The 922,746-nt window shown below is 47.1% G+C and carries 795 protein-coding genes, 23 tRNA genes, 1 other RNA gene, 30 pseudogenes, 2 riboswitches and 1 other annotated feature (2 of these 852 running past the window's edge); of the genes and pseudogenes, 325 read left to right on the top strand and 524 right to left on the bottom strand.

Annotated features, from left to right (window positions below; all coding sequences use genetic code 11):
• From katG to CEQ48_RS11205, 3 genes are all read left to right on the top strand, one after another.
• Positions 1 to 210, top strand: the 3' portion of a protein-coding gene (gene katG / locus CEQ48_RS11215; protein WP_089071301.1) for a catalase/peroxidase HPI. 1,965 nt of this gene lie to the left of the window's left edge; only the last 210 of its 2,175 coding nucleotides appear in the window; its start codon lies off the left edge, out of view; it ends in the stop codon at positions 208 to 210.
• Between the two features lie 391 nt (positions 211 to 601).
• Positions 602 to 1,042 (top strand): hypothetical protein, encoded by a 441-nt coding sequence (locus CEQ48_RS11210; RefSeq protein WP_089071300.1) that lies wholly within the window; start codon positions 602 to 604, stop codon positions 1,040 to 1,042.
• Positions 1,043 to 1,277: 235 nt separating this feature from the next.
• Positions 1,278 to 1,733 carry a hypothetical protein gene (locus tag CEQ48_RS11205; protein ID WP_089071299.1) on the top strand — a complete coding sequence of 152 codons (456 nt, stop codon included), beginning with the start codon at positions 1,278 to 1,280 and terminating at the stop codon, positions 1,731 to 1,733.
• A gap of 171 nt (positions 1,734 to 1,904) precedes the next feature.
• Here CEQ48_RS11205 and CEQ48_RS11200 read toward each other — a convergent pair whose 3' ends face one another.
• Complete coding sequence (locus CEQ48_RS11200; protein WP_089071298.1) at positions 1,905 to 2,843, bottom strand: LysR family transcriptional regulator; 939 nt, start codon at positions 2,841 to 2,843, stop codon at positions 1,905 to 1,907.
• Positions 2,844 to 2,955: 112 nt separating this feature from the next.
• Here CEQ48_RS11200 and CEQ48_RS11195 point away from each other — a divergent pair, with 112 nt between their 5' ends.
• Complete coding sequence (locus tag CEQ48_RS11195) at positions 2,956 to 4,077, top strand: VarG family subclass B1-like metallo-beta-lactamase (protein ID WP_157724694.1); 1,122 nt, start codon at positions 2,956 to 2,958, stop codon at positions 4,075 to 4,077.
• A 277-nt stretch (positions 4,078 to 4,354) separates the two neighbouring features.
• On the opposite strand, the gene CEQ48_RS11190 is transcribed toward CEQ48_RS11195, so the two are convergent.
• Both CEQ48_RS11190 and CEQ48_RS11185 read right to left on the bottom strand, forming a co-directional pair.
• Positions 4,355 to 5,347, bottom strand: a complete 993-nt coding sequence (locus CEQ48_RS11190; RefSeq protein ID WP_000984103.1) for a cytochrome d ubiquinol oxidase subunit II — start codon at positions 5,345 to 5,347, stop codon at positions 4,355 to 4,357.
• Positions 5,344 to 6,681, bottom strand: coding sequence for a cytochrome ubiquinol oxidase subunit I (locus CEQ48_RS11185; protein ID WP_089071296.1), 1,338 nt, complete (start codon positions 6,679 to 6,681; stop codon positions 5,344 to 5,346). Before CEQ48_RS11185 ends, CEQ48_RS11190 begins: the two co-directional genes overlap by 4 nt.
• Before the next feature lie 383 nt (positions 6,682 to 7,064).
• Between CEQ48_RS11185 and CEQ48_RS11180 the strand changes: the two genes are divergently transcribed.
• Both CEQ48_RS11180 and CEQ48_RS11175 read left to right on the top strand, forming a co-directional pair.
• Positions 7,065 to 7,445: a hypothetical protein gene (locus CEQ48_RS11180; RefSeq protein ID WP_089071295.1), complete on the top strand. Its 381-nt coding sequence runs from the start codon at positions 7,065 to 7,067 to the stop codon at positions 7,443 to 7,445.
• Positions 7,446 to 7,460: 15 nt separating this feature from the next.
• Positions 7,461 to 8,846 carry a class II fumarate hydratase gene (locus tag CEQ48_RS11175; protein WP_089071294.1) on the top strand — a complete coding sequence of 462 codons (1,386 nt, stop codon included), beginning with the start codon at positions 7,461 to 7,463 and terminating at the stop codon, positions 8,844 to 8,846.
• 75 nt (positions 8,847 to 8,921) lie between these two features.
• Here the strand turns inward: CEQ48_RS11175 and CEQ48_RS11170 are convergent, their stop codons facing one another.
• Positions 8,922 to 10,313, bottom strand: coding sequence for an SLC13 family permease (locus CEQ48_RS11170; protein WP_089071293.1), 1,392 nt, complete (start codon positions 10,311 to 10,313; stop codon positions 8,922 to 8,924).
• 83 nt (positions 10,314 to 10,396) lie between these two features.
• Between CEQ48_RS11170 and CEQ48_RS11165 the strand changes: the two genes are divergently transcribed.
• Together CEQ48_RS11165 and CEQ48_RS11160 are read left to right on the top strand one after the other, a co-directional pair.
• Positions 10,397 to 11,230: an AraC family transcriptional regulator gene (locus CEQ48_RS11165; RefSeq protein WP_089071292.1), complete on the top strand. Its 834-nt coding sequence runs from the start codon at positions 10,397 to 10,399 to the stop codon at positions 11,228 to 11,230.
• 180 nt (positions 11,231 to 11,410) lie between these two features.
• Positions 11,411 to 11,713 carry a hypothetical protein gene (locus CEQ48_RS11160; protein ID WP_113602654.1) on the top strand — a complete coding sequence of 101 codons (303 nt, stop codon included), beginning with the start codon at positions 11,411 to 11,413 and terminating at the stop codon, positions 11,711 to 11,713.
• Positions 11,714 to 11,729: 16 nt separating this feature from the next.
• Here the strand turns inward: CEQ48_RS11160 and CEQ48_RS11155 are convergent, their stop codons facing one another.
• From CEQ48_RS11155 to katE1, 5 genes are all read right to left on the bottom strand, one after another.
• Positions 11,730 to 12,080: a DMT family protein gene (locus CEQ48_RS11155; RefSeq protein ID WP_001068360.1), complete on the bottom strand. Its 351-nt coding sequence runs from the start codon at positions 12,078 to 12,080 to the stop codon at positions 11,730 to 11,732.
• A gap of 77 nt (positions 12,081 to 12,157) precedes the next feature.
• On the bottom strand, positions 12,158 to 12,616 hold the full coding sequence (locus CEQ48_RS11150; protein ID WP_089071290.1) for a DUF2127 domain-containing protein: 459 nt from the start codon (positions 12,614 to 12,616) through the stop codon (positions 12,158 to 12,160).
• Between the two features lie 29 nt (positions 12,617 to 12,645).
• A complete protein-coding gene (gene yqfB / locus CEQ48_RS11145) occupies positions 12,646 to 12,963 on the bottom strand; it encodes a N(4)-acetylcytidine aminohydrolase (RefSeq protein ID WP_089071289.1) in 318 nt (105 codons plus the stop codon).
• Positions 12,964 to 13,120: 157 nt separating this feature from the next.
• A complete protein-coding gene (locus tag CEQ48_RS11140) occupies positions 13,121 to 13,651 on the bottom strand; it encodes an ankyrin repeat domain-containing protein (RefSeq protein WP_198301266.1) in 531 nt (176 codons plus the stop codon).
• Between the two features lie 93 nt (positions 13,652 to 13,744).
• Entirely contained in the window at positions 13,745 to 15,256 is a 1,512-nt protein-coding gene (gene katE1 / locus CEQ48_RS11135) for a catalase KatE1 (protein WP_089071287.1), read from the bottom strand.
• 874 nt (positions 15,257 to 16,130) lie between these two features.
• Here katE1 and CEQ48_RS11130 point away from each other — a divergent pair.
• Positions 16,131 to 16,985, top strand: coding sequence for an EAL domain-containing protein (locus CEQ48_RS11130; protein WP_089071286.1), 855 nt, complete (start codon positions 16,131 to 16,133; stop codon positions 16,983 to 16,985).
• A gap of 151 nt (positions 16,986 to 17,136) precedes the next feature.
• On the top strand, positions 17,137 to 18,357 hold the full coding sequence (locus CEQ48_RS11125; protein WP_198301295.1) for a GGDEF domain-containing protein: 1,221 nt from the start codon (positions 17,137 to 17,139) through the stop codon (positions 18,355 to 18,357).
• Positions 18,358 to 18,374: 17 nt separating this feature from the next.
• Here CEQ48_RS11125 and galM read toward each other — a convergent pair whose 3' ends face one another.
• From galM to CEQ48_RS11095, 6 genes are all read right to left on the bottom strand, one after another.
• Positions 18,375 to 19,427 carry a galactose-1-epimerase gene (gene galM / locus CEQ48_RS11120; RefSeq protein WP_198301265.1) on the bottom strand — a complete coding sequence of 351 codons (1,053 nt, stop codon included), beginning with the start codon at positions 19,425 to 19,427 and terminating at the stop codon, positions 18,375 to 18,377.
• 2 nt (positions 19,428 to 19,429) lie between these two features.
• On the bottom strand, positions 19,430 to 20,596 hold the full coding sequence (galK, locus tag CEQ48_RS11115; RefSeq protein WP_198301264.1) for a galactokinase: 1,167 nt from the start codon (positions 20,594 to 20,596) through the stop codon (positions 19,430 to 19,432).
• Positions 20,597 to 20,661: 65 nt separating this feature from the next.
• The gene (locus CEQ48_RS11110) at positions 20,662 to 21,726 is read right to left on the bottom strand and encodes a UDP-glucose--hexose-1-phosphate uridylyltransferase (protein WP_089071283.1); all 1,065 of its coding nucleotides are present in this window, start codon (positions 21,724 to 21,726) and stop codon (positions 20,662 to 20,664) included.
• A 443-nt stretch (positions 21,727 to 22,169) separates the two neighbouring features.
• On the bottom strand, positions 22,170 to 23,603 hold the full coding sequence (locus CEQ48_RS11105) for an MDR family MFS transporter (RefSeq protein ID WP_089071282.1): 1,434 nt from the start codon (positions 23,601 to 23,603) through the stop codon (positions 22,170 to 22,172).
• Between the two features lie 268 nt (positions 23,604 to 23,871).
• A tRNA-Val gene (locus CEQ48_RS11100) sits at positions 23,872 to 23,948 on the bottom strand.
• A gap of 21 nt (positions 23,949 to 23,969) precedes the next feature.
• Positions 23,970 to 24,046 (bottom strand) — tRNA-Val (locus CEQ48_RS11095).
• 271 nt (positions 24,047 to 24,317) lie between these two features.
• Here CEQ48_RS11095 and CEQ48_RS11090 point away from each other — a divergent pair.
• The gene (locus tag CEQ48_RS11090; protein WP_089071281.1) at positions 24,318 to 25,379 is read left to right on the top strand and encodes a GGDEF domain-containing protein; all 1,062 of its coding nucleotides are present in this window, start codon (positions 24,318 to 24,320) and stop codon (positions 25,377 to 25,379) included.
• Between the two features lie 6 nt (positions 25,380 to 25,385).
• Here CEQ48_RS11090 and CEQ48_RS11085 read toward each other — a convergent pair whose 3' ends face one another.
• On the bottom strand, positions 25,386 to 26,081 hold the full coding sequence (locus tag CEQ48_RS11085; protein WP_089071280.1) for a DUF2726 domain-containing protein: 696 nt from the start codon (positions 26,079 to 26,081) through the stop codon (positions 25,386 to 25,388).
• Between CEQ48_RS11085 and CEQ48_RS20405 the strand changes: the two are divergent.
• Positions 26,056 to 26,176 (top strand): annotated as a pseudogene (locus CEQ48_RS20405) (glycerol-3-phosphate regulon repressor). The gene CEQ48_RS11085 and the pseudogene CEQ48_RS20405 sit on opposite strands and share 26 nt — an antisense overlap.
• Before the next feature lie 20 nt (positions 26,177 to 26,196).
• Here the strand turns inward: CEQ48_RS20405 and CEQ48_RS11080 are convergent.
• From CEQ48_RS11080 to CEQ48_RS11060, 5 genes are all read right to left on the bottom strand, one after another.
• Positions 26,197 to 27,000, bottom strand: a complete 804-nt coding sequence (locus tag CEQ48_RS11080) for a hypothetical protein (protein ID WP_089071279.1) — start codon at positions 26,998 to 27,000, stop codon at positions 26,197 to 26,199.
• A 118-nt stretch (positions 27,001 to 27,118) separates the two neighbouring features.
• Complete coding sequence (locus CEQ48_RS11075; protein ID WP_181710825.1) at positions 27,119 to 28,096, bottom strand: chemotaxis protein; 978 nt, start codon at positions 28,094 to 28,096, stop codon at positions 27,119 to 27,121.
• A gap of 27 nt (positions 28,097 to 28,123) precedes the next feature.
• Entirely contained in the window at positions 28,124 to 28,897 is a 774-nt protein-coding gene (locus tag CEQ48_RS11070) for a substrate-binding periplasmic protein (protein ID WP_089071277.1), read from the bottom strand.
• A 65-nt stretch (positions 28,898 to 28,962) separates the two neighbouring features.
• On the bottom strand, positions 28,963 to 29,649 hold the full coding sequence (locus tag CEQ48_RS11065) for a response regulator (protein ID WP_089071276.1): 687 nt from the start codon (positions 29,647 to 29,649) through the stop codon (positions 28,963 to 28,965).
• Positions 29,649 to 31,265 (bottom strand): ATP-binding protein, encoded by a 1,617-nt coding sequence (locus CEQ48_RS11060; protein WP_089071275.1) that lies wholly within the window; start codon positions 31,263 to 31,265, stop codon positions 29,649 to 29,651. The genes CEQ48_RS11065 and CEQ48_RS11060 overlap by 1 nt, the downstream gene beginning before the upstream one ends.
• Positions 31,266 to 31,592: 327 nt before the next feature.
• On the opposite strand from CEQ48_RS11060, the gene CEQ48_RS11055 reads away from it, so the two are divergent.
• The 5 genes from CEQ48_RS11055 to CEQ48_RS11035 all read left to right on the top strand — a co-directional run bounded on the left by CEQ48_RS11055 (position 31,593) and on the right by CEQ48_RS11035 (position 36,707).
• A complete protein-coding gene (locus CEQ48_RS11055) occupies positions 31,593 to 31,826 on the top strand; it encodes a hypothetical protein (RefSeq protein ID WP_089071274.1) in 234 nt (77 codons plus the stop codon).
• Positions 31,827 to 31,990: 164 nt separating this feature from the next.
• Entirely contained in the window at positions 31,991 to 33,409 is a 1,419-nt protein-coding gene (locus CEQ48_RS11050; RefSeq protein WP_089071273.1) for a TolC family protein, read from the top strand.
• Positions 33,410 to 33,420: 11 nt separating this feature from the next.
• Positions 33,421 to 34,395: an HlyD family secretion protein gene (locus tag CEQ48_RS11045; protein ID WP_089071272.1), complete on the top strand. Its 975-nt coding sequence runs from the start codon at positions 33,421 to 33,423 to the stop codon at positions 34,393 to 34,395.
• A gap of 18 nt (positions 34,396 to 34,413) precedes the next feature.
• Positions 34,414 to 35,562, top strand: coding sequence for an ABC transporter permease (locus CEQ48_RS11040; RefSeq protein WP_198301263.1), 1,149 nt, complete (start codon positions 34,414 to 34,416; stop codon positions 35,560 to 35,562).
• A complete protein-coding gene (locus tag CEQ48_RS11035) occupies positions 35,559 to 36,707 on the top strand; it encodes an ABC transporter permease (protein ID WP_089071270.1) in 1,149 nt (382 codons plus the stop codon). Before CEQ48_RS11040 ends, CEQ48_RS11035 begins: the two co-directional genes overlap by 4 nt.
• Positions 36,708 to 36,710: 3 nt before the next feature.
• Here CEQ48_RS11035 and CEQ48_RS11030 read toward each other — a convergent pair whose 3' ends face one another.
• The gene (locus CEQ48_RS11030; protein WP_089071269.1) at positions 36,711 to 37,085 is read right to left on the bottom strand and encodes an ATP-binding protein; all 375 of its coding nucleotides are present in this window, start codon (positions 37,083 to 37,085) and stop codon (positions 36,711 to 36,713) included.
• Positions 37,086 to 37,225: 140 nt separating this feature from the next.
• Here CEQ48_RS11030 and metA point away from each other — a divergent pair, with 140 nt between their 5' ends.
• Positions 37,226 to 38,167 carry a homoserine O-acetyltransferase MetA gene (metA, locus tag CEQ48_RS11025; RefSeq protein WP_181710827.1) on the top strand — a complete coding sequence of 314 codons (942 nt, stop codon included), beginning with the start codon at positions 37,226 to 37,228 and terminating at the stop codon, positions 38,165 to 38,167.
• Between the two features lie 168 nt (positions 38,168 to 38,335).
• Complete coding sequence (pilW, locus tag CEQ48_RS11020; RefSeq protein WP_089071267.1) at positions 38,336 to 39,049, top strand: type IV pilus biogenesis/stability protein PilW; 714 nt, start codon at positions 38,336 to 38,338, stop codon at positions 39,047 to 39,049.
• 3 nt (positions 39,050 to 39,052) lie between these two features.
• Here pilW and CEQ48_RS11015 read toward each other — a convergent pair.
• The 3 genes and pseudogenes from CEQ48_RS11015 to CEQ48_RS11005 all read right to left on the bottom strand — a co-directional run bounded on the left by CEQ48_RS11015 (position 39,053) and on the right by CEQ48_RS11005 (position 41,050).
• Positions 39,053 to 39,278, bottom strand: a pseudogene (locus CEQ48_RS11015) (hypothetical protein).
• Positions 39,279 to 39,458: 180 nt separating this feature from the next.
• On the bottom strand, positions 39,459 to 40,547 hold the full coding sequence (gene rlmF, locus CEQ48_RS11010) for a 23S rRNA (adenine(1618)-N(6))-methyltransferase RlmF (protein ID WP_089071266.1): 1,089 nt from the start codon (positions 40,545 to 40,547) through the stop codon (positions 39,459 to 39,461).
• Positions 40,544 to 41,050: a M48 metallopeptidase family protein gene (locus CEQ48_RS11005; RefSeq protein ID WP_198301294.1), complete on the bottom strand. Its 507-nt coding sequence runs from the start codon at positions 41,048 to 41,050 to the stop codon at positions 40,544 to 40,546. Before CEQ48_RS11005 ends, rlmF begins: the two co-directional genes overlap by 4 nt.
• A gap of 171 nt (positions 41,051 to 41,221) precedes the next feature.
• Between CEQ48_RS11005 and CEQ48_RS11000 the strand changes: the two genes are divergently transcribed.
• Entirely contained in the window at positions 41,222 to 41,455 is a 234-nt protein-coding gene (locus tag CEQ48_RS11000; protein WP_000832721.1) for a glutaredoxin family protein, read from the top strand.
• A 46-nt stretch (positions 41,456 to 41,501) separates the two neighbouring features.
• Here CEQ48_RS11000 and CEQ48_RS10995 read toward each other — a convergent pair whose 3' ends face one another.
• On the bottom strand, positions 41,502 to 42,371 hold the full coding sequence (locus CEQ48_RS10995) for a LysR family transcriptional regulator (protein ID WP_198301293.1): 870 nt from the start codon (positions 42,369 to 42,371) through the stop codon (positions 41,502 to 41,504).
• Between the two features lie 105 nt (positions 42,372 to 42,476).
• On the opposite strand from CEQ48_RS10995, the gene CEQ48_RS10990 reads away from it, so the two are divergent.
• Both CEQ48_RS10990 and CEQ48_RS10985 read left to right on the top strand, forming a co-directional pair.
• The gene (locus CEQ48_RS10990; RefSeq protein ID WP_089071263.1) at positions 42,477 to 43,694 is read left to right on the top strand and encodes an MFS transporter; all 1,218 of its coding nucleotides are present in this window, start codon (positions 42,477 to 42,479) and stop codon (positions 43,692 to 43,694) included.
• Between the two features lie 56 nt (positions 43,695 to 43,750).
• On the top strand, positions 43,751 to 44,299 hold the full coding sequence (locus CEQ48_RS10985; RefSeq protein ID WP_089071262.1) for a DUF1415 domain-containing protein: 549 nt from the start codon (positions 43,751 to 43,753) through the stop codon (positions 44,297 to 44,299).
• 108 nt (positions 44,300 to 44,407) lie between these two features.
• Here the strand turns inward: CEQ48_RS10985 and CEQ48_RS20400 are convergent, their stop codons facing one another.
• Both CEQ48_RS20400 and CEQ48_RS20395 read right to left on the bottom strand, forming a co-directional pair.
• Entirely contained in the window at positions 44,408 to 46,585 is a 2,178-nt protein-coding gene (locus CEQ48_RS20400) for a type I secretion C-terminal target domain-containing protein (protein WP_232477911.1), read from the bottom strand.
• Entirely contained in the window at positions 46,506 to 56,537 is a 10,032-nt protein-coding gene (locus CEQ48_RS20395; protein WP_232477910.1) for a Calx-beta domain-containing protein, read from the bottom strand. Before CEQ48_RS20395 ends, CEQ48_RS20400 begins: the two co-directional genes overlap by 80 nt.
• Positions 56,538 to 56,958: 421 nt before the next feature.
• Here CEQ48_RS20395 and CEQ48_RS10965 point away from each other — a divergent pair, with 421 nt between their 5' ends.
• The gene (locus tag CEQ48_RS10965; RefSeq protein WP_089071261.1) at positions 56,959 to 58,272 is read left to right on the top strand and encodes a TolC family outer membrane protein; all 1,314 of its coding nucleotides are present in this window, start codon (positions 56,959 to 56,961) and stop codon (positions 58,270 to 58,272) included.
• Position 58,273: 1 nt separating this feature from the next.
• Positions 58,274 to 58,912, top strand: a complete 639-nt coding sequence (locus CEQ48_RS10960; protein ID WP_089071260.1) for an OmpA family protein — start codon at positions 58,274 to 58,276, stop codon at positions 58,910 to 58,912.
• A 136-nt stretch (positions 58,913 to 59,048) separates the two neighbouring features.
• On the opposite strand, the gene nspC is transcribed toward CEQ48_RS10960, so the two are convergent.
• The 8 genes from nspC to CEQ48_RS10915 all read right to left on the bottom strand — a co-directional run bounded on the left by nspC (position 59,049) and on the right by CEQ48_RS10915 (position 72,219).
• Positions 59,049 to 60,182: a carboxynorspermidine decarboxylase gene (gene nspC, locus CEQ48_RS10955; RefSeq protein WP_198301262.1), complete on the bottom strand. Its 1,134-nt coding sequence runs from the start codon at positions 60,180 to 60,182 to the stop codon at positions 59,049 to 59,051.
• Positions 60,183 to 60,321: 139 nt separating this feature from the next.
• Complete coding sequence (locus CEQ48_RS10950; protein ID WP_089071258.1) at positions 60,322 to 61,566, bottom strand: carboxynorspermidine synthase; 1,245 nt, start codon at positions 61,564 to 61,566, stop codon at positions 60,322 to 60,324.
• A gap of 13 nt (positions 61,567 to 61,579) precedes the next feature.
• On the bottom strand, positions 61,580 to 64,465 hold the full coding sequence (locus tag CEQ48_RS10945; protein ID WP_033931039.1) for a pyridoxal phosphate-dependent class III aminotransferase: 2,886 nt from the start codon (positions 64,463 to 64,465) through the stop codon (positions 61,580 to 61,582).
• A gap of 597 nt (positions 64,466 to 65,062) precedes the next feature.
• A complete protein-coding gene (gene nhaA / locus CEQ48_RS10935; RefSeq protein ID WP_089071257.1) occupies positions 65,063 to 66,211 on the bottom strand; it encodes a Na+/H+ antiporter NhaA in 1,149 nt (382 codons plus the stop codon).
• Between the two features lie 278 nt (positions 66,212 to 66,489).
• Entirely contained in the window at positions 66,490 to 67,608 is a 1,119-nt protein-coding gene (locus CEQ48_RS10930) for a lipocalin-like domain-containing protein (RefSeq protein WP_089071256.1), read from the bottom strand.
• Positions 67,609 to 70,065, bottom strand: coding sequence for an ABC transporter permease (locus CEQ48_RS10925; protein WP_181722605.1), 2,457 nt, complete (start codon positions 70,063 to 70,065; stop codon positions 67,609 to 67,611).
• Positions 70,046 to 70,717 carry an ABC transporter ATP-binding protein gene (locus tag CEQ48_RS10920; RefSeq protein WP_000939696.1) on the bottom strand — a complete coding sequence of 224 codons (672 nt, stop codon included), beginning with the start codon at positions 70,715 to 70,717 and terminating at the stop codon, positions 70,046 to 70,048. Before CEQ48_RS10920 ends, CEQ48_RS10925 begins: the two co-directional genes overlap by 20 nt.
• 125 nt (positions 70,718 to 70,842) lie before the next feature.
• Positions 70,843 to 72,219, bottom strand: coding sequence for an MATE family efflux transporter (locus CEQ48_RS10915; RefSeq protein WP_089071254.1), 1,377 nt, complete (start codon positions 72,217 to 72,219; stop codon positions 70,843 to 70,845).
• Positions 72,220 to 72,346: 127 nt separating this feature from the next.
• On the opposite strand from CEQ48_RS10915, the gene CEQ48_RS10910 reads away from it, so the two are divergent.
• On the top strand, positions 72,347 to 73,783 hold the full coding sequence (locus tag CEQ48_RS10910) for a DUF2867 domain-containing protein (RefSeq protein WP_089071253.1): 1,437 nt from the start codon (positions 72,347 to 72,349) through the stop codon (positions 73,781 to 73,783).
• Positions 73,784 to 73,870: 87 nt separating this feature from the next.
• Here CEQ48_RS10910 and CEQ48_RS10905 read toward each other — a convergent pair whose 3' ends face one another.
• The 3 genes from CEQ48_RS10905 to rsuA form a co-directional block, all read right to left on the bottom strand.
• On the bottom strand, positions 73,871 to 74,530 hold the full coding sequence (locus CEQ48_RS10905) for a DUF2913 family protein (protein WP_198301261.1): 660 nt from the start codon (positions 74,528 to 74,530) through the stop codon (positions 73,871 to 73,873).
• Entirely contained in the window at positions 74,530 to 75,735 is a 1,206-nt protein-coding gene (locus tag CEQ48_RS10900) for a Bcr/CflA family multidrug efflux MFS transporter (protein WP_000108083.1), read from the bottom strand. Before CEQ48_RS10900 ends, CEQ48_RS10905 begins: the two co-directional genes overlap by 1 nt.
• 318 nt (positions 75,736 to 76,053) lie before the next feature.
• Positions 76,054 to 76,749, bottom strand: coding sequence for a 16S rRNA pseudouridine(516) synthase RsuA (gene rsuA / locus CEQ48_RS10895; protein ID WP_089071251.1), 696 nt, complete (start codon positions 76,747 to 76,749; stop codon positions 76,054 to 76,056).
• A 133-nt stretch (positions 76,750 to 76,882) separates the two neighbouring features.
• Here rsuA and radD point away from each other — a divergent pair, with 133 nt between their 5' ends.
• The 5 genes from radD (at position 76,883) to rplY (ending at position 81,808) form a co-directional block, all read left to right on the top strand.
• Positions 76,883 to 78,667 (top strand): DNA repair helicase RadD, encoded by a 1,785-nt coding sequence (gene radD / locus CEQ48_RS10890; protein WP_089071250.1) that lies wholly within the window; start codon positions 76,883 to 76,885, stop codon positions 78,665 to 78,667.
• A 269-nt stretch (positions 78,668 to 78,936) separates the two neighbouring features.
• Entirely contained in the window at positions 78,937 to 79,338 is a 402-nt protein-coding gene (locus tag CEQ48_RS10885) for a PepSY domain-containing protein (RefSeq protein ID WP_001165432.1), read from the top strand.
• Positions 79,339 to 79,349: 11 nt separating this feature from the next.
• Positions 79,350 to 80,009, top strand: coding sequence for a response regulator transcription factor (locus tag CEQ48_RS10880; RefSeq protein WP_000699609.1), 660 nt, complete (start codon positions 79,350 to 79,352; stop codon positions 80,007 to 80,009).
• Complete coding sequence (locus CEQ48_RS10875; RefSeq protein WP_198301260.1) at positions 79,999 to 81,372, top strand: ATP-binding protein; 1,374 nt, start codon at positions 79,999 to 80,001, stop codon at positions 81,370 to 81,372. Before CEQ48_RS10880 ends, CEQ48_RS10875 begins: the two co-directional genes overlap by 11 nt.
• A 157-nt stretch (positions 81,373 to 81,529) precedes the next feature.
• Complete coding sequence (gene rplY / locus CEQ48_RS10870) at positions 81,530 to 81,808, top strand: 50S ribosomal protein L25 (RefSeq protein ID WP_000667185.1); 279 nt, start codon at positions 81,530 to 81,532, stop codon at positions 81,806 to 81,808.
• Between the two features lie 164 nt (positions 81,809 to 81,972).
• On the opposite strand, the gene CEQ48_RS10865 is transcribed toward rplY, so the two are convergent.
• The gene (locus CEQ48_RS10865) at positions 81,973 to 82,374 is read right to left on the bottom strand and encodes a ribosome recycling factor family protein (RefSeq protein WP_089071248.1); all 402 of its coding nucleotides are present in this window, start codon (positions 82,372 to 82,374) and stop codon (positions 81,973 to 81,975) included.
• 70 nt (positions 82,375 to 82,444) lie between these two features.
• Complete coding sequence (locus CEQ48_RS10860; protein ID WP_089071247.1) at positions 82,445 to 82,798, bottom strand: YbbD-related protein; 354 nt, start codon at positions 82,796 to 82,798, stop codon at positions 82,445 to 82,447.
• Between the two features lie 159 nt (positions 82,799 to 82,957).
• Between CEQ48_RS10860 and CEQ48_RS10855 the strand changes: the two genes are divergently transcribed.
• The 3 genes from CEQ48_RS10855 to CEQ48_RS10845 all read left to right on the top strand — a co-directional run bounded on the left by CEQ48_RS10855 (position 82,958) and on the right by CEQ48_RS10845 (position 86,727).
• Entirely contained in the window at positions 82,958 to 83,473 is a 516-nt protein-coding gene (locus tag CEQ48_RS10855) for a GNAT family N-acetyltransferase (protein WP_089071246.1), read from the top strand.
• 102 nt (positions 83,474 to 83,575) lie between these two features.
• The gene (locus tag CEQ48_RS10850; RefSeq protein WP_089071245.1) at positions 83,576 to 85,282 is read left to right on the top strand and encodes a methyl-accepting chemotaxis protein; all 1,707 of its coding nucleotides are present in this window, start codon (positions 83,576 to 83,578) and stop codon (positions 85,280 to 85,282) included.
• Between the two features lie 254 nt (positions 85,283 to 85,536).
• Complete coding sequence (locus CEQ48_RS10845; RefSeq protein WP_089071244.1) at positions 85,537 to 86,727, top strand: DUF3103 domain-containing protein; 1,191 nt, start codon at positions 85,537 to 85,539, stop codon at positions 86,725 to 86,727.
• 116 nt (positions 86,728 to 86,843) lie between these two features.
• Here CEQ48_RS10845 and CEQ48_RS10840 read toward each other — a convergent pair whose 3' ends face one another.
• A complete protein-coding gene (locus CEQ48_RS10840; protein WP_113591963.1) occupies positions 86,844 to 87,452 on the bottom strand; it encodes an HAD family hydrolase in 609 nt (202 codons plus the stop codon).
• Positions 87,453 to 87,627: 175 nt separating this feature from the next.
• On the bottom strand, positions 87,628 to 87,792 hold the full coding sequence (locus CEQ48_RS10835; protein WP_046126812.1) for a hypothetical protein: 165 nt from the start codon (positions 87,790 to 87,792) through the stop codon (positions 87,628 to 87,630).
• Between the two features lie 229 nt (positions 87,793 to 88,021).
• Between CEQ48_RS10835 and CEQ48_RS10830 the strand changes: the two genes are divergently transcribed.
• The 3 genes from CEQ48_RS10830 to CEQ48_RS10820 all read left to right on the top strand — a co-directional run bounded on the left by CEQ48_RS10830 (position 88,022) and on the right by CEQ48_RS10820 (position 93,301).
• Positions 88,022 to 89,785: an SgrR family transcriptional regulator gene (locus CEQ48_RS10830; protein WP_089071243.1), complete on the top strand. Its 1,764-nt coding sequence runs from the start codon at positions 88,022 to 88,024 to the stop codon at positions 89,783 to 89,785.
• 130 nt (positions 89,786 to 89,915) lie between these two features.
• Positions 89,916 to 90,659, top strand: a complete 744-nt coding sequence (locus tag CEQ48_RS10825; RefSeq protein WP_089071242.1) for a MipA/OmpV family protein — start codon at positions 89,916 to 89,918, stop codon at positions 90,657 to 90,659.
• Between the two features lie 215 nt (positions 90,660 to 90,874).
• Complete coding sequence (locus CEQ48_RS10820; RefSeq protein WP_089071241.1) at positions 90,875 to 93,301, top strand: M9 family metallopeptidase; 2,427 nt, start codon at positions 90,875 to 90,877, stop codon at positions 93,299 to 93,301.
• A gap of 33 nt (positions 93,302 to 93,334) precedes the next feature.
• Here the strand turns inward: CEQ48_RS10820 and CEQ48_RS10815 are convergent.
• The 4 genes and pseudogenes from CEQ48_RS10815 to CEQ48_RS20620 form a co-directional block, all read right to left on the bottom strand.
• A pseudogene (locus tag CEQ48_RS10815) lies at positions 93,335 to 93,864 on the bottom strand (hypothetical protein); the annotation flags it as partial.
• 15 nt (positions 93,865 to 93,879) lie between these two features.
• A complete protein-coding gene (gene vieA, locus CEQ48_RS10810; protein WP_089071240.1) occupies positions 93,880 to 95,634 on the bottom strand; it encodes a two-component system response regulator VieA in 1,755 nt (584 codons plus the stop codon).
• Positions 95,635 to 95,638: 4 nt separating this feature from the next.
• Positions 95,639 to 97,879: pseudogene (locus CEQ48_RS10805) on the bottom strand (ATP-binding protein); the annotation flags it as partial.
• Positions 97,880 to 97,950: 71 nt separating this feature from the next.
• Positions 97,951 to 99,079: pseudogene (locus tag CEQ48_RS20620) on the bottom strand (transporter substrate-binding domain-containing protein); the annotation flags it as partial.
• A gap of 456 nt (positions 99,080 to 99,535) precedes the next feature.
• A riboswitch (M-box (ykoK) riboswitch) is annotated at positions 99,536 to 99,705 on the top strand.
• A 102-nt stretch (positions 99,706 to 99,807) separates the two neighbouring features.
• Between CEQ48_RS20620 and mgtE the strand changes: the two are divergent.
• Positions 99,808 to 101,160, top strand: a complete 1,353-nt coding sequence (gene mgtE, locus CEQ48_RS10800) for a magnesium transporter (RefSeq protein WP_198301259.1) — start codon at positions 99,808 to 99,810, stop codon at positions 101,158 to 101,160.
• 82 nt (positions 101,161 to 101,242) lie between these two features.
• Here the strand turns inward: mgtE and CEQ48_RS10795 are convergent, their stop codons facing one another.
• Positions 101,243 to 102,106 carry a DMT family transporter gene (locus CEQ48_RS10795; protein WP_001260363.1) on the bottom strand — a complete coding sequence of 288 codons (864 nt, stop codon included), beginning with the start codon at positions 102,104 to 102,106 and terminating at the stop codon, positions 101,243 to 101,245.
• A gap of 335 nt (positions 102,107 to 102,441) precedes the next feature.
• Between CEQ48_RS10795 and CEQ48_RS10790 the strand changes: the two genes are divergently transcribed.
• The 5 genes from CEQ48_RS10790 (at position 102,442) to CEQ48_RS10770 (ending at position 107,221) form a co-directional block, all read left to right on the top strand.
• Positions 102,442 to 103,695, top strand: coding sequence for an aromatic amino acid transport family protein (locus CEQ48_RS10790; protein WP_089071238.1), 1,254 nt, complete (start codon positions 102,442 to 102,444; stop codon positions 103,693 to 103,695).
• A 168-nt stretch (positions 103,696 to 103,863) separates the two neighbouring features.
• Positions 103,864 to 104,811, top strand: coding sequence for an HlyD family secretion protein (locus CEQ48_RS10785; protein ID WP_089071237.1), 948 nt, complete (start codon positions 103,864 to 103,866; stop codon positions 104,809 to 104,811).
• 9 nt (positions 104,812 to 104,820) lie between these two features.
• Positions 104,821 to 105,747: an ABC transporter ATP-binding protein gene (locus tag CEQ48_RS10780; protein ID WP_089071236.1), complete on the top strand. Its 927-nt coding sequence runs from the start codon at positions 104,821 to 104,823 to the stop codon at positions 105,745 to 105,747.
• The gene (locus CEQ48_RS10775) at positions 105,744 to 106,841 is read left to right on the top strand and encodes an ABC transporter permease (RefSeq protein ID WP_089071235.1); all 1,098 of its coding nucleotides are present in this window, start codon (positions 105,744 to 105,746) and stop codon (positions 106,839 to 106,841) included. Before CEQ48_RS10780 ends, CEQ48_RS10775 begins: the two co-directional genes overlap by 4 nt.
• Positions 106,842 to 107,005: 164 nt before the next feature.
• A complete protein-coding gene (locus tag CEQ48_RS10770; RefSeq protein WP_000828213.1) occupies positions 107,006 to 107,221 on the top strand; it encodes a hypothetical protein in 216 nt (71 codons plus the stop codon).
• A 5-nt stretch (positions 107,222 to 107,226) separates the two neighbouring features.
• On the opposite strand, the gene CEQ48_RS10765 is transcribed toward CEQ48_RS10770, so the two are convergent.
• Entirely contained in the window at positions 107,227 to 107,493 is a 267-nt protein-coding gene (locus CEQ48_RS10765; RefSeq protein ID WP_000436139.1) for a DUF1289 domain-containing protein, read from the bottom strand.
• 146 nt (positions 107,494 to 107,639) lie between these two features.
• On the opposite strand from CEQ48_RS10765, the gene CEQ48_RS10760 reads away from it, so the two are divergent.
• The 5 genes from CEQ48_RS10760 (at position 107,640) to CEQ48_RS10740 (ending at position 112,372) form a co-directional block, all read left to right on the top strand.
• Positions 107,640 to 108,083: an META domain-containing protein gene (locus CEQ48_RS10760; protein ID WP_032480285.1), complete on the top strand. Its 444-nt coding sequence runs from the start codon at positions 107,640 to 107,642 to the stop codon at positions 108,081 to 108,083.
• A 178-nt stretch (positions 108,084 to 108,261) separates the two neighbouring features.
• Positions 108,262 to 109,410: an ABC transporter substrate-binding protein gene (locus CEQ48_RS10755; RefSeq protein ID WP_089071234.1), complete on the top strand. Its 1,149-nt coding sequence runs from the start codon at positions 108,262 to 108,264 to the stop codon at positions 109,408 to 109,410.
• A gap of 13 nt (positions 109,411 to 109,423) precedes the next feature.
• On the top strand, positions 109,424 to 111,124 hold the full coding sequence (locus CEQ48_RS10750; protein WP_089071233.1) for an ABC transporter permease: 1,701 nt from the start codon (positions 109,424 to 109,426) through the stop codon (positions 111,122 to 111,124).
• Positions 111,090 to 111,773, top strand: a complete 684-nt coding sequence (locus CEQ48_RS10745) for an ATP-binding cassette domain-containing protein (protein WP_089071232.1) — start codon at positions 111,090 to 111,092, stop codon at positions 111,771 to 111,773. Before CEQ48_RS10750 ends, CEQ48_RS10745 begins: the two co-directional genes overlap by 35 nt.
• Positions 111,752 to 112,372, top strand: coding sequence for a CDP-alcohol phosphatidyltransferase family protein (locus CEQ48_RS10740; RefSeq protein ID WP_089071231.1), 621 nt, complete (start codon positions 111,752 to 111,754; stop codon positions 112,370 to 112,372). Before CEQ48_RS10745 ends, CEQ48_RS10740 begins: the two co-directional genes overlap by 22 nt.
• A gap of 58 nt (positions 112,373 to 112,430) precedes the next feature.
• On the opposite strand, the gene CEQ48_RS10735 is transcribed toward CEQ48_RS10740, so the two are convergent.
• Complete coding sequence (locus CEQ48_RS10735; RefSeq protein WP_089071230.1) at positions 112,431 to 113,138, bottom strand: TIGR01621 family pseudouridine synthase; 708 nt, start codon at positions 113,136 to 113,138, stop codon at positions 112,431 to 112,433.
• A gap of 1,139 nt (positions 113,139 to 114,277) precedes the next feature.
• Here CEQ48_RS10735 and CEQ48_RS10725 point away from each other — a divergent pair.
• Positions 114,278 to 115,318, top strand: coding sequence for a type III polyketide synthase (locus tag CEQ48_RS10725; protein ID WP_089071228.1), 1,041 nt, complete (start codon positions 114,278 to 114,280; stop codon positions 115,316 to 115,318).
• A 192-nt stretch (positions 115,319 to 115,510) separates the two neighbouring features.
• On the opposite strand, the gene CEQ48_RS10720 is transcribed toward CEQ48_RS10725, so the two are convergent.
• Positions 115,511 to 116,797: a sodium-dependent transporter gene (locus CEQ48_RS10720; RefSeq protein WP_232477894.1), complete on the bottom strand. Its 1,287-nt coding sequence runs from the start codon at positions 116,795 to 116,797 to the stop codon at positions 115,511 to 115,513.
• A 547-nt stretch (positions 116,798 to 117,344) separates the two neighbouring features.
• Between CEQ48_RS10720 and cls the strand changes: the two genes are divergently transcribed.
• Both cls and CEQ48_RS10710 read left to right on the top strand, forming a co-directional pair.
• On the top strand, positions 117,345 to 118,799 hold the full coding sequence (gene cls, locus CEQ48_RS10715) for a cardiolipin synthase (protein ID WP_089071226.1): 1,455 nt from the start codon (positions 117,345 to 117,347) through the stop codon (positions 118,797 to 118,799).
• Positions 118,800 to 118,879: 80 nt separating this feature from the next.
• The gene (locus CEQ48_RS10710) at positions 118,880 to 120,070 is read left to right on the top strand and encodes a cystathionine beta-lyase (protein ID WP_089071225.1); all 1,191 of its coding nucleotides are present in this window, start codon (positions 118,880 to 118,882) and stop codon (positions 120,068 to 120,070) included.
• An 87-nt stretch (positions 120,071 to 120,157) separates the two neighbouring features.
• On the opposite strand, the gene CEQ48_RS10705 is transcribed toward CEQ48_RS10710, so the two are convergent.
• The 8 genes from CEQ48_RS10705 to pspA all read right to left on the bottom strand — a co-directional run bounded on the left by CEQ48_RS10705 (position 120,158) and on the right by pspA (position 129,260).
• The gene (locus tag CEQ48_RS10705) at positions 120,158 to 120,739 is read right to left on the bottom strand and encodes a DNA-3-methyladenine glycosylase I (RefSeq protein WP_089071224.1); all 582 of its coding nucleotides are present in this window, start codon (positions 120,737 to 120,739) and stop codon (positions 120,158 to 120,160) included.
• Positions 120,740 to 120,924: 185 nt separating this feature from the next.
• A complete protein-coding gene (gene gdhA / locus CEQ48_RS10700; RefSeq protein WP_089071223.1) occupies positions 120,925 to 122,274 on the bottom strand; it encodes an NADP-specific glutamate dehydrogenase in 1,350 nt (449 codons plus the stop codon).
• Positions 122,275 to 122,587: 313 nt separating this feature from the next.
• On the bottom strand, positions 122,588 to 125,686 hold the full coding sequence (gene vexK / locus CEQ48_RS10695; protein ID WP_198301257.1) for an efflux RND transporter permease subunit VexK: 3,099 nt from the start codon (positions 125,684 to 125,686) through the stop codon (positions 122,588 to 122,590).
• A complete protein-coding gene (locus CEQ48_RS10690) occupies positions 125,679 to 126,758 on the bottom strand; it encodes an efflux RND transporter periplasmic adaptor subunit (RefSeq protein WP_000691876.1) in 1,080 nt (359 codons plus the stop codon). The genes vexK and CEQ48_RS10690 overlap by 8 nt, the downstream gene beginning before the upstream one ends.
• Before the next feature lies 1 nt (position 126,759).
• Entirely contained in the window at positions 126,760 to 127,791 is a 1,032-nt protein-coding gene (locus CEQ48_RS10685; RefSeq protein ID WP_089071221.1) for an efflux RND transporter periplasmic adaptor subunit, read from the bottom strand.
• 171 nt (positions 127,792 to 127,962) lie between these two features.
• Positions 127,963 to 128,352: an envelope stress response membrane protein PspC gene (gene pspC, locus CEQ48_RS10680; protein WP_162808091.1), complete on the bottom strand. Its 390-nt coding sequence runs from the start codon at positions 128,350 to 128,352 to the stop codon at positions 127,963 to 127,965.
• Positions 128,345 to 128,578, bottom strand: coding sequence for an envelope stress response membrane protein PspB (gene pspB, locus CEQ48_RS10675; protein ID WP_000093876.1), 234 nt, complete (start codon positions 128,576 to 128,578; stop codon positions 128,345 to 128,347). The genes pspC and pspB overlap by 8 nt, the downstream gene beginning before the upstream one ends.
• A gap of 13 nt (positions 128,579 to 128,591) precedes the next feature.
• Positions 128,592 to 129,260 carry a phage shock protein PspA gene (gene pspA / locus CEQ48_RS10670; RefSeq protein ID WP_089071219.1) on the bottom strand — a complete coding sequence of 223 codons (669 nt, stop codon included), beginning with the start codon at positions 129,258 to 129,260 and terminating at the stop codon, positions 128,592 to 128,594.
• Between the two features lie 209 nt (positions 129,261 to 129,469).
• Between pspA and pspF the strand changes: the two genes are divergently transcribed.
• The 7 genes from pspF to CEQ48_RS10635 all read left to right on the top strand — a co-directional run bounded on the left by pspF (position 129,470) and on the right by CEQ48_RS10635 (position 136,609).
• A complete protein-coding gene (gene pspF / locus CEQ48_RS10665) occupies positions 129,470 to 130,486 on the top strand; it encodes a phage shock protein operon transcriptional activator (RefSeq protein ID WP_001187701.1) in 1,017 nt (338 codons plus the stop codon).
• Between the two features lie 152 nt (positions 130,487 to 130,638).
• Positions 130,639 to 132,222: an ABC transporter substrate-binding protein gene (locus tag CEQ48_RS10660; RefSeq protein WP_198301292.1), complete on the top strand. Its 1,584-nt coding sequence runs from the start codon at positions 130,639 to 130,641 to the stop codon at positions 132,220 to 132,222.
• Positions 132,222 to 133,184, top strand: a complete 963-nt coding sequence (locus CEQ48_RS10655) for an ABC transporter permease (RefSeq protein ID WP_089071217.1) — start codon at positions 132,222 to 132,224, stop codon at positions 133,182 to 133,184. Before CEQ48_RS10660 ends, CEQ48_RS10655 begins: the two co-directional genes overlap by 1 nt.
• Entirely contained in the window at positions 133,171 to 134,058 is an 888-nt protein-coding gene (sapC, locus tag CEQ48_RS10650; RefSeq protein WP_089071216.1) for a putrescine export ABC transporter permease SapC, read from the top strand. Before CEQ48_RS10655 ends, sapC begins: the two co-directional genes overlap by 14 nt.
• Positions 134,058 to 135,053, top strand: coding sequence for a peptide ABC transporter ATP-binding protein (locus CEQ48_RS10645; RefSeq protein ID WP_071180637.1), 996 nt, complete (start codon positions 134,058 to 134,060; stop codon positions 135,051 to 135,053). The genes sapC and CEQ48_RS10645 overlap by 1 nt, the downstream gene beginning before the upstream one ends.
• Positions 135,050 to 135,838 (top strand): peptide ABC transporter ATP-binding protein, encoded by a 789-nt coding sequence (locus CEQ48_RS10640; RefSeq protein ID WP_001275032.1) that lies wholly within the window; start codon positions 135,050 to 135,052, stop codon positions 135,836 to 135,838. Before CEQ48_RS10645 ends, CEQ48_RS10640 begins: the two co-directional genes overlap by 4 nt.
• A complete protein-coding gene (locus CEQ48_RS10635) occupies positions 135,839 to 136,609 on the top strand; it encodes a DUF2927 domain-containing protein (protein WP_089071215.1) in 771 nt (256 codons plus the stop codon).
• A 27-nt stretch (positions 136,610 to 136,636) separates the two neighbouring features.
• Here the strand turns inward: CEQ48_RS10635 and CEQ48_RS10630 are convergent, their stop codons facing one another.
• Entirely contained in the window at positions 136,637 to 137,017 is a 381-nt protein-coding gene (locus CEQ48_RS10630; RefSeq protein ID WP_089071214.1) for a DUF2750 domain-containing protein, read from the bottom strand.
• A gap of 134 nt (positions 137,018 to 137,151) precedes the next feature.
• Positions 137,152 to 138,057 (bottom strand): manganese-dependent inorganic pyrophosphatase, encoded by a 906-nt coding sequence (locus CEQ48_RS10625; RefSeq protein ID WP_000604834.1) that lies wholly within the window; start codon positions 138,055 to 138,057, stop codon positions 137,152 to 137,154.
• A 185-nt stretch (positions 138,058 to 138,242) separates the two neighbouring features.
• On the opposite strand from CEQ48_RS10625, the gene CEQ48_RS10620 reads away from it, so the two are divergent.
• A complete protein-coding gene (locus CEQ48_RS10620; RefSeq protein ID WP_089071213.1) occupies positions 138,243 to 139,451 on the top strand; it encodes a putative manganese transporter in 1,209 nt (402 codons plus the stop codon).
• 65 nt (positions 139,452 to 139,516) lie between these two features.
• On the opposite strand, the gene CEQ48_RS10615 is transcribed toward CEQ48_RS10620, so the two are convergent.
• From CEQ48_RS10615 to focA, 5 genes are all read right to left on the bottom strand, one after another.
• Positions 139,517 to 141,253, bottom strand: a complete 1,737-nt coding sequence (locus CEQ48_RS10615) for a glycoside hydrolase family 36 protein (RefSeq protein ID WP_089071212.1) — start codon at positions 141,251 to 141,253, stop codon at positions 139,517 to 139,519.
• A gap of 189 nt (positions 141,254 to 141,442) precedes the next feature.
• Positions 141,443 to 143,905, bottom strand: a complete 2,463-nt coding sequence (torA, locus tag CEQ48_RS10610) for a trimethylamine-N-oxide reductase TorA (RefSeq protein WP_089071211.1) — start codon at positions 143,903 to 143,905, stop codon at positions 141,443 to 141,445.
• Positions 143,906 to 143,928: 23 nt separating this feature from the next.
• A complete protein-coding gene (gene torC / locus CEQ48_RS10605) occupies positions 143,929 to 145,113 on the bottom strand; it encodes a pentaheme c-type cytochrome TorC (RefSeq protein ID WP_089071210.1) in 1,185 nt (394 codons plus the stop codon).
• A gap of 46 nt (positions 145,114 to 145,159) precedes the next feature.
• Entirely contained in the window at positions 145,160 to 145,342 is a 183-nt protein-coding gene (gene torE / locus CEQ48_RS10600; RefSeq protein WP_089071209.1) for a trimethylamine N-oxide reductase system protein TorE, read from the bottom strand.
• Positions 145,343 to 146,104: 762 nt separating this feature from the next.
• Positions 146,105 to 146,947, bottom strand: a complete 843-nt coding sequence (gene focA / locus CEQ48_RS10585) for a formate transporter FocA (RefSeq protein WP_089071207.1) — start codon at positions 146,945 to 146,947, stop codon at positions 146,105 to 146,107.
• A 351-nt stretch (positions 146,948 to 147,298) separates the two neighbouring features.
• On the opposite strand from focA, the gene CEQ48_RS10575 reads away from it, so the two are divergent.
• The 9 genes and pseudogenes from CEQ48_RS10575 (at position 147,299) to CEQ48_RS10535 (ending at position 153,626) form a co-directional block, all read left to right on the top strand.
• Positions 147,299 to 147,532 carry a TIGR02647 family protein gene (locus tag CEQ48_RS10575; protein ID WP_089071205.1) on the top strand — a complete coding sequence of 78 codons (234 nt, stop codon included), beginning with the start codon at positions 147,299 to 147,301 and terminating at the stop codon, positions 147,530 to 147,532.
• A 105-nt stretch (positions 147,533 to 147,637) separates the two neighbouring features.
• Positions 147,638 to 148,468, top strand: coding sequence for an NAD(P)H-binding protein (locus tag CEQ48_RS10570; RefSeq protein WP_089071204.1), 831 nt, complete (start codon positions 147,638 to 147,640; stop codon positions 148,466 to 148,468).
• Positions 148,461 to 149,108 (top strand): YdcF family protein, encoded by a 648-nt coding sequence (locus CEQ48_RS10565; protein WP_089071203.1) that lies wholly within the window; start codon positions 148,461 to 148,463, stop codon positions 149,106 to 149,108. Before CEQ48_RS10570 ends, CEQ48_RS10565 begins: the two co-directional genes overlap by 8 nt.
• 92 nt (positions 149,109 to 149,200) lie before the next feature.
• Complete coding sequence (locus CEQ48_RS10560; RefSeq protein ID WP_181714705.1) at positions 149,201 to 149,428, top strand: hypothetical protein; 228 nt, start codon at positions 149,201 to 149,203, stop codon at positions 149,426 to 149,428.
• A gap of 260 nt (positions 149,429 to 149,688) precedes the next feature.
• Positions 149,689 to 151,567 (top strand): annotated as a pseudogene (locus CEQ48_RS10555) (sensor domain-containing phosphodiesterase).
• A 174-nt stretch (positions 151,568 to 151,741) separates the two neighbouring features.
• Positions 151,742 to 152,288, top strand: a pseudogene (locus CEQ48_RS10550) (septation protein A).
• Positions 152,289 to 152,435: 147 nt separating this feature from the next.
• Positions 152,436 to 152,855 (top strand): acyl-CoA thioester hydrolase YciA, encoded by a 420-nt coding sequence (yciA, locus tag CEQ48_RS10545; RefSeq protein WP_181710933.1) that lies wholly within the window; start codon positions 152,436 to 152,438, stop codon positions 152,853 to 152,855.
• Between the two features lie 74 nt (positions 152,856 to 152,929).
• Positions 152,930 to 153,226 (top strand): YciI family protein, encoded by a 297-nt coding sequence (locus CEQ48_RS10540; protein ID WP_089071200.1) that lies wholly within the window; start codon positions 152,930 to 152,932, stop codon positions 153,224 to 153,226.
• A gap of 1 nt (position 153,227) precedes the next feature.
• Complete coding sequence (locus CEQ48_RS10535) at positions 153,228 to 153,626, top strand: GspS/AspS pilotin family protein (RefSeq protein ID WP_089071199.1); 399 nt, start codon at positions 153,228 to 153,230, stop codon at positions 153,624 to 153,626.
• Between the two features lie 147 nt (positions 153,627 to 153,773).
• Here CEQ48_RS10535 and metE read toward each other — a convergent pair whose 3' ends face one another.
• Complete coding sequence (gene metE / locus CEQ48_RS10530; protein ID WP_089071198.1) at positions 153,774 to 156,059, bottom strand: 5-methyltetrahydropteroyltriglutamate--homocysteine S-methyltransferase; 2,286 nt, start codon at positions 156,057 to 156,059, stop codon at positions 153,774 to 153,776.
• A 328-nt stretch (positions 156,060 to 156,387) separates the two neighbouring features.
• Between metE and metR the strand changes: the two genes are divergently transcribed.
• Positions 156,388 to 157,305: an HTH-type transcriptional regulator MetR gene (gene metR, locus CEQ48_RS10525; protein ID WP_089071197.1), complete on the top strand. Its 918-nt coding sequence runs from the start codon at positions 156,388 to 156,390 to the stop codon at positions 157,303 to 157,305.
• Between the two features lie 6 nt (positions 157,306 to 157,311).
• On the opposite strand, the gene CEQ48_RS10520 is transcribed toward metR, so the two are convergent.
• Together CEQ48_RS10520 and CEQ48_RS10515 are read right to left on the bottom strand one after the other, a co-directional pair.
• Positions 157,312 to 157,512, bottom strand: coding sequence for a DUF4250 domain-containing protein (locus CEQ48_RS10520; RefSeq protein WP_000366103.1), 201 nt, complete (start codon positions 157,510 to 157,512; stop codon positions 157,312 to 157,314).
• Positions 157,513 to 157,629: 117 nt separating this feature from the next.
• On the bottom strand, positions 157,630 to 158,316 hold the full coding sequence (locus tag CEQ48_RS10515) for an HI_1241 family integral membrane domain (protein ID WP_089071196.1): 687 nt from the start codon (positions 158,314 to 158,316) through the stop codon (positions 157,630 to 157,632).
• Positions 158,317 to 158,541: 225 nt separating this feature from the next.
• Here CEQ48_RS10515 and CEQ48_RS10510 point away from each other — a divergent pair, with 225 nt between their 5' ends.
• A complete protein-coding gene (locus CEQ48_RS10510) occupies positions 158,542 to 161,310 on the top strand; it encodes a M16 family metallopeptidase (protein WP_089071195.1) in 2,769 nt (922 codons plus the stop codon).
• A gap of 133 nt (positions 161,311 to 161,443) precedes the next feature.
• Here CEQ48_RS10510 and CEQ48_RS10505 read toward each other — a convergent pair whose 3' ends face one another.
• Complete coding sequence (locus CEQ48_RS10505) at positions 161,444 to 163,900, bottom strand: EAL domain-containing protein (RefSeq protein WP_089071194.1); 2,457 nt, start codon at positions 163,898 to 163,900, stop codon at positions 161,444 to 161,446.
• A gap of 278 nt (positions 163,901 to 164,178) precedes the next feature.
• On the opposite strand from CEQ48_RS10505, the gene CEQ48_RS10500 reads away from it, so the two are divergent.
• On the top strand, positions 164,179 to 166,548 hold the full coding sequence (locus tag CEQ48_RS10500) for a YgiQ family radical SAM protein (RefSeq protein ID WP_089071193.1): 2,370 nt from the start codon (positions 164,179 to 164,181) through the stop codon (positions 166,546 to 166,548).
• 47 nt (positions 166,549 to 166,595) lie between these two features.
• Here CEQ48_RS10500 and CEQ48_RS10495 read toward each other — a convergent pair whose 3' ends face one another.
• Positions 166,596 to 167,180 (bottom strand): LysE family translocator, encoded by a 585-nt coding sequence (locus tag CEQ48_RS10495; protein ID WP_043989638.1) that lies wholly within the window; start codon positions 167,178 to 167,180, stop codon positions 166,596 to 166,598.
• 107 nt (positions 167,181 to 167,287) lie between these two features.
• Between CEQ48_RS10495 and CEQ48_RS10490 the strand changes: the two genes are divergently transcribed.
• Entirely contained in the window at positions 167,288 to 167,731 is a 444-nt protein-coding gene (locus tag CEQ48_RS10490; protein ID WP_000373557.1) for an Lrp/AsnC family transcriptional regulator, read from the top strand.
• A 70-nt stretch (positions 167,732 to 167,801) separates the two neighbouring features.
• Here CEQ48_RS10490 and mukB read toward each other — a convergent pair whose 3' ends face one another.
• From mukB to cmoM, 4 genes are read right to left on the bottom strand one after another with little or no spacing between them, the layout of a single operon-like run.
• Entirely contained in the window at positions 167,802 to 172,277 is a 4,476-nt protein-coding gene (gene mukB / locus CEQ48_RS10485) for a chromosome partition protein MukB (RefSeq protein ID WP_089071192.1), read from the bottom strand.
• Positions 172,274 to 172,996, bottom strand: a complete 723-nt coding sequence (mukE, locus tag CEQ48_RS10480) for a chromosome partition protein MukE (protein WP_000099362.1) — start codon at positions 172,994 to 172,996, stop codon at positions 172,274 to 172,276. The genes mukB and mukE overlap by 4 nt, the downstream gene beginning before the upstream one ends.
• Complete coding sequence (gene mukF / locus CEQ48_RS10475) at positions 172,977 to 174,314, bottom strand: chromosome partition protein MukF (RefSeq protein WP_001288883.1); 1,338 nt, start codon at positions 174,312 to 174,314, stop codon at positions 172,977 to 172,979. The genes mukE and mukF overlap by 20 nt, the downstream gene beginning before the upstream one ends.
• 11 nt (positions 174,315 to 174,325) lie before the next feature.
• Positions 174,326 to 175,108 (bottom strand): tRNA uridine 5-oxyacetic acid(34) methyltransferase CmoM, encoded by a 783-nt coding sequence (gene cmoM / locus CEQ48_RS10470; protein ID WP_000133899.1) that lies wholly within the window; start codon positions 175,106 to 175,108, stop codon positions 174,326 to 174,328.
• A gap of 116 nt (positions 175,109 to 175,224) precedes the next feature.
• Between cmoM and elyC the strand changes: the two genes are divergently transcribed.
• Entirely contained in the window at positions 175,225 to 176,046 is an 822-nt protein-coding gene (gene elyC, locus CEQ48_RS10465; protein ID WP_181710932.1) for an envelope biogenesis factor ElyC, read from the top strand.
• A 103-nt stretch (positions 176,047 to 176,149) separates the two neighbouring features.
• Here the strand turns inward: elyC and torR are convergent, their stop codons facing one another.
• Complete coding sequence (gene torR / locus CEQ48_RS10460) at positions 176,150 to 176,854, bottom strand: two-component system response regulator TorR (RefSeq protein ID WP_089071190.1); 705 nt, start codon at positions 176,852 to 176,854, stop codon at positions 176,150 to 176,152.
• 224 nt (positions 176,855 to 177,078) lie between these two features.
• Between torR and torD the strand changes: the two genes are divergently transcribed.
• The 5 genes from torD (at position 177,079) to CEQ48_RS10425 (ending at position 181,432) form a co-directional block, all read left to right on the top strand.
• A complete protein-coding gene (gene torD, locus CEQ48_RS10455) occupies positions 177,079 to 177,741 on the top strand; it encodes a molecular chaperone TorD (protein WP_089071189.1) in 663 nt (220 codons plus the stop codon).
• A 345-nt stretch (positions 177,742 to 178,086) separates the two neighbouring features.
• Entirely contained in the window at positions 178,087 to 179,097 is a 1,011-nt protein-coding gene (gene purR, locus CEQ48_RS10445; RefSeq protein WP_089071187.1) for an HTH-type transcriptional repressor PurR, read from the top strand.
• 158 nt (positions 179,098 to 179,255) lie between these two features.
• A riboswitch (cyclic di-GMP riboswitch) is annotated at positions 179,256 to 179,342 on the top strand.
• A gap of 113 nt (positions 179,343 to 179,455) precedes the next feature.
• The gene (locus tag CEQ48_RS10440; RefSeq protein WP_000360587.1) at positions 179,456 to 180,043 is read left to right on the top strand and encodes a TfoX/Sxy family DNA transformation protein; all 588 of its coding nucleotides are present in this window, start codon (positions 179,456 to 179,458) and stop codon (positions 180,041 to 180,043) included.
• Positions 180,044 to 180,397: 354 nt separating this feature from the next.
• Positions 180,398 to 181,087 carry a TVP38/TMEM64 family protein gene (locus CEQ48_RS10430; RefSeq protein WP_089071185.1) on the top strand — a complete coding sequence of 230 codons (690 nt, stop codon included), beginning with the start codon at positions 180,398 to 180,400 and terminating at the stop codon, positions 181,085 to 181,087.
• 33 nt (positions 181,088 to 181,120) lie between these two features.
• A complete protein-coding gene (locus tag CEQ48_RS10425) occupies positions 181,121 to 181,432 on the top strand; it encodes a putative signal transducing protein (protein ID WP_000708709.1) in 312 nt (103 codons plus the stop codon).
• Between the two features lie 4 nt (positions 181,433 to 181,436).
• Here the strand turns inward: CEQ48_RS10425 and CEQ48_RS10420 are convergent, their stop codons facing one another.
• The 4 genes from CEQ48_RS10420 to topA all read right to left on the bottom strand — a co-directional run bounded on the left by CEQ48_RS10420 (position 181,437) and on the right by topA (position 188,415).
• Positions 181,437 to 182,255, bottom strand: coding sequence for an alpha/beta fold hydrolase (locus CEQ48_RS10420; RefSeq protein WP_000097999.1), 819 nt, complete (start codon positions 182,253 to 182,255; stop codon positions 181,437 to 181,439).
• A 187-nt stretch (positions 182,256 to 182,442) separates the two neighbouring features.
• Entirely contained in the window at positions 182,443 to 183,897 is a 1,455-nt protein-coding gene (gene glgA / locus CEQ48_RS10415; RefSeq protein ID WP_089071184.1) for a glycogen synthase GlgA, read from the bottom strand.
• A gap of 1 nt (position 183,898) precedes the next feature.
• Positions 183,899 to 185,116 carry a glucose-1-phosphate adenylyltransferase gene (gene glgC, locus CEQ48_RS10410; RefSeq protein ID WP_000929348.1) on the bottom strand — a complete coding sequence of 406 codons (1,218 nt, stop codon included), beginning with the start codon at positions 185,114 to 185,116 and terminating at the stop codon, positions 183,899 to 183,901.
• A gap of 668 nt (positions 185,117 to 185,784) precedes the next feature.
• Positions 185,785 to 188,415 carry a type I DNA topoisomerase gene (topA, locus tag CEQ48_RS10405; RefSeq protein ID WP_089071183.1) on the bottom strand — a complete coding sequence of 877 codons (2,631 nt, stop codon included), beginning with the start codon at positions 188,413 to 188,415 and terminating at the stop codon, positions 185,785 to 185,787.
• A gap of 336 nt (positions 188,416 to 188,751) precedes the next feature.
• Between topA and CEQ48_RS10400 the strand changes: the two genes are divergently transcribed.
• Positions 188,752 to 189,000 (top strand): YciN family protein, encoded by a 249-nt coding sequence (locus tag CEQ48_RS10400; RefSeq protein WP_000018503.1) that lies wholly within the window; start codon positions 188,752 to 188,754, stop codon positions 188,998 to 189,000.
• A gap of 91 nt (positions 189,001 to 189,091) precedes the next feature.
• Here CEQ48_RS10400 and aroA read toward each other — a convergent pair whose 3' ends face one another.
• On the bottom strand, positions 189,092 to 190,372 hold the full coding sequence (gene aroA, locus CEQ48_RS10395) for a 3-phosphoshikimate 1-carboxyvinyltransferase (RefSeq protein ID WP_089071182.1): 1,281 nt from the start codon (positions 190,370 to 190,372) through the stop codon (positions 189,092 to 189,094).
• Between the two features lie 266 nt (positions 190,373 to 190,638).
• Between aroA and aat the strand changes: the two genes are divergently transcribed.
• The 3 genes from aat to infA all read left to right on the top strand — a co-directional run bounded on the left by aat (position 190,639) and on the right by infA (position 192,377).
• Positions 190,639 to 191,370 carry a leucyl/phenylalanyl-tRNA--protein transferase gene (gene aat / locus CEQ48_RS10385; protein WP_089071181.1) on the top strand — a complete coding sequence of 244 codons (732 nt, stop codon included), beginning with the start codon at positions 190,639 to 190,641 and terminating at the stop codon, positions 191,368 to 191,370.
• A gap of 3 nt (positions 191,371 to 191,373) precedes the next feature.
• Positions 191,374 to 192,075 carry an arginyltransferase gene (locus CEQ48_RS10380; RefSeq protein WP_000093315.1) on the top strand — a complete coding sequence of 234 codons (702 nt, stop codon included), beginning with the start codon at positions 191,374 to 191,376 and terminating at the stop codon, positions 192,073 to 192,075.
• An 83-nt stretch (positions 192,076 to 192,158) separates the two neighbouring features.
• The gene (gene infA / locus CEQ48_RS10375) at positions 192,159 to 192,377 is read left to right on the top strand and encodes a translation initiation factor IF-1 (protein WP_001040192.1); all 219 of its coding nucleotides are present in this window, start codon (positions 192,159 to 192,161) and stop codon (positions 192,375 to 192,377) included.
• Between the two features lie 303 nt (positions 192,378 to 192,680).
• On the opposite strand, the gene fabV is transcribed toward infA, so the two are convergent.
• The 4 genes from fabV to CEQ48_RS20100 all read right to left on the bottom strand — a co-directional run bounded on the left by fabV (position 192,681) and on the right by CEQ48_RS20100 (position 197,612).
• Positions 192,681 to 193,886: an enoyl-ACP reductase FabV gene (gene fabV, locus CEQ48_RS10365; RefSeq protein WP_001961701.1), complete on the bottom strand. Its 1,206-nt coding sequence runs from the start codon at positions 193,884 to 193,886 to the stop codon at positions 192,681 to 192,683.
• Positions 193,887 to 194,210: 324 nt separating this feature from the next.
• Positions 194,211 to 196,493 (bottom strand): acyl-CoA dehydrogenase, encoded by a 2,283-nt coding sequence (locus tag CEQ48_RS10360; protein ID WP_000096995.1) that lies wholly within the window; start codon positions 196,491 to 196,493, stop codon positions 194,211 to 194,213.
• A gap of 55 nt (positions 196,494 to 196,548) precedes the next feature.
• The gene (gene psrA / locus CEQ48_RS10355; RefSeq protein ID WP_001208101.1) at positions 196,549 to 197,175 is read right to left on the bottom strand and encodes a TetR family transcriptional repressor PsrA; all 627 of its coding nucleotides are present in this window, start codon (positions 197,173 to 197,175) and stop codon (positions 196,549 to 196,551) included.
• 266 nt (positions 197,176 to 197,441) lie between these two features.
• Positions 197,442 to 197,612 carry a hypothetical protein gene (locus CEQ48_RS20100; RefSeq protein ID WP_000145594.1) on the bottom strand — a complete coding sequence of 57 codons (171 nt, stop codon included), beginning with the start codon at positions 197,610 to 197,612 and terminating at the stop codon, positions 197,442 to 197,444.
• A gap of 94 nt (positions 197,613 to 197,706) precedes the next feature.
• Between CEQ48_RS20100 and CEQ48_RS10350 the strand changes: the two genes are divergently transcribed.
• Positions 197,707 to 198,618, top strand: a complete 912-nt coding sequence (locus tag CEQ48_RS10350; RefSeq protein WP_089071179.1) for a 1-aminocyclopropane-1-carboxylate deaminase/D-cysteine desulfhydrase — start codon at positions 197,707 to 197,709, stop codon at positions 198,616 to 198,618.
• Positions 198,619 to 198,662: 44 nt separating this feature from the next.
• On the top strand, positions 198,663 to 198,944 hold the full coding sequence (locus CEQ48_RS10345; RefSeq protein ID WP_001259523.1) for a YnjH family protein: 282 nt from the start codon (positions 198,663 to 198,665) through the stop codon (positions 198,942 to 198,944).
• On the opposite strand, the gene CEQ48_RS10340 is transcribed toward CEQ48_RS10345, so the two are convergent.
• From CEQ48_RS10340 to CEQ48_RS10325, 3 genes are all read right to left on the bottom strand, one after another.
• Positions 198,925 to 200,376, bottom strand: coding sequence for an NAD-dependent succinate-semialdehyde dehydrogenase (locus CEQ48_RS10340; RefSeq protein ID WP_181714708.1), 1,452 nt, complete (start codon positions 200,374 to 200,376; stop codon positions 198,925 to 198,927). The genes CEQ48_RS10345 and CEQ48_RS10340 overlap by 20 nt on opposite strands.
• Before the next feature lie 32 nt (positions 200,377 to 200,408).
• Complete coding sequence (gene breR, locus CEQ48_RS10335) at positions 200,409 to 201,038, bottom strand: bile response transcriptional repressor BreR (RefSeq protein ID WP_089071177.1); 630 nt, start codon at positions 201,036 to 201,038, stop codon at positions 200,409 to 200,411.
• Between the two features lie 164 nt (positions 201,039 to 201,202).
• On the bottom strand, positions 201,203 to 202,882 hold the full coding sequence (locus CEQ48_RS10325) for a mechanosensitive ion channel family protein (RefSeq protein ID WP_181710940.1): 1,680 nt from the start codon (positions 202,880 to 202,882) through the stop codon (positions 201,203 to 201,205).
• A gap of 257 nt (positions 202,883 to 203,139) precedes the next feature.
• Between CEQ48_RS10325 and CEQ48_RS10320 the strand changes: the two genes are divergently transcribed.
• The 6 genes from CEQ48_RS10320 (at position 203,140) to CEQ48_RS10295 (ending at position 212,094) form a co-directional block, all read left to right on the top strand.
• Positions 203,140 to 204,438 (top strand): paraquat-inducible protein A, encoded by a 1,299-nt coding sequence (locus tag CEQ48_RS10320; RefSeq protein ID WP_181710930.1) that lies wholly within the window; start codon positions 203,140 to 203,142, stop codon positions 204,436 to 204,438.
• Positions 204,439 to 204,449: 11 nt separating this feature from the next.
• A complete protein-coding gene (pqiB, locus tag CEQ48_RS10315; protein ID WP_181710929.1) occupies positions 204,450 to 206,078 on the top strand; it encodes an intermembrane transport protein PqiB in 1,629 nt (542 codons plus the stop codon).
• Positions 206,075 to 206,653, top strand: a complete 579-nt coding sequence (locus tag CEQ48_RS10310) for a PqiC family protein (protein WP_089071174.1) — start codon at positions 206,075 to 206,077, stop codon at positions 206,651 to 206,653. The genes pqiB and CEQ48_RS10310 overlap by 4 nt, the downstream gene beginning before the upstream one ends.
• A gap of 218 nt (positions 206,654 to 206,871) precedes the next feature.
• Complete coding sequence (gene vexC / locus CEQ48_RS10305; RefSeq protein ID WP_089071173.1) at positions 206,872 to 207,966, top strand: multidrug efflux RND transporter periplasmic adaptor subunit VexC; 1,095 nt, start codon at positions 206,872 to 206,874, stop codon at positions 207,964 to 207,966.
• Positions 207,966 to 211,016 (top strand): efflux RND transporter permease subunit VexD, encoded by a 3,051-nt coding sequence (vexD, locus tag CEQ48_RS10300; RefSeq protein WP_089071172.1) that lies wholly within the window; start codon positions 207,966 to 207,968, stop codon positions 211,014 to 211,016. Before vexC ends, vexD begins: the two co-directional genes overlap by 1 nt.
• Positions 211,017 to 211,302: 286 nt before the next feature.
• Positions 211,303 to 212,094 carry an EAL domain-containing protein gene (locus tag CEQ48_RS10295; RefSeq protein WP_089071171.1) on the top strand — a complete coding sequence of 264 codons (792 nt, stop codon included), beginning with the start codon at positions 211,303 to 211,305 and terminating at the stop codon, positions 212,092 to 212,094.
• A 46-nt stretch (positions 212,095 to 212,140) separates the two neighbouring features.
• Here CEQ48_RS10295 and pepE read toward each other — a convergent pair whose 3' ends face one another.
• The 6 genes from pepE to CEQ48_RS10265 form a co-directional block, all read right to left on the bottom strand.
• The gene (pepE, locus tag CEQ48_RS10290; protein WP_089071170.1) at positions 212,141 to 212,872 is read right to left on the bottom strand and encodes a dipeptidase PepE; all 732 of its coding nucleotides are present in this window, start codon (positions 212,870 to 212,872) and stop codon (positions 212,141 to 212,143) included.
• Between the two features lie 20 nt (positions 212,873 to 212,892).
• The gene (gene pepT / locus CEQ48_RS10285; RefSeq protein WP_089071169.1) at positions 212,893 to 214,122 is read right to left on the bottom strand and encodes a peptidase T; all 1,230 of its coding nucleotides are present in this window, start codon (positions 214,120 to 214,122) and stop codon (positions 212,893 to 212,895) included.
• Between the two features lie 9 nt (positions 214,123 to 214,131).
• Complete coding sequence (gene dcuC / locus CEQ48_RS10280; protein ID WP_089071168.1) at positions 214,132 to 215,493, bottom strand: C4-dicarboxylate transporter DcuC; 1,362 nt, start codon at positions 215,491 to 215,493, stop codon at positions 214,132 to 214,134.
• Between the two features lie 61 nt (positions 215,494 to 215,554).
• Positions 215,555 to 216,409 carry a MurR/RpiR family transcriptional regulator gene (locus CEQ48_RS10275; protein WP_089072368.1) on the bottom strand — a complete coding sequence of 285 codons (855 nt, stop codon included), beginning with the start codon at positions 216,407 to 216,409 and terminating at the stop codon, positions 215,555 to 215,557.
• A gap of 244 nt (positions 216,410 to 216,653) precedes the next feature.
• Positions 216,654 to 217,814, bottom strand: a complete 1,161-nt coding sequence (locus CEQ48_RS10270; RefSeq protein ID WP_089071167.1) for an outer membrane protein assembly factor BamB family protein — start codon at positions 217,812 to 217,814, stop codon at positions 216,654 to 216,656.
• Positions 217,815 to 217,897: 83 nt separating this feature from the next.
• On the bottom strand, positions 217,898 to 219,310 hold the full coding sequence (locus tag CEQ48_RS10265) for a winged helix-turn-helix domain-containing protein (RefSeq protein ID WP_232477885.1): 1,413 nt from the start codon (positions 219,308 to 219,310) through the stop codon (positions 217,898 to 217,900).
• A gap of 444 nt (positions 219,311 to 219,754) precedes the next feature.
• Here CEQ48_RS10265 and CEQ48_RS10260 point away from each other — a divergent pair.
• Positions 219,755 to 219,842 (top strand) — tRNA-Ser (locus tag CEQ48_RS10260).
• Positions 219,843 to 220,152: 310 nt separating this feature from the next.
• On the top strand, positions 220,153 to 221,388 hold the full coding sequence (locus CEQ48_RS10255; RefSeq protein WP_089071165.1) for a tyrosine-type recombinase/integrase: 1,236 nt from the start codon (positions 220,153 to 220,155) through the stop codon (positions 221,386 to 221,388).
• Between the two features lie 58 nt (positions 221,389 to 221,446).
• Here the strand turns inward: CEQ48_RS10255 and CEQ48_RS10250 are convergent.
• From CEQ48_RS10250 to CEQ48_RS10230, 5 genes and pseudogenes are all read right to left on the bottom strand, one after another.
• Positions 221,447 to 222,080, bottom strand: a pseudogene (locus CEQ48_RS10250) (integrase core domain-containing protein); the annotation flags it as partial.
• Between the two features lie 195 nt (positions 222,081 to 222,275).
• Positions 222,276 to 222,929, bottom strand: a complete 654-nt coding sequence (locus tag CEQ48_RS10245; RefSeq protein ID WP_089071164.1) for an AcfA family outer membrane beta-barrel protein — start codon at positions 222,927 to 222,929, stop codon at positions 222,276 to 222,278.
• 207 nt (positions 222,930 to 223,136) lie between these two features.
• Positions 223,137 to 223,751, bottom strand: a complete 615-nt coding sequence (locus CEQ48_RS10240) for a hypothetical protein (RefSeq protein WP_089071163.1) — start codon at positions 223,749 to 223,751, stop codon at positions 223,137 to 223,139.
• A gap of 230 nt (positions 223,752 to 223,981) precedes the next feature.
• Positions 223,982 to 224,263 (bottom strand): hypothetical protein, encoded by a 282-nt coding sequence (locus tag CEQ48_RS10235; protein ID WP_089071162.1) that lies wholly within the window; start codon positions 224,261 to 224,263, stop codon positions 223,982 to 223,984.
• 40 nt (positions 224,264 to 224,303) lie between these two features.
• Entirely contained in the window at positions 224,304 to 225,062 is a 759-nt protein-coding gene (locus CEQ48_RS10230) for an ABC transporter ATPase (RefSeq protein ID WP_089071161.1), read from the bottom strand.
• Positions 225,063 to 225,301: 239 nt separating this feature from the next.
• Between CEQ48_RS10230 and CEQ48_RS10225 the strand changes: the two genes are divergently transcribed.
• Together CEQ48_RS10225 and CEQ48_RS10220 are read left to right on the top strand one after the other, a co-directional pair.
• On the top strand, positions 225,302 to 226,051 hold the full coding sequence (locus CEQ48_RS10225; RefSeq protein WP_089071160.1) for a winged helix-turn-helix domain-containing protein: 750 nt from the start codon (positions 225,302 to 225,304) through the stop codon (positions 226,049 to 226,051).
• A complete protein-coding gene (locus CEQ48_RS10220) occupies positions 226,035 to 226,520 on the top strand; it encodes a hypothetical protein (RefSeq protein WP_000836879.1) in 486 nt (161 codons plus the stop codon). The genes CEQ48_RS10225 and CEQ48_RS10220 overlap by 17 nt, the downstream gene beginning before the upstream one ends.
• Here CEQ48_RS10220 and CEQ48_RS10215 read toward each other — a convergent pair whose 3' ends face one another.
• The 32 genes from CEQ48_RS10215 to CEQ48_RS10045 all read right to left on the bottom strand — a co-directional run bounded on the left by CEQ48_RS10215 (position 226,521) and on the right by CEQ48_RS10045 (position 252,510).
• Positions 226,521 to 226,895 (bottom strand): hypothetical protein, encoded by a 375-nt coding sequence (locus CEQ48_RS10215; RefSeq protein ID WP_000854879.1) that lies wholly within the window; start codon positions 226,893 to 226,895, stop codon positions 226,521 to 226,523.
• A gap of 14 nt (positions 226,896 to 226,909) precedes the next feature.
• Positions 226,910 to 227,143 carry a flagellar biosynthetic protein FliQ gene (locus tag CEQ48_RS10210; protein WP_000217070.1) on the bottom strand — a complete coding sequence of 78 codons (234 nt, stop codon included), beginning with the start codon at positions 227,141 to 227,143 and terminating at the stop codon, positions 226,910 to 226,912.
• Positions 227,130 to 227,870 (bottom strand): hypothetical protein, encoded by a 741-nt coding sequence (locus CEQ48_RS10205; protein ID WP_089071159.1) that lies wholly within the window; start codon positions 227,868 to 227,870, stop codon positions 227,130 to 227,132. Before CEQ48_RS10205 ends, CEQ48_RS10210 begins: the two co-directional genes overlap by 14 nt.
• Positions 227,863 to 228,132, bottom strand: coding sequence for a VPA1337 family putative T3SS effector (locus CEQ48_RS10200; RefSeq protein WP_088124547.1), 270 nt, complete (start codon positions 228,130 to 228,132; stop codon positions 227,863 to 227,865). The genes CEQ48_RS10205 and CEQ48_RS10200 overlap by 8 nt, the downstream gene beginning before the upstream one ends.
• A 79-nt stretch (positions 228,133 to 228,211) precedes the next feature.
• Positions 228,212 to 229,474, bottom strand: coding sequence for a type III secretion system ATPase VscN2 (gene vscN2 / locus CEQ48_RS10195; RefSeq protein WP_000922351.1), 1,263 nt, complete (start codon positions 229,472 to 229,474; stop codon positions 228,212 to 228,214).
• On the bottom strand, positions 229,474 to 230,931 hold the full coding sequence (locus CEQ48_RS10190; RefSeq protein ID WP_089071158.1) for a secretin GspD/PilQ domain-containing protein: 1,458 nt from the start codon (positions 230,929 to 230,931) through the stop codon (positions 229,474 to 229,476). Before CEQ48_RS10190 ends, vscN2 begins: the two co-directional genes overlap by 1 nt.
• A complete protein-coding gene (locus CEQ48_RS10185; protein ID WP_000181846.1) occupies positions 230,921 to 231,169 on the bottom strand; it encodes a VPA1340 family putative T3SS effector in 249 nt (82 codons plus the stop codon). Before CEQ48_RS10185 ends, CEQ48_RS10190 begins: the two co-directional genes overlap by 11 nt.
• A complete protein-coding gene (locus tag CEQ48_RS10180) occupies positions 231,162 to 231,845 on the bottom strand; it encodes a hypothetical protein (RefSeq protein ID WP_001186128.1) in 684 nt (227 codons plus the stop codon). The genes CEQ48_RS10185 and CEQ48_RS10180 overlap by 8 nt, the downstream gene beginning before the upstream one ends.
• A gap of 2 nt (positions 231,846 to 231,847) precedes the next feature.
• Positions 231,848 to 232,522 carry a flagellar type III secretion system pore protein FliP gene (locus CEQ48_RS10175; protein ID WP_000229918.1) on the bottom strand — a complete coding sequence of 225 codons (675 nt, stop codon included), beginning with the start codon at positions 232,520 to 232,522 and terminating at the stop codon, positions 231,848 to 231,850.
• 60 nt (positions 232,523 to 232,582) lie between these two features.
• Positions 232,583 to 232,888 (bottom strand): hypothetical protein, encoded by a 306-nt coding sequence (locus CEQ48_RS10170; protein ID WP_089071157.1) that lies wholly within the window; start codon positions 232,886 to 232,888, stop codon positions 232,583 to 232,585.
• 838 nt (positions 232,889 to 233,726) lie between these two features.
• Positions 233,727 to 234,278: a winged helix-turn-helix domain-containing protein gene (locus CEQ48_RS10160; protein ID WP_089071155.1), complete on the bottom strand. Its 552-nt coding sequence runs from the start codon at positions 234,276 to 234,278 to the stop codon at positions 233,727 to 233,729.
• 211 nt (positions 234,279 to 234,489) lie between these two features.
• Positions 234,490 to 234,705, bottom strand: coding sequence for a FliM/FliN family flagellar motor C-terminal domain-containing protein (locus CEQ48_RS10155; protein WP_000861356.1), 216 nt, complete (start codon positions 234,703 to 234,705; stop codon positions 234,490 to 234,492).
• A gap of 14 nt (positions 234,706 to 234,719) precedes the next feature.
• Entirely contained in the window at positions 234,720 to 235,373 is a 654-nt protein-coding gene (locus CEQ48_RS10150) for a VPA1350 family putative T3SS effector (RefSeq protein WP_088131836.1), read from the bottom strand.
• Positions 235,374 to 235,378: 5 nt separating this feature from the next.
• Entirely contained in the window at positions 235,379 to 236,392 is a 1,014-nt protein-coding gene (locus tag CEQ48_RS10145; RefSeq protein ID WP_089071154.1) for a VPA1351 family putative T3SS effector, read from the bottom strand.
• Positions 236,370 to 236,762, bottom strand: coding sequence for a VPA1352 family putative T3SS effector (locus CEQ48_RS10140; protein ID WP_000842251.1), 393 nt, complete (start codon positions 236,760 to 236,762; stop codon positions 236,370 to 236,372). The genes CEQ48_RS10145 and CEQ48_RS10140 overlap by 23 nt, the downstream gene beginning before the upstream one ends.
• A complete protein-coding gene (locus CEQ48_RS10135; protein ID WP_001906198.1) occupies positions 236,752 to 237,558 on the bottom strand; it encodes an OmpA family protein in 807 nt (268 codons plus the stop codon). The genes CEQ48_RS10140 and CEQ48_RS10135 overlap by 11 nt, the downstream gene beginning before the upstream one ends.
• Positions 237,533 to 238,585, bottom strand: coding sequence for an EscU/YscU/HrcU family type III secretion system export apparatus switch protein (locus CEQ48_RS10130; protein ID WP_044127975.1), 1,053 nt, complete (start codon positions 238,583 to 238,585; stop codon positions 237,533 to 237,535). The genes CEQ48_RS10135 and CEQ48_RS10130 overlap by 26 nt, the downstream gene beginning before the upstream one ends.
• Before the next feature lie 20 nt (positions 238,586 to 238,605).
• Entirely contained in the window at positions 238,606 to 240,489 is a 1,884-nt protein-coding gene (locus CEQ48_RS10125) for an FHIPEP family type III secretion protein (RefSeq protein WP_089071153.1), read from the bottom strand.
• On the bottom strand, positions 240,486 to 241,082 hold the full coding sequence (locus CEQ48_RS10120) for a hypothetical protein (protein ID WP_001906197.1): 597 nt from the start codon (positions 241,080 to 241,082) through the stop codon (positions 240,486 to 240,488). Before CEQ48_RS10120 ends, CEQ48_RS10125 begins: the two co-directional genes overlap by 4 nt.
• Before the next feature lie 127 nt (positions 241,083 to 241,209).
• Complete coding sequence (locus CEQ48_RS10115) at positions 241,210 to 242,304, bottom strand: lipoprotein VsaC (RefSeq protein ID WP_232477884.1); 1,095 nt, start codon at positions 242,302 to 242,304, stop codon at positions 241,210 to 241,212.
• 56 nt (positions 242,305 to 242,360) lie between these two features.
• Positions 242,361 to 244,763, bottom strand: a complete 2,403-nt coding sequence (locus tag CEQ48_RS10110) for a hypothetical protein (RefSeq protein WP_089071152.1) — start codon at positions 244,761 to 244,763, stop codon at positions 242,361 to 242,363.
• Positions 244,764 to 245,060: 297 nt separating this feature from the next.
• Positions 245,061 to 245,636, bottom strand: coding sequence for a hypothetical protein (locus tag CEQ48_RS10100; RefSeq protein ID WP_000045697.1), 576 nt, complete (start codon positions 245,634 to 245,636; stop codon positions 245,061 to 245,063).
• 10 nt (positions 245,637 to 245,646) lie between these two features.
• The gene (locus CEQ48_RS10095) at positions 245,647 to 246,039 is read right to left on the bottom strand and encodes a hypothetical protein (protein WP_232477883.1); all 393 of its coding nucleotides are present in this window, start codon (positions 246,037 to 246,039) and stop codon (positions 245,647 to 245,649) included.
• Positions 245,981 to 246,583, bottom strand: coding sequence for a hypothetical protein (locus CEQ48_RS10090; RefSeq protein WP_001246761.1), 603 nt, complete (start codon positions 246,581 to 246,583; stop codon positions 245,981 to 245,983). Before CEQ48_RS10090 ends, CEQ48_RS10095 begins: the two co-directional genes overlap by 59 nt.
• 44 nt (positions 246,584 to 246,627) lie before the next feature.
• On the bottom strand, positions 246,628 to 247,353 hold the full coding sequence (locus CEQ48_RS10085; RefSeq protein WP_089071149.1) for a type III secretion system protein: 726 nt from the start codon (positions 247,351 to 247,353) through the stop codon (positions 246,628 to 246,630).
• 10 nt (positions 247,354 to 247,363) lie between these two features.
• Positions 247,364 to 248,413, bottom strand: a complete 1,050-nt coding sequence (vopB2, locus tag CEQ48_RS10080) for a type III secretion system translocator protein VopB2 (protein ID WP_000858304.1) — start codon at positions 248,411 to 248,413, stop codon at positions 247,364 to 247,366.
• Between the two features lie 356 nt (positions 248,414 to 248,769).
• A complete protein-coding gene (locus CEQ48_RS10070; RefSeq protein WP_089071148.1) occupies positions 248,770 to 249,939 on the bottom strand; it encodes a molecular chaperone in 1,170 nt (389 codons plus the stop codon).
• An 8-nt stretch (positions 249,940 to 249,947) separates the two neighbouring features.
• On the bottom strand, positions 249,948 to 250,436 hold the full coding sequence (locus CEQ48_RS10065) for a hypothetical protein (RefSeq protein ID WP_001001656.1): 489 nt from the start codon (positions 250,434 to 250,436) through the stop codon (positions 249,948 to 249,950).
• A gap of 29 nt (positions 250,437 to 250,465) precedes the next feature.
• A complete protein-coding gene (locus CEQ48_RS10060) occupies positions 250,466 to 250,924 on the bottom strand; it encodes a hypothetical protein (RefSeq protein WP_000830401.1) in 459 nt (152 codons plus the stop codon).
• 1 nt (position 250,925) lies between these two features.
• Positions 250,926 to 251,459, bottom strand: a complete 534-nt coding sequence (locus CEQ48_RS10055) for a type III secretion protein (protein WP_000734971.1) — start codon at positions 251,457 to 251,459, stop codon at positions 250,926 to 250,928.
• Position 251,460: 1 nt separating this feature from the next.
• Complete coding sequence (locus tag CEQ48_RS10050) at positions 251,461 to 251,718, bottom strand: hypothetical protein (protein ID WP_000459889.1); 258 nt, start codon at positions 251,716 to 251,718, stop codon at positions 251,461 to 251,463.
• Between the two features lie 141 nt (positions 251,719 to 251,859).
• The gene (locus CEQ48_RS10045) at positions 251,860 to 252,510 is read right to left on the bottom strand and encodes a hypothetical protein (protein ID WP_198301255.1); all 651 of its coding nucleotides are present in this window, start codon (positions 252,508 to 252,510) and stop codon (positions 251,860 to 251,862) included.
• Between the two features lie 289 nt (positions 252,511 to 252,799).
• On the opposite strand from CEQ48_RS10045, the gene CEQ48_RS10040 reads away from it, so the two are divergent.
• Entirely contained in the window at positions 252,800 to 254,392 is a 1,593-nt protein-coding gene (locus CEQ48_RS10040; RefSeq protein ID WP_019829894.1) for a WH2 domain-containing protein, read from the top strand.
• Positions 254,393 to 254,597: 205 nt separating this feature from the next.
• On the opposite strand, the gene tnpA is transcribed toward CEQ48_RS10040, so the two are convergent.
• From tnpA to CEQ48_RS10020, 3 genes are all read right to left on the bottom strand, one after another.
• Positions 254,598 to 255,035 (bottom strand): IS200/IS605-like element IS1004 family transposase, encoded by a 438-nt coding sequence (gene tnpA / locus CEQ48_RS10035; protein ID WP_000503164.1) that lies wholly within the window; start codon positions 255,033 to 255,035, stop codon positions 254,598 to 254,600.
• Between the two features lie 145 nt (positions 255,036 to 255,180).
• Positions 255,181 to 255,384 carry a hypothetical protein gene (locus CEQ48_RS10025; RefSeq protein WP_017686341.1) on the bottom strand — a complete coding sequence of 68 codons (204 nt, stop codon included), beginning with the start codon at positions 255,382 to 255,384 and terminating at the stop codon, positions 255,181 to 255,183.
• Complete coding sequence (locus CEQ48_RS10020) at positions 255,371 to 256,204, bottom strand: hypothetical protein (RefSeq protein ID WP_089071145.1); 834 nt, start codon at positions 256,202 to 256,204, stop codon at positions 255,371 to 255,373. The genes CEQ48_RS10025 and CEQ48_RS10020 overlap by 14 nt, the downstream gene beginning before the upstream one ends.
• Positions 256,205 to 256,443: 239 nt before the next feature.
• Here CEQ48_RS10020 and CEQ48_RS10015 point away from each other — a divergent pair, with 239 nt between their 5' ends.
• Positions 256,444 to 257,256: a substrate-binding domain-containing protein gene (locus CEQ48_RS10015; RefSeq protein WP_089071144.1), complete on the top strand. Its 813-nt coding sequence runs from the start codon at positions 256,444 to 256,446 to the stop codon at positions 257,254 to 257,256.
• 103 nt (positions 257,257 to 257,359) lie between these two features.
• A complete protein-coding gene (locus CEQ48_RS10010) occupies positions 257,360 to 258,634 on the top strand; it encodes a hypothetical protein (RefSeq protein ID WP_089071143.1) in 1,275 nt (424 codons plus the stop codon).
• A gap of 131 nt (positions 258,635 to 258,765) precedes the next feature.
• Here the strand turns inward: CEQ48_RS10010 and CEQ48_RS10005 are convergent, their stop codons facing one another.
• Together CEQ48_RS10005 and CEQ48_RS10000 are read right to left on the bottom strand one after the other, a co-directional pair.
• Complete coding sequence (locus tag CEQ48_RS10005) at positions 258,766 to 259,479, bottom strand: hypothetical protein (RefSeq protein ID WP_089071142.1); 714 nt, start codon at positions 259,477 to 259,479, stop codon at positions 258,766 to 258,768.
• A gap of 60 nt (positions 259,480 to 259,539) precedes the next feature.
• Positions 259,540 to 264,063, bottom strand: coding sequence for an SslE/AcfD family lipoprotein zinc metalloprotease (locus CEQ48_RS10000; RefSeq protein WP_089071141.1), 4,524 nt, complete (start codon positions 264,061 to 264,063; stop codon positions 259,540 to 259,542).
• A gap of 410 nt (positions 264,064 to 264,473) precedes the next feature.
• On the opposite strand from CEQ48_RS10000, the pseudogene CEQ48_RS20615 reads away from it, so the two are divergent.
• Positions 264,474 to 264,994, top strand: a pseudogene (locus CEQ48_RS20615) (thermostable direct hemolysin-family toxin).
• 35 nt (positions 264,995 to 265,029) lie between these two features.
• Here CEQ48_RS20615 and CEQ48_RS09990 read toward each other — a convergent pair.
• Positions 265,030 to 265,800, bottom strand: coding sequence for an alpha/beta fold hydrolase (locus CEQ48_RS09990; protein ID WP_000609378.1), 771 nt, complete (start codon positions 265,798 to 265,800; stop codon positions 265,030 to 265,032).
• Positions 265,801 to 266,323: 523 nt separating this feature from the next.
• Between CEQ48_RS09990 and CEQ48_RS09985 the strand changes: the two genes are divergently transcribed.
• The 5 genes and pseudogenes from CEQ48_RS09985 to CEQ48_RS09960 all read left to right on the top strand — a co-directional run.
• On the top strand, positions 266,324 to 266,665 hold the full coding sequence (locus tag CEQ48_RS09985; protein ID WP_089071140.1) for a hypothetical protein: 342 nt from the start codon (positions 266,324 to 266,326) through the stop codon (positions 266,663 to 266,665).
• A 58-nt stretch (positions 266,666 to 266,723) separates the two neighbouring features.
• Entirely contained in the window at positions 266,724 to 267,506 is a 783-nt protein-coding gene (locus tag CEQ48_RS09980) for a hypothetical protein (protein WP_089071139.1), read from the top strand.
• A gap of 28 nt (positions 267,507 to 267,534) precedes the next feature.
• Positions 267,535 to 267,927 (top strand): hypothetical protein, encoded by a 393-nt coding sequence (locus CEQ48_RS09975; protein WP_089071138.1) that lies wholly within the window; start codon positions 267,535 to 267,537, stop codon positions 267,925 to 267,927.
• Between the two features lie 833 nt (positions 267,928 to 268,760).
• The gene (locus tag CEQ48_RS09965) at positions 268,761 to 269,147 is read left to right on the top strand and encodes a hypothetical protein (RefSeq protein WP_089071136.1); all 387 of its coding nucleotides are present in this window, start codon (positions 268,761 to 268,763) and stop codon (positions 269,145 to 269,147) included.
• A gap of 396 nt (positions 269,148 to 269,543) precedes the next feature.
• Positions 269,544 to 270,219, top strand: a pseudogene (locus CEQ48_RS09960) (sialidase family protein); the annotation flags it as partial.
• Between the two features lie 147 nt (positions 270,220 to 270,366).
• On the opposite strand, the gene CEQ48_RS09955 reads toward CEQ48_RS09960, so the two are convergent.
• Positions 270,367 to 270,543 carry an AlpA family transcriptional regulator gene (locus CEQ48_RS09955; protein WP_001211490.1) on the bottom strand — a complete coding sequence of 59 codons (177 nt, stop codon included), beginning with the start codon at positions 270,541 to 270,543 and terminating at the stop codon, positions 270,367 to 270,369.
• A 143-nt stretch (positions 270,544 to 270,686) separates the two neighbouring features.
• On the opposite strand from CEQ48_RS09955, the pseudogene CEQ48_RS09950 reads away from it, so the two are divergent.
• Positions 270,687 to 270,884, top strand: a pseudogene (locus CEQ48_RS09950) (hypothetical protein); the annotation flags it as partial.
• A gap of 195 nt (positions 270,885 to 271,079) precedes the next feature.
• Here the strand turns inward: CEQ48_RS09950 and CEQ48_RS09945 are convergent.
• From CEQ48_RS09945 to siaP, 6 genes are all read right to left on the bottom strand, one after another.
• Positions 271,080 to 272,147 carry a YjhT family mutarotase gene (locus CEQ48_RS09945; protein ID WP_089071133.1) on the bottom strand — a complete coding sequence of 356 codons (1,068 nt, stop codon included), beginning with the start codon at positions 272,145 to 272,147 and terminating at the stop codon, positions 271,080 to 271,082.
• A 181-nt stretch (positions 272,148 to 272,328) separates the two neighbouring features.
• The gene (locus CEQ48_RS09940) at positions 272,329 to 273,165 is read right to left on the bottom strand and encodes a MurR/RpiR family transcriptional regulator (protein ID WP_089071132.1); all 837 of its coding nucleotides are present in this window, start codon (positions 273,163 to 273,165) and stop codon (positions 272,329 to 272,331) included.
• 129 nt (positions 273,166 to 273,294) lie between these two features.
• Positions 273,295 to 274,191: a dihydrodipicolinate synthase family protein gene (locus tag CEQ48_RS09935; protein WP_089071131.1), complete on the bottom strand. Its 897-nt coding sequence runs from the start codon at positions 274,189 to 274,191 to the stop codon at positions 273,295 to 273,297.
• A gap of 38 nt (positions 274,192 to 274,229) precedes the next feature.
• Complete coding sequence (siaM, locus tag CEQ48_RS09930) at positions 274,230 to 275,513, bottom strand: sialic acid TRAP transporter large permease SiaM (protein ID WP_089072366.1); 1,284 nt, start codon at positions 275,511 to 275,513, stop codon at positions 274,230 to 274,232.
• 8 nt (positions 275,514 to 275,521) lie between these two features.
• Positions 275,522 to 276,043, bottom strand: coding sequence for a TRAP transporter small permease (locus CEQ48_RS09925; protein WP_089071130.1), 522 nt, complete (start codon positions 276,041 to 276,043; stop codon positions 275,522 to 275,524).
• A gap of 49 nt (positions 276,044 to 276,092) precedes the next feature.
• Positions 276,093 to 277,058 (bottom strand): sialic acid TRAP transporter solute-binding subunit SiaP, encoded by a 966-nt coding sequence (siaP, locus tag CEQ48_RS09920; protein WP_089071129.1) that lies wholly within the window; start codon positions 277,056 to 277,058, stop codon positions 276,093 to 276,095.
• A gap of 213 nt (positions 277,059 to 277,271) precedes the next feature.
• Between siaP and CEQ48_RS09910 the strand changes: the two genes are divergently transcribed.
• The 4 genes and pseudogenes from CEQ48_RS09910 (at position 277,272) to CEQ48_RS09895 (ending at position 279,645) form a co-directional block, all read left to right on the top strand.
• A complete protein-coding gene (locus CEQ48_RS09910; RefSeq protein ID WP_089071128.1) occupies positions 277,272 to 277,994 on the top strand; it encodes a putative N-acetylmannosamine-6-phosphate 2-epimerase in 723 nt (240 codons plus the stop codon).
• Positions 277,982 to 278,845, top strand: a complete 864-nt coding sequence (locus CEQ48_RS09905; RefSeq protein ID WP_089071127.1) for an N-acetylmannosamine kinase — start codon at positions 277,982 to 277,984, stop codon at positions 278,843 to 278,845. The genes CEQ48_RS09910 and CEQ48_RS09905 overlap by 13 nt, the downstream gene beginning before the upstream one ends.
• 3 nt (positions 278,846 to 278,848) lie before the next feature.
• Positions 278,849 to 279,235 (top strand): annotated as a pseudogene (locus CEQ48_RS09900) (N-acetylglucosamine-6-phosphate deacetylase); the annotation flags it as partial.
• Between the two features lie 206 nt (positions 279,236 to 279,441).
• Positions 279,442 to 279,645 carry a DUF2986 domain-containing protein gene (locus CEQ48_RS09895; RefSeq protein WP_089071126.1) on the top strand — a complete coding sequence of 68 codons (204 nt, stop codon included), beginning with the start codon at positions 279,442 to 279,444 and terminating at the stop codon, positions 279,643 to 279,645.
• Here the strand turns inward: CEQ48_RS09895 and CEQ48_RS09890 are convergent.
• The 3 genes from CEQ48_RS09890 to CEQ48_RS09880 all read right to left on the bottom strand — a co-directional run bounded on the left by CEQ48_RS09890 (position 279,637) and on the right by CEQ48_RS09880 (position 282,297).
• Entirely contained in the window at positions 279,637 to 280,110 is a 474-nt protein-coding gene (locus CEQ48_RS09890) for a LabA-like NYN domain-containing protein (protein ID WP_089071125.1), read from the bottom strand. The two genes, CEQ48_RS09895 and CEQ48_RS09890, sit on opposite strands and share 9 nt — an antisense overlap.
• Before the next feature lie 111 nt (positions 280,111 to 280,221).
• Positions 280,222 to 280,437, bottom strand: coding sequence for a VF530 family protein (locus CEQ48_RS09885; RefSeq protein WP_089071124.1), 216 nt, complete (start codon positions 280,435 to 280,437; stop codon positions 280,222 to 280,224).
• A 96-nt stretch (positions 280,438 to 280,533) separates the two neighbouring features.
• Positions 280,534 to 282,297 (bottom strand): sigma-54-dependent Fis family transcriptional regulator, encoded by a 1,764-nt coding sequence (locus CEQ48_RS09880; RefSeq protein ID WP_198301254.1) that lies wholly within the window; start codon positions 282,295 to 282,297, stop codon positions 280,534 to 280,536.
• A gap of 283 nt (positions 282,298 to 282,580) precedes the next feature.
• Between CEQ48_RS09880 and exaC the strand changes: the two genes are divergently transcribed.
• Positions 282,581 to 284,101, top strand: coding sequence for an acetaldehyde dehydrogenase ExaC (gene exaC / locus CEQ48_RS09875; protein WP_089071122.1), 1,521 nt, complete (start codon positions 282,581 to 282,583; stop codon positions 284,099 to 284,101).
• A 224-nt stretch (positions 284,102 to 284,325) separates the two neighbouring features.
• On the opposite strand, the gene CEQ48_RS09870 is transcribed toward exaC, so the two are convergent.
• Entirely contained in the window at positions 284,326 to 284,778 is a 453-nt protein-coding gene (locus tag CEQ48_RS09870; protein WP_089071121.1) for an L-alanine exporter AlaE, read from the bottom strand.
• Positions 284,779 to 285,145: 367 nt separating this feature from the next.
• Positions 285,146 to 287,350 (bottom strand): hybrid sensor histidine kinase/response regulator CqsR, encoded by a 2,205-nt coding sequence (cqsR, locus tag CEQ48_RS09865; protein WP_181722690.1) that lies wholly within the window; start codon positions 287,348 to 287,350, stop codon positions 285,146 to 285,148.
• 213 nt (positions 287,351 to 287,563) lie between these two features.
• Between cqsR and CEQ48_RS09860 the strand changes: the two genes are divergently transcribed.
• Entirely contained in the window at positions 287,564 to 288,136 is a 573-nt protein-coding gene (locus tag CEQ48_RS09860; RefSeq protein WP_001194133.1) for a UPF0149 family protein, read from the top strand.
• Between the two features lie 74 nt (positions 288,137 to 288,210).
• Here the strand turns inward: CEQ48_RS09860 and nadA are convergent, their stop codons facing one another.
• From nadA to cysS, 16 genes are all read right to left on the bottom strand, one after another.
• Positions 288,211 to 289,272 carry a quinolinate synthase NadA gene (gene nadA / locus CEQ48_RS09855; RefSeq protein ID WP_089071119.1) on the bottom strand — a complete coding sequence of 354 codons (1,062 nt, stop codon included), beginning with the start codon at positions 289,270 to 289,272 and terminating at the stop codon, positions 288,211 to 288,213.
• A gap of 166 nt (positions 289,273 to 289,438) precedes the next feature.
• Positions 289,439 to 290,200 carry a tol-pal system protein YbgF gene (ybgF, locus tag CEQ48_RS09850; RefSeq protein ID WP_089071118.1) on the bottom strand — a complete coding sequence of 254 codons (762 nt, stop codon included), beginning with the start codon at positions 290,198 to 290,200 and terminating at the stop codon, positions 289,439 to 289,441.
• A 15-nt stretch (positions 290,201 to 290,215) separates the two neighbouring features.
• Positions 290,216 to 290,734 carry a peptidoglycan-associated lipoprotein Pal gene (gene pal / locus CEQ48_RS09845; protein WP_089071117.1) on the bottom strand — a complete coding sequence of 173 codons (519 nt, stop codon included), beginning with the start codon at positions 290,732 to 290,734 and terminating at the stop codon, positions 290,216 to 290,218.
• Positions 290,735 to 290,765: 31 nt separating this feature from the next.
• Positions 290,766 to 292,091: a Tol-Pal system beta propeller repeat protein TolB gene (tolB, locus tag CEQ48_RS09840; RefSeq protein ID WP_422641336.1), complete on the bottom strand. Its 1,326-nt coding sequence runs from the start codon at positions 292,089 to 292,091 to the stop codon at positions 290,766 to 290,768.
• A gap of 41 nt (positions 292,092 to 292,132) precedes the next feature.
• On the bottom strand, positions 292,133 to 293,203 hold the full coding sequence (gene tolA / locus CEQ48_RS09835; protein ID WP_089071115.1) for a cell envelope integrity protein TolA: 1,071 nt from the start codon (positions 293,201 to 293,203) through the stop codon (positions 292,133 to 292,135).
• A 17-nt stretch (positions 293,204 to 293,220) separates the two neighbouring features.
• On the bottom strand, positions 293,221 to 293,661 hold the full coding sequence (locus CEQ48_RS09830) for an ExbD/TolR family protein (protein ID WP_000929546.1): 441 nt from the start codon (positions 293,659 to 293,661) through the stop codon (positions 293,221 to 293,223).
• Between the two features lie 2 nt (positions 293,662 to 293,663).
• A complete protein-coding gene (tolQ, locus tag CEQ48_RS09825) occupies positions 293,664 to 294,347 on the bottom strand; it encodes a protein TolQ (protein WP_089071114.1) in 684 nt (227 codons plus the stop codon).
• Positions 294,337 to 294,744: a tol-pal system-associated acyl-CoA thioesterase gene (gene ybgC, locus CEQ48_RS09820; protein WP_089071113.1), complete on the bottom strand. Its 408-nt coding sequence runs from the start codon at positions 294,742 to 294,744 to the stop codon at positions 294,337 to 294,339. The genes tolQ and ybgC overlap by 11 nt, the downstream gene beginning before the upstream one ends.
• 168 nt (positions 294,745 to 294,912) lie before the next feature.
• The gene (gene ybgE, locus CEQ48_RS09815; RefSeq protein WP_089071112.1) at positions 294,913 to 295,230 is read right to left on the bottom strand and encodes a cyd operon protein YbgE; all 318 of its coding nucleotides are present in this window, start codon (positions 295,228 to 295,230) and stop codon (positions 294,913 to 294,915) included.
• The gene (gene cydX, locus CEQ48_RS09810; RefSeq protein WP_000270284.1) at positions 295,223 to 295,330 is read right to left on the bottom strand and encodes a cytochrome bd-I oxidase subunit CydX; all 108 of its coding nucleotides are present in this window, start codon (positions 295,328 to 295,330) and stop codon (positions 295,223 to 295,225) included. Before cydX ends, ybgE begins: the two co-directional genes overlap by 8 nt.
• 12 nt (positions 295,331 to 295,342) lie before the next feature.
• Entirely contained in the window at positions 295,343 to 296,479 is a 1,137-nt protein-coding gene (gene cydB, locus CEQ48_RS09805; protein ID WP_089071111.1) for a cytochrome d ubiquinol oxidase subunit II, read from the bottom strand.
• A 17-nt stretch (positions 296,480 to 296,496) separates the two neighbouring features.
• Complete coding sequence (gene cydA, locus CEQ48_RS09800; protein WP_000568053.1) at positions 296,497 to 298,083, bottom strand: cytochrome ubiquinol oxidase subunit I; 1,587 nt, start codon at positions 298,081 to 298,083, stop codon at positions 296,497 to 296,499.
• A gap of 458 nt (positions 298,084 to 298,541) precedes the next feature.
• Positions 298,542 to 299,546: a Holliday junction branch migration DNA helicase RuvB gene (ruvB, locus tag CEQ48_RS09795; protein WP_089071110.1), complete on the bottom strand. Its 1,005-nt coding sequence runs from the start codon at positions 299,544 to 299,546 to the stop codon at positions 298,542 to 298,544.
• 55 nt (positions 299,547 to 299,601) lie between these two features.
• Positions 299,602 to 300,216, bottom strand: a complete 615-nt coding sequence (gene ruvA, locus CEQ48_RS09790) for a Holliday junction branch migration protein RuvA (protein ID WP_089071109.1) — start codon at positions 300,214 to 300,216, stop codon at positions 299,602 to 299,604.
• Between the two features lie 92 nt (positions 300,217 to 300,308).
• The gene (gene ruvC / locus CEQ48_RS09785; RefSeq protein WP_000111359.1) at positions 300,309 to 300,830 is read right to left on the bottom strand and encodes a crossover junction endodeoxyribonuclease RuvC; all 522 of its coding nucleotides are present in this window, start codon (positions 300,828 to 300,830) and stop codon (positions 300,309 to 300,311) included.
• A gap of 87 nt (positions 300,831 to 300,917) precedes the next feature.
• Positions 300,918 to 302,297 carry a cysteine--tRNA ligase gene (cysS, locus tag CEQ48_RS09780; RefSeq protein ID WP_089071108.1) on the bottom strand — a complete coding sequence of 460 codons (1,380 nt, stop codon included), beginning with the start codon at positions 302,295 to 302,297 and terminating at the stop codon, positions 300,918 to 300,920.
• A 145-nt stretch (positions 302,298 to 302,442) separates the two neighbouring features.
• Between cysS and CEQ48_RS09775 the strand changes: the two genes are divergently transcribed.
• The 4 genes from CEQ48_RS09775 (at position 302,443) to CEQ48_RS09760 (ending at position 305,544) form a co-directional block, all read left to right on the top strand.
• A complete protein-coding gene (locus CEQ48_RS09775) occupies positions 302,443 to 302,937 on the top strand; it encodes a peptidylprolyl isomerase (protein ID WP_089071107.1) in 495 nt (164 codons plus the stop codon).
• Between the two features lie 40 nt (positions 302,938 to 302,977).
• Complete coding sequence (gene lpxH / locus CEQ48_RS09770) at positions 302,978 to 303,748, top strand: UDP-2,3-diacylglucosamine diphosphatase (RefSeq protein ID WP_113591549.1); 771 nt, start codon at positions 302,978 to 302,980, stop codon at positions 303,746 to 303,748.
• A gap of 64 nt (positions 303,749 to 303,812) precedes the next feature.
• On the top strand, positions 303,813 to 305,027 hold the full coding sequence (locus CEQ48_RS09765; RefSeq protein WP_089071106.1) for an EAL and HDOD domain-containing protein: 1,215 nt from the start codon (positions 303,813 to 303,815) through the stop codon (positions 305,025 to 305,027).
• A 61-nt stretch (positions 305,028 to 305,088) separates the two neighbouring features.
• Entirely contained in the window at positions 305,089 to 305,544 is a 456-nt protein-coding gene (locus tag CEQ48_RS09760) for a YchJ family metal-binding protein (protein ID WP_089071105.1), read from the top strand.
• A gap of 81 nt (positions 305,545 to 305,625) precedes the next feature.
• On the opposite strand, the gene CEQ48_RS09755 is transcribed toward CEQ48_RS09760, so the two are convergent.
• Positions 305,626 to 306,627, bottom strand: a complete 1,002-nt coding sequence (locus tag CEQ48_RS09755) for a porin (protein ID WP_089071104.1) — start codon at positions 306,625 to 306,627, stop codon at positions 305,626 to 305,628.
• A 509-nt stretch (positions 306,628 to 307,136) separates the two neighbouring features.
• Between CEQ48_RS09755 and dinG the strand changes: the two genes are divergently transcribed.
• The 4 genes from dinG to rsmS are packed head-to-tail and all read left to right on the top strand — an operon-like array spanning position 307,137 to position 310,790.
• Positions 307,137 to 309,212, top strand: coding sequence for an ATP-dependent DNA helicase DinG (dinG, locus tag CEQ48_RS09750; protein WP_089071103.1), 2,076 nt, complete (start codon positions 307,137 to 307,139; stop codon positions 309,210 to 309,212).
• A gap of 40 nt (positions 309,213 to 309,252) precedes the next feature.
• Positions 309,253 to 310,029, top strand: a complete 777-nt coding sequence (locus tag CEQ48_RS09745; RefSeq protein WP_001881611.1) for a sulfite exporter TauE/SafE family protein — start codon at positions 309,253 to 309,255, stop codon at positions 310,027 to 310,029.
• Positions 310,029 to 310,577: a primosomal replication protein gene (locus CEQ48_RS09740; RefSeq protein WP_308507410.1), complete on the top strand. Its 549-nt coding sequence runs from the start codon at positions 310,029 to 310,031 to the stop codon at positions 310,575 to 310,577. The genes CEQ48_RS09745 and CEQ48_RS09740 overlap by 1 nt, the downstream gene beginning before the upstream one ends.
• The gene (gene rsmS / locus CEQ48_RS09735; protein WP_089071101.1) at positions 310,578 to 310,790 is read left to right on the top strand and encodes a pleiotropic regulatory protein RsmS; all 213 of its coding nucleotides are present in this window, start codon (positions 310,578 to 310,580) and stop codon (positions 310,788 to 310,790) included.
• A 23-nt stretch (positions 310,791 to 310,813) separates the two neighbouring features.
• Here rsmS and CEQ48_RS09730 read toward each other — a convergent pair.
• Positions 310,814 to 312,935 (bottom strand): annotated as a pseudogene (locus CEQ48_RS09730) (methyl-accepting chemotaxis protein).
• Positions 312,936 to 313,132: 197 nt separating this feature from the next.
• On the opposite strand from CEQ48_RS09730, the gene xthA reads away from it, so the two are divergent.
• The gene (xthA, locus tag CEQ48_RS09725; protein WP_089071100.1) at positions 313,133 to 313,939 is read left to right on the top strand and encodes an exodeoxyribonuclease III; all 807 of its coding nucleotides are present in this window, start codon (positions 313,133 to 313,135) and stop codon (positions 313,937 to 313,939) included.
• Between the two features lie 58 nt (positions 313,940 to 313,997).
• On the opposite strand, the gene CEQ48_RS09720 is transcribed toward xthA, so the two are convergent.
• The 4 genes from CEQ48_RS09720 to CEQ48_RS09705 form a co-directional block, all read right to left on the bottom strand.
• Complete coding sequence (locus CEQ48_RS09720) at positions 313,998 to 314,675, bottom strand: ABC transporter permease (protein WP_089071099.1); 678 nt, start codon at positions 314,673 to 314,675, stop codon at positions 313,998 to 314,000.
• Between the two features lie 2 nt (positions 314,676 to 314,677).
• Positions 314,678 to 315,418, bottom strand: coding sequence for an ABC transporter permease (locus CEQ48_RS09715; RefSeq protein WP_089071098.1), 741 nt, complete (start codon positions 315,416 to 315,418; stop codon positions 314,678 to 314,680).
• Positions 315,419 to 315,565: 147 nt separating this feature from the next.
• A complete protein-coding gene (aotJ, locus tag CEQ48_RS09710) occupies positions 315,566 to 316,342 on the bottom strand; it encodes an L-arginine-binding protein AotJ (protein ID WP_181714688.1) in 777 nt (258 codons plus the stop codon).
• Between the two features lie 171 nt (positions 316,343 to 316,513).
• A complete protein-coding gene (locus CEQ48_RS09705; RefSeq protein ID WP_089071096.1) occupies positions 316,514 to 317,284 on the bottom strand; it encodes an ABC transporter ATP-binding protein in 771 nt (256 codons plus the stop codon).
• Between the two features lie 715 nt (positions 317,285 to 317,999).
• Here CEQ48_RS09705 and CEQ48_RS09700 point away from each other — a divergent pair.
• From CEQ48_RS09700 to CEQ48_RS09690, 3 genes are all read left to right on the top strand, one after another.
• Positions 318,000 to 319,541: a DUF3360 family protein gene (locus tag CEQ48_RS09700; RefSeq protein WP_001286252.1), complete on the top strand. Its 1,542-nt coding sequence runs from the start codon at positions 318,000 to 318,002 to the stop codon at positions 319,539 to 319,541.
• A 265-nt stretch (positions 319,542 to 319,806) separates the two neighbouring features.
• On the top strand, positions 319,807 to 322,083 hold the full coding sequence (gene pflB / locus CEQ48_RS09695) for a formate C-acetyltransferase (RefSeq protein WP_089071095.1): 2,277 nt from the start codon (positions 319,807 to 319,809) through the stop codon (positions 322,081 to 322,083).
• 177 nt (positions 322,084 to 322,260) lie between these two features.
• Entirely contained in the window at positions 322,261 to 323,247 is a 987-nt protein-coding gene (locus CEQ48_RS09690; RefSeq protein WP_162813137.1) for a lipid A deacylase LpxR family protein, read from the top strand.
• Between the two features lie 17 nt (positions 323,248 to 323,264).
• On the opposite strand, the gene CEQ48_RS09685 is transcribed toward CEQ48_RS09690, so the two are convergent.
• Positions 323,265 to 325,145, bottom strand: a complete 1,881-nt coding sequence (locus CEQ48_RS09685; RefSeq protein WP_089071093.1) for a methyl-accepting chemotaxis protein — start codon at positions 325,143 to 325,145, stop codon at positions 323,265 to 323,267.
• 333 nt (positions 325,146 to 325,478) lie between these two features.
• On the opposite strand from CEQ48_RS09685, the gene pflA reads away from it, so the two are divergent.
• The 6 genes from pflA (at position 325,479) to CEQ48_RS09655 (ending at position 332,723) form a co-directional block, all read left to right on the top strand.
• Positions 325,479 to 326,219, top strand: coding sequence for a pyruvate formate lyase 1-activating protein (gene pflA / locus CEQ48_RS09680; RefSeq protein WP_055027981.1), 741 nt, complete (start codon positions 325,479 to 325,481; stop codon positions 326,217 to 326,219).
• 65 nt (positions 326,220 to 326,284) lie between these two features.
• Positions 326,285 to 326,944 carry an energy-coupling factor ABC transporter permease gene (locus tag CEQ48_RS09675; protein ID WP_089071092.1) on the top strand — a complete coding sequence of 220 codons (660 nt, stop codon included), beginning with the start codon at positions 326,285 to 326,287 and terminating at the stop codon, positions 326,942 to 326,944.
• A 121-nt stretch (positions 326,945 to 327,065) separates the two neighbouring features.
• Positions 327,066 to 327,566 (top strand): YfbU family protein, encoded by a 501-nt coding sequence (locus tag CEQ48_RS09670; protein WP_000426107.1) that lies wholly within the window; start codon positions 327,066 to 327,068, stop codon positions 327,564 to 327,566.
• Between the two features lie 244 nt (positions 327,567 to 327,810).
• Complete coding sequence (locus tag CEQ48_RS09665; RefSeq protein WP_000021516.1) at positions 327,811 to 329,745, top strand: PrkA family serine protein kinase; 1,935 nt, start codon at positions 327,811 to 327,813, stop codon at positions 329,743 to 329,745.
• A gap of 143 nt (positions 329,746 to 329,888) precedes the next feature.
• Positions 329,889 to 331,160 carry a YeaH/YhbH family protein gene (locus CEQ48_RS09660; protein WP_000046688.1) on the top strand — a complete coding sequence of 424 codons (1,272 nt, stop codon included), beginning with the start codon at positions 329,889 to 329,891 and terminating at the stop codon, positions 331,158 to 331,160.
• A 12-nt stretch (positions 331,161 to 331,172) separates the two neighbouring features.
• Positions 331,173 to 332,723 (top strand): SpoVR family protein, encoded by a 1,551-nt coding sequence (locus CEQ48_RS09655; protein ID WP_000208355.1) that lies wholly within the window; start codon positions 331,173 to 331,175, stop codon positions 332,721 to 332,723.
• Positions 332,724 to 332,817: 94 nt separating this feature from the next.
• Here CEQ48_RS09655 and kdsB read toward each other — a convergent pair whose 3' ends face one another.
• The 5 genes from kdsB to CEQ48_RS09630 are packed head-to-tail and all read right to left on the bottom strand — an operon-like array spanning position 332,818 to position 338,654.
• Positions 332,818 to 333,576 carry a 3-deoxy-manno-octulosonate cytidylyltransferase gene (kdsB, locus tag CEQ48_RS09650; RefSeq protein ID WP_089071091.1) on the bottom strand — a complete coding sequence of 253 codons (759 nt, stop codon included), beginning with the start codon at positions 333,574 to 333,576 and terminating at the stop codon, positions 332,818 to 332,820.
• On the bottom strand, positions 333,576 to 333,755 hold the full coding sequence (locus CEQ48_RS09645; RefSeq protein WP_000350068.1) for a Trm112 family protein: 180 nt from the start codon (positions 333,753 to 333,755) through the stop codon (positions 333,576 to 333,578). Before CEQ48_RS09645 ends, kdsB begins: the two co-directional genes overlap by 1 nt.
• Positions 333,736 to 334,743 carry a tetraacyldisaccharide 4'-kinase gene (gene lpxK / locus CEQ48_RS09640; RefSeq protein WP_198301252.1) on the bottom strand — a complete coding sequence of 336 codons (1,008 nt, stop codon included), beginning with the start codon at positions 334,741 to 334,743 and terminating at the stop codon, positions 333,736 to 333,738. Before lpxK ends, CEQ48_RS09645 begins: the two co-directional genes overlap by 20 nt.
• Positions 334,744 to 334,745: 2 nt before the next feature.
• Positions 334,746 to 336,494, bottom strand: coding sequence for a lipid A ABC transporter ATP-binding protein/permease MsbA (gene msbA / locus CEQ48_RS09635; protein WP_089071089.1), 1,749 nt, complete (start codon positions 336,492 to 336,494; stop codon positions 334,746 to 334,748).
• Positions 336,495 to 336,524: 30 nt separating this feature from the next.
• Positions 336,525 to 338,654, bottom strand: a complete 2,130-nt coding sequence (locus CEQ48_RS09630; RefSeq protein WP_232477892.1) for a DNA internalization-related competence protein ComEC/Rec2 — start codon at positions 338,652 to 338,654, stop codon at positions 336,525 to 336,527.
• 122 nt (positions 338,655 to 338,776) lie between these two features.
• Here CEQ48_RS09630 and CEQ48_RS09625 point away from each other — a divergent pair, with 122 nt between their 5' ends.
• Positions 338,777 to 339,307 carry a DUF2062 domain-containing protein gene (locus tag CEQ48_RS09625; protein WP_001881633.1) on the top strand — a complete coding sequence of 177 codons (531 nt, stop codon included), beginning with the start codon at positions 338,777 to 338,779 and terminating at the stop codon, positions 339,305 to 339,307.
• Between the two features lie 114 nt (positions 339,308 to 339,421).
• Here the strand turns inward: CEQ48_RS09625 and lolE are convergent, their stop codons facing one another.
• From lolE to lolC, 3 genes and pseudogenes are all read right to left on the bottom strand, one after another.
• Positions 339,422 to 340,666 carry a lipoprotein-releasing ABC transporter permease subunit LolE gene (lolE, locus tag CEQ48_RS09620; RefSeq protein ID WP_089071087.1) on the bottom strand — a complete coding sequence of 415 codons (1,245 nt, stop codon included), beginning with the start codon at positions 340,664 to 340,666 and terminating at the stop codon, positions 339,422 to 339,424.
• Positions 340,667 to 341,353, bottom strand: a complete 687-nt coding sequence (lolD, locus tag CEQ48_RS09615; protein ID WP_001061290.1) for a lipoprotein-releasing ABC transporter ATP-binding protein LolD — start codon at positions 341,351 to 341,353, stop codon at positions 340,667 to 340,669.
• Positions 341,346 to 342,555: pseudogene (gene lolC, locus CEQ48_RS09610) on the bottom strand (lipoprotein-releasing ABC transporter permease subunit LolC). The gene lolD and the pseudogene lolC overlap by 8 nt, the downstream one beginning before the upstream one ends.
• A gap of 175 nt (positions 342,556 to 342,730) precedes the next feature.
• Here lolC and CEQ48_RS09605 point away from each other — a divergent pair.
• From CEQ48_RS09605 to CEQ48_RS09585, 5 genes are all read left to right on the top strand, one after another.
• Positions 342,731 to 343,306, top strand: a complete 576-nt coding sequence (locus CEQ48_RS09605) for a PilZ domain-containing protein (protein WP_044126321.1) — start codon at positions 342,731 to 342,733, stop codon at positions 343,304 to 343,306.
• A gap of 2 nt (positions 343,307 to 343,308) precedes the next feature.
• Complete coding sequence (mfd, locus tag CEQ48_RS09600) at positions 343,309 to 346,776, top strand: transcription-repair coupling factor (protein ID WP_089071086.1); 3,468 nt, start codon at positions 343,309 to 343,311, stop codon at positions 346,774 to 346,776.
• A gap of 175 nt (positions 346,777 to 346,951) precedes the next feature.
• A complete protein-coding gene (locus CEQ48_RS09595) occupies positions 346,952 to 347,716 on the top strand; it encodes a peptidoglycan binding protein CsiV (protein WP_198301251.1) in 765 nt (254 codons plus the stop codon).
• Between the two features lie 346 nt (positions 347,717 to 348,062).
• Positions 348,063 to 350,141 (top strand): beta-prism lectin domain-containing protein, encoded by a 2,079-nt coding sequence (locus CEQ48_RS09590; protein WP_089071084.1) that lies wholly within the window; start codon positions 348,063 to 348,065, stop codon positions 350,139 to 350,141.
• Between the two features lie 285 nt (positions 350,142 to 350,426).
• The gene (locus tag CEQ48_RS09585; RefSeq protein WP_089071083.1) at positions 350,427 to 350,963 is read left to right on the top strand and encodes a GNAT family N-acetyltransferase; all 537 of its coding nucleotides are present in this window, start codon (positions 350,427 to 350,429) and stop codon (positions 350,961 to 350,963) included.
• Between the two features lie 112 nt (positions 350,964 to 351,075).
• Here the strand turns inward: CEQ48_RS09585 and CEQ48_RS09580 are convergent, their stop codons facing one another.
• The 7 genes from CEQ48_RS09580 to hinT form a co-directional block, all read right to left on the bottom strand.
• Positions 351,076 to 352,365 (bottom strand): NAD(P)/FAD-dependent oxidoreductase, encoded by a 1,290-nt coding sequence (locus CEQ48_RS09580; RefSeq protein WP_000196857.1) that lies wholly within the window; start codon positions 352,363 to 352,365, stop codon positions 351,076 to 351,078.
• A 357-nt stretch (positions 352,366 to 352,722) separates the two neighbouring features.
• Entirely contained in the window at positions 352,723 to 353,262 is a 540-nt protein-coding gene (gene ycfP / locus CEQ48_RS09575; RefSeq protein ID WP_000587948.1) for an alpha/beta hydrolase YcfP, read from the bottom strand.
• A gap of 179 nt (positions 353,263 to 353,441) precedes the next feature.
• Entirely contained in the window at positions 353,442 to 354,302 is an 861-nt protein-coding gene (locus CEQ48_RS09570) for a phosphotransferase (protein WP_001062357.1), read from the bottom strand.
• A 27-nt stretch (positions 354,303 to 354,329) separates the two neighbouring features.
• Positions 354,330 to 354,920: a penicillin-binding protein activator LpoB gene (gene lpoB, locus CEQ48_RS09565; RefSeq protein WP_000750164.1), complete on the bottom strand. Its 591-nt coding sequence runs from the start codon at positions 354,918 to 354,920 to the stop codon at positions 354,330 to 354,332.
• A gap of 52 nt (positions 354,921 to 354,972) precedes the next feature.
• Positions 354,973 to 355,362, bottom strand: coding sequence for a YcfL family putative periplasmic lipoprotein (locus tag CEQ48_RS09560; RefSeq protein ID WP_089071082.1), 390 nt, complete (start codon positions 355,360 to 355,362; stop codon positions 354,973 to 354,975).
• Complete coding sequence (locus tag CEQ48_RS09555; RefSeq protein WP_089071081.1) at positions 355,362 to 356,780, bottom strand: COG3014 family protein; 1,419 nt, start codon at positions 356,778 to 356,780, stop codon at positions 355,362 to 355,364. Before CEQ48_RS09555 ends, CEQ48_RS09560 begins: the two co-directional genes overlap by 1 nt.
• Positions 356,781 to 356,792: 12 nt before the next feature.
• The gene (gene hinT / locus CEQ48_RS09550; RefSeq protein ID WP_000807128.1) at positions 356,793 to 357,143 is read right to left on the bottom strand and encodes a purine nucleoside phosphoramidase; all 351 of its coding nucleotides are present in this window, start codon (positions 357,141 to 357,143) and stop codon (positions 356,793 to 356,795) included.
• Positions 357,144 to 357,402: 259 nt separating this feature from the next.
• Here hinT and CEQ48_RS09545 point away from each other — a divergent pair, with 259 nt between their 5' ends.
• Both CEQ48_RS09545 and CEQ48_RS09540 read left to right on the top strand, forming a co-directional pair.
• Positions 357,403 to 359,394, top strand: coding sequence for a methyl-accepting chemotaxis protein (locus CEQ48_RS09545; RefSeq protein ID WP_198301250.1), 1,992 nt, complete (start codon positions 357,403 to 357,405; stop codon positions 359,392 to 359,394).
• A 157-nt stretch (positions 359,395 to 359,551) separates the two neighbouring features.
• A complete protein-coding gene (locus CEQ48_RS09540; RefSeq protein ID WP_089071079.1) occupies positions 359,552 to 360,703 on the top strand; it encodes a DUF1887 family protein in 1,152 nt (383 codons plus the stop codon).
• A 98-nt stretch (positions 360,704 to 360,801) separates the two neighbouring features.
• On the opposite strand, the gene fadR is transcribed toward CEQ48_RS09540, so the two are convergent.
• Positions 360,802 to 361,641, bottom strand: coding sequence for a fatty acid metabolism transcriptional regulator FadR (fadR, locus tag CEQ48_RS09535; RefSeq protein WP_089071078.1), 840 nt, complete (start codon positions 361,639 to 361,641; stop codon positions 360,802 to 360,804).
• A 644-nt stretch (positions 361,642 to 362,285) separates the two neighbouring features.
• Between fadR and nhaB the strand changes: the two are divergent.
• A pseudogene (gene nhaB, locus CEQ48_RS09530) lies at positions 362,286 to 363,879 on the top strand (Na(+)/H(+) antiporter NhaB).
• A 79-nt stretch (positions 363,880 to 363,958) separates the two neighbouring features.
• The gene (gene dsbB, locus CEQ48_RS09525) at positions 363,959 to 364,480 is read left to right on the top strand and encodes a disulfide bond formation protein DsbB (protein ID WP_089071077.1); all 522 of its coding nucleotides are present in this window, start codon (positions 363,959 to 363,961) and stop codon (positions 364,478 to 364,480) included.
• 75 nt (positions 364,481 to 364,555) lie between these two features.
• Here the strand turns inward: dsbB and ftsK are convergent, their stop codons facing one another.
• On the bottom strand, positions 364,556 to 367,453 hold the full coding sequence (ftsK, locus tag CEQ48_RS09520) for a DNA translocase FtsK (protein ID WP_089071076.1): 2,898 nt from the start codon (positions 367,451 to 367,453) through the stop codon (positions 364,556 to 364,558).
• A gap of 177 nt (positions 367,454 to 367,630) precedes the next feature.
• Positions 367,631 to 368,125, bottom strand: coding sequence for a leucine-responsive transcriptional regulator Lrp (gene lrp / locus CEQ48_RS09515; protein ID WP_000228498.1), 495 nt, complete (start codon positions 368,123 to 368,125; stop codon positions 367,631 to 367,633).
• A gap of 156 nt (positions 368,126 to 368,281) precedes the next feature.
• On the opposite strand from lrp, the gene ald reads away from it, so the two are divergent.
• The gene (gene ald / locus CEQ48_RS09510; protein ID WP_089071075.1) at positions 368,282 to 369,406 is read left to right on the top strand and encodes an alanine dehydrogenase; all 1,125 of its coding nucleotides are present in this window, start codon (positions 368,282 to 368,284) and stop codon (positions 369,404 to 369,406) included.
• 41 nt (positions 369,407 to 369,447) lie between these two features.
• Here ald and CEQ48_RS09505 read toward each other — a convergent pair whose 3' ends face one another.
• Positions 369,448 to 370,644 carry a methyltransferase gene (locus CEQ48_RS09505; RefSeq protein WP_089071074.1) on the bottom strand — a complete coding sequence of 399 codons (1,197 nt, stop codon included), beginning with the start codon at positions 370,642 to 370,644 and terminating at the stop codon, positions 369,448 to 369,450.
• Positions 370,645 to 370,705: 61 nt separating this feature from the next.
• Entirely contained in the window at positions 370,706 to 371,680 is a 975-nt protein-coding gene (cysB, locus tag CEQ48_RS09500; RefSeq protein WP_089071073.1) for an HTH-type transcriptional regulator CysB, read from the bottom strand.
• Positions 371,681 to 371,968: 288 nt separating this feature from the next.
• Between cysB and CEQ48_RS09495 the strand changes: the two genes are divergently transcribed.
• Complete coding sequence (locus CEQ48_RS09495; RefSeq protein WP_089071072.1) at positions 371,969 to 372,733, top strand: DNA repair protein; 765 nt, start codon at positions 371,969 to 371,971, stop codon at positions 372,731 to 372,733.
• Between the two features lie 67 nt (positions 372,734 to 372,800).
• Positions 372,801 to 373,577 carry a tRNA isopentenyl-2-thiomethyl-A-37 hydroxylase MiaE gene (gene miaE / locus CEQ48_RS09490; protein ID WP_181712593.1) on the top strand — a complete coding sequence of 259 codons (777 nt, stop codon included), beginning with the start codon at positions 372,801 to 372,803 and terminating at the stop codon, positions 373,575 to 373,577.
• A 258-nt stretch (positions 373,578 to 373,835) separates the two neighbouring features.
• Here miaE and CEQ48_RS09485 read toward each other — a convergent pair whose 3' ends face one another.
• Positions 373,836 to 375,368, bottom strand: a complete 1,533-nt coding sequence (locus CEQ48_RS09485; RefSeq protein ID WP_089071070.1) for a hypothetical protein — start codon at positions 375,366 to 375,368, stop codon at positions 373,836 to 373,838.
• A gap of 548 nt (positions 375,369 to 375,916) precedes the next feature.
• Between CEQ48_RS09485 and CEQ48_RS09480 the strand changes: the two genes are divergently transcribed.
• Positions 375,917 to 377,094 (top strand): IS3-like element ISVch4 family transposase gene (locus CEQ48_RS09480; RefSeq protein ID WP_089071069.1). Its coding sequence is split into 2 segments (ribosomal slippage): positions 375,917 to 376,175 and positions 376,175 to 377,094, totalling 1,179 coding nucleotides; the frame shifts between segments, so codons are not numbered across the junction.
• Positions 377,095 to 377,189: 95 nt separating this feature from the next.
• Positions 377,190 to 378,110: an IS5 family transposase gene (locus tag CEQ48_RS09475; RefSeq protein ID WP_089071068.1), complete on the top strand. Its 921-nt coding sequence runs from the start codon at positions 377,190 to 377,192 to the stop codon at positions 378,108 to 378,110.
• A 142-nt stretch (positions 378,111 to 378,252) separates the two neighbouring features.
• On the opposite strand, the gene CEQ48_RS09470 is transcribed toward CEQ48_RS09475, so the two are convergent.
• The 21 genes from CEQ48_RS09470 to CEQ48_RS20095 form a co-directional block, all read right to left on the bottom strand.
• Positions 378,253 to 381,942 (bottom strand): zinc-dependent metalloprotease, encoded by a 3,690-nt coding sequence (locus tag CEQ48_RS09470; RefSeq protein WP_089071067.1) that lies wholly within the window; start codon positions 381,940 to 381,942, stop codon positions 378,253 to 378,255.
• Between the two features lie 24 nt (positions 381,943 to 381,966).
• The gene (locus tag CEQ48_RS09465) at positions 381,967 to 382,827 is read right to left on the bottom strand and encodes a hypothetical protein (protein WP_089071066.1); all 861 of its coding nucleotides are present in this window, start codon (positions 382,825 to 382,827) and stop codon (positions 381,967 to 381,969) included.
• A gap of 176 nt (positions 382,828 to 383,003) precedes the next feature.
• Positions 383,004 to 383,843 (bottom strand): ABC transporter ATP-binding protein, encoded by an 840-nt coding sequence (locus CEQ48_RS09460; RefSeq protein WP_089071065.1) that lies wholly within the window; start codon positions 383,841 to 383,843, stop codon positions 383,004 to 383,006.
• Between the two features lie 2 nt (positions 383,844 to 383,845).
• Positions 383,846 to 384,712: an ABC transporter ATP-binding protein gene (locus CEQ48_RS09455; RefSeq protein WP_089071064.1), complete on the bottom strand. Its 867-nt coding sequence runs from the start codon at positions 384,710 to 384,712 to the stop codon at positions 383,846 to 383,848.
• A gap of 17 nt (positions 384,713 to 384,729) precedes the next feature.
• Positions 384,730 to 386,559 carry an extracellular solute-binding protein gene (locus CEQ48_RS09450; RefSeq protein ID WP_089071063.1) on the bottom strand — a complete coding sequence of 610 codons (1,830 nt, stop codon included), beginning with the start codon at positions 386,557 to 386,559 and terminating at the stop codon, positions 384,730 to 384,732.
• A gap of 28 nt (positions 386,560 to 386,587) precedes the next feature.
• Entirely contained in the window at positions 386,588 to 387,631 is a 1,044-nt protein-coding gene (locus tag CEQ48_RS09445) for an ABC transporter permease (RefSeq protein WP_089071062.1), read from the bottom strand.
• Positions 387,631 to 388,653, bottom strand: a complete 1,023-nt coding sequence (locus tag CEQ48_RS09440; protein WP_089071061.1) for an ABC transporter permease subunit — start codon at positions 388,651 to 388,653, stop codon at positions 387,631 to 387,633. Before CEQ48_RS09440 ends, CEQ48_RS09445 begins: the two co-directional genes overlap by 1 nt.
• A 426-nt stretch (positions 388,654 to 389,079) precedes the next feature.
• Positions 389,080 to 389,775 (bottom strand): orotidine-5'-phosphate decarboxylase, encoded by a 696-nt coding sequence (pyrF, locus tag CEQ48_RS09435; RefSeq protein WP_089071060.1) that lies wholly within the window; start codon positions 389,773 to 389,775, stop codon positions 389,080 to 389,082.
• Positions 389,776 to 389,849: 74 nt separating this feature from the next.
• Positions 389,850 to 391,019, bottom strand: coding sequence for a lipopolysaccharide assembly protein LapB (gene lapB / locus CEQ48_RS09430; RefSeq protein WP_089071059.1), 1,170 nt, complete (start codon positions 391,017 to 391,019; stop codon positions 389,850 to 389,852).
• A gap of 11 nt (positions 391,020 to 391,030) precedes the next feature.
• The gene (locus CEQ48_RS09425) at positions 391,031 to 391,312 is read right to left on the bottom strand and encodes a LapA family protein (protein ID WP_000691492.1); all 282 of its coding nucleotides are present in this window, start codon (positions 391,310 to 391,312) and stop codon (positions 391,031 to 391,033) included.
• Between the two features lie 138 nt (positions 391,313 to 391,450).
• The gene (gene ihfB, locus CEQ48_RS09420) at positions 391,451 to 391,729 is read right to left on the bottom strand and encodes an integration host factor subunit beta (RefSeq protein ID WP_000167341.1); all 279 of its coding nucleotides are present in this window, start codon (positions 391,727 to 391,729) and stop codon (positions 391,451 to 391,453) included.
• Positions 391,730 to 392,017: 288 nt separating this feature from the next.
• Positions 392,018 to 393,688, bottom strand: coding sequence for a 30S ribosomal protein S1 (rpsA, locus tag CEQ48_RS09415; RefSeq protein WP_089071058.1), 1,671 nt, complete (start codon positions 393,686 to 393,688; stop codon positions 392,018 to 392,020).
• Between the two features lie 108 nt (positions 393,689 to 393,796).
• The gene (gene cmk, locus CEQ48_RS09410; RefSeq protein WP_000094752.1) at positions 393,797 to 394,474 is read right to left on the bottom strand and encodes a (d)CMP kinase; all 678 of its coding nucleotides are present in this window, start codon (positions 394,472 to 394,474) and stop codon (positions 393,797 to 393,799) included.
• A 182-nt stretch (positions 394,475 to 394,656) separates the two neighbouring features.
• Positions 394,657 to 394,968: a ComEA family DNA-binding protein gene (locus CEQ48_RS09405; protein WP_001166106.1), complete on the bottom strand. Its 312-nt coding sequence runs from the start codon at positions 394,966 to 394,968 to the stop codon at positions 394,657 to 394,659.
• A 134-nt stretch (positions 394,969 to 395,102) separates the two neighbouring features.
• On the bottom strand, positions 395,103 to 396,962 hold the full coding sequence (gene ppiD, locus CEQ48_RS09400) for a peptidylprolyl isomerase (protein ID WP_089071057.1): 1,860 nt from the start codon (positions 396,960 to 396,962) through the stop codon (positions 395,103 to 395,105).
• A 152-nt stretch (positions 396,963 to 397,114) separates the two neighbouring features.
• Positions 397,115 to 397,387: an HU family DNA-binding protein gene (locus CEQ48_RS09395; protein WP_001044516.1), complete on the bottom strand. Its 273-nt coding sequence runs from the start codon at positions 397,385 to 397,387 to the stop codon at positions 397,115 to 397,117.
• A 184-nt stretch (positions 397,388 to 397,571) separates the two neighbouring features.
• The gene (gene lon / locus CEQ48_RS09390; protein WP_089071056.1) at positions 397,572 to 399,932 is read right to left on the bottom strand and encodes an endopeptidase La; all 2,361 of its coding nucleotides are present in this window, start codon (positions 399,930 to 399,932) and stop codon (positions 397,572 to 397,574) included.
• A gap of 122 nt (positions 399,933 to 400,054) precedes the next feature.
• Positions 400,055 to 401,335 (bottom strand): ATP-dependent protease ATP-binding subunit ClpX, encoded by a 1,281-nt coding sequence (gene clpX, locus CEQ48_RS09385; protein ID WP_000130332.1) that lies wholly within the window; start codon positions 401,333 to 401,335, stop codon positions 400,055 to 400,057.
• A gap of 79 nt (positions 401,336 to 401,414) precedes the next feature.
• On the bottom strand, positions 401,415 to 402,041 hold the full coding sequence (clpP, locus tag CEQ48_RS09380; protein ID WP_000121679.1) for an ATP-dependent Clp endopeptidase proteolytic subunit ClpP: 627 nt from the start codon (positions 402,039 to 402,041) through the stop codon (positions 401,415 to 401,417).
• A gap of 105 nt (positions 402,042 to 402,146) precedes the next feature.
• The gene (tig, locus tag CEQ48_RS09375; protein WP_089071055.1) at positions 402,147 to 403,448 is read right to left on the bottom strand and encodes a trigger factor; all 1,302 of its coding nucleotides are present in this window, start codon (positions 403,446 to 403,448) and stop codon (positions 402,147 to 402,149) included.
• 290 nt (positions 403,449 to 403,738) lie between these two features.
• Positions 403,739 to 403,957, bottom strand: coding sequence for a TolB protein (locus tag CEQ48_RS20095; RefSeq protein WP_181715164.1), 219 nt, complete (start codon positions 403,955 to 403,957; stop codon positions 403,739 to 403,741).
• On the opposite strand from CEQ48_RS20095, the gene CEQ48_RS09365 reads away from it, so the two are divergent.
• Both CEQ48_RS09365 and CEQ48_RS09360 read left to right on the top strand, forming a co-directional pair.
• Positions 403,947 to 405,740 (top strand): sensor histidine kinase, encoded by a 1,794-nt coding sequence (locus CEQ48_RS09365; RefSeq protein ID WP_089071054.1) that lies wholly within the window; start codon positions 403,947 to 403,949, stop codon positions 405,738 to 405,740. The genes CEQ48_RS20095 and CEQ48_RS09365 overlap by 11 nt on opposite strands.
• A 2-nt stretch (positions 405,741 to 405,742) precedes the next feature.
• On the top strand, positions 405,743 to 407,083 hold the full coding sequence (locus tag CEQ48_RS09360; protein ID WP_089071053.1) for a sigma-54-dependent transcriptional regulator: 1,341 nt from the start codon (positions 405,743 to 405,745) through the stop codon (positions 407,081 to 407,083).
• A 124-nt stretch (positions 407,084 to 407,207) separates the two neighbouring features.
• Here the strand turns inward: CEQ48_RS09360 and CEQ48_RS09355 are convergent, their stop codons facing one another.
• From CEQ48_RS09355 to CEQ48_RS09340, 4 genes are all read right to left on the bottom strand, one after another.
• The gene (locus tag CEQ48_RS09355; protein WP_000257380.1) at positions 407,208 to 408,569 is read right to left on the bottom strand and encodes a TRAP transporter large permease; all 1,362 of its coding nucleotides are present in this window, start codon (positions 408,567 to 408,569) and stop codon (positions 407,208 to 407,210) included.
• Positions 408,570 to 408,572: 3 nt separating this feature from the next.
• Positions 408,573 to 409,235, bottom strand: coding sequence for a TRAP transporter small permease (locus CEQ48_RS09350; protein ID WP_000438260.1), 663 nt, complete (start codon positions 409,233 to 409,235; stop codon positions 408,573 to 408,575).
• A 67-nt stretch (positions 409,236 to 409,302) separates the two neighbouring features.
• Positions 409,303 to 410,301, bottom strand: coding sequence for a TRAP transporter solute-binding subunit DctP (gene dctP, locus CEQ48_RS09345; RefSeq protein WP_000476112.1), 999 nt, complete (start codon positions 410,299 to 410,301; stop codon positions 409,303 to 409,305).
• A gap of 231 nt (positions 410,302 to 410,532) precedes the next feature.
• Complete coding sequence (locus CEQ48_RS09340) at positions 410,533 to 412,002, bottom strand: protein adenylyltransferase SelO (RefSeq protein ID WP_089071052.1); 1,470 nt, start codon at positions 412,000 to 412,002, stop codon at positions 410,533 to 410,535.
• A 569-nt stretch (positions 412,003 to 412,571) separates the two neighbouring features.
• Between CEQ48_RS09340 and CEQ48_RS09330 the strand changes: the two genes are divergently transcribed.
• From CEQ48_RS09330 to CEQ48_RS09305, 6 genes and pseudogenes are all read left to right on the top strand, one after another.
• Positions 412,572 to 413,033, top strand: a complete 462-nt coding sequence (locus CEQ48_RS09330; RefSeq protein ID WP_181710807.1) for a putative pterin-binding protein — start codon at positions 412,572 to 412,574, stop codon at positions 413,031 to 413,033.
• A gap of 98 nt (positions 413,034 to 413,131) precedes the next feature.
• Positions 413,132 to 414,965: pseudogene (locus CEQ48_RS09325) on the top strand (putative bifunctional diguanylate cyclase/phosphodiesterase).
• Between the two features lie 144 nt (positions 414,966 to 415,109).
• On the top strand, positions 415,110 to 415,802 hold the full coding sequence (locus tag CEQ48_RS09320) for a CDP-alcohol phosphatidyltransferase family protein (RefSeq protein WP_089071049.1): 693 nt from the start codon (positions 415,110 to 415,112) through the stop codon (positions 415,800 to 415,802).
• A gap of 2 nt (positions 415,803 to 415,804) precedes the next feature.
• Positions 415,805 to 416,737 carry a phosphatidate cytidylyltransferase gene (locus CEQ48_RS09315; RefSeq protein WP_000932195.1) on the top strand — a complete coding sequence of 311 codons (933 nt, stop codon included), beginning with the start codon at positions 415,805 to 415,807 and terminating at the stop codon, positions 416,735 to 416,737.
• A gap of 7 nt (positions 416,738 to 416,744) precedes the next feature.
• Positions 416,745 to 417,425, top strand: coding sequence for a lysophospholipid acyltransferase family protein (locus CEQ48_RS09310; RefSeq protein WP_089071048.1), 681 nt, complete (start codon positions 416,745 to 416,747; stop codon positions 417,423 to 417,425).
• Between the two features lie 79 nt (positions 417,426 to 417,504).
• On the top strand, positions 417,505 to 417,957 hold the full coding sequence (locus tag CEQ48_RS09305) for an acyl-CoA thioesterase (RefSeq protein WP_089071047.1): 453 nt from the start codon (positions 417,505 to 417,507) through the stop codon (positions 417,955 to 417,957).
• Here CEQ48_RS09305 and CEQ48_RS09300 read toward each other — a convergent pair.
• Positions 417,941 to 418,483, bottom strand: a complete 543-nt coding sequence (locus CEQ48_RS09300) for a phosphatase PAP2 family protein (protein WP_089071046.1) — start codon at positions 418,481 to 418,483, stop codon at positions 417,941 to 417,943. The genes CEQ48_RS09305 and CEQ48_RS09300 overlap by 17 nt on opposite strands.
• A gap of 210 nt (positions 418,484 to 418,693) precedes the next feature.
• On the opposite strand from CEQ48_RS09300, the gene CEQ48_RS09295 reads away from it, so the two are divergent.
• Positions 418,694 to 419,314, top strand: coding sequence for a LysE family translocator (locus CEQ48_RS09295; protein WP_001090436.1), 621 nt, complete (start codon positions 418,694 to 418,696; stop codon positions 419,312 to 419,314).
• A gap of 42 nt (positions 419,315 to 419,356) precedes the next feature.
• On the opposite strand, the gene CEQ48_RS09290 is transcribed toward CEQ48_RS09295, so the two are convergent.
• Together CEQ48_RS09290 and CEQ48_RS09285 are read right to left on the bottom strand one after the other, a co-directional pair.
• A complete protein-coding gene (locus CEQ48_RS09290) occupies positions 419,357 to 420,019 on the bottom strand; it encodes an HAD-IB family hydrolase (RefSeq protein ID WP_089071045.1) in 663 nt (220 codons plus the stop codon).
• A gap of 313 nt (positions 420,020 to 420,332) precedes the next feature.
• A complete protein-coding gene (locus tag CEQ48_RS09285; protein WP_089071044.1) occupies positions 420,333 to 421,631 on the bottom strand; it encodes an OpgC domain-containing protein in 1,299 nt (432 codons plus the stop codon).
• Positions 421,632 to 421,960: 329 nt separating this feature from the next.
• Between CEQ48_RS09285 and CEQ48_RS09275 the strand changes: the two genes are divergently transcribed.
• The gene (locus tag CEQ48_RS09275; protein WP_089071043.1) at positions 421,961 to 422,686 is read left to right on the top strand and encodes a siderophore ferric iron reductase; all 726 of its coding nucleotides are present in this window, start codon (positions 421,961 to 421,963) and stop codon (positions 422,684 to 422,686) included.
• Between the two features lie 16 nt (positions 422,687 to 422,702).
• Here the strand turns inward: CEQ48_RS09275 and CEQ48_RS09270 are convergent, their stop codons facing one another.
• Positions 422,703 to 423,911 carry an MFS transporter gene (locus tag CEQ48_RS09270; RefSeq protein ID WP_089071042.1) on the bottom strand — a complete coding sequence of 403 codons (1,209 nt, stop codon included), beginning with the start codon at positions 423,909 to 423,911 and terminating at the stop codon, positions 422,703 to 422,705.
• 145 nt (positions 423,912 to 424,056) lie between these two features.
• Here CEQ48_RS09270 and CEQ48_RS09265 point away from each other — a divergent pair, with 145 nt between their 5' ends.
• The 8 genes from CEQ48_RS09265 to iutA all read left to right on the top strand — a co-directional run bounded on the left by CEQ48_RS09265 (position 424,057) and on the right by iutA (position 436,072).
• Positions 424,057 to 424,824, top strand: coding sequence for an ABC transporter ATP-binding protein (locus CEQ48_RS09265; protein ID WP_089071041.1), 768 nt, complete (start codon positions 424,057 to 424,059; stop codon positions 424,822 to 424,824).
• Positions 424,825 to 424,847: 23 nt separating this feature from the next.
• Positions 424,848 to 425,741, top strand: coding sequence for an iron-siderophore ABC transporter substrate-binding protein (locus CEQ48_RS09260; protein ID WP_089071040.1), 894 nt, complete (start codon positions 424,848 to 424,850; stop codon positions 425,739 to 425,741).
• Positions 425,742 to 425,773: 32 nt separating this feature from the next.
• Positions 425,774 to 427,732 carry a Fe(3+)-hydroxamate ABC transporter permease FhuB gene (fhuB, locus tag CEQ48_RS09255; protein WP_232477891.1) on the top strand — a complete coding sequence of 653 codons (1,959 nt, stop codon included), beginning with the start codon at positions 425,774 to 425,776 and terminating at the stop codon, positions 427,730 to 427,732.
• A gap of 212 nt (positions 427,733 to 427,944) precedes the next feature.
• On the top strand, positions 427,945 to 429,741 hold the full coding sequence (locus tag CEQ48_RS09250) for an IucA/IucC family protein (RefSeq protein WP_089071038.1): 1,797 nt from the start codon (positions 427,945 to 427,947) through the stop codon (positions 429,739 to 429,741).
• A complete protein-coding gene (locus CEQ48_RS09245) occupies positions 429,734 to 430,651 on the top strand; it encodes a GNAT family N-acetyltransferase (protein ID WP_089071037.1) in 918 nt (305 codons plus the stop codon). Before CEQ48_RS09250 ends, CEQ48_RS09245 begins: the two co-directional genes overlap by 8 nt.
• Positions 430,651 to 432,420, top strand: a complete 1,770-nt coding sequence (locus CEQ48_RS09240; RefSeq protein ID WP_089071036.1) for an IucA/IucC family protein — start codon at positions 430,651 to 430,653, stop codon at positions 432,418 to 432,420. The genes CEQ48_RS09245 and CEQ48_RS09240 overlap by 1 nt, the downstream gene beginning before the upstream one ends.
• 63 nt (positions 432,421 to 432,483) lie before the next feature.
• Positions 432,484 to 433,794 carry a lysine N(6)-hydroxylase/L-ornithine N(5)-oxygenase family protein gene (locus CEQ48_RS09235; protein WP_089071035.1) on the top strand — a complete coding sequence of 437 codons (1,311 nt, stop codon included), beginning with the start codon at positions 432,484 to 432,486 and terminating at the stop codon, positions 433,792 to 433,794.
• Between the two features lie 103 nt (positions 433,795 to 433,897).
• Positions 433,898 to 436,072: an IutA-like xeno-aerobactin receptor gene (iutA, locus tag CEQ48_RS09230; RefSeq protein ID WP_089071034.1), complete on the top strand. Its 2,175-nt coding sequence runs from the start codon at positions 433,898 to 433,900 to the stop codon at positions 436,070 to 436,072.
• A 212-nt stretch (positions 436,073 to 436,284) separates the two neighbouring features.
• Here the strand turns inward: iutA and CEQ48_RS09225 are convergent.
• Positions 436,285 to 436,361, bottom strand: a tRNA-Arg gene (locus CEQ48_RS09225).
• A gap of 201 nt (positions 436,362 to 436,562) precedes the next feature.
• Between CEQ48_RS09225 and folD the strand changes: the two genes are divergently transcribed.
• The gene (gene folD, locus CEQ48_RS09220) at positions 436,563 to 437,417 is read left to right on the top strand and encodes a bifunctional methylenetetrahydrofolate dehydrogenase/methenyltetrahydrofolate cyclohydrolase FolD (protein WP_181713267.1); all 855 of its coding nucleotides are present in this window, start codon (positions 436,563 to 436,565) and stop codon (positions 437,415 to 437,417) included.
• Between the two features lie 121 nt (positions 437,418 to 437,538).
• On the opposite strand, the gene CEQ48_RS09215 is transcribed toward folD, so the two are convergent.
• From CEQ48_RS09215 to CEQ48_RS09185, 6 genes are all read right to left on the bottom strand, one after another.
• Positions 437,539 to 437,829, bottom strand: a complete 291-nt coding sequence (locus CEQ48_RS09215; protein WP_089071032.1) for a hypothetical protein — start codon at positions 437,827 to 437,829, stop codon at positions 437,539 to 437,541.
• A 223-nt stretch (positions 437,830 to 438,052) separates the two neighbouring features.
• On the bottom strand, positions 438,053 to 440,593 hold the full coding sequence (locus CEQ48_RS09210) for an Ig-like domain-containing protein (protein WP_089071031.1): 2,541 nt from the start codon (positions 440,591 to 440,593) through the stop codon (positions 438,053 to 438,055).
• A 262-nt stretch (positions 440,594 to 440,855) separates the two neighbouring features.
• The gene (locus tag CEQ48_RS09205) at positions 440,856 to 442,061 is read right to left on the bottom strand and encodes a NupC/NupG family nucleoside CNT transporter (protein ID WP_089071030.1); all 1,206 of its coding nucleotides are present in this window, start codon (positions 442,059 to 442,061) and stop codon (positions 440,856 to 440,858) included.
• Between the two features lie 216 nt (positions 442,062 to 442,277).
• Positions 442,278 to 443,225, bottom strand: coding sequence for a LysR family transcriptional regulator (locus tag CEQ48_RS09195; RefSeq protein WP_089071028.1), 948 nt, complete (start codon positions 443,223 to 443,225; stop codon positions 442,278 to 442,280).
• A 163-nt stretch (positions 443,226 to 443,388) separates the two neighbouring features.
• Positions 443,389 to 444,360 (bottom strand): lytic murein transglycosylase, encoded by a 972-nt coding sequence (locus CEQ48_RS09190; protein WP_089071027.1) that lies wholly within the window; start codon positions 444,358 to 444,360, stop codon positions 443,389 to 443,391.
• A 24-nt stretch (positions 444,361 to 444,384) separates the two neighbouring features.
• Positions 444,385 to 444,663: a YcgL domain-containing protein gene (locus tag CEQ48_RS09185; RefSeq protein ID WP_000882651.1), complete on the bottom strand. Its 279-nt coding sequence runs from the start codon at positions 444,661 to 444,663 to the stop codon at positions 444,385 to 444,387.
• Between the two features lie 199 nt (positions 444,664 to 444,862).
• Here CEQ48_RS09185 and minC point away from each other — a divergent pair, with 199 nt between their 5' ends.
• The 4 genes from minC to CEQ48_RS09165 all read left to right on the top strand — a co-directional run bounded on the left by minC (position 444,863) and on the right by CEQ48_RS09165 (position 447,406).
• The gene (minC, locus tag CEQ48_RS09180; RefSeq protein ID WP_000042149.1) at positions 444,863 to 445,525 is read left to right on the top strand and encodes a septum site-determining protein MinC; all 663 of its coding nucleotides are present in this window, start codon (positions 444,863 to 444,865) and stop codon (positions 445,523 to 445,525) included.
• Positions 445,526 to 445,545: 20 nt separating this feature from the next.
• On the top strand, positions 445,546 to 446,358 hold the full coding sequence (gene minD, locus CEQ48_RS09175) for a septum site-determining protein MinD (protein ID WP_000086775.1): 813 nt from the start codon (positions 445,546 to 445,548) through the stop codon (positions 446,356 to 446,358).
• A gap of 4 nt (positions 446,359 to 446,362) precedes the next feature.
• Positions 446,363 to 446,626, top strand: coding sequence for a cell division topological specificity factor MinE (gene minE / locus CEQ48_RS09170; protein ID WP_000054416.1), 264 nt, complete (start codon positions 446,363 to 446,365; stop codon positions 446,624 to 446,626).
• Between the two features lie 291 nt (positions 446,627 to 446,917).
• Positions 446,918 to 447,406: a copper resistance protein NlpE gene (locus tag CEQ48_RS09165; protein WP_162808112.1), complete on the top strand. Its 489-nt coding sequence runs from the start codon at positions 446,918 to 446,920 to the stop codon at positions 447,404 to 447,406.
• An 81-nt stretch (positions 447,407 to 447,487) separates the two neighbouring features.
• Here CEQ48_RS09165 and CEQ48_RS09160 read toward each other — a convergent pair whose 3' ends face one another.
• Both CEQ48_RS09160 and CEQ48_RS09155 read right to left on the bottom strand, forming a co-directional pair.
• Positions 447,488 to 447,811 (bottom strand): DUF1244 domain-containing protein, encoded by a 324-nt coding sequence (locus CEQ48_RS09160; protein WP_000046692.1) that lies wholly within the window; start codon positions 447,809 to 447,811, stop codon positions 447,488 to 447,490.
• A gap of 154 nt (positions 447,812 to 447,965) precedes the next feature.
• A complete protein-coding gene (locus tag CEQ48_RS09155) occupies positions 447,966 to 448,841 on the bottom strand; it encodes a Tim44 domain-containing protein (protein ID WP_089071025.1) in 876 nt (291 codons plus the stop codon).
• A gap of 193 nt (positions 448,842 to 449,034) precedes the next feature.
• On the opposite strand from CEQ48_RS09155, the gene CEQ48_RS09150 reads away from it, so the two are divergent.
• Together CEQ48_RS09150 and CEQ48_RS09145 are read left to right on the top strand one after the other, a co-directional pair.
• Positions 449,035 to 449,625: a TetR/AcrR family transcriptional regulator gene (locus CEQ48_RS09150; RefSeq protein WP_000113994.1), complete on the top strand. Its 591-nt coding sequence runs from the start codon at positions 449,035 to 449,037 to the stop codon at positions 449,623 to 449,625.
• A gap of 12 nt (positions 449,626 to 449,637) precedes the next feature.
• Positions 449,638 to 451,509, top strand: coding sequence for an MFS transporter (locus CEQ48_RS09145; RefSeq protein WP_181714682.1), 1,872 nt, complete (start codon positions 449,638 to 449,640; stop codon positions 451,507 to 451,509).
• A 111-nt stretch (positions 451,510 to 451,620) separates the two neighbouring features.
• On the opposite strand, the pseudogene CEQ48_RS20090 reads toward CEQ48_RS09145, so the two are convergent.
• A pseudogene (locus CEQ48_RS20090) lies at positions 451,621 to 451,808 on the bottom strand (hypothetical protein).
• On the opposite strand from CEQ48_RS20090, the gene CEQ48_RS09140 reads away from it, so the two are divergent.
• Positions 451,723 to 453,738: a methyl-accepting chemotaxis protein gene (locus CEQ48_RS09140; RefSeq protein ID WP_308507409.1), complete on the top strand. Its 2,016-nt coding sequence runs from the start codon at positions 451,723 to 451,725 to the stop codon at positions 453,736 to 453,738. The pseudogene CEQ48_RS20090 and the gene CEQ48_RS09140 sit on opposite strands and share 86 nt — an antisense overlap.
• Before the next feature lie 52 nt (positions 453,739 to 453,790).
• On the opposite strand, the gene CEQ48_RS09135 is transcribed toward CEQ48_RS09140, so the two are convergent.
• Complete coding sequence (locus tag CEQ48_RS09135; protein ID WP_046121469.1) at positions 453,791 to 454,336, bottom strand: helix-turn-helix domain-containing protein; 546 nt, start codon at positions 454,334 to 454,336, stop codon at positions 453,791 to 453,793.
• Between the two features lie 93 nt (positions 454,337 to 454,429).
• On the opposite strand from CEQ48_RS09135, the gene CEQ48_RS09130 reads away from it, so the two are divergent.
• On the top strand, positions 454,430 to 455,590 hold the full coding sequence (locus tag CEQ48_RS09130) for a benzoate/H(+) symporter BenE family transporter (RefSeq protein ID WP_181714694.1): 1,161 nt from the start codon (positions 454,430 to 454,432) through the stop codon (positions 455,588 to 455,590).
• A gap of 28 nt (positions 455,591 to 455,618) precedes the next feature.
• On the opposite strand, the gene menE is transcribed toward CEQ48_RS09130, so the two are convergent.
• The 6 genes from menE to CEQ48_RS09100 all read right to left on the bottom strand — a co-directional run bounded on the left by menE (position 455,619) and on the right by CEQ48_RS09100 (position 462,800).
• The gene (gene menE, locus CEQ48_RS09125) at positions 455,619 to 457,049 is read right to left on the bottom strand and encodes an o-succinylbenzoate--CoA ligase (protein ID WP_089071021.1); all 1,431 of its coding nucleotides are present in this window, start codon (positions 457,047 to 457,049) and stop codon (positions 455,619 to 455,621) included.
• Positions 457,025 to 458,023 carry an o-succinylbenzoate synthase gene (gene menC / locus CEQ48_RS09120; RefSeq protein WP_089071020.1) on the bottom strand — a complete coding sequence of 333 codons (999 nt, stop codon included), beginning with the start codon at positions 458,021 to 458,023 and terminating at the stop codon, positions 457,025 to 457,027. The genes menE and menC overlap by 25 nt, the downstream gene beginning before the upstream one ends.
• Before the next feature lie 88 nt (positions 458,024 to 458,111).
• Positions 458,112 to 458,978, bottom strand: a complete 867-nt coding sequence (gene menB, locus CEQ48_RS09115) for a 1,4-dihydroxy-2-naphthoyl-CoA synthase (RefSeq protein WP_001918720.1) — start codon at positions 458,976 to 458,978, stop codon at positions 458,112 to 458,114.
• 24 nt (positions 458,979 to 459,002) lie between these two features.
• Positions 459,003 to 459,794 carry a 2-succinyl-6-hydroxy-2,4-cyclohexadiene-1-carboxylate synthase gene (menH, locus tag CEQ48_RS09110; RefSeq protein WP_089071019.1) on the bottom strand — a complete coding sequence of 264 codons (792 nt, stop codon included), beginning with the start codon at positions 459,792 to 459,794 and terminating at the stop codon, positions 459,003 to 459,005.
• On the bottom strand, positions 459,784 to 461,496 hold the full coding sequence (menD, locus tag CEQ48_RS09105; protein ID WP_089071018.1) for a 2-succinyl-5-enolpyruvyl-6-hydroxy-3-cyclohexene-1-carboxylic-acid synthase: 1,713 nt from the start codon (positions 461,494 to 461,496) through the stop codon (positions 459,784 to 459,786). The genes menH and menD overlap by 11 nt, the downstream gene beginning before the upstream one ends.
• Positions 461,493 to 462,800 carry an isochorismate synthase gene (locus CEQ48_RS09100; protein WP_089071017.1) on the bottom strand — a complete coding sequence of 436 codons (1,308 nt, stop codon included), beginning with the start codon at positions 462,798 to 462,800 and terminating at the stop codon, positions 461,493 to 461,495. The genes menD and CEQ48_RS09100 overlap by 4 nt, the downstream gene beginning before the upstream one ends.
• A 214-nt stretch (positions 462,801 to 463,014) precedes the next feature.
• On the opposite strand from CEQ48_RS09100, the gene CEQ48_RS09095 reads away from it, so the two are divergent.
• From CEQ48_RS09095 to CEQ48_RS09085, 3 genes are all read left to right on the top strand, one after another.
• On the top strand, positions 463,015 to 464,229 hold the full coding sequence (locus CEQ48_RS09095) for a pyridoxal phosphate-dependent aminotransferase (RefSeq protein WP_089071016.1): 1,215 nt from the start codon (positions 463,015 to 463,017) through the stop codon (positions 464,227 to 464,229).
• 152 nt (positions 464,230 to 464,381) lie between these two features.
• Complete coding sequence (yfbR, locus tag CEQ48_RS09090) at positions 464,382 to 464,966, top strand: 5'-deoxynucleotidase (RefSeq protein WP_089071015.1); 585 nt, start codon at positions 464,382 to 464,384, stop codon at positions 464,964 to 464,966.
• Positions 464,967 to 465,037: 71 nt separating this feature from the next.
• Positions 465,038 to 466,363, top strand: a complete 1,326-nt coding sequence (locus tag CEQ48_RS09085; RefSeq protein ID WP_089071014.1) for an anti-phage deoxyguanosine triphosphatase — start codon at positions 465,038 to 465,040, stop codon at positions 466,361 to 466,363.
• Here the strand turns inward: CEQ48_RS09085 and CEQ48_RS09080 are convergent.
• Complete coding sequence (locus tag CEQ48_RS09080) at positions 466,357 to 466,959, bottom strand: tRNA-uridine aminocarboxypropyltransferase (protein ID WP_089071013.1); 603 nt, start codon at positions 466,957 to 466,959, stop codon at positions 466,357 to 466,359. The genes CEQ48_RS09085 and CEQ48_RS09080 overlap by 7 nt on opposite strands.
• 3 nt (positions 466,960 to 466,962) lie before the next feature.
• Between CEQ48_RS09080 and rrtA the strand changes: the two genes are divergently transcribed.
• Positions 466,963 to 467,514 (top strand): rhombosortase, encoded by a 552-nt coding sequence (gene rrtA / locus CEQ48_RS09075; RefSeq protein WP_089071012.1) that lies wholly within the window; start codon positions 466,963 to 466,965, stop codon positions 467,512 to 467,514.
• Positions 467,515 to 467,589: 75 nt separating this feature from the next.
• On the opposite strand, the gene CEQ48_RS09070 is transcribed toward rrtA, so the two are convergent.
• The 9 genes and pseudogenes from CEQ48_RS09070 to CEQ48_RS20080 form a co-directional block, all read right to left on the bottom strand.
• Entirely contained in the window at positions 467,590 to 469,437 is a 1,848-nt protein-coding gene (locus CEQ48_RS09070) for a M3 family metallopeptidase (RefSeq protein WP_089071011.1), read from the bottom strand.
• Between the two features lie 146 nt (positions 469,438 to 469,583).
• Positions 469,584 to 470,705 carry a ribonuclease D gene (gene rnd / locus CEQ48_RS09065; RefSeq protein WP_198301248.1) on the bottom strand — a complete coding sequence of 374 codons (1,122 nt, stop codon included), beginning with the start codon at positions 470,703 to 470,705 and terminating at the stop codon, positions 469,584 to 469,586.
• A gap of 107 nt (positions 470,706 to 470,812) precedes the next feature.
• The gene (fadD, locus tag CEQ48_RS09060) at positions 470,813 to 472,513 is read right to left on the bottom strand and encodes a long-chain-fatty-acid--CoA ligase FadD (RefSeq protein WP_089071009.1); all 1,701 of its coding nucleotides are present in this window, start codon (positions 472,511 to 472,513) and stop codon (positions 470,813 to 470,815) included.
• Positions 472,514 to 472,637: 124 nt separating this feature from the next.
• Positions 472,638 to 473,492, bottom strand: a complete 855-nt coding sequence (locus CEQ48_RS09055; protein WP_089071008.1) for an alpha/beta fold hydrolase — start codon at positions 473,490 to 473,492, stop codon at positions 472,638 to 472,640.
• Positions 473,489 to 474,049, bottom strand: a complete 561-nt coding sequence (locus tag CEQ48_RS09050; protein ID WP_089071007.1) for a Slp family lipoprotein — start codon at positions 474,047 to 474,049, stop codon at positions 473,489 to 473,491. The genes CEQ48_RS09055 and CEQ48_RS09050 overlap by 4 nt, the downstream gene beginning before the upstream one ends.
• A 16-nt stretch (positions 474,050 to 474,065) precedes the next feature.
• Positions 474,066 to 474,371, bottom strand: coding sequence for a chromosome partitioning protein ParA (locus CEQ48_RS09045; protein WP_089071006.1), 306 nt, complete (start codon positions 474,369 to 474,371; stop codon positions 474,066 to 474,068).
• 59 nt (positions 474,372 to 474,430) lie between these two features.
• Positions 474,431 to 475,145: pseudogene (gene tsaB, locus CEQ48_RS09040) on the bottom strand (tRNA (adenosine(37)-N6)-threonylcarbamoyltransferase complex dimerization subunit type 1 TsaB).
• Positions 475,142 to 477,082 (bottom strand): DNA repair helicase YoaA, encoded by a 1,941-nt coding sequence (gene yoaA, locus CEQ48_RS09035; RefSeq protein ID WP_089072365.1) that lies wholly within the window; start codon positions 477,080 to 477,082, stop codon positions 475,142 to 475,144. The pseudogene tsaB and the gene yoaA overlap by 4 nt, the downstream one beginning before the upstream one ends.
• A 68-nt stretch (positions 477,083 to 477,150) precedes the next feature.
• Positions 477,151 to 477,318: a hypothetical protein gene (locus CEQ48_RS20080; protein ID WP_198301247.1), complete on the bottom strand. Its 168-nt coding sequence runs from the start codon at positions 477,316 to 477,318 to the stop codon at positions 477,151 to 477,153.
• A gap of 269 nt (positions 477,319 to 477,587) precedes the next feature.
• On the opposite strand from CEQ48_RS20080, the gene purU reads away from it, so the two are divergent.
• Entirely contained in the window at positions 477,588 to 478,421 is an 834-nt protein-coding gene (purU, locus tag CEQ48_RS09025) for a formyltetrahydrofolate deformylase (RefSeq protein ID WP_089071004.1), read from the top strand.
• Between the two features lie 73 nt (positions 478,422 to 478,494).
• Here purU and CEQ48_RS09020 read toward each other — a convergent pair whose 3' ends face one another.
• On the bottom strand, positions 478,495 to 480,495 hold the full coding sequence (locus tag CEQ48_RS09020) for an NADPH-dependent 2,4-dienoyl-CoA reductase (protein ID WP_089071003.1): 2,001 nt from the start codon (positions 480,493 to 480,495) through the stop codon (positions 478,495 to 478,497).
• Between the two features lie 229 nt (positions 480,496 to 480,724).
• On the opposite strand from CEQ48_RS09020, the gene sppA reads away from it, so the two are divergent.
• Positions 480,725 to 482,575: a signal peptide peptidase SppA gene (gene sppA / locus CEQ48_RS09015; protein ID WP_089071002.1), complete on the top strand. Its 1,851-nt coding sequence runs from the start codon at positions 480,725 to 480,727 to the stop codon at positions 482,573 to 482,575.
• A gap of 116 nt (positions 482,576 to 482,691) precedes the next feature.
• A complete protein-coding gene (ansA, locus tag CEQ48_RS09010; protein ID WP_000101384.1) occupies positions 482,692 to 483,705 on the top strand; it encodes an asparaginase in 1,014 nt (337 codons plus the stop codon).
• A 97-nt stretch (positions 483,706 to 483,802) separates the two neighbouring features.
• Here ansA and CEQ48_RS09005 read toward each other — a convergent pair whose 3' ends face one another.
• Positions 483,803 to 484,090 carry a YeaC family protein gene (locus tag CEQ48_RS09005; RefSeq protein ID WP_089071001.1) on the bottom strand — a complete coding sequence of 96 codons (288 nt, stop codon included), beginning with the start codon at positions 484,088 to 484,090 and terminating at the stop codon, positions 483,803 to 483,805.
• A gap of 103 nt (positions 484,091 to 484,193) precedes the next feature.
• Between CEQ48_RS09005 and CEQ48_RS09000 the strand changes: the two genes are divergently transcribed.
• The gene (locus CEQ48_RS09000; protein WP_089071000.1) at positions 484,194 to 485,018 is read left to right on the top strand and encodes a DUF2989 domain-containing protein; all 825 of its coding nucleotides are present in this window, start codon (positions 484,194 to 484,196) and stop codon (positions 485,016 to 485,018) included.
• A gap of 39 nt (positions 485,019 to 485,057) precedes the next feature.
• Here CEQ48_RS09000 and msrB read toward each other — a convergent pair whose 3' ends face one another.
• Entirely contained in the window at positions 485,058 to 485,501 is a 444-nt protein-coding gene (gene msrB / locus CEQ48_RS08995) for a peptide-methionine (R)-S-oxide reductase MsrB (RefSeq protein ID WP_089070999.1), read from the bottom strand.
• A gap of 299 nt (positions 485,502 to 485,800) precedes the next feature.
• Here msrB and gap point away from each other — a divergent pair, with 299 nt between their 5' ends.
• From gap to CEQ48_RS08945, 9 genes and pseudogenes are all read left to right on the top strand, one after another.
• Entirely contained in the window at positions 485,801 to 486,796 is a 996-nt protein-coding gene (gene gap / locus CEQ48_RS08990; RefSeq protein WP_000153496.1) for a type I glyceraldehyde-3-phosphate dehydrogenase, read from the top strand.
• Between the two features lie 147 nt (positions 486,797 to 486,943).
• The gene (locus tag CEQ48_RS08985) at positions 486,944 to 487,834 is read left to right on the top strand and encodes a D-hexose-6-phosphate mutarotase (RefSeq protein WP_089070998.1); all 891 of its coding nucleotides are present in this window, start codon (positions 486,944 to 486,946) and stop codon (positions 487,832 to 487,834) included.
• Positions 487,835 to 488,178: 344 nt separating this feature from the next.
• Positions 488,179 to 489,183 (top strand): DUF2860 domain-containing protein, encoded by a 1,005-nt coding sequence (locus CEQ48_RS08975; protein ID WP_089070996.1) that lies wholly within the window; start codon positions 488,179 to 488,181, stop codon positions 489,181 to 489,183.
• Between the two features lie 153 nt (positions 489,184 to 489,336).
• On the top strand, positions 489,337 to 490,155 hold the full coding sequence (gene rlmA / locus CEQ48_RS08970; RefSeq protein ID WP_089070995.1) for a 23S rRNA (guanine(745)-N(1))-methyltransferase: 819 nt from the start codon (positions 489,337 to 489,339) through the stop codon (positions 490,153 to 490,155).
• 77 nt (positions 490,156 to 490,232) lie between these two features.
• Complete coding sequence (locus CEQ48_RS08965; RefSeq protein ID WP_181714680.1) at positions 490,233 to 491,153, top strand: ChaN family lipoprotein; 921 nt, start codon at positions 490,233 to 490,235, stop codon at positions 491,151 to 491,153.
• Between the two features lie 139 nt (positions 491,154 to 491,292).
• Positions 491,293 to 491,650: pseudogene (locus tag CEQ48_RS08960) on the top strand (hypothetical protein).
• Positions 491,651 to 491,786: 136 nt separating this feature from the next.
• Complete coding sequence (locus tag CEQ48_RS08955; protein ID WP_089070993.1) at positions 491,787 to 492,104, top strand: ribbon-helix-helix domain-containing protein; 318 nt, start codon at positions 491,787 to 491,789, stop codon at positions 492,102 to 492,104.
• Between the two features lie 107 nt (positions 492,105 to 492,211).
• Positions 492,212 to 492,607: a VOC family protein gene (locus CEQ48_RS08950; RefSeq protein WP_089070992.1), complete on the top strand. Its 396-nt coding sequence runs from the start codon at positions 492,212 to 492,214 to the stop codon at positions 492,605 to 492,607.
• Positions 492,608 to 492,627: 20 nt separating this feature from the next.
• Complete coding sequence (locus CEQ48_RS08945; RefSeq protein WP_089070991.1) at positions 492,628 to 492,918, top strand: putative quinol monooxygenase; 291 nt, start codon at positions 492,628 to 492,630, stop codon at positions 492,916 to 492,918.
• Between the two features lie 61 nt (positions 492,919 to 492,979).
• On the opposite strand, the gene CEQ48_RS08940 is transcribed toward CEQ48_RS08945, so the two are convergent.
• Positions 492,980 to 493,927 carry a chemotaxis protein CheV gene (locus tag CEQ48_RS08940; protein WP_089070990.1) on the bottom strand — a complete coding sequence of 316 codons (948 nt, stop codon included), beginning with the start codon at positions 493,925 to 493,927 and terminating at the stop codon, positions 492,980 to 492,982.
• A gap of 105 nt (positions 493,928 to 494,032) precedes the next feature.
• A complete protein-coding gene (mlc, locus tag CEQ48_RS08935; RefSeq protein WP_089070989.1) occupies positions 494,033 to 495,250 on the bottom strand; it encodes a sugar metabolism global transcriptional regulator Mlc in 1,218 nt (405 codons plus the stop codon).
• 310 nt (positions 495,251 to 495,560) lie between these two features.
• Here mlc and pyk point away from each other — a divergent pair, with 310 nt between their 5' ends.
• The gene (gene pyk / locus CEQ48_RS08930; protein ID WP_089070988.1) at positions 495,561 to 497,006 is read left to right on the top strand and encodes a pyruvate kinase; all 1,446 of its coding nucleotides are present in this window, start codon (positions 495,561 to 495,563) and stop codon (positions 497,004 to 497,006) included.
• 43 nt (positions 497,007 to 497,049) lie between these two features.
• Here pyk and CEQ48_RS08925 read toward each other — a convergent pair whose 3' ends face one another.
• Complete coding sequence (locus tag CEQ48_RS08925) at positions 497,050 to 498,207, bottom strand: patatin-like phospholipase family protein (RefSeq protein ID WP_181713270.1); 1,158 nt, start codon at positions 498,205 to 498,207, stop codon at positions 497,050 to 497,052.
• Between the two features lie 18 nt (positions 498,208 to 498,225).
• Positions 498,226 to 498,315: a cytochrome bd-I oxidase subunit CydH gene (cydH, locus tag CEQ48_RS20610; RefSeq protein WP_113591832.1), complete on the bottom strand. Its 90-nt coding sequence runs from the start codon at positions 498,313 to 498,315 to the stop codon at positions 498,226 to 498,228.
• A 136-nt stretch (positions 498,316 to 498,451) separates the two neighbouring features.
• On the opposite strand from cydH, the gene CEQ48_RS08920 reads away from it, so the two are divergent.
• The 3 genes from CEQ48_RS08920 to CEQ48_RS08910 all read left to right on the top strand — a co-directional run bounded on the left by CEQ48_RS08920 (position 498,452) and on the right by CEQ48_RS08910 (position 501,109).
• The gene (locus CEQ48_RS08920) at positions 498,452 to 499,042 is read left to right on the top strand and encodes a putative outer membrane beta-barrel protein (RefSeq protein WP_089070986.1); all 591 of its coding nucleotides are present in this window, start codon (positions 498,452 to 498,454) and stop codon (positions 499,040 to 499,042) included.
• Between the two features lie 505 nt (positions 499,043 to 499,547).
• Positions 499,548 to 501,008, top strand: coding sequence for a sodium-dependent transporter (locus CEQ48_RS08915; RefSeq protein ID WP_089070985.1), 1,461 nt, complete (start codon positions 499,548 to 499,550; stop codon positions 501,006 to 501,008).
• The gene (locus CEQ48_RS08910) at positions 501,008 to 501,109 is read left to right on the top strand and encodes a MetS family NSS transporter small subunit (protein WP_089070984.1); all 102 of its coding nucleotides are present in this window, start codon (positions 501,008 to 501,010) and stop codon (positions 501,107 to 501,109) included. The genes CEQ48_RS08915 and CEQ48_RS08910 overlap by 1 nt, the downstream gene beginning before the upstream one ends.
• Positions 501,110 to 501,201: 92 nt before the next feature.
• Here the strand turns inward: CEQ48_RS08910 and ptsG are convergent, their stop codons facing one another.
• The 14 genes and pseudogenes from ptsG to yceD form a co-directional block, all read right to left on the bottom strand.
• The gene (ptsG, locus tag CEQ48_RS08905) at positions 501,202 to 502,632 is read right to left on the bottom strand and encodes a PTS glucose transporter subunit IIBC (protein ID WP_181710788.1); all 1,431 of its coding nucleotides are present in this window, start codon (positions 502,630 to 502,632) and stop codon (positions 501,202 to 501,204) included.
• Positions 502,633 to 503,075: 443 nt separating this feature from the next.
• A complete protein-coding gene (locus CEQ48_RS08900; protein WP_089070982.1) occupies positions 503,076 to 503,843 on the bottom strand; it encodes a TatD family hydrolase in 768 nt (255 codons plus the stop codon).
• Positions 503,834 to 504,808, bottom strand: a complete 975-nt coding sequence (locus tag CEQ48_RS08895) for a DNA polymerase III subunit delta' (RefSeq protein WP_089070981.1) — start codon at positions 504,806 to 504,808, stop codon at positions 503,834 to 503,836. The genes CEQ48_RS08900 and CEQ48_RS08895 overlap by 10 nt, the downstream gene beginning before the upstream one ends.
• A pseudogene (gene tmk / locus CEQ48_RS08890) lies at positions 504,801 to 505,440 on the bottom strand (dTMP kinase). The gene CEQ48_RS08895 and the pseudogene tmk overlap by 8 nt, the downstream one beginning before the upstream one ends.
• Complete coding sequence (gene mltG / locus CEQ48_RS08885) at positions 505,437 to 506,453, bottom strand: endolytic transglycosylase MltG (protein WP_089070980.1); 1,017 nt, start codon at positions 506,451 to 506,453, stop codon at positions 505,437 to 505,439. The pseudogene tmk and the gene mltG overlap by 4 nt, the downstream one beginning before the upstream one ends.
• Complete coding sequence (gene pabC, locus CEQ48_RS08880; protein WP_089070979.1) at positions 506,450 to 507,253, bottom strand: aminodeoxychorismate lyase; 804 nt, start codon at positions 507,251 to 507,253, stop codon at positions 506,450 to 506,452. The genes mltG and pabC overlap by 4 nt, the downstream gene beginning before the upstream one ends.
• Before the next feature lie 77 nt (positions 507,254 to 507,330).
• Positions 507,331 to 508,575: a beta-ketoacyl-ACP synthase II gene (gene fabF / locus CEQ48_RS08875; protein ID WP_089070978.1), complete on the bottom strand. Its 1,245-nt coding sequence runs from the start codon at positions 508,573 to 508,575 to the stop codon at positions 507,331 to 507,333.
• Positions 508,576 to 508,657: 82 nt separating this feature from the next.
• Complete coding sequence (gene acpP / locus CEQ48_RS08870) at positions 508,658 to 508,894, bottom strand: acyl carrier protein (RefSeq protein WP_000065130.1); 237 nt, start codon at positions 508,892 to 508,894, stop codon at positions 508,658 to 508,660.
• A 235-nt stretch (positions 508,895 to 509,129) separates the two neighbouring features.
• Positions 509,130 to 509,864, bottom strand: a complete 735-nt coding sequence (fabG, locus tag CEQ48_RS08865; protein WP_001925763.1) for a 3-oxoacyl-ACP reductase FabG — start codon at positions 509,862 to 509,864, stop codon at positions 509,130 to 509,132.
• Between the two features lie 27 nt (positions 509,865 to 509,891).
• A complete protein-coding gene (gene fabD, locus CEQ48_RS08860; RefSeq protein WP_181712586.1) occupies positions 509,892 to 510,815 on the bottom strand; it encodes an ACP S-malonyltransferase in 924 nt (307 codons plus the stop codon).
• Positions 510,816 to 510,884: 69 nt separating this feature from the next.
• Entirely contained in the window at positions 510,885 to 511,835 is a 951-nt protein-coding gene (locus tag CEQ48_RS08855) for a beta-ketoacyl-ACP synthase III (protein ID WP_000287005.1), read from the bottom strand.
• Positions 511,836 to 511,840: 5 nt separating this feature from the next.
• Complete coding sequence (gene plsX / locus CEQ48_RS08850) at positions 511,841 to 512,866, bottom strand: phosphate acyltransferase PlsX (RefSeq protein WP_089070976.1); 1,026 nt, start codon at positions 512,864 to 512,866, stop codon at positions 511,841 to 511,843.
• A 9-nt stretch (positions 512,867 to 512,875) separates the two neighbouring features.
• Positions 512,876 to 513,046, bottom strand: coding sequence for a 50S ribosomal protein L32 (rpmF, locus tag CEQ48_RS08845; protein WP_000290732.1), 171 nt, complete (start codon positions 513,044 to 513,046; stop codon positions 512,876 to 512,878).
• 26 nt (positions 513,047 to 513,072) lie between these two features.
• Positions 513,073 to 513,606: a 23S rRNA accumulation protein YceD gene (yceD, locus tag CEQ48_RS08840; protein ID WP_089070975.1), complete on the bottom strand. Its 534-nt coding sequence runs from the start codon at positions 513,604 to 513,606 to the stop codon at positions 513,073 to 513,075.
• A gap of 147 nt (positions 513,607 to 513,753) precedes the next feature.
• Between yceD and CEQ48_RS08835 the strand changes: the two genes are divergently transcribed.
• A complete protein-coding gene (locus CEQ48_RS08835; RefSeq protein ID WP_089070974.1) occupies positions 513,754 to 514,335 on the top strand; it encodes a Maf family protein in 582 nt (193 codons plus the stop codon).
• Between the two features lie 101 nt (positions 514,336 to 514,436).
• Here CEQ48_RS08835 and rluC read toward each other — a convergent pair whose 3' ends face one another.
• On the bottom strand, positions 514,437 to 515,384 hold the full coding sequence (gene rluC, locus CEQ48_RS08830; RefSeq protein ID WP_089070973.1) for a 23S rRNA pseudouridine(955/2504/2580) synthase RluC: 948 nt from the start codon (positions 515,382 to 515,384) through the stop codon (positions 514,437 to 514,439).
• 611 nt (positions 515,385 to 515,995) lie between these two features.
• On the opposite strand from rluC, the gene rne reads away from it, so the two are divergent.
• Together rne and CEQ48_RS08810 are read left to right on the top strand one after the other, a co-directional pair.
• The gene (gene rne, locus CEQ48_RS08815; RefSeq protein ID WP_089070971.1) at positions 515,996 to 519,154 is read left to right on the top strand and encodes a ribonuclease E; all 3,159 of its coding nucleotides are present in this window, start codon (positions 515,996 to 515,998) and stop codon (positions 519,152 to 519,154) included.
• Positions 519,155 to 519,507: 353 nt separating this feature from the next.
• Positions 519,508 to 521,067, top strand: a complete 1,560-nt coding sequence (locus CEQ48_RS08810) for a SulP family inorganic anion transporter (RefSeq protein WP_089070970.1) — start codon at positions 519,508 to 519,510, stop codon at positions 521,065 to 521,067.
• 2 nt (positions 521,068 to 521,069) lie between these two features.
• Here CEQ48_RS08810 and CEQ48_RS20530 read toward each other — a convergent pair whose 3' ends face one another.
• A complete protein-coding gene (locus CEQ48_RS20530) occupies positions 521,070 to 521,204 on the bottom strand; it encodes a hypothetical protein (protein ID WP_089072364.1) in 135 nt (44 codons plus the stop codon).
• Here CEQ48_RS20530 and CEQ48_RS08800 point away from each other — a divergent pair.
• Complete coding sequence (locus CEQ48_RS08800; protein WP_089070969.1) at positions 521,185 to 522,060, top strand: DMT family transporter; 876 nt, start codon at positions 521,185 to 521,187, stop codon at positions 522,058 to 522,060. The two genes, CEQ48_RS20530 and CEQ48_RS08800, sit on opposite strands and share 20 nt — an antisense overlap.
• A 109-nt stretch (positions 522,061 to 522,169) precedes the next feature.
• On the opposite strand, the gene adhE is transcribed toward CEQ48_RS08800, so the two are convergent.
• On the bottom strand, positions 522,170 to 524,854 hold the full coding sequence (gene adhE / locus CEQ48_RS08795; RefSeq protein ID WP_044127256.1) for a bifunctional acetaldehyde-CoA/alcohol dehydrogenase: 2,685 nt from the start codon (positions 524,852 to 524,854) through the stop codon (positions 522,170 to 522,172).
• Positions 524,855 to 525,480: 626 nt separating this feature from the next.
• Between adhE and CEQ48_RS08790 the strand changes: the two genes are divergently transcribed.
• The gene (locus CEQ48_RS08790; RefSeq protein WP_001190428.1) at positions 525,481 to 526,119 is read left to right on the top strand and encodes a YchE family NAAT transporter; all 639 of its coding nucleotides are present in this window, start codon (positions 525,481 to 525,483) and stop codon (positions 526,117 to 526,119) included.
• An 89-nt stretch (positions 526,120 to 526,208) separates the two neighbouring features.
• On the opposite strand, the gene asd is transcribed toward CEQ48_RS08790, so the two are convergent.
• Entirely contained in the window at positions 526,209 to 527,321 is a 1,113-nt protein-coding gene (gene asd / locus CEQ48_RS08785; protein WP_001263690.1) for an aspartate-semialdehyde dehydrogenase, read from the bottom strand.
• Between the two features lie 424 nt (positions 527,322 to 527,745).
• Here asd and nhaC point away from each other — a divergent pair, with 424 nt between their 5' ends.
• Positions 527,746 to 529,191 (top strand): Na+/H+ antiporter NhaC, encoded by a 1,446-nt coding sequence (nhaC, locus tag CEQ48_RS08780; RefSeq protein ID WP_089070968.1) that lies wholly within the window; start codon positions 527,746 to 527,748, stop codon positions 529,189 to 529,191.
• A gap of 34 nt (positions 529,192 to 529,225) precedes the next feature.
• Here nhaC and CEQ48_RS08775 read toward each other — a convergent pair whose 3' ends face one another.
• Positions 529,226 to 530,431, bottom strand: a complete 1,206-nt coding sequence (locus CEQ48_RS08775) for an Hpt domain-containing protein (protein ID WP_089070967.1) — start codon at positions 530,429 to 530,431, stop codon at positions 529,226 to 529,228.
• Between the two features lie 162 nt (positions 530,432 to 530,593).
• Positions 530,594 to 531,595 (bottom strand): nucleoid-associated protein YejK, encoded by a 1,002-nt coding sequence (gene yejK / locus CEQ48_RS08770; RefSeq protein WP_000051797.1) that lies wholly within the window; start codon positions 531,593 to 531,595, stop codon positions 530,594 to 530,596.
• An 84-nt stretch (positions 531,596 to 531,679) separates the two neighbouring features.
• Here yejK and CEQ48_RS08765 point away from each other — a divergent pair, with 84 nt between their 5' ends.
• From CEQ48_RS08765 to CEQ48_RS08750, 4 genes are all read left to right on the top strand, one after another.
• Positions 531,680 to 531,895 (top strand): YejL family protein, encoded by a 216-nt coding sequence (locus CEQ48_RS08765; protein ID WP_001123168.1) that lies wholly within the window; start codon positions 531,680 to 531,682, stop codon positions 531,893 to 531,895.
• Positions 531,896 to 531,929: 34 nt separating this feature from the next.
• Complete coding sequence (locus CEQ48_RS08760) at positions 531,930 to 533,732, top strand: DUF3413 domain-containing protein (protein ID WP_089070966.1); 1,803 nt, start codon at positions 531,930 to 531,932, stop codon at positions 533,730 to 533,732.
• A gap of 63 nt (positions 533,733 to 533,795) precedes the next feature.
• Positions 533,796 to 533,872: transfer RNA gene (locus CEQ48_RS08755), tRNA-Pro, on the top strand.
• 164 nt (positions 533,873 to 534,036) lie between these two features.
• A tRNA-Ser gene (locus tag CEQ48_RS08750) sits at positions 534,037 to 534,127 on the top strand.
• A gap of 63 nt (positions 534,128 to 534,190) precedes the next feature.
• Here the strand turns inward: CEQ48_RS08750 and CEQ48_RS08745 are convergent.
• The 3 genes from CEQ48_RS08745 to CEQ48_RS08735 all read right to left on the bottom strand — a co-directional run bounded on the left by CEQ48_RS08745 (position 534,191) and on the right by CEQ48_RS08735 (position 537,492).
• Positions 534,191 to 535,111, bottom strand: coding sequence for a histone deacetylase family protein (locus CEQ48_RS08745; protein ID WP_089070965.1), 921 nt, complete (start codon positions 535,109 to 535,111; stop codon positions 534,191 to 534,193).
• Between the two features lie 20 nt (positions 535,112 to 535,131).
• Complete coding sequence (locus tag CEQ48_RS08740) at positions 535,132 to 537,075, bottom strand: DNA topoisomerase III (protein WP_089070964.1); 1,944 nt, start codon at positions 537,073 to 537,075, stop codon at positions 535,132 to 535,134.
• Positions 537,076 to 537,159: 84 nt separating this feature from the next.
• A complete protein-coding gene (locus tag CEQ48_RS08735; protein WP_000447541.1) occupies positions 537,160 to 537,492 on the bottom strand; it encodes a Grx4 family monothiol glutaredoxin in 333 nt (110 codons plus the stop codon).
• Between the two features lie 251 nt (positions 537,493 to 537,743).
• On the opposite strand from CEQ48_RS08735, the gene sodB reads away from it, so the two are divergent.
• The 3 genes from sodB to CEQ48_RS08720 all read left to right on the top strand — a co-directional run bounded on the left by sodB (position 537,744) and on the right by CEQ48_RS08720 (position 539,989).
• Entirely contained in the window at positions 537,744 to 538,328 is a 585-nt protein-coding gene (gene sodB, locus CEQ48_RS08730; RefSeq protein ID WP_000863548.1) for a superoxide dismutase [Fe], read from the top strand.
• A gap of 114 nt (positions 538,329 to 538,442) precedes the next feature.
• Positions 538,443 to 538,946, top strand: a complete 504-nt coding sequence (locus CEQ48_RS08725; protein WP_198301246.1) for a VC2046/SO_2500 family protein — start codon at positions 538,443 to 538,445, stop codon at positions 538,944 to 538,946.
• A 419-nt stretch (positions 538,947 to 539,365) separates the two neighbouring features.
• The gene (locus CEQ48_RS08720; protein WP_232477882.1) at positions 539,366 to 539,989 is read left to right on the top strand and encodes an SDR family oxidoreductase; all 624 of its coding nucleotides are present in this window, start codon (positions 539,366 to 539,368) and stop codon (positions 539,987 to 539,989) included.
• Positions 539,990 to 540,001: 12 nt separating this feature from the next.
• Here the strand turns inward: CEQ48_RS08720 and CEQ48_RS08715 are convergent, their stop codons facing one another.
• The 23 genes from CEQ48_RS08715 to sixA form a co-directional block, all read right to left on the bottom strand.
• A complete protein-coding gene (locus tag CEQ48_RS08715; RefSeq protein WP_157724709.1) occupies positions 540,002 to 540,748 on the bottom strand; it encodes an MlaA family lipoprotein in 747 nt (248 codons plus the stop codon).
• 70 nt (positions 540,749 to 540,818) lie between these two features.
• Positions 540,819 to 542,033: a c-type cytochrome biogenesis protein CcmI gene (gene ccmI / locus CEQ48_RS08710; protein ID WP_089070960.1), complete on the bottom strand. Its 1,215-nt coding sequence runs from the start codon at positions 542,031 to 542,033 to the stop codon at positions 540,819 to 540,821.
• Between the two features lie 2 nt (positions 542,034 to 542,035).
• The gene (locus CEQ48_RS08705; protein WP_001918752.1) at positions 542,036 to 542,479 is read right to left on the bottom strand and encodes a cytochrome c-type biogenesis protein; all 444 of its coding nucleotides are present in this window, start codon (positions 542,477 to 542,479) and stop codon (positions 542,036 to 542,038) included.
• A 29-nt stretch (positions 542,480 to 542,508) separates the two neighbouring features.
• On the bottom strand, positions 542,509 to 543,063 hold the full coding sequence (locus CEQ48_RS08700; protein WP_089070958.1) for a DsbE family thiol:disulfide interchange protein: 555 nt from the start codon (positions 543,061 to 543,063) through the stop codon (positions 542,509 to 542,511).
• Positions 543,064 to 545,019 carry a heme lyase CcmF/NrfE family subunit gene (locus tag CEQ48_RS08695; protein WP_089070957.1) on the bottom strand — a complete coding sequence of 652 codons (1,956 nt, stop codon included), beginning with the start codon at positions 545,017 to 545,019 and terminating at the stop codon, positions 543,064 to 543,066. It lies immediately after the preceding gene.
• Positions 545,016 to 545,498 (bottom strand): cytochrome c maturation protein CcmE, encoded by a 483-nt coding sequence (gene ccmE, locus CEQ48_RS08690; RefSeq protein WP_089070956.1) that lies wholly within the window; start codon positions 545,496 to 545,498, stop codon positions 545,016 to 545,018. The genes CEQ48_RS08695 and ccmE overlap by 4 nt, the downstream gene beginning before the upstream one ends.
• Entirely contained in the window at positions 545,495 to 545,701 is a 207-nt protein-coding gene (gene ccmD / locus CEQ48_RS08685; RefSeq protein WP_089070955.1) for a heme exporter protein CcmD, read from the bottom strand. Before ccmD ends, ccmE begins: the two co-directional genes overlap by 4 nt.
• Positions 545,701 to 546,453: a heme ABC transporter permease gene (locus CEQ48_RS08680; RefSeq protein WP_089070954.1), complete on the bottom strand. Its 753-nt coding sequence runs from the start codon at positions 546,451 to 546,453 to the stop codon at positions 545,701 to 545,703. Before CEQ48_RS08680 ends, ccmD begins: the two co-directional genes overlap by 1 nt.
• Before the next feature lie 90 nt (positions 546,454 to 546,543).
• On the bottom strand, positions 546,544 to 547,212 hold the full coding sequence (gene ccmB / locus CEQ48_RS08675; protein WP_089070953.1) for a heme exporter protein CcmB: 669 nt from the start codon (positions 547,210 to 547,212) through the stop codon (positions 546,544 to 546,546).
• Entirely contained in the window at positions 547,209 to 547,832 is a 624-nt protein-coding gene (ccmA, locus tag CEQ48_RS08670) for a cytochrome c biogenesis heme-transporting ATPase CcmA (RefSeq protein ID WP_089070952.1), read from the bottom strand. The genes ccmB and ccmA overlap by 4 nt, the downstream gene beginning before the upstream one ends.
• Before the next feature lie 360 nt (positions 547,833 to 548,192).
• Positions 548,193 to 548,696, bottom strand: a complete 504-nt coding sequence (gene flrD, locus CEQ48_RS08665; RefSeq protein ID WP_089070951.1) for a flagellar transcriptional regulator FlrD — start codon at positions 548,694 to 548,696, stop codon at positions 548,193 to 548,195.
• Positions 548,672 to 549,166, bottom strand: a complete 495-nt coding sequence (locus CEQ48_RS08660) for a chemotaxis protein CheW (RefSeq protein ID WP_000075894.1) — start codon at positions 549,164 to 549,166, stop codon at positions 548,672 to 548,674. The genes flrD and CEQ48_RS08660 overlap by 25 nt, the downstream gene beginning before the upstream one ends.
• 38 nt (positions 549,167 to 549,204) lie before the next feature.
• Positions 549,205 to 550,209 (bottom strand): chemotaxis protein CheW, encoded by a 1,005-nt coding sequence (locus CEQ48_RS08655; RefSeq protein ID WP_089070950.1) that lies wholly within the window; start codon positions 550,207 to 550,209, stop codon positions 549,205 to 549,207.
• On the bottom strand, positions 550,202 to 550,978 hold the full coding sequence (locus CEQ48_RS08650) for a ParA family protein (protein WP_089070949.1): 777 nt from the start codon (positions 550,976 to 550,978) through the stop codon (positions 550,202 to 550,204). The genes CEQ48_RS08655 and CEQ48_RS08650 overlap by 8 nt, the downstream gene beginning before the upstream one ends.
• 9 nt (positions 550,979 to 550,987) lie before the next feature.
• Complete coding sequence (locus CEQ48_RS08645; RefSeq protein ID WP_089070948.1) at positions 550,988 to 552,121, bottom strand: protein-glutamate methylesterase/protein-glutamine glutaminase; 1,134 nt, start codon at positions 552,119 to 552,121, stop codon at positions 550,988 to 550,990.
• A gap of 26 nt (positions 552,122 to 552,147) precedes the next feature.
• Positions 552,148 to 554,490 carry a chemotaxis protein CheA gene (locus tag CEQ48_RS08640; protein WP_089070947.1) on the bottom strand — a complete coding sequence of 781 codons (2,343 nt, stop codon included), beginning with the start codon at positions 554,488 to 554,490 and terminating at the stop codon, positions 552,148 to 552,150.
• A 9-nt stretch (positions 554,491 to 554,499) separates the two neighbouring features.
• Positions 554,500 to 555,219 (bottom strand): protein phosphatase CheZ, encoded by a 720-nt coding sequence (locus tag CEQ48_RS08635; protein ID WP_089070946.1) that lies wholly within the window; start codon positions 555,217 to 555,219, stop codon positions 554,500 to 554,502.
• A 55-nt stretch (positions 555,220 to 555,274) separates the two neighbouring features.
• Positions 555,275 to 555,643 (bottom strand): chemotaxis response regulator CheY, encoded by a 369-nt coding sequence (gene cheY, locus CEQ48_RS08630; protein ID WP_000697869.1) that lies wholly within the window; start codon positions 555,641 to 555,643, stop codon positions 555,275 to 555,277.
• Positions 555,644 to 555,688: 45 nt separating this feature from the next.
• Positions 555,689 to 556,423, bottom strand: coding sequence for an RNA polymerase sigma factor FliA (locus CEQ48_RS08625; RefSeq protein ID WP_089070945.1), 735 nt, complete (start codon positions 556,421 to 556,423; stop codon positions 555,689 to 555,691).
• Positions 556,416 to 557,303, bottom strand: coding sequence for a MinD/ParA family protein (locus tag CEQ48_RS08620; protein WP_000182546.1), 888 nt, complete (start codon positions 557,301 to 557,303; stop codon positions 556,416 to 556,418). The genes CEQ48_RS08625 and CEQ48_RS08620 overlap by 8 nt, the downstream gene beginning before the upstream one ends.
• 13 nt (positions 557,304 to 557,316) lie before the next feature.
• Entirely contained in the window at positions 557,317 to 558,792 is a 1,476-nt protein-coding gene (gene flhF, locus CEQ48_RS08615; RefSeq protein ID WP_089070944.1) for a flagellar biosynthesis GTPase FlhF, read from the bottom strand.
• 34 nt (positions 558,793 to 558,826) lie between these two features.
• Positions 558,827 to 560,920 (bottom strand): flagellar biosynthesis protein FlhA, encoded by a 2,094-nt coding sequence (gene flhA / locus CEQ48_RS08610; RefSeq protein ID WP_089070943.1) that lies wholly within the window; start codon positions 560,918 to 560,920, stop codon positions 558,827 to 558,829.
• A 331-nt stretch (positions 560,921 to 561,251) separates the two neighbouring features.
• Complete coding sequence (gene sixA, locus CEQ48_RS08605; protein WP_175597505.1) at positions 561,252 to 561,719, bottom strand: phosphohistidine phosphatase SixA; 468 nt, start codon at positions 561,717 to 561,719, stop codon at positions 561,252 to 561,254.
• Between the two features lie 194 nt (positions 561,720 to 561,913).
• Between sixA and CEQ48_RS08600 the strand changes: the two genes are divergently transcribed.
• Entirely contained in the window at positions 561,914 to 564,685 is a 2,772-nt protein-coding gene (locus CEQ48_RS08600) for an insulinase family protein (protein WP_198301244.1), read from the top strand.
• On the opposite strand, the gene CEQ48_RS08595 is transcribed toward CEQ48_RS08600, so the two are convergent.
• On the bottom strand, positions 564,682 to 565,278 hold the full coding sequence (locus tag CEQ48_RS08595) for a VOC family protein (RefSeq protein ID WP_089070941.1): 597 nt from the start codon (positions 565,276 to 565,278) through the stop codon (positions 564,682 to 564,684). The genes CEQ48_RS08600 and CEQ48_RS08595 overlap by 4 nt on opposite strands.
• A 199-nt stretch (positions 565,279 to 565,477) precedes the next feature.
• Between CEQ48_RS08595 and argS the strand changes: the two genes are divergently transcribed.
• Positions 565,478 to 567,211, top strand: coding sequence for an arginine--tRNA ligase (gene argS, locus CEQ48_RS08590; protein WP_001025277.1), 1,734 nt, complete (start codon positions 565,478 to 565,480; stop codon positions 567,209 to 567,211).
• Between the two features lie 105 nt (positions 567,212 to 567,316).
• Positions 567,317 to 567,745 (top strand): HIT family protein, encoded by a 429-nt coding sequence (locus CEQ48_RS08585; protein WP_069503635.1) that lies wholly within the window; start codon positions 567,317 to 567,319, stop codon positions 567,743 to 567,745.
• Positions 567,746 to 568,003: 258 nt separating this feature from the next.
• Here CEQ48_RS08585 and CEQ48_RS08580 read toward each other — a convergent pair whose 3' ends face one another.
• From CEQ48_RS08580 to znuA, 5 genes and pseudogenes are all read right to left on the bottom strand, one after another.
• Positions 568,004 to 568,234 (bottom strand): FeoC-like transcriptional regulator, encoded by a 231-nt coding sequence (locus CEQ48_RS08580; RefSeq protein ID WP_000602537.1) that lies wholly within the window; start codon positions 568,232 to 568,234, stop codon positions 568,004 to 568,006.
• Positions 568,231 to 570,508, bottom strand: a pseudogene (feoB, locus tag CEQ48_RS08575) (Fe(2+) transporter permease subunit FeoB). Before feoB ends, CEQ48_RS08580 begins: the two are co-directional and overlap by 4 nt.
• On the bottom strand, positions 570,505 to 570,735 hold the full coding sequence (locus tag CEQ48_RS08570) for a FeoA family protein (protein ID WP_089070939.1): 231 nt from the start codon (positions 570,733 to 570,735) through the stop codon (positions 570,505 to 570,507). The pseudogene feoB and the gene CEQ48_RS08570 overlap by 4 nt, the downstream one beginning before the upstream one ends.
• Before the next feature lie 764 nt (positions 570,736 to 571,499).
• On the bottom strand, positions 571,500 to 574,844 hold the full coding sequence (locus CEQ48_RS08565) for an AraC family transcriptional regulator (RefSeq protein ID WP_198301243.1): 3,345 nt from the start codon (positions 574,842 to 574,844) through the stop codon (positions 571,500 to 571,502).
• 201 nt (positions 574,845 to 575,045) lie between these two features.
• Positions 575,046 to 575,930, bottom strand: coding sequence for a zinc ABC transporter substrate-binding protein ZnuA (gene znuA / locus CEQ48_RS08560; RefSeq protein ID WP_198301242.1), 885 nt, complete (start codon positions 575,928 to 575,930; stop codon positions 575,046 to 575,048).
• An 83-nt stretch (positions 575,931 to 576,013) separates the two neighbouring features.
• Between znuA and znuC the strand changes: the two genes are divergently transcribed.
• The gene (gene znuC / locus CEQ48_RS08555; protein WP_089070937.1) at positions 576,014 to 576,802 is read left to right on the top strand and encodes a zinc ABC transporter ATP-binding protein ZnuC; all 789 of its coding nucleotides are present in this window, start codon (positions 576,014 to 576,016) and stop codon (positions 576,800 to 576,802) included.
• Complete coding sequence (gene znuB, locus CEQ48_RS08550; protein WP_089072362.1) at positions 576,795 to 577,577, top strand: zinc ABC transporter permease subunit ZnuB; 783 nt, start codon at positions 576,795 to 576,797, stop codon at positions 577,575 to 577,577. Before znuC ends, znuB begins: the two co-directional genes overlap by 8 nt.
• A gap of 106 nt (positions 577,578 to 577,683) precedes the next feature.
• On the opposite strand, the gene sucD is transcribed toward znuB, so the two are convergent.
• The 8 genes from sucD to sdhC form a co-directional block, all read right to left on the bottom strand.
• A complete protein-coding gene (gene sucD / locus CEQ48_RS08545) occupies positions 577,684 to 578,556 on the bottom strand; it encodes a succinate--CoA ligase subunit alpha (protein ID WP_000025475.1) in 873 nt (290 codons plus the stop codon).
• Positions 578,556 to 579,722, bottom strand: coding sequence for an ADP-forming succinate--CoA ligase subunit beta (gene sucC, locus CEQ48_RS08540; RefSeq protein ID WP_001048578.1), 1,167 nt, complete (start codon positions 579,720 to 579,722; stop codon positions 578,556 to 578,558). Before sucC ends, sucD begins: the two co-directional genes overlap by 1 nt.
• 167 nt (positions 579,723 to 579,889) lie before the next feature.
• Positions 579,890 to 581,104 carry a 2-oxoglutarate dehydrogenase complex dihydrolipoyllysine-residue succinyltransferase gene (gene odhB / locus CEQ48_RS08535; protein ID WP_089070936.1) on the bottom strand — a complete coding sequence of 405 codons (1,215 nt, stop codon included), beginning with the start codon at positions 581,102 to 581,104 and terminating at the stop codon, positions 579,890 to 579,892.
• 28 nt (positions 581,105 to 581,132) lie between these two features.
• The gene (gene sucA, locus CEQ48_RS08530) at positions 581,133 to 583,943 is read right to left on the bottom strand and encodes a 2-oxoglutarate dehydrogenase E1 component (protein WP_089070935.1); all 2,811 of its coding nucleotides are present in this window, start codon (positions 583,941 to 583,943) and stop codon (positions 581,133 to 581,135) included.
• 88 nt (positions 583,944 to 584,031) lie between these two features.
• On the bottom strand, positions 584,032 to 584,742 hold the full coding sequence (locus tag CEQ48_RS08525) for a succinate dehydrogenase iron-sulfur subunit (protein ID WP_089070934.1): 711 nt from the start codon (positions 584,740 to 584,742) through the stop codon (positions 584,032 to 584,034).
• Between the two features lie 14 nt (positions 584,743 to 584,756).
• Positions 584,757 to 586,523, bottom strand: coding sequence for a succinate dehydrogenase flavoprotein subunit (sdhA, locus tag CEQ48_RS08520; RefSeq protein WP_089070933.1), 1,767 nt, complete (start codon positions 586,521 to 586,523; stop codon positions 584,757 to 584,759).
• A complete protein-coding gene (gene sdhD / locus CEQ48_RS08515; protein WP_000238620.1) occupies positions 586,524 to 586,868 on the bottom strand; it encodes a succinate dehydrogenase, hydrophobic membrane anchor protein in 345 nt (114 codons plus the stop codon).
• A complete protein-coding gene (gene sdhC, locus CEQ48_RS08510) occupies positions 586,862 to 587,254 on the bottom strand; it encodes a succinate dehydrogenase cytochrome b556 subunit (protein ID WP_000043019.1) in 393 nt (130 codons plus the stop codon). Before sdhC ends, sdhD begins: the two co-directional genes overlap by 7 nt.
• Positions 587,255 to 587,649: 395 nt before the next feature.
• Here sdhC and CEQ48_RS08505 point away from each other — a divergent pair, with 395 nt between their 5' ends.
• Positions 587,650 to 588,939, top strand: coding sequence for a citrate synthase (locus tag CEQ48_RS08505; protein WP_000763930.1), 1,290 nt, complete (start codon positions 587,650 to 587,652; stop codon positions 588,937 to 588,939).
• Between the two features lie 51 nt (positions 588,940 to 588,990).
• Here the strand turns inward: CEQ48_RS08505 and CEQ48_RS08500 are convergent, their stop codons facing one another.
• Positions 588,991 to 589,749: a Nif3-like dinuclear metal center hexameric protein gene (locus CEQ48_RS08500; RefSeq protein WP_198301241.1), complete on the bottom strand. Its 759-nt coding sequence runs from the start codon at positions 589,747 to 589,749 to the stop codon at positions 588,991 to 588,993.
• Between the two features lie 64 nt (positions 589,750 to 589,813).
• Here CEQ48_RS08500 and CEQ48_RS08495 point away from each other — a divergent pair, with 64 nt between their 5' ends.
• Positions 589,814 to 590,587, top strand: coding sequence for a DUF1853 family protein (locus CEQ48_RS08495; protein WP_089070931.1), 774 nt, complete (start codon positions 589,814 to 589,816; stop codon positions 590,585 to 590,587).
• 49 nt (positions 590,588 to 590,636) lie between these two features.
• Here the strand turns inward: CEQ48_RS08495 and pgm are convergent, their stop codons facing one another.
• Entirely contained in the window at positions 590,637 to 592,283 is a 1,647-nt protein-coding gene (gene pgm / locus CEQ48_RS08490) for a phosphoglucomutase (alpha-D-glucose-1,6-bisphosphate-dependent) (RefSeq protein WP_089070930.1), read from the bottom strand.
• Between the two features lie 108 nt (positions 592,284 to 592,391).
• Positions 592,392 to 592,925, bottom strand: coding sequence for a replication initiation negative regulator SeqA (gene seqA, locus CEQ48_RS08485; RefSeq protein ID WP_000848402.1), 534 nt, complete (start codon positions 592,923 to 592,925; stop codon positions 592,392 to 592,394).
• A 92-nt stretch (positions 592,926 to 593,017) separates the two neighbouring features.
• On the opposite strand from seqA, the gene CEQ48_RS08480 reads away from it, so the two are divergent.
• From CEQ48_RS08480 to fldA, 3 genes are all read left to right on the top strand, one after another.
• On the top strand, positions 593,018 to 593,791 hold the full coding sequence (locus tag CEQ48_RS08480) for an alpha/beta fold hydrolase (protein WP_089070929.1): 774 nt from the start codon (positions 593,018 to 593,020) through the stop codon (positions 593,789 to 593,791).
• 95 nt (positions 593,792 to 593,886) lie between these two features.
• Positions 593,887 to 594,108, top strand: coding sequence for a DUF2788 domain-containing protein (locus tag CEQ48_RS08475; protein WP_000965050.1), 222 nt, complete (start codon positions 593,887 to 593,889; stop codon positions 594,106 to 594,108).
• Between the two features lie 48 nt (positions 594,109 to 594,156).
• Positions 594,157 to 594,684, top strand: coding sequence for a flavodoxin FldA (gene fldA / locus CEQ48_RS08470; protein ID WP_000179037.1), 528 nt, complete (start codon positions 594,157 to 594,159; stop codon positions 594,682 to 594,684).
• A gap of 73 nt (positions 594,685 to 594,757) precedes the next feature.
• On the opposite strand, the gene CEQ48_RS08465 is transcribed toward fldA, so the two are convergent.
• The gene (locus CEQ48_RS08465) at positions 594,758 to 595,447 is read right to left on the bottom strand and encodes an LrgB family protein (RefSeq protein WP_071177865.1); all 690 of its coding nucleotides are present in this window, start codon (positions 595,445 to 595,447) and stop codon (positions 594,758 to 594,760) included.
• A 5-nt stretch (positions 595,448 to 595,452) separates the two neighbouring features.
• Positions 595,453 to 595,893: a CidA/LrgA family protein gene (locus tag CEQ48_RS08460; RefSeq protein ID WP_001181833.1), complete on the bottom strand. Its 441-nt coding sequence runs from the start codon at positions 595,891 to 595,893 to the stop codon at positions 595,453 to 595,455.
• A gap of 115 nt (positions 595,894 to 596,008) precedes the next feature.
• Here CEQ48_RS08460 and CEQ48_RS08455 point away from each other — a divergent pair, with 115 nt between their 5' ends.
• Positions 596,009 to 596,887 (top strand): LysR family transcriptional regulator, encoded by an 879-nt coding sequence (locus tag CEQ48_RS08455; protein ID WP_000354576.1) that lies wholly within the window; start codon positions 596,009 to 596,011, stop codon positions 596,885 to 596,887.
• A 3-nt stretch (positions 596,888 to 596,890) separates the two neighbouring features.
• Here CEQ48_RS08455 and CEQ48_RS08450 read toward each other — a convergent pair whose 3' ends face one another.
• Positions 596,891 to 597,391, bottom strand: coding sequence for a DUF4442 domain-containing protein (locus CEQ48_RS08450; protein WP_001044404.1), 501 nt, complete (start codon positions 597,389 to 597,391; stop codon positions 596,891 to 596,893).
• A gap of 365 nt (positions 597,392 to 597,756) precedes the next feature.
• On the opposite strand from CEQ48_RS08450, the gene fcrX reads away from it, so the two are divergent.
• A complete protein-coding gene (gene fcrX, locus CEQ48_RS08445; RefSeq protein ID WP_001282826.1) occupies positions 597,757 to 598,209 on the top strand; it encodes a ferric iron uptake transcriptional regulator FcrX in 453 nt (150 codons plus the stop codon).
• Between the two features lie 86 nt (positions 598,210 to 598,295).
• Here the strand turns inward: fcrX and CEQ48_RS08440 are convergent, their stop codons facing one another.
• Positions 598,296 to 599,309 (bottom strand): aspartate-semialdehyde dehydrogenase, encoded by a 1,014-nt coding sequence (locus tag CEQ48_RS08440; protein WP_000082625.1) that lies wholly within the window; start codon positions 599,307 to 599,309, stop codon positions 598,296 to 598,298.
• Entirely contained in the window at positions 599,293 to 600,438 is a 1,146-nt protein-coding gene (locus CEQ48_RS08435; RefSeq protein ID WP_198301240.1) for a 4-phosphoerythronate dehydrogenase, read from the bottom strand. The genes CEQ48_RS08440 and CEQ48_RS08435 overlap by 17 nt, the downstream gene beginning before the upstream one ends.
• Between CEQ48_RS08435 and CEQ48_RS20655 the strand changes: the two genes are divergently transcribed.
• Positions 600,400 to 600,645 carry a DUF8336 domain-containing protein gene (locus CEQ48_RS20655; protein ID WP_488225827.1) on the top strand — a complete coding sequence of 82 codons (246 nt, stop codon included), beginning with the start codon at positions 600,400 to 600,402 and terminating at the stop codon, positions 600,643 to 600,645. The two genes, CEQ48_RS08435 and CEQ48_RS20655, sit on opposite strands and share 39 nt — an antisense overlap.
• On the opposite strand, the gene fabB is transcribed toward CEQ48_RS20655, so the two are convergent.
• Positions 600,642 to 601,853 carry a beta-ketoacyl-ACP synthase I gene (gene fabB, locus CEQ48_RS08430; RefSeq protein WP_000832701.1) on the bottom strand — a complete coding sequence of 404 codons (1,212 nt, stop codon included), beginning with the start codon at positions 601,851 to 601,853 and terminating at the stop codon, positions 600,642 to 600,644. The two genes, CEQ48_RS20655 and fabB, sit on opposite strands and share 4 nt — an antisense overlap.
• A 126-nt stretch (positions 601,854 to 601,979) precedes the next feature.
• Here fabB and mnmC point away from each other — a divergent pair, with 126 nt between their 5' ends.
• A complete protein-coding gene (gene mnmC / locus CEQ48_RS08425) occupies positions 601,980 to 603,995 on the top strand; it encodes a bifunctional tRNA (5-methylaminomethyl-2-thiouridine)(34)-methyltransferase MnmC2/FAD-dependent 5-carboxymethylaminomethyl-2-thiouridine(34) oxidoreductase MnmC1 (protein ID WP_198301239.1) in 2,016 nt (671 codons plus the stop codon).
• Between the two features lie 78 nt (positions 603,996 to 604,073).
• Here the strand turns inward: mnmC and CEQ48_RS08420 are convergent, their stop codons facing one another.
• From CEQ48_RS08420 to CEQ48_RS08410, 3 genes are all read right to left on the bottom strand, one after another.
• Positions 604,074 to 604,601, bottom strand: coding sequence for an NADPH-dependent FMN reductase (locus CEQ48_RS08420; RefSeq protein WP_089070926.1), 528 nt, complete (start codon positions 604,599 to 604,601; stop codon positions 604,074 to 604,076).
• A 194-nt stretch (positions 604,602 to 604,795) separates the two neighbouring features.
• Positions 604,796 to 605,059, bottom strand: a complete 264-nt coding sequence (locus tag CEQ48_RS08415) for a YfcL family protein (RefSeq protein WP_071177869.1) — start codon at positions 605,057 to 605,059, stop codon at positions 604,796 to 604,798.
• Positions 605,060 to 605,097: 38 nt separating this feature from the next.
• Positions 605,098 to 605,628, bottom strand: a complete 531-nt coding sequence (locus CEQ48_RS08410; protein WP_089070925.1) for an elongation factor P hydroxylase — start codon at positions 605,626 to 605,628, stop codon at positions 605,098 to 605,100.
• Between the two features lie 369 nt (positions 605,629 to 605,997).
• Here CEQ48_RS08410 and CEQ48_RS08405 point away from each other — a divergent pair, with 369 nt between their 5' ends.
• A complete protein-coding gene (locus tag CEQ48_RS08405; RefSeq protein ID WP_000927466.1) occupies positions 605,998 to 606,621 on the top strand; it encodes a trimeric intracellular cation channel family protein in 624 nt (207 codons plus the stop codon).
• Between the two features lie 81 nt (positions 606,622 to 606,702).
• On the opposite strand, the gene aroC is transcribed toward CEQ48_RS08405, so the two are convergent.
• Positions 606,703 to 607,788 carry a chorismate synthase gene (gene aroC / locus CEQ48_RS08400; RefSeq protein WP_089070924.1) on the bottom strand — a complete coding sequence of 362 codons (1,086 nt, stop codon included), beginning with the start codon at positions 607,786 to 607,788 and terminating at the stop codon, positions 606,703 to 606,705.
• A gap of 227 nt (positions 607,789 to 608,015) precedes the next feature.
• Positions 608,016 to 608,948 carry a 50S ribosomal protein L3 N(5)-glutamine methyltransferase gene (prmB, locus tag CEQ48_RS08395; RefSeq protein ID WP_089070923.1) on the bottom strand — a complete coding sequence of 311 codons (933 nt, stop codon included), beginning with the start codon at positions 608,946 to 608,948 and terminating at the stop codon, positions 608,016 to 608,018.
• A gap of 66 nt (positions 608,949 to 609,014) precedes the next feature.
• Between prmB and smrB the strand changes: the two genes are divergently transcribed.
• A complete protein-coding gene (smrB, locus tag CEQ48_RS08390; RefSeq protein WP_089070922.1) occupies positions 609,015 to 609,575 on the top strand; it encodes an endonuclease SmrB in 561 nt (186 codons plus the stop codon).
• A gap of 7 nt (positions 609,576 to 609,582) precedes the next feature.
• Here smrB and flhB read toward each other — a convergent pair whose 3' ends face one another.
• The 10 genes and pseudogenes from flhB to CEQ48_RS20600 form a co-directional block, all read right to left on the bottom strand.
• Complete coding sequence (gene flhB, locus CEQ48_RS08385; protein WP_089070921.1) at positions 609,583 to 610,713, bottom strand: flagellar biosynthesis protein FlhB; 1,131 nt, start codon at positions 610,711 to 610,713, stop codon at positions 609,583 to 609,585.
• Positions 610,714 to 610,722: 9 nt separating this feature from the next.
• A complete protein-coding gene (gene fliR, locus CEQ48_RS08380; RefSeq protein WP_089070920.1) occupies positions 610,723 to 611,505 on the bottom strand; it encodes a flagellar biosynthetic protein FliR in 783 nt (260 codons plus the stop codon).
• 8 nt (positions 611,506 to 611,513) lie between these two features.
• A complete protein-coding gene (gene fliQ / locus CEQ48_RS08375) occupies positions 611,514 to 611,783 on the bottom strand; it encodes a flagellar biosynthesis protein FliQ (protein ID WP_089070919.1) in 270 nt (89 codons plus the stop codon).
• Positions 611,784 to 611,795: 12 nt separating this feature from the next.
• A complete protein-coding gene (gene fliP / locus CEQ48_RS08370; RefSeq protein WP_000831828.1) occupies positions 611,796 to 612,695 on the bottom strand; it encodes a flagellar type III secretion system pore protein FliP in 900 nt (299 codons plus the stop codon).
• Positions 612,673 to 613,062 carry a flagellar biosynthetic protein FliO gene (gene fliO / locus CEQ48_RS08365; protein WP_089070918.1) on the bottom strand — a complete coding sequence of 130 codons (390 nt, stop codon included), beginning with the start codon at positions 613,060 to 613,062 and terminating at the stop codon, positions 612,673 to 612,675. Before fliO ends, fliP begins: the two co-directional genes overlap by 23 nt.
• Positions 613,063 to 613,065: 3 nt before the next feature.
• On the bottom strand, positions 613,066 to 613,476 hold the full coding sequence (fliN, locus tag CEQ48_RS08360) for a flagellar motor switch protein FliN (RefSeq protein ID WP_001129786.1): 411 nt from the start codon (positions 613,474 to 613,476) through the stop codon (positions 613,066 to 613,068).
• 70 nt (positions 613,477 to 613,546) lie between these two features.
• Positions 613,547 to 614,596, bottom strand: a complete 1,050-nt coding sequence (fliM, locus tag CEQ48_RS08355; protein ID WP_089070917.1) for a flagellar motor switch protein FliM — start codon at positions 614,594 to 614,596, stop codon at positions 613,547 to 613,549.
• Between the two features lie 7 nt (positions 614,597 to 614,603).
• Positions 614,604 to 615,107: a flagellar basal body-associated protein FliL gene (gene fliL / locus CEQ48_RS08350; RefSeq protein ID WP_089070916.1), complete on the bottom strand. Its 504-nt coding sequence runs from the start codon at positions 615,105 to 615,107 to the stop codon at positions 614,604 to 614,606.
• A 34-nt stretch (positions 615,108 to 615,141) separates the two neighbouring features.
• Positions 615,142 to 616,371 (bottom strand): annotated as a pseudogene (locus CEQ48_RS20605) (flagellar hook-length control protein FliK); the annotation flags it as partial.
• Positions 616,372 to 616,457: 86 nt separating this feature from the next.
• Positions 616,458 to 617,157: pseudogene (locus CEQ48_RS20600) on the bottom strand (flagellar hook-length control protein FliK); the annotation flags it as partial.
• A gap of 35 nt (positions 617,158 to 617,192) precedes the next feature.
• On the opposite strand from CEQ48_RS20600, the gene CEQ48_RS20075 reads away from it, so the two are divergent.
• A complete protein-coding gene (locus CEQ48_RS20075) occupies positions 617,193 to 617,327 on the top strand; it encodes a PTS glucose transporter subunit IIABC (protein ID WP_089070914.1) in 135 nt (44 codons plus the stop codon).
• Positions 617,328 to 617,335: 8 nt separating this feature from the next.
• Here the strand turns inward: CEQ48_RS20075 and fliJ are convergent, their stop codons facing one another.
• From fliJ to CEQ48_RS08250, 18 genes are all read right to left on the bottom strand, one after another.
• Positions 617,336 to 617,779 (bottom strand): flagellar export protein FliJ, encoded by a 444-nt coding sequence (fliJ, locus tag CEQ48_RS08335; protein WP_181717666.1) that lies wholly within the window; start codon positions 617,777 to 617,779, stop codon positions 617,336 to 617,338.
• Positions 617,780 to 617,793: 14 nt separating this feature from the next.
• Positions 617,794 to 619,113, bottom strand: a complete 1,320-nt coding sequence (fliI, locus tag CEQ48_RS08330; protein WP_089070912.1) for a flagellar protein export ATPase FliI — start codon at positions 619,111 to 619,113, stop codon at positions 617,794 to 617,796.
• A 3-nt stretch (positions 619,114 to 619,116) separates the two neighbouring features.
• Positions 619,117 to 619,917, bottom strand: coding sequence for a flagellar assembly protein FliH (gene fliH, locus CEQ48_RS08325; RefSeq protein ID WP_181715156.1), 801 nt, complete (start codon positions 619,915 to 619,917; stop codon positions 619,117 to 619,119).
• Positions 619,918 to 620,010: 93 nt separating this feature from the next.
• A complete protein-coding gene (gene fliG / locus CEQ48_RS08320; RefSeq protein ID WP_089070910.1) occupies positions 620,011 to 621,057 on the bottom strand; it encodes a flagellar motor switch protein FliG in 1,047 nt (348 codons plus the stop codon).
• On the bottom strand, positions 621,050 to 622,792 hold the full coding sequence (fliF, locus tag CEQ48_RS08315; protein WP_089070909.1) for a flagellar basal-body MS-ring/collar protein FliF: 1,743 nt from the start codon (positions 622,790 to 622,792) through the stop codon (positions 621,050 to 621,052). The genes fliG and fliF overlap by 8 nt, the downstream gene beginning before the upstream one ends.
• 15 nt (positions 622,793 to 622,807) lie before the next feature.
• Positions 622,808 to 623,119 carry a flagellar hook-basal body complex protein FliE gene (gene fliE / locus CEQ48_RS08310; RefSeq protein WP_089070908.1) on the bottom strand — a complete coding sequence of 104 codons (312 nt, stop codon included), beginning with the start codon at positions 623,117 to 623,119 and terminating at the stop codon, positions 622,808 to 622,810.
• 75 nt (positions 623,120 to 623,194) lie between these two features.
• Positions 623,195 to 624,628: a sigma-54-dependent transcriptional regulator gene (locus CEQ48_RS08305; RefSeq protein WP_198301237.1), complete on the bottom strand. Its 1,434-nt coding sequence runs from the start codon at positions 624,626 to 624,628 to the stop codon at positions 623,195 to 623,197.
• 2 nt (positions 624,629 to 624,630) lie between these two features.
• Positions 624,631 to 625,686, bottom strand: coding sequence for a sensor histidine kinase (locus tag CEQ48_RS08300; protein ID WP_089070906.1), 1,056 nt, complete (start codon positions 625,684 to 625,686; stop codon positions 624,631 to 624,633).
• A 111-nt stretch (positions 625,687 to 625,797) separates the two neighbouring features.
• Entirely contained in the window at positions 625,798 to 627,264 is a 1,467-nt protein-coding gene (locus tag CEQ48_RS08295) for a sigma-54 dependent transcriptional regulator (protein ID WP_089070905.1), read from the bottom strand.
• A gap of 231 nt (positions 627,265 to 627,495) precedes the next feature.
• Complete coding sequence (gene fliS / locus CEQ48_RS08290) at positions 627,496 to 627,906, bottom strand: flagellar export chaperone FliS (RefSeq protein WP_001214990.1); 411 nt, start codon at positions 627,904 to 627,906, stop codon at positions 627,496 to 627,498.
• Between the two features lie 10 nt (positions 627,907 to 627,916).
• Complete coding sequence (fliT, locus tag CEQ48_RS08285; protein ID WP_198301236.1) at positions 627,917 to 628,222, bottom strand: flagellar protein FliT; 306 nt, start codon at positions 628,220 to 628,222, stop codon at positions 627,917 to 627,919.
• A 1-nt stretch (position 628,223) separates the two neighbouring features.
• Entirely contained in the window at positions 628,224 to 630,224 is a 2,001-nt protein-coding gene (fliD, locus tag CEQ48_RS08280) for a flagellar filament capping protein FliD (RefSeq protein WP_089070903.1), read from the bottom strand.
• A gap of 21 nt (positions 630,225 to 630,245) precedes the next feature.
• On the bottom strand, positions 630,246 to 630,707 hold the full coding sequence (gene flaG, locus CEQ48_RS08275; protein WP_089070902.1) for a flagellar protein FlaG: 462 nt from the start codon (positions 630,705 to 630,707) through the stop codon (positions 630,246 to 630,248).
• A gap of 73 nt (positions 630,708 to 630,780) precedes the next feature.
• Positions 630,781 to 631,911: a flagellin B gene (gene flaB / locus CEQ48_RS08270; protein ID WP_089070901.1), complete on the bottom strand. Its 1,131-nt coding sequence runs from the start codon at positions 631,909 to 631,911 to the stop codon at positions 630,781 to 630,783.
• A 234-nt stretch (positions 631,912 to 632,145) separates the two neighbouring features.
• Positions 632,146 to 633,279, bottom strand: a complete 1,134-nt coding sequence (gene flaD / locus CEQ48_RS08265; RefSeq protein ID WP_089070900.1) for a flagellin D — start codon at positions 633,277 to 633,279, stop codon at positions 632,146 to 632,148.
• A gap of 294 nt (positions 633,280 to 633,573) precedes the next feature.
• Positions 633,574 to 634,710, bottom strand: coding sequence for a flagellin (locus CEQ48_RS08260; RefSeq protein ID WP_089070899.1), 1,137 nt, complete (start codon positions 634,708 to 634,710; stop codon positions 633,574 to 633,576).
• A gap of 123 nt (positions 634,711 to 634,833) precedes the next feature.
• The gene (locus tag CEQ48_RS08255; RefSeq protein WP_000477170.1) at positions 634,834 to 635,742 is read right to left on the bottom strand and encodes a Dyp-type peroxidase; all 909 of its coding nucleotides are present in this window, start codon (positions 635,740 to 635,742) and stop codon (positions 634,834 to 634,836) included.
• Positions 635,743 to 635,807: 65 nt separating this feature from the next.
• A complete protein-coding gene (locus CEQ48_RS08250; protein ID WP_085602951.1) occupies positions 635,808 to 636,272 on the bottom strand; it encodes a DUF2919 domain-containing protein in 465 nt (154 codons plus the stop codon).
• Between the two features lie 143 nt (positions 636,273 to 636,415).
• Between CEQ48_RS08250 and CEQ48_RS08245 the strand changes: the two genes are divergently transcribed.
• On the top strand, positions 636,416 to 636,772 hold the full coding sequence (locus tag CEQ48_RS08245; RefSeq protein WP_089070898.1) for a DUF2956 domain-containing protein: 357 nt from the start codon (positions 636,416 to 636,418) through the stop codon (positions 636,770 to 636,772).
• A 66-nt stretch (positions 636,773 to 636,838) separates the two neighbouring features.
• Here CEQ48_RS08245 and CEQ48_RS08240 read toward each other — a convergent pair whose 3' ends face one another.
• On the bottom strand, positions 636,839 to 637,126 hold the full coding sequence (locus CEQ48_RS08240) for a winged helix-turn-helix domain-containing protein (RefSeq protein WP_000423624.1): 288 nt from the start codon (positions 637,124 to 637,126) through the stop codon (positions 636,839 to 636,841).
• 376 nt (positions 637,127 to 637,502) lie between these two features.
• Between CEQ48_RS08240 and CEQ48_RS08235 the strand changes: the two genes are divergently transcribed.
• Genes CEQ48_RS08235 through CEQ48_RS08220 form a run of 4 tightly spaced genes read left to right on the top strand, consistent with a single transcriptional unit; the run spans position 637,503 to position 639,902 of the window.
• Positions 637,503 to 637,850 carry an ArsC family reductase gene (locus tag CEQ48_RS08235; protein WP_181710802.1) on the top strand — a complete coding sequence of 116 codons (348 nt, stop codon included), beginning with the start codon at positions 637,503 to 637,505 and terminating at the stop codon, positions 637,848 to 637,850.
• 30 nt (positions 637,851 to 637,880) lie between these two features.
• On the top strand, positions 637,881 to 639,014 hold the full coding sequence (gene dapE, locus CEQ48_RS08230) for a succinyl-diaminopimelate desuccinylase (RefSeq protein WP_089070896.1): 1,134 nt from the start codon (positions 637,881 to 637,883) through the stop codon (positions 639,012 to 639,014).
• 2 nt (positions 639,015 to 639,016) lie between these two features.
• A complete protein-coding gene (locus CEQ48_RS08225; RefSeq protein WP_198301235.1) occupies positions 639,017 to 639,691 on the top strand; it encodes a M15 family metallopeptidase in 675 nt (224 codons plus the stop codon).
• Position 639,692: 1 nt separating this feature from the next.
• Positions 639,693 to 639,902, top strand: a complete 210-nt coding sequence (locus CEQ48_RS08220) for a DUF2897 family protein (protein ID WP_181710804.1) — start codon at positions 639,693 to 639,695, stop codon at positions 639,900 to 639,902.
• A 122-nt stretch (positions 639,903 to 640,024) separates the two neighbouring features.
• Here the strand turns inward: CEQ48_RS08220 and bamC are convergent, their stop codons facing one another.
• Both bamC and dapA read right to left on the bottom strand, forming a co-directional pair.
• Complete coding sequence (gene bamC, locus CEQ48_RS08215) at positions 640,025 to 641,044, bottom strand: outer membrane protein assembly factor BamC (protein ID WP_089070893.1); 1,020 nt, start codon at positions 641,042 to 641,044, stop codon at positions 640,025 to 640,027.
• A 57-nt stretch (positions 641,045 to 641,101) separates the two neighbouring features.
• Positions 641,102 to 641,980: a 4-hydroxy-tetrahydrodipicolinate synthase gene (gene dapA, locus CEQ48_RS08210; RefSeq protein ID WP_089070892.1), complete on the bottom strand. Its 879-nt coding sequence runs from the start codon at positions 641,978 to 641,980 to the stop codon at positions 641,102 to 641,104.
• A gap of 277 nt (positions 641,981 to 642,257) precedes the next feature.
• Here dapA and CEQ48_RS08205 point away from each other — a divergent pair, with 277 nt between their 5' ends.
• Positions 642,258 to 642,800, top strand: a complete 543-nt coding sequence (locus CEQ48_RS08205; RefSeq protein WP_089070891.1) for a glycine cleavage system transcriptional repressor — start codon at positions 642,258 to 642,260, stop codon at positions 642,798 to 642,800.
• Positions 642,801 to 642,814: 14 nt separating this feature from the next.
• Positions 642,815 to 643,282, top strand: coding sequence for a thioredoxin-dependent thiol peroxidase (bcp, locus tag CEQ48_RS08200; protein ID WP_089070890.1), 468 nt, complete (start codon positions 642,815 to 642,817; stop codon positions 643,280 to 643,282).
• Positions 643,283 to 643,382: 100 nt separating this feature from the next.
• Here bcp and CEQ48_RS08195 read toward each other — a convergent pair whose 3' ends face one another.
• From CEQ48_RS08195 to CEQ48_RS08185, 3 genes and pseudogenes are all read right to left on the bottom strand, one after another.
• The gene (locus CEQ48_RS08195; protein ID WP_089070889.1) at positions 643,383 to 645,254 is read right to left on the bottom strand and encodes a methyl-accepting chemotaxis protein; all 1,872 of its coding nucleotides are present in this window, start codon (positions 645,252 to 645,254) and stop codon (positions 643,383 to 643,385) included.
• Positions 645,255 to 645,436: 182 nt separating this feature from the next.
• A pseudogene (locus tag CEQ48_RS08190) lies at positions 645,437 to 646,508 on the bottom strand (AI-2E family transporter).
• Positions 646,501 to 646,737, bottom strand: a complete 237-nt coding sequence (locus tag CEQ48_RS08185) for a sulfurtransferase TusA family protein (protein WP_089070888.1) — start codon at positions 646,735 to 646,737, stop codon at positions 646,501 to 646,503. Before CEQ48_RS08185 ends, CEQ48_RS08190 begins: the two are co-directional and overlap by 8 nt.
• A 183-nt stretch (positions 646,738 to 646,920) precedes the next feature.
• Here CEQ48_RS08185 and bepA point away from each other — a divergent pair, with 183 nt between their 5' ends.
• From bepA to CEQ48_RS08165, 4 genes are read left to right on the top strand one after another with little or no spacing between them, the layout of a single operon-like run.
• Positions 646,921 to 648,375, top strand: coding sequence for a beta-barrel assembly-enhancing protease (bepA, locus tag CEQ48_RS08180; protein WP_089070887.1), 1,455 nt, complete (start codon positions 646,921 to 646,923; stop codon positions 648,373 to 648,375).
• A gap of 22 nt (positions 648,376 to 648,397) precedes the next feature.
• On the top strand, positions 648,398 to 648,748 hold the full coding sequence (gene arsC, locus CEQ48_RS08175; RefSeq protein WP_089070886.1) for an arsenate reductase (glutaredoxin): 351 nt from the start codon (positions 648,398 to 648,400) through the stop codon (positions 648,746 to 648,748).
• Positions 648,745 to 649,305 carry an NAD(P)H:quinone oxidoreductase gene (gene wrbA, locus CEQ48_RS08170; RefSeq protein ID WP_089070885.1) on the top strand — a complete coding sequence of 187 codons (561 nt, stop codon included), beginning with the start codon at positions 648,745 to 648,747 and terminating at the stop codon, positions 649,303 to 649,305. The genes arsC and wrbA overlap by 4 nt, the downstream gene beginning before the upstream one ends.
• Before the next feature lie 23 nt (positions 649,306 to 649,328).
• On the top strand, positions 649,329 to 649,745 hold the full coding sequence (locus CEQ48_RS08165; RefSeq protein WP_181714692.1) for a DUF2069 domain-containing protein: 417 nt from the start codon (positions 649,329 to 649,331) through the stop codon (positions 649,743 to 649,745).
• 165 nt (positions 649,746 to 649,910) lie between these two features.
• Here CEQ48_RS08165 and CEQ48_RS08160 read toward each other — a convergent pair whose 3' ends face one another.
• A complete protein-coding gene (locus CEQ48_RS08160) occupies positions 649,911 to 651,044 on the bottom strand; it encodes a DUF2066 domain-containing protein (protein WP_089070883.1) in 1,134 nt (377 codons plus the stop codon).
• Positions 651,045 to 651,264: 220 nt separating this feature from the next.
• On the opposite strand from CEQ48_RS08160, the gene CEQ48_RS08155 reads away from it, so the two are divergent.
• Positions 651,265 to 652,518 carry a uracil-xanthine permease family protein gene (locus tag CEQ48_RS08155; protein WP_089070882.1) on the top strand — a complete coding sequence of 418 codons (1,254 nt, stop codon included), beginning with the start codon at positions 651,265 to 651,267 and terminating at the stop codon, positions 652,516 to 652,518.
• Positions 652,519 to 652,588: 70 nt separating this feature from the next.
• On the opposite strand, the gene ybaK is transcribed toward CEQ48_RS08155, so the two are convergent.
• The 8 genes and pseudogenes from ybaK to hemA all read right to left on the bottom strand — a co-directional run bounded on the left by ybaK (position 652,589) and on the right by hemA (position 660,596).
• Positions 652,589 to 653,071, bottom strand: a complete 483-nt coding sequence (gene ybaK / locus CEQ48_RS08150; RefSeq protein ID WP_089070881.1) for a Cys-tRNA(Pro) deacylase — start codon at positions 653,069 to 653,071, stop codon at positions 652,589 to 652,591.
• A 134-nt stretch (positions 653,072 to 653,205) separates the two neighbouring features.
• A complete protein-coding gene (gene ushA, locus CEQ48_RS08145) occupies positions 653,206 to 654,867 on the bottom strand; it encodes a bifunctional UDP-sugar hydrolase/5'-nucleotidase UshA (protein ID WP_089070880.1) in 1,662 nt (553 codons plus the stop codon).
• Between the two features lie 404 nt (positions 654,868 to 655,271).
• Positions 655,272 to 656,123, bottom strand: a complete 852-nt coding sequence (gene kdsA / locus CEQ48_RS08140; protein WP_089070879.1) for a 3-deoxy-8-phosphooctulonate synthase — start codon at positions 656,121 to 656,123, stop codon at positions 655,272 to 655,274.
• A gap of 19 nt (positions 656,124 to 656,142) precedes the next feature.
• Complete coding sequence (locus CEQ48_RS08135; protein WP_089070878.1) at positions 656,143 to 656,955, bottom strand: SirB1 family protein; 813 nt, start codon at positions 656,953 to 656,955, stop codon at positions 656,143 to 656,145.
• Positions 656,956 to 656,970: 15 nt separating this feature from the next.
• A pseudogene (locus tag CEQ48_RS08130) lies at positions 656,971 to 657,355 on the bottom strand (SirB2 family protein).
• A complete protein-coding gene (gene prmC, locus CEQ48_RS08125; protein WP_089070877.1) occupies positions 657,355 to 658,215 on the bottom strand; it encodes a peptide chain release factor N(5)-glutamine methyltransferase in 861 nt (286 codons plus the stop codon). The pseudogene CEQ48_RS08130 and the gene prmC overlap by 1 nt, the downstream one beginning before the upstream one ends.
• Positions 658,216 to 658,218: 3 nt before the next feature.
• Positions 658,219 to 659,307, bottom strand: a complete 1,089-nt coding sequence (gene prfA, locus CEQ48_RS08120; RefSeq protein WP_089070876.1) for a peptide chain release factor 1 — start codon at positions 659,305 to 659,307, stop codon at positions 658,219 to 658,221.
• Positions 659,308 to 659,336: 29 nt separating this feature from the next.
• Positions 659,337 to 660,596, bottom strand: a complete 1,260-nt coding sequence (hemA, locus tag CEQ48_RS08115; RefSeq protein WP_089070875.1) for a glutamyl-tRNA reductase — start codon at positions 660,594 to 660,596, stop codon at positions 659,337 to 659,339.
• Between the two features lie 159 nt (positions 660,597 to 660,755).
• Between hemA and lolB the strand changes: the two genes are divergently transcribed.
• The 21 genes and pseudogenes from lolB to CEQ48_RS08010 all read left to right on the top strand — a co-directional run bounded on the left by lolB (position 660,756) and on the right by CEQ48_RS08010 (position 667,138).
• Positions 660,756 to 661,373 (top strand): lipoprotein insertase outer membrane protein LolB, encoded by a 618-nt coding sequence (gene lolB / locus CEQ48_RS08110; RefSeq protein WP_000993148.1) that lies wholly within the window; start codon positions 660,756 to 660,758, stop codon positions 661,371 to 661,373.
• Positions 661,370 to 662,243: pseudogene (gene ispE / locus CEQ48_RS08105) on the top strand (4-(cytidine 5'-diphospho)-2-C-methyl-D-erythritol kinase). Before lolB ends, ispE begins: the two are co-directional and overlap by 4 nt.
• 30 nt (positions 662,244 to 662,273) lie before the next feature.
• Positions 662,274 to 663,218: a ribose-phosphate pyrophosphokinase gene (locus CEQ48_RS08100; protein ID WP_001113134.1), complete on the top strand. Its 945-nt coding sequence runs from the start codon at positions 662,274 to 662,276 to the stop codon at positions 663,216 to 663,218.
• Positions 663,219 to 663,387: 169 nt separating this feature from the next.
• Complete coding sequence (pth, locus tag CEQ48_RS08095; RefSeq protein WP_089070874.1) at positions 663,388 to 663,978, top strand: aminoacyl-tRNA hydrolase; 591 nt, start codon at positions 663,388 to 663,390, stop codon at positions 663,976 to 663,978.
• Positions 663,979 to 663,988: 10 nt separating this feature from the next.
• Positions 663,989 to 665,080: a redox-regulated ATPase YchF gene (gene ychF, locus CEQ48_RS08090; RefSeq protein ID WP_089070873.1), complete on the top strand. Its 1,092-nt coding sequence runs from the start codon at positions 663,989 to 663,991 to the stop codon at positions 665,078 to 665,080.
• 277 nt (positions 665,081 to 665,357) lie between these two features.
• Positions 665,358 to 665,434 (top strand) — tRNA-Met (locus tag CEQ48_RS08085).
• 28 nt (positions 665,435 to 665,462) lie between these two features.
• A tRNA-Leu gene (locus CEQ48_RS08080) sits at positions 665,463 to 665,548 on the top strand.
• Positions 665,549 to 665,572: 24 nt separating this feature from the next.
• A tRNA-Leu gene (locus tag CEQ48_RS08075) sits at positions 665,573 to 665,657 on the top strand.
• 27 nt (positions 665,658 to 665,684) lie between these two features.
• A tRNA-Gln gene (locus tag CEQ48_RS08070) sits at positions 665,685 to 665,759 on the top strand.
• Between the two features lie 79 nt (positions 665,760 to 665,838).
• Positions 665,839 to 665,915, top strand: a tRNA-Met gene (locus tag CEQ48_RS08065).
• Positions 665,916 to 665,938: 23 nt separating this feature from the next.
• Positions 665,939 to 666,024 (top strand) — tRNA-Leu (locus tag CEQ48_RS08060).
• Between the two features lie 17 nt (positions 666,025 to 666,041).
• Positions 666,042 to 666,116, top strand: a tRNA-Gln gene (locus tag CEQ48_RS08055).
• Between the two features lie 41 nt (positions 666,117 to 666,157).
• A tRNA-Leu gene (locus tag CEQ48_RS08050) sits at positions 666,158 to 666,242 on the top strand.
• A 26-nt stretch (positions 666,243 to 666,268) separates the two neighbouring features.
• Positions 666,269 to 666,343: transfer RNA gene (locus CEQ48_RS08045), tRNA-Gln, on the top strand.
• Positions 666,344 to 666,384: 41 nt separating this feature from the next.
• Positions 666,385 to 666,469, top strand: a tRNA-Leu gene (locus CEQ48_RS08040).
• Between the two features lie 25 nt (positions 666,470 to 666,494).
• A tRNA-Met gene (locus tag CEQ48_RS08035) sits at positions 666,495 to 666,571 on the top strand.
• A 22-nt stretch (positions 666,572 to 666,593) separates the two neighbouring features.
• Positions 666,594 to 666,679: transfer RNA gene (locus CEQ48_RS08030), tRNA-Leu, on the top strand.
• Positions 666,680 to 666,696: 17 nt separating this feature from the next.
• Positions 666,697 to 666,771, top strand: a tRNA-Gln gene (locus CEQ48_RS08025).
• 43 nt (positions 666,772 to 666,814) lie between these two features.
• Positions 666,815 to 666,899: transfer RNA gene (locus CEQ48_RS08020), tRNA-Leu, on the top strand.
• A 38-nt stretch (positions 666,900 to 666,937) separates the two neighbouring features.
• Positions 666,938 to 667,012, top strand: a tRNA-Gln gene (locus tag CEQ48_RS08015).
• 41 nt (positions 667,013 to 667,053) lie between these two features.
• A tRNA-Leu gene (locus CEQ48_RS08010) sits at positions 667,054 to 667,138 on the top strand.
• A gap of 279 nt (positions 667,139 to 667,417) precedes the next feature.
• Here CEQ48_RS08010 and flaC read toward each other — a convergent pair.
• The 15 genes from flaC to CEQ48_RS07935 all read right to left on the bottom strand — a co-directional run bounded on the left by flaC (position 667,418) and on the right by CEQ48_RS07935 (position 683,549).
• Entirely contained in the window at positions 667,418 to 668,551 is a 1,134-nt protein-coding gene (gene flaC, locus CEQ48_RS08005; RefSeq protein ID WP_089070872.1) for a flagellin C, read from the bottom strand.
• 669 nt (positions 668,552 to 669,220) lie between these two features.
• Positions 669,221 to 670,360, bottom strand: coding sequence for a flagellin A (flaA, locus tag CEQ48_RS08000; protein WP_089070871.1), 1,140 nt, complete (start codon positions 670,358 to 670,360; stop codon positions 669,221 to 669,223).
• A gap of 408 nt (positions 670,361 to 670,768) precedes the next feature.
• Complete coding sequence (flgL, locus tag CEQ48_RS07995; RefSeq protein ID WP_001887670.1) at positions 670,769 to 671,962, bottom strand: flagellar hook-associated protein FlgL; 1,194 nt, start codon at positions 671,960 to 671,962, stop codon at positions 670,769 to 670,771.
• A 12-nt stretch (positions 671,963 to 671,974) separates the two neighbouring features.
• A complete protein-coding gene (gene flgK, locus CEQ48_RS07990; protein WP_089070870.1) occupies positions 671,975 to 673,849 on the bottom strand; it encodes a flagellar hook-associated protein FlgK in 1,875 nt (624 codons plus the stop codon).
• 177 nt (positions 673,850 to 674,026) lie between these two features.
• Positions 674,027 to 674,965 (bottom strand): flagellar assembly peptidoglycan hydrolase FlgJ, encoded by a 939-nt coding sequence (gene flgJ, locus CEQ48_RS07985; protein ID WP_089070869.1) that lies wholly within the window; start codon positions 674,963 to 674,965, stop codon positions 674,027 to 674,029.
• A 10-nt stretch (positions 674,966 to 674,975) separates the two neighbouring features.
• A complete protein-coding gene (locus CEQ48_RS07980; RefSeq protein WP_001887666.1) occupies positions 674,976 to 676,061 on the bottom strand; it encodes a flagellar basal body P-ring protein FlgI in 1,086 nt (361 codons plus the stop codon).
• A gap of 90 nt (positions 676,062 to 676,151) precedes the next feature.
• Positions 676,152 to 676,928 carry a flagellar basal body L-ring protein FlgH gene (flgH, locus tag CEQ48_RS07975; RefSeq protein WP_181710659.1) on the bottom strand — a complete coding sequence of 259 codons (777 nt, stop codon included), beginning with the start codon at positions 676,926 to 676,928 and terminating at the stop codon, positions 676,152 to 676,154.
• Positions 676,929 to 676,951: 23 nt separating this feature from the next.
• The gene (gene flgG / locus CEQ48_RS07970) at positions 676,952 to 677,740 is read right to left on the bottom strand and encodes a flagellar basal-body rod protein FlgG (RefSeq protein ID WP_055032141.1); all 789 of its coding nucleotides are present in this window, start codon (positions 677,738 to 677,740) and stop codon (positions 676,952 to 676,954) included.
• Between the two features lie 19 nt (positions 677,741 to 677,759).
• Positions 677,760 to 678,509: a flagellar basal-body rod protein FlgF gene (gene flgF / locus CEQ48_RS07965; protein ID WP_019829710.1), complete on the bottom strand. Its 750-nt coding sequence runs from the start codon at positions 678,507 to 678,509 to the stop codon at positions 677,760 to 677,762.
• Between the two features lie 182 nt (positions 678,510 to 678,691).
• A complete protein-coding gene (gene flgE / locus CEQ48_RS07960) occupies positions 678,692 to 679,996 on the bottom strand; it encodes a flagellar hook protein FlgE (protein WP_089070867.1) in 1,305 nt (434 codons plus the stop codon).
• A gap of 28 nt (positions 679,997 to 680,024) precedes the next feature.
• Positions 680,025 to 680,732 carry a flagellar hook assembly protein FlgD gene (flgD, locus tag CEQ48_RS07955; protein WP_089070866.1) on the bottom strand — a complete coding sequence of 236 codons (708 nt, stop codon included), beginning with the start codon at positions 680,730 to 680,732 and terminating at the stop codon, positions 680,025 to 680,027.
• A 17-nt stretch (positions 680,733 to 680,749) separates the two neighbouring features.
• A complete protein-coding gene (flgC, locus tag CEQ48_RS07950; protein ID WP_000051919.1) occupies positions 680,750 to 681,166 on the bottom strand; it encodes a flagellar basal body rod protein FlgC in 417 nt (138 codons plus the stop codon).
• 4 nt (positions 681,167 to 681,170) lie between these two features.
• Entirely contained in the window at positions 681,171 to 681,566 is a 396-nt protein-coding gene (gene flgB, locus CEQ48_RS07945; protein ID WP_089070865.1) for a flagellar basal body rod protein FlgB, read from the bottom strand.
• A 218-nt stretch (positions 681,567 to 681,784) separates the two neighbouring features.
• Positions 681,785 to 682,612 (bottom strand): protein-glutamate O-methyltransferase, encoded by an 828-nt coding sequence (locus tag CEQ48_RS07940; protein ID WP_089070864.1) that lies wholly within the window; start codon positions 682,610 to 682,612, stop codon positions 681,785 to 681,787.
• A gap of 10 nt (positions 682,613 to 682,622) precedes the next feature.
• Positions 682,623 to 683,549, bottom strand: coding sequence for a chemotaxis protein CheV (locus CEQ48_RS07935; protein ID WP_089070863.1), 927 nt, complete (start codon positions 683,547 to 683,549; stop codon positions 682,623 to 682,625).
• 56 nt (positions 683,550 to 683,605) lie between these two features.
• Here CEQ48_RS07935 and flgA point away from each other — a divergent pair, with 56 nt between their 5' ends.
• From flgA to CEQ48_RS07920, 3 genes are all read left to right on the top strand, one after another.
• Positions 683,606 to 684,373, top strand: a complete 768-nt coding sequence (gene flgA, locus CEQ48_RS07930; protein ID WP_089070862.1) for a flagellar basal body P-ring formation chaperone FlgA — start codon at positions 683,606 to 683,608, stop codon at positions 684,371 to 684,373.
• A gap of 130 nt (positions 684,374 to 684,503) precedes the next feature.
• On the top strand, positions 684,504 to 684,827 hold the full coding sequence (gene flgM / locus CEQ48_RS07925; protein ID WP_000907265.1) for a flagellar biosynthesis anti-sigma factor FlgM: 324 nt from the start codon (positions 684,504 to 684,506) through the stop codon (positions 684,825 to 684,827).
• Between the two features lie 100 nt (positions 684,828 to 684,927).
• Positions 684,928 to 685,353: a flagella synthesis protein FlgN gene (locus tag CEQ48_RS07920; RefSeq protein ID WP_198301234.1), complete on the top strand. Its 426-nt coding sequence runs from the start codon at positions 684,928 to 684,930 to the stop codon at positions 685,351 to 685,353.
• Between the two features lie 109 nt (positions 685,354 to 685,462).
• Here CEQ48_RS07920 and flgP read toward each other — a convergent pair whose 3' ends face one another.
• Positions 685,463 to 685,900 (bottom strand): flagellar assembly lipoprotein FlgP, encoded by a 438-nt coding sequence (gene flgP, locus CEQ48_RS07915; protein ID WP_001885771.1) that lies wholly within the window; start codon positions 685,898 to 685,900, stop codon positions 685,463 to 685,465.
• A gap of 7 nt (positions 685,901 to 685,907) precedes the next feature.
• Positions 685,908 to 686,543, bottom strand: coding sequence for a FlgO family outer membrane protein (locus CEQ48_RS07910; RefSeq protein ID WP_089070860.1), 636 nt, complete (start codon positions 686,541 to 686,543; stop codon positions 685,908 to 685,910).
• A gap of 160 nt (positions 686,544 to 686,703) precedes the next feature.
• Between CEQ48_RS07910 and CEQ48_RS07905 the strand changes: the two genes are divergently transcribed.
• Positions 686,704 to 687,837, top strand: a complete 1,134-nt coding sequence (locus CEQ48_RS07905) for a flagellar assembly protein FlgT (RefSeq protein ID WP_089070859.1) — start codon at positions 686,704 to 686,706, stop codon at positions 687,835 to 687,837.
• 124 nt (positions 687,838 to 687,961) lie between these two features.
• Here the strand turns inward: CEQ48_RS07905 and CEQ48_RS07900 are convergent.
• From CEQ48_RS07900 to CEQ48_RS07890, 4 genes and pseudogenes are all read right to left on the bottom strand, one after another.
• A pseudogene (locus tag CEQ48_RS07900) lies at positions 687,962 to 688,489 on the bottom strand (hypothetical protein); the annotation flags it as partial.
• Positions 688,401 to 688,871 carry a condensation domain-containing protein gene (locus tag CEQ48_RS20595; RefSeq protein ID WP_373419684.1) on the bottom strand — a complete coding sequence of 157 codons (471 nt, stop codon included), beginning with the start codon at positions 688,869 to 688,871 and terminating at the stop codon, positions 688,401 to 688,403. The gene CEQ48_RS20595 and the pseudogene CEQ48_RS07900, both read right to left, overlap by 89 nt.
• Positions 688,872 to 689,159: 288 nt before the next feature.
• Positions 689,160 to 689,975 carry a siderophore-interacting protein gene (locus tag CEQ48_RS07895; RefSeq protein WP_089070858.1) on the bottom strand — a complete coding sequence of 272 codons (816 nt, stop codon included), beginning with the start codon at positions 689,973 to 689,975 and terminating at the stop codon, positions 689,160 to 689,162.
• 304 nt (positions 689,976 to 690,279) lie between these two features.
• Positions 690,280 to 691,929, bottom strand: a pseudogene (locus CEQ48_RS07890) (TonB-dependent siderophore receptor); the annotation flags it as partial.
• A gap of 159 nt (positions 691,930 to 692,088) precedes the next feature.
• Between CEQ48_RS07890 and CEQ48_RS07885 the strand changes: the two are divergent.
• A complete protein-coding gene (locus tag CEQ48_RS07885; protein WP_089070857.1) occupies positions 692,089 to 692,595 on the top strand; it encodes a Fe3+-citrate ABC transporter substrate-binding protein in 507 nt (168 codons plus the stop codon).
• Positions 692,596 to 692,684: 89 nt separating this feature from the next.
• Here the strand turns inward: CEQ48_RS07885 and CEQ48_RS07880 are convergent, their stop codons facing one another.
• A complete protein-coding gene (locus CEQ48_RS07880) occupies positions 692,685 to 693,644 on the bottom strand; it encodes an OmpA family protein (protein ID WP_089070856.1) in 960 nt (319 codons plus the stop codon).
• 294 nt (positions 693,645 to 693,938) lie between these two features.
• Positions 693,939 to 695,363: a glutamate--tRNA ligase gene (gltX, locus tag CEQ48_RS07875; RefSeq protein ID WP_089072361.1), complete on the bottom strand. Its 1,425-nt coding sequence runs from the start codon at positions 695,361 to 695,363 to the stop codon at positions 693,939 to 693,941.
• Between the two features lie 200 nt (positions 695,364 to 695,563).
• Here gltX and copA point away from each other — a divergent pair, with 200 nt between their 5' ends.
• Together copA and CEQ48_RS07865 are read left to right on the top strand one after the other, a co-directional pair.
• On the top strand, positions 695,564 to 698,272 hold the full coding sequence (gene copA, locus CEQ48_RS07870) for a copper-translocating P-type ATPase CopA (RefSeq protein WP_198301233.1): 2,709 nt from the start codon (positions 695,564 to 695,566) through the stop codon (positions 698,270 to 698,272).
• A gap of 8 nt (positions 698,273 to 698,280) precedes the next feature.
• The gene (locus CEQ48_RS07865) at positions 698,281 to 698,721 is read left to right on the top strand and encodes a DUF411 domain-containing protein (protein ID WP_000831719.1); all 441 of its coding nucleotides are present in this window, start codon (positions 698,281 to 698,283) and stop codon (positions 698,719 to 698,721) included.
• Positions 698,722 to 698,847: 126 nt separating this feature from the next.
• On the opposite strand, the gene CEQ48_RS07860 is transcribed toward CEQ48_RS07865, so the two are convergent.
• A complete protein-coding gene (locus CEQ48_RS07860; protein WP_089070854.1) occupies positions 698,848 to 701,499 on the bottom strand; it encodes a beta-N-acetylhexosaminidase in 2,652 nt (883 codons plus the stop codon).
• Between the two features lie 446 nt (positions 701,500 to 701,945).
• Here CEQ48_RS07860 and CEQ48_RS07855 point away from each other — a divergent pair, with 446 nt between their 5' ends.
• The gene (locus CEQ48_RS07855; protein WP_198301232.1) at positions 701,946 to 702,812 is read left to right on the top strand and encodes a TraB/GumN family protein; all 867 of its coding nucleotides are present in this window, start codon (positions 701,946 to 701,948) and stop codon (positions 702,810 to 702,812) included.
• 300 nt (positions 702,813 to 703,112) lie between these two features.
• Here CEQ48_RS07855 and CEQ48_RS07845 read toward each other — a convergent pair.
• Positions 703,113 to 703,189, bottom strand: a tRNA-Pro gene (locus CEQ48_RS07845).
• A gap of 229 nt (positions 703,190 to 703,418) precedes the next feature.
• Here CEQ48_RS07845 and CEQ48_RS07840 point away from each other — a divergent pair.
• The 3 genes from CEQ48_RS07840 to rluF all read left to right on the top strand — a co-directional run bounded on the left by CEQ48_RS07840 (position 703,419) and on the right by rluF (position 705,384).
• A complete protein-coding gene (locus CEQ48_RS07840; RefSeq protein ID WP_000348347.1) occupies positions 703,419 to 703,559 on the top strand; it encodes a DUF3149 domain-containing protein in 141 nt (46 codons plus the stop codon).
• Positions 703,560 to 703,741: 182 nt separating this feature from the next.
• The gene (gene smrA / locus CEQ48_RS07835; protein WP_089070851.1) at positions 703,742 to 704,320 is read left to right on the top strand and encodes a DNA endonuclease SmrA; all 579 of its coding nucleotides are present in this window, start codon (positions 703,742 to 703,744) and stop codon (positions 704,318 to 704,320) included.
• A gap of 65 nt (positions 704,321 to 704,385) precedes the next feature.
• Positions 704,386 to 705,384, top strand: coding sequence for a 23S rRNA pseudouridine(2604) synthase RluF (gene rluF, locus CEQ48_RS07830; protein WP_198301231.1), 999 nt, complete (start codon positions 704,386 to 704,388; stop codon positions 705,382 to 705,384).
• A gap of 108 nt (positions 705,385 to 705,492) precedes the next feature.
• Here rluF and upp read toward each other — a convergent pair whose 3' ends face one another.
• Complete coding sequence (upp, locus tag CEQ48_RS07825) at positions 705,493 to 706,119, bottom strand: uracil phosphoribosyltransferase (RefSeq protein WP_001887652.1); 627 nt, start codon at positions 706,117 to 706,119, stop codon at positions 705,493 to 705,495.
• A gap of 166 nt (positions 706,120 to 706,285) precedes the next feature.
• Between upp and purM the strand changes: the two genes are divergently transcribed.
• Both purM and purN read left to right on the top strand, forming a co-directional pair.
• Positions 706,286 to 707,326 (top strand): phosphoribosylformylglycinamidine cyclo-ligase, encoded by a 1,041-nt coding sequence (gene purM, locus CEQ48_RS07820; RefSeq protein ID WP_053033413.1) that lies wholly within the window; start codon positions 706,286 to 706,288, stop codon positions 707,324 to 707,326.
• Positions 707,327 to 707,328: 2 nt separating this feature from the next.
• Entirely contained in the window at positions 707,329 to 707,967 is a 639-nt protein-coding gene (purN, locus tag CEQ48_RS07815; protein WP_089070849.1) for a phosphoribosylglycinamide formyltransferase, read from the top strand.
• 140 nt (positions 707,968 to 708,107) lie between these two features.
• On the opposite strand, the gene CEQ48_RS07810 is transcribed toward purN, so the two are convergent.
• Both CEQ48_RS07810 and lpcA read right to left on the bottom strand, forming a co-directional pair.
• Positions 708,108 to 708,953, bottom strand: a complete 846-nt coding sequence (locus CEQ48_RS07810; protein ID WP_089070848.1) for a class II glutamine amidotransferase — start codon at positions 708,951 to 708,953, stop codon at positions 708,108 to 708,110.
• A gap of 62 nt (positions 708,954 to 709,015) precedes the next feature.
• Positions 709,016 to 709,591 carry a D-sedoheptulose 7-phosphate isomerase gene (lpcA, locus tag CEQ48_RS07805; protein WP_000284054.1) on the bottom strand — a complete coding sequence of 192 codons (576 nt, stop codon included), beginning with the start codon at positions 709,589 to 709,591 and terminating at the stop codon, positions 709,016 to 709,018.
• Positions 709,592 to 709,908: 317 nt separating this feature from the next.
• On the opposite strand from lpcA, the gene fadE reads away from it, so the two are divergent.
• Positions 709,909 to 712,353 (top strand): acyl-CoA dehydrogenase FadE, encoded by a 2,445-nt coding sequence (gene fadE / locus CEQ48_RS07800; RefSeq protein ID WP_089070847.1) that lies wholly within the window; start codon positions 709,909 to 709,911, stop codon positions 712,351 to 712,353.
• A 146-nt stretch (positions 712,354 to 712,499) separates the two neighbouring features.
• Here the strand turns inward: fadE and CEQ48_RS07795 are convergent, their stop codons facing one another.
• On the bottom strand, positions 712,500 to 713,759 hold the full coding sequence (locus tag CEQ48_RS07795) for a TIGR03503 family protein (protein ID WP_089070846.1): 1,260 nt from the start codon (positions 713,757 to 713,759) through the stop codon (positions 712,500 to 712,502).
• An 8-nt stretch (positions 713,760 to 713,767) separates the two neighbouring features.
• The gene (gene dnaQ, locus CEQ48_RS07790) at positions 713,768 to 714,511 is read right to left on the bottom strand and encodes a DNA polymerase III subunit epsilon (protein ID WP_089070845.1); all 744 of its coding nucleotides are present in this window, start codon (positions 714,509 to 714,511) and stop codon (positions 713,768 to 713,770) included.
• Positions 714,512 to 714,567: 56 nt separating this feature from the next.
• Here dnaQ and rnhA point away from each other — a divergent pair, with 56 nt between their 5' ends.
• Positions 714,568 to 715,038, top strand: coding sequence for a ribonuclease HI (gene rnhA, locus CEQ48_RS07785; RefSeq protein ID WP_089070844.1), 471 nt, complete (start codon positions 714,568 to 714,570; stop codon positions 715,036 to 715,038).
• Positions 715,039 to 715,092: 54 nt separating this feature from the next.
• Here rnhA and CEQ48_RS07780 read toward each other — a convergent pair whose 3' ends face one another.
• A complete protein-coding gene (locus tag CEQ48_RS07780) occupies positions 715,093 to 715,830 on the bottom strand; it encodes a methyltransferase domain-containing protein (protein ID WP_089070843.1) in 738 nt (245 codons plus the stop codon).
• Positions 715,831 to 715,867: 37 nt separating this feature from the next.
• On the opposite strand from CEQ48_RS07780, the gene gloB reads away from it, so the two are divergent.
• Both gloB and CEQ48_RS07770 read left to right on the top strand, forming a co-directional pair.
• Entirely contained in the window at positions 715,868 to 716,626 is a 759-nt protein-coding gene (gloB, locus tag CEQ48_RS07775; protein ID WP_089070842.1) for a hydroxyacylglutathione hydrolase, read from the top strand.
• Between the two features lie 71 nt (positions 716,627 to 716,697).
• On the top strand, positions 716,698 to 718,296 hold the full coding sequence (locus CEQ48_RS07770) for a LysM peptidoglycan-binding domain-containing protein (protein ID WP_089070841.1): 1,599 nt from the start codon (positions 716,698 to 716,700) through the stop codon (positions 718,294 to 718,296).
• Positions 718,297 to 718,317: 21 nt separating this feature from the next.
• Here CEQ48_RS07770 and CEQ48_RS07765 read toward each other — a convergent pair whose 3' ends face one another.
• The 21 genes and pseudogenes from CEQ48_RS07765 to rpsB form a co-directional block, all read right to left on the bottom strand.
• A complete protein-coding gene (locus CEQ48_RS07765; RefSeq protein ID WP_089070840.1) occupies positions 718,318 to 719,163 on the bottom strand; it encodes an endonuclease/exonuclease/phosphatase family protein in 846 nt (281 codons plus the stop codon).
• Positions 719,164 to 719,230: 67 nt separating this feature from the next.
• Complete coding sequence (glnB, locus tag CEQ48_RS07760; RefSeq protein ID WP_000717795.1) at positions 719,231 to 719,569, bottom strand: nitrogen regulatory protein P-II; 339 nt, start codon at positions 719,567 to 719,569, stop codon at positions 719,231 to 719,233.
• A gap of 104 nt (positions 719,570 to 719,673) precedes the next feature.
• Positions 719,674 to 719,997: a c-type cytochrome gene (locus CEQ48_RS07755; protein WP_089070839.1), complete on the bottom strand. Its 324-nt coding sequence runs from the start codon at positions 719,995 to 719,997 to the stop codon at positions 719,674 to 719,676.
• 35 nt (positions 719,998 to 720,032) lie between these two features.
• Complete coding sequence (gene tilS, locus CEQ48_RS07750) at positions 720,033 to 721,355, bottom strand: tRNA lysidine(34) synthetase TilS (protein WP_089070838.1); 1,323 nt, start codon at positions 721,353 to 721,355, stop codon at positions 720,033 to 720,035.
• Positions 721,356 to 721,495: 140 nt separating this feature from the next.
• The gene (accA, locus tag CEQ48_RS07745; protein ID WP_089070837.1) at positions 721,496 to 722,455 is read right to left on the bottom strand and encodes an acetyl-CoA carboxylase carboxyl transferase subunit alpha; all 960 of its coding nucleotides are present in this window, start codon (positions 722,453 to 722,455) and stop codon (positions 721,496 to 721,498) included.
• A gap of 54 nt (positions 722,456 to 722,509) precedes the next feature.
• A complete protein-coding gene (gene dnaE / locus CEQ48_RS07740; RefSeq protein WP_089070836.1) occupies positions 722,510 to 725,989 on the bottom strand; it encodes a DNA polymerase III subunit alpha in 3,480 nt (1,159 codons plus the stop codon).
• Between the two features lie 38 nt (positions 725,990 to 726,027).
• Positions 726,028 to 726,648 carry a ribonuclease HII gene (gene rnhB / locus CEQ48_RS07735; RefSeq protein WP_089070835.1) on the bottom strand — a complete coding sequence of 207 codons (621 nt, stop codon included), beginning with the start codon at positions 726,646 to 726,648 and terminating at the stop codon, positions 726,028 to 726,030.
• A gap of 24 nt (positions 726,649 to 726,672) precedes the next feature.
• The gene (gene lpxB / locus CEQ48_RS07730) at positions 726,673 to 727,812 is read right to left on the bottom strand and encodes a lipid-A-disaccharide synthase (protein WP_089070834.1); all 1,140 of its coding nucleotides are present in this window, start codon (positions 727,810 to 727,812) and stop codon (positions 726,673 to 726,675) included.
• A 159-nt stretch (positions 727,813 to 727,971) separates the two neighbouring features.
• On the bottom strand, positions 727,972 to 728,760 hold the full coding sequence (gene lpxA, locus CEQ48_RS07725; RefSeq protein WP_089070833.1) for an acyl-ACP--UDP-N-acetylglucosamine O-acyltransferase: 789 nt from the start codon (positions 728,758 to 728,760) through the stop codon (positions 727,972 to 727,974).
• 1 nt (position 728,761) lies between these two features.
• Positions 728,762 to 729,193 carry a 3-hydroxyacyl-ACP dehydratase FabZ gene (fabZ, locus tag CEQ48_RS07720; protein ID WP_001027757.1) on the bottom strand — a complete coding sequence of 144 codons (432 nt, stop codon included), beginning with the start codon at positions 729,191 to 729,193 and terminating at the stop codon, positions 728,762 to 728,764.
• A 105-nt stretch (positions 729,194 to 729,298) separates the two neighbouring features.
• Entirely contained in the window at positions 729,299 to 730,354 is a 1,056-nt protein-coding gene (gene lpxD / locus CEQ48_RS07715) for a UDP-3-O-(3-hydroxymyristoyl)glucosamine N-acyltransferase (RefSeq protein WP_000210025.1), read from the bottom strand.
• Positions 730,355 to 730,363: 9 nt separating this feature from the next.
• On the bottom strand, positions 730,364 to 730,873 hold the full coding sequence (locus CEQ48_RS07710) for an OmpH family outer membrane protein (protein WP_089070832.1): 510 nt from the start codon (positions 730,871 to 730,873) through the stop codon (positions 730,364 to 730,366).
• A 14-nt stretch (positions 730,874 to 730,887) separates the two neighbouring features.
• Complete coding sequence (bamA, locus tag CEQ48_RS07705; protein WP_089070831.1) at positions 730,888 to 733,302, bottom strand: outer membrane protein assembly factor BamA; 2,415 nt, start codon at positions 733,300 to 733,302, stop codon at positions 730,888 to 730,890.
• Between the two features lie 48 nt (positions 733,303 to 733,350).
• Positions 733,351 to 734,708, bottom strand: a pseudogene (rseP, locus tag CEQ48_RS07700) (sigma E protease regulator RseP).
• Positions 734,705 to 735,913: a 1-deoxy-D-xylulose-5-phosphate reductoisomerase gene (gene ispC / locus CEQ48_RS07695; RefSeq protein ID WP_089070830.1), complete on the bottom strand. Its 1,209-nt coding sequence runs from the start codon at positions 735,911 to 735,913 to the stop codon at positions 734,705 to 734,707. The pseudogene rseP and the gene ispC overlap by 4 nt, the downstream one beginning before the upstream one ends.
• Before the next feature lie 48 nt (positions 735,914 to 735,961).
• Complete coding sequence (locus tag CEQ48_RS07690) at positions 735,962 to 736,804, bottom strand: phosphatidate cytidylyltransferase (protein ID WP_089070829.1); 843 nt, start codon at positions 736,802 to 736,804, stop codon at positions 735,962 to 735,964.
• A gap of 17 nt (positions 736,805 to 736,821) precedes the next feature.
• Entirely contained in the window at positions 736,822 to 737,574 is a 753-nt protein-coding gene (uppS, locus tag CEQ48_RS07685; RefSeq protein WP_001180543.1) for a polyprenyl diphosphate synthase, read from the bottom strand.
• 91 nt (positions 737,575 to 737,665) lie between these two features.
• The gene (gene frr, locus CEQ48_RS07680; protein ID WP_000606619.1) at positions 737,666 to 738,223 is read right to left on the bottom strand and encodes a ribosome recycling factor; all 558 of its coding nucleotides are present in this window, start codon (positions 738,221 to 738,223) and stop codon (positions 737,666 to 737,668) included.
• 53 nt (positions 738,224 to 738,276) lie between these two features.
• The gene (gene pyrH, locus CEQ48_RS07675) at positions 738,277 to 739,008 is read right to left on the bottom strand and encodes a UMP kinase (RefSeq protein ID WP_089070828.1); all 732 of its coding nucleotides are present in this window, start codon (positions 739,006 to 739,008) and stop codon (positions 738,277 to 738,279) included.
• Positions 739,009 to 739,195: 187 nt separating this feature from the next.
• Positions 739,196 to 740,038, bottom strand: coding sequence for a translation elongation factor Ts (gene tsf / locus CEQ48_RS07670; protein WP_055027593.1), 843 nt, complete (start codon positions 740,036 to 740,038; stop codon positions 739,196 to 739,198).
• Positions 740,039 to 740,169: 131 nt separating this feature from the next.
• The gene (rpsB, locus tag CEQ48_RS07665; RefSeq protein WP_000179227.1) at positions 740,170 to 740,895 is read right to left on the bottom strand and encodes a 30S ribosomal protein S2; all 726 of its coding nucleotides are present in this window, start codon (positions 740,893 to 740,895) and stop codon (positions 740,170 to 740,172) included.
• Positions 740,896 to 741,237: 342 nt separating this feature from the next.
• Between rpsB and map the strand changes: the two genes are divergently transcribed.
• From map to CEQ48_RS07650, 3 genes are all read left to right on the top strand, one after another.
• Positions 741,238 to 742,080: a type I methionyl aminopeptidase gene (map, locus tag CEQ48_RS07660; RefSeq protein WP_089070827.1), complete on the top strand. Its 843-nt coding sequence runs from the start codon at positions 741,238 to 741,240 to the stop codon at positions 742,078 to 742,080.
• Between the two features lie 104 nt (positions 742,081 to 742,184).
• Positions 742,185 to 744,815, top strand: a complete 2,631-nt coding sequence (glnD, locus tag CEQ48_RS07655) for a bifunctional uridylyltransferase/uridylyl-removing protein GlnD (protein WP_181710652.1) — start codon at positions 742,185 to 742,187, stop codon at positions 744,813 to 744,815.
• A 275-nt stretch (positions 744,816 to 745,090) separates the two neighbouring features.
• Positions 745,091 to 745,474, top strand: coding sequence for a DUF3461 family protein (locus tag CEQ48_RS07650; RefSeq protein WP_000483924.1), 384 nt, complete (start codon positions 745,091 to 745,093; stop codon positions 745,472 to 745,474).
• A gap of 40 nt (positions 745,475 to 745,514) precedes the next feature.
• Here the strand turns inward: CEQ48_RS07650 and pgpA are convergent, their stop codons facing one another.
• The 15 genes from pgpA to vcdP form a co-directional block, all read right to left on the bottom strand.
• Positions 745,515 to 746,024 carry a phosphatidylglycerophosphatase A gene (pgpA, locus tag CEQ48_RS07645; protein ID WP_089070825.1) on the bottom strand — a complete coding sequence of 170 codons (510 nt, stop codon included), beginning with the start codon at positions 746,022 to 746,024 and terminating at the stop codon, positions 745,515 to 745,517.
• A complete protein-coding gene (gene thiL / locus CEQ48_RS07640; protein ID WP_059260169.1) occupies positions 746,021 to 746,995 on the bottom strand; it encodes a thiamine-phosphate kinase in 975 nt (324 codons plus the stop codon). The genes pgpA and thiL overlap by 4 nt, the downstream gene beginning before the upstream one ends.
• 90 nt (positions 746,996 to 747,085) lie before the next feature.
• Positions 747,086 to 747,556, bottom strand: coding sequence for a transcription antitermination factor NusB (gene nusB, locus CEQ48_RS07635; protein WP_000501296.1), 471 nt, complete (start codon positions 747,554 to 747,556; stop codon positions 747,086 to 747,088).
• Positions 747,556 to 748,026 (bottom strand): 6,7-dimethyl-8-ribityllumazine synthase, encoded by a 471-nt coding sequence (gene ribH / locus CEQ48_RS07630; protein ID WP_000864130.1) that lies wholly within the window; start codon positions 748,024 to 748,026, stop codon positions 747,556 to 747,558. Before ribH ends, nusB begins: the two co-directional genes overlap by 1 nt.
• A gap of 266 nt (positions 748,027 to 748,292) precedes the next feature.
• The gene (gene ribBA / locus CEQ48_RS07625; protein ID WP_001122865.1) at positions 748,293 to 749,402 is read right to left on the bottom strand and encodes a bifunctional 3,4-dihydroxy-2-butanone-4-phosphate synthase/GTP cyclohydrolase II; all 1,110 of its coding nucleotides are present in this window, start codon (positions 749,400 to 749,402) and stop codon (positions 748,293 to 748,295) included.
• Between the two features lie 40 nt (positions 749,403 to 749,442).
• A complete protein-coding gene (locus tag CEQ48_RS07620) occupies positions 749,443 to 750,096 on the bottom strand; it encodes a riboflavin synthase (RefSeq protein WP_000493874.1) in 654 nt (217 codons plus the stop codon).
• 4 nt (positions 750,097 to 750,100) lie between these two features.
• On the bottom strand, positions 750,101 to 751,204 hold the full coding sequence (gene ribD / locus CEQ48_RS07615) for a bifunctional diaminohydroxyphosphoribosylaminopyrimidine deaminase/5-amino-6-(5-phosphoribosylamino)uracil reductase RibD (protein ID WP_089070823.1): 1,104 nt from the start codon (positions 751,202 to 751,204) through the stop codon (positions 750,101 to 750,103).
• A gap of 25 nt (positions 751,205 to 751,229) precedes the next feature.
• A complete protein-coding gene (nrdR, locus tag CEQ48_RS07610; RefSeq protein ID WP_000543544.1) occupies positions 751,230 to 751,679 on the bottom strand; it encodes a transcriptional regulator NrdR in 450 nt (149 codons plus the stop codon).
• A 99-nt stretch (positions 751,680 to 751,778) separates the two neighbouring features.
• The gene (locus CEQ48_RS07605) at positions 751,779 to 753,029 is read right to left on the bottom strand and encodes a glutamate-5-semialdehyde dehydrogenase (RefSeq protein WP_033932838.1); all 1,251 of its coding nucleotides are present in this window, start codon (positions 753,027 to 753,029) and stop codon (positions 751,779 to 751,781) included.
• Between the two features lie 11 nt (positions 753,030 to 753,040).
• Positions 753,041 to 754,174 (bottom strand): glutamate 5-kinase, encoded by a 1,134-nt coding sequence (gene proB, locus CEQ48_RS07600; protein ID WP_089070822.1) that lies wholly within the window; start codon positions 754,172 to 754,174, stop codon positions 753,041 to 753,043.
• A gap of 120 nt (positions 754,175 to 754,294) precedes the next feature.
• Positions 754,295 to 754,684: a sigma factor-binding protein Crl gene (gene crl / locus CEQ48_RS07595; RefSeq protein WP_089070821.1), complete on the bottom strand. Its 390-nt coding sequence runs from the start codon at positions 754,682 to 754,684 to the stop codon at positions 754,295 to 754,297.
• Positions 754,685 to 754,784: 100 nt separating this feature from the next.
• Complete coding sequence (gene frsA, locus CEQ48_RS07590) at positions 754,785 to 756,032, bottom strand: esterase FrsA (RefSeq protein WP_089070820.1); 1,248 nt, start codon at positions 756,030 to 756,032, stop codon at positions 754,785 to 754,787.
• Positions 756,033 to 756,128: 96 nt separating this feature from the next.
• Positions 756,129 to 756,593 carry a xanthine phosphoribosyltransferase gene (gpt, locus tag CEQ48_RS07585; RefSeq protein WP_000037415.1) on the bottom strand — a complete coding sequence of 155 codons (465 nt, stop codon included), beginning with the start codon at positions 756,591 to 756,593 and terminating at the stop codon, positions 756,129 to 756,131.
• A gap of 37 nt (positions 756,594 to 756,630) precedes the next feature.
• The gene (locus CEQ48_RS07580) at positions 756,631 to 757,923 is read right to left on the bottom strand and encodes an NCS2 family permease (RefSeq protein WP_000890416.1); all 1,293 of its coding nucleotides are present in this window, start codon (positions 757,921 to 757,923) and stop codon (positions 756,631 to 756,633) included.
• A 323-nt stretch (positions 757,924 to 758,246) separates the two neighbouring features.
• A complete protein-coding gene (gene vcdP, locus CEQ48_RS20650; RefSeq protein WP_481144453.1) occupies positions 758,247 to 758,312 on the bottom strand; it encodes a small protein VcdP in 66 nt (21 codons plus the stop codon).
• Between the two features lie 488 nt (positions 758,313 to 758,800).
• Here vcdP and CEQ48_RS07575 point away from each other — a divergent pair, with 488 nt between their 5' ends.
• From CEQ48_RS07575 to CEQ48_RS07560, 4 genes are all read left to right on the top strand, one after another.
• Positions 758,801 to 760,273, top strand: a complete 1,473-nt coding sequence (locus CEQ48_RS07575; protein ID WP_089070819.1) for an aminoacyl-histidine dipeptidase — start codon at positions 758,801 to 758,803, stop codon at positions 760,271 to 760,273.
• Positions 760,274 to 760,506: 233 nt separating this feature from the next.
• Complete coding sequence (locus CEQ48_RS07570; RefSeq protein ID WP_000660269.1) at positions 760,507 to 760,950, top strand: ATP-dependent zinc protease family protein; 444 nt, start codon at positions 760,507 to 760,509, stop codon at positions 760,948 to 760,950.
• Entirely contained in the window at positions 760,947 to 761,852 is a 906-nt protein-coding gene (gene rimK / locus CEQ48_RS07565) for a 30S ribosomal protein S6--L-glutamate ligase (RefSeq protein WP_000689982.1), read from the top strand. The genes CEQ48_RS07570 and rimK overlap by 4 nt, the downstream gene beginning before the upstream one ends.
• Entirely contained in the window at positions 761,812 to 762,900 is a 1,089-nt protein-coding gene (locus tag CEQ48_RS07560) for a succinylglutamate desuccinylase/aspartoacylase family protein (RefSeq protein ID WP_089070818.1), read from the top strand. The genes rimK and CEQ48_RS07560 overlap by 41 nt, the downstream gene beginning before the upstream one ends.
• Positions 762,901 to 762,971: 71 nt before the next feature.
• Here the strand turns inward: CEQ48_RS07560 and CEQ48_RS07555 are convergent, their stop codons facing one another.
• The 13 genes from CEQ48_RS07555 to CEQ48_RS07495 all read right to left on the bottom strand — a co-directional run bounded on the left by CEQ48_RS07555 (position 762,972) and on the right by CEQ48_RS07495 (position 776,338).
• Positions 762,972 to 764,327 (bottom strand): sodium-dependent transporter, encoded by a 1,356-nt coding sequence (locus CEQ48_RS07555; protein ID WP_089070817.1) that lies wholly within the window; start codon positions 764,325 to 764,327, stop codon positions 762,972 to 762,974.
• A gap of 156 nt (positions 764,328 to 764,483) precedes the next feature.
• Positions 764,484 to 766,001: a sensor domain-containing diguanylate cyclase gene (locus CEQ48_RS07550; protein WP_089070816.1), complete on the bottom strand. Its 1,518-nt coding sequence runs from the start codon at positions 765,999 to 766,001 to the stop codon at positions 764,484 to 764,486.
• A gap of 62 nt (positions 766,002 to 766,063) precedes the next feature.
• Positions 766,064 to 766,834 carry a YggN family protein gene (locus CEQ48_RS07545; protein ID WP_089070815.1) on the bottom strand — a complete coding sequence of 257 codons (771 nt, stop codon included), beginning with the start codon at positions 766,832 to 766,834 and terminating at the stop codon, positions 766,064 to 766,066.
• 268 nt (positions 766,835 to 767,102) lie between these two features.
• The gene (dinB, locus tag CEQ48_RS07540; protein ID WP_089070814.1) at positions 767,103 to 768,176 is read right to left on the bottom strand and encodes a DNA polymerase IV; all 1,074 of its coding nucleotides are present in this window, start codon (positions 768,174 to 768,176) and stop codon (positions 767,103 to 767,105) included.
• Between the two features lie 108 nt (positions 768,177 to 768,284).
• The gene (gene nqrM / locus CEQ48_RS07535; protein ID WP_001091359.1) at positions 768,285 to 768,518 is read right to left on the bottom strand and encodes a (Na+)-NQR maturation NqrM; all 234 of its coding nucleotides are present in this window, start codon (positions 768,516 to 768,518) and stop codon (positions 768,285 to 768,287) included.
• 16 nt (positions 768,519 to 768,534) lie between these two features.
• Positions 768,535 to 769,539: an FAD:protein FMN transferase gene (locus tag CEQ48_RS07530; RefSeq protein ID WP_089070813.1), complete on the bottom strand. Its 1,005-nt coding sequence runs from the start codon at positions 769,537 to 769,539 to the stop codon at positions 768,535 to 768,537.
• A 145-nt stretch (positions 769,540 to 769,684) separates the two neighbouring features.
• Positions 769,685 to 770,911: an NADH:ubiquinone reductase (Na(+)-transporting) subunit F gene (gene nqrF, locus CEQ48_RS07525; RefSeq protein ID WP_089070812.1), complete on the bottom strand. Its 1,227-nt coding sequence runs from the start codon at positions 770,909 to 770,911 to the stop codon at positions 769,685 to 769,687.
• 33 nt (positions 770,912 to 770,944) lie between these two features.
• On the bottom strand, positions 770,945 to 771,541 hold the full coding sequence (gene nqrE, locus CEQ48_RS07520) for an NADH:ubiquinone reductase (Na(+)-transporting) subunit E (RefSeq protein WP_000401432.1): 597 nt from the start codon (positions 771,539 to 771,541) through the stop codon (positions 770,945 to 770,947).
• A 7-nt stretch (positions 771,542 to 771,548) separates the two neighbouring features.
• Positions 771,549 to 772,181, bottom strand: a complete 633-nt coding sequence (locus CEQ48_RS07515) for an NADH:ubiquinone reductase (Na(+)-transporting) subunit D (protein ID WP_000092895.1) — start codon at positions 772,179 to 772,181, stop codon at positions 771,549 to 771,551.
• The gene (locus tag CEQ48_RS07510; RefSeq protein ID WP_089070811.1) at positions 772,181 to 772,954 is read right to left on the bottom strand and encodes a Na(+)-translocating NADH-quinone reductase subunit C; all 774 of its coding nucleotides are present in this window, start codon (positions 772,952 to 772,954) and stop codon (positions 772,181 to 772,183) included. Before CEQ48_RS07510 ends, CEQ48_RS07515 begins: the two co-directional genes overlap by 1 nt.
• Positions 772,941 to 774,188, bottom strand: a complete 1,248-nt coding sequence (locus tag CEQ48_RS07505; protein WP_089070810.1) for an NADH:ubiquinone reductase (Na(+)-transporting) subunit B — start codon at positions 774,186 to 774,188, stop codon at positions 772,941 to 772,943. Before CEQ48_RS07505 ends, CEQ48_RS07510 begins: the two co-directional genes overlap by 14 nt.
• 5 nt (positions 774,189 to 774,193) lie before the next feature.
• Complete coding sequence (locus tag CEQ48_RS07500; RefSeq protein ID WP_089072360.1) at positions 774,194 to 775,534, bottom strand: Na(+)-translocating NADH-quinone reductase subunit A; 1,341 nt, start codon at positions 775,532 to 775,534, stop codon at positions 774,194 to 774,196.
• A 483-nt stretch (positions 775,535 to 776,017) separates the two neighbouring features.
• Positions 776,018 to 776,338: a BolA family protein gene (locus tag CEQ48_RS07495; protein WP_089070809.1), complete on the bottom strand. Its 321-nt coding sequence runs from the start codon at positions 776,336 to 776,338 to the stop codon at positions 776,018 to 776,020.
• A 164-nt stretch (positions 776,339 to 776,502) separates the two neighbouring features.
• Here CEQ48_RS07495 and CEQ48_RS07490 point away from each other — a divergent pair, with 164 nt between their 5' ends.
• The 4 genes from CEQ48_RS07490 (at position 776,503) to CEQ48_RS07475 (ending at position 780,260) form a co-directional block, all read left to right on the top strand.
• Positions 776,503 to 777,633 (top strand): methyltransferase, encoded by a 1,131-nt coding sequence (locus CEQ48_RS07490; RefSeq protein WP_057555056.1) that lies wholly within the window; start codon positions 776,503 to 776,505, stop codon positions 777,631 to 777,633.
• A gap of 41 nt (positions 777,634 to 777,674) precedes the next feature.
• On the top strand, positions 777,675 to 778,250 hold the full coding sequence (locus tag CEQ48_RS07485; protein WP_000737547.1) for a YajG family lipoprotein: 576 nt from the start codon (positions 777,675 to 777,677) through the stop codon (positions 778,248 to 778,250).
• Positions 778,243 to 778,791 (top strand): peptidylprolyl isomerase, encoded by a 549-nt coding sequence (locus CEQ48_RS07480; RefSeq protein WP_001140219.1) that lies wholly within the window; start codon positions 778,243 to 778,245, stop codon positions 778,789 to 778,791. Before CEQ48_RS07485 ends, CEQ48_RS07480 begins: the two co-directional genes overlap by 8 nt.
• Positions 778,792 to 778,937: 146 nt before the next feature.
• Positions 778,938 to 780,260 (top strand): AmpG family muropeptide MFS transporter, encoded by a 1,323-nt coding sequence (locus CEQ48_RS07475; protein WP_181710665.1) that lies wholly within the window; start codon positions 778,938 to 778,940, stop codon positions 780,258 to 780,260.
• Between the two features lie 107 nt (positions 780,261 to 780,367).
• Here CEQ48_RS07475 and CEQ48_RS07470 read toward each other — a convergent pair whose 3' ends face one another.
• From CEQ48_RS07470 to CEQ48_RS07460, 3 genes are all read right to left on the bottom strand, one after another.
• Positions 780,368 to 781,048, bottom strand: a complete 681-nt coding sequence (locus tag CEQ48_RS07470) for a ChrR family anti-sigma-E factor (protein WP_089070807.1) — start codon at positions 781,046 to 781,048, stop codon at positions 780,368 to 780,370.
• The gene (locus tag CEQ48_RS07465; protein ID WP_089070806.1) at positions 781,045 to 781,629 is read right to left on the bottom strand and encodes an RNA polymerase sigma factor; all 585 of its coding nucleotides are present in this window, start codon (positions 781,627 to 781,629) and stop codon (positions 781,045 to 781,047) included. Before CEQ48_RS07465 ends, CEQ48_RS07470 begins: the two co-directional genes overlap by 4 nt.
• 90 nt (positions 781,630 to 781,719) lie before the next feature.
• Positions 781,720 to 782,301, bottom strand: a complete 582-nt coding sequence (locus CEQ48_RS07460; protein WP_089070805.1) for an LON peptidase substrate-binding domain-containing protein — start codon at positions 782,299 to 782,301, stop codon at positions 781,720 to 781,722.
• 327 nt (positions 782,302 to 782,628) lie between these two features.
• Here CEQ48_RS07460 and CEQ48_RS07455 point away from each other — a divergent pair, with 327 nt between their 5' ends.
• The 4 genes from CEQ48_RS07455 to csdA all read left to right on the top strand — a co-directional run bounded on the left by CEQ48_RS07455 (position 782,629) and on the right by csdA (position 786,259).
• Positions 782,629 to 783,429: a nucleoside-specific channel-forming Tsx family protein gene (locus tag CEQ48_RS07455; protein WP_089070804.1), complete on the top strand. Its 801-nt coding sequence runs from the start codon at positions 782,629 to 782,631 to the stop codon at positions 783,427 to 783,429.
• A gap of 139 nt (positions 783,430 to 783,568) precedes the next feature.
• Positions 783,569 to 784,459: a 2-dehydropantoate 2-reductase gene (gene panE / locus CEQ48_RS07450; protein WP_089070803.1), complete on the top strand. Its 891-nt coding sequence runs from the start codon at positions 783,569 to 783,571 to the stop codon at positions 784,457 to 784,459.
• On the top strand, positions 784,456 to 785,061 hold the full coding sequence (locus tag CEQ48_RS07445; RefSeq protein WP_181712567.1) for a DJ-1 family glyoxalase III: 606 nt from the start codon (positions 784,456 to 784,458) through the stop codon (positions 785,059 to 785,061). Before panE ends, CEQ48_RS07445 begins: the two co-directional genes overlap by 4 nt.
• A complete protein-coding gene (gene csdA / locus CEQ48_RS07440) occupies positions 785,048 to 786,259 on the top strand; it encodes a cysteine desulfurase CsdA (protein ID WP_089070801.1) in 1,212 nt (403 codons plus the stop codon). The genes CEQ48_RS07445 and csdA overlap by 14 nt, the downstream gene beginning before the upstream one ends.
• A 65-nt stretch (positions 786,260 to 786,324) precedes the next feature.
• On the opposite strand, the gene csdE is transcribed toward csdA, so the two are convergent.
• The 4 genes from csdE to CEQ48_RS07420 form a co-directional block, all read right to left on the bottom strand.
• Positions 786,325 to 786,756 carry a cysteine desulfurase sulfur acceptor subunit CsdE gene (gene csdE, locus CEQ48_RS07435; protein ID WP_167517945.1) on the bottom strand — a complete coding sequence of 144 codons (432 nt, stop codon included), beginning with the start codon at positions 786,754 to 786,756 and terminating at the stop codon, positions 786,325 to 786,327.
• Positions 786,757 to 786,763: 7 nt separating this feature from the next.
• Entirely contained in the window at positions 786,764 to 787,579 is an 816-nt protein-coding gene (tcdA, locus tag CEQ48_RS07430) for a tRNA cyclic N6-threonylcarbamoyladenosine(37) synthase TcdA (RefSeq protein ID WP_089070799.1), read from the bottom strand.
• 97 nt (positions 787,580 to 787,676) lie between these two features.
• The gene (gene mltA / locus CEQ48_RS07425; RefSeq protein ID WP_089070798.1) at positions 787,677 to 788,783 is read right to left on the bottom strand and encodes a murein transglycosylase A; all 1,107 of its coding nucleotides are present in this window, start codon (positions 788,781 to 788,783) and stop codon (positions 787,677 to 787,679) included.
• A gap of 70 nt (positions 788,784 to 788,853) precedes the next feature.
• Positions 788,854 to 789,258 (bottom strand): DUF2850 domain-containing protein, encoded by a 405-nt coding sequence (locus CEQ48_RS07420; RefSeq protein ID WP_089070797.1) that lies wholly within the window; start codon positions 789,256 to 789,258, stop codon positions 788,854 to 788,856.
• A 254-nt stretch (positions 789,259 to 789,512) separates the two neighbouring features.
• On the opposite strand from CEQ48_RS07420, the gene argA reads away from it, so the two are divergent.
• Positions 789,513 to 790,850 (top strand): amino-acid N-acetyltransferase, encoded by a 1,338-nt coding sequence (gene argA, locus CEQ48_RS07415; protein WP_198301229.1) that lies wholly within the window; start codon positions 789,513 to 789,515, stop codon positions 790,848 to 790,850.
• 226 nt (positions 790,851 to 791,076) lie between these two features.
• Positions 791,077 to 791,262, top strand: coding sequence for a hypothetical protein (locus CEQ48_RS07405; protein ID WP_089070794.1), 186 nt, complete (start codon positions 791,077 to 791,079; stop codon positions 791,260 to 791,262).
• Positions 791,263 to 791,291: 29 nt separating this feature from the next.
• Here CEQ48_RS07405 and recD read toward each other — a convergent pair whose 3' ends face one another.
• From recD to CEQ48_RS07385, 4 genes are all read right to left on the bottom strand, one after another.
• Positions 791,292 to 793,412, bottom strand: coding sequence for an exodeoxyribonuclease V subunit alpha (recD, locus tag CEQ48_RS07400; protein WP_089070793.1), 2,121 nt, complete (start codon positions 793,410 to 793,412; stop codon positions 791,292 to 791,294).
• On the bottom strand, positions 793,409 to 797,035 hold the full coding sequence (gene recB / locus CEQ48_RS07395; RefSeq protein ID WP_089070792.1) for an exodeoxyribonuclease V subunit beta: 3,627 nt from the start codon (positions 797,033 to 797,035) through the stop codon (positions 793,409 to 793,411). Before recB ends, recD begins: the two co-directional genes overlap by 4 nt.
• Before the next feature lie 274 nt (positions 797,036 to 797,309).
• On the bottom strand, positions 797,310 to 800,759 hold the full coding sequence (gene recC, locus CEQ48_RS07390; RefSeq protein WP_089070791.1) for an exodeoxyribonuclease V subunit gamma: 3,450 nt from the start codon (positions 800,757 to 800,759) through the stop codon (positions 797,310 to 797,312).
• A 93-nt stretch (positions 800,760 to 800,852) separates the two neighbouring features.
• Entirely contained in the window at positions 800,853 to 801,821 is a 969-nt protein-coding gene (locus tag CEQ48_RS07385; RefSeq protein ID WP_000617198.1) for a TDT family transporter, read from the bottom strand.
• 110 nt (positions 801,822 to 801,931) lie between these two features.
• Between CEQ48_RS07385 and CEQ48_RS07380 the strand changes: the two genes are divergently transcribed.
• The 3 genes from CEQ48_RS07380 (at position 801,932) to dapD (ending at position 804,733) form a co-directional block, all read left to right on the top strand.
• Positions 801,932 to 802,846 carry a LysR substrate-binding domain-containing protein gene (locus CEQ48_RS07380; protein ID WP_089070790.1) on the top strand — a complete coding sequence of 305 codons (915 nt, stop codon included), beginning with the start codon at positions 801,932 to 801,934 and terminating at the stop codon, positions 802,844 to 802,846.
• A gap of 115 nt (positions 802,847 to 802,961) precedes the next feature.
• Positions 802,962 to 803,270 (top strand): YebG family protein, encoded by a 309-nt coding sequence (locus CEQ48_RS07375; protein ID WP_000268537.1) that lies wholly within the window; start codon positions 802,962 to 802,964, stop codon positions 803,268 to 803,270.
• Between the two features lie 431 nt (positions 803,271 to 803,701).
• Positions 803,702 to 804,733 (top strand): 2,3,4,5-tetrahydropyridine-2,6-dicarboxylate N-succinyltransferase, encoded by a 1,032-nt coding sequence (dapD, locus tag CEQ48_RS07365; protein WP_089070789.1) that lies wholly within the window; start codon positions 803,702 to 803,704, stop codon positions 804,731 to 804,733.
• 84 nt (positions 804,734 to 804,817) lie between these two features.
• Here dapD and CEQ48_RS07360 read toward each other — a convergent pair whose 3' ends face one another.
• Positions 804,818 to 806,002 (bottom strand): NnrS family protein, encoded by a 1,185-nt coding sequence (locus tag CEQ48_RS07360; RefSeq protein WP_198301290.1) that lies wholly within the window; start codon positions 806,000 to 806,002, stop codon positions 804,818 to 804,820.
• Between the two features lie 162 nt (positions 806,003 to 806,164).
• Positions 806,165 to 807,256, bottom strand: a complete 1,092-nt coding sequence (locus CEQ48_RS07355) for a GNAT family N-acetyltransferase/peptidase C39 family protein (protein ID WP_089070787.1) — start codon at positions 807,254 to 807,256, stop codon at positions 806,165 to 806,167.
• Between the two features lie 204 nt (positions 807,257 to 807,460).
• On the opposite strand from CEQ48_RS07355, the gene CEQ48_RS07350 reads away from it, so the two are divergent.
• The 3 genes from CEQ48_RS07350 (at position 807,461) to CEQ48_RS07340 (ending at position 810,652) form a co-directional block, all read left to right on the top strand.
• Positions 807,461 to 808,912 (top strand): RimK family ATP-grasp domain-containing protein, encoded by a 1,452-nt coding sequence (locus CEQ48_RS07350; protein ID WP_001285017.1) that lies wholly within the window; start codon positions 807,461 to 807,463, stop codon positions 808,910 to 808,912.
• A 227-nt stretch (positions 808,913 to 809,139) separates the two neighbouring features.
• Entirely contained in the window at positions 809,140 to 810,081 is a 942-nt protein-coding gene (locus tag CEQ48_RS07345) for a zinc transporter ZntB (protein WP_185841223.1), read from the top strand.
• 19 nt (positions 810,082 to 810,100) lie between these two features.
• On the top strand, positions 810,101 to 810,652 hold the full coding sequence (locus tag CEQ48_RS07340) for a gamma-glutamylcyclotransferase family protein (protein ID WP_198301228.1): 552 nt from the start codon (positions 810,101 to 810,103) through the stop codon (positions 810,650 to 810,652).
• Here CEQ48_RS07340 and CEQ48_RS07335 read toward each other — a convergent pair.
• Entirely contained in the window at positions 810,649 to 810,993 is a 345-nt protein-coding gene (locus tag CEQ48_RS07335; RefSeq protein WP_089070784.1) for a tRNA-binding protein, read from the bottom strand. The two genes, CEQ48_RS07340 and CEQ48_RS07335, sit on opposite strands and share 4 nt — an antisense overlap.
• Before the next feature lie 158 nt (positions 810,994 to 811,151).
• Here CEQ48_RS07335 and CEQ48_RS07330 point away from each other — a divergent pair, with 158 nt between their 5' ends.
• Positions 811,152 to 812,159, top strand: coding sequence for a substrate-binding domain-containing protein (locus CEQ48_RS07330; RefSeq protein ID WP_019829868.1), 1,008 nt, complete (start codon positions 811,152 to 811,154; stop codon positions 812,157 to 812,159).
• An 11-nt stretch (positions 812,160 to 812,170) separates the two neighbouring features.
• Here the strand turns inward: CEQ48_RS07330 and CEQ48_RS07325 are convergent, their stop codons facing one another.
• Positions 812,171 to 815,245: a beta-galactosidase gene (locus tag CEQ48_RS07325; protein ID WP_089072359.1), complete on the bottom strand. Its 3,075-nt coding sequence runs from the start codon at positions 815,243 to 815,245 to the stop codon at positions 812,171 to 812,173.
• Between the two features lie 382 nt (positions 815,246 to 815,627).
• On the opposite strand from CEQ48_RS07325, the gene chrA reads away from it, so the two are divergent.
• From chrA to CEQ48_RS07310, 3 genes are all read left to right on the top strand, one after another.
• On the top strand, positions 815,628 to 816,770 hold the full coding sequence (gene chrA, locus CEQ48_RS07320; protein WP_089070783.1) for a chromate efflux transporter: 1,143 nt from the start codon (positions 815,628 to 815,630) through the stop codon (positions 816,768 to 816,770).
• Between the two features lie 116 nt (positions 816,771 to 816,886).
• Complete coding sequence (locus CEQ48_RS07315) at positions 816,887 to 818,041, top strand: HD-GYP domain-containing protein (RefSeq protein WP_089070782.1); 1,155 nt, start codon at positions 816,887 to 816,889, stop codon at positions 818,039 to 818,041.
• Positions 818,042 to 818,244: 203 nt separating this feature from the next.
• Complete coding sequence (locus CEQ48_RS07310) at positions 818,245 to 819,930, top strand: AMP-binding protein (protein ID WP_198301227.1); 1,686 nt, start codon at positions 818,245 to 818,247, stop codon at positions 819,928 to 819,930.
• 113 nt (positions 819,931 to 820,043) lie between these two features.
• Here the strand turns inward: CEQ48_RS07310 and fusA are convergent, their stop codons facing one another.
• Together fusA and radA are read right to left on the bottom strand one after the other, a co-directional pair.
• Complete coding sequence (fusA, locus tag CEQ48_RS07305) at positions 820,044 to 822,131, bottom strand: elongation factor G (RefSeq protein ID WP_089070780.1); 2,088 nt, start codon at positions 822,129 to 822,131, stop codon at positions 820,044 to 820,046.
• Between the two features lie 270 nt (positions 822,132 to 822,401).
• On the bottom strand, positions 822,402 to 823,778 hold the full coding sequence (radA, locus tag CEQ48_RS07300) for a DNA repair protein RadA (protein WP_089072358.1): 1,377 nt from the start codon (positions 823,776 to 823,778) through the stop codon (positions 822,402 to 822,404).
• 130 nt (positions 823,779 to 823,908) lie between these two features.
• Here radA and CEQ48_RS07295 point away from each other — a divergent pair, with 130 nt between their 5' ends.
• The gene (locus CEQ48_RS07295; RefSeq protein ID WP_089070779.1) at positions 823,909 to 826,248 is read left to right on the top strand and encodes a PilZ domain-containing protein; all 2,340 of its coding nucleotides are present in this window, start codon (positions 823,909 to 823,911) and stop codon (positions 826,246 to 826,248) included.
• A gap of 78 nt (positions 826,249 to 826,326) precedes the next feature.
• Here the strand turns inward: CEQ48_RS07295 and serB are convergent, their stop codons facing one another.
• On the bottom strand, positions 826,327 to 827,307 hold the full coding sequence (serB, locus tag CEQ48_RS07290; RefSeq protein WP_198301226.1) for a phosphoserine phosphatase: 981 nt from the start codon (positions 827,305 to 827,307) through the stop codon (positions 826,327 to 826,329).
• A gap of 102 nt (positions 827,308 to 827,409) precedes the next feature.
• Here serB and CEQ48_RS07285 point away from each other — a divergent pair, with 102 nt between their 5' ends.
• Positions 827,410 to 828,033: a YtjB family periplasmic protein gene (locus CEQ48_RS07285; protein ID WP_000349088.1), complete on the top strand. Its 624-nt coding sequence runs from the start codon at positions 827,410 to 827,412 to the stop codon at positions 828,031 to 828,033.
• Positions 828,034 to 828,114: 81 nt separating this feature from the next.
• Here CEQ48_RS07285 and deoD read toward each other — a convergent pair whose 3' ends face one another.
• From deoD to deoC, 4 genes are all read right to left on the bottom strand, one after another.
• A complete protein-coding gene (gene deoD, locus CEQ48_RS07280) occupies positions 828,115 to 828,840 on the bottom strand; it encodes a purine-nucleoside phosphorylase (protein WP_000224887.1) in 726 nt (241 codons plus the stop codon).
• An 82-nt stretch (positions 828,841 to 828,922) separates the two neighbouring features.
• The gene (locus CEQ48_RS07275) at positions 828,923 to 830,143 is read right to left on the bottom strand and encodes a phosphopentomutase (RefSeq protein ID WP_032474747.1); all 1,221 of its coding nucleotides are present in this window, start codon (positions 830,141 to 830,143) and stop codon (positions 828,923 to 828,925) included.
• A 17-nt stretch (positions 830,144 to 830,160) separates the two neighbouring features.
• A complete protein-coding gene (gene deoA, locus CEQ48_RS07270; RefSeq protein ID WP_089070777.1) occupies positions 830,161 to 831,507 on the bottom strand; it encodes a thymidine phosphorylase in 1,347 nt (448 codons plus the stop codon).
• Between the two features lie 87 nt (positions 831,508 to 831,594).
• Entirely contained in the window at positions 831,595 to 832,374 is a 780-nt protein-coding gene (gene deoC / locus CEQ48_RS07265) for a deoxyribose-phosphate aldolase (RefSeq protein WP_001292546.1), read from the bottom strand.
• A gap of 107 nt (positions 832,375 to 832,481) precedes the next feature.
• Here deoC and CEQ48_RS07260 point away from each other — a divergent pair, with 107 nt between their 5' ends.
• Positions 832,482 to 832,664 (top strand): hypothetical protein, encoded by a 183-nt coding sequence (locus CEQ48_RS07260; protein ID WP_089070776.1) that lies wholly within the window; start codon positions 832,482 to 832,484, stop codon positions 832,662 to 832,664.
• 311 nt (positions 832,665 to 832,975) lie between these two features.
• Here CEQ48_RS07260 and CEQ48_RS07255 read toward each other — a convergent pair whose 3' ends face one another.
• The 5 genes from CEQ48_RS07255 to CEQ48_RS07240 all read right to left on the bottom strand — a co-directional run bounded on the left by CEQ48_RS07255 (position 832,976) and on the right by CEQ48_RS07240 (position 837,752).
• The gene (locus tag CEQ48_RS07255; RefSeq protein ID WP_089070775.1) at positions 832,976 to 834,232 is read right to left on the bottom strand and encodes a NupC/NupG family nucleoside CNT transporter; all 1,257 of its coding nucleotides are present in this window, start codon (positions 834,230 to 834,232) and stop codon (positions 832,976 to 832,978) included.
• A 186-nt stretch (positions 834,233 to 834,418) separates the two neighbouring features.
• Complete coding sequence (locus CEQ48_RS07250) at positions 834,419 to 835,243, bottom strand: TatD family hydrolase (RefSeq protein WP_198301225.1); 825 nt, start codon at positions 835,241 to 835,243, stop codon at positions 834,419 to 834,421.
• Positions 835,215 to 835,355 (bottom strand): DUF5363 family protein, encoded by a 141-nt coding sequence (locus CEQ48_RS19895; protein ID WP_001913748.1) that lies wholly within the window; start codon positions 835,353 to 835,355, stop codon positions 835,215 to 835,217. The genes CEQ48_RS07250 and CEQ48_RS19895 overlap by 29 nt, the downstream gene beginning before the upstream one ends.
• A gap of 29 nt (positions 835,356 to 835,384) precedes the next feature.
• On the bottom strand, positions 835,385 to 836,158 hold the full coding sequence (gene yaaA, locus CEQ48_RS07245; protein ID WP_089070773.1) for a peroxide stress protein YaaA: 774 nt from the start codon (positions 836,156 to 836,158) through the stop codon (positions 835,385 to 835,387).
• Positions 836,159 to 836,321: 163 nt separating this feature from the next.
• Positions 836,322 to 837,752, bottom strand: a complete 1,431-nt coding sequence (locus CEQ48_RS07240) for an alanine/glycine:cation symporter family protein (protein ID WP_089070772.1) — start codon at positions 837,750 to 837,752, stop codon at positions 836,322 to 836,324.
• Positions 837,753 to 838,444: 692 nt separating this feature from the next.
• Between CEQ48_RS07240 and CEQ48_RS07235 the strand changes: the two genes are divergently transcribed.
• Complete coding sequence (locus tag CEQ48_RS07235; RefSeq protein ID WP_181710647.1) at positions 838,445 to 838,624, top strand: DUF3545 family protein; 180 nt, start codon at positions 838,445 to 838,447, stop codon at positions 838,622 to 838,624.
• Between the two features lie 142 nt (positions 838,625 to 838,766).
• Here CEQ48_RS07235 and CEQ48_RS07230 read toward each other — a convergent pair whose 3' ends face one another.
• The 4 genes from CEQ48_RS07230 to nfo form a co-directional block, all read right to left on the bottom strand.
• The gene (locus CEQ48_RS07230) at positions 838,767 to 839,318 is read right to left on the bottom strand and encodes a hemerythrin domain-containing protein (protein ID WP_089070770.1); all 552 of its coding nucleotides are present in this window, start codon (positions 839,316 to 839,318) and stop codon (positions 838,767 to 838,769) included.
• 287 nt (positions 839,319 to 839,605) lie between these two features.
• Positions 839,606 to 840,301: a uracil-DNA glycosylase gene (gene ung, locus CEQ48_RS07225; protein WP_089070769.1), complete on the bottom strand. Its 696-nt coding sequence runs from the start codon at positions 840,299 to 840,301 to the stop codon at positions 839,606 to 839,608.
• A gap of 173 nt (positions 840,302 to 840,474) precedes the next feature.
• Positions 840,475 to 840,597: a hypothetical protein gene (locus CEQ48_RS20470; protein WP_254898439.1), complete on the bottom strand. Its 123-nt coding sequence runs from the start codon at positions 840,595 to 840,597 to the stop codon at positions 840,475 to 840,477.
• Between the two features lie 72 nt (positions 840,598 to 840,669).
• Positions 840,670 to 841,530, bottom strand: coding sequence for a deoxyribonuclease IV (gene nfo, locus CEQ48_RS07220; protein WP_000273044.1), 861 nt, complete (start codon positions 841,528 to 841,530; stop codon positions 840,670 to 840,672).
• A 345-nt stretch (positions 841,531 to 841,875) separates the two neighbouring features.
• Here nfo and grcA point away from each other — a divergent pair, with 345 nt between their 5' ends.
• Positions 841,876 to 842,253, top strand: coding sequence for an autonomous glycyl radical cofactor GrcA (gene grcA / locus CEQ48_RS07215; protein ID WP_000614136.1), 378 nt, complete (start codon positions 841,876 to 841,878; stop codon positions 842,251 to 842,253).
• 79 nt (positions 842,254 to 842,332) lie between these two features.
• Here grcA and thrC read toward each other — a convergent pair whose 3' ends face one another.
• From thrC to thrL, 4 genes are all read right to left on the bottom strand, one after another.
• Entirely contained in the window at positions 842,333 to 843,613 is a 1,281-nt protein-coding gene (gene thrC, locus CEQ48_RS07210) for a threonine synthase (protein WP_089070768.1), read from the bottom strand.
• Positions 843,610 to 844,566, bottom strand: a complete 957-nt coding sequence (gene thrB / locus CEQ48_RS07205; protein WP_000118026.1) for a homoserine kinase — start codon at positions 844,564 to 844,566, stop codon at positions 843,610 to 843,612. The genes thrC and thrB overlap by 4 nt, the downstream gene beginning before the upstream one ends.
• A 20-nt stretch (positions 844,567 to 844,586) precedes the next feature.
• Entirely contained in the window at positions 844,587 to 847,046 is a 2,460-nt protein-coding gene (thrA, locus tag CEQ48_RS07200) for a bifunctional aspartate kinase/homoserine dehydrogenase I (RefSeq protein WP_089070767.1), read from the bottom strand.
• A 30-nt stretch (positions 847,047 to 847,076) separates the two neighbouring features.
• Positions 847,077 to 847,195, bottom strand: a sequence feature (Thr leader region).
• The gene (gene thrL / locus CEQ48_RS07195) at positions 847,131 to 847,244 is read right to left on the bottom strand and encodes a thr operon leader peptide (protein WP_001925859.1); all 114 of its coding nucleotides are present in this window, start codon (positions 847,242 to 847,244) and stop codon (positions 847,131 to 847,133) included. It overlaps the preceding feature by 65 nt.
• Before the next feature lie 407 nt (positions 847,245 to 847,651).
• Here thrL and CEQ48_RS07190 point away from each other — a divergent pair, with 407 nt between their 5' ends.
• Positions 847,652 to 848,077, top strand: a complete 426-nt coding sequence (locus tag CEQ48_RS07190; RefSeq protein ID WP_000035220.1) for a hypothetical protein — start codon at positions 847,652 to 847,654, stop codon at positions 848,075 to 848,077.
• Here the strand turns inward: CEQ48_RS07190 and CEQ48_RS07185 are convergent.
• Positions 848,074 to 848,559 carry a putative 4-hydroxy-4-methyl-2-oxoglutarate aldolase gene (locus CEQ48_RS07185; protein ID WP_198301289.1) on the bottom strand — a complete coding sequence of 162 codons (486 nt, stop codon included), beginning with the start codon at positions 848,557 to 848,559 and terminating at the stop codon, positions 848,074 to 848,076. The genes CEQ48_RS07190 and CEQ48_RS07185 overlap by 4 nt on opposite strands.
• 29 nt (positions 848,560 to 848,588) lie before the next feature.
• On the bottom strand, positions 848,589 to 848,972 hold the full coding sequence (locus CEQ48_RS07180; RefSeq protein ID WP_089070765.1) for a DUF3293 domain-containing protein: 384 nt from the start codon (positions 848,970 to 848,972) through the stop codon (positions 848,589 to 848,591).
• A 314-nt stretch (positions 848,973 to 849,286) separates the two neighbouring features.
• On the opposite strand from CEQ48_RS07180, the gene arcA reads away from it, so the two are divergent.
• Complete coding sequence (arcA, locus tag CEQ48_RS07175) at positions 849,287 to 850,003, top strand: two-component system response regulator ArcA (protein WP_001194426.1); 717 nt, start codon at positions 849,287 to 849,289, stop codon at positions 850,001 to 850,003.
• Positions 850,004 to 850,061: 58 nt separating this feature from the next.
• Here the strand turns inward: arcA and arcB are convergent, their stop codons facing one another.
• The 3 genes from arcB to mnmL form a co-directional block, all read right to left on the bottom strand.
• Positions 850,062 to 852,419 carry an aerobic respiration two-component sensor histidine kinase ArcB gene (gene arcB, locus CEQ48_RS07170; protein WP_089070764.1) on the bottom strand — a complete coding sequence of 786 codons (2,358 nt, stop codon included), beginning with the start codon at positions 852,417 to 852,419 and terminating at the stop codon, positions 850,062 to 850,064.
• 106 nt (positions 852,420 to 852,525) lie between these two features.
• Positions 852,526 to 854,265, bottom strand: coding sequence for a diguanylate cyclase domain-containing protein (locus tag CEQ48_RS07165; RefSeq protein WP_089070763.1), 1,740 nt, complete (start codon positions 854,263 to 854,265; stop codon positions 852,526 to 852,528).
• Positions 854,266 to 854,332: 67 nt separating this feature from the next.
• Positions 854,333 to 855,271: a tRNA modification radical SAM protein MnmL/YtqA gene (gene mnmL / locus CEQ48_RS07160; RefSeq protein WP_157724691.1), complete on the bottom strand. Its 939-nt coding sequence runs from the start codon at positions 855,269 to 855,271 to the stop codon at positions 854,333 to 854,335.
• Between the two features lie 579 nt (positions 855,272 to 855,850).
• Between mnmL and gltB (CEQ48_RS07155) the strand changes: the two genes are divergently transcribed.
• The 10 genes and pseudogenes from gltB (CEQ48_RS07155) (at position 855,851) to CEQ48_RS07110 (ending at position 873,083) form a co-directional block, all read left to right on the top strand.
• The gene (gene gltB / locus CEQ48_RS07155) at positions 855,851 to 860,395 is read left to right on the top strand and encodes a glutamate synthase large subunit (RefSeq protein WP_198301224.1); all 4,545 of its coding nucleotides are present in this window, start codon (positions 855,851 to 855,853) and stop codon (positions 860,393 to 860,395) included.
• The gene (locus CEQ48_RS07150) at positions 860,396 to 861,865 is read left to right on the top strand and encodes a glutamate synthase subunit beta (RefSeq protein ID WP_000513711.1); all 1,470 of its coding nucleotides are present in this window, start codon (positions 860,396 to 860,398) and stop codon (positions 861,863 to 861,865) included.
• A 407-nt stretch (positions 861,866 to 862,272) separates the two neighbouring features.
• A complete protein-coding gene (gltB, locus tag CEQ48_RS07145; protein ID WP_089070760.1) occupies positions 862,273 to 866,736 on the top strand; it encodes a glutamate synthase large subunit in 4,464 nt (1,487 codons plus the stop codon).
• 18 nt (positions 866,737 to 866,754) lie between these two features.
• Positions 866,755 to 868,167, top strand: a complete 1,413-nt coding sequence (locus CEQ48_RS07140; protein ID WP_089070759.1) for a glutamate synthase small subunit GltD family protein — start codon at positions 866,755 to 866,757, stop codon at positions 868,165 to 868,167.
• A 186-nt stretch (positions 868,168 to 868,353) separates the two neighbouring features.
• Positions 868,354 to 868,788, top strand: coding sequence for a DUF1499 domain-containing protein (locus CEQ48_RS07135; protein ID WP_001907022.1), 435 nt, complete (start codon positions 868,354 to 868,356; stop codon positions 868,786 to 868,788).
• 87 nt (positions 868,789 to 868,875) lie between these two features.
• Positions 868,876 to 869,571, top strand: a complete 696-nt coding sequence (mtnN, locus tag CEQ48_RS07130) for a 5'-methylthioadenosine/S-adenosylhomocysteine nucleosidase (RefSeq protein ID WP_089070758.1) — start codon at positions 868,876 to 868,878, stop codon at positions 869,569 to 869,571.
• 12 nt (positions 869,572 to 869,583) lie between these two features.
• The gene (locus CEQ48_RS07125; protein ID WP_089070757.1) at positions 869,584 to 870,537 is read left to right on the top strand and encodes a cobalamin biosynthesis family protein; all 954 of its coding nucleotides are present in this window, start codon (positions 869,584 to 869,586) and stop codon (positions 870,535 to 870,537) included.
• A pseudogene (gene btuF / locus CEQ48_RS07120) lies at positions 870,538 to 871,369 on the top strand (vitamin B12 ABC transporter substrate-binding protein BtuF).
• A gap of 82 nt (positions 871,370 to 871,451) precedes the next feature.
• Positions 871,452 to 872,072 (top strand): TRIC cation channel family protein, encoded by a 621-nt coding sequence (locus CEQ48_RS07115; RefSeq protein ID WP_000381501.1) that lies wholly within the window; start codon positions 871,452 to 871,454, stop codon positions 872,070 to 872,072.
• A gap of 150 nt (positions 872,073 to 872,222) precedes the next feature.
• A complete protein-coding gene (locus tag CEQ48_RS07110; RefSeq protein WP_089070756.1) occupies positions 872,223 to 873,083 on the top strand; it encodes a LysR family transcriptional regulator in 861 nt (286 codons plus the stop codon).
• Here CEQ48_RS07110 and CEQ48_RS07105 read toward each other — a convergent pair.
• The 3 genes from CEQ48_RS07105 to CEQ48_RS07095 form a co-directional block, all read right to left on the bottom strand.
• Complete coding sequence (locus tag CEQ48_RS07105) at positions 873,013 to 873,798, bottom strand: TSUP family transporter (protein WP_089070755.1); 786 nt, start codon at positions 873,796 to 873,798, stop codon at positions 873,013 to 873,015. The genes CEQ48_RS07110 and CEQ48_RS07105 overlap by 71 nt on opposite strands.
• 420 nt (positions 873,799 to 874,218) lie before the next feature.
• Positions 874,219 to 875,154, bottom strand: coding sequence for a nucleotidyl transferase AbiEii/AbiGii toxin family protein (locus tag CEQ48_RS07100; RefSeq protein WP_176224104.1), 936 nt, complete (start codon positions 875,152 to 875,154; stop codon positions 874,219 to 874,221).
• Between the two features lie 2 nt (positions 875,155 to 875,156).
• Complete coding sequence (locus CEQ48_RS07095) at positions 875,157 to 875,561, bottom strand: DUF6088 family protein (protein ID WP_085602509.1); 405 nt, start codon at positions 875,559 to 875,561, stop codon at positions 875,157 to 875,159.
• Between the two features lie 671 nt (positions 875,562 to 876,232).
• On the opposite strand from CEQ48_RS07095, the gene CEQ48_RS07090 reads away from it, so the two are divergent.
• On the top strand, positions 876,233 to 876,715 hold the full coding sequence (locus tag CEQ48_RS07090; RefSeq protein WP_089070754.1) for a hypothetical protein: 483 nt from the start codon (positions 876,233 to 876,235) through the stop codon (positions 876,713 to 876,715).
• A gap of 89 nt (positions 876,716 to 876,804) precedes the next feature.
• Here CEQ48_RS07090 and carB read toward each other — a convergent pair whose 3' ends face one another.
• A complete protein-coding gene (gene carB, locus CEQ48_RS07085; RefSeq protein WP_001126441.1) occupies positions 876,805 to 880,035 on the bottom strand; it encodes a carbamoyl-phosphate synthase large subunit in 3,231 nt (1,076 codons plus the stop codon).
• Positions 880,036 to 880,051: 16 nt separating this feature from the next.
• Entirely contained in the window at positions 880,052 to 881,191 is a 1,140-nt protein-coding gene (gene carA, locus CEQ48_RS07080) for a glutamine-hydrolyzing carbamoyl-phosphate synthase small subunit (RefSeq protein ID WP_000045131.1), read from the bottom strand.
• A 266-nt stretch (positions 881,192 to 881,457) separates the two neighbouring features.
• Here carA and CEQ48_RS07075 point away from each other — a divergent pair, with 266 nt between their 5' ends.
• Positions 881,458 to 881,586, top strand: coding sequence for a 1-deoxy-D-xylulose 5-phosphate reductoisomerase (locus tag CEQ48_RS07075; protein WP_089072357.1), 129 nt, complete (start codon positions 881,458 to 881,460; stop codon positions 881,584 to 881,586).
• A gap of 87 nt (positions 881,587 to 881,673) precedes the next feature.
• Here CEQ48_RS07075 and dapB read toward each other — a convergent pair whose 3' ends face one another.
• From dapB to secA, 3 genes are all read right to left on the bottom strand, one after another.
• The gene (gene dapB / locus CEQ48_RS07070; protein ID WP_000251590.1) at positions 881,674 to 882,483 is read right to left on the bottom strand and encodes a 4-hydroxy-tetrahydrodipicolinate reductase; all 810 of its coding nucleotides are present in this window, start codon (positions 882,481 to 882,483) and stop codon (positions 881,674 to 881,676) included.
• 114 nt (positions 882,484 to 882,597) lie between these two features.
• Positions 882,598 to 882,996 (bottom strand): 8-oxo-dGTP diphosphatase MutT, encoded by a 399-nt coding sequence (gene mutT, locus CEQ48_RS07065; RefSeq protein ID WP_089070753.1) that lies wholly within the window; start codon positions 882,994 to 882,996, stop codon positions 882,598 to 882,600.
• A gap of 149 nt (positions 882,997 to 883,145) precedes the next feature.
• The gene (gene secA / locus CEQ48_RS07060; protein ID WP_089070752.1) at positions 883,146 to 885,857 is read right to left on the bottom strand and encodes a preprotein translocase subunit SecA; all 2,712 of its coding nucleotides are present in this window, start codon (positions 885,855 to 885,857) and stop codon (positions 883,146 to 883,148) included.
• Between the two features lie 353 nt (positions 885,858 to 886,210).
• On the opposite strand from secA, the gene CEQ48_RS07055 reads away from it, so the two are divergent.
• Positions 886,211 to 886,684, top strand: a complete 474-nt coding sequence (locus CEQ48_RS07055; RefSeq protein ID WP_001204648.1) for a DUF721 domain-containing protein — start codon at positions 886,211 to 886,213, stop codon at positions 886,682 to 886,684.
• 105 nt (positions 886,685 to 886,789) lie between these two features.
• On the opposite strand, the gene lpxC is transcribed toward CEQ48_RS07055, so the two are convergent.
• The 22 genes from lpxC to xerD all read right to left on the bottom strand — a co-directional run bounded on the left by lpxC (position 886,790) and on the right by xerD (position 915,118).
• Positions 886,790 to 887,707, bottom strand: a complete 918-nt coding sequence (gene lpxC / locus CEQ48_RS07050) for a UDP-3-O-acyl-N-acetylglucosamine deacetylase (RefSeq protein WP_000621097.1) — start codon at positions 887,705 to 887,707, stop codon at positions 886,790 to 886,792.
• Positions 887,708 to 887,804: 97 nt separating this feature from the next.
• Positions 887,805 to 889,001: a cell division protein FtsZ gene (gene ftsZ / locus CEQ48_RS07045; RefSeq protein ID WP_000462806.1), complete on the bottom strand. Its 1,197-nt coding sequence runs from the start codon at positions 888,999 to 889,001 to the stop codon at positions 887,805 to 887,807.
• A gap of 30 nt (positions 889,002 to 889,031) precedes the next feature.
• Entirely contained in the window at positions 889,032 to 890,294 is a 1,263-nt protein-coding gene (ftsA, locus tag CEQ48_RS07040) for a cell division protein FtsA (RefSeq protein WP_089070751.1), read from the bottom strand.
• Complete coding sequence (locus CEQ48_RS07035; protein WP_000608980.1) at positions 890,287 to 891,069, bottom strand: cell division protein FtsQ/DivIB; 783 nt, start codon at positions 891,067 to 891,069, stop codon at positions 890,287 to 890,289. Before CEQ48_RS07035 ends, ftsA begins: the two co-directional genes overlap by 8 nt.
• A gap of 181 nt (positions 891,070 to 891,250) precedes the next feature.
• Positions 891,251 to 892,711: a UDP-N-acetylmuramate--L-alanine ligase gene (gene murC / locus CEQ48_RS07030; RefSeq protein WP_089070750.1), complete on the bottom strand. Its 1,461-nt coding sequence runs from the start codon at positions 892,709 to 892,711 to the stop codon at positions 891,251 to 891,253.
• Between the two features lie 13 nt (positions 892,712 to 892,724).
• Complete coding sequence (murG, locus tag CEQ48_RS07025; RefSeq protein ID WP_089070749.1) at positions 892,725 to 893,786, bottom strand: undecaprenyldiphospho-muramoylpentapeptide beta-N-acetylglucosaminyltransferase; 1,062 nt, start codon at positions 893,784 to 893,786, stop codon at positions 892,725 to 892,727.
• Positions 893,773 to 894,969, bottom strand: a complete 1,197-nt coding sequence (ftsW, locus tag CEQ48_RS07020; RefSeq protein ID WP_089070748.1) for a cell division protein FtsW — start codon at positions 894,967 to 894,969, stop codon at positions 893,773 to 893,775. Before ftsW ends, murG begins: the two co-directional genes overlap by 14 nt.
• 16 nt (positions 894,970 to 894,985) lie before the next feature.
• Positions 894,986 to 896,308: a UDP-N-acetylmuramoyl-L-alanine--D-glutamate ligase gene (gene murD, locus CEQ48_RS07015; RefSeq protein WP_198301288.1), complete on the bottom strand. Its 1,323-nt coding sequence runs from the start codon at positions 896,306 to 896,308 to the stop codon at positions 894,986 to 894,988.
• A 23-nt stretch (positions 896,309 to 896,331) separates the two neighbouring features.
• On the bottom strand, positions 896,332 to 897,414 hold the full coding sequence (mraY, locus tag CEQ48_RS07010; protein WP_089070746.1) for a phospho-N-acetylmuramoyl-pentapeptide-transferase: 1,083 nt from the start codon (positions 897,412 to 897,414) through the stop codon (positions 896,332 to 896,334).
• Entirely contained in the window at positions 897,411 to 898,772 is a 1,362-nt protein-coding gene (locus CEQ48_RS07005; RefSeq protein WP_089070745.1) for a UDP-N-acetylmuramoyl-tripeptide--D-alanyl-D-alanine ligase, read from the bottom strand. Before CEQ48_RS07005 ends, mraY begins: the two co-directional genes overlap by 4 nt.
• Positions 898,769 to 900,256, bottom strand: coding sequence for a UDP-N-acetylmuramoyl-L-alanyl-D-glutamate--2,6-diaminopimelate ligase (gene murE, locus CEQ48_RS07000; RefSeq protein WP_198301223.1), 1,488 nt, complete (start codon positions 900,254 to 900,256; stop codon positions 898,769 to 898,771). Before murE ends, CEQ48_RS07005 begins: the two co-directional genes overlap by 4 nt.
• Positions 900,257 to 900,272: 16 nt before the next feature.
• A complete protein-coding gene (locus CEQ48_RS06995; RefSeq protein ID WP_069648320.1) occupies positions 900,273 to 902,015 on the bottom strand; it encodes a penicillin-binding transpeptidase domain-containing protein in 1,743 nt (580 codons plus the stop codon).
• Entirely contained in the window at positions 902,012 to 902,332 is a 321-nt protein-coding gene (gene ftsL, locus CEQ48_RS06990) for a cell division protein FtsL (protein WP_001137975.1), read from the bottom strand. The genes CEQ48_RS06995 and ftsL overlap by 4 nt, the downstream gene beginning before the upstream one ends.
• A gap of 9 nt (positions 902,333 to 902,341) precedes the next feature.
• The gene (rsmH, locus tag CEQ48_RS06985; protein WP_089070743.1) at positions 902,342 to 903,292 is read right to left on the bottom strand and encodes a 16S rRNA (cytosine(1402)-N(4))-methyltransferase RsmH; all 951 of its coding nucleotides are present in this window, start codon (positions 903,290 to 903,292) and stop codon (positions 902,342 to 902,344) included.
• 181 nt (positions 903,293 to 903,473) lie between these two features.
• An RNA gene (rnpB, locus tag CEQ48_RS06980) (RNase P RNA component class A) lies at positions 903,474 to 903,875 on the bottom strand.
• 174 nt (positions 903,876 to 904,049) lie between these two features.
• Entirely contained in the window at positions 904,050 to 905,477 is a 1,428-nt protein-coding gene (lpdA, locus tag CEQ48_RS06975; protein WP_000031529.1) for a dihydrolipoyl dehydrogenase, read from the bottom strand.
• A 267-nt stretch (positions 905,478 to 905,744) separates the two neighbouring features.
• Positions 905,745 to 907,631 carry a pyruvate dehydrogenase complex dihydrolipoyllysine-residue acetyltransferase gene (aceF, locus tag CEQ48_RS06970; RefSeq protein ID WP_198301222.1) on the bottom strand — a complete coding sequence of 629 codons (1,887 nt, stop codon included), beginning with the start codon at positions 907,629 to 907,631 and terminating at the stop codon, positions 905,745 to 905,747.
• Positions 907,632 to 907,649: 18 nt separating this feature from the next.
• Positions 907,650 to 910,310, bottom strand: coding sequence for a pyruvate dehydrogenase (acetyl-transferring), homodimeric type (aceE, locus tag CEQ48_RS06965; RefSeq protein ID WP_089070741.1), 2,661 nt, complete (start codon positions 910,308 to 910,310; stop codon positions 907,650 to 907,652).
• A gap of 49 nt (positions 910,311 to 910,359) precedes the next feature.
• Positions 910,360 to 911,130 (bottom strand): pyruvate dehydrogenase complex transcriptional repressor PdhR, encoded by a 771-nt coding sequence (pdhR, locus tag CEQ48_RS06960; protein ID WP_005522565.1) that lies wholly within the window; start codon positions 911,128 to 911,130, stop codon positions 910,360 to 910,362.
• A gap of 378 nt (positions 911,131 to 911,508) precedes the next feature.
• Positions 911,509 to 913,248 carry a single-stranded-DNA-specific exonuclease RecJ gene (gene recJ, locus CEQ48_RS06950; protein WP_089070739.1) on the bottom strand — a complete coding sequence of 580 codons (1,740 nt, stop codon included), beginning with the start codon at positions 913,246 to 913,248 and terminating at the stop codon, positions 911,509 to 911,511.
• Between the two features lie 192 nt (positions 913,249 to 913,440).
• Positions 913,441 to 914,193 (bottom strand): bifunctional protein-disulfide isomerase/oxidoreductase DsbC, encoded by a 753-nt coding sequence (dsbC, locus tag CEQ48_RS06945; protein ID WP_089070738.1) that lies wholly within the window; start codon positions 914,191 to 914,193, stop codon positions 913,441 to 913,443.
• Between the two features lie 16 nt (positions 914,194 to 914,209).
• Positions 914,210 to 915,118: a site-specific tyrosine recombinase XerD gene (gene xerD, locus CEQ48_RS06940; RefSeq protein ID WP_089070737.1), complete on the bottom strand. Its 909-nt coding sequence runs from the start codon at positions 915,116 to 915,118 to the stop codon at positions 914,210 to 914,212.
• 137 nt (positions 915,119 to 915,255) lie between these two features.
• Here xerD and fldB point away from each other — a divergent pair, with 137 nt between their 5' ends.
• Positions 915,256 to 915,774: a flavodoxin FldB gene (gene fldB / locus CEQ48_RS06935; RefSeq protein ID WP_000690112.1), complete on the top strand. Its 519-nt coding sequence runs from the start codon at positions 915,256 to 915,258 to the stop codon at positions 915,772 to 915,774.
• A gap of 149 nt (positions 915,775 to 915,923) precedes the next feature.
• On the opposite strand, the gene ampD is transcribed toward fldB, so the two are convergent.
• Positions 915,924 to 916,469 carry a 1,6-anhydro-N-acetylmuramyl-L-alanine amidase AmpD gene (ampD, locus tag CEQ48_RS06930; RefSeq protein ID WP_089070736.1) on the bottom strand — a complete coding sequence of 182 codons (546 nt, stop codon included), beginning with the start codon at positions 916,467 to 916,469 and terminating at the stop codon, positions 915,924 to 915,926.
• 170 nt (positions 916,470 to 916,639) lie between these two features.
• Here ampD and nadC point away from each other — a divergent pair, with 170 nt between their 5' ends.
• From nadC to zapD, 7 genes are all read left to right on the top strand, one after another.
• Entirely contained in the window at positions 916,640 to 917,530 is an 891-nt protein-coding gene (gene nadC, locus CEQ48_RS06925) for a carboxylating nicotinate-nucleotide diphosphorylase (protein WP_089070735.1), read from the top strand.
• A 243-nt stretch (positions 917,531 to 917,773) separates the two neighbouring features.
• Positions 917,774 to 918,193: a pilin gene (locus CEQ48_RS06920; protein ID WP_089070734.1), complete on the top strand. Its 420-nt coding sequence runs from the start codon at positions 917,774 to 917,776 to the stop codon at positions 918,191 to 918,193.
• Between the two features lie 6 nt (positions 918,194 to 918,199).
• Complete coding sequence (gene pilB, locus CEQ48_RS06915; RefSeq protein WP_089070733.1) at positions 918,200 to 919,888, top strand: type IV-A pilus assembly ATPase PilB; 1,689 nt, start codon at positions 918,200 to 918,202, stop codon at positions 919,886 to 919,888.
• A 53-nt stretch (positions 919,889 to 919,941) separates the two neighbouring features.
• Positions 919,942 to 921,168, top strand: a complete 1,227-nt coding sequence (locus CEQ48_RS06910; protein WP_089070732.1) for a type II secretion system F family protein — start codon at positions 919,942 to 919,944, stop codon at positions 921,166 to 921,168.
• 57 nt (positions 921,169 to 921,225) lie between these two features.
• Positions 921,226 to 922,101, top strand: a complete 876-nt coding sequence (locus tag CEQ48_RS06905) for a prepilin peptidase (protein WP_089070731.1) — start codon at positions 921,226 to 921,228, stop codon at positions 922,099 to 922,101.
• Positions 922,098 to 922,706: a dephospho-CoA kinase gene (gene coaE, locus CEQ48_RS06900; RefSeq protein ID WP_198301221.1), complete on the top strand. Its 609-nt coding sequence runs from the start codon at positions 922,098 to 922,100 to the stop codon at positions 922,704 to 922,706. Before CEQ48_RS06905 ends, coaE begins: the two co-directional genes overlap by 4 nt.
• A gap of 31 nt (positions 922,707 to 922,737) precedes the next feature.
• A protein-coding gene (gene zapD, locus CEQ48_RS06895) for a cell division protein ZapD (protein WP_089070729.1) crosses the window boundary here: on the top strand, positions 922,738 to 922,746 show its start. 732 nt of this gene lie beyond the right edge of the window; 9 of the gene's 741 nt are visible here — the first part of the coding sequence; it begins with the start codon at positions 922,738 to 922,740; its stop codon lies off the right edge, out of view.

Below are 922,746 nucleotides of genomic sequence, written 5' to 3'. Positions count from 1 at the left end.
ACCGGTCGCAACTCTTACGAGATTGTTGAACGTAACAGCGGCAAAGTGAAGTGGACTGCAACTCGTGTTGATCTGGTATTTGGTTCTAACTCCATCCTACGTGCTTATGCGGAAGTGTACGCACAGGACGACAACAAAGAAAAATTCGTCAAAGACTTTGTTGCCGCATGGACCAAAGTAATGAATGCGGATCGATTTGATCTGGTGTAATCCATCTCACCATCCCTTTCAAGGCTGCCGAATGGCAGCCTTTTCTTTTAGTTAACGATCCTCTTTCTCTTACTTCGCCTAAGCTCAATTATTTTGCATTATTATCCTGCATTTAATTGAGTTCATTTTCTAGCCACTTATAAAATTCCCACATGAAATGTCGATATGTAACTAAATAAAACTGAACAGTTTCATCTTGCACTCCTACTTACATTTACATATTCAATATAAAAAACACACCTTAAATAATATTGAAAACTATTAACTACATTTTATTTAGTTGATAAAAACCAATGTGATAATCTCCTAAAAATTCAGCAATATTGTTTTGTTAAAACAGAAAATAATATAATTATGCTCCATAACAACAATCCAAACAAAAGGAAATATTATGAAACCTATAAAACTGCTCAGCTTATTAGCTCTTGTTTCTTCTATATCTGCAAATGCAACTATTATTTTCCCAGGAGAAAATGGTTACGCTCCAACCACACCAGGTAACTCTTCAACACCATCAGAAATCACTTTCCCAACGTTTTCAAAAACACCTTTTGATCTTTATAATGGCTATACCATCAAAGATGGAGTTTTTCAGTCAAATGTAAATACTTGTGAGGTTATTATCGATAACCCTGAATATGAAGCTAAGATCATTTGGGAAGGGAAAACACCTAAGCTAATGATTGTTGGTAATACAAATCCTTTTCCATGTCGTGCTCTTTTCACTACTAACATGGAGCTGGACCTTACCCAGTTTTTAGACAACGTTCCGGCTCGTATCTTGGAGCAATTAGAATTAGCTAACCGCGTAATTATGCTACGTAATTATTAATGTTGATTGCTTATAAATAAACTTATAATTTTAAGCTCAAAGGCTGCCTGCAAGGCAGCCTTTTTATTTAATGTAAAAAGTATACTTCATGTCACAAATAAATCTTTTAATTATATTAAACCTAATTTACAAAAACCAATGTGATAATCTACTAAAAAATTTACAATATTATTTTATTAAATAAGCAGATGTTATAGATTCTTACGTGAGAATAATCCCAACAAAAGGAAATATCATGAAACCTATCAAACTCATCAGCTTATTAGCTCTTTTTTCTTCTATATCTGCAAATGCAAACATTATTTTCCCTGGTGAGCATAATCCTGTTGCTACTTCACCAGTTAATTCATCTACATCATCAAATGTTATTCCTCCTATATTCTCAATATTGCCTCTTACTTTTTATGATGGCTACACGATTAAAGATGGAATTTTCCGTTCAGAAGTAAATATTTGCACTGTTGCAATCGACAATCCTCAATACGAAGCAAAGCTTATTTGGGAGGGGAGAACACCCAAAATCATGATTTTAGGTAACACGATACCTGACCCATGTCGTGGCCTTGCCACTGCTATAATTGAGCTGGACCTCACCCAGTTTTTGAAAGATATTCCAATCAATATCTTTCAACATTTAGAAGTCGCTAATCGAGTCCAATTCCTACATTCGAGTTCAATTTCTGCACAATAAAAAGCAAAATCATAATAAACCCTGATATACCCAATCAATTGGAGTTGCAGGTAGACGGAAAATTACTTTGTTGCTGCTTGGGCGAAAGTAATGAATGCCGATCGATTTGATTTGGTGTAATCCATCTTTCATTCCTTTCAAGGCTGCCTATTAGCAGCCTTTTGTTTCAGCTTAGTGGGGGCATTTCTTATCAATCTCCTCATCGACTAAATTTTTGATCTCCAGTCTCACCCATTGATGAATCGGGTTGCTGTGATGAATAAGATGCCAAAATTGTTCAACCTGAAAATCGGCTGTGTAAAAAGGTAGGTCAGCAACCGCAATGTTATAACGCATGCCTAAGTGAGTGACCAAACGTTTGGGTAAAGTCGCGATAAGATCGGTATCCATAAGCAGCTCTGGCACCATGGAAAAGTGCGGCAATGACGCAACGACTTCTCGCTCTTGAGTTAATCTTTTGAGCTCGCGATCCATATCTGTTTTACCTAAACCATTTCCCGAAATGATCACATGTCGACTTTGGCAATAACCTTCCAATGTCATCGGTTGATTGGCTAACGGATGATTTCTACACATCACCACAGCATAGTTGTCATTGAATAATCGCTGTTTAAACACATTGGTCGGGGATTCATCCGTCGAATACAACAGTAAGTCGGCTACTTTTTCCAAGTAATCATGCAGCGGCATATAAGCGTTATACGGTACGATTTGTAACTTCAAATTCGGTGCACGCTGCTGAAAGCGTGCCAATAATTTCGGCACAATCATCATCATTTCAAAATCCAACGCACCAATGGTGAAAACACCGGAATAGCGTAAAGGATCAAACTCATCATCCACCAAAATTTTTCGAATCGTATTTAATGAGCTTTCTAGCTCACGGTAAAGGCGCTCACCTTTTGCGGTTAAACGGTATTCATTTTTTACTTTGACCAGCAGCGGATCACCAAATTGAGCGCGTAAGCGCATCAGAGCACGGCTGACGGCGGGTTGACTCATATTTAATGCCTGAGCGGCTTGGCTAATGTGCTTATGAATCAATAACTTTTCTAAAATCGTTAATAAATTTAAATCAATGCTGCGCAAATTGATTTCGGGGGCGACCATCTCATCACCTAATAATTTCGTGCATAAATGATATACATACTATAACAAGCATGCATTTTTGATATGTTTGTTTCTCCCTTATCTTTCTCCTCACCTGATTGAGGAGAGAAAAATGAAACTATCCACCCTAACCTTAGTACCTATTGCAGCTGCCCTATTTGCGTTTAATGTCAGTGCTAGTGGTCATAACCACGATAATCAACGCGCGATCTTTTTCCATGGTGAGAAAGCGCCAATCACACAAACCGAGGTTGAACCCTCCGCGACTCAAACGCTCAAAGTCGGTCAAAAAATCAACAATTTGTATGAGCGCCAGTTTGATAACAACCAAGCCACCGTTCAAAAATTGGGCAAAAATACCTACTGGATCGGGGTCAATTATTACAACGCTACCATTGTGGTTAACGAAGACTCAGTATTGCTGATTGATCCACTCGGCGATGGCCGCATTGATGCGCTTTTTAAAGGGGTGCAATCCATCACCAATAAGCCGATTACTACCATTATGTATTCGCACTACCACCTAGATCATGTGGGCGGCGGTCATCAACTGGTTGACTTAATTAAGAAACATTATCCAAAAATAGATAAAGTTCGTGTTATTGCTAGCCAAAATGTTGCAGACAAGATCAACCAACACGCCGAAGTAGGCGAAAACGGTGTGAAAAACCCGAAAGTTCCAGCACCGAATGACATATACGACTTAAAGAAGCCTCAAACGGTTAAATTTGGCTCAATGAAAATCCAGATGATGGCACCAGAAGGCTCTGGCCATACACCAGATAACACCATGATTCTGATCCCAAGCGATCGCGTGCTGCATTTCGCGGACATGATTAACCCCGATCAACTGCCGTTTTACAATTTCGCGGGCGCAGAGCATTTCCACGGTTACGAGGAAGATCTACAGAGCCTTCTGAGCAAACCGCTTATCAAACAGTGGGACTTTATTAACGGTGGCCATGGCAACATTGGTTCAAAACAGGATGTAAAAGATCTGCTGGAATATATTGCTGACATCAGAACTGAAGTAGGCAAGCAGCTAGAAGTGGTACCCTACACCCCAGTGTTGAGTGATGGCAACCACTTCGTTTGGTTCAAACGCTGGCAAGATGAAATCACTAACAATGTGCATACCGTACTAGCGAACAAATACGGTCACATGTACGGTTTCGATTCGGGAGCAGTTGAAACTCACGCGGCGATGATTCTCGCAGATATGATTGATCACTAATTAGACGACCTTCTCTATCTCTTCTATTTTCACGAAGTAAGCCCTGTTCATACAGCATGGACAGGGCTTTTTATTTTTCCCTTCACATGTTAAAAAACAACGTTTTTTGAATTTTACTTATCATCCTTAGACTGAATCCCGTCTCTAATTGGTTATTGAAGCGCTGCTCAATGAACTGCACCGTGAAGATCGGACCATTATCGTCGTCAGTGATGAGCCCACGGCTTAACTACAACCTAATGATGCGCCGTTTGTTTGGATTCAAGTGTAGTAAAGGTCACAGATAGCTTAGATCGGTCGCTTTGCCTTTGAAAATCCGATACACAAAAAAGGTGTACAGCAGAATGGTTGGCATGACGATCACCACACCAATCCCCACCACCATCAAGGTTTCAGGTGATGACGCCGCCTGCTGCGCAGTCATGATTCCGGGGACGATCTCAGGAAAGAAGCTGTACGCGAGCCCGAGGAAACTCAATCCAAAAATCAGCACCACACCAAAGAAAGGCCATTGCACACCCGCATCATTCACCGTCGGTACGCGTTTGAGATAGCGATCCACCACTAAAATCGTGGCAAAAACGATAATAGGGATCGGCGCAAGTAGGATCACCTCAGGAAAACTAAACCAACGTTCTGCGACTGCAGAATTCACCCATGGGTTGACCAAACTCACCGACAGCACCCCTAACGCTGCCAGCCACCCCGCTTTACGCGACCAACGCGCGGCACGCACTTGCAGCTCCCCTTCGGTTTTGAGCACCAACCAAGCGCCACCAATATACACATAGGCGGCGGCCACACAGAGTGCACTCAGCACCGCAAAAGCATAAGCTTCAGGCGCAGATTCAAATCCGACGACATAGCGGCCAATCATATAGCCTTGGGTAAGCGCGGCCAGCAGAGAGCCGATTTTAAAGCAGAGATCCCAATGATCTTTGTGGTCGGCTTTGGCTTTTGCCCGAAAATCAAACGCGACTCCACGCATGATGAGCGCGATTAACATCAATGCAGTCGGCAGATAAAGCTCAGTAAATATCAGGCTATGTGCCGTAGGAAAGGCAATCAGCAAGATACCGACCGCCAACACTAACCAAGTTTCATTGGCATCCCAAAATGGACCAATCGAGGCGATCATTCGATCGCGCTGCGCCACATCATTACGCGGCAGTAAAATGCCCACGCCCAAGTCATAACCATCCAACACCGCGTACATAAACACGGTGAAACCCAACAACAACAAATAAATTTCTGGCAAATACTGCATCATAACGCGGCCTTTGTAGAGCTTGGTGAAACTTGCGGTGCGTGTCCGGTTTTACGCGCAAGGTAAAACAGGGTGTGAACATAAGCGACCAACAACACAACATAAGTGATGAGATAAAGCGTCAGCGAGATCCCAACCGAGCTACTGGCTACGGGGGTCACGGCTTCAGCGGTACGCAATACGCCACTCACCAGCCAAGGCTGGCGACCAATTTCCGTGACATACCAGCCCGCAATCGTGGCGACCCAACCCGAAAAGGTCATGCCGATTAAGGCATACATATAGGGTTTGGGCAGCGGTTTGTTACGCCATACACGCCAAGCGCCAAACCAACTGACCAATAGCATCAGCACACCCACTCCCACCATGACGCGAAAACCAAAAAACAGCGGTGCGACGGGGGGATGATCTGGCGCGAAGGCATCAAGTCCAACAATTTCCCCGTTCATATCATGGGTTAAAATCAAGCTGGCCAAATTCGGAATACCAAGAGCAAAATCATTGCTGCGAGTCTCTTCATTTGGCAGAGCAAACAGCAGTAACGGTGCGCCACGCTCGGTCTGCCATACGCCCTCCATCGCCGCGATTTTCGCTGGTTGATGTTCTAAGGTGTTGAGGCCATGTAAATCCCCTACCAAGATCTGCACAGGAATCGCTAACGCGGCCACACTCACGGCCACTTTTAAGCCCATTTTGGCGTCTTGATGCTTAGCATTACGCAGCACTTGATAAGCACTGATCCCGGCAATCAAAAAACTTGCCGTCAATGCCGATGCCAGCAAAGTATGCGCTAAGCGATATGGCATCGAGGGGTTAAAAATCACCTCCTTCCAACTGGTGACATGCACCACGCCATCAATCACTTCATAACCGGCTGGAGTGTGCATCCAACTGTTGAGCACCAGAATCCAAAACGCAGATAAACTGGTGCCCACAGCCACCAGCACAGTCGATAAGGTATGCAACCATTCCGGTACTCGCCCTCGGCCAAACAGCATCACGCCAAGAAACGTCGCTTCCATAAAGAAGGCGGTCATCACTTCATAGCCAAGTAAGGGACCTGCCACATTGCCCACCCGCTCCATAAAGCCCGGCCAGTTAGTGCCAAATTGAAAACTCATGGTAATGCCCGACACCACCCCAAGAGCAAAAGTCAGCGCAAACACTTTTACCCAGAAATAGTAGAGATCGAGCCATTCACTGACTTGTGTTCGTAAATAACGCCATTTGAAAAACACCAATATCCAACCCAACGCAATGGTTATGGTGGGAAACAGTATATGAAAGCTGATATTGGCAGCGAATTGGATCCGCGACAGCATGAGGGTATCTAACATCTCTTTTCCTCAAAAAATGAAACAAACCAGTGATGGGGTTAACACTAACGACCATCTTTAGTGACTCATACGTCATTAGCACTGGATTGGTTTAGTCCGCGCAGCGCAAATTGCCCGTGCCAGACAAATTTGATTTGTATCAATTTTGATGAAGGAAACCGAGAGAAAATGTGTATCTAAACTCAGAGAAATAATGACAAAACATTACCTGATAAGCATAAGAAATAACGCCTTAAGGGAGCGTTCAAACCGTCCAAGGATTTTTATACACAATTCGTCATTCCTGTTCGGGTTGGGCTGCTTTTTTCGTCCATAAACGCAAAAGTCGGTTGCAATCATCAGTAATGCGATAATAATTATCATTTAAAAAAGAAGGGGGAGATATGGAAAACAGAACGTGGTTATACAACGCCTTTTTTAAGGCGCAGGATCGATTTCTAGCGTATGAGGTGGAGAGCGTTTTTGAACCCGAAGTGATCTATGATTACATTCATTGCGCGCGCTTACTCGCCTCACACCATTACCAAGGTGCAAAAGAGCAAAACTTCCTACTGTGTGAACTGTTTCTACGCCAAATCTACTTCCATTTTTTAGATGCCATTCAAGACCCTACACGTAGCCGCATTTTCCGCCGAGTCTGCCTTGATTCCATCTATATCCTCTTGATGGAGCTCAACAAATGTTATCAACAAGTGGATAACGGTGAACTGCGTTTACGCCAACTCAAACAACAATTACAACGGATTCAAGCCCCGCTTGATTAACCAAAAGGATCTGTTATGACTCGCGAATACCGAATTGAAAAAGACAGCATGGGTGAAGTAAAAGTCCCTGCTGATGCGTTTTATCAAGCACAAACTCAACGTGCCGTAGATAACTTTACGTTAAGCCGCTACACCATGCCTAGCTTGTTTATTGCTGCCCTCGCCTACATTAAACAAGCGGCGGCGATGACCAATGCGCAGTTAGGTCATTTAGAAGGGGACATCGCCCAAGCGATTGCCAATGCATCGCAAGCGGTGATTGATGGTCAGTATGCCGAACAGTTCCCGATTGATGTTTTCCAGACAGGTTCAGGCACCAGCTCCAATATGAACGCCAATGAGGTGATTGCCACCCTCGCCTCGCGTGAATTGGGCTATGCGGTGAGTCCAAACGATCATGTCAACATGGGACAAAGCAGTAATGATGTGATCCCAACAGCAATCCAAGTCAGTGCGGCCATCAATATCGAGCAGCAACTGCTCCCCGCGTTGTCGCATTTAAGTCAAACTCTCGCGGATAAACAGTTAGAGTTGGCTGATTTGGTCAAAACTGGCCGCACTCATTTGATGGATGCGATGCCCGTGACTTTCGCACAAGAACTGGGCGGATGGAAAAGCCAAATCGACCACGCCGCGCAAGGCATCAGCCATGCGCTTTCCCCCATCAAAGCCTTGGCGCAAGGCGGCACAGCAGTCGGCACCGGCATTAATGCGGATCCGCGCTTTGCGCGAATTTTTGCCGATAACCTGAGCCAACTAAGTCATGTGGCTTTTCAGCCCAGCGACAATTTTTTCTATAACCTAAGCAGCCAAGACTGCGTAGTCGGCCTTTCTGGTCAGCTGAAAACCGCCGCGGTCGCGCTGATGAAAATCGCTAATGATTTGCGCTGGATGAACTCTGGCCCCTTGGCCGGTTTAGGGGAAATTGAGCTGCAAGGCTTACAACCGGGCTCCTCAATTATGCCGGGGAAAGTCAACCCTGTGATCCCAGAAGCCGTGACTATGGTCGCTGCGCAAGTGATTGGTAATGACACGACGATTACCGTGGCTGGCCAATCCGGTAATTTCCAACTGAATGTGATGTTGCCAGTCATTGCGCACAACCTATTGGAATCCATTGAGTTATTGACCAATGCCAGCTATGCGCTCGCCGATAAAGCCATCGCGACCTTTAAAGTGCGGCACAACAATCTGGAAAAAGCCTTGGCAAAGAACCCCATTCTCGTCACCGCCCTAAACCCTGTGATTGGTTATCTGAAAGCGGCGGATATTGCCAAAAAAGCCTACCAGCAGGGCCGCGCGATTTTGGATGTCGCCGCGGAAGAGACGGATCTGGATCGCGCCACGCTGGAATCTCTGCTTGACCCGAAAAAACTCACGCAAGGCGGGATTGCCCAATAAACACTAGCCATAAAACCTTAGCCATAAAACAATTCGCCCCTCATCGAGGGGCGAAATCTATGAAAGAGCAAGGCTCTACTCACCAATCCAACCCAGCCATTGCCACCAGAGATAATCGAGTGGCATCAACAGCAATAACGTGATCGCCGCTAACGGCAAGGTGATCTTCAATACCTTGGCTAAGGGCTCTTGCGCAAGCTGCATCGCCACCAGCAAGGGCGCTACCTGATAAGGAAAAATAACCGTTGAGAAACCTATCACTTGGGTCATCAATACCGCGGGCAGTGAAAAACCGGTGGCTTGCGCAAAATCCGCTGCCATTGGCGTTAATACAGTCGGTACTCCGGGCACGGTTGCCACTAGGCCAGTTAAGGTCGCAATCCATGACAAGGCCATAAAACTTTGAAATGGTGAGTTACCATCCGTAGGCAACATTTGACTTAGCCCTTTACCTAGTTCCGATCCCAACCCAGAGCTATTGACCAAGGCACCTAAGCCAAGGGCGGCCGCGACAAAAATCACACTGGAAAAATCGACCGAACTGTTAAAACTTTTCGCGTCTAAAACTCCCCATTTCGGTAAGAGTAAAATGATGGCTGTGACTAAGCCAATCCAAGCTGGATTGATACCGTGTAAGCCATCTGTTACCCAAAGTAGTAAGGTTATGCCAAGCAATAACGCCACTTTTCGCTGTTTCACCGCATCATTGACCGCTTGCTCCTTGACTCGCGAAGGTTGACTATTCAGATGATCTGGAAATACCCACAAGACTAACAGCACAATCAAAACCGATTTGATGAAACCTAAAATGGGGAAATGTAACAGCAGATATTCTGTGTATCCAAAGCGGATGCCAAATAACTGCTCACTGGCCCCTGATAAAATCATGTTCGGAATGTTGGAAGGCAATACCGCAAAACTGGGCATGTTACAGGACAAGGCTAACGCGGTTGCAACGCCAATTCGACCGTTACTGCCTCGAGCCAACCCTACCTGATCGGCTAACGCCATCCCAATCGGCACCAATATCACCGCTCTGCCCACCGAGGAAGGCATCACAAGCCCAAGCAAAGCCGCGCTGGCGACTAAACCCGCAATTAATTTTGGGTAGCTGGTCGTCAAAGCCGGTGCTATAGACGAGGCGAGACGTTGGCTAAACCCTGAAACGGAAATCGCACTGCCAATCACAAAACCAGAGATGATCAGCCATACTGCTGTTGAGCCGAATCCAGAAAAAAGCAGCTGCGGATCAAGCAAATGAAAAATCGTACTGAATGCGAAAAAAATTAGGCCAGCCATAAATGGCGGTACAAATCCGGTGATCCACAAGATCAGGGTAAGCAATACCACAGCAGCGCTGTAAGAAAAGTGTGCAGGATAAGTACTCAACGGAAAAATACCCAGCAACAATACGGCAGATAACCCAAAATACAATGGGATTTTTTTAAAGCTGAAATCACCTTGCATAATGATCTCCTTATGAATTGGTTGCTTAATGAACATATGCCTCCTACTATACTCCACCTTGAATGGCGCATTAAGGTAGTGATATGCCAAAGCCTATCTCCAAAACGACATTATTTACCCCTAGTTATGCTCCATTTATCCTCGATCCGAGCAAACCTGTGCTTACTCACGCACGAGATATGCAGGCTGAAACTGGCATTGAGCCGCACTCTCATCCACGTTCTCAGTTGCTTTGGGCAGCAAAAGGGGTGCTACGTGTGCGAAGTGACACTGCGGTTTGGGTGGTTCCGTCCACACATGCGGTTTGGATCCCTAGCGGCCTTCCCCATCAAGTGGTGTGCGAAACCTTAGCTCACACTCGTAACTTGTATATTGATCCAAGCTTTATCGTTCGTGCACAAGATGAAAAAGTAGTAATGGTGTCCATGAGCTCACTGATGCGTGAAATCATCCTCCGCCTCACGGAGAATGTTCAACCCCACAGGCCTGAGCCTTTACATCGCCTCGGGCTAGTTGCGATTGATGAGCTAGAACGGCTAGCCAGTGTCGATACTCACTTGCCTGCTGGTTCGGATCCACGGCTAAGCCGAGTGATCCAGCGTTTAATTCGCGAGCCTCAAGCCAACTTTTCGCTTGTGGAGCTCGCCGAAATTGGCGGAGCAAGCATCCGCACTATAGAAAGGCTATTCAAATCCGAAACTGGCTTAACTTATCGCCAGTGGCGTCAACGTTTTAGGTTACTCAACGCCTTAGAAAAGCTACATCAAGGAGGTAGCACAACGGCGGTTGCACATGATTTAGGATATTTGAGTGTGAGCAGTTTCAGTTCAGCATTCAAAGCGGAATTTGGTAGAACTCCGCAAGAATATGCGAGTCATAGAACGCTTAATTCAACATGCTCTAAAACGCTTCCCTGATGATTTATTCATCAATAAACCACTGTTGTAAAACGCGGAAGACTGCACCAATCAAGCATGCGATTGATGATGAGTCATCAGTCCAAATCCTGTGGCAAGAATGAACTCATAACACTGAATGTCTGTAATATACCCCAAGCCAATATTGGCTTGGGGATCTGGGTTGGTAGCGGAGTCATCATGAAACTAAGCTTAAAGTTCATTAAAAAGAGACGTCCTTTCTTATGGGGAGCAGCGATTTTTCTTGCTCTCATCACCCTATCTCTACTGGGCTTACGGGATAACGGCTCTTATTACCAATCGAGACATTGGATAGACTCCAATTCACCTTGGTATATTCAATTCTCGATTGCGATGCTCGGTGTCGCTTTAATGACCTACAGCCAAGCACCTCGATCTAAGCTCGGACAATTGGGCAAACAGATTTATCGGTTTATTCTTTGGGTAGTGCGACAAAAGCAAGCCAGAAAGCCACGTGTTTAATGGTGTTCATTCTCCACTAAGCAAACTTGCTGCGAAACGCGAAGTAGACCGCCCCCACCAGACAAAGCCCAGCCCACAAGTAATCGAGCTTTAATGGCTCACGCAGATAGAAGACTGAGAAAGGTACAAACACCATTAAGGTGATCACTTCTTGCAAAATTTTAAGTTGCCCAACATTCAGCGCGGTATAGCCAATTCGATTGGCTGGTACTTGCAGTAAGTATTCAAACAGCGCAATGCCCCAGCTCACCAACGCCGCAATAATCCAAGGTTTGTTATTCAACTCTTTAAGATGCGCGTACCAAGCAAAAGTCATAAACACATTGCTGCAAATCAGCAAACCGACACTGACCACAATCGGATTCATTTTTACTCTGTCCTCTTTGGATAACCGTCCCAAACTACGGCGACGCTAGTCTATAGGAGCGCCATGCCGTTTGCATCTTACCTTTGCGGCACTTTACTGCGGATAATCCGATACATATAAAGCACAATAACTAGGTTGATAAGCAGAGCCGCAATACTGAATACACCAGGATGGGTAAACAACTCATACACTTCAAATGGCAGATAGATGGCTCCGCTGAGCAGTGCAAACCACTCCGTCCACAATAAGTTGTGCCAAAGACCATAAGCTTCAATCAAACGGATCGCACCATACACTAGCGCACCTGCGGCCACCCAGTTGAAATTGAAATGGGTGAGAAGCCCCGCTTGATGCAGTAATTTCTCTGGCCAATAACTGGCAGGATTGAGGTGCAAGTGCTGCAACAGATCTTGCAACAACTGCTGTAGGCTATCGCCGGCAACATGGTGCAGCCCTAACCCCAACAATAGGGACACGATCCCTTTGGTCGACTCTAAAATCGCGACCGCTTTTAAGCCTTGGTGTTTATTCGACATGCTTATTTCACCATGATTCTTGCGCTCGATTACTTCGCTAGTTGATAAGTAATGACATACAGCTCATCGATATTGGGGTAAATCTCTTGTATCAATGCCTTGAGTTTGGGTAATTCTATCTCTTCTTGCTCAGCGTGAAACTCGTTGATCTCATCAAACTTGAGCGGTTCAACAGCCAGAATATCTATCTCACACACTTTACGATGGGTTTCTAAAGTGAACACTTCAACGCGAGTGCCGGGCACGTAATGGCTCTCCGATTTATCACGGATGGTGATGGTCTTCTGGCCAGAAGCCACCAAGGGGGTCAAAAATTCAAAAAAGGTAATTTGAGTTGGGATGGACATATTCAGAGCCTCGATAAATCGCGTATCAGGGGTGCTTTATGAAGCATTCCCCTAATGAGGTCAAGGGATTATCGAGGTCGTTTGAATGACAATTTTGCGAATCCGCTTCGCTGCCTAAAGCTGAGTAATTGAGCTTCTGAGAGTAATCCAAACTAGATTAGTTGAATGATTGAGTATGAGGCTGCACGGCCAATTTTTCTTGATGTAGTGCTTTTAACGTTTCAGATTGTCCGTACAACTCAGCAAACTCTTGCACCGAGAGTCCCGCTTTATTGCGAAGGTCATCCGCACACTCGGCTTGGTATAACGCTCTCGCGATTTGGATCTCCCGCTTTATTAACGCCCCCATTAAAGCAGTATTGCCACGTTTATCTTGCAAACAAGCATTCGCTCCGAAGCGCAGTAAGAGTTCCACGGTTTGCGCGTTGCCTTGGTAGGCGGCAACCATTAATGCGGTATAGCTTTCCGCGTTTCGTTGATTAATCGGGAAGCCAGCAGAAAGAAATTCATTCACGACTTCGTTATTTCCCGCTCTTGCTGCCGCGAAAAAGAGTGAGATCAGAGATTGATATTCTTGGTTTACATCTGACCGTGCAATGCCAGACGGCTCCGAAGCCGCAGCACTGAATCTAAAAGGTGATAGTACCAATAAACCTATTAAGGCGAGCTGCCATAGCCATTTCATCATTCCTCTCCTTTCCAATGGTGAATGCCCCACAAGAGCCCTATTTTCTGGGCAGAAAAGAGCGGATTTATCTCTTGTGGGGCAATTTTTTATCGGTTACATCGCGGCCAGTTTTACCACTTGTTGCAGATCGGTATTGGTCGCACTGGCTAAGCGAGTGCCATAATCCTTATCCGCTCGGTAGAAATGGCTGACCATAGTGGCTTTGATCTCTTTATCGGTCACTTTGTTTAAGTCACCTGCCAAGTTGATGATGAGATCTTGCTTGTCCTGTTCATTTAAGCTGCGATAAAGCACGCCAGCTTGGTAGAAGTTGCGTGGATTACTGATCGCATTTTGCTGCACAGTACCAACGAGTTTGGTTTCCACCGCTTTGAACTCAGGATCTTCCTTAAGATCAAGCTGGCGGCTTGGTTCGTAATTAATATCAGAGCTTGCTTGCGCGTTGTTACTAGATCCATCTTGGTTATGGCTGTTCACCTCTACCAACGGGCGGTTAATGGGTAATTGGAATAAATTCGCGCCTAAGCGATACAGCTGTGTATCGGCGTATGCAAATAAGCGGCCTTGCAACAAACGATCTTCCGATGGCTCAATACCTGGGATCAGGTTTGATGGCGCAAAGGCCGACTGTTCGGTTTCCAAAAAGAAGTTATCCGGCACCTTGTTTAAGGTCATCGTACCAACTTTCTTCTCGGGCACATCCAACCACACTTTGGTGGCATCTAAGCCGTTGTAATCGAGTTTGTTCAATTGTTCTGGAGTCAATACTTTCACATAAAGATCCCATTTCGGGTGATTACCTGTATTGATTTGCTGGTACAGATCATTGGTCAGGTGATTAAAATCTTGCCCCTGAACTTTGACTACCTCATCGGGGCGCAAGCTTTCAATCCCTTGCAGACTCTTCCAATGGAATTTCACATAGTTCACCTCGCCTTTTTGATTGATCCATTTGTAAGCATGAACCCCAAAACCATCCATGGTTCGATAGCTGGCTGGTGTGCCTAAATTGGTATACACCCAAGTCAACATATGTGTAGACCCTGGTTCATGACTGAAGAAATCAAAAAAGCGATTCGGATCCTGAAGATTGGTGACGGGCGATGGTTTCAGCGAGTGAACCATATCCGGAAACTTGATCGAATCACGAATGAAGAACACAGGTAAGTTGTTTCCAACCAAATCCCAGTTGCCTTGTTCGGTATAAAATTTGGTTGCAAAACCTCGAGGATCGCGCAGCGTTTCTGGCGAGCCTTTTGAATGAATCACCGTTGAAAAACGCACAAATACTGGCGTAATTTTGCCTTTGCTGGTGAACGGCGCTGAGAGCGTCAGATCACTAAAGTCACCGGATGCGACAAACTCACCATGCGCGCCTGTTCCTCTGGCGTGCACTACCCGCTCAGGAATACGTTCTCTGGCAAAACGCTGCAATTTTTGGATCAGATGAACGTCTTGCAGCAATACACTGCCATGTTCACCTGCCGTGATGGAATTTTGGTTATCGCCAACTGGCGCACCGTTGTCTCGCGTGAGAGTTTGTGCTTGTACGGATACCGCCACAAACCCCATTGAAATAATTAAAAAGCTTTTTGACATATGCATGGTTGCTCTCCAATGCGACCTGCCATTCTGACCGACGTTGCGGAGAATGAAGAAATCAAAAGCTCTTTTCTGCCCAGCAAGAATATACGGGCAAATAACCATTTTCACTAAATGGGAAATAACGATGAATTTAATAGAGAAAAACGATTTAAACCAAAGTTGTATTAATTTATCTTGATTGCTATTTATCGTATGGCGTTATTTTGCTCAGAGTATTTGTGACACTGCTTCATAATATTCATTAGTAATTATTAAATTAGCTCTCGATATTTTTCAGTTTCATAAAACCGTTCGATTTTTAAAAAGACGCATCTTAACTCCAAATGCGATACAGAAAATTGATCGAACCTCTCGCATTAACCATTCACGGATGAGTTGGGCTTACCCACTTTTTCAGGTCTCGTTATTTCTAATCTCATCGGCGTGACGAAGGTTATTATTGGAATACACTTATTCGTGGATTCCGATCACCAAAAGTAACTAACTATTCCTCACTTGCAGACATTATGATATTCATCACAACACTTAGCGTTTTAATTCCTACGCTATGAAACATAGACATTATCTGATGAAATGTCGGTACTAAATTTTCCTATTAAAAGATATCGTTATCTTGCTACCACAATTCAGGGACTTAAAAAAATAGTAGAGTGTATTTATTTCCTCATACAAACAATACCGTAATGCAATAATGGTAATGATCTACGATAACGGTGTTGGCTATGTTTGCTCATCCCAATCACATACTTTGACTTCAAACAACAAGAGTACAAACTCGATGCTATGCTGCAGAAAATTGGAGATTAATTAATAAAACTGTCATAACAACTCTCTAATCTTGCTGCGTTTAATGCATAAGTACTAGTGGACAACCATGAATCACATCCACCCCTACCAAAATGAATTGAGTGATATTTTGCGCAAACAGCGCATTACCCCGCTATTCCAACCCATTGTGCACCTTGCGAGCGAGCATGCTATAGGGTACGAGTCGCTCAGTCGAGGCCCTCAACAAAGTCCTCTTCATACGGCGGGTTCTCTGTTTGAAGCGGCTGAACAGTGCCAGCGCTTACCCGAGTTAGAGAAAATTTGTGTACACAAGGCGGCGGCAGCTTGGTCAAGCTTTGGGATCGATTCACAGCTTTTTATCAACCTGAGCCCAGATATGTTGCTGCATTCACAACAGCACCAGTGGGAATTACCACAATTGATGCAGCGTCACCGTCTATCCGCCAATCAGGTCGTGTTTGAAATTTCTGAGCGCACCCCTGCATTGCAGTTGGATGAGTTGAAAAACTCGGTTCAACATCTACAAGCACAAGGATTTTCAATAGCGATTGATGATATGGGCTCTGGGTATTCAGGATTAAAACTGTGGTCTGAATTACAGCCGGATTTTGTGAAAATTGATCGCTACTTTATCCATAACATTGACAGTAACCCAATCAAACTGAAATTTGTGCGTAGTTTGGTACAACTGGCAGAACAACTTGATTGCCAATTAATTGCAGAGGGAGTAGAAACGCGCTCCGAACTTTTGGCCATAGCGGATTTAGGTATCGAGTTAGTCCAAGGGTATTTATTCGGTCGCCCTCAACTTACGCCTCAGCGAATATATCATTCGCAGAGTTTTTCCTCTGCCACGGTCTTAAACATCGAGTCAGCTCGTACAGAAACGCCTCTTCAGTACCTAATGTTTCAAGATACTCCACGTATGTCTGCGTTATAGCCTCAAGTTATCTCCTGCTTACTTGCTGGGAAACCAAGGATTGGGATTAGCGTATATACACCGGATGTGATGAATAAAAAGAATGATGGACACAGATAACCGCTGGAGAATTGCGTTTCGCTCTATACGCGGAGAACTGATCATTATCGGGATGATAGCGGTCAGCATAGTATTGATTAACACGCCTAAGTTATTGTTTGAAGATAAGATCCACGCTTATGAAAAAGAGCAATTGCAACTGACTGTCGAACTACAGAAAACCCGTATTGACTACGCAAGCCTGATTCTAGAACATCTAGAAACCCACACATTGACTCCACAGTTGCAAGAATTCTTCAATCTGTACCATGGCAATTTATGTGTGCTGGATGAGAATTCCCCACAACAATGCCCGTTGAGCATTATCGATGCGGTTCAATCCACCACTTCAGCAAGTGATTTTGTCGCTTCTACCTCAGTAAACATCACGTTTGCAGAAGGTTCTATCCTATTTTTTCAAGTGCAAGGCAAACAGATCCGAGTGCTATGGTTCAACCATGCTTCATTTTGGCCAGCACCACAGAAAAACATCAGCTTGGTCTTGGTTCGCGGTAATCACATTCAGTTCTTAGATAATCCGATTGCACACTATAACGCTCTACTGAATTACACGATTTTGCGCCACCGAGATGATTACGGGACTTTGCAGTTTGAAAACATGGAGTTGAGCTTTCTTCGTTGGCACCTTGGTGAATATCAATTGATCAGTGTGCTTAACGACAAAGTACGCTTGTTTAATCTTATTTACTGGGTAATGTCGGCCAGTTTAACCCTGTTACTGACTTTGACTTGGTTCCTCACTCGACTCAATCTACAAAAAGTGGCGGCGCAGCGTCATGTTTATATCGACAACTTAACTCGGCTCAATAACCGACATTTTCTGAATAAAATCAGTACTAAGTTTATTGAACACCCTCACTCCATTGCCGCGATGATCGACATCGATCACTTTAAGAAAATTAATGACCAATATGGGCACATTACCGGAGATCGCATTCTACAGGCGGTGGCCTCTTGTCTGCGCAAAAATGTCCGAGATGGAGACACCATTATCCGCTTTGGTGGAGAAGAGTTTTTACTATTGTTCCAAGCCCATTCAAACAAAGAAGCTTGGCACATGCTCGACCGATTGCGTCAGCGAGTTAAAGACGATCATAGCTTGTACGGAACAACGATTTCGATTGGTTTTACTTTTATCGATGGTAGTTTACCCGCTGCTATTTCGCGGGCAGATACTGCACTCTATCAAGCAAAAGAAGCAGGACGTAACCAAGTGGTTGCCGACAGCGAGAAAGAGAATGACTCAGCAGCAGATTTACCGATTCAGTGCTGAGTCTTATGCCCAAGATGTTAAAAAACAAACTGATAGCGTGTTTGATAGCGATAGACTTCTCCGGGTTGCAGGATGCAGCTCGGTTGCGGCCATTCTGGATGACGAGGGGAATCGGGTAAAAACTGCGTTTCTAAAGCGAGGCCTGCATAATCCTTGTAGTGCGAACCAAGGCGATTGGGTGTTCCCGCCAACCAATTACCGGTATAAAGCTGCATAGCAGGTTTATCCGTACTGACGAGCAGTTGCACTTTCTCATCGGCAGACCACACCTTAGCGATAGGCGTGTGCATATCACGCTCTGGCGAAAAGAAATAACTGTGGTCATAGCCTTTCGCACGGATTTGCTGTTTATCTTGAAGCAAATCTTCCCCAACCCTTTTCGGTTGAGTGAAATCAAAACCGCTACCCAGTACCGATTGCAACTCCCCGAGCGGGATACCCGAGGCATCCGTTGGTAAGAACTGCTTTGCATCAATCCAGAGCTGATGATTGAGGCAATCACTACCTTGCTCAGCGCCATTCAAATTAAAGTAGGCGTGGTTCGTCAGATTCACGGAGGTCGCACGATCGGTGGTGGCTTGGTAGTCGATATTCACCCCACCTTGCTCATCCAACCGGTAGGTCACTGCAACGTGGAGGTTGCCCGGAAAGCCTTGATCTCCGTCAGCAGAAAGCAGTTGAAAGGTCACATGCTGTGCGCTTTGCTGCGTGATTTGCCAGCGACGACGATCAAACCCAACAACGCCACCGTGTAACGTATTGCCAGCTTGATTGACCGACAAAGCATATGTTTGTGTCCCTATCTTGAGTTCGCCACGCGCAATCCGATTGGCATAACGCCCCACCGTTGCGCCTAAATAACTGCCTTGGCGCACAAAATCATCCATGCTGCTTACGCCAAGTAGCACTTCTCTTGATTCATCGCCCATCGGTAAAGTGCAACTGAGCCAAGTGGCACCGATATCCATCACTACCACACGCATACCGCGGCGGTTAGTGAGCTCAATAAGCTTGGCAGGCTGACCATCATAGGCGGCCTGTGCTGTCATGCTGGTGAATAACGCGTTCATCTCTAACCTTGTGCAAGCTCAACCAATCCCGCGCCCGAAGTTGCATGGCAGACATAGATCGATGCCTTAAGCCCTGTCGCAGCTTCATAGTGTTCAGCCACTGCTTGCTGCACCGCTTCTACTTGCGTCGGATGTACGAGGGCAACCACACAACCACCAAAACCGCCGCCGGTCATCCGCACACCACCTTGATCGCCAATCACAGATTGAACAATCTCGACCAGCGTATCTATCTCCTTGACGGTAATTTCAAAATCATCACGCATCGAAGCGTGAGAAGCGGCCATTAACTCGCCTAAGCGCGTCATGTTTCCTTCACGCAGTGCCTGAGCGGCATGTAAAGTGCGTTCATTTTCCGTGATGACATGGCGCGCACGTTTGGCCACCACAGGATCAAGTTCGGCCTGCTTTGCAGTCAATTGCGCCAAAGTGACATCGCGAAGCGCTTTCACACCAAAAGTTTTGGCTGCGGCTTCGCATTGCTGACGACGGGTATTGTATTCACTCTCTACCAAGCCGCGTTTTTTATTGGAATTGAGGATCACCACTGCCATCTGCTCTGGCATCGCAACGGCCTCGGTTTGCAAGCTACGACAATCAAGCAACATGGCATGGTTCGCTTGCCCCTGCGCCGAGATCATCTGATCCATAATGCCGCAGTTACAACCGACAAACTGGTTCTCCGCTTGCTGGCCATTGAGGGCGATCTCCGCCTGACTGATTTTTAGCTGGTAAAGCTCTTTAAAAGTTTGCCCAATCACGACTTCTAAAGCCGCCGAGGAACTGAGCCCCGCCCCTTGAGGTACGTTACCTGAAACCACAATATCTGCGCCATTAAACTCAAAACCACGTTCAATCAAGCATTTAATGACGCCGCGAATGTAGTTCGACCACATTTTTTTAGGCTGAAAGGCAATCTCTTCTCGCAGGTCAAATTCGTCCGTGTCATTGTCGTAATCGACGGCGACCAAACGCACTCGAGAGTCTTCCCGTTTGGCTGTAGCCACGACGGTTTGGTAGTTAATCGCACAAGGCAGCACAAAGCCATCGTTGTAGTCGGTGTGCTCACCGATCAAATTGACCCGCCCCGGAGCTTGCACAAGGTGTGTAGCATCATAGCCAAAGAGTTGTGCAAAGGTTGTAGTCACGTTTTGGATTAATTCAGACATAGGGCTTCTCACTTTAAATGGGGAGAGCGGCGCTGGCATTGGCGATACGCTGCTCAAAATATCTCTTATTGATGGTTATGCTGTTCTTTGTAGTGAATATCACTCACCGCGCGTAAACGCTCTGCGGCCTGCTCTGCGGTTAAATCACGTTGGCTTTCTGCCAGCATTTCATAGCCAACCATAAACTTGCGAATGGTTGCGCTACGTAGCAGCGGCGGATAAAACAGCGCGTGCAACTGCCAGTGGTTAATGTCGGTACCCGCTTCAAAAAATGGCGCAAAGTGCCAGCCCATCGAATATGGAAAAGCACATTGGAATAAATTGTCGTAGCGGCTAGTCAGTTTTTTGATGGCAAGTGCAAGATCATCACGCTGCTCATCATTGAGCTCACTCATGCGGCGAATATGAGTTTTGGGCAACAACAGGGTTTCAAACGGCCAAGCCGCCCAATAGGGCACCACCGCTAACCAATGTTCGGTTTCCACCACGGTTCGCGCGCCATCTTTTCGCTCGGCTTGTACGTAATCCACCAGCAAATTGCGGCCATATTGTTGGTAATAAGCCTTGAGGTGCTGCTCTTTGCGTTCTATTTCGTTGGGTAAAAAACTGTTCGCCCAGATCTGTCCATGGGGATGCGGCTGAGAGCAGCCCATAGTTTCACCTTTGTTCTCAAAAGCTTGCACCCAAATATACTCTTTACCGAGCTCTTCGATTTGTTCGTTCCATGTCTCTATCACGCCACGAATCTTATGCACGGGTAACTCTGGCAGCGTTTTGCTATGATCAGGAGAAAAACAGATCACCCGACTCAAACCACGAACCCCTTGAGTTTTGAACAGCGGATTATCGGACTCTGGCGCTGCTGGAGAATCCGTCATCAGCGCAGCAAAATCGTTATTGAACACATAAGTGCCGCTATAGTTGGGATTCACATCCCCAGAAATACGAGCATTGCTTGGACACAAAAAGCATTGCGCATCATAGCTGGGCAACTCAGCGAGCGCCGGTTTCTCATCGGCCCCACTCCATGGACGCTTTGCTCGGTGAGGTGAAACGAGGATCCACTGCCCAGTCAATGGGTTATATCGACGGTGTGGATGATCGACAGGATTAAACTTAAGCTCAGACATGAACACTCTCTCACGCCCTCCACTGCAACAATCGAGTGAGAAGGCAGTTAGCAAAGATCAAACAGTAGGCTCACGACGCACAGTCCAGCCTTTTACCAAGCATAGCAATCCTACTATCGAACATTCTGTGAAGTGAATCGCACTGTGTAAACGCTTTCACAAGTTATCACTAAGGCAGCCAAAATCATCTACGCTAAACGCCGCATATTGTGAAGTCTGATAAAAAGGTAATGGATGTCAAAGCAATAGCAGACAAGGAACACCCAATCAACGGGAATGGTTGACGGTCAGTGACAGCGCATTGCGCGTGGTACTCCGCCAAATTGAGGGAGAGATGTCATGCTCTCATCAAGCATCAAAGTTAAACGTTTACACAAAGCGTACAGGGCGAGTCAATCTGGTTACTGCACCTGCAACTCCAAATCGTTTAGGTATAGTGATATTTAAGAGTCAAAGGCGTAATCATCCAACTGAATTTTCGGAGCGCGCAACGCATTCAATGCCCCGAGCAACGCAAGCAGCGCCGCAACCGCAAAGCCAATTTGAAAAGCATGCAAAATCTCACTTTGTGGCAATGCGGCAATCGCCTGCAAACCACTGTTTGGCGATAAACCGGGGAGTAAGGAGTAAATCAATGTACCAAAGAAAGCGGTGCCGACCGATGCCCCTAACGAGCGACTCAACGAAGCCATCGCAGTGATCCGCCCTAAATTGGCTTTACCTGCCAACGTTTGAACTAAAACTTGGGTTGAGGGCATCACAGTGCCTAAGCCTAAACCACATAAGGCAGCAATCGCACTCACCACGGGCGCAGAGAGCGAAAACATCGCCAACACAGCAAAGGCGCAGCTACTTAAACTCATACCAAACACAGGCAAAAATTTGGGCACTCCTGTTTTAGCAATCACTTTACCGGTCGTATAGGCGCCACCAATAATGCCGCACGACAGGGGGATAAGCAGTAGTCCCGATTGTGCTGCGTTAACTCGTAAGCCGAGCTGTAAAAAAATCGGCAAAAAGAAGATAAGCGCAAACAAACAGGCCGCGAAAATGAACGTGGAGAGCAGCGGAATATGTATTTCACGACGCGCCAATAAACGGAGTGGCAAAAAGGAAGCCGTGACTCGCTTTTGCTGGGCGATAAACAGCAAGCTCGTTAAAACAAATGCACTCACTAGGCTTATGCTGGTGACCGAGAACCACGGAAAATAGTGCCCGCCAGCCGAAAGCCAATAGATGATGAGAGTCATCATACTGGGAAACAGGATAAGCCCAGCCACATCAATTGAAGCCTCAGACTTACGCGAACTTTGCACAAATTGAAATCGTGCCAGTCGATACAAAGCGATGCCCACAAGCGGCAGGTTAAACCAAAACAGCCATTGCCAAGAAAGGTAGGTTACCAATACACCGCCTAACACTGGTCCACCAATACTGGCCACCGCAAACAGTGAGGAAAAATAGCCCTGAAAACGAGCACGCTCGCGGGGCGGTACTAATTCCCCGATCAAGGCTTGCGACAAGCTCATCAAGCCGCCGCTACCCAATCCTTGTACAATCCGCCCAGCCACCAACCACGGCATATTCATTGCAAAAGCACAAATGATTGAACCTAAAGCAAAAATACTCAGCGCAATCATTAACATCGGTTTACGTCCATACTGATCCCCTAACCAGCCGTAAACCGGAACACTGGCCGCACTTGCCAGCATGTAACCAATCGCAATCCAGGAAGAAAGTTGCAAGTTGCCCAGATCGCGCACAATCGCAGGCGTCGCGGTAGCCAGCAAGGTTTGATCAACGGCCGCCAAAAACATTGGCAAAAAAACCGTAAAAAAGATGCCCAAAAAGGTTTTTCTATCTACAGGCTGCGACATACCTTCCTCATCGATAACTCACTAGAACACGACAACACCCACTTAAGATATTCATAAAATCAGAATGATGTGGACATCTCGCGGTCAAGCTTACTCCTTAAATTTCGTCAACTGAATCAAAAAGCTGACAAAAATTAAACCATGATTTGTGAGTGAAGATTAGGAAGGAAACATCAAATGCTATTTGCGCTTCTTGGCTTCTCAAGTTCCGAAAAGCACAAAGCCCGCATTAAGCGGGCTTTGTGTGGTGTTCATATTGAACGAATTCTGGTGCGTCTAAGTGGACTCGAACCACCGACCCCCACCATGTCAAGGTGGTGCTCTAACCAACTGAGCTATAGACGCATACGGTTTTTTAGTTTCTCATGGTGCGTCCGAGTGGACTCGAACCACCGACCCCCACCATGTCAAGGTGGTGCTCTAACCAACTGAGCTACGGACGCATCGCTTGAGAACGAGGTGGATATTAGCGGCAGATTTTCTGACGTGCAAGCCCAATTTCTTTGTTTTTGAATCGTTTGGCTTTTCTCTCATCATTTTGATGTTTTTTTGTGCTTTTGCTGTTCTTTTTCAGCTTTCGTTTTTTGGACAGCTGATAATTTACAGAATTAGAGCGCCGTCTACTTTTGTGATATGCATTCAAGATCCATATTGATCAAGCGATTCAACTCTGTACTATAAACCCTTACGTTTAGCCCCGGAGAGGGTGAGCCCATGGATGCTAGGTTATTTGATAACACACAAACGCTTCGAGCTTCAGTGCTATGCGGCCTGAGCTTCTTTTGGGCTTTGATCGCCTTTTTGATGGCACTGATCAATTTTTGGTCGATACAAGTGATTGAACTCGCGTTACTTGAGCTAATTTGTGCTGTCTACTCTCTTTACATTTATTCACAGGCTAAGCGTCGCACTCACACTAAAGAACAAGTCTATCTCTATTTGTTTATATTAACTGGCACAACACTTTTTGCGACCTATATGAAACCCTTAATGATGGGGGTTTATATCTGGAGCTGCTTTGTGCCTATCCTGTTTTACATTTTCACCTCTGCCCGTTTTGCCTTTATCACCTCTAGCCTGTTTTTGGCCATTCAAAGCAATACTATTTATTGGCAATTACAACAAACTAGTACGGATATCTCTTGGTCCGTGCTTCTGCACCTATGCTTTGCTTACATTGGAATTTGGGTAGTTGCCCATGTTTACGAAGATAATCGACGTAAAATTGAAAATTCCCTACTCTATCTTGCTTCGCGAGATCCTTTAACCGGCGCGCACAACCGTTTGTCACTCACCACATCATTCCAACATTTTGAACAGTTTAATGATCAAACCTCACTCTGTTTACTCGTCATTGATTTGGATTTTTTCAAATCGATTAACGATCAATTTGGCCATGACACGGGAGATAAGGTTTTGATTGAAACCACTCGTCTTCTCACTCAAGTGGTCGGTGACAACAATTTATATCGAATTGGCGGTGAAGAGTTTTGTGTCACGTTATTTGATCAATCACTCGAACAGGCTGGACGAGTTTGCGAACGCTTGAGAGCGATTGTCAGTCAGCACCTATTTGCGTTTGGAGAAAAACGGGTACAAGTGACGATCAGCATTGGGGTGTGCGAGTATCAAGCAGGAGATCAACTGAACGATCTCCTGAAATTCGCAGATATAGAATTGTATCGAGCCAAAAAGGCGGGGAGAAATCAGGTTCGTTTATTCAGACATGCCTCAACTAACGCCGCGGTGGTCACTCAACAAACCGAGAATCTGTGAGTTGTATTAGTTCAGACTAGATCTGACACTGGTAGTGCTTTCCTCTTCTTCGAATTCATAAACTACGTTGTAATTTTCAGTGTAAGAGCAATGCGGTTGGCGACTACAGGTAAAGAATCGTCTGCCACGGTACTCCCCTTGTGTAGCGACTTTAATCACCATAGGACTGCCGCAACGTTTACAAAAACGCACTTCCTGTTCCGTTTGAATTAAATCGATATGAGCAGCCAGTAAGCGCCTTAACTTTCCGACTTGATAACTCATCCGAATATTGGTGCCAATCAGCGGGATGTTGGCCGATTTACATACATGCAGCAGCAACTTTTCTCGCTCCACTTTGCCCTTTTGCAGCTCTTTCCCGTCATCCAATTCGATAACGACTCTTGGCTCAAGCGTTCTTGCATCACACACTAAAAAATCAAAATAACTCTTCGAGATCTTGCTATAAGCAATAAACCAATGTTTTTTGTTCGCAACTTTACTCGGTGTGATCACATTAGCCATATTCACTTTCGCCAAGACCACACCGTGATCGCCAACCGCGCTAACCAGTGCGTTATAAAAAGCACTTTCCTTCATATCGAGCAGAGGGCCTTTCTTTTTATAGGCATAATCCTTCGTGTCATCATGACGAATGACATATTTTTGAATCACGAAAAAGAACAGTACTAACAGTATGACGACAACAAAAATTTCTACCATAAACGATTTGAACCACAGAAAGGGATACTCTGTCATTGATAACTGATGTTGTTCTGAAAAACCAGTTTCTATTACTGATTTTGTGCAGAAAATAAAGTGGTTACATGCATACGGGTTATTTATCTTCAACCGGTATCTGCAATTCAATCACCTGTCTTTGATTTAGCCTTAAAAATGAGAGTGACTCTCCCCAATATTTCTCTGTAAGTTCGCTCATTAAACCGGATTCTTGTGCCGTTTTCAGCGCTTGCTCTAATAGTGCCTTATGTTGAGCAGCTTGAGGGCTAAGGTAAAATTTGAAATCTCGTTGATATTGAAATAACAGATGCTGTTCTATGGCTAAGTGTGGATTGAGAATGGATTCTTGGTAGATCTCAGTCACACCACGCGGGAAGTAGTTAACCTCTCCCGATACAGAAAGTTTTTTGTACAGGTCACGCCACTCTCCGTATTGAATATAAAAGGGCAAATGGTTGTAACGCCAAACAGCGATATCTAACCATCCCTCACCTAGCCCAGCAACCAGTCGTGTTTTACGAAACTCATTTAAGTTGGCGACTTTGTCCAGCCGGCTTTGTAGGCTGGGAGGAATTAATAAAATACGCTGCCCAATCAACCCATTGGTTAAGGGCACATCTACATAGACAAACTTTTTATTGCGCTCAGGGCTTTCCAGCAGCCAAGTCAGTGAAAGTTGGTTGTTTTCAACCATTTTCACTACTCGTTTCTGCGGTACATGAGCGTATGGTGTTTCAATAATTAAAGAGATGCCTCGATCTGCTAAAGCACGAGCAAGCAGCTCATGATAGTAAGCATGTCCGTGGTCATGTTGTGCGGCCAAAACCAAGGTTATGGTTTGGTGCTCGGCAAAAGTATTTGTCGAAAACCATAGGAGAATAGATACCCAAGAGATACGCATATCGCCTCCACTGCTACTTCATCTTGCCAGCAAGATACAGATTATTCTTTACTGTAGGACACATGAGTGATGGCGACATTCTCGCGCCTGAGAAAAGCGGAGCAACGCTCCACCCATCTCACATATTGAGGATATATTTATCCATCATAGACACCATTTTGCCAATTTCTGGCTTAGTGATAGTGTCGTTTGCCCCCAGCGTTAAGGCTTTAGCACGGTTATCATCACTCATTAACGAGGAGAACATAACTATCGGCATCGAAGCGTAAGATTCATCGCCACGCAGCCGTTTGACTAAGTGCATGCCATCCATACGTGGCATTTCAACGTCAGTGACGACGGCATCGACAAGCTCACTGACCGAAATGTTTTCTTCCTTCGCGGCTTGCTTGATTTCCATTAACTTTTCAAATGCTTCACCACCGTCTTTACAAGCGATGATGTTATAACCTGCCGAGCTTAAGGTGTCCTGAATCAAACTACGAATAAAGGCTGAATCATCCACCACCATAACGGTTTTCGCATTCCGCTTAGTCACCATACGCTGATTGAGGTCGACTTTTCGGTCTACCGTCACATCGTATTTTTCCATGCTCAACTCAGGGTTAATATCCGCAATGATCTTCTCGAAATCTAGGATCATAATGAGTTTTTTATCTTGTCGAACGACCGCAACCACACAATCTTGCTCGCCCGCTTCAAGGAACTGGCTAGGTGACTCCACATCGTTCCACGAAATACGATGAATACGGCTGATACTGTCGATCAAGAAACCATTCGTCATACGGTTGAAATCAGTGACTATGACGTATTTCTTGCTGATATCGGTTGAAGTGGGCACTCCGAGCCATCCAGCCAAATCCACCAAGGGGGTTAAAATTTCCCGCGAGGAAAACACTCCAATCATGTGTGGCTGGGCATTCGGATAGTCTGTCGTTTCTGGAACCCGGATAACTTCACGAACCTTGGCAACGTTAATGCCGTAATAACAGGTTTTGGTTCGCCCGTCGGGAAGCACTTTTTCGAGATGAAATTCAATGATTTCTAGCTCGTTAGTGCCGCTTTCAGTCAAAATAGTACTGCTTGGATTACTCATAATCGTCACATCTTCTCGGGATGGTTATCAATATTTATCCAGTATTGCCTGATAACGATTTACACCATTCTCATTGACACTGTTTTTGATCAGTTCAATGCCTTTTTGTAAATCGTTCAATACCGACTTATCTATGTTTTTGTTAAATGCGTAATACAGTGAACCTTGCATCAAAACGTATACCGTTTCAAATTCTTCAACGGGATAGCTATCTTGACTCATCCACCAAAGTGCGGTTCTTTCATCATAAGCGAGCAGATCGATGCGTTTTTTTAGCAGTTGCTCTGCCAAGCTGCTGACGGTGGAACCTTCTACCATGGACTCCCGCGGTACACCAAGTTGCAGTAATTGCTGTTCACCGATGTCATCACGAATTACACCAATTCGGTAGTTCCCCAATTCGATAGGGTCATCCACTTTGATTTGACTCGACTTTCGTGCCAGCACTACCACTTTGATATCGGCAATAGGGCCGACCCAATTAAATAAATTTTCACGATGTGTTGTGCGTGTCGTAGAAAAAAGCACTCCATCCTGCTTTAACAACGCCGACCGATAAGAACGCGGCCAAGGTTGTACTAAAATCTGATCCGAGCTCAAGGTGACATTCACTGCCTCCGCCGCTTCTTGGAGTAGATCCACGGCTATCCCAGCAGGCTTGCCATCTTGAGCAAAGTTAAGTGGTGGATAGTTTTCGGTGTAATAGGTTAACGATTCCAGTCCCTTAGCCTGAACCTTCACACTAAGACTAAAGCTCAGAACAACACCCAGTACTGCTGTCAAACAAAAACGCCATTGCATCTGTCGACCTCATCACATTCGTGTAATCTGTTTAAACTTTAGATGCAGTTATCCAATCCGTCTAATCAGGATGTATGACGATGTAATTTACGGTACGTCCGCTCTGGTCGTCCCACCGTACCATAACTGAGATCGGCCTCCAACTCTCCAGCAGTGATAAGATACTCAAGATAACGCCGAGCTGTTGTGCGGCTAGCCCCAATTTTTTCACCAGCTTCATCCGCCGTCAGCATGGCAGCGCTTTGAAATAGTAACCGAATCTTATCCAATGTCACGGCGTCTATCCCTTTCGGTAAACGTTGCGGTAAGGCTTCTGATGAGTGTGTAGTAAACATTTTGTCGACTTTTTGCTGATCAAAATCCGCCAACTGTTTTAGCTCGGCTTGCCGCATTTGGTATTTTTTTAATGCGGTTTCGAGCCTTGGAAACATCACTGGTTTGAGCAAATAATCCACCACACCACCACGCATCGCTTGTTGCAGTGTCTCCACCTCGCGCGCCGCCGTAATTAAAATCACATCGCAATGAACATTACGTCCACGAATCCATTGCAACAGCTCAAGGCCCGTTCCATCCGGTAAATAAACGTCCAACAGCACCAAATCGGGGTTAAGCACTTCCATCTGTAAACGCGCATCCGACTGAGACGTCGCGATCCCCACTACCTCAAAGCCTTCTAACTGACTCAAATAGCGATGATGAAGCTGCGCTATCGCAGCATCATCTTCAATGATCAGGAGTCGGGTTTTCATTACAACTCATCCTTGGGTAAATACACTGTCATTCGGGTACCTTGCTCCTTGCTGTGCATGTCCAGTTGTCCTTGATAACGATCGGCGAGCTGTTTGACTAAAAACAGCCCTACCCCTCGGTTCTGCTTGGCTTTGCTCGATACGCCTTTTTCCGTTAGCTGCCAATGTTCCAGCTCTTTTGGTAAACCGCAACCTTGATCGTCCACTTCCAAAATGATTTCGTTACCGAAATCACTGATCGAGACCTCAATCACTCTTCGTTCCGACGGAATCGGCGACAACGTGCGAATCGCGGTTAAGGTCGCTTCAAACGCGTTGTCGATAAGGTTACCGAGAATGGTCACCACATCTTCCGCTTTAATATGAATCGGCAGGGTTTCTAAACGTGCTCCTTCTTCAACCATGAGCTCCAAACCAAGCTCGCGGGCACGCTCTGTTTTGCCGAGCAGCATGCCTGCTATCAAGGGGTCTTTGATCGTTTCACGTAAAAACTCAATCAATACTTGATAGTGCTGGGTTTCTTGCCCAATCAGTTGCTGTACGGCATCCAATTCGCCCATTTGCAGTAACCCACTGATGGTGTTCAATTTATTTCTGTGCTCATGAGTCTGAGAACGCAGCATCTCTGCGTATTCACGGGTTTGAGCTAACTGCTCGGTGAGTTCATTAATTTCATCACGAAGACGGAAACTGGATACTGCTCCGACAACTTTTCCCTCAACCACAATCGGGCTGCGGTTGGCAATTATCCAATGTTTATTCAGATAGAGCTCAATATCGTGATCGGTTCTTCCGGTCGCCAAAACCGTATAGAGATCGCTTTCGGGCAGAATGGTGGTCAAACGTCGATTGAGGGCTTGTTCACGGCGCAATCCCAAGATTTCACAAGCGCTTTTGTTAATTGAACGTAAAATGCCTTTGTCATCAATACTGATGATCCCTTCTTTCAGGGTGCTCATGGTCACATCCAACTCCACGTACAAACGGGCAATTTCTTCCGGCTCAAACCCAAGAATAGCGCGCTGAAAGCGTCGTGAGGCATAACTCGAAACCAGTGCATTTGCGCCAACCACCAGTAACGCTGTCGCTATCAGATAGAATAGAAACGGCTCAACGCGATCTTGTAGCCGTTCAATTAAGTAGCCAACCGAAACGACACCGATAATTTGACCACGTTGATCCACCACCGCGGCTTTGCCACGAACCGATTTACCTAACGACCCTTGAGCGAAAGAGACATAAGCTTCACCTTCCAGTAAAGCTCTATCATTATCGCCTCCCACCATAGGTTTACCGATTCTTTCATCCACGGGGTGAACCAATCGAATACCTTGATTGTCGCCAATCACAATAAAAGCTGCGCCAATCAGTTGAGTCAGTTCACGGTAGCTTTGCTGCTGGTCACCCGTAGCACTGCCTGTCTTGATCATGTTGATGACCGCCGGTGTTTGAGCAAGAAATGCAGCCACTCCAAGCGCCTTCTGACCCACTTCTTGTTCTTGCGAATGTTTGACATACATAAAACCCGCCGCAACCAAAAGTAGCAGCTCAATCAGACCCGATAAGGTCATGATGATCAGCATTCGCTTGCGGAAGGTAATACTGCTCCACACCATTGTTCACTCCTTGCTAGCGAGTGAAAGCTAACATCAATTTAACATTGGGGCGAAGCTCGCAATACATAACTGTGAGGCTGGCACGAGATTCACGTTAGCCATATGCCAGCAAGGCAGTTCATGGCATCAAAAAATAAAACCAATTGCATATCTGTTTTATGGCACAGGTCACAACAAATAGGCACTTTGCTCCGGCAACTTTCTAGGTTAAGCAGTATACTTAATGCGCAGTGAGCATAAACCTAACTGGGATGCAATTCAGGCATAAGACTGAGAATAAAAATTGCGGCCAAGTTCACTCAATAACACGTCAGAAGGAATAGAGACATGAGAAGAGATGCTTTTGGAATTTGCCTATCCAAAGACATGCTTTGTGAGCATTTACACTCGACATTTACTCATGTGAGGGCTTACGAAATCGAGCCAGAAACGCATGATGAGATGCGTGTTTTGTTCGCTTTTCCTCAAATGTCAGGCAAAGACGTACTGACGACGATGCAGGGAACCAAAAAGTTAGTTTGGAGAGCCGATTACTACTGTCCCTCCTACCCTTATTGTTAACCGCATATCTACGCCCAACACATTTTGGGCGTCAAAACAGATTACTCACAAAACTGGCTTGCTCTTGCAAGTCAGTTTTTTATACTGCAGCCCTTAACTCTTTGTTTGACTTCATCATCCAAAAAATAGAGCATTAGCTCTAAATTCATTCTGTCGAGCTCAAAATGAAAGTGAAATCTCTCTCTCTGGCGATCTGCTCTATATTATTTATGCCGATTGCTCATGCAGCGCCTCTCTCATTTCAAGAAGCTTGGGACTTGCTGCAACAACAAAACAACTCGCTTGCGGCGCAAAGAGCCAATGTGGAACGTTACGCTCATCTGAAAGATGCCACACAAAACCTCAATCTACCCTCGGTCAGTGTCGGAGCCAATTTTACGCGGCTTGATCAGGATGTAACGCTTTCCGGCAAGCAGATTTTTGATAGTACGGGTCAGGCACTGCCTGCACTTCCTCCAACACTTGCTCAATTGGTTGCGGGTATTGGCTCTATTCAATCTACCATCACTGAACGCGATATTTTCACTTCCTCGATCCGGGCGATTTGGCCAATTTTTACTGGCGGACGAATTACTGCTGCGCAAGATGCCGCCGCAGGTAAAGAAGATGAAGCGCAAAGCCAGCTCGCGATGGAAATACAAGCGCGATATGAAGATTTAGCCAAATATTACTTTAGTGTGGTGTTGGCTAAAGAGGTGCTCGGTACCCGAATCGCAGTTGAAGAAGGACTCACACAACACAGAGATAATGCCCTTAAGCTCGAGCAACAAGGGCAAATTGCTCATGTTGAGCGTTTGCAAGCCGATGCGGCACTGGATAAAGCCAAAGTCGAGCGCAAAAAAGCGCAAAAGACCTTGGATATTGCGCAAAGTGCGCTAACCCAAATTTTGGGCGCTACAGAAACTGTAGAACCGAGTGGCATGCTATTTATCAATACCAGCTTACCGCCCATGCACGCCTTCATCGAACAAACGCTCAATACCTATCCCGGCTTAAGCCTGCTCGATGCCAAAGAAAAGCAAGCCAGCAGTCTTATTAAAGCTGAGCAAGGGAAATACTACCCAGAAGTCTATCTGTATGGCGATTATAGCTTGCATGAAGATGACTCACTTGCTAGCCAAATGAAACCGGATTGGTTGGTTGGCGTTGGCGTGAATATTCCGCTGATTGAAAACACCGGGCGCAGTGAACAAGTCAAAGCAGCCAATAGCGCAGTGAATCAAGTGCGCTATTTAAAAGCGCAAGCGAAACAAGATCTCAGCGTGCTGGTGGAAAAGACCTATCTCGAAGCAGAACAAGCCCTTGAAGAAGTGACGGGACTCAATTCCAGCCTGAACTTGGCGCAAGAAAATCTCCGCTTGCGCCAAAAGGCATTTAGCCAAGGTTTATCAACCTCGGTCGATGTGGTGGATGCCGAGCTTTATCTGGCCAGCATTCGTACCCAGCAATCACTAGCGAGCTTTAACTATCTCATTTCCCTGAACAAATTATTGGCTCTGTCGAGCGAGATGGGCAGCTTCTCCACTTACCATCAATCCGCAGTCGCTCTCTCTTCACTGCACCAAAGCGCCACGGCTAAGTAAAAGGAATCCAAATGAAAACGGTAAAAACGACCTTAATGACGCTCACCGCTGTCGCTGTTGTTGGCTGGGTTGGCTATCGCTTTTATCAAGCTTATCAGCCTGAGCCTGTCACACTGCAAGGTCAGATTGAATCTCAGCAGTACAGCATCTCCTCTAAAGTACCGGGACGCATTGACCAAGTTTTGGTGCGCAAGGGCGATCAAGTGGAAAAAGGCCAACTGATCTTCACTCTACTCAGCCCTGAAATTGATGCCAAATTAGAACAAGCAATCGCTGGCCAGAAAGCCGCAGGGGCACTGGCTCAAGAAGCAGAAAACGGTGCGCGTGAGCAACAGATTCAGGCCGCCAAAGATCAATGGCTCAAAGCTCAAGCGGCGGCAGAACTGGCTGAAAAAACCTATCTGCGCGTCAATAACCTTTACAACGATGGTGTGGTGTCCGAACAAAAACGGGACGAAGCGCAAACCCAATGGCAAGCCGCCAAATACACGGAAAGTGCAGCGTTGCAGATGTATCAATTAGCCAAAGAAGGTGCACGAGAAGAGACGAAACAAGCCGCACTGGAAAAAGCACGCATGGCGGCAGGTGCTGTCGCCGAAGTTGAAGCCTACGCGGCGGATACCAAAATCCAGAGCTGGTTTGATGGTGAAGTATCACAAGTCTTGATGCACAGTGGTGAACTGGCTCCGCAAGGTTTTCCGGTCGTCACCGTAGTCGACACGCAAGACACTTGGGCAGTATTTAACGTGCGTGAAGATCTGCTCAAACACTTTACCCAAGGAGCTCAGTTTACGGCTTATTTGCCGGCTCTGGAGAAATCCATTGAGTTTAAAGTCACTCACGTCGCCGTGATGGGCGATTTCGCGACTTGGCGCTCGACCGATGCCACTCAAGGGTTTGACCTGCGTACGTTTGAAGTGGAAGCACGTCCAGTCACGCCAACCGACGGACTGCGCATGGGCATGAGCGTTGTGGTTAAGTTATAAGTTGTGGTTGAACTTAAAATGAAGCACGCCATCCCTCGCCAATGGACGTTACTGCGTCACGATAAATGGTTACTTTCCTGTTTAACATGGGTGCCCATTCTGCTCGCCGTCTCCATTTGGTGGATTTTTTCACAAGGCATAGCGCGCGATCTGCCGTTTGGAGTGGTGGATTTCTCCCACAGCCAGCTTTCACGGCAGCTTATTCGTGAGGTCGATGCGACATCGACACTGCTTGTCAATCAGCATTTTGCGAGCGTGGATGAAGCTAGCCAAGCAATGCGCAGTAATCAGATCTATGGCTTTATGGTGATCCCCGCACAATTCGATAAAGCCATTTATCGTCAAGAGCAGCCGCAAGTAACGACCTTTTACAACAGCCAAATGATTTTGGTCGGTAAGCTCCTTAACTCAGCGGTGGTGCAAGCACAAGCTACATTTAATGCTCAAGTGGATGTGATGAAAAATCTTGCCACCAAAACGCATACCACCCTTGCGGCCATGGGGCGCTCGGTGCCCGTGCGCACACAAATAACGCCACTCTTTAACCAAAATACCCACTACGCGCAATTTTTGGTGTCGGCGATTGTCCCAGCCTTGTGGCAAATCACGATTGTCGTTAGCACCATTTTGATTCTGGCAGCAAACTATCGTCATTACGGGTTAAAATCTTGGCTTGCGCAGTCACCCTTAACCCATTTAACCCGAACCCTATTGCCCTATCTCCCCATCTTCATGTTGCAAGGATTTGGTTTTTTGATCTGGTTTTATGATGTACTGCGCTGGCCTATGTTTGGTCACTTTTCCATATTACTGCTTGCTCAATCCATTACCGTTATGGCATGCGTGATCATGGGGGCATTTTTCTACTTCCTCACGCTTGATCCCGCTCGCGCGATGAGCTTTGCTGGCGCTTTCACTGCGCCAAGTTTTGCCTTTATGGGGATTACCTTCCCAGCCAGTGATATGAACACGCTCGCTCAAACATGGCGCAATTTGTTGCCCATTAGCCACTACATTGAAGTGCAAGTGAACCAAGTGAGCTACGGGCTTGATGCCTTAAGTTCTTTACAACCTATGGTCAATATGTGGGGCTATCTTCTACCGCTTGGTTTGGCGCTACTTCTGATCCGCAAGCATTTAGCGCGGGAGATGGGAGCTGCCGTATGACCCTATTTGAGCTATTTAAAGCAGAATTAAAAGCACTCTTCACTAACCCTGTTGTCGTGCTGACCGTCTTTGGCGGTGTGGTGTTTTATTCTTTTCTCTATCCGCTGCCTTACGCGAAGCAGACCCCCCGTGAGCAAACCGTTTCTGTAGTCAATCTCGATCAAAGTCAGGCCAGTTTTCAACTGGAGCGGATGATGGATGCCACGCCGCAAGTCAAAATTGTTCAGCGTGATCACACCATTGCCGATGCCAAACAAGCTTTCTTAGACAAGAAAGTGGCTGGGATACTGGTTATCCCTGAGCATTTCTACAAAGACTTATTGCTAGGGAAAAGCCCAACGCTCGCTTATGCGGGCGATGCTTCTTATTTTCTGGTTTACGGGACGATTATTGAAGGTTTAGCCCAAGCGGGTGGCACACTCGCAGCACAAACCAAAGTCAGTCGCTTGGTGGTCGAAGGTGAACCAATGGCGTTTGCCGCGCAGCATTTCTCGCCAACCAGTGCCAACCTGAAACCCACTTTTAACCCACGCATGGGTTATGTCGATTACGTCGTACCCGCCGTTTTTGTATTGATCCTGCAGCAAACGCTGATCATGGCGGCTGGATTGATGGTTGGAACACAAAAGCAAGGTCACGGCTATTGGAGCCGAGTCACTCCTGCCAAACTGCTGTTAGTACGTAGTCTTGTACTGGTTACAGTCTACTACTTGCTGAGTCTTTATTATTTCGGTGCCAGTTTTGATTTGCACGGCGTGAATACTTTAGCAAAGCCAAGTGATCTCATCAGTTTGCTCCTGCCGTTTTTATTAGCCTGTAATTTTGTCGGTATTGCATTAGGGGCAGTGACTCCGAGACGCGAACTGGTCACTTTGGTGGTGTTAATTAGCTCGATGCCACTGATTTTTACCGCTGGATTTATTTGGCCAGTGGAAATGATCCCTGCACCTTTAGTCTGGCTTGCACAGTGCTTCCCAAGCACGCCGGCAATCCAAGGCTTTCTGGGCTTAAACCAAATGGCGGCCAGTTGGTCAACCATCGCACCAAAATGGACACTCCTTTGGGCACAGGCTTTGGTCTGGGGCGGTTTGGCGTTTTATCTTTTACGCCGAGATCTCCAGCGTACCGCTAAACACCCACAATAATGTCTACTCTTGCCACTGTTGACGCATGCGTTCGACAGTGGCTTCATCGACCCCATGCACGTTTTGATAACGTTCTCGACACACCAGAATCGTCAGCTTAGCTCGATATTGTCGGGCAAGTTTTCGGTATACCGCCATCTCCCAATGCCGAACAAAAGTATTCGATACCACCACGTCTTTGCCTTGTTGCAGCCAGTATTCCGTCTGTTGTTGGCACCATTCATGGGCTTGCGCCAAGTGTTCGGGGCGAAAATGGTACACACCTTGTTCATTGAGAAAGTACATGTCTGCTTCCAGATGCACAGCAGGTAAGGTCTTCGCCAAGGTCGATTTCCCCGAACCGGGCAGACCGCGAATCAGGGTTAAATGAGGTCGCATAGCAGTTTCACAGTAGTCAATTGAGCCGAGAAATACTAACTTAGATTAAGCTTGGCTGCATTTTGCTATCGACAATAATTTTCGGTTGAGTTATAAGTCTGGATGTTTAGACGTCCAAATCAATGCTTAGGGAGAAAGCTGTGCCGATTAGAATCCCCGACCAATTACCGGCGAGTGATGTGCTACGTAATGAAAACATCTTCGTTATGTCCGAATCGCGTGCTTCGACGCAGGAAATACGACCACTCAAGGTGCTATTGTTAAACTTAATGCCTAAAAAAATTGAGACGGAAACTCAGTTTTTGCGCCTACTCTCTAATTCCCCCTTACAGGTGGATATTGAGCTGCTGCGCATCGATGATCGCCCAAGTAAAAACACCCCTGAAGAGCATCTCAACACCTTCTATCGCCAATTTGAGCTGGTCAAAAACCGCAACTTTGATGGGTTAATCATCACGGGTGCGCCACTTGGGTTAGTGCAGTTTGAAGATGTTGCCTATTGGGAACATTTACAAAACATCATGACATGGGCCAAAGCACATGTGACTTCCACCCTGTACATCTGCTGGGCGGCGCAAGCTGGGCTGAAGCTGCTGTACAACTTACCAAAACGCACGCGTGAAGAGAAATTGTCTGGCGTGTATTACCACGACATCCATAAGCCGTTTCACCCTTTGCTGCGTGGGTTTGATGATCGCTTTTTAGCACCACACTCCCGCTATGCCGACTTTGAAGCTGACTTTTTGGCTGAACATACCGATCTCGATATTCTGGCGACCTCGGATGTGGCCGGTGTGTACCTCGCGGCAACCAAAGACAAGCGTAATGTCTTTGTGACCGGACACCCAGAATACGATGCCTTTACCCTACATAGCGAATATGTACGCGATTTAGGTGAAGGGCTCAGTCCTGCCATTCCCGTGAACTATTATCCAAACGACAACCCAGATAATAAGCCCTGCGCCAGTTGGCGTAGCCACGGGCACTTGCTGTTTGCCAACTGGCTTAACTATTGTGTTTATCAACAAACACCGTACGATTTGGAAAAATTCAGCGAAGCCAACTTCACTAAAGACGAATAATCCTTCTCGGCCGCCATGTGCGGCCTTTTTTATCCTTTTGCCCGCGCTTTCCGGCTTTAAGCTTCTGCCTTACATAAATAGATTTGCCAACTGACTCGCAGACTTCACCCTCGCCGCTCGGCCTTCAAATTGAATTGCCTATCATTGGTGCGTTAACTGGAGGTATGTATGAAAAGAGTGTTTGGATTAGGACTCGTAATCGCCTTAGCTGGCTGCGTCACCGTCACTGAAACGGCTGGTAACGCCGCACAGAGTGACCCAACTGAGATGGCAGAGGCTCGCATTGCCCTTGGTTTAGGCTATTTAGAAAATGGCAGCATGATCAAAGCACGGGAAAATTTAGAAAAAGCACTACAACATGCGCCGGATTATTACCGCTCACAACTTTCGATGGCGCACTACTATGAGGCTGTTGGAGAGAATGATTCTGCGCGGAAAATGTATCGCACCGCATTAAGCGAACACCCGAAAAACGGTAATGTGCTGAATAATTTCGGTACCTTTTTGTGTAAGCAAGGCGAGTACGACACCGCCGACAAGTACTTCCTCCGCGCCGTCGATCAACCCTATTACTACTTAATTTCTGCCAGTTACGAGAACGCCGGATTGTGTGCTCTCAAAGCAGGGAAAACCGACAATGCTCGTGAATACTTCAAACGTGCTATCGATCACGATCCAAATCGCCTGCTGTCCATTTTACAGCTGACTAAAATGGAGATTGAGGCAGGCGACTACACACCCGCTCGCTTACGTTTAATGGATCTGAATCAGCGTTATGGCTATCAAAAAGCCTCACTCAAACTACTGATTGAATTAGAAAAACGCGCTGGAAATTCAGCGTTAGAGCAAAAATATCAAACCCTATTAAACTCACTCTCTTAAGGTTTATTTGATATTGGTTGGACGACCTCCACCATGACGATCTCGATAATGAGTGCGCCGCAATCGGCGCACTTTTTGTGCGCGCTGAATTTTTAAGTATTCGCGATAAATAATCCGAATAAAAAAAAAACAATCCAATCAAGAGCAATAACGCAAAAATACTCATAAAAGGAACACACAGCCAATGAGGCTGGCAGGGTGCGTAGAGTGGAACGTCTTCAATTCTCATCTTGCCCCTCCTGGGTTTTTATTTAGGAGCGATTGGCTTTGTTACTTTTCATGTTCAGTATACCCAAACGACTTGGAGTTGCAGGTAGGCATGAGCATAGACAGACTATGTGATTGGGGTGAACGAACGTAGCCAACACCGCTGCAACTTTAAGTAGGAAGGATATAACTTGTTTAAAGCTTAACATTTTGTCTGCCACCACAGCTTGCGCTGCTCAGCATTTTGAAAACTCCAAGCGACAAAGCGACTTATCTTTTGCCCTTGTGCCATCTCTACAACTTGTATCGACTGAGCCCCGAGTTTTTCCAGCTGTTTTTTCATGCCACGAACGTTATCACCTTTAGAAATCAGCGTGGTAAACCAGAGTACTTGCTGCGCAAACCGCTGACTTTCTATGGCCATTTTACCGATAAAGGCCGCCTCTCCGCCTGGACACCATAACTCAGCTTTCTGACCACCAAAATTTAACCTTGAGTGGCTTAACGCTGGCGTTGCTAAGCGGCCTTTCTTGCGTTGATTTGCCTGTAAGTTGGTCAACTTTCGCTGGGTTCCTTGTTGAGCGTCAGCTAAGGATGCATGAAAAGGAGGATTGCAAGTCGTCACCGTATAACGCTCATCACCCCCAATAATGCCGTTAAAAATATGTTGGCTGTTCTTTTGTAGGCGGCATTCGATATGGCCTTGCAGCTTCGAGTTGCTTTGAACAATCAAACTCGCTTGTTGTATTGAGACAGGATCGACATCACTGCCAACCCATGACCAGCCATATTCCGTCACTCCAACAATCGGATAGATACAATTTGCGCCCACGCCAATATCCAGTGCTGTAACTTGAGAAGGGTTTAACTTGGGATTGTCTTTAAGCAGCAGATCGGCGACGCGATGAATGTAATCCGCACGACCCGGAATGGGCGGGCATAAAAAGCCCTCTGGGATATCCCAATAGGTGACACCGTAATGCAGAGCCAAAAGCGCTTTATTGAGTAACTTGACCGCGATCGGATCGGCAAAATTAATCGTCCATTGCCCTTTAGGTTTTTTCATCACATGGGCTTGCAACTCTGGCACGGCCTTAATCAGTGCCGGAAAATCATACTGCCCGCGATGACGATTGCGTGGATGTAACCCAGATTTAACGGCAGCGACTTCCTCACCTTGTACTTTGTGGGTTGACGGCTGCTTATTTTGCTGCTTTTTCACAACTGGCTTATTGGCTTTCGGTTTTCGATTTGTTTTTTGCTCATGTTTTGGCTTAAGTGGAGTGTTCATGCTTTGCCTGCCTTGAGCTCTAGCACCATCATGTATAGCCGTGCATCCAGCTCTAACTGGTGATAATTCGGTTCCATATGGCAACAGAGCTGATAAAACGCTTTGTTGTGTTCTTTCTCTTTTAAATGCGCCAGTTCATGCACTACTAACATGCGCAGTAACGGTTCAGGTGCTTGTTTAAACACATTGGCAATTCGGATTTCATTTTTTGCTTTCAGTTTATTGCCATGCACCCGAGAAACGTAGCTGTGTAACCCCAGCGCATTATTAATGAGATGAATTTTTCCGTCATACACCACTTTACTGAGCGGAGCCGTTTTCTTCATATATTGGTTTTTTAAAGCCATGGTGAAATCAAACAGCGCTTTTTCACTCTGGATATCGTGCCGCTCAGGATAACGCTGCTCAAACCAAGCTATCAGCTTGTCGTTTGCGATCAGTTGAGCAACTTGTTCAACAATGTGTTGGGGATATCCCTGAATGTACTTCAGTGCAGGGTGCATACTCATTTCACGTGCTCAGTTCGGGTGACAAAAAAGGTCGGCAAGTTTACTCAATTTCCACTCAAGAATCACCTACACCAATAAGTATGAGCGCTTCAAGCAGGAAGGGGATTTGCATCTCCAGCCGACTCTCGATACACTTTGCGCCCTTTTGATTCATGAGAGATTCCAATGAAACGCGTGGTTTTGTACATAAAAGATAAATGCCCACACTGCAAAGACGCCCAGCGTTATCTGGACTCAAAAGGCATTAAGTACCGCTTATGTAATGCGAAAATGGAACGCGGACGCAAAGAGCTTGATGCTCTCGGCGCTCGCAGTGTACCTGTACTAAAAATTGGTGATCGTTTGATGATCGGCTGGAACCACACCAATTTTGAACGTATTTACAGCAGTAAAGATTAATAGCGCTAGAGATTATTAGCAGCAAAGATGAATGCTCTTCTTGGCGCTAAACGTACTTTTTCACAAACTCGATGAAAGTACGATCGGCATTGGACAGATAACCTTCTTTACGCCAAGCCAATGCAAGATCAAGCCACACCGGCGGTTCAAACGGAATCGCCGTCACTTCCGGTTCATTGCTGGTCACCAACTCCAACAGCGCGGTAATCGCATATTCATGTTTCACTATGCTTAAAATCATAGGTAACAAATTGGTTTCAAAAGAAAAATCCGCGGTAAATTTATGTTCTCGGCACACTTTATCGATAAAGTCTCGGTGAAAATAGCCGGGTTTAAACATCACCAGTTCATGCTCAAAAAACTCGGCAAAAGTCAGATGCCGACGTTCAGCTAACTCATGATTTTTGCCAACCACAGCAACCATTTGCGAAGAGAGCAGCGGATCCGCTGCCAAATCGTCCGGCAGATCGTGATTCAAAATCACCCCAATATCCAACTCACCTGAGAGCAGCATTTTGCGGATCGATTGAGTACCCGCTTCAATCACCGTCATTTTCAGATTCGGAAAGTGGCTTTTAAACGCCATGATGATTTGCGGGAAGAAGTAAGAGCCCATCATACTTGGCGTGCCAAGGCGCACTTCACCTTTCACGACGCCGTTGAGCTCATAAACCGCTAATTGCGCGTCACTGACTTGTTGCAAAATGCGCTTGGCATGCTCAAGCAACACTTCACCTTCATGGGTCAACGCGACTTTTCTTTCATCTCTTTTGAATAAGGTAACACCAAGCTGCTGCTCAAATTTCTTAATCGAAATACTCAGTGCAGGCTGCGCAATATGCAGTTGCTGCGCGGCTAAGGTAAAACTTTCCCATTCTGCCACGGTCACAAAGTGACGCAGTTGTCGAACTTCCATCATATATCCTGTATATCGCAACCATAACTTTAATATATTTTATTAATCGAGATGCCACTGCTATCGTGATCACATCGCCGCCTTTTCGCACCTTGGATCCGCTGTATGATTGAACTGCATTCTCCTCAATATTTAAAAGTGACCTTTGCCCTCGCTTTTGGTTCATTTTTAGTCTTCTGTAACCTTTATCTTTTCCAACCTATGCTGCCTTATTTGGCGAATCACTTTGCGGTTTCGGAAACCCAAATTAACTGGTTGTTTGCAGCGTCAACTTTAGCCTTATCACTTTGCCTCGTGCCTTGGGCGGTCACTTCGGAAGCCGTTGGGCGACGCTTAGTGATGCTGACCGGCTTATTTGCTATGCCTGTGATTGGCTTAGCCATGCTTTATGCTGAGCAATTTTGGTTTTTGGTACTCACCCGAGCTTTAATGGGCGTGGCTTTAGCGGCTTTTGCTTCGGTTGCGGTGGCGTACATGGTGGAAGAGCTTTCTCCGCAAGCGTTTGGTAAGGCGATTGGTGGCTATATTGCGACAAACTCACTGGGAGGTATTACCGGCCGCATTGCTGGAGGGTTACTCACCGATGCCCTTGGTTGGCAACATGCAGTCGTTGCAATGGCCATTTTTACTCTGCTCGGCGCACTTTTGGTCGCGTATTTGCTGCCCGTTCAACAGCATTTCAAACCGCAGCGTGGGCTGTTTTTCCATCACAATCGCGCGTTGGTTAAACATCTGCAAAACCGTACACTCTGGCTAGCTATGTTGATTGGCGGGGTTAACTTCGCACTGTTTGTTAACCTCTATTCCGTCATGGGATTTCGTTTAGTCGCCGAACCCTACTCACTACCCATTGGCATCGCTTCACTGATTTTCGTCTGTTATTTGGCTGGAACACTGAGCTCAAAGCTCACCGCCAACTGGAACCGGCGTTTCTCCGCGATTCCCGGCATGATGCTTGGTGCACTCATCAGTATGGCGGGCATGTTGATTGCGTTGATTGAAGCGATACCCGCCATGCTGGTCGGTTTGATTTTGATTAGCTTTGGCGCCTTTTTCACCCACACTTTGGCTTACGCTTGGGTTAGTCAAAAAGCCACGCAAGCCAAAGCCACCGCGACTGCACTTTACTTGGTTCACTACTACATCGGCGGTAGTTTAGGTGGTTTTTACCTGCTGTACTGTTGGCAACACGGTGGTTGGGAAATGGTCACACTCGGCGGGTTGGGGCTTTACTTCATCTTGTTTATCCTTGGTTGGCGCTTAAGCCGACAAAATAAACAAACGCCACAGGGCAGTCAGGCTTTGGCCAGCCCTTCGGCCTAAGTTGTGCTATGCTCAGCGCCACATGATACAAGTAAAACGAAGAATCTGAGCTCAACATGTCAACGGAAACCATTATTCAAGAAGTCGATCACTGGCTTAATCAGGTCGTGATCGGCTTAAACTTATGCCCATTTGCCGCAAAACCGCAGCGTAATCAGCAAATTAAAATCTATGTCAGTGAAGCCCGTGATGAAGAAGCGCTGCTGCAAGATATTTACGATCAGTTGCTTGAACTTGATACGAAAGAGCCGCAAGAGCTTGAAACCACTCTCGTTGTTGTACCAAACCTGCTGCACGATTTTGTTGATTACAATTTTTACATCGACTGGGTGGAAGCGTTAATTCGCCAGCAAGACTGGGAAGGTGTGTTTCAAGTCGCGACGTTCCATCCTGATTACTGCTTTGCAGGCACAGATCCAGAGGATGATGAGAACCTCACCAACCGCTCACCCTACCCGATCTTTCACCTGATCCGCGAAGAGAGCATGGAAAAAGTGCTGAAACACTACCCAAATCCAGAAGCCATCCCAGAGACCAACATCGCAAGAGTCAGCAACCTTTCGGCACAAGAAAGAAAACAGCTTTTCCCTTATCTGTTTCGCTAAATCGATGACGGAGTTCGTCACTCATTCTGCGCGCTGATACCAGCAAAAACATGGTTCTCCAGAGACAAAAATCCCGCCAGTTGGCGGGATTTTTATTAGAGGTAAGTGCTAGTCTTCTTTAATCTGGATTATCGAAGCCAATTGGTTCGTTAATTCACTAGAAGAAACACCATCTAGTTGAATGGTCACGAAGGAACCATCATTTTTCTCTACTTTGAATGACGATGAATGATCATCACCTGTCACCGTAGATCTAATGTTAGCCAATAGTGCCGTCACATCTTGATCCGATGGATTATGGAATAAATCACTTAAATCAATCTTGTCTTGATGAATAGTAAAGTCGGTAATTCGATCTCTACCACCATCCAAATCTCCGTCAACCCATTTGAAGAGATCTTCACCTGAGCCACCAGTTAGGATGTCATTGCCAAGACCGCCGTTCAGAACGTCGTTACCTGAATCACCACGTAGAACGTCATTACCACGACCTCCTGAAAGATAGTCATTATCCGCACCACCTCTGAGTGCATCGTTGCCATCACCGCCAACCAGAATGTCATTACCTGCTCCGCCATAAGCGGCAAGGTTTCCACCTCCGCCATAAACAGTATCGTTACCACTACCTAAATTCACCGTATCAGTAGTTGGTTGAAGCTTCGAATCGTTCAATACACTATCTAGTAATTTACCATCCTGATCAGTAATCACGTCATTTTTCATAAACGCGCTATCCGCTAGTGTGGATTGTGACGGCATGGGATTATTAGAGTTAGGAATTGAACTACCGGTATAAACCGTATTATCCGCGCGACTAATACCTAACTCAATGTAATCGTTACTATCTCCGGAATGGATCACCAAGTCCGTATCAATCGTTACTGCTACTTGTTGCGTCACAGGTGCGATCGCTGTGGTACCTTCAAAATAAGCATTGAGGTCGATATTCAAGTTAGCGTTATCACCATGGGTTTTGGTCAACAAGAAAGAGTCAACACCGCCACGTCCCAAATACTCATTAGGATGTAATACCGTGACCGGAATTGTCGCACTCGTCGTTGCACTATCTTGGTTACTGCTTTCAGTTGCTGTAGCTTCAACGGTAATATTGAAATTACCATGGTTCGGCGTCTTAATTTGTAAGCTGCTGTAATCCCATCCTGTAATATCTACCTCACCGTTTGAACCCACTATGACTTCATTACCTTTATCGTCTTTCAATATCGAACTTTCTGGCATCCCTTTTAATTTAAGACTCAAGGTTTCAGAGGTATCGGTATCATTCAGCGAAGTAGAAATTTCACTCAGTTTAATGAAATCTCCGCGGTAGCCCATATTATCAACAACTTTAAATGATAAGTTATCTAAAAGTGCACCAAAGCTATCAGCATTATCTCCTTCAAACAACAGACGATACTCCCCTGTTTGACCTATAGGAAGCGTGACTTTTTGATCTCTCAACCAGTTTGCATTAGTTGGTTTGAAATCATAAAGCGTGATTGCTTCTGCCATGATAGGAACGCCGTCAGCGTTCAGAGGAACAAGCTTAATGGTTAAGCCTGAACTCCACACCCAACCGGAACGAGCTGCAACATCAAACCCTAGCTCATAGAAACGGCCCGCTTGAGCGTGAATATTGGTATACAGCGTGTTATCACCTTGATTGAACTCAATCTCCATGACTTTATTTGTTGAAGAACCTCCCGATACGTAGATATCTTCGTAACCGATTTCAACTTTCCCGCTATTGTTGCTGGTATACCATGTTCCAATCGTGTTCAAACCGTGAATCTGATTAGCAACCACGCCATCCCAACTGCCATTAACTCTCGCATCCTCGAAATTGATTGCAGCAACAGAGGTATAGCCGTTGATAGTAAGGTTCGGTGCATCAGCCACCGCCTCAACATGGATGTTTAAAGTTCCGGTCGCTCCGGTATTCGTGGTATAGGTAATTTTTGGCAGTGAGCCACTCCAGTTATCTTTCGGATCAAAGGTATAATCACCATTTGCCTTAAGCACTAGAGTACCTTCAGCTAGCTGATACGTCGTATTGCCCGCAGTATAAACGTCATTGACTCCATCAACTTGGAAGTTGGTGACCTTGAGAATGCTGTCTATATCAACATCGTTCGCCAGCACATTACCCGTCGCAATAGTATCTTCAGCAATCAACTTATGATCAGGTTTAGTAACCGTCGCATCATCAACAGGGGTGATGGTGATAGCGAGTGTGCTCGTTTTTCCAGTGTTGGTTGTGTAGGTAAATAACTGGAACTTCACCATTCCAGTTATCTGCTGGCTTAAATGTGTAACTGCCATCCGAATTAAGCGTAAACTCACCTTGCTCTAAGCGAACAGGATTGCCCACTGCGTGAGAAGTGGCATCATTACCTACCGTGAAATGATCCACCGAAGTATTCTGGCTTCCATCATTGTCCAACACATTACCAGTAACAACGGTGTCTTCCAAACCAACATTTTGATCTTGGTTAGCATTGAAATCCGCCATCGTAACTCGGTTCACATTGATAGAAAGTAGCGCAGTTGAAGTATCACCATCGCCATCTTTCATGGTGTAAGTGAAAGTTTCGATTGCATCATTAGGAATCGAAGATGCATTCGCTGTCACTTGGTAAGTGTAGCTACCATCGGCACGCAGGATCAAATTGCCATACAGGCCCGCAATCATAGAGCCAACGTTGCCTGAGACACCGGTGCTCACGTGATCACCAGAGGAAGCTCCGACAACCGTCATATCCACATCCGCACCAGAAACATCATTTTCGAATACGTCCCCTGATGTAGATGGCAACTCATACCCCTCACCAGGGACAACACGTACGACTAATTCATAGCTGTTCATGTCGTTTTCATCCGTTTTAATTTCCGTCACGATTTGATTGGTACCAGGGATCCTAAAGCCAATCACTTGCAAGGTATAAAGAGCCCCCGCATTCTCAAAAGTTACATTGGTATTACCAACTTTGATGATGTCTTTTGAGGCTTCCTGATTGTCGGTATTTAGTGTTTCATTGTGATCAAAATTCAGTTTCAACGTTACAGGTGTAAGTACGCCTTGTGCATCTGTCACTGAGAACTCAACATCCATACTGGCACTGGTGATCGCACCACCTGAATAAACGGGATAATTGTAATGAGTAAAAGTACCCAAAATAATATCTTGGTTTAAGGCAAACTCACCGTTTAGCGCACTATCATTATCGATAAATCCGTAGCCAGAGCTGTATGAGCTGGCGGGTTGACCCCAACGGATTTGGTCTTTGCCACTGTCATTATCTAAGCCACCACCATTTGGTGCAGTAGTGCCATCAAACGTGGTTACGTTGGTACCATTACTCCATGATGTCCAGTTAGCAACCACACCAGAGACCGTGAAACTGTCAACAACAATGTCCACTTCACCACGGTCATCAAGAGCCGTAGAAACATCATCAACAATTTTAACGTCTAAGCTATCTGTGATCTGGCTTCCATCCACATCAATCACAGTCACAGAGATATGATCGGTATAGTCCGTGTCATTTGCATTGGTGGCTGAATCGTTATCCACATTTTCGTTCAACGTATATTCGTATTGAACTGTTCCACCAGTGAGATCACCACTGAAACCCGTCAAGGTGAGTTCACCATAAGGCGTTGAAATTGTTGTTTCAGATGAATTCAACGCAAGAAGTTCTGCCACATTAAAACTATGACCCGCGATTACTAAAGACGCTAATCCGTCAATAGAAGTAAAGTTAAAACTCCCTACTTTACTAAGAGCAGAGTTATCTGGTGACGAACCGTCCGCAAGATTAGCTTCATGGACAGTTAACTCAGCATTAGCCCCATTCAACCCCGAAATACTAAGCTCTTCATCAATGTTCTGCTCGTTGAGCTTGACCGTGATGTCGGTGGTCTTCACACCACCCAGACCTGCGTCTTCGGTCGCAGTCACCACCAAGCTGTGCACGTTGGCCAGCGCCTCAAAGTCGTTCGCCGCCGCCTCTGCACCTTTCGCAGTCAGGGTGATCACGCCCGTGGTCGCATTAATCGCAAACCAGCCGTTGTCGTTGCCTGACTTGATGCTGTAGGTCACCGTCTCTTTATCCGCATCGGTGGCCTTGACCGTGCCCAGTACGGTGTCCGCCGCGCTGTTTTCGTCGTAGCTGAAGCTGTACTGACCGTTAGTGGTGTTTTCAAACCTCGGCGCGTTGTCATCAATGTTCAACTCCGTCAAGGTCACATTGACTATGGTCTTTTTAACTTCACCTAAGCCAATCACTTCCGTCGCAGTGACCTGCAAGCGGTGTTCATTGATCAACCGCTCAAAATCATTGGCTTCGGCATCCTGACCTTTTTGGGTCAACGTAATCGCACCAGTGTCCGGATTAATCGCAAACCAGCCCTCGGCATTGCCAGAAGTGATGCTGTAGGTAACCTTCTCGTTGTCAGCATCAACCGCCGTGACAGTACCTAAAGTGGTACCCGCCAAGCGCCCTTCATCATAGCTGAAACTGTACTCGCCTTGTGGGTTGGTATTTTTAAACTCAGGTGCGTTGTCATCGATGTTCTGCTCGTTGAGCTTGACTGTGATGTCGGTATGTTTCACCTCGCCCAGCCCCGCGTCTTCGGTCGCAGTTACCACCAAGCTGTGCACGTTGGCCAGCGTTTCAAAATCATTAGTCAACGCTTTGGCACCTTCAGCAGTTAAGGTGATCACGCCCGTGGTCGCATTAATCGCAAACCAGCCGTTGTCGTTGCCTGACTTGATGCTGTAGGTCACCGTCTCTTTATCCGCATCGGTGGCCTTGACCGTGCCCAGTACGGTGTCCGCCGCGCTGTTTTCGTCGTAGCTGAAGCTGTACTGACCCTCTTTGTTGGTGCCTTCAAATACCGGCGCGTTGTCATCGAGGTTGGCTTCGTTCAGCGTCACCACGATGGTCTCTGCCTTGCCCAAGCCCGTCGTGCCATCCGTGCCCGTCGCGGTCACCGTGATGGTGTGCTGGTTGGCCACCGTCTCGTAGTCGTTGGTGAACGCTTTCGCACCCGCCTCGGTCAGACTCACGTTACCGTTCGCATCCACCTGGTAGAACGGATGCTCTTTATTCACATCATCCGCCGCGTACACGTTGTGCTCTTGCGCGATGCTGTACTCGATGTTGGCGCCATCAGCGTCGGTCGCCGTGACCGTACCCAGCGTTACGCCCGCCTCGGTACCTTCCGCATAGTTGAACGTCTCACTCTCTTTGGTGAACACCGTGTCGTTGTCGTTGACGTTGGTCAGGTTGAGCGTGATGTCTGCCGTATCGGTGTTCACGCCGTCGGTCGTTTCGACTTTCAGTACGATTGACACTGCACTCTCGTAATCCACCTTGGTGGTATCGAGCACGGTGATCTTACCGGTGGCAGGATCAATGCTGAACGCGCCGTCTTCACTGGTCGTGCTACGGGTATTGTTGCTGTGCACGAAGGTGTATTGCAGCTTTTCACCATCTAGGTCGGTATCGTTGCCGGTGATCGCTTCCTGAACGTCGTATACTTCGGTGCCGTTAGGGATTACCTCAGAAACGTCATACAATACCGCGTCGTGAATGACTGGCGCGTTGTCGTTGTCCAGGATGGTCGCTGTGCCTGTGTCTGTACCTGTCGCGCCGGTCACGCCCGCAACGCTCACGCTGAACGTCTCGTCGCCTTCATACACGTTGTCTGGATTGGTCGCCACGCTCACGGTCACGTCTTTCACGCCCGCGGGGATGGTGATGTTGCCAGCGCTGTCGATGGTTAAGGTTTGCGTTGCGCCAGTACTGTCGACGTAAGTCGCCGTCATCGCTCCGATATCGGCCGCTTCCGCCGTATTGGTGCCATCCGTTGAAGCAGTCAGTTTCACGGTCACATCGGTGTCCGCCACCGCACTTAGGCTCACGGTGAACTCTGCCACATCGCCCTCGTTCACGTTCACCGCTTCGGTGATGCTCACGCTTGGACGGTCATCGTCTGGATTGGTGCCAGTACCATTACCACCATCTTTGATGGTCGCTGTGCCTGTGTCTGTACCTGTCGCGCCGGTCACGCCCGCAACGCTCACGCTGAACGTCTCGTCGCCTTCATACACGTTGTCTGGATTGGTCGCCACGCTCACGGTCACGTCTTTCACGCCCGCGGGGATGGTGATGTTGCCAGCGCTGTCGATGGTTAAGGTTTGCGTTGCGCCAGTACTGTCGACGTAAGTCGCCGTCATCGCTCCGATATCGGCCGCTTCCGCCGTATTGGTGCCATCCGTTGAAGCAGTCAGTTTCACGGTCACATCGGTGTCCGCCACCGCACTTAGGCTCACGGTGAACTCTGCCACATCGCCCTCGTTCACGTTCACCGCTTCGGTGATGCTCACGCTTGGACGGTCATCGTCTGGATTGGTGCCAGTACCATTACCACCATCTTTGATGGTCGCTGTGCCTGTGTCTGTACCTGTCGCGCCGGTCACGCCCGCAACGCTCACGCTGAACGTCTCGTCGCCTTCATACACGTTGTCTGGATTGGTCGCCACGCTCACGGTCACGTCTTTCACGCCCGCGGGGATGGTGATGTTGCCAGCGCTGTCGATGGTTAAGGTTTGCGTTGCGCCAGTACTGTCGACGTAAGTCGCCGTCATCGCTCCGATATCGGCCGCTTCCGCCGTATTGGTGCCATCCGTTGAAGCAGTCAGTTTCACGGTCACATCGGTGTCCGCCACCGCACTTAGGCTCACGGTGAACTCTGCCACATCGCCCTCGTTCACGTTCACCGCTTCGGTGATGCTCACGCTTGGACGGTCATCGTCTGGATTGGTGCCAGTACCATTACCACCATCTTTGATGGTCGCTGTGCCTGTGTCTGTACCTGTCGCGCCGGTCACGCCCGCAACGCTCACGCTGAACGTCTCGTCGCCTTCATACACGTTGTCTGGATTGGTCGCCACGCTCACGGTCACGTCTTTCACGCCCGCGGGGATGGTGATGTTGCCAGCGCTGTCGATGGTTAAGGTTTGCGTTGCGCCAGTACTGTCGACGTAAGTCGCCGTCATCGCTCCGATATCGGCCGCTTCCGCCGTATTGGTGCCATCCGTTGAAGCAGTCAGTTTCACGGTCACATCGGTGTCCGCCACCGCACTTAGGCTCACGGTGAACTCTGCCACATCGCCCTCGTTCACGTTCACCGCTTCGGTGATGCTCACGCTTGGACGGTCATCGTCTGGATTGGTGCCAGTACCATTACCACCATCTTTGATGGTCGCTGTGCCTGTGTCTGTACCTGTCGCGCCGGTCACGCCCGCAACGCTCACGCTGAACGTCTCGTCGCCTTCATACACGTTGTCTGGATTGGTCGCCACGCTCACGGTCACGTCTTTCACGCCCGCGGGGATGGTGATGTTGCCAGCGCTGTCGATGGTTAAGGTTTGCGTTGCGCCAGTACTGTCGACGTAAGTCGCCGTCATCGCTCCGATATCGGCCGCTTCCGCCGTATTGGTGCCATCCGTTGAAGCAGTCAGTTTCACGGTCACATCGGTGTCCGCCACCGCACTTAGGCTCACGGTGAACTCTGCCACATCGCCCTCGTTCACGTTCACCGCTTCGGTGATGCTCACGCTTGGACGGTCATCGTCTGGATTGGTGCCAGTACCATTACCACCATCTTTGATGGTCGCTGTGCCTGTGTCTGTACCTGTCGCGCCGGTCACGCCCGCAACGCTCACGCTGAACGTCTCGTCGCCTTCATACACGTTGTCTGGATTGGTCGCCACGCTCACGGTCACGTCTTTCACGCCCGCGGGGATGGTGATGTTGCCAGCGCTGTCGATGGTTAAGGTTTGCGTTGCGCCAGTACTGTCGACGTAAGTCGCCGTCATCGCTCCGATATCGGCCGCTTCCGCCGTATTGGTGCCATCCGTTGAAGCAGTCAGTTTCACGGTCACATCGGTGTCCGCCACCGCACTTAGGCTCACGGTGAACTCTGCCACATCGCCCTCGTTCACGTTCACCGCTTCGGTGATGCTCACGCTTGGACGGTCATCGTCTGGATTGGTGCCAGTACCATTACCACCATCTTTGATGGTCGCTGTGCCTGTGTCTGTACCTGTCGCGCCGGTCACGCCCGCAACGCTCACGCTGAACGTCTCGTCGCCTTCATACACGTTGTCTGGATTGGTCGCCACGCTCACGGTCACGTCTTTCACGCCCGCGGGGATGGTGATGTTGCCAGCGCTGTCGATGGTTAAGGTTTGCGTTGCGCCAGTACTGTCGACGTAAGTCGCCGTCATCGCTCCGATATCGGCCGCTTCCGCCGTATTGGTGCCATCCGTTGAAGCAGTCAGTTTCACGGTCACATCGGTGTCCGCCACCGCACTTAGGCTCACGGTGAACTCTGCCACATCGCCCTCGTTCACGTTCACCGCTTCGGTGATGCTCACGCTTGGACGGTCATCGTCTGGATTGGTGCCAGTACCATTACCACCATCTTTGATGGTCGCTGTGCCTGTGTCTGTACCTGTCGCGCCGGTCACGCCCGCAACGCTCACGCTGAACGTCTCGTCGCCTTCATACACGTTGTCTGGATTGGTCGCCACGCTCACGGTCACGTCTTTCACGCCCGCGGGGATGGTGATGTTGCCAGCGCTGTCGATGGTTAAGGTTTGCGTTGCGCCAGTACTGTCGACGTAAGTCGCCGTCATCGCTCCGATATCGGCCGCTTCCGCCGTATTGGTGCCATCCGTTGAAGCAGTCAGTTTCACGGTCACATCGGTGTCCGCCACCGCACTTAGGCTCACGGTGAACTCTGCCACATCGCCCTCGTTCACGTTCACCGCTTCGGTGATGCTCACGCTTGGACGGTCATCGTCTGGATTGGTGCCAGTACCATTACCACCATCTTTGATGGTCGCTGTGCCTGTGTCTGTACCTGTCGCGCCGGTCACGCCCGCAACGCTCACGCTGAACGTCTCGTCGCCTTCATACACGTTGTCTGGATTGGTCGCCACGCTCACGGTCACGTCTTTCACGCCCGCGGGGATGGTGATGTTGCCAGCGCTGTCGATGGTTAAGGTTTGCGTTGCGCCAGTACTGTCGACGTAAGTCGCCGTCATCGCTCCGATATCGGCCGCTTCCGCCGTATTGGTGCCATCCGTTGAAGCAGTCAGTTTCACGGTCACATCGGTGTCCGCCACCGCACTTAGGCTCACGGTGAACTCTGCCACATCGCCCTCGTTCACGTTCACCGCTTCGGTGATGCTCACGCTTGGACGGTCATCGTCTGGATTGGTGCCAGTACCATTACCACCATCTTTGATGGTCGCTGTGCCTGTGTCTGTACCTGTCGCGCCGGTCACGCCCGCAACGCTCACGCTGAACGTCTCGTCGCCTTCATACACGTTGTCTGGATTGGTCGCCACGCTCACGGTCACGTCTTTCACGCCCGCGGGGATGGTGATGTTGCCAGCGCTGTCGATGGTTAAGGTTTGCGTTGCGCCAGTACTGTCGACGTAAGTCGCCGTCATCGCTCCGATATCGGCCGCTTCCGCCGTATTGGTGCCATCCGTTGAAGCAGTCAGTTTCACGGTCACATCGGTGTCCGCCACCGCACTTAGGCTCACGGTGAACTCTGCCACATCGCCCTCGTTCACGTTCACCGCTTCGGTGATGCTCACGCTTGGACGGTCATCGTCTGGATTGGTGCCAGTACCATTACCACCATCTTTGATGGTCGCTGTGCCTGTGTCTGTACCTGTCGCGCCGGTCACGCCCGCAACGCTCACGCTGAACGTCTCGTCGCCTTCATACACGTTGTCTGGATTGGTCGCCACGCTCACGGTCACGTCTTTCACGCCCGCGGGGATGGTGATGTTGCCAGCGCTGTCGATGGTTAAGGTTTGCGTTGCGCCAGTACTGTCGACGTAAGTCGCCGTCATCGCTCCGATATCGGCCGCTTCCGCCGTATTGGTGCCATCCGTTGAAGCAGTCAGTTTCACGGTCACATCGGTGTCCGCCACCGCACTTAGGCTCACGGTGAACTCTGCCACATCGCCCTCGTTCACGTTCACCGCTTCGGTGATGCTCACGCTTGGACGGTCATCGTCTGGATTGGTGCCAGTACCATTACCACCATCTTTGATGGTCGCTGTGCCTGTGTCTGTACCTGTCGCGCCGGTCACGCCCGCAACGCTCACGCTGAACGTCTCGTCGCCTTCATACACGTTGTCTGGATTGGTCGCCACGCTCACGGTCACGTCTTTCACGCCCGCGGGGATGGTGATGTTGCCAGCGCTGTCGATGGTTAAGGTTTGCGTTGCGCCAGTACTGTCGACGTAAGTCGCCGTCATCGCTCCGATATCGGCCGCTTCCGCCGTATTGGTGCCATCCGTTGAAGCAGTCAGTTTCACGGTCACATCGGTGTCCGCCACCGCACTTAGGCTCACGGTGAACTCTGCCACATCGCCCTCGTTCACGTTCACCGCTTCGGTGATGCTCACGCTTGGACGGTCATCGTCTGGATTGGTGCCAGTACCATTACCACCATCTTTGATGGTCGCTGTGCCTGTGTCTGTACCTGTCGCGCCGGTCACGCCCGCAACGCTCACGCTGAACGTCTCGTCGCCTTCATACACGTTGTCTGGATTGGTCGCCACGCTCACGGTCACGTCTTTCACGCCCGCGGGGATGGTGATGTTGCCAGCGCTGTCGATGGTTAAGGTTTGCGTTGCGCCAGTACTGTCGACGTAAGTCGCCGTCATCGCTCCGATATCGGCCGCTTCCGCCGTATTGGTGCCATCCGTTGAAGCAGTCAGTTTCACGGTCACATCGGTGTCCGCCACCGCACTTAGGCTCACGGTGAACTCTGCCACATCGCCCTCGTTCACGTTCACCGCTTCGGTGATGCTCACGCTTGGACGGTCATCGTCTGGATTGGTGCCAGTACCATTACCACCATCTTTGATGGTCGCGGTACCGACAATCGCCGTCTCTTGCGTCGCGGTCTTTCCGCTCAGTGTAAAGCTTTCGCTCCCTTCATATACGTTATCGTCGGTGGTCTTTACCGACACGCTGAACGTGGTGGTGTTAGCTGGCACATCCACACTGAAAGTGCCGTCGTCGTTTACAGAAACTGGCTTGCTCACACCATTGATGATGACAGACACCGATGTTCCATTGAAATCAACGTTTTTGGTGGCGCTGTCGCCCGCCAACGTCAAGGTCACCTTGGTCGCTGTCGTGCTCGCGTTGCTCAAGCTGACGTCAAACGTTGCGCTGTCGCCTTCTGACACGGTTGGGCTGCTGATCTCCGATACCGCTGGGCGATCGTCGTCTGCCGGTAGATCCGGTGGTGTCACGCTGCCGTCGTCTTTGATGGTCGCCGTGCCAGTCACTATGCCATTTGCGCCAGTACCACTTAGCTTGAAGGTTTCATCTCCTTCATAAATGTTGTCATCTGTGGTCGAGACTTGAACGCTAAAACTGTTTGTATTTGTCGGAACTGTCACTTGGAATGTACCATATTCATTAACTGGCACTGTCTGACTCACACCATTAATAACAACAACGACTGAAGTACCATTGAAATCAACACCTTTGGTAGCGGTATCACCAGCCAGTGTCAGCACGATTGTAGTTTCAGAGGTAGTGGTTCCGGATAGGCTCACGGAGAAGGTATTGTTGCTACCTTCGGCGGCGTTATCGCCTGTAATACTGCTTATTACAATTGGAGAGCTAGGTTCTTCTGGGACAACAGGCGGAATAGGAGTAATGGGAGTAGTAGGATCCTGAAGTAAATTCAGCAAACTCAGACTTTGCGTTCTTGATAAGCCAAGAGCTTCGAAACCTGATGTATCAAATTGAGTTGAAGCAAGTGTTTCAGCACCATCACGCTCGATCGAGGCACTACCTGTGATTGATGAACCTTGAAGGCCACCCGCGGCTGGTGCGAGTTCTTCATCAAGTGCCGTCGGGTCTGCGCCTGCTTCTAACGCGGCCAAGATCTGCTCTATATCGTTTGTGATTGGCTGGGCGTTGCCCTCGGCGTCCACCAGTTGTGCCGTAGGCAGTGGCTCCTGCTCAGACATCAAAGTGTTACTATTCGGGTCGAGGATAATCGCACCTTCAGGAACTGTTTCTCCTGCGTTGATGATCGCGATATTTCCATTTCTATCAATCACGAGCAGCTGATTCGCTGCAAGATTTGCTAAAGACAACAAAGCATGAATTCCCATATAAAGCCTCTGACCCTAATACCTTTGAGTGTCTTGACAATTGACACTCTTCCTTCGCCACAAAATCAGCCTAGATAAATGTTAAATCCAGTTAAAGAAATGTTTAATTTTTCACTTCTAGAGCGTGTAAGTTTTGCGATTTCATCTAGCAACAACATGAATTCTGAACTAAAATCACATCACAGCACTTTGGAAGTGTTAACTTTATTCCAAAACTATCCATAACTGAAATTATTTAATACTTTTAGTTTACATCCTTATGACTATGTCACAGGGGTTTATTTACGCGAATATGTGATACGGTTCTCGCGTGCGTCATATTGTTGACGTCAAATGTCCTATATGTCTTATAAATGATAATGAATCTGGATTAGACTTAAGGTCATTCATTGAGTAATGACCCAAACTGGGGAGCACGTTTTTGAAAGGATTACCATTAAAGGCGATTGCGCTCGCTATCGCATTGAGCAATCCGGTTTCTGCGCAAACGTTGGAGCAAGCTGTATCGATCACGTTGGCATCCAATCCGGAATTAAAAAGCGCATTTAACCAATTTAAAAGTCGCGAATATGATGCCGAGGCATCGTCAGGGGCTTACTTACCGAAAATCGATCTTGATGCTGGTATCGGTTATGAAGCAATTAATCCGGCGGAATCGAGTGGCAATAGAGACACGGATTTAACTCGTAAAGATGCCACGCTTACCCTAACCCAATTAATTTGGGATGGTTCTGCAACGCTAAATGATATGGATAGAACGGCGGCTGAAGCCGAAGCAGATCGCTATCAGTTATTAGCGGATGCTTCTAACATGGCTTTAGATGTCACTAAGATTTATCTGGACGCAACCAAAGCTTCTGAGATTTTAACGCTGTCAGAAAATAATCTGGCTATTCATAAAGATATCTACCGCGATATTAAAAAGCGCGCCGACTCAGGGATTGGCTCTACAGCCGATGTGACTCAAGTTGAGGCTCGTTTAGCAAAAGCGCACAGCAACTTGGTGGCTGCACAAAACAATCTTTTTGACATCTACACTCAGTTTCGCCGCTTAGTGGGTCAAGAGCCAGTAAGCTTAGAGTTTCCTCGTGCCGATCAAAATGCGATACCGCCGACATTAGAAAATGCTTTAAATATGGCGCAAGAAAATCATCCAGTGATTAAGGTTGCTCAAGCGGATGTGGATGCAGCACGCTTCCAGTATAAGCAGTCTAAGGCGCCAAATTACCCCACACTTTCTTTCGAAGCGGCTCAAAGCTGGCGTAATGATGCGGGCGGTATTGAGGGCAGCAGTGATGAGCTCAGTGCGATGCTCCGTTTGCGTTACAACCTCTACAATGGCGGCAGTGATAGTGACCGTACAGAAAGTGCGGCTTATCAGCTCAATCGTTCCAAAGATCTACGTGAAAAAACCTTCCGTACCGTTGAGGAAGGGCTTCGTTTATCTTGGAGTGCATTGGATTTGACTCTGCAACAAAAGGAGTTTTTGGCTGATCACGTTGACTCAGCATCCAAAACGGTTGTGGCTTATCGTAAACAGTATCAAATTGGCCAACGTACATTGCTCGACCTCCTCAACACAGAGAATGAGCTTTTCGAGGCTCGTAAGGACTACCTAGATGCCCGATACGCTGAACAATATGCCAAATATCGTGTGATGAATGCATCAGGCAACTTGTTGGATGCCTTAAGAGTCGATATCCCGCAGGAATGGACAGCTAAGGTGGAGTACTAATATGTCAGTCAAATCATGGGCTCTGCCGCTATTTCTTTGCACTGTGACCACGTCAGCATTGGCAGATCAAGGCGAGTACACAAAACACGAAGGTGATGAGTACGACTACCGTGCTACTCCACTCGCGAATCAGATTGCGGATCTGCAAGATGATGATAGAGACGGTGTTATCAATGCTCGCGATCTTTGTCCTGATACACCCAAAGGCTCTGAAATCGATAATGATGGCTGTGGCACCTTTGTCAAATCATCTCAGATGCAGCAATTACATATTCTGTTTGCCAATGACTCGAACTCGATTGAGCCTGCGTTTTTAACGCAAATCCGTCAAATGGCTGAGTTTTTGCAAACCTATCCTTCAACGTCGATTGAGTTACAAGGCTACGCGAGCAAAGTAGGCAGCGCAGAACATAACCTAGCACTCTCTAAGCAGCGTTCAGAAGCGGTTCGTGACCAATTACTGCGTTATGGTGTCGCGTCAAATCGCGTCAACATTGTCGGATATGGTGATAGCGTTCTGGAAGCAGAAGGTACCGATGATGTGAGTCACGCTCGTAACCGTCGCGTTACCGCAACGGTTGTTGGCTACAAAGGTGAAGTTGTCAAAGAGTGGACAATTTTCACGACACTTCCTATGTAATCACTACCTTCACACATAAAAAGCCGTGATTTCTCACGGCTTTTTTGTTGGTCTTTTTATTGACCATCGTCATCAAGGGTGAGTAATCCTAATCGCTTGACCTCACCGCTTCGAGTACAAAAAACATATGTACTCGCTATTCAATTGACCATAAAGATAGGGTGCGTTTGAAATCCTCATAGCCAAACTGGTTGATCTTCTGGATTTGGCCATTTTTGCGCTCACAATAAACCGACGGCATTTTCAGGCCATTGAACCAATTGAGTTTAACCATGGTATAACCCGCGCTGTCCAGGATATGCAGTTTCTGCCCGACCTGAAGCGGCTCATCAAACTTAGCCACACAGAACTGATCTCCCGCTAAGCAAGAACAAGAGCCAATCACATATTCGTGCTGTCCGTTGTCACAGGCTTCCAACACCGATGCAGGCTCTTTATAGATCAGCGTATCTAAGCGGTGCGCTTCCGTTGCGGAATCAACAATCGCGGTTTTCATCCCGTTTTCCACAATGTCTACCACTGTCACCACAAGATCCGTGGTTTTGGTAATGATCGCCTCACCCGGTTCTAGATAGAGCTGAACAGCGTGACGCTCAGCAAACGCTTTCAGTGCTGCGCCCAATTTCTCAACATCGTAACCTGGCCAAGTAAAGAAGACGCCCCCACCTAAACTCACCCAGTCTAATTTATCGAGATAACGACCAAAACGTTCGGAAATGGCATCCAGTAAGCCAATAAAGGCATCAACGTCTTTATTTTCACAGTTCATATGGAACATCACGCCATTAATCGAATCGAAGACACTTTCATCGATATGATCGGCCTGTACCCCTAAACGTGAAAACTGACGCGCGGGATTAGCAAGGTCTTGACCTGCATAGCTGACGCCGGGGTTGATACGCAAACCTAGCGATGCTTTGCCTTCCACAAGATGGCGATAAGCGGCCAGTTGCGATTGTGAGTTGAAGATCATTTTGTCACAAATATCAATGACTTCTTTTACATCCTCTTCACTGTAACCTACTGAGTAAGCATGAGTTTCACCACCGAAAGTTTCATAGCCCAGTTTCACTTCAAACGGACCCGAGCTGGTTGTGCCATCCAGATAGGGTTTGATGATGTCAAAAACACCCCAAGTTGAGAAACACTTCAGTGCCAACACCATCTTCACACCCGAAATTTCCTTCAGGTGCTTAGCAATTTCTAGGTTAGCGATGAGTTTTGCTTCATCAATCATGAAATATGGGGTTTTCAATTCGTCTTTTAGCATGTTTATTCCTATATCCTGCAATGTTTCCATTCATGCTTGTGATGGCAAATATCTCGATAACAAGAATGGAAAAACAGCCATAACCCTTCGGTTATAGCTGTTTAGAGTTAATCACTGAGGTTTTCACACTCAGCTTGCATTATTTCACCACTTGAATATCTGGCTGTCCGGGCTCCAGTTCCATGACATCCCAGCCTAGACCGATCGATGGCATCGTTTCTAGGAAAGGATCAGGATTAAGCTGCTCCATATTGAATACCCCCGGCTCTGCCCATTCACCACGGAAAAACTGCAATGCCGCGGTAATCGCAGGCACACCCGTTGTATAGGCAATCGCTTGGTGCTCAACATCATGGTAAGCCACTTCATGATCAGCATGGTTATAGATGAAAACGCTACGCGCTTTACCGTCTTTTTTGCCCTGTACCCAAGTACCAATGCAGGTCAGACCTTTGTATCCCGGCGCAAGCGATGTGGGATCAGGCAACATCGCTTTCAATACTTGCAGGGGCTTAACAACCGTTCCATCTTGCAGAGTCAGAGGCTCAGGGCTCAGTAAGCCAATATCACGCATCACATTGAAATAATTCAAGTAGCGATCACCAAAACCCATCCAGAACTCAATGCGCTTGGCAGGAATGAACTCTTTCAGCGAACGCAGCTCATCATGCGACATGGAGTACACTTTGAATTTGCCACATTTAGGGAAATCAAACTCCAACATCCGAGTATGGCAAGGGACGCGTTTCCACTCCCCTGCATCCCAATAGATGGAGTCACCCTGAATTTCCAATAGGTTGGTTTCAGGGTCAAAGTTAGTCGCAAACTTCTTGCCGTGATCGCCAGCGTTAATGTCTAAAACGTCAATGGTGTCGATGTCATCGAACAGATATTTCGCTGCGTAGGCCGCAAATACGCTGACTACACCCGGATCAAAACCTGCACTTAAAATCGCAGTGATACCAGCTTGCTTAAATTTGTCGCTAAACGCCCATTGTGCGTCATACGCCTCAGGTACTTGCTGGCCTTTTGAACAGAGATCGACCGAAACGGAGGTGTCCAAATAGGAAACTTTCGCTTGGTAACACGCTTCCATAATGGCAACGTTGACCCATGGTGGCCCAGCATTGATGACTAAATCTGGTTTTACTTCATTAATCAGTTTCACCAGTGATTCGATATCATCCGCGTTAACCTGACGCGCTTCTAGTTTCTTGGAAGAGTCTTTAAGGTTGTTTTTACCCTTAATCGACTCAATGATTTTTTCACACTTCGCAATAGAGCGAGACGCAATAGTAATATCACCCAGCACATCGTTGTTTTGTGCGGCTTTGTGCGCCACCACCCAACCAACACCGCCTGCACCAATCTGTAGAATAGACATAGTTCCTTTACCTTTAGTTCGCTAGCTCAGCAGCTAGAGCTTCAATTTTAGCCAGTAGAGAGTCGAAATCCGACATCGTCAAGCATGGGTTCAAGATTGTGAATTTTAAGGCCGTTTTGCCATCCACTATGGTTTCGCCAAGCACAGCGACACCACGTACCAGCGCCTGTAGACGAACGGCTTTGTTCAATTCATCCAGATCAGCAGCTTGTTCATTTACCGCGCGGAATAACACGGTAGACAAAGATGGTTCAGCTAAAAGCTCGAAGCTTTGATGCTGACGTACCAGTTCCGCCACCTGCAATGTTTGAGCGAGCAGGTGATCGTACATGGCGCCCAGTTGTTTAGGTCCCACGTTTTGCATGGTCATAAACACTTTAAGGGCATCAAAACGTTTGGTGGTCGAAATCGATTTATCGACTAAGTTTGGCAACGTATCGTGCTCACGGTTTAAATAGTCCGCATGGTGCAGCAGGTACTTAAAGTTATGCTTGTCTTTGAGCAGCAATGCACCACAGCTAATGGTTTGGAAAAAGAGCTTATGGAAATCCACACTGATGGATTGAGCGCGCTCGATGCCATTGAGGCGATCTTTATGGCTGCTCAAGATCAGCGCGCCGCCATAAGCACTGTCCACGTGCATCCACAGTGCGTGCTTCTCAGCCACATCGGCGATCGTCACCAGATCATCAATCGCACCATGGTCGGTAGTGCCTGCGGTACCCACAATGGCAAAGGGAATCAGCCCTTCAGCTTTGGCTTGTTCAACCACAGCTTCAAGCTTAGTCACATCCATCGTGCCATTAGGTAGTGCGTCAACAGCGAGAATCGCTTTCTCACCGAGGCCCATCCAAGATGCCGATTTTTGTACCGTGAAGTGAGATTTCTTCGAGCACACAATACGCAGTTTGTCCGCATACTCAGGCAGACCCAATTTCTGGATTGAATGACCACTGAGCTTATCGGCGATCCAGTCACGAGCCAGCATCAGGCCCATCTGGTTGCTTTGCGTGCCACCGCTGGTGAAAATACCGTCCGCTTGTGCGCCCAGTTCATACTTTTCACACATCCAATCCACCACTTTCTGCTCAACAAAGGTTGCTGCAGAAGATTGATCCCATGAGTCCATGGATTGGTTCAATGACGCAATAATGGCTTCAGCAACAACGGAAGGCATTAATGGTGGCGTGTGCAGGTGCGCGATACAGTCAGGGTGCTGCACCATGATCGAGTTTTTCGCGATCAACTCAGCTGTTTCAGAGATAACCTCTTTTAATGACGCATTTTTGTTATCCAGATCTACCGCGTAAATCGCTTCTTCTAGGACTTTAGGATCAAGGCCTGAATAAGGTGCTTTCACCTCTTCAAACACGGCTTTCATCGCAGCGGTCGTATGGTTCATCACTTGTGAGAACTCTTGGCTGCCCATGTGGCCAGTATGAATAAAGTGTTTTTTCCACTCTTGGTTAACTTGCTCAGGATCTTTTTTACCGCCGCCTGCAGCAAGAATCGCCTCTTCAAGCACACGTAACGCGAAATCGAGCTGTTCAAACGAGATAATAACTGGTGGCAAGAAACGAATCACGGAGCCATCACGGCCGCCCTTTTCTACCATCAAGCCGCGCTCAAGTGCCGCACGTTGAATCGCCAGTGTCAGTTGTGGTGCTGATTTTGGCTCACCAAACTTGTTCAGTTCACCACTCGGATCTTTTATCTCAAGACCGAGCATCAAGCCTTTACCACGTACTTCGGCAACACAGTTGACTCGGCTTTGGATTTTTTCTAGGCCAGCGCGTAGGTATTGACCCGCAATACGCGCGTGCTCAACGAGGTTATCACGCTGAATGATTTCAAGCGCTTTAGCGCCAGATACCATTGCAAGCTGGTTGCCACGGAAGGTTCCGGTGTGCTCGCCCGGACGCCATGTGTCGTGCTTTTTGTTGATAACCAGAATCGACATTGGTAAACCGCCGCCGATAGCTTTTGATAAACAAAGCACGTCAGGAATAATGCCAGACTCTTCAAATGCGAAGTTGTGGCCTGTTTTGCCTACACCACATTGGATTTCGTCAAAGATCAACAGGATGCCGTGCTCATCGCAAATACGGCGCAGTTCGCGCAACCAGAATGCTGGCGCAGGGATAACACCACCCTCACCTTGTACTGGTTCAACGATGATCGCAGCAGGTTTCATGATCCCCGCTTCATCATCATTCAGCAGACGTTCGATGTAGCGGATGCTCGCTTTCGCACCCTCATCACCCCCTAAACCAAACGGACAGCGTAAGCTGTACGGGAAAGGCATAAAGTGCACATCAGACATCAAGCCAGTACGGCGCGCTTTGGTATTGAGGTTACCCATCATCCCCATCGTGCCGTTAGTCATACCGTGGTAGGCACCACGGAAGGCAAACATGGTGTTACGACCCGTGGTTTGCTTGGCAAGCTTAATTGCAGCCTCAACCGCATCGGCACCCGATGGGCCACAGAACTGGATCACACAATCTTCACCCAAGGCCTTAGGCAAAAAGCCTTTCACTGTCTTGATGAAATGGGTTTTCGCTTCGGTTGCGATATCCAGAGTTTGGTATGGCAAACCAGAGTCGAGTTGTGCTTTCAGTGCTTGATTGATTTCTGGATGGTTATAACCGAGCACCAAAGTACCTGCTCCAGCTAAGCAATCCAAGAAAATCTGCCCACGCGTATCTTCCACCAAACAGCCATAGGCTTGCTTAATGGCAATAGGAATACGGCGTGGATAAGAACGCACTTCAGATTCATGCGCAGCTTGATCAAGCAGCACTTGGTCTGGAGTGAGATCGTAAAGACCGTCTAGCAACGGCACTTGAGTTGAAAACAGAGTTGCGATGTGGTTATCGACTTCAAAGGCTGTACTCATCTTTTTTCCCCTTGAGATGATTCGTTTCCGCCCTTCCGGTTTAGATTATGGAAATGGCGAATAGCAAAATGCTCCGCGTTTGCGCATAGGCAAATCGGAATGTAGGCCATCGATAAGATGACGAATTGCTAAATCAGAGAATCAAGGTTCAGTAATGCTACTGTCCTGTTGAACAGGGCATAAAGGAAGTACAAAGCTGATTAATGTGTATAAGTTAAGTGAGTTCAATGTTGGGTTTCCCATTCACATGCTGCCCCGCAGCAAGAGTATCCCGTCTATCGACAAAAGGACTTGTCGATACCTACCCTACGTGGTGTCACAATCAGCCTGAATGGTCACCACGCGTGTCCCCCAGAAGCTCAGTCCGAGATTGGCGCGAACCTTATCATAAAAAGAAAGTCAAGCGCAATCGTTTTTAATAATTATTCGCATCGGTTGCATAGCCTTATTGATATGAATGGTTATAAGGATTTCTGTATCTTACCTTCACTCTATATTCACAATTGAGCTGCAAATTAGGCACACTGTCATAGTGTGAACCTACAAAAAAGCCCCCGCATTGCGGAGGCTAGAATCGTTCAAAGCCTGATGAAATGATTACGCTTTTTTCAACGGCAAAGAGAGTCGCAGCAGAGAGTAACCAAGTACTGCGGCGGTGGTTGACCCCATTAAAATACCTAAGCGCGCATAAGTATCATAAGCTTCATTAGCTTGGCCAAAGGCCAGTGATGAAATGAAGATCGACATAGTAAAACCGATGCCACACAGTACCGATACTGCAAAAATATGCTTGAAGTTGATCCCTTCTGGCAGTTTTGCCACTCCGAGTTTGACGGCAGCCCAACTGAAGCTAAAAATGCCCAGTGGCTTGCCAAGGAACAGACCCAATGCCACTCCCAGTGGTAGCATAGAGGTTAGCCCCGCTAACGATACGCCTTGCAGTGAGATACCAGCATTGGCAAAAGCAAACACAGGTAAAATCGCAAAGGCAACATAGGGATGCAGCGCATGCTCAAGGTGTTTCAACGGAGAATGCTCACCTTTATTACCTTTCAGCGGGATAGCAAAACCGATCACAACCCCTGCCAATGTGGCGTGGACACCCGATTTTAATACGGCGATCCATAGAATGAGGCCTGCCACCAAATAAATACTCAATTTAGTGACGTGCTTGGCATTGAGCATAAACAGCACACCCGTCATGATAAAGCCGATGGTGAGTGCAATGGTTGATAAATCACTGCTGTAAAACAGAGCGATGATCACTACTACGCCAAGGTCATCAATGATCGCCAGCGCCAGCAGAAATACTTTCAAACTCACAGGCACACGCTTACCCAGTAGCGCCATGATCCCGAGCGCAAACGCAATATCGGTGGCCGCAGGAATCGCCCAACCTTGAATGGCAGCCGGATCGTTAAAATTGAACGCTACGTAGATCAGTGCTGGAGCGAGCATACCACCTACCGCAGCTATCGCCGGGAAGATTGCCGTTTCACGAGATTTCAGTGCCCCTTCTAGCAGTTCACGTTTGACTTCTAAGCCAATCAACAAGAAAAATACCGCCATTAGGCCGTCATTAATCCAGTGCGATACCGACATACCAAAGACATAGGTATGCAAAAAGGCTTGGTAGCCTTCACCCATTGCTGAATTAGCAATGACCATAGCGATTGCCGCGGCAATCACCAGAAGAATGCCCCCGGCAGATTCCATTTTGAAAAAATCTCGAATCATGTCAGACATAGGTTTGTCCTTAAATTATGTTAATAATTGATTAACAACAGAATGCCCCAGAGTGTAGCTAGGCTTGGTTCAATGGAAAAATCGATTGTAATGAGGCATAACTTCGGTTTTTCCGATCTGTAAGCGATTTAACTGTAAATTTAACCTAAATTGAGTATAGACAGTCTCAGTTTCATACCAAGTTCAAAAATAGTAACTGATTGTTTTATCTTGTTCTCATAACCAAAAAAGCGCTTAACGCGCCTTTTTGTCAAACCCTAAATAATCATCACAGGAAATTAATAGCCTGATAACTGCATAAAACCCGTCTGATTATGGCTACCAAGCACTTTAATGCGCCCTTCCCAATACGGAATTAAGAATGTCTGCCAAGCGTCTCGATCCAATGGCTCAATAGATACATTCACTTGATACTTAGGAATCGCTAACCGCCAACGTAGAGGGACTCGCTTTCCATTACTCAATGAAGAGGAGGAAAGCGCTTCGAGTTGAATATCCCGATTCAACAACGCGACACTCTTACCGTTGAGGTTATGCAGCATGCCGTACACAGAATCTGGCACTCCACGGTGGCGAAAGCGATTCACCGTCAACCACTGCTTATCATTGAGTGGGATGACGAAACTATCCGTGCCCGCCAGATCGTTAGCGACTAGCTCACTGCCCCACTCTTTACTCAACCAAGCGCGTCCGCGTACTCTCAATGCGGGTAGCTCAGGACTTACCACCAAATCGCCATGAACTGCGATATAGGGCAGTTGAAACTGGTAACTCGCAAGAGAAAGCAGTTCTTGTTTGACCTGATAACCGCGATCCCCCGATAACACATAAGGACCAAGCGCACGCAGTTGCAGATTTAGGGCGAAGTGATCAGTGCTGAGGTGCAAATTACCGGGTAAAGGTCCCATGCCCAATGAACGCCAAGTCCAGTTATCAATCCACATCCGAAAAGGCTGATCGCCCATTCCGGCTTGACCAATGCCGCCACGAGCTATTTTTTGATCGCGTAGGCTCACTTTCTTGCCATTAATCACGATAGAAGAAAAATAAAGCTGAGGCGTCTGCCATCCTAACGTATCACGCTCATCTTGCGCCAAACGCAAAAAATTCCATTGCACACTGAACGGATTGCCTTGTTCATCCTCCAGCAACGCGTATAGCTTCCACCACTCTTGTTCAAATTCAGGGCGAGAGGCAAAATCAGCCGGTAAACGAACGGGATGATTGGGTAAAACGGGTTCAAACACTGCCTGTACCGTCGAGTGTTCAGGATCAGCCGAGTGCAGTAACATGCTGTGATACTCATCCTGCTCATAGCCAATAAAGCCCACCACAAAAAACAGAGCGCCGAGGCAGAGCCATACCCAAGGTTTCAAGCGCAAACGAAAGCGGCGCATTTACAAAGCCTCTCGCAGTGATTTCATCGGTGATTTTCTTGCCAAACGAATAATTGGCAAAGCGCCCGCCAAAATTAAAGCCATCATAGACCACACCACTGTGTACACATACTCTCCCGGCACCATTTGCAACTGCATAGTCCATCCAAACGAATGCTTGATCACCACATCAATCACTAATTTGGCCAAAGTTAATCCCAAGGGCAGTGCAATCAATAAAGAGATAGCGCCGAAAACAAATAACTGCATACCGCCGATCAGCACTAGCTCTTTACCTGACACACCAAGGCAACGCAACAAAGAGATATGGCGTAAACGCGATGTTTCTCCCGCTAGAGTTGAGAAGAAAATGCCACAGACGGCGATAAATAAGGTGATATTGCCCAGCGTTCCAGCAATCGAAAACGTGCGATCAAAAACCCGCATCGCATGGCTATGAATATTGGTGTTATCAAAGATACGATCCGCATCCAGCCTAAAAATGGTATCAAGGCGCTTTTTGACGCTTTCTCCGGTGAGCCCTTCTTTGAGCACAACCGCCAAGGCCACGTTGCCAGTGCCGGCAAAGGCTTTCATCCAGTTTTGATGGGACATCATCACTTGATGATAAGGATTACCGTAATCGTAATAGACCCCAAAAACCGCCCACCCCGAGCCCATCGGCTCCGGTAAGTCGATCAGGTCACCGGGACGAATCCCGAGCTTCAACGCCATCGATTCACTGATCATTACCCCCCGCGCATGATGCAAATGGTACCAATAATTAGGCACGCCCAGTTTGACGGTGAGTGAGTCTAGCTCACCATCCGAAGCGCCCGTACTGACGATTTGTACTGGCCCGTGTTGCGATGCGAAATCTTTTTCCCAACGCCACCAAACCGCGTCAACTTCAGGTTGCTGGCCAAGCCATTGGCTCATACGAGAAGCGACACTGTTACTCGGATAAAGGTAGATATCGGCCGCAAGGCGCTGGCTCAGCCAGCGATCTGTGGTGTCTCGGAAACTGCCGACCATGGTTTCAACACCAATATTGGCTGCTAAAGCGACCATAAATGCCATCGTGGCGACACCACGATAACTCATACTCGCAGCGGCATCGGCAAAAAACCAACGTACTTTGACCCAGCGCAGCGTGTAAGAAAAGCTGGTGAATAACGTCCAGATAATGTAGGGAGTAAACAGCGCAACACTCAGCAGCATTAAGCCAATAATCGCAAACCCTGATTGCTGACTTTTCGGGGCTTGATAAATCGCGACCGCCGCCACACACAAAGCACAGGCCAATAGCGCTTGTAGCTTAAACTCTTTCCCCGCAAAGCGAACCAGTGACAGGCGTGCCGATAAACGAATGGGTTGAGAACGCAACAAACGCACCAAAGGCCATGTACAAGAAGCAAAGGCCGCCAATAGTGCCATCAAAAGACTGTAACTGCTCCATGACCAATCCCAACCAATCGCTAAGTCCACATTGGCGTTATACAGATAACCCAAACTGCTCGCGACAGATGGAATTAATTGATTGGCAAGCAGTAAACCCAAGACGTTACCGCATACCCAACTCACCAATACCAATAGCAAAAGTTCAATCAGCAATGCTTTGGCCAGTTGCCAACCATTAACACCAATTTGCCTTAGCGTGCCCACCAAAGGCTGACGCTGCACCATGGACAGTGACATCGCTTGATAGAAAATAAAGATACCGACTAAAAAGGCCAACATGCCCATCGCGGTTAAGTTGAGATGGAAAGCTTGCGTTAAAGACTCCAACTCTGAACGTGTACTGCGGGTGAGCGTTAAGCCATTGGGCAAGCTTTTTTTCAGTTTATCGAGCTTGGCCGGTGGCATATCCGCACACGCGATCACCGTCAATCCAGAGCCTTTTTTGAGCATACGGACCAAGGATAAATCGGCCACCACTCGCATTCCAGTCACTTGGTTATGTCTATCAATCACAATCGGGCCAAGCTGAGAACCATCCGTCAGCGCAATGTAGTCCCCTTCTTGCCAATCTTGCAGTTTGGCTAACTCTTGGCTCACCATGACAGGATATGGTGGGTTCATCAGTTGCAAACCACTTTTTTGTTGAGCTAAGGGTTTGCCGTTGTCGAGAGAGAGTAAAGCGACGGGATCAACCCCTTGTAAAATCAGATCTAAACCTGATGTAGTACTAAAACGGTAATCATCGAAAGGAACACACTGCTGAAAACCGTCACGACGTAACTGAATATATAAGCCTTGCGGAATTTTATTAGCAATATGCTTGGAGCGGATACGATAGGGTAAAGGATTAGAAAATAGCTTCTCACCATGCTCATAACTTTGTCTGGCATGATGGTTAATGGCTGTAACGCCCACCAATAGAGAGACACCGAGAGTCAGGCCAAGCCAGACCAGACAAATCTGTAATGGATAGCGACGATAATGACCCAATAGCGCCTTAACTACGGGCCATAACATGCAGCTGTCCTCCTTGCAGACGAATACAGCCATCCATGTGCTGCGCAACTTTTTCACTGTGCGTCACCAAAAGCAAGGCACAATTGAGCTGACGAGTCAGAGTCGTGAGCAAGCGCATTACCGCTTCGGCATTGCGTTCATCTAAACTGCCGGTCGGCTCATCAGCAAGTAAAATTTTCGGTTCCATATACAAAGCGCGCGCAATCGCCGCTCTTTGTTGTTGACCACCAGAGACCTCTTCTGGGTAGCGACCCAGCAAAGGCATGAGATCGAGAGCCGACAGAATTTGTCGCCACAAACCGGCATCTTCAGGTAAACCTTTCAGTTGACGACAGAAACGAATGTTATCGGCAATATTGAGTGTGGGTAGCAAGTTATATTGCTGGAAAATTTGGCCAATATTGTCACGACGAAATGCCGTGCGATGGTGCTCAGAAGTGTGATGCATGGGAAATCCGGGAAACCAGATTTCCCCCGAGTCAGCACTATCCAGACCAGCGATCAAGTTCAGCAGAGTACTTTTACCAGAGCCACTCTCGCCCATGAGCGCCAACTGATCGCCTTGGTTCAACGTCAACTCAGCTCCCTGCAAAACGGGATGAAATTCATCACCATCTACATAGCCTTTGCATAGGTCTATTAGCTGTAACATCGAACCACTCATTGCCGAAAATGAAACCGGACACAGAATCTACACCAAAACCCTAAGCGGAGAAAGTATTTTGGCTAGCAGATCACACTATATGCATTAATTTGCACCAATCGAACGATGAGTGTCTAATTTTCAATCAAATTCTGCATCCACTTCTTGCTTTTCATGCGGTGTAGTGAGCCAAACCACTTCACCACTTCTTCAGTCAAAAACAGCAGGTAAATCCACTCCGGTTCGACCTTTAACACTAGCGCAGCAAAGGCGGCTAACGGGATACCAATACACCACTGCGCGACGATGTCTTGGCCGAGACAGAATTTAACATCGCCACCCGCGCGCAACACGCCAACGATCGCGGTCATCGGGAATGAACGCAGCACGATACCTAAGCACAAGATCAGCATAAATTTTTCTGATAACTCGCGCGTTTCAGGGGTTAACGCCGTAAACGCACCAAGCACCGGAATTTGCACCAGATACAGACCAATCGCGACAACAATACCGACCAGCACACTGCATGCGGTTACACCTATCGCTTGGTAGTACACCGCTTCATAGTTTTTCGCGCCAAGTTGATTGCCCACCAAGACTGCCGCCGCAGTAGACATGCCAATCAGTAAACTCAGGGAAATCGATTCAACCGGAGTCATGACGGATAGCGCAGCTAGCCCCTGAACCCCCGTCTGCCCCATGATAGCGTGGTAGGTAAATAAACCAGCAGCCCAGATCAGGAAGTTAAACGTGGTGGGTAATGACAAACGTAGAAAACGGCTGATTTTCGGCAAATCGATGACCGCTTTGATGTCCTGTAGACCAAAGGCCATTAAATGTTTTTTGCCATACAAGTAACTGTACAAACAAGCAATTTCAATCGCACCACTCAACACGGTGGCAATCGCCGCCCCTTGGATACCCATCGCTGGGAATCCAAATTTACCGAAAATTAAGATCCAGTTCAGTACTACGTTAGACACAATGCCAATACCGCTGAAAAACGTGCTTACCCCGGGCTTATGCATCGCGCGAAGTCCTACTGCCATACTGCTAACACAGGCCACCGCAAACATAGTGAACGAGGTGATGATCAGATATTGACTACCCAGCGCATTAACTTGCTCCGAATCGGTCGTTAACGACATGATTTGCTGTGGGAAAAACAGGAACAGCAATACCGTGAAAAAGGCAAAGAAGTTCGAGACTAACCAAGTCAGTGCCGTACTTTCACGCACACCTTTGCGATCGCCCGCCCCCCAATATTGCGCCGTGAGCAGTGCGCCGCCTGTGGTCACGCCCACCAGCATAATAGTAGTCACAAAGGTCGCTCGTGCCGCGACACCCACAGCGGCAATTTCGGCCTCTCCCAGTTGCCCGAGCATTAGCACATCGACCAAACCGCGGCTGGAGAACATGATATTTTGTAGCGTGATCGGCAGAGCAATCGCGATCAAGCGGCGGAAGAAATCCCCTCTCATGTGGGATAAAACTTGAGAGACAACAGACACAGTATCACTCCAAAGTGTGAGGACTCCCTATTACCTGTTAAGGTTAAGGACATAGTAGGCAGAAAAAACAGCCGTTATTATACTCACGCACGCATAAGCACAACAAACGATTAAAAAGGACCGTCGGATGAAAAAGGTATTAGTGTTAGGTGCATCAGGTTATGTAGGGGCGCAGTTGCTGCCACTGCTACTGAATGCGGGATACCATACCACGGCCGCCTCTCGTCATATCGAGACATTGCATGCGCGCTTGCCCACTCATCCCAACTTAACTCGGCTCACGCTGGATTTAGCGAATCGTCAGAAAACGCTCGCCACCATCCCCAATTATGATTTGGTCTTTTTCTTGGTTCATGGCATGGCGCATGGCGGGGATTTTGTCGATTACGAGCTTTCATTGGCGCAAAACGTAAAAGACGCGCTCGATCTTGCGCATAGCCAAGTACAACATGTGATCTATTTAAGCTCGCTACAACCGGAGTCTGGTCGCTCCCCTCATTTACAAGCGCGTTACGCTACTGGGCAGATACTGCGCCAGTCACGTGTCCCGATCACGGAACTGAGAGCGGGGGTTATCATCGGCCCTGGCTCGGCTGCATTCGAAATCATGCGCGATTTTGTCTACAACTTGCCAGTACTCATTACGCCTAAATGGGTTGACTCCCAAGCCAATCCGATTGCTCTGGCTAATCTCAACACCTATTTACTGAAATTTGCCGAAGAGCAGCCAAAGATGCATCAGACGTTTGAGCTTGGCGGGCCTGATGTCCTCAGCTATCGCGAACAGTTTCAGATTCTGTGCGAATTGACCGGGAAACCCTATCGCTTATGGTCGACGCGCTTTCTCACTCCAAGTATGGCTTCACGCTGGCTCGGTATGGTGACTTCGGTGCCAAGCTCGATTGGACGCTCGCTGCTGGAAGGGTTAACACATGATTTTATTGCCGACACCCAAGCGATTGAAGCACGCTATCCACAGCCATTGATCGCCTATCGAGAAGCGGTCAAAGCGGCGATCAGCAGTGAAGGAACCTTTGTGCGTAGCCAAGTATGGGGATTTGACCCTCACGCCATTGTCCGTTGGCAACCGGGTTTTGGTTATTACCCCAAGCAAGCGGGGGCCAGCATCGAAACCGAGTTAAGCAGCCATGTGCTGTGGAAAGTCATCCGCACTATAGGCCGCCGCGATCAAGGGTATTTTTTTGCCAATATTCTGTGGCGTACTCGTGAATGGTTGGATGTGCTGTTTGGTGGTGGTAAGCCGATTCGTCGCTATCCCGCTGGTGCTGAGCTCGCAGTGGGAGATTATATCGACTCTTGGAAGGTGATCCGCTGCCAACCGCAGCAGTTTTTGTCCTTACTGTTTGGTATGAAAGGCCCGGGGCTAGGACGTTTGGAATTTACCATCGATGATTTGGGCGATAAGCGACGCCTGAATGTAACGGCGTGGTGGCATCCACAAGGTTTTCTCGGCTTGATGTACTGGTATGCCATGATGCCAGCCCATCTGTTTATCTTTCGTGGCATGGTAAAAGCCATCATAAAAAAATCCCGCCGAGATTAAGCGACGGGATGAGGTTTTCCTGCAGTCAGGCTTTTGAGCGCCGTTTTTCAAACTGATCTAACTGAGCTCTTTAGCTAGCACGAAAAGTTAGTTAGCACGAAAAGAAATCGGAATTTCCGCCAACTGAGTACCTTGGTTGGCGGGGAAAATCAGGTACTCACCATGGTATTTCACATTCGATTTGTAATCGGTTTGCTTGTGTACCATAAATCCCGCCGCAAAGGCTTTCTCAATAAAGCCAGCGTGGTAACCGCGCACAAACCAGTTCATTGGTTTCACTAACCGTTCACCATCAAAACAAGCTTCACACTGCACAGAGCAAAGAGCCAATGAATTCTGGCCGTCAGTAAAAATCTGCACTTTTCCTGCATTGACTAACGGCTCAGAGGTGGAAACTTCCCAACCTGCTTGCTCCATCTCATCCAAAAACGCTTCGATTTGTTTATCGGTTATCGGTGTGTGCTCTTGCTCTGCAAAAAAATGCGCGTAATACGCGGAGATGCGTTGAAAGGTCGGTAACAGTTGTGATTCTGTCCCTTTTGAGCGCCCCGCTTTCTGCCACTGAGTTAAATCATCACCCACGCAGCGGTGAAACCGTTGTGCTTTTAGTGCTTTCGTCACCCAATGCACTAAAAAATGGTTGTTAGCCACTGGCGCATTGGCAAGCTTGCCCGCTTTATGTTCGGCCTCTAATTCTGCCAGTGCAGTATTGACCACATTTTGAATTTCTAAATGGTAATTCGCCATTACGCTTTTCTTCCTAACGTCCAGTAAAAGGCACCTGATAACACAGAACAAGCCGCCATCACAAATATCATTGGCCATGTTTCAGTACCCGGCAACGCTGCCACGACAGCGCCAATGATTGAGCCCGTACCAAAACGCAATGTGCCCGCTAATGATGAAGCGGTTCCCGCCATACGCGGGTATTTACTCAGCAACAACCCCATCGAGTTACTGCCAATGGTTGAGATTGTACCGACAAACAACACCACGAATGGTACGGTTCCCCATAATCCCCAATCCAGAACCCAGCTAACAAACAGACCAATCCCCGCCATCAACTGTAAAAAGAGTGCGAAGCGTAGCATGTTGTGTGAGCCGATTTTTTTGACAAAACGGCCATTGATCGTAGTCAGCGCAATCATCGCAACAATATTAAGGCCAAACAGGTATCCGAAACCGTCTGGGCTAACACCATAAATATCGATGTACACAAAGGCACCGGCTGTCAAAAACGCGAACATACCCGCAAACGAAAATGCGCCAGAGAAAATCAGCCCCATAGCTACAGGGTTTTTGCACAAATCAAAATAGTTGCGCATGGTGCTACGAAAACGCAGCGGCTGACGATTTTCAGGGCTCAGCGTTTCTGGAATTTTCCACATCACCATCGCGATAACGAGTGCCGCAAACAACGCCAGCACCCAGAAGATAGAACGCCAGCCAAACCAAATCGCCAAATGTCCACCGATCATGGGGGCTACCAAGGGAGCCAAGGTCACCACTAAAGTGACAAACGACATTGCCCGCGCAAAATCTTCGCGGTCAAACATATCGCGTACCACCGCTTGAATGACCACGGCCGCCGCCGCACCCGCAAAACCTTGCGCGGCACGAATGTAGGTTAAGGCTTCAATACCATTGGTCGTCGCGCTCACCATAGCGGCAATACCAAAGAGGAAGATACCGCACAGCATCACCGGACGGCGACCAAAGCTATCGGCCAGCGGACCATGCAGCAATTGCCCAATGGCAAAGCCTGCCGTATAGGCAGTTAGAGTAATTTGCACCGCACCAGCGTTAACGCCGAAATCACGGGCAATGGTCGGCATGGCCGGCAAATACATATCGATCGCCAGCGGTGTCAACGCACCGAGTGCACCGAGCACAATATAAAGCAACAAACTCATTTGCGGTGTTTGTTGGGTATTCACGGTTGAGGTAGACATACTTCTCCGTAGAGTTAAATTGAGTTTTTCGCGTACACCCATAAGTGTATGCGAATTAGAGATTGCTTGATGAGGCAATAAAACGTGGGAGGACTTAACGCTTAGATTCAGCGCTAAGCCCTATCGGTCTATACCCTTCCTACTTAAGCTGCAGCGATGTTGGTTACGTGCTTTCACCCCAATCACATAGTCTTTCTATGCTTAGGGGGACTCACTTGCCGCCTACCTGCAACTCCAAGTTGTTTGGGTATATGATCTTAATAATCGCCGCGATTAACTAGTGCTAATTCAGAAACAATCTATTTCCTAAATCTTGGTTTATTTCCAGATTGAGGTCACTTCTTCTTCCGTCAAATAGCGGTATTCCCCCGGTTCAAGGGTTTCATCTAAGGTAATCTGACCAATACGTTCACGATGTAACCCTATGACTTTGTTACCTAAAGCGGCAAACATACGCTTCACTTGGTGATACTTTCCTTCATGGATGGTCAATAGCACTTCCGTTTCACTGATCACCTCCAGTTGCGCGGGCAAAGTCAGCTCACGTTCACCACGCAATTCAATACCTCGGTTAAATTGCTCTGCGTAATCAGTTTGAATGGGGTCCGCCAACCACACGCGGTAGGTCTTCTCGCACTTATGTTTTGGTGACGTGACTCGGTGCGACCATTGCCCATCATCAGTGATCAGCAGTAAACCTGTGGTATCGACATCCAAGCGGCCTGCAAAGTGCAGATCTTGAATATTAACTTCATCAAGCAAGGTAAACGCCGTTTGGTTAAAACCATCTTCATGTGAACAGACCACGCCATCTGGTTTGTGCATCATGATGTAACGCGGACCATGCAACGTAATTTCACGGCCTTGCCACTCAACACGTGACGCCTCTTTGAGTTTGAACGCACCACTTTTTTGCACCACATCATCGACGGTCACTTCACCACTTTTGAGAAGTTGAGTGGCCTCTTTGCGCGTTGTACCGAGCGCATCACACAGGAATTTGTCTAAACGCATGCTTACCTCATCTGCTGGAAGTCGGCTATTATACAGACCTCACACAATAATTACCCAGCGCAATTGCTTGCGGCCGACATCAAACGATGCAAAAGCCGTCAATTGCCCAGATAACCTCGGTAACTCCCAGCGGATGTATACGTTACGACCTTATCAAGCCGACTCAGTGAAAGCCGTCGTGCACTATTTTCGCCAGCACTCTACCCCCGCTGTGATTGTGCTTCCGACCGGCGCAGGAAAAAGCTTAGTGATCGCAGAGCTTGCGCGCCTTGCCCGTGGCCGCGTATTGGTGTTGGCCCATGTCAAAGAGTTGGTTGAGCAAAACCACGCCAAATATGAAGGCTATGGCTTAACCGGCGCAATTTTTTCCGCAGGCTTGGGGCGCAAAGAAACCGATCAACAAGTGGTGTTTGCCTCAGTGCAATCGGTGGTGCGCAACTTATCTGAGTTCCAAAACCAGTTCTCTTTATTGGTAATTGATGAGTGCCACCGCGTCCCCGATGACAAAAACAGCAGTTATCAAAAAGTGATCACCCATTTGCTGGAACTCAATCCGGGCATGAAAGTGCTCGGACTGACCGCAACCCCCTATCGGCTCGGGATGGGATGGATTTACCAGTATCACACCCGTGGTTTAGTGCGCAGTGAAGAGCCGCGTTTTTTCCGCGACTGTATTTTTGAGCTACCCGTTCACTATTTATTGGATGAAGGTTTTCTCACCCCCGCTCAATTGATTGATACCCCCGTCATGAGCTATGACTTTTCGCAGTTGAAACCGGCCAATACCGGGCGCTATCGTGAATCAGAACTCGACTTGGTGATTGAGCAATCACAGCGCGCCACTCCGCAAATTGTTGCCCAGATCATTGAGCTTGCTAAAGCGCGACAAGGGGTGATGATTTTTGCAGCGACCGTGCGTCACGCCGAAGAGATCTACCGTTTACTGCCTAACGAACACGCTGCTTTAGTGATTGGTGATACCCCGACGCCAGAGCGTGATCGCATCATCCAAGCGTTCAAACAGCAACAGATTAAGTTTTTGGTCAATGTTTCCGTACTCACCACCGGATTTGATGCGCCACATGTCGATTTGATTGCGATTTTAAGGCCAACAGAATCGGTCAGTCTCTATCAACAAATTGTCGGCCGCGGGCTACGCCTTGCGGCGGGCAAATCCGACTGTTTGGTGCTCGACTATGCGGGTAATCAGTACGATCTGTATCAACCTGAAGTGGGCGATCCGAAACCCGATTCAGACAGCGAAATCATCACCATTCCCTGCCCCGCTTGCGGTTTTAACAATAACTTTTGGGGCAAGCTGGATGCGAACGGCTTTCTGATTGAGCACTATGGCCGCCGCTGCCAAGGCTATTTCACCGATGATGAGACGGGTGAGCGCGAGCATTGTGGCTACCGTTTTCGTGCGAAATACTGCAATGAATGTGGTGCGGATAACGACATCGCCGCACGCATCTGCCATGAGTGTAACGCCACGTTAGTGGACCCCGATAAGAAACTCAAAGAGGCACTCAATCTTAAAGATGCGCTGGTGTTTGAATGTTCCGACATGAGCCTAAAAGTTCATAAAGATGCCAAAGGGAAAAGCCAGCTTCAAGTGACTTACCACGGGCAAGATGCGGTGCAAGTACACCAATTTTGGTCACTAGGCACGCCACGCCAAAAGCAGCAATTTCACGACCAATTTGTACGTCCACATCTGGCTGACAAACATCGGCCTTTTGAGGCAGCAACGCCCGCCAAAGTCGTGGATCATCAGCACCGTTTTCGGCCCCCCCTGTTTGTGATTGCGCGAAAATCGGGCCGCTTTTGGACCATTCGAGACAAAGTATTTGCCGATGAGTTCGTCTCCCCAACCGAAGTTCACTTATCAAACCGAGCTTATACCCTTCCTACTTGAAGCTGCAGCGGTGTTGGCTACGTTCGCTCACCCCAATCACATAGTTTATCTATGCTCATGGGGGTTCACTCTCTTGCCGCCTACCTGCAACTCCAAGTAGTTTTGGTATAGACAAACCAAAATTAGACAGAGAGTGGGAAAGCCGAGACTAGGCAAACCCAAAGCAGACGTTCATCATCTAAACCATAGCGATGGGGTTTCGCAATTCACTTTCTGTTCATTTTTATCTCGTTATACTCGGCAACAGATTCAACATTCAGGTATTGACTATGCAGATTTTTCGTATGCAGCAGAGACCGCAAGCCAGCCTCCTACTCCTATTGTTGTTGCTAGGGTTTGCACTGCCCACTCACGCTGATAACAAGGTGCGAGACTGGGAACAAGGCTCGTATCGTGAAGGGACGCAAATTGAAATTGATGAAGACCAAGATGACGTTTATCGCGCCGTCCAAAAAGGGTTGATTCGCCCTTTTGCAGAACTCTATGCCACGGTCGATCAGCAGTTGAATGGGCGTTTGATCAAAGTCGAGCTTGACGAAGATGACGATGAGTGGATTTATGAGCTGAAATTGGTGTATGACAATCAAGTCTTTCGTGTCGAATACAACGCCGCTACGTTGGAGCTGATGTCCATTCGCGGACGTAATGTGATTCGTGCTATCAAAAAATAATCGAGCAGACCATGAAAATATTAGTTGTTGAAGATGATGTTCAGTTAGGCCAGCAGATCCTCTCGGCGTTAGAGCAAACAGGTTGGGTTCCCGAACTGGCACAAGATGGCATCGATGCCTTATACCGTGCCACCGCGGAAGAGTGGGACGTCATCGTACTCGATCTCGGTCTACCGAAATTGGATGGTTTGACCGTACTTAAAGGCATTCGAGACGAGAACATCAACACTCCTGTGGTGATTTTGAGTGCACGCGATACCCTCACTCAACGGGTCGAAGGTTTGAATGCAGGAGCGGACGATTACCTCACCAAACCCTTTGAAATGGTTGAGTTGATTGCTCGTATTCGCGCCCAACTGCGCCGTGCATCCGGCAATGCCTCCCCGGTGATGCAAGTCGGTGACCTGAGTTTAGATACGCGCACTTCCAAAGTAATGTGGCAAGGGCAAGCGGTTAGCCTCACCGCCCTCGAATATAAAGTGATCGCCTATTTCATGCATAACCCTGAGAAAGTGATTTCACGCACTGAGCTTGTCGAACATATCTATAAGCAAGATTTTGACCGCGATTCCAACACCATTGAGGTGTTCATCGGGCGCATTCGTAAGAAAATTGCGCCGGATGTGATCAAAACCGTGCGCGGTCTTGGGTATCAGCTGCATGCCAATTAAATCTCGGGCGTTACGTCATCTCAGCCTAAAAACCCGCTTGCTCCTTGCTGCGGCACTATGGCTGGGCGCGATGATCTTGGCCGCCGGTTATTTGATCCCCAATCTCATCCATCAATATCTGCTGGAAGATGTGCAAAACCAGTTGCAACTGTCGATGGATGAGATCACCGCTAACTTGGAAGCCAATCCACAAGGACAATTAACCCTCACCACTCGACTTGCCGATCCCCGTTTTACCCAGCCTTATAGTGGCCTTTACTGGTCAGCCACTTTAGGCGATCAAACGCTTCGCTCACGCTCGTTGTGGGATCGCTTTTTGACCGAAGAAACCCATGTTCACGGTACTATTTATCTTGGCGCGAAAGAGGAATCGTTAATTGTATTAAAGCGTACTGTTTATCTGCCCGAATTTTCACAACCCATCACAATCACGATAGGCTTAGATGATGCCTCCCTAAAAGCCACGCTACAGCGTGTGAGCAAAGAGTTGTGGATGATTCTGGCTCTATTGTTCAGCGGAATACTCGTTTTAACCGGCGTACAAGTGACGTGGTCACTCCGCCCACTTTCGAAAATGCAGCGCGAACTCTCAGCCTTGCGAGATGGCCAGAAAACTGCGTTGAATGGCGATTATCCACAAGAGATTTCACCGCTAGTCAATGATCTCAACGCTCTCCTCTTTCATTACCAAGAGCTGCTTGAGCGAGCCAGACACCATGCGGGGAACTTATCCCACGCATTAAAAACACCACTTTCTGTGCTCAAAAACGAAGTCGCTCAGTTGAATGATGCCCAGCTCAGAAGCCAGTTACAGCCTTCTGTTGAGCAGATCCAGCAGCAAATTGACTACCATCTAGGGCGTGCTCGTATGGCGGGTTCCGCCAATATTCTTTCGGTCAAAACCGCACCCAGTGCGCGAGTCGATGCTATTTCACAAGCATTTGATAAGGTTTACGCTGAACGTGGAATCACCTTGGTGAATGAGCTGGATTCGGACTTAGAAGTGGCCGTTGAACCGACTGACCTAGATGAAATGATCGGTAACCTTCTGGAAAACAGCTACAAATGGGCCAACAGCTTAATTCGTGTACACAGCCAAATACTGAGTGACGATTGGGTACAGATTTGCGTGGAAGACGATGGCGCAGGCATCAGCGCAACGAACCGCGAAAAAGCCCTCAAACGCGGAGTGCGCTTGGATGAAACCACGCCCGGCACTGGGCTTGGACTTAATATTGTGAGTGAAATGGCGCACAGTTATCGTGGAGCATTGGCTTTGGGAGAGAGTCAGTTAGGCGGCTTAAAAGCCACACTGACCTTAAAACAACCCACTCGCACTGCCAAAGCCGTCAAATCCCATTAAATGCGGTGCAAAAACGGATTTTCAGTTGCCCGAGAGAGCAATGAATGCTAGTATCCGCGCTCGTTTCTGACCCTCCTATAGGTTTGGAAACTCTACGACACGGGCAAGGTCGCATTGCCCTGTCACTCTGTTTTTTACTAATTTGAGAGTAAATACTATGAAATTCGAAGCAGTATTACGTACTGACCTAGGTAAAGGTGCGAGCCGCCGCCTACGTAACACTGGTTACTTCCCAGCGATCGTTTACGGTGGTGAAGCAGCTCCAGTTTCTATCTCACTGAACCACGATGACGTGATGAACCAAATGGACAAGCCTGAGTTTTACGAAGCTATCGTTCTGGTTATCGACGGCCAAGAAGTGAAAGTGAAGCCTCAAGACGTTCAACGCCACGCGTACAAGCCAAAAGTTGAGCACATGGACTTCATCCGTATCTAATTCCCTACCAAGGAATTACTCGGATTAAATCCAGCCTTTTGCATAAATAAGATCATCGGCATTACCAACCGAGAAATCTAAAAATTCGAAACCCCGATAGCTACCAACTGTCGGGGTTTCACCGTTTTAGGAACAATACAACCTCGCCTATCAATATTGTTTTCTTAATCCCAATTATCTTGCGCAAATCGTGCCGATCGTGCCTGCACTAAACTGCACTGTGTCGCCACCATTAGTTCAGCGAGTGTGATAGAAGGGTTTTGGGTAATTAAGCGCTGTAATTTTACCTCTAAGGGTTCCAATTTATCGCTGTGTTGCTTCATCGCCATTTCGAGTTTTCTGATCAGATATTCGGCATCTTGATACTCAGTCGGCTTAATTTGGGTAACAAAGTGTTGTACAGAGATAGCCTCTCCCACCAACTGCCAATTGCGTGAGCGGCGAATACGTTTTAACTCACAACCCAAAGATTGGGCCTGAGGTTTTAAACGCTTAATGGTGTCACTACCAATCCGATGAATCAAAGAAGGTAACATAACAGTTACCCATTGATCGCTGATTTCCACACTTCGCTCCCATCAAAAACAAGGCATAATCACCTATAGTGCGCCGATTCATCCAATAATGTTCAATGACTTATTCAGCACGAGACGTGAGTTGATACCTCACTTTACCTTGTGTATCAAGCGTAAATGACCAAACGCTTTTTTCCGCTTGAAAACGATACAACCCCGAGAACTCACACGCTTCCAGTTGTTCAATAAATTGCGCTAAATCTGCTTCAGCAATCACAAAAGATCCTTGTGAATAGTTACTATCCAGATTATTCGCAACCTGAATTTGCGTGGTTGAGGCGGGAAGAATTGGCGGCAGCCAGCCGCGTTCAAACAGATGATCCGCCTGAGCCTGCTGATAGTCGGCGTAGTAATTTTCGACCATATCTGAACAGCCCATCAACACCAAAACGAAAGCAAGAAGTAACTTTTTCATTCAAACCTCATGGGTTGTTATGATAAGAAATATAAAACCGATTGAGCGCGGATTTTACAACAATTGGGGGCTGTGCAATGTCCGATATTGTCAGTAAACAGCAAGAAGCCACAGATTCGTCCCCTATACCGATCATTCAATGCCTCAACAAGGAAGTTTATGACCTTAGTCACTGAAACTCGCCGTCTAGTCATTCGGCATTTTGAGCACCGCGATACGCCATTTATTATCCGTTTGCTCAATGAAGAGTCTTTTATCCGCTATATCGCGGACAAGAATGTGCACACCACTGAAGAAGCCTTGAACTATCTCACGAATGGTCCCATCGCCAGTTATCATGCCAACGGATTTGGTCTCAATATGGTTGAGCTCAAGGCCTGCGGTACACCTATTGGCATGTGTGGTGTCATAAAAAGGCCAGAACTGCAGCAACCCGATATCGGCTATGCTTTTTTGCCTGAACATTGGCGAAAAGGCTATGCCGAAGAAGCGGCAATAGCTGTATTACACCACGCTTTCCAACACTTTTATTTCCAGCAACTCCTCGCGATAACCCTGCCTAACAACCAAGCATCCAATGCTTTATTGAAGAAAATCGGCTTTACCTTGGTTGGTTCTTGTGAGCTGTATGGCGATGAAAATAACCTGTATCAATATCGACATAAAAAATCATGATCTACCTATCATAACGCCGTGAAATTGATGCCAGTGATGTCGCTTGAACCATACTGAAATGAGTGCAACTTCAATAACTTTCTCATTTTTTGTCGGGGGTGGATGATGGTATCCAATCTACAGAATCGTGCTCATCGCACGATAGCAACAGGCACTACAAACTCATTGCATAGCGTTGGTCTTCGCTTAAAACTGATTGTAGTGCTGATTGTCGTTTCAATTCTTTTTCTAGGTTTTAAGGGACTAACGGGCATGCAAGATGCGTCCGACTCTATTGAGTCGCTCTATACCAAAGGCATGCAGCATACGATTCGGGCAGGTCGCATACTGGATGAGTTAGGCAATGCACGTAGCCAACTACTTTTGGCTTTTCAACATGAGCCTACTTCTAAATATGTACTCATGCATGATCACCCGATCCAAATCCACATCGAGGCGATCCAAACCTCCATCTCTGATTTACATGAAATTATCGATAAGCAGATTCTCGCCACGGCCTTGGATGACAAAGAAAAAGCCGTCATTTATTCATTGAAAGAGAAACTTGACCAAGTCACCGACAATGGTTTTCAACCAGCACTCGCCCTACTTAAAGAAGGAAAATACGACGAGGCCAACCTGATTCTGCTGCAAAAGATCAATCCTCTTTATGGTGATATTAAAAAAGCTGCAGAAGAATTTCTTGACATCCAGATCCAAGAAGGCAAAGACAACTTTTCCATTTCACAGTCCGATATTCAGCAATTCATTTGGAGTGTCAGTTTGCTAGGTACCCTCGCTTTAGTCGTCACCACAACCCTAGCGCTATTGATTGCAAAGCGAGTGAACAATGCCGTTCACCAGTTGGCGAGTTCAGCAACCAATATTGCCAATGGTGACCTCACTCAGCGGATCCCCGTAGCCGGAGACGATGAATTCTCTGATATTGCAGAATACGTCAACCGTATCGTGGGCAGCTTTCAAGAAGTGATCAGTAGTAATCGGCACTCGATTTCTGCATTAGCGACGGCCGCCGAAGAAAATGCAGCTGTTGCAATGCAAACTAAGCAGAACATCGTGGAGCAACAATCACAAACCCAGCAAATTGCTACTGCCATTCATGAATTTACCGCCACTGTTCACGAAGTCGCGCAAAGTGCTGGCCTTGCTGCTGAAGCATCTGAAGAAGCAGAACAAGCCGCAAAGCAAGGGCGTAAAGTGGTTGATGAGAATATCGCGATGATTGAAAATCTTTCCTCTGATTTACAAAAAATGCTCGCAGCAATGCAACTGCTTGCCAAAGATTCAGAAGATATCGGCAGTGTAGTTGATGTTATTCAAGGCATTTCTGAACAGACCAATTTATTGGCGCTCAATGCTGCTATTGAAGCGGCGCGCGCGGGGGAACAAGGACGAGGCTTCGCAGTGGTTGCCGATGAAGTACGAACCTTGGCAAGCCGCACCCAAGAATCGACGAAACAAATTCTTCAAACCGTTCAACGTTTGCAGCAAAGTAGTCGAGATTCTGCTCACCTAATCGAACAAGGGGTAGATGGGGCATCAAAAGCGGTCGAAAAAGCGCGTTTAGCCGGTACAGCCCTGTCACAAATTACGGCTAACGTAGATCGTATCTCAACCATGAACACACAAATTGCCACTGCGTCAGAAGAACAAAGTGCAGTGACAGAGGAAATCAATAAGAACATTATCACCATCAGTGATATCTCCAACCAAACTGCGTTAGGAGCCCAACAGAGCTCCGAAGCCACACTGGAACTGGCAAGGCTCGCTGAAGAAATGCAACAAGAAATCGCACGTTACAATGCTTAACTTACACTAACCAAACTAACTGATTGTGGCGGAAGATAACCCGCCCTTTCTCCCAGCTTTAACCATTCCAGCAATCCTTTCAGCCGCCTCAGCAGCATTTTGTACTGCTATTCATCGTACTGCTGCAGATTTTGATCTTGAGCCACAAAGATAAACCTGCTGAATAGTTTCTCTCTGTATCACGCGTAAAGCGTGGTAGCTTAGTTAAATAGAGTTATTACTCTATTTAACTACAACAAGAAAAGGTTTCACCTATGCATAAACCACTCTCCATAGCAGTGCTTCTGACTGTTGCACTGGTTGGCTGCCAATCAGAAGAAACACAAAGCAACACCGGACTAACAGCGCAAGCGAAGGCGGATGCCGTCGTTGCACAAAAGCGTCAATTGGCGGAATCCTTCAGCCAAAACTATGCCGCTTACGCGCAAACACTCAAAACACAAATCAGTGCAGATAACTTGAGCATTTCAGTCTCCGAACTGGTGGAATCCGCGCCAAATACTGAGATGAGCCAACAGTTGCGCTCTGCAGATAAGAATGTGCGCACCTTAAAAGGTATTGACCAGTTTACAGAGCAACTTCTGCAACTGCGTTTGGCCGATGCTTCGATGCTCAAAGAATGGCAAGAAGGACAGAGTCCGCTGTTTGCTTTTGAGCCGAGTGGTAACGATGATAGCTGGCAATACATTGAAGCTTATGATGTGTATGGCCAAATCCACCAACTCGATGTCTACCAATTGCCAGATGTCCCCATCTTTGTGGTTGATAACGACAGCGCCGTCGAACTCAAAGCGGGTCTGCAAGCCATGCGTGCGGAAATGCAGCGCTTAGGGCAAAGCCCACAATTGTCTACGCAAGAGAGTAGCTCAATTGAAGCATCGACACGTTCTTTGAGTCGCTCTGCATCCGCCGATACAGCGCCCATTTCCACCACTGTTTTAAAGAAAATTCGTCTGCAAGATGACAAAGAACCTTGGATTTCAGGCCGTGCCGAAATTTATGCGCTAGTCACTGGAGTTGATCCAAGCCGCGATAAACCAACCATTGATCTGATTGATATGCCTTATCTGGATTACGATAAGCAAGATTATTTCCCGAATCAGGTTGTCATTCACTGGGTTCGCTATCGCTGGGGTGCTGTGGATATGATCCTCATGGAGCAAGATGATGGCACGGATTATAAAGAACTAGCGAAACAACTGGTGAAAGTGGCGGAAGAGGTGCTCAAGCTTATCCCTAATCCTGAAGTACAAGGCTACGCGATTATTGCGCAGATCACGGGAAAAATTATCGAGGCTATTCCCGATGGCGTCCTTGTGAATGATGATGACTTCGTTGATGTGTTTTATACCCTAATGCAAGACACACAATACACCGATCATCCGGGAGCCAGCAGCAATGCAACGGCAACGTTTGAGCCTTTGACGATTTATCCGACGAAATAGCCACCAGACAAACAAACACATAGGGCAGGCTTTTCACCTGCCCTATTCATTGCGATAACAAAACGACTTGACGTTACCACATCAAGTATTCATCTATTTAGCCAAAGCGCTGACCTTTAAAAGTGCAGCCCCATTTGCGCTAGCTGTACTCTTGCTTGGTGCGCATCAACAAATTGAATGGCATGAAATCCTTGTTGGCGCGCCCCCTCGACATTGGCTGGCATATCATCCATAAAGACACTTTCTTGCGGGAGAATGCGCTGGGAGTCTGCCAGATGCTGGTAAATCGCCGGATCAGGTTTAAGCAAACCACACTCACTCGACACTACTGCGCCAGTAAATTTGGGCCAAAAGTCATATTGTTTTTTTAAGTAAGTGACAATCTCGTTCACATTATCGGTCAACGCGTAGAGACGATAACCCGCTTTGAGGAGATCATCCATTAATTGCTGAGTCCCAGACAACAAGACTTGGGTATTTTTAATATGGAAGAAGAGTTGTTCTAAAGTATCAAAGGAAAGCCCCAATTCCTGATGAAGCGCCCGTTTCACTTCAGTCTCGGTGTACTTTCCTTTATTCAAATCGCGCCAAAACTCACTTTTAAATACAGCCGTTGCCATGACGGCACTCTCTTCTCCCTCACCAAACGTCAGTTGGGCAATGTCTTGTGGTGCCCATTTTACAATCACATTGCCAACATCAAATACCACATTACGAATCGCCATCACCCACTCCTCTTCATTCGGTTAGGGCAAGAGTTTAGCGAAATCAGCGGTGTATTATTGGCTATGTGCTCACAAAGTCACCCAGCAAGCTTCAAGTAGGAAAGAAGCAGCACTCGCGTATCAGCTTGGGGGAAGCGTCAGGAGCAATAGTGCGAGTGCTGCGGGTTTTATCTTGTTATTGGGTTGGTGATTTGGGCGGTTCTGGCTCAGGGGGCGTTTGAGTAAAGAGCAACTCAAATAACGCAACCAGTGCCATTCGCTCAATCACACTATGAGTTTGCTGCAGCCGTTGTTGATAGTAGGCGGCCATCGTCTGTTCGTTAACGGGTGATCTGAACATACTCTGCACTCCTTGTTGTGTTGATGCTTTTATTGTCATCCTGATTAAGGAAACAAAAAAGTGAGCGATTTAAATCACTTTGCTCCGCATTACACCGTTTTACGCAGAAAATTGGGGATTTCGCACCGAGAGGTCGAGAAATGAGGAACAAACAACCCGTAGGTTTTCACCATTAACTCCACCTTTTTTCACTACAATAGCCGCAGATGAGCTAAGCGTTGAGGTAACCATGTCTGATCTCAATTTATTGCGCTATTACGCTAGGCTGACTCCCTTGGGTGTGGGTCACGATATTAAAACCACTTTGCCTGAACTGGCGGAGCGACTGTTTACGAGTCCTCGTCACGCAAGAAATTTGCTGGTGCGTTTGAATCAATTGGGTTGGTTAACTTGGACACCGAAGGCAGGACGACATCACCGCTCTTCATTATTACTGCACAGAGAACTTGAGCCACTCAAGGAGCAACTGGCGGCCAAACGAGTACAGATCGGTAAATACGAACGAGCATTAGCGATTTTAGATAACGATGAGGTCGCTTTTGCCAAACTGTTAAAGAAAACGTCTGGTGCTACGGTACAAGAAGGACGGCTGCATATTCAGCTCACTTATAAGCGTCCATTTGAACCACTGCTGCCCCATCTTCCTCAGCGAAGTAGCGAGCGTTTTTTGATCCGTCAGATCTACAGTTGTTTGGTCAGCTCTAATGCTAATGGCCATGTACACCCCGAACTGGCGCATCATTGGCATTATGATCCGCACACTTGGCAATGGACGTTTTATCTGCGACCCGAATTAACCTTTCATAATGGTGCGCCGCTGGATGCCAATACCATTGTCAGCCTGTTTGCCAAACTCTCTAGCCTAGAAACACACCGTGCAGAGCTGGCACATATTAGCGATATTAAAGCGCCAACCCCTTTTCAAGTGGTATTCAACTTAGAGCGCCCAGATCCGGGATTTGCAGGGATGATTTCTGGCGTGAAATACGCCATTCAACCGGTCAGTCAATTGAATTACAGCCAATTTCATGAAGGGCAAATTGTTCCGGTGATCGGTTGTGGCCCTTTTGAAGTTCAGGAACACACCCGCAATAAACTCAAGCTCAAAGCATTCAGTCAATTCTACGGCTGTCGAGCCTTGACCGATCGTGTGACCATTTGGCAAGTCGATGAGGAGCGTTTAAGTCGCCCACTCATTGAAACTAATCAGCCGGAAGCCAATACGACCAGCCATCATCAAGTCTCACTATCAGACTCGCCTCATTTAACCTCTGCCGCCCAACAGCAAAGCCGCGTCGAAGATGGGTGTTTAATGGTGCTGTTTAACCAGAGAGCCAAGCAACCGTTGGATCAAGCTCAAGCACACCGACTCAGCGAGCTACTCAATCCAAACACGATTGAGCAAGATATTCGCTGTCACGGAGTAATGTTTGGCGTCGAACCCGCGCACAACTTGCTGCCAAGCTGGCGCGCTGTGTTGAAATCTCCAGCTCCGAAAGTTGCGCTTCCCACGCAGTTGACCTTGGCCTTGTACAACTACACCGCATTACAGACTTGTGCCCAAGCGATTGCCAGATTGCTTGCAGCTCAAGGCATTACATTAAGTATTCACACTTACACTTATCGGGAATTGAATCAACGTGCGCTCAAGGGCGAGCTGGATGAAACCTTGGTACTGACCAACATTAATTTGGATGACAACCGCCACGCTTCCGCTTTTGCTATGTTATTCAGCAACCCGATTCTGCATGCGTGCGCCAGCCCCGATGAGGTGATATGGCTGATGCAGCAATTAAATGCGGTGCGCGAGCAAACGCAATTACCTCAATATCTCGATCAACTGGAGCCGATTGCTTCACTTTTGGTCAGTGAATCTTGGCTTGCGCCTCTTTTCCACCATAGACAAACCTTGCGTTTCCACGGTGTATTACACGATGTTGAGCTCACCAACTGGGGTTGGCCGGATATTCGTAATGTGTGGTCAGCAGATTAAACACATCACCAAAATAAATAATTAAGAAAGAAAAAGGCTCCTAAAAGGTTCTATATCTCTCGCGACTTGGATAACCGAGCAATACAACAAGTCGCTCCGATAAATCACCCTTTTCAAGGAGACAAAGTCTATGAAATGCACTATTCGATTGCTGGCACTCTCGCTCACCGCCACAGCCCCTTTCAGTTACTCGGCAGATTTGCCTGACTATTATGACTACGGCTTCATCGGTGGTAGCTTGGTTTACGGTGAGTCGGTGTTTCTAGCAAACGAAGAAAATGCAAGCTTATCGCTGGAACCTAATCTGTTTTATAACGGCAAATATGGATTTGTAGATGGCTCTCTTGCGAACCTTACCCTGTTTCACCCTTGGTTTGGTTTGAGTGGCCAATGGCGTTTTGCAGAAGTAAGCCAAGATTTTGATAAGATCCCTTCAGGTGTTGATGAACGCAAAGGTAACGGTGAACTGGGAATCACTTTTGGAACCGTCGGTGCCAGAATCACTTACCTGCACGATGTGACTAGCGTTCATGACGGCTACGAAGTGCAATTGCATTTAAGCCGCAGCTACGCCACCGAACTTCCTAAACTAACCCTCACCCCCTATGTGGAAGTCGACTATCGGGATGCTAAGCTTTCACAACACCTTTATTCTGTATCGCCATCAGAATCCTCTCGCTCCCGCTTACCGGCTTTTACCGCCAAAAGCACTTGGGTTTATCAAGCAGGATTAATTGGGATTTATGATTTAGGCAATAACTGGATCAGCATTGCGAAGCTAGAACTTGAACATCATGATTCGACTAGCCCAATACTTCAAAGAGACCTTGGGTGGGCGGTAACGTTAGGTGCTGCCTATACATTCAACTTCTAAAATTTAACAGATTCCGAAATAAATCCTTATTTATCTAAGAGTTAGTCACACAGCTTCTGAGTGATTCGCGGCTGCTTATTTTTTCCACCAGAAAATAGAGTACATGCTCTATTTTCTGAATCAACCTCATAGTTTTTATGATTTCGGTTTCACTGAATCAATGATGAGACGTATAACCCACACCCTCAATATATTGATAATAAATAGGTGTTACTGTGTACCCTCAAAAACGCGTCCGACGTCATCCCATCGCTTTGGCTTGCTTCATCGCAGGTTTTTCTTACTCTTCCTATTCACAAGCAGCTTGTGAGATACAAGATTTACAGCCTGCGCGCGATCTTCCTGCGCAAATTGCTGCAGCGACACAAACTTGTTACAACTCATGGTTTTACGCACCGGTTGCAACCTTGGATAACCTCTATAGCGAAGCTTCTCTTGCGCATTTACACACTGCGCTAAATGCTGAAATTGCTCGTTACACCGGCGAGGCTCAGCAAGCTCGTCGCTTAGAAAACTATGGTGAGTTCATTCGTGCAGCGTATTACGTGCGTTACAACGCAGGGCGTGAACCTTACTCTCAAGCACTCAGTCAACGCTTTGCTCAATCTATCGACCGCTTTTTGCGTCATCCGCATGCTTTTGACCAAGGCCGTGAACAAGTGGGCGCAATGAAGAGCCTAAGTTTAATGGTAGATAACGTCAAACAATTGCCCCTGACGATGGATGCCATGATCTTAGCCCTGCACCGCTTCAATCGAGAAACGGCGCAAGATACGCAATGGGTCGATGGTTTAAATAACTTATTCCGCGCTATGTCTGGCCATGTGGGTAACTCGGAGTTTTACCGCTACTTAGCCTCCAATACTCAACATATTGATACCTTGTATCGATTCGCTCTGGACAATGAGTGGGCATTAGAAACCGACGCTGAGTTTTTAGTTTACAACGCTCTGCGTGAAACTGGCCGCTTACTGATTAGCCCAGATGCAACGACCAAGCAAAAGGCACTATATGTCATGCAACAAGTGATTGCTCGCTATCCCTTAGGAAGTAAACACGACAAATTGTGGCTAGCCGCCGTCGAGATGTTGCAATCTTACGCACCTGAAGGGCTGCAAGAACAAGGTATCGACCTTGATGCTGCGAAGCGCGATTTAGCTGCACGCATTTTGCCAAACCGCTTTGAATGCCAAGGCCCTGCGATTATTCGCTCGCAAGATCTTTCGGATACGCAAGCCGCCCAAGCCTGTGACGTATTGAATCAAAAAGAGCAAGATTTCCACCAAGTGGCCAACACGGGATTTGCTCCTGTCGCCGACGACCACAATGAGCATGTTGAAGTAGTGGTATTTGCCAATAACAGCAGCTATGTCAATTACTCTTCGTTTTTATTTGGCAATACCACCGACAATGGCGGACAGTATTTAGAAGGCAACCCAGCGGATAAAAGCAATCAAGCACGTTTTGTCGCTTATCGTTATGCCAATGACGCGGATTTGTCGATCCTCAATTTAGAGCATGAGTACACCCATTATCTGGATGCGCGCTTCAACCAGTATGGTTCGTTCAGTGATAACTTAGCCCATGGTCATATTGTGTGGTGGTTAGAAGGTTTCGCTGAATATATGCATTATAAACAGAGCTACCAAGCGGCGGTTGAGCTCATCTCTCAAGGTAAATTGAGCCTTTCTGATGTGTTTGCGACTACCTATTCGCACGACACAAACCGCATTTATCGCTGGGGTTACTTAGCCGTGCGCTTTATGCTGGAAAAACATCCGCAAGACGTGGAAAGCTTACTGGCACTCTCTCGCGCTGGGCAGTTTGATCAGTGGTCACAAAGTGTCAAATTGTTGGGCGAACGCTATAGCGTCGAGTTCTCCGCTTGGCTGGATACATTGCAACGCGATAATCCAGATAATCCAGATAATCCAGAACAGCCTAACCCAGATCCACAACCGAATGCGGTCACTCACTTAGTGGCCAATACCTCCTTGACACTGACAGGAAAGGCATACAGTGAGCATCTATTCTATGTGGATGTGCCAGAATACAGCCGAGAGTTCCAAGTTCAGATCTCCGGAGAGGGAGACGCCGATCTGTATATGAGCTACCAACAGGTTGCCCATTACTATGATTATCAAGTGACGAAATTTACCCATGGAAGCAACGAGCAAATTACCTTCAAACCTGAGCAGAATGGTTACATCAAACCCGGACGCTACTATTTGAGTGTTGCAGGACGTGCGGATTACTCAGCAGTCATCCTCAACACACACCTAGTCACCGAACAGCCTAATGAGCAACCGACTGTCAAAGATGATCTTGCTCCTGTGGTTTTAGAAGCGGGTAAAAGCCAGAGCCTAACCGTTCAACAACAACGTTATGTGGCCATCTACGTGCCAAAAGGCGTCAGTGAAGTGCAAGTATGGCTCACCGCTTCAGAACAAAACCGAGGCAATGTCGACCTGTTTGCAGCAAAAGCGTATTGGCCAACTCGAGAGCAGTTTGAGCACGCCTCAGTCTATGCCGACAATCATGAATATTTGCGTATTCCCGTGACTCAGGAGGGGTATGTGCACTTTTCATTAAACGCACAGCAACTCGGCGACACGGTCGAAATGGTGGCCTATTTCGACTGATGATACGGCGTAATCGCCCTCTGTAGAGGGCGGTTACGCTTCAACTGGTTCGGTTTGCTGTAAACGATAACGGCTACGGAATCTCAGCGCTTTTTGATATAGCTCATCATATTGATCTTGCTGCAATTCTGCTTCGTTCATCAATTGTCGAATGTTACGGTTACAACTTCTCAACAAGCGTTCTGCTTCCGATTCCGTGAATGCCGTCGGCCAGTAGCGAGTCGATGGTCTGCTGTTTCTTGATTTAACAGGGTTGCATTACACCAGCTGATGCATTTTGCAAATTCAGAGTCAAAACCCATCACATTAAGTAGCCACCTAAAATGGTAGCGATCTTCAAACAATTCGAACGGTTTAGCGCGATAAATCTTGTTTAAGATCTCCACCGAAACCCCAAATTCACCCTCTTCCATCGCTAAATGTGCCGTTACTAACTCCAAGTGAGGCAACAACTCTTCATGCTGACCTTTATCGTAAAGCCCTTTCAGAATCGATTTCGCTTCTTGCAACCACTGATCTCGCTGTGCCGATTCAGCTTGCCGTGCCGCATAGAGTAGGAACCGCCATAACTCTCGGTACTATTTTAATGTTACAAAACGCACCAATTCCATGGCCGATTTAATCCCTAACTTGGTCATAATCCTAGTCTTGTAAGTGCTTACGGTTTTTTGATTGATATCGAGTTGTAGGGCGATTTCCTTATTTGTCAGCCCTTCCACTAACATTTTCGCAACCGTCAACTCTCGCTCAGAAAGCTGAGCAAGCTCTTCTTGTTGCGCCTGTGGGCGCACAGTGCTCTGCTGCGCTTGCTGTAAGATCCGAGAACTGGTTTCCATCAAAGTATTCGCTTTGACGACGATGGCTTTGGAGTCATCCTGTTGAGTTTCAGCGGTTAATCCATCATGCAGCACCAAGATCGCTCCTCGATAGTAAGGCTCAAGCAACTCGTGAAATGCCGCAGGACTGATTGTCGATAAAAACCGACTTTCGACGACCAGCTGGTTGATCGGTAAATCGCGCAGTTTGTGCAGCATCTGCTCAATATCTTGTGCCACAAACACCTTACTGACGTTCTCTTCTTTATTGAGCACTTTTTGTAATGCCGTGGCGCTGAGCATATGGTTATCCACCAGCAAGATTTGCCAGCCATCATCCATGCTTTGACAACCTAAACACTGACGACGATTTTTAGTGTAAAGCTCGCTCAACTGAGCAATCGGCATTGGCTTAGCGGCGTAGTAACCTTGGCAAGTATCTACCCCAAGTTGACGTAAGTATTGCCATGTTTCTTCGTTCTCTACCCCTTCGACGACGCAGTGCAACCCCAAAGATTGAGCCAGCAACAAACACATATTGGTCAATTGTTGGTGTTTGTAGTTGCTTGCCAAGTCATGCACAAAGCTGCGATCAATCTTGAGTTCCGTAAAAGGCAATTGAGCCAGTTGACCTAATGACGCGTAGCCCGTACCAAAATCATCAATCGATAGCCCAACGCCATACATTCGCAGTCGAGCAAGGTTGGCCAATGAGGTCGGGGTTCCGTTGTACACCTCATGTTCTGTCATCTCTAGAGTCAGTTTGCTTGCGGGAAAGCCATACCGCTCACAGATGGCGAGAATGGGATCACAGATCGAGTGTTGCAAGTTGCGCTGGCTGATGTTGACGGAAAGCTGCAAGTCAGCACCAATACTGGCCAGTGCAGAGACCGACTTTTCTAATACAGTAAGGAAGAGTTTCTCATGCAAGCCACACTGCTCAATTAAAGGCAGAAACACTGCTGGGCTTAACATGCCATGAGTTGGGTGCTCGTAACGTACTAGCGCTTCAACGCCCACCATCGCCCCACTGCGAAAATCAAACTGTGGTTGATAGTAATTAAAAATATGATCGTGCAAAAAAGCTTGTTCAATCTCGTCACAGGTTAGCGTGATTGCAGGTTTGTGACTGGTTTCGGGCTCCGTTTGCTTTTGAAACCCCTCGACAACACGCTGTAAATCCTCCACTTCGTAGGGCTTAGGTAAGCGATCAACATAAGCAAATCCAGCCAAACTACACATGTTGTGGGTTAACTCAAGAATCGTATCTTCCACCGCGCTGAGTATCACCACACCTATCTTAGGTGCCTGTAAACTCAGTTGTGATAACAAACTGATCCCATCCATCTGCGGCATTCGAATATCGCAAAACATCAAATCGATACTCACTTTGTTACACAGTTCTAAGGCAGCAAATCCGTTTTCAGCCAAGATGACGTCATCCAACCCAAGCTGTCTTAGCTTGAGCTTCAGGCTCGTCGCCTGAATTCGATCATCTTCTACTATCATTATTTTCATAACGTTATTCGCTCTGATGCTGATGAAGCCACTGTTGTGCCTGCTCGACCACTTCATGCATGGCATTGATCAGTTGCTGCTTATCGGCCACAAGTTGTTGTGGATCGTTTTGTTTCTCAACGGTTTTAGCCAAATCGGCTAACCGCTGTAGTTGAAGGGAGCCGGCTGCCCCTTTGATTCGATGTGCCAGTGCTTTGACATCACAGTCTGGCTGATTGAGTAAAGCGATATCTTGAGCAAGTGACTCAGCCACCACCAGAGCCATCTCTTCGCGCTCTTCTTCTTGGTAAGCGTCAAGCCAAGATTGTTCAGGCAGTGCGACCCATTGCGTTGTGAGATAACGACTGAGTACTTTGCGCAAATTGGCTAAGGTATAAGGTTTGTAAATCACCTTATCCATACCCGCTTGCAGAGCTTGTTCCGCTGCTAGGCGCGAATCTTCTGCAGTACAACCCACAACTGCGCCTTTAAATAGGGATATCTCTTGCTTCACTTTTCGCGTTAAAGCAAACCCATCAAGATGTGGCATATGGCAGTCAGTAATCAACAAATCATACTGCTCAGGATGTTGCGAGAGCTTTTCGAAAGCTTGCAATCCATCACTCACCAAGGTGGCACTCAAACCAAGTTCACTGAGCTGTTTTTTGATCAATAAACGGTTAATCGCATCATCATCGGCCACTAATACGTGACCTTGTAGCAAACGAGAATGGGCAGGCTCAGCTTGAGCCTGAGTCAGATTGGAGACCTCTCTGAGCCTATTGAGCAGCAAATCTGGATAAATATTGTGGCCACTCTGCTCGACCCACTCTTCATTCTCTTCCACTCGCATTCCCAGCGCTTTAGCCCACAGCATATAAGGGGATCGATAAGACATAGCAACGACTTGCCCACGAAACTCATCACAAGTTTGCGTCACAAGAGGCAAGTTCACTTTGATTTGCGTCCCTTGCTCAAACTCACTCTTCACCTCAATCTTGCCATTCATCAGTTCAATCAGGTTGGCGACAATCGACATACCTAAGCCTGTTCCACCAAAGCGACGAGTGATTGTGCTGTCAGCTTGCACAAAAGGAACAAACAGCGAATCGATTTGTGTCTGGGTCATACCGCAACCGGTATCTTCGACCACGATAGTTAACACCTCAGGGGAAACGTCGATTTTAAAAACCACTCGTCCTTGGTCAGTAAATTTGATCGCATTAGAAAGAAGATTGGTCACGATCTGGTTAAAACGCAAGGCATCGAAGTTCGCAAGCAGTAACGAATTCGGCGACCAAATCACATCAAACTCAATCTCTTTGAGCTGGGCACTGGCTTCAAATCCACGCAATAACGGCCCAAGTTCATCGGCTAAATTGTACAGCCCAATATCCAGCTGTAACTGCTGCGCCTCTATCTTTGAGAAATCCAAAATATCGTTAACGTGTAATTTCAAACGCTCTGCCGAGCTTATCGCATTGGTCAACAGCAGTTGGCTTTCGCTGCTTTTTAAACGTGAAGCCAAAATCTCCATCAGTCCCAGCATCGCCGCAATCGGGGTACGTAATTCATGACTGACGACTGCCAAGAAATGATTTCGCGCTTCTACCGCCTGTAACGCTTGCTCATTGGATTGGCGTAGAGCTTGCTCGGTTTCTTTCAACTCAGTGATATCGTTAAACAGTGTGAGATAGTATTGCCTTTGATTGATCGGGTGAGAAATGGCTCGGCGAATAACATGGAAAAAATGCCCGCCAATTGAACAATTCGCTTCTGGGGCTTGTATCACTAGTGAATATTCGGCATCAAGCCCTTCTGGCAAGGCAATAAAGGAGCAATCTGAGCGTCGATTAAAACAGTCGTTATCGCCACAAACTTGAAAGTTTTTTCGGTAGTTTGCATTAGTGAGTACAACTTCACCCTTATTATCAGAAATAAAGATCATGCTTGGAATAGCATCGAGTAATTCTGTTAGCCATTGAGTTTGGTGCGTAGAGAGTTTGGCAACATGTTGGGTGTTAATCAATAAGCCACGCAAACGTGCCACCCACAAAGTAAAAACAAATCCTATTGTTAATAAAATACAAACTGCAATTAGAACATAGATGATAACTTGTCTTTTATCAAAGCCATAATTCACCGTAACCTTGTTATATTTTGATTTCATTTCATCTATTTCTTGAGGAGTAAAGGTAGCTAGTACTTTATGCATCATATTCTGTAAAGCCGCAGAGTCTTTACGAAGAACCATAGTGACATCGACATTGATATCATGCATTCCTGATTCATCTGCACGCTTAAAAACATTTGAACCGAACTCTGCTACCCAATGACTAATCAATGACTTATTCACCATGGCATGCGTAACCTCACCTGTCTTAAGGGCTCGCATGAGCTCATCAGCATCATGATAGACTGGCGCAGACTTTATTCTCCCTTGTGTATACAAATAATGATAAAAATTGCCAGTCCGGTCAAAAACTGCCAATTTCTTCTCTGAATATGGTACGAGTGTTTCGATATAACAGAATGAGAGGTAGTCATATGAACCAACCGAGAGAAGGTCTCGAGAATCAATATTAGATGCATTGTAGGCTGGAATAATATCGACAACACCATGATGCAGCATTTCATCAACACTTCTGCCGTTAGCAGGGACGAATTCAAATTCAAGAATACTTCTAAAATCGATACGTTCTAACAGATCATGAACATAACCTTTATATCGTTTTTCTTTATCATCCCAATAAGAAAGTGGAAAAGCATTATCATTAATCGTATATTTAACCACTTTATTAGTGTTTTCATTTCTTAAGAGTTTTAAATTTTCCTGATCATTTAAAAAATACACATCAAGTGAATTTAATTTATTTTGAGTTAAACCTAACCTATCTGCTTTAATAACTTTATTTATAGCACTTAATAGAATAGGCTCTCGAATATTAATTAATACTCGGTTAATTTGAGTACCGAGCTTTTCATCAAAAACAACTTGTCCACTCGAGATCCGGTTTTTACTCAAAAAGGAATTCAGCGATACGTAGTTAGTGATGGTCGCGTCTGCAATACCTTGGCGAATCATTTCTACCGAGCTGCTGTAATTTCTGGCCATAAGAAGGTTCTTATAACCACGTTCCATAATTAAATCACAATAAGAAGTTCCTTGAATACATGCCCATTTAAGATTTTCAAATGGTTGTTTAGCTAGATCTTTCTCACGCAACCAAATAACACGCACATTTTCATATAAGGGTTCGGAAAATAAAAAATCCCCTTCTCGTTGCTCAGTTTTACCAAACCCTATCACCATATCAGCCTGGCCTGATTTGACCCCATCGAGTAGAGCTTCAATCGTATCGTAGCCTTTGTAGCGTATCTCTACTCCCAGCTCTGTTGCGATACCAGTAGCAAAATCATGTTCAATCCCCATAGGCAGACCATCAAGTCCACCCCAATACGGCATCCACACTTCTTTCAATACAGCAATTGTTAATTGAGATTTTTGGCGTAGATAGCTTTGTTCTGTTGCATCTAAATATGCAGCCGAATTTGCAGAAGATGAAATAAATAAAAAAAATGCGAGGGCAATAAAGCGTAATAACAAAAGTCTACTCGAAGTATGAATCAAAATTTGCGGAAATAATAATCTATTTATGCAGAAATGATCAATCAGAAACCTATAATGTGAAGATATATTTCAAATTATATAAATTTAATTAGACACAGTAGATAATCTAAACAATCAAACATTCACTAATTAACAGATCAAAAAATCAGCAATTCATATAGTGAATTTTCAATCCTATTAAAATAACAAATTGACTTATTAATGACATTACTGACAAAAAACAATCTTGCTTATTTAATAATGCTGACGTTATGATTCGGGCCGTTCAAATCATGAACACACTGTGTAATTACAGCATCTCGTTAGGCGAGGCTCCTGTACAAACATAGGCCACTGATCTCACGACATCCAGAGATGCCCAAGATCAGGACAGTTTTCATCGGATTAAGGTGTTAACCCAAGTGGCTTTCGCGTGAGCGAATACGTTGTGCAGTGCTGAAGCTGGGACTCGGGGATGAAGCCTTTTTCATACCATTTCCTTTTCGCTCGTCCAATTACTGCTGTTTTCTTGCATCAAAGTTCAAACAATTCAGGTCTGTCCTGAGTCACATGAGGTATGTGTGATGAATGTAATGAAAACAAACCACTCTGTTGTTGCGGCAGCACAACTGAAACAACTCAATGAATTTGCTCGCAAACTCGCGCACTCTTCACGTCGCGATAAGTGGGTGGAAAAACTGTTCAAACTCACCGAACAAGAAATTCATTTTGCTTTACAACAGCTCACAGGGGAACAACTGGCTGAACTGATCCTGTTGCTATCAGCTCCGCGTGCAGGCCATTTACTGTGTGTTATGGATAGCAACGCCCTCAATCTTGGCTTGGCTTACGCCAATCCTCGCGTTGTCGAAAAAGCCTTACGTAGCTTAAATGAAGATGAGCTGCATGGCGTTTTCAACATGATGAATCCGATCAATGCGGAGCGTTATCGTGAACGTCTGCGCTGGGGAGAAGAGAGCGTTGCCGCACATATGCACACGCAGCGTCTGGCTCTGCTTGAATCACAAACTGTGGTTGAAGCGAAAGAGGTGCTATATGAATCTTGGGGCGATTCACAAGCGCGCCACCGTCTTTACGTCGTCAATCAACATGGTTTGCTGCTTGGGGCGATTGATCCTAAAGCGCTGCTGATGGCGCATTCCGATCAAGCGTTGAGTGACCTTATTGAGCCACAATGTCTGACTCTCGATGCCGATCTTGACCAAGAGCAAGCGGCGCGTCTGCTGCTTGAGCATAACTTATCGGTGCTGCCCGTCGTACATCAGCAGCAGTTAGTCGGTTTTTTCCATCTGGAAGAAGCGGTCAGTATCTTAGAAAAAGAAACCACGGAAGATGCTGAAATGCAAGGTGGCTCCATGCCACTTGATGCGAGCTATCTACAAACGTCACCTTGGCAATTGTGGAAAAAACGCATCGTCTGGCTTTTGGTACTGTTTGTGGCGGAAGCCTACACGGGCACGGTTTTACGCTCTTTTGAGGAGCAGTTGGAAGCGGCGATCGCCCTCGCCTTCTTTATTCCGCTACTTATCGGTACCGGTGGTAACAGTGGTACGCAAATTACCACCACCATAGTGCGCGCCATGGCTGTCGGTGAAGTGAGTTTACGCAATCTTGGCACCGTACTTCGCAAAGAATTGTCAACCAGCACACTGGTTGCACTGGCGATGGCAATGGCTGCGTGGATCCGTGCTTGGACGCTGGGTGTCGGCCCTGAAATCGGTTTGGTGGTGATGCTAACGATTCTGGCAATAGTGCTATGGAGCGCGCTGGTATCATCGGTCATTCCTCTGGTACTGCGCCGTATGAATGTCGACCCAGCGGTAGTCTCCGCACCATTCATCGCGACCTTAGTCGATGGTACTGGCCTTATCATCTACTTTGAAATCGCCAAACTGATCTTGCCTGAATTGGCTTAATCCGTATTGGATTGAATGGATAACGAACACCGCCAGCATCATGCTGGCGGTGTGGTATAAGGCCTTTTGGTCTGCTCCGTAGTTACCGCAAACGCAGCAAGCTGACTCGATACAACAGCAAAGAGGCTAACAGAAATCCACAGCCCAACATTTTGTTAAATGGCATGGTTTCTTGGTAAATCACCACACTTAACACTAACGTCCACACCGGCTCCAGCAGCATCAGTAGCGCCGCATTCGTCGGATTGGCACTCTTTTGTCCCATGGTTTGCATTAAATACCGCAAGCTAGTGGCCAGCAACACACTCAATGCAAACCACTTCCAGGTCACTAGACTGATGGTCGCAGGCCAACTTTCAGTTAACCAAGATAACGTGATACCCAAACAGCCTGCAGTAAACAATTGTAAGGTCGTCAATAACATAGGCGGAAGCTGGCTTGAAAAGCGGCTATTGAAGTTAAAGTGCAGCGCCAAACAACACGAGGCCGCTAAAAACCACAACTGATTCGCGGCAAATTGCCAAGTGCCATTCCATGCCAACAAAAATAGTCCCACGACCGCCACGGGCAGTGAAAGCCAAAAGGCACGAATCGGTCGCTGTCCGAAAATCGGCCATGCCAATAGCGGCACAAACAACATAGAGAGGCTCATGATAAACGCGCCCTCACCCAAGGTATCACTGATTGAAATGGCATGGATCCAACAAAAAAGTGACGCGGCGAGTAAAACCCCGACCCCCATCGATTGAAAACAGGCTTGCCGTGAGGCTTGTTTCAACGCATTCAAGCAAAATGGCAACAAACAAAGCGAGGCCGCGATAAAGCGTAAGCCAATAAAGCCAAACGGGGGCAATTCTTGAATCGCTTGCTTCGAGAAAACCCAGCCTCCCGCAGCTAATAAGGTGGTCACAACAAGCAGCAATTCAGCAGGAAAACGAGTACGCATGGTTCATGTGATTGATAAGAAGAGTTATGACAGCGATTGTGCGCGAAAAGCGTGCCGCATACCAGCGTCGGTTCCCTTTAGGCATCGACTCACCTATCATTGAGCAAAAATCGAGCGAAAAATCAAATTTACTAAAAAACATAAAATTTTAGTATTTAGTTTCAAATAAAAACCACAAACTTAGATTAATAACCTGAGTTTTTCAATTTTTCATAGTTTGCAAACTAAGCACATACGGAAAATTTCAGTGATTATGACCAGTGTCGCAAAATGATCATAACCACTAATAGGAGTAGGATTCGCCACATTATTATTTTTATAGAAGTGAGATTTCAGTGAAAGACTCTCAGGAAGTGACCCATTTTAGTGCTGCCCGTTCCTCAAAATGGACTCAACATGATACCTATTGGTTACTGAGCTTATTCGGTACAGCAGTAGGTGCAGGGATTTTATTTTTACCGATCAATATTGGTTTAGGCGGATTCTGGCCGCTGGTGCTGATGGCAGTCTTAGCCTTTCCTATGACCTATCTTTCGCATCGTGGACTGGCGCGTTTTGTACTTTCATCACGTCGTCCAAATGCCGATTTTACTGATGTGGTGGAAGAACATTTTGGCCAAAATGCTGGCCGATTGATTTCCCTACTCTATTTTTTATCGATTTTTCCTATTCTGCTTATTTACGGTGTTGGCCTTACCAACACAGTCGATAGTTTCTTGGTTAACCAAGCGGACATGGTATCGCCGCCACGCGCACTACTTTCTGGTGCTTTAGTGTTTGGGCTTATCGCTATCATGCTCAGTGGCGAAAAAATTATGCTCCGCGCATTTGCTGTGATGGTTTATCCGCTGGCGGCGATCCTTGCCCTACTCTCGCTGTATTTGATCCCTTACTGGTCAATGCCTTCGTTTGATTTTCCGCAAACCAGCGATTTTCTGCACACTGTATGGCTGGCCGTACCGGTAGTGGTGTTCTCATTCAGCCATGCTGCGGCCATTTCAAGTTTTGCCAATATCCAGCGTCGTCATTATGGTGAACAAGCCGATCAAAAGTCTGAGCAGATTCTGCGCCACACTAGCGTGATCTTAATTTTGTTTGTGTTGCTGTTTGTCTTCTCTTGTGTACTTGCTCTTTCGCCACAAGCACTGCAAGAAGCCAAAGCGCAAAACGTTTCGGTGCTGACTTATCTGGCCAATGTCACTGACAACCCATTCATCGCGACGCTCGGGCCACTGGTCGCCTTCATCGCCATCACCTCTTCTTTCCTCGGCCACTTCTTAGGGGCGCGTGAAAGTTTATCTGGCCTACTGACCAAAAACTTAGGGGTATCACTACGTTTGGCGGAACGTCTCACCATCGGCTTTTTATTTGTCACCATCTGGATCGCTGCAATCCTCAACCCAAGCATTTTGGGCATGATGGAGGCGCTTTCGGGCCCAGTCATCGCAATGATTTTGTTCATTATGCCGATGATTGCCGTCTTCAAAGTGCCCGCCCTGCGTGAACACCAAAAACGTTTCAGCACTTTCTTCGTGTTACTGATTGGATTGCTCGCCGTTTCGGCTTTGCTCTACAGTTTACTTCGCTAAATTTCCTGCGCTATTGGCTCCCAGTTGGGAGCCAAATTCCACACTGCTTCATTTCTGATGAATAAATCCAGTTCAACCTGTCACAGAGTTGGCCAATAATCAGTGCAACAATCCTTTATCACAACATACACTTAGGTGTAGGTTATTGAGCACAATGGCGGTGGACACATGATTCAATCTCTCTCAATAGCAAGCCTATTGGCGTTGCTGCTCAGTGCTTGTAGTGCAGAAAACCCACCTCAAGCATTAGGAACCCTAGAGCGCGATCGCATCACTTTCAGCACAACCAGTAACGAAATCATTCGTGAACTTCCCATCGCAGAAGGCGAGCACGTTAAAGTCGGTGATGTGCTGGTCAAGCTCGATAGCCAGATCCAAACGACCCTATTGACTCAAGCATTGGCACAACAAGCCAAAGCTCAGGCCTCATTGAATAAACTGACGAACGGCGAGCGACCCGAAGATATCGCCGTTGCCCAAGCTCGCGTCGCGAAAGCACGGGCGCAACACAAAGAAGCTGAATTGACACTAAACCGTAAAGCAGAGTTGGGGGCAAAACGGTTGATCAGTCAATCGGAAGTGGATGCTGCACGCTCGGCGCGTGATTCTGCGCAAGCAGAGTTGGCGTCGGCACATGAAGAATTCACTAAATTGACCGCTGGAGCTCGAATCGAAGACATAGAACAAGCCAAAGCCGAACTGGCCGTAGCCCAAGCCAATGTCACCTTGCAACAACAAAAACTCGATGAATTGACTATCCTTGCCACCCGCGATGGCATTCTCGATAGTCTCCCTTACCATCTTGGTGAACGCGTAGCGAACAATGCTGTGGTCGCGATTGTGCAAGCCGACCGCTTACCGTACGCGCGGGTTTATGTGCCCGCAACTCACCTCGCAGCGTTTGTGGTTGGCCAAACGGTGACCGTGCATGTGGACGGCATAAAAGATCAATATCAAGGCAAAATTCGCTGGGTCGCGAATGAGCCTTCTTTTACTCCTTACTATGCGTTAACAGAAAAAGAGCGCTCACGTTTGATGTATTTGGCCGAAGTGGATCTGCCTGAAAGTGCGATGGACCTGCCATCGGGTTTGCCCGCCCAAGTCGATTTGCCGTAAGGAGCCACAATGAGCGATTACGCCATCCATGCCGAAAATGTCGCCAAACAATTTGGGCACTTTACTGCCATAGAAAACATTAACTTAAAAGTAGAACGCGGCAGCATTTACGGATTTTTAGGGCCTAATGGTTGCGGGAAATCGACCACGATTCGCGTGTTAACTGGTTTGCTGCAGCCTACCGCAGGGCAGGTCAACGTACTTGGGCTCTCGATTCCCAAGCAATCCGAACTGCTGCGTTTGAAAATTGGCTATATGACGCAGAAATTCTCTCTGTATGACGACCTTACGGTGCAAGAAAATTTGCAGTTTATCGGCCAGATTTTCGGTATGAATCGCAGTACATTACAACAGCGCACCCAAGCGCAACTCAAAACTTATGGTTTAGATGAACGACGTAAGCAGCGTGTTTCAGGCATGAGTGGTGGACAAAAACAGCGTTTGGCATTGGCCGCTGCAACTATGCATAACCCTGAGTTACTGTTTCTTGATGAACCTACGTCTGCGGTTGATCCAGAGAACCGCCGTGAGTTTTGGGAGCAATTGTTTGACCTTTCCGCGCAAGGCACCACGATTCTGGTGACCACGCACTATATGGATGAAGCTGAGCGCTGCCACCGTTTGGCCATTATGGAAGCGGGGGAAATTCGCGCTGACGATGAGCCTGAAAAATTGATGCAGCAGATGGGGGTAAATGTGGTGGAAATAAAAGCTCCGGCGCTGCGGAGTCTAAAAGAGCAGTTGCTCAATTTTTCGCAAGTTCGCTCAGCTGCACAGCTCGGCATTCGCTTACGCGTACTAGTCCATCGTGACGTTATTGACCCTATCCTATGGCTTCGCCATACCTTTCCTCAATTGGCCGCTGCAGAATTAACCCTTGCGCGGCCGAGCTTGGAAGATGTCTTTGTTACCGTCACAGGTAAGGGGCGACAATGAACAGCCTGTTTCGCATTAAAGCGGTCTTGGTGAAGGAGTTTCGTCAGTTATCACGCGATCGCATTACTTTTGGCATGGTTGTGATGATCCCACTCATTCAACTCTTACTGTTTGGTTTTGCGATTAATACCGATGTGCGCAATATACCGATTGGCGTGGTGGATCAAAGCGACTCCTCATTCAGTCGGTTACTTGTGGAATCCGTCAAAGTCACTCAAGTCATTGACGTCAAGCAGCACTATTTCGCGGTTAATGAGGCGGAAAAAGCGATTGCCAGTGGTGATATTCGCGCAGCGCTGATCTTGCCGAGCGATCTGGTCGCACGCAGCCAACAACAACGTGAATTAGGGCAATGGTTGATTGATGGTTCAGATACCATGATCGCAGGCGCGCTGTTAGGGCTAAAAAATATGCCGCTTACCGATTTTCCTACCCTCGGCATCCAACTTTTAACCCCCACTTTTGAAATCACTTTACTTTACAACCCCAGCCGCCGTTCTGCGGTGAATATCGTTCCCGGCTTACTCGGGGTTATCTTAACCATGACCATGATCTTGTTTACCAGTGCAGCAATTGTGCGTGAGCGCGAACGGGGCAATTTGGAGCTTTTGATCACCACTCCTGTCCATTCCATTGAGTTGATGATAGGAAAAATCGTCCCGTACATTTTTGTTGGTTTGATCCAAGTGGCGATTATTCTTGGTTTAGGGCATTTTATTTTTGCCGTTCCGATTAATGGCGCGTTAAGCCAAATTCTCTTCGGCACTTTACTCTTCATTTCTGCCAGTTTGACCTTGGGTTTAGTCATTTCCACCATCGCCAACACCCAACTCCAAGCCATGCAGATGACGGTATTTATTCTACTTCCTTCCATTCTCCTCTCCGGATTCATGTTTCCGTATGAAGGAATGCCTACCGCGGCACAATGGCTCTCTGAACTACTCCCCGCGACTCACTTTATGCGTTTGATCCGTGGCATTGTATTACGTGGGGCAGATTTAGCTGACTTGTGGCGCGATACGCTCTGGCTCGCGCTCTTTACTCTCTTTGGATTGATGCTGGCTGCGCTACGCTTTAAAAAATCGCTCGATTAGCCCTCTATTGGGGCAAACAGAGTGATAGCACCGAAAAATATGAACGAGATAGCGAAATAGAGCGCAAGAATAGCATTAGAAAATGTACGGCAAATGACCATTGACGATAGTGTGACTGAGTTCTAACTTTTAAACTCAGTCGCTCAACAATTGGAGGTTTGCCAATGAAACGCAATAGCAAGAGTTATCGTCTAAAGCTGATAAGAGAGGTCGCCACTCGTAAGCAACAAGTAGAAAGCTGCAGCGATCCCATGGCTCGCTACATTTATGAAATGATGACCCAAGTAAAAGATCCGAGTGCTAATGAACCGCGTAAATTTGCGGGCAACCATTTCGATGATCAAGTAGGAGGTTGGGTCAGTGATTTGTGGTCTGAATAGACAGGTCAAAACAGAGTCTGCTGAGCGTCAGTCGGCGGTACTGTACTCTCGCTCAGATTTTCCGTTTTGCTCTGACCACGCGCCTCCAGCTGTTTACGGCGATAACGTTGCCGACAGAGTTTAATCACATGTAATTGCTGCGCAGGAGTCATGCTCAGCCACTCAAAACGCTCCTCACGCTTACGTAAACAACCTTTGCAATAGCCTTTCTCATCGACACTGCATACCCCAATGCAAGGGCTGACAATATTGAAAAACTCCAATTGCTCCATAGGTGAATCACATCCTTTTCTACTGGCTTCGTAGTGGCTTATAAGGCGACTAGGTTCAAAGTTTCATATAAACCATGACCTTATGCTGACAAAAACAGTGTTTTATTCACTATACTGTGCGGGTTTCCACATTCGGAGTGAATAATATGAAGCTTAGTTCAAAATCATTACTTGCCGCAATCACCCTTCCTGTATTGATGACAGCTTGTGCAAGCAATGGTGATGCCGTGCAGATTACCGCTCAAGATCTTCAACACCATAATTGGCAACTGACTCAAATTGATGGCAAAGATGTGGTGAAAAGCGAACACGAGCAAGCACCACGTTTGGAGATCGGTGAACAGATGATGGCCAGCGGGAATGCCGGCTGTAATAACTTCTTTGGTAAGGCTGAACTCAAAGATAACCAATTCCGCATTGAGAAAATGGGCATGACCATGAAAATGTGTATTGGTGATGCCATGGATACTGAGCAAGCCGTGTCACAAACCTTGACCGACTGGAGCCAGATCACCCTGACCAAAGATACGCTGACGCTGAAGAACGATGTTCACACGCTAACGTTTACCCTGCGTGACTGGGTAAAATAACCCGCTCTTAGGCAAATATTAAGTGTAACGGCAGCTCATCAGGCTGCCTTTTTTATTTCCTTTTCCCGCACTTAACGCAAGCAAACCAAGCATTTTGATTTTTTTCCTTCATAATGAAAGACAAGGAACCAATCTTCGGTCTAGATACACAATAAAATTGAATTATTAAGGACAATTCATGAAAAAAATGCTGACTTTTCTCACGACCTGCGCCCTCACATTTAGCGTTTCTGCACAATCATGGGAAGAGATTACCGAGAAAGCCCGTGGACAAACGGTTTATTTCCATGCTTGGGGTGGCAGCCAAGAGATTAACAGCTACTTGCGTTGGTCTGCTGACCTACTCAAATCCCGCTATGGCGTCACCTTGCAGCATGTGAAAGTAACGGATATCGCCGAAACGACTACCCGTTTGATCGCAGAAAAAGCGGCAGGAAAAAATGAGCAAGGCAGTGTCGATTTGGTTTGGATTAACGGTGAAAACTTCAAATCGATGAAAAGTAATCAGCTACTCTACGGGCCATTTGTCGAGGATTTACCTCACTGGCAAAAAGTCGACAAAAGCTTACCCGTTAACAGCGATTTCTCAGAGCCCACAGAAGGCCTAGAAGCACCATGGGGCGTCGGACAATTGGTGTTTATTCATGATAAGCAGCAAGTGAACAATCCTCCAGAGTCATTTGCTGAGCTGCTCAGCTATGCGAAGGCTTTTCCAAACCGCATTAGCTACCCACAGCCCCCTGAGTTTCATGGTACCAGTTTCCTAAAAGCAGCCCTGATCGAACTCACTCAGTATGCACCGGAGCTGAATCAAGCCGTAGAACCTGCCACGTTTAAACAGATCACCCAACCACTATGGCAATACTTGGAAGAGTTACATGCTGTGGCTTGGCGCAAAGGCAAACAGTTCCCCGCAGGCTCTGCCCAGATGATGCAATTACTGGATGATGGTCAATTGGATCTCGCGATCACGTTTAACCCGAATGCGGTATTTTCAGCGCAAGCCACTGGCAAACTCGCACCAACTGCGCAAAGCTATGCAATGAAAAATGGCGCTTTAACCAATATCCACTTCTTAGCGATTCCTTGGAATGCCAACGCAAAAGAAGGTGCATTAGTGGCGATTAATTTCCTACTGAGTGACGAAGCGCAATCTCGCAAAGGGGATTTGTCTATTTGGGGCGATCCTTCCGTACTGAAACCTCAGTTTCTGACAGGCAGTGCCAAAAATACCATCCTATTTCCTGCGATTGCTGAACCGCACCCAAGTTGGCAAAGTGCGCTCGAAGCAGAATGGCAAAAGCGCTACGGCAATAGCTTAAAGTAACGGCTGTCAAACCATGCTTAGAACCGCCTATTGGGGTTTAATTTTACTCTGTGTAGCGCCGATCTTACCAGGGTTGGCAGGAGTAGTGATCTCAGCCTTAGGTTATCTGCCTGCACTTGGGCATCACCAGTTATCTTGGCAAGGCTTTAGCCAAGTATGGCAATGGCAAGGTGTTGAACACGCCTTGCTCCTTTCTGTCACTTCGACCCTAATCAGTACTTATCTTGCGCTCTTTATTAGCTTCGCCATTTTGCAGCGATTTTGGTTTCATCCTCGCTGGAAGCGAATAGAAAACAGTTTATCTATCCTGCTTGCCTTACCTCATGTGGCCTTCGCGATCGGTTTTGCTTTTTTGTTTGCCTCGACCGGTTGGTTGGCTCGTCTGCTCTATCACGGGTTCGAATTCCGTGATAACTCGCATGATGTGACATGGCTAGTGCACGACCCTTACGCCATCGGCCTTACTATCGCTCTGGCGCTAAAAGAAGTGCCTTTTATCCTATTAATCAGCTTGCCCATTCTACAGCAACTGAATTTAACCAAGATGAAAATGCTCAGTGCTTCACTAGGTTATTCTGAGTCACAAATGTGGTGGAAGATTATCTTCCCGCAGTGGCTGCGCAAAATCCGCTTTACCTTGTTTGCCGTTGCCGCGTACGCCATTTCCGTGGTCGATTTCAGCTTAGTGTTAGGGCCTAACACTCCTCCGACTTTTTCAGTCTTAGTTTGGCAGTGGTTTAATGAACCCAATTTGAACCTACTACCCAGAGCCGCTTCCGGTGCGGTAGTGCTATTACTTCTCGCAAGCATGGTTTTAGTGGCGATTGTTGCGTTTGAGTGGTTATTCACTCGCGGCTATCGCGCGTGGCAATCTTCTGGTCGCTATAGCCTTCATTTGCCTCACAAAAGCTTACTTGCGCTGTTGTTCACCATTTCAGGAGCCATGATTCCGCTCACATTGATTTGGAGTTTGGCACAGCGCTGGCGTTTTCCAGATCTTTTACCGACACAATGGACTGGACAATTTTGGTATGACGAGTGGCCGAATGTCCTGCACAACATGGAAACCAGCGTTTTGCTTGCCCTTGGTTCCGGTAGCTTAGCGCTATTATTGGGCATCCTTGCCCAAGAGTATCGATTGCACACTCAACGGGCGATCCCAGTTTACATCATCGCGTTACCTATGTTGCTGCCCCAGCTCTCCTTGCTGTTTGGCATCCAAGTTTTGACTCTGCTGATTGCCTCTCAAGCCTATACCTTGTGGGTAGTATGGGCACACACGTTTTTTGCTTTTCCCTTAGTTTACTTAGCCTTAAGTGGCCCTTGGCAAAGCTACAATTCGAATTTCTCAAAGATTGCGCGCAGTTTGGGTAAAAGCGAATGGCAAATTTTCTGGAAAATCAAACTGCCACTGCTGTTTCCTGCCCTACTTTATGCGTGGGCCGTCGGGATCAGTGTCAGTCTGGCGCAGTATCTCCCGACCTTGATGCTCGGTGGCGGACGCTTAACCACAGTCACAACAGAGGCCGTTGCCCTCTCCAGCGGTTACGATCGTCGAGTGACGGCAATTTACGCTCTCTGCCAAGCACTCCTGCCTTTTGTGTTCTTTTCAATTGCTCTGTTACTCGGACGCATGCAAATTCATCGCCATCGAGCAGCACAATTTACAGCGGTATTTCATGATATTTTCTCTCGAAAACCTCGCCATCCATAAACAAGGTGGCCACTGCCTTTTGGCAGAGTTTAATTTGACTATCGCAGAAGGCGAGATTGTGAGCCTAATGGGCCCTAGTGGCTGCGGCAAATCCACCTTACTGAGCGTGATTGCGGGTCATCTCGCCACGGATTTTACGTTTCAAGGTTCGATGAAACTTGGGGATATGCAACTCAATACACTGCCAGCTCATCAACGCCAAGTAGGCATGCTTTTTCAAGAAGATTGGCTTTTTCCACACCTCAATGTGTGGGAAAACTTAGCGTTTGCGTTGCCGAATTCGATTAAAGGCGAACAACGTAAGAAAAACGCTTATGCCGCTTTAACGAAAATTGCCCTCACTGAGCTGGCTTGCTCGTTTCCCGAGCAGATTTCTGGTGGCCAACGGGCACGGATCAGTTTGATGCGCATGCTGCTCGCCGAGCCTAAATTGGTTCTGCTGGATGAACCCTTCAGTAAATTAGATAAAGCCTTACGCAGCCAATTTCGAGATTGGGTTTTCAATCAACTGACCAGCGCAGGGATCCCAACACTCATGGTCACTCATGACCATGAGGATGTGCCAGTGGGAAGTCGTGTCATTGAATGGCCAGTCATTGAGCAACAAACAACAAACAGAGGTAAACAATGCTTGATCGCTACGCGATAAAAATCATTCGCAGGCCACTTCATCAAGCCGCAGGATTGCTGGATGAAGCGGGCGTCACCGCCAATCAAACCACGGTATTCGGCTTTGTGATTGGGGCGTTAGCATTACCTGCGCTTGCTATGCAGCAATACTGGCTCGCCTTGGTATTGATTGCGGTTAATCGACTCTGCGATGGACTGGATGGTGCCCTCGCACGCCGCCAAGGGCTGACAGATGCGGGAGGATTTCTCGATATTAGCCTCGACTTTCTGTTCTACTCTTTAGTGCCGTTTGGCTTTGTCCTCGCGAACCCAGAACATAACGCGGTCGCGGGTGCTTTCTTGATTTTTGCCTTTATCGGGACGGGCAGTAGCTTTCTTGCTTTTGCAGTCATGGCCAGTAAGCGTAACATCACCAATCCGGTGTATCAGCACAAATCCTTGTATTACATGAGCGGACTCACCGAAGGCACGGAAACCATCGCCTGCTTCATGTTGATGTGTTTATTGCCTCACTCTTTTTCAACCCTAGCTTGGCTGTTTGGTGCTGCCTGTTGGTTTACTACGGCAACACGCATCTATTACGGTTTTCAAACCTTGCAACACGTCGAACAAGGGTAAAGTTCGCGCCCTCACCGTGAGTTGATCGACACGTTGAGGGCACAATGAGAACGATCGCCTACTCTTTCGCCCCCACTTTCAGCGCAGGCCAAGGTAGATCCCAAGGTGATAGCCAATTTTCAATCCCTTGATTCACCGCTTCTTCGTGCCATTTCTGACCTAAGTGTGAAAACTGACGCGGATCGCACAGCCATTGGTAAACCTCACCTTGATAGATAAAACGCAAGGCAAAAGCGTGCAAATAACCGCGATCGGACTCATTCGCCGTATTGTAAATAGGATCCCCCACAATCGCAGAACCTATCGATTTTAACGCTACGCGAATTTGGTGGGTTTTTCCGGTATGGGGCTTACACAAAAACAAGCGCTCCCCCGGTGCTGCGGTCGCAGAGAAAAATTGCGTGATCGCCGGATTTTCTTGCGAGTTCACCAGCTTCCATGATGAGCGACGTGAGCGCTCCATATCTCCGCAGATCAAACCTTGTTTTTTCTTCGGCTTTTTACTGCCAATCGCCAGATAGAATTTTTCAACCTTGCGCTTAGCAAAGCCTTGCGAAAGCTCACTGGCCGCGGCGGCATTTCTTGCCAACAGCAAAATTCCCGACGTCATCTTATCCAACCGATGCACCAAGTAGAGCTGACCATCCCCTGTTTGCATCGCCACTTCTTGCAGCAGCATGGTATCGCCATCATCTTTATGGACCGATACATTGGGGTGTTTATTGATAAGCAGAAAATCAGGATGGGTAAACAGAATATCAAACATAAATACGCCTCACTTTGCGGCGTGATTATACTTAACGTAGAAAGAATGTCGCCTAACTTGCACAACTCTATCAATAGTTTCTCTTTCTGCAGCGAAAAGATTGTAAGCATGCTGTTCTTCACATAATGAGGTTACGTTTTCTAAAGCAATCAACCCTGACTGACTATCGCTTTCACTCGCATATAAGTCCTCGGCTGCACTAGCATTTCGTCTTCATCCGAAAATTTGGGAAACCATGATGGCAACGTATTACCTCCTTGTGTAAGTTCTATTTCAATTTTTTCTTTTGTGCAAACGAAGCTTATTTTTCATTTTCAGAAATTACTCTGGCAGCGTTTGTATTATTGAGAACAAAATGAAACCAGAGCCATAAACAATATCTCCAACATTTAATTCAGATACTGATTCATTCTTTAACTTTTTTACTCGATATACTTTCCCATTATCTCAAGGCAATTCATTTACTCCTGAGCGAAATTTTTTCATTTGCTCTTTCAATATATCAGCCAAACACCTTTCCCCAATAAAAGCATCCCATATCACTCATTAAGCAATCCATCTCGGCTCTGTATTGTTCAATAAATAATTCATACGAAATTTATTGCGCAGATTAATGGAACTAAATATCGATTCTCTCTCAGAAAAGACTAGGCATCGAGCGAAGTAATTACTAGGTTGTCGGTTGAGCTTGAGAAATCACACTGGTCAAGTGAGTGGACCTCACACAATGATAAAAGTCATAAATAAGCTGACAAGGCTAGGTATGCTTTAAGAAAAACATACAAAATAGGTACGGTTGTTTTTGAACCGAATTACGCAACAAAGTCTCAAGAATACTGGCGGCTGCACAATTAGAGTGAGCAACTGACTGCACATTCACTCCAATCCCCAACCACTTGAAGATCATCGAAATTACCATTGCCTGCAGGATATTCTTTGAACCATTGTTTTTAATTTTCATAAAAATCCTTATGACAATAAACCGTTTATTAATAACACATCAAATGACAATTAAAACAAAAATCCATACAAAAACGACATACTATTAATATTTGAATCAGCATCACAATCATAATGAATGAATTTTTATTAATTTTAGGTCTTAATAAACAAGCTCAACACAACCAAGAGGAATTATTATGCCTACCCTTTGCCTTCCGGAATCACTTTATCCAATTAACATAGTTACCAATGAAGACATAGTAAATTTTATTCACTTATATCACCCCAATATTCGGCATGGAGATCGTGCATTTGAAATGATCCAGAATACGACGATTGAAAAGCGCCATACAATAATTCCATTTGATGAAATAATGAAACTAGATAACTTTGGTCAACGGGGTGAACTCTACGAAAAACATTCTAAAAAATTAGCCATTAATGCCGCGAAAAAAGCGCTGAATAATGCCGAATTACAACCTGAAGAAATCTCGATGGTTATCGTCACTTCATGCACGGGTTTTATGATGCCCTCCTTAACCGCCTATTTAATTAACCAACTTAACTTACGGGGCAACACGATTCAGTTACCTATTGCCCAGATGGGGTGCGTAGGTGGTGCATTTGCTATCAATCGAGCTTATGAACACTGTCTACAATCAAAGAAAAACAATGTGTTGATTGTGTCTGTCGAAACATCCTCTCTCTGCTTTCATCGCCAAGCCGACCGATTACAAGACTTTATCTCTGATGCTTTGTTTGGAGATGGTGTCGCTAGCGTTGTTATGAGAGGAGACGATAACCTCAGTGGTTTCAAGGTCTTAGCCAAACACGGTTTTATGATTAAAGATACAGAGTCCTACATTAAATATGGGATCACGGATCAAGGGTTCCACTTCTCTCTCGATAAAGAAGTTATGTATTCTGTAGAGTTGGCCGCACCTGAGATGGAGAAATTTATTGTTCAAGAATTGGGGGGGCTAGATAAAATCGACTTTTATATCTCTCACACAGGAGGGCGTAGAATCTTAGATGAAGTTGAACGCTGCCTTCAACTTTCACCCTCACATCTGCATCATTCAAGGGAGTGTTTACGTTTAACCGGTAATACTTCGAGCGTAGCGGTGCTTGATGTTCTTTCCAGAAGTTTTATTGAACGAAAAAAAGGAGATAAAGGTGTAATTTCTGCTTTTGGCCCTGGTTTTACCACTGAGCTTGCGGTCGGCGTATGGGTTTAAGATTTCATATCCCGCGAACACATCTAAAGGAGCGATGTTTAAATTAAAGATTTCCTCGTTGCGGCCCTTTATGCTTTTTTTAAAGCAGCGGTAAAAATGATAATCGGCCTGCAATTAAAAAAGCCGAAACACATCGTGATGTTTCGGCTTTTCAACTGTATTTATTAAAAATTTATGCAGATGACTCCGCGATTAAGCGAAAAATACCATCAACATCAGTACAGGACACACTAGGCGTACATACCAAGGCCAGATTTTCCAAAATAAGCTGTTTTCGATTTCAGGGCAGCCTTGTTTCAGCTCCAATAGGATCTGGTTACGATTCCAAATCCAACCCGCAATCAAGGTAATCAAAAGTGCGATGATCGGTTGCGAGTAAACCGTGGTGAAGTTAATCACTAAACCAAACAAGCTGGAAAAATTCAGCACAATCACACCAGAAATGATCGTGACCAAACCGCCAATCCATAACACCGCACTAGATCGTTTCTGCTGTAACTCTTCCACTGCGCAAGCGACGGGCACTTCCAACATAGAAATGGAAGAAGTCAATGCGGCAATGATCATCAAAAGGAAGAAGATAATACCAATCACAGCACCTACCGCCCCCATGGTGTCAAACATCGCAGGTAACACGGTAAAGACTAAGGTATCAGAATTGAGTAACTCACCGGATGGAGAGAAAATCTCCACACCGTTGTGTTTCGCAACAAACATAGCAGGCAGTACCATCAAGCCAGCAATGAAGGCTACACCAGTATCAATCAAAGCCACTTGCGCTGCGGTTTTCGGCAAATTTGCTTCTTTGTTGAGGTAGGAGCCATAAGTGGTCATCACACACACACCTAGTGACAGCGAGAAGAAGGCTTGGCCCATCGCGCTAACCACAACATCAGGCGTAAAGTGGCTCAAATCTGGTACCAGATACATTTTGAGTCCATCCAGAGCCCCCTCTTGAGTGAAGATGTATACCGTCAGTAAACCAAACAGAACAAATAGCAGTGGCATTAAACGGGTAGACCATTTTTCAATCCCGTTAGCGACACCGTTACGCACCACAAACATGGTCAATACCATGAATGACACCATCAAAATGAGATTTCGCTCAGTACTGAACGACGTGAGCCACTGACTTGCACTGTCGGCACCAATCAGCGTTAAGCCACTACCAAACAGGGAGCCCACTAGCCAGCCTGCGACGATGGCGTAAAAGCTAAGGATGAGTGACACCACGACCATGCCGATAACACCAAGCAAAATCGCACCCCATTTGCCTTGCAGCCAAACAGAGCGAAATGCACGTATCGGGTTAGATTGACCATAACGCCCAATGGTTAACTCCGCCACCAACATCGGGTAAGCGAGAAGAAAGACCATACAGAGATAAACTAAAAGGAAAACGGCACCACCATTACTGGCAGCTTGAGTTGGGAAGCCCCATACATTGCCAAGCCCCACCGCAGAACCCGCTGCGGCCATAATAAATCCAAATCGAGAGGTGAACTGACCTCTAGAACCACTTGCCATATTTGCTACCAATGAATTGTGTTTGTTTGCTTATGATTGTAGGTGTAAAAATAAAATTACACATGACAAAATCATCACTAACTTTGTAAGTATGGCAAGTAAATCAGTTCAAGAATAAAATTGGAAGCCCAAACAGTCTATTTTGCTATTCACCAGTAATATTTCTGGTGCGTTTGTTTGTTTTTCATCCAAAGCTTGACACCTTACACTCATTTTTACAAATTAGTAACAACAACATCCTACCTATACCCAAACGACTTGGAGTTGCAGGTAGGCGGCAAGTGAGTGAAGCCCCATGAGCATAGACAGACTATGTGATTGGGGTGAACGAACGTAGCCAACACCGCTGCAGCTTCAAGTAGGAAGGGTATATACTCGGACGACTGGTCGCTTCAAGTAGGATGAGCCTAACTATCGTATTAATTTGGCCAGTTCGCTTCCTTCTCTTATGCTTTCGCTTTACTATCCCCTTTGAATATCAGTTTGTTATTGGATAGGCATGGATAAGGTTTATCACTTCCTCACTTTGCTCAGTATCGGCATCTATTGGCTTTTGGTCGCCGGTGTCACGATTCGTGTTGTTTTGAAAAGACGTGCGGTCAGTGTTTCTTTGGCTTGGCTGATGGTGATTTACATCATCCCAGTTGTGGGGGTGCTCTGCTATTTCCTGTTTGGGGAACTCAACCTCGGCCGTAAACGAGCCGAACGCGCTAAAGAGATGTTTACGCCTTTCGGCCACTGGTTCCGCTCTCTCAATGATTGCCAAGCTCATGTACAAGAAGGGATGGGAGCACACATCTCACGAATTGATGAGCTGTGTAACAACCGGATGGGCATACCCGCACTCAGTGGTAATACCTTATCTTTACTGAACTATCCGAATGAAATCTTGCACGCCATCATTGATGATATTGAACGCGCCCAGTTTCAAATTCGTATGGTGTTCTACATCTGGCATCCTGGTGGTTTAGCCGATGCGGTTGCTTCGGCCTTGATTCAAGCCTCAAAACGCGGTGTCAACGTCAAACTGTTGCTGGATTCCGCTGGCAGCCCACGTTTTTTCCGTAGCCCTTGGGAAAAAATGATGCGCGATGCTGGGATTGAGGTAGTACAAGCGTTAGAAGTCAGCCCTTGGCGGATCTTCCTGCGTCGGCTAGATCTGCGCCAACATCGCAAAATCATTGTGATTGACGATGAAATCGCCTACACCGGCTCCATGAATATGGTTGACCCTGCCTACTTCAAGCAAAATGCAGGCGTGGGCCAGTGGATCGATATTATGGTTCGAGTGACAGGACCGACCGTGAATGTCCTCTCGGCCATTCATTGTTGGGATTGGGAATTTGAAACCGGCTCACGCATGTTGCCGAAAAATCCTGAATGCCGCCTCGAACCGAATCAGCCTCAGCATCCAATCCAAGTTGTCCCTTCTGGCCCTGGTATGCCTGAGAATTTAATTTCTCAAGTGCTGACGTTAGCGATCAACCAAGCCAATCGCTCAGTCTGCATCACTACACCTTATTTCGTGCCAAGCGCAGATTTGCTGGCCACATTAAAAATGACGGCGCAACGTGGCATCAAAGTCGACATTATTATTCCGAAAAAGAACGACTCGCTCATGGTGCAATGGGCCTCAAGAGCGTTTTACGGCGAATTACTCGAGGTTGGCGTACAGATCCATGAATTTGATGGTGGTTTGCTGCACACAAAGTCCGTCGTGATTGACCAGCAATTCTGTTTAGTGGGGACGGTGAATCTGGACATGCGCAGCTTATGGCTTAACTTTGAGCTTACACTCGCCGTGGATGATCTGGAATTTACTCAACAGATGCATTGGCTGCAGCAGCAGTACATTGCTCAGTCTCATTCCGTCGTTTATGCCGAGTGGGAGCAGCGTCCGTGGTACAACCGATTCTTAGAGCGCGTATTTTATCTGTTTAACCCATTACTGTGATTTTCTCTCTGAATGGGGTTGCCATCCTGCACGGCACCATGGTTTAAATAACGTTTTGTAAAGTCAGACAAGGACAGCAGATGTCAGAAGGTAAAAAGACCCGCCTCGTTACCGCGGGACGCAACAAAAAATGGACACTTGGCGTGGTTAACCCCCCAGTGCAACGCGCTTCTACTGTGGTGTTTGATACGGTCGCGCAAAAAAACCAAGCGGCGATCAATCGCGCCAACAAAACCCTGTTTTACGGACGTCGTGGCACCACAACTCACTTCGCTTTTCAAGAAGCAATGGTTGAGATTGAAGGCGGCGCAGGTTGCGTGCTCTACCCTTGTGGCGCAGCGGCCATCACCAACGCGATTCTCTCTTTTGTTGCGCAAGGTGACCATATCTTGATGGTCGATACCTGTTACGAACCCACCCGTGACTTTTGCGAGAAAGTACTGAAAAAACTCGGTGTATCAACCACCTATTATGACCCTATGCTTGGCGAAGGTATTCGTGAGTTGATTCAACCCAATACCAAGGTTCTGTTTACCGAATCACCGGGCTCACTGACCATGGAAGTGCAGGATATTCCCACACTCTCTCGCATCGCTCACGAGCACGACATCGTTGTCATGTTGGATAACACTTGGGCGGCTGGGGTACTGTTCTCACCTTTCGAACATGGCGTCGATATTTCAATTCAAGCCGCGACCAAATACATTGTCGGTCATTCTGATGTAATGCTCGGTACTGCGGTGGCCAATGAAAAGTGTTGGGCACAACTGCGTGAACACAGCTATTTGATGGGACAATATGCTTCACCTGACGATGTGTACATGGCAATGCGTGGATTGCGTACTCTCGATGTACGTTTACGCCAGCATGAACAAAACAGTTTACAGATTGCCCATTGGTTGCTAACTCGCCCAGAGGTCGATCATGTTCGCCACCCTGCGTTAGCGACCTGTCCGGGACACGAGTTTTTCAAACGTGATTTTACTGGCGGCAATGGTTTGTTCTCTTTTGTGTTGAAAACGACGCATCCAGAAGCCACAACCGCTCTACTCGATGGCATGCAACACTTCAGCATGGGCTTTTCTTGGGGTGGATTTGAAAGTTTGATCTTAGCCCACGAACCCAAAGCCTTTACCTCTCTTCGCTCAGTCGCGAATCCTCACTTCTGCGGCACTCTACTCCGAGTACATATCGGGTTAGAAGATGTCGAAGATCTAATCGCCGATCTGGAAGCGGGTTTTGCGCGCTACAATCAGATCCTGCATGCATAACGATTTTGTATTTCATGATCATAATAGGGGCGTCATGCCCCTATTTGCTTTGATTTTCCGTGTTTTCCCAAATCAGTTCTTGGGAAATCAGAGTTTGGCCGCATCAGGATTATTTGGACACCCAACTAAATGATCATTCACCAAACCACACGCTTGCATGAAGGCATAGCAAATCGTTTCGCCAACAAACTTAAACCCACGTTTTTTCAGAAATTTGCTCATGGCTTTTGATTCTTCCGTTGAGGCAGGTATATCGCTCATGCTCATCCTGTGGTTGATCTTAGGTTGACCACCGACAAACTGCCACAACGCAGCATCTAAAGAACCAAACTCCTGTTGTAACGCCAAGGCAGCACGCGCATTCGAGAACACCGAGGCAATTTTGCCACGATGTTTCACCACATCGTAATCGGCAATGATCTGCTCAACATGGCTTTCATCACACTGTGCGAGGCGCTCTAAATCATAACCTAAAAAGGCTTGGCGATACCCTTCACGCTTTTTCAATACCGTGAGCCAACTCAATCCCGCTTGCGCTCCTTCTAAGGTGAGAAACTCGAATAACTTAGTATCATCATGAACGGCTCTGCCCCACTCCTTATCGTGATATTCACGCTCTAAGGGATGGTTCAGTGCCCAAGTACAAACGGTGTGCTCCGTTGTATCCATAAACCTTCTCTCTCTTTTTTTTGGGGTTGGTTTGTGTCTTCATCCGTGTATAGCTGAGTTTGAAACGCTTAGCTACCGTCACATTAGCAAAAGTACTCTTATTCAATCCTTTGTCTCAAAAGTAAAAGGACCTATGCGAAATTGATCCTTTTACTTATTACTTGACTCTGAAAACGTTGGGTAAGTTAAATGAGTCCCATAGACAACATGGCTCGGCTAACTTTCAAGAAGCCAAAAATGTTGGCACCTGCGACATAGTTACCAGGAACCCCGAACTCAATGGATGTTTCATAGCAATCACGATGGATACCAATCATGATCTCTTGTAAACGCTTTTCAGTGTACTCAAAACTCCAACTGTCACGACTCGCATTTTGTTGCATTTCTAATGCACTGGTCGCCACGCCTCCAGCATTAGCTGCTTTACCAGGGCCAAAGCTGATGTTGTTATTGAGAAATATTCTGATCGCTTCTGGGGTGCTTGGCATGTTGGCACCTTCAGCAACCAATTGACAACCATTCTGAACCAACAGTTCTGCATCATGCCCATTCAGCTCATTCTGAGTTGCACAAGGTAATGCGAAATTACACGCAATATTCCAAATATTGCCATCTTTAATGAATTTGCTGCTGGCTCTGCGCTCTGCATAAGCCGTCAAACGTAAACGCTCAACTTCTTTAATTTGTCGTAACAGCGCAACATCAATGCCGCATTCATCGATAATGACACCACTAGAATCTGAGCACGCAATCACTTTAGCGCCCAGTTGTTGGGCTTTTTGAATGGCATATATCGCAACATTCCCTGAACCTGACACGACACCCGTTTTTCCTTCTAGGCTTTCGTTGCGAATTTTAAGCATTTCTTCAACAAAAAATACCAGACCATAACCAGTGGCTTCAGTACGTGCACGACTGCCACCATAATGAAGCCCTTTGCCCGTTAACACGCCCGACTCATATCTGTTTGTTAGCCGTTTGTATTGTCCAAATAAATAGCCTATTTCGCGCCCACCTACGCCAATATCACCCGCTGGAACATCGGTGTGTTCACCTAAGTGACGATACAGTTCGGTCATCAAACTCTGGCAAAAGCGCATAATTTCAGCATCCGATTTGCCTTTAGGGTCGAAATCACTACCGCCTTTGCCACCGCCGATCGGCATACCAGTCAATGCATTTTTGAAGATTTGTTCAAAACCCAAGAATTTGATAATGCCCAAATAGACAGAAGGGTGGAAACGCATACCACCTTTGTAAGGGCCCAAGGCACTATTGAATTGAACGCGGAAAGCGCGGTTGATATGAATTTCACCTTTATCGTCTTGCCATGGGACGCGGAAGATGATCTGCCGCTCCGGTTCACAAATACGCTCAATAATTTTCTGTTGAGCCAACTCCGGGTACTTTACAAGCACTGGGCCTATGGTTTCCAAAACTTCGTGGACAGCTTGATGAAACTCTGTCTCACCGGGGTTGCGCTTTAAAATATCTTGGTAGATAGGCTCAAGCTTTTCGTCAATACGACTGGCCATGCGAATATCCTTATAATTCAAATGATTAAAAAGTGAATTGATGAACTGTCAACTCACGGGCGAAAATGATAGAAATTATCATTTATAAATTTTGTTCGAGCAAGCACTAGACCAGTACTATGACCGTTCAGAAACATCTGATAACTAAATAGTTTTTTCTTCAGAAAAAACAGAGAGTTCACTCGAGAAATAATTGTAATATTTTGAAAGTAAGCGACTTACTATTAGGCGGTAAGTCGCGGCATTGAAAGCACACATCGTGTGCTCCGAAGAGCCACGATGTATTAGCGTAAATCAAGACCAAGATAGTGAGCTATTGTGGCACTTTTACATGATGGAATAAGCGATACAGTACCGGCACGACAATCAGAGTCAGTACGGTCGCAAAGCCCAAGCCAAACATTATGGTCACCGCCATAGGCCGGAAGAAAATATCCGGCAGCAATGGGATCATACCGAGTATGGTGGTGACCGCCGCCATACAGACGGGACGAACACGGCTCAAAGACGCATCGACAACCGCCAAATACGGATCTTTGCCAGAGTGCATTTCAATTTCGATCTGATCCAGTAACACAATGCCGTTCTTGAGTAACATACCCGAAAGACTCAAGAAGCCGAGCAAGGCCATAAACCCAAACGGCGTATTCAGCGCCAACAAACCTGTCGTCACCCCGATCACCGCCAAAGGTACTGTCAGCCAAACGATCAGCGACTCCTTCACCGAGTTAAATAAGAATACGGTGATAAGGAACATGAACAAATAACCCAATGGCATGGTTTTAAACAAAGAAGCTTTAGCATCACCGGATGACTCATACTCACCGCCCCATTCAAGGAAATAACCCGGCGGTAAAGGAATGGCTTCAATCTGTGGCTGCAAACGCTGTTGTAACGTGGCCGCGGTTTCTTCGCCTAACAAATCTGGGTCCGCCATCACCGTCAGCATGCGCTTACGATTTTTACGCACAATCAGCGGATCTTCCCAACGCATTTCGTAACCAAGGGTCACTTGCTGCAATGGAATATACTCACTCAGTGCTGGGCTCCAGATTTTCATGCCTTCGATATTACGAATGTCCACCCGCTCTTCTTCCGGTAAACGTGCCACAATCGGCATCAAGGTGGTGCCATCACGATACACCCCTATGGTTTTACCCGAGAATGACATGGCTAAAAACTCATCCACATCCGCCTTGGTGATCCCATAACGACGCGCTTGGCTTTCATTAAACTGCGGCTCCAACACTTTGGTGCGTTCACGCCAATCGTGGCGTATGTTGTAGGCACCGGGGTCAGTGTACATCACATCCATCACTTGCGCTGCGATACTGCGCAGTACCGTTGGGTCTGAACCTACAATGCGCGCTTCAATTTTGGCTCCGCCACCTGGCCCTAACTCAATCTGTTTCAGCTTGTAGTTAATCTGAGGATAGCGGGCGTCTAAGTGCGCCCGAAAACGCGCCATCAAGGCAGCGAGCTGTTGGTAGTCCGTAACACGTGTAGTGATCTCACCGTAAGCGGCATAACTTTTCTCTGGTGAGTAAGTCAGCATGAAGCGTTGTAGACCTTTGCCTGCGGTAGTGGTCACGCTGTCGACACTTTCTTGAGCCGACAACCATTTTTCCAGCTCTAATAAAATGGCATCCGTCGCTCGAATGTCCGTCCCTTCAGGCATCCAAACATCGACCATAAACATAGGGGTGGTCGATGATGGGAAGAAAGCTTGTTTCACTTTGGTAAAGCCATACAAACTCGCTGCAAGTCCGAGCACCAACACGCCCATCGTGAGCCAAGCGCGCTTCATACAAAACTCAAGGAATCGGCGATAGACCACAAAGACAAAACCTTGGTAGGGATCACTTTCTTCACCACTGGCTGGCGCTTTCTGACCACGGAAGAACAGATCGGCAAAAAATGGCGTCAGCGAAATGGCCGTAAACCAACTCAGCATCAACGAAATAAGCAATACCGTGAACAAGGTTCCACAGTATTCACCCGTTGCATCTTCCGAAAGGCCAATAGGCGCAAAGGCAGTCACGGCAATCACTGTCGCCCCGAGCAGTGGCCATTTGGTTTGGGTGACAATGTCCGTTGCCGCTTGCAAGCGCGTTCGGCCTTTCTGCGTGCCAATCAAAATCCCCTCGACCACCACAATCGCATTATCCACCAGCATCCCTAAAGCGATAACCAGCGCGCCCAATGAAATACGCTGTAGGTCGATTTTGAAATACTGCATGAAAATGAAGGTGCCCAGTACGGTCAAAAGCAGGATCAGACCAATCAACAGCCCCGAGCGCAGTCCCATAAAGAACAGTAATACGATGATAACGATGGCGACCGCTTGTCCAAGGCTCACCACAAAACCACTGACCGATTTATCGACTTCTTTGGGCTGGCTATACACTTCGGCAATATCAATCCCGATCGGTTGTTGATATTTGAGCTCGGCCAAACGGCGATCGAAGCGTTGCCCGACTTCCACCACGTTGACGCCTTGAGCAAACGAGACCCCCACGTTAAGCGCGAGCTTACCGTTAAAGGTGATAACGTTACTTGGAACTTCCACGTAGCCACGTTTAACTTCGGCCACATCGCGTAGATAAATCAGCCCTTGTGCGCCCCTTTCGCTCAGGATCAGGTCGCCCAATTTCTCCACATCGTCAAACTCACCTGTCGGATGAATGCGAATATACTCAGAGCCGATCCGGATCGCTCCGGCATCCGAGACTAAGTTTTGTGTCGAGAGCAGATTGAAGACGGTTTGCGGCGAAATCCCTAGCGTACTGATCCGTTTCATCGAGATCTCGATGAAAACCTGCTCTTGCTGCTGCCCGCTGACTGAGACTTTACTGACGCCATCAATTAACTCCAATTCACGGCGCAGATAATCCACATAATCAAGTAGCTCTTTGTAGCTGTAACCTTCGCCAGTAACCGCCAACAAGATGCCATACACATCACCGAAATCATCGATCACCAAAGGCGGATTCACACCCGGCGGTAAAGCGCCTTTTAAATCATTCACTTTACGCCGCAGCTCATCCCAGATTTGCGGCAAATCATCCGGGCCATAATTGTTTTTCATTGTCACCGTGATCTGGGATAAACCACGGCTCGAAATCGAATTCACCTCATCGACATAAGTTAATTGCTGAATCGCTTTTTCCAGCGGATAAGTCACTTCCTCTTCCACTTGCTGAGGAGTTGCCCCCGGATAAGAGGTCACCACCATGGCATCTTTAATGGTAAAAGCGGGGTCTTCCAAACGTCCTAAATTAAAAAATGCGGCCGTCCCTCCAATCAAAAAAATCAGCGAAACCATCCAACTGATCACGCGATTATTGATGAAGTAAGCGGCAACACCTTGGTTCTCATTATTCTCTGGCGGGGTCTGCTTCTGTTCACTCATGGCCACGCTCCTCAAGGACTTGTACTTTCATTCCATCTCTCAATCTTGCAACGCCAGCGACCACTAAACGATCTCCCGCGTTAATTCCTTCACTGACTTGAACATGGCTGCGTGACGCTTTCGCTAACCGCACCTGACGTTTGCTCACAGTATTGTCGTTGTTTAGCAACCAAACGTATTGAGCGGTTTTGTCTAACTCATCACCGTCGGCATTAAAAATCGCCTCAATCGGAATACTGATGGTGTTGAGTGGGTTTAGCCCGACATGTTGCCCTTTGGCACTCACTTCAACAGCCATGCCATCCAAGATCAGTTCTTGCTCTGGCATGGGCAGAGAAAGGGTGACAGTAAATGTCCCCGTGGCAGGGTCTGGCTCAGTGGTGAATTCTTTGATACGTGCGGGATAAACTTGACCACTTGGGACACGCACCACGGTTTCTATCTTCGCCAACTCGCTGGCCGTCGGTTGTGTCGCATACAGGCGATCAGGCAGTTGAATCAAAACTTCAACGCTATCGATATTGTGAATATTGACGATTTGTTGGCCAACCTGAACACTTTCAAACTGCTCGGCGCTGACACGCGAGATGATGCCATCGATTGGTGCGCGTAATTGGGTGAAGGAGAGACGAAGTTTCGCCAACTCTAGCTCAGCACGAGCGATTTGGCGCTGCGCAGCAATTTCATCAAACTGTGATTTGGCTAATAAGCCCTTTTCGACCAGTGGTTGTGAACGCCGATATTGACTATCAATCACGGAAAATCGAGCTTGAGCATTATCGACAGCTAAACGGTAATCGGTTGGCTCAATTTCAGCCAAGATGTCGCCTTGCTTAACGCGAGCGCCCTCTTTGACATGGAACTTACTGATTTCACCTGCCACTCGAAAACTCAAATGAGAACGTTCAGCCGCATTGGCCACCGCCGGAAAAAAGAGCTTATCACTGACTTTTTCACCTGCCTGCGCCACCTTTACTCGCGGTAGCGTATCGCGTTCAAGCTTCGTGGGTTCACTGCATCCTGCGATCAAGAGTAAGTGAGCCAACCAAGCGGTGTAACGAATTATTTTCATCCTACAGTCCTCGCTCCTTGACCCATTCACGCACTTTTATGCCCTCGGTCACGCCACTGACACCGGAAATAATGATCCGGTCACCATCACTTAAGCCTGTAAGCACTTGGCGTTGATCATTCAAAGTGACCGCTGCTTTACTCACCAGCCCCGCTTCATCGACTCGCCATACGTATTTTCCCCCTTGCTCTGCAAACAATGCAGAAGTGGGGATCACCGTCGCGCTACCGCTCGGAGCCATGAGGCTTACACGTCCCGCCATACCCGGCAAAATGCCGACATCATTGGGTCTTTCCATCACCATAGTCACTTTATAGGAGCGGGTTTTGGAATCGGCCTCAGTATCTATCTCTTGAAATTGCAGCGGATATTGGCGGTTAGGGAACGAGTCAAACACCATATGTGCTTCTACACCATCGCGAGAAAAGCGATTAAGCAAATGATCGGGAAGGAGAAACTGCACTTTGAACAGTTGATTGGTTTGAATATTCATCACCCCTTGCTTAGCTGCGACATACTCATACTGCTCTGCTGGGATCAGCGAAATAGTGCCATCATAAGGGGCGATCAATTGGGTATAACGCAGATTGGCTTTGGCTTGTTCCCAGGTGGCTTTCGCGGAATTGTGATTGGCTTGAGCTTGGTCGAAATCCTGCTCGGACACGACTTTGTCTTGTCGTAATCGCTGTGCCCGCTGAAATTGCACATCGGCTAATTGAAAATTGGCGTTGGCTTGCTGTTCTAACAACGCATATTCGTCAGGGTTGAGTCTGGCAAGTACCTCACCTTTCTTCACCTCTTGTCCGGCTAAAACATCAATGGTTTGTAGTTGTCCGGGTACACGGAAAGCGAGCACCGCGCGATCGCCAGCCGCCGTAGTGGCTGGAAATTGGCGAGAAAAGGTGTTGTTACCTACGGACACAGTCGTCAATTTAGCTGGCCGCGAATCGGGCTCAGGCACGGGAGGAAGCTCTTTTCCACACCCCACCAGCAAAGTGGAACAGATGGAAAAGGCCAAAAGGGTTTTGTTCATACCAATTACCTATGCTTAGACATAGCTCAAACATAGGTGAATCAGTGCGTTAACTCCACTCGCGCCATCGGTTTTTAACCAAATATTAGCGAAAGTGAGAGCGGCATTTCATACCGCTCAATAATAACTCGCGCCTATCTATTCACTACGATTTGTGATTGGCGCTTGTGACTAGAGTTTGCGAAACTCGCGGTTGACCTTAAACGCTTCGGAGGTGACATACGCCTCCACACCACGAATTCGAGTCTCGACTTGGCTGAGATCGCGATCTAGCGTGTGCAACAGCTCTTTTGGTGCTTGCCCTTGTGCCCAAGGTTTGCTTTTCAGCGTATGCTCTTGCTGACTGCGAATATCTTCGCGGTACTGCTTCGGTAGCTTCTCCAGCATCAGAGCCATGGCCACATAAGCGACCAGCACTAAAAACGTCCCCCCCAGCAAGGCGGCGGTGATCACTAAAATTCGCACCAGCCAAACCTCTAGGCCGAAGTAGTTCGCTAACCCTGCACAAACCCCCGCTATTTTGCCGTTATATGGGTCGCGGTACAGCTCGCGTTTACTCATAGCGATTTCTCCAGTTTGGGGTTTCATCGTCCAAGATCCGCTCTAAGGTTTCCACGCGGTCTTGCAAGCGATTTGCCTTATCCGACAGGGTGCGCAGAAGTTGCAGCTCCTCATCCGATAGACCATCCCCGGTTTTGCGTTTACTCCGGTAGTGGAGGATCAGCCACAGCGGTGCAACAAAGATACAAAAAACGATCAATGGCACAGCGATAAAAAATGAGGACATAGTCTACTCCCAATTATTGGTCTGATTTCATCTGAGCTTTAAGCTTGTTGAGCTCTTTTTCAATCTCATCTTGTGCTTGTAGCTCAGCAAATTCTTGCTCTAAAGAGCGCGCTTGGCCTGATTGTGCATAAAGATCGGCTTCCGCTTCCAGCTCATCGACTTTACGCGAGAACTGCTCAAACTTTGCCATCGCTTCTTCGGTACGACCCGCGTGCAAATGACGCTGCACATCGCGACGATGACTCGCCGCTTGGCTACGAATCGCTAACGCTTGCTGTTTCGCACGAGTTTCAGTGATTTTGGTTTCTAGCTTACCAATTTCGCCTGTCAGCTTTTCAATGGTTTCTTCGACAAGCGTCTGCTCTGTGTGCAAGCCTTTCAGTACATGTTGCAGTTTCTGCTTCTCGATCAGTGCCGCGCGCGCCAAATCTTCACGTTGTTTAGTCAGCGCCAGCGTCGCTTTGTTCTGCCAATCCTCTAACTGCTGTTCAATCGACTCCAATTTACGCGCCAGCTCTTTTTTATCTGCCATTGCTTTGGCTGAATTGGTACGCACTTCCACTAACGTATCTTCCATCTCCTGAATAATCAGGCGGATCATTTTTTCTGGATCTTCTGCTTTATCCAGGAGCGCGCTAATGTTGGAATTTACGATGTCTGCAAAACGAGAAAAAATACCCATGACGTTTCTCCTATCCTTCAGTGCCAAACACTGAGATTACCGCTGCAGCCCCATGCTGTGCGTTGGTTGCAAAGATAAATCCAAATTACGTGCCAACTTTTAAATCCATATTTTTCAAACAATTACAAATATACCGACTTTTTCACTCAGCATGCTATGATGAAATTCACCAACAGTTGGTCAATTTCACCACTTTGAGGAAATAGAGGATGCAACAGAGCTTGCTCGGAGAGTCACCTGCGTTTTTAGCGGTGTTAGACAAAGTCTCACGTTTAGCGCCGATCGATCGTCCTGTGCTGGTCATTGGCGAGCGCGGAACGGGTAAAGAGTTGATCGCTCAGCGCTTGCACTATTTATCAAAACGTTGGGAACAACCGCTGGTGTCGCTAAACTGCTCAACGCTCAGTGAAGGGCTGATCGATTCAGAGCTGTTTGGCCATGAATCAGGCTCGTTTACTGGAGCCAAAGGACGCCATCAAGGACGTTTTGAACGTGCCGAAGGCGGTACGCTGTTTTTAGATGAATTGGCCACTGCACCACTCTCAGTGCAAGAAAAACTGCTACGCGTGATCGAATACGGCCAATATGAACGTGTCGGTGGCAACCAAGTATTAAACGCGAATGTGCGCTTGGTATGTGCAACCAACGCGAATTTACCGCAAATGGCTCAGCAAGGCACATTTCGCGCAGACTTACTGGACCGACTGGCGTTTGACGTGATTCATTTGCCCGCACTTCGCCATCGGCCAGAAGATATTGCGCTGCTTGCCGAACATTTTGCTATTCGCATGTGCCGTGAACTACAGCTGCCACTCTTTGTTGGCTTTAGCCCCAATGCATTACACCAACTGCAAGCCTACTCTTGGCCGGGCAATGTACGTGAGCTGAAAAACGTGGTGGAGCGCGCGGTGTATCAACATGGATTGAATAGCCAACCAATTGATCAGTTAGTCTTTAACCCGTTCCAATCCAGTGACATTGTCACTGACGAGTCTGAGCAGGTTGACGTTCGCCATACCACTCGTACCGACTTCCATTTGCCTCTTGACTACAAGGCATGGCAGCAACAGTGTGATATTGAGTTGTTACAAGCGGCACTCACGCAAGCGAAATTTAATCAAAAGCACGCCGCGCAGTTGCTGGGACTCAGCTATCATCAATTTCGAGGCATGATGAGAAAGTACCCACAAATGAACAGTGAAAACGCCTCACCTCACGTTGAGTGATATGCGGTAAATGCGCCTTTTCACTTGGTTTCGTTCGAAAAACAATGGTAAATTAGCGGGATTTTGAGGCTTGCCAGACTCTGGCCAACGCCTCGTGACTGACTCAGATCACTATGAATGCATTATTACGATTTACGCTAGGACTGTGCAGCATCTCTATGCTGGCAGGATGCGGAGAAAACATCGACCACAGAAAGATCCGCAGTAGCGGCTTTGTCTACTGTGGTGAAAGTGCGCCGACTACCTTTAACCCGCAGCTGGCGGATAACGATATCACTTCTGATGCACTCGGCCCGCAGATCTACAATGCCTTGCTGACGATTGACCCCGAAACACACTTACCGATTGCCAGTTTAGCCAGCAGTTGGATGGTCAATAGCAACGGACTTGAGTATGTATTTAAGCTGCGCCCCGATGTGGCGTTTCAAACCACTGCTTGGTTTAGCCCAACACGTCCACTTAATGCCGATGATGTGGTGTTCAGTTTTCGACGCATTATTGACCCAACCAACCCTTACCACAAAATAGGCCAAACTCAATATCCTTGGTTTAAAGGCATTGATTTTCAGAATCTATTGATTGATGTCAGCGCAGTCGATGACTTAACCGTAAAGTTTGTGCTTAGCCGACCTGATAACAGTTTTTTATCCAACATCGCCACCAGCCACGCGGTGATCCTGTCATTGGAATACGCCAATCAGCTCATCATTGATGATGAAAAAGAGAAGCTGGATAACCTTCCTCTGGGTACTGGGCCTTTTTACCTTGCCGAATACCATCCGCGCGATTTAATTCGCTTGAAACGTCATCCCCAATATTGGGAAGGTGCGGCAAAAGTCGAGCAAGTGGTGTTTGATATTTCACAACGTGGGACTGGCATGCTGGCCAAATTGCTGCGCAATGAATGTGATGTGCTCAATGCACCGATTTCCAGCCAGCTGCCCGCGATTGAAAAGAACCAAGATATTGTGCTGCAAACCACACCCGCGATGAATGTGGCCTTTATCGCGGTGAACACTCAACATCCTGCGTTGAATGACAATCGTGTACGTAAAGCACTCAATTTCGCAATTAATCGACAAAATATCTTAGATTCCGTCTATTACGGCACAGGAAGTATTGCTTTTACCATCTTGCCCCCCACCTCTTGGGCCTATCAGCAAGATACTGCGCAGATTCGCTACGATCGCAAGTACGCGCAAGCTTTGCTGCGTGAGGCGGGATTTGCAACGGGGCTGGAGCTGACCATGTCAGTGCCTGTAGAGCCGAAAGCGTACAATCCTAGCCCACGCAAAACGGCAGAGCTGATCCAAGCCAATCTCGCCGACATTGGGGTGACATTACGCCTTATCAGTGAAGATCGCTCTGAACGCCAAGAGCTAAACGTACGCAACAATATTGACCTGTACTTAAGTGGTTGGACGGGAGATACGGGCGACCCGGATAACTTTTTACGCCCTTTACTCTCTTGTGATTCAAACCGCGCAGGCCTTAACGTCTCTATGTGGTGTGACAGCGATTTCGACTTTCTGTTGGACTTAGCTCTAGAGGCCAATAAACCGCGCTATCGCCTCAATTTGTATCGTCAGGCACAAAACATCCTGAATCAGGAATTTCCGGTTATTCCTCTCGCCCACGGCATACAATTTACCGCCTATAGCAAATCATTAACGGGCGTTCGCATTAGCCCATTTAATGTTCAGCCATTTAATACCGTTGAGAGGTTGGCCGAGTAATGTTCGTATATACGGTCCGTAAATTTAACTTATTCATCATCACCTTGCTCATCCTGACTATGGTCGGCTATAGCTTGGCCAGATTTGACCCTCACTCACATTGGACGCTGATTGGCTTTTGGCAAGGGTGGTCGAGCTATTTGGTACAACTGATGGAGCTCAACTTTGGCCTGAATAAAAATGGAGTACCCATTATCCATGAGTTAGCCGTGGTATTTCCCGCAACCATTGAGCTGTGTGCCATTGCTTTCATCTTATCCCTGCTGATTGGCATTCCGATCGGCACTCTGGCCGGAATGCGGCAAGGAAAATGGCTGGACACCATTATCTCGTTCATTTCTATGTCTGGTTATTCAGCGCCCATTTTCTGGCTAGCACTGATGATGATCATGGTATTTTCGCTGCATTTCCCGATATTTCCTGTGGCAGGACGCTATGACTTGCTGTACCAAATTGAACACATTACTGGTTTTGCCTTGATTGATGCCTTTTTGTCGCAGTCGGCCTATCGCAGCCAAGCGCTACAAAGTGTGATAGAGCATTTAACGTTACCCTGCTTAGTTCTAGCACTCGCGCCAACCACGCAAGTGATCGGTCAAATGCGTGCTTCGGTTGCCGAAGTGATGAATCAAAACTACATTCGTGCAGCCAAAATTAAAGGCTTATCTAACTACGAAATCGTTACTCAGCACGTCTTACGCAATGCGATCCCACCGATGATCCCCAAATTTGGTGTTCAGCTTTCCAGCATGCTGACCTTAGCCATTATTACTGAATCGATCTTTAACTGGCCGGGCATTGGCCGTTGGTTATTGGATGCATTGGCAAACCGTGATTTTATGTCGATTCAAGCGGGCGTGATCGTCGTCGGTACTCTGGTCTTAACGGCCAATATACTCTCAGATTTGATTGGCGCGGTAGCTAACCCCTTGGTAAGGAAAGAGTGGTATGTTAAGCGATAGTATTTATCAAGAAGAACATATTCCCACCCAGTTTGAGCGTTTCTGGCGTAGTTTTCGTGCCAACAATCTCGCCATGTTTGGCTTGTGGTCTTTGTTTTTTATTGCACTGGTGACGATTTTATCGCCTTGGATTGCTCCTTACGACCCGCAAATGCACTCGAGCGTGCTGCTAATGCCTCCTTCATGGGAGCCAGAAGGAACCGTTGACTATTTCCTTGGTACCGATGATTTGGGTCGCGATATTTTGTCTCGTCTTATCGATGGTTCACAACTCAGCATAGGCGCAGCCGTATTGATTACGCTGATTGCAACCCTAATCGGTGGAACAATTGGCGCGTTGGCAGGTATGACCAAAGGACTACTTTCTAGCACCCTAAACCATATTCTCGATACGGTAATGTCCATCCCCTCACTGCTACTGGCGATCATTTTTGTGGCTTTTTTGGGTGCTGGTGAATTCAACATATTACTGGCGATTGGTCTGGCACTGATCCCACGTTTTATTCGTTCTGTGTATGTCGCCGTACACAATGAAATCGAAAAAGATTATGTGATGGCGGCGCGTTTAGATGGTGCAAATCAATTTTATCTGCTTTGGCATTCGATATTCCCTAACGTTTTACCCGTCATTGTGGCTGAAATCACCATGGCACTCTCGATTGCGATTCTGGATATCACCGCGCTCGGATTTTTAGGGCTTGGTGCTCAATCGCCCAGTACAGAGTGGGGAGCGATGCTCGGTGATTCGGTAGAACTTATCTATATCGCTCCATGGACAGTGACTCTTCCCGGTTTAGCCATCATGTTCACTGTGGTCGTCATTAACTTGGTGGGTGATGGCGCACGCCAAGCCCTCAATGCGGGAGTCGAATAATGCCGTTACTTGATATTCGTCACTTGACGATTGAGATTGATACTCCGCAAGGCCTTGTGAAAGCGGTAGATCGTATGAGCCTAACCATGAATGAAGGGGAAATTCGTGGCTTAGTGGGTGAATCGGGCTCAGGTAAGAGCTTGGTGGCGAAAGCGATTGTCGGTATTTGTAAAGAAAACTGGCGCGTCACGGCCGATCGTATGCGCCTTGGCAATATTGATTTGCTACAACTCACTCCGCGTGAACGCAGACGCGTGATTTCGCGTGATGTCGCGATGATTTTCCAAGAGCCTTCAACCTGTCTTGATCCGTCTGAAGAGGTTGGGCGACAACTGATTGAGTCTATCCCATTTCGCACCTTTGAAGGACGTTGGTGGGAGCGCTTTACTTGGCGGAAAAAACAGGCGATTGCTCTGCTGCACAAGGTCGGTATCAAAGATCACAAAGACATCATGTCCAGCTACCCTTATGAGCTGACGGATGGCGAGTGTCAGAAAGTGATGATTGCGATGGCCATTGCCGCTAAACCGAAATTGCTGATCGCAGATGAACCCACCAACGACGTGGACCCCATCACTCAATCGCAAATTTTGCGTTTGCTGAGTCGCATGAATCAGGTCAATAACACTTCGATTCTGCTCATCGGCCATGACTTAACCACCATTACTCAGTGGGCGGATCGCATTACGGTTATGTATTGCGGGCAATCGGTGGAATCGGCGGAAACTGCAAAAATTGTGGCAGAGCCAAAGCACCCCTACACCGCAGCGCTGCTGAAAGCCATGCCAGATTTTAGTGACTGGATCCCGCACAAACAGAAATTACAATCTCTCCCCGGCTCAATTCCGCCACTGCAACACTTACCGATTGGCTGCCGCTTAGGGCCACGTTGCCCTTACGCTCAGCGTCAGTGTGTTGAAGTCCCTCATTCGCGCTGGGTAAAAAACCATAAATTTTCTTGCCATTTCCCGCTCAACATGGAGTCGCCACAATGAGTGCGCTGTTAGAAGTCACCAATCTGCACAAAGACTTTGTCACTCGCTCAGGCTTTTTACGCAAACAGATCCAACATGCGGTAAAGCCGGTCAGCTTTACTCTTGAAGCAGGACAAACCATTGGTTTTATTGGTCAAAATGGCTCAGGGAAATCCACCCTCGCTCGCATGTTGGCTGGGATGGTTGCACCGACCGGTGGCGAGATCCGCGTCAACGGAGAGTTGTTAGAACACAAAGACTACTCGACGCGCTGTAAATTGATCCGGATGATTTTCCAAGACCCGAATACCTCGCTCAATCCACGTTTACAGATTGGGACGATTCTGGAAGGGCCGCTGAAACGAAATACCAGCATGACACCTGAGGCGCGAATGCGCCGCGTAAAAGATACTTTGCAGCGTGTGGGCTTGCTGCCTGAGCATGCTTATTTCTACCCTCAGATGCTGGCGACTGGACAAAAACAGCGTGTCTGCTTGGCTCGTGCGCTCATCTTACAGCCTTCCATCATTATTGCCGATGAGGCGTTGAACGGTCTGGATATGGCGATGCGCTCGCAAATCCTCAATCTGTTTTTGGAACTGCAAGAAGAGATGGGCGTCTCCTTTGTGTATGTATCCCAGCATATCGGGGTGATCAAGCACATCACAGACAAAATCATCGTCATGCATGAAGGAGACGTGGTGGAAGCGGGGGAAACTCACGAAGTGTTAGCGGATCCTCAGCATCCCATCACCCAACGTATGATTGAGAGCCACTTTACCAAGGCTCCCACCTTTAAGTATTGAGTGATGAAAAGAGGGATTGCGCTCGGGCTTCTCACCCTTATTAGCCACTGTGCCTTTGGTCAAGAGAATTGGCGCGATCCCGCCTTTATTGAACGGGCATTTCTCAACGTTGCACTGCGTAACGAGTACTCCGCAGGTGAAAAACCACTCAGCAAATGGCGTGGGCCTCTACGCATCTATTTTGATCACCAAGTGCCCGATAAAGCCCTGCATGAGCAATTAGCACGCGATCATGTGCACCACCTCACCCAAGTGACTGGGCACTCGATTCAGGTGGTGACAAACCGTACTGAGGCCAACGTGATTTGGGTGTTCACCCAACAATCAAAGTGGCAACAAGCCTTAGAAGAGTTGGCGGGTAAATCAGCCACCCAAACCATGCATAGTGCAATCTGTCAGGCCAATTATTCCACCAATTCGGCCTCTGAGATTGTTGCGGCTTCAGTCGTGATTCCGGTCGATCAAGCTCGTGACCATGGCAAACTGCTGGCGTGTATTGTCGAGGAGATCACTCAGGTGATGGGACTACCCAATGATTCAGAGCTCGCCTACCCTTCGATCTTTAACGATAAAACGCCGGAAGATTTGCTGTCCCCATTGGATGTGATTTTACTCAAGCTGCTCTACGAACCTGAGTTAAGCAGTGGCATGAGGCAACCGCAACTGCAAAGTTTGCTCAAAGCAAAGCTCAAACAGTACGAGCAGCAAGGTGTGTTAGAGAATGCGGTGCAAGAAGCGCGTTCTTCACCGCTGTATGAGTGGTTACGCTAAATACTTCACCGCACCAGTTAACGGCGGTTAGTGAGTTTTTTTCAATTCAAAGTCAAACTCATCAGGGAACAAAATCACCCCTTCTTCATTGTCGTTAGGAAAAACCACTACGGATAAATCGTCTTGCTCTAAACCTTGTGTCCAGCGACTAAACCATTTGTTCAAGCCAATCGATTCTGGCTCACACTCAGCCCACTCGCCAGTTGCCCACGCTTGCGCAAACTCACGATGTGGCCATACAGGAACGCACTCTTCTTCTTCTGTATTGAGCATAACGCAGCCGTGCTCATCTTTTAAAATCCACACTTGCTGGTTAGCCACAATCTCTTTCAGGCAGTAGTTGAATCGTTGCTCTTGGTCATATTGGTTGATGAGCGCCATTTGCTCTGCGGTTAATGGATTGGACATGTTTTCCCCACCTAATGTTGCCATTCTACTGAACGATGAAATTGCAGGATACCGCCTACAATCAGAGATAAAAAAACGCCCACCGCATACAGCGTGAGCGTTGCTTAACAAGAATGTTAACCGCGAAGTGGCGATCAAGCCAGTTCCGTTTGTAGCCAAGGCCAACCTTGCTTCTTACGGCTTAGGGTGTTTTCCATCATCAGTACGCCATCTTTTGCATGCTTAGCCAGTTTTTCTGACCATTCTCCTTTAAACAGCAAACGAGTTTGCGCGGTGGTGATATCGGTCAGCATCAGTGCTGCAAGAGCCAATGATTCCTCATCACAACGACGTTGCAGATCTGCCTCTAAGGCATCAATCATATCCGCGACTTGCTCTAGCGTAGCCAGTTCAACCTGGCCTACCACCAACTCACGGCCATTGAATGGGTAAGCTTTAAGATCTTTTTCGACCAGCTGCGCCGCACTTAAACCTTCAATGTCAGTTTTCGCAATCAGTAGCGCTTTGATAAAACCTTCCAGATCGGTAATGCCCGCTAATACCGCTAACTCAGCCACCGCATCTCGGTCTTTTTGCGTGCAGGTTGGTGAGGCAAAGCCAACCGTGTCAGACAAAATGGCAGAGATCATCAGTAGCGCGAGTGGGCGTGTGATTTCTGCATTTTCCATTTTGAACAGATTGAACAAAATAGTGCTGGTACAACCGACAGGCCAAATCCACGCTTCCAGTGGATTCACCGTCATCACATCACCAAGACGATGGTGATCGACAATCCCAAGAATTTCGGCTTGATTGAGATCATCCGGTGCTTGCGCTAAATCGGTGTAATCCACTAGCCACACTTGTTCGCCCGCCACGCTGGTACGTAATTCTGGTTGCTCAACGCCTGCCACATTCAGAATATGTTGCGTTTCACGGTTGATTTCGCCTTGGCGTACCGCCTTCGCTTCTAAACCACGCGCTTTTAAAAGCTCAGCCGCCACTAATGCGCTACAAATACTATCACTGTCTGGGTTTTTATGACCAACGACTAAAATCATTCTGTTACCTATTTTCTCTTTGCCATCAAACGGGCGTAAACAAAGGGTGCACTCTACTCAATTTCATAATTTCTTCATGGTGCTAAATCAAAAAAACCTTTTTCTGCCTACAACTCTCTTGAAATTGCGAATAGTTCTCAACTATATTATCGATAATAATTCTCATTCATTGCGCGCGGTATTCTATGAACTCTTTAAAATGGTCAAACATGGCAAATCATCGCGTCCTTGTCTCTCTGTTTAACCTCAGATACAAGCGACTGCTGCTGCCTATCGCTCTCTTTGCTTTGCTTGTCAGTGAGAATACTCGCACAGTGACAGTCGAAACCTTAGCCGATTCATTCTGGGCAGTGTCAACCTATGTGGCCTTTACTTTAGCGATTTATCATTGGGTTTCTCGTTGGCTTGATGGTGCACACGCTTTGGTCAGCGCTTATCACCGCTCGCGAAACCTACAAGTGGTGATTGCCGCTCTACTCGGTGCTTTGCCGGGCTGCGGAGGGGCGATTGTTGTCACAACTCAATTTGTCAGCGGCAAAGTGGGTTTTGGAGCTTTGGTCGCGGTATTAACAGCCACCATGGGCGATGCGGCATTCTTGCTACTGGCTAGTCAACCGGTGACTGGGCTTTATGTGATTGGGATTGGGGTTATTACAGGTTGCGTCACAGGTCTGGTGATCAATGCTCTGCATCGGGATGATTTTATGCGTCCCGCGCTCACGGAACTGAGCAATAAACTGCGGACATCTTGCTGCTCCGCCACTAGCGCCGTCTCTTTTAAAGCGATCAATCTCCAAGGGTTATTCTGGAAATACCTTTTACTCCCTGCATCCCTAGTGGCGTTTGCCTCTTCATTTCAAATCGACATCAACCAAGTGTTGTCACTGCCTGAAATGAGTATCGAATGGGTAGGCGCTTTACTGGCCGTTAGCAGTATGTTGCTGTGGGCGCTCACGCAAGAAATTGAAGATTATCAATCCACCGTGAGTGAGGACGATAAAATCCGCACTTCACACCCGATGCAAAAAGCCGCGCAAGATACCAACTTCGTGAGTGCGTGGGTGATCATCGCCTTTCTTGCCTTCGAATTAACTTTGCACTTTACGGGATTTGAAATTGGCGCAAATTGGGGGAATTGGGGCGTATGGATGCCTGCACTTGGCATTGTGATTGGCCTCTTACCCGGCTGCGGGCCGCAGATCCTCGTCACCAGTCTGTACTTGTCTGGCGCACTGCCATTTTCAGCTCAGTTGTCGAATGCCATTTCGAACGATGGCGATGCGCTATTCCCCGCCATCGCGTTAGCACCGAAAGCCGCATTAATGGCAACACTTTATTCTTCCATTCCCGCAGCGATAGTGGGCTACGGCTACTTTTGGCTATTTGAAATATAATTGAAAGACTAAGGGGCAATCAGCCCCTTAGTTTTAGTTGATGTACCCTTCCTACTTGCTTGAAGCTAACCTACTGTCAAAATGGCTCGGCTCTGTAACCCCTTCGCCAGATTTACCACTAACAATTTGCTTGGCTCACTGCTCAGCAACTCACCACTCCAATAGTCATACCACTGCACAGGATGGTTGGCGACCAAGGTAAATTCCTGCTCCTTGCCGTTGAAATTAAACAAGCAGTGCAGATCATTCTTGTCGGTCAGCTCTAAGAAGGCATGCCGCATACTCAATGAGGTGATTTTGGCTGCCTTCTGGCTGTATTGGAAACGTTTAAGTAACCGTTTAATGCTCTGCTTAGCAAACGGAGTGAGTTTCGGCAGTGGATCGCCTGACAACAGTAAACCGCCACTAGCAAGCAACAAATTACGGTGAAATTCGTAGCTAGCGCGATCCGCACTTTGGTTGGGTAGCGGAGTGAGTGTTAAGCAATCTGGGTCAATTTGCCACAGCTGTCTATGTTGCCAAGTGCGCATTAAGGTTTCACGGGCTATTTGACAAAAGCGATCTGCATTGCGCTCAACATCATCCGACACACGCATTGCATCGACCAAACCCAATGATGGCCACATCGGCGCATTACAGCCCAGTAGCCATGCATCACCTGCACCTTCAGCCATAGCCTGCATACCCATACGATAGGCTTCTACCCCAGTAACACCCGATTGAAAACGTCGCCCTCGCAAGGTTCCCCAATAGTTGGCATCAAGCTTAAAGAGCTCAACGCCCCACTCTTCACGCAAGGTTTTAACCACTTGCGTGAGATGCTCCTGCACATCGGGATGTGAAGTATCCAACACATACCACGGCGTGCAACGCCAACCGCCATAAGTGATCTCTTCGGCTTTGAGTGGCTGACCTGCGGCATTTTTCACAAACCAGTCTGGGTGCTGACGAAAAACCGCAGAATCCGCTTCCGCGATAAAAGGGGCAAGCCAGATAGCGGGCTTTTTACCCTGCGCACGAATATCGGCAATCACTTGCTGAATCCCACTCGGGAATTTTTGGGATGGCGTAAGCCAATCCCCCATAAACGCTTGGTAGCCATCATCGAGCAGCACCCATTCCAGTTCGGGGTGACGCTCTGCCAATATCGCGACATTTTCTTTAATATCTTGCTCGGTCACCTCTGCATAATAGGCATACCAAGAGCACCAGCCCATCGGCGCACGATCTTTCAGATGTGGCCTTGGTGGATGATGGCGCGAAATCGCCTCTGCATAGGCTTGATAAAGCTCCGACATCGACTCGCCTTCTAAGCAAATCACGGACTCCAACTGATTGGTGATCCAGTCCTGTGGGCGGGTTTCCTCTCCATCAATAAAAGCGCTTAACACCCAATGTTGCGGGTGGCGGTGCACTTCAAAAAAGCCCGCAAAGCGTTGGCAAGAAGTAAAACCAAACAACAGATAGCGGCCAGCCGCTTCTATCATCAAGGTATTGTAAAAACGCTTTGGCGCATCATGCGGGTAGATGCGGTAACTAAGATTGTTATCTGGGCATCGCCCCACTTCTTGGATATGACTTAGCGTTCCTGATGCTTGCGACAGCATTTGAAACCCATCCCCCACCAAGCGGGCATCCGATTCGACATCCAGTAAAGTGCTAAACAATGGATAACGGCGTTCAAAAGGCCGATTGTGTAACCCAATATACTGCGCAGAAAGCTCATTATCAGAAATCTCCAGTTCAATATCGGCTTGCTGCGCTAGGATCTCTCGCCCATTGGCTAGTCTTAAGTGGCTCATTGACTCTCTCCTTTTTGCCCTGAGTCTCGACATAAACACCAACGCATTACGTTAGGTGTTTCACGTTTTCCGTGATCCACAGGTTTAATTGGCGACAGATTAAGCGGATTTGCTGATAAAAGAGAAGAAAAAAGCCAGCGGCGAACGCTGGCTTGAGGGATAACGCGCATTTTGCGCTAAAGATACCGTTTAGATGACTTCGATTGGGCCACCGAATGAGGTCACAGGAGGAACTTCACCACGGAATTTCTCAAAATCGACGATACAGGTATTCGCAGAAGTGGCTTGCGCCAGCTCTGACGTACCAAGATCGAGAGTCAGTGTATTGGGATCACCGTAAGTACAGATCGCCCCGACTTTTTCAGTCAGCGGGCCATACCAAGCGCCCTCTTCAATCCGGATCACACCGCGTGGGTAGCTATCACTCAGCACCGCGCCCGCTAATAGCTGGCCACGATCGTTGAACACGCGCACCAAGTCGCCATCTTTAATACCTTTGGCTTTAGCATCTATCGGGTTGATGTACACCGGTTCACGACCTTGCACAGCGTAAGTGGCACGGAACGCTTCCGCTTCACACATTTGCGAGTGCAGACGTTTGTCTGGGTGGCACGATTGCAACCAGAACGGATATTTGTCAGAGCCCGGACCACCGTGTGAACGTTCGGTTTTCTCAAACCACATTGGGTGTTCTTGGCAGTGTTCATAACCGTAGCGACCGATTTTACGTGACGTAATTTCGATAAAACCAGAAGGCGTACCCAGTGCATTGATTTCGGGATCTTTGCGGAAATCAGCATGGCGGACCCAAGGTGTACCCGTACCAAAATCAAGGAAGCCCTTTTCCCAGAACTCATCAAATTCTGGCATGGCAAATTTACCTTCGTTGGCTTTCTTACACTCGTTATACAGTGAACGAACCCACATCATCTCGTCCATATCACGGGTGTACTCTTTTTCACGGCCAAAGCGACGAGTCAGCTCAGTCATAATTTCAAAGTCAGTACGTGATTGGAACAGCGGGTCAACTAAACGATGCATTGCAATCAGGCCTTTACCTGAGTATGAGCCATAAGAGTCAATGTCGTTACGTTCCCACTGGGTACAAGCAGGCAGTACGATGTCAGAGAAGCGGCACGTTGCAGTCCAACTGAAATCAATCGTCACCACGGTTTCCAGTTTTTGGAACGCAAGCTTCATCTTGTTGCGGTCTTGATGGTGATGCCATGGGTTACAACCAGAAATCACCATCATCTTGAAGCCCGGCAGCGTCACTGTATTACCGTTATGGTTGATCTTCTTACCCGGCTCAAGAATCGCATCAATCCACCGTGCAACCGGAATCGTGCTGCTGTAGCCGTTGAAATCATTGTTATCCCACTTTGGCTTCGCGCCTTGATCGAGGTTACGTGGGAAACCGCCAGGCCCCGCAAAACCCGTTGATGGTACGCCGATGCCTGAATAGTGGTGACCGTAAGAGATACCACCGCCCGGTAGGCCAATTTGACCAATCATGGCCGCCAATACCGCGCCCATCCAGTACGGCTGCTCACCGTGTTCTTGGCGTTGGATACACCAACCGAACAGCAACTGAGTACGACCGTTCACCAACATACGGGCGAAATCACGAATCGCCTCTGGTTTCACGCCACAGATTGTCGCAGCCCACTCAGGCGTTTTCTCAACCTTATCTTTGCTCTTACCCAGCACGTAAGGGATGAATTCTTCAAAGCCCAAGCAGTAAGTTTCGATGAACTTCTTGTCGTACAGATTTTCGGTATACAGCACATGCGCGACCGCCAACATAAACGCCACGTCAGTTTGTGGGTTGATGTATAAGTGATCATTTTGCAAAAAACGCTGTGTTTTGTTTTTCACTGGGTCAACAGAAACAACGTTGATCTCGCCTTTCGCCACTTTCTCTTTCAATTGATCGAGATAGCTGAAAGACTGGTGTGTTTCACAGTTCCAACCCACTTGCAGGTTTTTCACTGGATCGTTTGCCCACAAGATGATGTTGTCTGAGTTTTCTAAAATCTCAGTCCAAGAAGTCCCTTGTGCGTAAACTTCGGTCGAACCTAGCACGTAAGGCATGATGGTTTGGCCAGCACCGGTTGAGTAATCCCCGACTTTGGTGATGTAGTTACCATGCATACCCACAGCGCGCTGCATCATCGCGGTACAGTTGTGGAAAGCACCGGTTTGGTTCCAACCTGTTTGACCTGCGTGCAGCGCCCAAGGGCCGTATTGCTTCTGAACGCGCTCGAGTTCGCGGTAGAACAGGTCAATCGCTTCATCCCAAGTCACACGGATAAAACGGTTGTTACCACGGGTTTCCGCGCTGTATTTGTGTTTTTTCAGCCAATCGAGACGCACCATTGGGTAACGCACGCGAGATGGGCTGTACAGAATGCCTTGAATGCCGTTCAGCATTTCCGTTGGGTGGGTATCCAACTCCAACGCTTTCAGCTCTTGTACCTTACCGCCGTAGATGTGGGCGCGGAAGGCGCCCCAGTGAGAACCGGAGACTTTCCAAGTTCCCGTGGTTTCTGCCGCTTGGGCAGAAACTGAGGTCAGTAGGCTTGGGCCAATGATCGACGCCGCACTGGTGGTTGCGACACCTTTCAGAAAACTTCTTCGTGTAATCGCCATGTTATGACTCCGTATGACGTTGCTTAGTGATGGCCTTCAGCGAAATCTGAAGAGTGTTTTTGCAGATACTTGAGTACCAGCGCTTCACTGTCGGTATCGAAGTTGACGAATGCCAACATACCGTCGAACATGCCAGGCCAAGTGTTGGCATCAAAGTGCGCTTCATCCGGTTGGGTGTGGCAGACAGAACAGTTGGTCTTGTATGCTTCACGCGCTTTTTCCCAAACTGGGTTGATGTCGTTCAGCATGGCTTCTTTTTTCATCCACACTTTCGCGCTGACTTGCTCCCAAGGTAGACCCGTCATGTCATCGACTTTCTGCTCACCCGTAGTCACAATCGCATCAGACATAGCGGCATCTTTCAGTAGCGACACCACCGCGATGTTCATACCGAAATCTTCTTGAATCACACGGCCAAAGCCTTTCGATTTACGCCAGCCGCTGATCTCCACTTGCATCATGTCGCCTTTTTCAGTCAACACTTTCACTTCAGAAGCTGGGTTGAGGAGACCCGCTTCCACTTTGGCTTGATCATCTTCATACACAGGGAGGAAACGCACGCTGACTAAGGTTTCACCATTGGAGTATTTGGTGTTCGATGCCATACCTTCTAGCTCACCAATCAAGCCGCTTGAGCTCTCCATGTTTTTCGGTAAGTTGTGCGCAATGCCCTTATGACAATCGATACAGCTTTGATCGCGCTCTGCCGCTTGCTTCATTTGAATGCGAGCAGTTGCAGACATTTGCTCAAAATCCATCGATTCATAGTTGTGGCAGTTTTTACACTCAAGGGATTTGTTGGCTGCGAAGCGATCCCACTCGTGTTTTGCCAATTCAATTCGGCGCTCTTCAAACTTTTCTGGTGTATCTAAATCCCCAAAAATTTGCGCGAACACTTCTTTCGAAGCTTGCATCTTACGTGCGATTTTCGCCGTCCACTCATGGGGGACGTGACAATCAGGACAAGTGGCGCGCACGCCAGAGTGGTTTTTCCAATGCACTGTGGTTTGCAGTTCTTGGTATACGTTGTCACGCATGGTGTGACAGCTGATGCAGAACTCTTCGGTGTTGGTCGCTTCCAACGCGGTATTAAAGCCCCCCCAGAAAATCACCCCAGCGATAAAGCCGCCGAGAGTCAGCACACCCAAACTAATGTGTACCGCAGGACGCGTCATAGTGCGCCACATTTTCAAAATTAACGATTTCATGCTTTCTTCTCTTAGCTAAGTCATTCAACAGTAGAAACGGAGGTGGTTAGAAGCCGCCGTGCACACCCGGAGGGCCAAACACGAACATCTGCAGCATCCACACAATGAATCCATATCCACCCACGAAAGCCACGCTTAAGATGGGAAAAAGAACCACAGTGATGAAGAGGAATGACTTCCACTCCAGAGAGCGTTTTTCACCGCCTTCAATTTTATTAACATCACTCATACATTTGCCTACTCTATTTGCTGGATTTTTCGTCAACCCTGTTCCCCAGAGCTGTCACAAATCAAGTTTACTTAAAACAAATGTTAGACCATACATTTAATAGGGTTCAATCTAAAACCATCATGCCCACCTTGTTATTCAACACTTTTTTGAGTTAGAACGGAGTTATGTCTGATTAAAAAATGAGATGAAAGAATGTGAGCAGTTATGACAAATTAATATTGTTTTTAGAGTGTTAAATTTAAACAACAAGGAAACAAATGTGTATTTATAACTCACCACATTTTTCCTTGAACAACCAAAAACCGCGGATAAATGTAAATTTTAATCACTGTATTACGATCATTTCTTGTAAAAAATTTGATCTCTATGAGTTTTTTCAACGATGGTTTGCAAATTCTCTGAGCCAGCTTGTTTCTACCTATATTCTTAATAGTGAAACACGTTTTAATACTCTCTACCCACAGATGATTGAACATGAATAATGCAAAAGAGGGAGATGATTGCCGCCTGTTGATACCGCCCCAAAAGCAGGCAGCCTGCACAGTAAATGCGCATCAATCATGAGCCAATTCAATTCGATATGGTTACACACGGCGTTTGCTCTGAGTTATCCACAGAAAATGTGGATAAGGCTACTGGTGTCGAAAAGCTATTGCACCACGACGACAACCCCGTGTTTGCAAGGAAAAGCAGGTAAAAAAATCCCCGAGTAGCACTCAGGGATGATTGGGCATCTTGTCGGGGTAATGGCTGTCAGCATCAATCTTTCAGATAGATCAGCCAGTACCACATTCCGACAAACACGCCACCACCGACAATATTACCTAAGGTCACTGGGATAAGGTTATTAACGATGAAGTTAACGAAGTTGAGATCCGCATACTGAGCGATATTCGTCCCTGTCATTGCCCAAAAACTCTCTGGCGCAAAATACTTAATGCCAATCGCCATCGGTACTTGGAACATATTGGCAATACAGTGCTCAAAACCGGAAGAGACAAACATGGCCACCGGCAGAATCAATACCATCACTTTATCGGTTAACGAGCGGGCACTAAAGGTCATCCAAACCGCCAAACAAACTAGGATGTTACACATCAACCCAAGAGCGAAAGCTTGCAAGAAAGTGTGATGCAATTTGTGCTGGGAAATGGCCATCGCATTTAGCCCCAACTGTCCGCCATCTTCCATAAACTGGCGAGTGGCAAGCATGATGAACACTAAGATAATGGAGCCGCATAGGTTTCCGAAATAAACCACAGTCCAGTTGCGTACTAGCTCTTTCCACGAGATTTTGCCACTCGCCTTCGCCACTAAGATCAGCACCGAGCTGGTGAATAATTCACCACCGGTAATCACCACCAGAATCAAACCGAGGCTGAAGGCCATACCACCCAACAGTTTAGTTACCCCGTAAGGCATATCGTGGGCACCCGTGGTGACTACGGTATAAAAAACAAAGGCGATACCAATTTGGATGCCAGCAGAAATCGCCAACAGGAAAGATTTATACGCCGCTTTTTTGGCTTTACCTTCACCCGTAATGGCGGCACGTTCCGCCATCTGTGGCGGGAGAAGAGAATCGAATTGGTTATGTTCCATGAGCTTGTTACATTTTGACACACAACAAAAGAGGTGGCGGATAATCGCTCTATTTCCCCTCGAGTTCAAGGGCTATTTGTCATGTTCACGAAAAATGTTTAGATACCCGCCCTACTTGAAGTCGTAACGCTATTTACTAAGATCATTCCCCCCAAATATAGTGTTGGTTTATAACCTCAAGCAGAACATCTCTACCCGCGATTTTTGTGCTGAGGTTCAAAACATTTTTCTCGTCTTTCGCTGAAAAAAACATCAGATCGGGTCAAGCTAACAGTTCTGCGAGCGCAAGATTGCGTGTTGATGCTGCGCAGCCTATTGTGGCGCCAACAACAGCTTAAAAAGGTAATGGCCATGAAATTCACTCAACAGCATATCGATGAGCTTAATTTATTGCTGCAATTTGATTTGAGCAGCGCAGCAACGGGCATCAAAGTACGCCACGATGCTTCTGAAGCGGTACAAACAGCCGTGGTTCGTCTGTATAACAAAGGGTTATGCACTCAACCTGATGGAGGGTACCTCACCGATGAAGGCATAGAAATTGCCGAACACGCTGACCGCGTACTGCGTGTGTTAAACGTTTAATCCTCCTTTCAATGAGCGCTATACAGCGCTCATTTCCTTTATCCCCCAAGTTCAACTGTGTTACGGTAGCCACCTCATTTGCTCTTATTGATAAAGGATGAACTGATGAAAAGAGTTGTCGTGATAGGTGCAGGATGGCTAGGTTTGCCACTGGCACAATGGCTTAAGCAACAAGGCCATACCGTGTATGCGACACGCACTACCCCTCAGGCTGTTCAAACTCTTGAAGATCAAGGTATTGAGAGCTTTGTTTGCCAACTAGATCAACCCGATGGTTTGTGCGAGGCTTTACTCGAACGGCAATGTGATACCTTAATTGGCTGCTTTCCTCCCGGTTTTCGTCAAGGTGCCGGCGAACACTATGCCAAACATTGGTATAGCTTGGTACAGCAAGCCAAGCAGGCCAATATTCAAAAGCTGGTGATGATCAGTTCTACCTCTGTGTATCCCGATATCGCCAAACCGATGAATGAGAAAGATGCCTCTTTGGCATTGGCGCTCGATAATTCGGCCTTTGATGCAAAAGCCCGCATCTTACTCAAAGCGGAACAACATGTGATCACTTCCGGCATTAATTACACCATCCTACGTTGCAGTGGCTTGATGGGTCCGAAACGCCACCCATCACGCTTTGTCAGCAAAATGGCACAAGTCAGCCGACTCGCTCCTGCGAATATGCTGCATCTGTATGACGCGATCGGGATTATTCATTTTTCGCTAGAGCAGCTTCCCAACTCGATTATTAACGCCACTACCCCCAACACAGTGAGTAAAGCGGAGTTTTATCAGGCCGCACTCAACGCAGTAGCAAGCGAACTGCCTCTGCCACCGTTGGGTGATAAAGAGGAGAAACGGATTGTGTGCGACGAATTATTGGCAGCGGGTTACCGTTTTCATTTCACTCATACCTTAGAGGCCGTACACGGTTATGAGTAAACGCTTATATCAACATATCGAAACACTGTGGGATTACTTACAGTTGCATCAACAACCCGAAATTGCCGATCTCATTTTGGTGCTCGGCAGTAACGATGTCCGTGTGGCAGAACATGCGGCAAAACTCTACCACCAAGGCCTTGCCCCTTATGTACTGTTTTCGGGTGGCTTTGGCCGTTTTACTCAAGGGGTATTTAACCACAGTGAGGCGGAGACTTTTGCCGCGATCGCCAAAGATGCAGGTGTCCCTGAACACGCTATTTTGCTTGAGACACAATCGACCAATAGTGGTGAAAATCTACATTTCAGCCATCAGCTATTGGTGCAACAAGCTCGGCCTGCCAAACGCATCTTACTGGTGCAAAAACCTTATATGGAACGTCGCGCTTATGCGGCCTTTATGAAACAGTGGCCAGAATCGGTCGAAAGTGTGCAGGTCACCTCACCCGCAGGCAGTTTTTTTGACTATTTAACTTCAGAACTCACCAGTGATTTTGTGCTCAATGCCATGCTGGGCGATTTTGAGCGCATCCGAGATTATCCGGCACTGGGTTTTCAAATCGCTCAACCGATTCCGAAGCAAGTGGCACTGGCCCATCAAGCCTTGTTGATGTTTAAAGTTAACCCAGAAATATCATGATTGTGGCACCACTTTTGCTTAGTTAGCTTTTGTGTAGAAAATGAACGTTGGAGTCACCTCCACTTTCCAAACAGCAATCAAGGAGTTTGATTATGGAATTGCAACGTCACCACTGCTACGACCTCATTCACATCGGAATACGTGAATTGCTGGAAGATCGTATGGGCTACTTCTCTGCGCTTGATTATCAGCAGACCTTGTATGGCATGACGGGCAAATCCAGTTGTTTGACCATGTCGGACGATGAACTGACAGCCACAGTCGAAAACTTAAAAATGGAAGGCTATTTGGTCGATTTAAATGAAAATTTACTTCGTTAATCAATGAGCAAAAAAGCAACCGACCACATAACTGCTTAAGTATTAGATCGGGTGTTTTTACTCACCAAAGATCTTGAGTAAGGCTGACACAGGTTAGCCTTATTCCCACCGACACAACCCATACTGAAAAAACGCTCGGTTAATCACTAATACATTTTTATTATGCCTGCTTAGTGTGCTTTTATATCAATAATCTATACTTCTTTACGTACGCTCTTCTTCATGAAGTAAGGTCAACTGCCAAAAGGATGAACGGTTACATGCTGCCAATCGACACCAAAACCCTTTCGATTCCAGAACACATCATGCACTCTTGGCAAGAAATCGTTGATCTTATTGCAGAAATCACCGCCTGCCCTGCTTCTTTGATCATGCGAGTTCATGCCTCTGATATAGAGGTTTTTTCCAGTAGCCGAACCGAAGGCAACCCTTATCCACCAAAAGCCAAAGACACTCTCGGTCATGGCTTGTATTGTGAGACGGTGATCAGTGAACGACGCATGTTGGAAGTTCCCAACGCGCTTGCCGACCCTAATTGGGATCATAACCCAGACATAAAATTAGGTATGATTTGTTACTGTGGCTTACCTGTGTTCTGGCCTGATGATACTCCTTTTGGCACCATCTGTATTTTAGATAGCCGTGAGAGACACTTTGACGATCGTGTGCACTCATTGCTAGCTCGATTTCAAAGCGCTATAGAGGGGCAATTGGAAACGCTCTACCAAAAAGCCGAATTAAAAAAACCTCAACCAAGAGCTTGAGAAAAAAGTCGCAGAGCGCACTCAAACGCTAGCAGATTTGAGTACAAAATTGCTCAAAGAGATTGAACAACGTGCTGCAGCCGAAAATTATCTGGATTTTCACCGCCACTATGACCCATTAACCAATCTCCCCAACCGTGTCACGCTTTGCGAACACCTGCAACCTCAGTTAAAAGCAATCGCTGATGAGCAACAAATCACCTTGATCTATTTCAGTCTGCGCAATTTTAAATCAATTAACGACAGCTATGGTTATCAAGTCGGCGATCATATCTTGTCATCTCTAAGCCAACGTTTAAGCCACAACCTACCGGAAGCTTGGTTGTTGGCTCGAATTGTAGGTTCAGAGTTTGTGCTGACCGCTTACCATGAACGCAGCCGAGCAGAAACAAACAAAGTGATTAATCGAGTGATTAAGGCATGCACCATGCCGTTTAATACCAATAACCTCAACATCACTTTACAATGCCATTTAGGCGTTGCGCTCGCACCTATGGATGCAACCGATTCCCTCAGTTTTATCCAACGCGCAAGCTCCGCGATGAGTTTTGCGAAGAAGGAAGGCGCACAAGTCTCTTTTTTCAATATCAAAGCGCAAAAAGCCGCAGAGGAACGCTTACAGCTTGAGTCACATTTACTTGATGCTCTACGTTTTAATGAACTTGCCGTCTATTTCCAGCCGATTGTCTGCCTAAAACAAGCAGGAAAAATCATTGGCGCAGAAGCGCTGCTGCGTTGGAACAATCCACAATTGGGCAATGTGACCCCCGATCGATTCATCCCGATTGCAGAAAGTAACGGACAGATTATTGAGATAGGCTATTTCGTTCTTCATCAAGCGCTGAGAAAGGCTGCTGAGTGGTGTAGAGAATCATCCCATCCATTCAAAATCGCTATCAATATCTCACCGATCCAGTTTCGTGAACAACATTTTGTTGAACACCTTAAAGACATGATGACGCTGTACCAGTTGCCTCCCGGCGCTTTGGAACTTGAGTTAACCGAGGGGATCTTGCTGGAAGATGAACAATACGCGCAAAGTGCATTAGCTCAACTGCGTCAACAAGGCATAAGCATCTCTCTTGATGACTTCGGTACAGGCTATTCATCTTTAAGTTACCTACAAAAATACTCTTTCGATACGTTGAAAATTGACCGCAGTTTCATCAATCAATTGGAATACAACGAGCAAAACCGCGAGCTAACACGAGCAATCATTGCGATGGCACATAAGCTCAACATGGCAGTAATTGCCGAAGGAATTGAAAAGAAATTCCAAGAGGATTTTATTCGCACTGAAGGCTGCAATTATGCGCAAGGCTATCTGTATGGAAAAGCGATGCCTGCCGATGAATTTGTGCAACTGTTAGCGTGATGCACATGATGACAAATAATAACCACATGCTAAAACGACCGATTCACTGTTACTTATAGTTTGTCAGTAGATAACCGAAATAAAGCTAATTGCTTTTTCATCGTTTTTCACTATTTAGCTCTGGAACGAGTTTGGGTTAGACTGTCGTCACTCATTTTATTGGACGTACCCAAAATGAAACAACTGCTCGACTTTATCCCACTGATCATTTTTTTTGCTTTATATAAGTTTTATGACATCTACGTAGCAACTGGGGCGCTGATTGCTGCCACCACGGTTCAAGTGATTGTCACTTATGCTATGTACAAAAAAGTGGAGAAAATGCAGCTCATCACTTTTGTGATGGTCGCTTTGTTTGGTGGTATGACCTTAGCCCTGCATGACGATAACTTCATCAAATGGAAAGTGACGATCGTGTATATCGTTTTCGCACTCGGACTAACCATCAGCCAAATCTTGGGTAAATCTGCAATCAAAGGCATGCTCGGTAAAGAGCTGACCTTGCCTGACGCGGTATGGTCGACCATTAACTGGGCATGGGTGATTTTTTTTCAGTGGTTGCGCAGCACTCAATCTGTACATTGCCTACCACCTACCGCTTGATGTGTGGGTCAACTTTAAAGTCTTTGGCCTGCTTGCGGCAACGCTGGTTTTTACTCTACTGACGGGTGGCTACATCTACAAACACCTTCCCCATGAACCTAAACAGAAAAGCCAATAAATTGTCCCGATGGAATACCCATCCTACTTGGCGCTTATAGTAGAAAGGGATAAAGGGATGATCCATTGATGAATTTGTGGTTATAATCCGCCCCCTAATCCACAGCGACCGTATTCGGTCGCTGTTTTGTTTACTGTGGATCCCCAAATGAATCAAACCGTAAATTCACCTAGAGGCCAGCTTCTGCTGCGCACACTCGCAATGCCTGCCGACACGAATGCGAATGGCGATATTTTTGGCGGCTGGATCATGTCTCAACTCGACTTAGCGGGCGGTATTCTCGCTAAAGAGATTTCCTGCGGACGGATTGTTACCGTTTCCGTGTCCAGTATCACTTTTAAAAAACCAGTCAAAGTGGGCGATGTGGTATGTTGCTACGGCGAATGCACCAAGATCGGCAGAACCTCAATGTCCATTAATCTTGAAGTTTGGGTAAAACCGGTCAAAGAAGATGGTGTTGGTGATCGCTTCCAAGTCTGCGAAGCGACGTTTAACTATGTGGCGATTGATACCAATGGCCGCCCAAGAGCGATAAGCTTAAGCAACGGATCACAGAAATCATCTTGATAAGCTGTGTTTCACGAGCGAGTTGCGTAGAGTATTGACTTTGCTTTTGGTCAGTGGATAAGGATTAAAGTGTTATGTGGTATGTAATTTTTTCGCAGGATGTCGAGAACTCATTAGACAAACGTCTTAGCGTGCGCCCAAAACATCTGGAGCGTTTACAACAACTGCAAGATGAAGGCCGTCTGCTCACGGCTGGCCCTATGCCAGCGATCGACTCCGATAATCCGGGACAGGCAGGCTTCACTGGCTCAACCGTAATCGCGGAATTCGCCTCTTTAGTGGAAGCACAAGCTTGGGCAAATGCCGACCCTTATGTCGCCGCGGGTGTCTATGCCAACGTGATTGTTAAACCTTTCAAAAAAGTATTCTGATATGAAAAAAATCATCCTGAGCAGCGTTATCGCCTCGACTCTCCTTCTCGTCGGTTGCAGCTCTGGTTCAGCAGAAAAACAGCGTAACCTTGAGCTATTGGCTGGCAACCGTGCCAGCTTACTCTCTACCGAGCTACCGCTGGAGTTTGGCCCACTGAATATTCTCCGCGCTACCTCCAAAGGCAGCACCATTGAGCTGATGATGGTTTATAACACAGATGCAAATAATGCTAAACCAACCGAGCAAGTGCTACAAAGCGCGGTAACAAGCTTCTGTGCTAACAAAGACATCCGTTCGAATCTGGATGTTGGGATCAGCTACCGCATCCAAATGCGCAACACGCGTGGTCAATTGATGGTGGATCAGTTGGTCACTAAAGAGAGCTGCAAGCAAGGTTAAGCACGTTGGAAGTCACCAAGATATTTAAGATTGACTCTCGAACAACACAAACAAAAGAACAAAGGCCTCATAAGAGGCCTTTGTGGTTTCGAACCGTTTACCCAAACCACTTGGCGTTGTAGGTAAACTTCAAGTAGGAAGCGAATATTAGGCTTGCCATTCCGCGCGCAGTGCTTTCGCTGCGTTCACCATGTTGGTCAGTGCTGCTTCCACTTCTGGCCAGTTGCGGGTTTTTAGACCGCAATCTGGATTGACCCACAAACGCTGTGCTGGAATTTTTTCTGCTGCTTTGCGAAGCAGATCTTCAATCCATGTTTGTGCAGGAATGTTCGGTGAGTGAATGTCGTACACGCCTGGGCCAATTTCGTTCGGGTAATTAAACTCTTCAAACGCTTTGAGCAGCTCCATGTTGGAGCGCGATGTTTCAATGGTGATCACGTCGGCATCCAGTGCCGCAACCGATTCGATGATCTCGTTGAATTCGCTGTAACACATGTGTGTGTGAATTTGCGTTTCCGGACGCGCGCTACCAGCGGAAATCTTAAACGCTTGCACTGCCCAATCTAAATACGTTTGATGATCGCGTTTTTTCAGTGGTAGACCTTCACGAATTGCGGGCTCATCGATCTGAATGATATTGATACCCGCATTTTGCAAATCCGCCACTTCATCACGCAGTGCCAACGCCAATTGCTGAGCAATCTCTTGGCGGCTGATGTCTTCACGTGGGAAGGTCCAGCACAGAATGGTCACAGGGCCCGTCAACATCCCTTTCATCTGCTTAGAGGTTAGAGATTGCGCGTAAGTTGACCACTCTACCGTGATCGGTTTTTCACGTTCGATATCCGCCACCACAATCGCAGGTTTTACGCAGCGTGAACCGTAACTCTGCACCCAACCAAACTGCGTGGTTTGGAAACCCGCGAGGTTTTCAGCAAAGTATTCCACCATGTCGTTACGTTCGGCTTCACCGTGTACCAGCACATCTAGCCCTAACGCTTCTTGGCGTTTCACCGCATCGGCAATATGGCCTTTCAGTGCTTGCACATACTCTTGCTCGCTCAATTTGCCTTGACGATAGGCACTACGCTCAGTACGGATCTCTCCGGTTTGTGGGAAAGAGCCAATGGTCGTGGTCGGTAAGAAAGGCAGCCCCAGCACTTCTGCTTGGTGATGAGCACGCTCAATATAAGGCGCACTCCGCTCTGCCAATGCCTCCGTAATATTGTTGATGCGCGCTTGCACAGAAGCCTTATTCACCGTGTGAGAAGATTTGCGTGCCACAATTGGCTGGCTATAGGTATCACAAGCCAGAATCGCCGCGGCATCACCATCCAAAGCACGGCCGAGCAAGGACACTTCCGTAACTTTCTGCTTGGCAAACGCAAACCAACTACGGGTTTCTGCACTCAAATCGCCTTCTAAATCCAGATTGACAGGGCTGTGCAGCAGTGAACAGGAACTCGCGACCCATAAACGCTCGCCCAACAGGGTTTTCACAGGCTGCAAACGAGCCAGAATGGAACTCAAATCCGCACGCCAAACGTTACGGCCATTAATCACACCTGCTGAAAGTACCCAATCAGATGGCAAGCGGTTAACAATGGTTTCGAGCTGCGCTGGAGCGGCCGAAATATCCACATGTAGGCCATCGACAGGCAATTCCACAATCTTATCAAGCGTGTCTAACACTGAATCAAAGTAAGTGGTCAGCAGCAGTTTGACGTCACCGCGGATCACCTGATAAGCCAACTTAAATGCTTCTTGCCAACGTGGTTCCAGTTCTAACGCCAAAATAGGCTCATCGATTTGCACCCACTGCACACCCTGCTTCGCCAGCTTGCTCAGAATCGCTTGGTAAGCGGTCAATAGACGCGGCAACAACGTTAAACGATCAAAACCCTCTTCCACTTCTTTGCCTAAATAGAGGTAGCTCACGGGACCAAGCAGCACAGGTTTTACATCGTGACCCGCTTGCAGTGCTTCATTCACCTCTTCAAACAGTTGTGGCCAGCTCACACTGAAAGTGTCGTGAGAGCTGAACTCCGGCACGATGTAGTGATAGTTGGTGTTGAACCACTTGGTCATATCCGATGCCGCGCTGCCCGTTCCGCAACCACAAGCATTTTGTGACTGACCACGACCGACGCGAAACAGCGTATCTAAATCGGGAAAACCGTGGTTATGGCGCTTAGGCACATGCCCCAGTAACAGTGTGGTGGTGAGTACATGGTCGTACCAAGCAAAATCACCCGCGGTGACGAAATCCAATCCGGCTTCTTTTTGCAGTGCCCAGTTGTGTTGACGAATTTGGCTACCGACCTGTTTCAAAGCCGCTTGGTCAATCTCACCACGCCAGTATTTTTCAAGAGCAAATTTAAGTTCGCGTTTTTCGCCAATGCGGGGATAACCAAGAATGTGTGTCGTTGTCATGTGAAAATCCTTTGTCTGTTCTTAATTGGTCGTAGAAGTTCTAAGCCGACTCAGCGCATCCGAAGATGTCTGGATGGCTAAACTATCGCGTTGTACGCCTTCGAGGACAAGGTTCATTTATTCAACTTGTTTATTAGTAATTTTCATGTTGACAATGGCGATTATCAATTTACCTTCACTTTTTATAACCAAACGAATTGGAGTTGCAGCTAACACCGTTGAGGCTTCAAGCAGGAGGACTATGGCCATCTAGATGTTTACAGCTCCATAAAATAGGCGTAACTTAGCTAAAAATTCATGTTGGCTTAGGGATAAGTGAGGAGAGTTCATGATAGAGCTGAAACATTTGAAAACGCTGATCTCGCTACGCGATACCGGTTCACTGACCGCCACAGCGACCTCGTTGCATCTCACCCAGTCTGCGCTCTCACATCAGATTAAAGACTTGGAAGCACGGATTGGCGGGCAGCTTTTTTTGCGTAAAACACGTCCAGTACGCTTTACCGCCGAAGGCGAAATTCTGCTGCGTTTGGCTGACGATGTTTTGCCCAAGATGGCACGTGCCGAGAATGAGTTGGCGAGCCTAAAAGAAGATGTGAACGGACGTCTGCATATGGCGATTGAGTGTCACTCCTGCTTTCAATGGTTGATGCCCGCGCTGCGCGAATATCAGGTCGGCTGGCCAACTGTGGCGCTGGATTTTTCATCCGGCTTTGGGTTTGAACCTCTACCCGCGCTGTTAGCGGGGGAATTGGATCTGGTGATCACCTCGGATATTTTGCCGCGCTCGGAAGTGCATTATGAGCCGCTGTTTGATTTTGAAATGCGCCTTATCACCGCCACCAACCATCCGTTGGCTGACAAAGCCAGTATTGAGCCCCAATACTTGATTGATCAAACCATGCTCACCTATCCGGTGCAAAAACAGAGATTGGATGTGGTGAAACACTTTTTGCAACCCGCAGGCGTTGAGCCTGCACGCTGGAAGCAAGCTGACAATACCTTGATGCTGGTACAGATGGTCTCAGCAGGATTAGGTGTCGCGGCACTGCCCAATTGGGCGATCAGCGAGTTTTCACGCCAAGGGCTCATCACCAGTAAACCGTTAGGTAAAGGGCTATGGCGTCGCTTGTTTGCCGCTACTCGCCACAGCGAAAAAGACAAACGCTACTTACAAGCCTTTTTCGCTACCGCACGCCAACAATGCAAAAGCCACCTTGACGGGATCAAGATGGCTTCACTTTAGGCATCACTACCGAGCATAAGCTTTGAACTGGTTGGTAAGAGGATCGTATTGATAACCCAATACGTCTAACTTACCGACCAGATGTTCAATATCCATTTCATAAGTGCTGATCAACTCATCCAGACTGTCACATTCCAAACGCAGTTTTTCATTGACGATGCCCAGCAAAATCACGCTATCGATGTTTCGTACGTTGCTCAGATCCATCACATCACTCCTGATTGAATGTTTTCACTCAGCGTTTCCGCTCCCCAACTTCATCAAGCATAGTCGCTATTTGGGGAACGAAAAGTGTTCTGCACGACGGATCGCACCTTAGCAATATTACAGTGGGATCTGGTAAAGGCCGTGCAAACCTGTAGCGGATGCCAGCACTAAAAGCCCTGCCACAACCAATAACCATTTGTTCACCGTTTTACCGGAGATCAGATGCCAGCACCAGACCACAATACCCGCAACCAGTAAGCCAAAGCTCATCGCAATCGGCATCAACAGTGTTTGCAGTTGCTCGTCACTCAAATCAGAAACATAAGGCAAGAGGCATAACGCCGTCAGCATTGCAGACACAATACCCACCACAGGCAAAATGCGGTGGAAGGCTTGTAGCCGAGAGCGCGCCAGTGTCAGTAGCAAATGTCCGAACATCGCGCCAAGCAGAAAAATCGCCGCAAATATCGTCATCGATGCTGGCCATGCCGGCGCTTCGCGGATCAAAATCCCGACGTAAGCCAGAGCTAAACCATTGGCTAAATACATCACCCACAGCGGACCTTCCTCACGCGTCTTTTTAGTCTGCACTTGCGAATAGAAGTAAAACAGCGCAAACACCACCAGAAACGCTTCAATTTTGATCGACGCCACCGCCAACCAGAGCACCGCAATTGCAGGTAATACTTTGTGGATACGGCCTCGTTGTCCAGGACAAATTTCACCCTTGACCAACACCAGAGTCAAAATGATTTGCGCGCCCAATAACATAGGTGCGAATACGGAAATCAGAGAATAAAGCATAGTTTGCCAAATCAAAGAGCTGTCGAGGCCGCCGATAATAGCAAACCTTAATCGAGAACCCCAAGCGACTATACGTTGATTTCTCTTCTTGGATAGAACAACGGTGATGTGGGCAACTCAGACTAGATCGCAAAACGGTGAAAAGTGCAGCAAGCGAAACAAAAGTAGGGCGACAAAACATCACAATGCGTTATAGTTCAATTCTTACTATAATCAGAGGCTTATATGAAAAGTAAATATTTAGTTGGCATTTTATGCGTCCTGCTTGCCGGTTGTGCCTTACAACAAACCAACCGCGCACTCCAACCCGACCAACGCTGGGTAACTCAAACACTTCCCAATGGTCTCACTTATCATCTCTACCCAGACAGTGAACAAGAAGTCTCTATTCGTTTGTACATTCACGCAGGTTCAATGCAAGAAACCGCGCAGCAAGCGGGTTACGCTCACTTCGTCGAACATATGGCCTTTAATGGTACACGCCATTATCAGCATAACGACGTGATTCGTATGTTTGAGCAAAGTGGTGCCCAGTTTGGTGCCGACTTTAACGCTTTAACTGGCTACGACCGTACGGTTTATCAACTTGACCTGCCGAATGCGCAAAATATGGATAAAGCATTATTGTGGTTTGCCGATATTGCTGACGGTTTAGCATTTGACGCAGATGAAGTCGAAAAAGAGAAAGGCGTGATCTTGGGTGAGTTTCGCGCCTCACGCACAGAAAACATGGGCATAGAGCAGCAGTTTTATCTACATCTGGTCCAAGGCACATCCTACGCGGATCGCGATCCGCTCGGCTCACGCGAATTAGTGCAAACCGCTACCCCAGATAGTTTGAAAGCCTTCTATCAAGAGTGGTATCAACCTCAATTAGCGGAACTCGTGATCACAGGTAACTTTACCCTTGAACAAGGCCAACAGTGGGTTGAGAAGTATTTCTCCAAGTGGCAGAAAGGCAATACCAACAAGCCCGCCTCGATTTACCACCAAGCGCTGAACAACCAAGATCTAGTCGCTTCAGTAATAGCGGGTGAATCCCCTAGCCTGACTTTAATGTTTCCACAAGGCTCAACCACCATTAAAGACTATGCCAGCCAACAAGAGTTTTGGCGTGATGATGTCAGCGAGCAGCTACTGCAAGCGCGCTTAGGGGCAGCATTCAGTGATGCAGCGCAAGCCACAACCGGCATTTACGCGACACGTTATGATATCGAAGGCCAGCGTTATACCCTCATCAGCGTCGGATTTGCCGCCGAGCAAAGAGAAAAAGTGCAAGAGTTACTGTTGGAAACGCTCGCTTCAGTGCGTGATTATGGCGTGACGCAAAATGAGCTGGATATTATTTTGCGTGGTTATCGCGAGCAATTAACCTTTTTGCAAGAAGATCGTGAATCCATGACGCCAGTGGAGCATGCCAATCAAAAAGTCTACTCAATTGTGTTTGATGAGCCGATTCAAGCCACGCTTGATTATCAAGCCAGTTTGACCGAGTTTCTAGCCTCTGCGACGCCAGAGAAGATCAGCCGTCACATCGAGCAGCAATTCAGCCAGAAGCCTTTACTGGTCCTCGGCGTTGCTGCAACTGAAGATGCACAAATGTTGAAGAATACCCTACCTCAATTGCGTAAAAAGATCGCTCAGCAAGGCAGTAAACCCATCAACCTAGAAGTTGATAGCCCGTTTAAACTACAAGCTGCGGCTGGTGAAGTAGTTAAACAACTCGATATCAATGAAGAGCCGCAAGTGACCTATTGGCAACTTGGTAACGGTATTGATGTCTATTATCTGCGTAATCCAGAAGCCAAAGAGCGCGTCTTTGTACAATACGCCAGTTCGGGTGGCCAATCCGCGTTACCAGCAGACCTGCTCCCTGCCGCCGAAATTGCTCCTGCGGTACAGATGCGAAGTGGCCTAAGCACCTTGAGCGGATCTCAGTTTGATCGCTACCTACGTCAGAAAGATATTGGTTTCTTTAGCTATATTGCGTCGACCAGTCATGGCTTTGAGGCCAATAGTAAAGCGCAGGAGTTGCCAGAATTGCTTGAAGCACTTCATCTGTTGGTGACACAAGTGAAGGTGAATCCTGAGCAGTTAAATGCAGTAAAAACTGAATTTACTCAAAATCGTACGGCGTACTTTGATTCTCCTATCGGCGCTTTCTTCCGTGAGGTGACCAACCAGAGTTTTATCGAAACAAGCCAATATAGAATTCGCACCCCAGAGCAGATTGCTCAAGTCACGGCACAGCAAATTGAGCAGGTTCATCAACGTCTCTTCAGTGAAGGGCGCAATAATACGCTGGTCATCGTCGGCGATATTGAGCGCTCTCAAATTACCCCAATGCTGCGTCAGTACGTGGCAAGCTTGCCTTTAATCAAGGGAACGATTTCCCCCAGAATCAGCCAGTTGATCAAACCAGTTGTGCCACGCCTAGAGCTGGCGCTAAACAATGAAAACTCTACCCAATATTCCTTGCGCCTGATGTCTGAAACCCAGCCGCGTACGGCAAAAGCCGTCTTTATTGATGATATTTTGCAGCGCATTGCGACTCAGCGTTTACTGGCTGAAGTTCGCGAGCATCAAGGTTTAGACTACACGCCACAAGTGATCCCATACGTGGTCGATGGAGACATTCTCAATGATTGGGTACTGTCAGCCTTAGTCGATCCGAAAAATGAATCGCAAGTGGCCAAAGTAATTCGCGAAGTCGCGAGTGAGCTTGCTCAAGGCGTGACGCAGCAAGAGTTGGAAGTTGTCAAACAGAAGTTCTTGATTGATATGAAACCGCTCGACAAATCACCAGCTCAGCAAGCTTACTTCATGTTGCGCTATGCGATTCATCACTATGGCATTGAAGCGACGTACAAAGTTGAGGAGATGACGCAATCCATCACTCTCAATGACGTCAACCAACGTGCTCAAACGTTATTTGGCCAAGGAGCCATATCACAAGAGCTGATCATGACGCCCAAGGCAAAGAGTAAAGGCTAAGCCCTGACTGTACTCATCCAGCAACTTAGCCGTGCAATGCTAAATCATGTTCAATATCTCAAAGCCCGCTTGGCGGGCTTTGAGATGAGCTGCGTTTATTGGAACCGGTATTGAATTGGCGTTACAGGCCATCTCAATTTGCTAAATAAGTGAGCAAACGCGGTGCAGTAATCATACCCTTGTATTTTTTACCTTCGACCAACACCCAAGGTGGCGGTGGATTGGTTTTGAGCAACGAAGCTAATAGCTTGAGATCCGTATCATGAGCCAGTTTAACTAATGGCACGCGCATGATTTGATTGACAGGTTTACGCCAGAGGGTAGCTTCACGCGCGGTCTCCAGTTCTGTGCCCATGGTTGGCGTAAGGTGCAAATTCAGCGCTGACCTATCCACCAACCCGACACATTCTCCCGCCGTGACCACAGGCAAAACATCCGACTGCACTGCATTGAAATACTCCACTGCCAGCGAAAGCGGATCCCCAGGATCGAGCCGATGTTGAGTAAAGGTCGCCAAACTGTGCAGTGTCGTGGCTTCGCTTGGCTGCTTTTCTGCTTCACGGTGGGTCAGCTTAAGATGTTTACGATAATCAGAAGCATGAATAAGGCGGCTTAGTGGCAGAGGCTTCGCAAAAAAGAATCCCTGCAACAAATCCACTCCCAATGATTTGAGCACATAAACTTCATGTTCAGTCTCAACCCCTTCTGCAACGACCTTAACCCCCAAAGTATGAGCAAGATCGGTCATCATTTTTACGATGGCATAGCGGCGCGAACCCACTTCGATATTGGTCACGAACTCGCGATCGATTTTCAAATAATCGAACTGACACTCAGTCAGATAAGAGAACGAAGAGAAGCCAGTGCCAAAATCATCAATCGCAACCGTCATCCCTTGATTTCGCAAATGCTGTAGCACCTCCCCTCCTTGTGATTGAGAGTCAAAATAGGCACTTTCGGTTAACTCCACCGTGATATTTTTGGTTAGATTCGGAGCTTCAGCGAGCATGTCTGCCACCGCTCGTAAGATCTGCTCAGCATTTAGATCGCTGTTTAACGAACGATTAATGCTCATGCCCACATGGTGACCAAATAACGCGTGAATTTTGGGTAAATCATGCAAAGCCTTGCGCCCAACCAACTCATCTAACTGATCAATTAGCCCCAACTCTTCAGCAATCGAAATTAATTCTTGCGTTGACGCATGCAAAACTTCTGGGGCTTGAAAACGGCATAAAGCCTCAAACTTCACCACAGACCAACTCTGGCTATCCACAATGGGCTGATAAAAAACGTCGACATCACCATTTTCTACCCATTTCTGCACCCATTTCCCCAGCGTTTTGTGACGCTCAATCTGTTGATGGATCGCGCGATCATAAAAGTTGATATGTCGAGTTTCACCCGCGTGGTGCTCCAGCATGGCTTGGATTGCATGGGGAACGAGGCGATCAATTTTATCGGTATCCACACCTAATACCGAAACCCCTAAACGCCCCTTAGAGACAATTTGATGAGCTTCTTGCCCACCTCGTTGCCGCAGCTCAATAAAAAACTGGCGTAAAGTGCGTTGTAAGGACATTAAAGATTGAGCCTCTAGGTTTTTTTCTGCATCCAATTGACACAAAAAAATCCCTTCACCGTGGTAGCCACACAGTTGAACTTGTCCATTCTGCGCCAAGCTGGATGCCAATCGGCGGAGCTGCGCATAATATTTATCGCTGCTGAATTTAGGCTGTATCGCCAACACAAATCCGGTAGTGGTTTGCTGCTTAGGTAAACGCTGTTTCAGTTGCGCATTGAATTTGGAGAGTGTCGGTAATTGCGTCAGTAACTCGACATCGCCCGCTTGCTTATCCAGTACGCGATCCAAATGCGGTGCCAGATCCGTGGTAAAACCGATATAAAAATTCTGCCCTTTCTGAGGACTTAAACGTTTAATGGATAGGTCTTGTGGCCAAATTTCGCCAGAAGCGCGCTGAGATAAAATCGTGCCGCTCCACCCGCCTTGCTCACGCAGTTGATGCCACATATCGAGATAAAAATGTTGCGAGTGTTTACCGGAATTAAACACGCTAGTTTTTAGCCCCAGTAGCTCATTTTGTTGATAACCCGTCTGCTGTTCAAAATAGCGATTGCACGCCAAGATTCGGGTTTGATCATCGGTAATCACTACCCCATGGTGGTCATTATCAAATAAAGCATCAAAGGCAAAGGCGGATTCCATACCTGAATGGAAAATCAGTAATGGCGTAATCGTCCCTCGAACAAGCTGGCTACTCACTTCGTCAACCGAAAACGCCACTAAGGCCACCAACTTTTCGTCGCTCACCAATAAGGTATTGAGACTCTGCGGCGCTGAATCTGCTTGCGTGAAAAAGCCTGCGGCATGCTCACGCTGAGTCAAAGGCAAGTACTCAAGAAAATCGTCGGGCTTGCTAATCAAGCGAGTATTTCCCACCAATGATTGCCACATCAAAACATCGTAATCCATGTGCTGACTGGCTAACTGGTAACACCAATCCAATGGTGCATAACGCGTTTGTAAGCCAATGCTCTGTGGTTGTACGGTTGATAAATTCACATTCATCCGGCATCCCTAAACTGATGATGTTGATTCTGTGACCACCTTAAAGCAGCTCGTCACCCCATACAATGAACGTTGACGCATAACGTTAACTTACCCATAGCTAAAGTATTAGTTGCTTAATGCTAAATTGCCTACTTTCTCTTTAAGCTATGATTCCTATCGTGGATTATTTCTCAACGAGGCGGAAATAAACCCCCAACAATTTCGGGGCAATGTTACGGTAGATACTGGCCTTGCAAGCCGCTATAATGCCGCCCTCTTAATCTTGAGGCCAAAATATGCACAGCGAAGTTACCCCTATCCACCACTACAAAAAATACTGGGCCGAGTGTTTCGGCACAGCGCCATTCTTACCGACCAGTCGTGAAGAAATGGATCAATTAGGCTGGGATAGCTGTGATGTGATTATCGTGACCGGCGATGCTTATGTTGATCACCCAAGCTTTGGTATGGCGATCATCGGCCGCCTGCTTGAAGCACAAGGTTTCCGAGTCGGTATCATTGCGCAACCGGAATGGCAAACCAAAGATGCCTTCATGGCGCTTGGCAAACCGAACCTGTTTTTCGGTGTGACTGCCGGCAACATGGACTCAATGATCAACCGCTACACGGCGGATAAAAAAATTCGTCACGACGATGCGTACACCCCAAACAATAAAGGCGGCATGCGTCCTGATCGCTGTTCATTGGTTTACTCACAACGTTGTCGTGAAGCCTACAAAGATGTGCCGATTGTGCTTGGTGGTATTGAAGCCAGCCTGCGTCGTGTCGCACATTACGATTACTGGTCAGACAAAGTTCGCCGTTCAATCCTGCTGGATGCCAAAGCCGATATTTTGCTATTCGGTAACGCAGAGCGGGCACTGGTTGAGGTTGCACACCGCTTAGCCAATGGCGAATCGATCAACAAGATGATTGATGTACGCGGCACGGCTGTCAATCTGGCGCAGGTACCTGAACACTTTAAGATTATCGATTCAACCCGCATTGATCAGCCAAACAAACCGTTTGTGCCAAGTAACCCGTATGAAGTGGAAACCCAGTGCGCGACCAAAGGTGATGAGAAAGAAGAAGCTCAACCCATCACCATTCGCCCATCACGCCATGATGCGAAAACCACCGCGGTGCGTCTGCCCTCGTTTGAAAAGCTGGTGAATGACCGTATTTTGTACGCGCACGCTAGCCGCGTATTGCACTTAGAAACCAACCCTTATTCTGGTCGTGCGCTGGTGCAGCGTCATGGTGACCGTGAACTGTGGGTTAACCAAGCACCGATCCCGCTCACGACTGAAGAGATGGATTTCGTGTTTGGCCTGTACTACGCCCGTGTTCCGCACCCTAAATATGGCGACGCGAAAATTCCGGCGTACGACATGATCAAGACCTCGGTCAACATCATGCGCGGCTGTTTTGGTGGCTGTTCATTCTGCTCTATCACTGAGCACGAAGGACGCATCATCCAGAACCGTTCGCAAGAGTCGATCATCAATGAGCTGAAAGAAATCCGTGACAAAGTGCCGGGCTTCACTGGCGTGATTTCCGATTTGGGTGGCCCAACCGCGAACATGTATCGCCTCGGCTGTTCAGATCCAAAAGCAGAAGCGAACTGTCGTCGCCCAAGCTGTGTGTTCCCGGGCATCTGTCATAAGCTCAATACCGACCACAAACACACCATCGACCTGTATCGTGCAGCGCGTGATGTGGAGGGTATTAAGAAAGTGGTTATCGCTTCTGGTGTACGTTACGACTTGGCGATTGAATCGCCTGAGTACGTGCGTGAGCTGGTGACTCACCACGTTGGCGGCTATTTGAAGATTGCTCCTGAGCATACGGAAAAAGGCCCACTGAGCATGATGATGAAACCGGGCATGGGTACGTATGATCGCTTTAAAGAGCTGTTTGAAAAATACAGTGCTGAAGCGGGCAAAAAACAGTATCTGATCCCTTACTTCATCGCCGCTCACCCGGGTACTGAAGATGAAGACATGGTCAACCTCGCACTGTGGCTGAAATCCAACAACTACCGTTGTGACCAAGTACAGAACTTCTACCCATCGCCAATGTGTAATGCTACCGCGATGTATCACGCAGAAGTGAACCCGCTGAAACGCGTGAAATACAAGAAACCGGAAAAGGTGCCAGTGGCGAAAGGTGAAGCGCAACGTCGCTTGCATAAAGCCCTGCTACGCTACCATGATCCTGCCAACTGGCCGATGATTCGTGAAGCACTGATTGCGATGGGCAAACGTCATCTGATTGGTGATCGCCCTGAGTGTCTGATCCCTGAAAAAGATTCAGACCTAGTCACCCCAGCACAAAGCCGCAAATCAGGTCGTCATGGCGCGAATCGTTTTGCGACCAAGCATACGCATAGCCAACCGGGCTTTGATGCGCTGCGTGGTAACAAATCTGGCGGCCAAGGTCGTCCAAACAGCGGCAATAAATCGAATCAGGGCAAACCAGCTGGTGGTAAACCGACAGGCAGTAAGCCAACGGCGAACAAGCCTGCGGGCAACCAATCTGCTCGTGGTGAACAAAACCGAGGCCAACAAGGTCAACGTGGTTCAGCGACAGGCGGTAAACCACAAGGTTCTGGTCGTCCTGCCAGCCGTGGTAATACTCAACGTCAGCCGCAACGTGCTCGTTAAATCTATACCTCTTTCAGCCTCCCATTTGGGAGGCTGAATGTTCTACCTCAAAGCATCGGTACTACCGAAAGCAGTAACAATCCCCCCATCGCCCCATTAAACCAACGCACATAATTGGGATGATTCATCCAGTAGCTCAGTTGCTTGCCTGCGGCAGTCCACACACTGACTGAAGGTAAATTCACTAACGCAAACACCAGCGCAATCAAACCGAGCTGTAACCAACTCGCATTCGGGTTAAACACACTCACCGCCGTCAGCGCCATTGACCAACCTTTGGGATTGACCCACTGAAACAGCGCCGCCGCCACAAAAGACATCGGCTGATACTCTTGACCCTCTTTGGAGGGTCGACTCAGGGCAATTTTGACCGCCAGATACACCAAGTACAAAGTGCAGAGAATTTGTAACCCTTGTTGAAGGATCGGATAACGCTGAAACAGTTCCGTCAAGCCTACGCCGACCAGAAGCACCATGATGCTAAAACCAAACGTAATCCCCAACATGTGCGGGATAGTGCGCAGAAAACCGACGTTGGCTCCCGATGTCATTAGCATGATGTTGTTTGGACCCGGCGAAAAAGTAGACACAAAAGCAAATGCCAACAGTGGTCCAAATAAGGTGTAATCCATAACGATGTTCTCGATTAATGTCAGATGCAAAAATATTAATCGCTCCCTGACGCAATTTTGTGTTTATATGAGCGAACAAAACATTGAATGCGCAACAAAAGAGAACAATGGACAGGTTTGACGAAAGAATATTGCACGAGCTGCAACTCGATGGTCGAGTTTCCAATGTGGAGTTAGCCGAGCGCGTGGGGTTATCGCCCTCCGCCACCCTGCGTCGCGTGCAAGATTTAGAGCGCAAGAAAATAATCAAAGGCTATCGCGCGGTATTGGATAAAAACCAGCTTGAGGTCGGTTTTATCGCGTATGTGGCGATTGGCTTAAACAGCCATACCAAGCAATCACAGCTCAGCTTTGAGCAGCATGTCCGCTTTGCTAAAGAAGTGGTGGAATGCCACAACATCACTGGCATGAACGAATATTTGCTGCGCGTGGAAACCAAAGATCTGGTGGCTTACAAACGCTTCCATGCCGATGTGCTTGGCGAATGTGCGGTGGTGAAATCCATTACCACCATGGTGGTGATGGATTCACCCAAAGATGAGCGGCAGTAAACTTACCAACAAGCTCGGTTGCAAAAAGAAACGCCTTCCAAATGGAAGGCGTTTTTACATCAATCACACATTAATCGGTTAGCTCACCCGTCAATTCTTCGGCGAATTTCTGCTCCGCCGTTTTTGGCTTTTCGGTTTGCGCAAAACCGCGTAGCCCGACCACATGTACGTGCTCGTGATCTTTAAACACTTTACGTACCAGTTTGTAAGTGGTGCCCTTCTCTGGGCTGATGTTCTCTGGCGCAGCAATCAGTAACTGCATATCCAGACGCTCACACAGCTCAAACAAGGTGGCGATGGATTTGGCATCCAGACGCGCAGCTTCATCAAGGAACAACAGGCGACACGGCACAATATCTTTACTGCGCAGACGACGCGACTCCTCTTCCCAGCTTTGTACCACCATCAGCAGGATGGACTGACCGGTACCGATCGCTTCACCGGTCGACAATGCGCCCGATTCAGCTTGTAGCCAACCATCCGAACCACGGTTCACTTCCACACTCAGCTCTAGGTAGTTACGGTAATCCAAAAGCTCCTCACCCAGCACTTGCGGTGAACGTTGACCCATGTCGATGTGAGGGTTCACGCGTTGGAACAGCTTAGCCATCGCTTCTGAGAAGGTGTAACGCGCGCTTTCAAACAGATCTTTGTGCTGCGCTTGCTGCTCAGATAATCCTGCCAGCAGGATTTCATGGCTTTCACGCACTTTCACATTCAGGCGCACACCGTTCACCTGACCAAAGGAGATGTTCGACAGCCCTTGGTTGAGCATACGAATTCGGTTTTGCTCACGCTGAATGGTTTTGCGGATGATGCTGGCTACCGAATCCGAACTGATCGCCAAACGTTGCTCACGCTGGGTCAACTCTTCGGTCAAACGAGCCAGTTCAACTTCCATCTCTTCAATCGCTTCGACCGGATCGTCGGTGCGAATGATGTCTTGACGAATGCGCTCACGCAGATGCTGATACACCGCAATGTAGAACAGCACTTTACGCTCAGGACGCGAGTTATCTTCCGACTGGCGCAGTGCATCACGCAGATCTTCATTGTTGGCGACCGCGAGACGCAGCGCACCCAATGATTTATCGGACATCGAACGCAGTTCATCGGCAGACAGGTAAGCCAGCTCACGCTTGTGCAGACGACGTTCAACATCATTTTGGCGCGCAAGACGCAGTACCGAGCACCAACCCGCTTTCGCGTTGACCACGAAAGTGCGCAGGTCTTGATAATCTTTCTCGACTTTCTTCATGCGCTTGACCAGCGCTTTCATTTCCAGCTCAGTGGAGGTGATGGTACGTTCGTATTCGCTCTTACGACTGCGTGAAGTGTGCAGACGCTCTTGCAGCTCATCACGACGACGCTGAGCACGCTCAATCGCACCTTCGTCAGCATGCACACCAAACTCTTGCAGCTCTTGTTTAAACTCTTGTACCGTTTCCAGCTTAGCTTGGTGCGAACTTTTCAGTGATGCCAACAGCTGATTGTATTGGCTGAGCTGAGCTTGCGCCTGTTTCAGCTCTTCACGGCTGCGGGTACGTTCACTTTCCGCCTGCACCAATTTCGCTTTGAGCTGTTCACTCAGCTCACTGCTTTGGTTGAGCAGATCCACCGAGTCGGAATAAGCAAAGTGATGACGGCGTTCAAGCAGATCCGACAGCGCAAAAATTTGCGCTTTGAGTTGCTGTAGTGCTTGGTCAGCTTGCTGGTATTGTTGCTCCAGCGCATCAAACTGCTCTGGGTCGGCATCGAGTACCACCGCCACTTTATCCAGCTCGCTGATGGTACGGCCATGCGCAGCGATAAAGGCTTTGGCCTCACTCAGCTGTTGCAGTTTTTCTTCAAGCTCGTGGTAACGGGCTTCGAGCGTCTCTTCGTCAAGTAGACTCATTTGCGGCGCAAGTTTGTCTAGCGCAGCTAACGCTTGTTTACTGGCTTGCAACTGGCTACGCAGTTGCTGCTCTTGTGCTTCAAATTCGCTGATCGAACGCAGCAGTTGATTACGCTTATCGCGCGCATTCGCTAAGGCTTGCTCAGGGTCGGCATCAAACGCCACTTGCAAGTGCATCGCCACAAACTGGTTGAAGCTGGCGTACAGACGTTGCAACTTTTGCGAATCGAACGAAGCTTTGGCGTGTTGCTCAACCACGTCATCACGCTCTTCACGTAGCAGCTCTAAACGCTGCTCACGCGCCGCGCGGCCAAACAGTGGAATGGCTGGGAAGCGCGAGTAGCGCATTTGGCGCTGGTTAAGCTGAACGCACACCGCACCTTCCAGCTCTTCGGCATTGAATGAGCTGTCATCAAACGCATCTACATCACCTTCGATGAGGTAGAGATCTTCCGGACAGTCATCCAGTTCAACCAGTTTTTCTTTAATACCAGAGAGATCCGACACCACAATCGCGTGACGCGCAGGGCCGTACATCGCACTGAAATACGGCGCATCATCAATGGTGATGTCGTCATAAATTTCCGATAGCAGCACACCGCCTAGCGTGTCCGCCAAACCTTTCAGACGCGGATCGTTAGAGCCACCCGGAGAAGCTAAACGCTCAATTTCGCTATCGAGTTTCGTGCGACGCTCGGCGAGCTTATCTTTTGCCATGGATTGGGCTTTTTCCAGCTCCAACACTTGCTGCATTTGCGCCATGACAGATTGGCTATCCGCCAGTTCTGCACCACTTTGCTCACGTAGCGTTTCTAATGCATCGTTAGCTTTGATCCATGCAGGTGCAATTGACTCAAAACGGGCGATTTGCGTTTGCAGTTCTTGCTCTTGATGGCGCAGTTGACCACGTTGTTCACGGCAGTTTTCCTGCTCGGTTTCCAGCTCTTCTAGCAGTGCAGAGTGGCGCTCACGCTCTAACCCGACGGTCGCGGCATCATCCAATACCACCATATGTTGTTTGTGGTATTGGGTTGCCAGCTCACGCACGCTGCGTTGCTGCTCAAGTTGGCGCTCAAGGTCTCGTTGTTGTGCTTGCCACTGCGCTTCATTTTGCACCACATGTTGAGCTTCACGCGCTTGGCGGATCACTTGCTGCGCTTGCTTCGAAGCTTCACTGCGCGCGACCTCACCCAGCACGCGTTTCACCAATTCAAACGCATGGTTGAACTGCTGCGCCGCGGCTGAAGACATATCCAGCTTGTGTTTGAGAGCCAACAGTTCGCTGGTGCGCGTTTCCTGCTCCGCTTTCAGTTGAGTAGCTAACGCTTGCGCACTTTCCGCAGTGAGTTCTGGCTTATCCAATAAGCGACGCGCTTTATCGAGCGCTTGCACGGCTTGTTGATATTGCAGAGCACGGGTTTGCTGCACGTCGAGGGCTTGCTGATAATCGGCCAATTGCGATTTGAGGCTATCCACTTCCTCTTCACTGATGGTGGTGCGCTCTTCGGCCATCATCACTCGCTCATTGGCTTCTTCGACCACCATCATCTGCTCTTCGAGGCGGAAATTCAGCTCTTCGAGATCTTCTTGGTAGCGTTCAATTTTTTCTTGCTGACGCAGCGCGTTTTGCACCAATTGCAGGTGGTCAGACGCGCCTTGGTAATCTTGCTCCAGCGCAGACTCTTGCTCAACCAGCAGTTCTAGCTCTTCGTGAACACGGTTCAGCAAGCTGTTTTGCTCAATCAGGGTTTCACGAGAAGAGAACAACTCACCGCGCAGAACCAACGTTTGTCCCACTTTGTTGCGACGATCATTGGCGTGGCGCATGTAGTCCGCAGCCACATAATTGGTCGATTCGGTGATCAGGTGTTTGAACAGATCTCGATCCGCTTGCGTGGTCTTGATCGCTTCCAGCGTCATGCGGTTTTCACGCAGCGCGGATTCCATATCTTGGAACGCTTTCTTCACGCCGCCATTTTGTGGCAGCAGATAATCACGCAGTGAACGGGTGATTGCACTGGAAATACCGCCGTAAAGCGAAGCTTCAATCAAACGGTAGAATTTTGAACGGTCTGAGCTGTTACGCAGTTTTTTCGGGATCACGCCGAATTCAAACATCTGCGCGTGGTAATCCACAATCGACGGGAAAGATTTGAAGTGCGCGCCTTCAATCTGACCCACTGCATCTTTCACTTCATTGATTTGGCGAACACGCGCATGTTTGTCGGATACGGTTTCGACCAACACATCGGTCGGTTTAACATGACTTGGCAAACCTTGGATCAAGAAAGGTTTGATATCCACTTTCTTATCACGTCCCGCCACTTGTTGTAGCTTCACCGCAAACAGTAAACGTTGGTTACGTGAGTTCACCACATCCAACGCGGCGTAACACGCCCCCGCTTGCAGCTTACCGTACAAACCTTTATCGCGAGAAGCTTGCGAGCTCCCCGCTTCGGTAGTGTTACGGAAATGGAGCAGGCTTTGGTCTGGGATCAAAGCGGTGATAAACGCCGCCATGGTGGTAGACTTACCCGCACCGTTACCACCGGATAAAGTGGTCACTAAATTATCAATGTCAAAGGTACGCGCAAAGAAGCCGTTCCAGTTGATCATGGTTAGCGATTGATATTTACCTCGTTCAATCATGCTTCATCTTCCCACTCGGTTTGCTCTTCGTCGTACTCGGTTGCTGGGTTTTCCAACAGGCTTTGCTGGCTTGGTTCTGGGGTATGCACCACAGCTTCACCATCACGGATCAGGCGCAGCTGCGCTTCACGCACATCACCGCCCAAACGCACATCCGCACCAAAACGAAATACCGCTTCAGTGATGCGGAATTTGGCCGTATCACCAATGGTGATCACCATACCGAGGCGACGTAAACGACGCAGCGAAGTACGCACTTTTTCAAACAGCTTCTCGCGATCCAGATCCGAGCCGCTCGCGCGGTTCGTCACCAGCTTCATCAGCTTCTTCTCTTCCACCAGTGTCAGTAGCTCATCGTACAGCTCTTGGTTGGTGAAAATGCCTTCGTGCGCTAAACGCTCAGGGCTCAAATAGAGGAAACAGAGCACTTTACCCACCAGCATATCCAGCTCAGAGAGCACACTGCGGTTGATAAGCGAAGTGGAACGTGGACGCAGATAGAAAAAACCCTCCGGCGCGCGCACCAGTTCGGTGTGGTAGCGTTGATAAAACAGCGCCAAATCCGGCTCAAAATCCGACAGGAAGGCGTGGTTATCCAAATCGTCACTGGAAACATGACGCCCCGCACGCAGCAAACTGTCTAGCGCTGGAAATAGCGGGTTTGCAATCGCTTTGGCCAGATTCTCTGGCATGTATTCATTAATATCGGTCGATGACATTCGCTTGTACCTTTGCGCCAAAATCGTTGATCGCCGTCCAGTCAGGCTGGATAGCGCGGTAGTCGGACTCGGAATAACCCAGTCTTACCGCTTGGTCGACAACCATTCGGGCTAAATCGAAATGATGGGTTCGTGGGTGGCTGGCTAAGTAATCACGCAGTACAAGTGCTAAATCAATCGCTGCGCCCTGCTCTTTATGCACTTTCAGCATGTCGCCAATCCGCTGCGCAAGTTCATCGTTCACTTGTTGCAGCTCTTCGTATTCCACTTCCATCGGCACATGACCGGTAACTTCTTCGTCACGCAGGGTCAAGGTTTCATCTCGCAGATCGGATAGACGTTCTGCATCGGCGTAAGTGAGATACCAAGGTTGTTCAAAATAGTCGTTCATTGACTGACGCAGACGTTGGCTGAACGCGCGGTTCTGGTCCATATCAATCGCGGTACGAATAAACTTGTGGACGTGGCGATCGTAACCGATCCAAAGATCAATCGACTGCTGCCCCCAGCTCGTGATGCGGTCAAGCTTCATCTGCAGCGCAAACAGCGTCTCTTCGATGAAATCCAATTCCAGATCGCCATACACGCACTCCTGAATATCGAGAATTTGCGTTTGCAACTCATCGCCAGCCGCTTGCAAGGTATCTTGCAACTCACGCAGTGTGGCGGAAGTCTCAGACAGCAAGGCTTCACAGTTGTTGATCGCATCACGCCAATCTTTATTCAGCAGATCGGCAATCTGTTCTTTGACCGATTGCTGCTGCTCATCCATCACACGCTGGTTAAGATCGATGCGATCGAAGATTTCACTCACCGAATATTTGAGCACGCCAAACACGTTTTTGCGCCAATGGGCGACACTGCCACCCTGCTGCGCGGATTCCACGGCTTTCGCCATCTCATCCGCGACCATAGAGAGTTGGATGGATAGTTTCAGTTTGGAAAATTCGCGATGACGAACATAGTAATCGGTAATGCCGATCGCTAAAGGAGTCAAACGGTAGATGCTGGCACCTTCCGTCATTTCGCTGGTAAAGCGACTGAGTAAGCGCTGCTTCACCAGATCATTAATCGCATTGTTAGCCCGAAAGGCTGAGGCTTCTCCCGATTCTGCAAACAAGCGCGTGACTATCGCGAATGCATCGTGAAGTTCCCCTTCTCCGAGCTCTTCATCAAATCTTTCATTACTGAGCACAGCAATCGCGAGCAAAAATGCCAGCCGCTCAGTAGGCAGATTCAATGAGAAGTCATACTGTTTTACCCAAGTGACGAGTTCGTCGATGGGCTTTTGCACAGTATCCTGAGTAAACTCACTCATTGTGTATCCTGTTATTGTTTTTTCTTAGCCCATACGTGAATGTATCGGCCCAATGAGAGGTAAGGCTCCTGACGGCAGAATTTGCGCTCCAGTGCCACCAAATCCTCATACTGGTATTCGCCCATATTTTTCATGTTTCCGATGTAATCACTGAAACAACGAATACCGGATTTCCCGCAGATCTCAAAACCCGATTCTTCGATCCATTGGTAGACCTCTTCGGGGAGCAAGCCTTTCTGCGGTTGTAATTTAAACCGTTTGCGGTGCGGCATATCTTCTAGCACGTGCGGAATGTTGCCACACACGGCGTTTTTGTAAACCAAACCGTGATAGTTGTAAAACATCACCGACACCATGCCGCCCGGTCTGACTTGCGCCAACAAATTTTGCAACGCTGGTTTGGGCTCCGCTAACCATTCCATCACCGCATGAAACAGCACCAAATCCACGGGCGCATCAAGGTGCGCTTGAATCGTCTGCACTGGTGAATGGACGAAGCGATACTGCTCAAGCAGGCCATTGTTTGCAATATCCTGCTCGGCCAATTGCAACATTTCCGAAGAAAGATCACAGAGTGTCACTCGATGCCCAAGGCGAGCGATTTTTTGCGATACTTGCGCCAAGCCGCCACCCGCATCGAGCACGTGCAAGGGAACTTTTTGCGTGTCCAGTTGACTGAGAAGCTGCTCCAAATCTTCCCAAACAATGACTTGGCGGATCTCACCTTTGTCAGAACCGTATATATTTTTTGCAAATTTGTGGGCAATATCGTCGAAATTGCGATCTTCTGTCACAGTAGCTTGAGTTATGATAACGAACCGTGCCTGCTATTCTGTCATACGAATGGCAGGAATAAAGAGGCTTCGACTCTTTTTATACTCAAGTGCTGTTTTTTCGGACTGTTTTCTCTATGTTTGAGCTGAAAAAAATTTTTTCTTCACTGTTGATGCCTCTGCCAGCGCTGCTGATCATTGGTTTCGTGGGCCTGATGCTGATCATGTTCACGGCAAAACGTAAAACTGGCTGCCTAGTGGTGTTGTTCTCCCTCACTGGGTTATTTCTGGTTTCCTTTCAACCCGTGGCGACTCGTTTATTGATGCCACTTGAACGTACTTACACGGCATTTTTACCCGTAGAAGGTACTCTTGACTACGTGATGGTGCTCGGTAATGGCCATGTGGTTGATGATGACATCCCCCCCACCTCAGAGCTTACTCGTGCTGCGCTCATGCGCTTAACAGAAGGCATTCGTATTAGTCGTATGTATCCGGGTTCGAAACTTATCCTCTCCGGTTACGCTGGTGGTAGTGAAGTTAGCCACGCTCGGATGATGGCGCGTGTCGCTTTAGCGTTAGGTGTGCCGAAATCGGATATTATTTTGCTGGAAACCGCTAAAGATACTTGGGAAGAAGCGCGCCAAGCTGCGGCTTTCGTGCAACAAAAGCGCATGGTACTGGTCACCTCAGCAAGCCATATGAAGCGTGCGATGCGCGAATTTGAATCGGCAGGTTTAACGCCAATCCCAGCACCGACTAACTACTTAGGTCATCTCAATATTGTTCAGCCTTGGGATAAGTACATTCCTAAATCACGCTATCTTGAGCAAACCGAACAGTATTGGTACGAAACATTAGGCCTATTGTGGCAAAAACTGCGTGATACCGTTGCCGGAGATAGCAGTGAACAGGTAGGAACGCCCTCTGTCGTAGAAGAAGCTCCGACAACGCCCTAATCGCCCCAAATCATCCAACTCGTTAAAAAATAAGTAAAAAACTGGCATTTAGCCAGTTTTTTAATTTTTACAATGCAGAAAAGGATGAAGACACTTTCGAAGTTTAATCCCCAGCGAACATATAACCTTCGCCGTGAACCGTCACAAAAATTTGCGGGTTTTTTGGATCCATTTCCATCTTGGCGCGCATACGTCGAATCAACACATCAATAGTACGATCGTTTGGCGCATCCACACGGTGGCTGATCATGTTCAAAATACGTTCACGACTCAGCACCTGATTCGGATAAGAAGAAAGCGCGACTAACAACTCGTATTCCGCTTTAGTGAGCTTCACAGGCTCACCGTTACGACTTAAGGCACGGCGCTGAACATCGAACGTCCACTCACCAAAATGCACCAGTTTGTCATCTTGTTTGTCCGTATTTCTCTCTCGCTGTGCGAGGGAAATTCGCCATAATAAGTTTTTTACACGAACCTGGAGCTCACGCAAATCGACGGGTTTAGTGACATAATCGTCCGCGCCCATTTCGAGGCCAACGATTTTGTCGATACTGTCGGTGCGTCCTGTCACTAAAATAATGCCAATCTCCGACTGGCTGCGTAATTCTCGCGTCAATAACAGACCGTCTTCACCGGGCAAATTGATGTCCAGCAAAACCAGATCGATGTCATTGAGTTCTAACGCTTCTCTCATCTGCGCGCCACTTTCTGCTTCTGTTACTTGGTAACCTTCATTTTGAAAGTAACCACTTAACTTACTCCGCGTGACGAGGTCATCTTCAACCACAAGTACGTGATAGCTCATAATGCACCATTTTAAATAACTGGATGTATCGCAGGGTTATTCTATTCATATCTGTTAATAATTCGAGAAAAACCGTGAGAAATCTCACCTTTTTTTGATGCAAAGCAAACTTCATTTAACAGATTAACAACCTATTCTTTTCTTTTCACATGCTGTCACAATAAGAGTGATAGCTGTTCATGTTTATGGTTTAGACTAAGTACACATCGATTGGGAGTGCAGAAATGATACAAGAACTGAAAATCCTCAATGAAAAGCGTGCTGAAATCTATTGGTGGCTGTCGAGCCTGTTTTTTAAGGAACTGAATGAGCAAGATATCGCTCGTTATCACTCAGCAGAAATTCGCACTTTTTTAAGCGGACTCGCCGATGAGCAAAGCCTAAGCGGCGAAGTTAAAAACTTGATAGATACGCTCAACCGACTACAAGATCGTCAAGATGCGCAGTTAGAACTCGCCGCGGATTTCTGCGATCTCTTTTTGAAATCAGACCGTGATTCCGCCCTACCCTATGCCTCCGTCTATACCGATAAAGGTTTACTCAATGGCAAGCCTGCACAGCAAATGCGTGAGTTACTCAACGCACATGGGGTTAAGGTTGAAAAAAATATCAATGAGCCTGAGGATCATCTTGCCATACAGCTCGACTTTTTAGCGCATCTTGCGATCAGCGCTAACCAAATTGAGCACAGAGCACAACTGAGTTCAGCGCTACAAGCTCAGTCCGACTTCATAAGCCAACACTTACTCACTTGGCTGCCTGCCTTTGTTGAACGTTGCACTCAATTTGATGCATTCGGATTGTACTCAGCCGCCGCTCGTTTAGCGTTAGTCTTTATTAAGCAAGATCAACGCTGTATTGATGAGCTGGTTCACGACATCCATTAGTCAATACGGTTGCAGCTTAAAGTAGAATGAGGATAGACGAATTAATTGTGAAATGGCTTATAGTTTGATGAATGAATTTCGTTGCGACGGAGAGATTTGCAGTCTAAAATCCACCCGCAAACGATAAAAACGAATAAAAATGTAAACCGCTGTTTTTTAGCGGTTTTTGTTTTTTATTACTTTAGGTTTATTACTTTAGGCATAGTGATTGAAGCGCTTTACGTACGGCATAGTGTTGGACATGTGCTCGCACAGAGTGTGAAGATTCGCTCAGTCTCGCCTTACTTCTGCTGATTAAATCCACCGATGTTATTCGCTGGCAGCAGTCATCGACAGGAACACTCTATGGCTACGATTAAAGATGTGGCGCGCCTTGCGGGCGTGTCAACCACCACCGTTTCTCACGTTATCAATAAAACTCGTTTTGTGGCAGAAACCACCCAAGAGAAAGTGATGGAAGCCGTTAAGCAACTGAACTACGCGCCAAGTGCCGTAGCACGCAGCTTAAAGTGCAATACCACTCGCACGATTGGTATGTTAGTGACGCAATCTACTAACCTGTTTTTCTCGGAAGTTATCGACGGTGTGGAAAGCTACTGTTACCGTCAAGGCTATACGCTGATCCTATGTAACACAGGCGGCATCTATGAAAAGCAACGCGATTATATCCGCATGCTGGCCGAAAAACGGGTTGATGGCATTTTGGTGATGTGCTCAGACCTAACCCAAGAACTGCAAGATATGTTGGATGCGCACAAAGATATTCCAAAAGTGGTTATGGATTGGGGTCCAGAAACGTCGCACGCCGATAAAATCATCGATAACTCAGAAGAAGGCGGCTACCTCGCGACCAAATATCTCACTGACCGCGGTCACACTGAGATTGCATGTTTGAGTGGTCACTTCGTCAAAGCCGCATGCCAAGAGCGCATTCAAGGTTTCCGCCGCGCAATGGCGGAAGCTAATTTGACCGTCAATGAAGATTGGATCTTGGAAGGTAACTTTGAGTGTGATACTGCCGTTTTAGCGGCGGATAAAATCATTGCGATGGACAAGCGCCCCACGGCGGTATTCTGTTTCAACGATACGATGGCATTAGGTCTGATGAGCCGTTTGCAACAGAAAGGCATACGTATTCCAGAAGATATGTCTGTCATCGGTTACGATAATATCGAGTTAGCAGAATACTTCTCTCCACCACTGACCACAGTGCACCAACCCAAGCGTCGTGTGGGCAAGAACGCGTTTGAAATTTTGTTAGAGCGCATTAAAGATAAAGAACATGATCGCCGTATTTTCGAAATGCACCCAGAGATCGTAGAGCGCGATACGGTGAAAGACTTGACAAAATCCTAACTTTCTTGACAATTCATAACGCCTATATTTGAAACCCTGTCACATAAATATGACAAAACATATGTAGAGCGAGTATCATTAATAGCGCTTATTCTCACAATTGAAATATCAGTATGTGAGGATGAGCCAAGAATGATTAATTTTTATCAGGAAAAATGTCACGCACAGGGCAAACCATTCGAAAGAGTGGGACGCAAAGCCTCCGGCCTAAACCAGAAGACGTGGTAGGTAGCGGGGTTACCGATGGCAAAATGCATACACTATGTTGACTCATCATTGACATGGCCGATGCATGTATTTGCTAATTTTCTCGGACCTGACTTGGTGGCGTATGTAACAATACTCCGAGACTAACAGCATGGATAAACCAGTATTAAAAGATTCAATGCGGCTCTTTGAGCAGCTAGGACGTGTTAAATCTCGTTCAATGTTTGGTGGCTTTGGTATTTTCGTCGACGAAACTATGTTTGCGCTTGTGGTTAACGATACGCTGCACATCCGTGCAGATGACGCCACAATCGAAAAGTATAAACAGCAAGGTTATGAACCTTATGTTTACAAAAAACGTGGCTTCCCCGTTGTAACTAAGTACTACGCTCTACCTGAAGATTGTTGGAGTCACCCAGACTCTATCCTTAATGAAGCGCGTGCAGCACTGGAGGTCGCTAAGGCCGAACGTGAAACTCAAGCACAAGCGAAACCTGATCGTTTGAAAGATCTTCCTAACTTGCGTTTAGCAACAGAAAGAATGCTCAAAAAAGCAGGTATCGAAACCGTCGAGTCTCTTCAGACTCTTGGTTCTGTCGAAGCTTATAAAGCGGTTCAACGAACCCACACGGCAGAAGTGAGTTTAGAGCTGTTATGGGCTCTAGAAGGCGCAATCGAAGGTAAACATTGGTCGGTGATCCCACAAAATCGTCGTGATGAGCTATTAAGGCATCTCTGAGTTTCATTTTGAGTTCATCAACGCCTGTAATCATCCTGTGTTTTTACACACCCTATATTTCATAACGCGTCCAAAGTGGCGCGTTATTTTTTTGAAAGAAAAACGGCCTTTGACCTGTCTTTACTTTTAGGCTCTCTATGTATCTCCAGTAAATTCAGTTACAGACGATATACTTGAGTAATGAGCGATACTCTCATGACTTGGAGTGACAAGTCGGCGGTCACTGTGTGCACCCACATCAAACCAGAGACACTCTATGATTGGGTGAAGAAACGTAGCCCACACTGCTGAAGAGCCAAGTAAAACGGGCAATATCACGCCCCACAAACCATAAAGTAATGACTAGGTACTCGAATGTATAAAAAACTCATCATCGCCATTGTTTTGATTGCCATCGCCGCGCTCTTGGTGACGCAGTTTAGCCAATACCTAACACTAGATGTCGCGAAAGCCAAACAAGCCGAATTAGCGAATTATATTGATGCCCATTTGCTGCAAGCCGCACTGATCTATTTTGTGGTGTATGTTCTCCTAACCGCATTTTCAATCCCCGGCGCAACGGTCGTGACTTTATTGGGAGCGGCCCTATTTGGCTTTTGGTTGAGCTTACTGCTGGCTTCTTTTGCCAGTACTATTGGTGCCACTCTCGCCTTTCTCAGTAGCCGCTTCTTATTGCGAGATTGGGTGCAAGCTAAATTCGCTGATAAATTGCAGACCATCAATCAAGGTATTGAACGAGATGGCGCGTTTTATTTACTCTCTCTGCGACTGATCCCGATTTTTCCATTTTTCCTGATTAACTTAGTGATGGGGCTAACGCCTATCTCCACTTGGCGTTACTACTGGGTCAGCCAACTTGGTATGCTGCCGGGTACAGCGGTGTATCTCAATGCTGGTACTCAACTGGCGGAAATCTCAAGCTTAGGCGAAATTGTGTCGCTCCCTGTGCTCGCTTCATTCGTTTTGTTAGGCGTATTTCCGATAGTGGTGAAATGGCTCATGGGCAAAGTTCAGCAGCGTGCCACTCAATCGACGGTGAAGTAAGTCACTCTTGGTAAAAATAAGCTGGGAAGGACAATGAAAATCTACACGGCCACTCATCCGCTTGAAGCGCACATGCTGATGCAGCTTTTGCATCAGCAAGGGATAGCGTGTGAGTTGCGTGGAGAAATGCTGTTTGCGCTGCGCGGCGAGATCCCGATGGATTCCAGCAGCGCCCCTTCACTTTGGTTACAGAAACCGGAGCAACAAACCGCAGCGCAGCAAATCATCCGTGAATTTCTCAATCCCCCACCCGCCGAATGCTGGCAGTGTCCAGAGTGTGGGGAACATCATGAAGGGCAATTTTCCGCCTGCTGGCAGTGTGGTTTTAGCCAAACTGCTCAGTGAGGGATTAGCGGATTTGGCGCTGGATAAACTCGATAGAACGCTGATTAAATAGCTCAGGCTGCTCGACATTACATACATGACCGCAGTTTGGGATTTCATACAGCTCACTTTGTGCGTGGAGCGCCACCATCTCTTTCACCGGATGGATGAACATGTAATCCTTCTCTCCCATCAAATATAAGGTTGGGATCGGCAATTCGCGGTCGCGGAAATAACGCATCAGCGGATTCACCTCAGCGGTTAACGTAAACCAACGTTTAAATTCTTTCTGACAGAGCTTTTGCGCTTCACGAATAAACAGATGGCGAGACTCTTTTTGACTACGCTGCGGCATCACTATGTAAGCAAATAAGCGATACAGCCACATGTACGGGATGAGGTGCTTACTCAAATGTCCTAGCTTAACCAACACTTGCGAACGCGCATTAAGCCGTGTGACCGCGCCACCAAGCACCATAGAATTGACCCGATGCGTGGCAAGCTCAGCAAGGTTACGGACTATGATGGTACCCAGCGACATGCCCACAAAATGCGCCGACTGGATTTTCAAGTGATCAAGCACTTTGAGCACATCCAGCGTCACGGTCTTAAACGTATAGCGATTGGCAATCCAGTCTCTGAGTAACTGATTGGATTTCCCATGGCCGCGCAAATCAATCAGCAATAAATTGAAATGCTGCCGATACGCTTTGATCTGCTTGAACCATATGGATGAGCTGCCCCCCGCACCATGAACGAACACCACCCACTCCTGACTTGTCGGGTGAAGATAAGTTTTGTGAAACAGCACTTTTTCGGCAATGGCAGTCATAGGGGAAGACATTGAAACCTCTTAATTACGCAGGCCAAGACTACCATAATCTTAGTCAAGAGAATCCCCCCAGTTGTAAGAAACTGTTGAGTGAAACAGAAAAAAGGCACCTTGCGGTGCCTGAGAGATGATTCATAGACCCAAACGACTTGGAGTGGCAGCCAACACTGCTGCCGCTTCAAATCGGACGGTGATATCGTTAGCCAAATCGCGCGAGTCGATACATCTTCATATACTCTTGGGCAGACTCTTCCCAACTGAAGTTTTGCTGCATGGCACGTTGTTGCACTTTCAGCATCTCTTCTGGCTGCTGCAGATAAAACAAGAGTGCCCGCTGCATAGTGATCAATAGAGCTTCTGGCGTGGGCTCTTGGTAACCAAAGCCTGTCGCGCGCTCCGGGAATTTATCGTAATCGTTCACCGTATCTTTCAAGCCACCCACTTCACGAACAATAGGCAGAGTGCCGTAAGCCATGCTGTAAATCTGATTGAGCCCACAGGCTTCAAATTCAGAAGGCATTAAGAAGAAATCCGATCCCGCTTCAACCCAGTGCGCTAAACGCTCACTGTAGGTCTCGACAAACGCAAACTTGGCCCGATGATAATGAGCGATCTTATTCAGCCGCGCAGCGACTTCCGGCTCACCAGTACCAACAATGACCACTTGAACGTTATTTCGCAGGAACTGCTCTAAAATCGGCAACAGGTAATGAAAGCCTTTCTGATGCGTTAAACGGCAAACCATACCAAACAGAGGTACATCGGTAACCGGCAGGTGTAACTCTTCCTGCAGCGCAGTTTTACAGAGCGCTTTCCCCTTGCGCATCGAATCTGGCTCATCGCTGTAGGTTGCTGGCAGATAGTGGTCGGTTCTTGGATTCCACTCGCTGTAATCACAACCGTTGACGATACCGTGTAAATCGCGCGCTCGGCGCACAAAATCATCCACAAGCCCGTGAGCCCCAAGAGGCGTTAAAAGCTCAGCCGCATAATTAGGACTCACCGCATTCACTTTATCCGCAAAAGCGATCCCCGCCCTCAGCATGCTCACATGATCGTGACCGTATTGCAGAAATTCCATACCCGATAAATTGAGCTCAGGAATGACTTCTAACTGATGGTAGGAAAAGATCCCTTTAAAAATCGCGTTATGCACCGTCAGCACACTTTTGACTTGCTCAAAAAAGCTGTCATAGCGATAACGGGTTTTCAGCAAAAAAGGCACCAAACTCGTGTGCCAATCATTCGCATGAATGATGTCAGGCTGAATACCGAGTTTCGGCAGTACGTCCAAACACGCTGCAGAGAAAAAACCAAACCGTTCACCATTATCGGCATAGGCTTGATTATTCTCAGCATACAGCGCCGGGCGGTCAAAATAAGCAGGGCAATCAATCAGATAGATTGGCACACCGTCTAGCTCGCATTTTAAAACACGATACTGAGTGTGCGGCCAGTGTGTCAGCTCTGTTTCCAGTACTAACTCTGCATCTTCCTTTCCCGGTACTGAACGATAAGCAGGCAGCGCAATAGCTACCTGCTGATGCAACGCTTTCAACGCTTGTGGCAGCGCTTTTGCCACATCGGCCAGGCCACCACTTTTTACCAGCCCCTGTACTTCTGAAACGGTAAACCAAACGTTGAATTGTTCCATTCTAGAATCCTACCTTACTACCTTTCGCAATCACCACAATCCCTTCATCGGAAACGTGGAAACGCTTTCTGTCCATTTCCAAATCTTCACCAATGATGGTACCGGCGGCGATCTCGACATCTTTATCGATAATGGCGCGCTTAATCGTGCAGCCAGCTCCTATTTTCACGTCGCCCAAGATAACAGATTCACTGATAAAAGAGCCAGCAGCAATGTTGCTACGGAAACCCAGAACTGATTTATAAATGGTTGATCCTTGGATATAACTTCCCCCAGAGATCAAGCTATCTGTGATTTTGACTTTCTTGTCTTTGACATCCACAAACGTCGCAGGTGGCAAAGGAGGATAGTAGGTGTGCAGCGGCCAGCTGCGGTTGTATAGCGAAAATTCTGGATCTTTGTCGAGCAAGTCCATATGTGCCGACCAGTACGATTCGATGGTTCCGACATCACGCCAGTAGGTCGATTCCTTCTCTCCCTTAATTTTGTTGGTCGTGAAGTCATACACATAGACTTTACCGCGCGGGAACATTTTCGGAATGATGTCTTTGCCAAAGTCATGGCTGGACTGGTTATTTTCAGCATCTTCACGCAGTTCTTTGCTGAGCGTTTCTGCTTCGAAGATGTAGTTACCCATCGAGACCAGTGCCCACTCAGGTTCACCGGGGATCGATTTGGGATTGCTCGGTTTCTCTTCAAAACCGACCATTTTGCCGTTTTCATCCACTTCAATCACCCCAAACTGAGAGGCTTGGCTGATCGGCATACGCAGTGCAGAAACGGTCAATTCCGCTTCCATACGGCGATGAAAATCGAGCATTTGGCGAATATCCATCTTGTAGATATGGTCTGAGCCAAAAATACAGACTTGATCTGGCGCGACGATCTCAACAAAACGGAGGTTTTGATAAATCGCATCGGCAGTGCCTTCATACCAACGTTTTCCATCACGCATTTGTGCGGGAATAATGTCGATAAAACGATCCGTGATCCCAGAAAGATTCCAGCCCTTTTTCATATGAATGTATAGCGATTGCGATTTGAACTGCGTCAGAACATAAATCCGCATTAAATCGGCATTCACGAAGTTATTGAGTGCAAAGTCGATTAAACGGTAGCTTCCACCAAAAGGAACTGCCGGCTTGGTACGGGTTTCAGTCAACGGCTTCAAACGTGACCCTTCTCCTCCCGCCAAAATCATGCCTAATACTCCAGCCATGTGTTGTTCTCCATTCTTTTATAATATTTGCCGAACCACGAAATTTTTGCTTTAGGGGTCCTGGCTCGGCGCTCCATGCTAACCGACAGCAACATCAGTACGACAGCCAGCACAAATGTGCTGAATAAACAATGCAATCGGTTGGCTATACGTTATCGAATCCTTGGCCGAATACCAATCAATTTCTTAAAATCTCAGTGGTGAAACAAAACGAGATGGAAAAGACTTATTCCAACTCACACTCTTTGGGTAGTTCAATGACATAAACCTCATATTCAGCCATCACGGCACATTAACTGCCTGAATGTCAGCTCACCTCCTAAATAATGAAAATGATGATTTAGCGAAGAAAATCGCTCAATACATAGAAAAGAATACGTAGCGGATAAATATCGGACTGAGAAAGAGCGTTGGGTTCTGGGGCGCAAAGTTTGCGAGAAGGTAACGCCAGAACTCGCTAAAAGGACTCAGATTGAGTGGTTAATCTCATAGTAGGCAGGATCAAAGTGTAAGACTCTTTCGTGAGTCACACTCTGGCAAATTGATGATGAAAAGCATCAATACCAATCTGGCATTTCTCAGAACTGCTTCGCAAAGCCTGATACAAAAATAAGACAAGGCAGCGAGGCTGCCTTGTCTTATTTTGATTGAACAAAGGATGAGTCGGATTATTTCGCGTTTTTGCGTTTATCCGTGACCAACCATTTACCCTCTTGGTAAACCGCCATCCAACCGGAAGGTTTACCCTCCGTCTCGGTACGCACGTAATGCTCTTTCTCTTTACGAGAGAAGCGCACCACCGCAGGTAAGCCATCAGGGTCATGTGCGGGTGCAGAAGTCAGATACTGGTATTTTTCTGGCAAACGCTCAGCAAAACGTTTCAACTCTTCCACCAAAGGCGCGCGCGTTTCACGCGATTTAGGGAAATTGCTCGCCGCAAAGAACAGGCCTGATGCACCATCACGAAGCACAAAATACGCATCCGAATTTTCACAAGGCAGTTCAGGGAAATGCACTGGCTCTTCTTTCGGTGGCGCAACTTCGCCATTTTTCAGGATCTTACGCGTATTTTTACAAGCATCATTGGTACAACCCATGTACTTACCAAAGCGGCCATTTTTCAGCACCATGTCTGAGCCACATTTGTCACACTCGACGGTTGGGCCTTCATAACCTTTGACTTTGAACTCGCCTTCTTCAACGATAAAGCCTTCACAGTTCGGATTGTTACCACAAACATGCAGCTTACGCTTATCGTCAATCAGATACGCATCCATCGCCGTTTCACAAATTGGGCAACGCTTCTTAGCACGCAATGCTGCGGTTTCGACATCCTCTTCGAGAACGTTGATCACGCCATCTTCGTCACCTAAGTTGATGGTGGTTTTGCAGCGCTCTTTCGGCGGTAATGCATAGCCAGAACAGCCTAAAAACACACCAGTCGATGCTGTACGAATCCCCATCGGGCGCGAACAGGTCGGACACAAAATGTTGGTCATCACGATGTGATTAGGCTTCATGCCACCTAAGCTTTCATCTTGCTCCGCCGTTTCGAGGTCGCGACTGAAATCAGCAAAGAACTCATCCAGTACTGCTGTCCAATTCACTTCACCTTCGGCGATTTGGTCGAGTTTCTCTTCCATACGTGCGGTAAAGTCGTAGTTCATCAAGTCGTCAAAATTTTCATCAAGACGATCGGTGACAATTTCACCCATTTTTTCCGCGAAGAAACGGCGCTGATCGACTTTCACATAACCACGGTCTTGAATGGTCGAAATGATCGATGCATACGTCGATGGGCGACCAATGCCACGCTTTTCCAACTCTTTCACCAATGCCGCTTCCGTGTAACGCGCTGGCGGTTTGGTAAAGTGCTGTTTCGGATCTAGGCTGACGAGCTTTAGGCTATCACCGACCTTCACCGGAGGCAGGATCTGATCTTCGTTTTTACCCAACGGACGCTGTACGCGAGTCCAACCATCAAACTTGAGGATACGACCTTTCGCTTTCAGGGTGTACTCTGCCGCTTTTACACTGACTGTCGTGGAATCGTATTGCGCAGGTGTCATTTGACAGGCCACAAACTGATTCCAAATCAGGGCATACAGCTTGTGTGCATCCGCTTCCATTCCTTCCAGATCGTCGGCGGTGACAGTCACATCCGAAGGACGAATCGCTTCGTGCGCCTCTTGGGCATTTTGCTTGCTGCCATACACATTTGGCTGGCTTGGCAAATACGCCTCACCGTAATGCTTGGTGATGTAGCCACGCAGATTCTCGACCGCTTCCGCACTCAAGTTGGTTGAGTCGGTACGCATATAGGTGATGTAACCCGCTTCATACAAGCGCTGAGCGAGCATCATGGTCTTTTTCACCCCATAGCCAAGGCGAGTGCTCGCGGCTTGCTGCAGGGTTGACGTAATGAAAGGCGCACTCGGTTTACTGGTGGTCGGTTTGTCTTCGCGTTTGCACACTTCGTACTGCGCTTTATTGAGCGCAGCAACCGCCGCCAAGGCTTGCGTTTCGTTCACGGGCTTGAAAGCTAAACCGTCTTTTTGGGCCACCAACAGGCGAAAATCTTGCTTGTCTGCGGTCAAGGTATCGGCATTGATGTCCCAAAATTCTTCCGGAACAAATGCTTTGATTTCGCGTTCACGCTCAACCAGAAGTTTCACGGCGACAGACTGTACACGACCAGCGGAAAGGCCTCGCGCCACTTTTTTCCACAGCAGTGGCGAGACCATAAAGCCCACAACGCGGTCCATGAAACGGCGTGCTTGTTGAGCGTTCACGCCATCCATATTCAGTTCACCAGGCTGCTTAAAAGCCTGCTGAATGGCGTTTTTGGTGATTTCGTTAAATACCACTCGTTTATATCGCTTTTCATCGCCACCGATGATCTCACGAAGGTGCCAAGCGATGGCTTCTCCCTCGCGGTCCAAGTCGGTTGCGAGATAAACGCTGTCAGCGTCTTTTGCGAGCTTTTGCAGCTCAGCCACCACTTTCTCTTTACCGGGCAGAATTTGGTAATTGGCTTGCCAGCCGTGATACGGATCGACACCCATCTTTTTGATCAGCGCTGCGCGTTCTTTTTCACGCTTCTGCTGCTCTTTATCAGTAGTAGATGCTTTCTTAGTCGATGCTGCCGCCGCTTTACCGGTCGGTGTGGCCGTTTGCCCTGCTGTAGGCAGATCACGCACGTGTCCCACACTGGATTTCACGATAAAGTCTTTACCAAGGTACTTATTGATGGTTTTAGCCTTGGCTGGCGACTCGACGATAACGAGTGATTTACCCATATTGACTCAATTGTCCTTCATCATTTGGCGCGATTTAAATCGCATGACGTTCTAAAATGTAATTCTTTTTTTACTATCGAGCCAGATAACAAGAAGATCAACTTGTTTTTTCTAAAAGCTTTTTATTTGCTCGACAAATCGACGAAATGTTGTTCTGCTGTCAAAAACGCGCCCATACTAAAGTGAAGCGCGGTATACCGCGACCCCAAAACGACGAAATATGCAATAACTCACAATTTCATCTAGAGAACAAATCGCCCTTTTCCTGCTTTCTGTCAAGGTTGTCACCGGTTACCTACTTATAATGCCTGCATCCAATGGTAAGGAGTTATCACCATGAGCCATAAAAAACCGATCACTGAATTTGAACTTTTACTGATTGCTAACCAGTTAATTCAAGATCATGAATGTTACATCGAAGGCATGCGTGCCACTCAAGTGGAAGAGAAAGAAGGCGTGTTAGTGTTTAAAGGTGAGTATTTCCTCACTGAACAAGGCCTTCCTACTGAGAAAACCACAGCGGTATTTAATATGTTTAAATATCTCGCTCATCATCTCTCACCGGAATTTACCCTACAAAAATAATAAAAGCCTCGTAATGAGGCTTTTTTTCAATCACTTACATTTATTCCAAAACCGATTCTACCGCCATCGGTTTTGGGCAGAAGATGACACTTTAGCGGCTTAATTGCGCAAACTTATCAAAGTAATCGGGGAACGTTTTTGAAGTGCATTTCGGATCATTGATCGTCACTGGCGTATCGCTCAACGCAACCAGAGAAAAACACATCGCCATACGGTGATCGTCATAGGTATCGATTGCCGCATGGATGGGCTTAGTTGGAGGCGTAATCACAATGAAATCGTCCCCCTCTTCGACTGTCGCGCCCACTTTACGCAATTCGGTGGCCATTGCTGCCAAACGATCCGTCTCTTTTACGCGCCAGTTGTAAACGTTACGAATGGCCGTGGTACCTTTGGCAAAAAGTGCCGTCGTCGCAATCGTCATCGCCGCATCTGGGATATGGTTAAAATCGAGATCCACCGCATTCAGTTCACCACGGCGAGCAATCACATAATCATCGCCCCACTCAATTTGCGCGCCCATCTTTTCCAATGCATCCGCAAATTGAATATCCCCTTGGATGCTGTTTTTACCAATACCGGTCACTTTTACCTCACCGCCTTTAATGGCAGCCGCAGCAAGGAAATAGGAAGCAGAAGAGGCATCACCTTCGACGAGGAACTGCCCCGGAGACACATAAGATTGCCCCGCTGGGATCACAAATTCTTGGTAATCGTGGTTGATCACCTGAACACCAAACTGCTCCATGATGTGCAGTGTAATGTCGATGTAAGGCTTAGAAACCAGCTCGCCGACGATCTTGATGGTCACTTTGCCCTGCGCCAACGGTGCCGACATAAGAAAGGCGGTCAAAAACTGACTAGAGATAGAACCATCGATAGTCACCGTTCCTGCTTGTAAGCCCGTCCCTTGAATACGCAGTGGCGGAAAGTTTTCCTGCTCCAGATACTCAATTTGTGCGCCGGCTTGACGAAGAGCATCCACCAAGTGGCCAATCGGGCGCTCTTTCATGCGCGGTTCGCCAGTCAGTACATAGTCGCCTTGTCCAAGACACAACGCCGCCGCCAGCGGACGCATTGCAGTGCCTGCGTTACCTAAAAACAGCTCTAATGGCTGAGTCGTGTGAAAGGCTTGGCCCAAACCTTCTACTTCACAGGTGGTTTTATCGGCCGAGAGGCGATAGTTCACGCCCAGCTTGGTCAAAGCATTGAGCATATGGCGAATATCGTCGCTATCGAGCAAGTTAGTAAGACGAGTCGTGCCTGAGGCTAGCGCAGCCAGCAAGAGCGCACGGTTTGAAACGCTTTTGGAACCGGGAAGATTCACTTCCCCAGAGATGAGTTCAATCGGTTGTAGAGTCAAGCTTTCCATTGGATGTTGTGTTTCCTTGCGCCGCTGAAAGTCCTTGTGGTAATGGGTCGCGGCGAAAATTCTTCGTATCCGCAGACTAACCAAATTCATGCGCTAGCGCTAGCCTTTATCTTGCTCACAATGAATTTTTATTTCTGTTTATGCAATCTCGACCAAGCCTGGGATTTCCCAAGCATCAAGATTGGCAAACTTCATCAAAATCACTAAGATCGCGGCTCATTCACTTTCGGAATGGCTCACAGGGACTTCTAAGGCAAACCAATACGATGGCTATTTATCTGACTGAATTATCGCCGGAAACGTTGACATTCCCCTCTCCTTTTACTGCGTTAGACGACCCTAACGGCCTGCTTGCATTTGGCGGCGATCTCCGTCCTGAGCGAATTTGGGCGGCTTATCAACAAGGCATTTTCCCTTGGTATGGCCCTGAAGACCCGATTTTGTGGTGGAGCCCTTCCCCACGTGCCGTGTTTGACCCTACTCGGTTTCAACCCGCCAAAAGCGTGAAGAAGTTCCAACGTAAACATCAGTACCGGATTAGCGTGAATCACGCGACGTCGCAAGTGATTGAGCAGTGCGCGCTCACTCGCCCTGCGGATCAACGTTGGCTCAATGACTCAATGCGCCATGCGTATGGCGAGTTGGCGAAACAAGGTCGTTGCCATTCTGTCGAGGTGTGGCAGGGCGAACAACTGGTGGGTGGGCTTTATGGCATTTCCGTTGGCCAACTGTTTTGTGGCGAATCCATGTTTAGCCTCGCAACCAATGCCTCGAAAATTGCGCTTTGGTATTTTTGCGACCATTTTTCTCGCCATCAAGGGCAGTTGATTGATTGCCAAGTGATGAATCCGCATTTGCAATCTTTAGGCGCAACGACCTTGAGCCGTGAACAATTTATCCAATCGTTGCTATCTTTTAAGGAGAAGCAGGTGCTCAGTGGCTGTTTTGAAACTCAGTGGCTCGCCACCCCCACTTCGCCATGTGCCTTTGAGGATTGATGCATGAGCTCAGATATTCAGCAAATTCGTATTGGCTTAACCAATAACCATCCTTGTAGCTATTTAGCGGATCGGATGGAGCGCGTCGCCGTGGCGATTGATCCGCAGATGCAAACACCCGAAACCTATGAAGTGCTGATGGCAAATGGTTTCCGGCGCAGCGGCGATACCATCTACAAACCGCATTGTGATCATTGCCAGTCGTGCCAAGCTTTGCGTATTCCTGCGCCCGATTTTGTGCCGAGCAAAAGCCAAAAACGTTTACTCAAGCTGCTCAGCCAAGAGTTTCATTGGCAGTTGAAACCAGAACTGGATGAAGATTGGTACACCCTTTACGCGCGTTATATTTTCGCTCGTCATCGCCACGGCTCCATGTACCCACCCAATAAAATGGAATTTGCCAAATTTGCCCGTGCAAAATGGCTTAATACCCAATATTTACATCTTTATCAGGGCGAAAAGTTGGTCGCGATTGCCGTCACCGATTTACTCCCAAACAGTGCGAGTGCGTTTTACACCTTTTATGACCCAGATATTTCGATCTCTTTAGGCACCTTAGCGGTACTTTGTCAGCTCAATTACTGCCAACAGACCAAAAAGCAGTGGCTTTATTTGGGATATCAAATCGATGAATGCCCAGCTATGAACTACAAAGTCCGGTTCAATCCACATCAAAGGCTAGTAAATCAACGTTGGCGAGGGTAGAATACGCCGCAACTTCCCATATTGAACGTTTAATGGCAGAATCCTGCGCCGTTAAAGATCGCCAAATTTCTAAAGAGGATTAAATGGCTAAAGAAGACGTAATTGAGATGCAAGGCACTGTCCTTGATACTCTTCCTAACACAATGTTCCGTGTAGAGCTTGAAAATGGTCACGTAGTGACAGCTCACATCTCTGGAAAAATGCGCAAAAACTACATCCGCATTCTGACTGGTGACAAAGTCACTGTAGAGATGACTCCTTACGATTTGTCTAAAGGTCGCATCGTCTTCCGTGCTCGTTAATCTCTGATTTCCGAACGCAACAAAAAGCGGAGCTTATGCTCCGCTTTTTGTTTTGCTACAGCACTTATCATTCAATGCGTTCGCAAAATATCGACGCCGTTCAACCAAGAATCCATATACCCTTCCTACTTAAAGCAGTCGCGGTGTTGGCTGCCACTTCAAGTGATTTGGGTATAACAAAGAATCAAGCTCAAATTTACCGCCGCTGCTCTTTATCACTGTAGCGATCTGCTGTATTCATGCTGTACTACGGACACAAAAAAGGCGCGATAACGCGCCTTTTTAAGATAAGAGCTAATTCTCTTACTCGATATCAATCACATCAAATTCGACTTCTGGATTGACGTCAGCATCGTAATCAATGCCTTCAATGCCAAAGCCAAACAGCTTGATGAACTCTTCTTTGTACATGTCGTAATCGGTCAGCTCACGCAGGTTCTCTGTGGTGATTTGTGGCCACAGATCACGACAGTGCTGCTGAATGTCATCACGCAGTTCCCAGTCATCCAAACGCAGACGATTGTGATCATCCACTTCCGGCGCTGAACCATCTTCTTTGTACAGACGTTGACTGAACATGCGGTAGATCTGCTCCATACAGCCTTCATGCACGCCCTGTTCACGCATCTTCTTGAACACCATCGCGATGTAGAGCGGCATCACAGGAATCGCAGAGCTTGCTTGAGTCACCACTGATTTCAAAACTGCAACGTTCGCGGTACCGCCTTTCGCTGCCAGCTTTTCGTTCAGCGCTGTCGCTGCGCGATCTAGGTCCATCTTGGCACGGCCTAGAGCGCCATCCCAGTAGATTGGCCAAGTCAATTCAGTACCGATGTAGCTGTACGCCACGGTTTTGCAACCTTCAGCAAGCACACCCGCCTCTTCCAGCGCTTGGATCCACAGTTCCCAATCTTGGCCGCCCATCACAGTGACAGTGTCAGCGATTTCTTGCTCGGTCGCAGGTTCAACACTGGCTTCGATGATCACATCTTTATTGGTATCTACCGCCGTAGAAGTGTACGTTTCGCCAATCGGTTTCAGTGCAGAGCGCACTAGCTCACCCGTTTCTGGCATCTTACGCACTGGAGAAGCCAATGAGTAAACCACCAAATCAATCTGGCCGAGGTCTTGCTTAATCAGCTCAATCGCTTTTTGCTTCGCTTCGTTCGAGAACGCATCGCCGTTCAGGCTTTTTGCGTACAAGCCCGCTTCGTGCGCTAGCTTGTCAAACGCTGCTGCATTGTAGAAACCCGCGGTACCTGGTTTTTTGTCAGTGCCCGGCTTTTCGAAAAATACGCCGATCGTCGCCGCACCGCCGCCAAACGCCGCAGCGATGCGTGATGACAGACCATAGCCGCTAGACGATCCGACAACCAACACGCGCTTAGGTGCGTTTTTGATCGGACCTTGTGCTTTTGTGTAGGCAATTTGTTCTTTTACGTTCGCTTCACAACCCACTGGGTGCGTTGTTGTACAGATAAATCCACGAATTTTAGGTTTGATGATCATATTCAACTTCCTTAAAAAATCGTCGCTAGGATAAAAGGTTCAGACACAAACCGCATCTAATTTCTCTCAATTTCGCCGAAAATGGCCAGTGGTTGGAGCACTCATTGGGGTATTTTTCCCGTTATGCTCACAAAAAACTCAATTAATAAAAATAAAGAGGGCTTCTGATTTTCCCCAAACAACTTGGAGTTGCAGCTAGGCGGCAAGTAAGTGAGTCCCCATGAGCATAGACAAACTATGTGATTGGGGTGAACGAACGTAGCCAACACCGCTGCAGCTTCAAGTAGGAAGGGGATAGAAGCCCTCGATACTCTATTTTATTTGTTACGCCACACTGTTTAACTTAGGTTTGGTGGTCTGATGGGTATGGATTTGCGAGAAATCATGGCTGAAATGATCGACCTGAATCGCACGGCTACGCAGTTTTTCTGCCGCCAGAATCGAAGCCACTTCATCTGCGCTCAGCACACCCGCTTGCTCTGCTTGTGCTAGGCGATCAACCAGTAGTCCTTTACGCGCCACTTTGCCCTCTTTCACCCCTTGTTGCAGTTTACGCTCTAAGCCTTTAACGCTGTACATGGCCAAAAACGCTTTTTCCATCAAGCCTACGCTGTCATCTTCACCTTTACCTATGTAGCACAGCGCGGTTAAACGATCACGATGCGCTCCTGGGGTCATCAGACTTTCTGCGAGTTTGACCGCTAACTCATCACTCGGTGGTGCAAAGTGGTTGCCTAGCGGGAACAGCAGCCCTTTCAAGATGGCTCCGACTCCAGTCACAGGGTAGTTACGATACGCTTGGTTAAGCGATTTCGCCGCGTGATGCAAACAGTACTGCATCGCATAGTGTACGTAGTCTAAATCCGCTTGGTGGCGGCCTTCATCTTCATACTTTTTCAGTACCGCCGAGCCCATGTACAGATAGCTCAGTGCATCGCCTAAGCGTGCTGAAATCATCTCTTTACGTTTGAGCTCGCCACCCAAGGTGAGCATTGCCACATCCGCACTCACCGCTAAAGCGCGGCTCAAGCGAGTCATCTGCTTATAGTAGTCTTGTGTGGGGCCACTCATATTCGCTTTAATAAAGCGTGAACCCGTCAGTGCAGCAAACAGAGCACCAAAGCTGTTTTTGGTCGCGTGGGCAATGTGCTTGAACAGCAGTTCATCAAACGCTTTCGCCCCTTCTTGTTGATCTGGGTTGGCCGCCGCTTCCATCTCTTTGAGAACATAAGGATGGCAACGAGTCGCACCTTGACCGAAGATCATCAGGTTACGCGTCAAAATGTTCGCCCCTTCAACCGTGATTGCCACGGGTACGCCGAGATAGTGCGTCGCCAGATAGTTCATTGGTCCGTCTTGGATAGCACGACCAGAATGGATATCCATCGCATCATTCAAAATGGTGCGCGCGATTTCCGTCATGTGGTATTTGGCAATCGCCGTGACAATCCCCGGTTTCTCTTTGAGATCCAAAGAGGTGGTAGTCAAAGTACGGGTCGCTTCCAGCAAGTAGGTTAAACCGCCGATACGTCCCATGGCTTCCGCCACACCTTCAAATTTACCAATCGACATCCCAAACTGCTTACGCACATAGCCATATGCGCCTGTGGTGCGAGCGGTGAGGTGGCCAATCGCGGTACCCAATGCAGGTAGGGAGATCCCACGTCCTGCCGAGAGACACTCCACCAACATGCGCCAGCCTTTACCTGCGTAATCCGCCCCACCAATCAGCCAATCCATTGGGATAAACACATCTTGACCACGGGTTGGGCCGTTCATAAAGGCCAAACCTAGTGGGTCATGGCGTTCGCCAATCTCTACGCCTTCATGGGAGGCAGGGATCAGCGCACAAGTAATACCAATCTCTTCTTTATCGCCAAGCAGATGCTCTGGGTCACTCAGTTTGAAAGCAAGACCCAGCACAGTCGCCACCGGTGCCAGCGTGATGTAACGCTTGTTCCAGCTTAAACGGATGCCCAGCACGTCTTTGCCTTCATGCTTGCCGTAGCAGACCACGCCTTGGTCAGGAATGCTGCCGGCATCCGAACCCGCTTCCGGCCCTGTCAATGCAAAGCAAGGAATATCGGTGCCATCGGCCAAACGTGGCAGCCAGTAATCTTTCTGCTCTTGGGTGCCGTAGTGTGACAAGAGCTCACCAGGGCCCAATGAGTTCGGTACCATGACCGTCACTGCGGTGCTGATACTGCGCGTAGCAATGCGTGACACTATGGTCGAGTTCGCCAAAGCCGAGAACTCACGGCCACCATACTCTTTGGAAATAATCAGCGAGAAGAAACGCTCTTTACGTAGGTAGTCCCACACCTCTTTGGGGAGATCGCGATCTTGTTTGACTATCTTGTAGTCATCCAACATAGCGAGCAGAGTTTCCAACTCGTTGTCGATGAAAGATTGCTCCTCCGCTGACAAGGTCGGTTTCGGATAATGGTGCAGCTTGGTGAAATCAGGCTTACCAGAGAACAGTTCACCATCCCACCATACACTGCCCGCTTCCATCGCTTCTTTCTCGGTTTGTGACAGAGGAGGAAGCACTTTCTTAAACATTTTGAAAGCGGGGTCGCTGATCCATTTTCTGCGTAGAGAGCTCATATTCAGATCCTTTTGTTCACTGGTTACACTGTTATTTTTGTTATGAATCGGTTAGTTATTTCGCCGCCACACCGGCCGCGAGGTATGGAATCAGTTGATCGACCACAGACTTAGGATCAACTTTGCTTCCAAAATCATTTTCTGCAATCTCTGCTAACGCTTGACTCGACGCCATGGTAAAGACGCAAGTACCTAAGGTGAAATGCAACCGCCAAAACAAGGTTTCGCGAGTCAAGTTGGGGTTTGCCTTAAGCACGGAATCGGTAAATAGGGTTAGCACATCATTGTAGCGATTGGTAATAAACCAACGGAGATGGCCCTGCACATCGGTATAACCTCGGCCAATCAGCAGCATAAAACGGCTGGTGCCATTGGGGCGCAATTCGCTTAACGAACGCAAGGGAGCACGTAGCGCTTCAAAAACTTCAGCCATATCGTAATCGTCCCGCTCGTTAAGCCGCTCAAGCGACTGTTTCATCTCCGGCATGAAAGCTTCGAGATAACGATTGAGTACCGCTCGAACTAAGGTTTTTTTGTCACCAAAATGGTAGTTGACCGACGCAAGATTCACACCCGCTTTACTGGTGATCGTGCGCAAAGAGGTATCATTGAAGCCGTATTCCGCAAACAGCCCTTCTGCTACATCCAATATTTTTTCCTTAGTACTACTGCGTAATGCCATTTCAATCACTCGTATCAAACAACTGTTTGAAATATACTCTCGCCACATTTAATTAACAAGCGATTAACATCACATTTTCTCGCCATGGTCTGACCAGATGCAGCTAAGTGCTTGCAGCACGATGAAAATTCTTCCACAAAAAATTTAAAAATAATTTGCGAACTTTTGGAACTCTTTGCCAAACGCCCAGTCTGAATAGACGTGATTGACAGAGCTTTGAGAGTTTTACTGGCCGTCAAATTTGGTTCTCGACCCGCTGTCACCAATTACGCTGCTTTTTCCTTTTTATTAACTCCTATACTTGTGTACGCCCAAAACCAGATTGTTTTGGGCGTTTTTTTATCTGGTTTATTTTGCTCAAGTCGGTTAATCGGCGATTTTTCAGTCAAAAATTCAGGACTTAGAGCACGGCGATAAGTGGTTAGGCCGCCAGTCATAAGGGTGGTCACTCGGAGAGCGTTTGATCCAAACCCTAGTCGTGGCTATCTAACTGCGTATAATGTGCGACCCCATTCAGAGCTCGATTTTCTTATGCTGATCACTCAATCACCTATCACTGAACACCGTTTTGCAGGGCAAACCTTTTACCTCAAACGGGATGACAAGCTTCATCCACATTTCAGTGGTAACAAAGCCCGCAAATTGATGGCGTTGCTTGAAGGGGATTTTCCCGGCATCACCACCTTAATCAGCTATGGTTCGGCACAAGCTAACTCGCTCTACTCTTTTGCAGCCCTCGCTAAACTGCGCGGTTGGCGCTTGGAGTTTTACGTTGACCATATTCCCGCGTGGCTGAAAAGTTATCCAATCGGTAACTACCGTGGTGCGCTGGAATTGGGAGCGACCATTATTGAAACGCGCTCACTAGGGGCTAAGCATCCACGAGAATTTATTCAGCAACAACGCATGCCCAATACCGATTGCTTGGTGATTGAGGAAGGTGCGCGCAGCCCCTTTGCTGAGCCGGGGATCAAACAGTTGGCGTTAGAAATGCTCGAATGGATCCGCCACCAAATCCAGCCAGATTGGGTGGTTGCCCTGCCTTCCGGCACCGGAACCACGGCGCTCTACTTACACAAATATTTGCAACCACACGGTGTTGAAGTCATTACCTGCCCTTGTGTGGGTGACGAATCCTACTTACGTGAGCAGTTTTTAATGCTCGGTGAAACCTCTCACCCGACGGTTCTGACCTCTACGACTAAGCACTATTTCGGTCATCTTTATCAAGAAGATTATCAGATATGGCAAGCGTTACTGGCACAAACTCATATTGAATTTGATCTGTTATACGACCCGCTGATGTGGCGTTTATTGTCAGCTTGGCGTACCGAGAACCCAGACCGAAACTTGCTTTATCTACACCAAGGCGGTTTACTGGGAAATGAAAGTATGTTGCCGCGTTATCAGCGGCAGTTTAGCGAATATACCCTTGCTACTTGAAGCTGCAGGTAGTTTGGGTATAACCAGAGGATGGGGAGTTTTCAATGCGTACTTTGATTGGGGTAGTCGTGACATTAAGTTACAGTGTCGCGTTGCATGCGGCACCGACGCCAGCAAAACTGCCGATCGTGATCGGCGATGATATTGCTAAACGGGTCTGCTATTACCAAGATCAGGCTTATTCAGAAGGTGCTGTGATCTTAGTCGGTGAAGTGTATCTCTCTTGTCAGCGCGCCAATGATTTTGAAACCAATGGCCCGCTGAAATGGTTACCTCTGAATGGGCAGAGCAATCAAACACCGAAACCTAAGCTAGTCCACCCATAAGGGTATATTTGACTTCAAGGTACTCTTCAAGGCCGTGTTTCGCCCCTTCTCTACCAAGGCCCGACTCTTTGATGCCACCAAAAGGCGCTAACGTGGTGGAAATCAACCCTTCGTTGATGCCGACAATCCCCGCTTCGAGTGCTTCACTCATGTGCCATGCCCGGCGCAAAGATTGGGTATAACAATAAGCGGCCAAACCCGAATCGGTCGCATTGGCTCGCTCGATCACTTCTTGCTCAGAACTAAAACGAAACAGAGCGGCCAAGGGGCCGAAGGTTTCTTCGTCAGCAACGCGCATTTCATCGGTCACTTCGGTTAACACGTGTGGCTGGAATAAACGGCTGCCCGCTTCAGGCAGCTCACCAAACATCACTTTCGCTCCTTTGCTTTGGGCATCCACTATATGTGATGTGACTTTAGCAACCGCGGCATCATTGATCAGCGGGCCAATGTTTACACCGGCATCCAAACCATAACCGACGTTGAGCCTGCTGACCCGATCCACCAACTTGGCAGCAAATTGATCGTATACCGCGTCATGCACATAAATCCGGTTAGCGCACACGCAAGTTTGTCCAGCATTACGAAATTTCGCCACCATCACACCATCAATCGCGGCATTAATATCCGCATCCTCGAACACAATAAACGGCGCATTTCCTCCCAGCTCAAGCGAGAGTTTTTTCACGCTATTGGCTGATTGTGCCATCAAAAGCTTGCCAACCCCGGTTGAGCCAGTAAATGAGAGTTTGCGTACCGTTTTGCTTTCCGTCAGTACACGCCCGATTTCAATCGCATCGCCAGTCACCACTTGCAATAAACCATCTGGAATTCCCGCTTGTTGCGCGAGATCGGCCAAAGCTAAAGCAGTGAACGGCGTATCCGGCGCTGGTTTTAACACCACGGCGCAACCGGCTGCAAAGGCAGGAGCACATTTACGGGTAATCATGGCGGCGGGGAAATTCCAAGGCGTAATCGCGGCAACAACGCCAACAGGCTGGCGCGAAACCATAATTCGCGCATCAGGTTTATGGGATGGGATCAGCTCACCATAAGCGCGTTTGGCTTCTTCAGCGTACCATTCCACAAAGCTCGCGGCGTAGTGAATTTCCCCTTGGGCTTCAGCCAGCGGTTTACCTTGTTCAATGGTTAATAACTTCGCCAATGATGCATGATGCTGTTCAATAAGCTCATACCAACGGCGCAAAATTTTGGCTTTATTTTCAGCGGGTTGCTGGCGCCATAAGATTTGCGCCGCCTGCGCACCTGCAATCGCGTCTTGCACCTGAGCCACACTCAATAAAGGAACAGAGCCAATGAGGGAGCCATCAAACGGATTGGTTACCGTTTGCCTTGCCTGTGGCTCACCTAAAATCCACTGCCCATTAATAAAGGCGCTTTGGTGAAAAAATGGAAAATCGGTCGGTAACATGGCAAGACTCCTCATCAGTGATCCGTTAGCCTCTAAGGCTTTAGTTCTATACTCAAATGACTTGGAGAGGATACACCGTAGCTCAGCACAAACACACGAATGATTTCATCCATCATGATTTGCTGCTGTTTGGCATCAGGCAGCTCCACCGCGGCCAGCAACTGCGGCCATAAAAACTGACCATGAAAGAGATTCATCAAGGTTGTCGCCATGGGAGCTACATCTTTCTCAATCAGTTTTCCATCCTTAATGGCAGCTTGCAGCCACGCAGTCAGCGCCGTATCTTGAGTCCCCATCAACGTGAGATATTGCTGCGTTAAGGCTGGATCGCGCACAAATTCCCCCACAATCATCCGCAGCACATCAAGGCCAATCGTTCGATACAGTAGGTCAATTTTTGCCGCAAAGTAGTCGTGCAACTGATCCGCAAGAGAACGGGTAGATTGATACTCAAAACCAACCTTGTGCGGCTGTGCCACCAGAAGATTGATCACTTCAATAAAGAGCAACTCTTTACTGGTAAAGTGGCGATACAAGGTGCGTTTTGAGGTACCTGCGCGTTCACAAACGCGATCCATATTCGCTGCATGGAATCCAAACTGGGTAAACTCTTCTTTTGCTGCTTCAATCAGCGCCAACCGTTTTTGTTCACTGAGCTTCATACCACTGTTTCCTCAATCTCATCCGCTTTCACTATAAATCTGAACTTCAGACAAGTACACCTAGAAGTTTACTTTCTCATGTGGATGGGTTAACACAACGAAGCTAACTCAATGCGACAGATTTATTTCCGAAAGATGAGAAGTTACACCAATCTAGATGACAGCTAAGAGGCCGGCGGTGTAGGTGGAATAAAGGCTTTCTGATCCACCAGATGCAAATGCACATCTTGTTGTGGGAAAGGAATGGAAATACCTTCCCGGTCAAAGCGCAGCTTAACTTCTTTAGTGACATCCCAATACACATCCCAGTAATCGTCGGTTTTCACCCAAGGACGCACGATAAAGTCAATCGATGAGGTGTTAAGCGTATGCACTTTGATATTCGGCTCAGGTGTTTTTAGCACTGCGGGATGCGACTTTACGATATCGGTCAGTACTGCTTCTGCTTTAAGCAAATCATCGCTATACCCAATGCCAAACACCATATCGACTCGTCGGATCCGTTCATGGGTAACGTTTTTGATCACATCCCCCCAAATTTTGCTATTGGGCACAATAATGATCTGGTTATCGAACGTACGAATCGTGGTATTGACCAAACTCATGTGGCTCACTTTGCCATCAACACCTCCCGCATGCACAAAATCCCCCACATCAAATGGTCGGTAAATCAGTAACATCATGCCTGCTGCGAAGTTAGACAAAGTATCTTGCAACGCGAAACCAATGATCACCCCTGCAATACCAAAACCGGTTAATACTGGCGCGAGATTGAGACCAATCTGCGATAAGCCGACCAAAATCCCGATAACCCACACTACTTTGCCGGACATAGAAACAAAGAAATCCTGCATCAAATGAGAGATACGGATGTTTTTCGAGTTCACAGCAGAACGTACTAAAGTGCGAGTCACTTTCGCTCCGCCCTTCGCCGCCAGTAGAATCAATAAAAAGATAAAGAGTTGGAATAGGTGTTGAACCGCATTACTTGCCAACCAGTTGACCAGCGAATTTGACCAGTGACGAACAATTGAAAATACCACCTGAGTGTTCAACAAATCCTGAGTAATACTGCCCGTCACTTGGAAAATCTGCCGCTTATAGTCGGCGGTTTCTATCTCAAATTGATCGGCAATCCCCACCACTGAACGTAGGCTTTTTGTGACAATATCCAGCCGCTGCTGAGTAAAAAGGAGCGCCAATTGTAAGTTGGCCTTTTCAGACTCTGGGCTTGATTTGATCTGGTTATTGATCACACTGATTTGTTGCTTTAGATACTCTAATGAAGCCGACAGTAGACGTAAGCGTTGATTGATTCGCTCTCTTAATGTCTTCTCAACTTCACGGGTATCAATATCCAAACTACTGAGCCAACGAATATTTTCCGCACTGGAGTGGTATGTCACATCCAGATATTGTTGCAACTCCCGATAGGTAGTGATGTAGGAGAGTTTCTCTTCATGAGATGCCTTGCCAAGATTGCCATCCAACGAACTCAACCGTTCAGAAATGTAGCGATTCGCCTCTTCGGTATACCGTTGTTGAATATTCACCAGCTCGACTAGCTTCTCTTTGGCAATCGTTTTTTCTTCCACCGCTTTGGAAAGGCTCTTTCTTAACTCTGCATTTTTTTGAAACAGCTGCAGTTGCAAAGCATCACGAACATCGCCTGTTGCTTGCTTCAGCGTCACCGACAACTCACTGATATATTGCTTGGTTTGATCAATCTCATTTTCAAGCTCAGAGGACGACTCTGCAATAGTCGTGATCTCAGTGGTAGTCTCTGTTTGGGTATTCTCTTGCGACGTGTCACTCGCGAAAGCGCTGGTTGCCATCATCAGCAACAGAATTATCCAATCCAAACGCGGTGTGATTGCGTTTTTACCCATTTTTGTCGCCATTATTAACCCGCCTCATCAATGATTCGCTAAAATGAAATCTATCTGAAAATAAAAAACTTTTCTTTAGTCATGTGAATAAATCGCTACAATAAGGCTGCTATAAATCCCAAATGTTACAAGCTCTCAACATTTAATATCGGCTTGTTATAGATCCGAGTTGAATGATTCCAACCAACTAACGATAAATAAAACCAATGACTATGGACAAACTAAAGAATCATTTGATTGGTTGTGACGAGTGTGGGCTGATAACCAACGTACCACTTTTAAGCCAAGCACAAACTGCGCAGTGTCCTCGTTGCGGGCATACGCTCACCCAAACGCCTCAAAAACCGTACCAAACCGCTGTCGCATTAACCATCAGTTGCTTGATTTTATTGGTGCTCAGCCTGACGTTTCCTTTTATGTCATTTAGCGTGCAAGGAATGACCCAAGAAATTACGCTGTTAAATGCAGCCAAAATGCTCGGTGAATTTCAAAACGTTTTATTAGCCATTTTACTCTTTACCACCGTTATCCTTTTTCCGGCGCTCTACATCACGATACTTCTTTTTCTGTCTTTTAGAGCGGCACAGAGCAAACAACGGACACTATCAGCCTCAGAAATCCAACGCGCAAAACTTTTATGCAAAGCATTATTTAAAGTTCAGCCGTGGTTGATGGTTGATGTCTTTTTAATTGGCGTATTAGTCAGTCTCATAAAAATAGCCTCACTAGCCGAGGTAGCGATGGGTTACTCCTTTTGGGCATTTTGTTTTTTTTCAGTATTAGTAGTGAAAACTGTCTCGCAGGTTGATCGCTATTGGTTATGGCAGCATTTTATCCCAGCAAAAATGCCCAAAGGAGTACTTGCTGGGCAAACCCACTGTACACACAACTATGTGAGTTGCCACACTTGTCAGCAAATCAATCTGCTCAAGCCTGAGCAAAAAAAGCCCACTTGCCTGCGCTGTGGCAGTCGCCTGCACGCTTATCATCCACAGTTGAATCTACAGCGGGCTTGGGCTCTGTTGCTTGCGGCCGTCATTTTTTACATTCCAGCGAATCTTTATCCGATGATGTACACCTTGAGCCTCGGCAAATCGGAAGGCTCAACCATTATGCAAGGGGTAGTTTTGCTATGGCACCTTGGCTCTTATCCGATTGCGATGGTGATTTTTATCGCCAGTATTTTTATTCCTATAGCCAAAATGTTTGCGCTCGGTTGGCTCTACTGGCAAGCCGGAAAACTTAATGTGTTTCCAGAGCAGCAGAATCTAAAACGTCTCAAAGTGTATCGCGTAACCGAATTCATCGGTCGCTGGTCAATGATTGATATTTTTGTCGTCGCTATCTTGGTGGCTTTAGTACAACTACATAACCTGATGGCGATTTATCCCGGCCCTGCTGCACTCTCTTTTGCGGCAGTGGTGCTATTGACCATGCTCTCGGCCATGGTTTTTGATTCCCGAATCTTGTGGCAAGAGCCGCCTGTATCCTCACCAACAAAAATGAATTGAGAAGACTTTCTATGAGTGATGAACCTCAAGTAAATGCTGAAATAAGCGCGCGAAAGCAGCTCTCTGCGATTTGGATTATTCCTATTCTCGCCCTTGCGATGGGATTATGGATGCTGTTTCAATATGTCAATAACACGGGTCCCAAGATAACACTCATCTTGCCGACAGCTGATGGGCTTGAAGTGGGTAAAACCCAAATTAAAGCTCTCAATGTCAATGTTGGAATAATTACTGAGATCAAACTCAGCGAAGATTACGATCACATCGTGGCAACAGCGCAAATGAGCAAAGATGCCGATCGCATGTTGCGCGAAGATACGCTCTTTTGGGTTGTTAAACCTCGCATTGGCCGAGATGGTGTTTCAGGGCTCGATACCTTACTTTCTGGAGCCTATATTCAGCTCCAACCGGGTAATAACTCAGCCTCTCAAGATCATTTTAAGGTTATGGACTTACCACCGATTGCGCCGCATGATGCCAAAGGCCTGCGCTTGGTGCTGACCAATAAAGAAGCCGGAAAACTCAACGTGGGCGATCCGGTGATGTATGAAGGCTTCACGGTCGGACGAGTGGAGAGCACTCAGTTTGATGTTGAAACTAAAAAAGCTCAGTACCAACTCTTTATCTTTGCCCCGTACGATAAGTTGGTGAATACGCGCTCCTTCTTCTGGCTCAATTCTGGTATCAACCTTCAACTTAATGCCGAAGGCCTCGAGTTCAGCTTAGGCTCGATAGAAAGCTTACTCAAAGGCGGTGTCACTTTTGGCCAGTTACAAGAAGAGGATTCTGGTCAACCGATTACTCAACAGCTGAGCGAATTTCGCTTGTTTGACGATGTAAAGCAGATCCGTGAAGGCATGTTTGATGACTACATCGAGTTCGTGATGATGTTTGATGAATCGGTACGCGGGCTCAAACCTTCCGCTCCGGTCGAATATCGTGGCCTACGCATCGGTACGGTCAGCAAAGTGCCTCTGCGAACTCGAACTTCGAGTACCGACATCAATACCAATCGCATTCCCGTTCTGGTACGAATTGAACTGGGTCGTTTGCACGATAATTTCAACAAAGCCGATCTCCCCACCTTGAAGTCACGTATGCAGCAGGAGTTTTTCAAAGGGCTCAAAGCCTCGTTAAAAACTGGCAACTTAGTGACTGGCGCTTTGTACATTGATACCGATTATTACCCAGAAGAAAAAATTGATGGGTTGAGGCACTTCGAAGGGTATCCCCTATTCCCCACCAAACAAGGTGGATTTGCTGAAGTGCAAAAACAAGTTACCGAATTGCTGAGAAAGCTCAACGGATTGCCTATGGATGACACTTTAGAGTCACTGAACGGCACATTAAAAGCGTCCGAGAAACTCTTGGCCTCAGCGGAGCGCATTCTGAAAAAACAAGAGACACAGAATCTGCCGGCGGATATTCAAGCAAGCCTCAAACAATTGGAAACGACCCTAGGTGGTTTTGGCCCTGAGTCGACGGTATATCGTGAGCTTGAAACCACATTAAAAGAGCTCAACCAGGTGATGGCCGAATTTAAACCCGTGCTGCGTACCATTAATGAAAAACCCAATGCGTTGATTTTTGGTGAAAGTAATACAGCAGATCCAATTCCCGCGAAAGGAAAGCAAGAATGAAAACATGGTTATTAATGATGTTAACCACACTGCTGCTCGGCTGCGGAGGAACTCCGCAGCCTAAAGTCAGCTTCTATTTACTGCCGAACAACCCCGAGCTCAGTGAGCTAACCCAACCAAAGGGATTGCCTTTGCTGGTGGTTCAACCCGTGGAATTAGCGGCTTATCTCGATACTCAAGGGATTGTTTATCGTCAGTCGGAAACACAAGTGATCCAAGCCAGACAAAACCAGTGGGCGCAGCGGCTTAGCCCACAACTGACACAGCGTATCACCAATGATCTGCGCCATAAGCAATCTCGCTACTGGCCTGCGCCTTTGAATGCCTCATTCATCCAGCAAGAGCACTGGAAACTGCAGGTGAGATTACAGCGATTTAATGGTGTCTACACGGGCAATGCCGAAGTGGCTGGCAGTTGGGAACTGCTCAACCCGAAAGGAGAAAGCATGTTAAACCAAGAGTTCAGTTTTCAGGTGCCGCTCAAAGATACGGGTTACCCCGCTCTGGTTGAAGCGCTCTCTGCGGGTATAGATCAACTTTCAACTCAGATCGAAACCCAATTGGTAACTCGCTGAGCAAACAATCAGGTTATCGATAGAATAAAAAGCCCAACATAAATGTACACCCACAAGTTTACTTTTTGTCATTACTCAAGGTATGATGCGCAAAATGTTAACCACTTGATGGTCACGGCTCCTACCGATTTGAAGTAATCGGCAGGAAAAAACGTCTAAAGGCATGGGGATTCACACAAATCCCCTTTCCCAATTGTGAAATTGAGGAGCAACACACTATGAATCCTTCTTTTACTCGTTCAATAGCTGCAAAGCGCTCATTGCTTAGCGCAGTGATCGCCTCGGCTTTATTGTTGGCTGGCTGCGGTGAAGCGCCACAAGTCAGCGCCACCGCTCCCGTGGTCAAACCCGCATTAACCGAGATTGTCGCAAGTCAACGCGCTTCCGATCTCACGTTTAATGGCGTAGTGCGCGCCGCTCAGCGCGCTGATCTCGCCTTTCGCATCAGTGGCCGCTTAACGGATATCGCGGTAAAAGAAGGCGATACGGTGAAAAAAGGCCAATTGCTGGCGAGCCTCGACTCGCGAGATGCCAAAACGGCGCTGGAAGCTGCGCAACTTGAGCTAAAAAATACCGAACAAGAGTACCGCCGCGCCAAAGCCATTTTTGAGAAAACCCAAGCCATTTCTAAAGCCGAGCTGGATAAAGTCACCAATCGCTACGACCTTGCCAAAAACCGCGTGGAAGAGGCCAAACGCAAACTGGAGTACACCCAAATCACTGCCCCGTTTGATGGCGTCATCAGTGAAAAAACCGTCGAGAACTTTGCTCAAGTGCAAGCCAATCAAGTGATCATGATTTTGCAAGATCTGAATGATTTGGAAGTGGCGATTGAGATCCCGCATCGTGTCATGCTCTCTGGTGTGCGTAATACCCGCGCGATCGCCGAGTTAAGTGCGATTCCTAATCAGCAATTTGATTTACAACTGCGTACCTACTCCACTCAGCCAAGTTCGGATTCACAAACTTACTCTGTAGTGCTTGGTTTTGAAGATTTGAAAGGTTTCCGAGTCATGCCCGGCATGTCGGCCAAAGTGCTGCCGGTTGCCGAGGATACCGCCGCTGAAAACACGCTGATCACCCTACCACTGACCGCCCTAGTGCCAGATAACCAAGGCAAACAATTTGTGTGGGTGGTCAATGCGCAAGACCAAGCGGAAAAGCGTTACGTGGACATCGGCACCACCTACAAAGATCGCGTAGTGATCACCCAGCATCTTAAACCGGGTGAGCAGGTGATCATCGCGGGTGTCTCAAGTGTTCGCGAAGGCATGACCGTTCGTCCTTACACGGATAACAACGGAGCCCAATAATGGATATTGCACGTTATACCCTTGCCAAACGCACCAGCGTTTGGGTGCTGATAGCCCTGACCTTGATTGGCGGCTACATCAGCTACCTCAAATTGGGTCGCTTTGAAGACCCTGAGTTCGTCATTCGCCAAGCGGTGATTGTGACGCCTTATCCTGGCGCAACCGCGCAAGAAGTTTCCGATGAAGTGACCGATGTCATCGAAGGTGCGGTGCAAGCCCTACAAGAGCTAAAAGAAGTCAAATCAGTTTCGATGCAAGGCCGCTCTGAAGTGACAGTGGAAATCAAACTCGAATTTGCCAAATCCTCGGCGCAGCTGCAGCAGGTGTGGGACAAATTACGCCGCAAAGTCGCGGATGCGCAGCGCCAACTGCCTCCCGGTGCCGGCGCTTCAATCGTTAACGATGACTTCTCTGACGTGTACGCGCTGTTTTACGCAGTGACAGGAGAAGGCTTTAGCGACAAACAGCTGCAAGACTACGTCGATACACTGCGCCGTGAACTGGTTCTGGTGCCGGGTGTAGCCAAAGCCGCCACGCTGGCCGAGCAGCAAGAAGCGATCTTTATCGAGATGTCCAGCGAACGCATGGCGGAATTTGGTCTTTCGGTTGAACGCGTGCTGCAAGTGCTACAAAAGCAGAGCTTAGTCACCGTTGCAGGCAGCGTCGATGCTCAGCAGATGCGCATTCCAGTGATACCAAAATCCAACATCAGCTCTTTGGCTGACCTCACTAATTTGCAAGTGGCGGTCGGTAGCAACAATGCGGTTGTGCGCCTAGGTGATATTGCCAACATCAGCCGTGGCTACACCGAGCCAGCATCGATGTTGATGCGCTATAACGGTCAGCGTGCGATTGGTTTTGGTATCTCAAACGTCACTGGCGGTAACGTGGTGGAGATGGGCGATGCCGTCAAAGCACGTTTGGCGGAGCTTGAAAGCCAGCGCCCACTGGGCATGGATCTGCATGTGATTTCGATGCAGTCTGACTCGGTGCGTGCTTCGGTCGCCAATTTTATCGATAACCTGATTGCCGCTGTCGCCATCGTATTTGTCGTGCTGCTGCTGTTCATGGGCGTACGCTCGGGCGTCATCATAGGTTTTGTTCTGCTGCTCACCGTTGCCGGTACCTTATGTGTAATGCTGATTGATGACATCGCCATGCAGCGGATTTCGCTCGGCGCACTCATCATCGCCCTCGGTATGCTGGTGGATAACGCGATTGTGGTTACCGATGGTGTGTTAGTGCGTTTTCAGCAAGAGCCGAACGCCGATAAACAGCAAGTGGTCTCTGAGGTGGTCAATGCCACCAAATGGCCACTGCTGGGCGGTACGGTGGTGGGTATTTTTGCCTTCAGCGCGATTGGCCTCTCCCCTTCGGATATGGGCGAATATGCGGGTTCACTGTTTTGGGTGATCCTCTACTCGATGTTTTTGAGTTGGGTGTTTGCGGTGACCGTCACCCCTATGCTGTGCCATGACTTTCTGCGCGTTAAACCTGTAACCAAAGAGGCAAAACCGTCTAAATTGGTAACGGGTTATAAAGCGATACTGCAATGGGTATTAAGCCACCGCGTAGTCAGTTGCGTCATGCTGCTCGGCACCTTAGTGGCTGCGGTGTGGGGCGCTCAGTTTATTCCGCCGGGCTTTATGCCAGAGTCGCAACGCCCACAATTTGTGGTGGATGTGTACTTGCCACAAGGCTCAGATATTGGTCGGACCGAACAGGTTGTCGCCAGCATTGAGAAAGACGTGGCGCAAAAAGACGGTATTACCAATATTACCAGTTTCATCGGCGGTGGTGGCCTGCGTTTCATGCTGACCTATTCACCCGAGGCGCGTAACCCAAGTTACGGCCAACTGCTGATTGATATTGATGACTACACCAAAATTGCCCCATTAGTAGGCGAGCTGCAAAATGAGCTGGATGCCAAATACCCAGATGCCTCAATCAAGGTGTGGAAGTTTATGCTCGGTCGCGGCGGCGGCAAGAAAATTGAAGCCGGTTTCAAAGGCCCAGACAGCCATGTGCTACGCCAATTGGCTGAACAAGCCAAAGCGATTATGCATAACGACCCGAACTTGATTGCGGTGCAAGATGACTGGCGTCAACAGGTGCCGGTATTGCAACCTGTGTATTCCGCGCAAGAAGCACAGCGTCTTGGCTTAACCACGCAAGAAATCAGCGCCGCGATCGCGCAAACGCTCAATGGCCGAAATGTTGGCGTGTATCGCGAAGGCAATGACTTGATCCCGTTGATGGTTCGCGCACCAGAGAATGAGCGCCACCACGAACGAGCGATTGAAAACAGTGAAGTGTTCAGCGCTCAAACGGGTCGTTACGTTCCGGTGAGCCAACTGGTGGATTCGGTTGATACCGTCTATCAAGATGCCTTGCTGCGCCGCATTAACCGCATGCCGACCATCTTGGTGCAAGCTGACCCTGCGCCGGGTGTGATGACGGCTGATGCGTTCAATAATGTGCGCGAAAAAATCGAGCAGATTGAGCTGCCAGCTGGTTATGAGCTGATTTGGTACGGTGAATACAAAGCCTCGAAAGATGCCAATGAAGGCTTGGCGCTCTCCGCGCCTTACGGCTTTGCGGCGATGATTCTCGCGGTGGTGTTTATGTTTAACGCGCTGCGTCAGCCACTCGTGATCTGGATGACGGCTCCTTTTGCCGTCGTGGGTGTCACCATTGGCCTTATCGCCTTTCAAACTCCGTTCGAGTTTATGGCGATCCTCGGCTTTTTAAGCTTGATTGGTATGATGGTGAAAAACGCGATTGTGTTGGTTGACCAAGCGGATGCGGAAATTCGCGAAGGTAAACAAGCTTATTTCGCAATCATTGATGCGGCGGTCAGCCGCGCACGCCCGGTTCTGCTAGGCGCATTCACCACGATTTTAGGTGTGGCTCCACTGCTGGTAGACCCATTCTTTAAGAGTATGGCGGTCACCATTATGTTTGGTTTGCTGTTTGCCACCATTCTGACCTTAGTCGTGATCCCGCTCTTCTATGCCGTGCTGTTTAGAGTGAAAGTCGCCAAAGCATAAACAGGTGGCGAATCTCCCAACCAATAAAGGCTCCGCATGGAGCCTTTATTGGTTACTTCGAGAGGTTAAATCCTTTCGATATGAAGCTGCCGCGGTGTTGGCTACTTTCGTACCCTATCCAGCTTATTTCGCCCAGTGAATCAAAATTGATTCAGAAATCCAACTTATTTATCACTACAATAAGTAGGTGCTTTGTTTGAATATCAAGGAAAACTCTTGCGCATTTCAGGTTAATTAGCATTAAAACTCTTTGAAAATTATACCAAACAAGAAACTGGAGTGTTGTATGGTCATCAGTTCAAAAACAGAATTTAACGCCCACCTTTATCAGGATAATCAGAGCTTGTGGTGCGCGAAATATCATGACCTTGAACTGAGCAGTGTCTATCAACCTATCTTCGATCAATCGAGGGAAATTCTCGGTTTTGAGGCTTTGCTTAGAGTCAAAAATACGCAAACTCAAACCCCTATTGCTCCGAATATCGTGCTCGATATCAACCAATATTCCATCGAAGATTGCATCAACATTGACCGTTTAAGCCGAGTTATCCATATCCGAAATTTTGCACAAAGTGCGAAGACCTCTTATAAGCTATTTCTTAATATCCTTCCCATTTCTAATGAATACAACATGTCGCAAGCCTACCCTTCAAACCTCCTTGTTGAGCGGATCCGTGAATTAGGCTTGCATCCTGAGCAAATCATTCTCGAAATCACCGAATCCAATTCCTCCAGTGAAGAGCTCTTGTGTAAAGCGGGGGAATATCTTAAACAGTCTGGATTTCAAATTGCGATCGATGACTATGGCAGTTTTGCTTCGGATATTCGACGTATTGATTTGATTCATCCGCAAATCATCAAACTCGATAAAGGGTTGTTGGATGCTTATTGCAGTGGTCAAACTCATGTGTTTGAGGACATTTTACAGCTCTGCTATGCCACCAATATTCCAACTGTGATAGAAGGTGTCGAAGATTCTGAGCAGCTAAGTTTAATGAAGAATTTGGGAATTGATTATTTCCAAGGTTACTATCTAGCGCGGCCAACCCCTCTTATTCCATTGAATGGTAAATCATAAAAAAGCCAACAGAGCCACTGCCCTGTTGGCTTTTAGAACAACGAGGCTAACAGCCGTGTTGCATCAGCGAAGTCAACTCTTCACCAGCGGCAAAATACTCGGCCGTGCAGCCGTGACGGAATAACTTTAATGGAGCCCCTGCGGGGCTGTGATAATGGAGAGTGTCATCACAAACCTCCAGTAGAGTCCCTTCTGGGATCCCAACAACTAGCTCATGCGGATTTTGAATCAAAAACTCCTCAATACGCTCATCACGGGTTTCGCCCATATGGCCTGAAATAGACGCTTCGATATAATGCGGGTTGATTTGAAATGGCACTAGATTCAACGCTGGAAGTATAGCAGCAGAAACAATCGGCATATCATTTGTAGTACGAATGGTTGGACACGCAATGTTGGTTCCTGCACTCCAACCGATATAGAGCTTATTGGATTTAATAATGGCCTGTCGCAGTGGACGAACCAGCCCCAAATCATGCAATTGTTTATTCAGCACCCAAGTATTACCACCACTGACGATAAAGGCATCGGCTTCTTCAACAGCTTTAACTGGATCATCCGCATGATGAATGCCAGAGACAGTTGCTCCAAATGGGCTTAAAACCTGCTCTAATTGCGCTAATCGATCATCATAATTCCCGCGGATCATCGCGTAAGGGATGAACAAGAACCGCTTCGCACCCGTGCGCTTAATCGCCGCTTCAATCCAATCTAAACCAAATTGTAGCAAGGTTTCATTGCCACTGACCTTACCGTTACTCAATAATAAAATATTCATAATGCTTGTTCTCCGTGATTTCACTGCTTTTCACTGGTTAAACGAATGATGTCTTGCACCACTGCACTGGCGGCATACAGTGACCGAACAGGAAGATACTCGTAAATAGAGTGGAAATTATGTGCGCCTGTGAACAGATTTGGACATGGTAGCCCTTTTTGCGATAACACAGCACCATCATAACCACCACGCATAGGAATGGCTTTCATTTCAATACCATTCCGCTGATAGGCTTGCCGTGCAATCTCTAAAATTCCAAAGCGATCCTCTTGCAAGCTGTTGGCAACATTCTCATAGCGATCACTGAGTTTGATTTCCACACCGCCCCATAATTGCTGACAACTCTCCGCCAATTTTTGTAAAAATTGCATCCGCTGTTGATAACCTTCGCGTGTGAAATCTCGCACGTCGAGATTCAACACGGTTTTTGCGCTATTGCCTTTAAGTTCTTTGACCCAGTAATAGCCTTCTCGTCCTTCAGTGTATTCTGGCGCTTCACCTGCTGGCAGCATGGCAATGAATTTGTGCGCCATCAGTAATGAGTTTTTCAGCTTACCTTTAGCCGACATCGGATGCGCCGACTGACCCGTAAACGTCACCACTACATCGCCAGCATTCCAGTTTTCACACACAAATTCACCAATACCACAGCAATCCAAAGTGAATCCGAAATCTGCATTGAAAGATTGCACATCAAAGGCTTTTGCGCCCCTCAGCCCTTGCTCTTCATCCGGCAAGAAAGCGACTTTTACTGTGCCGTGTTTCTGATCTGGATTCGCTTGAAAATACTGCAAGGCATCCATAATCGCCGCAATAGCCGCCTTGTCGTCCGCCCCCAGCAAACTGGTTCCATCGGTGACAATAATCTCTTGACCTCGGTATGCCGCCAGCTCAGGAAATTCACTTTCGCGCAGATAAATCCCTAACTCTTCGTTGAGACAAATCGCGTCTTTTTCATGCTGTTTGATCTGCGCCCGCGTGTTGTTGGATTGCTCCGCACTCGTATCTAGATGCGCAAAGAAAGCCACCGTAGGAGCATCATGTTCAATATTGGCAGGCAGTGTTGCAGTCACAATTGCAGTCTCCGCAACCTGCACATCCACCAACCCAAGTTGCTCTAGCTCATGAGCCAGTTGTTGTGCCAACACCTTTTGCCCAGGAGAAGAAGGCATGATCCCTTGTGCCCCTTTCGTTCTGTCCGTTGTGGTGTTGATTTCGGTATAACCAATAAATCTATCGACAATATTCATCGCTCTCTCCTAAATGAACAGTTGTGAAGCCAAAAGCACCGTGACCAATCCACCTAACATCGGAATAACCGTACGCTTAGCAAGATCAATCGGTGAAACATTGGCAACGGCTGCACACGCAATAATTACCCCAGCGACAGGCGAAGCAGAACGCATTAAGCCTGACGCAAGTTGCATTGGCATTGCTACCGCCGCGATCGGAGCACCTACTTGAGCGGCGACATCTGGGGCAAGATTGGAAAAACTAAAGAATGAAGCATTGCCTGAACCGGAGAGTAAAGTCACTAGCACAATAATGGAGACCAGCACCAATACCATGGCGATATAACCAAAACCTAGACTTGAGGCAGAATCCAATAACAAGCTGATAAAGCCAATAGTTTCAAGACCCGTTACAAAGACTTGTGCGGCGATAATCAAGCTCACCACGCTAGCAAATACGCCACCCATACCATCGAGATACACGCGTAACGATGCTGCGACTGTTTTACCATCACGTGTCAAAACATAATCAAATACCATGGAAATAAACAGCGCGATAAACATCGCCGTCACCACATTCATTTTGATTGTATCAATACCAAATGGGCTAAACGTCAGCAGAAGACCCAAAGGTAATACTGGGAATATCGCAAACCACTTCGGTACAACGCGCTGCGCCTTCTCCTGAATATTGAACTCGCTTTGAACGCCATTTTCTGCATCTTTGCGATCAAAATAGCGCTGGCAGACAAAATGCAAACTCGCAATCACCACCATAGCAGCAATAGAAACTTGCAGTTGATAGCTTACAAAATAGGTTGCCACATCAATACCCGACACCTCTGCCGCTTTGTTTGCCGCCGAAGACGCTGGGCCTAAATCCAAACAACCTGTCGTTGCAACAACTGCAGCGGCGGCCGCAGGGTTACAACCTACCCCAACTAAAACTGGGTACATAGCGACCAACAAGAGTAGTGATAAGCCTGTCGCACTGGGAATGAAGATGTTGATCAATTGTCCTGTGATATAGGCCATCGCCAAAACCAAATATGGATTTTTGATGTAAGAAAGCGGCTTTGTCGCTATCTGCACCATAGCGTTAGCTGCGCCAATATGGCTCATGTATTTTGAAAACCCCCCTACCGCCATAATGATCAAACCTAATTTAGCTAGGGTCGAAGAGGCTATCAAATGAATAACTTCAAAGAAATCGACAATAATAGCCCCTGTCGGCTTACCTCCTTTAGGCATAAAATCAGTATCGCCATTCATTACACCCAGCATGATCATTAATAAACCAGCAAGCAGTAAAACGGCTTGAGTATTATATTTTTTAATAATGAAATATCCGACCAGAAAAATAATAGGTAGAGCTAAGTATGTAATCATATTACACCTCTAATAGTTTGGTTTTATCATTACGAGTGAATGATGAGAGCTTTATATTCTCTTAGCTTTCTTTGAAAATATGGAATTCATTAAATGTATCTTCGATCCTTCGGAATCGTTTATCTTTATCGTGGGTTATCGACATGCCTTTTATCAAGGCTTCAATAATTGAAAAACCTGATGTACGGTTATTAAATAACCCTTCGCTATGGCTTTCTGCGGTAAATTGAATGTCACTATAAGCAACAAATGGATTAACCTGTTGATCGGTTAACATAATGATCTTTCCACCGTGTTGCTTAAACCAACGCACACAGCGAACCGTAATACTTGAAAAACGGTGATATGAAATGGCAAATAGAGTATCCGTTGGCTCTACATCCACTAATTGATGCGGTAAAGTCGAAGCATCTGCTTTAAGGTAAATGACATCCTTTCTTAAATAACGCGCTAAGAGATAGAAGTAGTTAGCCAGCGCTTCTGCGGAAGCACTGCCCATAATGTAAAGCTTACCTTGTGAGTTGAGTAAATGCTCAATCGCCAAAGAAAAATCGTTTGACTGAATCAACTGATAGGTTGACTCCAGATTAGAAAGCATCTCCTGATAATGATTTTTGATAAGTTCATCGTAAGGGCTTTGAATATTTAAATTACTGCATCGATCAATGGGAGTCGTCAATTCCTGTACCAATTCTTCAGAGACTCTTTTCTTAAAATCAATAAATCCATCAAATTCAAGTCGATTTAAAAATCGTCCCAGTGTTGCTTTGCCAACCCCTATCTGATGACAGAGTTCATCCATTTTAGCAAATGGAAGCATTGTGTAATTTTTAATGAAATATTCAATAATCAATTTTTCAGCTGGAGTACTTGATTTTAAATTATTCACACTATTAATAAACACTTGCTTATTCATCATTTTCCCAAAGATTGAACAATGTGGGAGAATTTTCCTATATATAAAATGACACCTTCAAGGGAATGTACTTTTCCCATGATTAAACTGTGACCAAGGTTAGTAAATAAATAAAAACATAACATTTCAATTTAAGATAAATAACAAAATGTGAAGTATCCAATAACAAATCACCTCAAAAACAATGGCTCCACATAGGGAGCCATAACTTTATTATTACTCTCGAATTTATTAAGTTAACCAACTACTGGACTTCCCTTACAACAAACACACGTAATGACCCATCAAGGTCAGGAACCAATAGCTGATTCTTATACAAAGCAGGCTGACCATAAACACCACCAGAAACATAAGCTTGACTGCGCATTGGTTGATATTGCCACTCGAGTTCCCCCACCTGAGCATCGATCGCATAAAAACCACGGTAAGGGATTTGCCAATAGTTATCTGTACTTTTAGCGCCAATATATACCGTATCATTATGAACCAAGGGAGTTCCCCATGACCAACCACGAGTATTAAAAGACCAAACTGGTTTGCCTGTTCCAACCTCAAACTTCAGTAGCTTATGAGAATCAGAGCTACCAATGTAAAAGTATTTTTGGGAAGGATCTGCCGCGGCCGATGATTCCACCCAAGACTGATCTGGGAACGAATACTGCCACACAACTTTGCCCGTTTTCGATTCCAGTGCATAAATGTTGGTATCTCGCGAACTGATAATAACTTTATCTTGGATAACGGTAGGATCAGAGACTACCGCAGCTCCAGTTTGGTGTTTCCAAACCAATTTTCCACTATTTTTATTGAGTGCATAAATTCCACCATCTTTCGAGCCAAACACAACCCATTCTTGATATATCACTGGAGTTGAGCGAATGGCACTTTCAGTAGAAAATGCCCATCTTAATTTGCCCTCTTTCGCGCTAAAACTATAGAGGTTGCCATCTGCACTACCGATATAAACTGACCCCTCATCAACTACGGGTGAGGATTTATTGTAGTCAAACTCCCATGGAGCTTGGTTAGCAGGCAGAATCCGTTTCACCGCACTATCATTCAGTGACGCTTTCCAACCTAGTTCACCCGTTTGCTGATCTAACGCGTAGAGGAAACCATCATCACTGCTAAACAGCACCCAAGGTTCATAAAATGCGGCATGGCTACGCACTTTAGCCTGTGTGGAGAATTTCCATTTGAGTGACTTATCAGTGAGATTAAGTGCATAAAAGTGGCCATCATCACTGCCAAAGTAAGCCGTTTCTTGCTGTACTTTAACCGAAGACCAAATCGCCCCCTCTGTTTGATAGAACCATTCTAATTGACTTTGTTGTCCAGCCTTAACTCCCAAGCTGGCGAATAAGCAGCACCCAGAAAGAAGCAGAGATCGAATACGTATTTTCATGTGACCATCCATTGTGTGATTAAAGACATTGCAGCATGAACCTAACGCTACGCTGCCGTCCTTAAATCGCTCTTAAAATGATCTTAAATTTCCTTAACTGATTGTAATGCAAGATATAAATTGAGTTTTTTAATGAGTGCAATAAAGCGAGGCTCATTGAACAGAGGACGATATTTTGGATCTGCCACCAACCACAGTAACTCTATCCGACCTTGTTGATAGGCCAGTTCTAACCAATCCAGCGCCGCTTCGTGCTTACCAGCGACAATCGCATAGCGAGCAAGGGAAAGGGGCGGTGAATATTGCCCGATATACAACTTTTTCGGATCATTGAAAGCCAGCCAGTGATACACACCTTGTAAACCCAAAGAATCAAATTCACTTTGTAAATGATCACGATCCAACTGGTTGTAACCGGCTTTCTCAATAAGTTGCATCAAAAACGCGAAAGCGGTTTTATCATCACCACTCAACTCCGCGATGGCTTGCTGAGAAACCAAGTAATAGTAACTATCTGCAGAGAATTCCTTGAGTTTTTCTAGCTCAAGCCTCGCACGCGAATAATTGCCAGCCATGGTATAGATCCAAGCGGCTCCTTCACTTGAATACCCCTGAGGATGCAAGGCAATGTATCGCTCTAACTCTCGATGAGCGGCTTCAAATTCGCCCATCGCTAATAAGAATTGACTATAGAAATAATGGGCATCGGCCAAACCCTGTGCTTGTTCAAAGTGTTTTCTGGCTTTGTCATGTTGATGAAAAACCAAAAAATAAAGGTTGCCTAATAACTTGTGGGCTTCGCGATGTGTGGGATCCAATTCAAGAGCGTGTAGTAGCTGCTGCTCGATCCATCGTTTTTTCTCAACAACTCGCACATCACTATTGAAAATAGTGCTCATCATTGCCGCGGCAAGTTTCACATAACTTTCTGCAAAAGAGGGATATTGATCGATAAGTGATTGATAAATCTCTATCGCCTCATCATGATATTGCGCAGGCTGAGTCATTAAATAATTGGCTCGTTGAAGGTGCTCAAGCGCCGTGGCGGGAAGTGGTAATACGACTGGGCGAGATAGCCAGAATAGTCCGATAAGAGCCAGACTCGATAATCCCGATATTCCCGCCGCCAACCGCCACCTTTTCATTTGCTGAGATCGCTCACGCCGAACTTCTGCTATCCAGCGATACCCCACACCATTCTCGGTAGCAATATACTTGGGCTGCCGAGCATTATCAGAGAACACTCTTCGTAGCCCATTGATCACCACATAAATGCTATCTTCAGTGACCACCTTGCCACGCCACACATTCTCTAATAAGGCCTCTTTCGAGGCTGCTTCTGGCGCGCTTTCAGCCAAAAGCATTAAAACGGCAAATTGAGTTGTATCAAAATGTAATGTGGAGTGAGCATTACGCAGCGTTCGTGTCTGGTGCTCTACATACCAACCGGCCAGATGAGAAATCGGATTCCTCTGTTTGGTGAGCTCTTGATCCATACTCGTTGCCATACGTCTTTGTGGATTGCAGTTTGACGAGTGTAGGAATCTTGCTTGGGTGAGTAAAACTCAAGGCTCGAAATTTGGAGTGAGTAAACTGAATCGGGAAACTCAATTCACCGTGATACACAGAGTTGAGTAATTGATCACTGAAATCAAAACTGTATAGATAGGCTTGAGAAACCCCTCGTGTGCGAGGCCTATCCAGTATAGGTCGCCGACATCGTTTAAATGCTTATGCCCATAAGCAAACATTGGGTATACGTCAGCTTGAGATTTTGTTCCGGCGCTACCTCTCCTACACCAATAGTGATGTGATTTTACCCACTCCAGCTACTTTGTAAGCAAACGCGCTCAATGCGCGAGTTTTTTTCGGATTTCTGCTTGACCATCCACAGTAGAATCATTAAATTAGCGCCTCGTTAGCCAAGCGGTTAACGATTCGGTGAGTTGTCCGAGTGGCTGAAGGAGCACGCCTGGAAAGTGTGTATACGGCAACGTATCGAGAGTTCGAATCTCTCACTCACCGCCACATTCAAGAAAAAGACGTCCTAGGACGTCTTTTTCTTATCTGAAATTTATAAAAATCAAATAGTTATTATTCATTATTATTCCACAAAATATCATAAAAGCGTTTGCTTTTCGTAATACCTAAAGTAATACCCAGCTACCCAATCTAGTGCTAGTATTACTTTTGAGCACCAATCCAGGTATTACTTTATGGTCAAACCGCCCACCAAAGCAGGCTGTAACTTAATGTAAATTAAGTAGTTATCAGCCAAAAGTAATACCTAATTTTTGGAGTCCTCATGCTCTAGCCAGGTATTACTTGAGGGATTGAAATGGCAAATAATCTAACCGCAAGGCAAATTCAAACCGCAAAACCTAAGGATAAGCTTTATCGTTTATCTGATGGCGGCAATCTCTACTTTTGCGTACGTCCAAGTAATTCTCGCTCATGGCAATTCCGTTATAAACGACCAGGACAAGATAAGATCACTTATCTTTCGTTTGGTACCTATCCCGATATGTCTTTGGCGGAAGCTCGAGAGAAAGCCCTTGAGGCTCGCAAGCAGTTAGCGGATGGTATTGATCCTCAACTCGCTAAAGAAGAACAAAAAGCGAAAACCATTACTGAACAAAATGCGACATTTAAGTTTGTCGCTGAGCAGTGGAAGTCTACGAAGGAAGAGCAGATAAAAGAGAAGACACTGGAAGGTAATTGGCGAAAACTTGAACTTTATGCCTTTCCCAAATTGGGCTCGATACCCGTTAGTAAACTTACTGCGCCGATTGCCATCGCTGCATTACGGCCAATAGAGTCTCAAGGATTACTAGAAACTGTAAAACGCACCGCCCAACTTATGAATGAAATCATGAACTATGCGGTAAATAGTGGTGTCATTCATGCTAACCCATTGACTGGCATCCGTGATGTGTTTAAAAAACACAAAGTGGTGCACATGAAAGCCCTGCAACCACATGAAATGCATGATCTTATACGCACCGTTGCTACAGCAAATATCCAGCATGTGACACGATTTTTAATTGAATGGCAACTTCACACCATGGTTCGGCCTAACGAAGCCTCTGGTGCTCGTTGGGAAGAAATCGACATGGTTAATAAGCTTTGGATTATCCCTAAAGAGCGAATGAAGATGAACCGTGAGCACGTAGTACCACTGACAGCACAAACATTGGCTATTCTTGAAGCGATTAAGCCTATCAGTGGTCATAGAGAGTTCATTTTCCCATCTAGCCGTAATCCAAAGGTACCTACTGATTCAGAAACCGCTAATAAAGCACTTAGCAGAATGGGATTTAAGGATAAAACGACCGCACACGGTCTTCGTGCTTTGGCAAGTACCACTCTTAATGAACAGGGCTTTGAACCTGATGTCATTGAAGCCGCATTGGCTCATACTGACAAAAACCAAATACGCAAAGCATACAACCGTACCGACTATTTAGACTCTCGTCGAAAGCTTATGAGCTGGTGGAGTGAGCATATCGAAAAATCTAGCTATGGAAGCTACAGTGTAGCTGGTGCTGGATATTTGCGTTTAGTGAAAGATTAATAACGGAAATCTAGTGCGTATTGTAAGGCAGCGTCGTTTGGGGTCGGTGCCTATCAGATTATATCTGGGCTAGATTCATTTCAGCCCAGATTAATTTCCCAAACCCACTATTTTTTATGGGCGTTCTGCTACGCACATGAGTACGATGATTGTTGTAGGAGTTCATCCATTCGTCTAGATTTTTTTAACTCCTCAAGCGAAGCATAGAGTTTCTCTCTGAATGTCACTTGGTAGAACTCATTCAATATGGTCGAGTGGAAGCGTTCGCAGATATCATTTGTTTGTGGTGACATCGCTTTAGTTTTCGTGTGGTCGATATCATTAATGGCTAGATATAGCTGGTAATCGTGCTGCTCAACACGGGCTACAGTATTCAGAGCCTCGCTCAGTCAAGATTCGCAACATTGGCAGTTCATGCGCCTCAAAGGACGGTAGAACCTTATCATTCAAGATATCTGTTACGGCGATTGGTGTTTTCGTTGTGTAGAGCTTGGCAAAGGCGACTTTAGTGTAGGTATCAACGAAGGTTTGTTGATAGATGTGCCCAACACCTTTCAAGTTGCCAACATAGAACGTGTCGTGAGAGCCAAAGTAGCAAGGATGCGCCGTCTCTATCTCGCCACAGGCTTCGTCATCATGTTTTTACGCTCTAAAGCTGCGATCTGCTCATCCGCTAAAATGATGCCATTTTCATTCACCTGCTTTTTGTTTGATGATAGATTTCTAGTATAAAGCATGAGAGTTACCTCTTATTGTCTTTGATTACGGATTAAGCACCTTTAATCAAAGTGGGTAACTCTCATCTTTTCAAATTTAAGTGTCAGATCCAGTCTGAGTTAGTACAATTAATAAGAAACCTTAACTAATAGTATTAGCATATATAAAAATTAGAAACGGTAGTAGGCAGAAACCCCAGCTAATGTCGAATCAGAAAATTCATCTATCTGATAACTAATACTCAAGCCTAACCATAGATTGTCATAAATATTATAATCAACCCCAGTACCAATTAGAAAGCCAATTTCATTGTTTTTCCTTTCATTTGAATGCCGATTTATCATAAATTCAATATCATCATTTAGAATGTACTCATACTGATCGTAACTCATTGACTTAGAATGGTACTGTGTATAAGTAACTCCTGTTTTGATATTAGCCTTCCATTTTTCTTGGCTATCAAAATAAAAAGAAAATGCAGGTGCTATATAGAATTGATCCGCATTTACTCTTGCATCCCACTCCCTTTCATGAATATAATCCCTTCCCGAATAAGAAATAGTTCCGATTGTTCTAGAATAATCGTCTTCAAACTTAAAGAATGAATATCCGAATTCTAGTGCAAATTGTTCTGTAAATTGATACCCACCGAATAATGAAACTTTACCATTACTAATATCCGGATCTAAGGAAACACCATCTTGGATATAATTCACCTTATAGTCATGGTTAACAGATCCATAACCATATTCAATTCCAATATACGCGCTTGAATAAGCACAATAACTAATCAGGCTAAGAAAAAATAAAATGATTCGTTTCACTTACAACTCCTAAAATAAAATGCCATGAAAAATTCACTTACAATAATTAATAGCAGTATATTTAATTTCAATATAAAGATCAGCTTAGAGATTCTCTTTCATCGTGTTTATATATATAACAGAGCTATTCAAACACACTGATATTGTCTATGCTAAATTAAAAATCCTTCTTATCAAGAATTATTGCAATAATTTCATATAATTTTACTAAACTTCAGCACCAACAAGGTGAAGTGCTACTTTTTCAAATAGTTCATTAAGATGCTTAATAATTATTTTTTCTTGTTGATATGATGCGTTGGCCACAAGATCTCTAGCTGATCCAGAGCATGTTCCAAACTGAGAAAATGGTACCCCACATATTTGGGTATCTAATATTTCTTTTGCGATATCTTTCATCTGTCCATCATCAAATTCAACAATACCTTTTAGCCCAGTTACAATAGTCCGAAGAGAACCATTAGCAACGGTTAAGTAAGGAAATTTAGATTTGAAATTATCAAGCTCAAATCTTTCACTTCTGACAGCTCTTTGTAGACCTAAGAATGCACTATCTCTCGCAACCAATCGAACATCTTTAGACTCATATGCTTTGGATATACGCTCAAATGACTCTAACGGTAATAGTTGTCGCATATTAGACACCCTAGTTCTAGGTTTATTTAATATTGATACTCCCTTAAAAAAGTTAGCCTCAGCATTGACTGCAATGCTTATCGGTCTCTCATTTTTTACATTTCTAATATGAGCTACATTTAGTCTAGGTATTGATTGGTTCAAATTAGATCTAATGTAGTTGCAAGTTCTCTGTAATACTTTCATGGATACCATTAATCCTTGTGTATATTTTGAATATATAGCTACATGAATTTCAATGTAGTCAATACTTCTACGGCCTCAACTAGGCGATTATTTTAAATATAGTCACTATGATATACAAATTACCACTTATTACTTTTTCAGAATGGCTATCTAGTACTCAAAATTATAAATAGATATCTCTAAAATTAAAAATGGCCAAGTAAACTTGGCCATTTTTAATAAAAAAGAAATCAATTACGATATTGACTCTCAAATTTACCACAGTAATATAATACTTCCATACCGTAACGGTTTGCATTAGAACGCTGATTTTCAAATTTTTGAACTTCATTTTTTAGACGTTCTACAATAGATGGAACGTTTTGTGCTGTTGTTTGAGTGCCTTGTATACGATCACTACAATTCTTCACAGTCTTAATGTTGGAACCTAAGTGAAATGATCGTTGTACCGAACTCTTTGCTGCTTGGCAGACTTTTGTCAAGTTTTGAGGTTGTAATGTAATCTTAAACATAATTGCCTTCCTATTATTGAAAATAAATTATAATTTATCTTTAGTTTCCAATATATTTATCTAACAATTTATACACTTGTCTTTCTACAGAACGACTTGAGATAACTTGATTATCTGAACTTCTCAATGGTGTATCAGAAAGCTGGTTAAATTTATCCAGTAATTTATTGCTTACATCTGTCAAAGCTTGATAATCAAATTGTTGTGCCTTACGGCGTTCTTCTTTACTCGCTCGTTCCAAACCAGGTGACTTCAAAGAGTCAACTGTATTTCTTAAACCGTTTTCAATATGGCTTTTATTGGCACTTGACGCCCAGATCTCTTTTGGATCTTTATTTGAGAGATCAAAGGAAAGCCACTTAATCAGATCTATACGAATTGCACTTTTATGTTCTTCAACTGATTGCTTTCCATTCTCAGACTGAGAACAAATTAATGAGAACTCACGATCCATAATAAATGCAGCGTAGCTTAAAAAGTGCTGTTTCATTCCACTAAGCTTAATATCATCAGGTAAGTCATCGAATGATTTTGCACAAGCACTTTCTATGGATGATAACCGACTTCTTTGTTGCCGTTCTTGGCTAGCTTTCTCTTTAACAAGTTCTGGACTTTTTTCTTTGTAGCCATTCGGCGATGACTTGATCTTTGACAAAAAACCTGTTTTACGAGAGACCGTAGGGAGTGCATCTGCTCCTTGCTTAACGCTCTTTACATCCAGTTTACCATGATTAGGATCAGCTTGAGCTTCACCCACGGCATAAGTTGTACTTATACTTGATATATTATTGATGTTCATATTTTAACTCCTCAATAATGTTAGCGCTTAATGATGAATCATGGTCTATCCTCACTCAAATGAGTCATACTGAAAACTTCTGAAGAAAATGACACTCAGTTTCAAGTCATTACGTTTGTAAATTATTTGTTTGATAATTTATGTTCGAGATAGATATTTTATTATGATAGGATTAAACCCTAGTTAAGGCAGATCTATAAAGCCACACAACAAAGAGGATATGTGAATTGATCTCAAAAATGTATAAAATTGATCAAAAAATCCTCTCATCTGACTCACCCTTTTTGACCGATTCGATCTCTCGAGAGCAGATAAAACTTGGTACTCATGAACATCTTGTACTTCTTGCTTTGTGTGAACAGCCTGGGAAGCTCATTGACAAGGAAACGCTCATTAAAAAAGGTTGGCCAGGGAAGTTTGTCACCGATAGCTCTCTTACTCAAGCAGTACGCAATATCAGAGCTTATTTAAATGATGATGGAAAAAGTCAGAAACATATAAAAACTATAGCTAAAAAAGGATATCTTATCGAAAGTAAATTCGTCACGCTCATTCAAGATTTTGATAAAAATCAAGTCACAAACCTTCAACAAGAAACTAAGAAAGAGCCTTTTGACAAAAAATACATTTTATTTTTAAGCATATTTGTACAGATATTATTTATAATTTATTCTATTTATAAAATATATCCTATTGCCACTGTGGCAATAGATAAAGAAATCTATCCAATTCTGAGTTATCAACAAGACTATATTTATATCTATTCTGATGACTTTCAATATTCTGAACAATTAGGTGTCGAATTAATTCATTCCTTATCAGCTGAGGGAATATCCCCAGAAAGACTCTATATTATGCTAAATAAAGAAACAGTATCCTATAGCTTTATAGAGAAAAACGGGAAGAGTAAAAACCGTATTATCTTTACTGCAGGCACCAAAGACTATAAGAAAATTCGTGAGCATATAATAAATGAAATCAAAATTTAAAAAATGGCATTCAGCAATAACCATTATTTCGATAATTATGTTAATGATAATTTCTTATACAACGCTATTCCAACCAACATATTTCTATGAAACTAGTTATAAATATGAAACAACTGATAGCAAATATCAACATGATGTAAACATCACTGTATCGATTAAAGGTCAAACATTTTCATCCATCATCATTGTTCGAGAAGTAGGTGTCAATGAAAATAAAAATTACTACAAAGTGAAAGGGAGTGGTAACATTTTAAAAGAAAATACACATCAATATTATCTTGTATTTGATAATATTGATGTGTATACAGGCACAAGTGAAGCCGATATGAAACCATATACCAAGCCAAACTCTACCAAAAACCTTATAGACAACTTAAATAATATTAAAATACTTTATTTATCTGACGAGTATATTGTTATTGCCTTATTCTTTTATGATGGACAGATTTTAACGCTTCATAAATATTAATTATAGCTTAATTTCCGCTGCCATTTTATTAAAAATTGTTAGCTTAGTTGATAGTTCCTTTTCGATACTATGTAACTTTTTATCAATTTCGGTGACTAAGACAACTTTATCTTTCTGTATATTCATAAACATATCTGGATCTTCTTGTAATATCTCCATAATCTTAGGTGCTTTGTAACGTAAATTACGACTATCTTTTAGGGGAATCTCAATAAAACTCTGTAACACGTACTCATTCAAATGAATAAAAATTTCCTCTCCTCCTACTAGTTCAATGCTAATAGGTTCATTATTTTCAATTCGTGATAATAGATTTGGTGATACATTAAAATGATCAACAAGCGTTTTATAGACGATTTCTCGTAGTGTCTTCATAATGTCTCCTCAAATTATAACTCTCTGAATAATAGATGAAATTGCTCATAAATACTGCCACCAAACTGGGTTAGTAGCACCATAAAAACAACTAACTTAGCCGCCATGGGTAACCCAGGATCTTGGATACTAAACACTGTCTGTAGCAGACCGACCAAGACGCCTGTAATAACAAAGCCAACAGAGAAAATAATGATTGCATCAGTTAGAATATTTAAGCTTGCTGCTGTAACATCAAGAACCGTCATCATCACCTCTTATAAGATTAACTAATCTTCCATTGTCAAACTCAAAAATATAATATTTTTTCTTATAATAAACACGATATCTATTCAAGCCTTCTAATTGATTAAAGTAATTGGCCGACAGATCAAACTTATCTAAGCCGACTTTAGCAAAGTTAGTCTGTTGTTTATAATCTTCTATCTTAATATATTCTTTAAATCCATTATTAAAATAAGTGGCTTCAACTCTCAGAGAAGCGCAACTTCTTTCTAGTCTGCCTGCTAAATTGATATCTATAAAGTGAAATGCATTGAAGATTTTAAATTCAATATCGTATGACTCTATCTTAACTTTCAGCCCTTCTATCTCAAATTTTCTCCAACTGAAATTATAATTTGCTTGCTGATATTTTAATGAATTATCATTACTCTTTATTAAATCAACTTTCTTGCCAATCGTTTTTATGTATGAATTTCTTGATGGATGACGAAATAAAAAATTCAACATTCCTCTTCCTTCAACGAACTCTATACTTCGTGTTTTTTTTAATAATTCTGCATCACTTTCCTCCTCATCGTCCTCTTCAAGTTCAAAGCTACTCTCAACAACTTCACCATCTACTTTACTCACTTGATTAAGAATTTTTGAAAAATCACTATCATCACATGATTGTTTAGATGGTACCTTATCAAGGTTATCTTCTATTGTATCTAAGGTTAATTGTGATACAGAATTATTAATGCTATTCATACATCAACTGTTCTCTCATTTCAGTTAACCGATCCTTCCTTTTCTCTAGGTTTTTTTTCTCTAATTGAGTTTGCTGAATTTCAAACATCACTTCATCTAAGTCTTGCTTGATGACCGAAGCATCATAAAATGTAGACTCTATTTGAGAACGTAACCCCTCACGGCGCATAAATAATCGTTTAAGGCTATCATGCTCATTTTTCATATTGATTGTTTGTAACTCGTTTTGCAGCCACTCAATATGATCCCACTTTTTAAGCAGCTCACTTCTGATTTCTATCCTTTTTTTTTGTAATTTATCAAGCTTCCTTGCTTGTTTTTCTATCCTAATATCGACTATTTCAATAATTTGTCCAAATTCTTTCCATTTCTTGGAGGGTTTCTTCATATTCAACACCTTCAAAGCCTTGTTTCAAGAATTCGATAATTTTAGGATAGAGCTCTATTGCCTCGTCAGTTTCAAGATCATTGCCTTTTTCATATTCACCAACTCGAATGAGTAGCTCTACATTGAAATAGCGATAAACCATATCTTTAATTTTTTCAGAGAGCCGAACGTAGCGTTTTTCTTGTACTTTATTCTGTAAACGGCTTTTACTTTTAAGTACATCAATAGCAGGATAACGTCCTGTAGCTGCGATCGTGGTCGAGTAGACCAAGTGCCCATCGATTAAAGACTTTACCTCATGGGCAATCGGGTCATCATCAATCTCTTTTTCAATCAGTACAGTAAAAATTCCAGTGACAGAACCTTTAATTGAGTTACCGCAACTTTCGACCAAACGAGATAATGCCAAAGATACCCCGATTGGAATCCCTCCCTTAATCGGAGTTCCATCTAACATGGCTTGCGCTCGAGCAAAACGGGTCAGAGAATCAAAATAAAGTACAACTTTTTTCCCCTGCTCCATGTAATGACGAGCAATCGATACCGCAACCAACCCAGAACGAACTTTTTCAAGTGGATTCGCTTCAGAAGTTGAAACAATTGTGATCGATTTTTTGATCACCTCGGGACCGATTTCGCCTTCTAAAAACTCGACAACCTCACGCGCACGTTCACCAATCATGGCGAAGATCACGACGTCCGCATCCATATTGTTTGCCATGATAGATACGGTTGTTGTTTTACCAGCACCAGCAGGAGCAAATAATCCTAAACGCTGCCCTTCTCCGATAGTAAACAACCCATCAATGATTTTCAGTTTGGTCGGAAATACCGTTTCAATTGGAGCTCGCATCTGTAATGGAATCGGCTCAACTGCAATCGGTAAATCGATAAACTCTCCCGGTTGCTCTAGGTAACTATCTCCATATAACGTTTCACCGTAGCAGTTGATAACTTTTCCAACTAAAGCTTCTTCATTCAAAGGGAAACAAAAACGTCGTGGAGTAATCTCTACTTTACCTCCCCTTTGTACCGCTCCTGGTTGAAGAAGCTTTATCTCCAATTGCGGGCCGATCACTTTGACAATTTCGCCTCGGATCCGCTCACCATCTACGGTATGCACAAAACACTCTTGACCGACGAAAGTATCGATATTGACACGGCAGATCACCGTGTCTTGATACGACTCCTTCACTTTAAAAAAGTATTTGAGCATTATTCAACCACCTGAAATGAGATTGATACGTAGCGTTTGTATTTATGTTTGCTTTCTGAGGTGTATTTAAACAGCTCACCAAGTAGCGGAATACTCGATAAAACGGGTACACCACTCTCCTGTTGTTGAGTGACCGTATTATCAAAGCCACCTAAGATAACGGTCTGTCCTGGTTGAATATAAACCTCGGAGTTAAGTGACTGTGAACTTACTCGTGGAGGCCTATTGCTATCGCCTTCTTCATCCAGCGCTTCTTCGACATACTGAATGCGAGCCTGCACTTGGCCTGATGGCAACAAACGGCCAGTCACATACAAACTATTATCCGCTTCAATTTTTTCAGTTTTTACTTCTTTGTCTGAGATCAGAGTTAATGTCGCAGTTTGTTTTTTACCAAACTGGCCTTGTTGGTTTTCCAACGCCAATAAATTGGTTTCATATACACTACGAGCAATACCATTAGTGTAGAGAGCTTGAAAATTCTTCAAGAAGTCGGTCGTTTCGGTAAAAGGAGGAACAACAATATCGTAAATTCCTCGGCTACCATTTAACCAGCCGCTATCAATACCAAGATTCTCCTTGCGCTCAGCAGAAATGTCGTACACCTTCAGTGAAAAGAGTAATTGGCGACGCTTAACATCAATAAGTGCAGCAATACGTTTAGCCAATTTCACTTCTTCCTGAGTCCCTCGTATTAACAGTGCATTTGAGCCTGGTAACGCTTGTACTTTTGTCGATTTTTCATCCTCTTCGAGTGCCTGCTTTTCACCTTGACTGAGCTTTACTCGATAAGCACGAGAGGTTAATTCTTCATCATTGAGATTGGTGAACTGGCCAATATTTGTAATAGCGGCCGCAATCAGCGACTGCGCCCCAGGGAAATTCACCTGACCATCATAAGTCGCAATGCTTCGATCCATTACCGAGATATAGTTAAACTCGATACGCGCAACCTCGAGGTTGTTGCCTTTTTCTAAAAATTGGTTTTTATCCACCATAGCGGCATAACCCATGGCATCGGTAACGAACTTTCGTGTACCAGAAAACAGCAGTGAGTGTCCGCGCTCAACCAATTTAATTTTGGTCGTACCATTGGTTTTAAAAGCGCCTTTCATCTCGGTCAGTAATTGACCTGGTGAGATGTTTTTAGGCTTATAGGTATAGTTAACATATTGCTGCCCTGATTGAATCGTTAGGGTGCCGCCAAAGGTATACCAATCAAAATCAAAAACGTTAGAGAGCTTGGCCAGCAATACTGGACCAGAACCCGACAATGTTTGAGTAATCGGCTGAGAGCTGGTTTTGCTATCAATGTCAGAGACCAGCTTTAACTGCATATCTTTAGCAATAGCATCCAATGCTTGTTTCAGATCCATATCTTGCTGTTTGATAAAAACATCTGCCTGCGCTCCAAAGGTTAAACAGCATAGTGCAAGCAGAATTCGACTAAACTTCATCGAGGATCTCCTTTAACTTTTGTTCGTTTTCACGCATTTGACGAATAGACTCAGTAATTACACCGTTAGCAATAATCATATCGGCGATATCATCATCGGTATAAATAACCTCATCTCCCTCTTGAGAAGCATCCGTTTCGATTTGTCCTGATTGCTCAGCAAGAATTTGCTCAAAGTCAGCTCCTTGTTGAGCGTCTAACAACATTGGATTGATATACACTGGATTGATATTAGTCATAACCTAAACTCTGCATCATTTTGTTAAACACATAGAACTGATCGTGAAATAGCCAAATATTCAATAAGATGACAATCACGATCGATTTTATATTTGGCGTCACAAACATTGAGAGTGATGCCTTTTTAAAAAAAAGATCTAAATAACCACAGCACATTGTGATGACCAACATCAAAATGATGTATTTTCCAGTGATGATCAAAATCATCTGCATATGTTCCACCACGGTCTGATATAACGTCGCGAAACTCATCTCAGGCTGTGCCATATGCCGGCTTACAATTAAATCGAGCAGCGGTTTAAATACTGCTCCATTTTCAAGTGCATAAGCCACAAACACTAAACTGCATAACTTAGCCAAAGCTTCTGATTCTTCAGTGAAACGGTGATCTTGCACTGACTGTTCGTTGAGTAGTAGCATTTGTTGTAATACGCCACCCACCATACCGCTTAACCAATAAGGTACCGAGCAAACAAAAGCAAACGTCAGTGTCGCCATTACCCAGAGTAACGTTGCCGGCTGGGCTAAATGCTCACTTTCTAATCCAATTGCTAACATGATGGCGATTGCCAAACTGCTGGTATTATCTAAATAAAGACGTGTAGGGTTAAAAACACGTAAAAAAAGATAAAAACCAGCAAACAATAACCAATTGGGAAACAGTATCTGCTGCATAATTACCCCAGCGCTTTAAACAAAATCGTCCAGCTATCTGAGAAATAAAATACGGCCAATTTAACAGGGGTTGATATCACCGTAGGTGATAGCATTGTCATACCTACCCCACTTAAAATAACAGCAATTAAAAAGTCGATACTTACAAAAACAATATAAAGCTTTAACCCGAGCTCAAAGCCTTGATAAAGATCGTATATCAGGCTTCCAATAAAATACTTAAAGGTGTCATGCTCTTTATCAAAGTTAAATGGTAATTCTATAATTGCTGTTAACTTATCGGTTTTCTGTTTGGCATGTTCTAGTAATTCAGGGAAAAAAGTCGACCACTCACTCACTAACGAGTACATGGTGACGTTTTTCGGTAAATCGTTATTAATCTCTTGATTTAGCTCTTGCTTTTCTTGCTGTGAAAAGTAAGGTTTGATTCGCTCAATACCCGGTTGAATCTGTGGCCATACTCCATTGAGCGCCATCAGTGCAGCCAGTAGGTTAACCACAATCGCAGGGGGAATTTGCTGTGTACCCACCGCATTTTTGATGATATTCAATACGATCGAGTATTTAACGAACCCCGTAAAACAAATAAAAAACACTGCAGAAAGCAGTACCAACACCAGCAGGGAGACAAGGTTAACCCCAGCATAGGCATTGGCAGGACTTAATAATTCAACCATGCTCCCTCCCATGTAGAGAAACAAACGCCGGAGCAAGCTCCGGCGATCTAATCAACGTAATTAGATATTACGTGCTGCTGAAGAAATTGAGTCTTTAATTGATTTCAGGGTTGAAGTACCTGTTTGTACAGTAATACTCTGATCACCCATTAAGCGTTGTAGTTGTAATGACTCACCTGCAGAAAGCTGTAATCCACCAGCTTGTGTCGCATTAGCTTTAATAAAATCCTCTACCGCGGAATCTGCAACTGCAACCATATATTCAAATGCAGTACCAACCTCCGTTGTTTTCAAAGCATCATCTTCAGCCCACGCAGCTTTTGCTGCAGTTTGTGCGCCAGCAATATCACGGGTCGAAATAGTCATAAATGAATCCTCCTACTATAGATTACGATGTTATTTCTAATTAAATGATCTAATAGTGCATTCTTTCTTTTGCACTAGCTCATCACCTGACGACTCGAAATTTAAAGCCAACCAGCAAGTAAAACTAGTGAAAAAAAAAGATAAAACAGGAGATTTTTTTTACCCAATCTTCATAAGAGCAATAAACCAGAAAGCTTTATGCAAGCAATAATCAAGATGAAAGCTCGTGAAGAACATAACGAAAAACTTCTTACAGAATCAAAGAAAGATCAAGTATCTGTGTTGCTACATCATAAAAAAACAACGCAAATTCACTTCTTGTCAAGTTTTATCATGAGCATCTTCCTAAAGGTATCAAAATATAACTCTAGGCTGAAGATAAACTAGGATTTATTTTGTAAATTACTCAAGCAGAACTCACAATCTTTGTTCTACTACATTAGTTTGATATGGTTTAAACATGCAGAGTCTTTTTATAATACCATCCATGGAAAACAGTAATCATAGCATTGACATTTTCTAACCATGAAGAGATTGTGAGATTAGCTAATATAAATAATGACAAGCTATTGAGTTGATCTGATTATTACAAGAGAATTTTTATATTAATGCTTAGTCGGCACACTAGTATCCGTCATGGCAAAATAAAACCTTACAATTCGTAATAGGCATGAAAGCTACGCTAAAATGCTCAAGTCGAGTATAGGTTACAAAGTAAAAGACAGTTATAGGTTAACAACTATCGTGTATCTGGACGTTAGTGTCGCGAACTTCTCCTAATACCATATAAATAAAAAGGGCAGAGTCACATAACTCTGCCCTTTTTATTTCTTAATGCTTACTTGAGTAATAACACCATGCCTGCACTTGCAAATGAAGAAATCAGTGCAGATGAGAATACCGCCAACAGGAGCCAACTGGGTTTAATGCAGCCGGAGTGAGCATTCTCTTCTGTTTTCGAGAGCGCTGGCAGAAAGCGATGATTCGCGGCTGGCGCTTTGATCATGGCTAAATCTTTTGATTCGATTCGTTTCACCTCTAGTGGTGGTTCATCTTCCGTTACCATAAGACCTAAGTTTTCTCCTTCCAAAATAAGCATATATCCCTCTTTAGGAATGGTTTTGATTTCACACATCACTCCATCAATCAGTTGCAGTGACTTTCTTAAGTTTGAAATGGCTTTGGTCAGTGAGGTTTCACTGACAAACACTTTACCCCATACCTTGTCGTTAATTTCTTCTTTAGTAATAACGGTATTGGCATTTTCACACAGCAATTTCAATATCGCCGCTTCACGCCCACCTAAACTGATGATTTTGTCAGTGGTTAATACTTCACGTTTGAGCGTATCGAAAATGACTTGGTTGCCTAGTAAGTAGTTTCTTAACATCGTTGAACCCTTTTCACTGTTTTTCGTCGTTATTTATCGTGATTAAAAGAGAACTTCTCTGTCCTTATGGCCGTGGTAATCAAGACGGTCATGTCAAACTCCTGATGCGAATTTTGCTGAATCACGGAATAAAATGATGATAAAACCGTGAAAAGTCACTAATTAAACCTAAAAAAATATAAAAAACAAAACAAAAGGGGCTTAGCCCCTTTTAGCTTTTCACCTCATTGACAAAGTCAACAGTCACCGCGTATTGGTCATCCACTTTAATCAGTTGTCCAGTCGCGACTAGCTCGTTACCACTTTTCAACATCACTTGAGATTGGACGAAGTCTTCAATTTTTACCATCTTACCTTTGCTCAATTGATTCAGTTCATCCAAGCTTAAATTGCAATGAGCAATCACCACATCTAATGCGACTTTCATTGTTATGCCTCCGGTTAACTTGCTTGTGAGAGTCGAACAATCACTTGGCGGACATCACGAATCTCCTCTTGTGCAGAAGAGATCTCTGTCATCACGTTTTTGAAACGTTGTTGCTCGGTATCAATATCAACCTGAATGGTGTCGTTAAACGCTGTTACCGTTGCATCGAGTGACTGGAGATCAGTATAAGACACAGCATATCGTTTAGAATCATCAAGATTCTTACCTGTGATCGCAGAAATCCCACGATCGTCATTGAGCTTTTCTCGAATGATGCTATCGATTTGTTCTAAATAACCTGAACTGACACTGTCACCTAATGGGGTTGTAACCTTATTATCATTAGGATTTGTAAAATTCATATTATCTTGCATCACCAGGCCCCATAAGCGGCTTATCTCAGCGATCGCATCTGAGCGCACTTTAATATTATCCGCCATACCCTCTGCGCGGTTGGTTTGTTCACCAAGATACTTACTCAGCAATTCATCGATCAGATCTAATGGATCTTTACTGGCTTGACGTGTTTGCATAGGCGCTACTTCTTCTTGTGCTTTTTTCACAATTGGAAATTGCTCTGCTAGCTGCTGCGCTGCTGACTGACGATCTGTAGAAGCAAGATTGCTCGCTCCGTATGCACTGTTTATTGTCATGTTTTGCATTATCATCACTCCTATTTTTTAACTTGAATCAAATAAACTCTGGTTTGTTTACCATCAAAGAATACGACCCGATCCTCACTAATTTCCTGAATCACACCCAGTTTGGGGACTTCACTACCTTCCCAGTATCGACCCAGTTCATCGTAAAGATAGCGTCCTGAATGAGAGGTATAGAAAATCGAGTATGGAAATTCAGCATCAGGAATTAAATCCGCTCCATCCGCACGAGACTTTAACGCACCCACGGTTCGGCTTAAGCCTGCATCGGTTAACACCTGCTTAGCACGAGCAGGATCGGATACAAACCAATGATCTCCCTGTTTGTAAAAACTGATGGCGTGTTTACCTAATGCCGCCATTACTTGGTTATCCAATTCAAAGGTTTCCACTCGAATTTGATCACGATCTGCTAGGCTCATAATTTCACCTTTCAGTGGCTTGCCAGAATAATCAGAGACAAGCTCTAAATTAAACTGACTGGCACGCAGGTAATTCTCCCCGCTCATCGTATGGATAAAATTCCCCCAGTATTCTGGTAATTGGCTAACCTCTGAAAGCTTACTCGTATACAACTGACCATCTTTGATATAGCCACTACCTATAGCTTGCAGATAATCTCCAAATTGCTGATTCTGTCTTGCGGCATTGAATGTGTATCCTCCAATTGCCAACAACAGATGGACAGCGACAGTAACCAGTAATAAAGGTTGAAACTGTCTTAGTCTAAAACGCTTTAGTGCAGGATTGCGCTTACCTTGGCGATAAACGCAAAATGTCAAACCTCGATAGCGATAGATCTTATTCTCCACCAAGGTAAGCTTTTTCTTAGCCAACCCTATGGCTTGAATCGTACTGCCTTGCTCTTCTAGTTCAATGCGCTCCTCAGGCGTTAAAAATTCAGCTAAAGGAACAACATTGTCTTCCTTAATTTCTGAGCTCCCGACTAAAACGAGTTTGTTTTCTATAGGTAAGGTTACGCCTTTGACACACCCACTAAAAAATTCAAGCAGCCACATTGCTTTCAATCTCTTTTAGAATTTGGTTTACGATAACTAGGCTTTGGTTTACTTCTTCCAATAAAGTTCGCGGATGTTCGGGCAATGCAATATGTCGAATTAAACAACAACCTAGCGATTTCATCTCTGTGAGATAACCATCTTTGCTCAAAGCAAAAGTTCCATTAATTTTTCCTTGAACCTTACTGGTCACTTTAATGCCCAGTGGTGCCACAATAACAACCTGATTGGTCAGACCAATTCTTTGCCCATCTTCAATTCGAATATCTCGACCTTGATAATGGCAAACCAAACCTTGCTCTGCCTCTAAAGTAAGGCTGCCTTGTTTGGTCATTTGAGCAAATTCATTGATCAATAGTGAAAACTTTCTACTTTTCATCCGTTTTGAACCTCACTTCAATCACAAAGCGACGCTGTAAGACTCGCTGTTGAGCCGTTGATAGACCGTTTTCTACCGTTCCGCGAAGTTTCATAGGTAAATAACTTAAGCCTTCTTCGACTAAAAAGGTTTTTACCGATTGAGCACGACGGTCAGCCAATACTCGGTTTTTTTGATACGTTCCTGATGAGTCCGCAATACCGTAAATCGTCAGTTCTTCGACAGGTAAATATTTCAGCTTATCAATAACTTCAAAAAGTGTGTTTACTCCTTTATTCGTTAATTGATATTGATTGACAGGGAATAAGTCACTGAACACTAAACGTAACTGGCCTTCTCCCCACAAGTAAGCATCAACACCATCAATATGAGTATTCATATTGACCGGATAATTCGTGTAACGACGCTTGCTTAAGTTGGGGTCCCATGCACTGAGGTCAACGGCTCGACTCGCATACGGATCCACCAGGTTGTCATAACGCCAGTAATCGTTTTCACAGTTATATACCTGATTTAAACCATAGGTGTTCAGGTTTGCGATATAGAAGCGATTTGGCTCTAACGGCTGTGCGACTTCAACACAGGCCAGTTGATGTGGGTAGCCATCTTCATAACTTGGTGTTCTACGAACCCAAAATCTTAAATTATCCACATCCGAGACATGCGAAATAATCAGGTTATAAATATCTGGCTTCCAGTCTTGATCGAGCACTATGTTGTCATCTTTTATCTGGCTACTACAGCCAGAAAGCAACATCATTCCACATGCACTAGCGAGAAGCGTTTTTCTTAACATTTTTCTGCCTTTTTAAATTTGAAATTATTACAGCGACATCACGGAAAAATTCTTTGGGAAGAAAGTCCTCACCCTGCTTCATCTTGCTATACATAGCTCGAGCTAATGGAATGTTCTCAATAATAGGAATATCCATCGCTTCTAAACGTTTTCTTTCTTCCAAGGCCAACGATTCAGTACAAATTTTTAACACAACTGGTACCCGTTCAATTTTAGGGTCATAACAAATTGGCACTAAAATATGTGTTGGGTTTGCCAAAGCAAAAGTTGGTCTTCTCCCTTGTGTAATTGGAGTTTCCATGACTTCTCGCATTCGGCGTTTGCGTTCATATTTGATTTCAGGTGAGCCTTCGGTTTCTTTTAATTCGTTTTTCATTTCAGTGAAAGTCATACGGTTCTTTTGCAAGAAGTGATATTTCTCTGCCATGAAATCAACCGTACCGACACAGATTCCATATACCAAATAGAATGCAGACGCTGCTCCTATCGAATACATCAGATAGTAAATGAAGTATGGATAGTTATTGATTTCATTTAACTGATACAACTGACTACCCAATACATCCGCTACATATTTCAATAGAAAGAGAAGGAATAGTAGCTCCAATACTTTCCTGAATGAGCGTGAAATCGCCTCAACACCAAAAATATTCTTTGCACCGTTGACGGGGTTTATTTTATCCATTTTCAACCCCAATGCTTCAGTGCTGATCACCGCTTTATTAATCATCACCCATTCAAATATCACCATCACCAGCTTTAATAGAGCTAAGCCTCCGATACACCACCAGAGAACATCGACTCCTGTTGCCAAACCGACATCGATATCAGCATAAAGCACTGCGGATAACCACTCACCAGAATACTCAAACAAGTAGTACAAGGTGAAAATGATAATAATTGTAAATACGACCAGCTCTAGAGTTGGTTCGGCCAATTCTGTTTTTGGAAATTGGCCTTTCTGTTTTAGATCACGCAGTTTTTTTTCAGTGGGTGGATATTTCTTGGGTTCGGTTGATTCTTCCATAATATCCTCCTCGCATTTCGTTAAATATGGATAGTCTCCGTATTTTCAATGCAATTTGAGTTAACAATATCAGCATGACTACATACATAAGTCATACTCATCACTTGTTGGAAAAATGCCTTGACATAATTCAGTTCATTTTCATTTACCACGACAACTGGTTTTGAGCCGTATTGCACAAGTAGCCGCTTTATTTCATTGCGTAATGTGGACTGTACTGTAATCAACCGATCTACATCATCAAATTCTCCAGCAACAAATCCTGCAATTTCTTCAGTCAGCTCTGGTGTCAATAAGACGATATTTAATTTACCTTCATCGTTGAGCAGATTCGCCGTGATGTCATATCGAGCCTGACTTCTGATTCGAGTCAACCAGTTACGGGGATCACTTTCTACTCTCGACCAGTAGATCAGAGCCTCAAAAAAACTCACACGGTCTAAATAAAACTCAGGAGAACGAATCATCTGCTTCAATACATCATGAACACGGTTTAAGCCAACAGCTGAATCAATCTCACTTTTCATGATTTCACTTTGCTGAGCTAACCCTGCAACAATATTGCTGCTGTATTGCAAGTTGTATTTCTCAATAAATCGATTGTGTATAAAGTAACTCACTATGTGATTGAGATTACTTGCCACATCATTGCTTGCTACCAACAGCTCATCATTGAGAATTTCAATCACGCTACCTGGTTCTGCATTTTTATAGCTGTACATTTCAATATCCGAAATATACACCTTCAAGTCACAATCCAATGTTGGATCAACCATAACAGCTGGTGAGCCTAATGCTTGCCCCCATAATGACTTTTCTTTATTTTCAACATTTCGTTGGATCAAATGTTGATACTGAGCTTCACGGAAAACAAACTTTAACGACTCGAACAAACCGTGACCTTGTGGCTCAAAACTGCTTGTTACTACTTTACTGTCCTCTTTTTTCCATAACCAAATCGCTAAAGCCGCACAAAGCACAGCAAGAGGCAAGCACACATATAACAAATTAGGATTAGTGATACCCAAGACAATGATAATACCGCCAATCACTAGCAAACTTTTCCAGAAGGTTCGAATTTGTAGCATCAATTGAGCCATAAATGAGCTCGACTCTTCATCCGAACCTTTGATGCGTGTTAAGTACACACCACAAGCCATCGAAAGTAACAAACTCGGAATTTGTGAAACCAGACCATCCCCAACGGTTAGCACCGAAAAGCGGCTAACACTGTCTGCTAACGAGAGTTCGAACTGGTTAATACCAACGTAAATTCCGCCAAACAAGTTAACTAAACTGATCAAGATACCTGCGATTGCGTCGCCTTTAACAAATTTCATCGCCCCATCAAGTGAGCCAAATAGTTTGTTTTCTGTACCTAAATCTGCACGTAGTTTTTGCGCTTGTTCCCCCGTAATGAGGCCACTTTTTAAATCACCATCAATGGTCATTTGTTTACCTGGCAGCGCATCTAGAGAAAAACGAGCCCCCACTTCCGCAACTCGTTCCCCACCTTTGGTTACTACAAGAAACTGTACAATAGTAATAATGATAAAAATCAGTAACCCAGAGAGCAGATTCCCCCCCATTACAAACTGACCGACGGTTTCGATTACCTGACCAACATCCTCATTTGCAATGATATTTCGTGTTGTTGCAATTGAGAGCAGCAAGCGAAACGTAGTCAGCAAAAGTACCATTGTAGGTAGAAATGTTACTTTCAAAGGCTGATCGTTTTCTAACATGATGACCAATAACAGTGCAGAACTGACAAAACTGATCATCAAAAAGAAATCGATCACCACCCCAGGAAGTGTCACTAGAATGATTGTCGGTAATAAAAACGCAATCATGACACTACTGGGATTAAACAATAGTGATGATTTACGTAGCTTCGCCATCATATCGATTCTAATCCTCTTTTGAGTTCCTCAATGATTGTTTTACTGTCTATGGAGATGATTCTGTCTTCGTTCTCAATACTCAACGTGACGCCATCTTCGTGCTGCTCAGTCTCAACCTGTAGCGCTTTACAAGCGTCATCCATTTCACTGTGTAACACTTCCACCAGATGGGAAATTAATTTCTCGCTCTGAGTCAGTTTGGTCAGTCGTGCTTGAACTTCACTAGCAATTTGATGTTTTAATTCACGCTTAACATCTAATATTGCTTCTTCCTGCTCTTTTAAATGACGAGCAAGTTCGTTTTCAGCCACTTTAAACCATTCTATCTGTTGCTCTTTCCAAGCATTTGCGAGCTTCTGATACTCCTCCTCTATAACGCTATTTAAAAGCTGTTCTTTTTCCTCCAACATCAAGAGCACCTGTTCCTCAAGTAGCTTTTGATATTCCTTTACCTTCTCTTCTAAAGCCATGATTAACGCCTTAGACTCCTGATAGGTCGCTAATTCTGAACGTTTAATCAGGTTAGAATGACGTGGACGTACAAAACCCACTTTGGGAATCGCTTTATGCGACGCATCTAATTCGATATACAAGGTACACCTCACTATTCAAATTTATTCAGACTTTATCCGCAGCGCTCCACCCCATCAAAAGAAAAAAAAAGACTAAATCTGAACGACACTGATTTAGTCTTTTTTCAGTTAAATTGACTTTATGTCATTATGATGCGAGCTTGAGATTACTGATTTCTGCTGGCTTAACTGGTAAGACTCTTTCTCCCATAGTCACAACTGAAACATCTCTTTTCTGAGCAATCTCCATCAAGGGTAAACTTGATTCAAGTTGCTTCTTGGTAAGATTGATATCTCGAATATTGTGGAATAATCCTTGGGTATAGTTTTTACCTCGACCGCTCGCCATTCCCTGAGTTGTTAAAACAGGCGTTGGCATAGTAACTGTCCACTTTTTCCCAGTAATATTGCTCACAATCGTCGGAGCCTTCGTTGCCTCTAAATTGGCTACTTTCGGTTGTAATTCAGTGTCATTTTGAGCTTGCTGAACAACGATTTTTTGAGCCTGTTTCATATTTGGTGCGTGACTCACCAAATTAGATGACCAAGATTGTAATGTCTCATGCTGAGCTTGAGTGTTCATCGGATTGTTATCCGCGGAAGACTTACCTTTCAGCGTAATATGCATTTTAGAAACAAAACGTCTCGGCTCACTTTGATTTGTCTCTGAGGCTGATGGCAGAGCTGTAACATCAACAAGTTTGGTTACGTCCGTCGAGCCCGATTTAATTCCTTCAGCTTCCTGATGAGTCTGTGGAAGATTCACACCCTCAAAAAGTGAGTTTTGACTCGACAAACGTTCGGCGCGCTGATAACCATAGGTTGAACCGGCAATATCAACTTTTGAATTTTGATATCCGGGATTTCCATCGACTTTAGCGTTCCCAGCAGAGGTGATTACACGTTGCGATGGAACCACTTCAGGCCACACTTTCGCCGCATTACCTTGAATTTGCTGACTATCATTTTTACCAACTTCAAACTGCGAACTAATCTCAGGTTGAATGTTGGTTACACTCACTTGTGCATGCTCAACTTGTGCCCCCTCTGCCACACGCTCTGCGGCAACACCTTGTAAGGTATGGTGCCCTTTCACTGGTGAAGTTTCCGCTTCCGTTTGAGTGCCATTCTCGGCAAACGTTTGAGTCGTAACAGAGTTTTGCTCGACTGACGTCTGTGTTGAGCTGGACTCCACACTGGATTGAGTCGATCTGTTTTCTGCCGTTACCTGTCCTTGCTCCACACCATGTGAGTCAGTTGCAATAGAACGGGCATCTCCTGCCAGTTGAGACTGGCTTCCTACTCGTTCGCTGCGTGCGTAACCAACGGTTTGGCCATCGACTTCGATACGGCTATTCGCATAACCCGGGTTGCCATCCACTTTGGCATTACCCGCACTGGTGATAACCCGTTGTGGAGCTGCCACTTCTGGCCAATGTTTGACACCGTTTGTTTGTGCATGCTCAACTTGTGCCCCTCTGCCACACGCTCTGCAGCAACACCTTGTAAGGTATGGTGCCCTTTCACTGGTGAAGTTTCCGCTTCCGTTTGAGTGCCATTCTCGGCAACCGTTTGAGTCGTAACAGAGTTTTGCTCGACTGACGTCTGTGTTGAGCTGGACTCTACACTGGATTGAGTCGATCTGTTTTCTGTCGTTACCTGTCCTTGCTCCACACCGTGTGAGTCAGTTGCAATAGAACGGGCATCTCCTGCCAGTTGAGACTGGCTTCCTACTCGTTCGCTGCGTGCGTAACCAACGGTTTGGCCATTGACTTCGATACGGCTATTCGCATAACCCGGGTTGCCATCCACTTTGGCATTACCCGCACTGGTGATCACTCGTTGTGGAGCTGCCACTTCTGGCCAATGTTTGACACCGTTTGTTTGTGCATGCTCAACTTGTGCCCCCTCTGCCACACGCTCTGCAGCAACACCTTGTAAGGTATGGTGCCCTTTCACTGGTGAAGTTTCCGCTTCCGTTTGAGTGCCATTCTCGACAAATGTTTGAGTCGTAACAGAGTTTTGCTCGACTGACGTCTGTGTTGAGCTGGACTCCACACTGGATTGAGTCGATCTGTTTTCAGTCGTTACCTGTCCTTGTTCCACACCATGTGAGTCAGTTGCAATAGAACGGGCATCTCCTGCCAGTTGAGACTGGCTTCCTACTCGTTCGCTGCGTGCGTAACCAACGGTTTGGCCATTGACTTCGATACGGCTATTCGCATAACCCGGGTTACCATCCACTTTGGCATTACCCGCACTGGTGATAACCCGTTGTGGAGCCGCCACTTCTGGCCACTTTTTAACTTGCTGTCCCGTCACTTTCTGCATATTGGCAGAATCAATGATGACTTGACCATCCACCCCCTGTTGAACATGATTCTGTTCAGAAGATTGTTCAACAAACTGTTTACGATCCTGGTTCTCATTGACCTTCTGGAATTCAAGCGTTGAAGCTACCTGAGGATTTTTAGCAATGTTCTCCACATTGGCATAGCCAATAGTATGTCCTTGTTGAACAACTTTTGCATTCTGATACCCAGAGTAACTCGCAACAGTCGCATTACCAGACGTGGTGATTAAGCGATGAGCGGGCTTAACTTCAGGCCATTGTTTTTTCTCTTTTTCTACAACAACCTCGGCCTTCACTGGCTGAACATCAGGCAACTCTTCCGTTTCCGGGATCCCACCGATATAAGCTTTATGCCCGCCCTCAAAGTTTACTTGAATCAACTTAGCTTCATTAGTTTGTTCATGGAATGAAACTAATGCATCAACCATCTCATCGATTTCAGGCTCAGATCCTATAATCGGCTCTTGCCCACGCAACTCACGAATCAATGTCTCTTTAGTAATTTCTACAACACTGATTACTGGATGCTCACCAAATCGTTCAATAGCTTGTTCAATCAACGTTGGTTGAGGATTAGTGCCTCCCTGATTAACATTATAAGTATTATTTTGAGTATTAAATTGCGTATTACTTTGAGTGTTATTTTGGGTATTAAACTGATTAATGTTTAGATCACCAAAATTTAAATTAAAATTGAATACCGGAGAATAATTAAACGTATTGCCTTTACCATCAGCTCTTTTTTCCCCAGGTTCGTTATCATCCGGAATACGACGCCCATCGATTTCATCAAAACCGTGGAACTCATAAGTAGGCATAGGTCTTGGAGGTAACGGGACCAAGTCTTCTGGTTGTTTATTTTCCTCAGGCTCTTTTTTATCCTCTAGTTGATTGTTAGCTCCTTGTTGCCCCAGAACAAATTCAGAACCACCGTACATCGCTAGTGCAGTCGCATTACCAAATAAGACAACAAAAGCCGTAGGTAGTAGGCTTAAGCCACCAGTAAATGGAGCTAATACAGCACCAAGTGTTGTTGCCCCAGCAATCGCGGCTAAGTGGCCTTTCGCTTTTGTATGGTTACTGTATTTGTTAGATTTCTTATGGACTTTTTTCTTTTTCTCCGCCTGCTCTTTTTTCACTTCAGATTGCTGATTTGAGGACGTTTCCTCATTCTCGAGACAACTATCAGTGAGCGAGAGCGTTTGTGGAAGTGCTGGTTCGCTCATATTCGGCTGAGTTTCAACTCGCGGTAATACGCTCGCGGTTGTCTGGAGCGAAATATCAGACAGCTCCTGCTGAGCAGGAGCTGTCATTGGTGTGATATTGTTCAGCGAAATATTATGCGGCATATCAAAACCTCATTTTTTCTAGAAGCTGAATTGTTAATCTTCGCAACTCTTCTTCATCATATACATCGTCAGACAGCGTTATCATTAGATAACCCTCTGATCTTACCAGTTTCCCTTGCAGTGATTGCTCTAGTGAAATAAGAAACCGTATTATTTCATCTAAATTCAGCACATGAACTAATTGAAAAAACGGGATGAGTGGTAAAATTCTATCATCAGGGCAATCATTAAATACGAGCTGTTCATTCTTCTCTAACTTAAAAAGAAATTGCTCTATGTCATTTAATCTCATTGTCTTCACTTAGGGTAAACCAAAACAACATCATCTGTTGTTAGTGACGCAATTTCGGTTGTATCTAATACGGTATCAAAAAGATTTAATGATGTTTTAAAGCGTAATGTGCCAGGCAACTTATTTTTTCGATACGATAATCCTCCCCTATCTATATGACTTTTATCCAAATCTACTAAGATTACAAAATTATTATTACCAGCTGTTAATATTGCTTTAGTTAAAAGTGGTTGATTAGAAAAATCCAAGCATCCGACTGTCACTCTCTCAAATGAGATACCATATTTTAGTAAATGCTGAGAGATAAGATAAGCAAGATATTTCTCATCCAAATGACTGAATTCGATACCTGTTATACGTTCTATCTCTGACGCATAAACGTAGAATGTTATATCTAAGTCCAGACTGTGCAATTTACATTGAATCAAAGTTTCATCTTTGAGGTCACGTACAATACCTCCACAAAAAGACAAGCTAACGATCCCATTATCAAATGATGCGCCGGCAACAAGATTAACTTTGTTAAAAGTTTCATTAGTCAAAGAATAAGCAGGTTGTATAGAAAATAATGACTTACTCATAACAACTCCTTTAACGATTTCTAGATAAGATAGCTAATACATCGCGACTCATTAAAAAGTCCTTTTCGTCTACCCAAGCCAAAATTCCTTGCGGAGTTTTACACACAAAGTCGTAAAGCAATTGATAAACTTGCATTGAACTCATCGATTGAAATTCTGGGCTCTGAACAAGATTCAATATAAACGTAATCTTATGAAATTCATTTTCCAGAATTCCATCAACAATAATTGCTTTTACAAGGTCTTCCGAGTAACCACGAAGTAAACTAAACCATTCAATGACGGCTGTTTTATCAATATATTGTTGGGTATCGGATAAACCATTCCAGCTAATTCGATTCGATTTACTCTTCAGGATCTGATAGGGATCCAGCGTCGTCTGTTTCAGATTGAAATGCTTCATCGTCGTATGAACCATAACCTAGTTTGTCTCGATTCTTTTTCTCACGCTTATCAAAGCGTCGACACAAAACCAACATGGAAATCAACCCTTCTAAATAGTGCTCATAAGCAACCAATTGTTGTACTGCTTCACTATCAGGCTGATTTTCAGTCTGTCCCGTGTCAATGTTTACCGTATTTAAAAATTCTTTAATCTGTTTACGAACAGACTTCGGGTACAAATGCTGGCTCTGATTAGCAGCTTGTAATATCCATAGCTGAGCATCATTCAGTGACTCAGCATCCACTTGACTTGCAAAACTGTACCAATCACGCATTGCACGTAGTTGATAACTGTTCAGCAACTTAGCAAATTGACGCTGTTGCTGAGGCGTCATCGGCGTTTTGCGAATTCGGAAAATCCGATGTCTTTTTTTCTCCTGTTTTTCCGATTCTTTAACATCGCGAACACGCTTAGTTTGCTCTTCTTCACGAATATTTTTAGGGCTTGAAACATCAGATACGCGTTCGGCCCTCAATGGCATAACAAAAGAAACATTGCGCATAAGAAAAATAGAGCGGGTTTCTAACCCGCTCCTCCTTTAAGCTATTAACGGTTAGTAACCAGACTTGCCCGTTGCATTGCATCCAGAATTTCATTCAACTTAACAGCAGCTTGAGTTAAGTCTTGCAAGTAACCATCAAGCATTGCATCCACTTTTTCCTTCAGTTGCTTGCTTGCAGTACCTTCTTCCTGATGCTTCACTTCTTCAGCATTTCGCATGTCATTGATGTTACCCACCATGGAGTTGGCCATGGTGCCAGTTTGCGCAACTGTGTTGTACTTAGCTGTACGGCTTTGTTGCAACTGAGCGCTAAACTTATTGATGTCTTTAGCTGATAGATCAGCAACACGCATGTTTGAATCACCAGACATTGAAGACAAGTGTTTATCTTTCAATGTTTTGGTTTGCCCCATACGCACAGAAGATGCTGATGTGATCGCCATACTGACCACACTCGCCGCCAAGGTAATACCAAATTTCACTAGTGCGTCATGCTTACGATCCGCCGCGAGATGCACAGCAAGATCTGTGGTTGCTTTAGCCTCAGTGATTTTATTGCTCATCACTTGAGAACGAAGCTCTTTAGAGGCTTTAATGATCTCTGCAAGTAGAGCCAGCAGCTCAGACATACTCACACCACCTTCAGAAATCTTTTCAACAGACTTCTCAAAGCCCTTCCACTGATTGGTATCAATAGAGACACCAGCAGAAGAAGACTCTGAAACAATAGGTTGCGCTAGATTTACAGAATTAACAGCATTAATTGGCATAGTTATCTCCTTACATATGAATTGAAGTCATGGTTTTGCTAAAGCTACGGTAGTCTTCGTTTGTTTTAATCAGAGACTCAAACGAATGAGCAACGGAGCGCATTGCTTGATCGAGCATTTTTAGTACTTGCTCAATTCGTGTTTGCAACTCATCTTGCTTAGCTTGATTGACTTCCATTTGTTTGGAGATATCGGCAGTTTTAATACCATAACCTGTGCTGACTACTGAGGTTACGTTAGAGCCCACTGAAGAAGCTTGGCCAATACGTGCAGCCGTCATTTGGCCACCTTTGGCAAACTCTTGAATCTTATCTAACAGCGGTTGCGCTGTTTTACGAACCTTCTCAGCTAAGCTTCCCGCTTTTGATGAAATGGCAGTAAATGACTTCAGCGTTTTTGCAGCATCGACACCGCGCTTCACCAACGTAGCTGCTTTAGCAGCACCACCTGCAATTGCTTTACCAGCAGAAGAGGCAATACCAGCTGGGTTAAAACTGAGCAGCATAGTGCCAAGGCCAATCGCAATATCTAACCCCATTTTGACCATACCACGCGTTTTTTCATCAACGCCTGCCGCTTTCATAATTTCGTCAGCAATTTTCGGGATAACGAGGCTTGCAACCATGCCACCGATCATGATGGCTGCCATGACTGGGTTAAAAGGAGCCATAATAATCGCGGCAATAAAGCCCAAGGCCATGGCAATTTTGCCAAGAATGCCTTGTGTTTGTTGTGCTTTTTTCTGCTCTTCGAGTTGAGAAGCACGCTCGTTCAGCATGGCGATTTGTGAGTCTTTTTGTAACTCAATCAAACCTTTTTTGGTTGCTACTTTTTCTTGGCCAGCACCAGAAACAGATTCTGCAACTTGCTTCATGCTTTCACGAATAGTACGCCAAAGGTCATTTAACGATAGCGAACTGCCTGGCAATGGTTGACCAGGTACAACAGAACCCTCTTCAGCTTGTTGCTGAGGTTGGTTCTGCTTTTGTTCGATCTCTTTATTAGCTTGACCCCACAGAGATTCTTGGTTCTCTGCGATATTCACTAATGATGTTTTCATGATCTTTACCTATTAACGATTAATGATTACCGAATATTCCTAGCGAAATAGAACAACATTTAACTCACCCTCGCTAGAGTCATCTTGTAACGTTGAACAAGATGTGGCGCACTTCGGCAGATGCGCGAATTCTTTACTTTTACTAACTGGGTTACTAATTCCACGGCGTCGATATAATACGTCTAAAGTAAGGCATTGTTGATTTAAAGATCTCAATACCTCATAAAACTTCTCTTTTTGCGCTTCCAATCTTATTCCTTATCAACATCCCTATATTTCAAAGAAATCAAATTACTCTCAACTTCTCTCATAAAAATACCATAACAGATCATGAAAAAAGTTGATTTTTCCTGAAACTAAATGTTTCTCGCAATCGCAACACGTTCATCACGCAAAATCTGAAACCAATATTTCAGAGTTTGCATGATCATTTTTACGTTGTCACCAATACGGTTTATATCTTTTATATCCTCATCAGAAAGAATTCGAGACGGGAAATTGTTATATATATTCACTAAGTCATTAATATTCAATCCATTACCAATCCAATCTAATTGACCACCATGACCACCATCATCACCAGCACCTTCAACTTGTATTTGCCACTTAGGATTAGTATTTATCCATTCACTTATAGTGTTTTTTTTGATAATGCTCTGCATAAGACTTTCTATTCTTGATATATCACGAGAAAGTATGGATTCCATATCACTTCTAGATATATCGGGCTTTTCTTTCAATAAATCCGAAGCAATCATTAATGTTAGAAGAGGGCTAAGCTGTGTAGCTTTACTCGTATTATTCTGTTGTGCTTTATTATAAATTAGCCAGCCTTCACCATCATGGTACTTATCCTTTATTTGTGAAAACAATTTATTTCTACCCTCCTCAGAGTCTAGCTTTGATGTTGATAACAGTTTTGAGAGAAGAGTGCCATCTAATATTTTAACATTTTCCAACAAACTAGTTAATAAATACTCTGCACCTTTAGCTATATTTTCAGAATTGTTCCATGGTGGTTCATGTAAACCATGACTAGCGCTACCAACACTCTCCAGCAAATGCTGAATACAACTAGTAACATCAGGCTTATTTATCCACTCAGAAAGACCGTATTGTTCAGAATTAACCATTACTTCCAATAAAATAAGTTGTAAAGTATCTTCTAATTCAATTCCAATAATTCCATCCTTTGAAATACTATCAAGCATTCCACTAATCATAGATGAAAACATGGATTTTCCACCTTCAGTCCAACCATTAAGGATATCTAACTCTAAAGCAGCATCATTAATTGAGCCTAAAAGAGCGTTACTGATATCGGTTTCTGTATTCCTCGGAGATACTGCTTTTACTGCTTCTTTTTGTTTTTCAAGTACAAAACTTAAGTTACTATCTTTACTAAGAGAATTTAGTTCATTTTCAGCTGTATCAATATCCGATGTAGACACTGAGCTCAAACTTAAAGATGGATTGTTTAATATGCTTTCTCTTTTTAAGAGAGAACCATGGATACTTACATTCATATCTGCTCCTATTTCAAATAAGGATTAAGTTGCTTACGTAAGAATTCGTAACGCTTTTGGTTAAATTCATTAAGCTTTTCAGCTTTGATAATAATAAACACAGCCGCAGCCTCGAGGTATTGCTTTAACTTATAGTGACACAATGCCATATTGACTAAGGTTTCATCAAAATCTGCTGTTGGATAGGTTTTCACAATATTGAGCATATCCAATGCCTTCTGAAACTGTGCTTGTTCTAGATAAATAGAGGCCAAGCTAGCAGGTCCACGATGATCGAAAGGACAAAGCCCTGTATACGCAAGATAAATAATCTCTGCCTCTTTCAGCTGATATTTTTGGTATAGTGAATCAGCTAAATCAAGCAACTCTTTAAGAATCTCAATTGTGATTTTTTTCTCTTTTTTGATTTTATTGATATGCTCTTCAATCACTTTTCCTTCGAGCAATTCAAAAAAATCTTCAGATAACTTATGTGTCTCGACCTCAAACTCGTTCATTTGATTACTCTCTTATAATGTTTATCTACTTAATCGTTGTTAAGCTGATTAAATAAAAGTGTCAACCGAGGAACACTGGCGACCTTGACTGAGAATTCAGGCATTGCCTTTCTCAAACGAATTGACCAAATAATCGCTTTCCTACGATCGATAGTGGCAAGCAGTGCTAAACCATATTCAAGGTCATGCGCTTCTTGGGTAACTCTTTGTATACCTATCGCATCAGAATACAGACATAGCTTTTGCCCTAACTCACGGCGAAGCGTTAGCCAATCAGAACTTATTTCAGCTTGTTTGCTTTTTTGATATCGCACCACTTTACCTAAACGGAGTAAGCGCTTTTTAATATGTCGACTTGATTGTTTAAAATAACACTCGATCTCCGTTTGAGTTAATCCTGTGAGTACCTCAAACTGCTCGGCCGTTAAACGCTCTTTGGCTAAGCAATGGTGCTTAAGTTTAAAGTACCATTTTTCAGATCTTTTCAACTTACACCGCCTGTACAAAATAGCTAATGGTTAGCTTATCCTCTTCGTTTAAGACCCCTTTCAAAAAACGTTCGATATTACTTTTGTTCTCAGCAGAAATCTCACTCAGACTCAAAATTAATACCGAAATCCTTTTGGCTTTTTCTCCTGTAACTACAACGCTAACTCGCAATATGTTAGGCATAATGCTGAGCTTGTTGTAGATCTCTCTACTTTGTAAGAAATTACTTTTCACCATCTCAAGTTTACTTAAGCTAGCAAACTTCGACTCAAGCAAGTCATTGAGATCTTCTCGCTCAAAGTAAAAGTTGTAGTACGCCAATAGCTCACGAGCTTTCATTTCTTGAGCATCATCAACTAATACACCATACCCATCTTTTAGTTGGGTCAGCTTAGCGTTGACCTGATTTTTATTCAGCAGCACGATCACTTTGTTAGAGAGATCTGCCGATTCAAACTTTGCTACCTGAGTCATCCCAGATTCGCTACAACCTGAGACGATCAGAGCAAAAATCAAAAGCAATAGTTTTTTCATTTTATTGTGCCTTCATCACCTCATTGATTGCGTTAGCCGCTTTGGCCGCTATCTTACTAACCGTCTCTTGATATATTGAGTAATGGAATACTTCTTGTTGTAGACGTAAAGCATCTACTGCCGACATACCACCACCACTAGATTCAATAGAATCAATAGTGGCGAGTATTTGCTCAAAACTTTCACCAACACTGTTGTATGTTTTCTCCATTACTGACGGTTGTGTTACATCAATACCTTGGATACCTAGATCAAACATCTTTGCCCTCATCTGTCTGGTTTTGAATAGGCGCACATTACTTCAACTTTCCTCACCTCTCTAATGAGAAAAGGTGAATCAAACTGAATGTCGTCTGATTCACCTTTTTGCTAATTTGCCTGTAACACTGAGGCAGAACGATTAACTTTTCACCTTAAATGCAGACTCTAACGCATAGTTAATCAGCTTACTCTCCTTGTGCTCACCCGTAATTGTAATCGCGTAGCTGCTGTAGAACTTATTACGAACTTTAACCAGCTCTTGAGCGATATTGCTGGCGTATAGGTAATCGCTCTGTGATTTCGTTGCTTTATTTAACCAAGATTTAATGCCCGTCGCTTTTTGGTCTCGATTTAAAACGAGCACAATCTCTTGCTTGTCACGATTAACAGCAATCGCAGCTTGTAGCGTTGAGCCTTTAATTGAGATCACGCCTTCATCACAATACGCAGATTGGGAGCCTAATCTTGCTAAGATGTGAGTCCCAATCTCATTAGGGGTTGGTGAAAATGCCGCTGGAGTTGTACGAATATTGACATGCGATAGCTGTTTTGAGACATCGCGCCGTCCATAAATGCTGGCTTTTTCGATCAATCGGTATTCGCGCTCGTACTGTTGCTGCTCCAAGCGATGCACATTGTAGGATTTGCTCGACTTTAGAAAGCTAAAGTTGAACCGTTTAGAGGTATGTTCTATAGCGCGAATTTCTAAGTTAGGTTTTGTCGTTTCTGCTGTGGGTTGTAGCCCGACATTACTATGCTCAATGTTATTTATTTTCATCATGTTGCTCATATCACTTTTAATCTACTTTAATTTTGAGGCTTCTATAGATCGCCTCTCCTTTGTTGACATTGATTTTAGCTGCAACACGATAAAAAGCTTCATGAAAGATCGTGAAAGTCAAATGCATTTTATCCGAAAGTGATCCGACCATCCTCGCTATCTTTCGACATTTTTCACAAGGGCCATTTCTTACAAAAATCCAACATCATGATTTTTCTCTCCTATATCACAAAAAGTATGGTGCTTTTGAGAAAATCAGCGAGCTAGACTACTCCTGTAACTAAACAGAGGAGTCTCTATGTTTAAAATTAGCGTATCCCAACAAGCGAACGTCATGTCTACCAGTGACACGGCACAACGCTCATCTCTTAAAATCTCAATCAAGTCTATTTGCAATAAGTCTCTCAGTAAGAAGCTTCACACTCTTGCTGAGAAATGCCGCCGCTTTAGCCAAGAGCTTAAAGAGCACACAGCAAGCAAAAAGCAGATTGTTGAACAAGCAACAACTACTGTTCGTGATTCTTCATTAACAAAAAGTGACAGTGAACTTGGCTCATCACGCTCATTGCTTACCAGTGACGTGCTTTCATCAAGTTCATCTCATGAGGATTTGACTGCCGTCAATTTGGAAGATAATGACTCTGTTTTTGTCACTATCGAATCCAGTTCTGAGTTAATCGTAAAACAAGATGGCTCAATTCCACCTGCGCCACCACTGCCAGGGAATATCCCACCAGCACCACCACTTCCTAGCGCTGGTAATATTCCTGCGGCTCCAGGACTACCTAAACAAAAAGCCACAACGGAGTCTGTAGCGCAGACTAGCGATAATCGTTCCAAGTTAATGGAAGAAATTCGCCAAGGTGTAAAATTAAGAGCAACCCCGAAATCATCTTCGACCGAAAAAAGCGCATCAGATCCCCATTCAAAGTTGATGAAGGAACTCATTAATCATGGAGCTCAACTAAAAAAAGTAAGCACATCAGATATTCCTGTGCCACCGCCACTGCCTGCAGCATTTGCTAGCAAACCTACTGATGGCCGTAGTGCACTATTATCTGAGATTGCTGGGTTCTCTAAAGATCGACTACGTAAAGCGGGTTCATCAGAAACGGTGAATGTATCTCAACCAACAGTAGCAGAATCATCGATGCCTGAAGCATACGATCTACTGCTATCTGACGAGATGTTCAACCTAAGCCCTAAACTCAGTGAAGCGGAATTAAATACTCTTGCAGACTCACTAGCAGACTATCTATTTAAAGCTGCTGATATCGATTGGATGCAAGTCATCGCGGAACAGACTAAGGGATCAACACAAGCAACTTCACTGAAAAGTCAACTTGAACAAGCACCAGAATATGTCAAGGCTTTTTGTGATGAAATCTTGAAGTTCCCAGACTGTTACAAATCCGCTGACGTAGCATCTCCAGAATCCCCCAAAGCTGGACCAAGCTCTGTTATTGATGTCGCGCTCAAACGTCTACAGGCTGGTCGTAACCGCCTATTTAGCACTATTGATGCAAAAGGCACCAATGAGTTGAAAAAAGGTGAAGCGATTCTGGAAAGCGCAATTAATGCTGCACGCTCTGTAATGACTGCTGAACAAAAGTCTGCATTGCTCTCAAGCAATGTAAAATCAGCAACTTTCAAAGTGTTTAGTGAATTGCCTTGTATGGAAGGTTTTGCAGAACAAAACGGCAAAGCGGCATTTAATGCTCTGCGTCTTGCTTTTTATAGTTCAATTCAAAGTGGTGATACCGCGCAGCAAGATATTGCTCGTTTCATGAAGGAAAACTTAGCCATGGGATTTTCTGGATATAGCTACTTAGGTTTGACAAGCCGTGTTGCACAACTAGAAGCTCAATTGGCAGCACTTACTACAAAATAGGAGCATACCCAAACAACTTGGAGTTGTAGATAGGCGGCAAGGAAGTGAATCCCCATGAGCATAGACAAACTATGTGATTGGGGTGAACGAGTCTAGCCAACACCGCTGCAGCTTCAAGTAGGAAGGGAAAAACACAAAAAATAAAAATCCGCCTTCTTAGAAGGCGGTTTTAATATAAGCCCCCTAAAAGGGGGCCACGACGCTGTTAGTCTCTCAATAACTCTAACTGCTGCTCTTGCTCAAGCTCTTTTTTGTCTTGATGCCGTACATACCGTCTAATGATTTCTTCATTTACACCTACCGTATCCACAAAATAGCCTCGCGCCCAAAAATGATTTCCCCATAACTTTTTCCTGATATGTGGAAACTTGTTGAATAGCCTAATTGCACTCCTACCCTTTAAAACTCCCATCAACGTCGAAATCGATACTTTGGGCGGAATTATCGCAACTAAGTGGACATGATCTGGCTGAACATTGAGTTCCAAAACTTCACAATCTTTCATATTACAAAGAATGTAGATCGAACGATTTAGCTCTTTGGCTACATTACCTTTTAAGATCTTAAAACGAAATTTTGGTGTCCAAACGATATGATATTTGCAACGCCAATAGACGTGTGATGAACTTCTGTAGTCGCCCATGTTATTTGAATCCTCTTACTTATGGTGAATAAGAGTTTGTCTTCTAACATGGGCGCATTTTCGGGCAAAAGCCCCTAGGGACAATCACCACCGCTAAAAGCGGTGGTTTAGGGATGACAATAAAAAGCCCCAAAAGGGGCTTTTTTTAATGTGTTACCGTGTATGAATTAGAAATTTTAGATTGAAACCAAAATGCATAAGCTCTTTCATATTGTTTTTGGGCCGCATCTAATTTTTCTAGCTTTTGGTTAATAACGCTTATATCCCTATCCATTTCAATAGAATCTTTGACTTCCTGCCGAATTCTTTTCACTCGATTTTTAAGTCTTTTAAGATCATTGTGCAACATCTACATATTTCCCTGAATAACAATATGGACCTTGTTGTTCACGTAGTTCTAAAACCCTTACCGTTCTAAAACTACCTGTATTAATTTTTCCAATTAACTTAGCATCGATAGGAACATACTCGTATTGGTCATTATCATTTTTAACTTTAACAAAGTTATCTGGTTTTATATCAAAAGGCATGAATCCCATAGACTCTAATTTCAAGAGTATTGACAGTGGTATTTGATCCCATCTACTCAATGGCTCACAACCAGGAATTTTCCTGAAGAAAATTGCCTTTATAAACTTGCCATCAAAAAGGTCATCTTCTATATGCACTATTTTATAGTTTGAAAAGGCTGCGTACCTACCAGAATAAAATCTCTTATCTTGATAAAGTTCGTTTAGTCGGAGATCAGCAGCAAAGCATTTGGACCATGAGCTGTCATTTTTTAAAATTTTCAGACCGAACCCTGTATCATCATCGATATAGACAATTCTATGTGTACCTTCAAATTTACTTATCCTTCCTGAAGACACGCCCTCTTCCAACAATGATAGACAACAAGGAATTGCATGTTCAGAAATGGTTGAATCTAAGACGTTTTTTTGGGGTTTTCCATTATTAATATTCGATAAAATATTATTAATTTTTTCTTTTTTTATACCATTTCTCCCACGACAGAGGTATCTTTCCATCATGGAAATCAATTTTTTATTTTTATCTTCATCTAATTGTTGTGTTATTGATTTTATATCTTTAGCAAAAATGTCAATCGTGCTTGTAGTAACACTCATACCCAAAGTATATCTTAATGGTATACTAGATATTATCGGCATACATTCTCACCTATAATGAAGTACATATTTTTACGCGTGTAATTGTACAGAACAACAACCTGACAAAAACTGAAATAACATGAATACAAAAGACGCCAAGGGTAATTTCAAAGAAAAAGATGCAGAAATGCTCGACGCAAAACTACAAAAATATTCACTTTTGTTATTCTATTATTTTGATCAAAACTAAGTGAAACTTCGCTCATCAGTGAGTTGAATATGTGCTATAGGAGTAGTCAATGAACGGTAAGCTATTAGCTCTTAGTTTGTTTTCTTTATCAGTAAGCCATTCGGTCATTTCTGCCGAAATAAATCTATATGGTGCTGGTGGCCCTCACCATGCATTAAATGAAATAGTACAAAAATTTAAAGAAAATGATCGGTTTAAAGACATCAAAATTAATATTAATCCAGGACCATATACAACTTGGGAAAGTTGTGCGAAAGGACTAGATAAAAGCTGCAATACAGGCCCTGCAGATATTCTATGGGGGACATCTGAAAACTATTATGCCGTCTTAGAAGATGAGTTCAAGAAGTACGGCTTTACGTCGAAACTTAGTAAATCTATCTATTTAAGACCTGCTGTCATTTTAGTTCAAAAGGGTAACCCTAAACATATACATGGAATTGAAGATTTAATTAACAATCCAGAAGTCAAAAGAATTGTAGTTAATAATCAGACACTTAAATCTGTAACGTCTGCTACTGCACTTTGGGAGGACATCGTTGGTAGGAAAGGTAAGCTTGAAGATGTTGAGAAGTTTCGTTCGAAAATTGTTTATCAAGCATCAGGCAGTGGCGCAGCTGCTAAAGCATTCCTAGGTAATCAACAACAAGAAAAAGCAGATGCGTGGATCACTTGGCCAGAATGGTATCATGCTAATACAGAAAAAGCTGACATGATTGAAATTGAACCAGATCGTGTAATATATCGTGATCTCAATGTTACTATAAAGCAAGGTGCATCAGAAGAAGCCACAGCTTTTTATGATTATCTGTCAAGCAAAGAAGCTTTTGATATTTTCCAAAAGTATAATATCGGAAAATAATATCTCCTAGTGATGTTGTATTTTTAACGTCGTCGCCCTATATCCGCTATTATGGACATAGCTAATTAAGGACATGGAAGTCGTTTTTTTATAGGATTTATCTATGCTAAAATCTGTACTCTCGCATCATAATCGTATTAATGGCTCTCACTCACAAAATGAAAATCCACAATCAGGTTTAATGATAAAAAACATCGAAAACCCAAAAGGGCCCTTTCTTTTACTTTCCTTTGAAAATCACTCCAGAGTATTAAAGAATATAAATCGAATTTGTACTGATGGACGATGTTTTGTTCCATACGCCATAACAGATGAAAGAAAAGTTATTTATTCAAATTATGGCGAGCATCTCGGCTTCAACCATAATGTTGATGGAGTAAGATTAAAGCCATACGATTGTCAGACTAGTTTATCTCGCCAAAAAGAATATCAGTCATTGCTTACTTCTCTAATACTCAAAGAGCCGTCTATCACAAAAGATGCTGTTGACAATGTATCCGCAGGCATTATCAATTTTATTCAATTAAAACATATCGAAAACGGTAGGGTCTTTTCAGATTTCATAAAAAAAACAATTGGCCACTATTTTTGGACGAATGGTCGTTCCAGTTTTGGTCGTATATCATTAGATAATGTAGAATCCATCGATTCGGAAGATGTCTTAAAAACTATTCTTCAGACTCTTAAAACTGGGACAATAGAACAAAAATTAGCCATACATGATGCTATAGGAAGAAAGGTATTACTATCTTATGAATGTGAGCAAAGAGAAAAATACCTTTCATTAGCAGAAACTGTTCGACAAGACTGGTTCGATGATCCTCAGACCAGAGGAAGAATACGTAAAAAATCTCCAGTCCTTCCTTGTGAAACTATTGGTTTATTACCCTCTGACTCACATCTAAATCAACCGGAAAAAGTACAGTCCAGACAACGCGCAATAGATATGTTCATACGTGATGAGAAAAGACTGAGTCATCCTCAAGCTAATGACTATTACGATGACTTAGATACAAGAAATTTGTTATTTGGTGCAGGTATATCCGGTACGACGGGAACCTTATTTCAGGCTGCAGAAGCATTCGGACAACTTCAAACTACAGAGTTAAAGAAACAATACTGTGCAGCTATCTTAGGGTATTTGGTTGGTGGAGGAATGCATAGCTATCATGAAGTTATGGCTGTGGCGGAAAAAGTTGGAATTCCATATAAACCAGGTTCCTTTATGGAGTCTTTACCAGAGTCAATATTTAACAATGATGAATTTAAAAATCTATCAACTGAATATTATGATGTTGCAGTCTTAGGAGCAACACATTGGCGTTTTAATGAGAGTTGTTTACCTTCACACTTAAATAGATCACTCAAAAAAAGTTAGTTTTCTACACTACTCCAAGATGTATTTAAAGAACTTAAAGAACTTAAAGAACTTAAAGAACTTAAAGAACTTCTTGGAGTAGCTAAAATACTCTTAATAGTAAATAGTCTTTTCTTTACAATTCGAGTATTTTATTTTTTACTACCATCAAATGGAATGAATTTTTGCATAGGTAAAATATCTTTAACAAAACCTATTCTATTGTTGAAAGCTTCTTTAAGCGCTGGTTTAAAATGACCACTATCATTAGTCCAATAGAGCATCTCCCCTCCTCCGACAACTGGATTATCATGATCAGGAAAAAATATTGTTCCCGCTAATAGTACAGGTTCTGTAGATAAGGACTTTCTTCTTTCCATCGATAATTTAGGATTGGTAGCTATACTGACCCCATCCTCTTTAAAAGCTAGTGATGAATGTCCATAATTAATTGCTCCAATAGCTCTATCTCTCAACTCTTTTCTCTCATATACAGTATTTTTTTCGAAACACAATACTCTCAGTGCTTCATCAGCTGATATGATAAAATCCACTTGTCCTTCTGGTATTTTTGGGGTTGATCCATCCATTGGATAGATCAAATACCCATCGTTTTGAATTTTTACTAATGTGCCTATTACATCTTTAGGTAATGGTAGTTGTGGAAATAGCTTGTTTGTTACTATTCCTGGACTATCATCAAACGCTTTTTTTTTCCTATTTAATAAAAATTTTAGTTCCTTTGTGTCTATAGATTTAGACACATTGGTAATCTTTTTTATATCCATTTTATTTAAATCTGAACATCCATATTGCAACTCATCCAAGCATCCCTTTAGTGTACTTACATACAAAAAATCTATCATAGAATTCACCTCTATTAATCTATTTAAAAGCCCAAGCTTTGGCTTGGGCTTTTAAGGTTATTATCTAATCGTAATTGTATTTATCGCTTCTGGTTGCAGTTTGGGCTTTTTCAATCCAAGTGTTTTCACTAGTTCTATACCTTGTTGAGTAATCCCTCCCTCATAACTTGGTTGAGAACTTCCTGGATAGACAAAGCTTTTTGACCCTGGATTCCATGCTTTAAAGAAGTCAGTCAAATCAGTTTGTGCAGCATAAGAAGCACATACCATAAGCTGATCACTCTTATTTAATCCTTGTAGGCGGCATACATTATTATTCTTGAGATCGAAAATTCCTTCACTTTCATTACGTGTTAATCGATGCATCAACTTGAACAAATTCCAACCTTTTACACCATCAACCTCAGAATAATAGCCTGGTAAATCATCTTGATACCAGTCACGAATATTAAACTCACTTTCTGCCCACTCTTTCAGTTGCGCGAACATAACTAAACGTTCGGCGGCTCCTCCAGCAGCCCAAGCATGGCCATGTTCAGCCTGAACAAACTCAGGTGCAACCCGAATATCCTGCTCAACTCGCGTCATTTTTCCGGTATGCAGATCTTGCATGTACAGAGCTAGCAAGTTATTGACTACCTCTGTCGCACCTTCTACTACAAATGGGGCTTCTGCGGCATTGTGGCCCACTTCATGCCATAACAACCAATCATTCAGTGGTGTAGTATTAATATTGTTACTGTCCAAATTATAACTGCTATTCATAACAGGGTAACCAGAATGCGCTGCACCAATACTGATTGCCACATCATTGACAAAATGATGGCGGCTATTTGGATTCTCCCCCCCTGTCACTTTGCGATTCGCTTGACCATTAAGACCTTCGTCTCTCGCATAGAAATCGTTGAGATCCGATGCGAACTGATCTAAATCTTTAGCAAACTGCTCCACCCCGCCTGGGTAGTTTTCTGCATGAAGATTCGCCTTAGGTGCCGTGTAAATAAAGGACTTACTTACAATATCCCCCACTGGGGCCGGCGAATTAATATCGTTCACCCAGCGATCACCCATATACAATGGGGCAGCCAGTGTTCCAGTAAAGGTCAACTGAACATTTTCAGAGTCACCACCTTGAGCATAAATTAAGCCACCATAAGGCACAGTGATTGTTTCACTTGTTGCACGATTGCCACCAATAACAAATGACTTGGTCATTCTTGGTGGACGTTTTAATCCAACTTCATGTTTTTCACGACCAGTCAAATCATCCGCTAATGCAACCGTAATGGTTACTGGGGCCTTCTCACCGCTCACACTTACCTTAAATGGAACATGAGCTTGTGCCCATTGTCCCGTTGCTTGACGGTTACCAGCAAACCAAGCTGTTACATTATTACGCATATCTAGAGTAATAGTGCCTCCTGAACTTGATGTTGATGATGCTACTCCCGGAAATTGTCGAGTATCAACTTTAATATCCAGATCCCAGAATGAACGACCAAGCATCAAACGAGTCAATGGTTTTTCCATATAGTTCAGTGGATAACTTGGATTCATATAGCCAGCAAACTCCCCCTCAGCATAAATCATATCCATTTGCTGAAGTTCGAGTTTCAACTCTTCTGGACAAGTCGTGTTTCCACCAGCTTTGTCGTCTGTATAGCAGTTAAGAAACTCTGTAAAACGCTTAAAACCTAGCTCATCATCTTTATTTTGATCATATGTGTATGACAGATCATTCCATAACCATACTGATAAATTCTGATAGATGCGATTCATATCCACGCTATTTAAACGAGTACCTTGCTTCCCTCGTGTTCTAAAATAGCGCTCATGTTGATACAAAGCTTCAATATTACTACCAATATTGGCCGCTTTGACCATCGATTTCGCTTCATGTTCACCTAATTTCATTTCGGTATAATTAGGAACATACATACCTCCACTAATAGGAATCTTGTTTCCTGGGCGATATTCTAGACAGTTGATTTCATAGTGATATTCACTATTCTTACATTCTTCATAAACTCGCTTACCAGAAGCATCTTTAAATGCATCTAAAATGCGATTTTTAGCAATTGTGAGAGCAGCATTATCAAGCTGACCATCTTTATAGAAGCTTGCTTCATCGATGAACGCTAATTGCTCTTTGCTATTTCCTTCCTCATCTACTTCTGTCCAACGAGCAACTTCTAGCTTGGGTTTATCATCGGGACGATTCTCAACAATATATTTCCACTCAACACTGCCATCTTCTTTAATGACATAGGGCAGTGTTGGCATTTCTCCACTACCACCATCTATCGCAGCATAACGCTCTAGTACCCAAATACCTTTTTGCCGTTGGCTACGGACTCGATCTGGGTAGCCTCCATTTGGACCATTACCATTTAACGCAACACTTTCCCCAATACCAAAAGCTATACCAGCAGCATCCAGCAAACGTGAAACTACACCAGAATCTTTTTGACCTTTGATTGTCTCCATCATCAAGACACTACCGCCTTGCTCCACATAGGTAATCAGATCTGAAATATCTTGTTGTGTGAGCTTAGGATCATCAAGATTTGCTTGCATTGGCAGATCATATGCCCCTAAGCCACCTTGCTCACCTAAATACCCATATGCATTTACAATAACTAGCGGAGTATCCTTAGGATCAAGGCTAGCAAAGGACTCTAAATACTGCGTGTTTTGAGCAAAACGTTTATCTATTTGGTAGCTTGCTTTGCTTCCTAATACCTGTCCTCCACGCTTAAAATAGACATCTGGAATATTGGTAGCTACATTGAATGTACCAGCACTTTTACCGGTCAGATACTTAAAGGCATTTTCAAAGAAATTAGCCATATCATCACTATCTGATGAAACATTGCACTGACCTTGGTTATTCACACTGCCATTCCAACTAAAGCCATTTGGGCAGACTAGCACGCTGTTATACCGTGCATTACCCATGACCATTACTTTTCCTTTACCTAATTCACCAATGCTGATGAAAGGAAGATTAAAGGTCGCATTTGAACCATCGACTTTGTCTGGAACAACTTTTGATGGCGCTTCAGTAATGTAAGCAAGACCGTTACCATCCCAAGCTTGTGGCTTACCAAAATCGAGCCAATAGTTTTTATCATTCCGTGCCATTAGGACAGGAAATGCGCGATTGGATATGTTTACTGCTGCTTGAGCACGAGCATTACCGGTACTTCCATAAAAGTTTGTACTATCATGGAAAATATGAAAGCGCTCTACTTTTTTCCAGCCCTCACTCTGTGCCTGTTGTGTAGCGCCCCATAAACGCTCAACATCCTTTTGAACGTTTTGAGCCTCTGAGTCAACCGCCTTTATTTGCTTGGGCTCAGAAAAATAATTCCAGAATGTGACGACTTTTTTGCCTAATTCTTTGTCAATCTCCGAGGCCAAACCTGATTCAAATTGCTTATCGAATTCAGCTTCAACCACTTGAGTATGACCATTACCTAGATCTAATTGAATATCTTCACTCGACAATGAAAGAGAAATTGCCTCGTTGATGACATTCGGATACTTTGCAAATACCTCTGTCACTTTATCTGTGATAGTGATCTCTTGGTCTGTTACCTCAGCAAAACGAATCACTAGATTTTCGATATTTTTGCTTTCATTACCAGTTCCCAGATCTTGTAATTTGATCTTATTTTTATTACCTCTAGTGCTCCCTAATTCAAAAGTATCAATACCGAAGTTAATCGTATCTCCCCATGAAAACTCTAATGAGCCATCTCCAATAAATTTGCCATCTTTATAGCCGGTCAAGCCTCGCCCTTTAGAAGTGAAGTAAGCGATTCCATTAACCGGACGCTCCTTGCTATCAACTAAGTATCCTGTTGTTAGAATAATTTCTTTAGGTTTGTACTCTAAATTTTGCTCTGCATTCGCAGAAACAAATGCTTGACTAAGATCATTAGACGCTCCAGGAGTTAAAGCTGGTTCAACATCTGGAGTGTGTGTTGATGGCTGTTTGTCTGTTTGGGCATCATTACTTAAACGTTCTTGGATCAACTTTTTAAAAGCATTATGCTCAAGATCAAGTTGATTATTTAAGTAGTTTTTAAAAATAAGACGATTTGCCGTATCCGTTAAGCTAAGATCGAGATCATTTCCATGAATAGTCCCCATTTCTTTAATCAAAGTCTGGATATTTTCAATACGAGTTGAGCTAGATTTATACTCTTCAGCCTCAATTAGTTTCAGATATTCTAGAGTACGACTTGGTTGTCCTGTTGCATTAGAATCGAACGGGGAATAAAAGGTAGCAACTGGTGTACCGTCAGCTTTAAGAACACAAGTCACATGATCGGATTGGGAAACAGTAAAATTCTCTGATGGCTCTCCATTACATAATATTGAAGAGTTGACGAATTTTAGATGACCATCAAGTGTTAGCCCTGCATTTACCATTACCTCAGGCGGCAATGGTAGCTCAGGCAGCTGAGGAACTTCTGGCACACCAGGCACTATAACATTATTTGGAATATTCACGCTATCGTGATTACAGCCTAATAATGAACTTGCAATCAAGGTTGATAGAAAAGTCTTTTTCATTTTTATATTCACCTAAAAATAAAATATATAACTGCCCCATTTTTAATCAATTTTGCTCGGGATAAATCCAGCATAACTCGGTATGCTTGTCGAGGATAACAATATAAGAAAACCAAATACATAGAAACAAAAGGAAGCAATTTGAAATAACATGACAAAATATAAAAAAACTATAAGAGCAACACACTAGGGCACAAAGTATGACTAAGATCCTAAGCGAATCTATAACAAAACATTTCAGAAAAATTCACCCACGAAAGCTGTAAAATACAGTTAACATGAGAGCTAACAATTTACTTAAATAGGAGAAATAGAACAAGGTGATATCTAAGATAAAACGAACCCCCTATATAAACAATCAAAATCATATAAGTTAATAGGCTATTATTTATGATTAAAAAACTTTTTTAATTTCTGCTGCTCTTTCCTTCCATGCGCATGCTATTGAGCTCCCTTCTATTCCTTTTCCTTCTCCTGGAAGTGACGAAATTATTTTTGTAGTACGTAATACAACAAGTGACGTTGAAGTTTATACAAAAGACTATTGGAGCTATCGTGATATTAAAAGACTACCAAGTAGAGAAGTGAATAAGCAAGCTATATTCTCCACCTCTGGATATAAATGGATGACAGCTTTCATTACAGTTTCTATCAATGGGAATCCGTATACTATGGCTACACTTTCTGGATATAGAGATGGATATGCAACAACTTACTCAAAAGTCTCTGCAGGTACATTAAAACATGATTATTCAGTGTTGAAAGCTTTGTGGGTGAGGATGAAAGTAATATTATCCCTCATATTAGGATGGTTGATGAAACTCCAGATTATTTTGTTACAACTGAAGCCTATGAAAGTGGTAACGGTCATGTGATTACTATGTGTATCGCAAATAATAAAACACTATCTCAGTGCCTTGAGCAAAGTTAAAAATAAGAGCCCTATAGGGCTCTTAAATCTGTAAATTATTTAAAGAATAAATCTATTTCTGCATTAACTATCTCATGATGAGTTATATTGATAGCATGTCTTCCATCAATAATTAGCCTTAGTTTTGAATTTATTAGCTCCTTATGCATTTTTCTCGCTGAACTAACTGGAATTCCTTGATCTTTATCTCCATGTAAAATTAACACAGGGCATTTGATATTTTTAAGTTGTGATATAAAATCATCACGAGAGATCATAGATTTCATCGCTGATGATAATATTCTATCATCATAACCTATCCATAACTCTTCCCAATATTCGCTTTCTTTTGAACATTTACCGAAAAAACTTTCCTTTAAGGAGGATATAATATTTTCTCTTAATGAAAAATCCCCCCAATTATTAACAAGGGTAAGATATTGCTCAATGGTTTCTGGATTATCTTTATCAGCTTGTGTAGATATAAACACAGCCTTTAGTATCCTGTGTTTATCCTCTACACAAAGCCTTTGAGCAACATATCCCCCCATAGACATCCCGACAACACAGTAGCTTTCAACTTGCAATGTATTGAGCAGGTTTATTATATCATCAACCCATTCATTGAATCTATTTTGTTCAACTTTTGGTGCGGACTTTCCAAAACATTTAAAATCGGGCGCAATTATCCTGAAACTCTCAGAAAAATACTCAATCTGGTGATGGAACATCTGATGATTCATAAAAAAACCGTGTAAAAATAAAATTACCGGCTTTCCCATAAAATTGCCAGGATCACTATCATAGTAGTAAATATTATTAATCATTCTATCTCTCTTAGGCTGGGGACTTAGCTAACCCCACTCCTGGGTTTGGATATGGTTTATTCTCTTTATTATAACTAGAATAAGAGTTCAATGGCTTATATGACTCTTGTATCTAACTTCAAGGAATTTCCAATATCTGTAAATTTATCTAGACCGGATAACGATGCGGTTTCTTAGGTAGCAGTGGAGGCGTCATAGCACTATTGTTACTGACACTCTGATATCTAATTTATACAAACTACCATCTAAACGTTCATTTAAACTCACGCTGTCAGTAGCAGCTGCTTGATGAGATAAAACATTCATGGTTACTCCAATATCTATCAGTTATCAAAAGCCATATACATGCTATAGCTTTGCGATTATCTAGTCAGCCTCAAGAAAAATTCAACACTCCCTCCCACCTTTAATCTATGAAAAATCATGAAATCCCACACCGCAAATTGTAATAATTATTCGTTTGGCGACTTTTTAATTTCATCTGTACTCTATCAGAGTCAGACTATAAAGGAATCAGCTAGAGATGAATAAAATAGCGTTTATGTTTCACAATTTCAAAGCAAAGCACTGCATGTCTGCGACCTCTGCATTAAAAGTAGGGGATAGAGAACTTGCAAAATTTATTGTTAATATAAAGAATTCCCGCGATAGAGCAAAAATAAGTAGGATAGAGAGCTCTCCAATCCCTTACGTATGTAATGAGCAATTTGCCAACGATGTACAAGAGATGTTCCTAAAAACCGAGCGCATTTACGAAAAGATAAGAACAAGAAATAAGTTATTAATAGAAATTTATAATAGAGAGCTCTCAGAGCAAAAAATGACGGATAATAGATCTGCTCAAACTGTTTCTTTTTCTATATAGTGATCTTTTAAATATTATTATTCACATGCCACCTCTAATTATTATTGAGGTGGCATTAATGAACTATGAGTTTAAATTTATGCTAGGAATATCGAAAGTACAATCAGCATTTTATATACAGCATAATAGTGAAGTAACGCAAAAACCAACAATTAAACTTGACATAAGAAGAATATTTAATCTTAGAGGCGAGTCATCTAAAAAAGCACCCAACTTTCTGACAAAATTATTCAATAATAATCACCGATATACTTCATTTATCGACAATATAAAAATTGCATTTGGTCAGAAAAACTCTTTGTTTTCAGGCAATCTAGAGAAGGATGTTCTAAGAGCCGATTATTCTATCAGTTTAAAAGATAGAACATTGATTAATGCTCAAATAAAAAAATCACTTAATGAATATGGGATGGAAAGACAAAAGGAAAAAATAATCAGAGACTTACGTTCATGTTTGTCTGAAGAACAATTTAATGTACTATCTTCCATTGCATGTCAGAACCTCATCACTTTTATTCTTAACTACAATAGTTTTATACAGCATAATAAAAACATATTTATTTCAGACTCAAACATACCAGATCTTTCAAGTGCTGAACTGGCTGGAAAATTTATCAGCGAATCACAGAAATTTATCATTAATATAGATGAAAAAAATAACATACGCTATGAGTGTTCATTTAACACAAATAATGTTGACATAGATTATATAAAAGAGCTCAGTTCACAACTAGGACTAAAAAATGTCATAGGAATTAACTGTAAAATAGTAATAATCATTGATAATGATTGTAATATCAATATTAATGATATTATTTTCAAAAAGTACAAAATCATTTAGAACCTCAAAAAACCCAATTGGAGATAGCATGATTAGTAGAAGCTTTTCAATGCCCGATATTCAAAAAATCCCAACTATACCAACGCTTTCTCATTCATTAAGCTCACCCAATATATTAATGGTAAAGTGTGTAGAAAAACATAGTACTCCTATTACCCATTTACCAAATTTTGATGAAATTGATGGTTTCAAATTAAAAGGATTCAAAATTAAAATACATACACCTCTTTTAAGTGCAGGCTTAGGATATAAGAAAGATGGAAAAGAAAGGAATGTAAATATTGAAGCTAATTTTGCCGGTTTTGGTGCGGAATTAGAGGTCGATCTAGAAAAATCCGATAAGATCACCGTTTCTTCATCTAAGAATGATCATCCTAGACCAAAACTTATCCGTCAGAAGTGTATCGATCATTCAAAATAATCAAAAAACAGCCAACATAAGTTGGCTGTTTTTTGATCGCATTTAATAATCTATCTTTCAATAGGAGCAATACATGATGAATAAGCAAATTCGTCACCTTGTGAGATCAGAAAGATCTACCAACATGCATATTTACTAGTCCTTGTTGCGTAATAGTGAATTCACGAAGAATCGGAGCCAAAATTCAGAACAAAATTATTCGATGATTCCAGCTATCTACCAAGCGATAAGGCATTAATGGGCATGTTACCGCTTGAGGAATCACAGATGAAGTAGATTATTCTTTTACGCAACAAAGCTTATCTTGATTAGCAATACTTTCCTTATTGCTATTAAGATTTTCATTAAAACCAGACTTACATCCTATTAGGAGGACACTAGTTACTAATGCAGTAGCTAATAATTGAAAAAATTTTTAAGTCTCATATTACCCTCTTAAAGTTCTTATTAAAAATCAGAGAGCTCTCTCTCACCCTATGGTAAATAAAAAATACACAATATTAAAACCAAGTCTGCACAGCCGATAAAGCGCTGATTTTAGAGTAAATTATTTACAAATCTCATCATGACAACACAGCAGGAAAACTCTGTGCAGCCTTTTTTCATTCCACATTTGTCTTTAGCAAACCAATTATTATCACAAAATAAAATACCCCAAACGGATTTAATTTTCGTAATGTTTTTTCATAAATTATCAAGTTTAATCATAAATCGCACATTGTAATTTTAATTACAGATTCCATTTAATATACACATCAACATCTCAATAAATTTAGATTATAGAGTTATTAAATATTAAATTAATTAAAGAATAATTTCGAGGTTATACATCTATGATCAGTAGAATTTTATCTATATTACTCACTACTAAATTAAATATTTTAACTATTGTTATTTTATCATGTACACCATCTGTTCTACATGCTAACCAAATATTCAGTAGAGGTATAACTAATGCATATAGTCTTGTTGAGAAAAATAGTTTCTCTAACCGTGCTGAGGTTATATTGTTTGGTAAGATATCATGGGATAAAAAAAGCGATCATTATGTACTTATTGACGAAACAGGTTTAGTTTATCTTTCTCCAAAAGATGAGAGTGAATTAAAAAATCTGTCAAAGTCTGGAAATAAAGTCAAAATAATAGGAATTGTAAACAAAAAATCAAAAGCTATGAGCCTTGAGATATTGGATTTACAGAAAATAAACCAAAATATATGAATTAATTTTTAGCCGCCTCATATAATTTATTTTACAATTTTTATATAATGGTGAATTTATTTATCTATTTAGAGACGTCAAATTATATTTATAAATAACATCAGAACAGTAGGTAGTTATGTTAGGTGTAGCAGGACTTCATTATGAAATCGATGAAACTCAGTCTTGATTCTACGATCTGATCTGTTATATTAACTTTCACTCGAATATCACTCTTAATATTCACAACAAAATAACTAAGTTATAATATCATAGCAAAACCTTAATGGGCCTTGGCTCATTTATCTTCTAGATTAATGAATAACCGCTAAGTGCCCAATTGTCTCCCAAACTACCTGTAAGAATAACTTATAGTTTATTTAAGAATTAATTTATTATTAACGATAAGCATGTTGTCATGGCATAACCCTTACTCGACAACAAAATATCAGTGGCAGCCAAAACGGCAGCTTGATCGTTTCTTCTTGAACGTCATGTCTATTTACAGTGATGATGGCGGTTCAAACTGGCAAGCCGCTTCAACACTCCCTATCCCCTTTCGCTGGAAGAGTTCGAGTATCCTAGAACTCTCGAACCTAGTGAAGCTGATATGATTGAACTCCAAAACGGTGATCTACTCCTTACTGCACGCCTTGATTTTAACCAAATCGTTAATGGTGTGAACTATAGCCCACGCCAGCAATTTTTGAGTAAAGATGGTGGAATCACGTGGAGCCTACTTGAGGCTAACAACGCTAACGTCTTTAGCAATATCAGTACTGGTACCGTTGATGCTTCTATTACTCGGTTCGAGCAAAGTGACGGTAGCCATTTCTTACTCTTTACTAACCCACAAGGAAGCCCTGCTGGGACCAATGGCATGCAAAATCTAGGCTTATGGTTTAGCTTCGATGAAGAGGTGACATGGAAAGGACCAATTCAACTTGTTAATGGTGCATCGGTATATTCTGATATTTATCAATTGGATTCGGAAAATGCGATTGTCATTGTTGAAACGGATAATTCAAATATGCGAATTCTTCGTCTGCCTATCACATTGCTAAAACAGAAGCTGACCTTATCGCAAAACTAAGAGCAGCTTAACGTGTTAAAGCTGATAGCACATCAAATGATGCTATCAGCTTATTTCTCGTCAACCGTTTCAAACCAGAACTCACATTGACAAATCAGGCACCTTACACTCTCAGCTATAGTACATGACGCATGTATAATCACGCCATCATCGCTGTTTAAGACAAAAGTCCATCCACTCATCCACTTCGCTTTCCACCCAGGCAATAGCTCTTTCTCCCAAGCTCACCGACTGTGGAAACTCGCCATCATTCATCTTGCGGTAAATTGCTGAACGGCTTAGTGCGGTCTTTTCCATTACTTCTTTTAGTTTCAGAAATCTCATGGGATGTTCTCCTATGCCTTGTTGTCCCATGGGATGAACTGACTCTGTAAAAAATAGTTAAATCAGTCCCTTACCTATATTCAAAGCCAATTTAGATATATGTCATCACTGTGAACCTTCCCACTATTGTTAAGGAGCAGGCTATGACTCATTTACCTCGCCACCGCTATCTACTCTCGCAACGAGCTTATGAGCATCGAGTACTGGAAGAAGCAGCAGAGATCCTTGAACAGCGTTATGTGCGCGGTGAAACCTTTGCACGTACGGAAAACACCACGGAATACTTGCGCTGTAAACTTGCTGGATATGAGCACGAAATGTTTGCCGTACTGTTTTTGGATCTGGGCTTTCAAACACCTGAGGAATGTTTTGTTGGATATTATCGCTGATCGTTGCACTTCAAACTTGATACTAAGAAAATCATTTAAGAAAGCTCTCATCAACGCCCTTACCTTGGGGATTGATGAGAACACAACAATTTCAACACTTTTGATACATTCACCTAGCTAACGAAAATATATATTTTTATGTAAAAATCAATCTATTAATAATGATAAACATGTTGTTATTGCGTCACCATTAGAGTTCTCTCCCCCTAATACATACATAGCTTTTCCGTTTGAAGCGGAAACACCATAGGCAATACCTGCGTCTAATTGGCCTTTATTCTCCCAGGATGTACCATCAAAAACCCAAATATGTGAACTAAAGTGTTTGATGAGGCCATTATGGGCATATAAATTTCCTTTTATAGAGGTGTTTTGACTACCAATAAAATATGCACCTCCAATAACAATTATATTATTGTCAATTTCACCGAAAAAATGCCCTGCTAGCCCCTCATGGCTTTTACTTATATCAACAATAGATGCACAACTCTCAGAATATTCCAGTTTTCCTTCTTTAAAAAAGTAGCGCTTAGTCTCCAAACTTCTCAGACCAGGCTTCACTTCCCCTTCAATCAAAGTTACAACGTTGTTTTTATGAATTATTCCAGAACCACAATTAGGCTTAAATTGGTTTTCACCAAGAACTGACCAGTGTTCATTGCATGGTGTAAATGACCAAATATTTCTATTCCAATTATAGTTATCTATTGGTTGAGACATAAATTTCGTCATAAGATCTTTATGCTTATGAGGATCATTTTTTACATCAATCATTGACAAATCAGAAAGGAAATTATTAAAAGTATCCTTATCATACCCTCCGAAAAAAATGATCTCCGTCGGTGATAGACTACAACAAGATGCACCAAGAAAGCCGGTAGGAAGTGTTCTCTCTAATCGTGTCCATTGATTGATTTGACTATCAAATATATAACCATCCATTAAAACTGTTGGAAAGCTGTTATTGCCCTCTATCCCTGCACCTGAAAAAACATAAAGCTTGTTACCACAGACTGTATAGGCAGCATCATTTCGAGCAATTCCAGGAAAATCAGCAGAAGACTTCCAACCACTATTCATATCTTTTAGGTCTAAAACAAAAAAAGCATTTCCAGAACTACCAAGCCCTGCATATAACTTGTGACCTATAATTCCACCCACTCCGTGTTTAATTCCTATTGGAAGTTCAGGTAGCAATTTAAGTGAGATATCCATAATATTTCCCTTAATTAATCTATCACTTCAACAAAAGAGCATTCCAAACCAGAATATAAACCTTATACCTTATTTCTGAAGATTAATTTCTTAATTGGATATGAAATAAAAAGTATCTTCACAACGTGTACTAAAAAAAACTATCGATGTATTGATGGGTTTAATACATCGTTAGTAACCGCTAGCTATCCATTAAAGGTAAAACCACTTCCGCAGTACCAAATACAGATACCGAGTATTCAGGATAAACATCTAATAGTGTGTTAATCAAAACATCAACAAGCAACAATGCACCAACTTTAGAAGAAAAAGCACCACCAGTGAGAGGGCCTTCAGGCCTTGCAGCCACTAACATTTCATCAGAAATAGACGAAAGTGGGCTATGGCTAATATTCGTAAGAGATACAACTGGCACACCGCGTTGATGAGCCTGGGTGGCCGCATGAACCACCTCTTTTGTAGAACCTGAGCTCGATATTGCAAACCACACATCACCAGAAACACTTCGGCCAGCACTCATCGCGGCTAAATGGGTGTCCTCATACATGATGGCTTTTTTCCCGATTCGCACCAATCGATAAGCTAAATAACGACCGACGATACTGGATGCCCCAACCCCAACACACCCAATGAATTGAGCGTTATGGACTAATTCACATATGCGGTTTAGTGAAGCTCTATCTATGAGTTTCGCAGTATCCATTAAGCTATCTACAGCACTTTGCGCAGAGATTTCGCAAATATCGCCATCCATTTTGGGCTGAGATTGGTTTGCAGACTGACTCAGATCTACAGCCAATGCCATTCTAAAATCCGAATATCCTTTGTAGCCCAAATCACGGCATAGCCTGACTACAGTGGCTTCGCTTGTTTTTGTATTAAACGCTAGATCGGTGATCGTCTGATACTGAACTTCATGTGCATTTTCGAGCACATAATCAGCAACAACTCTGAGTTTTTTGCTCAAAGGTTCGGTATTCGAACGCAATCGAACCATCAGATTTTTAGGCAAATTCACTTGGAGCCCTTAATATTCTTTTGACTACCATAAAAGTACCAAAGACCTAGATCTATTAATACATCATCATGATAATTTGTTCTTAAATCTTCTTTTAGGGAGGATAATTATTCCTCCCTAAGCTTCTATTTAGTACGAGAGAAAACCTGCATCACGCATTTTCGCAAGAACATCCGCTTTCTGCTTGTCATTCAATGAACGAATAGGCAAGCGAGGATTACCAGCGTCAATACCATGTAATTGCATCGCAACTTTACCAGCCGCAACACCACCGTATTCAACTAATACTCGAATAATCGCAATCACTTTATCCATCAACGCTGCGACTTGATCGTGTTTGCCGTGGTTAAATGCTTCAATAATTTTCAAATATAAAGGAGCTGCATAGTTATAAGTGCTACCAACTGCGCCTACTGCACCGACGGCTAAACCAGCAGGTAAAAACTCATCCACACCAAATGGAATATCAAATTTTCCATTCGATACTCGTACGCAACGCTGGTATTCATACAAATCAGCATTATTGAATTTTGCGCCATAAAGGTTAGGAATGCGCTGTTCACCTTTAATCAAAAACTGCTCTAAATCCAGATTCACACCCGACATTCCTGAGTGGTAGTAATAGAAACCTTTTGAAGGAGCAGCGGCAGCAACTTGGGCACAATACTCAACTAAATCATCCACACTTCCCGGTTTAAAAAAGCATGGGCCAATAGCGGAGGTAGCAAAGATATCTAGTGTTTCGGCGTGCTCTGTCAAATTGATGGTATCAACAATACTTAAAGCGCCTGTATGTAAAATAACATCTAACTTCCCATCAACGGCTTTCACCCAACGTTCTGCAATGGCTTTTCTTTCTTCGACAGAGCAATGGATCCCCTCACCTGTCGTTCCGCAGACATAAGCACCTTTCACTCCTTGTTCAATCAGAAGCTCAGCAATTTGGTCAATCGCCGCAAAATTAACCTTGTTATCTTTTGTGAAAGGCGTATGTGGCGCAGCAATCAAACCTGTTAATTTTTTCATTTTGTTTACCTTTAAATTCTATAAATTCGCTAGTTCAACTACTGTCCGTATCCTAGGAATAATTCCGGTAGTAGCAGAGTAAATTGAGGAAATACAGCAACCAGAGCCAATACGATGAATAGCGGCACTAGTAGTGGTAAAACACCACGCGTAAGCGTATGGAACGGAATATCTCCGACTCGAGAAACCACGTATAAAGCCATTCCCATTGGTGGGGTAAGAATGCCGATCATTAGGTTAAGTATCGCCATGACACCGAAGTGAACAGGATCGATACCCACCGCTGAAGCCACTGGCACCAAGAATGGAACAAGCAGTAACAACAAGGCCAATGACTCAATAAACGTACCCAAGAAGAGGAGCAACAAATTGATCAACAGAAGCAATACAAGTGGGTTATCACTGATTGTTAAGAAATAATCAGCCAACATCTGTGGTAACTGTTCACGAGCCACAATCCACCCAAAAACAGTCACACCCATAACCATCAGAGCAACAACGGCTGTGGTATTGACCGTTTCTTTCAGAATTTCGATGAAACCATGTAACGTGAGCGTGTTATAAACAACCGTACCTAAAAATAGTGCGTAGAGAGATGAAACAGCAGCGGCTTCTGTTGGCGTAAATTTACCAGAGAAGATCCCACCAATGATAATGACTGGCGTCAGCAGCGATAAAAACGCTTCTTTAAGTGATTTAAATTGTTCACGTCGGCTCGCTTTAGGCAATGTCATATATCCGCGCTTTTTGCAGATGAAATAACTCATCACCATCAAGGCGATACAACACAATAAACCAGGTATCGCGCCCGCTAAAAATAGTGCGCCAATAGAGGTATTGGAAACCACACCGTATATCACTAACGGTACTGATGGCGGTACTAGAGGACCAATGATACAAGACGCCGCTGTGAGCCCACCTGCGAAATCATCGTGATACTTCGCATCACGCATGGATTTAATTTCAAGCTGACCTAATCCGCCCGCATCCGCCAATGCTGAGCCAGACATTCCAGAGAACAACAAGCTAGCCATGATATTTACGTGACCCAAGCTGCCGGTAATATGACCAACAAGAGATTTCGCGAAGTTGAAGATTCTTTCTGTAATACCGGCACTATTCATTAGATGGCCAGTTAACACAAAAAATGGAACAGCCAGCAGTGTGAAGTTGTCGATCCCCCCCAGCATTTGCTGAGCGGCAAAATTAATCCCTGTGCTATTGGTTAAAATGAGAAACGCTAATGCCACAAAAATAAGTGAGAAACCAACGGGCATACCAGCAAATAACAGCCCCAACCAACCAAAAATTGAACCCACCATAGCGCTCATTACCTCTCTGTCACTTGCGAATCAGTCATCGGAGCGGATGCATTAACACCCAATAATTGCTTCGAAAGGCTGACGATTTTTTCGAGTTGTCTAAACACCATAAACAAGCCACCAACAGGCAAACTGTAATTCATCCAACTACTTGAAATTCCTAATGTGATCAATTCAAAGAACGCATTGCGTTGGGCATGTTGATAACCAAGCACAATGATTGCACCAATAGAAATCAGCACGGCAATCTCTAACGATATGACTAACGACAAGCGCGCTTTTTCGGGAAGTTTGTCGGAGAAAAAGGTGATATTGACGTGGGAACCTCGCTTAATGGCGATGGCGCATCCGACCAAACACATATACATGAAGAGCAATCTGGCAAGTTCCTCACTCCATAAAGAAGGATCATTGAGAAGCCAACGAGTGCCAATTTGCCAAGTTAAAACAACAAGCAAGGCCGCCATTAAAGGGACGCTAATAATTTCTTCTATATTATCAATTATCTTACGTAACATCTTAAGCTCCATAGCTGGCCAAACTGGCCAGCTAATCTAATGAGACAGAGAATCCTACCCTTTACATTGCTGCCAACTTCGACACAATCGGCTGACCGATGTTATTGTCAAACTCCTTGTAAAGTGGTTGCATAGCTTCTCGAAATGGCTCGAGATCTGGATAAGTCACGTTGATGCCTTCACTCTTGAAGAAGGACACCAATTCTTCCTCTTGGGTTTTAACAGTCTGTGTATGAGCTTCTCCAACTTTCTGCACGGCTTTCTGAATAATGTCTTTATCCTTATCAGATAGCTTCTGCCACGTAGATTCAGAAATGATCACCATTTGATCGTTAACGATATGATGTGTCATCGCTAAGTTCTTTTGCACTTCATAGAACTTCATTGTTTTGATTGTTGGTAGCGGGTTTTCTTGCCCATCTACGGCATTGGTCTGCAGCGCTAAATAAACTTCAGAGAATGACATCGGGGTTGGTGAGGCACCAGACAGCTTTGCATAATTGAGGTTTTGCTTAGCATTAGGGACTCGAAGTTTTAACCCTTTAAAATCTTCAATCGAATTGAGGGGACGGTTTGAAGTGGTTTCACGGGTACCGTTATACCAAGTGTCCAAGGCACGCCAGTTGAACTTCTGGAGCATTTCATCACGAACACCTTGACCAAAGTCAGATTCAAACATGCGGCGTAAATGGCCAAAATCTTTCGCAACATAAGGTAGCATGACCGCTTCTGCTCGCGGGATCCAAAGCCCCATGCGACCAAACTCAGCATAAGTTATATCGAGATCCCCCAGCGTCAATTGCTGAAGCATGGCACGATCATCACCAAGCTGGGCGCTTGGATACAAAGCAAGTTTAAGCTCGCCTTGGCTCACTTCTTCTAACTTATCAGCAAGCATCTTTGCAGAGTTATACTCCACAGACCCCACAGAGGCTTGCATACCCATCTTTAAAGTCGTCGCCGCGTTTACAGAAGCAACGATACTCAAACTAAGTAATCCGATAGTAATCTTGTTAATGGTTTTCATATTTTTCCCTTTGTTCTGTCCTGTTACACCTTGTCTCACCATTTTCAAAAAAAACTTTTATTTCGTTTGAAAAAAATCTTCGTTATGAATTATCATTGTGGTGGAGATTATTTTCAAATCACCTTTTCCCAAAGTGTGATGACGAACAAAATTTGGTTACCAGAGCCCTTTTGTGCATCAAGCAAAAAATCAAAAACGTTTTAGAAAAGAAAAATGAGGCCCATCGTGAGAAAGAATTTTTTGAATATCGAAGAGTTAAAGCGATTTTTAAACGGCCAAACTGTCGTTTCCATACAACCTGTAACAGGTAGCCCACTCGATAAAACCGATTTTATTGTGGCAATGGCGATCGCCGTAGAACAAGCGGGTGCAAAAGCGCTTCGCATTGAAGGTGTAAATAACGTAGCTGCTGTATCCGCCGCAGTAACAATTCCGATTATAGGTATCGTTAAGCGTGACTTGCCTGATAGCCCAGTTCGAATCACTCCTTTTGTTTCAGATGTGGATGGCTTAGCAAATGCTGGCGCAACGGTCATTGCTTTTGATGCCACCGATAGAACACGTCCTGAAAGCCGGGAGCGTATTGCGCAAGCAATCAAAAACACGGGATGTTTTGCGATGGCCGATTGCTCCACATTCGAGGATGGATTATGGGCTAATGCACAAGGTGTCGAAATTGTTGGCTCAACACTGTCAGGTTATGTCGATGATATTGAACCCACAGTTCCAGATTTCCAACTTGTGAAAGCGTTTTCTGAAGCTGGCTTTTTTACCATGGCGGAAGGTCGATACAATACGCCTGAGTTAGCAGCGAAAGCGATTGAGTCTGGTGCGGTTGCCGTAACAGTTGGTTCTGCATTGACTCGATTAGAAGTGGTTACCCAATGGTTCAATAACGCAACCCAAGCTGCGGGAGAAAGGAAATGCGCACACTAGCCATCGATATCGGCGGGACAAAAATAGCATTAGCGATTGTAGAAGAAGGTACGATCATACAGCGTTACCAGATGGCAACGCCTGTGGTGCAAGACGCCACCAAGTTTGTTCAAGCGATCCTCGAAAAGGTCACTGAATGGCTTCCTTCTATCGATTATGTAGGCGTATCAACGACGGGTTATGTAACGCCAGAAGGCATCACATCGATAAATCCTGAGACTCTTAAATTCCCAGTACCTTTTCCATTAGCTCAAACACTAGAGCAACTCACACATAAACCGGTATCAATTCTTAATGATGCGCAAGCCGCAGCGTGGTTTGAATTTGTGCAGTTAAAAAACCCTCGCTTAAATATGGCTTTTATTACGGTTTCCACTGGTGTGGGTGGTGGAATCATCATTGACGGCAAGCTGCACAAAGGAAATAGCGGTTTAGCGGGACACATAGGTCACATGTCGGTAGCTAATGAAGGCCCATTATGCGGATGTGGTCAGAGAGGTTGTGTTGAATCCGTGGCTTCAGGTAATGCGATTCAAAAAGAAAGCGAAGCCATTTTTATCGAGAAAATGAGCAATGTTGAGTTATTTCAGCAAGCAGCGTTCAACCCAAAAGCAGAAGTGATCATCAATCGAAGTGTGCAAGCAGTAGCCACATTGTGCTGCAATCTTAAAGCATGCTTAGATCTGGATATCATTGTCTTAGGCGGTGGTATAGGCCTAGCGGAAGGCTACCTTGAACGCCTCAACAAAGCTATTCAATCTAGACCATCTGTATTTCACGTTCCTGTTACTCCTGCTCATGGCGATTATGATGCTTGCCTACTCGGGGCTGCATTTCAGTTTAAGGAGTAAACAATGACATTAAAGGCAATTTCAGCTACACGGCTTTTTGATGGAGTTCAGTATCACGAGAATGCAGCAATGATTTGGGAAGGTGCACGCATTCATTTTATTGTTCTTATTGAGCCTCTGACAGAAGATATTGATTCGATCTGCAGAACACACAGAATTCACGAAACTGCCTATCGACGCCCAACTTTAATCATTGCGACACCCGAACAACTTTCACAACTCCACTGGTCAACTAAAAGTAAAACCCTTGTAACACTTGCGGCAGAGAATATCTCCTTAGGCTCACTAAAGTGGTTGAAAGATCATCATGTTGTTCTCTCGTGTGCCCACAGTTATGTCACTACAGTTCAATTAACCGCTGAGAAGTTAGCGCTCGTTGGCGCAGCAACGGAATATCATGAATTTGAATTGGTATTGCATCCAAGAAATAACCCATCCGCTAACTTTTATTTTGATAATAAACTCATCTGTGACAACATTATGCCGTCACCACCCGTCTAACCATCACAAAGGATCAGATCGCAACTTGGAAAAGATTCAACAGATTTAGACAACAACGTGGCAACACCTAATCATCCTGTTTCGAGCACAACCCGATGAACCGTAAAAAGAAAATTAATCAAACATTGCAAAAACGCCTTAAAAAACAACATGCGAAATTGCACCCTAGCAACAAGCCTCGTTATATTTCTAAAGCAGATCGGGCTAAATTAGCCGCAGAACAAGAAACGAACACCGATCTCGATCTCAGCAATTCAAACACTGATACACCCTCGCAGAACGATGGCGTATTACAGTAATAGGCTGTGCTCAATCGGATGAAATTGACTGGCAACATCGATTAAATGTTGCGCAGTCAGTTTCGGCACGCCATACACTTCCACCTTAACCTGAAAACGTTGCGCAATTCTGGTCACCAAAGGCTCAAAATCACCATCACCAGAAACGAGCACTACAGTGTCTACCTCTTGAGCTAATTCATAGCCATCAAGGGCAATGCCGACGTCCCAATCCCCTTTCGCGCTACCATCACTGCGCTGGATAAAGGGTTTTAGCATCACTTCAAAGCCAATCCCTCGTAAAATATGATGAAATTGCCTCTGCTGCGGATCTTTACTGGCAATCGCATAGGCATTGGCTTTCACTACAGTGCGATTTTGCGTCACTTGCGACCAAAACTGATTGTAATCAAAGTGCCGACCATAGCGCTCGCGGCAGGTGTAATACACGTTTTGTACATCAACCAAAATGGCAATTTTTTCCATTGCTTCCTACTTAATTATTATTGACTCAAGGCTCAACGCCGAACCTATTCTACACCCTTAATTAGCCTCCCATTAAATTCATCTATATTGAGCGCCTCGAAAGCGTAGGGATTAGCTAAAGGTGGAGATATACAGTGCCTCAACCTTATCGCGCGCCCATTGAGTTTTGCGCAAAAACTTGAGCGACGATTTAATCGATGGGTCGCTTGCAAAGCAGTTGATGTTGATGCGCTGATGTAACCCACTCCAGCCATAATGCTCCACCAAGCGAGTAACGATTTTTTCTAGGCTTAGGCCATGCAGCGGGTTATTAACTTGTTGGTTCATTAGAGGGTTCTCTGTGAAAATCCGCCTTTCATCAGGCAGAAAATGGGAATAGGCGACTAAGCTGCGCCCACCCTTGGTAACGTGAAGCTGCCAATCTTACTTCAGTATCCCCAACGCTTTCAATTTTCGATAGATGGTATTTCTGCTCAACCCGAGCAAACGCGAGGTTTGGCTAATGTTGCCTTGCGTTGCTTGGTAGGTTTTGAGTAAGGATGCTTCTACCGTGGATTTGATGTCTTTCTGTTGATCATCCTCCGCAGCGATAGGCATCGACGCGTGGCTGAGTTTTTGGGCAAGATGTGTCGGCAGATGATTGAAAGTGAGTATCCCCTCGCCTTCAGCCATCAAACTCGCGACTTTGATTAAGCTATCCAGCTCGCGTAAATTACCCGGCCAGTGATAAGCGAGTAGCCTTTGCATTAAGTCACCACAAATTTGTTGGCTAGGATCACTGTAGCGGTGATGAATATGGTGGATCAGGGCTTGTCTATCTTTACGCTGCTGGAAGCTGGGCAGCTCGACAACCAAATCACTGAGTCGGTAGTAAAGATCTTGGCGAAACAGCCCTTGTGTGACCAACTGTTCAAGGTTTTTGTGAGTCGCAGCGATAATCTGAATGTCGACTTTGGTGGCGTGATTAGAACCCACCGGCAGCACGGTTTTGTCTTGCAACACATGCAGTAAGCGACTTTGTGCATCTAGGGGTAAATCAGCGATTTCATCCAGAAACAGAATTCCTTTGTCGGCTAAACGCACTTTCCCTTGGTAACCTTTATGACTGGCTCCGGTAAAGGCGCCAGCGACATAACCAAACAGCTCGGCCTCCACCAACTCTTTTGCCAGCGCACCACAATTTACCGCGACTAAAGGGCCGTTTTTACGCTGGCTATTTTTGTGCAGCGCTTTAACAAATTCATTTTTACCCACCCCAGTTTGGCCAAGGATCAGCAAGCGGATATCTTTATCAATTACACGATTAGCCTGTTGCCAGCAGCGCTCCACCTCCGCATCCCCAAAATGCAGATCACTTGCGGGGGTTAACGAACGGGTACGATGTCGTTTGGAGTGGAGCGGTGTGGTGGTATAGATAAATGATGCATGCGTCTGTGGCCGTGGCAACACCTGCTCCACCGATTGACCAATCACTGTGCCTTGCGCTAATAACTGACCTGCGACTTGGTTATGCGCCAATATTTGGCCCGATTCATCCGCAATAATTACGCCTTGCCAGCCACTGCTCAGTAACGAGGGTTCACAAGCGAGATCGATTCGTACATGGCCATGTGGTATCTGGTTAAGGAGCTGATTTTCAACCAGTTGTACCATGTTTTGTACCACAACTTGGGTTGAAAGAGTGTGTTTCTGCTGCTCGCTGGTGATGTCTAACACCCCAATCAGCTGGCCGGCATAATCAAAAATCGGGCTCGCGGAACAACTGATAAAGTGATGATGCTGAATAAAGTGCTGCTCACCAATCACCGAAATGGGTTTTTGCTCAATCAAAGCCGTGCCAATAGCGTTGGTACCTTTGATCGGCTCTTGCCAACATGCGCCGGAGCTTAGCGCGATTTGGCTCAGTTTTTCACGAAATCTCGCTTGCCCCCAACTGCCGATGATCACACCGTGTTGGTCGGTCAAAATTAAACGGCTGTCACTGTGTGCAAACAGTTGGTAGAACAGCGGTAGTGCAAATCGGCTGACCGTATCAATCAGCCCCGCGAGCTCTTGGCGACGCTCCTTAAGTTTGTTGTCACTCAAACGAATATCTTGCGCACGACTCTGCTGGGTCAACCCCGCCTGTTCACTACGCTGCCAAGAGTTCACCAGCCAATTAACATGGCTAAGCTGTTGAAGTTGCATCACTGTTCCATTTCCTCACACTCTGGGTGTGTCATGTTGTAACACTTGAACACTCGTACACATCATCTCATCGAGTACGGTAACCTTGTCTGTTACTTGCGATCCTTTTGTTAACCATAGCGTTACACAAGATTAACAACAAGTTCATTTATGTTGGCCTGTGATTTGCGTTATAGCGTTGGAATACCCGAACCGCTTGGAGCAGCCACTTCAAGTAGGAAAGGGATAAAGCAGTGCATTTCGACACTGTGTAACACCCAAACCGAAAACAAAAGGACGAGTTATGATTTATGCACAACCGGGTAGTGACAACGCCGTTATCACCTTCAAGAGCCATTACGATAATTTCATTGGCGGCCAATGGGTTAAACCTGTCAGTGGTGAATACTTTGGTAATATTTCACCCGTCAATGGACAGGTTTATTGCCAAGTCGCTCGATCAACCCAAGCAGATATTGATTTGGCGTTAGATGCCGCACATCAAGTGCGTGAAGCATGGGCAAAAACCAGTGTGACTGAGCGCTCTAACCTGCTACTGAAAATTGCCGATCGGATTGAAGCAAACATAGAGCAGCTTGCGGTTGCGGAATGCTGGGAGAATGGTAAACCGGTGCGTGAAACTCTAGCGGCCGATCTCCCTCTGGTGGTTGACCATTTCCGGTATTTTGCAGGCTGCATTCGTGCTCAAGAAGGCAGCGCCGCTGAGCTCGATAGCCATACGGCCAGTTACCATTTTCCTGAGCCAATCGGAGTGGTGGGACAAATCATTCCGTGGAATTTCCCAATGCTGATGGCGGCGTGGAAGTTAGCTCCTGCCCTTGCTGCAGGCTGCTGTGTGGTACTCAAACCTGCCGAGCAAACCCCGACGTCGATTTTGGTGTTGATCGAGAAAATCGCCGATCTCATTCCCGCTGGCGTCATCAACGTGGTCAACGGTTTTGGCAGTGAAGCAGGCCAAGCCTTGGCCACCAGTCAACGCATTGCCAAACTAGCGTTTACGGGCTCAACCCAAGTGGGTCAGCACATTCTAAAATGTGCGGCGCAGAGTTTAATTCCATCGACCGTAGAGCTCGGTGGGAAGTCACCTAATATCTATTTTCCAGATATTTTTGACCACGAAGACACCTATTTAGAGAAATGTATCGAAGGTACACTGCTGGGCTTTTTCAACCAAGGCGAAGTGTGTACCTGCCCTTCTCGCGTTCTTGTTCATGAATCTATCTATGATCGCTTTGTAGCCAAAGTCGCGCAGCGGGCGAAAGGCATCAAACAAGGTAACCCACTGGATACCGATACCCAAGTGGGTGCACAGGCATCTCAAGAGCAGTTTGACAAGATCCTGAGTTACTTAGATATTGGCCGAAAAGAAGGGGCGAAAGTGCTGTTTGGGGGTAATGTTGCCAAACAAGATGGGGGGCTCGGTCAAGGTTACTACATTCAGCCGACCCTACTGCAAGGCCACAACAAAATGCGTATCTTCCAAGAAGAAATTTTTGGCCCTGTACTTGCCATTACCTCTTTTAAAGACGAAGCCGAAGCATTGGCATTGGCCAACGATACCGAATACGGCCTCGGTGCAGGTATTTGGACCCGTGACCAAAACCTCGCCTACCGTATGGGAAGAAATATCCAAGCTGGAAGGATCTGGATCAACTGTTACCACGCTTACCCCGCGCATGCGGCCTTTGGTGGCTATAAAAAATCGGGCATTGGGCGTGAAACCCACAAAATGATGTTGAACCACTACCAGAACACCAAAAACTTACTGATCAGCTACGACGTGAATCCTCTCGGTTTCTTCTAAAAGTTTCGTGTGAAGCTAATAAACCAACCCAGCCTCGTTTTAGCGAAGCTGGGTTTTTCATTTTGGGTCCATTCCAATCTTTTTACGAATTGGCGTTGTAGGGAAACAGATTGTTAATTAATCCCCATTAGCATAGATAAACTATGTAATTGGGGTGAACAAACATAGCCAACAGCGCTACCGCTTCAAGTAGGAAGGGATAAAAGCTAAATGTCTGAGAAATATCAACTTTCAGATACCGTATAGCCCGGAACTTTAAACCAACGGCGGCACATATCGAGGAAATAGCCGTACAACACACCCATTCCACACGACACCAATGCATTGGTGGCCACAGCAGTAATGATTTGATCGGTAGAAGCGCCTACGGTGAAGAGAATGGCAGCATAAACCGGCGATTGAAAGAGAACGTAAGCCACGAGATCGGAGAGATTCTTCATCCAACCGGTTGGGGAAATTTTGCGCCCTTGGCGAAGAACATAATCTCTAAACACACCATACGGCCAAGCAATCGCGATATTAACGGGAATGGAAAGGGTTCGGGAAGCGAGTGATTGCTGAAAGGTCATTCCAGACACAAAAATTTCAATAATCATGCCTGTTACAAAACAAAAGACGACCATCGCAAAAGTATCAGCCGCTGCATGACGAATACAAAACGGACCACGAGCTTTCATTTACATCCCCTATAAAATATATCACTACAATTTTGCAATCTTTACCAAACATGTCACTGCCAGAATTCCAAATTAGCAGTCTATGGAACTATTAAATCATACAAAAATTAGTTTTAGGCTTTGTTTTTAAACTCAAGAGGTAAATAAAAAACCAAAAAATGAAACTAAAATAGCATCTACAGCTATTTTTACGCATTAATAGTCAAAACATCAGTTTTTGAGTTTAAGTTTGGTAATTTTATTACATCACGCTGAGACAGATTCTTGCCAGCCGAACTTGCCCACACGCATAAGAAAGGAAAAAAAGGAAAGAAAGAAGGAAGGAAGGAAGGAAGGAAGGAAGGAAGGAAGGAAGAAACAGAGTGATTTACTCTACCGATGGTAAAGAAGGTTCGCGATGAAACTGGTACAGGCGCTCTGAGTGTTGTTCAAGCACCCTATCCAACTCATGCTCTGCAATAGGTTTAGCGATAATGTCATCCGCCCCTGCAGAGAGCATTTTATCTCGGGTATCTTTGAAGACATCGGCGGTACAACCGAACAACAGTATCTTGGCTTGTGGCAGTGGCAACTGACGAATTTCTCTGGTGGCTTGAATACCATCTTTTAACGGCATGTGGTTATCCATTAACACCAGATCAAACGAGCTTTCCTGTAACGCCGCAATAGCTTGTGCACCATCCATCACACTATGACACTCAAAACCTTTATTTCGCATAAAAGCTTCCAGAATCATGATATTCGTACGGTTATCTTCGACAATTAGTACCCGTAAACCGGGATATGTCTTAGCTTTAGTAGGTTTAACATCTTCGGTCACCGGTTCGGTAATCGCTAATTTGACTCTCACGTTAAAACAGGATCCTTTCCCGACTTCACTTTGCACTAAAACACTGCCATTCATTAATTCCGCAATCTGTTTAACAATGGCCAAGCCTAAACCTGTACCACCAAAACGCCGTGTTGTGTGTGATTCCGCCTGTTCAAAAGGCCTAAAGATACGCCCTAATGACTCTTGTGCGATGCCGATCCCCGTATCCTGCACTTTGATGATCAAGTAATTCTCATCGCCACAGCTTTCTTCACTTAACCCTACAGCGACAAAGCCTACTTCGGTAAATTTCACCGCATTGCTAAGCAGATTGAAGATAATTTGCCGCAAACGCGCCTTGTCACCGTAGTACCACCGTCCATCGGCAATTTCTGAGTTCAGTTGGAATTTCAGTCCTTTTTCCACGCAAAGACTGGAATAGATGCTTTTGATGCTGCCGATGATAGATTTGAGCGGAAATGCACTGTAATCCAACTCGAATTTGCCCTGCTCTATTTTCGAATAATCTAAAATCTCATTGAGTAATGACATCATATGCTCGCCCGATTCGTAGAGACTGGTGAGGTGTTGTCTCTGCTTAGGCGTCAATTCATCTTTTAATAAGATTTGCGCGGTGCCGAGTACGCCGTTCATCGGCGTTCGAATTTCATGAGAGAGTGTGGCTAAAAATGCACTTTTCGCTTTGGTCGAGGCCTGAGCTTTAACTTTCTCTGCCTCTAAGTAAATCGTTTTTTGGTTAAAAGTATCAATAAGATGGCGGATCTCATCCTGAGATTTGTATCGAATATCTATGATTTCTCCCTCTCTCGACTCACTCACCCTTTTCGCAATTAATACAATTGGACGGATCCAGTAATGGCTAATTAAAAAATATCCCACCATCACACAGAGCAGCAGGATCGGCATCAATCCTTTTTCGATGTTAATGATTAAGTCGAAAATGATTTCATCCACGTGTTGATTGGCATTCACTACTTCAATCTGCCAATTGAACTCTCCAAAGTTATAGTAACTGATCAAGGCATTATCATAAGTGCGGAAGTTATGTGAGACGACCTCAACCCCAAAGGCATCTTTAAGATTCACACCTAAGTTGTACTGCTCTGCTGTCGCAGCAACGAATTGGATTAAGCTTTCAAGTGAGAGATCAACGGTAGCAACGCCCGCAAACTGACCGTTACGATAATAAGGAGTCGAGACCGTGATCATTTCAACACGAGTATAGGGGTCGACATAGACAGGTGACCAGAAATAGAGCCCTTCGGCTTCACGCTCTGCAGCCAGGTACCAGCTTTCTCGGTCATAGCCCCCTGCTTTTGGGTTATTCCATGAGCTCAGTTGGTCAACCTGTCCATCGGTTGCTTTATTAAAAAACAAGCTGTCATATCGTAGTGAGGGGTCAGTTGCCGATAGATTGGGTTCCGGCCACAACCCGCCGCTAATGATCACTCCGCCAACAACAGAAAATAGTGAGCGCAGCATGCGCTCTTGCTCTTCCTTATCGGCAGCGCTTTTGCCAATGCTGGTAACACTCTGCAGAACCCCTATCGAGTTATTCAACGGCTCACGGATTTGGGTCGCCAGTAACTCCGCTCTCAGAGCTAGATTATTTTTCAGCTCTTTTCTAAATGGAACCTCAAGCCCCCAATAACTCAGTGTCCCTACAATCGCAAGGAAGAAGGCCAAATAAATGGTAAGCGCTAGAATACTTTTCTTTTTAAGCGAGGAGCGAATAGCCATAACCAACTGAATTATTTTTTGTTTACAAAATTATAGCGAAATTATTCTGTCAGGCTTTCTTTTCCCATCAATTTTCCATGGTGCTGTGCACAAACTAACATTCTTAGGCTGGAAATTTAGCCTTAAACGCTGAACAGAGAGAACAAGCGGATGCCCTGAGCACGCTTTCCAGATAAAATGGGCGCACTGATATTTATTGAGCACTCACATCTCATGCAAACCTTACAAGAAATCCTGCAGCAGCCAGAATTAGAAAACAAACTCCTCAATCAAGCTAAAACCGTCGGTTTTGTTACCGCTATGGCTTGCTGTCCTAATGTCTTACCCCCTGAAGAATGGCTCCCCTTCTTATGGGGTGGAGAAGAGATTGCACCTTTTTCGGATCCTATCCAATTAGAAAACTATTTCGAGCACATCATCGCACTTTGGAATGAAACACGATCTCAGCTACTAGAAGGCAACTGGCAATGGCCAACTGGCTACTTGTTGGATGAGGCAGAAATCGTGAATCAAGAGGTACGTGATTTTTGCGAGGGGATGCTACAAGGTTGGCAATTAGCGCGTGATGATTGGGAGGTGTTGATGCCAGAAAATAGTTCGGATAATACCCTGCTTGGTGGCGTGCTTCTTTCATTAAGTATGCTCTACGATCCTGAAACATCGATCGCCACACTTTATGAGCAAGGCTTCACCGGTTTAGAGCAATTTGCTGAAATTTATCATGCGATTCCAGTGATGTTGTGTGGAATCACACAACGTGGTGTCACGTTAGCTGAAGCTCAGTAGCCATCATGTTTGCCAGACATGCCCATTTTTTAAGGCGATGGGCATGTCTATTTTCAGCACAACAGACAGCTTACTTACGCGTTGCCTTTCACTTTTAAATTCAGTTGTTCAGCGAAATCCAACATACGATTAAGCGGGATAAGTGATTTCACTCTCAGCGCTTCATCCACAAAAATTTCATGCTGTTTACCACCTTCACGCAGTGCTTGTGCAATAGCCTGAAGGCCATTCATCGCCATCCAAGGACAATGCGCACAACTACGGCAAGTCGCTCCCGCACCTGCGGTTGGAGCTTCAATCAGCTCCTTCTCGGGAACCATTTGCTGCATTTTAAAGAAGATGCCTTTATCCGTAGCAACAATCATTTTCTGCTGTGGTAATGTCTTAGCCGCTTTAATGAGTTGGCTTGTTGAGCCTACCGCATCCGCCAATTCAACAACACTCGCAGGCGATTCAGGATGAACCAAAATCGCAGCATCAGGATAAAGTGCCTTCATCTTACGCAGAGCATCAGCAGAAAACTCATCATGCACGACACATCCGCCCTGCCATAACAGCATGTCAGCGCCCGTTTTCTTAGCAATATAAGCACCTAAGTGTCGATCTGGACCCCAAATAATAGGTTTACCCTCAGAATCTAAGTGCTCAACAATTTCCAGAGCAATGCTTGATGTCACCACCCAGTCGGCACGCGCTTTCACCGCCGCTGAGGTATTGGCATACACGACTACCGTATGATCAGGGTGTGCATCGCAAAACTCAGTGAACTTGTCTGCTGGGCAACCAAGATCGAGGGAGCACTCCGCTTCGAGCGTCGGCATTAAGATGCGTTTTTCTGGGGTCAAAATCTTTGCTGACTCTCCCATGAAACGTACGCCCGCAATAATTAAGGTTGTGGCTGGATGGCGGTTGCCAAATTTTGCCATCTCTAGCGAGTCACCCACAAACCCACCTGTCGCTTCAGCAAGCGCTTGAATTTCAGGATCCGTATAGTAATGAGCAATCAACACCGCATCTTTCTCAATTAAGAGTTGTTTGATCTCAGCGATATAAGCTTGCTTTTCCTCATCCCTAAGAGGGATAGGTTTTGGGGGAAAGGGATAAACTGTATTTATAGTATCGAGTATGTGGCTCATTGCTCTTGCTCTACACAACTTCCATAGACGGAGCATTGTACACTCTAGCCAGCAGCAAGCAAAATTGAATGCCATAGACAAGGAAACGAAATCGTGTCTAGAGATGAGTAACATAGCCAGATGAAGAACCTGAAACGGACAAGAGCTGCATACGCAGCTCTTGTGTTTATTTAAGGTTTTCTTTGGCAACTTTAGCAGAAGCACTATCGGGATATTCATCCACCGCTTGCTGGTAAAATTTACGTGCCTGTTCGGCGTTGTTATTGCGTTTCGCAATATCGCCCAACTTAACTAATGCATCAGCCCGTTTGTTAGAGCCTTTATCAGAGACAACCGCAGCAAAGCTTTTCGCGGCTTCTTTGTCTTCTTTCTTAGCGAAATAGAGCTGGCCTAGCCAGTAATGTGCATTAGCAGAGAAGGTAGAATTAGGGTAGTCAGTCTGAAACTTCTGGAAAGCGGCAATCGCACCCGCGTAGTCACGCTTTTTAAGGATCAGATCAACAGCATTCTGATAAGCAGCCTGTTCATTAGCGTCGCTACTGAAGGTGCCTTGTGCAGCCTCATCATTGCTGCTTGTTGGTAGTTGGCCTGTTGCGGAAGGTGATTTCATCTCGCCACGCACACGATCAAGTTCTACAAACAACTCTCTTTGACGCTGCAACATTTGTTGCATGTCATAGTTGTTTTTTTCAATCTGGCCCCGTAATTCATTGACTTCAAGTGCCATATCATCGAGTTGCTTTTGCATTTGCAACTGCACAAGATTACGGCTTTCGAGGAGACGTTCGAGACGTTCAATTTCTGAACCCCGCGAACCACCGGATACGTTGCTACTTAAGTCAGATACTGGAGCGGGTGCAGCGAGCGCATAGCTCGCTGCACTTGCCAGTAACATCAGCATGACAACGTGCTTTAAGTTACTGAACATGAGGCATCACCTCAATTAGTAAACCAGAACTGCACGACGATTTTTCGCGTATGCGTCTTCTGCTTGACCTAATACTAGAGGCTTCTCTTCACCGTAGCTAACGATAGATAGTTGGCCAGCTTGAACACCCAGAGCTTCTAGGTACTTAGCAACTGCTTGAGCACGACGCTCACCCAGTGCGATGTTGTACTCAGGAGTACCACGCTCATCTGCGTGACCTTCGATAGTTACGCGTAGGCTTGGGTTTTTAACTAGGTAAGCAGCGTGTGCAGCTAGCATTGCTTCGTAGTCGCTCGCGATAGTCGCGTTATCGAATGCAAAGTAGATAGTTTGGTTTTCACGCAGAGCTTGTTCTTTCAGTTCTTGCTCAGTCAGTTGACCTTGTGCATTCAGAGCATTTGAGTCAACAGTAGAAACTGCTGATTGGTTGGTTTGAGAACCTGAGTTCGCAGCGTCATCGCTTGAGCTACAAGCGGTAACAGCCAAAACTGGTAGCGCAATCAGCAGACTCTTCAGAACTTTGTTAAGTTGCATTTCCTATTCCTTTCTATTAAACAGTTACTTGTTATAAAAACGGTGACCAGGCTGGAGCTCGAACGCGCCCATTGGTTGCCGGTAATCTTGCTTTAAAGCGCCCATCAATGGATACCATCGACAAGACGTTGGCCTTATTGTAGATGGAGCTGTAAATCACCATACCACCATTCGGCGCAATACTTGGGGACTCATCCAACAAGGTTTTTGTCAGAATCTGCATTGCCCCTGTTTCTAAATCCTGCTTCGCGAGATTGAAGCCGGAATCACTACGATTCACCATCACCAAGAATTTTCCATCCGGTGTAATTTGGCCACCCAAGTTTTGGCTACCTTGCCAAGTTAAACGCTTGGTTTCACCGCCGGATAAATCTACTTGATAAATCTGTGGTTTACCACCCCGATCTGAGGTGAAAATTAAAGATTTACCATCTGGATGCCAGAAGGGTTCGGTGTTGTTGGAACGACCACTTGTCACTTCTTTTAAGCGACGCGTTGCCAAGTCCATCGTGTAGACCTGTAAATTACCAGTTTTTGATAAAACCAGCGCTAGCGTTTTACCATCTGGTGAGAATCTAGGTGCACCATTATGACGTGGGAATGAAGTCAGTTTCTCTCGCTTCCCATTATAGATGTTCATCATGTAAATTTCGGCTTGTCCGTTTTGGAAACTCACGTAAGCCAAAGTCTGGCCATCAGGTGACCAAGCGGGTGACATGAGCGGCTGCTTGGAACGAAGCACAAGACGTTCGTTATAGCCGTCATAATCAGCAATTCTCAGTTGATAAGGATACGGATCCTTATCATTGACCACAACGTAAGCAATTCGCGTTAAAAAGGCACCGCGTTCACCGGTCAATTCCTCATAAACCAAGTCCGCAATACGGTGGGCATATTCACGCATTCTTGATGCAGGAACGGTCGCCACTTTATTAAACAAAACATGATCTTTAGACAGTACCAATTGACCATCTTGAGACAGAGCTTTGCTTTGGCCTTGAGTTAACTGCCCACGCACAATATCGACCAATTGATAACTAATTACATAGCTACCTTCTGCATTTTGCGTGATCGTACCCGTCAGTAAAGAATCGACACCCATAGAGGTCCATTTGCCAAAATCAACCTGCTCTTCGCTGTAAGGTGTTTGTGGCATTTTGCTGGTCGGAACTGGGCTAAATTTACCACTGCGTTGTAAGTCAGAGGCAATCACCGCCGAAACGTCTTCAGGCAACTTGGTGGCGCCTTCCCATTTGAAAGGAACTATCGCAATCGGACGTGCAGAATCAATACCGTCAGTGATAACTAGCTCCAATGCTGCATTCGCAATATTGGAAAAACCGGTACCGATGAGCATCAAAACAAAAACTAATCGCTTAAACACAAGCCTTCCCTTCCTTATTCAGGTGCTACGGTTAAATTAATATTCTTAAGTTTTTCCACAACGTCAGGTTGATCTTTCGGTAATGGAAAACTATTCACTTGGGCAACAGCGCGTTTAGTTGCTGCACATAAACGACTGTCGCCATCCAAAACGGTTAAGCTACCCAGCAATGCACCAGTCCCAGTAGGAATAAGCTTTAGGTTAACCCTACACTGCTTTCCTCGAAAACTGTCTTCCACTAACAGATTCTGTCGGATGAGCTGGGTGTAGATAGCTCCATAGCGCCCTACTTCCGAAGTAACAAACTGTTGACGTGCCGCATTATTTTGCTGACTTTCTTCACTCAAGCTGCCAAAAATATCATTCAAGGCCGCTTCTTGAGCTTTACGTTCAGCTTCTGCTTTTGCCGCACGTTCTTTTTCTTTCTTGGCTTTATCTGCCGCCTCTTTGGCCGCTTTTTCCTTTGCTAAACGTTCTTGCTCCGCTTTCGCTGCCACTTCTTTTTCACGTTTTGCTTTTTCTTCCGCAAGCTTGGCTTCTTTTTCACGTTCAATACGCTGCTGTTCTGCCTTTGCCGCTGCGGCTTCTTTCGCCACGCGTTCTTGCTCAGCTTTTTTTGCGGCTTCTTCTTTCACTTTGCGTTCAGCCTCTGCTTTTGCAGCACGCTCTTTTTCTTCGCGAGCATTCTGCTCAGCGGCTAAACGCTCTTGTTCTTTCTGCTCACGTAACTTTTCTGCTTCACGAGCCGCTTTGGCTTCTTTAGCCTGTTGCTCTTTCAACTGGCGGATACGCTCTTCTTCTGCTTGTCGATTTTTCTCTAGCTGTTCGCTTTCACGACGGAGTTTATCCAGTCGCTCTTGCTCTTTTTTCGCCGCCTCTTCACGCTGACTACGAATTTGCTGAGCTTGCTGACGAACGAGCTGAGGATCAATGACCACCGCTTCAATCATCTGCCCTGTCGGTTCAGGATCAGACATGGTGAAATCGGCTCCCCAGAGCAATATCGCGACTAAAGCACCGTGCATCGCCAGCGAAATAGTTATCGATTTAGCATCATTACTTTTTCTGGACTTATTCTCTTTCATGCTCAGTATTAAACCTATTATTTAAGGTCCGTGAGTAGCCCTACTTTAGGAATACCAGCTTGACCCAACTCATCCAATACCAAAACAATCTCTGCGTAAGGTGTAGCGGCATCGCCACCCACGGCCACAGGTGAATTAGGTTTAAGAGACAATTCTGCTTTCACTCGAACAATCACATCTTCGATGGATAGACCGCGTTGAACTTCTTCATCATTAACACTCAGGCCAAGATTACCTTCTTTATCAATCTCAACAATGATAAAGCTAGAATCGCTATCACCCGCTAGATCTTGTGCTGATTTAGCCGAATGAGTTTTCGGCAACTCCACATCCACACCTTGTGTTACAAACGGTGATGTCACCATAAAAATAATGAGGAGAACCAGCATAACGTCGATGTAAGGAACCACGTTAATCTCTGCTTTCATCTCACGTTTTTTGGTTTGATAGCCAGCCATAGTTATTCCCTGCCAGCCATCGCTTGACGGTGGAGAATGGTATGAAACTCTTCCGAGAAGGTAGCGTAAGTATGTTCGAGCTTACTGACTTTATTGCTAAGACGGTTGTAAGCCATAACGGCTGGAATCGCAGCAAATAGACCAATCGCCGTTGCAATCAGAGCTTCTGCAATCCCCGGAGCCACCATGGCTAACGTGGCTTGCTTTACCTCTCCAAGAGCGATAAACGCATGCATGATACCCCACACCGTTCCAAATAAACCAATATATGGGCTGATTGAACCTACCGTTGCCAAGAAAGGTAAGCTGGTTTCGAGTGAATCAACTTCACGAGCCACAGCTACGCGCATGGCTCGCCCTGTACCTTCCATCACAAAATCAGGTGCACTCGGGTTGGTTTTACGCAAACGTGCAAATTCAGTAAAGCCAGCATAAAAAATTTCCTCAATGCCATAGATGTCATCTTTACGTTTTTTGACGTCTTGATATAGCGCACCGAGATCCATTCCAGACCAAAAGCGGTCTTCAAAGGTATCCGCTTCACGCTCAGCAGCAGAGATAATTTTACTACGCTTGATAATTGCCGCCCACGAGGCAACCGACATTCCCAAAAGGGTCAGCATTACCATTTTTACTAGGAAGCTAGCTTGTAAAAAAAGGTCAAGAAATGAAATATCAGCAGTCACTGCAGTTTAACTCCAAACTGATTAATTGAGGCAAAGCTCTCGGCCTCATGCTCTCATTGTCGATACATGCTACCTTAACCTTGGCTTTAGACAACACAGTGCCTTCAGGATTAACGAGTTCCTGACAGAAAGTTAAAGAAGCTTTTTTTAATTCTGACACTCTGGTCACGACTTTCAAATGGTCATCTAACTTAGCACCTTTAAGAAAATCGATCTCCATGTGTCTGACCACAAAGCCAATACCTTGTTCCAACAAACTCTGTTGATGAACACCAACAGCACGGAGCATTTCGGTACGGGCTCTTTCAAAGAATTTTAGATAATTTGCGTGATAAACCACTCCACCAGCGTCAGTATCTTCGTAATACACCGTGACTGGCCAATGAAAAGTGTTCATGGTTTTGATAAAAATCTCATATACCGAGGAATGGCCGCTACTATAGCGCAACTCGCGTGCGATAGTACAAACTCGTGCAATGTTTTCTTATCTAATGATAAAAAATTAGCGCCGTCTCAAAATGACAGCGCTAATCTGCATAAAAACACATCAACAATACGAATTGCGCTAGCTTATCAGCTGCACCAGCGTCAAATAACTCAGAGTGGTCAAGGATAGGTATGGGCTGAAGACGATCTGCCATACCCAGTGGCGAGGCCTAAACCCTACCCCAAAGACCATACTGGCACATATCGCCCAAATCATCAGCGGCGTAATGATTGCATTGAAGCCACCTATTCGATCTGCGTAACTATTCGGATCCCACATCACCATGGCGGCATTGTAGAACCCTAATAGTAGCGATAAGGCCTTGAAAAAGGCCTTATCGGTGATGTCATGACAGCGAGCGACCTTTTCAGACCACATTGGTTGCCAATCACTCACTATCTTTGTCCATCATCTCGCTATGCTCTAACCAAAGAGCATTGATGATGCCGAATGCACAGGCGAGTAATACGCCAAGGATCCATGCGAAATACCACATAATGAGCGCTCCTTAGTACAGTGAATTCTTGTTATCTTCGATGAATTTATCATCAAGACGGCCAAACATTTTGTAGTAACTCCAAATGGTGTAGCCCAAAATGATAGGCACCATGACAACCGCAACCACGGTCATCAGTTCTAGCGTCAGCTTGCTCGAAGTTGCATCCCACATAGTCAAGCTATGAGCTGGATTCAAACTTGAAGGCATAACGAATGGGAACATGGCGAAACCCGCAGTAAAGATAACACCAGCGTTACCTAAGCTAGAGGTCAAAAATGCCAAACCACCTTTATTTAAACGTGACGCCAAAACCGAGAGTAGAGGCATAAACACACCAAGAGCAGGTGCTAACCACAGTACAGGAACTTGTTCAAAGTTGTGTAGCCAAGAGCCCGTTTCACGAATCACTTCTTTGTTGAGCGGATTCGATGCCGCATTACCGTCAATCGCACCAACAATCATATAACCGTCGATGTGCTGAACCCAAAAACCCGCTGCCACAAAACACACTGCGGTGAGCAAACCGGTCAGTTGTGCCACATTACGTGCACGTTGATGCACGTGCGATGTGGTTTTCATCTGTAGCCATGCAGAGCCTTGCAGCAAAGTCATGAACAAGCTCACAAGACCACATAACAGAGCAAATGGATTGAGCAGACCAAAGAATGAACCATGGTAGGTCGGCATCAAGAAATCACTCAGTTGAAAAGGGACACCTTGTAGCAGGTTACCGAATGCCACCCCGAAGATAACGGGTGGAATAAATCCTGATGCTGAAATCGCTAAATCCCAGTTATTACGCCATTTTGTGTTCTCGATTTTTGAGCGATAGTCTAGACCCACAGGGCGTAACCAAAGCGCAGCAAGTGTCACAATCATGGCTAGGTAGAAGCCAGAAAATGAAGTGGCATAAACCAGTGGCCATGCGGCAAACAAGGCACCACCTGCAGTGATTAACCAAACTTGGTTTCCATCCCAATGTGGGGCAATAGAGTTAATCATCACTCGACGTTCGTTATCATTTTTACCAATGATAGGGACTAGCGCCCCAACGCCCATATCAAAGCCATCTGTGATGGCAAAACCCACGAGGAGCACACCAATCAGTACCCACCAAATGAGTCGTAAGATCTCGTAATCAAACATGGTTGTTTCTCCTTGCCTTATGCTTCAACTTGGCGGTTGACTTGATCCTGAACAGACTCTGCGCCTTGTTCAAAATGGTAACGTCCGGTTTTCAGGCTGCTTGGGCCTTTACGAGCGAACTTAACCATTAAGTACACTTCTGCAATCAAGAAGATGGTGTACAGTGCCAAAATCGCCAGCATTGAAGTGATGATTTCACCTGCACTTAATGCAGAAGCGGCAACGTTAACGGGAAGAATTTCACCGACAGCCCAAGGTTGACGGCCATATTCAGCGACAAACCAACCTGTTTCTACTGCAATCCAAGGCAATGGAATACTGAATAGTGCAGCTTTGAGAACCCACTTTTTCTGTTCAATCTTCTGACGGCAGGTTTGGATAAAGGCTGCACCAAACACCACTAGCATAATAAAGCCACAAGCGACCATGATTCGGAAAGACCAGAACAGTGGCCATACCGTTGGGATAGAATCATCCGCTGCCGCTTGGATTTGCTCTTCTGTCGCATCCGTCACTTTATCCGTGTAACGCTTCAGAAGTAGGCCATAACCGAGGTCATGTTTTACTTCATCAAAGGCGGCCATGTTTTCCGGCGTTTTTTCACCAGCACGCAGACGCTCTAGCAGATCGTAAGCGTAAATACCGGTACGAATTCGCTCAACGTGTTCATCACGCAGATCACGCAGACCTACAACTTGTTCGTCGAGTGAACGTGTTGCAATGATCCCCAGTGCAAATGGAATTTTGATCGCGTAGTCGGTGCGCATTTCCTCTTGATTTGGAATACCAAACAAGGTGAACGCTGCGGGTGCTGGCTCGGTGTGCCATTCAGACTCAATCGCCGCCAGTTTCACGCGCTGAACTTCACCAAGCTCATAGCCTGATTCATCACCCAGTACGATAACGGACAGTACAGAAGCCATACCGAATGATGCTGCAATCGCAAATGAACGACGCGCAAAAGCAACATCACGACCTTTCAATAGGTAGTACGCACTGATACCCAAAATGAACATTGCGCCTGTGGTATAACCTGCCGCAACGGTGTGAACAAACTTCACTTGGGCAACTGGGTTTAGTACCACATCAGCAAAGCTCACCATCTCCATACGCATGGTTTCAAAATTAAACTCTGAGCCTACTGGGTTTTGCATCCAGCCGTTTGCAACCAGAATCCACAGAGCAGAGAAGTTTGAACCTAATGCGACTAACCAAGTCACGACTAAGTGTTGTCGTTTGGAAAGTCTGTCCCACCCAAAGAAGAATAAACCAACAAATGTAGATTCTAGGAAGAAGGCTACCAGCGCTTCAATCGCAAGTGGAGCACCGAAAATGTCACCTACATAGTGAGAATAGTAAGACCAGTTGGTACCAAACTGGAACTCCATGGTAAGGCCTGTTGCCACACCTAAAGCAAAGTTGATCCCGAACAGCTTACCCCAGAATTTAGTCATGTCCTTGTAAATCTGCTTGTCGGTCATGACATAGAGTGACTCCATGATAGCAAGTAAAAATGCCATCCCTAGAGTGAGGGGAACAAACAGGAAGTGATACATCGCAGTGAGTGCAAATTGCAACCGCGATAAATCAACGACATCGATCATGGTAACTCCTTTGTGTCGGCTGAATGACACGTTCGACATAGAACAACAATTGCAATGTTAAAAATACTATAACATCTTGCTACAAAATAAATTTGTTGTTGCAACTATGTACCACTATGGTTAGTTAATTGTTAAGTTGTAGCTAATATAGCTACAGCTAATACTAATGCCAAAACCTGTTTGTTTCAAAAGGTTTATAGGTGAATTGCGCCTTGATCTAAATCAAGTTTCACGCGAGCCATGTGGTTAATAAACAAACAAAATGATCCAAATCAAAAGATGCGAGCAATTTGTGTTAGCCACTCGTGAAATTATTTATGCAATCCGACTGAAAACAATCATTGAATTAACATCACTACCCAAAAAGCCAACAATTTACCAAGGAAAGGAAATACAAGAAATGAGAACTGTATCAAAAAAGAGTATCTCGCTTGGTTTAACAAGCGAGATATGTAACATTACTTTTCAATACCGAAATGCAAATAAGCGCGATCCGTTGCGATACGACCGCGTGGTGTGCGTTGTAAATAACCTTGCTGAATGAGAAATGGCTCAAGAACATCTTCTATCGTATCTTTCTCTTCGCCAATGGCTGCGGCAAGGTTATCAATTCCCACTGGGCCGCCAGAAAACTTCTCCATTATTGCTAATAGCAATTTTCTATCCATGTAATCAAAACCTAGATGATCAACATCAAGCATATTAAGTGCCCTATCAGCGGTTTGCGCACAAATGTGCCCATTCCCTTTCACTTCAGCATAATCTCGCACACGACGCAACAGACGATTGGCAATCCTCGGGGTTCCACGTGCACGGCGAGCCACTTCAAGAGCACCCTCACTATCCATCGAAAGACCGAGACAATGCGCACTACGCTGAACGATGTGTTGCAAATCGGCGACTTTGTAATATTCCAAACGTTGCACAATCCCAAATCGATCACGCAGTGGTGACGTCAGCGAACCAGCTCGTGTAGTGGCTCCAATCAAAGTAAAAGGAGGGAGATCAATTTTTATTGAGCGTGCTGCAGGGCCTTCACCAATCATAATATCGAGTTGGTAATCTTCCATTGCTGGGTAAAGGATCTCCTCAACCATAGGACTCAAACGATGGATTTCATCAATAAACAGCACATCGTTTTCTTCAAGGTTGGTTAACAGTGCCGCTAAATCTCCCGCTTTTTCCAACACTGGGCCTGAAGTGGTACGAATATTGACTCCCATTTCATTGGCGACAATATTTGCCAAAGTGGTTTTACCCAAACCAGGAGGCCCGAAAATCAGCAGATGGTCTAAGGCTTCTTGGCGCATTTGTGCTGCTTGAATGAAGATTTCCATCTGATCACGAACATGATCTTGACCTTGGTAATCGGCAAGCTTTTTGGGACGAATCGCTCGATCAATCACTTCCTCATCTTTGAAGTGGTTACTGATTGGAGCAATTAAACGATCGGCTTCTATCATATTTTCTCTATCGGCTTAGTGGCGGCTGTTGTTAACGACGGAAGAATACAAACAGTTACACCATAGATTTGAGCGCTTCACGGATCAACTCTTCACTGCTCATTCCTGCTTTAGCCACTTGCGATACCGCTTTGGAAGCTTGAGGGGGCTTGTAACCTAGCGCCAATAGCGCGCTCATGGCTTCTTCCTGAGCATTTTGGGCAATCACGGGCGTAGAATCGACAGGTGACGCATCTGTCGCCGGTGTAAAAAGATCACCCGCTCCCCATCCTTTCAGGCGATCTTTCATTTCCACCACCAATCGCTCAGCCGTCTTCTTCCCGACTCCCGGTAATTTAATGAGGGTAGAGATATCTTCTTTTTCAACACAAGTCACAAACTGATTTGCTGTCATGCCAGAAAGTATTGCTAGCCCCATTTTGGGCCCCACCCCATTGGCTTTGATCACCTCGCGAAATAGTGCTCGCTCATTGACCGTGTTAAATCCGTACAATAGCTGTGCATCTTCCCGCACGACAAAATGAGTATAGATGATGGCTTCTTCACCAATATTGGGAAGTTCGTAAATACAACTCATCGGCATTTGTACTTCATAGCCAATCCCGCCGATTTCAATCAAAATTTGTGGCGGGAGTTTTTCAATCAGCGTACCGCGAAGACGTCCAATCACATGGGACTCCTTATTGATGAGGGAGCAAAAATATGCGCATGATGATAATCAATAACTGGATGGATAGCCAGTAAAATGCATACTTAACCTGTTTACCGATAACGACCTTTTCGAGCACTCGTCGCTTGACCAGCGAGCGCGATGAGGGTTTTGTTGGTATTGGCATGACAAATCGCCACCCCTAAAGCATCCGCAGCGTCCGCTTGCGGTTTACCGGGTAGCTTCAACATTTGTTGCACCATATGCTGCACTTGGCTTTTATCCGCCGCCCCCGTTCCCACCACCGCCTGTTTGATGAGGCGTGCGGCATACTCATAAACGGGTAAATCCGCATTCACTGCCGCGACAATAGCACTCCCTCGCGCTTGGCCAAGTTTTAACGCAGAATCCGCATTTTTGGCCATAAAGACTTGCTCAATGGCAAAGGCATCCGGCTGAAATTGGGTGATGATTTCACTCACGCCAGCATAGATTTGTTTCAAGCGTAACGGTAACTCGAGATCGGAAGTACGGATACAACCGCTACCGAGGTAGATAAGGTGTCGTCCTTGCTGACGAATCACACCATACCCCGTCACGCGCGATCCAGGATCAATCCCTAAGATGACAGACATAACTCACTTGCCTTGTTCGTTTAAAGATGGGCTACACGCGCCAGAAAAAGAGAGTGGGCTTACGCCCACCCTCTCATTTGTTGCTCGTTACTTACGACGCCAAGTTGTACCATTAGGTCCATCTTCAAGCACAATTCCCATTTCGTTTAACTTATCACGCGCCAAGTCAGCATTAGCCCAATCTTTTGTCGCACGAGAATCATTACGTAGCTTGATTAAAGCTTCAATTTGCGCCGCATCTTCATCTTCCGCACTACCTTGGAAGAAAGCCTCAGGCTCTTGGTAAAGAATACCGATCACATCTGCCAACTCACGCATTAAGCTGCCCAAAGCGCTCGCATTGGTCATATCTTCACTCTTGAGTCGGTTGATCTCACGAGCCATATCAAACAGCACCGAATACGCTTCTGGCGTATTGAAATCATCGTTCATAGCGGCAGTAAAGCGCGTCACGTACTCCTCGCCACCCGCGGCAGGCACATTGCGGTCTAAACCACGTAGTGCGTTATAGAGTCGCTCTAATGAAGCACGCGCTTGATTGAGGTTCTCTTCACTGTAGTTTAATTGGCTTCTGTAGTGACCGGACATCAAGAAATAACGCACTGTTTCTGCATCATAATGGCCCAATACATCGCGGATAGTGAAGAAGTTACCGAGCGATTTCGACATCTTCTCTTTATCCACCATCACCATACCACTGTGCATCCAAGTATTGACGTACTGGGTATCATGGGCGCAGCAAGATTGCGCAATTTCGTTTTCATGATGCGGAAATTGCAAGTCAGAACCACCACCGTGGATGTCGAAATGGTTACCTAGAATTGATGAGTTCATCGCTGAACACTCAATGTGCCAACCCGGACGTCCTGGTCCCCAAGGAGATTCCCATGTTGGCTCACCCGGCTTCGACATTTTCCAGAGCACGAAATCGAGCGGGCTGCGTTTTGCCGCCTCGACATCCACTCGCGCTCCCGCTTGCAACTGATCAAGATCTTGCTTGGAAAGCTTACCGTACTCGCTGTATTGGCTCACTTCAAACATCACGTCGCCATTGTCTGCGACATAGGCGAAACCACGCTCAATCAAACGCTCAACCAGAGCGATGATCTCTTCGATATAGGCAGTCGCGCGCGGTTCAACGTCGGGACGTTTGATATTCAGCGCATCGAAATCCGCATACATTTCTTGAATCAAGCGTTCTGTCAATGATTCACACGTTTCCGCATTCTCTGCAGCACGCTTGATGATCTTGTCGTCGATGTCGGTGATGTTACGCACAAAGGTCAGATCGTAGCCAAGGTAACGAAGATAACGAGCAACCACGTCAAATGAAACAAATGTCCGTCCATGTCCAATATGACAGAGATCATAAATGGTGACTCCACACACATACATGCCCACTTTGCCGGCAACGATTGGTTTAAATTCCTCTTTCTGTCTTGTGAGCGAGTTATAAATCTTCAACATGATCTCTATCTGATTACCATCAAAATTATAAATGGCAGACAGTATAACAACTCAAAGATTACTAGGTCATCCATTTGATGTTTTGAATGCACAAAAAGTTAGGCTAAACTCTGGCTCTCAATGGATAAATGCGAAGGTAAAACTCATGATCACCCTGCATACCAATTTTGGTGACATCAAAATTCAGCTCAACTTTGAAAAAGCGCCAGCAACCAGCGCAAACTTTGAGCAATATTGCCGTGAAGGTTTCTACGATAACACTCTCTTTCACCGTGTGATTGACGGCTTTATGATTCAAGGCGGCGGTATGACTTCAGGACTGCGTGAAAAAGAGACTCGCGATCCTATTCGTAACGAAGCAAATAATGGTCTGAGCAATAAAGTGGGTACCATTGCCATGGCTCGTACCATGGATCCGCACTCCGCTAGCTCACAATTTTTCATTAACGTGAATAACAACACTTTCCTCGATTTTCGTTCTGAAAGTCGTGACGGCTGGGGTTACTGTGTGTTTGGTGAAGTGGTTGAAGGTATGGATGTGGTCAATAAGATCAAGGGCGTGAGCACCGGCTCTTATGGCATGCACCAAGATGTCCCTTTAGATGAAGTGGTGATCACTGGCACCACTATCGAAGCTTAATTTTACTCGGAGCGCTTAGGCGCTCCTTTTGCTGTGAAACATGCATACACTATTTATTTCCGATCTTCATCTCTCCCCCAAGCATCCTGATATCACCGCTTCCTTCATTCAATTTATGCGCGAAGAAGCCATCAAAGCAGATGCACTTTATGTCCTTGGCGACCTATTTGATTTTTGGATTGGGGATGATGACCCAACCACCTTTGCCGAGCAGATTAAATCCGAGTTTCGCCAACTGACCCAACAAGGTGTGCCATGCTATTTCACCAAAGGAAACCGCGATTTTCTGGTTGGGAAACGGTTTGCTCAACAAACAGGAGTACAGCTGTTACCGGATGAAGCCGTGATCGATTTATATGGGCAAAAAGCCGTCGTACTGCATGGAGATACACTCTGCACCCAAGATACGCGCTACCTTGCTTTTCGAGCCAAAGTACATCAACCTTGGTTACAGCGATTATTTGGACTTCTACCTTTTGCACTTAGGCAAAAGATTGTCCGCAAAATACAGGCGGATATACGAGATGACAAACAGCATAAATCCATGATGATTATGGATGTTACACCAAGCGAAGTCATCGCGGTTATACACCGATATAACGTAGATTTAATGATTCACGGCCACACACATCGGCCAGCCATTCACTCCATCCAAACCGATGACCAGACTCTCAAAACACGGATTGTGTTAGGTGATTGGTATAGCCAAAGCTCGATCTTGGTCTATTCTAAACTAACTGGTTACTCACTATTATCGAGGCCACTCATAAATATTAACCAATTAATTAGTAACAACGATATTCTTAGCTGATACTTATCTCGGTATAATCCTGAAATACTGACAAAAGAAACAACAACCCAAAATAGGTAAACCTTTGAAGTACTCGTATGTCGCTAGACAACCCATATTGGATCGTGAAAAAAGCACAATTGGTTACGAACTTCTCTTTCGTGATGGGCCTAAAAACACGTTCCCAGACATCGACCCCGAGGAGGCCACGAGCCGCCTTCTCTCCGATCATTTCTTAACCGCACACTACAGTACTCTTGGTGATCTTCTTGGGTTCGTAAACTTTCCTTATCAAAGTTTACTCAACATGGTGCCTACACTATTTCCGGTTAAAAGTCTGGTTGTCGAAATTCTTGAAGATTGCCCACCCACACCTGAGTTGCTCAGTGCTATCAAGAAAATGGCTCAACTTGGGTACAAAATTGCACTGGATGATTTTATTCCCAGCAATGATTGGAAAGCTTTTTTGCCTTATATCTCCATCATCAAATTTGATATTCGTCTCGTACCAATCCCTAAAGCTAAGCTCTTCATGAATAAATTGCGAACGATGAAAATAGATTTTTTGGCCGAAAAAGTTGAAACCTACGAAGAGTTTGAACAAGCAAAACTGGCGGGATTCCACTATTTTCAAGGTTACTTCTTCAGTAAACCTGAGATTATTCAGCGTAAAGCCCTACAGCCTTCATTTCTAACCATTGTTCACCTACTTAAAGAAGTTGCGAAACCAGAAGTCGATTTTCGAGAAATTGAAGCAATTGTCGCTAAAGATATTTCTCTTTCATACAAGCTGCTCACGTTCGTAAACTCTTCAGCAACAGTGAGTTCAAAAATCCAATCTTTCCGTCAAGCGCTGGTCTATCTAGGGCAACAGAAACTCCGTAAATTCATTTCGCTCGTTGCGATTGCTTCAACACAAGATTCCAAACCAGACTATCTTTATAATCTTGCCATTCTACGCGCCCGCTTTTGCGAAATGCTCAGTGAACGAGTGCCGACAAACATTGCTTCAGGAACAGGATTTCTAACAGGTATGTTCTCAGTTCTAGACAGCTTACTTGATCAATCTCTTGAATCGATTGTGAAAGAAATGCCCATTGAGGAAGAAGTCAAACAAGCGTTAACTCAAGGCAGTGGAACTTTAGGGCAAATATTGGCATTGAATAAAGCTTATGAAATGGCGGATTGGGGACAAGTGGTCGCTCTTGGACAAGCGCTTAATCTCCCAAATGAAGCGCCCACTGAATGCTACATCGAAGCAGTTAAATGGACCGCAGACCTTCTTGGTGTACAAACCTAAACTGGTAATTACTGTAGCGGGTCGATAAACTTCATCTACCTACTCAGAATTTGTTTTTTCTATGTCCTGTTATTGCGGAAATCTTCAACCATACTCGCAATGTTGCGAGCCAATTCATCACAATCCTCGCAATGCTCAAGTTCCTGAACAACTCATGCGGGCGCGTTTTAGTGCCCACATGTTAAAGAATGTCGAGTTTGTGATTGAAACTTATCATCCCTCTTGTCACGCCATTAACGAGCGTGAAGCAATTAGCGAGTCAGTATATAGCCACTGGCTTCGCCTAGAGGTGGTGTCTACCCACATGGGCAAGAGCACTGATGAAGGTTTTGTTCACTTCAAAGCGTTTATTGAACAACAGGGTAAAGAGCTTTGCCTTGAAGAGCGCTCTCGATTTGTAAAGGAAAATAACTGTTGGTTTTATATTGATGGCAAATTTCCAACTGCAGTTAAGCAAGGCCGCAACAATCCTTGTGTTTGTGGTAGTGGCAAGAAATATAAAAAGTGCTGTGGATAACTACTTATGTTTTCCAGCATGAAATAAAGATAAAGGCCAATCGGTAAGATTGGCCTTTAATTTTACAATCAAGTAATTCGATTAGAATCTGTAGAATGCAGCAGCAAACACAAATGTCTCTTCGTCTTCGCCACTCGGTACATCTAGGTCTTGACGGATATCGATACCCATGTCGATCTTGTCACTGTGAGTGTACATTGCTGCAACGTTCATGTAGCTACGATCGATATCAGCTTTGCCATCTTCTTCAGTTGTGTTTGTTGCATAACCAGCAGCAAGAGTTACGCTATCAGTAACTTTGTAACCTGCAGATAAATAGTAACCAATTTTCTCTAGGTTAGTTGTATTGTCTTTAACGCCAACTTTACCTTCATCGATCCAGAAGTTTGCACCGATAGTTAGAGAGTCACCCAGTTTAGCATTACCTGAAACTGATGTTACATTGTAGTCAGAGTCATCACGGGTCTCATAACCAGCATACACTTTGAATGCTGATTGTTCGATACCAACATAACCGTTGTACGCCGTTTCAGCCTTGGTACGATCATCGTTGGTTTCAGAAGTAGAGATACCGTATGCAAAACCAGAAGTAGAGCCTTGGAATTTGATTACGTTGAAGCCGTCAGATGCATCACCAGCAGAAGCACCAAATTCATAAGTTTGGTCACCAGCACCATCAACTTTGTCTAATGCTGTGTCGTTTTCCCAACCGAATGACAGAACACCGTAACCAGTGTCAAAACCTAACCATGCTTTATCTACGTCTGTTGCAGGGCCTGATTGAATTGGTTGCTTAACTTCATCTGTGCTGTAGTTCATTTCAAGGTCAACTTCAAGGTAACCAACTAAGCGGTTATTCTTGTAGTTCACAGCTACAGTTAGCGCAGTTGCCCAATCATCGTACAGAGCATCTGTTTTAGTATCGTAGTAACCACCAAGACCCCAAGCACCAGAAACAGAAAACTGCTCTTTGTGCATAGGATCAAATTCAAATACTGGCTTAGAATTTTGAGATGTAGTTTCTACTGCAAACGCTGATGCAGAGATGCTAGCGATTGCTAGTGCTAATAGAGTTTTTTTCATGTTAATCCACTGCCTTTTCTTAATGTGGGAATTCCTTGTCCGGTTCCCTGTTTTTTGATGATGGTTTTCCAACTCTTTGTTTGGTCACCATCGCCATTAGATTCGTGGTTAAGATTGCAAAAGAATATTCTGTATGTCAAATACCATAAAAAAACCAAAGAAAAAAAACATAAAACATTCAATTTCAAATGCTTACATTGTTTTCAGTCTTTTTTTCGGCTTACTTCTTAACAAATTACCGTAAAATAGCAGCCTTACCAAAGCCAGAAAAAACAGAATAAAACTCTAAAAAGAGACGTAAAAAATGTGAAATTAGGACATTAATAAAAAATAACCCTAGTATTTGAAGCTATATATTTTTTATAAAACAAAATAAATTTAAGTTCCTGAAGGTTCAGTTTTTATTTGTGAACAAGATCTAGATTTCTATTAAAAGCATACGATTTCGTGAAGTAGGTATCACTTAGTGATCTGTGCTACCATCGCGCCATCGCACTTTGGACACCTCTATGCTGACAAAAAACATTCAAGATTCCATTCGCAACAGTTATCAAAACCTACAAAATCAATTGGAAAATTTCATTCCTCGTCGCGCTCAAAATTTCCTAGTTGCCGAGATGGCCAAAACCCTTTGTGGGACTTATCACAAATCGACTCGAATGTTAGTGGCAGAAGCAGGAACAGGCATAGGAAAGTCTCTCTCCTATTTAATGGCGGTTATCCCTGTGGCGGTGGTCAATAAGCGGAAAGTCGTGATCTCCACAGCCACAGTGGCACTTCAAGAGCAACTGCTCAATAAAGACTTACCGCTTTATCGCAGGATCAGTGATCAAAACTTCTCATTTATTCTTGCGAAAGGCCGTCAACGTTATTGTTGTAGCGAACGTTTAGCCGCAGCCTGTGGAATTGATGATGGGCAAATCGCGCTATTTGAAAGTAAACCCAAACCTCATGAGACAGAGCTGCTTGCAGAGCTGCATACTGCCCTGAGCCAAGGGAAATGGGATGGTGACCGCGATGGCTGGCCAAGCCCGATTAGTGATGAATTGTGGTCAGTCATTGTCAGCGATAAACATAGTTGTAATGGCAGCTTTAGTGCTCATCGCCACTGTCCATTTCAGAAGGCACGTTCAGAACTGGATAAGGCCGATGTGATTATTGCTAACCATAGTCTAGTGATGGCCGACGCGGATTTAGGCGGGGGCGTTATCCTGCCCGCCCCCGAAGAAACGATTTATGTTTTTGACGAAGCGCACCATCTCCCTACGGTCGCGCGCGAACATGCATCGGCAGCGGCGACGTTAAAAGGAGCCGCGAGTTGGTTAGAAAAGCTCAATCAATCCTTATCCAAGTTCACCGCTCTAGGTGATGAAAAACGTGCCGAGCGATTCGCTGAAGAGGCGCGCACGGCGATACAGTACTTAATCCCGACTTTGAACCAGTTACCCAAACAGTTTGTGGCTGAACAATTTGTTGAGGGAATTTACCGTTTTGAGCACGGCGAGTTACCACAATGGCTGGCTGATGAGTCACAAACTCTCAGTAAGGCATCACAAAAAGCGATGCAATCTGTGAGTAAAGTTGCTGATTTAATTGCTGAAAAAGTAAAAGAAGGCGAACTTGCAACACGCATCGCTGAACCTGCGTTGGGCGAATTGGGGTTTTACGTACAACGTTTAGAAAACTTGACCCAAGTATGGCAACTGATGGCAAAACCCAACAAAGATAAGGGAGCCCCTTTAGCGCGCTGGCTTGAAGTCAGTCCTGAACGAGAAGGTGACTATTTAGTCAGTGTTTCGCCACTCGAAATCGGCTGGCAACTGGATCAGCAGCTTTGGAGCCGCTGTGTGGGGGCGATATTAGTTTCTGCAACCTTAAGAGCATTAAATTCATTCAGCTTTTTCTGTCGGCAAGCTGGGATCAGTGACAAAGCGGAAGATGGAGTGCAATTTTTAGCTTTAGCCTCGCCATTTGATTACCCTACACAAGGTGAATTGCTGATCCCCAAAATGGAAATTGAGCCACAAGCCGAGGGCTATACCGCCTATTTAGCAAAAAAAGTATTGTGTTACCTGCAAGCTGACAAAGCCAATTTGGTTCTCTTTGCTTCTTATTGGCAAATGCGTGAAGTGGCAGAGTCTTTAAAAGTTGAGTTCACAAAACGTGGTTGGGCACTGCAGGTGCAAGGTGAGAAATCTCGCTCAGAAATTCTAAATAAACATAAAAAGCTGATTGAAAAACAGAAAACCAGTGTTTTATTTGGCACTGGAAGTTTTTCGGAAGGGCTAGATCTGCCTGGTGAACTCCTCGAAAATCTGATCATCACCAAAATCCCCTTTGCCGTTCCAACCTCTCCGGTGGAACAAGCACATGCCGAATATATTCAAGAGCTAGGCGGTAACCCTTTCATGCAAATTACCATTCCTGAAGCCAGCAAAAAGCTCATCCAGTCTGTTGGACGTCTACTGCGCAAAGAGCGGGATTCTGGTAGAGTGGTCATCCTTGATCGGCGGGTAGTATCAAAGCGTTACGGAAAAGCGTTGTTGGATGCCTTACCGCCCTTTAAGCGCACGATTGAATACTGATAATAACGATTAACTCACCACAATTAGGATTGCGCTTTTGATGGAATGGATAGAACCCACCACGATAATGGTGCTGGCTCTTGTTGCTTTTATTGCCGGATTTATCGATGCGGTCGCAGGCGGCGGCGGAATGTTGACCGTACCAGCGCTACTTTCGCTAGGTTTACCGCCTCATTTGGCTTTGGGAACCAATAAATTAGCTGCGACGTTTGCTTCATCAACCGCGGCATGGACTTACTATCGTCAAAAACTCTTTGATCCTGCATGCTGGAAACGCGCTTTTATTGCAACCTTGATTGGCGCCATACTGGGTACCCTGGCCGTTGATGCGATCAGCACGGATTGGCTACGTAAAGTACTCCCGCTGATTATTCTGGCTGCGGCTTTATATACGGTGTTGCATCGCCCCCATCAAACGGAACAAAGTGTCACGCCTGAACCATGCCCTAAATTGCATCGCAAGCAGATCCTGCAAGGCATAGGGCTAGGATTTTATGATGGCTTAGCGGGCCCTGGCACTGGCGCGTTTTGGACGGTCAGCTCAATGGCGCTGTATCGCTTCAATATTCTTCTGGCTTCGGGACTCGCCAAAGCCATGAATTTAACCAGTAATTTCACCTCGCTGGTGACTTTTGCTCTACTCGGTCATATTGATTGGCTGTTGGGTTTGACCATGGGAGTCTGTTTGATGGCGGGAGCGTACGTCGGGGCTCACTCAGCCATTCGCTTTGGAGCTCCGTTTATCCGTCCCCTATTTATTTTAGTGGTCACGATTTTGGCGGGGAAATTGGCTTATGACGCATGGTGGGTGGGATGATGGAGAGCTACAGCAAATTTCATACGATTCTCAACGAGCTCAAGCATTCTGCCGCCCAGCTCGACCGTCAACGTGGTGAACATCATCGCCCATTATTTGATGAGGTGTTATTCCATTGCCACGGAAAGCTGTTAACACCTTGTGTTGAAGAAGCTCATTCAACACTGCAAGCCTTAATCCGTGAAAAAGAGAGTGGACGTTTGACCGCATTGCGCGCGGAATATTTATCTGAACGGCTACTTGCACAAATCGCCGCACTGACTCGTGAGCTTTCAACTCAAAATGTGCGCCGTAACGAACCGAAACCGCACGCTTATTTTAAAAAACCCATTAATGAGCTTTATCAGGAGCTGGCTCAACATCAAGATTGGGAACGACGTTTGATGGATTTGGTGCGTGATAAAGCCCTGTTGCTTGAGCAAGCCTCGGTAACAGAAAAAGTGGCGGCTCAGCAAGCCCTGTTGCAATCCGAGCAGCGACTCAACCGCTGCCGTGAGGCAAAAATAAAAATTGAGAAACGAATTACCACTCAAGAGAGAAAAGCGTAAATGTCGACTCCATCGATTCCACTGAATGAAGCTTCTGATGAGATCAAACTCGCGGTCGATCTTATCTATTTATTAGAGTCTCATGCGATTGAACCCCAGATCGCGCTTGCTGCGCTTGAGATCGTCAAACGCGATTTTGAACAAAAACTGTCAGACGCTGCAGTATCACCCAGCATTCAACCACAAACCATCGCCCCCCTGTCAGACGAGTAACTCTCGTCTGACAACGCTTGGTCTCAGTTCACTTTAAACTGCCCGACTAGAGTTTGTTGTTCAAACGACAGCCGCGCAATTTGCTCTCCCACTTTTTCGGATGCTTCCGTTTCTGAAAGAATTTGTGCACTTAAATCGCGAATATTGACCACGCTTTGAGTCACTTGAGCCGATACCGTCTGCTGATCTTGCGCGGCTTGCACGATTTGATGACTCATCTCGTTGATGGCATGAATCGCCGAAAACACTCGGTTGAGCTGAGTAACTGCATCCGCGACTTGCTCAGCCGTAGCTTGTGCGGTTTCATTGCTGCCTTGAATAGCTTTCACGACATCTTGCGTACCCAATTCAACTTTGTTGATAACGGACCGAATTTCACCGACAGAAGCTTGAGTGCGACTAGCAAGGCTGCGCACTTCATCGGCAACAACAGCAAAGCCGCGGCCTTGCTCTCCAGCTCGAGCCGCTTCAATCGCCGCATTTAATGCAAGCAAATTGGTTTGCTCTGAAATGCCTTCAATCACACTTAAGATTTCAATAATCCCAGTGTTGTTGCGTGCTAACTCTTCCACGACAGGAACGGCAAGATTCATTCTGTCCACCAACTGGTTCATCTGCATCTGTGAATGGCGGATCACTTCATCCCCTGTTTGGGCAGCTCGCTGAGCATCGCTCGCCGCATTCACCGCACGCTGAGCATTCTCGACAACATGTGCTGAGGTTTGAGTCATCTCCTCTGCGGCGGTTGCCACACTGTCGACTTCTTTAAATTGCGCTTCGCTGCTACGGCGCGTTGATTCAACCGTACTTTTGACCTGCTCGGTGGTACTCACGACTTGTCCCGTATTATCCACAACTCGGCGGATGATCGGCTGTAACTTATCCATAAAAAGGTTAAAGCCCTGTGCCAGTTGGCCGATTTCATCGGCAGAATTCACCTGCAAACGCTGAGTTAAATCCCCTTCACCAGAGGAAATATCTTGTAATCGTTCAGCAACCGCTCGAATTGGTCTCACCAAACGCATCGCCATAAGAGCGACCACCAATAGCCCCACGACAACCATAAGCGTACCCACCATCAATTCACTACGAATGCCGCGCTCAAGTTGTTCTGTAAGTAAAATGTCCAGTTGTTCGGCATCTTGCATGACACTTTGACGTGGCATTTCAAAAATGACACCCCAGTTTTGATTCGCGACTTTGATTGGGGCAAAAAACCACCAGCCATTGACCATCTTCACTCCATTGAGTGTTGACTTGACCCGTCTGCAATAATGAACTCAGAGTTGATCGGTTGATATTCTCGCTTTGAAACGTTTCGCCAAGGGTTAACTGAGGGGAATCACTCGCTACTAAGGCATTATTTACACTAACAATCGATACTTTCCCTTGTCCGTCAAACAAGTTGTTATCGGAATTTTGAGTGATGTCAATCAAAGGCGCGAGCGTCAGATCAATGCCATAAAAGCCGATGGCGACACCATCAATCAAAATCGGCACAGACAGCGACGTGGCCAGATAGCGTCCCGTTTCAAACTCCACTATGCGCGGCGATGTAATACAGGGCGAGGCTTGCTCAATCGGGCAGACAAAACGCTCCTTATTCGATTCTTCTGTGAGTTGCGCTTGAGTTAATACGCGGGAAATCACGTTTTGCCCATTCGCCGCCTTGGTCCAGTAGGCGGCAAACTGGCCAATATCGTTTGAGCCAACATAATCTGCATTAACATAATTGGAATCTTCACTGTCGAGCATATTGGGACGAAATACCAGATAAGCGCCTTCTATAGTGTCAAAGCCAAGTACGGATTTTCGCACCATTTCATCGAGTGACGTGCGTAGCACCTCACTTTCACCGAAGTTCTCTTCTGAATTATTTTTCAAAAACAGGGCACTGGCTGCCAACATTTCCGCACGATATATGGCTTCACTGAGGTACTCTGAAATCTCTGTTGCGTTCAATAACGCACCGGTTTGCAACAGTTGCTGCGATTTATCAATCACGGACTCAGCACTTTGTTGCTTGGCAGTTTGTTGGCTCGCACGCGCGTTGTAGATTGAAAAACCGATTAAAGCGAGAGAAGTAAAAACCAGACAAAGCCCCGCAAGTAGTGTGATTTTCCACTGAACTGAAATTTGGCGCATACAACATCCTTATGTTTGCGTTTAAGACATGTACATCGGGTAATAAGGCTAAAAATAAGTCTATTGACTCTTTTAAACAACAAATTTATTACTTTTTGCTTACTTTTTCAGTTCACTATTGAACCAAAAATGCGTCGAGCTTGAGATCCCGAGCTTAGGTGATAACATCAGCCCCAAGTCAACCAAAAGGAATCGCAATGAAAGTTATCAGCTTCAACATAAATGGACTCAGAGCCAGATTGCATCAACTGCAAGCGTTGATCGACAAGCATCAACCTGATGTGATTGGCCTACAAGAGATCAAAGTCCATGATGAGGCGTTTCCTCGTCAAGAAGTCGAGGCCATGGGCTATCAAGTCTATTTTCACGGTCAAAAAGCGCACTACGGTGTGGCCATTTTATGCAAACAAACGCCTGTCGAAGTGATCAAAGGCTTTCCAACCGACAATGAAGAACACCAAAAGCGCATGATCATGGCGACATTCGCTGATCAGAATGGGCAAAAGACCACCATTCTCAATGGCTATTTCCCACAAGGTGACAACGTCGAACACGAAACCAAGTTTCCTTACAAACGTCAGTTTTATCGTGATTTGATGACCTATCTGCGTGAACACCGCAGTAATTCAGAGCGTCTGGTCGTGATGGGTGACATCAATATCAGCCCACTCGATCTGGATATTGGTATCGGCGAAGCCAACCGCAAACGCTGGTTACAAACAGGCAAATGTTCATTTCAACCAGAAGAGCGTGAGTGGTTACAAACGCTTTTAGATTGGGGATTGGTCGATACTTTCCGCCAATTGCATCCTGGCGTCAGTGACCAATTTTCGTGGTTTGATTACCGCTCACGCGGCTTTGAAGACAACCGTGGGCTTCGAATCGATGTGATTTTGGCAACACCAACTCTGGCTGAAACCTGCCAAGAAGCTGGTATCGATTATGAGTTACGTGCGATCGATAAACCTTCCGATCATGCGCCTATCTGGGCAACATTCAAGTAATCAAGTGCTCTGACGGCTTACTTAAAAATCCCCATCGATATTGATGGGGATTTTTTATTTAGCTGCGAGGTTTTAGGTAGGCAAGAAAGCGTTGTTCCGCCTGTTTAAAACACCACAAAATGATGAAAGTCAGCGCCATATAAAACAGCCCTGCACTCAAAAAAGCTTCAAATGGCGCATAGTATCGAGAATTGACTAATCGTGCCGCGCCAGTCAAATCCATGATGGTGACGATCCCTGCCACGGCACTGCCATGCAACATAAAAATCACTTCATTACTGTAAGCAGGTAAGGATCGACGCAGCGCACTAGGTAAAATAATTTTTTGGTAAGTTTGAAAACGGCTCATACCATAAGCTTTGGCAGCTTCTACTTCACCTTTCGGAAGCCCGTTGATCGCCCCACGGATAATTTCCGCCGTATAGGCCGAGGTATTTAAGATAAAGGCCACCAAAGCACAAAACCAAGCATGCTCCCATAAGGTATCTTTGACCGGAAACCACTGATCCATACCGTAATAAATCAGATAAAGCTGCACTAAGAGTGGCGTTCCACGCAGAAAATAGATGTATCCCCATGCCGGAAAGCTGAACCATTTTTGCTTGCTATTTCGGGCAATCGCCAGCGGAATGGCGCACAGCAAGCCGATTACGAGTGAAAGGCTCACGAGCCAGACAGTGGTCCAAAGTCCACTTAGGTAAATAGGCAAACTGTCAATAATCAGAGAAAAATCCATCTTTACCTCGTATGGATACTGAATTTACGTTCTAGCAGCTTGAGCAAACCGGTCGATACACTGGTAAAAAATAGAAAGATGATGGCCACCGCCATGTAAAAGGTAAACGGCATCTTGGTCGAGCCAGCCGCCAGCGAACTGATGCGTACCATATCTTCAAGGCCGATGATCGAGACAAGAGCGGTCGTTTTCAGCAGCACCAGCCAGTTATTGCCAAAGCCAGGAATAGCATGGCGAATCATCTGCGGTAATAAAATTCGCCGAAAGCTCATGGCTGCGCTCATGCCGTAAGCTTTCGCCGCTTCAAGTTCGCCTTTATCCACGGCAAGGATCGCGCCACGAAACGTTTCCGCCATATAAGCCCCAAAAATGAAGCCGATGGTTAACACGCCCGCGACAAAAGGGCTGATATCTACATAGTCTGGCAGATAGGCGACCCATTCATGATTCGGGTCTCGACCTGTCAGCCATTGGTTGATGAACTCATTAAACCAACTGAGACCATTGTTGAGTAAAATCTGCCCACCAAAGAAAATCAGCATCATGAGTACTAAATCCGGAATACCGCGAATGATAGTGGTATAGAGTGTCGCAATGGCTCGAGCCCAGCGGTAGGGAGCCATTTTTGCGAGTGCGCCTAACATACCTAGCAGCATCGCTAGCAAAAGTGACAGCACGGCAACTTCAATAGTCAGCAGCGCGCCTTTCAAAATAGAGGCTTCATAGCCTTGTAAATCCAGCATATGACTCGTTCCCTGAGTTGGATTACGGGTTGTTGGTGACATCAGGAACGAATGCCAACAACCCGAAATACAGTGAGCTTTAATCGCGAATCCATGATTTCAAGCTACCGTCCTGTGGACGGCAACTCGAAGTGATAAGGAGCGCTTTTATTCACCGTAAACGTCATACTTGAAGTATTTAGCTTGTATTTGTTGATAAATCCCTTTTTCACGCAGTGCCGTAATCGCCGCATCGAGTTTTTCGGTTAACTCTTTATCTTGCTTGCGCACAGCTATGCCCATACCTTCGCCAAACCATTTTGGGTCTGTCAGTGAAGGGCCAACAAATTCATAAGCATCACCACCGGGTTTGTTGAGCATGCCCTCTTCTAATGCGGAGGCATCCCCTAATACTGCGGCGATCCGGCCATTGGCAAGGTCTAAATACGCTTCATCAAACGAGCCATAACGTACGATATCGACGGTGTCACCATAATTGTCAGTGATGTATTTATCGTGAGTGGTCGCACGTTGCACACCAATTTTCACGCCCTTCAAACCTTCTTTGGTAAAGGCTAAATCCGCGCCTTTCTTAGCAATAAATTTGTTCGGGATCAGGGCATACTTGCCAGTGAAATCGACTTTCATCTTGCGCTCTTCGGTAATCGACATCGCCGCAATAATAGCATCGTACTTACGCGCTAACAGTGAAGGAATGATGCCATCCCAATCCTGTGGCACAATTTTGCATTCCACTTTCATCTCAGCACACAATGCATTCGCCATATCCACGTCAAAGCCTTTCAAAGAGCCATCGGCTTCTGTCCAGCTAAACGGAGGATAAGCGCCTTCAATACCAAAACGCACCGTTTTCCATTCTTTGGCTTGCGTTACGCCACTGATTGTTGTCGCAATTAATGCTGTCGCAACTAACCACTTTTTCATATCCATACTCCTGTGATTGTTTGTCTTTATGTTTGCTATTGCTTTAATATCAATGTGTTACTAGAAAGTTCATCACTAAAAAATCAGATCTGATTGTTAGCGATTAGCCCCAACAGTAACAACCGATCTTATCTTTTGAAAAAATGAATGACTCTCGATTTTCCCGCTTACTTAATAGATAGACGAAATAAACTGCTTTAACCGTTCAGATTCAGGATTTTTAAACAGTTTTTCTGGTTTACCCTGCTCTTCAACTTTGCCTTGATGCAAGAACATCACATGATTTGAAACATCACGAGCAAACGCCATCTCATGAGTCACGACCAGCATGGTGCGTCCCTCTTCTGCCAAGTCACGCATGACTCCCAACACTTCTCCTACGAGTTCAGGATCGAGTGCAGAAGTCGGTTCATCAAACAGCATAACTTCGGGCTCCACGGCAAGAGCCCGTGCAATCGCCGCACGCTGTTGTTGACCACCAGAAAGGTGTCCGGGGTAATAATCTTTACGTTCGTATAAACCGACTTTGCGCAGTAAACGCTCGGCTTGCTCAATGGCCTGTGCTTTGGGTACACCAAGCACATAAATTGGAGCCTCAATGACGTTTTCGAGCACTGTCATATGCGACCAAAGATTGAAACTCTGAAACACCATGGCTAAACGCGAACGGATGCGCTGCACTTGTTTCTCTTTGGCTGGCTGCACTATGCCTTGACGCGTAGTTTTCATCTGGATAAGTTCGCCTTTGACCCAAATTTCACCTGCAGTGGGAGTTTCTAATAAATTGATACAACGAAGAAAGGTACTTTTGCCAGAACCTGACGAGCCAATGATGGAAATAACATCTCCTTTCTGTGCTTGAAGGGAGATACCTTTTAGCACTTCATTCTGACCAAAAGTTTTGTGTAAATTCTTAATTTCAAGCGCGGGTACATCCGTCATGCGCTAACGCTCCCTGTCTATATCAATGAACTTCACTGTTCATTTTTGAAACAAGCTAACACTCAACCTAAAGCCACGCAACAAATTATTAACCCATCAAATATGACTGAATAGCGATTTAATTTGCACACTAATGCAAATATAAGTGAATTAATCTTATTCTCTTCCTACTGAAAGCTACACCAGTATTGGTTAGGTTAGCTTACTCCAATCACATACTCTATGTATGTTCATGGGGATGTGTTCACTTGCTGTTTTTCTGCGCCCCTAACTAGCTCACCCATTACAAAGCTAATAAATAGTCATTTTTGCAAGGCAATTTTATTAATGAATTTTTAACAAAGTCACATTTGGTACACATACTGACTTTTCCTGTTACCAAAGACTGCACTTTTCTAAGCCTTTTTCAATGTTTTAAAACGTAATAAAACTCGCAAGATGAAAAAATATTTCAAACCAAATACGCCCTATGTGTCTGATATCACTGGCATGTGTAGTTTTCTTTCATATTTATTCGTAAAGTGATCAAGATCAATCGCCCTTATTGATAAGCACGTTAAACTCGCCGCAAATATAAGGTCATCATAATGATCAGTATTTGTGTTAGAAGTGGCCCATTTGACTCGTGTCAGAAACGCTTCAACACTTTTTTTATTCATGCAATTAAACAGTATTCACAACTGAATTATTTACTTTTACAAATATGAGGAATCATATGTCAGACGTTATGAACAAAGAGCGCTCAGACATTGAGACGAAAAGCTACCGGGAGCTTCACCGTCCTGCTTCTGAGTTTGCAACTCGCTCAGAATATCTGGATCATGAACTGCAAATCATGAAGCCACGCCGTTTTGGTCTCAATTTACCTGGGCGAGATTTCCGCTTTGAGCTGGAAGACTTAGTTCCTGCACTAGCGGGCACCATCGGCATTATCTCTATGTACTCCGCAGTAATGATGTCTTGGGCTGACGGCCTGACTCAAGCGTGGGACCATATTAACTTGGGCAAAGAATTTGCTATCGAAGTCGCTCGCGTAGAAATGCTTTTCCCAGCTCTTTTCTTCTGTGTGATTGCTTCAGGTTTCTTAAACCCTCGTGCTAACCTTGCTGGCAACCACGGTCCGATGATTCCTCTGATTGGCTCTATCGCTCTGGCCGGCGCACACCCTCTTGCACTTGCTATCCTCCTTGGCGTTTTCGGTCTTTTGCTCAGCTACTTCAAAGGTGGCTCCAAACTGGTGAACCTCACCTCTGAGGGCACAGCCGGCGGTTTGCTGATCTTCCTCGGGTTTACCGGTACGATGAGCCAAATTACATCGATACAAGAATGGGCGGTTGGCTTGCAATCTGCCGACGTTGCGGCAGGCAGCATGGGCTACATTGGTCTTGTCGTGCTCGGCGTGAACATCGTAATTTATGCTCTGCTCGCTAAGTTTAACTTGCGCTGGTTGGCGATTCCGGTGTGTGCCTTTACTGGCCTTGTGATTGCGCTTGCCTTGGGTGCGGGCTTTGACCTGAAATTTGAAACCCAAATGGGCTTGCCAAACCTGAACCCTGTTTACTGGTGGGGCAGCACTGAGCAAGGTTGGATGTTGGGTATGCCAACACTACAACACTTCATCGCTTCATTGCCATTTGCGATTTTGGCGGTTGCCATGTGGTCACCCGATTTCCTAGGTCACCGTATCTTCCAAGAGCTGAACTATCCAAAACGTACTGAAAAAGTACTGATGGATGTGGATGACACCATGACTATGTGTTCTATCCGTCAAATGGTGGGTACAGCGCTGGGTGGCGGTAACATCACCTCTTCTTGGGGTACATACATGATCCCAGCGGCGATTGCGAAACGTCCAATTCCAGGTGGTGCCATTATCCTTGGCTGTTTGGTGATGACGATTGCAATTCTTGGTTTCCCAATGGATGCAGCCGTATGGCCACCAGTTATGCGCTGTGCTCTGTTAGTCGGTGTATTCCTACCTCTGCTGGAAGCGGGTATGCAAATGATCAAAAACACCAAAGATTCACAAGCAGCAGGTATCTGTATTTTCGGTTCAGCGGTAGTAAACCCTGTACTGGCTTGGGCTTTGACTATGCTTCTGGACAACAACGGTCTGATTGGTGACAAAGAGCGCGCAGCAAAATTGTCCTTCATCGATAAAGTTGTGATCCCCGGCGGTGTGCTAATCATCTGTTTGATTGCTATGCTTGCTGTTGGCATGTTGGAAAGCCAATACGGTCTGCAAGCTTGGTTGTAATCACCATTCTTGATTTGGGTAGCGCTGACCGCGCTACCCAAACTTTATTTTAATTTTTTAACTTTTATTGATTTAGTTTAAGGTTTACGAAAAATTTTTAGCGTAGAGTGGCTACATTAAAGGAACTAATAGCGATATCCATATTCAAATAGTCACAGTGTGAATTTGGATATCGTTATTGAAGAGTGTACTGCTCCTCTCGGGGATAGCTGGCTCAACGGCGAAAACAGTACGTGTTTTTTCTACTCATAAAGGTAGGTATGTCATGGCAGAGCAATTTGCTAAAGCTTGGGAAGGTTTTGCGGCAGGTGACTGGCAAAACGAAGTTAACGTTCGTGATTTTATTCAAAAGAACTACACACCGTACGAAGGCGACGAATCTTTCCTAGTCTCAGAAGGTACTGAAGCGACCAACAAGCTTTGGGCTAAAGTAATGGAAGGCATCAGACAGGAAAACTCAACTCACGCTCCTGTTGACTTCGACACTTCTCTTATCTCTACCATCACAGCTCACGACGCTGGCTACATCAACAAAGACCTAGAAAAAATCGTTGGTCTACAAACTGATGCTCCTCTGAAACGTGCAATCATCCCTAACGGTGGTATCCGTATGGTGGAAGGTTCATGCAAAGCATACGGTCGTGAACTGGATCCACAAGTTTCAAAAATCTACTCTGAATACCGCAAAACTCACAACGCAGGTGTATTCGACATCTACACTCCAGAAATTCTGGCTTGTCGTAAATCTGGCGTTCTGACTGGTCTTCCAGATGCTTACGGCCGTGGTCGTATCATCGGTGACTACCGTCGTGTGGCTCTGTACGGTATCGACTTCCTGATGAAAGACAAACTGGCTCAGTTCAAGTCTCTGCAGGAAAAATTTGAAAACGGCGAAGATCTGCATATGACCATGCAATTGCGTGAAGAAATTGCAGAACAACACCGTGCATTAGCTCAAATGAAAGAGATGGCTGCGAAATACGGTTACGATATTTCTCGCCCAGCTGAAACGGCACAAGAAGCAATCCAATGGACTTACTTCGGCTACCTAGCGGCAGTGAAATCTCAAAACGGTGCTGCAATGTCTCTTGGCCGCACCTCTACTTTCTTGGACGTGTACATTGAGCGCGACATGAAAGCAGGTAAGATCACTGAAGAAGAAGCGCAAGAAATGATCGACCACTTCGTCATGAAGCTGCGTATGGTTCGTTTCCTACGTACTCCTGAGTACGATGAGCTGTTCTCTGGTGACCCAATTTGGGCAACCGAATCTATGGGTGGTATGGGTCTGGACGGTCGTACGCTGGTAACACGTACTAACTTCCGCTTCCTGAACTCACTGTACACCATGGGTCCATCTCCAGAGCCAAACATCACTGTCCTGTGGTCAGAGCAACTGCCTGAAGGCTTCAAGAAGTTCTGTGCGAAAGTGTCTATCGATACCTCGTCTATCCAGTACGAAAACGATGACTTGATGCGTCCTGACTTCAACAATGATGACTACGCTATCGCATGTTGTGTATCACCAATGGTTATTGGTAAACACATGCAGTTCTTCGGTGCTCGTGCCAACCTTGCTAAAACGCTGCTGTATGTAATCAACGGTGGTGTGGATGAGAAACTGAAAATCCAAGTGGGTCCAAAAATGCCTAAGATCACCGACGAAGTGCTCGACTTCGACGATGTATGGGGCAAGCTGGATCACTTCATGGGTTGGCTGGCAACACAATACGTCACTGCACTGAATGCCATCCACTACATGCATGACAAGTACAGCTACGAAGCGGCTCTAATGGCGCTGCATGACCGTGATGTACGTCGTACTATGGCGTGTGGTATCGCAGGTCTGTCTGTAGCGGCTGACTCACTGTCTGCAATCAAGTATGCAAAAGTGAAGCCTGTTCGTGACGAAGATGGTGTAGCAGTCGATTTCGTTATCGAAGGCGACTACCCTAAATTCGGTAACAACGATTCACGCGTTGATGACATCGCCTGTGAACTGGTTGAGCGTTTCATGAACAAGATCCGTTCACTGAAAACTTACCGTGACGCAGTACCAACTCAGTCTATCCTAACTATCACGTCAAACGTGGTATACGGCAAAAAGACAGGTAACACGCCAGATGGCCGTCGTGCAGGTGCTCCATTCGCACCAGGTGCAAACCCAATGCACGGTCGTGACGAGAAAGGTGCGGTTGCGTCTCTGACTTCAGTCGGTAAACTGCCATTTGCTCACGCGAAAGATGGTATCTCTTATACCTTCTCTATCGTGCCAAATGCACTGGGTAAAGACGAAGGTTCACAACGTGCAAACCTAGCTGGCCTGATGGATGGTTACTTCCACCACGAAGCAGGCATCGAGGGTGGTCAACATCTGAACGTTAACGTTCTGAACCGTGACACTCTACTTGATGCAGTAAAACACCCTGAGAAGTACCCACAACTGACTATCCGTGTATCTGGATACGCAGTGCGCTTTAACTCTCTGACTGCTGAACAGCAACAAGACGTTATCGCTCGTACTTTCACTGAATCTCTATAAGATTTAGCGAGCCTCTTCAAAGCCCCGTTTCAACGGGGCTTTTTGTTTTTTCACGCAACACGATTTATTTCTGTATCTCACGGCACATTTGTGCTCTTCTTTACTAGGTTTATTTGCCGCAATGGCTCATGATTAATGAGCTTTTGTTTTATTTCTCCGAGACATAGTTCACTTCACATGAAATCGATTCGCTATTTACCTTTACTGTTCATCAGCACTTACGCAGCTGCGGCGCAGACTTCAACCTTCTCCCTGAGCATCGATAACGACGGTGTATTCGGGGTAGATCAAAACTACACCAATGGCCTTTTCCTAAGCTATACCTCTGGAGCCATTACTCCTTATTGGCTTGTAAAACCGCTCAGTTTATCCATTTGGGGCGCTCCCAGTTTGGACAAATGGGAATTCACCCTCGGGCATAAGATGTGGACGCCTTCTGATATTGAATTGACCAAACCACAGCCGAATGAACGCCCTTATGCAGGTTATTTACACACTGAATTCAATTACCTCAGCCTACATCCACAACAAGCACAACGCTTCAATCTCACCTTAGGGATGACAGGGGAAAGCGCCTTGTCAGAAGAAGCACAAAAATTGGTGCACAGCATTACGAAATCCGATGAGCCCAACGGCTGGGCATACCAAGTGGAAGATCAATTGGTTGGTAGCCTAGGTTATCGCTCCCATTTTAACTGGGGTCGCTACCAAGCTTTAGCCGGTACAGAGTTAGAGCTGGCCAATATCTCTGAAGTCAATATCGGCAACTTTCGCAGTGATCTTTCCTCTGGACTCATGTTGCGCTGGGGAACCGATTTAGAAAACAACTTTGGCGCAGCACAAATTTCGGTTGAGAATCCGTTTACTCCCGGCATGATTGGCGCCTCCAACCAAGGCTGGTTTGTGTTCACCGGTATCGAAGGTCGCTATCGATTTAACGATGTGACGATTGAAGGTGACCGACCACTGAATGGCTTAGATCAACCAGCCGAGTATTACCAAGTGCATGTTGAGCCGTGGCAAGCCACTGCTGTGGTCGGTTTTGCTATGTATGCTCGTAGTTTTGGGGCAAGTTTAACCTTTACCGCTAACACTCCTGAGTTTAAAGAAGATAAAGAGTCGATTAGCGGTACGGGTAACGTGGCTTTGTACGCCTTCTTCTAGCGTGGATAATCGAGGCTCTACAACGTAAAGCGTCGGCAATCATGCTCTAAACTTTCTGCGCGTGTCTCAACTTCACGGCTGGTGACGCGCAGTTGAGTGTTATATGACTCCAACGCTTGCATCGCACTCGAAATTTGGCTCATGCTTTCCGCCATTGCTTGACTGGTTGCGGACAGCTCTTTTATCGACGAAAAAATTCTTTCCGTTTGCGATGCGGCTTCATCCGTCCCTTGGGTAATTCGCTGTAACGCTTGCATGGCTTGATTGCCTTTGCTTTGCCCCTCTTCCATAGTCTGCTCGGATTGGTTCATAAACAAAATCACTTCCGCACTCTCTTTTTTCATAGTTTCTATCGTGCCGGAAATTTCGCTTACCGCATTCACAGTTCTAACGGCTAAACTACGCACCTCATCGGCGACAACCGCAAATCCGCGTCCTTGCTCACCCGCACGAGCAGCTTCAATCGCCGCATTGAGTGCCAATAAGTTCGTTTGCTCCGCAATACCGTTAATGATGTCCATCACAGAGTCGACTTTGGCAGAAGCTTGCTCCAGCTGCTGAATATGGCTGGCGGCTGACTGCAAAATATTCCCAACATCTCGCAAAGAGCCAATCGCGGCACTGATAATTTTACTGCCTTCCGCGGCTGCGAGAGTAGAGGCTTTACTGATTTTGGTGACCACTTCGAGAGAATGGGAGACTTGTTGTGTGGTTAAGCTGACCTCTTCTGTCGCTGAGGCGAGTCTTTGTGTTTGATCCATCACATCGGACTGACCACGCACCAGATTATCAATCGCCTGATTGAGCGCCACAGCATCCCCCGACAATGCCACACTACGATCTTGCACGACATGCACTAAGCCACCGAGATTTTCACAACTTTTGTTTACTGCAAACGCTAACTGATTAAACTCATCTTTTTTATTGGATGTCAGAGCTAAACGCTGAGAGAGGTCGCCAGAAGAGAGCTTTTCTAATACGCGGCCTATCTGCGTTAACGCTTTAGATAGCGAGAAACTCACCATCATAAACAGCAATATGGTCAACACCGCCAGAATCACGCAAGCGACTAAAATGGAGAGCAAGGTTTGCTCGCCCGCTTTCTCAGCCAACGATTGATAACGACTACTCACCTCTTCTAGACGCTGCGCGGTTGATTCAATCACACCTTGCGCAGTCGCTTCACTACTGAGTAAATTTTTTTCGATATCTTTGACTTGCTGCGACAGCTCACTGACTCGCAAAAATGTGGTTTTAAACTGTTCAATTTCCGCTTTATACAGATCGAGCATGGCGTAGGATTGCGACATACTGACAAAACCAGCTAACGCCCGATTGAATAAGCGCAAGTTTTGTTCATTCGGTTGTAGTAAGTAATTTTGCTGGGCTTTGATCATTGCTTGAAAATCGGAATTGATGGTTACCATACCGGTTTCATCAATTTTCTTTTCTATAGTCGCTGCCAATTTTTTCAGCTCGGCCAGCTTACCATCATCGACGTTAAAACCAAGCTCGCCTTTAATATCAAGCCACGGCTGCATGTCGTCGTTAAAAGCCTGCACCGCTTGCTGTAAAGCGTTACCTTCATTAGCAAAGTTATTCTCGGCAAGAAAGCGCTTATCCCCTTCCACTTTTTGCATTAGCTGAGCCAAGCGCGTTTTAATCTCAGACACCTTGCTTGACGAGAGATGTTCACGCTCAGCGGCTAATTCAAACAGCTGTGCTTGAGTCGCAAACAAAGCCGCAGATCCCGCTGTCACATCGCCACTTTGTTGATACTGCGAGTTCATTTTAGATAAACTTTGCGCGGCAAAACCCGCTAACCCGATGAAGCCCAAACAAAGTACAAGGATAAATAAGGTGATTTTTTGCTTTTGTGAAAGTTGCGCTACATCCATCTTTCCACTTCCTTTTTTAAATACTGCATCACTGCACTGTTCAGTTCGCCAGCTTGCCCACTGGCAACAGATACGCTTTCTCATGGATAGCAAAAGTTTAGACCTAGGATCCCAAACTTACCCATTTTTCACTGAAATTGATTGTTCGCCTCCAAGAGAGTCGTATACATAAGAGCGCCACTGGACAGGATGAGAAGAAGGGAGAAAAGAGTCCAAGTGCTCACCAGCCCTTGCTGTCATTGGCGATGCGACCAATTATCAGGGAGATAAACCTATTTAATCCCTGCTATTTGTAATAAAATAACGGCCAAACTACATAACTGAGAAGCGCTCATGTCTACCATTGGTCGAATTCACTCTTTCGAATCTTGTGGCACTGTTGATGGCCCAGGAATCCGCTTTATTGTCTTCCTGCAAGGGTGCCTGTTTCGCTGTAAATATTGTCATAACCGCGACACTTGGGATACTCACACAGGCCGTGAAGTGACGGTTGAGGAAATCATCAAAGAAGCGAAATCTTATCGCCATTTTATGAACGCTTCTGGTGGTGGTATCACCTGCTCTGGTGGTGAAGCCATGCTGCAACCCGAATTTGTGCGTGATTTTTTCCGCGCAGCGAAAGCCGAAGGCATCCACACATGTTTAGATACCAATGGCTACATTCGTAAGTTCACACCTGTGATTGATGAAGTGCTGGAAGTGACAGATCTAGTCATGCTCGATATCAAACAGATGGATGACGAGATTCACCAAGATCTGATCGGTGTGTCCAACAAGCGCACTCTCGACTTTGCTCGCTACCTACATCAAATTGGCCAAAAGACTTGGCTACGTTATGTGGTGGTTCCAGGTTACACCGATGATGAAGCCTCAGCTCATCAGTTAGGTGCGTTCATCAAAGACATGGAAAACATCGAGAAGATCGAACTGCTGCCTTATCACAAACTTGGTGCTCATAAATGGGAAGCCATGGGTGAAGAGTACCCATTGGAAGGTGTGAATCCCCCAAGCAAAGAAACCATGGATAAAATCGTAGCAATCCTTGAGCAGTATCACTCAAACGTAAAATATTGATTCATCCTCTCGACGTTATCGTAAAAAATACCAACCTCGGGTTGGTATTTTTTTAGGTAACGCAATTGGAACTCGCACAAATCGCTTCGACCATCATTCTCTTCATCGTGTTGTTTTGGGTAAAAAAAGATACCCAACACGCGCTATGGCCGAAGTTTCGAGATGACAAATCCTTCCAACATCTCACCTACTTTGTGATGCTGGGGCTATTTCTACTCTGGTCAGCACAAGCCAGTGTTAAAGAAGGGCTCACCATTCATTTTCTCGCCTTAACCACATTGACCATGATGTACGGTTGGCGCAGTGCATTTATTATCACTATCCCTGTCACCGCTGCCCTAGCATTGTTTGGCAAAATAAGCCTTGCCGCTTTGCCAGAGTATCTGCTGCTTTCTAGCTTGCTGCCTATATTGATCAGTTACTCGGTATTTGCCTTAAGCTATCACTACCTACCGAGAAACATCTTCGTGTTTATTTTTGTGGCTGGCTTTTTTAATGCCGGCGTTACCGGCAGTTTGCATCTGTTGCTTAACTCCCTTTATATCTGGCAGTTAGGTGCTTATGACTGGACCACAATCACCGACAACTATTTGATTTTTGTTCCGCTACTCGCCTTCCCCGAAGGCCTGTTGAATGGCATGGCGCTCGCCATTTTGGCCGTATTCCGCCCTGAGTGGCTGCGCGTTTTTTCCGATCGCGATTATTTGTACAACCACTATCATTAAGCATGCTGTTTTTTTTGTGCTTTCACTATTAAAACCGTGTTGAGATCATGTTTCACTCTGCACCAATGCTGTTAACCTTAAATCAGCAAAATAATAACTCTGATTTGAAGTGAGGCTTTACATGGAAATGACCAACGCTCAGCGTTTGATCCTATCGAACCAATATTTCCTTATGTCACAACTTGACCCAAACAACGCAAATAAATATAAGCGCTTGCAAACGATTGTTGAGCGTGGCTATGAGCTACACATGCGTGAACTGAACCGCGAGTTTGGCTGCCTACCTGAAACCGAGTGTCGTGAAATCATCGACATCATGGAGATGTACCATGCGATGCAAGAATCCAACCGAATGCTGGACGATGCTGCACGAAAAGACGTAGACCAACGCCGTTTGACATTCCTAGGCTTTGATATGGCGACCGAAGCACAGTTGGTCAATTACGTCCGTTTCTTAGTGGACTCTGAAGGTCTCTATCCTCAGTTTGACAAAGGCGAACACCATTTCAACAGCCAAATGCCGATGTTGGCAAAATACCGCCGTATGTTAACCACTTGGCGTAACTGTCCGCGTCAGTACCATCTGTCAGGCAATGAATTACGTCAAATCATGAACGCCTAACCCCACTTTCTCCATCACTTTTTTCTCTTAAGCTGGCTTTAATGCCAGCTTTTTATTTTGCGATTTTCCCACCACACATTCTTCTCTCTACCTTCCCTGCTTACCCGATTTACCCGAAATCACGATTTTGAAATAAAACCATAATTCTTAAGCAAAAGAGTAGATTACAGACTAGGCTTAAATTGTTAGGGATTTGTATACAGCGGTTGTATGTCGTCATGACATTTTCAAAGGGGAAACAACTATGAGTATTTTTGAACACTTTCAGGCACGCTATGAAGCCGCCAAGGATGAAGAGCTGTCCATTCAGGACTTTCTGGCTCTGTGTAAAGAAAACAAAAGTGCTTATGCCAATGCCGCGGAGCGCTTGTTGCTGGCTATCGGCGAACCCGAGATGATTGATACATCCAAACATTCGCGCCTTAGCCGTATTTTTTCCAACCGAGTGATTGCTCGTTATAAAACTTTCGAAGATTTTTATGGCATGGAAGAAGCCATAGAACAGATCGTCGCTTACCTCAAGCATGCTGCGCAAGGCTTGGAAGAGCGCAAACAGATTCTCTATTTACTCGGCCCTGTGGGCGGCGGTAAATCATCACTGGCCGAAAAGCTCAAAGCCTTAATGCAACAAATGCCGATTTATGTGTTGTCGGCCAACGGTCAACGCAGTCCTGTTAACGACCACCCCTTCTGTCTATTTGATGTGAATGAGGATGGTGAACTGCTCAAACAAGAATATGGCATTGATCGTCGTTACTTGCGTTCCATCATGTCACCTTGGGCAGCCAAGCGCCTGCATGAATTTGGTGGTGACATCACTAAATTCAAAGTAGTGAAAGTACGTCCATCCATTTTGGATCAAATCGCGGTCGCTAAAACCGAGCCGGGTGATGAAAACAACCAAGATATTTCGTCTCTGGTCGGTAAAGTCGATATTCGTAAACTCGAACACTTTTCACAAGATGACCCAGATGCCTACAGCTACTCCGGTGCGCTATGCCGCGCCAACCAAGGTTTGATGGAATTCGTGGAAATGTTCAAAGCACCGATTAAAGTGCTACACCCACTGTTAACGGCCACCCAAGAGGGTAACTATAACGGCACCGAAGGACTTTCTGCTTTACCGTTTGATGGGATGATCCTCGCCCACTCCAACGAATCCGAGTGGCAGACTTTCCGTAACAACAAAAACAACGAAGCGTTCCTAGACCGAGTTTACATTGTCAAAGTGCCTTACTGTCTGCGCGTTTCAGAAGAAGTCAAAATCTACCAAAAACTGTTGGATCACAGTGAGCTTTCCAAGGCGCCTTGTGCCCCAAGCACACTCGATCTGCTGGCGCAATTTAGCGTATTGTCACGCCTGAAAGTGCCAGAGAACTCTTCCCTGTTCTCAAAAATGCGCGTCTATGATGGTGAAACGCTCAAAGATACCGATCCAAAAGCTAAAAGTTATCAAGAGTACCGTGATTACGCAGGCGTTGACGAAGGCATGTCCGGGCTTTCAACCCGTTTCGCGTTCAAAATCCTGTCTCGCGTGTTCAACTTCGATCACTCCGAAGTCGCCGCGAACCCAGTGCATCTGTTCTACGTTATCGAACAGCAAGTCGAGCGTGAGCAGTTCCCACAAGAAACGGCGGATCGCTACAATGAGTTCCTCAAAGGCTATTTAATCCCGCGCTATGTCGAATTCATTGGCAAAGAGATCCAAACCGCTTACTTAGAGTCTTACTCTGAGTACGGTCAGAATATTTTTGACCGCTACGTCACCTACGCCGACTTCTGGATTCAAGATCAAGAGTATCGCGACCCAGAAACTGGCCAACTGTTTGACCGCTCTGCACTCAACAGTGAACTGGAGAAAATTGAGAAAACCGCGGGGATCAGCAATCCAAAAGACTTCCGTAATGAAATCGTTAACTTCGTACTGCGTGCCCGTGCCAACAACAATGGCCAAAACCCAGTGTGGACCAGCTACGAGAAATTGCGCACTGTGATTGAGAAAAAGATGTTCTCCAATACTGAAGATCTGCTTCCAGTCATCTCCTTTAACGCTAAGACCTCATCCGACGATCAGAAGAAACACGATGACTTCGTCGCTCGTATGATGGAAAAAGGGTACACCGAAAAACAAGTCCGCTTGCTGTCTGAGTGGTACTTGCGAGTACGTAAATCCTCATAGTGTGTATGCCGTGTAATGGTCGGCGGTAGTGCAACTACCGCCACCTACGGTGTTACCTACCCCACAGAATCGCTGTTGGGCTGTAGGTCACCCCCTCAACAAACTCGATTCGAGTTTGAGGTGATGTCATTAGGGAGAGGCTCATGGCGCAATTTATCGACAGAAGGCTAAACGGCAAAAATAAAAGCACCGTCAACCGACAACGCTTTTTACGCCGTTACAAAGAGCAGATTAAAGAGTCGGTTGCGGATGCCGTTAACCGCCGCTCAATCACTAATACCGAGTCTGGAGAAGATGTTTCCATTCCAACTCGTGACATTAAAGAGCCGATGTTTCATCAAGGCAAAGGCGGCGTGCGTGAACGTGTGCATCCGGGCAATGACCAGTTTATTCGTGGCGATAAAATCGATCGACCTAAAGGTGGCCAAGGCAGCGGCGGCTCAGGTGAAGGCGAGGCCAGCGCAGATGGCGAAGGCAGCGATGATTTCGTATTCCAAATTTCCAAAGATGAATACCTCGATATTCTGTTTGAAGATTTGGCGCTGCCCAATCTCAAGAAAAACCAAGTTAACAAAATCACCGAATGGAAAACCCATCGTGCGGGTTTTCAAACCTCGGGGGTTCCCTCCAATATTTCTGTGGTGCGTTCACTGCAACAATCTTTAGCGCGCCGTACGGCGATGACCGCTGGTAAACGCCGTTTGATGAGTGAGTTGGAAGAGGAACTCGAACGTATTCAGCGCAGCGAACCACCACAAATCATGGAAGAGATGCGCATCAAGCAAGAGATTGAAGAGCTACGCAATAAAATCGATAGCGTGCCCTTTATCGACACCTTTGATTTGCGCTTCAAAAACTACGAAAAGCGCCCGATTCCCTCCAGTCAGGCGGTGATGTTCTGTCTGATGGACGTATCAGGCTCGATGGATCAAGCGACCAAGGATATTGCAAAACGCTTTTATGTACTGCTGTACCTGTTCTTAACTCGCACTTATGAAAACGTGGAAGTGGTATTTATTCGCCACCATACCCAAGCTAAAGAAGTGAATGAGCACGACTTCTTCTACTCGCAAGAAACCGGCGGCACCATAGTGTCCAGTGCACTCAAGCTGATGCATGAAATCATTGAAGCTCGCTACCCACTGGGTGAGTGGAACATCTATGGTGCACAAGCCTCTGATGGGGATAACTGGGCAGACGATTCACCGCGCTGCAAAGAGTTACTCTCTAACAAGCTGCTGCCCTATTGCCAATACTATGCCTATATCGAAATCACGCGTCGCTCACACCAAACGTTGTGGCACGAATATGAAAAATTACAGGCCTCCTTCGATAACTTCGCGATGAAGAACATCCGCAGTGTTGAAGATATTTTCCCTGTGTTTAGGGAGCTGTTCCAAAAGGAAAATGCGTAGGGAGATTGTGAGATGACTACCAAAGCCAAAGCCGCACCTAAGCGTAAAGCAACGAACAGTAAGCGACTGCCCGATGGCCCAGATTGGACGTTTGAACTGATCGAGCGCTACCACCAAGAAATCCGTCGTGTGGCAGAGCTTTATCGTTTGGACACTTACCCAAACCAGATTGAGATCATCACCTCAGAGCAGATGATGGATGCCTATTCCAGCATCGGCATGCCGATCAACTACAACCACTGGTCGTTTGGTAAAAAATTCATTCAAACCGAGCAAACCTACAAACATGGCCAGATGGGGTTGGCATACGAGATTGTGATTAACTCCGATCCTTGTATCGCCTATCTGATGGAAGAAAACACCGTAACCATGCAAGCGCTGGTGATGGCGCATGCCTGTTACGGCCACAACTCCTTCTTCAAAGGCAACTATCTATTCCAAACTTGGACAGATGCCAGCTCGATCATCGATTACCTGCTGTTTGCCAAAAACTACATTGCTGAGTGTGAGCAGAAATTTGGCGTGAACGAAGTGGAAAAGCTGCTCGACTCTTGCCATGCCTTAATGAATTACGGGGTTGACCGTTATAAACGTCCCGAAAAAATCTCGATTGCCGAAGAAAAAGCACGTCAAGAAGAGCGCGAAGCTTATCTGCAATCACAAGTGAATGCCTTATGGCGAACCGTGCCGAAAAAGGCCGTAGAGCAAGAGAAGCAGCGCCGCTTCCCGAGTGAACCACAAGAAAACATTCTCTATTTCATTGAGAAACACGCCCCTTTGCTGGAGCCTTGGCAACGTGAAATCGTGCGTATTGTGCGTAAAGTCAGTCAGTATTTTTATCCACAAAAACAGACGCAAGTCATGAACGAAGGATGGGCGACGTTTTGGCACTACACCATACTCAATCATCTTTATGATGAAGGCTTACTCAGCGACAAGTTCATGCTGGAGTTTTTGCACAGTCACACCAGCGTTGTGGCACAGCCGCCCTACAACAGCCGTTATTTCAGTGGCATTAACCCTTATGCACTCGGTTTTGCCATGTTCCGTGATATTAAGCGGATCTGCGAAGAGCCGACCGAGGAAGATAAAGAGTGGTTCCCAGAGTTGGCCGGCGCAAACTGGTTAGATGCGCTTCATTTTGCGATGCGCAACTTTAAAGATGAGAGCTTTATCAGCCAATATCTGTCACCTAAGCTGATCCGCGACTTTAAGTTCTTTGCGATCTGCGATGATGATAGAAAAAATCACATTGAAATCAGTGCTATTCACGATGATCTCGGATATCAACAAATCCGCGAGAAACTCGCGGCGCAATACAATCTCAGTAATCTTGAACCCAACATTCAAGTGTATAGCGTTGATGTTCGAGGCGACCGTTCGTTAACCTTGCAGTATGTACCACACGATCGTATTCCGTTAGATCCAAGCTACGAGGAGGTGCTGAAACACTTGCACCGTCTATGGGGTTTTGAAGTCAAACTGGAGGAGGTCAAAGACACAGGAAGAAGAGAGATCCTCGCAACCTGCCCCAAAAAGAACGACTCGGAAAGTCGAATCTAAGTACTGGGGCTGCAATACAACATCCCTAACACTTAATAAAAAAGCTCCTGCAAAGGAGCTTTTTTCTGCTTAGCTGCTTTTTTCTACTTGATAACTACTGCGCACGCTCAGCCACGATGCGTCGCACCACTTCTAAATCTTCCGGCGTGTCCACCCCTGCTGGCGGTGCTTCTAACGCAACCGCAACATGGATTTTCTCACCATGCCACAACACACGAAGTTGCTCTAAACATTCAATCTTTTCAAGCTGGCTTGGCTGCCAATCCAGATAGGTATTGATAAAGCCTGCGCGGTAGGCATAGATGCCGATATGGCGTAGCAAAGGCTGAACGATAGCTTTATCCGCTTTAGCGAAGTTATCACGATCCCAAGGAATCGTGGCACGACTGAAGTACAGCGCATAACCGTTTTTATCGGTGATCACTTTCACCGCATTCGGGTTGAACACTTCCGCTTCATCTTCAATTTCCACCGCCAACGTTGCCATCGGCGCGCTGCATGCCGCTAAGTTATCCGCGACTTGGCGGATAATCGCTGGTGGGATCAAAGGTTCATCACCCTGCACATTCACCACAATGTGAGCGGCGGGAATCGCCATTTTCGCCACCACTTCCGCCAGACGTTCTGTGCCAGATTGATGATTCGGCGAAGTCATACACACCACACCACTGAAAGCTTGAACCGCTTGTTCAACACGCTCATCGTCGGTTGCAATGATCACGCGGTCGGCTCCCGCTTGCATGGCTTGCTCATATACCCACTGAATCATTGGCTTGCCGCCAATGTCAGCGAGAGGCTTACCCGGTAAGCGCGTGGATTGGTAACGCGCAGGGATCACGACAGTAAATGACATTAGCGTCCCTCATCCATGCTCATGCTGCGAGCTTCCGGCTCTAAAAGCACAGGAATGCCTTCTTTGATGGGATAAGCCAGACGATCCAGCTTACAAATCAGCTCTTGGCGATCTTTATCGTAAGTCAGCTTACCTTTACACACTGGGCAAGCGACGATTTCAAGCAGACGGTGATCCATACGGTTCCATTACCTCTTTAATTTTGTCCACAATACGCTGCTCCGCTTCTGGAGCAAACTGAGCCGAAACGGGCAGATACCACCAATTTGGCTGGGCAAACTCAGCGCATTTTACGGCATCTTTTTCTGTCATGATCAGATGATCGCCTTGCTGCGCCAGTTGATTTAACTGAGCAGCATCAAAGGCTTGATGATCGGCAAAACCTTGGCAATGAACTAAATCGGCATTGAGTTCACGCAAAGTATTAAAAAATCGGGAAGGATGGCCAATCCCTGCCATGGCGCACAAGCGAGTTAGCTTACTCACTGCACAGGGTTCACCCGTCTTAAGATTCACCGCATCCGTCGGTTGCAGACGCATTGCGATTTCATTGGCCTTTGCCACGCCACCATTAGTGATAATGAAATCGACTTCATCGAGTCGGCTGACAGGTTCACGCAGAGGACCTAAAGGGATCAATTGCTGGTTACCGAAACGGCGAACGCCATCCACTACTGCAATTTCAATATCGCGCTGCAGCGCATAGTGCTGCAAACCATCATCCGTAACGATGACATTGACCCCGTGTTCAAGCAGCGCTTTTACCGCTTGGCTGCGTACAGGGTCTACCGCTACAGGCGCTTTGGTACGCTGAAAAATGAGTTTCGGCTCATCACCGCAATGCTGAGCTGGCGTTTGCTCATTAACCACGAGCGGATAGCTGGGCGCTTTAGCGCCATAACCACGTGAAACGACCCCCGGCCGATAGCCAAGGTTTTGCAGCGTTTCCACCAACCAAACCACAACTGGGGTTTTGCCATTACCACCGGCTGTAATGTTACCCACCACGACCACGGGTAAGGGTGCACGGTAAGAGGGTTTGTCGCCCGTTTGATATGCTTTACGCCGTGAGCGGCTGATGACCCCAAACAGTACGCTGAATGGCCACAACAGTGGCCATAACAGATAACCTAATGGATGGCGGTGAAACCAGATCTTTTCTATCACCACTATTCACCAAACTGGATGCGATGAAGCTGAGCGTATGCGCCATCTTGCGCCAACAGATCAGCATGGCGACCACGCTCAATGATTTCACCTTCATCGACCACAAGGATTTCATCTGCTTGTTCGATGGTAGATAAACGGTGCGCAATCACCAGCACGGTTTTATTTTTCTGCAGCTCATCTAACGCCGCTTGAATGGCACGCTCCGATTCAGTATCCAGTGCTGAGGTCGCTTCATCAAGGATCAGCACAGGCGCATCGCGCAGCAATGCGCGAGCAATCGCCACTCGCTGACGCTGACCGCCAGATAAACTGGTGCCATTCTCACCGATCACGGTATCCAAACCTTGCGGCATGTTTTCAATAAACTCCATCGCATGGGCTTGACGTGCGGCTTGCTCAATCTGCTCGCGGGTGTATTCACCTTCGGCAGCGTAAGCGATGTTATTGGCGATGGTGTCGTTAAACAGATGTACGTTTTGCGAAACCAAGGCAAAGTGACGACGCAAATTGGTCAGCTTGTAATCACGCACATCGTGCCCATCAAGACAGATCGATCCACTGTCGACATCATAGAAACGAGTAAACAGATTAGCGATGGTCGATTTACCTGAGCCAGAACGGCCAACTAGAGCGACCGTTTTCCCTTGCGGAATCGAGAACGAAACATGGGATAACGCAGGTTTTTCTTTGCCTTGGTAGGTGAAAGTTACGTCTTTCACTTCCACTTCACCTTTGACGCGATCCGCTTCATATTTGCCATTATCACGCTCGGTTTCGAGATCCATCAAACCAAACAAGGTTTGGCAAGCCGCCATACCACGCTGAAATTCCGATGTTACGCTGGTCAAAGCTTTGAGTGGGCGCATGAGGCCAAACATGGCCGAGAACACCACTGTGAATGTCCCCGGAGTCAACTCAGCGCGAATCGAATCGACACTTGCTAAAAATAGCACCGCAAACAGGGCAAGTGAGGCAATCATTTGAATCACAGGGTCAGCAATCGATTGTGCCGATACCAGTTTCATGGTTTGCTGGCGCATGCTGTTACTGACATGATCGAAACGTTTGCGCTCGACTTTTTGACCACCGTAGCTCAGTACCACTTTATGGCCCTTGAGCATCTGCTCTGCCGATGAAGTCACATGCCCCATAGCCGTTTGCATGTTGCGCGAAATCTTGCGAAAACGCTTAGAAACAAAGCTAATCGCAAAGGCCACCACTGGTGCGACTACAATCAGTACCAAAGAGAGTTGCCAGCTATTCCAAAACATCAAGGTGAGCAAGCCAATAATGCTCGCCCCTTCACGTACAATACTGACTAACGCACGGCTGGTCGCGCCAGCCACTTGCTCTGAGTCGTATGTGATGCGCGATAGCAAACCGCCTGTCGACTCTTGGTCGAAAAAGCGCACTGGCATGTGCATAAAATGGTTAAATAAGCGGCGACGCATTTGCATCACTACGTTGCCGGACACCCAGCTCAAACAGTAAGAAGAGGCAAATCCACTTAAACCACGCAGAAACATTAAGCCTAAAATCATAAATGGCAGAATGCGCAGGAAGTTGGATTCTGCATTACCAAAACCTTCATCCAACAAAGGTTTTAATAAAGAAATCATATAAGTATCAGCAACGGCGTTAATAATAAGTGCGACAACCGCAACCGCAAGGCCCGCTTTGTATAAGCGGATATAAGTCCACAGACGCTTAAAGGTCTGCCAAGTCGTTTCGTCAGAGTGAAGTGACATAAAGAGGCTTTTCTGATTATAAAATTGCGTTCATTCTACTCCTTTACGCAGCATCTGCCTATACCAAGGCTCCCAGCCAAGGCTGCGCTGGGTAAACCAATCCAACTGATCTGGATAGAAAAAGAGACTAATTTGCCCGGCTTGTCCGGTATCTAACCACTCAACTTGCTGAGCTTGATAACGTGCTACGACTTGCGGATTGGGCAAATTCCAGCGGTTATCTTTCGCCACAGAAGCAATCGCAAGCTTGGGATTCACTTTGGCAATGAATTCTGCGGTGGATGAAGTCTTACTGCCGTGGTGCGGCACGATCATCACATCACTTTGCAGCAGAGCTCCATCGCGGGCGAGTAGCCATTCGCCCATGGCTGTGACATCTCCGGATAGCAGTACAGAATGGTTAGACTGCGGATCAGTCATACGAATCACACACGAATGCTGGTTGTACGCTCGGCTAACCGCTTGTGGTGGCCATAACACCGTAAAATGCAGAGATTGCCACTGCCAGCTTTCACCACGGATGCAAGGCATAAACTCTGTCCCGAGTTGGCTGGCGCGAATCCAATCGGGTTGCCAGCGTTCAGCTAAACCTTGCCAATCACCCGCATGATCATTATCAAGATGACTTAAAATCACCCCTTCGACTTGACGCAGTCCACGCTGTTGGAGCATAGGCTCAATCACACTTTGCACATAACTGCCTCCCGGCCAACTGCTGCCCGTGTCGTAGACTATCGCTCGCTCATCTTGCTCAATCATAATGGCCAAGCCATGCCCAACATCCAGCACGTCCATTCGCCAAAGCGGAGTTAGGGAGGGAAAGCACCACCATAAGCCAATCATACCCAATAATAAGCTGCAGGCTTTTAGGCTCATAAATCGATAAAGCAAGAGGATGGCCACACTCGCCGCGACCACACCTTGTACTTTGCTGGGTACCACCCACCAGCCTACATCGGCAAACTGCAAAGCCCAATCGAGCGGTAAAAACGTCCAATCCACCCAAGGCCAGTAAGCGGCGGCTACACTGGGCCATACCACCATGAGTAATAGGCCCAAAAACAAAGCTGGGACAATCACCAACGAAAACCAAGGAATAAACACCAAATTGTACAGTACTGCCGTTACGCTTAAGCCACCGAAAAAATAGGCAGTGACCGGAGCCATTAAACAGACGAGGAACACCTGCGCCCAAAGCAGAGCTTTCCACCATACCTGACGCTGGCTTTGACTTGCTAATTGGTAAAGTACAATCGCAACCGCCAAAAACGACATCCAAAAACTGTTTGAAAGTGAGGCGAATGGCGACCAAAGCAAGACCGCGCCTAAGGTGAGTAGAATCCGCTTGAGCGCGGAAAGAGGAAAAGCCAACATGACCAACGCCACATTGAGTAAGCACATGATCAATGCACGCTGAGTAGGCAACGTAAATCCGGCAAGCCAAGCGTAGAGCACCGCCAGTAAAGCCCCACACACAAAAGGGGACCACAATAACTGAGCATGAAGACGCATCATGCCGAGCCCGAGAAAATAACCCACGCTAAAAGCGATACCAATGTGCAGCCCCGAAATCGCCACTAAATGAATTAAGCCGCTATTGCGCAAGGTTTGCCACTCTTGCTCATCAATGCCTTTTCGCTCACCAAACGTCAGGGCCAAAATCAACCCTTGATATGGGCTGGTATGTGTTAGTTGTTCAAGCTTAAAGAACAAACTTGACCTTATGTCACTCTCTTGCACAATTTGATATGCAGTGTCAGGTTTTACCACCGCTCGTGCGATGATAGATTGCGCCATGTAATGGGCTTCAAGGTCAAAACCGGTTTGATTGAGACGACCCACTATCGGTTTAAGGGTAACCGAAAACGAGATCTGATCATTAGGTTGTAACAGTAAAGGTGCACTTAAACGTATACGAGGACGCATCAATCTGTTTAAGGTTTGTCCATTCACCTCATGAATGAGGACAAAACCCTCATAAGCGTAACGAGTTTGCGTAAAAAAGCTGTCAACACGGCCTTTTATGATAATATCCGGCCCTACTTGATAGAGCACATTGGATTGATCTCGTATAAGGTTGCCCTGTAACACGATGGTTAGTATGGCAACCACGAAGCCAAGGAATTGACGGCCAGCCCGGTAATAACCGAGTAAACCCATAACAATAAGGCACAACCAAGCCCAACCCCAGCTCGGCATCCAAGGCCAATAAGGGGCAGACAGCACGGTGATCGAAAAAGAAATGAGCGACCAGTAATTCGACAAGAGAGCCATAATCCCGTATGCCAAGAAAATTCATTAAACGGTTTATGCCTGACCACGATGTGATCAAACGCCAAAAAGCGCTGCGCGTGTTTGGTAATGTGCTGTATAACCCAAACCTTTGGTGCTTAAACCGCCGCTCTGCCGCTGGCGCGTTTGCGGTGGGTCTGTTTATGGCCTTTGTGCCGCTGCCAAGCCAAATGATCATGGCCGCAGGCCTAGCCATAGTACTGGGGGTCAACCTACCGCTTTCCATCGCCTTGGTGTGGATCACCAACCCAATCACTATGCCGGTTATCTTCTATTTCACATACAAGCTCGGCGCATGGTTGATGGGAACTCCCGCTCAATCCTTCCATTTTGAGCTGACTTGGGAATTTTTACTCAATCAAATGAGCACCATTGGACCACCGTTCTTACTCGGCTGCGCAGTTTGCGCGGTGTTGGCATCGTTAATTGGTTACTTTGGGATTCGCGGTTTGTGGCGTTACTCCGTTGTACGCAGTTGGCAAAAACGTCGCACCAGTAAAATGCCGGAGAATCTGCCTTAACGCATCTTGTGCACTCACGATTGCAAGAGAGTTGCGAACAAGCGCAGCTTAAACAATGCAAACCCTGTTTACTCAGAATGAAAAAAGGACCCGAGGGTCCTTTTTTGTTTGATGTTATTTACTACTCAACACTTGCGCAGGATTGAGTCGGCTTGCGCGCCGCGCGGGATACCAAGTCGCCAGCAAACTGAGCACAATCGCCGTCCCCGAAACCAGCACTACATCTGCCCACTCAACCTGTGAAGGAAGAAAATCAACGAAATAGATATCACCGGATAAAAACTGATGGCCAATCAGATGTTCTAACCCTTTGATCAAAGGCGTTAAATTAAAGGCGACAACCACACCCAATACACTGCCGACCACGCTACCCAGAACCCCAGAAAATACCCCTTGCCAGACGAAAATACGTTTGATCAAGCCATCGGTCGCGCCCATAGTGCGCAAAATAGCGATTTCGCCTGCGCGATCTTTTACCGCCATCATCAGAGTCGAGACGATGTTAAAGCTCGCGACCCCAATCACCAGTACCATCACTAAGTACATAATGGTGCGCACCAACTGAATATCGCGATACAAAAAGCCGTACTTTTGCTGCCAACTGTGCAGATAGACGTGTTCGCTCAGTTGATTGCCCACATCACGTACGATCTGCGTTGCTTGCAGCACGTCCGCCACCTTAACGGAGATACCAGTAACACCACTGCCTAAGTGCGCGTATGCTTGGGCATCTTCTAACGGCAGTAACGCTAAGCTGTGATCAATCTGCCCGTTCAGTGCCAATAAACCACTGACTTTCACCCGTACCCGCTTCGGTGCTTGTACCTTGCCACCACTGGTGGCACTTGGGATCATCAAGGTAATGAAATCACCGACTTGCACGCCTAATTTCTCTGCAACGCCTTGGCCTAAAATCACCTGCTGCTGACCAGGGCGAAACTCTTGCCACGCCTGCGCGGTAATAAACTGCGACAAGCGAGATACGGCTTGCTCACGCTGCGGATCCACACCGCGCACTTCAATCGCTTTAAGCTGAGTGCCACTTTCGGCAAGTGCTGTGATCTTCACATACGGCGCTGCCGCAACAATTTGTGGATGACGCGCAGCTTGCGCCATTAAATCAGGCCAGCGTTCGACAGGTCCGCGCACGCCCTCAAATTCCCCATGTGGGATAACGGACAGAACACGGGTTTGCAATTCACGCTCAAAACCATTCATCGCCGAAAGGCCGATGATGATCACCGCCACCCCAACCGCAATCCCAATCGTGGACGACAGCGAAATAAACGACACCATTTTGTTGCGTTGTTTAGCGCGACTAAAGCGCCCGCCAATAAACAGAGCGAGAGAGGAAAACACTTAAGCCCCCGTGATATCGGTTAGCAGCCCATCTTTCATGTGCATGTGACGATCCATTTTCGCCGCCAACTCACCATCGTGAGTGACCACTAAAAAGGCGGTACCGGATTCGCGGTTCAACTCACGCATCAAATCGTAAATCGACAGCGCCGTTTTATGGTCCAGATTGCCCGTCGGTTCATCGGCCAGCACCAAATCCGGTTTATTGACTAACGCGCGAGCAATGGCGACGCGTTGTCTTTCGCCACCAGATAATTCCGATGGACGATGCGCCACGCGATGGCCTAAGCCCACTCGCTCAAGCAGGCTCTGCGCCTTCGCTTTGGCTTTGGCCACATTCATGCCACCGATTAAGAGCGGCATCGCCACATTTTCTAAAGCAGAAAAATCCGCCAGCAAATGGTGAAACTGATAAACAAATCCCAAGTGCTGATTGCGGATCTTCGCTTGCTTATTCGAACTTAACTGATGCAAAGACTGGCCAAGAAACTCCACTTGCCCTTCACTGGCATCATCCAGTGCCCCCAAAATATGCAGTAAGGTACTTTTGCCTGAGCCAGAAGAGCCGATGATTGAGACCAACTCACCGCGTTTAAGCTCAAAACTCACCCCTTTAAGAACCTGAGTTTGCAACTCCCCTTCTTGATAGGTTTTGCAAACCTGATGACAACGTAAAAGGTTATTCATAACGTAACGCCTCAGCGGGTTGAACAGAAGATGCGCGATAGGCTGGAAACAGCGTTGCCAACAGACTTAATACAATCGCAAGAACAATAACGAGGACAATCTGCAGCGGATCAATCGCCACTGGCAAACTGCCACCCACCGGAAAAAGGGCAACACCTAAGGCTTCCATCAGGCCATTTAAATTGGCCGCCAACAGCACACCAAGTAAACCACCAACCAGCGCACCAATCACACCACTGCTGGCGCCTTGTACCATGAAAATCGCCAGCACATGTTGTGACTGCATGCCTTGGGTTTTTAAAATCGCCACCTCGGCCTGCTTCTCCATCACCACCATGATCAGCGCAGAAATAATATTAAACGCAGCCACCCCAACGATAAGTCCGAGCATCAGCCCCATCATGTTCTTTTCCATACGTACCGCTTGAAACAGTTCACCGCGCTGCTCACGCCAGTCGCTCCATTGCCAATCTTGCGGCAATGGCTGTTCGGCAAGCTGACTGACCACAAATGGGTCATCAAAAAAATAGCCGCCAACCTGAAATGGTCTGCGCATCATAGCGCAATAGCTTGGCCGCATCGCGCAGATGAGTCACCATGAGTTGCCCATCCACATCCGAACCCGTATTAAAAATTCCCGCTACCGTAAAGTTTCGCTGACTGGGCAAACGGCCCAAAGGCGTAAATTGGCTCGCTTCTGTCACCATCAAACGCACTTTATCACCCACGGTGACATTCAAACTGCGCGCAAGAAGATGCCCAAGGAAGAGTTGATACTCGCCCGCTTGCAAAGCCGTTACCCGACCTGCAATCAGGTGTTGCTCAATCGGATCATTTTGTTGTGGCTCGATACCAATCAACAAACCCGCAGCCAGTTGCGAGGCACTTTGCACCACCGCTTCACTGCGCACTAAAGGCTCTGGTGGGCGCTGAGTCGATAATTCCTTGACAAAATCTGGGGGCGTTGCGCTGAGGGTGGTTTTGCCTGCGTATTCAGTAACGACCGCTTGAGGTAACACCCCAAGAATGCGTGACTTAAGCTGCGCCTCAAAACCGTTCATCACCGATAAAACAGTAACTAGCGACATCACACCGATCGTGATCCCCGCCGTCGACATATAAGAGACAAAGCGGCTAAAACGATCCCCTGAGCGGCCGCGCAAATAGCGCAAACCAATAAAAGCCGAAATCGGATGAAACATAAATCCAACCATAGGAAGAGAATGGCGTTAATGTAGCGAGAATCCCTGCGCGGTTGTAGTTTTTCTTTATCAAATCTGTGTAAGAGAACGTTTATTTCACACCCATAACAAGGACATACCTTGATTAGTTACTGCTTATGACGATAATCAACACAGATGTGAGAAGGAACCCTCTATGAATGACCAAGAATTCTTTACTGTTCACCACGCGCTAACCATCAATGTGGAGCCGTTGGCGGAGCATTTCACCCTACCTTCTCATGATATTTTTGAAGCGGAGATACCCGCGCCATTTGTGGTCGCCAGCGAATTTAGCCAGTTGGAACAACTCAGTGATAGCGCACGTATGGAGCTGAAAAACAGCGACTTTAAAAGCGTATTGCAACTGCTTGAAGCGCAAAATGCCAAACTCAATCTACTGCTGACTTTTATGCTGTCGCAGCAAGATGATCCTCAATCACGCAGTGCGACCACTCGTTTTGGTGCCAGTCAACTGACCTATTTGGCCAAATCACCACTGCAGATTGGACAAAAAGTGCGGGTAAAACTGTTTTTGGAATACCCGGCCGCCGCGATTTATTGCTACGCCAGTGTGATGCAATGCCAGCAAGAGCCTGAGCACACCTTAGTGACTCTCAAGTACGATCTGCTGCGCGATGTGGATCAGGATTTGCTGATCAAAGCCGCTCTCTACCAACAGCAGCGCCTGCTGCGTCAACGCTCACTAGACCGAGAAAAACCTCAAGCGTGACTATGACTACACACTCTTTACTCTCTCTGTTTTCGGCGCAAGGTGCCGGAGACAAAAAAGCCATCGGTAATTTACACGGCGCAAGTTTAGCGCTGGCCATTGCGGAACTCGCCAATGCTCATACGAGCCATACTTTGCTCGCCGTGCCCGATCCACAAACCGCGCTCAAATTGCTACACGAAGTGGAACAGTTTAGCCACAGCGAAGTGGCGCTCTTCCCCGATTGGGAAACGCTGCCCTACGATAATTTTTCACCCCATCAGGACATCATTTCTGATCGTATTTCGCGTTTGTATCAGCTCCCAAGCTTAACGCGCGGTATCACGATTGTCCCGGTCAGTACCTTGCTTCAGCGCCAGTCACCACGTGACTTTTTGTTGCAGCACACCTTAATCGTTAAACGTGGCGATCACTTTTCACTGGATAAACTGCGCTTGCAGTTAGAAAACAGCGGCTATCGCCATGTCGATCAGGTCTTTGGCCCCGGTGAATACGCCAGTCGCGGGTCGATTCTTGATCTCTTCCCGATGGGCAGTAGCGACCCATTCCGGATCGATTTCTTTGATGATGAAATCGACACCATTCGCACCTTTGATCCTGACAATCAGCGCTCAATCGCTGAAATGGATGAAATTCGCCTGCTACCCGCCCATGAGTTTCCGACGACTGCCGCGGCGATCGAAGAGTTTCGTAACCGCTGGCGACAGCGTTTTGAAGCGCGCCGCGAGCCGGAATCGGTTTACAGCCAAGTCTCTAAAGGCACTTGGCCCGCAGGGATTGAGTATTGGCAGCCACTCTTTTTTGAGCACAGCGAGACCCTATTTGATTACCTGCCCGCCAACAGCCAGCTTTTGGTGGTTGGCGAGCTGGAAAAAGCCATCGACCAGTTCTTGACCGATGTCGATTATCGCTACGACCAACGCAATATCGACCCACTGCGCCCACTGCTGCCACCCAATGAGTTGTGGCTGCGTAAAGATGAGCTGTTTGCCCACTTTAAAACTCTGCCGCAAGTCCAACTGACAAGCTCACCTATCGAGCTGCGTGCCGGTCGAATGAATGCGCAAGTTCAACCACTACCCGTATTGGCCGTTGAGCATCAAAACAAAGAGCCTTTGGCGGCACTGCGCCAATTTAGCGAACAATTTACCGGCAAAATCATTTTCTCAGTCGAGTCGGAAGGTCGCCGTGAAGCGCTACTGGAGTTGTTGCAGCGCATTAAACTGCGCCCGCAAAGCCAAAATGATTTCAGCCTTGCGTGCCAACAAACAGAAAAATGCTCACTGGTGCTCGGCTCAGCAGAGCGCGGATTTATCTATGGTGATAACCAAGTTGCCTTGATTTGTGAGAGCGATTTACTGGGCGATCGGGTGATTCAACGTCGCCGAAAAAAAGATCGCAAAAACGTCACCAACAGTGATGCGGTGATCCGCAACCTTGCCGAACTCAAACCGGGGCAACCCGTTGTCCATATTGATCACGGTATCGGCCGCTACTTAGGCTTACAAACCCTTGAAGCCGGTGGCATGGTCAGCGAATACGTGATGCTGGAGTACCAAAACGAAGCCAAGCTGTATGTACCGGTTTCATCACTGAACCTGATCAGCCGCTACTCCGGAGGCGCAGAAGAAGCCGCCCAATTGCATAAATTAGGGGGTGAAGCGTGGGTCAAAGCGCGCCGCAAAGCGGCGGAAAAAGTGCGCGATGTCGCGGCAGAACTTTTGGATGTGTATGCGAAGCGCGAAATCAAACCGGGCTTTAAATTCCATCTCGACCGTGAACAATACGCGACCTTCAAAGCCACCTTCCCGTTTGAAGAAACCGATGACCAAGCGATGGCGATCAACGCCGTGCTATCCGACATGTGTCAAGCCAAAGCCATGGATCGTTTGGTGTGTGGTGACGTAGGCTTTGGTAAAACCGAAGTAGCGATGCGCGCCGCGTTTGTCGCGACCGATAACGGCAAGCAAGTCGCCGTGTTAGTCCCTACAACTCTACTGGCACAGCAGCATTTTGAAAATTTCCGCGACCGCTTTGCTAACTTGCCGATCCGCGTCGAAGTGCTCTCCCGCTTTAAATCAGCCAAAGAGCAAAAACAAATCCTACAAGATGTAGCGGACGGCAAAGTCGACATTCTGGTCGGTACCCATAAGTTGCTCTCTAGCGAAATTCGTTTTGCGGATCTTGGCTTGCTGATTGTTGACGAAGAACACCGTTTCGGGGTGCGCCAAAAAGAAAAAGTCAAAGCGATGCGTGCCGATGTGGATATTCTGACTCTCACTGCCACGCCAATCCCACGTACACTCAACATGGCCATGAGTGGTATGCGTGACCTGTCGATTATTGCCACCCCTCCAGCGCGCCGTTTAGCCATCAAAACCTTTGTTCGTCAAAGTGAAGATAGTGTGATCCGTGAAGCGGTACTGCGTGAAATTATGCGCGGTGGTCAGGTGTACTTTCTGCATAATCAGGTTGAAACCATCGATAAAGTGGCCGCAGATTTAGAAAAACTGGTGCCTGAAGCGCGGATTACCGTCGCTCACGGACAGATGCGTGAACGTGAGCTGGAAAAAGTGATGAACGATTTCTACCACCAGCGTTTCAATTTGCTGGTGTGTACCACGATCATCGAAACCGGTATCGACGTTCCGACCGCGAATACCATCATCATGGATCGCGCAGACAGCTTAGGTTTAGCCCAGTTGCACCAGTTACGTGGCCGCGTCGGTCGTTCGCATCACCAAGCCTATGCTTACCTGTTAACGCCACCGCCTAAAGCGATTACCAAAGATGCGGTCAAACGCCTAGAGGCAATTGCCTCTTTAGAAGATTTGGGGGCTGGCTTTACTCTTGCCACGCACGACTTAGAAATTCGCGGGGCCGGTGAATTGTTAGGCGAAGAGCAAAGTGGCCAGATTCAGTCGGTCGGTTTTACTCTGTATATGGAAATGCTCGAACAAGCGGTCGAAGCCCTAAAATCAGGCAAAGAACCTGCGCTGGATGATTTACTGCGTGAGCAGACCGAAGTCGAAATGCGCCTACCAGCCTTGCTGCCGGAAGAGTACATCCCCGATATCAATACGCGGTTATCCATGTACAAACAGATCGCCAGCGTCGCGAGTGAAGACGAATTGACTGAACTCAAAGTCGAATTGATTGATCGTTTTGGTAAATTACCGGACGCCGCGTTAAACTTACTCGCCATTGCCGAACTGAAACTCAATGCGATGCGCCTAAAAGTGCGTAAAATTGAGGCGCATGAGCGTGGCGGATATGTAGAGTTCTATCCCAATGCTGACATTAACCCGGTGTTTTTGGTTAAACTGCTGCAATCGCAACCAAAGCTACTGGCGATGGATGGGCCAACCAAATTGAAATTTACCTTGCCTTTGGTTGAACGCAGCGCGCGCATTCAATTTGTCGCTGACATGTTGAAGAATTTCCAGCAAAATGTACTACCTGCTCGGTAAGATTCTCAAATTGGTATGACAGGTAAGCGGCAAATGAGTACGCCTCTAATCGCGAGATAACACTAAGATTAGGGCGAATGAACTAAGCCAATCCCTTCGCTGGATTCATTCGCAAGGGATATAGAAAAAATCACCAGTAATGACCCAGTGTGAAACACTGAACGATGGAGTGACAATGAAAAGATTGATCCCACTGCTGCTGTTGCTGATTGCAATGCCCAGCATGGCGGCTCGGCAGTTTGATATTGAAGTGATCATTTTTAAACGAGCAGTAGATGCGGAAAAAGTGAGTGAGTCTTGGCCTAACAGCTTACCTGCCATCAATGTTGATCGCGCAGGTAATTTTGCCGATGTTAGCTTTCGCCAAAGTAAAGGCGTAACACTATTGCCAAGCTCCGCTTATCAACTCAATAGTGAAGCGCAGAAATTACGCAACCACGCAGGCTTCAATGTGTTACTGCATACCGCTTGGCGTCAAAGTGATCAGGGTCGCCAATCCGCTCCTGTATTCCATATTCAAGCAGGTCGAGATTTTTCTGGGCAGTTTCAAGCCAATGGAAGCCCAGTTGGCAGCACAGTCACCGCCCCCGTAGATGGTGTCAGTGAAATGAGCATCGCCAACCCGCTGTATGAACTTGATGGCACTTTGCAAATTTACGTTCAGCATTTTTTGTTTGCTGAAGCCGTGCTGGATTTGAAAAAGCCCTCAATACGCGAAGTTATCTTGCAAGACTCGCCTTTAGAATTTGGCACCAACGAAGAGCAAGGCGCAACCGTACAAGCCGGCATGCTTGAATCGGTCTCACCTAAAATTCAGGAAGAAACGTTCCTGAAAAGTTATCGTCTTGATCAGAAACGCCGTATGCGCAGCGGTGAAACCCACTATCTAGATCACCCTCTCATGGGCATGATCATTCAAGTTCGTCGCGTTGCTGAATAACCCTCTTGTGTGAGTTTGAATATGCGGTTTAACGGGTTCAAACTCACACCACATCCTAATGAACTCACTCTTCCACATTGATCTCATCCCCTCCCAACCTGTTTCAAAAATGATTCACTCTCTCACATTTAATGAGTGATTTTGTCTTTCTATCAAGAACTCTACTTTATAACCTTTCGAATGGGTTGAACCTTCTAGCATTTGACACTGATAATTCTATCACTCTCAGTATTTCGTTATTGACGCTATTAATTTCTTCCGCATTTTTGCGCATCAATCTCACGAGAGAGTATGAAAACTCACTATACAACCCACTCGAACTGTCAAGAGAGATGAAGGTCAAGCCATGAAACAGACAACAACGTTGACCGCGATAAGCGTCCTCGCCTTGAGCCATTTGCTGACTCAAAGCTCCGCATTCGCGTCAAACAGCAGTGATATACAGACCAAATTGAAATGGTCTTGGTCCACCAGTGTTTTTCATCCTGAATCCAATCAGGTGATGGCCGCGCCAATTGTCGTACAACTCAACGACGATAATGGCGATGGCAAAATTGATGAGAAAGACGTGGCTGACATTATCGTGGTCACCTTTGAAGGTAATAAGTACTCGAATGGTGGATATATCCGCGCTCTGAGCGGTGTGGATGGTTCTGAATTATGGAGTTATAGCAATGGTGGCGTGATTGCCGATGCTCGCTATGCACCTGCAGCTGCGGATCTCGATGGGGATGGGCTAATTGAAATCGTCTCTACCAGCGCATTGACACCTTACATCAATATCTTGGACCACCAAGGCAACATCAAAAAGCAACTGCTGAAATCTGCTTCGGGCTGGCGTTCTGTGGGTGATATTGCGTTAGCGGATATTAATGGTAATGGTCAAATTGAAATTTTGGCTGCCGATGGCGTTTACAGTTACGACTCCGGCCTGATCTTTAGTCATGATTGGGCACCTGGTTCGATTGCGTTTGATAGCAATGATGATGGCCAACGTGAAGTCTTTTCCAACGGTACACTCTATCAAAACAACGGCGCTTACCTATGGCAATACCAAGCCAATGACACGATTTGGTTCTCTTCCGTTGCTAACCTTGATGGCGATGATAAACCTGAACTGGTTGTTTCGGTTCCTGCTTCTTTGAGCACAGCAGAAAACAGTGAGATCGCGGTACTTGAGCATGATGGCTCAGTGAAATGGCGAATGAACAATATCAATAATCCAGGTGGTAGTGTACAAGCCGTTTCTAGCTTTTTAGGCAAACAAACAGGTAGTGCAACCAATGTCGACGGACAATCTTCTGTCTACGGTTATACTGATTGGGCTCATGGTCAACGCATTCTCGCGGGGAGTGATCATCAATTAGCGATCCGTTCTGGTGCAGTCGTGGATGCGATCGGTGCAAACAGCCAAACCATGATTGGCGGCAGTGGTGGCTCGCTGAGCACTATTGATACCAACAAAGTCCGTGCAATCGATGTGACATACGGTAAGAACAAATACACCTGGATCTATGGTGTTCTTGAGATGAGTTTTACTCTCGATAATGGGGCAAAAGTCACTGTGGGTTCAAAAGATTCTGCATTTACTTACCTAGGGTTAGAGTGGAAAACCAAAACAGTCCCTTATTTAGGCCTCGAATGGCAAACCAAAACAGTGTCTTACTGGTTCTTTGGCTGGCACACTAAACAAGTGGCTTATTTAGCGCCAGTATGGAAAGAGAAAACCATCCCTTATGCCGTTCCTGTGACACTGTCGAAATCGACTACAGTACGTTATGACATTCCACAAGGCTCACAGCTCTTGGGTATGAATGTGTGGAGTAAAGAGAAGCATATCCACAAACACAAACAGCAAATCAATGCCGTACAGTTCTTAGTCGGCAAAGTAACCGCAGACCAATCACACATGGGCATTGTGTACGCGGGTTACTACGCGGTTGACATGTACGATGCGCAAGGCAACAAAGTATGGTCTGTGGCTAACGATGACCTGAACAGCGGCAAAATTGGTGTCTCCGCTTACGACTTTACCGGTGATGGTATTGACGAAGTGTTGGTTCAAGATCGTTTGAGAATGCGTATTCTCGATGGTAAAACGGGCCGTGTGATGGGCATTATTGCGAACTCTTCTGGCACCTTATGGGAATACCCAGTCGTGGCCGACTTAGAAGGCAACAATAACGCTTCACTGATCATGGTTGCCAATGACTACGATCGCGAAAGCCAAGTCAACCACGGTGTGTTTGTGTATGAGTCCGCCGACCCAAGCAAACCTTGGCGAAATGCCACTCGTATCTGGAACCAGTACGCGTTTAATTTCTCAGATATTAACGCCAACGTTACTATCCCAACGGATGCACAACCAAGCTGGTTAACCCACAACAGCTTCCGCTCAGCGACCATTCGCGTTCCGCTGAAGTAAAGATACTCCTGCAAGCCGCTCCATCCGGAGCGGCTTTTTTTATCGCTATGCTCACACCTTCCTCCATTCTTACGCCACAAAGCCACTGATTTTCCACAAATCTTACTTCGTTGCTTATAATCAAGAGACGAGTGCATCGGATGATACCTTTCCTACTTGAAGCGCTGTGGTATTGGCTAGGCTCATTCCCCCAATCATAGAACTTTCTATGCTCATGGGGATGCTCCCACTTGCCTCCTAACTCCAAGTCGTTTGGGTATACATAAAAAGATAAAGGGATAAACCATGACTCCGGATTTTCAAATCGTCACTCAGCGCTTGCAGCTTCGCCTCATCAGTGCTGATGAAACCGAAGAGTTGGTACAGTGTATTCGTCAGTCACAAACGCTTCATCAATGGGTGGACTGGTGTCACGCGTTGTTTAGCCAGCAAGAAGCAGAGCAGTTTATTCAAGCCACGCGGCTTAATTGGGTTAAAGCCGAAGCTTATGGATTTGGCGTATTTGAACGACAAACGCAAACCTTAGTCGGGATGGTGGCGATTAATGAGTTTTACCATACTTTCAATATGGCCAGTCTGGGGTATTGGATTGGGGATCGTTATCAAAGACAGGGCTATGGTAAGGAAGCGCTCACTGCGCTGATTCTATTCTGTTTTGAACGTTTGGAATTAACACGTTTGGAGATCGTTTGTGACCCGGAAAATGTGCCCAGTCAGGCATTAGCGCTGCGCTGTGGCGCCAATCGAGAGCAGTTAGCACCCAACCGCTTTTTGTATGCAGGCGAGCCGAAAGCCGGCATTGTGTTCTCTTTAATTCCATAGCTTGTCTATGTTGATAGACATACACTGACTGACCGCCTAACGGCCCCCCTTTCGTTTTGGGATAGATAAAAATCAAGCGGCTACGAGTGCCGCTTGATTCTATCTAACATGATTAGTGTAGCTTGAGGTTTGGACGCAGAACGCGGTTAATACGCCCCACCAACATCATCAAACCGGTTTTAATCATGCCGTGCAGCGCCATTTGGTGCATACGGTATAAAGAGATGTACACCACGCGAGCAATACGCCCTTCGACCATCATAGAGCCACGAGTTAAGTTACCCATTAGGCTACCGACCGTTGAGAAACGGCTGAGGGAAACCAGTGAGCCATGATCTTTATAAACATAAGCTTTGAGCTCGCGGCCATACATTTTGGCCACAATATTACGAAATGCCAGTGAAGCCATTTGGTGCGCCGCCTGTGCGCGAGGTGGTACAAATTTGCCATCCGCCTGTGTGCACTGGGCTAAGTCACCAATGACAAAGATGTCATCATCACGTGTGGTTTGTAGTGTGCCTTTCACGACCAATTGGTTAATCCGGTTCGTTTCAAGGCCTGCGATATCTTTCATGAAATCAGGTGCTTTGATCCCAGCAGCCCAAACCATGATGTGCGCAGAAATCTTTTCGCCATCTTTGGTCGTCAGGCCATCTTTCTCCGCTTTGGTCACCATGGTCATCGTGCGTACATTCACACCTAACTTGGTCAGCTCTTGATGTGCTGCCGCCGAAATGCGTGGTGGCAGTGCTGGCAAAATACGCTCACCCGCTTCAATCAAGTTCACGTTCAGCTTGCTTGAATCAAGGTCACCAAATCCATAAGTGCGTAACTCTTTGACCGCATTATGTAATTCAGCCGATAGCTCAACACCTGTTGCGCCCGCGCCAACGATAGCGATATCCACAGAACCTTGACCGTTTTTCGCGTGCAGCTTCAAGAACTCGTTGTTCATTTCCGTACGGAAACGGTTAGCTTGCTCTGGGCTATCTAGGAAAATACAGTGCTCCTTCACGCCCGGAGTATTGAAATCATTAGACGTCGAGCCAATCGCTAATACCAGAATATCGTATTCTAAATCACGCTTTGGCATCAGCAGCTCACCATGCTCATCCTTAAGTTCGCTGAGCGTGATCGTTTTACTTTCACGATCAATCGACGCTAAGCTACCGAGCTGGAAATCGAAGCTATGGTTTTTCGCATGTGCGCGGTAACTCAGCGCATCTACGCCTTCATCCAGTGAACCTGTTGCCACTTCATGCAACAAAGGCTTCCAGAGATGACTTGAATTGCGATCCACCAAGGTTACATTGGCTCGACCTTTGCGCCCGAGTGTGCGACCCAGTTTGGTCACCAGCTCTAAACCGCCAGCGCCACCACCTACAACGATAATTCGTGTCACAACAACAATCCTCAAATAAAGATGAATAATTATTATCCAGCCCGATTACTCGTGCTGAGGGAATCTGTTATCGCCATGATGCGTTTAACATCCAGCAGACTTGGGTGAGGTTTGGTTACTCTCAGTGGCACGTTACTCGGCAGCAAAAAGCTGCGCTAACACAAATAATCGGCAAGTTTTCCACTCGCTCTCAATTTATTTTGATATTTATCAACAAATCTTAGTGCTGGTCATTATATAGGGCTGATTTCATCACGCAACCACAGATTCAGTCATTCTCATTAGATTTTTTGTGGGTTTGGATAAGTAAAAACAGCCTCTAGAAGAGGCTGTTCAAGATCGCATCGCTTAGGGAAACTAAGCCGCTTTGAAGGCTTTCATCGCTTGCAAGTGATGAGAGATTTTTTTGAATTTATGCGTTTGAGTGTCATCCCAAACAATGTCGTAATAGTCTTGTAGTTCTTGCGCCGTTTTCTGGTTATCGTGAATTTCATCCTGACGGGACAGGATCACCAGACAACGACCTTGATTCTTGGCTCGGAATTTTTCAACGCATTTGGTGGAGATGTCTTCGTACTCTTCAGGGCGATCAATACGCCCCTGCATCGTCAATTCAGGATGCAAGTTAGGATTAAAGATAACCTGCTTTATTCCACACAAAAAACCAATTCGCTCAGACCAATAACCACCGAGCCCGACACCGCAAATCAGTGGATTTGGATCGCCAGACTGCTCGATCGCCTTATGCACCTCTTTCAGTAGATGTTGCATATCATGTTTGGGATGTAAGGTGCTGTAATTAATGAAACGCACATCGCTATCAATGAATTGCAATTGCAGCACTTTTTCATGGTTACCCGGGCTATTTGAATCGAATCCGTGTAAGTAAATAATCATAATGTATCCCCCGTTCCTTGAGGTTTTAATCTACCACGAAGAGTATGGTTTTAAACAGCCTAGTAGACTATCAGTAAAGAGAATTTCACCGCAAAGAGAATTTTAACCGCATTTCTCCAAACAAGGTTACCGCTGACGGCAGCATCCGCTCATCACATAATGCTTGGTTATGCTCTTGGCTAGCCTTGATTCGACTGTAAGGTCTGTGCGAGTTGCTGCGCCTGATCTCGATAAAGTTCGTCAGCCCAAAGTTGATAAGCCAATAGATACCAGAGCATTGCCATCATAGTGGTACGCGGTCGCCAAGCTTGAACACCAGAGACCCAAGCATCAATATCGGATAACTCACGCCGTTGGCAGTAACGGAATACCGCATCAAGCACGTTTTCACCAGCGACATCAATACTCAGTGCTAAATCAATGCGCGGATCGGCCAAGGCGGCGTATTCCCAATCGATGACTCTTTGTCCTTGCTCGGTTTTCACCATGTTATAGCCAGCCAGATCAAAGTGACAAAGCACTTGCCCCACATCGGTGAGATTGGGCACAGACCGCCACTGCTCATAGAGCGCTTTAACCTCATCGGTTTTCAGATCATCTCGGATCTGTAACCAGTAGTGGTCAACTCGACCAAGATAGTTAAAAGGTGCTACCGGAATGCGATGGATATCCAACTCATGAATGCGCGTTTGCGTTTTCAATACCACGTCAAAAGCGACACCATCACGCAGTGATTCGCCATCGATCCATTCCACAAGCAAGCCGTGTTCATTAACCAGCTCGGCTTTCGGGCCGATATGGTCATGCTCAATCGCTTTGAGGATTTGATACTCTTGAAATCGAGAAATAGAAAAGGCTTTGGTAATAGGCGTTGCTGGACGCCACACGAAAGCACGATCGCCCGCAACGATTTTCCAGCAACGATTAGTGAGACCTCCGGTCAAGGTCTGCGCATATTCTGGCGGTACAGAGAAAAAGTGATTTAATGACAACAACGATGGATCCAGTGCGCTTGCTTCTCGCCATGCAATCTTTGCCATAACCAACTCCTTCCCTGTGCTAGTGGATTACAAACCGAGTAAGCTCTTTGATTGTTGCTTACGGATTTCGGTTTCGTCAGCCCACTCGATCAAACCTGTTTGTAGATCCATCAAACGCATGGTCATCTTGTAGTAGACGTCTTTATCACTACCCGCGTTTTTCACAATGCTCGATAGATTGCCGTACAGCATGTATTGCGCGCCGACCATCTTACCAAACTGGATCGCTGTGCTTTGGTTGACGAGTTCGTCATTATTCTGGAAGTTCAACTGATCGCGAACCGCTTCAACACGATCCATATCGACGAAACGGAACTTGCCTGAATTGAGCATCTTGGTACTGATGGTGTCTGTGATCGATTCGGTATCAATATGTTCACTGGTTTTGTTCTTAATACGTTCAACAAAAACAATCGGGCGACCATCGCGAGTGATGGCAGAAACCGAGCCTGACATCATCATGCTATCCACCATTTCTGCAGCAATTTTTTGCAGGTCGGTCGAACCAAAGTCAACGTTGACGGTTTCTACCGCTTGCGCATCACCGTAGCTCACTTTATTCGAACATCCCCCTAAGATAACCGCCAAACCTAGCAGGGCAATGACACTTTTTTTCATCGTGATTCCTCTTAAAAACGTATTTTTATCGATCGCTTATTCGACCGCTTTTTTATTGATCGCTTTCGCGGATCTGGACGCGAAACTGCTTACCGTTCGGGTTCACCGAAACCTCAGTCAGTGACACGGTTTCCATACCTCGCAAAATGATGGTTTTCCATGGGCTTAACTTGGTATTCACTTCAAGCCCATCATTGTCATACCAATAAAAACGGTACTGTACATGCACATCGCTTTTTTGGTTACTCTGCAAACGAACCACGCCTCGAGTATGTCCATCCACTTCCGTGGTTGAAATGTCCTCAATACTTAAGCTTTTGCTTAAAGTGCTGTCGTTAAATAAGACTTGCTGTGATGCGCCATCCACTCGCAAACCTGCAGTGTTAGCACTGCATCCCACTAAGAGTAAAGCGGTTAATACTGCTAATAGCCACGTTCTCATTACCGTATCCCTAGTTGTTTATGCCAAATTGTCACATTGTTACCTTGGTGAGATAGCCAAACTAACGCTGTGCCATTTTCTGGAACATGAAAGGTATAGTGAGTCCCTGCAATATCCAGCACTTGATCACCCGCTTTCACCACTTGGGTGGCCGTATTGACTGTGGCGGGCAAGGTTAACCAGCTGCGTGTATCAGGCTGCTCCGTTAACGTATTCCAAATATTAAACACTAAATTGGCGACATCCTCTTCCTGAGTCGTCTCTTTGCGTAATTGATCTTTGGCGACCACACGTAGCGCTTGGCGCAGTACCAGCGCAGGCATTTGCTCCGTTAATGCCTGCTTAGCCATCAAATTCACATCAGTGACTGGCATAGAGGTCAAGTTAGCGCCATTTAGGCTGATCGGTACACTACTTTGCACCATCGACGATGGATAATAAGGCAGAGCCAAAGAATACAGCGCCGTATTGCCACGACTGTCAGACAAAGGTAAAGAGAGTCGCCACGCTTGCTTAGGTTGTACTATGCCCTGCTCTTCTATCACGATGACTCGGCCTTGCGCAGAGGTTAAGCGTTTAGGCTCACCATATTGCTGTTTAAGAAGCTTGAGATCTTCTTGCATGCCAAGCCGAGACGCGACTCGAAGTGTTCCATCAATAACCGATGGATTACTGGGGGCAACCGCCAACGCTCTGCGGTAATCAACATAAGCCGAGTTCAAATCATTACCCGCTTCATAAAGCAGCGCCGAAAGATACAACAGATAACCATCTTGCACCGCTTGCAAGGTTTTTCCGGCATCTGGATATTGTGCAAGCACACTGCCTAAGTTCGAGGATAATCCTTGTGAACGCATCTCTTGCTCAGCACTGGACAACTCTTGTTCACGGCGTTTTTTGGCGGCTTCCTGAACTTGGTTGGCGCGGCGCATTTCAACTAATGCACCATCCAGATCATTATTGCGCACATAATTCAGCCCTAAGTACAGGTGCAAAAAACCCAGTTCATAATCGGCAGGCTCGTACTCATTCAAGTTATCGTTGACCGCCAACGAACCCACACTGGTCGCTGTACTACTCACAGAGATGATCGCTCGGTCTTGCTGCTGTTTAACCGCCAAATCTGCAGCAGCCAAACTCTGCTGGCTTTCTGCGTATTGCTGGCTAAGAAAATAAACCCGACCTTTTTCAAGGTTGTCTAACACTTCACCGGCGACATAATCTGGCAATAACTGCGTAGCTTTTTGGTATTGCCCTGCCGCAACAGACTGATATAAATCACTGTTTTGCGCACTGTAATGGCTAAAAAGATTGCCCGCAGTGAGATTGGCACACCCCGCGAGCAGTAGTGAAGTAAGAGTGAGGCTACGTATAGGTCGTTTAATGTATTGAACCACGTGATTCGTCACCATCAGCATCTGAGAATGAAGTTAGCCCATCAGGAGCGGCCCAAGCGGACGACCACCAACCAAATGCATATGGATGTGATAAACCTCCTGCCCCCCGTGTGAGTTGCAGTTCATGATCAAGCGGTAGCCGTTTTCCGCAATCCCTTCTTGCTCAGCGATTTTTTTTGCGACAGTAAATAGACGGCCGAGCGCTAATTCATCTTCAACTTCAACATCATTAACCGTTGGGATGAGCTTATTGGGGATGATCAAAATATGGCTTGGCGCGCGCGGATGAATGTCTCGAAATGCTGTGACTAACTCATCTTGATAAAGAATATCAGCGGGAATCTCTCTACGAACGATTTTGCTGAAAATGGTTTCTTCCGCCATGACGTACTCCATACAAAGGTTTTGATTGAGAATTTTTCTGGCTTGAGTATGCGTCAAGGCATACTAAAGCTCAATAAAAAACACCGTACAGTTAAAAGAACCTGAGCAAGCTCACTGGTGAAAGATTTTTTTTGCTGTATTGGTCATAAAATGCGTTTCCCAACCTCAATACAATAATGACTATTTTGTTACTTTTTTAAGACAAACTTGTCTTTGATAAATATTAATAACAATGAGTGATGTTCGAGGGAGAGAAATTATGCAGGGTTCCGTTATTCGGCGTATGTACGCCGGTTTTGCGCTGATCATCATCATGTTTGTGGTGACCGTCGCCATCATGCTCCGTGGCATGAGTCAAATTCACAGCAACTTTGAAAGCGTTTCAACCGCTGCACTGCCTCTCGTCTCCCTTTCTAATCAGACCAGCGTTCAACTTTTGTCTGCCGATAAATCGTTTAAAGATTTCCTGACCACGCAAGATACCACTCGTATGAATGGTATGCGTGAAGAATTTGCCCAGTCTAAACAGCGCTTTCAATCTGTTTTGGCAGAACTGAGCCAAGCCAGTGTAAACCATCCTGAGCTGACACAACCGATCACGGAATTAAAGCAGCTCGAAACCCGCTATTTTAGTGAAGCTGACCTCGCCATGGATAACTATCAAGCCATGTTTGCCGCTCAAGCTTCCGTACAAAAGTCGACTCGTGAGTTCCAGCGCCTTCATTCAGAATTGAGTGTCGGGATGAAAGAATTTGTCGATGATAACGATAGCATTTCTGTCAAAGTGATGGCCAAAAGCTACTTCATCAAATTAAAAGATGCGGAAGTGATCACTTCTGACGCTTTAGCCAGCTCAGATGTCGCCTTTGTAGAAAAAGCCGTCAATCAAAACAAAAAAGCGGTCACACACCTAAACTACGCGTACCGTGGCCTCGCCACACAAATGCCGCAGTTGAAAGAACGCTTTGATGAACCAGTCGCGAAATTTACCCAAGACATCGGCCAAAAAGGCGGCGTGCTGGATCAGCACAATGAATATCTGCAAGCTCGCGCTGCGCTCTATGACAACATTGCCAACCTCGCCAATGAAGTGGACAAGGCAATGACCATTTTAGGTGCGTTTAACCAAACGGCGACTGACGACCTCAACCAGTCTCTTACTGAAGCGGGTTCGGTTTACCAACAAGGCGCCATTAAAGCGGTGGTGATTGGTATTGCGGTAGTTCTTTTGGCTACCGCGATTGGTTACCACATTGCGCATAGTGTACGTGAACCCGTAACTCGGATCCTCAAAACCTTAGAAAGCCTCACCCAAGGCAATATGACGCAAAGAATTGAGATTCGCTACAATAACGAATTCAGCCGCCTGAGCCGCCACATCAATAGTCTTGCCGATAACCTGCACGACATTTTAGTTAAGCTCAACAGTGCATCCGATGATTTAACCACCACAGCATCGAATAACCAAACGACCTCACAGAGTGCGCAAAACAAGCTCAACAGCCAACGTGAGCAGACCTCCAGCGTCGCAGCCGCGATGACGGAAATGGCTCACTCGGTGCAAGAAGTTGCCAATAGTGCACAAAATTCACTGGCTATGGTGCAACAAGTCGAGACCGCATCGGAGTCGGGTCGCCAGATCATGAGCACCAACATCAGTACGATTCGTCAACTGGAAACGCGCTTAATTGAATCAGTCGAAGCGGTCGGTGATTTACGCAAAATGAGTAGCCAGATAGGTTCAATTTTGGATGTCATCCGCAACATTGCCGAGCAGACGAACCTATTGGCACTCAACGCCGCGATTGAAGCAGCGCGTGCAGGAGAACAAGGGCGCGGCTTTGCGGTGGTGGCGGATGAAGTTCGCGTTCTTGCGCAACGCACTACAAAATCCACTTCGGAAATCGAATCGATGATCAGCAATCTGCAATCGAGCTCTTCACTAGCCAGTAAGGTGATTGAGAGCTGTATGCAAGACATGGAACTGTCCGTCGAACAGGCTTCCCATGCCAACAGTGCCATGGAGGAAATTCAAGCACTGATCATCGAAATCAGCCATATGAGCACGCATATCTCTCAAGCAGCGGGTGAACAAAACGAAACCACCACATCGATTGCACGTAGCATCGAAGATATCAACCATATCTCTGCTGAAAGCTACCAAGCGATGTCGCAAATCGCGAAAACCAGTGCAAATTTGACGGTGCTAGCCAACCAACAGAGTGAGTTAGTCCATAGATTTAAGCTTTAACTCGATCAGCGTTTTAGTGCCCTAACTGTCAATTTTTCCACAAAGAGCGACTTTTCATCAGAGTCGCTCTTGTTTTTTCAACTGCCCATCGTTATATGAGTAACAAGCTTGCGCCACTTTTCTCTCCACTCATGCAAGCAAATCATGAGGATACTTTATGGCTATTCACGTAGGGATTATCGATCAGGATCCGGTTCGTTTGGTTACACCGCTGCTCGATAATCGAACCGTCAGCCGCCACATTATTTTTATCGGCGATCAGGATCAAAAATTAATTTTTCAGCGTCTTAGTGACGTTTTAAATAAGCGCAATATCTCAACCGATTTTTTTGAAATCCCATCTGGCTCAAATATCTCCGCCATCAAAAATGCGATTCGAGAACTTGCCGAGATGCTTAAAGCGCGCGGTGAAGAGGTAAAATTCAACGCAAGCTGTGGTTTACGCCACCGCTTACTATCTGCTTATGAAGTTTTCCGCAGTTATCATTGGCCAATTTTCGTTGTTGAACCCAATAGTGATTGCTTGTGTTGGCTCTACCCGGAAGGCAATAACGATACTCAAGTTCAAGACCGCATCACCATTGCCGACTATCTCACCATTTTTGGTGCGCGTGGCGAATTTAATGAACACCAACTCCCCCCCCAATTAGACCAAAAGCTTTACCAACTTTGTGAACGATGGGCTGGCAACGCTTTGGAATTAGGCCCAGGGCTTGCCACATTAAATTATTTGGCAACCACTTGCCGTAAAGAGCAGCGATTAGACGTGGAATTGTCCGACAAACAACAAGGCTATCGCGAATTAAACTTACTGCTCAGCGATCTGGTTGAGGCCAAAATTGCCACTTATGAAAGCGGCATCCTCACTTTCATGAATGAAGAGGCTCGTCGCTTTGCTAATGGGGAATGGTTAGAAACACTAGTGCATAGCACCGTGAAACAGATCCAAGATGATATGCCCACAATTCAAGATCGCTCGCTGAATGTGCAAGTCTATCGCCAGCTTGGTGAGAGAGAAGTACGTAACGAGTTGGATGTGGCGACCGTAGTAAACAACAAACTGCACATTATTGAGTGCAAAACCAAAGGGATGCGTGATGACGGTGACGATACCTTATACAAACTCGAATCACTGCGTGACCTTCTCGGTGGCCTACAAGCGCGAGCCATGTTGGTCAGCTTCCGCCCTCTACGCCATAACGATATTACACGTGCCGAAGATTTGGGGCTGGCACTGATTGGCCCAGATGAACTGAAAGATTTGAAAGCCCATTTAAGCCAATGGTTCAAAGCCGCTGGCGGTAATTAAGTCAATCGCCAGTCATAACCCGCAGAGCTCAAGTCATTGAATAGTAAAAAGCCCGCATAACAGTGCGGGCTTTTTTAACGAAAACAAACAGTGATTGATTAACAATCGTCTTCAGTAAAATTGGACGGCAGCGTCATTTTCATCTGATTCCAGATGTGTCCGCTGGCAATACCATACTGACGAATAACTTGAGCCAAATGCTCACGCTCACCACTTTGGCACACGGCTAATAGCTGACGGTAAAACTCCATCGCCAATTCACGAGCTTGTGGATTGGAGAAATAATAACTTCCAACACGGTCATACAACTTTTTCAATCCGTTAAAGATCAAACCATAAATCTGGTTACCAGAATGGAAAGCGAGACGCTGGAATAGCATGTAATCGTAGAAGTTAAATGTTTTCGCGATCAAGATTTCCTGCCTTTTGAGCTCATCTTTTTCGCTATCTTCTTTCACGTGCTGCTGAATCTTTTCCGCATAGGGAGAGACTGCGATAAAAGCATCCCAAGAAGGAGCATTGACCAAAGCTTCACAGGATTCAATCACATTGATCATGATCCGCTCTGCGCTCTCTTTATTTAGCTTAAAAGCGTAACGCATGAAAATGGGACTGATATTGGTTCTTGCCGCCAGCAGATCTTCGACAATGCTGGTTGCGTTACCCGCATCAAGAGTCATCAAGGTATCCAGAATATGCAAACCTGAGGTTTCCATAAACTGATTCACTTTGGTGGGTTTACCATGTTGGATTGTTAGCCAACCATCACGCGCTAAACGCTGTAGCACCTCACGAAGTGTGGTGCGCGTAACACCGATCAACTCAGAAAGCTCACGCTCTGCAGGTAAGATGGAACCTGGCGGAAAGCGGCCGTTCCAAATACTTTCAATAATATACTTCTCAGCGAAACCGGCTGGGCTTTTTGCCTTAATGACCATTAATGACTAATCCAATACTTGTTTTATTTGGGTCGAATGGCACTCATCATACCACTAGTTGGTGTACGTCGAAAACCAAGCATCGATAAACTTGTCACAAAGCAGACATAGTGTAATTACTCTAATTTAACTTGAGCGAATCATTGTGAACATTTTGCTTATAAGCTATGTGGTAAGCACTTTACTTTTTATCAACTGCACAAAACACCTGAAATTAAATGGATGAAGCTCACACTCTCCTATTTCTAATTAGCAAAATAAACTTACTCGAAAGAGGTATTTCTTTGGAGTAAAGATGTATTAAATTCAATTTCACCTAACTCATCGCTTCTAAATGAATTTTTCGTCAATTTTGTGTTATGCTTACACCACTTAGATCGCGTTTTTTAACGAAAGTTTAGTAACTTTTTATCATCATGGTATTTGTTGTTGACTATTATGTAACGACAAGTAGAGTTGCGGTCGAAGTACGGAGTGCTTGTTTTTCTCAGGGAGTGACTTAGCTGAAATTGAATCGGTGACAAGCCTTATTTTCTTGCTAAATCACTGTTGAAAAGATTTTGTCTACACACTGAGTCTCATGCTTTGGTGAAAGCAGGTACGACACAAAGTCTATCTATAACAACAGTTAAAGAGTAATCATCATGCCGATGTCCCTCGGAAACGCGTTTATCAAGAATTTCCTTGGTAAAGCGCCTGATTGGTACAAAGTTGCCATCATTGCTTTTCTCATTATTAACCCAATAGTGTTCTTTTTTATTAATCCCTTCCTCGCGGGTTGGTTGTTGGTGGTTGAGTTTATCTTTACTCTGGCCATGGCACTGAAATGCTACCCTCTACAGCCCGGTGGTTTACTTGCAATTGAAGCGATTGCGATTGGGATGACGAGTCCGGGACAAGTCAAGCATGAACTGGTTGCCAATATTGAGGTATTGCTACTGTTGGTGTTCATGGTGGCAGGCATCTACTTTATGAAGCAGCTTCTGCTGTTCATTTTCACTAAAATTCTGCTTGGCATTCGCTCCAAAGTTCTACTTTCGATAGCCTTTAGTGTTACGGCAGCATTTCTCTCTGCCTTCCTAGATGCTCTAACCGTGATTGCGGTTATTATCAGTGTGGCTGTGGGTTTCTACTCGATTTATCACAAGGTCGCTTCGGGTCAAAGTGTTCATTCTTCTCACGATCATACCCATGATGAAGGTATTTCAGAATTAACTCGTGATGACTTAGAAAACTATCGCTCATTTTTGCGTTCACTATTGATGCACGCTGGTGTGGGTACAGCGTTGGGTGGTGTAACAACCATGGTGGGTGAACCACAAAACCTGATCATTGCTGACCAAGCAGGCTGGCAATTTGGTGAGTTCTTACTCCGCATGGCCCCCGTTACCGTACCCGTGTTTATTGCAGGTATGCTGACCTGTATGTTGGTTGAGAAATTACGTATTTTTGGCTACGGGGCTCGTCTTCCTGCCAATGTTCGTCAAATTCTGCTCGATTTTGACTCAGAAGAGCGCAAAAAACCGTACAAACCAAGACGTAGCCAAACTCTGGGTACAAGGTGCTATCGCAGTTTGGTTGATTGTGGGTTTGGCTCTTCACTTAGCTGCCGTTGGTCTCATTGGTTTGTCGGTGATTATTCTCGCCACGGCGTTTACGGGTGTGATTGAAGAACATTCGCTAGGTAAAGCGTTTGAAGAAGCGCTGCCGTTTACCGCATTGCTGGCTGTTTTCTTCTCGATTGTTGCGGTTATTATCGACCAAGAGCTGTTCAAACCAGTGATTGATGCGGTATTAAATGTCGAAGACCATGGCACTCAGCTCGCACTCTTCTATGTGGCGAATGGTCTACTTTCCATGGTGTCAGACAACGTGTTTGTGGGGACGGTTTACATCACGGAAGTGAAAACCGCACTGATGGAAGGCATGATTTCACGTGACCAATTTGATTTGTTGGCTGTCGCCATCAATACCGGCACCAACTTACCTTCAGTAGCCACACCGAACGGTCAAGCGGCCTTCTTGTTCTTGCTCACTTCGGCTTTGGCGCCACTAATCCGTCTCTCTTACGGTCGAATGGTCATCATGGCGTTTCCTTATACGCTGGCGCTTTCACTGGTTGGTTTTATTGGCATCATGTTCTTACTTGAGCCAATGACTGAGGTGTTCTACAGCCTAGGTTGGATCAGCCATCATGTCGCGCCAGCTGCAGATGCACTACTGCAAAGTGGGCACTAAATTTCAATTGAACCTGAAACTAATCCAAGATACAAAGCTCTGAGTATTCAGAGCTTTTCTTTTTAACAAGGATCTATCTGTGCGTATATTATCCTCCCTTAAAACCTTTTCTCAGTCGCGATTATCTTGGCTGTTGCTGCTGGCATTTGTCGTTTTCTTTACCTTGTGTGCCATGTACTTTCAACATGTGATGCTACTCGCACCTTGTGTCATGTGTATCTATGAACGTATCGCTATGCTGGGGATTGGTGTCGCCGCCTTGATTGGCGCAATTGCACCACAAAACCCTGTCGTACGTTGGCTCGGTTTTGCTGCTTGGGGGGCCAGCAGCTACAAAGGTTTGATGCTGGCGATCGAGCATGTGAACTACCAGTTTAACCCTTCGCCTTTTGCTACTTGCGATCTGTTTGTCACCTTCCCTGCTTGGGCTCCACTCAACCAATGGGCTCCCAATCTGTTTGAAGCGTATGGTGACTGTAGCAAGGTGGTATGGCAGTTTTTGACGCTCTCTATGCCGCAGTGGCTCGTCGTTATCTTCGCGGCAAACTTACTCGCATCAGCGATTTTTGTCGTCGCACAACTGGCTAAAACCTCACGCTAAGCCAATCGCATCGCTCAATCCGGTTGATAAAAAAGGCGCTTAAAGCGCCTTTTTTACTTTTGTTGTTTCTGCTGTTTAATCTCGTATAGGTGCTGGAGCCAGTACATCACGATTACCGTTATGCCCTGGCGCACTGACAATGCCTTGAGCCTCAAGCTGCTCGACAATACGTGCAGCGCGGTTATAACCAATTTTAAAACGGCGTTGAACCCCAGAAACCGAGCCTCGGCGCGTTTCGACAACGTGCTCAACCACTTGATCAAACAGTGGGTCAAGCTCTTCGTCTGATTCAGACTGCTCTCCGGGCAATAAGGCTTCTGGGCCGTGATCGCCTTGGATAATCTCACTGATGTAATTCGGCTTGCCCCTTGCCTTCCAGTTATTGACCACAGCATGCACATCATCATCCGAGGCAAATGCACCATGTACACGAATCGTATGACTGGAACCGGCAGGTAAATAGAGCATATCCCCCATACCGAGCAGAGACTCTGCGCCGCTCTGATCCAAAATCGTCCGAGAATCGGTTTTCGTGGAGACAGTAAAGGCAACGCGGGTCGGGATGTTGGCTTTAATCAGACCCGTAATCACATCCACAGATGGGCGCTGCGTAGCCAAAATCAAGTGAATACCCGCCGCACGGGCTTTTTGTGCCAAACGCGCAATCAGCTCTTCGACTTTTTTACCCACTACCATCATCAGGTCAGCAAATTCATCGACCACGACCACAATATAAGGCAGTTTTTCTAATAGTGGCGGCTCACTCTCCATGCTATCTCCGTCTTTCCAAAGAGGATCGTAGATAGGATGTCCGGCTTCAGCAGCCATACGCAGTTTATCGTTAAAGCCTTTGATATTACGTACACCAAGTACCGACATCAGCTTATAACGACGCTCCATTTCTCCGACACACCAGCGCAGCGCGTTAGAGGCATCTTTCATGTCGGTCACCACTTCCGCTAACAAGTGAGGAATACCTTCATACACGGAAAGCTCCAACATTTTCGGGTCAATCATGATGAAGCGGACATCTTCTGGAGAGGCCTTATACAACATGCTCAGGATCATCACGTTGACCCCAACCGACTTACCCGAGCCAGTGGTACCCGCCACCAAAACATGAGGCATTTTAGATAGATCCGCTACCACGGCATCGCCGGCGATATCTTGGCCAAGCACCACAGTCGTCGGTGACTTCGACTCTTTAAATTGAGGACTGGCAATCACATCGGATAGGTACACGGTTTGACGTGACATGTTTGGTAGCTCAAGCCCCACATAAGGTTTACCGGGAATAACTTCCACGACACGCACAGCCATCGCCGAGAGTGAACGGGCTAAGTCCATCGACAGACTAGAAATTCGGCTCACTTTCACACCCGGCGCTAAATCTAGCTCAAAACGGGTGATCACAGGCCCCGGGAAAATATCCACGACTTGCGCTTGGATTTTGTAATCAGCCAGTTTGGACTCAACCAGACGCGCGATCTCTTCTAAAGCTTCACGATCGATAAAATTTTCACGCTTTTCTGGATGGTACAGCAGCTCTAGCGTTGGCATAGGCTCTGTTGGTCTCGGCAAGTTTACTGCCTTCTGCACTAAAAACGGGTTTTGCTGCGCAGCCGCATTCGCTTGTGCTTGCGAAACGATGTTTTGAAATGCCGCCACATCGCGATCGTCAGGCTCATCCTCATCTTCCCAATCAGATTCTATTGCGGGCGATACCATAACCGAAGGCGTTTCTTCAAGCTCGTCTTCATCATCTGACCAATTCAAGTTAGCAATGCTGGGCTCAACCTCTTCATCTTCTACCTCAATATTGAACGAGTGGTTAAAGTTTTCAGAGAGGCTCTCCTCTTCTTCATCCACCGTAATGGTAGTAGTCAAAATGGAATCTTCAACATCAGCAAGAGTGTTTGAAGCAAGGGTGTTTGAAGCAAGGGTGCTTGGCACTGCGTCATCCTCGACAGCATAGTCATCGACTAGACGAGCTTGTTGCTCCAGTTCTTCTATGGTGGCATCCCATTGCTGAGTGCGCGCAGAGCTGACAGGCTCTACCTGTGTATTTTGAGCGGCTACACGTGAGAAATGAGGGGCAGGTTCGCGCTGCCTTGGCGGCTCTGGTTTCAACTCGACTTTAGGCTCCATTTGGTGCTCAAAATGAATGTCAGGTACGTCACGCTCTTCTGGCATATGAATATTGAAGCGACGTAAGCTCGGGGCAGGCTCGTCAACCTCAGTATCCATTGGCGCAGAAAATGTCGGTTCTAGTTCTTCAACTGGCAGCTCAGGTTTTACCAATGCCGGTTTCACACGCTCCGCTTTTTCACCGCGTAAACGGTTAAACAGCCCTACAAATGCCGCAATGCTGCGCTCACCAATCCATTCCACAATCCGCAGCCAAGAGATCCCCGTCAACAAGGTAATGCCAGCCCCCCACAAAAAGAGCAACACAAGCGTTGTTCCAAGAATGTTCAAGGTCGGCAGTGCTAAGCTGGTCAACACATCGCCAATCACTCCACCTGATGAAAAATACCAAATGTCATCAAAGTTGATGTCGGCAAGACCACAACTGGTCAATAGCACTATGGTTAGACCAAGGAGTCGAGTTCCCCAAAGGGTGAAATCGATTTCGTCACCTTCATCACGTTTGCGCAACAGCACCCATGCTGCAAATGCAATAATAAAAGGCAATGGATAGGCTAAAGAGCCAAAAACGAAAAAAAGGGTGTCAGCTAACCAAGCGCCAACTAAACCACCCGCATTATGAATGTCTGCTCCCCAAGCCGTTTGTGACCAAGATGGGTCGGCAGGGTTAAAACTAAACAGAGCAACGGCAAGAAATATCGAAAACAAGAAAGCCAAGATCAACCCGCTTTCTTTAAGACGCTGTGAGCCATTGAGTCGAGAAGAAGGAATCTCTTCACTCGTTTTAATAATGGTTTCGACTTTATTATTGTTCTCTTTGAACATAAACCAACTTGACTATGATTAAGGCCATAATGCGCAACACTATACGCAGTTTCATGGCGGTGAAACAGTCCGAGCGGCCAACGCCGCTCGGTTTGTTTGGAGATTTAACCATATCAAGGGCAAAAACCCAATTCGCGAAAGTCAGAATGTGGAAAGATCTCCAACATTCGCTTTAAGTTAGCGAGTTTTAATCACTAATTGGTTGGTTTGCTTCACTTCTTCCATGACCACGTAAGTACGAGTGTCATTCACCCCCGGCAAACGGAGTAAGGTATCACCTAACAAACGGCGATAGGCCCCCATATCCGACACACGAGTCTTCAACAAATAGTCAAAATCACCGGAAACTAGGTGACACTCTTGAATATCATCCAATTTTTGTACCGCGGTATTAAACTGTTCAAACACATCTGGCGCACCACGATTTAACGTAATTTCAACAAACACCAACAGTGACGCATCCAAATACTGAGGGTTCAATAATGCGGTATAACCGGTAATAAACCCTTGGCGTTCTAGACGACGAACACGCTCAAGACACGGTGTAGGCGAAAGCCCTACACGTTTTGATAACTCTACGTTTGAAATTCGACCGTCTTTTTGCAATTCATTCAATATATTGCGATCTATACGGTCTAAGTCCTTAGACGGCTTCTTATAACTATCCACCATTTTTTATTCCACCTTATTACTTCCTTGCAAAAAAATATACTACAACTTCTTAATATTTAGCATCAAATTTTTTACACTAGTAACTATACTAGCCACAAATTCGATAGAACAACCCTACATATAGTCAATACAACCAAATTAATCTAAGGAGTTAGGATGATCATTGGCGTTCCTAAAGAAATCAAGAACCACGAATATCGTGTGGGCATGATTCCAGCTAGCGTGCGGGAGCTTGTCTCACACGGACACCAAGTTTACGTAGAAACAAATGCCGGCTCCGGCATCGGCTTTTCAGACGATGATTACATCGCTGTAGGCGCATCCATTCTTCCTACCGCTGCAGACGTCTTCGCGAAAGCAGAGATGATTGTAAAGGTTAAAGAACCTCAAGCTATCGAGCGAGCCATGCTCAAAGAGGGGCAAATTTTATTTACTTATTTGCACCTAGCTCCAGATTTTCCACAAACTGAAGAGCTAATCAAGAGCAAAGCCGTCTGCATAGCCTACGAGACTGTAACAGATAATATGGGTCGCTTACCACTACTGGCTCCTATGTCTGAAGTCGCAGGCCGGATGTCCATTCAGGCTGGCGCTCAAACATTAGAAAAATCACGCGGCGGCAGTGGTTTATTACTCGGTGGCGTCCCCGGTGTTGCTCCTGCAAAAGTCGTGGTACTCGGCGGCGGCGTAGTCGGCGCTAACGCAGCCCGTATGGCGATTGGCCTACGTGCCGATGTTACTATTCTAGATCGCAATATCGATACCCTACGTAAACTCGATGAAGAGTTTCAAGGCCGAGCTAACGTCGTGTATTCCACCACAGATGCCATCGAAAAATACGTTTTAGAAGCAGACTTATTGATTGGGGCTGTTCTTATCCCAGGTGCTGCCGCTCCCAAACTGGTCACCAAACAACACATTGAACGCATGAAACCCGGTTCAGCCGTGGTTGATGTCGCGATAGATCAAGGGGGTTGCTTCGAAACCTCTCACCCCACCACTCACGCAGAACCCACTTATATTGTTGATGATGTGGTGCACTACTGTGTAGCCAATATGCCCGGTGCTGTGGCGCGCACTTCTACTTTTGCTCTTAATAACGCCACGCTACCATATATCGTTAAACTCGCCAATAAAGGCTACCAAAAAGCCCTACTGGAAGATGCAGGATTTTTAAAAGGCCTCAACGTAATTCACGGAAAAGTGACTTACAAAGAGGTTGCAGAAAACTTTGGCCTCGATTATGTCGACCCCGCTAAAGCGATTGCGATGTTTAATTAATGATTCAGAGAGCCGATATTATCGGCTCTCCCCTCTTCAGTTCAGCGCCACGCATTAACCACTAAATTACGCGGTGTTGCTTTACGATCGCAAAACTCACTCACCCTGACTTGATAGCCCTGTTCCTGCAAATAGAGCGCTTTATCCAACACCAGCCATAGCTCTAACAGCCGCCGAAATCCGTCTTGAACTAAACTTATTCGCTCCATCTGCCAGAATCGCTGACAGCCTAAACTTTCAAAATGAGCAAAATCGACGTGAATGAAATCCATAGCGATATTTTTCTCTTGAGCCGCCCACTGGCAAAACTCGGCAAACCCTTGGTTGAGTTTTGATTTCTGAATACTAGGGATAGGTATATAACCAGCTTGATTACCTACTTGACTCACCAGAGCATCAAATCCTAACCGATAAACCATCTCTTGCTGTCGCTGCCGTCTAACCCTTTCCCCTCCGGTCACAGTTTCTTGCAGCGGCAGTCGCAGTTCTCGACGGGTCAATTGCAAATCTGACTGACCCGCCACTTTCGACATCGCGTGATATTCGTTATCTCGAATCAAATGGTAGCAGCAGGGAGAAAAGCTAATCGCCGCGGCATGCGAAGAGGTGGCGTAATGAAGCATCTTTACGTGTAAGTCACCACACGCATGTAGGGCAACAGCATGAGTACTGGAGTTAAACAGGGCAGCAGAACGCTCATCAAATGCATCCCCCTGTACAAACTGCATAGGGAGTTGCAACGCATCGGCTTCTTGTTGTCCAGAGCAGCAAAGCTCGGCTTGATACTCAAAACTGACTACTGGTTGCTGAGTCACCCTCGCCAAAATACGCCCCAAATAACCTTTCCCAGCACACCACTCTAGCCACTGGGTACCTTGATGATGCGCTACAAGCACTTTGCTCATTGCCTCTATTTGTTGCAATTTACGTCCGGGGATCCCTTTATCAAAAAACTTTGGTAATTGGATTGGGGACAAGAGAAAGTCTGAAATGTCGAATGCGAGTTTCACCTCATCTAACCTGGGAAAAAAGCCAGATAAGATGGAAGATAGTTTCTCGGGATCGGTTTTGTACTCTTCTACCTCATCCTGACTAAGGGCACGGAGCCAAGACGTTAATTCAGGATGTGCATCTCTCCAAGGCAACGCCGATAAACGACAAGCATGAAAAGCTTCATAACGCCAAAAAGGTTGTGTTTGAGTTAAGAATGAATCGAGTTGTGTGAATAGAGCTTGCATGCTTCCTCCCGTCGGTGAGCCATTCTAGGAGGAAGCACAGCGAAGTGAAAGTAAAAGCGCGTTAACGCACAGGCAGATCAATGTCCTTAAACATTTCTGCTATTTCAATATTCGATTTCAGGGAGATGGCTTGTTCTACCACTGGACGAGTAAGATGTGGGGCAAAACGCTCCATAAAATCAAACATATAAGATCGAAGGAAAGTACCACGGCGAAAACCAATACTGGTAGTGCTCGCACTAAATATATGGCTTGCATCAATCGCCACCAGATCTGTGTCCTGTTTTTTGTCTACCGCCATGCTTGCGATCACACCAACCCCAATGCCCATGCGCACATACGTTTTGATCACATCCGCATCCGTGGCGGTAAAGACCACTTTGGGTGTCATGCCAACTCGATTGAATGCGCTATCAAGCTCTGAACGACCAGTAAACCCGAAAACATAGGTCACTAATGGATAAGCGGCTAAATCTTCTATGGTTACCTGATCTTTCTTCGTCAAAGGATGATCCTTAGGTACCACTATCGAGCGATTCCAGTGATAACAAGGCAACATGATCGCATCTTGGTACAAATGTAAGGCTTCTGTCGCAATCGCAAAATTAGCAGTGCCTTTGGCAATGGCTTCCGACATCTGGGTTGGCGTGCCTTGATGCATGTGCAAAGAAACTCTTGGATAACGCTTAGTAAATCCTTTAATGACTTCTGGCAGAGCATAGCGGGCTTGGGTATGAGTAGTAGAAATGTTCAGCGTACCCATTTCTGGGTGCGTATGTTCTGCGGCAACCGCCTTGATGCTTTCCACTCGCGATAAAATTTCCGTCGCAATACGCACTATGTGCTCACCCGCAGGCGTCACTTGCGTTAAATGCTTGCCGCTTCGTTCAAAAATTTGAATTCCAAGCTCATCTTCTAACAGCCTGACCTGTTTACTGATCCCCGGCTGAGAGGTATATAGGTTTTCCGCGGTCGCAGACACATTCAAATTATGATTGACCACTTCCACTATGTACTTTAACTGCTGCAGTTTCATCTTTTTCCCATAATCCCTTGCGGTGTTTTGCCACAGACACACATATTTTATAATTATTAGTTATAACGCTTCAGCGCGACAATTCCTAGCCTTTATCGAGAGAAGCGTGAAATGAATATTCAGTGTTTTGCTTATTCGATGAAAAAATTGCCACGCAACACTCAAACTCATCGTGGGAAAGCGGTTTTTGCATAATAAAACGGGAATAATCAACAGAGTAAATTGTCGGGATCACAACGAGCGTGTATCCTTAATCGTTAGCCATTGAAAACTGAAGATACGGATTTTATGAATATAGGTTTAATCATTGCTCTGGTGGCCATTTTGCTCATTTTGGTTCTTGGCTACAACATCATGTTGCAATATCGGGTGAAAATTGAAAGCGCCAAGAAACAAGAGTCATCACGCTATGTGGCGATTATTGATGCAACTGAAGATTTAATCGGCAATGCCCACCATCTGCCCTTCAGTAAAGAGCTTTTAGTCTGCTTGAATAACCGTATTCTTGATGCACTGCAAAGCATGTATGACCTTGATCCTAAAAATAAGCAACTCGCTCAACGTATCGAAAATATGAAGGGGCAAATCAACCACCTGCAAAATAACCATCCTGGTGGTGAAAGCACTTCTTTTAAAGTTCCTAGCAGTGATAAGCAAGCCATCATCATGTTGAAGTTGGTTAAACGCCTGCGTGACACCATTCGCAGTGAGCACAATAAAGGGCGTTTTGAAACCCAAGCTTATGTAGCAGAAAATGCCCGCTTAGAGACCATTCAGATTCGTATTAACATTGAAAACGTAATCAAACGAGCGAACGACTCGATTTTGCGTGGTCAACCCGGCACAGCAATCCAACTACTTCGTAAAGGGATTGACGTTTTGTCCTCAAAAAATGACAGCTATTCAAATCAAGCCCGTGAAAAGCTACAGACCATGTATGATGAACTTGAGCAGAAACGCCAAAACAAAAGTGCTTCTGACCTTCAACAAATTGAAGAAAATGAACGCAAAAGTGACATGGATGTGCTCTTTGGCGAGAAGAAAAAGTGGTAAGATACCGCACGATAATGACTTGATTAACTTCAGGCCGCTTATGCGGCCTTTTTCTTAAATAGTGCCCATGATTCATCCATCTACTATCCAACAACTTTTAGAACCGATTAACCATTTCCTGCAATGTCCTACACCCGACGAATGGGTTGAAGAAGCGCGCAAACCTGAAAACCTACGTGTTTTGTTGTTAGACCATTTACTATGTGAGCTAAAAGCTGGTCAATCCGCCATGTTTCTGATCCGTAAGTATGCGGTTGATAAAGAGAGTGAACTTTCGCTATTGGATTGGTTTAAACCTTATGAAGACTTTGCGTATCGCAAAATTGGAGATATCCAATCGCTCAAAGGTAAAAGCCAAATCTCCAAAGCGATCATTGCCAAATCGGATTCTCCTTATAGCCAAGATTTGATCGATAAAATGGTATTGCTGATCAAAGAAGAGCTACACCATTTCTATCAAGTGTTGGAAATTATGCAAGCGCGCAATGTGGAGTATGAGTCAATTCCGGCTAGCCGTTATGCCAAAAGCCTTCTAGCCCATATGAAGACTCATGAACCACAGACATTGATTGATAAGCTGATAGTAGGCGCTTACATTGAGGCTCGCTCTTGTGAGCGCTTTGCCAAACTCGCCCCCTACTTAGATGACGAGATAGCAAAATTTTATATATCTCTGCTTCGCTCTGAAGCTCGTCATTATCAAGACTACTTACAGCTTGCTGAACACATTGCGGGCTACGATATCTCTGAGCGTGTTGCGTATTTTGGCCGAGTCGAAGCGGAGTTAATTTCCACTCCCGATAGCGATTTCAAGTTTCACAGTGGTATCCCTACTGTTAATTAACGCTCATAGAATAAAGCCCTACCATGTGGCAGGGCTTGTGTCTCTTCAAGGTCTTAGTGAGCCGCTAAGTCATCACGTAGATACGATGTACGATTGTAAATCGGTAAATACTGTAACGATTGCAACTGGTAGCGATATTGTTTTTCCAAGTCTTTGCGTTTCGCTGCATCTTAAAAGATCTTTTGACTAAGATAAATTTCTCGCACAAATTGAACTGCTGCTGTCAATAACGTAATACTTCATAGTAAAACAGATTGACTATCTGCGCCCAATAATAGGGTTACATTCAGTCATAGAGGAGCACGCTAGTATCGGTTGTTCAATATGAGCTCGCTCATATATTACCTCACTACTCATCCCAAATGCTTCCGATGTACCTATCGATGTGCTACTTGTGTTTTTAGAGCTTGCTGAACCGTCATTCTTCACACTTGTTGAAACGAGATGGTCGAACACTATAGGATCAACTAAATGAACAAGATGATAATTTTTAAACTCATTGCTAATAGATGGGTCTTGCAAAAGCTCATGTAAGGTAAGCTTATCAAATCCGTCTTTATTCACTAACGCAGCTAAGGTAGTTGAAGAAAGCTCTCTTAATAGTTTTTCCACTTCTTCTACTGATGCTAGTGTATTGATTTTAGCCTGTATGCTTTCATCAGAATAAATGAATTGTAAAGGTAAAAACGACAACTTACTTCCTAGTATCGGATCAGCCATTATATCAACTAAAGTAAGTTGGCTTATTGATGACAACCCTTCGATAGTCAACAGCATTGGATCTATATGTGAGGATAAAAATGAAGCAACCCGATAATGTTCTCCTCCTCCAAAGATATAACCGTTCTTATTTAACACTGTATCTGAATCCAAAAACCATAGTTCGTTCGATATTAAACCAAAACTGCTCAATTGCTCATATTCTAATGAAGATAAATCACTCCATGGGTTAATATGAGTGTCTTCACCTCCCCCATAAACCAGTTTAAACTCACTAGAAATGGTGATATTCCCAAAACCAGCACTACCTCCTGTCAGTTGTAATTTATTGCTTCCAGCGTTACCAACACCTGGCTTTTTACTACCACCAACCCCTACTTCAACTTCGGTCTTATTCCCTGATTCATCCTCATGTGTATATTTTCCGTTGAGTTTATTGGATAAATTATTGACTGTATCAGACACAGAATTAACAATATCTGCTGTAGCCTCAGCTGTAGTTGCTATTGCATCTGCTCCATTTTTTGTTCCTTGATTATTGCTATCCTCATTATTATTGCTATCCTTATTATTATTGCTATCTTCATTATTGTTATTTTTATTTGAATCTACATTTATAATTGTTATATCAACATTAAAACACAAATATTTACAACCACTATCTGCATTAGATTCTATTAGCCATGGAGCATATGGACCGTTATAAACTATTGGAAATTCTTTATCCAAAATATTTCCCATAGGTACACCAGATGCAATAGTAGCATAAAAAATAGGATGATCTTTTTTAACTGGATAAACTAGTGGCATAAGTGGACTATATATTTCAATTTCAGTTGTACCATTGATATCTGTCGAATTTAGTAATTCATTTATGAAGTCATTACTTCCACCTTTAAGTTTTGACACTCCCATACATACAGCAACAGCACATATATCGGGTAAGTCATTTGTAGTCAACAGACGTCCATTGCTTGGTAATAAGCTTGGATCCACAAGTGTCGTGGCTAATATTGTTGATGGCATAGTTAAACTAAAAGTAATTAAAGCCGACAAGAATTTTATTTTCATAATTAAGTTCCATTTAAATTTCATTCATTATTAACACTAAGACTGATTGATAATAAATCACCAACAGATATTAAACTAACAATATTTACCTTCGCTTTCCACCAGATAAAATTGAACCACACCTAATAAAAACAAACACATAATAACAAAGGTATAAGTTATACCCTTCCTACTTGAAGCTGCAGCGGTGTTGGCTACACTCGTTCGCCCCAATCACATAGTTTGCCTATGCTCATGGGGATTCACTTACTTGCCGCCTACCTGCAACTTCAAGTAGTTTGGGTATATACCAATGAATATAAAGTTAACATCTAATATTAACACGTAGATTATCAACAATAAAAAAGCAATCCCATCTTACGTCAGAGTTAACTCACCACTAAAAATAAATATTTATACCTATAACTAAAATCACCGTTAAAAATTTAAAATACAAATCAAACTATTATCTGAAAAATAAACTGATACATATGTTTTGTAGTGACATAGTGAATTTGGTCACTTAGTTAGAGGTGATATCATCACCTCATAAGTTAACAGGTGACATTATGACAAAACGTACAAGACGACTATTTAGCGCAGAATTTAAGTTAGAAGCAGCGCAGCTAGTCTTAGACCAAAATTACTCAGTGACGGAAGCAGCCCAAGCCATGAATGTGGGCAAGTCCACGATGGATAAATGGGTTCGCCAGCTTAGAGAAGAACGCCAAGGGAAAACACCGAAAGCTTCACCTATGACCCCTGAGCAAATAGAAATTAGGGAATTGAAAAAGAAGCTGGCTCGCCTTGAAGAGCATAATGAAATACTAAAAAAAGCCACGGCTCTCTTGATGTCGGACTCACTGAACAATTTTTGATAATCAAGAAACTCAAGCAGAGCCACAGCGTAAAAATATTATGCGAAATCTTCAATGTTCATCGAAGCAGTTATAACTATTGGCTTAAACGCCCAGCGTTAATTAATGCGGAAACAATAAAACTGCGCAGCTTGATTAGCGAGGCTCACGCCGCAAGCAATGGCTCTGCGGGAGCGAGAACCATTGCAGATATAGTCACAAATCAGGGTGTAAAGCTGAGCCGATACCGAGCAACAAAGCTAATGAGAACTCTTGGTTTAGTGAGCTGCCAAGAACCAAAGCATCGTTACAGAAAGGCTTCACAAGAACATATTGACGTTCCAAATCACTTAAGTCGTCAATTTGCTGTTACGGCTCCAAATGAAGTCTGGGCTGGCGATGTTACGTATATTTGGACAGGTAATCGGTGGATGTATTTAGCGGTCGTTATCGATCTTTTTGCCCGAAAAGTGATCGGTTGGTCAATGTCTTTGTCGCCTGATAGTCGGTTGACAGGTAAAGCGCTGTCTATGGCCTATGAATCTCGCGGAAAGCCAAAAGGTGTCATGTTCCATAGCGATCAAGGCAGTCATTATACTAGCCGTAAATACCGTCAATTACTGTGGCGCTTTCAAATAAAACAGAGTTTATCTCGCCGAGGAAACTGTTGGGATAATGCGCCGATAGAGCGCTTCTTTAGAAGTCTGAAGACGGAATGGGTGCCAACTGTGGGCTATCGTAGCTTCGCTGAGGCTCAACAAGAGATCACCCGCTACATTATCGGATATTACTGCCAACTCAGGCCACATCAGTATAACGGTGGTCTAACTCCCAATGAATCAGAACGATTATATTGGGAAAACTCTAAAACCGTGGCCAATTTTAGTTGACCACTACATTTATATTGGCGTTGTTGCTTAAATCGATGGAACTAAATCAGAAACTTACGATCTGATCGGCTAAGTACGTTAATTACCCTAGCCTCATGCCGAAACCTCGCTACAAAACAACGAATTGGAAACAGTACAACAAAGCCTTAATCAACCGTGGTTCACTCACTTTCTGGATTGATGAAGAAGCCATTTGCCAGTGGAAGCAGAGTAAACAAGATAAACGCGGTAGACCTCGTCAGTTCAGCGACTTAGCCATTACCACTGCGCTTATGGTGAAACGAGTTTTCTCAATGTCGTTGAGAGCATTGCAAGGGTTTATTGATTCTGTTTTTACATTGGCTAACGTCTCTATAGTCTGTCCACATTACAGTTGTATCAGTCGAAGAGCTAAGCAAATCGAGGTTTCATTTAAACGAAAGACTAGAGGTGCAATACAACATCTAGCTATTGATGCGACGGGTCTCAAGGTTTATGGCGAAGGTGAATGGAAGGTCAAGAAGCATGGTACTGACGGGAAGCGTAGAGTCTGGAGAAAGTTGCATTTAGCGGTAGACACCAGCACTCACGAAATCGTCGCGGCAGAACTGAGTTTATCGAATGTTACCGATGCAGAAGTCCTTCCTAACTTGCTCAAGCAAACACGCCGAAGAATAATCGAGATATCTGGTGATGGCGCTTATGACACAAGGGATTGCCATGATGCCATACGGTTCAAGCGAGCTATTCCACTCATCCCTCCAAGAGAAGGGGCAGCCTTCTGGGAGAATGGCCACCCTAGGAATTTAGCGGTAGGTTGCCAGAAGCTCTACGGCTCCAACAATAAGTGGAAAAAGCGGTACGGCTATCATAAACGTTCACTATCAGAGACAGCAATGTATCGAGTGAAGCAGTTGTTAGGTGGACGGTTAAGCCTGAGAAACTACAATGCTCAGGTTGGTGAAACTTACGCCATGATGAAAGCGCTGAACAAGCTTACGGGGCTTGGTATGCCTGAAACACAGTGTGTTGTATAAGAACTACTCAATTGCAGGCATTTTGGTTCTCTGACCGAATTACGCAACAAAGCCGTTTATATTTCTCATCTACGCGATAAATGACTTAGAACTTAAAACATAAGCCTACCAACGAGGTAGACTTATGCTCTTTTTTAGCAGCTTAGTGTGCCGCTAAGTCATCACGTAGATACGATGTACGATTGTAAATCGGTAAATACTGTAGTGATTGCAATTGGTAGCGATACTGCTTTTCCAGATTTTTGCGTTTTTCCGCATCTTGGAAATCGGCTAGCTTAATGGTTGTTAACACAACATCATCGTACGTTTTCGCTGGATCTAGTGCTATTTCCGCTTCACGAGCGAGCAGCGCTTTATAATCTTGCGTAAAGCCAATCATCTTCCAAGCGTAGGTGTTAGCACTGGTCGCATAATAAGTAGAGCCGTTGCTACGTACAAAGGTTCTTTGCTTATCCATAGCGACCGGAGCGGGCTCACTACGCATAGTGATTTCGCGAGCAAACACTTCATCACGCTGGTCAACGCTATCACCAATCGAGTTCACTACCATAGCGGTCAAGATAGCTTTGTTCAAACGAATCTCGCCGTAGCGTGGTAAACCAAATTGATTGAGTATCGTTTTGCGAGTGTACACAGGCAGCGGATCAATCATGTCATCCCATGAGTAGAATGTGAATTCTCCCTTAGGTGCAGCATAACGTCCTTCCGCATTCTTGAAATTGAGTGTCATCGTTTCCGTACCCAATATCAGGCTGTCTAGCAACAGCTGTCCAGGGTAGTGAATTCTGAGGCTATCCGTTTCAAAAAATCTTGGTAATTCAATTAACGATAGAGTTGATCTCTCAGTGATGCTAATGCGACCGACACGATTTGCCAAGGTTGCTGCTGCTGCCAGCTTATCCGGCCAATGCCCCATATAATCAATATAGCCACTGTAAGCATTGACTGGGGCAGTACGAGGTGCTTTACCACTATTAAGGAACTTACCAACCTCACCTGTGACTGTCACAGTGCTACCCAAGGATTTCAGTACACCTTCATCATAACAGCTGGTTGGTACGTGGTTTATCGCAAAGTTGTTGCGATTTGTACTGAAGACATCCTCCAACTTACGATAAGTAACCTTCCCATCGGCATCGACCAATTCACAGGTATGATCTGGCTCCATCAGAATGCTGATTAACTTACTACGCGCACTGTTAACAGCTCGAGGTGCTCCACACAGGTAATCAAATGCCCAATGTGCAGCGTTGCTTTCTTTATTACAGAATGATTTTTGATAAAACGGTAAGGCCATCGAAGTTGAAACATCAAACCGCCCTGTGATATCAAAGAGTAGAGGACCAATCTCTTGTGTACGGTCCAGATCTTGTAGCTTGTTACGCCAATCCATGAACTGGCTTAATCGATTCAAGGTTGAGTCGACAGCTGTATACTCAGTAAAATCCTTCTTCATTTCACGAAGCGTACGCTTGTAATAAATATCGTCATACGATTCGATTTTAAAAGTCATGATCTCATCTAAATTACGACCTTCATCGAAGCGGTTACAATCGCTATTCGAACTTACGTGTCCATCGGTACAATATTTGAATTGACGAATCGGTTGATCATCAAATTTTTCGACTAAAGCTTGAATAGTACCATTCGCAACATTCTGAGAAGGTGCCACAAATGGATTGAGGACTTCGTCACGAAGCTGGGTATCAAACATGCCTGCATTCAGGAAGACCTGATTGACGCTCTGAGTGTTGTCAGGATTGACAACCGTTTTAGTTGCTTCTACTTGCCGTTTATAACCGAAGCGCAACGCAGCCAAATCATACGGACCAAACACAGGCAACGCATTCATCACGGAAGGGTTATAATCCATGATAGACGAGTAGCCAGGAACGGTACGCAGCCCATGTTCAGCCAGCTCTGTCTGCTTGAAGTAGTTACTGGAGTCATTACTTCCCTTGAAGTTATGACGTAAACCGAAATTGTGACCTAATTCATGCACCAGAGTTTTAGCGTAAAACACCCCTGTTATGTATAAACCGAGGTCATCTTGTTGCTTCTCAGTCAACTCGTTCCATGATTTTAAGTTGCCAACCACACCAACTTGGCCATCTTTCCAAAGTTCTTTATCTTGGAAATTAAAGGTCATTCCACCTAAGGAAGAGGGTAGCGATTTAACCGTTGCACCTACACGTAACTCGGAAACTGGGTACATGTTGTTCTCAGCCCACAGACGAGTCTCTAATTCACGTAGCGCGGATATCTGTTCATAAGACAAATCATCATCAACAGACGCCATTTGCTGTGCAACGCCGTTAATTACATCTGCCAGTGTCTCAAATTGCTGAGGCTGCTCAGGAATAACTTCTTCTTGGGGCAGATCGAGTGCTGGAACATTTTGCTGGAGCTCGTAATGAATCACGTCTGTACTGCTTGCAGAAGCATTGGGCGTAGTGGCTGGTGAATCAACTTGTACTGGCTCCGCCTCAACAGGTGTTACACGACCTTTGTTGTAGTCTTGCGCCATACGATCCCACATCCAATCAGCACCAGAACGTAGAACACCTGAGTATTGGTTGACGTGTGCATGCACGATTTCACCCGTTAAAGGGTTGACCGCAGAAGGACCATAACCTGCCAAACCGTTATCCAATGGCTCATCAATCAGATTGATTACGTTGTAGCGTAAATCACCCGACTGTTTACCACTCGGTTCATGCAGTCGAATTTGTGGCACACCCACTTTGGCCAGTTGCGGGTTGATGCGCTCAATTACCTCTTTGGTCACTTGCTTGAAGAACAGCGTTTCTGCATTTTGATTGAAGCTGTCTGACAAGTGATAATCGATATAAGGCTGGTTCGGGTTAAAACGATGCAGGTATTTGAACGTCTGATCAAACTGATCTTCTACATAAGAAGGATCGGGTCTGCCCACTTCATTGGCGAAGAAACCAAATTTATCTTCATCCCCTTTCAAATAAATGACTGGATCATAAATCCCCTTGTCACTATTGCGCACCGCTGTCGAGGTGGGTGATGGAGAACGAACCAAGTCCAAAGGCACTAATGAATAAAATTGCGATACGCTGAAAGTCAGATTGTCAAAATTAAAATCACTTTCTGTCAAAGCGTTGATCATACAGTTCCAGCTATTGGTAACACGGTAATCTTGCATCAGCTCAAAGTTGAGCACGCCATCGTTCGTGATTTCATAGCCTTTCCAGCCTGTTTGTGTGTCATTCGCCAAACGTGGCGAACCCACTTTGGTATAACAGCCATTAGAAAATGTCAGCAAATCGCTTATTGTTGCTTCTGCAACCGTGGTTTTTGTGAAATCAGGTTCAAAATACGAGCGCTTATGCCAAGGCACTTCGTTGTTATCAACTTTCTCTTCTTTATTGGTACATTCGTTGTAATCGTTTTCTTTACACTGATAGTCAACGTAATCAACCGGAATTGAAAGTACAAGGCTTTGGTCATCGGCTCTTTCGATCCATCGTCCTAATGCTTTAGAATCAATTTCACCTTGGCTAATGACATCAGGGCTAATCATGCGAACTTTAAGCTCACCCGATTTTGCACTGTCGTTATTGGCCTCAAAAGCAACCGTCACTAACTTTTCCTGCCCTTGCATGAATGGGGCCATTGAACCCGCATAGCGGGGGGCATGAGCCATCGAAGGCATATAGAGATACACTTGATCCGTTTTAACTTGATCTCTAGAGTATGAACTGCTTGGTTTTGATAAATATTCATAGGGTTGATCATCTGCACCACAACCAGCCAGAATACTGGTAATAGCAGATGCCAACGCAATACGCTTAAATTGCATTGTCTACTTCCTTATATTAATTTCCTAGAATGAGTACGTCAGTTGTGCGATATAACTCGCCTTATCCGTATCAAATAAGTCTAAATTTCCCAATGTTCCGCGCTCTGCATCACTATAAAAACCTGCGCTAGATACAGTAAATGACGCCGACCATGAATCAGAAATTTGATAGTTGCTATAAACTGAAGCCGCATAGGTAAATTCTCGGCTCCGATTTCCTTTATAACTCGTACCATTACCACCCAACAAAGACATACCCAATGTCAATTTATCAAATTGATAATTAACATCAGCAGAAACAGAATAAACCCATTCTGTTAATACACGTCCATTCATAGTTTGGTATTTATAGAAGTTTTTCCGAAGTCTTGGCGATACGGAGTAATGGCCACCAAGCATTTTAAAACTCACCGGCATAGAAAGCCGAAAAGCGGTATAAAGCTCGGTATCACGAGACGTTTCTGAGGTAGGAATCGTCAATTGTCCACCAAGCCCTAAGCGCCCTGTTTCACCGAAAGTGAAGAGATTAGAGTAGTTTAAACCGACGACAGTATCTGTCACATAAGTCCCTGTTTTATCCTGAAAGACTCGGTAGCCACCACCTGTAATATAGGCTCGCAGCTGTTCCGACACAGGATAATTTAGAGTGCCATTCCATGACAAATTACGGACGGAGCGGTAGTCATCTTTGTCATAAAGGTTGCTGTCGTAAGCCAAAGAGGCTGAACCAGACAACTGACAAATGAGACACTGCTGGTCTTCGTTTAAAGTCAGATCACTATTTTGATTTGTTGCTTCTCCTCCTGCAGACACTGCGGCTGCAGAAAAAAGGCTAACAACTAAAAATGAAATAGGATTGACCCTACACTTTTTTATGTTGTGCATAGTTAACTTCCAAAAAGCATTCAGTCCTAAACTGAACAAATTTTGATGCTCAGTAGAATAATATTAACTACCGAACATCACCCCAAGCGTAGATGACTATCCACACCTGAAATTTAAATATTATTATTGCTATAGTTTATACATATGCAGCAAACAGAAAATAAGCCGTAGATTGATTACACATCTATTAAAGATGATTTCCGAGTGGGATCTCCCTTTCTCCTATATTTAGGATGTGTTATTGGAATAGCAGAAAGTAATTTCTTGGTATAGTCATTCTTAGGGTTGTTATAGACCTCTAACACATTGCCATACTCAACAATTTTTCCGAAATACATAACGGCAATATTATCGGAAACCTGCTTAACAACAGACAGATCATGCGAAATAAAAATAATCGCTAAGTTCATTTGCTGCTGCAATGTCAACAGCAGATTAATAATTTGAGCTTGGACCGACACATCAAGCGCAGAAACTGATTCATCACAGATCAACAGTTTGGGTTTTAATGCAATCGCTCGCGCAATCCCAATTCGTTGACGTTGGCCGCCAGAAAATTCATGAGGATATCGCTCAACAGCATTAGCTGGCAACCCTACTTTTTCAAGCAGTTCTAAAACCCATTTTTTACGCTCTTGAGCATTACCGACTCCGTGGATAATGAACGGCTCTTCCAAAATCATCCCGATGGTATGGCGTTGGTTAAGCGACTCTAGCGGATCTTGAAAAACAATTTGCATTTCTTTACGCAGCGAACGCATTGCTTTAGGTGAGAATTGGGTAATATCTTGCCCTTCAAAATAGATCTTCCCTTCCGTTGGCTCAAACAGTTTAAGAATCGTACGCCCTAAAGTGCTTTTACCACAGCCAGACTCGCCAACAAGCCCTAGTGTCTCCCCTGGTTGGAGTGAAAATGAGACACCATCTACTGCCTTGATTACGTAACCGCGCCGAAACAGTTTTTTACCTGAGATAAAATGCTGCTTAAGGTTTTCAATTTTGAGTAGTGTTTGCATAGTTACCCCTTAAACTCCGGAAACAGCTGTGAATCAATCGGTTTAATTGGGATCAACTGCTTAGGTGTATGCTCTAAACTGGGCATTAAACTCATTAATCTTTCGGTATAAGGGTGTTGTGGGCGATCAAACAAATCAAACACATCTGCATGCTCTACGACTTTCCCTGCATACATCACCACGACCTCATCGCACACTTCTGCAACTACACCTAAATCATGGGTAATAAAGATCACCGCCATCCCCGTTTCTTGCTGTAAATCCTGAATCAGTTCCAAAATAGATGCCTGGACGGTAACATCTAATGCTGTTGTTGGCTCATCACAAATCAATACTTCTGGCTTACAGGCCAATGCCATAGCAATCATAACGCGCTGACGCATACCACCAGAAAGATTGTGAGGATACTCATCAATACGCTTATCTGCCATAGGAATACGCACTTTTTCCAGCATCTCCAATGCATGTTGACGCAGAGCTGAGCGGTTAAGCTCTGGCCTATGTAAGGCCAGAGCTTCCATCAATTGTTTACCTACGGTATGGACAGGGTTGAGTGCAGTCATCGGATCTTGAAAAATGATCGAGATACGATCGCCACGCATCGCATACATCTCTTTAGGTGGTAGTTTCACCAAGTCTTTTCCGCGATAGAGGATCTCTCCACCAATAACTCGACCATAGGGTTTAGGTAGTAGCCCCATGATTGACATTGCGGTGACGCTTTTCCCACAACCCGACTCACCCACTAAACCAAGTGTTCGTCCTTTTTTGACGTCAAAACTCACTCCGTGCAGAATTTTTACAGAACCGTTGTCAGTCAAAAATTCCGTTTCAAGCTGCTTAACACTCAGCAGCACTTCCTCACTCATGGCTAACTTCCTGCAGATTACAGCTTATACTTCAGATCAAGAACGGTAACTGGCTCAAAAACTTTACCATCTTTCATCGCTTTCTCGGTCTCTTGCTTCACTTCAGGATCTATCCAAAAGGTGTGCAGACCTATTTCACGATCAACAGGGAACAAAGCTTGTGTTCGCTTGGTCATCGGATCATTAGGAAACTTAATCCAACGCCAATGTGCTTCACGCGCATAAGTCACCATATACCCTGGCACAATCACATAGGCATCAGTAATCACTTGCTGAATTTGATGCGAAAACGATTGTTTCTTCTGAACATCGAATTCAATTTTGTATTGCTCAATCAAACCATCTAGCTCAGGTGAACTGTAGTTAGTATGGTTGTTGGTTTGCGCTTTATTCGCGTTAACCGAGTGGAAATATTCCCAGTACGCCGGAACATCTGATGTGCCCATATTCACGAAAGCCAACTCATGTTTTTTCTCGAGAATGTATTTAAAAGCAGAGGACCCATCGACCAAGTTCAAGGTAAATTCAAGCCCAGCTTGCTTAGCTTGCTCTTTCAAATAAGCAATCCTTGGCGTCCATGAACTCACACCATAAGTAATTGCAAAAGAAAGGCGTTCACCTTTGGCATTGACACGAATACCGTCAGCACCAATTGTGTTAAATCCAGCAGCCTCAAAATGCTTAATGGCTTTTTCTGGTTCAAAGCGCGGTGGCTGAGGGTTTGGTAAATCATAGCCACCATGGCCAAAACCCATCGCATGTGGCTTACGCGAATAGTCTCCACGAGTGATTTTTTCGATCATGCCATCGAAATCAGTCGCATACGTTATCCCTTTGCGCACATTGACATCACCAAGCAGAGGCATGGAAACATTCATCCATAAACCACCTGCACCTTGTGGCATCTGGTTATAGCCCCAGAACTTGTGAATGTAGCCTTTCTCGTAGAGATCACCATTCGCCTTTTCATGCCAAAGCGCAGGTAAAATCATGTTGAAAGCATCCAATGAACCTTTTTCAAAATGCTTTAGTGCAATGTCTTCATCACGAATAATCGTCAACCTAATTTTATCCACGTTAAAGCGGTGCTGATAATAGCGGTTGCTATAACCCCACCAATCATCTCCCACATGCTTAAAAGTGATGCTTTTGCCCTTTTTCACCTCGTCAAGGTAATAGGCATTCGTGGTTGGTTCACCTTCAAAGTTATAACGGCGCACGAAATCATCATCAATACCGTCTTTGTTCTCATCTTTCTTGGAATTGGCATAAAAATGCTCAGGACGAGGGACCAGAGAACCCAAGGTATAGAGCAGGTCTTCTTGGTTTTTCTCTACCTTACTCACGGCTGCGAACGTGTAATCATCAATTTTGAACACATCCTCAATCACCGTGGTGTAATACTCGTTATACCAAGGCGCAACGATGTCAGGTGAACGGTAAAATTTGAGCATGAAGACAAAATCGTCAGCGGTGACTGGTTCACCATCAGACCACTTGGCTTGTGGATTAAGTTTGAAGTAAACCGTCTTATTGTCACCCGCAAATGCCCATTCATTAGCCAGCTGTGGGATCCACTCTAACGTATCAGGATGTTTCGCCACCAACGCAGGAACATCATCAAGGAAATAGCCTCTCAGCCCTGAGTTTGAGTCTGGGCCAACACTGCGCAAGGTTTGAGGAAAGCTCAATAAATGAGTGCGATAAGTTCCGCCTCGTTTCGCCTCTGCTGATGCGAAAACTGGCTCATCCCAATTGGTTTGCCATTGCAAGTTACTCGGCAACGAGGCCGCATACAGGCTGGTGCTCGCTGCGGCAATAGCTGATGCAATAAAGAGTTTTTTCATCTTAAATGTCCCTATTCTTTCCTGTCTATCACACGTAACGTGTGTATTTCTTCGGATCAAACGCCGCTCGAATTGCTTCACCAATAAACGTTACCATCACCAATACAGAAACAATTGCGGTGACGACCGAAGCAACAATCCAAGGTGCATCAAGATTCGATTTTCCTTGTTGTAATAATTCGCCCCAACTTGGTGTTGGCGGCATTAAGCCTAGCCCTAAATAATCTAACGCAGTCAGTGCCGTGATATTGGCAGCAATCGTAAACGGTGCCAGTGTCACAATCATCACCATCGTATTCGGCAAAATATGATGGAATAAAATTCTTGCCGTCGATGCACCGAGCGCTCGTGCCGCTGTTACATACTCACGTGCAGATTCTTTATACGTCATGGTTCTCATGTACCAAGTGATCCCAATCCAACCAAACAAGACGTTAATCGCCACAAATAGCACAAAAGTAGGTTGCGTGATGGAGACTAAGATCATGATGACATAAAGGAATGGCACCATAGACCAAACCTCAATCACACGTTGCGCAAACAGGTCAAAACGGCCACCAAAGAAGCCCATCGCACAGCCGACCACTGTACCAATCGCATACGAGATGGCCATGGTTATTAAAGCAAAGCCCATTGCAGTACGAAAGCCGTATACTAAGCGAGCTAATACATCCCGCCCTATCACATCAGTACCGAGATAATGCTGTTTTTCAAAATCAGGCGCTAACGGTGGAAACTCACCACTGAAGTCCTGTTCATAAGGGTTCCAAGGCACTAAAGGCAAAACAACAAAATTCTCTCCACCTTCTTGTTCAAACAACATTTTCAACTGTCGATAGTCAGCTTCACTCGCATACCCCAAACCAAATTCTGTTCCAGAGTACACACTACTGACTACTGGGAAATACCACTCACCTTGGTATTTCACCACTAAAGCACGGCTGTTAATAAAAACTTCCGAAAATAATGAAAGAGTCAATAAAATAGTAAGAAAAATGAATGACCAATAGCCACGTTTAATTTCTTTAAACGCTCTGAGCTTTTTTCTGGTTAATGGGCTGATTGTTATCATTACTCACCAAACCTTACTCGTGGGTCAGTTGCTGCTACACACAAATCAGACAAGATATTTCCAACCATTAACATCACTGCGTTAATTGCGACAATCCCCATAACAACCGGATAATCTCGTTCCATAATCGATTCATAACCAAGCAATCCAATTCCATCGATATTAAATATCACTTCAATAAGGAACGAACCTGTCATAAAAAACAACAGGGAGTTTCCAAAATGACTTGCGACCGGAATCAAACTATTTTGTAAAGCATGCTTTCTTACCGCTTTATTAAATGGCAAACCTTTCGCAATCGCGGTACGAATATAATCCGCAGACAAATTCTCCATTAAGCTATTTTTCATAGTCATCGTTAATGTTGCAAAGTCACCAATCAAATAACAAATAAGCGGCAATATGGCGTGCCACATAATATCCTTAAACTGCTCAGAAAATGTCTCATAGTCGGAGAAGTCATCGCCTACAAAGCCCCCCATAGGGAACCATTCTAGATGGTAGGAGAATACTGTGATCAGAAAAACCCCCACAACATAGCCTGGCAATGCGTAACCGACAAAGATCATAATCGAGGAAGCAGAATCAAAAACAGAGCCATGCTTGATCGCTTTGTAATATCCCAATGGAATTGAAATAAAATAGCTAATGAAAAATGTCATTCCACCATAAAATAGGGAAACAGGTAATCGTTCTTGAATCATGTCAAGAACAGGTTCGTAATAACGAGTAGACTCACCAAAATCAAGAGTAATTATTTTGCTTAGCCAATCAAAATAGGCTTCAAGAATAGGTTTATCTAGCCCATAAAATGCATTGAGCTGTGCGATTTGATCATCAGATAAAGCATTACTTTCGCTCACATTCGAATAACTAGCACTATCAGACATAGACTGCATATTGGCTAACATTCGTTCAACCGGGCCTCCCGGCACAAAGCGAGTGATAGTAAAAATAAGAATAGTAATTCCTAAGAAGGTTGGCACAATTAGAACCAATCTTCGCAATATATACGATAACACTTACAAGCGTACTCCATGCTGTAATAAATAAGTTATCAAGACCGTAAGCTTCCAGTACGGTCACCAAATTGTGAGTTGCTCAGACTGCAACTTTAAGAAGATCGAGAAGTCATTCTTTAGGTGCGTATTTAATACAAATTTTTAGTGTAATATCAAATGCTAATTTGCAACAATTTAACCGAATCAACATCTATAAAATGCATATTTAATCGAAACATAGACTATAAATTCAGCGATGGGATGACAAGATAAGCTAGGTAAACGTTTAACAAAGATTTATTCACTACTGTTATAATTATTTTCAGCATAAATAAAAGAGATGTCATTCATAGAAAATGCATAAGTATGATTCTGTGACCTTTTTTGCATTAAATAAAAATGCGACTGACATCAAAATATCAATCGCATTTCTTCATTGGTATGTCACTAAACTAATGACTGATTTATCTCTTCCAGAACCACTTCAGGATGTGCGACTTGAGTGATAGGGCGACCGATCACGAGATAATCGGAACCAGAGGCAATGGCTTGGGCTGGAGTCATAATGCGGCGTTGATCGCCTTGCTCTGAACCCGCTGGACGAATTCCTGGTGTCACCAGTTTGAATTCACGCCCTAAACGTTGCTTCAATAGTGATGCCTCTTGTGCGGAGCATACCACACCATCAAGACCAGCATTTTTAGTGAGCGTTGCTAATCGCAGCACATGATCTTGTGGCGCACTCAAGATGCCAATACCTTGTAAATCGGCAGATTCCATACTGGTCAATACAGTGACACCAATCAGCAGTGGGCGATCTTTACCATACGGCTCCAGAATCTCACGCGATGCTGCCATCATTCGTTCGCCACCACTCGCGTGCACATTCACCATCCACACCCCAAGCTCTGCGGCAGCTTTCACCGCTTTTGAACAGGTATTCGGAATATCGTGAAATTTCAGATCCAGAAACACAGAAAAACCTCGTTTATGCAGTTCACGGACAAAATCAGGACCAAATAGAGTAAACATCTCTTTACCCACTTTGAGTCGACATGTGCTTGGGTCAATTTTGTCCACAAACACGAGCGCATCCGCCAGATTGTCATAGTCCAGTGCAACAATCACTTTTGGGTCGTTCATCGTTTCTCCTAATCTGTATATCGAGTTAAAAAAAAGCAGCCATAAATAGCTGCGTCATACTGTTGATTTTTTAATTACTCACCATCTAAGCCTCTGATTGGCTTGATTGAACCCCAGTTTTTACATGATGGGCAATGCCAATAAAGTGAATGGGTCGAAAAGCCACATTTACGACAACGGTAATGGGGTTTTACTTTAAGCTGTTCACCCACTAAGCGTTGTAAAGTAGAGAGACTGGCTTTGGCTCTGCCCTCTTCCGCTTCGGCAATATGGTAATCAATCAACCGGTAAAAGCCTTTCATAGTAGGATTTTTAACCAACTGACGAGTTAAGATCTCTTGTGCAGCGGCAATACCTTCATGCTGTGCAACCAGCTGAGCGAGCATTAATTCGGCCGATACCCCCGCTTTATTGGCAATACAGCGACGTAAGAAGGTGATCAAATCTTGCTCTCGCCCCAAATGGTGGTAACACTCAGCCAACGTATTGAGCACTTCACCGATAAAATCGATATCTTGCTCAAGAATCATCTCTAGATGGTCAATAGTCTTCTGATAGTCTTCATTTTGTAGGTAGAGTTTACCGAGTGAAATAGTTGCACGTACACATTTCGGATCTTCTTGTAATGCTTTTTTAAACAGTTGAATGGCTTTGTTATCGTTACTGTCCGCCTTTTCAAGCATGGCCAGCTCGCAGTAGAAATGCGCAATGTTCACCTTCATACGTTTGCGCCCAAGCTTAACCAAAGCGGTGGCACACTCAATCGCTTTGTGCCACTCACGAGTCTGTTGATAAATTGCCGTGAGCTGCTGGAGAGCGGATTCACGATGCTCAGGCTCATCAATCAGTTGTTCAAATATTTTCTCAGCACGATCAAGAAAACCGGACACCATATAGTCCTTAGCTAACTGCTGCAGCGCCAAGTTTTTCTGGTCTATGGTCAACCCAGAGCGAGAGATAAGGTTTTGGTGAATACGAATAGCGCGATCCACTTCGCCACGAGACCGGAAAAGGTTACCGAGTGCTAGATGGGTATCAATGGTTTCATTATCGACTTGCAATAATTCGATAAAGTGATCAACCGCTTTATCCGATTGATCGGAGAGTAAGAGGTTCAAACCTGTCACGTATTGACGCGAAATTTGGTGCGATTGTTTCTGCTTGTCTTGCTGGGCGCTACGATGCCCCATGTACCAGCCGTAGGCGGCGGCGATAGGCAATAACAAGAACAGTATTTCTAACATCGAAAACAGCCTTATCCGCTATGTACTTTCGTTTCAGGTGCGGATTGCTGATTGGCCAATTTTAACTGTTTGGTAAGTTTGCGAATTCTCAGTTGCGACTTGAAATGCATACCACCGAAAAGAATCGCTGCACAAGCAAAGCCGACAATAAAAACCGTACCCAGTAAGGTCGATAAATGAAACTCACCTTGCGCTAGCAAGTAGTTAAATACCACAACCGATTGGTTTTGCGAGCCTAATGCTAATGCGATTAAGAAAAGAGCGAGTACGGCGACTATCTTTATAATTTTCATAAGTCATTACCTTTTCACAAATTGGCACACCGATTATGCAGGAAAACGGCGCGACAAACCACGGCTAATAGCCATGCTGATATAAAAAAGCGGCACGCTGGATTAGCATGCCGCTCGTGTGAACAAACTTTACTCAGATTACAAGTTAACGCGTTCGCGTAGTTCCTTGCCTGGTTTGAAATGTGGAACGTACTTACCTTCCAACTCAACCTTATCGCCAGTCTTAGGATTACGCCCAACACGCGGCTCACGATAGTGTAAGGAAAAGCTACCGAAACCACGAATCTCGATGCGCTCCCCCGCTTCTAACGTAGAGGCCATATGCTCAAGGATATTTTTTACCGCATCTTCGATCTCTTTCGCAGACAAGTGCGTTTGTTCGGCACAGAGTCTTTCTATCAGTTCGGACTTAGTCATAGTTTCCCTCTTCGAGTTGTTACTGCTCAATTATAGTCAGTAATATCAATTCCAACAAACACTTGATTTACATTGTAGAAAAAGAACTCGACGTTGGGCGAGATCTTACATTAGGTTTACTGTTTTATTTCTAAGAGTGAACGTTATGCGGCTTTTTGGCAACTGCTCATGTTTAATCTTAGGTGGCGATCATAAGATTACCACAAGCACTACCGCTAAAAACTGTGGTTTATGGATGACAACAAAAAAGGAGCCTTGCGGCTCCTTTTGTCTATTCGCGTTTGGCTATTATTCGCCTTTCGCTGCTTTGAAAGCGTCAGCCATAGCATTACCGAACGCAGCTTCATCTTGCTTGTTCAGAGTTGCCATTACTTCTTGCTCTTCAGCTTCATCTTTCGCTTTGATAGACAGGTTGATTACGCGGTTTTTACGGTCAACACCAGTAAATTTCGCTTCAACTTTGTCACCAACGTTCAGGATCAGCGTTGCATCTTCGATACGGTCACGTGATACTTCAGAAGCGCGGATGTAACCTTCAACGCCGTCTTCTAGCTCGATGGTTGCGCCTTTCGCGTCAACTGCAGTTACAGTACCGTTAACCAGAGCACCTTTCTTGTTGTCTGAAACATAAGCGTTGAATGGATCGTTTTCCATTTGCTTGATGCCCAGAGAAATACGCTCACGCTCAGCGTCTACTGCTAGAACGACTGCAGAGATTTCATCGCCTTTCTTGAATTCACGAACTGCTTCTTCTCCTGGTACGTTCCAAGAGATGTCAGACAGGTGAACCAGACCGTCGATACCGCCTTCTAGACCGATGAAGATACCAAAGTCAGTGATAGACTTGATCTTACCAGTTACTTTGTCGCCTTTAGCTTGCGCTTCAGCGAATGATTGCCATGGGTTAGCTTTACACTGTTTCAGGCCTAGAGAGATACGACGACGCTCTTCGTCGATATCCAGAACCATAACCTCAACTTCGTCGCCAACATTAACAACTTTAGATGGGTGGATGTTCTTGTTCGTCCAGTCCATTTCAGAAACGTGTACTAGACCTTCAACGCCTTCTTCGATTTCAACGAAGCAGCCGTAGTCAGTCAGGTTAGTTACACGGCCAGACAGTTTGTGACCTTCTGGGTAACGCTTAGCGATTGCTACCCATGGATCTTCGCCTAGCTGTTTCAGACCTAGAGATACGCGAGTACGATCACGATCGAACTTCAGTACTTTAACTAGGATCTCGTCACCAACGTTAACGATTTCTGATGGATGCTTAACGCGCTTCCAAGCCATGTCAGTGATGTGTAGCAGACCGTCAACGCCGCCCAGATCAACGAACGCACCGTAGTCAGTCAGGTTCTTAACGATACCTTTAACTTCAGTACCTTCTTGCAGAGTTTCAAGCAGTTCATCACGCTCTACGCTGCTTTCAGATTCGATAACTGCACGACGAGAAACAACAACGTTGTTACGCTTCTGGTCTAGCTTGATAACTTTGAACTCTAGCTCTTTGTTTTCTAGGTGAGCAGTGTCACGGATTGGACGTACGTCAACCAGAGAACCTGGCAGGAACGCACGGATACCGTTCAGTTCAACAGTGAAACCACCTTTAACTTTACCGTTAATGATACCGATAACAGTTGCAGCTTCTTCGTAAGCTTTTTCAAGTACGATCCAAGCTTCATGGCGCTTCGCTTTCTCACGAGAAAGTTGAGTTTCGCCGAAACCATCTTCAACCGCGTCCAGAGCTACGTCTACTTGAGAACCGACTTGAACTTCTAGTTCGCCAGCAGCGTTCTTGAATTGTTCAGCAGGGATAGCAGACTCAGACTTCAGGCCAGCATCAACCAGAACGTAGCCGTTCTCGATTGCTACTACAGTACCTTTAACGATAGTACCTTGTTGGAATTGGGTCTCGTTCAGAAACTCTTCAAAGAGTTGAGCAAAAGATTCAGTCATTTATTTAATCTTCAATAATTAAACGGCCACGGGTGTCCTACCACGTGGGGTTATTAAATTCGCCAGTCATCATCCTTGCGACCGACGTTCTTACCTAGCGTGAACCATTCACACTAGCTTAGATTCGATATATTGTAGCGCTTGTTCCACCACTTCATCGATAGTCAATGTGGTTGAATCAAGCACTAATGCGTCTTCAGCAGGACGTAATGGAGCAACAGCACGATTTCTGTCGCGGTCGTCTCTTTCCTGAATTTCGCTTAAAAGGGCGTCAAATTTAACATCAAGCCCCTTCAGTTGCAACTGCTTGAAGCGTCTACGGGCTCTTTCTTCCGCACTCGCATCAAGGAAAATTTTTGCTTCCGCCGCTGGAAAAACCACAGTGCCCATATCACGGCCATCTGCAACTAATCCAATACCACTAGCAAACGCGCGTTGACGGCGCAGCAGCGCTTCACGTACCCGAGGCAATGCCGCGACTTTTGACGCAGCCATCCCCGTTTCTTCTTTACGCAGCTCGCGGGACACATCTTCACCTTCGAGGATGACTTTCACTAAGTCGCCTTCCGCGATGAACTGCACATCAAGATGGGTAGCAAGAGGAACCAGAGCGTCTTCAGATTCAAGATCAACGCCATGATGAAGAGCCGCCAAGGCCAACACGCGATAAATCGCGCCAGAATCCAATAGCTGAAAACCGAGTTTTTTAGCCAACAACATGCACAATGTGCCTTTACCTGCACCGCTAGGTCCATCAACGGTAACCACTGGCGTATGAGAAGACATGTATTTCTCCACTTTTTTGTTTTTAGGCGATTGGAATCGTCACGCCCGCGTTTTCGGCGAAGAATTATAAGTGCAAAGGCTCTCTGGTGCTAGGTAAGAGTCCTGATTAACTATAAAAAGGCTACTGAGTTAAAAAATTAACTCGGCCGAAGCCGAGTTATTACGAGACACATGATTGCAGCTTATAACAAGATCCTTGCGGCATTGTTGCGCACTGTCGCTTCACCAATCCCTTTCACATTCGTCAGATCATCGATTTGAGTAAAAGGACCGTTGGCTTCCCGATAATCGACAATAGCCTGAGCTTTCTTAAGCCCGATGCCTTTGAGTAACGTCGCCAGTTCTTCTGCAGAAGCGGTATTAATGTTGACTGTGATCACAATACCTTCTTCTACCTGCGCAGCGGGTGCCGTTTCCTCGGCATTGGCCAGTAACGGTAATGTCGGCAGGCAGAGAGAAAGAAACAGTGTCACTATTTTCGTTTTGATTTGCATGATAGACCCTCATTTTGGTTGTTGAGGGCTTATGATAGCGAGGGGAAAAATGATGGAAATTTCGACAGTTTATAAATAGAACGGGCTACTGCTGTAGCCCGTTTCTTTAAACATATCAATTACACTAAGAATGCTTATTCTGTCGCAATGTGATACTCAATATCGGTGTTTTGACGCAACACACTGATCACACCCGCCAGATCTTGCTGAGAACCGATACGTTCTAGCTGTGTAGCGATCTGTTCGTGGTAAGCAGGTGTCAGTTTACTTTCCACTTTGCTCAACTCAATCACAACGATATTGCCATCAAAATCTTTCGCTTGGGCATAAACCTTCTCGCCCTCTTGTGGTTTCACCATGGCGTAAACCGTGTTGGCAAGAGGTGAACTGCGATCGATCATTTGTAATTCGCCAAAAGACACACCTTTTTGCGCTAGCAGATCCGTTTCACCCGCTTTCAACGCAGTCACAAGCTGGTTACCCAGTTCAAGTGCTTGTTGTTCACCTTTCATACGAGATAGCTGCTCAACCACTTGCGATTTGACTTCATCAAGTGGTAGCACAGTTTCTGGACGAAACTCTTCAACACGAACCACCACGACATGCTCAGGAGCCACTTCAATCACTTCAGAGTTGAGACCATCTTCTTTCACTTCTGGTGATTTCAACGCTTGCAGTACCGCAGGAGTGGTTAACACCTCAGGAGCTTGTTCGGCAGAGATAAAATCGGTGTGCACAACCGTTGCTGAGATAGCCTTGGCCGCTTCATCCAGAGAGTCTGAATGTTCAAATGCCATCTTTTCAAGTTCACTCTGCTTAGCATAGAAACTATCAAGGGCTTGCTGATCAATCAGTTCTTGTTTGATCGCCTGCTCAACTTCACTGTATGACTTCACCACAGGTGCTTTGATGTCGTCTAAGCGAATGATGTGATAACCGAAATCAGACTTTACAAGACCCGAAACTTGGCCCTTCTCAGTTAACGCAAATGCTGCCGCTTCGAAAGCTGGGTCCATAGTGTCAGGTTCAATCCAACCCAGTGAGCCGCCCTCTGCTGCACTGCCGAGATCTTGCGATTTTTCTTTCGCTAAAGTCGCAAAATCAGCACCAGCATTCAGTTCATCCAAAATCGCTTGCGCTTTTTGCTCATCATTACCTTCAATCAGGATATGGCTCACATTGCGCTGCTCTGCAGTAGAGTACTTATCCAAATGTTCTTGGTAGTACTGCTGCGCTGCCGCATCATCAACGCTCACTTGCGCTTTCAGTCCATCAGCAGAGAGCTCAACATAAGAGACTTTTACCTGCTCAGGGCGAGTAAAACGCTCGGTGTTAGTTTTGTAGTATTGATCGATCTCTTCATCGCTCAACGTCACTTTTTTTGCGAAGTCTTCTAGAGATAAGGTGATCGTACGAATATCACGTGTCTGAGAAATCAATTGGTCTTGCAAGTTTACTTCACCAGAAAGGCTGAATTCACTTCCCTGCAATGCACTCATCAATTGATTACGCACTAAATCTTTGCGTAAGTATTCAGCATACATCTCAGGAGTAAAGCCTGCGCGACGCAGAGTCGCTTGGTAAGCCGCAGAGTCAAATACGCCTTGAGATTGAAATTGTGGGATTTCTAAAATCAATTGGCGAACTTGCTCATCACTCACACGTAGCCCTAGTGACGCTGCATGTTGCTCTAAGAGCAAATCGTTCACCATACGATCTAATACTGACTTACGGAAAGAGGCGACATAGGCCGGATCCGCCAGCAAGTTTGAAAAATAATCGCCCAGTTGAGCTTGCATACGGTTACGTTCGTTTTGATAGGCTTGCTCAAAATCACCACGACTGATTTCCGCATTGCCGACTTTAGCGGCCGCGTTATTACCGCCGCTGATCAGGTAGTTACCTACACCAGCAAAAATGAAAGACAGGATGATTAATCCAAGGATAATTTTAACCGCGATGCTGTTCACGCCTTCGCGTAATCGATCCATCATAGTGCTACTACTCTCCGGGGTTGATATCAGGCACGTAAGCCCAAAATGAATGGCGCGATAATATCAGAAAAAGAAATGCGCATCAGTAGGATGCGCATAATTTCAAAAGGTTCGAATTTATTTTGCAGAAAAGTGCAAAATCTTCATTCAAATTAGTTGCAAGCGTCTTTCAGAGCTTTACCTGCTTTGAATGAAGGCACTTTCGCTTCAGCGATTTTGATCTCTTCGCCAGTTTTTGGGTTACGACCAGTACGCGCTGCGCGAGTACGTACGCTGAACGTACCAAAACCAACCAGTGCCACTTGGTCACCTGATTGTAGTGTGCCGCTGACTGCTTCGATGAATGCGTCAAGAGCGCGACCTGCAGAGGCTTTAGAGATATCTGCGTTCGCTGCAATTTGTTCTACTAGTTGTGTCTTATTCACTGTGATTCCCCTTTGGTCACCCTTTATTATTTTATCGGTGCCGATTTCGTTCCATTAAAGTTTAAAACTAGCCTAAAGCCTTGTTGCATCAGGGCTAGAAGCTATTGACAGTAACGTTAGCCTTCAAAAAAAAACGCTGACAAGCCTTTTTAGACCTATCAGCGTAAAGATTTACTTATTTTTGCTATGCATCACTCTTTTTGCTCTCAAAGCTAACCCCTGTCGGGTCTTGCTCCAAGGCAACTTTGAGCACCTCGTCAATCCACTGCACTGGAAGTACTTGCAGATCGGCGATCACGTTATCTGGGATCTCCTCCAGATCGCGCTCATTATCTTTCGGGATCAGCACCGTTTTGATGCCACCGCGATGTGCTGCCAGCAATTTCTCTTTCAAACCACCAATCGGTAATACTTCACCACGCAGAGTGATTTCACCGGTCATGGCGACTTCCGCTTTGACTGGGTTACCGGTCAAACTAGAAACCAGCGCTGTACACATGGCGATACCCGCACTTGGGCCATCTTTAGGTGTCGCACCTTCAGGGACATGGACATGGATATCTTTTTTCTCATAGAAATCAGGGTTGATGCCCAATTTTTCTGCACGAGAGCGCACCACCGTCATCGCCGCTTGAATCGACTCTTGCATCACATCACCCAATGAACCGGTTTGGGTAAGTTTACCTTTACCCGGCATCGATTGGGTTTCGATGGTCAGTAAATCACCGCCCACTTCCGTCCACGCGAGGCCATTCACTTGACCAATACGGTTGCTCTCTTCCGCTTTACCGTAGTCAAAGCGTTGTACACCTAAAAACTCTTTTAAGTTTTGTTGATTTACAACAACGGTTTTCACGCCTTTATCGAGCAGAATTTTCTTCACGGCTTTACGACAGATCTTTGAGATTTCTCGCTCCAGACCACGCACGCCCGCTTCACGAGTGTAATAGCGAATGATGCCGACAATCGCAGAATCTTCAATCACGATCTCACTTGGCTTGAGGCCGTTACGCTCAACTTGCTTACTGACCAGATGGTCTTTGGCAATATTGAGTTTTTCATCTTCGGTGTACCCCGATAAACGAATCACTTCCATACGGTCTAGTAATGGGCCTGGAATGTTCATCGAGTTTGAAGTCGCAACGAACATCACGTCCGACAGGTCATAATCCACTTCTAGGTAGTGATCGTTAAACGAGTTGTTTTGCTCAGGGTCAAGCACCTCTAGCAGTGCAGAAGCCGGATCACCACGCATATCCGATGACATCTTGTCGATTTCATCGAGTAAGAAGAGTGGGTTTTTCACCCCGACTTTCGCCATCTTTTGAATAAGCTTACCCGGCATAGAGCCAATGTAGGTGCGGCGGTGACCACGAATTTCCGCTTCATCACGCACGCCCCCCAGCGCCATACGCACATACTGACGCCCAGTCGCAGCGGCAATCGAGCGACCCAGTGAGGTTTTACCCACACCCGGAGGCCCCACTAAGCATAGGATTGGACCTTTAAGCTTATTGATACGACTTTGCACGGCGAGATATTCCAAAATACGCTCTTTGACCCGCTCTAAGCCGTAGTGGTCAGCATTGAGGATCTCTTCTGCTTTAGAGAGATCTTTTTTCACCTTGCTGCGCTTAGTCCACGGAACATTGACCATCCAATCGATGTAGCTACGCACTACCGTTGCTTCTGCTGACATCGGCGACATCATTTTCAGCTTATGCAGCTCTTGCTCTGCTTTGTCGCGTGCCTCTTTTGGCATCTTCGACTCTTCGATTTTCTTTTTCAGCGTTTCAAATTCGTCAGGCGCGTCATCCATCTCGCCTAATTCTTTCTGAATCGCTTTCATTTGTTCATTCAGATAGTACTCGCGCTGTGACTTTTCCATCTGCTTTTTAACGCGGGTGCGGATGCGCTTCTCAACCTGCAGCAGATCGATTTCAGACTCCATCTGCCCCATTAAGAACTCTAAACGTTCACTGACATCCAGCAGTTCAAGCACTTTCTGTTTATCGACCAATTTCAGCGGCATGTGCGCGGCAATCGTGTCTGCTAAACGTGCGGCTTCATCAATCCCGTTCAGTGAAGTGAGTACCTCAGGCGGGATTTTTTTGTTGAGTTTGATAAAGCCTTCAAACTGGTTAATCGCACTGCGAACCACAACTTCTTGTTCACGTTCATCCAGCTCTGGGGTAACCAAGTACTCGGCATCGGCAAAGAAATACTCTTCTTCATAGAATTGAGTGATTTTGGCGCGCTGCTGGCCTTCGACCAGCACTTTTACTGTGCCATCGGGAAGTTTCAGCAGTTGTAAGATAGTCGCTACCGTACCGACTTCAAATAAGTCGGCAACTTTCGGCTCATCGGTTTCCGCTTTCTTTTGCGCGACTAACAAGACTTGCTTGTTGTTATCCATCGCCGCTTCAAGGCACTGGATCGATTTTTCTCGGCCAACAAACAAAGGAATGACCATGTGTGGATAGACAACCACATCGCGCAGGGGTAGTACGGGGATCTCGATACGCTCGGAACGCTCCAAGTTCATATTTTTCTCTCTTCCGCTTTGCATTTGTTACGCAGTATATGGGGGCTAACTAACTGGATTCAATGACAGAATAAAAAAAAGGAGGTATTGAATACCTCCTCGTTATTTTTTGTTGCTTGAGATTACTCCGCACCAGCGGCTTGGCTCTCATTAGCGCTGTAAATCAGTAGCGGTGCGGACTCTCCGTTGATCACAGATTCGTCAATCACCACCTTGCTGACCTCTTCCATCGAAGGCAGTTCGTACATGGTTTCTAGTAGAACCGCTTCAAGGATTGAACGTAGACCACGTGCACCGGTTTTGCGTTTCATCGCTTTGGCGGCAATCGCTTTCAGCGCATCTTCACGAAACTCCAGATCAACGTTTTCCAGTTCAAACAACGCCGCATACTGTTTGGTCAGTGCATTCTTTGGTTCACACAGAATTTGAATCAATGCCGCTTCATCCAGTTCAGTCAGCGTTGCCGTCACAGGCAGACGACCAATGAACTCTGGGATCAAACCGTATTTCACCAAATCTTCAGGTTCAACCTGAGTAAACAGCTCACTTAAGGTTTTGCTGTTGTCTTTAGAACGCACATCTGCACCAAAACCGATACCAGTACCCGTCGCAACACGCTGTTCAATCACTTTATCTAGGCCTGCAAACGCGCCTCCACAGATAAACAGGATTTTCGAGGTGTCCACTTGCAAGAATTCTTGCTGTGGATGCTTACGGCCACCTTGTGGTGGAACTGAAGCAACGGTACCTTCAATCAGTTTTAACAGCGCTTGCTGAACCCCTTCACCCGACACGTCACGTGTGATGGATGGGTTTTCAGACTTACGAGAAATTTTATCAATCTCATCGATATAGACGATACCACGCTCCGCTTTTGCAACATCGTAATCGCACTTTTGCAGCAGCTTTTGAATGATATTTTCTACATCTTCGCCCACATAACCCGCTTCGGTTAATGTGGTCGCATCCGCCATGGTAAATGGCACATCCAGCAAACGCGCCAGCGTTTCAGCCAGTAGTGTTTTACCGCTACCCGTTGGGCCAATCAGCAAAATGTTACTTTTGCCCAGCTCAACGCCTTCGCTAGTCGTATCACCATTACGTAAACGCTTGTAGTGGTTATATACCGCAACGGCTAGCACTTTTTTGGCGTGTTCTTGACCAATCACATAATCGTCGAGATGTTCACGAATCTTTCTTGGCGTCGGCAACGCCGCTGATTCCTTTTTTGGCAGAACATCTTTGATCTCTTCGCGGATGATGTCGTTGCATAAATCAACGCACTCATCACAAATATACACGGACGGACCTGCGATCAGTTTGCGAACTTCGTGCTGGCTTTTGCCACAGAAAGAGCAGTACAGCAGTTTACTACTACCGCCCTCTTTGCTTTTATCTGTCATTCGCTAACCTCTTAGCCTTTACTCACTTTGGTTTGAGTGTATAACAATTCAATCAAAATTGCGTTATACAATTACGAGCTTACTCGCCACGGTGTTTCAGCACCGCATCCACCAAACCGTATTCCACTGCTTGATCTGCCGACATGAAGTTATCACGATCGGTATCACGCTCAATCACTTCAAGTGGCTGGCCTGTGTGCTCTGCCAACAAACGGTTCAGTTTGTTTTTAATGGTCAGAATTTCTTGAGCATGAATTTGAATATCAGAGGCTTGGCCTTGGAATCCACCCAGTGGTTGGTGAATCATCACTCGAGAATTCGGCAGTACATAACGCTTGCCCGGTGCACCACCAGCAAGCAAGAAAGCGCCCATTGAACAGGCTTGCCCCATACATACTGTGCTCACATTGGGTTTAATGAATTGCATGGTGTCGTAAATTGACATCCCTGCAGTGACACTGCCACCGGGTGAGTTGATGTAGAGGAAAATATCTTTATCAGGGTTTTCAGATTCTAAGAAAAGCAGTTGAGCCACGACAAGGTTTGCCATGTGATCTTCTACTTGCCCGGTTAAGAAAATCACTCGCTCTTTCAGTAAGCGAGAATAGATGTCGTATGAACGCTCACCACGAGAGGTTTGTTCAACCACCATAGGTACGAGTGCGTCAAAAATGGGCGACATTGCATTTTTTTCTTGGTAGCTCATAGTCTTATATCCCTAAAATAAATGGCCCGGATGATGGGTATCACACGGACCATTGTTAGCAGATGATTGATTGTTTCGTCAACCTTCTACGCTACAGTTTGCTTATTAAGCAGCAACTGGGTTCATCAGCTCGCTGAAGCTGATCGCCTTTTCAGTTACTTGTGCTTTCGCAATGATCGCGTCTACCGCTTGCTCTTCTAGAGCAACGTTACGCATGTTGTTCATCAACTGTTGGTTTTGCTCGTAGTAAGCAACAACTTCAGTTGGATCTTCATACGCGGTAGCCATTTCAGTGATCAGTGCTTTCACTTTTTCTTCGTCAGCTTTCAGCTCGTGAGTACGAATTACTTCACCCAGCAGCAGACCAACAACTACGCGACGCTTAGCTTGCTCTTCGAACAGTTCACGAGGCAGTTGAGCCGCAGCTTCAACATTGCCACCAAAGCGTTGTGCTGCTTGTTGACGCAGAACACCGATTTCTTGATCGATCAGTGCAGAAGGAACGTCGATTTCGTTCGCTTTTACTAGACCTTCGATCGCTTGCTCTTTGATGCGCGCTTTGATCGCTTGCTTCAGTTCGCGTTCCATGTTCTTACGTACTTCTGCTTTCAGAGCGTCAACGCCGCCTTCCGCAACGCCGAAACGTGCAACGAATTCATCGTTCAGTTCTGGCAGTTCACGTGCTTCCACTTTGTTCACTTTGATCGCGAACTGAGCCGCTTTACCTTTCAGGTTTTCTGCGTGGTAATCTTCTGGGAAGTTCACATCGATAACGAACTCCATTCCTTTAGTTTTGCCAACGATACCGTCTTCAAAACCTGGAATCATGCGGCCTGCGCCCATTTCCAGAGGGAAGTTTTCAGCTTTACCGCCTTCAAACTCTTCACCGTCAATAGAACCAACGAAATCGATAGAAACGCGCTTGCCGTTTTCTGCTGCTTCGTCAACTTCTTTCCAAGTTGCTTGTTGCTTACGCAGAGTTTCCAGCATTTCTGCTACGTCAGCGTCAGTCACTTCTGCTGATGGTTTTTCTACTGCGATGCTTTCTAGGCCTTTCAGTTCAACTTCTGGGTAAACTTCGAATGTTGCTGTGAAAACCAGATCTTTGCCTTCGCCAATTTCAACTGGAGCAAACGTTGGTGCGCCAGCTGGATTGATTTTCTCTTTTACGATCGCTTCGATGAAGTGGCGTTGCATCACTTCACCCAGCACGTCTTGACGTACTGCTTTGCCGTACATTTTCGCAACCATCTTCATTGGCACTTTGCCTTTACGGAAACCATCGAAACGACGGTTTTTCGCGATGTTGCGTAATTCAGCTGCTACAGCGTCTTCGATGTTTGCAGCTGGAACAGTAATATTCAGACGGCGCTGTAGGCCTTCTAGCGTTTCAACAGTAACTTGCATTATTTCTAAACCTCAAAACTGGCTCAGGGTTCCTGAGCGTCATGAGCCAACACGACGTGTGGCTGCATCCTTGTGTTGTGCCCGATTGAACACTGATATGTAAATATTGAGCATCGGCTTTCAAGCGAATCACCAGAAAACCAGACTAATGAGCGATATCTTTTGGTAAAGGTATCTCTGATTAGTCTCAGGACCAAATTTCAGACGCGACATTCTAACCACCACAGCCGGAGCTGTCGAGTTAATCCCCAGTCAGAGTCAAGCCAATCTCCTGAAAACCCAATCAAGTGCTAAAAATTCCACCAAAAGGAAACCGATAGCGACTCTGAAATGGGGACAATATAGGCTTTTTCAATGGAATCGAGGCTTTTTTTTATTGAAAAGCGTAAAAAGAGATCTTGCTCTTGTTTTGCAGTCGGAGATTGCGATCTTTTTAGACGCTTCGGCTGTGCATTCTCAGTATGATGTAAAGAAAGGATTTGTTGATAAGAGCCAAGGATGCCATCCATTCGTCGTTTCAGCTTGATGTTGTGGGTCATATTTATTGTGCTGGCGAGCTTGAGCACGCACTTGTACTGGCGTTTCCAGTACCAAGCGCTACTCAATGAGCATCAGTCCCAGCTTGATCGCTTTTCAAACCATATCGTTGCGACTTTAGATAAATACGCCCACATTCCCCACCTGATTTCTAAAGATAAAGAGTTGGTTGATGCACTGCTCTCAGCACACAATTCGGCACAAATCGACCTCACCAATCGCTATTTAGAGCAAGTCAATGAGGTGATCCAAGCCGCAGATACCTATTTGATCGACCGCTTTGGCAACACGATCGCGTCCAGCAACTGGAATTTGGAACGCTCTTTTATCGGGCGCAACTTTGCATGGCGACCTTATTTTTACCTCTCCATTGCGGGTCAAAAAAGCCAATATTTTGCGCTGGGGTCAACCTCAGGACAACGCGGCTACTATTACGCCTATCCAGTGATTTATGCGGCGGAAACCTTAGGGGTTATCGTGGTCAAAATGGATTTGTCGGCTATTGAACAGGGCTGGCAAAGCAAGAGCAGCTACTTTGTGGCGACCGATGATCATCAAGTGGTGTTCATGTCGAGCCAACCCGCTTGGCTGTTTCATAGCGTTGCAGATTTATCCCCCGCACAGCTCAACGACATTCGCCAAAGCCAGCAATATTTAGACAGCCCTATTCCTTCCCTCGGCTGGCAGGGCGACTTGCAAGCGGAGCAAAGCGAATGGCGCAAGCCTGAAAAACATTGGCTGCAAGATGACTACATTGTTTCGAGTCGCCCGCTTCCTGAACTTGCCCTGACCATTCGGGTACTTTCACCAAAAATCGAACTCTTTTGGTCCGCGTTTGGCTTAGTGATCATTCTCTGCATGTTGTTTGCAATTGTGTATTTGGGCTTTCAGTTGTGGCATCACCGCCAGCTGCGTCAGCGACAAATCGAGCAGCTGCAACAAGAAACCAAGCAGAAACTGGAATTTGAGGTGATGGAGCGTACCGCCAAACTGCACGCGGAAATTGCAGAGCGGATCAAAACCGAGCACGCACTGCGCCAAACACAAGATGAGCTGACCCAAGCGGCGAAACTGGCAGTGATAGGCCAAATGTCGGCCAGCATTAGTCACGAACTGAACAATCCGCTGGCGGCGATCCGCAGTTTTGCCGATAACGGCCGCCGTTTCCTTGCCACCAACAAGCCTGAACGCGCTGAAGAAAATCTCTCGCGTATTTCCGCTCTGACGGAGCGCATGGCGAAAATCAGTGAGCAGCTTAAATCTTTCGCCCGAAAATCGACTTCCAATGAACAGCAAGATGTGCAGTTGTACCCGTTGATTTTGTCGGCCAAAGAGTTGATGACTGGGCAATTTAAAGCACAGATGACTTTGTTAGAGCTGTGCGACCTCGAAACGCCAGTTTGGGTTCGCGTCAATCCCATCCAGTTAGAACAAGTGCTGATTAATCTGCTCACCAATGCGCTGCAAGCCTTAGAGGGACAAGCGGAGCGCGTAGTTCAAATCCGTCTGCAAACCTCTGAACAGCAAATAGCGCTTTTCGTTGATGACAATGGTCCCGGTGTCGGCATTGAAACCTTGCCCCATCTGTTTGAACCTTTCCACACCACCAAAAAGAATGGTTTAGGGCTTGGACTTTCTATCTCACAGCAAATTTTGCACAGCATGCAGGGTGCATTGAGCGTGGCGACTTCACCACTCGGTGGAGCGCGCTTTACCATCACCCTGCCTCGTTTCACACCTCTCAATATGGACTAACCATGTGTGATGTATTTTTGATTGATGATGAGAGCGATATCCGCATTGCGCTCGCTCAAAGTTTCGAATTGGCCGACCTCAACGCGCAGTTTTTTGCCAGTGTCGAAGAGGCACTGCTGGCAATCAAGGAGCAAGGTCTCCCACTGGTGATCGTCAGTGATATCTGCTTACCCGGTTTAAGTGGACAGAATTTACTGAGCTCCGTATTGCATCAAGACAGTGAACTGCCCGTCATTCTTATCACTGGCCATGGCGATATTTCGATGGCGGTCAAAGCCATGCATGATGGTGCTTACGATTTTATTGAAAAGCCCTTTGCGCCTGAAAGGTTGATTGACACGGTGCAGCGTGCCATCGAAAAACGTCGCCTTACTTTGGAAAACCGTCAGCTAAAACGCAGTTTAAAAGTCAGCCAAACCTTAGGCCCGCGAATTATTGGTGAAACCGCCGCCATTCAGACTCTGCGCGATACCATTGCCCAAGTCGCGGATACCCAAGCGGATATTTTATTGTTTGGTGAAACAGGAACCGGCAAGGAGTTGGTTGCCCGTTCACTGCATGAGCAGAGCTCGCGCCGTGAACAGAATTTTGTCGCGATTAACTGTGGTGCGGTGCCGGAGAACTTGATTGAGAGCGAGCTGTACGGCCATGAAAAAGGCGCGTTTACGGGGGCAGACAGCCGTCGAGTGGGTAAGTTTGAGCATGCTCAAGGTGGCACTCTGTTTCTGGATGAGATTGAATCAATGCCGATGCAAGCGCAGATCCGGCTACTGCGTGTGCTGCAAGAGCGACTGATCGAACGGATTGGCTCGAATGAACTCATCCCCCTTGATATTCGGGTGATTGCTGCCACTAAAATCGATTTAAAACAAGCCGCTGCCGAAGGGAAATTTCGGCAAGATCTCTATTATCGACTCAACATTGTCACCCTAACGATCCCACCGCTGCGTGAGCGCAGAGAGGACATTCCTGCCCTTTTCCACCATTTCTTACTGGTCGCTGCCGCACGTTATGGTAAAGCGGCTACAGCACTGACGGCCTCCGATGTGCAAAGCTTGCTTAGTCACGATTGGCCGGGCAACGTGCGAGAATTGCGTAATGCCGCAGAGCGCTATGTGTTACTCGGTAAGTTGGCGCAATTTGCTGAAAGCCATGAGCCAAAATCCAAATTACTCGGACTGAATGAACAAGTCGCGGAGTTTGAGAAGTCACTTTTGGAGCAGACGCTGATTGAGTGTGGTGGCAGCATTAAAGCCACCATGGAGCGCCTCCACCTTCCACGTAAAACCTTGTATGACAAAATGCAGAAATATCAGCTCGATAAAGAGAGTTACAAACCCTGAAACCATCCCGCGTTCTGGTTAAAAGTCTAGGTCTCAGATTAAAGGTCGGTATAAAAAAACCAAGCCCTTCGCATGCGAAGGGCTTGTCGTTATTTGGCAAACGTAAGCATTATCGAGTTAAGCGCTAGCGAGTGATGATTTCAGGCCCCATCAAGAGTGTCGGTAACCAAGTGGATACCCAAGGCACATAAGTGACAATAATGAGGAAGAGGAACATGACGCCTACCCACGGCAGTGCAGCTTTAACCACATTCATCATCGACATCTTGGCTACCCCAGAGGTCACAAACAGGTTTAAGCCGACGGGCGGCGTGATCATGCCAATCTCCATGTTCACCACCATCATGATGCCGAGATGGATAGGGTCGATGCCCAGTGCAATCGCAATCGGGAATACCAAGGGAGCGACGATAACCAGAAGACCCGATGGCTCCATAAACTGACCACCCACCAACAAGATCAAGTTTACGACAATCAAGAAAGTAATTGGCCCAAGCCCAGCAGACAGCATGGATTCGGTGATCATCTGCGGGATGCGCTCTTCGGTCAGTACATGTTTTAAGATAAGCGCGTTAGCAATGATGAACATCAGCATGATGGTCAGTTTACCTGCATCATACAAAGTCGCTTTGGTGTCTTTGTGGACAAAGGTTTCCACTACTTTGACCAGTACCGGTTTGGTATTGGTCTTATCCGCAAACGGCCCCATATCACGATAGATAAAGTTGGCGATAAAAAAGGAGTACACCGCCGCCACAGCTGCCGCTTCTGTTGGGGTAAAGATCCCACCGTAGATCCCACCGAGAATAATCACCACCAGCAATAAGCCCCAGCTTGCTTCTTTGGCTGCTTTCAGCGCTTCTTTCCAGCCAACAAAGGGCTGCTTGGGTAGATTTTTTATCCGCGCGGTAATGTAAATTGCGATGATCAACATTAAACCGGCCAATAAGCCTGGGACAACGCCACCTAAGAACATGCGGCCAACCGAAACGTTGGTCGCCGCTGAGTACACCACCATCACAATCGAAGGGGGGATCAAAATACCCAAAGTTCCTGCGTTACAAATCACCCCCGCCGCAAACTCTTTGCTGTAGCCGTTTTTGACCATGCCCGCAATCACGATACTGCCGATGGCAACCACCGTTGCCGGAGATGAGCCCGAGAGCGCCGCAAACATCATACAGGCGACCACAGAAGCAATCGCTAAACCGCCGCGGAACCAGCCAACCATAGCAATCGCAAAACGGATGATCCGTTTAGCCACTCCGCCAGTAGACATAAACGTTGAGGCGAGAATAAAAAACGGGATCGCCAATAAAGTGTAGTGGCCAGCAAACGCGTTAAACAGGGTTTGTGCAACCGAAGCTAAAGAGGCATCCGAGTGCCACAATAGGAACAAAATACTGGATAAGCCCAGCGAGATAGCAATCGGCACGCCAACAATCATCATGCCGATAACCAGAATAAATAACAGTGCAACGGCCATGGCTTACTTCTCCTTGCCTTGAGTCTTAGGCATCATTGCCTCACCCGCTTCTGAAAGCTCCGCTTTCAGTGCTTCTAAATCTTCTTCGGCTTCATGACCGGCAATCATGCGATCCAGTTTGCCAGTGAGAATTTGCCAAGCGATCTGCAGAAAGCGGAAAGTCAGCAGCGCCATACCTATCGGCAGAGCGGCATAAGGAATAAAGCGCGGCAGCTTTTCATAGCGCTCACCTTCATTGAACCAATCCGCCATAAACTGCAGCATTTCAGGCATCGGAATATCATCGGTTTCATACCATGCACGTTCGCTAATAAAGGGGTACCAGTAGTTCCAAGAACCGATCAGTAAGAGGATTGAAAATGCCAAACAACAGGCCACAGCAACCAATGCATACAGCTTACGCAATCGTGCTGGTGCGATATTGATCAGCACATCGACACCAATATGAAAGTGGCGTTTTACCCCAAATGAAGCCCCGACAAGCACCATCCAAGCGAACATAAACACTGTTCCCTCAAGCGCCCAGAGAATGTTGTCGTTGAATAGATAACGCATGATGACGTTTGCAAAGGTCAGTAGCGTCATCGCGCCCATAAAAAACGCGATCAGAAATTCTTCAATCGAGTCGGTAAACTGGCCGACTCTCGAAAACCATGACTGTTCCATGTGATACATCGCTCTAATAGTGTGACGAACAGACAAACGGCCCCACCGTGATGGGGCCAAATAAAGGTTACTTCTGGTTAGCTGCAAGAGCGGCTTCAATCAGATCGGCACCGATGTCTTTCTCAAACTTCTGCCATACCGGTTTGAGTGCATCGACCCATTGCTGACGCTGCTCTGGAGTCAGAGTACGTACGACACCGCCCGCTTCAATGATGTACTGCTTATTGAGCTCTTCCACTTTGTTGGATTCTGCGTTGCGCTCAATCGTGACTTCATTGAGGATCTTGGCAAACTGATCACGAACATCTGCAGGTAAGCCATCCCACCATTTACTTGAGGTCACAACGAGGTAATCCAGAATGCCGTGGTTGGTTTCGGTGGTGCCATCTTGTACTTCAAAGTACTTTTGTCCGTAGATGTTTGACCAAGTATTTTCTTGTCCATCAATGACTTTGGTCTGTAAACCGCCGTAGGTTTCCGCAAACGACATTTTCTGTGGGTTAGCACCGATCTGCTCAAACTGAGCCACCAACACATCGGAGGCTTGTACACGGAATTTCAACCCTTTGGCATCCGCAGGCACCAGAATTGGCTTGTTGGCAGAGATCTGCTTCATCCCGTTGTGCCAGAACTCCAAGCCTTTTACACCACGGCGAGTCATGGCATTTTTCAGCTCTTCACCCTTGGCGGAGCTTTGGAAACGGTCAACGGCATCCACATCTTCAAAAAGGAAAGGCAGGTCAAAAATACGGTACTTTTTGGTGAATTTTTCAAATTTAGACAGCGAAGGTGCTGCCAGTTGTACGTCGCCGTTGAGCAGGGCTTCTAACACTTTGTCATCATCGTACAGCGTTGAGTTAGGGAACACCTGCATACAGGCTTTACCGTTCATCTCTTCGTTGACGCGTTTTTCCAGTAGTGATGCCGCAATCCCTTTCGGGTGTTTGTCGGTATTGGTCACATGGCTGAACTTGATCACGATTTCGCCTGGGTCACAATTAGCGGCAGCATTAAAGCTAGTGACAGCGAGGATAGAAGCGGCAATTAGGGTAAGCGGCTTGAACATTCTTATTCTCCTTGGTTGGATTTTTCAGCCCATCATTGGACTGCGTACCCATACCAAAGCAACTTGCGCGCCATTTATTACACAAAATTAACATTTATTTAAAATCAGTAACTTGTAAAACTAGTGATTGCATTCCTCTCTTGTGTTCGAGGTTTCAGCCATAAAAAATGGGTGAAAATCCACCCATCCAATTTCAGTAATGGGTCACTTTCCACCCATGCATAACAGGCCTTAGGAAGAACAACTGATCTCCAGTTTTTTCCCCCATTCTGGCGGTAACTTTGCGTAGCGTTCAAACTCGGGATGCTCGGCATAAGGGCTAGCCAACACAGTGGCTAAGCATTGCATTACCTCAAAATCGCCTCGTTCAGCAAACTCAATTGCTTGCTGCGCAAGGTAGTTACGCAAGATGTATTTCGGGTTCACTTGGCGCATGGCTTGGCAGCGCTCACTGCTGCTGATGGGTCGCCCCTCTAGACCTAACTCACGAGCAGCGCGCTCAAGATAACGGGTTAACCAGGTCTTAGCCGCTTCGCGATCTAACACCAAATCGATCACCGCCTCGTTTCCTTGCCGATCCAAACAGGAGAGCTCGCGTAAAAAGCGCGTGTAATCGGTGTGATTGTTGGCCAGTAGCGCGAAGAAATCAGCAAACAACTCGCCATCCCCCTCTTGCTGAGTCGCTAAACCGAGTTTCGCGCGCATCAAACGGCTGAAATGCAGATTGAGGTGATCAGAATAACTCCCCAGTACAGCTTCTAAATCGTCTTTGTCAATCAGAGGTGACAGCGCATGCGCTAATGCGGATAGGTTCCAAAGGCCAATGCGTGGCTGCTGATCAAAGGCATATCGTCCCTGATAATCCGAGTGATTGCAGATGAAGTTCGGATCGTAGTCATCCAAAAAGGCAAAGGGACCATAATCAAAGGTTTCCCCGAGAATCGACATATTATCGGTATTCATCACCCCGTGGTTAAAGCCGTAAGCTTGCCACTGCGCAATCATCAGCGCAGTGCGCTCAACCACTTGCGAAAACCAAGCCGCATAAGGTTTCGATGTTTTCACGCAATCTGGGAAATGCCATTCGATGACTTTATCCGCCAGTAATTTCAGGTTCATATGCTGATCGGTGTAAAAGAAATGCTCGAAATGGCCAAATCGCACATGGGTATGGGCTAAACGCACCAAGAGTGCGCCGCGCTCTTCACGCTCTCGATAGACTGGCGTTTCACTACTCATTAGTGCTAATGCGCGGGTTGTGGCAATGCCGAGCCCAGCCATCGCCTCACTGCACAAATATTCACGAATGGATGAACGCAGCACCGCTCGCCCATCTCCCATTCGTGAATAAGGCGTAAGCCCTGCGCCCTTGAGGTGAATATCAAACACTTCACCCTGCTTGGTCGCCATTTCCGCCAACAGTAAGCCGCGGCCATCACCTAAAGCGGGGTTATACACCCCAAACTGATGGCCCGCATATTTCATCGCGACGGGAGAAAAATCAGCAGGTAACTGCTGCCCAGACAGCGATGCCAATAACTCATCATTCGGTGCCTCAGGCAAACCAAATTGTTGCGCCAAACGAGTGTTCCACATCCCCCAACGTACATTTTGCAAAGGCTGAGGATGAACTGGGGTATAAAAAGCTTGGGGTAACGCCGCAAAACGTTTGCTAAGATGAACAGCATTCCACACTGACATAACTAGACTCGCGATCAATGGTTTGGTCGCACGTTAGCAAATACTTGACCTTTTCACTAGGTTTTATTGTTCTGAAATTGTGTAGACAGAGAACCCAAACTTATCGCCCAAAGCCCTCTCACGTTCTATGCTTACCAAAGGTGTTAGAAGGCAGCTCAAGTGGATAAAAACCCGCGGATAAAAAAGCCGAAGCAATCTGCTTCGGCTTTGGTGAATCTTAGGTGTTGCTATAGCAGCATAAAGGTGAAGCCTAATGCCAATAAGGAAAACACCAGCGTACGACCCACAACACCTAGCGCACTAGGTTGCACCATTTCAACGTGTTCCATATCGATCTCCCCACCTTTATGTTTATGACACGGTAATGACAATATGATTAAACTTTGAAAAATCAGCAAGAGATTGAGACGTTAATTTTTTGTGACAGAAGTGGGATGCCACCATACCTCCCAAGGGGTGAATGAGCTCGACTTTAGTCTCAAACTAAAGATCGACCTTGCACGCGTCAAATGGGCTACCTATACCTATATAAACATCACTCAACATAAATGGGGTAACGAATGAGAACTATGAAGGTAATGTTGTTTACGCTGTTAGCGTTGATAAGCAGCAAATTGTTTGCACAAGAACCGATCCTCACGATAACCCATCAAGGGCAAACCGTTTCGGCCACTTATCAAGAACTGTTAGCCCGTAGTGATTTAACTATCGTCACCGAAACGCCGTGGACACAAGGTAATACGGAGTTTAAAGGCATTTCTGCTCAAGCATTGTTAGCTTGGATGGGGGCAAAACAAGCCGACCTTAAAGTGGTCGCCCTAAACAAATATTGGGCCGTGATCCCTTATTCTGATATCGAGAAATACAACCCTGTTTTCGCGATTCAAAATAATGGCAAACCGATGCAGATCCGCGACCGTGGGCCAATTTGGTCAATCTACCCGCTTAGTAGTAGTGGCGAGTTAGATAATGAAATACTGCACAGCCGCATGGTCTGGCAAATCAGCAATATAGAAATCATCACTCCTTAACCACGATGAAGAAGCCTCTACTTGCTTTTTTCACTCTAGTCTTCGTCATGGTCATGTTGTCGTTCTGGGCCATGGTTCGCTTCACCAATACTTATAATATGCTCACCAAGTACACCCAATTGGCGGCTTGGTCTTTAGCGCAATTGGAAGTAGAGACGCTCAATTTCACTCATAGATTGGAGGCTTATTTATTAAACGAAAGCCGCGAAAATCATCAGGTGATGAGTCTTAATTACGATATTTTGTGGAACCGTTTCGATCTCTTTCTAACCAGTAAAGAAACCCAAGAACTCAGACAGCAACATAATGCAGAAGCCATCATTCAAGAGGTTTTCACTCAAATCAAACGTTATGAACTTGCTGTCACTCAAGGAGATAAAGCGACACTGCAAGAATTACAAAAGGCTCTGGAACCCTACAACGCCCAGATCCGCAATTTAGCGATTGTGAATTTTACGGGTGAGAGTGCCAACAGCAATATCCGCATGATCAACGAGAATAAACAGCAGTTACTCTATTTTTTTTGCTGCGATTCTGCTCATCTTAATTTTGATCTCGTACATGACTTATCGTTCTGCAGATTATCAACAGTTTCTCGCATGGCATGACCCACTCACACGACTAAAAAACCGTAACTTTATTGTTAAGAGGCTAAAGAAAAGCCGCCCAAGTCAACAAGAACCTATCGCACTCATCCTGTTCGATCTCAATCGATTCAAAGAATTGAATGATACGATGGGCTACACCTTTGGCGACCAGTTGTTGATTAATATTGCTGAGTTACTCACCCAACGCTGCCGCTCATTTGCTTATCAATGCGCCCGCATTGGTGCCGATGAATTCGCCGTTTTACTGCATCCTTGTAGCGGAAATGCCGATTTTTTTATCCGTAACTTGTGGAATGACTTGACCAAATTAGTACAAGAGAATGATCCGACCAAACGTTTGAGTGTCGCGATGGGCGTTGTCACCTGTCAGACTCTAGACTTCACTCAAAACAGCTCAAAACTACGGGCGAGCAGTTTATTAAACAATGCTGATTTAGCACTCAATATCGCAAAAAAAGCACCTGAAGGTCAGGTGGTGTACTACACCCGAGACATTGAAAGTGCATACAACAAAAAGCGTATTCTCGCCGAGCAGCTACAGCAGTTGCTGTTAGATCCGAACCAATCGAGTTTGTATTTATCCTATCAACCTATCTTGTCACGCAATCCTGACCGACTAGGGTGTGAGGCGTTGATCCGCTGGCAACACAGTGAGTTTGGTTATATCAATCCGCAGTATTTGATCGAGATTGCCGAAGAGTATGGACTTGGCAAAAAACTCGGTGCATGGATCATGCAGCAGGTCTATTTAGCATTACAAAATGATTGGAAACCTTACAACCGCCGGTTAGATGTCTCGATCAACCTTTCCGATTCTCTGTTTGATGAAACCTTGCCAACACTCGTGACCACGATTTTTGGCCACCATGAGAATTTCCTCAATGCGATCATTTTAGAGCTAACCGAAACCATGACCATTGATGATTTTCCGCAAAGTCTCGCCATCATCGAATCATTAGAAAAAATGAAAGTTCGTTTTGCACTCGATGACTTCGGAACTGGATGGTCATCGCTCTACCAACTCAACCACCTCAGATTCAGTAAGTTGAAGATTGATAAATCGTTTGTCGACAATATGAATCAAAACCAGCAACAGGCGATTTTTATTGCTTCCATCGTTAATCTTTCCCATCAATTGGGGATGCAAGTGGTGGCTGAGGGGGTCGAACAGTTGGCGCAATTAGAGCAACTCAAGCAATTAGGCGTAGATGAGTTCCAAGGTTACTATTTCTCTCGCCCGATCACCAAAACCGAGTTCGCAGCTTTCTGCGATCACTACTTTTCCTCAGAGAATACCTCGATATCCGCGCAAATTAATGAGTAATGCATTAGCAATACCATGCTACAAGATTGAGACGCGTACCAAAAAACAGGTAACCCTACTTGGTATGACTTCTTTTCAGCGCTGATTGGTGGTACCACATCGCCTATTGCTAGCCACACTTTCTATGTGGCAACAAGAGGTTATATGGAAAAGACACTATCCGAAGAGAAAAACCGCCGCCCACTTGCGGTCCGAGAACTGAACTTCACCAAACGTATCGCCGTTTGGTTGAGCCAAAAACAGATCACCCCTAACCAAATTTCGTTAATGAGTATTGCCTTTGCGCTGCTTGGCTTTGTCATTTTAGCCGTATATCACTACTACCCTACCCCACTTTGGCTAATTCTGGCGGCCTTATCGATTCAAGCGCGTTTACTGTGTAACTTGTTTGATGGCATGGTTGCCGTAGAAGGTGGGAAGAAGACCCCTGCTGGCGAATTATTTAATGATGTGCCAGATCGCATTGCCGACCCTTTGTTGATTCTTGGTGCGGGTTTTGTCACTACGTCTGAGCTAGGAATGACCTTGGCATGGCTTTGCGCTCTCCTTGCGGTGCTGACCGCCTATATTCGTGTCTTGGGAGTCAGCATGGGCGGTGAAGCTGATTTCCAAGGCCCGATGGCTAAACAGCATCGCATGGCACTGCTTACTCTGAGTTTGCTCTTTATCGCGGCACTGTCACTGTTCGATGAGATCCCAACCTTTTTCGCATACACCATGGATATCGCCTTAATCGTCATGCTGATTGGGCTGGTACTCACGGTTTGGCGACGCTTACAGCACATTTATCAATTCCATGCGGCGCGTGCTTCGTCGCCCGATCATCAAGGTAGCTGATCATGCTCAACATTCCTCAACACTCACTGCACTTGATGTTGGTGATTTTGGCCATTTTAGTGGTAGGTACACTCTGTTATTTGTGGCTGTCTCGCCGCTATCCTGAACGCGATTATCTCGAATTAAAGCTGCGTATTCGTTCATGGTGGTGGATGGTTGCGATTGTGTTTGTCGTATTGCAGCTTCCACTCAACTACACGCTCTTTTTTGTGGGTTTCCTGAGTTTCATGGCACTGAAAGAGTTTCTCTCGATTGTGCCCACACGCATGACCGATCGCCGAGTGATTTTCTGGGCTTATTTATCCATTCCATTTCAGTACTACTGGCTCTCCATCGGCTGGTACGGCATGTTCATTATCTTTATTCCAGTCTATGTATTCCTGTACTTGCCTATGGTGATGGTGCTGATTGGAGATACTAAAGGCTTTATTCGCTCAGCAGGCATTATTCACTGGGCAATGATGTTGACCGTATTTTGTATCAGCCATATGGCCTACCTATTGGTGTTACCAAGCTTAAACCCAGATGCAGGTTCACTGGGTATGTTGCTGTTTTTATTGGTAATGACTCAGTTCAATGATGTTGCCCAATACGTGTGGGGAAAAAGTTTTGGTAAACATAAGATCGTTCCGAAAGTCAGCCCGAATAAAACTTGGCAAGGCTTTATCGGCGGCACATTGACCGTGGTTACCGTTTCATACTTTGCAGCGCCTTATTTAACGCCACTGACCGCAGCGCAAGGGCTGGTCGGCGGTGTCATCATTGCTTTGAGTGGATTTATTGGCGATTTGGTGATTTCTTCAGTCAAGCGCGATTTGCGTATCAAAGACACCAGCCAGTTTATTCCGGGCCACGGGGGCATTTTGGACAGGGTCGATAGCTTGATGTTTACCGCTCCGCTGTTTTTCCACTACCTCTATTATCTCTATTACTGAGGCTTATATGGCGCGTATTCTGAAAGTGCTGTTTTTCCTATTGATCGTTAAACCCCTCGTTTTTGTTGGTTTAGGGCTCAATATTTTGCAACGCCAAAATCTCCCTACTCAAGGTCCAATGGTGATTGCCGCCAATCACAATAGTCATTTAGATACACTCGTACTTATGGCTCTGTTTCCGCTGCATTTAATTCACCGAGTGCACCCTGTCGCTGCAGCGGATTACTTTCTGGTGAATCCCTTTGTGGCTTGGTTATCACTGAATATTATAGGCATCATTCCGATCCATCGCTCCCCCTCAAACAGTGAACGTGACGCGGTACTGCAAGCTTGCCATGAAGCTTTAGATCAAGGCGATATTCTGATTATTTTCCCAGAAGGGAGTCGAGGCGAGCCAGAAATAATGAGTGGTTTGAAAAAAGGCATTTATCATTTAGTCAAAAATCACCCGGAGCGTGCGGTATTGCCTGTGGTCATGCGTGGTTTGGGGCGCGCGCTACCCAAAGGTACAGCGATGTTCGTGCCTTTTAATTGCGATGTAGTGATTGGTGAACCGTTAACCGGTTTTAGTGATGCGGAACATTTCGTACAGGTCATGCAAAAAAATTACCAGCAATTGGCGATTCACTGCATCACTCAAACCCAAGCAACTCTGGATAGCGAAACCATCGACAGCAGAGAAATTTAACGTTTTGATAACAAGCTCAAGCTTACAATAGCCATTTACCGTTAGAATATTTGTTCTAATCACAACACGAGTAAAAGGCATGGAATCGCTTTTAAAAGATTTCCCTGTAGTCACGAAAATCGTGGTCGCATGGGGAGAGATGGATGCACTGCAACACGTCAATAATGTGGTCTACTTTCGCTACTTTGAAACCGCGCGAATTGATTACTTCGCTCATCTTAAGCTGATGGAAGAGTTACAACGCACCCAAATTGGTCCAGTGTTATCAGAGACACAAGCGCGTTATAAAATCCCAGTCACTTTCCCCGATACGCTGCTGATTGGTTCACGCATTACCTCTGTTCAAGCAGATCGCTTTAGCATGGAATACCAAGTGGTGAGCCAAAAACTCGGTAAAGTGACTACGGTCGGTAACGCCACTGTGGTCATGTTTAACTTTAAAACTGGAGAAAAAGCCCAACTGCCAGTGTCAGTGAGAGAAGCCATTCAAACTTTGGAAGGGGCATCTCTCTCTATCACCAACGCATCGTAACGCTAATACCTGCTTGGTCTCCTTCAATCCAAGGTAATACTTGTACCGAGTCATCAAACGGCTCGGTAAACATCCACGCTGATACACTTCCTAATACAGCACCCGCAAGTACATCACGCCAGTAATGTTTATTACCTTCAACCCTACCCAAGCCTGATAACGCCGCCATACCATAAGCTGGCAGTCCAATCTCCCAACCGTAGCGAATATTCAGTGTCGTCGCGGCGGCGAAAGCGTTCGCGGTATGGTTAGACGGAAAACTGTCATTACCGCTGCCATCGGGTCGCTCTTCATCCACTAAAGATTTGGTCAACAAGCCAACACCAGAAGCCGTTGCAATACTTAACCCCGCCTGAGTAAACCCTTGCCAATCGCTTTGATAAGCTGGCACCGCAAGCGCCAAGCCCACTAGACTGTACGTACCTATATCACTGAACGTTTCCCAGTTTTTTGCGTTATCCGCGCACACCATTCCGGAATAAATCGAGGACACAAGTACGCCACCCAAGCATAACCTTCTCTTCATAAGACTCTCCATCCCAACGTAGGGGCGTGATTGTATATCGTCCCTTGACTTACCGCCAAATACCTTAATGCGAGAGTCTGCTTATCAAACACAAGATATGCAGTTTTATTGAATACAAAATCAATGATTGCGCATTTTATTCCCAACCTATATTGTGAAGTTGTTGTTAATGGAACTAACACAAGAATCCTCTGGCTAGGGAGATAACGGATGAATACTGCGCTCTTGGGACTGTTTATTCCCACCTTCTTTTTTGTTTCGATTACTCCAGGTATGAATATGACCTTAGCGCTCACTTTGGGGATGAGCGTGGGTTATCGAAGAACACTGTGGATGATGGTGGGCGAACTACTTGGGGTGGCTTTAGTGGCTGTCTCTGCCGTGGTTGGGATTGCCGCGGTGATGTTGCGTTACCCGACTATTTTTACCCTGTTCAAAATTGTTGGGGCCAGCTATCTGATTTATCTTGGCATTCAGATGTGGCGATCACGCGGCAAACTCGCCATCAATTTCGAGCAATCCTTGACCTACCAAGGCAGCGATTGGGGATTATTAGTGCAAGGTTTTGTGACCGCAATTGCTAACCCTAAAGGCTGGGCATTTATGGTGTCATTGCTGCCCCCTTTTATTGATCAATCATTAAGCCTAGCCCCACAACTGACGTTGCTGGTTGCCATCATTCTGCTTTCCGAGTTTATCAGTATGAGTTTGTATGCCACCGGTGGAAAAGGGTTAAAGCGCTTATTAAGTCAAGCTCACCATGTTCGCTTACTCAATCGGATTGCAGGATCATTAATGGCTGGGGTTGGCGTGTGGCTTTATTTTAGTTAGTGGATGTGCCATCCATCAGCAGACGGATGGCAACCTAACCCCTTATACCGCCCAAGTTAATACCGGCCAGCCTTGCTGCTCAGCCTGCGCTTTCAAGCGCGGGCAAGGATTAACCACATACGCGAAATCGGCATGCTCACATAACGGCAGATCATTGATGGAATCCGTATAAAAATGAATGTCGTGATAGGTTGCATCCTGCTCTGATAACCACTTCTGTAATCGCAGTACTTTACCTTCTCGGTAGCTCGCAACGCCCTCAATATCGCCGCTGTAGCAACCGTTGTGGTTCACAAGGTCAATCCCTAACGCATGTTCAATCCCAAAACGTTGAGCGACCGTTTTCACTAAGAAAGAAACCGAAGCGGAAATAATGATGCAGGTATTACCTTGCTGCTTTAACTGCGCAATCAGTTCGCGGGCTTGGGCAAACTGTTTCGGAACAATTAAGCGTGACACGCACTCTTCCACCCAATCTTGCACGGTTGTACTTGGCACTTGCGCTAACGGCTGCATCGCAAAAGCAATGTATTCCGCCATATCCATCTTGCCTTGTGCATACAGCGCCATGCGCCTTCTATCTTCTTCTACAAAATTGCGCTCAGTCGCAATGCCTTTCTCAGCAAGAAACGCATTCCAAATCATCGCGCAGTCCCCATCAATCAGGGTGTCATCCAAATCAAACACATAAAGGGGCTTGCTCATTTCAGGCTCTCACAGGTTGTACTGGCTTCAAAAAATCGTGAATGATAAAAACTCACTGTAACGCGAGAATGTGACGTTTGATAGGCTGTCCAATAGACGTCGTCCGATTTGAAATACCTCTTGAGTTACCAAAGCTGCTCTTAGGCTTCGGCATCAAAACGGTCTATCTCAGTAAGGTCTTGATGGCTATATATAAAGAATTATCCGGCGAGGAAGGTACTCAGAAAAAGTACGTGGGAATACGGACAACTGCGTTAGCCGATGCAGCTAAAAACGGCATCGGCATAACATACACGGGACAGTTTATTCCGGCTCAGTTCACGGGTGTCTCATCACTGTTCATCGGCTCACTCAGCAGATCATTACTACTAATAATGTCACTGCTAGGTAAGGCATCTGCGGTAACCTCATCACTGATCGCCACAATGTCAGCTTTGGGCGGTTCAGGGAAAGTCGTAAAATTTGTCGTCATCACTAAAACCAGTGAAAGACAAACCACCACAGCAGATGACAGATTGATCGGCTTCTCTTTACGCAGAGTCTGTAACCAAGCGGGTATCCATAACGTCGTGCAAAGCAGCAGAATGATTGGTGTGTGCCACATCGATTCGCGCGTAGTCAGAAGCCAAGGTGCGGTGATAAAAATCAGCACGGTTTGCCAAGTAAAAACTTGTAATGAATGACGGCCAAGATAGCTCAGCGGTTCATACACTAATGCGGTCGGGAAAAAGCGGATCACAACAGAGATTAAGTAGATCCATACACTCAAACTCAGTACACGTAACCAGCCAAGCTCTGGCTTACTGGATGCCGCATACACCATCTGTTTAGTAATACCGAATGGCGTTAAAAGATCGCGGTAAGCCATAAAGATAAGTAAAGCGATGGCAGCACAAAGCCACGCTATTTTAGGATGATACCAAACCAAATCACCTTGACGCTTGCTGTAGCCTAGCGCACCGCCAAAGAAAAACAGCACTTGCCAAGCAAACGGATCAAAGTAACCCAGCTCAGGAATGTATTCTGCCGAAAGCCACTTAAACAGAGGGGCAAGCATCGAGGCTTGAATCCAGCCACTGCTCGCCCATACCACCACACTCAGGACAAGTACCCATTTGAGATAGCCACGACGAAAAACCAAGAGTGCCAGTGGAAATAGCAACATATACATGATGTAGAGTGGCAAAATCTCCAGATAGGCAGGCTTATTGAGCAGTAGGAAACTCATCAGCATGGTCATGAAAGGCATAGTAGGTAGGTTACTAAAGCTGCCACCAAATACAGTCACTTGTTCCGCAAAATAATGGCTACCTATCAAAAACCACAGCATGGCGATAAATAACCCTGCGATATGATATTTGTATATCGTTAAAGCACGATGCCACACCTTTCCGGCCGCTTGGCGATCAGTGTACTCTCGACGGCTATAAACCATGCCAGCCAGAAGCCCGGACATAAAAATGAAACCTTCAGCGGCGCCAAATACACCAACAGGTTCATGAGTGATCATTTGCAATATGGTTGTGCCGCCGCTGTACCAGATAAGATGGTTGAAGGTGATCAGCACCAACAATAATCCTCGGATACTGTCCAATGCGGGGATGCGTTTCATGGGTATCTCCCTGCGTTTTCAGTCCAATAAATTGGCAATAGCAACAGTACCAAGTCGACTAAAAATGCGGATAAGCAGTTGAATATATTGGGTAATACGGCAGGATGGTGATATCTAGTTTGGACTTACCTTTCCCTGAGCACGCGGATCCTTGCACCACCTGATGGCTTTGTAAATAGGGGGCATAAAAAAAACCGAGAGGTCGCACAGCTTGTGTTCATTTTCATGTAACACTTTACCGCCAACCACCAAGTTAATGAGAATTAATTGCAACATGGAATATCTTTCTTTAAGCTGCCCACATTCATGCATTACCTAATTCCGATCTCATGACCGAACCTGTTTTCTTCGCCGAACTCTTTGAACACTCCCGCAAAATCACGCCTTATCTCGACGGTCAATGGGCATCAGATTCCGCTCAAGCAGAGCCGGTGATCCAATGGGATCACGCATGCTCTGAGCGTATTCAAACTCTCTATCAAAATTTGCAAGAAAGCCACCCAGAAGCCGGAGCCGCCTACTGGTTAACTCGCACGTGGACATTGTTGTGCTGGCAGCCCATCTATGTGGCTTTTGTGGCCATTTACGCTTGCCGTGGTTTACCACAGTTATCTTCCATCGCGCAAAATGTTCAAACAAACTTTGTGAGTGGCTTTCACTTCAATTCATTGAAATACCATGAAGGAGCCGAGCGCGAGCTGATTATTCAGGCTGGCAAAGAGTTGGTCGAGCTGTTCGAATATTTTCGTCTCGAAATGGAAGTGTGGACACGCATCCGGCCGGGGTTCACTCATCATCTTTTTGCAGACAGTGTGTTGGGTTGCTTAACCCGATTTCAGGCGTTTTACCCTCATCTTTCTGAGCAGGAGTTATTGGCACAAGCCCATCTATGGTTAGAAGCCTGTGGTTTACCCACCAAGTTAGCGCAATCCTTAAGTTACAGCCCCGAGACTCAGACTCTCTCTCACGTTCGAACCAGTTGCTGCTTGGTGTATAAGTGCCAAGGTCGCAAACTCTGTCGAGACTGCCCAAGACATCCCGACAATAAAAATTAAGCGAAAGAGTTAAGAGTTAAGAGTTACTTTCAGCGTGGACTGACTTGGATGGTGCAGGCGCAAAGGCTGTCCATACAATGATCAACGCGAAGAATACACACAAATAAATCGGATAATATGGCGAAAACGTTGCACTAAAGGCCAACAAAGACGCTAAACCATAGCCGATGGTGTGTGACATGGAAATGTAACCCACGACCGCTCCCGGTGCATCAGCATACTGAGTGGTTGCCGCTGTGGTATAAGCAGGAACAAGCAACGCCGCACCGCACGCCGTTAATACCATCGCCAAGGCTAACACCCAGACATGGGTGACTAAAAATAAAGCCAAACCCACCACCAACAGCCCTGCCCCAAAGCGGTACATCTGCTCTGCTGACAATTTCTTTTTCTTAATCACCATCACTTGAGTCAAAAAAGTACAAGCAGCGCTAATGGTGAGAAGCAGCCCAATCGCATCACTAATGCGGCTCGTCGGCCAATCGGTCAGCGCACTGAGCAGTGGTGAAAAGCTGTATTGCAGTAATGAAATGGCCGTACATAGCAGTAATCCACTGGCGAGAAAACGCCACAAACGGCGACTTGGCAACCAAGGCAACGAGGAGCCAGAACGATTTTCTGGAGAGGAAAGCTGTGGCGTGGGCAAGAAGCAGGTACCGACCAGAGCGACCATAGGTAGCAGCACCATCATGAATAAGGGCGCGAATGGTGACACTTTCAGCGCTAACAGCGAAATAACGGGGCCAATCAAACGCCCCACACTCAACCCGATGCTGACTGACGTTATGGCTTGTAACCGATTTTGCTCACCACACAATACTATCGCCCAGTGCTGGCTAGCAGGTACCATTCCCGACACTGTACAGCCATAAGTTATTCGAGCCACGGCCAACCCAATCAAGCACAACACCACCATTGATGGGTAATCCCGACTGGCCATAGCAAACAGAGCCAACAAGGAAAAGCTCACCGCCATACCTGCAAGAGCTTGAATCACCACATGCTTGGGGCCATGTTGGTCGCTAACCCTTCCCCAAAATGGCGCAGAGGGAAGAAATAAAAAACTGCCGAGCGCAATCAAAATAGACCATGTGGGAAGGTCAAACGCCGATTGTTCGACCAAAAAAGGCAGTGAAACCAAAAGTCCGTTTTGGCCAATACCCATTAACGCTGCTGCCAAGCCAATCACCCCCAATTGGGAAGACTGTTTTTTCAAAAGAAACATAGTGATCGTCGCTATTGCTAAGTCAGATTAGGCCATCATTTTGATGTTCCAGTTATGCACAATGACAATAAAAACAATTATCATTTATATTTTACCGTGTTAACATAACCTGCTCGTAACCAATAAATCAACTTTCCATTACATTATGTTTCGACTTGTCGACGCCACATTTAGCATTGATGAGAAGCCTATTCTCTCAACCACTAATCTGACCTTCGAGTCTGGCAAGGTCACGACTCTACTCGGTCATAACGGCTGTGGTAAATCTACCCTCATTAAACTGCTCAGCAGACAAAATAAGCCCACTTCAGGCCACGTTTTCTATGGTGACCAGCCTGTCCATGACCTGAATAATATCGAGTTTGCTCACCAAGTGGCTTATTTGCCCCAACACCCACCACTGACTGCAGGGGTTACGGTGCGCGAGTTGGTCTGTTTTGGCCGCTACCCGTGGAAAGGGGCTTTAGGGCGTTACGATGCGCGAGACTACGCCATTGTGGATGAAGCGATGACCAAGGTGGGCTTGAGTGAATTTTCAGATCGTTTTGTTGCCACCCTCTCAGGCGGAGAAAGGCAGCGTGCTTGGGTTGCCATGTTACTCGCCCAGCAAAGTAAAACACTCTTGCTGGATGAGCCCACTTCAGCCCTTGATGTAGCGCATCAACATGAGTTGTTGGCCCTGATCCGCGAACTGAACCAAAGCTTAGCGCTCACAGTGATCATGGTGCTCCACGATGTGAATATGGCGGCCAAGTTCAGTGATCATTTAATTGCACTGCATTCCGGTCGAGTCATCGCGCATGGTACGCCAGAACAGTTAATGAATCGTGATACTTTGATGCAAATCTATGGCATGGAACTGGCGCTCTTTCCTCACCCACGCACCGGACAAGCCATTAGCTATATCCCTTAAATCACAGACAAAAGGATCCTGTTGTGAAGACGTTTATCACTCTGCTGGTTTCCATGTTGGCAGTTCATGCACACGCCTTAGACATTCAACATGAGATGGGCAACGCATCCTTCTCAGCACCACCAAAGAAAGTGGTTGCACTGGATTGGGCATTAGCCGAAACCGCACTCAGTTTAGGGGTGGCGCTACAAGGTGTAGCGGATGCCAAAGGCTATCAAGAATGGGTGGTTGAGCCTGCACTGAATCCCACCGTAACTAATGTCGGTTCAAGACGTGAACCCAATATCGAACTACTGAGTGAACTCAAACCCGATGTCATTTTGATGAGTCAGCAGATGGCTGCCGCTTATGAGCCCCTCAATAAAATCGCGCCTGTGGTGGTTTTAACTCTCTACAATGAACAAAAACAGCCGCTTAAGGTAGCCGAGTCCATCACTCGTTCTTTAGGCCAATTGTTCGGTAAAGAGCAGCAAGCAGAGCAAGTGATTGCGCAAACTCAAGCCAAACTGACAACCAATGGCGAGAAAATTCGCGCACAATCCCCAACAATCAAAAGCCTTCTATTCGTACGTTTTATTAACGACAAAACCTTGCGCATTCATGGTCAAGGCTCACTAGCGGACGCAACGATCACCGCTATGGGACTCCGCAATAGCTGGCATGAGCAAAGCAATGTATGGGGATTTACCACAACGGGCTTAGAAAAACTCGCCGAGCATCAACAAAGTAATGTGATGCTGTTTGGCCCACTCAAACCACAAGATCGCCAAGTGCTGCAAACGTCTCCGCTATGGCAGGTCATGGCGTTTACGCGCGAGAATTCGGTCTATGAGCTTCCTCCAATTTGGACCTTTGGTGGTCTTATTGCTGCGCAGCGTTTTAGTGACCACATCACAGAGCGGTTAACCGCACAATGATGAATACAGTGAGCCTTCCCCACCCCAACAAAATGAAACTCCCGACAAACACTCTGCTCTTGGTTGTGGTTTTCTGTCTGATTGCCGTGTTGCTGCAGACAACCGCCCCTTATTCGCAAGGTATTAGCCTCATTTGGGATACCGTGTGGCACTTTGACCAGAGCAATTATCAGCATGTGATCACCTACCTGACTTATCTTCCACGGCTTTGTGTTGCGCTGCTATGTGGCTTTGCCCTCGCAGTAGCAGGTTGTGTCATGCAGTTTGTACTGCGTAACCCGATAGCGTCACCAACCACGCTGGGTGTGGCCACGGGGGCAGAACTCGGCATGGTACTGAGTTTGCTGCTTCCAACAGGGTTGGCGATACCTAACTTCATACCTGCCTTTTTAGGTGGTTGCTTCGCAACTGGGCTGGTGTTTTTGCTCAGTGCCAGCCGTGGTTTTGCTCCACTGCACATGATCTTAGCGGGAATGGTAGTTAGTCTCTTCTTTGGCTCATTCAATACCATGCTGCTGATGCTGCACGAGCAAAAACTCACCAGTATTTTTGTTTGGGGAGCGGGCGCGCTAAACCAAAATGGCTGGAATAGCGCGCAAGTTCTACTGCCTTTAATCATTTTCCCAACATTGCTATTACTGATGCTGCAACGCCCACTGTCCGCGCTGCAATTTGGGGATGGCGTGGCTTCGTCTTTGGGAGTCAACATCAAGCAAATCAAGCTACTCTGCCTTGGGTTGGCGATATTCATTACCGCGGCAGTGGTCAGTGAAGTGGGCTTGATCGGTTTTATTGGAATCGTCGCTCCAGCCATCGCCCGATTGCTCGGCATCCGACAACTCACCGCCCAATTGCTGAGTAGTGGCATGATTGGCGCACTGATGCTGTTGGTTGTCGATTTAGCGATCCAACCTTTCTCTGGTGTGGGGGGAGAACTGCTGCCCACTGGCGCGATGACGGCCTTACTCGGTGCGCCTTTCCTGTTGTGGCTACTGCAACGCACTAAACTTCTTTCCGAGCTTCGGGCTCGCGAAGAGCCGGTTGAGCATTATCGAAAAGTCAGTACCGCGCGAGTTTTCTTCATTATGCTTGGCCTACTTAGCGTAGTAGCCCTGTGCGCATTAGTATTCGGGCAAGGGCAAACAGGCTGGAGCCTAACTCTTAATCCAACGCTGTTGGAGCTTCGCGCTCCCCGTGTACTCACCGCACTCCTTGCTGGAATCGGGCTGGCATTGGCGGGTACCCTCATTCAACGCATCTCCAATAATCCTATGGCAAGCCCAGAAGTGCTCGGTCTTAGCTCCGGAGCTGCACTCGCGATTGTGCTCGGCAGTACATTCGGAATCGCGATTGAGCGTGATGAACAAATGCTGTTAGGGACATTAGGCGCGCTGACAGTCACTTCTTTGATTTGGTTTATCGGGCGCAAACACAATTTTGCACCAAGCCAAACCTTATTGACGGGGATAGCCTTGAGCGCGGGCCTGGATGCACTGCTGCGTGTTGTGATGAGTTCAGGACATGACAACGCCACGGCGCTGCTTACTTGGCTTTCGGGCTCCACCTATCTGGTTGCCACTGTCGATATCTATTTACTGGCGGTAGGTGTTGGGCTCGTTGCTAGCGTGGCACTGTTGCTCGAACGATGGGTTGCGATCATCGAGTTGGGCGAAGTGACCGCCCAAAGCCTTGGCATGAATGCCACTCGAGTTCGCTTAGTCTTGCTGCTGCTTGTTGCTGCCCTCACCACACTCTGCACCATAGTGATTGGCCCTTTAAGTTTTATCGGCTTACTGGCACCCCATATTGCACGTTCGCTGCACCAATACCAACCGCGTGCACAAATGCTCACCGCCGCTTTGCTCGGCGCAATCGTGATGGTGCTGGCGGACTGGGTTGGACGTAATCTCTGGTTCCCTTGGCAATTCCCGGCTGGCCTGCTCGCTTCTCTCATTGGTGGTGGTTACTTCCTGTATCTGATGAGGCGTTAACCGTATGCGATCTTCTAGAAGGCTACGCCGTTAGCCTTCTCTGCTCTTTCCTCATTCCCTGCTTTCTCAATACACATCTAACGAATTGATTTAATTATTCAATTACTTTTTTAACAAAAAATTCGCACAAATCTACAAAAACCTATTGATCATACAAATGATAATAATTAGCATTAGCATGTATTTTGATTAATAAGACGGCGAGAAACGGAATGCATCGCAACAACGAGCGGATTAACCTCGAAAAATCAAACGATTGGGCCAACACGAATGAACCTTCTATCGCGTGTTTTCTCAATTCATTAGCCCGTGAGAGTCAATCAGTCCAACTACTTTGTGGTGAAGATGGAAAACGTGTTTATCGACTCCCTCTGGCAAACTCAGACTCCATCACTATCCCTCTCAGTTATTTTTCTTCACTTGGGAGCCATGAATATTGCTTGCCTGCACTTTTGCAGACGCGAGACAGCATTAAAACGCTGAGTGTCGAGCAGCTCATTGAACACATAGTTAACGAGCCGGCACTCGTCGGCATAGTCAGCGAAGCGCAAAAAGCCATTTTCACTAAACGAGTTCTAGAAAGTCATCGCAACACTGAACAGGCCATCGAACACTCTCCCTATCAAGAGCAGTTATTTACCGAACAACTGGATTTTAAAACCGCAGAACAGGGGTTATTGATTGGCCACTCTTTCCACCCTGCCCCCAAAAGCCGTGAACAATTTACTTTGAGCGATGCTAAGCTCTACTCACCCGAACTCGGTGGGCAATTCAAACTCTTCTGGCTGAGCGTCGAACAATCACTTCTCACTAGCGGTAGCTCTGCTGACATTCATTTCAACCAGCGATTTGAAGCACTTATCGCGCATGAGCCTGCATTAGTTGACGCTTTGCAGAGTGCGCAGCAACAAGGTCATGGGCTGCTTCCCGTACATCCATGGCAATGGCATGTCATGGCAGAGAATCCATCAATTAAAGGCTACATCGCCACCAAGCAAATCCAGAATCTAGGCCAACTCGGTGCAACTTGGTATCCAACCTCGTCCACACGCTCACTTTATGCGCCGGGTTTGCCTTACATGCTCAAGTTCTCGCTCAGCGTCAAACTCACCAATTCCATCCGTAACCTGTCACTGAAAGAAGTGATTCGCGGAACACGACTCAATGATCTGTTCCAGCATCCACAACTGGCACAACAGCTCGGTAACGGGCAAGGTTTCCAGTTGATGCAAGAACCTGCCTATATCGGTCTGAAAGATCTGAACGGCAAAATCATTGACGAGAGCCTTGTGGCATTTCGAGACAATCCATTGATGGATTATCCGGCAGAAGAAGCCGTGGTATTGGCAACGCTCACCCAACAAAACCCATATGGTGGCAGTAGCCTTGTGGCGGCGCGCATTCAGCATTACGCCACACAACAACACCTTTCTTCGCATCAGGCAGCCAGCCTATGGTTTGATGCTTATTGCCGCCATGCCGTTGTGCCTTTGTTCCACTTGCAGGCCAATTTTGGGATTGTGTTTTTAGCCCACCAGCAAAATATCGTCATGCAGTTAGAGCAAGGCTTCCCGGTGGGGATGTACTATCGCGACTGCCAAGGCACTGGCTATACCGATTTGGCATTTAAGCTGTTTGGCGAACAACTTGGCGATCAAAAAGAAGCGCTCGAAAACTACTGGAACCAAGACAAAGTACGCCGCTACTTCGCTTACTACCTCATCATCAACTCCACCTTCAATCTGATTTCTGCGATCTGCGCGAATTTGGATGTGGAAGAGAGTGAGCTCATCGAGATTCTGTATCACAACCTTAACGCGCTGCTGCAAAGCGGGGTGAAGGATGATCTCTGCCTGCGCTATGTACTGACCAGTGAGGCGCTGTGCTGTAAAGGTAACTTTTTCTGTTACTTACAAAATTTTAATGAAAACTCCATTCCCGATCCGGCTGTGATCTATTTCGATTTACCTAACCCTCTGGCTCGTGTTGAGGAAATTACTCATGTCTAAGTTCAATACCTTCATTTTTAGCACCGATCCTCAACCGGTTATTGAATTGACCCTGCACGCCAGTGATTTGGTTTGCTCTGAGATTGCCCCGCAACTCGTGCGCGAAATGGACCAGTTGTTCAGCCAAGATAAACAGATTGATGCGCTGAAAGTGGTGGCTCGTGACCCTGAGATTCAAACTTGGATTGAGCAACTCTTACCTTTGATTGATCAAAAGGTATCTCGCTGCGCTTTTTACCAATTGCCACTCACTTGGCACCAACACAAACCGTCAAGCAATTTCCCACTGCAGCTTATTCAATCCAACAACCAATACCGCCATCACCCTTTACGTCCGCCTATGCCGCAAGGCCAGGTGTACCAAAGGTATGATTTTGATGCCGAGTTGAACGTCAGTTTCCGAGTGATTGAGCTGGATAAAGATCTGCAACGCTTCACACGCTGGATGAACGACCCTCGCGTGGCGCATTTTTGGGAACAAGCATGGAGTGAAGAAAAACTCGCCGAATTTCTTGAGCAGCGCCTTGCTGATCCACACATCATTCCGCTGATTGGTGAATTTAACGGTGAACCGTTTGGTTATGTGGAAGCCTATTGGGTTGCTGAAGATCGACTCAGCCCATACTACGCAGTAGAGAATTATGACCGTGGCATCCATTTGCTCGTCGGTGAACAAGCCTTCCGTGGCCCTAAATTTTTCAACGCTTGGATGCGCGCCATCAGCCACTACTTGTTTATTGACGATGTTCGCACCAACCGCGTTGTGCTTGAGCCTCGTTCTGACAATGAACGCTTATTTAATCGCATCTTGCCACTGGGTTACCGCAAGTGTTTTGAGTTCAATTTCCCCCATAAACGTTCGGCACTGCTGATGCTGACCCGTGAACAGTTTTTTGCGGAGCGGTGGTAATGGATCAGTTAGCGCTACATCGTTACTGGGCAACCGCCAATCAGAAGATGGTGGGCAAAATCCTCAGTGAGTTCGCTTACGAGCAAGCATTTCAATTTGAGCCAACCGCACAGGGTTATCAGCTCAACTTAGAAAATGGCACACGTTATTGCTTTGCTGGCGAAGAGAATATTTGGGGGCAGGTCATGATTGACCCGACTTCCATTACTCGCCATGCCGACATCGAGACGGAGCAGCCGATTTCTGCGGCGCTATTGATGCGCGATCTACAACCTCTGCTCAAGATGCCGGATGACGCCTTCGCCGAACATCTCGAAGATCTCAATGCCACCTTACTCGGTGATTGCAAGCTGATGCAGCGCAAGCAAGCCATGACGGCGCGAGATCTGGCCATGCTGCCGTGCGAGCAACAGCAAACCTACTTTGATGGACATCCGAAATTTGTGTTCAACAAAGGCCGCCGCGGTTGGGGCAACGATGATTTAAAGCGGTATGCACCAGAAGCGGAACGCACTTTCCAACTGGGTTGGGTCGCGGTTCATCACTCGATTTTGCAGCTCGCCACCAACGATGAAGTCACATGGCAAGCCTTACTGCAAAGCGCCATCACGCCCGATGAAATCAAGCAGATGGACAGTTTGTTGGCTTCCTATCAACTTGAACTCCACGATTATCGTTATGTTCCGGTTCACCCTTGGCAGTGGAGCAATAAACTTGCCCTGCTGTTTGTACGTGAAATCGCGACTAAGCAGTTGGTGTATTTAGGCGAGTTTGGCGATCACTTCTTGCCTCAACTGTCACTACGCACATTAAGTAATGTCACTCGTCCTGCGAGTTACGACATCAAGTTGCCGCTCACGGTAATGAATACCTCCTGCTACCGAGGGATTCCGGGGCGCTACATTTTGGCCGGCCCTACGGCTTCTGACTGGATAGATCAGGTGTTTAAGTCTGATCCCCTACTGATCGCGAAACAAGCCGAAGTGTTGCAAGAACCCGCAGCCGCCTTCGCCGCCCAAGCGGACTATGCACTGTTGCCCAATGCACCCTATCGCTACCACGAACTGCTCGGGGTGATTTGGCGTGAATCGGCGGCTTCCAAATTAAAAGCTGGTGAACGCGCCATCTTAATGGCGGCGCTGATGGAAAGTGACAATCAAGGTCAACCGCTGATTGCAGAATACGTTCAAGCCTCTGGGTTAACCCTCGAAGCTTGGCTCAGCAAACTGTTTGATGCGGTGGTCATTCCCTATTACCACCTGCTGTGCAAATACGGTGTCTCGCTGATTGCGCATGGGCAGAACGTCACTTTAGTGCTGGAGAACTACGCCCCGAAACGCATTCTGCTCAAGGATTTCCAAGGCGATATGCGCTTAGTCAGCAGTGAGTATCCAGAACAGGCTTCACTGGATGACAGCGTGAAAAAAGTCACCGTTCGCCTGCCAGAACACCTGATTATTCATGACTTACAAACTGGGCACTTTGTTACCACGTTACGTTTTATTTCGCCCTTAGTGGCCAAATTGGGCTTCTCTGAGCCGCAATTTTACCGTCTGCTCGGTGACCGACTGAAAGCTTACATGGCCGCCCATCGTGAGTACCAACCAAGGTTTGAACAGTTCGACCTGTTTAAGCCGAAAATTTTACGGATCGGGCTGAACTTAGCCAAGTTTCGCCACAGCACCGATGCCAGCGCATCAAGGATGCTGCCTGACATGGATGACATGCTCAACAACCCATTGACCAAAGCACTGGAACACCAAGGCTAATTAACCGCATAACCATAACTTTAAGGTTAACGAAGCCTAGATGACTAAAAAAGGATTGCTCATATGGAACACACTAACAACGCCAAACTTGATTTCGCTGGCATCGGCGTCGGCCCTTTCAACCTCAGCATTGCTGCTCTACTGGCGGATAAACCGCAAATTTCTGCACGCTTTTTTGAAAGCCGTGACCATTTTTCTTGGCACCCGGGATTACTGCTTGATAACACCCACATGCAAACCATGTTTTTAAAAGATTTGGTGAGCGCGGTTAATCCAGAAAGTCGCTACTCCTTCATCTCTTATCTGGTGAAGAACAAAAAGTTTTATCGTTTTTTATCTGCTGAACTCAAATGTATCAGCCGTCACGAGTTTTCAGACTACCTCGCTTGGGTAGCTCATCAGTTGGATAACGTTCAGTTTTCAACCCGAGTTGAACAGGTGGAATACACCGGCGAGGCATTTACGCTGCACACCAATCAAGGCACTTACCAAGCGAAAAATCTCTGCATTGGCACAGGCAAAATTCCTTCAGTACCCGAATGCGCCAAAGCACACCTTGGTGAGCGCGTGTTCCACGCCGCAGACGTGGGGCTACAAGAGCGAGACTTCACTGGCAAACGTGTGCTGATCATTGGTGGCGGGCAAAGCGGTGCAGATATTTTCATTAACGCTTTGCAGCAGAAATGGGGCAAACCCAAGTCACTCGACTGGCTATCTCGCCGCGCCAATTATCAACCTCTCGATGAAGCCGCGTTTACCAATGAATTTTTCGCGCCCGATTACGTGGATGCTTTCGTTCATTTGTCGCCGAGCATCAAACGTAAAGAGGTGGCAAACCAGAAACTGACCTCGGATGGCGTAACGCAAAAAGCCTTGTTAACCATTTATCAAGAGCTTTACCACCGATTCGATGTACTCAAGGAAGACAAATGGGTAAGGCTGCTACCACACCGCTCCTTAACTCAAATGAGTGCACAAGGCAGTGCGTTCAAACTGACCGCCAGCAATGCACTGGGGCCGTGTTTAGAAACGTACGAAGCAGACATCGTTATTCTGGCGACGGGCTTTGAAGCACCATATCCCGCTTGTTTGAACACCATTCTACCGCTGCTCGATCTTGATGAGCACAACCGTTACCAAATGACGCCTGACTTTGAGCTTAAGTGGGAAGGACAACAACGTAACAAGATCTTCGCCGTGAATGCGGGGATGCATAGCCATGGTATTGCCGAGCCGCAGCTTAGCCTTATGGCGTGGCGCAGTGCACGCATCATCAATCGCCTTGCGGGACAAACTATTTTCGAGATCGACTCCGGAAAAGGAATGATTGATTGGCTATCGCCTAGCGCCATCACGAAGAAATTGGTCGCTTAAGCTCACTTTTTTGTCACTCACTCCAAAGGTGAGTGGCATTTCAATCTGCCCCGAACACCCAAGTGGCCTAAGGGCTTATTTTTACCTACGTATAGAGAAGAAAATGAAATCTACAAAAGGAAAATTGCTACCATCCACACCTTTGTCACTGTCTGCGGCAGCAATTGCCGTAGCCAGTGTCATCTTTACCACGCCCGTTGTAGCAGAAGAACAAACATTGTTTGACGAAATGGTTGTGGTTTCAAGCCGTACCCCGAAAGCGATCAGTGATATCCCGGGAACCGTTTGGTACATCGATTCAGAGCAGATTGAGCAAGAATATCGTGGTGGTAAAACATTAGGCGAGATTCTCGCATCTGCCATTCCATCACTGGATGTCAGCTCAGGCGCACGGACCAACTACGGCCAAAATCTGCGTGGACGCAAAATGCTGGTGATGATCGACGGTGTATCCCTCGAATCTTCACGTCAAATCAGTCGCCATATGGACTCTATCGACCCGTTTAACATTGAACGTATCGAAGTGCTTTCTGGTGCAACGTCTATCTACGGTGCGGGCGCATCGGGCGGTGTAATCAACATCATCACAAAAAAAGCGACAAGCCAAGAGCTCGAATTTGAATCTTACGTCGGCGCAACGTCTGGTTTTAATTCTGACGAAGATTTTGACTACAAAGTCGGCCAATCCATCTCTGGTGGTAACGATAAAGTTCAAGCGCGCGCTTCTGTGGTTTACACAGAAACCCAAGGTTTCTTTGATGCCAACGGCGATATCGTCACACCCGACATTTCACAAGGATCTCTGCAATTCAACCAAACCGTTGATTTGATGACGACTGTGGGTGTGAATATTTCTGAAACTCAAAAACTCAACCTGTTGGCGCAATACTATGATAGCCAGCAAGACTCCCCTTACGGCCTGTACATCGTCAATAACAAGTTTGTGGACGTGAGAAACGGCTTTGACTCAGACCGCGAACACGGCACGGAACGTATGATGCTGAGTGCGTCTTACGTCAATGATGAATTCTTGAATCACCAACTGATTGCAGAAGCCTCCTACCGTAAAGAAGATCAAACTTATACCCCTTACTACCAGTCTTCTGGCCAGCAAATCACGGATGTCATCTCACTCAAGGCCGCTCTGGCGAAGAATTTTGACAAACTGAATCTGGTGTATGGGATTGATGCTTATCAAGATCAGTTAGACAGCAACCAAGCCCTGTATGACAAAACCACCGCCAACAACTCAGGAAACCTCATCAACCGTACTTACGCGCAAGTGGGCCGTTACCCTGGGATTAAAGTAGGTTCTGTCGCCGGTTTTGTTCAAGCAGGTTACGACATCACTGACGACTGGTCAGTCGAAGGTGGCTTCCGTTACCAGCATATGGTCAATAAAATCGATGACTTCGTAGGCTACCCGCAGCAGAAGAACATCGCTGAAGGTAAAGGGACTTCTGCCGATGCCGTACCGGGAGGCGAAACTGATTACAACGTGGGTCTGTTCAACTTAGGTACGCTTTATCATCTCAATAACCACTCGCAAGTTTGGGCTAACTTCTCACAAGGTTTCGATCTGGCAGATCCTGCGAAATACTACGGCCAAGGCAACTACAAACTGGTCGGCAGCCATTGGACGTTGCAAGACAGTATCAATGTCGATAGCTCTAAGATGTCAGGCATTAAAACCAACAGCGTTGAGCTGGGCTATCGCTTAGAGAAAGACAGTTTCAACCTGCAAACTGCAGCCTACTATTCCACCTCGGATAAATCTGTTTCTTACAACAAGCAAACCTTATTGATTGAAGAAGTGGAAGATAAGAAACGTGTTTACGGGTTTGAGGCCATGGCGTCTTACTGGGTACACACCAATGTTCAATTGGGTGCGTCAGGTCACTACGTGGTCTCGAAAGTCAAAGGCGATAACGGCTGGGAAGATATGACAGCAGGCGAAGCCAGCACATCAAAAGCCAGTGCTTGGGCGGGTTGGTATGATGCGGATCTGGCGGTTAAGTTACAGAGCCAAACCATGTTTGACTACAAAGATGAGGCACAAAACAAGTTGGACGGTTATACCACCTTTGACTTAGTCGGTAGCTACCAACTGCCTGTGGGCAGTCTCGGTTTTGGTGTGCTCAACCTGTTTGACCACGACTACACCACCATTTGGGGTCAACGTGCGCAGATCGTTTATTCCGCTCACTACGATGCTGCTGCGTATGACTACAAAGGCCGTGGCCGTACTTATACCTTGAACTACCAAGTAAAATTCTAATTCAAGTAGCAGTCACTCCATTGAGGAGTGACTGCTACTTTATTTCCTCAATTCTTCTGTGCTGTATCCGGCTTATTCTCAATACATTGGATAGTCACCATCCTGCTATTCCACTCTTCACGTACTCGCAAGAGTATGGTTCACACCAGCAAAATAAAACCGCAGAAATGAAAAAGCGCCAGCAAGAATTCACTTGCTGGCGCTTAGAATAATGGCACGCCCTACAGGATTCGAACCTGTGACCACATGCTTAGAAGGCACGTGCTCTATCCAACTGAGCTAAGGGCGCGCTACAGGGTGAGGATTATACGAGTTAAACGGGCTAGATCAACGCCTTTGTCTAACTTTCTGTTTCAAATGAGCAATATTTTACCGATCTCATCTCAACTGCCGAAAAACAGAACAAAGCAAACGTTTGCTTGTGGATGTTATCAAAAATATCTGCGACAATGCGCGCAAAAATTTTCGCTCCAAACCTGTAAGGAAAGTCATGACTGCTCAAAATATTGATGGAACGCTGATTTCGCAAACGGTGCGCTCAGAAGTGGCAGCCCGTGTTAAAGCTCGGGTTCAAGCCGGGTTACGAGCCCCTGGGCTAGCAGTGGTGTTGGTGGGCGAAGATCCTGCTTCACAAGTGTATGTCGGCAGTAAACGCCGTGCCTGTGAAGAAGTCGGCTTTGTCTCCAAATCTTTCGATTTACCCGCCACTGCGAGTGAAGAAGCCTTGCTGTCACTGGTTGAAGAACTCAATAACGATCCGCAAATCGATGGTATTTTGGTACAACTGCCGTTACCTGCGGGTATTGATACCACCAAAGTGTTGGAGAGTATTCACCCTGAGAAAGATGTGGATGGTTTCCACCCTTACAACGTTGGTCGTTTGGCGCAGCGCATTCCGAAACTGCGCTCTTGCACACCCAAAGGCATTATTACTCTGCTTGAACGTTACAACATTCCACTGCGCGGTAAACATGCGGTGATTGTGGGTGCCTCCAACATTGTTGGTCGCCCTATGACGTTAGAGCTGTTACTGGCAGGTTGCACTACCACCACTTGCCACCGCTTTACTCAAGATCTCGAAGGCCATATTCGCCAAGCTGATGTCTTGGTGGTTGCGGTCGGTAAACCCAACTTTATTCCGGGAGCATGGATTAAAGAAGGCGCGATTGTGGTCGATGTCGGCATTAACCGCTTAGATACAGGCAAACTGGTTGGCGATGTGGAATACGATGTTGCCCGCACGCGTGCGAGTTTTATCACTCCAGTACCAGGTGGTGTGGGGCCAATGACTGTTGCAAGCCTAATTGAAAACACCATGATGGCGTGTGAGCAGTTCCATACTTAAGATTAAGGTTTTCACACGTCATAATGTGAAAACTGAAAAATTGAGGTCAACACATAATATGTGCTGACCTCTTTGCTTTTTATTCACCCCAATTTCCGTGGGTGAGTAATCTGCACAAGAATTAGAGATCATTCATTAGCTGTTCTAACTCATCCGTCGCATCTTCAATAAGATGGCTTAGTTCACGTGCGTCTTGCTCTTCCAAAAAAAGTTGCCATGGGCGCTTTTTGTTAGTACTGACAATTCGAGTATGCCCGATCTTTTTTTCGAACTTAACTTGCTCAAAATCTGCGGCATGATGTTGGTGAGTTTCCATTACATCAATACTCAATTTCCCAAGCGGGCTAATTTCTATGTGAGCATTTAGCTGCGGTTTACCGGCCACTCGGTAATGTCTGTGAACTGTAATCATAATATCCCCCTAGCCTGACATAGTTTTCTACCACTTTTAGTTTAGAACACTCGATTGAACCTGAAGTGCGAATTGCTCATCAAGCTCTCATCCATTTTCTAATTATTTGAAATATTGAGAATTAATTGAGGACTGAACCGAAAAATAATTGTAGAAAGTGATGTTCTAAGAGAAAAGAAAACACCCTAGCTAAACTAGGGTGTTGGTTTAAAACATATAGGGCTTATTGCACATTATTCATCTGGCTAAGTTTGTCCCCAACCGGTTTGGAGAAATTAAAGCCATCATGTTGATCCCAGTTGATTGACCAGGTCATCACCCCTGCATAATTTGGGTAAGCAAAGGCTGGTTTGATGGTGCCGCAGCGGGTTCCTTTGGTTAAACAATCCAACGCATCAAGGATATTTTGGGTTGGAGCTTGACCTGAATTTGCCGAACTTGGACCTGACGGCAAACCAATGGCCACTTGGTCGTCACGCAGTGGTTCAAAGCGTGTCCCGTTGGCTAAGGTGAAGCCTTCAATCAACATTTTTGATTGGGCGACCATCATATCCACAGAGCCTTCTGGTGCCGCACTCGGTGTATATGGGTTAGGTAAACCACCGTTGTTGTAGAGCTGAACATGCAGAATATCGAGCGTGTCACGCACTTCGTTAATCACCGGAATGTAAGCGCCCCAAATTCCACTGTAGGCAACCATACCACCTTGCACATAAGGGTGTTCAGGCGCCATAGTGAGGAACATATCACCACCGATGTTTTTCTCGATTTGCTTCAATGCTCGGCCTAAGCGCGCTTGAATTTGTGAGCCATGAACAAGGTTTGAACCACTTTCGAGATCCACATCCAACCCATCAAAGCCCCATTCTTTGATCAACGCAGTCAGGCTGCTCACAAAGTTGGCTTCATCTTGATCAGTGTTAAGGGTAATGGTGCCTTCAGCGCCACCTAAGGAAAGGACAAATACTTTACCTTTCGCCTGTAGTGCTTTCATATCTTGCTTGAACTGCGCAGGATCGAGCGCAGGACAACTGCTGTAAATATCGCCGGCATACAGGTTGAAATGTACCGTTCCGGTACTGTTGCGATCGTTTTCTGCAAAGGCAATATCAATCACATCCCACGCTTGTGACATATCCGCCAGACGAATTGGGCAACCCGCACCATTGACGAAGTTATGCCAGTAACCAATCAAGCGATGTTTCTTCTGCGCTTGCTCTACCACGCTGATTGCGGCAGCAGAAGAGGTCACGCTCGTTCCTGCTGCGTCAGTCGCTTTCGCGGCAACGGTATAGTTACCAATCGCACTTGGCGTCCAACTGTAAGCAAAAGGCTCTGTTGTATCCGTTGCAACTACTGCGCCGTTGACCACAAACTCCACTTTCGCCACATTATTGGTTAGTGACGTAGCATCGGCGGCAATATTGACCGGTTTACCTAGACCAACGGTTTGGCCGGATGTCGGCGAAGTCAGTGAAACCACCAGATCTTGATCGCTCACCGTCACGCTGACTGCGCTTTCACTGGTGTTACTGTCGTTGTCGGTTGCGACTGCTTTCAGGGTTTGATTCCCTGTAGTGGTGGCTATCCAGTTAACCGCATAAGGCGCTTGAGTCACCACGCCTAAGCTGTTGTTGCCTGCAAAAAACTCCACTTGCGTGACCGAGCCATCGGCATCACTGGCTTGCGCCGCCACACTGACGGTTGAGCCAGCAAGAATCACTTGGTTAGCCGTTGGGTTGGTTAATGTCACGACAGGTGGCGTTGAACAAGCGCCTAAACCACTCCATGCTTCTTTCCAATAACTTCCAACACCTGGCTCATACGCCCAACCGGAGCTGGAAGAACACCAACCGGCGATATCACAGCGATATTTTTGGTTCTTATTTTGTACCAACTGCCCTGCCGAATACGCGGTTCCCGCCGAATACACAGGTAAACCCGCGCAACCTGCATTCGAGCCACTGCCGACCGTTAAAGTCACTTCTTGGCTCAGGGTAGACAGGTTGTCGTTATCAATCGCTTTGGCTTTAAAGGTATGGCTGCCGACAGCGGCATTCCAATTAAACTGATAAGGCTCAGAGCTATCGGTCACAACAAGTTGGCCATCAACATAAAATTCAACAGCGTTGACAGTGCCATCACTGTCAGTGGCATTTGCGGCCACGGCTAAAACATCGCCCACGGTTAGCTGTTCACTGCCCGTCGGGCTAGTCAACGTCACAGTTGGCGGAACTGGGTTACCGGTAGGCGTTACGCTGATGTTCACCGTACTGCTTGATGTTGCGCCTTGGTTATCGGTCGCAATCGCGGTCACTGAAGTGGCTCCTAGCGTTGCCGTCCAATCCACTTGGTATGGGGCTTGTTGGTCAATCGCGATACGCTGTGTGCCGACTAAAAACTCCACCTGAGTAATGCTGCCATCACTATCTGAGGCATTGGCTTGTAATCCGACGACGGAGCCTTGTGGGATCTTGGCGTTATTGAGTGGTGATTGAATGGACACTTGAGGTGGGTTATTCGCCCCTCCGTCACACTGTCCAAGAATTTGCCATGCGTCCCATTGACCAGAATGGGTTACCGGATCGTTACCCTGAGTCCAGTAACGCGCTTGGTAAGCGGTGTTGGTTTTTTGAACTTTATCACTGCCAACATACACTGTACTGCTGTCCCACACTGGCACTCCGGCACAGTTATAGGCTTGTGCTGAGTAACTTACCCCCAAACTGGCGGTAATCACGGCGGCTAAACAATAGCGCTTCATGTTTCTCTCCTGTATTAGATGATGTCGCTTATAACTAATACTCCAGAGTGAAAGATTTGCATGTTAATCAATGGAATAGTTTACCGTTCTCGGCACAGTGTCACTGCTTCTTCTGCGGTTAATCATCGCTTTCAATTCTTTTTCGGCGCGATTCACGAAATGAAAAGGAGATCTTTAAAACAATCACCACTACTAAAAGCGGTGATTTAGGAATAACAAAAAAAGCCAGCGTAATCGCTGGCCCCTATTGCTGAATCAAAGATTACAAAGACAAAATCACCCCAGCGATCGATGCACTCATTAGGTTAGCCAATACGCCGGCGCCAATCGCACGGAAGCCGTATTGGGAGATAAAAGAGCGACGTTCAGGTACAAGGCTACCCAAACCACCAATCAAAATCGCCATGGTAGAAATATTGGCAAAACCGCACAGCGCGAAAGTCACGATCGCTTGTGAATGCGCACTCAATTGCTCTTTCACTTCAATCAGTTGAATGAAAGCGACAAACTCGTTTACCACCACTTTGTTACCAATCAAAGAACCTGCCGTGATCGCTTCATGCCATGGAATACCAATCAGCCAAGCTACCGGAGCGAAAACATACCCCATGATCAGTTCAAAGCTTAGCTCGATGCCAAACCAGCCACCAAACCAACCGAGCAAGCCGTTTAACAGAGCAATCACACTCACGAAAGCGAGCAAAGTCGCCCCTACCGCAACAGCAATTTTCACACCCGACATCGCGCCATCGGCAATCGCTTCGACGACGTTAGTGGATTTCGGCAGATCCAACTCATCTTGCGCAATCGCGGCATCGACTTGTTCGGTTTCAGGCAACATGATTTTTGCCATCAAGAGACCCGCAGGGGCAGACATGAAAGCTGCTGCGATCAGGTAGTTAAGTTCCACACCTAAAGAGGCATAACCAACCAAAGTACCGCCAGCAACCGACGCTAAGCCGCCGCTCATCACAGCAAAGAATTGCGAATCGGTCATTTTATGAAGATAAGGTTTCACCACCAGCGGCGCTTCAATCATACCCACGAAAATGTTTGCGGTAGCAGAAAGGGATTCTGCACGGCCTGTGCCAAGCAATTTCTGTAAACCACCACCGATGAGGTTAATCACTTTCGGCATAATGCCTAAATGGTAAAGGCCAGAAATCAGTGCAGAGAAGAAAATGATGATGCCAAGGACATTAATCGCAAACACAAAACCTACGCTGCCATTGGCGAGGCCACCAAACACAAAACCGATACCATCTTGCCCATAGTTGATCAGTTGTGACACCGCGCCCGTCACACGATTGAGTGCCTCTTTACCCGCAGGTACATACAGCACCAGTAAGGCGAAGAAGATTTGCAACAGCAACGCTAACGAAACTGTACGCAAGTTGATATTTTTTCTATTGGTAGAAAATAGCCACGCAACCAGCAAAATTGCGCCCATACCGAGGAGTGATGACATACGCCGCCCAAAATGTGAGTAGAACAGGAAAAGCGGCGATTTTAGTGAAGGAAATCGTATGCGCAAGGTGAGTTTGTTAATTACTCATTACCAAACCGGTAATCAAAATGCGTCTTTTCATAACTTGCTGATTTTATTAAGACTAAACGTTTGCTTAAAACTTATCTTTTCCATTGGGAAAATATCTTTTGAAAATCAGCAACAATCGATTACGTCTTATCCCGCGGTAAAGCGCACATAAGGTTGTAAGCGTGAATCCCAATAACAAGGATTACCTAGCGTATGTTTGATGAACTCGATGACCGCCGAAGTCTTTTTCGGCATATGTTGACGGCTTGGATACACCGCATAAAACGGCATTTGCTGGTTGGCACACCATTCTGGTAACAGTTGAATCAACTGCCCTGTGCGAAATTCATCACGCAATAAATACGTCGCTAAGTAGGCGATGCCCCATCCTGCCACTGCGGCATCGCGCACCGCTTCCGCCAAATCGACTGAATAATTGCCTGAGACTTTAACGGTTTGACTTTGCCCGTCCCGACTGAATGACCAGCGTGTGTAATCACGCTCCCAACTTCGATAAATCAAGCAGTTATGCTCCATTAAGGCCATAGGTTCTGTGGGTGATCCATAACGTAGCAGGTAGTCTGGCGATGCGGCCACCACAAAACGGCAATCGGCAATGCGCTGCGCCACATAACCCTCTGGTAGCTGCTCGTTACTGGTTATCCATAAATCCAACCCTTCCTTGAGCATATCGACTTTATGATCAAATAGATGCACTTCGACGTTCAACTCAGGATATTGTTGGCGAAGCTGCTCCAAAGCAGGCAACACATGCAAGGTGCCAAAAGATTGCGATAAACCAAGTCTAATCAGCCCTGTCACTTCATCACGCTGATCTTCCATTTCACTTTGTGCATTGGTCACAATCGTTAAAAGTTCACGGCACTGGGCATAAAACAGATTCCCAGCATCCGTCAGAGTAAAGCTGCGCGTGGTGCGCTGTACCAGTTTAACGCCCAGCGAGGCCTCTAACGCGGCGAGCTGTTTACTGACATGAGACACCGACACGCCTAGCGCATGTGCAGCAGCAGTAAAACTTTGATGTTGGATTAACACCGCAAATAAAGCCATTTGGCTCGCGCGTTCAGCAAACAAATCGCATCTCCATCAGCAAACTCTCCCCATCACAGCCTTCTTCATCAACACATCCCGATTACCGAAATGCCTAAAAACCCGTTGCTCACAAACAGAAAAAACAGAGGGCTCAATGAGAGCCCTCTGTTCGCTAATTGCCAACCCGTTGCGCCAATCCAACAGGTTAGAACGCAATCCGATCCGCCAGATGGCTGACCGCCAACGCAAAGTAATGAGAGCGATTCCACTTCATCAATACATTGTAGTTGTTATACACAAGATAAATGCGCCCTGCTTCATCATCAGGCATGATGAGCCATGCTTTAATATCATCAGAAAGCGCTGGCAGCGGTTTACCATCATAACGAGTGACCCCAAGCTTACTCCACTCTTGTAACGTTTTGCCTTTTTCAGGCTGACGTCCTTCTAGAGCATGGTCAAACCCTTTGGGGATTTTCACTTGGCGTCCCCAAGTATACTTATCATCCCATCCTGACTGGCTAAGATAGTTCGCCGTGGAGGCAAACACGTCTGAACGTGTTCCCCAAATGTCTTTTTTGCCATCGCCGTTCCCGTCTGCAGCAAAATTCAAAAATGAACTTGGCATAAATTGGCATTGACCCATCGCACCCGCCCAAGAGCCTTTCATGGATTCAGGTGCAATATGGCCTTGTTCGAGGATCTGCAAGGCGGCCATGGTTTCTTTGCGGAAAAACTCTTCTCGGCGACCTTCATAGGCCAGCGTCGATAAAGCATCAATCACACTAAAGTTACCCGTCAGCGCACCGAAATTACTCTCTACACCCCACAACGCCACTATAAATCTGGGTTGCACGCCGTATTGCTGCCCAATGCGCTGCAATTCATCATAATGCTTTTCATACAAAGCTTGAGCTTGTTTAACTTTCCACTCCGGCACTGCGCGTGGAATATATTCATCCAACGTCAGTTTTTTCTCTGGTTGGTTTTTATCTGCCACCACCGCACGGGGTTTGTATTCAACATTTCGAAAAGCCGCCTCAAGAACGCGATCAGAAATTCCCTCCTGACGTCCCTGCTGTTTTAAGCTTTCCACATATTGTTCAAAACTGACTTCATTGGCGAGTACGGGTGCCGATAACGCTAGGCCCAATACTATCGATAATAATTTTTTCAAGATGCCCTCCTTGAGCCATCTTCATCAGGGAGTTTGGCGCGCTTTGCGCTCCTTATGTTGTTCCAGCAAATTTTCTGGTGGCGGCGGTAACTGCAAAAAGAAACCTTGTTCCTGCATGGATTGTTTCACCTTCTCCACATTCACTTGCGCCAACTGACGCTGCTCAAGATTGACCAGCATGACAAAAATAGGTTTACCAAACATCTGTTTTAAGGTGTCAGGGACCTGTGAAAAATCGTCCCGTTTCGGAATATAGAGATAAGTGCCTTCTTTTTTAGGACTTTTGTAAATAGAGCAAAGCATGACAAGCCTTTTATTTCGATTATTGACCACTTAGGGCATTTTGTCTTAATTCAGTTAACTTTGATCAAAATTGATGCCAAATCACTTATTTCACCGCAAGAGAACTTGCTGTGCTTTGGCGCTGAATATAACATGACAGCCCTGTTCTCAGCCAATGCTCTCTCCGTAAGGCATAGAGTTTATTGAGGTCAACGTTACCATGTCGAAAAACCCTGACCTGAAAGGTAGTAGTTTTACTTTGTCGGTATTACACCTTTCTGACAACCAAATTGCGCATACTGTTCAATTTCTTCAAGAAAAGATCGCGCAAGCCCCGGCCTTTTTTGCCAATGCGCCAGTGGTGATCAATGTGGCGAAAGTCGAGGGCGATCTTGATTATCCTGCGTTAAAACAAGGGATCAGCCAAGCGGGTTTAATCCCCGTCGGTGTCACAGGATGTAAAGACAAACGTAGCCAAAACCTTGCCGTCGAAGCCGGTTTTGCAGTAATGACCGCCACAAACTCCCCAGCCCAAGCCCCAGCGCAAATGGCCCCGACCAAAGTGATTCGTACCCCAGTGCGTTCGGGTCAACAGATTTATGCCAAAGACGGCGATCTGGTGATCTTAAGTCACGTTAGTGCAGGGGCTGAAGTGATCGCCGATGGTTCAATCCATATTTATGGCACGTTACGTGGCCGGGCGATTGCCGGAGCGAGTGGTCAACGAGAAGCACGAATTATTTGTCATGATTTGCAAGCGGAATTGATTTCCATCGCTGGCCGCTATTGGTTAAGTGATCAAATTGAAAGTCAGTTCTGGCAACAGAGGGTGATGCTCAGTATGACTGACGAATCGCTCTATCTCGAAACGCTCACGATTTAAGATTGAAAGGAAAAAATAACATGTCGCGCATTATTGTCGTCACGTCAGGAAAAGGCGGGGTTGGCAAAACCACCTCCAGTGCTGCAATTGCTTCAGGTCTCGCGCTGCGAGGCAAAAAAACCGCTGTGATCGATTTTGATATCGGTCTGCGTAATCTCGATTTAATCATGGGCTGTGAGCGCCGCGTGGTGTACGATTTTGTCAATGTCATCAACGGTGAAGCAACGCTTAACCAAGCCTTGATTAAAGACAAACGCAACGAAAACCTGTTCATCCTGCCTGCCTCTCAAACTCGTGATAAAGATGCGCTAACCAAAGATGGTGTACAGCGCGTGCTCAATGATCTTAAAGAGATGGGTTTTGACTTCATCATTTGTGACTCACCAGCAGGGATTGAGCAAGGCGCGCTGATGGCGTTGTACTACGCCGACGAAGCGATTGTCACCACCAACCCTGAAGTATCGTCAGTGCGCGACTCTGACCGTATTCTAGGTATTCTCGATTCTAAATCGATGCGGGCGGAGCAAGGCCAAGCGCCGATCAAACAGCATCTGCTGCTCACTCGCTACAACCCTGCACGCGTCACTCAAGGTGAAATGCTCAGTGTGCAAGACGTCGAAGAAATCCTACATGTGCCGCTGCTCGGTGTGATTCCAGAAAGCCAAGCCGTATTGAACGCCTCGAACAAAGGGGTTCCAGTAATTTTTGACGATCAATCCGATGCAGGCCAAGCTTATCAAGATACGGTGGCACGTCTACTTGGTGAACAAGTTGAGTTTCGTTTCCTGACTGAAGCGAAGAAAGGTATTTTCAAACGCTTATTCGGAGGTTAACGCTATGTCATTGCTGGAATTTTTCCGCCCACAGAAGAAGACTTCCGCGAGCGTTGCCAAAGAGCGTCTGCAGATCATTGTGGCTGAGCGTCGTAGCCAAAACGATCCTGCACCCAGCTATTTGCCACAACTCAAAGAAGACATTCTGAAAGTGATTGCCAAATACGTCGCGATTGACCCATCCATGGTCGAACTCTCTTTTGAGCATAAAGGCGATGATATCTCGGTGCTTGAGCTCAACGTCAAACTGCCGGATGACGAAAAATAACCCCTTCAAGACCCTCATCCATGAGGGTCTTTTGTTATATCCCTTCTGTCTCTGCTCAGCAGGCTCTCTCCAAACGATTTGGCGTTGTCGTCTGTAGGCGGCAAGTAGGAAAAGGGTATCCTTCTCCACAAGCAAATGACTATTTATTATCTGTTGGGAAATATCGCTTTTATTGAGCTAGATCACACACAACTTGTCGCTAAAATGACGCGCGTTTGACTAGGACTTAACGGCATGAGTTCATATTAGTCGTGTTTGTGATGGTCAACCTTTCTTAACCAAGGATCTATGATGAAAAAAAGTATTTTTGCCCTGAGCGCGCTGACTCTCATTCTTGTCGGTTGCGACAACCAACAAGACGCAAAAGTGGAAGTAGAAAAAGTCGTTGATGTTGCGGCAGCACCTGCTGACCAATCTGCGGCTCAACCATCAACAGCAAGCGTTGATGCAGCGCACAATGCTCAAAACAGCCTAGATTGGGCTGGCATCTATCAAGGCACTCTGCCTTGTGCTGATTGCGGTGGCATTGAAACTGAGCTGACGCTGAACGCGGATGGCACCTACGCGCTAACAGAAAAATACCTCGATAAAGAAGGTGAACCTTTTGCCTCTCAAGGTACTTTCGTTTGGAATGAAGCTGGTAATATCGTAACACTGCAAACAGGCGACCAAACTGGCAGACAATTCATGGTGGGTGAAAACACGCTGTCCCATCTGGATATGGAAGGTAAGGTTATCGAAGGTGAGCTGGCTGAGTTTTACGTGCTAAGCAAGCAATAAACCGAGCCGCTTATACGCTTTACAAAAATACGGTTTACGAAAAACGCGCCATCCATTGGGCGCGTTTTTTATTGCCTATATTTAAGCTTTGCTTTTCGTTTTCGCTTCAAAAGCGGCGAGTTGCTCTGGCGTCGCAGGCGGCTGGTGGTTTGCCTTCCACTCATCGTAAGTCATACCGTAAACGCGCTCACGCGCATCATCAATATTCAAATCCAACCCCTGTTTTTCCGCTTCAGCAGCGTACCATTTACACAAGCAGTTGCGGCAAAAATCCGCCAAAATCATCAAGTCGATGTTCTGAACTTCTTTATGTTGATCAAGATGTTGTAGCAGTTGACGAAATACTGCAGCATCGAGTTTATCTTGCTCGGCTTGGCTGAGTTGTTGATGTTTGAATTGCGCCACGTCACTTTCCTTTTGTGCCATATTGAAGGCGACCAGTATATACCCAAACATAGGCAGATTGCAGTTGAGGCAGGCTTCGGATTTTCGTGATAAAAAACACCCAGCTTTCGCTGGGTGTTGAATATCATGACTAAATTGGGCGTTGGTCTGTTTTTTAACCTTGGATACCAACAATCAACCAAGGAGCATTGGGGACTGTCAGGTCACGTTCTAAGTGCCATACGTCCTCGATGTTCTCTTCAATGCCTTCAACGGCGTCACGATAACGACCACTGAACTGCAAGCTGAGCTGAGCACGGTTTGCATCGTAATCTGCACGAACAATCTCTGCATCCACGTACATGACGTCCGTATGTTGATCGCCTTCGTAATTCGCACGCTCGGCTTTAAGATCTTCAAACAGGCTTGGAGAGACATATTCACGAATCGTTTCGAGTCGGTTATGGTTCCACGCCCCTTGCAAGATGCGATAGTGTTCACGTGCACCATTCACAAACGCCACTCGGTCAAAACCGGCTGGGTAGTTGTGTGGTACATCGCTCTGTGCGGCACTACCAAAACCACCACCCATAGATTGTGGCTGTTCAAAGTTGTGTACGTTAGGTTGCTCAAACGGCGTACGGTTCATGCCGCTATAAGCCGGTTGTTGCTGAGACTGGTTCATGCTGCCTTGCTTTGATGCCAGTAAACCACGCATCAGTTTGAAAATCACAAACGCAATCAGACCCATGATCAGGATATCCATAAATTGGATACCTTCAAATGCACCGCCAAAGAAGGCAGCAAGCAGACCACCTGCCAGTAGACCGCCGAGCAAACCGCCCATTAAGCCTTTCTTCGCAGAGCTGGCTGGATTCGCCGCATCATTTTTCACGGTGTCATTTTTTTGTTGTTGCTGTTTAGGTGCCGGAGCCGTTTTGTAACTGTTGTTACCAAACGACTTACCACCTCCGAATTTTTTGGCCTCAGCAATCGGAGTTACCGCAACCGAAACCATGATTAACGCGATAAGCGAAAACAAACGTTTCATACACTTCCTTAGGGTTCGATGTTATGGGGCTTTGCAGCCGATCTATCTTCTCAAAGTCACTATAGCCAGTTCATCTCGCAATGGAAACGTTTTGCATTTATCGACATGTATCAGAATATTGCAAATCGATTCGTTGACGCTCCTATAGGGGATGTTTAGACTATCGAACGTTGTTCATTATTGAATCCAGATCATGGCTAGACGAAACGATCATACCCGAGAAGAGCTGGTGGCTCTCACCTTAGATAGAGTCAAGCAGTTCCTCGATACCCACTCCTATCATGAACTGAGCTTACGTAAAGTCGCCACTATGATTGGCTACGTGCCCAGCACCTTAGTCAACGTGTTTGGCAATTACAATTTGTTGCTATTGCATGTAGTGGCGCAAACCCTTGATGAATTGGCGCAAGAAGCCCAGCAAGCGGTGAAATCCACCACTTATCCGAAAGATGCACTCTATCAACTGGCTTATTGCTACCATGATTTTGCGAAAAAAAATCCTTATCGCTGGCAGTTAATTTTTGAGCACAATATGAATGGGGAGATGCTGCCCGAGTGGCAAGCTCAACGCATTAATAACATGACCAGCATGTTAGAAGATCTGCTGAAAGTGATTGCGCCTTTGCGTTCAGAGCAAGAAGTGTTGCAGGCGAGCCGCGTATTGTGGTCTGGCGTGCATGGCATCACTATCTTGAGTGTCGATGATAAATTTTTTGCCAATGAACCGATTGATGGTAATGCTTTGATTAATAATCTGCTGAATCACTATCTGGCTAACTGGTAATGGATGAACAAGATGGCAAACCCGACTACGGCTCTCTTAACTGAGCGCCGCTTTTTACCCTATTTCATCACTCAGTTTCTTGGTGCCTTTAACGACAACATTTTTAAAAATGTCTTGTTACTCTTTGTTGCGTTTGCAGGCCCTCAAGCGTTACCGATCTCAAGCAATTTATTCATCAATCTCGCTGCTGGGCTGTTTATTCTGCCTTTTTTCCTCTTCTCTGCGACCGCGGGAGTCTTAGCGGATAAGCTAGAAAAGTCTCGGTATATTCGTTGGGTTAAATTGCTTGAAATCGCCATCATGCTGTGTGGTGCGATAGGTTTTATCACTCAAAGCTACGGAATCTCACTGTTTTTATTGTTTTTGATGGGTACACAATCGGCCTTTTTTGGCCCAGTGAAATACGCATTGCTACCACAACAACTGAAATCGGAAGAGCTCGTCCCCGGTAATGCCTTAGTAGAAACCGGTACTTTTCTGGCGATCTTATTGGGCACAATTGGCGCTGGGCTGATTGCGTCCACCGATAACGCGCACTACTTTGCCGCGGCTGCGGTAGTGATTTTCGCCGTGCTTGGTTATCTCTCTAGTCGCGCTATCCCACTCGCGCCTGCGAGTGCCCCGCATCTCGAATTTCGTTGGCGGCCAATTACGCAAACCAAGCAGACGCTACGCATCGCCAAACGTGATCGCGCCATTTTCCAGTCCATTATGGCGATCAGTTGGTTCTGGTTTCTCGGCGCGGTGTACCTCACTCAGTTTCCTAACTTCACTAAATTGCACCTTAACGGTAATGAAGCCGCGGTCTCTTTCTTACTGGCGCTATTTTCCGTCGGCATTGCCATCGGCTCACTGGCGTGTGACAAGCTTTCCGGACACCGGATTGAGGTCGGTATTGTACCTTTGGGCAGTGTGGGGATCAGTCTTTTTGGGTATCTGATGGCGACCAGCATTCCCGCCGATCTCCCCGTTTTCAGCACTTTTGCGGATTTTGTTACTTACTCCGCGCTATGGCCACTGTTTGCTTATTTATTATTGATTGGCGTGTTTGGTGGCGTATTCATCGTTCCGCTTTACGCCATGTTGCAGCAACGCGCTAAAGTCACTGAACGTGCGCAAGTGATTGCGGCTCTCAATATCTACAATTCGCTGTTTATGGTCGGCAGTGCCGCGCTTGGCATTGTGTGCCTCAGTGTATTGGAGATGAGTATTCCGCAGTTATTTGCACTACTGGCCGTACTTAACGTCTTGGTAGCTTTGTATATTTTCCTACAAGTGCCGATTTTTGCCGTTCGCTTTCTGGTGTGGATCCTCACTCATACGTTGTACCGAGTGCGCCATAAAAACCTGCACCATATTCCAGAACAAGGTGGCGCACTGCTGGTGTGTAACCATGTCAGTTATATGGATGCCCTATTGCTCAGTGCGGTTTGTCCGCGGTTGATTCATTTTGTGATGGAAGAAGAGTACGCCAACCTGCCACTGCTGAAACGTTTCTTGAAACGCGCTGGGGTGATCCCGATTTCTGCCAACAACCGAGCCTCTCTTCGCCGCGCATTTGCGGAGATTGAACACTCACTCAACGAAGGGAATTTGGTGTGCATTTTCCCAGAAGGTCAACTTACCTCCGATGGTGAAATGAATCCGTTTATGCGTGGCTTAGATTTAATCCTACACCGCAGCCCTGTGCCTGTGGTTCCTCTGGCACTCAAAGGGTTATGGGGCAGTTATTTCAGCCGTTACAAAGGCCGAGCTTGCCAAGGCGTGCCACGCCGTTTTCGCTCACAGTTAGAGATTGAAGCGGGAATGCCAGTTGCCCCAGAACAAGCCAACTCGACGGTGATGCACGAAAAAGTGGCACAATTGCGTGGCGACTGGCGTTAATCCCACACCTTCTCCTCTATTTGTTCATGATGTTTTGAAGTTGCAGCGAATCCCGCTGCAACTTCTGCTCATAACCTCATTATTTGTCCTCCCAACTAACCAACAACATCACTAAAACTGTTCTAGACTCAAAGTCACATAGTCGGCTTTTTCAGCCTTTCGTTTAGCACCACAGTGCCATCAGCTAAATATGATGAGTTAGAGGACTCTTTCATGAGAGTAAAAACAAAATTATTAGTCACATTCAGCATCTTCGGTATTTTCGTTACTGCTTTAGGCATTTGGACAATAAAAACTATGTACTCAAGCTCATCGGGATTAAGCTACATAGTAGGCCCTGCTTGGGATACGGCAGATGGCGCAATGGAAACCACCATACAGATTGAAGCCCAGATGCTTGCCGTCAATAGGCTCATCCTAGGTGAAGATAGTCAACGAGTTGAAGAAATACTCAATACTGCCATTACAGAAGTCGATGCTGCTTCTTCCCGCATGATCGAAGCAGGCCTATTAAGTGCGGCTCAGACACAACAATTTTCTCAATTCAACTCACAGTATCAACAATCAAGAAACGCACTGATTACTCGCTACAAAAACTATATCGAGACCAAAAAATCTTACGATAAAGCAACGCAAGTCCTTGTCGATTTTGGTGAAAAACTAGAGACATTAGGTGATAGTGCCGTTGAGGAATTAGAACGAGAACCCAATCGAAGCATCACTTGGCAAAGTGATGTTATGGAACGTTGGCAAGCCGCAGATGGCGGTATGGAATCAAATATAGGCTTGCTATGGAAGCTCTACTACACACAACGTTTGCTGGATGGTCAAGATGATGCCACTCAAATCAAAGCCATTGAACAAGCGATTGAATTTCAAAAACAAGCCAACAGCGAAATGTTCTCGACTGGCCGATTTACTATATCGGCAGGAGAGGAATGGAAAAATGCAAGTTATGAAGAAGTGTTCTCCCAATTAAACTCGCAGCATGAACAGGCGATGATGGCGGTCATTGCAAGCTATCGGAACTACCGTCAAATCTACCAAGAGTACACAGTAACATCACTGGCATTACTGGATTTCATTGCCGAATTAGAAGAACTCGCAGACAGTAAAGTAGAGCAGCAAGCCGTGCTTATTTTAGATGAACAAGCATGGGCGATATCTTCATTTAAGGCATTGATCATTATTGCTTTGCTTGTATTACTGCTGTTAGGTTGGGTCCTTGTGAACCAAATTCTATCCCCGATACAACGTTTGCAGGAGAGAGTGACTGATATATCAGAAGGTAATGGTGACTTAACCCTGCGAGTGAACATCGCCACCCGAGATGAGTTTGGAGAATTGGGCAAATCATTCGATAAATTTATCGAAAAAATACAGAATCTTATTGCTGACATCACTCAATCTACCAATCTCGCTAAGACCGCTGCGGTAGACCTGTCTGCCACGTTTAAAGTGACCGCAGAAGCCGTCAATAAACAGACATTCGAAGTTAATACTATTTCGCACGCGACCACGGAGATGACCGCTATTTCTTCGCAAGTGTCCAGTGGCGCGCGAGAGATAAGCCAATCGGTACTTAACATAGATCAAAATGCGCAAAGTACACTCAACAATGTTCGACAAGCCGCTCAATCGGTCAATGAACTGGTTGCAGAGGTGACACAAGGAACCGAAACCATCAACTCCTTAAAAAATCATGTCACAAGTATCGAGCCAGTGTTAGCCGACATTAATGGCATTGCAGAACAAACCAACTTACTCGCGCTTAATGCAGCGATTGAAGCCGCTCGTGCGGGAGAGCAAGGACGAGGCTTTGCAGTGGTTGCCGATGAAGTGCGTTCACTTGCTACACGAACACAAGGCAGTACCAACACCATCCAGCAGAGCATTACTCAATTGCGTAGCAGCGCCGATGAATCGGTAAGAGTCATTAGCAACAGCATGTTAAAAGGTACTCAAACCACAGAGATCACATCACAGGCTGAAGAGTCCTTACATCAAGTCGCGATTGAAATCTCTCGGCTAACGGAGATGAACCAGCAGACCTCTGATGCGATTACTCATCAAGAGCAATCGGTGACCAGTATTGCTTCTAGCCTTTCTCACTTACAAGCACTTTGCCAAAGTGCCCAAGAAAAAATCCAACAGAGTGAGCACACCATTTCAGCACTCAAGCTAAAACAAGAAGATTTGGCGCTAAAGATGAGTAAATTCAAAATTTAGTATCCTCTGGCAGTGGGCTGCTTACCTATGCCAAAACCGCCCACTGCACCTGTTAGCCGCGCCTTGGGTACGCAACAATATTTTGAAACACTGCTTTTTCTGTCACCGCCGCATACCCGTGAGGTTGGTCGCTAAAAAAACGAATATGCTCTCCCTGTTGCAACTCATGCCACTGTTCATCAAAGAACACCTTCATAATCCCTTCCAAAACATGAATGTATTCAATGACCCCTAAAGCATGAGGTGATGACATCTGCTGATGGTGATCGAGCAGTGTAATTTCAAATATTTCCAATCCTGTATCTGCGGCATAAGGAAATAAGGTGTGGATTTTCATGTTGAGATCGTCAGGGAAAGAACGCTCACTCGACAAAAGTTGCGGATCATTGGCAAAGAAAGCGGAAAATGAAGCCTCAAGGCCGCTAGCAATTTTCCAAAGTGTCGCAATGGTGGGACTGGATTCACCACGTTCAATTTGACCTAACATGGCTTTAGATACCCCAGTAAGTTGAGCAGTGGCATCCAAACTCAACCCTCTGCTTTTGCGCAGGTTTTTTAATTGATTAGCTATTTGTGACTTAAACATCGCGTCAGTCATGCGAAAACCCCTTATTGTGCGCTATAACGCACAGAGCTATACTCGAAACGTGCGCTATTACGCACGACGACTTTACCTGAAAAGGAAATCATGATGAAAGGATTCTTCAATCTTAGTCACCTCTCTGCGGGATTTACCACGGTTTTGGTGGGATACACCAGTTCGGTAGTGATCGTGATCCAAGCCGCCACAGCCTCAGGTGCCAATCCAGCTCAAATCGAAAGTTGGTTGCTGACTCTAGGCGTGGTGATGGGGCTAACGTCAATCCTCTACTCTTGGTTTTACAAAACGCCAATTGTCACGGCGTGGTCAACACCTGCGGCAGTCATGCTGGCGGCATCGGCGGGACAATATTCATTACCCGTGGTGATTGGCGCGTTTATGTTCTCTGGCGCACTGTTTACTTTGACGGGCATGCTCGCGCCTTTGACACGCGCCCTGAGTAAAATCCCAGTTCCTCTAGGTACGGCTATGCTTGGTGCTATTTTGCTGCCCTTTTGTGCCAAAGCCTTCACCCCACTGACCGATACTCCCGCACTCTTTGCACTTTTATTTACTAGCTACTTACTGGCCAAGCACTTTGTTCCTCGATACACCATGTTGGTGCTCTTGCTGGTCAGTCTTGGCAGTGCTCTCGCCTTGGGAAGCTTTCAGCATGCGGATCTGGCGCTGCGGATCGCCACGCCAATCTGGGTAATGCCGGAGTTTGATTGGCTCGCCATACTCAACCTTGCCCTGCCGCTCTACCTCATCACTATGCTTTCACAAAATTTACCGGGTATTGCGATGCTCAAAAGCTATCAGTATGACGCACCAATCAAACCGATTTTGGTGGGCACGGGATTAGCGACCCTGATGAGTGCGCCTTTTGGCGGCTTTAGCGTCAACTTAGCTGCCATTTCTGCCGCCATCTGTATGAATGAGGATGTCGATCAAGACAAAGCACAACGCTACCGTGCGGTACTTTGGGCTGGAGGATTTTATTTATTGGCAGGGATTTTTGCTGCCCTTGTCGTCAATCTCTTCCTCGCGCTACCCAAACCTATTTCAGCCATGCTCGCCGGTTTAGCGCTGCTCGGTACATTGATGATGTGTTTGCAGAGCGCGTTTAAAATCGATGAGCACCGCGAGCCTGCGCTACTCACTTTTGTGATCACGCTTTCTGGTGCCACCTTGTTTGGAATGAGCGCGACGCTGATTGGCCTTGTGATCGGATTGGCGTACTTACGGTTGACGACTCGCCCACGACCATAAACTCAACCAGCAGCGGATAGGTTTAATCTTATAGCGGAGTGAACTGCGTTTGGTTGGCGGCCAACCACGCTTTCACCGCCGCACGAGAGACTTTAATTCCCCCATCCAGCAAAGCATCGGGGAGTAAACAGTACATGATAGGCCATTTGAATTTTTCGAGTTTAGCTTGGCACCAAGTATCACCGATGGCTTTACACCACTCGGCCTCACTACGAATCACGGCGACGGGTCGCGCACCAAACTCACTATCTTGAACGGGTATTACGATCGCCACTTGCACATGAGGGTGCTGGTTTAACACCGCTTCTATTTCTTCACAGTGAACATTTTCACCGCCAGAGATAAAAAGATTATCCGCTCGGCCATCAATCAACAGGTTATTGCCCTGCCAGCGACCGAGATCTTTGCTGTCAAACCAACCCTGCTCATTAGTGAGCGGCACTAGCTGCCCTTGCTGATAATAGCCTTGTGCCAACGTCTTCCCAGCAATGAAAATCCGCCCATCAACAAGGCGCAGCTCACGATGCTCCAAAAGCTCACCATTACCTGCAAGTCCATCGACCCGCTTTGCCGTCACGGTGGAGGCGGCTTCGGTCATGCCATAGCCGAGCCAAGTATCAATACCGCGCGTTGCCGCCATTTGAGCGAGTTCAACAGGGATATGGCTGCCGCCGAGCAGAACACGTTTGAGTGTCAATCGAGAGCGACCGTCCAACAGACGTTTAAGCTGAGTAGGCACCAATGAAGCATGAGTGACGCCAGCAATATCGCTTTGCAGATCGCCAGTGCCGATCTTGAGTGTGGCTCCGACAGCAAGCCAGCGATAGAGAATAGCCACACCAGAGATATGATACAGCGGCAAACTGAGTAACCAACTGTCTGATTCGGTAAAAACAAACTTGTTCAGTAAACCGCGCGCCGAAACCAAATGTTGCTGATGAGTGTGTGCCACCGCTTTAGGTGTCCCCGTCGAACCTGAAGTAAATATTAACGTCGCCAGATGTTCACAAGAAAACTGGCTAGAGACTTTCTCACCACCAACGGATTCATCCCACACATCGGGCAAGCTCAGAAGATGGGCATTAAGCTCCGTAATCTCTTCTTCACTCAGCGCGCAAGATGGCGCTAACCAGAGATGCTTCGGGCTTTGTGCCGCATAAAGCGTGGCGAGCTTGTCTTGCAAACGAGCTAAAGGTTGTGGCGCAAGAAAGGCGCACAGCGCGCCCACTTGAGTACAGGCCCAAAACCACAGCACAGTGGGCAGGTGATTTTTTCCCACCAGCGTCACCACTTCCCCCGACCGAACCCCTTGCTCACGCAGCGCTTTAGCGTAGTGCGCCACTTGGCTATCTAATGCTTGCCAAGTCAGCGTTTGATCAGAATGGAGCAGCGCGACCTGATTGGGGTCACGCTCAAGCCAAGGCTGCCAAAGGCTCACAGAGAAGATTCCGAGCGCCATACGATTTGCTGCTCTTGCAGGGCAACCACAGGCAGTGAACAATTTGGCCACGGCGTTTCGAGCTGAGCACGGAATAATCCCATCGTATCCAGTCCCGGTACTTCATTAGGCAGCAGTTTATGCGCCAAACGCGCTAACTGGTTCAAGCCTAAGCTCGATTCTAAGCTAGAGCTGATCAACGCTTGTAGTCCAAGTGCTTTGGCTTTCTCAATCAAAGCCTCCACACGATACACCGAGCCAATTAGGGTTGGTTTGATGACAATGGTTTTGACGCCTAGCAAGTCATCCAATTTGAAATCAGCATCGCGAACCGCTTCTTGTAAGGTTTCGTCCCATGCAATCGCAATCCCGGTATCAATCGAAAATGCGATGCTTTCACTTGGCGACTGGCACGGCTCTTCCAAAAACGCAATTCGGCTGCGTAAAGACGGCGCAACGTATTGAGCGAACTTGAGCGCTTTGGCGGGAGTCCATGCGCGGTTGGCATCCAAACGCAGGGTCAAATCCGGCATGGATTCCAAGAACAGGTTGACCAGCATGCCATCCCGAATCGGCTCATACAGCCCAACTTTAACCTTAGCGACTTTCTGCCCCGGCAAATTGTTCAATACCGGCAGCAGCTCATCCGGATCGCCCGTGCATAGCGGCGCAACATAGTAATTGCCTTGTGCGGGCAGCGCTTGTTCTAGCTCGTAGTGCGCCGTCGAAAGACCAAAAGCGACCGAAGGGTGCTGTACATCCCACTCGATAGCGTGACCTTTAACCCACCGCTCAAGCAGCGCTTGTGTTTGTTCGCCGGCGTCTTCCAGCGTTTCACGGCTAAAACCGGGCAGCGGTGCAATCTCGCCGCGTGCAGTACGGCCGTTTTCGGTCAGTTCGACAATAAAACCTTCACGCTGAGTCAGTTTCTCATTGCGAAGGATGACACCGCTATCCATCGGCAGTTGGTAGCGATAGAGGGTTGCATGGCGCATGTGGATCTCTTCCTATATCCAATACATTCACATAAACCGACGTTTATGTTCAAAGAGAAAGAGCGGCAGGACGCCGCTCTGAAAAGCATTATGGGTTACGTGGGAACTTGTTAAAGTCCGGACGGCGTTTTTCATTAAACGCGTTACGGCCTTCTTGCCCTTCTTCAGTCATGTAGAACAGCATGGTCGCGTTGCCAGCCAGCTCTTGCAGACCCGCTTGACCATCACAGTCCGCATTGAGCGCGGCTTTTAGGCAGCGAATCGCCATCGGGCTGTGTTGCAGCACTTCGCGACACCAGCGCACGGTTTCTCTTTCCAGCTCTTCCACTGGCACAACCGTGTTCACCAGTCCCATATCCAAGGCTTCTTGGGCATTGTAGAAACGGCACAGGAACCAGATTTCGCGCGCTTTCTTCTGGCCGACAATACGCGCCATGTAAGAAGCACCCCAGCCGCCATCGAATGAGCCCACTTTCGGGCCCGTTTGACCAAATTGCGCATTTTCTGCTGCGATGGTCAGGTCACACATCATGTGCAGCACATGACCGCCGCCTACCGCCCAGCCAGCCACCGCCGCAATCACCGGCTTTGGACAAGTCCGGATCTGGCGTTGGAAATCGAGCACGTTCAGGTGGTGAGTACCGGAATCATCGCGGTAACCGCCGTAGTCACCACGGATTTTCTGATCGCCACCGGAGCAGAACGCATCTTCACCTAGACCGGTCAGGATAATCACACCCACTTTGTCGTCATAACGCGCATCCGCCAGTGCATGGATCATCTCTTTGACGGTCAATGGACGAAACGCATTGCGTACTTGTGGTCTGGCGATGGTGATTTTGGCAATCCCATCGTCGGATTTGTGGTAGTGGATATCTTGATAGTCACCGGTGCAGTCTTGCCAAATCACTGGTGCGTAGAGTTCTTGCTCAGAAATGCCTGTAGTTTTAGCCATGGTGGTTTCCATTGTCGTTATCACTCAATCGATTATTGAGTGGATCATCGCTTGTACAATCTTGGCAAACGCTTGCGGCTGTTCGTGGTGGACATTGTGTCCCGCCTGCGCAACCTGACTGTAACTTAACCCGCTACTCTCGGCGAGTTGCTGAAATTTACTGTCTTGCTCACCACACACGTAATGGATGGGGAGCTTAAGAGCCTGCAGCGCTGGCAATAAATAGGGCTGCTTAGCCAGACTTGTTGCCAGTAACATATGTGCTACTGATGTACCAAGATTAGCACTACGCTGCGCAATCAAAGTTTGTCTTTGCTCATGATTTAGTGAACTAAATACCGCTTGTTGATACCAATCGCTCAACACATGCTCAATCGGTTGCTGACTAAAGCGCTGCGCCCACTGCTGATCATGTTGCCAACGCGCTGCTTTTTCCGCATTTTCTTGCAGCCCGAAGTGACCACCTTCGATGATCGCCCCTCGCAGATTAAGACGCGAAAAAGCCCCCTGCACTAATCCATTCATGATGAATCGCCCGCCGAGCGAATAGCCAACCAAAATGACTGGCACCTCAGGAGTAACATGGGCTTGTACGGTTTGCTCGATCATTTCGACCGCTTCGGCAAACTCATCACAATGCCGTTCTGGATTTGCGCCGTGACCGGGAAGATCCAGCGTCAATACTGCACACTGAGTGCGCGCTAAATGAGAGAGAACTGGTTGCCAATCCGCACCACTGCCGAGCAAACCGTGCACCAACACCACCAAGGGTGTTCGCGCAGTGGGCTTGGCAAAGTGCAGTTGACTAGAGAGCATGGAGTTGCGACGTCAATTGTTTGATGTGCATGGAGGCTTGCTGCGGCGGGGTTTTCACCTCGATAAGCAAAGTACCTGCACCGTGTGCAAAATGCTCTTCCACCAAGGTTTGGTAGTGCTCTAAGGTTTGCGCCGCGCAATACCCTAAACCAAATTGTGAGGCGGCATGGGCAAAGTCCATTCCATGCGGCATTTGATAGAGCGCTTCGCGCTGCTCACTCGGCACAGGCAGGAGATCGAAAATCGCTCCGCCGTCGTTATTGGTCACCACTATCACGGTCGGCTGCGCAGGATTGCGCATCAACGCGAGCGAGTTGAGATCGTACAGTAGCGAGGTATCTCCCAGCAGCATCAGTAATGGCTTTTGCCGCGCACGTTGCACCCCTGACGCTGTGGCGACTAAGCCATCAATGCCAGATGCGCCCCGATTGGAGAACACTTCACGCCCATCAAGCGCGCTGAACATATCCACCAAACGCACAATCAGGCTGTTGCCCAAAAACAGATCCGCTTGCGTAGCGCGCTCAGTCAAATCTAACGCCAGTGCGACTTCACTCAGGGAAGAAGAGGAGAAATGCAGTTGCGCCAGTTGGCGAACCGACTGCGCATAATGGGTTAACTCATCGGCCCAACCTTGCTGGGTATGTTGACCCGCTATGCGTTTGCTGAGTACAGCGTCTACCCAGAGGGTAATCTCACACACCCACTGCTGCTGCATGGCGTGCCAAGGGTTATTGCGTGCGCTGTGCGGCGCAATGTAATGATACTCGCCAAGACCCGTGGCGCACCACGCTTCTAACCACTGCAACAGACGTTTGGAGACAATCCGCGAGCCAAATTGAACCACACATTGAGCTTGATTGAGCTGTTCACGTGCTTTGGGATGCTGCAGCCAGAGATCAAAATGTGCCCATTGGCTACTGATGCCCGATTGCGGATCGCACAGTAGCGGCCAGCCCATCGCTTTGGCAAAACGCTTTGCCGCTTGAGCCTCTTGCAAGCTCAGCGAGCCAACTATCACCACCCCTTTAGTCAGCAAGCCATCGATTGCTGCAGGCACACTCTGCACTAATCCTTGGTGAACTTGGGTATACGGCCGAGCTTGCTCACGCCAACGCTGAACTGGTTGTAAATAGGGTTGATAAATTGCCTCATCCCCAGCCGAATACAAGGGCTCAGGAAATGGGCAATTGATGTGTACGCTTCCACCGAGTAGGGTTTGACCCGCCATCACTTCATCAATCGACGTGAGTAGCCAAGAAAGTGGATGATGGATGGCAGGACTAGGCAGTTCCAGCGATGCCGTGACATGAGATGAAAAAATCCCCGATTGCACAATGGCTTGATTGGCACCACACCCCACTAGCTCAAGCGGACGATCCGCCGTAAGTACCACTAAACGTTCACCGGTGAGTTTGGATTCAGCAATGGCTGGTAATAAGTTCGCCACTGCAGTGCCCGAAGTTACAATCACCGCAACAGGCTGTTGGCTGGCTTTCGCTAAACCAAGCGCCATAAACCCTAAGCCGCGCTCGTCATAGTGAGTATGTAACGTGAAAGCCGTATTCGCATTAGCCTCAAGCGTCAACGGGGTTGAACGAGAGCCCGGAGCCACACACACTTGTGTCACTCCCAAACGGCTTAACTCTTCGAGTAACACTCGCGACCAAAGGCGGTTCAATAAAGCTTGATCGTGGTTCATGATGCCACTCCCAGCGGTAAGCGGTCGGTTATCAAGCTCAATAAGGTAGAGAGCTTTTTATCCAGCTCCTGCCATTCATGCTCAGCAGTCGAGCCCGGCACAATGCCAGCGCCTGCATAGAGCTGAACTTGTTTATCCACCACTAAAGCACTGCGGATCGCCACACAAAACTCGGCTTGCGCATGGCTAAAGTAACCCATGGAGCCTGCGTACCAGCCGCGTGCAAAAGGCTCATTTTCCGCGATGAAAGCCAGTGCCGCTTGACGAGGTAAACCCGCAACCGCGGCGGTAGGTTGTAATGCGCCCAGTAACTGCACGCCATTGACCCCAGATTTAAGCTGCGCATCAATGCGTTTTTTCAGATGCTGCACTTTACGCAATCGCACCAGTTGCGCTTCTCGCTGGGTATGGATCTGCTCGGCGTGTGGCGCGAGGCTTTCGATAATGTCCTCTACCACCAACTGATTTTCATTGAGGTTTTTACTGTCATGCGTCAGCCAGTGAGCCAGTTCCATATCTTGCGTCGCATTAGCTCCCCGGCCAATCGTGCCCGCTAAAGCTTCGGTTTCCAGATTCTGCCCATGGCGTAGGTAGAGCCGCTCTGGGGTTGACCCCATAAAGCTGTGGCGAGAATCGAGAGCCAAAAGAAAGTGAAAGCTGTGGTGATTTTGGGCATGGCTAGCTTTGAGCAGTTGCGCCGCACTGAGCGGTGCATCCAACGTCAGCGTTGTTTTACGCGCTAACACCACTTTTTTAAACTGTTGTTCGGTGATCCCCGCCAGCGCTTTTCCCACCAAATCATGCCAGTTAGCCGCCGTTGGCGTGTGTTCGACACTAGTGACGTGCGCTGTCATCGAACGCAAAGTGGGCACTTCCACCAGCAGTTTTTGCAGTGCGGTCAGCGTGCGCTGCGGCTCATTGTTGATATTGACCGCGAGTAACCATTGTTCATCCCGTCGAATCAGTTCAATCTGTGGTAGAAAGAAGAAGGAAGACATGCAACGCGGATTTTTGGCGGTATGCCCATCAAAGGAGCGTCCACCCCATACTCGCTGCTCATCGCCTAAAATCGCATACGCCGGAGCAGGATCGGTAAACGTGTACACCTGACCGAGCGCGACCACTTCTTCACGAGTATCACGCGATTGCCAGTAAAATTTGGGGAAAATCGGTTGGGCATCAAGCCAGTCAATCAGCGCAAAGGGAGGCTTATCGGCCAACGGCTGAGTAAAACGAACATCATGATCCTTCGCGCCACGGATGTGCTCCATCAATTGAGCAACGGCCTGATAAAAATGCAACAAAGCGACCTCGTACGGGGAGAGATTCGGTAAACTGCGGCTACTCTATTGAGAGAGCCTTATGAAATCAAGGTTATGGGGTATCTTTTACTTCGGCAAGTGATCGAGGCAACATGTCTTCTGATTTTAAAACCAGGTTGTCTTAGATTTTTATTCTAAAAAATGGCAAGTTAGTGTAGTTTGATCAAGAAAACAGATTATTTTCAGGAATATTACAATGCAAAATATCGGGATGTCGTCAAAACTCGATAATGTCTGCTATGACATTCGAGGACCAGTGCTTAAACATGCTAAACGCATGGAAGAAGAAGGGCATAAAATACTGAAGCTTAACATCGGTAACCCTGCCCCGTTTGGTTTCGACGCCCCAGACGAGATCCTAGTCGATGTGATCCGTAACCTACCCACTTCACAAGGTTACTGTGACTCGAAAGGCATTTATTCCGCTCGTAAAGCGGTGGTGCAGTACTACCAGAAAAAAGGTATCCGCAGTCTGGACGTCGAAGATGTGTACATCGGGAACGGTGCATCAGAGCTTATCGTGATGGCGATGCAAGCTCTCCTCAACAATAGCGATGAAATGCTGGTGCCCGCTCCTGATTACCCACTGTGGACAGCCGCGGTAGCACTTTCTGGTGGCAAAGCCGTGCACTACATCTGTGATGAAGAAGCCGATTGGTATCCCGATCTCGACGATATTCGCAGCAAAATCACTCCAAAAACCCGTGGCATTGTGCTGATCAACCCCAATAACCCAACGGGTGCGGTGTACAGCCGCGATTTCTTGCTGGAAATTGTAGAAATTGCCCGTAAGCACAAGTTGATCATTTTCGCTGATGAGATTTACGACAAAGTGCTGTACGACGGCGCCGTGCATACCTCAATCGCCACTTTGGCGGATGATGTGTTAGTGGCAACCTTCAACGGTTTGTCCAAAGCTTATCGTGTGTGTGGTTTCCGTGGTGGCTGGATGTTCCTGACTGGCCCTAAACAACTCGCACAAGGTTATATCGCTGGTCTGGATATGCTTTCCTCCATGCGTTTGTGTGCTAACGTGCCGATGCAGCACGCCATTCAAACCGCACTTGGCGGCTACCAAAGTATCAATGAGCTGATTCTGCCGGGCGGCCGACTGCTTGAGCAACGTGATCGCGCATGGGAACTGATTAACCAGATCCCAGGCATTTCTTGCGTGAAACCGAAAGGCGCGATGTACCTGTTCCCGAAAATTGATACCAAGATGTATCCGATCAAAGATGATCAGAAAATGGTGCTCGATTTCCTAGTGCAAGAAAAAGTGCTACTGGTACAAGGCAGTGGTTTTAACTGGCCAAAACCGGATCACTTCCGCATTGTGACGCTGCCGCATGTGGAAGATTTGGAAATCGCCATCAGTCGCTTTGAACGCTTTATCACGACTTACAGCCAATAGTAGATTGGCAGCAAGTCGCAAAATGACTTGCGATTGTAGGTAGGCGAAACAGGCTCTCTTTCGATACACTGAAGAGAGCCTGTTTTTTTATTTTCTTTTCAGCGCCATCTGCCGCTGAAAAGCCAATCCATCAGCAAGGAAGTGAGAGTGCTATGCAAGAGAGCCATTTTTTCGCCCACCTCGCGCGCATGAAACTGATTCAGCGCTGGCCATTAATGCGTTCCATCTCCAGTGAAAATATTTCTGAACACAGCCTGCAAGTCGCCTTTGTCGCTCACGCGCTGGCGGTGATCAAAAACAAAAAATTTGGCGGAACGCTCAACCCTGAGCGCATTGCTATTCTCGCCATGTATCACGATACCAGCGAAGTGCTGACCGGTGATTTGCCCACGCCCATCAAATATTTCAATCCCGAGATCGCTAAAGAGTACAAAAAAATCGAAGCGGCGGCCGAGCTACGTTTGTTGGACATGCTCCCAGAGGAACTGCGCGACGATTTTCGCCCGTTTCTTATCTCCAATGCGGCCGATCCCGATGAAAGCGCCATCGTTAAACAAGCCGATGCGATTTGCGCCTATTTGAAATGTTTGGAAGAACTCAGCGCAGGTAACCATGAATACGCTCAAGCGAAAAAACGCCTTGATGTGACGTTACGTGAACGGCACAGCGAAGAGATGGACTATTTCCTACAAACCTTTGCCCCGAGTTTTGAATTAACGCTGGACGAAATCAGTTAAGCCACAGTAAGTTAAGCGTTCGAGAGTTAACGTGTTGTAAGTAAAAGAAAGTTCGTGCATGGAGTCACGCGATGCAAGTATCCCTAAACCCTGAGTGGTTAGCTCGTAACAACGATGAGCACAAAATTCGCCGCAACGATCATCGCAGCCCATTTCAGCGCGATCGCGCACGTATCCTCCATTCAGCGGCTTTTCGGCGCTTGCAAGCCAAAACTCAAGTCCACGGCACAAGCCTGAATGACTTTCATCGCACTCGCCTCACTCATTCACTGGAAGCGGCGCAAATTGGTACCGGCATCGTCGCGCAAATTAAACTCAAACAGCCGGAGTTTCGTGAGCTCTTACCCTCTGACAGCTTGATTGATTCTCTCTGCCTTGCGCACGATATCGGCCATCCTCCTTACGGGCATGGCGGTGAAATTGCCCTCAATTATATGATGCGCGATCACGGTGGCTTTGAGGGCAATGCGCAGACTTTCCGGATCGTCACCAGTTTAGAGCCTTACACTGAACATCACGGTATGAACCTGTCGCGCCGTACGTTACTAGGGCTTTTGAAATACCCTGCGCTGCTGAGTACCACGCGCGCTGCAACACCACCGCCTGCGGTCGCCCACCAACGCCAACTGAAAGCTAAAGACTGGTCGCCCGCAAAAGGCATCTACGATTGTGATCTCGCGAGTTTAGACTGGGTGCTGGAGCCGTTGTGTGAAAGTGATCGTGAATTGCTGGGGCAAATGCGCGCAGAACCAAGCTCCCCCAAAGAGCACCGTAAAACTCGCTTTAAATCGCTCGATTGCTCGATCATGGAACTGGCGGATGACATCGCTTACGGCGTGCATGATCTGGAAGATGCGATTGTGCTGGGCATGGTAACCCGCGCGCAGTGGCAAGAAGCCGCAGCAGCGCAGCTTGCCGAGTGCGGCGATCCTTGGTTTGAAGAGCATATTGCCGAGCTGAGTGAGATGCTGTTTTCTGGCAAACACTATGTGCGCAAAGATGCGATTGGCGGCATAGTGAATGCGCTTTTAACCAGTATCAGCGTGAAGCCAGTTGAAGCGCCTTTCCATAATGAACTGTTGGCTTTCAATGCTTATATCGAGCCGCACATGGGCAATGCACTTGAAGTGCTCAAACACTTTGTAAGCCAATACGTGATTCAAATTCCGCAGGTACAACGCTTTGAATACAAAGGCCAGCAACTGATTATGGATTTGTTTGAAGCGTTAAGCGCTGACCCTGAGCGACTACTGCCACAAGCCACCGGCGAAAAGTGGCGCAAAGCCCAAGCGCAAGACGAAGGCATGCGCGTGATCTGTGATTACATTGCCGCAATGACGGATGCGTACGCGCAGCGACTACATCAGCAGCTCTTCTCGGCACAGAGTCATTACTGACGGTAATTTCGCTCGAAAACGCCTTCTGGCATCTGATCGATCTGATATTGAATCATGGCATCAAACACCTTGAGCAGTGGTGAAAAGTCACGCTCAGGTTGCCATTTTTGGAGCAGATGATACCCCGCCTCCACAGTCGAAAGCGCGGTATCATCCGGCGCTTTACGAATTCGGTAATGTCCAACACACTCGCCCGGCAAATGTAGGCTCGGTAAGTCATGCAGTTGAGTGTTGATTTGCCACATCTTGTAGGCTTTTTTCCACGTCCCATCGAGCAAAATCACCCGCGTTTTGCGCGCTGTCGTGAGGCTTATCTTTGTGCACTCTTGCGCGTGTTCATTCGGATAAAGCACATAGTGGTCCACATCCGGCTCTGCCAGCAGTTGGTTTAGTTCGTCATGCTCACGAAAATCTTCACCCACTAACAGCCGACAATTGGCCAATGACAAGCTGAGAATGCGCGCGGTACCCAGTGGGCGCTTTTGTTCCGTTGGGTGTTGAAGAATGATAAGCTCAACCGCACTTTCCAGCGCGACAATGGACGGACACAAGCACGCTTTACGCGCTTTACCACACTCTGAACAATAACGGGACATGACGTGAATCTTTACCTGCTGTTATTGGCTATAAGCCTGTTGAGTTTAAGTCTACAGTGGCCACCACTGCATGAGCTGACTCTGTGGCACTTCAGCGCCATAGAGCAAGGTCAATGGTGGCGCATCCTAACAGGAAACTTCGCACACACCAACTTTGCCCACTGGGCGATGAACCTTGCCGCTTTGTGGATCATCAGTTTTGTGTTTAAGCCCACGCTACGCCAGTTACTGATCCCTCTGGTAGTGATCAGCCTTGCGGTGGGGGGGATGATTCTCGCCTCCGACATGCAGTCTTATGTTGGGCTCTCTGGCACCTTGCATGGTCTCTTTGCTTACTACGCGCTGAATGAAGCGCTGAATGGACGGCGCAGCAGTTGGCTGTTAGTGCTTGGCGTGATCGGAAAAGTCGCATGGGAGCAGTGGTTTGGCGCATCCGCCAGCACCGCAGAATTGATTGGCGCACGCGTCGCCACCGAAGCGCACTTGGCCGGTTTAGTCAGCGGTGTGTTGCTTGCTGCTGGGCATTGCTTCTTGCGGCGTAAACTATCGCAATAGACAGGAGAAAAAAGGCCGAACCTTATGCGTTCAGCCTTTTTATTTTTCAGTCCGTGAGTTTCACTTACAGCCCAATTAGCAGCCGTATTGTTTGGCAATGTACGCCTCAAATTGGCGGCACATCTCCTCATCCGAATCACGGTTAGACGCCAGCTCAATAGCACCATCAACCACGCGAATCTGCGCATTTAATGAAGCGGGTTTGGCTTGCTCACGCGTCGCCAATTGCGCCATTTTGTGCTGCTGCTTTTGCCATGCTTCATCCGGAGTTAAGTTACAGGCATCGGCAAGATAGCGAGCATTAAAGCCTTCACCAGTGAGGTTCACAATGGTGTCATTGTGAGAAAGTGCATTGCCTTGCTGCCAATAATGCTTCGCCAACAGTGGCCCAATCGCTGGGTTATCGGTGAGATAACCAAACTGCTCAAGGAAATAAGCGCGGGTTTGGTACACCGCCATGTGCGCCAACAAGTAGCCATGATACGCACATGCCGATTCATCGGATAACAGATGCGGGATCGCCATCAGCGGACGCGGGCTGCATTCTAAGCCGATAATGTGTTTTTCGGTTGCTCTAGCCAGTTCAGTGACGCGCTCTGCGGTCAGCTCTTCCTCGCTCAGTTCATACAGCGCCCGCTCGAAATACGGCACGAGCAAAATACTACGCTCTCCGTAAGCTTTAAACGGCTGGCGGCTAAATGCCATGGCTTTGATCAGCTCATCTGGCACTGGGTTACCTTGCGCATCTTTGGCATAGGTTTTCAACCAATCCGCATCGGTGAGTAAGCTGTCGCAGAACATGGATTGCGTTTCGGCATACGCCATCGACGTCGGTGCAAACTCTTGTGAAAAACATGGCGCGTTCATCTTCACATTCGCAAAGTGCGCCGCGTGCCCACCTTCATGGAACAAGGTGTTGATGCCATCATAGCCACTGCCCATCTGATCTGGCTTGGCATTACTGGTGAAATTGACTTTCGCCGCCACCCAATTACCTTGGTCGTAAAACGCAGGAATCGGCCCGTGGCAGAAACCGTTCGGGTATTTGCCTTTACGATCCAGCAAATCGAGCGTCAACTCTGCACCACTAAATTCAATGTTAAGGCGACCAAACGATTCCACCCAACGGCGCAGCGATTGTGAAAATGGCACGTAAGGATCCAGCTCGCGCATCACATCGCCGGCAAACGAGTAGACAAAGTTATGCCCTTGCAGCGCTTGCTGCCCTTTACTTTGCGCAAGTTCCGCCAAGCTGCTGAAGTGGCGATCACGCGTGCGCTGTTCAAAATCATCCAAAATGGTGAACAGTTGCGCTGTGGTCATCTTCTCTTTTTTGGCCACCGAGTAATCAAAAAAGGTTTGATAACCCAAGCTGCGCGCAAAATGGTTACGGCGCTTCACCAGTTCGAGCAATCCGTTTTGTAATAGCCACTGCTCTAAGTCCAAGAAAGCCTGATGAGCGCTGCGACGTACCGCTTCTTGATCATGAGTACGCACCGTGGAACCTAAAGTGACAATCGAAGCTTCGACTGCTTCGCCCTGTTCGTTGGTATAAGTCAGCACATGCTTCTGTTTTTTCTCGAACAGCTCGGCTTCAAATTGGATCAATCCGGCTTTGAGTGACTGCGCTTGCTCGGATTCCAACGCATGGCTTTGAAACATCGCGAGCCAGCCTTGTAAGCCCGTTAAGGTTTGCGCTTTTTCTTCGCTATCCGTGATCTGTTCAGCCCGTTCGATTTGCTGACGGATCTCCTCAATTTGCGCACCATTACTCAGAAATTGAGTCCACTCAGTTTGCGCTTGTGCTGAACCTGCATGATCATCACTTAGCCCCATATAAGTGTCCCAGAAGAAATCTTCTTTGACACGATGGATGTTCAGATAGCGGTGGTTAAGTTGATTGAGGTATTGAGTCGCAGACATAACGATCCTTATTGATGAGTTTCCTTGCTCTTCATGATGAGGTGGGAAGAGTCGATAAAGGCGGCATTATCGCACGATGCCGCACAATGTAAGCAGGCACTTCGCGAAAAATCATAGCGCCTGCTGTTCATTGAATTTTACTGGGATTATTTCGAGACGAGCGTATTAAGCTTCTCGCCAAGTAATGGCAAACGCCACCCTTGCATTAAATCAGGCAAGCGGGCTGGGTCGCGGTCGCGTTTCCATACCCAACTCAGCAGTTGGTTAAGCTGCTTTTTTGAGGCCAGAAATTCAGTCGCCAGACCACTGGTGTTCGAAACGCCTTTCACTTCATCTTTCAAACGCTTGAACAGCTGCTTATAACCTGGGTATTCCATGATAGGAATGATTTCTGGCGGGTACGCATCGGCAGGGGTTTCTAGAGCAGCTTTCACCATGGTAATGATTTTGCTGCTGTGACGACGAATCGCATGCGGATCAATCCCCTCTTCTTCCATGCGTTTCGGACTGAGTAACGCCAAACGCGAAATGGTCAGTAAGTCCGTTTCTTTAATCACGAAGTTGAGCGCCAAATCTCGCTTTACTGCTTCATGGTAACGCCATGTTGCTAAGGGTTTGAGGATCGCCAGTTCTTTAGGCTTAAGCTGCCAAGCCCCTTTGATCTCTAAATAGGCGAGCTCTGGATTCATGATTTTGGTGCGCTTCGCCACTTGCAATTCACTCTCTTGCAATGCCGCGTCCCACCAGCCGGCTTGGGTCACTCGCTCGACCAGTTTTTCGTACATAGGTAGCAGGTAAAACACATCGGCCGCGGCGTATTCCAGTTGCTTGTCACTCAGCGGGCGAGCTAACCAATCGGTGCGGGATTCGCTTTTATCTAACTCAACTTGCAGTTGATCTTGCACTAACGCGGCAAAGCCAGTGGATAATCCGTAGCCTAAAAACGCAGCCATGATTTGGGTATCGACCATAGGGAAAGGCGTGCAGCCAAACGCATTCTGGAATACTTCCAAATCTTCGCCACAAGCGTGCAGCACTTTCAATACCGAAGTATCTTGCAATAACTCGACAAACGGCGTCATTTCATCCAGCACGGTGGGATCAATCAGCGATAGGTTTTCCCCATCAAACATCTGGATCAACCCCAGTTGCGGAAAGAAGGTGCGGGTGCGGACAAATTCGGTATCCAGCATCACCACATCCGCATCACGGGCAGTAAGACAGGCTCGTTGTAGATCGCCAAGTTGGGTAATAATTTGATAATTCACAGAAGACTCACTGTTGTTGCTCAAAAGAAGAGGCACTTCATTTGAAAGAAAATGCCGGCAATCACGGCCGGCATTCTAAAATAAAAATACTCGCAGCTGGGTACAGCTTATGCGCTTTGCTTCGCCTTTGCTGCCAACTGTGCGTCATTTTCTTCACGCAGCACACGACGCAGAATTTTGCCCACGTTGGTTTTTGGCAGATCGTCACGAAATTCAACCAGTTTTGGCACTTTATAACCGGTCAAATGCTTACGACAGTGAGCAATCACTTCGTCTTTGGTTAGGCTCGGATCGCGCTTCACCACATAAATCTTCACCAATTCGCCAGAAACATCGTTAGCTTGACCAATCGCTGCGACTTCTAGCACTTTGCCGTGCAGCGCCACCACATCTTCGATTTCATTCGGATACACGTTAAAGCCTGAAACCAGAATCATGTCTTTCTTACGATCGACGATGTGCAGCAAACCTTGCTCATCAAATTTCACGATATCGCCGGTTGAGAGCCATCCCTCAGCATTGAGCACTTCTTTGGTCGCTTCAGGGCGTTGCCAATAGCCTTGCATCACCTGCGGGCCGCGCACTTGCAGCTCACCGACTTGATCGTTAGGCAAAACATTACCCGCATCATCCACAATCCGCACTTCAGTTGAGGGTACTGGCAAACCAATCGCGCCCGTGTAATCGGTCAAATCGTATGGATTGCCGGTCACCAGTGGCGAACATTCGGTCAGACCATAGCCTTCTAGCAAATGGACACCGGTGGTCTTTTTCCAACGATCCGCGACCGCACGTTGTACCGCCATACCGCCACCAACCGCTAACTTCATGTTTTTGAAGTCGAGCTCGTGGAAATCTTCGTTATTAACCAGCGCATTAAACAAGGTGTTTACACCAGTAATGGCTGTAAATGGGTACTTTTGCAGCTCTTTGACAAACCCAGGAATGTCGCGTGGGTTTGTGATCAAGAGATTGCTGCCACCCATTTCAATAAACAGTAGACAGTTTACCGTTAAAGCAAACACGTGATACAGCGGCAACGCCGTAACCACCAACTCGCGACCCTCTTGCAGCACAGGGCCGTAAGCGCCTTTGGCTTGCAGCACGTTCGCGACCATATTGCGGTGCGTCAGAATGGCGCCTTTCGCCACACCGGTTGTACCGCCCGTGTATTGCAGGAAAGCAATGTCTTCACCAGACATAAACGGCTTCACGTATTGCAGACGGCGGCCTTTGTGCAGCGCTTTACGCATTGAAATCGCGCCCGGCAGATCGTACTTAGGTACCATGCCTTTGACGTATTTCACCACGAAATCGACAATTGTGCCTTTGGCGCGTGGCAGCATCTGTCCAAGACTGGTCAGCACCACATGCTTGACCTGTGTATTGGCAACGATCTGCTCTAAGGTGTTAGCAAAGTTTGAGACGATCACAATCGCACGGACATCCGCATCATTCAATTGATGCTCCAGCTCTCGCGGAGTGTAAAGTGGGTTGACGTTCACTGCGATCATGCCAGCACGCAGAACACCAAACAGCGCCACAGGGTATTGCAGCAAGTTTGGCATCATCAGAGCGACACGGTCACCTTTTTTCAGCTTGAGATCGTTTTGTAAATAAGCCGCAAAGGCGCGGCTGCGCTCTTCCAGCTTACGGAATGTCATCACCGCGCCCATGTTCATGAAGGCTGGCTGATCCGCGTACTTATGTACCGATTGTTCAAACATTTCGACCAGTGATGGGTACTGATCAGGATTAATGGTTTCCGGTACGTCTTTCGGATAACGTGAAAGCCAAGGTTTATCCACGGTAATACTCCTCGTTATTGGCTGGCGCTATTCTTGTTGTTGTCATCATGCAGTAGTCATGCAAATGGTGACCGCTATTACAGCACAGCCGAGGTGCTTGAGCACGTAACTCTCAAACACTTGTTTAAATTTTGTTAACTAAGCCAAAAATCAATTCAGCGACGAATTGTGGCTGTTCTAAATGGCAGTGATGCCCCCCCGTTACAGTGTGAATGGGGATTGCGGCAAGATTCTCTTCTTGCACTCTCTGCTGCAGCGAAGCAAACCCCTGTGTTCCTAATATCACCTGTTGCGGGCAGCAAACTTGCTCACAGATCTGCGCGGCTTGCTCAGGGGACATCCGGTACAACGAATCGGCCTTGAGCTTAAGATCGTGCCGCCAGAACCACTGCTCGTTATGCTGATAGGTGCCACGCTCGACCAACGGACGCAGCAATTCAGCCGGTAACTGATTGGCCAACGCACGATGACGCAGCGCATGTTCAAAGCTGGCATACCCACGAGGTTTAGCTTTACGTAACGCATGGCGCGAACGTATCCCTTGCCGCAAACGCGTGACGCTCTGGTTCGCGGGCTCAGCAAGTGGGCCAAAGCCTTCTATCTGCACTAAGGCGCTGACTTGCTCGGGAAAGGCGGCACTATAACAACTTGCGATTAAAGCACCAAGCGAATGCCCTACCAACACGGGTTTGTTTGGCGATAAGTTGAGCAATAGCTGGTCAATATCGTCGATATAGTCGTGAAATGCCGGGTAACCCGCTTTATGGCTGGATAAACCGTGACCGGGCAGATCAACCGCGCACAGATGCAGCTTAGGATCCAGCGCATGGAGCGCAGCCATCAGTGACAAGAAACTCGCCGCGTTATCCAGCCAGCCATGAATAAAAATGACCGAAACTTCGGCCATTTTTGCATTGCCCACTTCAATGGCCGCTAATTGGCCTTGTTCGAGCAGATAAGTGGTTGAAATTTGGTTCATTTGACTTCTTGAATGATCTTTCCGCCCCGTTCAGGCATCGTCCGTGGCCAACAGTAGAAACCGCGACAAGGGAACATGTACGGGCCAATCTCCTCGACTTCGACGCGCTCTTCCACTCGCCACAAATGGTAACCTTGCGCATTCATCACCGGATAAGTGTGCTCATAGTCCCCCACTTTGCCCTGTTCAGATGGCGCGGTCGTACCATAAAGGGTGAGCAAGCGACCTTCACCATAAGTGATTGGATCCAAAAACCCCGGTACATAAGCGACAAAGCGGCCTTGCGGCTCATGATGGATGTTGGGGCGCCCTGCGCTATCAATCGGTAGGTTGACCAGCTCAACGCGGGTGCGATCTTTTTGGTTGCTGATGTTGGCAACAACGCCGCCCATTCGAACGGGTGATTGCGCAGCCGGATCGCGCTCAAGCCAAGCCGAATATTGAGTCACGACGCTTTTATCATCGGGATTGCCCAACTCAGGTGGCAAGCTTGTACAAGCCGACAGCAGCAGAGCCATGGTGGGGATGATGAGTAATTTCAGCACATGCATCTTCATCGAGTTCACCTCAGTTTTAGATGTAGATATCGACCCCAAGCAGCTGCGCAAGTTCCTCTTTACGCGCTTGATTCATCACATTCAGGTACTCTTCCATCGCTTTACGACCCCGCCCTTCAGGCAAATCGTACTGCACTTGCGCGCGATGGATATCTGACTCATTGACCTGACGGATCGATTCCGCTACCGCCGTCGCGACTTTGCTGGTCGATGAAACGCTTTTGCTACTCTCGCTCTGACTGACCTCGCCTTTTTTCCCCGCTTTTGAGGTTTTATTGGTGCCAGGCAGTCGCGCCGGAGGTAATCCATTAATTGAAACCATACTGTTCCTATTCGTTTGCGAGTGAGTAAGCGCTCATCTTCTGCCTGACGGTTTTAGCCTTACTCGCGACCCGGCAGTTTTTTTCCAAGCCACAGTATCGCGCAGATACACTGGGCTTGCCTGCACCACACTCACTGTATTGCCTTGCGCTAATTCGAACTGAGCCAAATAAGCCATATCTTGCGCATCAGGGTAAAGCACTTCGCTGGTTTGCAGTTGTAGCGGCAGATCCGCCAGTGCGGGATAAGCCTCCCACCCTGTTCCGGCTTTACCCCAAACTTGCTCATCTTGGGTCAAGTTATCTTGGGTCAAAGTCTGCGCTAACAGCGCAGGTGCAATCACACACTCCGCTTCCGCGGCTTGCCAACTGCCATCTTCTTGACGCACATAGCGCCCCCAATACACTTCTTCCATGCGCGCATCAATCGCGCTGGCAACATGGGTTAACCCCTGCAAGCGATACGCCGCTTGCGCCATCGCCGCTAAGGTCGAAATGCCAATCATCGGCAGATCTGCCCCAAAAGCTAAACCTTGTGCAATTCCAATGCCAATCCGCACCCCAGTGAAACTACCGGGGCCACGGCCAAAAGCCAAAGCATCCAATTCTTGTAGCGTTACGCCTGCTTCTTTTAAGACTTCATCCACCATGGGCAATACTTTTTTGGTGTGATCACGCGGGGCGATTTCACTGCGTGAATAAATGGTATTGCCGACGAGTAGCGCGACGGAACAGCGCTCGGTGGCCGTATCTAAGGCGAGAATTTTTACGCTCATGAGTCTCTCTGATTGATTTCAGTTATAGCTAATTGTTGTAGAAAAGTGGTGACGACGTCCAGATCCCGCGTGCGCGGAATCGGCGGTAAACTGGCGAGGAACACCCCGCCATAATCGCGCGTGACCAGTCGATTGTCGCAGATGATCAACGCGCCTTTATCATTTTTATCGCGGATCAGCCGCCCAACCCCTTGCTTTAAGGTGATCACCGCTTCCGGCAGTTGTACTTGGGCAAATGGATCGCCACCGCGCAAACGACAATCTTCAATCCGCGCTTTGAGCAGCGGATCATCTGGTGCGGTAAACGGCAGCTTGTCGATGATAACACAGCTTAAAGTGTCGCCTCGCACGTCGATCCCTTCCCAGAAAGCGCCAGTTGCCACCAACAGAGCATTGCCCAGCTCCATAAATTCAGCCAATGTTTTCTGCTTACTGGTTTCTCCTTGCATCAACACTGGCAAGGTCAAACGTTCACGAAAACGCTCGCCTAGATCGCGCATCATGCTGTGCGAAGTACATAAAAAGAAACAGCGCCCTTGGTTATGTTCGATCACTGGCGCGAGCATGCGTACCAGTTTCTCGGCAAGGCCGGGACTGTTCGGCTCAGGTAAATAGCGCGGCACGCATAAGACCGCTTGCTGCTGATAATCAAATGGGCTGACCAGTGAAAACTGCGCACTCGGCGTCAGCCCTAGCCGCTCAGTAAAGTGGCTGAAATCTTCGTTGACCGCTAAGGTGGCGGAAGTGAATATCCACGCGCCCTCTTTTAGCGCAATCTGTTCACGAAATTTATCTGCTACCGACAGTGGGGTAATGTGCAAACTGAAATGGCGCGGCGTGGTGTCATACCAATAGGAATATCCTGTGACAGAAACATCACACACACGGCGAATGCGGCCTAAAATCAAGGTGGCACGTTCAAATGCTGTATCCAGAAGCTGACTGCGTCCCAAAGCCAGCTTGAGCACATCCAACGCAAACTGCAGCGCTTCATTGAGTCGTTCCACTTCCCTTGCCACGGTCGGCACTTTCAGCACTTCACGCCAGTTACCGCGATAGCCCGGCTCGCCAAGCACAATGCGTAAATCCATCGCAGCCTGTACTAGCTTATCCGACACTTTTTGTAGTTGGCGCATGTCTTTCGCTTCGGTGCGATAACCGAGTTCAATGTCTTTCGCCAGCTCTTGCACTTGGCGGCTCGATACTGACTGACCAAAATATTGGCTCGCGATATCCGGCAATTGGTGCGCTTCATCGAAAATAAACACTTCGACTTCAGGAATTAACTCACCAAAGCCGGTCTCTTTGATCGCCAAATCGGCCAGAAATAGGTGATGGTTCACCACTACCACATCGGCATCCATCGCACGACGGCGCGCTTTGGAAACAAAGCAGTCTTGGTAGCTGGCGCACTCTTTGCCTAAGCAGTTGTCGTTGGTTGAGGTAATGGTTGGGATGATCGGGCTATCTTCCGCCAAATCATCGCATTCACCTAAATCGCCGCTCTGGGTACTGGATGCCCAACTGCGCACTTTCACCAGTTGAGTGAGCAGCGAGGGATCGGATTCCGGAGTATGGCTTTCGACCATTTGCCGACTTAAGCGGTCAAGACAGAGATAGTTAGCGCGCCCTTTGAGCAAAGCGACTTGGCCGAAAAAGCCTAACGCACTGACCATTAAAGGCAAATCACGATGGAAAAGCTGCTCTTGCAGGTTTTTAGAACCGGTACTGATGATCACCTTTTTGCCACTAAGCAGCGCAGGCACTAAATACGCGAAGGTTTTGCCGGTTCCGGTACCCGCTTCAACCACCAACTGAGATTGGTTGGCGATAGCACTGGCGACCGCTTTCGCCATATCGACTTGTGCTTGTCTCGGTTGAAAGCCCGGAATGGCTTGGCCTAATGCGCCTTGCTGGGAAAAGGTTTTTTCAATCATGCCTGTTCGTTGTGCAACGGAAATGGCGCGATTATGGCAGGTTTTCAGCAGCGGTGCGAATGGCAATCTCACTCACACCGCAGAGAAAGACTTACTTGCGATTGAGATAACGAGCAAGCCAAGGAGGCGCGGTTTTCCCACATCTCTTCCAAAACATGCTCATCCAGAGGCTGATCCCGGAGCAGTGCCTCTACCCGCCCAACATACAACTTACGTGCGAGAAGTTCTTTATCCATATCCGACTCCTTACCACTCTCATCTATAAGAAACTACCCACTCAAAGCGCAATTAACCTAAGTCTTCCTTGGCTAAAGCGATTGAATCTGTCTTGATAATAGATTAATTATAGGTACGACTTTGCGGGCTGGCTCACCGTTCACGCCACCGCCGATTTGTTTTTTAGAATGAAAAAATTCGCTAGCCCCCAATTGCTTGGATCGCCTTCAACATCATTGTGCTTTCAAGTAGATAGGGCATATTTCTTTTTGCATGGAAGTTGTTATCAATGGAAAAAAAAACCTTGCTGACGCATTGTTCTGATGCGCCGGGACTGATCTCCAAGATCACCAATATCTGTTACAAGCATCAACTCAACATCATCCACAATAATGAATTCGTGGATAATGCCAGCGGCCATTTTTTCATGCGTACCGAATTGGAAGGTTATTTCAATGATGCGACGCTGCTGGCCGACCTCGACCATGCGCTACCTCAAGGAACCCGACGCAAACTGATCAGCTCGAGCCGCAAGCGCATCGTCATTCTGGTGACTAAAGAAGCGCACTGCTTAGGCGATATTTTGATGAAAAACTACGATGGCAGTCTGGATGTGGATATTGCTGCGGTGGTGGGCAACTACGACACGCTGCAACGTTTGACTGAGCGGTTTGATATTCCTTACCACTGCGTGTCCCATGAAGGTTTGTCTCGTGAAGAGCATGAACAAGCCCTGTTAGAAGTGATTGACCAATATCAGCCAGATTATCTGGTTCTCGCCAAATATATGCGCGTGTTAACGCCTACATTTGTTGACCGTTTTCACCATAAAATCATCAATATCCACCACAGCTTCTTGCCGGCTTTTATCGGTGCCAAACCGTATCAGCAAGCCTATGAGCGCGGCGTAAAAATCATTGGTGCAACCGCGCATTTTGTGACGAACGACCTCGATGAAGGGCCGATCATCAAACAAGACGTGATTCCGGTCGATCACACTTTCAGCGCGCAAGACATGGCACAAGCTGGGCGTGATGTAGAGAAAAATGTGCTCAGCAAGGCACTCAACAAAGTGCTGAATGATCATGTGTTTGTCTACGGCAATAAGACGGTCATTCTGTAACGAGTCCTCAGCAATAGACAATAACAAAGGGCACCTAAGTGCCCTTTGTCGCTCATGGTTGTCACTCAACAAGTTACAATCGCACTGCCAGCTCCACACCTTGACGAATAGCGCGCGCGGCATCCAACTCTCCGGCGACATCCGCCCCACCAATCACATGCAGCTTATCGCCCAGCTCAGCCCACTGCGCCTCAAAAGGACGCACGGATTCTTGACCTGCGCAAATCACCACGCTATCGGCTTCAATCAGCTCTGGCTTGCCATCGCGCTCAATATGCAGGCCTTGCTCATCGATTTTCTGATACTGCACGCCACCAACCAAATGCACACCGCGTTTTTCTAACGTGCGTTTATGGATCCAGCCCGTGGTTTTACCCGGCCCTTTACCCACCGCGCCTTTGCGCCGTTGCAGCAGCCAGACTTCACGCTCACTGGTTGTCTCAGGATAAGGGTACAAACCGCCGGGGTGCTCGATGGCTTTATCAATGCCCCATTCGTATAACCAATCATCTAAAGTTTGATCTTTCGGCTCGGTGAGCATGCTCGCCACATCCACACCAATACCGCCAGCGCCGACAATCGCGACCTTTTGGCCTACGGGTGTCTTTTCGCGAATTAAGGTTTGGTAATCAACTACTTTTGATGATTCACTCAGCCCCGCTAGGGCGATTTTGCGAGGTGTCACGCCCGTGGCGATCACCACTTCATCGTAGCCACGCAGATCGCTAAATTGCACTTCACAACCCAGATGCAACTTCACGCCAGTTTGATCAATCCGGTTAGCAAAATAGCGAATGGTTTCCCGAAACTCTTCTTTGCCGGGGATCTGCATCGCAAGACGGAATTGGCCACCGATTCTGTCGTTGCGTTCAAACAGATCCACTTGATGACCACGCTCTGAAGCGGTCGTCGCAAACGCTAAACCGGCAGGGCCAGCACCGACAACCGCAATTTTTTTGCTCTGCGCGGGTTTAACCACAATCTCAGTTTCATAACAAGCGCGCGGGTTCACCAAGCAGCTCGCACGTTTGCCACGAAAGACGTTGTCCAAACAAGCTTGATTACAACCAATACAGGTATTGATGAGCGCGCTCTGCCCTTCTTGCGCTTTGCGTACAAAATCCGCATCGGCTAAAAACGGGCGCGCCATCGACACCATATCCGCCTGACCACTCGCCAAAATTTTCTCCGCTTGCTCCGGCGTGTTAATGCGGTTACAGGTCACGACAGGCACTTTTAAATAGGGTTTGATCTTCTCCGTCACCCAGCTAAAGGCGGCACGCGGCACTTGGGTCGCTATTGTGGGAATACGCGCTTCATGCCAGCCGATCCCGGTATTGATAATGGTGACACCCGCCTCTTCTAAGGCTTTGGCAAGCACCACCACCTCTTCAAAAGTGCTGCCCTGCTCCACCAAATCGAGCATCGACAGACGAAAGATAATGATGAACTCTTTGCCAACCGCTTCACGGATAGCTTTAACAATTTCAACTGGAAAACGAATGCGGTTTTGATAACTGCCGCCCCACTCGTCGTAACGCATGTTGGTGCGCTTACAGATGAACTGGTTAATCAAATAACCTTCTGACCCCATCACTTCGACGCCATCATAGCCCGCCAGTTGTGCAAGCTCGGCGCTATTGGCGAAGTCTTGGATGGTATTGCGGATTTGGCGAGTGCTCATTTCACTCGGGGCAAACTTGGCAATCGGTGCACGAATCGCGGAAGCACTTTGTGAAAATGGATGCATCGCATAACGCCCCGCATGCAGCAGTTGCAAAGCGATTTTAGCGCCATGACGGTGCACCGCTTCTGTCACCACTTTATGGGCTTTGGCATGCTTAGTTTTGCTAAATTCAGCGCTGAATGGGTGCAGACGGCCGCGCAAGTTAGGCGAAAAGCCCCCCGTCACAATCAAGCCTACGCCACCTTTGGCACGTTCTTCATAAAAGGCCGCCAGCTTGTGCAGCCCTTCCTTATTTTCTTCTAAGCCAGTATGCATAGAGCCCATCAACACACGATTTTTGAGCTGAGTAAAACCAAGATCGAGAGGCTGAAATAGATTTGGGTACATAGCGACTTCACTTTGCTTCTTATTGATATGGTCTGACCAGAATATTCTTGCCAATTACAAAAATCAAACAAGTGTTTACATTTGTGTAACAGCGATCAAGGTTACGCTGGTTTGCAAGATTGTTGTTTGCCCCGATCAGATAACGTAGGATGTGGTTCGTTGTGCGCTGATATGCACTAGACATCTGAAGCTTTGGAGTGTTGTGCCACTCCGTTGGTCTGGAGATACCATGAAATCACTATTTCGTTTTGTTGGGCTGATTTTGAAAGGGATTTGGAAAGCGATCACCTTCATCAGGCTGGCACTGACTAACCTTATTTTCTTACTCAGTATTGGCATTATTTACTTTATTTATGTCCACGCTGACGCCCCGCTACCCACCATGGATAAATCCTCGGCACTGGTGCTCAATCTGTCTGGCCCGATTGTTGAGCAGAATACGCACATCAACCCGATAGACTCCTTTACGGGCTCCGTGTTTGGTGAAGAGCTCCCCCGCGAAAACGTGCTGTTTGATATTGTTGAAACCTTACGCCATGCAAAAAATGACAACAATGTCACCGGGCTTGTGTTGGCTTTAGGAGACATGCCAGAAACCAACTTGACTAAGCTGCGTTATATCGCCAAAGCGATCAACGAATTCAAAGCCTCTGGTAAGCCTGTGTTTGCGGTTGGGGATTTTTATAATCAGAGCCAATATTACTTGGCGAGTTATGCGGACAAAATCTACCTCGCTCCAGATGGTGCCGTACTGCTAAAAGGTTACAGCGCCTACTCCATGTACTACAAAACTCTGCTTGAGAAATTGGATGTCACCACTCACGTCTTTCGTGTCGGCACCTACAAATCGGCAATTGAGCCTTTTGTACGTGATGATATGTCTGATGCGGCTCGTGAATCCGCTTCTCGCTGGCTCACTCAGTTGTGGAGCGCGTACGTCGATGATGTCGCGGCCAATCGCCAAATTGAGATCAAAACCCTTACTCCAAGCATGGAGCAGTTTGTCGCTCAGTTGAAAGAAGTGAATGGTGACTTAGCTGCACTTTCCAAAAAAGTCGGTCTCGTCGATGAGCTAGCCACTCGTCAGCAAGTTCGCCAAACGTTAGCGGAAACTTTTGGTAGCGACGGAAAAGACAGTTATAACGCCATCGGTTACTACGAATACAAAACCACCATTAAGCCAACGACACTGACCGATGCCAACGATATTGCGATTGTCGTCGCGAGTGGTGCGATTATGGATGGCTCACAACCACGTGGTACTGTGGGTGGCGATACTGTGGCTGGATTACTGCGCGAAGCTCGTAACGACAGCAATGTGAAAGCGGTCGTACTGCGTGTCGATAGCCCAGGAGGCAGCGCGTTTGCTTCCGAAGTGATCCGCAATGAAATTGAAGCTCTGAAAGCGGCGGGTAAACCTGTGGTGGTGTCGATGTCAAGCCTTGCCGCTTCCGGTGGTTACTGGATTTCGATGAGCGCAGATAAGATTGTCGCCCAACCGACCACACTGACAGGTTCAATCGGTATTTTCAGCGTCATCACTACCTTCGAGAAAGGGCTGAACAACCTTGGTATTTATACTGATGGTGTCGGTACAACGCCTTTTTCAGGACAAGGCCTGACCACGGGGCTTACCCAAGGTGCAAAAGATGCGATTCAACTGGGTATTGAACACGGTTATCAGCGCTTTATTTCTTTGGTTGCAGAGAAACGTGGCCTGACCTTAAAAGCAGTGGATGAACTGGCTCAGGGCCGAGTCTGGACTGCGCAAGATGCACAAACCCTCGGTTTAGTCGATCAGTTGGGTGATTTTGATGATGCCGTACATTTGGCAGCGGATCTGGCACAGTTGGATCAATACAACCTGTACTGGGTTGAAGAGCCACTCACTCCAGCCCAGCAATTTTTACAAGATCTGCTTGGACAAGTACGTGTCAGCTTAGGTTTGGATGTCTCCACTCTCTTGCCAAAATCACTGCAACCCTTGGCAGTAGAGTGGCAACAACAAACGTCACTGCTCAATCAATTGAATGATCCTAAAGGGCAATATGCGTTCTGTCTGCCCTGCCAAGTAGAATAGTCTACGCGGTCACAACCCTTGATATACCGAGGCGCTTTGCAAGAAGCGCCTCTTTTTATTGCAAGAGTTTTCGCTATAATCGCCGCTCTGTTCCCTACACTGAGTGATTTCTCGCTATGGCAAGAAAACATATTTATATCGCCTATACAGGCGGCACCATTGGCATGAAAAAATCGGATCATGGCTACGTTCCTGTTGCAGGGTTTATGGAAAAGCAATTAGCCAGCATGCCCGAGTTTCACCGTCCTGAAATGCCTCTGTTTACCATTCATGAATACGATCCTTTGATGGATTCATCTGACATGACGCCTGCTGATTGGCAGCTTATTGCTGACGATATTGCGGCCAACTACGACAAATACGACGGCTTTGTAATCCTCCACGGTACGGATACCATGGCTTACACAGCTTCAGCACTGTCGTTCATGTTCGAAAACTTAGGCAAACCTGTGATTGTCACAGGCTCACAAATCCCACTGGCGGATCTGCGTTCAGACGGCCAAGCCAACTTGCTCAATGCCTTGCACGTCGCAGCCAATTACCCAATCAATGAAGTGACCCTGTTCTTCAATAACCGTTTGATGCGTGGCAACCGCAGCCGCAAATCACACGCCGACGGTTTTAGTGCTTTCAGCTCGCCAAACCTGCCACCTCTATTGGAAGCAGGCATCAATATTGAGTTGAGCACCAACGTCAAAGTGGATGAAAAACCGAGTGGTGAGTTCAAAGTCAACCCGATCACGCCACAACCGATTGGTGTGATTACCATGTACCCCGGCATTTCTCATGAGGTGATCCGCAATACCCTATTGCAACCTGTGAATGCGATGATCCTGCTCACCTTCGGTGTCGGCAATGCACCGCAGAATCCTGAGTTACTGGCTCAGCTCAAAGCGGCCTCTGAACGTGGGGTGATTGTGGTGAACCTGACCCAATGTCTTGCGGGCAAAGTCAATATGGGCGGCTACGCCACAGGTTGTGCACTGGCTGATGCGGGAGTGATCAGTGGCTATGACATGACGCCTGAAGCGGCGCTCGCCAAACTGCATTATCTGCTCAGCCAGAACCTCTCCTATGAAGAAGTGAAAGCCAAAATGCAGCAAGTGTTACGTGGTGAAATGACGCTGTAGTGGTTGAAGCAGAAGATCGAAAAGCGATCTCCCCCATTTAACATGGTTGCCAATGAGCCTCGCGTAATGCGAGGCTCATTGTTAGGTAGGGGATTATTCATACCTCTTGGTTGGGGTTAACGCGCAGAATATCCTTTTCCCCTTCCGAAAAGCGCTTTTTCAGTTCCGCTTTCGACTTAAAAACCACCTCCCCCCCCACGCCAACCGACATATGATCTGCCTGCGTATTGTGCTTAGATTGATACAACATCACAGCTTGCATACAGGAATCTCGCTGCTGTTGTGAAAGTAGTGTACCTTCAGGCCACTTGCCTGTTTCCACGGCGTACAGTAGGCGCTGATAAGCTTCAGGCGTAATCGCATTAATCAATTGTTCGGTGTCCATGAACTCGTCCTGCTCAAAAGTGATGTGGCGTCAACATAACGAGCTAGCGTAATGCGTCAAGAACAGCTAAATAAATAAGTGTATTTGATCACAAGCCGATATCATGAATTTGACTAAAACGTTACTTATTCTCACAAGCCTAGTGCTATTGAATGGCTGTTTCGAGAATCGCAAAAACACCGAAAAGCTCTGTGCCGACAACCCCAATCTACGCTGTGAACAGCTCAATATGGATGACGGGCAGTGCCGCGTTCCCAGAACCGATCTAATTTGGCACCGCTTTGAAATTTTGAAATCACCGAGCGATGAAAAAAGCATCAAAGAATACCATCTGGTCAGTGCTTATCGAAAATGTCTTGAGCTTGCTTCGCAAATCCAAGCGATTGATCAAACGAAGCTAAAAGAGAACCGCTTTAAAGCTTTAGTTAATTCAGGCAAAGAGCAAGAACGCATCGTGGCAGAACTGAAACAATCAAATTCACCACAAGCACTCTATTTCTTGTGGAGCCAAATTGGCGATCACGCGGCGCGCCGTGCCTTTTTGCAACTGGAAGGTAAGCCTGAACTAGAAACGGCTGAAATGCAGTACGCTCTCGCCACTTTTTATACTGACCGCGATAAACCGAAAACCATCGAGCTGCTGCATAAAACACTTGAGCTCAGTAATGGTCAACCCGTCAATATTGAAATATTGAAAGCCTTAGCCAGTAACTACCATGCTCTGCATGATAAAGAACATGCTTATCTGTGGGCGATGATTGGCAAAGAGTTTGACGTCCCAGTTGCCTCCACAACAGAAATGAAACGGCTTTACGGTTTTAGCCAAGAGAAATTTGCCTCATTGGATGATACTGCCAGCACGATTGCCAAAACCATCCGTAACGGCAGTTACTCCAAAACCACTCTCCCTAAACCCAACGAAGGATGAAATACTTCAACAATAAGCGGTGACTTTCTTACCGCTTATTCACTTTTTGTTGAAAATTAACGACACCGAGTTAACGCAAAATCTCAATCCTGTCGTTTTAGGACCGTCTTCAAAAACATGCCCAAGGTGGCTATCACAGGCAGCACATTGGATTTCGGTACGCACCATTCCGTGACTGAAGTCATCCAAAAAGCGTACTGCCTGCTCATTAATCGGCGCATCAAAACTTGGCCAACCACAGCCCGAATCGTATTTATTCTCAGAGCTAAACAGAGCGGTTTGGCAACAGGTACAGTGGTAAAGGCCAGTGTCTTTATTGTGCAACAGCTTACCTGAGTATGGTGGTTCTGTTCCTTGTTGACGACAGACGTAAAACGCCTCTTCCGTCAGGTGCTCACGCCAGTATTCATCAGGCTTGTGCAGATCTTTTGATTCGAATTTCACCCTTTCTATTTCCTTTTTACTTATCGCTTCACTGACCATTTTTTGTGAAAAACTTGCCTAATTCAGAGTTTGTGGCACATACTTTTTCACTCTATTTTGAGCAAGATTTTTTAGTGTGTGCGGTACTTAACCATCGCCACATTCTACGTCAATTGGTAAGCATAAAAAGCAGGCTCAAGTTTAAAAGTTAATCAGTTGCAAACGATTGTGAAAAAAAGCGACGCTTTTTTTTGACTTTAAACAAGTTAAGTCCGATTATCTGTTGCAGCTTTTAACTGGATTCTGTAATTTTACTACCAGTTATCTTTAATCAGAAATTAAGTTGTGGAGCAACTATAATGACTATCAAAGTAGGTATTAACGGTTTTGGCCGTATCGGTCGTTTCGTTTTCCGTGCTGCGCAAGAGCGCAATGACATCGAAATTGTAGGCATCAACGATCTGATCGACGTTGATTACATGGCATACATGCTGAAGTACGACTCAACTCACGGTCGTTTCAACGGCACTGTTGAAGTTAAAGACGGTAACCTGATCGTTAACGGCAAAACTGTACGTGTAACTGCAGAACGTAACCCAGCTGACCTGAAATGGGGCGAAATCGGTGTTGACGTTGTTGCTGAAGCAACTGGTCTGTTCCTGACTGACGAAACTGCTCGTAAACACATCGAAGCAGGCGCGAAGAAAGTTGTTCTGACTGGTCCTTCAAAAGACAAGACTCCAATGTTCGTAATGGGTGTTAACCACAAGACTTACGCGGGTCAAGACATCGTTTCTAACGCTTCTTGTACTACTAACTGTCTAGCGCCTATCGCTAAAGTACTGAACGACAACTTCGGTATCGAGTCTGGCCTGATGACGACTGTTCACGCAACAACTGCAACTCAAAAAACAGTTGACGGTCCTTCAGCAAAAGACTGGCGCGGTGGCCGTGGTGCTTCTCAAAACATCATCCCATCTTCAACTGGCGCAGCGAAAGCAGTAGGCGTTGTTCTTCCAGAACTGAACGGCAAACTGACTGGTATGGCTTTCCGCGTACCAACTGCTAACGTTTCTGTGGTTGACCTGACTGTTAACCTGCAAAAAGCAGCGTCTTACGACGACATCAAAGCAGCTATGAAAGCAGCTTCTGAAGGCGAACTGGCTGGTATCCTAGGCTACACTGAAGATGCAGTAGTTTCTACTGACTTCAACGGTGACACTCGCACTTCTATCTTCGATGCTGACGCAGGTATCGCACTGACTGACAAATTCGTTAAAGTGGTATCTTGGTACGACAACGAAATCGGTTACTCAAACAAAGTTCTTGACCTGATCGCTCACATCTCTAAGTAATGTAGTGATTAGCGAAGAAATTCGTTAGACAAAAAGGCGACTCTAGGGTCGCCTTTTTGGTATCTGAGTATTGGTGTTTCCGAGTCTTTCGCTCGCTATTTCACCAAATCTCAGAGCAAGCCAAAACGCAGACTCAAGGAAACTAAGATGGATTTACTCTCTTTGAAAACCGTCACAACATTGTCTGATTGCGTCACCATAGCTCAGCAAGATCAAGTCAACATCGTACGCGTCATTCATGACAAAGCCAGCGCCGCTATCTCACTGCACGGTGGCCATGTCCTCTCCTTTCAGCCAAAAGGTCAAGCTGACTTGCTGTGGATGAGTTCACAAGCTATTTACGATGGCAAATCCGCGCTACGCGGTGGCATTCCGGTTTGCTGGCCATGGTTTGGTCGTATTGCCGCCCCAGCACATGGTTTTGTACGGAACCAAGAATGGAAACTGATCGAACACAGGGAAAATGAGCAAGGCGTTATCGTCACTCTCGGCTTGCAAGCCACGCCAGAGAGCTTAGCCATTTGGCCATATCAATTTGACGTTCGATTGCACGTGGAAATCCGTGAGAGCTTGACTGTGACACTTGATGTGACTAACACGGATTCAAAAGCATGGACCTTCTCTGGGGCTCTGCACACTTATCTGCACGTGGGTGATATTCGTGAAACGCAAACCTCAGGTGTGGGGACGGAGTACATTGATAGCCTACAAAACAGTCGTCTATGTACTCAGCATGGTTTGCTCACTCTCACTGACACGATAGACCGTGTTTACACGCAACCCGAACCCTTGATCAAAGTGCAAGACCCCGCATTAGCTCGCACGCTGACCGTTGAAAATCAAGGTCATAACTCCGCGGTGTTGTGGAATCCTTGGCAACAAGGTGCTCAATCGATAGCCGACATGAATGATGAGGGTTACTTACACTTTTTGTGTGTGGAATCAACACTGCATGCGCCGTCTCTGGCAGAGGGCATCACCTTACAGCCGAGGCAAAATCATCAGCTAGTCACTCAAATCACTAGCCAAGCTCAATAAGCCTCTCGGTATAAGCAGCACTTTATACCCAAACAACTTGAAGTTGCAGGTAGGCGGCAAATGAGTGAATCCCCATGAGCATAGATACGCTATGTGATTGGGGTGAACGAATGCAGCCAACACCGCTGCAGCTTCAAGTAGGAAGGGTATATCCATTCCGGATTGCAACGCGGGTGTTGCTTATTTCATTTTTGACAAATTTACCGAGCGATCCACATTCTGTTCATCTTTTCGTCATGGCATTCATGACTTAGCTCGATATAATTGTGCCTCTCGATATATACCCAAACGACTTGGAGTGCAGGTAGGAAGGGTATATCGCATACCTTTGGTAAGGAAGCCTAATGAACATTTTCTACCCCAGTCTACTCACTTTGCTTGTCGCCTCTTTGCCACCAGCGGCTTATGCTCAAGGCCCAACCGATAGGAATCAGCCCGGTTGGGATGTCACACTGAGCCTAAACAGCTTTTACGTGCGTGATAAATCGCAAATGAACACCAATGATGACAACGCGATCACCACGGATTTACAGCAATCAGGTACCTCCACTTCCGAACTACTGTTTGCACCACTCGGGAATGTGCAATACACCTTTGCCTCGGGAAATACTCAGCTTTTTGCAGGTCAAAGTACCGACCAAGTTATCGAGGGACAACTGCAGGCGGAACTTGGTATCACCCACCGATTTGAGAGACTGGGTGAAATTACTCTCGCTTATTTTCCTTCGCTGCCTGGCATTAATGAAACTTGGCGCGATCCCTATTTAACACAGACGGCAAGAGCGGCGACCGACATCAGCGCGCAAGGAGGACGCCTTGCTTACACTGCGCCTTTCGCGCTTCCTATTACTCTGCGTTATGCCTACTTAGATTACAAAGTCGATGAAGAGCAAAGCGGTGCAACATCCGGCCTCAATAATACGCAACGTGCCTTACTCAATCGCAACAGTGAGTATCAACAAGTGTCGGCTGAAATCTCTTTACCTCTGAGCCGCTCTTGGTCATTAGTCCCGCAAATCACCTATACCCAGCGTGATGCTCAAGGGGATGCATTTGATTTTACGGCGCAGGATTATCAACTCGGTGTGAATACCTTTTTCGGCCCACAAGCGCTGTTTTTAACCCTCAGTTATGGACAAGAAGAGTACGATACCGCACACCCGATTTTTGCGAAAACCCGTGATGCCAACCGCTGGAGCGCCTTTGCGCTGTATGTCTATCGCGCGCCCTTTGGTTGGCAAAATGTCTCGATTAACGCGATGGCAGGACTGAGTGAAACCGATGATGCGGTGAACTTTTTTGATCAACAATCAACCTTCCTTTCAACGGGTGTCGCCTTCAATTTTTAATGTTGATCTCTTTACTGTAAGGCTGTTCAAGAATTTGAGCGGCCTTTATCCCTCCTGCAGTCAACATCAACAGCGTTAAGAGACTGGGTTGCGCTTTGTATTTCGCGCGGCTGCCGTTAAACTTACGCCTCTATTTTGTTGATTGAGACCACCATGACCTTTTTGTGCCCGCTGTGTGAGCATCCCCTAACGCTAAACCAAAATACTTACGCCTGTATCAATCGTCATCAATTTGATGTAGCGAAAGAGGGGTACGTCAATCTGATGCCTGTTCAGCATAAGCGCTCCAAAGATCCCGGTGATAACAAAGAGATGACACAGGCTCGTCGCCGTTTTTTACACACAGGCCACTACGCGCCCATGCGTGAAAAAGTTGCCAAATTGTGCCAAACCTATTTAACAGACCGCCAACAAATGCTGCTCGATATTGGTTGCGGTGAAGGCTACTACACCGATTTTTTTGCCAAGGCTTTGCGCCAGCAAGACAGTGAAGCACAAACTTTTGGGCTCGATATTTCCAAAATCGCCATACGCTACGCGGCCAAACGCTACCCAGATTGCCAATTTGCCGTAGCCTCTAGCCACCGCTTACCTTTTGCCAATCAGAGTCTGGATGGCGTGATCCGCATTTACGCACCATGCAAAGACACCGAATTGGAGCGTTGTATCAAAATAGGCGGCATCGTTATCACCGTCACGCCAGCGGCGCGTCACCTGTATCAATTTAAACAAGGCATCTACGATCAGGTGCGTTTACATGAAGAGCAACCAGAAACTCTGTCGGGTTTTGAATTGGTTGAAGAGTGTAAACTCCACTACCCTATGGCACTCAATGGCTCAGAAGCGGCAGACTTGTTGCAAATGACTCCGTTCGCATGGCGTGCCAGTGAGGATTTTAAACACCGTGTTAGTCAAAGTGATACTTTCGAATGTGAAGCCGATTTTATGCTCCGAGTGTATCGCAGAAAATAACTGATAACGATTCTCATTGATTGCATAAGTCAGTCGCCTCCATTACCATGAGCGCAATTTTTATGGAGGCCTTTCTTATGCGCACTATTGCGGCACTTTTCCTTTCTTTTAGCTTACTCGGCTGCTCAGCCACTCCAACGCAAGTTAGTACCTTTTATGACTATCAATTGGCGACGCCAACTGGTGAGCGGATCAGCCTACAGAGATTGCCTGCTGAAATCGAAAACGCTGACGTGATCCTGGTCGGTGAATGGCATACCCACGCAGGTATCCACCGTTTCCAGGCTGATTTGCTTAAGCAGATGACGGAAAATGGCCATCCGATGGCACTGTCGATGGAACAGTTTACCCGTGATGCACAGCCCTTGATGGATGACTATCTCAGTGGGAAAATTGGTGAGCAGTATCTGATCCAAAAGGCGAATGCTTGGCCTAATTACGAAAGTGATTACCGCCCTTTGGTCGAGTTTGCGAAAAGCCAACAATTACCCGTTATTGCTGCCAATGCCCCAAAACCTATCGTGCGTTGTATTGGCCGAGTAGGGATTGATTATCTTGACCGTTTAAGCCCTGAACAACGCCAATGGATCGCAACCGAAGTTAACATTCAAGATTCGCCATACAAGAGCACCTTTATGGCTTCAATGCACCATGGCAATCCAGCACAAAATGAGAACCAATATGCGGCGCAAGTCACTTGGGATGAGACCATGGCGGAAAGCATTGTGCGCTATCTTGCGGTAAATCCTAAACGCAAAGTTCTACACATCGCCGGCATGTTCCATACTCAGCAGGGTTTAGGCACGGCGGCATCGATTTTGCGTCGCAACCCAAATCTCAAAGTTGTCATCATCACTCCTGTCGGTGAAATTTCGCCACAAAGTGATGATTATCAACTGCAAGTACTCACGCCACCTGTACGTTATGTGCAAAAAGCGCATCAAGCAGAAGCGATTAACGCATTGAAAAATCGCAACACAGATCTCGTTTGCGAATAAACATCTCTTCTTAGCCATTAAACACTCAAAATAGGCACAGCATTTGCTTGCCTGTTTTTCGCACACAAAGTGTAAAAATTACGCAAGTTTTTTAGTTTGTGGTCGATATAGTTTCAGAGTGATGACTTAGGAGAGATGTATGAACCCAATAGGCGCAGGATCAGTGCAAACGTTGCCATCCAACAATACGCTTAAATCTCAGACACCTACTAAGCCAAATATGGCTCCTGCTCCCCTCAAAGTGGAGCAGAATAAAGTCACCTTGTCTGAAGAAGGCAAAGCGCTGCTTGCCGCTTTACAGGAAATTGAAAAAGAAGGTAAAGCGCTAGAAAGCAAAGATAAAACCGTAGGTGACAAGGTGGAAGCCTTTACTTATGGTGCTTTGGGAATGGATCACCCAGAAAAAAACGAAAGAAGTTGAGGATACCTCCTACTCGGCGGGGCAATATCTTTCCGCTGCGGCAACCGTAGGCGGCATTTTGCTAGCCGTATTGTAGCCTCATCAATCAAAGTCTATTATTCGTAAAGCTCACTTGTGGCAGCGATACTCTGCCACAAATTAGCCGAGTGGGTTGACTCAGCCGCTAAAAATCCCCAAGATTCTTTAGTCTCCAACCTACCTTAAAGCAAAGTATGTGTGAAATTTTTGCCAATCAGCCTAAAGAAAACTATCAGTTTATTACTCGTTCAGTACGTATTGATGGACATGCAACCAGTGTGAAGCTGGAAACCAGCTTCTGGCAAATACTCGAAGAAATCGCACAAGCGCAGGCCATGTCTCTCCCCCGCTTTATTGGTCTTATCTACCGTGAAGCACTTGAATACACTGGGGATATCACTAATTTCGCTTCACTCTTGCGTTGCGCCTGTTTGATCTATCTTCGTGATCCCAAGGATGTGATGACCCACGTCCGTAGCCAATTACTAGCGCGTCAATCACCGATCGCCTAGCGCAATAATCATCATATATCCTTGCATAAACAAGGGTTGTCGTACTCAAGTACTACCAACCCACATGGCAAGATGATTAGTCTTTACCCCAATTCGTTGGAGGATATATGACTAAACTGATCCACACTATGCTGCGTGTTAGCGATCTGGCGCGCTCTATCGACTTTTATCAGCTAGCACTAGCGCTGGATGTCCGCGCGCAATATGTTTTTGATACTTTCACCCTGACTTACCTTGGCAACCAAGAGACAGAAGTCGAGCTGGAACTGACGTTTAATCACAATCAAACGCAACCTTATCTGCTTGGTAACGCATACGGACACATTGCCGTCAGCGTATCAGATATCGATGCCTGCCATAGAAAATTGATTGAAAAAGGCCTAGAACCTAGTGATATCAAAGCTCTGGATCACAAGGGACAACATTTAGCGACCTTCTTCTTTCTTACGGATCCCGACGGTTACAAAATTGAGTTTTTGCAACGTCAGGGACGCTATCTATAACAAAAACAGAGGAAATCACCTTGATCCATTTAACCGCAACATTGCACGCTAAGCCGGACCATATACCAACTGTTCGCCAGTTGGCACAAGCCATGCTCGACCCTACCCGCCAAGAACCAGGTTGTGTCCGTTATGAACTGTTTGAACAACAAGCCACTTCGGGAGTGTTCCAATTCCATGAACAGTTTGCTGATCAGGCGTCATTTGATAGCCATTGCCACAGTCAACACTTTCAACAATTCATTGCCGCACTAGATGGTTTATTAGTTGATGAACCGAATATTCAGTTTTATACATCACTGAACTCATAATAAGAAAAGGCACTCAATGAGTGCCTTGTGTATTTAATACTGCTCGAACAATCAACAAAGCTCAGGAGAGGACTTCCCTTAATCTTTCCTGAGCGACTTGCACTAACAAGTCAGGTTGGAATTTGGAAATAAATCGGTTACAGCCTACCTTTTGCACCATGGCTTCATTAAAGCTGCCACTGAGTGAGGTATTCAGTGTGATATAAAGATCTTTCATACGCGGATCATTACGAATTTCATGAGTTAGCTTATAGCCATCCATCTCTGGCATTTCGGCATCCGTAATCATCATGAGGAGTTCTTTATAGATATTCTTACCTTGGTCACACCAAGACTTTAGGAGGTTCAGTGCTTCCAACCCATCACGGCATTCAATAATGTTCAAACCGAGTTGAGAAAGCGTATCTTTGACCTGATTTCTGGCTGTTGAGGAGTCATCAACAATCAATACGGAGCGCCCAGTCATGTCATTGAGCAATACATGATCCAGCACTTCTTCTGAAATAGAAACATCGTAATGGACGATTTCAGCCAGCACTTTTTCAACATCAATGATTTCAACTATCTGAGAGTGACTACCTTGCTCTTTTACATGGGTAATTGCGGTTAAGTAGTTAGCTCTTCCAGCAGACTTAGGGGGCGGTTGAATTTCTGTCCATGCAGTATTGATGATGTTGCGCACTTGCCCCACCAAAAAGCCCTGTATCGTACGGTTATATTCAGTAATGATCAGATTTTGTTCTGTATCTTGGGCTCGACGGGGAGGAAAACCGATAGCAGATCGTAAATCAATAACAGGCACAGGTTCACCGCGTAATGAAGCCACACCCGTAATATGCGGATGTGAGCCCGGCATTTTAGTCAGCAGAGGGACTTTGATCACCTCTTTCACTTTAAATACGTTTATCGCAAAAATTTGCCGACTATTGAGGCTAAACAGTAACAGCTCCAATCGGTTTTCGCCGACCAGATTGGTACGCTGGTCTACCGTGTTCAAAACACCTGACATACGAAATTCCGTTAAATGAATACCTTGGTAACAGTATAGCCCCTAGGTATAAATGTAAATGTAAGCAAGGCTGAAATTCTTACTTCTTGTATGGGAAATGGCCGATTATCCTTCGACCACTTTCATTAAGAGTAGACCATCATAGAGCGCCTGCTTGATCAAAGCAGCACCAGGCATAGTCGCTTGTTTATAAAAGCGCGACTCCACCAACTTCAGGTCTTGATGATAGACAGGCAAACTCTGTTCACGAATACACTGTTCAATCGAGGGATAAAGAATTGATTTCGCTTGATTAATCACACCGCCAATTAAGATCTTTTCCGGGTTGAATAAGTTAATCACAATCGCGATTGCCGCCCCTAAATAGCGACCCAACTGCTGAATAACATCCACAGCGAGTGGATCTCCATCAGCGGCAGCAGCACAAATATCTTCTATCGAAATATCTTCAATCATCGCGAGGCAACTGGGCTCTCCTGCCTGAATACGCGCCGAAACCTGATCACGAATCGCTTGTGAAGAGGCCACCGTCTCTAAACAGCCGTAGTTGCCACAGTGGCAACGTTTGCCCTTCGGATCGATTTGAATATGCCCTAGTTCACCAATGTTGCCATGTCGACCTTGCAATACGCGACCGTCGAGCACAATACCAGCCCCCAATCCATGGTGAATGGAGATCAAAACGGAATTATCGACATCTTGTGAATGACCAAACAACTTCTCCGCTAAAGCCCAAGCCCGCGTGTCGTTCGCAACAAACACAGGCAATCCGGTAGCTTTGTAAATTTCAGGCCCCAGAGCTAAATTTTTGACATTGTAGTGCGGCATTTGCAGCACAATACCTTGCTCAGAATTGACTAATCCCGGCAAAGTAATGGCAATACTGGTTACGCGATCTAACTGCGCGGCATAGGTTTGAAAAAATTCTTCAATTTCAAACAATAAGCGGGCTAATACATCATCTTGATCGATCTCGTGAATATCAATTTTGGTATCAATCAATACATCTCCACCTAATTCGTGGAGAGCTATAGTGAGATAACCGCGACCAAGCCGCATCGACAAAAACTGCCACCCAAGATTATTGGTCTGAAGGCCAACAGCAGGACGACCGCGACTGATAGCCTCTTGAACCGTCGTTTCATGAATTAAGTGGGCATCAATCAATTCACGGGTAATTTTGGTAATACTGGCTGGCGCAAGCTCACTCTCTTTCGACAAGTCGATCCGAGAGATTGGCCCTTTTTGGTCTATGAGTTTATATACGCGGCCAGCATTGATCTGCTTAATGTGATCAATATGACCGGGTTGAGCCATGTACATGCGACACTCCGGAATTCAACAACAGACCAATTTTTTTACTTTGCGAAGTAATTGTGAAGTTCTTTGTCAGATAGGCGTGACAAATATCACGCATATCCCTAGAAGTTTGTGTTTTATATCCAATTATTAGGCTTTATTTCCCTATTTCACAGATTCGCACTGTATACCAAAACAGAGCAAACCCAAAGTCATCATCAGAGTAACACCTAAGTGCAAGCACTTACTTCACAGCAAAAACGATCTAACTTTTTCTGAGTCACTATACTGAGTATAAGCTTCGCTAATACCTTCACATCTAAGGAACCTTGATATGAGCTCAACTTTACGTAGAACAAAAATCGTCACCACCTTAGGTCCTTCCACAGAAAGCCCCGAAATATTAGAGGCCATCATTCGTGCAGGTGCCAATGTCGTGAGAATGAATTTCTCACACGGCACACCAGAAGATCATAAAAACAGAGCCCAAAAAGTACGTGAGATTGCGGCTAAATTAGGCCGCCATGTTGCCCTGCTCGGAGATTTACAAGGTCCCAAAATTCGTGTGTCGACCTTTAAAGAAGGAAAAATCATCTTAGCAGAAGGAGCGCCATTTATTCTCGATGCGGAGTTAGCCAAAGGAGAAGGCTCACAAGAAAGCGTTGGGATTGATTACAAAAAGCTACCGCAGGATGTCTGTAACGACGATATTTTGCTGCTTGATGATGGCCGTGTGCAGTTGCAAGTTATCTGCGTTGAAGGCAATAAAATCCACACCAAAGTTTTGGTTGGTGGCCCCCTTTCCAATAATAAAGGGATTAACAAAAAAGGCGGCGGTTTGTCGGCAGATGCTTTGACAGAGAAAGACAAAAATGACATTCGGCTTGCGGCTGAAATTCAAGTTGAGTACCTCGCTGTCTCTTTCCCACGCAATGGTGAAGACATGAAGTTCGCACGTCGCCTTGCCCAAGAAGCTGGGCTTCACGCACGTATGGTGGCAAAAGTTGAACGCGCAGAAACCGTCTCTTGTGATGAAAACATTGATGATATTGTCCGCGCCTCGGATGTCATCATGGTCGCACGGGGAGATCTCGGGGTGGAAATCGGTGACCCAGAGCTTATCGCCGTACAGAAAAAACTGATTTCACGCGCGAAAAAACTCAACCGAGTGGTGATTACCGCAACGCAAATGATGGAGTCGATGATCAGTAACCCAATGCCAACCCGTGCCGAAGTCATGGATGTAGCCAATGCGGTGCTCGATGGAACTGACGCAGTGATGCTGTCCGGAGAAACGGCTGCGGGTAAATATCCGGTTGAAACTGTTAAAGCGATGGCTGAAGTCTGCATTGGCGCTGAAAAGATGATTGAATCGAATGAGCAAAACTATCGCATCAAAAGCGTGTTCCACACGGAAGAAGAAGCGATCGCGATGTCGACAATCTATGCAGCAAACCACTTAGGAGGCGTCAAAGCCATGGTCACGCTCACCGAATCAGGACGCACCGCATTAATGACCTCAAGGCTCAACTCTGTATTCCCGATTTTTGCCATGTCCGCCAACCAAGCAACCCTCAATCGCTGCGCGTTATTGCGCGGGGTGATCCCTTTCTACTTCGATACCAAACAAACCAGTGGCTTAGAAGCAGCTATTGCTGCGTTAGATGCACTAAAAGAGCGGAACTTACTCGAAGAAGGTGACCTCGTCATCATTACCCAAGGCGATATTATGGGTGTCGAAGGCTCCACCAACTGCATGCGAATCTTACCTGTGTATTAATCATTGAAAGAGAAGAAGGCTTTCTCGCCTTCTTCTCTTTCAATCACACCTGATTGTTGGGCAATACCTTACGGAAAACCTCAGCTTCTCTATATAATTTTAAAAAGCGGTAACCTGCTTTAAGCCCCAACTCATAGTCATGTTGAAGCGCCTCTGGTGAGCTCAACAGTGAATTTGAGCGTAGCGGCTCACTTGGCATAATTTGCGCAATAAAAGTATCGTCATGATGCGCATCGAGAAACTCAGAAGTCAGAGTATAAGTTTGATAGTGGACCATTAATAAATCCGCCAGCCCTGCATCAAACTTGCTACCCAATAAATGACTAAGCCGATAAATATCATCCGCTCCAAACAACCAACGTCCACCATTAAGAGCATCCAGATGCTTCTGCTCTTTTTTTTGCTCCTTTGCTCGCAGCTTTTGCTGTTGCAGGAACTCATTCCATTCTTGACGCCATCCTGACCACTTATGCTGCAATTGATGTTGAAAATGGCTCAGCGGCTCACGCAACCAAACTGGTAGTTCGTTAGCTGATGGTGGTGAAATGTCCTCGCCCTTAAGCGTAAATTCGGTGCGGATCACTGTGATAAAGCGAGCCTCTTTACGCCATGCTTCTTGCACCGGAATTGATGCTGAAACACCACCATCAATATATTGCTTACCAGCGAGAGTTATAGGCTCAGGATAAAGGCCAGGAATCGCACAGGTCGCCAATAACACTTGCTGCCAATCTGCACCTAGCATAGGAAAATAAGCATCTTTTAAGTCATCAGCGGAGGTGACTGCTGCATAAGCCTTGCGGTTACCTAAGGCTTGACGTGCCATATCCAAATCTAAGCGATAAGGGTATTCACCAATCTGATCCAACGCCCACTGCATATTCATATATTGCTTACGCCGGATGTAACTGAATAGATGGAAAAACTCAGCACGAGTCGTTAGCTCTAAAATGAAGGTTTTGCTCAACCCCGTTTGGCGGGATAAAAAAGCACATAAGTTCAAAGCCCCGGCTGAGGTACCATAAAACTCATGGTAAGGGTCAAAATTAGACAAAAGAAAAGAATCCAATACACCAGCCGTAAAAATGCCTCGCTGACCACCACCTTGAGCGACCAGTGCATGTTTACCACCGATGTACTTGGCTAGACGCTGAGTATTGAGCTCCGTCCTTGCATCAGAAACAACTCCACCACTCTTCATTTGCAGGACCACCCAAAACTAGTACGAAATGGCTATAGCTCCGAAGCCGAGCAGCACAGTGAAAGTAATTACAACAATAGCCAGTGCAAACTTAAGATCTTGTTCCATATAAACCTCCTTGGCGACATAACAAAGTAATAACATTGGTGTGAAGTATCTTCAAGATTTGCTGATTTTTCGTGCACGATTATGCAGTTACTATCACAATACCTTGTGTCGTCAAAAACTTGGCTAGGATTTCAACATGCGTCAAATAAATATATTTATTCTTAATACATTGTTTCTACTCTTTGCACCACTCTCCGCCGCAGAGTGGATGGTAACACCTTCCGTTGGCTACACCTTGGGAGGCAAAGTAATCGATCAAGCAGGCAATCAATATGACCTTGATAATGCCAGCAGTTACGCTTTAGCAATTGAAACCACCTACGATAAAGGTCGGGTTGGTTTGTTCTATTCTACGCAATCCACCGAAGTCGAAGCACTGGTCAATCAAGACGCTTCTATTCACTACCTACATTTTCAAAGCAGCATTCACTACCCAATTGCTGAGAAATTTTCTTCCTTCATTGGCTTAGGAATTGGAGGAGCCTATACAGATGTTGAATGGGCAGATAAGAAGTATGGGTTTTCAGCCAGCGCATTCGGTGGAGTTGAATACAATCTTGCCCCAACTATAGCACTGAATGCCCAGTTACGTTGGTTAGGTACCATGGTTGATAATGACTCAAGCGCCGTATGTACCTTGCCTTCTTCAGGAAGCTGTGTTGTAAAATTCAAGTCTGATTGGCTTAATCAAGCCTCAGCACATGTCGGGATAACTATTCGTTTCTAATGACCGCTTTTTAGTCCCAAATTTTAACAAACTCGCGAAACTGGACATATCATCTAAAGGGTGGCTGTTTTTTAGACAGACACTCTTTCTTTTATATTAGATACTTCTATCAGTTCAATTTACCGATCTCAGTGAGATTCACTAACTCTCACCAATCAAACGCCATAATCCTCGATAAAGCCACCCAAACCCAAAGAATACAACCTACAATTAACAAACGATCAACCTATATAATCTATTGCCACCTACAAAATAAAACGGTAGTCTCGAACTATTGCGTAGCTGATTATTTCAGATTCCGCAAACACACATCGCGTAACTAAGAATTAAATTCTAGGTTTTCGGACAGCAACCAATATATATAACTAACTTTTTGCAGAATCATGGATGATAGAGCAAAAGTTGGCCGAGCAAATATTGTACGGATAACTTTGTCTCCTTTTACCCCTGATTCAGCGACTGCTGACGAAAAGCTTCATACCCTAGATATTACAAGGAGTTGTTTATGAAGCGAGAACAATGGGGATCCCGTGTTGGATTCGTATTAGCCGCCGTAGGGTCAGCAATTGGCCTTGGTAACATCTGGCGTTTCCCTTATATGGCCTATGAAAATGGTGGAGGTGCGTTTTTCATCCCTTATCTTTTCGCCATGGTCACCGCCGGCATTCCGTTTATGATCCTAGAGTTTAGCATGGGTCAGAAGCATCGGGGTTCAGCGCCAACGACACTCGCCAAAATTCACTCAAAATTTGAGTGGTTAGGCTGGTTTCAAGTTGGTATTGCAGCCGTAATTGCTGTTTATTATGTCGCGGTGATTGGTTGGGCGATTTCCTACTTTGGTATGTCGTTTACCCAAAGTTGGGGCAGCGATACTAACGCTTATTTCTTCAGCGAATACCTGAAGTTAGGGGATAACTCGCCCACAAATTTAGGCAGCATTCAATGGCACATCGCATTTGCTATGTTGATTGCATGGGTCATCACTTATGCAGCCATTGTGGGTGGGGTCAAAAAAGGCATTGAACGTGCATCAAAAATCATGATGCCGATTCTATTTATCATGGTGCTGATTCTGATCGCTCGCATGATCTTCCTACCCGGCGCATTGGATGGCGTGAACTACATGTTCCAGCCCGATTTCAGCAAAATCTGGGATGTGAAAGTTTGGGCAGCCGCTTATGGGCAGATTTTCTTTACTCTGAGCATCGGCTTCGCGATCATGCTGGCTTATTCAAGCTACTTGCCTGAGAAATCCGATATAACCAACAACGCCTTTATGACCGTGTTGATTAACTGTGGTTTCTCGGTGCTGGCTGGGATTATGATCTTTTCGGTATTGGGCTATATGGCTCAAGAGCAAGGAAAACCGTTGACGGAAGTCGTTTCAGCCGGTGTTGGTCTTGCTTTTGTTACCTTGCCAGCGGCGATCAATTTGTTGCCAATCCCATACATCTTAGGTCCTTTGTTCTTCTTAGCCTTGGTTGTTGCAGGTTTGAGCTCACACATTTCCATCATGGAAGCCGTCACCTCAGCGTTGATTGATAAGCTCGGCTGGAGCCGTAAGAAAGCCGCGAACATCGTTATTGGTATTGGCTTTTTAGTTTCAATGGCTTTTGCAACCAACGGCGGTTTGCTACTTCTGGACTTGGTTGACCACTTTGCGAACAACGTGGGTATCATGGCCAGCTGTTTGGTGGAGCTGGTATTGATGACTTGGTTATTGAAGATTTCTGATGTACGCAAATACGTCAACAGCATCTCTGATTTTAGCGTCGGGGTTTGGTTTGATATCTGCCTGCGCTTTGTTTCACCAGTTATCTTAGCGATTATCGTCGCAACGAAGCTGCAGACTCTCCTCACCGAAGGTTACGGCGGCTACGATTTAACACTCGGCTGGGCGATTATCGCCGCGCTATTGGTGATCGGAATTCTGATCAATGCAAGCTCACGCAAGGAGGCATACTAATGACATTCAGTGCAATTATCATGATGATCATCGGTCTTGGGATCACATGGGGTGGCGCAGCCATCTGCATAAAGAAAGCGATGGATAAGACTTCATCCTAAACGAATAGAACTGCGACTGTGTTGCAGATTCTTCTAGAGACGTAAAAAAGGAGACCTAAAGTCTCCTTTTCTTTAGGGGGAAGAATGAGAGATTAACCGTGATTACGGATCCACTCATCCATTTCTGTTTTTAAGTTGTCTGATTTAGTACCGAAGATAGCTTGTACACCACCAGAAACCATTACCACACCTGCTGCACCAAGCTTTTTCAGTTTGTCCTGATCAACTAGAGCAGTATCTGCTACCGATACACGCAGACGAGTGATACACGCATCTAGGTTAGTGATGTTCGCCTTACCACCGAATGCTGCAACCAGATCACCTGCTAGCTCGTTGCCGCTCGATGTTGAGCTATCAGCACTTTCATCTTCACGACCTGGTGTTTTTAGGTTCAGAGTGCGAATGACGAAAGTGAATACCACGTAGTACAGCACAGCATAGCCAATACCTAGACCAACCAACAGTAACATATTATCTGCACGTGGCGATTGAACAACAAAGTCAATGAAACCGTTAGAGAAAGTATGGCCATGAACCACGCCCAGCGCGTTAGTCAGAACGTAAGCCAGACCCGCTAATACAGCGTGGATAGCATACAGAACTGGAGCAACGAACAAGAATGAGAATTCGATTGGCTCAGTAATACCCGTCAGGAATGAAGTCAGAGCGGCTGAAGCCATGATGCCCATTACTTTGGCACGGTTTTCAGGTTTAGCACAGTGAGCAATCGCAAATGCAGCAGCTGGAAGACCGAACATTTTGAACAAGTAGCCACCCGCCAATTGGCCGAAACCATTACCTGCAGCGCGAGATGCATCATCTGCTGTTAGGAAGCAAGTCATGATACCGTGGACGGTTTCACCCGCACCATTCACACAAGTACCCGCTTGATAGAAGAAAGGTACGTTCCAAATGTGGTGTAGACCGAATGGGATCAGAGAACGTTCAACAATACCGTAAATACCAAATGCCGTTACTGGGTTTTGGTTTGCAGCCCAATCAGAGAAAGTGGCAATAGCAGAACCGATTGGTGGCCAAATGAATGACAGAACCACACCCAGTGCAATTGAAATGAAACCAGTAATGATAGGTACTGCGCGTTTACCAGCAAAGAAGCCGAGGTATTCAGGCAGTTGAATTTTGTAGAAACGATTGAATGACCAAGCTGCAACGCCACCGGCTAGGATACCACCTAGAACACCAGTATCGATGCCGCTCACGCCCATCACAGTTGCCATGACTTTTAAAGTCGCAACCATAATGCCGTAACCAACGATAGCAGAAAGACCTGATACACCGTCATTGTTAGTAAAACCCAGCGCAACACCTACAGCAAATAGCAAAGCCATTTGACTGAAGACTGAGCCACCCGCTTGTTCCATAAGATTTGATACAACCTCTGGCAGCCAGCTAAAGTTAGCGGCACCGACACCTAGCAAAATACCGGCAACAGGCAAAACTGATACTGGCAGCATCAGCGCCTTACCGACCTTTTGCAGATTCGCAAAAGCGTTCTTAAACATGTTTATGCTCCTGATTAAGTTATTAGAATTGCTGGGACTAACGGCATACCCCCGTAGCCTAAATGTTAGCACCCAGTGAAAATGTAACCACTTTTTGCATTATATTTTCCGGCTCTAAATATATCTTGATACCCCTCAAATTTTCTAGTTTGCGACGAAATTAAGTTTCAAATTACTAATTAGATCACAATCGGCAATCTTTCATTTTTAACTCAAAAATCAACCTAACCATATGTTTTATATATAAATAATTATTGATAGCATTAATTTTACTGGGTAAATAAAATAGACATGCATGTTATTTTTAGTAACAAAATTACAATTTGAGGAATTCCGCTCTATTTTTCAACAAATACAGTAAACACCTGCTTATTTAGAATTTCTTATTTATTTGACGAATAAAAAAGCGAGCAAACGCTCGCTTTTTTATCTAAATATGATTCTCATCGCAAAAAAAGATTTTGAAAATTTTGTGTTGTTTTTTGCGCAACTTCTGTCAAAGAAACCCCTTTTAGCTCGGCAATATAGGCAGCGACTTCGACCACATAAGCAGGTTGGTTCTCTTTACCACGATGCGGTACAGGGGCGAGATAAGGTGAATCCGTTTCAATCAAGAGACGATCCAGAGGTAAGGCTTTCACAACCTCTTTAAGATCCGTTGCTTGTCGGAAAGTCACAATCCCTGAAATAGAGATGTAGAATCCCAACTCCATCGCAGCTTGAGCAAAAGCAAGATCCTCTGTGAAACAGTGAATCACACCACCACACTGCTGCGCTTTTCCTTCTCTCAGTAATTGAAGGGTATCTTGTTGAGCATTACGAGTATGAATGATCAGCGGTTTATTCAGAGCCACAGCAGTCTCAATCTGCTGCCGAAAACGCAGTTTTTGTAAATCGGCGGTTTCAGGTTGGTAATGATAATCCAACCCCGTTTCGCCAATCGCAACCACTCGAGGATGCTGTGCATATTGGTGGAAAAGGTCGAGAGAGAAATCACTCTGCACATCCAGTGGATGCACACCACAAGAAGCATACACTTGCGAGAAAGGCTCGATCATCGCGAGCATCTTAGGGAAAGAATCAAGCGTAACGCCAACCGAGAGTAAATATTCCACTTTGGCTTGGTGCGCTTTGGCAAGCACATCGCTGACATCCGCGTGTAAGTCTTGGTAATCCAACTTGTCGAGATGACAATGAGAATCTACAAACATGTTTCCTCATCACTAAATTGATATAACCATTGCAGCAACAGCAGTTCTGTATTCAATCCACTGAACTGGTTCAATTGTTCCATCAGCCTTTCCAAGTTCGCTGTCTGTGCATAAAGTTTAGAATAGGTAAAACGGCCAGCTAATGCGGCACTTGCAGGGGGATAATAGTCTTGCTGCACACCAAAGTGAATTTTTTGCGCATCGGTCAAAACACACCAAACCCAATACAAATGCGTGGTCAGATCGGCATCGATGAGTGAGATACATTTAAGTTGCGCATTCACATCGCCACTCAGCGCATTGATAAGTTGGCTTTCAAGCTCGCGATATTTTTCCGTGCCCCCTTCGAGCATAAAGGCACGGGTTTTGATCGGTGAATCCGCGCAAAGATGTAAGGCGTAGGCAGGCGTCGTGATCCCCTGCCCTTTTAGCCACTCAACCACCAGCGCAGTGGTTGGCGCGGGAATGACTAATCTTTGGCAACGGCTGACAATCGTCGGCAAAAGATGCTTTATCCGAGAGGTGACTAAAATAAATAGACAGTCTGGTGCTGGCTCTTCGAGCGTTTTCAGTAGCGCGTTAGCGGAAGATTCATTCATCGCATCGGCAGGTTCAATCACAATCAAGCGATAACCAGAGCGCTGAGACGACTCTTGGGCGATACGATTCATCTGGCGAATTTGCTCCACCGTGATCGATTTGCCTACCTTTTCAGGCTTAACGACATGAAAATCGGGATGATTACCCGATTGCATTAAGCTGCAACTATGGCAAAAACCGCATGGCTCACTTTGGCTATTCGTACACATCAAGGTGCGGGCCATCAGTTCAACCAAACTCTCAACGCCTAATCCTTCTGATGCTTGAATTAACGTCGCTGACGAGATTTTTCCTGCAGCTAATCCTGCTTGCCAAGGCTGCCAGACAGGAACTAACCAAGGGTAAAGCGAATTGAGATTAGACACGGTTAACTTGACTCAACCAATCTTGCAATGCACGACGAATATCGGCGGTGACCTGTTCTATCGACTGTGCTGCATCAATCATAACCACAGAATCATCACTATTAGCCAATTCAAGGTAACGCTCACGAGCACGCTCAAAAAAGCTGATGTCCATTTTTTTCAATGCGATCCAACTCACCACGGCCGCGAGCACGTTCCAAACCAAGCTTAGGGTCGATATCCAAATATAAGGTTAAATCGGGTTTGAAATCCCCAAGCGCGGTCTGTTTAAGGCTTTGCATCGTGCTTGGTGCAATTTGTCGGCCACCACCTTGATAAGCTTGAGAGGACATATCATGGCGATCACCGACCACCCACTCACCTCTTGCTAACGCGGGTTTAATGACATTTTCCACCAGTTGTACTCGCGCGGCATACACCAAGAGTAACTCAGTAATGTCTTGAAGCTCTTCACCAGGGTGTTCTTCTTTCACTAACGCACGCAGCTTTTCAGCCAGCAGCGTACCGCCGGGTTCACGAGTGCGAGTGATATGATCAATCCCATTTTGCTGTAAGGTTTCCACCACCTCTTGAATCGCCGTGCTTTTGCCCGCCCCTTCAAGACCTTCAATTACGATAAATTTTGCGTTCATTGTTTTGTTCTAAGTTTTTTGAGATAAGCACGCACAGCACGGTTATGATCTGCGAGTGTCTTAGAGAAATTGTGTCCACCCTCACCGCTTGCCACAAAGTAAAGATAATCACTCTGTTCAGGATTGAGTGCAGCATAAATTGACGCTTCTCCGGGCATTGCGATAGGCGTTGGAGGTAAGCCATTGATCACATAAGTGTTATATGGTGTACGAGCGCGCAAATCTTTCTTACGGATATTGCCATCGTAGGTCTCTCCCATCCCGTAAATCACCGTTGGATCCGTTTGTAAGCGCATGCGCTTATTCAAACGATTAATGAAAACGGCTGCAATGCGTTCGCGTTCCTCGGCAATTGAGGTTTCTTTTTCAATAATCGAGGCAAGGATTAGGGCTTCATAAGGCGTCTGGATTGGTAGTCCCTCTTGGCGATGCTCCCAAGTCACTTGCAGAAATTTTTCCAATTTCTGATTAGCTCGTTTGAGGATCTCTACATCGCTGGTTCCTTTCGTAAAATGATACGTTTCCGCAAGAAACAAACCTTCCAGCTTTTCATGCTCAATGCCTAAAGCCTTTGCAATATCAATTTCAGTCAAGCCCGTCAGTTGCTGGGTGATGTTTTCGTTGCTTGCGAGGATATCCCGCCACTCTTGAAAACGACTGCCTTCCACGAAGGTGATGGAAAATTGATGCTCTTTACCAGAAACCAATAGCGCCAAAGCCTGCTCTAAAGACATATCAGGTTGTAGCTTGTAGGTTCCTGCCTTAATTTTGGAGAGTTCAGGATGAAAACGACGTACCCATTCGGCAACAAAGCTATCTTGGATCCAAGCTTGTTCGGTTAACTGGGCCAGCTCTCGACTGAGACTGGTTCCTGAGGCGATAGTGACGAGCTGAGCCTCTTGGATCATCAAAGGTTGAGCCAGATACTGATCCATCTGCTTAACAACATAAAAGTAGCTGCCTGCCACAATACCGATCAGAGCAACCAACGCCAATACCAGCTTTTTAATCACGAATTACTACTCTCCTGAAATCGTCGCGTCATGTTACCTATCGTCAATTGCTGTTCGCCAATTTGTCTGACTGGAGCGACCTCAAGCAAGGCATTGGTCATGAACACTTCCTCAGCACTCAATAAGTCTTCCAGCGTAAATTCATCAATCACAATAGGAATCTCTTGTTGCTGCGCGAGTTCGAGTATCTGTCGACGCGCAACTCCGGCGACTCCGGCATGTCTTAAACAAGGTGTAAACATCGTCCCATCTCTACACCAAAATATATTGGCTGCGGTGGTTTCAATCACCTTGCCATTGATATCTAAACAGACCCCATCATCCCATCCCGCGTTATCCATCTCGCGTTTGAGTAGGATCTGCTCCAGTCGATTATTATGTTTGTGTCCCGCCAACAGAGGATTTAATCCCATTCGCTGCTGACAAATCCCCAAAGCCAATCCCTTATCACGCCATGCTTGATAGTGGGCAGGAAAAGCAAAGGCGCTAATAGTAACACTGCTTTCACTCACTTGAGTAGGACTGTAACCACGCCCTCCCAAACCTCGACTGATGTGTATTTTCAGTCCAGCTTTCTCCTGCGGCAGGATCATGCTTTGCAGTCCCTGCCATACCCGATCCCAATTGGGCTCGGGAATGTGCAAGATATCAAGACAGGCCTGTAATCGCGCCTTATGTGAAGACCATTGCTGCACCTGACCTTCTTTGGTCAGTATAGTCGTGAAGCAACCATCGCCATACTGAAATGATCGATCATGAATAGGCACTTCATTACGCCGTTGACCATTGACCCAGTACATGCTCTCACTCCATAAAAAGAAACGGCTCAATGCTATGCATCAAGCCGTCTTAACTCAAGTAAAGAGTGATGAAGTTTTTACATGCGTTTGAAAATCAAGCTACCGTTAGTACCGCCAAAGCCGAATGAGTTACACATGGCGTATTCCATGTTCTCAACTTTACGCGCTACATGGGGTACCAAATCCACGCCTAAATCTTCTTCTGGATTATCCAGATTGATCGTTGGAGGGACGATTTGATCCACCAGAGACATCACCGTAATGATCGCTTCAGCAGAGCCCGCAGCACCTAATAAGTGACCTGTCATTGACTTGGTTGAGGAAACCAAAACTTGCTTAGTCCCTGCTTCACCCAATGCACGTTTAATGCCTTTCACTTCAGCCACATCGCCCGCAGGGGTAGAGGTACCGTGAGCATTAACATAACCAATCTGCTCGCCAGTCACGCCTGCATCACGCATGGCCGCTTCCATCGCCAGCGCACCGCCAGAACCGTCTTCACTCGGTGAAGTCATGTGATACGCATCACCCGACATACCGAAGCCAACCACTTCTGCGTAAATTTTCGCGCCACGCGCTTTCGCGTGTTCGTACTCTTCAAGCACCATAACGCCCGCACCGTCACCGAGCACAAAACCATCACGGTCTTTATCCCAAGGACGGGACGCTTTTTGTGGCTCATCATTACGAGTTGACAGTGCTTTCGCCGCACCAAAACCTGCCATGCCCAGTGGCGTCGACGCTTTTTCTGCACCACCTGCAACCATCGCATCCGCATCACCGTAAGCAATCATACGTGCCGCATGGCCGATATTGTGCAAGCCCGTGGTGCAGGCCGTAGAGATCGCAATATTGGGACCACGTAAACCACGCATGATAGACAGGTTACCGGCAATCATGTTGACGATGGTTGAGGGTACGAAGAAAGGGCTAACCTTGCGTGGGCCTTTCTCGATTAAAGCTTGATGTCCGGTTTCAATCAGCTCAAGGCCGCCGATACCCGAACCAATCGCTACACCAATACGGGTAGCATTGCCTTCATTAACTTCTAGGCCTGAATCTTCCAAAGCCTGAATGCCCGTAGCAATACCATACTGGATAAACAAATCCATTTTGCGAGCATCTTTTTTTGACATGTACTGTTCGCAGTCAAAACCTTTTACCAGGCCTGCGAAACGAGTAGAAAAATTGGTAGTGTCGAAGTGCTCAATGTTGACGATGCCGCTTTGGCCGGCCAACAAGGCTTTCCAAGATGACTCTACAGTGTTGCCTACCGGTGACAACATACCCATGCCAGTGACAACAACGCGACGCTTGGACACGATAATATTCTCCGGAATTGAAATGAGAGAGGGTTGAGAACTAAGAAAAATTCAGGCGGCCAGTGAGCCGCCTGAGGAGAGATTACTGAGCGTTGCTGGTTACATAATCGATCGCAGCTTGAACAGTAGTGATCTTCTCTGCTTCTTCATCAGGAATCTCAGTATCGAATTCCTCTTCCAGAGCCATTACCAGCTCAACAGTATCCAGAGAATCAGCACCCAGGTCTTCAACGAAAGAAGATTCATTCTTTACTTCTGCTTCGTCTACACCTAGCTGTTCAACAATGATTTTCTTTACGCGTTCTTCGATGTTGCTCATTTTTTCTTTTCCTTTACAGATTTCGCCTAATGCGATGATTCCGTAGTTTATTCGAACTAGGGAAAGTTGCAAGCGTGAGGTTTCTGGTCTAACCACAAATTAGGCGATTTTAACCGAAATTCACACCATTTTTGATATAAATCATGCATAAATATTGTGCATGTTACTTACATTTTTCACACAAATTTGCCTCACGAGCGCTGAATTTGCTCAATCGTTCAATAAGGCAAAATTGTTAGATCATGTACATACCGCCGTTGACATGCAGTGTCTCGCCGGTGATGTATGCCGCTTCTGGTGATGCAAGGAAAGCAACCGCAGACGCAATTTCACGAGGATCCCCCAGTCGACCTGCTGGAACCTGCGCTAGTGTAGCAGTACGTTGCTCGTCATTCAGCGCTTTTGTCATATCAGTTTCGATAAAACCTGGTGCAACTGTGTTGACGGTCACACCGCGCGATGCAACTTCACGCGCCATTGACTTAGTAAAGCCAATTACGCCCGCTTTTGCTGCCGCGTAGTTGGCTTGACCTGCGTTACCCATAGTGCCAACAACAGAGCCAACATTGATGATACGACCTTGACGTTTTTTCATCATGCCACGTAAAACGGCTTTAGACAGACGGAAAATCGACGTCAGATTGGTCTCCATAATGTCTGACCACTCTTCTTCTTTCATGCGCATCAGCAGGTTATCGCGAGTGATACCAGCGTTGTTCACCAGAATGTCGACGCCGCCGAACTCATCGGTAATGGCTTTCAGAACCGCTTCAATAGACTCAGGATTGGTCACATTCAATGCCATACCTTTGCCTTTGTCACCCAAGTAGTCGCTGATCGCCTGCGCACCGCTTTCGCTGGTTGCCGTACCAATCACTTTGGCACCACGTTCAGCTAAGAGTTCAGCAATCGCTTTACCAATGCCGCGGCTTGCGCCAGTCACAAGAGCAACTTTGCCCTCTAGATTCATGAATTGACTCATGTTTTCTTCCTGTTGTTATTTCACCGCATCCAAAGAAGCCACGTCATTGACTGCGACACCTTCTAGGTTTTTTACAATACGTTTTGTTAGACCAGTCAATACTTTACCCGGCCCCATTTCAATCAGCTTTTCGACACCTTGTGCGCTCATTTGTTCAACGCATTCAGTCCAACGAACTGGGCTGTAGAGTTGACGAATCAACGCATCTTTAATTTTTACCGGATCCGTTTCAGCCACAACATCAACGTTATTGATGACCGGAATTTGTGGTGCGTTGAATTCAAGATCTGCTAAAGTTTTTGCCAATTCATCGGCAGCAGGCTTCATCAACGCGCAGTGTGATGGTACGGAAACTGGCAGAGGCAGCGCACGTTTCGCGCCCGCTTCTTTACACAGAACGCCCGCACGCTCAACCGCATCTTTTTGACCAGCAATAACCACTTGGCCTGGTGAGTTAAAGTTTACAGGAGAAACCACTTCACCTTGCGCCGCGTCCGCACATGCTTTAGCAATCGCCTCATCTTCTAGACCGATGATCGCGTACATTGCACCCGTGCCTGCAGGCACCGCTTGTTGCATCAATTGACCACGCAGCTCAACTAGCTTGATCGCTTGTTTAAAATCGATCACGCCAGCACACACTAATGCTGAATACTCACCCAAGCTGTGACCGGCTAAAACCACAGGCTGCTCAAGGCCCAGTTGCTGCCATACACGCCAAATCGCAACCGAGGCGGCAAGCAACGCAGGTTGAGTACGGAAAGTTTGGTTGAGATCTTCCACTGGGCCATCTTGAACCAGCGCCCACAGATCGTAACCAAGCACTTCTGAAGCTTCGGCGAATGTCTGTTTTACCACAGCATACTGCTCGGCAAGGTCAGCCAGCATACCTACCGCTTGCGAGCCCTGACCTGGAAATACGATAGCAAACTTACTCATAAATCTTTCCTTCATCTAAGAATGGATAAGGAGTCCTAGGACTCCTTAAAGTCAAAATTCATTGTGCGTTTAGAACTTCACCAGAGCAGAGCCCCATGTGAAACCGCCACCAAAAGCTTCGAGCAGTAGCATCTGCCCACGCTGAATACGACCATCACGCACGGCTTCATCCAACGCTGTAGGCACAGTCGCCGCAGAGGTGTTGCCATGACGGTCTAAGGTAATCACCACCTGATCGAGCGACATCGAAAGTTTTTTCGCGGTTGCTGAGATAATCCGGTAGTTCGCTTGATGTGGTACCAACCAATCGAGCTCAGACTTGTGCATGTTGTTGGCTTTTAGCGTATCAACTACCAGTTTAGATAGTTGAGTTACTGCGACTTTGAACACTTCGTTCCCCGCCATGTGCAGCCATTTATCGCTATCACCACCACGAACAGGCACTTCAAGGCTCAGTAAATCACCAAACTCGCCATCGGCGTGGATGTGAGTAGAAAGAATGCCCGGCTCGTTACTTGCGCCCACTACTACCGCGCCAGCACCATCCCCAAATAAGATAATGGTCGAACGATCTGTGGGGTCACAGGTTTTGGACAACGCATCCGCACCAATCACCAAAACATGTTTGCACATGCCAGATTTGACATGCTGATCAGCAATAGAGAGCGCGTACATAAAACCAGAACACGCTGCGGCCAAATCAAACGCTGGACATCCTTTTATCCCCAGTTTACCTTGCACTTGGCAAGCGGCTGATGGGAAAGTGTGGCTCGCACTGGTGGTCGCCACAATAATCATATCGATGTCGTGTTTATCAATACCGGCCATGTCTATGGCATTTTGCGCAGCGAAGAATGCCATATCGGCAACGGTTTCATTGTCAGCCGCAATACGACGCTCGCGAATACCAGTACGAGCAACAATCCACTCATCACTGGTCTCTACCATTTTCTCTAAGTCTGCGTTAGTACGCACCTGAGATGGCAAGTAGCTGCCAGTACCTAAAATTTTGCTATACATGAAGACTAATAATGCCTCTCGAGTAAAACCGCTTCCAAACGATCGCTTATACGGCTGGGTACTTGTCGTTTCACCTCATGCACCGCTTCAGAAATCGCATTCACGACCGCGGATACATCAGCACTTCCATGACTCTTAATGACAATGCCGCGCAATCCTAGCAAACTTGCGCCGTTATACTGGTCGGGGTTCAGGGTTTTTAATTCAGTAAAGAGCTCAGAAAACAGTTTTCTTGCAATCCAACCCTTTATGGATGAGGCTAAAAGCGATTTTTTTAACTTATCGATAAAGAGTTGCGCTGTTCCTTCACACGCTTTAAGGCAGACATTCCCGACAAAGCCATCGCACACTATCACATCTGCCGCATCAGTTAACAGTTGATTACCCTCAATATAACCAATGAAATTGATCGCCTGAGTTTGGGTCAGCATTTCCGCACAGCGCTTAACCAGATCATTGCCTTTAATCTCTTCTGCACCGATGTTTAAAATTGCCACTCGTGGAGCTTGCTGCAGATGCTGCTCAGCAAGCGCGGCGCCCATCACCGCAAATTGAAACAGAGAATCGGCATCACTTGAGACATTCGCGCCCAGATCGAGCATCCAGGTTTTGCGGCCAGAAATAGTGGGCAGAGCAGAAACCAGCGCCGGACGATCAATACCTGGTAGCAATTTGAGACGAAAACGCGACAGCGCCATCAAAGCGCCGGTATTTCCGCCACTGACACACGCATCCGCTTGATTTTCAGCAACAAGATCAATCGCCATGCCCATAGAACTGCCAGCACTGTGACGTAAAGCAAGCGAAGGTTTTTCGGAGTTGGAGATGACACGGTCACTGTGCACAATACTTAAACGCGTATTGGCCGAATAACCAAGAAGAGAGAGTTGTTGAGCGATCTGATGTTGATCACCCACTAAGATCACTTTTAGCTCTGGGAAATGTGACAGTGCCTGCACGGCGGCAGGCACTGTTACGCGCGGACCGAAATCCCCGCCCATTGCATCAAGTGCAACGGTTAAATTTTGCAAAGGTCAACCTTACTTGTTGATAACCTTTTTACCACGGTAGTAACCTTCAGCGGTTACGTTGTGGCGCAGGTGAGTTTCACCTGAAGTTGCGTCTACAGATAGCGCTGCAGCAGTTAGCGCATCGTGTGAACGACGCATGCCACGTCTTGAACGTGTTTTACGGTTTTGTTGTACGGCCATGGACCCTACTCCTATGTTAAGAATGCTTAGCGAATTACTTCTTCAAGCTTTTTAAAAACATCGAATGGATTCGGCTTCTCTTCCAAAACTTCTTCTGGAAGTTCACCAAACACCAAATTGTCTGAATCAACGCTACAATCCGCTTCGTCATGCATCGCAACTTGAGGCAAATTTAAGATGAACTCGTCTTCAACTAACTGAACTAGGTCAACCTCACCAAACTCGTTTAGATCTACCAAATCATACTCGTCTGGGGCGTCTTCTTCACTTTTACGACCTAAGTAAGGAGTATAAGTGAATTCAACTTCGCACTCGTGTGCGAAAACCTCGTTACAGCGCTGACACTCTAAATCAACTTCGATGTTAGCTTTACCAGAGATAACAACCAGTTGCTGTTCATCAATCTCAAATGACAATGAAACTTCAGCGTCGCGTTTAACGCCTGCGACTGACTCCTCTAAGCGCTTGAACAAATTAACTTGGATGATGCCATCAAAGTCTAATCTTTTCTGAGCGGCTTTAGCCGGATCAACCGTTCGCGGTATTTTTACCTTTTGCATAGGGCGCGAATATTATCTTCCAAAACAGATTTAGTCAAAGAAAAAGGCAAAAAACTTGGTTTTTTTTCCCTTTCCACAGAGAGCATTATGAACAGCGCATTAGGATACGTTATGCTGCTGTCAAACACGCGATGATTGTAAAGTAAAATGCAAAATTACCAACTAGTTTTAGCTTCTACCTCTCCATTTCGCCAACAAATTCTGGCGAAATTAAAGCTGCCTTTCGTCACTGCAAAACCCGATTGCGACGAAACGCCGTTAATCGGAGAAACACCCGAACACTTAGTGATGCGCTTGGCTGAAAACAAAGCGCGTAGCTGCTTTTTAGCAGACCCGAGCTTAGTGATTGGGTCAGATCAAGTCTGCGTGATCGATGACCAAATCATCGGTAAACCCTTAACTACTGAAAAAGCCGTTGAACAACTTTTACGCCAAAGTGGTCAAGCGATTACCTTTTATACTGGCTTAGCGCTTTTTAACAACCAAACTCAGCAAACGCAGGTGCTTTGCGATACCTTTACTGTGCATTTTCGAACCTTATCCGAGAGTATGGCTAGACGTTATGTCGAGACTGAGCAACCACTGCACTGTGCAGGTAGCTTTAAAAGTGAGGGATTAGGCATCGCCTTGTTTGAGCGCTTGGAAGGCGACGACCCCAATTCACTCATCGGCTTACCCCTGATTAAGCTCATTCAGTTGTTAGAAAATGAAGGGCTCAATGTCATTTGACTTTAGCGTTGGCATTGCACAACGGACACCGCAAGGTTTTATCACGAAAAAACTAACAGAAAAGGGCGAATTATCGCCCTTTTCTTGTTTAGACATCCGGTTTAAGCCTGACGCATTTTTGCCAGTGCTTGCTCCAAATGCCCTTCGAGTGGCGCATGGATTTCCAACTTTTTCTCGCTGGCAGGATGCACAAATTGGATGTTTGCCGCATGCAAAAAGAGGCGCTCAATCCCAAATTGCGCTGTATAAGCATCAAAGCGGCGATCACCATAACGATCATCCCACGCTATCGGGTGACCCATATATTGAGTATGTACACGAATTTGGTGCGTACGCCCAGTAACAGGACTCGCTTGTACTAACGTCGCTTCAGCAAACTTCTCAAGAATACGGAATCGGGTTTCCGACGGCTTACCGTTGGAGTTCACGCGCACTATGCTGTTGACTTCATTTTTCAGCAACGGCGCATTGACCACTTTACACTCTGCATCCCAATGTCCCATGACTAAAGCGTAGTAGTACTTCTGCACTGTTTTCTCGCGAAACTGAGCTTGTAAGTGGCGCAGTGCCGAGCGTTTTTTGGCCACCAGCAAAATCCCTGAGGTATCACGGTCAATACGGTGTACTAACTCAAGAAAACGCGCTTGGGGGCGCAGGGCGCGCAAGGCTTCAATCGCACCAAAGTGCAAACCGCTCCCACCATGCACTGCAGTACCTGACGGTTTATTGAGGATGAGTAAATGATCGTCTTCATAGACAATACAGTGTTCTAATTCCGCCACTTTACTGAGTTTGGTACTCGGTGGAGCAGTCTCGTTCTCTTTGACTTCCACGGTGACGGGAGGCACACGTACCACATCGCCCGCTTCGAGCTTGTATTCTGCTTTTACGCGTTTTTTGTTCACGCGCACTTCTCCCTTACGTAGAATTCGATAAACCACGCTTTTGGGAATATTTTTTAATTGGTTGCGCAAAAAGTTATCAATGCGCTGACCAGCCATGTCTTCATCAATGTCGATGAACTGGACTTGAGTTCTGATTTCGTTCATGGCGCTATTCTATCTGGAATCGAGTTAAAGTCACATTTTCTTAGCAACAAAAAAAGCCATTTTTCATTAGCACCAACCCCATTTGCCGACAATTTAACCAAGTTAACCTTGGGCTCACTACCTAATTTGGTCGCACGGATGCTCCAAGTCTAACATTTCAATCACCTTATCTTTATTTAACAATAAGTTAGATTGTTGGTTTTTTGTAATCTCCCGCAAATAATTTGCGCTACATTGGAAAGCTGATTGCTGACTTTGGCAGTCACTGCTATAGTTCACAGCTGCAAGAGCTGAACTGGTGGCATTTTGTTCTTTACCGTTCAATTTCTGGCAAATTAATGAGTAGTCAGTCGAAAACAAGGTGCAGCACACGGCGTAAGACACACTGTTTGAGGCTTTTTGTTGCTCTACTCGTCGCCTTTTCATGTTGAGTACCCACCGCCTTTATAGCGGATCACAGGCAATCGTTGGCTTGTGAATACTGATGTGCCCCAGAGCATCCCCTCCAGCCGGGAGGCTGTATCGAATAAGCCATGGGATCTGGCACCGTGAAAACGAAACTCGGCAACAAAAACAAGAATCAAAACTATATAAGAAAATGAGATTTCTAAATGAAAAGAATGTTAATTAACGCAACTCAAAAAGAAGAGTTGCGTGTCGCGTTGGTCGATGGCCAACGTCTGTTCGATCTGGATATTGAAAGTCCGGGGCACGAATCGAAAAAAGCAAATATCTACAAAGGCCGCATTACCCGCATTGAACCCAGTCTTGAAGCTGCATTCGTTGACTACGGTGCTGAAAGACACGGTTTCCTCCCTCTCAAAGAAATCGCTCGTGAATATTTCCCTGATGGTTATAGCTACCAAGGTCGTCCAAACATCAAAGATGTGCTGAACGAAGGTCAGGAAGTGATCGTGCAAATCGAGAAAGAGGAGCGCGGTAGCAAAGGTGCAGCCCTAACCACCTTTATCTCTCTAGCGGGCAGCTACTTAGTTCTGATGCCAAATAACCCTCGTGCTGGCGGTATTTCTCGTCGTATCGAAGGCGATGAGCGCACTGAACTGAAATCCGCACTCAGCTCACTAGAATTGCCACAAGGTATGGGCTTAATTGTCCGTACCGCAGGCGTAGGTAAAAGCGCTGAAGAGCTAGAGTGGGACTTAAATGTACTGCTTAAGCACTGGAGTGCGATTAAACAAGCGTCTGATTCAAACCCTGCACCTTTCCTTATCCACCAAGAAAGTAACGTGATTGTTCGTGCGATCCGTGATTACTTGCGTCGTGATATTGGTGAAATTCTTATCGACAGCAACAGCATTTACGAGCGTGCTCTTGAGCATATTCGTTTAGTGCGCCCAGATTTCGTCAATCGTGTGAAAAAATACGAAGGCGAAGTACCGCTGTTCAGCCATTTCCAAATCGAAAGCCAGATTGAATCGGCTTTCCAACGTGAAGTTCGCCTGCCTTCTGGTGGTTCAATCGTCATTGACCCGACCGAAGCCTTGACTTCTATCGACATCAACTCTGCCCGCGCAACCAAAGGTGGCGATATTGAAGAGACCGCTCTCAATACCAACCTAGAAGCTGCGGATGAAATCGCACGCCAATTGCGTCTGCGTGACCTCGGTGGTCTTGTGGTGATCGACTTCATCGATATGACCCCTGTTCGCCACCAGCGTGAAGTGGAAAACCGTCTACGTGAAGCAGTGCGTGTTGACCGTGCTCGCGTTCAAATTGGCCGTATTTCTCGCTTTGGTTTGCTGGAAATGTCGCGTCAACGTTTGAGCCCTTCTCTGGCAGAAGCAAGCCATCACATCTGTCCTCGTTGTAAAGGAACCGGCGTGATTCGTGACAACGAATCTTTGGCACTCTCTGTTCTGCGCTTAATTGAAGAAGAAGCACTCAAAGACAACACATCGCAAGTGCTTGCGGTGGTACCTGTCTCTATCGCTTCTTATCTGTTAAACGAGAAGCGTCGCTCAATCAATCACATTGAAAAAGCGCAGCAAGTTCGCATTACTATCGTGCCAAATTCCGATATGGAAACACCGCACTTTGAAGTTATCCGCGTGCGTGAAGGTGAAGAGCAAGATGTTCTCTCTTACCTGATCCCGAGAAAGCTGGAAGCGATGAAAGAAGCGGAAGGCAAAGAAGTGGTCGATGTTGAGCTCAAACCAAAACGTATTGAAGAGCCAGTACTGAAAGGTTTTGCCGCGCCTGCGGAAGCAGTTCCTGCTCCAACACCAAAACCTAAAGCAGAAACTCAACCTGTTGCAGAGGTACAGCAACCTGCGCAGCCTGGTTTCTTTAGCCGTGTGTTTAAAGCGATTGCGAGCCTATTCTCTGCGACACCGGAAGCGGCCAAAGTAGAAGCGCCTGTAACGCAGAACAGTGAACAAGACAAACCTCGCCGTGAACGTAACGATCGTAATAATGATCGTCGTCGTAACCCTCGTGACAAAAACCGTCGCCGCGGTAATGAGGAAAACAACGAGCGTAACGATAAAGAGACATCAAACAACAACCGTAAGCCACAAGAGCGCAAGCCAAAGCAAGAGCGTGGTGAGCGTAACGAACGTAATGACCGCAATGAACGTCCAGAAACGGAGCGTTCAGAACGTCAAGATCGTCGTAATAAACGAGATGAAAGCAAAACGGCTAAATTGCTTGAGCAAGGTCGCCAATTAGCGGCTGAAGCACAACAAGAAGTTAAAGCCGTTGAGCCTAAAGAAGAGAAAGCCGCGGTTGTTAAAGAACGTCGTCAACGTCGTAAGCTCTCGAAGCAAATTCGAGTCAAAGATCAGCTTGCCGCAGAAGAGTTAGACAACCTGTCTACAGCTCCTGTTGACAATGCGTTCGACGCTCCAGCGCCAGTTAATCTGCCTGTAACCGATGATTTTGCGGATTCGGCTCAAGAGGATAACGAGCAAGATGATCAGAAGCAGCGTCGTAATCGCCGCTCGCCACGTCATCTGCGCGCCAGCGGCCAGCGTCGCCGTCGCGGTCGTGATCGTCGCCCTAACCCATTCCGCCTGCGTAAAGGTGGGGTTGCCTCTCCTGAGATGGCCATGGGTAAAGTGATGCCTCGCTACGACTTAGCGCCGCGTCCGCAATCGCGCCATGAAACTGCTGAAGGTGCTCAACATGTGACACATGTAACACCGACTGCGGCAACTGCGGTAGTAGAAAGCGAAAAAGTGGCAGCGCCACGTGTACTCGGAGGCGTTGCCTTCCCAGAAATGGCGATGGGTAAAGTCATCGCACGTCGTGAAACTGCTGCGGTTCAACCTGAGCCAGTAGTGCAAGAGCCAGTGATTACTGACGTGATCGCAGAGACACTCATCGCACCCGTTGAGCCGGTCGTAGTTGAAGCTGCAGTGATTGAAGCTCCGGTAATTGAAGAGTCAGCAGCAGAAACTGCGGCGCTAGAAACCGTAGTGGCGGAAGTCGCTGAAGTCGAAGAGCCAGCCACAATCAGTGACGAGGTTGTCGCACAAACGACAGTTGAAGTGATCGCAGACAAAATGGCAGAACCAATTAAGGTTGTTAAGCCAGTGTCAGTGAGTGCAAAATCACTCACCGCGAAAGCGGTCATCCAACAGCCGTACGCCTCATCGCCGATGACTAAAGCACCGGGGTCAGATGACATCCGTGAAGTGCAGGTTAACGCCGCGCCTTTACGTGCTGAACGTTACCAAGCACGTGGTGCGGGTAGTCAAGTCGCGCGTAATCAAGCCCGTGCGGGCATGAGTAAGCCGCAAAGCTTCTAAATAGCTAAACCATACGATAAGGGCTGCCGACGCAGCCCTTTCTTTTACTCGTGATTCTTGTATTTCCCAACAATCTTGCATCATCTCTTGCGCAGATGCCTTGCGTACATACTACTTGGCGTTGCAGCCAATAGCGCTAGAGCTCAAGTAGCAAGGGGATGACCTTATTCACGCTGGTGATATGGGCTCACACTATAATTGATGATTGCACCCTACCGTTCAATTCTGTAGCATCCGCAGTTCAAAATTAACCCGCTTAGTCACACCTTGATCTTTCACTTTATGTTAAGCGGCTCGGTTCACTTCATGCTCATCACTCATGAGCAACACAAATACGGAACACGGTTTTGCCCATGTTTGAATTCCCTTCTTTCTCGCAGCACTCAATAAAAAATGATGTGTTATCTGGGTTGACGGTCGCACTGGCTCTGGTACCAGAAGCGGTGGCTTTTGCTTTTGTCGCGGGGGTCGACCCTATGGTTGGCCTTTATGCCGCGTTTATTGTCGGCCTGATTACCTCCATTTTTGGTGGTCGTCCCGGTATGATTTCTGGTGCAACCGGAGCAATGGCAGTGGTGATGGTGAGCTTAGTCGCAAGCCATGGTGTGCAGTATTTATTTGCCGCGATTCTTCTCACGGGTTTACTGCAAGTGGCAGCAGGCTTGTTTAAGTTAGGCAAATTTATTCGCATGGTACCGCATCCAGTGATGATTGGTTTTGTGAATGGACTAGCGATTGTGATTTTTCTAGCTCAACTCGGCCAATTTAAAGCTCCCGATCTCAACGGAGTCATGACTTGGCTACCACAAAAGGAATTGCTCCTCATGTTAGGGCTGGTTGCCTTAACGATGGCGATCATCCATTTTCTACCCAAACTCACCACCGCGATACCTTCTTCATTGGCAGCGATAGTCACTGTCACTCTGCTGGTTCAAGGTTTAGGCTTGGAAACTCGTACCGTCGTGGATTTTCTGCGGGCTATGTCTGGGAATGATGCGGCAACTCTTGCGGGCTCTCTTCCCTCTTTTTCGATTCCCGCGGTACCTCTGACTTGGGAAACCCTAACGATCATTTTCCCTTACGCTTTAATTCTCGCTGCGATTGGCTTGATAGAGTCACTGCTGACGCTGGCGGTTTTAGATGAAATGACTGGCACTCGCGGCCAATCCAACCGTGAGTGTATGGGGCAAGGCTTAGCCAATATCACCTGCTCCATGTTTGGTGCCATGGGTGGCTGCGCCATGATTGGGCAATCGATGATCAACGTTAACTCTGGTGGACGTGGTCGTCTATCGGGGATAGTCGCAGCCGTATTGCTGCTGTGCTTTATCCTGTTTACCGCTTCTTTGATTGAGATGATCCCGCTTGCGGCATTAGTCGGCGTCATGTTTATGGTGGTGATTGGCACTTTTGAATGGGCTACCTTCAAATTAGCGCGCCGAGTTCCGAAACAAGATTTCTTCGTCATTGTGTTGGTGACAGTGGTTACCGTGTTTACCGATTTAGCGATTGCGGTCGCAGTCGGTGTGATTGCCTCTGCGTTGATGTTTGCATGGGAGCACGCCAAACATATTTATGCAGCCAGCCATATCAATCCTGATGGGCATAAGGAATATCATATTCATGGCCCCATTTTCTTTGGGTCGGCCGCGAACTTCCTTGAATTGTTTGATGCGCACCATGATCCTAAAGAAGTGATTGTCGATTTCGCTCGCTCACGTGTGGCCGATCATTCAGCGATTGATGCGATAGAAACCTTAGCGGAACGTTATGCTGCCGTTGGTAAAACCTTGCACTTGCGCCATTTAAGTCAAGACTGCCGCGCTCTACTACAGAAAGCAGGCAGCTTAGTGGAAATCAACCTTAAAGAAGATCCAACCTACAAAGTCGCTAGTGATGTTTTGGCAGGATAATATCACCAAGGCAGCCTCGCGCTGCCTTGTTCACCGCGGTCAGCCATCGATGATTTAACTTGCTGATAATTTAGCCTTTCTCTAGCATGGTGCTTCCACTTTCTTCTGGAGCACACCATGACATGGATTTTTCTCACCCTGTTTGCTGCCTTTATGCAAGCATGGCGCAACGCATTCCAGAGCCGTTTATCTGGCGATGTGACAACAGCAGGTGTGACCCTCGCACGCTTTCTCTGGTCAAGCCCGATTGCTGGCGTGTATCTGATCGCACTCTATCAATGGCAACCTGCCGCATTACCCACCTTCTCCAGTGAATTTTGGCATTATGTGGTCGGCGCATCGTTCATGCAGATCCTGGCTACCGCGTTAATGGTCAAGCTTTTTAAATACAACAACTACGCGGTTGGTGCAGGGCTGGCTAAAAGCGAAGCTTTGGTGGCTGCAATCTTGGGTATGCTGTTTTTCGGCACTCAACTCACGGTATTAGGCTGGCTTGGTGTAGTGATTGGCGGGGTTGGAGTCTTTATGCTGAGCAGTCACGGCGGTTTTAAACAGCTTTCACTCCCGACCGTACTTCTTGGCTTGAGCAGCGGTAGCGCATTTGCTCTCACTTCACTCTGGGTTCGTGAAGCCAGTCTCGCCTCACAACTCCCCTTCCCTTACAGTGCAGCTTGGGTATTGTTGTTGGTCATCTCGCTGCAAACACTCTGTTTGGTCGGATACTTGCTCATTAAAGAGAGATCGACCTTGTACAAGCTTTGGCAACGCCCGAAGTTAGTCATGTTGACCAGTGTGAGCAGTTGCTTAGGCTCGATAGGTTGGTTTAGCGCCATGTCATTGCAAGCCGTGCCTTATGTGAAAACGCTTGGCCAAGTGGAGATCTTTTTCACTATGTTGATTTCCATCTTCTGGCTAGGTCAAAAAGTGCGAATTAAAGATGGATTCGGGCTTATCTTAGTGGCTCTGGCCGCTATCTTGGTGATGTGGACCTAACTCAAGTGGCCATCTTACTGACTCTTCCCAAAGTCATGGCATAAAAAAACCCTCCTTGCGGAGGGTTTGTATTTCCCGATTTGTTTCGTGCTAGCGAAAACCAATCACATTACTTTTTCGCTTTTGGCGCTTTCGCCGCTTCTTGATCTGCTTTCTTTACGATAACAGTGGTGCCTTCGAAAGTTTGACCTTCAACGAATGGCTTACCGTAGTAAGAAGCCAGCAGAACTTCTTTCAGCTCAGCAATCAGTGGGTAGCGTGGGTTTGCACCAGTACATTGGTCATCAAACGCTTCAACCGCTAGCTCATCCACTTTTGCAAGGAAGTCTGCTTCTGCTACACCCGCAGCTTGGATTGATTTTGGAATGTCTAGGTTAACTTTCAGTTCATCCAACCAAGTCAGCAGACGCTCAATCTTCTGCGCAGTACGGTCACCCGGTTGGCTCAGACCTAAGTGGTCCGCCACTTCTGCATAACGACGACGTGCTTGTGGACGGTCGTATTGAGAGAATGCCGTTTGTTTGGTTGGGTTGTCGTTCGCGTTGTAACGTACTACGTTAGCAATCAGCAGAGCGTTCGCCAAACCGTGTGGTAGGTGGAACTCAGCACCGATTTTGTGCGCCATTGAGTGACATACACCCAAGAACGCGTTCGCGAATGCGATACCAGCGATAGTGGCTGCGTTGTGTACTTTCTCACGAGCGATTGGATCTTTCGCACCATTCGCGTAGCTAGAAGGTAGGTACTCTTTCAGCATCTTCAGCGCTTGTAGTGCTTGACCGTCTGAGTATTCGTTCGCAAGAACAGATACGTAAGCTTCGAGTGCGTGAGTTACCGCATCGTAACCACCGAAAGCGGTCAGAGACTTAGGCATGTTCATCACAAGGTTCGCATCTACGATCGCCATTTGTGGTGTCAGTTCGTAGTCTGCCAGTGGGTACTTAGCGCCAGTCTTGTCGTCAGTCACAACCGCAAATGGTGTCACTTCTGAACCCGTACCTGAAGTGGTAGTGATACACACAAGCTCAGCTTTTTTACCCATTTTAGGGAACTTGTAGATACGCTTACGGATGTCCATAAAGCGCATGGCCAGTTCTGCGAAGTGAGTTTCTGGGTGCTCGTACATTACCCACATGATCTTCGCCGCATCCATTGGTGAACCACCACCTAGAGCGAGAATCACATCTGGTTGGAAGCTTTGCATTGCTGCCGCGCCTTTTTCTACGACAGACAGTGTTGGATCCGCTTCTACTTCGAAGAATGTCTGAACTTCCATGCCTTGCGCTTTCAGTAGGGCAACCACATCGTCTGCATAACCGTTGTTGAATAGGAAACGGTCAGTAACTAGGAATGCGCGTTTTTTACCTTCTAGGTCGCTCAGCGCGATTGGAAGGCTACCACGGCGGAAGTAGATAGACTTAGGTAGTTTGTGCCACAACATGTTTTCAGCTCGCTTCGCAACAGTTTTCTTGTTGATTAGGTGCTTAGGACCTACGTTCTCAGAGATTGAGTTACCACCCCAAGAACCACAGCCCAGAGTCAGAGACGGTGCAACGTTGAAGTTGTACAGGTCACCGATACCACCGTGAGTGGTTGGGATGTTGACAAGAATACGGGCAGTTTTCAGTTTGTCACCGAAGTAACGGATACGGTCTGCGTTAACGTCTTGGTTGGTGTACAGACCTGAGGTGTGACCGATACCGCCGATCTCAACCATAGTCACCGCTTGAGCAACCGCATCTTCGAAGTTGTCAGCACGGAACAGGCCAAGTGTTGGAGACAGTTTCTCGTGAGCGAATTCATCGTCATAAGAGACTTTGCCCAGACCTTCACCCACCAGCACTTTAGTGTCTGCAGGTACTTTTACGCCTGCCATTTCAGCGATAGCAGCAGCAGGTTGACCTACGATCTTCGCGTTCAGAGCGCCATCAATCAGCAGTACTTTACGCACTTTGTCTGCATCCGCTTTGCTCAGGACGTGCGCTTTGTGCGTTGCGAAACGCTCTTTCACTTCGTCGTAAACTTCGCTCACGACGATAGCCGCTTGCTCAGAAGCACACACTACACCGTTGTCGAACGTTTTAGACATCAGGATAGAAGCAACCGCACGTTTGATATCTGCAGTTTCATCGATAACAACAGGAACGTTACCTGCACCTACACCGATGGCTGGTTTACCAGAAGAGTAAGCCGCTTTCACCATGCCAGGGCCACCCGTCGCAAGGATCAGTGCAATGCCATCGTGTTTCATCAGAGCGTTTGACAGCTCAACTGAAGGTTGGTCAATCCAACCGATGATGTCTTTTGGTGCACCCGCTGCGATTGCCGCATCCAGAACCAGTTTCGCTGCTGCGTTGGTTGAGTTTTTCGCACGTGGGTGTGGAGAGAAGATGATACCGTTACGAGTCTTCAGAGAAATCAGTGATTTGAAGATCGCGGTTGAGGTTGGGTTAGTCGTTGGGACGATACCACAGATGATGCCAACAGGCTCAGCGATAGTCATAGTACCTAGGTTGTCATCTTCTTCGAGGATGCCACAGGTTTTTTCGTCCTTGTACTTGTTGTAGATAAACTCAGAAGCAAAGTGGTTTTTGATTACTTTATCTTCAACAATACCCATACCTGATTCTTCTACCGCCATTTGTGCTAGCGGGATACGTGCTTGGTTTGCTGCTAGAGAGGCTGCACGGAAGATTTTGTCTACTTGTTCTTGAGAGAAAGTAGCAAATTCAGCTTGAGCTGCTTTAACGCGAGCAACCAGAGCATCAAGTTCAGCCAGATTAGTAACAGGCATAATGAATCTCCTAAAATAAAAAAATGTTAAAAACTCTTTAGTAAGTGTGCTGCAGTTCGTTTTTACTGTGGTTCAAAGACTTAACTTACAACCGACTTAGTAAATTGCTTTCACGGCTGAGTATAATATTTCAGACTGTGAAAAAAATTGACTCAGATCAGTTATGAAAAACTAATTACCTAACAAGTGGTACCCAAGAGTAAAAACATAAACTAAACAATTGAAATTAAACGATTTAAACAAAAAATCACTCGTGATTAAAAAAACCGCACTTAGCTTTCAAAAACTAAAAAAACTACAACATCCTGTAAAAAAGTTTCATTTTTAAACACAACCACCACTTTTAAGAGGGGGTTAACGTGCTACTGAGAGTATATCGGTTATGTCTATGACCACCAGAGTTCGCCCAAGTTTTTACAAAAAATGTGCGAATGTTAACAGGCAAAAGAATAAGAAAACAAACTTGACACAAGAATGACACTTACTCTTTGCATAATTCTTCATCAATTAGTTTTTCTCACATAATAATCAATAGCGACTCAATTTTTTTCATTCGTGCTTTTGCTATCTTTAACTTACATTACGCACGCTTCTTTACGTCCCTATGATGGTTACGAGACTTCATCATGCAAAGCTTTGAAATTGCCATATTCCTCCAATTTTTTCTCGGCCTTGTGGCTGCAGTAAACCCTGTAGGCATTATGCCGGTATTTGTTTCTCTTACTGGCCACATGACGCTGGAAGAGAAAAATAAAACCGCAGCGACCGCGAATATCGCCGTGGCCATCATCTTGATCATCGCCTTACTGGCGGGTCAAATGCTGCTCGACCTCTTCAGTATTTCTCTCGATTCATTTCGTGTTGCAGGCGGTTTACTGCTGCTTAGCATCGCCTTTTCGATGATGAGCGGTAAGCTCGGTGAGGATAAGCAGAATAAACAGGAAAAATCCGAATACATCAGCCGTGAGCAAATTGCGGTTGTCCCACTGGCGATGCCACTCATGGCCGGACCCGGTGCCATCAGTTCAACGATTGTTTATGGCTCACGTTATCCAAATATGCTGGATACCTTGGGGATTATTTTGACCGTTGTCGCCTTCAGTTTTTGCTCTTGGCTGCTTTTCCGTTCAGCACCGTATATCGTCCGCTTGCTCGGACAAACCGGTATCAACGTAATCACCCGTATCATGGGTCTGATCCTTGGTGCGCTCGGTATTGAATTTATCGCCAATGGACTACGTAACTTGTTTCCCGGCTTAGCGTAAATCGTGAATAACTCGATTTAAGACGTCGATAAAAAAAGCGCCAAACGGCGCTTTTTTGTTAGGAGATGTGGCGTCGCCAAGGGAGACGATTATTTCTCGGCCAAAATGATGCGCAGCGTACGGCGCAGCGGCTCAGCAGCCCCCCACAAGAGCTGGTCGCCAACCGTGAAGGCATTGAGGAAATCATCGCCCATCGCCATTTTGCGTAAACGGCCGACGGGGACAGACAGCGTGCCAGTTACTTTAGCGGGTGTCAGTTCACGTGCGGTAATGTCACGCTCATTCGGGATCACTTTGACCCAATCGTTATGAGTAGCAATCATCTCCTCGATTTCATCGAGAGGAATGTTCTGCTTCAGTTTGATGGTCAATGCCTGAGAGTGGCAACGCATTGCGCCGATACGCACACACGTACCATCAATCGGTACTGGAGAATCTTGCAAACCAAGAATTTTGTTGGCTTCTACACCCGCTTTCCACTCTTCTTTGCTTTGGCCATTATCGCGTTTCACGTCAATCCAAGGGATCAGTGAACCTGCCAGCGGCACCCCAAAGTTATCGGTTGGGAAAGAACCCGAACGCATGGTTTCAGCCACTTTCTTATCAATATCCAAAATGGAGCTGGCAGGATTGGCAAGCTCTGAGCTGACGGCATCATTAATCACACCCATTTGTGAAATCAGCTCACGCATGTTTTGTGCGCCCGCTCCGGATGCTGCTTGGTAAGTCATAGCGCTCATCCATTCCACCAAGCCACGCTCATACAGGCCACCAAGTGCCATTAACATTAAGCTCACAGTACAGTTACCACCGACAAAGGTTTTTGTACCATGATGAATACCATGCAGAATTTGTTTAAGGTTAACGGGATCCAGAGTGATGATCGCCTCTTTATCCATACGCAATGTCGATGCTGCATCGATCCAGTAACCTTTCCAACCCGCTTGACGCAGTGCTGGGTAGACCTTTTCGGTATAACTACCGCCTTGGCAGGTAATGACAGCATCAAGCTGCTTGAGGCTCTCAATGTCGAACGCATCGTGCAACATGCCTGCATCTTTACCAAAATTAGGGGCAGGAACGCCAATTTGCGATGTACTGAAGAAAACCGGTTCAATCAGATCAAAATCGCGCTCTTCTACCATGCGTTGCATGAGGACAGAACCGACCATGCCACGCCAACCTACTAAACCTACTCTCATTTCCCTTACTCTCCGTGTAGATCCAATGTCAAATCACTGGCTCCATCTATAAGTGGTTCAGCCTGAAATCTCAAGCCTTTCTTAGCAAATCCGACAACTTTTTCTTATCCTTCTCTCGGGGTTATTCGCTTTTTTACGGCAAGCATCTTAAAACTCTCACTTTTTGACCAAGTTAGAGTATTGACGTCAGATTTTTACCAAAAAACTTATTTCCTGTTACACAATAAACCCACACTACAAAAGATTTGCTTTCATTTATTACTCAAAAAACAAACAGTAAACACTACAAATTAACCACTTGAACGATATAAATCACAACAAACAGCTTTGATGTCGATATATTATTTCAACTACGGTAAAGTGCACTCCGACTCAATAAGGACATCCTGACTCCTTACTAACGATTGGATAAGAGGCTCTTAGTATGTTGCAAGCCCAACAACGCCTGCCAAGTTTGACGCAAGTTATCGTCTCGCTTGGCCTATTTTTGCTGTTAGCGTTTTCATTTACCGCAAAACTGGATTTACCGATCCAACTAGCTCTGTATATTGGCTGGTTCGTGATCATGACCTTAGGCATTCGCTTAGGACACAAATACAAAGACTTAGAAAAGGCCGCCCTGAATGGCATTTCAAATGGTTTAGGCGCAGTGCTGATCTTATTGGCGGTCGGTGCTCTTGTCGGAACGTGGATTTCCGGCGGTATTGTGCCAACCATCATCTATTACGGTCTAAAAGCCATTCACCCTTCTATCTTTTTATTAGCCACTATGGTGATTTGTTCATTGACAGCTCTGGCAACGGGAACCTCTTGGGGTGCGGCAGGTACAGCCGGTATTGCCATGATGGGAATTGGGCAAGGCCTTGGTATTCCAGCGCCTATCACTGCAGGTGCTGTACTGTCAGGCTGTTACTTCGGCGATAAGATGTCTCCCCTGTCTGACTCTGTGATCTTAGCCTCTTCGATGTCTAACGTTGAAGTGATGGAACACATTAAAGGCATGTTACCGATTGCTCTGATCAGCTATGTGATCACTGGCATTCTGTTTACTCTGTTTGGTTTCCATTACGCTGGCAACGTCGATATGTCACAAGTAGAGACGGTCATTGCCGCGATGGAACAGCAGTTCTACATCACGCCTTATTCTTTCGTGCCTGTATTGATTGTGCTTGGTTTGTTAGCAATGCGTATGCCTTCTTTCCCAGTGATCAGCTTTGGTTCATTGCTCGGTATCGTTTGGGCTGTGATGATCCAAGATGTCGATTTCCTTCAAGCGTTCAACACCGCATGGGCACCTTACAATATTGAATCTGGCGTAAGCTTTATTGATGCAATTCTTAACCGTGGCGGTATGTCATCCATGCTCGGATCGGTTGCGGTTATCGTCTTCGGTCTTGGTTTTGGTGGTCTGCTCGATAGAGTCGGCGTGCTAGAAACCATCGCCAAACTGTTCGAGCGCCGAGTCACTAGCCCAGGTTCGCTAGCGACCAGCACTATCGGTACCGCCTTTATGGGGAACGTATTTGGTTCTGCGATGTATGTATCACTGATCCTGACCCCAAAAATCTGTGCCAAGAACTACGATCGTTTAGGCTATCAACGTAAGAACTTGTCTCGTAACGCAGAATTCGGCGGTACACTGACCTCTGGCATGGTGCCTTGGAGTGATAACGGCATCTATATGGCGAGCATTTTGGGTGTGGCTACTCTCTCTTATGCACCATTTATGTGGCTAAGTTTCGTGTGTATCCTCGTCACTATCATCACATCTTACTGTGGTTGGTTTGTCGATAAATGTGAACCCACACAGGCCATGAATGAACAAGAAGTGACGGCAGAGGAAATCCAGAAAGCACCGGCTTCTGCATAACAACGTTCCATCACTTGTTATCTTTTAAAGAGCGCTAAGGCGCTCTTTTTATTGATAATTCATCCGAAGGCAATCGCGATACATGCCACTCTGCCTCACGCACAGTTTCAGCCAGATAAGCAGAAAGATTATCCAAGGCTCTTTCACTTGGGAGCTGCCCCGCTCGTAAATGACTCTCTATTTCAGCAGCGACCTGCTTTAATCGCTCAGCACCAAGGCTTGCCGCAACACTTTTTAGGCTATGACAATGTCGCTGCGCGGCTTCAGGATTACTGAGTAACAGCGAACGGATCTGCTCATCATCATTTTTATGATCTTCCAAAAAAAACTTGAGTAGCTGCCGAACGGCTTCAAAGTCGCCATTCAGCGTTTGCTCTACCAGAGCGATATTGACTTGATGACTCATGCCACCTAGCTTGTGAAATTTTGTATTTTCTTGGTTTGAAGCAGATCGAGGCAAAAACTGGGGACGGGATGGCAATACGATAAAACAGAGCATCGCTATCGAGCTAGCCCCAACCAGAATCACCATCATGATCCAGAGCTGATGGTGATACTCCTCTTCAAGCATACTCGCCTCTTCATAGACAGCATGATTGAGCAATTTTCCGACGAGGTTATCGCCTTCGGCGTATTGTGTCAGTAAGCGAGAAACTTGTGCCAAAGCAACTTGCAGCGATTCTTGTTCACGACTGGGCAAGGTTAAAGAATCTTGCAAAATACGATCTAAACTTCGATAGATTTCAGGACTGTTTCTATTATCCGCAAACAACGCTTCAAAGCTAAACGCGCCTAACTGGAAATACGCTGACAATAACTGAGGATCGGCATGCACACGCTGACGACTTTCACGAAAGCGCTCAGCCAACTCCGTTGGATGCAGCTCAATGGTTAAAAACGCCCGCACTTGTTCAACAAATCGATCGGTTTGGTACAAGAGCTGCTGCACATCTCGCCGAATCCATATCCTCGACTGTTCAGCTTCAATCTGCATGCGTAAAGCTAAGACTAATGACAGCTCAAGCTCCAAATTAGGAGCTTGATTGGCTCGATAGGGCTGCGCAAAATAGAGCGTCTCACGAAAATGCATCAAACGATTGGTGAGTTCATCGAGACTGCGTGAGGAGGAAGAGATCAAGGAGAATTGCCACAACACCAAAGCGGCGACCAAACTCCAAGCCGCGAAAATAGCCATCACGACTTTCTTCCTAACACCTTGATTAAATAAAGTCTGTGCCATGCCTAACCATCCTGTTTAGAACTTCAGATCAAGCATATACCCTATTTTGACTCTTGATGGTGCACGCCATAAATTGCGTACAAAAAAGAGAGCGTGATCGCTCTCTTTTTCAATGAACTCAATGAAACCTACCTACTTATCTCATGATCGTCGGGCTGATGTTTAACGTAGGCGAGTTAACTGATCACGCAAATTAGGTGGAGTGCCTTTAATCGTCAGCGTATCGGTTTCTGGATCGTAAAACACTCGCTCGCCGAGCAACAAGCTATCAAAACTCAAGTTTAAGCCGCCACCCGCACCTACGTATTTGGTTAGCTTACGAACCGTTGAACGATCGGCAGGAAAACTCTCTTCTAACTGATAGCCTTGTTCACGGGTGAAATCGAAGAAGTTTACGCCCTCATTACTCGGAGGTAGCTCGCCGGAGAGCTCTTGCACTCTGACTTCATCACCCGCTTTGATTTGATCGTTACAGTACTCATACACCTGTTTTTTGTAACTGATCACTTCCTCTTTTTCGAATTTCGCGTCAGCACAGAAGTCTTCCACCGCCTGCATCAATACTTGGTTTTGCTGTTTGGTGTCTAAGCCAATATCCGCCTGTAGAAAGTCCAAAAAGAAGTCTGCCACTTTACGACCAACACGACCTTTGATGTAACTCAGGTAACGTTTGGACTCTTTGTCGGTTTCATAGCTCGAAAGATCAATACGCGCCACGATATCCATTTTGTTGATGTCGAGATAGTCGGTAGCGCTGATGTCGAGCCCTTCTGTCACTTTCAAACTTTGATTGAGAGGCAGTAGACCAATAAAGAGATAATCCGTCGCCAAAGATTGATATTCAGCCATCACTAAGATCCCTTCATCAGCAAAAGGATACTTGGCTAACTCATTTTTTAGGCGCTGAGCGCTTTGCTGTGAAAACTCATAGAATGGCAAGGTTCCACGACGCATCTCTTGCAACCAAAGCTGGAATTCACTGTCTGACTTAAAGCAACCGAAACCTTTCCCGGCTTTTGCATTAAAAACACGATGTAACTCAGCGACTAAGTTTTCAGTTGATGTATCATTGCGAAGAGATTCGGCGCGATAATTCACCACCAATTCATCGTTATCATTTTTACGGAGTTGGTGCAAAATCACGTTAGAAAGGAATAGGCTCATAGTGAAATAATCATCGTTCTGGTTTCAGTTGTCAGGCATAGTAGGTTATCATAAGCCGCTTTTACTATCATCATCAGAGTCAATATGCCTATTACATCTAAATACAGTGACGAACACGTTGAATCCATTCTGACTGAAATTGCTGCGGTACTAAATAAACACAATGCTTCGCCAGAACTCACCTTAATGGTGGTTGGCAACATCGCAACCAATGTCATCAATCAAAATGTTGCTGCTGCACAACGTAAAGTGATTGCTGAAAAATTCGCACAAGCGTTAGTGTCGTCTTTGCAAAGCTAAATTGACCCATTTAACCCATAAATAGAAAAAGCACATGGTAGATAGCGGAAATACATACGGTGATCGGGTATCTCGTTTAGTAGGCTGGGGGCATTGGTTTGCCTTCTTTAATATCATCGCTGCCATGTTAATTGGCACGCGATTTATCTCTCAATCACCTTGGCCAGAAACCTTGCTTGGGCAGCTCTACCTTGCGCTGTCTTGGGTTGGTCATTTCGGCTTTTTGGTTTTCGCACTCTATCTATTAGTGCTTTTTCCACTCACTTTCATTATTCCATCGCGAAGCTTATTCCGCTTTTTGGCCGTGTGCTTCTCGACGTTAGGCCTCACTGTTTTACTGATTGATACTCAGGCCTACCAAATTATTAATCTGCACCTCAACCCTGTGGTGTGGGAACTGCTATTCAGTGATGAAACCAGCAGCGTCAGTGCGGATTTGCAGCATTTGTTTGTGGTACTGCCCCTCATCTTTCTCCTTGAGCTCGGTTTATCAGAATGGGTTTGGCGCAAGCAGCGTAAACTGTCACACAAACGCATCGGGCGACCTCTAGCGGCCGTCTTTTTCTTCAGTTTCATCGCCAGCCATCTGATTTATGTGTGGTCGGATGCATATCTCTATTCCCCGGTCACCAGTCAGCGAGCGAATTTCCCGCTCTCTTATCCAATGACGGCAAAATCCTTTATGGAAAAGCACGGCTTGCTCGATAAAGAAGAGTACAGCAAGCGCCTTGCCGAACAGAATAGTGATATTGACGGTCTGATTTACCCACTCGAACCGTTAGAGTTCAGTCGTAGAGCCAATAATTTGAACGTGCTGATAGTCAGCATCAATAATTTGCGTGCAGATGCCCTGACCCCTGAACTCATGCCCAATACTTATCAGTTTGCGAATGAGAATCTCAATTTCACCAATCATTACAGTTCAAGCAACGATATGTTTGGCTTATTTGGTCTGTTTTACGGCTTACCGAGTACCTACGCCAGCAGTGTGCGAGTGCAAGGCAATGCGCCGCTACTGATTGATGTGATGAAGAAAAATGACTATCAGTTTGGCTTATTTAGCGGCAACAACTTTGCAGACCCACTCTATAAAGAAACCATGTTCCGCTCTTTACCGATAGAGGCGATTGCTGTTACGAACGATGAGAGCAGCCCTGATGAACAAGCGGTACAACGCTGGGCAGAATGGCTAAATGTCGGTCAGAAACAGCCTTGGTTTAGTTATTTAGAACTGACGACCGTAGAAGAGTTTTCAGAACTCAGTAGTGCTCAAGAGTCAGCGGAGGATCGTTTACGCAGTGCATACAACCTGTCCGTGACCCAAGCCGACCAAGTCATCAACACCGTTCTTGAACAACTGAACTCGTTGAAACTTATGGATAACACTGTGGTAGTGATCACCTCCAATCATGGCACGGAGTTTAATGAAACCAAAACCAATACTTGGGGTTCAAACACCAACTACAGTCGCTACCAACTGCAAGTCCCTATGGTGATTCATTGGCCTGGCAAAGTGGCAGGAACCTATGCTCATCGCTCTAGTCATCTCGATTTCTCGGTAACACTCATGCAAGATTTGCTCGGTGTTTCCTCTAATCCGGTTGACTACAGCAGCGGTAAAAATCTGTTTAACGAAAGTAAGCGCAAATGGATTTTGGCGGGTGATGCTCGTGAGCTTGCCTTGATTACCGATACACAAACTACGGTTTTAGATAAGTTTGGTAATTTCAAAGTCTACGATGGCGATTACCAACGTCTTAAAGAAACCAACCCCACACTGCCTGTCTTAATGCAAGGTTTGACCGAATTGCAGCGTTTTTACGCAAAAGATAATTAAATTCATTATTTTAAGTCGGTTCAGGGTTGACGCATCTAGTAAAAGTCATTAGATTACGCGCATCGGACTGTAGCGCAGCTTGGTAGCGCACCGTCATGGGGTGTCGGGGGTCGGAGGTTCAAATCCTCTCAGTCCGACCATACACCTAAAGGGGAGTTTCTTAGAAACTCCCCTTTTCCGTTTTATTTAATGTGTAAAATAGCGCTTAGTCATAAAAATAGCGGCCAAGTGTACATAATTAAAGCAAACAGTATTTTCAGGGCTTTACAATCGAACTTAGGGTCGATATTATGCGCCCCATAACGGAGAGATGGCTGAGTGGTTGAAAGCACCGGTCTTGAAAACCGGCGATGGTTAATAGCTATCCTAGGGTTCAAATCCCTATCTCTCCGCCACATTAGAAAAGCCGCTGATAATTCAGCGGCTTTTTGCTTTTGCGTACGGCCATCATTTCGGCTTCAATACCCTGCGCTTAACGCCGCTTTCAGTAACTCAAGGTGCAGTGGCACGAGTGCCGCATGGTCTTCGCGATACCCACCACCTATGACACAAGCGATTGGAATACTCTCCTGCTTTGCCAAACCCAACATAAAACGATCTCGTTGCGCGATAGCGGCCTGTGAAATGGATAAATAACCTAGCTCATCATCGTTATGAATATCCACACCAGCGTCATAGAGGATCAGATCAGGTCGATGGAGATTGACCGCCATTTCCACCACTTGGATGAAGGTGGACAAAAACTCTTCATCGCACGTCTGGTTAGCAAATCCGACATCCATACTAGAGGCCGGCTTACGCGCCGGAAAATTCTTATCACAGTGAAAAGAGAGCGTAATGATATCGTCACGTTCCGCACACAAGGTTGCCGTGCCGTCACCATGATGTACATCACTGTCAATGATCAAAACTTTATCAACACTAGGCAAAGAGAGTGCGAAGTGCGCGGCTATCGCCAGATCATTGAACAGACAGAAACCGCTACCAAAATCGGCGTGAGCATGGTGATAGCCACCACTGAGATGAATTGCCACCCCTGATTGCAACGCTTGCTCAACCGTGAGGCAGGTTCCTCCCACAGAGTGCAAAGTACGCTCAATCAGTGGTTTACTCCAAGGAAATCCGATTCGACGCATCTTGGCCGCAGGTAACGTCCCCTCGAGCAAAGCTTGCACATAATCTGGGTCATGTAATGGCGTGATGTGTGAAAGCTCGGCCGCAATGGGGGTATGAAACTCGAAGCTCGCTTGCCATGCTTCACTTTGCTCTCTTTGACGCACAATCTCTTCGTAAAGCAGACGATACTTATTGATCGGATAACGATGCCCCACAGGCAAATCCAGTTGTGAATAAATAGGATGGTAAATCAGTGGGATCATTTTGCTCTGCTCTGGGTTTATTAAGCTTTATACGTTCTGGCTTTACTCTTTGGTGCACGACGTGTGCGCTTAAAGGCAGGTTTACTCACCGCTGGCAAAGCTTGCAATGATACAGGAACCGGTGCGACCTGAACTTGCTCAATTAACTGCTCGAGGCGGCCTTGTAGAGTCTGCATAAAGGGTTGATAAGCTTGCCCCTTTTCCGCGATCGCTTGCAGTTGATGTTCCCAATGTGCCGTCATATCGGGATAAGTGGCTTCACTGGGTAACGCATGAATCAAACCTCGGCCAGCTGGCGTGCTTTTAATGAGCTTGTTATCACGCTGCAGCAATCCACGCTTAAACAAGGTATCCAAGATCCCAGCTCGTGTGGCTTCAGTGCCTAAACCATCCGTCTCACGCAGAATTTTTTTCAGCTCTTTATCGGCCACGAAACGGGCTATCCCCGTCATCGCCTGCAGTAATGTAGCTTCCGTAAAATGGCGTGGCGGCTCGGTTTGTCTCTGTTTTATTTCCCCTTCTCGACACTGCAGCACAGTGCCAACAGGCAAAGGAGGCACTTTATCCACGCCCTCTTCTTGCTCATCTTGCTGACCTGTCAACACTTTCCATCCAGCACTGAGCAATTGACGCCCTTTGGCAATAAAAATACCGCCAGCGATGTTAAAGACCAGTTTGGCTTCTGCATAAATCGCCGCAGGATAAAATTGCATAAGGTACTGACGCGCAATCAGTTGATACACTTTCATTTCATGCCCTGACAGCGCATTAACCGACGCTTTCTTCGGCGTTGGAATGATGGCGTGGTGCGCGTCGACTTTACTGTCATTCCATGCTTTGGAGCGTAGTGATAAATCCGCATCATTCACTGCGGTGACCATCTCTTGCGCATTGTTGGCAATCGCCGCTACCACGTCGGGAGCCTGAGCTAAATGCTCGTTCGGTAAGTATCGGCAATCAGATCGCGGATAAGTGATCAATTTATGCTTTTCATAAAGAGACTGGCACAGATCCAACACTTGTTGTGCGCTGAAGCTATACCGTTTTGCCGCATCAATTTGCAGCGCTGAAAGTGAATAGGGCAAAGGTGCCGCTTGCTTGGTTTGATCTTGCTCTGATTCAGTCACTGTCGCGGGCTGATTAGCAATGCGACTGGCGACATTGTCCACCAATTTACGGTTAGTGACCCGCCCTTCTTCATCTTGCCAAGGTAAGCAGGCCTCACTTGGTTTCCAACGGGCACGTATGTCAAAGTGTTCGGTGCCATTTTGGTATGGAATTAAAGCATCAAGAGTAAAATAATCATGCGGGATAAAATGCTCGATCTCTTCATCCCGTCGCACCACTAAACCCAGTACTGGCGTCTGTACTCGCCCTACGGAGAGCACGCCTTGATAACCGGCTTTTTTCCCAAGCAGGGTATAAGCTCGAGACATATTCATACCATACAGCCAGTCAGCGCGTGAACGCGCTAAAGCCGAAACAGAGAGTGGAATAAACTCTCGATTACTACGCAAGCCTTGTAAGGCACGTTTGACTGCAGAAAGGTTTAAATCACTGATCAAAAGGCGCTGCACGGTTTCTTTTTTGCTCTTCGGTACTTTGCAATAATCGATCACCTCATCCACCAACAGTTGCCCTTCGCGATCGGGGTCCCCGGCATGGATAATCTGCGTTGCTTCTTTGAGTAGCTTACGAACGACAGTGAGCTGTTGAGAGGAGGATTTTCTTGGGCGCAGTTGCCACTGCTGTGGAATGATAGGCAAATCCGCCATATTCCACTTTTTGTAGCGCTCATCATAAGCGTCTGGCTCGACTTGCTCGAGAAGGTGACCAATACACCAAGTCACGATATCGCCATTAGCGCAGCGAATACACCCTTGTTCTTTTTTATGAGGCTTGGGTAGTGCATCGGCAATCGCTCGCGCAAGGCTAGGTTTTTCTGCAATAAATAACCGGGTCATGGAAATCGCTGACGAGATAAAATTAAGGCCACATTACTCAATGTGGCCTTATGAAATCAAGAAAAACTGTAAATTTAACCAGTATTACTCTTGGCTTGCTGAGCGAGCAGCCGCTTCTTTTACCAGAGTTTGCAGTTCACCCTTTTGGAACATTTCCAGCATGATGTCACAACCGCCAATCAGCTCACCTTCAATCCACAGTTGTGGAAACGTTGGCCACTGCGCGTAAACCGGCAACTCTGCACGGATGTCTGGGTTTTGTAGGATATCTACATAAGCAAACTTCTCACCACAAGCCATCAGAGCTTGTGCCGCTTGCGAAGAGAAACCACAGCTTGGCAGTTTCGGTGAGCCTTTCATATAAAGCAGAATCGGGTTCTCGGCGATTTGCTGTTTGATTTTGTCAATAGTTTCCATCGCTTCCTCGTTAATGGATGTCATCAAATATGGGCACATTCTAAAGGAATAACGGAGAATAAAAAGCATATTCTCAATATGGATATACGCTCGACTTGGCGTTGCAGGATCTTTTTCTGCCTTCAGGCTTTTAATAAAGTAAAAAGTTGCTAAAATACTTGGCAAGTCAGTCGTAACGACGAAGAAAATAATACACTGGAAGCAATGACATAAAGAGAATCCACTCTTTAAACTCAACGGAGAATCGAGCAATGGCATTTGAATTACCCGCTCTTCCTTATGCGAAAGACGCACTGGAACCACACATCTCAGCAGAAACTCTGGATTTCCACCACGGTAAGCACCACAACACTTATGTGGTAAAACTGAACGGTCTGATCCCAGGTACTGAGTTTGAAAACAAATCACTAGAAGAGATCATCAAGACCTCAACTGGCGGTATTTTCAACAACGCTGCGCAGGTTTGGAACCACACTTTCTACTGGCACTGCCTGTCACCAAACGGTGGTGGCGAGCCAACTGGCGCAGTTGCTGAAGCAATCAATGCAGCATTCGGTTCTTTTGCTGACTTCAAAGCAAAATTTACTGATTCAGCCATCAACAACTTCGGTTCATCTTGGACTTGGTTGGTGAAAAAAGCTGACGGCACTCTGGCAATCACTAACACTTCAAACGCAGCAACACCGCTGACTGAAGAAGGTGTAACACCTCTGCTGACGGTTGACCTGTGGGAACACGCGTACTACATCGACTACCGTAACGTACGTCCAGATTACATGAATGGTTTCTGGGCTCTGGTTAACTGGGACTTCGTTGCTCAGAACCTAGCAAAATAAGCTGACACTGCTTAATACATCGTCATAAGCCTGCAATTTTGCAGGCTTTTTTCATTTCTTCACCTCAAGTTTTCTGCTCTTGTGCCGTTATATGGACATCAAGGGGAGAGTGTCATGCAAGTCCATACATTAGATAAAGCCGGTGTCATCAGCGAACTGCATTTTGGCCAAGGAATTAGCCAAGCAGTGACGCATGGGCGTCGTGCCGACTTTGCCTTACTCTTGGCCCTGTTCTCTAATGATGTCCGTGATAATACACCAGTAGATAAAATTGAGGTTCCACCGACAACGGAACAAGTATTGCGTCAGCGTTTTGAACTCGCAGAGCCTCAACGCCTAGAAAATGATGAGAGCTCCTATCAAATCTCCGCCAGACAAGCCGCATTCTTTCATCAAGGTGGCATGGCCAGTGCAAAGCTCAGCCACTATCTCACACCGGAAGTGCTCACTTATCGTCCACAAGATACTCAAGGTTTGCCTGAAGAGGTGTACTTAAACCTCTCGGGACATGAACGACGTCACCTCGCGGATAAGCAACCCTCTACGCTGTTGGCAAAAGACTTTTATCATCGTCTCGCCACCGCCTATCGCCAAGATCAATTACGTACTGCTATTTAATCTTGACCTTCTGTTCTCGCCTTTCTTCTCCTCTGCAAGAAAGCCATTCGCTCTATGTCCAAACTACAGTGAGTTGCAGGTAAGCGGCCACTGGGTAGCACTATGTGTATAGAGTGACTCTACACTTGGGAAGCCAACCTAGTCCCCCTGAGTTTCAAGTAGGAAGGGGATATACATAAGGCATACTGCAAACAAGAATTCTGTTTAATATTTTTTGTGAATGGATGCAAAGTATTAAGTTTCAGTTTGGTTAATCCAAAGTTATTTGAACTTATTCACACTGTATACACATGTAATCAACCATGCTGTCCAAACCCCCTGCGAAACCTCACGGTTAAAAAGGCAGATAAAAATAAGGTAAGGTGGCACTCATGGACATAAAAAGTGCAATAATATTAATTACTTCTGCAAGCTCAGCCTTGGGTAGCACACTGGCAACACATTTTGTGAAGTTAGGAGCCAAAGTGATCCTCTGCGATCGCGATCAACAAGGATTAGTCGATACCTATTGGCGCTGTCATGCACTCTCAGATCAAGTTGCCTACTTTCATCTCAAGGATTTTTCCCCAGAAAGCATTGAGACGCTGCTTGATATGGTCGAGCAAAAATTTGAGCGTGCGCCCGATGTGCTGATCAACAACTTACCGTCTGCGCCATTGCCGTCACTGGTCGATGAAAAGCCTAGCGAGCAGTTTATTCAGCAGCTCGCGGCTATTGCGTCTTCGCTGTTTAACTTCAGTCATGCTTGCTCTGTTAGGATGCGCCAACGACAAACCAAAGGGGTCATCGTCAATGTGGTGTGTTACAACACAGTACAAGATAGATCCGGTATTGTGAGTGCCAATTCGATGGTATCGGGGTTTACTCAGAGCTGGGCTCAAGAGCTTACCCCGTTTAATATTCGAGTGGGGGGTGTAGTCCCTCAAATCGCTAGCGCTAATGATGAGGTCGTACACTGGTCAGAAATGCGGGAAGAGCTGATCCGTAATACAGAATATATTGTTTCCAATGAATACTTTAGCGGCAGGGTTATGTCAGCCTGATTTCACAGGCTATCATAACCCTTCATTTAAATACTCATCGAGATACTCTTCTTCCTCAGGGTCATAATCATCCACTTGGATCTCCGCTTTGAAAGCTTGCCGTTGAAGATAAGCATCGCGAGCCAAACTGTAAGGATCAGGCGAGTCTTGTAATAAGGCCTCTTGAGAGACTAACGCAGCGCGCGTTTCCATGCCTTCAAGTGCCCATTTGCCGATCCCAGCCCAGATATTGAGATAGGCAAGCGGGAAATACATGCCATCCACCACATCGGTCACTTCGCGTACCGTATAGGGACCATAACCTGGCACCATTAAATAGGGGCCATTGCCCACACCGTAATGGCCTACCGCATCACTAAACGCCTTATCATCGTATTTTTTGATGCCGGCTTCAGAAGCGATATCAATCAAACCGAGTAAACCAAAGCTGGTATTAATCCAAAAACGATTAAAGTGATCGACCGCTTTTGTCCCATTGCCCATCAGCAGGTTATTCACCATGCTGGCAGGCTCGTCTAAGTTAGAGAGGAAGTTGGCAACGCCACTGCGTACAGGCTTAGGCACATAACCGACATAAAATAGAGAGACCGGACGCACCACATAAGGGTCTAGGTAATCATAGTTAATTGTCCACATTTGCCGGTTGAAACTTTCCAGAGGATCGTTCACCTGCGAATGAGGGGGTGAGTCATCAGGTGCACTGCTGCACCCAACTAAAAAAAGTGTGAATAGCGTAATCCAAGGTAAGCGGCCAACCATACGTAATTCCATGTGCAAAGGCCGATGATCCCATCGGCCTTATTGTTATATTATTTTTCAGCTTGTAATTTTATTCATACTGCTTATCAAGCACAACGTCAACAGGCTCACCTGTTTTCATTGTGGGACTTTCAGCATACCAGTCACCGCTTTTCGTCGCCACATTACCATCGCTGTCGATACGCACGCGTACCACATACGACTCAAGACTGGACAATTTTGATCCTTCCATCATGCTGTTATTGTCATCCAACACCACGGTTCTTGGAAACTCACCTAGCGGATAACGGGCTGCAGCAACAGGCATTGGCGAACCGGGAGCATGGATAGATACGATCAACACTGCGTTAGGATCAACCTTAACCTGCTCGCCTAGATTAATGGTGACTTTCACCGATTGCCCCTCTGCCATGCCCTCGCCCATTCTCTTACGAGCGCTTTCAATACTGCGGCTGAGCATCTCATAACGAGCATCGTCAGGACCAATCGCTTGTTGCATCAAACTCCAGTACTTGATCGCAGCAGGAAAATCACCACTTTCAAAAGCATCAAACGCCAATAATGAATAGACGCGTAAATCAGCATAACCACGTTGGGCTAACTTGAGCAGAATCGACTTCGCTTCTTGCTGGTCGACAGAGTCATTCGAAAGCATCAAAGCTTGTGCGTAACCAAATTTCACATCCGGATCTTCATTATCCAGAGCAAAGGCTTTCTTCATCGCGCCAATCGCGGTTTCCAGATCGCGATTAGCAAGGCCAATCCGACCTAGCAACAACCAACCGGTAACATCATCAGGCTGATAATGCAGTCGAGTGCGCAGTGCCAACGTCAAATCATTCATCTCTTCGTCACTGAGTTCCGCTTGTGGCGACATGAGTTTTTTCGACAATTCAGGCAGTTGTGCTGACACTTGCTGCCAAGCCTGAACGTGCTGATAGTGACCAAACTTGGCGTACAGCGCATAACTCAATCCGACCACCAACAACACTGAAGGTAGCGCAACCATCCACAGTGAAACACGATTTTCCTGCTGATGTTTTTGCTGGGTTGGAATGTCGTCAAGCAGAGTCTGTTTTAAATCGGCAATCAAATCTTGTTGATCGGCAACAATGCCTTCTTCGGTTTCCTCTTCAAGCTCTTTCAAGCGGTCTTTGTAAAACGCTTTATTCAGCTCATCGCGCAGTGCCTCATCGTTATTCGCACGCTTATTAATAAACGGAATAATGACGAAAACCACCGCAATCGCCACCAGTAATAGGGTCGAGATCCAAAACATCCACATGATTACTTCTCTCCCTCTTGCTCTTCTTTTAGCAATGCTTTCAAACGGGCTTCTTGCTCTTCATTCCACTCGGCATTATTCGCAGCATCACGCGCTTTACGACGACTGCGTAACACAATCACAGTGAAACCAATCACTAACACTGAAATAGGCCCAAGCCAAAGAACAGCGGTACCTAAGGTAAATGGCGGATTGTAGGTCACAAAGTTGCCATAACGCGCAATCATGTAGTCGACGATTTCCGATTTCGATTTACCCTCTTTGGTCATCTCATACACTTTTTGGCGCAGATCTTGTGCCAACTCAGCGTTTGAATCGGCAATCGTGTTGTTTTGACATTTCGGGCAGCGCAAGGTCGCCCCTAATTCTTGAAACTGTTTCTCCTGCTCTGGGGTATCAAAGTCATACACTTCAATCGTTGCAAACGCCGAGAGAGAAATCAGCATGGCGGTACAGACCGCAAACAACCACTTTTTCATTGTTTCGCCTCCGCCAGCATTTTTTCATACAGTGGCGCGAGTGTTTCTTGCCAGTTGCGCGAATTAACATCGCCAACATGACGATAGCGGATCACGCCATTGGCATCGATTAAGAAGGTTTCTGGGGCGCCGTACACTCCAAGATCCAGCCCCAACATACCATTGCCATCAAACAAGCTGATCAGGTAAGGATTGCCTAAATCATTTAACCATTGAGTCGCTTTATCTCGCTGATCTTTATAATTAAGACCGATGATTTTTACCCCTTGTTTGGCCAACTCATTGAGGTATTGATGCTCGGCATAACAAGTTGGACACCAAGTTGCCCACACATTGAGTAGTAAAGGTTCGCTTTTGAAAATCGACTGATCGTATAACTTACCAGGTTCGGCCAAATCTTCGAGGCGAAACTCAGGAACCGTTTTTCCCACCAAAACCGATTCCAACTTCGTTGGGTCATCCCCTGCGGAGTTTTTCATTAACTGGGTAGCAAACACACCAGCCAACAGCAAAAATACCACCAGCGGGATAAATAAAATCTTCTTATTCACTTAAGCCTCCTGATGTGCGTTTTTTCTAAAGCGGTAACGCTTGTCACTGATGGCTAAGGCACCACCAATGGCCATCAGCAAGCCGCCTGCCCAAATCCAGCGCACATAAGGTTTGTAATAAATACGCACTGCCCAAGAGCGGTTATCATCCAAACGCTCACCCAGCGCAATGTAAAGATCACGCGTAATGCCACGGTCGATCGCCGCTTCGGTCATCATTGACTTTGCGGTGCGATAGAAGCGCTTCTCAGCATGCAGTGTATTGACATATTGGCCTTGGCTAGTGATTTCAAAATCAGCAATGTAGCCATCGTAATTCGGGCCATCTTTATCACGCACACCTTGGAAGTAAAAGTGGTACTCATTGAGTTGGAAGTTATCTCCCGGAGCCAAACGCACATCACGTTCAATGCTGTAGTTTTGCACCATAGCAATACCGATGATGCTCACCGCTAAACCGACGTGACCAAGCATCATCGCCCAGTGGCTACGTTGTAGTTTCTTCACCCCAACCATGAAGCTGTGACGATGAGTCGCTCGCGTGTGCAGTTCATAAGCGTGTAACAGTAAGATCCACCACGCCATGACCCAACCAAGATAAGCCATTGGGCTAAACGTCGGAGCATTCAGCCACATCATCAACGCTGCCAACACTAACGATGCAAACGCTGTGATGAGCATAGGTTTAAAGAGTGTGGCGATTTGATCGCGCTTCCAGCGGATCAGTGGACCAATTCCCATAAAAAATGCAAAAGGAATCATCAACCAGGCAAACAACATGTTAAAGAAAGGCGCACCGATAGAGACGGAGCCGAGGCCCAGTTGTTTGTGCACCAAAGGCAACAAGGTACCAATCAGTACCACCGCGAGTGCGGTCATCAGCAGCACGTTGTTTACCAACAAGCTGTTTTCACGAGATACCAGCTCAAAATTACCACGCACTCGTACTGAAGCGCCTTTGATCGCAAATAGCAGTAGTGAGCCACCAATCACCGCAATCAAGAAGCCGAGAATGAACATACCGCGCGCCGGATCGGAGGCGAAAGCGTGCACCGAAACCAAGATGCCTGAGCGCACTAAGAAGGTGCCCAATAGGCTCAACGAGAATGCAGAAATTGCCAGCAGTACTGTCCACGCTTTGAACGTGCCGCGTTTTTCAGTCACCGCTAATGAGTGCATCAGCGCAGTACCGGCAAGCCAAGGCATGAAAGAGGCGTTTTCCACTGGATCCCAGAACCACCAACCGCCCCAGCCAAGTTCGTAGTAAGCCCACCATGAACCCAGTACGATACCCAGCGTCAAAAAGAGCCAAGCGGCCGTTGTCCAGGGTCGTGACCAACGTGCCCATGCCGTGTCGAGACGGCCTGTCATCAAAGAAGCAATCGCAAACGAGAAGGCAACTGAGAATCCCACATACCCCATGTACAACATAGGCGGGTGAATGATTAACCCGGGATCTTGTAACAGTGGATTTAAATCACGACCATCAATCGGGAAGTAAGGTAGCGTTCGTAAAAATGGGTTAGATGTGACAATGATAAATAGTAGGAAGCCGACCGTAATCATCCCCATCACCGCAAGCACACGCGCTACCGATTCTTGTGGCATACCGCGGCTAAAACTCGCGACAGCCACAGTCCAAGCCGCTTGGATAAGTACCCAAAGCAGTAATGAACCTTCATGCGCGCCCCACACAGCGGTGAGGCGATAGTACCAAGGCAGTTCACTGTTGGAGTTACTCGCCACATATTGCACAGTAAAATCATTGACATAGAACGCCCACAGCAAAACCACAAACGAAATCGACAGCAAAAAGAACATGCCCCATGACAAAGGGCGAGCCGTGTTCATCAATAGTGTGTTGTTGCGTGACGCCCCAACCAATGGCAACACACTGAGCAATATCGCTAAACCGAGCGACACGATCAGCGCGAAGTGGCCAATTTCAGCAATCATTGGGCGCTTCCTTGTTTCTGATCTTGCGAATATTGCAGTGGAGCGTGGTTTTTCTGCATCGCTTCTGCAATTTCTGGTGGCATATAGTTTTCATCATGCTTTGCCAGCACTTCAAACGCTTCAATTTTAGTCGGTTCCACTAACACGCCTTGTGCCACGATACCCTGACCTTCTCGGAATAGATCGGGCAAAATGCCGTCATACGTAACCGTGATGCTTGGCCCCACATCGTGCAGATTGAAACTGACTTTCAGTGAGTTAGGATCACGTTTCACTGAGCCTTCCACCACCATTCCACCGATACGTAGCCGCTGACCGATTTCCGGCTTTTTCCCCTCTTTGCCATACACGAGCTCTGTCGGGGTATAGAAGAGATCCATATTTTGATTCAGGGCATAAATGATAAGACCAATGGTCGCACTGAGGCCAAATAGGATGGCCAAAACAACACCGAGCCGCTTTTTACGTCTTGGGTTCATAGTGTGTCCTCCATATGTTTTGCAGCATCAATACGAGACTGACGTGCCAATTTATCGCGCACTTGATTAAGTAACTTGTTTTTGCGTCGAACGCTGACTATCCAAAGAATCGCCATCGAAAGGTAAGTCAAACCGAAAGCGCCCCAAACATAAGCGGCATAACCGCCCATTGCTAAAAAATCACTGAAAGAGTCAAAATGCATTACCGATTTCCTCGCACTGTTTGGTTGGCAAGCTTACTCACCCAAGGGCGATGACTTTCACGGCTCAAAATTTCATTGCGTAAGCGGATCATGGTCAATGCGGCAAAAAAGAACGCAAAACCGAAGATACAAGCGAGAAGTGGCCATAACATCTCCGGTGCGATCGATGGTTTGGCGAACTTAGTGATAGTGGCGCCTTGGTGCAAAGTGTTCCACCACTCCACGGAGAAGTGAATGATAGGAAGGTTGATCACTCCGACGATGGCTAAGATACCAGCTGCTTTGGCAGCAGTTTTTTGATCATCAAACGCATGGTAAAGCGCAATCACACCCAGATAGAGGAACAGCAGAACAAGTTCAGAGGTGAGACGTGCATCCCACACCCACCATGCTCCCCACATCGGCTTGCCCCAAATAGCACCAGTGATAAGGGCAATAAAGGTATATACCGCCCCAATAGGAGCCATGGCTAACGCAGCCATATCTGAAATACGCAGTTGCCAGACTATCCCGATAAATGCGGCGATAGCCATCGACATGTAGATACCCATGGACCATATCGCGGCCGGTACATGAATATAGATGATTCGAAAACTGTCACCTTGTTGGTAATCCGCAGGTGCATAAGCCAAACCGAGTACAGTTCCTATTGCCAGAAATAGGAATCCTAAACTGGCAAACCAAGGCAGCAACTTACCACACAGTTGGTAAGCGGCATCGGGTTTGGCATAGGGATGAAGCCATTTCCACATGTTTATCTCACTTTGCTTTCAATTTATTGAGTTTTAACTAAGTTGTTATAATTTATCTAACGCAGCATTTCCGTGCTTGATCGAAAACAATCAATGCACACTTACTCGTAACGCCGCGCTTATCGCAAATGGCGTTAAAGTCATCGAACCCATGAGCATAGCCGCTAAAATCGCGAGCTGGCCGTTATACGGCATTCCCAAGGCGGCGGCATCAATAGCTGATGTCGCAAATATCAAAACTGGGATGTAGAGCGGCAATACTAGTAAGCTCAAAAGTACTCCGCCTTTTTGCAATCCCACGGTTAGCGCGACCCCAATTGCCCCAATAAAACTTAATGTTGGTGTCCCAAGCAACAAAGTCAGTACTACCGCAAGCCAGGTTAAGCTATCAAACGAGAGTAAGATTGCCAGCAGCGGACTGATTAAAATCAGTGGCAACCCAGTGAGCAGCCAATGAGCAGTCACTTTAGCCAGTACCACCATTGAGAGCGGTATAGGTGTCAGCATGGCTTGCTCTAATGCGCCATCTTGAAAATCATCACGAAACAAACGCTCTAATGAGAGTAATGCCGCTAATAAGGCAGCCACCCAAACAATGCCAGGCGCAATTCGCGCCAACAAGGCAGGTTCTGGTCCCACACTGAGCGGAAACAGGGTAATAACGATGATAAAAAACCACAGCGGGTTAAACACATCCGCTTGACGGCGAAAGGCAATCAAGAGTTCACGATGAATAAACTGAACAAAAGCAGACATCATTTCAGATCACCCAAGCGAATTTTGCGCAGTTTAGGGTTATCGGCAAACATGTCTTGGTGTGTGGTCAGTATCACTATGCCCCCTTGCTGTGCATGGCTTAAAAAGAGCGCCTCAAGCACGCTCACCCCTTGTTTATCTATGGCGGTGAGCGGTTCATCCAAAATCCACAACGGCTTTTGACTCAGCCACAATCTCGCCAAAGCAACCCGTCGTTGTTGCCCTGCAGACAATTGTGCTACTGGCACATCTTCGCGCCCTGCCAATCCAACTTTGGTCAGCGCTTGAAAAATAGCGGGCTCATCCACCACTTGTTGATGAACCGCAAGATAAAAGCGTAAATTTTCTAATGCGGTGAGCTCTCGCTTAATCCCAGTTTGATGACCTAAAAACAGCAGATCTTGGTGGTAACTTTCACGATCACTTTGAATTTTACTCTGTTGCCAGAGGATTTCCCCAGATTCACACTCGCCAAGACCCGCAATGATGCGTAACAAGGTCGTTTTACCAGTGCCATTGCGACCTTCAATTTGAACGAGTTCGCCAGCATGGATCTCAAAAGAGAGCGATTCGAATAAAATCCGTTCATCACGTATGGCGGTGAGATTTTTAACTTCTAACATGCTTATCTACTAAGAGCGTTGGGACGGTTATATTAACACAGCGAGGAGGAGACTAAAGACGCGAACTCTATTACCAATCACGAAACTAAGTAAGAATCTATTAAAAATTCGCGACTTTTGTTCGCATCTAACCCTTTGTGGTTACATATATGATCCATCAATGATCGGAAATATGCGTGATATCACAATATCAAACGCGTTCACTCTCCATGTCGATAGCTCATCCATTTCTGTCGGAGAAGAATAAAAAAAGGAAGCCAACGCTTCCTTCAAAAACTACTTAAGTAATGAGCCATATCTAAACGACTTATACGCTTACTGCTTGAAGCTGCAGGTAGGCTTCAAGTAAATAGGAAAATACTATGATTTGGCTTTTTTTGTTCGAGCTTCAGGATGGCTTTCCAGCGGCGGAATAGATTCTTTACCTGCAAGTTTATTTTGCAAAGACATCATCAATTCCGCTTCTGCTTTGGGTAGCTCACACTCTTGGATCAGTTCATTCAAATCGGCACCTAACTGCACCATCTTACTGGCACGAGTATACAGACGCGCATCGGCATCCGTATTTTCTAGCTCAAGCAGTCGTTCATTAAGGTGACGAATGATATCTTGTTGCTCGCTGACTTTTTGTCCGAGCCCCACCATCACAGAACGCACTTCAAGCAGTTGTTTGTTCGATTTCTGCAGCTCTCGATCCAGATTGCGTATTTGTTGGCGCAAGGTTTCACTTTGACGATGCTGGCCGCGCTTAAGACGCCACAATACCAACAAAATGCACAAAACAACAAAAACCGACCCTCCTGCGATCACAGGAGGGGTTAACCAAGTCAAATCAACCATTACAGATGAGCCATGTCGTCCCATTCTTCATCGGTTAGGAACTTGTTCAGATCCACCAGAATCAGCAGCTTACCATCGCGGTTACTCACGCCTTGGATAAACTTCGAACTTTCATCTGTTCCCACACTTGGGGTTGAATCAATTTCTGATGAGCGTAGATAAACCACTTCGGCCACGCTATCCACCAAAATACCGATGACTTGACGTTCTGACTCAATCACAATGATGCGTGTATTGTCAGTAATTTCGCCTTGCATCAAACCAAAACGTGAACGAGTGTCGATAACCGTCACGACGTTACCACGCAGGTTGATAATACCTAATACATAGTCAGGTGCTCCCGGTACAGGAGCAATTTCGGTGTAGCGCAGTACTTCACGTACCTGCATTACATTAATGCCGTACGTTTCTTCTTCCAATTGGAACGTCACCCATTGAAGTACTTCATCGTTCGACTTTTCTTTTCTGACTTTCACTTCATTCGCCTGAGACATACCTTTCCCTCTCTGAGTCGTTTCCGACACCCAATGTTTTAATTTTCTAGCGCTTTTACATCAAGCCCTGCATTAAGCATAGCTATCAATGCTTGAACATGGATCAAAGCGCACATTTTTTCTTTCACCATGCCCGCGAGCCAAGGTCGTTTACCGACTTGTTCGCGCCATCGCACTTTTTCTGTACTAAGTAACTCAGTACCCATGAGCTGAGTGCTGGCGAGCCCCCATGCACTTTCATCCAACATCACAATGTACTGATACGCTTGCTTGTAACTCTCATCGTGTAGCTTCTCAGCCATTACCCATTTTGCTGTATCAACCACATCGAGTTGTGAATCTCGATTGGTCTGTAAACCTAAATACCAAGCCGGACGACCAATTAAGTGGTTAAGTGTCGTCATTCGGTGAATTCCACCTAGCTCATCGAGTGGTACTGCGAAAGTCACACCGTTGACATCAAAATAGAGGACTTGGAAGTCTTTTTCACGGATCGTGTTAGTCCAAGTGCCCAGTTTATTGCGCCCAGCTTGCGTTTCTGGAGTAGCCTGCGTCTCAGCGACGGGTTCCTCAACGCTGGTTTCTATCGCAATTTCACTCTCTGACTCAGCGTCCACATACTCTGGTTCGAGATCGTCTTCAATAACACTCTCTGTCGTCTCGATGTCCGGCTCAACATAGCTGGTTTCGATTTCCCACTCTTGGATCTCTTCAACAACGCTGCAGGGCTGAACAACGGGGTCAATTTTGGCGATCTTAGCCGTGTTCTCTTCGAGAATATGCTCAAGGTCCAAATCGGCCACTGGATTGCTCGATTCCAACTGGCTCAGCAAGCGCTGAACATCTTCAAGATTAGGCAGTTCGAGCTCTTCAACCTCTGTATCAAAATAGCTTTTATTCGGAACAGACTGAACAGCAGGAGCCAGCTCCCATACAGGATCTGGCTTGGTTGGCGCAGGTTCGAACTCGACCGCTTCTTCATCCAATAACGCCGTAAAATAATCGTTTAGCGCTTGTTCGCTGGATATCAACGCACTACTCATCGATAGCTAGCCTCTCTAAGAAAAGCAGAAGCTGCTTATAGGCGAACACTCCACGACTTCCCTCTGCAAAATGCGAAGCGGGCAGACGCTGTAAGCTGGCATCGCGAAATTTGGTATCAATCGGCACTGCAGACGTCCAAACTTTATCAGGATAGTCCTTCTTCAGTTGATTCAAGGTCTGCAACGAAGCGCGCGTTCTCTTATCGTACATGGTGGGTACGATAGTCACTTTAAACTCACGGCTGCGCGATTTCTGCATAATTGCCAAAGTGCGCACCATACGTTCCAAGCCTTTCATCGCCAGAAATTCGGTTTGCACTGGGATAAGAATACGATCGCTGGCCGCCAGCGCGTTAACCATCATCACGCCCAAAATAGGTGGGCAATCAATTAGTACATAATCATAAACATGACGCAGCGCGAGCAGTGCACGCTTTAAAATCAGCCCCATCCCACTGCGATTCCCCATCACGCGATCCAGTGTCGCAAGTGACATATGAGCAGGAAGAAGATCAATACCTTGAATATCGGTTTTCAAAATCAAAGGCTTAACGGAAGCTTCGTTATATTCACGTAACTGAAATAGATCGAATAAACTGGCTGGCACATCATCAGAATCGTACCCCAAGTAGGTAGTCAGCGAGGCGTGCGGGTCGGTATCAACCAGCAGGACACGCTTACCCTGCTGGCTTAATAAGCCTGCCAATGTAATCGTTGTGGTGGTTTTTCCTACCCCACCTTTTTGGTTTGCTACACTCCAAACGATCATTGAGGTTCCTTAGGCGAGCCCGACTTCTACCAACATGCGCTCAGCGATTCTATCCAGCGGCAGATCTTCAGTTGATATCCCCGCTTTGGCTACGGCTTGTGGCATGCCGTACACTACGCAACTTTCTTCATCTTGTGCCCAAATGGTGGCTCCTGCTTGTTTCAGCATCCGCGCACCTTCACGTCCATCCGCGCCCATTCCGGTCAAAACCATGGACAACACTTTGTCACCAAAGATTTTTGCCGCAGAACCAAAGGTTACGTCCACACACGGTTTATAGTTCATGCGATCGCCACCGTCGATAATGCGCAGACGAGCAGCCCCAGGCCGCCCATCCAGCATCATCTGCTTACCACCCGGCGCCAAATAGGCAACACCTGGGCGCAGCATATCCCCATCTTCTGCTTCTTTGACTTCAATTTTACATAGCGAATTGAGACGGCTAGCAAAAGCAGCGGTAAACGTCGCTGGCATATGTTGAATTAACACTATGGGATGCGGGTAGTTAGCAGGGAGCTTAGTTAATATTTTCTGTAGCGCTACCGGCCCTCCTGTCGAGGTACCTATCGCAGTTAGCTGATATTTTTTACCTGAAGCTTTAAAACGAGTCGCCGCTGAAACCGATGCAGTTGAACGATTTCCTATTGGTGTGGTGGGCGTTGCTCGTTCTTGGTTTAGTGATGAACTCGCAGCTATCGATGATGTGGACGTGGGACGTGTGACAGTAGGGCGACGTAAAAAGATCTTTTTCGACGCAATAGAGAGCACACGCTGTTGGAGCAGTGTGACCGCTTCATCTCGATTGCGCGCGATATCTTCAAACTTCTTCGGCAGAAAGTCTAATGCGCCAGCATCCAGTGCATCCAGTGTAGCTTTTGCGCCATCATGGGTCAGTGAAGAGAACATCAAAATTGGCACGGGATTGTTAGCCATGATCTCACGTACGGCTGAAATGCCGTCCATGACGGGCATTTCAATATCCATGGTAATCACATCTGGCTTAAGTCGAGCAGCCTTTTCAACGGCCTCTTTCCCATTTACAGCAACATCAATGACTTCTAAGCGCGATTCGGAGTTGATGATTTCACTCACGCGACGACGGAAAAAACTCGAATCATCAACAACTAATACTTTAATCGCCATGTTTATCCTTATCGTTGAGCAGCGAATCAGATTCGAGACGCAGCTGCATACTGCTTGAGCAGATCCGGCACATCCAAAATCAGAGCAATATGTCCATCACTAGTGATGGTCGCACCAGACATACCTGGAGTGCCCTGCAGCAATTTATCAAGCGGCTTAATGACCACTTCTTCTTGGCCAATTAAGGTATCCACAACAAGGCCAACGCGCTGGCTACCGATTTGTACAATCACCACATGGCCATGACCTTGACGAAGTTGCACTTTGCCTTTCTTCGGTGCTAACCAGTTTTGTAAGTAGAACAATGGAATCGATTTTTCGCGCACTATGATAGTCAGTTGACCATCAACCACGTTGGTACGGCGGAGATCCAGATGGAAAATCTCATTCACACTTGCCAACGGCAAAGCGAATGGGTGACCCGCCACCCCAACCATCAAGGTAGGAAGAATCGCCAGAGTCAAAGGCACTTTGATGGTGATTTTTGTCCCTTTGCCAATCGTGGAGTCAATATCGATCGAACCATTGAGAGTATTGATGGCAGTCTTTACTACGTCCATCCCTACACCACGACCTGATATGTCAGAAATTTTCTCTTTACTAGAGAATCCCGGCATAAAGATCAGGTTGAAACACTCTTTATCCGATAGACGTGAAGCGGCGTCTTCATCCATCATGCCACGCTTAACCGCAATCGAGCGCAGTTTATCCGGATTCATACCCGCACCATCATCGACAATCGCGAGCTCGATGTGATCCCCTTCCTGCGAGGCAGAAAGAATCACTTTACCCGTACGAGATTTGCCATTTTTTGCGCGCTCATCTGGCATTTCGATACCATGGTCAACCGAGTTTCGAACCAAGTGGATCAAAGGGTCGGCCAGCGCTTCAACAAGGTTTTTATCGAGATCTGTCTCTTCACCCCGCAACTCAAGATCAATTTCTTTGTTCAGGCTACGAGCCAAATCGCGAACCACGCGCGGGAAACGTCCGAACACTTTTTTGATCGGTTGCATGCGCGTTTTCATTACTGCGCCTTGCAGATCGGCGGTCACCACATCTAAGTTAGCCACCGCTTTAGACATCTCTTCATCGTTGCTATTTAGACCAAGGCTCAAAAGTCGGTTACGCACCAGCACTAACTCACCGACCATGTTCATGATGACATCAAGCGTTGAAGTATCTACCCGAACGGTTGATTCAGCTTGCGCTTTCTTTGCGCCTCCAACTGCTGCCACTTCGCGAGATTCATCAGAATCTTTCATTGCAGTAGGAGCCGGAGCTTTTGCTGGTACCTCTTTAGCCACAGCAGGCTTCGCCGCTGGTTTAGCGGGAGCTGCTGGTTTAGCTGCAGGAGCACTCGCCTCGACTGACGCTTTTGGCTCACTGATTGCTGGACTAGGAGTCACTGGACGAGTCGCCATTTCTAGTTCTTCTACAGACGGACCTTTACCCGTACCGTGAAGCTCATCGAGCAGTTTTTCGAACTCTTCATCCGTCATTAAATCATCGCCACCGGGCGCTGATTTTGCAGCCGTAGGTTTCGGCGTCTCAGTCGCTTTAGGTGCCGGCGGTGTTACCGGTGCTGCTGGAGCGGCAGATTCAATCGATGGGCCTTTACCTTTACCATGCAATTGATCAAGTAGCTTTTCAAACTCATCATCAGTGATGTCACCGCTAAGGTCGGCACTTGTTAACGGAACGGCTTTTGCTGGTGCAGGAGCTTGTGCCTGTTGAGACTGAGCGCCCGGCGCTTTGCCTTTGCCATGCAGTTCATCAAGCAACTTTTCGAATTCATCTTCGTTGATATCGTCGATCGAGCCTTTATCGATCACACTATTTGATGCTGTAGCTGTAGCTGCAACATCAGCCTCAATTTCCGATGCCACTTCTTCAACAACGTCTTCGATGATCTCTTCAACCAGTTCTTCTTCTGGCTCATCAAAATGCGCTTCTGCCGTGTCATCCTCATTTTCTGAGGCGGGTTTGCTTAGACGATGCAGTTCATCGAGTAATTCGGGGTCGGCAGGTTGCAATGGTTCACGATCTTGCACCGCACGAAATTGTTCGTTAACCGTATCTAAAGCTTTAAGCATGGTATCCATCAAGCTAGGGGAAACATGTCGTTGACCATTACGTAAAATGTCGAACACGTTTTCCGCACCGTGACAGGTTTCAACCAGCTCGGATAAAGCCAAGAATCCAGCACCGCCTTTTACGGTATGAAAACCACGGAATATGGCGTTCAGCAGATCTCGGTCTTCTGGATTGTTTTCCAGTTCAACGAGCTGCTCGGAAAGCAACTCCAATATTTCGCCGGCTTCTACCAGAAAGTCCTGCAGGATGTCTTCGTCTAATTCGTAGCTCATACGTTACCCCTAAAATCCAAGACTTGATAACAGATCGTCAACTTCGTCTTGAGATGAGACAGCATCAATTCGTTCATGAGGGTTGAGAATAGGTCCCTCCGGTTCTATTGATGCCACTATCGCCTTATCTGCTTTTTGTTCTTTTTGCGCTGCGCCAAAAACCGTCAGTATTTCAACTAGACGTTTTTCAACCTCATTGACCAGATTAATCACGCGTTTGATGATTTGTCCTGTTAAGTCCTGAAAGTCTTGTGCCATCAGAATCTCGGTCAATTCACCACGTAATTCACTGCTGTCACCTTCTACTTGCGTAAGCAAATCATCAATCCGGTGACAAAGAGCCTTGAAATGCATCAGTTCAATCCGACCATTCATCAAGCCATTCCAGTCAGGCCGAATCAGCAGCAAGCTTTCATGTAGTTTGTCGGCTATCGGCATACACCGATCCACTGCATCCATCGTTTTATTCGCTGCGACTTCCGTTTTCTGTATAACGTAATGCAGTCTTTCTCGTGCGTCTGGAATTTCATCTGTCGCGATTTCACTGAAGCGTTCATCAATCTGAAAATTTTTCAGTGCTTCGTGTAAATCTCGCGTCAGCATCCCTATCTCTTTAAACATAGGGTTGTTGGCAGACTCGTAAACATAGGTGAAGAAACGATTGGCTTCGTCTTGCTGTCCCTGTTCCAAAAGTTGCACGAGTTCTTTAGCCTGTTCTAATGAAATCATCCTGAATCAGCCTTTTGCGCGTGTGAATAGAGCACCTTTTGCCGCAGCAAAAGCCTTATAAACGCTCAAAAATTTTATCTAATTTTTCTTTAAGCGTAGCAGCGGTAAATGGTTTTACGATGTAACCATTCACGCCAGCTTGAGCGGCTTCAATGATTTGCTCACGTTTGGCTTCTGCCGTGATCATCAATACAGGAAGGTGCTTCAGCTCTTCGTCGGCACGGATATTTTTAAGCAGATCAATACCCTGCATGCCGGGCATGTTCCAGTCTGTCACTACAAAGTCAAAATCACCTTTCTTGAGCATAGGCAATGCCGTTAGGCCATCGTCCGCTTCCTGCGTATTATTGAACCCCAGATCTCGAAGTAGGTTTTTAACGATTCGGCGCATTGTTGAAAAGTCATCAACAATAAGGATCTTCATGTTTTTATTCAAAATTGCCTCCACTGAGTTTGAGATCAGTGATATTTAGTCATTCCGAGTCCAAGAACTTAACTTTGTTCTTAGTCGCTGCATAGATTGGCTGAGTATTTGGCTAACGCGAGATTCACTAACTCCAAGTACCTCACCAATTTCTTTTAAGTTTAGCTCTTCATCATAATAGAGCGAAAGTACCAAAGCTTCACGCTCCGGGAGCGATTTTATTGATTCAACGAGTGCTTTACGGAAAGATTCTTCAGCGACACCGTGAAAAGGCGAGTTATCTTCCCCCTCTTCAAACGGGGAAATCGCGTCATCAGAAACACCGAGATCCTCTATCCCAACAATGCGTGAACAGTTAATGTCCATCAGCACTGTGTGATACTGTTCTAGTGACATGTTTAAAAACTTTGCCACTTCAGCATCCGTTGGATCGCGATTGAGTTCTCCTTCGAGCACTGCAATCGCTTGACTGATTTCCCGATTATGTTTGTGCACAGATCGCGGAACCCAGTCACCACGTCGGATATCATCGAGCATAGCCCCACGAATCCGAATTCCGGCATAGGTTTCAAAGCTCGCGCCTTTACTTCCATCATAATTTTTTTGTGCCTCAAGCAAACCAACCATGCCAGCTTGAATAAGGTCTTCAATCAGAACACTGGGCGGGAGACGGCCAATCAAATGATGAGCGATACGCTTAACCAATACAGAGTACTTCTTAAGAAATAGCTGCTGGCTATTAAGATTTCCGTATTGATCGTATGTAAGCGCTTTATTCACCGAAAGGTTCCCCTACTGTTTCTGACCGATTAAGTAAGCGTTCAACGAAAAACTCTAAATGTCCACTAGGTGTTCGCGGTATCGGCCAAGTCAACGCTTTATTTGCCAGTGAGCTAATCGCCAGTGCGGCTGGCGAACGTGGATACGCATCCACCACGATTTTTTGTCGCTTCACCGCTTGGCGCACATTGTCGTCGAGTGGGATGCAGGCGACAAGTTCTAAGCTCACATTTAAAAACCGTTCTGTCACTAATGTTAATTTAGCAAATAATTCACGGCCTTCACGATAACTTCTCACCATATTAGCAACAATTTTAAATCGTTGAACTTGATGTTCTTTGCTCAGGAGCTTGATCAGGGCATACGCATCGGTGATTGACGTTGGTTCATCACACACCACAACCACCACATCTTGCGCGGCGCGTGAGAAGCTCACCACCATATCTGAGATGCCTGCCGCAGTGTCGATGAGCAAAATATCCATCTCATCTTCTAACGTGCCAAATGCACGAATCAGTCCCACATGCTGTGCATGTGATAGCTCGGTCATGGATTGCGTTCCTGACGTAGCTGGGATGATGCGAATGCCATGTGGGCCTTCCACAATCGCATCTTTAAGTTCGCACTCTCCTGCTAAAACATGGCCTAGGTTACGTTTAGGGCGAATGCCGAGCATTACGTCAACGTTTGCAAGGCCTAAGTCGGCATCGAGCACCATGACTTTTTTGCCCTGTTTGGCCATGCAGATTGCCATGCCTAAGGTGACATTCGATTTTCCTACACCACCTTTGCCCCCTGTTACCGAAATTACTTTGGTTACTGAAGGTTGGGTTAAGCGACGTAGGCCGCTTGCTTGGTCATATATCATTTTGTTTGTCATACCTGTCCGCCGCCTAGAATCTCTCTGAATCACTGGTCCAGTAATGAGGTTCATCTTCAGTCGACTTCTCTAGCAATTCGTTTGCCTTTGCGACCATGTATTTGGGTTGCGCGATTACGATATCTTCGGGCACTCGCTGCCCGTTAGCGATATAAGCGACCGGCAACGCATTTTGTACAACTACACTGACGAATTCGCCTAAACTTAAGCATTCGTCTAGCTTGGTCATAATGCATCCAGAAAGCGGTATCCTTCTGAAATGCTCAATGGTTTCTTGCAATACTTTGCGCTGCGCAGTGGCAGGCAAAACAAGATAGCTGTGAATAGTTTCTCCGCTCTCTTGCATCAAGGTATCCAACTGTTCTGACAATCGAACATCTCGCTGCCCCATCCCTGCTGTATCGACCAAAATCAGGCGACGATTACGTAGCTGATAGATTACATCGGCTAACTCGTTGGAATCTTTAGCAACTCTTACAGGACATCCCATAATTCGGCCATAAATCGATAATTGTTCGTGCGCGCCGATACGGTAAGTGTCTGTCGTCACCAAGGCAACGTTGTCAGAGCCGTATTCCATCGCAGCACGGGCGGCCAGTTTAGCCACAGTTGTGGTTTTCCCTACGCCAGTAGGCCCAAGCAATGCGACCACGCCGCCGCGTTTTAGAATGTCGTGTTTGATGACTGGAATTTGGTCGGAGACTAAACCTAACAGTGCTTTCCATGCTTTAGGGGGAGGCGTTTCCTCTGGAATATAGCAGGCCAATTGGTCAGCCATTTCCAAAGAGACGCCCATGCGCTCTAAACGTTTGATCAACATGGCACGCAGCGGCTCTCGCCGCTCGACTTCTTGCCACATTAATCCAGAAACTTGATGCTCAAGCAAACGGCGAATTGATGTCATCTCTTCACGCATCGTTTCTAATTCGCTGACGGCAACTGTGGGTTCTTCAGGCACTTTTCGATCATAACGAGTCGGGTCGAGCCTAGGCTTACGGCGTGTATCGGCATCGTCTTGCAGCAACTTACCGAGCGCAGAGTCAGGGCGTTGATGCTCTGCACCGCTGCTCTGCTTACGCTGCGGTGTACGATTTTCTGACTGGCGCTTGAGCAGCGCAGAGAGTGAATCTTCGTTTTCCGCACGGTGCCCTTGCTCATCTGCCGAGCTGTATTGCTTGAGCATATTGGCAAAGCGTTGAGTCATGGAGCGGCCAGTGTCGGCACTCGATTGCAAACTGACACGATCATCCACCAATTCTCTGCTCTTGGTCGGAGCGACCGAGGGCGAGACTTGGTTATAACCATGTCTAGGCTGCGAGTTGTAACGTTTGGCTGGTGCTGGCGCGGTTTCGCCATCGACAGCTGCCACAATTTCGACCCCACCCGCGACTTTTTTATTCGACATGATCACTGCATCTACGCCCAGCTCTTCTTTGACCTGAAGCAGCGCAGTTTTCATATCTTTGGCAAAAAATCGTTTTATTTTCAAAGCAGATTTCCGTCTTTAAAAAACGTGCGGACGATTAATTACCCACGGCCTGCACAATTCGAATTTGTTTCTCATCGGGGATCTCCTGATAGGAGAGCACACGAAGGTTGGGAATGGTGTTTTTCACAAACTTCGCCAGTGTTGAACGCAATACACCAGATGTCAGCAATACTGCGGGTTCCCCTTTCAACTCTTGCTCTTGAGTGGCGTGACTTAGAGCCATTTGCAGTCTTTCTGCCAGTCCCGGCTCAATACCTGCTGATTCACCACCCGAAGCTTGCATAGTTTGATGCAAAATTTGTTCCAGCTCCGGAATTAAGGTAATTACAGGCAATTCAGGCTCTACCCCATTGATTTCTTGGACAATCAGTCGTTTGAGTGAGATGCGCACCGCCGCAGTTAAAATGTCGGGTTCTTGACTCTTACTCGCGTATTCCGAAAGGGTTTGCACTATGGTGCGAATATCGCGGATCGGGATCGCTTCATGCAGTAAGTTCTGTAGAACTTTAACCACGGCACCCAGCGAAAGCTGATCTGGTACAAAGTTTTCCACCAGTTTGGGCGCGGAGCGCGAGAGCATTTCCAGTAGATTCTGAACTTCTTCATGGCCAATCAGCTGTGCGGCATTGTTGGTCAACAGTTGACTAAGATGAGTGGCGAGCACAGTGGAAGAATCGACTACGGTATAGCCCAAAGCTTGCGCATGCTCACGCTGATCTTCCCGTATCCATACCGCATCCAGACCAAAGGCCGGGTCGCGAGTACGCTCACCGTCAATCATGCCGTACACTTGTCCCGGGTTAATCGCCAACTCTTGATCTGGCCGAATTTCTGCTTCACCCACCGCTACGCCCATCAAGGTGATGCGGTAACTATTTGGCGTTAATTCTAGGTTGTCACGAATATGTACCGGTGGAATAAGGAAACCAAAGTCCTGTGACAGCTTTTTACGCACCCCTTTAACACGTTCAAGCAGCTCGCCACCTTGATCTTTATCCACTAGGGGGATCAAGCGATAACCCACTTCCAACCCAATCACATCAACCGGCTGTACATCATCCCATGACAGTTCACGTTGGGTCGGGGTTTCCACATCGCTCTTGGCGGGCAGATTTTTATTCTCGGCCTTGGTTTTCTGTTTACGGTGCAGCCAATACGCCGCACCACTGGCCAGTAGCGCCAAAAACAGGAATGCAAAATGTGGCATCCCGGGGACAATCCCCATAACGAACAGGATACCTGCGGTAATGGTGAGGGCTTTCGGGTTATCAAACAGTTGGAAGATAACCTGCTGCCCCATGTCTTCATCGGTATTTTGACGCGTAACCATAATCGCAGCGCCAATCGATAAGAGCAGTGATGGAATTTGGGCCACTAAGCCATCACCAATAGTTAGTAGGGTGTAGATTTCGATCGCTTCTTTGAAGCCCAAATCGTACTGGATCATCCCGATACTCAGACCGCCGATGATGTTGATAAAAAGAATCAAAATACCGGCGATCGCATCACCCTTCACAAATTTTGACGCACCATCCATCGAGCCGTAGAAGTCCGCTTCTTTGGTCACTTCAAAGCGGCGCACACGCGCTTGTTCTTGATCAATCAATCCCGCGTTCAAGTCAGCATCAATCGCCATCTGTTTCCCGGGTAAGGCATCCAAGGTAAAGCGAGCGCTCACTTCGGAAATCCGTCCCGCACCTTTGGTCACCACCATAAAGTTGATGATCATCAGGATAAGAAACACCACCAAACCGACTGCGTAGTTCCCACCAATCACCACGTTACCAAACGCTTCGATAACGTTACCCGCCGCACCTGGACCTTCATGACCGTACAGCAAAACGACTCGCGTTGACGCAACGTTCAGTGCCAAACGCAGCAAAGTCGCGATCAGCAGTACCGTTGGAAACGCCGCAAAATCTAATGGCCTGCGGGTATACACAGTAACCAGCAGCACCACTAACGAAAGAGCGATGTTGAAAGTGAAAAACAAGTCGAGCAGAAAGGCTGGCATTGGGAGGACAACCATCGCCAATGCGGCCAATACCATGACCGGAGCACCGATCGCAGGTATGCTGCGTTGTGGAATTGAAGGCAATTTGTCCGCAAATGGCAGTGTAAATTTCATAAATTTCTGGCTGTCACTGAAGGGTTAATCGGAACATCAAGGTTGTGCCTTTGCGATGCTATACCCAAACGACTTGGCGTTGCAGGTAGGCAGCATGTGAGTTCATCTCCATAGCATAGACAAACTCTATGTATGCGTGAACGAGCGTAGCCAACACTTCTGCAGCTTCAAGTAGAAAACATATATCGCGCTGATGCAATTTTCAGTCCATTCCCTACGTCAATTTTATGGCAATCTCAGTTAAGGCATCTCGCCTGAAAAAACAAAGCCTTAAAAACAACGAGAGCCGCAGGAGGCTCTCGATATACACGATAAATGATGGGAAATAGGGTTACGGATGCACATTCCACAAAGGCTGTCCATTCTGCGCTATGGGGTCGTAATCGATACAAATCATTCCTGAAGTCGGGAACATGGGTGGAATCATATCGGCCACAAATTCAGATACCAGATACCCCACTAGCGGTAAATGTGAAACCAGCAACAAGGATTCGAGCTGTTCAACCTCAATCAAGGCCGATAGGTAATCAAATACTCGATCCGACTGGCCGTAGGGCGTGATGCCATCGCAAGTTTCCACTCTTTTGGCGGAGAAATGATCCGTGAGCAGTTCCCACGTCTGTTGAGCACGTAAGTAAGGACTAACCAACACAAGATCGAAGCCCTTCACGCCCCGTTGATTGACGCATGCGCGAGCGACTGCTTCGGATTCATGACATCCTCTGTCGGTTAATGCTCTTTGTGCATCACTAGGAGCAAACTGCTGTGCTTCACCGTGACGCATAATATAAATCTTCATGTACACTACCTACGCTATGCAGTCTCTGGCTGCTTGGTTTTTTGATTATAACAGCAGTCTGAGTAAAGACTTCGACTTCGTTAACAGTCTATTAAAAAGCCAAGCGACAGACTAAACTGATAGGAATAATAGTACGATGTGTCAGTTTGGTGTTCTGTGACTCGTCTTTGACCCTACCAATCCGGAGAAATGCTGTGCATATCAGCCCCAATGATACTCACCAGTACCGATATATTACGCTGAGCAATGGCTTACGGACGCTACTCATCCAAAGCCCTGACGTCCAAAAATGCGCAGCGGCGTTAGCGGTCAACGTCGGACACTTTGACGATCCTATCGAACGCCAAGGTTTAGCTCACTATCTCGAACACATGCTGTTTTTGGGCACAGAAAAATACCCGAAAGTTGGCGATTTTCAAACTTTTATCAGTCAGCATGGCGGTTCGAATAATGCATGGACTGGCACAGAACATACCTGTTTCTTCTTTGATGTTTTGCCCAACGCTTTTGCTAAAGCGCTTGACCGTTTCAGTCAGTTTTTTATCGCACCGCTGTTTAATGCCGAGGCTTTGGATAAAGAGCGTCAAGCCGTCGACTCAGAATACAAACTGAAAATTAAAGATGAGTCACGCCGTCTCTACCAAGTACAAAAAGAGACCATTAATCCGCAGCATCCTTTTAGTAAGTTTTCGGTAGGTAATCAGCACACCTTAGGCGATCGTGAGCACAGCTCAATTCGAGATGAAATTATTGAGTTTTATCAGTCTCATTATTCCGCCAAGTTGATGACGTTGTCCCTGATTGGGTCACAAAGTTTTGACGAACTCGAAGCATGGGCTGAGCGTTATTTTGCCGCGATCCCAAACCCGCAACGCGATATCAAGCCCCTACCTCCTTTTGTTGATCGCGAACATACGGGAATTTTGATTCAGATTGAGCCTCTCAAAGAGATTCGTAAGCTGATCCTCGCTTTTCCGATGCCCAGCACTGAAAGCTACTATCAGAAAAAACCGCTCTCTTATTTTGCTCATTTAATTGGCTATGAGGGTGAAGGCAGCTTGCTCGAAGTTTTGAAAGAGAAAGGTTGGATCACCACTCTTTCTGCTGGCGGAGGGGTAAGTGGCAGTAACTACCGCGAATTTGCCGTCAGTTGTGTGCTGACTCAGGAAGGATTGGATCATGTTGATGAGATTATTCAAAGTCTATTCCAAACGCTGAATTTGATTGCGACTCAAGGCTTACAAGCGTGGCGTTATCAAGAAAAACGTGCTGTGCTTGAGTCGGCTTTCCGCTTTCAAGAAACCCAGCGCCCACTGGATATGGTCAGCCATTTAGTGGTCAACATGCAGCATTATGCCCCCGAAGATACGGCTTACGGGGACTATATGATGTCAGGCTATGATGAAGCCTTGTTGCAACACATTTTAAGTTATCTCACCCCAGAGAACCTGCGTGCCACCTTGATTGCGAAAGGGGGCGAGTACGATAAAAAAGCGCAATGGTACTTTACCCCTTATTCGGTTCGCCCTTTCACTGCTGAACAACTGCACAGATTCCGCCAGCCGTTGGATTTACCCATCTCGCTGCCTGAACCCAACCCATTTATCTGTTATGACCTCGATCCGTCAGAGGTCAAGGAAAACCACACTCTGCCGCAAGTGTTGCAGGACTTACCCGGATTCAAACTTTGGCATCAGCAAGACACCGAATTCAGAGTACCTAAAGGCGTGATTTATATTGCGATCGACAGCCCGCATGCCGTGGCTAACTGTCGTAATATCGTGATGACCCGTTTGTGTGTGGAGATGTTTTTGGATGCGTTAGCCAAAGAAACATACCAAGCCGAAATCGCGGGGATGGGCTACAACCTCTATGCCCACCAAGGTGGCGTGACGCTCACGTTGTCAGGTTTTAGCCAAAAATTACCGCAATTGATGGAAGTGATTTTACGTAAATTTGCGCAGCGCGATTTCCAGCCTAAGCGCTTTGCCACCATCAAGCAGCAAATGACTCGTAATTGGCGCAATGCCGCCCACGATAAACCCATCTCTCAACTGTTTAATGCGATGACTGGGTTATTGCAACCCAATAACCCACCTTATGCCGAGTTACTAGCCGCGATTGATGATGTACAACTGGAAGAGTTAGCCCATTTTGTCGACACAATTCTGTCACAGTTGCACGTCGAAATGTTTGTCTATGGTGACTGGCCTGCCGCCGAAGCCCACAAGATGGCGGAAGTGCTCAAAGACGCGCTACGCGTTCAAGGGCAAACTTATGAAGAGTCGCTTCGCCCATTGGTTATGCTCGGAAAGAGCGGAACGTTTCAACGTGAAGTACAGTGCCAACAAGATGATTCCGCGATTGTGGTGTATTACCAATCTCATGAAGTCAGCCCACGCAGTATTGCGCTTTACTCGCTGGCCAATCATCTGATGTCGGCCACCTTCTTCCACGAAATTCGCACCAAACAGCAACTCGGTTATATGGTTGGTACGGGCAATATGCCATTAAACCGCCATCCGGGTTTAATCTTATACGTTCAATCACCATCGGCTCCGCCAAGTGAATTGATCCGCTCTATTGATGAGTTTTTGAATGCCTTGTACATGGTGCTGCTTGAACTCAATGAATATCAATGGCATAGCAGTAAACGGGGATTGTGGAACCAAATCTCCGCGCCCGACCCGACACTCCGGATTCGAGCCCAGCGTTTATGGGTTGCGATTGGCAATAAAGATCTCAGTTTCGATCAGCGAGAAAAAGTGCTGGAAGAGCTTAAAAATCTCAGCCGTGCTGACATGATACGCTTCGTTGTCAATGAACTGAAACCACGTACGGCACATCGCTTAATTATGCATACTCAAGGCCGAGCCCATCACGATGCCCCTGCCTTACAACTCGGCCAAGAAATTGGCTCAGTGGAAGAGTTTCAACTGCGTCCTAAAGCTTATGATGTGGGTTAGGCCCTTTCGGATTCCACAATGGTTTGCAACGGGTGTGGATGCATCTTAATACACACCCCTTGCCACTGGAACGCAACGGTTGGGTTCGCCAAACGCTCCCCTTCACCTTGTGGACTCGACAGTTTCACTTTGATGCCGAGTTCATTAAGCTGATGCCATTTTTCCGCCAGTGAGGGGTAACCGCCTTTCAACTCCTCACAAAAAGCCTCTGCACTCAGAGCTTGTGAAGGGATCACAAATTCTACATGCTCCCAACTCTGCTCAGGATAGGTTTTCCCTTGCGCAGGATACGGCAGTTCAAGACACTCAATTTGCCAATGGCTCACTTGCAGTGGCTGGTTAAAACGAATCACGATGATCGGGCGGCCATTAATCTGCGCACAAGAGATCTCTTCACCATAAGCGAGCCAAGCTTGATGAGCGACTTGCGCCAATTGCGGATCGTTGATTCGCAGCGCAATATGGTCTAGCTGATTGGCTCGCAGATCTAAGCCTAAAAGATCAAGCAACTGCTCAATTTTGGCAATGAATACGTCGAGTTTTTCGAGCAGTTGTTGTGGAGCAAGCCCTGTCGCATAAAGTTGTTGTTGCATCTGTTCGCCTCAAAATGCCAGTTTGGACGCGATACTACCAAGATTGACGGAAAAAGGTGAAAATTTCCTGTGTTTCACCCTAGGTGGTTAGGCTGAATATTGTTATCATGACCGCCAATTAAACCATATTATTGTGATATGCCTCACTTCAAAAATGATGGCATTCCTCCCCTATTTCCTTGAATTGAAGGGTAAACGTGTGAATATCCAAGCACTGATCAATGATCGAGTTTCTCAGGCTATTGAAGCCGCAGGCGCACCAGCAGGCACTCCGGCACTGGTTCGCCAATCAGCAAAAGCACAATTTGGTGACTACCAAGCCAACGGCATTATGGGCGCAGCCAAGCAGTTAGGTACCAATCCTCGAGAATTTGCACAAAAAGTCTTGGATGTTCTCAATCTTGACGGTATCGCGAGCAAAACCGAAATCGCAGGTCCGGGTTTTATCAATATTTTCTTAAGCGAAGAGTTTTTGGCTGCGCAAGCCGAAGCGGCTCTGGCAGATGCTCGCCTTGGCGTGGCACAAGAAGCCCCAAAAACCATCGTGGCTGACTACTCAGCGCCTAACGTTGCCAAAGAGATGCACGTAGGCCATCTGCGTTCAACCATCATCGGTGATGCTGTCGTACGCACTCTGGAATTCTTAGGTCATAAAGTGATCCGAGCTAACCACATCGGTGACTGGGGCACTCAGTTCGGTATGTTGATTGCTAACCTTGAGCGCGTGCAAAAAGCATCGGGTGAGGTTTCGATGGAGCTTTCAGATCTCGAAGCTTTCTATCGTGAATCGAAAAAACTGTATGACGAAGATGAGCAGTTTGCAGAAACAGCACGTAACTACGTCGTGAAACTGCAAGGTGGCGACCCATTCTGTCTAGAGATGTGGAAGAAGTTGGTTGACGTGACCATGATTCAAAACCAACGTAACTACGACCGCCTGAATGTCTCCCTCACTCGCGAAAACGTCATGGGCGAAAGCATGTACAACGACATGCTGCCACAAATTGTCAGCGACCTGAAAGCCAAAGGTTTGGCAGTGGAAGATGATGGCGCGCAAGTGGTGTTCTTGGAGGAATTCAAGAATAAAGACGGCGAGCCTATGGGCGTTATCATTCAAAAGCGTGATGGCGGCTTCCTGTACACAACGACGGATATCGCCTGTGCTAAATACCGCTATGAAACACTGGGCGCAGATCGTGTGTTGTACTTCATCGACTCACGTCAACATCAACACTTGATGCAAGCGTGGACTATCGTACGCAAAGCGGGTTATATCCCAGAAAACGTCAGCTTAGAGCACCACGCATTCGGCATGATGCTGGGTAAAGATGGTCGCCCATTCAAGACTCGTGCAGGCGGCACTGTACGTTTGGCGGATTTGCTGGATGAAGCTGAAGAGCGTGCCAAGGCCCTGATCGAATCGAAAAATCCAGAGTTATCCGCAGAAGAAAAAGCCAACATCGCCAATACGGTTGCAATGGCAGCCGTGAAGTACGCGGATCTTTCTAAACACCGCACTACAGATTATGTGTTCGATTGGGACAACATGCTGGCATTTGAAGGCAATACCGCCCCTTACATGCAGTATGCTTATACTCGTGTGGCTTCTGTTTTTGCGAAAGCGGGCGTGGATATGAATGAGCTAACAGGTCATATCCAAATTACTGAAGAGAAAGAGAAAGCCTTGATCGCCAAACTGCTGCAGTTTGAAGAGGCGGTACAATCGGTCGCGCGTGAAGGTCAACCGCACATCATGTGTAGCTATCTGTTTGAACTAGCAGGCATTTTCTCTAGCTTCTACGAAGCTTGTCCAATTTTGGTCGCAGAGCAAGAAAGCATTAAGCAGAGTCGTTTGAAACTCGCTGCACTGACAGCGAAAACCATCAAGCAAGGTCTTGCTCTACTGGGCATTGACACTCTAGAGAGAATGTAATTGAAGTAGAGAAAAGGTTGGCCAATCGCCAACCTTTTCTTTATCACTTATCTGGCTTCAACCAGTCTTCAACCAAGAATAAAAATCGATTTGGAGGCGTATCTGATGGCGCATTTTGAACTGCATCCCCAATTGCAAAAAGACACCGATGTGATCGGCCATTTCCCGCTCTGTGTTGCTCTGTTACATAAAGATTCTGCCGTGCCTTGGGTTATTTTAGTCCCGCAAAGAGCGGATTTACGTGAACTACACCATCTGCCAATGGATGAGCAGCAGCAGTTTTTAGTCGAATCGCAGCTGGTTTGCCAAACTCTGGAAACTCTATTTTCCCCAGACAAACTCAACTTAGGTGCTCTAGGCAATATGGTGCCACAACTGCACATCCATCATATTGCACGCTTTACCCATGATATGGCATGGCCGGGCCCTGTTTGGGGCAGAACACAAGGCGTGTTTCGTACTCAGCAAGAGCAAGCGGCATTACTGACCCAGCTAAGAGATGCACTCGCAAAACATGTACTGTTTACGGCATAGCGCCTGCGTCATCACTGCCAGCTTAGACGAAGTACAAATCAAGCATCGCCGCTAAAAGCAGAGTGGTTTAGGAATGACCATAAAAAAACCGCATTACGCGGCTTTTTTATGAGTCGGTGATACCACAAGCAACTATACCCAAACTACTTGGAGTTGCAGGTAGGCGGCAAGAGAATTCATCCCCATGAGCATAGATACACTATGTGATTGGGGTGAACAAACGTTGTCAACACCGCTGCTCCTTCAAGTAGGAAGGTTTCACATAGTCACATTCACAGCAAGCGATCCTGCCTGATTCATGACGTAGCGCACTCGTACCACCTCATCCTCAGCGTTGATGTACTGTTGACGCGATAGGACACCTTTTTTAATCCATACCGCGAGCATCGCATCGATGCCATCTTCGCTCAGAGCAAAACGGCGCGCGAGCTCTTGCCTTGTGGCGCCATTTTTCGATTCAATCGCCGCTTTGAGTTCATTTAAAATCACGCGACTGGTACCTCTATCATCTTTTGCTTACGCCCTGTCTGTTTAAGTGCCCAGTAGGTAGCAAATCCGATGCCCACAATCACACTAATCCAAATTAAGCTATACATTGGGTGCTGAGCAATATGGGTAGCTTGGTAGTAGAGCACCGCAGAACCGTAGGCCAGCCCCATTGTCCATACCGCAATAAAGCGCGCGTAAGCTGCACCAAATTCGCGTACATAGGCCCCCATCGCTGCGACACAAGGGGTATAAAGTAAAATGAAGATCAGATAAGCAAAAGCCACATGAGCATTGGCAAAATAGGTATGTAAATTACCAAAGATCGAGCCGTCTACTTCTTGCTCTTGCGCAACAGCCTCAGTATCCGTCAAATCCCCTACTTCAATTCCTAGTGGGTCGCCAAAACTGAGCCCAGCAAGGTTGTCAGGAATCGTCATTAAGGCCTCTTGCAAACTCGCCAGCAAATCGTATTCCGCCGCCTCTTCTGCTTCAGGTGTGGTGGTGTAAAGATTATTTAGGGTGCCCACAACGGCTTCTTTCGCAAAAATACCTGTGATGATACCAACCGTTGCAGGCCAGTTTTCCTGAGTGATACCCATAGGAGAAAACACTGGCGTCACAAGCTGCGCGGCTTTGGAAAGCACGGATTTATCACTATCCTCATTACCAAAAGAGCCATCTGTGCCAAGTGAATTGAAAAAACTCAAAATCGTCACCACGACAACAATGGTTTTGCCCGCTCCCAATACAAAACGCTTCAGCTTTTGCCACGTTTTGATCACCACGTTTTGTAAGGTTGGGATTTCATAGTCCGGCATCTCCATGATTAAGCTCTCGCTGACACCAGGATAGAGGGTCTTTTTCAGTACCAAACCTGTCAATACCGCCGCAGCAATCCCCAATAAATAGAGGGCAAACACCAAATCTTGGCCACTTTGTGGGAAAAATGCCGCCGCAAACAACGCATAAACCGGTAAACGAGCACCACAAGACATAAATGGAGCCATCGATGCCGCGAGCTTACGCTCACGCTCTTGATCCAGCGTGCGCGTCGCCATAATAGAAGGCACGTTACACCCGAAACCGAGGACAAGCGGGACAAACGCTTTACCGGGCAAACCGATTTTCTGCATCACTTTATCCAGAACAAATGCAGCACGAGACATGTAACCGGAGCTTTCTAATACCGCTAAGAATAAATACAGGCAAGCGATGACAGGAATAAAGGTTGCAACGGTTTGGATACCGCCACCAATACCATCAACGATCAAGGTCACTAACCAAACGGGGAGATGGTCATCCAGTAAATGGTGTCCGCCATCAACCAACAATGCACCGACGCCAATATCAAAGAAATCGATAAATGCACTGCCGATATTGATTGAAAACATGAACATCAGGTACATCACAGCAAAAAAGAACGGGATGCCAACCCACTTGTTGAGGATAATGCGATCGGCTTTTTCGGTGAATTTATGGCTCAGTTTACCCTCGGTACGTCGCACGTGGGTGCACAGCTCATGTAAATAGGTATAACGTACGTTGGCGACGAGAAGATCAATATCAACCTGACACTCATGTTGACGTTGCTCTACGTTTTGGCGCTCCGTTTCTTTTAATCCGTTAATCACTAAACGATCGTTTTCTAAGGCTCGAATCGCCAGCGCGCGCGCTGAAACCGCTTGCTCAGCAAACATTGGTTCTAGCTCATGAATCAATGACTCAAATTCAGCACCGTAGTGAAGTTCAATCTGCTTTAACGCAATCCCTTGTACTAGCAGCTTATGCAATTTTTCTTTAAAGCGGCGAACTTGCTCTTTATTGTTGGCAGAAAGCGCCAACACAGGACACCCCAAAAACGCTTCTAGTTGTTTGAGGTCGAGATGAACACGTTCACGCTTAAGCGCATCCATTTTGTTAAGTACGACAATCATTGGACGCCGCAATTCACGCAGTTGCAGCGTCATATATAAGCTGCGCTCAAGGCACGTCGCATCAACTACGTTAATGATCACATCCGCAGGATGCGTCAAAACGGCACGTGAAGCGATCGATTCGTCAATACTGTTACTATCATTACCGCTATCTAAAGCATAGATTCCGGGCAGATCGGTGAGTGAAAACTCATCTCCCGCATGAACAAAACTGCCGGTTTTTTTTCTCAACGGTGACACCCGCCCAGTTACCGACTTGTTGTTTTGCTCCAGTAAGACCATTGAATAGCGTTGTTTTTCCGCTATTCGGATTGCCGACGGTAAGTACTTGATACTTCATTGTGCTCTCTCCACTTCAATACTTGCCGCAATATTTTCGCGCAACGCGATCGAAACACCGCGCACTTCAACTTGAAGCGGATCGCCCATTGGCGCTCGGCGAATCAATACGACTTCGGTATTAGGGAGTACTCCCATCACCATCAGTTTCTTTCTGACCGTATCAGAAAGTCCATCCAATGCGAGGATAATTCCACGCTCGCCTGCTTTCATTTGTGACAATTTCATAGAGGTAACTTTGAAAAGGAAGTGTTAATAAGAAATATTACTATTAATGTTAACCGAAATTACCATAAGGAAGGTATGGATTTCTTGCGCGAAAACAATGTTTGCTTAGGTAATAGGCAACGTCAATTCTGTCAAAAACTTCTCGTCAAAAACGTCAAAGACCGAGTCAGAAAAATATCATTCAGAAATGCAGCATGATAGAAAAAACGACGAATTTAATTTATACGATAAAAATCAAACACTTAATCCAATCCATAAGCTTCTGTCGTTTTTCTATGTAAAGTTGTCGTTAATTTTATAAGTAAAAAAAGTCGAGCGGGCTATAGTGAATTCGTTGAAAGGACATCCCTCCTAGAGACAAGAATTCCAGAGGTGGTATGACTATGTCATATCACTCCGGCAGCAAGCGAAGGTGTCGTTGACACCCGTGGTATAGTCCCCCCGGCTATACCACGATATTTTTTTCTACTGATTTACCTCTATCACAACCATCCATTTCAATAACATTTATTTCTTGAGCCTTTTCAGCAACAAGCTTGATAGCCTCCGTTTCTCTGAACAAATTTCATCGTATTTGCAGCTCTCTATTATTGGCCGCCGAGCTAGATTCCCAACTTGTAGCTTTTCTATTTATTAAAACTGCAGACAGAATTGGCTACGTTGATTTATCCCCACCACCTAATCTACGTTAATGGGGATAAACTCCTTTGTTGGCTACCTGCACTCTAGCGATTGGCGACAGGGTGGGATAGAGATGAAGGCTCTTAGTTTTCTTGGTCTTCGATGAACTGACTTGGCGATAATCCAAAATGATGTTTGAAACGCTGGCTGAAATAGGAGGGGTCATTAAATCCGCAATCAAAGGCGACCTGCGCGATTTTCGTCCCACTCAATAAACTTTGACACGCTTTTTCTAATCGAACTTCATTCAAAGATTCTTTGAAAGTTTTCCCTGTTACTGCTTTAAAGCGACGCTGTAAACTGCGTTCAGAGACATACAACAACTGCGCGGCCGTAGATGTGGTGAAATTGGGATCGCTGTAATGCAGCTCAATCAGTTTCTCGACTTTACTGAGCCATTCTTTCTCCACATCATCAATCCCAACCTTAACCGCCAGCTCACCTTCTTCTTGTTTATGGATAGGTTCCAATTCCGGTAAGCTAACCAATGGCCAAGCTAGTTCAATAACATTACGTTCTTTCAATGCTAAAACATGCAATTCACCACCACTGCGAGTGGCCAATTCTTCAAGCGGATAACTATTTCCTGATAAGGTCACCATCATTTGGTTTATGTTTTGGATAGGCACACCAAAATCAGAAAACACGATGACAGCCTGCGCATTTCTCATTTCAAGTTGTATGGTTAATTCTTGATGTTTGTATAGTCTTTTGATCGCATCCGTTAGCACGGCATTAAATAACACATCAAGATTGAATTGCCGCACTTCAACAAAACGAGATTCACCACTATAAGTCAGTTTAATCTGCGCTCTGTTGTACTCTTCTTGCCAGCTTTTTAACGCTGACTCAATCAAAAGATGCAAATCATGATATTTACTTTCTTCGTCATCTCCACGATGCATAAAATGCAGTTGAGCTAGTTCTTGCTTAACTTTATTGAAAGGTGCTTCAAATTCACTCCACGCTCGAACTTTCGCATAAGAAGACAAATGCCGTAGTGATGCATCAATATTTTCTAAAACGTTGCCAAGAATCGTATGGTGGAGCTGCAATTGTTTTCGAAGTTGATGGTTATTACTCAGCACAATTTTACTTTGATGACGTAACTGGCTCGTTTTGAGGTCAACTTGCGCTTTTAGCTTACGATTAGCGCTCAATATCATTCGAGTTCGCCACCAAAAAGCGAGTGCTAACAAGCCCAGCAAACTAAGCACATATCCGATAATAGCAACAGGATTCATATACCAAGGTTGTAAAACTTCAAAATCAAATAGGGCTTCGGTTCGGTATCGTTGTGTCGGATTCGCGCTACGAACTTTCAAACGGTATTTGCCTGGTAACAGTTGGTCAAAATTGAGTAGAGCCCAATCAAAACGCTGCCACTGCTGTTCATCGTTGAGTTTGTACTCTAAAGACTGACTACGTGAAGAAGGCAAAGCCCCAAACTGGAAACTGATCGAATCGCCATAAGCAATTTTCAGTGGTTCTGGCATACGATATCCCAAAAGCTTAGTCGCATGATTCACACTGACTTGACTAAATGTCACCTGAATATTGGGCAAATTAGATACTGCTAATTCTTCTGTATTTGTTTTCACCACACCAAACTGAGACCCGATGATCAGCGAAGAGATCTCTTGTACCTCACCTACCGCACAAGATCCCGATAAAAACTCATTATTAATCAAACCATAAGGGGCTCCAAAATGTTTAGTAAGCTCTTGGTTGCGGTAGTAACTGATCCCTTGTGTGGAAATAAGCCACATACCTTGTTGGGATTCCGTAATACACAAAGGTTGAATATTCTCTTCGATTAACTCTACTGCTGCGGCTTCTGGTTGGTCTTTGCGCCACTGAAAGACCCCATAAGAGCCAACGACCCAAATATGGCCCGCTGAATCTTCAACAACTTGTAGAATCTCACCATAACGATGGCTCGAAAAATCAAAGCGGATCTGCTGTTCAAAGAGTGAATAAGCGCCATGTTCAGTACCTATGACAACGCCTTTTGTCACCGCTGCGATCAGAGTGATCCGTGATGGTGAAAACGCTTTCACCATCCATTCAGAACCATAATCTCGATAGGTTTGTTCAGAAAGTGAATATGACCAGATTTGGTGGTTGCTTGCTCCCCACAGGTTGCCATCACTATCTAAACTGAGATGCTCAATAGCAGTTTGTAGTAGCATTAGTGGCAGATTAGGTGTATCAATACCACGGCGATTCAAATTGTAACGAACCAAGCCTTTTTCTGTCGCTATCCAAATATGTTCTTGCTCAATCACAAAATCATTCACCTTACCTGGATAAATAAGGTTTTTACGCAACTCATCAGAAAAGTTGAAGCTATACAACCCTTGCTGGGTTATAGCCAAATAGTCTCCGCTAGAGTTGAGAGACGTAATCTTACCTATCGGCGTTTTACTTCCGTCATTAGATAGAGCTTGTGCTGGATACCGAGTGAACTGCTGACCAAACAGGGAATAGTAAAAAATCCCCTTATCGGTTCCTATCCACATTCCACCTTGGAAGTCATTGACCATGGCGTAGATTTTCTTACCCAATAAGGCATAGCCATCTTGACTGTTACTCTCAAGCTGAACCACTTTTCCTGTGATGAAAGAATAAACAAAAAGGCCATCTTCGGTGCCAATCCAGTACTCTTTCTCTGTTTCAGCGATCGACAATACATGAGAGGAACCAATTCTATCAGGCAATGCACGCTTATTTTCGATATCGATAATTAACGCACCACGTTTAGAGCCTATCAACAACTCACGACGTTTATGAGAAAAATAGAGTTTCTGGACGAAGTGTTTACCCGATTTTTTTACATGGGAGAAACCTTGAACGTCTGACAAATACACACCGACATTGGTCGCTAAAGCCCATTTCGATACTAAAAACTGCGCATCGTTAATCACGACCTTGCTGGCACTATTGAGCTGATAAAGTTCATGTAAAGAGAGGGACTCGACGCGTCCACTTCGGATCTCATAACTATAAAAGTTTTCCCCATCGACCATCCAGATCATGCCGTTTGAGGCTCCCATCTGAACAATTTGCGTTCCCGGAGTTAAGCTCAACATCAGCTCTTTTTCCCCTCCCGGATAGGTTCTGAATAACTCATGTTGTTCGAAAGCCCAGAATGCACTGTTGGCATAAACAATATGACTAGACATTTGTGGCAAAACTGAACCACGTCGAGGTAATACATTCTGCCCATCAAAGTACATCACTTTGCCATGAACATCATGCACCCAGATACCACCATCACTGCCGAGGTAGAGGTTTTGCGCAACAATGACCTTCCCCTGCTCTTGAATGGGCAGAGGATAGAAAATGGACATGGATTTATCTAACGCCAATACCAAGGATGGGATCATGATATTGAGCAAGCAGCCATACAAAAATGTGCGAAACACGAGTTCCCCTGTCAGCGATAATTCAAAAATTTGTGCGTTATTATTTTAGATATAGAAAGGAGCACAAAATCTCATACATTCTAACGAATCCCCAACCTGTATGCAGTTTGAAAGGTTTAGAAAGACCATTTTTTTAGGATTTGGATACAAAAAAATGCGGCTTAAGCCGCATTTAGAGAAATTATTGAGAGACTTATCTATTTAGGATTGAGACAAACAAGCGTAGTAACTCTCAGCCAAACTACTCAGGAAGGAAAAATAGCTGCCCGCTTTCAGTTCAATCGCACTTCCGAGTGGATCAAGTACACCAGTTTTGGCTGGCGTCCCTCGTACGACAGCTTCAATAATCGCTGGCTCAAATTGCGGTTCTGAAAATACACATTTGGCGAGTTGAGCATTCAAGGTCTTTTTTATCGCGATCAGTGTTTTGGCTCCTGGCTTTCGCTCTGGACTCACCGTAAAGTGACCAAGGTTATTCAATGCAAAGTGCTGTTCGAAATAGCCATAAGCATCATGAAAAACGTAGTAAGGCACGGTCGTGACAGGCTTGAGCTTTTCACCAATCGTGTTGTCTTGCTCGGCAAGGTTAGCTAAAAAGCGAACAAGATTATCTTGATACTGCTGCTGATGATCAGCATCAAGCGCAATCAGTTTTTCCGTAATTGCACTCGCGACTTGCCCAACTGGCTCCATCCCTAACCAGAAATGAGGATCATAATGTCCGTGATGATGCCCATCATGCTCATGCTCCTCCTCCTCGCCATATTCTCGCAGTGCTAAATTAGGGACTTGGCTTAATGTTAGTGCTGACGTACGGCCTTCCAGCAGTTTACTCATGAAGGGTTCAAGATCTTGACCAAACCAAATAACCAAATCTGCTTGTTGAATCCGCTTTACATCTGATGGACGTAGCGCATAATCGTGCGGCGATGCACCGGAGGGTAAAAGCACATCAGGTTTCCCCATCCCCAGCATCAACTCGTAAGTGATCATCTGTATCGGTTTAATGCTGGTCAGTACTTCGATTGCGCTGGCTGATTGAGCAAACAGTGCTACGACAGTAAGTAAAAAAAATCTCGATAACATGGTCGCCAAGCTCCTGTTAGTGGCTTTTATTGGGCATGAATGTTACTTTATAACATAATCATTTTGCAAATGAGTTCTATTCCATGGCTATTCTGATTGAATTGCAAGACATATGCGTCGATTTTGAACAAAGACGCGTACTTGACAATATCCAGTTAACTCTCACCAAAGGCAATATTACAACGCTTATCGGCCCCAACGGTGCAGGCAAATCAACCTTAGTGAAAGTCATTTTGGGATTACAACCTATAAGTTCTGGAAAAATCATTCGCCAGCCAGGGATCCGTATCGGCTATGTACCGCAAAAACTCAAACTGAATGACACATTGCCGCTGACGGTGAGTCGCTTTTTGAAACTTGCAGGTCGTTTTAGCACCCAAGAGCTATCGGAAGCATTGCGCCTAGTCGGTGGCGAGCATCTTCAAAGCAGTGATATGCATAAACTCTCCGGCGGTGAAACACAGCGTGTACTGCTTGCCAGAGCCTTATTACAAAGACCAGACTTGCTTGTGCTCGATGAGCCTGCTCAAGGGGTCGATGTACAAGGACAAATTGACTTATACGACCTCATCCACACCTTGCGCAACCGCTTTGGCTGCGCTGTGTTGATGGTTTCTCACGATTTACATTTGGTGATGGCCAAAACCGACGAAGTGATCTGCTTACAACACCATGTCTGTTGCTCTGGCTCGCCGGAGAGTATCGCCAAACACCCGAGTTATTTAGCGATGTTTGGCCATCGGAGCCGAGACACGCTGGCTTTTTATCAACACCACCACGAGCACCACCACCACGATTTATCTGGCTTACCGGTCAAAGGGAAAGCGAGTGTTTGCTCACATCATTCACATGGTCACCACAAACATGATTGAACTTCTTCTACCTTCTCTTCTTGCTGGTCTCGGAATTGCCATTATTGCTGGCCCTCTCGGATCTTTCGTGGTTTGGCGCAGAATGGCTTATTTTGGTGATACCCTTGCTCACGCCTCACTACTGGGTCTGGCGCTAGGTTTTTTACTCGACATCAATCTGTATCTGGCACTATTGGTCTGCTGTTTGGGGATGGCGGCCATTTTAGTGGCGATGCAAAAGCAAAAACTCATCGCGACCGATACCCTACTTGGGATTATGGCGCACAGTGCGCTATCGCTCGGTATGATTGCGGTGAGCTTTCTTGATAATGTCCGCATCGATTTGATGAGCTATCTGTTTGGTGATTTGCTCGCGATTAGCCCATCCGATCTTACCTTTATCTGGTTCGGTGTCGTCACTGTCAGTTTGATTGTATATCTTCTCTGGCAACCCCTTCTCTCGACTAGCGTGAATGAAGAGTTGGCCTTTGTTGAAGGAACCAACACTGACCTGATGCGTTTAATCTTGATGCTACTTATCGGTTTGGTGATTGCCGTCGGGATGAAATTTGTCGGGGCTTTGATTATGGGCTCGCTGTTAATCATCCCCGCGGCTACTGCTCGCCGTCTTTCACGCACCCCAGAAGCCATGGCGTTTTGGGCGATCGGACTTGGAATATTAAGTGTGATCGGTGGTTTAGCACTGTCTTGGCACTTTGACACACCCGCTGGTCCGTCTGTGGTGGTTTCGGCTGCGGTATTGTTTGTACTCACCCAGTTTAAACGGGTCGCTTAACGCTGTATCACATTAGCTTTTAGTAAAAAAAAATGGCATTTAGTAAAAAGAAACCCCGAAGCTGTGTTCGGGGTTTTTTATTATCTGAGTAAGTAATCGCGGTAGATTACCAACCAGTCACTTCACGCAGCGCTTTGCCAATATCGGCAAGACTTTTTACTGTCTTCACGCCTGCAGATTCAAGTGCTGCAAATTTCTCTTCAGCGGTACCTTTACCACCAGAGATGATCGCACCAGCATGACCCATGCGTTTGCCCGGAGGAGCCGTTACACCTGCGATATAAGAAACGACAGGTTTTGTGACGTTGGCTTTGATGAAAGCAGCTGCTTCTTCTTCCGCTGTCCCACCGATTTCACCGATCATCACAATCGCTTCTGTCGCTGGATCTTCTTGGAACATCTTCAGGATATCGATGAAGTTTGAACCCGGAATTGGGTCGCCACCGATGCCCACACAGGTAGACTGGCCGAAACCTTCGTCTGTGGTTTGTTTAACCGCTTCATAAGTCAAAGTACCAGAGCGAGAAACGATACCCACTTTACCTTTCTTATGAATGTGTCCTGGCATGATGCCAATCTTACACTCATCCGGTGTGATAACACCTGGACAGTTAGGGCCAATCATACGAACGCCAGTCTGTTCCAGTTTCACTTTGACATCAATCATGTCAGTGGTAGGAATGCCTTCAGTGATCGTCACGATAAGCTTGATGCCAGCATCGATCGCTTCCAGAATCGCATCTTTACAGAATGGTGCTGGTACGTAGATGACTGTGGCAGTTGCGCCAGTCACTTCAACGGCTTCACGAACCGTATTAAACACAGGCAAGCCTAGATGCGTGGTACCGCCTTTACCCGGCGACACACCACCGACCATTTGTGTGCCATAAGCAATCGCCTGTTCAGAGTGGAAAGTACCTTGACCCCCGGTGAAACCCTGACAAATGACTTTAGTGTCTTTATTGATAAGAATCGACATTATTTGCCCTCCGCCGCGGCAACTACTTTTTGTGCTGCGTCTGTCAAAGATACAGCTGCAATAATATCTAGACCTGATTCGGCCAGCACTTTGCGTCCAAGTTCTGCGTTTGTACCTTCCAGACGCACAACCACTGGAACGCTTACGCCGACTTCCTTAACCGCACCAATAATACCTTCCGCGATCATATCGCAGCGCACAATGCCACCAAAGATGTTCACCAGTACGGCTTTTACATTGGTATCAGACAAGATGATTTTGAAGGCTTCTGCAACACGCTCTTTGGTCGCGCCGCCACCAACATCAAGGAAGTTTGCGGGTTTTCCGCCGTGCAAGTTAACAATGTCCATCGTACCCATCGCAAGGCCAGCACCGTTAACCATACAACCTACGTTGCCATCCAGCGCGACGTAGTTCAGTTCCCATTTTGCTGCGTGTGCTTCGCGCGCATCTTCTTGAGAAGCATCGTGCATTTGACGCAGTTTGGGTTGACGGTACATCGCATTGGAGTCGATGTTGATTTTGCCATCAAGGCACAGCAAGTTACCTTCTGCAGTAATCACCAGCGGGTTGATTTCCAGCAGTGCGAGATCATATTGAGCAAACATTTCACCCAGGCCCATGAAGATTTTCACGAACTGTTTGATTTGATCACCTTGCAAGCCTAGTTTGAATGCCAACTCACGACCTTGGTAGGCTTGTGGGCCAACCAGTGGATCAATTGCCGCTTTGTGGATCAGTTCTGGAGTTTCTTCTGCCACTTTCTCAATTTCCACGCCACCTTCAGTCGATGCCATGAAAACGATACGACGTGTAGAACGGTCAACTACCGCACCAAGATAAAGCTCATTAGCGATATTTGATGCTTCTTCAACCAAAATTTTTGAAACCGGTTGGCCATTTGCATCCGTTTGATAAGTTACTAGGTTCTTACCTAGCCATTTTTGTGCAAACGCTTTTACACCTTCTTTAGTGTCATGCAGTTCAACGCCACCTGCTTTACCACGTCCACCTGCGTGAACTTGGCATTTTACGACTTTCTTGGCTGTGCTGATGCGTCCTGCAGCTTCAAACGCTTCTTGTGGCGTATCACAAGCATAACCTTCCGGTACAGGCAAACCGAATTCTGCAAACAGCTGTTTAGCTTGATATTCATGCAAATTCATTGTGTTGTTCCATTTGTTTATTGTTCTTCCATAGAGTCCATTGAGCTGAACTTTACGTTTGTAGGGTCACTCTTGAGCGAGTAGCCAATCTTTGGCCAAAGCCAGGTCGGACGTTGAGCATGTCCGACCCTTTTCTCCATTACTCAGAAATCTGAGCAATAGACAGTTTAAACATCGAGCAGCAGACGGGCTGGATCTTCTAGCAACTCTTTAACGGTCACTAGGAAACCAACCGACTCACGACCATCGATTGAACGGTGGTCATAAGACAGCGCTAGATACATCATTGGCAGGATTTCAATCTTGCCATCCACCACCATGGCGCGGTCTTGGATCTTATGCATACCCAGAATCGCCGCTTGTGGCGGGTTAATGATAGGCGTTGACATCAGTGAACCAAACACACCACCGTTGGTGATGGTAAAGTTACCGCCAGTCAGTTCGTCTACGGTCAATTTACCGTCACGACCTTTTTCTGCTAGCTCTTTGATGCCTTTTTCAATTTGCGCCAAACTCAAGGTATCGCAGTTTTTCAGTACTGGAGTAACCAGACCACGTGGGGTTGATACGGCAATGCTCACATCAAAGTAGTTGTGGTAAACCAGATCATCACCATCGATAGACGCGTTCACTTCTGGGTAACGCTTCAGCGCTTCAGTGACGGCTTTCACGTAGAACGACATAAAGCCCAGACGGATACCATGACGTTTTTCGAACACATCTTGGTATTGCTTACGCATGTCCATGATAGGTTTCATGTTCACTTCATTAAACGTCGTCAGCATAGCCGTGTTATTTTTCGCTTCCAACAGACGCTCAGCGATACGCTTACGCAGACGTGTCATTGGCACGCGCTTTTCACTGCGACCGACGACAGGAGCCAGCGCTGCGACAGGGGCTTCAGCTTTCGCAGCTGGTTTGGCTTTGTTCGCGGCTAAGTGAGCTTCGATGTCTTCGCGGGTAATACGACCACCCACACCAGAACCTTTAACTTGGCTTGCTTCCAAGTTATGTTCAGCAAGCAGGCGACGAACCGCAGGGCTTAGCGCATCATTGCTTTCTTCAGTTAGTGATGCTTTATGGCGTTTATCTGGTGATGGCTCAGTAGCATCTGGAGTGTCTTGGGTTGGTTCACCCGCTACAGCGCCTGGCTTCAAACGTGCCAGCAGTTGTTTAGAAAGCACTGTCGCACCTTCTTGTTCCAAAATAGCTTCCAGAACACCTGCATCGGGTGCTGGAACTTCCAGCACCACTTTGTCAGTTTCAATTTCAACGATCACTTCATCGCGAGCAACCATGTCACCCGGCTTTTTATGCCACATCGCAACCGTGGCATCCGCAACTGATTCAGGCAAATCTGGAACCAGAATTTCAATGGTCATAATGGTATCTTCCTTATACTTCTCGTTCTTACGCTAGGGTCAGAGCGTCTTCAATCAACGCTTTTTGTTGTTTCATGTGCACCGACATATAGCCGACCGCAGGAGATGCCGAAGCGGGACGACCTGCATATTTCAGATCAGCACCCGCTGGAATCGCAGCGCGGAAGTTATGTTGGCTACTGTACCAAGCACCTTGGTTTTGCGGTTCTTCCTGACACCAGACGTAATCCACCACATTGGTGTAATTTGCAATGGCCGCTTGTACTTCTTCCAGAGGGAATGGGTACAACTGTTCGATACGAACAATCGCCACGTCTTGCTGTTCATTCGCACGGCGCTGTTCAAGAAGATCGTAATAAACCTTACCCGAACAGAACACAACACGTTTGACTTGCGCCGGATTCAGCGCATCGATTTCACCAATCGCTGGTTGGAAAGTACCTTGGGCTAAATCTTCCATACTGGAGACACACAGTGGATGACGCAGCAGCGACTTAGGAGACATTACCACCAGAGGGCGGCGCATTGGGCGAACCACTTGACGACGAATCATGTGGTAAACCTGAGCAGGGGTAGACGGAACAACCACCTGCATGTTTTGCTCAGCACACAGCTGCAAGTAACGCTCTAAACGTGCAGAGGAGTGCTCAGGGCCTTGACCTTCATAACCGTGTGGCAACAGCATAGTCAGGCCACATAGACGACCCCACTTCTGTTCACCAGAGGAGATGAACTGGTCAATAACCACCTGCGCACCGTTAGCAAAATCACCAAACTGTGCTTCCCACAAAGTCAAACCGCTAGGCTCCGCTGTCGCATAGCCGTATTCGAACGCCAATACCGCCTCTTCTGACAATACTGAGTCAAAGACTTCAAACGTGCCTTGGCCAGCATGGATCTGTGAGAGTGGAATATAAGTACTCGCATCGTTTTGGTTATGCAGAACGGCGTGACGGTGGAAGAAGGTTCCACGACCAGAGTCCTGACCCGAGATACGGATGCGCTTACCATCATCAAGCAATGTGGCATACGCAAGCGTTTCAGCCATACCCCAATCCAGCATCTTCTCGCCAGAGATCATAGAGAGACGATCTTGGTAGATTTTTTCTACACGGCTATGCAGAACATGGCTTTCCGGATATTGACAAACACGACGACCAAGATCTTGCAATCGCTCGATCGCATATTCGCTATTCCAAGGAATATGCCAGTCATGACCTAAATACGGTGACCAGTCCACAGAGTGCATCGCCATTGGACGCCACTCTTTGACCACCACTTCACCGTGATCTAAGGCATCGCGATATTCATTCACCAGTTGTGTCGCGGTTTCAAGATCGCACTCACCACGCTCAGTTAACACATCTGCATATAGCTTGCGAGGTGTTGGATGCTTCTTGATTTTTTGGTACATCAACGGCTGAGTTGCGTTTGGCTCATCCGCTTCGTTATGACCATGACGGCGATAACACACCAGATCAATGACCACATCGCGTTTGAATTCATTACGGTAATCAAGCGCTAGACGAGTGACAAAGGCTACAGCTTCAGGATCGTCTGAATTCACGTGGAAAATCGGTGCCTGTACCATCTTGGCAATATCGGTACAGTACATGGTTGAACGAGTATCGCGTGGGTTTGATGTCGTGAAGCCCACTTGGTTATTGACCACGATACGTACTGTACCACCGACGCAGAAACCACGCGCTTGAGACATGTTGAAGGTTTCAGCCACCACACCTTGTCCGGCAATCGCAGAGTCACCATGGATAGTGATAGGTAGCACTTTACTGCCATCTTCATCACCTAGGCGGTCTTGACGCGCGCGCACTGAGCCCATCACAACAGGGTTCACAATCTCAAGATGCGATGGGTTGAAAGCCAGTGCTAAGTGAACATCACCGCCCGGTGTCGCAAAGTCAGCGGAGAAACCTTGGTGATATTTCACATCACCTGTGCCCCAGCCTTCGCCATGTTTACCGGCAAACTCATCAAACAGATCTTGTGGTTTTTTACCCAGAACGTTGACCAGCATGTTCAAGCGACCACGGTGCGCCATCCCAATCACCACTTCACGCATGCCACTGGCACCCGCGTGACGGATCATCTCTTTGGTCATAGGAACTAAGGCATCCCCACCTTCGAGAGAGAATCGCTTAGCGCCTGGGAATTTCGCACCAAGATAGCGCTCTAAGCCTTCAGCTGCAGTCAGCTCTTCAAGGAAAGTACGCTTTTCTTCTTTACTGAATACAGGGGTACCCACAACCGGTTCGAGGCGCTGTTGAATCCAACGCTTCTGCTCAGTGTCGGTGATGTGCATGTATTCTGCACCGACAGAGCCACAGTAGATTTTTTGTAGGGATTGATAGATATCTTTCAGCTTCATCGTGTCTTTGCCAATCGCAAAGGAGCCCACGTTGAAGGTCTCTTCCATATCTTCTTGGGTCAAATTATGGAATGAGGGATTCAGCTCCGCCACTTCAGGGCGGTTCCATAAACCGAGAGGGTCAAGCTTGGCAGCTTCATGACCGCGGAAACGGTATGCGTTAATTAGCTGCAGTACTTTTACTTGTTTTGCATCGACTTCAGGATCACTAACTTGGACATTGTAATGCTTAGTCTCTTGAGCGAGTCGTCGGAAGTAGTCACGGACGCGTGAGTGCGGTTGTTCAACCACATTCGTTGGGTGCGCAGGCAACCCATCAAAAACACGTTTCCACTCCTCACTTACCAGATCGGGATCACTTAGATACAGTTCGTAGAGATCTTCTACGTAAGTTGCATTGGCGCCAGCCAAGTGTGAAGACTCGAGCCATGCCTTCATCACGCCGTTGTGCATTTTTTTCCCTTAACCAGTAGTTTTCACGTTTGCTGCGGTCTTATCGCCGAGCTATAAAAGGCAGGCCCGAAGGCCTGCAATTTTCAATTTAAACTGAACGATTGATCAACATGGACTTAATATGTCCAATGGCTTTCGTTGGGTTTAATCCTTTCGGACAAACACTGACACAGTTCATGATGCCGTGGCAACGAAAAACGCTAAACGCATCATCAAGATTCGATAAGCGTTCATCTGTCGCGGTATCACGGCTATCAATCAACCAACGATAAGCAGCCAACAAACCTGCAGGTCCGATAAATTTATCCGGATTCCACCAGAATGAAGGACAGGAAGTGGTACAGCAAGCGCACATAATACACTCGTACAGACCATCCAAATGCGCCCGTTCCTCTGGGGATTGCAAGTTCTCTCTTGAAGGGGGTAATGCATCATCTGCAATCAAGAAAGGCTTAACTTTCGCATAGTTATCGTAAAACTGAGTCATGTCGACAATCAAGTCACGAACAACAGGTAATCCTGGCAGTGGACGAATCACAATTTTGTCACCTTTTAACGCAGACAAAGGCGTGATACAAGCCAGACCATTCTTACCATTCATATTCAGACCGTCAGAACCACAAACACCTTCGCGACATGAGCGGCGAAAAGCAATACTTGGATCTTGCTCTTTGAGCAGAATCAAAGCATCCAATACCATCATGTCAGACCCTTCTTCTACCTCAAGAAGATAGTCTTTCATGTAAGGTTTGTTATCGACATCCGGATTATAGCGATATAAAGAGAAGTTGAGTTTCATATTGAGTACCTCCCTTAATATGTACGCACTTTAGGTGGGAACGGGTCACGGTAAATCGGAGTCATGTTAACCTCACGCTTACTCATCTGTTCCGTTTCCGGATTGTAGATTGAATGGCACAACCAGTTCTCATCATCACGCTCTGGATAGTCAAAACGTGCATGTGCGCCACGGCTTTCAGTACGGTAGTTTGCTGCTACTGCGGTCGAAAATGCTGTTTCCATCAGGTTGTCCAACTCTAAACACTCAATACGTTGAGTGTTAAATTCGGTTGATTTGTCCGCCAGATGGGCATTTTTCAAACGCTCGCGAATGACTTTGAGTTCTTCCAGCCCCTCAGCCATCGCCTTACCTTCACGGAATACCGAGAAGTTGTTTTGCATGCAGCGCTGCAGATCTTTACGAATCACGACAGGATCTTCGCCACCTTTGCTGTTTTCCCAACGCATAGTGCGAGCCAGCGAAGCTTCGATATCCGATGCAGTCGCAGGGCGAGCCTCAGCTTGAGCACGCAAGGTTTCACCAAGATGTAGGCCCGTTGCGCGGCCAAATACGACAAGATCTAGCAGTGAGTTGCCGCCTAAACGGTTGGCACCATGTACTGATACAGAAGCGATTTCACCACAAGCAAACAAGCCTTGCACTTCAACATCTTTACCATGGCTGTCTTGTTTGATCGCTTGACCAGACACTTGCGTTGGTACACCACCCATCATGTAGTGACAGGTTGGGATAACAGGAATAGGTTCTTTCACTGGGTCCACGTGAGCAAAGGTACGTGATAGTTCACAGATACCCGGTAGGCGAGATTCCAATACATCGCGACCTAAGTGATCCAGTTTCAGTTTGATGTGTGGACCCCAAGGGCCGTCACAGCCACGACCTTCACGGATTTCGATCATCATTGAACGTGCAACCACGTCACGACCTGCTAGATCTTTAGCGTTAGGTGCATAACGTTCCATGAAACGCTCACCATCTTTATTCAGTAGATAGCCGCCTTCGCCACGACAGCCTTCTGTAACCAGAACACCAGCACCCGCGATACCCGTTGGGTGGAATTGCCACATTTCCATATCTTGCATTGGTACGCCAGCACGCAAAGCCATACCGACACCATCGCCTGTGTTAATGTGTGCGTTGGTGGTTGAAGCGTAAATACGACCTGCACCGCCTGTCGCAAGCACTGTTGCTTTGGCTTTGAAGTAGCAAATTTCGCCTGTTTCCATGCAGATTGCAGTACAACCGAGCACAGCACCATCTTGGTTTTTAACCAGATCCAGCGCATACCATTCCGAGAAAATGGTGGTTTTATGTTTAACGTTTTGTTGGTAAAGCGTGTGTAATAGAGCATGACCAGTACGGTCTGCTGCTGCTGCCGTACGAGCAGCTTGTTCGCCACCGAACTCTTTTGACTGACCGCCAAAAGGACGCTGATAAATCGTGCCGTTCTCAAAACGAGAAAAAGGCAGCCCCATGCGCTCGAGTTCAATCACGGATTCCGGGCCGTTTTTACACATGTATTCGATGGCATTTTGGTCGCCGATATAGTCGGAACCTTTTACCGTGTCATACATATGCCACTGCCAATCATCTTTATGTGAGTTACCCAAAGCCACAGTAATGCCGCCTTGAGCGGATACCGTATGAGAACGAGTTGGGAAAACTTTTGAAAGCAGTGCGCAAGTTAGGCCTTGCTCAGAAATTTGTAGTGCAGCACGCATGCCTGCACCACCTGCGCCGATTACTACGGCGTCAAAAGAACGAACTGGAATAGTCACTTAGGCACCCCACAATACAAATAGGCCAGAGAAGAAGTATCCAAGTAGAACGGCGATGACCACAAGTTGCAGCCCCGCTCGCAATTTGGAGCACTTAATGTAATCCGTCAGTACTTGCCATAGGCCAATCCAGCCATGAATCAATACTGAAACTAATGCCAACATTGTGAAGACTTTGGTGAACGTACTACCAAAGAATTGAGTCCACGCGACATAAGAGATGTCCGTGAACGCGCAAAAACTCACGATATAAATAGTGTACAAAACTAAGATGATCGCTGAAGCGCGGATCAATAAGTAATCGTGAACACCATTACGACCAAAGGAAGAGACATGCTTTACCATACCAGAACCCCCGCCAGTAGAGACAATACAACCGTAGCGGCAAAAGCTACTTTGGCGCTCGCGGCACCGGATTCCAGCTCTTCAAAGTGACCAAGATCCATCAATAAATGACGAATCCCACCAGCAATGTGGTAGGCCAGAGCAGTTAGAATTCCCCACAACACGAATTTCACGAAAAAGCTGTCAACAATGTTGCTCGCTTCCATAAATCCGACAGGTGAGGAGAGAGAGAGGGATAACAACCAAAGCAAAATCCCAACCGCAACAAACGTAATCACCCCCGACACACGGTGGAGGATGGATGCGATTGCTGAGATCGGAAAGCGAATGGTCTGCAAATCTAAATTAACAGGTCTTGACTTTCTTTCTTTCACGGGCTTGCTCACTCAGCTCCATTGAGCATTTATAGTTATGGATGAATTCTGGTCGAAAATGCGCATAATTTAACATTTACTCAACATTTCAACCGCCAAATCGGCGACTTAATTGTAGTTTAAATGTTACACCCAAGTCTAAAATCTATAAGTTAAATTTCTTTCTAGCCTTGAATTTATAAGGTCTCTCACAGAATTTTCTGTGTCACTATACGGACTGCAACATTCTAATACAATTGCTGTAACAATTTTTGCTACACAGAACAGATTTTTAACTTTATACGTATAAAAAATCAAAGTGAGTGCACACATCAGAGGAGAATCATTGACTTTGATTAAGATCGGACGTACAAGAATCACACACAAAACATCCTGGACGGATTAAATAATAAACAAAGGAGATGGTTATGGCGGATAAGAAAGCGACCCTTCACATCGAAGGTAAAGCGCCAATCGAATTGCCAATTATGGATGGATCGCTTGGTCCACAAGTGATTGACGTTCGTACTTTAGGCTCAAACGGTTACTTTACTTTTGACCCGGGTTTTCTTGCCACTGCATCCTGTGAATCTCAAATTACTTATATCGATGGCGCTAAGGGCATTCTGTTGCACCGCGGCTATCCTATCGATCAGTTAGCCAATAACGCTGATTACTTGGAAGTGTGTTACATCCTTCTTTACGGTGAAGCCCCTAATCGTAAGCAATATGAAGAGTTCAAGAAAATCGTTACTCGTCACACTATGGTTCATGAACAGATCGCGAGCTTTTTCCACGGTTTCCGCCGTGATGCTCACCCGATGGCTGTGATGTGTGGTGTGGTGGGTGCGTTAGCTGCTTTCTATCACGATTCACTCGATATCAATAACGACACCCACCGAGAAATTGCGGCTTATCGTCTGCTTTCCAAAATGCCGACCTTGGCTGCGATGTGTTACAAATACTCGGTTGGTCAACCGTTTATCTACCCACGTAACGATTTGAGTTATGCAGAAAACTTCCTGCACATGATGTTTGCCACACCTTGTGAGGAGTATGAAGTGAATCCTATCGTGGCTCGTGCCATGGATAAGATTTTCACTCTGCATGCGGATCATGAACAAAATGCATCGACATCGACGGTACGTCTGGCAGGTTCATCGGGCGCTAACCCATTTGCGTGTATCGCAGCAGGTATCGCTTCTCTTTGGGGTCCTGCACATGGTGGCGCAAACGAAGCTTGTTTACGTATGCTTGAAGAGATCGGCTCTGTTGATAAGATTCCTGAATACGTAAGACGTGCAAAAGACAAAGATGACCCATTCCGTCTAATGGGCTTTGGTCACCGCGTGTACAAAAACTACGACCCACGTGCCACGGTAATGCGTGAAGCGTGTCATGAAGTACTTAAAGAGCTAAGCATTCAAGATCCACTGCTCGATGTCGCGATGGAGCTTGAGCGCATTGCGCTGTCTGATGAGTACTTTATTGAGAAGAAACTCTATCCTAACGTCGATTTCTACTCAGGCATCATTCTGAAAGCCATTGGTATTCCTGTTTCTATGTTCACGGTGATCTTCGCGATGTCTCGTACTATCGGTTGGATTGCTCACTGGAATGAAATGCACAGCGATCCGGACAACCGTATCGGTCGTCCACGTCAGTTGTACACAGGTCAAAAACTGCGCGATTTCACACCCTTGCATGAACGCAGTTAATCATTGATTCAAAAGCAAAAGAGCGAGATTTTCTCGCTCTTTTTTATTGTTCTAAACTGGATTATCAATATCAATGAAGGTCACATCAAAGCCGTGATTTTCCGCGAGCCATTCCCCTAGTGCTTTAATTCCGTAGCGCTCGGTAGCATGGTGACCTGCGGAAAAGTAATGGATCGACTGTTCGCGTGCCGTATAGGTTGTCCGCTCCGAGATTTCTCCAGAAATAAAGGCATCTAAACCTCGGCTAGCCGCGAGTTCAATATAGTCTTGCCCACCACCCGTACACCAACCGACAGTTTCAATCAGCTTATCGGCTTGATCGGGAGCAATATGCAAAGGTGTACGATTCAGGACTTGGCCAATCCGATGAGCTAATTCTTCTCCGGTTAACGGTTGTAAAAAGTGCCCAAACATCGCAACTGATTGAGGATGCCCTTCCAACCCACCATCAACGCAAATCCCGAGTCGCTGCGCAAGCTGAGCATTGTTGCCCAACTGTGGATGAATATCCAAAGGCAGATGGTAGGCATACAGATTAAGATCATTTTGGATAAGCGTACGTATCCGGCGACCTTTCATACCTCGAATGGCCTCGGGTTCATTTTTCCAAAAATAACCGTGATGCACCAATAATGCATCGGCTTTGAGCTCAATCGCAGCGTCAATCAGCGCTAAACTCGCGGTCACACCGGTGACAATTCGTTTGACCTCCGCTTTGCCTTCGACTTGTAAACCATTAGGACAATAATCTTTAATTAACTGTGGGGACAATGTCTCATTTAGCAACGCTTCTAGCTGTAAATTGTTCATCTTGTAATCCATTGAGCAACAGAGGTGGCGTGGTTATAACAATTTCAGGCTAGAATGTCGAAATATGTCAAAAAATGGTGGTGATCAGATGGAGTTAAAACACTTAATGGATTGGGTGATTCGCACCCCTGCCCTATTTCAAGCCAAAGCGCCTTTGGTCAGCAAAGCGCCATTTAGCAAAACAACTCGAGAGCAGTGGCCAGACTATCAGGGCAATCCACGATTAGGCTTTCTCTATCAACATCTTTGTGCTCAATTATTCACCGAAACGCCATTTTACAATGCGGTTTCAGAAGAAATTCAGCTCGTTAATGAAGGGAAAACCGTCGGTTCATTGGATTTTTTAGCTAAAAACCGTAAAACTGAACACTATGAACATTGGGAAGTGGCAGTCAAATTTTATCTGCTCCACCAAGGATATTGGTACGGCCCTAATGCCGAAGATCGTTTGGATATCAAACTTGACCATATGCTCAACCACCAACTGCCGCTATCACAACATCCGCTTTTTATTGAACAACATCCACTCTGGGCTGGTGCATCACAACATTTATTAATGCAGGGTCGTCTTTATACCAATCCATTTTCTGATGAGCCAATCCCGACCGATTGCCTTGGCTACCCGCTCAATACTAGCCAGATTCAAGGCTATTGGTGTTTCCAGAGTGAGCAGCACTTAATCGATGAACCTTTATATCAGCTTGAAAAGTCAGATTGGTTGACGGGACGGAAAGCAGACTCTGAACCCTATACAGAACACGCAGATGGGTTTGTGCATTGCCAATCTGAATCTGGGAAATTCTGGTTTATTGTGCCAAACCAGTGGCCACAGCGTTAAGAGACATAAAAAAGGGGCGATTTCATCGCCCCTGATTCATTTCATCACATTATAAACCCGCGTCTTTAAACACTTGGTTTACGATCTGCTGCGCTTCAGATTCAATTTGTTTTAAGTGCTCAGCCCCTTTGAAGCTCTCACAATAAATCTTATAGATATCTTCTGTGCCAGATGGACGAGCGGCAAACCAACCATAATCCGTAGTCACTTTGAGGCCGCCAATGGCTGCGCCATTACCCGGAGCATGAGTCAAGCGAGCCGTAATTGCATCTCCCGCTAGCGTTTGAGCCGACACCATTTCAGGAGACAGTTTCTTTAGCACATTCTTCTGTGGACCATTCGCCACGGCTTGAATACGGCTGTAATAAGAATCACCGTGTTTAGCTGCCAATTCATCATAATACTGTTGCGGATTTTTGCCGGTCACAGCGGTAATTTCCGCTGCCAGTAAGCACAAAATGATCCCGTCTTTGTCGGTAGACCAAGGAGTGCCGTCTTGACGCAGGAAAGAAGCCCCCGCACTCTCTTCACCGCCAAAACCAAAGCGACCAGAGTAGAGTCCATCAACAAACCATTTGAAGCCCACTGGAACTTCACACAGCTCACGACCAAGATCGGCAACCACTTTATCAATCATCGCACTGGAAACCAGCGTTTTACCGACGGCAACATGGCCCGCCCAACCTTGACGATGACGGTACAGATAATCAATGCACACCGCGAGGAAGTGATTCGGATTCATCAAGCCTTTAGGGGTCACAATACCGTGACGGTCATAATCAGGATCGTTACCAAAAGCCAAGTCGTATTCATCTTTCAGGGCCAGCAAACCCGCCATGGCATATGGGGAAGAGCAATCCATACGGATCACGCCATCTTTATCTAATGACATGAATTGGAAGCTTGGATCAATGGCTTCGCTGACCAGCGTTAAATCGAGTTGGTAAGCGTTGCCAATTTGACGCCAGTAATCAATGCCACTGCCACCCAGAGGATCAACCCCAATTTTGAGCTTGGCCTTTTGGATCGTCGCCATATCAACCACATTGACCAGATCATCAACGTAAGGCTTAACCAAATCGACTTGCTTGAGCAACTCGGATTGTTTAGCCAACGCAATCGGCATGCGTTTTACACCAGCAAGCTGCTGACTGATGTAAGCATTGGCACGATCTTCAATCGCTTGGGTTAGCTCACCTTCTGCAGGACCACCGTGTGGTGGGTTGTATTTGATGCCACCATCTTGTGGCGGGTTGTGCGAAGGGGTAATCACAATGCCGTCCGCTTTATCTGTATGCTTCAGGTTGTACCTTAAAATGGCGTGTGAAATACCTGGGGTGGGAGTGTAGCCGTTGTTTTCTTGCACAATCACTTCAATGCCATTGGCAATCAACACTTCCAGAACACTACTGAATGCAGGTTCAGACAGCGCATGAGTATCTTTGCCAATAAAGATTGGGCCAGTCACACCATGCTCATGGCGCACATCCGCTACCGCTTGCGCAATCGCAAGAATATGATGCTCATTAAAGGTGGTTTTATCGGCCGTACCTCGGTGTCCCGATGTACCAAATTCAACTTTATGCGCCGTATTACCAGCTTCAGGCTGGAGTAGGTAGTAATTTGCAACTAGCGCAGGGATATTATGGAGATCCTCTTGTCGCGCCTTTTGTCCAGCACGAGGGTGCATAGCCATAGTGACATCCTTTCTTTAAATTTCACATAAAATAAAACCTCATAATAGCGGTGTAGCACTACGCATTATGAGGCTTGAATCAGAATTTTGGGCTGTAATCAGCAAAAATCAAATGGAATGGGTAACTTTCTCAATAATGTCGCTTGGGAAGCCCATGCGCACCATCACCTGTTCAACCATCTGTTGCTTGCGGCTAGTGTTGTTGTTGGTGATCACCCAAAACGGCGTATTTGGGATCGCCTTAGGTTTGGTTGTTTGCCCGCTGGCAAGCAACGTCTGTTCGTTATCAGCAAAGTAAACGCGCTTGCGACCTTTGACCATAGTCGCTTCAGAAAAGCTCGCAGAGTCGATGCGATGAAGAGTAGACAGAATCAGCATGAAGCGATCGATCGCATTTTTTAGCCCGGCAAATTCATCGGAAATCAGCAGTGAACGCATCGCTTTAACACCATCAATTTTGGTATCGAAAGCGGCATCTTTGCTTACAACTATCCCTTTCGGCTCAGCAGCAGGCGCAGCAGTGGCTAATTCACCATCTACATTGAGAAGACGACGCAAAATATCGGAGGCACTTTCACCAATATGCAAAGTCTGACTCGCAATGTAACGGTATAGATCCTCATCAACCTCAATTGTTTTCATTCGCTTTTCACAATCTCTATGTTTAAACTTTCGGGGATTATAGCGAGATCTTGACTGAGACTCTACGTTAAACCAATCACTAATAAGATAAAATGTCAGCACTTCTTAACTACAAACTTGAAGGCAGCGGTGAGACCGTTGTTTTGATCCATGGCTTATTTGGTAGCTTGGATAATCTTGGCTTGCTTGCGCGCGATCTGAAAAACGATCACCAAGTACTGAGCTTGGATCTGCGTAACCACGGGCTATCCTTCCACCGTGATGAGCACAATTACGCGTTGATGGCACAAGACGTAAACCAGTTGCTTGAACACCTCAACCTCACTTCGGTAGTGGTGATCGGTCACTCGATGGGGGGTAAAGTGGCCATGAAATTAGCCGATATTGCCGCAGAAAAAATCCGTCAATTAGTGGTGCTGGACATGTCACCTGTCGCGTATAACCAACGGCGTCACGACAATGTCTTTGCTGGACTCGAAGCGGTGTTAGCGCAAAAGCCCACCTCACGCAGTGAAGTGATGGCAATTTTAGCGCAACATATTGAGCAAGAAGGTGTTAGACAATTTCTCGGCAAATCTTTAATGTCGGAACAGAACGTGATGACATGGCGCTTCAATGTTGCGGCACTCAAAGCACATTATGCAGAGATTTTAGGCTGGGATATTATCGCCAAATGCCGGATTCCAACCTTATTTATTAAAGGGGCAGATTCGGATTATCTGACCACACAACATCAGCCCATGGTGCAAGCCCAGTTTAGCCAAGCCAAAGCTCATGTGATCGCAAACACGGGACACTGGCTGCACGCGGAAAAACCCGCTGAAGTTTTACGTGCAATCCGTAAATTTATTGATGTGCCTGTTTAAGGCAATCAAGTGTGAATTGAGAAACACTACGCGCATTAACTTTGTCAGATAACAGTGGTATAGTGCGCGCAAGCAATTTGGCATAAAGGAATATCATGCTTTACGACTACATGAACATGTTGGAGTCTGTAGGACTCGATCTGCTGTTTGCCTCAATCTTCTTCTTGATCGGCATGGCCATTAAAGATGTATTGAAACAAGGTAATGTTCCCCCTTTCGGGCGTCGTATTGTGTGGTTGGTTCTCTTTTTAGGGTGCGCAGGCTTTGTCGCCAAAGGCATAATTCAATTGACTTGGGAAGGCAGTGGACTAGGTTAAGCTCCGCAAGGCTTCGCGACTCTTTAACATTCTAAAGGTAATGATTCTATGGCAAGTGTAGGTATCTTCTTTGGCAGCGACACCGGCAACACCGAAGCTATTGCAAAGATGATTCAAAAACAACTCGGTAAAAAACTGGTTCACGTACAAGATATTGCCAAAAGCAGCAAAGAAGACATCAATAACTTCGACCTGCTGTTGCTGGGTATCCCGACTTGGTACTACGGTGAAGCACAGTGCGACTGGGACGACTTTTTCCCTGAGCTAGAAGCCATTGATTTTTCAACTAAGCTTGTTGCCATTTTTGGTTGTGGTGACCAAGAAGATTACGCAGAGTACTTCTGTGATGCGATGGGCACCGTACGTGACATCATTCAAGCGAAAGGCGCAACCATTGTCGGCCACTGGCCAACCGAAGGTTACGAATTTGAAGCTTCTAAAGCCCTAGTGGATGAAAATCACTTCGTCGGTCTGTGTATCGATGAAGATCGCCAGCCAGAGCTAACTGAGCAACGCGTGACCAAATGGGTTAACCAAGTTTATGAAGAGATGTGTCTCGCTGAACTTGAAGACTAATTTGCAGAGTCAAAATAAAAAATCCCCTGCCCAGCAGGGGATTTTTTATTAGGGGAGTTTCAATCTCTGCCTATCACCAAAACCAGCGCCCAATCCAAGGAGCCATCACCACAGTTACCATGCCCGCCAACATCATCACTACGCTGGACACCACGCCCTCTGAATTACCGATTTGATAGGCTTTAGCCGTGCCGGCACCATGAGCTGAAGCCCCTAAACTTGCTCCTTTCCCTAAGCGAGAACGAATAGAAAGCACGGTGAGGATTATCTCACCAACGGCCATGCCAATTACCCCTGTCAGTACCACAAACAGCGCGGTCAGATCACTTTGTCCACCAATCGATTTCGTCGCTTCTACCGCAAAAGGGGTGGTAATAGAACGCATGGCAAGGCTGCGTTGCAGCAATTCAGGAAGGTTGAGCCAACGCGCCAACAACACCGTACTTGAAATAGCCACCAGCACCGATACCACGACACCAACGGATAAGGATAACCAGTGCTGACGCAATAACGCCCGGTTATCGTAAACCGGAACGGCAAAAGCGACGGTTGCAGGACCAAGTAACCACAATAGCCAATGGGCATCAGCCATGTAAGCTTGATAAGGGATATGAAACATCATCACCACGATGACGAGCAGCAATGGCGCGAGTAACAGCGGCATCAGCAACAAACTGCGTTTACGTCGATAAAGAAATTTACTCGCATAGTAAAACAGTAACGTGAGCAGAAAACAGAAAAGGCTGAGTAATGAAGTCGACATATGTTCTACTTCTCCACACTGCGCGCCAGCGCTATCTGGCGACGTTTACGTCTCGCTAAAACCAGCTCAACTCGATGCATTTTATCGACGACCCAAGCCGTCGATGCGATCACTAAGATGGTGCTGGCCACTAAAACCACAGCAATTTTAATCCCCTCTTGGCGCATTAAGTCTTGGTAATTCACCACCGCCACGACAGCCGGAACAAAAAACAGCAACATTTCAGCCAGCAACCAGCTCGCCCCGCGCCGAAACCACTCGACATTTACCACTTTGAGCATGACCAGTAACAACAAAATCAGCATTCCCGTTAAATTGGCGGGTAACGGCAGGTGAAACTGATTGACCAACCAATCGGAGAAAAACCAAATCAGTGAAAGTGCCGCCACTTGAACGACAATCAGTAGGCTATGCTTGAACTGAAAAGTACGCGTAACGTTTTGCATTAAGGTTGCCTAGATAAAATGGGAACTGGGTCTCATTGTATTCCGGGCGATTACCAGCATAAAATGACTTAAATTTATTTAATTCATGCCATTTAGGCATACAAAGAGACTTTTGATGGATATCCGCGCCCTACGCTACTTCGTTGAACTGGTTAACCAGCAGAGTTTTACCAAAGCCTCTGAGCGCCTGTTTGTGACTCAGCCAACCATCAGCAAGATGATCCGTAATTTGGAGCAGGAGTTAGAACAGCCCCTTCTACATCGTGAAGGACGACGCTTCTGGCTGACTGAAGCTGGAGAGATTGTCTATCAAAGAGCACAGCAGATCTTAACCCAAATGCAGCAACTGGAAGCAGAACTCACGGATTTAAACCAACTGCAGCGCGGCCATTTGCGTTTAGGCATCCCGCCCATGGTAGGGCATGTTTACGCACGGTTATTTCGTCAATATCGTCAGACGTACCCTAACGTCGAATTAACGGTGGTGGAGTATGGCGGACGTAAGATAGAACAAGCGATATTAGACGGTGATATTGATGTGGCGGTGACCATGCTTTCCCCTAATCAGCATCCCGATCTCAATACGGTTGCCCTCGATCACTACCCTATTTTTGCCGTAGTCCCCGATATTCCTCGCTGGCGAGCACTCACCACACTCACTTGGGCGCAGATCAGCCAAGAGCCTTTCTATCTGTTTACCCATGAATTTACTCTAAGTGACCACATTCATACCTGCTGCCAAGCGGCGGGCTATACACCACAAGTCGCCGCGCGCAGCAGTCAGTGGGATTTTTTGGTGGCATTAGTCAAAAGCGGGGTTGGCGTGTGCTTTCTTCCAGCTCCGCTTTGTCAAAGGATTCAAGGGGATGGCGTATTAATCTACCCCATCACACCGGCTATAGACTGGCGTTTGGGCGTGGTTTGGCATCGCGAACGTTATGTTTCAAAAACAGCCGAAGCTTGGATTGCGTTGTGCCGACGCCAAAACCGATGACGGTTACTCAATACACTCGCTGACACTTTCGCGGTATTGCGGTTTTTTACGCACATAAAGCTTGCGCTGCACCTCCGAAACCACTTCGCCACGAGCGTTTTTGACGTGCACAATAAATTCAGGGAAGCATTTATCGCCTTCCGCTGTGGACGCTAAGATCCAATCCAACATCTCTTGGGTGATACGAAATTCGGCGAAGAGATCCGTATCACCCGGTTTAATGAAGTTAATGCTCGCTTCTTTGTCCCATACGTAATAACGCTGCCCCAATATGCCCATCAGCATCAAGGCATAAACGGGATCCGTCAGTGAGAAAATGCTGCCGCCGTATTGAGTCCGGTTGGCGTTTTTATTCCACCAGCGCAATTTCAAGCGGATGCGAACTTCGCGAAAATCCGCACTGATCGATTCGATATGGATCCCAGCGCCCCAAAATGGAGGCCAAGAGTTTAGTGCCCACTTCACAATATTCGGTTGATAAAGCTTAGAGAGTGTTTTATTCATACCCTGAGTGCCCTAGACTTCGTGTAAGGCAGCAGTAATCAATGCATCATGGTTGCTGCCTAATAATGATGCTATCGTTGTTAAATTATTGTAACTGGTAAGAGCACTTTGTTCAGTGATTTACCTCGACTTTGCAGGTTTCCCATTAACCTCTTGAAGTTCGTGGTTTATTGTTCGCGGTGACTCACCTATAATGCAAAGCAACATTGACTTCTGTTATACCCAAACGAATTGAGATGCAGGTAGACGGCAAGTGAGTGATCCCCACTACAGCAACGGTTGAGGTGGGTTTGACAACGCAGCCAATACGATTGCCATTTCATGTAGAACGGATGTATCACTGCAGAACATCAACAGGAAAGTATATGTCAGACAATAACCAAGCGCTAAAGGATGCTGGTCTTAAAGTTACCCTCCCACGGCTTAAGATTTTAGAAGTTTTACAACAGCCAGAGTGCCAACATATTAGTGCTGAAGAGCTGTACAAAAAGTTGATTGATCTCGGCGAAGAGATTGGTCTTGCCACAGTGTACCGTGTTCTCAACCAATTTGATGATGCTGGTATCGTGACTCGTCACCATTTTGAAGGCGGCAAGTCAGTATTTGAGCTTTCAACTCAGCATCACCATGACCACCTAGTCTGTTTAGATTGTGGCGAAGTCATCGAGTTTTCTGACGATGTGATTGAACAGCGTCAAAAAGAGATCGCGGCGAAATACAATGTGCAACTGACTAACCACAGCCTCTATTTGTATGGCAAATGTGGCAGTGATGGTAGCTGCAAAGACAATCCTAACGCTCACAAGCCGAAGAAATAACCATAGGCTTTACGCTCTGTAAACCGAACCAGATAGTAAAAACCCACCGAATGGTGGGTTTTTTTATAACTTAATGAAAAGCTTAGTTAGAAGTAATCGCGTACGAGCAGCTCTGCAATTTGCACCGCATTGGTGGCAGCACCTTTACGCACATTATCCGCCACTACCCACAAGTTGATTCCACTATGGTGGCTAATGTCATTTCGTACACGCCCAACCAACACATGGTCTTTACCGCCGGCATCACGCACTTGAGTTGGAAAATCCGCACCGCGGAACAGCTCAATACCATCGGTTTGCTCTAGCATATCCATCACTTGCTCAGCATCAATTGGCGCGCGAGTTTCCACGTGTACGGCTTCCGCATGACCGTAGAATACCGGTACACGTACGCACGTTGGGTTGACCATGATCGAAGGATCATTGAAGATTTTCTGGGTTTCCCACACCATCTTCATCTCTTCTTTGGTATAACCGTTGTCCATAAACTGATCGATTTGTGGAATACAGTTAAACGCGATCTGCTGGCTAAAAGTATTCGTTTCCGCTGGATAGCCATTGAGCAGTTTAGCGGTTTGTCCTGCTAACTCATCAATCCCAGCTTTCCCAGCACCTGAGACAGATTGGTAAGTCGTCACGTTAATACGTTCAATCCCCACCGCATCGTAAATCGGCTTTAGCGCGACAAGCATCTGAATGGTTGAGCAGTTTGGGTTAGCAATAATATTGCGGTTACGAAATTCGGCAATCGCCTCTGGGTTCACTTCAGGTACTACAAGAGGAATATCGTAGTCGTAACGGAAGTGTGAAGTGTTGTCGATCACCACGACACCCGCTTCTGCGGCAATCGGAGCCCACTTGGCAGAAAGCTCACCACCGGCAGAAAACAGCGCAATATGCACTTGCGACCAGTCAAACTCTTCGACATTTTGCACACGCACGGTTTTACCGTTGAAGCGATAGGTTTTTCCCTCACTGCGCTCACTGGCCAGCAGGAAAAGTTCATCCACAGGAAACTCACGCTCCTGCAGTACTTCCAACATGGTTTCGCCTACAGCGCCGGTTGCGCCAAAAATGGCAACATTAAATTGTTGGCTCATCACATACCTCTACTTGAAAACCGAGTTTAGCCAAAGGAGCCAAATGGCAATCAGCGCCTCCAGCTAGAGTCACCGCGCTGTATTCACGTCTATCCCAATAGTGTTTGCGCATTAAGTCAAACGCTCCGGGTTGGTGAATCTCGCGGCGAAACTGTGCGTCATCTTTACGCACATCATAAATAATTTGAGTTAGCGTACGCAGTGTTTCCTCGTCCCATGTTCGCTCTAGATAAACTTTGGGCACAGGCGCTTTGGGTAACAAGCTTGCTGGGTTTGCACAGTGTGCACTGCCAAGAAACTCGCAATAGCTGTTAAAAATCATGGTGGTACCGCGCGCCTTACCTTCAAGGCCATAACCAGCAATATGCGGAGTGGCAAATGCGAGCAGCGGTAGCAATTCCATATCCACTTGCGGTTCAAACTCAAACACGTCTAACACGGCGGTAAAACCATCGCCTTGTTGTAAACGCGCTTTCAGCGCCGCGTTATCCACTACAGGGCCACGCGCCGCATTAATTAAAATCTGGTCACTGCGCAGTTGCTCAAGAATTGCCGCATCAATCAGATGATGGGTTGGCCACTCACCGCCGCGGGTAATCGGCGTATGCAGGGTGATGACATCCGCTTGTTTAAGCAAGGTTTCCAGCTCGGTAAATTCTCGCTCATCACCTTGCGCTTGCTTAGGCGGATCATTGAGCAGCACTTTCATGCCAATGCCAGAAAGACACTTCGCAAGATAGCTACCCACTTGGCCAGCACCAATGATGCCTACCGTTTTATCGAAAACCGAGAACCCTTGCTGCTGCGCAAGCACCATGAGAACGCTGAATACGTATTCCGCAACACCGACTTTGTTACAGCCAGGAGCCGCCGTGAAGAAGATGCCACGTTCTCTTAACAGAGCTTGGTCAACATGGTCCATACCCGCGGTCGCGGTACCCACGAACTTCAAGCGATTCGCTTTAGCAAGGAGAGCTTCATTGACTTTGGTGACTGAGCGAATCATTAAGGCATCGATATCAATCAGATCATCGGCGGTTAAGGTACGGCCGGGTTTTAAGATCACTTCGCCAAGCTGACTAAACAGCGCTTGAGCGTAAGGCATGTTCTCATCAATCAGAATTTTCATAGTGGGAATTTGCGGCAATCAAAGTTGCAGGCATTGTGCAGAAAAGCACGGAGGCTGTCGAGAATAAAAATACCCGACGACCTAAGCCGCCGGGCAAACATCCAGAATAAAAGGATCCTATCCCGCTCTCCATGGGACAGAGTCTGCGTCTGTTCGATTAGCGAAACTAATCTGTTCTGGAAACTGTGTTGGATCTGGTGCGCTTAACCTTGGTATTTTTTGATAACCAAAGTTGCGTTTGTACCACCAAAACCAAAGCTGTTAGACATCACAGTCGTCAGCTCTTGCTCACGCAGTTCCGTCACAATATCCAGACCTTGCGCCGCTTCATCCAAAGTATCAATGTTAATACTTGGAGCGATAAAGCCGTGGTGCAGCATCAGTGTTGAATAAATGGCTTCATGCACACCCGCAGCGCCCAATGCGTGACCGGTCATCGCTTTGGTTGCAGAAATCGCTGGGCTATTGCCGCCAAACACTTCTTGGATTGCACCCAGTTCTTTCACATCACCGACTGGAGTTGATGTGCCGTGGGTGTTGATGTAATCAATCTTATCCACGCCTTGCATCGCCATCTTCATACAACGGATAGCGCCTTCACCCGATGGAGCAACCATGTCGTAGCCATCAGAAGTCGCGCCGTAACCGACGATTTCACCGTAAATTTTTGCGCCGCGCGCCAGAGCGTGTTCCAACTCTTCAACCACCACCATGCCGCCACCGCCAGAGATCACGAAACCATCACGATCGGCATCGTAGGTACGCGATGCTTTTTCTGGTGTTTCGTTGTATTTGGTGGATAGTGCACCCATCGCATCAAACATCATGGTTTGTGACCAGTACAGCTCTTCACCACCACCGGCAAACACGATGTCTTGCTTGCCCAGTTGGATAAGCTCAACCGCGTTACCAATACAGTGTGCCGAAGTCGCGCAAGCTGAGCTGATTGAGTAGTTCACACCGCGAATTTTAAATGGCGTAGCCAAACACGCAGAAACGGTAGAAGACATGGTACGAGGAACCATATAAGGACCCACGCGTTTGACGCCTTTTTCACGCTGAGTATCGACTGCGATAACTTGGTTTTCAGAAGACGCGCCACCAGAGCCAGCAACGATACCCGTACGGTCGTTCGACACTTGCTCAGGGGTTAAACCCGCATCAGCAATCGCTTGTTCAAGAGATAGGTATGCATACGCAGCCGCATCACCCATAAAGCGCATTTGCTTACGATCGATATGTTCTTCTGGGTTGATTTTTAAATCGCCCCAAACCTGTGAACGCAAACCATGCTCTTTAAACTGTTCAGAGGCGGTGATGCCTGACTTGCCAGCTTTTAGTGAGGCCAAAACTTCTTCGACGTTGTTACCGATACTCGAAATAATACCCATACCGGTGATGACGACTCGTTTCATGTAACATTCCTATTATGTAAATTTGGCTAGATGATATCGAAGAAGGATAACAGAAGTGGTCAGCTTTCCCATAAATTCGTACAATCTCGAGCCATATTCAGCCTGATTTCATAGAATTTGTTCATTATGTCATCCATTTCACACGCCCAGCTTGGCTGGAACGACGCAGGAACCCCCGTCTCTGATCAATTTGACGATGTTTATTTCTCTAACGTCAATGGTCTGGCTGAGACGCGCTATGTGTTCCTTGAGCAGAATCATCTCCCACAAAGATGGCACAACGATGACCAAAGACGATTTGTGATTGCAGAAACCGGCTTCGGTACTGGCCTGAATTTTCTGGCGGTGTGGCAAGCGTTTGTCGCGTTTCGTGAAGCCAATCCCGATGCCAAACTCAAAGAGCTGCATTTCATCAGTTTTGAAAAATACCCGCTCAGTAAAAGCGATTTAATTCAAGCGCATCAAGCGTGGCCGGAACTGGCGCAATTCGCGCAAAAACTGCATAAGCACTACCCGTTAGCCATTCCAGAGTGTCAGCGGATTGTGTTGGATGATGGACTCGTCACGCTCGATCTCTGGTTTGGCGATATCAAAGACTGCCTGCCGAAAGTCGCAACACAAGAGCAAGGCTTAGTGGATGCATGGTTCCTCGATGGTTTTGCCCCAAGCAAAAACCCAGAAATGTGGAACCCAAACCTATTTGCAGGTATGGCCAAACTTGCGAAAAACGGTTGTACCTGCGCTACCTTTACTTCGGCTGGCTTTGTACGCCGTGGCTTGATTGACGCGGGTTTTGCGATGAAAAAGGTCAAAGGCTTTGGCACTAAGCGCGAAATGATTGCCGGCAGTCTGAATGAGAAGGTTCCGTACACCAATATTACGCCCGAATTTCGTGTTGAAGCCACTCACGACCTACGAGATGTAGCAATTATTGGTGGTGGCGTTGCCAGTGCAACCCTTGCGACAACACTAGCCAAACGTGGTATCGCAGTAACTCTTTATTGCGCAGATCAAAAACCGGCGCAAGGCGCATCCGGTAACCGACAAGGTGCGGTCTATCCGCTACTCAGTGGCGATCACAACGCAGTTTCACGAGTGTTTGCGCCTGCCTTTCTGTTTGCCCGCCAATGGATTGAACAAGCGGCGGAGCAGATAAACTTTGACCACGATTGGTGCGGCGTGACTCAATTAATGTGGGATGAAAAAGCCACGCACAAACTCAAGAGCATGCTTGAGGGGGATTTCCCAACACAATTAGTGCATGGTTTATCCGCAGAGCAAACCAACCAACAAGTCGGCGTGCCAGTGGATAAAGCCAGTGTGCATTATCCGCTCGGAGGCTGGCTCTGCCCTGCAGAGCTGACTCAAGGCTTAATCCATCTTTTAGAGCAGCAGGGCAAGCTCACCGCGCATTATGGCACGTCGATTGATGCCCTGACTTGGCAGCCAGAGACTCAGCTGTGGCAACTGCGCAGTGGCGGCACTCTCATGTCACATCAGTGCGTGGTGATTGCCAGTGGCCATCAATTTGACAGCCTGCCACAAACCGCAGAGTTACCACTTGGCAAAGTGAAAGGCCAAGTGAGCCATATTCCGACCACAGAGACGCTGAGCAAAATCAACAGCGTGCTCTGTTACGACGGTTACATGACTCCCGTTAGCCAACAAAATGGGCATCACTGTATTGGGGCAAGTTATGATCGCCAGCACCTTGATGCGACTTTTGATCCGCAAGCACAACGCGAAAATGTGCAAAAACTGATTCACTGCTTGCCGGAGCAAACGTGGCCATTGGAAGTGGATGTCAGCGGCAATCAATCACGCCAAGGCGTGCGCTGTGTGAGTCGCGATCATCTGCCTTTTGTCGGTAATGTCGGCGAATTTTCGAAAATCACCGAGCAATATCGCGATTTAGCCCAGCAGCAAGAAGTCGAGCCCATCGCGCTCTATCCGCAACTTTATGCGTTGGTCGGGCTTGGCTCACGCGGTTTAAGTAGCGCGCCGCTGATGGCAGAACTTCTCGCTTCGCAAATGTGTGGCGACCCCATGCCACTAGGCGTAGATTTGCTCGAACAGTTACACCCTAGTCGGATGTGGGTTCGAAAGCTACGTAAAGGCAAGGCGCTCACACAAAAAGTCTGATAAAGGCAATCAACGCCGATCAAAAAAGCCTCGCAGTGCGAGGCTTTAGACATTTAGGACTTAATGGACAATTTTTTCTTAGGCAGAGAGCTTAGCCACCGCCGCTTTCAGCTCAGCAACAATCTCAGGCTTGGTCACAACCCCTTGCTCGAGATCGAAGTTATCGTAGAAGCTAGGCACCGAAACGGAAGCTTTCACATTTCCACCAAAGAAAGGCGCTGAAGCAGTTGCCGCGGCAAGCACTGACTGTGCACCACCTGGGCCTGGAGAAGTAGACAGGTACACCGCTGGCTTATCACCAAACAGAGCACGATTGATACGAGTTGCCCAATCGAACAGATTTTTGTACGCCGCAGGGTAGTGACCATTGTGCTCAGCAAACGAAATCACGAAAGCATCTGCTTGTGCAAGATCGCGTAAAAAGGCTTGGGCTCCTTCCGCTTGACCGATCTCTTTTTCCAGATCTTCGCTGAACATAGGCACAGAGTAATCATTGATATTCAGTACTTGTACCTGTGCGCCATCGACAAGATTGGCAGTAAAAGTGGCAAGCGCTTGGTTGATCGAAGTTGAACTGGTGCTGGCACCGAAGGCAATAATTTTCATGGTGGTTTCCCCTGACTAATGTTAAAGCAAGATTAGTCGGGAAATGGATGTGCAACAATCCTGATTTTTTCACTTAGTTGTTCAGAAAGTTTGAACAACTTTTAACACGGGAGAATTGAGGCGAAAACGTGGGGAAACCGCGAAAGCCTTGCCCTACTGGATAGTGGCTTTCGCGATCAAACCGGAGGGTTTGGTTACGCTTGCGCGGCCAGCTGTTGCCAAAGCTCAGCCACAATCGCGCGGTCGGCAGGGCTTAACTCTGAGCGGGCCGCATCCAAACTTTGTTCAATACGCTGCTTGAAAATCGTGAGATCGGTAACGCCCTCTTCCTCACACTGTGCCGCAGAAAGTGAAATGTGACCACGCAAATAGCCACCCGCAAACAGCTCATCACTGGACGCGTTAACGACTTGTGCATCAATCAGATCCAGCAGTTTCTCTTCAAATTCAATAATCATCAGCTTCTCGTTAATGGATAAATGGTTTTCACCTAGGGTTATTTAACCGCAAAGTGTTCAGGCTGCAAGGCGGGCGTTTGGTAAAAAGCGCGTAACGCCTCCGACAACATCTTCACTCGCTGCGGTAAACCTTGTTCAAGAATCTTGAGCACTTCACTGTGTACCTTGCTCATAAAAGCCAAACGGTCTGGCTCAAAATCACCGTTGAGGTTGTCACAACTTACGGTAAAGGGAAAGCCTGCGCTTATGGCTAAAATCCACTCATAAGCTTGCGGACGAATTTCCACTTTTTCAAATTCCGCCTGCACTTGTGCGGTACGACCATCCGGTTCATACCAGTAACCAAAATCTTCAAGCAGACGCCGTTGCGGCCCAGCCACACACCAGTGAGCGATTTCATGCAAAGCGGAAGCATAAAAGCCACGAGCAAAAATAATCCGGTGGTAACTGACTCGTTCATCCGCCGGTAAATAAATGGGCTCATCGCCGCCCAACTCCAGCTTGGTGTTGTAATCGGCGTAAAACGTCTGATTGAAAATATCAATGAGGTCTTGGTATTGATGGTTCATAGTGCATAGTCAATATGGGTGACGGCGTGCATTCTGGAGATTTTTTCTCATCGGGTAAAGTGCTAAACCTAAAACCATCGGCTTCTATTAGGAATCAATTGGAATGAGAACAATCGGCAAGACATTAGTTTTACTAATTAAAGCCACCTTCACCTTATAAAAAAATCATTGTTTATTCCCTCAGATAAAACCTAGAATTTCGCCTTAATTTTTCTATACCAAACTACTTGGTGTTGTAGGTAGACGGCCCATAAGTTCATCCCTAGAAGCATAGGTAAACTATGTGATTGGGGCGAACGCGCGTAGCCAACACCGCTGCAGCTTCAAGTAGGAAGGGTATATATCCTCTGCTGTTGAATGAGGTGATGCATGCTGCTGAGTGTTTTGTATATCATTGGGATTACGGCGGAAGCCATGACCGGAGCTTTGAGTGCCGGCCGTCGCAAAATGGACTGGTTTGGCGTCATGCTGGTTGCCAGCGCTACTGCGATTGGCGGTGGCACAGTGCGTGATATTTTGCTGGGCCACTACCCACTCGGCTGGGTAAAAAATCCTGAATATCTGGCGATTACTTGTGTGGCGGGCGTGCTGACCACTTGGGTCTATAAGTGGGTCATTAAGCTCAAAGGCCTGTTTATTCGTCTTGATGCGCTGGGCCTGATTGTGTTTTCGATCATCGGTACGCAAGTGGCGATGCGCATGGGATTGCACCCCGGCATCTGTTTAGTTTCTGCGGTAGTCACTGGCGTGTTTGGTGGTTTGCTGCGCGATTTAATCTGCCGTCAACCACCTTTGGTATTGCATGAAGAGTTGTACGCCTCGATTGCTCTGTTAGCATCGGGACTGTATCTCGTCTTGCTTGAGTTTGGTGTCAGTGATGTGGTGAGCACAGTGGTGACTCTGGTGGTCGGTTACACTCTGCGGATGGCTGCGGTGCGTTTTAAATGGCGTCTGCCCTCTTTCCATTTAGAAACCGAGAACTCCATTCACTAGCCTGCCCCGGCAGTAGATTAAGCGGATATGACAACGCCCTCAATCGAGGGCGTTGGGCTATTTACAGGATTTAGCGCATCACTAAATTTTCGGTGTTGTCGTTACGACACCTTGGTTCTGACCACGATGACGCAGCAGATGATCCATCAGCACAATCGCCAACATGGCTTCTGCAATCGGTACGGCGCGAATCCCCACACAAGGGTCATGACGACCTTTGGTGATAAGCTCCGTTGGCTCACCGTTAACATCAATTGTTTCACCCGGCACGGTAATGCTGGACGTTGGCTTCAAAGCAATATTAGCGACAATATCTTGCCCGCTAGAGATGCCACCTAAAATGCCACCGGAATGGTTAGAGCGGAAACCTTGCGGAGTGAGCGGATCACGATGTTGGCTGCCTTTTTGGCGCACCACATCAAAGCCATCACCAATCTCGACTCCTTTCACGGCGTTGATGCTCATCAAGGCATGGGCAATATCCGCATCCAAGCGATCAAACACAGGCTCACCCAAGCCAACAGGAACGCCAGTAGCAACCACTTGGATTTTGGCGCCAATCGAATCGCCTTCTTTTTTCAGCTCACGGATCAGCTCGTCAAACGCAGCCACTTTATCGACATCAGGGCAGAAGAAATCGTTGTTTTCAATCTCATTCCAATCCACTTTATCAATCGCGACATCCCCCATTTGCGACAAGTAAGCTCGCACTTCAATACCAAACTCTTGCTGTAGGTATTTTTTGGCAATCGCTCCCGCCGCGACACGCATGGCGGTTTCACGCGCCGATGAACGACCACCGCCACGATAATCTCGCACACCGTATTTTTGGTGATAGGTGTAGTCCGCATGTCCGGGACGGAACTTGTCTTTAATATCCGAATAATCTTTAGAGCGTTGGTCAGTGTTTTCGATCAATAGCCCAATCGATGTGCCTGTGGTTTTTCCCTCAAACACACCTGCGAGAATTTTGACTTCGTCCGGCTCACGACGCTGAGTGGTATAGCGTGATGTGCCAGGACGACGACGGTCGAGATCCACTTGTAAATCCGCTTCGCAAATAGCCAGCCCCGGTGGGCAGCCATCCACAATACATCCCAGTGCGATACCGTGACTTTCTCCGAATGTGGTCACTCGAAAATGTTGTCCGATACTGTTTCCTGCCATGACTTCCTCAATACACAGTGAAACGTAAGTTTCACCGATTAACTGTTCTTCGTGGCTTCATAGTGGCGTTAATACTTTGTGATGTAAAGTCCTAAAAATGACCAGATTCGACCGTTTTCACCGGCTAATGGTGTTATTCACCACCTTAAGCAAGTTTTCGGTGGAAGCTGCACCATGAAAAACGCCGACTCAAAGGTCGGCGTTGGAATCGATTCAGCGTGTCATGATTAGTCTTTGTATAGAGCAAAATCCGCCGCACAGTCGATAAGCTGCTCACGAGCCAGCAAAAATACGCCATGGCCGCCATTTTCAAACTCTAACCAAGTAAATGGAATGTGCGGGTACTGTTCCATCATGTGCACCATCGAGTTGCCCACTTCACACACCAGAATCCCGTTCTCTTTCAGGTAAAGTGGCGCATTGGCCAGAATACGGCGTGCCAGTTTCAAACCATCGCTACCGGCAGCAAGGCCAAGTTCAGGCTCATGACGAAACTCACTTGGCAGGCTATCCATGTCTTCTTGATCCACATAAGGTGGATTGGTCACAATCAGGTCATACTGCTCTTGTGGCAAATCACGGAACAGATCGGAACGGATAGGGAAAACTTGCTGTTCTAGACCGTGATCTTGAATGTTTTGCTCGGCGACGTTCAGCGCATCGACTGAAATATCAATCGCATCAACTTCAGCTTCTGGGAAAGCATTGGCACAAGCAATCGCGATACAACCACTGCCGGTACACAGATCCATGATGCGGGTTGGCTCTTCTGTCAACCAAGGTTCAAAGCGGTTTTGGATCAGCTCACCGATCGGCGAACGCGGAACCAGTACTCGCGAGTCAACGAAAAACTCAAGGCCACAAAACCACGCTTTGTTGGTCAGATACGCCACGGGGGTACGATCGTTAATACGTTTGATCACGCGTTCTACCACACGCAAACGCTCGCTGCTGGTTAAGCGCGAACTCAGCACATGCGGAGGCACATCAATCGGCAGATAGAGCGTTGGCAGAATGAGTTGTACCGCTTCATCCCAAGCGTTGTCCGTGCCTTGACCATAAAACAGGTTCGCAGCGTTAAATCGACTCACAGTCCAACGAATCATGTCTTGCAAGGTATGCAGTTCAGAAACCGCTTCCTCAACGAAAATCTTATCCAAAATTGCCTCCAAAAAGCGCTACAATGCTGCGTCATCCATTTACAGTAACAAAAATACGTCACCCTAATGAGCAAAAACGATCACCGAAATACCCATAATAAGAGCGATAAAGATAATCTTAACGACGATTTCTCACTGTTTCGTGACGAAGTAAAGGGCGTAAAAAAGTTGCGTCAGGATACCATACTCCACGCACCAAACAGAAATCCCAAGCAAAAAGAAATCCGCCGTACCGAGCGTGAAGCCTCCGACAATGATTTCTATTTTTCTGACGAGTTTATGCCTCATCTGACGGATGAAGGGCCGACCCGTTATGCGCGCAGTGATGTCTCCAAGTACGAAGTGAAAAGGCTCCGCCGCGGTGTGTATGTGCCGGATGTGTTTTTGGATATGCACGGTATGACTCAGCAAGAAGCGAAACGCGAGTTAGGCGCGATGATCGCCTACTGCCTAAAGGAGAATGTGCACTGTGCTTGTGTGCAGCACGGCATTGGCAAGCACATTTTGAAACAGAACGTCCCACTCTGGTTGGCGCAGCACCCCGATGTGCTGGCCTTCCACCAAGCACCACTGGAGTTTGGTGGTGATGGCGCACTGTTGGTGCTGCTGTCGATTCCTGAAAAATAGCGAATCTTTAATAACGCATATCCGGAGGGATCGGCATACTCTCCTCATTGAGTTTCGGCCGCTGACCACCTTTGCGACGATACTGTTTAAGCTGGAAGACGAACGCCAGCACTTGCGCGACCGCTACGAACAAACCATCCGGAATTTGCTGCTCCAGCTCGGTAGTGTGGTACAAGGCTCGTGCTAAGGGCGGTGCAGGAACAATCGCAATGTCATATTCCCGCGCGATTTCACGGATCTTGAGTGCCATATGATCGACGCCTTTGGCTATCACCACCGGCGCTTTATCGGTGTTCTGCTTATAACGCAGTGCTACCGAAAAGTGCTCAGGGTTAGTGATGATCACATCGGCCTGTGGCAGTGCAGCCATCATACGTCGCTGCGCTGCTTCACGTTGCAACATACGAATACGCCCTTTCACCTCTGGTTTACCTTCGGTGTCTTTGTATTCGTCTTTGACTTCCTGTTTGGTCATTTTCAGTTGGTTGGCGTGCTGCCAAATCTGAAATGGGATATCAATCGCCACCACCACCAGTAACGAACAACTGATCAGCAACACAAAGTTGAGCAGAATATCCAGAGCATGAAAGATGTTTTGCGGATACACATCGAGACTGAGTTGGAACAGATCCTTTTGCGAAGCTTCAATCAGATAAAAGGCGACGCCAGACACCAGCAACACTTTCAAGATAGATTTGAGCAGCTCGACCCAGCTTTGCATACCAAACATTCGCTTAAACCCACTCAGTGGATTCATTTTGGAAAGTTTAGGCATCGCCGCTTCTGCGGAAAAGTTAATTCCCCCGATGCCAGCCGCACCAATTAAGGCTGCAACAAATAAGGTAATCAAAATCATCAGCAGTGGTAGCAGCAAGTTAACCAGCGCTCCACCGATAATGTCGAACAGTCTTCCAACATCGAAGATCTCTTCACGACTGAGTGAAAAGAGTCGCTGCATGGCGGTGAACAGGCCTTGGGCTAGGGCTTCGCCAAACCACATTAAGGAGACTGCACCTACCACCAATACCGAGACAGAAGCCAGCTCTTTAGAACGCGCAACTTGACCTTTTTCCTTGGCCTGCTGCAACCTTCGGGGCGTGGCTTCTTCAGTCCTTTCTTGTCCGTCGGATTCTGCCAAATCAGCCTCCTAACAGTTTAAGCGAATGAGACGGCAGATCTGCTCTTCCGCCTCTTGCCAATAAATGTCGTAATGGGTGTACAAGCCGTGAACTATGTACCAACAGAGCAATAAACCCACCAAGAGCGCAAAGGAAAAACCGAGCGAAAAAATGTTGAGCTGCGGCGCAGCACGAGTCATCACCCCAAAGGAGAGGTTCACGGTTAATAACGCAATAATGCCTGACAGTGAGACGGCCAATGATGCTTTAAACATAATGCCGAGCCACAATGCTAACTCACGAAAATCCACCGTCGTCAGCGAGCCGCTACCGATCGGTAAACTTTTAAAACTAAAGACAACCAGTTGGATCATTTTCAAGTGACCATCGCTCACGAGGAAAAACAGCGTGGCCAACAGCATAAACATCTGACCGAGTAGCGGGGTATTTTGTCCGTTGGCAGGGTCAACCATGGAGGCAAAACCTAAGCTCGATTGCATACCGAGTATTTGACCAAGCATGACAAAGATCTGCACCAAAAACTGAGTGACCATGCCCATCGCCACACCAATCACAATCTGTTCAAAGGTTATCATAAAACCCTGCAACGAGAGTAAGGCAATATCAGAAGGTACTGCTGGAATCGCGGGCATCACCGCAAAAGTTAGGGCTAACCCCAAATAAAGACGTACCCGAGCAGGTACAAAGCGCGCGCCAGTCACCGTCATCACCATCAGCATGGCAGCAATGCGGGTGTACGGCCAGAAGTAGTTGGCAATGAAATCAAGCACGGCACTGGCGGGATATTCCATAAGGGCTCCTAGTACAGAACCTGCGGCAAACGCTCAATCATGCTGTAGAAAAAATCCATCAGCATTTGCGTCATCCAGTGCCCAAAAAACATCAGCGCTAATAAGGTAATGATGAGACGCGGCAAGAAGCTCAGCGTCTGTTCGTTAATCGAGGTGGCCGCCTGAAAAATGGCGACCACGAGACCAATCAACAAGCTAGGAATGATGATGGCACACACCATGATCAGTACCAGCCAGAGTGACTCTTGAAACAGTTCGACAAATATCTCTGGTGTCATGTGGCCTCTCCGCTACAAGGCAAAACTGCCTGCCAAGGTCGACAGGATCAGATTCCAACCATCCACCAACACGAACAACATCAATTTAAACGGTAAGGAGACAATCATGGGCGAAAGCATCATCATACCCATGGCCATGAGTACCGAGGCCACGACTAAGTCGATGATCAAAAAAGGCAAAAACAGCATAAAGCCGATTTGGAAGGCCGTTTTCAACTCAGAGGTGATAAAAGCGGGGATCAGCACCGCCATCGAGACTTGCTCAGGCGCGGTCACTTGTGCCCCAGACATTTCCACAAAGGTTTCCAGATCGTTGACTCGGGTCTGCTTGAGCATAAAGGCTTTGAGTGGCTCTTGCGCTAAATCAAACGCTTGGCGTGCAGTGATCTGCTCATTGAGATAAGGCTGCACCGCTTGTTCATTAATCTGGTTAAATACTGGCGCCATAATGAAAAAGGTCAGAAACAACGCAATACCGATAATCACTTGGTTAGACGGCGTTTGTTGCAAACCCATCGCTTGACGCAGAATAGACATCACCACCACGATGCGGGTAAAGGACGTCATTAAAATCACCATGGCAGGCAAGAAGCCGAGCATGGTCATCAGTGCCAGAATTTGCAGGTTTATCGAGTAATCTTCGCTGCCATCGGAATTGGTGGTCATGGTAAATGCTGGAATTCCACCGCCACCACTGCTACTGCCTAACGCGATAGTTTTGGCATTCCCCTGCTCTTTTTCTAGCGCCGTCACCGTGACAGAGGAAGCTCCGGCAGCGGTTGATGGAATTGCGGTATTCAGTGGCTCTTCGGCAAAAGCGAGCGAGGTAAAACCAAGCAACCCCGAAAGCAGCCAAGTGAGTAATCCTGTCGTCAACCAAGAGGTTAAATTAAGTCTTTGAGTCCGTTTCATGTTTTTTCAGTAGCTGCATCAACTGGTTAGAAAAGGCGGTTGCCGGCAGCTCCTCCTGTATGAGTGGATTATCGAGTTTGGCCAGCAGTTGAATTGACTGAGTAGTCACCCCAATCAAATACTGCTCTTCGCCCACTTGGATGATCATCACCCGCTCTCGGGTGCCAACGGGTAACTGTTTGATGATACTCAGCCCTTTTTGCTGACCGAAAGCAGGCACACGCATGCGTTTGAGTAACCAAGCCAGTAGCAGTATCAGAGCGATAACGAACAAAAGCGACCCCAAGGTGGTCGCTAAATCCAGTTGGCTGCTGGTGGCAGCCAACCCGGGGACAGGGATGAGAAACAGAGCCACCAATTTTCGCATTGGCTATCTCAATTTCTTGATACGTTCGGTTTGACTTATCACGTCGGTGAGGCGGATACCAAACTTATCGTTCACCACCACTACTTCGCCATGCGCAATCAGTGTGCCGTTAACCATCACATCGAGTGACTCACCGGCAATCCGATCCAACTCCACCACCGAACCTTGGTTCAGTTGCAGCAGGTTACGAATGCTGATTTTAGAGCGTCCGACTTCCATCGAGATGGTCACCGGAATATCCATAATGGTATCGAGCTTACGGCGCTCGTCATCCGTAATTGGGGGCGCCGTGTTTTTCAGCTCTTCAAGTGGGGCAGCTAAGATTTCATCCACATCAATATCAGGCGCATTAGGGTCTTCACCCAGTGCGGCTGCCCATTCTTCGGCCAATCTTTCATCTTCGCTTTTTGCCATCTTCAACTACCTATTGGTTCTTTTCATTATCCGCTGCTGTCGAGCGTTCATCCCGACGTCGTAGAACGGATTACTCGATTTCATCTTCTTCTGCGTTTTCAAACTCAGCAATAATGTCTTTGCCAAGGAACGCGAGATCCGTTTTCACCACATCTGGGCGTTTGATTTTCTCAGAAACTTGTACTGCGAGTTTTTCACCCGAGCGCCCCATTTTCACACGGTAAGTTGGCAGCTCTTCAATAAACATCACCGCGTGTTCTGGCATTTTGATCGGGATAACATCCCCAACCTGTAACTCCATCAAATCACGCAGCGCAATATCCATTTCCAGTAAGTTCACTCGGAAATTGACCGGCACATCCATGATCTCTTCCCGCAGAGCCGTACTCCAGCGCACGTCGGTTTCCATTTTGTCCGACTGGACACCCGCATCCAGCAGTTCGCGAATCGGTTCCATCATCGAATATGGCATCACCATGTGAAAATCACCGCCGCCGCCATCCACTTCAACGTGGAAGGAACTGACGACAATCACTTCGGTTGGGCTGACGATGTTCGCCATGCTCGGGTTCACTTCGGAATCGAGGTATTCAAACTCCACTCCCATGACTGGCGACCATGCTTCTTTGTAGTCGGCAAACACGATTTTGAGCAACAGTTGAATAACCCGCCGTTCGGTTGGGGTAAATTCACGCCCTTCAATTCGCGCATGATAGCGACCATCACCGCCGAAGAAGTTTTCTACCAGAATGAACACCAAACGCGCTTCCATGGTCACCAAGGCAGTACCTTTGAGTGGACGAAAACGCACCATGTTCAAACTGGTCGGGACATATAAGGTATTTTGGTATTCACCAAATTTCATCATCTGCACGCCGTTGATCGAGACTTCAGCGGTTTTACGCAGCATGTTGAACAGACTGATGCGCAGGTGACGAGCAAAACGTTCATTGATAAGCTCCAGAGTCGGCATTCGACCCCGGACGATACGATCTTGGGAAGAAAAATCGAAGTTTACCGCGCCGGGAGCCGACTTGGGTAAGTCCTCTTCTTCCTCATCGACACTATCAACGCCATGAAGCAGCGCATCAATTTCGTCTTGGCTTAATAAATCAGTCACATTTCACCTATTGCATTACAAAGTCGGTAAACAGCACTTTTTCAATAACGGTTTTGCCCACCGCTTGGTTGAGTGCGGCTTTGATGTCTTCGGTGGCTTTATCACGCAGTTCAATGCGGCCATTGGGTGTGCGTAGCTGCTCTACCGTCGCTGAGGCAAAGGTCGCCAGCAGCGAGCTTTCCACTAAAGGTGAGTGGTAACGTGCCAGGTTCTCGTTTTCGCTGCCACGCACCATCAATTGCACTTTTATTTGTACCATGCGGTCTTTCGAATCACCCGTTACATTAAACACAAACGGCTGAGCAATATTGACGTAAGAAACCGGATCGGTGGGAGCGGCGACCTGTTCGGCTTTCTGCTCCGCGTTTGCAGCAGCTTCGTCGCCACCTGAGCCCATCATGAAAAATGCAGCACCACCACCGCCTGCCAGTAATACCACGGCAGCGATAATAATGATCAACAGTTTCTTTTTCCCTTTGGGGGCTTCAGTTCCTAGATCTTCTTCGGCCATAATTGCCTCTGTATGTGGTTAATTTTGTATAAGTTTAAGCGTAATAACTGATTCCATCACGCTTTGTTGCCACATTCAAATCAAGTTTGATGTCAGTATCAAGGTTTTCTTCGCTATTGAGCATTTCGTTGCGTGCGCTTTGACCAAAACCAGACTGCTCTTGTCCTGTATAACGCTGCTGTTGTCCCGCACTTTGCTGCTGAACCGAAGTATCGCCCAACTGGACGCCTTGCTGCGCCAACATTTCACGTAACCTTGGCATGGTTTGCTCTAATGCTTCTCGAGCGTGTTGGTTCGCTACAGTGAAATGTACAGTTGCGCCATCACCTTGCATGTTCATGCGAATGTGCATCCGTCCCATTTCCGGCGGATCGAGACGAATATCGATGTTTTTCAGGTTTTTCGACATCATCATCTGCACACGTTCAGCCAGTTGATCGGCCGCCATCTCTTTGTTGAGTGGCACTGCTGCGGCACTGGTTTGCACCATTTGCGACTCAGCGCGGTTTAACGCTTGGTTTTGTGCCGTTCCTTGCCCTGCCGCCGCCGCGATTTGCTGAGCTAAACCCTCTTGTCCAGATTCCCCCACAGCACGGCGTTCATCACTGCCCGCTAAAGCTCTACCACCTAATGCAGCAAGCATGGCCGAACTGGCGGCAAGTTCAGGATTTACCGTCGTGGTAGGGTTTAACATCGGATTCGCTGCTGCCGCTTGAGGTGCTAAAGCGGCCATATCGATAGGATTAGCCGCAGTAGGGTTCATCGGCATCGCGGTTGTGGCCGTTTGTTGTGCCACTAAATGGGCAGGCGTTACCCCTTGTGAGACCGACTGAGCCAACATATTTGGAACAGGCGCTTTCGCTTTGCCCCCTTCTTCAAGCATAGTTTTGAGCTCAGGGTTGAGCGTAGCCAACTCATTGTCAGTCGGGATTGGGGTCCCCCAAGGAATCGCCACTTTGCTACTTTCTGCCGCCACTGTTTGAGGAGCAAGCCCCTCATCGGCCATGATTGACGCAGGATTGAGCGTAGCTTGAGTCAATGGCGTCGCTTTCACCGCTTTACTTTGAGCCACAAGTGCCTCACTCACCTCGGTACTTGGGCTTGCCAAAGTCGCAGTTTGAGCAAGTGTTGGTACCACCGGCATACCCTCTGGCATTGCACCCTCAACTGGTTCAGCTTGCACTGTGGTTGCCGCCGCCAATGAAGCGCCTGTTAATCCCCCAGCTAATGCGCTGCCTATCAGCGCGCTCGCCATCAAATCATCTTCCGAGGTCTCATCTTTAGCTTGCGTTGACGAAGTGTTGACTTGCTCTAATTTCTCATTAGTTGGCTTAGCCATCACAGAATTTGGTATTGAAGATTGTGATTCAAGCGGTAAGGCATCTTCAGGTAACGGCGCTTTCGCCAACATTTCCGGATGTTGCGGATCCAATGCTTGGCCATGTTGCGTAGGCAAAGTTTTGCCGTTTGATTTTGAAAGCGCTTGATTGGACTCGTGTAACCGCCCAAGCAATTTATCGCCCTCGCTCATCGCCTGCGCGGTTTTGCGTTGTAGCTCATCACTGATTGGCTCACCCTCGATCGCATCTGATTTTTTAACCCATTTGGCAAGCGAAGCCGGTATGGGTGCATTGGTGCCTTGTTCCTCTTGCTTGACTGGCGCAACTTTAGTGGAAACCGCTTCACCTTTTTCTAATGATGGCACTTTCTGATCAAGTTTTACTGCGTCGACCTGTAAACTTTCGTCACTGGCGGCCTCAGGATCGGTGGCGCTAAACAAAGCCTCATCCATCTCTGCCGTTAAGGCAGCCTCACTGTCAGCATCCAAAGCAACATCAGTACTCACTTCTGCTTCGCCTTCAGCTTGAATCGCGTTTACATCAGTTCCAAGTTTATCCGATGACGTTTTGCTACCGAAAATAAGAGCATGTAACTGCGCAAAAAAGCCGCCGGAGGCTTCAGCTTCTGCCGCTTCCGTACTGACTGCGCTACTCTTTGCCGTCGAGGCTATTTTACTCGGTTCAACCGGAGGGGTGAGATTCACATTCATATTCGCTACTCGCACAGTGGAATTGAAATCTGAGCATGACCCGCGCAGATCAACTCATCAGTAACAGGTTTGGGTTAACGCCTATTTGCGAAAATCTAGCAAGAAGCAAGCCAAGTGAAAGTTTTATTGCGACAAAGAAGGAGAAGGTAGCGCCGCGACATGAGGTTTAAACTAGACCTTATGAGGAGATACGACGGCGATTGAACATCAGGGTCGAAAATTCATCCATCTGCTTCTGCTCGCGTTTTTCTTGTAATAACTGACGTTCGGTTTGTTTTTTCTCCATCAGCCATTGATAGGATTTACGTTTTTGCCGCATGTTCATCCAGTGCTGCTCGCAGTTTTCGACTTGCAGACGAAAATGCTGCTCAGCGCTTTTTTGCTTGGCTAAGGTTTCATCAAGCTGAGTAAGAAATCGGTTAAGGTGGCCATATTGGCTAGCAGTTAACCCAGATTTGCCGCGCTCCACCAACTGCTGACAATACTCTAAGCGGTACTGTTCAATTTGACGCAGTTGATGATAGTAACTATCCAGCTCGCTACGTGCTTTGCTGAGCGCCAACACGGCTTTGTCTTCCCCTTCCTGAGCTTGTTCGAGCAAGAAATCTAACGCGTTATCCATTTCAATACTCCAAGTTACGAGCTGAGTACATGGCGCAGCATGTTGACGCACATGTCATAAGGCACGGTTTCTTTCATCGCTTGCTGCAAGTACTGATCCAATTTCGGTTTGAGGGTGAAAGCCGCATCAATCGCTTTATCGGTACCTGGTTTGTATGCGCCAATCGAGACTAAGTCTTGATTCTTACGGCACACAGAAAGGATTTGCCGAACCGCTTTCGACATCAGCAAATGTTCATCCGTGGTGATTTGTGGCATCACTCGGCTCACCGATTTTTCGACATCAATCGCCGGATAGTGTCCCGCATCGGCCATTTCCCGCGATAACACGATATGACCATCCAAAATCGCGCGCGAGGCGTCAGCAATCGGGTCTTGTAAGTCATCCCCTTCGGTCAATACGGTGAAAAATGCGGTGATCGAACCTTGGTGCGGACCGCCATTGCCAGCGCGCTCAACCAGCGCCGGCAGTTTGGCAAACACCGATGGTGGATAACCTTTGGTCGCGGGGGGCTCTCCGACGGACAGAGCAATCTCACGCTGCGCTTGAGCAAAACGTGTAAGTGAATCCATCAACAACAGCACATCCAAACCTTGATCGCGAAAATACTCGGCGATAGTCAGGGCCGTTTGACACCCTTTTAAACGCATCAGCGGCGAGGAGTCAGCAGGAGCGGCGACCACTACGGAACGCTGGCGACCATCCACCCCGAGGATCTCTTCGATAAATTCTTTTACTTCGCGTCCCCGCTCACCAATCAACCCCACCACTACAACTTGCGCTGTGGTGCCTCGGGTCATCATGCCGAGGGTGACCGATTTACCGACACCGGACCCCGCAAACAAGCCAATCCGTTGTCCTTTACCCACCGTCAGTAAACCGTTAATCGCCTTGATGCCCACATCCAAAGGTTCGTTGATCGGTTTACGTGCCAGTGGGTTAATCGGTATGGCATTGAGTGAAGCGCGTTGATCGGTATAAATCGGGCCTAAACCATCGAGAGGATTACCCACACCATCAATCACGCGCCCTAGCAGTTCCATGCCTACAGGCAAACCAGATTCAGTGGTAATTGGGGTGACTTTAGCTCCGGGGATGACACCGATGATCTGCTCGCTAGGCATCAAAAAAAGGTTATCGCCAGAAAACCCCACCACTTCTGCTTCCATCTCGCCGTTCATGGTTTCGACTTTACACAGACTTCCGACGGGCGCTTTGCAACCTGTGGCTTCCAGCGTCAAACCCACAACACGCACTAACTTGCCCGAAGCCATGGGTCTGGTGGTGTGTCCTTCGACTTTGTATTGGGCAAGGCGATCCGCTAACGCTAACATCGGCTACTCTCCCGGATGGTGACGGTTGATACCGCAGAAGCTTTTCAGCACGCTACGAATCCTATCTTCCATTCGATAGCTGACGCTTGACTCGCCCGCTTCAATCTGTACATCACCACGGCTTAACGCCGGTTCGCTGAGCAAAGTCCAGTTGCGGGTTTGTATTTCTTGCTCACCATACGCTTGGCGGATGATCTCTACATCTTCTGGATTGAGTTTGAGAGTAATTGCATGCCCTGCAATCGGCAGCGCTTCGACTGAGGCTTTGACGGTATCGAGGATCACTTGTGGATTGGTTTGCACTTCAACGTGCACCACTTCTTTGGTCAACGCGAGTACCATGTCCACCAGTTGCTTTTCGACCTGAGCATTGAGCAGATCAAGGGGCTGAGCAAACTGGTTCGCCAGCGCCATAAAGACTTTGACTTGTTCTTGAATTAAGGCTTGCCCTTCAGCAACACCGTCTTGGTAGCCTTGCGTCTGCCCTTCTTGATGGCCCGCTTGAAAACCTTCGGTTTTGCCTTGCTCAAAGCCTTGCTGATAGCCTTCCGTTTGACCTTGCTCAAAACCCTCTTGTTGAGCAGCGGAGCGGATCAGCGCGATTTCTTCTTCACTGAATTCGTGTTCGACTTCCTGTTCAGGCTCGTCAAAGCTAGGGACCCAGCCCGGATCGTAATTAAAGGCGGTCTGTTTGGCCGCTTTGTTACTCTCCGCACCGTAATCCGGCAGCCCCCAACGTTGAGGTGTGACTGTCGCATCATCTGTACCCGGACGAATAAAACCACGCTTTCTTTCACCAGACATTGTGATCCTCAATCATGCAGCAAGTTCAGTTAACCTTGTTCAAAGTAACCTTCGTCGAAGGAAACAGGATCGGCTTACACCGATCCTGCTTGATTATAAGAATTCGTCGGCACCGCCACCCAGCATGATCTCGCCGTTGTCGGCCATGCGACGGGCAATCGCCAAGATCTCTTTCTGTGCGGTTTCCACATCCGATACTTTGATCGGTGGCATCGCCTCCAAATCGTCTTTCATCATCTCAGCGGCACGTTTTGACATGTTTTTGAAGATCTTCTCACGCAGCCCATCGTCTGCCCCTTTGAGAGCTTTCTGCAGCACATCTTGTGGAACATCACGCAGCAATTTTTGAATGCCTTGGTCGTCGACTTCGACCAAATTCTCAAACACAAACATCAGATCTTGGATCTGAGTTGCCAAATCTTCGTCTTGTTCGCGCATCTGTTCCATCAACACGCTTTCGATGTTGTTGTCCAGATAGTTCATGATGTCCGCCGCAGCTTTTAGGCCACCAATTTTGGCCGCTTGCGCACCGGCTTGACCCGCGAACTGTTTCTCCATGATTTCGTTCAACTCGGCCAGTGCAGAAGGTTGTACCTCTTCCAAGTTGGCGATACGCATCAACAGATCAAGGCGATCACGCTCAGCAAACTGCGCCAAAATTTCTGCCGATTGATCCGGTTCGAGGTAAGACAAAACAATGGTTTGGATCTGTGGATGTTCGTTGACAATAATGCTCGCCACTTGGCGCGGATCCATCCATTTCAGAGAATCCAGACCTTTCGATCCGGTACCAAGCAGAATTTGATCCACCAAGTTGTTGGCTTTATCGGCACCCAGTGCCGCCACCAAGGCATTACGCAGGAAGTCTTCACTACCCATGCCAATGTTGGTGTATTTCTGAATATCTTCCAAAAAGGCGCGGTGTACCGCAGACACTTTAGTTTGGCTTAAATCTTTGGCGCGTGCCATGGCGCTACCCACCCGTTGTACCTGCTTAGGCTCGAGGTGGCGAATGATGCCTGCGGCATCTTCTTCATTCAAACTGAGCAGCAGGATGGCTGCTTTTTCATCACCGGGAATTTCACTGATATCAATGGTTGATTCGACCACTTCTCCACCATCTTTATTATCTTTAGCCATTTTGCATCCAGTTCTTCACCACTTGAGCCGCAAGTTCTGGCTCGTTTGCCACCAAAGCACGTACTGCTTTCAGTACGTCCTCATCCTTGTGAAGATTAGGCAGATCAATGCCTGAACCAAATTCGAACAATTCGCCGCTTTCAATATCGCTACCGATGAGGCTAGTCTCACCGTCAGCGCCAATCGGCATACCATCCGGGCCGTACATTTGATCATCCGAATCTGCCGCAGGGTTGATAAGTTTCTTCATCGCTGGGCGTACCAGAACCAAGATAACGATGATGATGACCAATGCGCTGGCGAACCAACGAACCCAATCGTTGAAGTTTGGATGTTCCCAAATTGGGGTATCCACCATCTGTTCCACTTCAGGCTCAGCAAACGGCATGCTGAGGACATTCAGCAAATCTCCACGATTCTCACTATAGCCTACGGTGCCAATAAGGACCTGACGAATCGAATTGAGATCTGCTTCACTGAGTGGCGTGTATGTGATTTCGCCGGTGTCAGGATTGACATTTGAACGGCTTTTTACCGCGACCGCCACCGTTTGGCGATTCACCACGCCAGACTGTTTACGCTCGTGGCTGATAGTGGTGTCGAGTTCATAGTTACGTGTCGCTTCTTTATGCACCGACCCTTGCCCCAACACTGAGCCATCTTTCATCTGCGCCACATCTTGTGGAATAGAAGCATCAGCGGGAGGTTGGTTACTGAGAGCGCCTGGTACACCAGCGACGACATTACCGTTGTTGTAATCTTCCAGCGTGTATTCACTGCGTGTGGCTGGCGTATTGGGGTCAAACACTTTGCGTGTCTGCTCCACCGCACTGAAATCGAGTTCAATATCCACCTGCGCAGTGTAATTGCCCAAACCAAGGATCGGGATCAATACCGAGTCAATTTTTCCACGCAGCGCTTCTTCTTGTTGTTTCTCCAGTTCCTGCTCTTTACGGCGAGCCGCAGAAACGGGATCTTGTGAACCTGAGCTGAGCAAACGACCATGCTGATCGGTGACGGTAATACGGCTCGGTTTCATTCCCGGTACCGCACTGGCCACCATATCGACCACGGCATCAATCTCTTCTTGTTTAAGGTTGGCTCCCGTGCGTAAAGTCAAAAACACGGACGCTGACGCTTCTTGGTTATGGCGAACAAATACACTTTGCTTTGGCAATGCAAGCAGTACGCGAGCTTTGTTGACTTGGCGCATCTCTTCAATCGCTTTCGCGAGTTGACGTTCACGGCTCAATTTGAGGCGTTCTTGTTCTAGACGCTGTGATACACCAAAGCCCATATCCTGCATCAAAATTTCATCGCCGGCCTGACGCTCTTGATTTAATCCAGCGCGTACCATGGAGAGTTTGAGGCTGTTGTAATCACTGACGGGCACCAAAATGGTATTGCCATCAAGTTTGTATTGCTGTTTCTGTTGATCGAGGTAATCCAACACGGGGATCAGTTCTTCGGTTTCGTAAGCACCCAGCGGACGCATATCCGGCTCACGCACCCAGAAGAACAGCATGACGATAAGGGCAACGCAGATTGAAATAGACAGTACCAGTACCACTTGGCGCAATAAATCGAGATCACCAACGGTAAAGTCCATTTTGCTACTTTTTTCGTTGATGTCCGGATTCTGCGTATCGTGGTCAATGTCAGAGCCCGCCATTAAAGCATGCTCACCACCACTATTGCTCAACGCGAGATCGGTTGTTTGTTTATCATCGGCCACAATCTATTACCCAAGTTATACTGGCATATTCATCAGTTCTTTGTACGCTTCAACGAGCTTATTGCGTACTTGAATAGTCGCTTCAAACGCCACACTCGATTTGTTACGGGCGATCATCACATCAGAAAGAGAAATCCCTTCATCGCCGCGATCAAAGCGCATTTGCATATCGCTTGAGGTCTTTTGCAGGCCGTTTACGTTGTTGATCGCTTTAGTCAACATGGCACCAAAGTCAGCGCCAACTTTCTGACCTGTCGATGTAGGCTGAGTGTTCATTGCCTCAAACATCATCGCCTGCATTTCGTTATTTAAACCGTCAAGTCTCATTGCTACCTCTGATGCCAATTGTTTGACTCAAAAATCCTAGTCCTAACTCTAAAGAGCAATTTATATGCCATGCCCTCAACCGGGGATATCAATCCCTGCATCACGCATTTTGGCGAGTTTGTAACGTAAAGTGCGTGGGCTAATACCCAACTTCTCCGCCATCTCTTTGCGGCGTCCCTGACATTCGGCCAACGTATCAAGAATAATCGCAAACTCTTGGTCACGCAGTTCGCCACCCAAACCTGAACTTTGCGAGCTACTGCTTTGCCCACCACCTTGCACTAGGGGTTTAAACACTTCAGGTTCTGCCACAGGTTTGATCTGCGGCGCAGCCATCGACTCTCCTGCCACCGCTTGTTGTAAGCTGCTGGCATCGTGCCAATCGACCCCTTCCAGTAGTATGTGCTCACTCTGAATATGGCCGTTTTCACTTAAGATCAAAGCACGCTGCACCACGTTATCCAGCTCGCGCACATTCCCCGGCCATGGGTAATTCAGCAGTTTAGTGATGGCATTAGGCGCAATGCTCGGAACTGGTAAACCCAGCTTTTTGCAGTGACGCTCAATCAGATGGTTAGCCAGCGGCTCAATATCGTCTTTACGCTCACATAAGGCTGGCCAAGTGATTGGAAATACATTCAAACGGTAGTACAGGTCTTCACGGAAATGTCCGGCTTGCACATACTGTTTCAAATCACGGTTACTGGTCGCGAGCACGCGAACATCGAGTTTGATGCTTTTGCGGCTCCCTAAGCGCTCCACTTCACGCTCTTGCAGTACCCGCAGCAGTTTCGCTTGCAGATTGAGATCCATTTCGCTGATCTCATCGAGCAAAATGGTGCCACCTTGGGCTTGTTCGAACTTACCGGGACACGCTTGTACGGCTCCGGTAAACGCGCCTTTTTCATAACCGAACAGCGTCGCTTCTAACATGTTGTCAGGAATCGCCGCGCAGTTAATCGCAATAAATGGTCCCTCTTTACGAGGAGAGGCATTGTGGATGTAACGTGACATCACTTCTTTACCAGAGCCGCTTGGCCCCAAAATCATCACGTTGGCATCGGTCTTCGCCACTTTGTCGGCTAAGGCGAGCAGCTTGAGGCTTTTCGTATCCGCGACCACGGCATCACCGTTGTCATCTGACTTTACTGGCGCGTAACGGCTGACCATGTTCAGCAGCACTTCTGGCGCAAAAGGTTTAGCCATGTAGTCAATCGCGCCATCTTTCATGGCCGATACGGCATCTTGAATATTGGCGTAAGCGGTCATCAGCAGTACGGGCAAATTCGGCCAGTGCTGTTTAATACTGCGTAGCAGAGCCAAGCCACCCATGCCTGCCATTTGCACATCAGAAACCACAATGTCGACACTGTTTAATTTGAGCTTGAGCAGAGCGTCTTCTGCACAATCGGCCTCCAGCCACTCATAACCCGCTAAAGCCAAGGTGTCGATCAACGCTTCGCGAAGACCTTCGTCATCTTCTACGATTAAGACTTTGCTTTGAGCCATCTTCACTCTCCAGTCTCTGAGTTTGAGCTATCTGTCTGACGTTCAAGGGGAATGCACATAGTAAAACAAGCGCCCTCTCCCTCCTTGGATATCAGTTCCAATCGCCCACCATGGGCACGGCACACCATCTGCACCACCGCTAGACCAAGGCCAGTGCCTTGTGAACGAGTAGTAAAAAAGGGTTCCATGATTTTGTGTTGCAACGACTCTGGCACACCGGGGCCATTATCTTGCACGGAAATTTTAAGTTCGCCATTCACAGGGCGGAAAAACACATCAATTTGTGAGCCTTTGCCAGCAATTTGCAGCGCATTCATCACCAAATTACTCAGCGCGGAAGCCAAAGCATTAGCATTTCCAAGCAACATGGTCTCTTCATTTTCGACTTCTTGCCCATAATCGATCTGATTATTTTTCAGCGCCGTTTCGACCATAGGCATAAACTCAGCGGCTAGATCCCCAATCGAGAAAGGCATCACCACCTTATTATCGCCACCTTTGGCAAACAGTAGCATGTCGTTAACTTGCTTTTCCAAATCGTGCAGTCGGTCAACCAACTTACTTTGAAAACGCTCACGAGTAGCAGGAGGTAAATTCGGTGCTGCGAGATTTGCGGCATACAGCATGGCACTGGACAGTGGTGTTCGCACTTGGTGAGCCAATGAAGCCACCATGCGTCCCAAGGAAGAGAGACGTTGCAGATCACTGATCCGCGACTGCAATAGACGAGTTTCGGTTAAGTCGGTGATCAAAATGAGCTGCCCCGTTGTCGAGGCGGAGATCGCCAAGCGCACTTTGCGCCCATTGCGCAGCGAGATTTCATGACCATCATCGTCACGCGGAGCAAAAGCAATCTGGATCACGCTGTACCATTTTTCACCGACTAGCGGAACATCCAGTAAACGCTGTGCTTCTGGGTTGGCTTCACGCACTATGCCTTGGGTATCGAGCAAAATCACCCCAGCGGGCATCACATCCAATACCTGTTTATAGCGCTCAACTTGATCTTCTAACGAGTCCAAATGGGAATGCTGCTCTTGCACTGCGCTGCTCATCATTCACTCTCTGTTTTTAAATACAACAATGGCTTGGCACGCAAGAGTCATGCCAAGCCATTTATATTTAAAATCAACACGTTAATCAATGCCAATATATTGACTATGGTTTTCCTAGCGTTGCATGTTGTATTTGCGCATCTTCTCAACCAAGGTGGTGCGACGCATACCGAGCATGTCTGCCGCTCTCGCCACCACCCCACCTTGCGCTTCTAACGCTTGGTTGATGAGGTTCACTTCTAAATCGGCGAGCAACTCTTTGAGATTCACCCCTTCAGGTGGCAGCGCTTGTGGCGCATCAATATCAGGGGCAAATTCCTGTTGCTCTTCAAAATTGAAGTCTTCTGCAAAAATTCCTTCTAAAACATCACGCTCTTGCTCTTCAACTGAACTAAAGCGACTCGGCTCTGGCTGAAACTCAGGAATGTCACTGTAACGGTATTTGGTCGGCAGGTGGTTCACATCCACTAAGCTGTTCGGATAGAGAATCACCATACGCTCAACCAAGTTGGCGAGCTCACGTACGTTGCCCGGCCAGTTATGCTCCATCATCGAATTGATCGCACGCGGCGTGAAGCAGATGGGCTGCGCGCCTTCGGCTTCCATGCGAGTCATCAGCTCTTGTAGCAACAAAGGAATGTCATCAATCCGATCGCGCAAGGCTGGCATTTCGATGGGGAACACGTTTAAGCGGTAGTAGAGATCTTCACGAAATTTCTGTCCGTCAATCATCTCTTCCAAATTACGGTGCGTTGCCGCAATCACACGAACGTTTGCCTTGATGGTGCTGTTACCACCCACCCGTTCAAAACAGCGCTCTTGCAGCACGCGCAGCAGTTTAACCTGCATGCTCATCGGCATATCGCCAATTTCGTCTAAAAACAGTGTGCCACCCTCAGCCAGCTCAAAACGGCCTTTACGTGCGGTAATCGCTCCGGTAAACGCCCCTTTTTCATGGCCAAACAGTTCACTTTCCAGTAATTCAGCCGGAATCGCACCACAGTTGATGGGCACAAAAGGACCATTACGGCGTCCTGAATGGTAGTGAATGTTGCGCGCGACCACCTCTTTACCTGTGCCCGACTCACCGAGGATCAGCACGTTGGCTTCCGTGGTCGAGACTTGTTCAATCAAGTGACGAACTTCTTGAATCCCCATACTTTGCCCAACAAGGCTACGAAATAGGGTATTTTTGCGCGCGGTAGCAAGCACTTGAAAGCCCTTGCGCCCGAGAAATTCTTTACAGTGACGCAAAGCATCGCTCAACTGCGGATAGTTGAGCGGGAAATCTAACTCACCCACATAATTGGGGAATTCTTCTAAGGAATAAGGCTGCTTATTGGCAACCAGCAATGGAATATGGTTAGCTTTGGCCAGAGATTGAATTAATTGTTCAGAAAGCGCTTGACCACGCAACGAGCCTAAAATACACCCGCCCCACACGACCGACCAATTGATTTGGTCAATCTGAGTAGACTCAATGACCTCACACTGCTCCCCTACAAATTCTAAAATGACACTGAGATTGAGCCGGAGCGCGGCATCGTCCTCAATCACAAGTAGTTTCGCTACACTCTGCATAGGTGAGATTATTTGCCTTTATTATAAGAAGTTGTGGTTGCACCGTTTGAACATCATTTTCAGGTGTTAGTTTTGATTCTGGATCCTGAATAAACGATAGACAATTTGTGGAAATCAGCAACAAAAAAAGCCACTTGGCTAGTTAGTGGCTTCTATTCTATTTAAATCAGCAAATAAGGCAACCAAGCATTTGCTGGGTGTGATATCTGTTAAAAGTTTCTCTGACAGAAATCAAATACCCACTTCAGCAGCAGTCAAGTTGTGATATTCAGGAGGAATTTGATCCCAAGCTGACTTTATTTCACGAATGATCTCAATCACGTCATCCAGCATTTGTGGATCATTTTTATGGTTGGCTTGGGTAATTTGATTGACCATAAAGTCATACAGTTGATCGAGATTCTTGGCGATGTCGCCACCGTCTTCCATCGACAAGCAACTGCGTAGGCTAATGATAATATCCAAGGCTTTACCTAAACGTTCACCTTTCACAGGGATGTTACCTTGTTGCATCGCTGCCTTACCTTGGATCAGGCGCTCAATCGCTCCGGCCATTAACATCTGGACGATTTTATGCGGTGAGGCCGCACTTAGCTGGCTATCCACTGATACTTTTTTGTAAGCCTGTAAAGAACCACGCATAGTCTTCCTCTTATAAAAACTTTTTGTATTGCTGAACCGATTTATTTCCGTGGCGATATTTATGGAGTGTTTGCCCCATCGCCGCCGTTTTTAACTGCATCTGTTCCACAAGTTGTTGAGTATTACCAATTGCCTTGAGCCATAAATCGGACTTTGCCAATTCTGGGTGATCGGCCAAATAACCTAACAAGCTATGCAATAGCTGTTCCCTGTTATCGACCAACTGCAAAATATCTTCAGTATGAATGTCATCTTCCGCAAGAAGAGTTGCGATTTGTTGATCGAGATCACTCAAACGCTGCAGTTCTGATTCCACATTAACCACCTAACGCGTTCATCATGCCCGCTAACTGCGACTGCATCTTGCTGGTTGCATCTTGCATGGCACTGAATTTTGAATGGGTACGTTTTTCCAAACTTTCCATACGGCGGTCGAGAGAACGTTGGTCGTCATCCAATCGGTAAGTCTGTTCATTCAAGCTCTTTTCTCGGGTACGGATTGAACCCGTAACCCCAGTCATGCTCGAAATCGCATCTTCGACCCGCTTAGCAAAGCCTTGATTGCCGCCAAAAAACTCACCCAACTTAGTGAAGTTGTTATTCAATTGGCGGTCAAGCATAGCATAGTTGATTTCTAGCGTCCCTTGTCGGGTGGTGGTGATCCCAAACTCAGTCAGTGATTTGAGGTTTTCTGGCGCTTGATCAATGCTCGATGAGAAGACGGTTTTTAATCGTGAGTCTGCGCTACGAACTATGCTGTCACCCGCTAAAGGGCCGGCTTGTCCGGTTCGTGGATCAACACCCGCGAGCTCTTTACTGGTTTGGAAAAACTGATTATAGGCCGCGACAAACTGTTCGATGTCGTTACGCACTCGTTCACGGTCATATTCAATGCCGATTTCCGCGGGTGGCTGATTGCGATCGGTTTTGCCTTTGAGGGTTAAGTTGACCCCTTCGATCGCATTTTCGATGATGTTGTTATTGCTCGATAAGGTCGCCACCCCATCCAGCACCACCATAGAGTCTTGCGCCGATTGCACTTCGGTCATGCCGCCGTAGCCATCAAAGGCACTTTGCGCCGCATTCAAGGCCGCTTGCGCTTTTTCAACTTGTTCAATGTAGGCACGCTCTTCTGGGCTAAGTTTCGCGCGCGCTTGGGCTTTGGCTTCTTCTGGCGTCATTTTTCCGCTGCGGATCGCCGCTTCAATCTGCGCTTTCTCTTGCGCTAATTTCTGTTCTAGCTTTTGCTGCGCTTCTTGCGGCGTGACGTAGGAATCGAGCAGTGTACCGGATGCGGCGTTACTCCACCCGGGCACGTCAGCGGCCTTTTTTTGACCTTGAGCATCCAGTTCTTCTTCCGGTTCCCAGTAGGAATCGAGCAAGGTGCCTGACGCGGTTTCTGTCCAGCCCGGAATTCTGTCTTCCGGTCTGATGTATTTTTTGGCTTCACTGGCGGCATTAGCCGCGGCTTTTACCGCACTATCGGTTAACTCGCTAGCGTTAAGCACGTCTCCTGCGGCACCTTGTGCACTTTGTGCGGCACTTCGAATTTCTTGTGCGACTTCTTGATCGACCAGCCGAGCAGCATCGCCAATTTTTTCCGCGACTTTGGCGGCGACTTTTTGCTGTTCAGGGGTGAGTGGGGCGATGAGTTGCTGAGCTTGCGCACGCGCTCTTTCTAAATCACGAACTCGCTGTTCGAGGGTTTTGTATTCGAGTTGCTTAAGTGGATTACCGGGTTCCGCTTGAGCGGACATTTTTACGCTGTGATCTTTGCCTGACACGTTAGAGGCAACGATCAGCCGCGGCCCTTCGATATCATTGATGATCGAGGCTCGCACGCCCGGGTTGGATTTTTCACCATTGATCCCACGGACAATATCGACCAACTTGGAGTTGCCTTGCACATCCAGCGTAAAACTTTTATCGCCCAATGAAATATGCAGCTTGCCCGGACCAAATTTTGCGTCTTTGTCTAACACTTCAGACGCAATTTTATGGCTTTGAGCAAGCTGCAACACATCGACGGAGTAGTTGCCAGCAATAGCTTCCGTGGTGGCTGTCGCGGAGACAACCTGTTCGTTACTGGTGTCGACTTTGCGTACAGCAAAAGCCTTCTCCTGACGAAACTGGGTCATCAGATTTTTCATCGTATCCAGCGACTCTCTGAGCCGACCATAGGCGCTGATACTGGTGTCAATGTTGGAGCGCTCATTGTCAATGCGTTGCTGCTTAGGTACGCGCTCCGCACTGACAATTTTGCTGACCATGCCATTGATGTCAAAGCCAGTATTCATCCCCATCGGGCCTAAACTCATTCAATCACCTCAAAAACCGTGTTACACCTTTGCCATCAGTAAACCGGATCGATGATCCTGTTCACGGGCAAGGCGGCGCAATACTTCAAGCATCTCTTCCTCGGGGATTTGGCGAATAATATCACCCGTCGAGGCTTCGTAGATAGTAACCACCTCACGCCCGGATTCATGATCCAATCTGAAAGACAGGCCTTTGTTAATGGATTTCACAAACTCATTCATTTGCTCCACCATTTTGGCAAGTTGCTCCTCGTTAAGACGTTGGCGCTGCTTCGCTTGCGCCACGGCCGTCTCTACCGATTCTTGCTGTCTTGCCCTGACCTGCTCAGAAAAGTGTTCAGATAATTTATCTGTACGCGAAACCGAGCGGCTGTTATCCCCTGAAAGCGAAACGCTTTTTGCATTATCGTTTTCTGAAGCAATTTTAGTGCCACTTTGTGAGCCGTAAGGCTGGATGTTCGATGCGTAGGATGGTATTTCCATAACAATCTCCCTTCCACCTTATAAGTAACATTGAATCCACAAGTTACTTACTAGCTCAATTCCGCTCAAAGGGTTACCCCAATAAGCTCAGAGCTGCAGATGGTGACTGCTTCGCTTGCGCCAATACAGAAGTACTCGCCTGCTGCAATATTTGCGCCTTCGTCATCGCCGTGGTTTCACGAGCATAATCGGTATCGCGGATACGGCTACGAGACGCATTGACGTTTTCGTTGACATTATCCAAGTTACTGATCGCATGACCGAAACGGTTCTGGAATGCACCTAATGAAGCGCGTTGGCTATCCACCGCCTTCAAAGCACCATCCAGCACTGAAACGGCTTCTTGTGAACCCGCTACTGTTGAAACATCCACATTCGCAACAGTCACATCACGGCCAGCATCAAAACCAATTTCACCGCCCAGTCCACCACCAATGGTCACATCACCATTGACTTTTTGTGATGAAGCAAACAGTTGTAGCTTACCGTCTTCACCGACCGAGGCTTTGACATCTTCGGTTTGACCGTTGATATAAGTCGCAAGCTCTTCTAAGTCGTCACCTTGTTTGGCATTAATGATCACTTCACGTGCTTCACCCTGTTTGTTAGTGTAGTTCAGGGTTAGATCGGTTGCTGCGCCGACACGCCAGTCTGCGGCTTTACTATCTTGAGCTCGATAGCTTTTACCTCCCATGGCTTGAGTATCCGAGCGCATACTGCCCATGCTGAGCATGACGGCTTCACCCGAATCCGCACCAATCTGGAACGATTTACTACCAAACGAACCATTCAGCAGTTTGTTACCACCAAAAGAGGTGGTTTCTGCAATACGGTTCAACTCGTCATTGAGGGCAGACACTTCTTCTTGAATCGCGCGGCGTTCCGAAGAAGAGTTTGAGCCGTTAGAGGATTGCAACGCAAGATCGCGCATCCGTTGTAAGATGTTGGTCGTTTCGTTCATCGCCCCTTCTGCAGTTTGGGCGATGGAAATACCATCGTTGGCGTTTTTCACCGCCATGTCCAAACCACGACTTTGCGATGTCAAACGGTTAGAAATTTGCAGACCTGCGGCATCGTCTCGGGCACTGTTGATTTTGTAGCCGGACGACAAACGCTCCATCGATTTCTGCATACCATCAGCAGCGCCATTTAAATAGCGCTGAGCGGTCATGGCAGACACGTTCGTGTTTACATTAATTGCCATATTGATCTCCTTAGGCGGATAAGTTGGTAAACCTCGGTGTCTCTCACCTCACCTCGGTTTACCTCATTTCTCTCGTATCCTGTAACGGCGAGAAATAAATATCCTTTAGAGAAATTTCAGGCTTTTTTTCAAAAAAAGAAAATCCTCTCCACTTTCGTGAAGTTAGGCACTCATTAATGAAACTGGCTGAAATAAAAAATCCAGCCGAAGCTGGATTTTTTGGCGGTGTGGGGATTAACCCAACAGGCTGAGTGCGGCGTTTGGCGCTTGCTTGGCCTGAGCCAGCACAGAGCTTGATGCTTGAGATAGGATTTGCGATTTGGTGAGCGCAGTCGTCTCTTTCGCGAAATCGGTGTCCTTGATACGGCTCTTAGAAGCATTCACGTTTTCGTTAATGTTATCCAAGTTGCTGATTGCATGGTTGAAGCGGTTTTGGAACGCACCCAGTTCAGCACGGTGACTATCTACATACTTCAGTGCAGAGTCGATAACCGCAACCGATTGTTGCGCGCCACCGACTGAAGTTACATCGATAGTGTCAACAGTTTCTGCTGTGCCCGCTTGCATGTTCAGAGCACCCGCTAGGCCACCAGAGAACGCCACATCACCGGTTACTTTGTTGTTACCAGCAAAGATTTGTAGCTGACCTTTCTCGTTGACAGACGCCTTCACCATGTCGGTTTGACCGTTGATGTAAGTCGCCACTTCTTCGATATCATCGCCTTCTTTAGCATTAACGGTAATGGTTTGATCCTGACCGTCGATATCTTTCAGCGTGAAGGTGATGTCGTTCGCGCCCGCTTGAACTTTCCAATCTTTGTCTTTTGCGTCAGCCGCGACATAACTGGTACCGCCCATCATGCGGTTATCACTGCGCATGTCTTTTAGGGTCAGCATCACAGCTTCACCATTGTCAGCACCGATTTGGAATGACTTGGTTGAGAAAGTGCCGTTGAGCAGTTTGTTGCCGCCGAAAGAGGTAGTTTCAGCCACACGGTTCAATTCATCGTTTAACGCGGTGATCTCTTCTTGGATTGCCACACGCTCGGCTTTGGAGTTTGAGCCGTTCGCAGATTGCAGAGACAAGTCACGCATACGTTGCAGAATGTTAGTAGTTTCATTCATTGCGCCTTCTGCGGTCTGAGCAATTGAAATACCATCATTCGCGTTGCGTACTGCTACATCCAGACCGCGGCTTTGTACGTTCAAGCGGTTAGAGATTTGTAGGCCTGCTGCATCATCTTTAGCGCTATTGATTTTAAAGCCTGAAGATAGACGCTCCATTGATGTTTGTTGTGCGTTTGTTGCACCAGTCAAATAACGCTGTGCTGTCATTGCTGATACGTTGGTATTTACATTTACTGCCATGGTGATTTCTCCAATTGATTTTCCGATGTATCCGGTTTCCGACGTCTCGGAAAACCAAAGTAGTTCTCTCAAAGTTACCTTTTATAACGGCGCGTTTTTTAAATCCTTTAGGAAAAATTTTCGATTTTTTAAGAAAAAAGTTTGGTTGGCGATAAATCAGTCATCAAACACATAAAATGCGCAAAAAGTGCACTTGGGCACTCAAGATTTTTCTACCGTGGGCGATAAGGTGAGCTTGATCTTTAGTTAGACAAATAATTCATTATCGTCATATAACGAATAGGTCGGGCAAAGTTAGTTACGCAGTAAAAACAGTACAAACTTTGGCTGGCGTTTCGCTTGAGCAAGCACAGAAGTGCTGACTTGCTGCAAAATTTGCTGCTTAATCATTTGCGTGGTTTCTTTGGCGTAATCCGCATCTTTAATCCGGCTGTTCGAAGCCGCTAGGTTTTCATGCACATTATCGAGGTTACTGATCGCGTGTTGGAAACGATTTTGCATCGCCCCCAATTCAGAACGGTGTCCATCGACATATTTCAGTGCCGTATCAATGACAGAAACGGCGCGCTGCGCTCCGCCTGCACTGCTGATATCGAGATTATCCACCGCTTCATACCCCAACAAGTTGAGTTGTAACTCGTTGGCTAGGCTACCACCAAACGCCAAGGTTCCTGAGGTTTCTTTCCCCGCGATGTAAAGCTGGAGCTGCCCCTTTTCATTCACGGACGCAGAGACTTTATCGGTTTGACCATTGATGTAAGTCGCCAACTCTTCAATATCGTCCCCCTCTTTGGCTTGGATCTGAATGTTCTCATTCTCCCCTTGCGCATTAACGTAGCTGATATTGAGTTGTTGTTTACCTTTTGTGACTTGCCACTGTTTATCGGCCAGCGCAGCCGCAACATAGCTAAACCCGCCCATCTCCAAACTGTCAGATCGCATATTGCGCAGTGAAAGCTGCACGGCTTCACCACTGCTGGCACCAATTTGGAAACTGGCTTTCATAAATTGGCCATTGAGCAGCTTGCGTCCCGCAAAAGAGGTGGTTTCAGCAATTCGATTCAATTCATCGTTTAAAGCGGCCATTTCCTCTTGTAATGCAGTTCTTTCGGCAGCACTGTTTGAACCGTTGGCCGATTGCAAAGATAGGTCGCGCATGCGTTGCAATAGCTGAGTGGTTTCTTGCATCGCCCCTTCTGCCGTCTGCATGATCGAAATACCATCGTTGGCATTGCGCACAGCAATGTCGAGGCCACGCATTTGCGTTTCCAAACGATTGGAGATCTGCAGTCCTGCAGCATCGTCTTTGGCACTGTTGATTCGATTGCCAGAAGAGAGCCGCTCCAGAGATTGATTGAGCATCTCGGACGCAGAATTAAGATGTCGCTGTGCTACCAGCGCAGACACATTGGTATTTACCGTCATGGCCATGGCTGCTGCACTCCTTACACGATTGCTTACTTGTTCTTTTATCGGTGTAAAGTGAGTTTTCTTTAATCAAAAAACCGAGCACTAGGCTCGGCTTTGGCATGAAACATATGCAACGGTGTTGCATTATTGATTCTTGAGTGTCAGTTCCTGCAACATCACTTGCGATGGTGCAAAGAAATAAGCCCCTGTCACGGCTTTGGTAAAGCGCAGCAGTTGGTCTGTTTTGCCATCAGTGACACCGTACATGCTTTCCAGCATGGTTTTGAAATTATGCAGCGTGTGACAGTACGCGATAAACAGTAGGCCGTGATCGCCGCTCACGCTGCCATAGGGCAAACTGTGGCGAACAATCTTCAACCCTTTGCCTTCTTCTTTAATATCCACTCGGCCCACATGCGAAGCGGCAGGAACATTTTCTAGCTCGACGGAGTCAGGCTTAGTACGACCAATCACTTTTTCTTGCGCCGCTAAGTTGAGACGATTCCACGCTGGCAAATTATGCACAAAGCGTTGTACCATCACATAACTGCCTCCCGCAAAGTCGCCATCGGCCACCAACGCGACTTCCGCGCGTTTCTCAGCTTTCGGGTTTTCTGTGCCATCAATAAAGCCCGTCATGTCACGTGCGTCTAAATAACGGAAACCATAGGTTTCATCCACGATTTCAATATCTTGAGCGATGTCGCTAATCCCTTTACGTAGAGTATAAAACAGCAAATCGTGGCGCGTGGCGTGACAATGGATCAACACATCCACATCCGTGCTTGGCGCGTGAGTTTCGCCCTCACCCAGCTCAGGAAAATCAATCAGTTCTGGTGGCGACGCCATCTCAAAATGGCTCCAAAAACCTTTGCTGAACGCGACAGAAACCGTCAGCTCGGCTCCCGGCTGATTTTGATTGATTTCCTCAACTAACGCAGGCAAAGCCTTAAGCGCTTGCAAAACATGGGCGTGGTTCTGACGAACTTTCAGTAGTGTGTACAGGGCAAACGGGCCAGCTTCTGGCAAGATTGCGGTCTGTGACTTAAACATAACGAATCCTCACTTTTCGGTTTTGCTCAGTGTAATAAAAAGAAAAATCATCGCGTTGATGATGATCATGCCTTATCCAACGCGGGGGCTTGTAAACTGTCGCGCACATGGCGACTCTGCACGAGGTAAATGCCAAACCACAGTAATAAGAGTAGGGTCAATGCGTTGGCCCAGTGAAAAGCCCCCTGCTGCAAGTAAACGTGAAAAGCCGTTTGCACAAATTGGCCTATCACAACGAATAAAGAAATCGCACGACCTTGCGCGACAATCTGATTGACCCATTGCCGCTGCGAACTGCGTAACGTGATGAGCCACATTAAGGCAAGCGCCGGAGCCCCCATCGCAAGTCCAACATACAACAAAGAGTGATCGGGATAGATCAATGAGAGCAAATGGGAACCTTGTTCGCGGCTCACCCCCGCCATCACAAACATGACCCAAGCTCGATTAAGAAACAGCCATCCTAGCCATAGCCATATCGGTGCTTTTAAAAATCCTTGACTATCATACTGTTCAATCGAATAACGCACGGTTTTCTCAACTCATAAAACACAGGCTGTTCACTCTAGCGCAATTCCCCTAAATGACCACTGCTTATTCTTAGCTCACCCCATTTTTTACCCTGCGCTCACATGCTAGTCTTAGTCCTAAGCTTTTTAAACCGTATAGATTAATGAAAAACACGACTCTCATTCCGTCAGAACAAACCCAGCAAGAGGCGTTAAAAATTGCGAAAGCGACTCAGCGCCCCGGACAAACCAAAGAGCAAACTAAGCTCATCACTCAAGGTATCGAAAAAGGGATTGCTTTATACAAAAAGCAGCAGAAAGAGAAACACCGGCAGGCAGATAAGCTGCGTAAAAAAGCGTTAAAAGCCAAGCAATCTTCGACAGAGGAAATCCACGAAGCGGATGACTATGTAGCCGAACTCGGCGATGACTCTCATACCAATCAAGCCAAACTCGCATGGGTATTATTAGCGCTCAGTTGGCTAGGTTTTATCAGTTACTGGTTGTGGCAAAACAGCTGACGCACCAAGCCGCATGATGTGCCAAGCCGCATAATGTGGAAAATGAAAAAGCCAGCGATGCTGGCTTTAAGCACAAAACCCTAAGCTTGCCGCAATGTCTTTTTTGCGTTCGGTGACCCATTGGCTGTCAAAGGGCCCCCAGTCAGAAAGCTGGTAGTAGCCATCATTGTGTCGGCGGCCATCTTGCACGAAGTTCAGTTCAATACCGATACCCGGCATGGCTTTGATGACATCTTGGATAGTACGACGAGGCCAGCCAGTCTTTTCAATCAGTTTAGGGACATTGGGTCGCTCAAGGCTCTCCACAAGCAAAGCTAAATATAAGCGCCTTGCGAATACAGGACTCAGTTCCATTGATACCTCCTAAAGTATGCTGTGCTCATTATTTCCGTTTTACTGTGTTATGTGTTGCGTTTGATCAATAACTTGCCAATCGATTTACTTTAATGGGATATTTTTTCTTTGTGTGAAATATCTATACCCAAACTACTTGGAGTTGCAGGTAGGCGGCAAATGAGTAAATCCCCATGAGCATAGCGACACTATGTGATTGGGGTGAGCGAATGCAGCCAACGCCGCTGCAACTTCAAGTAGGAAGGGGATACATCACTCTTTTGTCTCTGCCTGCCCTTCCTGTTAGGATTGAACGCACAATAAGCAAGGTTGCCCTAAGCTCAACACCATGAAGCAACCCATTCAGGCCTTCAATAAAACCCATTTAAGGATAAACATGACGATCACTCTGTATGGCATTCCGAACTGCGACACCATGAAAAAAGCCCGTAAATGGCTAGAACAATCGGGTGTCGCCTACCAGTTTCATGACTATCGCAAAGAGGGGGTTACCCCGGAATTGGTGGCTGGATTTTGTAGCCAATTAGGTTGGGAACAAGTACTCAATAAGCGCGGCACAACCTTTCGTCAACTGAGTGATGAGCAAAAAGCCACTTTGAATGCCGACAATGCCGTGGCATTGTTAGTAGAACATCCGGCGATGATTAAGCGCCCTATTTTACAACGTCAAGATGAACTGCATCTTGGCTTTAGCGATGCCCAATATCGCGCTCTTTTTTCTTAAGCTTTTTGATTAATACAAGGAATTTCAAGGATGACAGATAGCCCTGTACTGGCTCTGGCAAAAGATCTGATTAGCCGCCAATCCGTTACTCCTGCCGACGCAGGATGTCAGGATCTGATGATTGAGCGTTTAAAAGCGCTGGGTTTTGAAATTGAAAGCATGGTGTTTGAAGACACCACCAACTTCTGGGCTCGCCGCGGCACGCAATCTCCCCTGTTTGTTTTTGCAGGTCATACCGATGTGGTGCCTGCCGGCCCTCTGGCGCAGTGGCACACTCCTCCTTTTGAGCCGACTGTGATTGATGGTTTCCTGCATGGGCGTGGCGCAGCAGATATGAAAGGCTCGCTGGCTTGTATGATTGTGGCGGTAGAGCGTTTTATTGCCGAACACCCCGATCATCAAGGCTCGATCGGTTTTTTGATCACTTCTGATGAAGAAGGCCCCTTTATCAACGGTACCGTCCGTGTCGTAGAAACGCTAATGGCACGTAACGAACTGATCGATATGTGTATCGTCGGTGAGCCGTCCAGTACCCTAGCCGTAGGCGATGTGGTGAAAAATGGCCGTCGTGGCTCCATCACGGGGGATTTGAAGGTAAAAGGCACTCAAGGCCATGTTGCTTATCCGCATCTGGCTAATAATCCCGTGCATAAAGCGCTCCCCGCATTGGCCGAACTCGCCGCCACCCAATGGGATGAAGGTAACGCCTATTTCCCACCCACCAGCTTTCAAATTCCTAACCTGCAAGCGGGTACTGGCGCATCGAATGTCATCCCTGGGGAATTTGATGTGCAGTTTAACTTCCGCTTTAGCACAGAGCTAACCGATGAAGAGATCAAACGTCGCGTACATTCTGTCTTGGATGCTCACGGGCTGGATTACGATGTGAAATGGACACTCAGCGGCCAGCCATTCCTGACCGATGCCGGCGAGCTACTCGCCGCAGTCGTGGCGGCCGTAGAGGAAGTTAACCATCAAGCCCCTGCGTTACTGACGACAGGCGGAACATCCGATGGTCGCTTCATTGCCCAAATGGGCGCGCAAGTGGTTGAGCTCGGTCCCGTTAATGCCACCATTCACAAGGTAAACGAGTGTGTACGTATTGCGGATTTAGAGAAATTGACCGATATGTATCAAAAAACCTTAAATCATCTTTTAGGCTAACTATGACCCCAGAGCAGCTGACCGGGCAAACCGACACACATTTGATCTCCGTAATGGTCGGACAAAAAGCGTTTCAAGTGCATCCGCAAGTGAGTGCGGATCTTTTAGCACTCAAACAAGCGGCGCAAGATGCAGGGTTTAATCTTTGTATCGCCAGCGGTTTTCGCTCCTTTGAACGCCAACTGGCGATCTGGAACCAGAAAATGCTCGGTCAAAAACCGCTGCTCGATGAACATAGCCAGCCATTGAATAGCAACACACTGAGTGAAGCTGAAAAAGTACTAGCCATATTACGCTGGTCAGCCTTGCCGGGCGCAAGTCGTCACCATTGGGGAACGGATTTTGATGTGTATGACCGCGATGCTTTACCAGAGAACACCAGTCTGCTGCTTGAACCGTGGGAATATCTTGAAGGGCATCAAAGTGAGTTCTCTCAATGGCTAAACGCACATCTGGCTCAATTTGGTTTTTTCCTACCCTATCAGCATGGTCAAGGGATTGGCTTTGAGCCTTGGCATATCAGCCATAAACAGGCTGCGCAGCAATGTTTAGCGGCACTGACCGAGCCTCTATTGCTTGAGCAACTCTCTGCCGTAGCGATGGAAGGAAAAGCGACCATCCAAGCGCTGTTGCCAGAGATTTATCAGCATTTCATCACGAATATTTGTGAGGTATAACATGGAGATACTGTTTAACCCTTGGGTGATCTCGTTGATTGTGGTCGCCGTGATTGTCGGGAATATTGCCGCGCTTAAATACACCGCCAACATGAAATTTGGGCAAATGGATAAAAAAAGCGAACTTGATCGGCTGAATGAACTGGATCAGAAACTATACCCGCGTTCACCCAATGACGCTGAGGACACCTCTGAACCGAAAGATAAGTGATAACACTAAATAACAAAGGGATGCCAAGGCATCCCTTCTTTCTCATCTCTACTTTTCTACTTTCTCTATCAATCTTCAACGTTCGATAAAACTTGGTAGGAAAACAGAATTCACGATTAGGATTATTTCTTATCCACCACCGCAGAGAGCACAGGTACCATCTCTTTCAACAGCGCTTCATTGACCGGTTTACCCGCAGAGTCTGTCACGTTAATCGAAGTACGGTTACCCAAATCACCAAACAGGAAGGTATAAGTACCTGATTTAAGCTCAATCGGTTTTACCCCGACCTCTTCCCAGAATTCATCATCTGGTGCGGCGTATTTGGCTTTGACCGTACCTTGTGACTGGTTACGCTCTTCGATGGTAAAGCCCATATGGGGCAGTAACTCCGGCAAACGCTGCCAGAACACATCATAAGGGGTACGCGCAATAATCACAGGGAAACCACTGCGATCTGAGCCCATGGTAATCGGAATTTGCTTGACCAGCTCTTGGGCACGACGCGCCGCTTCCGCACGCACATCGGAGTCGTAACGAGTTGTCACCAAGTTGGTCATAAAGGCGTTGTAACGCTCTTTATTAGTGGTACTGACCGTTTGTACTTGACCATTTTCGCGCCAACCAATCAGTGCGATTTTAAAGCCATAACGATTATTGGTTTCCACCATCGACATTAGGTAGCGGCTGCCAATCGTCACATCTTCATCTTCTGATACCCAATCGACCCAATCCGTTTCCACCATAGAATCGGTTTGCTTACGCAGGGGGATTTTGCGCTCCGCAATCATTTTCAACGCGGTATCCCACACTTTTTGAGCTTCATCTTGGCGCAACATCCATAAGGTCACCTCGCCATTTTGACGTTCTGCGCGAGCGCCTGGAATAAGTTCCAACACTTGTTGTGGCGGGCGAATATCCACCACATTACCCACACCACCATGAAATGCCCCCTGCGGAATATCATAGTTAGGGTAAAACTGCGGAGTGGCACCTTGTGGCAATACCCAAGGCTTAAATTCTGTGGTTTCGAGATAGTCGAAATCGTCTTTGGCTTGGCGTCGTTGCGTGGGGCTGCTGGAGCAAGCACTTAAAACCAAAACAGCCAGTGAACCGAGAACTAGCTGGCGAGAAAACTTCATTGAAACTCCTAAAAATTGCCGGGGTCATGATACCCCGGCATTGTAATGGATCGCGCCTTAATAAATACAGGCTTCAGACAGGGCTTGGGCAACGATTGGGCGTGCTTGTTCCGAAAGTTGCGTCAAAGGTAGACGCAGATCACCATTTGCAATCAATCCAATCTTATGGGCAGCCCATTTCACCGGAATTGGGCTCGATTCGATAAACAGATTTTTATGCAGAGTCATCAAGCGTTGGTTGATGATCGCCGCTTCTTCAAACTTACCATCCAGTGCCAAATGCATCATCTTAGCCATGTCGGCAGCAGCGATATTGTTGGTCACTGATATCACACCTTGTCCCCCGAGCTTAACGAACTCAAGGCCTGTGGCATCATCACCACTGAGTAGGACAAAACCTTCTTTACACATCTCACGGTGCTTCGCAACACGGCTTAAATCACCGGTCGCATCTTTCAGTGCGACAATGTTCTTGATTTCAGATAAACGGGCAACGGTTTCTGGGCGCATATCCACTGCGGTACGTCCCGGAACATTGTACAAAATCACGGGAATATCGGTTTCTTGCGCAATCGCGTTGTAGTGCAGAAACAGGCCTTCTTGGGTCGGCTTATTGTAATAAGGCGTGACACTCAAATACCCAGCAATACCTGTGTTATTCAGCAGGCGGCTAAACGTAACCGCTTCGTGGGTCGCATTCGCGCCTGTTCCAGCAATAATAGGCAGACGACCTTCAGCGAACTCCACCGTTTTTGCTACTACTTTCACGTGTTCTTCGACAGTTAGCGTCGCGGATTCACCGGTGGTGCCAACGGAAACAATCGCATCGGTTCCTGCATCAACATGGAAATCGACCAGCTTTTTCAGGCTGACATAATCGACTTCACCGTCCGGAGTAAATGGGGTAATTAACGCAACGATACTTCCTGAAAACATGTCTATCTCCCTAATCTGATACTCTCAGCATGGTAATGCATGGCGCTAAAAAAAGACAAGCGGAGAAATGGGCTTAAATCACCATGCGGATGAATATTGATAAGATACCCTCAATAAATGGCGGGCAAGACGAGTGACCTTTATACACGGCACTTCGTCGTGGGTGTCAAACTGTGGTCATTTTCAGGGTGAGCGCACGGAAAAACGCACTTGGTCACGCTTTTTCTCTAGTTTAACTGTGTTAACATGCCCGAAAAATCATCTCTAAAGTGACAGTATGACTCAGCATCTTGTGATCACCGCCGTGGGCACTGACAGACCCGGCATTTGTAACGAAGTGGTTCGATTAGTGACCCAAGCGGGTTGCAACATTATTGATAGCCGCATCGCTCTGTTTGGAAAAGAATTTACACTTTTGATGTTAATTTCTGGCTCCCCAAGCAACATTACTCGCGTCGAAACAACGTTACCTTTGCTTGGCCAACAGCATGATCTGATCACCATGATGAAACGTACATCACCTCATGATCATCAAACCCATGCTTATACCGTGGAAGTGTACGTCGAGTCTGACGATAAACTGGGACTGACCGAAAAGTTCACCCAATTTTTCGCACAGCGCCAAATCGGTATGGCATCACTGAGCGCACAAACCATCAGCAAAGACAAACTGCACAGTGAGCAAAATCAGTTCCACATCGCCATCAGCGCACGAGTGGACTCAAGTTGTAACCTCATGCAGTTGCAAGAAGAGTTTGATGCCTTATGTACAGCACTTGATGTTCAGGGTTCACTTAACTTTATAAAAAACAGTCAGTAATCAAAGGGATCATTATGAACACTCTTACTGCTGGAGCTCCAGCTCCCACTTTCTCTTTGCCAGATCAAGATGGCAAACCAGTGATGATTGCGGATTTTGCAGGCAAAAAAGTCCTGCTCTACTTTTACCCAAAAGCCATGACGCCAGGCTGCACAGTGCAGGCACAAGGACTACGCGATATTCAAGCAGAGTTGCAAGGGCATAATGTGGTGGTGCTGGGGGTGAGTACCGATCCCGTGAAGCGATTAGGCAAGTTCATTGAACGTGATAATCTCAACTTCTCGCTGTTATCAGATGAAGATCACCAAGTGGCTGAACAGTTTGGCGTATGGGGTGAGAAAAAGTTCATGGGTAAAATCTTTGATGGCTTACATCGCATCAGCTTTTTGATCAATGAACAAGGTGTAATTGAGCAAGTCTTTGATAAGTTTAAAACCAGCAATCACCATGAAGTGGTACTGGCTTATCTCAGCGGCAAATAATCGGTAGAAATGCCGATTTTAGTCAGTTTGAATGCAGAAAAGATTAAGGCCAGTCATTGACTGGCCTTATAATTGACACTCGAAAGCATAGGTCAAAACGCTACACGATAAAGGTATTGAGGAGTTTGCCTTGCTCACGCACGTTTTCGGTTTGTACTTCCATGGCCATACTCGCTGATTTAGCGGAGTCCGCCACCTGAGTCGAGAGATCTTTAATCTTCACCGTATTGGTGTTGATCTCCTCGGCAACGAGACTTTGCTCTTCCGCTGCAGAAGCAATCTGCATGTTCATATCGCTGATCCGTTGGATAGCACCACGAATCCGTTGCAGAGATTCATTAGCAAGCTGCGCCTTCTGCACAGCATCATCCGCCGTGTACTTACTCTCATTCATAGCAGCAGAAACCGCACTCGCACCGCTTTGCAACTGTTCGATCATATTACGAATTTCCGTGGTCGATTGTTGCGTACGCTGCGCCAACGTCCGAACTTCATCGGCAACCACCGCAAAACCTCGACCCGACTCACCCGCGCGCGCGGCTTCAATCGCCGCATTGAGGGCCAATAAGTTGGTTTGGTCAGCAATATCGTTAATCACTTTCAAAATAGTTTCGATATTTCCGGTCGCCACTTCTAACCCTTTGACCTCTTCTACCGCTTGTTCGATACGAGCAGAAAGCGCATCAATCGATCGCGTGGTATCACTCACCACTTTACTGCCATCTTGTGAAGCTTCATCAGCCTCGTGAGCCGCAGCCGCTGCGCTTTGTGCGTTATTCGCCACTTCTGTCGCCGTTACTGCCATTTCATGCATTGCCGTCGCGAGCTGCTCCAACTCTTGCAATTGCTGAGTGACTGCACGAGCGGATTCTTGAGCGCCCATCACAGTTTGCTCAGTGCCATACATAATTTCAGCACCAATCGCTTTAAGTTGTTGAATTTGGCTCTGCAACGTCTGGGTGAAGGTGTTAAATCCTCTGGCCAACTCGGCGAACTCTTTATCGGTGTTAGTATCAAGGCGCTTAGTTAAGTCGCCTTGGCCTGAGGCGACATCCTGAATAGCAAGATTAAGTACTCCGAGTGGCTTCATCAAAACGCGGATCAGCAGTCCCAAGCCCAAAACGCTGAATACAACACCAATAAGGGTATAAATGATCGAGCTGTTGCGAAGTTCAGTCAGGGCGGAAAAAGCGATGGATTCATCTATCACCGCACCAATGTACCAATTCTCTTCCGGCACAAGCGTGAAGCTAACCAGATAAGTTTTGCCATTATTTTCTACCGTTTGAGTACCCTGTTGAATGGTGACGTTGGGCAAATAGCGATTCAATGGTTCCCCATTGAGCTCAGATTTCGGATGGGCGATGGTAGTACCATTTTCCGTCACAATAAACAGATAGCCGGCATCAAACAGGTTAATCGAGTTGACCAAATCCGCTAACGCCGTGAGTTCTACATCAAAGAAGATAGCGCCTTTGAATTGGTTTTGTGCCGTAAGCGGAGTGCCAATCGAAATGATGGTGTTCTTGGTTGTGGCGTCAACGTAAGGCTCGGTTACCACTAGATTTCGTTGTTGTTTTGCATCGTTATACCATGGGCGGGTGCGCGGATCGTAATCCGCCTCGACTTCCCACGCGTCGTCGTTTTCTACCACACCACCGTCGTTGTCATAGCCGACACCCACAGCAATATAGCTTTGTTTTAGCTTAGGCGTCTCCAAGACTTGGCGAACGTATTCACGGTTATCCGGATCTAAAGCCAATACTTCTGTCGTGGTCTGAGCTAAGGTTTTCTTGCTGGTCAGATCCGCTTCAATGGTATTTTTTATTCCTATTACCATCTCTTTTAAACTGGTGTTAACGAAAGATTCAACTTGGCTGCGGACGGTCGTTTGCTGCTGAAAAGAGAGCAAGGAAAGAACGACCAACAGCAGCATTGAGGATGCAGCTACAATTTTATAACTAAATTTCATACCAACTCCGATGCTTTGCGCTGTGATTATTACAGTGAAATATGCGACACCTAACTATATCGTTGGTATGAAGTATAAACTTTAGCTTTTATTTACAGTTAGATGAGTAACGCACAATTAAAAAGCCTCACTAAATAGTGAGGCTTTTTAATTGTGCGTAAGATTGTCTTTTCGCGGAAAAGCTAATCCGTCTCCACGAGATCGTCCTCTAAACTAGGTAACGCCTTCCAAACGGCTTTCACCAAGGTCGCCAAAGGAATCGCAAAAAAACACGCCCCAGAAGCCCCATAATCCGCCAAACACGAGCACCGCAATAATGATCGCCACCGGATGTAGGTTGACCGCTTCGGAGAATAGGATGGGCACCAAAACGTTACCATCCAAAGCCTGAATAATGCCGTAAGCAATCAACAAGGTGTAAAACTGCGGGGTCAGCCCCCATTGGAACAAGGCCACAATAGCCACGGGTACGGTTACAGCTGCAGCTCCAATATAAGGGATCAATACCGAAAGCCCTACCGCGACTGCCAACAATACGGAGTAACGCAGGTCTAAAATCGCGAACGTGATGTAACTGACTGTACCGACAATAACAATCTCCAGCACTTTGCCGCGAATGTAGTTGGAGATTTGTTGGTTCATCTCCTCCCAAACCTTGTTCGCTAGCTTGCGGTTACGCGGCAAAATACCACTCGCCATCCGCAGCATCTCTTGTTTATCCTTCAATAAGAAAAACACCAACAGAGGCACTAAAATCAGATAAACGCCCAGCGTGGCTAAGCTGACCAGAGACGCAAGAGAACCTTTCACCACAGATTCGCCCATGCCTAGCACTTTGTTTTTGGCATTACTGATCACCGACTCGACAATCTCTAGATGTGCCAATTCAGGATAACGTTCAGGCAAACTGGTGATGAACTTCTGCGTACCGCTGTACATATTCGGCACGTCATTAATTAAATTCCCCACCTGTTTCCAAATCGTCGGCACCAAACCAAACACCGCCAAAATCATCAAGCCAGTGAACACCGTAATGACAATGATCACCGCTAAGGTGCGCGGAATTCGTAATCGGCGCAGCTGAGTAACGGGCCACTCCAGTAGATAAGCGAGTACAATCGCCACCAACAGAGGGGCAATCAAATGACCAAAGAAATAGATGGTGATAAAACCAAACAACAAAATCGCCACCAAGCTGGCAGCGTGTGGATCGGAGAAGCGTCGCTTATACCAACGACTGACCATTTCAAACATTAAACGAAGTCTCCTTACTAACCTTGAGCGAACAGTGATCGTGATTGAGAGTGCGCTGACAATCCAGTGGCTGCTGAGCAATATACTTTTCAATGTCACGTTGTGAGGCGGGATCGGCAATCAAAATGGTCAGCGATTCACCGAGAGATAGAGCTGCCGCGGCTCGTTTAACCAACAGTAACGCCATAGGGCAACGCTGCTCCCGCAAATCGAGAATAATCGGTTCCATTCTGCCGCTTAATCCTTAATATAGGTGGCACATTGTATCGGCTTTCGTTCAGGGTTACACCTAATTGGCGTTAATGGGGGGTAGATTTTCACAGGAAATTCGCTGCTCAAACGCAGAATCAAGAAACCAATAGACATCGGACATGTCTTACAGGCAGATAAACTCGGAGTATGCACCGCCATTATGAAATTCTTCCCGACACGTACCCTGTTATGTCTATGCATTGCAGCGCCATGTCTTCCTGCCATCGCACAAAATGATCCTATCGAATTGCCGGATATTGGCACGGTAGCGGGCTCGACGCTGACCATAGATCAAGAACTGATTTATGGCGATGCTTATATGCGTATGCTGCGCAATAACCAACCTGTGATTAACGATCCTGTACTCAATGAGTACATTGATAATTTAGGACATCGTTTAGTCGCCAGCGCCAACGATGTCAAAACGCCGTTCACCTTTTTTATGATCCGCGATCGTAACATCAACGCTTTTGCCTTTTTTGGTGGTTACGTCGCCTTGCACTCTGGGTTGTTCCTTCATGCACAAAGTGAAAGTGAGTTAGCGTCGGTCATGGCACATGAAATTGCTCACGTCACCCAACGCCATCTTGCACGCAGCATGGAAGAGCAAGCACGTCGCTCTCCTGCGACGATGGCGGCACTCGCCGGTTCATTACTGCTCGCGATTGCCGCCCCAGAAGCGGGGATTGCGGCGATCAACGCCACCATGGCGGGCAGCATCCAAGGCCAGATTAACTACACACGTAGCAATGAAAAAGAAGCGGATCGATTTGGCATCGCGACCTTAGCCAAAGCCGGATTTGACGCAAACGCAATGCCGCAATTTTTCACTCGCCTTGCTGATGAATATCGCTACGCCAGTAAGCCGCCCCCTATGCTGCTGACTCACCCACTGCCAGAAGACCGGATTACCGATAGCCGTGAGCGGGCCAGACAATATCCGCCACTCAAACTTGCTCCACACTTGGATTATCACTTGGCGCGCGCACGGATCATCGCTCGTTATGCGGGCATTGATGCCGACGCAGCGTTGGATTGGTTTGCTCGCAGTGAGAAAAAAATCGACGCCACACTACAGCCGTCCATCCAGTACGGCAAAGCCTTGGTTTATCTCGATCTCAAACAGTTCGATAAAGCAGAGCCTCTGTTGACTCAGCTAGTTAAAGAACAACCGGACAATCATTTTTATCTCGATGCGATCAGCGATTTGTATATTGAGCTCAAGCAAGCCGATAAAGCACAAAGCTTGTTAGAAAAGGCGCTCAAACAGACGCCAAATAACTCAGTGCTGACCATTAACTATGCGAACGTGCTGCTCAAGCAAGATAAGTTCACCGATGCCATTCGAATCTTGCAACGTTACACCCATGACAATCCTAATGACATCAATGGTTGGCAACTGCTGTCTGAAGCCAATAGCCGTTTAGGCAACAGTGCGGAAGACTTAGCGGCACGCGGTGAAATCATGGCGCTGCAAGCAAACTGGAACAAAGCGATTCAGTTTTATACCCAAGCCAGTCAGTTGGTGGAATTGGGTAGCTTAGCGCAAGCCCGTTACGATGCGCGGATTGACCAGTTAATGGTGCAACGCGAGCGCTTTTTATCCCTCCAATAATAAATCTGATACAGGAGAAGTTATGTCAGTCGTGATTTATCACAATCCTAAATGCTCCAAAAGCCGTGAAACGTTAGCCTTACTCGAAGACCAAGGCATTACACCGCAAGTGATTAAGTATTTAGAAGCCTCACCTTCGGTGGAAGAACTCAAACGTCTCCACCAACAATTGGGGCTGAATGAGGTGCGTGGCATGATGCGCTGCAAAGAAGAGCTGTATAAAGAGCTCAATTTAGGGGATAGCCAATTGAGTGATGATGCACTGTTTGCCGCGATGGCGGAACACCCGAAACTGATTGAGCGCCCGATTGTGGTGTGCAACGGTCAAGCTCGTCATGGCCGACCACCTGAACAAGTGCTTGAAATTCTATGATTTCGATAGTGGTGCTCTACTACAGCCGTCACGGTAGTACGCAAGCATTGGCACGCCAAATTGCGCGCGGCGTAGAATCCGTAGAAGGTTGCCAAGCCTTGCTGCGTACCGTCGCAGAGCTTGATGGCACAACAAGCGACAGCGATCCTTACCTTAGCCTTGATGAGTTGAAACAGTGTGACGGCTTAGCGTTTGGCAGCCCAGTTTGGTTTGGCAATATGGCCGCGCCATTAAAACATTTTTGGGATCAAACCACGCCACTTTGGCTGAGTGGCGCGCTGATTGATAAACCAGCTTGCGTGTTCACGTCTTCATCAACCTTGCATGGTGGGCAGGAAACAACCCAGCAGAGCATGATGCTGCCTTTACTGCATCATGGCATGTTGATTTTAGGGATACCTTATTCCGAGCCAGCCTTGCACACCACTCAATCCGGCGGTACACCGTATGGTGCAAGCCATGTCCATCAACAAAAAACACTCTCTAGTGAAGAGGCGGAGCTGGCACGCCAGCTAGGAAAGCGCCTGGCTCATGTGGCCAAACAGTTAAAGGGATAACAATGACCACCTCCAGTATTGCAATGCAACCTCGGACCGCGTTTTATCGCTGGCTGGCACTGAGTGCCAACCTCGCTCTGTTGGTTTGGATCCTGTTATGGCAACTCACGTTGTCACCACATCCTCATCTTAATCCTACCGCGCTCGCGATAGGCTGGGTCATTCCACTGCTACTGCCTCTGTTTGGCATTCTCAAAGGCAAACCTTATACCCATGCTTGGGCAAACTTTGTGTTGATGCTCTATTTCTTGCATGCTTTAACCTTGCTGTATGTGGATGGCGGGGAGCGTTGGTTAGCCTTGGTTGAACTGCTACTGACTTTTGCGGCATTTATCGGCAATACCCTTTATGCGCGCTTACGTGGTAAGGAGTTAGGCTTAAAGCTAACCAAGCTTTCTGAAGTGGAAAAGCAAGAAAAAGCCCATTTTGACCACCGATGATCTTTTTGCCTATCGGTGACCCATTGCTTGGTTGAGTGCGCATCAAAGTCACTCTCGAATTGATTATCGCAATAAAAATAGCGCCTTTTCGGCGCTATTTTTTGCTTTGGTTTGTCCCCTAACTTCCTTATAACTCAAGTCATTTGGGGCTCTCTCCTCAAAGCATTAACCTTGCCAAGAGAAATAGAGAGTTTTAGGTTGAACAGGTTGTGGCTGAGCAGCAGCGTTATTTGGGTTACTCGGGTCTACCGGCATTTCTGACGTACTATTTTCCAGCGAACGAGTGTCTGAAGAGACGGGCTCTTCTGGAGGCATCTCCATCAATACCGCCTGCCCCATGCGTACCACTTCATTAGTGAACTCTTCCACGCTGGCTAATAAATGCACGTTAAAAGTTACTTGAGTACCTTGAACCTTCAAAATATCCAGCGAAGCGACTGAGCTTAAGCCCTTGAGTTTGTTCTCAACCACAAAGAAATCCTGCGCGCTATCGAGTGGGCTAAATTGCGCCAATACCGATTGCGAGGATTCACTGCTTACTACAACCGCGCTTTTACGTGCGTAGTAATCACTGATTTCATCAATCATCTCGGTGACCGCTTGCTCACCCGAGGCTTGACCTGAGATGGGCGCTTTCGGTTGACTCACCATGGTGTTAGCCAACTGATCAAACAGAGTCCAACGCAGTTCAGAGCCTTGCGCACGCACAACCAAAACCGCATCGGTCGGGTAACGTTGACTTGCGATGCTGATCGGGTTGATAAAGCCACCCCATAAATCGGAGACCTGCACACCGGTCACATCATCAAAATCGCCAACCGGAACCGTTAAGGGTAAGCCGCGAACACGGGCGCGAGCTTTCATTTGGTTCAGTAACGGAGTATCTGCATGTTCCCAACTCACGCTGCGATCGTAGTTGGCTTCTTCCACCAGCCATACCAGCAAGTTACTGCGGCTTTCAGGCCAAAAGGGTAACTGAGCTTGACTTAACAGTGAGCGAATGTGCTGCGCGCTGAATTGCAAACGCATCACCGACTGAGCACCCTCTTGTTGAGTGCTGATCTGGGTGATGTACTGGTTACTCTGACGCAAAGCTTTCTGCACAGCATCATTTTTGAGCGCATCTTGACTACCAGTAGCGCGGACAATCACTTCTTCCATACCACGGACACGCGCCGCCGCATCAGCGTTACTTTGCTGCGGATCGACCGCAACTTCTGCCTGATACAAGTTGACTCGAGTGAGGGCGAAGGCGGGAAACGTGAGCAATCCCATCATCAACACAGCTAAATAGCGCATACCATACCTACATTCTGTTTACTGAACGACGATGATAAGCAACTATCCAAAGTTCAGCAAGGCGAGAGGTTACAGGAGTGCGTCAGAATTTGTGCGACGCGATCCACGTCGTTTTTAAACATAGCCTATAATCCTGTCAATTTTTGATCTTATTCCGCTCGCAATCGATTGCAGAAGTGATAGAATCCCGCGAATTTTTATTTAGCTCAGGGAAAATACGATGAAAAATGCCATACAAGGCGCGCAAATGCTGTTTGTCGCATTCGGCGCGTTGGTTCTGGTCCCGCTTCTGACCGGACTCGATCCAAACGTTGCACTGTTCGGTGCTGGTTTAGGAACACTGCTTTTCCAATTGATCACCCGCCGCTCTGTCCCCATTTTCCTCGCCTCTTCTTTTGCTTTTATCGCTCCTATTATGTTCGGCATCCAAACCTGGGGCATTCCTGCCACTATGGGTGGCTTGATGGCCGCGGGGGCAGTGTATATCGTACTCGGTGGCATTATTAAGGTGCGTGGTGTGGCTATCATCCACAAACTGCTACCTCCGGTCGTGGTAGGTCCTGTGATTATGGTGATTGGCCTGGGGCTTGCTCCAGCCGCCGTGAACATGGCACTAGGCAAATCCGGTGATGGCTCCGTGCAACTCGTCGACCCACAAGCCGCACTCTGGATTTCTTGTATTTCACTCTTGGTCACTGTGGTGTTCAGTGTGTTCGCCAAAGGCTTTTTTAAGCTAGTTCCTATCCTAGCGGGCATTGTCAGCGGCTATGCACTCTCACTGGTAATGGGTGTCGTCAGCTTTGCGGCGGTGGAACAAGCCGCTTGGCTTGCGTTACCCAACTTCACTTTCCCTGAATTTAACATCAACGCCATCCTGTTTATGATCCCAGTCGCGATTGCTCCTGCGGTCGAACACGTGGGCGATATGCTGGCTATCTCAAATGTGACCAACAAAGATTACCTGAAAAAACCGGGCTTACACCGCACTATCGCTGGTGACGGGGTCGCGACCATGGCCGCAACCATGCTTGGCGCGCCACCCAACACCACATACAGTGAAGTGACTGGTGCCGTGATGCTGACTCGTGCATTTAACCCAGCGATCATGACTTGGGCGGCAATCACGGCCATAGTGCTCGCTTTGGTTGGCAAACTCGGCGCATTGCTGCAAACCATTCCAGTTCCGGTAATGGGCGGCATCATGATCCTGCTGTTTGGATCCATCGCCACCGTCGGTTTGAATACATTGATCAAAAACCAAGTGGATCTGCACAAATCACGCAATCTGGTGATTGTGGCCGTCACTCTGGTATTTGGTATTGGTGGTATGGCATTCGGCGTGGGTGACTTTAGCCTGCAAGGCGTAAGCTTATGCGGCATCGTCGCGATTATCCTCAACCTTGTTCTGCCAAGCGACTTAGGTGAAAACCACGTAGTGGATAATGCACAAATGGAAGAAGAGGCACGCCATTAATCTTCGCTGACTTCTCACCACTTCTAGAATCAACGGCCTCTCTTTGAGGCCGTTTTTACAGGGGTATCGATTAATTCTCTTCTTGACACAAATCCGCAAACTGGCCGCGCGTTAAGTGCGCGAGATCTTGCGGAGATAACTCAATTTCTAAACCGCGCTTACCTGCACTGACACAAATGGTCGCTTGGCTTGATGCACTTTGATGGATAAAGGTTGGCAGCGCTTTTTTCTGGCCGAGAGGACTTATCCCCCCCACCACATAGCCTGTGGTTTTCTCGGCGATGTCCGGCTTTGCCATCTCCGCTTTTTTGGCTTTGGCCGCTTTGGCCGCGAGCTTTAAATTCAGTTTGAGATCGACGGGAATAATCGCCACCGCGAGATTTTTTTCCTCGCCATTCATACAAAACAGTAAGGTTTTGAATACCCGTTTCGGATCTTGGCCGAGCGCCTGCGCTGCTTCTAAGCCGTAACTGGCATGGCTCGGATCATGCTCATACTGATGAATGGTATGGGGGATTTTATTTTTCTTTGCAAGATTGATTGCAGGAGTCATGAATCACGTGTCCTCATTTACTCACACTGCTGGTGGGCAGAGCTGGGTTCCATATGGATATGGAAAAATAAAAAAAGCGGTGTTTGCACACCGCCTGTCAGTAAACGCAATTCAACTCAGCGAGTCAAACCTTATTAACGATAAACAATCTCGCCCGCTGGCGCGAAACGGTTCACATCGATTGGGCTGTTCGCTTCAAGGAAGTCTTTCAGCACTTCTGCATCCACAAAGCCAGTGTTGACATAGCCTGGGTGGTCACTGATTTTTGGATAACCGTCACCACCTGCTGCATTAAAACTTGGCACAGTGAAACGGTAAGTGGCATCCAGACGTAACTGTTTACCACCGATCATCACGTTAGAAACTTTGCCATCCGCAACCGTCATTGAAATGCCCGCGAACTGTGCATACGCACCTGAATCAACTGGCTTGGTCGCCACCACATTCAGATAATCCAGTACTTCCTGACCATTCATATCAACATAAGTCACGATGTTGCCAAATGGCTGTACTTTCAGTACATCTTTATAAGTGATGTCACCAGCTTGAATAGAATCACGCACGCCACCTGAGTTCATGACCGCAAAATCAGCTTTGGCACGTTGCATGTGTGCATTCGCAATCATACGCCCCAAGTTAGTTTGTTCGAAGCGCACTACGTTACGGTCACCTTCCAGCTTACCGTTGCTGTGTGCAATCTTGATGTTCAGTTGCTCTTGACCTTTCTCTTGGAATGGGCGCAGGAACTCAAGCATTGCGTTGTCTTCTTTAATCTCAGAAGTGGCAAAAACACGCTGAGTTTCGCCATTCACATCGACTTTCTTCTTGAGGTTAACTGGGATGAGGTCATAACTCACCATGTTCAGCTCACCATTACGGAACTCATAATCCGCACGGCCAACGTATTTACCCCACTCGTAAGCTTGAACAATGTAAGTACCGTTCTGAATATCAGGTTTACATTCATCACCCGGCTTAAAGTTCTTCTTCACCAGATTAGGGCCTTCCATACACACAGGCTCTTGCGAGTGACCGCCGACAATCATGTCCAACTCACCGGATGGCAAGTAGCGCGCCAAAGCGACATCGCCCGGTGCGTTCACACCGTGCTCACCGTTTTGATAGTGCCCCATGTGCGTCACAGCGATGATCAGATCCGGCTTCTCTTTTTTCTTCAGCTCAGCGATCACTTTTTTCGCTTCTTCTTTAGGATCGCGGAAATCGATGCCGCCGATGTATTCTGGGTTACCAATTTTTGCGGTGTCTTCGGTGGTTAAACCGATAACCGCAATCTTAATCCCTTGCTTATCAAAGATATGGTACGGTTCAAACAGACGCTTACCGGTCGCTTTATCGTAAATGTTGGCTGATAGCATTGGGAAATTCGCCCACTCTTTTTGCTTAAACAGCACTTCAAGTGGGTTATCAAATTCGTGGTTACCCAGCGCCATAGCGTCGTAACCGATTTTGCTCATGCCTTTGAAATCAGGCTCTGCATCTTGTAGGTCTGATTCTGGTACCCCAGTATTGATGTCACCACCAGAGAGCAGCAACACACTGCCTCCTTGTGCTTCAATGTCGGCACGCAGTTGGTCAATCAGCGTTTTACGTGCTGCCATACCGTATTCACCATACTGGTTTTGCCAGAAACGACCGTGATGGTCATTGGTGTGCAGAATAGTGAGTTTGTAGGTTTTGTCTGCTTCCCACTGCTGAGCGGGTTCAGTTGCGCAACCTGCCAAGGAGGCAATAATGGCTGCACTGAGGACGGATTTTAGAATGAGGCCTTGTTTCATTGTCATACCTTTGAACTGATGAAAACCACTGCTTGAAATGTCATTGGGCGCTCGAACGGCGCAATCGCTTACCCCTGCACATCGCTTGGTGTACTGGTAAAACTTGACTTAGTTTAAAGTAACCGAATTGGTGAGACAGCTTGATTTCATATTTATGTAGAGTAGATCACCTAAAAGTGTCCAATAAAATGTAATCAATAGATAGTGTTAAAAATATAGCGAGCTCGGATCACAAGCAAACGTTTCACTGACAAAAGACCATTCTTAGTTATAGTGTGCGCGCAAGCGTTTAACCTACAGAAACGTTCATTCGTAGGAAAATCATAATAATGTGTATGAGCATCAGATATGAGAAAGCCATCCGAAGATGGCTTGAAATACAACATAGAGTCAGGCTATCGCGCTTATCGAATATCGATGTGCGCAAAGTTTTTGATCAAGTCGTCCAGCGCTTTCATTTGCGCAAGGAATGGCTCTAATTTGTCGAGGGGTAATGCCGATGGTCCATCGCAACGCGCTTTATCTGGATTTGGGTGCGCTTCAATAAACAGGCCTGCAATACCCGTCGCTAAACCCGCTTTCGCCAGTTCAACGGTTTGTTGACGACGACCGCCCGAAGCTGCACCTGATGGATCGCGCATTTGCAGTGAGTGAGTCACATCAAAAATGATTGGACTGCCGTTAGAGGCTTGCTTCATCACGCCAAAACCGAGCATATCGACGACGAGGTTATCGTAACCGTGGCAAGAGCCGCGCTCACATAAGATCACTTTGTCATTGCCACACTCAGCAAACTTCTCAACGATGTTGCCAACTTGACCCGGGCTCATGAACTGCGGTTTTTTCACGTTAATGACCGCGCCGGTTTTCGCCATCGCTTCAACCAAGTCGGTTTGACGGGCCAAAAAGGCAGGCAGCTGAATCACATCCACCACATCCGCCACAGGCTGCGCTTGCGCTTCTGTGTGGACATCGGTGATGATTTTCACGCCAAAGGTATCTTTCAGCTCTTGGAAAATTTTCATCCCTTCTTCCAAGCCTGGGCCACGGTAAGAGTGCACTGAGCTGCGGTTCGCTTTATCAAACGATGCTTTGAACACATAAGGGATACCGAGCTTGTCGGTCACTTTCACATAGTGCTCACAAATTTGCATCGCCAAATCACGCGATTCCAGTACGTTCATCCCGGCAAATAGGGTAAACGGCTTATCGTTAGCAACCGGAATATCACCGACATGGACAATTTTGTGTTCCATCTTAATCTCTCTTGTTGGGTTAATGCAGCGTCACTTGACTGCCATGACTGAGTACATTGACTTGCGTTTTTAACAATTCAGCCGCCGGATCGTTCGGACAGTGCTCAATAAAATATTGATAGTCCGAAATAGCAATTTGATGGCACTGTAGCTGTTGGTAAATAAAGCCACGATCACGGATTTCGTATGGGTCATCGGGCACAAAAGTGAGTGCCAAATCGGTACATCTTAGCGCCAGAGTATAGCGCTCTTCACGCAGTAAGGCACTTTTGAGTAGCGCCAACCAACGCCCAATAATGGTCGGATTATCGACACTTTGTAAATGCTGTGGCTTAAGCTTCGCCAGTGGGCCTTTATGCCCAACTAACCAAGCTTGCAGCGTGTGTTGTGACACGATCTCACCATTAAATGGATTGAGATAAATCGGCCGCTCTCCCGGCCAATTGAGCGACAGCAGAAACTGAGTAGGGAAACTTATCCCATTGAGTGGAAAGCCGAGTTTGTGTCCTAGGTAGAGCAGTAATGAGCCTAAACTGACGGGAATGCCTTTGCGCCGCTGCAAAACTTGATCGATAAAGGCATTACGAGAATCAAAGTAGGCTTCGCGATCGCCGCTAAAGCCCCACTCTTGATAAAACAGGCGCAAAAAAGCCTCGAAACGCGCTTTCTCATCACGCTCATGTACCAATGCCAGTTCGGCTTCTTTTAGCAGACGTGCTAACTCAATGTGAGCCCATTCTAGCTGCGTATCGGGATTAATGGCCTTGTTGAGCGCAAGCGCTCCTTCCACCAACTCCATCGCATCAAAATCTTCATCACAGAAATTCAGCATGGTCGCACCTTAAGCTTAACCAAACAGAATCGGTGCTTTTGCGACCGCGATTTTCCCTGCCATCGCCAACCAGCCCAATGCGCCAAAAAACGCAAAGCTACGCAGCAATTTATTACGACCTAATTTCAGTGCAAAAAAGCCTAGCGCGATGTACGCCAGCACGCAGGTGAATTTTTCCGTCATCCACGGCGCAGCATCGGTAAAAGGAATAAATCCCGTGATGAAAATCAAACCGATACCGGAAAGCAGCAATAAGGTGTCATTGACATGAGGGAAAATTTTGAAAAAACTTGCGCTCTAGGTGTGCTGAATTCATCATCATTAGCACATAGCGAATCGACAGCATGACCACACTGACGCCGATGGTGAACAGATGAAAATGTTTTAATCCTTCGTACATTATGCTTCTCTTTCCGTTTTATATTGTCCCAGTGTAACTCGATCATGACCGGCATAATCTTGCTCGGTAATGATGTTTTGATAGCCTAACTCACGCAAAATCGTGCGCACCGCAAAGCCTTGATCGTAACCATGCTCAAACAAAAGCCAGCCGCCATCGAGTAAAAAATGCGGCGCGTGCGTGCTGATGTGGCGAATGTCCGCCAAACCATTTTCTGCAGCAACCAGCGCACTTTTCGGCTCAAAACGCACATCGCCCAGACTCAAATGCGGATCATTTTCTTCGATATACGGCGGGTTAGAGACGATCAAAGCAAACTTCGTACCGTCTACCAGCGGGCTAAACCAACAGCCCTGCAAAAACTGCGCATTGCGGATCGCCAAACGAGTCGCGTTTTCTCTTGCTAACTCTGCCGCCTCCGGACGTAAATCAATCCCCGTGACTTGCCGCGTTGGCAATTCCGAAGCCAAAGCCAACGCAATCGCCCCGGTTCCGGTGCCAAGATCCAGCAGTTCACCGTCAATCAACGCCGCTTTATCCAGCGCTAATTCAACCAAACGTTCCGTATCCGGACGTGGAATAAGTGTCGAAGGAGAAACTTTCAGCGGCAGAGACCAAAATTCGCGCTCACCAAGGATATAGGCCATCGGCTCTCCCGCTCTGCGGCGAGCAAGGAGCACATCGAGAGAAGCCAAAGTAGGCTTCTCCAAGGTTTTATCAGGCCAAGTCAACAAGTAAGAACGAGGCTTAGCCAGTACATGGCAAAGGAGTACTGCGGCATCTAGGGCTGGCGAATCACTGCCGCTTTGCTGCAGTTGCTCGGTTGCCGCTTTTAATGCCGCTTCAATGGTGACTGACATGAATTAGTTTTGATCCGCCAGTGCCGCCAATTGATCCGCTTGATGCTCGTGAATTACAGGGTCAATCAAGGATTGCATATCCCCCTCCATCACTTCGGTCAGACGGTATACCGTCAAGTTGATACGGTGATCGGACACCCGACCTTGCGGGTAGTTGTATGTACGAATGCGGTCACTACGGTCACCAGAACCGAGAAGGTTACGTCGTGTATCGGAAATTTCCGCGGCGCGTTTTGACTCTTCTGCTTTAGCAATACGCGCAGCAAGTACTGACATCGCTTTGGCTTTGTTCTTATGTTGCGAGCGCTCATCCTGACACTCGACCACAATTCCAGTCGGTAAGTGAGTGATACGGATAGCCGAGTCGGTGGTGTTAACGTGCTGACCACCCGCGCCAGAGGAGCGGAACGTATCAATTTTCAGATCGCTGGCTTTGATTTCTGGAATTTCCGCTTCTGGAATTTCAGGCATCACCGCAACGGTACAAGCGGACGTGTGGATACGCCCTTGCGCTTCCGTAGCCGGAACACGTTGCACTCGGTGGCCGCCAGATTCAAACTTTAGCGTACCGTAAGCACCGTCACCGTTCACTTTCGCGATCATCTCTTTGTAGCCGCCGTGTTCGGCTTCACTCGATGACATCACTTCGATGCGCCAGCCTTTTTTCTCCGCAAAACGGCTGTACATACGGAACAAATCGCCGGCAAAAATACCCGCTTCGTCACCACCCGCACCCGCGCGAATTTCTAAGAAGCAGTTGCGATCATCGTTTGGATCTTTTGGCAGCAACAGAATTTGCAGCTCATCGGTCAGGCGCTCAATTGCCGCTTTCGCCGCTTTGATCTCATCCTGCGCCATTTCACGCATTTCTGCATCATCTTCTTGTGCCATCTCTTCGGCAGCAACCAGATCTTCCTTCGCTTGTTGGTAAGCTTGGAAACACTGAGTGATCTCTTCCAGTTGCGAATACTCTTTGGACAGAGCACGGAATTTATTTTGATCACCGATAACTGTTGGGTCGCCAAGGAGGTGCTGAACCTCTTCGTAGCGCTCAACAAGGGATTCAAGCTTGCTTAAAATCGACGCTTTCATAGTTGCTTCTTTAAACTCTAAGTTGAGATTTAGTTCAGATCGTCAAGACCTAAACTTTGTCTGATCACGGCCAGTTTAGCCGGTTCCCCTTGTTCCGCCGCAGTTTGTAGCGCTCGGGTTGGGGTGTGAATTAGTTTGTTGGTCAATTTGTTGCTTAATTCTATGAGCAGCTTTTCAGGATCGCCACCCGCTGCCAATGCTTGCAAACTTTTATTGAGCAGCTCTTCACGAGCTTCATTGGCTTGCTTACGATAATCACGAATACTGTCCACCGCTTGCAGTGAGCGCATCCAACTCATGAAGGTGGCGCTCTCCTCACTGACAATCGCTTCTGCCTGAATCGCTTCCACTTTGCGCTGCTCGATATTGCTATCGACAATCGACTGTAAGTCATCGACCGAATAGAGATAAGCATCATTAAGCTTACCGACCTGCGGCTCAATATCGCGTGGCACGGCAATATCCACCAACAACATCGGCTGATGGCGACGGGCCTTTAGCGCGCTTTCGACCATGCCTTTACCTATGATGGGCAAAGGGCTAGCGGTCGAGCTGATCACAATATCCGCTTGCGCTAAATAATCTGGGATCTCATTTAATGCGATGACGTCGGCGCCAAACTGCTGCGCTAAGCTCAAAGCTCGCTCTCGCGTGCGGTTCGCCACTATCATCCGTTTACAGTGGTGTCCATCCAAATGTTTTGCTACCAGTTCAATGGTTTCGCCGGCCCCAACCAAGAGTACAGTGGCGTCGGCCAGCGATTCAAAAATGTGTTTTGCTAATGTGCAAGCAGCATAAGCCACCGAAACCGCGCTGCCGCCGATTTCGGTTTCTGTTCTTACCCGTTTCGCGACCGAAAAAGCCTTTTGAAACAGCTTTTCCGTCGCCGGATTGACGGCGTGATTCTCTCTCGCCTCTGCGTAAGCTTGCTTAACTTGTCCTAATATCTGCGGTTCGCCCAACACTAAGGAGTCCAAACCGCAGGCGACACGCATCAAATGACGAATGGCGGCTTGCTCTTCATGGACATACAGGCTGGGTTTTAATTCATCCAAACTGACTTGGTGAAACTGGGACAACCATTCGATGACTTTGTTTTTACTTGCTGATTTCACATCACAATAAATTTCGGTGCGGTTACACGTTGAGAGGATCACGCCTCCTTTAACGTGTGAACTGGTGGAAAGCTGATTCAGCGCCAAAGAGAGCTTCTCTGGACCGAACGCCACTTTTTCCCGCAATTCTACCGACGCCGTATTGTGATTGATTCCAATGGCAAGCAAAGACATCTATAGAGGATTCTCAGATATGTGTGGTGGACTAGAGGCGGAATTTTACTTGATGCCCTCTTTGATTGAAAGGGCAGACCGGATTTGTTTTCCTGAGTTCGTGAGATCAATGATATAGTTAGCCCGTTTTCGCTCTCGCTTTGGATAAAAAAACGCACTATGAATGCTCTCGTACGTCGCCTATTGCCAGGATTGGCGAGTCTGTTGCTTTTGGCAGGTTGTGCCACCGCGCCGCTACAACCCGTCAATGTTCAATGGCAATCACACCAAGTCACTCTAGAACAAATTCAACATTATCAATTAACCGGAAAACTCGGCTATATCGCGCCCGATCAGCGACAATCGTTCAACTTTCAATGGCAAAAAAGCCCACAAAAACTCTCACTGCGTTTAAGCAATTTTCTTGGTCAAACCGTGCTGAACTTACAGGTCGATGAACAAGGTGCGCGGGTCGAAACTTATGATGATCAAATCTACCGCGACCAAGATGCACAAAGCCTGATCCGCAATTTAACAGGGTTAGATATTCCCGTTGAACAGCTTGAAGATTGGATTTTAGGCTTGCCGACCCAAGCAACCCATTACGAGTTGAATGAACAAAACACCCTTGCCACTCTCACCAAACTCGCCTCAACGGCGGAATGGCACGTGGAATACCAACGTTACCAAGCGATTGAGTGGCAACATCAGCCCATTCCGCTGCCTGATAAACTTAAACTCCAGCAAAATAAAACCTCGATTCAACTGGTGATCTCACAATGGACGCTGCTCCCATGATCCACGGCACAACCGTGTGGCCTTCACCGGCCAAACTCAACCTGTTCCTTTACATCACAGGTCGTCGAGCTAACGGCTATCACGATCTGCAGACCTTGTTTCAGTTTCTCGATCACGGTGATGAGTTAATCATTACCGCCAACCACAGCGGCAACATCTCCCTCTCTCCTGCTCTGGCCGATGTCGCGTTAGAAGATAACCTGATTTACAAAGCCGCGATGGCACTCAAAAATGCGGCTCAATCGCCACTCGGCGCAGACATTAAACTGCACAAGGTGTTGCCTATGGGCGGCGGAATTGGTGGCGGATCATCCAATGCGGCCACCACCTTAGTCGCACTCAATTACTTGTGGCAGACTGGACTTAGCGATGATCAATTGGCTGAGATTGGGCTGGCACTCGGAGCGGATGTCCCTGTCTTTACTCGTGGTTTTGCGGCTTTTGCTGAAGGAGTTGGCGAAGAATTATCCGCAGTAGAGCCAGAGGAAAAATGGTATCTCGTGATTCGTCCTGCGGTCAGCATCGCGACAAAAGATATTTTCACTCACCCACAACTGGTGAGAAACACGCCAAAGCGTGATCTGGCAAGCCTTCTTGCCACCCCCTACGAAAACGATTGCGAAAAAAATTGTCCGATCACTGTACCCCGAGGTTGATAAGCAACTTTCATGGCTGCTACAATACGCGCCGTCAAGATTGACCGGGACGGGATCTTGCGTTTTTGCTGAGTTTTCGAGCAGGAAAGATGCACAGGCCGTCTTTGCTCAATTATCTGACAACGTCTTAGCGTTTGTCGCCCAAGGGCGCAATGTTTCACCGCTCAGAAAGACGTTGGCTGACTACCAATCAGCTAAAATCCGACCTTACTAAAAAACTGGACGCAACCCTGAGGTTTCCACCGTGCCTGATATGAAGCTATTTGCTGGTAACGCAATACCCGAACTAGCCCAACGTATTGCAGATCGCCTGTACATTTCCCTTGGTGATGCTACTGTTTCTCGTTTCTCTGATGGTGAAGTAGCAGTACAAATCAACGAAAATGTGCGTGGTAGCGATGTATTTATCATTCAATCCACCTGTGCCCCAACCAATGACAACCTGATGGAACTGGTGGTAATGATTGACGCAATGCGCCGTGCTTCTGCAGGCCGTATTACGGCAGTTATCCCTTACTTCGGCTATGCCCGCCAAGACCGCCGTGTGCGTTCGGCTCGTGTACCTATCACTGCAAAAGTTGTTGCAGACTTCCTTTCTAACGTTGGTGTTGACCGCGTTCTGACTATCGACCTCCACGCAGAGCAGATCCAAGGCTTCTTCGATGTTCCAGTAGACAACATTTTCGGTACTCCTGTTCTGCTGGAAGATATGAAAGCACGTAACTTGGAAGATCCTGTTGTCGTATCGCCAGACCTTGGTGGTGTGGTGCGTGCTCGCGCAACCGCGAAAGCACTGGGTGACATCGATATCGCGATCGTAGATAAGCGTCGTCCACGCGCGAACGTTTCAGAAGTCATGAACCTGATCGGTGATGTTGAAGGCCGTGACTGTGTGATTGTCGATGACATGATCGACACCGGTGGCACGCTGTGTAAAGCCGCGGAAGCGCTGAAAGAGCGTGGTGCGAAACGCGTATTTGCTTACGCCACTCACGCGGTATTCTCAGGCAATGCAGCGAAAAACATCAAAAACTCTGTGTTGGATCAAGTGATTGTGACTGACTCTATCACCCTATCAAAAGAGATGGCGGCGACAGGAAAAGTGACTCAATTGACTCTATCAAGCATGCTGGCTGAAGCGATTCGTCGTATCAGCAACGAAGAGTCCATCTCTGCGATGTTTAACTAATCATTGAGTAACCCAGTCTATCTGCCTGTCAGGTAAGCTCGGGAATCGATGATACGAAAGCGTTTCATCTCCGATGAAGCGCTTTTTTATTGCCTTTTGTGTGACTCGCACCTCGCGGCGGATGTGTGCTATCATACCGCGCTTTTGAGTTTCCGAAGAGATATTCGCCTTGAGTCAACCAATCAAACTCCTTGTCGGACTGGCCAATCCTGGGCCGGAATACGCTAAAACACGCCATAATGCAGGTGCTTGGGTTGTCGAAGAGTTAGCCCGTATCCATAACGTCACGCTCAAAAATGAGCCGAAGTTTTTTGGTCTGACCGGACGTTTGCTGATTAACAGCCAAGAGTTACGCGTGTTAATCCCCACCACTTTTATGAATCTCTCCGGCAAAGCGATTGCTGCATTGGCCAATTTCTATCAGATCAAGCCAGAAGAGATCATGGTTGCCCACGATGAGCTAGACTTACCACCCGGTGTGGCAAAATTTAAGCAAGGTGGCGGACATGGCGGGCATAATGGGCTCAAAGACACCATAAGCAAATTAGGCAACAACAAAGAATTCTATCGTCTACGGCTTGGCATCGGCCATCCGGGACACAAAGATAAAGTAGCCGGTTATGTGCTCGGCAAAGCGCCTGCTAAAGAGCAAGAGTGCCTTGACGCCACAGTGGACGAAGCTGTTCGCTGCCTTGAGATCCTACTCAAGGATGGCCTCACCAAAGCACAAAATCGTTTACACACTTTCAAAGCTGAATAAGGTTACAGTCATGGGTTTTAAATGTGGCATCGTCGGTTTGCCAAACGTAGGTAAATCAACTCTTTTTAATGCGCTGACCAAAGCGGGCATCGAAGCAGCTAACTTCCCGTTTTGTACTATCGAACCAAACACAGGCGTTGTTCCTGTACCAGATCCACGTCTGGATGCCTTAGCCGCGATTGTCAAACCTGAACGCATTCTGCCAACGACGATGGAGTTTGTGGACATTGCAGGTCTAGTGGCGGGCGCATCAAAAGGAGAAGGTTTAGGTAACAAATTCCTAGCTAACATCCGTGAAACCGATGCAATTGGTCATGTTGTACGTTGCTTTGAAAACGAAAACATCATCCACGTGGCGGGTAAAGTGTCACCGCTGGAAGACATCGAAATCATCAACCTTGAATTAGCGCTGGCTGACTTAGACAGTTGCGAGCGCGCGATTCTGCGTCAAAGCAAACGCGCTAAAGGTGGCGATAAAGAAGCCAAATTTGAGCTGGCCGTACTGGAAAAACTGCAACCAGTATTAAGCGAAGGTCAATCAGCTCGTTCTGTTAAGCTAACTAAAGAAGAACTCTTGGCAGTCGGTTACTTAAACCTACTGACGCTCAAACCCACCATGTACATTGCTAACGTGAATGAAGATGGTTTTGAGAACAATCCATATCTGGATGCCGTTGTTCAGTTTGCAGCACAAGAAAATGCTTCTGTGGTAGCGGTTTGTGCAGCGATCGAGGCGGAACTCTCTGAACTTGAAGAAGAAGAACGCGACGAATTCTTGGCCGATCTCGGCATTGAAGAACCAGGCCTAAACCGCGTGATCCGCTCTGGTTATGATCTTCTCAACCTGCAAACCTACTTCACCGCAGGCGTGAAAGAAGTGCGTGCATGGACCATTCCTATCGGTGCAACCGCGCCACAAGCAGCAGGTAAGATCCACACTGACTTCGAGCGTGGTTTTATTCGAGCTGAAGTGATCGGTTACAATGACTACATCCAATTCAATGGCGAGTCAGGTGCCAAAGAGGCCGGTAAATGGCGTTTGGAAGGTAAAGAGTACATCGTAAAAGATGGCGATGTGATCCACTTCCGCTTCAACGTTTAAATCTCGCTTTACTGCGAACCAAAAGCCAACCAAAGTGTTGGCTTTTGCCATTTATAAGCCTCTAAAAAATGATCTTTATGACTCTCCAAGCGTAATGAATTTGTTGTTTTGGTGATGGTTTTTGATCATAAACACGCCTCTTTGTTTAAAAAAAACCCGAACGGTTGGTTTCAAAGAATTTATTCAAAAAAACTGTTGACGCTCCTAACCCATATCCGCATAATGCGCTCCGTTCTCAGCGATAAGGCATCGCCTTCTCGTTAAGAAAATAAAATTTGGCTACGTAGCTCAGTTGGTTAGAGCACATCACTCATAATGATGGGGTCACAGGTTCGAATCCCGTCGTAGCCACCAAATTTTGACAATTTGATGCTTTTGACACGCGGTGGTGGCGGAATTGGTAGACGCGCTAGCTTCAGGTGTTAGTGTCCTTCGGACGTGAGGGTTCAAGTCCCTCCTTCCGCACCAAATGCATCGGGTTATAACAAATTTGCGGAAGTGGCGAAATTGGTAGACGCACCAGATTTAGGTTCTGGCGCCGCAAGGTGTAAGAGTTCAAGTCTCTTCTTCCGCACCATATTTTGATGAAATCAATCATCACTGCAGGTCTATCGCCAAGCGGTAAGGCAACGGGTTTTGATCCCGTCATCCCATGGTTCGAATCCATGTAGACCTGCCATTTTCTTATGGCTTTCAAGACGGCAAAAACCATTGGAAGTCAGGGCGAGATTGTATTATAGTCTCTCGCTCGAAAAGATGGCTACGTAGCTCAGTTGGTTAGAGCACATCACTCATAATGATGGGGTCACAGGTTCAAATCCCGTCGTAGCCACCATATTACAATTTGATGCATTTAACGCGGTGGTGGCGGAATTGGTAGACGCGCTAGCTTCAGGTGTTAGTGTCCTTCGGACGTGAGGGTTCAAGTCCCTCCTTCCGCACCAAATGTATCGAATTCTGTAGGTCTGTCGCCAAGCGGTAAGGCAACGGGTTTTGATCCCGTCATACCCAGGTTCGAATCCTGGCAGACCTGCCATTATTTCGATGATTTGAGCAATCAAGTTATCAACACAATTTGCGGAAGTGGCGAAATTGGTAGACGCACCAGATTTAGGTTCTGGCGCCGCGAGGCGTAAGAGTTCAAGTCTCTTCTTCCGCACCATATTTGATGATATAAATCATCACTGCAGGTCTATCGCCAAGCGGTAAGGCAACGGGTTTTGATCCCGTCATCCCATGGTTCGAATCCATGTAGACCTGCCATTATTTAGATGATTTGAGCAATCAGGTTATCAACACAATTTGCGGAAGTGGCGAAATTGGTAGACGCACCAGATTTAGGTTCTGGCGCCGAGAGGCGTAAGAGTTCAAGTCTCTTCTTCCGCACCATATTAAATCTGAAAAGATTTAGAGTGGCTACGTAGCTCAGTTGGTTAGAGCACATCACTCATAATGATGGGGTCACAGGTTCGAATCCCGTCGTAGCCACCAATTACAATTTGATGCATTTAACGCGGTGGTGGCGGAATTGGTAGACGCGCTAGCTTCAGGTGTTAGTGTCCTTCGGACGTGAGGGTTCAAGTCCCTCCTTCCGCACCAAATGTATCGAATTCTGTAGGTCTGTCGCCAAGCGGTAAGGCAACGGGTTTTGATCCCGTCATACCCAGGTTCGAATCCTGGCAGACCTGCCATTATTTCGATGGCTTGAGCAATCAAGTTATCAACACAATTTGTGCGGAAGTGGCGAAATTGGTAGACGCACCAGATTTAGGTTCTGGCGCCGCGAGGCGTAAGAGTTCAAGTCTCTTCTTCCGCACCATTATTGAAAGCAACGACGATCGTTGTGCAGAATACTGCAGGTCTGTCGCCAAGCGGTAAGGCAACGGGTTTTGATCCCGTCATACCCAGGTTCGAATCCTGGCAGACCTGCCATTATATTGATGATTTGAGTAATCAAATTATCAACACAATTTGCGGAAGTGGCGAAATTGGTAGACGCACCAGATTTAGGTTCTGGCGCCGCGAGGCGTAAGAGTTCAAGTCTCTTCTTCCGCACCATACAAACAAACCTAGCTTCGGCTAGGTTTTGTTTTATCTGCACTTTATTGATCGCGCTATCGCGTCCATAACTTAAGCCGCTTTCCGGCGGAAGCTAAGCTCCTTTAGATAAGACACAACGCCACCATTAGCTAACCATTTATACGCTCTTTTGCGTGATGGCCGCTGATGTTCTCTCTTTTACGTTCATCCCTGTTACGTTTCTCAGCCACACAAAACCAACAAATTACAGGCAATAAAAAACCCAGCTGCAGCTGGGTTTTTTCCTATCAACTCGAACTAGCCTAGAAGAGCCAGTGCTGAGTTGGGTGCCTGCTTGGCTTGTGCGAGAACAGAACTTGATGCTTGAGAAAGGATCTGCGCCTTGGTCAGTGCAGTCGTTTCTTTGGCAAAGTCTGTATCTTTGATCCGGCTCTTAGACGCATTCACGTTTTCGTTAATGTTATCTAAGTTGTTGATAGCGTGGTTGAATCGGTTTTGGAATGCACCGAGTTCAGCACGATGGCTATCCACATATTTCAAGGCAGCATCGACAATCGCCACACTCTCTTGCGCACCACCTACAGAGGTCACATCCAGAGTATCGACGGTGACATCTTTTGCAGCACCGATGCCTAACTCACTCGCGAGTGAGCCGCCAAAAGTCGCTGCACCATCGATTCGGTTGTTATCGGTGAATAACTGTAACTTACCTTCTTCATCCACCGATGCTTTAATCATATCGGTTTGACCGTTGATGTAAGTCGCCAGCTCTTCGATATCATCCCCTTCTTTCGCGTTGATTGAAATGGTGACATCGCCTTCGCGTTTGTCTTTCAGAGTGATGGTCAGATCGGTTTTACCCGTTTCCACGCCCCAACTTTTGTCTTTGCCGTTAGCCGCTTGATAGGTTTTACCCCCCATCAAAGTGTTATCACTGCGCATGTCTTTGATGTTAAGCATCACCGCTTCACCGTTATCCGCACCAATCTGGAATGACTTGGTCGCGAATGTACCGTTGAGCAGCTTATTACCACCGAAAGAGGTGGTTTCGGCCACACGATTAAGCTCATCATTCAACGCGGTAATTTCTTCTTGAATCGCAACACGGTCAGCTTTTGAGTTTGAACCGTTAGCTGATTGCAAGGAGAGATCACGCATACGTTGCAGGATGTTAGTGGTCTCTTTCATTGCCCCTTCCGCTGTTTGCGCCATCGAAATACCATCGTTGGCGTTACGAACGGCGACACCTAAACCTCGGCTTTGCACGTTCAAGCGGTTAGAGATTTGCAGACCGGCCGCATCGTCTTTTGCGCTGTTAATTTTGTATCCTGAAGATAGACGTTCCATTGACGATTGTTGTGCGTTAGTTGCACTCGTCAAGTACCGTTGTGCTGTCATTGCTGACACATTGGTGTTTACATTCACCGCCATAGTGGTATCTCCTATTGATTTTCCGACGTAGCGGAACTCACAAACGGTCTCCGACGTCTCGGAAAACCAAGCAGTTCTCTCAAAGTTACTTCTATTAGCGACTCGCTGAATGAATCCTTTAGTAAAAAGATGGGTTTTCGCTATAAATACTCTGAAATGAGTGAACCTTGAGAGTTCTCGCACAAATCACAAAAATATCTGGCGGTTAGGCTCAAGTTTTACCCACAGCAGCCGGGGATTTTTCAGGCTTCATTGTTGTATCAAAGGCTTACGCTTAAAAGTCAAAATGCTTTGGCGTCGCGAGTGGAGCACATGAGTGAATATCATCAGCTTAAATAAAGAGAGCAACTTGAGTGAATGAAGCTTTGCAAGCATGGTGCATGCTTTAGGCGACAAGGGCGTTGGAGGAGGCTCAGTGATGGTGAAACGCAGAAAAAAGAAAAGCCCCTTTTCCTTTGAGAGAACTGGGGCTATTGGGTGGTAGCCATCGCCAATGTGGAGATCAAGAGAAATGAACACATTTCGGCTAACCGTTAAGGGCGCATGATTATGTTGGGCTAGATGAGCAGTTTTGAGTGAGAGAGCTCGCCTAACATTCCATAACCATACTTTGCCAAAGTCCCTTCATTACATACCCACGTCTGAGCTCATTAATGAAGGTACCGGGAACTACTGCAATAACGAGATTGCAGAGTTTGGCAACTGTTTCGCTTGGGCAAGAATTGAAGTCCCTGCCTGTTGCAGAATCTGAGATTTGGTAAGTTGCGTTGTTTCCTTCGCAAAATCCGTATCTTTAATCCGACTTTTCGACGCTTCCACGTTCTCCTGAATGTTCGACAGGTTACTGATGCTGTGACTGAGCCGGTTCTGTTTCGCACCGAGGTCTGCTCGTTGCGAATCCACGTATTTTAATGCGGCATCGATAATACCCACGGCATTCTGTGAACCACCAACACTGGTAATATCAATGTCTTGTACTGTGGTTTTCACACCTGGACCACCATTGAGGCCAAGCTCGGTTGCCAATCCACCGGAAATATTGAAGTTACCTTGAACATTCGGCTCAGCAACAAAAATCTGCAGTTTGCCTTCTTCGTCAACGGAAGCTTTGAACAGATCCGTTTGACCGTTGATGTAAGTGGCCAACTCTTCAATGTCATCACCATCTTTGGCCATGATGTCGAGCACCACGGCCTCACCATCTTTCTTGGTGAATTCAAACTTCAGGTCACGAGCGGTAGGTGGTACGCCCCACTCTTTGGTTTTCGCTTGTTCTGAGACAAAAGATTGGCCACCCATGCGGAAATCGTCCGCACGTACGCTGGTCAGTCCCATGATGATCGCTTCACCCGAGCTAGAACCGATTTGGAACGAGGCTTCACCAAATGAGCCGTTCAGCAGCTTACGGCCACCAAATGAGGTGGTTTCTGCGATACGGTTTAATTCGTCTTGCAGTGCTCTTGACTCTTCATCCAAAGCTTGGCGCTCTGAATCAGAGTTGGTGCCGTTCGCCGATTGTAAGGCGAGGTCACGCATACGCTGCAAAATACTGGTGGATTCATTCATCGCACCTTCAGCGGTTTGAGCAATCGAAATACCATCGTTGGCGTTACGCATTGCCACATCCAAACCACGAGATTGCGCCGTTAAACGGTTTGAAATCTGCAGGCCTGCCGCGTCATCTTTTGCACTGTTAATGCGATTACCTGATGAGAGGCGTTCCATGGAGGTGTTAAGATCTCCCGTCGCCTTAGTCAGATAACGTTGTGCGGTCATCGCCGACACGTTGGTATTTACGTTAATGGTCATAGTTTGCTCTCCTATCGAGTTCGCAAGCTCATTTGCGAAGCGGTCAGCTTTGGTCTCTTTTGGAAGCACTGACCGTGAATAACTTGCCAAATCGGCCCAAAGGCAGATTTAAAAACCGGTTACAACAACTCTGATGTACTTTATTCAATTAGCGTGCCAACTTTATTTTCTTTGGCACCCACTGCTATACATCACTTATTTTCAATGAGTTACATTGTCTATCTAATTCAATCAGCCACTCAGAGTTGCCGATTCTTGTTGGCGGCAATCAATTTTGCCGCTTACTTGCCGCTTTGGTTACCCTGTACAACTTTTCACCAAGGCTTAATGTTGTATTAGCAACTTCCGCGCCACTTTTTCACTCAACTCACTTCGCTCATATGGCTTAAGCACATATGGCATTGAAGGCTAGATGTAGTTAAAAAGGGTGAGATCTTTGGTTTTACCAAATGCTTTCTGCGATGCCTCAAGGGCACGCGAGTTCTCGTTGAAATCAATCACGGCTTCTGCGTAATCCAGATCCTCAAAGGTACTTTTGGATTTCGCGAGGCTGATTTTGAAATCTTCGTGCTGCTCTTCCTGAATATCGAGCGTACTCAAGCGAGCACCAATATCCGTTCTGGTTTTGTTGAGATGGATAAAGGCGGTATGAAATTCTTCAACTAACTGATGCAGTTTGGCCGTATTCGAAGCATCCGATACCGAACCTTCGGCGTAGCGAATCGCATCACGGAAAGTATCAAACACGCTAAACGTGGTGCGAGGCGTCAGCTCAATCGCATCCCCTTTGCTGATTTGCCCTTTTAGCTGGATGTTCAGCTCTTCAAACTGGATGCCGGTTTTCGCATCAAACTCTCCCGCTTGCACTACGCTGCCGTTACGCTCTAACTGATAGCCATTTTTGCCTTCAGGCATATCGACAAAGGTTACGCGATAGGACGAAGTATCATCGGGATTGAGGTTAACTGCCCGCTCTAAGAGCAGCTCGGAACCCTCTTGCAGCGCATAGTTGGGCTCATAGCTGCCAAAAGGATTCGGGATCTCCATAAACACTTTGCTGCCTGGATTATTAAATGGTATTTCCAAGCTGTTGGAGATCTTCATTTTGCGCTGATAATCATCCCCCGCGTAGGTCACATTGCCTTGGTTATCACGAAAGAAGGGCTGATTTTTGGGTTTGGTACCGGCAAAAATATAGTTGCCGGATTCATCTTGTACGTTGGCGAGGTTAATAAAGTTATTGGCCATTTCTTGCAACACGCGCGCACGCGCCACCCGATCTTCTGGTGACAATGAACCGTTGATCATCTCCATCACAGTGCGCTTTGCGGAGTCAGAAAACTCTTCGGTATTGGAAATGATGACTTCTTGATGCTCAAGGCGGTTGCGCACTAACACTATCGCATCTAAGTACTGACGCAGTTGCTCTTCTTGTTGCCCAACGTTTTGGATGTAGTGCGTCGCCAGCGGGTTATCACTCGCTGACAACAGCTTTTTACCAGACGCCAATTGCGCTTGGTTATTAAACACTTTCGATTCCTGACGACGGATGTCGTTCTGAACCGCTTGGTAGTTATGGAAGCTAGAGATTCGGTTTAACATTTACCCATCTCCCTATCGCAACGCCAAAATGGTGTTGAAAGTATCGTTCGATGCCTGAATGATGCGTGAGGAAGCCATATACGCTTGCTGGAACTTCATCATGTTGGCGGCTTCTTCATCGAGGTTCACGCCGGAAATCGAAGCGATGCGCGATTGCGCCGCCTCTTTCTCCAGTCTTGCCACATCGGTCAAACGCGTCATGGTGGCCATTTTTAGCCCCACATCCGTGTTGAGGTTGTGGTAAAGATCGATGATGGTGGACTCGTTATCATTCATCCGTTTGGCGGTTTGAATGTTGATCATTTTACGTAGGTTGCCGTTGTCCCCTTCTGAAGGGACAAGGTTTGCCGTGAATTTGTCATTAGGCAAAGCGCCTTCCGTCAGCTCAAAGGTGGTGCCCAATACGGTCACAGGCCCAGTCGGCGGATAAGGCTGAGGCTGAAGTAAAATATTGCCTTTGGTATCGGTCACCGCGAATTGATCGCCGGTTGGCGAAACAATCACTTCAAATTCGCGAACATCCCCCGCTTGCAAAATCTTAAATTTCGCTTTGCCTTGAGCAAAGGTGGTCGACGCTTCAAAGCTCTGTGCGGCAATTTTTGTCGCATCTTCTGTCGCTAAACGTATATCTGCCGCACCGTTACGAGTTGGGCGCACCAAAATTCGCTCCCCGACTTGTGGCGGATTGCGCACTTCCACGCGTAAGCCATCGACATACACATTGCCTTTGACCACTGGCAACACGGTTTGTTGGCCTGAAGGCAAAGTCACCACAAATTCACTGCCGTTGTACTGCATGGAGTACTCGCCACCTTTGAGTTGGCTGACATCTTCAATAAATACCGCCATATCGGCTTTAGAATTACTGTTGGTTACCACACGCGAACGGGCCAGAACATCCAAGTTAACATCGGTAAACAGAGCACTGCCTACCTTGCCGCGCAGGTCTAAGCCTTGGGCTTGCAAGGTATTCACTTCATGAGAAAAGGAGACCGCGAGACGACCGACTTCATCCATCAGGTATGGAATGTGCTCATCACGCATATCCAAAATGGCTTCCATCTTGCCGCCAATATCACGTGCGGAGATGGCTTTGAGCGCCTTGCCTTCCACCATGGCTAAACGGTGTTGCTGGGTATCAGGAAAACCATCAATCACTTTCAGCTGGCTGGCTTCAGTACCGGAAACCAAAGTGTGGCCGTTGCCGATATGAATGTTGAAGCCTTCACCATGTTTTCTTTGCGTGACCGTAACTTTGGTGTATTGCGACAATTCGGACACCAGCTTTTCATGCTTGTCCATCAGGTCGTTATGCGGTCCAGGTACACGCATCATCAAACGCTGCAAATCACGAATTTCCAACGCCAGTTGGTTGATGCGTTCTACGCCAAGGGCTAAGCCTTTATTGGTAATGTCTTTTTGTAAACGAACCGTCTCATGGAAGTCATTCAGGTTTTGTGAAATGAGCTTGGCTTTTTCGAGCACCACTTTACGGGCACCCAGATCATTGGGCGAATCGGCCAAACTTTTTACTGAATCAAACCACTCATTGAGGTTCTCAGGAATTTTCTTCGAAGCCACAGAGGAAAGCAGCTTAGACAGCATATCGAGGTTTTCTTCGGTATCCCGCTTAAAGGCAAAATCGGTAGAGGCAATATTCAGCTCTTTAACGGCAAATTGATCCCACGAGCGGCGAACATTTTCCACATGCACACCCATACCATAGGTTTCACCGCCGTATTGGCGAGGCGCATTGGTCCCTTGGATCACAGACTGACGGCTGTAACCCTCTGTATTAACATTGGAAATGTTATGACCTGTGGTATTGAGTTGTCTCTGAGCCGTCAGTACGCTTTGCGTACCCACATTCAGAAGATCAGACGCCATACTGCCCCCGAAAACCGATATTAATCAGTAAAATTCACTGAATCTAAACAGTATTAGCAATATGCATGCCAGATTAATTAATCTCAATTTACTCTAATAAAAATAGCAAGTTAGGATTAGTAAGTTGGAAAATAGCGAGTGCGAAAGAGTGCCGCCGGAAATATTCCGGCGGGCGATTTATAGCAGGTTCATTTGATCGATTTGCGCTTTTACGCGCAGCACCTTGTCGGCGTATTGCGGGTCTGTCGCGTATCCGGCACGGTGGATACCGTGGATAAAGCGTTCACTGTTCCCTCCATGATCCAACGCATTGGTATAACGTGGGTTGTTTTCCAAGAAGCGAACATAGTCGTTAAAGCTGTCATCAAAGCTCGCATAAGAGCGAAACGCGGCTTTCTCCACCACCGGAACATTGTTGTGATATTCCAAAGTTTGGGTCGCGACTTTATCACCCTGCCAGCTGCGATCCGCTTTGATATTAAAGAGGTTATTGCTGTTACCGCGGGCATTTTTCACCATTTTTTGCCCCCAGCCTGTTTCTAGTGCTGCTTGAGCAATCAACAAGGAAGAATCGACCCCGAGCATACGCGCCGCTTTATCCGCATAAGGTTTGAGTTTGGAGACAAACGACTGACGAGAATCAAACTGTGTCGATTGAACCGCTTGTGTTTTACGCAGCGGATACACCGCCGCCACCAAGTCTTCATTACTGCGCTCACTGGCCGTTTTACGGGCATGTTCCACACGGCGCATGGCTTCTTGGAAACCATCATCGCCTTTTTTGTCTGCCGGAGTTTGTCCGGTTGAAAGTTGGGCAACAATCATATCGGCCAATCCCAGAGAACCAGAGGAACTAAATTCACTCGCCATCTGCTCATCGAGCATTTGTCGGTAGGTATCTTCAGTCTGACTCCCGAACATGTCTGATTTAAAATCGCTGTTCGCATCACGCATTGACTTGAGCATCATCGAGGTAAAGATCGACTCAAACTGGCGGGCTGCCGCCGTCAGAGCAGATTGTTCTGAACCTTCATCGCCATTAATTGCCTTTTGGCGCAATTTATCTAGACCTGCAATATCTTGGATAAAGCCAATGTCATTGGGATTATTAATCATGGCTGGCTCCTTAAATAATGATCAGTTGGCCTTCAATCGCGCCCGCTTGTTTCAGCGCTTGCAAAATCGCCATTAAATCAGAAGGGGCTGCACCCACCTCGTTGACAGCACGGACCAGATCATCCAGAGTGACACCCGGCTCTAACTTAAACATTTTGCCCTGTTTCTCTGTCACTTCGATACTGGAATCCGGAGTGACAACCGTTTGCCCACCACCTAGTGCATTAGGCTGGCTGACATTAAGATTCTCTTTAATCGCTACCGTCATCCCACCGTGAGTAACCGCGGCTGGTTTGAGGCGCACATTCTGCCCAACAACGATAGTGCCGGTGCGTGAGTTAACAATAATTTTTGCCGCACTGTCTGCTGGATTGAATTCAAGGTTCTCAATCGCAGAGAGGAAGGCAACACGCTGGCTGAGATCGCGCGGAGCACGTACTTTGATTGAGGCCGCATCCACCGCCGAAGCCATTTGAGGCCCTAAGAACTGGTTCACAGCATCGGCTAAACGCTGCGCGGTTGTGAAATCGGATTCAAACAGGTTAAAGGTAATGTAATCGCCACGACCAAATGGGTTGGGGACTTCACGCTCAACAATCGCGCCACTGGAAATCATCCCCACAGTTGGGTTGTTGCCGACAATTTTTGAACCATCGGCCCCCGTCGCACTGAAACCACTCACCACTAAGTTACCTTGTGCCACCGCGTAAACTTGTCCATCCAAACCTTTCATGAAGGTTTGCATCAAGGTGCCGCCACGTAAACTTTTTGCCGAACCAATCGAAGAAACAGTGACATCGATGGTTTGACCTTGCTTAGAAAACGCGGGCAGATCGGCAGTGACGATCACGGCGGCAACGTTTTTAGTTTTTGGCTTGGTGCCGGGAGGCAATTGAATGCCGAAGTTTTGCAGCATGGCGTTAAAGCTTTGATCGGTAAAAGGTGTGGATTCACCAGTCCCCGGCAAACCGGTGACCAAGCCGTATCCGACCAGTTGGTTGTTACGAACTCCCGCAACCTGCGCGACATCTTTGATCCGTGCAGCTTGCGCACTGGAAGCCAGCAGCAACATCAATAAAATCGTGAATTTTCTCATGGCGGATGTACCTTACTCTCTAAAACAACGATGAGGCCAAAAGGCCTCACCGTTCACTATGCTGTCAATAAACTAACCCAGCGGCTCGACTTACAAAGAGACATTAAAAAATCGTGCCAAGAATCCAGGTTCTTGCATATCTTGGTTGGTTCCTGTGCCAGAATATTGAATTCGCGCATTGGAAATACGGTTAGAAGCAATCGTATTGTCGAAGTCGATATCATCCGGACGAATGGTGCCACTCAAACGAATGTACTCATCTCCCGTATTCAGAGTGAGCCATTTTTCCCCTCGGATCACTAAGTTACCGTTCGCTAGCACTTCAATCACTTCCACCGTAATCGAGCCTGACATGCTGTTACTTTGGTTAGCCGCCGCGCTCCCTGAAAACTTATTGTCGTTTTTCAGCGCGTAAGAGAAATTGTAATCCCCGATGGTCAAATCTTTGCCACCGACCGCCAGCGGATCCATTGAGGCATCATTTTTCTTATTCAAATCCGCATCGGCACTTTTGGCGGCTTTGGTACTCTCATTTAAGGTCACGGTAATAATGTCACCGACACCGCGCGGTTTTGAGTCGTCATACAAGCTGTTACCGCTCGCCAAATTAAACAGCGAGCCTGTTTCCGCCGCATAGTGCTCAGGCTTAGCTTTCGGATGGATCGGTGCCCATGCAGGATCGCCCGCAACCGGATCGGTACGGTTACGCAATGCATCGGTTAAACCTGAGTTACTCTCAGATTTGTCACCTTCAACCGCATCTACCGTCGTGGTGCCTTGAATGGTTTCAGCCGTTTCAATTGGTGGCTGCATCAAGCTACAACCAGAGAGCAGAATCAATAAGCTAGAAGCAAGTAGACGTTTCATCTCGGCCATCTCTTAGTTAGTAATTACAGTTGTTGGTTAACGAAGCTCATCATCTTATCGACGGCAGAAATGACTTTAGAGTTCATTTCATACACGCGCTGCGCTTCAATCATGTTGACCAATTCTTCCGTTACATTCACGTTTGAGGTTTCGAGCATGGATTGACGCACATCCCCCAAACCATCCAAACCTGGAACTCCTTCTTGTGGCTCACCACTGGCTCCCGTTGGTAGATAAAGGTTTTGCCCAATGGGCTCTAAGCCGCCGGGGTTAATAAAGTCAACCGTAGTGATCTGACCGAGCACTTGGTTATCTTGCTGACCACGGACACGAACCGATACTTCACCATCATTACCAATCGTGATGGAGATAGCATCTTCGGGAATGATGATCTCTGGCTGTAAGCGATAGCCCGAGCCTGAGGTCACAATCGCGCCTTCATCATCCAGAGTGAACTGACCATTACGGCTATAGGCAATGTTGCCATCCGGCATCAGAATTTGGAAAAAACCGTCGCCTTCAATCATCATGTCCAAGCTGTTGGAGGTGGTTTGTGCGTTACCATGAGTGTGTACCTTTTGGGTTGCCACCACCTTAGAGCCTGCCCCTAGCATCAAACCACTCGGCAAACGAGTGTTTTGCGAGGATTGTGCCCCCGGCTGGTTAATGTTTTGGTAAAACAGATCTTCAAACACCGCACGCCCTTTTTTAAAGCCAATGGTGGAGGCGTTGGCAAGGTTGTTGGAAATCGTTGCAATGTTGGTTTGTTGGGCATCTAAGCCGGTCTTACTGACCCATAGTGCTGGTTGCATACCTAACTCCTACCTTAAATTAGCTCGTGCGAAGCAGTGAATCGGAAGCTTTGTCCATCTCTTCCGCCGTGCTCATCATCTTGACTTGCATTTCAAACTGACGTTGCAAGTCGATAAGACTGGTCATTTCACCAATCGCATTCACGTTGCTTCCTTCAAGGGCACCCGTGAGAATTTTTACGCCAGCATCGGCCTCAAACTGCGTATTAGGATCCGTCGCGCGAAATAAACCATTCACGTCTTTAAACAGTGACTGATCATTGAGTCGAACCAGCTTGATTCGATCCACGACTTCCATCGCATCGGCAGGTGCACCTTGTGGGCGAACAGAAATAGTGCCATCACCGCCAATTTCGACTTTGGTTAGTGGCACAGGCAAGGTTATCGGTGCGCCTGTTTCACCGAGAACCGGATGCCCATTGCCGTTAAGCAGCAGGCCTGTTTCATCGATACGTAGGTTGCCGTTACGAGTCAGCCCCTCTTTGCCGGTTTTATCCAGCACAGAAATCCAGCCATCACCTTGAATGGTGATGTCGAGATCGCGACCTGTCGTGATCACACTGCCTTGGGCAAAGTTATGCCCAGGACGCTCAGTCATACTGAAAACGCGAGTTGGGAGGCCTTCACCGTAAGCTTGCATTGAACGCGCTTGCGCTAAATCGGCACGAAAACCTGTCGTGCTGACGTTAGCGAGGTTGTTTGCCCGTAGCTGCATCGCTTGCATGTTTTGTTTTGCGCCACTCATGGCAAGAAACAATGCGCGGTCCATAATCTGCTCCCAAATCGTTAGTTAAAGCAGTTAAAGCAAGCAACATGCCAACTTAATTATTCCTTATGGAACAAGCTGATAGATGAGAAATCTGAAGGAGATAAGCGTATTTGCCGCGGCAAGGGGGCAAAGAGGCAACCCCATTAAGCCGCATTGCCGCCGCTTAATGGGGTTGAAGAGGATTAACGAATTTGCAGGATGTTTTGTTGCAATCCGTTGTGTACTTCCAAAGCACGTGAGTTGGCTTGGAAGTTACGCTGAGCGGAAATCAAATCCACCAGCTCTTGCGTCATATCGATGTTCGACTGCTCTAGTGAGCCATTACTGACCGAACCAAAAGAACCTTTATTCGATTCACCCCAGATTTTCGCCCCCGAAAACTGAGTGGCATCCCACTGAGTGCCGCCTTTTTTGTCCAGCCCTTGCTCGTTAGCAACACGCACCAGCGCAACACGGCCTAGTGTGGTGTTAATGCCGTTCGAGTAAGTAGCAAGTACGCTACCATTTTCGTCAAAGTCAACTTTGGTTAGGAAGCCAGTGGTCGCGCCATCCTGATCAAATTTGGTCAGCTCAAAAGGTGCGGCAAACTGAGTTACCGTATCTAATTTGAATGACAACGTTTGATTCACATCCGCCCCGTTCAAATCGATAGGGTTTGCTCCCCCCCCAAGCGGTTCAGTCACAATCGGTTGACCGTTGTTTAGGCTCGCCAGAGTACCATCGTTGTTAAAACGCATGGTATGTCCCACGTGGCCTGTTGGACTTGCCGCATCACCACCGACAACGTTAATCGGCTTTTCACCGGTTTTGTCAGTGACGGTGTAGTAGGTCTGCCATGTATTAGCTTGATTCATATCTTTCAAGTAATACGTCGTTAACTTATAAGGTTGCCCCATAGAATCATAAATGGTCGATGAGGTAGTACGGTTATAAGTTTCAGGATCTGTGATATCAAATAGCGCTGGATCTTTGAGATCACCGTTAGCAGGCAAGTTTGCCCCTAAGTCAATATTCGCGGTTTGTTTCGGCTTACCAAACTGCGGCGGAATATTAATTGGCTTTGGCTCATAAGATAAAACATCACCCGTATCAGGGTTTACTTCATAACCAAGCAGGAACTCATCATTCGCTGTGACCATGAAGCTATTTTTGTCCAAGTGGAATGCGCCGTTACGAGTCAGCTCATTTTGCTGTGGAACTAGGCGATCTTTCGCGACAGCGAAGAAACCGGTACCCGCAATACGCAGATCCAATGGGTTATTGGTGTAGATGCTCGAACCTTCGTGGAACTGTTGAGCCACTTTGGCCGCTTGCACACCTTGCCCTGGTGTCGTCTTCGCGTTAGTAAAGAGTGAGGTGGAATACACATCACCAAATTCGGCACGCGACTCTTTAAAACCAAAAGTATTGGCGTTCGCAATGTTGTTACTGGTGGTATTTAAATCCATCTGCGCGGCGGATAAACCACTAAGAGAGACATATGACATAAGTAATTCTCCTATCTAGCTAGCGCTATCACGCTTTGCCTACTTCAAGTACTTCAGCAAGTCGAACTGGTGCATCAAAACCAGCCAGATTGAGTAGTACGTTACCATCGCCTTTGCCTAACAAAACGCTGTTGACGTTCGCATACGTGGAGACTTCAAATTCTTTGCTCTCTCCATCCAACAAGCCAGACGCTTTAACTTTGTATTTGCCACCCGGCAACGGATTACCGCTCTGATCTTTTCCATCCCATTCAACGCGGTTATCGCCCGAAGATTTGGCGCCGACATCAAAGGTTCGTACCAATTGACCAGCTTCGTTCTCAATGCGGATAAACAAGTTATCGATCGATTGCGGCAACTTCACCATTGCCGCCATGCCGCCCTCAGGCTTTTTCATGCCTGCTGCTCCCGGCACTAGCACGTCACGCCCTACCAGTGATGAGGCTTGCAGCGCTTGGTTAGAGGTCATTGATGAGTTGAGACTCTCAAACTGAGTGTTCATCTTGCCAATGCCATCAACGGTCGCGAATGAAGCCATCTGCGCAATCATCTGATCGTTACTCACGGGTTTGAACGGATCTTGCTGTGCTAACTGCTTGGTCAGCAAAGAAAGAAAGTCTTCTTGTTTCAGGGATTTCTGCCCTGTGGTTTCATCCGGCTTTTTCTGCTCTTGAAGAGCTTTAAGCTGATCAATATAGGACAAGCCGCTTTGACCAACATTATTGATTCCGGCCATACGTTAACTCCTTATCCTTATTGACCCATCTGCAGCGTACGCAACAGCATCTGTTTACTGGCATCCGCCACTTGCACGTTGGTTTGATAAGAACGAGAAGCAGAAATCATATTCGCCATCTCCTCCATCACATTGACGTTTGGCTTATAGATATAGCCTTCATCATTGGCAAGTGGATGTTCTGGATTAAATTCAGCGACCAGCGGTTTATCACTTTCCACAATTCCCAGTACCTTCACCGGCACATTCGGATCGCGGTTAAAACGCGCTTTACTCAACTCTGCGCCAAACACAGCATGACGAGCTTTGTAAGTATCTTTCGCTGAACTACTAATACTATCGGCATTGGCCAGGTTACTTGAGGTGGTATTGAGACGAACCGACTCGGCGCTCATCGCAGAACCTGTGACATTAAATACGCTGAATAAGCTCATCTATCTACTCCCCTTTAATCGCTTTGGTTAAGTTCTTAAATTTACCACCAAGGAAATCCAAAGAAGCTTGATGACGGATTTGGTTTTGCATAAACATATTACGCTCAAAATCGACATCCACCGTGTTGCCATCACCCGTATCTGGTTGTGTCGGTGTGCGGTAAAGAATTTCCCCAGTAGCCATCGAAGAGGCAGGAATATGCCGACCATCGGTACGACTAAGGCTAATGCTTGTCCCCGAACTTGCCGCTTGCAATGCCTTCTGGAAGTCCATTCCTTTTGCCTTAAATCCCGGCGTATTGGCTTGCGCAATATTGGTGGCAATCACCTCAGAGTTGCGCTCACGTACGCCCACCGTGTGCTGGTGAATGCCTAGGGCTCTGTCAAAAGAAATAGCCATGTTTACCTCTTCGATAAGAACTGACCGTTATTGCTGAAATCAATTTGCAATTAGCGTACCAACTTTTAAAACAAACGCCATTGGTAGCAAGATGAATAACAGATAGCAAACTCCACGCCAAACCGGTTCAGTGGGGGGGGAAAGAGCTCGTTCATGTTCGTTAGAATCTAAAATAAAAAGCCCAGTAAAAACTGGGCAAAATGAGATGGATTGATTTTTTATTTGAGTTTATAGATGATGCCAGGATTACAACGCACCATTTCAAACTTGTCGGTGAGCCCAGTCAGAGATTCGGATGCCCCCAACAGCAAATAACCGCCAGGATTCAGGCTTGCCGCCATCTGGTTGAGTACCTTAGATTTCATATCTGGTGAAAAATAGATCAGCACGTTACGGCAAAAAATGATGTCAAACTTACCCAACAAGGAATAACTTTCCATCAAGTTTTGTGGACGGAAGTTCACCAAACGCTTTACGTTATCTTTGATTTTCATTCGGCCATCGCCCGCATCTTCGAAAAATACTCGACGACGCTCAGGAGACAAACCACGGCCTAGAGCCAAGTTGTCATAAATCCCAGCTCGGCACATGTCTAACATACTGGCCGAAATATCGGTAGCAGTGATTGACACGCTCGGCAACAATCCCGGACGTTTTTGCTGAACCTCTAAAATTGTCATCGCCATGGAATACGGCTCTTGGCCTGATGAACTGGCCGCTGACCAAATTTTTATCGGTCGCTTATTCGCCGCCATTTCAGGCAATAATTTGTCAGCTAAAACCGTAAATGGATAGGAATCTCGAAACCATAAGGTTTCGTTGGTTGTCATAGCGTCAACCGCTGCTACGCGCAGATCGCGATTTCGCCCAGTCACGACATCCCGCAACAAGTCAGACAACGAACTTAACTTGAATTTGGTGACGAGTGGACTTAGACGGCTTCGCACCAAATACTGCTTGCTGTCACCCAGTACAATTCCGCACTGAGATTCCAGAAATCGGCAAAAGTCGCGATACTCTTGGTCGCTAATCGTAATAGCAGTCATTCATTTCTCTTTATTTAACTAGCGCAGCTTTCACCGCATTACCAAGCTCATCAGGGTTAAATTTTGCAATAAACGCATTTGCCCCAACTCTCTCAACCATGGCTTGGTTGAACACGCCACTCAATGAAGAGTGCAAAATAACATAAAGATCTTTGAGCTCGTTATGACGGCGGATTTCCGCAGTCAAGGTATAACCATCCATCTCGGGCATTTCAATATCGGAAATCACTAATGAAATCTGATTTTGGATTGGGCCATCTTTAATCATCTCCATTAGTTTTTCATAAGCATCTTTACCATCTTTGGTGGAAATGACTTCGAAACCGATGGATTCAATGGCGCGTTGCACTTGTTTACGTGCCACGCTGGAGTCATCCGCAATCAAAATACGGCGAACAATCTCTTTTTCTTGTTCAACTTCGGCAATTTCTTGACCGATATCTTTGGTCATCGCTTCGTTGACTGGCGCAATCTCAGCCAAAATTTTCTCAACGTCGATAATTTCAACCAGTTCATTATCAATATTAGTCACAGCTGTCAGATAGTTCGCTTTACCAGAACCATCAGGTGGCGGCAGGATCGCCTCCCAACGCATGTTGATGATACGTTCAACCGAACTCACCAAAAACGCTTGGATAGTACGGTTAAATTCAGCAATCACAACGAAACTTTTATCCACATCCACCGTTGGGCGGCCACCGATCGCAAGACTTAGATCGATCACAGACACTGTTTGCCCACGAATATGTGCCACCCCTTTAACTAAACGATGCAAGTTAGGCATAGCGGTCAATTTAGGACATTGCAGGACTTCTTTAACTTTGAAAACGTTAATACCGTATCGCTGACGGCCGTTAAGACGGAAAGTTAATAGTTCTAATCGGTTTTGACCGACGAGTTGCGTACGCTGATTCACAGAATCAAGAATACCCGTCATAAGCTCATCTCCATCTCAAACTTTTATCCAAAAAAAGTGATAGTCTACTACAGGCTATGAAGAAACCAGAGAAACGAAAAATGCATCCGAAGATCGATCTCCATTCGCATTTCATAACTAAGTGTAGAGCTTTCTGTGAAATATTTTATAGCTTTATCGGCTTTTTATTATTTTTCTTTAGTCTAGCGACCAATGCAGCCACGCCGGAACAGCTTTCAATGATAAAAGAAGCTGCCGAAAATCATGTGCTGAGCACGGTAGATATGCCAGCTGGCGGTGAGTTGGTGGTCAATGCAGCCAATATAGACGATCGTTTATTCGCGACCGATTGTCCGGAACCTCTCACAACCAATTCATCATCTAGCAATGGGTCTGCGGCCAACATCACCGTATTGGTGGAGTGCAAACCGGATAACTGGCGTGTTTATGTGCCGGTTCGTCTGACGATCACTATCCCACTCATCACAGCGGCAACCCCATTAAGTCGGGGACAAATGATTTCCGCACAAGATGTTACGTTAAGTATGGTAGACCTGCTGCGTTTCCGGCGGCAAGGTTTTTCCACTCCTGAAAACGTGATTGGTGCAAAAATCAAAAAAAATATTCGAGTGGGTGATGTGATTGAACAGAAGGATGTCTGTATCGTATGTAGGAATGAAAGCGTTGTCATTGTGGCAGGAAAATCTGGTATGTCGATCACAACCAAAGGGACGGCGATGTCCGATGGTGTTCTAGGAGAGCAGATAAAAGTGAAAAATGACAAATCTAACCGTATAATTGATGCGCAAGTCAGTGGTGTCGGTGAGGTCACCGTCGCGTTTTGATAGCTTTACCTTGCTTATCAGAAAAACTGGTGCCAAGTGATTTTCTGTTTGGTTAAAAAAGTCGCTAAAGTTTCGACCTGTGTGGTCGATATTGACAGTACACGTTAAAGTTTATTGAAAAGGCTCATTTATGGCAGGTATTGATAATATACGCGCAGGACAGTCGTTAAACACGACCAGCCGCACCAATGTGCGTTCTTCTGATGCCAGCAACTCCTCCACTCAATCCGGGGCGGTATCACGCTCATCGGCAAGTGGTCAGGATGCGGTATCGCTGAGCTCACAAAGTAAAGCCATCGGCGAAATGCATAGTGAAATGGCTTCAAGACCCAGTTTTGACAGCGCAAAAGTCGCCGCAATCAAAGAAGCGATTGCTAACGGCTCTTACGTGGTTGACCCTGAAAAACTGGCCGATAACATGATCAAATTCGAAAAAGAACTGGGCGGCTTCTAACCTAACGTGTCCCCAGCGCGCGTCATCGAGTATGTTGTTATGACTAAAGAGTGATGAGCAAAGAATGATGATCAAAAAGTAATGTATAGGCGATTTGGCGATGGCAGCATTAAAAAACTTGGTTGAGTTTCAACTGAAAAATGCGCAAGAACTCGTGACCGTACTCGAAGCGGAGAAAGTTGCGATCACCAGCCGAATCTCTGTGGATATCGAATCCATTGCAAAACAGAAACTCACCTTAGTCAATCAATTACAGCAAACTGACCAACGCATTGCGAAACATCCACATGTCGCGAGCCTGACTGAAGATGCTTATCTCAATGAGTTGGTGAGTAAAATCCGCAGTATCATCATGGACTGTCAGCAAGCCAACCAGATTAATGGCGATGCTTTAGCCCGCGCGCAATTGAGCTTTAATAAACTCAATAACCTGATGCAACAAAGCCATGGCAAGATTGGTATGACTTACAGTGCGACCGGGAAAACCCATACTATTTCAACCTTGGGTACCAATATCAAAGCATGATGAGAGAGTTTCTTAAAGCGAAGCACTCAAACAAATGAGTAAGACTTAACAAGCAAAAAAGCGGCAATCATTGCCGCTTTTTACGTTCTGGGAGATGAAGATGTGAGAGCTAGAATAGAGTCATTTGACGTTTTTCGGGGACTTGTTGTACTTCTCCGTAATCACGCATCTTGTCCATCTTGCGAATATCAAGTCTCAGTTCAGTGACATAGCTATCACCAACCTTATAACTGCGTACCACTTCAGCACCGCGAATCACACCATCGACCGCACCTGCCGTCAGTTCTGTACCAAGACGTTGATCTTGCAACTCAGCACGACCACTGATGCGCATACCATACACCTGCTCAGCAAGCTCGCGGTAAGCATCAATTTTAGAAGCACGCATCGCACGCACTTGCTTCTCAGCCTCATCACGCCCTCTCTGCTCGCTGATATTGGCATAGCCAACCGCCGTTAACCAATCATCGGGACGCATGCTTTGCAAGGGTTGGCATCCCGTCATCACTAAGGCTGCCACTAGGAGTAGTAAGCTAGATTTCATCATCGTTCTCCTATGGACGTAAAATCACGGTGTACGGCTGAGTCATCGTTGGATCTGAACGGATCAGCACGCCATCCTGGGTACGAATACTGTTTAGTGTGTCTAGATCTCTACCGATACGATCGGCTGGCAAGAAACCTTGCGCTGTTGCGACCACAACCCGTGATTGCATACCTACCACACGAGCATTCACAATCACCCCACCCTCTTGGCGCAGCATAGTGCCAGTCAACACATATTGGACTTCCTGCTGCTGCGAGAGATCTTTCCAATCACGACTAAAGGCAAAATCTCCTTGTTGCGTCACTTGGATTGAGCCTGTGGTTTTAAAATCCACCACTTTGAATCCACGACGCTGAAACTGGTGAATAAATCCTTCAGAAACCGAATTTCCCAACCAGTTAGTGCTATCCATATTTTGCAGATCGACAAACGAGGTTACCGCGATCGGCGTACGAGCTGTGATGCTGGTATTCGATAGCATCAAATCTTCCGTCATGCTCTCAACAAAGAAATCCAATGTGTGACGAGGACTCTCCATCAACATAAACTGTGAACCATTGTATGGCTCTTTACCGTTATAAATCGGGGCGTATGCACACGAAGTCAGTAAAACCACGGGTACTAAGGAAAGCCATTTTTTCATTCTCTTCATCTCCAGATATACTATGGCGCGCATTTCAGCTTCTCACTCGATTAAACTGGAACGCTCCTTGCTTTTCTTAAACTGTTATTGATTCAGAATTGCAATGCCTACATCAGTTAGGATTTGAAAAGCAAAATTTATACCCACTTGGGACCTTACGATGAAAAAAAATATTTTATCTATAATTTCAGCACTTTGGATGATACTTCAACTTCCATCGGCTCACGCTGCTTGGTATGAAGTGACAGGATCTGCCGCTATTGTTTCTTCCGAAGAGGTCGCTCGCTTACACGCCTTAGAAGATGCGTTATATAAAGCGGTAAATTTTGCCGGGGCAGATATTGGCAGCATCAGCAATTTGATGCCGCTGTTGGAATCAGAACGTGGAGAATACCTATTTGCTAACCATGAAGTACGCTACATCCTAATTGAAGAACGCAAAGCGATTAACAATGTGATGTACGTGCGCACCCGCATTGATATTTACCCATCGGCAACGGCTTGCCACCTTGAGCAGTACAAAAAAACTATGTTGATCGGCAATATTGATCTGGTCTCGCCTCAGCAAGCAGTGATGGGACAGATCTATCAGGTCGGTGATGATTTTGCGCAGGTGATTAATCGTCGCTTAGAGCAAGAATCTCGCAGCTTTGTCTCGGTCGGCACAACACAATACGATATTGACCCTAAAGCACCGGAGCGGATCAAGATGATCGCGCAAGATGCTGGAGCCCAGTACATCATGGGCGGCATGATCACTGATTTAACCGCCACCATAGAGCAAAAAACGCTGCAAGATGACATCATCAATCGCCAGTTTGCGATGGAAATCAGTGTATTTGATGGCAAAACAGGCAATGAAGTGATGACACGCACTTACCGTGAAGTTGCACGCTGGCCGTTTCCTAAAACCAGCCAAATTGATACGCGTAGTGCACGTTTCTGGGCATCGACTTATGGTGAAATGATGCTGCGTGTGAGCCGCAACATTATGCTCGACCTTGAATCGGAAATTTCTTGCAAGATCACGTTACCGCAAATTGTGGCGAAATTTGGAACCACTGCCACCATGGATCTCGGTCGTATTCACGGTGTTAAACAAGGTGACAAGCTTAGCCTTTGGCACACCGGTGCCTTTATCGACCAACAAGGGTTGCCGCGTAACAAAGTCACCCAAAGTGAGATTACGCTTACCGTGTCTCGTGTATACGAACACGAAGCGGAATTAACCGTGGATCAACCTGAGCTCGCCTACAGTATTCAAATCGGCGATGTGATGCACAAGCAGATGTAGTTTAATCATCAAGCTACAAGTCCTGAAGTGCCATGACTGGCACTTCAGGCATTTCCAGCAAGGGAGTGCCAATACCGCCCTTCGACCACTTCCCCCAAATCCCTCTATCCACTACACAAAAACACTACCCCATAGACGGAGAGCGACAAGCTTCATCTTCAAGCGGCCTCACCTGCTTTTTCAGCGTCGACAATGCAATATCTTGTGCAATGCAATCGGCAAACCGCTCAAACATGCCACTGGTTACCTTGTTCAGCAGAGCGACTTGAGCTGGGCTATAGTGTTTCGACATATAACTCATCATGACTCTCAACGTCTGCTCTTGATCGACCCTCTCTTCTAAAATTTCAAACTGTAAACCTAAGCCGGATTCACTTTTATCGGGATCGACTTGTTGGAAGCGAATCGCATGCCCTTCTGTCAACGGTAGCTCTCCGTGCAGCTTATTTTTTGCATGCAGTTGAATAAAGACCTCAAACATGTGACTTTCCGTCTCATGCTCAACACCTTTGAGCCCTTCTTCAATCAGATCGATCAGAATATCTGTGTATGGCATCGACTGGTTAATGCTGTTTTTCACTTGCTCGATGAGTTGCCACACCGTTTGTACTTTCGTGAAATCCACCAACTGAACGCCCATCATCAATGTGTAATCGGTGCTTGCCCTCAGGCAATAGAGTCAAGCTGATCTCAATCGGGTTTCCCTGCGTTAAATCGAGCATCTGGTGGGTCATTCGCTGGCGCTTGGTATGCACAAAAGACTCCACCTCATCTGGCGTCCATTGTGATAGGTCATCCACTTTAAGCTGATGGAGAGTTGAGAGCGGCAAGATCTTCTGCTGTCCATCCTTGGTGATCGCTAAACGTAACATGGGATGTTTCGCGTACAGCGCGCGTACTGCTTGCGTTAGCGCCTGTCGATTTAATGCTTGACCATCAAATTCGGCGTAGAGATGCGCGGCCACACCATCGAGCAAGCAATCGTGTTGTCGCCCTAGCCAATAAGCCGCTTGCATTGCTGTCATTTCTTGCATTTTAAAATCCACAAAATCATCCCTTTACTTGGCGGACACATTCTTGCTGTGCGTTGATGCGCCATAAAACACCAATAATAACCATTATCAATTGCATTGCTAAATGGGAATAGTCAATCTTTGCTATGACAAATTACGGTAGGTAATCGAGATGGGGACTGAGTACACCAAGGTGAGAGTGAGAGACGAATTGGGGATAGAGCACTTTTGGCTAGCCCTAAGAATGGTGCTAACCAAAAGTGATGGACAGGGTTGACAGGGTTAGTGAGCCAAATGAAGGATCAAGCGTTAAAACTCTTCATCCATCACCACATGGCGCTCTTCGTGGTACGCCTCTTCATTTTTACCGCGCTTCCAATAAGGAATGGCGTAAATCTTATCTCTTGCGATTCGATATTCATTTCGCAAAATTTTACGACACGCAATGACGCTCTCATTTTCCCCTGCCACAAAAGCAGAAAGCGACTGTGCGCCTTGCGGTACTGGCAGTTGTTTGATCGCCATCGCCAAAGCGGGTTGCGCCTGATTAGGATCGCGCACTAACCACTTGATCACCATCTGTTCTGGATGGGAGATATCATGCTTATCTTCGATATCATCCACTTCAAGAAAGACATAGCCTTTGGCCTGACTAGGCATTTTTTCTAAAATGGCACTGATCGCAGGCACTGCTGATAGATCGCCAGCCATAATATGCCAATCCGCAGGCTCGATAAGAGGGTCAGGCCCACCGGGACCTATCAAACCAAGCTGTGAGCCAGTTTGAGATTTTAGAGCCCATCCTCCCCCCGGCGTTCCTTCACCGTGCACAACAAAATCGATATCAAGTTCATTGCTTTCCGCTCGGTATTGCCTGACGGTATAGGCTCGAGGAACGGGTTTATGCTCTGGCCAAATGACTTTATCACTCTCACGAATCGGTAACTGGAGTATGCCACTCGCCTGATTGGGGAAAAAAACCTTAATGTGCGACCCATTTTGATCTTCGGGGAATCCAATTAAATCCTCACCGGTAAGGGTCACTCGAAGTAGGTTTTTTGATACATACTTTTTACGCACAAAATCCAGTAATCTCGGATAAACGCGCTCGACTTCGTTACTCATTCTTTCACCTAATTTATCTTATGCCTTAGCCAACCTTGCTGGGAGTGTCATTCACTCAATCCTCCCAACGTTCTGCCCCAGCTGAAAAACAGTGGTTCGGCCCTGTAAACAATCAATTCAAATGAGAATGTATGTCATTAACAAACTTTACACAACTGTCGATCAACTTAACCAAGGGATCCCAGATTCTTAGAATATGGTTTAACCTCGAGAGCTCAGCTCAAGGCTTAAATGCGAACATAAAAAAAACTCCTCTCAGCTGACTTAGAGGAGTTGTTTTGTTTCAGTCCATTTGAAATATCATTTAGAAATTCAACTGCACCGATGCACCAATCATGCGAGGCTGCTGCTTAAGTTGGTCAAGCGTATTATTGGTTGAGAGATAGAGCGTTGTTTTATCAGAATCCAATAAGTTAGTGGCATACAAGGTTGCTCGTCCATGCTCAAAAACATACGCTAACTGAGCATTGGCAACCCAATATGAGTCAATCGCAAATTTTTCTGAATTGCCACTCTCCGAGAAATAGCTTCCGGTATAAGCCGCATTACTACTGAACTCAAACCCTTGGCCAAAATCATAAAGCAGACCAACATTGGCTGACATTTTCGGTGCACGAGGCAGCTCTTTAGTCTTTCCGGTGGTATCTTTGAACTCGGTTTTCAAAAGCCCTAGGTTGGTAAAAAGTTCGAGTGAAGAGGTCGCATACCAACGTGATCCGATTTCAGCACCATAAGTACTCGCTTCATCAAGGTTAGCGATAAACACATCACCACTAGATGTGGTTTGCGTCATCTGCATACTGTCAAAATCGTTATAGAAAAGGTTAGTCAACACTTGGACAGAATGGCTGAAACGGTGACGGGTGTAAAACTCATAGTTCCAAATTGATTCCTGTTCAAACTCGTAGGGCCTAAAACCTGTAAATTGCATCGAGTTAAACGCCAGTCCTGCACCACCCGCATTGTAACCTTTAGCCGCTTTAATCCCATAGGTCTGCCCTTGCACTGGTGTATATGCCACATCGAACTTAGGCAAAAATACGCTGGATGTTTCATCGTAATCAAGCTTGTATCTTGGGTGCGAGACGTTTCGCTTAACCTGCTCTCTTTCAAATCGCCCAGCCAAATTCACATCGATAGAAGGCGTTAACGCATAAGTGACTTCCGCAAAAACGGATTTGGCTTTAGTGCGACCATCCATCGGATATGCACTGGCCGCATCAATGTACATATCATCTTGTGAAGATTGGTAGTAACGCGCTCCAATCAGCGCATTCACACTACCATCCAGTGCGATATAGCGTAATAACGGTTCGATATGGAATTCTTTACCATCGGTATTGAAATCCCCCCGGCTATTGGGATTGGTATAGCGGTCATAGCTGAAATCGGCATACACCAGATTGTTTTCAACAGTGAAGAAGTCGTTGAGATGCCAGATAATATCCCACGCCGTCGTGAACGAGGCTGTCTCATAAACCGGTCGGAAAGCTTCGTTACCCGCCACATTAATGTTTTCTGTTTGTGGCCCACGAGAATCCATGTGAGAGAGCGTTAACGTGGTTTTAAATCCATCCAGTGCGGAAGGTTCATACAGCAGCTTACCGCGCACGGAATTCATCTCGATTTTTTTAGGATCGCCGGCGGGTTCAAAAGCAGCAAGATCGACAAAACTATCGCGCTTCTGCTGATCAAAACTCAAACGAAATGCCAACTCATCTTGAATAATAGGTGCAGAGATCATACCCGCTGTTTGCGAATAATCGCTTTCGCCAATACCTGCTTTTACCGCACTTTAAAAATGATGAGTAGGGTCGTTAGACTTCATCACAATCACGCCCGCCGAGGTATTTCGCCCTTGAATGTAGCTCTGTGGCCCTAAATAGATCTCCACTTGCTGCATATCCCAGAGTGAACGAGGGCCAAAAGCAATTTCAGAATAAGTCAGGGAACGAACGTAACCAACACCGCTACTGCTTCAAGCAGGAAGGGGATACAAGGTCAGAGTAAAGCTTACTATGTCAATCTTTGGTCATTCCTACAGCACATTTCTTCTCGTGCTAGCCAAAAGCCTCTATTATTACTATTAACAGTTTTATTTATAAAACACGTCATGTCGAAAAGTAACCTAGAGACTAATACCGGACACCGCTTTATATCCAAAGCGAAAACCGCGTATAAAATTCATATTCATACCCCTGACGATAAGGTTTTACATCGCTCAGTCGGGTTTGTACGGCTTGGTGAAAAGAAAGGATTGAAGAAAGCGATTGTGCTACGCAACGAATTAGGTTCCGCCATGTGGGGCAAATTTTGGCGCAGAATCCTAAAAGATCCTTACTTGATGACTCGCTTACCACACAGCTTAGAACCCAAAATCATCCATAAACCAAGGCCGACCTTAGATAACCCCACAGCAAGAGACGCTTGTTATATTGCGGCTTGGCGAGAATACGATGAACAAGGTAAATGCCACTTCCGCAGCGTGGTCTGTTCCATCAATAAACACGGAAAACTGGCCGCCTACACGAAAACCAAAAAAGCCCTATTAGCCGCACATAAAGATTGCTTAGATATTTTGGTGTTTATGGGACGCTTAAACAGTATCGACCTGAAATAAAACCTTTTCGACTCGATTTTTGTTATCACCAGAAAAAAACAAAGGCCCGAATGGGCCTTTGTAGATTGAATCTTGATGATTACCGTCAATTATTCAGTAACTTGGTACTGGAATTCAGGGATCACCAGCTCAACACGACGGTTCTTCTCACGACCTTCTGCTGTCGCGTTAGAAGCGATTGGGCTGCTTTCGCCTAGACCTTTAGCTGAAATACGAGACGCATCAATACCTTGATCCTCTAGTGCTTTCGCTACCGCTTGAGCACGACGCTCAGACAGTTTTTGGTTGTAAGCTTCAGAACCAGTTGAGTCAGTGTGACCAACAACTTCCACTTTTGCTTGTGGGTATTGGTTTAGGTAGCCCACAATTTTATCCAGCTTCTGAACGGTTGCTGGTTTTAGCTCAGCACTTGCAGTAGCAAATGTGCTGCTGTCCAGATGTTGGAAAGTAAACGTTTTTGTCACCGCTACTTTCTCTGCCACAACAGGCGCTGGCTCAGCTGGGCGTTGTTCTACCACTGGTGCTGGTTCTTCACTACCACCGAACTTATAAGCGATACCGAGTGTAGCGGTTTCTGCGCTCGCACGTAGGGTGTCGTTATTAATGTCCGTCAGGTTTTGGTATTCCAGACGCATAGTGACATTGTGGTTAGTGTTAAATTCTAGACCTGCCGCACCTAGGTATGAGTAATCGTCCTTGCTGCCGTAATCGACATAAGCACCACCGACTTTACCATACAGCGCAATACCTTCAGTGAGAGGAATGCTGAGTCTTGGTGCTAGCGTGATCGCTTGTACCTTCTCATTCGCCAATCCATCTGCAGTAAACTTACCTAAGTAGTCGTATCCTGCTTCAAGAGAGATCCACTTGTTAGCTTGGTAACCTAAAAATGCACCGACGACTTCATCATCATCGTTACAGATTTGGCCAGACAGACACGCGTCATCCAACCAAGATTTACCGACCTTACCTCCGACATACACTTCTGCCACTGCCGCAGAAGAAGCAAAAAGTAACGTCGCTGAAATAATTGCCGCTAGCTTTTTCATGGTATTTCCTTTTTCTTTATGATTATTGTCGAGAATTATACGCTGATCCTCGACCGTTCAAAAAGGTTAACTCGCACTCGAGTCAGATCACCTTTTTGTCCGCATCACTATAGCGGATGAAATAAAAAGGAAAAGAGCCTTTCGGTTATTATTTTGTCACGTCTTTGCTAAAAATGAGAAAAAACTAAAACATATCCGCGCAACTATAAACCATAGTATTGGAATATGATTTTAAAAATTAATAAAAAAGCCGCAGTTTGTTCTGCGGCCTTGGGACTTTATGCAATCAAACAACTATGCATTCGTTTCACGAGTTTCGATGTACGCCAATGCCATTTTGATACGCGCAATCACACGCTCTTGACCAATCAGGTTCATCACCGCATCCACTGAAGGAGATTGACCACCGCCGGTCACTGCAACACGCAGTGGCATACCGATTTTACCCATGCCGATCTCAAGCTCTTCACACACTTGTGCGATCACGTGATGCAGCGCTTCGGTATTCCATTCTGTCAGCGCTTCAATCTTGCTCAGTGCTAACATCAGTGGCTCTTTTGCCACACCACGCAGGTGTTTCTTCGCAGCATCAGCATCAAACTCGGCAAAATCTTCGTAGAAGTAACGTGATTGCTGAGCAAGCTCAACTAGGGTATTGCAACGCTCACCCACCAACTTCACCACTTCTGCTAAAGCAGGACCGGTCGCTTTGTTAATGCCTTGGTTCTCGAAATGCCACTCAAGGTGTTTCGCCACATACTCAGGCTCTGAAGTCTTGATGTAGTGGTTGTTCAACCACAGCAGTTTGTCAGTGTTAAACGCTGACGCTGATTTGGAAATAGCCCCCAAGCTAAACAGCTTGATCATCTCATCGCGAGAGAAGATTTCTTGGTCGCCATGCCCCCAACCTAAACGCACTAAGTAGTTCAGCAACGCTTCTGGCAGGTAGCCGTCATCACGGTATTGCATTACAGAAACCGCGCCATGGCGCTTAGATAGCTTGGCACCATCATCACCCAAGATCATTGCACAGTGCGCAAAGGTTGGGATGGTCGCGCCCATGGCTTTGTAAATGTTGATCTGGCGTGGCGTGTTGTTGATGTGGTCTTCACCACGAATCACATGGCTGATACCCATATCGACATCATCCACGACTACACAGAAGTTATAGGTTGGAGTGCCATCAGTACGACGGATGATCAGATCATCCAGTTGGTCGTTACGGATTTCAATGCGGCCACGGATTTGGTCATCAAAAACGACGCTGCCCTCTTTCGGGTTACGGAAACGGATACAGCAAGGCTCGCCTTCTTTTGCCGCTTCATTGACCGCTTTGATTTTTGGATGATTCGCATCGTAACGCGGCATCTCTTTGTTGGCTTCTTGCTCAGCACGGATTTCATCCAGCAGCTCTTTCGGCGCATAGCACTTGTAGGCTTTGCCTTCTGCCAACAACTGATCAATCACTTGGTTGTAACGATCAAAACGTTTGGTTTGGTAGTATGGGCCTTCATCCCATTCCAAGCCTAACCACGTCATGCCTTCAATAATGGCATCCACCGCCGCCTGAGTAGAGCGTTCTAGGTCGGTGTCTTCAATACGCAGAACAAATTCACCACCTTGGCTTTTAGCATATAACCAAGAATAGAGTGCTGTACGCGCACCACCAACGTGCAGATACCCAGTTGGACTAGGCGCAAAACGAGTTTTAACCGTCATTTGAATTACCTTTGTGAGATTCTTTTGCTGAGAGCTCAGCATGCGAAATTTTGGGCGGTATTCTAACACCCGAGTTAACGCGATGCTACGCACGATTTTCGGCAAATTGACTCTTGGTAAAATGAGTTCGAGAAGTAAGGGTTGACCTTACCTTAAGGTTAAGGTTTATCCTTGTGGACATTCCGCAAGGAGGAGTGATCATGAACCATTTTTCTTTAGCGCTGCGTGGCCTGAACTGCATGGGCTGTGCGCGAAAATTGGAGCGCCAACTCAAACAAGATTTGACTCTTGAGATTGAAACGCTGACGCCAACCTCAATTGAACTGCATACTCATGCCACCTTAAATGAGGTGCTCACCAGTATTGAATCGCTGGGTTATCAAGGCGGCACTGAGCAAACTTATCAGCTACAAGGTTTAAACTGTGGTCGCTGTGTGAATAAACTGACCACGCACCTCAGCGCGCAGGCTGACATTGCCAAACTGCAAGTCAGTAAAGAGCGGCTTTCGCTGGTTACAACCTTAACCACTGAGCAAGTGAAAGCGCTGGTGGCACAAGTGGGCTATCAGGCTATCGAAGCAACACAAGCACCAGTAACCTCTATTCATGAGAAGCAAACGGATACGCCTGAGGCTGAAAACCTCTCGTACCAAGAACCCGCCGAGGCTTCGAGTCAAACACACTCTCTGCTTATTAAAGGGATGACCTGCGCCAGTTGTGTCGCATCGGTGGAAAAAGCCCTGCTTTCTGTTGAGGGAGTGCAGAGTGCACAAGTCAACCTCGCAGAGCAAAGCGCCTTGGTGAGAGGCATTTTCGCCAATCCGCAACCACTGCTTAACGCCATTGAACGTGCAGGCTACCAAGCCGAGATCTTGGATGACCCAGCACAGCAGCAAGCCAAACAGCAAGCGCAACTCGATGCCTTACAAAAAGAGCATAAACAGAGTGCCTTATTAGGTATCGCTCTGGGTGCGCCTTTAATGCTGTGGGGCGTGTTTGGCGGCAACATGATGATCCGCAATAGCAGTGATCAAATGGTATGGGGGGGAATCGGCGTCATCTGTTTCGCACTGCTGCTCACCGCTGGACGCCACTTCTTTATTAATGCGTGGCAAGCACTGACTCATGGCAGAGCGACCATGGACACCTTAGTCGCATTGGGTACAGGGGCAGCTTGGTTTTACTCCATGCTCGTAATAGCTTGGCCGCAAGCGTTCCCTGATGCAGCGCGCCATGTCTATTTTGAAGCGACCGCCATGATCATTGGTTTGATTTCATTGGGTCATTACATAGAAACCAAAGCAAAAAGCCGTACTAATCGCTCACTGCAAGCCTTGCTTAACTTACAACCTCAGCAAGCAACCTTAGTGACTGAACAAGGCGATCAATCCATCGCCGTCGCTGATATTCAACTGGGCATGTCACTGCGCATCAAACCCGGAGAGCAAGTCCCTGTCGATGGTGTGGTCAATACAGGCCACTCTTATCTGGATGAGTCCATGCTCACCGGCGAACCCATTCCTGTACTCAAAGAAGCCGGCGCGAAAGTCGCGGCAGGCACGTTGAACCAAGATGGCAGTTTGGTTATCACCGCAACTGACATTGGTTCGCAAACCATGCTGGCGCGGATTATCCAGTTGGTAAGACAAGCGCAAAGCAGTAAACCAGCGATAGCTCGTTTAGCAGACCAGATTTCGTCGATCTTCGTCCCTGTCGTGGTATTCATTGCCATCTTGTCTGCCGCCCTTTGGTATCTGTATGGCCCCGATCCTAAAGCCAGTTACATGTTGGTCGTTGCGACCACTGTATTAATCATCGCCTGTCCTTGTGCTTTGGGGCTTGCCACTCCGCTCTCGATTACCGTGGGTATCGGCAAAGCAGCAGAGATGGGGATTTTGATTCGTGATGCCAATGTACTGCAGACTGCAAGCCAGGTAGATACCGTGGTGTTTGATAAAACGGGGACGCTGACCTTAGGCAAACCGAGTATTCAATCACTGCATGTGCTGCAGGGTGATGAAAACCAATTACTTGCCCTAGCCTATGCTCTTGAGCAGCAATCAGAACACCCACTGGCTAAAGCGATCTGTGATTATGCCAAACAGCGCAATATTCGCCCTGTGGACATCAGCCAATTCACTAACCAACGTGGACGTGGCCTCTCAGCCGATTACCAGAATCAAACCGTGCTGGTTGGCTCTCTCGCTTTTATGCAAGAACAAGGCATTGATTTGTCGATGGCTGAATCGACTCTAGAAAAATTTGCAGCACAAGCGTGGACGCCGGTGGCGGTGGCTTATCGTGGTATGTTGCAAGGCGTGTTAGCGATTGCCGACCCGATCAAGCCCACCTCAGCGCAAGCGGTACGTAAGCTCAATGAGCTTGGAATTCATACCGTGATGCTGACTGGCGATCACGCTTCGGTTGCCAATGCGATTGCCAAAGAGCTCGGTATCTCGCAAGTGATAGCGCAAGTGCTGCCCGACCAAAAAGCGCAGCACATTCAAGCTTTGCAACAACAAGGCCGTAAAGTCGCCATGATTGGCGATGGGATTAATGATGCCCCAGCTTTAGCGCTGGCTGACATTGGTATTGCCATGGGCAGTGGCAGTGATGTAGCCATTGAGAGCGCACAGATGACCCTTTTGAACTCATCACCAACCAGTGTGGTGAGCGCGATTGAGCTATCAAAAGCCACACTGCGCAATATGAAGCAAAACCTGTTTGGCGCATTTATTTACAACACGCTGGGCATTCCTATCGCAGCGGGTGTGCTTTACCCAGCGTTTGGATTTTTACTCAGCCCAGTTGTCGCCGGAGCGGCGATGGCGCTCTCCTCGATCACCGTGGTCAGCAATGCCAATCGCCTGCGCTGGAGCAAAATTTCTTTCGATCAACATTCTCAATGAGGTACACCATGAAACGCACAATGATGACACTCGCCCTATTGGCCACATTTTCAGGACAAGCGCTTGCTACTCAGGTAGTGAATCACAAATCTCCTTATTGTGGTTGTTGCACCGAATGGACCAAACACATGGAAGAGAATGGTTTTACGGTAAAAGAAGTGCTGCATGACAACATGGACAGCATTAAACAGCAACTTGGCGTAAAACCTAAGCTGGCTTCTTGCCATACCGCAGAGATCGGCGGTTATGTATTTGAAGGCCATATTCCCGCTCAAGACATCAAAGACTTTCTGGCTAACCCACCGAAAAATGCCAAAGGGCTCGCGGTTCCCGGAATGCCTATGGGTTCACCGGGTATGGAATATGGCGATAAGAAAGACAGTTATGCAGTGTATGCCTTTAATGAGCACGGCCAAGTCTTTGAATACCGCTCTTATCAAGGGAACTGATGGTATTCTTATCGCAATCTAGAACATGATGCACTAACCATCTGATTTATAGCGAATATTCTTACAGACAAAAAAGCCTCCGCATGCGGAGGCTTTCGTTATCCATTGAGTGAAATGAGTACTCGATTATTTCAGCGAGGTGACTCGGCTAGTGCGCTCACCGCTCGCAGACACAGAGCGAATCCAAACTTCTCCGCTCACTTTCGGTGCTTGCTTCGCGTCATAATCCAACCAAGTTTGACCATCCAGTGAGTATTGCAGTGTGACACCCGGGAACTGAACGTTCATGGCCAAATGACCGTTCTCGATCTTGGCTCCCGGAACTGGGAGGCGGTAATCAATGCCTGCTTTCTCAAGTTTAGCCAGCTCACGTTGACCTAATACGTTAGCAAAGCGATTCCAATCTGCGTTCAGCGCTTTATGGTTAACTAACTGAGTCTCTTGCGAATATTCCACACCCACTTTGTAGCTGTTTTCCCAATCCGCACGATGCCATGCACGCTCAGCTGCGGCGATAACACGTGGGAATACCATGTATTCATACTGCTCATCGGTACGTACTGTTTCAGACCACAGTTGTGCAGATAGACCATAGAAAGGCTTACCTTTCACTTCGCCTTTACCACTGAAGCCATTGCCATCACGATCCAATGAGGTTTCAGCATTTTGTGGCAAGTTTTCCGGTGCAAAACCAAACATCTTACGAGTGTCGGTTGCACGCGTTGCCCAATAGTAGCCACGCTCTTTAGGATCCACTTCGTAAGGCATATCCATGTACACGTAATCAGGGTTAGAAATGATCACATCATAACCTTTCTCAGCCCATTCATAGGCAGAAGCAGAGCCGCCCCAGTACAGTACATCCCAGAAGTTCACACGTGTGTTTTCGGTTGCGAACGCTTTTTCACCTTCGCTGTATTTCAAGCCATCTTGCCATGCTTGGAAGTTAGGAATACCTTTCTCGGCAACCAACTTAGACACTTGCTCAGCAAAGTAGCTTGGTAAATGGCCGAAATCACTCACCGCACCTGTTGCAATCAAGTTTTGGCACTGCGGCGAACGCGCAAATGGCTTATCTTGCTTAGTCAGATCCAAGTTGCCTTTCCAACTTACTGGCTCTTGGGTATTCACATCTTGGAAGCCTGCGCCCAACTTGATGTTTTTCGCTTCATCGCCACCAAAGTGCCACGTTGTCAGAGGCATACCCGCCGCTTGGTGCATCGCCGCAATCTCAGAGATCACTTTATCCACAAAGCGCTTTGACGAATCTAAGCATGGGTTGATAAAGCTCATGCGGTCATAGAACTGCACGGTCGTCACGTTAGAGGTATCTTGCGGATCCAGCAAACGGAACTCATTGGCCGCCGCCTCATTGCCCTCTTGCATTAAACGTTGGTAACGCGCTTCCATTGAAACCACGGCCGCACGAGCGTGCGCTGGCATATCAATCTCAGGGATCACTTCGATATGACGTGCTTTCGCGTATTGCAGGATCTCTAAATAATCTTGCTTAGTGAAATAACCAGAGCCAAAGTTATCGGCGTTTGGACCAGAACCCAATTGTGGCAATACACATTCTGTTTCACTCGGGTCAAAACAGCGTTGAGCGCCGATATCCGTCAGCTCAGGTAAGCCCGGAATTTCAATACGCCAACCTTCGTCATCGGTCAGATGGAGATGCAGCTTATTCATTTTGTAAGCCGCCATTTGATCCAAGGTCGCTAGAATCGCTTGTTTCGAGTGGAAGTTACGCGCCACATCCACCATCACACCGCGATAATCAAAACGAGGAGCATCGACGATTTCAACCTTTGGCAGTTGAGTGGCATCGGCCATATCGACTAAACCCAGCAGCGATTGCATCGCATAGAACGCGCCTGCTTGGTCAAACGCGGTCACTTTAACGGCTTTATCCGTAATCGCTAAACGATAAGCGCCAGATTTGGCCAGCTCACCTTTGAAGGCTTTAGGGTTGATAACCACTTGTGCTGGCATTACGCCTTTCAAGTTCACACCAAGCAGTTGTGCACGCTCATTCAGCGCTTGCATTTGCTCACCGTCAAGCGCTTTGCTAGGCAGCGCGATACCTTTCGCGATAGAGACTGATCCACTATGTGATTTCACTTGCAGTGGTGTTGGGATGAGTGCGTGTGTCACATCTTGCAGCGCAACATCATTGTTCTTTTCAAAGCGAGACAGCGCTTGAGCGAATACATTGTTGTCACTCGGAGTGCGCTTAAGGTTTTCACCCTCCAGTCCGTTGACAAAGCTTGCCACATCCTCAGTATTTAAAGCCGCAATGACTTTTGGCTCGGCATCGGGCGCGGTGACAAAAGCGCGTGGCATAAAGTCCGTTTCAAACAGCGTCCAGTATTCACCAATCAGCGGCAAAGTCACCGTTTCACCTGCGGCAAAACCATCAAACTTATCGGTAGGTTCCAGTTTATGTAGGTCGCCGGTAACGCGAGTAATTTTGAACTGGTCATTACCCACATCGAGGATCAAGCGAATACTATGGAAGTAAATAGCCCAATCTTTTGAATTGACCGCCTCACCACGGTTAACCAAGGTCATATTCACTTGGTTACAAGAAGCCCACTCAGCTTCTAGAGTTTGACAAGCCAAACCGGTATCTGCGCCGTGATTGTTGACCACTTGGTATTGCACATCCAAGTTATTCGCTAATGTGTCCACCACGTCTTGTGGTGACGTAGTGTTGAGTGCGCAGCCACTTAATGAAGTGAATACCGCGATCGAGATAAGACTCTTCTTCAGCATAATAATGCCCCTAAATTAGTTAACGATGAGGGATGCTCTGCCTGCACCCAATCTCACAACGACATCTGCCAATGGCTTTACCTAAAATTCAGGGATATTTAGCGGCACTTTTTTCTAAGCGCAAAATTAATCCTTTAGCCAAGTGATCATGTTCAAACTTTACAAAATGACATCAAGATAAAAATCTTAAATTTCAAAAAGATATAAACAACGTCAAAATCGACACTTCATTTTTGACGAGATTTCTTCCAATCCAGATCACACTTAGCAATCCGCGCTACGCAAAGAAAGCCGATCGACATCACACAAGATTGCGGCAACAAATCGTGAGTTGGCTCGAACAAATCAACAAGATGTGAGCTTTATCATGATTCAAGCTCCGTCAAATCCGTTAATTCACTGCTAAAGTAACGTTTTTGCCGAACCTAAAGGAGTTCACGCATTCCATGCTCAAACGATTCGCTTGCTGTCTTTTATGGCTATTTATCCAACCTCTTCACGCAGAACCCTTGTACTGGTCAGCAACCAAAGGTTCGACACAACTCATCCTCTTCGGCTCTCTGCATGTGGGCAGCGATCAGCTTTATCCATTGCCTGACCAACTCGCACAAAAGCTAAAACAAAGCGCAGGCTTAGTCGTGGAGACGGATATCCGTAACCAATCCAACATCACTTTGCCTGCAACGACGGTGAGTAGTGAGCAGGTTTTAAGCGATGAACAATTGTTTGTATTGGATGGGATTGCGCAGCAACTGAGGTTGGATGCCCAGCAGATCCGCCAACTGCCCCCATGGTCAGCCAGCCTTATCCTGCAAATGCGCCAATTTTTAGAGATGGGGTATCAAGCCGATAAAGGCATCGACCTTTATTTCATGCAGCAAGCTGAGCAGCATCAACTGCCTGTACTCAGTCTAGAAACCTTACAATTTCAAGTGGATCTGTTAGCGCACTTACCCAACTCAGGGCAGGAATTACTGGTGAGTTTGCTCGATGAATGGGAAAACAATACCCAACTCACCGAGTGCATGATTGAAAGCTGGAAAAAAGGAGATGAGAAGAATTTGCTACAAATGCTCACACTCACCGGTATGTCTGCTGAATTGGAAGCCCAAATGCTCACCGAGCGTAATCAGGATTGGGCAGAGAAGCTCACTCACCCTCACTTCTTACCACAGCAGGGCAAACCTTATCTGGTCGTCGTCGGCACTTTGCATCTGATTGGCAAGCAGAGCTTGCTCAATATTCTTAAGCAAAAAGGCTTTAGCATCCAGCAGCTTAACCAAAGCCAAACGGCAAGCTGCTCATTTTTATAAATCAGCTATACCCTTCCTACTTGAAGCTGCAGCGGTGTTGGCTACGTTCGCTCACCCCAATCACATAGTTTATCTATGCTCATGGGGATTCACTCTCTTGCCGCCTACCTGCAACTCCAAGTAGTTTTGGTATATTCGGTAGAACAAATGATTTGGTGTTGTTGGTCGGCGGCAGATAAACTTATCCAAACAAGTATCGACAGATCATGTGATGGGAAGCGAGTGTCGCCAGCGCTGCGACTTCAAGTGAGAAGTAGATAAAGCAAAAAGGCCCCAGCATAAATGCTGAGGCCTTAAATATGGTCGGTGAAGAGGGATTCGAACCCCCGACCCTCTGGTCCCAAACCAGATGCGCTACCAAACTGCGCTATTCACCGGAACGCTGCGTATGTTACTCGTTCTTTCTTGAAGCGCAAGCCCTGAAGCCAGACTTTCTGTTGAGTTTCTCTCGTTCGGTCAAAACAGCAGCAAAGCACGTAAAAAATGTGACTCATAACTCAACATTAGAAACATATAAGCAACCTATGCAACACAATTGATCCAGATCAGTGCTGCAAATATAGCCAGAATTTAACGTTAACTCGTCTTCAACACTTTGGAGGAAACATGGACTTCTGGCTCGATCTTCTTTTTGGTAATGCAGTTGGACTCTCTTCAATGATAGTCATCTTGGGCGCTTTAGGTCTTATGCTGTTCTATGGCGGTTTCTTCATCTACAAAGTGATGACGGACAAATCTCCTCACTAGATCGCTAGCCTCTATTGAAAGATAGAAAAACGCTATGCACCGGAGCCGACTGCGTGTCTGCTCCGGTTTTTTATTGTGCATTTATCCTCAACATCACTCCCCCTTCCACGCACAACTCCGTGCAACTTGCTAAATGAGAAGTATATAATCAGCGCCATGTGAAATAACTTTGATGTGCCGTTATGTCGCAAGAGGATTTAGAACTGTTTCAACAAATGATGGGCGATGTAAAAACCATCACTCATGATACGGTTGAACTCAAAAAAGCCCACCAAGTCACCGAAGCTCAACTGGCTAAGCGAGAAGCGGCAGTAAGCTTGGCAGACCATGACCCCGAGGCGCTATCCCTCGATCATGCCCCCATGCTTAAGCCTGATGCTATGCTCGAATTTAAGCGGGATGGCGTTCAAGATGGCGTATACCGCAAACTCAGATTGGGTAAGTACCCCATTCAAGCACGCTTAGACTTACATCGAAAAACGCTCAAAGAAGCACGCAGTGAAGTGATCCAATTTATTCGTCAATGTATGGCGATGGATATTCGCACCCTGCTGATTGTGCATGGCCGTGGCGAGCGCTCCAACCCACCAGCACTGATGAAAAGTTTTGTCAGCCATTGGCTGACTCAAATCAGCGAAGTGCAGTGTGCTCATTCAGCTCAACGCTTACATGGCGGTACCGGTGCGGTGTATGTCTTACTTCGTAAGAGTGCCGAGAAAAAAGCCGAAAACCGTGAGCGGCACCAGAAACGGCTTGGCTAAGTAGGTAAAGCTGTTAGAATGCGCGGATTTTGTGCACCATCCGTTGTGAAACGTTAGGAGATTGTATGTCCCAACCGACTGAAAAACGCCTCAATAAATTCATCAGTGAGACGGGCTATTGCTCACGCCGTGAAGCCGACAAACTGATTGAGCAAGGGCGAGTGACCCTCAATGGCCTACAGCCAGAAGTGGGAAGCAAAGTCACTGAGCAAGATGAAGTCTGTATTGACGGTAAGCCTCTGCGTAGCAAAGAGCGTCCAATTTATATTGCTTTAAACAAACCCACTGGCATTACTTGTACGACGGAACGTGATGTGCCGGGAAATATCGTTGATTTCATTGGTCACCACAAACGTATTTTCCCAATAGGTCGTTTAGATAAGCCGTCTGATGGCCTGATTTTTCTGACCAATGATGGCGATATCGTGAATAAGATCCTGCGTGCGGGAAATAACCACGAAAAAGAGTACGTGGTTCGAGTCGATAAACCCATTACGCCTGAATTTATCCGTCAAATGTCTTCTGGGGTAAACATCCTCGATACGGTAACTCTGCCCTGTAAAGTGACTCAAGAGACGCAATATTCATTTCGTATTGTGCTGACTCAAGGACTGAACCGCCAAATTCGTCGCATGTGTGAAGCCTTGGGATATGAGGTGTTTAAACTGCGCCGTGTGCGAATCATGAACATCACGCTAGATGGCATTCCAAACGGTAAATGGCGTTATTTAAGCGAAGCGGAAGTGAGCGAGATTCTGGCTATGTGTGAAGACTCCAGCGGTACAGAAGAAGCCTCACGAGTCGCGCAAAGTGGTGACACGATTAAACGTGCGACCGATGCCAAGCTTTTTGATAGCCGTGAAGCCAATAAAGAATCCAAAGCGCGCCGTAACCCCAAAACCTACCATGGTAAAAATGCACAAGAGTTTCGCCATGCGCCAAATTCGAAAAAAGCGCAGCGTCGTCCCACGAGCTCTTCATCAAACGCTTCGACAGCGTCAAAACCTGCCCAACGTCCAAGCCCACGTACCGGCGGTACCCTGAGCCTCAGAAAATCGAAATAACCTTGTAATGGCACGTAGAACAGAAATGGGAAGCCACAAGCTTCCCATTATTATTGATACAAATCCTATATTTCGGTTGCGATTTCTTATCAGAAAGCCTTGTTAGGATTACTTAGTACCAAAAATCTTATCACCGGCATCACCAAGACCCGGTACGATGTAGCCTTTGTCATTCAGCTTCTCATCGATAGCCGCCGTGTAAAGCTCAACATCTGGGTGCGCTTTTTCTAAAGCGGCAATCCCTTCCGGAGCGGCCACCAACACCAGAACTTTAATCTGGTTACAGCCTTTCTCTTTCAACAAGTCAATTGTCGCAATCATCGAGCCGCCAGTTGCCAGCATTGGGTCAACCACCATGGCAATACGCTCTTCAATATTAGTGGCTAACTTATTGAAGTAAGGAACCGGTTCAAGAGTTTCTTCATCACGGTAAATCCCCACCACGCTGATACGCGCACTTGGGATATGCTCAAGTACACCATCCATCATGCCAAGACCTGCACGCAAGATAGGCACAACCGTCACTTTCTTACCTTTAATTTGATCCACTTGCACAGGACCATTCCAGCCTTCGATCGTGACTTTTTCGGTTTCAAAGTCAGAAGTCGCTTCATAAGTCAGTAGACTCGCCACTTCAGTTGCAAGCTCACGAAAACGCTTAGTGCTGATGTCACCTTCACGCATCAGGCCAAGTTTGTGTTTTACAAGAGGGTGCTTAACTTCAACAATTTTCATGTCCAACTCCGGCTTCATTAATTTAAACCTGCGGATTATACACTTATTTTGTCGACTTTTCCGACTGTAAAACCGGAGAAAAATCTTACGCAAACGTTTTCCTTTTTGTTTTAAGCCCTGTAGAATAGCGCCGTTTTCATATCCAACTAGACCGAGGAACTTCCCCGTGAGCGGTAATAATCCATCTCTCAGCTATAAAGATGCAGGTGTCGATATTGATGCAGGTAATGCACTCGTTGAACGAATTAAAGGCGCAGTGAAGCGCACCCGTCGCCCTGAAGTTATGGGTGGCCTAGGTGGTTTTGGCGCACTGTGTGAACTGCCAACCAAATACAAGCACCCTGTTTTAGTCTCTGGCACTGACGGCGTAGGTACCAAACTACGTCTCGCTCTGGATATGAAAAAACACGACACCATAGGTATCGATCTGGTGGCGATGTGCGTCAATGATCTGATTGTTCAAGGCGCTGAGCCGCTGTTTTTCCTCGATTATTACGCGACGGGCAAACTGGATGTGGATACGGCTGCTGAAGTGATTTCTGGTATTGCCGATGGCTGTTTGCAAGCGGGCTGCGCGCTGATTGGCGGCGAAACTGCTGAAATGCCAGGCATGTACGAAGGTGAAGACTACGACGTGGCAGGTTTTTGTGTCGGTGTCGTCGAAAAAGAAGAGATCATCGACGGCAGTAAGGTACAAGTGGGTGATGCGCTGATTGCGGTTGGCTCAAGCGGCCCACACTCTAATGGTTACTCCTTAGTGCGTAAGATTTTAGAAGTCTCTAAAGCTGATAAGAATGAGCTGTTAGCGGGCAAAACCATTGGTGAGCACTTACTCGCACCAACCAAGATTTACATCAAATCTGGCTTAAAGCTGATTGCTGAACATGACATTCATGCGATTTCACACATCACTGGCGGTGGCTTCTGGGAAAACATTCCACGCGTACTGCCAGAAGGTACTAAAGCCGTAATCAATGGTAAGAGCTGGGAATGGCCAGTGATTTTCCAATGGCTACAGGAAAAAGGTAACGTGACCACTCACGAAATGTACCGCACCTTCAACTGTGGTGTCGGTTTGATCATTGCACTGCCAAAAGATCAAGCCAATGCGGCCGTTGCGCTACTGCAAGCAGAAGGCGAAACCGCATGGGTCATCGGCGAAATCGCAGCCGCCAATAGCAACGAAGCACAGGTAGAGATCAACTAAGCATGAAGAGTATTGTTGTTTTAATTTCGGGAAACGGAACCAACCTACAGGCGATCATTGATGCTTGTGCAACCAGTATTCAAGATGGCAAAGTGACGGCTGTGTTTTCCAATAAAGCAACAGCTTACGGTTTAGAACGTGCCAAACAGGCTGGCGCTGCCGCCTGTTTTATTGATCCCAAAGCTTACGAAACTCGTGATGCCTTTGATGCTGCAATGATGGAGCAGATGGATAAATTTGCTCCTGACTTAATAGTGCTCGCAGGTTACATGCGTATTCTCAGTAGTGAATTTGTTCGCCATTATCTGGGTCGAATGATCAACATCCACCCTTCGTTATTACCAAAGTATCCGGGATTGAACACTTATCAACGAGCTATCCACGCCGGCGATGAAGAGCATGGTACCAGCGTGCATTTTGTCACCGAGCAGCTCGATGGGGGCCCTGTGATTCTGCAAGCCAAAGTACCGATTTTTGAAGATGATACGGTCGAAGAGCTCACGGCTCGCGTGCAGGATCAAGAGCATCGCATCTACCCGCTTGTCGTGAAATGGTTTGTCGAAGAGCGTTTAGCAATGAAAGACGGCAAAGCTTATTTAGATGGCGAAGCGCTCGGCATACACGGTTACGCGGCCGAATAATCTCCAATCGAAAAAGGGTTGAAATCATTCAACCCTTTCTTTTTGTACCACTCTTTATTCCCAGACAACATAAACGATGTGATTGGGGTGAACGAACATAGCCAACACCGCTGCAGCTTCAAGTAGGAAAGGTATATCGCTTAGTCGAGAGGTTGGCTTGGTGCCTGACATCTGGGTCGATTCGGTGCAAAACCCACATCCATCAACACATGTGCATTGTCTTCTATCCGCTCTCCAAAATGGAAAAATGCGAATTGCCCCGGCTTCATACGCTGCCAAGTTTCATTACCGGTTAACGGTTGAGTCGCAATCACTGACACCACATCATTCGGCGTGGTTTCTTCTTGGAAATTGATCTCGACATCTTCATCGAGCAGTGCTGCACGGCCAAATGGGGCTCGGCGAGTGATCCAATACAAATGATTGGTGCAATACGCCATCACATATTCGCCATTAGACAGCAGCATATTAAAGACACCGAGAGCTCTAAGCTCATCACAACACTGCGCAACATAGCGCAGCATCTCAGGCCAATCTTGTGGACCTTCGGGGTAACGCTGTTCCATTTGATTCAGCAACCAACAGAATGCCAGTTCGCTGTCCGTTTCACCGACTGGTCGATGGCGTCCAGTGACTAGATTTTGATATCCCGTCAATTGCCCATTGTGGGCAAATGTCCAGTACTGCCCCCACAACTCGCGGGTAAACGGATGAGTGTTTTCCAGATTCACCCCACCGCGATTGGCCTGACGAATGTGGCTGATCACCGCACGACTTTTGATCGGATACTGCTGAACTAACTCGGCAATTTTGGACTGACTGCTAGGATTGGGATCTTTGAAGGTACGAAAGCCTTTGCCTTCGTAAAACGCGATTCCCCACCCATCACGATGCGGACCCGTTTTCCCGCCACGTTGCATCAAGCCAGTGAAACTAAAACAGATATCGGTTGGTACATTGGCGCTCATGCCGAGCAATTCACACATGGTTTAAACCACTCCTTACTTAAACCAGTAGCCCGGTCAATACCGGGCTCTTGAGCGTAGGGTTACGCCATTTCCTTTTCAATCAACTGAATGATGATGTGGATGATCTTAATGTGCACTTCTTGGATACGATCCGCGTAACCAAAATGTGGCACACGAATTTCAACATCGGCCAAACCCGCCATTTTACCGCCATCTTTGCCGGTTAACGCGATGGTTTTCATGCCTTTTGCTTTCGCCGCCTCAATGGCTTTTAGGATGTTGCCTGAATTACCGGAAGTCGATAAGCCAAACAGCACATCGCCTTTCGCTCCGACCGCTTCCACATAACGAGAGAAAACATAGTCATAGCCAAAATCGTTACTCACACAAGACAGATGGCTTGGATCAGAAATCGCAATACCAGGATAACCAGGGCGGTTTTCACGGTAACGCCCAGTCAACTCTTCAGCAAAGTGCATGGCATCACAATGCGAACCACCATTACCGCAAGAAAGCACTTTCCCACCTTGCTTGAACGAATCAGCAATCAGCTTAGCCGCCGCTTCAATTTGTGCGATGTTGTGGTCATCACTCAAAAATTTCTGCAAAACGTCTGCCGCTTCGGTCAGTTCACTTCTAATTAAATCCTGGTACATGAGGCATCTCTCTATTGATTATTAGTTATCCGAACCCGCGCGCTTGGCACTTCAATTCAGTATCCACCTGAGTTTACCCAAACAAGCGAAGCTGTCGATAGTCAAAAAGCAAGATTTACTCCTCGTTAGCAAATCCAGTCATTCAAGAAGCGGCAAGAGTAGAGAGATTACTCTAGCGTGATCACTTTCGGACAAAATGCCGTTTTACATTTCATTAATATTTTGGTTACACTTTAACTGGTTAGACCACTAAACTTAGAGTCGCGATTTTCGTATCTACTGATAGAAAACGCGAGTCTGAAAAAGGATAAAACAGTATGGAAATCTTGCTCTCTACCTTAATCATGCTCTTGATACTCGGCGCATGCCTGTATCAAAGAACATCCCTATTTACCTCATTAGCAGCACTGACTTTCACCATGCTAGCGCTTTCACTGTTTGGGCCTGTTGGCTTTTTCGGTTGGGCGCTCTATTTGGCGGCCGTCGTCGTGCTCTGTCTGCCATCCGTTCGCCAATCGTTGATCAGTGGTAAAGCATTAGCAGTGTTTAAAAAAGTACTGCCCGCGATGTCACAGACCGAGAAAGAAGCCCTTGAGGCCGGAACAGTTTGGTGGGAAGCCGAACTGTTTAAAGGCAAACCGGACTGGAAAAAGCTGCACAATATCCAAGCTCCGAAGCTCTCTGCTGAAGAACAAGCCTTCCTGGATGGCCCAGTCAATGAAGTGTGTGCCATGGTTAGCGACTACCAAGTCACCCATGAACTGGCAGATTTACCGCCAGAAGTGTGGACTTTCCTCAAAGAGAAGAAATTCTTCGCCATGATCATCAAAAAACAGTATGGCGGCTTAGAATTTTCAGCTTATGCACAATCTTTGGTGCTGCAAAAACTGACCGGTGTTTCTGGTGTTCTCTCCTCAACCGTAGGCGTACCTAACTCTTTAGGCCCCGGTGAGCTGCTGCAACATTACGGTACCGAAGAGCAGAAAAACTATTACTTACCTCGCTTAGCGGAAGGCAAAGAGATCCCCTGTTTTGCTTTAACCAGCCCAGAAGCCGGTTCAGACGCAGGTTCTATCCCTGATTTCGGTGTAGTTTGTAAAGGACAATGGGAAGGCAAAGAAGTTCTAGGTATGCGCCTGACGTGGAACAAGCGCTACATCACTCTCGCACCGGTGGCGACTGTGCTGGGGCTTGCCTTTAAACTGCGCGACCCTGAAGGACTGCTCGGTGATAAAGAAGAGCTCGGCATTACCTGTGCCTTGATCCCAACGCATCTTAAAGGCGTGGAGATCGGCAATCGCCACTTCCCACTCAACGTGCCTTTCCAAAACGGTCCAACCCGTGCCAAAGATCTGTTTGTGCCGCTGGATTTCATCATCGGTGGTCCAAAAATGGCAGGCCAAGGATGGCGCATGTTGGTGGAATGTCTTTCGGTGGGACGCGGCATTACCCTACCTTCCAACTCAACCGGCGGCATTAAAACTGCGGCACTCGCTACAGGCGCTTATGCGCGTATTCGTCGCCAGTTCAAACAACCTATCGGTCAGATGGAAGGGATTGAAGAGCCATTAGCGCGTCTAGCCGGTAACGCTTATGTGATGGATGCGGCAAGTAACCTGACTGTCACGGGTATCGATCTCGGTGAAAAGCCTTCGGTAATTTCTGCGATCGTAAAATATCACTGTACTCACCGCGGACAACGCTCAATTATTGATGCGATGGACATTGTCGGCGGTAAAGGCATCTGTTTAGGCCCCGCTAACTTCCTCGCTCGCGGGTATCAAGGTGCTCCAATTGCCGTTACCGTAGAAGGCGCGAACATTCTTACCCGCTCGATGATCATCTTTGGTCAAGGTGCGATTCGCTGCCATCCTTATGTACTCAGAGAAATGGAAGCGGCTTATAGCCCAAATTCTGATGCGGTAGAAAAATTTGATAGTGCCCTAGCAGGACACGTTGGCTTTGTGCTCAGCAACTTAGTGCGCAGTCTATGGCTTGGTTTGACTGATGGTTATGGTTCACAAGCCCCAACCCGTGATGCAACCAAGCGCTACTACCAACAGCTTAATCGTTACAGTGCTAACTTGGCCCTGCTTGCGGATATCTCCATGGCAGTATTGGGCGGCTCACTCAAACGTAGAGAGCGTCTCTCTGCCCGTTTAGGGGATATTCTGAGCCAGCTTTACTTAAGCTCAGCGACCTTAAAACGTTTTGAAAACGATGGCCGTCCAGCCGAAGATTTACCACTGGTACATTGGGGCTTACAAGATAGTTTGCGCCAAACTGAAATCGCCATTGATGAGTTCTTGGTTAACTTCCCAAATCGGATGATTGGCCGCGCATTACGTGTACTCATGATGCCTTTCGGCCGAGTGCGTAAAGCGCCAAGTGACAAGCTCGATAGCAAGCTCGCGCAGATCTTGCAAACCCCGAGTGAAACACGTTCAAGAATTGGTCGTCACCAATACTTAACACCGAGTGATAACAATCCTGCGGGTAAGATAGAACAAGCGTTGAATGTGATTTTACAAGCTGAGCCGCTGTTTGAAAAAGCATGCAAAGCGCTTGGTCAACGCCGCCCATTTATGGGGTTGGATGAAGTCGCCAAGCTGGGCTTAGAAGCCAAAGTGCTGACCATTCAGGAAGCGGCACTACTGAGCGAAGCGGAAGCACATCGTCTCTACACCATCAATGTCGATGACTTTGCCCCACAAGAGCTGGCCGCAAAAAAGCGCACACAACGTAAAGCAGAAGTGGCTTAAGTTCCACATTGAGCAGTATTCACCACTTCAATAGCCAAAAGGGAGACAACGTCTCCCTTTTCTTATCTTCCATAAACTCAAGTGAGCCTTCATTCAAATCCGCTTGAACAACAAACTTCAAAGGGTCAAAGGCAAATTCAACGCCTTTACTTACCCTTCTTAGGCGGCATATTTAGCTGCATTTCCGGTACAGCGGCTTTTTTCATTTTGATCTTACGCAGTACAAACCAAACGGCTAATGCCAAGATCAGTACCACGATATTACCCACTATGATGTACATCATGTTGCGGCTACGCTGCTCTTCGCGCATCTGAATGATCAGCAGCTCTTGCTCTTGTTTCAGGCGTAAAGCTTCCTCTTCTTCCTGAATTCGACGCACTTCAGCAATATTAAGCTCATCGACCACACTGTAGGTTTGATCGCCAATCGGGAAATAGAGTTCACGTTGTGAAGCAAGTTCGGTCGCCCACACTTTTCCATCCCAAGAATAGTTGCCAAATTCTCCGTCATAGGGGATCTCTAATTTCGCAGTCAACGATTCCTTACCAGCTTGAGACTCCGAGATATAGTCATCTTGATAAGGATGGCGATGCCGAATATGAGCAAGTAAAGAACCAGGTTCAATCATCCCCTGCTCACCTGTAAACAAAACTTGATGTGGAGTACCAGTAAGGCGTGATTGAATGAAAGTAGTAGAAATCGGCGTTGGGTAAACTAACACCTCTTGCTCTTGCGCACGCAGAAAAACGCCATTTCCTGAGGTAATTCGTAAACGGTATTTGCCCGGTTCAATCGCCATTTTTAAAGCGACCGTGAACACACCATCGCCGGGCTTTTCATCAAGCAAAGTACCATCATCGGCAAATTCTCCGAGCACTTCGGGAATGGGGCGCGCTTCCTTGGCGAGAGAATCTTCATTTTCAACAAACTTGGTGAAGGTCACTTTGAGGTTGACTCGATCTAGAAAATCGCGCAATAGCAAAGGTTTACCGTCCGACGTTAAGCGTGCGGTAAATTTAAATTCTTCCCCTTGAAACACTCGGCTGGGAAAGACGTCGGTCGTAAGTTGTAGATTCGAGATAAGTTTGATGTTGTTTTTCGGTGTGACTTTACCGATTGCCTGCCAAGGCCCTGGCATAGGATTCTCAATCGAGATGATGTCCATCGAGGGTTCTTGATACCAGCGCACATTTTCAGGGTTACGCCATTGATAATACTTACTGCCATCAGGGCGAACTAACACGACTGGCTGAGAATCTTTTTCGCGGTAAATCACAAAGGTGATTTGGGTTATGGTCGGATCAACGCGAAAACGGTTATCAAGCAGCGACATGCTAGATTGTTGTGCCGCTAGACTACTCAAACTGATCAAACATCCCACTATCGCCGCGAGAATCCTCAACATAACCTCTCCTAACTACGCCATAGGCAAGTGCCACTTTTGGCCACTATGTCCAAACGATCTTGATGTGCTTGTAGTTCATCGGCGCTAGCCGCTAAAACCTTTAACGCTTTTCGCGCTGAACGGGCACGTTTTAACGATTCTGCGCTCAATTCCCCACTATTTTGCGTGGCCGATGAAAATTGCAGTGAAGTCTGCCCACCGGTCATCAATAGATAAACGTCGGCTAGAATCTCCGCATCGAGCAAAGCGCCGTGCAGGGTTCGGTGTGAGTTATCGATGCCGTAGCGCTCACACAAGATATCCAAGTTATTGCGTTTACCGGGGAAAATCCGCTTGGCCATCGCCAAGGTATCGGTCACTTTGCAAAAATCGCTGGTTTTACCGATCGAGCCACCGAGTTTAGCAAACTCGTAATCCATAAAGCCGACGTCAAACGGCGCGTTATGGGCAACCAGTTCAGCCCCTTTGATGAAGTCTAAAAACTCCTCATGGACATCTTTGTACTCGGGCTTATCTTTTAGAAATTCATCGGTAATACCGTGAACTTCAATCGCCTCTAATTGAATATCACGATCCGGTTTCAAATAGACGTGAAAATGCCGTCCGGTGAGTTTACGGTTGATGATTTCAACTGCACCGATCTCAATAATTCGATGCCCCTCGTAATGGGGGCCGCCTTCGCGGTTCATACCCGTGGTTTCGGTATCGAGCACCACGATGCGTTGGTATTCTGCATTGTTGCTAGTATTCATCAGGATATCTATGTCAGACTATGCCAATTCTTTGCGTGACCCAATAGTATCAAATCATGAACAAACAGGTGGAAATTTTCACGGATGGTTCTTGCCTCGGCAACCCAGGTCCCGGCGGTTATGGCGTCGTGATGCGTTATAAGCAAGTCGAGAAGACCCTTGCTCGCGGTTATCGCCTCACCACCAACAACCGAATGGAAATGCTGGCCGCCGTCATGGCTCTGCAGGCGCTTAAAGAACCCTGTCGCGTGGTCCTGACGACCGATAGTCAGTACGTTCGCCAAGGGATCACCCAGTGGATCCACAACTGGAAGCTGCGTGGTTGGAAAACTGCCGACAAAAAGCCCGTGAAAAACGCCGACTTATGGCAAGCCCTTGACAAAGAAACCGCTCGCCACCAAGTCGAATGGCGCTGGGTTAAAGGCCACGCTGGACACCGTGAAAACGAAATGTGTGATGAGCTGGCCCGCCAAGCAGCAGAAAATCCTACCGAAGACGATACTGGCTACCAACCAGAAGCCAAGTAACGGAAGCCAACTAACCGAAACCCAAATTCAATCTGAATCACAAATTGGGCAGCGTCACGACTGCGACTTGCTATTGACTCGATAGTTGACCCCGATCGGCGACAGTCGTCGCTTAAAACGCCATTTAGAGCTGACGGGTTTAAGTGGGCAAGTTCGTTTACGCGCAACAATAAAATACAGGCTACCAAAGGGCGAATTTGAGCCGCCTAAGCCATTTTCCAGCCAAGTCCAAAAAGGTCGATATTTCTGCATCGGAAACAAGGCGTATTGATCGCAAGCAAGCACTTGGTAGTTCAGTACGCCTAACCAATCTTTAATCCGATTAGGGGTAAACATCCGCCCACTCCAAGGCAAGTTGTTTTTGCGCCAAGGCATGAGGCTAGCTAAACCAATAAAACTGATCGGGTTAAAACCAGTGATGATCACATAGCCATCATCAATCAACACTCGGTCAACTTCACGCAACAAACGGTGAGGATCGTTGCTGTAGTCGAGTTGATGCGCCAAAATCGCCACATCAATACTCTTCTCCAAAAACGGCAGCTCATATTTATCGGCAATCACCGTATGCAATGGATTTTCAATATCGAGGTGTACTTGGTGTTGAATATTGCAGGTACAACTGGCAAGCTCACAGCTCAGACCGCCGAGCTTTAACATATGGTAACCAAAAAGTTTTGGGCACCATTCATCTAAACGGGTCTGAATAGATTCACTCACCCATTGGCCATTTTTCAATTGTGCCCATGAGTGTGGATTTTCAAGCGCTTTATCACTGCGTGCTGGTTTCATTGCTCACCCGCTTCATCAAGGTAACCGGAGACAACTCATGTTACAGATCAAAAGCATACCCGCATTTGACGACAATTACATCTGGCTGATTCAAAATCGCGATCGCGACTGTGCTGTGGTGGACCCGGGCGGTGCTGAACCTGTCCTCGCTTACCTTAAACAGCATGACTTAAACTTAAAAGCCGTGCTGATCACCCATCACCATCACGACCACATTGGTGGCGTTGCTGAGCTTGTACATCAGTTCCCCAAAATCCATGTTGTAGGCCCAGCACAAGAGCCCATCCCTACCCTTACTCATCCGGTGGAAGATGGCGACCAAATCGAACTGTTTGATGAACGCTTTATGGTGCTCGGTCTGCCGGGACACACCTTAGGACATATCGGTTACGTTGGCGATGGCAAGCTGTTTTGCGGCGATGTGCTTTTTTCTGCAGGCTGTGGGCGCGTGTTTGAAGGCACGATGGAGCAGATGTTTTCTTCTTTGAATAAGTTGCTCAGCCTCCCCGAAGAGACTCAAGTTTACAGCGCACACGAATACACCGCCGCTAATGTGGCTTTTGCATTGGCGGTAGAGCCCGAAAACGAACAACTGCATATTTATCGTGATGAAGTGAGTCGTTTACGCGCGCAAAATCAGCCAACGTTACCCACCACTTTGGGGCGCGAAAAATCGGTTAATCCATTTTTACGCACTCAAGAGCCAAGTGTCATTCGCTCAGTGGCTAGCCAAGTGTCAACGCTGGAGCCGCTCGCAATATTTACTGCATTACGTGAATGGAAGAATGAATTTTGACTTTTGTCGCTTGTCACCAAGACAAAGTGGCAAGTATTATCAGCAGCCATGAAGAATAAGGGCTGTGTTACATGCGAGTTAAATTCAGTTGGGTATTGGCGTTGCTGCTCGTCGGCTGTCAATCCCCCCAACCTGTGGATACGACCACATCAGATGACCAAGCGGTAAACCCGCCCACTCAATCTGCTACCGTGAAAAAAAAGCGTAAGCCGCAAACGACTACAACTCTGTCTGCTGGCGAAACGGAGAGCGTAGAAGAAGAACGCGTCGCGCTGACACCACAAGAACAAGACGATGTATGGCAACGTATTGCTATGCAGTTCAAGCTTGGCATCCCCAAAGACCCAAGTGTTGATGCGCAACGCGAATGGTTTCTCAAAAACCCAGGTCACTTACAAGCGATTGCCAGTCGTGCTGAACCTTTCCTCTATCTGATCACTGAAAAAGTCGAGCAACGCGGTCTGCCGCTGGAATTGGTGCTGTTACCGATTGTTGAAAGCTCGTTCGATCCTTTTGCCTATTCCCACGGCAGTGCTGCGGGCTTATGGCAGTTTATTTCGTCTACCGGCAAGCGTTATGGTCTCAAACAAAATTTCTGGTATGACGGTCGACGTGATGTCGCCGCAGCCACAGATGCCGCGCTGGATTATCTTACTGTCTTGAACCAACACTTCGATGGCGATTGGTATCACGCTATCGCCGCTTATAATAGTGGAGAAGGGCGCGTTGCTCGAGCCATTAAAGCCAACAAAAAAGCCGGTAAACCTATCGACTTCTTCTCACTGAATCTGCCTAAAGAGACCAGTGGTTATGTGCCAAAATTGATAGCACTGGCCGATGTGATTGCCAATCAGGAAAAATACGGCATCTCTATCCCAGCAATCGAAAACCGCCCAGTGTTAGCCACCGTTGACCCGAAAGAGCAGTTGGATCTTGCGATTGCCGCTCGATACGCTGGTCTAACCGTCAAAGAGCTGCAAAGCTTTAACCCTGCCTATAACCAATGGGCAACGGCTCCTAATGGTCCGCATCAACTGCTGATCCCCGTTGAAAAAGTTGAACGTTTTAATTTAGCCATGGAAGAGAACCGCGGCAAAGGGATTAAGGTGGTTCGCTATAAGGTGAAATCGGGTGATACTCTCAGCACGATTGCCGACAAGTACAACACCACGGCTAAAGTGATCAAAGAAGCGAACCAGATCGCCAGCAACCAAATTCGTGTTAGTAGCTATCTGTTCGTACCAACCTCAGTGAAAGATGAGAAAGCCTATGCACTGAGTGTAAGTAATCGCTTAGCCAAGACGCAATCCGTACCACGTGGACAATATCAGTTGACGCACACCGTCAACTCAGGGGAAAGCCTCTGGACCATCGCCAAGCAGTATAACGTGCCTTACCAATCGCTTGCGAAATGGAATGGTATGGCACCGAAAGATGCGCTGCGTAAAGGTCAGAAACTGGTGGTCTGGAAAGACAGCAAACCTGCAAGTGGCGTGATCCGCACCGTGACCTACAAGGTTCGTTCTGGCGATACTCTGAGTGGCATTGCCAATAAGTTTAAAGTGAAAACCACGGACATCGTTAAGTGGAACGCTTTGAACAGCACTCAATACCTCAAGCCCGGCCAGCAACTGAAACTGTATGTGGATGTGACCAAATTCAGCGCATAAAACCGTACTGAACTGACTAGCTCAGTTGAGTAAGCGAAAGCGAACCAACAGAGGATTATGATCAGAAGCGTCCGATATGGACGCTTCTGCTTTTTCAACCTGCAGTCCACGATAGAACACATGATCTAATGGTAGGCCATTAATAAACGTCGTGCGGTTATCTGGCGAAAAGCGCACTTCTTGCAATCCTACGGAGGCAAGCTGAGTACTCAGCAGCGCCATCCGCGCCTTACTCCAGCTGTTAAAATCGCCCGCCACAATCACAGGGCCAATAAAGGTGCGTAACTCATCAAGTAGCGCGATCAACTGTTGTTGATACTCTTGGGTGCCATAAGTGAAGTTGACTGCGTGCAGATTGACCACGGCTAACTCTTGCTCATTACTTAAACGATAACGTGCGTAGATCGCCGATTTAGGCAGTCTCAACCACGGTTCAAGCTGAGTGTAAGCACAAGCCATGGTAGGCATCACTTTAGCAAGGTTAATCACCCCAGCCGCCTCTCCAAAAGCTTCAAAAGCTCGAGCCTGAGTGCCATCCCACCCTAATTGATTGATCCACTCTTTAAACACTTGCGTCATGTTGGCTTCTTGCAGCAACAGTAATTGCTGACCACGACTCAATTCGGTGAGCTGCGTTGACCAATTGGCACGATTTTGTTTATAGATATTCCAAACGAGCAGATTGAGCTGTCCATCACGATCCAAAACTTGCGACTGCGGATGTTGGTAACACAACAGCGGTTCACCTTGCTGATTGCGCCCTATTGTGACTAATTCAGGTTGAGTAGGAATCGTGAAGATAGACCAGAAAGCGGCCAATCCCACCGCCACCATCAATAATGGGGCCATCCAGTAACGTTTTTTCATTTAGTTACCCTCAAACAAAATAAGGAGCCTTAGCTCCTTATTGTTTCGTAATCCTAGGGATGGATGCTTAAATCGCATCTTCATCCTCTTCACCGGTACGAATGCGTACCACACGCTCAACGTTGGTGATGAAGATTTTACCATCGCCAATCTTACCGGTTTGAGCCGTTTCAATGATGGTGTCGACACAGCGATCCGCCACATCATCGGTGACCACAATTTCTAGCTTCACTTTAGGCAGGAAATCGACCATATACTCTGCACCGCGGTACAGCTCAGTGTGTCCTTTCTGACGGCCAAATCCTTTGACTTCAGACACTGTCATACCTGTGATGCCGACTTCGGCCAACGCCTCGCGGACATCGTCGAGTTTAAACGGCTTGATGATGGCTTCGATTTTTTTCATGTTCATCCCTTAAACGACTGTCAGTGCTCGGCATTATCTGTCAGCAATCGATAACAATCAATAAAAAGCCCAAGCAGAGCTTGGGCATTCAACCAAATGATTTTTTATTTCAAGCTCGAATAGTATGCAGCCAAGTTCGCAATATCATCATCACTGAGCATCATAGCTTGAGCCTGCATAACAGCGGCCAAACCACCATTACGCTCTTTGTTTTTATAAGCTTTAATCGAGGTAGTAATGTATTGTTCATTCTGCCCCTTTAAATTCGGGTAGCCAGGAATCACCGCGATCCCATCCATGCCGTGACACGCTGCACACACTGCCGCTTTGGCTTGTCCCGCCGCTACATCACCAGCCAATACAGAGCCTGACAATAAGCTCCCACCCAGCACAAGTGCCATGACCATTTTGTTCATTGCTTTCCCCATGTAATTATCCCTATAGATTATGTGTGGTTATGAATTTATTTTGGCACAGAATCATGAGATTTGAACCAAACTAACTCACAATCTTGCCCACTCCAGTCACGATCTACGAATAAATCCGCGACACAGACCACTCTATTTTGGTACATGAGGATGGGGGTTTGCCGCCGCCGCCAACTCGGCACACCATATTCTTGAAACAGTTTTTTGAGTTTGCGCGAACCCACCCTCCCAACCGGACAAGCCTCTAGCCCTTGCGGCTCAAAGCTAACCCATAATTGGCTGGGGTCATCGGGCAGCTTGATGTTGCCACCCGCCTTGCTGGTCAACTGAAGATGACCTAAACCATGCGGCAATGGCAAAAGTTGCTCAGGTGCCAATGCACTGCGCCAACCTGAAAGGTCTCTTTCTGGCGGTACGAGGTACAGACAGTGCTGAAAACGGCGCACCTCAATCTTGTTCAACTTTAATTTTGGATTGGCATCCTCACTCGCCAGCGCCACCTCACACCAAATACGTTCCGTGTGCTGACGACTCGGCATCGGTAGCCTGTGGTGCGCAAACCAAGCTCGGATCAGTTGTCTGCGCAGCCCCTCACTGCCTTCAGCGAGAACGGCGATCGACAATCCACCCTCAGCAGTGATTGCTCGTTTTAAGGCGTCAGCTAAAAATTCTTGCAGCAGCGCTTCTTGTTCAGCACACAGCTCAGCACTGCGCTGCACCGCTTGGCGAATGCTCGGCCAGCGCTCGGTAAGTACAGGCGTCACCTGATGGCGTAGAAAATTGCGCTCATAGCGGATATCAGCATTACTTTCATCGGTTACCCAAGTGAGTTTGTGCTGCTTGGCATAGGCTTCAATGTGTTGACGTGAGACGGTTAATAGAGGGCGGAGCAAGTGTCCCTCGGCGAAAGGGGCATAATCTGCCATTGCGGCCAGCCCTTTTGGGCCACTGCCGCGCTTTAATGCGAGTAAAAAAGTTTCCAGTTGATCGTCCGCATGCTGCCCAAGTAACAACAGTGTCTGCGCATTCACATGCGGAGCAAGGACTCGATAACGCGCCTCTCGCGCCAGTTTCTCAATACTTTCACCACTTGCCACATCCAGCTGTACATATTCGATTTGACATGCCATTCCGACTTCACGGCAACAGCGTTGGCAATGCTGGGCCCACTGATCGGCATTCGGGCTCAACCCATGATGAACATGAACCGCGGACACATCCCAGCCAAACTCATCGCGTCCACGCGCTAGAAGGGCAAGCAGTACCTGCGAATCCACACCGCCGCTCAGTGCGAGAAGGAGTTTGCGAAAAGGATAGAGGGCTAATTGCTGCACAAAGTGGGGATAGAGATCGTCCATAAATCACAGAGAGTTGAGAAAAGTGGCTCAAGTTTACCCCTTGAGCCCAGAAAAGCCAAAGGGCTGACCTAAGCCAACCCTTTGCTATATGTGGATATTCCACCGTCACTGCGAGATGAAATAATCAACAGTAACCGTAATCAACAGTAACCGTAGTTCATCAAACGTTGATAACGGCGCTCCAGCAAGTTTTCGTGATCCAGTGCATCCAGATCGGCCAACTGACGCAGTAGCGTGGCTTTTACATTCTCGGCAGTCAGTTTGTGATCACGATGCGCACCGCCCAGTGGCTCTTCAATGATTTCGTCAATCAATTCCAGCTCTTTCAAACGTGGGGCAATCAGGCCCATCGCTTCTGCCGCTTGTGGCGCTTTATCAGAATCACGCCATAGAATCGACGCACAACCTTCTGGTGAAATCACTGAGTAGGTGGAGTATTGCAGCATGTTCACGTAGTCACCAACGCCAATCGCCAACGCACCGCCAGAACCACCTTCGCCCACCACGTTACAGATGACTGGCACTTTCAAACCTGACATCACTTTAAGGTTTTTGGCGATCGCTTCCGACTGACCACGCTCTTCAGCACCCACACCTGGGTATGCGCCCGCGGTATCAATGAAAGTGATGATAGGCATATTGAAACGCTCAGCCATTTCCATCAAGCGCAGCGCTTTGCGATAACCTTCTGGTTTTGGCATACCGAAGTTACGTTTCACCTTTTCACGGGTTTCACGACCTTTTTGGTGACCAATCACCATGACCGCACGACCCTCAAGACGTGCAATACCGCCCACGATCGCTTTGTCGTCAGCAAAAGCACGATCGCCTGCCAGTTCATCAAACTCAGTAAAGATGTGTTTGAGGTAATCCAGCGTGTAAGGACGCTGCGGATGACGCGCCAATTGCGCCACTTGCCACGCACCTAAATCACTGAAAATCTTCTTTTTCAGCTCAAGGCTTTTCTTCTCAAGCTGCTCTAGCTCTTTATCCAGATCTACGGATGCGCTTGCGCTGTGACGAGACATATCACGCAGCGCCTGAATTTTCGTTTCCAGTTCGACAATCGGTTTTTCAAAATCAAGAAAATTGAGGCTCATCTATCGATCCTTTGTGATTCAGCCATGCCACCCTCAGTGTGCACTGGCTGAATTTTAGTTAAATTCGAGTTCTACCTGATCATTACCAAGTAGCTGCTTTAATTCGTCTAACAATGTATCGCTTGGCGTGACTCGCCACTCTGTGCCTAACGTCAGGCGCGCTCGCGCATCAGGGCGCTGGTAGTATACATTGACAGGTACGGTTCCTGCGCGGTGAGGTTCTAGTATGTGACTAAAACGCTCAAAAAATTGTTGATCAATCTGCGACTGTAAAATCGAGATGGATAAACCGCGGGCAAATTTTTCACGCGCGCTGCCCAAGTCCATGACCTCGCGCGCCGACATTTTAAGTCCACCATTGAAGTCATCAAAGCTGACCTGTCCGGAAACCACCAGAATTTTATCTTTTTCTAACCATTCTGCATACCGATCTAATGCTTCTGAGTAGAGCATTACTTCCATACGACCCGAACGGTCATCCAGCGTCATTAAGCCAATTCGCGTACCACGTTTGGTGGTCATCACCCGCGCGGCAATCACTAATCCGGCAACAGTTAACGATTGATCACGCCGTGTTGGCGCGGCTTCATTCAAGCGGCAACTGGTGTATTTGGTCAGCTCTTTCAGGTATTCATCGACTGGATGGCCGGTGAGATAGAGCCCAAGCGTCTCGCGCTCCCCCTCCAAACGTACTTTTTCCGGCCACTCAGGTACTTGCGTGTATTTCTGCTCGACTTCTTCTGGCGCATCCGTGAGCACACCGAACATATCCGCTTGGCCAAATGCTTCAGCCTGATGATGTTGGCTTGCCGCGCGCACTGCATCATCGACCGAGGCCATCATGGCAGCGCGATGTGGCCCTAATCTGTCTAGCGCACCGGCCAGAATCAGTTTTTCAATTACCCGTTTGTTGACCTTTTTCAGATCAATCCGCGCGCAGAAATCAAACAAATCTTTGAAGTAACCGTCTTTGTTACGCGCTTCAAGAATGGCTTCAATCGGGCCTTCACCCACCCCTTTGATCGCGCCGATACCATAAACAATCGCACCGTTATCATCCACGTTAAAGCGATACAAGCCTGAGTTGATGTCCGGTGGCAACACGGTCAATCCCATGTTTTTACACTCATCCACCAAGCCAACCACTTTTTCCGTGTTGTCCATATCCGCGGTCATTACCGCCGCCATGAACTCGGCTGGATAGTGGGTTTTCAACCATAAGGTTTGGTAGGAAACCAGCGCATAGGCGGCAGAGTGCGATTTGTTAAATCCGTATCCGGCGAATTTTTCCACCAGATCGAAGATTTTCATCGCCAACTCACCATCAACGCCATTTTTCTCCGCCCCTTCTTGGAACACAGCGCGCTGCTTAGCCATCTCTTCTGGCTTTTTCTTACCCATTGCACGGCGCAGCATGTCTGCCCCACCCAAGGTGTAACCAGAAAGCACCTGCGCGATCTGCATCACCTGCTCCTGATAGAGGATGATGCCGTAGGTCGGCTCTAGGATCTCTTTGAGCGATTCATGTTGCCACTTTTCATCCGGATAAGAGATGGCTTCACGACCATGTTTACGGTCGATAAAGTTATCCACCATGCCAGATTGCAACGGCCCCGGACGAAACAGCGCCACCAAAGCGATAATGTCTTCAAAACAGTCAGGCTGTAGCCGCTTAATCAGCTCTTTCATACCACGCGATTCAAGCTGGAATACCGCGGTGGTTTTGGCATCTTGTAGGTTACGGAAAGAGCGCGCATCATCGAGCGGGATCGCTTCAATCCGCACGGGTGGTTTGCCTGCTTTTTTCAAACGCGGGTTAACCAGCCCCAACGCCCAATCAATGATGGTGAGAGTGCGCAGCCCCAAGAAGTCAAACTTGACCAAGCCGGCGGTTTCCACATCGTTCTTATCGAACTGAGTAACCGGGAAGTTGCCTTCCGCATCACAGTAAATCGGCGCAAAGTCAGTAATGGCAGTGGGCGAGATCACCACGCCCCCAGCGTGTTTACCAGCGTTACGGGTACAACCTTCCAGAATTCGACACTTGTCGATCAGCTCTTTGACTTCCTCATCCGCGTCATACAGCTCTTGCAGTGCAGGCTCGGCGATAAAGGCTTTCTCGAGCGTCATGCCCGGATCGGGTGGTACTAATTTTGAAATGCGATCGACAAAACCGAACGGATGACCAAGCACACGCCCCACATCGCGAATCACCGCTTTCGCCGCCATGGTACCGAAAGTGATGATTTGTGATACCGCATCACGACCATACATTTCCGCTACGTGATCAATCACTTGGTCACGCTTATCCATACAGAAATCGACGTCGAAGTCGGGCATGGAGACCCGCTCTGGGTTCAAGAAACGCTCGAACAGCAGATCGTATTCCAGCGGATCAAGGTCGGTGATTTTCAGTGCGTACGCGACTAACGAACCCGCACCCGAGCCCCGTCCCGGCCCTACTGGAATATCGTTATCTTTTGACCACTGGATAAACTCCATCACGATCAAGAAGTAACCGGGAAAGCCCATTTGGTTGATGACATCGAGCTCGATTTGCAGTCGCTCATCATATTCTGGACGGCGCTGTGCACGGACTTGCGGATCAGGGAAAAGAAATTCGAGTCGCTCTTCCAACCCTTCGCGAGATTTCATCACAAGGAAATCTTCAATCGCCATCCCGCCAGTTGGGAAGTTAGGCAGGAAATATTCGCCCAAACGTACGGTCACGTTACAACGTTTGGCAATCTCGACACTGTTGGCTAACGCTTCTGGAATGTCCGCAAACAGCTCACACATCTCCGCTTCGCTGCGCAGATACTGCTTCGGGCTGTAATTTTTCGGGCGACGTGGATCTTCCAGCGTATATCCATCGTGAATCGCGACTCGGATTTCATGGGCTTCAAACGACTCTTCAGTGATAAACACCACTTCGTTGGTTGCCACGACGGGCAAATCGTACTGCTCTGCCACATCCAGCGCAAAGTGTAAATAGCTCTCTTCATCGGCACGACCAGTGCGAATAAGCTCTAGATAGAAATGATCGGCAAAGTGAGTTTGGTAAAACTCAATGCATCTTTCTACTTGTTGCTGATTGCCTTTGAGTAATGCGCGCCCCACTTCACCCCGTTTTCCACCCGAGAGCACAATCAGCCCTTCGGCATGCTCGACCAACCACGCTTTATCAATCACAGGTTGATGCTGGACATGGCCGCGCAAATACGCTTTAGAAATCAATAGGGTGAGGTTTTTGTAACCGACATTATTTTTAGCAAGCAAGGTGAGCTTGGTCAGCTCATCACCGAACTCTTCCGATTGCAAAGTAAAGTCGGCACCAATGATCGGCTTAACCCCGCAGTTATGCGCGGTGCTGTAAAACTTCACCAAGCCACACAGGTTGGTGAAATCGGTCAAGGCCATTGCGGGCATGCCCATTGCCGCCACTTTTTTCACCAATGGCGGGACTTTGGACAAACCATCCACCATAGAGAAATCACTGTGTATACGTAAGTGGATGAACTTTGGGTCTGACATGCAAGGAGTATCCAAATCTTAGGAAACGCAATTGCGCTCTATTCTATACCAAGAGCACGTTTTACTGGGCCAAAACTTTTACGATGCTGCTCAATAACCCCATGCTGCTCAATGGCAGCAAAATGCGCGGCGGTTGGGTAGCCTTTGTGCTTGGCGAAACCAAACTGAGGATATTGCTTATCCAGCACTTCCATCTCTTGGTCACGGATCACTTTGGCAATAATCGAAGCGGCACTGATTTGCGCGACACGCAGATCGCCTTTAACCACGGCTTGCGCTTCCATTGGGAGCTTGGGAATTTTATTGCCATCAATCAATACCAAATCAGGCTGAACGCACAACCCTGCGACGGCGCGCTGCATTGCGACCATGGTGGCTTGGAAGATGTTCAGCTCACCAATTTCTTGTGGTGAACAGCGTCCCACCGCCCAAGCTAAGGCTTTTTCCTGAATCTCAGGAAACAGGGCTAAGCGTTTTTTCTCACTGAGCTTTTTGGAATCATTCAAGCCCATAATCGGCCGATTAGGGTCAAGGATCACCGCCGCCGTGACGACATCCCCCACCAATGGACCGCGCCCGACTTCATCCACTCCAGCAATCAAGGCATAACCTGCAGGAATCTCAAAGGGAGGCAGCTCAATGCTTGGTTTCTTCGCCATGGTATGTTCTCAATCTGGTTAATGTTATTTCTGAATCAAATGCAGCACAGCTTGCGCCGCTTGCTGATCCGCATCTTTACGGATCCATTGATGCATTTCGGTAAATTTGTCCATCAAGGCTTGGTTGTCACTTTCGAGTAAACGGCTCACTTCATGGTAAAGGTTGTCAACGGTGCAATGCTCTTGCAGCAGCTCTTTCACCAACTCTTCCCCCGCCAAGATGTTCGGCAAAGAGACATACGGCGTTTTCAGCAGACGTTTGGCCAAAAAGGCCGTAAAGGCATTCACGCGATAACCGACCACCATAGGGCGTTTAAGCAGCATGCACTCCAAGGCCACCGTGCCGGAGGCAAGCATCACCGCATCGGCTGCAGTAATCACATTGCGCGCGGTATCATCCACCAGCACAAAATTCAGCTCAGGAGCGACTTGTTGCCAAGCCTGTTCAAACTGTGCACGACGTTTGGCATTCACCAAGGCCACCACAAAGCCAAGATCTGGATAGCACGCCTGCAGTTTTTGACAGGTGGCGATAAAGGGCTCCGCGAGCATCTTCATTTCGCTGCCACGGCTGCCCGGCAAAACGGCTAACCAGCGGCGCTGCTCATCCAGACCAAGCAGTTGGCGAGCGGCTAACTTATCGGACGCTAACGGGATCGAATCCGCCAAGGTATGACCGATAAACTCACAAGGCACATTGAATTTGTCGTAAAACGCTTTCTCAAATGGAAGGAAGGCCAGCACTAAATGCGTCGCCGCGGCAATGCCATGAATGCGGTTTTGTCGCCACGCCCACACTGATGGACTGACGTAATGTACGGTTTTGATCCCCGCTTGTTTAAGGCTCAGCTCAAGGCGTAAATTAAAATCCGGCGCATCGATACCCACGAAAACATCCGGCGGATTGGCAGTGAAATACTTAACCAGCTCGGCTTTGACTTTCAGCAGGCGTGGCAAGCGGCCAAGCACTTCCACTAAGCCCATCACGGCCAACTCTTCCATATCAAACAGAGATTGACAGCCAAGTGCGTTCATTTTCGGCCCACCGATGCCGACAAACTCAGCATCTGGGTAACGAGCACGTATAGCTTTGATAAAGCCTTCGCCTAAGGTGTCGCCAGAGAGCTCCCCAACAACGATGCCAATCCGTAATGGTCTATGCACGGTTTCCTCCGCAGTTCATCATGCCTGATGGATACTCAAGCCTTCGCCACTTGGGTGGTATCTACCCTGTTTTGACACTCGCCAGAGTACAAAAATGCAAAAGATCGCTGAGTCAGCAGCGATCTTTAAATAGTTTGGTTAGCTCACTCACTAAACAAATTAGCGAATAATGCCACGCTCGGATTTCTCAAGGAAATCGAGGAACAGTTTCACACTAGGATATTGCTCAGCTTCCTGGGCAATCTCAGCCTTGGCTGCTTCAAGGGTCAAACCATTGCGGTACAAGGATTTGTAGGCACGGCGAATCGCATGAATTTCTGCTTTATCAAAGCCACGGCGTTTTAAGCCTTCCACGTTAATACCAAACGGTGCACAGTGGTTACCTTGCGCCATCACGTACGGTGGCACATCTTGCACCACAATAGAGCCGCCACCCAGCATACAGTGATCGCCAATATGACAGAACTGGTGAATGGCGGACATGCCACCCACAATCGCTTGGTTGCCCACTTTTACGTGACCCGCCAAGGTCGCATTGTTGGCAAAAATACAGCGATCGCCAATCACACAGTCATGCGCGACGTGGGCGTTGATCATAAATAGGTTGTCGCTACCCACGATAGTGATGCCTTTATCTTGCACTGTACCGCGGTGCATGGTGACGCTTTCGCGAATCGTATTACGATCACCAATGATGAGCTGCGTATCTTCACCGGCGTATTTCAAGTCCTGACACGCTTCACCAATTGAAGCAAACTGGAAAATCCGGTTCAAACGACCGATTTTGGTTGGCCCCTTGACCACAACGTGCGATAACAGCTCAGTACCTTCACCGATCTCAACTTTGCTATCAACAAAGCAGAAAGGACCAATCTTAACGTTGGCACCAATGATAGCGCCCTCTTCCACAACGGAAGTTGGGTGAATTTGTGCAGTTTCGTGAATCATCTTAAAACTCTCGACGTGCGCATTTCAGTTGAGCAGAGCAGACCACATCACCATCGACCTTGGCTACGCCGTTAAATAGCGCAATACCACGGCGCTCTTTAAGGAATTCAACTTCAATCATCAGTTGATCGCCCGGTGTCACTGGCTTACGGAACTTAGCTTCATCAATGCTGGCAAAATAGTACAGTTCATTCTCTTTTGGCGCACCAAAGGTTTTGAACGCCAACAGGCCAGTGGCTTGAGCCATGGCTTCTAAAATCAATACACCGGGGAAAACCGGCAGTTGTGGAAAGTGACCTGTAAACTGAGGCTCATTCACTGAAACATTTTTCAAACCAATCAGGTATTTACCTTCTTCATAGTCGGTCACGCGATCAATCAGTAAAAATGGATAGCGGTGAGGCAGAAGCGATTGAATTTCAGTGATATTCATCGTTTTCTTATCAGTAGTCAAAGTCATCATCCTGTTTGTAAATAGAAAAATAAGGGAATACCCAACAGCGAAAAGACTCGCAATGTGCGAGCCTTTGAAACCAGCTTATTCAGCTTGAGAGTTATCGGGCTGTACCGTGTCGGATTGCTCAAGCAACTTTTCTAAAGCTTTCAGTCGCTTATGCATATCGTCAATACGGTGTACGCGAGCGGCCGTTTTACGCCACTCTTTATTGGTTTGCAGAGGAATACCCGAAGAGTACATCCCCTTCTCCTCAATACTGCGCATCACCATACCCATGCCAGTGATGGTCACGCCATCAGCAATCTCGATATGGCCGTTAATCACGCTAGCGCCACCAATAATACAGTATTTGCCAATGCGTGTACTGCCGGCGATGATGGTACCACCCGCCAGCGCACTACCATATCCGATGTGCACGTTGTGAGCGATTTGCAGCTGATTATCGATGATCACGTTATCTTCAATCACCGTATCATCCAGCGCGCCGCGGTCGATGGTGGTGCAAGCACCAATCTCAACGCGATCACCAATACGCACAGAGCCAATCTGCGGAATTTTGATCCACTCGCCACGCTCATTCGCATAACCAAAGCCATCAGCACCAATCACTGCACCAGATTGAATCAAACAATCTGAGCCGATCTCCACTTTGTGGTAAATCGTTACATTGGCCCAGAGCTTGGTGTTATCGCCCAAACGCGCTTGTTTACCGACAAAACAGCCAGCGCCAATCACCACATTATCGCCAAGCTGAACACCTGACTCAATGACCGCATTTGCCCCAATCGAAACGTTGAGGCCTAACTTTGCATCTTCAGCAATCACTGCACTCGGCGCAATACCGTGTGCAGGAGAAGGAGTCGAATCCAGTGCCTGAGCCACTTTAGCGAATGCAACGTACGGATCGGCAACCACCAGAGCGTTACTCGGGCAGAGTTCTCGCTCACTGGTTTTGACCATGATCACCGTGGCTTTACAATCACCTAAGTGCTTACTGTATTTAGGATTAGACAAGAATGTCACATGTCCAAGCTGTGCCTTATCCATAGGCGCAACGGCACTGACCAGTGCTGTTGGATCACCGAACAACTCCCCCCCGGTGATAGTAGCCAATTCGGCTAAAGTGAGTGTGGTCATAATTTTCGATTATTTAATGGCTTTAATAACTTTCTCAGACAGATTGTGTTCTGGCTTACCGTATTGCATTGAACTCGTGTCTAGCACGATGTCGTAGCCTTCTTTCTCTGCCACTTTTTTCACTGCATCTTGGATCACTTTAAACAGTTTTTGCTTCTCTTCAGCTTCACGACGAGCAGAAGCTTGCTCTAGCGCTTGCGCTTTGATCTTGTATTTGCTGTCTAATTGACCGATTTCGATGCGCAGCTTCTCTACTTCATCTTGTCCCATCAATTGACCATCACGCTTAAGCTTTTCAATCTTGGTTTTGGCATCCGCTTGAATCGATTGTAGCTCAGCCCCTTTGTCTTTGAACTCTTCTTGCAGCTTTTGCAAAACGACTTCACGCTGCGGCAGCGCTTGGAACACTTGCGCAGTATTGATATAGCCAATTTTCTGCGCTGCTTCAGCCGCGTTCGCCATCATTGATGAGCTAAGAATAATCAGACCAAGGCTGGCTGCTTTCATCATGTTTTTCAAAATATGTTCCTCTCCTAGAAGGTTCTTCCAATAGTGAAGGTGAAGAATTCTTCGTCGTCACCCTCATACTTTTTAATCGGTTTAGCCAATGAGAAAACCAGTGGTCCCATTGGTGACACCCACTGCAACGCCACACCATAAGATGAGCGGTAATTGGTTGGATCTGAATAATCGTAATAGTACTGGTTACCATAATCGGCACCACCAGAACGATAATCAAACTCGGTATCCCACACGCTCGCCATATCATAGAAGATACTGGTGCGAATTTGGTTACGTGCCTCTTCTGAAGCAAACGGCGTCGGTACTATCAGTTCCACGCTGGCAAGCGCTATCGCGTTACCACCCACCGAGTCATCGGTGGCAGTATCAGAGCCATTGTTCGAACCCGAGTAGTCTCGGTACACCGCTTTAGGACCTGCTGAGTTTGACCCAAAACCACGTAATGAGGTAAATCCGCCCGCATAGAAGTTCTCATAAAACGGGAACAAGTTATCTTTTCCATCGGTTTGACCATAACCATTCCCGTAACCTAAACGACCGCGTAGCAGTAAGGAAAACTCATGTTTCTTGGTCAAAGGGAAATACTGACGGACATCGTATTGCAATTTAAAGTACTGCGCATCCGACCCAGGTACTGTCATTTTGTAGAAAGCACGCTGATGGTTACCCGCCGTCGGGAAATAACTATTATTGAGGTTATTACGAGTCCAAGATAGGCTGATATCGAAGTCATCGGTCAACAAGTTACCGCCAGAATCGATGTTACTCGCCTGCGCTGCGAGGAAGTTCTCCACTTGCAGATAAGGCGTTAAGTTACCGATCTTGTTGTGGGTATAACCGACACCAAACTCAAAACGGTTCAACTCATCAAATGGGAAACCCCAAGTCAAACTGGTTCCGTAACTTTCGTTGGTATAGTCAACAATACCCGCTTCAGAAGCTTCAAACTGGTTATAGAAAACTTTACCACCCAAGCTGACACCATCGAGGTTCCAGTAAGGGTCGCGATATTCCAACGTCAGGTTTTTCTGATAATCGTTAATCATGGCGTTTACGCCAACGCGGTTACCTGTACCTAAAAAGTTATCTTGTTGCAGACCGACTTGGAAGCTCACCCCTGACTCAGTACCATAACCGACACCGAAGTTGACACTGCCTGAGTTCGCCTCTTTTACGCTGTAGACGAGATCCACTTGGTCTTCACTGCCCGGCACACGTACCGTTTGTACTTCTACCGTTTCAAAAAAACCTAAACGATTGAGACGAGTCTTACCGGTTTCGATGTCTTTTGAGTTGAGCCAAGAGCCTTCCATCTGGCGCATTTCACGGCGCAAGACTTCATCACGAGTGCTGTTGTTACCGACAAAACGTATGTCACGGACATAGACACGTTTGCCAGCTTCGACATGAACCACCAGTGACACTTGCTGCTTTTCGTCATCAAATTCAGGAATGGTACGTACTTGTGGATAGGCATAGCCAGATTCCCCAAGCACTTTCTTAACACTCTCTTCAAGTCTAGTCACCGCAGAACCGTTATAGGTTTCGCTGATTTCAAATGGGATGAGGGAAGTAAACTCCGCCTCTTTGCCCATCAATTCGCCACGAAACTGCACTTTGCTCACAGTATACGGCTCGCCCTCATTCAGGTTGAGCGTAATGTACACGCCTTTTTTATCGGGAGAGATGGCCACTTGTGTGCTATCAACCTGAAATTTCAGATAACCGCGATCCAGATAGTAAGTGCGCAGCGCTTCAATATCGCCAGCCAGCACTTGCTTCTTGTACTTATCATCGGCAAGGAAGTTCCACCATGCGACATCAACGTTGAGGTTAAAACGCGACAGCAACTCTTCATCGCTAAACACTTGGTTACCGATAAAGTTGATCTGTTGGATCTTAGCGGAAACGCCCTCAGTAAAGACAAACTTAAGGTCAGCACGGTTGCGCGGTAATGGGGTTACCACCGATTTCACGGTCGCGTTGTATTTACCCACACTGTAGTAAAAATCCTCTAAGCCTTTTTCAATATTGCTGAGTGTCGTGCGATCCAAGGCTTCGCCAACTCGGATGCTCGAAGCATCCAAGTTTTGCTTGAGTTGCTCCTCTTTGATCGCTTTGTTGCCAGAAAACGACACGCTCGCAATGGTCGGGCGCTCTTTAACCTGCACCATCAAGGTATTGCCATCGCGCAATACTTTGACATCCTCAAAGTTACCTGAGGAATAGAGCGCTTTGATGATGTTCGCGACATCTTGCGAATCGACACTGTCGCCGACTCGAACGGGCATTTTCAGCAACGCCGCACCCAAAGCGACCCTTTGCAGGCCATCAATTTGAATATCCTGTACCACAAATTTTTCGGCACCATTCGCCGACACGCTCGTGGCAAGCAGTGTTGCGAGCAGAATCTGTTTCATCGCCATATTGTTTTGAGTTCTTCCTTACTGCAACTCTTGCCTAATGTTTATCAATCACAGGCGAGTAAAATCGTTAAAGATTGCAACGGCCATTAAAGAGAAAATGATGGCACCACCAATCCGGTAACCCATTTCCTGCACCTTTTCCGGAACAGGGCGACGGATCACCGCTTCAATCATGAAAAACAACAGATGACCACCATCCAGCATCGGCAGTGGCACCAAGTTGATAATGCCAAGGTTAATACTGATCAGAGCCAAAAAGCCTAAAAAGTACACAAAACCGTAGTCAGCCGTTGTTCCTGCGCCTTTAGCTATCGAAATGGGACCACTGAGATTATTCAACCCAACATCGCCCACCAACAGTTTTTTCAACATGCTGACCGTCAGGTCAATCACTTGTCCGCTTTTTTCAACCGCTTTACCAAGCGACTCAAATACACCAAATTGCAATTCAAATCGATAGTTTTGCGGCCATTCTGCGACTTTTGGTGCGATTCCCGCAAAACCAATCACTTTTCCTTGCGAAAGCTCACGGCTGTCGGGAATCAAAGTGAGTTCAACTTGCTGCCCTGCTCGCTCAACCACAACAGCGATAGGCGCGTTAGGATGGCTTTGAATTGCATTGACCACTTGTTGCCAAGACTCAACCGCTTGTCCATTGATTTGCAACACGGTATCACCGACTTGTAAACCCGCACGCTCACCAGCGCCTTGCGCAGAAACATTGGTCAGCTGATTGGAAATCTCAGGGGTAAAAGGTTTAAAGCCAAGCGCCCCATAGCAGACTCTGTTTCTGGGTCAAAGTTCCAATCACGCAGATTTATTGTCTTAATTTCATTCAATCCCACCCCTTCGGCTGAGGAGACGGTGATCGTCATACTGTCATCGCCAATATGACCAATTAAGCCCATGTTGACCGATTCCCAGTCGGGAGTATTCACGCCAGAAACCGCTTTGATCTCCATACCCGGTTCAAGGCCCGCTTGAGCCGCAATCGAGTAAGGTGTCACTTCGCCAATCACAGGTTTGACCGCTGGTACGCCGATCATAAACACCAGCCAATAGGCAAAGATTGCGAAGAGGAAGTTAAAAATGGGGCCCGCACTCACAATGGCAGAACGTTTCCAGAGTGACTGCTTATCAAACGCCATGGCTTGCTGTTCGGCGGGAACATCATCCACACGTCCATCGAGCATTTTGACGTAACCACCGAGTGGGATCATTGATATCGAATATTCTGTACCGTCATGGCCGACGCGTTTCCAAATCGATTTCCCAAAACCGATAGAAAATTTCTCAACTTTCACACCGCAACGTCTGGCAACCCAGAAGTGTCCGAACTCATGCACTGCGACGAGAATGCCCAGCGCAATGATGAAGGCGATAAAGTTCCACAATATGTCGGTCATGCTTGGCGCTCTTTGAGTACTTGATGGGCAAAATGCCGAGCCATTGTATCTAGCTCAAGCAGGCTTTCCAAGTCACGGCAATGTAACTGGGTGTTGGTCGCACAGACCTTGGACAATACTTGATCATTGATGAGTGCAATGTCAGTAAACCGTATTTTCCGCTTTAAAAACGCGTCAACGGCCACTTCATTGGCTGCATTGAGCGAGGTTGTCGCATGTTGGCCGAGGAAACACGCATCCATGGCTAATTGCAAGCACGGGTAGCGCGCAAAATCGACCTCCATAAAGGTCAGTTGCTGCAGACGCGTAAAATCGAGTGCAGGCACTCCTGCGGTCACTCGCTCAGGATAAGCCATGGCATAGGAGATTGGCGTTGCCATATCCGGCTCACCCAACTGAGCAATCACCGAACCATCTTGGTATTGCACCATAGAGTGGATCACCGACTGAGGATGGATGAGCACTTTGAGCTGTTCACGTGACGTGTTAAATAGCCATTTAGCTTCAATGTATTCGAGGCCTTTGTTCATCATGGTCGCGGAATCAACCGAAATTTTCGGTCCCATTGACCAGTTTGGATGAGCAATCGCCTGCTCAGGAGTCACGCTATCTAAGGTCGCAAGGTCGCTATAGCGAAAAGGGCCGCCTGAGCCCGTGAGCAAAATATGGTCGATACCGTGTTGAGATAAATCACAGCGCCCCAACTGAGTTTGGATTTCAGTCGGCAGACATTGGAAAATCGCGTTGTGTTCACTATCCACGGGCATTAATTCAGCGCCAGATTGTGCGACAGCATCAATAAATAGCTGTCCCGACATGACCAATGCTTCTTTATTGGCAAGTAACACACGCTTACCCGCTTTCACCGCCGCCATGGTGGGTAACAAACCTGCGGCCCCAACAATGGCCGCCATCACGGTATCCACATCATCCAGCGCCGCGACTTGGCACATCGCCTCTTCGCCGTACAGTACTTCGGTCGCCATCGTTTGGCTTTTGAGCAAGCCTTGCAGCTCAGATGCTGCTGATGCCGTTGCCATAACGGCATATTTCGGCTGCCACTGTTGGCATAGCTGGTACATTTTGGCTACGTTGACCCCAGCCACTAACGCAACAATAGAAAACTGCTGTGGATTTTGGGCTATCACCTTAAGGGTGCTGGCTCCAATCGAACCAGTGGCACCTAAAATGGTTAGTTTACGCATAGTGAAGATCGCTGTTATTCACATCAGGCCGCCTAAGCAGCCTGAGTATTAGAACAAGAAATAGAGAAGAGCGAACACAGGGAAAGCGGCCGTTAGGCTATCAATCCGATCCAGAATGCCGCCGTGCCCAGGAATTATATTGCTGCTGTCTTTGATCCCAGAAACACGTTTAAACATGCTCTCGACCAAATCTCCTAAAACCGAAATCACCACAGTCAATAAGATGATCAGCAGCATGACAGGCATAGAGCTAAATTGAATACCAAACCACTCTGCTACCCAATAACCAACCAACATGGCGGTGACGATGCCACCGACCAACCCTTCTATCGTTTTATTCGGGCTGACTGCAGGCGCCATTTTGTGTTTACCTAAGCTTTTTCCCACAAAATAGGCACCGCTGTCTGCGGCCCAGACCAGAAAACAGACGAAGAGAACTAATTTCGCGCCATAAAGAGGATCGGAAAGGTAAGTATCGGCGCGTAAGAACAACACACTCCAAAAGAAAGGCAGCAGAGTAAATAGGCCAAACAGGTGGCGAACAGTGCTGGAGTGCTCCCATAATGGACGCGAGCGCGGATAAGTGATCGCCAGTCCACTTGAGACGAGCCACCAAAGGCTACCGATACCCAGCACAATAAAATGCGCCGTATTCATATTGCTGATAGCCGGAAATTGAAAGTCGATCAAAGCGACACTGACACCGCCAACCAATAAGGCGGGAATCATGGCTAACATGCGTGATGGTTGGTTAACGAACTGAGTCCATTCCCAGAATCCGAGTAAGGTCACTACTGCGAGTGCCAACATAAACCAAGCAAAAGGCAGATAAAGGATACCAAGGATCACCAAAGGCGCCAGAATAAGCGCTGTAATGATTCGCTGCTTCAAATTGAGAAGTCCTATATTCAGTTTTCCATCAATGCCTTGATTTGTTCACCAGTACAGCCAAAACGGCGCTCACGATTAACAAACCAAGTCACTGCTTCAATCAGGCAGTTTTCATCGAACTCAGGCCAGAAGACTGGAGTGAAATACATTTCTGCATAGGCAAGTTGCCAAAGCATAAAATTACTAATACGGCACTCTCCACTGGTGCGGATCAACAAATCCACATCCGGCAGATCAGCCATAGTCAAATGCTGCTTAAATACGGCTTCATCGATGTCCGATGGTTGCAGTTCACCTTGGGTAACCTTTTCAGCCAATGCTTGAGTAGCTTGCAAGATATCCCACTGTCCACCGTAGTTCGCAGCGATATTGACCACCATGCCGGTATTGCTGGCGGTTAACTGCTCCGCTTGCGCGATTTTCGTTTGCAGACGCTCACTAAAGCGGCTTTTATCACCGATCACTCGCAAACGCAGATTGTTTTTATGCAATTTCTTAATTTCGGTTGAAAGAACAGTCATAAAGAGTTCCATCAACACGCCGACTTCTTCTTCCGGACGACGCCAGTTCTCGCTGCTAAAAGCAAACAGAGTCACAGCTTTAATGCCAAGGCGAGCAGAAGTAGAGATGGTTTTTCGTACCGCAGCCACACCATTTTTATGGCCGAACACACGCGGTTTTCCCTGCGCTTTCGCCCAACGACCATTACCATCCATAATGACGGCAATATGTTTAGGCAATACATCTTGGGAAAGAGATAGATTTTGCATAAGAAACACAACGAACAATCAAAGAGGCGCAAGAGTAGCATAAAAAAACGCTGTGCTGCGAGCACAGCGTTTTGTTCACCAAGTCAGTGGATTAAACTTCCATCAACTCTTTTTCTTTTGCAGCAAGCACATCATCAATCTTCTTCACTGCCGCATCGGTCAGCTTTTGAATCTCTTCTTGTGCACGGCGTTCATCGTCTTCTGAAATCTCTTTGTCTTTCAGTAGCGCTTTCAGATCATTGTTCGCATCGCGACGGATGTTACGTACCGCAACACGACCACCTTCTGCTTCACCACGCACGATTTTCACCAGATCACGGCGACGTTCTTCGGTGAGCGGTGGCAGTGGAACGCGGATAATGGTGCCAGCTGACATTGGGTTAAGACCCAGATCAGACATCAGGATCGCTTTTTCAACTTTTTGAGTTAATTCGCGATCAAACACGGTGATCGCTAGCGTACGTGCATCTTCTGCAATCACGTTAGCAACCTGATTAAGTGGAGTTGGAGCGCCGTAGTAGTCAACTGAAATACCCGTCAGCAGACTTGGGTGAGCACGGCCAGTACGGATCTTAGACAGGCCATTTTTCAGTGCTTCAACACTTTTCTCCATACGCTCTTGCGCATCTTTTTTGATCTCATTAATCACAATATCACCTTAATTCTTGTTTTCGTTTCGAGAGCGTTTCGTTGACAGACGGATCACTGCACGTCACTGATCAGCGTACCTTCAGTTTCACCCATAACGACGCGACGAAGTGCGCCAGGTTTGTTCATGTTAAATACACGAATTGGCATTTTATGGTCACGAGCTAGAGTAAACGCCGCCAAATCCATCACTTTCAGCTCTTTCTCAAGCACATCGTTGTAAGTCAGCTTATCATACAGTTGTGCTTCTGGGTTGGCTACCGGGTCAGCGCTGTAAACACCATCTACTTTGGTCGCTTTGAGAACCACGTCCGCTTCAATTTCAATACCACGCAGACACGCAGCCGAATCCGTAGTAAAGAAAGGATTGCCAGTACCCGCAGCGAAAATCACCACTCGGCCTTGACGTAATTCACGAATCGCATCAGACCAGCTGTAATCGTCACACACACCATTTAGCGGGATAGCAGACATCAGGCGAGCATTCACATAAGCACGATGCAACGCATCACGCATTGCCAAGCCGTTCATCACGGTTGCCAACATCCCCATGTGGTCACCCACTACACGGTTCATGCCTGCTTTAGCAAGACCAGCACCACGGAACAGGTTGCCCCCACCAATCACTACACCCACTTGTACGCCCAGCTCAACCAGTTCTTTTACTTCCTGAGCCATACGTTCAAGTACCGTAGGATCAATACCAAAACCTTCAGAGCCTTGTAGCGCTTCACCACTTAGTTTTAACAGAATACGTTGATAAGCTGGTTTAGGGTTCGTAGTCATGGGAGTTTACCTTCCAAAGAGAGTTGAGGATTAACAGTCATGGATAGATTTGAGTGCTAGGCTAAAATCCATTCATCACGGTTAATCAAATCGACGCTTTAATATTCAATATTTAACGAATCAACACCTTAATCGTGAAAAGACCGCAGCCATGGCCACGGTCTTTTTCTGAGCAATCGCGCTAGGATTAACCCTTTTGCACCAGTGCTACTTCTTCAGCAAAGCTCAGGCCTTCTTGTTTTTCGATGCCTTCACCTACTTCAAGACGAACGAACGCAGTTACAGCTACGCCTTTCTCCGCCAGAATTTCGCCAACAGTTTTCTTTGGTTCCATTACGAATGGCTGACCAGTCAGAGAAACTTCGCCAGTGAATTTCTTCATACGGCCTTCAACCATTTTCTCTGCGATTTCTTTTGGCTTGCCTTCGTTCATTGCGATGCCAACTTGAACTTCACGCTCTTTGGCAACAACTTCAGCTGGAACGTCGTCTGGAGTCAGGAATTCTGGACGAGAAGCAGCAACGTGCATTGCAACGTGCTTCAGAGTTTCTGCGTCAGTAGAACCTGCAACTACTACACCGATACGATCGCCGTGACGGTAAGTAGCCAGAGTTGCGCCTTCAACGTACTGAACGCGACGGATGTTGATGTTCTCACCAATTTTCGCAACTAGAGCAACACGAACTTCTTCGAATTGCGCTTGTAGTTCTTCTACAGAGGCTTTAGAAGCAACAGCAGCGTCAGCAACTTGGTTAGCAAATGCTACGAAGCTGCCGTCTTTTGCTACGAAGTCAGTTTGGCAGTTTACTTCAACCAGAGCCGCAACGCCTTCGCCTTCTTTGATAATGATGGTGCCTTCAGCAGCGATGTTGCCAGCTTTTTTAGCAGCTTTAGCAGCACCACTCTTACGCATGTTTTCGATCGCCAGCTCGATGTCACCGTTCGTTTCAACAAGGGCTTTCTTACATTCCATCATACCTGCGCCAGTACGCTCGCGCAGTTCTTTTACTAGAGCAGCAGTAACAGCCATTCTCTATTCCTCAGTTAATTCTGGATTGGGTAAAAATTGAGGGCCTACATTATCGGCCCCCAATGCTAACTATAACTTGGTCTATGCTGCACAATTATGGCAGATAGCCTAAGTTTCACTCAGAGCCGAGATTATTCCGCTTCTACGAAACCGTCTTTTTCAGCTACAACAGCGTCTTTGTTACGACCTTCATTGATCGAAGCAGCAGCCGCATTCAGGTACAGTTGAACAGCGCGGATCGCGTCGTCGTTACCTGGGATGATGTAGTCTACGCCGTCTGGGCTAGAGTTAGTATCAACAACAGCAAATACTGGAATACCTAGGTTGTTCGCTTCTTTGATAGCGATGTGCTCGTGATCTGCGTCGATTACGAACAGAGCGTCAGGCAGGCCGCCCATATCTTTGATACCGCCAAGAGACTTTTCAAGTTTCTCCATTTCGCGAGTGCGCATTAGAGCTTCTTTCTTAGTCAGCTTGTCAAAAGTACCGTCAGTTGATTGAACTTCCAGCTCTTTCAGACGCTTGATTGACTGACGAACAGTTTTCCAGTTAGTCAGCATACCGCCCAACCAGCGGTTGTTAACGTAGTATTGGTTGCTTGCTAGAGCAGCTTCTTTAACAGACTCAGATGCAGCGCGCTTAGTACCTACGAACAGAACTTTACCTTTTTTCTCGCCAACTTTTGCCAGCTCAGCTAGAGCTTCGTTGAACATTGGTACAGTTTTTTCTAGGTTGATGATGTGAACGCGGTTACGAGCACCGAAAATGAATTGCTTCATTTTTGGGTTCCAGTAACGAGTTTGGTGACCGAAGTGTACGCCCGCTGTCAGCATATCGCGCATTGATACAGATGCCATTTTAAATTCCTCTATGGGGTTAGGCCTCCACATTCCCCGTATATCCGACTCCTCAATTGGAGCACCCCGGAACACGTGTCGGAATGTGTGTGATTTAAACAATTAGGTTTGCGGTTCCCAATCCTTTTCGCCGACAAGGAGAACAAGGACCCGGATTCCGGCGCGCTTTATACCATATTTTGCCCCTGTGTGGCTAGAAAAAATTCGTCGATAGCCAATGCAAAGCCATGAGTTCGCCGCTCGATTTTAGCGCCGGGCGACTGTTTTCTTGCGCTTCATCTGTCCATTGTTACAATAGCGCCACTAGCACCTTGTGTGCTCACAAGTGAGTAGAGAAAGCCGATGTCTATAAAAATCAAGAATGCCGTAGAAATTGAAAAAATGCGCGTTGCGGGCCGCTTAGCCGCTGAAGTTCTCGAAATGATTGAACCTCATGTGAAAGCAGGCGTGACTACCGAAGAGCTGGATCAGATATGTCATAAGTACATTACTGAAGTTCAAGGCGCGATTCCGGCACCACTGAATTATCACGGTTTTCCAAAATCGATCTGCACGTCGATCAACCACATTGTCTGCCACGGCATTCCTGCCAGTGAAGATACTTATTTTGGTCAGATCCAACGTCCTGCGGTACTGCGTGATGGTGACATCCTTAATATCGATATTACGGTTATCAAAGACGGCTACCACGGCGATACCTCAAAAATGTTTTTGATTGGCGATGTGTCGATTGAAGACAAGCGCCTGTGTCATGTGGCGCAAGAGTGTCTTTACCTCGCACTTAAACAGGTCAAGCCGGGCGTTCAATTGGGCGAAATTGGCACCACGATTGAAAAACACATCAAGGCCAACAACAAAAACAACCCGCGCTTTAAATTCTCTATCGTGCGTGATTACTGTGGTCACGGCATTGGTGCTGAGTTCCATGAAGAGCCACAAGTGGTGCACTACAAAAACAGTGACCGCACCGTGCTGCGTGAAGGGATGATTTTCACCATTGAGCCCATGATTAACGCCGGTAAATTTGGCTGCCGTCTTGATGATGAAGATAGCTGGACGGTCTACACCGCCGATGGCAAAAAATCTGCCCAGTGGGAACACACGATTTTGGTCACTGCAACAGGCTGTGAAATCCTGACGCTACGCAGTGAAGAAAGCCTGCCACGCATCTTGAATAACGCCTAAGTTTACCTTCGATTGAAAATATCCCTGCTGGTCAGGGATATTTTTTTATCCGTCGCCATCTGCTAGATTGGCTCCATTCGTGTTAACGCTTGCATGGACGCGCTATGCCGTATCAATCCCCTATCACATTTCAAGAACCCCAACTGACGGTAGAGAGCTTAAAGCAGCAGCTCGAAAGCTTTACTGAATACCAAAAGCAGGAGTTTTTCGATCACCATCCAGTGACCGACTTAGTGCTTGGCCGCTCCGAATACATGGACCTGCTACTCCACCGTTTGTGGCAATTTTTTGGCTTTGATGAGCTGGTTGAAGTGAGTTTAGTCGCGGTTGGGGGTTATGGGCGTGGCGAGCTACACCCTCTCTCAGACATCGATCTCTTAGTCTTATCTCAACAGCCGCTCAGCGAACAAGTCGCCAATAAAATCAGCCAATTTCTCACCCTGTTATGGGACTTAAAATTGGAGATTGGCCACGCGGTACGAACCGTGGAACAGTGTGCTGAAATCGGTAAAACCGACCTCACGGTGGCCACTAACTTGCAAGAGGCGCGACTACTGTGCGGTTGTGAAGATACTTTTCATCGTCTCAAAATGGTCATCCATTCTGAGTCTTTCTGGCCAAGTGAAATCTTCTATCAAGCCAAAGTGCGTGAGCAGAAAGAGCGCCACGCTCGATATCACGATACCACCTACAACTTAGAGCCAGACATCAAATCGACTCCCGGTGGGCTACGCGATATTCACACCTTAAGTTGGGTCGCACGCCGCCATTTTGGGGCGACGTCCTTGTATGAGATGAGCCGCTTTGGTTTTCTGACCGATGCCGAATACCGTGAGCTGGTTGAGTGCCAAGACTTTTTATGGCGCGTGCGTTTTGCGCTGCACATTGAGCTGAAACGTTACGACAACCGCTTAACCTTCGCCCATCAAGTGCAAGTTGCTCGTCATCTCGGTTACTTTGGTGAAGGCAACCGTGGCATAGAGATGATGATGAAAGAGTTTTTCCGCACCCTGCGTCGTGTGGCTGAGCTCAACAAAATGCTGCTGAAAATCTTCGACAAAGCGATCCTCAATAATGGTGAAGAAGCCGAAGCCGTGATTATTGATGATGACTTCCAACGCCGTGGCAATATGATTGAAGCGCGTAAACCCGCGCTATTTCAAGCTCGTCCAGAAACCATTCTGGATATGTTTTTGCACATGGCCAGCGACTCCACCATCGAATCGGTTGCGCCAGCCACCATGCGCCAATTGCGCACGGCTCGTCGCCGACTGAATAAATTTCTGCACACCCTTCCCGCCGCACGCGAAAAGTTTATTGAGCTGGTACGCCACCCCAACGCACTGCATAAAGCGTTTAGCCAAATGCACAAGCTGGGCGTACTTGCTGCTTATTTGCCCCAATGGAACCAGATTGTTGGCCAGATGCAGTTCGACTTGTTCCACGTCTATACAGTGGATGAACATAGTATTCGTCTACTCAAACATATCCATCTATTCAGTGATGCCAATAACCACGATCGCCACCCTATTTGCTGTGAAATTTACCCTAAAATTCAGAAAAAAGAGCTGCTCATCCTCGCGGCCATTTTCCATGATATCGGTAAAGGACGCGGCGGTGATCACTCAGAAATTGGTGCTGATGAAGCGTTTGATTTCTGTATTGAGCACGGTTTATCTAAACCGGAAGCGAAATTGGTCGCTTGGCTGGTCAAAAATCACCTCCTGATGTCGGTCACCGCGCAGCGTCGTGATATCTACGATCCAGATGTGATCATCGAATTTGCCAAAAAAGTGCGTGATGAAGAGCGCCTCGAATACTTGGTGTGTTTAACCGTCGCCGATATCTGCGCCACCAACCCTGAGCTTTGGAACAGCTGGAAACGCACTTTGCTGGCAGAGCTCTTTTACTCAACCCAGCGCGCGCTACGGCGCGGCCTAGAAAATCCCGTCGATGTCCGTGAACGCATTCGTCATAACCAGCAAATGGCCTCTGCCCTGCTGCGCAAAGAAGGCTTCTCTAGCCGTGAAATTGAGGTGTTATGGCAGCGCTTTAAAGCCGATTATTTCTTGCGCCATACTCATAAACAGATCGCGTGGCACTGCACCCATTTATTACGCCATGAAGACAGTAGCAAACCTTTGGTTTTACTCAGCAAAAAAGCCACTCGCGGCGGAACGGAAGTGTTTATCTACACCAAGGATCAAGCTGCTTTATTTGCGACTGTGGTTGCCGAGCTAGACCGGCGTAATCTGAACGTGCATGACGCGCAAATCATGGCCAGTAAAGACGGTTATGTACTCGATACTTTCATGGTACTTGACCAAAATGGGCAAGCCATTGAAGAAGATCGCCATCAAGCATTGATTCGTCATCTGGTGCATGTACTGGAAGATGGTCGTCCTACCACGCAAAAGGCACGGCGCATTCCTCGTAACTTGCAGCACTTTAAAGTCAAAACTCAGGTTGATTTTCTACCAACCAAGAGTAAAAAGCGCACCTTAATGGAGTTCGTCGCGCTGGATACGCCGGGGCTACTGGCTACCGTCGGAGCCACCTTTGCCGAACTCAACTTGGATTTGCATGCAGCTAAAATCACGACCATAGGTGAGCGCGCAGAAGACTTATTCATTTTAACCAACGCCCAAGGCACTCGCCTCAATGAAGAGGAGGAGCAGCACTTGCGCGAGAAATTGATTGAACATGTCGCAGAGCTCGCTCCTAGCGCTCAGTAGCGAAACGGTCAAGGTGCGGGTGCGATCTTGAGCACAAGTTAACCTATTGAACTGTCAGGCACATCAACCAGCTGCTACAGTAAATTGAGTGCCATCTTGGTAAATGTATATACCCAAACAACTTGGAGTTGCAGGTAGGCGGCAAGTGAGTGAGTCCCCATGAGCATAGACAAACTATGTGATTGGGGTGAACGAACGTAGCTAACACCGCTGCAGCTTCAAGTAGGAAGGGTATATCAAGAGGCGTGCGGGTTATTTTAACTAAGAGGTTGCCTATGTTTCCCCATCTCGTTGGCTTGGGTATTAATGAACCTACGCAAATTGAACGCTATTCGCTGCGCCAAGAAGCGCATAAAGATGTATTAAAGATCTACTTCAAAAAGCAAAAGGGCGAACTGTTCGCCAAAAGCGTCAAGTTTAAGTATCCAAGGCAGATCAAAAATGTATTGGTCGACAGCGGCAGTCATCAGTACAAAGAAGTCACTGAAATTAATCGCAATTTAACGCTGGTGATTGATGAGCTGAACAAGATAACCAAACCTGAAGTCATGGGTGAAGTGGACGTGAAACAGAAAATTCTTAATGATTTACGCCACTTGGAAAAGGTCGTTGCCAGTAAAATTGCCGAAATTGAAGCCGATTTGCAAAAATTAAACTAGCTGAGTTTGGTTCCCCTAGGGGAACCTAAACAAGCGAATCTCAAGCAGGCAACCACTCTAACCAATAGCCGATGGCCGCTAAACTAATCGCGGCCATTACCCCAGCCACTAAATCATCAATCATGATGCCGAAACCACCATGCACACGCTTATCCAACCAACTGATCGGCCACGGTTTGAGCATATCGAAAAAGCGAAATAGCACAAAACCTGTCAAGAGCCATTTCCAATCGAAAACCGGTAATTGGTATAACGGCACAATCAGCATAGTGATCCAAAAACCGGAAAATTCATCCCAAACAATCGAACCGTGATCGTGTACCTGCATATCATCTGAGGTGACTTGGCAAATTTTTATGCCAATGAGGCTAGCGAACACAACCACGACGGCATACAGAGTAAAAGGGAGCTGTGCCAGCATTAAATAAAATGGCACCGATGCTAACGTGCCCATCGTTCCGGGTACGATGGGCGACAAGCCACTGCCAAAACCAGTAGCAAGCAAGTGCCAAGGGTTACTTAAGGAGAGATTACTGCGTGGATCGCTCATGCTTTCACCTTGAAATGATCATACCCAGCCAGTTGCCAATCGAGCTTTTTCCCCTGATTGTGCAGCTCAAACGTACCGGCCGGGCGAATTTGGCCAATACAGGTCACTTTTGTGCCGCAATGGGCGAGCGCATTTTCCAGCGAGCCTCGGTTTTCTTCTGGAATGGTGAAGCAGAGTTCGTACTCTTCACCGCTGGTCAAGGCATACTGCTGCGCACTAGTGACACTGTCTACAAACTGTAATAGCTCTTTAGACAGAGGCAGCAAGCTGACATCAATACTCGCCCCAACATTGGAACGCCGCAAAATGTGTTGCAGATCGGCAATCAGGCCATCGGAAATATCAATCGCCGAAGAGGCCAAATGCACCAAGGCTTGCCCTGCCACAATGCGTGGCGTCGATAAGTAATGGCGCTGCTCAAGAATATCGGCGAAGGGTAAATGGCGCTTTTCCGGATCTAAAATCACGTCTAAGCCGGCTTGACTATCCCCTAGATCGCCCGTGACATAGAGCCAATCGCCAACTTTCGCTCCGCTACGCAGCATAGCCTGCTCTTTGGGTAAAAAACCCTGCACGGTTAATGTGATACTGAGTGGCCCTTTGGTGGTATCACCACCAATCAGCTGCACATTGTAATAATTGGCCAACTCGAAAAAAGCATCGCAGAACGGCTTTAACCACTCCTCATCGATTTCAGGCAGAGTCAGCGCAAGAGAAACCCAAGCCGGAGTCGCGCCCATCGCCGCCAAATCACTGATGTTCGAGGCTAGCGCTTTATGGGCAACCCAAGCAGGATTAGCTTGTGCCAGAAAATGGGTTCCAGCGACTAAGGTATCCGTGCTGATCGCCACACGCGAGTTTTCAGGAACTTTGACAATCGCACAGTCATCACCTAAGGCTAAGTGAACGTCTTTGCGTTGTGCTTGTCGGTTGGAAAAGTATTTATCGATTAAATTAAATTCACCAAACATCATCCAGACTCTTTGGTTGAAACGCTGCATTAGGTCGCAGCTTATCAAGAAAAAAGGTCAGCAACTGCTGACCTTCTAGTGGAAAACGGATTACGCTTTCTTACGTACGTGCGGTGCGGCTTTATCCAGCACACCGTTAACGAATTTATGGCTATCTTCCGCAGCAAACACTTTTGCCAGTTCAATAGCCTCGTTAATCACCACTTTGTATGGTACGTCTTCACGACGCGTCATTTCATACATGGCCAAACGCAGTAGCGCCAGTTCCATCATGTCCAGATCTTGCATCGGACGAGAAACAAAAGGACGCAGTTTGCTGTCGAGTTCATTATGGTTTAAAACCACACCCGCCAGCAGATCACGGAAATAAGAAACATCGGTTTCAGGAGCAGCAAGAGCTGGCTCAGCGGCACGATGTTCTTCTTCATCGTACTTACCGCTGGTTAGAAATTGCTCTTCAATAGTCGCAACATTCTCTTTAGTAATTTGCCATGAATAAATTGCTTGTAGCGCAAATTGACGTGCATTACGACGTGCGGCTGGTTTCACACTGGCCCCCATTAGGAATCGATTTCAGAAAGAACATTAATCATCTCAAGTGCGCTCAGTGCTGCTTCAGCACCCTTATTACCAGCCTTGGTTCCTGCGCGTTCAATAGCTTGATCGATAGTATCAACAGTCAACACACCGAATGCGACTGGAATGCTAAATTCCAGAGACACTTGTGCCAGACCTTTATTCATTTCACTGCAAACGTAGTCAAAGTGCGGTGTACCGCCACGGATCACACAACCCAGAGAGACAATCGCATCGTAGTCGCCCGTTTTTGCAACACGTTGCGCTACCAGTGGCAGCTCAACCGCACCGGGACAACGCACAACAGTAATGTTGTCATCACTGATCTGACCGTGACGCTTAAGAGTATCGATGGCACCAGACAGCAAACTTTCATTGATAAAACTGTTGAAACGAGAAATCACAATCGCAATTTTCGCATTTGGTGCTGGGAAACCACCCTCGATCACTTTCATAAGCTTTCCTTTAACTCTGTTCATCAAGTGAGAATCGCCGGATTCTAGCACAAATTTGTGAGCAATATCTAACAGAAATTTGGGCTTACACGGCGCACCGCCATCAAGCTAAAACGCGATAAACCAGCCATTAAATATCCTCAAACGACTTGGTTTTGCAGCGAGGCGGACAGTAAGTTCATCCCCCTGCATAGGTAGACTCTATGCTTGGGGGGGAATGAAGGTCGCTCACTCCCCTGCCACTTCAAGTAGCAAGGGAATAGCGATTATTCGCAGACGTATTCGACCACATTGAGACCAAAACCACCCAATGCGTGGTACTTTTTGTTTGGTGAAGAGAGCAGACGCATCTCTTTCACTCCAAGATCAGCAAGGATTTGCGAGCCAACTCCGACCCGGCGTGAAGTGCCTTGTTTTTTGGCCATCGCAGGAGCTTCGCCTTTATCTTGCAACTCAAACATTTTCACTCGGTGCAGCAATAGCTCACTCGATTCTTCATGACCCAGGATCACCAACACCCCACCTTCTTGCCCAATACGCTGCATTGCTGTCGCAAGTGGCCAACTGCGCTCTGCCGCACGGTTGCTGTGCAGTAGATCGGTAAAAGTGTCTTGCAGATGCACACGCACGAGAGTTGGTGCGCTGGTAATATCGCCTTTACGCAGAGCAAAATGGATTTGTTTATCGATGATGTCGCGGTAAGTCACCAGTTCAAACTCACCATATTCGGTTGGCAGTTTACATTGCGCGACACGCTCAATGGTGGTTTCGGTGTGGTTGCGGTACTCAATCAAGTCTGCAATCGTACCCAGCTTTAAGCCGTGTTTTTCAGCAAACACTTCTAAATCCGGGCGACGCGCCATGGTGCCGTCATCATTAAGAATTTCCACAATCACCGACGCAGGCTCTAAACCTGCCAAGCGTGCCAAATCACACCCAGCTTCTGTGTGCCCAGCGCGAGTTAATACTCCACCATCTTGTGCAGCCAACGGGAAAATATGCCCCGGCTGAACCAAATCGGCCGCTTTCGCTTCTTTTGCCACTGCCGCTTGTACTGTGCGCGCGCGATCCGCCGCTGAAATACCGGTGGTCACGCCTTCGGCCGCTTCAATCGAAACGGTGAAGTTGGTGGTGTACTGCGCATTATTATCTTGCACCATGGGATTTAAACCCAGACGGCGACAACGCTCTTTCGTGAGCGTTAAACAGATGAGGCCGCGACCATGGGTTGCCATAAAATTGATCGCTGCTGGCGTAATGTGCTCAGCCGCCATGATCAGATCGCCTTCATTTTCACGATCTTCATCATCCATCAGAATGACCATTTTGCCTTGACGAATGTCTTCAATGATCTCTTGTGGGGTGCTAATTGGCATGATGTCAGTCCTATTGTTATGAAGTCTCTGAGAGCAGAGATTAAGCAAAACCGTTTTGTTGCAAAAATGCCATGGTCAGACGCGATTGAGGTTCACTCTCTTGCTGACCTTGCAGTAAACGCTCCATGTAACGTGCCAATACATCCACTTCCAGATTGACTCGGCGTCCCACTTGGAATTCATCGATAGTGGTTTCTGCGCTGGTGTGGGGCACTATGGTCAGTTTAAACGCGTTTTTACGCAGATCATTGACCGTTAAACTGATGCCATCAACGGTAATCGAGCCTTTTTCTGCCACGTATTTGCTGATTTCTGCAGGCATATTGACCCACAGATCCACCGCACGCCCCACAGGAATACGCTCGACGATTTCACCTACGCCATCCACATGCCCTGAGACGATATGACCACCAAAACGGGTCGTGGGCAGCATGGCTTTTTCAAGGTTAACGCGATCGCCAACCTGATACTGTGCAAAGCCCGATTTTTTGAGGGTTTCCATCGACAGATCCGCGCTAAAACTACGCTGATCAAAGGCCACAACCGTTAAACAGACGCCATTGGTGGCAATACTGTCACCGAGTTTAACATCGCCCATGTCCAGCTTACCCACATCCACACTAATGGTGACGTCGCTGCCTTTGGGGATAATAGCGGTCAGCTTGCCAACCGCTTCAACAATACCTGTAAACATAATGCTAATCTTTTGTTTTTGGGGTGGCGATGATCCGCAAATCTGCCCCCACCATTCGACAATCTTCTATTTTGAGTTCAATGGCCTCAGCCATTTCCGTCAAACCGAGCGCGCCAAATAAACCACAGCCATCACTGCCCATCAGTTTCGGCGCTAAATAGAGAATGATTTCATCCACCAACTTTTGCTCAATCAAGGATTTCGCTAATTGGCTCCCCGCCTCTACCCATACTTGATTCACATTGTGTTGCTGAGCGAGTTGTGCCAAAAGCTCACGCAAATCAAGCTTTCCGTTCTCAGCAGAGATACAGAGTTCGGCATTCTCGCTGGCAACTCGCAGCACGGGTGAAGGTGTTTGGTATAACGCTAACTCTGGATGCAATTGATGTTGACGATCCAAAATCACCCGCAGTGGCTGACGCAAATCCGCTTCTGCGTATTGCGCCTGTACCGATGATGGTAAATCGTGCCAACGCACCGCCAGAGAAGCATTATCCGCCAGCACCGTTTGACTGGTGGAGAGAATCGCACTGGCTTGCGCGCGAAACCGCTGAACATCTTTACGTGCTGCAGGAGAGGTAATCCACTGGCTTTTACCGTTAGCGAGCGCGGTTTGTCCATCGAGACTCGCCGCCATTTTAAGCTGCACATAAGGCATGCCGGTTTCCATACGCTTTAGAAAACCGCGGTTGAGTGCTCGTGCATCCGCTTCCAACAACCCCACTTCAACCTCAATCCCGGCATCACGCAACATTTGTACGCCCTTCCCCGCCACTTGTGGGTTAGGGTCTTGCATTGCGCAAATCACTTTCGCAACCCCAGCTTTAATAAGCCCTTCAGCACAAGGCGGTGTGCGACCATAATGAGAGCAAGGCTCTAAAGTGACATAAGCGGTCGCACCGCGAGTAAGCTCTCCGGCTTGGCACATCGCATGCACTTCAGCATGGGGTTCGCCCGCGCGAAAATGGAAACCTTCCCCTACAATCTGCTCACCGCGAGTGATCACGCAGCCGACATTAGGATTAGGAGAAGTGGTAAAACGCCCGCGCCACGCAAGTTCAATCGCGCGAGACATCATTTGATGATCAAAAGAGGTAAACATAGGCATAATCGCTTTCAGTTAATCCTATCGGTTAGTCCTGCAGTTTGGCGATCTCCTCGCCAAATTCACGGACATCTTCAAAACTACGATATACGGATGCAAAGCGAATATAGGCCACTTTATCTAGCACTTTCAGCTGTTCCATCACCAAGTTACCAATCAGTTTACTCGGAACTTCACGCTCGCCAGTGGCACGTAGCTTAGATTTTATGGTGCTGATCGCCAGTTCAATCGCATCGGCACTCACTGGGCGCTTTTCCAATGCGCGCTGCAAGCCACCAATCATTTTCTCTTCATCAAAAGGCTCACGATTACCATTCGATTTGATCACGCGCGGCATCACTAACTCCGCGGTTTCAAAGGTGGTAAAGCGCTCATTACAAGCCAGACACTGACGACGACGGCGCACTTGATGTCCGTCAGCCACCAGACGTGAATCGATCACTTTGGTATCGTTTTCAGAACAGAAAGGACAATGCATATTACCTCCATAACAAGGCAACCAGTGTAGCCGATGTGCTGTTGAGAGCCAAAGAAAAAGGGGCGCGAAGCCCCTTTACATCACATCTTTGCTTGAATTTTAGCTGCGTGACAGGTAATTGGCTTTGCCCACCCACTTGTAGCTGGTGAGCTCTTCCAGCCCCATCGGGCCACGCGCGTGCAGTTTTTGTGTTGAGACTGCCACTTCTGCGCCTAAACCAAACTGTGCACCGTCAGTAAAACGCGTAGAAGCGTTGACATACACCGCCGCTGAACCAGCCGTATTCACAAACAGCTCAGCGTTATAGAGATCGTTGGTCATGATCGCATCGGAATGACTCGCATTGTGCTCACGCATATGCTCAATGGCTTCTTGTACATCCTGTACCACTTTCACCCCTAAGGTGTAGCTGAGCCATTCGGTATCAAAATCGCCCGCTTGCGCATCACGCAGCTCAGCCGCGGCATTCATCAACGCCTTGGCTTTTGGCTCCGCCACAAACGCCACTTTGCCATTCAGTTTTGCGATGAGTTTGTCTAGTAACGGTTTGGCAATCGCTTGATGGACTAACAAGGTATCTAGCGCATTACACGCCGATGGGCGCTGCACTTTAGCGTTTTCAATCACGGCAACCGATTTATCCAGATCGGCACTTTCATCCACGAAAATATGGCTAATGCCAAAACCGCCAATGATCACAGGCACAGTGCTGTTTTCTTTGCACATTTTGTGCAGGCCCGCACCGCCACGTGGGATGATCATGTCGACGTAATCATCCATTTTCAGGAGTTGCGTCACCAGTTCACGATCCGGCTTTTCAATGTACTGCACGGAAGCTGCTGGTAGACCTGCTTTATCCAACGCCGACTGGATCACTTTGACCAGTTCCATGTTAGAGAAAAACGTCTCTTTGCCACCGCGCAAAATCGCGGCGTTACCGGTTTTTAAACACAGCGCCGCAATATCAATGGTGACGTTAGGGCGAGCTTCATAAATGACGCCGACCACACCAAGGGGTACGCGACGGCGTGCCAATGACATGCCGTTTTCCAACACTCGGCTATCAATTTCGCTGCCGACGGGATCGTTCAATTTGATCACGTTACGCACATCGTTGGCGATTGCTTGCAAGCGAGACTCATTGAGCAGCAAACGATCCAGCATGGCATCAGACAAACCCGCTTCGCGCCCCAGCGCAATATCTTTTGCGTTCGCGGCAAGAATGCTCGCGCTTTGCGCTTCCAATTGATCGGCCATAATGGCGAGAGCCTGATTTTTTTGCGCGGTACTGGCGGTAGCCAGTTGGAAAGAGGCCGCTTTGGCCGCTTTACCGAGTACGGTTAAATCCATCATTCTCTCCTTTATTCTTGAATCACGACCATGTCGTCGCGGTGGATCACTTCTGAGCCGTGATCGTAGCCTAAAATATCGATGATCTCTTTACTGTGCTTACCAGCAATTTGCGCCAACTCGTCATTAGAGTAAGCCGCGATGCCGCGCGCAATCAGATGACTTTGCTTGTCCAGTACCCGCACCACTTCACCACGGGCGAACTGACCTTGCACTCGCACCACACCTTTGGCGAGCAAGCTGCTGCCCTTGGTTTGCACCGCTTTCACTGCGCCATCGTCAATCACGATATCGCCTGATGCCGCTGGGCCAGCCAAAATCCAGCGTTTGCGGTTTTCTAACGCTTCTTCCAAAGCTAAGAAGCGCGTGCCTTGTGGCTCATCACTTAAGGAGTCAAAAATCACATTGGGCGCACGACCTGCCGCAATGATGACTTCAATACCAGCACGACGAGCAATGTCCGCCGCTTGCAGCTTGGTGGCCATGCCGCCCGTACCGAGTGTAGTGCCACTGCCACCAGCAATTTTGCGCAGTGTGTCATCAATGGTGGTCACTTCTTTGATCAGTTGGGCATTAGGATCTTTACGCGGGTCGGCGGTGAACAAGCCTTTTTGATCGGTCAACAGCAGCAGCTTATCCGCGCCACACAAAATACCGACCAGCGCCGATAAGTTATCGTTGTCACCGACTTTGATTTCATTGGTCGCTACCGCATCGTTTTCGTTGACCACAGGCACAATGCCGTTTTCAACTAACGCATTGATGGTGTCACGCGCATTAAGGAAACGCTCACGGTCATCAAGATCAGCACGGGTGAGCAGCATTTGACCAATTTTGATACCGTAAATCGCAAACAGCGATTCCCATACTTGAATCAAACGACTTTGCCCAACCGCCGCCAGCAGCTGCTTGCTGGAGATCGCGTTGGGCAGCGCAGGGTAACCTAAGTGCTCACGGCCTGCCGCAATGGCACCCGAGGTCACGATCACTACCGAGTGACCTTGTTTTTTGAGTTCAGCACACTGGCGTGCCAGCTCAACCATATGAGCTCGATCCAGCGCGAGAGTACCACCGGTCAGAACACTGGTTCCCAGCTTCACAACAACCGTTTGTGGAGCCTTTACGCTTCGTTGATTTGTAGTCATGATTGCTTCTGTCGAGAAAAACTTTAAGAGACGATGTTTTAGCAATCCACACTGCAATGCACAAGCAGAAAAAGGTGCAAAAGCACCTTTTTCTTCGGGTTATCGATTGAACAGGGTTAATTAGGCAAAATCCGCAGACTCGCTAGCAACACTCACGGTAATTTCGAAACGTTCGCGTAACGTTTTGACTAACTTTTTGTGAAATTCAACCTGAGTGTGATTAACTTCAGTTTGTGCCGCTTCAGGGATCGCTTCCGCAACCCAATCTCCCGCAAGCGTATAGCGACCGATATGGTAGCAAGCTGACATTTCTTGCTCATTTTGCGTCAACTCCATCCACCAACCCCAAAATTCACGCTTCTCAGGGGACTTTTTATCGTTAACACAAAAAGCGAGACAATCAAATAGGTAGAATCGCTCACTACACTGCCCTTCACGTAAATAAGGGCCAATGGCTTTCAGGGTCGAGAGCAGGCGGTAGTGGGTAGGTTTTTTGGTCATCTCTGACATAGTTCATCTCCATAAGCAGCAATAAGCATCTTTTCATGTTGTTATTGGGCGAATAATTTACGCCTCTTAATACTTACTCTTGATGACTTTTATGGAAATGTCACTTGCAAAGTTCATCTTCTAACCAGTTTATTGCCAAATCGAGGGATTGCTCATATCCCTGTGAAATGGTTTTACTTTTTACTTTCTTTGCTTGCCCACCTTGACTAAAGAGTGCCACGAGTTGGTTGTCTGAATAAGGTGATACCGGATCCCCTTCCAATCCCAGTGCTAAAATCGGCGTTTTGGTTCTGCGGCCAGACATAAAACCTTGTACTTTCAGTGACCACGCCATCAGTTGCCCAGCTAAACTGCGTACATCCACCACATTTTTGCCTAAGCGTGATGCCAGAACATCAAGATACATTTTGGGCATGGCGGCCAATTTATTCGGAGATGTGAAAATATCGTGGATTGGAGCACCCAACGCGACACACGCTTTGACTTTGTCAGACTCTAAAAATGCAAGGCGCGCCATTGCATTGCCGCCAAATCGGAAACCAATCAGCCCGATACGGAAATGATCCACCCAAGGCAGATCCGCCAATTGATTCAATACAGCCTGATGTAAACAGGATGAATCCTCTGTCAGTGGCCATTGTGAACTGGCACCCAGCGATGGCATATCAATCGTGAGCATGGCAATATCTCGCTTCGATAAATAATCACGAAACAGACGCCACATATCGGTTTGCAGACTATCCAAACCAGCACTGACTAACACCACAGGCTTAGGTGAGTCGGTATTGCACAGGTGTAAATAACCCGCGATTTTTTTGTTTTGGTAGGAAAACTCTAAACGCTTAACCACAAATCCCGTAAGCTTAGCCCCCTCTTGATAGGCATTGTTCGCCAGAACTTGTGCTTGGAGAGCCAAGTTATCGTTTTTGAGATGAGGGTAACCTGCGATGCTATAGCAAAGTGCAGCGGTGAACATTTCGTCAGCGGCATCTTCCCCTTGTTGCTCTGCGGCTTGCTTTTGATGCTGCATGCCAACGCGCGTCCATTCGTAGGTCCAGTTACCACTGCGATATCCCATCACAGTATCAAGCCACTCATCGTGAGTGCGCGAATGCTTAGAAGAGGCAATCCGCGCGAGGATCTCTTCCTGCTCAACCGGATCAACGCCCTGCCAAATCCACTGCAAACGGCGCAAATTACGGTACCAAGCTTGGGATGATTGTTCTCGGCGAGTGTCTAACAGCTCTAAACTGCTTGGCATATATTGGGTAAGCGAAGATGTCTCTTTAGCTTGTTTGTGATTTTGAAACAGGGTCTCAGACAGGTTTTTGCTGCTCGCTTCTGACATGACAAGTCTCTTTACTGGCGTTGCGCTAAGTTGGGCTAACAGTAGTAAAAAAAAATGACCCTTGAAAGGGTCATTTTCAAATTCTCGGCAAAAAGACTATTTTTGCTTGCGATTAACTGGCTCAACATAAGACAGCACCATGTCCCATGGTTGCTCGATCCAAGTGTCTTGTGGAATATCAACCACGTACTCGTCAACCAAGTCTTTACCCGCAGGTTTAGCACAGACAGTCACAAATTTCGCTTTCGGATACATTTCACGGATTTTACGTGCGGTATCGCCGCTATCGACCAGATCATCAATGATCAGGAAACCTTCTCCGTCATGCTCTGGTGCTTTAAGAACAGTCATATCACGCTGGTGATCATGGTCATAGCTAGAGATACACACCGTATCCACATAGCGAATGCCCAACTCACGAGCGAGAATAGCAGCAGGAACTAAGCCACCACGGCTGACACCCAAGATACCTTTCCATTGTTCTGCAGGCATTTGACGCTGTGCAAGTTCACGGCAGTAATGTTGCATATTGTCCCAGGTGATAACGAATTTTTTGCTCATGTGATAAACCTAAATTGAATTTTTATAATGTCTTCTCTTACGCCGCCAAAATGTATTTGATGACAAAAATGGCCGCCATAACCCATACACTGAGAGAGACGCTGCGTCCTTTACCACTGAAAAGTTTGATTGCGGCATAAGCAATAAAACCGAGTGAGATACCTTCCGCAATCGAGAATGTCAGAGGCATCATCAAACAGGTAACAACAGTGGGTGCCGCTTCAGTCAGATCACGCCAATCAATGCTCACTAACCCCGACATCATCAGAATAGCCACATAGAAAAGTGCACCGGCCGTCGCATAAGCTGGGATCATACCCGCTAGTGGCGAGAAGAATAATGCAAGAAGGAACAAAATGCCAACCACCACAGCAGTTAAACCAGTACGGCCACCAACAGCAACACCGGAGACACTTTCAATATAAGAAGTGGTGTTTGAAGTACCGAGCAGAGCGCCGACAGACGTTGCCGTCGAATCCGCCAACAGGGCACGATTCAGGCGTGGAATTTTGCCATCTTTTTCGATCAATCCCGCTTTGGTTGCAACGCCAACCAAGGTACCCGCAGTGTCAAATAGGTCAACAAACAAGAACGCAAACACCACAGAAATCATGCCGATCTCAAAGACAGCAGAGAAATCGAGTTGCATGAAGGTCGGCGCGATACTCGGAGGCGTAGACATAATGCCGCCCCATTGCACATCACCAAATACGAGACCGAGAGCTGTCACCGCTAAAATAGCGATCATCACCGCGCCTTTGACGCCGCGATAGACTAAACCAATAGTCAGGAAGAAGCCCACCGCTGCCAACACCGCATGCAGCGAGGTGATTGCGCCTAAAGAAACCAGCGTAGCCGGATTATCAACCACAATGCCTGCATTTTTTAATGCGATGAAAGCCAAGAATAGACCAATACCCGCCGAGATACCGGTGCGTAAAGAATGTGGAATTGAGTTGATGATCCACTCACGGATTTTGAACAAGCTGAGTAGAATAAACAGCACGCCCGAGCAGAACACCGCGGCCAGAGCGACTTGCCAAGTGTGTCCCATACCCAGAACCACACCATAAGTGAAGAAGGCGTTAAGCCCCATACCTGGCGCTTGAGCGATAGGATAATTGGCAATAAAACCCATAATGAAACAGCCAATCGCGGCCGCCAAACAGGTCGCCACGAAAACCGCACCGCGATCCATTCCCGCATCCGACAAAATGGCTGGGTTAACAAAAATAATGTAAGCCATGGTCAGGAAAGTCGTGACCCCAGCGAGGATCTCAGTGCGCACGTTAGTGCCGTATTCACTGAGTTTAAAAAGCTTTTCCAGCATGTTCGAATCCTTTAGTGGTAAAAAAGTAAACGGTTGCGTAAACGATTGGCGGCGATTATAGAGTTATCAAAAAACAAATTCCAGACACAATTCTGACTGTAAGCGGGTTTTCTAACCAAAAAGGGAATCTGTCGATGAGAAGATAAGTCAATTGCTCAATGCCAACAGAATGTTGCGATCAAGTTCGAATAGGGAAGATTTTTTGAGGATAAAAAAACGCCACCTCAAGTGAGATGGCGGTGAATCATATCGACCAAATTTGGTCGTCAATAAATTCCAATTTAGGGGTGAACAAAACTTGTTCGAGACGCAAAAGTTGCGTATCAGTAGCCGAAGCTACGGGGGTATGCAAAGTTACCGGTGTACACAGAGTGTTGGTTCCAGAACATTACAGACGATAAACCTTTATTCATAACTATCACCATTAAAATCAAAACTGTTTACTTGATTTCTCGGTTCCATGGAGGCGATAAATCGGACTCATCCTTTGAGCGTTTTCTCTTCGCTAGCGAAGTTGTACACAAATATACCACCAAGAAATTAAATTACAACACTTAAGGTGATTAAAATCACAAAAATCATTTAAATTGATCTTTGTCAGCATTTTTTAGTAATTTAATTACAACTTTATTAAGAAAAATTACAGTTAAAGTGCATGAAGATGCATTTGCCTACCTCAGTCACGTTACGTCTTCTTATTATTCCTGACGCTAGCCGATGATCAAAACCCGTTTTCCTGCCACTTTTGACCTACACCCTGCCCCTGCACAGTGATATGCTGTGCAACGAAAGTACCTACCTGTTACAGGCTAATTCTCTGCCACGACCCAGCTCTGGAGAGAGGATACACGGGAAAAATTACAGTAAGGAGTCATCTGTGTCTGAGTTCCAAACCGAAATCAGTAAGTTATCGTCAAATCCAATTTGGCCATTTTTCGCCACTATCTGTTCCATCCCACACCCTTCAAAACATGAAGAGGCATTAGCTCAATACATTATCAACTGGGCTAAAGAACAAGGGTTGGCCGTTCGTCGTGATGAGACTGGTAACGTCTTTATTAAAAAGCCAGCGACACCGGGCATGGAAAATCGTAAAGGTGTGGTACTTCAAGCGCACATTGATATGGTGCCGCAAAAAAATGAAGACACAGCGCATGATTTCACCAAAGATCCGATCCTGCCTTATATTGATGGTGAATGGGTTACCGCTCAGGGCACTACGCTTGGCGCGGATAATGGTATCGGCATGGCTTCTTGCCTAGCAGTACTGGCTTCTAAAGAGATCCAACATGGTCCAATTGAAGTTCTACTGACTATTGATGAAGAAGCAGGCATGACCGGCGCTTTTGGCCTCAAAGAAGGTTGGCTGGAGGGCGACATTCTGCTCAATACCGACTCTGAGCAAGAAGGTGAAGTCTATATGGGCTGCGCGGGAGGCGTGAACGCCGAGTTCACTTTCTCCATTGAGCGTGAAGCGATCCCTGCTGGTTATGTTGGTCGCCAACTGATCTTAAAGGGTTTGAAAGGCGGTCACTCGGGTTGTGATATTCACACTGGCCGTGGTAACGCTAACAAGCTGATGGCGCGCTTTCTTGCAGGCCATGCGAAAGAATTAGATCTGCGCTTAGTCGAATTCCGTGGCGGTAGTCTACGTAATGCGATCCCGCGTGAAGCTTTTGTCACCGTCGCCTTGCCAGAACAGCACGTAGCCAAATTAGAAACCCTATTCCACCGCTACACTGAGCTACTCAAAGCCGAGCTGGGTAAAGTTGAAACTCACTTGGTGACTTTCCTTGAAGCCAAAGAACTGCAAAGTGAAGTGCTGACCGCGCACACTCAACAACGTTTTGTTGCCGCTCTGAACACGTGTCCAAACGGTGTGATCCGCATGAGTGATGATATTGCAGGTGTTGTAGAAACCTCACTCAACGTGGGAGTGATCACTACAGAAGCAAACAAAATCAAAGTGCTGTGCTTGATTCGCTCCCTGATGGATTCTGGCCGCCACCAAGTCGAGGGCATGTTGCAATCGCTGGCACAACTTGCGGGGGCTGAGCTGGAGCTTTCTGGTGCTTACCCTGGCTGGAAACCCGATGCTGATTCTGAAATCATGCATATTTTCCGTGATATGTATGAAGGCATTTATGGCCACAAACCGAACATCATGGTGATCCACGCGGGTCTTGAGTGTGGGCTGTTCAAAAAACCCTATCCAAACATGGATATGGTCTCTTTCGGTCCAACCATCAAGTTCCCACATTCGCCGGATGAAAAAGTGAAGATCGACACGGTTGATCTGTTCTGGCAACAGATGGTGGCGCTACTCGCCAATATCCCAGTGAAAGCCTAACCGCTAAGAAGCCGAGTGCATAACTCGGCTTTTTTATATCAATTTTTTTTGTCGAAAAGGAAAATTTAATTCATTAGCTTGAGTTTGAGGTTGGCTGCTAGAGTTCGCCCCCTTGAAGTTCCCAGAGTTATTCACCAAACTCTCTTCAAGCGACAACTGGCCAAATGCGAGTTGTTTCGAGGGTGCTGCTTGTCCTTAGCGGTATCTGAAATTCTCAAACTAATGAAATTGCGATGAAAGAAAAAATGATTGTCGGATGGCGTGAGGAACTCAGCCTTCCAGGGTTAGGTATTGAACGCATTAAAGCGAAAATCGATACCGGAGCCCGAACGTCTTGCTTGCACGCGTTCAAAGTGGAGAGCTTCACTAAGGAAGGAGCTCAATGGGTTCGTTTTTGGATCCATCCGATGCAAAAGAATGATCAGCTAGTGAATGTGTGTGAAGCCGAGGTGATTGACGAACGTGTAGTTCGCGATTCCGGTGGCCACGAAGAAAAGCGCTACGTCATTCGATCGGAACTTAGCTTTGGTGGCCAAATTTGGCCAATTGAGATCACCTTGACCAATCGAGAAAATATGGCTTTTCGTATGTTGTTAGGACGTACCGCCATGCACCATCGAATCATGGTCGATCCTACAAAATCGTTTTTAATCCCTTTCGAGGAGCCGAGTAAATGAAAATTGGTATTCTGTCGCGTAACGCTTCGCTGTATTCGACAAAGCGTTTGATAGAAGCGTGCAAACAGCGTGGCCATGAAGTTCGAGTGATTGATGCCTTGCGCTGCTACATGAATATCAACTCTGACAAACCGGAGATTCATTACAAAGGCGAAGAGCTAGCCGGTTTTGATGCTGTGATTCCTCGTATCGGTGCTTCTGTCACTTTCTACGGTACTGCTGTACTGCGCCAGTTTGAAATGATGGGCGTTTACCCAGCCAATGAATCCGTTGCCATTACTCGCTCTCGTGACAAGCTGCGCTCCATGCAATTGCTCTCTCGTCGCGGCATTGGTATGCCAATCACGGGTTTTGCGAGCAAGCCGGATGATGTCAAAGACTTGCTCGATATGGTCGGCGGCGCGCCAGTGGTGATTAAGCTATTAGAAGGCACACAAGGCATCGGCGTGGTATTGGCAGAAACCCGTACTGCGGCGGAAAGCGTTATTGAAGCGTTCATGGGGCTCAAAGCCAATATCATGGTGCAAGAGTACATCAAAGAAGCAGGCGGTGCGGATATTCGCTGCTTTGTGATTGGTGATAAAGTGATTGCAGCGATGAAGCGCCAAGGCGCAGATGGTGAGTTTCGCTCGAACCTGCATCGTGGTGGTACGGCATCATTGGTCAAAATCACCCCTCAAGAGCGTAAAACGGCGATTGAAGCTGCCAAAATTATGGGATTGAATGTAGCGGGCGTAGATCTGCTGCGTTCTGCCCGCGGCCCACTGGTGATGGAAGTGAACTCCTCACCGGGTTTAGAAGGCATTGAAGCCGCGACGGGGAAAGACATTGCGGGTATGATCGTCGAATTCATAGAGAAAAATGCAGCCAGTAAAAGGACTAAAACTCGTGGCAAAGGCTAAAAAGCACGGCGACTTTTCATTTTTGGGGGAAACTATTCCCCCATCCTCAAGGCGGGTCATCGAACTCGAAGCTGCCAAACTTTATACCGACTCCCCTCTTTCCATTCCGATAGAAGTTATCCATGGCTCGGCACCTGGCCCAGTGTTGATGATCAACGCGGCCATTCATGGTGATGAACTCAACGGCGTAGAAATTATTCGCCAGCTACTTAACACTCTCGACGGAAAAAAACTCAAAGGCACATTGATTGCCGTTCCCATCGTCAACGTTTTCGGCTTTATTCATAAATCACGTTACTTACCTGATCGGCGCGACTTGAACCGCTGTTTTCCCGGTAGTGAAAGAGGATCATTAGCTTCGCGCATGGCGCACACCTTTTTTTCCCAAGTCGCCGAGCGTTGTGATTACATTCTCGATCTGCATACCGGAGCGATTCACCGAACCAACCTACCACAAATTCGTGCCGATCTGAGCAACAGCGAAACCCTACGCATTGCACAAGCCTTTGCTACTCCAGTGATCATTGATTCACCTTTACGCGATGGCTCACTGCGTAGTGAAGCGGAAAAGCAGCAGATCCCCGTCTTAACTTATGAAGCGGGGGAAGCACTGCGTTTTGATCCTGTCGCGATTAATGCAGGAATTATCGGTATTAAGCGAGTCATGCAGGCGATTGGAATGCTCCGATCCAGTCGCAAAAAAACGCCAACCTCAGTCATTGCGAAATCCACCAGTTGGTTACGCGCCGAAGCTGATGGCATTTTGCGTACACTCGTTTCCTTAGGAGATAAGGTCGAAAAAGGCCAAGTGTTAGCTTACATCAACTCCCCACTTGGCAAGCTAGAAGTGGAAATTCGTGCTAACAAGAGTGGCATTGTTATTGGCCAACAGACACTTCCCTTGGTTAACGAAGGTGATGCCGTATTCCACCTAGCCTATTTCCATCAAGGTGATGAAATCATTGAGCAAGTGGTGGGAGAATTCATCGAAGAGTTGACCGAAGCGGATTTAGAACCGTTAACAACAGGTCATATTGTCACTCTCTAAACGCTGAATTTTCTGAATTGAAAAAGCCCTCATAACGAGGGCTTTTATTTATTCATTTATACGAATATGACTTAACCAAACGAAGCCCAGATAACCGTAGCTACCAAAATTGGGCAGACAAATTTCACATACCAAGGCCAGATTTTGCCAAATAAGCTTTGTTGCAGTTCCGGAAATCCGGCTTGCAGCTCTTTCATTTTGGCATCACGCTGCCACACCCAACCACCAAATAGACAGAACATTAAGGCGGCAGTAGGCTGCAAATATTGCGTCGCTAGAGTGGCAACCAAACCAAATAGTGCACCAAAGTTATAGACAATCACCACACTAAACAGGGCAATCAAACCACCCAACAACCAGCTGGTTGGCGTACGGCGAGTATTGAAACGCTCCCCCACCAGTGCAACCGGACATTCAAGCATGGAGATAGAAGAAGTGAGCGCTGCGATGGTGAGCAGAAGGAAAAACACCATGGCGAAAATCTGTCCCAGTAAGCCCAAGCTATCAAACATCAAAGGTAATACGGTAAAGACTAAAGTATCAGAGCTCAGCAAAGAGCCATCTTGCGCATAAATCTGCACGCCTTTATTCATTGCCACAAACATCGCTGGCAACACCACCAGACCAGCAATGAAAGCCACTGCGGTATCAACCAAAGTCACACTCATCGCCATTTTAGGCAGGTTCTCTTTCTTACTCAGATAAGAGCCGTAAATCAGCATCGAACAACCACCAATGGTTAATGAGAAGAATCCCTGCCCCATGGCCGCCAAGATCAATTTACGATCCCACACTTTTTCAAAATCAGGGATCAGATAATGCTTCAATCCTTCCCAAGCCCCTTGCTGGGTCATGATGTAGATGAACAGGACTGCAAACAGCACAAACAGAGCTGGCATCAGTCGGGTTGACCAGCGCTCAATCCCCTGCTTCACGCCACCCTGCACAATCAAGATCGTTAACACATAAAAAATCAGCGTACCAAAAAGATTACGTTCGACACTGAATCCTTTCAGCCATGCACTTGCCGCGGTTAGACCAAACAGATCGGTCATCGCCCCCAGTAAAAAACAGATAATCCAGCCACCCACAATGCTGTAAAAGGCCAAGACGGCACTGGGTACACTAAGGCCAACCCAACCAACGAATCCACCGATTTTTTTCGCAGCAGGTTGAGAGGTGAGTGAACGCATACTATCGACAGGGTTAGCTTGACCATAGCGGCCAATCGCCATTTCCACGACCAACATCGGGAAGGCGACCACAAAGATCAAAATAAGGTAGACCAATAAAAATGCGCCGCCACCATTGCTGGCCGCTTGAGTAGGAAAACCCCAAATATTACCTAAACCGACTGCAGCTCCAGCAGCCGCAAGAATAAAACCGAGACGAGAGCTGAATGTCTCACGAGAATTTGATTGTGCCATTACGACGACTCACGATACCAACACACTAGTTGACTAGTACATTAATACAAAGCAGAGATTGACTCAATCAGCAACAGAATCATTCGCTGAAAAATCACCCAATCACTTCACTTTTATCGACTCGAATCATATTTCGACCCATATGTCGTTTAAAATTTAGACAAAATTACGCACAACGTATCGATCTCTTCCACTTTCTTTCGCATGATAAAGTGCCATATCCGCTTGATGAAACAGAGAGAGATACGACTCCATTCGTGGGGAGGCGGCATACACACCGCCAATACTCACAGTCAAATATTGGCAAAGTGCATTGACTGGGTTGGTAATCGCTAACTGGGCGATTTTGCTTCTCATCTGCTGTGCATACAGCTCTGCATCAAATGCACTGTCTGACGCTAAAACAACACAAAACTCTTCCCCCCCAAAGCGAGCCACGATTTTCTCACCATGAAACTCCACTGATTGGAGAACATCGGCCACGGAACATAAGGCATCGTCACCAGCCAAATGACCAAAGCTGTCATTGAAACGTTTAAAGAAATCGATATCGACAAGAAACAGCACTAGGTAGGACTGCGGGCGATCGCTCAAATAACTTTTAAGCTGCTTTTCTAAATGGCGACGATTGGAAATGCGCGTTAATGGATCATGCTCAGACTGCCAACGTAACACTTGTTGACTATCCTCCAATTGTCCGACGATTCGGTTGATCGTAGTAGCAAATTCCTTCATTTCCGATGAGATAAAAGTACTCGCATCTGGCATTTTTCCGCCCGATGTTTTGAATTGTTGCAACACTTGACTGGCGGTCGTGATCGGTTTGATCAAGGCAATCACCACCCATAAGTTGACTAAGTACATCACCAGTGAAAAGAACAGCAAAGCGAGAATTTCCTCTGTTCGAATGAAGGGAGGATGTTTAATGTGATGATTAATTTTAAACAACACACTGGAATTACCACTGTAATCGAGTTGCTTGATGTATGAGACATCCACTTCGTCTTGCGGTAATGGCGAATCATTTTTACAGGTTAACACTTCGATATCGACACCAGTAGCTTGCTCAACCACATTCGCAAACTGAGCGCGGACTTTTTTAATAAAGATTAAATAGCCTTTATCACATGCTTTCCCTTCACTATTACACACACGAGTAGTGGCAGCTAAATAGGGTTCATCTTCCACCACCATATAGCGTACGGAGGTGGCAATTTCATTCACATTTAAACTCGCAGCCTGCTGTAAAATACGCGAAAAATCGGGTAATAGGTGCTTATAACTGATGCTCTGACCTGTCGTTGTGTCATATTTTTTACCCCAAACTAAATTGCCATCAGAGTCATAAATGAACACGCCATCCAAGAATTGTGAACTGAATGCGTGTTCACCGATATTCCTTTCCGTAAATTCAGGGGTCGGTTCAGCGATGAAGTCTGCCATTTCATCCCAAGCGGCATAATCCGCCAAAGAAGCTCCCATAGCCTTACGTTCTAAAGATACCAAGGTTTCAACCCGCTGCAATTCAGCCTGCTGTAACTGCAAAACTTGTGCGACTTCGCGATCATGCGACCAGAAATATTTAAAGGTCAGATAAAACATTAAAAAGCCCACCACCACCGCTAACGCATTGAGTGTCGTCAACCAGCGCAGGCTAAAATTATTTAAATTCATATCGCCATCGTCATAGTAAACCTTACTTAGAACAAAAGAGCGCAGGTCACGCTCTTATCAGTTTAGATGGTGAAGACTTGATAGTTCTTTAGTTGAGGGATCTTTTTGTGTAATTGCTGTTCTTGTTGCGTCATTTTGTTCAGCGAGTCACACCACTCTCGTCCTTGTTTCTCAAACGTCGAGCTTTGTTCTTTTAGCTTGCTGTCCAATTTGTTTTTTAAATCCGCCATGTTTTTACCGAGCTGGCTGAGATTCACCCCACCTTCTTGCTGCATTTTACTCGCCATCACATCAAACGCACTGGTAAAAAATTGCTGCGTGAGGACTTCTTTTCCCTGCGCTAATTTCTGTTGCCATCGAGCTTGCATCGCAGCAAACGTTTCAGCAGGAACAACCAAATCACCATTTTTAAAGTACTCGGCTTTCGCTTCAGCAAACAAGGTGGCTATAGAGGTTTTCACATTATTAAACGCTTGTGGGGCCTCTAAAGAGAGTGCAACATCGTCAACTAACTGATTGGCTAGCTTCAAACTATCGTCTGCCCATCGCTGAGCTTTCGGCAGTAAACTGGTCAACTGCTCACGATACTGACGTACCGCTGCCTGCTGATCTGCGCTAAGCGAAACTCTCTTACCTTGAATATAAAGATTGTTCTGCTTATCGATCAGCGCCTTATCACTGCTAGTACGCAAAATTTCGATGCGTTGAGTATTAAGATGCACTTCATTTTGGATATCCACCTGACACTGTGCCGCCCAAGTGGAGGAACTCATTAATACCGCTAAGGTTAAAAACGTTTTTTTCATGGTGTTCTCTGGCTGATTTTTTGCCAACTATAATCAATCCTAATCAATCCTAATCAATCCTACGCCAATAAATCGTCAAAAATAACGCTTCACTATCGATTATTGTTCATTCTATCAAATCAAACATCTTCAAAGAGAATCTAAAGCAGAACTATGCCCAAAGTACTTAGCGTTACAAGTATGCGCAAGTGAGAATCCCCATCTGCATAGAAAAACTATGTGATTGGGGTGAACGAACGTAACCAACACTGCGGCCGCTTCAAGTCGGATTAAGAGGAAAATGCGCCTGTTACTATCACTCATTTGGAAACATCGACAGCTGTTTCATCTGCAATTCAGGCTTAAGCATCACACTTAAACCAAGTAAGCGAATTTCTCGTCCTTGCTGGCGAGTTAACACTTGCTCTAACAGCTCGTGGAAGTAGTCGAGCTCTAATGCAGGGTGAACATGCTCAATGGTTGTCTGTTGGAAATCAGCAAATTTCACTTTAATGCCTTGTTTAATAATGCCTCGCTGTGGATGAGCCCGACTCAAACGAGCATCTAGCTCCGGATACAATTTCTGTTCAATCACTTGCCAACACTCCTGAAACGTCGAAATGTTTTGGCTAAAGGTGTGCTCCACACCGACAGATTTTCGTTCGCGCTCAGTCACCACTTCACGTTCATCAATGCCGTGACTTTTTTTCCACAACGAAGCACCTAAACGCCCAAATTGATGCAGTAACTTGCGATAGTCCGCTCTCCTCACATCTGCCCCGACATACAGACCAGCTTGATGCAACTTTTCTAACGCCACCTTACCCACTCCCGGTATTTTTTCCAGCGGTAAGCTATCGACCATCTCCTGAACTTTGTCTGGCGTCACCACATACAAGCCATCAGGTTTATTTAAGTCGGACGCAACTTTTGCAAGAAACTTGATCGGCGCAACACCAGCGGACGCCGTTAAATTCAACTCTTGCCAAATATCACGTCGAATCGCTTGAGCAATTAAGGTCGCACTACCTTGATAGGCAGTCGATTCACTGACATCAAGATAGGCCTCATCAAGTGAAAGAGGCTCAATCAACGAGGTATAACGCTGAAAAATAGTTTGGATTTGTTGAGAAACACTTTTGTAGACAGACATCCGCCCCGGGACGACATGCAGTTGAGGGCAGAGTTTTAATGCCTGAGCGGTAGGCATAGCAGAACGAACGCCAAATTTGCGCGCCTGATAGTTGCATGTACTGATCACTCCTCGCTGCTTTTCATGTCCGCCAACGGCCAGTGGTATCTCTCGATACGCAGGGTTATCCCGCATTTCAACGGCAGCGAAAAAGCAGTCCATATCGACATGGATGATTTTACGAATTCTGTCTTGCATAGCTCACCAATACTGTATACATAAACAGTATAATAATAAGCCATCGATAAGAAAAGTCTGATAAACAAAAAGCCCGCCGGAGCGAGCTTTTTGATGCGATAGCACGGATTATGCGATGCGATCTTTTTCCCAAGCCGCAAGACGCTCGGCGCGGGCGGCTGCTTTAGCTTCACGTTTTTTACGTGCATCACAAGGCTCAGGGCAATTGCAGACTTTTTCGATGCCCACTGCACCTAAACCACCACAGCTGCCTTTCACCACTTTACGTTGGAAAATGTAACCAACGGCCATGGCGGCAATCACGGCCAGAAAGAAACCAAAAGTAATCAAAAAGGTGTTCATTGTTTTATGCTCACTATTACTTACTTAAAAACGGTTTAAAGCTGCTTGATGCGTACTCTTTAAAGCCATCATCCGTTTTCACAATCATTAAAACCGGGATCTGGTTAGCTTCTGCGACAGCCATACCACGCTCTTCGCCCATGACCATTAAGCCTGTCGCTAAGCCATCCGCCGTCATACAAGACTTATCCAGTACCGTCACAGAAACCACGCGGTTATTGATTGGGCGTCCGGTAGTTGGATCGATGATATGTGAGTAACGAACGCCATCTTGCTCAAAGTAGTTACGGTAATCACCGGAGGTTGCGATCGCATAATCACCCGGTTCGATGATCTCTTGCACACTACGCTGATCAACACTTGGCTTTTCTATCGCAATACGCCAGGGTACACCATCACGGTTCAATCCTTTCAAACGGATTTCTCCGCCAATTTCTACCATATAATTTTCGATACCTTGTGATTGAATATAATCCGCGATCACATCAACTCCCCAGCCTTTTGCAATGGTAGATAAGTCGACGTACAGCTCAGGAATATCTTTACTCAGCGTATTGCCTTCCACCGTCAGATGCTCAATACCGGTAATTGCACGGCGTGCATTTAACTCATCATCGGTTGGAACCACATCAGGGCGGGCTTCAGGGCCAAATCCCCACAGATTAACCAAAGGCCCGACTGTAACATCTAAAGCGCCTTCAGTAAGACCGTTCAAACGAACAGCTTCTTTCACAACAGTGGCCGTTTGAATGGAAACCGCAAACGGCTCACTACTGGTATGCTGGTTAAAACGGCTGAGCTCAGAGTCTTTACGGTAAGTCGACATTTGATCGTTCACTTCTTCAAGGAGTCGATCAATCTCGGTTTGCAGTGTTTTCGAATCCGCAATGCCCGGCTGTTGAATGTATTTAATGTTGTAAGTGGTTCCCATGGTTGGGCCACTGAGATGTACCTGCTCTACGGGCTTTTCACAGCCAGCCAGCAAGAGAAGAGAAGCGAATGCAACAAGCCAATTTTTCACTTGTTTACTCCTTTCATAGTTAAAAATTGATATGGGAAATACCGATGCCCTAAACCAGATAACCATCGACACTTTCAATATCCGATTTGTAAAAAACAATGGCTGACTCGAACGAGCCAGCCATCACAGTGTAGTGAGTTATCGATTAACCACCGAAGTCATCCAGTAGGATGTTTTCCTCTTCTACACCTAGGTTTTTCAGCATGTTGATCACTGCCGCGTTCATCATCGGAGGTCCACACATGTAGAATTCACAATCTTCTGGAGCTTCGTGATCCTTCAGATAGTTTTCGTACAGTACGTTATGGATGAAACCGGTGTAGCCTGTCCAGTTATCTTCTGGTTGAGGATCTGACAGAGCACAGTGCCATACGAAGTTGTCATTCTCAGCCGCTAGGCCATCGAAATCTTCCACGTAGAACATTTCACGTTTAGAACGCGCACCGTACCAGTAAGACATCTTACGCTTAGACTTCAGACGCTTCAGTTGGTCAAAGATGTGCGAACGCATTGGCGCCATACCCGCACCACCACCGATAAATACCATCTCTGCATCAGTGTCTTTCGCGAAGAACTCACCGAACGGACCAGAAATCGTACATTTATCACCGGCTTTCAGTGACCAAATGTAAGAAGACATTTGGCCTGGTGGCACATTTGGATTATTTGGCGGCGGAGTCGCGATACGCACGTTCAGCATGATGATGCCAAACTCTTCTGGGTAGTTCGCCATTGAGTATGCACGGATGATTGGCTCATCCACTTTAGACTCATAACGGAACAGGTTGAATTTATCCCAGTCACCACGGTATTTCTCAGGTACATCGTAATCGGCGTACCTAACATGGTGCGCAGGTGCTTCAATCTGAATGTAACCACCCGCACGGAACGGTACAGATTCACCATCAGGAATCGCAAGCTTAAGCTCTTTGATGAAAGTGGCTTTGTTATCGTTAGAGATAACCGTACATTCCCACTTTTTCACACCAAAGATCTCTTCTGGCAGTTCCAGATCCATATCTGCTTTTACAGCAACCTGACACGCCAAACGCTCACCTTCACGGGCTTCGCCTTTGCTGATGTGATCCAGTTCTGTAGGCAGAATATCACCGCCGCCTGATTTGATTTTTACGCGGCATTGGCCACATGAACCACCACCACCACAAGCTGAAGATACGAATACACCAGCGCCTGCCAGTGCAGTCAGCAACTTACCACCCGGTTGGGTTACGATCGCTTTTTCAGGATCGCCATTAATAGAAATTGTAATGTCACCTGTTGGTACTAGCTTGGATTTGGCGAACAGAATCACCAGAACCAAAGCCAGTATAATCAGGGTAAACATCACTACACCAAAAATAATAGTAGACATTAACTATTCCTTTATTGCTGCGGTTTACCCGACTTACAGTTGAACACCAGAGAAAGACATGAAGCCCAACGCCATCAAGCCAGCCGTGATAAAGGTAATACCCAAACCACGCAGACCTGGAGGAACGTCTGAATACTTCATCTTCTCACGGATACCTGCAAGAGCGACGATAGCCAGCATCCAACCCACACCAGAACCGAAACCGTATACTACAGATTCAGCAAAGCTGTAGTCGCGCTGCACCATGAAAGACACACCACCGAAGATCGCACAGTTTACTGTGATCAGCGGAAGGAAGATGCCCAGTGCGTTATACAGAGGCGGGAAGAAGCGATCGAGGATCATTTCCAGAATCTGTACTAATGCCGCAATAACACCGATAAAGGTAATAAAGTTCAGGAAGCTAAGATCTACCCCTTCAACCAGTGCATCTGGCTTAAGCACAAGGTTGTACACCAGATTGTTAACTGGTACAGAGATAGTCAGTACTACGATTACCGCAATACCTAAGCCGAATGATGTCTTTACTTTCTTCGACACCGCCAAGAATGTACACATCCCTAGGAAGAAAGAGAGTGCCATGTTCTCGATGAAAATCGATTTCACCAGCAGACTAATATAATGTTCCATGACAACCTTACTCCTTCGCTTCTACTTGTTCTGGTTTGAACGTGCGAATCGCCCAAATCATGAAGCCGATCAGGAAGAATGCTGAAGGTGCGAGTAGCATCAGACCGTTTGGCTGATACCAACCGCCGTTACTGATAAGAGGCAGAACTTCCAAGCCAAATAGCTTACCTGAGCCTAAAAGCTCACGGAAGAAACCAACCGTCATCAGCACGAAACCGTATCCTAAACCGTTACCAATACCATCAATGAAAGAAGGAATTGGTTCTGACTTCATCGCAAACGCTTCTGCACGGCCCATTACGATACAGTTGGTGATAATCAGACCAACGAATACCGACAGTTGCTTAGAAATATCGTACAAATACGCTTTCAAAATCTGGTCTACCACGATAACTAACGAAGCGATAATCGCCATTTGCACGATAATACGCACACTGTTAGGAATGTGGTTACGGATCAGAGAAACGAAGAAGTTAGACAATGCAGTAACAAACATTACCGCTAGCGTCATAACAAATGCCGTTTCCAGCTTAGTGGTTACCGCCAGTGCAGAACACACACCGAGCACTTGCAGTGCAATCGGGTTGTTGTCCAAAACTGGGGCTAACACACTCTTTTTCAGCTCTTTTGCGCTAGACATTAGTTAAGACCTCCGTCACGAACTTTTGTCAGGAATGGACCAAAGCCCATATCACCCAACCAGAAGTCGAAGGTGTTTTGTACGCCATTACTGGTCAAAGTTGCGCCAGACAGACCGTCTACGCCATGCTCTGAACCTTGAGGTGCACCACCTTTGACAATCTTGATCGCAGGTTTGTGGTTTTCATCAAACAGCTTTTTACCGACCCATTGAGCACGCCAAGCTGGGTTTTCAACTTCGCCACCCAATCCCGGAGTTTCGCCTTGTTCATAGTAGGTCAAACCTGAAACCGTGTTACCGTCAGTTTCTACTGCTACAAACGCGTACATCATCGACCATAGGCCGTTACCGTGTACAGGCAGAATCACCTTGCTGGTTTTGTCGCCGTCTTTCACCAGATAAACCACACCAACATTCGCACGACGTTGGATCTTCGCTTTATCTTGTTCAGCAGTCAGCTTGATAGATTCAGAGGCTTCTTTCGCTGCTTTACGTTGATCGTAGTTAGCTGCATCGCCTTCAACAAAGTCACCCGTGTTGAAGTCAACCAGACGTGGTTCAATGCTTTTATTGAACAACTCAACGATTTGTTTACTGCCTTTCGCTTCAATGCCAGCCACTTGCAGGATCTTGCTCTGCTTGTCTAGTGCCGCATTTTCTCTTTGCTTATCACGCAGACCGACAGCCGCTGCCGATACAATGATTGAGCACACTAGGCTCAACGCGATAACAACAAACAGCGTCTTTTTAATGCTATCGTTATTGCTTGCCATAGCGCGCTAATCTCCGCTTGATATTTCTCTCTACAACCACATGGTCAAACAGTGGCGCAAATAGGTTCGCGAATAGGATCGCCAGCATCATGCCTTCTGGGTAAGCCGGGTTCACAACACGGATCAGCACACACATAACACCGATCAGAATACCGTAAGCCCATTTGCCACCATTGGTGAAGGACGCAGAAACTGGGTCGGTCGCCATGAAGAACATACCGAATGCAAAACCACCCAGTACTAGGTGCCAATGCCAAGGCATGTTGAACATTGCGTTGGTATCCGAGCCAATCACGTTAAACAGTGTCGACAGCAGGATCATACCAATCATCACACCGCCAATAATGCGCCATGAAGCAATGCCCATATAAACAATGAACGCCGCACCAATCATGAGTGCCAGAGTAGACACTTCACCAATTGAACCTGGGATGTTACCGATGAAAGCATCCATCCAAGTGATCGTTTGACCAGTCGCGTTGTTGATAAGTGCACCTGCACCACCTTGTGCCCATTGGCTCAGTGCCGTTGCACCAGAGAAGCCATCTGCGGCAGTCCATACTAGGTCACCTGAAATCTGTGCTGGGTAAGCAAAGAACAGGAAAGCACGGCCAGCCAACGCTGGGTTGAGGAAGTTACGGCCTGTACCACCAAACACTTCTTTCGCAACCACAACACCAAAGGTAATACCCAGTGCGGCTTGCCATAGAGGCAGAGTTGGTGGAACAATCAGAGCAAACAGAATAGAGGTAACGAAGAAGCCTTCGTTCACTTCATGCTTGCGCACCATACAGAACAACACTTCCCAAAAACCACCGACGATGAACACCGTGGCGTAGATAGGTAGGAAGTAGGTTGCACCCAACAGCATTTTACTGCCCCATCCAGCATCGCTTGACATGGTTCCGCCAAGCATTTCGGTTAGCCAGTAGTGCCAGTTACCCGCCACAATCGCCACGAGTTGATCACCTGAATATAGGTGGTTAAGTGCTGCAATAGCTTGGCCGCCAGCGTTGTACATGCCCCAGAACATGGCTGGGAATACAGCAAGCCAAACCATGATCATGATACGTTTTAGGTCAACGCTATCACGAACGTGCGAGCTTCTTTTGGTTACCAGACCCGGTGTATAGAAGAGCGTCGCCGCTGCTTCATACAGAGCAAACCACTTCTCGTGTTTGCCGCCTGGCTCAAAATGATGCTCGATGTCTTCAAGAAACTTTTTAAGGCCCATGGAAATTACCCTTCTTTCTCGATCTTATCTAAGCACTCACGTAGGAGCTGACCGTACTCGTATTTGCCTGGACAAACGAAAGTACACAGTGCTAGATCTTCTTCATCCAGCTCTAAAGCCCCTAAGCGAATCGCGCTGTCACTGTCACCAGCACACAGATCACGAAGCAACAAGGTTGGCTCCATGTCTAGTGGCATGACCTTCTCATAGTTACCAATTGGAACCATGGCGCGATCACTACCATTAGTGGTTGTGGTCATATTGTACACTTGGCCCTTGAATAGGTGACCAAGGAAAGAGCGAGTTACAGAGAACTTATTCTTACCTGGCATTGCCCAACCGAGCAGCTCTTTATCACGTCCTTCACGAAGGACGGAAACTTGTAGGTGGTAGCGACCAAGATAAGCGTGTGGCCCAGTGGCTTTCGTACCAGACAGCACAGAACCAGAGATAATACGCACTTCACCTGGCATAATTTCACTATCAACCAGTTGCTCTAGCGATGCGCCCATTACGGTACGAACCAAACGAGGTTTGTTCACCACAGGGCCGGCAAGAGAAACCACACGTTGGTTGTATAGCTCACCCGTCAAGAACAATTGACCAATTGCGATCACGTCCTGATAGTTGATGCTCCACGCTACGTGGTCTGCACTTACTGGGTAAAGGAAATGCATGTGAGTGCCGGCAAGACCAGCAGGGTGTGGGCCGTCAAAGACGTGTTCTTCAACATTCGGCTGTTGAGAACGTGGCAAGCTAGTACCTTTTTTACAAACGTACACTTTGCCTGTAGTCAACGCAGAAAGAACGTCAAGACCGGCTACGAAGGCTTCCGATTGTTCATTGATCACGACAGTCGGCTCAGCCGCCAACGGATTGGTATCCATGGCAGTCACAAAAATGGCTTCAGAAGTGGAATCAACGGCTGGAACCTTGCTGAACGGACGAGTACGTAAAGCAGTCCAAAGACCAGATTCAACCAGCTGAGTTTTGATCGCATCGCGATTTAAACTGGCTAATTGATTGGCTTCAAACTTGTCGAAAGTCACTTGGTCATCACCCGCCACTTCAATCACAACTGACTGAAGAACGCGCTTAGCACCACGATTGATTTCAACCACTTTACCGCTGACTGGTGAAGTAAATTTCACACCCGGATTCTTCTTATCTTCAAAAAGAATCTGAGCTTTTTTTACTTCATCACCTACGCGAACATGCATAGTAGGACGCATGCCAACGTACTCTTCGCCAAGCAAGGCGACTTTTTTGATGGTTTTACCATCACTAATCACCTGGGAAGGAGTTCCTGCGATAGGAAGGTCCAATCCCTTTTTTATTGTAATCATACGCACTTGCACTACTTTTATCGGGAAAAAGATTCTTTCATTGCGCAAATTCGAGGCGCACTCCGTTTGCCTTGTTCTTACAACTGAACAACGCTAGCGGAATCCTTACCTCGGTAGACACGACATTGTTTGTGTCCGTTTTAATGACCTTGGCCATTAAAATCGCAACATCCTTTTAAAAATCCCATCACAAATCATGTGGGGGATTTGTCAGGTGCTGTAGTCTAGCATCTTTTGGGAACTTGATGCCATGACCAATGCCCTGAATCACTGTTTAATTTCAAACGAATCCAGTGCGAAAGGCTAAGAAATCATCATAATTTTGAAGCATCGCACAAACTCACTAAGGCCTATTTTATCTGGGCTTATTGGCTAACTTAATCTGCAAAACCTACACATAACTCGAGATATTCAGACTCATTTGTTTAAACCGTGTTAATAATTTGCTCAAAATCCAATCAGGCGTTATAGGTGTTAAGCCTATCATTGAGCGCTTTTGCGCGAGCCCCCTAAACACATTGGGCTTTCTGGACTTTCCTGATTCATTTGCTGCCACTCTTGAGCCGTGTAGGTATGAATCGCTAGCGCGTGGATATGATTCGCTAACTCATCTGCCAAGGTTTGATTGACTAAACGATGACGAGCGACAGGACGCAGGCCGGCAAAGCGTTCACTCACTACTGTGACCTTAAAATGACTCTCCGAACCTCGCGGCACGTTGTGCATATCACTTTCATTAATCACTTTCAGAAACTCGGGCTGAAATTCATCACTCAGCTTCTTTTCAATAACATATTGAATCATATTGCTTTCCTTGTTGAACACTTGAGTGTCGACAACATGACAAATTGAGAATAGACCATAGCGGGTCTTGCGTGTGGCTAAAAATGCAAAAACCTAGGTTTTCATTTGCTGTTTTATTGCCATCTGAGACAATGCGCCGTCAATTTACTAGAAACACGAGCAATATGAAAACTGAGCTTACTTTGCTTGAGCAGACGCTCACTCTTCATCGTTTCCCAAAGCGCAATAACGAAACCTTGCAAGCTTGGGATGCCGGCGATGAGTACCTCATCCAGCATGTGGAACAACTCGCTCTCCCAGAATCTAGCCACATAGTGATCATTAATGACCATTTCGGCACTTTAAGTTGTTGGTTTAGTCAAAAACACAAAGTCAGCATGATGAGTGACTCCTACATTGCCCATCAAGCGACTCAAGCGAATTTGCAGCAAAATCAGCGTCCGCCAGTTCAGTTACTGACGACGTTGGATCCGGTCCCTAATGATGCCTCTGTCGTGCTACTGCAACTGCCCAAGAGTAATCGTCATCTGGTGTGGATCCTGAGCCAACTGCGTAAAGCCCTTTCGCCGAACATCCCGGTCATTGCGGTGAATAAAGCGAAGGAGATTCATACATCAACCTTGAATCTGTTTGAAAAGCATCTAGGCCCCACCACCACTTCACTGGCGTGGAAAAAACATCGTTTAGTGTTCAGTTCTGCGACGGTGAATCCCGCTAATGAGGCTAACCCTGAATGCGGTTGGAGCGTTGAGCCCTATGCTATCACCCTCACTAACTTACCGAATGTGTATTCGGGTGAAAGTTTAGATCTGGGTGCCAGATTTATCCTTGAGCATTTGCCAGCCGATCCGACTCTGGAAGACTTTATTGATCTTGGGTGTGGCAATGGCGTGTTATCGGTTCGTCTCGGACAATTGAACCCACAAGCGAAGATCACCTGTGTTGATGAAAGCTTTATGGCGATCGCCTCCGCACAAAAAAACTTACACGACAATCTCGGTAAACGAGATATTCACTGTATCGCCAACAACTGTCTGGATGGTTTCCCAGCGCACAGCAGTTCAATGATTGTGTGTAATCCGCCGTTCCATCAACAACAAACCATTACGGATCACATCGCGTGGCAAATGTTCTGTGACTCAAAGCATGTTCTGAAAAAAGGCGGGAAATTATGGGTGATCGGCAATCGCCACCTCGGCTACGATGTAAAACTGGCAAGATTGTTTGGTAAAAGTCATGTTAGAGTGATCGCCAACAACAGTAAATTTGTTATCTTACAAGCTATTAAATCTTGAGCCTTGCGGCTGTGTGCACAATAAAACGAAAGGAATTAACCATGAAAAAACTGGTTCTTGCGGCTTCAATCGCTTTACTTACCGCTTGTTCTGCTCCTCAGCAGAGTCAAATCAACGTTAACCCTCAAGCGGCATTAAGCCAAAATGCGATTGTGAATAACAGCAGCTTTTCGCTGGTCAGCAAAGATGTGCGTTCAGCGCAATATGTGGCTTTAGTCGATAGTGGCCGCAACAATATTGAGCCCATTCATCCACGCCAAAATGTGCGCATTACGCTAGAAAACGCCCTGGCTGAACAGTTTGGATCGCAAGGTTTCCGTCTCAGCGTCAATAGTGAAAACACCATCACTCTCGAAATCCAAGAGCTTTTGGTCTCCGTGAAGCACTCGATCATGGAAAACCAAATGGATGGCAGCGTGGTATTGGAAATCACGGCTGAAACACCAAGAGGTAAGTTGGTGAAAAGCTACACAGGCACCGCAAAGCGTACTGGCGTTCTCAGTGCTTCTAACGATGAAATTGAAACCGTACTCAATGACGTGATCAACACTGTGCTCAAAGAGATCGCTAACGACGCCGAGCTGCAAAACTACATGCAGGAGCGCTTTAATGGCTAAGTCATGGCTATTGGCAACCGTAGCACTGGTCAGTAGCTGCGTGTGGGCGGGTCCCAAAGTCGCAGTGGAAACCACACTCGGCAATTTCACGATCGAGCTGAATCAAGAAAAAGCACCGATCTCGGTTGCGAATTTCTTACGCTATGTGGATGACGGCAGCTATGTCGGCAGCCAATTTCATCGCGTGATCCCAGGCTTTATGGCGCAAGGGGGTGGCTTTGATGCTTATCTTAATCAGCTACCGACTTATGCCCCGATCGAGAATGAAGCCAGCAATGGCTTGCGTAATGATACCGCGACCATTGCCATGGCTCGTACGCAAAACCCAAATTCGGCTACAAGACAGTTTTACATTAACTTGGTGGATAATGATTTCTTGAACTATGCCGCAAAGCCGCCGGGCTATGCGGTGTTTGGTCAAGTGATCGAAGGGTTTGATGTGATTGAAAAAATGGCTCAGCAACCGACTCAAAATAAAGGTCGAATGCAGAACGTTCCTGTCACACCCATCGTCATTAATAAAGTCACTCGCTTACCTTAAACAGCCTCACCGCACTCCTGAACTCGGGAGTGCGGCAATCATCATAATCACATGCAAAAGGACTCGTTATGGTTCAGCAACCCCGGTCCCACTCTTGGCTAGAACTTATTGTTAGCTATTTTGATCGACGCTTGCTCTGGGTATTTATGCTGGGTTGTGCCAGCGGCTTCCCATGGGTATTGATTGGTTCCAACATGACAGGCTGGCTGAAAGATGCCGGACTCAGCCGCGCTGCCATCGGCTATTTTGGCAGTGTGTTTGCGGTGTACGCGATCAACTTTCTCTGGGCACCACTGGTCGATAGAGTCAAGTTACCCATTCTGCATTCGATGCTTGGTCAGCGCCGAAGCTGGATCTTTTTCTGCCAATCCATCGTTCTAGTCTGTACGTTACTCATCGCAGGCGTTAACCCAGCCAACAATCTTATGCTGACCTCCATGTTCGCTTTGGGTATTGCGATTGCCTCGGCGACGCAAGATGTGGCTGTCGATGCCTTCCGGATTGATACCTTCCCAAAGAGTGAATCAACCAAATTGCCACAAGCATCTGCCATGGCGGTCGTCGGTTGGTGGACGGGTTATTCGCTCCCCGGCTACTTCGCTTTCGTCAATGCCGATAGCATCGGCTGGAATGGCGTTTACTACATTATGGCGGGAGTGGTTGGCTTATTGATGTTGTTTACCTTGCTGGTGGGAGAGCCACACACTCAGCGGGATCAATTACAGCAACTAGCTGAAGAGCGCCACCAACAGGTCGTTAGCAATCCGGTGCTGAGTTGGTTAACTGTCACGGTCTTAGAGCCTTTTATCGACTTTTTCCGCCGTAATGGTTTTCGTGTTGCGCTGACACTGCTGCTGTTTGTCTTTCTGTTCAAAATCGGCGAAGCCTTCTTAGGACGCATGTCGATTGCCTTTTACAAAGAAATTGGTTTTAGCAACGAACAGATTGGCTACTACTCTAAGCTACTCGGTTGGGGTATCACCATTTTGTTCACCTTGCTTGGCAGCTTAGTCAATATCAAGTTCGGTATTGTGCGAGGATTAATGATTGGTGGCATCGCCATGGCGTCCAGTAACTTGATGTTTGCTTGGATAGCCAAAGTTGGTCCTAATGAACACCTATTTCTAGCGACTCTCTTCGTCGATAACTTCACTTCTGCCTTCTCAACGGTAGCCTTTGTTTCCTTCCTCACCTTAATGACTGGACAGGCTTTTTCCGCCACGCAATATGCGTTGCTGGCTTCATTAGGTAATTTAGGCAGAACCACTATCGCTTCGTTTAGTGGTGAGTTAGCGGATTTTCTGAACGACTGGTCACTGTTCTTCATTTTGACTGCGGTAATGGTGATCCCAAGTTTGGTCATGCTTTACTCACTACGTGATGACTTTACTAAGATGCTGGAAAACGCAAAGCAGTATAAAGAAGAGTTGCCGTCGGAAGAGAAGAGCGACAGTAAGTTTGTAAAATAGACCCGCCTGAATGTCATACAACTTGAATGTCGTACGAAAATAGTGAAGGGAGCTCATTTGCTCCCTTCATCTTACATACTCTACCCAAACTACTTGTTGAAGCAGGATTAAGGGTAAAGTCCTTTGCCAAACAGGTTAAAGATCCGCGCCACCCCTTGGGTAAAGACCATAGGCTCGGTCAATACCGTTAAGCAGAGACAGTCTTGATCTTGCGGTGTACAGGGCGAATGGCAGATTTGACCATCATGCTGCATAAAATCACCCACATCGTAATGACCATTTTCATCACTAAAACCACCGTGCAACACCAAGGTCGACTCAAACCCTTTATGGGTGTGCTGAGGAATAGAAACCCCTTGGCTGATGTACATCAGATTCATCCGTACATTATCTTCCGACTGCAAAGGTAAACTGAACACTTTGCCACCGTAGCTGCGCCACTGCTGCTCAGGTTTAACCAAACGCGCTAAGACTTTGGGAATCGCAATCTGCTTACCGTTTACCGTCACCATTACCGGTGTGGTTTTAACGGGAGGGCTGGATGCCGCTTGCTGCGGCAAGGCCACAATCGAATCAAACATCGCTTGCCAGTTGGCATCGTCTGACAAGGCGACAGAAGAGGCCGCTTGCTGATTGAGTAACTCACCAAGTTCTGCCTCAATCTCATGCACCAAGTCACGACAATGTGGGCAGATTTCCAAATGAGCAGAAATCGCCAAACCATGCGCAGAATCAAGACCGCCCTCAGCATAGGCTGCGAGTAAAGCATAATTAGGGTGATAACTCATAAGGACTCCGCATCCATTGATAATCTTAACTTTTCTACCGCAAGGCGTAGACGTGATTTCACAGTGCCAAGTGGAATGTCGAGCATGTCTGCCACATCTTGCTGGGGGATTTCTTCTAAATAGACCGCTTTGATCACTTGCTGCTGTGCTTCTGGCAGGCGGTCGAGAAATTTCATCACCTGCTCTTTGAGCAGATCTTGTTCCGGTGCGTAGTGATCAACCAGATCAGGAGGACAATAATCTTCCGGCCAAATATCATCGGCCAACACATAAGCGTCACGCCCCTTTTGTCGACGTAGCAAGTCATAACTTAGGTTACGCGCTATGGTGTAAATCCAAGTCGCGAGAGAGCTTTTCTGCCCATCAAACAGACTGGCTTTTTGCCATACGGTTGACATGGTTTCTTGAACCAGTTCCAACGCTACCTGTTCACTACCGACATGCTTCATCACAAACTGCTTCAATTTCGGCGAGTAATAGCCAAATACCAGAGCAAAAGCCTGTGTGTCCCTGCTTTTAACTTTTTCCATACACTCTAGCCACTCTTGGCGGCCAAACGTATGAGGTGATGGATTAAACATATAAACTCATCCTTAATGACTCAGGCGAACACCCTAGTAAGTCTATACGTCAGTGTTACCACTGGAGATCATTCGTCACAAGCAAATTGTTCACGTGTCGAGATGCGACTCAATGGCACGCTGTAAAAAAGCTAAGGCGGCATGGCAATCTCGCTGCCCAACCAGCACATCAAACTGTCCTTTACTTAAAGGTAGCAGTTCTAGCCAGCGTTGACAGACCCAACTCGCATCATCAAAAAAGCACAAACTGTGCAACTCACCAATTTGTGGAAATTGCCGATAGACCTCCTGCAATTGCTCGCCTAAGAAACGCTCCCGCTCTAACAATTCTTGGCTTGGCCAATCCGGAAACCACTGTACTGTAGCAATCCGCAAACCGTCATATTCAACCCGAACTTTGCGAATCGCAAAACGTCGTATGCCGACGACTGTGATCCCAAGCAAACCATCACTTAACGTTTCAAAATCAACGATTTTGACCAAAGTCCCAAACTCAGATAATTCGTTTGCATTTTTATTCGACTTACTGTCGAACAAACAGAGACCAAATCCACTGCCCGTTTTACTGCACTGAGCGACCATACGCTGATAGCGCGGTTCAAAAATTCGCAGCTTCATTTTCCCTTCAGGAAGTACGACGGAGCTAAGTGGAAACAACATTATCTCTTCCATTACTCACTCCTTTTCATAAATTTACTTAGGTATACGAAAAGAGTTCATTCGTCGATCACTCACTGAATTTGTTGGTTTATCGATTAGCGTATAAGTTTAGTCAACCCGCAAACAAAGCGATCAATATCACAATAAAAATGCAAAAAAGTGAAATACAAAATAAGTTCAAAACTAATTAACAAAGGTGTGATTTCAGTCACTCAATGCCTTTAATTTTGCACTTCTTATCACTTTTAATTGCGATTTTTATCGTTATTATGCCCGCCAGTTGAACGAGCTGCAGTTAAGCGGCCGCCATACACAACACACTTACAGAGAGTTCCCCTTATGCGTAAATCACTTCTTGCTTTAAGCCTATTGGCAGCAACTTCAGCACCTGTTCTGGCCGCTGACTACTCAGATGGCGATATCCACAAAAACGATTACAAGTGGATGCAATTTAACCTGATGGGTGCATTCGACGAACTTCCAGGCAAATCATCTCATGATTATCTGGAAATGGAATTTGGCGGTCGTTCTGGCATCTTTGATCTGTACGGTTACGTTGACGTGTTTAACTTAGCAACGAACAAAAGCAGTGACAAAGTTGGCGATCCAAAAATCTTCATGAAGTTTGCTCCACGTATGTCTCTGGATGCATTGACTGGCGTTGATATGTCTTTCGGTCCAGTACAAGAAGTTTACGTTGCATCACTGTTCGAATGGGACGGTACAGACTTTGACACTAACGCATTTTCTGTAAACAACCAGAAAATTGGTCTTGGTTCTGATGTGATGGTTCCATGGTTTGGCAAAGTTGGCCTGAACCTCTACGGTACTTATGATGGCAACCGCAAAGATTGGAACGGTTTCCAGATCTCGACTAACTGGTTTAAACCTTTCTACTTCTTCGAAAACGGTTCATTCATCTCTTACCAAGGCTACATCGATTACCAATTCGGCCTAAAAGATGAATACTCAACAGCCAGCAACGGCGGTGCGATGTTTAACGGTATCTACTGGCATTCAGATCGTTTCGCTGTAGGCTACGGTCTAAAAGGCTACAAAGACGTTTACGGGATTAAAGATACCGATGGCTTCAAGTCAACAGGCTTCGGCCATTACGTAGCAGTAACTTACAAGTTCTAATTGTAGACATCTGCACGCTCCTTCCTAAACAGGAAAAGAGCCTAAACAGTGAAAATGGCGCGACTTCGCGCCATTTTTTATTGCTTTCAAAACTCCCCTCGTTATCCTTGGCGCATTCGATTTTCAGCAGGGGACAGAGATGAATATTGTGGTACTTGGCCCAGGAGCTGTCGGCTCTTTGTGGGCGCTGCACTTACATAGTGCAGGTCATCAAGTCGCGGTATGGAGCCGTCAAGCTCAGCCGACCATAACGCTACAGCTCGATGAAGAAGAGCCCATCTCATTTTGTAATCAAAATTTAGACACGCTCATCCATGCCGATTTACTGCTGATCACCGTCAAGGCTTGGCAAGTCGAAACGGCATTACAGCCTTTGCTCCCCCATCTGAATCGAGAAACCATTTTGCTGTTTATGCACAATGGCATGGGCGCAGTCGAAGCCATCCACGAATCTGTGGCCAACTTCCCGGTTGTGCTTGCCACCACAACCCACGGTGCACTCAAAATGACGCTTAGCCAAGTTCGTCATACTGGCTTAGGGCAAACCCAGATCGGCCCTTACAATCCTCTCGGAGCACGCTGCGATTTTATCGCTGAAGTTTTTCAGCACGCCCTCTCACCAGCGACATGGAATCCAGAGATCCAACAGGCTTTGTGGCGCAAACTCGCGGTGAATTGTGCGATAAATCCGCTAACCGCGATTCATCAATGCGCCAACGGTGCATTAGCTGCACCTGAATTTACGCCGATCATCACTGCCATTTTAGATGAGGTGGTGGCAGTAATGCAGGCTGAAAACGTGCACAGTGATAGAGCTGTATTGCATGAGTTGATTTATCAAGTGATCCATTCAACGGCAGCCAATCGATCTTCCATGCATCAAGATGTTTTCCACCGACGTCCAACCGAGATAGACTTTATTACCGGCTACGTAGTACGCAAAGGCGAACAGCATGGCATTGCAACTCCGGTAAACAGCAAGTTATATCAACAAATCAAAACCTTAGAGCAGAGTTGGAGCAAGGCATGAGTAAACGAATTCTCGTCCCCGTCGCCCATGGCAGCGAGGAGATGGAAACTGTCATCATCGTCGATACTTTGGTGCGAGCAGGATTTCAGGTCACTATGGCAGCGGTCGGTGACAAGTTACAAGTGCAAGGCTCACGGGGTGTTTGGTTGACTGCAGAGCAGACGCTTGAAACGTGCTCGGCAGAAGCGTTTGATGCACTGGCACTGCCCGGAGGTGTGGGCGGAGCGCAAGCGTTTGCCGATAGTACACCGCTACTTGCACTGATTGATGCGTTCTCACAACAAGGCAAACTGGTTGCCGCGATTTGCGCGACACCTGCACTGGTTTTCGCCAAACAGCAGAAATTTGTCGGCGCACGCATGACTTGTCACCCCAACTTTTTTGACCATATTCCTTCAGAGCGCCTGAGTCGTCAGCGCGTCTGTTATTATGCCACGCAACATTTACTCACCAGCCAAGGGCCAGGCACCGCGCTGGAGTTTGCGCTCGCCATGATTGCACTGCTCGCAGGCGTGGAATTGGCGCAACACGTTGCCGCCCCCATGGTTCTTCATCCTCAACAACTGACCGAACTTTCAGGTTTTATTGATGCTCAATCTTGATGCAATCCGCGCGCAGTTTCCGGCGCTGCAACAAATCGTCAACGGTAACCCGCTGGTCTATCTCGACAGTGCGGCCACTACACAAAAACCGCAATGTGTGATTGATGCCATCAGCCACTACTACAGCCAGCACAATGCCAATGTACATCGCGGTAGCCACAGTTTGACGGCGCAAGCCACCAGCCAATTTGAAGGCGCGCGTGAACAAGTCGCACAATTTATTGGTGCGCCAAGCAGCAAAAATATTATCTGGACGCGCGGTGCTACCGAAGCACTCAACCTCATTTCGCAAAGTTATGCCCGCAGCACATTACAAGCCGGCGATGAGATTCTGGTCAGTGAAACTGAACACCACGCCAATATCGTGCCGTGGCAAATGGTCGCTGAGCAAACGGGCGCGAAAGTGGTCAAAATCCCGATGACAACAACGGGTGAATTTGGCCTTGCTGCCTTTCGGAAATTGCTGTCACCACGCTGCAAAATCGTTGCCCTCGCCCATATCACCAATGTCACGGGAACTCGCCAGCCAATTGAAGAGGTCATCCAAGCCGCACATCAACAAGGCGCGATGGTGGTGATCGATGGTGCTCAAGGTATAGTCCATGAAACCGTGGATGTTCAAGCGCTGGATGCGGATTTCTATGTATTCTCCGGCCATAAGCTGTATGCGCCAGCGGGCATTGGTGTGCTGTACGGCAAAACGGCGCTTTTAGAAGCGATGCCACCTTGGCATGGCGGCGGCAAGATGGTTGAAAAGGTCTCGTTTGATGGTACGACCTTTACCGGCTTGCCCGGAAAATTTGAAGCAGGCACGCCGAATGTGGCAGGTGCCCTTGCTCTGGCCACCGCGATTCACTGGTATCAAAGTCTTGATCGAGCCGCCGTGGAAGCGCACTTGCATCAACTGCAACAGCAAGCTTACCAAGCCATTTCGCAAATCGATGATATTCGCGTGCTCGGTTATCAGCCTAACGCGAGTGTGCTGAGCTTAGTGATGGATGGCGTGCATCATCAAGACCTCGCCACCTTACTCGATCAACAAGGAATTGCCGTTCGTGCGGGGCATCACTGTGCTCATCCTTTGATGGATGCGTTTGGCGTAAAAGGGACGGTGCGAATTTCTTTCGGAGTGTACAACAGCGCAGAAGAGGTGGAACGCTTGATCGCCGCCATCCATAAAGCGGTGGTTCTGCTGTAAACCTGTGCATCAATAGTAAAAGAGCCTCATCACGATGAGGCTCTTTTCATTGGAAATGTAGGTGGTTAGTTCTTGGCCTTAGCCTGAATCGTCGCCACAATCGCTTGCAAGCCATTACCGCGTGATGGGCTTAAATGCGCCAGCAAGCCAAGCTCGGCAAAGTAGTCATCCATCGAAAACGCGCTAATTTCTGCAGACGTTCTGCCATTCAGTGCCGCCAACACAATCGCAATCAAACCGCGCACAATCCGCGCATCGGAATCGGCGCAGAAAAACCACTGCTCACCTTGCTGCTCGGCCACTAGCCACACTTCACTTTCACAGCCAGAGACAAGAACTTGCTCACTTTTCAGTGCTTCTGGCATCACAGGCAGCAGTTTGCCCCATTGAATGATCTGGCGATAACGATCTTCCCAACCGTGCAGTGTTTGCATGGTTTCTAAGACAGTTTGTGCATTAATGTCATCACCAAAGGGATGAGCGGGAAATGGACTCATCATGCCCTCACGCCTTCACTTTATGCTTTTGAATCAATTTATCGACGATGCGTGCTACCGCGACAAAACCAAACGTCGCCGTCACTACCGTCGCCGCGCCAAATCCGCTGGCGCAATCCATACGTTTTGGACCTTCTGCGGTTGATTTGGTGGCACATACTGAGCCATCGGCTTGAGGATATTTGAGTTGCTCGGTCGAGAACACACAATCAATTCCAAATTTACGCGCTGGGTTGGTTGGAAAGTTGTGGTGCTGACGCAGGCGATCTTTGAGCTTTTTCGCCAGTGGATCTTGAATTGTCTTGGTCAAATCGGCCACGGTGATTTGCGTTGGATCGGTTTGTCCGCCCGCACCTCCGACCGTAATCACTTTGATTTTGTTGCTGCGGCAGTAAGCCAGTAGAGAAGCTTTGGCTTTCAAGCTGTCAATCGCATCCAACACATAATCAAAGGATTTATTGAGATAAAGATGTTGATTATCCGGCGTGATGAAATCATCCACCAAATTGACTTTGCACTCTGGATTGATGAGCTTAACGCGCTCGGCCATCACGTCGATTTTGCTTTTGCCAATCGTCCCAGTCATGGCATGGATTTGACGGTTGATGTTAGTGACACACACATCATCCATATCAATCAACGTCAACTCACCAATACCCGTTCGCGCCAGAGCTTCAACCGCCCATGAACCGACACCACCAATCCCAATCACACACACGTGCGCGGCACGTAAAATGTCGACTTCGTTATAACCATACAAACGGCGCGTACCACCAAAACGTTGGTTGTAACTGTCGGAGGCAGGAGTATCGAGTTCACGCATAACCACATTTCCACTCTAGCTGAAAAATAAAGAGTGCGATTTATACGCACTCTTCACAAAAATGTCCAGTTTGCTACCGGCACAATATCAGGAAAAACTATTGCTGTTTTTCCGGCGGCAATGCCCATGGTGCTTGGGTAGGCGAGTTTTCTAACCCGAGTTTCCACACACGGCCAAAGTGCTTATAGTGTCCCGCTTCTAACCCTGCACGAGGTCCCATGCCGTGGTACAAGTCGAGATGGTTTTGTTTCACGGCACCGCCTGTATCAAGCACAATCAACAAACGCAGTTGATGTGCGCCAGACCAAGTGCCATCGGCATTCAGCAGAGGGACTTCAGCTAGAATTGGCGTTCCCATAGGCAAAATTGAACGGTCCCCCGCAACCGATGCCATCGGCAGTAACTCAATGCCAGCACTGCCAGTAACTGGCGCTGCTGCTCGTGGTTTAAAGAACACAAAAGAAGGGTTTTGTTCTAGCAGTTCACGCACTGTTTCTTCATCATTAGCGAGTACCCAATCTTTGATCGCTTTGAGCGACATTTTTTCACGTTCAACCAACCCACGCTCAATCAGTACCTTACCTACGCTGACATACGCTTTGTTGTTTTTACCGGCGTAAGCAAAGTATTCCAAAGTATCATCATCCCCAAAGTGAACAAAGCCACTACCCTGCACTTCCATGATGAAAGGATCGATCAAGTTCTCCGCATAGCCCAATTCTAAGCCTTGACCTTCCAGCGCACCTTGGTAAATCTCCGCTCGAGTGGGGCAGTTTTTGTTGCATTTCGGCAAGCCGTAAACCGGATATTTAAACACGCTGTCGGGTTGATGACGCAGCTCAATCACAGGGGAAAAATAGCCAGTAAACAATACGTTACCTTGTTTATCCCCTCCACCTAACTGCGCTGCTTGAATACCAAATTGCGCTAAAGTGGCAGGATCTCCGCTTTGCAGAACCCACTCATTCAATTGTTCATACAGCGGTCGATAGATCTTGGCCATGGAGGCTGAGCCTTGCACGACCAACTCACTCTGTTTGCTGAATTCGGTATAGTCACGCGGCTTATTGGATTCAACCACATCGGCACGATTCAAAATGTGTGGAAAAGTTTGTTGTTGGTATTGCTGAGCACGATCGTTAGGTTGCTGAGCACAACCAAACAGCAGTGCCAAACTGGCGAGAGAAAGAAGACGTTTACTCACAAAAGAGATCCATGGTTTGAGTTTGCCAAGAGCATGACAAAGTCAGTGAAACTGTGCAATTGGCGTTTGATTAATAGCGATTATTTTTTACTTTTTCTGACAATTGATAAACCGGCTGATAGTTAGCGGACGAACGCTGTTTCATCTGCTTTTTCTCCAGCATGATCTCAAACTGATACGGCTGACCATTCACCGTAAATTCGAGTCGAGCGCCATCGTAGTTAAAATGGGTAGTGACCAAACGCCCATTCAGCACAATACCTTGAGAGCCAATGGTGATTTTTTGTGCCGCATAAGGGGCTACATTCTGCTCAATCCATATCCCATACAGCTCAGATTTGGGAAACCACTGCTCTTGCAGACGGCCAAAGAGGTTGCTGTACAGCATAAAAACGTAGGACGAGCCTAAAATCGCGATCAATAACAGCAAACGCTCTTTACTCAAGGCTTTACTTTTGCTTTCCGTTTTTGCCATACCGCTTATCTCGCTTTATCCAAACCTCTTGGGGCGAGGCTTTGCACTATTAACTGCACTGCTCATACGGATTGATGCAGCGTTCAACCTTACTGTTCATACTTTTGTCATCCTTCTGTTTTGCATCCCATTTATTTTGACCCATAGGATCTGCAATAAACCAAAGATTCTTCCGGTCATATAAAAAACCGCTTGCTCAAAAAAGAATAAAAAGTCATTATTTGCGCATATTTAAACACCAAGGATGTTCAGCCGTGAAAATTCGCAGTACCGCTCTCGTCAAAGGATTTCGCCAGTCAGCGCCCTATGTTAATGCCCACCGTGGAAAAACCATGGTTGTCATGCTCGGTGGGGAAGCCATTGCTGATAAAAATTTTCCCAACATCATTAGCGACATCGCGTTGCTGCACAGCCTTGGCGTTAAAGTAGTACTCGTGCACGGTGCACGTCCGCAAATCAATCAAATCCTTGAGAAAAATCATCGAGATACGCCATATCACAAAGGTGTACGGATCACTGATGAATCCTCACTGGGCTTAGTGATGCAAGCGGCAGGGCAACTGCAGCACGCAATCACCGCACGTCTTTCGATGAGCCTCAACAATACCCCGATGGCGGGAACTCAGCTCAACGTTGTGAGCGGCAATTTCATCATCTCTCAACCACTAGGTATAGATGAAGGTGTCGATTACTGCCACAGTGGACGTATTCGCCGGATTGATGTGGAAGGCGTCAACCGCATGCTGGATTTAGGCTCGATTGTGTTGCTTGGCCCGATTGCTAGCTCCGTCACGGGCGAGTGTTTCAATCTGCTTTCCGAAGAAGTAGCGACCCAAGTGGCGATAAAACTTAAAGCCGACAAGCTGATCGGTTTTTGCCCGCAGCAAGGGATCATCGATGCCAAAGGCAACGCGATTGCCGAACTCTTCCCGAGCGATGTTGAACGCCTCGTTAAAAGCATGGAGCAAGAGTGTGCGCCAGATGATGAAGAGTGCTTTAGCACCATGCGTTTTTTGCGTGCCGCTTTAAAAGCATGCCGCGCCGGTGTGCCGCGCAGTCACTTAGTCAGCTACAAAGAAGATGGTGCATTAATCCAAGAGCTATTTTCATTTGATGGTATCGGTACTCAAATTGTGATGGCAAGTGCCGAGCAGATCCGCCAAGCCACGATTGATGATATCGGTGGTATTTTTGATTTGATTCGCCCACTAGAAGAACAAGGCATTCTGGTGCGCCGCTCTCGTGAGCAACTGGAACAAGAGATCCACAAATTCACTATCATCGACAAAGATGGCTTAGTGATTGGCTGCTCTGCACTCTACCCTTATCCAGAAGAACGCATGGCAGAAATGGCTTGTGTCGCGATTCATCCTGAATATCGTGATGGACATCGCGGATTGCATTTATTGGTTCACACCAAGCATCATGCAAAACAGATGGGGATTCGCCACTTGTTTGTGCTAACCACTCACAGTACGCACTGGTTCCGTGAACAAGGTTTTAATGAGGTCGATGTGGAAGCGCTACCGATGGCGAAAAAGAGCTTATATAACTACCAACGCCGTTCGAAAATTTTGATGCTGCCGCTGTAAATTCAACAGCTTAAAACGCATATGAAAACATATGAAAATTAAATGCACTTTGTTGCATCTTTTTTGTTCGTTTTTCGCTTTTATTTTGTGATATAGATCGGTAAAATGCACGAGTTTGATTAAATGTTGTTCAATAATTTTGTCAGGATTTGACGCTTGAGACCTTTCTCAATTCACGCATGGATTGCTTTTACGACTACATTCAGTATCTAAGAGCAAATCGTATATGAAAACCGTTATTTGTAACTCTCTACAAAGCTTCTGGGATATGGCTGACGCTGAGTTCCTCTCCGGGCTTGATGTGCACTGCGTATTTCCCGTCAGTGATAATCTAAAAACGTACCTACTTCAATCGTGTGAACGTTACCGGATCCGCAGCATTACCTTTACCAAAGCGTTCGCGAATGCCTAATGCCGTACCGCCATGGATTGGCGGAGCATTTACTGCTCCAACCTTGCCACTAAGCCACTCGCCCGTTGGGTTTTCACTTTAATTGCCCGCTGCAATACCTGATTATCGCAATACAATTTGAGCTGTTTTTTTGCTCGAGTAATGCCGGTATACACAAGCTCACGCGTCAAAATCGGGCTGTAGTCCGGCGGTAAAATCAGCAAGGTCAAATCAAATTCACTGCCTTGTGATTTGTGAATCGTCATCGCATACGCGGTTTCATGTTGCGGGACTCGGCTCGGTAACACGGCTTTGATGCTGCCATCTGGCAACTCAAAATAGACTTTCAGTCTGCCCTGCTCATCTTCACGATCGCGCATACACAAACCAATATCACCATTGTATAACCCCAAGCCATGATCGTTACGCGTGACCATGATCGGCCGCCCGTGATACCAGATCTCTTCTTGAGTTTTAATCAGCTTGTGAGCATTCAACGCCCGTTCGATACGAGTGTTCAGCCCCATCACTCCAAAATCGCCTTCACGCAGCGCACAAAGCAATCGGCAGCGACTGAACGCATCAAGTGCTGATTTGGCAAGTGTGAGCATGGTTTGCTTTGTCGACTCAAATTGCTCAGTTGGCTGATTGAGCAAGCTCAGATAAGGACGATAAGCCTGCACCAAGGTTTGCAGCAGTTGCTGATAATGCTCACCACTGAGCGCAAAGTGTTCAATATCGCTGAACGATTGCTGCCACACAGTTTCAACGCGCGCCGGAGATCCACTGTTGATCGCTTTCGCCAATTGACCAATGCCAGATCGCGCATCAAAACGGTAACTTTTTTGCAGCATACATAAGCAATCCGCCACCGGATTCACCGCTTTACTGGCAGTTTGGCGCAAAGAGGCAAACCCCGTCAGTTCAGCCAACTGCGTGCCCTGCTCATTGCCGTAACCTTGGTTCAGGAAGGTACAAATATCACCGAGCACCGCCCCCGCTTCCACCGAAGCCAATTGATCTTTATCGCCAAGCAAAATCAACCGAGCGTGCTTGGGCAGCGCTTCGACCAGTTTCACCATCAAAGGTAAGTCAACCATGGACGCTTCATCGACCACCAACAGATCAAGATGGAGTGGATTACGTGCGTGATGACGAAACTCAGCACTGCCCGGAATCGCGCCAAGCAAACGGTGAATAGTGCTGGAAGTGCTTGGGATCGCCGCAGCGATCTCAGGCTCTATCGCCAGCTGACTCACCGCTTTACCCATCGACTCGGTTAAACGCGCCGCGGCTTTGCCGGTTGGGGCGATCAATTTGATTTCTGGCACTTTACCTTGCGCCATACTCTGGCTAATCAGTGCCGCCAAAAGCTTGGTCACTGTGGTGGTTTTGCCAGTTCCCGGCCCACCGGAAATCACCGCAAAACGGCGGGTGAGCGCGACGGCTGCCGCCACTTTTTGCCAGTTTAAGCAGTGAGTAAGCGGAATAAGCTGCTCTAAAGCTTGCAAATCCGCGCCGCGCTGTGCTTTTTCGACTACAGCTTCAATCGCAGGCCAATCCAGCGCGTCCGACTCTACCACATCCAATCGATCATTCAGCAGTTGAATCCGCTCGACCGAACTCAGCGGCTTTTGCTGTAGTGCTTGCCACAAACCTAAATAGTCGCGGGCAAATAAGGTATTCAGGCGTTCACGCAAGTTAGCCAGTTCAGCAGGGCTTAAACGTTGGGGTGCGGCCAACTCAGTCAATCGCGCCGCCAGTTGCTTTTCATAATGCCAGTAGCGATGCAGATAGAGCCTTGCGCCATCAAACATTAACGGCACCGCTTCACCTTGCTGCCCCACCAACGGCGAGGCTTGCAGTAAGGCTTGCCAGTCTACCGCTAACCAGCGTTCACTGTGCTGCAAACTCGCTTCACCATAAAGACCAATCAGCGCCGCTAGATCGCAGAGATTGCCGTGTGCATCCCACAGTGGCAGACAGATGTGTCCACGCCCAAGTTCTGCACTGAGCGCCGCGCTCAGTACACTCAAAAGCTCACTTTCTGCAGCGTTGTGCCCTGCCAATGCGGCTTGTTTACCAATAAAGCGGGCAAACTGCACATCCAAAGGACGCAGCGCGCCCTGTGCCAGCAGACGTTTCGCTACTTCGCTATCCCAAAACATCATAAATCAAGCTCCATCTGCCCAGCTTTACTCGCTCTTTGTGCCAATTCATGCCCTGCGATCAACCCATCCAACTCATCTAACAAGGCCAAACTTGGCTTGGTATGGAACACACCTTGATCGGTGCGCCCATCCATCCCGCGTAAGAAGAGATAAAACACGCCGCCGAAATGCTGCTCGTAGTCGTAATGAGCTAAACGGCTACGCAAAAAGCGATGCAGAGCTAACGCGTAAATTTGGTATTGCAGATCGTAGCGGTGATCGGCCATCGCACTGCCCAAACGCTGTGGATGATACGCCGCTGGATCGTCACCTAAATGGTTGGATTTCCAGTCCAGCACGTAATAGCGCCCTTGATATTGAAACACCAGATCGATAAAGCCTTTGAGCATGCCTTGCACCGCATGAAAACCGAGATCGCCCGCGTGTGCCGAAAGCGGATCATGGCGCTGGGTGATGCGATTTAAGGTTGGCGCATCCAACACTTCGATTGGCAGTAAAAACTCCAACTCGGTCAGACGCTGGGCGGCCATAATTTGTTGTAAGCGCAGCGCTTTACCATCCAGTGGCGTACTCAATACGGTGTCAACCAAGTGTTGCAACACCGGCAGCCACTCGCTTTCAATCTGCTCACTTTCCATCAAATCAAGGATGATTTTAGTATTGGGTTCACTGTGTGCCGATTGCTGGAAATCCACCTCTTCAAACAGCGAATGCAAGAAAGTGCCGGGGCGAGCACCACGCGGGAAATTGAAAATCGAGCGCTCGACAGATTCCAGCGCCGCTCCATCGCGCTCTTGCGCACTATCAAGATCAAAACCGCCCACTTCAAGCAAGGGCAACTCTTGCAAAGGATCATTGCGAGCATGACTCGATTGCATCACCAAGCCTGAGTAACTGGTCACTCGCCAACGGCGATCAATCGTTTGGCTTAACTCACGGGCAGTCAGCTCTCGCTCGTCCAATTGGGGTGGCTGATACGCTTGCTCAAAACGCTTCGGTGGCGGGCATTGTGCGACATCTGGCAAATTTTCACACTGTTTGAGCAGCGCTTGCTGCAGATCCGCGATACCACCTTCTTGACCATCTTGCAGCAGAAACCCCATCGCACTGCGATGCGCCGAGGTCGGCTCTTGGCTCGAATTGCCGTTGCGCAGCGGCGCAATCCCAATAAAACAGCCATACACTGCGCGAGTGAGCGCCACATACAGCAAGCGTAAATCTTCTGCCAAACGTTCTTGATCGGCTTTGGCTAACGCGTCTTCATTGCCGGTTAAATCGACCCAAGTAGTGGCCGATTCAGTATCGTAATATTTGCCTTCACTGCTCTCGCGATAGCTCATCACAAACGGTAAAAATACCAGCGGGTACTCAAGCCCTTTTGATTTGTGGATGGTGACAATCTGCACCAGACGCCGCTCGGATTCGAGACGCTGGATCTGCTCATCACTGCCACCGAGCCCTTGCGCAGCATCCGCCATCGCCTGAGTCAGAAAACGCAGTAAACCCTGATCGCTATCGATCTCACGCGTGGCCTGCTGCAAGAGTTCGCTGATGTGCAGATAGTCGGTGAGCCAGCGCTCACCTTCACTTTCCGCCAGCCAACGCTCGGCAATGTGGCGCTGAGTTAATACTGCACGCAGCATCGGCAATACGCCGCGCTCGCTCCACAAGCGGCGATATTGACGAAATTCGGCAATCAACTGTTCCCATTCGTTTTCATCGTTATTCAGCGCATCCAGCTCGCTGGCGGTTAACGCAAACAGATTCGAGGCAACCGCCGCACGGAGCAAGCGCTCATCTTCTGGCTGCCACACGGCGAGCAGCAAGCGTTCAATATCTTGCGCCACATCGCTGGCAAACACGCTGTCACGGTTGGAAAGGTAAACACTGGCGATACCTTGCTGACTGAGCGCATCGCGCACCATGCGCGCTTCATTACCGGTGCGCACCAGCACCGCCAGATCGCCCGCTTCAATCGCCTCGCCGCGATGAAAGATTGCCGCGCCAGAGGCCGAAGCAGTCAAAATGTGCTGAATTTGCGCTGCACACGCCTCGGCCATTTGCGCGTAGTAATCGGTTTTGCTTTGTGGTTTATCGAGATCTTCCGGCCACCAATAGGTCAAGGCTGGTTGTACTTGCCCCTCCAGTGACCAATGGCGTTTATCAGCACCAGGGCTTGCCGCCACGGGCTGAAAGGGAATGTCATCACTGTAAATAAACGGATGAGTCGCAGAGCTGAACACTTGGTTAACTGCCGCCACCATAGCCGCGCTGGAGCGCCAGTTCGTACCCAAGGTGTAGTGAGCGCTCACCTGATTGCGCGCTTTGATGTAAGTGAAAATATCGGCGCCACGGAAAGCGTAAATCGCCTGTTTCGGGTCGCCGATCATCAACAAGCCACACTGCGGATGATCGAGATACAGCCGACTGAAAATGCTGTACTGCAGCGGATCGGTATCTTGGAATTCGTCGATCATCGCCACCGGATACAGCGAGCGGATCCGCTCGCCCAATAGCCCTTGCTCATCATTATCGAGCGCAGCGCTGAGTTGAGTCAGTAAGTCATCAAACGAGAGCCAATGATGGGTGGATTTGGCTTTCGCCAACCAGTGACGACAGTGATGAATCGCATGCACCAAAAGCGGTGTTTTGAGTGACACAGGCTCAGCAAGAAACGCTTCTATTCGTTCAAACAGCGCTAATTGTGGCGGATTGCCTTTCTTTGATTTGGCGAGCAACCCGCTTTGGGTGAACTCTTCAAACTCTGACGGCACGTGCAGATCGTGCGTTTCACTTTGCGCCCAAGTATCCAGAATCGGCAAACGACGTAGCAGCGCATTTTGGCTATTTTTGTGCAGGTCAGAGCCAGTTACGGCGGGCTCAATCTCCTCTCGCTCCGCTAACCAGTGCTGCTTAATCTCGGAAATGCGCGCTATCTGCGCTTGTTGCAGCGCGGCCAAATCTCCTTCCATTAAAGGCGTAGTCAGTTTGACTGGCGGCCCAGAAAGATAACCGGCAATCTCAGCCAACAGCGCAGAGGGCGCCGGCCATAAGCGGCGTACTTCGTTCGCGAGAGAAATGGGCAAGGGGTAGAACTGTCTGCGCCAATAATCGGCCACCACTTGGGCTTTGAGACGACTTTCATCAGTGACGAATTCATTTTCAAAGCGACTGCCCGATTCAAACGCATTTTGCGTCAGCATGCGTTGGCAAAAACCGTGGATGGTGAAAATGGCCGCTTCATCCATCTGTCGCTCGGCATTGAGTAGCAAAGAGACGGCTAAGCTGTGATCGGTAAATTCAGCTAGCAGGGAGCGAAGCAGTGGATCGTCACTTGCACCGCGGGCAAAAGCGAGGCGCGCATCGTGTAAGCGGCGACGAATACGGTCACGCAGCTCGGCGGTGGCCGCTTCGGTAAAAGTCACCACCAGAATTTGATCAACGCTTAGCGGATGCGCGTGGCGAGTTTCCACGCAGCCATGCCCAAGCACCAGACGCAGATAGAGTCCGGCAATGGTGTAGGTTTTTCCGGTACCTGCCGAGGCTTCAATCAGTCGCGCTCCATGCAAAGGAAAACGCAACGTATCGAGCGTAACAGCCAGCTTATTTGAATCGGCACTCATCAGCCTTAATCCTTCTATCTACAGAGATGTGATACAAGACGAATATTTCTCTGCATTAAACTAAAAACCGTGATTGAGTATGGGCTTATGGGATCCACTTCACGGCACAAGCCAAGGTGGCGCTTTACACTGCGCGCACGTTAACAAATTCATTTGTTACACAAGAATTTAGGTCCCTCTGACCTGTGGCCGTACAGCGAACGCCCTACACCAATAATGATTTTCTGGCGGCCACCTACTTCCCACGCTTCTCTCATTTCCAATCCATTCATGGTTAGGCCTGTTCGGCATCTTGCACTTGTAAACGCGGTGTTTGTAGCACTTTGATGGCCAATTGGCGCAGCGTTTTTGCCAGTTCATCACTCCACTGCGGCCAAATGCGCGCAATATAGCGATTACCGCCTTCACTCTTGATGTAAAAGCTATCGTTGAAGGTGTCCGCCATTTTTTTGTAGGACTTCTCTTCATCCTCCTGCCATTTACCACGGGAAAATCCCGCCTCAACGCAAGCCAACGCCGTTTTCGGGAAATAAGCCAAAGGTTGGTTCATGCCTTGGCAAAACAGCGCCACCAGTTCACTCAGTAGCGCCTTGGCTTGCTGCGCGTCATTAAGTGGCGGCAGCATTTGGTGCTGCACTCCTTCTTTGCGATCATAACCAATCAAATGAGTTGTGACGGCTTTGCCGCTCGCCGCCAAGCAGAGATGATCAATCCATGCGGCTAATAAATCTTCCGAGCGAATCGCGCCACTGCGCGCACGCACCAAGCCAGATTGATAACGCTTCACGAGCCAACCACGTAGTAAAACTTCTCGGCCATCGTCAAAGGGCTGCAAGCGTAGATCAATCTCTTCATCTTCCAGTGGTTGGTGACACAAAAAGCCAATTTTTTCCGCCAGCGCTAAAGCTTGTTGCGCACTTTGCGCCAATTCAAGATCGCCAAACGCCGCCACCGGCAACTTGCCTTGCGCTCGTTGCTGCTTAGCAAACTGCGCCACCACTTGGTCGCGCTCAGCGCCATCGCGGCAAGCCAGTAGATTTTCCACCAACTCATCACGCAGCTGATAAGCGCTCAATCCATCCAAAGCAAACGGCTCATCGTCTTCAAGCACGGCAAGCGGCGGCTCAAAGCTCACTTTCAAGCGGCGTTTGAAGAAATACTCCACTGGCAGACGCCAAAAACGTTGCAGCTCCACCAGATCCAGCTCCATCGGCCAACTCACTTCAAGCAGATAATCACTCAGTGGGGTGAGAAAATCAGCGCTACTCTGCCCTTGGCGGCGCGCGGCAGGTAGCCATTCACGGGCAAAACTGCCAGCGATAAACGTCTGCGGGCTGAACGGTACCATAGGATACTGGGTGGTTAAGTGCTTAACCAAGCGACGTCCGGAGTCATCACTTTCTAAATGTTCATCACCTGCCAAGCAGTAGTTCTGCTCGCAATATTCCAAAAGCTCGCTGACCAGCACTGAAGGCACGCGCTCGCTGTTATCTTGAATCGAGCGGCCGACATAGCTGATATACAGCTGCTCTTTGGCTGACAACAAGGCTTCGAGGAACAGGTAGCGCGATTCTTCACGCCGCGAACGGTCGCCGACTCGGCGCTGCACATTGCGCAGGTCAAACCCTTCCACCATTTCATTGGGTGGATAAACCCCATCATTCATGCCGAGCAGACACACTCGGCGAAACGGGATCGAACGCATCGGCATCAGGGTACAGAAGTTCACTTGTCCCGCTAAAAAGCGTTGGCTAATCCGAGTTCCGGAGAGTTTATTGGTTAGCACTTGGCGAATGATGGCCGGCGAAATCGCTTGTTGGTAGCCCGCGTCGGCCAACTGCTGTTTTAGGTTCACCAAGCTATCGCGGATGGTTTTCAGCGCCAGCTCACCTTGTAAATCGACACTAAAACAGCGCTCCAACAGTTCGTTGAGCCAATAACGCCACTGTTCCATGCTTTGGGTTTGTGCAAGCTGGCTACGCAGCTCGCTGAGCGTTTCTACAAAGTGTGCGAGCTTACCCGCCAACTCAGCGCTCATACCTTGCACTTGGTTATAGGGTGCAAGCCACTGGCCGCCACCAAGCTCATACAACCCCGCTTCAGCCGGCATAGCGTAACCCAGTAACATACGTTCAATGCCAAACTGCCACGTATTTTGTTCACTGGCGGGCAGTTCAAACTCCGTACCCGTGTCGCTATTCAGCCCCCAACGAATGCCGGCTTCTTCGACCCAACGTTTGGCAGTGGCAAACTCTTCTTCATCAATCGCAAACCTTGCCATAATCGCCGGGGTTTCAAGTAGCTCAAGCAGTTCTGACGCCAGACAACGCGATTGCGGCAGCGCGAGCAGTTGCAAGAAGGCGGTTAAGATCGGGCTTTCTTGATCGACGCTGCGATCGGAAATTGAAAACGGAATAAAACGCTCGCCGGGCGCGTTGCCAAACACCGCCTGAATGTAAGGGGCGTAGGCGTTAATGTCCGGCACCATCACAATCACATCGCGCGGTTTTAGGCTGGGATCGCGCTCAAACTCAGCCAGCAGTCGGTCGTGCAGCACTTCCACTTCACGAATTGGGCTGTGACATAGGGCAATCTGCAGGGAATCATCCTGCGCGGTAATGCTGGGTTTATGGCTGCTGCTGGCAAACTTGGCATCGTCTTGATGCTCTTGCAGATGCAAAATATCCGCTTGGATGTGATGCAGCAGCGAGTCGCGTTGAATCTCAATAAACAGTTCTAATTCGGACTGATCGTTTTGTGCCAGAAGATAGAGATTATCGCGCCCCATTTTGCCCATCGAAGCCAGTAAGCTATTGCCTACCGCGTGACTCAGGTGCAGCGACTCTTGCAGATAGCTTTCCACATCGCCTTTGAGCGGCGAGACTTCACTGCCGACGGTGACTTGCTCACCGTTAATGTGCAGCAGTTTGCGTTTTTGCGCTGCCACGCGTGCCAGATATTTTCGGTCACGAATGTCGCCCCAATAGTGCTGACAAGGGTTGGTCAGCATCAGGTGCACGTCGATATGCTCACCCATCGCGCGCAGCGCATCAATATAACGGGGCGGCAGCGCAGAAATACCGAAGATGAACAAGCGCTTAGGCCATACGCTGCGATCAAAATTGCCACTCGCCAACTGCTCAATAAAACGCTGATAGAGGTTGGCACGGTGATAAATCGAATGCCCTTGCTCACGAGTGTAAGCGTAGAGTTCACGCCACAAAATCGGCTGCCACGGGTGTTGGTCAGCGATTTCCGCCACTTCGTTACCCGCTTCCCAACTTAAAATCCAATCGGGGCGATACACCAAGTAACCATCGAAAATATCGGCAATTTTTTCCGCTAATTGGAAGCGTTTTGAGTCATCTTCATCGTCTTGTAAATAGCGTTGCAGCGGTTGAAATTCGTCACGGTCAAGCAGCTTTGGCAGTAGCTCCATCAAACGCCAGCTCATGGCTTCTTTATTGAATGCACTGCGCTGCGGCACATCGGGCAACACTTGAGTAAACATCTGCCAGATAAACGTTGCCGGTAGAGGAAACTCAAGGTTCGCCGCAACCCCTAATTCACTGGCAAGCGCCATTTTAAGCCACTGCGACATACCGGGGCTTTGCACCAAAATGCTCTCAGGAATAAAGGGATCATCCAACGGTTCATTCTTGATTAAATGAACCAACAGGATCTTCAGCGTTTCAACTTGGTTGGAGTGGTAGACCGTAAACACAATGCACTCATGCTGCTCGACTCATCATGAGCTGAGAGTAGCATAAGTGCATGTCAGGAAGGATAAAAAAGCGCGGGGCAGGATCTCAATTGGTTAACGAGAACCCACTAACACTTTGTGTGGTTGATAAAAGGCCAGATAACGAATCGCAACATAGCTCACCACCACCGTGGCTACGATGAGCTCAAGGCTGGCTAACCAATGCACTTGTGCCACGTAATGCTCTGCCACGCCGATATTTTCCATCCAGTGCGCCATTTTAAACAGCGCGGTCGCCCCAATCACCATCGGGAAGGTGAATGCCGCGTAGCCCGGACTAAAGGGCAGACGCAGTAAGCGCGTGAACGCCAAGTAGATGATGGCGGTCATCAGCACCGCAATGCCAAACAGCAGCGCCACAATCACAGGTGAAGGCTCGGACACCACGGTCAAATAACCGGCCAGAGAGAGGCTGGCTGGCGCGGCCATAATCGCCAATGTTGGCTTCGCCGCATCTGGAATTTCATGTGTAAAAATAAAACGATAGATCATCATAGGCAGCATCACGGCGTAAGCCAGCATGCCAAACACTAAACACGCGTAGGCAATTGGCGCTAACGCAGGATGGCCCGAGAAAGAAACGTCAGCGACGATAATGCCGACAGGTGGCACAAACCAGCTTGGCACCATGTGGTGCAGCTCAAACGCTTGTGCGCGGTGATACAAAAAACTCACCAAAAACAGAATGTGTAAGCCCACGGCAAACAGCCACAAAGCATCGCCAGCCACAGGGTAAAAGTGACCCAGCGACGCCGACACCACCATGGTTGCCATGGCAAAGGTTGGCACCACACTGCCCACTACCGGATGCGCCAAATCTTGGCGTAACAAGTGGCCGTGCCATAGAAATTTAAAGGCCAGCACAATCAATAGCACACTGGCGATTGCTGCACCCACCCACTGCGCGACACCGTGTGCCGCAATCATGTTTTCCCAACTCCATCCCAAGCTCGCAATCCCTAGCGCGAGGCCGGCCATTGGGGTCGGCGCTCCCATCACTTTCGCTTTTGCTGCTCGAATCATACTGTCTCTCTATTGATGGTTATCGGTTAATAAACGCATCTTACGCTTGCACTTTGTTTTCAACTATCTAATTATTTCTAACACATGTTCAATAAAACTAAACGATCACCATGGCTAGCCATATTTCGCTCAAACAATTGCGGGTTTTCACCACCATCATTCAACACAAAAGTTTGACTGTCGCCGCAGAAGTGCTGTGCCTCTCGAAAGCGGCGGTCAGTGTCGCGCTGTCAGAGTTAGAAAAACAGCTCGGCCATGCGCTGTTTGATCGAGTGAATAACCGCTTGGTGCTTAACCAAGAAGGGCAAAAACTGCTGCCGCTGGCTGATGAACTGCTGCAACGCGCCAAAGATATCGACCGCCTGTTTGCAGAGCAGCAGGTGCTTACTGGCAAACTGCGCATCGGTTCGAGTGACACCATAGGTAATCAAGTTGCACCTTATCTGATCAGTGCCTTTCGGCAGTTGCATCCGCATCCGTCACAAAGCCTGTTTATTTCCAACTCAGCGCAAGTGTGCCAAAAGCTGGTCGATTACGAGCTCGATATCGGCCTGATTGAAGGCAAAACGCTGCATCCCGAGCTCATCTCTACTCAGTTTAGCCAAGATGAGATGTGTATCATCTGTGCGCCCGATCATCCTCTCGCGCAGCAAGAGCGCTTGGTCATGAGCGATTTTGAACACAGTGATTGGGTGCTGCGTGAGGCGGGTTCTGGCTCACGCGAGTTTTTCTTACGTGTGATTGCGCCGCGCATCGAGCACTGGATTGAAGCCTTTGAGCTCAATACCACCGAAGCGCTGATCAATAGTGTCTCTTCCGGTTTAGGGCTAGGCTGCTTGTCTCGATTAGCCGCGAAAACGCCTCAACAAGATGGGCGAGTGGTGATTCTCAATGTCCCTCTCGATATGAAGCGTCGCTTCTGGATGCTGGTTCATAAAGAGAAATACCAAAACTCACTGCTACGGCAGTTCATTGAATTTTGCCCCCAATGGGCGAGCCAAAGCGCCCTACTGCAGCTCGATTAATCAGCGAATCAAGGGATATGACTCAGCGCGCATTTTGGTGGTCGCGACTGGACTTTAGTGAGTGAAAACTGTATAAACAGCCAGTTATTTTTAGCGACAAACTAGAGGATTAACCATGGCTGTTATCGTGAAGTACGTGGTGGAGCGCAACGGAGAAGAGAAAATGACTTTTACCTCGAAAGCCGAAGCTGACGCTTATGACAAAATGCTGGATATGGCAGACGAGCTGTTCGAACTGCTGGGTAAAAGTGCTCTGATCGAAGATGAAGCCAAGCAAGAAGAGCTGGCGATGTTCTTGGCTCAAAACAAAGAAGACGTACTGTGCGCACTGGGAGCCAAGCGTAAACCTGCTCCAGCAACGGGCAAGAAGCCGAAAGCGGTTGCAGACAGTGATGACGATGAGTCTGTCGACGACGCTGCTTAATTCAAAAAACCGCTGAGTGAAACCAGCGGTTTTTTATTTTCTGAGGTTGGATCACATACGGAACGATGCGAAAAACGAACGTAGCCAGCAGCGCTGCAGCTTCAAGTAGGAAGGGGATCCCCAAACTACTTGGAGTTGTAGGTAGGCGGCAAGTGAGTTCATCCCCATGAGCATAGACAAACTATGTGATTGGGGTGAACGAACGTAGCCAACACCGCTACAGCTTCAAGTAGGACGGGGATCACTTTAAAAAGACAAAATGCATTCTTCTACAGACGTATTGCCTCTGCGGTCTTTTATCCTGCTCATCCACTCTTTATGATGAACCACCTATCGGTTGAGCTGTGGATGCTCAACTCAATGCCTTTGCTTTGTCCATGTATGACAAGCGGGCAAACAGCTCAACCCACATTTGATGATGGAGAATAAACATGGCGTACTTTGCTTTAGGTCTAGCAACCGCGACCAAAAATCGTGATGGAAAAATTATTGAAGCCTTCTTCCCAACCCCCATTCTGGCTCCTAGCGACGCTTTGGTTGCAGCATTAGCACCGATCGCCGGTTACCAAGAAGGCAATCAAGCGCTAGACATTACCGCGGCACAAAGCGCGCAATTAGCCGCAGTTTTCGCCGCTCATCAACAATCCGCAAGCGCTGCGTTTGCTGATAAAGCTGCCAATGCCAAACAGCCTCTGGTGCTGGTGATTCTGGCCAGCGATGACAAGCCACAAAGCGTGGCTGAAGGTTACCTCAAACTACAACTGATTTCTCACCGTCTGGTTAAACCACACGGTACAGTACTGGATGGCATTTTCGGTCTGCTGCACAACATCGCATGGACCAATGAAGGCCCCATTGATCTGCCTGAACTGGCAGAGCGCCAAATAGAAGCGCGTCTGGCTGGCCGAGTGCTGACGGTTGATTGCGTCGACAAATTCCCGAAAATGGTCGATTACGTGGTCCCTGCGGGTATTCGTATCGCGGACACTTCTCGCGTACGTCTTGGCGCACATGTGGGTGAAGGCACCACAGTCATGCATGAAGGCTTCATCAACTTCAACGCGGGTACCACTGGCGTGAGCATGGTTGAAGGCCGTATCTCTGCGGGTGTTGTGGTGGGCAATGGCTCAGACATCGGCGGCGGCGCATCCATCATGGGTACGCTGTCTGGCGGCGGCAAAGTGGTGGTATCGATTGGTGAAAACTCACTGCTTGGTGCAAACTCTGGTTTGGGCTTCCCGCTCGGCGATCGCTGTACTGTGGAGTCTGGCTTGTACGTGACGGCTGGCACCAAAGTTCGCACACTGGATAAAGATGGCAACCAAGTCGATATCGTTAAAGCACGCGATTTGGCTGGCGTTTCGGATCTGCTGTTCCGTCGTAACTCACTGACTGGACAAATTGAGTGTCTGGCCAACAAATCGGCCGTGGAACTCAACAGCGAACTGCACAAGAACAACTGATCTTGATAAGTAAGACGTTATGAAAGAAAAATGGCTTGGATTTCCAAGCCATTTTTTTATCTCAAATCTTTCATTTCAATACGCTTAACCGGGATGACCATCCACTCTTGGTTTCAGCAACATAGCGCCAAAGCGCAGCACAAACAGCGCAAACGCAATCACCCACAGCGCAGCGCTCAGGTTCACCCAAATCAGCAACTGCTGCGGTAGCAAACCCACACCGAAACTGCGCACAAGTGCAGCAAGCAACAAAGCGATAAATGCCCATTGCATGTTAGGGCCTTGATAAATCGCTCTTCCCGTATGCCCCATAGTGACACGCGCAATCATGCTTAAAACTAGGCCTGAGAGCGCACCAATCGCAAATAAATGCAGTAAGTTGTGGCTCAGCCAAGCGTTATTCACTAGACCACGCAGCAGCAAACTCAGCGGGATACACAGATAGGCAGCATGCAGTGACCACACCAAAGGCTCACTCACCGTACGCCAAGGTTGCCAACGTAAAAAGCGGATCAATTGCGCGACGCCAGCTACCAGCATCAAAGGCTGGCCGAGTTGTGCCATGGTCAATGGGAAGAAACTAAGTACAAACAGCGCCAGTAAGCTACCGTTAGCGATCACATCCAAAGCCAAAATCGGCTCCGCTTTCGTAAATTGAAAACGTCTTGCGGTGAAAAACGGAATCACTCGCCCGCCCATCACTGAAAGCAGCAACATAAACCACCACAGCATGGCTTGCCACACCGCACTGCTCGTGAATGGCGGCATGCCTTTAATGGTGGCGTAGCTGGCAAAGTTAGCGGCAATCGCCAACAGAAACAGGGGGATAAAAAATAGGTTGCGCCAACCTTTAGCTTTCACCACCCGTAACCCCACTTCATAGGCCACCGCCAGAAGAAATAGCGCTTCAATACTCGACGTTAACCACAGCGGCACAGGCAACCAAAACAGAATCCGCACCATTAGCCACAAAGCCACAATGAGAGCTAAACGGTGACTTTTCGTGCCAGTAATGCCCGTCCAGTTTTGCACCGCCGTGAGCAGAAATCCGGCCACAATCGCCATCGCAAAACCAAACAGCATTTCATGCACATGCCACCACAGCGCGGGGACTTGCAAGCGTTGCGGCTGTCCGGTTTGAAACATCCACACCCAAGCCACAATCGTCACCACGGCATAAACACTGCCAAGTAAGAAGAAAGGACGAAATCCCAACCGCAGTACGGCAGGAATACGCTCTTCGACACGTTTATCGATAATGTTGATCACTTTGGCTCCTTCGCCGACTTCATCACAGACCGAACCAGTGATGAGCACAAACCAAGCCAAGATAATTAATATTTAAAATCAATAGACTAGAAAAAGGAAAAGTCATAATGACACCGAAAAATCGAGTCATTATGACTTTTTGATGTGTGTTTCACTCAAACTCTATAGGCGAGGTGTAATCACCACACAAGCGATCTGCTTTTGCTTACCAAAGCCAATGATTTGCGACAGTGCCGCTTTACCCACCGGAATATAACCCGAACCGCTCACATGCTCTTCCGATTCTGCATGCGGATCGTGGAAAAAGAAGAACTTATCACTCAAACCACTGAGCACAATCCAGTGCGGCTCTTTCTTGCCATCAAAACGGTACGTGCTAATGAGCAGCAGCACACAGGCACCTTGCCGTACCCACTCTTCGAGCTGGGCTTGCGATGGCGGCGCATCAATCATACTCACATCTTGCTCAGCAAGTTGCTGGCAAAAATCTTGGTGAACTAACTCAATGATCTGCTTTTTGTTGGGGTCACGTACGCTATCAATAAAAGGCGTTGATCGAGATTGGTTCCATAGCTCAACATGATAGCCACGTCTTGCGGCGGCCAGCGCCAGACCTTGCCCACTGCAGCCACCATGCCCAGCCGCCATAAAAATCGTGGTGGCTTCACGCCACAACTGCATCTCTTGCGTGCGGCTCGGCTCAAAATTTTTATCCAAGCAGGCAAAACTCATCAACAGACAGGCTGCGCCACACGTGAATGGCGTGGTTTGCACATACAAAGGCATCGGCAGCAAGACCTTGGACTCTTGAGGCGTTAACCTTTTCTGCATTCTGCGCCCATCGCACAAATCGTCATAGTAATGGATGAGCAACTTCAAGGTTTTATAGCCCATCTTTTCATATAATTTTAGGGCGGCGGTATTGTCTTCACGCACTTCCAGCCGTAATGTAGTTGAGCCTTGATCAAGAGCAGCACGCTCGCATTGCTCGACTAAACTCTGAGCAATTCTCTGCCCTCTGAATTCAGGTTTTACAGCAATCGAATACAATCTTGATAGCTGTGTACCTTGATGAAATAGAAGCAATGCATATCCCGCCAGCTGGTCGCCGGCATCTGCCACGAATAACGCCGCATGGTCGGAATGTAAAAAACGCTTCATTTGACGAGGAGAGATTCTATCCCCGTCAAAAAGCTGTTGTTCTAACGCATTGAGCGCATTGAGATCAGCGCTATTGGCACGACGAATGTCCATTCAACATCCTTAGTAATGAGTGGATTCACGAGATTGCGACTCAAATAATAGACCCAAACTACTTGGAGTTGCAGGTAGGCGGCAAGTGAATTCATCCCCATGAGCATAGATAGACTATGTGATTGGGGTGAATGAACGTAGCCAACACCGCTGCAATTTCAAGTAGGAAGGGTATAGACCTATTGCAATAGGAAGAATATACCGATGGCTAACCTTTTAATCGTGACCGATCAGGTCAGTGACTGGCAACAATATTTCCCTTCAGAACAAGTTGTTAGTGTCGATCAGTATCTCGATACTGACTGGAAATTCAATCACCGCAGTGTACAGGTAGTCAACCTGTGTCGCGATTACGGCTACATGAGTAGCGGTTACTATGTTTCCTTGATGGCCGAAGCCCGTGGCCACCGCGTGATCCCGCGCGTGATGGCGATCAATGACATCAATCAGCCGTTTTTCCTCTCTTCCGGCCTGATCAAGATGCACAAACTGAGCAGCGGCACAGATGTGATCAGCACTAAAATTTACTTTGGCCGCACTCCACAAAAAGGCTTAGAAAAACTGGCGCGCCGCCTGTTTGAGCAGTTCATGGTGCCCGTGATTGAACTGGAAATGCACAAATACCAAGGGCAATGGCAGATCATCAAAATCGCGCCCTTCCCGTTTCAAGACTTAGAAGACCCCGAGCAGGATTTCTTCATTGAGTCGCTAGAAATGTTCTCTACCAAAGTGTGGCGTCGTCCAAAGCAAGAGAAGAAGTACCGCTACGACATCGCAATGCTGGTCGACCCAGATGAAAAAATGCCACCGTCTGATGCTTCTGCGCTCAAACGTTTCCACCGCGCCGCCAACCGCTTAGGCATGAACTTGGAAACCATTTCACCGGATGATTTGTCGCGTTTAGGGGAATTTGATGGTCTGTTTATTCGCGCCACCACCAACATCAGTAACTACACCTATCGCTTCGCGAAAACCGCCGAGAAGATGGGCTTAGTGGTGATGGATGACTCTGAATCAATCATGAAATGCACCAACAAGGTGTTTTTGACTGAGCTGTTGGAAACCAACAAGGTACCCGCACCGAAGAGCGTGATCATCCGCAGTTTTGACCCAGAGTGGAAAACCGGGCTGATGGAGCAGTTGGATTTCCCTATGGTGCTGAAAATTCCTGATGGTGCCTTTTCTCGCGGTGTGGTGAAAGTGCGCAATGAGCAAGAGCTAGAGAAAGAAGCCGGCACCCTGTTTGAGAAAAGCGCGCTGATTTTGGCGCAAGCCTTTATGCCGACCGACTTTGACTGGCGTATCGGGGTGATGAACCGCCAAGCGATTTTTGCTTGTAAGTACATGATGAGCCGTGGCCACTGGCAGATTTACCAACACCATAACAGCGGCCGCGTGACCGCAGGTGGCTTTGAAACGCTCGATCTCAAACAAGTACCGAAGCATGTGGTCGATGTGGCGGTCAAAGCTGCAAACCTGATTGGTGGCGGACTCTACGGTGTGGATCTTAAAGAGATTGATGGCCAAGTGTATGTCATTGAAGTGAACGATAACCCGAGTATCGATCACCATGTGGAAGACGCCTTCTTGGGCGATCTGCTCTACGATCGCATCATGACCGAGTTCTTACGTCGCATTCAAATGCGTGGTTTTTAAGCCGTTTATTCCCAAACCACTTGGAGTGGCAGGTAGGCGGCAAGTGAGTCCCCATGAGCATAGATAGACTATGTGATTGGGGTGAACGAACGTAGCCAACACCGCTGCAACTTCAAGTAGGAAGGGAATATCCTCCTCTAATCAAAGCCCAGAAATATTCTGGGCTTTGACTCTTTATCGCTCCATTGTTACTTTCTTGCCATCAAGGTTTTGAAACAAGGATCACCATGGAGTTTCTCATCGATCACTGGCGTTTTGGCGATTCCGCGCCACAACGGCATCCTGCTCAATTGCAACAGCTACAAGCGGGTGATTGGTATCACTGCCAACGCGACGCTAAAGGGCTGCGCGAGTGGTTACTCGACCAAAATGTTCCCTCTTCGGTGATCGACAGTTTGTTGGCCGAAGATACTCGCCCCCTGTTTGAGCAGTATGATGAACAGAACTTTCTGCTGATTTTGCGTGGGGTGAATCTTAACGATAACGCGGATCCTGCGGACATGCTCAGTGTGCGTATTCTCTATTATCACGGCGCGTTGATCTCGACGCGTAAAACACCGTCTAAAGCGATCAGCACTGTACGCTCAACGCTTGAAGCCGGCCAAGGCCCATCGAACTTAGCAGAGCTGATTGTGCGTGTGGTCGACGAACTGAATAAAAACATCGACCTCTATCTCGACCAGATTGAGGAACGCATCACCCAGTTTGATGAAGAACTCGAACTCAGTAATGAGCTGATGCAAACCCATAAATCACTGCTCAAATTGAAGCGTTTCATTAAGCCGCAGCAATACGCTTTGGATGATTATCTCAATTCGGAAGTCGCCCTAGCGCAGAGCCAACATTTACGTTTGCGCCACAGCGTCAACACGGTAACGCGGATTAACGAAACCTTGGACTTCTTCTTGAGTGAGCTGGAAATCATCAAAGGTGAGCTGCGCCAGTACCATGCAGAGAAGATGAACCAGAACACGTATTTGTTTTCCGTGATCGCGGCAATTTTCCTACCGACCAGTTTCTTAACGGGTTTGTTAGGCGTGAACGTTGGCGGCATTCCGGGGACTGAATCGCCCATCGCCTTTGGGCTGTTTTGTGCAGGACTTGGGCTAATTTTCGGCTTAGAGTTTTGGATTTTGCGCCGTCTGCGCTTTTTTGATAATCAATCGTAAATCGTTACAGGAATTCATCATGTACATCTTTGGCTATGGAAGCCTGATTAATTCTGCTTCACGCCGTTTAACCGGCCAGACTGGGCGTGCCATTCCCGCCAGCGCAACCGGATTGGTGCGCTATTTTGGCAAAATCGATGACAGTTATATTCTTTCGCCCTTAGTGGTTCATCAAGGCGACGGGAAAATTAATGGCGTGCTGTTGGAAATTGATGAGGTTACGTTAGCGGAGTTTGATCGCCGTGAGCGCGGTTATCAGCGCATCGCGTTAACCGCAGATCGTATTCACACACACGAGCATTTTGCTCCTGAAAAACCGATTTGGATTTACGTCACCGAGCAGCATCAACCGCCCTGTTCACAAAGCCCGATCGTGCAAACCTATGTCGATACCGTACTCAGTGGCTGCCTTGAGTTTTCCGAAGCGTTTGCACGGCAATTTGTCAAGCAAACCTTGGGCTGGCAACATCCGTTAGACAATGACCGCCACGCCCCAAAATATGGCAACTTGGCGGGGGTGAAACCGGAGCAGCATGGCTTGATTGATCAACTGATTGCCGCTGTACGCTAAACGATTCTCACCCCATTGGCGATAATCCGTTGTGGGGTGAGCAAGACACTCTCTTCCCCATCTTGCGTTTCCGCGCACAGCAGCATGCAGTGGGATTCTACACCAGCCACTAAGCTCGGTTTGAGATTGCACAGCACCACCACTTGTTGATTGAGTAATTGTTCTGACGAGTAATAAGGCGCTAACGCGGTGACGGCTTGCAACATCTGCTCTCCCAACGCAATCTGCACAATATAGTTGCGGGTCGAACGAGGATGAATCTTCACCTCAACAATAGTGCCAATACGTAAATCCAGCCGCGCAAAATCATCGTACCCTACCGTCAAAAACGCCGAGTCCATAACTCTTATCCTTCTTAATCATTAAAAACGTTTACACTTTACGCCAATCCCTGTTGAACAAGCGTCATGGCTCACAATTCACTCTTATGTACTCAGTTACAATTGCGCTGTTTTCACAGAGAGCGCTACTATTGCGCCTGTGATAGAGAAGGAATCTTATGGCAACCATAAAAGACGTAGCGCGTGAAGCCGGTGTATCTGTGGCAACGGTTTCACGCGTCATCAACAAATCCCCGAAAGCTAGCCAAGCCTCGATTGATGCGGTGACCAGTGCGATGCACAAACTCGGCTATCGTCCGAACGCCGCCGCTCGCGCTTTAGTCAATCAAAGCACCAATACCATAGGGGTCTTGGTCAGCGATGTTTCTGATCCCTTCTTTGGAACTTTAGTCAAAGCCGTCGACACTGTCGCCCACCGCGAAGGAAAACATTTGCTGATCGGCAACGGCTATCACCGAGCGGAAGAAGAGCGCCGCGCGCTGGAACTGCTCATCAACAGCCGTTGTGATGCCTTGGTCATCCACTCCAAAGCGCTTCCCGATGAAGAGCTGATTGAGTACGCCAACGAGGTAAAAACGCTGGTGTTGATCAATCGCCATATTCCTCAGCTCGCCGATCGCTGTATTTCACTCGACAACCAGAAAGGTGCTTATTTAGCAACCGATTTTCTCATCCGTCAAGGACATAGAAACATTGCTTGCATCAGCTCCTCTCATCAAATAGAGGATGCCGATCAGCGTATTGCGGGCTATCAACAAGCCTTGAACGAACATGGCATCACCCTAAGCAGCAGCTATATTGAAAAAGCCAGCCCAGACAGTGAAGGCGGCGAACAGGCGATGACTAACCTACTGGTGAAATCACTGCCTTTTACCGCAGTGGTCGCCTACAACGACAATATGGCCGCCGGAGCCCTGTTGGTGCTTGAGGAAAATGGGCATTCGGTTCCTGAACATGTCTCAGTGATTGGTTTTGACGATGCCCTGATTTCGCGTTATTTGCGCCCACGCCTGACGACCGTGCGTTACCCAATCCAACTGATGGCAGAAAAAGCCACTCAATTGGCTCTTGCTTTGGCAACCGATGCGCCGCGTGAAAATGATCCGATGATCTTTTCGCCCACCATAGTTCGCCGCGACAGCGTGGCACAAAAAAGAGAGCCTTAAGGCTCTCTGGCTTATTGTGGGGATGACGCTTTCACACGTAAGGTGAGCTGATACTGATAGTGTGGCTGAGTGAGCAAAAACTCAGGGTGCACACTTTGGCTCCACGAATCATCGCCGCCCACGCCCATATGCTGCGCATCCAGATTGAGATACAACTTATCGCCTGCCATCAACTCGTTGCTGTGTTTGGCTTTATCCAACATCGCTTGTGAGTAGCGGCTAAGCGAGAAATGAGAATGCCCTTCCACCACCAAAGTGCCCACTTGTAGCTGGCGAGTATCACAGCGCAAACCATTTTCGCTCGGGAAAATGTACGGTGTATGCAGCTCATCCACTGTGGCGGTGTATCGCCCCACATGCGCCGATTGCAAACGATCCGGATAATTCTCATGCGGCCCACGACCAAACCAAAACACTGGGGTTTCTGTCACTGGCAATGCGAGCGTTAACCCCACTCTTGGTAGCGGCGGCAAATCGGCGCACACCCTCACCTCAACATTCAGTTCTACCCGCGCATCACCGAATATTTGGTAACGCCAACGGGTACGAAGCGCTAACGCTTGCTGATGGTAATGGGCGACATCGACCACCACTTCGACACTCTCGTTCAAGGTGGTGACGCGAAGATCGTCACATTCCACACGCAGCTTATCTAAGCCCGCCGCATGCCAACGTGCGATCCAGCTGTTCGGGTCAAGATGCTGCGCTTCGCTAGTACCAATATCGTTATCCAGCACCGCGCGGTAAAAGTTATCGCGCAGCGGCTCACTCAACACGGGCTGACCATTTTGCCACCACTGCTCCAATAGCCCAGTTTGGCGGTTAAACTGCCATTGCTGATTGGCCGCCTCGATGCGCACCTTATCCCCATCTTGCTGCCATTGAGGCAGCGGAGCATGTGTGATTTTAGGTAACATGCTTCTTCGTGGCTGCAAACACCACTGCTCACTAGCAATACAGTACCCAGCCTTAGACCAAGGCTGATCCTCACGACACAACAAGACTGCATTGAGGTGGTATTCATGTTCTGGCAACATTGGCAGCGACGCTAAATCCAGCGTGATTGTGCCGCGCGGCGCAATATCGAGCGGCTGACGCTCTTGCTTAATCTCTTGCCCATCGCACAGCACACTGACTACCAGCTCCAGCGGCAGCGCTGCAAACAAGCGCTCATTGTGAATGGTGAGCTTGGGATAGCTCAGCGAAAACTGGTACGGCTGCTGGACTTTTTTGACTTCATGCAAAGCCGGATGCGGCGTGCGATCTGGAAACAGCAAACCGTTTATGCAGAATTGGCGATCGTTAATCGTATCGCCAAAATCACCGCCATAGCCCCAATAGTGGCGCCCCTCGCTATCCCATTTGGAAATGCCCTGATCGACCCAATCCCAAATAAAGCCACCTTGCAGACGAGGAAACTCACGAAACGCCTGCCAGTATTTATAAAACGCGCCCAAGCTGTTGCCCATCGCATGAGCATATTCACACAAGATGAGGGGGCGGTTTTCCTGCGGCAAACTGATCCAATTTTTCAGTGCATATTTGGGAACCGCAGGATGCGGCTGATGCTGATCGACCCGCGCGTACATCGGGCAAACAATATCGGTCGCCGCCGTATTAGCGCCGCCCCCTTCGTATTGCACAGGACGCGATGGGTCGCGCTGTTTCGTCCACTGATACATGGCGTGATGATTGGTACCAATCCCCGATTCATTGCCGAGCGACCAAATGATCACACAAGGGTGGTTTTTATCGCGCTCCACCATGCCAATCATGCGCTGCAAATAGGCATTCACCCATTGTGGATCATTGGAAAGTCGGCTCATCGGAAATTGGCCGTGGGTTTCGAGATTGGCCTCATCCACCACATACAAACCGTACTCATCACACAGTTCGTACCAACGCGGATGATTGGGGTAATGGGCGGTGCGCACCGCATTGAAATTGCTCTGTTTCATCAATTCAATATCGCGACGCATGCTTGCTTCATCCATCACATGCCCGAGTTCTGGGTGATGTTCATGACGGTTCACCCCGCGGATCAACAAGGGCTGACCATTGAGCTTCAGTAGCCCCTGAGCGATTTCTACTTTGCGAAAACCGACTGCCGCACTTTCAAACTCAATCGGCGTGCCATCTTCATCAAGCAAACTGATCACGCAGCGGTAAAGGTAAGGTGCTTCATCACTCCACAGTGTCGGAGAGCAAATCGCTAAACTGTGTTCGGTTTTATCGTGCCATGCTCCTTTTTCATCCACTACACGCTGGCCTGTATGTAAGGCTTGTGAACGCGCCACGCATTCACCTTGTGCATCGAATAAAGCCACTTGCACTTGATGATGACGAGTCACTTGGCTTAAGCGAGTTTCTACTCGCAATTCAGCGTGTTGATAAAGCGCATCCAATTCAGTGCGGATAAAAAAATCTTCAATCGCGAGTATCGGCTTGCGGTAGAGATACACATCGCGAAAGATGCCACTCAGCCACCACATATCTTGGTCTTCCAAATAAGAGCCATCAGACCAGCGCAGCACCATGGCCACCAACAGGTTTTCACCCTCTTGTAGATAAGGGGTGAGATCAAACTCGGCCGGCAAGCGGCTATCTTGCGAATAACCGACCCAATGACCATTGCACCACAGATGAAATGCCGAGTTTACGCCATCAAAAACGATGCGAGTGGACTCCGTTAGCGCTTGTTTTTCCAGTGTAAAACGGTGGCGATAACAGCCGGTTGGATTATCTTGCGGCACGTAAGGCGGCCGATCCGCAAATGGATATTGGATGTTGGTGTAAATCGGCTTATCAAAGCCTTGCATCTGCCAGTTACTCGGTACAGGAATGTGTGCCCAAGCGCTATCATCGAAATCCGCCTCTATCACCGCAGGCTCAACCGCTTCTGGCCGCTCAAACAGAGCAAATCGCCACTGACCATTTAGAGATTGGCGACTCCCCCCAACAGCTAAACGAGCCTCCTGCTCAGTGCGATAACTGTGCAAAGGAACATGGGGCGTACGGCAGTGCCATTTAACGATGTGAGGGTTTTGCCAATCTTGGCTAAGAAGAATATCGGAGAAGTTGCGCATAAGATCCTCTTGAATACGCGAAGCAACAAGCCAATAACGCCTTTGCTCTACGGCGTACATCCCTCAAGCCGAGGAGTAAAGAAGTCATTCAATAAGATTCGCAGCTCTGAATAGGAATGATGACATGCTGCAGATGCAAAAAAGTCTAACAAACTTTCAAACACCGATTCTGTGAACCACTCACCAATTGTGTAAACGTTTCCACACCTTAAATAGAGGTCGATATTGACCCATTTTTTCAATTTCTGAATCGATTCATACGATTGCCATCATAATGGTGTAATTTTTTACACATTCGGAGTTGTTCTGTGCTTTGGCTCTCCATAACCTATGCTCCTACGGATGTTGACCTTCCATTGATTACGGATGACTTCAGATCATTATGCTGACGATTTTTAAAACTTTTTTTGCTTTAGGTTGGGTGAGCTTTGGTGGCCCGGCGGCACATATTGGCTATTTTCGTCATACTTTTGTGGAAAAGTTAGGCTGGCTTAGCGAGCAGGAATACGCGCAGTTTGTCGCTCTAAGCCAGTTTCTACCGGGCCCCGGTTCTAGCCAAGTTGGTTTTGCGATTGGTTATCATCGTGGTGGTCTGGCTGGCGCTTGGGCGGCGTTTCTCGGTTTTACCCTTCCCTCCGTGCTCATCATGCTGCTGCTCGCGGGGCTGAGCAGCCATCTCCTTGATACCCCACTGTTTGAACAAGTGATTCATGGCTTGAAGCTACTCGCGATCATAGTGGTGGCCGATGCCTGTTTAACCATGTATCGCAATTTTTGTCAGCAGCGTCTTACTGCAGCATTATGCGTTCTGACTGCGGTTGCGATTACGCTGGCACCCGGTTTACTCACACAATTTGCGGTGTTACTGCTTGCCGCATTGGTTGGCCAAGCCCGCTTAGCGCCACAACCGTCTTCTTCGCTCGAGGCTTTTCGCCCCTCTTGGCTTTCACTGCTGCTCTTTGTGAGTTTATTACTCGGACTGCCGCTATTGGCTGCAAGCTCACCGCTGGTTGAGTTGTTTGGCCATTTCTTCCAAGCGGGAAGCTTGGTGTTTGGTGGCGGTCATGTGGTTCTTCCCTTGCTGCAAAATGCCTTAGGTGACAGCCTAGCGACCGATCAATTTCTGACTGGGTACGCGGCAGCCCAAGCGGTGCCGGGCCCAATGTTTACCTTAGCCACTTACCTTGGCTATGTGCTGACACCAGAGATGCCCGTGGTTGGCGCTTTAATCGCAACCTTAGCCGTGTTTCTCCCCGGTTTTTTATTGCTACTCGGCGTACTCAAAAATTGGTCGGCATTGGCTCAGCGCCCAAAAGTAGCTGGAGCCATGCAAGGAGTAAACGCCTGTGTGGTCGGTTTACTGCTCGCGGCGTTATATCAGCCAGTTTGGAGTAGTACGGTACATGCCCCACTCGATTGGGCAGCTCTGTTAGTCGGATTTTTCCTGTTTAAAGTCTTGCGACTTCCTTTAATTGGTATGGTGGGGAGCGCCTTGTTATTTGGTGTGCTCAGCGGCTTGATCTAAAAAGCAACGGGATGTGATCGAGTAGTAAAACAGACATAGAAAAACACCGCCCTAATGCGGCAATCCACAAAACCTTGTCTAAACTTAACGAGTAGCTAACAAGGAAGGGCGGTGATATGCAGATGCAACCCAAAGTCGGTCAGTTTCGCTATTACCCATCGGTGGGTTCGCTCAATACCTATTTAACCAATATGCTCGAGAAAATTCGGGTAGATCTGCCTGATATCCAAAGGATTTCATTCGCTCTGTACGATGAGAAGAAAGACTCGATTAAAACCTGTGCCGACAGCTCTCCGGTCAGTCATGACTTTGTGCATTATGAGTTACCACTTGCGAACTTACCCTCTTTACAACAGAGCAAAGAGTCCGGTGCACTGCGCATTATTCACGATCTCGCGAATCAAGCCAAAAGCCATACACCTCATAACCGCTGGTTGCTGGAACAGCAATATTGCTCTTCGTTAGTGAAACCCGTTTTTGATCAACACACCTTCGTCGGTTTCCTATTTTTTAACGCTTCAATGAGCCATTATTTTTCTGCGTCAGTCGTTGAACGGCTAGAAACCTATTTATCGCTCATCCAACAATCCATCTGTGGTGAATACGCCTTAATCCATCAGTTGGTTGACCATGTACACCAAATTGAAACTCAATCTCCCGAACACTGGCTCCACATCAAGCAACATAAAGAGCGGATCAGCCGTTACGCGCGGATCATCGCACTCGATGTCGCAGATCAGTATGCGCTCGATGATGAGCTCATAGAAAACGTCAGCCAGTTTGCCACTTGCCACGATCTTGGCAAATTAGCCTTACCCGCCGACCTTTTGCAAAAACGCGCTTCGCTGGCCAGCCATGAAAAAGAGCAAATTCATAGTCACATTGAATATGGAATTGACTTGCTCAACGAGGTGATTGAAAAGCTAGGAACGCCTCACCATCCTTGTTTGGCCGTTTTGCGAGAAATCATGGCTTATCACCATGAGTTTTTGGATGGCAGCGGCTACCCATTTGGGCTGATGAGTGATCAAATTCCTATCCCAGCACGCATTATTGCGGTCGCCAACATCTTTGATGCACTGACCGCGCATCGGCCTTATAAACAGGCACAATCCATTCCTCATGCCCTATTGGAACTGGAAAAAATGGTCAGCAACGGAAAATTAGATCGCCACTGTGTAAATGCACTTCGTGAAAATCAGGAAGAACTTAAAGAGATCGTTACTCGTTTTCCTGAGCGAGATCCCAAGGACGAAGGTATTACTCACTGAGCACATCCGTCCAATGGCGTGAACCGAACGTTGAACAGTTTGGGATAAGTCATTAACTGATTAGATTCAGGGCCTTGTTTGATCTCGCCGACAGATCTTAAAGTTTTACATTTCTCCCATGCAAAAAGGTTCGATGAAATACGCTCCCCATGCTACGTTTTACAATAAATTAACATAATAACAACGTTACCCGGAGTTTGAGAATGATCCAGCCTAATCAGTTCAATCACCCTCCTTGTGCTCTCCCACCACCCAATGAGATGTTGCTGCGTTGGGCTAAAGAGCGCCCGAATGAGGTGTACCTAAAGCAGATTATTAACCGCCAATTTGTTGAGTTTACTTACGCCGAAGTCGCGGATAAGGCTTTACGCCTCGTTTCCGCTTTGCGAGCCTTAGGGGCTGAGCCGGGCGATAAAGTCGCATTAATTTCAAAAAACTGTGCGGAATGGTTTATTTGCGATTTAGCCATGATGCTCGGGGATTACATCAGTGTGCCTATCTTCCCGACAGCAGGCAGTGAGACTATCTATTACTGCCTTGAGCACAGTGAAAGTAAAATCCTGATCGTCGGCAAGCTGGATGATAATAAAGCCACTGCGCATGTGTTAGCAGAGCGTCCTAATCTCATCAGTATCTCGCTTCCTTATCCTTCGTCAGCCAAATGCCAATATGAGTTTCAAACGCTGATCAAACAGCATCAACCCAGTGAAGAGCGCCCCACCCACTTTGATGAAAAACTGATGTCCATCGTTTATACCTCTGGTACATCAGGACAACCGAAAGGTGCCATGCTCACTTATGGCGCATTTACTTGGTCCGCCCAACAACTGATCAACCACATAGGCATCGAAGAAAACGATCGACTTTTCTCATATCTGCCCCTCGCTCATATCACTGAGCGGGTTTATATTTTTGGCTCATCAATCATCGGTGGCGTACTGACCGCATTTCCGGAATCTCTCGATACCTTTATCGAAGATGTCAAAATGCACCGTCCAACCCTGTTTATTTCTGTACCTCGTTTATGGACACTGTTCCAACAACGCATCCAAGATAAACTGCCGCAGAAAAAGCTGAATATTCTGCTCAAAATCCCCTTCGTCAACTCACTCATCAAACGTAAGTTGGCCGATGGTTTAGGGCTAGATAAAGCTCGCGTTCTCGGTTGTGGCTCCGCACCTGTCTCCCCTGCATTACTCGAATGGTATCGCAGTGTCGGACTAAACATTACCGAAGCATGGGGCATGACGGAATCCTTTGCATACAGCACACTCAACTATCCATTCCGTGCTGACAAAATCGGAACTGTGGGTAATGCAGGACCGGGCATTGAACTGAAAATCGCGGAGGATGAAGAAATCTTAGTCCGCAGCAAAGGCTTGTTTGCTGGCTACTATAAAAATGACACCGCGACAGCCGAAAGCTTTAACGATGACGGTTGGCTACATACTGGCGATATCGGGTCATTGGACAGTGAAGGCTATTTAACCATTCAAGGTCGTAAAAAAGACACCTTTAAAACCGCTAAAGGCAAGTTCGTCGCTCCCGTTCCTATCGAGAAAAAGCTGTTTGAATACAGCCGAGTTGAAATGATGTGCTTGATCGGCTCTGGTCTCCCAGCCCCTATCTTGTTAGCCGTTCCGCACAATTTCCCTCACTTTGATCGTGAACGTTATGAACGCACCACTCAAAAAGTGATAGCACGTATCAATAGTGAATTGGAATCCCACGAACAAATTAAAGGGGTGTTAATGATTAAAGATCCTTGGAGCATTGATAACGGCATCTTAACGCCAACGCTCAAGATCAAACGTCATGTTCTAGAGAAGAAATATCACGATGTCGGCCAAAACTGGCCTAAAGGTCAGCTAGTCGTTTGGGAAGAGTAAGTACTTAGCACCCTAAGCGCACAACCTTACGTGTCGAACCGTCCTCACCGGCAGGAAAACAAAAGCCCCGTAAGCTTTCACTTACGGGGCTTTTTAAGCTTTAAAACAAAGAATTACTTCTTCGCGTTACGCTCTTTAACTTCAGCAATTACTTGCTCAGCTACGTTGTTTGGACATGCTGAGTAGTGAGAGAACTCCATAGAGAACTGACCACGACCAGAAGTCATTGTACGTAGAGTACCGATGTAACCAAACATCTCAGATAGTGGTACGTCTGCTTTAACGCGTACGCCTGTCAGACCCATTTCTTGGTCTTTGATCATGCCACGACGACGGTTCAAGTCACCGATAACGTCACCAACGTGATCTTCAGGAGTGAACACATCCACTTTCATGATTGGTTCAAGAAGCTGAGGAGCCGCTTTTGGAATTGACTGACGGAATGCGCCTTTCGCTGCGATTTCAAATGCGATTGCAGATGAGTCAACTGCGTGGAAGCCACCGTCGAACAGTTCAACTTCAACGTCAAGTACAGGGAAGCCAGCAAGAGTACCGGTATCCATCATAGACTTGAAGCCTTTCTCAACTGCTGGCCAGAATTCCTTAGGAACGTTACCACCAACAACTGTTGACTTGAAGGTGAAACCAGAGTTTTGCTCTCCTGGACGGATACGGTAGTCGATCTTACCGAACTGACCTGAACCACCAGACTGTTTCTTATGTGTGTAGCTATCTTCAACTGCTTTAGTGATAGTTTCACGGTAAGCAACTTGAGGAGCACCCACTTCCAGCTCAACGCCGTAAGTACGCTTAAGAATGTCTACTTTGATATCTAGGTGTAGCTCACCCATACCTTTCAGGATGGTTTCGCCAGAATCTTCGTCAGTCTCAACTTGGAATGATGGATCTTCTGCAACCATCTTACCAATCGCGATACCCATTTTCTCAGAACCGTTCTTATCTTTAGGCTTAACAGCGATAGAGATAACTGGTGTTGGGAAAATCATTGGCTCAAGAGTACATTCGTGCTTAGGATCACATAGAGTGTGACCTGTTTGAACGTTCTTCATACCAACGATCGCGATGATGTCACCTGCTTGTGCAGATTCAACTTCGTTACGGTCGTTTGCGTGCATCTCAACCATACGGCCGATACGCTCAGTTTTACCTGTTGCGCTGTTAAGAATGGTATCACCCTTCTTAATCTTACCTGAGTAGATACGAACGAAGGTCAGGGCACCAAAACGGTCATCCATGATCTTGAACGCAAGCGCTTTTAGTGGTGCATCAACAGATACTGTTGCTACTTCACCAGTAGGCTCACCCGTTGCTGGATCAGTCAGTGGTTGCGGCTCAACTTCAGTTGGTGAAGGTAGGTAATCAACAACTGCATCCAGAACTAGCTGCATACCTTTGTTTTTAAACGCAGAGCCACAGAAAGTTGGGAAGAATGCGAGATCACGTGTACCTTTACGGATACATGCTTTGATTTGCTCAACAGTTGGCTCTTCGCCTTCCATGTAAGCCATCATCAGCTCGTCATCTTGCTCAACAGCAGTTTCGATCATCATTTCACGGTATTCTTCTACCTGATCAACCATGTCTGCTGGAACTTCTTTGATTTCGAAGTTTTCTGGAAGACCTGAGTCATCCCATACGAACGCTTGACGTGTTAGTACATCAACCACACCAACGAATTCATCTTCGCGGCCGATAGGTAGAGTCATAACCAGTGGGTTTGCGCCAAGAACTTTCTTCACTTGCTCAACTACGCGGAAGAAGTCAGCACCCATACGGTCTAGTTTGTTAACGAAGATCAGACGAGATACTTCTGATTCGTTCGCGTAACGCCAGTTAGTTTCTGACTGAGGTTCAACACCGCCAGAACCACAGAATACACCGATACCACCGTCAAGAACTTTCAGAGAACGGTATACTTCAACGGTGAAGTCAACGTGTCCCGGGGTGTCGATTACGTTAAAACGGTGACCTTTCCAGAAACAGGTAGTCGCAGCAGACTGGATAGTGATACCACGCTCAGCTTCTTGTTCCATGAAGTCCATTGTTGAAGCGCCGTCATGTACTTCGCCCAGACGGTGGATTTTACCAGTCAGCTTCAGGATACGCTCAGTGGTAGTGGTCTTACCCGCGTCAACGTGCGCGAAAATACCAATGTTTCTGTATAATGATAAATCTGCCATTGTCTTACTCTGTTAATAAGGTATAAAGTGCGCGCAGAGTATATCACAATCTGTCAAGACTGATACCCCTGCATGCGCTTGCTGAAAAAAAATATACCCTAGCGACTTAGCGTTGCAGCCGACACGGCGGCAGTTTCAAGTAGCAAGGGAGATAAACGAGTGCCTATCGCTGAGAAACTATAGGTGATCCTCAAACGGCTCGCGAGGCGCAATAGTGATATTTTTACGCTTCGCTTTTCGGTGTTATTGGTTTTAAAAATCCGCAGCGCGTTACAGCTCATCAAAAGCCGCGATCGCATCAGAAAGTTTTTTCACACCATGGATCTGCATGCCTTCAACCCCACCTTTCGGCATGTTGGCAATCGGCACAATCGCTTTCTTAAAACCATGTTTGAAGGCTTCGTTAAGACGCTCTTGACCACTCGGCACGGGACGAATTTCACCCGCCAACCCGACCTCGCCAAAAACCACGACATCTTTGGGTAGAGGGCGATCGCGAAAGCTGGAAAGTAGCGCCATCAGCAATGCTAAGTCAGCACTGGTTTCCGTCACTTTCACGCCACCGACTACGTTCACGAACACATCCTGATCGGCCATTTGCAAACCACCGTGTTTATGCAGCACGGCCAGTAATAAAGAGAGACGGTTTTGTTCTAAGCCAACCGCAACGCGTCTTGGGTTAGCGAGTTGTGAGTAATCGACCAAAGCTTGAATCTCTACTAAAAGTGGTCGAGTTCCTTCCCACACCACCATCACCGAGCTACCAGATGTGGCTTCTTCTCCACGAGAAAGGAAAATCGCCGATGGATTACTCACCTCACGCATCCCTTGTCCGGTCATCGCAAACACACCGAGTTCATTGACCGCACCAAAACGGTTTTTATGACTACGAAGTGTACGAAAACGGCTGTCGGTATCGCCATCAAGCAGAATCGAGCAATCGATGATGTGTTCAAGTACTTTAGGTCCCGCCAACGTACCATCTTTGGTTACGTGGCCGACAATAAACACTGCTACGTTATTTTGCTTGGCGTAGCGGGTAAGCGCCGTGGCCGATTCACGCACTTGCGCGACACTCCCAGGGGACGATTGCACATCCGCCACATGCATCACTTGAATCGAATCGATGACCATAATGCGCGGCTTTTCTTGCTCAGCAATCTGGCAAATACGATCCACATTGGTTTCTGAGAGCATTTTTAGGTGCTGTTTCGGTAAGCCAAGCCGTGAAGCACGCATCGCGACCTGCTGCAACGATTCTTCGCCCGTCACGTACAACGTCGGCATCTGTCCGGAAAGTAAACACATGGTTTGCAGTAGTAAGGTCGATTTACCCGCGCCCGGATTACCACCAATCAAAATCGCAGCACCCGGCACAATTCCGCCGCCAAGTACGCGATCCAGCTCTTTGAAACCACTGGTAAAACGCGGCACTTCTTGTAAATCAATATCAGCCAAAGTTTGTACTTTGGCTTCAAGGGCTCCCGCATAACCAGCCAGTCGTTCATTGCGCGCCACTTGCGGTGAAGCGGCTAAGCGAACTTCCGAAATCGAATTCCACGAACCACAGGCATTACACTGTCCTTGCCAACGCGGAAAATCCGCTCCACATTCGTTACATACATAGGCGCGCTTAGCTTTCACAATCAATCCTCGAACTTGCTCTCACTTATCAGGCGTAATACTTTAAGAAAAAGTGGAACGGCTGCAACATATCGCTAAAGATTAGTATGTTGATGCCGATGCATCAGAATGGAAGACACTTTAACAGAAAAGTATGCAGCAGACCGAAATTCTCTCTCTGGTTGAAAGGCTTATCCCCGTTTACCGTTCGGGTGATCTTGACTACCTTTTGTCGCAAATGACCGAAGGGCAGCCCCCCTCAGCCAAATTATTGGTCAAAATGGAACTGAACCGCCTGATGGCACCTTGTACCAAAAGCATTGATTTACGTGGCAAAGTTCAAGGGGAGTGTCGGGAATACGATTTCGATGGTCGCCAACACTGGCTTGATGATGTGGCGTTCAACTCTTACCAAAAATGCCTCAAAAAATTTGGTGGCTATACTGAAGGGGTTTGGGAAGCGGTCAATAATACCCGCAACAATTTCCGAGTGATGAAGCAACAAGGTAAGCTCGACCCCAAAAATGACCAGCCGAAAGATACGAGTTTTGAAGTAGAACCGATCAAGCTCGGATACGACCTCAAGCGACAAGAAAACCGCTTAAAAATCTCCAGCCAGATCGAAATCCACCTGAAGAACGAGCAGTTAGTACATGGTCTGAGTGTTGACCTCTCCCCTTCCGGAGCCAAGTTAAAAGTTCCAGCGGCATTTGACTACAAGCTGGGCGAGGTGATTCAAATCTATTTTTCTGAATTGAATAAAACTTCAAACGTGGTTGGACTGCATAAAAACATCGATTACCGGATTCTCGGCATCGATGAGTCCTATGACAGTGATGCGATTAAATTTCTGCGCGTATTAAAACTCAGTGATACGGACGTGATTGAAAAAGTCATTGAGGAAGCGATTCAGACCAATACTCAGAAAGCGCGCCACGACAACCAAGATAAGATCATCCGCGCACGTACTCGTGGTTATGAACACATGTACCTCAAACACACTTGTAACTTGCCGCTGTTTTTTAGTGGTAATGAACTCAAGTTAGCGTTACTCACCGAGAATAATCGCCCGATTTGGCAATACTGGCACGATGAACGTAACCAGCAAGCGCTAGGTACCTTATTCAAACCAGAACGCATGGCGCATTTAACCGCTCCGGGCGTTCGTGGTAGCAATAATGTGTTGTACGCCTTTAAGCATGAGCACCAACACAAGACTTTGTTTTTCTCTATGCTGATGCCAGAGGCGACCCAAGAGCAGCGCAAACTGTTTTGGCATATTGGTGCTAAACGCGATAGCTGGAAAGCGTTTCGACTGTTTGTGTTTGAACTCTCCGACGAAGAGCGCCAAACCCTTGCTGGACACTCTCGTGAGTTGGCCGACCAATCCAGCTCGCTAACTCACTGCGGTGTACTGCAGGAAATCAGTGATACGGAAGCGGCACACGATTATTTGCTGGTCGAAAAACCCAATTTATCGAGCAGCGCACTGAATGATTTCCGCCACCCGCGTCAGGTGGTCGGTACGCCGATGGGCATCTATTTTGATGCACGCTCGCGACGTAAAGAGCCGCGCTACCGTTTCAGAACCCCGGTACAAATCAATAAGGAAGCGCAGAAAGTCTCTGGAGCAACGGTGGATCTGTCCAAACGCGGTCTGAGTTTAATTTTGGACACTCCACTGGATGTTAAAGCCAACGATCAGGTTTGGGTCGACTATCTCGAACTCAAACTGTATGACAAAAACCTCCCGTTGGGGAATGCTCCGTATAAGGTGGTGCGTATTGGGCCCGAAGGACGCCGCTTACAACTGATGATCGAGGAGACGTCACAAACGCTCAAAACGATTGCCTTTTTCAATAGCATTATTGAACACAATCAAGATAAATTACTCCCCAAAGAAGAAATACTTCCCAGCAATGCGCTGCTGGAAAGTTTGCATAATATTCTGCTTGATAAGATGGTCAGTACTCCGATTTTTGTTGAAAAAGTCGGGAGTAATCTCAAACCCAAAGTGATTGGGGTGAACTACCCGCTCCCGCCTCATCTGGCGCTGTTGGCCAAATTGGGCAGTGAGAATCGGATTACCCTACAACCAATATTTAAAGGCCATACCAACTCGTTACTCGCAACGCCAATGAAGCGGATTGAAGGTGCGGTACCGCAATACCACGAAGTGTATTTGAGTGCGGTGAAATATGGCACTCGCATTCAATCTGTGGAATCACGTTTATTGAGTGACTTTGCCGATACTCGTGAACGCATTCGTTTTATCCGCCAAGGACTGGAGATGGGTGAGTTCTACGTTTTACGGGTCAGTGGCGTTCCCGTGTTTGCTCCAATAACTAACTTGCTGCGCAGTGATTTGACCGAACTAGCCGAGATTAGCCCACACCACTCAAAAAGTTTAGAAAAGGAGATGCTGGCGCAAGTCGGCTATGGTGAATTGGTCGATATTACTGAGGAAGTGTTGATCCGACTTGAGTTGACCTGAGACTAGGGCTATCTCTTCCAAAAATAAGCCACGTCTCTGAACGTGGCTTATTTGATTAATCTAAGTTCTAAGCGCGGGCTAAGGCTTACTTTTCCAACTCAGTTTTTGCTGAGCCACCAAAGCGGCAGAAAGGATACACACAACGCCACCTAATCCTGCAAAACGCACCGCCGTTTGCGCCTTGGCTTCAACCTTAGGTTTGGCATGGTATGCCACCCCAAGCCCTGCGGCCGCCATCATCACCAAATCATTTGCGCCATCACCAACCGCTACCGTGTTATGAATTTCCACATCGTATTGCTGAGCAAGCGTCAGCAAAATATCGGCTTTGGTTTGCGCGGAGACTACCTCTCCCAGCACCTGTCCGGTCAGTTTGCCGTTCACAATTTCTAGAGTGTTGGACTGTGCATAGTCTAGCGACAACTGCTCTTTGAGATAATCAGAGAAGTAGGTAAAGCCGCCCGAGGCGATCGCCACTTTCCAACCAAAGGCATGCAGCGTCGCCACCAGCTCCGGTAATTCAGGCATTAATGGCAGGGTTTCGCGTACTTGGCTTAGGATCTGCTCCGGAGCATCTTTAAGTTTACTGACTCGCAAACGTAAACTCTGCTCAAAATCCAGCTCACCTTGCATCGCGCGCTCAGTGACTTCAGCGACCTCTTCCCCGACTCCCGCAAGCTTAGCAATTTCATCAATGCATTCGATCTGGATCGCGGTCGAGTCCATATCCAGCACAATTAACCCCGGCTTGGTAAGATCGGGCACATCCTGAATCCGCGCGCAATCGAGCTCTAACGCTTTAAGAATGGTTTCATGCTCAGACGTCAGCTCACCGTCCATCAATGCGACTTCATAACGTCCCACTTTCCACATATCTAAGATGGCATTGAAGCGATTGGTGAAGAAATCCATGTCTTCAAATTGAGCGGGAGTTAGGTAATGTCCAAACACAATCCAACTGGCACGTTTTTTCGCTAATTGGGTGACAAAACGCGTTTCAGGAAAACGATTGAGTAGCGTTGTGTGTTTTTTGATCGGTAAAGTTGTTAAAGCATCCATGTCCACTTTCCTTATTCGGTATAGCCAGACGTTACCCTATTGCAATTTAAAAACGCAAGTCTCAATATGAGCGCAGTTGGTTTTTTGTAGGTTTCTCTCATCATGGATGGTTCACTTTTTTCATTCCGAGTCGTTGTGCGTGTGGCAACGGTGCTCGCTGTCGCAGTCATGTTTTTTATCACCATCCAAAACAGCGTTGTGATCAGTAAAGGCAATGAACGCATTCAAGCCAACCAGTTGGAAACCTTAACCAAAGTTCTGATTACTCAAGCGGCGATGTCTGCGGGGAGTATGATTGCCGATCAAGATCAGGAACGTCTGTTAGCACTCACTAACCAGCTTGCTACTGATCGTCTGGTATTCGATGCCTCGATTTATGATTCTGAAGGCGTATTGCTGGCCGCGAGTGACTCTGCGCTCAGTGTGCGTGAAGTGCTGGGTTTAGATACGCCACTGCATACTGCCAGCATTGGCCGCCAACAATTAGTTGAACCCGTAGTTCACGACGGCAGTTTAATTGGTTTCGTACGCATTACTTTTGAAACCGGTAAAGTGACGGCGATTTCAGACCACCACTATCGTAAGAGCGACCACAATATGTATTGGATGCTGTTGATGAGTTTTGTTAGCGGTGTGCTACTCACGCTGTTACTACGACGCAGACCGAAAAAACCAACAGGTGAGAACTTACTGCTCAAGCAAGCCGAACAGTCTTTGAATGAGTAACAGGAAAAATAAATTGAGTGATAAAAAAACCTCAGTACTGACTGAGGTTTTTTGTATTCAGAGATAACACGAGTACAAAGATTAGTAACCCGCTTGGTCGCCAATCAGTACAGAGTCCAGTGCGATTTCAATCATCTCATTGAAGGTGTTTTGACGCTCTTCTGAGGTGGTTTGCTCACCCGTTTTGATGTGGTCAGACACAGTACAGATCGCTAGTGCTTTCGCACCGTATTCCGCTGCTACACCGTAAATGCCTGCCGCTTCCATTTCTACGCCAACGATGCCGTATTTATCCATCACATCGAACATGGAAGGATCTGGCGTGTAGAACAGTTCTGCAGAGAACAGGTTGCCAACTTTCACGTCGATACCACGTGCTTTGGCCGCTTCTTCTGCAGCTTTTACCATCTTGTAGTCCGCAATCGCAGCAAAATCATGATCTTTGAAGCGAATACGGTTCACTTTAGAGTCAGTACAAGCGCCCATACCGATCACCACATCACGCACTTTGATGCCTTCGTTCACTGCACCACAGCTACCGACGCGGATGATCTTTTTCACGCCGTAATCTTTGATAAGCTCGGTCACATAGATTGAGCAAGATGGGATACCCATACCATGCCCCATCACAGAGATCTTGCGGCCTTTGTAAGTGCCTGTGTAGCCGAACATATTGCGCACATCACATACTTGAACTGCGTTATCGAGGAAGTTTTCTGCGATGTATTTCGCGCGCAGCGGATCACCCGGCATCAGTACAACGTCAGCGAAATCACCCATTTGCGCATTAATATGTGGAGTTGCCATGTTTTCGTTCCTTTGGTTTGTTGGCTCAATCGCCATCATTCAACAAAACCCTAAGACTGAAGCTAGCCTTAGGGTATGCGTATTATAAAAAGTTCTTACCGTAATCCATTGGCGAAGTGCCAAAGTAGCTTGCCAGAGTTTGCCCGATATCAGCAAAAGTGTCACGACGACCTAATGAACCCGGAGCCACTTTCTTGCCATAAACCAGTACCGGAATGTGTTCACGAGTATGGTCAGTGCCCGGCCATGTTGGGTCACAGCCGTGGTCGGCAGTTAAAATCAGAATGTCATCTTCCTGCATCAGCGCTAGAACTTCAGGTAAACGCTTATCGAAATACTCCAATGCCGCCGCATAACCTGCGACATCACGGCGGTGACCATAAGCGGAGTCAAAATCCACAAAGTTAGTGAATACGATGGTGTTATCACCGGCTTGTTTAATCTGCTCTAAAGTCGCTTCAAACAGATCTGGAATGCCCGTCGCTTTGACTTTGTCGGTAATGCCGCAGTACGCGTAGATATCGGCAATTTTACCGATAGAGACCACTCGGCCTTGCTTCTCTTCCACCAACTTTTGCAGCACTGTGGCTGAAGGTGGCTCAACCGACAAGTCACGGCGATTACCGGTACGAGCAAATTGTCCTTTGCCCGGGCCAACGAATGGACGCGCAATGACGCGACCGATGTTGTAATCCGCCAGCTCTTCACGAGCGATTTGGCACAGCTCCAGCAGACGATCCAAACCAAATGTCTCTTCATGGCAGGCAATTTGGAATACAGAATCTGCCGAGGTGTAGAAAATCGGCTTGCCCGTGCGCATATGCTCTTCGCCCAAGTCATCCAGTACTTGAGTGCCCGAGGCGTGGCAGTTACCTAAGAATCCGTCCAGACCCGCGCGCGCTAAAATGCGATCGGTCAGCTCTTTCGGGAAGCTGTTTTGCTTATCGCTAAAGTAGCCCCATTCAAACAGCACTGGCACACCAGCAATTTCCCAGTGACCTGACGGAGTATCTTTGCCTGATGACAGCTCTGCGGCATGGGCATAAGCGCCGATGATATCCGCACGCTCATCCAGCCCCGGCGCAAAACGTCCGGTCGACTCTTTATGCGCCATCGCCAAACCCAGCTTAGAAAGATTAGGCAGTTGCAATGCGCCTTTACGCTCTGCGTTATCCGCCAAACCTTGCGCACATTGATCCGCAATATGACCTAAGGTATCAGAACCGACATCACCAAAGGCTTCTGCATCGGCTGTTGCGCCAATGCCAAACGAGTCTAAAACTAAAATAAATGCTCTTTTCATTGCTCACTCCCCCGAACTTACACGTCTTGTGCTCGAATTTGACGGTAGACATCCGGTGTTGGTACGTAATCACCGCCCACTTTAATCGCACTTTGTAGTGCATTGGCAGCTTGTTGCCACTGCTCTTCATTGCGGGCATGAATCATTGCTAAAGGTTTGTTGTTGTCGGCGATTTCACCCAGACGGATAAACTGATCAAAGCCGACAGCGTAATCGATACGATCGGTCGCCACGCGGCGGCCACCGCCCATTCCCACCACCGCCATGCCGATGGCACGGGTATCCATCGCAGAAATCACGCCAGATTGCTGAGCGTAAACTGGGCGAATAATCTCAGCTTTCGCAAGATACTTGTCGTAGTTTTCAACAAAATCGCTTGGGCCACCGAGGCCTGCGACCATTTTGCCAAAACGATCGGCGGCTTGGCCGTTATCCAGTACTGCTTGCAGTTTCTCACGCGCTTGCGCGGTATCTTTGGCTAACTTGCCAAGTACCAACATTTCGGCACACGACGCCATAGTGACTTCCAACAGACGCGGATTACGGTATTCGCCGATGAGGAAACGTACTGCTTCACGCACTTCCACTGCGTTACCAGCAGAGGATGCCAGTACTTGGTTCATATCAGTTAAAATCGCCGTGGTATTGGTGCCAGCGCCGTTCGCCACTGCCACGATCGATTTGGCGAGCTCTTCAGATGCTTCGTAAGTTGGCATGAAAGCACCTGATCCAACTTTCACATCCATCACGAGCGATTCAAGGCCAGCCGCCAGTTTCTTAGAAAGAATTGAAGCGGTGATCAGCGAGATATTATCCACCGTCGCGGTGATATCACGCGTTGCGTACACACGCTTATCCGCCGGAGCCAGATCACCAGTTTGGCCGATGATCGCCACGCCGGCTTGTTTGGTCACTTTGCCAAACACGTCATTGGTTGGGGTAATGTTATAGCCGGGGATGGCTTCAAGTTTGTCGAGCGTCCCCCCGGTGTGACCAAGGCCGCGACCAGAAATCATCGGCACATAACCGCCACAGGCTGCCACCATAGGGCCAAGCATCAGTGAGGTCACATCGCCCACGCCGCCCGTGGAGTGTTTATCGACAATCGGACCATCAAAATTCATGTGGCTCCAATCAATCACCATACCGGAATCGCGCATCGCGCACGTCAGTGCAATACGCTCAGGCATAGTCATTTCACGGAAAAAAATCGCCATCGCAAACGCGGCAATTTGCCCTTCAGAGACGGTGTTATTCGCTACACCTTGAATGAAGAAGTTGATTTCATCGTTGGTGAGAACTTCACCATCACGCTTTCTGCGGATAATTTCTTGAGGTAAATACTTTGCTTGAGATAAAGACATAGCTGCCTCCCAGTTCCCAAAGAAACTGCGTAGTGTAAAGAGGTTAAGCAGCGCGAAGCCTCGCGCTGCTCTCAGACACAATGGATATTAGTAAGCGGCAGGATCTGCCTTTTGGTCTGTCACTTCTAATGTATTCAGAAGGTTGGTCAGTAGGCTTGATGCACCAAAGCGGTAGTGACGGCTGTCCGCCCAATCACCACCGAGGATCTCATCAGCCATCGCCAGATATTGCTGCGCATCTTCTGCGGTACGAACACCACCGGCGGGTTTGAAACCGACGGTTTTGGCTACGCCCATATCACGGATCACTTCCAGCATCATGCGCGCATATTCTGGTGTCGCATTCACTGGCACTTTGCCGGTTGAGGTTTTGATGAAATCTGCGCCTGCTTCAATACAGATTTGAGAGGCCTTTTTGATCAGCGCTTCTTCTTTCAGCTCACCGGTTTCGATGATCACTTTCAGTAGCACTTTGTCGCCACAAGCCGCTTTACACTGTTTCACCAGTTCAAAACCGACTTGCTCGTTGCCTGCGATCAGAGCGCGATATGGGAATACCACATCCACTTCATCAGCACCGTAAGCAACAGCGGCTTTCGTTTCAGCAACGGCGATTTCAATATCGTCATTACCGTGAGGGAAATTGGTTACCGTAGCAATACGGATTTCAGGGGTTCCTTGCTCGCGAAGTGTCTTCTTAGCAATAGGAATAAAGCGAGGGTAAATACAGATGGCAGCCGTGTTGCCGACTGGACTTTTCGCATCATGACAAAGTTGGATCACTTTGGCATCCGTATCGTTGTCATTCAACGTGGTGAGATCCATCAGTTTCAGTGCACGTAGAGCTGCTACTTTTAATTCGCTCATTTCTATCTCCGATCAATATAGTCATCTAGTTCACTCCCCAGCAGAGTGCTATTTTCTGCTGAGCAGCCATAAATGAACGGACTTGGTTCCTTGAAGACTCGGTGCTCATGCACCAATTGCTATCCTTGTCACCGCACAGTACCAGTTTGGTCAATGGCACAACAATCTGCGTTTGCGGTATTTTACTGCATACAGGCAATGCGATTGCCTCCGGCGCTCATCATACTCTTAGTCATGCTGAGAGCCAGCGAAAACTCATCCATATTCCATTAGATAAGCCCGCCACCTGAGCCTAAGCTCACGGTCAAACGCGTGGTGTATTCCATCGTCAATCCACTCGTTTTTTATCCATGGCTACAGTATAGATATTTGTCGCAAAACGGTAGTGCTGCGCGAAGCGCAAACGGTTTGTATCTCAAAAAAACAGCTGAAATTTAAAGGGCAATCCCTTACCACACAAGGCTTCAGATCTGCAATCCATTACAACATTACCCCTAGACCTCCCCCTAAAACTCGGGGCACCTAAAAGCAAAACACCCCGCAGCAATCACTTGCTACGGGGTGAATTTAAACGGCGTCTATAAAACTCTGTCTCTATGAATTAGAAAGAGAGGAAGAAGCCAGCGATGGTCGCTGCCATCAGGTTAGATAGAGTACCTGCGATAACCGCTTTAACACCCATACGAGCGATGTCGCCACGACGCTTAGGTGCCAAGCTACCCAAACCACCAAGTAGAATTGCAATAGAAGAAAGGTTCGCAAAACCACACAGAGCGAAAGAGATGATCGCTTTGGTCTTCTCAGACAGAACCACTGGTGCTGCTTCCGTTAGGTAAGGTGCAAACTGAGAGTAAGCAACGAATTCGTTCGCAACGGTTTTTAAACCAATGAACTCACCCGCAACGGTTGCTTCGTTCCAAGGAACGCCAATCAGGAAAGCCAGAGGAGCAAACACCCAGCCCAGTAGCATTTCCAGTTTCAGCTCAGGCATACCGAACCAACCACCGATGCCACCCAACATGCCGTTGATCAGAGCAATCAAACCGATAAAAGCAATCAACATTGCACCTACGTTCAGAGCAAGTTGCAGACCAGCAGAAGCACCGCCAGCAGCCGCATCGATCACGTTAGCCGGTTTGTCGTCACCACCGTCAAGAGTAATGTCTTCATTATCTTGTGGTTTGTCAGTTTCTGGCATGATCAGTTTTGCGAACAATAGACCACCCGGTGCCGCCATGAATGACGCCGCCACCAAGTATTCGATCTTAACGCCCATAGAAGCGTAGCCCGCAAGTACACCACCTGCGATAGAAGCCAAGCCACCACACATTACTGCAAACAGCTCAGATTGAGTCATTTTTGGAACGAATGGACGAACCACTAATGGTGCTTCAGTTTGACCAACGAAAATGTTTGCTGCAGCAGACATAGATTCCGCACGTGAAGTACCCAGTGCTTTTTGTAAGCCACCACCAAGAATCTTGATGACCCATTGCATAACACCCAGGTAGTACAGTACAGAAATCAGTGCTGAGAAGAAGATCAGTGTTGGTAGTACGCGGAATGCGAAAACAAAGCCGCCGCCGCCAAACACTTCAAACATTTTGCCTGATACCAGTCCACCGAAGAGGAATGAAGTACCATCGTTACCGTAGTTAATAACATTCGATACGGCATCCGAAAAGCCACGAAGTAGCTCTTGGCCCCAAGGTACATACAGAATAAATGCACCCAGTGAAAATTGGATAGCAAAAGCGCCACCCACAGTTCTTAGATTGATAGCTTTACGGTTACTTGACAGTAGTACTGCGATTCCTAGCAGAACTGCCATGCCGATGAGGCTCATAAACAGGCTCATAGTTTATGACTTCCTTATTAGTTTAATGTTGGCGTGTTACAAAATGGAGCGATTAAGCGGGGGCAATTATACTCACGGGCACCGAGAGAAAGTAATGCAGGATTCACACTTTCGAATAAGATTCATCACGCGTTCACTAATATCTGTGACAGTACTCACCCTTTAGTGACAGATGCGTCATTAACGCTACATCTTGTTTCGGTTTTGTTCACACAAGCCAAACAGAGTTTGGCTGCTTTTCCATAAGATTGGTGCGAGATATTGCACCGGAACGCCTTTAAGCTCAGCGAGCGTTTCTAAAACCCTGGCTAATTGAGCCGGATGGTTAGCCTGACCTTGAAAACCATTCAATGGCATATCTGGTGCATCCGTCTCTAACACTATGTGCTCCACAGGTAGTGCAGCAATAGCTTGCCGAGTTTTATTGGCTCTTGGGTAAGTGATGAGGCCTCCCACACCAATCTTAAACCCCAAATCAACAAACTGCTGCGCTTCTTGCACACTGCCAGAAAAAGCATGCAGCACACCGCCTTGTTGAAAGCGCTGCTGTTTCAACAACTGTAACAATCGATTGTGAGTACGTCGGCTATGTAGAATTACGGGCAGTTTTGTCTGTGAAGCCATAGAGAGTTGGGCGATCAGCATCTGCTCTTGTAGCGTCACATCAACGTCTATCATGCCATCTAAACCGCACTCTCCAACTGCCACACAAGCCTGTTCCGCCTGCATTAAAGCCTTTTCTAACGCAGGTAAATAGGTCGGGGAAGAGGCATCTAAATAGAGCGGATGAAATCCCAACGCATAGTAGATGGTCGAGGGAAAGCGCTGCGCAAGCTCAGTCACGGCCTGCCAATCTTGCGGCCCAATCGATGGCACGACGAGCCGTCTAACCCCATGCTGCGCCGCTTTTTGCAACTCAAGCTCAGGGGTGGCAGTAAACGGAGGAAAATCAAAGTGGCAATGGGTGTCAAACAACGCCCATTCAAGCGGAGGTGGAATCGTCTCGTTCATTGGCAGGATCTTTTCGATAAGGAACACAACTGCGCTTTTGCCCCGGTGTTAACCCCATGCTTTGGCACCAAGCATCGTATTTTGCAATCCAACGTTTTAACCATAACCACATCATGTGTTCCTTCTTTTGAACCTTGGAGGTTATTGCTCTTCGCGTTTAAACACCAACTCGGTTGGTGTTGATTCACTTGCCACAAAATAGTAGCCCGCAGTGTTGAAACCTTCTAAATTCTTTACGGATTTAATTTGATTTTCAATGATGTAGCGAGCCATCATGCCGCGTGCTTTCTTAGCAAAGAAGCTGATGATTTTATATTGGCCATTTTTGGCATCTTTAAAGATTGGCGTCACAATTTGCGCGTTCAGTCGCTTCGGATTGACCGCTTTGAAATACTCATTAGAGGCAAGGTTTACCAGTACATTATCACCTTGTGCTTCAATCGCTTGATTGAGCTTCTCCGTAATAATGTCTCCCCAAAACTGATACAGATTCGCACCACGAGCGTTGGCTAATTTTGTGCCCATTTCTAGGCGATAAGGTTGCATCAAATCCAGCGGGCGCAAAACGCCATACAAGCCAGAGAGCATACGCAGATGTTGCTGGGCAAAATCCAAATCTTGGGTCGAGAGTGTTTCCGCTTCCAGCCCGGTGTACACATCACCTTTGAAAGCGAAAATCGCCTGCCGTGCGTTATCAAGAGTGAAGGTTTCACTCCACTGTGCAAATCGAGCCACATTGAGTCCGGCTATTTTATCGCTGACGCTCATCAGCTCAGAAACATCCTGTGATGACAAAGTACGACAGACTTGAATTAACTCTGCCGAATGCGCGTTTAATTCAGGCTGCGTAAAGTTTGAGGTTGAAACGGGAGATTCATAATCCAGCGTTTTCGCAGGTGAAACGACAATCAGCATAATAATTCCTATCTTTTGTTGAGCGTGTTGCCAACCGACTTGAAACGACAGCACTGGCCGTTATTCCAAGTGATTAGATTTTTTATAAGATGACGCAAGCTAGGGTACAAAAAAAGCCATGCGGTGTCTGCATGGCTTTTTCAATTTCTGACATCGGCGCTGTCTATGACGCTTTGTTGTTATCCCAAATGCCATCTTCAAGCTGAGATTTCAGCTCTGGGTAATCATTGGCATCAAAGGTCGGTACTTTGCCGGCATCTAGCTGGCGGTTGTAATCTTTCGCCAGTTTAATCACGATGCCAGAGAGCAAGAGGATAGCCACCAAGTTCACAATCGCCATCAAGCCCATCGAGACATCCGCCATCGCCCATACCGTTGGCAATGTCGCCAACGAACCAAACATAACCATACCTAAGAACACGAGACGAAACAGCACTAAGCCTTTCTTATTGTTGTGCTCAAGGAAAATCAGGTTGGTTTCAGCATACGAGTAGTTGGCAATGATCGAAGTGAAAGCAAAGAAGAAGATCGCAAACGCGATAAAGATACTTCCCCACTCACCGACTTGTGAACTTAAGGCACGCTGAGTAAGTTCAATGCCGGTTAACTCACCGTGCGGTACATACTCACCCGACATAAGAATGATCGCCACTGTCGCGGTACAGATCACAATCGTATCAATGAACACGCCAAGCATTTGCACGTAACCTTGTGAAGCTGGGTGTGGAGGATACGGCGTTGCAGAGGCAGCGGCATTAGGCGCAGAACCCATACCGGCTTCGTTTGAGAACAAGCCACGCTTTACACCGTTGATCATGGCTTGCGCAATCGCATAGCCTAGGCCACCTGCAGCCGCTTCTTGTAGACCGAAGGCACTTTTGAAAATGAGACCGATAGCATCAGGCACTTTCTCATAATTCATGGCCACGACAAACAGAGCAATCGCCAGATAAGCAAACGCCATGAAAGGCACAATCAGCTCTGCCGTCCGTGCAATCTTACGGATACCACCAAAAATCACGAAAGCGGTCAGCAACACGATACCAATACCGATCAGCATGGGTTCAAAACCGAAAGCCGTTTTCATCGCATTGGTGATTGAGTTGGCTTGCACCGCGTTAAACACCAAACCAAAGGCAATGATCAGAAAGATGGAGAACAGCACCCCCATCCAACGCATACCAAGGCCTTTCTCCATGTAATACGCTGGACCGCCGCGGTAATTACCGTCTTTATCGCGTGTTTTATACAACTGGGCTAAAGTACTTTCAGCAAAAGAAGTGGCCATACCTAGCATGGCAATCAACCACATCCAGAAGATGGCACCAGGGCCACCCGCGGTTAAAGCAACCGCAACCCCCGCCATGTTGCCCGTACCGACACGTGCGGCAAGGCTGGTACATAACGCTTGGAAAGAGGAGATGCCAGCGTTATCCGCTTTACGGCTATTTTTGAGGACGGTAAAAGTGTGGGTGAAATGACGAAATTGGATAAAACCCAATCGCAAAGTAAAGTAGATACCGACCCCGACCAATAGGTATACCAAGATGGAACCCCATAGTAGGTCATTCATTAAATTAATTAAGTCTGTCACAGGAACCTCGCATAGAGTGATGAGCTGCTCTGACTCCGATGAGTAAGAGTTTCTGTTACACGGATACGGTATTGAGATTATCTTTTTGCCGTGTATGTCATGGCACTATCGAGCAGAAGAGACCTCGAAAAGTGCCCAGCTTATTTTTTGACGGGCGGATAATGCAACCTCAATCAGCAAAAATCAATATGAACAAAATTTCATTAAAATGTTATTTTTCACCTTAAAATCACGCTTTATTAACATCAACAAAACCATTTGAGTCACCAATAAAAAACAAAACACCAACACAAAGAATACAAATAAGTGCATTTATTCACCGCAAATGCTTTGTTGCATGAATGAAATCTCACGCTTTGGGAATCGCAGCATGCCTGTGCGAACCAGTAAATTTTGTCAGGAGAGTGTCATATTTCACGTTTGTTCGTACAAAAAACAACCAGCACAATTCCGTGCAACGTAAAAACCAACATTTCAGCAACACAAAAAAATCGCTCATTTAATCGATTGCTTAAATTTTTTGTTCAGATTTTCATCGATAACACTCGGCTAAAACTGTGAAATTCGATTCAAAAGCTCACTAAAGCTTCATTAAAACGAAACAAATGAGAAACAAATCATAGTTACGCTTCGCCAAGGTGTGCTATTTAGAGAGCACTCAAGGAATGATGACAACAATAATGAGGCGACTTATGGACGAACTGCACTTTGATGAGCTGTTGGAAATGGAAATCTCTAAAATTCGTACTAGCCGTTCTAAACCTGTAAAAAGAATGTGGCGTGAGATCGAAGCAATTCGAGATCGTAAACGACTAGAAAAAGAATTGCTGGATATGGATGTCTGCCTCAATGCAGATGACATTAAAATTTAAAGGATTGAACAACAAAGGCACGTTTCACGTGCCTTTGTTGTTTTTATGACTTTAACCGAAAAGCACCATACACAAAAAACATCTCTATGCGGATCCGCAGTACACAAAACTAGGGCTGTCGAGCGTGGTGCGTCTTGATTGGCTAGGTGTATTCACTCTCGCTTTTACGAACACGGCGAGCCAAAAGCGCATAACGCTCAGCAATCGTTTCGCCGAATACTGGGTCATCCTCGTTGCCTTGCCATTGCAACTCGACACTCTGCCAATCATCTAATTCAAACGTTTGATTAATCAATGGCAAAATCGATTGTTCTTCCAACTCTAAATGCCTTTTTTGGCCTTGTAAAAAAGCTTCCAACTGCTCAATAAACACATCTTGAGGCACAACCGCGTCGTTTAAAATCATCTCCATGACATCGAGAAACTGATGGGTAATTTGCGCCAACTCTTGATGTTCTCGCTCCAAATTGGCCACTTGCTGCTCATCACCGTAATGTGTCATGTAGTGGCGGTACAGAATGTCCTCTTTCGGGTGATGCACTTTCTCTGAATGGCTCGCTAAATAATCGACGATTTCTTTCAGCAGGCTATAGTTGATCGGTTGTTCGCTTTTCACCAGATCCAATTTGTGGCGTAAAATCGACAACAAACGCACCATATAGCTGTGCTCGCGGCGGATTCGTTCCATCATCATCTTATCAATCTCCATACTTGTACTAAGGTAAAGTGTACATAAGGATTGATGGATCCGCTTTGAAACTGGTCGAAAAAACGCCAATCAGCCAATCAGCCAATCAGCCAATCAGCCAATCAAACTATCCTATCCCCAAATTGCTTGGAGTTGTAGGTCGGCGGCAAGTGAGTGACAAATTTACACAGCCTGAGGCTGGTCTTTGATGAGAGCCAGGATGGCTCTCATCATCCCCATGAGCAATAGGTACGACTATGGGGTGAGCGACTGTAGCCAACACCGCAGCAGCTTCAAGTAGGAAGAGGATAAACATCCAGTTTGGGTTGCCAATCAATAGAAGTAAAACCTTGCGCTTGCAGCAATTGATTCGTTTTAGAAAAATGCTGACATCCTAAAAACCCCCTGTGCGCCGAGAGCGGTGAAGGGTGCGGAGCCATCAAGACATGATGACGCTGACGATCGATCATCTGGCCCTTTTTCTGCGCGTGCGATCCCCACAATAGGAAGATCAACCCATTTCGGTGTTGATTCAAGGCGTCAATCACACGATCCGTGAAGGTTTCCCAGCCAGTATTCGCATGAGAATGGGCCATACCTTGTTCAACAGTCAATACGGTGTTGAGTAGCAAAACGCCCTGCTGTGCCCAACTTTGTAGGTAGCCATGAGGTGGAATTTGAAACCCTGGGATATCTTGCGCTAACTCTTTATAAATATTGACTAACGAGGGCGGAGTTTTGACACCCGGTAGCACAGAGAAACACAAACCATGCGCCTGATTCGGGCCGTGATAAGGATCTTGCCCCAAGATCACCACTTTCACCTCACCAAACTCGGTAAAGCGAAAGGCGTTAAACACATCTTTAGCGGGAGGATAGATAACTTTTCCGGCTTGACGCTGGCTTTCGACAAATTGCAGAGTTTGTTGAAAGTAAGCCTGCTGCTTTTCATTACCAATGACATCATGCCACGTCAGTGATTCAGACATATCAATACCTTAAATTATGATTTCTGTTGGTATTGTATACCCAAACCACGCTCAGTTGCAGCTAAGCGAAAATAAGTGCACCGACTTCAATATTCACAAGCTGAAGGCAACCTCGCTATCCTGTTAAAAAGAGAGATTGCTTAGCCATTCATCTGAATACGGTTTTTGTTATCTTAATGCGGTTTTTGCGGCTGTGGGGCACGATGATGCCCTTGCCCATTTACGTGTCGATTAGGAACCGGGCGACGAGCGGCGGGTCTGGAACTGGGTGAAGCAGTTTGAGTTAATGAGTTCATAGCGGCATCCTTCTTACAACGCTGACCCTGAGCATGATGAAAGAAAGATGCCAAATCTGTGAAGTTTGCCGATTAATTCTCTTTTTGCGTCGAAAATTTGCGTAGCGTTGCGATCTCAGTCGCCCAAATATCAGGATCAATCGTTTCTAAAATCAGAGGGATACCGTTAAATCGAGTATCTTGCGCGATATATTCAAAACACTCCCAGCCAATCTCTCCCATACCTAAGGAATGATGGCGGTCAACGCGGCTAGCCAGCTTGCCTTTTGAATCATTGATGTGCATTGCGCGCAAATAGTGCATACCGACCACTCGCTCAAACTCAGCGAATGTCTCATCACACGCGGCTTTCGTACGCAAGTCATACCCTGCGGCAAAGGTGTGGCAAGTATCTAGGCATACGCCAACCCGCTCTTTATCCTCAACTTGGTCAATGATTGCCGCCAGATGCTCAAAACGCCAACCTAAGTTACTCCCCTGCCCTGCGGTATTTTCAATCACCGCAATCACATTCGGTACTTGACGATGCGCAAGATTAATTGACTCAGCAATTGTCGCTAAACACGCCTCTTCAGAGACCTGCTGTAAATGACTACCGGGATGAAAGTTAAGCAAAGTTAACCCTAACTGATCACAACGCAGCATTTCATCCACAAAAGCGGCTCGTGATTTGTCGAGCTTCTCGGGCTCCGGAGCCCCTAAATTAATCAGATAAGAGTCGTGCGGCAAAATCGCCTCACTGCCAAATCCCCATTTTTTACAATTGGCTTTGAAAGCACGAATGCTGCTCGCTTCAAGTGGCTTAGCCGCCCATTGGCGCTGGTTTTTGGTGAAGAGAGCAAAAGCATTCGCTCCGATTTCATGAGCTCGAACTGGCGCTAGCTCGACACCACCAGAGGCAGATACATGTGCCCCTATTAACTTCTCATACATATTACGACTTCTTATTGTTGCTAAATGACTTCGGACTTTCAGTTCACAGCGCTAACTTTCTGATTTTCTCTGACACGGGTCAAGTTGGATTACAAATTTGTAGTAAAATTACAACAAAATACAGCTTAACTATTTTTTATTATTTAAAATAAATTTAATCAGCATTGTTTTTAAAGAATTTATTGATACAAATCAAAAAACCAAACCTTAGTATAAAAAAGGTTTTTGTTGTAATTTGACCTAAATCAATATCGGCAGTATGGATATTTGCTATATAATAGCCAGCTCAACAAGATCTGAAAATTAACACCAATAACGCCACTTGATGTGGACTAGGAGAAAGCGATGATCCAAGGTATCCAAATCACTAAAGCTGCTAACGACGACCTACTGAACTCTATCTGGTTGCTAGATAGCGAAAAGAATGAAGCACGCTGTGTTGCTGCGCTGAAAGGCTTTGAAGCTGATCAAGTGGTTAGCATCAACGATCTTGGTCAATTCGAAAGCCGTGAAGTGGCTATCGAAGCGGCACCACGCATCGAAGGTGGTCAACACCTGAACGTAAACGTACTGAAGCGTGAAACTCTGGAAGATGCGGTTGCGCATCCAGAAAAATACCCACAGCTGACTATCCGTGTTTCTGGCTACGCCGTGCGTTTCAACTCTCTGACTGCTGAGCAGCAACGCGACGTTATCGCGCGTACTTTCACTGAATCTCTGTAATCGTCAGTAAAGAATCCAGACTAAAACGGTGCTCAATGAGCACCGTTTTTTATTATCTTCGCTTTCTCAGATCCGCGGATTATTTCACATTCACCAGTAACGCACGCAGCGCTGCGAAATCGGCATTCAGTTCTTGTGAGAGCAATTCCATCGCCGCATGTTTTGCCAATGGCGCTGGTAGATCAATGTCGGTACCTAAAATCTCATCCACCACTTCTTTGAATTTGGCGGGATGCGCGGTACATAAGAACAGCCCCGTATCTTGCGGCTGGCGTTGCTCTTCCAATACACGATAAGCAATCGAACCATGCGGTTCACACAAGTAGCCTAGATCGTAAAGTTCTTGTACGGCTTGCGCACTTTCCTCGTCAGAAACGGCGCCTTTGCCCAGCGTTTCTAAGCCCCATCCCATACGTTGGCAGAGCTCTTCGATACGCGGCCAGTTGTTCGGTTGGCTCACATCCATCGCATTTGATGTGGTCGCGACCGTGGGTTTGGGTTCCCAACGTCCCGTATCCAAGTAACGTGGCACTGTATCATTGGCATTAGTTGCCGCGATAAAGCGCTTCACGGGTAAACCCAGTGCTTTGGCTAATAGCCCTGCGGTTAAGTTACCAAAGTTACCGCTAGGCACTGAAATCACCAGATTTTCACGCTCGGCTTTGCTCATCTGCGCAGCGGCTTCAAAGTAGTAACAGATTTGCGCCATCAAACGGCTGATGTTGATTGAGTTGGCCGAATTCAAACCGATTTGTTGGCGCAGCTCTGCGTCATCAAAAGCTTGTTTCACCAGTGCTTGGCACGCATCAAAATCACCATGGATCGCCACAGTGTGAATGTTTTTACCTAATGTGCAGAACAGCTTTTCTTGCAGCGGGCTGATTTTGCCTTTCGGGTAGAGGATCACAACATTGATGTCTGGCATGCCATAAAAAGCATGCGCAACAGCCGCACCGGTATCACCCGATGTCGCCGTCAAAATCGTGATTTTTCCGCCGTTCGAGACCGCCGCCAGAGACTGGGCCATAAAGCGGCCACCAAAGTCTTTAAACGCCAGCGTTGGCCCGTGGAACAATTCGAGCGCGTAAACCCCCTCTTTCACTTTGGCAATCGGTGCTGCGAATTGAAAAGCGGAATCCACCATAGCGCGAATTTTATCCGCAGGCAGTTCATCGCCAATCAACGCCGATAAAATCTTGCTGCTACGAGAGACGAAATCTTCAGCCAATAGCGCATCAATATCGTCAAACTTCGGCAATTGTGCCGGAAAAAACAGGCCTTGATTGCGGCCTAACCCTTGGCGAACGGCTTGACCAAAGGAGACTTGTTCATCATTTTCTTTTATGTTGTACAGCTTCATAGCTCACTTCCTGTTACTTTCGAACCTTGCTTGTCTAGACGACAAATGTGGACGAATCCTTCTTCATTTTGCACATAGTTTTGCTCAAGCCAACGTGCCACACGTTCAGCCACCGCTTGTTCTTTGCACACGCTAAACAAAGTCGGACCACTGCCCGAGATGCCCGTTGCCAGTGCGCCAGCCGAAGCGGCGTAGCTGCGTGCTTTGGCAAAACCCGGCAGCAGTTTCTCACGATAGGGTTCGGCAATCACGTCTTTGATCATTTTTGCCGCTAGTTCAGGCTGCTGAGTATGGCAAGCGTGAATAAATCCTGCCAGATAGCGGCCATGCGCCACGATATCTTGGCGGCGATACTGTGCAGGCAAAATGGCACGCGCTTCCGCCGTGGACACCTTGATCCCCGGATAGGCCATCACCCAATACCAGTCATCAAAACTCGGTACGGATTGACTAATGATGCCAAGCTCTTCAAGCATGAGCTGCACACCGCCTAAATAGCAGGGAGCAACGTTGTCATAGTGAATACTGCCAGAGATCTTGCCTTCCATTTCTCCCATTAGAGCCAGAAGCTCGGTTTCATCAAGCGGACTGGCGTGAAACTGATTCAACGCATCCAGAGCCGCGACAATCGAGCAAGCACTAGAGCCCAATCCTGAACCAATCGGCATATTTTTTTCTAGCGTCATGGTCAGCGGCTTCAGTACCACCGATTTTTTCTCTAGCTCACGCGCGAATACTTGCCAGCAATCATACACAATGTTTTCTTGCGGATTAGCGGGAAGCTTATCGACAAATCGTCCCGCCGTTTTCAGTGTGAAGGCCTCTGCGCCAGTTTCCACTTTCACTCGGTCGCCGAGTAACGTGCCATCAATCGGGGACACAGCAGCCCCCAACACATCAAATCCGACACTGACATTACCGATGGAAGCGGGTGCGTACACCACAACACTCATGTCACCTGAACTCATTTTTATTAAACCCCTAATTTCCAACCGAGTGTACGCATCACATCTGAGAACACGCCTGCAGCAGTCACTTCAGAACCCGCGCCGTAACCACGTAATACCAATGGGATTGGCTGATAGTAACGGCTGTAGAAAGCCAGCGCGTTTTCACCTTCTTTGACTTTGAACATAGGATCATTTTCATCAACCGCGACAATCCGCACTTGGCACTGTCCATCGACGATTTGCGCCACATAGCGCAGCACTTTGCCTTCGGCTTTGGCTTGCGCTACTCGCTCAGCAAATGCGGCATCCGCTTGCGGTAAACGAGCGATGAACTCCTCAACACTGCCTGATGCATCAAAGCCCGCGGGCAGAGCTTGTTCAACATCCACATCGCTCAGCTCCAATTCGTACCCCGCTTCACGGGCCAAAATCAGTAACTTACGCGCCACATCCATACCAGAGAGATCATCGCGCGGATCTGGCTCTGTAAAGCCTTTCTCTTTAGCAAGCTGCGTTGCTTGGCTCAAGGTCATGCCTTCATCCAATTTACCAAAGATAAAGGAGAGAGAACCTGAGAGAATACCGCTGAATTTTTCCAGCTCATCCCCTGCTGCAATTAGGTTTTGCAAGTTTTCGATAACGGGCAGACCCGCGCCAACCGTGGTTTCGTACATCAATTTGCGACGTGAATGACGCGCCACATTACGTAGCTGATGGTAATAACTCATGCTAGCGGTATTGGCTTTCTTGTTCGGGGTCACCACATGGAAACCCGCGGCGAGGAAATCCGCATACTGGTTAGCAATCTCATCACTGGACGTGCAATCCACCAATACTGGGTTAATGATGTGATTACGCTGCACCAAAGCCACCAGATTCTCTAAACTGAGCGCTTGATCCGCATTGACCATACGATCGCGCCACTGCTCCAACGGCAAGCCTTGGCTATCAAGCAGCATGCCTTTACTGTTAGCGAGGCCACAAACGCGCATCATGATGCCTTTTTCCGCAAGCTTGGCTTGTTGACGCTGAATTTGATCCACCAACTCACCGCCCACGCCACCAACACCGACCACAAACACATCTAAAAAGTGTTTAGAGTTGAAGAGGTTTTCGTGACAAGCTTTGATCGCTTCTGAAATCTTATCATCGGGGATCACCGCTGAAATCGCACGCTCAGAAGAGCCTTGGGCAATCGCAATCACGTTAACATGCACTTCGGCAAGTGAAGCAAAGAATTGCGAGGCCACGCCGCGCGAAGTACGCATACCATCACCAACCAGCGTGATGATGGCGACGTTATCGACAAACTCAACCGGCTCAAGCAGGCCATCTTTGAGTTCCAGCTCAAATGTATCCGCCAGCGCTTGCTGTGCCAAAGCTTTATGTTGTGCTTCGATACAGAAACTGATGCTGTATTCCGAAGAAGATTGAGTGATAAGCACGATCGACACATCGGCCGCAGACATCGCGCCAAACACGCGGCTCGCCATCCCCACCATGCCTTTCATTCCTGGACCAGAAACGTTGACCATAGTGAGATTGCTCAGAGTGGTAATACCTTTGATCGCGAGTTTATCTTCGCCAGTGTCTTGGCCAATCAAGGTGCCCGCACCTTGTGGATTGAAGCTGTTTTTGATCAGGCAAGGGATTTGAAATTGAGCAATCGGTGCAATGGTCTTCGGATGCAGCACAGATGCTCCGAAGTAAGAAAGCTCCATCGCCTCTTGATAACTAAGGGATTTCAAAAGACGCGCATCATCCACTAAACGTGGATCACAGTTGTAAACGCCATCCACATCCGTCCAAATCTCGCAGCAATCCGCGCGTAAACAGGCAGCCAGTACTGCGGCTGAGTAATCCGAACCGTTACGCCCTAAACAGACCAACTCACCTTGCGCATTACCCGCAGTAAAGCCCGGCATGATATTGACGTGCTGTTGCGGTAATGGTGCTTGTCTGAAACGCTGAGTCGAAATTTCCACATCGACCATGGCTTCAAGATGATCCCCTTTGGCAAGCAGGTATTTAACGGGATCAACCAAATTCGCTGGCAGACCTTTGGCTTCCATCACCGCTTTCATCAATTGAATGGAAACGCGTTCACCTTTACTGATAATGCGCGCATTCACATTATCTGGACACATACCGAGCAACGTAATGCCATGCACAAACTGGCGTAACTGAGTCATGGAAGAGTGCACTTGCTGTTGATAAGCACTGTCATTCAAATTCGGTAACTGGGCTTTAATGCCATCAAGCAAGGCATAAAAAGAACTTTCCAGCTCTACAATTTGCGGTTCCACCGCTCCCTGACGTAAAGCACTTTCAATCACTGCCACCAATTTATTGGTGGTTTTTCCCGGAGCAGAGAGGACAACGGCCACCTCTTCCTGCTGTGCGTTATTCGCGATGATATCGGCAGCGCGTAGAAAACGCTCCGGATCCGCCAGCGATGAACCTCCAAACTTTAATACTCGCATCCCTTCCTCCAAATGCATAAAAAGCGGGTATAAAAAAAGGCCTGTATCGGTTGGGATACAGGCCTTTTTTGTGAAATTTTGCGCTCAGCAGCCTGCCCCAACATGCGACGTGTCGGTAATGGTAATAATGGTGGTCATTACGATTAGGCTGTGATTCAACATAACGGTTTTTCTGTCTATCTGTGTGTTTGCTTGCAAATACGTTTAACTCATTTGCGTTCAAGTCGTCAACGAAAATCTGCTTTTTTTATTGAGGATTTTAAAAATCTTCGACTGTGCATACTCAAACGACTTGAGGTGATAAGTGGGCAACTAGTGAGCGTATCACGCTCAAAATAGGCTGATGCTGTAATTAAAAGGGCGAGCCTCGTCAATAACGCCACAATTTAACCTGCGCATTCATCTAGGGATGTCATCATGAGTTTTTCAATCGGCACAACCAGATAGCAAGCCACCAACAATCTGCCTATATAGAAATAACAAAATGCTATAAAACTCTTTGTGGAATGTATGTGTTTTTATGCTTAAATTGAGCGTACCTATCAATCTTGGCTGGTACATCCGGGGCTATCGTGAAAACTGCTTTTTTCTGTTTGATAACCTTAATGGCTCCATTTGCCGGAGCAGAGCTGCTTCCTGCCTTGCCCTCAGAGAGCAATGCCTCGCCGCACAAATTATTTATTGCCAGCGATAACAGCAGCCAAAGCTTTGATAGTTGGACGATTGATGGTGGTTACGCTTATAACCTGTTTAACGATATCGACCTTTATGTCGGTGCTCGCATTCATAATCGGTTGGATAATGGGGCGCAAGGTTGGTTGAGTGGCATTGGCTATCAATTTACCGAACGTCTCTCGTTCAAAAGCACCTTAATTGCCTCACCCAAGGTGGAAAGTAAAAACCAAGAAGCCGTGGTATCAGCCGAATTGTCGAGCCGATTAAAATTAACCGAAAATCTCGACTTGCATGCCACGCTGGACTACCAAGAATGGCAGCAAGCCGTCGAGTTTGGTGTCGGTTTTCGCTTTTAAGCTACATCAAGCGCCGTTTCTGACATCAAAATACCATTCCAATCGGCATACAAATAATCGCCCGGTTCAACGATCTGATTTTGCATCGTCAAAGTGACATTCACCTGCCCTGCGCCGCGCTTTTCGGTTTTAAAGGGACTTGTGCCTAATGCTTTTATGCCTAAATCCATCTCAGACATTGCGACCACATCACGCACTGCGCCGTAAATAATTATGCCTTCCCAATCATTTTTGATGGCTAAAATCGCCAACTGATCACCCATTAAGGCTTTGTGGCATGAACCGTGACCATCCACAACCAATACTTTGCCCTTGCCATTTTGGCTGAGCACATCACGTACTTTAGAGTTGTCGTGATAGCAACGAACTGTCACTATTTCGCCCCAAAATGCGCTGCGTTGACCAAAATTTTGCAGCGGTAAATTGAGTAAGGTGACTTGCGATTCGTACTTATCGCAAAGATCTGGGGTTATATCTCTCATCATTCCTCCATGATTTTTATTTTTCAGATCTATTGTTTCCCCATTGGCCCGAGATGAAGCTCGCTCTCATCAACACAAGAACAGAGATAAAGGTCGCCGTCTTGTACAAAATAGATCGCGTTTTGAGCAAATCTCTGCGCCAATTTTCGGGCTTCTGAAAGCGGCATTACGGCCGCAAAACTCTCTTCAAACCAGTGAAAATGAGCGTCTCCTACCCTCACTTTCACCCAATCATAATCGATCAAGCATTGCTGTAAACGTTGATTATTTACGCAATTCTCATCATCTGACAAGCGAATACTCTCAGGGTTCCATGCGGTAATTATGCAGTAAAATGGCCAATTTACTGGCTTTTCAAAGGCAAATTTCACGCTTTGGTAGGCCTGCCAAAGGCTAGCGTCAATCTTGATCATTTGGTAATTTTACAACTCGTGATTGTTCTTAATATCTGTTACATTCTAACTCTTGATGTAAATCAACAAAGTGATTGGAATTAACATTCGGGCGTTGTTAGCATGCTGTTAACATTATAGAATCCGCCCCATAGACTAGTAGAACCTCTTGAGAATGGGAGTCTCAACACTAGTTACACCAAGGATGGCGGACAAAAAGTAGTGACATAAATTAGATTTTTTACTTTATTGTTAACATCACTAACCGGTATGTAATCTTTTTGCCTAGAATGACTTCTACTAGCACGATTTTTTCACAAGTTTAGGTAACGCTAATGCAAACCCCGCAGATCCTTATCGTCGAAGACGAGCAAGTAACTCGTAACACTCTTAAGAGTATTTTTGAAGCAGAGGGATACGCTGTTTTTGAGGCCAGCAATGGTGAAGAGATGCACCAAGTGCTGTCCGATTATCCAATTAACTTGGTGATTATGGACATCAACCTGCCAGGTAAAAATGGCCTGCTGCTTGCACGCGAACTGCGTGAACAAGCGGATGTAGCGCTGATGTTCCTGACCGGTCGCGACAATGAAGTAGATAAGATTCTGGGCCTAGAGATCGGCGCAGATGATTACATCACCAAGCCTTTCAACCCACGTGAACTAACCATTCGCGCACGTAACTTGTTGAGCCGCTCAATGCATGCGGGCACCACACAAGAAGAAAAACGTAGCGTTGAAAAATACGTGTTTAATGGTTGGGAACTGGACATCAACAGCCGTTCACTGGTGAGCCCTGATGGTGATAGCTACAAGCTACCACGTTCTGAGTTCCGTGCTCTGCTTCACTTCTGTGAAAATCCGGGCAAAATTCAAACTCGTGCCGATCTCCTGAAAAAGATGACTGGCCGTGAACTCAAACCACACGACCGCACTGTTGATGTAACGATTCGTCGTATCCGTAAGCACTTTGAATCTGTGTCAGGTACGCCAGAAATCATTGCTACCATTCACGGTGAAGGCTACCGCTTCTGTGGTGATTTAGAAGATTAACCTCTTCTTTTATATCTAATTAGAGAAGACCCTAGCCAATGGCTAGGGTCTTTTTTTATCACTGCTTTGCGTTTGCTTGCTGAATCAGCCAGCGCTTCAATACAGCAATGTCAGACTGATATTCGTTTTTGATCTCTTCCACCCAGTCACTGATGTTCTCCCACCATGCAGGAGCTTCCGGCGATTGCGCTTTCTGAGCAATCTTTTGAATGCGTTTTAACCCGACAGAGCCTGCCGCACCTTTGATTTTATGGGCTTCACTGACAATGCCTTCTTGATCTTTGGCCACCATATTCGAGTCCAATACAGCAAGATAGGCTGGCATGGATTGTTCGAATAAGTGCACGCTATCAATCACGGGTTGGCTACCGACAATCTCAACATAGGATTGCAGCATCTCGAGATCCAGTAACTGCTGATAGAGATCGTCTGGTACTTCTTTTTCCTTATTTGATTTCGCTTTAGCGACACTTTCACCGGCATGATGTTGCGTCATCTTCGCAATCACTTCTCGCACCGCCGCTACCGATAAAGGTTTGCTTATCGCAGCATCCATCCCTTTTTGGCGATACTCTTCTTTATCTTTCAATACATTGGCAGTTAATGCCACTAATGGCGGTAATGAGGAGTAATGGGTGCGGTAATAGTGAGCGATATCGAAGCCTGTCATATCCGGTAGCTGAATATCGAGGAACACCAGATCGTACTCTGTTGGGTTAAAGCCTTGGATCGCTTCTTCGCCCGTCATGGCGACCGTCACCTTATGCCCCATACTTTCAAGTAATGAACGAGCAACCGTAATATTGAGCTCAATGTCTTCGACCATGAAAATATTCAGCTGAGTTTGCGGCTCCTGTGGCTCAATCTCAATCGGCGCTTCAGCTAACAAGGGGACTCGGATCGTTACGGTAAAGGTGCTGCCAAAACCCTCTTCACTGTTGACGCTGATATCGCCACCCATCAACTTAATCAACTGACGTGATACGGCTAAGCCGATGCCAGTGCCCACCGCATGTAAGTTATCTTTGCCTGACTTGACCTGATAATACATGGCAAAGATTTTTTCTTGTTCCGCTTCCGGAATGCCAATCCCGGTATCTTCAACTTCAATCGTGATCTCTGCATGCTGCGCATCGCATTCTGCGCTGACCGTCATCACCACACCGCCCTCTTTGGTGAACTTCATCGCGTTACTGAGTAGGTTCCATAACACTTGACGCAGACGTGTCGAGTCCACTTCCACTAAAGAAGGCAAGTCAGTTAACCGTTCTAAATCAAAGCGTAACCCTTTTTGCTCCGCCATTAAGGCCGCCAACACTTCAATTTCTGCCACAAACTCTTCAAAGTTGAGGGCTGCTGGGAAAAGCTCTAATTTACGGCGGTCAAACTTATCCATATCAATAATATCGTTGAAGATATTACCTAGCGTCACAGCACTGACATTGATGGTTTGTAAATGCTTACGCTGCTCACCGCTCAATGGCGTATCTAGCAGCATCCGGCTCAAACCAACGATACCATTGAGCGGAGTGCGTAGCTCATGGCTAATGGTAGAAATAAATGTGGTTTTGTCGCGGCTGGCTTTCTCCAATGATTCTTCATGGCGTTTACGCTCGGTGATATCACGGCCAAAACCGACCAAGCCAAGATGGCGGCCATCTTTGTTGTAAAAAGGCACTTTACGCAGTTCAAAGAAGCTTTTACGACCATCAGGGTACTCCAACCACTGCTCGTAAGTAATCGCGGTGTTGTTGTTAAAAACTTGCTGATCCGTTTCGACAATTGATTGAGCAATCTCTTTGCGATAAACATCCCAAGGCGTTAAACCCACTAGCTCACTTTCGCGCTTTCCGGTCAGCTCTTCCATTGCTCGGTTGCAGCCTGAAAACTCACCTTTAGCGTTGCGGTAATAGATCAAATCGGGAGATGCGTCGATGAAAGAGCGTAGCAAAGCGGTACGCTCCGCCAATTCCACTTGGGTTTTTTCACGCTGATACACTTCATTTTCAAGGTCAGTCATCGCTTCTTCGCGTGCCTCTTCTGCCTTGATCCGCTCTTCGATTTCTTGATTGAGTTTAACGATGTTTTGTTGAAGTTTTTGATTGAGCTCTTGATCGCGCGAACGCATGTCTTTGAGTTTGGACACCAATTTCGAGAGGCGTTGGCGTGACTCTTCAAGCTGATCGACCACTACAGAAAGAAAGTACACTGCCCAAGGCGTGATAAGTAAACCAAAAAATACCGAGCGGATAATGTCGATATCATCAACGAAACCGTTGAGGATCAGCGTGATCCCCACTTGTACCACCACAGCCAAAGCAACCAAGGCGAGAGCTAAGAGAATGGAGAAACGTAAAATGCCCAATTTGACTAACAGATCAACGTAATACTGGGCGAGATTTTTCATCGGTTTCATTCACTGCTCCGTCAGATAAAGAGCACTTAGTCTAGCCTTTTTCCCACACAAACGTTAGCAGCACTTATCCACTTCTTGGCGCAGTGACAGGGCGAACCGCACAGTTTTAGTGGTTTGGTTGATAAATCGAGGTCTGATTGCGGCCATTCGCTTTGGCTTGGTATAAAGCCCGATCCGCTAGCTCAACCATTTGCTCAGGTACATCCTCAGGCCGAGGAATAAGCGTCACTATGCCTAAGCTGACGGTAATCCTATCGGCAACCTTAGAATGATCATGTGGAATCGCTAATCCACGAACTTTCTCATGGATTCGCTCTGCGACCAGTATTGCTCCGGCCTGCGGCGTATTGGGCAGTAAAATACCAAACTCTTCTCCCCCGTAGCGGGCAACACAATCGGAATGGCGATTGGCGACTTGAGTAAAGGCAATCGCTATCTGTTTGAGCGTCTCATCGCCCATCAAATGGCCATAAGCGTCGTTGTAATCTTTGAAATAATCGACATCACACAGAATGATGCTTAATGGTTTGCCTTCACGCACATGCAAATGCCAGAGGGTATGCAGTTGTTCATCAAAACGACGACGATTGGCAACATGAGTCAAGCTATCTAAAAAGCTTAGGCGTTCCAGCTCTTGGTTGGCGGCTTCTAATTGTTCAGCGGCGAGATAGCGCTCCGACACATCTCGCGCCATGATCAGCACGCCATTGGTGCCCGAAGCCGGATCTCGAAAAGGCGATTTCACAACATCAAACCAGATAAACTCACCATCTGAGCGTTCAATTCTGTCGATGTAGCGCAGAGACTTACCTTGGTGCAGGACTTGGCTATCCGTATCGGAAAGACGCGCATAGATGTGCTCGGGGATCACATCTTGGAGTCGTTTACCAACCAGATCTGACACTTCCGCGATCCCGAGAGCTTCCACAAACGGCTGGTTACAGGCTTGGTAGACCATGTTTTCATTGAAGATACCAATCGAATCGGGGCTAGATTCTAAGATGTTTTGTAAAATCGTATCGCGCTGTGCCAATGCCACTTCGGTGTCGCGGCGTTTTTCCATCTCTTCTCTTAATTGACGCTGCATGTTGTACCAGTCGGTCACATCATGACTGATGCCAAGTAGCCCTATATTTTCACCTTGCGGCGACATCAATACCCGTTGGTAGGTTTCTAACAGACAGCTGCGCCCATCAGGCGTAACCGTCCAACAACGCTGACTCGACCGCCCTTTCATAATGCCTTTAAAGGTGGCGCTACCCTCTTCAATCCGGCCTTGCCAAAACTGATCAAACGCTCGGTTGGTTGCAATTAAGTGGCCTTCGCTACTTTTAATAAAAATCAACTCGGAGAGAGAATCGAGTGCCGTACGCGCCATCGCCAGAGAGTGACGCTCTTGTTGAATGTCATGATTCGGACACTCAAAGCCAATTACATTCACTAGCCATAATTTCTTAGGCCAACGCCGTAATAGTGAAGCGGAGATTTCCAGTGTTTGCGTCAAGTGGCCCGACACAGGCCAAAGCAAAGGGACGGAGCGCCTTTGCTGTGCACTGCTGGCGATCGCTCGATAAAAAGCTTGCTGACTCTCTTCACTCTGCTCGGCAGAAAACAGATAGTGACGTCCCACCAAGCGGATCCCCAGTAACAAATACGCAGCAAGATTGGCACGTAAAACGCGATCCTCTCCCACCAAAAGCACCCCTGACGGTGCATGGTGAAGTAACTGAATCCATCGTTGAGGTTGAACATAGCGCTGCCATCCTGAAAAAAGCCATAGCCCACCACCAAGCATAAGCCCGACAGCGAACAAGAAACGTACAAATTCAGAGAGAAATTCAGGCATGCATTCAGCGGTGTTATTGATGATTCTTTAAATAGTACAAAAGATTATCTGACTTTGCTGCGGATTATTACTTTAAGTTCAAAGGAGAATACTCAAAAGGCGTACCGAGCAACGAGCCCTGAGCCCCTTCTGTTTCCAATCTTTGGCCAATGGCTGTCATCGCCCACCAGCGATTTTCGCACCACAACGGGGCAAGTAGCGTTGGCCTGCGGGCTGCGGAAGAGACGCGATGATAAACAATCTCAGGGGGTGTAGAACGGATCATCTCGCAAGCGATGGACACATATTCATCCTGATCGAGCACCATTAAACGCCCCGCTCGCCACGCTTTGGCCATAGTGCTGCCTTCCACGATGTGTAAACCATGCAGCTTAATGCCATCAGTGCCCACCTTCAGTACTTGCTGTAACGTGGTGAGATTTTCATTGCGCCCTTCACCGGGTAACCCAACAATCAAGTGAGTACACACTTTGATGCCTAACGCTCTGGCTTTGGCAGTGATCTCTGCGTAGCACGCAAAATCGTGACCACGGTTAATGCGTTTTAAAGTTTCATCGTGTGCCGTCTGTAAACCCAATTCAAGCCAAATTTCATAACCTTGCTGCACATAATCGGCGAGCAGCTCAAGCACCGCATCCGGTACACAATCAGGACGAGTGCCAACACACAACCCCACAATATCCGCTTCTTCTAAGGCTTGTTCGTACATGGATTTCAGCACTTGCACTTCGGCATACGTGCTGGTGTAAGCCTGAAAATAGGCGAGGTATTTTTTGGCGCGTTTGATCTCCCCCGCCCGATCTTTCAACTGCGCTTGAATACTCTGCTGCTGGGTCTCTTCATTAGCAAACGACGCCACATTACAGAAAGTGCAGCCGCCACGACCTATGGTGCCATCACGATTCGGACAACTGAATCCACCATGCAGCGTTAACTTATGGACCTTCTCTCCATAACGGCGTTGTAAATCTTGACCTATGGTGTTCACCAGTTGATGTAAATGCATCGGCTCGCTCAATCTAAATACAAATATTTCTCACTACCATCCGTGTAATTTAATTACATTTCCAATCGAATTGGTCACAAATTTTAATCCCTCGCGTTTGATTTCAAACAGCGTCAAATCAATAAATAGGCATAAAATAAACACTATTTGCATTTTGTTGCTAGTTTGTTAAACAAAACATTCATCTAGCTGTAAAAAAATAAACCAAACCGCAGACTTTTCGTTGGAATTTGCGCCAGCAAAATTGTAGGATACTTTCAGTTTTCCGTGCTTTTTTGCTCAATTAATTACAAAAAACGCGGCAGACTATCGGTGATATTCCACACCTACCAAAAGAATCCACTAGTAAAGTGGCTCAACAACAGGAATGTCACTAAGGATTGTCTTTCTCACAATATATTTCCTGTGAGAGACGGAAAGGACGCGGATCTGCTCCCTAAGCAGATTTCACTCAAAACAAAAAAGGACAGGACGTATCGCCCAAGCGACTCATTCAGCAGATGCTGCATGAAGCGTAGTGGGAATAACTGAGTGCAAACTCAGTGCGGTTGCGTCCTCAATAACTGGAAGGATGTATCTATGGTAGATAAAGCGCAACGTTCGCGTGGTCTTTATACGCCTGAGCTGGAGCATGATGCTTGTGGCATCGGCTTTGTCGCTCACCTGAAAAATCGCAAGTCTCATCAGGTGGTCACTCAAGCTTTGGACATGCTCGCACGCATGGAACACCGTGGCGGTCAGGGTTGTGACCCTTGCAGCGGTGACGGTGCGGGTATTTTGTTGCAAAAACCTCACGAATTTTTACTCGAAGAAGCGGTTAAACTGGGTATTAAGCTGCCTTCATTCGAAAAGTACGGTGTTGGTGTGGTGCTGTTCCCGAAAGATGAACATAAACGCGCCCAATGCCGCGACATTCTAGAGCGTAATGCCAAACGCCTTGATCTGGATGTGATTGGCTACCGTGTTTTGCCAACCAATAACAGCATGCTAGGTGCCGACCCCCTCAGTACCGAACCACAATTTGAACACGTGTTCATTTCTGGCGGCCCGGGTATGCAGCCTGACGAGCTAGAACGCAAGCTGTACGTGCTGCGTAACTACACAGTTCGCGTCTGCCTTGAGAGCGTGTCGAACATCGGTGATGATTTTTATATCAACTCGATGTCGTACAAAACCTTGGTCTATAAAGGTCAGTTGACTACCGAGCAAGTACCGCAATACTTCCTCGATTTGCAAAATCCGACCATGGTCACTGCACTGGCGCTGGTGCACTCGCGTTTTTCTACCAACACCTTCCCGAAATGGCGACTGGCTCAGCCTTTCCGCTACATCGCGCACAACGGTGAGATCAACACGGTTCGCGGTAACTTAAACTGGATGAAAGCGCGCGAAGCGATTTTACAATCCAAACTGTTTACTCAAGCTGAAATCGATATGCTGCTGCCTATCTGCCAAGAAGGCGCATCCGATTCTGCTAGCTTTGACATGGTGCTCGAACTGCTGGTGCTTTCCGGTCGCAGCTTGCCTCACGCTCTGATGATGATGATCCCGGAAGCATGGCAAGAAAACAAAGCGATGGATCCCAAGCGCCGCGCTTTCTACCAGTACCATGCCAACGTCATGGAACCATGGGACGGCCCTGCATCAGTGTGCTTTACCGATGGGGTACAAGTGGGCGCCACGCTGGATCGTAACGGTCTGCGTCCGTCTCGTTATACCGTAACCAAAGATGATTTCCTGATCATGGCTTCCGAATCTGGCGTAGTGGAAATTGATCCGGCCAATGTGGAATACCGTGGTCGTCTGCAACCGGGACGTATCTTTGTTGCTGACCTAGAGCAAGGCCGTATCATCTCTGATGAAGAAGTCAAAGACGGCATCGCTTGCGCGCAGCCTTATGAAAAATGGGTAGAAGAAAACCTACTCAGCTTGAAAAAGCTGCCGGATGCCGACAACGTACACAGCCAACCGTCGCCAGAGCGTCTACTTCATCGCCAACAAGCGTTTGGGGTAAGTAGCGAAGAGGTCAATGACATCATTCTGACCCTAGCACAAACCGGTTATGAGCCTCTCGGTTCGATGGGTGCAGACTGGCCAGTGGCCGTGCTGTCGCACCAATCTCAGCATCTTTCAAACTACTTTAAGCAGTTGTTTGCTCAGGTGACGAACCCACCGATCGACCCGATCCGTGAACGCATGGTGATGTCGCTTAACACCTATATCGGTCGCGATCAAAACTTGCTTTCTGAAACGCCTGCTCACTGCCGTAAGGTTGAGCTGGAATCACCTGTGATTTCTAACGCTGAGTTGGAAAAACTGCGTGCAATTGATAACGAGCACCTACAAGCCAAAACGTTGGACATCGTATTTCGTGCCAGCGACGAACCAGGCAAGCTAGAGCGTGCTCTGAAACGTATTTGCCAATACGCGGAAGATGCGGTGATTGATGGCTACTCGATCATTTTGCTGACCGACCGCGCGGTGAACTCCAACCATGCCGCCATCCCAGCGATGCTGGCCGTGGGCGCAGTGCACCATCACCTGATCCGCAAAGGTCTGCGTTCTAAATGCGGCATTGTGGTCGAAACTGGTGATGCGCGTGAAACGCACCACTTTGCTACCCTACTCGGCTACGGCGCGAACGCTGTTAACCCGTATCTTGTGGTGGAAACCATCGTTGACCTCAAACGTCAGAAGAAACTCGATGCTGATATTTCGGTTGAGAAATACTTCGAAAACTATCGTAAAGGCGTTAATGGCGGCTTGCTGAAGATCTTCTCAAAAATGGGAATTTCAACGCTGCAGTCTTATCACGGTGCACAGATTTTTGAAGCGCTCGGGATCAGCAAAGCGGTGGTGGACAAATACTTCACCGGCACCATCACCCGTATTCAAGGTTTAACCCTCGACGATATCGCCAAAGAAGTGTTGGTTCGTCATCGCATTGGCTACCCAACGCGCGAAATCCCACTGCAAGTGTTGGATGTCGGCGGCGTGTATCAATGGAAACAGCGCGGTGAACAACATCTGTTTAACCCAGAAACCATTCACCTGCTGCAGGAGTCCACTCGCCATAAAAACTACCCGCAATTTAAGAAATATGCGGCAGCGGTTGATAGCCAAGGCGATAAAGCGGTGACTCTGCGCAGCCAGCTCGATTTTGTGAAAAATCCTGCGGGTTCGATTCCGATTGAGGAAGTGGAACCGATCGAAAGCATTGTGAAGCGCTTTGCAACGGGTGCAATGTCGTTCGGTTCTATCTCTTACGAAGCGCACTCCACACTGGCGATTGCGATGAACCGCTTAGGCGCGAAATCCAACTCCGGTGAGGGTGGTGAAGACCCAATGCGTTTTGAACTGAATGCGAATGGCGATTCAGAACGCTCAGCGATCAAGCAAGTGGCTTCTGGCCGTTTCGGCGTGACCTCTTACTACCTGACCAACGCGGATGAAATCCAGATCAAGATGGCGCAAGGGGCGAAACCGGGCGAAGGCGGTCAGCTACCTGGCGATAAAGTCGATGAATGGATCGGGGCAACTCGTCATTCCACACCAGGAGTTGGCCTGATTTCGCCACCACCGCACCACGACATTTACTCTATCGAAGACTTAGCCCAGCTGATTTTCGATCTGAAAAATGCCAACCGTAAAGGCCGCGTCAACGTCAAACTGGTTTCTGAAGCCGGTGTCGGCACCATCGCTTCTGGTGTAGCCAAAGCTAAAGCTGACGTAGTTCTGATTGCAGGTCACGATGGCGGTACGGGTGCATCACCCATATCTTCGATCCGTCATACCGGTTTGCCTTGGGAACTGGGTCTGGCTGAAACCCACCAGACTCTGCTCAAAAACGGTCTGCGTAACCGCATCGTGGTGCAAGCTGATGGACAGATGAAAACCCCACGCGATATCGCGATTGCGGTACTGTTGGGTGCAGAAGAATGGGGCGTCGCAACCGCAGCGCTGGTGGTTGAAGGCTGTATCATGATGCGTAAGTGTCACAAAAACACTTGCCCTGTCGGTATCGCCACACAAAACAAAACGCTACGTGAGCGTTTTGCTGGCCGTGTGGATGACGTTGTGACCTTCTTCCAATACATGGCACAAGGTCTGCGTGAAATCATGGCAGAACTGGGTTTCCGCACCATCAATGACATGGTTGGCCAAGCGCACAAACTCAAAGTGCGTGATGATGTGGGTCACTGGAAATATAAGAATCTCGATCTGTCGCCAATCCTCTTTATTGAGCAGCCGCGCAGTGTCGATGGTATTTACTGTCAGACTCAGCAAAACCATCAGCTTGAAAGCGTACTGGATCGCACCTTGATCCAATTAGCGACACCCGCCCTTGAGCGTGGTGAAGCCGTCAAAGCCGAACTGCCGATCATCAACACCGATCGCAGTACCGGTACTATGCTGTCGAACGAAATCTGTAAGGTTTACAAAGACCAAGGCTTACCACAGCCAATGCAGGTGAAATTCAACGGCAGTGCGGGACAATCTTTTGGAGCCTTCCTGACCAAAGGCGTTTACTTCGAAGTGGAAGGCGATGCTAACGACTACTGGGGTAAAGGTCTCTCTGGTGGCACGCTGGTGCTCTACCCGAACCGTAACGCCACCATAGTTCCGGAAGAGAACATTGTCGTCGGTAACGTCTGTTTCTACGGCGCAACCTCTGGCGAATCTTACATTCGCGGCCTAGCGGGCGAGCGTTTCTGCGTGCGTAACTCAGGTGCCAAAGTGGTGGTAGAAGGGATCGGCGATCACGGCTGTGAATACATGACCGGCGGTGTCGCAGTGATCCTCGGTTCAACCGGCCGTAACTTCGCCGCAGGTATGAGTGGCGGCGTGGCTTACGTGTGGGATAAATCTGGCGATTTCCAATCTAAGCTCAATGCTGAATTGGTTGATCTGGACCCTATCGAAGCGGAAGACAGAGCCCTACTCAAAGAAATGTTAACCAAGCATGTTCAATTCACAGGAAGTGAAGTGGCCAAAGCATTCCTTGCCAGCTTTGACGCAAGCCTAGCCACTATGGTCAAGGTCATGCCGCGTGATTACAAAGCGGTACTGCAAAAGCGTAAAGCACAGGAGCAACAAGCCACATTAGCAGCGGAGGCGGTATAAATGGGTAAAGCAACCGGATTTTTAGAATTTGGTCGTGAACTGCCGAAAAAAATCGACCCGGCAGAGCGCATCAAAAACAACAAAGAGTTTGTTCTTAACCAAGAGTTTGGTAAGAAGATCAATCAGCAAGCTTCACGTTGTATGGATTGTGGTGTGCCGTTTTGTCATAACGGCTGCCCGATTGGCAACATCATTCCCGAGTTTAACGATGCGGTGTATCGCGACAGTTGGGAAGAGGCTTGGAATATTCTGAGCTCGACCAACAACTTCCCAGAGTTTACCGGTCGTGTCTGCCCTGCACCTTGTGAAACCGCTTGTGTGCTTGGCATTAACCAAGATCCGATCACCATCTGTAACATTGAAAAAACCATTGTGGAACGTGCTTACCAAGAAGGCTATGCCAAGCCGAAAACGCCACGTTCACGCACCGGTAAAACGGTCGCCATCATTGGCTCAGGCCCTGCGGGGCTGGCCGCGGCGGAGCAGTTGAATGCCGCGGGTCATAGCGTCACCGTGTTTGAGCGGGATGAAAAAGTCGGCGGCTTGCTGCGCTTTGGGATTCCGGATTTCAAACTCGGTATGGATGTGATTGATCGCAAAATCAATCTGATGGAGCAAGCGGGCGTTAAGTTCGTGGTCAATGCGCATATCGGTGTAGACATCAACGCTCAACAGTTGCGTCAGGAGTTTGATGCAGTATTGCTGACTGGCGGCTCAACCGTACCACGCGATCTGAGCATTCCCGGACGTGATCTGAAAGGCGTTTACTTCGCGATGCAGTTCCTCGCGCAAAATAACCGCCGAGCCAATGGCATGGATCTGAAAGGTGAAGAGATCCACGCTAAAGGCAAACATGTGGTAGTGATCGGAGGCGGCGATACAGGCTCCGACTGTGTCGGCACCTCTAACCGCCACGGCGCTGCGAGTATCACTCAAGTGGAGATCATGCCGATCCCACCGCAAAAGCGCCCAGTGAATATGCCTTGGCCGCAATATCCGATGATTCTGCGCACCTCCACCTCTCATGAAGAAGGCTGTGAGCGTCATTGGAATATCCTCACCAAAGAGTTCATTGGTAATGAACAAGGTGAAGTGACCGGTCTACGCATCGCTGACATCGTTTGGAAAGATGCAGCCCCTGGTGAGCGACCAAGCTTTGACGAAGTGGCAGGCAGTGAACGCGTCATTCCTTGTGATATGGCATTTCTGGCGATGGGCTTCTTGCATCCAGAGCCACACGGCGTGCTTGCTCAGTTGGGAATTAAGCTCGATGAGCGCGGCAATGTGGCGACGCAAGATTTTGCGACCAACCAAAAAGGCGTATTCGCCGCAGGCGATATGCGCACAGGCCAATCACTGGTGGTACGTTGCATCAACGAAGGACGTGAATGTGCGCGAGCCGTTGACACCTTCTTGATGGGCAATACCCACCTTGAAGCTAAAGCTGACTCATTAATGCTTTCAGCGTAAGTGAGTACCAAGGCGTGAGTCATACATCCTGACCCACGCCTTAACGTGAACGTTTCCTTCCATATTGTTTTACTTCGGCCAGCATTCCCTGCTGGCCTTTTTTACGTCTATTCTCATTGCACGGGATAAAAACTCAAGTTATCTGCAACTGGCAAAAAACTATCTTATTGAATAAAAAGAAGTTATCTGAAGTATTCCTCGGCAAATCTCCATCAAACCCTATTTTTAACCAATAACTTGACCTTTTGCACAATAAGCTATAGGTTGTGAATTCGGTGAAAATAAAACCCCGCAAAAATGTTAATTAATTAACCTAAAATGTTAGTTAAATATTCAAAATATAAAAATTCAAATGAATAGTTAGTCATTTACTGTCTGGGTGACAGAGAAGCAAAGGGAGAATTGCAATGGCTCTATACGATCCAAGTCTTGAAAAAGACAACTGTGGATTCGGCTTGATCGCGCACATGGAAGGGCAAGCCAGCCACAAACTCGTTCGTACCGCAATTTCAGCACTTGATCGCATGACTCACCGTGGCGGTATCGCCGCCGATGGTAAAACCGGTGATGGCTGTGGTCTGTTGCTGCAAAAACCTGACTCTTATTTGCGCCTGATCGCAGAAGAGCAACATTGGAAACTCAGCAAACAGTACGCGATTGGCATGCTGTTTCTCAGCCGAGATCCACACAAAGCGCAGCTGGCACAGCAAATTGTTAACCAAGAACTCGCTAAAGAAACCTTAAGCGTGGCAGGTTGGCGCAAAGTGCCCACCAACCCGAAAGTGCTTGGCCCGATAGCCCTCGACTCTTTACCCGATATTCAACAAGTCTTTATCTCTGCCCCGGCCGGTTGGCGTGAGCGCGATGTCGAGCGCCGTCTGTATATTGCGCGTCGTCGCATTGAAAAACAGATTACGGATGATCGCGATTTCTACATCTGTTCGCTCTCGACTCAAGTGTTGGTTTACAAAGGCCTGTGCATGCCAGCAGACCTACCACGCTTTTATCTCGACTTAGCCGACCTGCGTATGGAATCGGCGATTTGCTTGTTCCACCAACGTTTCTCCACCAATACTCAGCCACGCTGGCCGCTGGCTCAGCCGTTTCGCTATCTGGCGCACAATGGCGAAATCAACACCATTGAAGGTAACCGCCAGTGGGCACGTGCACGGGCTTATAAATTCGCGTCACCGCTACTGCCCGATTTGCAAAGCGCCGCCCCTTTTGTGAATGAAACGGGTTCGGACTCTTCAAGCCTAGACAACATGCTGGATCTGTTTTTAGCCGGCGGGATGGATATTTTCCGTGCGATGCGCATGCTGGTTCCGCCCGCATGGCAAAACCATCCGGATATGGATCCGGATCTGCGTGCTTTCTACGATTTCAACTCCAAACACATGGAGCCTTGGGATGGCCCGGCTGGGATCGTGCTGTCCGATGGTCGCTACGCGGCATGTAACCTTGACCGCAACGGCCTGCGTCCTGCGCGTTATGTGATCACCAAAGATAAGCTCATTACCCTCGCCTCCGAAGTCGGGATTTGGGATTACGCACCGGATGAAGTGTCTGAAAAAGGTCGTGTGGGCCCCGGCGAGCTGCTGGTGATCGACACTCGCAAAGGCAAAATTTGGCAATCGAGTGAAATTGATAACGACCTAAAAAGCCGTCACCCCTATCGTGAGTGGATGGAAAATAACGTCCATAAACTGACACCCTTTTCACAGTTGCCCGACGATAAGGTTGGTGAGCGCAGCTTTGATTCTGACTTGCTAAAAACCTATCAAAAGCAGTTTGCGATGAGCAACGAAGAGATCGATCAAATCCTGCGCGTGCTGGGCGATATGGCGCAAGAAGCGGTCGGTTCCATGGGGGATGACACGCCGATGGCGGTGCTTTCTTCCAAAGAGCGCCTGATCAGCGATTATTTCCGCCAAAAATTCGCTCAGGTGACCAACCCACCGATCGATCCACTGCGTGAAAAACATGTGATGTCGCTGGCCACCAGCATCGGCCAAGAGATGAACGTATTTTGCGAAACCGATGGCCACGCACATCGCGTCACCTTTGATTCGCCGATCCTGCTCTACTCGGATATGCAGCAGTTACTGACGCTCAGCGATCAGCACTATCGCAACACCATTCTTGACATCAACTTCGATCCGCAAGAGAAAAATCTCAAACAAGCGGTATTGGATTTGTGTGACAAGGCCGAACAAGTGGTGCGCGAAGGCACCGTTTTAGTTGTGCTCTCCGACCGCGCATTAACCGCGGATCGCCTGCCGATCCCCGCTGCAATGGCGGTCGGTGCAGTACAAGCTCGTCTGGTGGAAGCCAATTTACGCTGCGATGCCAACATCGTTATTGAAACCGGTGCCGCGCGCGATCCACACCACTTTGCGGTGCTGATCGGCTTTGGTGCGACGGCCGTTTATCCTTACCTCGCCTACGAAACGCTGGGCAAAATGATTGATGATGGCGCGCTGCAAAAGAGCTATCGCGAAGTGATGCAGAATTACCAATACGGCATCAACAAAGGTCTGTACAAAATCATGTCCAAAATGGGCATTTCGACTGTGGCCTCTTATCGCTGCTCACAACTGTTTGAAGCGGTGGGTCTACACCGCGATGTGGTTGAGCTCTGCTTTAAAGGGGTTACCACCCGCATTCAAGGCGCGAACTTCGACGATTTTGAGCAAGATCTGTTTAATCTGTCACGTAAAGCATGGACAAAACGTAAACCTCTCGAACACGGCGGTTTACTCAAATACGTTCACGGTGGCGAATTCCACGCCTACAACCCAGATGTGGTTGGCACACTACAAAAAGCGGTCAAATCCGGCGCAACCATGGATTACCGTGAGTTTGCTCAGCAAGTCAACCAGCGCCCTGTCGCCATGCTGCGTGATTTGCTGCGTTTGAAAACCTCGGATAAACCGCTGCCACTGGAGCATATCGAGCCCGCCAGTGATCTCTACAAACGCTTTGACTCAGCAGCGATATCGATTGGCGCGTTAAGCCCAGAAGCACACGAAGCGTTGGCCACTGCGATGAACCGCCTAGGCGGCTATTCCAACTCAGGTGAAGGTGGTGAAGATCCACGCCGTTTTGGTACTGAGCGTAACTCGCGTATCAAGCAAGTCGCTTCTGGCCGCTTCGGGGTAACACCGCACTATCTAACCAATGCCGATGTGCTGCAAATTAAAGTGGCGCAAGGGGCCAAACCCGGTGAAGGCGGTCAGCTTCCGGGGCATAAAGTCACGGCGGAGATCGCCAAACTGCGTTACTCGGTTCCCGGTGTGACTTTAATTTCGCCGCCGCCGCATCACGATATCTACTCGATTGAAGATTTGGCGCAGCTGATTTTCGATCTAAAACAGATCAACCCGAAAGCCTTGGTCTCGGTCAAGCTCGTCTCTGAGCCGGGCGTTGGCACGATTGCCACTGGTGTGGCAAAAGCCTACGCCGACCTTATCACCATCTCAGGTTATGACGGCGGCACCGCAGCCAGCCCGCTCACTTCCGTAAAATATGCGGGAAGCCCGTGGGAGCTCGGTTTAGCGGAAACGCAACAAGCCTTGGTCGCCAACGGTCTGCGTCACAAGATCCGTCTACAAGTCGATGGCGGTTTGAAAACCGGATTGGATGTGATCAAAGGAGCGATTTTAGGCGCGGAAAGTTTTGGTTTTGGTACTGCGCCTATGGTCGCGATGGGGTGTAAATTCTTGCGTATTTGCCACCTCAACAACTGTGCAACCGGTGTGGCAACGCAGGATGAAACGCTGCGCAAAGATTACTTCAAAGGTCTGCCAGAGATGGTGATGAACTATTTCAAAGGGTTAGCTGAAGAAGTGCGCGGATATCTGGCCGAATTGGGCGTTGAGAAGCTCACCGACCTCATCGGCCGCACCGATCTACTGGAAGTGGTGGAAGGCATGACCGCGAAACAGAGCAAATTGGATCTCTCCGATCTGCTCGAAGCACCTGTGTCACCACAAAATCTGCCACTGTACTGCACCGAACCGAACACGCCGTTTGATAAAGGGGCACTTAACCAGAAAATCGTCGAAGATGCGCTAGCAGCCGTGGAAAACCAGCAATCGCAGGAGCTCTATTACAACGTGATCAACACCGACCGTTCGATTGGCGCGCGTCTGTCTGGTGAAATCGCGAAACGTTACGGCAATCTCGGCGTCGCCACCTCGCCCATCAAGGTCGTCCTCAATGGTACCGCAGGGCAATCGTTCGGAGTCTGGAACGCAGGTGGTCTTGAGCTGTATCTCACCGGTGATGCCAACGACTATGTCGGTAAAGGCATGGCTGGTGGCAAAATTGTGATTCGCCCTCACCAAGGCACCGCTTTTGTGTGTAACGAAGCGACCATTATCGGCAACACCTGCTTGTATGGCGCAACGGGCGGTAAACTGTTTGCCGCAGGTAAAGCTGGCGAGCGTTTCGCGGTGCGCAACTCCGGCACGATTGCGGTGATTGAAGGCGCTGGCGATAACGCCTGTGAATATATGACCGGTGGCATCGTCGCCATTTTAGGCGCAACGGGCGTGAACTTTGGCGCAGGCATGACCGGCGGCTTTGCTTACGTACTCGATGAGAATGGCGATTTCCAAGGCCGAGTCAATGATGAATCCGTTGAAGCGGTAGCCTTGACCGACTTATATATCCATCAAGAGCATCTGCGCGGTTTGATTGCTGAACATCTCGAAGAGACTGGTTCCGCCCACGCAGAGCGAATTTTGGCGAACTTTGATGAATGGATTCCGAAGTTCTATCTGATCAAACCACAAGCAGCGGACTTACGTACCCTGCTCGGCCATCAGAGCCGCAGCGCAGCTGAACTGCGCGTGCAAGCACAATAATTGGAAGGAGCCTGATTGATGAGCCAAAACGTTTACCAATTTATCGATGTCAATCGTGTGGATCCGGCCAAAAAACCGCTGCACATCCGCAAAATTGAGTTTGTCGAAATTTACGAGCCCTTTACTAAGCAACAAGCCACCGCACAGGCCGATCGCTGCCTAGATTGTGGTAACCCTTACTGTGAATGGAAGTGCCCAGTACACAACTACATTCCGCAGTGGTTAAAGCTCGCCAATGAAGGACGCATCCTCGAAGCGGCCGATTTGGCGCACCAGACCAACAGCTTGCCTGAAGTGTGTGGCCGGGTTTGCCCGCAAGATAGACTGTGCGAAGGTTCATGTACCTTGAATGCGGATTTCGGTGCCGTCACCATTGGCAACATCGAAAAATACATTACGGATACTGCCTTCGAAATGGGCTGGAAACCCGATATGTCCAACGTGGTCTGGACCGACAAAAAAGTCGCGATCATCGGCGCGGGCCCTGCCGGTCTTGCCGCCGCGGACATTCTGGTTCGCAACGGTGTACGACCTGTCGTGTTTGATCGCTATCCCGAAATCGGCGGTCTGCTCACCTTTGGCATCCCCTCATTCAAACTTGAAAAAGGGGTAATGGAAAATCGTCGCCGCATTTTTAGCGAGATGGGTATCGAGTTTCGTCTCAATGTCGAAGTCGGCCAAGACATCACACTGCAGCAACTGCTGGATGAGTACGATGCAGTATTTCTCGGCGTCGGCACTTATCAATATATGCGCGCAGGCTTAGCCAACGAAGACGCCCCCAGCGTTTATGATGCACTGCCGTTTTTGATCTCCAATACCTATAAAGTGATGGAGCTTGCAAGTGATACGCCGTTCATTGATATGGCAGGAAAAAATGTCGTGGTGCTCGGCGGTGGTGATACGGCGATGGACTGCGTGCGCACCTCGATTCGCCAAGGCGCATCTCGCGTGATCTGTGCTTATCGCCGTGACGAAGAAAACATGCCCGGCTCACGCCGTGAAGTGAAAAACGCCAAAGAAGAAGGCGTTGAATTTATGTTTAACTTGCAGCCGCTGGGAATTGAAGTGAATGCCCAAGGCCAAGTGACTGGCGTGAAAGTGGTCAAAACCGCGCTTGGGGAACCGGATGCGGCAGGTCGTCGCAAACCTGAACCGGTCGCAGGCAGTGAGCACGTCTTGCCTGCCGATGCCGTCATCATGGCGTTTGGTTTCCAACCGCACAAAATGGCTTGGCTAGAACCGTTTGATGTCGAGCTCGATCAATGGGGACGCATCAAAGCCCCTGCCAAGCAGACTTACCAGTATCAAACCACCAATCCCAAGATTTTTGCTGGTGGTGATGCGGTTCGCGGCTCGGATCTAGTGGTCACGGCCATTGATGAAGGACGCAAAGCTGCCGAGGGAATTCTCGACTATCTTGGAGTCTAGCTCACAGTTTTGGGATTAGATCGAAGTAAACAACAAAGGATTCATAGTGTTATGGATCCTTTTTTATTTTTGCTACCTATAATGAGCACAAAATAGATTGATAACCCTAAACGATTTGCAGTGGCGGACACTCCATCTGCCACCTCATGTGAATGGGGGATCTGAGATGAGAGTGAGCTTACCAACATGCACCCATCGTTTTATGCCATTATTGCTGCCTTTTCGCTTACCGCCTGCAGTCAGGGAGTCGATTCTATGCCAGACCGCACCGCCACGCCTTGCGCCAATCGACCGAACTGTGTTTCAACTCAAGATGAGCGGGATAAATTTAACCTTGCACCGTTTATTTTGCGCCCTGGGGTCACGATTGATCAGGTTGAACGGATTGCCCTTTCTCTTCCTGGTGCAGTGACCGCTGAAAAAAATGCCCAGTATCTCCGTATCGAATGCACCTCCAAAGTATTCCGCTTCGTCGATGATCTGGAACTCAAAATCGAACAAGATCACTTATGGGTTCGTTCTGAATCGCGGATTGGCTACAGTGATTTTGGAGTGAATCGTCGCCGCGCTGAAGAGCTGCGCGAAAAGCTCACGCTGTCTGGTTTACTTGAGCAACCCTAATCTCGATCGCCCCTAATCTCGATCGATTGCGTGCGCTCATGCTACACTGCGGCCTGTTTTCCTATTGATAGATGAAAGAGAGCCCCTATGAAAATCGGCATCATCGGCGCAATGCAACAAGAAGTCGCCATTCTGAAAGATCTCATCGAAGACGTGCAAGAAGTTAACCAAGCCGGTTGTACTTTTTACAGCGGTCAAATCCAAGGTGTCGACGTCGTTTTACTGCAATCAGGCATTGGTAAAGTCTCGGCAGCATTAGGCACCGCTTTGCTGATTAGCCAGTATGCGCCGGATGTGGTGATCAATACGGGTTCTGCGGGCGGCTTTGACGCAAGTTTGAATGTGGGTGATGTGGTCATTTCAAGCGAAGTGCGCCATCACGATGCGGATGTGACTGCATTTGGTTATGAAATTGGCCAAATGGCGGGCCAACCCGCTGCCTTTAAAGCCGACGAGAAATTGATGACAGTGGCGGAACAAGCGCTGGCTCAATTGCCAGATACTCATGCGGTGCGCGGCCTTATCTGTACCGGTGATGCGTTTGTATGCACCGCTGAACGTCAGCAATTTATTCGCCAACATTTCCCAAGCGTTGTTGCGGTAGAAATGGAAGCCTCTGCGATTGCGCAAACTTGTCACCAATTCAAGGTGCCCTTTGTGGTGGTTCGCGCGATTTCTGACGTTGCTGATAAAGAATCTCCACTGTCGTTTGAAGAGTTCTTGCCACTGGCCGCCAAAAGCTCTTCCGCTATGGTGCTGAAAATGGTCGAACTGCTCAAATAAGCGAGTTCATTAATGGAAACTGGGTTTTCCCACTTTTATGCCAATGGTGCGCTCCTCGTGATGTGGGGCGCACTCTTATTTCATCTGCTGCTGCCTATTCCTCATGCTGCGCATCCAGTCACTTTGTGGCACAAGTTTGCTGAACTGCTGGCAAGTAAGGTCAACACACCAGCCAGTTATGCGCAAAATCTCCTGTCTGGCGCCCTCGCATGGGGGTTGATGATTTTCCCGACGATGGCACTTCTTTGGGCACTCAAACCCTTAGTCTGGCAACCACAACTGTTTGATTTAGCGCTGCTGCTTCTGTCATTAGATTGGCGACGCCAAGAGACTTTAGCCAATCAACTGGCACAAGCTCTCGCGAAAGAGGACAAGCCGCAAGCACGTGCCTTATTACGACCTTTTGTCAATCGCCAAACCACGACACTATCCGCGCTGGGGCTTGGCAAGGCTGGGGTGGAAACCTTAGTCATGGGCTTTGGCCGTAACGTGATTGGCGTGCTGTTTTGGTATGGTGCACTGGGCGGCAGCGGCGCATTCTTGTATCGCTTAATTGCCGAGCTGGCTCGTGCTTGGTCACCGTCGCGCACCACCTTCCAACCGTTTGGTTTTACTGCGGTGCGTATTCTCGCGCTGCTTGATTGGTTGCCACTGCGCCTATTTAGTTTGTTGATCATTCTCGGTAAACAAGCGGGGACGATTTTCAAAGCGGTACTTGAACAAAGCCGCAGTTGGCCACTACCGGGACCGGCTTGGCTACTGTGTGCGGTTGGCAATAAATTGCAGCTCGCCTTAGGCGGCCCTGCGATTTATGGTGAGCAAAAAAGCGTACGCGCCAAAATTGGCGGACGCATCGCCCCAGCGGCGATTCATATTGCGCAAGTGCAAAGCCTTATCGCGTGGCGTATTTTTGTCTGGATTGCGCTAGAAAGTTTACTGTTACTACTGATTTATCGCGGAGTATAAATGCTTGTTATCCGGCTTATCGCCTGCACGTTTCTGTTCATCACCCCAAGCTTATTGGCCAAGCCTTTTCCCGCCGAGCGCATCATCAGCCTTGCCCCTCACGCGACAGAAATTGCTTATACTGCTGGCTTGGGCGATAAGTTGGTTGCGGTGAGCGAGTACAGCGACTATCCGCCACAAGCGCTCGAACTGGAGCGCGTCGCCAATCATCAAACCATCAATATCGAGAAAATCCTGACGCTCAAACCCGATTTGATCATCGCTTGGCCAGCGGGCAATCCACCGCGTGAATTGGCCAAACTGCGCCAACTCGGTTTTACGATTTACGATTCACAAACCAAAACACTGGATGAAATTGCGAATAATATTGAAGCATTGAGTCACTATTCGGCCACCCCTGAGGTTGGGCAAAAAGCGGCACACGACTTTCGGCAACGTTTACAGGATTTACGCACGCAATACGCGAGCAATCAGCCGATCCGTTATTTCTATCAACTCAGTGAAAAACCCATTATCACCCTAGCTCAAGGTCACTGGCCAAGTGAAGTTTTTAGCCTCTGTGGCGGCGTCAATATTTTTGCCGACAGTGAGGTGCCCTATCCGCAAGTGAGCATAGAGCAAGTTTTGGTCAAACAGCCGCAAGTGATTTTTACCTCTCAGCATGCGATAGCCAATGGCCATATGTGGCAAGCTTGGCAGGCTGAGCTCAGCGCCGTGCAAAAAAAAACAGGTTTGGGCACTCAATTCTGACTGGTTAAACCGCCCAACCCCCAGAACCTTGGATGCGGTAGAGCAAGTGTGCACATACCTCAAAATTGCACAAAAGCAGTAACTTTAGCGGATTAAATCTCGTAAAATCCGCCCCAATTTGCCTGCTCGATATTTTTCATCGTTGTGTAGATAGTGAGACCGCTTTGGATACTTCTCTGCTTTATCTGATTGATATGTTTGGTACTGCCGTTTTTGCGGTTTCTGGAGTGCTCTTAGCGGGGCGTTTGAAAATGGATCCGTTTGGCGTCATGGTCCTCGCCAGCGTGACCGCGATTGGTGGCGGCACCATTCGCGATATGGCGCTCGGAGCTACTCCGGTATTTTGGATCAAAGACACCAACTACCTGTGGGTGATTATGATCACCTGCGCCCTGACCATGCTACTGGTGCGTCGCCCGAAAAGACTCGCGTGGTGGATTTTGCCCGTGTGCGATGCGATTGGCCTTGCGGTTTTCGTCGGGATCGGGGTTGAAAAAGCGCTGATCTATCAAGATTCCGCCTTAATCGCGATCATTATGGGCGTGATAACGGGCTGCGGCGGTGGAATTATCCGCGATGTCCTCGCCCGAGAAATTCCTATGGTGCTGCGCAGTGAAGTGTACGCGACCGCCTGTATTATCGGTGGCATTTTCCACACTACCGCACTGGCGATGGGCTACAGCAGCTCGACTGCTCTGCTCTCTGGCGTTTTTTCCACGCTCTTAATTCGTCTCGGAGCGATCCGCTGGCACCTTTCTCTGCCAACCTTTGCCCTGACCAAATAACAGGCTCGGCACCTAACGCCCCATGCGAGGTGCCGCTATCCCAAAAATCTCCCCATATTTAAAGCTCAGTTCACTTTGTGAGCTTAATGCACGACCTCGCTTGAGATTCCACATACAATCCCCGCATCTATTCCCATTTGTCATCAACACATGTTACTCGAAGGCATTGAAACCTTACTGGTGCTCAGCAAAGAAAAAACCATGAGCCGAACCGGTAGTCAGCTCTATATCAGCCAGTCAGCAGTCAGTAAACGCATTGCGAACTTAGAGAAAAAACTCGGCAAAAAACTGATTGTTCCAGCGGGGCGACATATCAAATTGACCGCGGATGCCGAGCAATTAATTGCCAGCATCGGCCCCACCTTTAATGAGTTGCATGGTTTGATTTTCGAGCAGCAGACACTGGAAGATAACACGCTGCTGCGTATGGATTGCTCGGAGACATTAGTCGCGGGTTATCTTGGCCAGACGATGGGGCAACATCGAAAGCAGGATCCGCATTGGGTGATCACCACCAACCACACACCGCGAATTGTCGAGAATGTGCAGTCTGGCAAAGCCACCTTAGGCTTTTGTGCCGGCTATCTGCCCGCCAATCACGGTTTGCTGATCTTTCATCTAGGTGATGAGCCATTTACCGTAATTAGCCAAGCGCCGCTGCACGCACTGCCAAGTGAGCTTATCACCAATGATTTGGCCAATCCCGCCAATACCTACCAAGCGGCTATGCTGCACAAACAAGGCATTCGACCCGCGATGGAGATGGACTCTTACACCGCGGCGGCGCAGCTCGCGCTCGGCGGCATGTTACCAGCCCTAGTGCCACGCTCGATTGTCAGTACCCTAAAAATTGAGCCGCAACACTGCTTTGATTTTGCTGAACTCGCCGATCTGACTCGGCCGATTCATATTTGTCTGCGGGCCAGCCGGTATCGCAGCTCTAGAGTCCAAGCATTGATAACAGCGCTGCTTGATGCTGTTCCCAAAGCAGTTTTAGCGCCATCAGCATAGACATGGTGATCACCAACGGTCGGATCCAACGCTGCCCTTTGCTGATCACCACTTTTGCGCCCATACGAGCGCCGATAAACCCGCCAACCGCCATGGTTAAGCCAATTTCCCAAATCGGCAAACCGGCGATTAAGAAAAAGGTCAACGCGGCAATGTTGGACGTAAAATTGAGTACCTTAGTGCGAGCGGTGGCTTCCACCAAACTAAAATGCCCCAAAGCCACAAAGCAGACGGTAAAAATTGAGCCAGTACCGGGGCCAAAAAAACCATCATAAAAACCGATACCAAAACCCACCGTGAAAGCAAACGCGGTTTCGGATAAAGGCGCAGGCCCTGTGTGCGTTTTGGTGGTCGGTGCCAATAAGAAATAGAGCGAAATTCCGAGCAGTAACAGGGGGATAAGGCTGGTTAGCAAAGTGGCATCAATATATTGTACTGCTTCTGCGCCAAGCGCCGCGCCGACAAAAGTACAAGCAATCGCCAATCGCATCGCTTTTAGGCTCACAACGCCCTTGCGCACAAAATAGAGCGTGGCCGAAAAGCTACCAAAGGAGCTTTGCAGTTTGTTGGTCGCCAGAGCTTGAGTCGGCGGCACCCCTGCGGCCAGCAAGGCAGGTAAAGTCAGCAAACCGCCACCGCCCGCCATGGCATCAATAAATCCCGCAACGCCCGCCACTAAAAACAGCAGCCCCAATACTTCCAGTGAAAGTTCCATTTCTAATCAACATCTTGAATGACAAAGCCCAACAGTATCACTGCTCAAAACATCAAAACAGCGAAACGCAAGACGACAATCTATTCCATTTATTCATCGATATTACACATATCCCTGTTACTCGCCCCTCCCCTAGAGGGGAGGGAACTGAATGGTGATCGCTTGGAGTTTACTGCTTATTTTGAATATCGAGGGCTGACACGTTTGTGGACAGAAATGAGCTGGAGTATTCGCTCGCAAGCGCCTTTTTCGGATAACTTAAATTTGGGGAAACTATCAACTAGCCTAGTAAGCTCATCAACCACATCTTTATAGCTATGTGGTTGATGAGATAGAGGAGGTAACCAACTTAGACTTTTTCAGCATAGAACCTCTACAACTGAGAGTGTAGCCCAAAAGCAACAGTAGGCATCAGAAAGGTTAGCTAATAAGCTGCTCTGAAATAGCTTTGAATGAGGCAAAACAGGTATCAAAGTCATGTGGTTCTGTGTTGTAAACCATTGGGGCAACAAACGCGTCAAAACGTTTACGAAACTCCTCGTTGGTTTCTAGCTCTTCTAATCCTAGTTTTAACTCATTGCGCGGATCATCGACAAACTCCGGATGTTGATTGCCATATCGCGTCTTGTCCTCTTCCAAAACGGTATCAAACATCGGCTTTAATACGCCCATATTAATCGTATGCTCGGCGCTAATACAGTGAACATCGTAGATATGACGAACCAATGTTTCGTCATCCTTACGCTGTGGATCACGCTTAACTGACATGGTGCGACGCAACATGGAAAGCACTTTTTCAACCAACGTCGAGTCAATGGATATACACGACATTGCGCTTACTTCGGCAGGTTGATTGTAGCTCTGCGCGACCAGCGATGAAATAGAGCGAGGCTCAACGCCCTGAAGTTCAATTGTCTCGATAAATTCCAGTTTGATATAAGGTCTTAGACACGGTGCTTGATGGTATTGTTGTGGGTACTCTATTTCGATTTCAACATAGCGATAACTATCACGTACCGTTTTATCACTATAATTCAGATAAGTGTGGTCAATTAACCTCGCTATGACTTGTTCGACTAACGCTTTGCGAGCTTTTATCTTCGCACCTGTGCCCTTATCGAGAAATTCCTGAGTTGGAATCAATTTGATGTCGACGTCTTCAGACATTCGCAGAATCTTAATATTGGACTTGGCCAAAGCTGTTCCACCTGAAAAAACAAGCTGGTGGTGCTTACTTTCCACGCTTTCCAACATGGCAAGCAGAGACACCACCCAATAGTCCTTTTCCGTGATCGACGGGTTACCTAACTCGAGGGCATCAGATACTTCAAGAAATTGTTTTTTTAGTTTTGGTATACTCATTGTCGCTTGCTCAATACTCTGTTACCAACCTTAAGGCTGCGATTGAAATGCTTAGAGTTCCACTTGTACCTGATGGACGCTGGTATTTGAGTGGTCTGTCCATTGATACTCTTCAATGACATAGCATCCAGCTCAAAGTCTACCCCGCGCATTTTTAGGATTTCACGCATGATTGCGTCAGTACCACCGGGATTCGTAGGCATCGGTTTATTAGTCAGGCTGTTGATTGTTGACTTGGTGTATAAGCCATACCCGATTTTCATCAGTACACCTTTATCCACTAGTTTTTTCAACACACGACCAATCTGGTCATAGCTAGCATAGTTGTCGAAGTCTTTACGTTCGAACACATAGCGTCGAGAGCGCTTTATCTTTTGATAAATAAGATCAGTTGCTGTCATGATTTACCCTCCTACATAGTGCTTGACCCTAGTATACTCGAAGTCCATCGTTACTTGAATATATACGACATCCATTTAAGAAAAAATACGACGCAAATATTTTGATTATCAACTTATGCTTATGTTTTTATTTAATTTTTTTTAATTACAAATTAACGACCTGCTTTCACCTTTATAATCGACCTAATTCTAAATCTAACCTTTTATATTGGCGTAAATGGATATATGCCGCGTGACTACCGAATGAAGCTCATGTGTACTCACTGACAGGGAAGGAGTTATTAGTTTTGGGCTTTTTTGACCTGTAACCACTTTCGTAAGGTTTTAAAACGATCAGTGAGCAACACTTTTGTATTGGTTGGCTGTACGCTCAAGGATCGAGCTTCTACTGCTGCCTTTACTTAAAACGCCACTAATTTTTGTGTACTTAACTTTACATTAAAGGCATTAAATAAATTGAACCCAAAAGTAGCTTCTGAAAATGTTGCGAACATCAGCCATAACACGAAATGGGGCAAAAGTAGTATTCCCCTCTCACTATCCCCCCTCACCATTCTTCTCGAAGAAAACTCCTCTACCCTTTTATTTACATCGCAAATAGCTTTGGTTAACCAATAAAACCCAACTATGATGCATGGCGATTTTCACCACATAACGACAGAGAAATATTCATGAGTAAAAAGAGCATCGCGGCTTTGCTAGGCGTTGGCCTTGTCTCCATCGGCATGCTTTATCAATTTTGGGGACGGGAGTTTATCGCTCAAGATCGCTGTTTAGATGCGGGAGGTGCTTACCAGCAGGCAACGCAAAGTTGTGATCACAGCATGGATGATATTGCCTACGATGCCTTCGATGGTGTGACCTACCATGGTGTGGTGGATGGTAAATCCGTCAGCTTGGAGATCATTGGTCACGGTGATGGCTATCGGATGTCTGTTGATGGGCAGGTAACGCTTGGGGAACTCAATACCGAGCGCGGCTTTGAGCAAGATGAGAATGCATCACTGTTTATCCTGAATTGGCGTCAGCCAGAAATCGAGCAGATCAAATGGGTCAAACTCTCAAGTGATCATCGACGTCTGGTTTTGGTTGATAAGGATGGCAAACTCGACACTGCCGCGATATTGGCAGCCACAGACGCTACATCAAACTGAACCCCAAAATCCGTGCATAAAAAAGCCCGCTGACGAGCGGGCAAAGAGGTTGTCAGAGAGGCCTTGAGCCTCTCTTGTTGTAATACCAATTAAGCTTGGTTCGCTTTTACACGCGCATGCAGCTCTTGTACTGAAGTGACGGATGCTTTGGCATCTGCCGTGTGTGACATACAAGTTGCAAAGGCGGCATTCAGTGTGGTGGTGTAGTTCACTTTGTGAGCCAATGCACCACGGCGCAGTACTTTTGAGTCTTCAATTGCTTGGCGGCCAGAAGCCGTGTTCACAATGTAGGTGTACTCGTGGTTTTTGATGCGATCCAGAATGTGTGGACGACCTTCATGCACTTTGTTAACCAGACGTGGGTTGATGCCCGCTTCGCCCAGAATCACCGCAGTACCGTGAGTCGCATCCAACTGGTAACCGAGTTTCACTAGCTTAGAAGCCAGATCCACCACACGCTGTTTGTCACCTTCACGCACCGAAAGTAGCGCACGACCACCTTCAGGGTAAACCGAGCCACAGCCCAACTCTGCTTTAGCATAGGCTTCAGCAAACGTGGCACCCACACCCATCACTTCACCGGTTGAGCGCATTTCAGGGCCAAGCAGTGGGTCAACCCCCGGGAACTTGTTGAACGGCAGAACCACTTCTTTAACTGAGTAGTAAGGTGGAATGATCTCTTTGGTGAAGCCTTGTTGCTCCAGAGTTTGTCCAACCATCACACGCGCCGCGATTTTCGCCAGCGGAGCACCGGTTGCTTTAGAAACAAACGGCACAGTACGCGCGGCACGTGGGTTTACTTCAATCAGGTAAACTTCGTTGTCTTTGACCGCAAACTGAATGTTCATCAGGCCGCGAACACCGAGTTCAAATGCCAACTTCTCAACTTGCTCACGCATCTTGTCTTGGATTTCTTGGCTCAAGGTGTAAGCCGGCAGAGAACAGGCGGAGTCACCTGAGTGAACACCCGCTTGTTCAATGTGCTCCATGATGCCGCCAATCACCACGCGTTCACCGTCACAAATCGCATCCACGTCCACTTCGGTTGCATCATCGAGGAAGCGATCCAACAGGACTGGTGATTCATTCGACACGCTCACCGCTTCGTTGAAGTAACGACGCAGATCTTGCTCATCGTACACAATCTCCATCGCACGGCCACCCAGAACATAAGAGGGACGAACCACGAGTGGGAAACCGATTTCACGCGATTTTTCAATCGCTTGCTCGATAGCTGTTACAGTTGCGTTGTCTGGCTGTTTGAGGCCTAAACGCTGTACCGCTTGTTGGAAACGTTCACGGTCTTCAGCGCGGTCAATCGCATCTGGGCTGGTACCAATCACAGGTACACCCGCCGCTTCCAGCGCGCGCGCCAGTTTCAGTGGTGTTTGACCGCCGTACTGCACGATCACGCCTTTTGGCTTCTCAACACGCACGATAGCCAGCACGTCTTCCAGAGTCACAGGCTCAAAGTAGAGGCGATCTGAGGTGTCGTAATCGGTTGATACGGTTTCTGGGTTACAGTTAACCATGATGGTTTCGTAACCATCTTCACGCAGGGCAAGCGCGGCGTGTACACAGCAGTAGTCAAACTCGATACCTTGACCGATACGGTTTGGACCACCACCCAGCACCATGATCTTGTCTTTGTCAGTCGGATTGGCTTCACACTCTTCATCATACGTGGAGTACATGTAAGCCGTGTCTGACTTAAATTCTGCCGCGCAGGTATCCACACGCTTATACACTGGGTGGATGTTGTATTGGTCACGCAGGCGACGGATTTCGTTTTCACTCACGCCGAGCAGTTTGGACAGACGCGCATCAGAGAAGCCTTTGCGCTTCATCTTACGCAGTACGTCTTGGTTCAGGCCCGCAAAACCACCGGCTTTCACTTCGGCTTCAAGCTTCACCAGTTCTTCGATTTGCACTAGGAACCAGCGATCAATGTTGGTCAGGTTAAATACCCCATCAACTGACATACCAGCACGGAATGCGTCAGCGATGTACCAAATACGCTCTGCGCCTGCTTCTTTCAGCTCATAACGAATTTTGGTCAGAGCGTCTGGCGCATCCAGATCCACTTTCTCATCCAGACCAGCCGCACCCACTTCCAAGCCACGCAGTGCTTTTTGCAGTGATTCTTGTTGGTTACGACCAATCGCCATCACTTCACCCACTGACTTCATTTGTGTGGTCAGACGGTCATTGGCACCGGCGAATTTTTCGAAGTTGAAACGAGGGATCTTAGTCACTACGTAGTCGATGGTCGGTTCGAACGAAGCTGGCGTTGCGCCGCCTGTGATGTCGTTCATCAACTCATCGAGAGTGAAACCCACCGCCAGTTTGGCCGCCACTTTCGCAATTGGGAAACCTGTGGCTTTAGAAGCCAGCGCCGAAGAGCGCGATACACGTGGGTTCATCTCGATGATCACCATGCGACCATCTTTCGGGTTGATACCAAACTGAACGTTTGAACCGCCGGTTTCTACGCCGATTTCACGCAGTACCGCCAAAGAGGCGTTACGCATGATTTGGTATTCTTTGTCCGTCAGGGTTTGTGCTGGAGCGACCGTGATCGAGTCACCGGTGTGGATGCCCATTGGGTCAAAGTTTTCAATCGCACAGACGATGATGCAGTTATCGTTCTTATCACGCACCACTTCCATCTCGTACTCTTTCCAACCAATCAGTGATTCATCGATCAGCAGTTCATTGGTCGGTGAAAGATCCAGACCGCGAGTACAGATTTCTTCAAACTCTTCACGGTTGTAAGCGATACCGCCGCCGCTGCCGCCCATGGTGAAAGAAGGACGGATGATACATGGGAAGCCGACCATATCGAGGACTTTGTACGCTTCTTCCATGCTTTTTGCGGTATCAGCGCGAGGACACTCTAGGCCGATCGATTTCATCGCTTTATCAAAGCGTGAGCGGTCTTCCGCTTTATCAATCGCATCAGCGGTTGCGCCGATCATCTCAACGCCAAACTCAGCCAATACGCCATGTTTTTCCAGTGCCAGCGCACAGTTCAGCGCAGTCTGGCCGCCCATGGTGGGCAAAATCGCATCTGGACGCTCTTTTTCGATGATCTTACGCACCACTTCCCAGTGGATGGGCTCGATGTAAGTCGCATCGGCCATTTCTGGGTCAGTCATGATGGTCGCTGGGTTTGAGTTGACCAGAATAACGCGGTAACCCTCTTCGCGCAGGGCTTTACACGCTTGCGCGCCTGAGTAGTCAAACTCACAAGCCTGACCGATAACAATTGGACCCGCACCAAGGATAAGGATGCTTTGAATGTCAGTACGTTTTGGCATTATCTACTACTCCAAATTAAGCGCGGAATTGTTTAATCAGTTCAATAAAGTGGTCAAACAGCGGTGCTGCATCGTGTGGACCTGGGCTTGCTTCTGGGTGACCTTGGAAGCTAAACGCTGGCTTGTCGGTACGATGAATCCCTTGCAGTGAACCATCAAACAGCGATTTGTGGGTTGCACGCAGGTTGTCAGGCAGAGTCGCTTCATCGGCTGCAAAACCGTGGTTTTGCGAGGTGATCATCACCACACCGCGATCCAAATCTTTCACTGGATGGTTTGCACCATGGTGACCGAACTTCATTTTTACTGTTTTCGCGCCGGAGGCGAGTGCCAGAATTTGGTGACCTAGACAGATCCCAAAAACAGGAATGTTTTTCTCAAGGAAAACGCGTGTGGCTTCAATCGCATAAGTACATGGCTCTGGGTCGCCTGGGCCATTGGATAGAAACACACCGTCTGGATTAAGGGCGAGCACGTCTTCTGCAGAGGTTTGCGCTGGCACCACAGTTAAGCGGCAACCACGATCCACCAACATACGTAGGATGTTACGCTTCGCACCAAAATCGTAAGCCACAACATGGTAAGGCAGTTCGCTGTCCGCTTTCGCTTCAGGTAGGCCGCCTTCTAGCGTCCATGAACCTTGTTTCCACGCATACGCTTCTTTGGTGGAAACCACTTTCGCGAGATCCATGCCTTTCAGGCCCGGAAACTCTTTCGCTTTCGCCAGTGCTAATGCTTCATCCAGATTATCGCCCGCCATGATGCAGCCGTTCTGTGCGCCTTTCTCACGCAAGATACGAGTCAGTTTACGGGTATCAATGTCAGCAATACCGACAATGTTTTGTGACTTGAGATAATCAGAGAGGGATTGTTCACTGCGGAAGTTAGAAGCGATAAGAGGGAGATCGCGAATCACAAGGCCTTGAGCATGAATCGCGGTGGATTCTTCGTCTTCGGAGTTAGTTCCGGTATTGCCAATGTGAGGATAAGTAAGAGTAACGATTTGCTGGGAATAAGAAGGATCAGTGAGGATTTCTTGGTACCCCGTCATCGAGGTATTAAAAACGACTTCACCAACGGAAATACCATCTGCCCCGATGGACACTCCGCGGAACACCGTCCCATCTTCTAGGACTAACAGTGCTGATTTACTCAAGACAACCTCCAGAATAAAAATGCATCAAAAATAAATTATTTTGCAAACTCGTCTTCCTACTAGCCACGAGTTCATGCATTAGGATGCTATAGACAAATTGGCGATATTCTAGGGATGTGATCGGAGACTGTCAACACAAGCTTAAAAATTTAATTTATCTTTACGAGAGTCTGATGAATTTATTCATCAAAACCATCAAAAAAACATCTTTACTCAGTCATTCCTGTCTATTCATCCCCCACTCGGTGAGAAAGAACATTTTAAAAATGGAAATAGGTGGCAAAAAAACAACCATACACAAAGCAATCGTTAACAGGACAAGTTTTTATCCAAAAACAGAGCCAAAACCACAAAACTCACACCAAGAAGACAAAATAACAACAAAACAAGCTTAGCTTTCGCTGAAAATGGATGAGAAGATTTTTAATCAAGTTTTAAGGATAAAAAAAACGCCAGCAGTTCGCTGGCGCATAATTATGTATTTAGAGGTCATTCAATCCGAGCACATCGGTCATGGTGTAGAAACCGGCGGGTTGCTCCGCGAGCCAAATGGCGGCTTTGACTGCACCATTGGCAAACGTCATTCGGTCAGTGGCTTTGTGGGTGATCTCCACTCGCTCACCAATATCGGCAAACATGGCGGTATGCTCACCAATGATGTCTCCCGCACGAATCGTGGCAAACCCAATTTCATTGCGTGAACGTTCACCGGTGATCCCTTCTCGCGCGTACACCGCCACATCACTCAGTTGATTACCCATCGCATGGGCAATCGCTTCGCCCATGCCAATCGCGGTACCCGAAGGCGCATCGACTTTATGGCGATGATGAGCTTCAATGATTTCGATATCACAGTAGTCACCCATCACTTTGGCGGCTTTTTCCAGCAGTTTAAACACCAAGTTAACACCAACGCTGTAGTTGGGCGCCATGACAATCGGGATCTTCTTTGCTGCTTGTTCAATGGTTTGGCGCTGAGCATCGGTAAAGCCCGTTGTACCAATCACCAGTTTTTTACCATGCTGCTCACACAAGGCTAAGTTAGCTAAGGTGCTGGCAGGCGCAGTGAAATCAATAATCACATCAAACTGTTCAACGGCTTGCTCTAGGTTATCGACTAAAACAATACCTTGTTTACCGATACCACACAGCTCACCAATATCAACGCCCACTAATGAGGATTCTGGACGCTCAGAGCCCGCGCCCAATTCGGAAAGCGGATTCTGGTGTGTTGCTTTTACCAGATTGCGTCCCATACGTCCTGCGGCACCCGCAATCGCAATTCTAACCATCTTGCTGTCTCCATTCTCCACTGCCTTGAGGCAGTTCCAATTTGTAGACTTAAACTACCAACTATCTTCCACTCTGGCTAGCCTCACGACTTGGCCAAGCGAGGAAAAAACCACTTAACCAAATTGAGCAATCACTTGCTGGAGTACAGGTTCATTCGCTTCAGGGAAACAGTAATTGGCCAAATCGGCAATTTTCACCCAACCGCCTTGCTGGCCTTCACGGCCATGAGGTTGACCATCAAAAGCCGTCACGAGCATAAAATCGAAGCTCAGCGATTTCTCCGTATAGTCGAAATCAAAATGTTGGAAAGCTTGTTGCTCCGTCACGGTAATGCCGATCTCTTCTTCAAGCTCACGAACCATGGCTTGCTCTCGGCTTTCTCCTGCTTCCACCTTACCACCGGGGAACTCCCAAAAACCGCCTTTATGCAGATGGTCGGGACGTTTGGTGATGAAAATTTCGCTCTGATCTGAGTTGAAGATGATCCCTGCAACAATATGGATGCGTTTCAAGGGGCGACTCCTGTATTTCTGGCTGACGTGAATTTCAGTTGTATACCCTTCCTACTCAAAGCCGCAGCGGTGTTGGCTGTAACTTCAAGTTGTTTGGGTATAAAAAGAGTCGCCTTAGCGACTCTTTTATTTAATAAGGTGAAACTGGCTTAGTTAATTTGCCCGTGACACTGTTTGTATTTTTTACCGCTACCGCATGGACAAGGTTCGTTACGACCCACTTTGCGTTCATCACGCACCATAGGCTGGTTCGACTCGTCTTGCTCAGCATCATCAGCACTCGCGTGTTGCGCTTGTGCATGACGCGCCGCCTCTTCAGCTTGCGCGCGGCGTTGAGCTTCCATACGCTCCACTTCTTCTTGCTGCTGGACACGGACTTTGGACAAGACAGTGATCACATCCGATTTGAGTGACTCAAGCAGATCTTCAAACAGTTCAAACGACTCGCGCTTGTACTCTTGTTTCGGGTTTTTCTGTGCGTAACCACGTAGATGAATACCTTGACGCAAGTGATCCATCGCTGCCAGATGCTCTTTCCACAGTGTATCTAGCGTTTGCAGCATCACAGATTTTTCAAAGTTACGCATCACCGCAGGGCTAACCGCTTGCTCTTTGGCTTTATAAACCTCAACCGCTTGCTCGATGATGCGCTCACGTAGCGCTTCTTCATACAGCTTGTTGTCAGCATCTAACCAAGATTGGATCGGCAGTGGCAGATCGAAATCGTTTTTCAGACGATCTTCCAACTCTTTGATATCCCACATGTCTTCTAGAGATTGTGGCGGAATGTACTCATCCATCACCGCATTCAGCACATCTTCACGGTTTTGCGCGATCATGTCGCTGATATCGTCTGCGCTCATCAGTTCATCACGCAATTCGTAAACGACTTTACGCTGATCGTTCGCTACGTCATCGTATTCCAGCAACTGTTTACGAATGTCGAAGTTACGGCCTTCTACTTTACGCTGCGCTTTTTCAATCGAGCGAGAGAGCATTTTTGACTCAATCGCTTCGCCTTCATCCATACCGCTTTGGATCAATGCCGCCATACGATCAGAGGTGAAAATACGCAGTAAGGTATCTTCCATTGAGAGATAGAAACGCGATGAACCCGCATCACCTTGACGACCAGAACGACCACGTAGCTGGTTATCGATACGACGAGATTCGTGACGCTCAGTACCAATGATGTGTAGGCCGCCCGCTTGCAACACTTGATCATGCACTTGCTTCCACTCAGCTTTAATCGCATCAATTTGATCTTGAGTTGGGTTGTCCAGCTTCTCCACTTTGGCTTGCCAGCTGCCACCCAATACGATGTCCGTACCACGACCCGCCATGTTAGTTGCGATGGTGACTGCGCCAGGTTTACCCGCTTCAGCAACAATTTCCGCTTCTTTTTCATGGAACTTCGCGTTCAGAACATTGTGCTTGATGCCTGCTTTTTTCAGTGCATTGGAGAGCAGTTCTGATTTCTCAATCGAAACCGTACCCACCAACACAGGTTGACCTTTCTCAACGCGCTGTTTGATATCTTCAATGATCGCGGCAAACTTTTCCGCTTCGGAGCGATACACCACATCCGGCATATCGTTACGCACCATCGGCTTGTTGGTTGGAATAACGACCGTTTCCAAACCGTAGATTTGTTGGAATTCAAACGCTTCGGTATCAGCGGTACCCGTCATACCAGACAGCTTTTCATACAGACGGAAGTAGTTTTGGAAAGTGATCGAAGCCAGAGTTTGGTTTTCGTTCTGGATCTTCACCCCTTCTTTCGCTTCTACTGCTTGGTGCAGACCATCAGACCAACGACGACCCGGCATAGTACGACCGGTATGTTCATCAACGATCACCACTTCACCATCGGGTGTCACGATGTAATCGACGTTCTTTTCAAATAGAACATGCGCACGCAATGCCGCGTTAACGTGGTGCAGCAAGCTAATGTTAGCGGGAGAGTAAAGCGTATCCCCCTCTTGCATCATGCCGTTTTTCACTAGCAGCTCTTCGACGAACTCTTGACCCGTTTCGGTCAGGTGCACCTGTTTAGATTTTTCATCCACAGTGAAGTGACCGTCACCGCGGTACTCTTCCGAATCTTCTTTATCTTGCTTTTGCAGCAGCGGGATCAACTTGTTGATACGGATGTAGAGATCAGAACTGTCTTCCGCAGGACCTGAGATAATCAGCGGGGTACGTGCTTCATCGATTAAGATCGAGTCCACTTCATCGACCACAGCAAAGAAGCGAGAACGTTGCACGCGATCTTCAGGGCGAAACGCCATGTTATCGCGCAGGTAGTCAAAACCAAATTCGTTGTTGGTGCCGTACAGGATGTCGGCTTGGTAAGCCTCTTTTTTAGCAGGCTGCGGCATGTTGGGAATATTCACGCCCACGGTCATACCTAAGAATTCGAAGAGTGGTCGGTTGGTTTCTGCGTCACGTTTGGCCAAGTAGTCGTTGACCGTAACAATGTGTACGCCTTTGCCAGGTAGGGCATTCAGGTAAGCAGCCAGCGTTGCGGTTAATGTTTTACCTTCACCCGTACGCATCTCAGCGATTTGACCGCCATGCAGCACCATACCGCCAATCAGCTGTACATCAAAATGGCGCATGCCGAACACACGCTTAGAAGCTTCGCGCACGGTGGCAAAAGCTTCTGGCAACAGTTGATCAAGGTTTTCGCCCTGTTCAATGCGTTGACGGAACTCGACAGTTTTGGCTTTTAGCTCTTCATCGGAGAGGGCTTCAAAGGCGGGTTCGTAGTTATTAATCTCTTTTACAATCTTGCGTAAACGGCGCAGTGTGCGGTCATTGCGACTGCCAATCACCTTTGTCAGTAGCTTAGTTATCATTTGTTGTGAATCTCTCTGTGCTAAATCGCTGTCTATCGACCTTGGAATGTCTTTAGTCTCTACCTATTTTCAACTAAGGATACTGAGATAAGTCATCTGTGTGAGATATTGTGATGTCAGCGTTTATTTTCAAGGCACGCAGTTAATTAAGTGCTGCCTAGTTTAAGGAATTTTTGTCTCAACAACCAAGGTTCTCTATGATTTGTTGAATACGAGCTTGCGGTTTTGTGCACTAAGCCCAATGTTTACAAGGTTTCTCGCGCTTTTTAATTCATCTCAGCAAACTAAGATGTACGTTTCGGTGCGCCAAGAAGCGCGTTAGAATAGCGTCACACCAGCCAAAGGAGAATCCGATGCGTGATCACCGCCCTACCGCTACCGATGAGTTGATTCAGGCATCCAAACTCAAGCAGATCCAAGAGCATGCAAAAGCGATTTTGCTTATTAATCGCCAATTACAAGAAATCCTGCCCAAAGGCTTAAAAACCCAAGTGCGCGCCGCCAATGTGCGCGGTGGAAATTTGGTGCTTGAAGCAGCCAGCGCAGCGCTCAAAATGAAAGTCGATTATGAGCGTTTACATATTTTGACTCAGCTTAGGCAAAACGGGTTTGGCCATTTGATCAGTATCGAAGTGCGAGTCAATCCTGAGTTGTATCGGCAAAGCAAAATCACCTCTGAGGATGCTCGGGCGGCAAATCCTCGCCCACCGCTCTCTGAACATGCCGCTCATGTGCTGCTCGCGATTGCCGATCAAGCTTCTGATAAAGTCAAAAAACGCTTACAGAGCTTAGCGCGTTTAGCGAAAGCAAATCAGAAAGACGATTGAACAGGTTACACTCACCGAACAAGCGTTTAAATATCATTGAATTTAAAAGAAAAAATAAAGCCAGACATCAGTCTGGCTTTATTGTGATTGTTCTTTCTGAATGGCTTACGCGAGAACCATGTTCGGCTCAGCAAAAGCAACAGGTGAACCCACTTCTTCTTCGAAGGTTGCCCATTCCCATGCTTCTTGATCGGCCAATACCGCACGCAGCAGTTGGTTGTTCAAGCCGTGGCCTGATTTGTAGGCACGGAACTCACCAACAATCGCATGACCAGCCATGTAGAGATCACCAATCGCATCCAGCACTTTATGAGTCACAAACTCGTTATCGAAACGCAGTCCTTCTTCATTCAGGATACGGTAATCATCCAGCACGATCGCGCAATCAAAGCTACCACCTAAGCAGAGGTTTTGTGATTGCAGATATTCGATATCACGCATAAAACCAAAGGTACGCGCACGAGAGATTTCTTTCACAAAGCCTTGTGAAGAGAAATCAAACACGAGGCGTTGGTCATCGCCATCAATCGCTGGGTGGTTGAACTCAATTTCGAAATCCATACGGAAGCCGTTAAATGGAACAAATTCAGCCCACTTATCGCCATCTTCAATGCGTACAGGTTTCTTGATACGGATGAAGCGTTTTGGTGCATTGAGTGTTTGAATACCCGCTTGTTGCAGCAAGTAAACAAAAGGACTCGCACTGCCATCCATAATTGGAATTTCTGGGGCGTCCACTTCGATAATCGCGTTGTCGATCCCCATCCCTGCTAAAGCAGCATTAAGATGCTCTACGGTAGAGATTCGTACACCTTGATCATTGACCAAAGCGGTACAAAGCATGGTGTCACGCACAGAAGCTGGATCGGCAGGAAAATCAACCGGTGGGTTGACGTCAGTACGACGATAAATAATCCCCGTATTGGCTGCGGCCGGGCGAAGAGTCAGCGTAACTTTACGACCAGAGTGTAAGCCCACCCCAGTTGTTTTCACTATTTCTTTCAGAGTACGTTGTCTGATCATCTAGTTGCCTCGATTTATTTAGCCACAATGAACGGCCGGCACAACACCGACCGACATCCTACCAGAATTCTGAACACTGTCAAATTACGCTGATATTTTAGTCAGCTTGACGTCTCAGGAAAGCCGGAATATCAAGATATCCGCTCTCTTTTTCTGGCTTTGGCGCGACACTCTGACTTGCCGAAGAGTGCGATGGCGCTGCTGCTGGTTGAGTTTTCACTTCAACTCTTTCATGCAAAGGCTGTGCCGCTTTCTCTTCCACGCGAGAAGTCACCGGAGCCGATACAGGTGCAACTTTAGATTTGCCACCTGCAACGAGAGTGATATCTGGCTTTTTCTCGTTACCGATACCGGTTGCCACGACAGTTACGCGGATTTCGTCTGCCATATCAGGGTCTAACGAAGTACCGATAACCACAGTTGCATTGTCAGAGGCAAACGCCTTAACAGTATTACCGACAGTTTCGAATTCATCCAGTCGCATATCTAGGCCGGCAGTAATATTCACCAGAACACCACGTGCACCAGCAAGATCGATGTCTTCCAGCAGCGGGCTAGAAATTGCCATTTCAGCAGCTTCTTCCGCGCGGTCTTCACCTCTTGCAACACCACTACCCATCATGGCGTGACCCATTTCCGACATCACAGTGCGTACGTCCGCAAAGTCGACGTTAATCATGCCTGGGCGAGTAATCAGTTCAGCGATGCCTTGCACTGCATTTTTAAGTACGTTGTTCGCGCTCGCAAAGGCTTCCAGTAACGTGATACCACGACCCAACACTTTGAGTAGTTTTTCGTTTGGAATCGTGATCAGTGAATCAACGTGCTTAGATAGCTCTTCAATTCCCTGCTCAGCAAAAGCCAAACGCTTTTTGCCTTCAAAGCTGAAAGGTTTGGTTACTACAGCAACCGTTAAAATGCCCAGCTCTTTTGCCACTTCGGCAATCACTGGTGCAGCTCCGGTTCCTGTACCGCCACCCATACCTGCTGCGATAAATACCATATCGGCACCAGTTAGGAATTCTTTAATGCGTTCTTTATCTTCTAGTGCTGCATCACGACCCACTTGTGGATTCGCACCTGCACCTAGACCTTTGGTGATATTGCCACCAATCTGAATAACAGTACCAACGCTCGTTTTGCGCAGTGCCTGAGCATCAGTATTGATACTCATGAATTCCACACCCTCGATGGATTCACGCACCATGTGTTCAACCGCGTTACCGCCGCCGCCACCCACTCCAACGACTTTGATTACCGCATCGTCAGACATTTCCATCATCGGTTCAAACATGTGTTATCTCCGTTTTTCCTGTCTCTCAGGTTAAAACTCTTTTTGTATCCAGTTGCGCAAGCGACCTATCCAACCTGTCATAGAGGGTCGTTTAGGTTCCTGATATTCAGTATCGTCGCTGATTTGACTATCTCTTGCGTAATGAAGCAATCCCACTGCCGTAGAATGATACGGCTCTTTTACATAGTCGGTAAGGCCACTCACTTCCAGCGGTTTACCCACCCTAACTTGATTGCGGAATACGCGTTCTGCGCATGCCACTAAACCTTCTATTTGTGCTGCGCCCCCTGTCAACACAACGCCGGCAGCCAAATGGTGTTTGATGCCTTCTTTGCGTAGGGATTCTTGCACCGAATCCACGGTTTGATTGACTAGTCCCATTAATTCAGTGTAGCGAGGCTCAATCACTTCCGACAAGGTTTGTCGTTGCAAACTTCTTGATGGACGGCCGCCGACACTCGGTACATTGACCGTGTCGTCTTTGCTGACCAATTCACTCAGTGCGCAACCATATTTTACTTTAATTTCTTCCGCATCACTGACTGGCGTACCAAAAGCAAACGCGATGTCACTGGTTACCGCGTTGCCTGCGTAAGAAAATACTTCGGTATGACGCAGAGCTCCGCCGGTCCAAATGGCGATATCCATGGTGCCAGCACCAATATCAACCACACAGACACCAAGCTCGCGCTCGTCTTCCGTAATCACTGAGTTGCTCGCCGCCAAACCGGAATACACCAATTGTTCAACTTTTAAACCGCAGCGTTCAACCGCTTTAATAATGTTTCTTGCCATATCATTATGGCAAGTGATCAGGTGCACACTCACTTCCATGCGAACCCCGGATAAACCCAGCGGATTCTTGATGCCTTCCTGATAATCTATGGTGAACTCCTGTGGAATAACATGCAGGATACGCTGTTCTTCACCAATTTTGATCGATTTTGCTGTATGGATCGCGCGATCCATATCTTCTTGGGAGACTTCTTCATCTGAAATCGTCCCCATTCCTTTCTCTATACGGCTGGCAATGTGCCGTCCGGAAATAGAAAGGAATACATGGCTGATTTTACATTCAGCCATCATCTCCGCTTGATCAATCGCCCGTTGGACCGATTTTACTACCGATTCAAGGTCGTTCACGCCGCCTTTATCCATCCCGCGAGATGGGCTACTGCCAGCACCAATAATATTGATTTGACCATCAGGGAGTATTTCACCCACGAGAGCGGAGACGGTGGCAGTGCCTATGTCCAGACCAACAATAATGTTGTCATCGACAGTCTTAGTCATCGTTTTTCTCTTGTGTTAACTCTTGTTCAGGGAACCAACCCACCGCGGCTCCAGTATCATACCTGAGGTCGATATAGCTGACTTGTTCAGCTTTATTACCTAATTGTTTATAGAGCAAAAAGAAGCGCGATATTCGTTCTTCTAATGACTCTTTCCCCAATTCCAGACGAATACCATTGTCGAGAATAATTTGCCAAGCTCGTCGATCATTTAATACTAATGAAGAGATATTTAAACCTAGCTGAGCAAATTTCGGGTTGTAATCTCGCCATGCTTTTAATACTTGTGGCGCAGTGCCATCTGGCCCATATAATTTGACGTATTCACCATTTACTCGTGCAATATCGCCATAAAATACCGTGCCATTTTTATCTAATAACGCATTCGCATTCCACAGAGCTTCAACCTGATATTCGGTTAAATAGACTTTAATCGTATCTGGCCACTGTTTTCTTATCGATGCATGGGAAACCCACGGGATCGACTGCACACTCTCTTGCAGAACATTAATATCTTGGGACATAAATGTCCCGATATGATCTAAGCGTGCTAATACCCGCTGAACATCGAGAGCGGAAACATAATGTAAGTCACCCTGTAAAACGAGTTTAGAGAGAGGCAGACGTTGTTCGTCCCACATCCAACTGATCGTCGAATACAGCAAACCACCTATCAGCAATAGCACCACCAGAAAAAAACTCGCACCACAGGCATGTTGTTTAACTTGTGGTGAGCGGGTGATTCTCTGGCCTTCTAAAAGTACCTTGTTGATCAAAGCCCGGTGATCCTGTTATCGACTGGCAATTTGATTCCCTATTTCGTAGCGTCATAGAGGGTTAAAGCAATGACTTTAACCTCCGGATTATACTGAGGTGACCCAAAGTATCAAATACCCAACATCAGAAATCTGGGCTTGATACCAAGGAATTCACCAATGAGACAACCTTTAGGCTGTTTTAAATCTGTTGCATACGCCCGATATTGAGTTCAAGCGCGGCTAAATGCCTTGCTACTTTCCCGACATCTCCCGCGCCTTGCGTCAGTACCAAGTCACCATCCTGCAAGATATTGGCAAGCACCGAAGGTAAGGTTTGGCTATCCGGAACAAAAATCGGATCGATTTTGCCTCGGCTGCGGATAGTTCGACACAAAGATCGCCCATCAGCACCTGCGATAGGCTTTTCACCAGCAGCATAGACATCGAGCATGATCAGTACATCAACTTGCTCAAGTACGTTGGCAAAATCATCATACAAATCACGAGTTCGCGTGTAACGATGCGGCTGGAAAATCATCACTAAGCGTTTTTCTGCCCAGCCATTACGCGCCGCTTTAATCGTCACGTCAACTTCAGTGGGGTGGTGACCGTAATCATCCACCAGCATAGCGACGCCATTCCCGGTTTCAAACTTTCCAAGATGGTCAAAACGGCGACCTGTGCCTTGCGTATTGGCCATCGCGCGTAAAATCGCTTCATCGCGAATATCGTCCTCGGTAGCCACAGCAATAGCCGCAGCGGCATTCAGCGCATTGTGACGGCCGGGGATATTGAGCGTGATATCCAAATTCGCTTTGCCTTTACGTACCACGGTAAATTGGCCCTGCTGACCATTCTGGCGGTAATTTTCAATGCGCACGTCGGCATCTTCTGAGAATCCATAAGTGATCACTTGGCGGCTAACACGCGGAATAAGCTCACGAATCACTGGATCATCAATACACAAAATCGCTTGGCCATAAAAAGGTAGGTTGTGCAGAAAATCGATAAAGGTCTGTTTGAGGTTTTCAAAATCGCCGCCGTAAGTATCCATATGATCGGCTTCGATATTGGTGACAATGGTGACCATAGGTTGCAGATGCAAGAATGAAGCATCACTTTCATCCGCTTCGGCGATCAAAATGCGGCTAGAACCCAAACGGGCGTTGGTGCCAGCACTTTTCACCAAACCACCATTCACAAAGGTCGGATCCAATCCTGCTTCAGAATAAATCTGAGTGACGAGTGCCGTCGTGGTGGTTTTACCGTGAGTTCCCGCGACCGCAATACCGTGGCGAAAACGCATCAGCTCTGCCAACATCTCAGCACGACGAACAATCGGGATGCGTTTTTCACGCGCCGCTTGGATTTCAGGGTTTTGTTCATTAATAGCCGTCGAGACCACAACCACGCTTGCGTGAGCAACATTGTGCGCTTCATGACCAATAAAAATGGTCGCGCCTTTGTCAGCTAAACGGTCAGTGACCGCATTCGCGGCCAGATCGGAGCCTGAAATTTGATAGCCTTCATTGAGCAGCACTTCCGCAATCCCGCTCATCCCCGCCCCGCCAATACCAATAAAGTGGATCGCTTTCACACGGCGCATCTCTGGCACCATAGCGCGAATTTGGGCGAGGTCTTGGGTATGTTTAATCGTCATAATTCTGTTCTCGTTATTCGGTAATGGCGATGATCGCTTGCGCCACCACCTTGTCAGCATCTAATTTGGCGGCTTGGCGCGCCTTCTGTGCCATGGACAATAATTGTTCTCTATCGAGTTCGCGCACCATCTGGGTCAGCTTTTCCACACTCAATTCGGGCTGCTCAATCATTTTGGCGGCTCCACAAGCCACTAAATGATCAGCGTTGAGTGCTTGCTGGCGATCTTTGTGCATGAAAGGGATAAAAATCGCCCCAACGCCCGCCGCTGAGACCTCTGAGACGGTCAATGCGCCTGAGCGACAGATAAGCAGATCCGCCCAAGCGTATGCATCTGCCACATCATCAATAAATTCGGTGACTTGCGCGCTTTCCACTCCAGCAGCAGCATAAGCCTCAGCCACGTCTTGTTGGCTGTTTTTACCGACTTGATGACGGATTTCATACCCCTCACCTAATTCCGCCATCACCGCTGGCAAGGTTTGGTTTAGGATGCGGGCACCTTGGCTGCCACCCATGACTAAAATTCGAATGGCACCGTTACGCGTGGCAAAACGCTGCTCTGGCGCGGCAAGTTGTACCACATCTTGACGTACTGGGTTACCCACCACAGGCGCGTCAGCAAATGCTCCGGGGAAGGCTTGAAATACACGCCGTGCAATTTTAGCCAGCCATTGGTTAGTCAGCCCAGCAACCGCATTTTGTTCATGCAACACAACTGGAATACCCAGTAACCAAGCGGCAATCCCGCCGGGTCCGCTCACATAACCGCCCATGCCGAGTACTGCATCCGGCTGATAAGCCAGCAAATGGCGGCGCGCTTGTAAAATCGCGTTCACGATTTGGAAAGGTGCTTTGAGTAAGCGCATCAGCCCTTGGCCGCGCAGCCCTTTGACTTGAATAAAGTCAATCTCAATGCCGTGCTTAGGAACCAATTCCGCCTCCATTCGGTCAGCCGTTCCCAACCAACGAATTTGCCAGCCCTGTTGCTGTAGTTGTTTGGCGACAGCCAAACCGGGAAATACGTGACCGCCGGTTCCTCCGGCCATCACCATTAATTTTTTATTCTTGTTCATCAACTGTGATTTCTTCTGGTGCGTGGCGATCCGCTAAACGGCATTCATGATCGATGCGCAGTAAAATCGACACCGCCACTGACATAATAATTAAACTGGAACCGCCGTAACTGATGAGTGGTAAGGTCAAGCCTTTGGTGGGCACCATACCCGCTGCCGCACCGACGTTCACTAAGGTCTGAAACGCAAACCAAATACCGATGCCAAACGCGAGGTAGCCGCCAAACTGCTGATCATGTTGAAAGGCTTTTTTGCCGATAAAAATCGCTTTCAGTACCAAACTGAAAATCAGCACCAGCACTAATACCACGCCGATAAAGCCAAGCTCTTCGGCCAAGACGGCGAATACAAAGTCAGTATGCGCTTCAGGCAAATATTCGAGTTTTTGAATCGAATTGCCTAATCCTTGCCCAAACCACTCACCGCGGCCAAACGCCATCAAGGATTGAGTCAGCTGGTAACCGCTACCAAAGGGATCTTCCCACGGATCTAAAAACGAGGTCACACGGCGTACACGATAAGGTTCAGCGACAATCAGCGCGACCACCGCTAACACTCCTGCCACCATCAAGGCCAAAAACTGAGAGAGTTTCGCGCCGGCAATAAACAGCATGCCGAACAGTGTCACCAGCATTACGATCACAGTACCTAAGTCCGGCTGACCGAGCAGCAACACCGCGAGTGTACCAAACACCATGATAGGTTTTAAAAAGCCACCAAAGAAAGTCTGCCGTACTTCATCATGCTTGCGCACCAGATAGCCAGACATAAAGATAAACAGTGACAGCTTAGCCACTTCCGCTGGCTGAAGGTTAAAAAGACCGAGCGGGATCCAACGTGATGCACCGTTGACCGATTTGCCCACGACCAGTACGACAATCAATAAGAAAAAGGAGATGCCGAGTAGTAACGAGCTGTATTTCATCCAACGATCTAGAGGGACTTGTAACACCATGCTTGAGGTGAGAAAAGCCAACAGCAGAAAGATGGCGTGACGAAACATAAAGTGAAACGGTTGATCGGTTAGGCGAGAACTGATGGGAAATGAGGCTGATGTCACCATCACCAAACCAATCAGCATCAAGCCAAAAGCAATCCAGACCAATTGACGGTCAAACAGCGCCTCTGGTGAGGAGGTTCTCAACCAGTGGCTCAGTTTTCTGAAAGATCCGGATAAAAACAAGTGACTTACCTAACGCTTATGCATATTGCCGAGCGAGTTGGGCAAAAATATCCCCACGCGCCATAAAGTTTTTGAACTGATCAAAGCTCGCACAAGCGGGAGAGAGCAGCACCATATCCCCACTTTTTAATTGCGGGCGAATTGAGCGAATTATGCTCTCCATCGAGTCATAAAACCGAGCCGAAGGGTGCAGTGGCATAAATTGATGGCCGTCCACACCAAAGCAGCACAATTGCACAGGCAATTTCGCCAATACGGGGGCGAGCGGCGTGAAATCCGCCCCTTTACCTACGCCACCAACCAACAAATAGAGCTGGCCTTCGATTTTTAATCCCGACAGCGCAGCCAGCGTACTCGCAACGTTGGTCGCCTTAGAATCATTGACCCACTTGATGCCGTGATTATCGGCAACCACTTGGCAGCGGTGTGTCAAACCCGTGTAAGACTTGAGTGCATCCAAAGCCAAACGGAAGTTTACTCCGGCTGAATCCAGCAAAGCTAACACGGTAAGCACGTTTGCCACGTTATGACGGCCAACTAAACTCAGCTCAGCACACGCCATGACGGCCTCATCGCGCGCAAAAAGGTATTCGCGGCCTTGATGTTGAGCAAGGCTAAATTGTGCCGCTTGCTCGACACCAAACGTCACCACTTGTAGATGCGCAGCGTGGTCAGGAAAAGTTTGAGTATCATCGGCATTCACCACTGCGGTTTCGGCATGATCGAAAATGCGCAGTTTGGCTTGGCGGTAATCCTCCATCCCCTGATAACGATCCATATGATCTTCAGAAAGATTGAGAAACGCAGCCGCTTTCAGTTTTAGGCTAGAGGTGGTTTCTAATTGGAAGCTTGATAGCTCAAGCACATACAGTTCAACGTCTGGAGAAATCAGATCCAGTGCCGGAACCCCAATATTGCCGCCTACCGCGGCCTTCACACCAGCAGCATTGGCTAACACACCACTTAAATCAGTGACGGTGCTTTTGCCGTTCGAGCCAGTGATCGCAATAACGGGTGTATCCACATGCCATGCAAAGAGCTCAATATCACCGACAACAGGAATTTCAGCAGCCAGCACTTGTTGGATTTCCGGCGTCGCCAACGCAATACCTGGGTTGGTGACCACCAAATCGGCATTGAGTAACCACTCAATATTCCAACCGCCACGATGCAGTGCAACGTCCGACGAAAGCTGCTCTTGCCCCGGTGGTGCTTCGCGCGTATCGATAACCTGCACGATTACCGACGGATGATATTTTCGCAGATAATTAACGACAGAGAGCCCGGTAATCCCGAGCCCTACGACGACCACATGCTGTATGCCTTGCCAACGGTCCATTGAAATTGACATCCTTAATCCACTTAACGAACTTTGAGTGTCGCTAAGCCAATCAATACTAAAACGATAGAGATGATCCAAAAACGCACGATCACACGTGGTTCTGGCCAGCCTTTTAATTCGTAGTGATGGTGAATCGGCGCCATACGGAAGATACGTTGTCCACGCAGCTTGTAAGAACCAACTTGCAAAATCACTGACAGGGTTTCCATCACGAATACACCGCCCATGATCACCAACACAAATTCTTGGCGAACTAGTACCGCAATCGTACCTAACGCGCCACCTAACGCCAACGCGCCAACATCGCCCATAAATACTTGGGCTGGATAGGTGTTAAACCATAAAAAGCCTAAACCTGCACCGACCATCGCGGTACACACAACCACCAACTCAGAAGAGTGAGGAATATAAGGGATATGCAGATAGTTCGCGAAGTTAACGTTACCGGTTGCCCAGGCAATCGCCGCAAATCCGGCTGCAACCAATACGGTTGGCATGATCGCCAAGCCATCCAGACCATCGGTCAAGTTCACCGCATTACTGGTACCAACAATCACGAAATAGGTCAGCACAATGTACATCAAGCCCAGCTGTGGCATCACATCTTTAAAGAAAGGTACCACCAACTGCGTTGCCGCCGTATCTTGGCCGTGCGCATACAGAGCAAACGCAACCACTAAAGCAATCGCAGATTGCCAAAAGTATTTCCAGCGCGCGATCAAGCCATCGGTATTTTTGTGCACCACTTTACGGTAATCATCGACAAAACCGACCGCACCGTAACCAAGCAGTACCGCAAGCACAGCCCAAACATAAGGGTTAGTCAGATCGGCCCACAGCAGTACAGTGATGGTGATCGCGGCAAGGATCATCACCCCACCCATGGTCGGAGTACCGCGTTTACTGAAGTGAGATTCAGGCCCTTCATTACGCACTACTTGCCCAATCTGCAGCATTTGTAGGCGCTTAATCATGCGTGGCCCCATCCACAACGAGATCCCAAGCGCAGTCAGAATGCTGACAATGGCGCGAAATGAGAGATATTCGAACAGACGGAAAAACGAAAAATATGGCTGGAGCAGTTCAGCAAGCCAAATAATCATGCAAATTTCTCCTTGAGAGCAGCGGCAATTTTACTCATCCCTGCACTGTTGGCACCTTTCACCAACAATACTTGAGTACGACCCTGTTGTTGTTCTATGTGCTGCTCAATAAATGTCATCATGTCCTGATGGGTAGCAAAGTGATGCCCTTGGCAAAGGTCGCTGATCACTTTTGCGTCCTTGCCATACGTCAGGACAAACTCAAAACCGAATGGTGCAGCATGTTCACCGACTTGCTGATGAAGTGCAAGACTTTCATCACCCAACTCCGCCATGTTGCCCAAAATTAACCAGCGTACAGCGGAAAAGCAGCCTAACAGCTCCACCGCCGCTTTCATGGCTGGCACGCTAGCGTTATAGCTGTCATCAATAAGCGTGATATCGTCACGCAAATGTGCCATATCCACTCGACCTTTCACTTTGGATAAATGCGCTAAACCTTGACCAATTTCTGCCAAGCTCGCGCCCATTTCCAGTGATAACGCCGCCGCAGCCAGTGCATTGGTCACGTTGTGTTGGCCCATGATGCCCAACTCAACATCCACTTCGCCGACCGGGGTAACCAAAGTAAAGCTAGCTATACCGAGCGCATTTAACCGCACATCGCGTGGATAAAAGTCAGCATTGTGATCGGTAGCGGAAAATGTTTTCACAGTTTTGTCCGCCAGTACTGCTTTCCAGTAGTCACCACCGTTGCTGTCTAAATTGACAATCGCCACGGCACCCGCCTGTAGCCCTTGATAGATTTCACCTTTAGCGCGTTTAACGCCATCCATCGAGCCAAAACCTTCTAAATGCGCTGCCGCTACGTTGTTGACTAGGGAGACATCCGGCTTAACCAAAGCGGTGGTGTAGGCAATTTCACCCACATGATTCGCCCCCAATTCTATCACGGCATAATCATCTTCGGCCGTCGAGCGCAGCAGAGTCAGCGGAACGCCGATGTCGTTATTGAAGTTTCCTTGCGTGTAAAGCACTTGGCCTTTCTGGCTTAAAATGCTGGCCACCATCTCTTTGACCGTGGTTTTGCCACAGCTTCCGGTGATCGCGACAGTAGGCGTTTGACACTGTGCATGCACCCAAGAGCCAAGTTGGCCTAAGGCTTGTTTGGTATCGGCAACAACCAGTTGTGAACAGTGAGCATCGAGCTCTCGCTCAACCAACAGCGCCACTGCGCCACCGGTTACCGCTTGAGAGGCAAAATCGTGCGCATCAAAACGTTCACCGACCAAGGCAACAAACAGCGCTTCGGCGGGAATAGTACGACTGTCCGTCGATACGGCACTGACCGCGCGATCCTCACCAATTAAACGAGCATTCAATACTGAGCAGAGCTGGGAAAGCATTACGCGAATCATGGTTGTAACTCCAGTAACTGTTGGGCGGTTTCACGATCCGAGTAGTGAATCGTTTCGTTGGCCAGCACCTGATAATCTTCATGTCCTTTACCCGCGAGCAGGATGATGTCTTGTGCGCCTGCATGCTGAAGCGCATAACTCGCGGCTTGGAAACGGTGGTGTTCGATATGAGCGCGCTCGGGGCGAGTCAGTCCAGCTACCATATCCGCTACAATCGCTTGCGGCGATTCACTGCGTGGGTTGTCATCGGTCAGGATCACGCGATCGGCAAACTGCTCAGCAATCGCAGCCATCATCGGACGTTTACCGCGATCACGATCGCCGCCACACCCCACAATCGCCCATAACTGACCCGCACAATGCACACGTAACGCGCGCAGTGCTTTTTCTAAAGCGTCCGGCGTGTGCGCATAATCGACCACCATTTTGGCTTTTTGCTCACGTTGGAACAGCTCCATCCGTCCTAAGACAGGACGCAGCTTTGGCGCAGTAGCGAGCAGTGCACTTTTCTCAAAACCCAAGCTGAGCAAGGTTGCCAATGCCAATAACAAGTTACAGGCATTGAACTCACCAATCAGTGGTGCGTGCAATTCGCCTTCTCCCCACGAACTCTCAAAGTTCAGCGTAATACCGCTTTCAGCGTATGCCACTTCGCGCGCCCAGATGGCTTGCGCTGTGTTTGGTTTCGTCACTAAGGAAACCCCGATCGCCTGCGGCAATTGTTTGACCCATTGCGCGCCGACCGCATCATCGACATTAATAATCGCGTTTTGGCAGGCATGCTCACTAAATAGAGAGAATTTCGCGGCGGCGTAAGCCTCCATCGTTCCGTGATAATCCAAATGGTCACGGCTCAAATTGGAAAAGACACCGGCCACAAAATGGAGCTTTTTCACGCGCCCTTGCACTAAACCATGAGACGAGGTTTCCAGCGCTGTATATTGCGCGCCGCGTTCGGCCAAATCACGTAAAGTAGCCTGAATTTGTAGTGCATTACCTGTGGTGTTGGCCGCAGGTTCAAGCGCATTTAAAAAACCGTTCCCCGTGGTGCCCATCACGGCAGCTTTATGACCGAGCAATTCGAGCCATTGAGCAATCAGCTGGGTGATGGTGGTTTTACCGTTCGTGCCCGTCACGCCAATCAGTTGATTGTGGTGGCCGCCATACAGACGCCCAGCCAACTCTGACAGATGTTGACCAAGTTCAGCCAAATAGATGACGGGGACACCAGCACGATACTCAACCCACCCATTGATATGCTGTGCATCGGCTTCTGCCAACACAACATTGGCACCTTGCGCAATGGCGTTATCGATAAATTGGCGACCATCCACTGCATGGCCTTGAATAGCGACAAAGGTATCACCCGATTTAATCAGGCGGCTATCCAGTTCAAGATGAGTAATGACCAGCGCGGCCAACTTAGGGTCGGTCAGCTCTAGCCATGGCGCGATCAGTTCGGAGATCGCTGAATGCGTGTTCATGTTCCGTCTCACACTATTATTTGTTTTGGAAGCGGTTTTCATCAGGAGCAATGTTGAGGATTTGTAATGCGCCCTTCATGATTTCCGAGAAAACCGGACCGGCCACTGCGCCGCCATAGTAAGAGTCGCCTTGCGGCTCATTGACCATGACCACCAGTGAAATTCTTGGGTCGCTCACCGGAGCCACCCCTGCGGTATAGGCAAAATATTCATCACTATAACCGCCCGCAATCGCTTTACGTGACGTACCGGATTTGGCCGCAATACGATACCCCGGTACCGCCGCACGCGTTGCCGTTCCGCCCGGCTGAGTTACCGTTTCCAGCATTTCGAGCACCTGATTGACATATTTAGAATCAACCACTTGGCGCGTCTCGCCATGTTGATCACCTTTAATAATATGAATAGGTTGGTATTTACCATGGTTGCCTAAGGTCGCGTAGGCGTGAGCTAACTGAATAGGCGTAATCGCCAAACCATAGCCAAACGATAAGGTGGCGATTTCAAACTGTGACCAACGGCGGCGATTCGGGAAAATACCGATCGTTTCGCCCACCAAATCCAAGCCAGACATTTCGCCCAAGCCCACCGAGCTATACATGCCCAATAACGCCTCTAACGGCATTTCTAAGGCTAATTTAGCCACACCAATGTTGCTCGACTTTTTCAAAATCAGCGTGAGATCGGCTTTGCCAACTTTGGAGGTGTCACGCACGCGGCTACCGCCAATCTGCATGGTGCCATCTCCGGTATCTATGATGGTGTTTTTGTCGGCGATACCATTGGCGAGCGCCGCCAAAACCACAAAAGGCTTAACCGTTGAACCGGGCTCAAACGCATCGGTGATCACTCGGTTACGCATTTTAAAGCTTTGCCAGTCATTGCGATTATTCGGGTTATAAGAAGGCGCATTCACCATCGCCAGTACCGCGCCGGTTTTTACATCCAACATCACTGCCGATGCAGAAGTAGCACGATAATCCGCCATCGCCTGTTTCACGGCACGAAAAGCGATCGCTTGTAAGCGCTGGTCGATGGTGAGCTGGATAGGCTTACCTTCTTCACGCTCTTCTAGGGCAATGTTTTCCACTACTCGCCCAAACTTATCTTTACGCGTCACGCTTTTACCTGACTCACCGGTTAAGGTGCTATCAAAGCTGCGCTCTACCCCTTCAAGACCGTGGCCATCAATTCCGGTCACCCCGACTAAGTGGGCACTCACCTCACCTGCTGGATAATAGCGGCGTGACTCTTCTTTTAGGCCAATCCCCGCTAATTTGAGTTCACGGATGTATTTGGCCATCGCAGGGCTCACCTGACGTTGCAGATAAATAAAGCGGCGCGAACGGTTATCCTCGATTTTTTTCATCATCTCCTGACGATCCAATCCGAGCACATCAGCGAGCGCATACCAACGATCTTTCTCAACCAGACCGCCTTCTTTATAAATAGCGACAGGATCGGCCCAGACCGCTTCGACTGGCACACTCACCGCTAACGCTTCGCCATTACGATCAGAAATAATGCCGCGCGCTGATTGCAAGGTTTTGGCACGAATTGAGCGCAAATCCCCTTCTTTAATCAGATTGTCAGGTTCAATAATTTGGATATAAGCCACTCGTGCAACCAAAGCGCAGAACGCCGTTAGCACAAAAAACAGCAGCAGATAGAAACGCCAGCGGATAAAGATAGGTGCAGGCTCAGCCGTGGTAACACGGGGAGAAACTCGGGAGGCTTTGGCTGGGGCTTTCTTCTTCATTTAAGGTTGATCACGACTTCTTTGTCTGAATCTGGACGTTTCATCTCCAGATCTTTTCTTGCTAATTGTTGTACTCGGCTGTGCTCAGCCAAAGCAGTTTCTTCCAAAATCAGGTTGCGCCATTCGTTATCGAGCCGCTCACGCTCCATAAAGGCTTGATCTTTAGCGCTGATCGCCTGTCTGGTATGGTGAGTCATAAACACCACGCCCATAGCGCAGCTAAAAATCAGCACTAAAAGCAGCAAGGGCACCCGACCTACCGTCAGTAGATCGAGGGCAATTAACTTCGCGAGGTTCGGCGGCGACTGACGAGGCATAGTAACCCTCTACAGTTTTTCTGCCACGCGCAGAACAGAGCTGCGTGAACGCGGGTTAAGTTCGACTTCTTGATCCGATGGCTTGAGAGCCTTACCCACGGTTTTCATCTTGGCACTGCCGAGCGCACGAATTTGCTCTTGGGTCAAAGGAAGGCCGTGTGGCACTTCTGGGCCTTGGCTCTCTTTACGCATAAAGCGTTTCACCATGCGATCTTCCAGTGAATGGAAACTGATCACGGACAGGCGGCCTTGTGGAGCCAGAATGTCAGAAGCGCCGCGCAATGCGGTATCAATCTCTTCTAATTCACTGTTGATGTAGATCCGAAAAGCTTGAAAAGCGCGGGTTGCGGGGTGCTTTTTCTCTTTGAAACTTTTAGGCGCCGCGTCGGAGATGAGTTTTGCTAACTGGCTAGTACGCGTCAAGGGCTCGTTGAGCTCGTTTTCCCGATATTCGACAATGGCTTTAGCTATTCTGCGCGCATGTTTATCTTCACCAAACTCGCGAATCACCCAAGTGATGTCATCCAAGTCGGCTTGTGCCAACCACGCGGAAACTGGCATACCACTGGTTGGATCCATACGCATGTCGAGTGGACCATCTTTCATAAAACTAAAACCGCGCTCAGCATCATCCAACTGCGGTGAAGAAACGCCGAGATCGAACAACACACCATCAACTTTACCCACCAGATCATAACGCTGTGCGTATTCGGCAATGCCCGAGAAAGGGCCATGGACGATGGTAAAACGCGGATCATCAATCTTCTGCGCTTCGGCAATCGCTTGTGGATCACGGTCAATGCTGTACAGACTACCTTGTGGGCCTAACTGAGCGAGAATGGTGCGACTGTGACCACCGCGGCCAAAGGTGCCATCGATGTAGATACCATCCGGCTTGATCGCCAATCCTTCAATCGATTCGTTCAATAATACAGAGATGTGTTGGAAAGAAGCAGTCATGATTTTCTCGTTGTGCTGGGCATGCCCGTCATATGGATTAGTGTACCGATTTCAGACACTACCGCTAGCCATAAGCGTATACAGGACGTGACTTTGCGCTAAGTTTAATGGTTTTGCTACGACCTGAGTCAGCAAAAAGCAAAAAACCCACCATAACACAAGGCTATGATGGGTCTGCAATAGGTGGAGTCGACGTATAAGCCGGGTTCTGTTCCGCTTGCGCGGCAGTAGCCATTCCTCTAGGCCAGCAATCACTCACTGGCTCAAGCAACCTACCCGCCTCCTAACGCGAGCAACGCTATGTGGAGGCCTATTTGGTCTTGCTCCGGGTGGAGTTTACCCTGCTACGAACTGTTGCCAGTCGCACGGTGCGCTCTTACCGCACCCTTTCACCCTTACCTGATCCCATCCCGAAGGAGAGGCCATCGGCGGTTTGCTCTCTGTTGCACTTGTCGTAGGCTTGCGCCCCCCAGGCGTTACCTGGCACCCTGCTCTATGGAGCCCGGACTTTCCTCCCCCTTATCAGTCTCCCTGGCGATAGGCCAAGGGACGTCAATAAGGCAGCGACTACCCAGTCAACTCCGCGGCGGATTGTAGCGAGAAGTGTGAGCAGAGTCCAGAAACAATCCGCCAGCGCGTCAAATCTCGGTTTAACTGCTTACTTTGCATTCAATTGGGAATCAAAGGCGAAAAAAAACCGCTGCAAGCAGCGGTTTCTTCAATCAAACACTTTTTAACCAAACCAGTGAATCAGAAATTACTTTTTCTTTTTCGCTTTGGCATTTGGCAGGTCAGTGATGGTGCCTTCGAAGACTTCAGCCGCCAGACCCACAGACTCATGCAGCGTTGGGTGAGCGTGAATGGTCAGTGCGATGTCTTCTGCATCACAGCCCATCTCGATCGCCAGACCGATTTCACCCAGCAGTTCACCACCGTTCGTACCTACGATAGCACCACCGATAACACGGTGAGTCTCTTTATCGAAGATAAGCTTAGTCATACCGTCTGCACAGTCAGAAGCGATCGCACGGCCAGAGGCTGCCCATGGGAAAGTCGCCACTTCATAGTTGATGCCTTCTGCTTTCGCTTCTTTTTCTGTCTTACCAACCCAAGCCACTTCTGGCTCAGTGTAAGCGATGGATGGGATCACTTTTGGATCGAAGTAGTGCTTCTTACCAGAGATCACTTCTGCCGCTACGTGGCCTTCATGCACGCCTTTATGTGCCAGCATTGGTTGACCCACGATGTCACCGATCGCGAAGATGTGCGGAACGTTAGTGCGCATTTGCTTATCCACGCGGATAAAGCCACGCTCGTCCACTTCCAGACCCGCTTTCTCAGCATCCAGCAGTTTACCGTTTGGTACACGGCCAATTGCAACCAGAACCGCATCGTAACGCTCAGCTTGTGCTGGTGCGCTCTTACCTTCCATTGAAACGTAGATACCATCTTCTTTCGCTTCAACGGCGGTCACTTTGGTTTCCAGCATCAGGTTGAACTTATCTTTGATGCGTTTGGTATAGACTTTAACCATATCTTTATCCGCAGCAGGGATAAGCTGGTCAAACATCTCAACCACATCAATTTTAGAACCCAGTGAGTGATAAACGGTCGCCATTTCCAGACCGATGATACCGCCGCCCATGATCAGCAGTTTTCCAGGCACTTCTTTCAGTTCCAGCGCATCGGTTGAATCCCAAATACGTGGGTCTTCATGCGGAATGAATGGCAGTTTGATTGGACGAGAACCTGCAGCAACGATCGCGTTATCGAAAGTTACGACAGTTTTGCCCTCTTCACCGTCCACTTCAATGGTGTTCGGGCCAGTGAATTTACCGTAGCCGTTCACTACGTTCACTTTACGCATTTTTGCCATACCAGCCAGACCACCGGTCAGCTGATTGATCACTTTTTCTTTCCACAGACGAACCTTGTCGATGTCTGTTTTTGGTTCGCCAAACACGATACCGTGCTCAGTCAGCGCTTTGGCTTCTTCAATCACTTTTGCCACGTGCAGCAGTGCTTTAGAAGGAATACAACCAACGTTCAAACACACACCACCTAGCGTGTTGTAACGTTCGATGATGACGGTATCCAGACCTAAGTCTGCACAGCGGAATGCGGCGGAGTAACCAGCAGGACCGGCACCAAGCACCACGACTTGGGCTTTAATTTCTTTGCTCATTTCGACCTCTTGTAGTCAATATCCCTAACAGGCTGATGGGTGTTCTATCTAGTTGTTTTATTTACAAACGAATCAAAAACGAATGTTTCAAATCAAGCATGTAAAACGATTACTTTCAGACCGCAACAGTTTACAGAGATGTTAATGGTGTGAAAAGTAAATCCATGTAGCCTGTGAGCTAGACAACAATTCAACGGAAAATCAGTTTCAACGTCAAATTGGGAGATAACCATTAAATCGGGTGGCTTTCGCCACCCGAGAATGCGCTTACAGTACCAGACGACGGATGTCGCTTAGACACTCGTTCAGGTAAGTAATGAAGCGTGCACCTTCTGCACCGTCGATCACGCGGTGATCGTAAGACAGTGACAGTGGCAGTTGCAGACGTGGCGCGAACTCTTTGCCGTTCCACACTGGCTTCATCTCAGACTTAGACACACCCAAAATAGCCACTTCAGGTGCGTTAACGATTGGGGTAAACGCTGTACCGCCAATGCCACCTAGGCTAGAGATAGTGAAACAGCCACCTTGCATGTCAGCAGCAGTCAGCTTACCGCCACGGGCTTTCTTCGAGACTTCAGCCAGCTCTTTTGACAGCTCGTAGATGCCTTTCTTGTTCACATCTTTAAACACAGGAACCACCAGACCATTTGGTGTATCCACTGCGATACCGATGTTCACGTATTTCTTCAGGATCAAGCTTTCGCCATCGTCAGACAGAGAAGAGTTGAACGCAGGAAAAGCTTCCAGCGCTTTCGCAGCGGCTTTCATAATGAACACCAGCGGAGTGATCTTCATACCTGTGTCGCGCTTCGCTTCCATCGCGTTTTGCTCTTGACGGAATTTCTCTAGCTCAGTGATGTCTGCATTGTCCCATTGGGTCACGTGCGGGATCATCACCCAGTTACGGTGCAGGTTAGCACCCGAGATTTTCTTGATGCGAGACAATGGTTGCACTTCGGTATCACCGAACTTGCTGAAGTCCACTTTTGGCCAAGGCAGTAAGCCCAGCGCTGCGCCATCACCTTTACCTGAAGCCGCCGCTTGCGCGCCAGATTCCAGACGTTTCAGAGCTTCTTTCACGTAGTTCTGTACGTCTTCTTTCAGGATACGGTTCTTACGGCCAGAACCTTTGACTTTGGCTAGGTTAACGCCAAATTCACGAGCCAGACGACGCACGACTGGAGAAGCGTGTGAGTACTCATGGTTTTCTTGGAATTCGCCACTGGCTGCTGGTGCAGCCGCCGCAGGCGCTGCTGCTTGAGCAGGTGCTGCCGCTGGTGCAGAAGCTTGAACTAGTGCCGCGACTGGCGCTGCGCCAGCGACTTCAAACACCATGATCAGCGAACCAGTTTTCACTTTATCGCCTGCAGCCACTTTGATCTCTTTCAGAGTTCCGGCAAAAGGTGCAGGTACTTCCATAGAAGCCTTATCGCCTTCTACGGTGATCAGAGATTGCTCTTCGCTGATGCTGTCGCCCACGTTAACCATGATTTCCGTTACGGTCACTTCGTCACCGCCGATATCAGGTACTTGAACTTCTTTCAGTGCTGCAACGGCTGGCGCAGCGGCTGTCGCTGGTGCCGCCGCTTGAACTGGTGCTGCAACTGGCGCAGCGCCTGCTACTTCAAACACCATGATCAGTGAACCAGTGGAGACTTTGTCGCCCGCGGCGATTTTGATCTCTTTAACCGTACCTGCGAAAGGTGCAGGAACTTCCATTGACGCTTTGTCGCCTTCAACGGTGATCAGAGATTGCTCTTCAGCAACCACATCGCCAACTTTGACCATGATTTCAGTCACTTCAACTTCATCACCGCCAATGTCTGGTACTTGCACTTCTTTCAGTGCAGCGGCCGCTGGAGCCGCAGCAACAGGTGCCGCCGCTTGAGGCGCAGGAGCTGGTGCAGCCGCTGCTGCACCTTCCGCTTCAAAGACCATGATCAGAGAGCCAGTAGACACTTTGTCACCTGCCACTACTTTGATCTCTTTAACGATACCCGCTTGAGACGCAGGAACTTCCATAGAAGCTTTGTCGCCTTCAACCGTGATCAGAGATTGCTCTTCAGCCACTTTGTCGCCTACTTTGACGAGAATCTCAGTGACTTCAACCTCATCCGCACCGATGTCAGGTACATAAATTTCGATTGCCATTACTTTTCCTACCTTCAATTAAGCGTACAGCGGGTTGGTTTTTTCAGTGTCGATGTCGAATTTCTTGATTGCTGCTGCAACCACAGATTTCTCAACTTCACCACGTTTTGCCAGTTCATTCAGCGCTGCAACTACCACGTAGCCAGCATTCACTTCAAAGTGACGACGTAGGTTTTCACGGCTGTCTGAGCGGCCGAAACCATCCGTACCCAGCACTTTGTAAGACTCAGCAGGAATGAACGCACGTACTTGATCCGCGTAGTTCTTCATGTAGTCAGTGGCTGCGATAGCAGGTTCAGTACCCATCACTTGTGCGATGTAAGGGACTTTCACGTCTGCTTCTGGGTGCAGCATGTTGAAACGATCACACGCTTGGCCATCACGCGCCAGCTCGTTGAATGAAGTCACAGAGTAAACGTCAGACGCTACGCCGTACTCTTCACTCAGAATTTGTGCTGCTTTACGCACTTCGTTCATGATGGTGCCTGAGCTCATCAGTTGAACTTTTGCTTTGTTACCTGCGTAAGTTTCCAGCTTGTAGATACCTTTACGGATACCTTCTTCAGCGCCAGCAGGCATTGCTGGGTGAGCGTAGCTTTCGTTCATCAGTGTCAGGTAGTAGAACACGTTCTCTTGCTCACCGTACATACGACGGATACCGTCTTGTAGGATTACTGCAACTTCGTAAGCGAAGGTTGGATCGTAAGAGATACAGTTTGGTACTGTGCCCGCCAGAATGTGCGAGTGACCATCTTCGTGCTGTAGACCTTCACCGTTCAGCGTTGTACGACCTGCAGTAGCACCCAGTAGGAAGCCACGCGCTTGTTGGTCACCCGCCATCCACGCCATGTCGCCAACACGTTGGAAACCGAACATAGAGTAGTAGATGTAGAACGGGATCATCGGCAGGTTGTTGGTGCTGTATGACGTTGCCGCCGCAACCCAAGATGACATGGCACCCAGCTCGTTGATACCTTCTTGCAGTACCTGACCTGACGTCGCTTCTTTGTAGTAAGAAACGATATCGCGATCTTGTGGAGTGTAGTTCTGACCGTGCGGGTTGTAGATACCGATTTGACGGAACAGACCTTCCATACCGAACGTACGCGCTTCGTCCGCGATGATAGGAACGATGTTTTGACCAATATTCTTATCTTTCAGCAGGATGTTCAGAGTACGTACATACGCCATAGTTGAAGAAATTTCGCGGCTCTGCTCTTCCAGCAGTGGCTTGAACTCTTCCAGCGCAGGGATCACTAACTCACCCGTGAAGTTAGGTAGACGCTGAGGCGTGTAACCGTGCAGCGCTTTACGACGAGCGTGCAGGTATTCAAACTCTTTTGAGCCTTCTTCCAGTTTCAGGTACGGCAGGTTCTTCACTTCTTCATCAGAGATCAGATCTTGCAGGCCTAGACGGTTACGCATCGCCAGAACATGGGTCATATCCATCTTCTTCACTTGGTGCGCAATGTTCTTACCTTCTGCCGCATCACCCATGCCGTAACCTTTAACGGTTTTCGCTAGGATAACGGTTGGACGACCTTTGGTGTCTTGAGCGTTCTTGAACGCCGCGTACAGTTTAGATGATTCGTGACCCCCGCGTTTCAGAGCGAAGATCTCATCGTCAGTCATGTCAGCAACCAGTGCTGCTGTTTCTGGGTACTTACCGAAGAAGTGCTCACGTACGTAAGCGCCATCTTTGGCTTTGAACGTTTGGTAGTCGCCGTCGATGGTTTCGTTCATCAGTTGCAGCAGTTTACCTGTGGTGTCTTTCGCCAGTAGTTTGTCCCAGCCATTACCCCAGATTACTTTCACGACGTTCCAGCCTGCGCCACGGAACAGACCTTCCAGTTCTTGGATGATCTTGCCGTTACCCATAACAGGGCCGTCCAAACGTTGCAGGTTACAGTTGATCAGGAAACAGAGGTTATCCAGCTTCTCACGCGCTGCAAAAGAGATCGCGCCGCGTGATTCTGGCTCGTCCATCTCACCGTCACCAAGGAAGGCGTATACGCGCTGTGCCGTGGTGTCTTTCAGGCCACGACCATTCAGATACTTCAGGAAACGAGCTTGATAAATTGCAGAAATTGGACCCAGACCCATAGATACGGTTGGGAATTGCCAGAATTCAGGCATCAATTTCGGGTGTGGGTAAGAAGGAAGACCTTTGCCATCCACTTCCTGACGGAAGTTGTCCAGTTGCTCTTCGGTCAAACGGCCTTCAACGAAAGCACGCGCGTAGATCCCTGGAGAGATGTGACCTTGATAGTAAACCAAGTCGCCACCGTCTTTCTCGTTTGGAGCACGGAAGAAGTGGTTGAAACAGGTTTCGTAGAAAGCAGCGGAAGATTGGAAAGAAGCCATGTGGCCACCCAGTTCCAGATCTTTCTTCGATGCACGCAGCACGATCATGATCGCGTTCCAGCGAATGATTGAACGGATACGACGTTCGATCGTGGTGTCACCTGGGTAAGCAGGCTCCTGCGCCGTAGGAATGGTGTTGATGTAGTTGGTGGTGACGCCTGTTGGCATGTCTACCCCATCCAAACGCGCTTTTTCCAATACTTGCTCAAGCAGGTACTGCGCACGCTCTACGCCTTCTTCACGGACAACGGATTCAAGGGCAGCAAGCCACTCCTGAGTTTCCAGTGCATCTACGTCATGCTTCATGTCAGACATGGCGATCTATCCTTCTGTTGGTTGGATTTAAATTGAATCGCAATGGCCGCTATTGCGGCTCATTACCTTGCTGAATTCGACGCAGAGATCGCTCACGGCGAGTCTGTTCACGAGTCAAATCCAACAACGTTTCTTCGATATAAGCTAAGTGAGAATGGGACATTTCACGTGCCTTTTCTGGCAGACCCGAAACAATCGCATCCACAATGTTAGCCCGGTGTTTGCTTACTTTCTCTACCGCTTCAGGGCGGCGATGTAAGAGTTTAAAATTCTGACGAATATTCTGCTCAAGCAGTGGACTCAAGCTGCGTACAATGTGCAGTAGCACAACGTTATGCGCTGCTTCAGTTATGGCAATCAAAAAGGCCATCACGCGCTCTGCTTCTTCATCCACATTATTCAATGCCTGAGCTTCCGCAATACGCGTGACACAGTGTTGAATACGAGCAAAATCTTCTTCGGTACCACGCAACGCCGCAAAATAGGCACAAATGCCTTCCAGCGCATGACGCGCTTCCAGCAGGTCCAGTTGAGTTTCGGAGTGGCTAGACAATAAATTTAGCAGAGGATCTGAAAAGCTCTGCCAAATTCGGTCACTAACGAATGTACCGCCACCTTGACGGCGGGTAAGCAAGCGTTTGGCTTCCAAGCGTTGTATGGCTTCTCTGATCGAGGGGCGAGACACTTCAAATTGTTTGGCCAGTTCGCGTTCCGGAGGAAGTTGCTGACCGGGTGAGAGTGTTCCTTCCACTATCAGTCTCTCCAGTTCTTGTTCAATCACATCGGAGAGCTTTGGCTGACGGATCCTTTGATAAGCCATAATTTATTGTTCTTCTACTCTTATTCTTCTTGCTGGCAATTGGTAATACCAATTTTAAGTTGGTGCAGAAATTAACATAATTAAAACGCCAGTGTCCAGCCGAAAATTGACCTAAATCATAGAACAGGTCACGCTCTAACAATCCAGCAACAATAGTTGATTAAAACAGCAAAAATATTGGTCAGACCAATTACAACTCATATACAGATGGGGATTTGATGGGCTAGAAGTGTCAATTGATGACAATTTTTGAAAAAAGATGAAAGGATTGAGTTGAGAATAGAGCAAGCGTGAGAGCCGTAATCGACTTGGCGTTGCAGGTTAGAAGGGGATATTTCAGCGGCAGAATTCCCCCCTTTAATAGCAAGAGGAGAAACTCTACTTCGCTTCCAGATGATCAATCATGAGTTGCAATGATTGATTACCGCGAAACTCGTTGATGTCGAGTTTGTACGCCAAACGTACCGTTTTTACTGAGGCATCCGGCCAACGACGTAGGTCGACATTAAACGCAATCCCGTCGATCATCACATTGGTTGGAAAGCCTTTATACAGCGGTTCGAGCATCAGTTTGAGGTGTTTTTCGCCGACCAGTTTTTGGTGCAGCACTTTAAATTCGCCATCAAACAGGGGTTCAGGAAACGCTTGCCCCCATGGGCCACCAGCACGCAGTAATTCGGCGGTATGCAGCGAAAACTCTTCCGGTTTCAGTTCGCCATCGCTGAGAATGATGCCTTTGAGTGCTGCTTCATCCAGCTCTTCACGCACTAGCTGGTCAAACAATCGGCAAAAATGTTCAAAATTTTGCTCTTCAATGGTTAATCCAGCCGCCATCGCGTGACCACCAAATTTGAGGATGATGCCCGGGTTTTGCGTATCAATTTTATCTAGTGCATCACGCATATGCAGACCGGGAACCGAGCGGCACGAACCTTTTAGCTTGCCATCGCCGCCTTCAGCAAACGCAATCACGGGGCGGTGGTATTTCTCTTTGATGCGCGAAGCAAGAATGCCGATCACCCCTTGGTGCCAATCGCGCTGAAACAGCACTAAACCGTAAGGCAGCTCGCGATCATCGCTCAGTTGCAAGCGCTCACAAAATGCGACAGCCTCTTGCTTCATCCCCTCTTCAATCTCTTTTCGGGTTTGATTGAGGCCGTCCAGTTCACTCGCCATACGCCGCGCAGCGTGAATGTTGTTACACAGCAAAAGCTCAACGCCGAACGACATATCATCCAAACGTCCTGCAGCGTTAATCCGTGGCCCAAGCGCAAAGCCAAAATCAGCAGCGACCAAACGGCGCGCATCACGTTTGGCGACTTCAATCAGAGCTTGAATACCGGGACGCGCTAAACCCGCACGAATACGCTGCAAACCTTGGTGCACCAAAATACGGTTGTTGTCATCCAGTGGCACCACATCGGCGACCGTACCGAGTGCTACTAAATCGATCAGCTCCATCAATTTCGGTTCAGCCATGCCTTGCGCGGCAAACCAACCTTGCTGACGCATGTGCACACAAAGTGCCATCATCAAATAGAAAGCAACCCCTACCCCAGCCAGCGCCTTAGAAGGAAAAGCACACTGCTGCAAGTTTGGGTTCACCATGGCATCGACTTCAGGTAGTTCTTGTCCCGGTAAGTGATGATCGGTGACCACCACTTGCAGCCCTTTCTGTTTGGCATAACGCACTCCTTCCAGTGATGAAACGCCGTTATCCACGGTCATGATCATCTCTGCACCACGCTCAATTGCTTGATCAACCACTTCAGGGCTTAGGCCGTAACCATCTTCAAAACGGTTTGGCACTAAGTAATCGACATTACGACTACCGAGCATACGCAGTGCGAGCACGGAAAGTGCCGAACTGGTTGCGCCATCGGCATCAAAATCACCGACGACTATAATGCGTTTTTGCTCAGCAATCGCCGCGAACAGCAACTCAACCGCACGATCAATACCATGTAACTGTTTGAATGAGTGCAGCGCTTTGGCGGCTTTTTCAAGTTGTGCCACGTTGCTTACACCACGGCTCAGGTAAAGCCGACGTAATAGTGGGTCGATGTGGTCGGGGAGAAGTGAGAGATCAGGTTCGGGGCGTCGCTGGATTTCTATCATGCTGTGACAGGCCAAAGTTGCCTCTGGCCTGTTTCCTTAATTAGTCGAAAATGATTTATACCCAAACAACTTGGAGTTGCAGGTAGGCGGCAAGTGAGTGAATCCCCATGAGCATAGATACACTATGTGATTGGGGTGAACGAACGTAGCCAACACCGCTGCAACTTCAAGTAGGAAGGGTATAGTCGAAAACTATTGTGTGGCTTGCAGACGTTGCAGCAATTGTGGCGCAGGCAAGTAGCCGCCAACCATCTCACCATTGGGTAAGAAAATCGCTGGAGTACCGCTAATGCCGAGCTCATGACCCAGCATATAATGCTGCGCGATGGTCTTTTGGCATTGGGCGATATCTTTATCGGCGGTAATGGTTTTACGATTCACTTTCGCATCGTGCATCGCCGTTTTCGGATCGTTAGAACACCAGATGGCCGCCATTTGATCCGCGACTTGACCTTGCGGCCCCTGACGCGGGTAGGCGAGATAACGCACCGTAATGCCGAGATCATTGTACTCTTTGATCTGACTGTGCAGACGCACACAGTAACCACACGTGATATCGGTAAATACGGTGATCGCGTATTTCTCATTGGGTGCTTTAAACTCAATCATGCTGTCTTGTAATGCGGCAATTTTCTTGGCGTTGAGTGGCGCTTGGCGTTTAGCCAGCACATCAACATAACCGCCATTACCATCCAGCGCATACAGAGTACCCGCGATAAAATGCTCACCATCAGGCGAAGAGAACAACACACCACCAGACGTTTGCACTTCAAGCAAGCCATTGATATCAGAGGGCTTGATCTCTTCTACTTGCAATCCGAGTTTGGAAAAGCGCTGCTCAAGCTCGGCTTTATTCAATTGTGCTGGTGCAGTGTTCGCTTGTACGTTGAATGCCATACTCAGTAAAGGAAATGCCAGCCATGTTAGTCGGCGCAGTACGCTCATGAAAATCACCTTATTTTCAAGCCCTTGGATGGTGCTCGTTGTGGAGTTGTTTAAGCCGCTCAGTGGCGACATGAGTATAAATTTGTGTCGTGGATAAATCACTATGCCCAAGCAACATCTGCACCACGCGCAGATCGGCACCATAATTGAGTAAGTGAGTGGCAAACGCATGGCGCAATACGTGCGGCGAGAGTTTTTCCACATCAATCCCTGCAATGACCGCATAGTGTTTAATGCGATGCCAGAAGGTTTGCCGGGTCATCTGCTGACCGCGGCTACTGGGGAAAACGATATCCGACGTCTGCTCCCCCAGCAGTAAAGACCGTCCCTGCTGCAAAAAAGTTTCAATCCATTCAATGGCATTTTCGCCCATAGGCACCAAACGCTCTTTACCGCCCTTACCCATGACTCGCACCACACCTTGGCGCAAGCTCATGTTTTCCATGGTCAGTGAGACCAGCTCTGTCACACGCAGTCCCGTAGCATACAGCAATTCCAACATGGCTTTATCACGCAGCTCAAGTGGACTTTGCGGATCTGGCGCACTCAGTAGCGATTCAACTTGCGCTTCGCTCAAATCTTTTGGTAAGCGCGTTGGCAGTTTCGGGCTCACCAACAGCGCACTCGGATCATCGGCGCGCACCTTTTCCCGATGCAGGTATTGAAATAGGCGGCGAATCGCCGACAACATGCGCGCTTTCGAGGTCGGCTTGTAATTTTGCTCTGACAACCAGCTTTGATACTCCAACAAACCAGCAAAGCTAATAAAATCGAGCCGATACTGGTTTTGCGCCATCCACTCTAATAGCTTACTCAAGTCATTACGATAAGAAGCCACGGTATTTTCTGCCAAACCGCGCTCAAACCACATGGTATCTAAAAATTGTTCCACCAACCCTTGGTCGGGAGATAAGGCTTCGCTCACTCTATCCTCAGCTCTAGCTCTCTTTTTACTGGGCGTTTAATAGCATAAAAATACGCAGGATGCAGGATATTGGCTGCATTCCGATCATTTTTATGGTTAGAATTTGCCATTCCTTCGCAGACAGATACAAATTATTGATGAAGATTGGTCTATTTTATGGCTCAAGCACCTGTTACACCGAAATGACCGCGGAGAAAATTCGCGCCATACTGGGTGAAGAACTGGTGGATATCCACAACGTAAAAGAATCGCCTCTCACTTTAATGAGTGATTACGATCTTTTACTGCTGGGCATTTCAACATGGGATTTTGGTGAAATCCAAGAGGACTGGAGTGCGGTATGGGATCACATCGGTGGCGTGTCGCTAAAAAACAAGTACGTCGCGTTGTTCGGCTTAGGCGATCAAGAAGGCTATGGCGAATGGTATCTGGATGCGATGGGGCTGCTGCACGACCAGATCAAGAAGAGCGGAGCTAACCTGCTTGGCTACTGGCCAAATCAAGGCTACCACTTTGAAGCCTCCAAGGCTTTGACTGAAGATGGCAGCCATTTTGTCGGCCTCGCACTGGATGAAGATTCGCAATACGACTTGAGTGACGAACGCATCGCGACTTGGGTCGAGCAAGTGCTGACCGAGTATCACGACGCGATTTAAGCGCATCCGTGAGCGCTTAATACCCCACCCTAGCCCTCCCCTAAAAGGGGAGGGAACAGTTTTTGGCTCCTCCCCTTCTAGAGCAGCAACCTTTGCTCCTCCCCCTTCTAGGGGGAGGCAGGGAGGGGGTGTTCCGCACCAACTAAAACCTATGACTTCAAGCCCGCCCGAAAACGCCGCCAGTCAAACACTAAACCTGGGTCGGTTTTACGCAGCGGCGCGATATATTGATGCCCAGTAATGCGCGGCAGCGTGATGTGCGGGTAAAGCACCATCAAGGCTTGGGTCAGCTCAGTCAGCGCCTGATATTGCGCATCGGTATACGGCACAAAATCACTCCCCTCCAGCTCAATACCAATCGAGTAATCATTACACTTGGCTCGGCCTGCAAAAGAGGAGACACCCGCATGCCACGCGCGCAGATGAAACGGCACAAACTGCACCACCTCACCATCACGGCGGATCACGCAGTGCGCCGAAACGCGCATCTTGGCGATCACCTTAAAAAACGAATGTTGATTAGCATCCAGCTCGCCCAGAAAAAACTGCTCAATGTACGGGCCGCCAAACTGGCCGGGGGGCAAGCTGATGTTATGCACCACCAGTAGCGAAACATCCTCACTATCATGGCGCGCATCACAATGTGGAGAAGGTACTTTTCTGGCGAGGCGGTACCAGCCTTGACTATCAATCATCCTTACTCCTTGCTTTGATATCTTTTCGGTTGAGAACCCGCTCACCCACACGCCCGATTCTACCTTACACATAACAAATTACGAGATTAGAAGCTGAATTTCTACGCGCCAGCCAGTATCATGGCGCAGTTTGGTTTAACACAGCAAATAACACGGACATTCGACTTGCGATGAAAGAGACTCACAACAGTCAGGATCGCCTTGCGTACCTGAAACAGCAACTGCCTGCCGATATTACCCGCAGCGTGATCGACACCCTAAAAGAAGATTTAGGCGGCACACTTGACCCTGCGGCCGACATCACCGCAAGCCTGATTCCAGCCGATCGCATCAGCACAGCGACCATCATCACTCGTGAAGCGGGGGTGTTTTGCGGCCAGTTGTGGGCGGATGAAGTGTTTAAACAGCTCGGCGGCCAAGTCACCATTGAATGGCATGTGCAAGATGGTGATACCCTCACGCCCAACCAAACCTTGTGCACCTTAACAGGGCCTGCACGTATTCTGCTCACCGGTGAGCGCAACGCGATGAACTTTATCCAAACCCTTTCCGGTTGCGCCACGGCTACAGCGCGTTATGTGCAAGAGCTCAAAGGTACCCAGTGCCGTCTGCTCGATACCCGCAAAACCATTCCCGGCCTGCGCAGCGCACTGAAATACGCGGTAGCTTGTGGCGGCGGTTATAACCACCGTATCGGCGTGTTTGATGCTTACCTCATCAAAGAAAACCACATTATTGCTTGCGGCGGTATTACTCAGGCCATCCAGACAGCAAAACAGCTTAACCCCGGCAAACCGGTGGAAGTGGAAACCGAAACCTTGACGGAATTGGAAGAGGCGATCAGCGCCGGTGCCGACATCATTATGCTCGATAACTTTAGCCTTGAGATGATGCGTGAAGCGGTAAACATTAATGCAGGGCGCGCCGCGCTGGAAAACTCCGGCAATATCACGCTGGATAACCTCAAAGAGTGTGCCGAGACGGGGGTGGATTACATCTCGGTCGGCGCACTGACCAAACACCTCAAAGCCCTCGATCTCTCGATGCGCTTCAAGTCGTAAAACTTGGGACTAACTTCAAAAATTTCAAATAGTTAACAGGAGACTTAAAGTCTCCTCTTTTCTTTCCAGCCACTCAATCAGCTGCATAAGTTTTTAACTGACTCGAAATTTTTTGCATTCACCATGCAAATTATAGAGTTAAAACCCTAACTGACTCGAAGAGCGTTCGTGACTCGATTTCCCCTTCATCCGCCAAGGCATATGCTCACTGCGCTTCATACGCAAACACCTACGGAGGGAATTATGAAAGCGTATAAAAACAAACTACAGAAAGGTTTTACCTTAATTGAATTGATGATTGTGGTAGCGATTATTGGTGTGTTAGCTGCAATTGCAATACCTGCATATCAAAACTATGTAACCAGATCAGAGGTTTCATCTGGTTTAGCCACATTAAAAGCTCTGATTACTCCTGCGGAGTTACATTATCAACAAAATGGCACTGCAGCTTTTGTTACACTAGCACAATTAGGAACTGTTGGTACTGCAAACGATCTAGGTACTATTGACTCAGCATTAGCTAATGCCTTACCTGTACTCACCTTTACATTTGATGGTGACAGCTCAATCAATGGTGGTGTTTTAACCTTCACTCGTAATGCCGATACTGGCTGGAGCTGTGCCCCAACAGCCCCAGCAATTGCGGTTGATGGCTGCCAATAATAACTAATGCTCACCAACCTTGTTGCTATCTTGCGTCAGGCTGAGTTAATCAGCGCGGCGCAAGAACAAGCGGTGGTTACCCAAGTAAGCGCTTCGGGAACTTCGGTGCCCGAAGCGCTGCTCAGTTTGGGCATTTTCCCCGCCCAAGAACTGACCGAACAACTGAGCCATATTTTCGGCTTGCCGGAAACCGACCTTAGCCGCTACGACTACGCCAGCCTGTGCCAACAGCTTGGGCTGCGTGAACTGATTACCCGCTACGATGCATTGCCGATTGCCAAGCAAGGCAACTTGCTGCAGCTCGCAGTCTCAGACCCAACCTTATTGCAAGCCGAAGAAGAGTTTCGTTTTGCCACTGGGTTACAAGTCGAACTAGCACTAGCCGATCATCGCGCACTACAAGCCGCAATCCGCCGTTTGTATGGCCGAACCATTCAAGGTGCCGCTAACCAAGGTAAAGAGATCAGCCAAGATGAGCTCGCCAATCTGGTTAAAGTCGGAGATGAAGAACTTCAGTCAATTGAAGATCTCAGCCAAGATGATTCGCCGGTCAGTCGCTTTATCAATCAAGTGCTGCTCGATGCAGTGCGTAAAGGCGCCTCCGACATTCATTTTGAGCCTTATGAAGCGCAATACCGCATTCGGCTGCGCTGCGATGGGATCTTGGTGGAAACTCAGCAACCGGCCAGCCATTTAAGCCGCCGTTTAGCGGCGCGGATTAAAATTCTCTCTAAATTAGATATTGCCGAACGCCGCTTACCGCAAGACGGTCGAATCAAGCTGCGCCTTAATAGTGATACTGCGATTGATATGCGGGTTTCGACACTCCCGACCTTATGGGGTGAAAAAATCGTGCTGCGTCTACTCGATAGCAGCGCCGCCAATCTGGATATTGATAAGCTCGGTTATAACCCGCAACAAAAGCAGCTCTACCTCAATGCCCTCAAAAGACCGCAAGGGATGATTTTGATGACTGGCCCAACCGGCAGCGGCAAAACCGTTTCACTCTATACTGGGCTGCGCATTCTCAACACGTCGCAGATCAATATCTCGACCGCGGAAGACCCGGTAGAAATTAACCTCTCTGGGATTAACCAAGTGCAAGTGCAGCCCAAAATCGGCTTTGGTTTTGCCGAGGCACTGCGCTCATTTCTGCGCCAAGACCCGGATGTGGTGATGGTCGGCGAAATACGCGATCTGGAAACCGCAGAAATCGCAGTCAAAGCCGCGCAAACTGGTCACTTAGTGCTTTCCACCCTGCACACCAACTCGGCTGCCGAAACGGTCGTTCGTTTAGCCAATATGGGGGTGGAGCCGTTTAATCTTGCTTCATCACTCAGTTTAATCATCGCCCAGCGCCTCGCACGCCGCTTGTGTAAGCACTGCAAAATCGCGGTACGCCCTTCTGCCCTATTGCAAAACCAATTTGCGTTTCAGCCGAATGAAGTCTTGTATGAAGCCAATGCGGCTGGGTGCAACGAGTGTACGGGCGGCTATTCAGGGCGCGTCGGTATCTATGAAGTGATGGCGTTTAATACCGAGCTGGCAGAGGCCATTATGCAACGCGCCAGCATTCACCAAATTGAAAGTTTAGCCAAAGCCAATGGTATGTTGAGCTTGCAAGAGTCTGGCCTTGAAAAGCTGCGCGAAGGCATCACCAGTTTTGCCGAACTACAACGCGTACTCTATTTTTAACCGATTTACTCAGTCACTTTTTTATTCACTAACCTGTCAGCACGAGCCGAAACATGAAAGCGACCCAAACCTTACCTTTGAAAAACTATCGCTGGAAAGGCATTAACAGCAACGGCAAAAAAGTCTCCGGCCAGATGCTCGCCATCACTGAAATCGAAGTGCGCGATAAGCTCAAAGATCAGCATATTCAGATCAAAAAACTCAAAAAAGGCAGTGTCTCTGTACTGGCGCGCTTAACCCATCGCGTCAAAGGCAAAGACATCACGATTTTGACTCGACAACTGGCAACCATGCTCACCACGGGCGTACCGATTGTGCAAGCTCTCAAGCTAGTGGGAGATAACCATCGCAAAGCCGAGATGAAATCGATCTTGGCACAAATCACTAAGGGCGTTGAAGCGGGTACACCACTTTCCAAGGCGATGCGCACGGCCAGCCCCCATTTTGATACCCTGTATGTCGATCTGGTCGAAACCGGAGAGATGTCCGGTAATTTGCCCGAAGTATTTGAGCGTTTGGCCACCTACCGCGAGAAAAGTGAACAGCTACGCGCCAAGGTGATTAAAGCGCTCATCTACCCTAGCATGGTGATGTTGGTGGCGCTCGGGGTTTCCTACTTAATGCTCACCATGGTGATCCCAGAGTTTGAAAGCATGTTCAAAGGTTTTGGTGCTGAATTGCCTTGGTTTACGCAACAAGTGCTTAAACTCTCACACTGGGTGCAGGCGTACAGTTTATGGGCACTTATCGCCATCACAGCGGCCATTTTTGGCCTGAAAGCACTGCGTAAAAACTCCTTCCAGATCCGTTTAAAAACCAGCCGCTTAGGGCTGAAATTTCCGATTATTGGCAATGTGCTCGCTAAGGCTTCCATTGCCAAATTCAGCCGCACTCTCGCCACCAGCTTTGCCGCGGGGATACCAATTCTCGCCAGTTTGAAAACCACGGCAAAAACCTCCGGCAATGTGCACTTTGAAACCGCGATTAATGAGGTGTACCGCGATACCGCGGCCGGTATGCCGATGTACATTGCCATGCGCAATACCGAAGCCTTTCCCGAAATGGTGCTGCAAATGGTGATGATCGGTGAAGAGTCAGGTCAACTGGACGATATGCTCAACAAGGTGGCGACCATTTATGAATTTGAAGTCGATAACACGGTCGATAACTTAGGCAAAATTCTTGAGCCGCTGATCATCGTCTTTCTTGGCGTAGTCGTGGGTGGTTTGGTAGTGGCGATGTACTTACCTATCTTTAACTTAATGAGTGTATTGGGTTAGTATGGCGACAAACGGCGTGCCCTTTGAGCGCGCCCTCATTTCGCTTAGAGCAAGATAATGGAACTGTTTTACTTCTACCCTTGGCTGTTTCCGGTGCTCGCCACGCTGTTTGGCTTGATTGTCGGTAGCTTTCTCAATGTGGTGATTTACCGCTTACCGAAAATCATGGAGCGTGAATGGCGCGCCGAGTGTGCTGCGAGTTTTCCTGAATATGGCATCACGCCACCAGAGGGTAAACTGACCCTCAGTTTGCCGCGTTCCACTTGCCCACATTGCCAAACGCCAATTCGCGTGATCGATAATATCCCGCTACTCAGTTGGCTGGTGCTACGCGGCAAATGCTCACACTGTAAAGCGCCAATCAGCGCTCGCTACCCCTTGATTGAGCTACTCACAGCCCTCATGAGCTTAGTGATTGCCACTCACTTTCCATTCGGTGTGTTTGCCGTGGCGCTGCTATTTTTCAGCTATATGTTGATTGCAGCGACCTTCATCGACTTCGATACCATGTTGCTGCCCGATCAATTAACGCTACCTTTACTGTGGGGGGGTATTGCACTAGCACTGCTTGGCTTTTCTCCGGTCTCACTCAGTGACTCCGTGATCGGCGCTATGGCGGGTTATCTCTCACTGTGGTCGATTTATTGGCTGTTTAAACTACTGACCGGCAAAGAAGGCATGGGCTATGGCGATTTCAAATTACTCGCGGCACTGGGCGCTTGGCTGGGTTGGCAGCTGTTGCCTGTTATCGTGCTGCTCTCATCGGTGGTTGGAGTGATTTTCGGTTTAATCCAACTGCGCCAGCAGAAAAAAGGCATCGAAATGGCCTTTCCGTTTGGCCCTTATCTCGCCATCGCTGGATGGTTTGCCTTACTGTGGGGCAATAAATTGATTGATTGGTACTTCACCACTTGGGTAGGACAACCGCTATGAGTTTTGTCGTGGCACTGACCGGCGGCATCGCCAGTGGCAAAACCACGGTCGCCAATCTGTTTCATGATCAGTTCGGCATCGATTTGGTTGATGCCGATGTGATAGCTCGTGACCTAGTGGCTCCCGAAACGGAAGGATTAAGAGCGATTGCCGCCCATTTTGGGCCAAGCGTGCTACAGGCCGATGGTTCACTCAATCGTGCCGCGCTGCGTGAACGCATCTTTGCTGGCTCTAATGAAAAAGCGTGGCTGAACCAACTGCTGCATCCGATGATCCGCCAAGGTATGCGCCAAGCGCTCACCCAAGCTACCTCACCTTACGCACTGTTGATTGTGCCCCTGTTGGTCGAGAACCAACTACAAACCATGGCCGATCGCGTGTTAGTGGTCGATGTGGATGAAAAAATACAGATTGAGCGCACCATGGCGCGCGATAAGGTATCACGCGAGCAAGCTCAGGCAATCCTTGCTGCGCAAGCCTCGCGCGCACAACGTTTGGCGATTGCTGATGATGTGCTCAAAAATGACGCAGAAAACCAGAAACTTTTGCCTCAAATCACACTATTGCACCAAAAGTATCTAGCCATGAGCAGGCAAAATTTGTGAGAATAAGCGCAAAGAATTCAAGGCTAGCTCAATGACCACG

Origin of the sequence: Vibrio tarriae, assembly GCF_002216685.1 — a bacterium.
Lineage (GTDB): Bacteria > Pseudomonadota > Gammaproteobacteria > Enterobacterales > Vibrionaceae > Vibrio > Vibrio tarriae.
This window is presented reverse-complemented; position numbering and strand designations above follow the sequence as displayed.

What these genes read in the sequence shown, in the direction of transcription:
- thrA (WP_089070767.1), bottom strand. Translation starts at nt 847,046, where the DNA reads ATGCGAGTATTAAAGTTTGGAGGTTCATCGCTGGCGGATCCGGAGCGT.
- CEQ48_RS07445 (WP_181712567.1), top strand. Translation starts at nt 784,456, where the DNA reads ATGAGTAAACGAATTCTCGTCCCCGTCGCCCATGGCAGCGAGGAGATG.
- CEQ48_RS08655 (WP_089070950.1), bottom strand. Translation starts at nt 550,209, where the DNA reads ATGAGTAGTGCGTTGATATCCAGCGAACAAGCGCTAAACGATTATTTT.
- flgK (WP_089070870.1), bottom strand. Translation starts at nt 673,849, where the DNA reads ATGGCGTCTGATCTTCTGAATGTGGGTACGCAAAGCGTACTGACGGCT.
- fadE (WP_089070847.1), top strand. Translation starts at nt 709,909, where the DNA reads ATGGAAATCTTGCTCTCTACCTTAATCATGCTCTTGATACTCGGCGCA.
- CEQ48_RS07385 (WP_000617198.1), bottom strand. Translation starts at nt 801,821, where the DNA reads ATGATTCGAGCAGCAAAAGCGAAAGTGATGGGAGCGCCGACCCCAATG.
- ybgC (WP_089071113.1), bottom strand. Translation starts at nt 294,744, where the DNA reads ATGAACACTTTTCATTGGCCAGTCACGGTGTATTACGAAGATACTGAC.
- mlc (WP_089070989.1), bottom strand. Translation starts at nt 495,250, where the DNA reads ATGTACATGGCTCAACCCGGTCATATTGATCACATTAAGCAGATCAAT.
- CEQ48_RS10255 (WP_089071165.1), top strand. Translation starts at nt 220,153, where the DNA reads ATGGCAAATAATCTAACCGCAAGGCAAATTCAAACCGCAAAACCTAAG.
- CEQ48_RS09265 (WP_089071041.1), top strand. Translation starts at nt 424,057, where the DNA reads ATGTTTCGACTTGTCGACGCCACATTTAGCATTGATGAGAAGCCTATT.
- CEQ48_RS09135 (WP_046121469.1), bottom strand. Translation starts at nt 454,336, where the DNA reads ATGACTGACGCGATGTTTAAGTCACAAATAGCTAATCAATTAAAAAAC.
- CEQ48_RS08725 (WP_198301246.1), top strand. Translation starts at nt 538,443, where the DNA reads ATGCAAGTCCATACATTAGATAAAGCCGGTGTCATCAGCGAACTGCAT.
- CEQ48_RS08220 (WP_181710804.1), top strand. Translation starts at nt 639,693, where the DNA reads ATGGAGATACTGTTTAACCCTTGGGTGATCTCGTTGATTGTGGTCGCC.
- rpsB (WP_000179227.1), bottom strand. Translation starts at nt 740,895, where the DNA reads ATGGCATCTGTATCAATGCGCGATATGCTGACAGCGGGCGTACACTTC.
- CEQ48_RS10725 (WP_089071228.1), top strand. Translation starts at nt 114,278, where the DNA reads ATGCCTACCCTTTGCCTTCCGGAATCACTTTATCCAATTAACATAGTT.
- ybgF (WP_089071118.1), bottom strand. Translation starts at nt 290,200, where the DNA reads ATGTTCAGTAACTTAAAGCACGTTGTCATGCTGATGTTACTGGCAAGT.
- CEQ48_RS09080 (WP_089071013.1), bottom strand. Translation starts at nt 466,959, where the DNA reads ATGTCCCGTTATTGTTCAGAGTGTGGTAAAGCGCGTAAAGCGTGCTTG.
- fadR (WP_089071078.1), bottom strand. Translation starts at nt 361,641, where the DNA reads ATGGTCATTAAGGCAAAAAGCCCAGCCGGTTTCGCTGAGAAGTATATT.
- fhuB (WP_232477891.1), top strand. Translation starts at nt 425,774, where the DNA reads ATGAAACTCCCGACAAACACTCTGCTCTTGGTTGTGGTTTTCTGTCTG.
- CEQ48_RS08715 (WP_157724709.1), bottom strand. Translation starts at nt 540,748, where the DNA reads ATGGTTGGCCGCTTACCTTGGATTACGCTATTCACACTTTTTTTAGTT.
- CEQ48_RS09285 (WP_089071044.1), bottom strand. Translation starts at nt 421,631, where the DNA reads ATGAAACGCATCCCCGCATTGGACAGTATCCGAGGATTATTGTTGGTG.
- fabG (WP_001925763.1), bottom strand. Translation starts at nt 509,864, where the DNA reads ATGAATCTAGAGGGCAAAGTTGCTCTTGTGACTGGCGCAAGCCGCGGC.
- CEQ48_RS07810 (WP_089070848.1), bottom strand. Translation starts at nt 708,953, where the DNA reads ATGTGTGAATTGCTCGGCATGAGCGCCAATGTACCAACCGATATCTGT.
- torD (WP_089071189.1), top strand. Translation starts at nt 177,079, where the DNA reads ATGATACAAGAACTGAAAATCCTCAATGAAAAGCGTGCTGAAATCTAT.
- CEQ48_RS09705 (WP_089071096.1), bottom strand. Translation starts at nt 317,284, where the DNA reads ATGACGGATGTACCCGCGCTTGAAATTAAGAATTTACACAAAACTTTT.
- CEQ48_RS08810 (WP_089070970.1), top strand. Translation starts at nt 519,508, where the DNA reads ATGTTTGAATTCCCTTCTTTCTCGCAGCACTCAATAAAAAATGATGTG.
- bamA (WP_089070831.1), bottom strand. Translation starts at nt 733,302, where the DNA reads ATGGCGATGAAACAGATTCTGCTCGCAACACTGCTTGCCACGAGCGTG.
- torR (WP_089071190.1), bottom strand. Translation starts at nt 176,854, where the DNA reads ATGAGCTATCACGTACTTGTGGTTGAAGATGACCTCGTCACGCGGAGT.
- fusA (WP_089070780.1), bottom strand. Translation starts at nt 822,131, where the DNA reads ATGGCAGATTTATCATTATACAGAAACATTGGTATTTTCGCGCACGTT.
- rimK (WP_000689982.1), top strand. Translation starts at nt 760,947, where the DNA reads ATGAAAATTGGTATTCTGTCGCGTAACGCTTCGCTGTATTCGACAAAG.
- CEQ48_RS09140 (WP_308507409.1), top strand. Translation starts at nt 451,723, where the DNA reads ATGAGAGTAAAAACAAAATTATTAGTCACATTCAGCATCTTCGGTATT.
- CEQ48_RS10845 (WP_089071244.1), top strand. Translation starts at nt 85,537, where the DNA reads ATGCATAAACCACTCTCCATAGCAGTGCTTCTGACTGTTGCACTGGTT.
- rne (WP_089070971.1), top strand. Translation starts at nt 515,996, where the DNA reads ATGAAAAGAATGTTAATTAACGCAACTCAAAAAGAAGAGTTGCGTGTC.
- CEQ48_RS10265 (WP_232477885.1), bottom strand. Translation starts at nt 219,310, where the DNA reads ATGGATCAAGAGCTCACCAAACAGAGGAATCCGATTTCTCATCTGGCC.
- CEQ48_RS09330 (WP_181710807.1), top strand. Translation starts at nt 412,572, where the DNA reads ATGAAGGTAATGTTGTTTACGCTGTTAGCGTTGATAAGCAGCAAATTG.
- CEQ48_RS08925 (WP_181713270.1), bottom strand. Translation starts at nt 498,207, where the DNA reads ATGAAGAGTGGTGGAGTTGTTTCTGATGCAAGGACGGAGCTCAATACT.
- CEQ48_RS10205 (WP_089071159.1), bottom strand. Translation starts at nt 227,870, where the DNA reads ATGAATAGCATTAATAATTCTGTATCACAATTAACCTTAGATACAATA.
- CEQ48_RS10750 (WP_089071233.1), top strand. Translation starts at nt 109,424, where the DNA reads ATGCTTAGAACCGCCTATTGGGGTTTAATTTTACTCTGTGTAGCGCCG.
- CEQ48_RS07470 (WP_089070807.1), bottom strand. Translation starts at nt 781,048, where the DNA reads ATGAGTTATCACCCTAATTATGCTTTACTCGCAGCCTATGCTGAGGGC.
- cydX (WP_000270284.1), bottom strand. Translation starts at nt 295,330, where the DNA reads ATGTGGTATTTCGCATGGATCCTTGGCGTATTACTCGCCTGTGCATTC.
- nqrE (WP_000401432.1), bottom strand. Translation starts at nt 771,541, where the DNA reads ATGGAACATTATATTAGTCTGCTGGTGAAATCGATTTTCATCGAGAAC.
- CEQ48_RS10270 (WP_089071167.1), bottom strand. Translation starts at nt 217,814, where the DNA reads ATGAAAATACGTATTCGATCTCTGCTTCTTTCTGGGTGCTGCTTATTC.
- flaB (WP_089070901.1), bottom strand. Translation starts at nt 631,911, where the DNA reads ATGGCAATTAATGTAAACACGAACGTGTCTGCCATGACCGCTCAGCGC.
- CEQ48_RS10235 (WP_089071162.1), bottom strand. Translation starts at nt 224,263, where the DNA reads ATGTTTAAGATTACATTACAACCTCAAAACTTGACAAAAGTCTGCCAA.
- tolA (WP_089071115.1), bottom strand. Translation starts at nt 293,203, where the DNA reads ATGAAAGAGAATAAGTCCAGAAAAAGTAATGATGCTAAATCGATAACT.
- CEQ48_RS08955 (WP_089070993.1), top strand. Translation starts at nt 491,787, where the DNA reads ATGTGTGAAATTTTTGCCAATCAGCCTAAAGAAAACTATCAGTTTATT.
- CEQ48_RS10995 (WP_198301293.1), bottom strand. Translation starts at nt 42,371, where the DNA reads ATGGAAGTTCGACAACTGCGTCACTTTGTGACCGTGGCAGAATGGGAA.
- rpmF (WP_000290732.1), bottom strand. Translation starts at nt 513,046, where the DNA reads ATGGCCGTACAACAAAACCGTAAAACACGTTCAAGACGTGGCATGCGT.
- mukE (WP_000099362.1), bottom strand. Translation starts at nt 172,996, where the DNA reads ATGTCATCGACCGATATTAATGAATACATGCCAGAGAATCTGGCCAAA.
- lolD (WP_001061290.1), bottom strand. Translation starts at nt 341,353, where the DNA reads ATGAATAACCTTTTACGTTGTCATCAGGTTTGCAAAACCTATCAAGAA.
- CEQ48_RS09165 (WP_162808112.1), top strand. Translation starts at nt 446,918, where the DNA reads ATGAAAAAAAGTATTTTTGCCCTGAGCGCGCTGACTCTCATTCTTGTC.
- CEQ48_RS07295 (WP_089070779.1), top strand. Translation starts at nt 823,909, where the DNA reads ATGCAGCAGACCGAAATTCTCTCTCTGGTTGAAAGGCTTATCCCCGTT.
- sucA (WP_089070935.1), bottom strand. Translation starts at nt 583,943, where the DNA reads ATGCACAACGGCGTGATGAAGGCATGGCTCGAGTCTTCACACTTGGCT.
- focA (WP_089071207.1), bottom strand. Translation starts at nt 146,947, where the DNA reads ATGGAACATAACCAATTCGATTCTCTTCTCCCGCCACAGATGGCGGAA.
- recD (WP_089070793.1), bottom strand. Translation starts at nt 793,412, where the DNA reads ATGATGTTTTGGGATAGCGAAGTAGCGAAACGTCTGCTGGCACAGGGC.
- CEQ48_RS10310 (WP_089071174.1), top strand. Translation starts at nt 206,075, where the DNA reads ATGAAAACATGGTTATTAATGATGTTAACCACACTGCTGCTCGGCTGC.
- CEQ48_RS07150 (WP_000513711.1), top strand. Translation starts at nt 860,396, where the DNA reads ATGGGTAAAGCAACCGGATTTTTAGAATTTGGTCGTGAACTGCCGAAA.
- CEQ48_RS08165 (WP_181714692.1), top strand. Translation starts at nt 649,329, where the DNA reads ATGCAACCTCGGACCGCGTTTTATCGCTGGCTGGCACTGAGTGCCAAC.
- ftsZ (WP_000462806.1), bottom strand. Translation starts at nt 889,001, where the DNA reads ATGTTTGAACCGATGATGGAAATGTCTGACGATGCGGTAATCAAAGTC.
- miaE (WP_181712593.1), top strand. Translation starts at nt 372,801, where the DNA reads ATGATTCATCCATCTACTATCCAACAACTTTTAGAACCGATTAACCAT.
- lpoB (WP_000750164.1), bottom strand. Translation starts at nt 354,920, where the DNA reads ATGAAAAAAAGTGTCATTGCCCTGCTAGGTTTGGCGGTTATCTTAGGG.
- cheY (WP_000697869.1), bottom strand. Translation starts at nt 555,643, where the DNA reads ATGAAGATCCTTATTGTTGATGACTTTTCAACAATGCGCCGAATCGTT.
- CEQ48_RS10295 (WP_089071171.1), top strand. Translation starts at nt 211,303, where the DNA reads ATGGTCATCAGTTCAAAAACAGAATTTAACGCCCACCTTTATCAGGAT.
- CEQ48_RS10735 (WP_089071230.1), bottom strand. Translation starts at nt 113,138, where the DNA reads ATGTTTGATATTCTGTTTACCCATCCTGATTTTCTGCTTATCAATAAA.
- CEQ48_RS10575 (WP_089071205.1), top strand. Translation starts at nt 147,299, where the DNA reads ATGAAATTCACTCAACAGCATATCGATGAGCTTAATTTATTGCTGCAA.
- sdhD (WP_000238620.1), bottom strand. Translation starts at nt 586,868, where the DNA reads ATGGTAAAGCATGTCTCTTCCTTTGGTCGTAATGGTGTTCACGATTAC.
- CEQ48_RS10125 (WP_089071153.1), bottom strand. Translation starts at nt 240,489, where the DNA reads ATGATGGCGAAGCTACGTAAATCATCACTATTGTTTAATCCCAGTAGT.
- ybaK (WP_089070881.1), bottom strand. Translation starts at nt 653,071, where the DNA reads ATGACTCCTGCAATCAATCTTGCAAAGAAAAATAAAATCCCCCATACC.
- vexK (WP_198301257.1), bottom strand. Translation starts at nt 125,686, where the DNA reads ATGAGTGAACAGAAGCAGACCCCGCCAGAGAATAATGAGAACCAAGGT.
- CEQ48_RS10985 (WP_089071262.1), top strand. Translation starts at nt 43,751, where the DNA reads ATGTCAACGGAAACCATTATTCAAGAAGTCGATCACTGGCTTAATCAG.
- CEQ48_RS07140 (WP_089070759.1), top strand. Translation starts at nt 866,755, where the DNA reads ATGAGCCAAAACGTTTACCAATTTATCGATGTCAATCGTGTGGATCCG.
- CEQ48_RS08680 (WP_089070954.1), bottom strand. Translation starts at nt 546,453, where the DNA reads ATGTGGAAATGGCTTCATCCCTATGCCAAACCCGATGCCGCTTACCAA.
- CEQ48_RS10780 (WP_089071236.1), top strand. Translation starts at nt 104,821, where the DNA reads ATGAGCGATTACGCCATCCATGCCGAAAATGTCGCCAAACAATTTGGG.
- aceF (WP_198301222.1), bottom strand. Translation starts at nt 907,631, where the DNA reads ATGGCAATCGAAATTTATGTACCTGACATCGGTGCGGATGAGGTTGAA.
- ribBA (WP_001122865.1), bottom strand. Translation starts at nt 749,402, where the DNA reads ATGCCAATTAGCACCCCACAAGAGATCATTGAAGACATTCGTCAAGGC.
- ppiD (WP_089071057.1), bottom strand. Translation starts at nt 396,962, where the DNA reads ATGATGGATCGATTACGCGAAGGCGTGAACAGCATCGCGGTTAAAATT.
- aotJ (WP_181714688.1), bottom strand. Translation starts at nt 316,342, where the DNA reads ATGAAAAAGTGGTTAGTTGCGACAGCATTAATTGCGACAACAATCAGT.
- CEQ48_RS09275 (WP_089071043.1), top strand. Translation starts at nt 421,961, where the DNA reads ATGACCGAACCTGTTTTCTTCGCCGAACTCTTTGAACACTCCCGCAAA.
- carB (WP_001126441.1), bottom strand. Translation starts at nt 880,035, where the DNA reads ATGCCAAAACGTACTGACATTCAAAGCATCCTTATCCTTGGTGCGGGT.
- CEQ48_RS10740 (WP_089071231.1), top strand. Translation starts at nt 111,752, where the DNA reads ATGCTTGATCGCTACGCGATAAAAATCATTCGCAGGCCACTTCATCAA.
- CEQ48_RS09905 (WP_089071127.1), top strand. Translation starts at nt 277,982, where the DNA reads ATGCGCACACTAGCCATCGATATCGGCGGGACAAAAATAGCATTAGCG.
- CEQ48_RS09355 (WP_000257380.1), bottom strand. Translation starts at nt 408,569, where the DNA reads ATGGCCGTTGCACTGTTATTTATTCTGGTTATCGGCATGATGATTGTT.
- cydA (WP_000568053.1), bottom strand. Translation starts at nt 298,083, where the DNA reads ATGATCGATGTCGTTGATTTATCGCGGTTGCAATTTGCACTCACTGCG.
- CEQ48_RS10770 (WP_000828213.1), top strand. Translation starts at nt 107,006, where the DNA reads ATGAAACGCAATAGCAAGAGTTATCGTCTAAAGCTGATAAGAGAGGTC.
- csdA (WP_089070801.1), top strand. Translation starts at nt 785,048, where the DNA reads ATGCTCAATCTTGATGCAATCCGCGCGCAGTTTCCGGCGCTGCAACAA.
- CEQ48_RS11050 (WP_089071273.1), top strand. Translation starts at nt 31,991, where the DNA reads ATGAAAGTGAAATCTCTCTCTCTGGCGATCTGCTCTATATTATTTATG.
- CEQ48_RS07230 (WP_089070770.1), bottom strand. Translation starts at nt 839,318, where the DNA reads ATGATGATGGAACGAATCCGCCGCGAGCACAGCTATATGGTGCGTTTG.
- CEQ48_RS11090 (WP_089071281.1), top strand. Translation starts at nt 24,318, where the DNA reads ATGGATGCTAGGTTATTTGATAACACACAAACGCTTCGAGCTTCAGTG.
- flrD (WP_089070951.1), bottom strand. Translation starts at nt 548,696, where the DNA reads ATGGGACGACATGGCTCATCTGTAATGGTTGATTTGACTTGGTTAACC.
- CEQ48_RS08135 (WP_089070878.1), bottom strand. Translation starts at nt 656,955, where the DNA reads ATGCTGAATTTCTGTGATGAAGATTTTGATGCGATGGAGTTGGTGGAA.
- mtnN (WP_089070758.1), top strand. Translation starts at nt 868,876, where the DNA reads ATGAAAATCGGCATCATCGGCGCAATGCAACAAGAAGTCGCCATTCTG.
- tcdA (WP_089070799.1), bottom strand. Translation starts at nt 787,579, where the DNA reads ATGCGTGAACTCGATACTCCTGCCTCCGACAGTTACAACCAACGTTTT.
- CEQ48_RS07185 (WP_198301289.1), bottom strand. Translation starts at nt 848,559, where the DNA reads ATGAGAGATATAACCCCAGATCTTTGCGATAAGTACGAATCGCAAGTC.
- CEQ48_RS09290 (WP_089071045.1), bottom strand. Translation starts at nt 420,019, where the DNA reads ATGAGCAAGCCCCTTTATGTGTTTGATTTGGATGACACCCTGATTGAT.
- folD (WP_181713267.1), top strand. Translation starts at nt 436,563, where the DNA reads ATGACTGCTCAAAATATTGATGGAACGCTGATTTCGCAAACGGTGCGC.
- CEQ48_RS11070 (WP_089071277.1), bottom strand. Translation starts at nt 28,897, where the DNA reads ATGCAATGGCGTTTTTGTTTGACAGCAGTACTGGGTGTTGTTCTGAGC.
- galM (WP_198301265.1), bottom strand. Translation starts at nt 19,427, where the DNA reads ATGAACGCGTTATTCACCAGCATGACAGCACAGGCCGCCTATGATGGT.
- flgE (WP_089070867.1), bottom strand. Translation starts at nt 679,996, where the DNA reads ATGTCATATGTCTCTCTTAGTGGTTTATCCGCCGCGCAGATGGATTTA.
- CEQ48_RS08765 (WP_001123168.1), top strand. Translation starts at nt 531,680, where the DNA reads ATGCCTATTACATCTAAATACAGTGACGAACACGTTGAATCCATTCTG.
- kdsA (WP_089070879.1), bottom strand. Translation starts at nt 656,123, where the DNA reads ATGGAACACAAAATTGTCCATGTCGGTGATATTCCGGTTGCTAACGAT.
- CEQ48_RS07325 (WP_089072359.1), bottom strand. Translation starts at nt 815,245, where the DNA reads ATGCGCAACTTCTCCGATATTCTTCTTAGCCAAGATTGGCAAAACCCT.
- flgL (WP_001887670.1), bottom strand. Translation starts at nt 671,962, where the DNA reads ATGTTAAACCGAATCTCTAGCTTCCATAACTACCAAGCGGTTCAGAAC.
- torE (WP_089071209.1), bottom strand. Translation starts at nt 145,342, where the DNA reads ATGAGTGATGTTAATAAAATTGAAGGCGGTGAAAAACGCTCTCTGGAG.
- CEQ48_RS09465 (WP_089071066.1), bottom strand. Translation starts at nt 382,827, where the DNA reads ATGCACAACATAAAAAAGTGTAGGGTCAATCCTATTTCATTTTTAGTT.
- pilW (WP_089071267.1), top strand. Translation starts at nt 38,336, where the DNA reads ATGAAAAGAGTGTTTGGATTAGGACTCGTAATCGCCTTAGCTGGCTGC.
- CEQ48_RS08475 (WP_000965050.1), top strand. Translation starts at nt 593,887, where the DNA reads ATGCTTTACGACTACATGAACATGTTGGAGTCTGTAGGACTCGATCTG.
- CEQ48_RS09925 (WP_089071130.1), bottom strand. Translation starts at nt 276,043, where the DNA reads ATGGAGCTTAAGATGTTACGTAAGATAATTGATAATATAGAAGAAATT.
- rnhA (WP_089070844.1), top strand. Translation starts at nt 714,568, where the DNA reads ATGAACAAACAGGTGGAAATTTTCACGGATGGTTCTTGCCTCGGCAAC.
- CEQ48_RS11170 (WP_089071293.1), bottom strand. Translation starts at nt 10,313, where the DNA reads ATGCAAGGTGATTTCAGCTTTAAAAAAATCCCATTGTATTTTGGGTTA.
- CEQ48_RS10645 (WP_071180637.1), top strand. Translation starts at nt 134,058, where the DNA reads ATGCCGTTACTTGATATTCGTCACTTGACGATTGAGATTGATACTCCG.
- nrdR (WP_000543544.1), bottom strand. Translation starts at nt 751,679, where the DNA reads ATGCATTGTCCTTTCTGTTCTGAAAACGATACCAAAGTGATCGATTCA.
- CEQ48_RS10065 (WP_001001656.1), bottom strand. Translation starts at nt 250,436, where the DNA reads ATGAACGAGTTTGAGGTCGAGACACATAAGTTATCTGAAGATTTTTTT.
- lon (WP_089071056.1), bottom strand. Translation starts at nt 399,932, where the DNA reads ATGAACTTGGAGCGTTCCGAGCGTATCGAGATCCCCGTACTACCCCTG.
- CEQ48_RS10710 (WP_089071225.1), top strand. Translation starts at nt 118,880, where the DNA reads ATGTCAGAAGGTAAAAAGACCCGCCTCGTTACCGCGGGACGCAACAAA.
- pyrF (WP_089071060.1), bottom strand. Translation starts at nt 389,775, where the DNA reads ATGAACGACCCAAAAGTGATTGTTGCACTGGACTATGACAATCTGGCG.
- arcA (WP_001194426.1), top strand. Translation starts at nt 849,287, where the DNA reads ATGCAAACCCCGCAGATCCTTATCGTCGAAGACGAGCAAGTAACTCGT.
- CEQ48_RS07465 (WP_089070806.1), bottom strand. Translation starts at nt 781,629, where the DNA reads ATGTTTAATCCATCACCTCATACGTTTGGCCGCCAAGAGTGGCTAGAG.
- CEQ48_RS10860 (WP_089071247.1), bottom strand. Translation starts at nt 82,798, where the DNA reads ATGAAAAAGTTACTTCTTGCTTTCGTTTTGGTGTTGATGGGCTGTTCA.
- CEQ48_RS11185 (WP_089071296.1), bottom strand. Translation starts at nt 6,681, where the DNA reads ATGTTAGATACCCTCATGCTGTCGCGGATCCAATTCGCTGCCAATATC.
- CEQ48_RS10025 (WP_017686341.1), bottom strand. Translation starts at nt 255,384, where the DNA reads ATGTTGCACAATGATCTTAAAAGACTTAAAAATCGAGTGAAAAGAATT.
- CEQ48_RS09405 (WP_001166106.1), bottom strand. Translation starts at nt 394,968, where the DNA reads ATGCAAATCAAAACGAAAATAGTGACACTGTTTCTTTCTCTCTGCCTG.
- CEQ48_RS09890 (WP_089071125.1), bottom strand. Translation starts at nt 280,110, where the DNA reads ATGGAAAAAATTGCCATTTTGGTTGATGTACAAAACGTGTATTACACC.
- CEQ48_RS07755 (WP_089070839.1), bottom strand. Translation starts at nt 719,997, where the DNA reads ATGGGGAAAGCAATGAACAAAATGGTCATGGCACTTGTGCTGGGTGGG.
- gltB (WP_089070760.1), top strand. Translation starts at nt 862,273, where the DNA reads ATGGCTCTATACGATCCAAGTCTTGAAAAAGACAACTGTGGATTCGGC.
- ftsK (WP_089071076.1), bottom strand. Translation starts at nt 367,453, where the DNA reads ATGTTCAAAGAGAACAATAATAAAGTCGAAACCATTATTAAAACGAGT.
- rsmS (WP_089071101.1), top strand. Translation starts at nt 310,578, where the DNA reads ATGTCGACTCCATCGATTCCACTGAATGAAGCTTCTGATGAGATCAAA.
- odhB (WP_089070936.1), bottom strand. Translation starts at nt 581,104, where the DNA reads ATGACCATTGAAATTCTGGTTCCAGATTTGCCTGAATCAGTTGCGGAT.
- CEQ48_RS09185 (WP_000882651.1), bottom strand. Translation starts at nt 444,663, where the DNA reads ATGCTTTGCTCTATTTACAAAAGTCCTAAAAAAGAAGGCACTTATCTC.
- CEQ48_RS10185 (WP_000181846.1), bottom strand. Translation starts at nt 231,169, where the DNA reads ATGACTAATATCAATCCAGTGTATATCAATCCAATGTTGTTAGACGCT.
- CEQ48_RS08835 (WP_089070974.1), top strand. Translation starts at nt 513,754, where the DNA reads ATGCAAAATTACCAACTAGTTTTAGCTTCTACCTCTCCATTTCGCCAA.
- CEQ48_RS07860 (WP_089070854.1), bottom strand. Translation starts at nt 701,499, where the DNA reads ATGCTGAAGAAGAGTCTTATCTCGATCGCGGTATTCACTTCATTAAGT.
- mukF (WP_001288883.1), bottom strand. Translation starts at nt 174,314, where the DNA reads ATGAGTGAGTTTACTCAGGATACTGTGCAAAAGCCCATCGACGAACTC.
- CEQ48_RS10930 (WP_089071256.1), bottom strand. Translation starts at nt 67,608, where the DNA reads ATGCGCCGCTTTCGTTTGCGCTTGAAACCTTGGGTATGGCTCTGCCTC.
- CEQ48_RS11180 (WP_089071295.1), top strand. Translation starts at nt 7,065, where the DNA reads ATGGAAAACAGAACGTGGTTATACAACGCCTTTTTTAAGGCGCAGGAT.
- CEQ48_RS10045 (WP_198301255.1), bottom strand. Translation starts at nt 252,510, where the DNA reads ATGAGCAACATGATGAAAATAAATAACATTGAGCATAGTAATGTCGGG.
- CEQ48_RS09945 (WP_089071133.1), bottom strand. Translation starts at nt 272,147, where the DNA reads ATGGATATCTCACTTAAATTGCTACCTGAACTTCCAATAGGAATTAAA.
- CEQ48_RS07330 (WP_019829868.1), top strand. Translation starts at nt 811,152, where the DNA reads ATGGCAACCATAAAAGACGTAGCGCGTGAAGCCGGTGTATCTGTGGCA.
- menH (WP_089071019.1), bottom strand. Translation starts at nt 459,794, where the DNA reads ATGCTCTCTAGTCAACTGCACTTTGCCAAGCCCACTGCGCGAACACCC.
- ftsA (WP_089070751.1), bottom strand. Translation starts at nt 890,294, where the DNA reads ATGACTAAGACTGTCGATGACAACATTATTGTTGGTCTGGACATAGGC.
- CEQ48_RS20095 (WP_181715164.1), bottom strand. Translation starts at nt 403,957, where the DNA reads ATGGATGGCATCCTTGGCTCTTATCAACAAATCCTTTCTTTACATCAT.
- CEQ48_RS08745 (WP_089070965.1), bottom strand. Translation starts at nt 535,111, where the DNA reads ATGATCCCACTGATTTACCATCCTATTTATTCACAACTGGATTTGCCT.
- CEQ48_RS11060 (WP_089071275.1), bottom strand. Translation starts at nt 31,265, where the DNA reads ATGGTGTGGAGCAGTATTACCTTCCGCAAGCGAATGCTGATCATCATG.
- cmk (WP_000094752.1), bottom strand. Translation starts at nt 394,474, where the DNA reads ATGTCTTCTCATACGCCAGTGGTTACCGTTGATGGACCTAGCGGTGCA.
- flgG (WP_055032141.1), bottom strand. Translation starts at nt 677,740, where the DNA reads ATGCAACCAGCACTATGGGTCAGTAAGACCGGCTTAGATGCCCAACAA.
- CEQ48_RS09740 (WP_308507410.1), top strand. Translation starts at nt 310,029, where the DNA reads ATGGAGAGCTACAGCAAATTTCATACGATTCTCAACGAGCTCAAGCAT.
- pdhR (WP_005522565.1), bottom strand. Translation starts at nt 911,130, where the DNA reads ATGGCTTATCAAAGGATCCGTCAGCCAAAGCTCTCCGATGTGATTGAA.
- CEQ48_RS08410 (WP_089070925.1), bottom strand. Translation starts at nt 605,628, where the DNA reads ATGAACCATCAATACCAAGACCTCATTGATATTTTCAATCAGACGTTT.
- fldA (WP_000179037.1), top strand. Translation starts at nt 594,157, where the DNA reads ATGGCAAGTGTAGGTATCTTCTTTGGCAGCGACACCGGCAACACCGAA.
- CEQ48_RS11160 (WP_113602654.1), top strand. Translation starts at nt 11,411, where the DNA reads ATGAAACTAAGCTTAAAGTTCATTAAAAAGAGACGTCCTTTCTTATGG.
- ansA (WP_000101384.1), top strand. Translation starts at nt 482,692, where the DNA reads ATGGCAAGAAAACATATTTATATCGCCTATACAGGCGGCACCATTGGC.
- CEQ48_RS09340 (WP_089071052.1), bottom strand. Translation starts at nt 412,002, where the DNA reads ATGTCAGTGTGGAATGCTGTTCATCTTAGCAAACGTTTTGCGGCGTTA.
- hemA (WP_089070875.1), bottom strand. Translation starts at nt 660,596, where the DNA reads ATGTCTTTGCTTGCCATTGGAATCAATCACAATACGGCGTCGGTAGAA.
- CEQ48_RS08260 (WP_089070899.1), bottom strand. Translation starts at nt 634,710, where the DNA reads ATGGCCATGACGGTAAATACCAATGTGTCTGCGCTGGTAGCACAGCGA.
- CEQ48_RS10765 (WP_000436139.1), bottom strand. Translation starts at nt 107,493, where the DNA reads ATGGAGCAATTGGAGTTTTTCAATATTGTCAGCCCTTGCATTGGGGTA.
- dapE (WP_089070896.1), top strand. Translation starts at nt 637,881, where the DNA reads ATGACAGATAGCCCTGTACTGGCTCTGGCAAAAGATCTGATTAGCCGC.
- CEQ48_RS08205 (WP_089070891.1), top strand. Translation starts at nt 642,258, where the DNA reads ATGACTCAGCATCTTGTGATCACCGCCGTGGGCACTGACAGACCCGGC.
- CEQ48_RS10910 (WP_089071253.1), top strand. Translation starts at nt 72,347, where the DNA reads ATGAAAAAGGTATTAGTGTTAGGTGCATCAGGTTATGTAGGGGCGCAG.
- ccmD (WP_089070955.1), bottom strand. Translation starts at nt 545,701, where the DNA reads ATGCATTTTGACTCTTTCAGTGATTTTTTAGCAATGGGCGGTTATGCC.
- mgtE (WP_198301259.1), top strand. Translation starts at nt 99,808, where the DNA reads ATGAATGTAATGAAAACAAACCACTCTGTTGTTGCGGCAGCACAACTG.
- CEQ48_RS09775 (WP_089071107.1), top strand. Translation starts at nt 302,443, where the DNA reads ATGATCACCCTGCATACCAATTTTGGTGACATCAAAATTCAGCTCAAC.
- uppS (WP_001180543.1), bottom strand. Translation starts at nt 737,574, where the DNA reads ATGCAAAATCTATCTCTTTCCCAAGATGTATTGCCTAAACATATTGCC.
- CEQ48_RS10885 (WP_001165432.1), top strand. Translation starts at nt 78,937, where the DNA reads ATGCAGATTTTTCGTATGCAGCAGAGACCGCAAGCCAGCCTCCTACTC.
- CEQ48_RS10220 (WP_000836879.1), top strand. Translation starts at nt 226,035, where the DNA reads ATGAAATCAAAATTTAAAAAATGGCATTCAGCAATAACCATTATTTCG.
- murC (WP_089070750.1), bottom strand. Translation starts at nt 892,711, where the DNA reads ATGACGATTAAACATACCCAAGACCTCGCCCAAATTCGCGCTATGGTG.
- CEQ48_RS10840 (WP_113591963.1), bottom strand. Translation starts at nt 87,452, where the DNA reads ATGGCGATTCGTAATGTGGTATTTGATGTTGGCAATGTGATTGTAAAA.
- flaD (WP_089070900.1), bottom strand. Translation starts at nt 633,279, where the DNA reads ATGGCAGTAAATGTAAATACCAACGTATCAGCAATGACAGCACAGCGT.
- msbA (WP_089071089.1), bottom strand. Translation starts at nt 336,494, where the DNA reads ATGTCACTTCACTCTGACGAAACGACTTGGCAGACCTTTAAGCGTCTG.
- ftsL (WP_001137975.1), bottom strand. Translation starts at nt 902,332, where the DNA reads ATGCCTCGTCAGTCGCCGCCGAACCTCGCGAAGTTAATTGCCCTCGAT.
- ampD (WP_089070736.1), bottom strand. Translation starts at nt 916,469, where the DNA reads ATGATTGATAGTCAAGGCTGGTACCGCCTCGCCAGAAAAGTACCTTCT.
- CEQ48_RS08440 (WP_000082625.1), bottom strand. Translation starts at nt 599,309, where the DNA reads ATGAGCCAACAATTTAATGTTGCCATTTTTGGCGCAACCGGCGCTGTA.
- CEQ48_RS06905 (WP_089070731.1), top strand. Translation starts at nt 921,226, where the DNA reads ATGGAACTGTTTTACTTCTACCCTTGGCTGTTTCCGGTGCTCGCCACG.
- CEQ48_RS10005 (WP_089071142.1), bottom strand. Translation starts at nt 259,479, where the DNA reads ATGATAGATTTTTTGTATGTAAGTACACTAAAGGGATGCTTGGATGAG.
- CEQ48_RS07345 (WP_185841223.1), top strand. Translation starts at nt 809,140, where the DNA reads ATGGAGTTTCTCATCGATCACTGGCGTTTTGGCGATTCCGCGCCACAA.
- CEQ48_RS11065 (WP_089071276.1), bottom strand. Translation starts at nt 29,649, where the DNA reads ATGAAAACCCGACTCCTGATCATTGAAGATGATGCTGCGATAGCGCAG.
- CEQ48_RS07285 (WP_000349088.1), top strand. Translation starts at nt 827,410, where the DNA reads ATGGATGGTTCACTTTTTTCATTCCGAGTCGTTGTGCGTGTGGCAACG.
- vscN2 (WP_000922351.1), bottom strand. Translation starts at nt 229,474, where the DNA reads ATGCTCAAATACTTTTTTAAAGTGAAGGAGTCGTATCAAGACACGGTG.
- CEQ48_RS09130 (WP_181714694.1), top strand. Translation starts at nt 454,430, where the DNA reads ATGAAAGGATTCTTCAATCTTAGTCACCTCTCTGCGGGATTTACCACG.
- CEQ48_RS07315 (WP_089070782.1), top strand. Translation starts at nt 816,887, where the DNA reads ATGCAGATGCAACCCAAAGTCGGTCAGTTTCGCTATTACCCATCGGTG.
- CEQ48_RS07765 (WP_089070840.1), bottom strand. Translation starts at nt 719,163, where the DNA reads ATGAAAAAACGTTACTGGATGGCCCCATTATTGATGGTGGCGGTGGGA.
- pal (WP_089071117.1), bottom strand. Translation starts at nt 290,734, where the DNA reads ATGCAACTTAACAAAGTTCTGAAGAGTCTGCTGATTGCGCTACCAGTT.
- CEQ48_RS09350 (WP_000438260.1), bottom strand. Translation starts at nt 409,235, where the DNA reads ATGGAACAGTCATGGTTTTCGAGAGTCGGCCAGTTTACCGACTCGATT.
- CEQ48_RS07460 (WP_089070805.1), bottom strand. Translation starts at nt 782,301, where the DNA reads ATGGAAGAGATAATGTTGTTTCCACTTAGCTCCGTCGTACTTCCTGAA.
- sucC (WP_001048578.1), bottom strand. Translation starts at nt 579,722, where the DNA reads ATGAATTTGCATGAATATCAAGCTAAACAGCTGTTTGCAGAATTCGGT.
- CEQ48_RS10655 (WP_089071217.1), top strand. Translation starts at nt 132,222, where the DNA reads ATGTTCGTATATACGGTCCGTAAATTTAACTTATTCATCATCACCTTG.
- gltB (WP_198301224.1), top strand. Translation starts at nt 855,851, where the DNA reads ATGGTAGATAAAGCGCAACGTTCGCGTGGTCTTTATACGCCTGAGCTG.
- CEQ48_RS07935 (WP_089070863.1), bottom strand. Translation starts at nt 683,549, where the DNA reads ATGACGGGTATTCTTGATTCTGTGAATCAGCGTACGCAACTCGTCGGT.
- cydH (WP_113591832.1), bottom strand. Translation starts at nt 498,315, where the DNA reads ATGGAACAAGATCTTAAGTTTGCACTGGCTATTGTTGTAATTACTTTC.
- CEQ48_RS10620 (WP_089071213.1), top strand. Translation starts at nt 138,243, where the DNA reads ATGAACTCTTTAAAATGGTCAAACATGGCAAATCATCGCGTCCTTGTC.
- CEQ48_RS10135 (WP_001906198.1), bottom strand. Translation starts at nt 237,558, where the DNA reads ATGTTAAGAAAAACGCTTCTCGCTAGTGCATGTGGAATGATGTTGCTT.
- yaaA (WP_089070773.1), bottom strand. Translation starts at nt 836,158, where the DNA reads ATGCTGATTGTCGTTTCACCTGCGAAAACGCTGGATTATGAATCTCCC.
- panE (WP_089070803.1), top strand. Translation starts at nt 783,569, where the DNA reads ATGAATATTGTGGTACTTGGCCCAGGAGCTGTCGGCTCTTTGTGGGCG.
- CEQ48_RS08570 (WP_089070939.1), bottom strand. Translation starts at nt 570,735, where the DNA reads ATGAAATTGTCACAAATGAAAGCAGGCGAGCGTGGAATTATCCTCGCA.
- arcB (WP_089070764.1), bottom strand. Translation starts at nt 852,419, where the DNA reads ATGAAACCGATGAAAAATCTCGCCCAGTATTACGTTGATCTGTTAGTC.
- CEQ48_RS08660 (WP_000075894.1), bottom strand. Translation starts at nt 549,166, where the DNA reads ATGTCTCAGGCGAATGAAGTGAAAGTCAGAAAAGAAAAGTCGAACGAT.
- bamC (WP_089070893.1), bottom strand. Translation starts at nt 641,044, where the DNA reads ATGAAGTTTTCTCGCCAGCTAGTTCTCGGTTCACTGGCTGTTTTGGTT.
- csdE (WP_167517945.1), bottom strand. Translation starts at nt 786,756, where the DNA reads ATGAGTCCATTTCCCGCTCATCCCTTTGGTGATGACATTAATGCACAA.
- CEQ48_RS11175 (WP_089071294.1), top strand. Translation starts at nt 7,461, where the DNA reads ATGACTCGCGAATACCGAATTGAAAAAGACAGCATGGGTGAAGTAAAA.
- CEQ48_RS09360 (WP_089071053.1), top strand. Translation starts at nt 405,743, where the DNA reads ATGTGTGATGTATTTTTGATTGATGATGAGAGCGATATCCGCATTGCG.
- CEQ48_RS20595 (WP_373419684.1), bottom strand. Translation starts at nt 688,871, where the DNA reads ATGCAAGAAATGACAGCAATGCAAGCGGCTTATTGGCTAGGGCGACAA.
- CEQ48_RS09885 (WP_089071124.1), bottom strand. Translation starts at nt 280,437, where the DNA reads ATGAACCAACAAGTTAATAACCCGCTGCATGGCCTAAGCCTAGAAAAA.
- CEQ48_RS11055 (WP_089071274.1), top strand. Translation starts at nt 31,593, where the DNA reads ATGAGAAGAGATGCTTTTGGAATTTGCCTATCCAAAGACATGCTTTGT.
- CEQ48_RS10130 (WP_044127975.1), bottom strand. Translation starts at nt 238,585, where the DNA reads ATGGAAGAATCAACCGAACCCAAGAAATATCCACCCACTGAAAAAAAA.
- CEQ48_RS07880 (WP_089070856.1), bottom strand. Translation starts at nt 693,644, where the DNA reads ATGAAAAAGCTAGCGGCAATTATTTCAGCGACGTTACTTTTTGCTTCT.
- CEQ48_RS09965 (WP_089071136.1), top strand. Translation starts at nt 268,761, where the DNA reads ATGATCAGTAGAATTTTATCTATATTACTCACTACTAAATTAAATATT.
- CEQ48_RS10925 (WP_181722605.1), bottom strand. Translation starts at nt 70,065, where the DNA reads ATGTTATGGCCCGTAGTTAAGGCGCTATTGGGTCATTATCGTCGCTAT.
- sucD (WP_000025475.1), bottom strand. Translation starts at nt 578,556, where the DNA reads ATGTCGATTCTTATCAATAAAGACACTAAAGTCATTTGTCAGGGTTTC.
- flaA (WP_089070871.1), bottom strand. Translation starts at nt 670,360, where the DNA reads ATGACCATTAACGTAAATACCAACGTGTCGGCGATGACCGCACAACGT.
- CEQ48_RS10510 (WP_089071195.1), top strand. Translation starts at nt 158,542, where the DNA reads ATGAAAAGTAAATATTTAGTTGGCATTTTATGCGTCCTGCTTGCCGGT.
- dcuC (WP_089071168.1), bottom strand. Translation starts at nt 215,493, where the DNA reads ATGATTACATACTTAGCTCTACCTATTATTTTTCTGGTCGGATATTTC.
- lpxC (WP_000621097.1), bottom strand. Translation starts at nt 887,707, where the DNA reads ATGATCAGACAACGTACTCTGAAAGAAATAGTGAAAACAACTGGGGTG.
- CEQ48_RS20470 (WP_254898439.1), bottom strand. Translation starts at nt 840,597, where the DNA reads ATGAACTCATTAACTCAAACTGCTTCACCCAGTTCCAGACCCGCCGCT.
- mraY (WP_089070746.1), bottom strand. Translation starts at nt 897,414, where the DNA reads ATGATTATTTGGCTTGCTGAACTGCTCCAGCCATATTTTTCGTTTTTC.
- CEQ48_RS09070 (WP_089071011.1), bottom strand. Translation starts at nt 469,437, where the DNA reads ATGTCTGCGACTCAATACCTCAATCAACTTAACCACCGCTATCTGAAC.
- CEQ48_RS10880 (WP_000699609.1), top strand. Translation starts at nt 79,350, where the DNA reads ATGAAAATATTAGTTGTTGAAGATGATGTTCAGTTAGGCCAGCAGATC.
- CEQ48_RS08910 (WP_089070984.1), top strand. Translation starts at nt 501,008, where the DNA reads ATGACATTCAGTGCAATTATCATGATGATCATCGGTCTTGGGATCACA.
- metE (WP_089071198.1), bottom strand. Translation starts at nt 156,059, where the DNA reads ATGACAACGACACACATTCTTGGTTATCCCCGCATTGGCGAAAAACGC.
- CEQ48_RS07840 (WP_000348347.1), top strand. Translation starts at nt 703,419, where the DNA reads ATGGACTTCTGGCTCGATCTTCTTTTTGGTAATGCAGTTGGACTCTCT.
- rpsA (WP_089071058.1), bottom strand. Translation starts at nt 393,688, where the DNA reads ATGACTGAATCTTTTGCTCAACTCTTTGAAGAGTTTCTGAACGAGACC.
- ycfP (WP_000587948.1), bottom strand. Translation starts at nt 353,262, where the DNA reads ATGATTATTTACTTACACGGATTCGATTCAAATAGCCCGGGTAACCAT.
- pepT (WP_089071169.1), bottom strand. Translation starts at nt 214,122, where the DNA reads ATGAATATTGTCGATAGATTTATTGGTTATACCGAAATCAACACCACA.
- CEQ48_RS11000 (WP_000832721.1), top strand. Translation starts at nt 41,222, where the DNA reads ATGAAACGCGTGGTTTTGTACATAAAAGATAAATGCCCACACTGCAAA.
- serB (WP_198301226.1), bottom strand. Translation starts at nt 827,307, where the DNA reads ATGGATGCTTTAACAACTTTACCGATCAAAAAACACACAACGCTACTC.
- gloB (WP_089070842.1), top strand. Translation starts at nt 715,868, where the DNA reads ATGTTACAGATCAAAAGCATACCCGCATTTGACGACAATTACATCTGG.
- CEQ48_RS10175 (WP_000229918.1), bottom strand. Translation starts at nt 232,522, where the DNA reads ATGGTTGAATTATTAAGTCCTGCCAATGCCTATGCTGGGGTTAACCTT.
- ispC (WP_089070830.1), bottom strand. Translation starts at nt 735,913, where the DNA reads ATGCGTAAACTAACCATTTTAGGTGCCACTGGTTCGATTGGAGCCAGC.
- fcrX (WP_001282826.1), top strand. Translation starts at nt 597,757, where the DNA reads ATGTCAGACAATAACCAAGCGCTAAAGGATGCTGGTCTTAAAGTTACC.
- clpP (WP_000121679.1), bottom strand. Translation starts at nt 402,041, where the DNA reads ATGAGCTACCAAGAAAAAAATGCAATGTCGCCCATTTTTGACGCACTC.
- ccmA (WP_089070952.1), bottom strand. Translation starts at nt 547,832, where the DNA reads ATGTTAGAAGTTAAAAATCTCACCGCCATACGTGATGAACGGATTTTA.
- nhaC (WP_089070968.1), top strand. Translation starts at nt 527,746, where the DNA reads ATGTTGCAAGCCCAACAACGCCTGCCAAGTTTGACGCAAGTTATCGTC.
- CEQ48_RS08195 (WP_089070889.1), bottom strand. Translation starts at nt 645,254, where the DNA reads ATGAAATTTAGTTATAAAATTGTAGCTGCATCCTCAATGCTGCTGTTG.
- CEQ48_RS11110 (WP_089071283.1), bottom strand. Translation starts at nt 21,726, where the DNA reads ATGTCTGAGCTTAAGTTTAATCCTGTCGATCATCCACACCGTCGATAT.
- CEQ48_RS08585 (WP_069503635.1), top strand. Translation starts at nt 567,317, where the DNA reads ATGGCGCATTTTGAACTGCATCCCCAATTGCAAAAAGACACCGATGTG.
- CEQ48_RS20100 (WP_000145594.1), bottom strand. Translation starts at nt 197,612, where the DNA reads ATGACTGGCGGCCTAACCACTTATCGCCGTGCTCTAAGTCCTGAATTT.
- CEQ48_RS09830 (WP_000929546.1), bottom strand. Translation starts at nt 293,661, where the DNA reads ATGGCTGGCTATCAAACCAAAAAACGTGAGATGAAAGCAGAGATTAAC.
- nadC (WP_089070735.1), top strand. Translation starts at nt 916,640, where the DNA reads ATGAAAGAGACTCACAACAGTCAGGATCGCCTTGCGTACCTGAAACAG.
- CEQ48_RS09320 (WP_089071049.1), top strand. Translation starts at nt 415,110, where the DNA reads ATGGAAAAGACACTATCCGAAGAGAAAAACCGCCGCCCACTTGCGGTC.
- CEQ48_RS10225 (WP_089071160.1), top strand. Translation starts at nt 225,302, where the DNA reads ATGTATAAAATTGATCAAAAAATCCTCTCATCTGACTCACCCTTTTTG.
- CEQ48_RS08855 (WP_000287005.1), bottom strand. Translation starts at nt 511,835, where the DNA reads ATGTATAGCAAAATTTTAGGTACTGGCAGCTACTTGCCATCTCAGGTG.
- CEQ48_RS10070 (WP_089071148.1), bottom strand. Translation starts at nt 249,939, where the DNA reads ATGAATGTAAGTATCCATGGTTCTCTCTTAAAAAGAGAAAGCATATTA.
- siaP (WP_089071129.1), bottom strand. Translation starts at nt 277,058, where the DNA reads ATGAAAACCATTAACAAGATTACTATCGGATTACTTAGTTTGAGTATC.
- CEQ48_RS09150 (WP_000113994.1), top strand. Translation starts at nt 449,035, where the DNA reads ATGGCTAGACGAAACGATCATACCCGAGAAGAGCTGGTGGCTCTCACC.
- minE (WP_000054416.1), top strand. Translation starts at nt 446,363, where the DNA reads ATGTCATTGCTGGAATTTTTCCGCCCACAGAAGAAGACTTCCGCGAGC.
- rsuA (WP_089071251.1), bottom strand. Translation starts at nt 76,749, where the DNA reads ATGCGTTTAGACAAATTCCTGTGTGATGCGCTCGGTACAACGCGCAAA.
- CEQ48_RS09595 (WP_198301251.1), top strand. Translation starts at nt 346,952, where the DNA reads ATGAAAAGATTGATCCCACTGCTGCTGTTGCTGATTGCAATGCCCAGC.
- CEQ48_RS09870 (WP_089071121.1), bottom strand. Translation starts at nt 284,778, where the DNA reads ATGAAAGCTCGTGGTCCGTTTTGTATTCGTCATGCAGCGGCTGATACT.
- proB (WP_089070822.1), bottom strand. Translation starts at nt 754,174, where the DNA reads ATGACTACAAATCAACGAAGCGTAAAGGCTCCACAAACGGTTGTTGTG.
- fliJ (WP_181717666.1), bottom strand. Translation starts at nt 617,779, where the DNA reads ATGGATAACGCGTTAGATTTCTTGCTCGAACAAGCTCAGGAAGGGGAA.
- psrA (WP_001208101.1), bottom strand. Translation starts at nt 197,175, where the DNA reads ATGGCATTACGCAGTAGTACTAAGGAAAAAATATTGGATGTAGCAGAA.
- prfA (WP_089070876.1), bottom strand. Translation starts at nt 659,307, where the DNA reads ATGAAAGCGTCGATTTTAAGCAAGCTTGAATCCCTTGTTGAGCGCTAC.
- lpxD (WP_000210025.1), bottom strand. Translation starts at nt 730,354, where the DNA reads ATGACCACACTCACTTTAGCCGAATTGGCTACTATCACCGGGGGGGAG.
- asd (WP_001263690.1), bottom strand. Translation starts at nt 527,321, where the DNA reads ATGAGAGTAGGTTTAGTAGGTTGGCGTGGCATGGTCGGTTCTGTCCTC.
- CEQ48_RS08405 (WP_000927466.1), top strand. Translation starts at nt 605,998, where the DNA reads ATGCTGCTGAGTGTTTTGTATATCATTGGGATTACGGCGGAAGCCATG.
- znuA (WP_198301242.1), bottom strand. Translation starts at nt 575,930, where the DNA reads ATGTTATCGAGATTTTTTTTACTTACTGTCGTAGCACTGTTTGCTCAA.
- yfbR (WP_089071015.1), top strand. Translation starts at nt 464,382, where the DNA reads ATGCAAGAGAGCCATTTTTTCGCCCACCTCGCGCGCATGAAACTGATT.
- CEQ48_RS08735 (WP_000447541.1), bottom strand. Translation starts at nt 537,492, where the DNA reads ATGGAAACTATTGACAAAATCAAACAGCAAATCGCCGAGAACCCGATT.
- CEQ48_RS07355 (WP_089070787.1), bottom strand. Translation starts at nt 807,256, where the DNA reads ATGGACATTCGTCGTGCCAATAGCGCTGATCTCAATGCGCTCAATGCG.
- pspA (WP_089071219.1), bottom strand. Translation starts at nt 129,260, where the DNA reads ATGGGTATTTTTTCTCGTTTTGCAGACATCGTAAATTCCAACATTAGC.
- CEQ48_RS10630 (WP_089071214.1), bottom strand. Translation starts at nt 137,017, where the DNA reads ATGTCCAATCCATTAACCGCAGAGCAAATGGCGCTCATCAACCAATAT.
- CEQ48_RS07335 (WP_089070784.1), bottom strand. Translation starts at nt 810,993, where the DNA reads ATGGACTCGGCGTTTTTGACGGTAGGGTACGATGATTTTGCGCGGCTG.
- ruvB (WP_089071110.1), bottom strand. Translation starts at nt 299,546, where the DNA reads ATGATAGAAGCCGATCGTTTAATTGCTCCAATCAGTAACCACTTCAAA.
- CEQ48_RS09235 (WP_089071035.1), top strand. Translation starts at nt 432,484, where the DNA reads ATGGAACACACTAACAACGCCAAACTTGATTTCGCTGGCATCGGCGTC.
- lolB (WP_000993148.1), top strand. Translation starts at nt 660,756, where the DNA reads ATGAATGCTCTCGTACGTCGCCTATTGCCAGGATTGGCGAGTCTGTTG.
- CEQ48_RS10020 (WP_089071145.1), bottom strand. Translation starts at nt 256,204, where the DNA reads ATGCCGATAATATCTAGTATACCATTAAGATATACTTTGGGTATGAGT.
- vexC (WP_089071173.1), top strand. Translation starts at nt 206,872, where the DNA reads ATGAATCCTTCTTTTACTCGTTCAATAGCTGCAAAGCGCTCATTGCTT.
- CEQ48_RS08645 (WP_089070948.1), bottom strand. Translation starts at nt 552,121, where the DNA reads ATGGCGATTAAAGTATTAGTTGTTGATGATTCGAGTTTTTTCCGTCGT.
- lpxH (WP_113591549.1), top strand. Translation starts at nt 302,978, where the DNA reads ATGCATACACTATTTATTTCCGATCTTCATCTCTCCCCCAAGCATCCT.
- CEQ48_RS08155 (WP_089070882.1), top strand. Translation starts at nt 651,265, where the DNA reads ATGAAAAATGCCATACAAGGCGCGCAAATGCTGTTTGTCGCATTCGGC.
- cqsR (WP_181722690.1), bottom strand. Translation starts at nt 287,350, where the DNA reads ATGGCTATTCGCTCCTCGCTTAAAAAGAAAAGTATTCTAGCGCTTACC.
- CEQ48_RS07475 (WP_181710665.1), top strand. Translation starts at nt 778,938, where the DNA reads ATGCTGGGTTGTGCCAGCGGCTTCCCATGGGTATTGATTGGTTCCAAC.
- pflA (WP_055027981.1), top strand. Translation starts at nt 325,479, where the DNA reads ATGTCTACCATTGGTCGAATTCACTCTTTCGAATCTTGTGGCACTGTT.
- CEQ48_RS08705 (WP_001918752.1), bottom strand. Translation starts at nt 542,479, where the DNA reads ATGCTGATTTCTCTCTCGGCGTTTGCAACGATTGAAGTGTATGACTTT.
- sapC (WP_089071216.1), top strand. Translation starts at nt 133,171, where the DNA reads ATGTTAAGCGATAGTATTTATCAAGAAGAACATATTCCCACCCAGTTT.
- tig (WP_089071055.1), bottom strand. Translation starts at nt 403,448, where the DNA reads ATGCAAGTTACTGTTGAAACGCTAGAAGGCCTACAGCGCCGTCTGAAT.
- CEQ48_RS09605 (WP_044126321.1), top strand. Translation starts at nt 342,731, where the DNA reads ATGAATGACCAAGAATTCTTTACTGTTCACCACGCGCTAACCATCAAT.
- CEQ48_RS08305 (WP_198301237.1), bottom strand. Translation starts at nt 624,628, where the DNA reads ATGGCTCAAAGCAAAGTCTTAATCGTAGAAGATGACGAAGGTCTTCGC.
- CEQ48_RS08415 (WP_071177869.1), bottom strand. Translation starts at nt 605,059, where the DNA reads ATGATTATTGAATTTGAAGAGAAACTGCTGGATCTGATTGATGCACAA.
- frsA (WP_089070820.1), bottom strand. Translation starts at nt 756,032, where the DNA reads ATGTCAGAAGCGAGCAGCAAAAACCTGTCTGAGACCCTGTTTCAAAAT.
- CEQ48_RS20075 (WP_089070914.1), top strand. Translation starts at nt 617,193, where the DNA reads ATGACCCGCGCAGATCAACTCATCAGTAACAGGTTTGGGTTAACGCCT.
- CEQ48_RS09045 (WP_089071006.1), bottom strand. Translation starts at nt 474,371, where the DNA reads ATGGTTTCAATTAATGGATTACCTCCGGCGCGACTGCCTGGCACCAAT.
- recJ (WP_089070739.1), bottom strand. Translation starts at nt 913,248, where the DNA reads ATGATAGAAATCCAGCGACGCCCCGAACCTGATCTCTCACTTCTCCCC.
- CEQ48_RS09020 (WP_089071003.1), bottom strand. Translation starts at nt 480,495, where the DNA reads ATGTACCCAAATCTATTTCAGCCTCTCGATCTTGGTTTTACTCAGCTC.
- nfo (WP_000273044.1), bottom strand. Translation starts at nt 841,530, where the DNA reads ATGTATGAGAAGTTAATAGGGGCACATGTATCTGCCTCTGGTGGTGTC.
- cysB (WP_089071073.1), bottom strand. Translation starts at nt 371,680, where the DNA reads ATGAAACTGCAGCAGTTAAAGTACATAGTGGAAGTGGTCAATCATAAT.
- yqfB (WP_089071289.1), bottom strand. Translation starts at nt 12,963, where the DNA reads ATGTCCATCCCAACTCAAATTACCTTTTTTGAATTTTTGACCCCCTTG.
- flgC (WP_000051919.1), bottom strand. Translation starts at nt 681,166, where the DNA reads ATGAGCTTATTCAGCGTATTTAATGTCACAGGTTCTGCGATGAGCGCC.
- CEQ48_RS09305 (WP_089071047.1), top strand. Translation starts at nt 417,505, where the DNA reads ATGGAATCGCTTTTAAAAGATTTCCCTGTAGTCACGAAAATCGTGGTC.
- ccmB (WP_089070953.1), bottom strand. Translation starts at nt 547,212, where the DNA reads ATGATGTCTGCTTTTGTTCAGTTTATTCATCGTGAACTCTTGATTGCC.
- CEQ48_RS10090 (WP_001246761.1), bottom strand. Translation starts at nt 246,583, where the DNA reads ATGCGCAATGTTTCTTTTGTTATGCCATTGAGGGCCGAACGCGTATCT.
- CEQ48_RS10055 (WP_000734971.1), bottom strand. Translation starts at nt 251,459, where the DNA reads ATGAAAAAACTATTGCTTTTGATTTTTGCTCTGATCGTCTCAGGTTGT.
- ccmI (WP_089070960.1), bottom strand. Translation starts at nt 542,033, where the DNA reads ATGTGGATGTTTTGGATCTCGACCCTATTACTGGTGGCGATTGCGGTG.
- pabC (WP_089070979.1), bottom strand. Translation starts at nt 507,253, where the DNA reads ATGTACTGGGTCAATGGTCAACGGCGTAATGAAGTGCCTATTCATGAT.
- CEQ48_RS09270 (WP_089071042.1), bottom strand. Translation starts at nt 423,911, where the DNA reads ATGTTTCTTTTGAAAAAACAGTCTTCCCAATTGGGGGTGATTGGCTTG.
- yejK (WP_000051797.1), bottom strand. Translation starts at nt 531,595, where the DNA reads ATGAGCCTATTCCTTTCTAACGTGATTTTGCACCAACTCCGTAAAAAT.
- dapA (WP_089070892.1), bottom strand. Translation starts at nt 641,980, where the DNA reads ATGTTTTCAGGAAGTATCGTTGCGTTAATTACCCCATTTACTCCGGAC.
- CEQ48_RS09545 (WP_198301250.1), top strand. Translation starts at nt 357,403, where the DNA reads ATGCAGGGTTCCGTTATTCGGCGTATGTACGCCGGTTTTGCGCTGATC.
- aroC (WP_089070924.1), bottom strand. Translation starts at nt 607,788, where the DNA reads ATGGCAGGAAACAGTATCGGACAACATTTTCGAGTGACCACATTCGGA.
- CEQ48_RS09985 (WP_089071140.1), top strand. Translation starts at nt 266,324, where the DNA reads ATGAATAAAATAGCGTTTATGTTTCACAATTTCAAAGCAAAGCACTGC.
- pepE (WP_089071170.1), bottom strand. Translation starts at nt 212,872, where the DNA reads ATGAATATTTTATTATTGAGTAACGGTAAGGTCAGTGGCAATGAAACC.
- CEQ48_RS11005 (WP_198301294.1), bottom strand. Translation starts at nt 41,050, where the DNA reads ATGCACCCTGCACTGAAGTACATTCAGGGATATCCCCAACACATTGTT.
- CEQ48_RS10050 (WP_000459889.1), bottom strand. Translation starts at nt 251,718, where the DNA reads ATGTTTGATCTAGGTATCCAAGGTATTGATGTAACACAACCGTCAGTA.
- CEQ48_RS08760 (WP_089070966.1), top strand. Translation starts at nt 531,930, where the DNA reads ATGGTAGATAGCGGAAATACATACGGTGATCGGGTATCTCGTTTAGTA.
- flgD (WP_089070866.1), bottom strand. Translation starts at nt 680,732, where the DNA reads ATGGCCGGAATCAATAATGTTGGTCAAAGCGGCTTGTCCTATATTGAT.
- sodB (WP_000863548.1), top strand. Translation starts at nt 537,744, where the DNA reads ATGGCATTTGAATTACCCGCTCTTCCTTATGCGAAAGACGCACTGGAA.
- CEQ48_RS09445 (WP_089071062.1), bottom strand. Translation starts at nt 387,631, where the DNA reads ATGATAACAATCAGCCCATTAACCAGAAAAAAGCTCAGAGCGTTTAAA.
- CEQ48_RS10745 (WP_089071232.1), top strand. Translation starts at nt 111,090, where the DNA reads ATGATATTTTCTCTCGAAAACCTCGCCATCCATAAACAAGGTGGCCAC.
- coaE (WP_198301221.1), top strand. Translation starts at nt 922,098, where the DNA reads ATGAGTTTTGTCGTGGCACTGACCGGCGGCATCGCCAGTGGCAAAACC.
- CEQ48_RS09880 (WP_198301254.1), bottom strand. Translation starts at nt 282,297, where the DNA reads ATGCAACTTCAACAGCTTAGCCATGTTAATTGGCTGGTGAACTCTTGG.
- CEQ48_RS10400 (WP_000018503.1), top strand. Translation starts at nt 188,752, where the DNA reads ATGAGCCATAAAAAACCGATCACTGAATTTGAACTTTTACTGATTGCT.
- CEQ48_RS09645 (WP_000350068.1), bottom strand. Translation starts at nt 333,755, where the DNA reads ATGGATCACCGTCTGCTTGAAATCGTCGCTTGCCCAGTGTGTAAAGGT.
- CEQ48_RS11035 (WP_089071270.1), top strand. Translation starts at nt 35,559, where the DNA reads ATGACCCTATTTGAGCTATTTAAAGCAGAATTAAAAGCACTCTTCACT.
- gdhA (WP_089071223.1), bottom strand. Translation starts at nt 122,274, where the DNA reads ATGGCCAGTCGTATTGACGAAAAGCTTGAGCCTATCTACCAAGATATT.
- CEQ48_RS10170 (WP_089071157.1), bottom strand. Translation starts at nt 232,888, where the DNA reads ATGACTATTTCGACCCGTGATATTGCTGGCGCACAAACTGCAGCAAAA.
- CEQ48_RS11080 (WP_089071279.1), bottom strand. Translation starts at nt 27,000, where the DNA reads ATGCGTATCTCTTGGGTATCTATTCTCCTATGGTTTTCGACAAATACT.
- CEQ48_RS08460 (WP_001181833.1), bottom strand. Translation starts at nt 595,893, where the DNA reads ATGCAAAACGTTACGCGTACTTTTCAGTTCAAGCATAGCCTACTGATT.
- thiL (WP_059260169.1), bottom strand. Translation starts at nt 746,995, where the DNA reads ATGTTTGGTGAATTTAATTTAATCGATAAATACTTTTCCAACCGACAA.
- CEQ48_RS07980 (WP_001887666.1), bottom strand. Translation starts at nt 676,061, where the DNA reads ATGAGAAAATTCACGATTTTATTGATGTTGCTGCTGGCTTCCAGTGCG.
- CEQ48_RS10420 (WP_000097999.1), bottom strand. Translation starts at nt 182,255, where the DNA reads ATGTCTTCCCCTATGACTGCCATTGCCGAAAAAGTGCTGTTTCACAAA.
- CEQ48_RS08900 (WP_089070982.1), bottom strand. Translation starts at nt 503,843, where the DNA reads ATGTTTGTAGATTCTCATTGTCATCTCGACAAGTTGGATTACCAAGAC.
- CEQ48_RS10490 (WP_000373557.1), top strand. Translation starts at nt 167,288, where the DNA reads ATGGACAGGTTTGACGAAAGAATATTGCACGAGCTGCAACTCGATGGT.
- tilS (WP_089070838.1), bottom strand. Translation starts at nt 721,355, where the DNA reads ATGGACGATCTCTATCCCCACTTTGTGCAGCAATTAGCCCTCTATCCT.
- CEQ48_RS09245 (WP_089071037.1), top strand. Translation starts at nt 429,734, where the DNA reads ATGTCTAAGTTCAATACCTTCATTTTTAGCACCGATCCTCAACCGGTT.
- CEQ48_RS10155 (WP_000861356.1), bottom strand. Translation starts at nt 234,705, where the DNA reads ATGAAAGTCGCATTAGATGTGGTGATTGCTCATTGCAATTTAAGCTTG.
- fabD (WP_181712586.1), bottom strand. Translation starts at nt 510,815, where the DNA reads ATGAGTAAGTTTGCTATCGTATTTCCAGGTCAGGGCTCGCAAGCGGTA.
- CEQ48_RS11030 (WP_089071269.1), bottom strand. Translation starts at nt 37,085, where the DNA reads ATGCGACCTCATTTAACCCTGATTCGCGGTCTGCCCGGTTCGGGGAAA.
- CEQ48_RS08495 (WP_089070931.1), top strand. Translation starts at nt 589,814, where the DNA reads ATGTCAAAAAATGGTGGTGATCAGATGGAGTTAAAACACTTAATGGAT.
- CEQ48_RS10875 (WP_198301260.1), top strand. Translation starts at nt 79,999, where the DNA reads ATGCCAATTAAATCTCGGGCGTTACGTCATCTCAGCCTAAAAACCCGC.
- flgM (WP_000907265.1), top strand. Translation starts at nt 684,504, where the DNA reads ATGGCAGGTATTGATAATATACGCGCAGGACAGTCGTTAAACACGACC.
- fliE (WP_089070908.1), bottom strand. Translation starts at nt 623,119, where the DNA reads ATGAGACTTGACGGTTTAAATAACGAAATGCAGGCGATGATGTTTGAG.
- CEQ48_RS11075 (WP_181710825.1), bottom strand. Translation starts at nt 28,096, where the DNA reads ATGAGTAATCCAAGCAGTACTATTTTGACTGAAAGCGGCACTAACGAG.
- deoD (WP_000224887.1), bottom strand. Translation starts at nt 828,840, where the DNA reads ATGGCAACTCCACATATTAATGCGCAAATGGGTGATTTCGCTGACGTT.
- CEQ48_RS10785 (WP_089071237.1), top strand. Translation starts at nt 103,864, where the DNA reads ATGATTCAATCTCTCTCAATAGCAAGCCTATTGGCGTTGCTGCTCAGT.
- clpX (WP_000130332.1), bottom strand. Translation starts at nt 401,335, where the DNA reads ATGACAGATAAAAGCAAAGAGGGCGGTAGTAGTAAACTGCTGTACTGC.
- CEQ48_RS09495 (WP_089071072.1), top strand. Translation starts at nt 371,969, where the DNA reads ATGAATATAGGTTTAATCATTGCTCTGGTGGCCATTTTGCTCATTTTG.
- CEQ48_RS09085 (WP_089071014.1), top strand. Translation starts at nt 465,038, where the DNA reads ATGCAAGTATCCCTAAACCCTGAGTGGTTAGCTCGTAACAACGATGAG.
- CEQ48_RS09155 (WP_089071025.1), bottom strand. Translation starts at nt 448,841, where the DNA reads ATGAAACGTTTGTTTTCGCTTATCGCGTTAATCATGGTTTCGGTTGCG.
- CEQ48_RS09315 (WP_000932195.1), top strand. Translation starts at nt 415,805, where the DNA reads ATGCTCAACATTCCTCAACACTCACTGCACTTGATGTTGGTGATTTTG.
- CEQ48_RS08420 (WP_089070926.1), bottom strand. Translation starts at nt 604,601, where the DNA reads ATGAAAATTATTGCCTTCGGTGCCAGCACCAGTTCAACTTCGATCAAC.
- CEQ48_RS10795 (WP_001260363.1), bottom strand. Translation starts at nt 102,106, where the DNA reads ATGCGTACTCGTTTTCCTGCTGAATTGCTGCTTGTTGTGACCACCTTA.
- fabV (WP_001961701.1), bottom strand. Translation starts at nt 193,886, where the DNA reads ATGATCATCAAACCTAAAATTCGTGGATTTATCTGTACAACAACGCAC.
- CEQ48_RS09760 (WP_089071105.1), top strand. Translation starts at nt 305,089, where the DNA reads ATGTCCTGTTATTGCGGAAATCTTCAACCATACTCGCAATGTTGCGAG.
- gltX (WP_089072361.1), bottom strand. Translation starts at nt 695,363, where the DNA reads ATGACGGTTAAAACTCGTTTTGCGCCTAGTCCAACTGGGTATCTGCAC.
- CEQ48_RS08640 (WP_089070947.1), bottom strand. Translation starts at nt 554,490, where the DNA reads ATGAGCTACGAATTAGACGAAGACATCCTGCAGGACTTTCTGGTAGAA.
- aceE (WP_089070741.1), bottom strand. Translation starts at nt 910,310, where the DNA reads ATGTCTGACATGAAGCATGACGTAGATGCACTGGAAACTCAGGAGTGG.
- ihfB (WP_000167341.1), bottom strand. Translation starts at nt 391,729, where the DNA reads ATGACTAAGTCCGAACTGATAGAAAGACTCTGTGCCGAACAAACGCAC.
- CEQ48_RS10360 (WP_000096995.1), bottom strand. Translation starts at nt 196,493, where the DNA reads ATGAGCTCTCTACGCAGAAAATGGATCAGCGACCCCGCTTTCAAAATG.
- CEQ48_RS08920 (WP_089070986.1), top strand. Translation starts at nt 498,452, where the DNA reads ATGCGTCAAATAAATATATTTATTCTTAATACATTGTTTCTACTCTTT.
- CEQ48_RS09955 (WP_001211490.1), bottom strand. Translation starts at nt 270,543, where the DNA reads ATGAGATTTCTGAAACTAAAAGAAGTAATGGAAAAGACCGCACTAAGC.
- CEQ48_RS10565 (WP_089071203.1), top strand. Translation starts at nt 148,461, where the DNA reads ATGAGTAAACGCTTATATCAACATATCGAAACACTGTGGGATTACTTA.
- CEQ48_RS07480 (WP_001140219.1), top strand. Translation starts at nt 778,243, where the DNA reads ATGGCTAAGTCATGGCTATTGGCAACCGTAGCACTGGTCAGTAGCTGC.
- pflB (WP_089071095.1), top strand. Translation starts at nt 319,807, where the DNA reads ATGGCAGAGCAATTTGCTAAAGCTTGGGAAGGTTTTGCGGCAGGTGAC.
- CEQ48_RS08245 (WP_089070898.1), top strand. Translation starts at nt 636,416, where the DNA reads ATGAAAAACACGACTCTCATTCCGTCAGAACAAACCCAGCAAGAGGCG.
- CEQ48_RS10920 (WP_000939696.1), bottom strand. Translation starts at nt 70,717, where the DNA reads ATGTTACAGCTAATAGACCTATGCAAAGGCTATGTAGATGGTGATGAA.
- pqiB (WP_181710929.1), top strand. Translation starts at nt 204,450, where the DNA reads ATGAGTGATGAACCTCAAGTAAATGCTGAAATAAGCGCGCGAAAGCAG.
- fliR (WP_089070920.1), bottom strand. Translation starts at nt 611,505, where the DNA reads ATGGAATATCCCGCCAGTGCCGTGCTTGATTTCATTGCCAACTACTTC.
- rlmF (WP_089071266.1), bottom strand. Translation starts at nt 40,547, where the DNA reads ATGAACACTCCACTTAAGCCAAAACATGAGCAAAAAACAAATCGAAAA.
- CEQ48_RS10705 (WP_089071224.1), bottom strand. Translation starts at nt 120,739, where the DNA reads ATGGATACAACGGAGCACACCGTTTGTACTTGGGCACTGAACCATCCC.
- cls (WP_089071226.1), top strand. Translation starts at nt 117,345, where the DNA reads ATGGATAAGGTTTATCACTTCCTCACTTTGCTCAGTATCGGCATCTAT.
- CEQ48_RS09540 (WP_089071079.1), top strand. Translation starts at nt 359,552, where the DNA reads ATGGCTATTCACGTAGGGATTATCGATCAGGATCCGGTTCGTTTGGTT.
- CEQ48_RS09720 (WP_089071099.1), bottom strand. Translation starts at nt 314,675, where the DNA reads ATGGATTTTTCTCTGATTATTGACAGTTTGCCTATTTACCTAAGTGGA.
- CEQ48_RS08465 (WP_071177865.1), bottom strand. Translation starts at nt 595,447, where the DNA reads ATGTCGACTTCATTACTCAGCCTTTTCTGTTTTCTGCTCACGTTACTG.
- CEQ48_RS11085 (WP_089071280.1), bottom strand. Translation starts at nt 26,081, where the DNA reads ATGGTAGAAATTTTTGTTGTCGTCATACTGTTAGTACTGTTCTTTTTC.
- CEQ48_RS10950 (WP_089071258.1), bottom strand. Translation starts at nt 61,566, where the DNA reads ATGTCTATTCTACAGATTGGTGCAGGCGGTGTTGGTTGGGTGGTGGCG.
- CEQ48_RS07455 (WP_089070804.1), top strand. Translation starts at nt 782,629, where the DNA reads ATGCGTAAATCACTTCTTGCTTTAAGCCTATTGGCAGCAACTTCAGCA.
- CEQ48_RS11140 (WP_198301266.1), bottom strand. Translation starts at nt 13,651, where the DNA reads ATGATGAAATGGCTATGGCAGCTCGCCTTAATAGGTTTATTGGTACTA.
- CEQ48_RS09300 (WP_089071046.1), bottom strand. Translation starts at nt 418,483, where the DNA reads ATGAAGAGAAGGTTATGCTTGGGTGGCGTACTTGTGTCCTCGATTTAT.
- dinB (WP_089070814.1), bottom strand. Translation starts at nt 768,176, where the DNA reads ATGCAAGACAGAATTCGTAAAATCATCCATGTCGATATGGACTGCTTT.
- rlmA (WP_089070995.1), top strand. Translation starts at nt 489,337, where the DNA reads ATGACCTTTTTGTGCCCGCTGTGTGAGCATCCCCTAACGCTAAACCAA.
- CEQ48_RS09310 (WP_089071048.1), top strand. Translation starts at nt 416,745, where the DNA reads ATGGCGCGTATTCTGAAAGTGCTGTTTTTCCTATTGATCGTTAAACCC.
- ung (WP_089070769.1), bottom strand. Translation starts at nt 840,301, where the DNA reads ATGTCTGAATCACTGACGTGGCATGATGTCATTGGTAATGAAAAGCAG.
- purU (WP_089071004.1), top strand. Translation starts at nt 477,588, where the DNA reads ATGGAAAAAAAAACCTTGCTGACGCATTGTTCTGATGCGCCGGGACTG.
- CEQ48_RS08225 (WP_198301235.1), top strand. Translation starts at nt 639,017, where the DNA reads ATGACCCCAGAGCAGCTGACCGGGCAAACCGACACACATTTGATCTCC.
- CEQ48_RS09005 (WP_089071001.1), bottom strand. Translation starts at nt 484,090, where the DNA reads ATGGACACCGAACAATTGATTAATGCGATTACGCCTGAAGCTTATCAG.
- deoC (WP_001292546.1), bottom strand. Translation starts at nt 832,374, where the DNA reads ATGAGCGAATTAAAAGTAGCAGCTCTACGTGCACTGAAACTGATGGAT.
- CEQ48_RS09450 (WP_089071063.1), bottom strand. Translation starts at nt 386,559, where the DNA reads ATGAAAAAACTCTTTATTGCATCAGCTATTGCCGCAGCGAGCACCAGC.
- lpdA (WP_000031529.1), bottom strand. Translation starts at nt 905,477, where the DNA reads ATGAGCAAAGAAATTAAAGCCCAAGTCGTGGTGCTTGGTGCCGGTCCT.
- CEQ48_RS10110 (WP_089071152.1), bottom strand. Translation starts at nt 244,763, where the DNA reads ATGCCGCATAATATTTCGCTGAACAATATCACACCAATGACAGCTCCT.
- CEQ48_RS09145 (WP_181714682.1), top strand. Translation starts at nt 449,638, where the DNA reads ATGGCAAACCCGACTACGGCTCTCTTAACTGAGCGCCGCTTTTTACCC.
- upp (WP_001887652.1), bottom strand. Translation starts at nt 706,119, where the DNA reads ATGAAAATTGTTGAAGTTAAGCACCCTCTTGTAAAACACAAACTTGGC.
- CEQ48_RS09210 (WP_089071031.1), bottom strand. Translation starts at nt 440,593, where the DNA reads ATGAAGCGCTATTGTTTAGCCGCCGTGATTACCGCCAGTTTGGGGGTA.
- CEQ48_RS20080 (WP_198301247.1), bottom strand. Translation starts at nt 477,318, where the DNA reads ATGGATAAAGAACTTCTCGCACGTAAGTTGTATGTTGGGCGGGTAGAG.
- map (WP_089070827.1), top strand. Translation starts at nt 741,238, where the DNA reads ATGTCTATAAAAATCAAGAATGCCGTAGAAATTGAAAAAATGCGCGTT.
- flaG (WP_089070902.1), bottom strand. Translation starts at nt 630,707, where the DNA reads ATGGAAATACCATCCTACGCATCGAACATCCAGCCTTACGGCTCACAA.
- CEQ48_RS07095 (WP_085602509.1), bottom strand. Translation starts at nt 875,561, where the DNA reads ATGACAGCAACTGATCTTATTTATCAAAAGATAAAGCGCTCTCGACGC.
- CEQ48_RS08525 (WP_089070934.1), bottom strand. Translation starts at nt 584,742, where the DNA reads ATGAAACTCAACTTCTCTTTATATCGCTATAATCCGGATGTCGATAAC.
- CEQ48_RS08800 (WP_089070969.1), top strand. Translation starts at nt 521,185, where the DNA reads ATGACATGGATTTTTCTCACCCTGTTTGCTGCCTTTATGCAAGCATGG.
- ribH (WP_000864130.1), bottom strand. Translation starts at nt 748,026, where the DNA reads ATGAAAGTGATCGAGGGTGGTTTCCCAGCACCAAATGCGAAAATTGCG.
- CEQ48_RS07490 (WP_057555056.1), top strand. Translation starts at nt 776,503, where the DNA reads ATGAAAACTGAGCTTACTTTGCTTGAGCAGACGCTCACTCTTCATCGT.
- mnmL (WP_157724691.1), bottom strand. Translation starts at nt 855,271, where the DNA reads ATGCATTTACATCAACTGGTGAACACCATAGGTCAAGATTTACAACGC.
- pgpA (WP_089070825.1), bottom strand. Translation starts at nt 746,024, where the DNA reads ATGAGCGATCCACGCAGTAATCTCTCCTTAAGTAACCCTTGGCACTTG.
- CEQ48_RS10210 (WP_000217070.1), bottom strand. Translation starts at nt 227,143, where the DNA reads ATGACGGTTCTTGATGTTACAGCAGCAAGCTTAAATATTCTAACTGAT.
- bcp (WP_089070890.1), top strand. Translation starts at nt 642,815, where the DNA reads ATGAACACTCTTACTGCTGGAGCTCCAGCTCCCACTTTCTCTTTGCCA.
- CEQ48_RS11165 (WP_089071292.1), top strand. Translation starts at nt 10,397, where the DNA reads ATGCCAAAGCCTATCTCCAAAACGACATTATTTACCCCTAGTTATGCT.
- CEQ48_RS11155 (WP_001068360.1), bottom strand. Translation starts at nt 12,080, where the DNA reads ATGAATCCGATTGTGGTCAGTGTCGGTTTGCTGATTTGCAGCAATGTG.
- cydB (WP_089071111.1), bottom strand. Translation starts at nt 296,479, where the DNA reads ATGTTTGATTACGAGATCTTACGACTCATTTGGTGGGTACTGATTGGT.
- CEQ48_RS07250 (WP_198301225.1), bottom strand. Translation starts at nt 835,243, where the DNA reads ATGAACGAGACGATTCCACCTCCGCTTGAATGGGCGTTGTTTGACACC.
- CEQ48_RS06995 (WP_069648320.1), bottom strand. Translation starts at nt 902,015, where the DNA reads ATGAAGAAGAAAGCCCCAGCCAAAGCCTCCCGAGTTTCTCCCCGTGTT.
- fliH (WP_181715156.1), bottom strand. Translation starts at nt 619,917, where the DNA reads ATGTCTGGTGAAAGAAAGCGTGGTTTTATTCGTCCGGGTACAGATGAT.
- acpP (WP_000065130.1), bottom strand. Translation starts at nt 508,894, where the DNA reads ATGAGCAACATCGAAGAACGCGTAAAGAAAATCATTGTTGAACAGCTA.
- CEQ48_RS10615 (WP_089071212.1), bottom strand. Translation starts at nt 141,253, where the DNA reads ATGAGCCACTTAAGACTAGCCAATGGGCGAGAGATCCTAGCGCAGCAA.
- copA (WP_198301233.1), top strand. Translation starts at nt 695,564, where the DNA reads ATGAACCATTTTTCTTTAGCGCTGCGTGGCCTGAACTGCATGGGCTGT.
- CEQ48_RS08695 (WP_089070957.1), bottom strand. Translation starts at nt 545,019, where the DNA reads ATGATTGCTGAAATTGGCCACTTCGCGCTGATCGTGTCGCTCGGTTTA.
- flgH (WP_181710659.1), bottom strand. Translation starts at nt 676,928, where the DNA reads ATGAAACGTCTACTTGCTTCTAGCTTATTGATTCTGCTCTCTGGTTGT.
- CEQ48_RS09975 (WP_089071138.1), top strand. Translation starts at nt 267,535, where the DNA reads ATGATTAGTAGAAGCTTTTCAATGCCCGATATTCAAAAAATCCCAACT.
- flgJ (WP_089070869.1), bottom strand. Translation starts at nt 674,965, where the DNA reads ATGATTAATAATCCCAATGACATTGGCTTTATCCAAGATATTGCAGGT.
- CEQ48_RS07940 (WP_089070864.1), bottom strand. Translation starts at nt 682,612, where the DNA reads ATGACTGCTATTACGATTAGCGACCAAGAGTATCGCGACTTTTGCCGA.
- murE (WP_198301223.1), bottom strand. Translation starts at nt 900,256, where the DNA reads ATGAACACGCATTCAGCGATCTCCGAACTGATCGCGCCATGGCTAGAG.
- CEQ48_RS08435 (WP_198301240.1), bottom strand. Translation starts at nt 600,438, where the DNA reads ATGAAAATTCTGATTGATGAGAACATGCCTTACGCTCAAGCGCTGTTT.
- CEQ48_RS07550 (WP_089070816.1), bottom strand. Translation starts at nt 766,001, where the DNA reads ATGAATTTAAATAATTTTAGCCTGCGCTGGTTGACGACACTCAATGCG.
- fliL (WP_089070916.1), bottom strand. Translation starts at nt 615,107, where the DNA reads ATGGCCGAAGAAGATCTAGGAACTGAAGCCCCCAAAGGGAAAAAGAAA.
- fabZ (WP_001027757.1), bottom strand. Translation starts at nt 729,193, where the DNA reads ATGAATATCACTGAAATTCAATCGCTTCTGCCTCACCGCTATCCATTT.
- ald (WP_089071075.1), top strand. Translation starts at nt 368,282, where the DNA reads ATGATCATTGGCGTTCCTAAAGAAATCAAGAACCACGAATATCGTGTG.
- fliD (WP_089070903.1), bottom strand. Translation starts at nt 630,224, where the DNA reads ATGAGTTTAGGCCCGATGGGGATGAATACTGGCTTTGACATCAATGGC.
- recB (WP_089070792.1), bottom strand. Translation starts at nt 797,035, where the DNA reads ATGAGTGCCGATTCAAATAAGCTGGCTGTTACGCTCGATACGTTGCGT.
- CEQ48_RS11205 (WP_089071299.1), top strand. Translation starts at nt 1,278, where the DNA reads ATGAAACCTATCAAACTCATCAGCTTATTAGCTCTTTTTTCTTCTATA.
- CEQ48_RS08185 (WP_089070888.1), bottom strand. Translation starts at nt 646,737, where the DNA reads ATGGAACCGATTATTCTCGATTTGCGGGAGCAGCGTTGCCCTATGGCG.
- nqrF (WP_089070812.1), bottom strand. Translation starts at nt 770,911, where the DNA reads ATGTCTACTATTATTTTTGGTGTAGTGATGTTTACCCTGATTATACTG.
- exaC (WP_089071122.1), top strand. Translation starts at nt 282,581, where the DNA reads ATGATTTATGCACAACCGGGTAGTGACAACGCCGTTATCACCTTCAAG.
- CEQ48_RS10560 (WP_181714705.1), top strand. Translation starts at nt 149,201, where the DNA reads ATGGAATTGCAACGTCACCACTGCTACGACCTCATTCACATCGGAATA.
- nspC (WP_198301262.1), bottom strand. Translation starts at nt 60,182, where the DNA reads ATGCTAAAAGACGAATTGAAAACCCCATATTTCATGATTGATGAAGCA.
- CEQ48_RS10505 (WP_089071194.1), bottom strand. Translation starts at nt 163,900, where the DNA reads ATGAATGTGAATTTATCAACCGTACAACCACAGAGCATTGGCTTACAA.
- rnhB (WP_089070835.1), bottom strand. Translation starts at nt 726,648, where the DNA reads ATGGCGAAGAAACCAAGCATTGAGCTGCCTCCCTTTGAGATTCCTGCA.
- CEQ48_RS10275 (WP_089072368.1), bottom strand. Translation starts at nt 216,409, where the DNA reads ATGAATAAGCAAGTGTTTATTAATAGTGTGAATAATTTAAAATCAAGT.
- siaM (WP_089072366.1), bottom strand. Translation starts at nt 275,513, where the DNA reads ATGGTGGGTTCAATTTTTGGTTGGTTGGGGCTGTTATTTGCTGGTATG.
- CEQ48_RS09655 (WP_000208355.1), top strand. Translation starts at nt 331,173, where the DNA reads ATGACTACCAAAGCCAAAGCCGCACCTAAGCGTAAAGCAACGAACAGT.
- CEQ48_RS08160 (WP_089070883.1), bottom strand. Translation starts at nt 651,044, where the DNA reads ATGCGCTATTTAGCTGTGTTGATGATGGGATTGCTCACGTTTCCCGCC.
- murD (WP_198301288.1), bottom strand. Translation starts at nt 896,308, where the DNA reads ATGGACCGTTGGCAAGGCATACAGCATGTGGTCGTCGTAGGGCTCGGG.
- CEQ48_RS07405 (WP_089070794.1), top strand. Translation starts at nt 791,077, where the DNA reads ATGAAAACCGTTATTTGTAACTCTCTACAAAGCTTCTGGGATATGGCT.
- CEQ48_RS09670 (WP_000426107.1), top strand. Translation starts at nt 327,066, where the DNA reads ATGGAAATGACCAACGCTCAGCGTTTGATCCTATCGAACCAATATTTC.
- CEQ48_RS09425 (WP_000691492.1), bottom strand. Translation starts at nt 391,312, where the DNA reads ATGAAAATTATAAAGATAGTCGCCGTACTCGCTCTTTTCTTAATCGCA.
- CEQ48_RS09715 (WP_089071098.1), bottom strand. Translation starts at nt 315,418, where the DNA reads ATGCTGGATTTACAAGGCTATGAAGCCTCTATTTTGAAAGGCGCGCTG.
- CEQ48_RS10040 (WP_019829894.1), top strand. Translation starts at nt 252,800, where the DNA reads ATGTTTAAAATTAGCGTATCCCAACAAGCGAACGTCATGTCTACCAGT.
- fliI (WP_089070912.1), bottom strand. Translation starts at nt 619,113, where the DNA reads ATGTTAGCGTTAGCGGATCGCCTTGCCCAATACAAAGTCGAAGGACAC.
- CEQ48_RS09095 (WP_089071016.1), top strand. Translation starts at nt 463,015, where the DNA reads ATGCAAAATATCGGGATGTCGTCAAAACTCGATAATGTCTGCTATGAC.
- CEQ48_RS10540 (WP_089071200.1), top strand. Translation starts at nt 152,930, where the DNA reads ATGTGGTATGTAATTTTTTCGCAGGATGTCGAGAACTCATTAGACAAA.
- katE1 (WP_089071287.1), bottom strand. Translation starts at nt 15,256, where the DNA reads ATGCATATGTCAAAAAGCTTTTTAATTATTTCAATGGGGTTTGTGGCG.
- CEQ48_RS09455 (WP_089071064.1), bottom strand. Translation starts at nt 384,712, where the DNA reads ATGAGTGAGGAAGTGCTGCTGAGTGTTAAGCAGCTTGAAACGGAATTT.
- CEQ48_RS10640 (WP_001275032.1), top strand. Translation starts at nt 135,050, where the DNA reads ATGAGTGCGCTGTTAGAAGTCACCAATCTGCACAAAGACTTTGTCACT.
- topA (WP_089071183.1), bottom strand. Translation starts at nt 188,415, where the DNA reads ATGGGTAAATCACTCGTTATCGTCGAGTCGCCAGCCAAGGCTAAAACC.
- CEQ48_RS08915 (WP_089070985.1), top strand. Translation starts at nt 499,548, where the DNA reads ATGAAGCGAGAACAATGGGGATCCCGTGTTGGATTCGTATTAGCCGCC.
- pspC (WP_162808091.1), bottom strand. Translation starts at nt 128,352, where the DNA reads ATGAGTAAACGCGAGCTGTACCGCGACCCATATAACGGCAAAATAGCG.
- breR (WP_089071177.1), bottom strand. Translation starts at nt 201,038, where the DNA reads ATGAAGCTCAGTGAACAAAAACGGTTGGCGCTGATTGAAGCAGCAAAA.
- CEQ48_RS08940 (WP_089070990.1), bottom strand. Translation starts at nt 493,927, where the DNA reads ATGTCAGGTGTTTTGAACACGGTAGACCAGCGTACCAATCTGGTCGGC.
- CEQ48_RS09630 (WP_232477892.1), bottom strand. Translation starts at nt 338,654, where the DNA reads ATGGGTTTACTCGGTTATTACCGGGCTGGCCGTCAATTCCTTGGCTTC.
- dinG (WP_089071103.1), top strand. Translation starts at nt 307,137, where the DNA reads ATGCTGACAAAAAACATTCAAGATTCCATTCGCAACAGTTATCAAAAC.
- CEQ48_RS07795 (WP_089070846.1), bottom strand. Translation starts at nt 713,759, where the DNA reads ATGTTGAGGATTCTCGCGGCGATAGTGGGATGTTTGATCAGTTTGAGT.
- pyrH (WP_089070828.1), bottom strand. Translation starts at nt 739,008, where the DNA reads ATGACTACGAACCCTAAACCAGCTTATCAACGTATTCTGTTAAAACTA.
- CEQ48_RS10960 (WP_089071260.1), top strand. Translation starts at nt 58,274, where the DNA reads ATGTCAGTCAAATCATGGGCTCTGCCGCTATTTCTTTGCACTGTGACC.
- CEQ48_RS08650 (WP_089070949.1), bottom strand. Translation starts at nt 550,978, where the DNA reads ATGATCGTTTGGAGTGTAGCAAACCAAAAAGGTGGGGTAGGAAAAACC.
- CEQ48_RS08295 (WP_089070905.1), bottom strand. Translation starts at nt 627,264, where the DNA reads ATGCAGAGTGTAGCGAAACTACTTGTGATTGAGGACGATGCCGCGCTC.
- mfd (WP_089071086.1), top strand. Translation starts at nt 343,309, where the DNA reads ATGACTACACACTCTTTACTCTCTCTGTTTTCGGCGCAAGGTGCCGGA.
- CEQ48_RS10350 (WP_089071179.1), top strand. Translation starts at nt 197,707, where the DNA reads ATGCTGATCACTCAATCACCTATCACTGAACACCGTTTTGCAGGGCAA.
- metR (WP_089071197.1), top strand. Translation starts at nt 156,388, where the DNA reads ATGATAGAGCTGAAACATTTGAAAACGCTGATCTCGCTACGCGATACC.
- vieA (WP_089071240.1), bottom strand. Translation starts at nt 95,634, where the DNA reads ATGAAAATAATGATAGTAGAAGATGATCGAATTCAGGCGACGAGCCTG.
- ushA (WP_089070880.1), bottom strand. Translation starts at nt 654,867, where the DNA reads ATGAAACAAGGCCTCATTCTAAAATCCGTCCTCAGTGCAGCCATTATT.
- CEQ48_RS10380 (WP_000093315.1), top strand. Translation starts at nt 191,374, where the DNA reads ATGAGCTCAGATATTCAGCAAATTCGTATTGGCTTAACCAATAACCAT.
- thrC (WP_089070768.1), bottom strand. Translation starts at nt 843,613, where the DNA reads ATGAAGCTGTACAACATAAAAGAAAATGATGAACAAGTCTCCTTTGGT.
- rluC (WP_089070973.1), bottom strand. Translation starts at nt 515,384, where the DNA reads ATGAACGAAATCAGAACTCAAGTCCAGTTCATCGACATTGATGAAGAC.
- flgF (WP_019829710.1), bottom strand. Translation starts at nt 678,509, where the DNA reads ATGGACCGCGCATTGTTTCTTGCCATGAGTGGCGCAAAACAAAACATG.
- tolB (WP_422641336.1), bottom strand. Translation starts at nt 292,091, where the DNA reads ATGCTCATCGGTACCGGTTTTTCCAATATTGCGAATGCAGCATTGGAG.
- CEQ48_RS07555 (WP_089070817.1), bottom strand. Translation starts at nt 764,327, where the DNA reads ATGGCACAATCAAATTCTCGTGAGACATTCAGCTCTCGTCTCGGTTTT.
- pspF (WP_001187701.1), top strand. Translation starts at nt 129,470, where the DNA reads ATGCAACAGAGCTTGCTCGGAGAGTCACCTGCGTTTTTAGCGGTGTTA.
- CEQ48_RS10150 (WP_088131836.1), bottom strand. Translation starts at nt 235,373, where the DNA reads ATGATAATGCAAAACATGACAATAAACAGTGCATACGGAGCGAGCAAT.
- rluF (WP_198301231.1), top strand. Translation starts at nt 704,386, where the DNA reads ATGTCCCAACCGACTGAAAAACGCCTCAATAAATTCATCAGTGAGACG.
- CEQ48_RS07485 (WP_000737547.1), top strand. Translation starts at nt 777,675, where the DNA reads ATGAAAAAACTGGTTCTTGCGGCTTCAATCGCTTTACTTACCGCTTGT.
- CEQ48_RS10000 (WP_089071141.1), bottom strand. Translation starts at nt 264,063, where the DNA reads ATGAAAAAGACTTTTCTATCAACCTTGATTGCAAGTTCATTATTAGGC.
- minC (WP_000042149.1), top strand. Translation starts at nt 444,863, where the DNA reads ATGTCGAAAAACCCTGACCTGAAAGGTAGTAGTTTTACTTTGTCGGTA.
- ccmE (WP_089070956.1), bottom strand. Translation starts at nt 545,498, where the DNA reads ATGAACCCAAGACGTAAAAAGCGGCTCGGTGTTGTTTTGGCCATCCTA.
- dsbC (WP_089070738.1), bottom strand. Translation starts at nt 914,193, where the DNA reads ATGAGCGTACTGCGCCGACTAACATGGCTGGCATTTCCTTTACTGAGT.
- purR (WP_089071187.1), top strand. Translation starts at nt 178,087, where the DNA reads ATGGCTACGATTAAAGATGTGGCGCGCCTTGCGGGCGTGTCAACCACC.
- fliG (WP_089070910.1), bottom strand. Translation starts at nt 621,057, where the DNA reads ATGGCTAAAGATAATAAAGATGGTGGAGAAGTGGTCGAATCAACCATT.
- CEQ48_RS09685 (WP_089071093.1), bottom strand. Translation starts at nt 325,145, where the DNA reads ATGGATGTAGCGCAACTTTCACAAAAGCAAAAAATCACCTTATTTATC.
- CEQ48_RS08505 (WP_000763930.1), top strand. Translation starts at nt 587,650, where the DNA reads ATGGCGGATAAGAAAGCGACCCTTCACATCGAAGGTAAAGCGCCAATC.
- CEQ48_RS09895 (WP_089071126.1), top strand. Translation starts at nt 279,442, where the DNA reads ATGAACCGTAAAAAGAAAATTAATCAAACATTGCAAAAACGCCTTAAA.
- CEQ48_RS07310 (WP_198301227.1), top strand. Translation starts at nt 818,245, where the DNA reads ATGATCCAGCCTAATCAGTTCAATCACCCTCCTTGTGCTCTCCCACCA.
- CEQ48_RS10775 (WP_089071235.1), top strand. Translation starts at nt 105,744, where the DNA reads ATGAACAGCCTGTTTCGCATTAAAGCGGTCTTGGTGAAGGAGTTTCGT.
- CEQ48_RS08985 (WP_089070998.1), top strand. Translation starts at nt 486,944, where the DNA reads ATGGATTTACTCTCTTTGAAAACCGTCACAACATTGTCTGATTGCGTC.
- lpxA (WP_089070833.1), bottom strand. Translation starts at nt 728,760, where the DNA reads ATGATTCACGAAACTGCACAAATTCACCCAACTTCCGTTGTGGAAGAG.
- torA (WP_089071211.1), bottom strand. Translation starts at nt 143,905, where the DNA reads ATGGCGATTACACGAAGAAGTTTTCTGAAAGGTGTCGCAACCACCAGT.
- CEQ48_RS10855 (WP_089071246.1), top strand. Translation starts at nt 82,958, where the DNA reads ATGACCTTAGTCACTGAAACTCGCCGTCTAGTCATTCGGCATTTTGAG.
- CEQ48_RS07620 (WP_000493874.1), bottom strand. Translation starts at nt 750,096, where the DNA reads ATGTTTACAGGTATTGTTGAAGCGGTTGGCAAGCTGACCGCTATTATC.
- CEQ48_RS07135 (WP_001907022.1), top strand. Translation starts at nt 868,354, where the DNA reads ATGCACCCATCGTTTTATGCCATTATTGCTGCCTTTTCGCTTACCGCC.
- flaC (WP_089070872.1), bottom strand. Translation starts at nt 668,551, where the DNA reads ATGGCGGTGAATGTAAACACCAATGTGTCAGCAATGACAGCACAACGG.
- CEQ48_RS10830 (WP_089071243.1), top strand. Translation starts at nt 88,022, where the DNA reads ATGTCTGATCTCAATTTATTGCGCTATTACGCTAGGCTGACTCCCTTG.
- arsC (WP_089070886.1), top strand. Translation starts at nt 648,398, where the DNA reads ATGTCAGTCGTGATTTATCACAATCCTAAATGCTCCAAAAGCCGTGAA.
- CEQ48_RS07090 (WP_089070754.1), top strand. Translation starts at nt 876,233, where the DNA reads ATGAGTAAAAAGAGCATCGCGGCTTTGCTAGGCGTTGGCCTTGTCTCC.
- CEQ48_RS10190 (WP_089071158.1), bottom strand. Translation starts at nt 230,931, where the DNA reads ATGAAGTTTAGTCGAATTCTGCTTGCACTATGCTGTTTAACCTTTGGA.
- flgB (WP_089070865.1), bottom strand. Translation starts at nt 681,566, where the DNA reads ATGGCTATTTCTTTTGACAGAGCCCTAGGCATTCACCAGCACACGGTG.
- CEQ48_RS11190 (WP_000984103.1), bottom strand. Translation starts at nt 5,347, where the DNA reads ATGATGCAGTATTTGCCAGAAATTTATTTGTTGTTGTTGGGTTTCACC.
- smrB (WP_089070922.1), top strand. Translation starts at nt 609,015, where the DNA reads ATGAGCAAAAACGATCACCGAAATACCCATAATAAGAGCGATAAAGAT.
- flhA (WP_089070943.1), bottom strand. Translation starts at nt 560,920, where the DNA reads ATGAAATTTACACTGCCATTTGCGGACAAATTGCCTTCAATTCCACAA.
- CEQ48_RS09585 (WP_089071083.1), top strand. Translation starts at nt 350,427, where the DNA reads ATGACTCCGGATTTTCAAATCGTCACTCAGCGCTTGCAGCTTCGCCTC.
- CEQ48_RS09470 (WP_089071067.1), bottom strand. Translation starts at nt 381,942, where the DNA reads ATGCAATTTAAGCGTATTGCGTTGGCATCTGCTATTACCAGTATTCTG.
- CEQ48_RS09240 (WP_089071036.1), top strand. Translation starts at nt 430,651, where the DNA reads ATGGATCAGTTAGCGCTACATCGTTACTGGGCAACCGCCAATCAGAAG.
- CEQ48_RS06920 (WP_089070734.1), top strand. Translation starts at nt 917,774, where the DNA reads ATGAAAGCGTATAAAAACAAACTACAGAAAGGTTTTACCTTAATTGAA.
- radD (WP_089071250.1), top strand. Translation starts at nt 76,883, where the DNA reads ATGTATACGTTACGACCTTATCAAGCCGACTCAGTGAAAGCCGTCGTG.
- kdsB (WP_089071091.1), bottom strand. Translation starts at nt 333,576, where the DNA reads ATGTCATTTACTGTCGTGATCCCTGCGCGTTACCAATCCACGCGCTTA.
- CEQ48_RS09365 (WP_089071054.1), top strand. Translation starts at nt 403,947, where the DNA reads ATGCCATCCATTCGTCGTTTCAGCTTGATGTTGTGGGTCATATTTATT.
- glnB (WP_000717795.1), bottom strand. Translation starts at nt 719,569, where the DNA reads ATGAAAAAAATCGAAGCCATCATCAAGCCGTTTAAACTCGACGATGTC.
- CEQ48_RS11105 (WP_089071282.1), bottom strand. Translation starts at nt 23,603, where the DNA reads ATGTCGCAGCCTGTAGATAGAAAAACCTTTTTGGGCATCTTTTTTACG.
- fliO (WP_089070918.1), bottom strand. Translation starts at nt 613,062, where the DNA reads ATGCGAAAATTGGTGGCTCTGTTTCTCATCCCTGTCCCCGGGTTGGCT.
- CEQ48_RS07905 (WP_089070859.1), top strand. Translation starts at nt 686,704, where the DNA reads ATGAAAAAAAATATTTTATCTATAATTTCAGCACTTTGGATGATACTT.
- CEQ48_RS08240 (WP_000423624.1), bottom strand. Translation starts at nt 637,126, where the DNA reads ATGGAACTGAGTCCTGTATTCGCAAGGCGCTTATATTTAGCTTTGCTT.
- CEQ48_RS08790 (WP_001190428.1), top strand. Translation starts at nt 525,481, where the DNA reads ATGCAAAGCTTTGAAATTGCCATATTCCTCCAATTTTTTCTCGGCCTT.
- CEQ48_RS07075 (WP_089072357.1), top strand. Translation starts at nt 881,458, where the DNA reads ATGGAAATAGGTGGCAAAAAAACAACCATACACAAAGCAATCGTTAAC.
- nusB (WP_000501296.1), bottom strand. Translation starts at nt 747,556, where the DNA reads ATGGGGGCCAGTGTGAAACCAGCCGCACGTCGTAATGCACGTCAATTT.
- CEQ48_RS09505 (WP_089071074.1), bottom strand. Translation starts at nt 370,644, where the DNA reads ATGCAAGCTCTATTCACACAACTCGATTCATTCTTAACTCAAACACAA.
- CEQ48_RS10230 (WP_089071161.1), bottom strand. Translation starts at nt 225,062, where the DNA reads ATGAACATCAATAATATATCAAGTATAAGTACAACTTATGCCGTGGGT.
- CEQ48_RS09000 (WP_089071000.1), top strand. Translation starts at nt 484,194, where the DNA reads ATGAATTTGACTAAAACGTTACTTATTCTCACAAGCCTAGTGCTATTG.
- CEQ48_RS09590 (WP_089071084.1), top strand. Translation starts at nt 348,063, where the DNA reads ATGAAACAGACAACAACGTTGACCGCGATAAGCGTCCTCGCCTTGAGC.
- deoA (WP_089070777.1), bottom strand. Translation starts at nt 831,507, where the DNA reads ATGTCTTTATCTCAAGCAAAGTATTTACCTCAAGAAATTATCCGCAGA.
- CEQ48_RS10160 (WP_089071155.1), bottom strand. Translation starts at nt 234,278, where the DNA reads ATGTTAAGAAACTACTTACTAGGCAACCAAGTCATTTTCGATACGCTC.
- CEQ48_RS20400 (WP_232477911.1), bottom strand. Translation starts at nt 46,585, where the DNA reads ATGGTGAAGTTCCAGTTATTTACCTACACAACCAACACTGGAAAAACG.
- CEQ48_RS07895 (WP_089070858.1), bottom strand. Translation starts at nt 689,975, where the DNA reads ATGAGTAACGAAGTCGAGCGCGTTTATCCGAGATTACTGGATTTTGTG.
- CEQ48_RS08595 (WP_089070941.1), bottom strand. Translation starts at nt 565,278, where the DNA reads ATGCAACAACAACTTTATGCGACAGGGCTTGCTCCACAACAACTGCTC.
- rplY (WP_000667185.1), top strand. Translation starts at nt 81,530, where the DNA reads ATGAAATTCGAAGCAGTATTACGTACTGACCTAGGTAAAGGTGCGAGC.
- CEQ48_RS09250 (WP_089071038.1), top strand. Translation starts at nt 427,945, where the DNA reads ATGCATCGCAACAACGAGCGGATTAACCTCGAAAAATCAAACGATTGG.
- glgA (WP_089071184.1), bottom strand. Translation starts at nt 183,897, where the DNA reads ATGGAACAATTCAACGTTTGGTTTACCGTTTCAGAAGTACAGGGGCTG.
- CEQ48_RS08635 (WP_089070946.1), bottom strand. Translation starts at nt 555,219, where the DNA reads ATGATTTCATTAGAACAGGCTAAAGAACTCGTGCAACTTTTGGAACAG.
- CEQ48_RS07260 (WP_089070776.1), top strand. Translation starts at nt 832,482, where the DNA reads ATGCACCAATTGCTATCCTTGTCACCGCACAGTACCAGTTTGGTCAAT.
- CEQ48_RS07055 (WP_001204648.1), top strand. Translation starts at nt 886,211, where the DNA reads ATGCGTGATCACCGCCCTACCGCTACCGATGAGTTGATTCAGGCATCC.
- CEQ48_RS10535 (WP_089071199.1), top strand. Translation starts at nt 153,228, where the DNA reads ATGAAAAAAATCATCCTGAGCAGCGTTATCGCCTCGACTCTCCTTCTC.
- purN (WP_089070849.1), top strand. Translation starts at nt 707,329, where the DNA reads ATGAAGAGTATTGTTGTTTTAATTTCGGGAAACGGAACCAACCTACAG.
- yceD (WP_089070975.1), bottom strand. Translation starts at nt 513,606, where the DNA reads ATGCAAAAGGTAAAAATACCGCGAACGGTTGATCCGGCTAAAGCCGCT.
- CEQ48_RS10835 (WP_046126812.1), bottom strand. Translation starts at nt 87,792, where the DNA reads ATGTTCAGATCACCCGTTAACGAACAGACGATGGCCGCCTACTATCAA.
- CEQ48_RS09980 (WP_089071139.1), top strand. Translation starts at nt 266,724, where the DNA reads ATGAACTATGAGTTTAAATTTATGCTAGGAATATCGAAAGTACAATCA.
- minD (WP_000086775.1), top strand. Translation starts at nt 445,546, where the DNA reads ATGTCGCGCATTATTGTCGTCACGTCAGGAAAAGGCGGGGTTGGCAAA.
- nadA (WP_089071119.1), bottom strand. Translation starts at nt 289,272, where the DNA reads ATGAGCCACATACTCGATACTATAAATACAGTTTATCCCTTTCCCCCA.
- CEQ48_RS10320 (WP_181710930.1), top strand. Translation starts at nt 203,140, where the DNA reads ATGGACAAACTAAAGAATCATTTGATTGGTTGTGACGAGTGTGGGCTG.
- iutA (WP_089071034.1), top strand. Translation starts at nt 433,898, where the DNA reads ATGAAATCTACAAAAGGAAAATTGCTACCATCCACACCTTTGTCACTG.
- CEQ48_RS09050 (WP_089071007.1), bottom strand. Translation starts at nt 474,049, where the DNA reads ATGAAGATGCATGTGCTGAAATTACTCATCATCCCCACCATGGCTCTG.
- ribD (WP_089070823.1), bottom strand. Translation starts at nt 751,204, where the DNA reads ATGCCTATGTTTACCTCTTTTGATCATCAAATGATGTCTCGCGCGATT.
- CEQ48_RS10515 (WP_089071196.1), bottom strand. Translation starts at nt 158,316, where the DNA reads ATGCTTTATTCTCTGATTTCCGTATTCGCACCTATGTTATTGGGCGCG.
- CEQ48_RS08775 (WP_089070967.1), bottom strand. Translation starts at nt 530,431, where the DNA reads ATGGCACAGACTTTATTTAATCAAGGTGTTAGGAAGAAAGTCGTGATG.
- CEQ48_RS08455 (WP_000354576.1), top strand. Translation starts at nt 596,009, where the DNA reads ATGGATATCCGCGCCCTACGCTACTTCGTTGAACTGGTTAACCAGCAG.
- seqA (WP_000848402.1), bottom strand. Translation starts at nt 592,925, where the DNA reads ATGAAAACAATTGAGGTTGATGAGGATCTATACCGTTACATTGCGAGT.
- fliP (WP_000831828.1), bottom strand. Translation starts at nt 612,695, where the DNA reads ATGAAACGGACTCAAAGACTTAATTTAACCTCTTGGTTGACGACAGGA.
- CEQ48_RS07855 (WP_198301232.1), top strand. Translation starts at nt 701,946, where the DNA reads ATGCTCAAACGATTCGCTTGCTGTCTTTTATGGCTATTTATCCAACCT.
- ptsG (WP_181710788.1), bottom strand. Translation starts at nt 502,632, where the DNA reads ATGTTTAAGAACGCTTTTGCGAATCTGCAAAAGGTCGGTAAGGCGCTG.
- CEQ48_RS07495 (WP_089070809.1), bottom strand. Translation starts at nt 776,338, where the DNA reads ATGATTCAATATGTTATTGAAAAGAAGCTGAGTGATGAATTTCAGCCC.
- CEQ48_RS07255 (WP_089070775.1), bottom strand. Translation starts at nt 834,232, where the DNA reads ATGAGCCTGTTTATGAGCCTCATCGGCATGGCAGTTCTGCTAGGAATC.
- CEQ48_RS10340 (WP_181714708.1), bottom strand. Translation starts at nt 200,376, where the DNA reads ATGTTACCGACCGATTTTCCATTTTTTCACCAAAGCGCCTTTATTAAT.
- CEQ48_RS09560 (WP_089071082.1), bottom strand. Translation starts at nt 355,362, where the DNA reads ATGAGAACGTGGCTATTAGCAGTATTAACCGCTTTACTCTTAGTGGGA.
- CEQ48_RS10720 (WP_232477894.1), bottom strand. Translation starts at nt 116,797, where the DNA reads ATGGCCGCAGCGGGTTCTGCGGTGGGGCTTGGCAATGTATGGGGCTTC.
- CEQ48_RS08235 (WP_181710802.1), top strand. Translation starts at nt 637,503, where the DNA reads ATGACGATCACTCTGTATGGCATTCCGAACTGCGACACCATGAAAAAA.
- crl (WP_089070821.1), bottom strand. Translation starts at nt 754,684, where the DNA reads ATGTCAGAGATGACCAAAAAACCTACCCACTACCGCCTGCTCTCGACC.
- znuC (WP_089070937.1), top strand. Translation starts at nt 576,014, where the DNA reads ATGGCTATTCTGATTGAATTGCAAGACATATGCGTCGATTTTGAACAA.
- CEQ48_RS10015 (WP_089071144.1), top strand. Translation starts at nt 256,444, where the DNA reads ATGAACGGTAAGCTATTAGCTCTTAGTTTGTTTTCTTTATCAGTAAGC.
- CEQ48_RS07780 (WP_089070843.1), bottom strand. Translation starts at nt 715,830, where the DNA reads ATGAAACCAGCACGCAGTGATAAAGCGCTTGAAAATCCACACTCATGG.
- fliN (WP_001129786.1), bottom strand. Translation starts at nt 613,476, where the DNA reads ATGGCAAAAAGCGAAGATGAAAGATTGGCCGAAGAATGGGCAGCCGCA.
- tsf (WP_055027593.1), bottom strand. Translation starts at nt 740,038, where the DNA reads ATGGCTGTTACTGCTGCTCTAGTAAAAGAACTGCGCGAGCGTACTGGC.
- glnD (WP_181710652.1), top strand. Translation starts at nt 742,185, where the DNA reads ATGCCGTATCAATCCCCTATCACATTTCAAGAACCCCAACTGACGGTA.
- CEQ48_RS09570 (WP_001062357.1), bottom strand. Translation starts at nt 354,302, where the DNA reads ATGGCAAAGATTGCATGGCGAGAAGCAAGCGCACTGGATCCATCGTTG.
- CEQ48_RS10240 (WP_089071163.1), bottom strand. Translation starts at nt 223,751, where the DNA reads ATGAAAGTATTACAGAGAACTTGCAACTACATTAGATCTAATTTGAAC.
- CEQ48_RS09055 (WP_089071008.1), bottom strand. Translation starts at nt 473,492, where the DNA reads ATGAACCAAATTTCAACCACTTATCTGCTCGAACAAGGCCAATTAGCG.
- CEQ48_RS10520 (WP_000366103.1), bottom strand. Translation starts at nt 157,512, where the DNA reads ATGGATCTGAGCAACGTACGAAACATCGATAGCGTGATTTTGCTGGGC.
- CEQ48_RS10085 (WP_089071149.1), bottom strand. Translation starts at nt 247,353, where the DNA reads ATGCCAATTAATGCTGTTAATTCTGTAAATCTAGCGCAACCTATTGTT.
- CEQ48_RS07005 (WP_089070745.1), bottom strand. Translation starts at nt 898,772, where the DNA reads ATGATTCGCGTAATGCTTTCCCAGCTCTGCTCAGTATTGAATGCTCGT.
- CEQ48_RS09660 (WP_000046688.1), top strand. Translation starts at nt 329,889, where the DNA reads ATGGCGCAATTTATCGACAGAAGGCTAAACGGCAAAAATAAAAGCACC.
- flgA (WP_089070862.1), top strand. Translation starts at nt 683,606, where the DNA reads ATGAAGAAACCAGAGAAACGAAAAATGCATCCGAAGATCGATCTCCAT.
- lpcA (WP_000284054.1), bottom strand. Translation starts at nt 709,591, where the DNA reads ATGTACCAGGATTTAATTAGAAGTGAACTGACCGAAGCGGCAGACGTT.
- fldB (WP_000690112.1), top strand. Translation starts at nt 915,256, where the DNA reads ATGAAGATTGGTCTATTTTATGGCTCAAGCACCTGTTACACCGAAATG.
- CEQ48_RS07510 (WP_089070811.1), bottom strand. Translation starts at nt 772,954, where the DNA reads ATGGCAAGCAATAACGATAGCATTAAAAAGACGCTGTTTGTTGTTATC.
- CEQ48_RS09745 (WP_001881611.1), top strand. Translation starts at nt 309,253, where the DNA reads ATGGAATGGATAGAACCCACCACGATAATGGTGCTGGCTCTTGTTGCT.
- CEQ48_RS09215 (WP_089071032.1), bottom strand. Translation starts at nt 437,829, where the DNA reads ATGATTACAGTTCACAGACATTACCGAGTGGCCGGTAAACCGCAGCTA.
- mukB (WP_089071192.1), bottom strand. Translation starts at nt 172,277, where the DNA reads ATGATTGAACGAGGTAAATATCAATCGCTAACCATGATCAACTGGAAC.
- CEQ48_RS11130 (WP_089071286.1), top strand. Translation starts at nt 16,131, where the DNA reads ATGAATCACATCCACCCCTACCAAAATGAATTGAGTGATATTTTGCGC.
- fabB (WP_000832701.1), bottom strand. Translation starts at nt 601,853, where the DNA reads ATGAAACGAGTCGTCATCACCGGTATGGGTATTATTTCGAGTATCGGT.
- CEQ48_RS09460 (WP_089071065.1), bottom strand. Translation starts at nt 383,843, where the DNA reads ATGCAAACACTACTCAAAATTGAAAACCTTAAGCAGCATTTTATCTCA.
- cysS (WP_089071108.1), bottom strand. Translation starts at nt 302,297, where the DNA reads ATGTTGAAGATTTATAACTCGCTCACAAGACAGAAAGAGGAATTTAAA.
- CEQ48_RS11210 (WP_089071300.1), top strand. Translation starts at nt 602, where the DNA reads ATGAAACCTATAAAACTGCTCAGCTTATTAGCTCTTGTTTCTTCTATA.
- CEQ48_RS07650 (WP_000483924.1), top strand. Translation starts at nt 745,091, where the DNA reads ATGTTTCCCCATCTCGTTGGCTTGGGTATTAATGAACCTACGCAAATT.
- CEQ48_RS10440 (WP_000360587.1), top strand. Translation starts at nt 179,456, where the DNA reads ATGGATAAACCAGTATTAAAAGATTCAATGCGGCTCTTTGAGCAGCTA.
- accA (WP_089070837.1), bottom strand. Translation starts at nt 722,455, where the DNA reads ATGAGCCTCAATTTTCTTGATTTTGAAAAACCGATTGTCGAACTGGAA.
- secA (WP_089070752.1), bottom strand. Translation starts at nt 885,857, where the DNA reads ATGATAACTAAGCTACTGACAAAGGTGATTGGCAGTCGCAATGACCGC.
- CEQ48_RS10905 (WP_198301261.1), bottom strand. Translation starts at nt 74,530, where the DNA reads ATGGCGAATTACCATTTAGAAATTCAAAATGTGGTCAATACTGCACTG.
- CEQ48_RS09690 (WP_162813137.1), top strand. Translation starts at nt 322,261, where the DNA reads ATGAAATCGATTCGCTATTTACCTTTACTGTTCATCAGCACTTACGCA.
- pspB (WP_000093876.1), bottom strand. Translation starts at nt 128,578, where the DNA reads ATGTCCTCATTTTTTATCGCTGTGCCATTGATCGTTTTTTGTATCTTT.
- mnmC (WP_198301239.1), top strand. Translation starts at nt 601,980, where the DNA reads ATGTCATCCATTTCACACGCCCAGCTTGGCTGGAACGACGCAGGAACC.
- CEQ48_RS08740 (WP_089070964.1), bottom strand. Translation starts at nt 537,075, where the DNA reads ATGACCCGGTTATTTATTGCAGAAAAACCTAGCCTTGCGCGAGCGATT.
- CEQ48_RS08300 (WP_089070906.1), bottom strand. Translation starts at nt 625,686, where the DNA reads ATGATGAGCAGCGCAGTGCAAGAGCAGCATTCCCATTTGGACTCGTTA.
- CEQ48_RS10760 (WP_032480285.1), top strand. Translation starts at nt 107,640, where the DNA reads ATGAAGCTTAGTTCAAAATCATTACTTGCCGCAATCACCCTTCCTGTA.
- CEQ48_RS08500 (WP_198301241.1), bottom strand. Translation starts at nt 589,749, where the DNA reads ATGAACAATTTACAGCTAGAAGCGTTGCTAAATGAGACATTGTCCCCA.
- CEQ48_RS07865 (WP_000831719.1), top strand. Translation starts at nt 698,281, where the DNA reads ATGAAACGCACAATGATGACACTCGCCCTATTGGCCACATTTTCAGGA.
- CEQ48_RS08255 (WP_000477170.1), bottom strand. Translation starts at nt 635,742, where the DNA reads ATGTTTAAGTCACAGACCGCAATCTTGCCAGAAGCTGGCCCGTTTGCC.
- nqrM (WP_001091359.1), bottom strand. Translation starts at nt 768,518, where the DNA reads ATGAACACCTTTTTGATTACTTTTGGTTTCTTTCTGGCCGTGATTGCC.
- ychF (WP_089070873.1), top strand. Translation starts at nt 663,989, where the DNA reads ATGGGTTTTAAATGTGGCATCGTCGGTTTGCCAAACGTAGGTAAATCA.
- CEQ48_RS08965 (WP_181714680.1), top strand. Translation starts at nt 490,233, where the DNA reads ATGCGCACTATTGCGGCACTTTTCCTTTCTTTTAGCTTACTCGGCTGC.
- CEQ48_RS07340 (WP_198301228.1), top strand. Translation starts at nt 810,101, where the DNA reads ATGTACATCTTTGGCTATGGAAGCCTGATTAATTCTGCTTCACGCCGT.
- sppA (WP_089071002.1), top strand. Translation starts at nt 480,725, where the DNA reads ATGAAATCACTATTTCGTTTTGTTGGGCTGATTTTGAAAGGGATTTGG.
- CEQ48_RS07190 (WP_000035220.1), top strand. Translation starts at nt 847,652, where the DNA reads ATGGCTCCATTTGCCGGAGCAGAGCTGCTTCCTGCCTTGCCCTCAGAG.
- CEQ48_RS10825 (WP_089071242.1), top strand. Translation starts at nt 89,916, where the DNA reads ATGAAATGCACTATTCGATTGCTGGCACTCTCGCTCACCGCCACAGCC.
- dnaQ (WP_089070845.1), bottom strand. Translation starts at nt 714,511, where the DNA reads ATGAATACTAGCAACAATGCAGAATACCAACGCATCGTGGTGCTCGAT.
- adhE (WP_044127256.1), bottom strand. Translation starts at nt 524,854, where the DNA reads ATGCCTGTTACTAATCTGGCTGAACTTGATGCTCTGGTTGCTCGCGTT.
- CEQ48_RS07910 (WP_089070860.1), bottom strand. Translation starts at nt 686,543, where the DNA reads ATGAAAAAATGGCTTTCCTTAGTACCCGTGGTTTTACTGACTTCGTGT.
- xthA (WP_089071100.1), top strand. Translation starts at nt 313,133, where the DNA reads ATGAAAGTTATCAGCTTCAACATAAATGGACTCAGAGCCAGATTGCAT.
- CEQ48_RS09665 (WP_000021516.1), top strand. Translation starts at nt 327,811, where the DNA reads ATGAGTATTTTTGAACACTTTCAGGCACGCTATGAAGCCGCCAAGGAT.
- vexD (WP_089071172.1), top strand. Translation starts at nt 207,966, where the DNA reads ATGGATATTGCACGTTATACCCTTGCCAAACGCACCAGCGTTTGGGTG.
- lapB (WP_089071059.1), bottom strand. Translation starts at nt 391,019, where the DNA reads ATGTTAGAAATACTGTTCTTGTTATTGCCTATCGCCGCCGCCTACGGC.
- CEQ48_RS10625 (WP_000604834.1), bottom strand. Translation starts at nt 138,057, where the DNA reads ATGATTTTAGTCGTTGGTCATAAAAACCCAGACAGTGATAGTATTTGT.
- tnpA (WP_000503164.1), bottom strand. Translation starts at nt 255,035, where the DNA reads ATGGGCGACTACAGAAGTTCATCACACGTCTATTGGCGTTGCAAATAT.
- CEQ48_RS10095 (WP_232477883.1), bottom strand. Translation starts at nt 246,039, where the DNA reads ATGAAGCATTTCAATCTGAAACAGACGACGCTGGATCCCTATCAGATC.
- CEQ48_RS06910 (WP_089070732.1), top strand. Translation starts at nt 919,942, where the DNA reads ATGAAAGCGACCCAAACCTTACCTTTGAAAAACTATCGCTGGAAAGGC.
- CEQ48_RS09755 (WP_089071104.1), bottom strand. Translation starts at nt 306,627, where the DNA reads ATGAAAAAAACTCTATTAGCACTAGCAATCGCTAGCATCTCTGCATCA.
- CEQ48_RS11200 (WP_089071298.1), bottom strand. Translation starts at nt 2,843, where the DNA reads ATGGTCGCCCCCGAAATCAATTTGCGCAGCATTGATTTAAATTTATTA.
- CEQ48_RS10010 (WP_089071143.1), top strand. Translation starts at nt 257,360, where the DNA reads ATGCTAAAATCTGTACTCTCGCATCATAATCGTATTAATGGCTCTCAC.
- CEQ48_RS19895 (WP_001913748.1), bottom strand. Translation starts at nt 835,355, where the DNA reads ATGTGGTTATGGTTAAAACGTTGGATTGCAAAATACGATGCTTGGTGC.
- CEQ48_RS09935 (WP_089071131.1), bottom strand. Translation starts at nt 274,191, where the DNA reads ATGAAAAAATTAACAGGTTTGATTGCTGCGCCACATACGCCTTTCACA.
- CEQ48_RS10690 (WP_000691876.1), bottom strand. Translation starts at nt 126,758, where the DNA reads ATGAAAATAATTCGTTACACCGCTTGGTTGGCTCACTTACTCTTGATC.
- CEQ48_RS10990 (WP_089071263.1), top strand. Translation starts at nt 42,477, where the DNA reads ATGATTGAACTGCATTCTCCTCAATATTTAAAAGTGACCTTTGCCCTC.
- CEQ48_RS11125 (WP_198301295.1), top strand. Translation starts at nt 17,137, where the DNA reads ATGATAGCGGTCAGCATAGTATTGATTAACACGCCTAAGTTATTGTTT.
- prmC (WP_089070877.1), bottom strand. Translation starts at nt 658,215, where the DNA reads ATGTCAGTCACCATTGAAGCGGCATTAAAAGCGGCAACCGAGCAACTG.
- CEQ48_RS07350 (WP_001285017.1), top strand. Translation starts at nt 807,461, where the DNA reads ATGGCTAACCTTTTAATCGTGACCGATCAGGTCAGTGACTGGCAACAA.
- CEQ48_RS09485 (WP_089071070.1), bottom strand. Translation starts at nt 375,368, where the DNA reads ATGAAAATAAAATTCTTGTCGGCTTTAATTACTTTTAGTTTAACTATG.
- CEQ48_RS07180 (WP_089070765.1), bottom strand. Translation starts at nt 848,972, where the DNA reads ATGATCAAGATTGACGCTAGCCTTTGGCAGGCCTACCAAAGCGTGAAA.
- dctP (WP_000476112.1), bottom strand. Translation starts at nt 410,301, where the DNA reads ATGTTCAAGCCGCTTACCCTAATTGCCGCTTCTATCCTCGCTGTCACT.
- CEQ48_RS09860 (WP_001194133.1), top strand. Translation starts at nt 287,564, where the DNA reads ATGCAAACCTTACAAGAAATCCTGCAGCAGCCAGAATTAGAAAACAAA.
- CEQ48_RS10900 (WP_000108083.1), bottom strand. Translation starts at nt 75,735, where the DNA reads ATGTCTACCTCAACCGTGAATACCCAACAAACACCGCAAATGAGTTTG.
- bepA (WP_089070887.1), top strand. Translation starts at nt 646,921, where the DNA reads ATGAAATTCTTCCCGACACGTACCCTGTTATGTCTATGCATTGCAGCG.
- menB (WP_001918720.1), bottom strand. Translation starts at nt 458,978, where the DNA reads ATGGCTAAAACTACAGGCATTTCTGAGCAAGAACTCTACGCACCAGTG.
- CEQ48_RS10425 (WP_000708709.1), top strand. Translation starts at nt 181,121, where the DNA reads ATGAAAATCTACACGGCCACTCATCCGCTTGAAGCGCACATGCTGATG.
- CEQ48_RS09295 (WP_001090436.1), top strand. Translation starts at nt 418,694, where the DNA reads ATGAATACTGCGCTCTTGGGACTGTTTATTCCCACCTTCTTTTTTGTT.
- rsmH (WP_089070743.1), bottom strand. Translation starts at nt 903,292, where the DNA reads ATGACTGCTTCTTTCCAACACATCTCTGTATTATTGAACGAATCGATT.
- CEQ48_RS07605 (WP_033932838.1), bottom strand. Translation starts at nt 753,029, where the DNA reads ATGGATTTAACCGTACTCGGTAAAGCGGCCAAAGCGGCCTCTTTCCAA.
- CEQ48_RS10495 (WP_043989638.1), bottom strand. Translation starts at nt 167,180, where the DNA reads ATGGATTACACCTTATTTGGACCACTGTTGGCATTTGCTTTTGTGTCT.
- fliQ (WP_089070919.1), bottom strand. Translation starts at nt 611,783, where the DNA reads ATGACACCAGAGATATTTGTCGAACTGTTTCAAGAGTCACTCTGGCTG.
- menC (WP_089071020.1), bottom strand. Translation starts at nt 458,023, where the DNA reads ATGCGCCATGCAACCCTCTATCGCTACCAACTGCCGATGGATAGCGGT.
- CEQ48_RS11040 (WP_198301263.1), top strand. Translation starts at nt 34,414, where the DNA reads ATGAAGCACGCCATCCCTCGCCAATGGACGTTACTGCGTCACGATAAA.
- yciA (WP_181710933.1), top strand. Translation starts at nt 152,436, where the DNA reads ATGAATCAAACCGTAAATTCACCTAGAGGCCAGCTTCTGCTGCGCACA.
- smrA (WP_089070851.1), top strand. Translation starts at nt 703,742, where the DNA reads ATGTCGCAAGAGGATTTAGAACTGTTTCAACAAATGATGGGCGATGTA.
- menE (WP_089071021.1), bottom strand. Translation starts at nt 457,049, where the DNA reads ATGGCGCTCGGAATCTTCTCTGTGAGCCTTTGGCAGCCTTGGCTTGAG.
- yoaA (WP_089072365.1), bottom strand. Translation starts at nt 477,082, where the DNA reads ATGATTGAAAAAACCTTTTCCCAGCAAGGCGCATTAGGCCAAGCCATT.
- CEQ48_RS07580 (WP_000890416.1), bottom strand. Translation starts at nt 757,923, where the DNA reads ATGCTGGAAAAGCTTTTTAAACTCAGTGAATACGGCACTAACGTGCGC.
- CEQ48_RS07110 (WP_089070756.1), top strand. Translation starts at nt 872,223, where the DNA reads ATGTTACTCGAAGGCATTGAAACCTTACTGGTGCTCAGCAAAGAAAAA.
- CEQ48_RS20395 (WP_232477910.1), bottom strand. Translation starts at nt 56,537, where the DNA reads ATGGGAATTCATGCTTTGTTGTCTTTAGCAAATCTTGCAGCGAATCAG.
- CEQ48_RS07235 (WP_181710647.1), top strand. Translation starts at nt 838,445, where the DNA reads ATGGACGAACTGCACTTTGATGAGCTGTTGGAAATGGAAATCTCTAAA.
- CEQ48_RS07515 (WP_000092895.1), bottom strand. Translation starts at nt 772,181, where the DNA reads ATGTCTAGCGCAAAAGAGCTGAAAAAGAGTGTGTTAGCCCCAGTTTTG.
- CEQ48_RS07380 (WP_089070790.1), top strand. Translation starts at nt 801,932, where the DNA reads ATGGCTAGCCATATTTCGCTCAAACAATTGCGGGTTTTCACCACCATC.
- aroA (WP_089071182.1), bottom strand. Translation starts at nt 190,372, where the DNA reads ATGGAAAGCTTGACTCTACAACCGATTGAACTCATCTCTGGGGAAGTG.
- thrB (WP_000118026.1), bottom strand. Translation starts at nt 844,566, where the DNA reads ATGAGTGTTGTGGTGTACGCACCCGCTTCCATCGGTAATGTCAGTGTC.
- elyC (WP_181710932.1), top strand. Translation starts at nt 175,225, where the DNA reads ATGTTTGAGCTGAAAAAAATTTTTTCTTCACTGTTGATGCCTCTGCCA.
- CEQ48_RS08620 (WP_000182546.1), bottom strand. Translation starts at nt 557,303, where the DNA reads ATGACAAACAAAATGATATATGACCAAGCAAGCGGCCTACGTCGCTTA.
- pilB (WP_089070733.1), top strand. Translation starts at nt 918,200, where the DNA reads ATGCTCACCAACCTTGTTGCTATCTTGCGTCAGGCTGAGTTAATCAGC.
- CEQ48_RS10850 (WP_089071245.1), top strand. Translation starts at nt 83,576, where the DNA reads ATGATGGTATCCAATCTACAGAATCGTGCTCATCGCACGATAGCAACA.
- CEQ48_RS10755 (WP_089071234.1), top strand. Translation starts at nt 108,262, where the DNA reads ATGAAAAAAATGCTGACTTTTCTCACGACCTGCGCCCTCACATTTAGC.
- CEQ48_RS07275 (WP_032474747.1), bottom strand. Translation starts at nt 830,143, where the DNA reads ATGAAAAGAGCATTTATTTTAGTTTTAGACTCGTTTGGCATTGGCGCA.
- CEQ48_RS09625 (WP_001881633.1), top strand. Translation starts at nt 338,777, where the DNA reads ATGCCAAGAAAATTCATTAAACGGTTTATGCCTGACCACGATGTGATC.
- dnaE (WP_089070836.1), bottom strand. Translation starts at nt 725,989, where the DNA reads ATGTCAGACCCAAAGTTCATCCACTTACGTATACACAGTGATTTCTCT.
- CEQ48_RS08450 (WP_001044404.1), bottom strand. Translation starts at nt 597,391, where the DNA reads ATGAATAAAACACTCTCTAAGCTTTATCAACCGAATATTGTGAAGTGG.
- wrbA (WP_089070885.1), top strand. Translation starts at nt 648,745, where the DNA reads ATGATTTCGATAGTGGTGCTCTACTACAGCCGTCACGGTAGTACGCAA.
- torC (WP_089071210.1), bottom strand. Translation starts at nt 145,113, where the DNA reads ATGAAATCGTTAATTTTGAAAATGTGGCGCACTATGACGCGTCCTGCG.
- CEQ48_RS10430 (WP_089071185.1), top strand. Translation starts at nt 180,398, where the DNA reads ATGTATAAAAAACTCATCATCGCCATTGTTTTGATTGCCATCGCCGCG.
- CEQ48_RS10685 (WP_089071221.1), bottom strand. Translation starts at nt 127,791, where the DNA reads ATGAACAAAACCCTTTTGGCCTTTTCCATCTGTTCCACTTTGCTGGTG.
- CEQ48_RS10570 (WP_089071204.1), top strand. Translation starts at nt 147,638, where the DNA reads ATGAAAAGAGTTGTCGTGATAGGTGCAGGATGGCTAGGTTTGCCACTG.
- murG (WP_089070749.1), bottom strand. Translation starts at nt 893,786, where the DNA reads ATGAACAAGAATAAAAAATTAATGGTGATGGCCGGAGGAACCGGCGGT.
- znuB (WP_089072362.1), top strand. Translation starts at nt 576,795, where the DNA reads ATGATTGAACTTCTTCTACCTTCTCTTCTTGCTGGTCTCGGAATTGCC.
- CEQ48_RS07920 (WP_198301234.1), top strand. Translation starts at nt 684,928, where the DNA reads ATGGCAGCATTAAAAAACTTGGTTGAGTTTCAACTGAAAAATGCGCAA.
- CEQ48_RS08950 (WP_089070992.1), top strand. Translation starts at nt 492,212, where the DNA reads ATGACTAAACTGATCCACACTATGCTGCGTGTTAGCGATCTGGCGCGC.
- msrB (WP_089070999.1), bottom strand. Translation starts at nt 485,501, where the DNA reads ATGGTCAGTGAAGCGATAAGTAAAAAGGAAATAGAAAGGGTGAAATTC.
- aat (WP_089071181.1), top strand. Translation starts at nt 190,639, where the DNA reads ATGGCTATTTATCTGACTGAATTATCGCCGGAAACGTTGACATTCCCC.
- fliS (WP_001214990.1), bottom strand. Translation starts at nt 627,906, where the DNA reads ATGCGTGGTTCTTTACAGGCTTACAAAAAAGTATCAGTGGATAGCCAG.
- dapB (WP_000251590.1), bottom strand. Translation starts at nt 882,483, where the DNA reads ATGGTTAGAATTGCGATTGCGGGTGCCGCAGGACGTATGGGACGCAAT.
- vopB2 (WP_000858304.1), bottom strand. Translation starts at nt 248,413, where the DNA reads ATGAAAACATCATTAGTGAATATCGCAGAGAACCAAGAATCTCTGTGG.
- CEQ48_RS10345 (WP_001259523.1), top strand. Translation starts at nt 198,663, where the DNA reads ATGCGTACTTTGATTGGGGTAGTCGTGACATTAAGTTACAGTGTCGCG.
- CEQ48_RS09555 (WP_089071081.1), bottom strand. Translation starts at nt 356,780, where the DNA reads ATGCTGATGGTGACGAATCACGTGGTTCAATACATTAAACGACCTATA.
- CEQ48_RS07560 (WP_089070818.1), top strand. Translation starts at nt 761,812, where the DNA reads ATGCAGCCAGTAAAAGGACTAAAACTCGTGGCAAAGGCTAAAAAGCAC.
- pyk (WP_089070988.1), top strand. Translation starts at nt 495,561, where the DNA reads ATGAGCTCAACTTTACGTAGAACAAAAATCGTCACCACCTTAGGTCCT.
- grcA (WP_000614136.1), top strand. Translation starts at nt 841,876, where the DNA reads ATGATCCAAGGTATCCAAATCACTAAAGCTGCTAACGACGACCTACTG.
- CEQ48_RS09475 (WP_089071068.1), top strand. Translation starts at nt 377,190, where the DNA reads ATGCCGAAACCTCGCTACAAAACAACGAATTGGAAACAGTACAACAAA.
- sixA (WP_175597505.1), bottom strand. Translation starts at nt 561,719, where the DNA reads ATGAAGATTTATATTATGCGTCACGGTGAAGCACAGCAGTTTGCTCCT.
- CEQ48_RS09990 (WP_000609378.1), bottom strand. Translation starts at nt 265,800, where the DNA reads ATGATTAATAATATTTACTACTATGATAGTGATCCTGGCAATTTTATG.
- CEQ48_RS09205 (WP_089071030.1), bottom strand. Translation starts at nt 442,061, where the DNA reads ATGTCATCACTCCTCGGTATGGGCGCAATTTTGCTGGTTGCGTGGCTA.
- CEQ48_RS07375 (WP_000268537.1), top strand. Translation starts at nt 802,962, where the DNA reads ATGGCTGTTATCGTGAAGTACGTGGTGGAGCGCAACGGAGAAGAGAAA.
- flgP (WP_001885771.1), bottom strand. Translation starts at nt 685,900, where the DNA reads ATGATGAAATCTAGCTTACTACTCCTAGTGGCAGCCTTAGTGATGACG.
- CEQ48_RS11045 (WP_089071272.1), top strand. Translation starts at nt 33,421, where the DNA reads ATGAAAACGGTAAAAACGACCTTAATGACGCTCACCGCTGTCGCTGTT.
- CEQ48_RS10215 (WP_000854879.1), bottom strand. Translation starts at nt 226,895, where the DNA reads ATGAAGACACTACGAGAAATCGTCTATAAAACGCTTGTTGATCATTTT.
- infA (WP_001040192.1), top strand. Translation starts at nt 192,159, where the DNA reads ATGGCTAAAGAAGACGTAATTGAGATGCAAGGCACTGTCCTTGATACT.
- nhaA (WP_089071257.1), bottom strand. Translation starts at nt 66,211, where the DNA reads ATGTCTGACATGATTCGAGATTTTTTCAAAATGGAATCTGCCGGGGGC.
- CEQ48_RS07125 (WP_089070757.1), top strand. Translation starts at nt 869,584, where the DNA reads ATGGAAACTGGGTTTTCCCACTTTTATGCCAATGGTGCGCTCCTCGTG.
- hinT (WP_000807128.1), bottom strand. Translation starts at nt 357,143, where the DNA reads ATGGCGGAAGAAACCATTTTCAGCAAAATCGTTCGTAGAGAGATTCCC.
- CEQ48_RS10140 (WP_000842251.1), bottom strand. Translation starts at nt 236,762, where the DNA reads ATGAAAAGTAGAAAGTTTTCACTATTGATCAATGAATTTGCTCAAATG.
- CEQ48_RS09910 (WP_089071128.1), top strand. Translation starts at nt 277,272, where the DNA reads ATGAGGCCCATCGTGAGAAAGAATTTTTTGAATATCGAAGAGTTAAAG.
- glgC (WP_000929348.1), bottom strand. Translation starts at nt 185,116, where the DNA reads ATGGCTGGAGTATTAGGCATGATTTTGGCGGGAGGAGAAGGGTCACGT.
- CEQ48_RS07165 (WP_089070763.1), bottom strand. Translation starts at nt 854,265, where the DNA reads ATGCCTGAATTTCTCTCTGAATTTGTACGTTTCTTGTTCGCTGTCGGG.
- CEQ48_RS11150 (WP_089071290.1), bottom strand. Translation starts at nt 12,616, where the DNA reads ATGTCGAATAAACACCAAGGCTTAAAAGCGGTCGCGATTTTAGAGTCG.
- CEQ48_RS07420 (WP_089070797.1), bottom strand. Translation starts at nt 789,258, where the DNA reads ATGGCAAAAACGGAAAGCAAAAGTAAAGCCTTGAGTAAAGAGCGTTTG.
- gpt (WP_000037415.1), bottom strand. Translation starts at nt 756,593, where the DNA reads ATGAGCAAAAAATTCGTTATCACCTGGGACAATATGCAACATTACTGC.
- CEQ48_RS07505 (WP_089070810.1), bottom strand. Translation starts at nt 774,188, where the DNA reads ATGGGCCTTAAAAAGTTTCTTGAAGACATCGAGCATCATTTTGAGCCA.
- CEQ48_RS11195 (WP_157724694.1), top strand. Translation starts at nt 2,956, where the DNA reads ATGAAACTATCCACCCTAACCTTAGTACCTATTGCAGCTGCCCTATTT.
- chrA (WP_089070783.1), top strand. Translation starts at nt 815,628, where the DNA reads ATGCTGACGATTTTTAAAACTTTTTTTGCTTTAGGTTGGGTGAGCTTT.
- CEQ48_RS07885 (WP_089070857.1), top strand. Translation starts at nt 692,089, where the DNA reads ATGTCGAAAAGTAACCTAGAGACTAATACCGGACACCGCTTTATATCC.
- menD (WP_089071018.1), bottom strand. Translation starts at nt 461,496, where the DNA reads ATGAACCACGATCAAGCTTTATTGAACCGCCTTTGGTCGCGAGTGTTA.
- gap (WP_000153496.1), top strand. Translation starts at nt 485,801, where the DNA reads ATGACTATCAAAGTAGGTATTAACGGTTTTGGCCGTATCGGTCGTTTC.
- CEQ48_RS09700 (WP_001286252.1), top strand. Translation starts at nt 318,000, where the DNA reads ATGTCAGACGTTATGAACAAAGAGCGCTCAGACATTGAGACGAAAAGC.
- CEQ48_RS08975 (WP_089070996.1), top strand. Translation starts at nt 488,179, where the DNA reads ATGAACATTTTCTACCCCAGTCTACTCACTTTGCTTGTCGCCTCTTTG.
- CEQ48_RS07105 (WP_089070755.1), bottom strand. Translation starts at nt 873,798, where the DNA reads ATGGAACTTTCACTGGAAGTATTGGGGCTGCTGTTTTTAGTGGCGGGC.
- CEQ48_RS08480 (WP_089070929.1), top strand. Translation starts at nt 593,018, where the DNA reads ATGTCAGCACTTCTTAACTACAAACTTGAAGGCAGCGGTGAGACCGTT.
- dapD (WP_089070789.1), top strand. Translation starts at nt 803,702, where the DNA reads ATGGCGTACTTTGCTTTAGGTCTAGCAACCGCGACCAAAAATCGTGAT.
- CEQ48_RS07500 (WP_089072360.1), bottom strand. Translation starts at nt 775,534, where the DNA reads ATGATTACAATAAAAAAGGGATTGGACCTTCCTATCGCAGGAACTCCT.
- CEQ48_RS10500 (WP_089071193.1), top strand. Translation starts at nt 164,179, where the DNA reads ATGCACAGCGAAGTTACCCCTATCCACCACTACAAAAAATACTGGGCC.
- lrp (WP_000228498.1), bottom strand. Translation starts at nt 368,125, where the DNA reads ATGGTGGATAGTTATAAGAAGCCGTCTAAGGACTTAGACCGTATAGAT.
- CEQ48_RS07770 (WP_089070841.1), top strand. Translation starts at nt 716,698, where the DNA reads ATGCGAGTTAAATTCAGTTGGGTATTGGCGTTGCTGCTCGTCGGCTGT.
- CEQ48_RS07570 (WP_000660269.1), top strand. Translation starts at nt 760,507, where the DNA reads ATGAAAGAAAAAATGATTGTCGGATGGCGTGAGGAACTCAGCCTTCCA.
- galK (WP_198301264.1), bottom strand. Translation starts at nt 20,596, where the DNA reads ATGTCTGAATTAATCCAAAACGTGACTACAACCTTTGCACAACTCTTT.
- CEQ48_RS10100 (WP_000045697.1), bottom strand. Translation starts at nt 245,636, where the DNA reads ATGAGTAAGTCATTATTTTCTATACAACCTGCTTATTCTTTGACTAAT.
- CEQ48_RS10945 (WP_033931039.1), bottom strand. Translation starts at nt 64,465, where the DNA reads ATGAGTACAGCCTTTGAAGTCGATAACCACATCGCAACTCTGTTTTCA.
- CEQ48_RS10180 (WP_001186128.1), bottom strand. Translation starts at nt 231,845, where the DNA reads ATGCAGCAGATACTGTTTCCCAATTGGTTATTGTTTGCTGGTTTTTAT.
- pgm (WP_089070930.1), bottom strand. Translation starts at nt 592,283, where the DNA reads ATGGCTATGCACCCTCGTGCTGGACAAAAGGCGCGACAAGAGGATCTC.
- ruvC (WP_000111359.1), bottom strand. Translation starts at nt 300,830, where the DNA reads ATGTCTGTCATCTTAGGGATTGATCCTGGATCGCGCGTGACGGGGTAT.